Source organism: Enterobacter sp. CPE_E1241 (assembly GCF_045618265.1).
GTDB classification, from domain to species: domain Bacteria; phylum Pseudomonadota; class Gammaproteobacteria; order Enterobacterales; family Enterobacteriaceae; genus Enterobacter; species Enterobacter adelaidei.
Map to the genome: position 1 here is coordinate 3,011,687 of NZ_JBIWYV010000001.1, position 922,746 is coordinate 3,934,432.

The 922,746-nt window shown below is 53.6% G+C and carries 832 protein-coding genes, 22 tRNA genes, 3 rRNA genes, 1 other RNA gene, 21 pseudogenes, 1 riboswitch and 2 other annotated features (2 of these 882 only partly in view); of the genes and pseudogenes, 349 read left to right on the top strand and 530 right to left on the bottom strand.

The window, feature by feature from the left end; translation table 11 throughout:
• From ACJ9Y9_RS14845 to ACJ9Y9_RS14880, 8 genes and pseudogenes are all read right to left on the bottom strand, one after another.
• Positions 1-119 carry the 5' portion of an acyl-CoA reductase gene (locus ACJ9Y9_RS14845; protein WP_229255567.1) on the bottom strand. 490 nt of this gene lie to the left of the window's left edge, so the window shows 119 of its 609 coding nt (coding positions 1-119); the start codon lies at positions 117-119; its stop codon lies beyond the left edge, outside the window.
• Positions 103-1,157, bottom strand: a pseudogene (locus ACJ9Y9_RS14850) (acyl-protein synthetase). Before ACJ9Y9_RS14850 ends, ACJ9Y9_RS14845 begins: the two are co-directional and overlap by 17 nt.
• A complete protein-coding gene (locus ACJ9Y9_RS14855; RefSeq protein ID WP_080282805.1) occupies positions 1,150-1,953 on the bottom strand; it encodes an AMP-binding protein in 804 nt (267 codons plus the stop codon). The pseudogene ACJ9Y9_RS14850 and the gene ACJ9Y9_RS14855 overlap by 8 nt, the downstream one beginning before the upstream one ends.
• Positions 1,943-2,412 (bottom strand): annotated as a pseudogene (locus ACJ9Y9_RS14860) (DegT/DnrJ/EryC1/StrS family aminotransferase); the annotation flags it as partial. The gene ACJ9Y9_RS14855 and the pseudogene ACJ9Y9_RS14860, both read right to left, overlap by 11 nt.
• 144 nt (positions 2,413-2,556) lie before the next feature.
• Positions 2,557-5,955, bottom strand: coding sequence for a glycosyltransferase (locus ACJ9Y9_RS14865; protein WP_050482964.1), 3,399 nt, complete (start codon positions 5,953-5,955; stop codon positions 2,557-2,559).
• The gene (locus ACJ9Y9_RS14870) at positions 5,955-9,590 is read right to left on the bottom strand and encodes a glycosyltransferase (RefSeq protein ID WP_028019582.1); all 3,636 of its coding nucleotides are present in this window, start codon (positions 9,588-9,590) and stop codon (positions 5,955-5,957) included. Before ACJ9Y9_RS14870 ends, ACJ9Y9_RS14865 begins: the two co-directional genes overlap by 1 nt.
• Before the next feature lie 172 nt (positions 9,591-9,762).
• Complete coding sequence (locus tag ACJ9Y9_RS14875; protein WP_108089650.1) at positions 9,763-10,668, bottom strand: flagellin; 906 nt, start codon at positions 10,666-10,668, stop codon at positions 9,763-9,765.
• A gap of 187 nt (positions 10,669-10,855) precedes the next feature.
• Complete coding sequence (locus ACJ9Y9_RS14880; RefSeq protein ID WP_108089649.1) at positions 10,856-11,788, bottom strand: flagellin; 933 nt, start codon at positions 11,786-11,788, stop codon at positions 10,856-10,858.
• A 237-nt stretch (positions 11,789-12,025) separates the two neighbouring features.
• Between ACJ9Y9_RS14880 and fliD the strand changes: the two genes are divergently transcribed.
• From fliD to amyA, 4 genes are all read left to right on the top strand, one after another.
• Positions 12,026-13,429 carry a flagellar filament capping protein FliD gene (gene fliD / locus ACJ9Y9_RS14885; protein ID WP_028019583.1) on the top strand — a complete coding sequence of 468 codons (1,404 nt, stop codon included), beginning with the start codon at positions 12,026-12,028 and terminating at the stop codon, positions 13,427-13,429.
• Positions 13,430-13,453: 24 nt separating this feature from the next.
• Positions 13,454-13,864 carry a flagellar export chaperone FliS gene (gene fliS / locus ACJ9Y9_RS14890; RefSeq protein WP_021241380.1) on the top strand — a complete coding sequence of 137 codons (411 nt, stop codon included), beginning with the start codon at positions 13,454-13,456 and terminating at the stop codon, positions 13,862-13,864.
• Complete coding sequence (gene fliT / locus ACJ9Y9_RS14895) at positions 13,864-14,223, top strand: flagella biosynthesis regulatory protein FliT (protein ID WP_028019584.1); 360 nt, start codon at positions 13,864-13,866, stop codon at positions 14,221-14,223. Before fliS ends, fliT begins: the two co-directional genes overlap by 1 nt.
• A gap of 103 nt (positions 14,224-14,326) precedes the next feature.
• Positions 14,327-15,814, top strand: a complete 1,488-nt coding sequence (amyA, locus tag ACJ9Y9_RS14900; RefSeq protein WP_407226182.1) for an alpha-amylase — start codon at positions 14,327-14,329, stop codon at positions 15,812-15,814.
• A gap of 42 nt (positions 15,815-15,856) precedes the next feature.
• Here amyA and yedD read toward each other — a convergent pair whose 3' ends face one another.
• Both yedD and fliE read right to left on the bottom strand, forming a co-directional pair.
• Positions 15,857-16,270: a lipoprotein YedD gene (yedD, locus tag ACJ9Y9_RS14905; protein ID WP_028019586.1), complete on the bottom strand. Its 414-nt coding sequence runs from the start codon at positions 16,268-16,270 to the stop codon at positions 15,857-15,859.
• A 74-nt stretch (positions 16,271-16,344) separates the two neighbouring features.
• A complete protein-coding gene (gene fliE / locus ACJ9Y9_RS14910) occupies positions 16,345-16,659 on the bottom strand; it encodes a flagellar hook-basal body complex protein FliE (RefSeq protein ID WP_028019587.1) in 315 nt (104 codons plus the stop codon).
• Positions 16,660-16,887: 228 nt separating this feature from the next.
• Here fliE and fliF point away from each other — a divergent pair, with 228 nt between their 5' ends.
• The 14 genes and pseudogenes from fliF to rcsA all read left to right on the top strand — a co-directional run bounded on the left by fliF (position 16,888) and on the right by rcsA (position 28,419).
• The gene (gene fliF, locus ACJ9Y9_RS14915; RefSeq protein ID WP_028019588.1) at positions 16,888-18,567 is read left to right on the top strand and encodes a flagellar basal-body MS-ring/collar protein FliF; all 1,680 of its coding nucleotides are present in this window, start codon (positions 16,888-16,890) and stop codon (positions 18,565-18,567) included.
• A complete protein-coding gene (fliG, locus tag ACJ9Y9_RS14920) occupies positions 18,560-19,558 on the top strand; it encodes a flagellar motor switch protein FliG (protein ID WP_008500327.1) in 999 nt (332 codons plus the stop codon). Before fliF ends, fliG begins: the two co-directional genes overlap by 8 nt.
• The gene (gene fliH / locus ACJ9Y9_RS14925) at positions 19,551-20,258 is read left to right on the top strand and encodes a flagellar assembly protein FliH (protein WP_028019589.1); all 708 of its coding nucleotides are present in this window, start codon (positions 19,551-19,553) and stop codon (positions 20,256-20,258) included. Before fliG ends, fliH begins: the two co-directional genes overlap by 8 nt.
• Positions 20,258-21,628: a flagellar protein export ATPase FliI gene (gene fliI / locus ACJ9Y9_RS14930; RefSeq protein WP_028019590.1), complete on the top strand. Its 1,371-nt coding sequence runs from the start codon at positions 20,258-20,260 to the stop codon at positions 21,626-21,628. The genes fliH and fliI overlap by 1 nt, the downstream gene beginning before the upstream one ends.
• 21 nt (positions 21,629-21,649) lie before the next feature.
• Complete coding sequence (gene fliJ, locus ACJ9Y9_RS14935; RefSeq protein WP_006811155.1) at positions 21,650-22,093, top strand: flagellar export protein FliJ; 444 nt, start codon at positions 21,650-21,652, stop codon at positions 22,091-22,093.
• Positions 22,090-23,319 carry a flagellar hook length control protein FliK gene (gene fliK, locus ACJ9Y9_RS14940; RefSeq protein ID WP_028019591.1) on the top strand — a complete coding sequence of 410 codons (1,230 nt, stop codon included), beginning with the start codon at positions 22,090-22,092 and terminating at the stop codon, positions 23,317-23,319. The genes fliJ and fliK overlap by 4 nt, the downstream gene beginning before the upstream one ends.
• Before the next feature lie 106 nt (positions 23,320-23,425).
• Positions 23,426-23,896, top strand: coding sequence for a flagellar basal body-associated protein FliL (gene fliL, locus ACJ9Y9_RS14945; protein ID WP_028019592.1), 471 nt, complete (start codon positions 23,426-23,428; stop codon positions 23,894-23,896).
• Positions 23,897-23,900: 4 nt separating this feature from the next.
• Positions 23,901-24,905 (top strand): flagellar motor switch protein FliM, encoded by a 1,005-nt coding sequence (gene fliM, locus ACJ9Y9_RS14950; protein WP_028019593.1) that lies wholly within the window; start codon positions 23,901-23,903, stop codon positions 24,903-24,905.
• The gene (gene fliN, locus ACJ9Y9_RS14955) at positions 24,902-25,315 is read left to right on the top strand and encodes a flagellar motor switch protein FliN (RefSeq protein ID WP_028019594.1); all 414 of its coding nucleotides are present in this window, start codon (positions 24,902-24,904) and stop codon (positions 25,313-25,315) included. The genes fliM and fliN overlap by 4 nt, the downstream gene beginning before the upstream one ends.
• A gap of 2 nt (positions 25,316-25,317) precedes the next feature.
• Complete coding sequence (gene fliO, locus ACJ9Y9_RS14960; RefSeq protein ID WP_028019595.1) at positions 25,318-25,692, top strand: flagellar biosynthetic protein FliO; 375 nt, start codon at positions 25,318-25,320, stop codon at positions 25,690-25,692.
• The gene (fliP, locus tag ACJ9Y9_RS14965) at positions 25,692-26,429 is read left to right on the top strand and encodes a flagellar type III secretion system pore protein FliP (protein WP_008500316.1); all 738 of its coding nucleotides are present in this window, start codon (positions 25,692-25,694) and stop codon (positions 26,427-26,429) included. The genes fliO and fliP overlap by 1 nt, the downstream gene beginning before the upstream one ends.
• A gap of 9 nt (positions 26,430-26,438) precedes the next feature.
• The gene (fliQ, locus tag ACJ9Y9_RS14970) at positions 26,439-26,708 is read left to right on the top strand and encodes a flagellar biosynthesis protein FliQ (RefSeq protein ID WP_008500315.1); all 270 of its coding nucleotides are present in this window, start codon (positions 26,439-26,441) and stop codon (positions 26,706-26,708) included.
• A 7-nt stretch (positions 26,709-26,715) separates the two neighbouring features.
• Positions 26,716-27,517: pseudogene (fliR, locus tag ACJ9Y9_RS14975) on the top strand (flagellar biosynthetic protein FliR).
• Positions 27,518-27,795: 278 nt separating this feature from the next.
• A complete protein-coding gene (gene rcsA, locus ACJ9Y9_RS14980) occupies positions 27,796-28,419 on the top strand; it encodes a transcriptional regulator RcsA (RefSeq protein WP_008500313.1) in 624 nt (207 codons plus the stop codon).
• Between the two features lie 102 nt (positions 28,420-28,521).
• On the opposite strand, the gene dsrB is transcribed toward rcsA, so the two are convergent.
• Positions 28,522-28,710, bottom strand: a complete 189-nt coding sequence (gene dsrB / locus ACJ9Y9_RS14985) for a protein DsrB (protein ID WP_013097741.1) — start codon at positions 28,708-28,710, stop codon at positions 28,522-28,524.
• 136 nt (positions 28,711-28,846) lie between these two features.
• On the opposite strand from dsrB, the gene yodD reads away from it, so the two are divergent.
• Positions 28,847-29,074, top strand: coding sequence for a YodD family peroxide/acid resistance protein (gene yodD / locus ACJ9Y9_RS14990; RefSeq protein ID WP_028019596.1), 228 nt, complete (start codon positions 28,847-28,849; stop codon positions 29,072-29,074).
• 300 nt (positions 29,075-29,374) lie between these two features.
• Entirely contained in the window at positions 29,375-30,193 is an 819-nt protein-coding gene (locus tag ACJ9Y9_RS14995; protein WP_028019597.1) for a mannosyl-3-phosphoglycerate phosphatase-related protein, read from the top strand.
• Here the strand turns inward: ACJ9Y9_RS14995 and ACJ9Y9_RS15000 are convergent.
• Positions 30,160-30,288, bottom strand: a complete 129-nt coding sequence (locus ACJ9Y9_RS15000; RefSeq protein ID WP_407226183.1) for a hypothetical protein — start codon at positions 30,286-30,288, stop codon at positions 30,160-30,162. The two genes, ACJ9Y9_RS14995 and ACJ9Y9_RS15000, sit on opposite strands and share 34 nt — an antisense overlap.
• Before the next feature lie 102 nt (positions 30,289-30,390).
• On the opposite strand from ACJ9Y9_RS15000, the pseudogene ACJ9Y9_RS15005 reads away from it, so the two are divergent.
• The 4 pseudogenes from ACJ9Y9_RS15005 to ACJ9Y9_RS15020 all read left to right on the top strand — a co-directional run bounded on the left by ACJ9Y9_RS15005 (position 30,391) and on the right by ACJ9Y9_RS15020 (position 34,878).
• Positions 30,391-32,068, top strand: a pseudogene (locus tag ACJ9Y9_RS15005) (Mu transposase C-terminal domain-containing protein).
• Between the two features lie 2 nt (positions 32,069-32,070).
• Positions 32,071-32,982: pseudogene (locus ACJ9Y9_RS15010) on the top strand (TniB family NTP-binding protein).
• Positions 32,979-34,203, top strand: a pseudogene (locus ACJ9Y9_RS15015) (TniQ family protein). Before ACJ9Y9_RS15010 ends, ACJ9Y9_RS15015 begins: the two co-directional pseudogenes overlap by 4 nt.
• A gap of 60 nt (positions 34,204-34,263) precedes the next feature.
• Positions 34,264-34,878, top strand: a pseudogene (locus tag ACJ9Y9_RS15020) (recombinase family protein).
• 38 nt (positions 34,879-34,916) lie between these two features.
• Here ACJ9Y9_RS15020 and ACJ9Y9_RS15025 read toward each other — a convergent pair.
• The 5 genes and pseudogenes from ACJ9Y9_RS15025 to ACJ9Y9_RS15045 form a co-directional block, all read right to left on the bottom strand.
• Positions 34,917-35,201 (bottom strand): annotated as a pseudogene (locus ACJ9Y9_RS15025) (DUF3330 domain-containing protein); the annotation flags it as partial.
• 48 nt (positions 35,202-35,249) lie between these two features.
• Positions 35,250-35,486 carry a broad-spectrum mercury transporter MerE gene (merE, locus tag ACJ9Y9_RS15030; protein WP_005413392.1) on the bottom strand — a complete coding sequence of 79 codons (237 nt, stop codon included), beginning with the start codon at positions 35,484-35,486 and terminating at the stop codon, positions 35,250-35,252.
• Positions 35,483-35,848 (bottom strand): mercury resistance co-regulator MerD, encoded by a 366-nt coding sequence (gene merD / locus ACJ9Y9_RS15035; protein WP_031942307.1) that lies wholly within the window; start codon positions 35,846-35,848, stop codon positions 35,483-35,485. Before merD ends, merE begins: the two co-directional genes overlap by 4 nt.
• Positions 35,849-35,959: 111 nt before the next feature.
• Positions 35,960-36,596, bottom strand: a pseudogene (gene merB, locus ACJ9Y9_RS15040) (organomercurial lyase MerB).
• A gap of 14 nt (positions 36,597-36,610) precedes the next feature.
• Positions 36,611-36,823, bottom strand: a pseudogene (locus ACJ9Y9_RS15045) (mercuric reductase); the annotation flags it as partial.
• A gap of 70 nt (positions 36,824-36,893) precedes the next feature.
• On the opposite strand from ACJ9Y9_RS15045, the pseudogene merR reads away from it, so the two are divergent.
• Both merR and ACJ9Y9_RS15055 read left to right on the top strand, forming a co-directional pair.
• Positions 36,894-37,326: pseudogene (gene merR, locus ACJ9Y9_RS15050) on the top strand (Hg(II)-responsive transcriptional regulator).
• A gap of 78 nt (positions 37,327-37,404) precedes the next feature.
• Positions 37,405-38,408: pseudogene (locus tag ACJ9Y9_RS15055) on the top strand (IS110-like element IS5075 family transposase).
• Between the two features lie 338 nt (positions 38,409-38,746).
• On the opposite strand, the pseudogene dgcQ reads toward ACJ9Y9_RS15055, so the two are convergent.
• The 3 genes and pseudogenes from dgcQ to ACJ9Y9_RS15070 form a co-directional block, all read right to left on the bottom strand.
• A pseudogene (gene dgcQ / locus ACJ9Y9_RS15060) lies at positions 38,747-39,952 on the bottom strand (cellulose biosynthesis regulator diguanylate cyclase DgcQ); the annotation flags it as partial.
• A gap of 75 nt (positions 39,953-40,027) precedes the next feature.
• A complete protein-coding gene (locus tag ACJ9Y9_RS15065) occupies positions 40,028-40,210 on the bottom strand; it encodes a YodC family protein (protein ID WP_028019599.1) in 183 nt (60 codons plus the stop codon).
• A gap of 77 nt (positions 40,211-40,287) precedes the next feature.
• A complete protein-coding gene (locus tag ACJ9Y9_RS15070) occupies positions 40,288-41,202 on the bottom strand; it encodes a DUF808 domain-containing protein (RefSeq protein ID WP_192831230.1) in 915 nt (304 codons plus the stop codon).
• A gap of 175 nt (positions 41,203-41,377) precedes the next feature.
• On the opposite strand from ACJ9Y9_RS15070, the gene yedA reads away from it, so the two are divergent.
• A complete protein-coding gene (gene yedA, locus ACJ9Y9_RS15075) occupies positions 41,378-42,292 on the top strand; it encodes a drug/metabolite exporter YedA (protein ID WP_028019601.1) in 915 nt (304 codons plus the stop codon).
• Here the strand turns inward: yedA and ACJ9Y9_RS15080 are convergent.
• The 4 genes from ACJ9Y9_RS15080 to drpB form a co-directional block, all read right to left on the bottom strand.
• Positions 42,264-42,755, bottom strand: coding sequence for a very short patch repair endonuclease (locus ACJ9Y9_RS15080; RefSeq protein WP_028019602.1), 492 nt, complete (start codon positions 42,753-42,755; stop codon positions 42,264-42,266). The two genes, yedA and ACJ9Y9_RS15080, sit on opposite strands and share 29 nt — an antisense overlap.
• The gene (locus ACJ9Y9_RS15085) at positions 42,736-44,151 is read right to left on the bottom strand and encodes a DNA cytosine methyltransferase (RefSeq protein WP_028019603.1); all 1,416 of its coding nucleotides are present in this window, start codon (positions 44,149-44,151) and stop codon (positions 42,736-42,738) included. The genes ACJ9Y9_RS15080 and ACJ9Y9_RS15085 overlap by 20 nt, the downstream gene beginning before the upstream one ends.
• Before the next feature lie 61 nt (positions 44,152-44,212).
• On the bottom strand, positions 44,213-44,914 hold the full coding sequence (locus ACJ9Y9_RS15090; RefSeq protein ID WP_028019604.1) for a phosphohydrolase: 702 nt from the start codon (positions 44,912-44,914) through the stop codon (positions 44,213-44,215).
• 51 nt (positions 44,915-44,965) lie between these two features.
• Positions 44,966-45,235 carry a cell division protein DrpB gene (gene drpB / locus ACJ9Y9_RS15095; RefSeq protein ID WP_028019605.1) on the bottom strand — a complete coding sequence of 90 codons (270 nt, stop codon included), beginning with the start codon at positions 45,233-45,235 and terminating at the stop codon, positions 44,966-44,968.
• A gap of 435 nt (positions 45,236-45,670) precedes the next feature.
• On the opposite strand from drpB, the gene ompC reads away from it, so the two are divergent.
• Complete coding sequence (ompC, locus tag ACJ9Y9_RS15100) at positions 45,671-46,834, top strand: porin OmpC (protein ID WP_028019606.1); 1,164 nt, start codon at positions 45,671-45,673, stop codon at positions 46,832-46,834.
• A 55-nt stretch (positions 46,835-46,889) separates the two neighbouring features.
• Here the strand turns inward: ompC and ACJ9Y9_RS15105 are convergent, their stop codons facing one another.
• Positions 46,890-47,753, bottom strand: coding sequence for an N-acetylmuramic acid 6-phosphate etherase (locus ACJ9Y9_RS15105; RefSeq protein ID WP_028019607.1), 864 nt, complete (start codon positions 47,751-47,753; stop codon positions 46,890-46,892).
• A gap of 165 nt (positions 47,754-47,918) precedes the next feature.
• On the opposite strand from ACJ9Y9_RS15105, the gene ACJ9Y9_RS15110 reads away from it, so the two are divergent.
• Entirely contained in the window at positions 47,919-49,535 is a 1,617-nt protein-coding gene (locus tag ACJ9Y9_RS15110) for a sensor histidine kinase (protein ID WP_028019608.1), read from the top strand.
• The gene (gene dcuR, locus ACJ9Y9_RS15115) at positions 49,532-50,251 is read left to right on the top strand and encodes a two-component system response regulator DcuR (protein ID WP_028019609.1); all 720 of its coding nucleotides are present in this window, start codon (positions 49,532-49,534) and stop codon (positions 50,249-50,251) included. Before ACJ9Y9_RS15110 ends, dcuR begins: the two co-directional genes overlap by 4 nt.
• On the opposite strand, the gene ACJ9Y9_RS15120 is transcribed toward dcuR, so the two are convergent.
• Positions 50,232-51,194, bottom strand: coding sequence for an FAD:protein FMN transferase (locus ACJ9Y9_RS15120; RefSeq protein WP_028019610.1), 963 nt, complete (start codon positions 51,192-51,194; stop codon positions 50,232-50,234). The genes dcuR and ACJ9Y9_RS15120 overlap by 20 nt on opposite strands.
• A 94-nt stretch (positions 51,195-51,288) precedes the next feature.
• Positions 51,289-54,069 carry a flavocytochrome c gene (locus ACJ9Y9_RS15125; protein ID WP_028019611.1) on the bottom strand — a complete coding sequence of 927 codons (2,781 nt, stop codon included), beginning with the start codon at positions 54,067-54,069 and terminating at the stop codon, positions 51,289-51,291.
• Between the two features lie 608 nt (positions 54,070-54,677).
• Between ACJ9Y9_RS15125 and ACJ9Y9_RS15130 the strand changes: the two genes are divergently transcribed.
• Together ACJ9Y9_RS15130 and fumA are read left to right on the top strand one after the other, a co-directional pair.
• Positions 54,678-56,186: an anion permease gene (locus ACJ9Y9_RS15130; protein WP_023325580.1), complete on the top strand. Its 1,509-nt coding sequence runs from the start codon at positions 54,678-54,680 to the stop codon at positions 56,184-56,186.
• Positions 56,187-56,241: 55 nt separating this feature from the next.
• Complete coding sequence (fumA, locus tag ACJ9Y9_RS15135) at positions 56,242-57,891, top strand: class I fumarate hydratase FumA (RefSeq protein ID WP_028019612.1); 1,650 nt, start codon at positions 56,242-56,244, stop codon at positions 57,889-57,891.
• Here the strand turns inward: fumA and ACJ9Y9_RS15140 are convergent.
• A pseudogene (locus ACJ9Y9_RS15140) lies at positions 57,885-58,019 on the bottom strand (LysR family transcriptional regulator); the annotation flags it as partial. The gene fumA and the pseudogene ACJ9Y9_RS15140 sit on opposite strands and share 7 nt — an antisense overlap.
• A 355-nt stretch (positions 58,020-58,374) precedes the next feature.
• On the opposite strand from ACJ9Y9_RS15140, the gene ACJ9Y9_RS15145 reads away from it, so the two are divergent.
• Both ACJ9Y9_RS15145 and ACJ9Y9_RS15150 read left to right on the top strand, forming a co-directional pair.
• Complete coding sequence (locus tag ACJ9Y9_RS15145; protein ID WP_028019613.1) at positions 58,375-59,688, top strand: MFS transporter; 1,314 nt, start codon at positions 58,375-58,377, stop codon at positions 59,686-59,688.
• Positions 59,685-60,473, top strand: a complete 789-nt coding sequence (locus ACJ9Y9_RS15150) for a substrate-binding domain-containing protein (protein ID WP_028019614.1) — start codon at positions 59,685-59,687, stop codon at positions 60,471-60,473. Before ACJ9Y9_RS15145 ends, ACJ9Y9_RS15150 begins: the two co-directional genes overlap by 4 nt.
• Here the strand turns inward: ACJ9Y9_RS15150 and ACJ9Y9_RS15155 are convergent.
• Positions 60,448-61,347 carry a LysR family transcriptional regulator gene (locus tag ACJ9Y9_RS15155; protein ID WP_028019615.1) on the bottom strand — a complete coding sequence of 300 codons (900 nt, stop codon included), beginning with the start codon at positions 61,345-61,347 and terminating at the stop codon, positions 60,448-60,450. The two genes, ACJ9Y9_RS15150 and ACJ9Y9_RS15155, sit on opposite strands and share 26 nt — an antisense overlap.
• 334 nt (positions 61,348-61,681) lie before the next feature.
• Here ACJ9Y9_RS15155 and mtfA point away from each other — a divergent pair, with 334 nt between their 5' ends.
• Entirely contained in the window at positions 61,682-62,479 is a 798-nt protein-coding gene (mtfA, locus tag ACJ9Y9_RS15160) for a DgsA anti-repressor MtfA (RefSeq protein ID WP_028019616.1), read from the top strand.
• Here the strand turns inward: mtfA and ACJ9Y9_RS15165 are convergent.
• Positions 62,476-63,687 (bottom strand): MFS transporter, encoded by a 1,212-nt coding sequence (locus ACJ9Y9_RS15165; protein ID WP_028019617.1) that lies wholly within the window; start codon positions 63,685-63,687, stop codon positions 62,476-62,478. The genes mtfA and ACJ9Y9_RS15165 overlap by 4 nt on opposite strands.
• 138 nt (positions 63,688-63,825) lie before the next feature.
• Here ACJ9Y9_RS15165 and ACJ9Y9_RS15170 point away from each other — a divergent pair, with 138 nt between their 5' ends.
• From ACJ9Y9_RS15170 to ACJ9Y9_RS15195, 6 genes are all read left to right on the top strand, one after another.
• Positions 63,826-65,568, top strand: a complete 1,743-nt coding sequence (locus ACJ9Y9_RS15170; RefSeq protein WP_231079285.1) for an IucA/IucC family siderophore biosynthesis protein — start codon at positions 63,826-63,828, stop codon at positions 65,566-65,568.
• Complete coding sequence (locus ACJ9Y9_RS15175; RefSeq protein WP_028019619.1) at positions 65,568-66,515, top strand: GNAT family N-acetyltransferase; 948 nt, start codon at positions 65,568-65,570, stop codon at positions 66,513-66,515. The genes ACJ9Y9_RS15170 and ACJ9Y9_RS15175 overlap by 1 nt, the downstream gene beginning before the upstream one ends.
• On the top strand, positions 66,512-68,254 hold the full coding sequence (gene iucC, locus ACJ9Y9_RS15180; RefSeq protein ID WP_028019620.1) for an IucA/IucC family siderophore biosynthesis protein: 1,743 nt from the start codon (positions 66,512-66,514) through the stop codon (positions 68,252-68,254). The genes ACJ9Y9_RS15175 and iucC overlap by 4 nt, the downstream gene beginning before the upstream one ends.
• A complete protein-coding gene (locus ACJ9Y9_RS15185; protein ID WP_028019621.1) occupies positions 68,251-69,576 on the top strand; it encodes a lysine N(6)-hydroxylase/L-ornithine N(5)-oxygenase family protein in 1,326 nt (441 codons plus the stop codon). Before iucC ends, ACJ9Y9_RS15185 begins: the two co-directional genes overlap by 4 nt.
• Positions 69,577-69,602: 26 nt before the next feature.
• Positions 69,603-71,792, top strand: a complete 2,190-nt coding sequence (locus ACJ9Y9_RS15190; RefSeq protein ID WP_049006657.1) for a TonB-dependent siderophore receptor — start codon at positions 69,603-69,605, stop codon at positions 71,790-71,792.
• A 164-nt stretch (positions 71,793-71,956) separates the two neighbouring features.
• A tRNA-Asn gene (locus ACJ9Y9_RS15195) sits at positions 71,957-72,032 on the top strand.
• A 54-nt stretch (positions 72,033-72,086) separates the two neighbouring features.
• Here ACJ9Y9_RS15195 and ACJ9Y9_RS15200 read toward each other — a convergent pair.
• The gene (locus tag ACJ9Y9_RS15200) at positions 72,087-72,488 is read right to left on the bottom strand and encodes a RidA family protein (protein WP_028019623.1); all 402 of its coding nucleotides are present in this window, start codon (positions 72,486-72,488) and stop codon (positions 72,087-72,089) included.
• A gap of 141 nt (positions 72,489-72,629) precedes the next feature.
• Between ACJ9Y9_RS15200 and ACJ9Y9_RS15205 the strand changes: the two genes are divergently transcribed.
• Positions 72,630-73,550 carry a LysR family transcriptional regulator gene (locus ACJ9Y9_RS15205; protein ID WP_028019624.1) on the top strand — a complete coding sequence of 307 codons (921 nt, stop codon included), beginning with the start codon at positions 72,630-72,632 and terminating at the stop codon, positions 73,548-73,550.
• A 54-nt stretch (positions 73,551-73,604) separates the two neighbouring features.
• Here ACJ9Y9_RS15205 and cbl read toward each other — a convergent pair whose 3' ends face one another.
• Positions 73,605-74,555, bottom strand: coding sequence for an HTH-type transcriptional regulator Cbl (gene cbl, locus ACJ9Y9_RS15210; protein ID WP_028019625.1), 951 nt, complete (start codon positions 74,553-74,555; stop codon positions 73,605-73,607).
• A gap of 96 nt (positions 74,556-74,651) precedes the next feature.
• Entirely contained in the window at positions 74,652-75,569 is a 918-nt protein-coding gene (gene nac / locus ACJ9Y9_RS15215) for a nitrogen assimilation transcriptional regulator NAC (protein WP_008499475.1), read from the bottom strand.
• Between the two features lie 319 nt (positions 75,570-75,888).
• On the opposite strand from nac, the gene ACJ9Y9_RS15220 reads away from it, so the two are divergent.
• Positions 75,889-75,964, top strand: a tRNA-Asn gene (locus ACJ9Y9_RS15220).
• Positions 75,965-76,040: 76 nt separating this feature from the next.
• Here the strand turns inward: ACJ9Y9_RS15220 and ldtA are convergent.
• From ldtA to ACJ9Y9_RS15235, 3 genes are all read right to left on the bottom strand, one after another.
• Positions 76,041-76,937: a L,D-transpeptidase gene (gene ldtA, locus ACJ9Y9_RS15225; RefSeq protein ID WP_028019626.1), complete on the bottom strand. Its 897-nt coding sequence runs from the start codon at positions 76,935-76,937 to the stop codon at positions 76,041-76,043.
• A gap of 62 nt (positions 76,938-76,999) precedes the next feature.
• Complete coding sequence (locus ACJ9Y9_RS15230; protein WP_028019627.1) at positions 77,000-79,693, bottom strand: cation-transporting P-type ATPase; 2,694 nt, start codon at positions 79,691-79,693, stop codon at positions 77,000-77,002.
• 47 nt (positions 79,694-79,740) lie between these two features.
• Positions 79,741-80,172: a universal stress protein gene (locus ACJ9Y9_RS15235; protein WP_028019628.1), complete on the bottom strand. Its 432-nt coding sequence runs from the start codon at positions 80,170-80,172 to the stop codon at positions 79,741-79,743.
• 397 nt (positions 80,173-80,569) lie between these two features.
• Between ACJ9Y9_RS15235 and ACJ9Y9_RS15240 the strand changes: the two genes are divergently transcribed.
• The 3 genes from ACJ9Y9_RS15240 to ACJ9Y9_RS15250 are packed head-to-tail and all read left to right on the top strand — an operon-like array spanning position 80,570 to position 85,676.
• Complete coding sequence (locus tag ACJ9Y9_RS15240) at positions 80,570-81,652, top strand: efflux RND transporter periplasmic adaptor subunit (RefSeq protein WP_028019629.1); 1,083 nt, start codon at positions 80,570-80,572, stop codon at positions 81,650-81,652.
• Complete coding sequence (locus ACJ9Y9_RS15245; RefSeq protein WP_028019630.1) at positions 81,652-84,714, top strand: efflux RND transporter permease subunit; 3,063 nt, start codon at positions 81,652-81,654, stop codon at positions 84,712-84,714. Before ACJ9Y9_RS15240 ends, ACJ9Y9_RS15245 begins: the two co-directional genes overlap by 1 nt.
• A complete protein-coding gene (locus ACJ9Y9_RS15250; protein WP_032667039.1) occupies positions 84,711-85,676 on the top strand; it encodes an acyltransferase in 966 nt (321 codons plus the stop codon). The genes ACJ9Y9_RS15245 and ACJ9Y9_RS15250 overlap by 4 nt, the downstream gene beginning before the upstream one ends.
• Here the strand turns inward: ACJ9Y9_RS15250 and pagP are convergent.
• Entirely contained in the window at positions 85,673-86,248 is a 576-nt protein-coding gene (gene pagP / locus ACJ9Y9_RS15255) for a lipid IV(A) palmitoyltransferase PagP (RefSeq protein ID WP_028019632.1), read from the bottom strand. The two genes, ACJ9Y9_RS15250 and pagP, sit on opposite strands and share 4 nt — an antisense overlap.
• 256 nt (positions 86,249-86,504) lie before the next feature.
• On the opposite strand from pagP, the gene shiA reads away from it, so the two are divergent.
• The 3 genes from shiA (at position 86,505) to ACJ9Y9_RS15270 (ending at position 91,134) form a co-directional block, all read left to right on the top strand.
• Complete coding sequence (gene shiA, locus ACJ9Y9_RS15260; RefSeq protein WP_028019633.1) at positions 86,505-87,821, top strand: shikimate transporter; 1,317 nt, start codon at positions 86,505-86,507, stop codon at positions 87,819-87,821.
• 73 nt (positions 87,822-87,894) lie between these two features.
• Entirely contained in the window at positions 87,895-89,349 is a 1,455-nt protein-coding gene (locus tag ACJ9Y9_RS15265) for an AMP nucleosidase (RefSeq protein WP_028019634.1), read from the top strand.
• 18 nt (positions 89,350-89,367) lie between these two features.
• Positions 89,368-91,134 (top strand): aminopeptidase P family protein, encoded by a 1,767-nt coding sequence (locus ACJ9Y9_RS15270; RefSeq protein ID WP_028019635.1) that lies wholly within the window; start codon positions 89,368-89,370, stop codon positions 91,132-91,134.
• 142 nt (positions 91,135-91,276) lie between these two features.
• Here the strand turns inward: ACJ9Y9_RS15270 and ACJ9Y9_RS15275 are convergent.
• Positions 91,277-91,352: transfer RNA gene (locus ACJ9Y9_RS15275), tRNA-Asn, on the bottom strand.
• A gap of 103 nt (positions 91,353-91,455) precedes the next feature.
• Positions 91,456-92,910: a multidrug efflux MATE transporter EmmdR gene (gene emmdR / locus ACJ9Y9_RS15280; protein ID WP_129325239.1), complete on the bottom strand. Its 1,455-nt coding sequence runs from the start codon at positions 92,908-92,910 to the stop codon at positions 91,456-91,458.
• Positions 92,911-93,071: 161 nt separating this feature from the next.
• Here emmdR and ACJ9Y9_RS15285 point away from each other — a divergent pair.
• Together ACJ9Y9_RS15285 and ACJ9Y9_RS15290 are read left to right on the top strand one after the other, a co-directional pair.
• Positions 93,072-93,147: transfer RNA gene (locus tag ACJ9Y9_RS15285), tRNA-Asn, on the top strand.
• A gap of 55 nt (positions 93,148-93,202) precedes the next feature.
• Positions 93,203-93,538, top strand: a complete 336-nt coding sequence (locus ACJ9Y9_RS15290) for a gamma-glutamylcyclotransferase family protein (protein ID WP_028019637.1) — start codon at positions 93,203-93,205, stop codon at positions 93,536-93,538.
• A gap of 47 nt (positions 93,539-93,585) precedes the next feature.
• On the opposite strand, the gene ACJ9Y9_RS15295 is transcribed toward ACJ9Y9_RS15290, so the two are convergent.
• From ACJ9Y9_RS15295 to ACJ9Y9_RS15330, 8 genes are all read right to left on the bottom strand, one after another.
• Entirely contained in the window at positions 93,586-93,921 is a 336-nt protein-coding gene (locus ACJ9Y9_RS15295; protein ID WP_008499467.1) for a DUF496 family protein, read from the bottom strand.
• A 158-nt stretch (positions 93,922-94,079) separates the two neighbouring features.
• Positions 94,080-95,138, bottom strand: coding sequence for an FUSC family protein (locus tag ACJ9Y9_RS15300; protein ID WP_028019638.1), 1,059 nt, complete (start codon positions 95,136-95,138; stop codon positions 94,080-94,082).
• Positions 95,139-95,230: 92 nt separating this feature from the next.
• The gene (gene sbmC, locus ACJ9Y9_RS15305; protein WP_028019639.1) at positions 95,231-95,704 is read right to left on the bottom strand and encodes a DNA gyrase inhibitor SbmC; all 474 of its coding nucleotides are present in this window, start codon (positions 95,702-95,704) and stop codon (positions 95,231-95,233) included.
• 119 nt (positions 95,705-95,823) lie between these two features.
• Complete coding sequence (gene dacD, locus ACJ9Y9_RS15310) at positions 95,824-96,990, bottom strand: serine-type D-Ala-D-Ala carboxypeptidase DacD (protein ID WP_028019640.1); 1,167 nt, start codon at positions 96,988-96,990, stop codon at positions 95,824-95,826.
• Positions 96,991-97,332: 342 nt separating this feature from the next.
• Positions 97,333-97,722 carry a S24 family peptidase gene (locus ACJ9Y9_RS15315; RefSeq protein ID WP_028019641.1) on the bottom strand — a complete coding sequence of 130 codons (390 nt, stop codon included), beginning with the start codon at positions 97,720-97,722 and terminating at the stop codon, positions 97,333-97,335.
• Positions 97,723-97,844: 122 nt separating this feature from the next.
• On the bottom strand, positions 97,845-98,792 hold the full coding sequence (locus tag ACJ9Y9_RS15320; RefSeq protein ID WP_407226236.1) for an acyltransferase family protein: 948 nt from the start codon (positions 98,790-98,792) through the stop codon (positions 97,845-97,847).
• Positions 98,755-99,024, bottom strand: a complete 270-nt coding sequence (locus ACJ9Y9_RS15325) for an acyltransferase family protein (protein WP_407226184.1) — start codon at positions 99,022-99,024, stop codon at positions 98,755-98,757. Before ACJ9Y9_RS15325 ends, ACJ9Y9_RS15320 begins: the two co-directional genes overlap by 38 nt.
• 49 nt (positions 99,025-99,073) lie before the next feature.
• A complete protein-coding gene (locus ACJ9Y9_RS15330) occupies positions 99,074-100,396 on the bottom strand; it encodes a tail fiber domain-containing protein (protein WP_152546608.1) in 1,323 nt (440 codons plus the stop codon).
• 161 nt (positions 100,397-100,557) lie between these two features.
• On the opposite strand from ACJ9Y9_RS15330, the gene ACJ9Y9_RS15335 reads away from it, so the two are divergent.
• Positions 100,558-101,678 (top strand): IS3 family transposase gene (locus ACJ9Y9_RS15335; protein ID WP_134708787.1). Its coding sequence is split into 2 segments (ribosomal slippage): positions 100,558-100,816 and positions 100,816-101,678, totalling 1,122 coding nucleotides; the frame shifts between segments, so codons are not numbered across the junction.
• Here ACJ9Y9_RS15335 and ACJ9Y9_RS15340 read toward each other — a convergent pair.
• The 4 genes from ACJ9Y9_RS15340 to ACJ9Y9_RS15355 form a co-directional block, all read right to left on the bottom strand.
• Positions 101,671-102,468, bottom strand: a complete 798-nt coding sequence (locus tag ACJ9Y9_RS15340) for a hypothetical protein (protein WP_028018492.1) — start codon at positions 102,466-102,468, stop codon at positions 101,671-101,673. The genes ACJ9Y9_RS15335 and ACJ9Y9_RS15340 overlap by 8 nt on opposite strands.
• Entirely contained in the window at positions 102,407-104,542 is a 2,136-nt protein-coding gene (locus ACJ9Y9_RS15345; protein ID WP_229255547.1) for a host specificity factor TipJ family phage tail protein, read from the bottom strand. Before ACJ9Y9_RS15345 ends, ACJ9Y9_RS15340 begins: the two co-directional genes overlap by 62 nt.
• Positions 104,529-104,894 carry an NlpC/P60 family protein gene (locus ACJ9Y9_RS15350; protein WP_028018493.1) on the bottom strand — a complete coding sequence of 122 codons (366 nt, stop codon included), beginning with the start codon at positions 104,892-104,894 and terminating at the stop codon, positions 104,529-104,531. The genes ACJ9Y9_RS15345 and ACJ9Y9_RS15350 overlap by 14 nt, the downstream gene beginning before the upstream one ends.
• A 152-nt stretch (positions 104,895-105,046) precedes the next feature.
• Complete coding sequence (locus ACJ9Y9_RS15355) at positions 105,047-105,178, bottom strand: hypothetical protein (RefSeq protein ID WP_255662044.1); 132 nt, start codon at positions 105,176-105,178, stop codon at positions 105,047-105,049.
• Between the two features lie 83 nt (positions 105,179-105,261).
• Between ACJ9Y9_RS15355 and ACJ9Y9_RS15360 the strand changes: the two genes are divergently transcribed.
• Both ACJ9Y9_RS15360 and ACJ9Y9_RS15365 read left to right on the top strand, forming a co-directional pair.
• Positions 105,262-105,462 carry a hypothetical protein gene (locus tag ACJ9Y9_RS15360; protein WP_028018494.1) on the top strand — a complete coding sequence of 67 codons (201 nt, stop codon included), beginning with the start codon at positions 105,262-105,264 and terminating at the stop codon, positions 105,460-105,462.
• Positions 105,463-105,472: 10 nt separating this feature from the next.
• Positions 105,473-105,664 (top strand): AlpA family transcriptional regulator, encoded by a 192-nt coding sequence (locus ACJ9Y9_RS15365; protein ID WP_028018495.1) that lies wholly within the window; start codon positions 105,473-105,475, stop codon positions 105,662-105,664.
• Here ACJ9Y9_RS15365 and ACJ9Y9_RS15370 read toward each other — a convergent pair.
• A pseudogene (locus ACJ9Y9_RS15370) lies at positions 105,645-106,822 on the bottom strand (tyrosine-type recombinase/integrase). The gene ACJ9Y9_RS15365 and the pseudogene ACJ9Y9_RS15370 overlap by 20 nt on opposite strands.
• 181 nt (positions 106,823-107,003) lie before the next feature.
• Between ACJ9Y9_RS15370 and sbcB the strand changes: the two are divergent.
• The gene (gene sbcB, locus ACJ9Y9_RS15375) at positions 107,004-108,428 is read left to right on the top strand and encodes an exodeoxyribonuclease I (protein ID WP_028018496.1); all 1,425 of its coding nucleotides are present in this window, start codon (positions 107,004-107,006) and stop codon (positions 108,426-108,428) included.
• Between the two features lie 59 nt (positions 108,429-108,487).
• Here the strand turns inward: sbcB and ACJ9Y9_RS15380 are convergent, their stop codons facing one another.
• The 4 genes from ACJ9Y9_RS15380 to ACJ9Y9_RS15395 all read right to left on the bottom strand — a co-directional run bounded on the left by ACJ9Y9_RS15380 (position 108,488) and on the right by ACJ9Y9_RS15395 (position 111,913).
• Positions 108,488-109,846, bottom strand: coding sequence for an APC family permease (locus tag ACJ9Y9_RS15380; RefSeq protein ID WP_032666924.1), 1,359 nt, complete (start codon positions 109,844-109,846; stop codon positions 108,488-108,490).
• Positions 109,836-109,898 (bottom strand): membrane protein YoeI, encoded by a 63-nt coding sequence (gene yoeI / locus ACJ9Y9_RS15385; RefSeq protein WP_099458931.1) that lies wholly within the window; start codon positions 109,896-109,898, stop codon positions 109,836-109,838. Before yoeI ends, ACJ9Y9_RS15380 begins: the two co-directional genes overlap by 11 nt.
• Positions 109,899-110,117: 219 nt before the next feature.
• Positions 110,118-111,047, bottom strand: a complete 930-nt coding sequence (locus ACJ9Y9_RS15390) for a LysR substrate-binding domain-containing protein (RefSeq protein ID WP_028018498.1) — start codon at positions 111,045-111,047, stop codon at positions 110,118-110,120.
• A gap of 41 nt (positions 111,048-111,088) precedes the next feature.
• Positions 111,089-111,913: an SDR family oxidoreductase gene (locus ACJ9Y9_RS15395; RefSeq protein WP_028018499.1), complete on the bottom strand. Its 825-nt coding sequence runs from the start codon at positions 111,911-111,913 to the stop codon at positions 111,089-111,091.
• 175 nt (positions 111,914-112,088) lie between these two features.
• Here ACJ9Y9_RS15395 and hisL point away from each other — a divergent pair, with 175 nt between their 5' ends.
• From hisL to hisIE, 9 genes and pseudogenes are all read left to right on the top strand, one after another.
• The gene (gene hisL, locus ACJ9Y9_RS15400) at positions 112,089-112,139 is read left to right on the top strand and encodes a his operon leader peptide (protein ID WP_001364200.1); all 51 of its coding nucleotides are present in this window, start codon (positions 112,089-112,091) and stop codon (positions 112,137-112,139) included.
• Positions 112,115-112,238, top strand: a sequence feature (His leader region). (Overlaps the previous gene by 25 nt.)
• 45 nt (positions 112,239-112,283) lie before the next feature.
• On the top strand, positions 112,284-113,183 hold the full coding sequence (gene hisG, locus ACJ9Y9_RS15405; protein WP_028018500.1) for an ATP phosphoribosyltransferase: 900 nt from the start codon (positions 112,284-112,286) through the stop codon (positions 113,181-113,183).
• A gap of 5 nt (positions 113,184-113,188) precedes the next feature.
• Positions 113,189-114,492: pseudogene (hisD, locus tag ACJ9Y9_RS15410) on the top strand (histidinol dehydrogenase).
• Positions 114,489-115,550, top strand: coding sequence for a histidinol-phosphate transaminase (gene hisC / locus ACJ9Y9_RS15415; RefSeq protein ID WP_028018502.1), 1,062 nt, complete (start codon positions 114,489-114,491; stop codon positions 115,548-115,550). The pseudogene hisD and the gene hisC overlap by 4 nt, the downstream one beginning before the upstream one ends.
• The gene (gene hisB / locus ACJ9Y9_RS15420; RefSeq protein ID WP_028018503.1) at positions 115,547-116,614 is read left to right on the top strand and encodes a bifunctional histidinol-phosphatase/imidazoleglycerol-phosphate dehydratase HisB; all 1,068 of its coding nucleotides are present in this window, start codon (positions 115,547-115,549) and stop codon (positions 116,612-116,614) included. Before hisC ends, hisB begins: the two co-directional genes overlap by 4 nt.
• Positions 116,614-117,204 carry an imidazole glycerol phosphate synthase subunit HisH gene (gene hisH, locus ACJ9Y9_RS15425; protein ID WP_028018504.1) on the top strand — a complete coding sequence of 197 codons (591 nt, stop codon included), beginning with the start codon at positions 116,614-116,616 and terminating at the stop codon, positions 117,202-117,204. The genes hisB and hisH overlap by 1 nt, the downstream gene beginning before the upstream one ends.
• Positions 117,204-117,941, top strand: a complete 738-nt coding sequence (gene hisA / locus ACJ9Y9_RS15430; RefSeq protein ID WP_028018505.1) for a 1-(5-phosphoribosyl)-5-[(5-phosphoribosylamino)methylideneamino]imidazole-4-carboxamide isomerase — start codon at positions 117,204-117,206, stop codon at positions 117,939-117,941. The genes hisH and hisA overlap by 1 nt, the downstream gene beginning before the upstream one ends.
• A complete protein-coding gene (gene hisF, locus ACJ9Y9_RS15435) occupies positions 117,923-118,699 on the top strand; it encodes an imidazole glycerol phosphate synthase subunit HisF (protein WP_028018506.1) in 777 nt (258 codons plus the stop codon). Before hisA ends, hisF begins: the two co-directional genes overlap by 19 nt.
• Positions 118,693-119,304: a bifunctional phosphoribosyl-AMP cyclohydrolase/phosphoribosyl-ATP diphosphatase HisIE gene (hisIE, locus tag ACJ9Y9_RS15440; protein ID WP_028018507.1), complete on the top strand. Its 612-nt coding sequence runs from the start codon at positions 118,693-118,695 to the stop codon at positions 119,302-119,304. The genes hisF and hisIE overlap by 7 nt, the downstream gene beginning before the upstream one ends.
• 39 nt (positions 119,305-119,343) lie before the next feature.
• Here the strand turns inward: hisIE and wzzB are convergent, their stop codons facing one another.
• Positions 119,344-120,324, bottom strand: coding sequence for an LPS O-antigen chain length determinant protein WzzB (gene wzzB, locus ACJ9Y9_RS15445; protein ID WP_028018508.1), 981 nt, complete (start codon positions 120,322-120,324; stop codon positions 119,344-119,346).
• A gap of 193 nt (positions 120,325-120,517) precedes the next feature.
• Here wzzB and ACJ9Y9_RS15450 point away from each other — a divergent pair, with 193 nt between their 5' ends.
• Entirely contained in the window at positions 120,518-121,522 is a 1,005-nt protein-coding gene (locus ACJ9Y9_RS15450) for an NAD-dependent epimerase (protein WP_028018509.1), read from the top strand.
• A 54-nt stretch (positions 121,523-121,576) separates the two neighbouring features.
• Here ACJ9Y9_RS15450 and ugd read toward each other — a convergent pair whose 3' ends face one another.
• The 37 genes and pseudogenes from ugd to ACJ9Y9_RS15635 all read right to left on the bottom strand — a co-directional run bounded on the left by ugd (position 121,577) and on the right by ACJ9Y9_RS15635 (position 163,037).
• Positions 121,577-122,743: a UDP-glucose 6-dehydrogenase gene (ugd, locus tag ACJ9Y9_RS15455; RefSeq protein WP_028018510.1), complete on the bottom strand. Its 1,167-nt coding sequence runs from the start codon at positions 122,741-122,743 to the stop codon at positions 121,577-121,579.
• A gap of 226 nt (positions 122,744-122,969) precedes the next feature.
• Positions 122,970-124,376, bottom strand: a complete 1,407-nt coding sequence (gene gndA, locus ACJ9Y9_RS15460) for an NADP-dependent phosphogluconate dehydrogenase (RefSeq protein ID WP_024908082.1) — start codon at positions 124,374-124,376, stop codon at positions 122,970-122,972.
• A 167-nt stretch (positions 124,377-124,543) separates the two neighbouring features.
• A complete protein-coding gene (cpsG, locus tag ACJ9Y9_RS15465) occupies positions 124,544-125,923 on the bottom strand; it encodes a colanic acid biosynthesis phosphomannomutase CpsG (protein ID WP_108090763.1) in 1,380 nt (459 codons plus the stop codon).
• A 3-nt stretch (positions 125,924-125,926) separates the two neighbouring features.
• A complete protein-coding gene (locus ACJ9Y9_RS15470; RefSeq protein WP_028018528.1) occupies positions 125,927-127,348 on the bottom strand; it encodes a mannose-1-phosphate guanylyltransferase/mannose-6-phosphate isomerase in 1,422 nt (473 codons plus the stop codon).
• A 5-nt stretch (positions 127,349-127,353) separates the two neighbouring features.
• Positions 127,354-128,121: a glycosyltransferase gene (locus ACJ9Y9_RS15475; protein WP_028018527.1), complete on the bottom strand. Its 768-nt coding sequence runs from the start codon at positions 128,119-128,121 to the stop codon at positions 127,354-127,356.
• Between the two features lie 5 nt (positions 128,122-128,126).
• On the bottom strand, positions 128,127-129,119 hold the full coding sequence (locus ACJ9Y9_RS15480; protein WP_050482931.1) for a hypothetical protein: 993 nt from the start codon (positions 129,117-129,119) through the stop codon (positions 128,127-128,129).
• Positions 129,112-130,368, bottom strand: coding sequence for an oligosaccharide repeat unit polymerase (wzy, locus tag ACJ9Y9_RS15485; protein WP_028018525.1), 1,257 nt, complete (start codon positions 130,366-130,368; stop codon positions 129,112-129,114). Before wzy ends, ACJ9Y9_RS15480 begins: the two co-directional genes overlap by 8 nt.
• Positions 130,355-131,431: a glycosyltransferase gene (locus tag ACJ9Y9_RS15490; protein WP_028018524.1), complete on the bottom strand. Its 1,077-nt coding sequence runs from the start codon at positions 131,429-131,431 to the stop codon at positions 130,355-130,357. Before ACJ9Y9_RS15490 ends, wzy begins: the two co-directional genes overlap by 14 nt.
• Before the next feature lie 7 nt (positions 131,432-131,438).
• Positions 131,439-132,371: a hypothetical protein gene (locus ACJ9Y9_RS15495; RefSeq protein WP_028018523.1), complete on the bottom strand. Its 933-nt coding sequence runs from the start codon at positions 132,369-132,371 to the stop codon at positions 131,439-131,441.
• Positions 132,371-133,852, bottom strand: coding sequence for a lipopolysaccharide biosynthesis protein (locus ACJ9Y9_RS15500; protein ID WP_028018522.1), 1,482 nt, complete (start codon positions 133,850-133,852; stop codon positions 132,371-132,373). Before ACJ9Y9_RS15500 ends, ACJ9Y9_RS15495 begins: the two co-directional genes overlap by 1 nt.
• Entirely contained in the window at positions 133,845-134,420 is a 576-nt protein-coding gene (locus ACJ9Y9_RS15505; RefSeq protein ID WP_028018529.1) for an acyltransferase, read from the bottom strand. The genes ACJ9Y9_RS15500 and ACJ9Y9_RS15505 overlap by 8 nt, the downstream gene beginning before the upstream one ends.
• Positions 134,404-135,528, bottom strand: coding sequence for a dTDP-4-amino-4,6-dideoxy-D-glucose aminotransferase VioA (vioA, locus tag ACJ9Y9_RS15510; protein ID WP_028018521.1), 1,125 nt, complete (start codon positions 135,526-135,528; stop codon positions 134,404-134,406). Before vioA ends, ACJ9Y9_RS15505 begins: the two co-directional genes overlap by 17 nt.
• Positions 135,518-136,075, bottom strand: a complete 558-nt coding sequence (gene rfbC / locus ACJ9Y9_RS15515; protein WP_028018520.1) for a dTDP-4-dehydrorhamnose 3,5-epimerase — start codon at positions 136,073-136,075, stop codon at positions 135,518-135,520. The genes vioA and rfbC overlap by 11 nt, the downstream gene beginning before the upstream one ends.
• A 1-nt stretch (position 136,076) precedes the next feature.
• Positions 136,077-136,955 carry a glucose-1-phosphate thymidylyltransferase RfbA gene (rfbA, locus tag ACJ9Y9_RS15520; protein WP_028018519.1) on the bottom strand — a complete coding sequence of 293 codons (879 nt, stop codon included), beginning with the start codon at positions 136,953-136,955 and terminating at the stop codon, positions 136,077-136,079.
• Positions 136,956-137,004: 49 nt separating this feature from the next.
• Entirely contained in the window at positions 137,005-137,904 is a 900-nt protein-coding gene (gene rfbD / locus ACJ9Y9_RS15525) for a dTDP-4-dehydrorhamnose reductase (protein ID WP_028018518.1), read from the bottom strand.
• A 2-nt stretch (positions 137,905-137,906) separates the two neighbouring features.
• Positions 137,907-138,989, bottom strand: a complete 1,083-nt coding sequence (gene rfbB, locus ACJ9Y9_RS15530; RefSeq protein ID WP_028018517.1) for a dTDP-glucose 4,6-dehydratase — start codon at positions 138,987-138,989, stop codon at positions 137,907-137,909.
• A 359-nt stretch (positions 138,990-139,348) separates the two neighbouring features.
• Positions 139,349-140,245, bottom strand: coding sequence for a GalU regulator GalF (galF, locus tag ACJ9Y9_RS15535; RefSeq protein ID WP_017383282.1), 897 nt, complete (start codon positions 140,243-140,245; stop codon positions 139,349-139,351).
• A 176-nt stretch (positions 140,246-140,421) separates the two neighbouring features.
• Positions 140,422-141,813: a colanic acid biosynthesis protein WcaM gene (gene wcaM, locus ACJ9Y9_RS15540; RefSeq protein ID WP_028018516.1), complete on the bottom strand. Its 1,392-nt coding sequence runs from the start codon at positions 141,811-141,813 to the stop codon at positions 140,422-140,424.
• Positions 141,814-141,825: 12 nt separating this feature from the next.
• A complete protein-coding gene (gene wcaL, locus ACJ9Y9_RS15545) occupies positions 141,826-143,046 on the bottom strand; it encodes a colanic acid biosynthesis glycosyltransferase WcaL (RefSeq protein ID WP_028018515.1) in 1,221 nt (406 codons plus the stop codon).
• Positions 143,043-144,323, bottom strand: a complete 1,281-nt coding sequence (gene wcaK / locus ACJ9Y9_RS15550; RefSeq protein WP_028018514.1) for a colanic acid biosynthesis pyruvyl transferase WcaK — start codon at positions 144,321-144,323, stop codon at positions 143,043-143,045. The genes wcaL and wcaK overlap by 4 nt, the downstream gene beginning before the upstream one ends.
• A gap of 17 nt (positions 144,324-144,340) precedes the next feature.
• Entirely contained in the window at positions 144,341-145,819 is a 1,479-nt protein-coding gene (gene wzxC, locus ACJ9Y9_RS15555) for a colanic acid undecaprenyl disphosphate flippase WzxC (protein WP_028018513.1), read from the bottom strand.
• Between the two features lies 1 nt (position 145,820).
• Positions 145,821-147,215: an undecaprenyl-phosphate glucose phosphotransferase gene (gene wcaJ / locus ACJ9Y9_RS15560; RefSeq protein WP_028018512.1), complete on the bottom strand. Its 1,395-nt coding sequence runs from the start codon at positions 147,213-147,215 to the stop codon at positions 145,821-145,823.
• A 46-nt stretch (positions 147,216-147,261) separates the two neighbouring features.
• Positions 147,262-148,632, bottom strand: coding sequence for a colanic acid biosynthesis phosphomannomutase CpsG (cpsG, locus tag ACJ9Y9_RS15565; RefSeq protein WP_231079185.1), 1,371 nt, complete (start codon positions 148,630-148,632; stop codon positions 147,262-147,264).
• 109 nt (positions 148,633-148,741) lie between these two features.
• Positions 148,742-150,178: a mannose-1-phosphate guanyltransferase gene (gene cpsB / locus ACJ9Y9_RS15570; RefSeq protein ID WP_028016378.1), complete on the bottom strand. Its 1,437-nt coding sequence runs from the start codon at positions 150,176-150,178 to the stop codon at positions 148,742-148,744.
• Between the two features lie 3 nt (positions 150,179-150,181).
• Positions 150,182-151,405: a colanic acid biosynthesis fucosyltransferase WcaI gene (gene wcaI, locus ACJ9Y9_RS15575; RefSeq protein WP_028016377.1), complete on the bottom strand. Its 1,224-nt coding sequence runs from the start codon at positions 151,403-151,405 to the stop codon at positions 150,182-150,184.
• Between the two features lie 125 nt (positions 151,406-151,530).
• Positions 151,531-152,004: pseudogene (locus tag ACJ9Y9_RS15580) on the bottom strand (GDP-mannose mannosyl hydrolase); the annotation flags it as partial.
• A gap of 2 nt (positions 152,005-152,006) precedes the next feature.
• Complete coding sequence (locus ACJ9Y9_RS15585; RefSeq protein ID WP_028016375.1) at positions 152,007-152,972, bottom strand: GDP-L-fucose synthase; 966 nt, start codon at positions 152,970-152,972, stop codon at positions 152,007-152,009.
• 2 nt (positions 152,973-152,974) lie between these two features.
• A complete protein-coding gene (gene gmd, locus ACJ9Y9_RS15590; RefSeq protein WP_028016374.1) occupies positions 152,975-154,096 on the bottom strand; it encodes a GDP-mannose 4,6-dehydratase in 1,122 nt (373 codons plus the stop codon).
• Positions 154,097-154,119: 23 nt separating this feature from the next.
• On the bottom strand, positions 154,120-154,668 hold the full coding sequence (gene wcaF, locus ACJ9Y9_RS15595) for a colanic acid biosynthesis acetyltransferase WcaF (RefSeq protein WP_028016373.1): 549 nt from the start codon (positions 154,666-154,668) through the stop codon (positions 154,120-154,122).
• A 16-nt stretch (positions 154,669-154,684) separates the two neighbouring features.
• Positions 154,685-155,431, bottom strand: coding sequence for a colanic acid biosynthesis glycosyltransferase WcaE (gene wcaE, locus ACJ9Y9_RS15600; RefSeq protein WP_028016372.1), 747 nt, complete (start codon positions 155,429-155,431; stop codon positions 154,685-154,687).
• Positions 155,432-155,443: 12 nt separating this feature from the next.
• Entirely contained in the window at positions 155,444-156,664 is a 1,221-nt protein-coding gene (wcaD, locus tag ACJ9Y9_RS15605; RefSeq protein WP_028016371.1) for a colanic acid polymerase WcaD, read from the bottom strand.
• Positions 156,639-157,856: a colanic acid biosynthesis glycosyltransferase WcaC gene (gene wcaC, locus ACJ9Y9_RS15610; RefSeq protein WP_028016370.1), complete on the bottom strand. Its 1,218-nt coding sequence runs from the start codon at positions 157,854-157,856 to the stop codon at positions 156,639-156,641. Before wcaC ends, wcaD begins: the two co-directional genes overlap by 26 nt.
• Positions 157,853-158,344, bottom strand: coding sequence for a colanic acid biosynthesis acetyltransferase WcaB (gene wcaB, locus ACJ9Y9_RS15615; protein WP_023312402.1), 492 nt, complete (start codon positions 158,342-158,344; stop codon positions 157,853-157,855). The genes wcaC and wcaB overlap by 4 nt, the downstream gene beginning before the upstream one ends.
• Positions 158,344-159,186 (bottom strand): colanic acid biosynthesis glycosyltransferase WcaA, encoded by an 843-nt coding sequence (wcaA, locus tag ACJ9Y9_RS15620; RefSeq protein WP_028016369.1) that lies wholly within the window; start codon positions 159,184-159,186, stop codon positions 158,344-158,346. Before wcaA ends, wcaB begins: the two co-directional genes overlap by 1 nt.
• 96 nt (positions 159,187-159,282) lie before the next feature.
• Positions 159,283-161,445 (bottom strand): tyrosine-protein kinase Wzc, encoded by a 2,163-nt coding sequence (wzc, locus tag ACJ9Y9_RS15625; RefSeq protein ID WP_028016368.1) that lies wholly within the window; start codon positions 161,443-161,445, stop codon positions 159,283-159,285.
• 2 nt (positions 161,446-161,447) lie between these two features.
• Positions 161,448-161,891: a low molecular weight protein-tyrosine-phosphatase Wzb gene (gene wzb, locus ACJ9Y9_RS15630; RefSeq protein ID WP_028016367.1), complete on the bottom strand. Its 444-nt coding sequence runs from the start codon at positions 161,889-161,891 to the stop codon at positions 161,448-161,450.
• 6 nt (positions 161,892-161,897) lie between these two features.
• On the bottom strand, positions 161,898-163,037 hold the full coding sequence (locus ACJ9Y9_RS15635; RefSeq protein ID WP_028016366.1) for a polysaccharide export protein: 1,140 nt from the start codon (positions 163,035-163,037) through the stop codon (positions 161,898-161,900).
• 692 nt (positions 163,038-163,729) lie between these two features.
• Between ACJ9Y9_RS15635 and ACJ9Y9_RS15640 the strand changes: the two genes are divergently transcribed.
• Positions 163,730-165,313, top strand: a complete 1,584-nt coding sequence (locus tag ACJ9Y9_RS15640; RefSeq protein ID WP_407226185.1) for a TerC family protein — start codon at positions 163,730-163,732, stop codon at positions 165,311-165,313.
• A gap of 43 nt (positions 165,314-165,356) precedes the next feature.
• Here ACJ9Y9_RS15640 and asmA read toward each other — a convergent pair whose 3' ends face one another.
• From asmA to udk, 3 genes are all read right to left on the bottom strand, one after another.
• Positions 165,357-167,207 carry an outer membrane assembly protein AsmA gene (gene asmA / locus ACJ9Y9_RS15645; RefSeq protein ID WP_028016364.1) on the bottom strand — a complete coding sequence of 617 codons (1,851 nt, stop codon included), beginning with the start codon at positions 167,205-167,207 and terminating at the stop codon, positions 165,357-165,359.
• A gap of 22 nt (positions 167,208-167,229) precedes the next feature.
• Positions 167,230-167,811 carry a dCTP deaminase gene (gene dcd, locus ACJ9Y9_RS15650; RefSeq protein WP_028016363.1) on the bottom strand — a complete coding sequence of 194 codons (582 nt, stop codon included), beginning with the start codon at positions 167,809-167,811 and terminating at the stop codon, positions 167,230-167,232.
• 91 nt (positions 167,812-167,902) lie between these two features.
• Positions 167,903-168,544 (bottom strand): uridine kinase, encoded by a 642-nt coding sequence (gene udk, locus ACJ9Y9_RS15655; RefSeq protein WP_008500855.1) that lies wholly within the window; start codon positions 168,542-168,544, stop codon positions 167,903-167,905.
• 343 nt (positions 168,545-168,887) lie between these two features.
• On the opposite strand from udk, the gene ACJ9Y9_RS15660 reads away from it, so the two are divergent.
• Positions 168,888-172,217 carry a diguanylate cyclase gene (locus ACJ9Y9_RS15660; protein WP_028016362.1) on the top strand — a complete coding sequence of 1,110 codons (3,330 nt, stop codon included), beginning with the start codon at positions 168,888-168,890 and terminating at the stop codon, positions 172,215-172,217.
• Here the strand turns inward: ACJ9Y9_RS15660 and alkA are convergent.
• A complete protein-coding gene (alkA, locus tag ACJ9Y9_RS15665) occupies positions 172,182-173,054 on the bottom strand; it encodes a DNA-3-methyladenine glycosylase 2 (protein ID WP_028016361.1) in 873 nt (290 codons plus the stop codon). The two genes, ACJ9Y9_RS15660 and alkA, sit on opposite strands and share 36 nt — an antisense overlap.
• A 130-nt stretch (positions 173,055-173,184) precedes the next feature.
• Here alkA and yegD point away from each other — a divergent pair, with 130 nt between their 5' ends.
• The 12 genes from yegD to yegS all read left to right on the top strand — a co-directional run bounded on the left by yegD (position 173,185) and on the right by yegS (position 190,689).
• Entirely contained in the window at positions 173,185-174,537 is a 1,353-nt protein-coding gene (gene yegD / locus ACJ9Y9_RS15670; RefSeq protein WP_028016360.1) for a molecular chaperone, read from the top strand.
• Positions 174,538-174,696: 159 nt separating this feature from the next.
• Positions 174,697-175,899, top strand: coding sequence for an MdtA/MuxA family multidrug efflux RND transporter periplasmic adaptor subunit (locus ACJ9Y9_RS15675; protein ID WP_028016359.1), 1,203 nt, complete (start codon positions 174,697-174,699; stop codon positions 175,897-175,899).
• Positions 175,899-179,021: an MdtB/MuxB family multidrug efflux RND transporter permease subunit gene (locus ACJ9Y9_RS15680; protein ID WP_028016358.1), complete on the top strand. Its 3,123-nt coding sequence runs from the start codon at positions 175,899-175,901 to the stop codon at positions 179,019-179,021. The genes ACJ9Y9_RS15675 and ACJ9Y9_RS15680 overlap by 1 nt, the downstream gene beginning before the upstream one ends.
• Positions 179,022-182,099 (top strand): multidrug efflux RND transporter permease subunit MdtC, encoded by a 3,078-nt coding sequence (mdtC, locus tag ACJ9Y9_RS15685; protein WP_028016357.1) that lies wholly within the window; start codon positions 179,022-179,024, stop codon positions 182,097-182,099.
• Positions 182,100-183,515: an MFS transporter gene (locus ACJ9Y9_RS15690; RefSeq protein ID WP_028016356.1), complete on the top strand. Its 1,416-nt coding sequence runs from the start codon at positions 182,100-182,102 to the stop codon at positions 183,513-183,515. It abuts the gene before it with no gap.
• The gene (gene baeS / locus ACJ9Y9_RS15695) at positions 183,512-184,915 is read left to right on the top strand and encodes a two-component system sensor histidine kinase BaeS (protein ID WP_028016355.1); all 1,404 of its coding nucleotides are present in this window, start codon (positions 183,512-183,514) and stop codon (positions 184,913-184,915) included. Before ACJ9Y9_RS15690 ends, baeS begins: the two co-directional genes overlap by 4 nt.
• Positions 184,912-185,634 carry a two-component system response regulator BaeR gene (gene baeR, locus ACJ9Y9_RS15700; protein ID WP_028016354.1) on the top strand — a complete coding sequence of 241 codons (723 nt, stop codon included), beginning with the start codon at positions 184,912-184,914 and terminating at the stop codon, positions 185,632-185,634. Before baeS ends, baeR begins: the two co-directional genes overlap by 4 nt.
• A 134-nt stretch (positions 185,635-185,768) precedes the next feature.
• The gene (locus tag ACJ9Y9_RS15705) at positions 185,769-186,101 is read left to right on the top strand and encodes a YegP family protein (protein WP_028016353.1); all 333 of its coding nucleotides are present in this window, start codon (positions 185,769-185,771) and stop codon (positions 186,099-186,101) included.
• 155 nt (positions 186,102-186,256) lie between these two features.
• Positions 186,257-187,618 carry a tRNA 5-hydroxyuridine modification protein YegQ gene (yegQ, locus tag ACJ9Y9_RS15710; RefSeq protein WP_407226186.1) on the top strand — a complete coding sequence of 454 codons (1,362 nt, stop codon included), beginning with the start codon at positions 186,257-186,259 and terminating at the stop codon, positions 187,616-187,618.
• A 416-nt stretch (positions 187,619-188,034) separates the two neighbouring features.
• The gene (locus tag ACJ9Y9_RS15715) at positions 188,035-189,000 is read left to right on the top strand and encodes a hypothetical protein (protein ID WP_028016351.1); all 966 of its coding nucleotides are present in this window, start codon (positions 188,035-188,037) and stop codon (positions 188,998-189,000) included.
• A gap of 61 nt (positions 189,001-189,061) precedes the next feature.
• The gene (locus ACJ9Y9_RS15720) at positions 189,062-189,613 is read left to right on the top strand and encodes a hypothetical protein (protein ID WP_032666696.1); all 552 of its coding nucleotides are present in this window, start codon (positions 189,062-189,064) and stop codon (positions 189,611-189,613) included.
• A 176-nt stretch (positions 189,614-189,789) separates the two neighbouring features.
• Entirely contained in the window at positions 189,790-190,689 is a 900-nt protein-coding gene (yegS, locus tag ACJ9Y9_RS15725; RefSeq protein WP_028016349.1) for a lipid kinase YegS, read from the top strand.
• A gap of 68 nt (positions 190,690-190,757) precedes the next feature.
• Here the strand turns inward: yegS and fbaB are convergent, their stop codons facing one another.
• Positions 190,758-191,810 carry a class I fructose-bisphosphate aldolase gene (gene fbaB / locus ACJ9Y9_RS15730; RefSeq protein ID WP_028016348.1) on the bottom strand — a complete coding sequence of 351 codons (1,053 nt, stop codon included), beginning with the start codon at positions 191,808-191,810 and terminating at the stop codon, positions 190,758-190,760.
• A gap of 249 nt (positions 191,811-192,059) precedes the next feature.
• Here fbaB and ACJ9Y9_RS15735 point away from each other — a divergent pair, with 249 nt between their 5' ends.
• The 3 genes from ACJ9Y9_RS15735 to ACJ9Y9_RS15745 are packed head-to-tail and all read left to right on the top strand — an operon-like array spanning position 192,060 to position 195,288.
• Positions 192,060-193,337 carry a nucleoside permease gene (locus ACJ9Y9_RS15735; RefSeq protein ID WP_028016347.1) on the top strand — a complete coding sequence of 426 codons (1,278 nt, stop codon included), beginning with the start codon at positions 192,060-192,062 and terminating at the stop codon, positions 193,335-193,337.
• A complete protein-coding gene (locus ACJ9Y9_RS15740; RefSeq protein ID WP_028016346.1) occupies positions 193,334-194,338 on the top strand; it encodes an ADP-ribosylglycohydrolase family protein in 1,005 nt (334 codons plus the stop codon). Before ACJ9Y9_RS15735 ends, ACJ9Y9_RS15740 begins: the two co-directional genes overlap by 4 nt.
• Positions 194,335-195,288 (top strand): PfkB family carbohydrate kinase, encoded by a 954-nt coding sequence (locus ACJ9Y9_RS15745; protein WP_028016345.1) that lies wholly within the window; start codon positions 194,335-194,337, stop codon positions 195,286-195,288. Before ACJ9Y9_RS15740 ends, ACJ9Y9_RS15745 begins: the two co-directional genes overlap by 4 nt.
• Here the strand turns inward: ACJ9Y9_RS15745 and ACJ9Y9_RS15750 are convergent.
• Genes ACJ9Y9_RS15750 through thiM form a run of 3 tightly spaced genes read right to left on the bottom strand, consistent with a single transcriptional unit; the run spans position 195,262 to position 197,618 of the window.
• Positions 195,262-196,008, bottom strand: coding sequence for a GntR family transcriptional regulator (locus ACJ9Y9_RS15750; RefSeq protein WP_028016344.1), 747 nt, complete (start codon positions 196,006-196,008; stop codon positions 195,262-195,264). The two genes, ACJ9Y9_RS15745 and ACJ9Y9_RS15750, sit on opposite strands and share 27 nt — an antisense overlap.
• A gap of 42 nt (positions 196,009-196,050) precedes the next feature.
• The gene (gene thiD, locus ACJ9Y9_RS15755; RefSeq protein WP_028016343.1) at positions 196,051-196,851 is read right to left on the bottom strand and encodes a bifunctional hydroxymethylpyrimidine kinase/phosphomethylpyrimidine kinase; all 801 of its coding nucleotides are present in this window, start codon (positions 196,849-196,851) and stop codon (positions 196,051-196,053) included.
• Positions 196,848-197,618 (bottom strand): hydroxyethylthiazole kinase, encoded by a 771-nt coding sequence (gene thiM / locus ACJ9Y9_RS15760; protein ID WP_028016342.1) that lies wholly within the window; start codon positions 197,616-197,618, stop codon positions 196,848-196,850. Before thiM ends, thiD begins: the two co-directional genes overlap by 4 nt.
• A 35-nt stretch (positions 197,619-197,653) precedes the next feature.
• Positions 197,654-197,750, bottom strand: a riboswitch (TPP riboswitch).
• 792 nt (positions 197,751-198,542) lie between these two features.
• On the opposite strand from thiM, the gene ACJ9Y9_RS15765 reads away from it, so the two are divergent.
• From ACJ9Y9_RS15765 to ACJ9Y9_RS15775, 3 genes are all read left to right on the top strand, one after another.
• Positions 198,543-199,499 carry a YadA C-terminal domain-containing protein gene (locus ACJ9Y9_RS15765; RefSeq protein ID WP_050482904.1) on the top strand — a complete coding sequence of 319 codons (957 nt, stop codon included), beginning with the start codon at positions 198,543-198,545 and terminating at the stop codon, positions 199,497-199,499.
• Between the two features lie 734 nt (positions 199,500-200,233).
• Complete coding sequence (locus ACJ9Y9_RS15770; RefSeq protein ID WP_072032677.1) at positions 200,234-200,488, top strand: hypothetical protein; 255 nt, start codon at positions 200,234-200,236, stop codon at positions 200,486-200,488.
• Positions 200,489-200,506: 18 nt separating this feature from the next.
• Positions 200,507-200,839 carry a hypothetical protein gene (locus ACJ9Y9_RS15775; protein WP_133175286.1) on the top strand — a complete coding sequence of 111 codons (333 nt, stop codon included), beginning with the start codon at positions 200,507-200,509 and terminating at the stop codon, positions 200,837-200,839.
• Between the two features lie 230 nt (positions 200,840-201,069).
• Here the strand turns inward: ACJ9Y9_RS15775 and ACJ9Y9_RS15780 are convergent, their stop codons facing one another.
• Complete coding sequence (locus ACJ9Y9_RS15780) at positions 201,070-202,500, bottom strand: glycoside hydrolase family 32 protein (protein WP_028016341.1); 1,431 nt, start codon at positions 202,498-202,500, stop codon at positions 201,070-201,072.
• Positions 202,501-202,516: 16 nt separating this feature from the next.
• Positions 202,517-203,758 (bottom strand): MFS transporter, encoded by a 1,242-nt coding sequence (locus ACJ9Y9_RS15785; RefSeq protein WP_028016340.1) that lies wholly within the window; start codon positions 203,756-203,758, stop codon positions 202,517-202,519.
• Positions 203,759-203,996: 238 nt separating this feature from the next.
• Between ACJ9Y9_RS15785 and ACJ9Y9_RS15790 the strand changes: the two genes are divergently transcribed.
• The 3 genes from ACJ9Y9_RS15790 (at position 203,997) to ACJ9Y9_RS15800 (ending at position 208,199) form a co-directional block, all read left to right on the top strand.
• Positions 203,997-205,001 carry a LacI family DNA-binding transcriptional regulator gene (locus ACJ9Y9_RS15790; protein ID WP_028016339.1) on the top strand — a complete coding sequence of 335 codons (1,005 nt, stop codon included), beginning with the start codon at positions 203,997-203,999 and terminating at the stop codon, positions 204,999-205,001.
• A 336-nt stretch (positions 205,002-205,337) separates the two neighbouring features.
• Complete coding sequence (locus tag ACJ9Y9_RS15795) at positions 205,338-206,714, top strand: diaminobutyrate--2-oxoglutarate transaminase (protein ID WP_028016338.1); 1,377 nt, start codon at positions 205,338-205,340, stop codon at positions 206,712-206,714.
• An 18-nt stretch (positions 206,715-206,732) separates the two neighbouring features.
• Positions 206,733-208,199 (top strand): aspartate aminotransferase family protein, encoded by a 1,467-nt coding sequence (locus ACJ9Y9_RS15800; protein ID WP_028016337.1) that lies wholly within the window; start codon positions 206,733-206,735, stop codon positions 208,197-208,199.
• A gap of 36 nt (positions 208,200-208,235) precedes the next feature.
• Here the strand turns inward: ACJ9Y9_RS15800 and ACJ9Y9_RS15805 are convergent, their stop codons facing one another.
• The 4 genes from ACJ9Y9_RS15805 to ACJ9Y9_RS15820 all read right to left on the bottom strand — a co-directional run bounded on the left by ACJ9Y9_RS15805 (position 208,236) and on the right by ACJ9Y9_RS15820 (position 212,638).
• Complete coding sequence (locus tag ACJ9Y9_RS15805; protein ID WP_028016336.1) at positions 208,236-208,751, bottom strand: protein disulfide oxidoreductase; 516 nt, start codon at positions 208,749-208,751, stop codon at positions 208,236-208,238.
• 100 nt (positions 208,752-208,851) lie between these two features.
• Positions 208,852-211,050, bottom strand: a complete 2,199-nt coding sequence (gene etk / locus ACJ9Y9_RS15810; RefSeq protein WP_028016335.1) for a tyrosine-protein kinase — start codon at positions 211,048-211,050, stop codon at positions 208,852-208,854.
• Positions 211,050-211,499 carry a protein-tyrosine-phosphatase gene (locus ACJ9Y9_RS15815; protein ID WP_028016334.1) on the bottom strand — a complete coding sequence of 150 codons (450 nt, stop codon included), beginning with the start codon at positions 211,497-211,499 and terminating at the stop codon, positions 211,050-211,052. Before ACJ9Y9_RS15815 ends, etk begins: the two co-directional genes overlap by 1 nt.
• Positions 211,499-212,638: a polysaccharide export protein gene (locus tag ACJ9Y9_RS15820; RefSeq protein ID WP_028016333.1), complete on the bottom strand. Its 1,140-nt coding sequence runs from the start codon at positions 212,636-212,638 to the stop codon at positions 211,499-211,501. The genes ACJ9Y9_RS15815 and ACJ9Y9_RS15820 overlap by 1 nt, the downstream gene beginning before the upstream one ends.
• A 470-nt stretch (positions 212,639-213,108) precedes the next feature.
• On the opposite strand from ACJ9Y9_RS15820, the gene ACJ9Y9_RS15825 reads away from it, so the two are divergent.
• Both ACJ9Y9_RS15825 and ACJ9Y9_RS15830 read left to right on the top strand, forming a co-directional pair.
• On the top strand, positions 213,109-213,441 hold the full coding sequence (locus ACJ9Y9_RS15825; protein WP_028016332.1) for an RcnB family protein: 333 nt from the start codon (positions 213,109-213,111) through the stop codon (positions 213,439-213,441).
• On the top strand, positions 213,392-213,871 hold the full coding sequence (locus ACJ9Y9_RS15830) for a GNAT family N-acetyltransferase (protein WP_028016331.1): 480 nt from the start codon (positions 213,392-213,394) through the stop codon (positions 213,869-213,871). The genes ACJ9Y9_RS15825 and ACJ9Y9_RS15830 overlap by 50 nt, the downstream gene beginning before the upstream one ends.
• A 93-nt stretch (positions 213,872-213,964) precedes the next feature.
• Here ACJ9Y9_RS15830 and apbC read toward each other — a convergent pair whose 3' ends face one another.
• Positions 213,965-215,074: an iron-sulfur cluster carrier protein ApbC gene (gene apbC, locus ACJ9Y9_RS15835; RefSeq protein ID WP_028016330.1), complete on the bottom strand. Its 1,110-nt coding sequence runs from the start codon at positions 215,072-215,074 to the stop codon at positions 213,965-213,967.
• A gap of 137 nt (positions 215,075-215,211) precedes the next feature.
• Here apbC and metG point away from each other — a divergent pair, with 137 nt between their 5' ends.
• Positions 215,212-217,245 carry a methionine--tRNA ligase gene (gene metG, locus ACJ9Y9_RS15840; RefSeq protein WP_028016329.1) on the top strand — a complete coding sequence of 678 codons (2,034 nt, stop codon included), beginning with the start codon at positions 215,212-215,214 and terminating at the stop codon, positions 217,243-217,245.
• 31 nt (positions 217,246-217,276) lie between these two features.
• On the opposite strand, the gene ACJ9Y9_RS15845 is transcribed toward metG, so the two are convergent.
• From ACJ9Y9_RS15845 to ACJ9Y9_RS15855, 3 genes are read right to left on the bottom strand one after another with little or no spacing between them, the layout of a single operon-like run.
• Positions 217,277-217,747 (bottom strand): DUF1456 family protein, encoded by a 471-nt coding sequence (locus tag ACJ9Y9_RS15845; RefSeq protein WP_028016328.1) that lies wholly within the window; start codon positions 217,745-217,747, stop codon positions 217,277-217,279.
• 46 nt (positions 217,748-217,793) lie between these two features.
• Positions 217,794-218,513 carry a two-component system response regulator BtsR gene (gene btsR / locus ACJ9Y9_RS15850; protein ID WP_024908144.1) on the bottom strand — a complete coding sequence of 240 codons (720 nt, stop codon included), beginning with the start codon at positions 218,511-218,513 and terminating at the stop codon, positions 217,794-217,796.
• Entirely contained in the window at positions 218,507-220,192 is a 1,686-nt protein-coding gene (locus tag ACJ9Y9_RS15855; protein ID WP_208594236.1) for a sensor histidine kinase, read from the bottom strand. Before ACJ9Y9_RS15855 ends, btsR begins: the two co-directional genes overlap by 7 nt.
• A 217-nt stretch (positions 220,193-220,409) precedes the next feature.
• Between ACJ9Y9_RS15855 and mlrA the strand changes: the two genes are divergently transcribed.
• Both mlrA and ACJ9Y9_RS15865 read left to right on the top strand, forming a co-directional pair.
• Positions 220,410-221,150 carry an HTH-type transcriptional regulator MlrA gene (gene mlrA, locus ACJ9Y9_RS15860; protein WP_028016327.1) on the top strand — a complete coding sequence of 247 codons (741 nt, stop codon included), beginning with the start codon at positions 220,410-220,412 and terminating at the stop codon, positions 221,148-221,150.
• A gap of 69 nt (positions 221,151-221,219) precedes the next feature.
• A complete protein-coding gene (locus ACJ9Y9_RS15865) occupies positions 221,220-221,333 on the top strand; it encodes a protein YohO (RefSeq protein WP_008500895.1) in 114 nt (37 codons plus the stop codon).
• Here ACJ9Y9_RS15865 and ACJ9Y9_RS15870 read toward each other — a convergent pair.
• The 5 genes from ACJ9Y9_RS15870 to bglX all read right to left on the bottom strand — a co-directional run bounded on the left by ACJ9Y9_RS15870 (position 221,308) and on the right by bglX (position 227,504).
• Complete coding sequence (locus ACJ9Y9_RS15870) at positions 221,308-222,045, bottom strand: ABC transporter permease (protein WP_028016326.1); 738 nt, start codon at positions 222,043-222,045, stop codon at positions 221,308-221,310. The two genes, ACJ9Y9_RS15865 and ACJ9Y9_RS15870, sit on opposite strands and share 26 nt — an antisense overlap.
• Positions 222,029-222,979: an ABC transporter ATP-binding protein gene (locus tag ACJ9Y9_RS15875; protein ID WP_028016325.1), complete on the bottom strand. Its 951-nt coding sequence runs from the start codon at positions 222,977-222,979 to the stop codon at positions 222,029-222,031. The genes ACJ9Y9_RS15870 and ACJ9Y9_RS15875 overlap by 17 nt, the downstream gene beginning before the upstream one ends.
• Positions 222,972-224,129: an ABC transporter permease gene (locus ACJ9Y9_RS15880; RefSeq protein ID WP_028016324.1), complete on the bottom strand. Its 1,158-nt coding sequence runs from the start codon at positions 224,127-224,129 to the stop codon at positions 222,972-222,974. The genes ACJ9Y9_RS15875 and ACJ9Y9_RS15880 overlap by 8 nt, the downstream gene beginning before the upstream one ends.
• Positions 224,130-224,141: 12 nt before the next feature.
• Entirely contained in the window at positions 224,142-225,059 is a 918-nt protein-coding gene (locus ACJ9Y9_RS15885) for an ABC transporter substrate-binding protein (protein WP_028016323.1), read from the bottom strand.
• Positions 225,060-225,206: 147 nt separating this feature from the next.
• On the bottom strand, positions 225,207-227,504 hold the full coding sequence (gene bglX / locus ACJ9Y9_RS15890) for a beta-glucosidase BglX (protein ID WP_028016322.1): 2,298 nt from the start codon (positions 227,502-227,504) through the stop codon (positions 225,207-225,209).
• A 189-nt stretch (positions 227,505-227,693) separates the two neighbouring features.
• Here bglX and dld point away from each other — a divergent pair, with 189 nt between their 5' ends.
• On the top strand, positions 227,694-229,418 hold the full coding sequence (gene dld / locus ACJ9Y9_RS15895) for a D-lactate dehydrogenase (protein ID WP_028016321.1): 1,725 nt from the start codon (positions 227,694-227,696) through the stop codon (positions 229,416-229,418).
• Positions 229,419-229,554: 136 nt separating this feature from the next.
• Positions 229,555-230,109, top strand: a complete 555-nt coding sequence (locus ACJ9Y9_RS15900) for a GNAT family N-acetyltransferase (RefSeq protein WP_028016320.1) — start codon at positions 229,555-229,557, stop codon at positions 230,107-230,109.
• A 41-nt stretch (positions 230,110-230,150) separates the two neighbouring features.
• Here ACJ9Y9_RS15900 and pbpG read toward each other — a convergent pair whose 3' ends face one another.
• Both pbpG and ACJ9Y9_RS15910 read right to left on the bottom strand, forming a co-directional pair.
• Positions 230,151-231,074 (bottom strand): D-alanyl-D-alanine endopeptidase, encoded by a 924-nt coding sequence (gene pbpG / locus ACJ9Y9_RS15905; RefSeq protein WP_028016319.1) that lies wholly within the window; start codon positions 231,072-231,074, stop codon positions 230,151-230,153.
• 166 nt (positions 231,075-231,240) lie between these two features.
• The gene (locus ACJ9Y9_RS15910; RefSeq protein WP_008500904.1) at positions 231,241-231,828 is read right to left on the bottom strand and encodes a Yip1 family protein; all 588 of its coding nucleotides are present in this window, start codon (positions 231,826-231,828) and stop codon (positions 231,241-231,243) included.
• Positions 231,829-231,985: 157 nt separating this feature from the next.
• Here ACJ9Y9_RS15910 and ACJ9Y9_RS15915 point away from each other — a divergent pair, with 157 nt between their 5' ends.
• Positions 231,986-232,558 carry a DedA family protein gene (locus ACJ9Y9_RS15915; protein ID WP_028016318.1) on the top strand — a complete coding sequence of 191 codons (573 nt, stop codon included), beginning with the start codon at positions 231,986-231,988 and terminating at the stop codon, positions 232,556-232,558.
• Between the two features lie 9 nt (positions 232,559-232,567).
• On the opposite strand, the gene mdtQ is transcribed toward ACJ9Y9_RS15915, so the two are convergent.
• Positions 232,568-233,986, bottom strand: a complete 1,419-nt coding sequence (mdtQ, locus tag ACJ9Y9_RS15920; RefSeq protein WP_028016317.1) for a multidrug resistance outer membrane protein MdtQ — start codon at positions 233,984-233,986, stop codon at positions 232,568-232,570.
• 145 nt (positions 233,987-234,131) lie between these two features.
• Entirely contained in the window at positions 234,132-235,064 is a 933-nt protein-coding gene (gene dusC / locus ACJ9Y9_RS15925) for a tRNA dihydrouridine(16) synthase DusC (protein ID WP_028016316.1), read from the bottom strand.
• A gap of 167 nt (positions 235,065-235,231) precedes the next feature.
• Between dusC and ACJ9Y9_RS15930 the strand changes: the two genes are divergently transcribed.
• From ACJ9Y9_RS15930 to ACJ9Y9_RS15950, 5 genes are all read left to right on the top strand, one after another.
• Positions 235,232-235,627, top strand: coding sequence for a CidA/LrgA family protein (locus ACJ9Y9_RS15930; RefSeq protein WP_028016315.1), 396 nt, complete (start codon positions 235,232-235,234; stop codon positions 235,625-235,627).
• The gene (locus tag ACJ9Y9_RS15935) at positions 235,624-236,319 is read left to right on the top strand and encodes a CidB/LrgB family autolysis modulator (RefSeq protein ID WP_028016314.1); all 696 of its coding nucleotides are present in this window, start codon (positions 235,624-235,626) and stop codon (positions 236,317-236,319) included. Before ACJ9Y9_RS15930 ends, ACJ9Y9_RS15935 begins: the two co-directional genes overlap by 4 nt.
• A 129-nt stretch (positions 236,320-236,448) precedes the next feature.
• Positions 236,449-237,333, top strand: coding sequence for a cytidine deaminase (gene cdd, locus ACJ9Y9_RS15940; RefSeq protein ID WP_028016313.1), 885 nt, complete (start codon positions 236,449-236,451; stop codon positions 237,331-237,333).
• Positions 237,334-237,460: 127 nt separating this feature from the next.
• On the top strand, positions 237,461-238,180 hold the full coding sequence (sanA, locus tag ACJ9Y9_RS15945) for an outer membrane permeability protein SanA (RefSeq protein WP_014884561.1): 720 nt from the start codon (positions 237,461-237,463) through the stop codon (positions 238,178-238,180).
• A 121-nt stretch (positions 238,181-238,301) separates the two neighbouring features.
• Positions 238,302-239,690 (top strand): glutamine synthetase family protein, encoded by a 1,389-nt coding sequence (locus ACJ9Y9_RS15950; RefSeq protein ID WP_028016312.1) that lies wholly within the window; start codon positions 238,302-238,304, stop codon positions 239,688-239,690.
• 49 nt (positions 239,691-239,739) lie between these two features.
• On the opposite strand, the gene mglC is transcribed toward ACJ9Y9_RS15950, so the two are convergent.
• From mglC to ACJ9Y9_RS15985, 7 genes are all read right to left on the bottom strand, one after another.
• Complete coding sequence (mglC, locus tag ACJ9Y9_RS15955) at positions 239,740-240,750, bottom strand: galactose/methyl galactoside ABC transporter permease MglC (RefSeq protein WP_008500921.1); 1,011 nt, start codon at positions 240,748-240,750, stop codon at positions 239,740-239,742.
• A 15-nt stretch (positions 240,751-240,765) separates the two neighbouring features.
• Entirely contained in the window at positions 240,766-242,286 is a 1,521-nt protein-coding gene (mglA, locus tag ACJ9Y9_RS15960; protein ID WP_028016311.1) for a galactose/methyl galactoside ABC transporter ATP-binding protein MglA, read from the bottom strand.
• A 79-nt stretch (positions 242,287-242,365) separates the two neighbouring features.
• Entirely contained in the window at positions 242,366-243,364 is a 999-nt protein-coding gene (gene mglB / locus ACJ9Y9_RS15965; protein WP_024908164.1) for a galactose/glucose ABC transporter substrate-binding protein MglB, read from the bottom strand.
• 295 nt (positions 243,365-243,659) lie between these two features.
• Positions 243,660-244,682 (bottom strand): HTH-type transcriptional regulator GalS, encoded by a 1,023-nt coding sequence (gene galS, locus ACJ9Y9_RS15970; protein WP_028016310.1) that lies wholly within the window; start codon positions 244,680-244,682, stop codon positions 243,660-243,662.
• A gap of 155 nt (positions 244,683-244,837) precedes the next feature.
• The gene (yeiB, locus tag ACJ9Y9_RS15975) at positions 244,838-245,995 is read right to left on the bottom strand and encodes a DUF418 domain-containing protein YeiB (RefSeq protein ID WP_028016309.1); all 1,158 of its coding nucleotides are present in this window, start codon (positions 245,993-245,995) and stop codon (positions 244,838-244,840) included.
• A gap of 19 nt (positions 245,996-246,014) precedes the next feature.
• Positions 246,015-246,683, bottom strand: a complete 669-nt coding sequence (folE, locus tag ACJ9Y9_RS15980) for a GTP cyclohydrolase I FolE (RefSeq protein ID WP_028016308.1) — start codon at positions 246,681-246,683, stop codon at positions 246,015-246,017.
• Between the two features lie 102 nt (positions 246,684-246,785).
• A complete protein-coding gene (locus tag ACJ9Y9_RS15985) occupies positions 246,786-247,934 on the bottom strand; it encodes a YbfB/YjiJ family MFS transporter (protein WP_028016307.1) in 1,149 nt (382 codons plus the stop codon).
• Positions 247,935-248,073: 139 nt separating this feature from the next.
• On the opposite strand from ACJ9Y9_RS15985, the gene fghA reads away from it, so the two are divergent.
• Positions 248,074-248,901, top strand: coding sequence for an S-formylglutathione hydrolase (gene fghA / locus ACJ9Y9_RS15990; protein ID WP_028016306.1), 828 nt, complete (start codon positions 248,074-248,076; stop codon positions 248,899-248,901).
• 111 nt (positions 248,902-249,012) lie between these two features.
• Here fghA and cirA read toward each other — a convergent pair whose 3' ends face one another.
• From cirA to yieE, 3 genes are all read right to left on the bottom strand, one after another.
• Positions 249,013-250,983 carry a catecholate siderophore receptor CirA gene (gene cirA, locus ACJ9Y9_RS15995; RefSeq protein ID WP_028016305.1) on the bottom strand — a complete coding sequence of 657 codons (1,971 nt, stop codon included), beginning with the start codon at positions 250,981-250,983 and terminating at the stop codon, positions 249,013-249,015.
• 223 nt (positions 250,984-251,206) lie between these two features.
• Positions 251,207-252,676 carry an amino acid permease gene (locus ACJ9Y9_RS16000; protein WP_028016304.1) on the bottom strand — a complete coding sequence of 490 codons (1,470 nt, stop codon included), beginning with the start codon at positions 252,674-252,676 and terminating at the stop codon, positions 251,207-251,209.
• 164 nt (positions 252,677-252,840) lie between these two features.
• On the bottom strand, positions 252,841-253,707 hold the full coding sequence (gene yieE / locus ACJ9Y9_RS16005; RefSeq protein WP_028016303.1) for a DNA-binding transcriptional regulator YeiE: 867 nt from the start codon (positions 253,705-253,707) through the stop codon (positions 252,841-252,843).
• A gap of 97 nt (positions 253,708-253,804) precedes the next feature.
• Here yieE and ACJ9Y9_RS16010 point away from each other — a divergent pair, with 97 nt between their 5' ends.
• Both ACJ9Y9_RS16010 and nfo read left to right on the top strand, forming a co-directional pair.
• A complete protein-coding gene (locus tag ACJ9Y9_RS16010) occupies positions 253,805-254,851 on the top strand; it encodes a YeiH family protein (protein ID WP_028016302.1) in 1,047 nt (348 codons plus the stop codon).
• A gap of 64 nt (positions 254,852-254,915) precedes the next feature.
• The gene (gene nfo / locus ACJ9Y9_RS16015) at positions 254,916-255,773 is read left to right on the top strand and encodes a deoxyribonuclease IV (RefSeq protein ID WP_028016301.1); all 858 of its coding nucleotides are present in this window, start codon (positions 254,916-254,918) and stop codon (positions 255,771-255,773) included.
• A 46-nt stretch (positions 255,774-255,819) separates the two neighbouring features.
• Here nfo and fruA read toward each other — a convergent pair whose 3' ends face one another.
• The 3 genes from fruA to fruB are packed head-to-tail and all read right to left on the bottom strand — an operon-like array spanning position 255,820 to position 259,590.
• The gene (fruA, locus tag ACJ9Y9_RS16020; RefSeq protein WP_028016300.1) at positions 255,820-257,505 is read right to left on the bottom strand and encodes a PTS fructose transporter subunit IIBC; all 1,686 of its coding nucleotides are present in this window, start codon (positions 257,503-257,505) and stop codon (positions 255,820-255,822) included.
• Between the two features lie 16 nt (positions 257,506-257,521).
• Entirely contained in the window at positions 257,522-258,460 is a 939-nt protein-coding gene (fruK, locus tag ACJ9Y9_RS16025) for a 1-phosphofructokinase (protein WP_014170919.1), read from the bottom strand.
• Complete coding sequence (gene fruB, locus ACJ9Y9_RS16030; RefSeq protein WP_028016299.1) at positions 258,460-259,590, bottom strand: fused PTS fructose transporter subunit IIA/HPr protein; 1,131 nt, start codon at positions 259,588-259,590, stop codon at positions 258,460-258,462. Before fruB ends, fruK begins: the two co-directional genes overlap by 1 nt.
• Positions 259,591-259,951: 361 nt before the next feature.
• Between fruB and setB the strand changes: the two genes are divergently transcribed.
• Positions 259,952-261,133 carry a sugar efflux transporter SetB gene (gene setB, locus ACJ9Y9_RS16035; protein WP_028016298.1) on the top strand — a complete coding sequence of 394 codons (1,182 nt, stop codon included), beginning with the start codon at positions 259,952-259,954 and terminating at the stop codon, positions 261,131-261,133.
• Here the strand turns inward: setB and ACJ9Y9_RS16040 are convergent.
• Positions 261,130-261,384, bottom strand: a complete 255-nt coding sequence (locus tag ACJ9Y9_RS16040; RefSeq protein WP_032666680.1) for a YkgJ family cysteine cluster protein — start codon at positions 261,382-261,384, stop codon at positions 261,130-261,132. The genes setB and ACJ9Y9_RS16040 overlap by 4 nt on opposite strands.
• Before the next feature lie 164 nt (positions 261,385-261,548).
• Here ACJ9Y9_RS16040 and yeiP point away from each other — a divergent pair, with 164 nt between their 5' ends.
• On the top strand, positions 261,549-262,121 hold the full coding sequence (yeiP, locus tag ACJ9Y9_RS16045; protein WP_008500940.1) for an elongation factor P-like protein YeiP: 573 nt from the start codon (positions 261,549-261,551) through the stop codon (positions 262,119-262,121).
• A gap of 34 nt (positions 262,122-262,155) precedes the next feature.
• Here yeiP and uxuA read toward each other — a convergent pair whose 3' ends face one another.
• Positions 262,156-263,346 carry a mannonate dehydratase gene (gene uxuA / locus ACJ9Y9_RS16050; protein WP_028016297.1) on the bottom strand — a complete coding sequence of 397 codons (1,191 nt, stop codon included), beginning with the start codon at positions 263,344-263,346 and terminating at the stop codon, positions 262,156-262,158.
• 205 nt (positions 263,347-263,551) lie between these two features.
• On the opposite strand from uxuA, the gene ACJ9Y9_RS16055 reads away from it, so the two are divergent.
• The 9 genes from ACJ9Y9_RS16055 to yejF all read left to right on the top strand — a co-directional run bounded on the left by ACJ9Y9_RS16055 (position 263,552) and on the right by yejF (position 275,144).
• Complete coding sequence (locus ACJ9Y9_RS16055) at positions 263,552-265,018, top strand: mannitol dehydrogenase family protein (protein ID WP_028016296.1); 1,467 nt, start codon at positions 263,552-263,554, stop codon at positions 265,016-265,018.
• 123 nt (positions 265,019-265,141) lie between these two features.
• Positions 265,142-266,128, top strand: a complete 987-nt coding sequence (locus ACJ9Y9_RS16060) for a GTP-binding protein (protein WP_028016295.1) — start codon at positions 265,142-265,144, stop codon at positions 266,126-266,128.
• A 33-nt stretch (positions 266,129-266,161) separates the two neighbouring features.
• On the top strand, positions 266,162-266,875 hold the full coding sequence (locus ACJ9Y9_RS16065) for a phosphatase PAP2 family protein (protein ID WP_028016294.1): 714 nt from the start codon (positions 266,162-266,164) through the stop codon (positions 266,873-266,875).
• A 415-nt stretch (positions 266,876-267,290) separates the two neighbouring features.
• The gene (gene mepS / locus ACJ9Y9_RS16070) at positions 267,291-267,860 is read left to right on the top strand and encodes a bifunctional murein DD-endopeptidase/murein LD-carboxypeptidase (protein ID WP_008500946.1); all 570 of its coding nucleotides are present in this window, start codon (positions 267,291-267,293) and stop codon (positions 267,858-267,860) included.
• Positions 267,861-267,987: 127 nt separating this feature from the next.
• Positions 267,988-269,544, top strand: coding sequence for a cyclic di-GMP phosphodiesterase (locus ACJ9Y9_RS16075; protein WP_028016293.1), 1,557 nt, complete (start codon positions 267,988-267,990; stop codon positions 269,542-269,544).
• A gap of 74 nt (positions 269,545-269,618) precedes the next feature.
• Positions 269,619-271,424, top strand: a complete 1,806-nt coding sequence (locus tag ACJ9Y9_RS16080; RefSeq protein WP_028016292.1) for an extracellular solute-binding protein — start codon at positions 269,619-269,621, stop codon at positions 271,422-271,424.
• 9 nt (positions 271,425-271,433) lie between these two features.
• Complete coding sequence (locus ACJ9Y9_RS16085) at positions 271,434-272,528, top strand: microcin C ABC transporter permease YejB (RefSeq protein ID WP_028016291.1); 1,095 nt, start codon at positions 271,434-271,436, stop codon at positions 272,526-272,528.
• The gene (locus ACJ9Y9_RS16090; protein WP_028016290.1) at positions 272,528-273,553 is read left to right on the top strand and encodes an ABC transporter permease; all 1,026 of its coding nucleotides are present in this window, start codon (positions 272,528-272,530) and stop codon (positions 273,551-273,553) included. Before ACJ9Y9_RS16085 ends, ACJ9Y9_RS16090 begins: the two co-directional genes overlap by 1 nt.
• 1 nt (position 273,554) lies before the next feature.
• Positions 273,555-275,144: a microcin C ABC transporter ATP-binding protein YejF gene (gene yejF, locus ACJ9Y9_RS16095; RefSeq protein ID WP_108090809.1), complete on the top strand. Its 1,590-nt coding sequence runs from the start codon at positions 273,555-273,557 to the stop codon at positions 275,142-275,144.
• 3 nt (positions 275,145-275,147) lie between these two features.
• Here the strand turns inward: yejF and ACJ9Y9_RS16100 are convergent, their stop codons facing one another.
• The 3 genes from ACJ9Y9_RS16100 to rsuA all read right to left on the bottom strand — a co-directional run bounded on the left by ACJ9Y9_RS16100 (position 275,148) and on the right by rsuA (position 277,691).
• On the bottom strand, positions 275,148-275,492 hold the full coding sequence (locus tag ACJ9Y9_RS16100) for a YejG family protein (RefSeq protein ID WP_028016288.1): 345 nt from the start codon (positions 275,490-275,492) through the stop codon (positions 275,148-275,150).
• A 279-nt stretch (positions 275,493-275,771) separates the two neighbouring features.
• Positions 275,772-276,968 carry a Bcr/CflA family multidrug efflux MFS transporter gene (locus ACJ9Y9_RS16105; RefSeq protein WP_108090810.1) on the bottom strand — a complete coding sequence of 399 codons (1,197 nt, stop codon included), beginning with the start codon at positions 276,966-276,968 and terminating at the stop codon, positions 275,772-275,774.
• A 15-nt stretch (positions 276,969-276,983) separates the two neighbouring features.
• Positions 276,984-277,691 carry a 16S rRNA pseudouridine(516) synthase RsuA gene (gene rsuA, locus ACJ9Y9_RS16110; protein ID WP_028016286.1) on the bottom strand — a complete coding sequence of 236 codons (708 nt, stop codon included), beginning with the start codon at positions 277,689-277,691 and terminating at the stop codon, positions 276,984-276,986.
• A 151-nt stretch (positions 277,692-277,842) separates the two neighbouring features.
• On the opposite strand from rsuA, the gene ACJ9Y9_RS16115 reads away from it, so the two are divergent.
• Together ACJ9Y9_RS16115 and rplY are read left to right on the top strand one after the other, a co-directional pair.
• Positions 277,843-279,603: a DEAD/DEAH box helicase gene (locus ACJ9Y9_RS16115; protein WP_028016285.1), complete on the top strand. Its 1,761-nt coding sequence runs from the start codon at positions 277,843-277,845 to the stop codon at positions 279,601-279,603.
• Between the two features lie 125 nt (positions 279,604-279,728).
• On the top strand, positions 279,729-280,013 hold the full coding sequence (gene rplY / locus ACJ9Y9_RS16120) for a 50S ribosomal protein L25 (RefSeq protein WP_023312497.1): 285 nt from the start codon (positions 279,729-279,731) through the stop codon (positions 280,011-280,013).
• A 51-nt stretch (positions 280,014-280,064) separates the two neighbouring features.
• On the opposite strand, the gene yejK is transcribed toward rplY, so the two are convergent.
• A complete protein-coding gene (gene yejK, locus ACJ9Y9_RS16125; RefSeq protein WP_028016284.1) occupies positions 280,065-281,072 on the bottom strand; it encodes a nucleoid-associated protein YejK in 1,008 nt (335 codons plus the stop codon).
• Between the two features lie 134 nt (positions 281,073-281,206).
• On the opposite strand from yejK, the gene ACJ9Y9_RS16130 reads away from it, so the two are divergent.
• The 3 genes from ACJ9Y9_RS16130 (at position 281,207) to ACJ9Y9_RS16140 (ending at position 283,363) form a co-directional block, all read left to right on the top strand.
• Complete coding sequence (locus ACJ9Y9_RS16130; RefSeq protein ID WP_014884596.1) at positions 281,207-281,434, top strand: YejL family protein; 228 nt, start codon at positions 281,207-281,209, stop codon at positions 281,432-281,434.
• Between the two features lie 19 nt (positions 281,435-281,453).
• Entirely contained in the window at positions 281,454-283,214 is a 1,761-nt protein-coding gene (gene yejM / locus ACJ9Y9_RS16135; RefSeq protein WP_028016283.1) for an LPS biosynthesis-modulating metalloenzyme YejM, read from the top strand.
• Between the two features lie 72 nt (positions 283,215-283,286).
• Positions 283,287-283,363 (top strand) — tRNA-Pro (locus ACJ9Y9_RS16140).
• 36 nt (positions 283,364-283,399) lie between these two features.
• Here the strand turns inward: ACJ9Y9_RS16140 and ACJ9Y9_RS16145 are convergent.
• Positions 283,400-284,587: an MFS transporter gene (locus ACJ9Y9_RS16145; RefSeq protein WP_028016282.1), complete on the bottom strand. Its 1,188-nt coding sequence runs from the start codon at positions 284,585-284,587 to the stop codon at positions 283,400-283,402.
• A 124-nt stretch (positions 284,588-284,711) separates the two neighbouring features.
• Positions 284,712-284,972 (bottom strand): DUF2534 family protein, encoded by a 261-nt coding sequence (locus ACJ9Y9_RS16150; protein WP_008500962.1) that lies wholly within the window; start codon positions 284,970-284,972, stop codon positions 284,712-284,714.
• Between the two features lie 208 nt (positions 284,973-285,180).
• Here ACJ9Y9_RS16150 and eco point away from each other — a divergent pair, with 208 nt between their 5' ends.
• Positions 285,181-285,684, top strand: coding sequence for a serine protease inhibitor ecotin (gene eco / locus ACJ9Y9_RS16155; protein ID WP_028016281.1), 504 nt, complete (start codon positions 285,181-285,183; stop codon positions 285,682-285,684).
• Positions 285,685-285,719: 35 nt separating this feature from the next.
• Here eco and mqo read toward each other — a convergent pair whose 3' ends face one another.
• The 7 genes from mqo to ACJ9Y9_RS16190 all read right to left on the bottom strand — a co-directional run bounded on the left by mqo (position 285,720) and on the right by ACJ9Y9_RS16190 (position 294,993).
• Positions 285,720-287,369: a malate dehydrogenase (quinone) gene (gene mqo, locus ACJ9Y9_RS16160; RefSeq protein ID WP_028016280.1), complete on the bottom strand. Its 1,650-nt coding sequence runs from the start codon at positions 287,367-287,369 to the stop codon at positions 285,720-285,722.
• A 255-nt stretch (positions 287,370-287,624) separates the two neighbouring features.
• Positions 287,625-289,061 (bottom strand): magnesium transporter, encoded by a 1,437-nt coding sequence (gene mgtE / locus ACJ9Y9_RS16165; RefSeq protein WP_028021368.1) that lies wholly within the window; start codon positions 289,059-289,061, stop codon positions 287,625-287,627.
• Positions 289,062-289,205: 144 nt separating this feature from the next.
• Positions 289,206-290,849 carry a multidrug ABC transporter permease/ATP-binding protein gene (locus ACJ9Y9_RS16170; RefSeq protein WP_028016278.1) on the bottom strand — a complete coding sequence of 548 codons (1,644 nt, stop codon included), beginning with the start codon at positions 290,847-290,849 and terminating at the stop codon, positions 289,206-289,208.
• Between the two features lie 75 nt (positions 290,850-290,924).
• Positions 290,925-291,575, bottom strand: coding sequence for a DNA oxidative demethylase AlkB (gene alkB / locus ACJ9Y9_RS16175; protein WP_028016277.1), 651 nt, complete (start codon positions 291,573-291,575; stop codon positions 290,925-290,927).
• On the bottom strand, positions 291,575-292,633 hold the full coding sequence (gene ada / locus ACJ9Y9_RS16180; RefSeq protein WP_028016276.1) for a bifunctional DNA-binding transcriptional regulator/O6-methylguanine-DNA methyltransferase Ada: 1,059 nt from the start codon (positions 292,631-292,633) through the stop codon (positions 291,575-291,577). The genes alkB and ada overlap by 1 nt, the downstream gene beginning before the upstream one ends.
• Before the next feature lie 72 nt (positions 292,634-292,705).
• Entirely contained in the window at positions 292,706-293,764 is a 1,059-nt protein-coding gene (gene apbE / locus ACJ9Y9_RS16185) for an FAD:protein FMN transferase ApbE (RefSeq protein ID WP_028016275.1), read from the bottom strand.
• A 116-nt stretch (positions 293,765-293,880) separates the two neighbouring features.
• Positions 293,881-294,993 carry a porin OmpC gene (locus tag ACJ9Y9_RS16190; protein WP_028016274.1) on the bottom strand — a complete coding sequence of 371 codons (1,113 nt, stop codon included), beginning with the start codon at positions 294,991-294,993 and terminating at the stop codon, positions 293,881-293,883.
• A 744-nt stretch (positions 294,994-295,737) separates the two neighbouring features.
• Here ACJ9Y9_RS16190 and rcsD point away from each other — a divergent pair.
• Complete coding sequence (gene rcsD, locus ACJ9Y9_RS16195) at positions 295,738-298,410, top strand: phosphotransferase RcsD (RefSeq protein WP_407226187.1); 2,673 nt, start codon at positions 295,738-295,740, stop codon at positions 298,408-298,410.
• A gap of 16 nt (positions 298,411-298,426) precedes the next feature.
• Entirely contained in the window at positions 298,427-299,077 is a 651-nt protein-coding gene (gene rcsB / locus ACJ9Y9_RS16200) for a response regulator transcription factor RcsB (RefSeq protein ID WP_003859405.1), read from the top strand.
• 65 nt (positions 299,078-299,142) lie between these two features.
• On the opposite strand, the gene rcsC is transcribed toward rcsB, so the two are convergent.
• Positions 299,143-301,989 carry a two-component system sensor histidine kinase RcsC gene (gene rcsC, locus ACJ9Y9_RS16205; protein WP_028016272.1) on the bottom strand — a complete coding sequence of 949 codons (2,847 nt, stop codon included), beginning with the start codon at positions 301,987-301,989 and terminating at the stop codon, positions 299,143-299,145.
• Positions 301,990-302,123: 134 nt separating this feature from the next.
• The gene (gyrA, locus tag ACJ9Y9_RS16210) at positions 302,124-304,760 is read right to left on the bottom strand and encodes a DNA topoisomerase (ATP-hydrolyzing) subunit A (protein ID WP_028016271.1); all 2,637 of its coding nucleotides are present in this window, start codon (positions 304,758-304,760) and stop codon (positions 302,124-302,126) included.
• Positions 304,761-304,906: 146 nt separating this feature from the next.
• On the opposite strand from gyrA, the gene ubiG reads away from it, so the two are divergent.
• From ubiG to yfaE, 4 genes are all read left to right on the top strand, one after another.
• Complete coding sequence (gene ubiG, locus ACJ9Y9_RS16215; protein ID WP_028016270.1) at positions 304,907-305,635, top strand: bifunctional 2-polyprenyl-6-hydroxyphenol methylase/3-demethylubiquinol 3-O-methyltransferase UbiG; 729 nt, start codon at positions 304,907-304,909, stop codon at positions 305,633-305,635.
• 347 nt (positions 305,636-305,982) lie between these two features.
• A complete protein-coding gene (nrdA, locus tag ACJ9Y9_RS16220) occupies positions 305,983-308,268 on the top strand; it encodes a class 1a ribonucleoside-diphosphate reductase subunit alpha (protein ID WP_028016269.1) in 2,286 nt (761 codons plus the stop codon).
• Positions 308,269-308,319: 51 nt separating this feature from the next.
• A complete protein-coding gene (gene nrdB, locus ACJ9Y9_RS16225) occupies positions 308,320-309,450 on the top strand; it encodes a class Ia ribonucleoside-diphosphate reductase subunit beta (protein WP_028016268.1) in 1,131 nt (376 codons plus the stop codon).
• A complete protein-coding gene (gene yfaE, locus ACJ9Y9_RS16230) occupies positions 309,450-309,704 on the top strand; it encodes a class I ribonucleotide reductase maintenance protein YfaE (protein WP_028016267.1) in 255 nt (84 codons plus the stop codon). The genes nrdB and yfaE overlap by 1 nt, the downstream gene beginning before the upstream one ends.
• 23 nt (positions 309,705-309,727) lie before the next feature.
• Here yfaE and glpQ read toward each other — a convergent pair whose 3' ends face one another.
• Both glpQ and glpT read right to left on the bottom strand, forming a co-directional pair.
• Positions 309,728-310,780, bottom strand: coding sequence for a glycerophosphodiester phosphodiesterase (glpQ, locus tag ACJ9Y9_RS16235; protein WP_028016266.1), 1,053 nt, complete (start codon positions 310,778-310,780; stop codon positions 309,728-309,730).
• Between the two features lie 11 nt (positions 310,781-310,791).
• On the bottom strand, positions 310,792-312,144 hold the full coding sequence (gene glpT, locus ACJ9Y9_RS16240; RefSeq protein WP_028016265.1) for a glycerol-3-phosphate transporter: 1,353 nt from the start codon (positions 312,142-312,144) through the stop codon (positions 310,792-310,794).
• Positions 312,145-312,400: 256 nt separating this feature from the next.
• Between glpT and glpA the strand changes: the two genes are divergently transcribed.
• The 3 genes from glpA to glpC are packed head-to-tail and all read left to right on the top strand — an operon-like array spanning position 312,401 to position 316,423.
• On the top strand, positions 312,401-314,029 hold the full coding sequence (gene glpA / locus ACJ9Y9_RS16245; RefSeq protein ID WP_028016264.1) for an anaerobic glycerol-3-phosphate dehydrogenase subunit A: 1,629 nt from the start codon (positions 312,401-312,403) through the stop codon (positions 314,027-314,029).
• Positions 314,019-315,236, top strand: coding sequence for a glycerol-3-phosphate dehydrogenase subunit GlpB (gene glpB, locus ACJ9Y9_RS16250; protein WP_028016263.1), 1,218 nt, complete (start codon positions 314,019-314,021; stop codon positions 315,234-315,236). The genes glpA and glpB overlap by 11 nt, the downstream gene beginning before the upstream one ends.
• On the top strand, positions 315,233-316,423 hold the full coding sequence (glpC, locus tag ACJ9Y9_RS16255; protein ID WP_028016262.1) for an anaerobic glycerol-3-phosphate dehydrogenase subunit GlpC: 1,191 nt from the start codon (positions 315,233-315,235) through the stop codon (positions 316,421-316,423). The genes glpB and glpC overlap by 4 nt, the downstream gene beginning before the upstream one ends.
• 33 nt (positions 316,424-316,456) lie before the next feature.
• Here the strand turns inward: glpC and ACJ9Y9_RS16260 are convergent, their stop codons facing one another.
• The 10 genes from ACJ9Y9_RS16260 to ACJ9Y9_RS16305 form a co-directional block, all read right to left on the bottom strand.
• Positions 316,457-317,656 carry a nicotinamide mononucleotide deamidase-related protein YfaY gene (locus ACJ9Y9_RS16260; protein WP_028016261.1) on the bottom strand — a complete coding sequence of 400 codons (1,200 nt, stop codon included), beginning with the start codon at positions 317,654-317,656 and terminating at the stop codon, positions 316,457-316,459.
• A 93-nt stretch (positions 317,657-317,749) separates the two neighbouring features.
• On the bottom strand, positions 317,750-318,289 hold the full coding sequence (locus ACJ9Y9_RS16265) for a YfaZ family outer membrane protein (protein ID WP_028016260.1): 540 nt from the start codon (positions 318,287-318,289) through the stop codon (positions 317,750-317,752).
• Positions 318,290-318,413: 124 nt separating this feature from the next.
• Positions 318,414-319,775 (bottom strand): o-succinylbenzoate--CoA ligase, encoded by a 1,362-nt coding sequence (menE, locus tag ACJ9Y9_RS16270; RefSeq protein ID WP_028016259.1) that lies wholly within the window; start codon positions 319,773-319,775, stop codon positions 318,414-318,416.
• The gene (gene menC / locus ACJ9Y9_RS16275) at positions 319,772-320,737 is read right to left on the bottom strand and encodes an o-succinylbenzoate synthase (protein ID WP_028016258.1); all 966 of its coding nucleotides are present in this window, start codon (positions 320,735-320,737) and stop codon (positions 319,772-319,774) included. Before menC ends, menE begins: the two co-directional genes overlap by 4 nt.
• Entirely contained in the window at positions 320,737-321,594 is an 858-nt protein-coding gene (gene menB, locus ACJ9Y9_RS16280; RefSeq protein ID WP_028016257.1) for a 1,4-dihydroxy-2-naphthoyl-CoA synthase, read from the bottom strand. The genes menC and menB overlap by 1 nt, the downstream gene beginning before the upstream one ends.
• A 10-nt stretch (positions 321,595-321,604) precedes the next feature.
• Complete coding sequence (menH, locus tag ACJ9Y9_RS16285; RefSeq protein WP_028016256.1) at positions 321,605-322,366, bottom strand: 2-succinyl-6-hydroxy-2,4-cyclohexadiene-1-carboxylate synthase; 762 nt, start codon at positions 322,364-322,366, stop codon at positions 321,605-321,607.
• Positions 322,363-324,033, bottom strand: a complete 1,671-nt coding sequence (gene menD / locus ACJ9Y9_RS16290) for a 2-succinyl-5-enolpyruvyl-6-hydroxy-3-cyclohexene-1-carboxylic-acid synthase (RefSeq protein WP_028016255.1) — start codon at positions 324,031-324,033, stop codon at positions 322,363-322,365. Before menD ends, menH begins: the two co-directional genes overlap by 4 nt.
• A gap of 88 nt (positions 324,034-324,121) precedes the next feature.
• Entirely contained in the window at positions 324,122-325,417 is a 1,296-nt protein-coding gene (menF, locus tag ACJ9Y9_RS16295) for an isochorismate synthase MenF (RefSeq protein WP_028016254.1), read from the bottom strand.
• 96 nt (positions 325,418-325,513) lie between these two features.
• Positions 325,514-325,819, bottom strand: a complete 306-nt coding sequence (gene elaB, locus ACJ9Y9_RS16300; RefSeq protein WP_028016253.1) for a stress response protein ElaB — start codon at positions 325,817-325,819, stop codon at positions 325,514-325,516.
• A gap of 53 nt (positions 325,820-325,872) precedes the next feature.
• Complete coding sequence (locus tag ACJ9Y9_RS16305; RefSeq protein ID WP_028016252.1) at positions 325,873-326,334, bottom strand: GNAT family N-acetyltransferase; 462 nt, start codon at positions 326,332-326,334, stop codon at positions 325,873-325,875.
• Between the two features lie 71 nt (positions 326,335-326,405).
• On the opposite strand from ACJ9Y9_RS16305, the gene rbn reads away from it, so the two are divergent.
• The gene (gene rbn / locus ACJ9Y9_RS16310) at positions 326,406-327,323 is read left to right on the top strand and encodes a ribonuclease BN (protein ID WP_028016251.1); all 918 of its coding nucleotides are present in this window, start codon (positions 326,406-326,408) and stop codon (positions 327,321-327,323) included.
• Between the two features lie 64 nt (positions 327,324-327,387).
• Positions 327,388-328,392, top strand: a complete 1,005-nt coding sequence (locus ACJ9Y9_RS16315) for a chemotaxis protein (RefSeq protein WP_028016250.1) — start codon at positions 327,388-327,390, stop codon at positions 328,390-328,392.
• 36 nt (positions 328,393-328,428) lie between these two features.
• Here the strand turns inward: ACJ9Y9_RS16315 and nuoN are convergent, their stop codons facing one another.
• The 14 genes from nuoN to lrhA form a co-directional block, all read right to left on the bottom strand.
• On the bottom strand, positions 328,429-329,886 hold the full coding sequence (gene nuoN, locus ACJ9Y9_RS16320; protein ID WP_028016249.1) for an NADH-quinone oxidoreductase subunit NuoN: 1,458 nt from the start codon (positions 329,884-329,886) through the stop codon (positions 328,429-328,431).
• Between the two features lie 6 nt (positions 329,887-329,892).
• Positions 329,893-331,422 (bottom strand): NADH-quinone oxidoreductase subunit M, encoded by a 1,530-nt coding sequence (gene nuoM / locus ACJ9Y9_RS16325; protein ID WP_028016248.1) that lies wholly within the window; start codon positions 331,420-331,422, stop codon positions 329,893-329,895.
• 76 nt (positions 331,423-331,498) lie between these two features.
• Positions 331,499-333,340, bottom strand: coding sequence for an NADH-quinone oxidoreductase subunit L (nuoL, locus tag ACJ9Y9_RS16330; RefSeq protein WP_028016247.1), 1,842 nt, complete (start codon positions 333,338-333,340; stop codon positions 331,499-331,501).
• The gene (gene nuoK, locus ACJ9Y9_RS16335) at positions 333,337-333,639 is read right to left on the bottom strand and encodes an NADH-quinone oxidoreductase subunit NuoK (protein ID WP_003861496.1); all 303 of its coding nucleotides are present in this window, start codon (positions 333,637-333,639) and stop codon (positions 333,337-333,339) included. The genes nuoL and nuoK overlap by 4 nt, the downstream gene beginning before the upstream one ends.
• The gene (gene nuoJ, locus ACJ9Y9_RS16340; RefSeq protein ID WP_014170993.1) at positions 333,636-334,190 is read right to left on the bottom strand and encodes an NADH-quinone oxidoreductase subunit J; all 555 of its coding nucleotides are present in this window, start codon (positions 334,188-334,190) and stop codon (positions 333,636-333,638) included. Before nuoJ ends, nuoK begins: the two co-directional genes overlap by 4 nt.
• A gap of 10 nt (positions 334,191-334,200) precedes the next feature.
• Positions 334,201-334,743: an NADH-quinone oxidoreductase subunit NuoI gene (nuoI, locus tag ACJ9Y9_RS16345; RefSeq protein ID WP_003861491.1), complete on the bottom strand. Its 543-nt coding sequence runs from the start codon at positions 334,741-334,743 to the stop codon at positions 334,201-334,203.
• Positions 334,744-334,756: 13 nt separating this feature from the next.
• Positions 334,757-335,734, bottom strand: a complete 978-nt coding sequence (nuoH, locus tag ACJ9Y9_RS16350; protein WP_008500211.1) for an NADH-quinone oxidoreductase subunit NuoH — start codon at positions 335,732-335,734, stop codon at positions 334,757-334,759.
• Positions 335,731-338,454: an NADH-quinone oxidoreductase subunit NuoG gene (gene nuoG / locus ACJ9Y9_RS16355; protein WP_028016246.1), complete on the bottom strand. Its 2,724-nt coding sequence runs from the start codon at positions 338,452-338,454 to the stop codon at positions 335,731-335,733. Before nuoG ends, nuoH begins: the two co-directional genes overlap by 4 nt.
• Positions 338,455-338,508: 54 nt before the next feature.
• Entirely contained in the window at positions 338,509-339,846 is a 1,338-nt protein-coding gene (nuoF, locus tag ACJ9Y9_RS16360; protein ID WP_023312536.1) for an NADH-quinone oxidoreductase subunit NuoF, read from the bottom strand.
• Positions 339,843-340,343, bottom strand: a complete 501-nt coding sequence (nuoE, locus tag ACJ9Y9_RS16365; RefSeq protein ID WP_006176513.1) for an NADH-quinone oxidoreductase subunit NuoE — start codon at positions 340,341-340,343, stop codon at positions 339,843-339,845. The genes nuoF and nuoE overlap by 4 nt, the downstream gene beginning before the upstream one ends.
• Positions 340,344-340,345: 2 nt before the next feature.
• A complete protein-coding gene (gene nuoC / locus ACJ9Y9_RS16370; RefSeq protein WP_028016245.1) occupies positions 340,346-342,148 on the bottom strand; it encodes an NADH-quinone oxidoreductase subunit C/D in 1,803 nt (600 codons plus the stop codon).
• Between the two features lie 89 nt (positions 342,149-342,237).
• Entirely contained in the window at positions 342,238-342,912 is a 675-nt protein-coding gene (gene nuoB / locus ACJ9Y9_RS16375; protein ID WP_003861482.1) for an NADH-quinone oxidoreductase subunit NuoB, read from the bottom strand.
• Between the two features lie 15 nt (positions 342,913-342,927).
• Positions 342,928-343,368, bottom strand: a complete 441-nt coding sequence (gene nuoA / locus ACJ9Y9_RS16380; protein ID WP_014171000.1) for an NADH-quinone oxidoreductase subunit NuoA — start codon at positions 343,366-343,368, stop codon at positions 342,928-342,930.
• A 630-nt stretch (positions 343,369-343,998) separates the two neighbouring features.
• A complete protein-coding gene (gene lrhA, locus ACJ9Y9_RS16385) occupies positions 343,999-344,937 on the bottom strand; it encodes a transcriptional regulator LrhA (RefSeq protein ID WP_028016244.1) in 939 nt (312 codons plus the stop codon).
• 936 nt (positions 344,938-345,873) lie between these two features.
• On the opposite strand from lrhA, the gene alaA reads away from it, so the two are divergent.
• Together alaA and yfbR are read left to right on the top strand one after the other, a co-directional pair.
• The gene (gene alaA / locus ACJ9Y9_RS16390) at positions 345,874-347,088 is read left to right on the top strand and encodes an alanine transaminase AlaA (protein ID WP_003861471.1); all 1,215 of its coding nucleotides are present in this window, start codon (positions 345,874-345,876) and stop codon (positions 347,086-347,088) included.
• Positions 347,089-347,182: 94 nt separating this feature from the next.
• On the top strand, positions 347,183-347,782 hold the full coding sequence (gene yfbR / locus ACJ9Y9_RS16395; protein WP_028016242.1) for a 5'-deoxynucleotidase: 600 nt from the start codon (positions 347,183-347,185) through the stop codon (positions 347,780-347,782).
• Positions 347,783-347,822: 40 nt separating this feature from the next.
• On the opposite strand, the gene ACJ9Y9_RS16400 is transcribed toward yfbR, so the two are convergent.
• The 4 genes from ACJ9Y9_RS16400 to yfbV form a co-directional block, all read right to left on the bottom strand.
• The gene (locus ACJ9Y9_RS16400) at positions 347,823-349,655 is read right to left on the bottom strand and encodes an SLC13 family permease (RefSeq protein WP_028016241.1); all 1,833 of its coding nucleotides are present in this window, start codon (positions 349,653-349,655) and stop codon (positions 347,823-347,825) included.
• A gap of 76 nt (positions 349,656-349,731) precedes the next feature.
• Entirely contained in the window at positions 349,732-350,391 is a 660-nt protein-coding gene (locus ACJ9Y9_RS16405; protein ID WP_028016240.1) for a sugar phosphatase, read from the bottom strand.
• A gap of 11 nt (positions 350,392-350,402) precedes the next feature.
• Positions 350,403-350,897, bottom strand: coding sequence for a YfbU family protein (locus ACJ9Y9_RS16410; RefSeq protein WP_028016239.1), 495 nt, complete (start codon positions 350,895-350,897; stop codon positions 350,403-350,405).
• Positions 350,898-350,988: 91 nt separating this feature from the next.
• The gene (gene yfbV / locus ACJ9Y9_RS16415) at positions 350,989-351,444 is read right to left on the bottom strand and encodes a terminus macrodomain insulation protein YfbV (RefSeq protein WP_028016238.1); all 456 of its coding nucleotides are present in this window, start codon (positions 351,442-351,444) and stop codon (positions 350,989-350,991) included.
• Positions 351,445-351,781: 337 nt separating this feature from the next.
• Between yfbV and ackA the strand changes: the two genes are divergently transcribed.
• Complete coding sequence (ackA, locus tag ACJ9Y9_RS16420) at positions 351,782-352,984, top strand: acetate kinase (protein WP_028016237.1); 1,203 nt, start codon at positions 351,782-351,784, stop codon at positions 352,982-352,984.
• Positions 352,985-353,060: 76 nt separating this feature from the next.
• Complete coding sequence (gene pta, locus ACJ9Y9_RS16425; RefSeq protein WP_028016236.1) at positions 353,061-355,202, top strand: phosphate acetyltransferase; 2,142 nt, start codon at positions 353,061-353,063, stop codon at positions 355,200-355,202.
• A 44-nt stretch (positions 355,203-355,246) separates the two neighbouring features.
• Here pta and ACJ9Y9_RS16430 read toward each other — a convergent pair whose 3' ends face one another.
• The 5 genes from ACJ9Y9_RS16430 to ACJ9Y9_RS16450 form a co-directional block, all read right to left on the bottom strand.
• Complete coding sequence (locus ACJ9Y9_RS16430; RefSeq protein ID WP_028016235.1) at positions 355,247-356,200, bottom strand: transketolase family protein; 954 nt, start codon at positions 356,198-356,200, stop codon at positions 355,247-355,249.
• Positions 356,193-357,023, bottom strand: coding sequence for a transketolase (locus ACJ9Y9_RS16435; RefSeq protein WP_407226188.1), 831 nt, complete (start codon positions 357,021-357,023; stop codon positions 356,193-356,195). Before ACJ9Y9_RS16435 ends, ACJ9Y9_RS16430 begins: the two co-directional genes overlap by 8 nt.
• The gene (locus ACJ9Y9_RS16440; protein ID WP_028016233.1) at positions 357,020-358,411 is read right to left on the bottom strand and encodes a PTS ascorbate transporter subunit IIC; all 1,392 of its coding nucleotides are present in this window, start codon (positions 358,409-358,411) and stop codon (positions 357,020-357,022) included. The genes ACJ9Y9_RS16435 and ACJ9Y9_RS16440 overlap by 4 nt, the downstream gene beginning before the upstream one ends.
• A 21-nt stretch (positions 358,412-358,432) precedes the next feature.
• Positions 358,433-358,705 carry a PTS sugar transporter subunit IIB gene (locus ACJ9Y9_RS16445; protein ID WP_003861447.1) on the bottom strand — a complete coding sequence of 91 codons (273 nt, stop codon included), beginning with the start codon at positions 358,703-358,705 and terminating at the stop codon, positions 358,433-358,435.
• Positions 358,706-358,785: 80 nt separating this feature from the next.
• The gene (locus ACJ9Y9_RS16450) at positions 358,786-359,229 is read right to left on the bottom strand and encodes a PTS sugar transporter subunit IIA (protein WP_028016232.1); all 444 of its coding nucleotides are present in this window, start codon (positions 359,227-359,229) and stop codon (positions 358,786-358,788) included.
• Positions 359,230-359,464: 235 nt separating this feature from the next.
• On the opposite strand from ACJ9Y9_RS16450, the gene ACJ9Y9_RS16455 reads away from it, so the two are divergent.
• On the top strand, positions 359,465-360,484 hold the full coding sequence (locus ACJ9Y9_RS16455; RefSeq protein WP_028016231.1) for a LacI family DNA-binding transcriptional regulator: 1,020 nt from the start codon (positions 359,465-359,467) through the stop codon (positions 360,482-360,484).
• Between the two features lie 3 nt (positions 360,485-360,487).
• Here the strand turns inward: ACJ9Y9_RS16455 and yfcD are convergent, their stop codons facing one another.
• Genes yfcD through yfcF form a run of 3 tightly spaced genes read right to left on the bottom strand, consistent with a single transcriptional unit; the run spans position 360,488 to position 362,350 of the window.
• On the bottom strand, positions 360,488-361,042 hold the full coding sequence (yfcD, locus tag ACJ9Y9_RS16460; protein WP_028016230.1) for an NUDIX hydrolase YfcD: 555 nt from the start codon (positions 361,040-361,042) through the stop codon (positions 360,488-360,490).
• Positions 361,043-361,097: 55 nt separating this feature from the next.
• Positions 361,098-361,649 (bottom strand): phosphodiesterase, encoded by a 552-nt coding sequence (gene yfcE, locus ACJ9Y9_RS16465; RefSeq protein ID WP_028016229.1) that lies wholly within the window; start codon positions 361,647-361,649, stop codon positions 361,098-361,100.
• Positions 361,650-361,705: 56 nt separating this feature from the next.
• Positions 361,706-362,350 carry a glutathione transferase gene (yfcF, locus tag ACJ9Y9_RS16470; protein WP_028016228.1) on the bottom strand — a complete coding sequence of 215 codons (645 nt, stop codon included), beginning with the start codon at positions 362,348-362,350 and terminating at the stop codon, positions 361,706-361,708.
• Positions 362,351-362,489: 139 nt separating this feature from the next.
• Here yfcF and yfcG point away from each other — a divergent pair, with 139 nt between their 5' ends.
• The 3 genes from yfcG (at position 362,490) to ACJ9Y9_RS16485 (ending at position 364,462) form a co-directional block, all read left to right on the top strand.
• A complete protein-coding gene (gene yfcG / locus ACJ9Y9_RS16475) occupies positions 362,490-363,119 on the top strand; it encodes a GSH-dependent disulfide bond oxidoreductase (protein ID WP_028016227.1) in 630 nt (209 codons plus the stop codon).
• 67 nt (positions 363,120-363,186) lie between these two features.
• Positions 363,187-363,555: a dihydroneopterin triphosphate 2'-epimerase gene (gene folX, locus ACJ9Y9_RS16480; protein WP_028016226.1), complete on the top strand. Its 369-nt coding sequence runs from the start codon at positions 363,187-363,189 to the stop codon at positions 363,553-363,555.
• Positions 363,556-363,568: 13 nt separating this feature from the next.
• Positions 363,569-364,462: a TIGR01777 family oxidoreductase gene (locus tag ACJ9Y9_RS16485; RefSeq protein ID WP_032666670.1), complete on the top strand. Its 894-nt coding sequence runs from the start codon at positions 363,569-363,571 to the stop codon at positions 364,460-364,462.
• 38 nt (positions 364,463-364,500) lie between these two features.
• Here ACJ9Y9_RS16485 and ACJ9Y9_RS16490 read toward each other — a convergent pair whose 3' ends face one another.
• Both ACJ9Y9_RS16490 and ACJ9Y9_RS16495 read right to left on the bottom strand, forming a co-directional pair.
• Positions 364,501-366,030, bottom strand: coding sequence for a hypothetical protein (locus ACJ9Y9_RS16490; protein ID WP_395149361.1), 1,530 nt, complete (start codon positions 366,028-366,030; stop codon positions 364,501-364,503).
• A gap of 9 nt (positions 366,031-366,039) precedes the next feature.
• On the bottom strand, positions 366,040-366,288 hold the full coding sequence (locus ACJ9Y9_RS16495; RefSeq protein WP_028016223.1) for a helix-turn-helix transcriptional regulator: 249 nt from the start codon (positions 366,286-366,288) through the stop codon (positions 366,040-366,042).
• A gap of 122 nt (positions 366,289-366,410) precedes the next feature.
• On the opposite strand from ACJ9Y9_RS16495, the gene ACJ9Y9_RS16500 reads away from it, so the two are divergent.
• Complete coding sequence (locus ACJ9Y9_RS16500; protein ID WP_028016222.1) at positions 366,411-366,671, top strand: helix-turn-helix transcriptional regulator; 261 nt, start codon at positions 366,411-366,413, stop codon at positions 366,669-366,671.
• Positions 366,672-366,754: 83 nt separating this feature from the next.
• Positions 366,755-367,264, top strand: coding sequence for a GNAT family N-acetyltransferase (locus tag ACJ9Y9_RS16505; protein WP_028016221.1), 510 nt, complete (start codon positions 366,755-366,757; stop codon positions 367,262-367,264).
• A gap of 100 nt (positions 367,265-367,364) precedes the next feature.
• Here the strand turns inward: ACJ9Y9_RS16505 and hisP are convergent, their stop codons facing one another.
• The 15 genes from hisP to pdxB all read right to left on the bottom strand — a co-directional run bounded on the left by hisP (position 367,365) and on the right by pdxB (position 381,386).
• The gene (gene hisP / locus ACJ9Y9_RS16510; protein WP_028016220.1) at positions 367,365-368,138 is read right to left on the bottom strand and encodes a histidine ABC transporter ATP-binding protein HisP; all 774 of its coding nucleotides are present in this window, start codon (positions 368,136-368,138) and stop codon (positions 367,365-367,367) included.
• A gap of 8 nt (positions 368,139-368,146) precedes the next feature.
• Positions 368,147-368,863 (bottom strand): ABC transporter permease, encoded by a 717-nt coding sequence (locus tag ACJ9Y9_RS16515; RefSeq protein WP_028016219.1) that lies wholly within the window; start codon positions 368,861-368,863, stop codon positions 368,147-368,149.
• Positions 368,860-369,546, bottom strand: coding sequence for a histidine ABC transporter permease HisQ (locus ACJ9Y9_RS16520; RefSeq protein WP_014832782.1), 687 nt, complete (start codon positions 369,544-369,546; stop codon positions 368,860-368,862). The genes ACJ9Y9_RS16515 and ACJ9Y9_RS16520 overlap by 4 nt, the downstream gene beginning before the upstream one ends.
• A gap of 88 nt (positions 369,547-369,634) precedes the next feature.
• Entirely contained in the window at positions 369,635-370,417 is a 783-nt protein-coding gene (hisJ, locus tag ACJ9Y9_RS16525) for a histidine ABC transporter substrate-binding protein HisJ (protein WP_008502592.1), read from the bottom strand.
• 226 nt (positions 370,418-370,643) lie between these two features.
• Positions 370,644-371,426, bottom strand: coding sequence for a lysine/arginine/ornithine ABC transporter substrate-binding protein ArgT (gene argT, locus ACJ9Y9_RS16530; protein ID WP_028016218.1), 783 nt, complete (start codon positions 371,424-371,426; stop codon positions 370,644-370,646).
• 291 nt (positions 371,427-371,717) lie between these two features.
• The gene (locus ACJ9Y9_RS16535; RefSeq protein ID WP_028016217.1) at positions 371,718-372,287 is read right to left on the bottom strand and encodes a UbiX family flavin prenyltransferase; all 570 of its coding nucleotides are present in this window, start codon (positions 372,285-372,287) and stop codon (positions 371,718-371,720) included.
• Positions 372,288-372,376: 89 nt separating this feature from the next.
• Positions 372,377-373,894, bottom strand: a complete 1,518-nt coding sequence (purF, locus tag ACJ9Y9_RS16540) for an amidophosphoribosyltransferase (protein WP_028016216.1) — start codon at positions 373,892-373,894, stop codon at positions 372,377-372,379.
• Between the two features lie 33 nt (positions 373,895-373,927).
• Positions 373,928-374,416, bottom strand: a complete 489-nt coding sequence (gene cvpA, locus ACJ9Y9_RS16545) for a colicin V production protein (protein ID WP_000262116.1) — start codon at positions 374,414-374,416, stop codon at positions 373,928-373,930.
• A gap of 165 nt (positions 374,417-374,581) precedes the next feature.
• Positions 374,582-375,280 (bottom strand): cell division protein DedD, encoded by a 699-nt coding sequence (gene dedD, locus ACJ9Y9_RS16550; RefSeq protein WP_028016215.1) that lies wholly within the window; start codon positions 375,278-375,280, stop codon positions 374,582-374,584.
• Entirely contained in the window at positions 375,270-376,538 is a 1,269-nt protein-coding gene (gene folC, locus ACJ9Y9_RS16555) for a bifunctional tetrahydrofolate synthase/dihydrofolate synthase (protein ID WP_028016214.1), read from the bottom strand. The genes dedD and folC overlap by 11 nt, the downstream gene beginning before the upstream one ends.
• Positions 376,539-376,608: 70 nt before the next feature.
• Positions 376,609-377,514 (bottom strand): acetyl-CoA carboxylase, carboxyltransferase subunit beta, encoded by a 906-nt coding sequence (accD, locus tag ACJ9Y9_RS16560; RefSeq protein ID WP_003861408.1) that lies wholly within the window; start codon positions 377,512-377,514, stop codon positions 376,609-376,611.
• Positions 377,515-377,668: 154 nt separating this feature from the next.
• Positions 377,669-378,328 carry a DedA family protein gene (locus ACJ9Y9_RS16565; RefSeq protein ID WP_028016213.1) on the bottom strand — a complete coding sequence of 220 codons (660 nt, stop codon included), beginning with the start codon at positions 378,326-378,328 and terminating at the stop codon, positions 377,669-377,671.
• Positions 378,329-378,356: 28 nt separating this feature from the next.
• Positions 378,357-379,169: a tRNA pseudouridine(38-40) synthase TruA gene (gene truA, locus ACJ9Y9_RS16570; RefSeq protein ID WP_028016212.1), complete on the bottom strand. Its 813-nt coding sequence runs from the start codon at positions 379,167-379,169 to the stop codon at positions 378,357-378,359.
• Positions 379,169-380,182 carry an aspartate-semialdehyde dehydrogenase gene (locus ACJ9Y9_RS16575; RefSeq protein WP_028016211.1) on the bottom strand — a complete coding sequence of 338 codons (1,014 nt, stop codon included), beginning with the start codon at positions 380,180-380,182 and terminating at the stop codon, positions 379,169-379,171. The genes truA and ACJ9Y9_RS16575 overlap by 1 nt, the downstream gene beginning before the upstream one ends.
• Positions 380,183-380,249: 67 nt before the next feature.
• On the bottom strand, positions 380,250-381,386 hold the full coding sequence (gene pdxB, locus ACJ9Y9_RS16580) for a 4-phosphoerythronate dehydrogenase PdxB (RefSeq protein WP_028016210.1): 1,137 nt from the start codon (positions 381,384-381,386) through the stop codon (positions 380,250-380,252).
• A gap of 113 nt (positions 381,387-381,499) precedes the next feature.
• Between pdxB and flk the strand changes: the two genes are divergently transcribed.
• Complete coding sequence (gene flk, locus ACJ9Y9_RS16585) at positions 381,500-382,504, top strand: flagella biosynthesis regulator Flk (RefSeq protein ID WP_028016209.1); 1,005 nt, start codon at positions 381,500-381,502, stop codon at positions 382,502-382,504.
• Between the two features lie 42 nt (positions 382,505-382,546).
• On the opposite strand, the gene ACJ9Y9_RS16590 is transcribed toward flk, so the two are convergent.
• Positions 382,547-383,725 (bottom strand): MFS transporter, encoded by a 1,179-nt coding sequence (locus tag ACJ9Y9_RS16590; protein ID WP_028016208.1) that lies wholly within the window; start codon positions 383,723-383,725, stop codon positions 382,547-382,549.
• A 207-nt stretch (positions 383,726-383,932) separates the two neighbouring features.
• A complete protein-coding gene (gene fabB, locus ACJ9Y9_RS16595; protein WP_028016207.1) occupies positions 383,933-385,150 on the bottom strand; it encodes a beta-ketoacyl-ACP synthase I in 1,218 nt (405 codons plus the stop codon).
• 158 nt (positions 385,151-385,308) lie between these two features.
• On the opposite strand from fabB, the gene mnmC reads away from it, so the two are divergent.
• Positions 385,309-387,306 carry a bifunctional tRNA (5-methylaminomethyl-2-thiouridine)(34)-methyltransferase MnmD/FAD-dependent 5-carboxymethylaminomethyl-2-thiouridine(34) oxidoreductase MnmC gene (mnmC, locus tag ACJ9Y9_RS16600; protein WP_028016206.1) on the top strand — a complete coding sequence of 666 codons (1,998 nt, stop codon included), beginning with the start codon at positions 385,309-385,311 and terminating at the stop codon, positions 387,304-387,306.
• A gap of 45 nt (positions 387,307-387,351) precedes the next feature.
• Here the strand turns inward: mnmC and ACJ9Y9_RS16605 are convergent, their stop codons facing one another.
• The 6 genes from ACJ9Y9_RS16605 to prmB are packed head-to-tail and all read right to left on the bottom strand — an operon-like array spanning position 387,352 to position 391,903.
• The gene (locus ACJ9Y9_RS16605) at positions 387,352-387,630 is read right to left on the bottom strand and encodes a YfcL family protein (RefSeq protein WP_028016205.1); all 279 of its coding nucleotides are present in this window, start codon (positions 387,628-387,630) and stop codon (positions 387,352-387,354) included.
• A 13-nt stretch (positions 387,631-387,643) separates the two neighbouring features.
• Positions 387,644-388,189, bottom strand: a complete 546-nt coding sequence (locus tag ACJ9Y9_RS16610; RefSeq protein ID WP_028016204.1) for an elongation factor P hydroxylase — start codon at positions 388,187-388,189, stop codon at positions 387,644-387,646.
• The gene (locus tag ACJ9Y9_RS16615; RefSeq protein ID WP_028016203.1) at positions 388,186-388,998 is read right to left on the bottom strand and encodes a sulfite exporter TauE/SafE family protein; all 813 of its coding nucleotides are present in this window, start codon (positions 388,996-388,998) and stop codon (positions 388,186-388,188) included. The genes ACJ9Y9_RS16610 and ACJ9Y9_RS16615 overlap by 4 nt, the downstream gene beginning before the upstream one ends.
• The gene (gene mepA / locus ACJ9Y9_RS16620; protein ID WP_028016202.1) at positions 388,998-389,822 is read right to left on the bottom strand and encodes a penicillin-insensitive murein endopeptidase; all 825 of its coding nucleotides are present in this window, start codon (positions 389,820-389,822) and stop codon (positions 388,998-389,000) included. Before mepA ends, ACJ9Y9_RS16615 begins: the two co-directional genes overlap by 1 nt.
• Positions 389,823-389,824: 2 nt before the next feature.
• A complete protein-coding gene (gene aroC / locus ACJ9Y9_RS16625; protein WP_028016201.1) occupies positions 389,825-390,910 on the bottom strand; it encodes a chorismate synthase in 1,086 nt (361 codons plus the stop codon).
• 60 nt (positions 390,911-390,970) lie between these two features.
• The gene (prmB, locus tag ACJ9Y9_RS16630; protein WP_008502612.1) at positions 390,971-391,903 is read right to left on the bottom strand and encodes a 50S ribosomal protein L3 N(5)-glutamine methyltransferase; all 933 of its coding nucleotides are present in this window, start codon (positions 391,901-391,903) and stop codon (positions 390,971-390,973) included.
• 145 nt (positions 391,904-392,048) lie between these two features.
• Between prmB and smrB the strand changes: the two genes are divergently transcribed.
• Entirely contained in the window at positions 392,049-392,600 is a 552-nt protein-coding gene (smrB, locus tag ACJ9Y9_RS16635; protein WP_028016200.1) for an endonuclease SmrB, read from the top strand.
• 48 nt (positions 392,601-392,648) lie between these two features.
• Here the strand turns inward: smrB and sixA are convergent, their stop codons facing one another.
• The 4 genes from sixA to ACJ9Y9_RS16655 all read right to left on the bottom strand — a co-directional run bounded on the left by sixA (position 392,649) and on the right by ACJ9Y9_RS16655 (position 397,270).
• On the bottom strand, positions 392,649-393,134 hold the full coding sequence (gene sixA / locus ACJ9Y9_RS16640; RefSeq protein WP_028016199.1) for a phosphohistidine phosphatase SixA: 486 nt from the start codon (positions 393,132-393,134) through the stop codon (positions 392,649-392,651).
• A gap of 209 nt (positions 393,135-393,343) precedes the next feature.
• Positions 393,344-395,491: a fatty acid oxidation complex subunit alpha FadJ gene (gene fadJ, locus ACJ9Y9_RS16645; RefSeq protein WP_028016198.1), complete on the bottom strand. Its 2,148-nt coding sequence runs from the start codon at positions 395,489-395,491 to the stop codon at positions 393,344-393,346.
• Positions 395,491-396,801, bottom strand: coding sequence for an acetyl-CoA C-acyltransferase FadI (gene fadI / locus ACJ9Y9_RS16650; RefSeq protein WP_028016197.1), 1,311 nt, complete (start codon positions 396,799-396,801; stop codon positions 395,491-395,493). The genes fadJ and fadI overlap by 1 nt, the downstream gene beginning before the upstream one ends.
• Before the next feature lie 184 nt (positions 396,802-396,985).
• The gene (locus tag ACJ9Y9_RS16655; protein ID WP_028016196.1) at positions 396,986-397,270 is read right to left on the bottom strand and encodes a YfcZ/YiiS family protein; all 285 of its coding nucleotides are present in this window, start codon (positions 397,268-397,270) and stop codon (positions 396,986-396,988) included.
• Positions 397,271-397,642: 372 nt separating this feature from the next.
• Here ACJ9Y9_RS16655 and fadL point away from each other — a divergent pair, with 372 nt between their 5' ends.
• A complete protein-coding gene (fadL, locus tag ACJ9Y9_RS16660) occupies positions 397,643-398,983 on the top strand; it encodes a long-chain fatty acid transporter FadL (RefSeq protein ID WP_080282771.1) in 1,341 nt (446 codons plus the stop codon).
• Between the two features lie 43 nt (positions 398,984-399,026).
• On the opposite strand, the gene mlaA is transcribed toward fadL, so the two are convergent.
• Positions 399,027-399,779 carry a phospholipid-binding lipoprotein MlaA gene (gene mlaA / locus ACJ9Y9_RS16665; protein ID WP_028016194.1) on the bottom strand — a complete coding sequence of 251 codons (753 nt, stop codon included), beginning with the start codon at positions 399,777-399,779 and terminating at the stop codon, positions 399,027-399,029.
• A gap of 314 nt (positions 399,780-400,093) precedes the next feature.
• On the opposite strand from mlaA, the gene ACJ9Y9_RS16670 reads away from it, so the two are divergent.
• A complete protein-coding gene (locus ACJ9Y9_RS16670) occupies positions 400,094-401,023 on the top strand; it encodes a formate/nitrite transporter family protein (RefSeq protein WP_028016193.1) in 930 nt (309 codons plus the stop codon).
• 75 nt (positions 401,024-401,098) lie between these two features.
• A tRNA-Arg gene (locus ACJ9Y9_RS16675) sits at positions 401,099-401,173 on the top strand.
• Positions 401,174-401,262: 89 nt separating this feature from the next.
• On the opposite strand, the gene ACJ9Y9_RS16680 is transcribed toward ACJ9Y9_RS16675, so the two are convergent.
• Positions 401,263-401,892: a helix-turn-helix domain-containing protein gene (locus tag ACJ9Y9_RS16680; RefSeq protein WP_028016192.1), complete on the bottom strand. Its 630-nt coding sequence runs from the start codon at positions 401,890-401,892 to the stop codon at positions 401,263-401,265.
• A gap of 331 nt (positions 401,893-402,223) precedes the next feature.
• Between ACJ9Y9_RS16680 and lpxP the strand changes: the two genes are divergently transcribed.
• Both lpxP and ypdK read left to right on the top strand, forming a co-directional pair.
• On the top strand, positions 402,224-403,144 hold the full coding sequence (lpxP, locus tag ACJ9Y9_RS16685) for a kdo(2)-lipid IV(A) palmitoleoyltransferase (protein ID WP_028016191.1): 921 nt from the start codon (positions 402,224-402,226) through the stop codon (positions 403,142-403,144).
• Between the two features lie 356 nt (positions 403,145-403,500).
• Complete coding sequence (gene ypdK, locus ACJ9Y9_RS16690; RefSeq protein WP_099458937.1) at positions 403,501-403,572, top strand: membrane protein YpdK; 72 nt, start codon at positions 403,501-403,503, stop codon at positions 403,570-403,572.
• Between the two features lie 52 nt (positions 403,573-403,624).
• On the opposite strand, the gene alaC is transcribed toward ypdK, so the two are convergent.
• A complete protein-coding gene (gene alaC / locus ACJ9Y9_RS16695; RefSeq protein ID WP_028016190.1) occupies positions 403,625-404,863 on the bottom strand; it encodes an alanine transaminase in 1,239 nt (412 codons plus the stop codon).
• 386 nt (positions 404,864-405,249) lie between these two features.
• On the opposite strand from alaC, the gene ACJ9Y9_RS16700 reads away from it, so the two are divergent.
• Positions 405,250-406,956 (top strand): sensor histidine kinase, encoded by a 1,707-nt coding sequence (locus tag ACJ9Y9_RS16700; RefSeq protein ID WP_028016189.1) that lies wholly within the window; start codon positions 405,250-405,252, stop codon positions 406,954-406,956.
• 3 nt (positions 406,957-406,959) lie between these two features.
• The gene (locus ACJ9Y9_RS16705) at positions 406,960-407,691 is read left to right on the top strand and encodes a LytTR family DNA-binding domain-containing protein (RefSeq protein WP_028016188.1); all 732 of its coding nucleotides are present in this window, start codon (positions 406,960-406,962) and stop codon (positions 407,689-407,691) included.
• A 32-nt stretch (positions 407,692-407,723) separates the two neighbouring features.
• Here ACJ9Y9_RS16705 and glk read toward each other — a convergent pair whose 3' ends face one another.
• Positions 407,724-408,689 carry a glucokinase gene (gene glk / locus ACJ9Y9_RS16710; protein WP_028016187.1) on the bottom strand — a complete coding sequence of 322 codons (966 nt, stop codon included), beginning with the start codon at positions 408,687-408,689 and terminating at the stop codon, positions 407,724-407,726.
• A gap of 205 nt (positions 408,690-408,894) precedes the next feature.
• Between glk and ACJ9Y9_RS16715 the strand changes: the two genes are divergently transcribed.
• Positions 408,895-410,130, top strand: coding sequence for an ion channel protein (locus tag ACJ9Y9_RS16715; protein WP_028016186.1), 1,236 nt, complete (start codon positions 408,895-408,897; stop codon positions 410,128-410,130).
• Here ACJ9Y9_RS16715 and ipdC read toward each other — a convergent pair whose 3' ends face one another.
• On the bottom strand, positions 410,131-411,789 hold the full coding sequence (gene ipdC, locus ACJ9Y9_RS16720; protein ID WP_028016185.1) for an indolepyruvate decarboxylase: 1,659 nt from the start codon (positions 411,787-411,789) through the stop codon (positions 410,131-410,133).
• Positions 411,790-411,973: 184 nt separating this feature from the next.
• On the opposite strand from ipdC, the gene mgrA reads away from it, so the two are divergent.
• A complete protein-coding gene (gene mgrA / locus ACJ9Y9_RS16725; RefSeq protein ID WP_028016184.1) occupies positions 411,974-412,972 on the top strand; it encodes an L-glyceraldehyde 3-phosphate reductase in 999 nt (332 codons plus the stop codon).
• Between the two features lie 127 nt (positions 412,973-413,099).
• Positions 413,100-413,438 carry a DUF2502 domain-containing protein gene (locus ACJ9Y9_RS16730; RefSeq protein WP_028016183.1) on the top strand — a complete coding sequence of 113 codons (339 nt, stop codon included), beginning with the start codon at positions 413,100-413,102 and terminating at the stop codon, positions 413,436-413,438.
• 41 nt (positions 413,439-413,479) lie between these two features.
• On the opposite strand, the gene ACJ9Y9_RS16735 is transcribed toward ACJ9Y9_RS16730, so the two are convergent.
• Positions 413,480-414,718, bottom strand: a complete 1,239-nt coding sequence (locus ACJ9Y9_RS16735; protein ID WP_028016182.1) for an Nramp family divalent metal transporter — start codon at positions 414,716-414,718, stop codon at positions 413,480-413,482.
• Between the two features lie 351 nt (positions 414,719-415,069).
• On the opposite strand from ACJ9Y9_RS16735, the gene nupC reads away from it, so the two are divergent.
• Positions 415,070-416,257, top strand: a complete 1,188-nt coding sequence (gene nupC, locus ACJ9Y9_RS16740) for a nucleoside permease NupC (protein ID WP_028016181.1) — start codon at positions 415,070-415,072, stop codon at positions 416,255-416,257.
• A 45-nt stretch (positions 416,258-416,302) separates the two neighbouring features.
• Here nupC and ACJ9Y9_RS16745 read toward each other — a convergent pair whose 3' ends face one another.
• The 3 genes from ACJ9Y9_RS16745 to ACJ9Y9_RS16755 form a co-directional block, all read right to left on the bottom strand.
• Positions 416,303-418,492, bottom strand: coding sequence for an EAL domain-containing protein (locus tag ACJ9Y9_RS16745; protein ID WP_028016180.1), 2,190 nt, complete (start codon positions 418,490-418,492; stop codon positions 416,303-416,305).
• Positions 418,493-418,707: 215 nt separating this feature from the next.
• Positions 418,708-418,783: transfer RNA gene (locus ACJ9Y9_RS16750), tRNA-Ala, on the bottom strand.
• 41 nt (positions 418,784-418,824) lie between these two features.
• A tRNA-Ala gene (locus tag ACJ9Y9_RS16755) sits at positions 418,825-418,900 on the bottom strand.
• 217 nt (positions 418,901-419,117) lie between these two features.
• Here ACJ9Y9_RS16755 and ACJ9Y9_RS16760 point away from each other — a divergent pair.
• Together ACJ9Y9_RS16760 and ACJ9Y9_RS16765 are read left to right on the top strand one after the other, a co-directional pair.
• Positions 419,118-419,480: a YfeC-like transcriptional regulator gene (locus ACJ9Y9_RS16760; protein WP_028016179.1), complete on the top strand. Its 363-nt coding sequence runs from the start codon at positions 419,118-419,120 to the stop codon at positions 419,478-419,480.
• Between the two features lies 1 nt (position 419,481).
• On the top strand, positions 419,482-419,874 hold the full coding sequence (locus ACJ9Y9_RS16765) for a YfeC-like transcriptional regulator (protein ID WP_032666662.1): 393 nt from the start codon (positions 419,482-419,484) through the stop codon (positions 419,872-419,874).
• Between the two features lie 45 nt (positions 419,875-419,919).
• Here the strand turns inward: ACJ9Y9_RS16765 and gltX are convergent, their stop codons facing one another.
• Entirely contained in the window at positions 419,920-421,335 is a 1,416-nt protein-coding gene (gene gltX, locus ACJ9Y9_RS16770) for a glutamate--tRNA ligase (protein ID WP_028016177.1), read from the bottom strand.
• Between the two features lie 258 nt (positions 421,336-421,593).
• Between gltX and ACJ9Y9_RS16775 the strand changes: the two genes are divergently transcribed.
• The 4 genes from ACJ9Y9_RS16775 to ACJ9Y9_RS16790 all read left to right on the top strand — a co-directional run bounded on the left by ACJ9Y9_RS16775 (position 421,594) and on the right by ACJ9Y9_RS16790 (position 421,972).
• Positions 421,594-421,669 (top strand) — tRNA-Val (locus tag ACJ9Y9_RS16775).
• 42 nt (positions 421,670-421,711) lie between these two features.
• A tRNA-Val gene (locus ACJ9Y9_RS16780) sits at positions 421,712-421,787 on the top strand.
• Between the two features lie 29 nt (positions 421,788-421,816).
• Positions 421,817-421,892, top strand: a tRNA-Val gene (locus ACJ9Y9_RS16785).
• Positions 421,893-421,896: 4 nt separating this feature from the next.
• Positions 421,897-421,972 (top strand) — tRNA-Lys (locus ACJ9Y9_RS16790).
• Positions 421,973-422,015: 43 nt separating this feature from the next.
• Here the strand turns inward: ACJ9Y9_RS16790 and ACJ9Y9_RS16795 are convergent.
• From ACJ9Y9_RS16795 to xapA, 3 genes are all read right to left on the bottom strand, one after another.
• Positions 422,016-422,903, bottom strand: coding sequence for a LysR family transcriptional regulator (locus tag ACJ9Y9_RS16795; protein ID WP_028016176.1), 888 nt, complete (start codon positions 422,901-422,903; stop codon positions 422,016-422,018).
• A gap of 67 nt (positions 422,904-422,970) precedes the next feature.
• A complete protein-coding gene (locus ACJ9Y9_RS16800; RefSeq protein ID WP_028016175.1) occupies positions 422,971-424,227 on the bottom strand; it encodes a nucleoside permease in 1,257 nt (418 codons plus the stop codon).
• A 51-nt stretch (positions 424,228-424,278) separates the two neighbouring features.
• Positions 424,279-425,103, bottom strand: a complete 825-nt coding sequence (xapA, locus tag ACJ9Y9_RS16805; RefSeq protein ID WP_028016174.1) for a xanthosine phosphorylase — start codon at positions 425,101-425,103, stop codon at positions 424,279-424,281.
• A 207-nt stretch (positions 425,104-425,310) separates the two neighbouring features.
• Between xapA and ACJ9Y9_RS16810 the strand changes: the two genes are divergently transcribed.
• Positions 425,311-425,652, top strand: coding sequence for a FlxA-like family protein (locus ACJ9Y9_RS16810; RefSeq protein ID WP_028016173.1), 342 nt, complete (start codon positions 425,311-425,313; stop codon positions 425,650-425,652).
• Here the strand turns inward: ACJ9Y9_RS16810 and ACJ9Y9_RS16815 are convergent.
• A complete protein-coding gene (locus tag ACJ9Y9_RS16815; RefSeq protein WP_028016172.1) occupies positions 425,649-426,584 on the bottom strand; it encodes a LysR family transcriptional regulator in 936 nt (311 codons plus the stop codon). The two genes, ACJ9Y9_RS16810 and ACJ9Y9_RS16815, sit on opposite strands and share 4 nt — an antisense overlap.
• An 89-nt stretch (positions 426,585-426,673) precedes the next feature.
• Here ACJ9Y9_RS16815 and ACJ9Y9_RS16820 point away from each other — a divergent pair, with 89 nt between their 5' ends.
• Positions 426,674-427,669 (top strand): bile acid:sodium symporter family protein, encoded by a 996-nt coding sequence (locus ACJ9Y9_RS16820; RefSeq protein WP_028016171.1) that lies wholly within the window; start codon positions 426,674-426,676, stop codon positions 427,667-427,669.
• Here ACJ9Y9_RS16820 and ACJ9Y9_RS16825 read toward each other — a convergent pair.
• From ACJ9Y9_RS16825 to zipA, 3 genes are all read right to left on the bottom strand, one after another.
• Positions 427,666-427,881, bottom strand: a complete 216-nt coding sequence (locus tag ACJ9Y9_RS16825) for a DUF3820 family protein (RefSeq protein WP_003861328.1) — start codon at positions 427,879-427,881, stop codon at positions 427,666-427,668. The two genes, ACJ9Y9_RS16820 and ACJ9Y9_RS16825, sit on opposite strands and share 4 nt — an antisense overlap.
• A gap of 1 nt (position 427,882) precedes the next feature.
• Entirely contained in the window at positions 427,883-429,898 is a 2,016-nt protein-coding gene (gene ligA, locus ACJ9Y9_RS16830) for an NAD-dependent DNA ligase LigA (protein ID WP_028016170.1), read from the bottom strand.
• A 69-nt stretch (positions 429,899-429,967) separates the two neighbouring features.
• Complete coding sequence (gene zipA / locus ACJ9Y9_RS16835; RefSeq protein ID WP_028016169.1) at positions 429,968-430,936, bottom strand: cell division protein ZipA; 969 nt, start codon at positions 430,934-430,936, stop codon at positions 429,968-429,970.
• Between the two features lie 230 nt (positions 430,937-431,166).
• Between zipA and cysZ the strand changes: the two genes are divergently transcribed.
• From cysZ to crr, 5 genes are all read left to right on the top strand, one after another.
• Complete coding sequence (gene cysZ / locus ACJ9Y9_RS16840) at positions 431,167-431,928, top strand: sulfate transporter CysZ (RefSeq protein ID WP_028016168.1); 762 nt, start codon at positions 431,167-431,169, stop codon at positions 431,926-431,928.
• A gap of 163 nt (positions 431,929-432,091) precedes the next feature.
• Positions 432,092-433,063, top strand: a complete 972-nt coding sequence (gene cysK / locus ACJ9Y9_RS16845) for a cysteine synthase A (protein ID WP_014884739.1) — start codon at positions 432,092-432,094, stop codon at positions 433,061-433,063.
• A 317-nt stretch (positions 433,064-433,380) separates the two neighbouring features.
• Entirely contained in the window at positions 433,381-433,638 is a 258-nt protein-coding gene (gene ptsH / locus ACJ9Y9_RS16850; protein WP_000487600.1) for a phosphocarrier protein Hpr, read from the top strand.
• A 44-nt stretch (positions 433,639-433,682) separates the two neighbouring features.
• A complete protein-coding gene (ptsI, locus tag ACJ9Y9_RS16855; protein ID WP_028016167.1) occupies positions 433,683-435,410 on the top strand; it encodes a phosphoenolpyruvate-protein phosphotransferase PtsI in 1,728 nt (575 codons plus the stop codon).
• A gap of 40 nt (positions 435,411-435,450) precedes the next feature.
• The gene (gene crr, locus ACJ9Y9_RS16860; protein ID WP_003861316.1) at positions 435,451-435,960 is read left to right on the top strand and encodes a PTS glucose transporter subunit IIA; all 510 of its coding nucleotides are present in this window, start codon (positions 435,451-435,453) and stop codon (positions 435,958-435,960) included.
• A 44-nt stretch (positions 435,961-436,004) separates the two neighbouring features.
• Here the strand turns inward: crr and pdxK are convergent, their stop codons facing one another.
• From pdxK to ACJ9Y9_RS16910, 10 genes are all read right to left on the bottom strand, one after another.
• Positions 436,005-436,841 (bottom strand): pyridoxine/pyridoxal/pyridoxamine kinase, encoded by an 837-nt coding sequence (gene pdxK / locus ACJ9Y9_RS16865; protein WP_028016166.1) that lies wholly within the window; start codon positions 436,839-436,841, stop codon positions 436,005-436,007.
• 5 nt (positions 436,842-436,846) lie between these two features.
• Entirely contained in the window at positions 436,847-437,758 is a 912-nt protein-coding gene (cysM, locus tag ACJ9Y9_RS16870; protein ID WP_028016165.1) for a cysteine synthase CysM, read from the bottom strand.
• Positions 437,759-437,873: 115 nt separating this feature from the next.
• Positions 437,874-438,968 (bottom strand): sulfate/thiosulfate ABC transporter ATP-binding protein CysA, encoded by a 1,095-nt coding sequence (cysA, locus tag ACJ9Y9_RS16875; protein WP_028016164.1) that lies wholly within the window; start codon positions 438,966-438,968, stop codon positions 437,874-437,876.
• Entirely contained in the window at positions 438,958-439,833 is an 876-nt protein-coding gene (cysW, locus tag ACJ9Y9_RS16880; RefSeq protein WP_028016163.1) for a sulfate/thiosulfate ABC transporter permease CysW, read from the bottom strand. Before cysW ends, cysA begins: the two co-directional genes overlap by 11 nt.
• Positions 439,833-440,666: a sulfate/thiosulfate ABC transporter permease CysT gene (gene cysT / locus ACJ9Y9_RS16885; protein WP_028016162.1), complete on the bottom strand. Its 834-nt coding sequence runs from the start codon at positions 440,664-440,666 to the stop codon at positions 439,833-439,835. The genes cysW and cysT overlap by 1 nt, the downstream gene beginning before the upstream one ends.
• Positions 440,666-441,679, bottom strand: a complete 1,014-nt coding sequence (locus tag ACJ9Y9_RS16890; protein WP_028016161.1) for a sulfate ABC transporter substrate-binding protein — start codon at positions 441,677-441,679, stop codon at positions 440,666-440,668. The genes cysT and ACJ9Y9_RS16890 overlap by 1 nt, the downstream gene beginning before the upstream one ends.
• Before the next feature lie 176 nt (positions 441,680-441,855).
• Positions 441,856-442,755, bottom strand: a complete 900-nt coding sequence (locus tag ACJ9Y9_RS16895; protein WP_028016160.1) for a Dyp-type peroxidase — start codon at positions 442,753-442,755, stop codon at positions 441,856-441,858.
• Between the two features lie 92 nt (positions 442,756-442,847).
• The gene (locus ACJ9Y9_RS16900) at positions 442,848-443,423 is read right to left on the bottom strand and encodes an RpoE-regulated lipoprotein (RefSeq protein ID WP_028016159.1); all 576 of its coding nucleotides are present in this window, start codon (positions 443,421-443,423) and stop codon (positions 442,848-442,850) included.
• 63 nt (positions 443,424-443,486) lie between these two features.
• Positions 443,487-443,936, bottom strand: coding sequence for a DUF2919 domain-containing protein (locus ACJ9Y9_RS16905; RefSeq protein WP_028016158.1), 450 nt, complete (start codon positions 443,934-443,936; stop codon positions 443,487-443,489).
• A complete protein-coding gene (locus ACJ9Y9_RS16910; protein ID WP_023308738.1) occupies positions 443,923-444,348 on the bottom strand; it encodes a GNAT family acetyltransferase in 426 nt (141 codons plus the stop codon). The genes ACJ9Y9_RS16905 and ACJ9Y9_RS16910 overlap by 14 nt, the downstream gene beginning before the upstream one ends.
• A gap of 212 nt (positions 444,349-444,560) precedes the next feature.
• Between ACJ9Y9_RS16910 and amiA the strand changes: the two genes are divergently transcribed.
• The gene (gene amiA, locus ACJ9Y9_RS16915; protein WP_023308739.1) at positions 444,561-445,436 is read left to right on the top strand and encodes an N-acetylmuramoyl-L-alanine amidase AmiA; all 876 of its coding nucleotides are present in this window, start codon (positions 444,561-444,563) and stop codon (positions 445,434-445,436) included.
• Positions 445,436-446,335 (top strand): oxygen-dependent coproporphyrinogen oxidase, encoded by a 900-nt coding sequence (hemF, locus tag ACJ9Y9_RS16920; RefSeq protein ID WP_028016157.1) that lies wholly within the window; start codon positions 445,436-445,438, stop codon positions 446,333-446,335. Before amiA ends, hemF begins: the two co-directional genes overlap by 1 nt.
• Before the next feature lie 47 nt (positions 446,336-446,382).
• Here hemF and maeB read toward each other — a convergent pair whose 3' ends face one another.
• Entirely contained in the window at positions 446,383-448,662 is a 2,280-nt protein-coding gene (maeB, locus tag ACJ9Y9_RS16925) for an NADP-dependent oxaloacetate-decarboxylating malate dehydrogenase (RefSeq protein ID WP_028016156.1), read from the bottom strand.
• 289 nt (positions 448,663-448,951) lie between these two features.
• Here maeB and tal point away from each other — a divergent pair, with 289 nt between their 5' ends.
• Together tal and tkt are read left to right on the top strand one after the other, a co-directional pair.
• The gene (tal, locus tag ACJ9Y9_RS16930) at positions 448,952-449,902 is read left to right on the top strand and encodes a transaldolase (RefSeq protein ID WP_028016155.1); all 951 of its coding nucleotides are present in this window, start codon (positions 448,952-448,954) and stop codon (positions 449,900-449,902) included.
• A 19-nt stretch (positions 449,903-449,921) separates the two neighbouring features.
• On the top strand, positions 449,922-451,910 hold the full coding sequence (tkt, locus tag ACJ9Y9_RS16935) for a transketolase (protein WP_028016154.1): 1,989 nt from the start codon (positions 449,922-449,924) through the stop codon (positions 451,908-451,910).
• A 90-nt stretch (positions 451,911-452,000) separates the two neighbouring features.
• Here tkt and ACJ9Y9_RS16940 read toward each other — a convergent pair whose 3' ends face one another.
• Positions 452,001-452,333 (bottom strand): tRNA-binding protein, encoded by a 333-nt coding sequence (locus ACJ9Y9_RS16940; protein WP_028016153.1) that lies wholly within the window; start codon positions 452,331-452,333, stop codon positions 452,001-452,003.
• Positions 452,334-452,470: 137 nt separating this feature from the next.
• On the opposite strand from ACJ9Y9_RS16940, the gene ebgR reads away from it, so the two are divergent.
• The 6 genes from ebgR to ygjK all read left to right on the top strand — a co-directional run bounded on the left by ebgR (position 452,471) and on the right by ygjK (position 462,079).
• Positions 452,471-453,454: a transcriptional regulator EbgR gene (gene ebgR / locus ACJ9Y9_RS16945; RefSeq protein WP_028016152.1), complete on the top strand. Its 984-nt coding sequence runs from the start codon at positions 452,471-452,473 to the stop codon at positions 453,452-453,454.
• A 146-nt stretch (positions 453,455-453,600) separates the two neighbouring features.
• Positions 453,601-456,684 (top strand): beta-galactosidase subunit alpha, encoded by a 3,084-nt coding sequence (ebgA, locus tag ACJ9Y9_RS16950; protein WP_028016151.1) that lies wholly within the window; start codon positions 453,601-453,603, stop codon positions 456,682-456,684.
• Complete coding sequence (locus tag ACJ9Y9_RS16955) at positions 456,681-457,130, top strand: beta-galactosidase subunit beta (protein WP_028016150.1); 450 nt, start codon at positions 456,681-456,683, stop codon at positions 457,128-457,130. The genes ebgA and ACJ9Y9_RS16955 overlap by 4 nt, the downstream gene beginning before the upstream one ends.
• A gap of 56 nt (positions 457,131-457,186) precedes the next feature.
• A complete protein-coding gene (locus tag ACJ9Y9_RS16960; RefSeq protein ID WP_028016149.1) occupies positions 457,187-458,623 on the top strand; it encodes an amino acid permease in 1,437 nt (478 codons plus the stop codon).
• A gap of 38 nt (positions 458,624-458,661) precedes the next feature.
• Positions 458,662-459,720 carry a protein YgjJ gene (ygjJ, locus tag ACJ9Y9_RS16965; protein WP_028016148.1) on the top strand — a complete coding sequence of 353 codons (1,059 nt, stop codon included), beginning with the start codon at positions 458,662-458,664 and terminating at the stop codon, positions 459,718-459,720.
• 13 nt (positions 459,721-459,733) lie between these two features.
• Positions 459,734-462,079, top strand: a complete 2,346-nt coding sequence (gene ygjK, locus ACJ9Y9_RS16970; RefSeq protein ID WP_028016147.1) for an alpha-glucosidase — start codon at positions 459,734-459,736, stop codon at positions 462,077-462,079.
• Here the strand turns inward: ygjK and ACJ9Y9_RS16975 are convergent.
• From ACJ9Y9_RS16975 to aegA, 3 genes are all read right to left on the bottom strand, one after another.
• Positions 462,076-463,119, bottom strand: a complete 1,044-nt coding sequence (locus tag ACJ9Y9_RS16975) for a DUF1176 domain-containing protein (protein ID WP_028016146.1) — start codon at positions 463,117-463,119, stop codon at positions 462,076-462,078. The genes ygjK and ACJ9Y9_RS16975 overlap by 4 nt on opposite strands.
• 101 nt (positions 463,120-463,220) lie before the next feature.
• Positions 463,221-463,814, bottom strand: coding sequence for a GDP-mannose pyrophosphatase NudK (nudK, locus tag ACJ9Y9_RS16980; RefSeq protein ID WP_028016145.1), 594 nt, complete (start codon positions 463,812-463,814; stop codon positions 463,221-463,223).
• 65 nt (positions 463,815-463,879) lie between these two features.
• The gene (aegA, locus tag ACJ9Y9_RS16985; RefSeq protein ID WP_028016144.1) at positions 463,880-465,856 is read right to left on the bottom strand and encodes a formate-dependent uric acid utilization protein AegA; all 1,977 of its coding nucleotides are present in this window, start codon (positions 465,854-465,856) and stop codon (positions 463,880-463,882) included.
• A gap of 152 nt (positions 465,857-466,008) precedes the next feature.
• On the opposite strand from aegA, the gene narQ reads away from it, so the two are divergent.
• The gene (gene narQ / locus ACJ9Y9_RS16990; RefSeq protein WP_028016143.1) at positions 466,009-467,703 is read left to right on the top strand and encodes a nitrate/nitrite two-component system sensor histidine kinase NarQ; all 1,695 of its coding nucleotides are present in this window, start codon (positions 466,009-466,011) and stop codon (positions 467,701-467,703) included.
• Positions 467,704-467,845: 142 nt separating this feature from the next.
• Positions 467,846-470,959 carry a multidrug efflux RND transporter permease AcrD gene (gene acrD, locus ACJ9Y9_RS16995; RefSeq protein WP_028016142.1) on the top strand — a complete coding sequence of 1,038 codons (3,114 nt, stop codon included), beginning with the start codon at positions 467,846-467,848 and terminating at the stop codon, positions 470,957-470,959.
• A gap of 109 nt (positions 470,960-471,068) precedes the next feature.
• On the opposite strand, the gene ypfM is transcribed toward acrD, so the two are convergent.
• Positions 471,069-471,128 (bottom strand): protein YpfM, encoded by a 60-nt coding sequence (gene ypfM / locus ACJ9Y9_RS17000; RefSeq protein WP_015572204.1) that lies wholly within the window; start codon positions 471,126-471,128, stop codon positions 471,069-471,071.
• 387 nt (positions 471,129-471,515) lie between these two features.
• On the opposite strand from ypfM, the gene ACJ9Y9_RS17005 reads away from it, so the two are divergent.
• From ACJ9Y9_RS17005 to ACJ9Y9_RS17015, 3 genes are read left to right on the top strand one after another with little or no spacing between them, the layout of a single operon-like run.
• Positions 471,516-471,866, top strand: coding sequence for an ArsC family reductase (locus tag ACJ9Y9_RS17005; protein WP_028016141.1), 351 nt, complete (start codon positions 471,516-471,518; stop codon positions 471,864-471,866).
• A 10-nt stretch (positions 471,867-471,876) separates the two neighbouring features.
• Positions 471,877-473,004 carry a succinyl-diaminopimelate desuccinylase gene (gene dapE / locus ACJ9Y9_RS17010; protein WP_028016140.1) on the top strand — a complete coding sequence of 376 codons (1,128 nt, stop codon included), beginning with the start codon at positions 471,877-471,879 and terminating at the stop codon, positions 473,002-473,004.
• A 24-nt stretch (positions 473,005-473,028) separates the two neighbouring features.
• A complete protein-coding gene (locus tag ACJ9Y9_RS17015) occupies positions 473,029-473,226 on the top strand; it encodes a YpfN family protein (protein ID WP_014171111.1) in 198 nt (65 codons plus the stop codon).
• A gap of 38 nt (positions 473,227-473,264) precedes the next feature.
• Here ACJ9Y9_RS17015 and ypfH read toward each other — a convergent pair whose 3' ends face one another.
• The 6 genes from ypfH to dapA form a co-directional block, all read right to left on the bottom strand.
• Complete coding sequence (ypfH, locus tag ACJ9Y9_RS17020) at positions 473,265-473,960, bottom strand: esterase (protein ID WP_028016139.1); 696 nt, start codon at positions 473,958-473,960, stop codon at positions 473,265-473,267.
• A 73-nt stretch (positions 473,961-474,033) separates the two neighbouring features.
• On the bottom strand, positions 474,034-475,980 hold the full coding sequence (locus ACJ9Y9_RS17025; RefSeq protein WP_028016138.1) for a tRNA(Met) cytidine acetyltransferase TmcA: 1,947 nt from the start codon (positions 475,978-475,980) through the stop codon (positions 474,034-474,036).
• Positions 475,980-476,849 carry a neutral zinc metallopeptidase gene (locus tag ACJ9Y9_RS17030; protein ID WP_049007811.1) on the bottom strand — a complete coding sequence of 290 codons (870 nt, stop codon included), beginning with the start codon at positions 476,847-476,849 and terminating at the stop codon, positions 475,980-475,982. Before ACJ9Y9_RS17030 ends, ACJ9Y9_RS17025 begins: the two co-directional genes overlap by 1 nt.
• Positions 476,850-476,969: 120 nt before the next feature.
• Positions 476,970-477,683, bottom strand: coding sequence for a phosphoribosylaminoimidazolesuccinocarboxamide synthase (purC, locus tag ACJ9Y9_RS17035; protein WP_014071282.1), 714 nt, complete (start codon positions 477,681-477,683; stop codon positions 476,970-476,972).
• A gap of 109 nt (positions 477,684-477,792) precedes the next feature.
• Entirely contained in the window at positions 477,793-478,827 is a 1,035-nt protein-coding gene (bamC, locus tag ACJ9Y9_RS17040; RefSeq protein ID WP_028016136.1) for an outer membrane protein assembly factor BamC, read from the bottom strand.
• A gap of 16 nt (positions 478,828-478,843) precedes the next feature.
• The gene (gene dapA / locus ACJ9Y9_RS17045) at positions 478,844-479,722 is read right to left on the bottom strand and encodes a 4-hydroxy-tetrahydrodipicolinate synthase (protein ID WP_028016135.1); all 879 of its coding nucleotides are present in this window, start codon (positions 479,720-479,722) and stop codon (positions 478,844-478,846) included.
• Between the two features lie 145 nt (positions 479,723-479,867).
• Here dapA and ACJ9Y9_RS17050 point away from each other — a divergent pair, with 145 nt between their 5' ends.
• Both ACJ9Y9_RS17050 and bcp read left to right on the top strand, forming a co-directional pair.
• Positions 479,868-480,437 (top strand): glycine cleavage system transcriptional repressor, encoded by a 570-nt coding sequence (locus ACJ9Y9_RS17050; RefSeq protein ID WP_028016134.1) that lies wholly within the window; start codon positions 479,868-479,870, stop codon positions 480,435-480,437.
• The gene (gene bcp / locus ACJ9Y9_RS17055; RefSeq protein ID WP_014171119.1) at positions 480,437-480,907 is read left to right on the top strand and encodes a thioredoxin-dependent thiol peroxidase; all 471 of its coding nucleotides are present in this window, start codon (positions 480,437-480,439) and stop codon (positions 480,905-480,907) included. Before ACJ9Y9_RS17050 ends, bcp begins: the two co-directional genes overlap by 1 nt.
• A 95-nt stretch (positions 480,908-481,002) precedes the next feature.
• Here bcp and ACJ9Y9_RS17060 read toward each other — a convergent pair whose 3' ends face one another.
• Positions 481,003-482,067, bottom strand: coding sequence for an AI-2E family transporter (locus tag ACJ9Y9_RS17060; RefSeq protein ID WP_028016133.1), 1,065 nt, complete (start codon positions 482,065-482,067; stop codon positions 481,003-481,005).
• A gap of 221 nt (positions 482,068-482,288) precedes the next feature.
• On the opposite strand from ACJ9Y9_RS17060, the gene bepA reads away from it, so the two are divergent.
• Both bepA and arsC read left to right on the top strand, forming a co-directional pair.
• Positions 482,289-483,752 carry a beta-barrel assembly-enhancing protease gene (gene bepA, locus ACJ9Y9_RS17065; protein ID WP_028016132.1) on the top strand — a complete coding sequence of 488 codons (1,464 nt, stop codon included), beginning with the start codon at positions 482,289-482,291 and terminating at the stop codon, positions 483,750-483,752.
• A gap of 18 nt (positions 483,753-483,770) precedes the next feature.
• On the top strand, positions 483,771-484,127 hold the full coding sequence (gene arsC / locus ACJ9Y9_RS17070; protein WP_028016131.1) for an arsenate reductase (glutaredoxin): 357 nt from the start codon (positions 483,771-483,773) through the stop codon (positions 484,125-484,127).
• Here arsC and ACJ9Y9_RS17075 read toward each other — a convergent pair.
• On the bottom strand, positions 484,124-484,948 hold the full coding sequence (locus tag ACJ9Y9_RS17075; RefSeq protein WP_028016130.1) for a hypothetical protein: 825 nt from the start codon (positions 484,946-484,948) through the stop codon (positions 484,124-484,126). The two genes, arsC and ACJ9Y9_RS17075, sit on opposite strands and share 4 nt — an antisense overlap.
• Before the next feature lie 147 nt (positions 484,949-485,095).
• Here ACJ9Y9_RS17075 and celB point away from each other — a divergent pair, with 147 nt between their 5' ends.
• The 3 genes from celB to ACJ9Y9_RS17090 are packed head-to-tail and all read left to right on the top strand — an operon-like array spanning position 485,096 to position 488,799.
• Complete coding sequence (gene celB, locus ACJ9Y9_RS17080) at positions 485,096-486,415, top strand: PTS cellobiose transporter subunit IIC (RefSeq protein ID WP_028016129.1); 1,320 nt, start codon at positions 485,096-485,098, stop codon at positions 486,413-486,415.
• 3 nt (positions 486,416-486,418) lie between these two features.
• Positions 486,419-487,375, top strand: coding sequence for a N(4)-(beta-N-acetylglucosaminyl)-L-asparaginase (locus ACJ9Y9_RS17085; protein ID WP_028016128.1), 957 nt, complete (start codon positions 486,419-486,421; stop codon positions 487,373-487,375).
• On the top strand, positions 487,375-488,799 hold the full coding sequence (locus ACJ9Y9_RS17090; protein WP_028016127.1) for a M17 family metallopeptidase: 1,425 nt from the start codon (positions 487,375-487,377) through the stop codon (positions 488,797-488,799). Before ACJ9Y9_RS17085 ends, ACJ9Y9_RS17090 begins: the two co-directional genes overlap by 1 nt.
• 42 nt (positions 488,800-488,841) lie before the next feature.
• On the opposite strand, the gene ACJ9Y9_RS17095 is transcribed toward ACJ9Y9_RS17090, so the two are convergent.
• The 4 genes from ACJ9Y9_RS17095 to ACJ9Y9_RS17110 form a co-directional block, all read right to left on the bottom strand.
• Entirely contained in the window at positions 488,842-489,543 is a 702-nt protein-coding gene (locus ACJ9Y9_RS17095; protein WP_218064865.1) for a DnaA inactivator Hda, read from the bottom strand.
• Positions 489,544-489,638: 95 nt separating this feature from the next.
• The gene (uraA, locus tag ACJ9Y9_RS17100) at positions 489,639-490,928 is read right to left on the bottom strand and encodes a uracil permease (protein ID WP_028016125.1); all 1,290 of its coding nucleotides are present in this window, start codon (positions 490,926-490,928) and stop codon (positions 489,639-489,641) included.
• Between the two features lie 83 nt (positions 490,929-491,011).
• On the bottom strand, positions 491,012-491,638 hold the full coding sequence (upp, locus tag ACJ9Y9_RS17105; protein ID WP_008501641.1) for a uracil phosphoribosyltransferase: 627 nt from the start codon (positions 491,636-491,638) through the stop codon (positions 491,012-491,014).
• Between the two features lie 217 nt (positions 491,639-491,855).
• Positions 491,856-493,286 (bottom strand): 6-phospho-beta-glucosidase, encoded by a 1,431-nt coding sequence (locus tag ACJ9Y9_RS17110; protein WP_028016124.1) that lies wholly within the window; start codon positions 493,284-493,286, stop codon positions 491,856-491,858.
• 266 nt (positions 493,287-493,552) lie between these two features.
• Here ACJ9Y9_RS17110 and purM point away from each other — a divergent pair, with 266 nt between their 5' ends.
• From purM to ppx, 4 genes are all read left to right on the top strand, one after another.
• Positions 493,553-494,590, top strand: a complete 1,038-nt coding sequence (gene purM, locus ACJ9Y9_RS17115) for a phosphoribosylformylglycinamidine cyclo-ligase (protein ID WP_028016123.1) — start codon at positions 493,553-493,555, stop codon at positions 494,588-494,590.
• Positions 494,587-495,228: a phosphoribosylglycinamide formyltransferase gene (gene purN, locus ACJ9Y9_RS17120; protein ID WP_028016122.1), complete on the top strand. Its 642-nt coding sequence runs from the start codon at positions 494,587-494,589 to the stop codon at positions 495,226-495,228. Before purM ends, purN begins: the two co-directional genes overlap by 4 nt.
• 204 nt (positions 495,229-495,432) lie before the next feature.
• On the top strand, positions 495,433-497,493 hold the full coding sequence (ppk1, locus tag ACJ9Y9_RS17125) for a polyphosphate kinase 1 (protein ID WP_028016121.1): 2,061 nt from the start codon (positions 495,433-495,435) through the stop codon (positions 497,491-497,493).
• A 3-nt stretch (positions 497,494-497,496) separates the two neighbouring features.
• Positions 497,497-499,035: an exopolyphosphatase gene (ppx, locus tag ACJ9Y9_RS17130; RefSeq protein WP_028016120.1), complete on the top strand. Its 1,539-nt coding sequence runs from the start codon at positions 497,497-497,499 to the stop codon at positions 499,033-499,035.
• Between the two features lie 4 nt (positions 499,036-499,039).
• On the opposite strand, the gene ACJ9Y9_RS17135 is transcribed toward ppx, so the two are convergent.
• Positions 499,040-501,280: an EAL domain-containing protein gene (locus ACJ9Y9_RS17135; RefSeq protein WP_028016119.1), complete on the bottom strand. Its 2,241-nt coding sequence runs from the start codon at positions 501,278-501,280 to the stop codon at positions 499,040-499,042.
• Positions 501,281-501,633: 353 nt separating this feature from the next.
• On the opposite strand from ACJ9Y9_RS17135, the gene ACJ9Y9_RS17140 reads away from it, so the two are divergent.
• The 3 genes and pseudogenes from ACJ9Y9_RS17140 (at position 501,634) to ACJ9Y9_RS17150 (ending at position 503,036) form a co-directional block, all read left to right on the top strand.
• Entirely contained in the window at positions 501,634-501,822 is a 189-nt protein-coding gene (locus ACJ9Y9_RS17140) for a YfgG family protein (RefSeq protein ID WP_028016118.1), read from the top strand.
• A 208-nt stretch (positions 501,823-502,030) separates the two neighbouring features.
• Positions 502,031-502,281, top strand: a pseudogene (locus ACJ9Y9_RS17145) (hypothetical protein).
• 11 nt (positions 502,282-502,292) lie between these two features.
• Positions 502,293-503,036: an alpha/beta fold hydrolase gene (locus tag ACJ9Y9_RS17150; RefSeq protein WP_028016117.1), complete on the top strand. Its 744-nt coding sequence runs from the start codon at positions 502,293-502,295 to the stop codon at positions 503,034-503,036.
• A gap of 89 nt (positions 503,037-503,125) precedes the next feature.
• On the opposite strand, the gene iolB is transcribed toward ACJ9Y9_RS17150, so the two are convergent.
• The 10 genes from iolB to ACJ9Y9_RS17200 all read right to left on the bottom strand — a co-directional run bounded on the left by iolB (position 503,126) and on the right by ACJ9Y9_RS17200 (position 516,239).
• Positions 503,126-503,950: a 5-deoxy-glucuronate isomerase gene (gene iolB, locus ACJ9Y9_RS17155; RefSeq protein WP_028016116.1), complete on the bottom strand. Its 825-nt coding sequence runs from the start codon at positions 503,948-503,950 to the stop codon at positions 503,126-503,128.
• A 9-nt stretch (positions 503,951-503,959) separates the two neighbouring features.
• Complete coding sequence (iolE, locus tag ACJ9Y9_RS17160; protein WP_028016115.1) at positions 503,960-504,850, bottom strand: myo-inosose-2 dehydratase; 891 nt, start codon at positions 504,848-504,850, stop codon at positions 503,960-503,962.
• An 11-nt stretch (positions 504,851-504,861) separates the two neighbouring features.
• On the bottom strand, positions 504,862-506,766 hold the full coding sequence (iolC, locus tag ACJ9Y9_RS17165) for a 5-dehydro-2-deoxygluconokinase (RefSeq protein ID WP_032666655.1): 1,905 nt from the start codon (positions 506,764-506,766) through the stop codon (positions 504,862-504,864).
• A gap of 12 nt (positions 506,767-506,778) precedes the next feature.
• Positions 506,779-507,912 (bottom strand): Gfo/Idh/MocA family protein, encoded by a 1,134-nt coding sequence (locus ACJ9Y9_RS17170; RefSeq protein WP_028016113.1) that lies wholly within the window; start codon positions 507,910-507,912, stop codon positions 506,779-506,781.
• A gap of 8 nt (positions 507,913-507,920) precedes the next feature.
• Positions 507,921-508,949, bottom strand: a complete 1,029-nt coding sequence (locus ACJ9Y9_RS17175; RefSeq protein WP_010433895.1) for an ABC transporter permease — start codon at positions 508,947-508,949, stop codon at positions 507,921-507,923.
• Positions 508,950-508,960: 11 nt separating this feature from the next.
• Entirely contained in the window at positions 508,961-510,508 is a 1,548-nt protein-coding gene (locus ACJ9Y9_RS17180) for a sugar ABC transporter ATP-binding protein (protein ID WP_028016112.1), read from the bottom strand.
• A 51-nt stretch (positions 510,509-510,559) separates the two neighbouring features.
• The gene (locus ACJ9Y9_RS17185) at positions 510,560-511,489 is read right to left on the bottom strand and encodes a sugar ABC transporter substrate-binding protein (RefSeq protein WP_028016111.1); all 930 of its coding nucleotides are present in this window, start codon (positions 511,487-511,489) and stop codon (positions 510,560-510,562) included.
• Positions 511,490-511,520: 31 nt separating this feature from the next.
• A complete protein-coding gene (gene iolG / locus ACJ9Y9_RS17190; RefSeq protein ID WP_028016110.1) occupies positions 511,521-512,507 on the bottom strand; it encodes an inositol 2-dehydrogenase in 987 nt (328 codons plus the stop codon).
• Positions 512,508-512,796: 289 nt separating this feature from the next.
• Positions 512,797-514,722 (bottom strand): 3D-(3,5/4)-trihydroxycyclohexane-1,2-dione acylhydrolase (decyclizing), encoded by a 1,926-nt coding sequence (iolD, locus tag ACJ9Y9_RS17195; RefSeq protein WP_028016109.1) that lies wholly within the window; start codon positions 514,720-514,722, stop codon positions 512,797-512,799.
• Between the two features lie 11 nt (positions 514,723-514,733).
• On the bottom strand, positions 514,734-516,239 hold the full coding sequence (locus tag ACJ9Y9_RS17200) for a CoA-acylating methylmalonate-semialdehyde dehydrogenase (RefSeq protein WP_028016108.1): 1,506 nt from the start codon (positions 516,237-516,239) through the stop codon (positions 514,734-514,736).
• 292 nt (positions 516,240-516,531) lie between these two features.
• Between ACJ9Y9_RS17200 and ACJ9Y9_RS17205 the strand changes: the two genes are divergently transcribed.
• Entirely contained in the window at positions 516,532-517,365 is an 834-nt protein-coding gene (locus ACJ9Y9_RS17205; RefSeq protein ID WP_028016107.1) for a MurR/RpiR family transcriptional regulator, read from the top strand.
• A gap of 55 nt (positions 517,366-517,420) precedes the next feature.
• On the opposite strand, the gene ACJ9Y9_RS17210 is transcribed toward ACJ9Y9_RS17205, so the two are convergent.
• The 4 genes from ACJ9Y9_RS17210 to ACJ9Y9_RS17225 form a co-directional block, all read right to left on the bottom strand.
• The gene (locus ACJ9Y9_RS17210) at positions 517,421-517,798 is read right to left on the bottom strand and encodes a DUF1641 domain-containing protein (RefSeq protein WP_028016106.1); all 378 of its coding nucleotides are present in this window, start codon (positions 517,796-517,798) and stop codon (positions 517,421-517,423) included.
• Positions 517,798-518,994: an NAD(P)/FAD-dependent oxidoreductase gene (locus tag ACJ9Y9_RS17215; RefSeq protein ID WP_028016105.1), complete on the bottom strand. Its 1,197-nt coding sequence runs from the start codon at positions 518,992-518,994 to the stop codon at positions 517,798-517,800. Before ACJ9Y9_RS17215 ends, ACJ9Y9_RS17210 begins: the two co-directional genes overlap by 1 nt.
• A gap of 218 nt (positions 518,995-519,212) precedes the next feature.
• The gene (locus ACJ9Y9_RS17220; RefSeq protein WP_032666651.1) at positions 519,213-519,575 is read right to left on the bottom strand and encodes a YcgJ family protein; all 363 of its coding nucleotides are present in this window, start codon (positions 519,573-519,575) and stop codon (positions 519,213-519,215) included.
• Positions 519,576-519,832: 257 nt separating this feature from the next.
• Positions 519,833-520,318, bottom strand: coding sequence for an N-acetyltransferase (locus tag ACJ9Y9_RS17225; protein ID WP_028016103.1), 486 nt, complete (start codon positions 520,316-520,318; stop codon positions 519,833-519,835).
• A 236-nt stretch (positions 520,319-520,554) separates the two neighbouring features.
• Here ACJ9Y9_RS17225 and ACJ9Y9_RS17230 point away from each other — a divergent pair, with 236 nt between their 5' ends.
• Positions 520,555-520,773, top strand: coding sequence for a hypothetical protein (locus tag ACJ9Y9_RS17230; protein WP_028016102.1), 219 nt, complete (start codon positions 520,555-520,557; stop codon positions 520,771-520,773).
• Positions 520,774-520,918: 145 nt separating this feature from the next.
• Here ACJ9Y9_RS17230 and guaA read toward each other — a convergent pair whose 3' ends face one another.
• Positions 520,919-522,496: a glutamine-hydrolyzing GMP synthase gene (gene guaA / locus ACJ9Y9_RS17235; protein ID WP_024908661.1), complete on the bottom strand. Its 1,578-nt coding sequence runs from the start codon at positions 522,494-522,496 to the stop codon at positions 520,919-520,921.
• Positions 522,497-522,563: 67 nt separating this feature from the next.
• Positions 522,564-524,030, bottom strand: a complete 1,467-nt coding sequence (gene guaB, locus ACJ9Y9_RS17240) for an IMP dehydrogenase (RefSeq protein WP_028016101.1) — start codon at positions 524,028-524,030, stop codon at positions 522,564-522,566.
• A 159-nt stretch (positions 524,031-524,189) separates the two neighbouring features.
• Between guaB and xseA the strand changes: the two genes are divergently transcribed.
• The 3 genes from xseA to ACJ9Y9_RS17255 are packed head-to-tail and all read left to right on the top strand — an operon-like array spanning position 524,190 to position 526,992.
• Positions 524,190-525,563: an exodeoxyribonuclease VII large subunit gene (gene xseA / locus ACJ9Y9_RS17245; protein WP_028016100.1), complete on the top strand. Its 1,374-nt coding sequence runs from the start codon at positions 524,190-524,192 to the stop codon at positions 525,561-525,563.
• Between the two features lie 58 nt (positions 525,564-525,621).
• The gene (locus tag ACJ9Y9_RS17250) at positions 525,622-526,641 is read left to right on the top strand and encodes a M4 family metallopeptidase (protein ID WP_028016099.1); all 1,020 of its coding nucleotides are present in this window, start codon (positions 525,622-525,624) and stop codon (positions 526,639-526,641) included.
• The gene (locus ACJ9Y9_RS17255) at positions 526,642-526,992 is read left to right on the top strand and encodes a protealysin inhibitor emfourin (RefSeq protein ID WP_028016098.1); all 351 of its coding nucleotides are present in this window, start codon (positions 526,642-526,644) and stop codon (positions 526,990-526,992) included.
• On the opposite strand, the gene ACJ9Y9_RS17260 is transcribed toward ACJ9Y9_RS17255, so the two are convergent.
• The 13 genes from ACJ9Y9_RS17260 to ACJ9Y9_RS17320 form a co-directional block, all read right to left on the bottom strand.
• A complete protein-coding gene (locus ACJ9Y9_RS17260; protein WP_028016097.1) occupies positions 526,989-527,210 on the bottom strand; it encodes a zinc ribbon domain-containing protein in 222 nt (73 codons plus the stop codon). The genes ACJ9Y9_RS17255 and ACJ9Y9_RS17260 overlap by 4 nt on opposite strands.
• A gap of 50 nt (positions 527,211-527,260) precedes the next feature.
• Positions 527,261-528,295, bottom strand: coding sequence for a Gfo/Idh/MocA family oxidoreductase (locus ACJ9Y9_RS17265; protein ID WP_028016096.1), 1,035 nt, complete (start codon positions 528,293-528,295; stop codon positions 527,261-527,263).
• A 61-nt stretch (positions 528,296-528,356) separates the two neighbouring features.
• Positions 528,357-529,898 carry a peptide MFS transporter gene (locus tag ACJ9Y9_RS17270; protein WP_028016095.1) on the bottom strand — a complete coding sequence of 514 codons (1,542 nt, stop codon included), beginning with the start codon at positions 529,896-529,898 and terminating at the stop codon, positions 528,357-528,359.
• 301 nt (positions 529,899-530,199) lie between these two features.
• Complete coding sequence (der, locus tag ACJ9Y9_RS17275; RefSeq protein WP_024908655.1) at positions 530,200-531,675, bottom strand: ribosome biogenesis GTPase Der; 1,476 nt, start codon at positions 531,673-531,675, stop codon at positions 530,200-530,202.
• 112 nt (positions 531,676-531,787) lie between these two features.
• Positions 531,788-532,966: an outer membrane protein assembly factor BamB gene (gene bamB, locus ACJ9Y9_RS17280; RefSeq protein WP_028016094.1), complete on the bottom strand. Its 1,179-nt coding sequence runs from the start codon at positions 532,964-532,966 to the stop codon at positions 531,788-531,790.
• 10 nt (positions 532,967-532,976) lie between these two features.
• Complete coding sequence (locus tag ACJ9Y9_RS17285) at positions 532,977-533,597, bottom strand: YfgM family protein (RefSeq protein ID WP_028016093.1); 621 nt, start codon at positions 533,595-533,597, stop codon at positions 532,977-532,979.
• 13 nt (positions 533,598-533,610) lie between these two features.
• A complete protein-coding gene (hisS, locus tag ACJ9Y9_RS17290; protein ID WP_028016092.1) occupies positions 533,611-534,885 on the bottom strand; it encodes a histidine--tRNA ligase in 1,275 nt (424 codons plus the stop codon).
• A gap of 80 nt (positions 534,886-534,965) precedes the next feature.
• Complete coding sequence (gene ispG / locus ACJ9Y9_RS17295) at positions 534,966-536,084, bottom strand: flavodoxin-dependent (E)-4-hydroxy-3-methylbut-2-enyl-diphosphate synthase (protein ID WP_023308814.1); 1,119 nt, start codon at positions 536,082-536,084, stop codon at positions 534,966-534,968.
• Between the two features lie 26 nt (positions 536,085-536,110).
• Complete coding sequence (gene rodZ, locus ACJ9Y9_RS17300; RefSeq protein ID WP_028016091.1) at positions 536,111-537,127, bottom strand: cytoskeleton protein RodZ; 1,017 nt, start codon at positions 537,125-537,127, stop codon at positions 536,111-536,113.
• A 293-nt stretch (positions 537,128-537,420) separates the two neighbouring features.
• The gene (locus ACJ9Y9_RS17305) at positions 537,421-538,587 is read right to left on the bottom strand and encodes a bifunctional tRNA (adenosine(37)-C2)-methyltransferase TrmG/ribosomal RNA large subunit methyltransferase RlmN (RefSeq protein ID WP_014832896.1); all 1,167 of its coding nucleotides are present in this window, start codon (positions 538,585-538,587) and stop codon (positions 537,421-537,423) included.
• 169 nt (positions 538,588-538,756) lie between these two features.
• Positions 538,757-539,188: a nucleoside-diphosphate kinase gene (gene ndk / locus ACJ9Y9_RS17310; RefSeq protein ID WP_003860625.1), complete on the bottom strand. Its 432-nt coding sequence runs from the start codon at positions 539,186-539,188 to the stop codon at positions 538,757-538,759.
• Between the two features lie 156 nt (positions 539,189-539,344).
• On the bottom strand, positions 539,345-541,669 hold the full coding sequence (gene pbpC, locus ACJ9Y9_RS17315; RefSeq protein WP_028016090.1) for a peptidoglycan glycosyltransferase PbpC: 2,325 nt from the start codon (positions 541,667-541,669) through the stop codon (positions 539,345-539,347).
• A 1-nt stretch (position 541,670) separates the two neighbouring features.
• Positions 541,671-546,623 (bottom strand): alpha-2-macroglobulin, encoded by a 4,953-nt coding sequence (locus ACJ9Y9_RS17320; RefSeq protein ID WP_028016089.1) that lies wholly within the window; start codon positions 546,621-546,623, stop codon positions 541,671-541,673.
• A gap of 193 nt (positions 546,624-546,816) precedes the next feature.
• Between ACJ9Y9_RS17320 and sseA the strand changes: the two genes are divergently transcribed.
• Positions 546,817-547,665, top strand: a complete 849-nt coding sequence (gene sseA, locus ACJ9Y9_RS17325) for a 3-mercaptopyruvate sulfurtransferase (protein WP_028016088.1) — start codon at positions 546,817-546,819, stop codon at positions 547,663-547,665.
• Positions 547,666-547,696: 31 nt separating this feature from the next.
• Here the strand turns inward: sseA and sseB are convergent, their stop codons facing one another.
• The 11 genes from sseB to trmJ form a co-directional block, all read right to left on the bottom strand.
• On the bottom strand, positions 547,697-548,473 hold the full coding sequence (sseB, locus tag ACJ9Y9_RS17330; RefSeq protein ID WP_028016087.1) for an enhanced serine sensitivity protein SseB: 777 nt from the start codon (positions 548,471-548,473) through the stop codon (positions 547,697-547,699).
• Between the two features lie 5 nt (positions 548,474-548,478).
• Complete coding sequence (gene pepB, locus ACJ9Y9_RS17335; protein WP_028016086.1) at positions 548,479-549,765, bottom strand: aminopeptidase PepB; 1,287 nt, start codon at positions 549,763-549,765, stop codon at positions 548,479-548,481.
• 53 nt (positions 549,766-549,818) lie between these two features.
• A complete protein-coding gene (iscX, locus tag ACJ9Y9_RS17340; RefSeq protein WP_003860650.1) occupies positions 549,819-550,019 on the bottom strand; it encodes a Fe-S cluster assembly protein IscX in 201 nt (66 codons plus the stop codon).
• Between the two features lies 1 nt (position 550,020).
• Complete coding sequence (fdx, locus tag ACJ9Y9_RS17345; protein ID WP_014071345.1) at positions 550,021-550,356, bottom strand: ISC system 2Fe-2S type ferredoxin; 336 nt, start codon at positions 550,354-550,356, stop codon at positions 550,021-550,023.
• 1 nt (position 550,357) lies between these two features.
• Complete coding sequence (gene hscA, locus ACJ9Y9_RS17350) at positions 550,358-552,208, bottom strand: Fe-S protein assembly chaperone HscA (RefSeq protein WP_028016085.1); 1,851 nt, start codon at positions 552,206-552,208, stop codon at positions 550,358-550,360.
• Between the two features lie 14 nt (positions 552,209-552,222).
• Complete coding sequence (gene hscB / locus ACJ9Y9_RS17355; protein WP_028016084.1) at positions 552,223-552,738, bottom strand: co-chaperone HscB; 516 nt, start codon at positions 552,736-552,738, stop codon at positions 552,223-552,225.
• Positions 552,739-552,818: 80 nt separating this feature from the next.
• On the bottom strand, positions 552,819-553,142 hold the full coding sequence (gene iscA, locus ACJ9Y9_RS17360) for an iron-sulfur cluster assembly protein IscA (RefSeq protein ID WP_003860659.1): 324 nt from the start codon (positions 553,140-553,142) through the stop codon (positions 552,819-552,821).
• A 13-nt stretch (positions 553,143-553,155) separates the two neighbouring features.
• Complete coding sequence (gene iscU / locus ACJ9Y9_RS17365; RefSeq protein WP_003860661.1) at positions 553,156-553,542, bottom strand: Fe-S cluster assembly scaffold IscU; 387 nt, start codon at positions 553,540-553,542, stop codon at positions 553,156-553,158.
• Between the two features lie 24 nt (positions 553,543-553,566).
• Positions 553,567-554,781, bottom strand: coding sequence for a cysteine desulfurase (gene iscS / locus ACJ9Y9_RS17370; RefSeq protein WP_008502157.1), 1,215 nt, complete (start codon positions 554,779-554,781; stop codon positions 553,567-553,569).
• A 119-nt stretch (positions 554,782-554,900) separates the two neighbouring features.
• Complete coding sequence (iscR, locus tag ACJ9Y9_RS17375; protein WP_008502158.1) at positions 554,901-555,392, bottom strand: Fe-S cluster assembly transcriptional regulator IscR; 492 nt, start codon at positions 555,390-555,392, stop codon at positions 554,901-554,903.
• A gap of 215 nt (positions 555,393-555,607) precedes the next feature.
• Complete coding sequence (trmJ, locus tag ACJ9Y9_RS17380; protein WP_028016083.1) at positions 555,608-556,336, bottom strand: tRNA (cytosine(32)/uridine(32)-2'-O)-methyltransferase TrmJ; 729 nt, start codon at positions 556,334-556,336, stop codon at positions 555,608-555,610.
• A gap of 131 nt (positions 556,337-556,467) precedes the next feature.
• Here trmJ and suhB point away from each other — a divergent pair, with 131 nt between their 5' ends.
• On the top strand, positions 556,468-557,271 hold the full coding sequence (suhB, locus tag ACJ9Y9_RS17385) for an inositol-1-monophosphatase (RefSeq protein WP_013098296.1): 804 nt from the start codon (positions 556,468-556,470) through the stop codon (positions 557,269-557,271).
• Between the two features lie 40 nt (positions 557,272-557,311).
• Here the strand turns inward: suhB and ACJ9Y9_RS17390 are convergent, their stop codons facing one another.
• On the bottom strand, positions 557,312-558,292 hold the full coding sequence (locus ACJ9Y9_RS17390) for a nickel/cobalt transporter (protein WP_028016082.1): 981 nt from the start codon (positions 558,290-558,292) through the stop codon (positions 557,312-557,314).
• Complete coding sequence (locus ACJ9Y9_RS17395) at positions 558,283-558,921, bottom strand: DUF1007 family protein (RefSeq protein ID WP_028016081.1); 639 nt, start codon at positions 558,919-558,921, stop codon at positions 558,283-558,285. The genes ACJ9Y9_RS17390 and ACJ9Y9_RS17395 overlap by 10 nt, the downstream gene beginning before the upstream one ends.
• 125 nt (positions 558,922-559,046) lie before the next feature.
• Here ACJ9Y9_RS17395 and csiE point away from each other — a divergent pair, with 125 nt between their 5' ends.
• The gene (csiE, locus tag ACJ9Y9_RS17400) at positions 559,047-560,324 is read left to right on the top strand and encodes a stationary phase inducible protein CsiE (RefSeq protein ID WP_028016080.1); all 1,278 of its coding nucleotides are present in this window, start codon (positions 559,047-559,049) and stop codon (positions 560,322-560,324) included.
• Here the strand turns inward: csiE and ACJ9Y9_RS17405 are convergent, their stop codons facing one another.
• Positions 560,325-561,464, bottom strand: a complete 1,140-nt coding sequence (locus ACJ9Y9_RS17405) for a 3-phenylpropionate MFS transporter (protein ID WP_028016079.1) — start codon at positions 561,462-561,464, stop codon at positions 560,325-560,327.
• 172 nt (positions 561,465-561,636) lie between these two features.
• On the opposite strand from ACJ9Y9_RS17405, the gene ACJ9Y9_RS17410 reads away from it, so the two are divergent.
• Positions 561,637-562,059 (top strand): DoxX family protein, encoded by a 423-nt coding sequence (locus ACJ9Y9_RS17410; protein WP_028016078.1) that lies wholly within the window; start codon positions 561,637-561,639, stop codon positions 562,057-562,059.
• A gap of 54 nt (positions 562,060-562,113) precedes the next feature.
• Here the strand turns inward: ACJ9Y9_RS17410 and glyA are convergent, their stop codons facing one another.
• Positions 562,114-563,367 carry a serine hydroxymethyltransferase gene (gene glyA / locus ACJ9Y9_RS17415; RefSeq protein ID WP_028016077.1) on the bottom strand — a complete coding sequence of 418 codons (1,254 nt, stop codon included), beginning with the start codon at positions 563,365-563,367 and terminating at the stop codon, positions 562,114-562,116.
• A gap of 304 nt (positions 563,368-563,671) precedes the next feature.
• Between glyA and hmpA the strand changes: the two genes are divergently transcribed.
• From hmpA to ACJ9Y9_RS17440, 5 genes are all read left to right on the top strand, one after another.
• On the top strand, positions 563,672-564,862 hold the full coding sequence (gene hmpA, locus ACJ9Y9_RS17420; RefSeq protein ID WP_028016076.1) for an NO-inducible flavohemoprotein: 1,191 nt from the start codon (positions 563,672-563,674) through the stop codon (positions 564,860-564,862).
• A gap of 147 nt (positions 564,863-565,009) precedes the next feature.
• Positions 565,010-566,551, top strand: coding sequence for a lysine decarboxylation/transport transcriptional activator CadC (gene cadC / locus ACJ9Y9_RS17425; protein ID WP_028016075.1), 1,542 nt, complete (start codon positions 565,010-565,012; stop codon positions 566,549-566,551).
• A gap of 340 nt (positions 566,552-566,891) precedes the next feature.
• Positions 566,892-568,226 carry a cadaverine/lysine antiporter gene (gene cadB, locus ACJ9Y9_RS17430; protein ID WP_028016074.1) on the top strand — a complete coding sequence of 445 codons (1,335 nt, stop codon included), beginning with the start codon at positions 566,892-566,894 and terminating at the stop codon, positions 568,224-568,226.
• A 76-nt stretch (positions 568,227-568,302) separates the two neighbouring features.
• Positions 568,303-570,444 carry a lysine decarboxylase CadA gene (cadA, locus tag ACJ9Y9_RS17435; RefSeq protein WP_028016073.1) on the top strand — a complete coding sequence of 714 codons (2,142 nt, stop codon included), beginning with the start codon at positions 568,303-568,305 and terminating at the stop codon, positions 570,442-570,444.
• Between the two features lie 54 nt (positions 570,445-570,498).
• Positions 570,499-571,965, top strand: a complete 1,467-nt coding sequence (locus ACJ9Y9_RS17440; protein ID WP_028016072.1) for an oligopeptide:H+ symporter — start codon at positions 570,499-570,501, stop codon at positions 571,963-571,965.
• 41 nt (positions 571,966-572,006) lie between these two features.
• On the opposite strand, the gene glnB is transcribed toward ACJ9Y9_RS17440, so the two are convergent.
• From glnB to purL, 5 genes are all read right to left on the bottom strand, one after another.
• Positions 572,007-572,345: a nitrogen regulatory protein P-II gene (gene glnB / locus ACJ9Y9_RS17445; protein WP_003860685.1), complete on the bottom strand. Its 339-nt coding sequence runs from the start codon at positions 572,343-572,345 to the stop codon at positions 572,007-572,009.
• Between the two features lie 80 nt (positions 572,346-572,425).
• Positions 572,426-573,763, bottom strand: coding sequence for a two-component system response regulator GlrR (gene glrR, locus ACJ9Y9_RS17450; RefSeq protein ID WP_028016071.1), 1,338 nt, complete (start codon positions 573,761-573,763; stop codon positions 572,426-572,428).
• On the bottom strand, positions 573,760-574,488 hold the full coding sequence (gene qseG / locus ACJ9Y9_RS17455) for a two-component system QseEF-associated lipoprotein QseG (RefSeq protein WP_028016070.1): 729 nt from the start codon (positions 574,486-574,488) through the stop codon (positions 573,760-573,762). Before qseG ends, glrR begins: the two co-directional genes overlap by 4 nt.
• 1 nt (position 574,489) lies before the next feature.
• On the bottom strand, positions 574,490-575,917 hold the full coding sequence (qseE, locus tag ACJ9Y9_RS17460) for a two component system sensor histidine kinase QseE/GlrK (RefSeq protein ID WP_028016069.1): 1,428 nt from the start codon (positions 575,915-575,917) through the stop codon (positions 574,490-574,492).
• A 529-nt stretch (positions 575,918-576,446) separates the two neighbouring features.
• Positions 576,447-580,334 carry a phosphoribosylformylglycinamidine synthase gene (gene purL, locus ACJ9Y9_RS17465; protein WP_231079262.1) on the bottom strand — a complete coding sequence of 1,296 codons (3,888 nt, stop codon included), beginning with the start codon at positions 580,332-580,334 and terminating at the stop codon, positions 576,447-576,449.
• 267 nt (positions 580,335-580,601) lie between these two features.
• Between purL and mltF the strand changes: the two genes are divergently transcribed.
• The gene (mltF, locus tag ACJ9Y9_RS17470; RefSeq protein WP_028016067.1) at positions 580,602-582,152 is read left to right on the top strand and encodes a membrane-bound lytic murein transglycosylase MltF; all 1,551 of its coding nucleotides are present in this window, start codon (positions 580,602-580,604) and stop codon (positions 582,150-582,152) included.
• Here mltF and tadA read toward each other — a convergent pair.
• Genes tadA through murQ form a run of 4 tightly spaced genes read right to left on the bottom strand, consistent with a single transcriptional unit; the run spans position 582,040 to position 585,509 of the window.
• Positions 582,040-582,579, bottom strand: coding sequence for a tRNA adenosine(34) deaminase TadA (tadA, locus tag ACJ9Y9_RS17475; protein WP_032666645.1), 540 nt, complete (start codon positions 582,577-582,579; stop codon positions 582,040-582,042). The two genes, mltF and tadA, sit on opposite strands and share 113 nt — an antisense overlap.
• A gap of 24 nt (positions 582,580-582,603) precedes the next feature.
• Positions 582,604-583,239: a phosphatidylglycerophosphatase C gene (yfhb, locus tag ACJ9Y9_RS17480; protein ID WP_028016066.1), complete on the bottom strand. Its 636-nt coding sequence runs from the start codon at positions 583,237-583,239 to the stop codon at positions 582,604-582,606.
• 3 nt (positions 583,240-583,242) lie between these two features.
• The gene (locus tag ACJ9Y9_RS17485; protein WP_028016065.1) at positions 583,243-584,604 is read right to left on the bottom strand and encodes a PTS transporter subunit EIIC; all 1,362 of its coding nucleotides are present in this window, start codon (positions 584,602-584,604) and stop codon (positions 583,243-583,245) included.
• Between the two features lie 11 nt (positions 584,605-584,615).
• Positions 584,616-585,509 carry an N-acetylmuramic acid 6-phosphate etherase gene (gene murQ, locus ACJ9Y9_RS17490; protein WP_028016064.1) on the bottom strand — a complete coding sequence of 298 codons (894 nt, stop codon included), beginning with the start codon at positions 585,507-585,509 and terminating at the stop codon, positions 584,616-584,618.
• Positions 585,510-585,627: 118 nt separating this feature from the next.
• Between murQ and ACJ9Y9_RS17495 the strand changes: the two genes are divergently transcribed.
• Positions 585,628-586,476 (top strand): MurR/RpiR family transcriptional regulator, encoded by an 849-nt coding sequence (locus ACJ9Y9_RS17495; protein WP_028016063.1) that lies wholly within the window; start codon positions 585,628-585,630, stop codon positions 586,474-586,476.
• A 46-nt stretch (positions 586,477-586,522) separates the two neighbouring features.
• The gene (locus ACJ9Y9_RS17500) at positions 586,523-586,783 is read left to right on the top strand and encodes a YfhL family 4Fe-4S dicluster ferredoxin (RefSeq protein ID WP_008502177.1); all 261 of its coding nucleotides are present in this window, start codon (positions 586,523-586,525) and stop codon (positions 586,781-586,783) included.
• Here the strand turns inward: ACJ9Y9_RS17500 and acpS are convergent.
• From acpS to rseD, 12 genes are all read right to left on the bottom strand, one after another.
• A complete protein-coding gene (gene acpS, locus ACJ9Y9_RS17505) occupies positions 586,780-587,160 on the bottom strand; it encodes a holo-ACP synthase (protein WP_028014094.1) in 381 nt (126 codons plus the stop codon). The genes ACJ9Y9_RS17500 and acpS overlap by 4 nt on opposite strands.
• Positions 587,160-587,891 (bottom strand): pyridoxine 5'-phosphate synthase, encoded by a 732-nt coding sequence (gene pdxJ, locus ACJ9Y9_RS17510; RefSeq protein WP_028016062.1) that lies wholly within the window; start codon positions 587,889-587,891, stop codon positions 587,160-587,162. The genes acpS and pdxJ overlap by 1 nt, the downstream gene beginning before the upstream one ends.
• A 31-nt stretch (positions 587,892-587,922) precedes the next feature.
• Positions 587,923-588,630: a DNA repair protein RecO gene (gene recO / locus ACJ9Y9_RS17515; protein ID WP_028016061.1), complete on the bottom strand. Its 708-nt coding sequence runs from the start codon at positions 588,628-588,630 to the stop codon at positions 587,923-587,925.
• A gap of 18 nt (positions 588,631-588,648) precedes the next feature.
• The gene (gene era / locus ACJ9Y9_RS17520) at positions 588,649-589,554 is read right to left on the bottom strand and encodes a GTPase Era (protein WP_028016060.1); all 906 of its coding nucleotides are present in this window, start codon (positions 589,552-589,554) and stop codon (positions 588,649-588,651) included.
• Entirely contained in the window at positions 589,551-590,231 is a 681-nt protein-coding gene (rnc, locus tag ACJ9Y9_RS17525) for a ribonuclease III (protein WP_003860711.1), read from the bottom strand. Before rnc ends, era begins: the two co-directional genes overlap by 4 nt.
• A 222-nt stretch (positions 590,232-590,453) precedes the next feature.
• On the bottom strand, positions 590,454-591,428 hold the full coding sequence (gene lepB, locus ACJ9Y9_RS17530) for a signal peptidase I (RefSeq protein ID WP_028016059.1): 975 nt from the start codon (positions 591,426-591,428) through the stop codon (positions 590,454-590,456).
• Between the two features lie 15 nt (positions 591,429-591,443).
• Positions 591,444-593,243, bottom strand: coding sequence for a translation elongation factor 4 (gene lepA, locus ACJ9Y9_RS17535; RefSeq protein WP_028016058.1), 1,800 nt, complete (start codon positions 593,241-593,243; stop codon positions 591,444-591,446).
• Positions 593,244-593,428: 185 nt separating this feature from the next.
• On the bottom strand, positions 593,429-593,905 hold the full coding sequence (rseC, locus tag ACJ9Y9_RS17540; protein ID WP_028016057.1) for a SoxR-reducing system protein RseC: 477 nt from the start codon (positions 593,903-593,905) through the stop codon (positions 593,429-593,431).
• Entirely contained in the window at positions 593,902-594,855 is a 954-nt protein-coding gene (rseB, locus tag ACJ9Y9_RS17545) for a sigma-E factor regulatory protein RseB (protein ID WP_028016056.1), read from the bottom strand. The genes rseC and rseB overlap by 4 nt, the downstream gene beginning before the upstream one ends.
• Positions 594,855-595,505, bottom strand: a complete 651-nt coding sequence (gene rseA / locus ACJ9Y9_RS17550; RefSeq protein ID WP_014832926.1) for an anti-sigma-E factor RseA — start codon at positions 595,503-595,505, stop codon at positions 594,855-594,857. The genes rseB and rseA overlap by 1 nt, the downstream gene beginning before the upstream one ends.
• 31 nt (positions 595,506-595,536) lie before the next feature.
• Positions 595,537-596,112: an RNA polymerase sigma factor RpoE gene (gene rpoE, locus ACJ9Y9_RS17555; RefSeq protein WP_006176728.1), complete on the bottom strand. Its 576-nt coding sequence runs from the start codon at positions 596,110-596,112 to the stop codon at positions 595,537-595,539.
• A complete protein-coding gene (rseD, locus tag ACJ9Y9_RS17560; protein ID WP_229255512.1) occupies positions 596,109-596,171 on the bottom strand; it encodes a rpoE leader peptide RseD in 63 nt (20 codons plus the stop codon). The genes rpoE and rseD overlap by 4 nt, the downstream gene beginning before the upstream one ends.
• A gap of 363 nt (positions 596,172-596,534) precedes the next feature.
• Between rseD and nadB the strand changes: the two genes are divergently transcribed.
• Entirely contained in the window at positions 596,535-598,154 is a 1,620-nt protein-coding gene (gene nadB, locus ACJ9Y9_RS17565; RefSeq protein ID WP_028016055.1) for an L-aspartate oxidase, read from the top strand.
• Here nadB and trmN read toward each other — a convergent pair.
• Positions 598,139-598,876, bottom strand: a complete 738-nt coding sequence (gene trmN / locus ACJ9Y9_RS17570; RefSeq protein ID WP_032666641.1) for a tRNA(1)(Val) (adenine(37)-N(6))-methyltransferase TrmN — start codon at positions 598,874-598,876, stop codon at positions 598,139-598,141. The two genes, nadB and trmN, sit on opposite strands and share 16 nt — an antisense overlap.
• A 132-nt stretch (positions 598,877-599,008) precedes the next feature.
• Between trmN and srmB the strand changes: the two genes are divergently transcribed.
• A complete protein-coding gene (srmB, locus tag ACJ9Y9_RS17575; RefSeq protein WP_028016053.1) occupies positions 599,009-600,337 on the top strand; it encodes an ATP-dependent RNA helicase SrmB in 1,329 nt (442 codons plus the stop codon).
• Between the two features lie 55 nt (positions 600,338-600,392).
• Here srmB and grcA read toward each other — a convergent pair whose 3' ends face one another.
• Complete coding sequence (gene grcA / locus ACJ9Y9_RS17580; protein WP_008502190.1) at positions 600,393-600,776, bottom strand: autonomous glycyl radical cofactor GrcA; 384 nt, start codon at positions 600,774-600,776, stop codon at positions 600,393-600,395.
• 314 nt (positions 600,777-601,090) lie between these two features.
• Between grcA and ung the strand changes: the two genes are divergently transcribed.
• Positions 601,091-601,780 (top strand): uracil-DNA glycosylase, encoded by a 690-nt coding sequence (ung, locus tag ACJ9Y9_RS17585; RefSeq protein ID WP_028016052.1) that lies wholly within the window; start codon positions 601,091-601,093, stop codon positions 601,778-601,780.
• Positions 601,781-601,819: 39 nt separating this feature from the next.
• On the opposite strand, the gene ACJ9Y9_RS17590 is transcribed toward ung, so the two are convergent.
• Positions 601,820-602,920 carry a tRNA/rRNA methyltransferase gene (locus ACJ9Y9_RS17590; protein WP_028016051.1) on the bottom strand — a complete coding sequence of 367 codons (1,101 nt, stop codon included), beginning with the start codon at positions 602,918-602,920 and terminating at the stop codon, positions 601,820-601,822.
• Between the two features lie 203 nt (positions 602,921-603,123).
• On the opposite strand from ACJ9Y9_RS17590, the gene trxC reads away from it, so the two are divergent.
• The 5 genes from trxC (at position 603,124) to ACJ9Y9_RS17615 (ending at position 608,844) form a co-directional block, all read left to right on the top strand.
• The gene (trxC, locus tag ACJ9Y9_RS17595) at positions 603,124-603,543 is read left to right on the top strand and encodes a thioredoxin TrxC (protein ID WP_028016050.1); all 420 of its coding nucleotides are present in this window, start codon (positions 603,124-603,126) and stop codon (positions 603,541-603,543) included.
• A 69-nt stretch (positions 603,544-603,612) separates the two neighbouring features.
• Positions 603,613-604,311 carry a tRNA-uridine aminocarboxypropyltransferase gene (gene tapT / locus ACJ9Y9_RS17600; RefSeq protein ID WP_028016049.1) on the top strand — a complete coding sequence of 233 codons (699 nt, stop codon included), beginning with the start codon at positions 603,613-603,615 and terminating at the stop codon, positions 604,309-604,311.
• Between the two features lie 35 nt (positions 604,312-604,346).
• Complete coding sequence (locus ACJ9Y9_RS17605; RefSeq protein WP_028016048.1) at positions 604,347-607,010, top strand: bifunctional acetate--CoA ligase family protein/GNAT family N-acetyltransferase; 2,664 nt, start codon at positions 604,347-604,349, stop codon at positions 607,008-607,010.
• Between the two features lie 110 nt (positions 607,011-607,120).
• On the top strand, positions 607,121-608,476 hold the full coding sequence (gene pssA / locus ACJ9Y9_RS17610) for a CDP-diacylglycerol--serine O-phosphatidyltransferase (RefSeq protein WP_028016047.1): 1,356 nt from the start codon (positions 607,121-607,123) through the stop codon (positions 608,474-608,476).
• A gap of 44 nt (positions 608,477-608,520) precedes the next feature.
• Positions 608,521-608,844 carry a YfiM family lipoprotein gene (locus ACJ9Y9_RS17615; protein WP_028016046.1) on the top strand — a complete coding sequence of 108 codons (324 nt, stop codon included), beginning with the start codon at positions 608,521-608,523 and terminating at the stop codon, positions 608,842-608,844.
• On the opposite strand, the gene ACJ9Y9_RS17620 is transcribed toward ACJ9Y9_RS17615, so the two are convergent.
• The 8 genes from ACJ9Y9_RS17620 to rluD all read right to left on the bottom strand — a co-directional run bounded on the left by ACJ9Y9_RS17620 (position 608,841) and on the right by rluD (position 620,165).
• Positions 608,841-610,136 carry an MFS transporter gene (locus ACJ9Y9_RS17620; RefSeq protein ID WP_028016045.1) on the bottom strand — a complete coding sequence of 432 codons (1,296 nt, stop codon included), beginning with the start codon at positions 610,134-610,136 and terminating at the stop codon, positions 608,841-608,843. The genes ACJ9Y9_RS17615 and ACJ9Y9_RS17620 overlap by 4 nt on opposite strands.
• A 210-nt stretch (positions 610,137-610,346) precedes the next feature.
• Positions 610,347-610,460, bottom strand: a 5S ribosomal RNA gene (rrf, locus tag ACJ9Y9_RS17625).
• Positions 610,461-610,532: 72 nt separating this feature from the next.
• Positions 610,533-613,435, bottom strand: a 23S ribosomal RNA gene (locus ACJ9Y9_RS17630).
• A gap of 192 nt (positions 613,436-613,627) precedes the next feature.
• Positions 613,628-613,703 (bottom strand) — tRNA-Glu (locus tag ACJ9Y9_RS17635).
• An 85-nt stretch (positions 613,704-613,788) separates the two neighbouring features.
• Positions 613,789-615,324, bottom strand: a 16S ribosomal RNA gene (locus ACJ9Y9_RS17640).
• Together the 16S, 23S and 5S rRNA genes with 1 tRNA gene alongside form the textbook arrangement of a ribosomal RNA operon.
• Before the next feature lie 429 nt (positions 615,325-615,753).
• Positions 615,754-618,327, bottom strand: coding sequence for an ATP-dependent chaperone ClpB (gene clpB, locus ACJ9Y9_RS17645; RefSeq protein WP_023308864.1), 2,574 nt, complete (start codon positions 618,325-618,327; stop codon positions 615,754-615,756).
• 129 nt (positions 618,328-618,456) lie between these two features.
• Positions 618,457-619,188, bottom strand: coding sequence for a purine nucleoside phosphorylase YfiH (gene yfiH, locus ACJ9Y9_RS17650; protein ID WP_028016722.1), 732 nt, complete (start codon positions 619,186-619,188; stop codon positions 618,457-618,459).
• Positions 619,185-620,165 carry a 23S rRNA pseudouridine(1911/1915/1917) synthase RluD gene (rluD, locus tag ACJ9Y9_RS17655; RefSeq protein ID WP_028016723.1) on the bottom strand — a complete coding sequence of 327 codons (981 nt, stop codon included), beginning with the start codon at positions 620,163-620,165 and terminating at the stop codon, positions 619,185-619,187. Before rluD ends, yfiH begins: the two co-directional genes overlap by 4 nt.
• Positions 620,166-620,296: 131 nt before the next feature.
• Here rluD and bamD point away from each other — a divergent pair, with 131 nt between their 5' ends.
• From bamD to pheA, 4 genes are all read left to right on the top strand, one after another.
• Positions 620,297-621,034, top strand: a complete 738-nt coding sequence (gene bamD, locus ACJ9Y9_RS17660; protein ID WP_023308867.1) for an outer membrane protein assembly factor BamD — start codon at positions 620,297-620,299, stop codon at positions 621,032-621,034.
• A gap of 268 nt (positions 621,035-621,302) precedes the next feature.
• Positions 621,303-621,644, top strand: coding sequence for a ribosome-associated translation inhibitor RaiA (gene raiA / locus ACJ9Y9_RS17665; protein ID WP_008502470.1), 342 nt, complete (start codon positions 621,303-621,305; stop codon positions 621,642-621,644).
• 103 nt (positions 621,645-621,747) lie between these two features.
• Positions 621,748-621,873 (top strand) — a sequence feature (Phe leader region).
• The gene (gene pheL, locus ACJ9Y9_RS17670; protein ID WP_100249759.1) at positions 621,749-621,796 is read left to right on the top strand and encodes a pheA operon leader peptide PheL; all 48 of its coding nucleotides are present in this window, start codon (positions 621,749-621,751) and stop codon (positions 621,794-621,796) included. Its footprint overlaps the feature before it by 48 nt.
• Before the next feature lie 30 nt (positions 621,874-621,903).
• The gene (pheA, locus tag ACJ9Y9_RS17675; RefSeq protein WP_028016724.1) at positions 621,904-623,064 is read left to right on the top strand and encodes a bifunctional chorismate mutase/prephenate dehydratase; all 1,161 of its coding nucleotides are present in this window, start codon (positions 621,904-621,906) and stop codon (positions 623,062-623,064) included.
• On the opposite strand, the gene ACJ9Y9_RS17680 is transcribed toward pheA, so the two are convergent.
• The 3 genes from ACJ9Y9_RS17680 to aroF are packed head-to-tail and all read right to left on the bottom strand — an operon-like array spanning position 623,061 to position 626,196.
• Positions 623,061-623,933 carry an SMP-30/gluconolactonase/LRE family protein gene (locus tag ACJ9Y9_RS17680; RefSeq protein WP_028016725.1) on the bottom strand — a complete coding sequence of 291 codons (873 nt, stop codon included), beginning with the start codon at positions 623,931-623,933 and terminating at the stop codon, positions 623,061-623,063. The genes pheA and ACJ9Y9_RS17680 overlap by 4 nt on opposite strands.
• A gap of 60 nt (positions 623,934-623,993) precedes the next feature.
• Positions 623,994-625,115 carry a bifunctional chorismate mutase/prephenate dehydrogenase gene (tyrA, locus tag ACJ9Y9_RS17685; protein WP_028016726.1) on the bottom strand — a complete coding sequence of 374 codons (1,122 nt, stop codon included), beginning with the start codon at positions 625,113-625,115 and terminating at the stop codon, positions 623,994-623,996.
• 10 nt (positions 625,116-625,125) lie between these two features.
• Positions 625,126-626,196 carry a 3-deoxy-7-phosphoheptulonate synthase AroF gene (aroF, locus tag ACJ9Y9_RS17690; protein WP_028016727.1) on the bottom strand — a complete coding sequence of 357 codons (1,071 nt, stop codon included), beginning with the start codon at positions 626,194-626,196 and terminating at the stop codon, positions 625,126-625,128.
• A gap of 214 nt (positions 626,197-626,410) precedes the next feature.
• Between aroF and ACJ9Y9_RS17695 the strand changes: the two genes are divergently transcribed.
• The 4 genes from ACJ9Y9_RS17695 (at position 626,411) to ACJ9Y9_RS17710 (ending at position 629,189) form a co-directional block, all read left to right on the top strand.
• Positions 626,411-626,785 (top strand): DUF2799 domain-containing protein, encoded by a 375-nt coding sequence (locus tag ACJ9Y9_RS17695; protein ID WP_028016728.1) that lies wholly within the window; start codon positions 626,411-626,413, stop codon positions 626,783-626,785.
• Positions 626,786-626,923: 138 nt separating this feature from the next.
• Positions 626,924-627,478, top strand: coding sequence for a YfiR family protein (locus ACJ9Y9_RS17700; RefSeq protein ID WP_195757726.1), 555 nt, complete (start codon positions 626,924-626,926; stop codon positions 627,476-627,478).
• Positions 627,471-628,691, top strand: coding sequence for a diguanylate cyclase DgcN (gene dgcN / locus ACJ9Y9_RS17705; RefSeq protein ID WP_028016730.1), 1,221 nt, complete (start codon positions 627,471-627,473; stop codon positions 628,689-628,691). Before ACJ9Y9_RS17700 ends, dgcN begins: the two co-directional genes overlap by 8 nt.
• Positions 628,692-628,703: 12 nt before the next feature.
• Entirely contained in the window at positions 628,704-629,189 is a 486-nt protein-coding gene (locus ACJ9Y9_RS17710; protein WP_028016731.1) for an OmpA family protein, read from the top strand.
• Positions 629,190-629,191: 2 nt separating this feature from the next.
• On the opposite strand, the gene ACJ9Y9_RS17715 is transcribed toward ACJ9Y9_RS17710, so the two are convergent.
• The 7 genes from ACJ9Y9_RS17715 to ffh form a co-directional block, all read right to left on the bottom strand.
• Positions 629,192-630,562, bottom strand: a complete 1,371-nt coding sequence (locus ACJ9Y9_RS17715) for a PepSY domain-containing protein (protein WP_028016732.1) — start codon at positions 630,560-630,562, stop codon at positions 629,192-629,194.
• 38 nt (positions 630,563-630,600) lie between these two features.
• The gene (locus ACJ9Y9_RS17720) at positions 630,601-631,005 is read right to left on the bottom strand and encodes a DUF2946 domain-containing protein (RefSeq protein ID WP_028016733.1); all 405 of its coding nucleotides are present in this window, start codon (positions 631,003-631,005) and stop codon (positions 630,601-630,603) included.
• Positions 631,006-631,137: 132 nt separating this feature from the next.
• Entirely contained in the window at positions 631,138-631,485 is a 348-nt protein-coding gene (gene rplS, locus ACJ9Y9_RS17725; protein ID WP_002914145.1) for a 50S ribosomal protein L19, read from the bottom strand.
• Positions 631,486-631,528: 43 nt separating this feature from the next.
• Positions 631,529-632,296, bottom strand: a complete 768-nt coding sequence (trmD, locus tag ACJ9Y9_RS17730) for a tRNA (guanosine(37)-N1)-methyltransferase TrmD (protein ID WP_028016734.1) — start codon at positions 632,294-632,296, stop codon at positions 631,529-631,531.
• Between the two features lie 31 nt (positions 632,297-632,327).
• The gene (gene rimM, locus ACJ9Y9_RS17735; protein WP_028016735.1) at positions 632,328-632,867 is read right to left on the bottom strand and encodes a ribosome maturation factor RimM; all 540 of its coding nucleotides are present in this window, start codon (positions 632,865-632,867) and stop codon (positions 632,328-632,330) included.
• A 15-nt stretch (positions 632,868-632,882) separates the two neighbouring features.
• Entirely contained in the window at positions 632,883-633,131 is a 249-nt protein-coding gene (rpsP, locus tag ACJ9Y9_RS17740) for a 30S ribosomal protein S16 (protein WP_003863133.1), read from the bottom strand.
• Between the two features lie 116 nt (positions 633,132-633,247).
• Positions 633,248-634,609 carry a signal recognition particle protein gene (gene ffh, locus ACJ9Y9_RS17745; RefSeq protein ID WP_008502496.1) on the bottom strand — a complete coding sequence of 454 codons (1,362 nt, stop codon included), beginning with the start codon at positions 634,607-634,609 and terminating at the stop codon, positions 633,248-633,250.
• Between the two features lie 166 nt (positions 634,610-634,775).
• On the opposite strand from ffh, the gene ACJ9Y9_RS17750 reads away from it, so the two are divergent.
• Both ACJ9Y9_RS17750 and ACJ9Y9_RS17755 read left to right on the top strand, forming a co-directional pair.
• Positions 634,776-635,567, top strand: coding sequence for an inner membrane protein YpjD (locus ACJ9Y9_RS17750; protein ID WP_032666789.1), 792 nt, complete (start codon positions 634,776-634,778; stop codon positions 635,565-635,567).
• A gap of 18 nt (positions 635,568-635,585) precedes the next feature.
• Positions 635,586-636,872 (top strand): HlyC/CorC family transporter, encoded by a 1,287-nt coding sequence (locus ACJ9Y9_RS17755; protein ID WP_028016737.1) that lies wholly within the window; start codon positions 635,586-635,588, stop codon positions 636,870-636,872.
• Positions 636,873-636,925: 53 nt separating this feature from the next.
• Here the strand turns inward: ACJ9Y9_RS17755 and grpE are convergent, their stop codons facing one another.
• Positions 636,926-637,519, bottom strand: coding sequence for a nucleotide exchange factor GrpE (gene grpE / locus ACJ9Y9_RS17760; protein WP_032666780.1), 594 nt, complete (start codon positions 637,517-637,519; stop codon positions 636,926-636,928).
• A gap of 122 nt (positions 637,520-637,641) precedes the next feature.
• Between grpE and nadK the strand changes: the two genes are divergently transcribed.
• The 3 genes from nadK to bamE all read left to right on the top strand — a co-directional run bounded on the left by nadK (position 637,642) and on the right by bamE (position 640,744).
• The gene (gene nadK, locus ACJ9Y9_RS17765) at positions 637,642-638,520 is read left to right on the top strand and encodes an NAD(+) kinase (RefSeq protein ID WP_008502500.1); all 879 of its coding nucleotides are present in this window, start codon (positions 637,642-637,644) and stop codon (positions 638,518-638,520) included.
• Between the two features lie 85 nt (positions 638,521-638,605).
• On the top strand, positions 638,606-640,267 hold the full coding sequence (recN, locus tag ACJ9Y9_RS17770; RefSeq protein ID WP_028016739.1) for a DNA repair protein RecN: 1,662 nt from the start codon (positions 638,606-638,608) through the stop codon (positions 640,265-640,267).
• A 138-nt stretch (positions 640,268-640,405) separates the two neighbouring features.
• The gene (bamE, locus tag ACJ9Y9_RS17775; RefSeq protein WP_014884883.1) at positions 640,406-640,744 is read left to right on the top strand and encodes an outer membrane protein assembly factor BamE; all 339 of its coding nucleotides are present in this window, start codon (positions 640,406-640,408) and stop codon (positions 640,742-640,744) included.
• A 109-nt stretch (positions 640,745-640,853) separates the two neighbouring features.
• Here bamE and ACJ9Y9_RS17780 read toward each other — a convergent pair whose 3' ends face one another.
• Both ACJ9Y9_RS17780 and ACJ9Y9_RS17785 read right to left on the bottom strand, forming a co-directional pair.
• On the bottom strand, positions 640,854-641,141 hold the full coding sequence (locus ACJ9Y9_RS17780) for an RnfH family protein (RefSeq protein ID WP_108090949.1): 288 nt from the start codon (positions 641,139-641,141) through the stop codon (positions 640,854-640,856).
• Positions 641,131-641,568 (bottom strand): type II toxin-antitoxin system RatA family toxin, encoded by a 438-nt coding sequence (locus tag ACJ9Y9_RS17785; RefSeq protein ID WP_195757727.1) that lies wholly within the window; start codon positions 641,566-641,568, stop codon positions 641,131-641,133. Before ACJ9Y9_RS17785 ends, ACJ9Y9_RS17780 begins: the two co-directional genes overlap by 11 nt.
• Before the next feature lie 156 nt (positions 641,569-641,724).
• Here ACJ9Y9_RS17785 and smpB point away from each other — a divergent pair, with 156 nt between their 5' ends.
• From smpB to ACJ9Y9_RS17810, 5 genes are all read left to right on the top strand, one after another.
• Complete coding sequence (smpB, locus tag ACJ9Y9_RS17790; protein ID WP_008502505.1) at positions 641,725-642,207, top strand: SsrA-binding protein SmpB; 483 nt, start codon at positions 641,725-641,727, stop codon at positions 642,205-642,207.
• 89 nt (positions 642,208-642,296) lie between these two features.
• Positions 642,297-642,658, top strand: a transfer-messenger RNA (tmRNA) gene (ssrA, locus tag ACJ9Y9_RS17795).
• Between the two features lie 272 nt (positions 642,659-642,930).
• Entirely contained in the window at positions 642,931-643,170 is a 240-nt protein-coding gene (locus ACJ9Y9_RS17800) for a DinI family protein (RefSeq protein ID WP_262770676.1), read from the top strand.
• 257 nt (positions 643,171-643,427) lie between these two features.
• Complete coding sequence (locus ACJ9Y9_RS17805) at positions 643,428-643,907, top strand: Panacea domain-containing protein (protein WP_262770675.1); 480 nt, start codon at positions 643,428-643,430, stop codon at positions 643,905-643,907.
• Positions 643,904-644,365 carry a hypothetical protein gene (locus ACJ9Y9_RS17810; protein WP_262770674.1) on the top strand — a complete coding sequence of 154 codons (462 nt, stop codon included), beginning with the start codon at positions 643,904-643,906 and terminating at the stop codon, positions 644,363-644,365. The genes ACJ9Y9_RS17805 and ACJ9Y9_RS17810 overlap by 4 nt, the downstream gene beginning before the upstream one ends.
• 28 nt (positions 644,366-644,393) lie before the next feature.
• On the opposite strand, the gene ACJ9Y9_RS17815 is transcribed toward ACJ9Y9_RS17810, so the two are convergent.
• Positions 644,394-644,699 (bottom strand): helix-turn-helix domain-containing protein, encoded by a 306-nt coding sequence (locus ACJ9Y9_RS17815; protein ID WP_407226189.1) that lies wholly within the window; start codon positions 644,697-644,699, stop codon positions 644,394-644,396.
• A gap of 8 nt (positions 644,700-644,707) precedes the next feature.
• Positions 644,708-644,959 carry an excisionase family protein gene (gene xisR, locus ACJ9Y9_RS17820; RefSeq protein ID WP_407226190.1) on the bottom strand — a complete coding sequence of 84 codons (252 nt, stop codon included), beginning with the start codon at positions 644,957-644,959 and terminating at the stop codon, positions 644,708-644,710.
• A 49-nt stretch (positions 644,960-645,008) separates the two neighbouring features.
• Here xisR and ACJ9Y9_RS17825 point away from each other — a divergent pair, with 49 nt between their 5' ends.
• The gene (locus tag ACJ9Y9_RS17825; RefSeq protein WP_236903494.1) at positions 645,009-645,182 is read left to right on the top strand and encodes an AlpA family transcriptional regulator; all 174 of its coding nucleotides are present in this window, start codon (positions 645,009-645,011) and stop codon (positions 645,180-645,182) included.
• Between the two features lie 166 nt (positions 645,183-645,348).
• Here ACJ9Y9_RS17825 and ACJ9Y9_RS17830 read toward each other — a convergent pair whose 3' ends face one another.
• The 30 genes from ACJ9Y9_RS17830 to ACJ9Y9_RS17975 form a co-directional block, all read right to left on the bottom strand.
• On the bottom strand, positions 645,349-645,936 hold the full coding sequence (locus ACJ9Y9_RS17830; protein WP_407226191.1) for a tail fiber assembly protein: 588 nt from the start codon (positions 645,934-645,936) through the stop codon (positions 645,349-645,351).
• Positions 645,936-646,835 carry a phage tail protein gene (locus tag ACJ9Y9_RS17835; protein WP_407226192.1) on the bottom strand — a complete coding sequence of 300 codons (900 nt, stop codon included), beginning with the start codon at positions 646,833-646,835 and terminating at the stop codon, positions 645,936-645,938. The genes ACJ9Y9_RS17830 and ACJ9Y9_RS17835 overlap by 1 nt, the downstream gene beginning before the upstream one ends.
• Positions 646,835-647,515, bottom strand: coding sequence for a DUF2612 domain-containing protein (locus ACJ9Y9_RS17840; RefSeq protein WP_407226193.1), 681 nt, complete (start codon positions 647,513-647,515; stop codon positions 646,835-646,837). Before ACJ9Y9_RS17840 ends, ACJ9Y9_RS17835 begins: the two co-directional genes overlap by 1 nt.
• A complete protein-coding gene (locus ACJ9Y9_RS17845) occupies positions 647,512-648,711 on the bottom strand; it encodes a baseplate J/gp47 family protein (RefSeq protein ID WP_407226194.1) in 1,200 nt (399 codons plus the stop codon). The genes ACJ9Y9_RS17840 and ACJ9Y9_RS17845 overlap by 4 nt, the downstream gene beginning before the upstream one ends.
• A complete protein-coding gene (locus ACJ9Y9_RS17850; protein ID WP_023325694.1) occupies positions 648,712-649,065 on the bottom strand; it encodes a hypothetical protein in 354 nt (117 codons plus the stop codon).
• Complete coding sequence (locus tag ACJ9Y9_RS17855) at positions 649,065-649,817, bottom strand: Gp138 family membrane-puncturing spike protein (RefSeq protein WP_407226195.1); 753 nt, start codon at positions 649,815-649,817, stop codon at positions 649,065-649,067. Before ACJ9Y9_RS17855 ends, ACJ9Y9_RS17850 begins: the two co-directional genes overlap by 1 nt.
• 63 nt (positions 649,818-649,880) lie before the next feature.
• On the bottom strand, positions 649,881-650,276 hold the full coding sequence (locus tag ACJ9Y9_RS17860) for a hypothetical protein (protein WP_256125502.1): 396 nt from the start codon (positions 650,274-650,276) through the stop codon (positions 649,881-649,883).
• On the bottom strand, positions 650,257-651,042 hold the full coding sequence (locus ACJ9Y9_RS17865) for a hypothetical protein (protein WP_206462047.1): 786 nt from the start codon (positions 651,040-651,042) through the stop codon (positions 650,257-650,259). The genes ACJ9Y9_RS17860 and ACJ9Y9_RS17865 overlap by 20 nt, the downstream gene beginning before the upstream one ends.
• Before the next feature lie 137 nt (positions 651,043-651,179).
• Positions 651,180-651,527, bottom strand: coding sequence for a hypothetical protein (locus ACJ9Y9_RS17870; RefSeq protein WP_407226196.1), 348 nt, complete (start codon positions 651,525-651,527; stop codon positions 651,180-651,182).
• Entirely contained in the window at positions 651,524-652,591 is a 1,068-nt protein-coding gene (locus ACJ9Y9_RS17875; protein ID WP_407226197.1) for a hypothetical protein, read from the bottom strand. The genes ACJ9Y9_RS17870 and ACJ9Y9_RS17875 overlap by 4 nt, the downstream gene beginning before the upstream one ends.
• Positions 652,592-652,593: 2 nt before the next feature.
• Entirely contained in the window at positions 652,594-652,896 is a 303-nt protein-coding gene (locus ACJ9Y9_RS17880; protein WP_023150232.1) for a phage baseplate plug protein, read from the bottom strand.
• A complete protein-coding gene (locus tag ACJ9Y9_RS17885) occupies positions 652,896-653,483 on the bottom strand; it encodes a phage baseplate protein (protein WP_047748152.1) in 588 nt (195 codons plus the stop codon). Before ACJ9Y9_RS17885 ends, ACJ9Y9_RS17880 begins: the two co-directional genes overlap by 1 nt.
• Complete coding sequence (locus ACJ9Y9_RS17890) at positions 653,483-655,462, bottom strand: lytic transglycosylase (RefSeq protein ID WP_219290586.1); 1,980 nt, start codon at positions 655,460-655,462, stop codon at positions 653,483-653,485. Before ACJ9Y9_RS17890 ends, ACJ9Y9_RS17885 begins: the two co-directional genes overlap by 1 nt.
• On the bottom strand, positions 655,452-655,616 hold the full coding sequence (locus ACJ9Y9_RS17895) for a DUF6889 family protein (RefSeq protein WP_023229521.1): 165 nt from the start codon (positions 655,614-655,616) through the stop codon (positions 655,452-655,454). Before ACJ9Y9_RS17895 ends, ACJ9Y9_RS17890 begins: the two co-directional genes overlap by 11 nt.
• Before the next feature lie 23 nt (positions 655,617-655,639).
• Positions 655,640-656,092, bottom strand: a complete 453-nt coding sequence (locus tag ACJ9Y9_RS17900) for a phage tail assembly chaperone (protein WP_023332016.1) — start codon at positions 656,090-656,092, stop codon at positions 655,640-655,642.
• A gap of 3 nt (positions 656,093-656,095) precedes the next feature.
• Positions 656,096-656,536, bottom strand: a complete 441-nt coding sequence (locus ACJ9Y9_RS17905) for a DUF3277 family protein (RefSeq protein ID WP_000257260.1) — start codon at positions 656,534-656,536, stop codon at positions 656,096-656,098.
• Positions 656,537-656,547: 11 nt separating this feature from the next.
• Positions 656,548-657,693 (bottom strand): DUF3383 family protein, encoded by a 1,146-nt coding sequence (locus ACJ9Y9_RS17910; RefSeq protein WP_016247453.1) that lies wholly within the window; start codon positions 657,691-657,693, stop codon positions 656,548-656,550.
• Positions 657,694-657,696: 3 nt separating this feature from the next.
• Positions 657,697-658,242, bottom strand: a complete 546-nt coding sequence (locus ACJ9Y9_RS17915) for a hypothetical protein (RefSeq protein WP_023150228.1) — start codon at positions 658,240-658,242, stop codon at positions 657,697-657,699.
• Complete coding sequence (locus ACJ9Y9_RS17920) at positions 658,235-658,639, bottom strand: head-tail adaptor (protein ID WP_248216086.1); 405 nt, start codon at positions 658,637-658,639, stop codon at positions 658,235-658,237. The genes ACJ9Y9_RS17915 and ACJ9Y9_RS17920 overlap by 8 nt, the downstream gene beginning before the upstream one ends.
• Positions 658,639-659,145, bottom strand: a complete 507-nt coding sequence (locus tag ACJ9Y9_RS17925; protein WP_023344728.1) for a hypothetical protein — start codon at positions 659,143-659,145, stop codon at positions 658,639-658,641. The genes ACJ9Y9_RS17920 and ACJ9Y9_RS17925 overlap by 1 nt, the downstream gene beginning before the upstream one ends.
• The gene (locus ACJ9Y9_RS17930) at positions 659,142-659,552 is read right to left on the bottom strand and encodes a DUF4054 domain-containing protein (protein WP_023150225.1); all 411 of its coding nucleotides are present in this window, start codon (positions 659,550-659,552) and stop codon (positions 659,142-659,144) included. The genes ACJ9Y9_RS17925 and ACJ9Y9_RS17930 overlap by 4 nt, the downstream gene beginning before the upstream one ends.
• The gene (locus ACJ9Y9_RS17935) at positions 659,524-659,934 is read right to left on the bottom strand and encodes a hypothetical protein (protein WP_023150224.1); all 411 of its coding nucleotides are present in this window, start codon (positions 659,932-659,934) and stop codon (positions 659,524-659,526) included. The genes ACJ9Y9_RS17930 and ACJ9Y9_RS17935 overlap by 29 nt, the downstream gene beginning before the upstream one ends.
• Before the next feature lie 45 nt (positions 659,935-659,979).
• Positions 659,980-660,927: a DUF2184 domain-containing protein gene (locus ACJ9Y9_RS17940; RefSeq protein WP_016247459.1), complete on the bottom strand. Its 948-nt coding sequence runs from the start codon at positions 660,925-660,927 to the stop codon at positions 659,980-659,982.
• 11 nt (positions 660,928-660,938) lie between these two features.
• A complete protein-coding gene (locus ACJ9Y9_RS17945; RefSeq protein ID WP_023325706.1) occupies positions 660,939-661,442 on the bottom strand; it encodes a hypothetical protein in 504 nt (167 codons plus the stop codon).
• An 11-nt stretch (positions 661,443-661,453) separates the two neighbouring features.
• Complete coding sequence (locus tag ACJ9Y9_RS17950) at positions 661,454-662,725, bottom strand: DUF2213 domain-containing protein (RefSeq protein ID WP_407226198.1); 1,272 nt, start codon at positions 662,723-662,725, stop codon at positions 661,454-661,456.
• Between the two features lie 261 nt (positions 662,726-662,986).
• On the bottom strand, positions 662,987-663,520 hold the full coding sequence (locus tag ACJ9Y9_RS17955; RefSeq protein ID WP_407226237.1) for a phage minor head protein: 534 nt from the start codon (positions 663,518-663,520) through the stop codon (positions 662,987-662,989).
• Between the two features lie 70 nt (positions 663,521-663,590).
• Positions 663,591-665,060 carry a DUF1073 domain-containing protein gene (locus ACJ9Y9_RS17960; RefSeq protein ID WP_407226199.1) on the bottom strand — a complete coding sequence of 490 codons (1,470 nt, stop codon included), beginning with the start codon at positions 665,058-665,060 and terminating at the stop codon, positions 663,591-663,593.
• Position 665,061: 1 nt separating this feature from the next.
• Complete coding sequence (locus ACJ9Y9_RS17965; protein WP_407226200.1) at positions 665,062-666,678, bottom strand: TerL protein; 1,617 nt, start codon at positions 666,676-666,678, stop codon at positions 665,062-665,064.
• 198 nt (positions 666,679-666,876) lie between these two features.
• Positions 666,877-667,479 (bottom strand): hypothetical protein, encoded by a 603-nt coding sequence (locus tag ACJ9Y9_RS17970; protein WP_407226201.1) that lies wholly within the window; start codon positions 667,477-667,479, stop codon positions 666,877-666,879.
• A gap of 246 nt (positions 667,480-667,725) precedes the next feature.
• Positions 667,726-668,730 carry a tyrosine-type recombinase/integrase gene (locus ACJ9Y9_RS17975; RefSeq protein WP_407226202.1) on the bottom strand — a complete coding sequence of 335 codons (1,005 nt, stop codon included), beginning with the start codon at positions 668,728-668,730 and terminating at the stop codon, positions 667,726-667,728.
• A 179-nt stretch (positions 668,731-668,909) separates the two neighbouring features.
• Between ACJ9Y9_RS17975 and ACJ9Y9_RS17980 the strand changes: the two genes are divergently transcribed.
• The gene (locus tag ACJ9Y9_RS17980; protein WP_262770641.1) at positions 668,910-669,161 is read left to right on the top strand and encodes a hypothetical protein; all 252 of its coding nucleotides are present in this window, start codon (positions 668,910-668,912) and stop codon (positions 669,159-669,161) included.
• A 68-nt stretch (positions 669,162-669,229) separates the two neighbouring features.
• Here ACJ9Y9_RS17980 and ACJ9Y9_RS17985 read toward each other — a convergent pair whose 3' ends face one another.
• From ACJ9Y9_RS17985 to ACJ9Y9_RS18030, 10 genes are all read right to left on the bottom strand, one after another.
• Positions 669,230-669,775, bottom strand: coding sequence for a hypothetical protein (locus tag ACJ9Y9_RS17985; RefSeq protein ID WP_407226203.1), 546 nt, complete (start codon positions 669,773-669,775; stop codon positions 669,230-669,232).
• Positions 669,772-670,296 (bottom strand): lysozyme, encoded by a 525-nt coding sequence (locus tag ACJ9Y9_RS17990; protein WP_407226204.1) that lies wholly within the window; start codon positions 670,294-670,296, stop codon positions 669,772-669,774. The genes ACJ9Y9_RS17985 and ACJ9Y9_RS17990 overlap by 4 nt, the downstream gene beginning before the upstream one ends.
• Entirely contained in the window at positions 670,286-670,603 is a 318-nt protein-coding gene (locus ACJ9Y9_RS17995; protein ID WP_407226205.1) for a hypothetical protein, read from the bottom strand. The genes ACJ9Y9_RS17990 and ACJ9Y9_RS17995 overlap by 11 nt, the downstream gene beginning before the upstream one ends.
• Before the next feature lie 59 nt (positions 670,604-670,662).
• The gene (locus tag ACJ9Y9_RS18000; RefSeq protein WP_407226206.1) at positions 670,663-671,214 is read right to left on the bottom strand and encodes a hypothetical protein; all 552 of its coding nucleotides are present in this window, start codon (positions 671,212-671,214) and stop codon (positions 670,663-670,665) included.
• 303 nt (positions 671,215-671,517) lie between these two features.
• Positions 671,518-672,321 carry an antitermination protein gene (locus ACJ9Y9_RS18005; protein ID WP_407226207.1) on the bottom strand — a complete coding sequence of 268 codons (804 nt, stop codon included), beginning with the start codon at positions 672,319-672,321 and terminating at the stop codon, positions 671,518-671,520.
• Positions 672,318-673,178: a helix-turn-helix domain-containing protein gene (locus ACJ9Y9_RS18010; RefSeq protein ID WP_407226208.1), complete on the bottom strand. Its 861-nt coding sequence runs from the start codon at positions 673,176-673,178 to the stop codon at positions 672,318-672,320. Before ACJ9Y9_RS18010 ends, ACJ9Y9_RS18005 begins: the two co-directional genes overlap by 4 nt.
• Complete coding sequence (locus ACJ9Y9_RS18015; protein ID WP_032666054.1) at positions 673,178-674,152, bottom strand: toprim domain-containing protein; 975 nt, start codon at positions 674,150-674,152, stop codon at positions 673,178-673,180. Before ACJ9Y9_RS18015 ends, ACJ9Y9_RS18010 begins: the two co-directional genes overlap by 1 nt.
• A complete protein-coding gene (locus ACJ9Y9_RS18020; RefSeq protein WP_407226209.1) occupies positions 674,149-675,765 on the bottom strand; it encodes a DEAD/DEAH box helicase family protein in 1,617 nt (538 codons plus the stop codon). Before ACJ9Y9_RS18020 ends, ACJ9Y9_RS18015 begins: the two co-directional genes overlap by 4 nt.
• Positions 675,766-676,191: 426 nt before the next feature.
• Entirely contained in the window at positions 676,192-676,494 is a 303-nt protein-coding gene (locus ACJ9Y9_RS18025; RefSeq protein WP_045354481.1) for a hypothetical protein, read from the bottom strand.
• Entirely contained in the window at positions 676,466-676,690 is a 225-nt protein-coding gene (locus ACJ9Y9_RS18030; RefSeq protein ID WP_407226210.1) for a helix-turn-helix transcriptional regulator, read from the bottom strand. Before ACJ9Y9_RS18030 ends, ACJ9Y9_RS18025 begins: the two co-directional genes overlap by 29 nt.
• A gap of 98 nt (positions 676,691-676,788) precedes the next feature.
• Between ACJ9Y9_RS18030 and ACJ9Y9_RS18035 the strand changes: the two genes are divergently transcribed.
• The 12 genes and pseudogenes from ACJ9Y9_RS18035 (at position 676,789) to ACJ9Y9_RS18090 (ending at position 682,343) form a co-directional block, all read left to right on the top strand.
• Positions 676,789-677,457, top strand: a complete 669-nt coding sequence (locus tag ACJ9Y9_RS18035) for a LexA family protein (protein ID WP_407226211.1) — start codon at positions 676,789-676,791, stop codon at positions 677,455-677,457.
• A 171-nt stretch (positions 677,458-677,628) separates the two neighbouring features.
• On the top strand, positions 677,629-677,844 hold the full coding sequence (locus ACJ9Y9_RS18040) for a hypothetical protein (protein WP_063132040.1): 216 nt from the start codon (positions 677,629-677,631) through the stop codon (positions 677,842-677,844).
• Positions 677,841-678,059 (top strand): hypothetical protein, encoded by a 219-nt coding sequence (locus ACJ9Y9_RS18045; protein ID WP_127732065.1) that lies wholly within the window; start codon positions 677,841-677,843, stop codon positions 678,057-678,059. The genes ACJ9Y9_RS18040 and ACJ9Y9_RS18045 overlap by 4 nt, the downstream gene beginning before the upstream one ends.
• Positions 678,060-678,119: 60 nt before the next feature.
• The gene (locus ACJ9Y9_RS18050; protein ID WP_407226212.1) at positions 678,120-678,506 is read left to right on the top strand and encodes a helix-turn-helix transcriptional regulator; all 387 of its coding nucleotides are present in this window, start codon (positions 678,120-678,122) and stop codon (positions 678,504-678,506) included.
• 106 nt (positions 678,507-678,612) lie between these two features.
• Positions 678,613-678,834, top strand: a complete 222-nt coding sequence (locus tag ACJ9Y9_RS18055; protein ID WP_407226213.1) for a hypothetical protein — start codon at positions 678,613-678,615, stop codon at positions 678,832-678,834.
• Positions 678,827-679,192 carry a hypothetical protein gene (locus ACJ9Y9_RS18060; protein WP_103142032.1) on the top strand — a complete coding sequence of 122 codons (366 nt, stop codon included), beginning with the start codon at positions 678,827-678,829 and terminating at the stop codon, positions 679,190-679,192. The genes ACJ9Y9_RS18055 and ACJ9Y9_RS18060 overlap by 8 nt, the downstream gene beginning before the upstream one ends.
• Positions 679,185-679,397 carry a hypothetical protein gene (locus tag ACJ9Y9_RS18065; RefSeq protein WP_214600525.1) on the top strand — a complete coding sequence of 71 codons (213 nt, stop codon included), beginning with the start codon at positions 679,185-679,187 and terminating at the stop codon, positions 679,395-679,397. The genes ACJ9Y9_RS18060 and ACJ9Y9_RS18065 overlap by 8 nt, the downstream gene beginning before the upstream one ends.
• Positions 679,398-679,586: 189 nt before the next feature.
• The gene (locus ACJ9Y9_RS18070; RefSeq protein WP_407226214.1) at positions 679,587-679,811 is read left to right on the top strand and encodes a hypothetical protein; all 225 of its coding nucleotides are present in this window, start codon (positions 679,587-679,589) and stop codon (positions 679,809-679,811) included.
• A gap of 100 nt (positions 679,812-679,911) precedes the next feature.
• Complete coding sequence (locus ACJ9Y9_RS18075) at positions 679,912-680,223, top strand: hypothetical protein (protein WP_219940133.1); 312 nt, start codon at positions 679,912-679,914, stop codon at positions 680,221-680,223.
• Entirely contained in the window at positions 680,213-680,422 is a 210-nt protein-coding gene (locus tag ACJ9Y9_RS18080) for a hypothetical protein (RefSeq protein ID WP_000050710.1), read from the top strand. The genes ACJ9Y9_RS18075 and ACJ9Y9_RS18080 overlap by 11 nt, the downstream gene beginning before the upstream one ends.
• Entirely contained in the window at positions 680,377-681,549 is a 1,173-nt protein-coding gene (locus ACJ9Y9_RS18085) for an Arm DNA-binding domain-containing protein (protein ID WP_032625797.1), read from the top strand. Before ACJ9Y9_RS18080 ends, ACJ9Y9_RS18085 begins: the two co-directional genes overlap by 46 nt.
• A 400-nt stretch (positions 681,550-681,949) precedes the next feature.
• Positions 681,950-682,343, top strand: a pseudogene (locus ACJ9Y9_RS18090) (inovirus Gp2 family protein).
• A gap of 62 nt (positions 682,344-682,405) precedes the next feature.
• Here ACJ9Y9_RS18090 and ACJ9Y9_RS18095 read toward each other — a convergent pair.
• The 4 genes and pseudogenes from ACJ9Y9_RS18095 to ACJ9Y9_RS18110 form a co-directional block, all read right to left on the bottom strand.
• Positions 682,406-683,566 (bottom strand): response regulator, encoded by a 1,161-nt coding sequence (locus ACJ9Y9_RS18095; protein ID WP_028016758.1) that lies wholly within the window; start codon positions 683,564-683,566, stop codon positions 682,406-682,408.
• 1 nt (position 683,567) lies between these two features.
• Positions 683,568-684,020 (bottom strand): response regulator transcription factor, encoded by a 453-nt coding sequence (locus tag ACJ9Y9_RS18100; protein ID WP_032666781.1) that lies wholly within the window; start codon positions 684,018-684,020, stop codon positions 683,568-683,570.
• A complete protein-coding gene (locus ACJ9Y9_RS18105) occupies positions 684,017-687,328 on the bottom strand; it encodes a hypothetical protein (protein ID WP_028016759.1) in 3,312 nt (1,103 codons plus the stop codon). Before ACJ9Y9_RS18105 ends, ACJ9Y9_RS18100 begins: the two co-directional genes overlap by 4 nt.
• A 533-nt stretch (positions 687,329-687,861) precedes the next feature.
• Positions 687,862-688,941: pseudogene (locus tag ACJ9Y9_RS18110) on the bottom strand (IS3 family transposase).
• Positions 688,942-689,030: 89 nt separating this feature from the next.
• On the opposite strand from ACJ9Y9_RS18110, the gene ACJ9Y9_RS18115 reads away from it, so the two are divergent.
• The 4 genes from ACJ9Y9_RS18115 (at position 689,031) to ACJ9Y9_RS18130 (ending at position 691,216) form a co-directional block, all read left to right on the top strand.
• Entirely contained in the window at positions 689,031-689,489 is a 459-nt protein-coding gene (locus tag ACJ9Y9_RS18115; RefSeq protein ID WP_229255528.1) for a hypothetical protein, read from the top strand.
• Positions 689,490-689,800: 311 nt separating this feature from the next.
• Complete coding sequence (locus ACJ9Y9_RS18120) at positions 689,801-690,160, top strand: hypothetical protein (RefSeq protein WP_028016762.1); 360 nt, start codon at positions 689,801-689,803, stop codon at positions 690,158-690,160.
• A gap of 87 nt (positions 690,161-690,247) precedes the next feature.
• Positions 690,248-690,598: a cupin domain-containing protein gene (locus ACJ9Y9_RS18125; protein ID WP_028016763.1), complete on the top strand. Its 351-nt coding sequence runs from the start codon at positions 690,248-690,250 to the stop codon at positions 690,596-690,598.
• A gap of 60 nt (positions 690,599-690,658) precedes the next feature.
• The gene (locus tag ACJ9Y9_RS18130; protein ID WP_028016764.1) at positions 690,659-691,216 is read left to right on the top strand and encodes a YceI family protein; all 558 of its coding nucleotides are present in this window, start codon (positions 690,659-690,661) and stop codon (positions 691,214-691,216) included.
• Here ACJ9Y9_RS18130 and ACJ9Y9_RS18135 read toward each other — a convergent pair.
• The 3 genes from ACJ9Y9_RS18135 to ACJ9Y9_RS18145 are packed head-to-tail and all read right to left on the bottom strand — an operon-like array spanning position 691,208 to position 693,061.
• Positions 691,208-691,999, bottom strand: coding sequence for an anti-sigma factor (locus ACJ9Y9_RS18135; protein ID WP_028016765.1), 792 nt, complete (start codon positions 691,997-691,999; stop codon positions 691,208-691,210). The genes ACJ9Y9_RS18130 and ACJ9Y9_RS18135 overlap by 9 nt on opposite strands.
• The gene (locus tag ACJ9Y9_RS18140) at positions 691,996-692,526 is read right to left on the bottom strand and encodes a sigma-70 family RNA polymerase sigma factor (RefSeq protein ID WP_028016766.1); all 531 of its coding nucleotides are present in this window, start codon (positions 692,524-692,526) and stop codon (positions 691,996-691,998) included. Before ACJ9Y9_RS18140 ends, ACJ9Y9_RS18135 begins: the two co-directional genes overlap by 4 nt.
• Before the next feature lie 7 nt (positions 692,527-692,533).
• Positions 692,534-693,061, bottom strand: a complete 528-nt coding sequence (locus ACJ9Y9_RS18145) for a tetratricopeptide repeat protein (protein ID WP_028016767.1) — start codon at positions 693,059-693,061, stop codon at positions 692,534-692,536.
• 756 nt (positions 693,062-693,817) lie between these two features.
• Here ACJ9Y9_RS18145 and ACJ9Y9_RS18150 point away from each other — a divergent pair.
• From ACJ9Y9_RS18150 to nudI, 7 genes are all read left to right on the top strand, one after another.
• Positions 693,818-703,900 (top strand): BapA/Bap/LapF family large adhesin, encoded by a 10,083-nt coding sequence (locus tag ACJ9Y9_RS18150; RefSeq protein WP_407226215.1) that lies wholly within the window; start codon positions 693,818-693,820, stop codon positions 703,898-703,900.
• Between the two features lie 80 nt (positions 703,901-703,980).
• Complete coding sequence (locus ACJ9Y9_RS18155; RefSeq protein ID WP_028016769.1) at positions 703,981-705,384, top strand: TolC family outer membrane protein; 1,404 nt, start codon at positions 703,981-703,983, stop codon at positions 705,382-705,384.
• Positions 705,381-707,579, top strand: a complete 2,199-nt coding sequence (locus tag ACJ9Y9_RS18160) for a type I secretion system permease/ATPase (protein WP_028016770.1) — start codon at positions 705,381-705,383, stop codon at positions 707,577-707,579. Before ACJ9Y9_RS18155 ends, ACJ9Y9_RS18160 begins: the two co-directional genes overlap by 4 nt.
• A gap of 10 nt (positions 707,580-707,589) precedes the next feature.
• Positions 707,590-708,759 (top strand): HlyD family efflux transporter periplasmic adaptor subunit, encoded by a 1,170-nt coding sequence (locus ACJ9Y9_RS18165; protein ID WP_108091060.1) that lies wholly within the window; start codon positions 707,590-707,592, stop codon positions 708,757-708,759.
• 253 nt (positions 708,760-709,012) lie between these two features.
• The gene (locus tag ACJ9Y9_RS18170) at positions 709,013-709,312 is read left to right on the top strand and encodes a type II toxin-antitoxin system RelE/ParE family toxin (protein WP_028016772.1); all 300 of its coding nucleotides are present in this window, start codon (positions 709,013-709,015) and stop codon (positions 709,310-709,312) included.
• Positions 709,313-709,322: 10 nt separating this feature from the next.
• The gene (locus ACJ9Y9_RS18175; RefSeq protein ID WP_028016773.1) at positions 709,323-709,670 is read left to right on the top strand and encodes a HigA family addiction module antitoxin; all 348 of its coding nucleotides are present in this window, start codon (positions 709,323-709,325) and stop codon (positions 709,668-709,670) included.
• Between the two features lie 45 nt (positions 709,671-709,715).
• Positions 709,716-710,141, top strand: a complete 426-nt coding sequence (nudI, locus tag ACJ9Y9_RS18180) for a nucleoside triphosphatase NudI (RefSeq protein WP_028016774.1) — start codon at positions 709,716-709,718, stop codon at positions 710,139-710,141.
• 2 nt (positions 710,142-710,143) lie between these two features.
• Here nudI and ACJ9Y9_RS18185 read toward each other — a convergent pair whose 3' ends face one another.
• The 3 genes from ACJ9Y9_RS18185 to ACJ9Y9_RS18195 form a co-directional block, all read right to left on the bottom strand.
• Positions 710,144-710,653 (bottom strand): DUF6622 family protein, encoded by a 510-nt coding sequence (locus ACJ9Y9_RS18185; protein ID WP_028016775.1) that lies wholly within the window; start codon positions 710,651-710,653, stop codon positions 710,144-710,146.
• 85 nt (positions 710,654-710,738) lie between these two features.
• Complete coding sequence (locus ACJ9Y9_RS18190; RefSeq protein WP_028016776.1) at positions 710,739-711,920, bottom strand: PLP-dependent aminotransferase family protein; 1,182 nt, start codon at positions 711,918-711,920, stop codon at positions 710,739-710,741.
• A gap of 20 nt (positions 711,921-711,940) precedes the next feature.
• Positions 711,941-712,828: a LysR family transcriptional regulator gene (locus ACJ9Y9_RS18195; RefSeq protein ID WP_028016777.1), complete on the bottom strand. Its 888-nt coding sequence runs from the start codon at positions 712,826-712,828 to the stop codon at positions 711,941-711,943.
• A gap of 98 nt (positions 712,829-712,926) precedes the next feature.
• On the opposite strand from ACJ9Y9_RS18195, the gene ACJ9Y9_RS18200 reads away from it, so the two are divergent.
• The gene (locus tag ACJ9Y9_RS18200; protein WP_028016778.1) at positions 712,927-713,529 is read left to right on the top strand and encodes a short chain dehydrogenase; all 603 of its coding nucleotides are present in this window, start codon (positions 712,927-712,929) and stop codon (positions 713,527-713,529) included.
• Here the strand turns inward: ACJ9Y9_RS18200 and ACJ9Y9_RS18205 are convergent.
• The 7 genes from ACJ9Y9_RS18205 to ACJ9Y9_RS18235 all read right to left on the bottom strand — a co-directional run bounded on the left by ACJ9Y9_RS18205 (position 713,523) and on the right by ACJ9Y9_RS18235 (position 721,924).
• Complete coding sequence (locus ACJ9Y9_RS18205; RefSeq protein WP_028016779.1) at positions 713,523-714,257, bottom strand: bifunctional 2-polyprenyl-6-hydroxyphenol methylase/3-demethylubiquinol 3-O-methyltransferase UbiG; 735 nt, start codon at positions 714,255-714,257, stop codon at positions 713,523-713,525. The genes ACJ9Y9_RS18200 and ACJ9Y9_RS18205 overlap by 7 nt on opposite strands.
• A gap of 102 nt (positions 714,258-714,359) precedes the next feature.
• Positions 714,360-715,739, bottom strand: a complete 1,380-nt coding sequence (locus tag ACJ9Y9_RS18210; protein WP_028016780.1) for an amidohydrolase family protein — start codon at positions 715,737-715,739, stop codon at positions 714,360-714,362.
• Position 715,740: 1 nt separating this feature from the next.
• Complete coding sequence (locus ACJ9Y9_RS18215) at positions 715,741-716,697, bottom strand: carbamate kinase family protein (protein ID WP_028016781.1); 957 nt, start codon at positions 716,695-716,697, stop codon at positions 715,741-715,743.
• Entirely contained in the window at positions 716,694-718,244 is a 1,551-nt protein-coding gene (locus ACJ9Y9_RS18220; protein ID WP_407226216.1) for a xanthine permease, read from the bottom strand. The genes ACJ9Y9_RS18215 and ACJ9Y9_RS18220 overlap by 4 nt, the downstream gene beginning before the upstream one ends.
• Positions 718,245-718,255: 11 nt before the next feature.
• On the bottom strand, positions 718,256-719,671 hold the full coding sequence (locus ACJ9Y9_RS18225; RefSeq protein WP_028016783.1) for a DUF1116 domain-containing protein: 1,416 nt from the start codon (positions 719,669-719,671) through the stop codon (positions 718,256-718,258).
• Positions 719,671-721,212, bottom strand: a complete 1,542-nt coding sequence (fdrA, locus tag ACJ9Y9_RS18230; RefSeq protein WP_028016784.1) for an acyl-CoA synthetase FdrA — start codon at positions 721,210-721,212, stop codon at positions 719,671-719,673. Before fdrA ends, ACJ9Y9_RS18225 begins: the two co-directional genes overlap by 1 nt.
• 106 nt (positions 721,213-721,318) lie before the next feature.
• A complete protein-coding gene (locus ACJ9Y9_RS18235) occupies positions 721,319-721,924 on the bottom strand; it encodes an ankyrin repeat domain-containing protein (protein ID WP_028016785.1) in 606 nt (201 codons plus the stop codon).
• 321 nt (positions 721,925-722,245) lie between these two features.
• Here ACJ9Y9_RS18235 and ACJ9Y9_RS18240 point away from each other — a divergent pair, with 321 nt between their 5' ends.
• The 4 genes from ACJ9Y9_RS18240 (at position 722,246) to ACJ9Y9_RS18255 (ending at position 724,311) form a co-directional block, all read left to right on the top strand.
• On the top strand, positions 722,246-723,208 hold the full coding sequence (locus tag ACJ9Y9_RS18240) for a LysR substrate-binding domain-containing protein (RefSeq protein WP_028016786.1): 963 nt from the start codon (positions 722,246-722,248) through the stop codon (positions 723,206-723,208).
• A 13-nt stretch (positions 723,209-723,221) separates the two neighbouring features.
• Positions 723,222-723,521 (top strand): helix-turn-helix transcriptional regulator, encoded by a 300-nt coding sequence (locus ACJ9Y9_RS18245; protein ID WP_028016787.1) that lies wholly within the window; start codon positions 723,222-723,224, stop codon positions 723,519-723,521.
• A 9-nt stretch (positions 723,522-723,530) separates the two neighbouring features.
• Entirely contained in the window at positions 723,531-724,052 is a 522-nt protein-coding gene (locus tag ACJ9Y9_RS18250) for a rhodanese family protein (protein WP_028016788.1), read from the top strand.
• 79 nt (positions 724,053-724,131) lie between these two features.
• Positions 724,132-724,311, top strand: a complete 180-nt coding sequence (locus ACJ9Y9_RS18255; RefSeq protein WP_028016789.1) for a hypothetical protein — start codon at positions 724,132-724,134, stop codon at positions 724,309-724,311.
• Positions 724,312-724,349: 38 nt separating this feature from the next.
• On the opposite strand, the gene stpA is transcribed toward ACJ9Y9_RS18255, so the two are convergent.
• The gene (gene stpA / locus ACJ9Y9_RS18260) at positions 724,350-724,754 is read right to left on the bottom strand and encodes a DNA-binding protein StpA (protein ID WP_028016790.1); all 405 of its coding nucleotides are present in this window, start codon (positions 724,752-724,754) and stop codon (positions 724,350-724,352) included.
• 471 nt (positions 724,755-725,225) lie between these two features.
• Between stpA and alaE the strand changes: the two genes are divergently transcribed.
• A complete protein-coding gene (gene alaE, locus ACJ9Y9_RS18265; protein ID WP_028016791.1) occupies positions 725,226-725,675 on the top strand; it encodes an L-alanine exporter AlaE in 450 nt (149 codons plus the stop codon).
• A gap of 32 nt (positions 725,676-725,707) precedes the next feature.
• Here the strand turns inward: alaE and ACJ9Y9_RS18270 are convergent, their stop codons facing one another.
• Positions 725,708-726,052: a DUF2002 family protein gene (locus ACJ9Y9_RS18270; protein WP_006811693.1), complete on the bottom strand. Its 345-nt coding sequence runs from the start codon at positions 726,050-726,052 to the stop codon at positions 725,708-725,710.
• 160 nt (positions 726,053-726,212) lie between these two features.
• Here ACJ9Y9_RS18270 and ACJ9Y9_RS18275 point away from each other — a divergent pair, with 160 nt between their 5' ends.
• From ACJ9Y9_RS18275 to leuA, 13 genes are all read left to right on the top strand, one after another.
• Complete coding sequence (locus ACJ9Y9_RS18275; RefSeq protein ID WP_028016792.1) at positions 726,213-726,539, top strand: DUF883 domain-containing protein; 327 nt, start codon at positions 726,213-726,215, stop codon at positions 726,537-726,539.
• Between the two features lie 190 nt (positions 726,540-726,729).
• Positions 726,730-726,969: a glutaredoxin-like protein NrdH gene (gene nrdH / locus ACJ9Y9_RS18280; RefSeq protein ID WP_028016793.1), complete on the top strand. Its 240-nt coding sequence runs from the start codon at positions 726,730-726,732 to the stop codon at positions 726,967-726,969.
• Positions 726,966-727,376 carry a class Ib ribonucleoside-diphosphate reductase assembly flavoprotein NrdI gene (nrdI, locus tag ACJ9Y9_RS18285; RefSeq protein WP_028016794.1) on the top strand — a complete coding sequence of 137 codons (411 nt, stop codon included), beginning with the start codon at positions 726,966-726,968 and terminating at the stop codon, positions 727,374-727,376. The genes nrdH and nrdI overlap by 4 nt, the downstream gene beginning before the upstream one ends.
• Entirely contained in the window at positions 727,349-729,493 is a 2,145-nt protein-coding gene (gene nrdE / locus ACJ9Y9_RS18290) for a class 1b ribonucleoside-diphosphate reductase subunit alpha (RefSeq protein ID WP_028016795.1), read from the top strand. Before nrdI ends, nrdE begins: the two co-directional genes overlap by 28 nt.
• Before the next feature lie 9 nt (positions 729,494-729,502).
• Complete coding sequence (nrdF, locus tag ACJ9Y9_RS18295) at positions 729,503-730,462, top strand: class 1b ribonucleoside-diphosphate reductase subunit beta (RefSeq protein WP_028016796.1); 960 nt, start codon at positions 729,503-729,505, stop codon at positions 730,460-730,462.
• 330 nt (positions 730,463-730,792) lie between these two features.
• Entirely contained in the window at positions 730,793-731,995 is a 1,203-nt protein-coding gene (gene proV, locus ACJ9Y9_RS18300; protein ID WP_028016797.1) for a glycine betaine/L-proline ABC transporter ATP-binding protein ProV, read from the top strand.
• Positions 731,988-733,052, top strand: coding sequence for a glycine betaine/L-proline ABC transporter permease ProW (proW, locus tag ACJ9Y9_RS18305; protein WP_028016798.1), 1,065 nt, complete (start codon positions 731,988-731,990; stop codon positions 733,050-733,052). Before proV ends, proW begins: the two co-directional genes overlap by 8 nt.
• Positions 733,053-733,061: 9 nt before the next feature.
• A complete protein-coding gene (gene proX, locus ACJ9Y9_RS18310) occupies positions 733,062-734,057 on the top strand; it encodes a glycine betaine/L-proline ABC transporter substrate-binding protein ProX (RefSeq protein ID WP_028016799.1) in 996 nt (331 codons plus the stop codon).
• A 137-nt stretch (positions 734,058-734,194) separates the two neighbouring features.
• Positions 734,195-735,379, top strand: coding sequence for an MFS transporter (locus tag ACJ9Y9_RS18315; RefSeq protein ID WP_028016800.1), 1,185 nt, complete (start codon positions 734,195-734,197; stop codon positions 735,377-735,379).
• Positions 735,380-735,693: 314 nt separating this feature from the next.
• The gene (mprA, locus tag ACJ9Y9_RS18320; protein ID WP_028016801.1) at positions 735,694-736,224 is read left to right on the top strand and encodes a transcriptional repressor MprA; all 531 of its coding nucleotides are present in this window, start codon (positions 735,694-735,696) and stop codon (positions 736,222-736,224) included.
• Between the two features lie 128 nt (positions 736,225-736,352).
• A complete protein-coding gene (emrA, locus tag ACJ9Y9_RS18325; protein WP_028016802.1) occupies positions 736,353-737,525 on the top strand; it encodes a multidrug efflux MFS transporter periplasmic adaptor subunit EmrA in 1,173 nt (390 codons plus the stop codon).
• A 16-nt stretch (positions 737,526-737,541) separates the two neighbouring features.
• Entirely contained in the window at positions 737,542-739,089 is a 1,548-nt protein-coding gene (emrB, locus tag ACJ9Y9_RS18330; RefSeq protein ID WP_028016803.1) for a multidrug efflux MFS transporter permease subunit EmrB, read from the top strand.
• Between the two features lie 96 nt (positions 739,090-739,185).
• Positions 739,186-740,841 (top strand): 2-isopropylmalate synthase, encoded by a 1,656-nt coding sequence (gene leuA, locus ACJ9Y9_RS18335; RefSeq protein WP_028016804.1) that lies wholly within the window; start codon positions 739,186-739,188, stop codon positions 740,839-740,841.
• Here leuA and ACJ9Y9_RS18340 read toward each other — a convergent pair.
• The 19 genes and pseudogenes from ACJ9Y9_RS18340 to mltB form a co-directional block, all read right to left on the bottom strand.
• Entirely contained in the window at positions 740,828-741,592 is a 765-nt protein-coding gene (locus tag ACJ9Y9_RS18340) for a helix-turn-helix domain-containing protein (RefSeq protein ID WP_028016805.1), read from the bottom strand. The genes leuA and ACJ9Y9_RS18340 overlap by 14 nt on opposite strands.
• Before the next feature lie 54 nt (positions 741,593-741,646).
• Positions 741,647-742,162 (bottom strand): S-ribosylhomocysteine lyase, encoded by a 516-nt coding sequence (gene luxS / locus ACJ9Y9_RS18345; RefSeq protein WP_008499539.1) that lies wholly within the window; start codon positions 742,160-742,162, stop codon positions 741,647-741,649.
• Between the two features lie 153 nt (positions 742,163-742,315).
• Positions 742,316-743,860 carry a glutamate--cysteine ligase gene (gene gshA / locus ACJ9Y9_RS18350; RefSeq protein ID WP_028016806.1) on the bottom strand — a complete coding sequence of 515 codons (1,545 nt, stop codon included), beginning with the start codon at positions 743,858-743,860 and terminating at the stop codon, positions 742,316-742,318.
• An 83-nt stretch (positions 743,861-743,943) separates the two neighbouring features.
• Positions 743,944-744,372 (bottom strand): YqaA family protein, encoded by a 429-nt coding sequence (locus tag ACJ9Y9_RS18355; RefSeq protein ID WP_008499541.1) that lies wholly within the window; start codon positions 744,370-744,372, stop codon positions 743,944-743,946.
• On the bottom strand, positions 744,369-744,935 hold the full coding sequence (gene yqaB / locus ACJ9Y9_RS18360) for a fructose-1-phosphate/6-phosphogluconate phosphatase (RefSeq protein ID WP_028016807.1): 567 nt from the start codon (positions 744,933-744,935) through the stop codon (positions 744,369-744,371). Before yqaB ends, ACJ9Y9_RS18355 begins: the two co-directional genes overlap by 4 nt.
• 249 nt (positions 744,936-745,184) lie before the next feature.
• A tRNA-Arg gene (locus ACJ9Y9_RS18365) sits at positions 745,185-745,261 on the bottom strand.
• A 29-nt stretch (positions 745,262-745,290) separates the two neighbouring features.
• Positions 745,291-745,367, bottom strand: a tRNA-Arg gene (locus tag ACJ9Y9_RS18370).
• Positions 745,368-745,396: 29 nt separating this feature from the next.
• Positions 745,397-745,473, bottom strand: a tRNA-Arg gene (locus ACJ9Y9_RS18375).
• Positions 745,474-745,537: 64 nt separating this feature from the next.
• Positions 745,538-745,614: transfer RNA gene (locus ACJ9Y9_RS18380), tRNA-Arg, on the bottom strand.
• 4 nt (positions 745,615-745,618) lie between these two features.
• Positions 745,619-745,711 (bottom strand) — tRNA-Ser (locus ACJ9Y9_RS18385).
• A 342-nt stretch (positions 745,712-746,053) separates the two neighbouring features.
• On the bottom strand, positions 746,054-746,239 hold the full coding sequence (csrA, locus tag ACJ9Y9_RS18390; protein ID WP_000906486.1) for a carbon storage regulator CsrA: 186 nt from the start codon (positions 746,237-746,239) through the stop codon (positions 746,054-746,056).
• A 241-nt stretch (positions 746,240-746,480) separates the two neighbouring features.
• Positions 746,481-749,108, bottom strand: coding sequence for an alanine--tRNA ligase (gene alaS, locus ACJ9Y9_RS18395; protein ID WP_028016808.1), 2,628 nt, complete (start codon positions 749,106-749,108; stop codon positions 746,481-746,483).
• Between the two features lie 131 nt (positions 749,109-749,239).
• Positions 749,240-749,740 (bottom strand): recombination regulator RecX, encoded by a 501-nt coding sequence (gene recX / locus ACJ9Y9_RS18400; protein WP_028016809.1) that lies wholly within the window; start codon positions 749,738-749,740, stop codon positions 749,240-749,242.
• A 67-nt stretch (positions 749,741-749,807) separates the two neighbouring features.
• A pseudogene (gene recA / locus ACJ9Y9_RS18405) lies at positions 749,808-750,865 on the bottom strand (recombinase RecA).
• A gap of 89 nt (positions 750,866-750,954) precedes the next feature.
• A complete protein-coding gene (gene pncC, locus ACJ9Y9_RS18410) occupies positions 750,955-751,452 on the bottom strand; it encodes a nicotinamide-nucleotide amidase (RefSeq protein ID WP_028016811.1) in 498 nt (165 codons plus the stop codon).
• A gap of 131 nt (positions 751,453-751,583) precedes the next feature.
• Complete coding sequence (locus tag ACJ9Y9_RS18415) at positions 751,584-752,462, bottom strand: metal ABC transporter substrate-binding protein (protein ID WP_028016812.1); 879 nt, start codon at positions 752,460-752,462, stop codon at positions 751,584-751,586.
• Positions 752,463-752,476: 14 nt separating this feature from the next.
• A complete protein-coding gene (locus ACJ9Y9_RS18420) occupies positions 752,477-753,337 on the bottom strand; it encodes a metal ABC transporter permease (protein WP_028016813.1) in 861 nt (286 codons plus the stop codon).
• Positions 753,334-753,987 (bottom strand): metal ABC transporter ATP-binding protein, encoded by a 654-nt coding sequence (locus tag ACJ9Y9_RS18425; protein ID WP_028016814.1) that lies wholly within the window; start codon positions 753,985-753,987, stop codon positions 753,334-753,336. The genes ACJ9Y9_RS18420 and ACJ9Y9_RS18425 overlap by 4 nt, the downstream gene beginning before the upstream one ends.
• A 259-nt stretch (positions 753,988-754,246) precedes the next feature.
• Positions 754,247-755,347 carry a lytic murein transglycosylase B gene (mltB, locus tag ACJ9Y9_RS18430; RefSeq protein ID WP_028016815.1) on the bottom strand — a complete coding sequence of 367 codons (1,101 nt, stop codon included), beginning with the start codon at positions 755,345-755,347 and terminating at the stop codon, positions 754,247-754,249.
• Between the two features lie 251 nt (positions 755,348-755,598).
• Between mltB and srlA the strand changes: the two genes are divergently transcribed.
• The 10 genes from srlA to ACJ9Y9_RS18480 all read left to right on the top strand — a co-directional run bounded on the left by srlA (position 755,599) and on the right by ACJ9Y9_RS18480 (position 764,414).
• Positions 755,599-756,162: a PTS glucitol/sorbitol transporter subunit IIC gene (srlA, locus tag ACJ9Y9_RS18435; protein WP_028016816.1), complete on the top strand. Its 564-nt coding sequence runs from the start codon at positions 755,599-755,601 to the stop codon at positions 756,160-756,162.
• Complete coding sequence (locus ACJ9Y9_RS18440) at positions 756,159-757,118, top strand: PTS glucitol/sorbitol transporter subunit IIB (protein WP_028016817.1); 960 nt, start codon at positions 756,159-756,161, stop codon at positions 757,116-757,118. The genes srlA and ACJ9Y9_RS18440 overlap by 4 nt, the downstream gene beginning before the upstream one ends.
• Before the next feature lie 12 nt (positions 757,119-757,130).
• Entirely contained in the window at positions 757,131-757,493 is a 363-nt protein-coding gene (gene srlB / locus ACJ9Y9_RS18445; protein WP_028016818.1) for a PTS glucitol/sorbitol transporter subunit IIA, read from the top strand.
• A gap of 14 nt (positions 757,494-757,507) precedes the next feature.
• Positions 757,508-758,287, top strand: coding sequence for a sorbitol-6-phosphate dehydrogenase (srlD, locus tag ACJ9Y9_RS18450; protein WP_023294411.1), 780 nt, complete (start codon positions 757,508-757,510; stop codon positions 758,285-758,287).
• Between the two features lie 67 nt (positions 758,288-758,354).
• Positions 758,355-758,714, top strand: coding sequence for a transcriptional regulator GutM (gene gutM / locus ACJ9Y9_RS18455; RefSeq protein ID WP_028016819.1), 360 nt, complete (start codon positions 758,355-758,357; stop codon positions 758,712-758,714).
• 63 nt (positions 758,715-758,777) lie between these two features.
• Entirely contained in the window at positions 758,778-759,551 is a 774-nt protein-coding gene (locus tag ACJ9Y9_RS18460) for a DNA-binding transcriptional repressor (protein ID WP_028016820.1), read from the top strand.
• A complete protein-coding gene (gene gutQ / locus ACJ9Y9_RS18465) occupies positions 759,544-760,509 on the top strand; it encodes an arabinose-5-phosphate isomerase GutQ (protein ID WP_028016821.1) in 966 nt (321 codons plus the stop codon). The genes ACJ9Y9_RS18460 and gutQ overlap by 8 nt, the downstream gene beginning before the upstream one ends.
• A gap of 238 nt (positions 760,510-760,747) precedes the next feature.
• A complete protein-coding gene (locus ACJ9Y9_RS18470) occupies positions 760,748-760,906 on the top strand; it encodes a hypothetical protein (protein WP_164881322.1) in 159 nt (52 codons plus the stop codon).
• 221 nt (positions 760,907-761,127) lie between these two features.
• The gene (nagE, locus tag ACJ9Y9_RS18475) at positions 761,128-762,618 is read left to right on the top strand and encodes an N-acetylglucosamine-specific PTS transporter subunit IIBC (protein WP_028016822.1); all 1,491 of its coding nucleotides are present in this window, start codon (positions 761,128-761,130) and stop codon (positions 762,616-762,618) included.
• Between the two features lie 131 nt (positions 762,619-762,749).
• Positions 762,750-764,414, top strand: coding sequence for an SgrR family transcriptional regulator (locus ACJ9Y9_RS18480; protein WP_028016823.1), 1,665 nt, complete (start codon positions 762,750-762,752; stop codon positions 764,412-764,414).
• On the opposite strand, the gene ACJ9Y9_RS18485 is transcribed toward ACJ9Y9_RS18480, so the two are convergent.
• From ACJ9Y9_RS18485 to ACJ9Y9_RS18500, 4 genes are all read right to left on the bottom strand, one after another.
• Complete coding sequence (locus tag ACJ9Y9_RS18485; RefSeq protein WP_028016824.1) at positions 764,387-765,409, bottom strand: HoxN/HupN/NixA family nickel/cobalt transporter; 1,023 nt, start codon at positions 765,407-765,409, stop codon at positions 764,387-764,389. The two genes, ACJ9Y9_RS18480 and ACJ9Y9_RS18485, sit on opposite strands and share 28 nt — an antisense overlap.
• A gap of 1 nt (position 765,410) precedes the next feature.
• On the bottom strand, positions 765,411-767,627 hold the full coding sequence (gene hypF / locus ACJ9Y9_RS18490; protein ID WP_028016825.1) for a carbamoyltransferase HypF: 2,217 nt from the start codon (positions 767,625-767,627) through the stop codon (positions 765,411-765,413).
• A gap of 6 nt (positions 767,628-767,633) precedes the next feature.
• The gene (hydN, locus tag ACJ9Y9_RS18495) at positions 767,634-768,179 is read right to left on the bottom strand and encodes an electron transport protein HydN (RefSeq protein WP_028016826.1); all 546 of its coding nucleotides are present in this window, start codon (positions 768,177-768,179) and stop codon (positions 767,634-767,636) included.
• Positions 768,180-768,313: 134 nt separating this feature from the next.
• Positions 768,314-769,327, bottom strand: coding sequence for a LacI family DNA-binding transcriptional regulator (locus ACJ9Y9_RS18500; RefSeq protein ID WP_028016827.1), 1,014 nt, complete (start codon positions 769,325-769,327; stop codon positions 768,314-768,316).
• Positions 769,328-769,541: 214 nt separating this feature from the next.
• On the opposite strand from ACJ9Y9_RS18500, the gene ascF reads away from it, so the two are divergent.
• Both ascF and ACJ9Y9_RS18510 read left to right on the top strand, forming a co-directional pair.
• Entirely contained in the window at positions 769,542-770,993 is a 1,452-nt protein-coding gene (gene ascF / locus ACJ9Y9_RS18505) for a PTS cellobiose/arbutin/salicin transporter subunit IIBC (RefSeq protein WP_028016828.1), read from the top strand.
• An 18-nt stretch (positions 770,994-771,011) separates the two neighbouring features.
• Positions 771,012-772,436 (top strand): 6-phospho-beta-glucosidase, encoded by a 1,425-nt coding sequence (locus ACJ9Y9_RS18510; protein ID WP_028016829.1) that lies wholly within the window; start codon positions 771,012-771,014, stop codon positions 772,434-772,436.
• 81 nt (positions 772,437-772,517) lie between these two features.
• On the opposite strand, the gene hycI is transcribed toward ACJ9Y9_RS18510, so the two are convergent.
• From hycI to hycA, 9 genes are all read right to left on the bottom strand, one after another.
• On the bottom strand, positions 772,518-772,973 hold the full coding sequence (gene hycI / locus ACJ9Y9_RS18515; protein WP_028016830.1) for a hydrogenase maturation peptidase HycI: 456 nt from the start codon (positions 772,971-772,973) through the stop codon (positions 772,518-772,520).
• Positions 772,966-773,376 carry a formate hydrogenlyase maturation HycH family protein gene (locus ACJ9Y9_RS18520; protein WP_028016831.1) on the bottom strand — a complete coding sequence of 137 codons (411 nt, stop codon included), beginning with the start codon at positions 773,374-773,376 and terminating at the stop codon, positions 772,966-772,968. The genes hycI and ACJ9Y9_RS18520 overlap by 8 nt, the downstream gene beginning before the upstream one ends.
• Positions 773,373-774,140: an NADH-quinone oxidoreductase subunit B family protein gene (locus ACJ9Y9_RS18525; RefSeq protein WP_028016832.1), complete on the bottom strand. Its 768-nt coding sequence runs from the start codon at positions 774,138-774,140 to the stop codon at positions 773,373-773,375. Before ACJ9Y9_RS18525 ends, ACJ9Y9_RS18520 begins: the two co-directional genes overlap by 4 nt.
• Positions 774,140-774,682: a formate hydrogenlyase complex iron-sulfur subunit gene (locus tag ACJ9Y9_RS18530; RefSeq protein ID WP_028016833.1), complete on the bottom strand. Its 543-nt coding sequence runs from the start codon at positions 774,680-774,682 to the stop codon at positions 774,140-774,142. Before ACJ9Y9_RS18530 ends, ACJ9Y9_RS18525 begins: the two co-directional genes overlap by 1 nt.
• Before the next feature lie 9 nt (positions 774,683-774,691).
• Positions 774,692-776,401 carry a formate hydrogenlyase subunit HycE gene (gene hycE, locus ACJ9Y9_RS18535; protein WP_028016834.1) on the bottom strand — a complete coding sequence of 570 codons (1,710 nt, stop codon included), beginning with the start codon at positions 776,399-776,401 and terminating at the stop codon, positions 774,692-774,694.
• A gap of 15 nt (positions 776,402-776,416) precedes the next feature.
• Positions 776,417-777,340: a respiratory chain complex I subunit 1 family protein gene (locus tag ACJ9Y9_RS18540; protein ID WP_028016835.1), complete on the bottom strand. Its 924-nt coding sequence runs from the start codon at positions 777,338-777,340 to the stop codon at positions 776,417-776,419.
• Position 777,341: 1 nt separating this feature from the next.
• On the bottom strand, positions 777,342-779,156 hold the full coding sequence (gene hycC / locus ACJ9Y9_RS18545) for a formate hydrogenlyase subunit 3 (RefSeq protein WP_028016836.1): 1,815 nt from the start codon (positions 779,154-779,156) through the stop codon (positions 777,342-777,344).
• Positions 779,153-779,761, bottom strand: coding sequence for a 4Fe-4S dicluster domain-containing protein (locus tag ACJ9Y9_RS18550; protein ID WP_028016837.1), 609 nt, complete (start codon positions 779,759-779,761; stop codon positions 779,153-779,155). The genes hycC and ACJ9Y9_RS18550 overlap by 4 nt, the downstream gene beginning before the upstream one ends.
• A 70-nt stretch (positions 779,762-779,831) precedes the next feature.
• Positions 779,832-780,296: a formate hydrogenlyase regulator HycA gene (gene hycA / locus ACJ9Y9_RS18555; protein WP_028016838.1), complete on the bottom strand. Its 465-nt coding sequence runs from the start codon at positions 780,294-780,296 to the stop codon at positions 779,832-779,834.
• Between the two features lie 210 nt (positions 780,297-780,506).
• Between hycA and hypA the strand changes: the two genes are divergently transcribed.
• From hypA to ACJ9Y9_RS18605, 10 genes are all read left to right on the top strand, one after another.
• Positions 780,507-780,857, top strand: a complete 351-nt coding sequence (gene hypA, locus ACJ9Y9_RS18560) for a hydrogenase maturation nickel metallochaperone HypA (protein ID WP_028016839.1) — start codon at positions 780,507-780,509, stop codon at positions 780,855-780,857.
• Positions 780,858-780,860: 3 nt separating this feature from the next.
• Positions 780,861-781,724, top strand: a complete 864-nt coding sequence (hypB, locus tag ACJ9Y9_RS18565; protein ID WP_028016840.1) for a hydrogenase nickel incorporation protein HypB — start codon at positions 780,861-780,863, stop codon at positions 781,722-781,724.
• Positions 781,715-781,987, top strand: coding sequence for a HypC/HybG/HupF family hydrogenase formation chaperone (locus tag ACJ9Y9_RS18570; RefSeq protein WP_028016841.1), 273 nt, complete (start codon positions 781,715-781,717; stop codon positions 781,985-781,987). The genes hypB and ACJ9Y9_RS18570 overlap by 10 nt, the downstream gene beginning before the upstream one ends.
• A gap of 3 nt (positions 781,988-781,990) precedes the next feature.
• Entirely contained in the window at positions 781,991-783,112 is a 1,122-nt protein-coding gene (gene hypD / locus ACJ9Y9_RS18575) for a hydrogenase formation protein HypD (RefSeq protein ID WP_028016842.1), read from the top strand.
• Entirely contained in the window at positions 783,109-784,119 is a 1,011-nt protein-coding gene (hypE, locus tag ACJ9Y9_RS18580) for a hydrogenase expression/formation protein HypE (RefSeq protein ID WP_028016843.1), read from the top strand. The genes hypD and hypE overlap by 4 nt, the downstream gene beginning before the upstream one ends.
• 55 nt (positions 784,120-784,174) lie before the next feature.
• Positions 784,175-786,247 (top strand): formate hydrogenlyase transcriptional activator FlhA, encoded by a 2,073-nt coding sequence (gene flhA, locus ACJ9Y9_RS18585; RefSeq protein ID WP_028016844.1) that lies wholly within the window; start codon positions 784,175-784,177, stop codon positions 786,245-786,247.
• A 154-nt stretch (positions 786,248-786,401) separates the two neighbouring features.
• Positions 786,402-787,400 carry an ABC transporter substrate-binding protein gene (locus tag ACJ9Y9_RS18590; protein WP_028016845.1) on the top strand — a complete coding sequence of 333 codons (999 nt, stop codon included), beginning with the start codon at positions 786,402-786,404 and terminating at the stop codon, positions 787,398-787,400.
• Entirely contained in the window at positions 787,400-788,437 is a 1,038-nt protein-coding gene (locus ACJ9Y9_RS18595) for an iron ABC transporter permease (protein WP_028016846.1), read from the top strand. Before ACJ9Y9_RS18590 ends, ACJ9Y9_RS18595 begins: the two co-directional genes overlap by 1 nt.
• A complete protein-coding gene (locus ACJ9Y9_RS18600; protein ID WP_028016847.1) occupies positions 788,437-789,198 on the top strand; it encodes an ABC transporter ATP-binding protein in 762 nt (253 codons plus the stop codon). The genes ACJ9Y9_RS18595 and ACJ9Y9_RS18600 overlap by 1 nt, the downstream gene beginning before the upstream one ends.
• Positions 789,199-789,214: 16 nt before the next feature.
• Complete coding sequence (locus tag ACJ9Y9_RS18605; protein ID WP_028016848.1) at positions 789,215-790,435, top strand: MFS transporter; 1,221 nt, start codon at positions 789,215-789,217, stop codon at positions 790,433-790,435.
• Positions 790,436-790,440: 5 nt separating this feature from the next.
• On the opposite strand, the gene ACJ9Y9_RS18610 is transcribed toward ACJ9Y9_RS18605, so the two are convergent.
• Positions 790,441-790,785, bottom strand: a complete 345-nt coding sequence (locus ACJ9Y9_RS18610) for a nitrous oxide-stimulated promoter family protein (RefSeq protein ID WP_028016849.1) — start codon at positions 790,783-790,785, stop codon at positions 790,441-790,443.
• A gap of 175 nt (positions 790,786-790,960) precedes the next feature.
• Between ACJ9Y9_RS18610 and ACJ9Y9_RS18615 the strand changes: the two genes are divergently transcribed.
• Complete coding sequence (locus ACJ9Y9_RS18615; protein WP_028016850.1) at positions 790,961-791,191, top strand: SymE family type I addiction module toxin; 231 nt, start codon at positions 790,961-790,963, stop codon at positions 791,189-791,191.
• A 112-nt stretch (positions 791,192-791,303) separates the two neighbouring features.
• Entirely contained in the window at positions 791,304-793,865 is a 2,562-nt protein-coding gene (mutS, locus tag ACJ9Y9_RS18620; RefSeq protein WP_028016851.1) for a DNA mismatch repair protein MutS, read from the top strand.
• Between the two features lie 81 nt (positions 793,866-793,946).
• Here mutS and ACJ9Y9_RS18625 read toward each other — a convergent pair whose 3' ends face one another.
• From ACJ9Y9_RS18625 to ACJ9Y9_RS18635, 3 genes are read right to left on the bottom strand one after another with little or no spacing between them, the layout of a single operon-like run.
• Positions 793,947-794,168 (bottom strand): non-oxidative hydroxyarylic acid decarboxylases subunit D, encoded by a 222-nt coding sequence (locus ACJ9Y9_RS18625; RefSeq protein ID WP_028016852.1) that lies wholly within the window; start codon positions 794,166-794,168, stop codon positions 793,947-793,949.
• Positions 794,169-794,178: 10 nt separating this feature from the next.
• Positions 794,179-795,606, bottom strand: coding sequence for a non-oxidative hydroxyarylic acid decarboxylases subunit C (locus ACJ9Y9_RS18630; protein ID WP_028016853.1), 1,428 nt, complete (start codon positions 795,604-795,606; stop codon positions 794,179-794,181).
• Positions 795,596-796,198, bottom strand: a complete 603-nt coding sequence (locus ACJ9Y9_RS18635; protein ID WP_028016854.1) for a non-oxidative hydroxyarylic acid decarboxylases subunit B — start codon at positions 796,196-796,198, stop codon at positions 795,596-795,598. Before ACJ9Y9_RS18635 ends, ACJ9Y9_RS18630 begins: the two co-directional genes overlap by 11 nt.
• A 172-nt stretch (positions 796,199-796,370) precedes the next feature.
• On the opposite strand from ACJ9Y9_RS18635, the gene ACJ9Y9_RS18640 reads away from it, so the two are divergent.
• The gene (locus ACJ9Y9_RS18640) at positions 796,371-796,778 is read left to right on the top strand and encodes a MarR family winged helix-turn-helix transcriptional regulator (protein WP_028016855.1); all 408 of its coding nucleotides are present in this window, start codon (positions 796,371-796,373) and stop codon (positions 796,776-796,778) included.
• Here ACJ9Y9_RS18640 and ACJ9Y9_RS18645 read toward each other — a convergent pair.
• On the bottom strand, positions 796,775-797,662 hold the full coding sequence (locus ACJ9Y9_RS18645; protein WP_028016856.1) for a LysR family transcriptional regulator: 888 nt from the start codon (positions 797,660-797,662) through the stop codon (positions 796,775-796,777). The two genes, ACJ9Y9_RS18640 and ACJ9Y9_RS18645, sit on opposite strands and share 4 nt — an antisense overlap.
• Before the next feature lie 108 nt (positions 797,663-797,770).
• Between ACJ9Y9_RS18645 and ACJ9Y9_RS18650 the strand changes: the two genes are divergently transcribed.
• Positions 797,771-798,979, top strand: coding sequence for an MFS transporter (locus tag ACJ9Y9_RS18650; RefSeq protein ID WP_028016857.1), 1,209 nt, complete (start codon positions 797,771-797,773; stop codon positions 798,977-798,979).
• Positions 798,976-799,353: a DUF4440 domain-containing protein gene (locus ACJ9Y9_RS18655; RefSeq protein ID WP_028016858.1), complete on the top strand. Its 378-nt coding sequence runs from the start codon at positions 798,976-798,978 to the stop codon at positions 799,351-799,353. The genes ACJ9Y9_RS18650 and ACJ9Y9_RS18655 overlap by 4 nt, the downstream gene beginning before the upstream one ends.
• A 53-nt stretch (positions 799,354-799,406) precedes the next feature.
• On the opposite strand, the gene rpoS is transcribed toward ACJ9Y9_RS18655, so the two are convergent.
• From rpoS to cysG, 13 genes are all read right to left on the bottom strand, one after another.
• Positions 799,407-800,399, bottom strand: a complete 993-nt coding sequence (gene rpoS, locus ACJ9Y9_RS18660) for an RNA polymerase sigma factor RpoS (RefSeq protein WP_008499600.1) — start codon at positions 800,397-800,399, stop codon at positions 799,407-799,409.
• Positions 800,400-800,458: 59 nt separating this feature from the next.
• Positions 800,459-801,583, bottom strand: coding sequence for a murein hydrolase activator NlpD (gene nlpD / locus ACJ9Y9_RS18665; protein ID WP_028016859.1), 1,125 nt, complete (start codon positions 801,581-801,583; stop codon positions 800,459-800,461).
• A gap of 116 nt (positions 801,584-801,699) precedes the next feature.
• Positions 801,700-802,326 carry a protein-L-isoaspartate(D-aspartate) O-methyltransferase gene (locus ACJ9Y9_RS18670; RefSeq protein WP_023333224.1) on the bottom strand — a complete coding sequence of 209 codons (627 nt, stop codon included), beginning with the start codon at positions 802,324-802,326 and terminating at the stop codon, positions 801,700-801,702.
• On the bottom strand, positions 802,320-803,081 hold the full coding sequence (surE, locus tag ACJ9Y9_RS18675) for a 5'/3'-nucleotidase SurE (protein ID WP_028016860.1): 762 nt from the start codon (positions 803,079-803,081) through the stop codon (positions 802,320-802,322). The genes ACJ9Y9_RS18670 and surE overlap by 7 nt, the downstream gene beginning before the upstream one ends.
• Entirely contained in the window at positions 803,062-804,111 is a 1,050-nt protein-coding gene (gene truD, locus ACJ9Y9_RS18680) for a tRNA pseudouridine(13) synthase TruD (RefSeq protein ID WP_028016861.1), read from the bottom strand. The genes surE and truD overlap by 20 nt, the downstream gene beginning before the upstream one ends.
• Complete coding sequence (ispF, locus tag ACJ9Y9_RS18685; protein WP_028016862.1) at positions 804,108-804,587, bottom strand: 2-C-methyl-D-erythritol 2,4-cyclodiphosphate synthase; 480 nt, start codon at positions 804,585-804,587, stop codon at positions 804,108-804,110. Before ispF ends, truD begins: the two co-directional genes overlap by 4 nt.
• A gap of 11 nt (positions 804,588-804,598) precedes the next feature.
• Entirely contained in the window at positions 804,599-805,297 is a 699-nt protein-coding gene (gene ispD, locus ACJ9Y9_RS18690) for a 2-C-methyl-D-erythritol 4-phosphate cytidylyltransferase (RefSeq protein WP_028016863.1), read from the bottom strand.
• Positions 805,298-805,316: 19 nt separating this feature from the next.
• Positions 805,317-805,628 carry a cell division protein FtsB gene (gene ftsB, locus ACJ9Y9_RS18695; protein WP_008499609.1) on the bottom strand — a complete coding sequence of 104 codons (312 nt, stop codon included), beginning with the start codon at positions 805,626-805,628 and terminating at the stop codon, positions 805,317-805,319.
• Between the two features lie 165 nt (positions 805,629-805,793).
• Positions 805,794-806,120 carry a DUF3561 family protein gene (locus ACJ9Y9_RS18700; protein WP_028016864.1) on the bottom strand — a complete coding sequence of 109 codons (327 nt, stop codon included), beginning with the start codon at positions 806,118-806,120 and terminating at the stop codon, positions 805,794-805,796.
• A gap of 58 nt (positions 806,121-806,178) precedes the next feature.
• Positions 806,179-806,784 carry an adenylyl-sulfate kinase gene (gene cysC / locus ACJ9Y9_RS18705; RefSeq protein ID WP_028016865.1) on the bottom strand — a complete coding sequence of 202 codons (606 nt, stop codon included), beginning with the start codon at positions 806,782-806,784 and terminating at the stop codon, positions 806,179-806,181.
• Positions 806,784-808,208 carry a sulfate adenylyltransferase subunit CysN gene (gene cysN, locus ACJ9Y9_RS18710; protein ID WP_028016866.1) on the bottom strand — a complete coding sequence of 475 codons (1,425 nt, stop codon included), beginning with the start codon at positions 808,206-808,208 and terminating at the stop codon, positions 806,784-806,786. Before cysN ends, cysC begins: the two co-directional genes overlap by 1 nt.
• A 9-nt stretch (positions 808,209-808,217) precedes the next feature.
• Entirely contained in the window at positions 808,218-809,126 is a 909-nt protein-coding gene (gene cysD, locus ACJ9Y9_RS18715; protein WP_028016867.1) for a sulfate adenylyltransferase subunit CysD, read from the bottom strand.
• A gap of 9 nt (positions 809,127-809,135) precedes the next feature.
• Positions 809,136-810,485 (bottom strand): siroheme synthase CysG, encoded by a 1,350-nt coding sequence (gene cysG, locus ACJ9Y9_RS18720; protein WP_161788400.1) that lies wholly within the window; start codon positions 810,483-810,485, stop codon positions 809,136-809,138.
• Between the two features lie 246 nt (positions 810,486-810,731).
• Here cysG and ACJ9Y9_RS18725 point away from each other — a divergent pair, with 246 nt between their 5' ends.
• Positions 810,732-811,775: an aminopeptidase gene (locus ACJ9Y9_RS18725; protein WP_028016869.1), complete on the top strand. Its 1,044-nt coding sequence runs from the start codon at positions 810,732-810,734 to the stop codon at positions 811,773-811,775.
• A 56-nt stretch (positions 811,776-811,831) separates the two neighbouring features.
• Here the strand turns inward: ACJ9Y9_RS18725 and cysH are convergent, their stop codons facing one another.
• Genes cysH through cysJ form a run of 3 tightly spaced genes read right to left on the bottom strand, consistent with a single transcriptional unit; the run spans position 811,832 to position 816,099 of the window.
• Positions 811,832-812,566 (bottom strand): phosphoadenosine phosphosulfate reductase, encoded by a 735-nt coding sequence (cysH, locus tag ACJ9Y9_RS18730; RefSeq protein ID WP_023308999.1) that lies wholly within the window; start codon positions 812,564-812,566, stop codon positions 811,832-811,834.
• Positions 812,567-812,581: 15 nt separating this feature from the next.
• Entirely contained in the window at positions 812,582-814,294 is a 1,713-nt protein-coding gene (gene cysI, locus ACJ9Y9_RS18735; RefSeq protein ID WP_028016870.1) for an assimilatory sulfite reductase (NADPH) hemoprotein subunit, read from the bottom strand.
• On the bottom strand, positions 814,294-816,099 hold the full coding sequence (gene cysJ, locus ACJ9Y9_RS18740) for an NADPH-dependent assimilatory sulfite reductase flavoprotein subunit (RefSeq protein ID WP_028016871.1): 1,806 nt from the start codon (positions 816,097-816,099) through the stop codon (positions 814,294-814,296). The genes cysI and cysJ overlap by 1 nt, the downstream gene beginning before the upstream one ends.
• A 303-nt stretch (positions 816,100-816,402) precedes the next feature.
• Between cysJ and queD the strand changes: the two genes are divergently transcribed.
• Positions 816,403-816,768: a 6-carboxytetrahydropterin synthase QueD gene (gene queD / locus ACJ9Y9_RS18745; protein ID WP_195757728.1), complete on the top strand. Its 366-nt coding sequence runs from the start codon at positions 816,403-816,405 to the stop codon at positions 816,766-816,768.
• A 28-nt stretch (positions 816,769-816,796) separates the two neighbouring features.
• Here queD and queE read toward each other — a convergent pair whose 3' ends face one another.
• Genes queE through ACJ9Y9_RS18760 form a run of 3 tightly spaced genes read right to left on the bottom strand, consistent with a single transcriptional unit; the run spans position 816,797 to position 819,789 of the window.
• A complete protein-coding gene (gene queE / locus ACJ9Y9_RS18750) occupies positions 816,797-817,468 on the bottom strand; it encodes a 7-carboxy-7-deazaguanine synthase QueE (protein ID WP_028016873.1) in 672 nt (223 codons plus the stop codon).
• Positions 817,469-817,522: 54 nt separating this feature from the next.
• Complete coding sequence (locus ACJ9Y9_RS18755; RefSeq protein WP_028016874.1) at positions 817,523-818,230, bottom strand: N-acetylmannosamine-6-phosphate 2-epimerase; 708 nt, start codon at positions 818,228-818,230, stop codon at positions 817,523-817,525.
• The gene (locus ACJ9Y9_RS18760) at positions 818,230-819,789 is read right to left on the bottom strand and encodes a maltose/glucose-specific PTS transporter subunit IIC (RefSeq protein WP_028016875.1); all 1,560 of its coding nucleotides are present in this window, start codon (positions 819,787-819,789) and stop codon (positions 818,230-818,232) included. The genes ACJ9Y9_RS18755 and ACJ9Y9_RS18760 overlap by 1 nt, the downstream gene beginning before the upstream one ends.
• Positions 819,790-819,954: 165 nt before the next feature.
• On the opposite strand from ACJ9Y9_RS18760, the gene ACJ9Y9_RS18765 reads away from it, so the two are divergent.
• Both ACJ9Y9_RS18765 and ACJ9Y9_RS18770 read left to right on the top strand, forming a co-directional pair.
• Entirely contained in the window at positions 819,955-820,779 is an 825-nt protein-coding gene (locus tag ACJ9Y9_RS18765) for a MurR/RpiR family transcriptional regulator (protein WP_028016876.1), read from the top strand.
• Between the two features lie 347 nt (positions 820,780-821,126).
• Positions 821,127-822,236, top strand: a complete 1,110-nt coding sequence (locus ACJ9Y9_RS18770; RefSeq protein ID WP_028016877.1) for an SDR family oxidoreductase — start codon at positions 821,127-821,129, stop codon at positions 822,234-822,236.
• A gap of 55 nt (positions 822,237-822,291) precedes the next feature.
• On the opposite strand, the gene eno is transcribed toward ACJ9Y9_RS18770, so the two are convergent.
• From eno to rlmD, 5 genes are all read right to left on the bottom strand, one after another.
• Positions 822,292-823,587 (bottom strand): phosphopyruvate hydratase, encoded by a 1,296-nt coding sequence (gene eno / locus ACJ9Y9_RS18775; RefSeq protein WP_028016878.1) that lies wholly within the window; start codon positions 823,585-823,587, stop codon positions 822,292-822,294.
• An 82-nt stretch (positions 823,588-823,669) separates the two neighbouring features.
• Positions 823,670-825,307 carry a glutamine hydrolyzing CTP synthase gene (pyrG, locus tag ACJ9Y9_RS18780; protein ID WP_028016879.1) on the bottom strand — a complete coding sequence of 546 codons (1,638 nt, stop codon included), beginning with the start codon at positions 825,305-825,307 and terminating at the stop codon, positions 823,670-823,672.
• Positions 825,308-825,530: 223 nt separating this feature from the next.
• A complete protein-coding gene (gene mazG, locus ACJ9Y9_RS18785) occupies positions 825,531-826,322 on the bottom strand; it encodes a nucleoside triphosphate pyrophosphohydrolase (RefSeq protein ID WP_028016880.1) in 792 nt (263 codons plus the stop codon).
• Between the two features lie 67 nt (positions 826,323-826,389).
• Positions 826,390-828,621 (bottom strand): GTP diphosphokinase, encoded by a 2,232-nt coding sequence (gene relA, locus ACJ9Y9_RS18790; RefSeq protein ID WP_028016881.1) that lies wholly within the window; start codon positions 828,619-828,621, stop codon positions 826,390-826,392.
• Between the two features lie 51 nt (positions 828,622-828,672).
• Positions 828,673-829,971 carry a 23S rRNA (uracil(1939)-C(5))-methyltransferase RlmD gene (rlmD, locus tag ACJ9Y9_RS18795; RefSeq protein ID WP_028016882.1) on the bottom strand — a complete coding sequence of 433 codons (1,299 nt, stop codon included), beginning with the start codon at positions 829,969-829,971 and terminating at the stop codon, positions 828,673-828,675.
• Positions 829,972-830,028: 57 nt separating this feature from the next.
• On the opposite strand from rlmD, the gene barA reads away from it, so the two are divergent.
• Positions 830,029-832,788, top strand: a complete 2,760-nt coding sequence (gene barA, locus ACJ9Y9_RS18800; protein WP_028016883.1) for a two-component sensor histidine kinase BarA — start codon at positions 830,029-830,031, stop codon at positions 832,786-832,788.
• 43 nt (positions 832,789-832,831) lie between these two features.
• On the opposite strand, the gene ACJ9Y9_RS18805 is transcribed toward barA, so the two are convergent.
• The 8 genes from ACJ9Y9_RS18805 to syd all read right to left on the bottom strand — a co-directional run bounded on the left by ACJ9Y9_RS18805 (position 832,832) and on the right by syd (position 841,145).
• A complete protein-coding gene (locus ACJ9Y9_RS18805; RefSeq protein ID WP_028016884.1) occupies positions 832,832-833,971 on the bottom strand; it encodes a glycerate kinase in 1,140 nt (379 codons plus the stop codon).
• A gap of 77 nt (positions 833,972-834,048) precedes the next feature.
• The gene (gene gudD / locus ACJ9Y9_RS18810) at positions 834,049-835,386 is read right to left on the bottom strand and encodes a glucarate dehydratase (protein WP_028016885.1); all 1,338 of its coding nucleotides are present in this window, start codon (positions 835,384-835,386) and stop codon (positions 834,049-834,051) included.
• Positions 835,387-835,401: 15 nt separating this feature from the next.
• Positions 835,402-836,742, bottom strand: coding sequence for an enolase C-terminal domain-like protein (locus ACJ9Y9_RS18815; RefSeq protein WP_028016886.1), 1,341 nt, complete (start codon positions 836,740-836,742; stop codon positions 835,402-835,404).
• Complete coding sequence (gene gudP, locus ACJ9Y9_RS18820; RefSeq protein WP_028016887.1) at positions 836,742-838,097, bottom strand: galactarate/glucarate/glycerate transporter GudP; 1,356 nt, start codon at positions 838,095-838,097, stop codon at positions 836,742-836,744. Before gudP ends, ACJ9Y9_RS18815 begins: the two co-directional genes overlap by 1 nt.
• Before the next feature lie 295 nt (positions 838,098-838,392).
• Positions 838,393-838,842, bottom strand: a complete 450-nt coding sequence (locus ACJ9Y9_RS18825) for a flavodoxin (protein WP_028016888.1) — start codon at positions 838,840-838,842, stop codon at positions 838,393-838,395.
• 24 nt (positions 838,843-838,866) lie between these two features.
• Positions 838,867-839,643 carry a tRNA pseudouridine(65) synthase TruC gene (gene truC / locus ACJ9Y9_RS18830; protein ID WP_028016889.1) on the bottom strand — a complete coding sequence of 259 codons (777 nt, stop codon included), beginning with the start codon at positions 839,641-839,643 and terminating at the stop codon, positions 838,867-838,869.
• Positions 839,640-839,969: a YqcC family protein gene (locus ACJ9Y9_RS18835; RefSeq protein ID WP_028016890.1), complete on the bottom strand. Its 330-nt coding sequence runs from the start codon at positions 839,967-839,969 to the stop codon at positions 839,640-839,642. Before ACJ9Y9_RS18835 ends, truC begins: the two co-directional genes overlap by 4 nt.
• Positions 839,970-840,599: 630 nt before the next feature.
• On the bottom strand, positions 840,600-841,145 hold the full coding sequence (gene syd, locus ACJ9Y9_RS18840; RefSeq protein ID WP_028016891.1) for a SecY-interacting protein: 546 nt from the start codon (positions 841,143-841,145) through the stop codon (positions 840,600-840,602).
• Between the two features lie 69 nt (positions 841,146-841,214).
• On the opposite strand from syd, the gene queF reads away from it, so the two are divergent.
• The 5 genes from queF (at position 841,215) to xni (ending at position 847,641) form a co-directional block, all read left to right on the top strand.
• Positions 841,215-842,057 (top strand): NADPH-dependent 7-cyano-7-deazaguanine reductase QueF, encoded by an 843-nt coding sequence (gene queF / locus ACJ9Y9_RS18845; protein WP_028016892.1) that lies wholly within the window; start codon positions 841,215-841,217, stop codon positions 842,055-842,057.
• A 116-nt stretch (positions 842,058-842,173) separates the two neighbouring features.
• Positions 842,174-843,538 carry a nucleotide 5'-monophosphate nucleosidase PpnN gene (gene ppnN / locus ACJ9Y9_RS18850; RefSeq protein WP_028016893.1) on the top strand — a complete coding sequence of 455 codons (1,365 nt, stop codon included), beginning with the start codon at positions 842,174-842,176 and terminating at the stop codon, positions 843,536-843,538.
• A 514-nt stretch (positions 843,539-844,052) separates the two neighbouring features.
• The gene (locus tag ACJ9Y9_RS18855) at positions 844,053-845,342 is read left to right on the top strand and encodes an HAAAP family serine/threonine permease (RefSeq protein ID WP_028016894.1); all 1,290 of its coding nucleotides are present in this window, start codon (positions 844,053-844,055) and stop codon (positions 845,340-845,342) included.
• A 63-nt stretch (positions 845,343-845,405) separates the two neighbouring features.
• Positions 845,406-846,773 carry an L-serine ammonia-lyase gene (locus ACJ9Y9_RS18860; RefSeq protein WP_028016895.1) on the top strand — a complete coding sequence of 456 codons (1,368 nt, stop codon included), beginning with the start codon at positions 845,406-845,408 and terminating at the stop codon, positions 846,771-846,773.
• A gap of 112 nt (positions 846,774-846,885) precedes the next feature.
• Positions 846,886-847,641 carry a flap endonuclease Xni gene (gene xni, locus ACJ9Y9_RS18865; protein ID WP_028016896.1) on the top strand — a complete coding sequence of 252 codons (756 nt, stop codon included), beginning with the start codon at positions 846,886-846,888 and terminating at the stop codon, positions 847,639-847,641.
• A gap of 60 nt (positions 847,642-847,701) precedes the next feature.
• Here the strand turns inward: xni and rlmM are convergent, their stop codons facing one another.
• The 4 genes from rlmM to ACJ9Y9_RS18885 form a co-directional block, all read right to left on the bottom strand.
• Entirely contained in the window at positions 847,702-848,802 is a 1,101-nt protein-coding gene (rlmM, locus tag ACJ9Y9_RS18870; RefSeq protein WP_407226217.1) for a 23S rRNA (cytidine(2498)-2'-O)-methyltransferase RlmM, read from the bottom strand.
• On the bottom strand, positions 848,795-849,190 hold the full coding sequence (locus ACJ9Y9_RS18875; RefSeq protein ID WP_028014272.1) for a DUF423 domain-containing protein: 396 nt from the start codon (positions 849,188-849,190) through the stop codon (positions 848,795-848,797). The genes rlmM and ACJ9Y9_RS18875 overlap by 8 nt, the downstream gene beginning before the upstream one ends.
• 39 nt (positions 849,191-849,229) lie before the next feature.
• A complete protein-coding gene (gcvA, locus tag ACJ9Y9_RS18880; RefSeq protein WP_028016898.1) occupies positions 849,230-850,147 on the bottom strand; it encodes a glycine cleavage system transcriptional regulator GcvA in 918 nt (305 codons plus the stop codon).
• A 347-nt stretch (positions 850,148-850,494) separates the two neighbouring features.
• Positions 850,495-850,722: a YgdI/YgdR family lipoprotein gene (locus ACJ9Y9_RS18885; RefSeq protein ID WP_028016899.1), complete on the bottom strand. Its 228-nt coding sequence runs from the start codon at positions 850,720-850,722 to the stop codon at positions 850,495-850,497.
• A 192-nt stretch (positions 850,723-850,914) separates the two neighbouring features.
• Between ACJ9Y9_RS18885 and csdA the strand changes: the two genes are divergently transcribed.
• Positions 850,915-852,120 carry a cysteine desulfurase CsdA gene (gene csdA, locus ACJ9Y9_RS18890; RefSeq protein WP_028016900.1) on the top strand — a complete coding sequence of 402 codons (1,206 nt, stop codon included), beginning with the start codon at positions 850,915-850,917 and terminating at the stop codon, positions 852,118-852,120.
• Positions 852,120-852,566, top strand: coding sequence for a cysteine desulfurase sulfur acceptor subunit CsdE (csdE, locus tag ACJ9Y9_RS18895; protein ID WP_028016901.1), 447 nt, complete (start codon positions 852,120-852,122; stop codon positions 852,564-852,566). The genes csdA and csdE overlap by 1 nt, the downstream gene beginning before the upstream one ends.
• Here csdE and tcdA read toward each other — a convergent pair.
• Both tcdA and mltA read right to left on the bottom strand, forming a co-directional pair.
• Entirely contained in the window at positions 852,557-853,363 is an 807-nt protein-coding gene (gene tcdA, locus ACJ9Y9_RS18900) for a tRNA cyclic N6-threonylcarbamoyladenosine(37) synthase TcdA (RefSeq protein ID WP_028016902.1), read from the bottom strand. The genes csdE and tcdA overlap by 10 nt on opposite strands.
• Before the next feature lie 76 nt (positions 853,364-853,439).
• Entirely contained in the window at positions 853,440-854,537 is a 1,098-nt protein-coding gene (gene mltA / locus ACJ9Y9_RS18905) for a murein transglycosylase A (protein ID WP_028016903.1), read from the bottom strand.
• A gap of 208 nt (positions 854,538-854,745) precedes the next feature.
• On the opposite strand from mltA, the gene ACJ9Y9_RS18910 reads away from it, so the two are divergent.
• The 3 genes from ACJ9Y9_RS18910 (at position 854,746) to ACJ9Y9_RS18920 (ending at position 855,064) form a co-directional block, all read left to right on the top strand.
• Positions 854,746-854,822, top strand: a tRNA-Met gene (locus tag ACJ9Y9_RS18910).
• A 44-nt stretch (positions 854,823-854,866) separates the two neighbouring features.
• A tRNA-Met gene (locus ACJ9Y9_RS18915) sits at positions 854,867-854,943 on the top strand.
• Positions 854,944-854,987: 44 nt separating this feature from the next.
• Positions 854,988-855,064 (top strand) — tRNA-Met (locus tag ACJ9Y9_RS18920).
• Between the two features lie 89 nt (positions 855,065-855,153).
• On the opposite strand, the gene amiC is transcribed toward ACJ9Y9_RS18920, so the two are convergent.
• The gene (gene amiC, locus ACJ9Y9_RS18925) at positions 855,154-856,407 is read right to left on the bottom strand and encodes an N-acetylmuramoyl-L-alanine amidase AmiC (RefSeq protein ID WP_028016904.1); all 1,254 of its coding nucleotides are present in this window, start codon (positions 856,405-856,407) and stop codon (positions 855,154-855,156) included.
• Positions 856,408-856,634: 227 nt separating this feature from the next.
• Between amiC and argA the strand changes: the two genes are divergently transcribed.
• Positions 856,635-857,966, top strand: a complete 1,332-nt coding sequence (argA, locus tag ACJ9Y9_RS18930; protein WP_028016905.1) for an amino-acid N-acetyltransferase — start codon at positions 856,635-856,637, stop codon at positions 857,964-857,966.
• A 34-nt stretch (positions 857,967-858,000) separates the two neighbouring features.
• On the opposite strand, the gene recD is transcribed toward argA, so the two are convergent.
• The 12 genes from recD to rppH all read right to left on the bottom strand — a co-directional run bounded on the left by recD (position 858,001) and on the right by rppH (position 876,331).
• Entirely contained in the window at positions 858,001-859,821 is a 1,821-nt protein-coding gene (recD, locus tag ACJ9Y9_RS18935; RefSeq protein ID WP_028016906.1) for an exodeoxyribonuclease V subunit alpha, read from the bottom strand.
• Positions 859,818-863,360, bottom strand: a complete 3,543-nt coding sequence (recB, locus tag ACJ9Y9_RS18940; protein WP_028016907.1) for an exodeoxyribonuclease V subunit beta — start codon at positions 863,358-863,360, stop codon at positions 859,818-859,820. Before recB ends, recD begins: the two co-directional genes overlap by 4 nt.
• On the bottom strand, positions 863,357-866,239 hold the full coding sequence (gene ptrA / locus ACJ9Y9_RS18945) for a pitrilysin (RefSeq protein ID WP_028016908.1): 2,883 nt from the start codon (positions 866,237-866,239) through the stop codon (positions 863,357-863,359). Before ptrA ends, recB begins: the two co-directional genes overlap by 4 nt.
• 139 nt (positions 866,240-866,378) lie before the next feature.
• Positions 866,379-869,753, bottom strand: a complete 3,375-nt coding sequence (gene recC, locus ACJ9Y9_RS18950) for an exodeoxyribonuclease V subunit gamma (RefSeq protein ID WP_028016909.1) — start codon at positions 869,751-869,753, stop codon at positions 866,379-866,381.
• 12 nt (positions 869,754-869,765) lie between these two features.
• The gene (locus ACJ9Y9_RS18955) at positions 869,766-870,089 is read right to left on the bottom strand and encodes a prepilin-type N-terminal cleavage/methylation domain-containing protein (RefSeq protein WP_028016910.1); all 324 of its coding nucleotides are present in this window, start codon (positions 870,087-870,089) and stop codon (positions 869,766-869,768) included.
• Positions 870,074-870,475 carry a DUF2509 family protein gene (locus ACJ9Y9_RS18960; protein ID WP_028016911.1) on the bottom strand — a complete coding sequence of 134 codons (402 nt, stop codon included), beginning with the start codon at positions 870,473-870,475 and terminating at the stop codon, positions 870,074-870,076. Before ACJ9Y9_RS18960 ends, ACJ9Y9_RS18955 begins: the two co-directional genes overlap by 16 nt.
• The gene (locus ACJ9Y9_RS18965) at positions 870,472-871,032 is read right to left on the bottom strand and encodes a prepilin peptidase-dependent protein (protein WP_028016912.1); all 561 of its coding nucleotides are present in this window, start codon (positions 871,030-871,032) and stop codon (positions 870,472-870,474) included. Before ACJ9Y9_RS18965 ends, ACJ9Y9_RS18960 begins: the two co-directional genes overlap by 4 nt.
• Positions 871,023-871,487: a prepilin peptidase-dependent protein gene (locus ACJ9Y9_RS18970; protein ID WP_028016913.1), complete on the bottom strand. Its 465-nt coding sequence runs from the start codon at positions 871,485-871,487 to the stop codon at positions 871,023-871,025. Before ACJ9Y9_RS18970 ends, ACJ9Y9_RS18965 begins: the two co-directional genes overlap by 10 nt.
• A gap of 184 nt (positions 871,488-871,671) precedes the next feature.
• Positions 871,672-872,466, bottom strand: a complete 795-nt coding sequence (gene thyA / locus ACJ9Y9_RS18975) for a thymidylate synthase (RefSeq protein ID WP_013098550.1) — start codon at positions 872,464-872,466, stop codon at positions 871,672-871,674.
• Between the two features lie 6 nt (positions 872,467-872,472).
• Complete coding sequence (gene lgt / locus ACJ9Y9_RS18980) at positions 872,473-873,348, bottom strand: prolipoprotein diacylglyceryl transferase (RefSeq protein ID WP_023309046.1); 876 nt, start codon at positions 873,346-873,348, stop codon at positions 872,473-872,475.
• 193 nt (positions 873,349-873,541) lie between these two features.
• A complete protein-coding gene (ptsP, locus tag ACJ9Y9_RS18985) occupies positions 873,542-875,788 on the bottom strand; it encodes a phosphoenolpyruvate--protein phosphotransferase (RefSeq protein ID WP_028016914.1) in 2,247 nt (748 codons plus the stop codon).
• Positions 875,789-875,800: 12 nt separating this feature from the next.
• Complete coding sequence (gene rppH / locus ACJ9Y9_RS18990; RefSeq protein WP_013098553.1) at positions 875,801-876,331, bottom strand: RNA pyrophosphohydrolase; 531 nt, start codon at positions 876,329-876,331, stop codon at positions 875,801-875,803.
• Between the two features lie 683 nt (positions 876,332-877,014).
• Here rppH and mutH point away from each other — a divergent pair.
• The 3 genes from mutH (at position 877,015) to ACJ9Y9_RS19005 (ending at position 879,227) form a co-directional block, all read left to right on the top strand.
• Complete coding sequence (mutH, locus tag ACJ9Y9_RS18995; RefSeq protein WP_028016915.1) at positions 877,015-877,707, top strand: DNA mismatch repair endonuclease MutH; 693 nt, start codon at positions 877,015-877,017, stop codon at positions 877,705-877,707.
• 128 nt (positions 877,708-877,835) lie between these two features.
• A complete protein-coding gene (locus ACJ9Y9_RS19000; protein WP_028016916.1) occupies positions 877,836-878,054 on the top strand; it encodes a YgdI/YgdR family lipoprotein in 219 nt (72 codons plus the stop codon).
• A gap of 132 nt (positions 878,055-878,186) precedes the next feature.
• Complete coding sequence (locus ACJ9Y9_RS19005; protein WP_028016917.1) at positions 878,187-879,227, top strand: NADP(H)-dependent aldo-keto reductase; 1,041 nt, start codon at positions 878,187-878,189, stop codon at positions 879,225-879,227.
• Between the two features lie 47 nt (positions 879,228-879,274).
• Here ACJ9Y9_RS19005 and lplT read toward each other — a convergent pair whose 3' ends face one another.
• A complete protein-coding gene (gene lplT, locus ACJ9Y9_RS19010) occupies positions 879,275-880,468 on the bottom strand; it encodes a lysophospholipid transporter LplT (RefSeq protein ID WP_028016918.1) in 1,194 nt (397 codons plus the stop codon).
• A complete protein-coding gene (gene aas / locus ACJ9Y9_RS19015) occupies positions 880,461-882,620 on the bottom strand; it encodes a bifunctional acyl-ACP--phospholipid O-acyltransferase/long-chain-fatty-acid--ACP ligase (RefSeq protein ID WP_407226218.1) in 2,160 nt (719 codons plus the stop codon). Before aas ends, lplT begins: the two co-directional genes overlap by 8 nt.
• Before the next feature lie 425 nt (positions 882,621-883,045).
• On the opposite strand from aas, the gene galR reads away from it, so the two are divergent.
• On the top strand, positions 883,046-884,062 hold the full coding sequence (gene galR / locus ACJ9Y9_RS19020; RefSeq protein ID WP_028016920.1) for an HTH-type transcriptional regulator GalR: 1,017 nt from the start codon (positions 883,046-883,048) through the stop codon (positions 884,060-884,062).
• Here galR and ACJ9Y9_RS19025 read toward each other — a convergent pair.
• Complete coding sequence (locus tag ACJ9Y9_RS19025; protein WP_028016921.1) at positions 884,023-884,508, bottom strand: GNAT family N-acetyltransferase; 486 nt, start codon at positions 884,506-884,508, stop codon at positions 884,023-884,025. The two genes, galR and ACJ9Y9_RS19025, sit on opposite strands and share 40 nt — an antisense overlap.
• A 232-nt stretch (positions 884,509-884,740) precedes the next feature.
• On the opposite strand from ACJ9Y9_RS19025, the gene ACJ9Y9_RS19030 reads away from it, so the two are divergent.
• Entirely contained in the window at positions 884,741-885,778 is a 1,038-nt protein-coding gene (locus ACJ9Y9_RS19030) for a LacI family DNA-binding transcriptional regulator (protein WP_028016922.1), read from the top strand.
• Here ACJ9Y9_RS19030 and lysA read toward each other — a convergent pair.
• Positions 885,748-887,010, bottom strand: a complete 1,263-nt coding sequence (gene lysA / locus ACJ9Y9_RS19035) for a diaminopimelate decarboxylase (protein WP_028016923.1) — start codon at positions 887,008-887,010, stop codon at positions 885,748-885,750. The two genes, ACJ9Y9_RS19030 and lysA, sit on opposite strands and share 31 nt — an antisense overlap.
• Positions 887,011-887,132: 122 nt before the next feature.
• Here lysA and ACJ9Y9_RS19040 point away from each other — a divergent pair, with 122 nt between their 5' ends.
• A complete protein-coding gene (locus ACJ9Y9_RS19040; RefSeq protein ID WP_028016924.1) occupies positions 887,133-888,065 on the top strand; it encodes a LysR family transcriptional regulator in 933 nt (310 codons plus the stop codon).
• A 20-nt stretch (positions 888,066-888,085) separates the two neighbouring features.
• On the opposite strand, the gene ACJ9Y9_RS19045 is transcribed toward ACJ9Y9_RS19040, so the two are convergent.
• Positions 888,086-888,634: a flavodoxin family protein gene (locus ACJ9Y9_RS19045; RefSeq protein ID WP_028016925.1), complete on the bottom strand. Its 549-nt coding sequence runs from the start codon at positions 888,632-888,634 to the stop codon at positions 888,086-888,088.
• Between the two features lie 189 nt (positions 888,635-888,823).
• On the opposite strand from ACJ9Y9_RS19045, the gene ACJ9Y9_RS19050 reads away from it, so the two are divergent.
• Positions 888,824-889,222, top strand: coding sequence for a helix-turn-helix domain-containing protein (locus ACJ9Y9_RS19050; RefSeq protein WP_080282775.1), 399 nt, complete (start codon positions 888,824-888,826; stop codon positions 889,220-889,222).
• A gap of 27 nt (positions 889,223-889,249) precedes the next feature.
• On the opposite strand, the gene ACJ9Y9_RS19055 is transcribed toward ACJ9Y9_RS19050, so the two are convergent.
• The 7 genes from ACJ9Y9_RS19055 to ACJ9Y9_RS19085 form a co-directional block, all read right to left on the bottom strand.
• Positions 889,250-889,942 carry an aspartate/glutamate racemase gene (locus ACJ9Y9_RS19055; RefSeq protein ID WP_028016927.1) on the bottom strand — a complete coding sequence of 231 codons (693 nt, stop codon included), beginning with the start codon at positions 889,940-889,942 and terminating at the stop codon, positions 889,250-889,252.
• Between the two features lie 90 nt (positions 889,943-890,032).
• Positions 890,033-891,157: an LPS O-antigen length regulator Wzz(fepE) gene (wzz(fepE), locus tag ACJ9Y9_RS19060; protein WP_028016928.1), complete on the bottom strand. Its 1,125-nt coding sequence runs from the start codon at positions 891,155-891,157 to the stop codon at positions 890,033-890,035.
• 212 nt (positions 891,158-891,369) lie between these two features.
• Entirely contained in the window at positions 891,370-892,785 is a 1,416-nt protein-coding gene (locus ACJ9Y9_RS19065; RefSeq protein WP_028016929.1) for a sugar porter family MFS transporter, read from the bottom strand.
• A gap of 312 nt (positions 892,786-893,097) precedes the next feature.
• Positions 893,098-893,859: a 2-dehydro-3-deoxy-D-gluconate 5-dehydrogenase KduD gene (kduD, locus tag ACJ9Y9_RS19070; RefSeq protein ID WP_028016930.1), complete on the bottom strand. Its 762-nt coding sequence runs from the start codon at positions 893,857-893,859 to the stop codon at positions 893,098-893,100.
• A 63-nt stretch (positions 893,860-893,922) separates the two neighbouring features.
• Positions 893,923-894,759 carry a 5-dehydro-4-deoxy-D-glucuronate isomerase gene (gene kduI / locus ACJ9Y9_RS19075; protein ID WP_028016931.1) on the bottom strand — a complete coding sequence of 279 codons (837 nt, stop codon included), beginning with the start codon at positions 894,757-894,759 and terminating at the stop codon, positions 893,923-893,925.
• A 236-nt stretch (positions 894,760-894,995) separates the two neighbouring features.
• Positions 894,996-896,174 (bottom strand): acetyl-CoA C-acetyltransferase, encoded by a 1,179-nt coding sequence (locus ACJ9Y9_RS19080; RefSeq protein WP_028016932.1) that lies wholly within the window; start codon positions 896,172-896,174, stop codon positions 894,996-894,998.
• A 93-nt stretch (positions 896,175-896,267) separates the two neighbouring features.
• Complete coding sequence (locus ACJ9Y9_RS19085; RefSeq protein ID WP_028016933.1) at positions 896,268-897,134, bottom strand: LysR family transcriptional regulator; 867 nt, start codon at positions 897,132-897,134, stop codon at positions 896,268-896,270.
• A 105-nt stretch (positions 897,135-897,239) separates the two neighbouring features.
• On the opposite strand from ACJ9Y9_RS19085, the gene ACJ9Y9_RS19090 reads away from it, so the two are divergent.
• Both ACJ9Y9_RS19090 and ACJ9Y9_RS19095 read left to right on the top strand, forming a co-directional pair.
• The gene (locus tag ACJ9Y9_RS19090) at positions 897,240-897,701 is read left to right on the top strand and encodes a multidrug/biocide efflux PACE transporter (RefSeq protein ID WP_028016934.1); all 462 of its coding nucleotides are present in this window, start codon (positions 897,240-897,242) and stop codon (positions 897,699-897,701) included.
• A gap of 119 nt (positions 897,702-897,820) precedes the next feature.
• Positions 897,821-899,050, top strand: coding sequence for an amino acid permease (locus ACJ9Y9_RS19095; RefSeq protein WP_028016935.1), 1,230 nt, complete (start codon positions 897,821-897,823; stop codon positions 899,048-899,050).
• A 36-nt stretch (positions 899,051-899,086) separates the two neighbouring features.
• Here the strand turns inward: ACJ9Y9_RS19095 and ACJ9Y9_RS19100 are convergent, their stop codons facing one another.
• Positions 899,087-899,557 (bottom strand): Lrp/AsnC family transcriptional regulator, encoded by a 471-nt coding sequence (locus ACJ9Y9_RS19100; protein WP_028016936.1) that lies wholly within the window; start codon positions 899,555-899,557, stop codon positions 899,087-899,089.
• Between the two features lie 115 nt (positions 899,558-899,672).
• Between ACJ9Y9_RS19100 and ACJ9Y9_RS19105 the strand changes: the two genes are divergently transcribed.
• On the top strand, positions 899,673-900,284 hold the full coding sequence (locus ACJ9Y9_RS19105) for a LysE family translocator (RefSeq protein WP_028016937.1): 612 nt from the start codon (positions 899,673-899,675) through the stop codon (positions 900,282-900,284).
• Between the two features lie 26 nt (positions 900,285-900,310).
• Here ACJ9Y9_RS19105 and ACJ9Y9_RS19110 read toward each other — a convergent pair whose 3' ends face one another.
• Entirely contained in the window at positions 900,311-900,583 is a 273-nt protein-coding gene (locus ACJ9Y9_RS19110; RefSeq protein ID WP_028016938.1) for a GNAT family N-acetyltransferase, read from the bottom strand.
• A gap of 10 nt (positions 900,584-900,593) precedes the next feature.
• Positions 900,594-900,824, bottom strand: coding sequence for a 4Fe-4S mono-cluster protein YjdI (gene yjdI, locus ACJ9Y9_RS19115; protein WP_008499689.1), 231 nt, complete (start codon positions 900,822-900,824; stop codon positions 900,594-900,596).
• A 178-nt stretch (positions 900,825-901,002) separates the two neighbouring features.
• On the opposite strand from yjdI, the gene ACJ9Y9_RS19120 reads away from it, so the two are divergent.
• The 7 genes from ACJ9Y9_RS19120 to fabV all read left to right on the top strand — a co-directional run bounded on the left by ACJ9Y9_RS19120 (position 901,003) and on the right by fabV (position 910,819).
• Complete coding sequence (locus ACJ9Y9_RS19120) at positions 901,003-902,643, top strand: sensor histidine kinase (protein ID WP_028016939.1); 1,641 nt, start codon at positions 901,003-901,005, stop codon at positions 902,641-902,643.
• Entirely contained in the window at positions 902,627-903,322 is a 696-nt protein-coding gene (locus ACJ9Y9_RS19125) for a response regulator (RefSeq protein ID WP_152546594.1), read from the top strand. Before ACJ9Y9_RS19120 ends, ACJ9Y9_RS19125 begins: the two co-directional genes overlap by 17 nt.
• Before the next feature lie 168 nt (positions 903,323-903,490).
• Positions 903,491-904,579: an ABC transporter substrate-binding protein gene (locus ACJ9Y9_RS19130; RefSeq protein ID WP_028016941.1), complete on the top strand. Its 1,089-nt coding sequence runs from the start codon at positions 903,491-903,493 to the stop codon at positions 904,577-904,579.
• A gap of 80 nt (positions 904,580-904,659) precedes the next feature.
• Complete coding sequence (locus tag ACJ9Y9_RS19135) at positions 904,660-906,429, top strand: iron ABC transporter permease (protein ID WP_028016942.1); 1,770 nt, start codon at positions 904,660-904,662, stop codon at positions 906,427-906,429.
• Positions 906,422-907,492 carry an ABC transporter ATP-binding protein gene (locus ACJ9Y9_RS19140; protein WP_028016943.1) on the top strand — a complete coding sequence of 357 codons (1,071 nt, stop codon included), beginning with the start codon at positions 906,422-906,424 and terminating at the stop codon, positions 907,490-907,492. The genes ACJ9Y9_RS19135 and ACJ9Y9_RS19140 overlap by 8 nt, the downstream gene beginning before the upstream one ends.
• A gap of 788 nt (positions 907,493-908,280) precedes the next feature.
• Positions 908,281-909,486, top strand: coding sequence for a tyrosine-type recombinase/integrase (locus tag ACJ9Y9_RS19145; protein ID WP_023294888.1), 1,206 nt, complete (start codon positions 908,281-908,283; stop codon positions 909,484-909,486).
• Between the two features lie 136 nt (positions 909,487-909,622).
• Positions 909,623-910,819, top strand: coding sequence for an enoyl-ACP reductase FabV (fabV, locus tag ACJ9Y9_RS19150; RefSeq protein WP_023294887.1), 1,197 nt, complete (start codon positions 909,623-909,625; stop codon positions 910,817-910,819).
• A 92-nt stretch (positions 910,820-910,911) separates the two neighbouring features.
• Here the strand turns inward: fabV and ACJ9Y9_RS19155 are convergent, their stop codons facing one another.
• Positions 910,912-911,379, bottom strand: coding sequence for a hypothetical protein (locus tag ACJ9Y9_RS19155; RefSeq protein ID WP_023294886.1), 468 nt, complete (start codon positions 911,377-911,379; stop codon positions 910,912-910,914).
• Positions 911,380-911,863: 484 nt separating this feature from the next.
• On the opposite strand from ACJ9Y9_RS19155, the gene ACJ9Y9_RS19160 reads away from it, so the two are divergent.
• Together ACJ9Y9_RS19160 and ACJ9Y9_RS19165 are read left to right on the top strand one after the other, a co-directional pair.
• Positions 911,864-912,277, top strand: a complete 414-nt coding sequence (locus ACJ9Y9_RS19160) for a GNAT family N-acetyltransferase (protein ID WP_023294884.1) — start codon at positions 911,864-911,866, stop codon at positions 912,275-912,277.
• Complete coding sequence (locus ACJ9Y9_RS19165; protein WP_023294883.1) at positions 912,277-912,630, top strand: NIPSNAP family protein; 354 nt, start codon at positions 912,277-912,279, stop codon at positions 912,628-912,630. The genes ACJ9Y9_RS19160 and ACJ9Y9_RS19165 overlap by 1 nt, the downstream gene beginning before the upstream one ends.
• Positions 912,631-912,977: 347 nt before the next feature.
• Here the strand turns inward: ACJ9Y9_RS19165 and ACJ9Y9_RS19170 are convergent, their stop codons facing one another.
• From ACJ9Y9_RS19170 to ACJ9Y9_RS19185, 4 genes are all read right to left on the bottom strand, one after another.
• Positions 912,978-914,438, bottom strand: a complete 1,461-nt coding sequence (locus tag ACJ9Y9_RS19170) for a DEAD/DEAH box helicase family protein (protein ID WP_023294881.1) — start codon at positions 914,436-914,438, stop codon at positions 912,978-912,980.
• Positions 914,404-914,562: a hypothetical protein gene (locus tag ACJ9Y9_RS19175; RefSeq protein WP_023294880.1), complete on the bottom strand. Its 159-nt coding sequence runs from the start codon at positions 914,560-914,562 to the stop codon at positions 914,404-914,406. Before ACJ9Y9_RS19175 ends, ACJ9Y9_RS19170 begins: the two co-directional genes overlap by 35 nt.
• A complete protein-coding gene (locus ACJ9Y9_RS19180; RefSeq protein ID WP_084832169.1) occupies positions 914,559-914,795 on the bottom strand; it encodes a hypothetical protein in 237 nt (78 codons plus the stop codon). Before ACJ9Y9_RS19180 ends, ACJ9Y9_RS19175 begins: the two co-directional genes overlap by 4 nt.
• 983 nt (positions 914,796-915,778) lie before the next feature.
• Positions 915,779-915,985, bottom strand: coding sequence for a hypothetical protein (locus ACJ9Y9_RS19185; protein ID WP_023294878.1), 207 nt, complete (start codon positions 915,983-915,985; stop codon positions 915,779-915,781).
• Between the two features lie 185 nt (positions 915,986-916,170).
• Here ACJ9Y9_RS19185 and ACJ9Y9_RS19190 point away from each other — a divergent pair, with 185 nt between their 5' ends.
• Positions 916,171-916,521 (top strand): hypothetical protein, encoded by a 351-nt coding sequence (locus tag ACJ9Y9_RS19190; RefSeq protein ID WP_023294877.1) that lies wholly within the window; start codon positions 916,171-916,173, stop codon positions 916,519-916,521.
• A gap of 280 nt (positions 916,522-916,801) precedes the next feature.
• Positions 916,802-917,359: a recombinase family protein gene (locus tag ACJ9Y9_RS19195; RefSeq protein ID WP_023294876.1), complete on the top strand. Its 558-nt coding sequence runs from the start codon at positions 916,802-916,804 to the stop codon at positions 917,357-917,359.
• A gap of 176 nt (positions 917,360-917,535) precedes the next feature.
• On the opposite strand, the gene ACJ9Y9_RS19200 is transcribed toward ACJ9Y9_RS19195, so the two are convergent.
• The 8 genes from ACJ9Y9_RS19200 to actS form a co-directional block, all read right to left on the bottom strand.
• Positions 917,536-917,892 (bottom strand): putative T6SS immunity periplasmic lipoprotein, encoded by a 357-nt coding sequence (locus tag ACJ9Y9_RS19200; protein ID WP_032635620.1) that lies wholly within the window; start codon positions 917,890-917,892, stop codon positions 917,536-917,538.
• A 2-nt stretch (positions 917,893-917,894) separates the two neighbouring features.
• The gene (locus tag ACJ9Y9_RS19205) at positions 917,895-918,437 is read right to left on the bottom strand and encodes a hypothetical protein (protein ID WP_023294875.1); all 543 of its coding nucleotides are present in this window, start codon (positions 918,435-918,437) and stop codon (positions 917,895-917,897) included.
• A 103-nt stretch (positions 918,438-918,540) separates the two neighbouring features.
• Positions 918,541-918,687 carry a hypothetical protein gene (locus ACJ9Y9_RS19210; protein ID WP_023294874.1) on the bottom strand — a complete coding sequence of 49 codons (147 nt, stop codon included), beginning with the start codon at positions 918,685-918,687 and terminating at the stop codon, positions 918,541-918,543.
• A 138-nt stretch (positions 918,688-918,825) separates the two neighbouring features.
• Entirely contained in the window at positions 918,826-919,206 is a 381-nt protein-coding gene (locus ACJ9Y9_RS19215; protein WP_032635618.1) for a hypothetical protein, read from the bottom strand.
• Positions 919,207-920,150: 944 nt separating this feature from the next.
• Complete coding sequence (locus ACJ9Y9_RS19220) at positions 920,151-920,927, bottom strand: hypothetical protein (protein WP_023294871.1); 777 nt, start codon at positions 920,925-920,927, stop codon at positions 920,151-920,153.
• Positions 920,928-921,047: 120 nt separating this feature from the next.
• On the bottom strand, positions 921,048-921,773 hold the full coding sequence (locus ACJ9Y9_RS19225) for an HNH endonuclease (protein ID WP_023337724.1): 726 nt from the start codon (positions 921,771-921,773) through the stop codon (positions 921,048-921,050).
• Positions 921,774-922,283: 510 nt separating this feature from the next.
• A tRNA-Gly gene (locus tag ACJ9Y9_RS19230) sits at positions 922,284-922,357 on the bottom strand.
• 80 nt (positions 922,358-922,437) lie between these two features.
• Positions 922,438-922,746: the 3' portion of an amidase activator ActS gene (gene actS, locus ACJ9Y9_RS19235; protein ID WP_028016944.1), read on the bottom strand. It continues 435 nt past the right edge of the window; the window shows 309 of its 744 coding nt (coding positions 436-744); its start codon lies off the right edge, out of view; the stop codon is at positions 922,438-922,440.

The following is a 922,746-nucleotide window of genomic DNA, read 5'->3' on the forward strand; positions in this document are numbered from 1 at the left end:
GCCTGTAAAAACTCCAGGATCTCGTCATCGAACGGTACGCGCGGTTTGATTTGCGCCATCTGCGCCAGTACCTGGGCATTACCCACGCGGTAGCGCAGGGCGTCAAAATTCTGCGGCATAGGTATCACTGCACCCTCTGGTCTCTGCATTTTTTAGTCGGCCTAAAATTCGAAAATACTTACCTGCCCTGCCACATGGACAATCATCCTCGCCCAGAAGAACGCCCTCATCCTCGGTCAGGAGTGAGTGACCCGGATAGGACTCGGGGAGAGAATACCCGGCTTACCCGGAGGACAGGTAGAAAAATCAAGTGGATCGCGCACGATCACATCGGAGAAAATACTGGCGTGAAAATGCCCGTGCTCGCACTGCATATATACTTCCACCATGCCGTAATAGTCGTAGACGCGCGTTAAACCGCTGACGTTGTGCAGCGCTTTAGAGAGAGCATCCGCAGTAACCGCCTGCGACTGCAGCAGCTTCCAGCCGCCACCATGAATGAGGATCCCGTTCGCCAGATCCAGCGTTTTACCACTTGCGTTTAACGCCTGGTAAAAATGCTGCCAGACCATAAAGGTAAAGCCAAACAGGAGGATCGACTTCCCCTGGTGGCGCGCCAGAAAAGCGTTTACCCCGTCGTAATTGAGCGTCATATCATCATTTAATGCATAGAAGCGATCTGAACCAAAAATTGAAAATCCGAGAATACCTGCCCCACGAGCCGAGAACATATTCCGGTCTTTCATTACGGTGGGGGTATCAATAATCAACATCGGCAGTCGGCCCGCACCAGTAAAATGGTTCACAATTCTGACCAGCGTTTTTTGCTGACGTGCTGCCGTGGTTTTATCGAGAAAGATGCGTGAGACGCTTTGCCCGGTAGTGCCGGATGAGGTCATGGTTTTTACCACGTCTTCATTCGGAACGCTTTTTAACGCCAGCGATTTAAACAATGAAACCGGTATAAATGGGATATCTTCAATCGTCTTAATGTCCTCAACACGGCTTCCCAGCCCCTGCAGTATATTGCGGTAGGCGGTGCAATATTGCTGGTGATGCCGGGTCAGTTTTTGCAAACGCTGGAGCAGCGCGGAGCGCTTTTCCTCGCGCGTTAAGGCGTAAGGGTCGTGGCTTAGCCACTCGTCAAACTCAGTCACAGAGCGCCTCCAGCTCGCGGTATAAGGTTTTACCCGCCGGATTCTTGGGGATGGTATCTATACTAACGACGTTAAACGCTGAGTAATGAAGATTGCAGGAGGTCGAGAGATAGTGTTTTAACGGCTCTGCCGCAGCCGCGTCGGTAATAAACACCTGAACGCGATCGTCCCGGCCAGTCACCACACACTCCATCTGAGGGAAAGAACTGTTCACCAGATGCTCCAGCTCATCAAACCCAACGCGGTTACCAAAAACTTTTAAAAAACGCGATTTACGCCCAACAATGGTGTACAAACCCTTTTCATCGCGCAGGGCCAGATCGCCCGTCGCCAGACGCCCTCGACGTTCATCATCTTTGTTGAGGTCCTCTCGGCAGGTGGCATAGCCCAGCGTCACATTCTCGCCGTAGTAAATGAGCTCCGCGCGCTGACCACTCTCGATGACCTCATTTCCCTCATCGTCCTCGAGCGCAAAACGACCACCTGGGATCGCCATGCCCATCACGCCGGGGTTGCTGGCACCGAGTTCAGCTGGCAGGTACCCCATGCGTGAAGTGGCCTCCGAGGCGCCGTACATAACAAAAAAGCGCATACCTTTTTGCCCGGCCCATTCAGCTAACTCCCGTTGCAGCCCGGGGCGCAGCTTTCCGCCGGCCTGGGTTAACGTTTTTAATGAAGGGAGATCCATGCGGATAAAACGCAGTTTCTTCAGCATCTCCCAGCTATAGGGTACGCCGGATAATGAGGTTGCACCCTGCTGTTTGAGGAATTGCCAGAATTCGGGCTGCGGCGTCATTGATAACCTTCAGCCCGCAGGCATCTGCAATCTCCTGAATAGCATCCACATCACATGGAATACCTTAGCAATACACAGGTAAAATTGCCGATGTCGACGGGGTGATCAGAGATTCTATTTTGGACGGATCGATATTGCAGGTAATCGGATCAATATCTGCAAACACCGGCGTTAAGCCATTCCGCAGCAGCGAGTGCGACGTTGCCACAAACGAATAAGGCGTGGTGATCACTTCCCCCTAATGCGCAGCGCCTCTAGCGCAGTCAGTAGCGCCAGCGTTCCGTTAGAAAACAGACACAGATGTTCCACACCCAAATATTCTGCAAGCGCAGCCTCAAGCTGCTGGTGAAACTCACCGCCGTTTGTCCGGATCCGGTTTTGCCAAATTTTTTCCAGATAAGGAAGAAACTCCTCGAGAGGAGGCAAAAACGGGCTGGTAACATAGACGTTATCGCTCATATGAGAACCTGTGGACTAAGGGGTGGTGTCCCATCACACCGATGAGCACGCAGTTGCTATCGGTAAAACAAGACACCTTTCAGGACTCAATTACCCAAACGGCTCAGCTTTCCGGGTAAAAAATGCCCCGAAAAGTACCCTTTGTTACATAAACAGCCTGCGGACAACCTCCGGGATGGACTCCCGATGGTAAATGAAGGCGTTAATCTCCCGCTGGCTAACCACGTGGCTGTTGGCATTAGCGATTTCGTTCTGCCAGACCTGAGGGTCAGCATTAAGGCGTCGGAAAGGGAGATCGTTTTGCAATGAAGGAACGTCGCTAGCCAGTATCCCTATCCCGCAGGCTGCGAGCTGAACCGCCTGATAGCCATCTTTGAAGCGGTTTTGGTCGCTGTTCAGCCTGAAAATAATCGCTATATCGGCTTGCAACTGATGCAGCTGTTCAGGTGACATCCGTTCTCCGCGCCAGCGAACCGTTTCTGCGACCATCGGCAACCACGCCGCTGGCCAGGCCCCCAAAATGATCCAATCCACCCTGGTGTGCGTGGCGGCGATAATCCGGCTAATGAATTCTCGCTCTTTTACGGATAACGCCTCCGGTATACACAATACGCGTCTGCGTTCGGTCAAAGTCGACCTTGCCTGCGCCACCCATTCACGCCCCAGCAACACCGGCAGGCACGACACCGGCCGTTTTCGTTTGCTTAACTGAGCTTCACGCTCTGCAGACCAGGTAAGCCAGTGCGTCACCACGCTTACCTGGTCCTGAGTGTTATTCCCTGGCCCGCCTGAATCCGCCAGCGCATAAATTCGCAAAGGAATAATCTGGCTCACCGCCGCAAGACGTGCTGAAAGCGCCTTATCCGGGGCGTGGGTTAGCACCACAATATTCGGTACGAGACGCAATATTTCTGGCACGGTGAGGTCGGAGTAATCTCGTTTCAGGCAGATAGCATTATCTGTCGACAGATTCTGCAGCAAGTCGGCGATACGTTTCGAGTATTCGCAGTCCTCACCATTTTTCAGCAACAGAACATTTGCGCGCGTCGAGGAGAAATCTTCAGATCCGTTGGTTATAAAAGGCCCGTGACGGAATAATGGACGTTGTAGACTGAGATAGCGGTTATAGGCCGGATCGTCAGTGAAAAACTCCGGCATCTCCGCGAGTAATGTCTGGCGCTGGGTACTCTCGCTGACGCAAATCTTTTCGAGAAGCCGGGTATTGTCCGATACTACAACGCTGAACGGCGTCCAGACGGCAAGATAACCAGCACGCTTTAGCTTCAGAGGCAGAATAATATCAATGACGTGCTGGTCGTCATATTCAACCGACAGCCCTCCGACCCGTTGCCATGCCTCACGCTTTACCAGCAGGCAGTTGCTGCTCAGAACGGTATAGTTTTGCTCGCACTGGTAGCGCGACAGCTCCCCTTCTGTTTGCCAGGGTTCCCCTTGACCTACATGTCCGACCCAACCATCGGCCCCAGCGATCATACCCGCACTCAGCAACCTTTGGTCGGTGGTGATAAATTTCGGCCCAGCGCTTCCCACTTCAGGGCGAATTACATGGCTCAGCAATGTTGTCAGCCAGTTTTTCAGGACAAAAAGCGTGTGGAGATCCAGAAGTAAAATAAAATCGCCAGTCACATTTTGCTCCAGGAGGTTCATGCGACTTGCGAAGTTTTGCTCAACTCCACAGACGATCACCGTTAATGGCATCACCTCCTGCATCTGCTTGATAAGATCAATCATTGCTGAACTGGCATTTTCAGCCACCGCCAGCAGAATCTCTTTGTTCTGCCACTCGGTATTATTTATGAGGCTCTCAACGCAGCGGATCAGTAACGCCGGATCGTCGCCCGCGTCGAGCAGAATGCTGACTTTTTCATGTTCTGGCTGTGGGTAACTAATCCGCCATGTCAGATTTTTTTGCTGCCCGGCTTGGGCCTGAGAGAATCCACGATGCTGCAGATAACGCTGGAGGATCTGTGCTTCTTCGAGCGAAGCTGGGGAGTCAAATACGGAGGCAGGCACCAGGGTAGTAATATCTGCAATATGCCCGATACAGCCAGTTCCCCATTGCAACAGATAATCGATCAACACGTCAAATTCGAAAGCCTGGCTGAATTCAGGGTTAAATTGACCCGCGCTCAGCCAGCTCTCGCGCCGGAACCAGATGCGCCGTAAATAGCGGTGAGGCGAAGCGAGGAACAGGTCGAGATTGAAATCTGGTTTACGTATCGGAGTGATTTCACCACCGTCAGCGCGTACCGCCTCATCCGTATAAATGGCCTGACACTCCCCGGCCTGCGAGAGCATATTACGCATCATCCCGATGCTTGCCGCAGTATATTCAACACCCGCGTCGATGCAGTGCAACCAGTCGAATGCCTCTTTTTCTGCCAGTTGCCTTACAGCACTAACCCAGATATCTCCCGTAACCGCGCGAATATCCATGGTCTTAGCGCGATACCCTGGCTCTGGTGAAACAAGAAGAATTGTATGTGGATCAACACCTTGACGGGTAAGTGAGGCGACGGATGCGTCGATAGCACTCACCTGCGCATTCGGGCACAGGATAACGTGCAGCAGACGGGTTTCCGCCGTAACCGTCGTCGGCAGGGTGCGGTGAGAAAGCCAGTGGCTGAATGAGGTGCGCTCCTTTACGTCATCGTGCTGCTGCGCTTTCGCCTGGGTTAGAGACAGGAAATGATCAAACTGGGTATCCAGAAGCCGCCTTTTGGCCAGAACAACGTCACGGACAAGCGGTAGCCCTGCCCGAATCTCGTCCAGTGCTTCCGGGGAATCGGAGTAACCGAAACCGGCACCACCGATATCCTGTAACGATTGCTCATTCAACGCATAATGTTCGTAGCCAGGAGCCGACAACGAAACGACCGGACAGCCACATAGCATGGCTAGCAGGCAGGTTCCTGACGACTCATAGGTGTAAAGCACCCGCCCGCGTTTGAGAAGCATCGCCAGATCGCGTAATGACAAAGGATTACGCATCGACAAAATAGTGATATTTTCTGGCTGCCCCGATAAATCAAGCGCAGATTCAGGGATCCTGTTCAGGTAGAGAAAGTCTTTATCTTTAACTGGCTGGTCATCCTGAAAGAGTGAGAGGTCATAACATTCAATCCCCAGAATGTTCGGATTGGGTTCTTTGTCTGCAAACTCAGGGCGATACCAGAAAAAGAGATCGTCAGCACTGGCCTCAATGGCATTTTGCATGATGACCCCTTCCCTGTTTAGCATGTAGCGGACGGTTACTGGCGCAGAAAAGGGATTTCCCGTTGTTACCTCCGGGTAAACAGCAATCCAGGACTTGCCGCTGGAGATGACCTGTTCATAGGCTTCTTGCGTAAGCGCTGGCGCATTCCAGTCGGGGTTGACGGTACAACCGACCATCCAGGCGCGACCACCGCGCTCATTGATCATATGGCATAAACGGTGAAGTACCTGAATACCCAACGACGACTCGCGGTAGTCCGGCGCGGCAATCAGGTAGGGAGAATGAAGATCTATATGCATAGTCATTATGCCAGCCACCCCTGTTGCCAGTCATTGAGTCCATTATCACGTAGATACCAGTCACGCTGCACGGCATCCCGGAGTTCATCCCCCTGGCGGATACGGTAATCCGCGTCATTGAGATACGGCTGAATGGCTTTCATCCAGTCCTTATAACGGTTTTCCACCAGCGTCACCGGTAGTCCGCAACGGTACGGAGCAATGTCCGTGGCAACGATCGGTACTCCACAGGTACCAATTTCCAGCAGACGTAAATTACTCTTACATTCATTGAACTGATTGATATCCAGAGGAACCAGGGCCAGATCGAGATTCAGGCTGGCCAGCTTTTCCGGGTACATCTCGAAAGGAACGCCAGGGTGGAACTCACAATGGACATTACGCGGCTTCATCCCCATAAAGACCCATTCAACATCATCTTCCAGTGCCTTAATCAGAGGTAGCAGGATTTGCAGATCCCCGGCATGGGTGCTCCCCCCCGCCCAGCCAACACGTAATTTTTTACCCACCCCACGCTGACTCTGCAAATGTCCCCATTGGTCGGGTGCAAGGCGGTTCTGTGCAATGCGGATATCGTGATGGTAACGGCTATAGGCTTCAGCAAGCGGCGCCGTTGAGACAACAATTCTGTCTGCGCTTTCGAGTATTTTGCGGAAGCTCTTCACCATATGCTGCGGATAGTTATTACGATTACCATTTTTCAACGGCACGTTAAGTAAGAAATCATCGTATTCAATGATAACTTTGGCATTACAGACCTCACGCAACTGCTGAATAATGTCCGGGAAACGGCTACCGGTGAGGGACTCAAGTAAAATCACATCTGGCTGAAGTTGCGCGGCTTCCATGACGGAAGGGATGCTGTTCATCATTCCTCCCTCCAGCATATGATGGCGCTCCATCGCTTTAAACGGCTGCATAACCCGGTGATGCCCGCAGCCATTCCAGTCAACATGATGCGCCAGCACAACCGGCACAGGACGTCCCGGCAAAGGTGCATGCAGACGCGCGGTGTTTACACTCAGGGTGAAAAGCGCGCCGGATTTTTGCATCAGCGGATGATAAGAAGGATCGTTGAGCAGCTCTGCCTTCCACTCGTTACGCAACTGTGTAAAGTGTTCCAACATCGGTCGTTCGGGAATCTGGTACCTATCGGCCAGAAGACGTGTCGCTCCGCCCATATGTTGAACGCGCGAATAGGGGGTCCAGACGTTTAAATAGCCCTGCTTTTGCAGCCTTATTCCCAGGTCAACATCGGCAAAATAGACGGGATAACGTTCTTGCGTAAATCCGTTAAGTGCAAAGAAAACCTCTTTTCGCAGCATCATACAAGAACCACTCACTGCAGTTACATTATGTGGAGCGCAAAGATAGTCCTGAAAACCTGAGTCAGCCCCTCCAGCCCCGGCAAAAGCAACCTCCACACCGTTTTGAACGCCAGTCAGATAGCCGCCATGCTGGATCCGTCCATCCTTAAACTCCAGTCGAGCCCCTACCACACCCACCTCCGGGCGTAATGCGTGTTCCAGTAACGCTTCCAGCCACCCGCCATCAATGATTTCACAATCGTTATCAAGGAAAACGAGCACGTCCCCCCTCGCCTGCTGCGCGGCGGCGTTGCCCATCTCAGCAAAATTGAATGGCGCGTCGTAACGCAATATCCGCACCTGTTCCAGCCCAAGACTCGCTAAATCGTTCAGGAACTGGCAGGCATCGTCCTCTACCGACTGGTTATCAACGATCATCAGCTCATAGCGCGCATAGCGGGTCTTTTCCATCAGGCTTTCAATGCAGTTCTTTAGTAAAGCAAACCGATCGCGCGTGGGGATAATAATAGAGACCATCGGCTGGGCGTCCCAGTGATAGCGAAGGCGAGGCAGAGCGTGAGCGGATGCCTGCTCATAGGAGGCAGAGATGCCAAGCCGCATAAGGTGGGCCAGTACGCCATTCCGATGCTGATCCATAAGACCTGGCTGCTCTGTCCAGCGTTGCGCAGGTTCCGAATTGCAGATCAGCACTTCCGGCACATGCGTTAAGACACTGGTACCCTGCTTCTCGACCAGACGCCAGAGCAAATCGATAAATGGCATATTGGTAAAGAGAGGGTCCAACCCTCCTGCGGCCCTTGCCGCATGACAATCTATGAGCAACGCCTGTCCAATGTAAGGCTGACTGCGCAGGAGATCGATATTAACCCCGGGGCGCAAGGTGACAACAGGTTCATCATTTTCGGCAATCGTCATTTCGTCACAATAGGCGACACTTGCCTCTGGATGATGAATTCGGTGCTCAGCAAACCGCAGCAGCGCGTCATCTAACAGGGTGTAGCCCGCAGGTAGCATCAGCAGCGCCTGAGCAGGGCTGTTTTCCAGTAACGCATTAATATCGGAAATAGAATGCGCCACCTCTACGGAGATCGGCGCTAGCGATTGAGCGAGCGCCGATGCATGGGTAATCAGGTACTCTTCATTCGTTTTATTCTGCGCGAGGATAACAACACCAAGGCTGGATCTAGCCGGAAAGGCATCAGCAAAGGCACGCAAAGCTTCACGACGCGCGTTCGTGATATTTCGATCCTTCATCCAGCGGGTGATGGAGTAGTTTTCGCTCTGCTGGACCAGCAGTGCTTTGCTGTGGAATGCCAGCGCATAGCGATCTTTTTCAGAAAGCGTATAAGGCGTTTGCGACGCAGGAAAATCCAGCACAGCGAGAATATTTTGCTCAAGGCTCCAGCGTGATACGAACGTCTGATGATTTCTCTGCACCCATTTCATGGCATCGTCATAGCCGTCGGTCAGCAGTTGAATCCACTCATCTGCTCCCGGGCAAAAACGCAGATTTACCCCGGAGAAATAGTTAGCTTCATAGTGCGGAAGATTTGCATCGCTCAGATACCCTTCAACGTAGTTCCCGTGGGCTAAAAAGACTGGTACGCCGAGAACAAGTGCTTTAGGAGCATACTGTTCATCGGTGATGATAACGTCATAACCCGCGAGCCACTCCGGTTCAATTCGCCCGGATTGAACACTTAAATCGAGCCATTCGATGCGTAGCTGCGACTGAGCTGCGCGCTGCTGCACTTCATACATTTCAGCGGACATTTTATCCGCGATATAGAGAATCCGACGCAACTCTTGCGCCTCACGCTTCGCGTAAACGTCGGAGAAAGCGTCCGGCACGATCCACGGCATCAGGCGTAGCTTGTCTTCCTGGATCCCCGTCTGTAGCAGGATAGTCTGAGTAAATGCTGAAAGGCCAAGCACGCGGGTTGCCAGAGCATTCTCTAGCTCGGCACCCCATGGAATATAAAGATCATTGTAATCGCTGTAATGACGGAAGATAAAAGATCCCGCAGTTTTCTGCTCATGCAGAGCAGTAAGCAGTTTCTCGCTAAAAAAGCCTTTGACGACCCATATAACGTCATAGTGCGCGGCCAGCTCTCCCGAATTCTCTGTAACAATCGTCAGGGCTCCAGTTGCCTCCAGTCGCGCCACTTCAGGCTGAAGACGCTTCCCGATAAACGAGGTACATAAAATCACGCGCCATTCTCGTCTTAGCAGGGCATCAGCTATGTCGAGCACTTCCGTGCAGGAAGCAGACCATGCGTCCAGTTTGTCCACACTTATCAGAATTTCAGGCATTTTTTATCCTTAACGCCGCCACAAGGACGCCTACAGATCTATTTTCAGTAATGCAATATTGTGAGGGATAGAGGACGGTTTAAGAGGAAAAATAGCTTGTGTAATTGGGTTTAAATCCGGCGATTGGGAAATAAAAAAGGCATCCGAAGATGCCTTTTTTGCGTTATCAAAATTAACGCAGCAGGGACAGCATAGTTTGCGGAACCTGGTTGGCCTGAGCCAGTACAGAAGAGCCAGCCTGCTGCAGGATCTGCGCGCGGGACATGTTGGACACTTCAGTCGCGTAGTCGGAATCCTGAATACGGCTGCGGGCAGCGGACAGGTTGTTCACGGTATTGTTCAGGTTAGTGATGGTGGACTCGAAACGGTTCTGAGACGCACCCAGCAGGCTGCGCTGGTTGTCTACAGATTTGATTGCCGCATCGATATCTGCCAGCGGGCTACCATCGGTAGTACCACCGGAGGTCACCGTACCGCTCAGAACGTCGAAACCTTCTGCTGCAGTAGTACGTGCGGTACCGTTGATGCTCTGACCAGAGGTAACAGAGGTTGCGCCAGAGGCGTTGAACAGGTTATAGGCGTTAGAGCTGCTCAGGCTGATAGAGATAGTTTCTTGATCCTTAGAGCCTACCTGGAAGCTGTAGCTGCTGGAGCCAGTGCCGGTGTTCAGAACTTTAATGCCGTTGAAGTCCGTCTGAGTCGTTACGCGGTTCACTTCTTCCATACGCTGGTTAACTTCAGCCTGGATGGAGTCAATGTCGGAAGCAGAGTTAGAACTGTTCTGCGCCTGAACGGTCAGATCACGGATACGCTGCAGGTTGTTGTTGATTTCGCCCAGTGCACCTTCTGCCGTCTGCGCCAGAGAGATACCGTCGTTGGCGTTACGTGCAGCAACGGTCAGACCGTTGATGTTAGAGGTGAAGCGGTTAGCGATCGCCTGGCCAGCAGCGTCGTCTTTTGCGCTGTTGATGCGCAGACCGGAGGACAGACGCTCAATCGCGGTGCCCAGAGAAGACTGAGATTTGCTCAGGTTGTTCTGAGTCATCAGCGACAGAGTGTTAGTATTAATCACTGCCATGGTAAGTATCCTTTAATTGATTATGAGTTCCGGCTAGCTGCCAGGGGCTTCATCGCCTTCATAAAGGTTATCGACAGGGCACTTACAAACTTTAGATCTTTTGATCTTTTTTTCTTTTCTTATTTCATCTTGATTTTAAAAGAAAAAAGCGCCGACATGCGGCGCTTTTTGTCTGTCATAACAGCGATTAACGCAGCAGGGACAGCATAGTTTGTGGAACCTGGTTGGCCTGAGCCAGTACAGAAGAGCCAGCCTGCTGCAGGATCTGCGCGCGGGACATGTTGGACACTTCAGTCGCGTAGTCGGAATCCTGAATACGGCTGCGGGCAGCGGACAGGTTGTTCACGGTGTTGTTCAGGTTGGTGATGGTGGACTCGAAACGGTTCTGAGACGCACCCAGCAGGCTGCGCTGGTTGTCTACAGATTTGATTGCCTTATCGATGTCTGCCAGTGGGGTAGTACCTGCTGCAGTACCACCAGTGCCACCAGTTACCGCACCGTGCAGAACGTCGAAGCCTTCTGCTGCAGTCGTACGTTGGTTACCGTTAACAACGTCACCAGTGGTCATTGCTTTGGTGTTCAGCGTCGCGCCGGTGTTGCCAGCAGCGGCCAGGTTAAAGCTATCGCTGGAGCTCAGAGTGATACCGATAGTTTCTTTATCTTTTGAGCCAACCTGGAAGTTGTAGGTGCTGGAGCCAGTGCCGGTATCCAGAACTTTGATACCGTTGAAGTCGGTCTGCTTGGTCACACGGTTCACTTCTTCCATACGCTGGTTAACTTCAGCCTGGATGGAGTCAATGTCGGAAGCAGAGTTAGAGCTGTTCTGCGCCTGCACGGTCAGATCACGGATACGCTGCAGGTTGTTGTTGATTTCACCCAGTGCGCCTTCAGCAGTCTGCGCCAGAGAGATACCGTCGTTGGCGTTACGTGCAGCAACGGTCAGACCGTTGATGTTAGAGGTGAAGCGGTTAGCGATCGCCTGACCAGCAGCGTCGTCTTTTGCGCTGTTGATGCGCAGACCGGAGGACAGACGCTCAATCGCGGTGCCCAGAGAAGACTGAGATTTGCTCAGGTTGTTCTGAGTCATCAGAGACAGGGTGTTAGTATTAATAACAGCCATGATGTATTCCTTTGAAAAAGTTATCAGATTTAGGCATCTGCCTACGGCTTTCTCACCGTCAATGAGGTTATCGACCGTCCTTTCTCAAGCTTTAGGAAAAAAATCATTTTTTTAAACCTGTAAACTGCCCGAATTTCTCCCTCTTTATTTACGCATTGTTTTTTTTAAATAGCGCTAATCTTTTTCTCGTTTCTGCCGATAGACCATCCAGCGATTGTCTCAATAAAGGATGAAAAAATGGCAAGTATTAGTTCACTCGGCGCAGGTACTTCACTGGACCTCAATACGTTGTATGACAATTTACAGACAGCTGAGCAAACCAAGCTAAAGCCTATCACTACCCAGCAAACGTCATATAAAGCCAAGCTGACAGCATGGGGGGTGGTGCAGACAGCACTCACTAAATTACAGACTGCTTCAGATGCATTAAAAAATACCTCTGCTATTGCACAATCAAAAGTTTCCAGCACTAACACGGCGTTTAGTGCAACGCTTGCCAGCAGCGCAGCGGCAGGATCTTATTCCGTTGAAGTAACGCAACTGGCGGCTGCGCAGTCTCTGTTGAGCCCTAAAGTCGGCAGTAAGGATACCGAACTCGGCGACAGCAGCATGAGCACGCGCACCCTCACAATCACTCAGCCGGGCCAGAAAGATCCGTTAACGATCACCCTGGCGAGCGATAAGACCAGCCTTGCCGATGTGCGTGACGCTATTAACGCCAAGCAGGGAAGCGTAAGCGCCAGCATTATCAAAGCGGATGACAACAGTTATTACTTAGCGCTGACTTCCCGTGATACCGGTACAGCAAACGAGATGACCATTACGACGGATGATAGCCAACTGGCGAAATACGTCAGCTACAACCCATCCAGCGCCACCAACGTGATGAGTGAACAGGTTCCAGCCTCCGACGCTAAAGTCAATATCAACGGTATCGAGATCGTTCGTAGCAGTAATGCCATCACGGATGCACCAGAGGGCGTTACCCTAAACCTGACGAAGACCAATAAAGGCAGCCCGGAGACATTGTCAATTGTCAAAGACAACCAGCCAATGACCGATGCCATTCAGGCTTTTGTGGATGCGTATAACTCTCTGCAGACCACTATTGCCAATCAGACGAAATATACGGCGGTCGATCAGGGAAGCACCAACCAGGACAGCAGCAACGGCGATCTGTTGGGCGACGGAACGCTGCGAAATATTCAGACCCGTCTGCGCTCGATGATTTCGGCCAGTCAGGGTTCAGGCGATCTGGCCACTTTATCCCAGATTGGGATTACGCAGGATATCACCGGTAAGCTGACGGTGGACAGTACCAAACTCAACAAGGCACTGAACGAAAAATCGGCTGACGTCGTCGCGTTCCTGTCCGGCGATGGAAAAACCACCGGGTTTGCCACCCAGACCAGCAGTCTGCTGAAAGACATGCTCGGAACTGATGGTTCCGTTCAGAATGCCACTGCGGGCATCAACAAGACGCTGAAAAAACTGTCGGACGAATACGATCGCGTAAACGCACAGATTACCGCCACCATGGCACGTTATAAAACGCAATTTACCAGTCTGAGCCAGCTTGTCTCAAAGATGGATCAGACCGGAAGTTATCTGACCCAACAGTTCAACGCCATGAACCGTTAATAAATGATGAATTGAGGTTTTACCATGTATACAAAATCGGGAATTCAGGCATATGCTCAGGTCGGCGTTGAATCGGCCGTTCTGAGTGCCAGCCCACATCAACTGGTTGTGCTTCTTTTTGATGGCGCATTAAGTGCCATGAAGAAAGCCATCATTTTGATTGAACAAGGTGATATTCCCGGTAAAGGGCAGGCCATAAGTAAAGCAATCAATATCATCAGTAACGGTTTGCAGTCAGGTCTAAACCATGAGATTGGTGGCGACCTGGCGGCAAATCTCGATAGTCTTTATGACTATATGACCAGGCGTCTTTTACAGGCTAATCTTCATAACGACATCAATGCCATTAATGAAGTAGTGGAGTTACTCAATAACATTGCTGATGCCTGGAAAGAGATAGGCCCTCATTCTCAAAACATGCGGGACAATTACTAATGGACGTCCATCTCGGCTTGCTCCAACATTATCAGCAGTTATTAACAACCAGTAACACGATGCTTGTTCTTACCCAGGCAGGGCGCTGGGACGAGCTTATCGCTTACGAGGTTGATTATCTGACATCAGTTGAAAAACTTACCATGTTCCAGGATGCCAGCGAAATTCCGCCTCATATTCAGGCGCAAATACGCCCTATTCTGAAACAAATACTCGATAATGAAATCGAGTTGAAAACCTTGCTGCATCAGCGTATGGAAGAGCTGAAAGCACTGGTTGGACAGACGTCGAGACAACATAATCTGAACTCAACTTATGGACGTTTATCAGGAAATGTTCTCTTTCCCTCTGATCTCTAGTCTGGATATGGTCTTTTGCGGATGAATATTATTTTGTGATTTCATCCGCGTTTTATCCCCTTTTCGCTCATACTCACTGTGTTCTCAAAACGGAGCACGGACGATGAAAAACCCCACCCTGTTACAATGTTTTCACTGGTACTACCCTGCTGGCGGTGAATTGTGGCGAGAGGTCACGGCATTAGCCCCCAATCTTAACGAAATCGGCATCAATATGATCTGGCTGCCACCCGCTTATAAAGGCGCGTCTGGTGGGTATTCGGTTGGGTATGATTCTTACGACTTATTCGATCTCGGTGAGTTTGACCAGAAAGGCAGCATCGCCACCAAATACGGCGACAAAGCACAGTTGCTGGAAGCCATTGACGCGCTTAAAAGCAACGACATTGCGGTGCTGCTGGATGTGGTGGTGAATCATAAAATGGGGGCAGATGAGAAAGAGTCTGTCCGCGTTCAGCGTGTAAACGAACAGGACCGCACGCAAATTGATGACGAGGTCATCGAGTGTGAAGCCTGGACACGTTACACCTTCCCTGTCCGCGCCGGGCAATATTCGCAGTTTATCTGGGATTACAAATGTTTCAGCGGCGTCGACCATATTGAAAACCCTGCTGAAGACGGCATCTTTAAAATCGTCAACGACTACACCGGCGAAGGCTGGAACGATCAGGTTGATGATGAAATGGGTAACTTCGATTATCTGATGGGCGAAAATATCGACTTTCGCAATCACGCCGTCACGGAAGAGAGCAAATACTGGGCCCGCTGGGTCATGGAACAGACGCGCTGCGACGGTTTTCGTCTGGACGCCGTTAAACATATTCCCGCCTGGTTTTACAAAGAGTGGATTGAACACGTACAGGAAGTCGCGGACCAGCCGCTGTTTATCGTGGCGGAATACTGGTCCCACGAAGTGGATAAGCTTCAGGCCTATATTGACCAGGTTGAGGGTAAAACGATGCTGTTTGACGCCCCCCTGCAGATGAAATTCCACGAAGCGTCACGCCAGGGACGGGATTACGACATGAGCCAAATCTTCACCGGTACGCTGGTGGAAGCCGATCCGTTTCATGCGGTAACCCTTGTGGCTAACCACGACACCCAACCTTTGCAGGCCCTGGAGGCACCGGTCGAACCCTGGTTTAAACCCCTGGCTTATGCGTTGATCCTGCTACGGGAAAATGGTGTGCCGAGCGTCTTTTATCCCGATCTCTTCGGTGCCAGTTATGACGATACGGGGGGCGACGGTGAAATGTACCATATAGACATGCCGGTCATTGAGCAGCTCCACGAATTGATCCTCGCTCGTCAGCGCTTTGCCCACGGCGTGCAGACGCTCTTTTTTGACCATCCTAACTGTATCGCCTTCAGCCGCAGCGGTACCGAGGACGATCCCGGCTGTGTGGTCGTGTTGTCAAATGGTGACGATGGAGAGAAAGTGATTTGTCTTGGGGAAAACTACGGTAATAAAACGTGGCGGGATTTCCTCGGCAATCGCGAAGAGACCATCACCACGGCCGCGGATGGCGAAGGGACGTTTACCTGTAAAGGCGGGAGCGTCAGCGTGTGGGTAATAGAGGAAGCGCTGTAAAAACAATGCCGGGTAAGCGTCAGCGCCACCCGGCAAAATTGGTTAAGGCGCCTTACTCTCCAGCGGATTTTTGCTCAGGTAATCAGCACACTCAACCGTTGGGCGGTCCACCTTCTGCAACTCCAGTCCGTCGTACTTAAGCGTTAAACCATCACGTTCCAGCGGATAGATATCCAGCTTGCGGGTTACATTGTAATAACTGTCTGAACGCAGCATGATTTTACCCGGCACGGCAATCACGCGCTGCCACTGACGGCAGTCAAGCGTATCGCCCTCTTCCGTCACCACCAGCGTGGCAATCGCCTCCGGGCTGACCATTTTGCTCTGCGGCCCTTTTGACTGCCAGTATCCCGCCAGCTCCGCCGGAACAGGATGCTTGATCACTTCTTTATAGTTATCGACCTGAACGCACCCGGTCAGTGCCAGCAGCGCACCAGCAATTGCTATTTTTTTCATCACCTTTCCTGCATTCGAAGAAAAAAATATTGTGGCATTAAAGCGCTAAGGCTGCCAGCGAAGATCGACAGGTCTTAAACCTGCATCCCCATCACTTCCTGGTAAGCCGACACCAGCTTGTTACGCACCTGGATCCCCATCTGCAGGGACACCGAAGCTTTTTGCAAATCGGTCATCACATCATTCAGGGCCACACCCGGTTCACCGAGGGTGAACTTCTCTGCCTGGGTCCGTGCGGCGGTCTGGGTATCGCTGATACGGTCAAGAGCGGCATGCAGTTGCCCTGCAAAGCTGATGCTCGGCTGTTGTTCTGCCACATTCTGATTACGGGCCGTCATCGCCGTTGCCTGCAACTGACTGATTACCCCTTCAATACCCTGTATAGCCATGACTCTCCCCTGGATGGTTTTTTACGCGGTCAAGACTAACAGCTTGTCAATAAGATAATGGCGGTAAATAGCGTGAAAAAACCAGGTTATTTGACGCATAGAAAATCACGAATCATCAAATAATGGCAGGGCCATCAATATGGAACTTTTGTCGTGTTTGCCGACCCGGGAGTCAGTTTTGTTTCTCTACACGAATAACGTAAACCACCAGGATTTAAGAGGTGCGCAATGAGTGCAACAGCATCGACAGCGCCACAAAATAAATCACTCGAGTGGATGAACCGCCTTCGCGCGAATCCTAAAATCCCGTTGATCGTGGCAGGCGCTGCCGCAATTGCGATCCTTGTAGCGATGGTCCTGTGGGCGAAAAGCCCTGATTACCGGACGCTCTACAGTAACCTTTCCGATCAGGATGGCGGTGCCATCGTCACCCAGCTTACCCAGATGAACATCCCTTATCGCTTTGCCGATAACGGGGGGGCGCTTGAGGTTCCTGCGGATAAGGTGCACGAACTGCGTCTGCGTCTGGCGCAGCAGGGGCTGCCGAAAGGTGGCGCAGTCGGTTTTGAACTACTGGATCAGGAAAAATTCGGTATCAGCCAGTTCAGCGAGCAGGTGAACTACCAGCGTGCGCTGGAAGGCGAACTGGCTCGTACCATTGAAACATTAGGCCCGGTGAAAAGCGCCCGTGTGCACCTGGCGATGCCTAAACCTTCTTTATTTGTCCGCGAGCAGAAATCACCTTCCGCCTCCGTTACCGTGAATCTCGAACCTGGCCGAGCGCTGGACGAAGGGCAAATTAGCGCGGTGACGCATCTCGTCTCCAGCGCTGTCGCCGGTCTGCCACCGGGTAACGTGACGCTGGTTGACCAGAGTGGTCATCTGCTGACGCAATCCAATACCGCCGGTCGCGATCTGAATGACGCGCAACTGAAATATGCCGCGGATGTTGAAAACCGTCTCCAGCGTCGTATTGAAGCGATCCTCGGTCCGGTTGTGGGCAACAGTAACGTGCACGCGCAGGTGACCGCGCAGATCGACTTCTCTAATAAAGAACAGACCGAAGAGCAGTACAGCCCTAACGGTGATGCCGCTCAGGCGGTGATGCGTTCTCGCCAGATCAATTCGAGCGAACAGTCTGGGGGGGCATACCCTGGCGGTGTTCCGGGTGCGCTGTCTAACCAGCCTGCCCCTGCTAACGCAGCACCTATTTCTACACCTCCGGCAAACCAGCAGAACGGTCAGCAAAATAACCAGCAGACTACGTCAACGGCCAATAATGCCGGTCCACATACCAGCAGCCGTAACGAAACCACGAACTACGAAGTGGATCGGACGATTCGCCACACTAAACTGAACGTTGGCGATATTCAGCGTCTTTCTGTTGCGGTAGTGGTGAACTACAAGACGCTTCCAAATGGCAAACCGCTGGCGCTGACAGCCGAGCAGATGAAGCAGATCGAAGACCTGACTCGTGAAGCAATGGGTTACTCCGAGAAGCGTGGTGATAGCCTCAACGTGGTGAACTCACCGTTCAACGCGGTGGATGAGACCGGTGGTGAATTGCCGTTCTGGCAACAGCAGGCGTTTATCGATCAGCTGATGTCCGCGGGTCGCTGGCTGCTGGTGCTGATTGTCGCATGGCTGCTGTGGCGTAAAGGCGTTCGTCCGCAGCTCCAGCGTCGAGCTGAAGCCGAGAAAGCCGCTCGCGAACAGATGAGCGCGCGTCAGGAAGTGGAAGAAGCGGTTGAAGTACGCCTCAGCAAAGATGAACAAATGCAGCAACGCCGTGCTAACCAGCGCATGGGCGCTGAGGTGATGAGCCAGCGCATTCGCGAAATGTCAGATAACGATCCGCGCGTCGTGGCGCTGGTCATCCGCCAGTGGATGGGTAACGAACATGAGTAATACGCTTACAGGCACCGATAAAAGCGTCATCCTGTTGATGACCATTGGCGAAGATCGCGCGGCAGAGGTGTTTAAACACCTCTCCCAGCGAGAAGTGCAAATTCTCAGTGCAGCCATGGCCAACGTGCGTCAAATCTCCAATAAACAGCTGACCGAAGTGCTGTCGGAATTTGAGCAGGAAGCCGAACAGTTTGCCGCGCTCAACGTCAACGCCAACGACTACCTGCGCTCCGTGCTGGTCAAGGCGCTGGGCGAAGAGCGTGCCGCCAGCCTGCTGGAAGATATTCTGGAAACGCGCGATACCGCCAGCGGTATCGAAACGCTCAACTTTATGGAACCGCAGAGTGCCGCCGACCTTATCCGCGACGAGCACCCGCAGATTATTGCCACCATCCTTGTCCACCTCAAACGTGGTCAGGCGGCCGATATTCTGGCGCTGTTCGAAGAGCGTCTGCGCCATGATGTGATGCTGCGTATCGCGACCTTCGGCGGCGTGCAGCCAGCCGCACTGGCGGAGCTGACAGAAGTACTGAACAACCTGCTCGACGGTCAGAACCTCAAGCGCAGCAAAATGGGCGGCGTGAGAACGGCGGCGGAAATCATCAACCTGATGAAAACCCAGCAGGAAGAGGCGGTTATTACCGCAGTACGCGAATTCGACGGCGAGCTGGCACAGAAAATTATCGACGAGATGTTCCTGTTCGAAAACCTGGTCGAAGTGGACGATCGCAGCATCCAGCGCCTGCTCCAGGAAGTGGACTCCGAGTCGCTGCTTATCGCCCTCAAAGGTGCCGAGCAGCCACTGCGCGAGAAGTTCCTGCGCAACATGTCTCAGCGTGCGGCAGATATCCTGCGCGACGACCTTGCCAACCGTGGCCCGGTACGTCTGTCTCAGGTGGAAAACGAACAGAAAGCGATCCTGCTTATTGTTCGTCGTCTGGCGGAAACCGGCGAGATGGTGATTGGCAGCGGAGACGACACCTATGTCTAATGAGATGCCGTGGAAGCGCTGGACACCGGACGATCTGGCACCTCCCCTCTCCGAATTCACGCCAGCGGTGGTATCGCCCGTGGAGCTCGACCCGGACGCTGAGCAGCCCGAACTGAGTGAAGAGGAGCAACAAGCACAGATGCTGGCTCAGCTGCAGATGCAGGCGCACGAGCAAGGTTATAATGCCGGTCTGAACGAAGGCCGGCAGAAGGGCCACGAGCAAGGGTATCAGGAAGGTCTGGCGAAAGGGTTAGAGCACGGTATTGATCAGGCGCGACAGCAGCAGGCGCCGATCCATGCCCGCATGCAGCAGCTGGTCAGCGAGTTCCAGCACACGCTGGATGCGCTGGACAGCGTGATTGCATCACGACTAATGCAGATGGCGCTGGAAGCCGCGCGTCAGGTTATCGGCCAGACGCCGGTGGTGGATAACACTGCGCTGATCAAACAAATTCAGGGGCTGCTGCAACAAGAGCCGCTGTTCAGCGGGAAGCCTCAGCTACGCGTTCACCCGGACGACCTGCAGCGCGTGGAAGAGAGCCTGGGGGCGACGCTAAACCTGCACGGCTGGCGTCTGCGCGGTGACCCGTCGTTACATCACGGCGGCTGCAAAGTCTCTGCCGATGAGGGTGACCTGGATGCCAGCGTGGCTACCCGCTGGCAGGAACTGTGTCGCCTTGCGGCACCGGGAGTCGTCTGATGACCGCACGCCTCACCCGCTGGCTCACAACGCTCGACAACTTTGAGACGAAGATGGCGCAACTGCCATCTGTTCGTCGTTATGGGCGACTGACGCGCGCCACCGGGCTGGTACTGGAGGCTACCGGCCTGCAGCTTCCGCTGGGTGCGACCTGCGTCATTGAGCGTCAGGATGGTCTGGAAACGCGCGAAGTCGAAAGCGAAGTGGTCGGTTTTAACGGCCAGCGTCTGTTTCTGATGCCGCTTGAAGAGGTGGAAGGCATTCTTCCCGGTGCTCGTGTATACGCCAAAAACATTATCGGTGATGGACTGCAGAGCGGGAAACAGCTGCCGCTTGGCCCTGCCCTGCTGGGCCGCGTGCTGGACGGCAGCGGTAAACCGCTTGACGGTCTGCCTTCACCGGACACCACGGAAACCGGCGCACTCATTACTCAGCCCTTTAACCCCCTGCAACGAACGCCTATTGAGCATGTGCTGGATACCGGCGTGCGTCCGATCAACGCCCTGCTGACTGTAGGCCGTGGACAACGTATGGGCCTGTTCGCCGGGTCTGGCGTGGGGAAATCCGTGCTGCTCGGCATGATGGCACGCTACACTCAAGCCGATGTTATCGTCGTGGGTCTGATCGGCGAGCGTGGGCGTGAAGTTAAAGACTTTATCGAAAACATTCTGGGGGCGGAAGGTCGCGCCCGCTCGGTGGTTATCGCCGCACCGGCAGATGTCTCGCCGTTATTGCGTATGCAGGGTGCAGCGTATGCCACCCGTATCGCCGAAGATTTCCGTGACCGCGGCAAGCACGTGCTGCTGATCATGGATTCCCTGACCCGTTACGCGATGGCACAGCGTGAAATCGCGCTGGCTATTGGTGAGCCTCCGGCGACCAAAGGCTACCCGCCTTCGGTATTCGCCAAGCTCCCTGCTCTGGTAGAACGTGCAGGGAACGGCATCAGCGGCGGCGGCTCCATTACCGCGTTCTATACGGTACTGACCGAGGGAGATGATCAGCAGGACCCGATTGCCGATTCCGCGCGTGCGATCCTTGACGGTCACATTGTGCTGTCGCGTCGTCTGGCCGAAGCCGGGCACTATCCGGCCATTGATATTGAAGCCTCTATCAGCCGCGCAATGACGGCGCTGATAACCGAGAAGCACTACGCCCGCGTGCGTAATTTCAAACAACTCCTCTCCAGCTTCCAGCGTAACCGCGATCTGGTCAGCGTGGGGGCGTATGCCAAAGGCAGCGACCCGATGCTCGACAAAGCGATTAACCTGTGGCCGCAGCTGGAGGCGTTTTTGCAACAAGGCATTTTTGAACGTGCCGACTGGGAAGATTCAATTCAGGCACTGGAGCTGATTTTCCCGCAGGTGTAACACAGGTGGAGGGCGAAGGTTATGGCGCAAAACAGCGCGTTATCAACGCTGAAAGATCTGGCTGAAAAAGAAGTTGATGATGCCGCATTGCAGCTTGGCGCAATGCGACGCGGGTGCCAGCAGGCTGAAGAACAGTTGAAGATGTTAATCGACTATCAGCATGAATATCGCACCAACCTCAATACCGATATGACACAGGGCATTGGCAGTCAGCGCTGGATTAACTATCAGCAGTTTATACAGACGCTGGAGAAGGCGATAGAGCAGCATCGCCAGCAGCTTAACCAGTGGACCCAGAAAGTGGATACCGCGCTGAATTTCTGGCGCGAGAAAAAACAGCGGCTGCAGGCCTGGCAAACCTTACAGGATCGGCAGATTGCAGCCTCGACCCTGGCGGAAAACCGTCTGGATCAGAAAAAAATGGATGAGTTTGCCCAGCGCGCATCAATGAGGAAACCGGAATGATCACACTGCAACAACTGCTGATGAGCGACAGCGACCTGTCAGGCGGCACGCTGACAGGGAAAGGCACTGACGGTGCGCAAGACTTTCTCTCTCTGCTGGCGGGCGCCCTGACGGATGCAACCGGCAAAGGCAAGGATGCGCCACTGACCCTGGCTGACCTGAAAGCCGCTGGCAGTAAACTGTCAAAAGTTGCTCAGGACGCCAGGGGCGATACCGCGCTGCAGGCTAAAATAACGGACCTGCTCTCGCGTCAGGGTGTGCTGAATAGCGATGAAGCGTCCTCAACCACGCCGCTGGAAACGCTGGTCTCCGGACTGACGCCGCTTTCAAAGGGAGATGCCCTGAAGACCCTGAATACAGCCAGCAAAGATGACAGCAAAAGCGAACTGAGCGAAGAAGAACTGGCAGGTTTGAGTGCGCTGATGGCGATGCTCCCCCACCAGCAGACCAGCACAGCTCACGCGACAGGCACTGACGGTATTACCGCGAAGTCTGTTCTGAGTTCAGCGACGCTTGCACAGAATGGCGCGGGACAATCGTCCCAGAACACCCCGCTGGCAGGCCATGATAAAGCCCAGCTTTCTGCGTCGTATCAGAGTCAGGGCAAACACAGCGACCCTGTTCTGCCTGACAACGCGCCCGCGACACCGGCTGTAACCGCTGCCGTGGAGAAACAAGAACTCGCCAGCGCGTCGTCTTCAACATCGCCGACCGCAACCCTGGCGCCAGTGATGTCCAGCCACGCGACCAGCCAGCCGGCCGCCACCGTTGCCACTGCGCCGGTGTTAAGCCAGCCTCTGGGAACTCACGAATGGCAGCAATCCCTGAGCCAGCACATCACGCTGTTCACTAAGCAGGGACAACAGACAGCGGAGCTGCGTCTGCACCCGGAAGATCTGGGTCAGGTGCAAATTTCGCTTAAACTGGATGATAACCAGGCGCAACTGCAGATGGTCTCGGCGCACAGCCACGTGCGTGCAGCACTGGAAGCAGCCCTGCCGGTACTACGGACATCGCTGGCTGAGAACGGTATTCAGCTTGCGCAGAGCAGCGTCAGCAGTGAGAGCTTTGCCGGGCAGCAGCAGTCCTTCTCCCAGCAGCAACAGCAGGCTTCGCGTTCCGGTAATACCGGCGGATTTAATGAAGAGAGTGATGAGATACTGCCTACCCCTGCCGCCCTGCAATCCGCAGCACGTGGCAACAGCGCCGTAGACATCTTCGCCTAAACGCCAGAGGTAACGTGATTATCCCCGTCTTTTCCACGCTTTGACGTCGGCAGGACACGGGATAATCACCTTATTAAGCTGTACCGAAACAGGAAGCTCGTATCAGATGACTGACTCCGCTATCACCAAAAAAAGTAAGCGTTCCATCTGGATCCCGCTGCTGGTGTTGATCACGCTCGCCGCCTGCGCCACCGCGGGCTATAGTTACTGGCGTATGCAGCAGGAACCTTCGACCGCTGCGGCCAAAGCCGAACCAGCACCACCGCCGGCACCGGTATTTTTCCCTCTCGATACCTTCACCGTGAATCTCGGTGATGCGGATCGTGTGCTGTATGTCGGTATTACGCTGCGCCTGAAGGATGAGGCCACGCGTGCGCGCCTGAATGATTATCTTCCTGAAGTGCGTAGCCGCCTTCTGCTGCTGTTCTCTCGTCAGGATGCTTCGACGCTGGCCACCGATGTCGGCAAGCAAAAGCTGGTCGACGCCATTAAACAAACGCTGGCGACCCCGCTGGTAAACGGCCAACCTAAGCAGGAAGTCACTGACGTTCTGTATACAGCCTTCATTCTGCGGTAACGACATGGGCGACAGTATTCTTTCTCAGGCAGAAATCGATGCGCTGCTTAACGGCGACAGCGATAAGAGTGATGATCCGCAACCGGGTCTTGGCGGCGATAGCGATATTCGCCCCTATGACCCGAATACCCAGCGTCGCGTGGTACGTGAGCGTCTGCAGGCGCTGGAGATCATTAACGAACGTTTTGCACGTCAGTTCCGTATGGGGCTGTTTAACCTGCTGCGTCGTAGCCCGGACATCACGGTCGGTGCGATCCGTATTCAGCCGTATCATGAGTTTGCCCGCAACCTGCCGGTGCCAACCAACCTTAACCTGATTCATCTGAAGCCGCTGCGCGGCACTGGACTGGTGGTGTTTTCGCCAAGCCTGGTGTTCATTGCGGTGGATAACCTGTTCGGCGGCGACGGGCGTTTCCCGACCAAAGTAGAAGGTCGTGAATTTACCCACACCGAGCAGCGCGTGATTAACCGTATGCTGAAGCTGGCGCTGGAATCTTACAGCGACGCGTGGAAAGCCATTAACCCACTGGACGTGGAGTACGTACGTTCTGAGATGCAGGTGAAATTTACCAATATCACCACCTCTCCAAACGATATCGTCGTCAACACGCCGTTCCATGTGGAAATCGGTAACCTGACCGGGGAATTCAACATTTGCCTGCCGTTTAGCATGATCGAACCGCTGCGTGAACTGTTGGTTAACCCGCCGCTGGAGAACTCACGCAACGAAGACCAGAACTGGCGTGAAAACCTGGTACGTCAGGTTCAGCATTCGCAGCTTGAGCTGATCGCGAGTTTTGCCGATATCCCGCTGCGGTTATCCCAGATACTGAAATTACAACCCGGCGATGTCCTGCCGATAGAAAAACCCGACCGCATTATTGCCCATGTGGATGGTGTCCCGGTGCTGACAAGCCAGTACGGCACACTTAACGGTCAGTATGCGTTACGCGTTGAGCACTTGATCAACCCGATATTGAATTCGCTGAATGAGGAACAGCCCAAATGAGTGACATGAACAATCCGTCCGATGAAAACAGCGGAGCACTGGACGATCTGTGGGCTGACGCGTTAAACGAGCAACAATCCACCCCGAGCAAAAGCGCGGCGGATGCGGTATTCCAGCAGCTTGGTGGGGGTGATGTCAGCGGCACGCTGCAGGACATCGACCTGATTATGGACATCCCCGTTAAGCTGACCGTGGAACTGGGACGCACCCGTATGACCATTAAAGAGCTGCTGCGCCTGACGCAGGGTTCCGTGGTGGCGCTGGACGGTCTGGCCGGTGAGCCGCTGGATATCCTGATCAACGGCTATCTGATTGCCCAGGGTGAAGTCGTAGTGGTTGCCGATAAATACGGCGTTCGTATCACCGACATCATTACCCCATCAGAACGTATGCGTCGTCTGAGCCGTTAAGCATGAAAACTCAGGCAACAATATCACAACCTTCTGCCGTCCCCGGCTCACCTCTGCTCCAGGTGAGCGGGGCGTTGTTCGGTATTATTGCCTTTATTCTTATCGCCGCATGGCTGGCGAAACGCGTTGGTCTGGCGGGTAAAACCGCCGGTACCCGCGGTCTGAAGGTCAGCGCCAGCACCACACTGGGGCCACGGGAACGCGTGGTCATTGTCGATGTGGAAGATGCGCGTTTGGTTCTGGGCGTCACTGCCTCAAACATCAACGTATTACATAAACTGCCGCCCGCTCCTGTTCTGGTGGACGAGCGCGCAGACGCCCCTGCGGATTTCCAGTCCGTTATGAAGAGTTTGCTTAAGCGTTCCGGGAGATCCTGATGCGCCGTTTGTTATCCCTTACGCTTGCGGGCGTGGGTCTGTTTGCTCCCGCGGTTTATGCGCAACTGCCTGGTCTGGTCTCAACGCCCCTCGCTGGCGGCGGCCAAAGCTGGTCGCTCCCGGTTCAGACACTGGTTTTCATCACCTCGCTGACGTTTATTCCGGCCATCCTGCTGATGATGACCAGCTTCACCCGCATCATCATCGTCTTTGGTCTGCTGCGAAACGCGCTAGGAACCCCTTCCGCACCGCCAAACCAGGTTCTGCTGGGGCTGGCGCTGTTTTTGACCTTTTTCATTATGTCGCCGGTGATCGATAAGATTTATACCGACGCTTACCAGCCGTTCAGCGAAGACAAAATCTCCATGCAGGAGGCGCTGGATAAAGGCGCGCAACCGCTGCGAGAATTTATGCTGCGCCAGACGCGTGAAGCGGATCTGGCACTCTTTGCTCGCCTGTCCAACACCGGTGAGCTTCAGGGTCCGGAAGCGGTTCCGATGCGTATTCTGCTGCCCGCCTATGTCACCAGCGAGCTGAAAACCGCGTTTCAGATTGGCTTTACCATTTTTATTCCGTTCCTGATTATCGACCTGGTGATCGCCAGCGTGCTGATGGCGCTGGGTATGATGATGGTTCCTCCCGCCACCATTGCCCTGCCCTTTAAGATCATGCTCTTCGTGCTGGTCGATGGCTGGCAGCTGCTGGTCAGTTCTCTGGCCCAGAGTTTCTACAGTTAAGGAACGGCGATGACACCCGAATCGGTCATGATGATGGGCACGGAAGCGATGAAAATCGCGATAGCCGTTGCCGCGCCTTTGTTGCTTGTCGCGCTGGTAACCGGTCTGATTATCAGTATTCTGCAGGCCGCCACGCAGATTAACGAAATGACGCTGTCATTCATCCCGAAAATTATCGCCGTGTTCGTGGCGATTATCGTTGCCGGGCCGTGGATGCTGAACCTGTTGCTGGACTATATGCGCAACCTGTTTACCAATCTGCCGTACATCATCGGCTGACCTGACGATGCTGCACTTCACCAGCGACCAGTGGGTTCAGTGGCTTGGCGTCTATTTCTGGCCGATGCTGCGCATCATGGCGCTGATCTCAACAGCCCCGATTCTCAGTGAGAAATCGATCCCCAAGCGTGTCAAAGTGGGGCTGGGCATTATCATTTCCATTATCGTCGCGCCCTCTCTCCCTCCCGTGGATATTCCGATTTTCTCGGCCAATGCGGTATGGGTGGCATTGCAGCAGGTGATGATTGGCGTCGCCGTCGGCTTTACCATGCAACTCGCCTTTGCCGCCGTGCGCACCGCAGGGGAACTCATCGGCCTGCAGATGGGCTTATCGTTTGCCACGTTCGTCGATCCCGGCAGCCATCTCAACATGCCTGTGCTGGCGCGCATTATCGACCTGTTGGCCATGCTGTTGTTCTTGTCGTTCAACGGTCATCTGTGGCTCATCTCCATGCTGGTGGATACGTTCCATACGCTGCCAATTGGTGAGAACCCGGTGAACAGCAATGCTTTTCTGGCGCTCACCCGTGCCGCAGGGCTGATATTCCTGAACGGGCTGATGCTCGCGCTACCGATTATCACGCTGCTGCTGACAGTAAACCTGGCATTAGGTTTACTGAACCGAATGGCGCCGCAGTTATCGGTGTTTGTCATTGGTTTTCCGCTGACGTTGACGGTCGGAATTTTATTAATGTCATTACTCATGCCACTTATCGCCCCCTTCTGTGAACATTTATTCGGCGAGATATTCAACCTGTTAGCGGATATTGTCAGCGAACTGCCACGTAAATAATAGCCCTCACTATTGATATTGTCTTTCTGAGGATATTCCTAAAATAAAACCTGAAAAACATCTTCCAGGATATATCTGACGCGGTTTAATTGTTTCTAAGCACCTCACAATACTTAATAATTACTTTACTTTAAGAAGATTCCTGGCAAATTATACGTAACTTTACGGGATAGTGAGTCCGCCTGAAAGTCTTTGTCATGCTCACAGGTTTATTATTTTTTTCCATCCCGTATGGCTGTTTTGAGCTCTCAGGCAGATGGTGAATTATCGTTACGCATTGAGTGAGGGTATGCCATGTCAACGATCATTATGGATTTATGCAGCTACACCCGGCTAGGGTTAACCGGGTACCTGGCAAGCAGAGGGGTAAGAAAGAGAGACATCAACGATGCACACACCGTTGACGAACTCGCAGCCGCTTGTGACGAACTAAAACCAGGCGTGGTGTTTATTAATGAGGACTGTTTCATTCACGATCCAGCCAACAGTCAGCACATTAAGCAAATCATTAATCAGCATCCAAAGACCCTGTTTATTGTTTTTATGGCGATCGCGAATATCCATTTCGATGAGTATTTATTGGTCCGTAAAAACTTATTAATCAGCTCTAAATCGATTAAACCAGAGTCGCTGGATGACATTCTGGGTGATTATTTGAATAAAGAAGTTAAAAATGTAGGAGCGGTTAACTTACCCACCCTATCATTAAGCAGGACTGAATCAAGTATGCTGAGAATGTGGATGGCGGGCCAAGGAACTATTCAGATCTCAGACCAGATGAATATTAAAGCTAAAACCGTTTCGTCACACAAAGGAAATATTAAAAGGAAAATTAAAACGCATAATAAGCAAGTGATCTACCACGTAGTACGCCTGACCGATAATGTGACGAACGGGATTTTCGTCAACATGCGTTAGTCGCTTAAGACCCTGTGCACCCTACCTTTGATCTCTGGCCTGGCCAGAGATTTTTGCTTCTGAGAACGTTGTCGGGTACGCGCTGTGCCACCCGACGCCGAGCTACTCTGCTTTCTCAACAAAAATGCCGTCAGGATGGCCCAGTTCGTTAAAAAACCAGATGCCAAGCGGGTAGTCTTCCAGTGATACCAGGTACATTGTGCCTTCGCTAAACTCTTCAATTGCCAGTACCACACCCGGGCGGCGCGGCCCACCGTCCGTTTTAACGGTTACCCGATCGTTGACCTTCATACATTCCTCCTCTGGTTTTGAGCCAGTGTAGAACAAAACGCAAAAACGCACATCGCCGTCCGGCGCGAATGGCGTTTTTATACACAGGCTATACTTAACCCTGGACACGTTTGTAGGTTGAAAGAGGAGTCCCGTAATGAAGACCGACAAAGCTTACAGCGACACCATCAAACGCGACGTCGAAGTGGATGTCGATGCCCTGCTGGCCGCGATCAATGAGATCAGTGAATCAGAAGTCCGTCGTATGGACGATAATTCTGACCGCGTCATTGTTAACGGAAGGGATTATCACACCTATCGTGAACTGGCTGAGGCCTTCGAGCTTGATATTCATGACTTTAGCGTGTCTGAAGCAAATCGGTAGCACGAAAAAAATCCCGGTCATGGGGATGGCCGGGATCAAAACTTGCTTATGCAAGAAGCACTTGAAATTCGTTACACCAGGAAACCTGATGTACATGCCACACTATCCCCAACAATTTTGCCTGACAAGCATATATTCTCGGAATGAATATAACATTTTTAACATATTGATTTTTGTTATGAGCGATAACATACGCCGAATGCGGGTTTGCCTGGGATAGTTCCCTTTTCCAGGATTTCCCTTTCCGTTATTTTTTAGGAATATTCTTAATCTCTGACGCATCCGTTATCTGGAGCCACTATGCCTTCACTGCAGGACACGCTGCTGATTTTTTCTGACCTGGATGGCTCGTTGCTGGATATTCATACCTATGACTGGCAGCCAGCGATACCCTGGCTCGACAGGCTGCTGGATAACCAGGTACCGGTCATTCTTTGCAGCAGTAAGACGGTGGCAGAGATGCTTGAGATCCAGCAGGAGCTGGGGCTGGAAGGTTTACCGCTTATTGCCGAAAACGGCGCAGTGATTCAGCCTGATGTCCGCTGGGAAATGGGTCAGCGCCACATCAGAGGGATGTCGCACCAGGATATCCACCGGCTGATTGAACAAATCCGCCTGCAGTTGCGCGTTAAATTCACCACCTTTGACGACGTCGATGAACGGGTTATCAGCGAGTGGACCGGGCTGACGCGCTATCGCTCAGCCCTTGCACGTAAGCATGAAGCCTCCGTCACGCTTATCTGGCGCGACACCGATGAGAAAATGGTTGAGTTTGAAGAGGTGCTGGCGCGAAGTGGCCTGAAATGCCTGCAAGGCGCCCGTTTCTGGCATATTCTGGACGCCCGCTGTGGTAAGGACGTTGCGGTTAACTGGCTTATTGAGCAGTACCGTGAGCAGGAAGATATCACTCCTGTCACCCTGGGACTCGGTGATGGCCCCAATGATGCCCCCCTGTTGGACAGCATGGACTTCGCTGTCGTCATCAAAGGGATAAACCGACAGGGTATCGTGCTGCGAGACACTTCCCCTGCGCGGGTCTATTACACTCAGCAGCCCGGACCGGCTGGCTGGAGTGAGGGGCTGGATCACTTCTTGTCGTCATCGCGCCAGATAACCTGATTACGTCCCCCCTGTTTTGCCAGATACAGACGGGTATCGGCAATCGACTGCAGCTGTTCAAAGTTGTAGTTCCCTTTTTCATGAGCACAGCTCACGCCAAATGATGCAGTGCGACTCCTGACAACGCAATATCAGAAGTCATCTGCACCAATCTCGACTATGCTCAATACTCGTGTGCACCAAAGCGAGGTGTGAGCATGGCGTCAGACACATCATTGATTGCCGAGCAAGGCGTGGCCACCCTGCCCGATGCGGCTTGGGCGCAGGCCCGGCAACGGGCGGAAATCATCGGGCCGCTGGCAGCGCTTGATGTGGTCGGGCATGAAGCCGCCGATGCCGCTGCTCACGCGCTTGGCCTGTCCGGGCGGCAGGTGTATGTCCTAATCCGCCGTGCCCGGCAAGGTGCTGGGCTTGTGACGGACCGGCTCGCAGCCGATCCGGCGGCGGAAAAGGCAAGGGACGCTTGCCGGAATCAGTTGAGCGCATCATCCGCGAGTTGCTGCAAAAGCGCTTCCTGACCAAGCAGAAGCGTAGCCTGCAGCGTTCCACCGCGAGGTCGCGCAGGCTTGCAAAGCGCAAAAGCTGCGGGCGCCGGCGCGCAACACCGTGGCTCTGCGGATCGCCGGCCTCGATCCGCTCAAGGCCACTCGCCGCCGGGAAGGTCAGGATGCGTCCCGCAGCCTGCAAGGTGTCGGTGGTGAGCCTCCCGCCGTGACCGCGCCACTGGAACAAGTGCAGATTGATCACACGGTCATCGACCTGATCGTGGTGGACGAGCGCGACCGGCAACCGATTGGCCGTCCGTATCTGACCATCGCCATCGACGTGTTTACCCGCTGCGTGCTCGGCATGGTCGTCACGCTGGAAGCGCCGTCATCTGTTTCGGTCGGCCTGTGCCTTGTGCATGTCGCCTGCGACAAGCGTCCCCGGCTGGAGGGTCTGAACATAGAAATGGAGTGGCCGATGAGCGCAAGCCCAGCTGCTCTACCCGGACAACGCGGCCGAGTTCAAGAGCGAAGCGCTACGCCGAGGCTGCGAGCAGCATGGCATCCGGCTTGACTATCGCCCGCTCGGGCAGCCGCACTACGGCGGCATCGTGGAACGGATCATCGGCACGGCGATGCAGATGATCCACGACGAATTGCCGGGACGACCTTCTCCAACCCTGACCAGCGCGGCGACTACGATTCCGAAAACAAGGCCGCCCTGACGCTGCGTGAGCTGGAGCGCTGGCTCACATTGGCGGTCGGCACCTACCACGGCTCCGTGCACAACGGCCTGCTCCAGCCGCCGGCAGCGCGCTGGGCCGAAGCTATCGCGCGGACCGGCGTGCCAACCGTCATCACTCGCACCACGGCTTTTCTGGTCGATTTTCTGCCCATCATCCGCCGCACGCTGACCCGCACCGGCTTCGTCATCGACCACATCCATTACTACGCCGATGCGCTCAAGCCGTGGATAGCTCGGCGCGACCGCTTGCCTGCGTTCCTGATCCGGCGCGACCCGCGCGACATCAGCCGCATTTGGGTGCTGGAGCCGGAGGGGCAGCACTATCTGGAAATTCCATACCGCACCTTGTCGCACCCGGCTGTCACCCTCTGGGAACAACGACAGGCGCTGGCGAAATTGCGGCAGCAAGGGCGCGAACAGGTGGATGAGTCGGCGCTGTTTCGCATGATCGGCCAGATGCGCGAAATCGTGTCCACCGCGCAGAAAGCTACGCGCAAGGCGCGGCGCGACGCGGATCGACGCCAGCATCTCAAGGCAACGGCAGTTCTTTTCAAAACCACGCCACCACCGGACGCGGACATGGCTGACCCGCAGGCAGACAACCAGCCACCTGCCAAACCGTTCGACCAGATTGAGGAGTGGTAGCCGTGGAAGAATATCCCATCATCGACTTGTCCCACCTGATGCCGGTGTGGCCCGGGGCTTGGCCCGTCTTCCGGCGGACGAACGCATCCATCGCCTTCGCGCTGACCGCTGGATCGGCTATCCGCGAGCAGTCGAGGCGCTGAATCGGCTGGAAGCCCTGTATGCGTGGCCGAACAAACAACGCATGCCCAACCTGCTGTTGGTCGGTCCAACCAACAACGGCAAGTCGATGATCGTCGAGAAATTCCGCCGCACCCACCCGGCCAGCTCCGACGCCGACCAGGAGCACATTCCGGTACTGGTCGTGCAGATGCCATCCGAACCGTCGGTAATCCGCTTCTACGTCGCGCTACTTGCCGCGATGGGCGCGCCATTGCGCCCGCGCCCACGGCTGCCGGAAATGGAGCAATTGGCGCTGGCACTGCTACGCAAGGTCGGCGTGCGCATGCTGGTGATCGACGAATTGCACAACGTCCTCGGCCGGCAACAGCGTCAACCGCCGGGAATTCCTCAACCTGCTGCGTTTCCTCGGCAACGAGCTGCGCATCCCGCTGGTCGGGGTCGGCACACGCGATGCCTACTTGGCGATCCGCTCGGACGACCAGTTGGAAAACCGCTTCGAGCCGATGATGCTGCCGGTGTGGGAGGCCAACGACGATTGCTGCTCACTGCTGGCCAGCTTCGCGGCTTCGCTCCCGCTGCGGCGACCCTCGTCGATTGCCACGCTGGATATGGCCCGCTACCTGCTCACGCGCAGCGAGGGCACCATCGGCGAGCTGGCGCACCTGTTGATGGCGGCGGCCGTCGCTGCCGTGGAGAGCGGTGAGGAAGCGATCAACCATCGCACGCTCAGCATGGCCGATTACACCGGTCCCAGCGAGCGGCGGCGGCAATTCGAGCGGGAACTGATGTGAAGCCAGCGCCACACTGGCCACTGCATCCGGCTCCCGAGGGAAGGCGAAGCCTTGTCTTCGTGGCTCAACCGCGTGGCCCTTTGCTATCACATGGAGGTGTCCGAGCTGCTGGAGCACGATCTTGGTCACGGCCAGGTTGATGACTGGACACCGCGCCACCACTGGCGCTGCTGGCGATGCTCTCCCAGCGGAGCGGCATCGAGCCGGACCGGCTGCGTTGCATGAGTTTCGCCGGCTGGGTGCCTTGGCTACTGGACAGCCTTGATGATCAGATTCCAGATGCATTGGAAACCTATGCGTTCCAGCTCTCGGTGCTGCTGCCGAAACTCCGCCGTAGGACGCGATCCATCACGAGCTGGCGTGCCGGCTGCCCAGCCAGCCGATACATCGCGCCTGCCCGCTCTGTCTGAACGATCCGGAGAACCAAGCCGTACTGCTCGCGTGGAAGCTGCCCCTGATGCTGAGCTGCCCACTGCATGGCTGCTGGCTGGAATCCTATTGGGGCGTGCCGGGGCGGTTTCTCGGCTGGGAGAACGCCGACGCCGAACCGCGCACTGCCAGCGACGCGATTGCGGCGATGGACCAGCGTACCGGGCAGGCAGGCACTGACGACCGGCCACGTGGAGTTGCCGCGCCGACGCATCCACGCCGGATTGTGGTTTAGGCTTAGCTGCCACGCACGCTGCTCGATGAGCTGAACACCCCGCTTTCGACGTGCGGCACCTACGCGGGGTATCTCCGCCAAATCTGGGAATGCTGCGGGCATCCGCTGCGTGCTGGGCAAAGTCTGTGGCGACCGTATGAAACCCTGAACCCGGCAGTACGGTTGCAGATGCTGGAGGCGGCGGCAACGGCAATCAGCTTGATTGAGGTGAGGGATATAAGCCCGCCAGGCGAGCACGCAAAGCTATTCTGGTCCGAGCCCCAAACCGGGTTCACCAGTGGCCTGCCGGCGAAAGCGCCGAAGCCCGAACCCGTCGATCACTGGCAGCGTGCAATCCAGGCCATTGATGAGGCCATCATTGAAGCACGACACAACCCCGAGACGGCACGCTCGCTGTTCGCGTTGGCTTCCTATGGTCGGCGCGACCCCGCTTCCTTGGAACAGTTGCGCGCCACCTTCGCGAAGGAAGGCATCCCCCGGAATTTCTGTCACATTATGAGCCTAGCCTACCCTTTGCATGCCTTAGACAGAATGACGGGTTAAGTGACAAATTTTGACGTGCAGAGCTTCCCGATGCAAACTGTCACATAATCGAACGTATATGTGACAGGTACAAGATGCTGATTGGCTACATGCGAGTATCGAAGGCGGATGGCTCCCGGGCGACGGACTTGCAGCGCGATGCGCTGGTCGCGGCCGGTGTTGATCCGGCGCATCTCTATGAAGACCAAGCGTCCGGAAAACGCGAGGATCGTCCCGGTCTGGCGAGCTGTCTGAAGGCACTACGGCCAGGGCGACACGTTGGTCGTTTGGAAACTGGATCGGCTCGGGCGCGACCTGCGCCATCTGATCAATACCGTCCATGACCTGACCGGACGCGGCATCGGCCTCAAGGTGCTGACCGGGCACGGCGCGGCCATTGACACCACGACCGCCGCCGGCAAGCTGGTCTTCGGTATCTTCGCCGCGCTGGCCGAGTTCGAGCGCGAGTTGATCGCCGAGCGCACCGTGGCGGGCCTGGCCTCAGCACGGGCACGCGGCCGGAAAGGCGGCCGGCCGTTCAAGATGACCGCCGCCAAGCTGCGGCTGGCGATGGCGGCAATGGGGCAGTCAGAGACCAAGGTCGGCGACCTGTGCCGGAACTTGGCATCACGCGGCAGACCCTGTATCGGCATATTTCACCCAAGGGCGAGCTACGTCCAGATGGCGAGAAGCTACTCAGCCGAATTTGATGCCGACATGAGGCGACGTAGCGAAAGCGTGGTTTGTCTCAATTTGACGGCGGCGAACCGCAAGCGTTCGGTTCGCCGCTCGTTTCGGTCGCAGTGCTGGCCCGCGCCGGAAACGTTGATAACACTCCAGCCCGCAGAAGTGCTCGACGTACTCCGCGCCTTCCGGTGTGAAGGCGGCATCGAGCGGAATTTCCTTGCAGCACACGCAGCAACTGGTGGCGGTCGGATCATTTGCATTCATGGTGGCACCTCCATTGACTGACGAAGACGGCGAATGCCGCCGCCGGCATCGGCTTTGCGAACAGAAAGCCTTGCCCGCGCTCGAACGCTTGGGCCCTCCGCCGTAGTCCATCCATCCGGCCGGGAAGCGCTCATGATCTTTCCCTGAATGCCCGCAACGCCCGCGCCAGTGACAGAAGAAACAGGCCGGTCAAACCGAGCGCCGTGATGACCCAATACTCGACAAGGAATGCACCGGCGGTTGTGCCGGCCAGCACGGCAGCGAGGATGGACAGGTGGCAGGGGCAAGTCAGCACGGCCAGCGTGCCCCACAGGTAGCCGGTGAACGGTTTGTGCGTCTCGGCCGGCATGCGCTCGGGGCTGTTCATGGCAAACTCTCCGCATGCTGTGCCGGCGCGGTCGGCATGGCGGCCAACTGCACTTCCAGATTGGCCAACGCTTCGCGCCGGCGTTCGACGAACTGACGCAGCACAGCAAGCTGCGCGGCAGTTTCATCGCAGTTCGCCGCATCCAGCGCCCGGCACAGCCGCGCCAATGCGCCGAGGCCGATGCCCGCCTCGAAGGCGGCCCACACGAAGCACAGTCGCTGCAAGGCGGCGTCATCGAACAGGCCGTAGCCACCCGTGGTGCAGGCGACTGGCCGCAGCAATCCGCGCAGCAGGTAGTCGCGCACGATATGCACGCTCACCCCGGCATCAAGGGCCAGCCGGGACACCGTGTAGGCGTTCATCGAACACCTCCTTTTGGTCGGTTCACGGCAATGCATATACCGTTTCGCCGAGTTCAATCCGCGCGCTGCGAATCCGATGCCGGTGCCGTAGAACATTGGGTCGATATCCGATCACGGTGTCCTAGATGACATGGTCTGCAACAGATGTCGATTAAACTCGGCCCAAGCCGAAAGCCTCGTGGACACTGACGATCGCCAATCCTTCCAATCCTTGATGCTTGGAGGCCCAGTCTTCCGCCGTCGGGACAGATGCAAAGAAATGTACATGGCAACAGAAGGACTGACGAACGTCGGCTGCTTCCTGCGGCAATACCAAGGACACCGCCATGCCGGCAGGTTCGACAGCCTGTATCTCGCTGGGTGAAACCGTGAGTGAAACGGGTGCTCCGGTTGCAGCGCAATGCGATGAGACGCGAGCTGTACGGCCGATCAGCGCCGGAAATATCAAGGTGTCCAGCGCGCACCAGGCATACAGACGGCGGTCGTCAATTTCAAAGACATACGAAGTCTCGCGCAAGGTGAGGCCGTAGCCGATGATGTTCCCATCTTTGTCATATTCGGTACTGGTGGCCTGTTCGAGTACGGCGGCCACTCGCTCAGCGGGCCAGTCGAGAATCCCGGCAAGTGTCGTTCGTGAAACCGGACGCCCCTTGGCGAGTTCCCGCAGTAGCGGGACCAAGAGATCCGCAGTACCATTGGTACGATTGACCGAAGTGAGACGTTCTAAAATATATGGGGCGAGCTTCATGGTTCCATCTCCTTTCATCCTGCGCAGCAGGACAATTGTTTGACATCCTTGGTGAAGGTCTGCGCCGCGAGCTTCAGCCCCTCGACCATCGTCAGGTAGGGGAACAACTGGTCAGCCAGTTCCTGTACGGTCATGCGGTTACGGATCGCGAGCACCGCCGTCTGGATCAGCTCGCCCGCTTCCGGGGCCACTGCCTGTACCCCAATGAGTCGTCCGCTACCTTCCTCGGCTTGTCCTTTCGAATTTGAATTGGATAGCGTAACCTTACTTCCGTACTCATGTACGGAGTCAAGCGGTATGGAAAATAATTTGGAGAACCTGACCATTGGCGTTTTTGCCAAGGCAGCCGGCGTCAACGTGGAGACCATCCGGTTCTATCAGCGCAAGGGCTTGTTGCCCGAGCCGGACAAGCCCTATGGCAGCATTCGCCGCTATGGCGCGGCGGACGTGACACGGGTGCGATTCGTGAAATCGGCCCAGCGGTTGGGCTTCAGCCTGGATGAAATCGCCGAGTTGCTGCGGCTCGACGATGGCACCCACTGCGAGGAGGCCAGCAGCCGGCCGAGCACAAGCTCCAAGACGTGCGCGAGAAGATGGCCGATTTGGCGCGCATGGAGGCTGTGCTGTCTGACTGGTGTGCGCCTGCCATTCGCGGCAGGGGAATGTTTCGTGTCCGCTGATTGCGTCGTTGCAAGGTGGAACGAGCTTGGCAGGGGCTTCCACAGCTTAGCGTGCTTTATTTAATGAGATGGTCACTCCCTCCTTCCCAGTACTATGCTGAGGACAGGCTTTCATTCGGAGAACCATCATGGAAAACATTGCGCTTATTGGTATCGATCTGGGTAAGAACTCTTTCCATATTCATTGTCAGGATCATCGTGGGAAGGCCGTTTACCGTAAAAAATTCACCCGACCAAAGCTAATCGAATTTCTGGCGACATGCCCAGCAACAACCATCGCGATGGAAGCCTGTGGCGGTTCTCACTTTATGGCACGCAAGCTGGCAGAGTTAGGGCATTTTCCAAAGCTGATATCACCGCAATTTGTCCGCCCATTCGTTAAAAGCAACAAAAATGACTTCGTTGATGCTGAAGCTATCTGTGAAGCAGCATCACGTCCATCTATGCGTTTCGTGCAGCCCAGAACCGAATCTCAGCAGGCAATGCGAGCTCTGCATCGTGTCCGTGAATCCTGGTTCAGGATAAGGTGAAAACAACTAATCAGATGCATGCTTTTCTGCTGGAATTTGGTATCAGCGTTCCGCGAGGTGCTGCCGTTATTAGTCGACTGAGTACCCTTCTTGAGGACAGTAGTTTGCCTCTTTATCTCAGCCAGTTACTGCTGAAATTACAACAGCATTATCACTATCTTGTTGAGCAGATTAAAGATCTGGAATCTCAGTTGAAACGAAAGTTGGACGAAGATGAGGTTGGACAGCGCTTGCTGAGTATTCCCTGCGTTGGAACGCTGACTGCCAGTACTATTTCAACTGAGATTGGCGACGGGAAGCAGTACGCCAGCAGCCGTGACTTTGCGGCGGCAACAGGGCTGGTACCCCGACAGTACAGCACGGGAGGTCGGACGACATTGTTAGGGATTAGCAAGCGGGGCAACAAAAAGATCCGAACTTTGTTGGTTCAGTGTGCCGGGGTATTCATACAAAAACTGGAACACCAGTCTGGCAAGTTGGCCGACTGGGTCAGGGAGTTGTTGTGTCGGAAAAGCAACTTTGTCGTCACCTGTGCTCTGGCAAACAAGCTGGCCAGAATAGCCTGGGCACTGACGGCGCGACAGCAAACTTACGAAGCATAAAGGCAGAAATACACCAGTTTAAACAATCATTCATCTGGTTTTGCGAATACTGATATTGATGATACAAACGGCCCACCGGCCTGTTGAGGAACCTGTAAAACGGAAAGGCTCGCTGAAGCCGTATATTTTCTGGAGGTTCATCAGGCGCGGAACTCATCGAGGCGCGGGAATAAAATCCCATTCAGACGCCGGATAGATTCAAGCAAGCCAACTTATCGTCAAAATCGGTGTTGCAAAAACGGGAGTGACCATAGATTCCGTTTTCTGAGACGACCACAGATCAGAAAAGACTGTGCAGCCGACTCTTGATATTCCGTGCAGTCACCTTCTGAAAATGGCGGATCATGCCAGGCCTGCCACTGCAGTGAGCTTTGCAGTGCATACATGTTGCTCACCATTCGGCGGATCACCAGCCAGGAGATAAGCAGCATGGCCGTGAACAGTGCCCACAGCAGAGCCAGCACAATGCTGATGCTACCGAAATCACCCTGAACACCTTCATGCAGGGTATGCACTCGCAGAACGACGCCATCAAAGTGATCGAGCCGTTCCCAACTGATAAAACGACTGCCGAGACGGACTCCACCTTCCGTGTCACTTTCAATGGCATGCGCGATTTGCGCCATTTCACGTTCGTCAAAACGGTTCATCAGGCTGGCAGGGGATTCCGAAGAGGCAATCAAGTTGAGGCGCGAATCGTACAGCTGATATTCCCCTTCGGCATGATCGTCCGTTGCATCTGCCAGCAAACGCTTCATGGTGCTAAACGAAAAATCCATCGCCACTACGCCGTACCAGTAATGTTCAAAATAGATGGGTATGCTGGCCGTAATCATGCGTTCGTTGCCGGTCCAGGAGGACGCGGTAGAGATAAACCAGCGCACCGCCCGCGCACGATTGTTACGTTCAGACTGCTGCGTAAACCAGGGCTGGGTCACCAGGTGGTAATAACGCGTAATGATGTCGTCACTCTGCGCAGGCGTATCCGTGGAAAGATAAAACCCGGCGCGGGAGATATAGATAATCCGCTCTTCATTCTGTACCGTCGATGAGGCCAGACGTAGTAAGTAACCGACTTCAAGTGCAGCAGAAATTTCATTACGGATACGTTCATCGTCACGGTTGAGGAGTACCGTTTTTTCAACAAAGGCGTCTGATACGCCATTAATGGGGAGTGTGCGTTCTTTATCCACCGCCAGTTGCCAGGCAGGTCGATTCCGGAGGAGGTCAAAACGATCAACAGCCTGATGCAAAACGTCAAATGCCAGCGGTTTCTGCAGTGCGTCCCGCATGCTGTTGCGGAAAAATAGCGCCTTATCAACGCCAAATTGCAGCTGTCTGTCGAGCGAGCTGGCAACCGTTTCCAGATGATTGCGCTGGCTGGAGATATAGGCCTCTTCCAGCACCACCACCTCGCGCCAGGTCAGAAGAGTGGAGAAGATCAGTACGACGATAAAACAGGAATTAACAATCAGGCCAGGGTTGCTGCGCTTTTGCAGCCATTGAAAAAAAGATCGTCTTACAACAAATGTATCGCGCTGCACACACACTCTCCCTGATGACTGCCTACACCCGGTACCTGAAATAAAAAACGCCCGACAAAGCCGGGCGTTATGTGATTAAGCCTTGTCTCGTTTCTGCTGCCCATCACCCGGCTGAAGCTCATCTTCACGAAATGCTTCCCGCTTGATGCTGTAGCCATCGTGCCACCGACACTCCACCATTCCACTGGAATACCCGGTGACAATCATACGTGGGCCGCCCTTCTTAGGCTTAACTTCATCACTGACCAAAAAGACCATACCTGCCTCCTGTATCAGGGTGAAACTTTTTCAATTTAGACGAGGAATGGTCTTTTTGCATCTGTAACAGGTAGCAATTAGTGCGCCGTGCCACGCATTTTTTCGACCAACTTTACTGCCGCCACCACGATAGCGCCAATGATAAAGCCCAACACAAGATTCAGCAGCGTGGGCAGAATCGCCGCGACAACAGCACCCTGCGCAGTGGAGAAATGTTCGATAGCGTGATGCAATGGCGCAATACCGTGAACCACAATACCGCCGCCAACGAGGAACATCGCCAGCGTGCCGACCACGGATAAACTCTTCATCAGCCAGGGCGCCAGCACCAGTAAGCTTTTGCCTACCCCTTTTGCCACCGCGCTTGATTTCTCTTCCAGCCAGTAGCCGATATCATCCAGCTTAACGATCAACCCCACCAGACCGTACACCCCTACCGTGACCAGAATAGCGATCCCGGAGAGGATCAGAACCTGGTTCATCAGCGGTGCTTCAGACACAATCCCCAGCGTAATGGCGACGATCTCAGCAGAGAGAATAAAGTCGGTACGAATAGCCCCTTTCACTTTATCGCGCTCAAAGGTTTTCGGATCCTGCGCGGCCAGTGCTTCAAGACGCTGCTGGCGCATTTCAGGCGTATCGCTCTTATTACGTGCCGCGAACGAATGCAGGACTTTCTCGACGCCTTCGAAGCATAAAAATGCCCCACCAATCATCAGTAACGGCGTGATGGCCCAGGGAATAAACGCGCTGATCAGTAGCGCCAGTGGTACCAGAATCACTTTATTCAGGAATGAACCTTTCGCAACGCCCCACACCACCGGCAGTTCACGATTAGCCCTAACCCCACTCACCTGCTGGGCGTTAAGCGATAAATCATCTCCCAGAACGCCTGCGGTTTTCTTCGCTGCCAGTTTCCCCATCACTGAAATGTCATCCAGCAAGGTGGCAATATCATCCAGCAATGTTAATAAGCTACTTCCTGCCAAAATCTCAATCCTTCTTTTTTTGCTAATGTAGTGAATAGTATGGAGCAAAAGCGTGAACCCGGAAACAGGCACCTTTCGTCAACAAAAAATTCACATCAACCACACAATTAAAGGGCTCGCCAGCACGATAGTTTTCGCGTTTACTATCAGCGACCTTTTTATTTCGTCGTGAGGGATTATGCGTTTCCGGCAATTGCTACCGCTCATTGGGGCACTTTTTTCACTGTATATCATTTGGGGTTCAACCTACTTTGTCATTCGCATCGGGGTAGAAAGCTGGCCGCCGCTGATGATGGCGGGTATTCGCTTCCTCTCGGCTGGGGTGCTTCTGCTGGCATTCCTGCTGCTACGCGGTCATAAACTTCCCCCACTTCGCCCGCTGCTTAATGCTGCATTGATTGGTCTGCTGCTGTTGGCCGTGGGCAATGGTTTTGTGACCATTGCCGAGCACCAGAATGTACCGTCAGGGATCGCCGCCGTGGTTGTGGCCACCGTCCCGCTGTTTACCCTCTGTTTTAGCCGCCTTTTTGGCATTCGTACCCGCAAACTGGAATGGCTGGGGATTGGCATCGGGCTTGCTGGCATTATTCTGCTCAACAGCGGCGGTAATCTGAGCGGGAACCCATGGGGCGCCGTGATTATTCTGATCGGCTCTATGAGCTGGGCGTTCGGTTCCGTATACGGCTCCCGTATTGAGCTGCCCTCCGGCATGATGGCTGGCGCAATAGAGATGCTCGCTGCGGGGATTGTGCTCTTACTCGCCTCAACGCTGACGGGAGAAAAGCTGACGACAATGCCGGGTCTGTCGGGCTTTCTGGCAGTCGGTTATCTGGCGCTGTTTGGATCGCTCATCGCCATTAATGCCTACATGTTCCTGATCCGCAATGTTTCTCCGGCCGTCGCCACCAGCTATGCCTATGTCAACCCGGTCGTGGCCGTGCTGCTCGGCACAGGATTGGGCGGTGAAACGCTCTCGTCGGTAGAATGGCTGGCACTCGGGGTGATTGTTTTTGCTGTTGTGCTGGTCACGCTGGGCAAATATTTGCTGCCTGCCAAACCGGTTGTCACACCTTGCGAGGTGGAAAAACCGTAAGCGGATGAATACCCTGTGTGTCGATCTGCGCGGTCTGACCGCCGCCGCAGATCCACTCTCCCAGCCGTTCCGTAAGATCGGCATCGTTCAGTTTTAATCTGCCTCTCAGGGCACACTCCCAGACGATCAGCACTCGCCAGCCCTGAGCAATAAGCGTGGTGAGATCCCGGTTGTCACGATCAACGTTCTTACCAATTTTCTCCAGCCAGAAATCGGTGCGTGTCGCCGGAACCTTGAACAAGTAGCAGTCGTGATGATGCCAGAAACAGCCGTGGGTAAAGATGATGCACTGGTACGCGTCTACAACGAAGTCCGGGCGACCCGCAAGCGAAGGATCCTGCACGCGGAAATCAACGCCGGCCTGCGTCAGAAGCGCGGCCAGGCGTTTTTCAATTGCGGAATCACGCGTGCCGATGGCACGCATGTTTTTACTGCGTGTTGCTTTATCGTGAACATCCGTCATTGACGGCCTCACTCTGACGTAGCGCCACAGCCTGTTTGATGCGGGAGGCCAGCAGTTTTGCCACCGCCGCAAACGCGGGAACCACCACAGAATTACCAAACTGGCGATAAGCCTGCGTGTCCGAAACCGGAATGCGGAAGCTGTAGCCTTGCGGGGTTTCAAACCCCATTAACCGGGCGCATTCCCGAGGCGTTAAGCGCCGTGGACGATGACGCTGGTTGTCCGGGTCGTCGAAATTCTGCTCGCCAAGCGCCTTGTCCCAGCCTCTGTCGATCAGAATTTCTGCACCATCTTTATAGTAGCGGGCAGAAAGCGTGCGGGTGACGCTGTGCGGATCGTTTGGGTTGACCATCCCAAAACCGAAGCCGTTGCCCTTCGCCTGATGTTTTTTGGCATAGCGGTAGAGGTATTTCCACAGCACCGGAGTGAGGATAAATTTCGCGTCGACGACAGGCTCCAGCAGCTCAGCCACGGTGGGACGGTGCGCCGGATATAAAGAAGGAATATCACGCAGGGTGAAATCCCCCTTCAGATTGAGATCGCGGCGGAAACCCACAAGCACGATTCGTTCGCGATGCTGGGGCAGAAAATGTTTCCCATCAATGATTTTTGGGTCATCCGCGCCCATGTCCTGTGAGTCGGCCACGTCATAGCCCAACTCGTCCAGCGTTTGCATGATGATGCGGAAGGTTTTTCCACTATCATGGCTCTTTAGATTCTTGACGTTTTCCAGCACAAAAATCGCCGGGCGTCGGGCGTCAATAATGCGGGCCACATCAAAAAACAGCGTTCCCTGGGTATCACAGGCGAAACCGTGGGCGCGTCCGAGGGCGTTCTTTTTCGAGACGCCCGCCAGGGAGAAAGGCTGGCACGGGAAACCCGCCAACAGCACATCATGCGCCGGGATCGTCTGGCGAATGTGCTCCGCGGCTTGTGCATCGCTCACGCCACTTTTATGGCTCAGGGTGACATCGCGGATATCCGCGTTGAAATGATGTTCATGGGGATCGCAGTACCAGTTTGCTTTGTAGGTGCGCACAGCATGTTTGTTCCACTCGCTGGTAAACACGCACTGACCGCCGATGGCTTCAAAGCCGTGTCGGATGCCACCGATACCGGCAAACAGATCGATAAAGCGGAAAGCATAGTTCGGGTGCGCGGCTGAAGGGCGTGGAAGCAGGCTCTGCAGGTAACGAAACTCGCCTTCGCTCAGGCGACGCCCTGCCCGCTCGCTGGTCAGCAGTCTTTTCAGGATTGCCGGGCTCCAGTGGCTCTCACCGTGTGCCACCAGCTGATTTGCCAGGGTTTTAGCATCATAGATATCTAACAACTGGTGCAATAACGCCTGCACCGTTGCCGTTGATTTCTCAGCCTGCTCAGGTGCGGGCTCAGTCACTGATCGATTTTCCTGCATTCTTTTAACCGGACAATAAAGACTGGAAACAGATTACCACAGTTCATTTGCGCAAACTGCGACGGAAGCGGCTCTGAACCTGGCTATCCAGCCCGATGCAGTCGCCGTGTAATTCGGCACTGAGTTTCGCCATAAACTGGATCAGAAAATCGGCGTTGTGATGCGCGAGCTCGCGCCCGACATCCGTTTGCATTGTATCAGGCAAGCGCAACAGCTTGGTCTGAAAATGGTCAAGGGCAAATGCCCGGTCATCAAGCGCTCGTGCATCGGCGAACGGATCGTCAGCATCAAACAGTGCCACCCCCAAAGCGCCTGACACGGCAAAGACTCGCGCCAGACCGATGGCACCCAGTGCTTCCAGACGGTCTGCATCCTGGACAATTTTGGCCTCAATACTTTGCGGCGTCAGCCCGGCGCTGAAACTGTGTGCCTCGATGGCATGTTCCACTGCGGCATAGCATTCGGACGGAAAATCAGGGAAATCGCATTGCAGAATGCTACGTGTCTTACGCGCCGCCAGACGGGATGACTGACTGCGTTCCGGATGGTTTTTCGGCAGGCTAACGATGTCATGAAAATAACATGCGGTCAGGACAACCAGCGGATCAACCGTCTGGTTGCCCATAATTTTTTGCGCGGTCATCCAGACACGACGAAAGTGTGAAATATCATGAGCGGCGTCGTCGGTCGTGTGGTTTTCGTCGAGCCAGCGTTCAAAGCGGTGCTGCCACTGCGTAAGTTCCATGATCACATCCTGTCGGTGAAACGGTAACAATAGCAACTTTCCCCGCTGCTATCACCGGTTGTCCTGACGGGGACGCGTATACCAGGCAATCGCGCCCAGAATCAGACCGACGGTGCCCAGCACCATAAACCCCAGAATGGCTCCAAGCCACTTCCCGCTGGTCGACCCTAAATCACCGTCAGCCACGGTATCAGGCAGTGATGGAATTTTACTTACCACCCACGCGTAGCGCGCCATAGCCCAGACAAAGTAACCGCAAAATGCGTAGAACACCCACAGAGCCAGTTTGCCTCCCAGGCTGCGTTCAATTTTTCGTTCCATCTTTATCCTTCACTCCACGATAGCTGCACTATCGTTTTCACCTGCTCACTTAGTTTTGTGACAATCATCACATTTTGTCATTAAACGCGGCAGTGTGGGAAGATTTCTTACGCTCAGTTTGCGTTAAGTTGATCTCAGGCAAGATTAACGGTTGTGTTATTTTTGCTCTGAAAGGGCGAAATATATAATTTCAAGAAATTATAAAAATGAAATAATAATAGCGTGAAATACTTAATAATAATTAACCCCTATATGTTCAATCGAATAATTCACAAGAAAAATAAAGCGACATTTAGAAATATTTTGCAATATTTATACGACTTTAATTACATTTATTTTTGAACCAAAATAACAATCCATAGAATAGTATCAGCCATGTAATTGCGGAGGGCAATTACATATATTCATATAAATTATCTTTAAAGGGAATATATAATGAAAAGAAAAGTTCTGGCACTTCTTGTACCCGCTTTATTAATGGCTGGCGCGGTAAATGCGGCAGAGATGTACAATAAAAACGGCAACAAAGTTGACCTGTATGGCAAAGTCGATGCACGTCATACCTTCTCTGACAACCCAGGTGACGACGGCGATGAAACCTATGTACAGATTGGTTTCAAAGGTGAAACTCAGATTACTCGCGATCTGATCGGTTACGGCCAGTGGGAATATAAAACCTACGCAAATGATACTGAAGGCGCGGGTGATAAATCCTTTAACCGTCTGGCATATGCAGGTCTGAAATATGGTGAATACGGTTCATTTGATTATGGCCGTAATTACGGCGTCGTGTACGACGTTGAAGCCTGGACCGATATGCTGCCGGTATTTGGCGGTGATTCTTACACCTGGACCGATAACTTTATGAATGGCCGTGCTAACGGTCTGGCGACTTATCGTAATAATGATTTCTTTGGTCTGGTTGATGGTCTGAATTTTGCGCTGCAATATCAGGGCGCGAATGAAGGTCAGTATGCTCAAGAAGACCAGGAAGGCACGAAAAATGGTCATAAAGATGTGCGTTTCCAGAATGGCGACGGCTTCGGTATGTCGACCTCCTACGACTTCTCTGGCGACCTGTCCGGCCTGAGCCTGGGTGCGGCGTACTCGTCTTCTGATCGTACTAACGAACAGGAAGCGGCAGGCCAATACAGCGCGCGTTATGCTAGCGGTAAAACTGCTGAAGCGTGGACCATCGGTGCCAAATACGATGCCAATAGCATCTATCTGGCGATGATGTATGCTGAAACCCGCAATATGACACCATACGGTGATTATGGTATCGCAGATCAGACCCAGAACTTCGAAGCGGTTGCCCAGTACCAGTTCGACTTCGGCCTGCGTCCATCCCTGGCATGGGTATACTCCAAGGGCAAGGACATGACTTACCCAGGCAACGCTAGCCACCCTCAGGGTCAGCATGGTGACATGGACCTGGTTAACTATATCGACCTGGGTATGACCTACAGCTTTAACAAGAATTTCTCTACCTATGTTGACTACAAAATCAACATGCTGGATAACGATGAAAGCTTCTACGAAGCAAACGGTATTTCCACCGATGACATCGTTGGCATCGGTATGACCTACCAGTTCTAATATCTAAAATACTAAAGCCCGCTTTCGCGGGCTTTTTTATGCCATTTGTCAGGCTCTACGGCGCTTCCTGCAACGCCACGCGAATAAATCCGTTATTCTGCGCCAGTAGCTCATGGGCTTTCCAGGCATCCAGCCCTGTCAGCACCATCAATACCGCTGTTTTACAGTTATGGTTACACCCTTCCAGCGCGGCTTTCGCCTCCGCCCGGGTACATCCGCCTGCTTCCATCACTATTGCGATTTGTCGCTCGGCCCATTTGGTATTGCTTGCCTCAAGATCCACACGCAGGTTGCTGTATGCGCGACCGGTTCGGACGGCCAATCCGGTAGCAATCATCGAGAGGATCATTTTCTGCGCAATCCCCGCTTTGGTATTGATATAGCCTGCGACCACATCAGCACCCAGTTCCGGGGCAATCACCATGCTCGCCAGTTGCGCCGCTTCACTTTGCGCGTCGCCGGTAATGACAGCAACCGAAGAGCCCAGCGACCATGCATGCCGCATCGCGCCCCAAACCCACGGTGTTTTTCCGCTAATGGTCACCGCCAGCATCATATCGTGTTCGCCAAAGGTGATGGCCTGCAGGTCGGCAACGCCACGCTCATAGCTTCCTTCTCCCTCGCCTGCTGTAACGGCAATGACAGGAGTTTTACCCGGAGCATATTCATCCGCTACCTGTTGCGCGACACGGCCCGACGGGCCTGCGCCAACAATGACTAAACGACCACCGTGGCTGAGGGTCGCGGCGGCGTTATCCACCACGCGGGCGATAGTTGTTAAACAGGGGGTAATAGCAGCAGTGATAAGTGCATCATCCTGGTGAATGACTTTCAGCATGTCCAGCGTGGACAATCTATCAATATTCATCGTGCTGGCGTGCCGTCTTTCCTTGACCGAACCGGTAAGCATAATGCTCATAAACAGCCTCCTTATTATGAGTACCCACACACTATAAAGTGTTTTATATGGATGACATGCGAGGAGGGTCACGAAAAGAGGAGCAAATCCACGCCTTTACATGGCTTTAAGAAAAGCGTGTCATCGGCGATAATTACCCCCTTTCTTAATCATCGCGGAGTGTTGATGAGCGATTTGCAGCCTTTCCTTCTGACGCGCAAGCGCCCCATGAAACTGAATACGCTGGTCACGTTGATGGTATGCGCGATTATTGCCTCTGTGCTGCTGGTGGTCTTTGCACTCTATTCAGTACAAATTACCCGGGCGACCCGCGATGATGTTAAAGATACCGCTCTGGGTATCGCCCGAACGCTGGCTAACAGCCCGGAGATCCAGCGAGGCCTGATGCAGCCCCCGCAGGCAGATATCATTCAGCCCATCGCCAAAGCCGTTACCCAACGCAACGATCTGCTGCTCACGGTGGTGACTGACATGCGGGGGATTCGTTACTCGCACCCGAACGAAGCGCTGATCGGCCTGCACTTTATTGGTAATGACCTCGAGCCTGCGCTGGAAGGTAAAGAGAATGTCTCCGTAAACCGTGGTGCGCTCGCCGAAGCGCTCCGTGTTTTCACCCCTGTTTATGATAGCCAGCACGATCAGATCGGTGTGGTGGTGGTCGGTATCTCTCTCAAAAAAGTGGAAGATCAGATCGCCCGTGGACGGATGAACGCCGTCTGGACCATCTTATTCAGTATCTTTATGAGTTCCATGGCGATTTGGGGTCTGGTTCGGGTACTGAAACGCATCCTGTTCGGGCTCGAACCCTACGAAATCTCCGCATTGTTCGAACAGCGTCAGGCAATGCTGCAGTCGCTCCGTGAAGGGGTGCTGGCTGTCGATATTCATGGCCGGGTGACGATGATTAATCAAACCGCCAGAGAGATTTTACTCCTGCCCTCAGGGAAGCAGACTGAAAACGCCAGCGCGCCGCTGCTGGCCAGCCTGCGGGAAGTCTCGAAAACGGGTATTGCCCGCCAGGATCAGGAGATCAGCTGTAACGGGCGGCTGTTGCTGTGCAACATGGTGCCAGTCAAAAGCCAGGATCGGGTGATCGGCGCGATCACCACCTTCCGCGATAAAACGGAAATCAGCCAGCTGATGCAGCGGATTGATGGCATGGTCAGTTACGTCGACGCCCTGCGCACCCATACACATGAGTTTATGAACAAACTGCACGTGATCCTTGGCCTGCTGCACATGAAACGCTACGACAAGCTGGAAGAGTACATCATCCAGACCGCGCACAATTACCAGACAGATATCGGTGAGATACAGAGCAAGGTAAAATCTCCGGTGATTGCGGGGTTCCTGCTGGGTAAAATAAACCGGGCGAAAGAAGCGGGCGTCACCCTGTCGCTGGCCGATGAGTGCCAGATTCCGGATACCGCCAGTGAAGAGCAGGTTGCAGTGCTGATCACCGCGCTGGGTAACCTTATTGAAAACGCACTCGACGCGATGGAAGGACAGCAGGAAGGCGAAATCACTCTGCTGTTGCATTATCAGAATGGCTGGCTCAGTTGTGAAGTCAGTGATGATGGCCCCGGTATTGATCCCACTCAGCTGGAGGCTATTTTTACAAAGGGATTCTCAACCAAAGGTGAAAACCGCGGTGTTGGGTTGTTCCTTGCTCGCCAGCAAATCCAGAACCTGGGCGGAGACATCTCCGTCGAGTCTGAGCCTGGTGTCTTTACCCAATTTTTTGTTCACATCCCCTGGGATAGCGAGAGGAATATCGCGTGATAAATGTATTAATTGTCGATGATGATGCCATGGTAGCTGACCTCAACCGTCTGTACGTCAACCGTGTTGAAGGCTTTAGCTGCTGCGGAGTCGCCTCTACGCTCAACCAGGCCGAGGCCTTTATCAATAACCCCAACCAGCCTGTCGACCTGGTGCTGCTGGACGTTTATATGCAGCAGGATAACGGGCTGGATCTGTTGCCCGTTATTCGCGCTTCGGGCCGCCCGATTGATGTTATTATGATCTCCTCCGCTGCTGACGCCGCCACGATCCAGACCTCCATCCATTACGGCGTGATGGATTATCTGATTAAACCGTTCCAGTTCCCACGCTTTGAAGAGGCACTAAACGGCTGGAAGGCGAAGCACAGTCTGATGGGATCGCACCAGTACTACGAGCAGGCCGACGTTGACAGACTGATCCACGGCGGAGCGCCAGAGCTGGCGGACAGCAAAAAGCTGCCGAAAGGGTTAACGCCGCAGACGCTGCGCACGATTTGTCAGTGGATTGATGCCCATCCGGAGACAGAATTCTCCACCGATGACCTGGCAGGCGCGGTCAATATCTCCCGCGTATCTTGCCGCAAATATCTGATCTGGCTGGCGCAAATCAACATTTTGTTCACCAGCATTCACTACGGTGCCACCGGGCGTCCGGTGTATCGCTACCGCCTCCAGCCGGAACAAACAGGCCTGCTCAAGCAGTATTGTCAGTAACGCAGTAGCTGTTATCCAGCAAGGTAAACCGGAAGTGGTGCGCTGAAGAGAGCACCACTTCTTTTGTTTTTGTCACAAAGATAGCTTCAATATCGGGGCGCGCGCGCAGCGTTGCACACCCCTTCTCTACGCCCATGCCGTACATCAACGTGGTCCAGATATCTCCATCAATGGAGTTTTTAGAAATGATGGTCACGCTATCCAGTTCGTTATCCAGGGGATACCCGGTGCGCGGATCGAGAATGTGGTGGTAGCGTTTGCCGTTTTGTTCAAAGTAGCGTTCGTATGTTCCGGACGTCACGACTGACATGTTCTCGACCGTCATCGTGCCGATCAACGCATCCCCGGCGAACGGTTTTTTGAACCCCACGCTCCAGCCCCCTTCCGGCGAGCCTAATGTCTGGATATTGCCGCCGAGGTTAATCAGCCCCAGATCGGCCCCCTCTTTGTGCAGATAATCCCGAACTCTGTCGGCGATATATCCTTTGGCGATGGCCCCCAGATCGATTTCCATACCCGTGCTGGTCAGAAAAACGCTGCTGCGAGCCTCATCAAGGATGACATCATCAGGACGGGTAATCGCCAGCAGTGACTCTAATTCATCGGCAGGCGGAACGCTGTCTCCCTGAAAACCAATTTTCCAGCGCTTCACCAGCGGGCCAATGGCCAGGTTAAAGGCGCTGTCCTTGAGGAGGCTTGCCGCTTTTGCACAGCGGATCAGTTCAAATACGGGTCGGCTGACGGTGACCGGATGCTGGCCTGCTGCATGGTTGATATCCATGACCTGCGAGTGCGCGCGGTTGACGGTGAGCAGATCTTCATACTGTTTGATCAGGCGAAACACGCGGGAAGCGAGGGCTTCGTCATGGGAGAAGAGTTTCAGGAGGATGGGTGAGCCCATCAGGACAGCGGAGTAGCTATAAACGCGATGGCTATCAGGCATAGGATGTATCCTCAAATGTAGCCCCGGCAAGCACCGCGCCGCCGGGGAATATGCCGGATGGCGCTGCGCTTATCCGGCCTGAGAAACAGGTGCCTTACCTCTTTTTCGAACGCATAGCCGCCTGGTGTCCAGCCAGAGTACCAAAAATAATGATATCTGCCACTGCGTTACCACCGATACGGTTACCGCCGTGGATCCCGCCGACCACTTCACCGGCAGCAAACGCCCCAGGCAGTACGTTGTGGTTGCTGTCCAGTACGCAGGTTTCGGTGTTGATGGTCACGCCGCCCATGGTGTGGTGTACGCCTGGTGCAATCTGAATGGCGTAGAACGGCCCTTCGTTGATTGGCGCACGCAACGCAGTGGTACGGCCGAAATCATCGTCGTGCTGTTTTTCAACAAAGCCGTTGTAGCGCTCAAGGGTTGCCAGGAACTGGTGGTAATCCATCCCCAGGGCCTCAGCCAGTGCTTTTGGTGAGCTGGCGCTGGTCACAAATCCTTTGGCGATATACTCATCTGCGGCTTTGTTTTTGGCACGAACATGTTCATCAAAGACGATGTAAGCGTATTTCTCTGGCAGCGCGATGATTGACGCGGAGACTTTATCGCGGGTCGACATCTCATTGAAGAAGCGATTCCCCTGCTGGTTCACCAGAATCGCCCCGCCGCCGCGGATAGATTCGGAAATCAGATACGATGTTTTCTGCTCAACGGTTGGGTGGATCTGGATTTCTCCCATATCAACGGTGCCTGCACCAATACGTTCCAGCAGCGCGATACCGCCACCGGTCGCCCCTTTGTGGTTGGTGGTAACGAAACCTTCCAGGTCCGGACGGTATTTCACCACCATCTGGCTGTTGGCACTGAAACCGCCGGTGGCAACAATGACACTTTTGGTTGCTACGGTAATAGTTTCATTCTCTTCGGTGGTCAGGCGCACGCCGGTGACTTCACCGTTTTCGAAGATAATATCGCTGACGGAGGTGTCCAGCATGACGTCGATGTTGCGTTTGTTGACGTTACGCACCAGACCGCTAATCAGGTAGCCACCCACCGCAGAGCCGTCTTTTGGACGGTGAGTACGGTCGATGCTCATCCCGCCGGTGGTGGTGATGTCGTTTAGCATAATGCCGCGTGTTGCCAGCCACTCAATCGCCTGCGGCGCGTTCTCAACAAAGCGGCGCAGCAGTTCCGGGTTGTTCTTGTTACCGCCGCCTTTCAGGCTTTCCTGGTAGAACAGCTCTTTGCTGTCCTGAATGCCCTTCACGCGCTGGAAGCGGGTTTCGGCGGCGTTCATCCCGGCAGAGGCTTTAATGGTGTTCCCACCGATGGTTGGCATTTTCTCAACAATCAGCACGCTTGCACCTTCGTCGTGAGCCTGGATGGCGGCGGCCAGACCGGCACCACCGCTACCAACCACCACCACGTCCACGCTGCGGGTTTCATTCGGGTCGGCGCCCTCTTCTGCGGCCAGCGCTTTGCTGGATTTCAGCATTGCTTTCGAGACCGCTTTCTTCACCGCCTCACTCTGGCTGGTTGCACCAGTGATGGCATCCACATGCGGGGTGTTGGCATCCAGAATGCGGGTACGGATCTCTTCAAAGCTGGTGACAAACTCAACGTCTTCGCTCGGACCCGATGCGAGTTCGATATCCGCAATGCGGTCGGTCTCCAGGCTGACGTTAATCACCAGCTCGTTAGCATCGTCCTGCACTTTCTCAACAAAGGTGCCCGGTTTGAATTTCGATTCACCCATGCTCATGTCGCGGATCATCGCTTCCACCAGCGAGAAGCGCCACAGCGGTTCAGGGATGTTCAGCTCTTCACGTTTGGTGCTGTCCATAAACAGCTCAAGGTTTTCACCGGCCGCGATGCGGTCAGTCCAGTCCGGGTAAGCGATGGTGGCGCGGCCAACGGCAATCAGGTCGTAACCGTGGTCCAGCGCTTCATTCACGTCTGACACATTCACCACGCCGCCCACGCCCATGACTGGAATTTGCGCCAGGGTCTCAGAGCGCAGGGTGCAGTATTTTTCGATAAGCGGAGTCGGGTCCTGGGTATCAACAATAGAAGGACGCAGAGTGGCACCCACGGAGAAGTGCAGATAATCCACACCGCGCGCAGCCAGTTTCTCCAGCAGGTACATGGTGTCTTCAAAGCGGATACCCGGCACTTCCAGCTCTTCAGGGGAGAAGCGATAGCCAATAATAAACGCGTCGTCCGCGTACTGGCGCACCATTTTGTGAGTAATTTCCAGCACCGCCAGCGGGAATTTCGCACGGTTATCACGGCTGCCGCCCCATTCGTCCGTGCGCTGGTTTGAGTTCGGGGAGTAGAACTGCTGGATCAGATAGGTATTGGCCCCGTGGATCTCGACACCGTCAAAACCGGCCTGAATCGCGCGGCGCACGGCTTCACCAAACTTACCGATCATGCCTTCGACTTCGGCAGTGGTCAGCGCAACCGGTGTCGCGGCACCGTCACGTGGAGCGGCAACTGCGCTTGGCCCTACCGGCGTACGGCCACCGATCAGTTTCGGGTCAACCATACGGCCGCCGTGGTAGATCTGCAGCAGGGCTTTAGAACCCTTAGATTTAATTGCCTCAGCGATTTTCGCCAGCCCGGCGATTTTCTCGTCATTATCAATACCGATCGCACCCGGGAAGGCAAGACCGAGATCGTCGACAAAGCAACACTCAACAATAATGGTGCCAATGCTGCCGGAACGGGCCCGATAGTACTCCACCAGCTCGCTGGTCACCGTACCGTCATAGTAGCCGGTACAGGTTGTCATTGGGGCCATTAACAAACGGTTTTTCAGTTCGGTACCATTCGGTAATGTGAAGGAACTCAGAATGCGTTCGTTAGTGCTCATAATAGAAAACTCCAAACTTTTAAAAATTAAGAATTCGTTATCGGATTGATTTTTTATTTCGTCGTTTTTTGCCGATGTCATGATATTAATATAATGATTTTTTTAGTTTCTAAAGTTATTACGTTAGTTAAAAAACTATTTAATCCCTGCAATAACACAAATAACACATTGGTGTTAGCGAATGTAATTCAGTCATTCACAATAATTTAAAATACGTTAAATAAAAATTGGTAAAACCAATTTCCACATAAATAATAAAACAATTAAAAACAACAATATACAAAACAAATCAAACATAAATGTTACGAAAATGATAAAACAAACCAATAAAACACGTAATACCCACATACGACTGAGTGGTTATTAATAAAAGAATAAAAATAACGCTGCTATTCTTTTTTTTTGATCGTGATCAATAGTTATGGCATCCAAAAGCGCAATATAAAAACATCATCATTTTTTAATTTAGCGCAATCAAAAATGCGTTAAATCGCTATTACTGAAAATACAAAATCGCACCTTTAATAACTAAAAAAAGCAAAGAAACTTAAGAAAGCCATTTTGTTTTTCAGTACGACCGAATTTTTGACAACTTAAGACGTGAAACTATGAATACAAAAACTGCTGTAACGCCCCCTGTGGCGAACCAGGCATCAAATGGAAACGCAAAACGTCTGCTGATGATGGCACTGCCCGTCATCGTCGCCGTACTGCTGCTGTTTGTTCCGGTACCAGAAGGGCTGCCTCCTTACGCATGGCACTACTTCGCCATCTTTGTCGGTGTGATCGTTGGTTTGATCTTCGAACCGCTGCCGGGCGCGGTGATTGGTCTGACGGGCGTGGTCGCCATTGCGCTCTGTAGCCAGTGGGTGCTGTTCAGCCCCGAACAGCTGGCCGACCCGAAATTCAAGCTGGCCGGTGCCTCTTTTAAATGGGCCGTGAGCGGTTTTGGTAACTCTACCGTCTGGCTGATTTTCGGCGCTTTTATGTTCGCCGCTGGTTATGATAAAACCCGCTTCGGACGCCGTCTGGCGCTGATTCTGGTGAAGTATCTTGGCCGTCGCAGCCTGACGCTCGGTTACGCCATTACCTTCGCAGATTTGCTGCTGGCACCGTTCACACCGTCCAACACCGCGCGTAGCGGCGGGACCATCTACCCGATTATCGCTAACCTTCCGCCGCTGTATGGTTCAAAACCAAACGATCCAAGCGCGCGTAAAATTGGTTCGTATCTGATGTGGGTGGCGATCACTGCAGCCTGTATTACTAGCTCAATGTTCCTCTCCGCACTCGCGCCGAACCTGCTGGCGCTGGCGCTGGTGAAAAGTACGGTTGGGATTGATATCTCCTGGGGTACCTGGTTCCTCGCCTTCCTGCCGCTGGGCATCCTGTTGATCCTGACCATGCCGCTGCTGGCCTACTGGTTCTACCCGCCAGAAGTCAAAGTGAACAACGAAGTGCCGCTGTGGGCGACCCGTGAGCTGGAAAAACTGGGCAAACTGTCCCGCAACGAAATCCTGCTGCTGGTATTCGTCTGCTGTGCACTGCTGATGTGGATTTTCGCTGCCGCATGGATTGAACCTGCCATGGCTGCCCTGCTCATCGTCGGCCTGATGCTGTGGACCGGCGTGCTGGAGTGGAACGATATCACCGGCAACAAAGCCGCGTGGAACACCTTCGTCTGGTTCGCCACCCTGGTTGCGCTGGCGGATGGCCTCTCGTCTACCGGCTTTATCAGCTGGCTGGGTAAAGAAGGTGGTCTGTTAATGAGCGGGATCTCACCGGGTGTTGCGACCATCGTTCTGCTGCTGGCGTTCTACCTGCTGCACTACCTGTTTGCCAGCACCACCGCGCACACCACCGCGCTGCTGCCAGCGATGCTGACCATCGCCTCCACCATTCCTGGTATGAATATGGAAGTGTTTGTTCTGCTGATGGTGACCTCGCTGGGCGTGATGGGGATCATCACCCCGTACGGTACCGGCCCAAGCCCGATTTACTATGGTAGTGGCTACCTGCCAACCAAAGACTACTGGCGCCTCGGCACCATCTTCGGTGCCATTTTCCTGGCGGCCCTGCTGCTGATTGGTTATCCGTGGATGTCCATGATGTTCTGATTCCTGACCGCCGGGCTCATCCTCCGGCGGTTTTATTTTTGTGGAGCAATACGCTATGTCAAACAAACCGTTTATCTACCAGAACCCCTTCCCTCTCGCGCATGACGACACCGAATACTATCTGCTGACTAAAGAGCACGTCTCCGTTGCCGAGTTCGAGGGTCAGGAGATCCTGAAAGTCGAGCCAGAGGCGCTGACGCTGCTGGCACAGCAGGCTTTCCACGATGCTGCGTTTATGCTGCGTCCTTCTCATCAGAAGCAGGTTGCCGCCATTCTTAACGATCCTGAAGCCAGCCAGAACGACAAGTACGTTGCCCTGCAGTTCCTGCGCAACTCCGAGATTGCCGCCAAAGGCGTGCTGCCAACCTGCCAGGACACCGGAACGGCGATCGTCATGGGGAAAAAAGGCCAGCGCGTCTGGACCGGTGGCGGCGACGAAGCAGCCCTGAGCCAGGGGGTGTATAACACCTACATCGAAGACAACCTGCGCTACTCCCAGAATGCCGCGCTGGATATGTATAAAGAGGTGAATACCGGCACCAACCTACCCGCGCAGATTGATCTCTACAGCGTGGACGGGGACGAATACAAATTCCTGTGCATGGCAAAAGGTGGCGGTTCAGCCAACAAAACCTATCTCTACCAGGAAACCAAAGCGCTGATTACTCCGGCGAAACTGAAAAATTATTTGGTTGAGAAGATGCGTACTCTGGGCACTGCAGCCTGCCCGCCTTACCATATCGCGTTTGTGATTGGCGGTACCTCTGCGGAAAGCACCCTGAAAACCGTGAAACTGGCGTCCACCCGCTATTACGACGCACTGCCAACGGAAGGTAACGAACACGGCCAGGCGTTCCGTGATGTTCAGCTCGAACAGGAACTACTCCAGGAAGCGCAGAACCTGGGTCTCGGCGCACAGTTTGGCGGCAAATACTTCGCCCACGATATCCGCGTGATCCGCCTGCCACGCCATGGCGCCTCCTGCCCAATCGGCATGGGTGTTTCCTGCTCCGCAGACCGTAATATCAAAGCAAAAATCAACCGCGACGGGATCTGGATTGAAAAACTGGAACACAACCCGGGCCAGTATATTCCTGAATCTCTGCGTCAGCAGGGCGAAGGCGACGTGGTCAGCATCAACCTGAACAAGCCGATGAATGAGATCCTGGCGCAGCTCTCCGCGCACCCGGTCTCTACCCGTCTGTCGCTGAACGGTACTATCATCGTCGCGCGCGATATCGCCCACGCGAAGCTGAAAGAGTTGCTCGACAATGGCGAAGAACTGCCGCAGTACGTGAAAGACCATCCAATCTACTATGCGGGCCCTGCTAAAACGCCGGAAGGCTATGCGTCTGGTTCACTCGGCCCGACCACCGCGGGACGTATGGACTCATATGTGGACCTACTGCAATCCCACGGCGCGAGCATGATCATGCTGGCAAAAGGCAACCGCAGCCAGCAGGTAACGGATGCCTGCCATAAGCACGGCGGCTTCTACCTGGGCAGCATCGGCGGCCCGGCTGCGGTGTTGGCGCAAAACAGTATTAAGAGTCTGGAATGCGTGGCGTATCCTGAACTGGGTATGGAAGCCATCTGGAAAATCGAAGTCGAGAACTTCCCGGCGTTTATCCTGGTGGATGACAAAGGCAACGATTTCTTCCAGCAGATCCAGAACCAACAGTGCAAAGGGTGTTCACAGCGCTGAGCGCTTCCCGGCTTCCAGATGGTGACCATCGTCTGACTAATCCCCCGGCTGCCCACTTCGGTGCGCAGCCTTTTTTCGTTCTGCCACTGCACGGCATGAAAATGGGTTGGTAAGAATCCCTGGCCGCAGGCGGAGCCGTCCTTTAGCGCCCAGCCGCTGGAGGCCTCTCTGATGTTTAGCGCCATTGCCCGGGCGCTGAGCTAAATTGCCCCCGCCGGGTAATGAAGCGGTTACCCGGCACTTTCTGAAGCGCCCCTCTGCGCCACATCACAAAATCGCAATATCAGAGACTTACAGAATATTGGTGAATAAAAAGCCAACAACTTGTTAAGTTATTGTTGCCATTAATTGTATTTACACAGTGAATGGTATTCATGCAAAAAATGCATCAGCCGATGCGGCATTTGCGCTTATCTATTTCCTCGTCCTGATCCAGTTTTCAGAAACAGACGCGTAAAACGTCAACAATAACTGGAGATAACCATGTTTTCCTCAACCTCACATGCAACCGTACGGTCTAAGGCGGGCGCGATACTTCGCGTGACGTCCGGCAACTTTCTTGAACAGTTCGATTTCTTTCTTTTCGGCTTCTATGCCACCTACATCGCCCACACGTTCTTCCCGGCGAGCAGTGAATTTGCGTCGCTGATGATGACCTTCGCCGTCTTCGGCGCGGGCTTTTTGATGCGGCCCATCGGGGCCATTGTGCTTGGTGCGTATATCGACAAGGTGGGGCGCAGAAAGGGGCTGATCGTCACGCTTTCCATCATGGCGGCGGGGACGTTCCTGATTGTGCTTATCCCCTCTTATCAAAGCATTGGTCTGTGGGCACCGCTGCTGGTGCTGACGGGCCGTCTGCTGCAGGGCTTTTCCGCCGGTGCAGAGCTTGGAGGCGTCTCGGTCTATCTGGCTGAAATCGCCACACCGGGCCGCAAAGGGTTTTACACCAGCTGGCAGTCCGGCAGCCAGCAGGTCGCCATTATGGTCGCCGCAGCGATGGGTTTTGCCCTGAATGCCCTGATGGAGGAGAGCGCCATTCGCGAATGGGGCTGGCGCATCCCGTTCCTGTTCGGCTGTTTAATCGTGCCGTTTATCTTCTTCCTGCGCCGCAAGCTGGAGGAGACGGAAGAGTTCAGCGCGCGCCGCCATCATCTGGAGATGAGTCAGGTCTTTAAAACGCTGCTTGGCAACTGGCAGGTGGTGGTCGCAGGCATGCTGATGGTGGCGATGACCACCACCGCGTTCTACCTGATCACCGTCTACGCCCCCACCTTTGGCAAAAAGGTGCTGATGCTCAGCGCCTCGGACAGCCTGCTGGTCACGCTGCTGGTGGCTATCTCTAACTTCGTCTGGCTGCCGGTGGGCGGCGCGCTGTCGGATCGCTTCGGGCGCAAGCCGGTGCTGATTGCCATGACGCTGCTGGCGCTGGCGACCAGCTATCCGGCCCTGACGCTGCTGGCTAACGCCCCCAGCTTCTCCATGATGCTGAGCGTACTGCTGTGGCTCTCCTTCCTCTACGGCCTGTATAACGGCGCGATGATCCCGGCCCTGACGGAGATTATGCCTGCCGAAGTGCGCGTGGCGGGCTTCTCTCTGGCTTACAGCCTGGCAACGGCGGTCTTTGGCGGCTTTACCCCGGTAATGTCCACCGCGCTGATTGAATACACCGGTGACAAAGCCTCGCCTGGCTACTGGATGAGTTTCGCTGCCGTGTGTGCCCTGCTGGCCACGCTCTACCTCTACCGCCGCCGTGCGGTATCGCTGCAAAACACCGTCAAGTCACAGGAGGCAGTATGAAACGCACTTATCGCTATACCGCCAGCGCGCTGGTGCTGACATTCCTGAGCGCCAATGCCTGTGCTCAGGACGTGACGGTCATGATCTCAGGCGGCTTCAAAGCCGCCCTGGAAAAGCTGGCCCCGGAATATGAACACCAGACCGGGGATAAAATCGTGATCATCCCCGGCCCCTCAATGGGCACGACGCCGCAGGCGATCCCAAACCGCCTGGCGCGCGGCGAGAAAGCCGACGTGGTGATTATGGTGGGCGATGCGCTGGAGAAGCTCGAAAAAGCCAGCCAGACCCAGCCGGGTTCGCGAACTGAACTCGCGGACTCTCCCGTTGGCATGGTGGTGAAAAAAGGTGCGGATGTTCCTGATATCAGCAGCGAGGCGACCCTGCGTAACGCGCTGCTGCAGGCCAGCTCCATTGCCTACTCTGACAGCGCCAGCGGCAGGTATGTCAGCCAGGCGTTGTTCAAAAAGCTGGGGATTGAAAAGGAAGTGGCGGGCAAAGCGACAATGGTCGAGCGTATCCCGGTCGCCTCAGAAGTGGCGAAAGGAAAATACGCCGTGGGCTTCCAGCAGGTCAGCGAGCTGCTGCCGGTTCAGGGCGTTACCTTTATCGGGAAAATCCCTGATAGTCTGCAGTACATCACGCGCTTCGCGGGTGCGGTCACCCGCCATGCCGAACATCCCGCGGAGGGGAAAGCGCTGCTGACCTATCTCGCCTCACCGCCCTCAAGGGCCGTCATCAAGGAGACGGGGATGATCCCCGTTACGTCCGGCGATACTGCTCGGTGATCTGCTTTTCCAGTTCAGCCGCTATGTAAGACTGGATGCGCCCCCGGCGCCGGATAAGCCCCACGGTGCGTTTCACTTCCGGCGCCACCAGCGGCAGATGCGTCAGCAGCGTATGCTCTGACGTCGGCATCGACATGGCGGGAACGGCAGCAATGCCAATCCCCGCCTCTACCATACCAAGCATCGTGGTGACGTGACGGGTTTCACAGACGCTGGGGCGCTCGGGAACAATATCTCCCAGCATCCGATCGAGCAGGTTACGGTTACCTGACGTTTTATCGAGAGAGATATAATCCTGCTGATAAAACGCCTGCCACGTCAGGTGACTCTTTTGTGCCAGCGGGTGATCCTTTCTGCACGCCGCGACATAAACATCCTCCACCAGCGGAAAAAATTCGATGTCAGGCGGCAAGTTTCCTGCGAAGCAGATACCAAAATCCGCCTGGCTTCGGGCCACGGCGTCAATCACATTTCCTGCACTGCTATCGATGAGCTTAATGCGAACGCGGGAATAGCGAGACTGAAAACGACGAATCACGTCAGGCATAAAATAACAGGCCGCTGAGGGTACCGTGGCGACCGTGATAAGCCCTGTCCGTTCTTCACTGACTTTATCAACATCAGCCAGCATTGACTCTACGCTGTCGAGCAGCTGAGCGGATCGTTCAGCAAAGTTTTGCCCGTATAGGGTTAAGGCCACGCGGCGGGTGGTACGATCGAACAGCCGGTTTCCCAGCGCGGCTTCCAGCTTTTCAATCCTGCGGCTCAGCGCCGACTGGGATAAGCAGATAGATTCAGCAGCGACACGGAAGTTACCGTATTCCACTAACGCTCTGAAAGCATAGAGATCGTTAAGGTCAAAATTCACGGGCATGGCGTCTAAATGTCCTGTCAGGGAATACGCAACAAAGTCAAAAATAATAGCGTCTTATTGACCTACCGCAACCGGTGAGGTGTTGAATTTCAGATTAGCGTTCGTTGTGGTCAAGCTAACGATGGTTTCTCTTTGTCGGTGAATTCACTGAGACTACAGACAAGGCCACGACAGACGTCACAAAATGAAGGTGATGCCCGCAAACCGCTACCCACCGCTACGTACGAATGATAGTTTATTCAGGCTGGAATTGTCGCAGTGAGCGATTTTCTGGCATCTTAACCGAACCTGACTTTCCCATTTTTGTTCAAGTGACGAGTTTGCGAGCAAAGCGATGATAAAGTGGCCCTGGAAAACGAATGAGGCTGGCCGGGATGTGGCGCTGCCATGGGATGACGCGCTGACGATCCCTGTTCTGGCTAATCTAAACCCGGATGAACAATCGAAACTGGTTCAGTTAGCGGATCGTTTTTTGCAGCAAAAACGCCTGGTTCCGCTGCAGGGATTCGAACTAGACCCGCTGAAAAACGCGCGTATCGCCCTGCTGTTCTGCCTGCCGGTTCTTGAACTGGGTATCGAGTGGCTGGACGGTTTCCACGAAGTGCTTATCTATCCCGCGCCGTTTGTCGTTGATGATGAGTGGCAGGATGATATCGGTCTGGTGCACAACCAGCGGGTGGTTCAGTCCGGTCAAAGCTGGCAGCAAGGACCAATTATCCTCAACTGGCTCGATATTCAGGACTCGTTCGATGCGTCAGGTTTTAATCTGATTATTCACGAGGTGGCGCATAAGCTCGATACCCGCAATGGCGATCGCGCCAGCGGCGTGCCATTGATTCCGCTTCGTGAGGTTGCGGGATGGGAGCACGACCTGCATGCGGCGATGGATAATATCCAGGATGAAATCGACCTGGTGGGGGAAAGCGCAGCCAGCATTGATGCCTATGCAGCGACCGATCCCGCGGAGTGCTTTGCGGTACTCTCTGAATACTTTTTCAGCGCACCAGAACTCTTCGCCCCCCGATTCCCGGCACTGTGGCAGCGATTCTGCCAGTTTTACCAGCAAGATCCCCTGCAGCGTTTACGGCAGAATGAGGATGCTGGCGGCCATTCTCCCCGCCAGGTCCATTAATTTTTTTCAGCAAGGGGACGCTCAGTTGATCGAACCCCTATGCTGAGCACTAAAAACAGCAATGCCATGGCTAATGCAGCCATCGTTAAAAACTGTTCACCGTAAAAACGTGTCACTACAGGTACCAGCAGCGCGCTAACACCGTAGCCTAATGTGTGGCTGGTGGCGATCGCTCCCGCCCCTTTGCCCGTGGTTAGCCGATCGTTAAGCAGTAGCTGATATCCCGGTGTTGCCATGGCTGCCCCGAGCGACGTAATGACAATCCCCACGTAGAAAAGCGCCAGACCCGCCACAGACATCAACCCAAGCCCCACTACCATCAATACCGCGGCCATGCAGAGCAGTGTCACCGGGCTGAAATATTGCGGGCGGACCACCAGAAACTGCGCCGCGAGCGTGGCCAGCGCGGCCAGGCTCAGCAGGAGAGCAACATGATGGCTGATGTCCCGGGCGTTACCCTCCAGCAGCGGGCTAAGATGCGGTGACAGGCCAAGCTGCATTAAACTCACCAGGGCCGCCAGCAGCAGCGCCAATAACAGGAACGGCAGCATTGAAGCCCGCAAACGCGTCGACTGATGCGCCACTGGCGGTAACGGTGGGTCCGCCACTTCGCGAAGCACCAGCAGCAAAGCGATGAAAGGCGCAATCGCCATCAGCCAGAGCGGTGCTACCGGATTGACGCTGAGCATCAGCGCCGCCAGCGGTGGCCCAAGCAAACGACCACAACTCAGGCCGGAGCTAATTGTCGCCAGCGCGGCCATTCTTTTCTCCAGCCCCGCGCGCTGGATAGCCCACGTCTGAGCCGCAGGCACCAGACCTGAGACCGTCAGACCATAGAGCGTGCGCGAGAGAATCAACCCCGTCAGGCCCCAGACCTTATCCAGCATCCCGGCCGCCATCGCCCAGACCGCCAGCGACATCACCCCGAAACTGACCAGATAGCCACTCAGCGAGGCCAGCATCACGACCTTACAGCCATGTCGCTCGCTCTGGCGTCCCCACCAGGGTGATGCGGGTAAAAAGAGCATGGATCCGAACATCAACAGCCCGGCCCAAACCGAAAGCGAAAGCCCTGTCTGGGTGACCAGTTGCGGAAGCATGACCAGCAAACCGTTTTGCCCAATCCCTAATAAACCTGCACATAACGCCAGGGGCCAGTTGGCTTTTGGGGTGACGTTTTCCGTCAATGTTTCAGAGTCAGTGCGCATGAGAATGTGAACATAGTGTCAATAAATGTGTGGAAATCATGAAGTTTATGAAAACAAATATTGCAAAAATGGTTGCGACTGTAAACAGAATGAATATCATAACGAGAATTATTATCAATCATGGAATGAGGTTCATCTATGCGTACTCTGCCCCGCTCCGCCGGTACAGACGTTGCGGCCCAGTGTTTTTTAAACGCCCTGTTGCGTGAAACGAAGGACTGGCACTATCACTCCGCAACCTCTGCGGATGAGTTATCGCACATACATATTCCGCTTTCTCCAGCCCAGGCTCTTCGGGTTCCGGTACGGTATTTTTCCCCGACCCAGCATCATCAGTACTGTTTCCCGGCAACGCTTATCCAGAGTGACAATAACAGTAGTGACGCCGTCACATTCCACCAACTGGTTGATTTAATTCTTGAAAAACCGTCAGTAAAAGGTTCACTGGATGCCGATACGCTGGCGCGTTTTAAGCAACGCGCCCTTGAAAGCCATGCGCACACCTGGCAGGCGATTGATTTGCGCCACAGCTGGCCAACCCTGCGCGATAAGCCACTAAACTTTGCCGAAGCGGAACAGGCGCTGCTGGTCGGCCATGCATTCCACCCTGCGCCAAAGTCGCACGAGCCGTTTAACGAAACCGAGGCGCGTCGCTATTTACCCGATTTCGCTTCTCGCTTCCCGCTGCGCTGGTTCGCCGTTGAGAACACGCTTATTGCCGGTGACAGCCTGAATGTTTCCCTGCGCGAACGTTTACTGCGCTTTGCAGCCCAGAGCGCCCCTGAACTTCTCGGCCACTTCACCGACACCCGCTGGCTGCTGCCTATGCATCCGTGGCAGGCGGAGTACCTGCTCGGCCAGGAGTGGTGCCAGCGGCTGGTGACCAACGGTTCACTGCAGGATCTGGGTGAAGCGGGCGCACAGTGGCTGCCAACCAGCTCTTCACGCTCGCTGTACAGCGAAACCAACAGCGACATGATTAAGTTTTCCCTCAGCGTGCGCCTGACCAACTCCGTGCGCACGCTGTCGGTGAAAGAAGTTAAGCGCGGGATGCGTCTGGCTCGTCTGGCTAAAACCGAACGCTGGCAAGATCTACAGGCGCGCTACCCGACCATGCGCGTGATGCAGGAAGATGGCTGGGCGGGGCTGCGCGACGAAAACGGCGTGATTCAGGAAGAGAGCCTGATGGCCCTGCGCGTCAATCTGCTGTTTGATACTCCGGATACGCAAACCAATGTGCTGGTGAGCCTGACGCAGGCCGCCCCGGACGGCGGTGATAGCCTGCTGGCTGCAGCTGTACGTCGTCTGAGTGAGCGCCTGGATTTACCGCTCGCCCGGGCCGCGCGCTGCTGGCTGGACGCCTATTGCGACCGCGTATTACTTCCGCTGTTCAGTGCCGAAGCCGATTACGGTCTGGTCCTGTTGGCACACCAGCAAAACATTCTCGTTGAAATGCAGCAGGATTTCCCCGTCGGGCTTATCTACCGCGACTGCCAGGGCAGCGCCTGGACCGAGGGCGCCGACGCATGGCTGAAAGAGGCGGGCGAAACTGATGTGGAAAACCGCTTCAGTGAGAGCCAGCTGCTGCGCTACTTCCCTTACTACCTGCTGCTGAACTCTACCCTTGCCGTCACCGCAGCCCTCGCCGCCGCTGGTTTCGACAGCGAAGAAAACCTGATGGCACGCGTGCGTGACGCGCTGGCGGAACTGCGCCGCACGGCCAAGCAGACCCGCTGTCTCGACTACGTGCTCGACAGCCCGACCTGGAACTGCAAAGGCAACTTTTTCTGCTATTTGCACGATCGCAACGAAAACACGATTGCCGACCCGGCAGTGATCTATTTCGACTTTAGCAACCCGTTTTACAAGGAGAAGGTGTGATGGCTAACGCGAACATCGTTCATTCCGGCTACGGCTTTCGTTGCACAGCAACGGACACGCCCCTGCCGCTGACGTTGGGTCTCGACGGTAGCGCGGTGCTGGAGCGCCTGCGCGATATCCAGGACGGCTGGCTGGTTGAAGCGCTGGATCAGCTGTTTGTCGCCGCGCCTGCCCTCAGCGGGATCACCCTCCCCTGGGCTACCTGGAAGGATGAACCGCAGGCACAGGCACTGTTTAACCACGCGTGTGGCGATTATCTGGCGCGCGAAACTTTCTGGCAGCTGCCGCTGTGGCTGAAAGGTGAACGCCCCCTGGCCAGCGGCGGTATGCAGTTTGATGAGAGCCGTCAGCTGTACTTCCCGCTGCGTCCTCACCGCCCGCAGGGCGAGGTATACCGCCGTTATGACCCACAAATCAAGCGCACCCTCAGCTTCCGCGTGGCCGACGTGGCGCTGGACGGCGAGCGCTTCACCCACTGGATGAATAACCCGCGCGTCAATGCCTTCTGGGAGATGGCCGGCCCGCAGGCCGAGCAGGAAAACTACCTGCGTCGTCAGCTCGACTCGACCTATTGCTACCCGGTTATCGGCTGCTTCGACGACCAGCCGTTCGGCTATTTTGAACTCTACTGGGCTCCAGAAGACCGTATTGGTCGCCACTACCGCTGGCAGCCATTTGACCGTGGTCTGCACATGCTGGTGGGCGAAGAGAACTGGCGTGGTGCGCAATACATCCGTAGCTGGCTGCGCGGCCTTAACCACTATCTGTATCTCGATGAACCGCGCACCACGCGCATTGTCGCCGAGCCGCGCTTCGACAACCAGCGCCTGTTCCGCCATCTGGCGTCTGCCGGTTTTGATACCGTGAAAGAGTTCGACTTCCCGCATAAACGTTCGCGCCTCATCATGAGCCAGCGTCACCGCTTCTTCAGCGAGGTGGGACTGTGAACGCGCTCTGGCAAAAAGTGAACCATGAGATGGTGGCGAAGATCCTCGCCGAGCTGGAATATGAACGCACACTGCGCGCCGAGCCGCTTTCGTCGGACGCCTGGCGCATCACCATGGGCAACGAGTCCTGGCAGTTTCATGCCACGCGCGGGATCTGGGGCTGGCTGCATATCGATCCAAATAGCCTGACCACCACCAGCGGTGCCGCCGTGGAAGCGGAGAGTGCACTGCTGCAGCTGGCGACGGTGCTGGAGATGAGCGACGCGCAAACGGCGGAGCATCTGGAAGATCTCTACGCGACGTTACGGGGCGATATTCAGCTTTTACAGGCGCGTGAAACGCTGGATGCCGACGCGCTCATTCATCTCGACCCGGATGAATTGCAGTGCCTGATGAGCGGTCATCCTAAGTTTATTTTTAACAAAGGACGCCGCGGATGGGGTCTGGATGCGCTGCGCCAGTACGCCCCGGAATACCGCGGGCGTTTTCGCCTGCACTGGGTTGCCGTTCAACGTGAGCATCTGGTCTGGAGCAGCGACGCCGATTGCGATATCAACGTCCTGTTGGCAAGCACCATGGACAACGCCGAACGCGCCCGGTTTAACGACCGCTGGCAGACGCTGGGTCTCGACGAAAGCTGGCTGCCGGTGCCGCTGCATCCGTGGCAGTGGCAGCAAAAAATTGCCATTCATTTCCTGGCGCAGCTCGCGCGTGGTGAGATGGTGGAACTGGGGGAATTTGGCGATGAGTATCTGGCGCAACAATCTCTGCGCACGCTGACCAACGCCAGCCGTCGCGCGCAGTATGACATCAAGCTGCCGCTGACCATCTATAACACCTCCTGCTATCGCGGCATTCCGGGCAAGTACATTGCCGCCGGACCGCTGGCTTCGCGCTGGCTGCAGCAGCAGTTCGCCACCGACGCCACGCTTACCCGCTCAGGCGCGCAGGTGCTTGGCGAACCCGCAGCCGGGTACCTGTCGCATCCGGGTTATGCCGCCTTGCCGAAAGCGCCCTATCGCTATCAGGAAATGCTGGGCGTGATCTGGCGCGAAAATCCGTCGTGTTATCTGCAGGACGGTGAACAGGCGGTGCTGATGGCGGCGCTGATGGAAACCGACAATGCCGGGCGCCCGCTGATCGACGCGTGGATCAACCATTCCGGGTTAACTGCTGAAGCATGGCTGGAAAAGCTGTTTGCAGCGACGGTTATCCCCTTCTACCACCTGCTCTGCCGCTACGGCGTGGCGCTGATCGCCCACGGCCAGAACGTGACGCTGGTGATGAAAGACTCTATTCCGCAGCGCATCCTGCTGAAAGATTTCCAGGGCGACATGCGTCTGGTGGATGAAGACTTCCCGCAGGCGGAAAGCCTGCCGGAGCAGGTGAAAGCCGTGACGGCACGCCTGAGCGCGGATTACATCATCCATGACCTTCAAACCGGCAACTTTGTCACGGTGCTGCGCTTTATCTCGCGTCTCACCCAGCAAAGCGGCATCAGCGAAACGCGTTTCTATCAGATCCTGGCCGGAGTGCTGCGCCAGTATATGGCGGCTCACCCGGATCTTGCTGAGCGGTTCGCGAAATTCGACCTGTTCAAACCGCAAATTATTCGCGTGATCCTCAACCCGGTCAAACTGACCTTCTCAGAACACGACGGCGGCAGCCGCATGCTGCCGAACTATGTCACCGACCTTGATAACCCTCTTTTTCTGGCCTCCCGGGAGTCAGCACAATGAAAACCTATGATTTCATCGGCATTGGTATTGGCCCGTTTAACCTCAGCATCGCCGCGCTGGCGGAAGGGCTGGACGGTTTTAGCTCGCTGTTCCTTGAGCGCAAGCCGCATTTTTCCTGGCACCCTGGCATGATGGTGCCGGACTGCCATATGCAAACCAGCTTCCTCAAGGATCTGGTCAGTGCCGTCGAGCCTACCAACCGACATAGTTTTCTCAACTACCTGGTACAGCGTAAAAAGTTCTACCGCTTTCTGACCACCGAGCAGCGCACCGTTTCTCGTGAGGAATTTGCCGATTACCTGTGCTGGGCGGCGGAAAACCTCACCAACCTGTCATTCAGCCAGCAGGTACAGCAGGTGAGTTTTGATGAGAAAAACGGCCTGTTTGAGGTGGTCACTCAGCGTGACCGCTTCCTGGCACGCCATGTCTGCGTGGGGATTGGCAAACAGATCAATCTTCCTGACTGCGTCACAACTCAGGACGATACCTGCTTCCACGCCAGCGAGATGATGCTGCGCACGCCGGATCTCGCGGGCAAGCGCGTCACTGTTGTCGGTGGCGGCCAGAGCGGTGCCGACCTGTTTTTGAATATTTTCCGTGGCGAGTGGGGCCAACCGTTGAGCCTGAACTGGGTATCGCGACGTAATAACTACAACGCCCTGGATGAAGCCGCTTTTGCCAACGAGTACTTCACGCCGGAGTACGTGGACAGCTTCTCCACGCTCGGTGAAGAGGCGCGTCGCCAGATGCTGCACGAGCAGAAGATGACCTCCGACGGTATCACCACCGAGTCTCTGCTGGCGATTTATCGCGCCATGTACCACCGCTTCGAAGTGCTGCGTGAAAAACCCTGGGCGCACCTTTTGCCGTCCCGCTCGGTGACCGAGCTTACGAGGCTGCAAAGCGGGCAGCGCCTGGCAATACAGCATCATCTCGACGGCGGACGCGAACAGCTGGAGACCGATGTGGTGATCTTCGCCACCGGTTACCGCAGCGTACAGCCTGCTTTTCTCGCCCCACTGTCTCACCGCCTCCATCTGGATACGGACGAAGCTTTCTGCATTAACAACGATTTCACCCTCGAATGGGACGGCCCGCAGAGCAACCGCCTGTTTGCCGTGAATGCCGGGATGCACCGTCTCGGTATTGCTGAACCCCAGCTCAGCCTGATGGCCTGGCGTGCCGCACGAATTTTGAATCGCGCACATGCTGACGAGCCGTTTGAGTTGGCTACCTCCCCTGGCGTGATCCACTGGCGTACCACCACCAGCCCGGAAAGCAGCCAGGTTTTTAAATCGTTATCAAAAACGACTGAGTACTGACACACACAATCAGGATCGACATAACAATGAAACGTTCTCATCTTTGGGTTTTAAATCCTTGTTTGCTTGCAATGCTTTCTACCTCTGCGTGGGCGGAAGAACAAAAGGAAGAAAATATCGTTGTCTCCGCCAGCCGTGCGCATCGCAGCGTGGCGGAGATGGCGCAGACCACCTGGGTCATTGAGCGGGCTGAAATTGAGCAGCAGGTTCAGGGCGGAAAAGAGATTAAAGAGGTACTGGCACAGCTGATCCCGGGTATGGACGTCAGTAGCCAGGGGCGTACCAACTACGGAATGAACCTGCGCGGCCGTTCGATGATGGTCATGGTCGACGGTGTGCGCCTGAACTCGTCCCGTAGTGACAGCCGACAACTGGACTCCATCGATCCGTTCAACATCGACCGTATTGAAGTGATCTCCGGTGCCACATCGCTCTACGGCGGCGGCAGTACCGGCGGTCTGGTGAATATCGTCACCAAAAAAGGCCAGCCAGAGACTGAAGTTGAGTTCCAGACCGGAACAAAAAGTGGCTTTAACAGCCATAACGACCACGATGAAAACGTGTCGGCAGCCGTCAGCGGCGGCAACGACAATGCTTCCGGTCGCCTGTCGGTCTCCTATCAGCGCTACGGTGGCTGGTACGACGGCAAAGGCAACGAGGTGATCATTGATAACACCCAGACCGGCTTACAGTATTCAGACCGTATTGATGTGATGGGGACCGGCACCATCAACATCGACGATCACCAGCAATTGCAGCTGACGACGCAGTACTACAAAAGTGAGTCAGACGGTAAGCATGGGCTGTACCTCGGGAAGAACTTCTCAGCGGTAACGGGAGATGCTAACGCGTACAACAAAGGGAATCTCGACTCTGACCGCGTGCCGGGTACCGAACGCCATCTGATAAACCTGCAGTACTCCAATACCGATTTCCTGGGTCAGGATCTGGTTGCGCAGATTTACTATCGTGACGAGAGCCTGACCTATTATCCGTTCCCGACCCTGACCAAAGGTGTGGTGACCAGTATCGGCGCCTCTCAGCAGAAAACCGATTTTTACGGCGGTAAGCTGACGCTGAACAGCAAGCCAGTGGATGATTTGAACCTTACCTGGGGTGTCGACGCCGACCACGAAACCTTCGATGCCAACCAGCAGTTCTTCAACCTGAGCAAAGCCGCGGCGAGTGGCGGCATGGAGCTGGACAACGCGTATAACGTAGGTCGTTACCCGGGTTACAGCATCACCAACCTCGCCCCGTTCCTGCAGGCCAGCTACGATATTGACGCCATCACCCTGAGTGGCGGCGTGCGTTACCAGTACACCGAAAACAAAGTAGATGACTTTGTGGGTTACGCGCAGCAGCAGGCTATCGCCACTGGCAAAGCCACCTCCGCAGACGCGGTGCCGGGCGGGAAAACCGATTACAACAATTTCCTGTTTAACGCCGGGATCCTCGGTCGCCTGACCGAGCAGCAGCAGGTGTGGTTTAACTTCTCGCAAGGTTTTGAAATTCCTGACCTGGCGAAGTACTACGGTTCCGGCACCTATCAGCTCAGCAATGGTCACTATCGCCTGCTGAACAGCGTGAACGTGAACGACTCAAAACTGGACGGTATCAAGGTTAACGCTTACGAGCTGGGCTGGCGCTACACCGGCGATAACCTGCGCACGCAGGTCGCGGCCTACTACTCGCTCTCGGATAAAACCATCACCATCAACAAGACGGACATGACCATTAACCTCGAAGATGACAAACGTCGTATCTACGGGGTGGAAGGTCAGGTGGACTATTTCTTCACCGACAGCGACTGGAGCACGGGCGCGAACTTTAACGCCATCAAGTCTGAAACCCGTGAAAATGGGAAATGGGAGAAGCTGACGGTTGACAGCGCCAGCCCGTCGAAAGCCAGCGCATGGGTCAACTGGGCGCCAGGCGACTGGACCTTGCGAGTACAGAGCACGCAGACCTTTGACGTCTCTGACTCCGACGGTAAGAAGATTGATGGCTATAACACGGTCGACTTCCTGGGTAGCTACGCCCTGCCGGTGGGTAAAGTCAGCTTCAGCGTGGAAAACCTGCTGGACAAAGACTACACCACCGCCTGGGGCCAGCGCGCGCCGGGGCTGTATAGCCCAACCTACGGTGCACCGGGCCTTTATACCTACAAGGGCCGTGGACGCACGTTTGGTCTGAACTACTCCGTACTGTTCTAATACCGCGCGCCGCCTGCGGGCGGCGCATTTTGCTGTGTAATTTCGAAGCAAATTTACTATAAAATCAGCGATTTGCTGAAATTGTCGGCAAACGAACGAAAAGTGCGTTTTCACCCTTTGACAAGGCGTACTGAGGTCGCTACTATGCGCCTCGTTCACACGATTCCTCTGTAGTTCAGTCGGTAGAACGGCGGACTGTTAATCCGTATGTCACTGGTTCGAGTCCAGTCAGAGGAGCCAAATTTGAAAAGCCTGCTTTTAAAGCAGGCTTTTTGCTTTTCTTCGTCTCTGATGTTAACTCAGAATCGCATCCAGCCTGGCAATCACCTTAATCTCAAACTGGAATCCGTACAGCCACGTCACGCCGATCCCGGTCAACGTAGGGTAAGGCGCTTCTCCCCAATATTCTGGCAGGATACTCCAGATAGCGTCGAGGTTTGACTCGGGATCGACGACAAAGAGGGTAACATCGACCACGTCAGCGAACGTGCAGCCCGCAGCCGTAAGAACAGCATTAAGGTTATCGAATGCCAGCCGGATCTGAGCTTCCAGATCCTCTTCTGGCGAACCATCCTCCCGGCTACCAACCTGCCCCGAAACAAACAGAAAACCGTTGGATTTGATGGCCGGTGAATAGCGATTACGCTCGTAGAGCGCCTGGCGTCCGAAGGGAAAAACGGCTTCGCGTGTTGTCATGTTTGTACCTTTGTAATGGGGCGAAATCTGCCCGGTGAACATAAAGACACTTTACAGGTGCAGGATCGGGCGGATAAACAAGCGACTTTGTCCAACATTGTTTGTAATATCCAAACAATCGGTGAAAAGAGAGGACAAGGGATGGACCGTTTCGATGCGATGCGCGCCTTTGCTCGCGTGGTGGAGGCAGGCAGTTTCACAAAGGCTGCCCAAACGCTTCATATGAGCAAAACCACGGTGACGCAGCTTATTCAGCAGCTTGAAGCGCGCCTGCGCGTTAAGCTGCTCCATCGCACCACCCGCAGGCTCGGTGTGACTCCTGATGGCGTGGTCTACTACGAGCGCGTCATCCGTCTGCTGGCGGATATGGAAGATGCTGAAAACAGCCTGTCCAGTTCGGCGATGACGCCCAGGGGACGGCTACGGATAGATGTGCCCACTCCTCTCGCCCGCCTGGTGCTGGTGCCCGCGCTACCGGCTTTTCACGCGCGATACCCTGATATCAAGTTCGACATGGGCGTGAGCGACCGGGTGGTGGATCTGATCGGCGACAACGTGGATTGCGTCCTGCGCGGTGGCGAAATCAACGACCAGTCCCTGATCGCACGCCACGTCGGCGATTTGCAAATCGGTGTTTACGTCGCGCCAAGCTATGTGGAACGCCTCGGCGCCCCAGCGCATCCGCGAGAGCTGGAAAACACGGGCCATCGCATAGTGGGATTCTTGTCCTCACGCACCGGTAAGATTGATCCTCTGGTACTGCGCTGTGAGAGTGAACATATTGAAATCACGGGAAGCTATGTGCTTGCAGTTGATGATGGCAACGCCTACCTCGAAGCTGGGCTCGCGGGATTAGGCGTGATTGCGCTCCCCGTCTATATGGCGGCAGCGCATCAGACTGCTGGCTCTTTGATTCCGCTATTTGAAGACTGGCGTATTAATCCAATGCCCCTGTACCTGGCATTTCCGCCTAACCGCCATGTCAACGCCAGACTGCGCGTTTTTATTGATTGGATCGTTGAATTGATGCGGCAGCATGTCGCCATTACTTACAACAAGTGACGACATCCCTCCCCCCTGATTCGGTCAGCGCAGCGCTACCGGGCAAGCCAGCACTTAAATCTGATAATCAATCGCCACTTCTTCTGGTTCCATCACCTGGCGCTTGATCTCATCAACGGATAGCCCGGCATTGCACAGCTCGAGAAAACGCCATACATAGTTGCGCTGCAGCTGCCCGCGTTTCAGGCCAAGCCATACGGTGTTGGCGTCAAACAGATGACGCGTATCAAGACGTACCAGGTTCCCGTCTTCACGTTCTCCACTGGACTGTTCCGCCACCAGACCAATACCCAGACCCAGTTCGACGTAGGTTTTAATCACATCAGAATCCTGCGCGCTCAGCACCACGTCCGGCGTTAACCCTTTGCGGTTGAAGGCCTCATCAATGCGCGAGCGCCCGGTAATGCCCTGGCGGTAAGTAATCAGTGGCCACTTAGCGATGGCTTCCAGCGTCAGGGGGGATACCTGATTCAACGGATGATCAATGGGAAGTAATAAACTGTGGTACCAGCGGAACCACGGGAACGCCACCAGCAGCGGGTCGTTGCTCAGGCGTTCGCTGGCAATACCGATATCCGCTCCCCCGTTTTGCAGCAGCACTTCAATTTCCTGCGGCGTGCCCTGGATAAGCTCCAGACGGACATCAGGGAAAAGTTCGCGGAACGCTTTAATCACCGGCGGCAGGCTGTAGCGAGCCTGTGTGTGGGTGGTGGCGATGGTGAGTACGCCCGAGGCATCATTGGTAAAGAGATCCGCCAGACGACGAACGTTGCTGGCCTCGTTGAGGATCCGCTCCGCGATGGTGAGCAATGCCTTGCCAGGCTCCGTCATGCCAAGCAGTCGCTTACCACGACGGATAAAAATCTCTATACCCAGCTCCTCTTCCAGCTCGCGGATATGGCGGCTCACGCCGGACTGAGAGGTATAAAGCATATTGGCGACTTCGGTCAGGTTAAAGTCCCGCCTGGCCGCCTCACGGATAATTTTAAGTTGCTGGAAATTCACGATTCACTCCGGCGCATCTGACATAGCTCTATTGTTAGAGTCAGCTGAGCTGCAGAACAAATAATAAAAACCAGCATCTTATTCTTTTATGGAATATTAACTCACGAGCTGCAGTTCACGGTTCTCCAGCGAAGGCTTGCTGACCAGCGACATCAAAATCTCTTTTACCGCCTGCGCCTGCGGTGACAGCGAACCGCGTGCGGACATGTTCAGCGACAAAGGTAAGCTCATAGACGGCGTTGTGATTCGCGCCATCCAGCCATTTGCCGCACTGCACAGCGAGCGTGCAGCGGATTCCGGCAGAACCGTCACTCCCATTCCGCTAGCGATAGCTGCGGTCAGCGTGGAGATAGAGTCGATTTCGCCGATGATTTTTGCCGTCAGGCGGCGCAGAGAAAATGCTTCATCCACGCGCACGCGCACGGCGCTGTAGTCGCGCGGCAGATAGAGATTCATCTCAGCCACGGCGGTCAGGTCTACGCTCTGCCCCGGGCAGTCGCGAGTACCCACGAGGTAAAGATCTTCTTTCAGCAATGGCTGACTGGTGATCCCGGCAACCGGGGAACGATCGTAAAGCACCGCCATATCCAGCTGGCCGTTGAGCAGCTTGTCATTGAGCACGGAACCGCTGTTCTCGTGAAGGTACACCAGCACTTCCGGCAGCTCGGCGCGCACGGCCTGCAGCAGCGGCATGGTAATAGACGATGCGGCCGTTCCCGGTGCTAAACCGATGGAGACGTGCCCGCTCAGGGTCTGACCGACATTATTCACCGCCAGCTGCGCTTGTTCACACTGGCGGAGGATGGTGCGTGCGTGGGTATAAAGGATCTTACCTGCTTCCGTTGGCGTAACGCCGCGTTTGGTGCGGATCAACAGCTGCTGATCCATCTCGCCTTCCAGAGTAGCCACCTGCTGGCTCAGCGCAGGCTGCGCGATATGCAGCACTTCTGCCGCTTGAGTCAGGCTGCCGATATCGACGATTTTTACGAAGTATTTCAGTCGTCTTAAGTTCATTTTGCCCCCTGTTCGAAATGCTGTGCCGTAACCGGCTGTCGTTGTTGAACAGGTTTTGCAATATGAATGCCAGTTTTTCGAAGAGGTCTGATTTGTTGCTAAGCGGCTGAAAATAAGGAAACCTAATCATGGAGGGGGCATTTATTACTGAAACAGCAGTTTATGATCTGCCCCATTAGAGGTATAACCGCACCATTACGGTGCATTCCGCTGTCAAAAACATCACTTTGCCGATTTTGTCGGCAAACGATCAAAAGGTGTTGATCCACCCTTTGACAAGCTCGGCTGACGTCGATACTATGCGCCCCGTTCACACGATTCCTCTGTAGTTCAGTCGGTAGAACGGCGGACTGTTAATCCGTATGTCACTGGTTCGAGTCCAGTCAGAGGAGCCAAATTTGAAAAGCCTGCTTTTAAAGCAGGCTTTTTGCTTTTCTGCGCCAGGGCAAATTGCCGGGGGCGAAAAGGGCTTCACATGCCAAGCTTAACCGGCATCCCCGAGCGCCGTTCAAGTTCAGTTCCTGCGCCCTCGTTAATCAACTGCGTCCGCTGCGCGGCTGAAATTGGCAGAGGCACTTTTCGGGTCGATTCAAATTCCGCACGGTTACGTGATAATGGTTCATGCACTTCCACCCAGCGGCTACCGTCTGGCTCCGTGGTGACTTTAACGGGTCGATCGATAAGCTGCACTCGTGTTCCGACAGGAACATGATCGAAAAGGTATTTGATGTCGTGATTACGCAGACGAATACAGCCCTGACTGACACGCAGTCCGATACCGAAATTCGAATTTGTGCCGTGAATGGCATACAGCCTGCCGATATAGATCGCATACAGCCCCATTGGGTTATCTGGCCCGGCAGGGACAAACGCAGGCAGTGTTTTACCTTCAGCCGCATAGGCACGGCGCGTATTCGGCGTAGGCGACCAGGTCGGCCCCACCTGCTTACGCTCAACGGCCGTCACCCAGTTACGCGGTGTTTCACGCCCGGCCTGACCGATGCCGATGGGCAGCACCTCAACGGTGTTGCCGCCCGGCGGATAGTAATAGAGACGCATTTCTGCCACATTCACCACAATTCCTTCGCGGACAGTATCAGGCAAAATCAGCTGCTGAGGGATCGTTAATGTCGTACCTGATTTGGGGAGAAAAGGATCCACGCCAGGGTTGGCCTCCAGCATATTACTCAGCCCCAGTCCGTACTGCGCGGCAAAGGCTTCAAGGGGCAACGTGTTACCCTGTGGAACAGTGATGGTTATCGGAGCACCCACAAGACGGCTGCCTTCGGGTGGCAAGGTATAGGTCACGGCAAACGCGCCGGGAACAGCGGCACAAAGCGTGAGAACGAACGAGGCAAGTCGAATCATAGTGTCCTGAGCCCGAAAATAGAGAAAGCCTGAACGTAAGCAGGCTTTCTCAGTTTACGCTATTACGCCTCAGTTTTGCGCCACTTGCGTGTCAGAACTTTTTCCGCTTCAACAATAAGGAACATCACAAAACCAATCAGCAAGGTGATGACCCAGTAGCGGAACGGCAGCGCTTCTGTGCCAAACAGCATCTGCATGAAAGGTGCGTAGATAATGAGGAGCTGAAGCGCCAGCAGCACACCACTCACGATCCAAATCCCTTTATTTGCCAGCAGACCTTTGCTCAACGAGAAACCATCATTCACGCGGCAGTTGAGCATGTAAAACCACTGCGCCGTCACCAGGGTTTGCAGCAGCACGGTACGGATAAATTCCGCCGAGTAGCCACGCGGTTGCAGCCAGGCCTCCAGGATGAAGGCGCTGATGGCAATCATCAGGCCGACAAATACCACGCGCCAGATGGCATAGCCGTCCATCACATGCAGATTCGCCTTGCGAGGCGGTCGGTTCATGATGTCTTTCTCGCCCGCCTCGAACGCCAGCCCAAAAGAGAGCGTCGCCGATGTTGCCATGTTCATCCACAGGATCAGGACCGGTGTCAGAGGGATCAGGTTCCCCGCCAGCAGCGCGATGATGATCAGTAGGGCCTGTGCGATGTTGCTGGGGATAACGAACAGAATGGTTTTTTTCAGGTTATCGTAAACCCGCCGTCCCTCATGTACCGCGCGGGCAATGGTGGCAAAGTTGTCATCCGTTAACACCATGTCGGCGGCTTCCTTGGTGACTTCCGTGCCTTTAATCCCCATGGCAATACCCACATCCGCCCGCTTGAGCGCCGGGGCATCATTGACGCCATCCCCGGTCATGCCCACCACTTCCTGTTTACTTTGCAGGGCCTGCACAAGGCGGAATTTATCCTCCGGGCTGGTTCGCGCAAAAATATCGTACTGCTGCGCGGCATCGCTCAGTTGACGATCGTCCATCGCCTCCAGCTCACGTCCGGTGATAGCGCTTGCAGCGTTACCAATACCCAACATTTGCCCAATACTCATCGCCGTTTGCGGGTGGTCGCCGGTGATCATCTTCACGCGGATCCCCGCCTGCAGGCAGTCGGCAATCGCGGTAATGGCCTCCGGACGCGGCGGATCCATCATTCCGGCAATCCCGAGCAGGATCACTCCATCCTGCAGGTCCGGATGATCCAGCTCTCGTTGACCGTCGCGGGCGGGTTTCCAGGCCGCAGCCACCATGCGCAGCCCCTCACGGGCATATTCTTCAATCTTCCCTTCCCAGTAAGGCAGATCGAACGGTTGCATTCCGTCATTCGTCTGCTGGTACTGACAGAGGCGGAACAGCACGTCCGGCGCACCGGTAATCAGAATCACTTCTTCATCGTCCAGACGGTAAAGCGTGGACATGTATTTATATTGCGAATCAAACGGGATTTTACTGCGCATTTCGGTATCGAGCGGCGGGAGCTGAATTTTCGCCGCCAGCACCTTCAGTGCACCCTCGGTCGGCCCCCCGGTGATTTTCCACAGCCCCTGCTCGTCTTTGATCAACTGGCTGTCATTACAGAGGTCGATGGTGCGCAGGTAGCGTTCCAGTAACGAACCCTGCACCACGCTGACGGGCGTCGGGTCGTCTACGGGGTGAATGTTCCCCACCGGTTCGTAGCTGTCTCCCTCCACGCGATAGGTTGTGTCAGCGGTAATCACCGCTTTGACCGTCATTTCATTCATCGTCAGGGTGCCGGTTTTATCCGAGCAGATGACCGTCATCGCGCCCAGCGTTTCCACCGTAGGCAGCTTACGGATGATGGCCTTGCGGCGCGCCATAGCCTGTACGCCAAGCGAAAGGATGATGGAAATGATCGCCGGCAGGCCTTCCGGCACCGCAGCAACGGCGAGGCTGATGAGCGACAACACCAGCTCGGAAACCGGCATATCGCGGAACAGCAGACTGAAGACAAACAGCGCCACCATCATCACCAGGATAGTGATGAAGATAGTCTTACCGAGCTTATCCATCTGCACCATCAGCGGCGTGCGGTGTTTTTCGATATCAGACATCATCTGATTGATGTGTCCAAGCTCGGTTTCGCCCCCGGTTGCCACCACCACGCCTTTTCCACCGCCGGAGCTGACGGTAGTACCTGAATAAAGCAGATTATACCGGTCACCTAAAGGCAATTCCCCGCTTAATACATCGCTGTTTTTCTCTACAACGGTGGATTCACCGGTCAGAATGGCCTCCTCCACGCGAAGGTTATGCGCTTCAATCACACGCAAATCCGCAGGAATACGATCCCCGGCGCGGATCACCACGATGTCGCCCGGAACCAGCGTCGTGGTAGGGATCGTTTCATGATTACCTTGTCGAACCACCACGGCTTCGCTGGAGAGCATATTGCGAATACTTTGCAGCGATTTCTCAGCATTGCTCTCCTGAATGTGACCAATCAGTGCGTTAACGATGGCAACCCCGAGGATGACAAACATATCGACCCACTGGCCCATAAAGAGCTTGAGTAGTGCAGCCACCAGCAGAACGTAAATCAGCACATCGTTAAAATGGGCCAGGAAGCGCAGCCAGGCGGGTTTGCCTTTTTTTTGTGGTAACGCATTTTCACCATACTGCTGGAGTCGGACCGATGCCTCACTGCTGCTCAGCCCCTCCGCAGTGGAGTTGATATTCGCCAGGGTGTCGTCAACGGTTTGTTGATAATAAGGACGTTCAGGTTTTTCTGTTTTCATCGTTCCTTCCTCAGGTTCTTTTCAGAAATCACCTTGCTTTCATGCAATTAACGAATAACGAAAACAGGAACATGTGCGTAACGCACAATACTTGCCGCCTCTGACCCCAGGAGATGGGTTTGAATATTGGGATTTCGAGAGCCGACAATAATTGCCCCGGCAGCAAGTTCATCCGCCAGCTTAATAACCTCATCACGAACATTTCCGCTACGAACATGGAGGTGAACACGTTCTTCTGGCAAATTGAGTTTTTTGACCAGGTCAGACAGTTTTTCTTTAGAATTATTAATCATATATTCATCCATCTTGCGCGCATCTGAAATAAAACCACGCGTCAGTTCGGCAGAAAACTTAGGCATGACGTGCAGCAGATGAATGTCACCCGATGCGCTTTGTGCCAGGAACTGTGCATGCTGAAGGGCTTTATCAGCCAGGCTAGTCTCGTAAACATCCACCGGAACCAGAATATTTTTGTACATATCGAGCATCCTTTTTATAACCAACACAGTAGTGAGTGAAGCAATAAAATGCATTAAATGCAGGGAGTTACCCTTAATGCCAGTTACGGGAAAAAAAGATGAATGATATTAAACGTAGCACAGGAATATCAGGTTTAACGCTTACCCACTGATATTGGTTATTTAACATTTATCTTTTCTCCAACTATGCTCTTAGAAAGACGCTCTATACAGCGCATGGAGGAATGAATGTACGGTTTAAGCCTTTTCCGTCTTGGTTTGTTTATTGCACTTGCCATTATTGCCAGCACGGCAATTGGGCTATTCACCTATATGGTTGTCACTGTTCTGGCAGAATAGTGTCACCCCCTGCCCTTGCTACGGAAGAAATAAAACAATTATTTATTAGGGGAATACAGTGAACCGCTACCTCATTTTACCGTTCGTTATCCTAACGCTCACGGCGTGCGACCCGAAACCCGAGCAAGCCGCACCCCTGCCGCGAATGGTTAAAGTGGCGGAGGTAACTATCCCCGCTCACGCCCAGCAGCGTGTTTTTCCCGCACGTATTGAATCGGGTGATGCAACAGACCTCTCCTTCAAGCGAGGAGGTCAAATCGAGGCGCTCGATATACGTCAGGGTGCAGCCATTAAGCAAGGGCAGCAGCTCGCCAGGCTGAACGCCCGTGAAACCCAGCAGCGGGTAAACGACAGACAAACCGCAGCGACACTCGCCCAGCGGCAGTTCGAACGCTTCCAGACGCTGGCGGGACGCCAGGCTGTCTCGAAAGCAGAAATGGACGTACAGCGCGCGAACCGCGATTCGGCGAATGCAGCGCTGCAAATAGCCCGTGAAGAGCTTAATCAGATGACGCTCGTCGCCCCCTTCAGCGGGACGGCGGCCAGCGTACACGTTCGAAACCATCAGGTGGTGTCTGCCGGTCAACCGATTGCAACCCTGACCCGCACCGACCTGTTGGACGTGGTGTTTAGTATTCCTGAGAACCTGTTCAACACCTTTGATATCCGTAACGCGCAGTATCGCCCCGTGGTGAGAATTAACGCCATTCCGGATCGTGAATTTACCGCCGTCTACAAAGAACACTCGGGCAGCAGCGACAGCAATACGCTGACCTGGCAGGTGATTTTAACCATGCCCCGCCCGGACGATTTTCCCGTCGTGGGAGGTGTAAGCGGTACGGTTACCATCAATCTAACCAACCTTCCGGCTGGCGCAGGCGCTCAGGCGCTGGTTGTGCCGGTTGAGGCGGTCTTTAACCCGGACAACAGCCCGCGCAATGAACCTCACGTCTGGGTTGTGGCCGGGGAAGGCGACACGCTCCACCTGGAAGATCGCAAGGTCAGCGTGGGGCAAGTGACCACAGAGGGCGTGGTAATTACCAGCGGCCTTAAGGCAGGCGAACGCGTGGTGGCCGCTGGCGTAGGAGAGCTCCATGCTAACCAGCCGGTTCGCATCTGGACGCGTGAACGGGGACTGTAATGGATATCTCTCGTCAATTCATCAATAACCCCATTCGTGTCTGGCTGACGATCCTGCTGCTGGGCGTCGGGGGCATTTTCGCCCTGTTGAATATCGGCAGGCTGGAAGATCCCGCGTTTACGATCAAAACTGCCGTGGTCATCACCCACTATCCCGGCGCCTCTGCTCAGCAGGTTGAAGAGGAGGTTACGCTGCCGCTGGAGAATGCCCTCCAGCAGCTGCCTTATCTGGACAATGTCAGCTCCATCTCTTCAAACGGCCTGTCGCAGATCACCGTGAACATTGCCTCACGCTATCATTCGAACGAACTGCCGCAGATCTGGGACGAACTGCGCCGCCGCGTGGGCGATGCCTCACGCCAGTTCCCGCCCGGCGTCGTCACGCCCTTCGTGAATGACGATTTCGGCGACGTGTTCGGCTTTTTCTTCGCAATTTCCGGAGACGAATTCAGCAACCCGGAGCTGGTGCGTTACGCTGAGCAGCTGCGTCGCGAATTAATTCTGGTCCCCGGCGTCGCGAAGGTCGCAATTGGTGGGGCCATTAGCCAGCAGGTCAATATTGATATTTCCCTGACCAAAATGGCCTCGCGCGGTATTACGCTTAGCCAGCTTTCCGCCCTGCTGAGTCGCCTTAATGTGGTGTCCAGCGCCGGGGAGATTACCTCCGGCGCGGAGTCGATCCGCCTGCATCCGACCGGTGAGTTCGAAAATCTTGACGAGCTGGCGGACCTGATTATTACGCCGTCCGGTACCGGGGCAGCGACGCGTCTGCGGGATATCGCCACGCTGTCGCGCGGGCTGAACGAGTCACCTGCCAGTATCTATCATGCCAACGGCAGAAAAGCCGTTACCATGGGCGTCTCGTTTATCCCTGGCGTGAATGTGATTGACGTGGGTCACGCCCTGGAAGCAAAGCTAAAACAGATGTCGGCGGAAAAGCCGGCGGGAATACACATAAATCTGTTTTACGATCAGGCCGCCGAAGTGGGCCACTCGGTTAACGGTTTTATCATTAACTTCCTGATGGCGCTGGCGATTGTCATCGGCGTGCTATTGATCTTTATGGGCGTGCGCAGCGGGATTATCATCGCCTTTTCCCTCGCACTCAACGTGCTCGGCACGCTGCTGATCATGTATCTGTGGGGCATTGAACTGCAGCGCATCTCGCTTGGCGCGCTGATTATCGCCCTCAGTATGCTGGTGGATAACGCCATCGTGATTGTTGAAGGAGTGCTGATTACGAGGCAGCAGGGCTCCTCGCTGTTGACCGCCATTAACTACATCATCCGTCGCTCCGCCCTGCCGCTGCTGGGGGCGACGGTGATCGCCATCCTGGCGTTTGCGCCTATCGGGCTGTCGCAGGATTCAACCGGGGAATACTGTAAATCCCTGTTCCAGGTACTGCTGATTTCCCTGATGCTGAGCTGGTTCTCGGCGCTCACCATCACGCCGGTGCTGATTAAGTGGTGGTTGTTTAAAAACGACAGCGCGCCGGACAACGCCGACGAGTCAGATCCTTACGACAAACGTCTGTACCGCCTCTACCAGCGCCTGCTTAACACGCTGCTGCACTATAAGGCACCGACGCTGGTAGTGATGGCCGCCCTGCTGGCCGCGTCTGTCTGGGGGTTTGGCGCGGTGCGGCAAAACTTTTTCCCGTCGTCCAATACGCCGATTTTCTTTGTCGACCTCTGGTTACCCTACGGCACCGATATCAAATGGACCGAGAAAATGACCAGCGATATTGAGAAAACCATTAACGGCCAGCCTGGCGTAGAAACCACCGTTTCAACCATTGGCCAGGGCAGTATGCGGTTTATTTTGACCTACAGCGGACAGCGGCAGTACAGCAACTACGCGCAGATCATGGTGCGCATGGATGACCAGCGCAACATCTCCGCACTGACGCGCTACGTCGACGAGTACATCGCCCGGAACTACCCGCAGGTCAACGCCAGCACCAAACGCGTGATGTTTGGCCCTTCCGGCGACAGCGCCATAGAGGTGCGCATCAAGGGCCCCGATCCTGACAGACTACGTCTGATTGCCAGCCAGGTGGATGACATTCTGGCACGCGATCCGGCCACAGGTAGCGTCAGAAACGACTGGCAAAACCGCAGCAAGGTGATCCGTCCTCAATATGTCGCCGCGCTGGGACGCGAACTTGGCGTGGATAAACAGGACGTCGACAACGCGCTGGAGATGAATTTCTCCGGCAGTCGTGCGGGGCTGTATCGCGAAGGGAGCGATCTGCTTCCCGTCGTGGTGCGCCCGCCGGAAAGCGAACGGCTGGACGCCAATCACCTGAACAACGTGCTGGTCTGGAGCCAGACCCGACAGCAGTATATCCCGCTGAGTAACGTCGTCAGCCGCTTTTCGCTGGAGTGGGAAGATCCGCTTATTCTGCGACGCGACCGCTCGCGGGTGCTGACGGTTCAGACCGATCCCGACCCGCTTAGCCAGCAAACGTCAGGCGACATTCTCGCCCGGGTGAAACCACACATTGACGCCCTTGCCCTGCCCCATGGCTACAGCATCGAGTGGGGAGGCGATGCTGAAAACTCCAGCGAAGCACAGCAGGGGCTCTTCACCACGCTGCCAATCGGGTTCCTGGTGATGTTTGTCATTACGGTTCTGATGTTCAGCTCGGTGAAAAACGCCGTGGCCATCTGGCTGACCGTGCCGCTGGCGCTGATTGGCGTCACGCCGGGATTCCTGGTAACCGGAATTCCGTTCGGCTTTATGGCGCTGATTGGACTGCTGAGCCTGAGCGGGATGCTGATCCGTAACGGCATTGTGCTGGTGGAAGAGATCGAGCAGCAGAAAGCGCATAAAGAACAGCACGAGGCGATCGTTTACGCCGCCACCTCGCGCCTGCGCCCTATCTTGCTCACCGCGTTCACCACCGTTCTGGGGCTGGCGCCGCTGCTGCTGGATGTTTTCTTCCAGAGCATGGCCGTTGTGATTATGTTCGGACTTGGGTTTGCGACAATCCTGACGCTGCTGGTACTTCCCGTGATTTATGCGTGCTTCCATCGTAAGGACAAAGCGGAACAACAATGAATGCGACAGGCCTGAACATTATCAAGACGCTGGGCTGTATGACGGCGGTCACCTTCTTCACCATCTACAATACCTGGGATCATTATGATTATGACTATCACTGGATCCTGGGGTTTTTAACCTTTATCTCGACCATCGCCACGCCGCTGTTTTTTGTGGTCGCGGGCTATCTCGACGGCCAGTCCCGGCACGGCACCCGCTGGCAGTTGAGCAAGATTAAAAGCCTGGTGATTGTCTTTCTGTTCTGGATAACGATCTACTACCTGTGGGAACCGTATCAGCGCGGATATTTAATCCAGCCGTGGTTCGTGTTTGCGTTTGTCGTGATTTACACTTTCCACCCGGCGGTGGAGTGGCTCAGCCAGCGGCGCGCGCTGTTTTGCGGCGTGATTGCCTGCCTGCTGATCTTCTCCTACGGGTATGATTTGCTTTCAGCGCTCTATCCGGACGTCCACGTCTTTTCCCTTTCGCCACAGTACCGCCTGTGGACGTGGTTACTGTTTTACCTGACGGGGCAGCTTTTCTGCGATCCCAGCATCGCCGAGTGGATAAGCCGCAGGAATGTGGTCAGGGCCGCGGTTATCGCCATCCCGTTTATTTATCTCTTCACCTGGTTTTACGAGCGCCACTTCTTTTTTGCCCTGTTCAAGGCTGACAGAAACGCCTTTATTCTCACCGGCTCGCAAATCTACATTCTGATCATTGCGCTGGTGATCGCGGCGAACGGCGTACGCTTTCGCCGCAATGCAGAATTCAAAGAGTCCATTCTGGCCGCCATCAGTAAAACGATGACCGGCGTATACATTGTGCACTACTCGGTATTTCACCTGTTGACGGCGCTTTTCCCGGTGACGTCTCTCGGTATGAAGCTGACCCTGATCGTGCTCACTTTCGTCACCTCGGTTCTGTTCTCCATGCTGGTGCTTTCAAATGCCGTAGCAAAAAAAGTGATCACCCTTTAAAAACCCAAGCGCAACCAGGCAAAGAGCACGTTACCGTTGTTATAGGTCCCGGGAATATAGGTGAACTGGACGGTAACGCGCTTATAGCCAGCAGAGAACAGCGGGAAGATAAACGGCAGGGGCACATAGTTCGCAAAATCATCGCGCGCCGTAATCCCCGCAGCGGCACCAAGCCCAAGCCGGAAGTCTTTGGCATTATCCAGATACCAGCCCTTCTCCCAGCCATAGCCCATCGCGGGCTGCCATTCGTTGTGCGAGTCTTTGAACATCATTGCGAAAAGCGCGCTCCAGTTGCCCTCTTCGTTGTAGCGGGAGACGCCCAGCCCGCCGCCCCACGGCATTTCATTGTATTTGTCCGTTTTTTCTTTGTCGTACATAAAGCGCGCGTGCCAGCTCAGAAACGGCAGGTAGAGATCGTAGCGTTGAGGCTGCTCCCAGGTTTGCGAAATATCATCCGTCAGCGCATTCCACCAGCCGCCCAGACGCTGTTCGCCATAGACTTTGGGTTCAGCATGGAGCGGTGCCATGAATAAAGACAGGACAATCCAGAATGTCAGAAAAGTGCGTTGCATCGTTAATCCCTCAGCTTCCGTCACGCAGCGGTCTCTATAACTGTAAACCATTGAGTGCGAACCAGAGCCAAACAGCCTGATTTATGTTGTAGCAGGTGTCGATGAAATTTATTTATTCTGCACCTTCCGGAAAGATAAAAACGTTTTCTCCAGCGTTCTGTCGCGGTAGTCTCATAGGTTCCGTTTATATGACGGCTGCTATGTGAGTGACCTTTTCTTATACCAATAATTAAAAATCAGTACAGACAGGACTACTATGGACTCCACCCTCATCTCCGATCGCCCCAACGAGGAGACCCCTTCGCTGAACCGCGCCCGCCGTGCCGCTTTGGGTAGCTTCGCTGGCGCCGTCGTCGACTGGTATGATTTTCTGCTCTACGGCATCACCGCCGCACTGGTGTTTAACCGTGAATTCTTCCCGCAGATTAGCCCCGCGATGGGCACGCTCGCGGCGTTTGCCACCTTCGGTGTCGGTTTTCTGTTTCGACCGTTAGGCGGTGTGATTTTCGGCCATTTTGGTGACCGTCTCGGGCGCAAGCGCATGTTAATGCTTACCGTCTGGATGATGGGGCTCGCCACCGCGCTGATTGGCATTCTCCCCTCGTTTACCACTATTGGCTGGTGGGCACCGGTGCTGCTGGTGACGCTACGCGCTATTCAGGGATTTGCCGTGGGTGGCGAATGGGGTGGCGCGGCGCTGCTATCCGTTGAGAGTGCGCCGAAAAATAAGAAAGCGTTTTACAGCAGCGGTGTGCAGGTCGGGTATGGCGTGGGTCTGCTGCTTTCTACCGGGCTGGTATCCTTAATCAGTCAGCTCACCACCGACGAACAGTTCCTGAGCTGGGGCTGGCGCATTCCGTTTATCTTCAGCATCGTACTGGTGATTGCTGCCCTGTGGATCCGTAATGGAATGGAAGAGTCCGCTGAATTCGAACAGCAGCAGCGCGAAAAAACCGCCGTCAAAACGCGGTTGCCAGTGATGGAAGCCCTGGCTCAGCATCCTGGCGCTTTTCTGAAAATCATCGCCCTGCGCCTGTGTGAATTGCTGACGATGTATATCGTCACCGCATTTGCACTGAATTACTCGACGCAGAACCTCGGACTGCCGCGTGAATTGTTCCTGAATATCGGTCTGGTGGTTGGTGGGATCAGCTGCCTGACGATCCCCTGCTTCGCCTGGCTGGCAGACCGGTTTGGTCGCCGTCGCGTCTACATCACCGGGGCGCTGATCGGCACCCTCAGCGCCTGGCCATTCTTTATGGCGCTGGAAGCGCAGTCGATCTTCTGGATTGTCTTCTTTGCCATCATGCTCGCGAACATCGCTCACGATATGGTGGTCTGTGTCCAGCAGCCGATGTTTACCGAGCTGTTTGGCGCCAGCTACCGCTACAGTGGTGCAGGCGTGGGATATCAGGTGGCAAGCGTGGTCGGTGGCGGGTTTACGCCGTTTATTGCCGCCGCGCTGGTGACCTTCTCCGGCGGGAACTGGCACAGCGTGGCGATTTATCTGCTGGCCGGTTGCCTGCTGTCCGCCGCCACAGCCCTGTTTATGAAAGAGACGAGCCACCGCTGATCTCACTTTTGTTTCACAGGCGTGTGACATACTATCGGGTAGAGTCGCACACCTGTGGAACAAGGAGACAGAGATGAATAATAAGGGCTCCAGCCTGACCCCGGCTCAGGCGCTGGAAAAACTCGACGCACTGTATGAACAGTCCGTCAACGCGCTGCGCAGCGCCATCAGCGAATACATCGAAACAGGGAAACTTCCCGATGAAAAGGCCAGAACCGAGGGCCTTTTTGTTTATCCATCGCTCTCTGTGACCTGGGACGGTAGCGCCAGTAATACCCCGAAAACCCGCGCCTACGCCCGTTTTACCCACTCCGGCTGCTATAGCACCACCGTCACCCGCCCTGCACTGTTCCGCCCCTATCTTGAAGAGCAACTCACGCTGCTGTATCAGGATTACGGCGCGCATATCGCCGTTGAGCCATCGCAACATGAAATCCCCTATCCTTATGTCATTGACGGTTCAGCGTTAACCCTTGACCGCTCCATGAGCGCGGGTCTGACCCGCCATTTTCCGACGACAGAGCTTTCCCAGATTGGCGATGAGACGGCTGACGGCATCTTCCATCCGGCGGAGTACGCTCCTCTGTCGCACTTTGATGCTCGCCGCGTCGACTTCTCCCTGGCGCGCCTGCGCCACTACACGGGTACGCCCGCTGAACATTTCCAGCCATTTGTGCTGTTTACCAACTACACCCGCTATGTCGACGAGTTTGTGCGCTGGGGCTGCAGCCAGATCCTCGACCCGGAGAGTCCTTACATCGCGCTCTCCTGCGCGGGTGGGATCTGGATCACCGCAGAAACCGAAGCCCCCGAGCAGGCCATCTCCGACCTGGCGTGGAAAAAACACCAGATGCCCGCCTGGCACCTGATCACCGCCGACGGGCTGGGGATCACGTTGATTAACATCGGCGTTGGCCCGTCTAATGCCAAAACCATCTGCGATCATCTTGCGGTATTGCGTCCTGACGTCTGGCTGATGATTGGACACTGCGGCGGGCTGCGTGAAAGCCAGCTGATTGGCGACTACGTGCTGGCTCACGCCTATCTGCGTGATGACCATGTACTTGATGCCGTTCTTCCGCCAGATATCCCTATTCCAAGCATCGCCGAAGTACAGCGCGCGCTGTATGACGCTACCAAAGAGGTCAGCGGCATGCCGGGTGAAGAGGTTAAACAGCGCCTGCGCACCGGTACGGTCGTCACGACGGATGACCGCAACTGGGAGCTGCGTTACTCCGCCTCTGCGCTGCGCTTCAACCTCAGCCGCGCGGTGGCGATTGATATGGAGAGCGCCACCATTGCCGCACAAGGGTATCGCTTCCGCGTCCCTTACGGCACGCTGCTGTGCGTTTCTGATAAACCGCTGCATGGTGAAATTAAGCTGCCCGGCCAGGCCAACCGTTTTTATGAAGGGGCAATATCCGAACATCTGCAAATTGGTATTCGTGCCATTGATTTGCTGAGAGCCGAAGGTGACAAGCTTCATTCCCGCAAGCTACGTACCTTCAACGAGCCGCCATTCCGCTAATAACAATAAGGAAAAAAAATGTACTCTACATCACCGTTAGCAGCCCTGCGTCAGTGGCTACAGGAAAACAATCTCGACGGGATGATCGTCCCGCGCGCGGATGCCTGGCAGAGCGAATACTGCGCGCCTTACGACGAAAAGCTGGCCTGGCTGACAGGTTTTGACGGCTCTGCTGGTCTGGCCCTGGTACTGAAAAACAAAGCGTTGCTGTTCGTTGATGGCCGCTATCAGGTTCAGGCCCGCGTTCAGGTGAATACGGATGAGGTTGAGATCCATCATCTGCACAACGAGCCGCTGGCAGAATGGTTATCCGCAAACGTTGAGGCGGGTACACGTATCGGCTTTGAAGCGCTGCTGATGACCAATACGGAGTTTGAGCAACTCTCTGCTACACCGTGCAAGCTGGTCCCTCTGAGTGCCTCTCCGTTCGACGTGCTCTGGACCGATCGCCCTGCGGCTCCGGCGGGGCTTATCCGTGAAATGCCGATCGAGATGAGTGGCGAAAGCAGTGCCGACAAGCGTCAGCGCATCGCCGCAGTGCTGGCTGCAAACAACGCCGATTATCTGGCCGTTACCCTGCCGGACAACATCGCCTGGTTGTTAAACGTGCGCGGTTCGGATATCCCATACAGCCCGGTTCCCCTCTCCTTTGCCCTTCTGGGCCGGGACGGGAACGTTGAGTGGTTTGTTGACAACACTAAGCTCAGCGCCCTTCCGGACGCAGTGCGCAATGCTTTCACCATTGCACCTCAGGACGCCTTTATCGCGCGCTGTCAGCAGAATGCCGAAGGCAAACGGGTGATGATGGATGCCGGTTCCGCGCCGGTAGCCCTGCGCTTTGCCATTGAGCCACAGGGGGAAATTGTCTGGCAAACCGATCCCATTACCCTGATGAAGGCCACCAAAAACCCGGTAGAACTGGCAGGTTATCGCGAATGCCATCACCAGGACGGTGCCGCATGGGTGAACTTCCTGGCGTGGCTGAGCCGTGAGGTGCCGCAGCGTGAGGCTGCGGGACAACCCCTGACCGAGCTGGAGGTTCAGGCGCAGCAGCTTGCGTTCCGCAAGCAGCAGCCTGGTTTTATTGAACAAAGCTTTGCGACTATCTCCGCCTCATCCAGCAATGCGGCGATGTGCCACTATCATTCGAGCGAAGCCAGCAACAAGCCCATCGGGCATGACCATTTTTACCTGAATGATTCCGGCGGTCAGTATGTTAACGGCACCACCGATGCCACGCGCACGCTGGCATGGGGTAAGGTCGCCCCGCAGCAGCGCCTGCACTACACTGCCGTGCTGAGAGGCTTCCTGTCGCTTATTACCCTGCAGTTCCCTTCCGGGACTCAGGGGCATCAGCTGGATGCGTTTGCGCGTCGCCCGCTATGGGAGATGGGGCTGGATTACGATCACGGTACGGGGCACGGCGTGGGGCATCAGTTGCTGATCCACGAGAACCCGCATCGTATCGCCAAAAAGGTCAACCCGTGGCCGCTGGTTGCGGGCAATATCATGACTATCGAACCAGGCTACTATCTCGGCGATAGCCACGGTATTCGTATTGAGAACCAGGTAGAGATTGTTGAAAGCCGCCCAGGATTCTGCAAATTCTCTTCGCTGACGCTCATCCCTATCGACTTAAGCCAGGTTGAGTTGCATCTGTTGAGCGAGCAGGAAAAACAGTGGCTGGATGAGTATCACCAGCAGGTCCGCGAGACCCTCTCACCACTGGTGGAAAGCGATGCACGCCCGTGGCTGGTTGAGGCAACGGCACCGATTCGCGTGTAATTTCGTGCGGCCTGGTGCCCTCACCCCATCCCTCTCCCACGGGAGAGGGAGCAAACACTAAAAACGGCAACAAGGTTGCCGTTTTGCGTTTACCTTGCGCAGAAAAGCAAAAAGCCTGCTTTAAAAGCAGGCTTTTTAAATTTGGCTCCTCTGACTGGACTCGAACCAGTGACATACGGATTAACAGTCCGCCGTTCTACCGACTGAACTACAGAGGAATCGTGTGAACGGGGCGCATATTATCGAGGCTCCCCAGGGATGTCAAAGGCAGAATGCATATTTCTGATTGTTTGCCGATTTATTCTCCATTTCGCGCATTTATCAGGCATTCTTCCGTGGATATTTCCACAACCAGCGCCCACTCACCATACGCCAGTAAAACAATGCCCCGCGCACGGCCCAGTCAAGGAACATCCCCAACCAGACGCCAACCACTCCCCATCCGAGCATCACCCCCAGCGTATAACCCGCGACAACGCGGCAACCCCACATGCCGAGCATCGACACCCACATGGCAAAACGGGCATCGCGCGCCCCTTTCAGCCCGGCGGGCAGTACCCATGAAGCCGCCCAGATGGGCATAAAGGCCGCGTTGAGCCAGATAAGGATCTTAACAACCTCTTTTACATCGTCTTCGTGGGTATAGAATGAGGCCATCAGCCCGGCAAAAGGCGCGCTCCCCCAGGCAATCAACGTTAACCCAATAGTCGACAACCAGAATACGTGTCGCAGCTGTCGTTCCGCCTGCCCTATCTGCCCTTTACCGAGTCGTTTACCGGTAATGATGGTCGATGCCGAACCCAGCGCATTACCAGGCAGGTTAATCAAGGAAGCGATGGAAAAGGCGATAAAGTTACCGGCAATCACGTCGGTCCCCATCCCGGCAACAAACATCTGCGTGAGCAGCTTACCTCCGTTGAACAATACCGATTCAATACTGGCGGGAATACCAATCCCCATGACTTCCCAGATAATGGCGAAATTAAAGGGGCGGAAATAGCTTTTAAGCGTAAGCCGCAGAGAGGGGGTAATCCCCGTCATCAGCACACCGAGGATGGCCGCCGCACCGATATAGCGTGAAATGGTTAACCCCAGCCCGGCACCGACGAATCCCAGCCCATCCCACGAGAACACACCGTAGATCAGTACGCTACTGATGATGATATTCAGGATGTTCATCCCACCGTTAATCAGTAACGGAATTTTGGTGTTGCCTGCCCCGCGCAGCGCGCCGCTGCCAATCAGCGCAATGGCTGCCGCCGGATAGCTTAAGACCGTCATTTCCAGATAGGTCAGCGCCAGGTCCTTAACCTCGGCCGTCGCTTCACCCGCGACAAAGTCGATAATCTCTTTACCGAAATAGTGGATCACTGCCGCGAGGATGACTGAAAAGATGGTCATGATCATCAGCGACTGGCGTGCCGCCTCACGGGCGCGTTTGGGATCAAGCTTACCCAGGCTAAACGCAACCACCACCGTCGTCCCGAGATCTATCGCGGCGAAGAATGACATCACCACCATATTAAAGCTATCCGCCAGCCCGACCCCTGCCATCGCTTCTTTTCCCAGCCAGCTTACCAGGAAGGTACTCAGTACACCCATTAGCAGAACGCAGGTATTTTCCAGAAAGATAGGTACCGCAAGAGGGGTGATTTCACGCCAGAACAGAACACGATAACTTTTACGTTTTGCGTACCATGGTGTGCGCGTTATCACCTGGCGCAGGGGAGCAGTGACGTTCAAAATGGACCTTAGCGAGAAAAGTTGAAACTCCATTTCAAATAATGAGGGAGAAATGCTAATCCTGCAAAGTATTTTCCAGAAAAAGATGTTTGGATTTACAACAAACTGACGACAGAACCAGCAATCGATCGATTTTCCCTAAGATCAGGTTTGACAAAACTTTTTTCGCCGCTAAGATAAGCCTCCACAACGATTCCTCTGTAGTTCAGTCGGTAGAACGGCGGACTGTTAATCCGTATGTCACTGGTTCGAGTCCAGTCAGAGGAGCCAAATTTAAAAAGCCTGCTTTTAAAGCAGGCTTTTTGCTTTGTTGGTGAGGGAAAATATGAACGCTTTGTTTGTCTACGGCACGCTGCGCCCGGGCCACTCTAACGCACATATCCTTGAAAACATTGGCGGCGAATGGCAGGCCGGTTTCGTAACCGGCACGTTCTATGAACGTGGCTGGGGAGCGGCGGCAGATTTTCCGGGGATTGTCCTCCACCCTGATGGCCCCCGCGTCGAAGGTTATCTGTTTATTTCCGATAACCTTGCCGCACACTGGCAAATGCTGGATGAATTTGAAGACGGTTATGATCGGGTTGAGGTCATGGTGACCACACCTGACGAGCAACAGGTTAAGGCCTGGATCTACCAGCTACAACCGCGCTCTGAGTCATAAAAAAAGGCTCTCTGTCACCAGAGAGCCTTTTTCACAATTCACTGCGATTACTCGCTTTTTGCTTCGCCGTTCTTGATTTCACCCATCACTTTCAGCTTCTTAGAGATGTCACGACGTTCTTTAGACAGCTCAGCATTTTTGATGATGTAATCATCAACACGGTCTTCGTAGTCGCTTTTCATGCTGGCAATGATGCCCTGAATAGCTTCAACGCTCATGCCTGGCTTAATGTAGTCGCTCAGGTTGTCGAGCAGCAGAACACGTTTCTGGTTGTCACGGATCTTCTTCTCAACGTCCTGGATTTCACGCTGCAGTTTGTTTTTGCGGCGGAACAGGCGGACGAATTCCAGAACATCCTGGAACGAAGGCTTGGTAGTTTCCATTTTTACACCCCTGATAATGTGAGATTCGGATTCGTTAAAGCAACCGTTGTAACATTAACCTTACTGACAGCGGCCGCGAATGACAATGAGTATATCGTTTAAAGCTATCATAACCCCAATTGCTGCTGAATCGAAGCAGCAGGCGTCACATCCGCGTTTTATTTGCGCAGTGCGCGGCAAATCAGGTGTGATAACAGCTCAAGCTGTCGCGCCAGTTCCATGCTTAGCCAGACATAGCCATGAATAGGTGTTTCGGCCACGTTATCGCTCTGGCGTTCGTTGATTAACTGCTTCAGCTCAGCGACGATCTCATTCAGACGCTCGCTGTTCGCCAGTATAGGCTGCGGATTACCTTCGTAGAGCGCATGGGCGATGGTCAGCAGAGTTTGCTGCGTCATCCGCTGGGTCTCCTTGAGGGTCTGTGCGTTAAGCATCAACAGATGGCTCGGGCGAGAAGCCCAGTGCGCGTTAATTTGCAGTTCGAGCATGCAGACCAGATTGCGGCTTACCGTCTGGATAGCTTCGAAAATCGCTTTCTGAATATGGGTTTCTTTGCTGGCCGGGGTAATCAGACCGCGCATTTTGACTACATCGTTAAGGATGGCTTGCAGATGCTTTTCCAGCCGGGGGCGCTCAACCAGATTAGGGGAAAAACCGGCCTGATAGACGCGGTTAAACGCGGTGACGTAGTTGGCCATCTGAATACGCCAGTGCAGAAAAGCACGCTGCGGCCAGATACCGGTAAAGAGCATGGCCAGCAGTGACCCCAGGATAACATCCCCGCTTCGCCACAGCGCCGTGGTCATATCCCCGGCAGGGGCACCGACAACCACCGCGAGAGTAATCCCGATCAGCAGCGCCTGATACGGTCTTTTGCCCAAAGCCAGCCAGCCGCACAGGAACATGGCGGCACCGCACCATGCCAGCATGACCGGAAACGAAATAAGCTCCAGCTTCAGGGCGATAAGCCCGAGAGCCGAGCCTAAAACGGTCCCACCAATTCGCTCAAAGGCGCGAGGAACAACGTTTCCCCAAAACGAGATGGGCCCCATCACCACTACCAGCGTGATCAGCGGCCACGTTCCTTCCGGAACATCCAGCAAGCGGACAAGGACAAACGTCAACACGAACGCCAGCGCGATGCGACACCCATGCACCACTCGGTAATGTTTGTACAACCGAATTTCAAAAGGGGTTAATGATTTGTCGGGACGCACACCCGCTCTCCAGCTACACGGCAAACCACAATTGTACTGTGTTTTCAGCCGGGCGGATCACACCCGACTGAAAAACCCTTCATTTAGCAGGCTTAAACCGTTTTATGCTCAACGGCGATAAACATTTCGATATCCCAGTAGCCGTCTGCGTTGCCATCATTAAGATAGCGCTCGAAACAGGGTTTAGGGGCAATCTGGTATTTATTGTCCTGTAGAAGGGAGTTGAAGAATTGATACCACGGGGTCGCAAAGTCGTAGTTTTCCACGCGCGCCATCGCCACGGCATAATCACCGGCCACGATTTCCGTCATCATGACGCCTTCGCTGTTTTCCGGAATAACGAAATCGTCCGGTACCGTCACAGCCGTATCACAGCGCAGTTTTTCTGCCGGAACTTCATCCGGGTTATCGTAATAAACTGCAACCCACTCAAGCGGCTGAATGTGGCGACCGTCCACCCACATCACCAGCTGTTCAAAGCCCTGTTTTACCGTTTGTTCCCACGGTCCAACCAAATGAAAACCGGCAATCTTACGTTTCTCTTGCTGCTTAATGCTGTAGTCCATGCTGCCTCCACTCATTACTGTATATTTATACACTATAAAGCAGATTTTAACTGTTCAGCAAACGAAGAGTGTTTATTATGTGAGCAGACTCGCAACCCTGCCAGTCTGCTCATCTGCAGTTAGAGCGTGTGGTGCAGATAATCGCTCAGGCGTGAGAACAGGCCGCCTTTATCAACGGCTTCCAGCGTCACCAGCGGCCAGTGTGCAACCACTTTGTCACGGTCATAGAGCTGAATCTCCCCAACCCGCTGATGCGCAGCAATCGGTGCTTCCAGCTCTTTTTTATCCAGCACATATTTGGCTTTGATGTTCGGGACTTCCGCTTTTGGCAGCGCCAGCCAGAAGTCCTGGTCGGTACCCAGTTTCACCTGCTCCTTATCGCCGTACCAGATACGCTCTGTACCTACTTTTTTACCGTTTTGCAGGATCTGCACCGTATCGAAATTCTGCTGCCCCCAGTGCAGCAGTTTACGGGCCTGGTCCTCACGCCCTTTCGGACTGTCGGCCCCCATCACCACCGCGATTAAACGGCGCTGACCATCAACTGCGGAAGCAATCAGATTAAAACCTGCGCCCGAGGTGTGCCCCGTTTTAAGCCCATCAACGTTCATGGTTTTATCCCACAACAGGCCGTTACGGTTTTGCTGGGTGATCCCGTTCCAGGTGAGGCTCTTTTCACTGTACATATGGTAAAAATCAGGTTCGCCATGAATGATGGCCCGGGAGAGGACGGCCAGGTCATAAGCGGAACTGTGCTGTCCTGGCGCATCCAGCCCATGAACGGTTTCGAAATGGGTATCGCGCAGGTTCAGCTTTTGCACATAGTCGTTCATCATCTTCACAAACTGCGGCTGCCCGCCCGCCACGTGATCGGCCAGCGCCACGCAGGCATCGTTACCGGAATCCACAATCAGACCACGGCTCAGGTCGCGCACGGTGACGCGATCGCCCTCTTTCAGAAACATCAGCGACGAACCGTCAAAAACCGGGTTGCCTTTTGCCCAGGCATCGCGCCCGACGGTCACAACGTCATCGGGGGAAATACGATGGCTATCAATGGCCCGATCAACCACATACCCCGTCATCAGCTTGGTCAGGCTTGCCGGATTACGTTGTTGATGTTCGTTGCCCGCCGTTAAGATTTGACCAGTCGTGTAATCCATCAGCACCCAGGAGCCAGCCTGAATAGCAGGAGGCTGCGGCGAAAAATCCAGTGGTTCGGCCGCAAAAGCAGATGAGACACTCGAAGCGAGTAAAGAAACAGCAATAAACAGACGGCGTTTCAACGGTATATCCTCAGGTCATTAAAAATCGCTGACCTTTTTACGGGAGTTCTGATGTCGTTACCTGGCTTAATTGCAAAAAAATGTGACAGGACGCAGATTTTTCTCTGAAGCTGACGCGCAAATTTGCGCGGCTGCGGCGCTTTTTATTCGGTCTGACCCGCACGATCGTTTACCATAGTGACGTCATTTTTTAACAGGATGGTATTACTGGTGTCTGACTCTGCCGCTCGCCCGACTTTTTTATTTTACGATTACGCGCAACAACGCTGAGAGCAGCAACCAAAAAGGATAAGGTGATGTGCTGATTTTGTTTGGTACGCAATTTGGTACACAACGCATTTTTCACATCACCGGGCAGTCATCGAACTCGCCAGAGCGAGCATCATTGATGCTGTAGGTGATCACCCCAAACACCGGCCGCGAAGTATCCGACAAATCGTCCTTCAAAGGTAACGGCTCCCTCCTTCCATTTTCAGGGTTTTCCAGACAAGGATGCGGTAGCGTCCTGTAGCGCATGATCCTGAACTCACCATCAACAGCGCAGACGAGCAGAGAACCGTCTTTCGGTGTCAGCGATGAATCGACGATGAGCATGGCGCCCTTCATGATCCCCGCACGCAGGTATGTCGTACCGGATATAATCATGTACGTTGCGGAAGGGTGAGCGATTAGACCCTTGTCGAGTGATATGCGTTCTTCAACATAGTCTGCTGCTGGCGACGGAAAACCCATGATGCACCTCCGATAGATACTGTATTAATATGCAGTATTATAGTTCACCGGTGTTTATCAATACTCAGAAAGAAAAAAGCCCACCTAAGTGGGCTATATCATTAATTTATTATGATTTTATTTTAAATGGAAACTTCCTCTGAGTTCGTTTCTTTTCCTGCTGCGTATCTGACAAGTATTCTTTTGCCGTAGTTTATACATGGTAATTCTATATATACGTGCATCAGGAACGCCGTTACCATTGAAACACTACACAGCATGACCACAAGAGACATTCCATTTATATATTGTAAAAAATCTATACGAGTATATAGATACAGATATGCTGCTAGTATAATAGCATGGCACATGTACAATGAATATGAAATATCCCCTAAAAAAGATAGCGCTTTGTTTTTATGAATATCATTCGTTCTTTCATAAAAAAGAAGTGACGTTATTACCACAAAAGATAGCACGCCAAAACCAAACAACCCATGCCCATATGGAACTTTAGAGAAAAACATAACAAAGCACATAGATAAAGCGAACAACAAGCATATGATTGATATTTTCTTGATATGTTGCGATATTGTTTCAATCTGTCTTGATTTAATATATAATTCACCGATAATCATGCCAACAACGAATTCAAACATCATTGGCGAGGTGAAAACATTTATATATCCAAAAAGCGTACTATGCTCTAGTAAACCAGCAGAAACAGAACCACTCATGCTTAATTCACCTCGAGAATAATACTGTACTAAAGATACAATAGAGATTATGAATACCGAAGCGATAATAGTCCTGTACCTATGACTGATGCTTATCGATAATCCAAACATAATATAGAATGCTATTTCATAAGTAATCGTCCAAGCAGGGTATAATAAATTATACCCAAAATAAGGCGCCTCTTCAGACCAATTTAAATTGAAGGGGATTATTGAAACAAACAATTTAATCAACCCTTCATCTGTTGAATATTTCATCATCTCGGTAATTACCAAATAATACAACACGCAAGAAATGATGAGTAATGGATATATTCTAAAAGCCCTTCTTACAAAAAAAGAATAAGATATTATTAATTTCTTTCTTTTTTGTTGAGTATACTATTATAAAACCACTTATAAGAAAAAACAAATCCACCCCAGCAAGTCCACCACCAAATAATAAATCACCCAAATCCTTTTGGGTGTATACATTATTTAACTTATCCCTAAAATGGAAGAGAACAACCAGTAAAGCGGCTATGCCTCTCAAATAATGAATTGATAATATCATATTTACTACACCAAGATGAATATTGACGTTCATGATACAGGAAAGTAGATGTAACGCAATATTCTATGACCTAAGGTTCTTTTCAAAGTGCAGAAATTATGAATGCAATCAATTCATCGTATCTGATCCCATATCGATTGCCTGATTTCCTGGCTGGGGTAAGAACAACCCCAAGTTCATCAACCACTTCCGCTTCTGCATCCCATTCATCATAGCAAACCATACCGTAGTCGAAGGCATCAAGGCCATTAACTCTAAATGCTTCAATGACTTCTTGTGCAACAACGCCAAAATGAATCCTTGCACCATTGCCTTTAGCATCAACCGAATCGGTAAATCTGTAGGCCTTGATCATGGTTTTTAACGACCTTGCAGTGGAAAGTTCCGCTTCACTAAGGCTTCTCTCATCACACTTAAGCCTACCGGCTGACGTCTGAATTGTTCCATTAGCGGCATACACTGCAGTCCATCTGTTTGATGGTAGACCTATGCCTATTGAGTTGTCAGTTGTTGGGTAGAGCCCTGAGGTATTTCCAAGCTCCATCTTCACATTACGTTCGGTGGCGAAAAGCATTTTTTTTGAAACGAAATCATTGCGCACCCTGCCAGTAGGTGCTGTTGCTAATGGATCCTCACTTAGGGGTTGAAAATCAAGGTTTGCACCCGCACTTGCATCTCCTCTAATCCTAACTGTTCCCTCGTTATTTCTTCCTCCAAGATCTACACCACCACCATTTTGCCTTATTACTTCCTGATAATTACCTCCTGATGTTAGGCTTCCAACGCCTTTAAGTTGAGGCGAGATTGAAGATGGGATTGTTGGAGAGACGTAAATTCTACCTGGTCCTCCGTTACAGTAGTTGTTTGCGTCGAGTCCCTCGAATACGGACGTTGGATTATTTCCAAGAAGACCAGTGTGAAGATAATTGTAAGTGGATGGAGCGGATGAGTTTGAGATATTATTGTTAAATCTTGTACATCCATCTCCCTGGACAACAATATCAAATACCCGAGGTAATAATGTTGTTCCGGTTTTGCAGTTGTCTCTAGCGTTACAGTTAGTTACTGAGTTTGATGTTCCATAGACACTCATGCCATGAGTACCATTTTCATCAGAATGACAACAGTCGTAGTTCATTGAAGAACCGTTTGACGTAAAGCCAGTATGCCTATTATTAAAGCTATTGCATCCACTTATTACCGTTCCGCAGTAAATATATTGAGGCGAAGTTAGATTCTGGACAGAAAGGTCGTGCCCGTCATAATAGTTAAGGTTGGTGGTAACACCATTTACTCTGCCTCTTGTATTAATACAGTCCGTCGTCTCACTAGGTCCGGGAACGCCATCGTACTGTGCTGTTTTTATTCCACTCTCACCATTATGATCTGAAGCTAACGAGCTCATTTCATAGTAGTCGTTACCAAACCAACAAACACCACAAAGAGATGCGTATTTTATATCAGAATTAACAACTCTATTGTTAACACCCCTTGGCTGACCTGCTCCTGTTGATTAATACACCCCGATGTTAGTAATGTCTTCATAAGCCACATGAGGACATCCCCATGAAGAAGCGTTTTTCCGACGAACAGATCATCAGTATTCTTCGCGAAGCGGAAGCCGGAGTTTCTGCCCGTGAGCTCTGCCGTAAGCACGCCATTTCCGATGCCACTTTCTACACCTGGCGCAAGAAGTTTGGTGGCATGGAAGTTCCTGAGGTGAAGCGGCTTAAATCTCTTGAAGAGGAGAACGCCCGCCTCAAGAAGCTACTTGCCGAAGCCATGCTGGATAAGGAGGCACTTCAGGTGGCTCTGGGGCGAAAGTACTGACGACAGACCAGAAGCGGGAAGCCGTTGAGTTTATGTGTGATGCGACCGGTCTGTCGCAACGTCGTGCCTGCAGGCTTACAGGTTTGTCCCTGTCGACCTGCCGCTACGAGGCTCAGCGTCCGGCAGCTGATGCGCATTTATCAGGGCGCATCACTGAGCTGGCACTGGAGCGCAGGCGTTTTGGCTACCGCCGCATCTGGCAGCTGCTGCGTCGGGAGGGCCTTCACGTCAATCACAAGCGGGTATACCGTATTTACCACCTTAATGGACTGAGCGTAAAACGCAGACGACGCCGTAAAGGGCTGGCAACCGAACGGTTTCCGCTTCTGCGCCCGGATGCGCCGAACCTGACATGGTCGATGGATTTCGTTATGGACGCACTGGCCAACGGTCGGAGGATCAAGTGCCTGACCTGTGTGGATGATTTCACGAAGGAGTGTCTGACAATCACCGCTGCTTTCGGTATTTCAGGCGTTCAGGTCACGCGTATTCTGGACAGCATCGCGCTGTTTAGGGGCTATCCGGCGACAATAAGAACCGATCAGGGCCCGGAATTTGCCTGCCGCGCGCTCGATCAATGGGCCTTTGAGCATGGTGTGGAACTACGGCTTATCCAGCCAGGTAAGCCAACGCAGAACGGATTTATTGAGAGTTTTAACGGACGCTTTCGCGATGAGTGTCTGAATGAACACTGGTTCAGCGATATTCTTCATGCCCGGAAAACGATTAATGACTGGCGGCAGGATTATAACGAGTGCCGTCCCCATTCATCGCTGGATTACCAGACACCAGCTGAATTCGCAACGGACTGGCGAAACAGGAAATATGAAGAAAAACCAACCGACATTACTAACTGAAGGTTGTATCTAATCCTGGGGGCAGGTCAAATCCACTCCATATGTCTGTGTCCTGTACATTAGGGATATATCCCTCAAATGACTGGACGACGTCTGAAGGTAAATTATTTAGCGATGCATCGCGTTTAATTGTATACGGAGTGCCGATTAGCATGATGTTCAATGGCCCAACGCGTGAACCACTTCCATCAGTAATGGTGATAAGACTGTTTGATTTTATAGTCGAACTAGGTGTTCCCCAAAAATTTACCCTACCAGGGTACGCAATGTCTCTTGTGATGATCCACTCTCCATCTGGAAAGAAGAATGGTAGCCCGGACTGAAGTGCCGATTCTAATGCGTCCGAACAGTCTTCACCTGACACGCCCCCAAACCAAGTGATCGGGCTGGCAATTTTCCTTAGGTCACTTCTTAAAGTCGCATCTCCAACGCTTAACGACTTACCAACACCAATGCCTCCTGTGGAATCTGGTGTTGAACCAGCGGGGACGTTTTTCGGAAACGCGCCATCCCAACGATAATACTCACCTGTCGCCTTTAGACGAAGAACCTGGTTAGGTACAGTGAGACTATTACCGTCTTCAAAACTGTCGAGTGTAATATACCCAAAAGCTGAAATAGCCTGTTGAGCTACCCAACGCAAGCCCTCAATTGTGTAATGTTTTTTGCCGAATCTGTCTTCATATTCATGCTGCAGTGAGGTAACAAATTCGTCAATTTTCCCCGCGTTAAATTTCAGGTCGCGAGGTGATTCGCTTGGTACTGGCAGATTGGTTGGTTGCGTAGCCATATTCATTCACCTTCGAGTTCATCTTCGTCCGGGAGAAAATCAGACGCTTCGTTTCGCGCATCGCACGCTCCCTCGCCTGGAACTCGTTACGAAATCCGACGATCTCCAACTTGTTCGGGTTCTCTGCCTCCTGCTCTACGATGATGCCGTTAAGTACACGGTAGTTGATGTACGTCTTGTTGTTCGTTGTCGGGTGAACGTATGAGACCTGAACGCCGTCATAGCCGCCAGGAAGCGTGGCTTCGTAGGTGATTTTGTACTCGTCAGTCTTCATGTTTGCCCGGTTGAATACTGCCGCCGGATAATCCACTTTCTGGTCACGGGTAAACGTCAACACGCCATCATCCCAGGACGCGACCACGGATGCTGCGTTGCAGATTGCCTGCACGCGATCGCCCAGCGCGTCGTTTTCGTCGTCAAACGTATAGTCGAAGTAACCCAGGCGCTCATCCGGGAAGCTTTCGGCGATCGAGTACAGCCCGTAGAGGTCAATGCTGCTTGCCGGCTGCCCTCCCATGATCAGCCAGGTATGAGCCACCGCATCAGCAAACGAACGAGACGGGCGCAGCGTGTAATCAACTGTCTGCGTGTTCAGGTCGTATGATATGGTGTGACGTGTCACCAGGGCGTTGTACTTGCGGTCGCGACTGCCAAGAGCGTTCTCTGTTGCCCTCACCTTCACGCGGACCAGCGTATCGGTGGGATGGACAACGTTTGTGCGCACGTTTACAGCGTGGATCTCTTCAAGTTTAAGTATCGAGGCATCACCAGAGTTATCGGTGCGCTGCAGGTTAATAGCGTACTTCCCGAAACCACCTGTTGGTATAATCTTGTCCGTACGATAGAACGTCTCGCTGTCCTGCTTGTGCCAGGTTGTCTGCTGGAATATCAGCGTCTGCTGGGTGCCGGGGATCATGTTGTAGTCGTCATCAATTTTCCACAGCACTACCTTCCAGTTGGTTTGCTTCTTCGGTCCGAGACTGCTTTGGGTGTGGATCCACAACTGCGTTGACTCCACTGGTGAAAAGAACGTCCCGACGACCAGCGCCTCGTTATCATTCAGTACGAATGTGGTCGTGTTTATCGTTGCGCCAGTAGGAATATCAGGAGGACCGTCCAGATCGCCCATGGTGAAGGTGTACCAGCGAACCGGATTTATCACCGCGCCGTCGTTTGTTTCTACAGCAGAAACAAGTGTCCCTGAAAACGTGGCATCAGTCGTTACCGACCCGGATGCGGTTGCATACGTCACGTTGATAGTGAACGTTACAGCGTGAGGCAGAACCAGGCCCATGAAATAATCGAACTCAGCCTCTTTAACGATTTTCATCGCTAACTGACCACCGGCATACGTGCCGCTGACCACGGTGTTTGCCGTCGCGGTTTCGACAGGGAATGACTCTCCCTGGTTTGCGCCTGGCACCTCCTGACCGTCGACATCATCGAAGCTGTAGCCTTCGTTAATCGACGGGATGACCTCGCCAGGCTGGATGAACTGGTATTCAGCGCCGGCCATACTTCCAAGACTTGATTCTGAATAGCGCACAGACTCGTAATCGTACTTGCCGATCTCGATACACATCCATTCAGTCACGTATTTCTTACCGCCGTCACGCACGCCCGTGCTGATGTATTCAAACAGTGATTCCTGAATCAGATCGGGGAATGAACGCACCTGGCCGTAGATATCCGGCTTGGCTTTGTAGACGCGAGCTGTGTTTATCTGTCCGGTCAGACTATTGTTCGGTGAGTCGACGGTATTGCCGCCAGTGTTGGCGATGGCCGGTTTCGGTGCCAGGAAAGAAAACACCTGCCCCACTACTTTGAAGATCGGACTCAGGATATCGCCCACAATACCCTTCGGCTGGTCGAATATCTGGATATGGTCCAGTTCGCTCAACTCAAACGCCAGCTCGTCATCGTCGCTCAACTTCACACCGTTGCGGACGATCAGCAGGTCACGGTGAAAATTAGCGTCATTGGCCGCCAGCCAGTCATAAAAAAGGGTGCCGTTTGGCACCCTGCAACGCAGCTTAGGCGTTCCTGGAAAGTTCGATATCTCAACCAGCGCCATAAGAAAAATACTCCACTTTGGTGAATGCCCGCTGAATGACCAGCAACGAGTCCATGCGTACGCTTCCGTTCTCGCCGCGCGAGTGCAGCGCCTGCCTGTTCAGCACCAGGCCAACATGCGCCGGTTGCACGCCGCGGTATCCGACGAATATCCCGCCATCGACCGGCTTATCGACCTGGCGCCAGAAAACCACGTCACCTTGATAGCAGGTGAAGAAATCCTCACCGGCTTCATAGTCCGGCGTCTGGTGCAGTTCAATGCCGCGAACGTGTCGGTAATACAACACGCACAATCCCCAGCAGTCGACCTTATCGAAGGAGCAGGCCCGGTTAGACCAAGGCACGCCGATCATCCTGCTGATAAAATCAGAGGTACTGAAGTCCCGTGTACTCGACTGGATCATAAAGGCGACCAATATTGTTGTTCAGTGGGTTTGTGACGGACAGAGTAACCGATGCGGAGTCGGCGTCGATGTCCACCGTCTTAACGTATAACTGCCAGGACTTAATCGGTACCGACACGTCGCCGCTGTCGAAGATCTGCCTCGTGGCCATGATGGCCGTTAGTCTGGCAGCGCCCTTCCACTGCTTCATCAGCGCTTTGATAACCGCTTAACAGCAGGAGCGCCCTATGCATTCAAACCCCATGACCTGGCTCATCGCCGCACTTATGGCGCTGGGCGCTCTCACCTCATTTCTTCACGAACCGGAAGGTGTGCAATGGCTGCTTTTAATGTGGGCGCATTAGCCCAGAAGAAGACCGGCGGACTGACGGGAATAGTCGAAAGCCTGCAGGATCCTGACAGCGACAATCCGAAGTTCTGGGTGCGGTGGGACGACAGAGATTATTCAGTGCATCCGGAAAACGAATTGCGCGCGGCCACAATCGATGGGCCACGCCTGTATAAAGAAATGGCGTAAGGAGATCACAATGACCGATACCAGCCTGATTCCAGAAAAAGAAGTGATGAACAAGCTTGGGGTTTCATCACGCCAGACCATCTGGAACTACACCAACCGGCACGGGTTTCCCAAGCCAGTCAGGACACACCCGAAAGCGTACCTGCGGGAAGCTGTTGATGGATGGATCCTCAATGGCGGCGTTAACCAGAAATGTTCCTGATGTGCCAGAACAGCTTATCAGCGTGAAGCTCATACGCTTTGCACTGAGCCTCTATCCAGTCGTGTTTGTTGTACACGGCCATTACCCCGCCAAGTTCATGCCCGAGCATCCTCTCAGTAACATGAGGCTCGACATCCATTTCAGACAGCCTTGTTACCAGCGTCCTCCTGAAGTCGTGGGTTCGCCAGTATCCAAGGTCCATTCCCCCCCTTATTCGATTAACGAATCGGTTGGCGGCCGCAATGCTGATCGGTTCGTTTATATCCTCCCCGGGGAAAAGCACATCATTGTAAGTTGTCATGGCCTTTTCGAGGAAAGGCATAATCTGTTCGAAGATGGGGCGGCGGATGACGTTTCCCATTTTGCTGTGCTCTTTTGGCACAGTCCAGACGTTGTCCAGCAGGTCAAATTCGGTCTTGGTTGCCAGCCTGAGCTCTGAGAGCCTCGCCCCCCACAGCATCAGCATCTGGTGAAGAAGCTTGTTTGACGTAGAAGCCCTGCTTCTTTCAATGGCAAGCCATATCTGAGCAAGCTCGTTATAGGACAGCACGCGATCGCCTACTTCTGCGCGGGAACCGAAGTCTCTTGGCTGGATGCCCATAATTGCGCAACTATCTATCACCTGACGTCGCATGCACCAGCTTATTGCCGATCTTAACTGACTGAGCATCTGGCGCGCGCGGCGTGGATTATCCCTTTCCTCTTCGGTGAGTAGATCCACCCACTGCTTTACCGTGATGGAGGATGCTGGTCGATTAGGGAACGCGTCATGCATCCGTTTCATAACCGTTGAGCGGTATAGTGCCTGGTCTTTTCCCTGAGTGTTGTAGAGACGTAATTATCGAACCAGTAATCGAGGCACTGAGCGACCGTCAGAGAGTTTTGCGTCTTCTCCTCAAAATAGGAGCGTGGATCTGTGTCGGAAAAATAAAGGTTCCGTAAATCAGACGTGATCTGCTTGGCATCCTTTAACGACACCGACGGGTAGCGACCAATGCCAAGACGATGAGGTTTACCATGCCAGCGATATCGGTACTGGAACTGGATGACCCCCTTTGGAGAAATGCGCACGCTGAGGCCATCAGCATCAGCCACTTCTTGTGGGCCCGAATATGGTTTACCATAAATGGTACGCAGTTTTGTGTCGCTGATAGCCATAAATAATATTTGGTACGCTCTGAAATAGTGGTTTGGTACACTTCTGGTACGCAATATCACATGGACATCAAGACACAGTAAACAACTATATTTAACGTTCGTGGACAAACTCAGGTGAGAAAAGGGTTGTTTTTCGAGTAATAACAGGCAGTTAATTAACTATTGTGGACAATCTTAAACAATGGCAGACACAGATAAACAACCAACCTTCCTCTTTCACGACTACGAAACCTTTGGTACGCACCCGGCGCTGGACCGACCGGCGCAGTTTGCCGCCATCCGTACCGATGACGACTTCAATATTATCGGCGAGCCTGAGGTCTTTTACTGCAAACCGGCTGATGACTACCTGCCGCAGCCTGGGGCGGTTATGGTTACCGGGATTACCCCGCAGGAAGCGCGGGAAAAAGGCGTTAACGAGGCAGAATTCGCCCGACGCATCCACGATCTGTTCACCGTCCCCAATACCTGCGTGGTGGGTTATAACAACATCCGTTTTGATGATGAAGTGACGCGCAATATTTTCTATCGCAACTTCTACGACCCGTATGCCTGGAGCTGGCAGAACCGTAATTCTCGCTGGGATTTACTCGACATCATGCGCGCCTGCTACGCATTACGCCCGGAAGGTATTAACTGGCCGGAGAATGATGAAGGACTGACGAGCTTCAGGCTGGAACATCTGACGCGCGCCAATGGCATTGAGCACAGTAATGCCCACGATGCGATGGCAGACGTGTATGCCACCATTGCCATGGCGAAGCTGGTGAAAACCGCTCAGCCAAGGCTGTTTGAGTATCTGCTGAGCCACCGCAGCAAACAGAAATTGACCACGCTGATTGATGTACCGCAGATGAAACCGCTGGTGCATATCTCCGGTATGTTCGGTGCCTGGCGCGGCAACACCAGTTGGGTTGCGCCACTGGCCTGGCATCCGGACAACCGTAATGCGGTCATTATGGTGGATTTAGCTGGCGATATCTCGCCGCTGCTGGAACTCGACAGCGCTACCCTGCGTGAACGGCTTTACACACCGAAAAATGAACTCGGCGATCTGCCTGCGGTGCCGGTTAAACTGGTGCATATCAATAAATGTCCGGTACTCGCGCAGGCCAATACGCTGCGCCCGGAAGATGCTGACAGACTGGGCATTAACCGACAACACTGCCTGGATAACCTGAAAGTGCTGCGCGAAAACCCGCAGGTGCGTGAGAAAGTGGTCGCCATTTTTGCAGAAGCAGAACCGTTCGTTCCGTCTGAAAACGTGGATGCCCAGCTATACAACGGTTTCTTCGGCGATGCCGACCGCGCGGCGATGAATATCGTCCTGCAAACCGAGCCGCGTAACCTGCCGGCACTGGATATCACGTTCGCTGATAAGCGCATTGAAAAGTTGATGTTTAATTACCGTGCGCGTAACTACCCGGGAACCCTCGATGAAGCGGAACAGGAACGCTGGTTGCAACATCGTCGTAATGTCTTTACGCCAGAGTTCCTGCATAGCTATGCTCAGGAGCTGGAGATGCTTTATGCTCAGTATGAAGGGAATGCTGAAAAACAGGCACTGTTGAAATCCCTGTTCCAGTACGCACAAGAGATAGTCTGAATTAGAGATATAAAAAAACCGGAGGCGATGGTCTCCGGTTTTTTTTAGTGCGTTAAAACTCAGGCAACGTCTTCGTACTGAGGAACCGGGTTGCGGAAGCTTTTTGTTACGCAAGCCAGGTAAATCAGACCGATAGCACCCCAGATCAGACCCAGAACCATAGAGCTCTCTTCCAGGTTAATCCACAGTGCGCCAACAGTCAGCGCGCCACACACTGGCAGCACCAGATAGTTGAAGTGGTCTTTCAGCGTTTTGTTGCGCTTCTCACGGATCCAGAACTGCGAGATCACAGAGAGGTTAACGAAGGTGAACGCCACCAGAGCACCGAAGTTAATCAGCGCAGTTGCTGTCACCAGGTCAAATTTAATCGCCAGCAGAGCAATAGCACCAACCAGCAGCACGTTCCATGCAGGAGTACGCCATTTCGGATGAACATAACCAAAGAAGCGAGTCGGGAACACACCGTCACGGCCCATCACGTACATCAGACGAGAAACGCCTGCGTGTGCCGCCATACCGGATGCCAGTACGGTTACGCTTGAGAAGATCAACACGCCCCACTGGAAGGTTTTACCTGCCACGTACAGCATGATTTCAGGCTGTGACGCATCCGGATCTTTAAAGCGAGAGATATCCGGGAAGTACAGCTGCAAGAAGTAAGAGGCACCGATGAAGATCATACCGCCAATCAGCGCGGTCAGGAAAATCGCTTTCGGGATCACGCGCTCAGCGTCTTTGGTCTCTTCTGACAGAGAAGAGATACCGTCAAAGCCGAGGAACGAGAAGCACAGAATCGTCGCACCGGTGATCATCGGCACTACATGCGCACCTTCAGACCAGAATGGACGCGTGCTGGTCAGTGTACCTGCACCTTCACCGTGAGAAACACCGTAGATGATCAGGCCAACGATTACCGCAACAATACCCATCTGCAGAATAACAATCAGGGTGTTGAAGTTCGCCACGGTCTTGATGCTGCGCAGGTTAGAGATGGTCATAAAGGCCACCAGCGCCACAACGAAGATCCACGACGGTACGGAAGGTACCAGCGCTTCAAAGTAAATTTTTGCCAGCAGAATGTTGATCATCGGCATGAACAGGTAGTCCAGCAGTGATGACCAGCCCACCATAAAGCCTACCGCCGGGCTAATGGATTTCTGAGCATAGGTGTACGCAGAGCCTGCGGACGGGAAACGGCGAACCAGTTTACCGTAGCTCAGCGCAGTAAAGAGAATAGCGACCAGTGCAAAGGCGTACGCCGTTGCAACGTGACCGTCAGTAAGGCCTGATACGATACCGAATGTATCGAACAGCGTCATTGGTTGCATATAGGCCAGGCCCATCATAACAACCGGAATCAACGTAAGTGTTTTACGTAATTCCACGCGAGAGGTGTTTGGAGTTGCGTTATGCGACATAGTTATTCTCCTTTACGGTGATAACCGCCACGTAAGCGAAAAATTGCCCCATTTCTTTATTCCTCAGCGACAACAACTGTCGGATTTTAGTAAATATCTATCCGGTACGAAGCCCGGCCTCTTGGTTTTTAGTTTCGTTTCGTACATGCAAAAAAAAATAACCGACGCCTTTTATATCGTCGATTATTCATTTGGTTGCAGCGGCCGCATTTTGCCCCACATCGGATACAAAAGGCAATACTTTGCAATGCCCTGGGTGATTTTCTTTTTGCTAACTGGCTGATTTCTCGACGCTGGCCTGAGAGTAAACGGCAGCGATAGCACTATTTGCTAAAATTTCGTCTCGCCACCAGCTGCTTGCCAGTCCAGAGGTTTGTTCATTCCAGCCCACCCACGCTGATTCATTACTGCTTTGAGCAAGCACCTGTTTTTCAACCAGCGCCCCGCTATCAATAAACCGCTGCGCAAGATAACGAGGCAAATAGCCGCAACCCAGACCACTGATTTGCAATTCCAGCTTGGTTTTAAAATCAAAAACGGTAATGGCTTCCTGCTCATCAAGTAATTGCGAGGAAACCGCACACTCTGGCCGTGAACTGTCCCCCACCACAATCGCACGGTAGCCTTTAATAACCCGGCGATTAATAGGCTCCGGCTCCTGAGCAAGCGGATGATGCGGCGCAACGGCAAAAACCTGCTCCAGCACGCCCAGACGGGCAAAACCAAAATCACTCAACTGGGGAGGTTCATGGAGTGCACCGACGAAAATATCCGCCCTTCCCTGGATTAACGCATCCCAGGAACCGCCCAGCACACCGTTTATAAAGATAAGCCGGGTTACGCTGTGGTGTTGATAAAATGCCTCAATCAGCGGCGTAAGAAGCGAAAATGGAAAGGTATCATCGACTCCTATAACCAGCTCATTTTCCCATCCCTGATGAAGCTTGACGGCCTGCTTTTCCAGTTCGCGAACGGTATGGAGGACTTCACGTCCTTTTTCCAGCAGCATCTGCCCGGTACGGGTAAAACGCGCGCGGTGCCCGGAGCGATCGAGGATCTGAATATTGAGATCGCTTTCCAGTTTTTGAACGGTGTAGCTCAGCGCCGAAGGGGTTTTGTAGAGCTTTGCTGAGGCGGCTGCAAAGCTCCCTTCTTTTTCCAGTGCATCCAGAATAATAAGAACATCAAGCAGCGGTTTCATGCTCGCCCCCTTCTGGTGTGCGATCGTCTCCGCTGCGAGACTTATTCCATGGGCATCACCAGCGGATCGGGATACTGATACTCAAATCCCAGCTCATGGCAAATGCGATTGCCATCAACAATTTTGCCTTTGCTTTCATCCTTTGTCTCACCAAAAACCGGCGGAGCCAGGCCCAACTGACGTGCCATTAGCGGGTAAAACGTACTACGCGTCGGATGAGAAGGCGCACATATATTATAGATGTGTCCACCTTTTGGAGCCTGTAAGAGTAGCTCAATTGCGCCAATAACATCGTCAAGATGCACAAGATTGACAACATGTTGCCCGTCTGGCGCTGACTTTCCGGCAAAAAAACGTCCCGGATGGCGCCCAGGCCCCACCAGCCCCGCCAGACGGACGATATCAACCTGCGTGCCGGGTAGATTATGCAGCCAGTCTTCCAGCTCTTTCAGTACCTGGCCGCTCACGGTAACAGGATTGCGCCCGGAGCTCTCTTTCACCACACCTTCGACATCGCCATAGACTGATGTCGAGCTGGTAAAAATAATGCGCGGAACATGGTGTGCCAGCGCGCTGTCGACAATCTCCTGCATCGCCTGCAGATAAAACGACTCGCCCGGACCACTGCGCCGCGCGGGTAGCGTAATTACCAGCGCATCGACGTTCATCAGCGTGTCCAGATCGTCAGCATCACACACCAGCTCGGGTTCCAGACGCAGTTCGACACCATCAATACCGCACATACGCGCTGCTTCTACCCCATCCGCCGTGGTTTTGCTCCCGGTCACTTGCCAGCCTTTCGCGGCTAATGACATCGCCAGCGGCATTCCCAGCCATCCTAAACCGACAATCGCGACCTTTTTCATGCGAATTCTCCTGACTCGTACTCGTCTTTCATAAGGCTACGCCAGCCCGGCAGAACACACAATTCATAGCATCAATATGAAATGAATTAATGATCAAAAAAAGCCCTTGCAATATGTTGCACAACTGGTTTAGGTTAAAAGACATCAAATGAATAAGCATTCATCGAGAATTTATATGACACGCGTTCAATTTAAACACCACCATCATCACCATCACCCTGACTAGTCTTTCAGGCGATGTGTGCTGGAAGACGTTTGGATCTTCCAGTGGTGCATGAACGCATGAAAAAGCCCCCGGAAGATCTTCTTCCGGGGGCTTTTTTTTGGACCAAATTCAGACAGGTTAAAACAGGTTAACGAGGAATAAAGAATGTTAGATAACTCACGTTTACGCATAGCTATTCAAAAATCAGGTCGTTTGAGTGACGATTCACGCGAACTGCTGGCCCGCTGCGGGATCAAAATTAACCTGCACACCCAGCGCCTGATTGCTCTGGCTGAAAACATGCCCATCGACATTCTGCGCGTGCGTGATGACGATATCCCAGGCCTGGTGATGGATGGCGTCGTTGACCTTGGCATCATCGGTGAAAACGTGCTGGAAGAAGAACTCCTGACCCGCCGTGCACAGGGCGAAGACCCGCGTTACTTCACCCTGCGTCGCCTGGATTTCGGCGGCTGCCGCCTGTCGCTGGCAACGCCGGTCGATGAAGCCTGGGACGGCCCGGCTGCACTGAACGGCAAACGTATCGCCACCTCCTACCCTCACCTGTTAAAGCGTTACCTGGACCAGAAAGGCGTGCAGTTTAAATCCTGTCTGCTGAATGGCTCTGTTGAAGTCGCCCCGCGTGCAGGTCTGGCGGACGCCATCTGTGACCTCGTCTCAACTGGCGCGACGCTGGAAGCGAACGGCCTGCGCGAAGTGGAAGTTATCTATCGCTCAAAAGCCTGTCTGATTCAGCGTGACGGCGACATGGCCGATGCCAAGCAGCAGTTGATCGACAAGCTCCTGACCCGTATTCAGGGCGTGATCCAGGCGCGTGAATCCAAATACATCATGATGCACGCGCCAACCGAGCGTCTGGATGAAGTGATTGCTCTGTTACCAGGCGCCGAGCGCCCAACTATTCTGCCACTGGCGGGCGATCAGCAGCGCGTGGCGATGCATATGGTCAGTAGCGAAACCCTGTTCTGGGAAACCATGGAAAAACTGAAGGCGCTGGGGGCAAGCTCAATCCTGGTGCTGCCAATTGAGAAGATGATGGAGTAACGGCCATGGGTTTTAACACAATCATCGACTGGAATAATTGTAGCGACGCACAACAACGTGAGTTGCTGATGCGCCCGGCGATTTCCGCCTCCGAAAGCATTTCACGCACCGTGGCGGAGATCCTTGAGAACGTCAAAGCCCGTGGCGATGACGCGCTGCGTGAATACAGTGCCAAATTCGACAAGACTGAAGTGGATGCGCTGAAGGTTACCGAACAGGAAATCATTGATGCCAGTAATCGTCTGGGTGATGACATCAAGCAGGCGATGGCCGTCGCGGTGAAAAACATCGAGACCTTCCACACCGCGCAAAAGCTGCAAACTGTGGATGTTGAAACCCTGCCTGGCGTGCGTTGCCAGCAGGTGACCCGCCCGGTAGCGTCCGTTGGACTGTATATCCCTGGCGGTTCGGCTCCGCTGTTCTCCACCGTATTGATGCTGGCTACCCCGGCGCGTATTGCGGGTTGTCAGAAAGTGGTGCTCTGCTCTCCGCCACCGATTGCCGATGAGATCCTCTACGCAGCAAAGCTGTGCGGCGTACAGGCGGTCTATAAAGTGGGTGGCGCACAGGCGATTTCTGCCCTCGCGTTTGGCACCGAATCCATTCCAAAGGTCGACAAAATTTTTGGCCCGGGCAACGCCTTCGTGACCGAAGCCAAGCGCCAGGTCAGCCAGCGTCTGGACGGTGCGGCAATTGACATGCCTGCCGGTCCGTCTGAAGTATTGGTCATTGCCGACAGCGGCGCTACGCCGGACTTCGTCGCGTCCGACCTGCTGTCTCAGGCGGAACACGGCCCTGACTCGCAGGTCATTCTGTTGACGCCGGATGCCGATATGGCAACACGCGTCGGCGAAGCTGTCGAGCGCCAGCTTGCTGACCTGCCCCGCGCCGAAACGGCACGTCAGGCGTTAGCCGCCAGCCGTCTGATTGTGGCGCGCGATCTGGCGCAGTGCATTGCCATCTCTAACCAGTACGGCCCGGAGCACCTGATTATTCAGACCCGAAATGCACGCGATCTGGTCGACAGCATCACCAGCGCAGGTTCGGTTTTCTGGGTGACTGGTCACCGGAATCCGCTGGCGATTACGCGTCCGGCACCAACCACGTCCTGCCGACGTATGGTTATACCTCAACCTGTTCAAGCCTCGGCCTGGCGGATTTCCAGAAACGCATGACCGTGCAGGAACTGTCCCGCGAAGGATTTGCCTCGCTGGCATCCACCATTGAAACGCTGGCAGCCGCTGAACGCCTGACCGCCCACAAAAATGCCGTAACGCTGCGCGTTGCAGCCCTGAAGGAGCAAGCATGAGCATTGAAGAATTAGCCCGTGAAAATGTCCGTCAACTGACTCCGTATCAGTCTGCACGTCGTTTAGGTGGTAAAGGTGATGTCTGGCTGAACGCTAACGAATTCCCGACAGCGGTCCAGTTTGAGCTTTCTCAGCAAACCCTGAACCGCTATCCGGAATGCCAGCCAAAGGCCGTTATCGAAAACTACGCGCAGTATGCAGGAGTGAAGCCGGAGCAGGTGCTGGTCAGCCGTGGAGCCGATGAAGGTATTGAGCTGCTGATCCGCGCCTTCTGCGAGCCGGGCAAAGATGCGGTGATGTACTGCCAGCCTACCTACGGCATGTATAGCGTCAGCGCGGAAACCTTCGGTGTGGCGTGTCGCAACGTCCTCTCGCTTGACAACTGGCAGCTGGATCTGCAGGGCATTGCCGATAATCTAGATGGTGTAAAGGTGGTGTTTGTCTGTAGCCCAAACAACCCGACCGGGCAGATTATCAACCCGCAGGATATCCGTACCCTGCTGGAGATGACGCGCGGCAAAGCCCTGGTGGTCGCTGACGAAGCCTACATCGAGTTCTGCCCGCAGGCGACGCTGACAGGCTGGCTGGAAGAATATCCGCACCTGGTCGTGCTGCGTACGTTGTCGAAAGCCTTCGCCCTCGCCGGTCTACGTTGTGGATTCACGCTGGCCAATAAAGAGGTCATCGACCTGCTGTTGAAAGTGATTGCACCCTACCCGCTTTCGACGCCGGTTGCCGATATTGCAGCACAGGCGCTGACCCCACAGGGGATCAACGCGATGCGCGATCGTGTGGCGCAAATCCTGGAGGAACGTCAATATCTGGTGACCGCCCTGAAGGATATCCCGTGCGTGGAGCAGGTGTTCGATTCGGAAACCAACTACATCCTGGTGCGTTTCACTGCATCCAGTGCCGTATTTAAATCTTTATGGGATCAGGGCATTATCTTACGAGACCAGAATAAACAACCTTCCCTGAGCGGGTGCCTGCGCATTACCGTAGGCACCCGCTCAGAGAGCCAGCGCGTGATTGACGCCCTGAAAGCGGAGAAAGTATGACCCAGAAGATCCTTTTTATCGATCGTGACGGCACCCTTATTTCGGAGCCACCAGCCGATTTTCAGGTCGATCGTTTCGACAAGCTGGTTTTTGAACCGGACGTGATCCCCGTACTGCTTAAGCTGCAAAACGCCGGGTATAAGCTGGTGATGATCACTAATCAGGACGGTCTGGGTACCGACAGCTTCCCGCAGGCGGACTTTGACGGCCCGCATAATCTGATGATGCAGGTGCTGACCTCTCAGGGCGTGGTCTTTGATGAAGTGCTGATTTGCCCACACATGCCGGCCGATGAGTGCGACTGCCGTAAACCGAAAGTAAAACTGGTGGAGCGCTATCTGGCGGAAGATGTGCTGGATAAAACCAACAGCTATGTCATCGGCGATCGCATTACCGATATTACGCTAGCGGAAAACATGGGTATTGAGGGGCTGCGCTACGATCGTAACGGTCTTAACTGGGCAAAAATTGGTGAGCAGCTAACCAAACGTGACCGCTATTCCCACGTTGAACGTAACACCAAAGAGACGCAGATTGACGTGAAGGTCTGGCTGGATCGCGAAGGTGGCAGCAAGATCCACACCGGTGTGGGTTTCTTCGACCATATGCTGGATCAGATTGCCACCCACGGCGGTTTCCGCATGGAAATTATCGTAAAAGGCGACCTTTACATTGACGATCACCACACCGTGGAAGATACCGGCCTGGCGCTGGGTGAAGCCCTGAAGCTGGCGCTTGGCGATAAGCGCGGCATCAACCGTTTTGGCTTTGTCCTGCCGATGGACGAGTGCCTGGCGCGCTGCGCTATGGATATCTCCGGACGCCCGCACCTGGAATATAAAGCCGATTTCAACTACCAGCGCGTGGGCGATCTCAGCACTGAAATGGTTGAGCACTTCTTCCGTTCATTGTCCTACACCATGGGCCTGACGTTGCACCTTAAGACCAAAGGCAAAAACGACCACCACCGCGTGGAGAGTCTGTTCAAGGCTTTTGGCCGTACCCTTCGCCAGGCGATCCGCGTGGAAGGTGACGCCCTGCCTTCATCGAAAGGAGTGCTGTAATGAATGTGGTGATTCTGGATACCGGATGCGCCAACCTGAACTCCGTAAAATCGGCGATTGCGCGCCACGGCTATGAGCCGGTGGTGAGCCGTGACCCGGACGTGGTGCTGCGCGCCGACAAACTCTTTTTACCGGGCGTGGGAACCGCGCAGGCCGCGATGGATCAGATTCGCGAACGCGAGTTGGTCGACCTGATCAAAGCCTGTACCCAGCCGGTGCTGGGCATTTGCCTGGGTATGCAGATCCTGGGCCGCCGCAGTGAAGAGAGCAACGGCGTCGACCTGCTGGGCATTATTGAAGAAGACGTGCCGAAAATGACCGACCACGGCCTGCCTCTGCCGCATATGGGCTGGAACCGCGTGTACGCCAAAGCGGGCGACAGGCTGTTTCGCGGCATTGAAGACGGCGCATATTTTTACTTCGTGCACAGCTACGCCATGCCGGTAAATCCCTACACCATCGCTCAGTGCAATTATGGTGAAGCGTTTACCGCAGCGGTGCAGAAAGATAACTTCTTCGGCGTGCAGTTTCACCCGGAACGCTCTGGCGCCGCAGGCGCGCAGCTGCTGAAAAACTTCCTGGAGATGTGATGATTATTCCCGCTTTAGATTTAATTGACGGCACGGTTGTTCGTCTTCATCAGGGCGATTACGGCCAGCAGCGTGACTACGGGAACGACCCGCTGCCACGTCTGCAGGATTACGTGGCGCAGGGTGCACAGGTGCTGCATCTGGTTGATTTAACGGGTGCTAAAGACCCGGCGAAACGCCAGATCCCGCTACTCAAAAAGCTGGTCGCTGGCGTGAATGTCCCCGTCCAGGTAGGTGGTGGCGTGCGCACTGAAGAGGACGTTGCAGCTCTGCTTGAAGCAGGTGTGGCGCGCGTTGTCGTTGGCTCTACCGCCGTAAAAGACCCCGAAATGGTCAAAGGCTGGTTCCGCCGTTTTGGCGCGGATGCGCTGGTACTGGCGCTGGACGTGCGTATTGATGAACAGGGTAATAAACAGGTTGCGGTCAGCGGCTGGCAGGAAAACTCCGGCGTGACGCTGGAAGAGCTGGTTGTTATTTATCAACCCGTTGGCCTGAAGCACGTGCTGTGCACCGATATCTCCCGCGACGGCACGCTGGCGGGCTCTAACGTCTCGCTGTATGACGAGGTCTGTGCACGTTTTCCGCAGGTGGCTTTCCAGTCTTCGGGTGGAATTGGCGATCTGAAAGATATCGCCGCGCTGCGCGGTACCGATGTGCAGGGCGTGATCGTTGGACGCGCCCTGCTGGAAGGAAAATTTACTGTGACGGAGGCGATTCAATGCTGGCAAAACGGATAATCCCTTGCCTGGACGTGCGCGACGGCCAGGTGGTGAAAGGCGTGCAGTTCCGCAACCACGAGATCATTGGCGACATCGTCCCGCTGGCAAAACGCTATGCTGATGAAGGGGCTGACGAGCTGGTGTTTTACGATATCACCGCTTCCAGCGATGGCCGCGTGGTCGATAAAAGCTGGGTGGCGCGCGTAGCAGAAGTGATTGATATTCCATTCTGCGTGGCGGGTGGAATTAAATCCGCTGACGACGCGGCCAAAATTCTCTCGTTTGGTGCCGACAAGATTTCCATCAACTCCCCTGCTCTGGCCGACCCGGAGCTGATTACTCGCCTGGCCGATCGCTTTGGCGTGCAGTGCATTGTCGTTGGGATCGACACCTGGTATGACGACGCAACGGGCAAATATCACGTTAATCAGTATACCGGCGATGAAAGTCGAACCCGTGTGACCCAATGGGAGACCCTCGACTGGGTGCAGGAAGTGCAGAAGCGTGGCGCGGGCGAGATTGTCCTTAACATGATGAACCAGGACGGCGTGCGTAACGGCTATGACCTCGAACAGCTGAAAAAAGTGCGTGCGGTTTGCCACGTCCCGCTGATCGCCTCCGGCGGCGCGGGCACCATGGAACACTTCCTGGAAGCCTTCCGCGATGCAAACGTGGACGGCGCGCTGGCCGCGTCCGTGTTCCACAAACAGATTATTAATATTGGTGAGTTAAAAACGTTCCTGGCCGGCCAGGGCGTGGAGATCAGGGTATGTTAACAGAGCAACAACAGGCACAGCTGGACTGGGAAAAAACGGGCGGACTACTGCCGGTGGTGGTTCAGCATGCCGTTTCGGGCGAAGTACTGATGCTGGGGTATATGAACCAGGACGCGCTGGCTAAAACGCTCGACAGCGGCAAAGTCACGTTTTTCTCGCGCACCAAACAGCGTCTGTGGACCAAAGGGGAAACCTCAGATCATTTCCTGAACGTGGTCAGCATAACGCCCGACTGCGATAACGACACCCTGCTGGTACTGGCAAACCCAATCGGACCAACCTGCCACAAAGGCACCAGCAGCTGCTTCGGCGAGGCGAGTCACCAGTGGCTGTTCCTGTATCAACTGGAACAACTGCTGGCTGAACGTAAAACAGCGGACCCGGAGAGTTCCTATACCGCGAAGCTGTATGCAAGCGGAACTAAGCGTATCGCACAAAAAGTCGGTGAAGAAGGCGTTGAAACGGCTCTGGCCGCGACCGTGCATGACCGCGAGGAACTGACCAATGAAGCGTCTGATTTGATGTATCACCTGCTGGTGCTGCTGCAGGATCAGGAGCTGGACTTGACGGCGGTGATAGAGAATCTTCGTAAACGGCATAAATAAAAAAACCGGGGAATTTCCCCGGTTTTTTTTATCAATGCATCAGGCTTTTGGTTTGTAGTTGCGTAATGCGTTGCGCCCCAGCACCACTCCGGAACCAACCATTCCGCCCAGCAACAGGGCAAGAATCAGAACAATCGCTTTTTTCGGGCTGTCACGACGGACAGGAAGGTCCGGCTTCATGACATAACGGTAGACGTGGATAGTGTCCGGGTTTACGTTCAGCTTCTCGATATCCAGCAAGTTTCGCTTAGTCAGATAGTAAGCTGCTGAGAATACCAACGGGCGAGAAGCTTCGTTATCAATCATCGATTTCAGCCCCTCGCTTCCCAACAGGAACATCGTTTCCTGCGTCACGTCCTGGGTTTGCTGAATCTGCGGCGAGGTGATTTTTGCTGCTTCAGCATTCTTCAGCGCCTCAGTAATCTGTTTGATGCGCAGATCTTTCTGCTCCTGAGCGACTTTCTCCTGGTTTTCCAGCGAATCGTTCAGGGTTTTAATCTGCTCTTTGATATTGTCCTTGAGGTCAACGGCGAGTTCTTTTGCCGTTTGCTCATCAACCTGCTGGATGTACTGAGCCAGTTGTTTTTGAGCAGCTTCTGCGGATGTACTGGTATAGGAAACACTTAACGGGAGTGACTGTCCTTTAACAGCAGGCTCAATTGTGAGTTTTTCAGGAACATCCTGATTCTCCAGCGCCTGAGATAATGCTGAGAAAGAGGCATTGAAACGATCAACTGCGCGCGTTTGAGTGTCCAGCATCGAGGGAGTAGCACTGCCATAGAGAATGTTCAATGCGTTGGAGTAGGTCGCTATCTGCGCCGCATCAGGTTGCGCGATAATCGCACTAGAGGTCCACTTTTCCTTCGCGACAGAGAGATATCCAATAGCCAGGGCGATAAAAACAACCACAAATATTGCTATCGTCGACTTGCCACGCCACAGTTGAAGCACTAAATCAAGTAAATCAATTTGCTCAGGGTCATTGCTTTGGCTGACCTGGCGATTGTCGTTTTGTGTCATACAATCCCTAACAGATTAAAAAGGGCAAACATAATTATGTTTGCATAGTGTATCTATTGCTGGGGATTTTTCTATAAGAATCCGATGAGTGATATCGGAAAGATGGGTTATGTAACTTACCCCCTTCGCGCTATCATAGACGTCATGTGATGCGCTATGGCATCTGTAAGAATATGGGGTTATGAGGGAAGCTATGAAATTTTTGGTAACGGGTGCAGCGGGTTTTATCGGTGCTAATGTCAGTAAACGCCTCCTCGAGGCCGGTCATCAGGTTGTCGGTATTGATAATCTGAATGATTACTATGATGTCAACCTGAAGCTGGCGCGCCTGGAACTGTTAAAATCTGAGAGCTTCAGCTTTCACAAGCTGGAGTTGGCCGACCGGGAAGGCATGGCAGCGCTTTTCGCCAGCGAGAAGTTTGATCGCGTGATTCATCTGGCCGCACAGGCAGGCGTACGCTACTCCCTGGAAAACCCACACGTGTATGCGGATGCTAACCTTATTGGTCATCTCAACGTGCTTGAAGGCTGCCGCCATAACAATGTTCAGCATCTGCTTTATGCCTCCTCCAGTTCTGTATATGGACTGAACCGTAAGATGCCATTCTCCACCGACGATTCAGTGGATCACCCGGTTTCACTTTATGCCGCGACCAAAAAAGCCAATGAACTGATGTCGCATACCTATTCGCATCTCTACAACCTGCCCACCACCGGACTGCGTTTCTTCACCGTGTATGGTCCGTGGGGGCGCCCGGACATGGCGCTGTTTAAGTTTACGAAGGCGATGATTGAAGGCAAAAGTATTGATGTCTATAACTACGGAAAGATGAAGCGTGACTTCACTTACATCGATGATATCTCTGAAGCCATTCTTCGCCTGCAGGACGTTATTCCTCAGCCGGACACAAACTGGACCGTTGAGACAGGCTCTCCGGCATCCAGTTCAGCACCATACCGTGTTTATAACATCGGTAACAGCGCGCCTGTTGAACTGATGGACTACATCACCGCTCTGGAAGAAGCACTCGGAAAGAAAGCAGAGAAAAACATGATGCCGCTGCAGCCGGGAGATGTACTGGAAACCAGTGCCGATACCCAGCCACTTTATGACGCGATAGGATTTAAACCGCAAACCTCCGTTAAAGATGGGGTGAAGAACTTCGTCGACTGGTACCGCGATTTCTACAAGGTCTGAAAATAAAAAAAACCCGGCAAATCAGCCGGGTTTTTTACGGAATAAAGCAGAGAATCAGTCGCTGCCGAACAGATCGCGGGTATACACTTTATCCGCCACGTCAGCCAGTTCTTCCGCCATGCGGTTAGAGATGATGACATCCGCTTCTTTCTTGAAGGCATCCAGATCGCGAATCACGCGGGAATTGAAGAACTGATCTTCCTGCATGGCCGGTTCGTAAATAACAACCTCAACCCCTTTCGCCTTGATGCGCTTCATGATCCCCTGGATTGAAGAGGCGCGGAAGTTATCGGAGCCACTCTTCATGATCAAACGGTATACACCGACGACTTTCGGCTGGCGCGCCAGAATGGAATCAGAGATGAAATCTTTACGGGTACGGTTAGCATCAACAATCGCCGAAATCAGGTTGTTTGGTACCGCCTGATAGTTTGCCAGCAGCTGTTTGGTGTCTTTAGGCAGACAGTAACCGCCGTAGCCAAATGACGGGTTGTTGTAGTGGTTGCCGATGCGCGGGTCAAGACATACCCCTTCAATAATCTGACGGGTATTCAGTCCAAGACTCTCTGCATAGCTGTCGAGTTCATTGAAATAAGCCACACGCATTGCCAGATAAGTGTTCGCGAAGAGTTTAATCGCCTCGGCTTCGGTGGAATCAGTAAACAGCACCTGGATATCTTTCTTCAGTGCTCCTTCCTGCAGCAGTGCGGCGAAACGTTCAGCGCGCTCAGAACGTTCGCCAATGACGATACGCGAAGGATGCAGGTTATCGTAAAGTGCTCTACCCTCACGCAGGAATTCCGGCGAGAAGAAGATATTATCAATACCAAACTTCTCTTTGATGGATTTGGTGAAGCCGACAGGGATAGTTGACTTAATAACCATCACCGCATGAGGGTTAATCGCGATAACATCTTTGATCACCGCCTCTACGGTTGAGGTGTTGAAGTAGTTAGTTTTTGGATCGTAGTCAGTAGGCGTCGCAATGATGACGTAATCCGCATCGCGGTATGCATCTTCTTTATCTGTCGTGGCGCGGAAATTCAGCGGTTTATTGCTGAGATAGTCCTGGATCTCTTTGTCGACAATCGGCGATTGCTTCTGATTGAGCATATCCACTTTGGCCTGCACGATATCCAGCGCAACCACTTCATGATTCTGAGCAATCAAAATGCCGTTAGAAAGACCGACATAGCCTGTTCCGGAGATTGTTATTTTCATTCGCTAATGACTTCTGTGAGTTAACTGTACTGATGGCCGCCAGACCATCGCGATAAACATAACTGTTGGGCTTTGTACCTCCTGGGAAACAACACTGTCAAGGCAAACCAGGAGTAATCGCGACGAGTGGGATGAGATTCAGACTACTTCGAGTAACACTCGGCATTTTTTGCATAAAAAAACCCGGAGACAAGCTCCGGGTTGAAATTACAGTGAGTTAGCTAACTCATTCCATCCATTCGGTATGGAACACACCTTCTTTATCGGTGCGTTTATAAGTATGCGCACCGAAGTAGTCGCGCTGTGCCTGAATCAGGTTAGCAGGCAGAACCGCAGCACGGTAGCTGTCGTAGTAGGCTACTGCAGCAGAGAAGGTCGGAACCGGGATACCGTTCTGGACAGCGTAGGCAACCACGTCACGCAGCGCCTGCTGGTATTCGTCCGCAATTTTCTTGAAGTACGGTGCCAGCAGCAGGTTGGCGATACCGGCGTTTTCTGCATAGGCATCGGTGATTTTCTGCAGGAACTGCGCACGAATGATGCAGCCCGCGCGGAAGATCTTCGCGATTTCACCGTAGTTCAGATCCCAGTTGTTCTCGTCTGACGCAGCACGCAGCTGAGAGAAGCCCTGCGCGTAAGAAACGATTTTACCCAGGTACAGTGCGCGACGCACTTTCTCAACAAATTCAGCTTTATCCCCAGCAGGTTTGGCCTGAGGGCCAGACAGCACTTTGGATGCCGCAACGCGCTGCTCTTTCAGAGAAGAGATGTAACGCGCGAAGACAGATTCGGTGATCAGAGACAGTGGCTCGCCCAAGTCCAGAGAGCTCTGGCTGGTCCATTTGCCGGTGCCTTTGTTCGCAGCTTCATCCAGAATCACATCTACCAGGTATTTACCCTCTTCATCTTTTTTAGTGAAGATATCTTTGGTGATGTCGATCAGATAGCTGTTCAGCTCGCCTTTGTTCCACTCGGTGAAGGTTTCAGCCAGCTCTTCATTGGAGAGATTCAGGCCACCTTTCAGCAGGGAATACGCTTCAGCAATCAGCTGCATATCGCCGTATTCGATACCGTTGTGAACCATCTTCACATAGTGACCTGCACCGTCCGCACCGATATAGGTTACGCAAGGCTCACCATCTTCAGCCACGGCTGCGATTTTGGTCAGGATAGGTGCAACCAGTTCGTATGCATCTTTCTGGCCGCCAGGCATGATAGATGGGCCTTTCAGAGCGCCCTCTTCACCACCGGAAACACCGGTACCGATGAAGTTGAAGCCTTCAGCAGACAGCTCACGGTTACGACGGATGGTGTCCTGGAAGAAGGTATTACCGCCATCAATGATGATGTCACCTTTTTCGAGGTAAGGCTTCAGGGAGTCGATAGCTGCATCGGTACCTGCGCCCGCTTTCACCATTAACAGGATACGACGAGGCGTTTCCAGAGACTCAACGAACTCTTTCACCGTATAGAAAGGAACCAGTTTCTTGCCAGGGTTCTCGGCAATGACTTCTTCGGTCTTATCACGGGAGCGGTTGAAAACGGAGACGGTATAACCACGGCTTTCGATGTTGAGCGCCAGGTTGCGCCCCATCACTGCCATACCGACAACGCCGATCTGTTGCTTGGACATTACATACTCCTGTCAGGTGTGGTCACCACGGCTTATGCGCGGCTTGAAATGTGGTTGAGATGTTAACTCAGTATTAGGTGACATGAATAGCTTTTGCTGATCTATGTCACACTGATTGCACAATCCAGGTACAGTCAAGCCGCCAGAAATACGCTGGCGGCAGACCCTCACTTCCTGAGCAAAGCCAGAATTTCTTGTGTCTTCTCTTCCATAAGCGCCGTGTCAGCACGGGATTCCACGTTCAGGCGCACCACCGGCTCGGTATTGGACGAGCGCAGGTTGAAACGCCACTGCGGGAACGCCATGCTGATGCCGTCCGTACGGTCAATTTCAAGCGCGTGCAGGGCAAAGTGGTGCTCCACGCGGGCAATGGCCTCGGCTGGCTGCGCCAGCTTGCTGTTGATTTCCCCGCTCGCCGGGAACGCCGCCATACGGTCGCGTACCAGCTCGCCCAGCGTCTGTCCCTTCAGGCACAGCAGCTCGGTGACCAGCAGCCATGGGATCATCCCGCTGTCGCAGTAGGCAAAATCACGGAAGTAGTGGTGGGCGCTCATCTCGCCGCCGTAGATGGCGTCTTCTTCGCGCATGCGCTCTTTGATGAAGGCGTGGCCGGTTTTGGACATCACCGGCGTGCCGCCTGCCGCGGACACCACATCGACGGTATTCCAGGAGAGACGCGGGTCGTGAATGATTTTCGCCCCCGGATTTTTCTCAAGGAACGCTTCCGCCAGCAGGCCGACAATGTAGTAGCCCTCGATGAACTGCCCTTTCTCGTCGAACAGGAAGCAGCGGTCGAAATCGCCGTCAAAGGCGATGCCCATGTCCGCGCCGTGCTCAATCACCGCGTTGCGGGTGTCGTCGCGGCACTCCGGCAGCAGCGGGTTAGGAATACCGTTCGGGAAGTTGCCGTCCGGGGTGTTGTGCACTTTGATGAAGGTCACCGGCACGTTCAGCGCCTTAAAGCGGGCTTCCAGGGCATCGACAACCGGACCGGCCGCGCCGTTACCGGAGTTAATCACCAGCTTCAGCGGCTTGAGGTTTGCCACGTTGATGTAGCCCAGCAGGTGGTCGATGTACTCTTTTTGCAGATGGATTTTTTTGTAGCTGCCGCGCTTCGCGTCGTTCACCGGCGGGAAATCGTTAGCTTCCGCCAGACGCTGCACGTCGCGAAGGCCGGTGTCGCCGCTGATTGGGCGCGCGCCCTTGCGCACCAGCTTCATGCCGTTGTAGTCCATCGGGTTGTGGCTGGCCGTTACTTCGATACCACCGTCCACGCCCAGGTGGAAGGTGGCAAAGTAAATCTCTTCGGTCCCGGAGAGACCGATATCCAGCACGTCCACACCCGCATCCTGCAGCCCTTTCGCCAGGGCCAGCTTCAGGGACTCACTGGTCAGACGCACGTCGCCGCCCAACACGATGGTCTGCGGTTTTAAATATTCGCCGTACGCGCGACCAATGCGCCACGCGATGTCTTCATTCAGCTCTTCGCCCAGCTTGCCGCGAATATCGTAGGCTTTAAAGCTTGTTAACTCTTTAACATTTTCCATATATTATGAGTGCCCATATCTATCTGTAAGACGGATAATGTCATCTTCATCAAGATAAGTCCCTGATCTTACCTCGATAATTTCCAAAGGAATTTTACCAGGATTATGAATAGAATGTTTCGTACCTATTGGTATGTAAACCGACTCATTTTCAGTAAGGAGCTTCGTCAATTCATTAATTGTAACTTGTGCTGTTCCAGACACAATAATCCAATGTTCAGCTCGATGATGATGAAGCTGCAAAGACATACCCTCCCCAGGTTTAATAGTAATTCGCTTAACCTGATACCTTTGACCAGAATCTATAGAGTTGTATTTACCCCAAGGACGGAATACTTCAAGGTGAGTGTGATGCTCGTTTCTTCCTTCAGATTTAATGCGATCCACTACTTTTTTTACATCCTGTACGGAAGAGAGAGCAGAAATTAGAAGTGCATCTTTAGTTTGAACAATGGCTAAATTATTTATGCCGATTGTGGTGACTAAAGATGATTCGGCATAAATATAATTATTCTCTGATGAGAGACAAATCACATCACCATTTATCGCGTTATTATTATCATCTTTAGTGCTTAATTCCCAAAGAGCAGCCCAAGACCCAACATCGCTCCACTCTGCCGACATTGGGATAACAACAGCATCCTCGGTATTTTCCATTACAGCATAATCGATGGATTCTGATGCACAAGCAGTGAAAAACTCCTCATTGATTCTTATAAAATCAAAATCCAAACTATTATTCCCCATACATCTATGGCAAGATTCATAAATATCAGGACGATATTTTTTTAATTCTTCAAGATATTTTCCTGCATTAAATAAAAACATCCCGCTATTCCAGTAATACTCTCCGGAATCTAAATACGACTGAGCGGTAAGAAGATCAGGCTTTTCTACAAAAGAATCTACCTTAAAACATAACTCACTGGAACAATTTGAAAGAGAAGCCCCTCTCTTAATGTAGCCATAGCCTGTTTCTGGCTTAGAGGGAGCGATCCCAAATGTCACTAACTTCCCACTCATGGCATACGGAATGGCTTTAGTTAACGTTTTCTGAAATTCTTCAATATCGTTTATCGAATGATCCGCAGGCAATACTAGCAGTAACGAGTGTTTTTTATGATACATAGCAGCTAAAGCTATTGCAGGGGCTGTGTTTCTACCAACCGGTTCAAGCAAAATATTCTTAGAAAGCTTATTTTTTGCTCTTAATTGCTCAGCCACAATGAATCTATGCTCTTCATTACAAATAACAAAAGGATGGCTACATTCAAGTCCATTTAGTCTTTCAAGCGTTTTTTCCAACATAGTGGATTTGCCATCGAAACTTAGAAATTGTTTTGGATATAATTCACGAGAAAGCGGCCAAAGGCGAGAGCCATTACCACCACATAATATTACAGGAACCAAATCGTGATTTGTCATAGTAATTACCGTCCGAAAAGTTTCCACTTATATGTTTTTATCAAGTAAATACAAATGCTTTTAAAATGCCAATAGAAATGTTTGGAAAACAGTCGTCTATTATTAAATCTAGCGTAGTGAATTGCTTTTATATCAGCGAAGCAATATAACTTTCTTTTGAGAATGAATTTAATTCTCCAGCACAGATCAATATCCTCACAATACATGAAGAATTTTTCATCAAAACCATTAAGTAAATCGAAAGTTTTAATGTTCAGGATAATGAACGAACCAGCACACCATTCAATTTCCTGAACAGGAGAAAATTTAGTTTTATCTTCAATACTGTTATTTCGCCCTAAAAGATAGGAGCCTATAAATGTTAATGGTGTGGGAAATTTTCTTACTGAATTATCAAAAGTAGTAAATCCTTCGTCATTATATAGATTTATAGTTGCGCACGAAATACTTCTCTCTCTCATATTATAGATGAGAGATAATAAAGCATCAGTTTCGACATACACATCAGGATTTAAAATTAAAAAGAAATCATCCCCCTGCGCCTCCCCCCTGATTTTCTTAAAAATAAAGTTATTGTTTGCACCAAAACCTAAACCTCTATTTTCATCGTAATACTGGATGCCATTTTCTTCGCAATATATTTTTAATTTAGCTTCACCATAATTGTCTTTAACGATGACTTTAACATCAGGCAGTGTGGAAATTTTTGCCAGACAATTTAGCTCATTAATAATGCTATAATGCTTATGTGAAACAACTGCAATGTATAACATATTTGTTATCTTCCGGCCTTAATAAATTCAACTGCTGATTCATACGCATTCAAAACACGAACGGGGGGGGAAAAGCTTTTCAACGAACTATTTACTGCGGATTTTTGAACTCCGGAAAGCAAATCATCAATGTTTTGATAAAAATATGCACCTCCCTCAAAAAACTCTTCAAATACATCGCATCTTATGAGATGTGTGGGGAGATTATTAACAAGTGCAGTTGCGATTGGTCTGCCAAAACCTTCCATAATGCAAACAGAAATGAGAGCATTAACTTTGGCGAAGAAAAATTCTAATTGACAATTATCGCTTCTGATCAGAGAGATGTCCAAATCCTGAAAGCTACTACGCAATTTTTTATAGTATTCGGTATCATGACCATAAATTAAGAATTTAAATTTTTTCTCTAAGTGATGACGGCGCACTTGTGTAAATAGTTCATGATAATTTTTTTTGTCTGAATCAGTACCAACCAGTCCTATTTTCATTACGGTATCATTTGGAGGCAGTAATGTAATAGATGGTTCACTTTTAATTGGAAACTTATTAGGACAGAACAAAAGCTTATCTTCAGGAATCGATATCTCAATAAGCTCTTTTTTGACCGAGGAAGAGTTAATATATCCAACTTTACATTTTGCTGATTTTACAGAAATTTTGAACAAAATAGTTTTCAACCACCCTTTATTACCTGTAAAAGGATACATATCATGGACAATTATAAGTTGTTTTTTTAAGAATGGGAGAGGATGGGAACTTGGTGTGAAAATAAAGACATCAGAAAACAAACTGTAGCAAAAAAACATAATATACTGAAGTAAATTAAGATTAATTATGTTGTGTTTTTCTTTTAGCCTATCAATAGCCTTATTTTCAGGAAAACCTTTACGTAAGATAATCTTATGTGTTTTCTCTAAACTATTAATATAGTCAAGAGAATAATAGAATAACCCATTTGTGTTCTTAATATGCCACATATTGATAATAACATTATTCACAGACGTGTTCACTCCTTCCACTTAATTTAAAAAGCGTAATAATATAGAATAAGAACAATGTATTTAGCAAAAGAATGAACGAGGCGAACCATCCCGGTAGAATTAAAATCAGCCACATATACCAAATCATGTCATTCGCTAATTCTTCAGAAGTTATTTTTTTTATTAAGAGAACAGTGAGAAAACAAAGCATTATAACAAAAATCAAATATGCGCCGATTTCAAAAGGATAGATGAAAATCCAAGACAAGAACGTAGGGTTTGAGTTCCAACTACCTAAAATGCTTTGTGGATCTATAAAATATGCAAAAACCTCACCTAAGTTATTCGCACTTGGATTACCTATTATACGATCCCAGATTAAACCATATATTCCTTCATTCCAAAAGCTATTGACTGCATGCGCATCAATGTATGTTGAAATTTGATCCTTGAGTGAAAATAAGACAGTTGCATTTGAGAATATTTGGATGCGAGAAAAAAACTGATCTAAACCAAAGATTAATCCGTTTAAATAACCAAGTAATCCTTCATTATTAAAAATATAACTCCATGTAATAGAAAGAACAGAAGTAAAACTTTGTCCCAAAGCTAAAGAGTCACGAATTGAGTATTTAATAACCAATATAAAAGGGTAAAGCAGAAATAATATCAACGCAAATTTTGCTAATACACCAATTCTCAATCTTCCTTCTCTGTACCTATGACAAAGCTCAATAAATAAAATAAAAATAAAAATAGAACTCCATCCCCTTAAAATATTTGAGAGGACAGCAAGGGCGCAATTATATTTAGCGAGTTTACTTTTTCTGAAAACACAATAATATATAAAAAAGAGATTGTCTGGTGAAATCAAAACCCAGAAAGCAGAAATTATGCTACCTTCTCGATTTGTAGAATTTGCGCCAAAACTACCAGTAAATGTGAAATAAATGATAAACAGGGTTTGTATAAAAATTACGAACCAACCCCAGAAGCCTTCACTTCTATTCCAGTTAACCTTATTTAAATTTGAAATCAGGGGGTTAATCCTAATATGAATGAGGCTGCGGTACAAAAACACCATAAAGAAACAATAGAAGAATAAAATAAGTATAAGAATATACATCGCAGCTTCTTTATTATTATATTCGAACTGCGACACTTCTCCTAAGAAATTCCCATTTATATAATAATGAATAAATGAATAAATATTCGATATTAAAAATAACAATAAAAATAAGAACTTGGGGTTTTTAATTAATTTCACTACTTTGCCCCTTTATTATAAAAGCAATAACTCTCTCTCGCCTGCTCGCGATTAAAGATTCTTTAAGCGAGGGCTTATATTTAAAACTATAAAAATTATCATTCAAAATTTTTATTAAATCAGCCTGGGATTGATATCTATATTTTTTGAACGTAACGCCTCTAAAACCAGGTATATCTCGTGCTATTACAGGAAGTCCGCATGATGAAAATTCCCTTACAACCAATGGTTCACCTTCCCAGCGAGAATTCATTATGAGTACGTCATTACAACCTAAATGCGAGTGAAGTGTTTTTGTATCTAGCCATCCTAACATTTTTATATTGATATATTTTGCTTCGCTGCACATACTTCTAATTAATTGTTCTTCAGGCCCCCCCCCGATGATAATAAAATCCTTAAATGGATTATCATGTCTATCTAGAAAATTAATTAAATTAATTATATTTTTTTGAATATTGTCAAGCCTACCACAATAGACTAACCTTTTGCCTCGGTCTTCATTAACTAATGGTAATTTATCAACTACGTTTGGTAGGATTAAAGATTTTTTATTATAAAATTCTTTAATCAAGTATGCTTGAATTCTGTTAATAGTAATAACTGTATCAACATTTGCACATGCTAATCTTAGAATTATATTTTGCAAAACCCCGATCAATGGCCGCAATATTTTTTTATCAACTACCATTGGTACATAACCAATAGTTTCAATATTTTTGTTTATAGATTTTATTAAGTATGAATAGAAAACAATACTTTCAATTGTACCTCCACAGATCATTACTTTATGTATCTTTTTATTGCGGATAATACCCTCTAAATGTTTTTTCAAAAATCCACTTTGTGATAATAGCGAAAATAAAGACCCTTGAGGGAACTCAAAATAATCTTTATTCACATCGCTAAATTCTATTTCATTAAGAACTTTTTTATTTCCGCATTCAATGAAAGTATTGCTTATTTCACTTTTCTCATACTTATATATTTGATTAATGAACTCAATACTTTGAAACTCATGCCCACCGATAATCGAGCTTGGGACTAAAATTAGCAATGCCATGATGTTCTCATTTATAAAATTGTTTTAACTGTAAGAGATGTTGATAAATGCCAAGATATCTCGCTATCTGTGTTATTTTTTTCCCGTTATAAAATTTTGCAATTTTTTTTGTGTTCGACATTGAAATAATTTTATTACATTCAAAAGAGAATTCTAATTTACCACCATCATCAAGCTCTACATTATATTTATCAGTATTTACGCCTCTACTTGTTCCAGAGCCGTCGTTCCCAATATTTAATACTTTTGATTTCATCGGTAATACAGACACCATATCAAGTCTGGTCATATTGCTACAAAGTACAGCGTCAGGGAAATGAGCCTGTTTTTTATAATCTCTTTTTAGGGAGTCAGTAATATATAAGCCCCCCATTCTATTTATTTTTTTCAAGATCCCATTTTCTTTTAATTGTTCATAGTTATTAATTAATGGGTTCAACAAATCGTACTTATGTTTCCATGTAGCATAACCCCAAGAAATATTCCATGGATAAAACCATATATCACTATTTAAATTTGGTGTTAAATCGACAGGAGGGCAATATCCACAAATGGAATATACAGAAGGCTCATCTTTGAAATACTCCAGACCAGAGTTCATGAAACTCAAAAAATTAGAAGATGTTAAGTTATCATCTTCCATTGAGATAATTTTACCGTGAAGATCAATTATCTCACGCTCGGCTCCAAATATGCTTTTCGCTGGACCCAGGTTCCCCTGTCTAAAAACTAATTCAACTGACAAAAACCCTTTTATTTTCTTTGAGAACTCCCTAATTTTCTTTACGTTCTCCTCGTCTTTTTCAGAAGCAGCGGCATCTGAAACTATATAAATTGTAGATTCTTTTGCGATAATATTTTTTTCTAGTGCAGTAATAGTCTGACGAAAATGTTCAAATCTATTATAAGTATAGACCGCAATTGGTGCATATTTGTTCATCAGGAGAACCTACTCTGAATTAATCGAATATATACAAAATTTAATATAAAGAACAATGAACTCAAGAAAAATAACTCTGCAACGAGTTTGATACGCGAATCAAAAACTGACAATGGGAAAGTGGATTGCACAATATACGCAATTGTTATGTTAAAAAGAAGAGGTAATAAACAATCCCGGAAAATCCATTTTGGATATAAAGTTAGCGTTATTTTACTTAATAAATGAAGGTTCCAAAATATAAAATAAGATATATTAATTATAGCCCAAAGCATTGAAACCCCCAGAGCTCCATACTTTGTGACAACTATTGGCAACAATGGAAGGTAGATCGCGCAAAGTAATATATTCCCTTGCAAGTGTTTTCTTACAACTCCAACAGAAACCTGAAATGCATATAATAATGAACCTAAAGCTATAAAAATATTTCCAAAGGTGTAACCAGGAAGAAGATTACCAGCCTGGGATGATGCATCAAGATTCCCTGTCCATATATATATAACTTGCAGTGGATAAAAACATAATATCATAGCAACAGGAAAAATAAGACAAACAACCCATCGAGTTGCGTTCTCTAATATTTTCTCTGCTTTAATTAATCCATCGACTGAGAATGAACTGGTCATCCTGGGCTGAAAAGCTTGAGCAATAGGCTGAGCCAGGATTATAATGCCGCTTGATAGTAGTGTACTTATACTATAAAAACCATAGTTCTCAAGGGTTAGATAAGTTGATAATATTAACTTATCCATGTTTGTTATAAGTACCCAAATCAAACTGGTTGACGCCAGAGCTGCTATTATCCTCCACTGTTCTTTAAGCAAGTTAGAATTGAATGTAAATAATGTTAATTTAACCGGGACTAGACCCCACACTTTTTGCTGAGTAATTACATACTCAACGATAGAAATAATTAACCACCAAGCAAAAAGGAAATTCACACTTGGATACAAATGTAATAAAGGTATGCTTGCAGCAAATCTAAGCATGCTGAATATAATCAAATTATTATTTAACCATACCTGCATATCAACATTAATTAATATTCCTCTCGTTACACTGGTTAATAATCTGAATAATGTCATTATTACCAATAAACATAGCGCTATCGCAATTGTTGAAGTATCAAGTGTATTACTTTTTATCCACATTAAGGATAATGGCTTACTTATTATAACAAAAATGATAGCAACGATGCATGAAAGCGAAATGAGAAATATATCGACGGTGCGGAAAAAAGATGCTGCGATTTTCCAGTCTCCACCTCCGGAATAGGCTTTTGCTGCTTCTCTACCAGTTACTGGAGCTAGACCAGAATTTAACAGCATAACCCATCCCTGGATTAATGAAGCAATACCGACTAATCCAAAAGCATCTTGACCGAGCAATTTAAGATAAAATGGAACAACAAGAAACGATAAAGCTGTTGTTACTATTACACCGAAGTAATTCGCAAAAATATTTTTTTTTATTTTAGACATGTGTTTTAAATTCTTTCAATATTTTTTGCTCAAATTCTTTTACTCCCATTTTCCTTGCCATTATTCTTTTAGCTGGATTCCCATGATAAATACTAAATGGTTCACAGGTTTTCTTTACTAATGATTGTGCAGCTATCGCGGTTCCTTCATTTATTACCACACCTGGAAGTACCACACTGCCACAACCAATAATTACGTGTTTACAGATCACTACGGGTTTGGATATGACATTTGTGAATTCATTAGGCACCATTGGATTTGTCATCCAATTTCCAGAATAATCATCACTACTTGAGTAGATTGACACTCTAGAGGATAATCCACTGAAATCTTCAAGCTTAATGTGTTCAGCACCTATCAAAGATGAATATGCAGCTATATGAACATAGTTCCCGACAGAGATGCCATTTTCACCTGCAGATAGAATGCAAAAGTCATCAACTCTGACATTATTACCAAAAGATATTTTTGATGTATTATAAAACGATGCTTTCGTTGATAATAAAACATTACTTCCAAGAGAATTAAAACCCATTTCTTTTAATTGCACTTCAGTCATGAATGCCATAGAAATACCCTCTGATAGTATCGATTATATAGGAATACTGTTCTTCTGTCATTGCAGCGAAAATTGGAAGGCATAATACTTTTTCTGCAGTCAGATTTGCATTAGGTAATCTTTCAATCGAGGATGACTCATAACCTCGATACATTGGCATATTACTTATCAAAGGGTAAAAATATTTTCTTGATAGAATGCTATGATTTTTTAGATAATCATAAAGCCCATCACGGCTAAATTTATTTGATTCTTCAACTAACACAGGAAAATATGAGTAATTGCTATTACTTACGCTACTTTTTTCTGGCAACGATAAATGCGGGAATTCTTTCAAATCTTGTCTGTAAGCAGTATCTATAACTTCTCTGGATTTGATTGCACTATCCACATGTTTTAGTTGTAAAAGGCCAAACGCAGCATTCACCTCACTCATTTTACCGTTTATGCCCGGAGCTGTAACTGTTAACTCATCGACAAATCCAAAATTTTTAAGACGATCTATCCTTTCCTTTGTTTTAGCGTCCGGTGAAACAATTGCCCCACCTTCAAAAGTATTAAATACTTTTGTGGCATGGAAGCTAAGTATTGAAAGATCCCCGCACTGAAGAATACTTTCATCTTTATAGTTTATCCCAAATGCATGTGCTGCATCGTAAATAACTTTTAATCCGTAATTATCAGCAATCTTTTGAATTTCTTCAATTTTTGAAGGGTATCCGTAGCAATGGACTGGCATTATAGCTGTTGTCTGAGGTGTTATCGCCTCCTCAATTTTTTTCGGATCTATATTAAACCCATCCATTTCAATATCAACAAAAACAGGTTTTAAGTTATTCCATAAAATGGAATGAGATGTTGCAACAAATGAATAAGGTGTAGTAATTACTTCACCTTTAATTCGCAATGCTTGTAGTGCTGTAACAAGTGCAATTGTCGCATTTGTAAATAATGAAATATATTTCACACCTAAATAATTACATAACTCTTGTTCAAGTTGTTGGTGGAATGGTCCATTATTAGTTAGCCATTTGTTATCCCAAATTTTTTCAAGATATGGATAGAATTCTTTCAATTCGGGCAAATGTGGTTGCGTGACTGGGATTTTATTTTTCATTTTTACACTCGCTTAAGTATTTTTCTAATGAGATACCATTTTGGTCTTTTAATGATAATGATGATGGTTGCTCTGGCCAGTTAATATTCAAGTCCTCATCGTTCCATTTAATTGTTTCTTCTGCATTAGGGTTATAAAAAGATGAAGCTTTATAAACTATTTCTGACTCATCATTCATGACTAAGAAACCATGTGCAAAACCTTCTGGTATCCAAATTTGTTTTTTATTCTCAGCAGAAATGTATTCTCCGACCCATTTTCCAAATGTTCTTGAGTTAATACGAAGATCTACTGCAACATCGAAAATTGCACCTCTTATACAGCGTATTAGCTTACCTTGTGAATCATCACCTTTCTGAAAGTGAAGCCCCCTTAATACTCCTTTTGCTGATTTTGAGTGGTTATCTTGAACAAATTCTATCTCCCGTCCAATAATCTTAATAAATTTTTCCTGATGGTAACTCTCCATAAAAAACCCACGCTCATCACTAAAAATCTTGGGTTCTAAAATAAGCACATCTGGAATACTTGTTCTAATAACATTCATTTTAGAGTCCTTTCCCAATTTTTAAAAGATATTGACCGTAAGCATTTTTAGATAATGGCTGCGCTAAGCGATTAACTTGCTCCGCATCAATAAAACCTTTACGAAATGCAATCTCTTCAGGACACGAAACCTTCAATCCCTGACGCTCTTCAATTGTCGCAATAAAATTACTTGCTTCTATCAGACTCTGATGAGTCCCCGTATCCAGCCACGCGTACCCACGCCCCATCATCGCGACAGACAGGCGTCCCTGCTCAAGATAAATACGGTTAATATCTGTAATTTCTAACTCACCACGTGCAGACGGCTTCAGATTTTTTGCCATTTCAACTACGTCGTTATCATAGAAATACAGACCCGTAACGGCGTAGTTACTCTTCGGTTCTAACGGCTTCTCTTCCAGACTTATTGCGGTGCCGCTCTCATCAAACTCCACCACACCATAGCGCTCGGGATCGTTAACATGATAGGCAAATACCGTAGCACCATCATTTTTATTTACTGCAGTTTCAAGTTGCTTAGGTAGATCATGACCGTAGAAAATATTATCTCCTAACACCAAAGCGCAGCTGTCATCGCCGATAAACTCTTCACCGATGATAAATGCCTGTGCAAGACCGTCTGGACTTGGCTGGACTTTATATTGCAGGTTGAGTCCCCACTGGCTACCGTCACCGAGCAATTGTTCAAAACGTGGTGTGTCCTGTGGAGTGCTGATAATAAGTATGTCTTTTATCCCTGCCAGCATTAGTGTTGACAGCGGATAATAAATCATTGGTTTGTCATAAATTGGCAGTAGTTGTTTACTTACCGCCATGGTCACAGGGTACAGACGAGTGCCAGAACCACCGGCAAGAATAATACCTTTACGCGTAGCCATCATTAATTCTCTATAAAAACCAAATGCCCATATAAAGGCATTTATCTCATTAAATTGATTGAGTCGTAAAAAGCTCAGTGAGCATCCGTTTTACGCCAATATCCCAGGAAGGCAGTACAAGCCCAAAGTTCGCCTGAAACTTCTCTGTGTTCAAGCGTGAATTATGCGGTCGACGTGCAGGCGTTGGGTAAGCCGATGTTGGAACTGCATTAAGTTTTTCAATAGCCAACTCCACACCCGCTTTTCTGGCCTCATCAAACACCAGTGCCGCATAGTCATACCAGGTCGTCGTATTTGACGCGACCAGATGGTAGAGCCCCGCCACTTCGGGCTTCATCGTTGCGACACGAATAGCATGCGCTGTACAGTCTGCTAATAACTCAGCGCCCGTAGGGGCACCAACTTGATCGTTGATTACGGAGAGTTCCTGACGCTCTTTTGCCAGACGCAACATCGTTCTAGCGAAATTGTTGCCCTTACCCGCATATACCCAACTGGTGCGGAAAATAAGATGCTTAGGACAATGCGCCTGCAATGCCTTTTCACCTTCAAGCTTTGTCTCACCGTATACATTCAGCGGAGCAGTTGCATCCGTTTCACGCCATGCCGTTTCACCGTTGCCGGGAAATACATAGTCGGTAGAATAGTGAACAACCCATGCATCTATTTTAGCGGCTTCTTTGGCTATCGCTTCAACGCTTGTTGCATTGAGGAGTCTGGCAAAATCCGGCTCCGATTCAGCCTTATCGACTGCTGTATGTGCCGCCGCATTAACAATGACATCGGGTTTAATTGCACGAACGGTTTCAGCGATCCCTTCCGGATTGCTAAAGTCCCCGCAATACTGTTCTGAATGAACATCTACCGCAATCAAATTACCTAATGGAGCAAGCGCACGCTGGAGTTCCCACCCTACCTGCCCTGTTTTACCGAACAGAAGAATATTCATAATTAACGTTCCCCGTAGTTCTGTTCGATCCAGCTTTTATAGGCACCACTTTTCACGTTGTTAACCCAGTTCTGATTGCTCAGATACCATTCCACCGTCTTACGAATTCCGCTTTCGAACGTCTCCTCAGGCTTCCAGCCCAGTTCAACGCCAATTTTATGCGCATCAATCGCATAGCGACGGTCATGACCCGGACGGTCAGCAACATACGTAATCTGATCGCGATACGAGCCCTCTTTTGGCACAATCTCATCCAGCAGATCGCAAATCGTATGCACTACGTCCAGGTTCTGCTTCTCGTTATGTCCGCCAATGTTATACGTTTCCCCAGGTTTCCCTTGAGTGACAACGGTGTAGAGTGCGCGGGCATGATCTTCTACATACAGCCAGTCGCGAATCTGGTCACCCTTGCCGTAAATAGGCAGTGCTTTACCGTCCAGCGCATTCAGGATAACCAGCGGGATCAGTTTTTCCGGGAAATGGTACGGGCCGTAGTTATTGGAACAGTTAGTAACAATGGTCGGGAAACCGTAGGTACGCAGCCAGGCGCGAACCAGATGGTCGCTGGAGGCTTTCGACGCTGAATACGGGCTGCTAGGTGCATAAGCCGTGGTCTCAGTGAAGAGTGGCAGCTCAGGTGATGCAGGATACTCATCAGGATGCGGCAAATCACCATACACTTCGTCGGTAGAGATGTGATGGAAACGGAAGGTTTTCCTGGCCGTCTCATCCAGAGTAGACCAGTACGCACGAGCGGCTTCCAGAAGCACATACGTGCCGACGATATTGGTTTCGATAAATGCTGCCGGGCCGGTAATGGAACGATCGACATGACTTTCAGCGGCCAGGTGCATAACCGCATCAGGCTTATGCTTTGCGAAAATGCGATCCATGGCGTCTTTGTCACAAATATCTGCATGTTCAAAAACATATCGGCCGCTGTCGCTGACTTCACTAAGCGACTCAAGGTTGCCGGCATAGGTCAGCTTATCAACATTGACGACGTCGTCCTGGGTATTTTTAATAATATGTCGTACAACCGCTGAGCCGATAAAGCCGGCCCCGCCCGTCACAAGAATTTTCACGTTATCTGTTCCGTCTAATGTATATGTCTGGATACTGGCGCTCTGAAACCTGAGTATTTATTGGCGGTTTCAAAAAAAAATGAGCACGCTACCGCCCCTGGCTTAACAGCTACCAGTGCACTGAGCGATGTCTGATTAAATGATTTGATTTGTCTGGATACAGACAAAAAAACTGGCGTTAATTGTCGTCCTAAACGACCTCAGAAACAAGCACAAATCGCTACAAAGCTGCCGAGAGTTAAATCAGATAACACTATGTAATTCTTAAATTAATAACAAAAAAACGGCAGTCATCATTTTGGTTTGATATCAACACACCAAAATAATGACTGCCGCTTGTTCAAGCCTGGGCAGAAATATCAGTCGTTCGCCAGCAGCTTCTCAATCCGGCTTCTGAACTTCGCCCCTTCCTTCAGGTTACGCAGCCCATAGTTCACGAACGCCTGCATATACCCCATTTTCTTCCCGCAGTCGTAGCTGTCACCCGTCATCAGCATCGCATCCACAGACTGCTTCTTCGCCAGCTCGGCAATCGCGTCGGTCAACTGAATACGGTCCCAGGCGCCTGGCTCGGTTTTTTCCAGTTCCGCCCAGATATCAGCGTTCAGTACGTAACGGCCAACCGCCATCAGGTCGGAATCCAGGGTCTGTGGCTGATCCGGTTTTTCGATGAATTCAACGATGCGGCTCACCTGCCCTTCCGTCTCCAGCGGCTCTTTCGTCTGAATAACGGAGTACTCGGAGAGGTCGCCCTTCATGCGTTTTGCCAGCACCTGGCTACGGCCCGTTTCATTGAAACGTGCCACCATTGCCGCCAGGTTGTAACGCAGCGGATCGGCAGAAGCGGTATCGATAATAATGTCCGGAAGCACAACGATAAACGGATTGTCACCCACAACCGGACGAGCACACAGAATAGAGTGACCCAGACCCAGCGGCTGCGCCTGGCGCACGTTCATGATAGTCACGCCAGGTGGGCAAATAGACTGTACTTCCGCCAGCAGTTGGCGTTTGACGCGCTGCTCAAGCAACGCTTCGAGTTCGTAAGAGGTGTCGAAGTGGTTTTCTACCGCATTCTTGGACGAGTGGGTAACCAGGACGATTTCTTTGATCCCTGCAGCAACAATCTCGTCGACAATGTACTGAATCATAGGCTTGTCGACGATCGGCAGCATCTCTTTAGGAATGGCTTTTGTGGCTGGCAGCATATGCATGCCCAAGCCTGCTACCGGAATGACTGCTTTCAAATTAATCATTATTTCTTCCACCTTAAAATGGTTGACGAATTATAGCTCTTAAACCTGTTTTCGCCAGCATGTTTTGCCGTAATCCTCAGGCAATGTTACGCCTTAGCCCCACAAATTTCTGTAGTTGTAATCTGATTCGATCACGCTTTTATGCCAGGAATAGTCCCAAAACCGACGATTGTCTATTATCTGTGCGGAAGCGCAAAATTAAGCCTTTCCACATTCACAACCTGCTGATCCACCCGGTCAATATCCACCGAGCTTTGTCCCTTCTCATTAACCGCTTTGATGTTCGCCAGCGACAGCAGCGTCTCGTCTTTAGCCATAAACTTACCGCGTACATCTTTACGCAGATCGAAATTAATCTTCAGGGCAGGCCCCACGGCAGCTTCCTGCATAACATTGATATTTCGTAAGAAAAGATGCTGTGGCTTATTGTGCAGTTCCAGGGTAGCGCGCTGCATCTCAACGTTGGTAATCGCCACAAAAGACGTCGCGTTACCGGATGAAATTTGTACTCCGCGCAGCTTATACGCCAGTTGCCGATTATCCAGACGAATATTGTTGAGTTTGAAGTTCTGCGGAATGGACAAATAATCGCCTTTTATCACCCCGTAACCGATTAACATACCGGCACTATTGACCATATCGACATTATCAATAATGAAATTATCACAACCATAAATAGCGACGGTGGCGTTGTCTATTCCCGCCTTTTTACTGAAGTCAGGGGTTATGTTTTTGGCCTTAATATTGCGGATAACAAAATGTTTTCCGTTTTCAACGTGCACTAGCTGACGACAGTTGCTGCCCGTGATGTTTGCCACCACGAAGTTCTTGACGGTTTGTTTTTCCGGATAGTCATTATCATAAGTGCTCCCGGCAAGGCCAATGCCGATGCCCCAGTTGATCTTGCCGTTAGTGCAGTTAATGTTGTCGATGACATGGTCGGAAATCAGGATATTGCGGTCATTGATGGCCACGTTCCACTCGATCGCATCACCCTGCAGGTGGCTAAATTTGCTGTTGGTGATTCGGGCACCGTCCACCTGATTATGGAAACCCTGGCGCAAGATGGCGTAGTTGGCCTGACTGACGCTGATGTTATCAATCAGCAAATTGCGCATTACGCTCGGTTTCTTGCCGCCGATGTAGATCTGCGTCACCGGGCCAAACCCGCTCATGGCCAGCCCTTTGATAACGCAGTCAGAGCCGCGAACGTCGAGCGTAATGTTCTCCGTGCGGCCCGCACCTTCACCTATCACTTTGCTGCCTTCCTGCAACACAAAGCGGCCGCGGCCGTTGCCGGTTAATGCCCCGCGGATCAGCAGCGTTTTACCATCGGGAATGAAAATGCCCGTATTGATGTTTTCGCAGGTGAGTCCCGCAGGTACAACGACCGTATCACCGTCGTTAAACGCCTGCTTAAAGGCGGCAATCCAGTCGTTGTTATTGTACTGATTAACAGAGACCGTCTTTCCGCTTGCCGCCCGCGCAATGCGGGACGACAACAGCGGCGTGGCCGCCAGAACGGACAGAGAAGAGACAAAGGTGCGTCGGGTAATCTTTTTCAGCATACAACCTCGGCGTTACAGCGTTTGCAGCAGGCTCGCTAACTGGCGATTAATCACCTGCTGGTTAAAATCGGTTTCAACTTTTTGTCGGGCATTGTGGAGCACAGGCTCCAGCGCCTGCTGGTCGATGTCGCTAAATGCCGCTAATCGATCGGCCAGCGCCATAGCATTATTCTCCGGCACCAGCCAGCCGGAATGGTCAGACTTAATCAGCTCCGGGATCCCGCTGTGCAGCGTAGAAACCACCGGAATACCGACGGCCATCGCCTCCATCAGCGCCACCGGAATACCTTCCATATCGCCATCAGCGCCCGTTACCGAGGGCAGCAGGAACACATCCGCCTCATCAAGCATGGCCTTCACCTCGTGGCTTGGCTTGAAGCCCGGCATCTCGATGACGTCTTCCAGTTGATACTGTTCAATCAGCGTGCGCAGTCGACGCTCCCACGGTCCAATGCCGAGAATGCGATAGTGGAAATCCACCCCACGCGCTTTCAGCTGCCGGCAGGCTTCGATAGCCACATGCAGACCTTTCTTCTCCGTCAAACGCGCAACAGAAATGATCTGCAGCGGTTTACCCGGCACCTTCACCGGACGGCGGGTAAAGCGCGTTAAATCCACGCCCATACGAGAAACGGTAATTTTCTCCCCCGGACAGCCCATATTTTTCAGGCGCCCGGCCCACAGGTCGCTGATGGGCAGCATCATGTCACCGCGTCGGAAAAGCTGCTGATACTCCGGCGTGTAGTGGTTCAAAACTTCGCGGCTGGAAATGTCGATACCGTGGAAAATGGTCGCAATTTTACCGTCAATCACGCCCAGCTCGCGCAGCTTCGCGGCGGTGACGCCCGCCGGGCCAAAGTGGGCGATAAACACATCCGCACGATACGGCTGCGCCGTTTGTCCGCAGATGGCCGACAGGATCAGATTGCGAGATTCGGACCCATAGCGGGAAACATTCAGCGCCCGCCATGTCGATGCGCGATGGAATCCACGTAAAGTCTGGCTGGCGCGGTGGCGTAGCTTATTCAGCTTCCCGGACGGCTCATCCTGCAGCCAGCGGGTTTTCGCCTCCAGCCCATACTGGGTATAGGCCGCATGGGTGTTTTTGGTATCGCCCTTTTGCAGGGCGATAATCTCCACGTCATATCCCATATCGATAAACGCGGTGATTTGGTTCAGGACAAACGTTTCAGACGACAGCGGAAATTTCAGTAAGAAGAAACCAACCTTCATTTCCCCTCCCGGACGCGGTCAAGCACCGATTTCACCATCCCAATGCCCTTCTCGCGCTCGGCTTTCACCGCCACGGCCAGGCGTTCATTGATGACAGGTAACTGACCCAGGGTGTCCCCCACCATCGCACCGAGCGAACCATCCAGCAGATGACGAATATCCACGGCCATTTCCGGCATTCCAAGCTGCTGCATAATCCCTGCAGACTTGTGCTCATAGTTAATGGCAATGGCCGGCGTGCCAAAGTTCATGGAAATAATGGCCGAGTGCAGGCGCGTGCCCACCGTCAGATCGCAGGCAGAGAGCAGCTTGCCCATCTCAAGATCGTTCAGTTCATCCATCACCACGTGATAGCGGGACGGGTCATTAACCAGGCTGCGCAGATTCAGCGCCACCATGCGGTCATCTTTGTTGTAGCTGTCGATACCGGTGCAGGTGGAAAGCGCCAGTACCTGGTAACCGCTGTCCAGCACACGGTTCACCACGTCGGCGAAGGCTTTCTCATATGCCGCCTGCGTCGTGCCTAAACGTTTATCAAAAGGCGCCAGCTCGCGCAGGGTTATTGCGACGGTTTTCTGTTTCGCAGCCACGTCGAGCCAGTGCTGCACCGCGTAGCTTGGCTGGAAGCTGTCGTCCTGGTGATCCACCAGCCAGGCCGTGTCCACGCCGTGCTCAACTTTTGAGGTGTCGATCTCGCTGCGCTTCATCATCTCAAGGCTGACCGACTCGCGCAGGATCAGGGCATCGCAGTGGCCGAAGACATAGTTTGCCAGCTGGTTAAACTGCGGGTCCTGGAAGGGCCCGACGCTGTGACCAATCATAAACAGCGGCTTTTTCGCCATGAACGTACACAGCGCATGCTCAAACTGCGGCACGCCGTAGAGATCGACGAAGAACGAGCCGCCGACCTGGATAATGGCGTCGTAACCCGACAGCAGACGGACGAAATCGGTAAAGCCCTGCGCAATAGCGATGTTGCGCAGCTTGCCGGTATCGGTCACGCGGGAAAGCAGCACCTGATGCTGGTAGCGACGGCGCAGGACTTTCTTCACGCGCCCCATCACGCCCGCGGCGTTGTTATGCTGTTTCATCTGGCTGTAAAGCGGGTCACCCATTACCGGGCGGTTCAGTAGCCAGGATGAACTCACCGGATAACGGCTCATCACATCCACTTCGGTCTCAGGCTTAAGGGTGTTAATCGCATCCAGTAAACCGCGCAGGATGGCGCTGTCGCCACGGTTGCCGCAGGTATGGTTGCCAAGAATTAATAATTTCATAATGGCCTCTTAAATAACTAGCCTGCGCGAAGCAGCGTTTTCATTTTTTCGTTACGGCAAAACTGGCGCTTCATCTCTACCACCAGCGCATTGCGTGAAAGCACAATCATCACGCCGAATGCCAGCACACCCGCCACTACCTGCACCGCCAGCAGCGCGGCCAGCGACAGATGACCATTGAGGAGCACACCCAGACCGTAGCTCACCGCCAGGGTTGGCAATGAGAGATAGAACGGCAGCCACAGGCTCAGGATGTACTGACGGTAGCTGGAGCCCAGCACCGGCTTGATCATGATGAAGTAGCTCAGCACGGTGTTGACGATCTGCACCAGCAGGAAGCCCAGCGTGACGCCGATGGCCCCCGCCATATGTCCGCCAACAATAATCGCCGGGATAAACAGGAAGGTTTTGAACACGTTGAACTTAAAGCTGATATCCACGCGCGCTTTTGCCATCAGCAGGGACCCAATCGGGTTCCCTACGGAGCGCAGCAGCCCCACCACGCACAGCAGCTGCAGGATCGGGATGATGCCGTTCCATTTCTCGCCAAACACCAGCGGCACGAAGTTGCTGGACACCACCATCAGCCCCAGCAGCACCGGGAAGTTAATGATCCCCACCACGGAAAGCAGCTTGTAGAAGTTGACGCGCAGCTTCTCGGTGTCATCCTGGATCTTGGCGAACGCCGGGAACAGCACGCGGGTGATTATCGGGTTCAGCTTCATCGGCGGCACCACCGCGACGTTATAGGCCAGGTTGTAGCCCCCCGCCACGCTTGCGCCCAGAATACGTGCCAGCACCAGCGTTGAGAGGTTGGTGTTGACGTAGTTGATGATGCTATCTGCCGTCAGCCATGCGCCAAAGCGCAGGTTGGACGAAACGGAAGCGAGAGAGAAATGCAGCCCCGGACGGTAGATCTTGCGGCCAAAATAACCGAACAGCAGCGTACGTACGGCAGAGTTAACCAGATACCCCAGAATGGCGGTCATCGCCAGCGGCCAGAAATGGGCGCTCACCACGGTGAAGGTAAAGCCCGCCAGTACGGCACTGGTCTCGATCATGCCGATCTTGTTGAACTCCAGCTCTTTTTGCATCAGCGCGCGGAACTGCTGCCCGTGCGGGATCACTACAAAGGCAAACGACAGCGTACGCATCAGCGGGGCGAGATCCGGGTTATGCAGCACGCTGGCGATGGTGTCGCTCAGCAGGAACACCAGCACAAACACGAAAATCCCCAGCCCCACGTTCAGCCAGTAGAGCGTGGTCAGTTCAAGATGGCTGATTTCTTTGCGCTGGATAATCGAGTTGGCGATACCAAAGTCAGACAGCGTATCGGCCAGGGCGATAATCACCAGCGAAACGGTCAGCAGACCGAACTGGTGATTATCAATAATGCGCGCCAGAACGGTCATCTGCACCAGGCCGAGGCCAATAATGACGATGGTCGCCATCGCTGACCACTTGGCGCCGCTGATGGTTTTTTCACGTAAGCTCATCTTAGTACGCCGCTTTGTTCACGAAACCTTTGAAGATGGTCAGAAAGACGATCTTGATATCGAACCAGAGACTCCATTCGCGGATGTACTCCAGGTCAAACTCAACGCGTTTTTCCATTTTTTCCAGCGTGTCGGTTTCTCCGCGCCAGCCGTTGATCTGCGCCCAGCCGGTAATACCTGGCTTCACTTTATGGCGCAGCATGTAACCTTCAATCAGCGAGCGGTACTGTTCGTTATGCGCCACCGCATGCGGACGCGGGCCAACAATCGACATCCCACCGGTGAACACATTGATAAACTGCGGCAGCTCATCAAGTGAGGTACGGCGCAGGAAGTTACCCACGCGGGTGACGCGCGGATCGTTCTGCGTTGCCTGCGTCACCACCTTGTCATTCTCCATCACCTTCATGGAGCGGAATTTCCACACCATGATCGGCTTACCGTCCATACCGTAGCGGGTTTGGCGGAAGATGACCGGCCCCGGAGAGCTCAGCTTTACCGCCAGCGCTATGCAGCACAGCACCGGAGAGATCAGCAGCAAAATCAGCGAAGAGAGCACGATATCTTCCAGGCGCTTTAGCACGCGGTTAATACCCGACAGCGGCGTGTCGTACAGCGGTACGACCGGCACACCGTTCACCTCTTCAATACGGGAGTGAAGAATGTTGAAGGTAAAGACGTCCGGGATCAGGATCACCGAACAGGTGGTATCCGCCAGTTCACGCATCAGTTTCTTAATGCGGGATTCGTCTTTCATCTGCATGGCAATGTAGACGTTGTGAATTTTGCCGGCTTTCGCATCGTCGATAAGCTGGTCATAATTGCCGGCCCAGCCCGCAGGCACGCCGCCAGGCTTAGGTTCGTGATAAATCCCGACCACTTCAAAACCTAACCACGGCTCTTTGCGGAAGCTGTCGAGCAGCACCTGCCCCACCGGCAAATCACCGGCCACGGCGACAAAGCGACGGTTATAACCCCGGTTACGCAGCCAGCCCGCGCCAAAGCGGATCAGGGAACGGCAGACCACCATGCCAACGCTGGTGAGCAGATACCAGCACAGATAGGTCACGAGGCGATTATCGAAATCATGGCTAAACGCCACCAGACCCGCGCTGAAGATCAGGCTTAAGGTCCAGTTCTGCAGCAGCAGCATCAGTTCGGTGGTCATTTTCACACCGCGCCACGAGCGGTAGAAATCCGTCATCCCGCCGATCATCTGAAACACAACCAGCGCAATCAATGCCATCAGCAGATGCATGTATAAGAACGGTAGCCCGCCGATCCGACACACCGCCCATAATCCACCGACCATGATGGTGATATCAGAAAAACGCTGCACCATAGAGATTAACGATGCATTCGTTCTCGCTCGCTCGCGTTTTTTTAGATTCGTCATCGTTGTTCCTGTTTTCGGTTCCCCCTCCCGCGGGGAGGGGCAATTTTTACTGATTCAACAGCGCCAGAATGTCCTTCGTTCGTGCTTCCATTAGCGCAGTATCCGCACGGGATTCCACGTTCAGGCGCACCACCGGCTCGGTGTTAGACGAGCGCAGGTTGAAGCGCCACTGCGGGAACGCCATGCTGATGCCGTCCGTGCGGTCAATTTCCAGCGCGTGCAGGGCAAAGTGGTGCTCCACGCGGGCAATGGCCTCGGCCGGCTGCGCCAGCTTGCTGTTGATCTCCCCGCTCGCCGGGAACGCCGCCATACGGTCGCGTACCAGCTCGCCCAGCGTCTGTCCCTTCAGGCACAGCAGCTCGGTGACCAGCAGCCATGGGATCATCCCGCTGTCGCAGTAGGCAAAATCACGGAAGTAGTGGTGGGCGCTCATCTCGCCGCCGTAGATGGCGTCTTCTTCGCGCATGCGCTCTTTGATGAAGGCGTGGCCGGTTTTGGACATCACCGGCGTGCCGCCTGCCGCGGACACCACATCGACGGTATTCCAGGAGAGACGCGGGTCGTGAATGATTTTCGCCCCCGGATTTTTCTCAAGGAACGCTTCCGCCAGCAGGCCGACAATGTAGTAGCCCTCGATGAACTGCCCTTTCTCGTCGAACAGGAAGCAGCGGTCGAAATCGCCGTCAAAGGCGATGCCCATGTCCGCGCCGTGCTCAATCACCGCGTTGCGGGTGTCGTCGCGGCACTCCGGCAGCAGCGGGTTAGGAATACCGTTCGGGAAGTTGCCGTCCGGGGTGTTGTGCACTTTGATGAAGGTCACCGGCACGTTCAGCGCCTTAAAGCGGGCTTCCAGGGCATCGACAACCGGACCGGCCGCGCCGTTACCGGAGTTAATCACCAGCTTCAGCGGCTTGAGGTTTGCCACGTTGATGTAGCCCAGCAGGTGGTCGATGTACTCTTTTTGCAGATGGATTTTTTTGTAGCTGCCGCGCTTCGCGTCGTTCACCGGCGGGAAATCGTTAGCTTCCGCCAGACGCTGCACGTCGCGAAGGCCGGTGTCGCCGCTGATTGGGCGCGCGCCCTTGCGCACCAGCTTCATGCCGTTGTAGTCCATCGGGTTGTGGCTGGCCGTTACTTCGATACCACCGTCCACGCCCAGGTGGAAGGTGGCAAAGTAAATCTCTTCGGTCCCGGAGAGACCGATATCCAGCACGTCCACACCCGCATCCTGCAGCCCTTTCGCCAGCGCCAGCTTCAGGGACTCACTGGTCAGACGCACGTCGCCGCCCAACACGATGGTCTGCGGTTTTAAATATTCACCGTACGCGCGACCAATGCGCCACGCGATGTCTTCATTCAGCTCTTCGCCCAGCTTGCCGCGAATATCGTAGGCTTTAAAACAGGTTAACTTTTCCATGATGACCCCTTTTTCAGGCAACAGTCGGCCCGCCCGATTAACAGGCAAAATTGTTTTTATTCATTCGTAAGCCGGATAAGCGAAGCGCCATCCGGCGTTAAAGACGGTGTTACACGCGCCCGTAGCGGTCCTGGAAGCGCACGATATCGTCCTCTTCCAGATATGAGCCAGAACGCACTTCAATTAAGTCGAGCGGAATTTTCCCGGGGTTCTCCAGACAATGCGTCGCCCCCAGCGGAATATAAATGGACTCGTTTTCACCCAGCAGTTTGACTTCACCGTCAATGGTGACTTTCGCGGTACCTGCCACCACCACCCAGTGCTCGGCGCGGTGATGGTGCATCTGAACGGACAGACCCTCACCCGGTTTCACGGTGATGCGTTTCACCTGATAGCGATCGCCCGCGTCGATGGAGTCATATTTCCCCCACGGACGGTACACTTCGCGGTGAATGTGGTGTTCATGACGACCATCGGCCTTAATCTTCTCCACCACTTTTTTAACGTCCTGCACCGCGTTACGGTCGGCAATCAACACCGCGTCTTTCGTTTGCACCACCACCAGATCTTTCACGCCCACCGTGGTAACCAGCCCGGATTCAGCGTAAACGTAGCTGTTTTCCGTCTTATGGCTGATTACATCACCATGGTGGACATTTCCCTCCGGGGTGTGGGCACTGATCTCCCAAAGCGATGACCAGGAGCCAACATCGCTCCAGCCCGCATCCATCGGTACCACGACGGCGTCAGCCGTGCGTTCCATCACCGCATAGTCAATAGACTCTTCCGGGCAGGCGAGGAAAGCCTCTTCATCCACGCGGATAAAGTCGAGATCCGGGTCCACCACTGCCATCGCCTTTTCGCAGGCGTTCAGAATATCCGGGCGATATTTTTCCAGTTCTTCCAGATAGCGTCCGGCGCGGAACAGGAACATCCCGCTGTTCCAGTAGTATTCACCGCTGGCGACATAGGCCTGCGCGGTTTCCAGATTCGGTTTTTCAACAAACTGCGCCACGTCAAACGCCACGCTGTCGCCTTCACCAGGCGTCACGCTGCCACGGCGAATGTAGCCATAGCCGGTTTCCGGGAGATCCGGCACGATGCCGAACGTCACCAGTTTGCCGCTTTCGGCATAAGGAATGGCCGCACGCACTGCATTGCGAAACGCCTCTTCCTGCTGAATAACGTGGTCTGCCGCCAGCACCAGCATCAGCGGGTCGCAATCCGGACTGCTGCGTTTTGCTGCCAGTGCTGCCAGAGCGATAGCAGGCGCGGTATTACGACCGGCCGGCTCCAGAATGATGTTTTCGGTGAGTTTATTCAGCTGGCGCAATTGCTCAGCCACGATAAAACGGTGCTGCTCGTTACAAATCACCACCGGGCTTTCACACTCCACGCCATGCAGACGGTTCACCGTGGTCTGCAGCATAGTGAGATCCCCTTTCAGGCAGAGGAACTGTTTTGGATAGAGCACGCGGGACAGCGGCCACAACCGGCTACCAGAGCCACCAGCCATCACAACCGGATACAAAGTGGTTTGACTCATGATTTATCCCCGTATATCTGCAATAAATTGGCTCAACACGTTCTCTTTTTCGAGCGTGCGTTCGGCATATTCACGTGCCACCGTATTCACTTTTGGCATGGCCAGTGCCTGTTGAATGCCGGTGACCAGCGCCGGGACCGATTCCGGCTCCACGCACACGGCAATCCCCGGATAGCTGTTACACAGCTGGCCTAATTCTGTTTCGGCTTCTGCTGTAATCACCGCGTTGCCACCCACTGCCAGAATATTCGTCAGTTTGGACGGCAGCACCGCATCCGCCGCGCCGCGCTTCTGCACAACCAGATGGCAATCGCCCATCTTCAGCAGCGCAGGCAGAGCTTCGTAGGACTGAAGCGGGAAGAATTTCACGTTGGTCAGGCCGCGTTCGCTTGCCATTTTTTCCAGCCGCGCCTTTCCACCGCCCTGCCCGACAATCACAAACATCCATGGCTGCTTGCTGAGCAACTGGGCCGCTTCAATCACGCTCTCCAGCCCCTGCTTTTCACCGATGTTGCCTGAATAAAGAATGATTTTTTGATCATCAGGCAAACCGAGCTGGGCGCGTAGCGCCTGAGCGTCACTTTCAGTCACGTCGCGAAAACGCGCCACTTCTGACCAGTTGGGGAAGAAGATCACCTTCTGAGCCGGAACGCCCTTCTCCTGCGCTTTGTTCATCATTGAGCGCGAGATGGTCGAGACATAATCCACGTTATGCAGACCGCTACGCTCAAACGCGCTGGCGAGTTTCGCCACTTTGCCGCCTTTACTTTTGCCTGCCATCCCCAGGCCAAGCATGGCGTCCACTTCATAATCCTGAATATGCAGCAAGGTGCGCGCGCCGGAGAGTTTGCCCAGCAGGCGCATGCCTGGCGTGCAAAACAGCGTCGGCACCACGCCGATGATGCGATCCGGCTTCCAGCGACGTTGCGCCATCAGCGGGAAAAAACTGCTCAGGGCAAAGCTGCCAAGGTGAATCAAGCGTTTCAGCGTTGACGGCTGCTTAGGCACATACAGCGGGCAGCGCCAGACGGTAGCCGCCCCCTCTTCGCGCCGGTAGCGCCAGCTTGAGTAACGCTCGCCCACTTTCCATTCCGGGTAGTACGGCGGCGCGGTAATGACCCGCACGTCATGTCCCTGGCTCGCCATCCACTCGACCATCTCGCCGGTGTATTTCCCGATACCGGTTAGCTCCGGTGAGTAGTTGATTCCATACACTAAAATTTTCATACACTTCATCCTTCAACCTGACTCTGCGTTGGCTGCGTCTGCTCACCCCAGTCACTTGCTTCAGCAAGCTCCTGGGGATTCCCAGACTTGCCGCCTTGATTCAGGCTGAATGATTTCGTGTAACATCCCGGCACTCCGGACTGACGATCTGCCAGGAAATACGCCCGACTGTTGTCGTGGACGTTGTCGCTCGCGAGCAACGCCTCTGGCGTCTGCCAGCGGTAGTCGTCATGCTGAGCATCAGGCAGACGCAGGTCTGCCTCATGCACCTTCAGGCGGAACCCCAGCACGATGTAGTGCGTGCTGAACCCGGTGCCCGAAAAGTTATCGTCATAGAAGTGCTGCCAGACCCCGTAAAACTGGCCCGCCGCCATCGGCAGCTTAAGGCCCAGTTCTGCCAGAGTGAGACGCTCAAACGCATCGCTTAGCATCTCATCCTTCTGCACGCGCCCGCCGGGCACGAACCAGAAGCCCTGTGCAGGACGGTTGGTTCGTTTCCCCAGCAAGAACTCGCCGCGTTCGTTCTCCACAATCAAATCTATTGAGATGAGCGGAGTGGAACGAACGATCGTGGCAAAATCTTCCTGACTTAAAAACATCGTTACCCCCGGAAGCGGTGCTGGTTTTCCAGGAACCACTGGTAGGTACTGGCCAGTCCCTGTTCCAGTGACACCTCGTGATACCAGCCCAACTGATGCAGACGGGTCACGTCCAGCAGTTTGCGCGGCGTGCCGTCCGGTTTGGTGGCGTCAAACACCACGCGGCCTTTGTAGCCCACCACCTGCGCGATGGTTTGCGCCAGCTCGCGGATGGTGCAGTCAATGCCGGTACCGACGTTGATGTGCGACAGCATTGGCTCGGTGTTCTCCTGCCACACCTCGCGATCCAGCTCCATCACGTGAATGCTGGCGGCCGCCATGTCGTCCACGTGCAGGAATTCACGCATTGGCGTGCCGCTGCCCCACACCACCACATCCGGCGCGTTCTCGGCGGTCGCCTCGTGAAAACGACGCAACAGCGCCGGGATCACGTGCGAGTTGCTCGGGTGGAAGTTGTCGTGCGGCCCGTACAGGTTGGTCGGCATCACCGAGCGATAGTCGCGGTTATACTGACGGTTGTAAGACTCGCACAGCTTGATCCCGGCAATCTTGGCGATGGCGTAAGGTTCGTTGGTCGCTTCCAGCGTCCCCTGCAGCAGTTCGCTTTCGGCGATGGGCTGCTTTGCCATTTTCGGGTAGATACAGGATGAGCCGAGGAACAACAGCTTATTCACGTTGTGCAGGTGCGCCGCGTGAATGATGTTGCTCTCAATCATCATGTTCTCGTAGATGAAATCCGCCGGGTAGGTGTTGTTAGCGACAATGCCCCCCACCTTCGCCGCCGCCAGATACACCTGGTCAATGCGTTCGTTTGCAAAGAAGTCCTGTACCGCACGGCTATCGAGCAGGTTTAGCTCGTCACGCGTGCGGACAACGACTTCAACGTCACCGCGCTGCTCCAGCTGGCGAACAATCGCGGAACCCACCATTCCGCGATGACCGGCGACAAAAATACGTTGTTTTGTCATTCTCAGGACTCCAGCGCGATGGCAACCTCGTAGCCATGAGACTTGAGCAGGGAGTGTTTTTTCGCTGCTTCAAGATCTTTGGCTACCATCTCGGAAACCATCTCCTGCAGAGTGGTCTCGGGTTTCCAGCCCAGGGTCTCGTGCGCTTTGGTTGGGTCGCCGAGCAGGGTTTCCACTTCAGCAGGACGGAAGTAACGCGGGTCAACCTGAACAATCACGTCGCCTGGCTTCACGCCCGGTGCGTCGTGGCCAGTTACGGAAACCACAATGCCCTTCTCATCCACGCCGGTGCCTTCAAAGCGCAGTTTGATGCCCAGCTGTGCCGCAGCCATTTCAACGAACTGACGGACGGAATACTGCACGCCGGTCGCGATGACGAAGTCTTCTGGTTTGTCCTGCTGCAGCATCATCCACTGCATTTTCACGTAGTCTTTGGCATGGCCCCAGTCACGCAGGGAGTCCATGTTGCCGAGGTGCAGGCACGATTCCAGACCCTGCGCGATGTTCGCGATAGCGCGGGTGATTTTGCGGGTCACGAAGGTTTCGCCGCGGCGTGGAGATTCGTGGTTGAACAGGATGCCGTTACAGGCATACATGCCGTAGGATTCACGGTAGTTCACGGTGATCCAGTAGGCGTAGAGTTTTGCTACTGCATACGGAGAACGCGGGTAGAACGGCGTGGTCTCTTTCTGCGGAATTTCCTGCACCAGGCCATACAGTTCGGAGGTGGATGCCTGGTAGAAGCGGGTTTTCTTCTCAAGGCCGAGGAAGCGGATCGCTTCCAGCAGACGCAGCGTGCCCATGGCATCAACGTCAGCGGTGTATTCCGGGGATTCGAAGGAAACCGCCACGTGGCTCATCGCGCCCAGGTTGTACACTTCATCTGGCTGCACTTCCTGCAGAATACGGGTCAGGTTGGAGGTATCGGTCAGGTCGCCGTAGTGCAGGTGGAATTTAGGGTTCGCCGCGTGTGGATCCTGATAAATATGATCCACACGTTCAGTGTTGAAAGACGACGCACGACGTTTAATACCGTGCACTTCATACCCTTTTTCCAGCAGTAACTCTGCCAGGTAAGAACCATCCTGCCCGGTAACGCCGGTGATGAGAGCGACTTTAGACATGTTTTATTCCTCTACTTATGAATTTAATCAGTTTCAACGCGTTCGCGTATCACCACTGCGGGGTTGCCACGGCAAACTTTATTTGCCGGTAGCGATTTAAAAACGCTGCTGCGGGCACCCACTACCGTGCCATCGCCAACAGAAACACCCGGTGCAACAAAAACATCTGTCGCCAGCCAGCATTTTTCACCGATCGCAATAGGTGACGCGGTAATATCAAAATGCTGACTCATAAAGTCGTGGCTGCCGGTACACAGATAACACTTCTGTGAAACCACCGAATTTGCGCCAATCGTAATTTCGCCAAGGGTATATAACACCGCGTCATCCCCTACCCATGCGTAATCCCCAAGCGTTAATTTCCAGGGATAGGTAATTTTTACCGACGGGCGAATAACTACGTTTTTTCCGATTTTTGCGCCAAACAGCCGCAATAAGAATGCTCGCCAGCGGTAGAGTATTTGCGGCGACCAGGCAAATAACGTTGCCTGAACGACCCACCACAACTGCACCTTAATACCGTTGCCCCCGCGAAAACCTTTCGGCACGGTGAATCCTTTAAGATCCTGCATTGCGTTTCCTTATATTTCAGGCTTTGTTATATAAGGCTTTGGTTTTACCTGTGGTTTTCAGACGTAATAAATAAGACAGTTCTGCCCAGAAGGCCGGCACGCGCAATATTTTTCGCTGTACGTTTTTTGCATCCTGGCACAACTCCAGGTTGTTCGAAGTGGATACACCGCCCATGGAAAATTCGGACACCAGCCCCTTAATTCGACGGAACGGGTAGCCAGACTTATATAAACTGGCTGCCAGCGCATAATCGGATGACACTTTAAACTGCAAGTCGTACGGCTGTTTTTTCAGACCTTTTACCGGAAAGAAAATGGCCTGATGACTGGCGGGTAGACTGTGATAGATATACCAACCCGGCTTCGCACTGCGGCAAACTTTATGTCCATCCCCGAAATCGAGCAGCGCATCGCCAATAAACATGGCCTCTTCTTTCTGGCGAGCCAGCTGTCGGGCAAACATCGCCACGTCATCGTGGAACACATCACCCGAATTCAGGAAGATCGCATAGCGACCCTTCGCCATCTCAATGCCTTTATTCATCGCATCGTAGATGCCTTTATCTTTCTCACTGATGTAGCGTAAGTTGAACTCACCGTTGAGTTTTTCCAGAAACTCCGCCGTGCCATCGTTCGACCCGCCATCAACCACGATCCACTCAAAGGTAAGGCTCGGATCGCGCGCCAGATTGCGCAGCGAGCGCCAGGTTTTTACCACCCCTTCGTAATTACGAAAAGCGACAGTAATGACGCTTAGAAACATAAGACCACCTCGTCATGAATTCGTAATATTAAGCGCTTTACGCAGAATAAACGGACAAACAATTAAGAAAGCATATTCCGGGCTAAATATTGAACCGGTAAAAAACAGCGACACTGGTGTAAACAGATAAAGCTGCACGCGAAAGTTCTGGTTATCACCAAACGCGTTAATCATCATTTTGAAAACTTTAAACAGATACCAAATTGTCAACAGTACGGCAAACCACGAAAAATAAATAATTAACAGATACAGACCATTGTCTATGGTTTTACCGACATCCGCACCGTTAAAGATTCCGAATGATGCAACATATTCGTAAAGTGAGCCAAATCTTACTACACCATCAATATGGGTTAAGGAATAACCCACCATCACCAGCGGACCAATGATGCGATAATAAGATGAAGACCCTTCCGTTCCCAAATCACCCAGACGTTCTGAGATGTACGGGAAAGCAAATATCACGCCGACCATGAATACCGTCAGGGAGATAATTGCCAGCGGCAGTTTTTTCTTAATTGCCTCTTTGTTCAGGTACTGGAACGCCCACTCCAGCAGGTAAAACAGGATAAATGTCATTACCCCCGAGAACGATCCTGACAGAACAATTCCTGCAAGAATCATAGCATCGGTCTTAGGCGTTTTGATACCAAACTGTTTGATGCTGAGCCAAATTGAGATTAACGCCAGAGCGAAAAACGCCGGTTCAAAATAGAGGGCCGTAGTACGCTTTCCGCCAAACTTGATGAAGTTCAATACATAGCTGTTACTGTAAATGAGATATTTCGAAATTATCTCCATCAGGCTACTACCACCTGTGAGAATAATTTGTGCCATTTCCAGTGCGGCAAGCATAACAATTAACGCAACGGCAATATAAAAGAACCTAAGGATTTTCCGATAATTGTGTGGAGAAATGGTTTTAAACCGAATACTCCAGACCATTCCGATAATAATGACAATATAAACAAACAGCATGGTCGAGGTGACGTATTTACTGGCATCCAGTGACTGACCAAAGATGTAGTTAAATAGCGTCAGGCCCGTCCCCATCCCCAGGGCAATCATCAGCTTCTTAAGGTTGATTTTATCGACATACAGCAGAAGCAGGACAGGCAAGAAAGTGACGATAGTTATCGGGAAGCTTTCGCCAAGCTGGGCAATCTTAACGTTAACCAGCAGGTAGATCAGCGGCAGCAGGAGATAACTACAGATTCTGATAGAACGAGACATACTCCTCCAGCATCTGTTGTCCACTGTAGGCCTTGCGGCTGCGCTTGCGGAACGATTCCAGGTCAGTACCAAATACGGCCTGCGCGATATCGGCTTTCGGCAGTTGCACCAGCGGCAGCACCTCGTTTTCAGCGAACGTTTTACCGCCCGATTTTTCCAGCACTTCGCGCGCAGCGTCGCTGTGGGTGGCAATCACCGGCACGCCGATAGAGAGTGCTTCGCAAAGGATCAGGGGGTAGTTATCCACGCGGGAGCTGAACACCAAGGCATCCATTTCGTTCAGTGCACTCATCAGTTTGCGTTTGTCGGTTTCAAACCCGTGATTGACCACGTTTGTCCCTTCGAACGGGGAAAACTTGCCGAAGGTATGCAGCTCGATGTTGTCGCCCAGCGCCATCATGTCGCGCACCAGCTGCTGATTGGTTTTACCGTCGTAACGCAGGTCATGCGCAACGATAGCGATTTTCGGTTTGCCCGTGGTTTCGGCCACCGGAGTCAGCTCGGCAAGAATGGCTTCCGTCGCCACGTCGATGCCGTTGTTGATAATCTTGCAGCGCCCTGCCCCGTAAAGGCTGTTGAACGCATCCGCCACATGCTGGCTTGGGGAGATAAACGTGCACCCCAGCCAAAGCATGTCGCGGAACAGCTGGCGCTTACCCTCCACCAGTTGATGAGCACGATCCACTTTCACCGGTGGGTAGTTACTTAATGTCGGGCATTTCCGGCAGTTATTTTTCCAGCCTTCGCAACCGTCGGTAAACGCACAGCGGCCGGTCACGCTCCAGTGATCGTGCAGCGTCCAGACAAAGCGGGTGTCCGGTTTATGTGCCTGCACGTTCTCACAAAACGCCACCACCTCTTCCAGGTTGAGCCAGTAGCTGTGCAACACATGAAAATGCAGCACCACCGGACCGGTGGTTCGCGTCACGGTGCGGTAGAGGTTATTCAGGTTGCCAAACAGATCGCGGTTAAACAGGCGGAACAGCGCAATGTTGGCGATCGACGTCAATCGTGGGGTCTGTTTCAACACCTGCGGATAGCGATCGTGGCTAACGCTTTTCTTACCCCCTTTGCCATAGCCATAGACAAAACGGGACTGTAACCCTTTTTGCAGCGCACGCTGATGCAGATCCAGCGCCACGCCGGCCGCCCCGCCTTCTGCGAGGCGTACGTTAAATTGCAGAATATTCATTTAATCACCTTCACGCGGGCTTTTTCTCCCACCACCAGCGCGTTATCCGGAATGCTGTCCAGCACCACGCTGCCAGCGCCAATGGTGACGTTATTACCAATCGTAATATCGCCAATGATCACCACGTTCGCGCCCAGCTCAACGTTATTGCCGATAACCGGGCACGCCAGACTGTCTGGCCCACGGTTACCGATGGTGACCGCATGACGAATAGTGAAATCATCCCCGGCGACCACGAACTTGTTGATCACCACCGCATAGCCGTGGTGGATGGTAAAGCGGCGGCCAATGGTGGCTGCGGCCTGAATCTCATAACCAAAAAAGCATTCGGTGATGATGCGGTACAGCACCAGCACCGGTGCCGCCCAGATATTGTTCAGCACATTTTTCTTACGCCACACCGAGCAAAAGTGCGCGATGCGGTAGGCCAGGACCATGCAGCACGGGCGCAGGCTCCAGCTGTTTGCGCGGCAATCTTCCAGAAACATTATTTCCCCCGAAGCCCGTCAGCCAGACGCTTGCCGTTACGCACGGAGAGCAATGTCAGCAGCGTGCGCCAGTTCATGCGCTTGTTGCGGATCTGATAGAGGGTAAAGAGCTGATACTTCCGGCTGGCACGGTCAAACTTGTCCTTGTGCTTGCGGTAAAAATGGAAGTAACCCGAGAATTTCTTCGGCGAGGAGGTGATTTGCATCTCCCCGTGGTTGATATGCAGGATCTGCGTGGCCTCTTCCACTTTCCACGGCTCACCGTATTCCACCACCATCCGAAGGAAGATGTCGTAATCCTGCGCGGCCTTGAGTTCGGTATCAAACAGGCACTCTTTAAAGCGCCACGCCCAGGTAAAGACCTGGTTACCAATAATGTTACGCTTGTAGAACAGGCGGCGGGAGTACGGTGATTTCGGGTACAACGGCAGGCTGGCAGGCTGCGAGTAGACTTCGCCCTGACAGACATAATCGTTGGCATACAGGAAAGCATGCGTGACCAACTGTTCCTTGTGTGACAGGAATGTCGACAGACGGTTCGGCGTCCATTCGTCATCGTCATCAATTCCGGTCAGGTATTGCCCTTTGGCCTGCGTGATCGCCTGATTGCGTACTGCACACGCGCCGGAATTAATCTCGTTATGCGTATACATCACGCGCGGGTCGTTGAGGTCGGCCACAAATTTCTGCAATTGCTCGAAAGAGGAGGAACAGTCATCAACGATGATCAGCTCCCAGTTATCGTAATCCTGTCGCAGTACAGATTTGATTGCACGGATCGCCAGCTGCTGACGATTCCATGTCGGCATATAGATTGAAACTAAAGGGCGTTGTGTGGTCATGGTCTTCCCCTTATCCCTCACCCCGCCCCTCTCCCGGAGGGAGAGGGGGAAAAGCGGCTCTCCCCTCAGAGGAGAGGGTCAGGGTGAGGGGGATTTTTATTTGCTGTCAGATTTGTATTCGTACTCGTAGTAACCGTAATCCTGATACCCACTCGCGCGACGGAAGATGGAGTTCAGGATCACCCCTTTGACCTCAATCCCGTTCTGCTCGAAGCGGCTCAGACTGGTTTCCACTTCTTTAATGGTGTTCACCGCATAGCGCGCGACCATCAACGTAGTACCAGCAAGACGGCCAACCACGGCGGCATCGGTCACGGCCAGAATTGGCGGAGTATCGATTAGCACCAGGTCGTAATGCTTACTTGCCCACTCCACCAGTTCGGCAAAACGCTCGCTCATCAGCAGTTCAGATGGGTTCGGCGGAATCTGTCCACGTGGGATCAGGTCGAATTTCGGGATCGTTGTCGGTTTCGCACTCTGGCCGATCTCACCTTTACCCAGCAGAATTTCCGACAGACCGTTAACGTTGTTGGTGCCCAGCAGTTCGTGGGTATAGCCTTTGCGCATATCGCAGTCGATCAGCAGCACACGCTTGTTGGTCTGGCTGACCACCGCCGCCAGGTTGGCGCAGACGAAGGTCTTACCGATTGACGGGCTGACGCCGGTTAACATCAGGACGTTGTTTTTGGCCTGCATCATGGCAAAGTGCAGGCTGGTACGCAGGCTGCGGATCGCTTCGATGGCGAGGTCAGTCGGGTTACCCACCGCCAGCAGCTGGCTCTGTTTGTAACGCTTAACGCCTTTGATGGTTTTGACGCTGTCACGGGATTTTTGCCATTCAGACAGCGGGATGCTGGCGTAGACGTTGATACCGTTCTCTTCCAGCACCTGCGGGCTTTCGATACCGCGGTTAAACAGCGAGCGCAGCAGCACGCCAACGATGGAGAGCATCAGGCCAAGAATAATGCTCCCGAGAATGATCAGCGCTTTCTTCGGCTTCAGCACACCGGGTTGAGTAATGGCCGGGTCAACAATACGGACGTCCCCGACGGTACTGGCTTCGGTGATTTTCAGCTCCTGCTGTTTGTTCAGCAGCTGCATGTAAACCTGCTGGCCCGATTCCACGTCGCGGGTCAGACGCACGATCTCCTGCTGCGTTTTCGGCATCGCAGTCACGCGACCGTTGAGCTTTGCCTTTTCCTCTTCCAGCGTGCGGCGTTTCTCAAGCAGCGTGCGGTAGGCCGGGTGACGTTTGGTATAGAGCTTGGAAATCTCCGCCTCTTTGAAGGTCAACTCGTTGAGCTGAGCATCAATGTTGACCATTGAATCAAGAACTGACTTTGCTTCCAGCGGCAGGTCGACAGAGTCTTTATCCTGACGATAGGCGTTCAGCTTGTTCTCGGCCTCATCCAGATGGGCGCGCACTTCCGGGAGCTGTTTCGCGAGGAAGGCCAGGCTTTTCGCCGCTTCCGCCGACTTACGCTCAACGTTTTGCTCAAGATAGTTGCGGGTGATACTGTTCAGAATATTGCGAATCTGATCTTTATCTTCACCGGTAAAGGTCATGCTCAGCACGCCGGTGTCCTTACCGTTTTCAGTGACGGTCAGGTTGTTTTGCAGATTGTTGATCATCCCCAGCGTGGAGAATTTGGTGACGGTGAATTCCCCCCCTTCGTGGGCGTTAATCGCGCTGACCATCATGCTGACGCCCTCTTTGGTCAGCATCTGTCCCACTTCGCCGCGCGCGCTAAAGCCCGCGTCGCTGGTCAACTGATACTGTTTCGGGCCGAGCACCGTCAGGGTAAAGGTCTGATCGGCTGCCCCTTTCGGCAGCACGAAGTCTGTGACCTTCACCGTGTCGTTGTTTCTGCCCATCAACCGATCCCAGCCCGCACCAAATATCGGGAAGGTATTTTTGGTGACGGAGATATCGAGCCCGAGGTCGTGAACCGTTTTACCCAGCACCAGACGTGACTGGATCAGCTGGATTTCAGCGTCGGAGGCAGGCGGTTTGTTCGCCAGCGCAGAGCCGATATCCTGCACCAGCGAGTTGCCGGTATTCTGCTCGATCTGCACCAGCGCATCAGCGCTGTAGATAGGCGTTGCGAACAGCGTATAGACGACAGCGGCCGCGGCAAACACGGCGGTGATCCCAAGCACCCACCACTTTGCCTCTACGACCGTGCCGACCAGGCGCCCAATATCAATTTCATCACTGCCCGAAGTCGGGGCGGCAGAAAGTCTTGTTTTTTCTGTCATTGTTATCCCTGCTGAGCTTTCAGTGCCTGCGCCCATTGTTGGGCAGACTGGTCAAGTAAGGTGTAAACCGCCTCGAAGGCCTCATGGCTTTTGCGATACGGGTCAGGGATTTCGCGTTCATTGTCCCAGTGACCAAACAGCATCACCTTGCCGCGCATCTCCGGAGCGATATCGCACAGCGCATGAATATGGCGTTTTTCCATCGTCAGGATCAGGTCATATTCACGGCACATCCGGCCTGTGACCTGGCGGGCAATGTGGCCATCAAGAGAAAGGTTATGATCCCGGGCCACGCTCGCTGCATGCTCATCAGCGCCTTTGCCGACTAGCGCCCCCAGCCCTGCGGACTCAACGACCAATGCAGGCTGGTACTGTTTCAGCAACCTTTCAGCCGTGGGGGAACGGCAAATGTTCCCCACGCATACCACCAGAATTTTGTTAAACATCATGGATTACCAGGTATGAATGTCGCGCGCCGTATCCGTCATGTAGCGAACGCCACTGATGGTTGGCAGCAACTGGTTGATCAGGCGGTTCCAGCGGGCAACCGGCGCGGTGGTGACGTACACCACATCGTATGGCTGGAGACGGAACTCCGTGGCCATTACCAGAGAGGTCGCATCGGACATATCCAACTGATAAATGTTGGCGATCTTGCCTTTCGCGCTGCCCTCACCTTTCAGCGGACGGATCACAAAGATGCCGCTGGCGTTAGACGAGGTCAGATCGATACCTTCCGCATTGCCCAGCGCTTCGGTCAGGGTCATACCGCTGAAGTCCATTTTGAGGGTGCTCTGTTTCTTCACCTCCCCCATCACGAAGACTTTCAGATCGTCATTGCGTGGCACGTAAAGAATGTCGCCCGGATAGAGCAGTCGGTTCTGGGTCAGATCGCCGTTTTGCATCAGAGCCTGCAGCGAAATACGCTGCTCTTTACCGTTGTGGGTCAGCACCACGTTGCGCCAGTCGGCACCATCGGTTAAGCCACCCGCAGAGTTAATGGCGTCCAGCACAGTCAGTGGGACGTTGGTGATGGCCTGCTGACCTGATTTGTTCACCTGGCCGGAGATATAGGCCTTTTGCGAGCGGAATGCGGCGATATTAACGTCCACCTGCGGGTCAGCGATGTACTGCGCTAAGCGGCCGGTAATATCACTACGGATCTCGGCAAGCGTTTTTCCGGCAACATGCACTTTGCCGATATAGGGATAGAACATGGTGCCGTCAGATTGCACCCAGTTCCCGGTGTCGCTTGAGCTACGGTACTGACCCGCAGGGGTGGTCAGTTCAGGGTGATCCCAGACGGTCACGTTGATAACGTCACCCGGCCCCACGCGGTACTGGTAAGCGGCGATCTCCTGGTCCAGAGACATATTCGGCTGGGCAACATTTGGACGTGGACGCAATTGTTCCACCAGACGCGGCGTGAGCGGATAAACATTCACCATTTTGTCGAGATCAAAATCGGCATCTTGTTGTTTAATCACGTCCTTGCCCATCGTGGACATATTGCTGCCGGGAAAGACCGTACAACCGCTCATCAAGAGTGCAGATACCAATAATGGCATCAATTTCATTTTGGATTTCATCATTGATTATTTATCACTTTGGCAGAGTAATTATCCCGTTCAATTTAAATAAGCTCGTGTTGTATTGGGTTTCAGCATGCAGTTAATCAAATAGAAATATAACTGGCATCAGTCCTAAAAAAAGCTTATTCATCCATTGGCTCTTGACAGAATAACCGGGGCTGATTCACACGCTTTCAGACACGCTACCGCCCTTGGCTTTCAGTTACCAATCCACTGACTAAACAATGTGTTATGGATAGACACCCTCTTGAGGATGGTCTTCTGGAAATATATCAACCGCCTGAAACATCCAACGGACAATGAATAACCCTGTCTGAAGACCAAAACAATAATTGCAACACCGTGATTTAACATTTGGTGCCGGGAGAATTGTTGCAGCTTACCTAATAGCAGGCAAGGAGACATCTCTCTCAATATCTGTTTTTAAGATTAATATTAAGAGCAAAGTTTTCACCTTTTAGGATTTTCTTTATATTGACAATATAAAAATAAAAACCATTAGCTGCGATATATCCTAAAATTTCTTTCTGTAATTAAATCTACGCATTTACCTTATTTACAGTTTCAATCAATGACACTCTGTTTAGTACATCGTATTAAGAGAAATCGCAGCCCGGCATTGCAATTTCTTTCAGCTTTATCCATGATCGAAGTGTGACATTGGTCATATAACAGAAGGTATTGCTATTACTATGGAATGGATTGCCGATCCATCAATCTGGGCCGGGCTGGTTACGCTGGTCGTCATCGAATTAGTTCTCGGTATTGATAATCTGGTCTTTATCGCCATCCTCGCTGAAAAGCTCCCCCCTTCCCAGCGCGACCGCGCGCGCGTAACGGGCTTACTGCTGGCGATGGCGATGCGACTGCTGCTGCTGGCGTCAATTTCCTGGCTTGTCACGCTAACTAAGCCACTGATTACTCTCTACAGTCTCAGCTTTAGCGCCCGCGACCTGATCATGCTCTTCGGCGGGTTATTCCTGTTGTTCAAAGCCACAGTAGAACTGAACGAACGGCTCGAAGGGAAAGACAGCGAAAATCCCACACAGCGACGGGGAGCTAAATTCTGGCCGGTCGTGGCACAGATTGTGGTACTGGATGCGGTCTTCTCTCTGGACTCAGTGATCACTGCCGTCGGAATGGTGGACCACCTTGCCGTCATGATGGCTGCGGTAATTATCGCCATCACGCTGATGGTCATGGCGAGCAAAGCGTTAACGCGGTTTGTGAACAGCCACCCGACCATCGTTATCCTCTGCCTGAGCTTCCTGCTGATGATTGGCTTTAGCCTGGTCGCCGACGGTTTTGGCTTCCATATTCCAAAAGGCTACCTGTACGCCGCGATCGGCTTCTCGGTGATGATTGAATCCCTGAACCAGCTCGCCATATTCAACCGTCGTCGCTTTTTGTCGGCAAACCAGAGCCTGCGCCAGCGGACCGCTGATACCGTGATGCGCCTGCTCAGCGGGCAAAAAGAGGACGCGGAATTAGATGCCGAATCTTCTGCGATGCTGGCCGATCATAACGACGGGCAGATCTTCAATCCGCAGGAGCGGCTCATGATTGAGCGGGTACTCAATCTGAATCAGCGTTCGGTCAGCAGCATCATGACTTCACGTCATGACATTGAGCATATCGACCTGACAGCACCGGAAGAACACATTCGCGCTTTGCTGGATAAAAATCAGCATACCCGCGTAGTTGTGACTGGCGGTGAGGAAGAGGAAGAGTTACTGGGTGTGGTGCATGTCATCGACCTGCTGCAACAGCAGTTACACGGTGAAGCGTTAAACCTGCGCGCCCTGGTGCGTCAGCCACTGGTTTTCCCGGAGGGGCTGCACCTGCTCTCTGCTCTTGAGCAATTCCGTAACGCGCGCACGCACTTCGCTTTTGTAGTAGATGAGTTTGGTTCGGTTGAAGGACTGGTCACGCTCAGCGACGTGATGGAAACCATCGCCGGTAATTTACCCAACGAGGTGGATGAGATTGATGCCCGCCATGACATCCAGAAAAATGCTGACGGTTCCTGGACGGCCAACGGCCATATGCCGCTTGAGGACCTGGTGCAATATGTACCGCTACCGCTGGATGAAAAACGTGAATATCACACCATCGCCGGTCTGCTGATGGAGTATTTGCAGCGTATCCCGCAGCCGGGGGAAGAGGTTCAGGTGGGCGACTATCTGCTTAAAACGCTACAGATTGAAAACCATCGCGTGCAGAAGGTTCAGATCATCTCCCTGCGAGATGAAGAAGAGCTGGATTTTGAGGTGTAAAAAAAGCCGGGAGGCGGCAGCGCCTTACCCGGCACAACAGACATCAAAGCTTATCCAACAGCTTTTTCACATCTTTGCCTGTCTGTGAATCTTTATTACGATCCGCCCAGCTGTTAAGCCGACGTTTGGCTTCATCCTGCAGATGCTTACGCAGAATCTGATCCACCTGAAGGCTGTAATTCAGCGCCTGCCATTTACCATATACGCTAAGCGGAATCGGCGTCTCTTTCAGGAAGTCAATCAGCTTACTTTCACCCTGCCAGCCGGAAAGTACCCTGACATTAAAACGGGTGTCCGCCGTCTCTTTCACCAGATCCAGTGAACCGTCTCCCGTCAGTGACAGCATGGAAGAGGTACCTTCCATGCTGTCCAGAGTAAGTTGTCCGTTATCCAGCGTCAGGTCGGTGGTGAAGCTGTCGAGGCGCGTGGCGCTATCGTAGTTTTCCTGGGCTTTCACATCACTGCTGCGTTCAACCGCCTGCTGCACCAGCTGTTGGAAGTTAAGGCCTTCCATTCGGGAGTTTTTCAGATCAACATGCGCCTGCCCCTGCCACTCGCGACGGAAAGCATCGGCATCAATTTTTGTACCGGAGAAGTCACCCGCCAGCGTCAACTGCCCGGTCAGAGATATCGGGTAGTTGAAGGCTTTCAGGATGGTACCAATCTCAACGTTATCGAGACGCGGCTGGAATTCGACGCTGGCAACATCTTTACGGACATCCAGCGTGCCCGGCAGTGAGAGGTGTCCGGTCCCCAGTTTGCCGCTCAGTTCAGAGATCACCAGCAAACCGTTATGGTTGAACATCTGGCTGCTTACATCGGTAAAATCAATGCCGCGCCAGCGCAGGCTATTGGCTTTCAGCAGAATATCTGCCGTGAATCCGCGCAGGGCATTATAGTCAGGCTGTTCAAGATTCGACGAGATAACCGGGCGTGAGACCGGTGTCTGGCTTTGCCCCGTTTGCGTGGCATCGCTGTCCGTTGCGCTTGCAGGCAGAGGGGGCAGCAGGTTTTCCAGGTTAAGCCTGTCAAACTGCAGATTCAAAACCCACTTAGGTTTTTCCTCGAGAGAGACGCTCGCCTGCCCTTTCAGGCTACTGTCATTCGCCTGCAGGTTGAGGTTGTCCAGTTCCAGCTGTTTTTGTTCTTCACGCCACACGGCCTGCAACGTTCCCTGACCGGTTATCCCCTGAGAGGGCAGATCGGCTCCCGTCAGTTGCCAGTTCAGTTGCTGAATGTCGGCGGTAAGCTGATGCGGATAATCCGATGCATTCACGTTGGCATTCAGCGACAGGGTCAGATCGCGCTGATCGCGGTTCACCCGTCCGCTAAATTCCACCGTTGCCAGATGATGCGCATCCTGTTCCATCTGCAGGTTGATATTTCGTACGGTAACCTGCTCCTCATCCTCATGCTGGAAAACTAACACGCTATCAGCAACTTTCAGTTTACCAATATCAAAGGACCAGCCCGTATCAGACGGTTCATCGGGCAGGGTGTTTTCTCGTGGCGCAACCGGCGCATTCGCGTCACGAACGGCTTCGGTTTGCGGAGTGAGCTGAATCACCGCGCCTTTCAGCATCACCTGATTAACCTGCAGCTGGTGAGAGAACAGCGGGATTAGTGCCACATCGAGACGCATGTTATCCGCTGAGACCAGTGGCAAAGCAGCCCCCGGCGCCGTTAATGACATGCGACCAGAGAGAATGCTGAGCTGTGGCCAGACGTGCCAGCGCAGCGACCCGTCAAGCTTCAGTTGATAACCACTGCGTGCCTCGACCTGCCGCACCATATAAGTGCGGAAATCGTTCGGGTTAACCAGCAAAACCAACGCCGAAAGGCCAGCAACCAGCACCACCAGCAAAATCATCAGCGTTGTCAGAACTCTTCTCATGGCATCCTCGATGGACTAACGATCAGTCTTTATCAATACGGCTGGCAACCGCGCCCTGCTGGTCGCGATATTTTGCGTCCTGACGGCGGTTATAAGGACGATCGGCAGGACCTGACAGAGGTTCAAAGCTTAACGCGCCGATCATCATTCCAGGGCGTAGAGCCAGAGGCAGTTTACCGGCATTGAAGAACTCCAGTACGATACGGCCAGACCAGCCGGGATCAATACGGTGCGCGGTTACGTGAACCATCAACCCCAGACGCGCCAGTGATGAGCGACCATCCAGCCAGCCAACCAGGTCCGCTGGCAGCGTCACGGATTCATACGTCACCGCCAGCGCCAGTTCACCTGGGTGCAAATAAAAGGCTTCGCCTTCGTCAATGACGATTTCGTCACTCATCACGCGATCGAGCGCGGCGCTGACTTCATCCTTCGGCCCGCTGAGGTCGATGAACGGCGCGGTGTGGCCACTAAAGGTACGGAATTTATTCCCCAACCGCACATCAACGGTCACACCATTGATACGCTCCACCGGTGGACGTGGGGTAATAGACAAACGGCCTTCATCCAGCCAGGCTTCAATATCGCGATCACAAAGACGCATGGCACTTTCTCCTTTCATGCATCGTACCCTGAGGCGGTAAACACTCAGGGTAAAACCAGGTTATCTCTGAACGGTACACAATTCACGCGGCTTATTCAAAAAACTGGCTGATTTTCGCTTTTAAGATATCAATAGCTATGCGGTTTTTGCCCCCACGCGGCACGATGATATCGGCGTATTGCTTGGACGGTTCAATAAATTGCAGGAACATTGGGCGGACCGTTTTCTGGTATTGCGCCATGACGGAGTCCATTGAGCGACCGCGTTCATTAACATCACGTTTGATGCGGCGCATCAGGCAGATATCCAGCGGGGTATCAACGAAAATCGAGAAGTTCATGGATTCACGCAGACGGGCATCAGTGAGAAGCAGAATGCCTTCCAGGATGATGACCTTCTTCGGCTCGATGCGGATAGTTTCCTGAGTGCGGGTATGTTCTACATAACTGTAAACCGGCAGTTCAATCGCCTGGCCGCTCTTAAGCGCTTCCAGATGCTGGAACAGTAAACTGTGATCCATTGCATTTGGGTGGTCATAGTTGGTTTTTACGCGCTCTTCCATCGACAGATGGGATTGATCTTTGTAATAGCTGTCTTCGGGAATGACGCCGATGTGCTCATCACCTACTTGTTCACGCAGTTCGCGATAAAGCGTACTGGCAATTAGACTTTTACCTGAAGCCGATGCGCCGGCGATGCCTATAATGACGCACTGATGAGACTTATCAGTCATAAATTTAGCGACCTGATTAACCTGGATGTTAAGGAAGGACGACGCCGGAGCGTCAAACGCGGCAATTATAGGGATTTCGGGAGCGTGATACCAGTCGAAAGCACAGGTTCTGCGAGACAGCCTGAAAAGTGACGCATTCTTCCTTTAGTTAAATTTAAATGAACACTTTTTCAGCAATTAACATGGATTTTTTTAAGAGTAACTATTTAATAAGTCTATGATGTCAAATTATGAGCAGTCACCATATGAATTGTAAATTGTTTGTACTAGCATAAACCAAATTATCAAATTCACTCGTCCGGACTTCTTTCCTGGCGGCATGGCGTCTCTGGATAAAGCGGTAATGAATAAACAATACCAGCGGGTTTTGGTTACCACCCCACATCCTTTATTACGACTTGTCTGTCTGGGCCTGGTCACCTTTATCTTTACCTTATTTTCGCTTGAGCTAACTCGCTTCGGTACTCTGCTGGCGCCGCTCTGGTTTCCCACCGCCATCATGATGGTGGCGTTTTACCGCCATGCGGGAAAAATGTGGCCGGGGATTGCTCTGGCCTGTTCGTTTGGCAATATTTTGGCTTCATGGATGTTGTTTTCGTGGGGGGCGACAAGCTTCATCTACCCCTCAATCAACGTGATTGAAGCTGTGATTGGCGCGTTGCTACTGCGCAAATTGCTCCCGTGGTATAACCCGCTGCAAAATCTGAATGACTGGATCCGTCTGGCCATTGGCAGCGCGCTGGTGCCACCACTGATGGGCGGTGTTCTGGTCTATTTTCTGGTCCCTACTCCAGAACCACTGCGTAATTTCCTCGTCTGGGTCTTGTCTGAAGCCATCGGTGCGCTGGCGCTGGTGCCGTTAGGATTGCTTTTTAAACCGCATTATCTGCTGCGCCATCGTGATCCGAGATTACTGCTTGAAACGCTGACCACCATGGCGGTGACGTTAGTCCTCAGTTGGGCAGCTATCAGCTGGCTGCCGTGGCCCTTTACCTGCGTTATCGTTCTGCTTATGTGGAGTGCCGTACGCCTGCCGCGAATGGAAGCGTTCATGGTGTTTCTGGTCACCGTTATGGTGGTTTCCCTGATGATCGCCCGTAACCCTCTGGTGTTGACCACTCAGCATACTAACGCCATGTTGAATGCGCCGTGGCTACCGTTCCTGATGCTGCTTCTGCCTGCCAACGTAATGACCATGGTGATGTATGCTTTCCGCGCAGAACGCAAACACATTACCGAGAGCGAGGAGCGTTTTCGTAACGCGATGGAGTATTCCGCTATCGGGATGGCGCTGGTCAGCATTGAGGGCAAATGGCTTCAGGCCAACAAGGCACTGTGCAACTTTCTCGGTTACAGCCAGAGTGAGCTCCAGTCGCTCACCTTCCAGCAGTTAACCTGGCCGGAAGATTTGCATACCGACCTGAAACAACTGGAGCAACTGGTCAACGGAGAGATTAATACCTACACCCTTGAGAAGCGCTACTACACGCGCAATGGAGAGGTGGTCTGGGCGCTTCTTGCTGTCTCTGTCGTGCGCCATACCGACGGCTCACCCCTCTATTTTATTGCCCAGATCGAAGATATTAATGACCTGAAGCAGACCGAGTGGGTCAACAAACGCCTGATGGAGCGTATTACGCTTGCCAACGAAGCGGGGGGGATCGGCATCTGGGAGTGGGACCTGGAGCCTGACATTATTAGCTGGGACAAACGGATGTTCGAGCTGTATGAAATACCGCTGCACATCAAGCCCACCTGGCAACTCTGGCATGAAACGATGCTGCCTGAGGATCGCGCGCATGCAGAAAAGGTGCTGCGGGACTCTCTGATCGCCCGTTTGCCGTTTAAGCTTGAATTCCGCATCCGCGTGAAGGACGGCGTGCGACATATCCGCTCTCTGGCGAACCGGGTGCTGAACAAACAGGGCGAAGTCGAACGCCTGCTCGGTATCAACATGGACATGACCGAAGTTAAGCAACTCAACGAGGCCCTGTTCCAGGAAAAAGAGCGTCTGCACATAACCCTCGACTCCATCGGCGAAGCGGTGCTGTGCACCGATATCAACATGAATGTCACCTTCATGAACCCGGTTGCCGAGAAAATGAGTGGCTGGCTGCAAACGGAAGCTATTGGTCAGCCCATCCTTCGGGTGTTGCATATTACCTTTGGTGAAAAAGGGCCGCTGATGGAGAACATTCATAGCGGTGATATGTCCCGTTCCGATATCGATCAGGACGTGGTCCTGAACTGCCGCACCGGTGGTAATTTTGATATTCATTACAGCATTACGCCGCTCAGCACACTGGACGGACAAAACATTGGCTCGGTTATCGTGATTCAGGATGTGACTGAGTCGCGCAAAATGCTGCGCCAGTTGAGTTACAGCGCCTCCCACGATGCCCTGACCCACCTGGCAAACCGGGTCAGCTTCGAGAACCATCTCAAACGGCTCTTGCAGACCGTTCGCGAAACGCGCCAGCGTCATGCTCTGGTCTTTATCGATCTTGATCGTTTCAAAGCGGTCAACGATACAGCAGGCCATGCCGCAGGTGATGCCCTGCTCAGGGAGCTCTCTTCATTAATGTTGACCATGCTTCGCTCGAGTGATGTGCTGGCGCGTCTGGGCGGGGACGAATTCGGTTTGCTGTTGCCGGACTGCAACATAGAGAGCGCACGTTATATCGCCAGCCGCCTGATCCATACCATCAATGGCTATCACTTTATGTGGGAAGGACGCCTGCACAGAATTGGTGCCAGCGCAGGTATCACGTTGATTGATGAAAATAATCATCAGGCATCGGAAATCATGTCACAGGCTGATATCGCCTGTTATGCCTCGAAAAACAGTGGGCGCGGCATCGTCACGGTTTACGAACCTCAGCAGGAGCGGGACCACAGCGCACGCAGCATGATGTCACTGGATGAACAGTGGCACATGATTAAAGACAATCATCTGATGATGATAGCCCGCAGTGTCGCCTCGCCACGCATACCGGAAAGCTGTAACTTCTGGCTCATTTCGTTACGCCTGTGGACCAGCCAGGGCGAAGTACAGGAAGAACACGCCTTCCGATCTGGCCTGGCGGAGCCTGAGCTGTTACACGCTCTCGACAGACGGATCTTTAGCGAATTTTTCCGTACCTCTGCCGCACAGGTTGCCAGTAAAGGTATGGGCGTTGCACTGCCGCTTTCTGAAGCCGGTTTGGCCAGCGTGACGCTGGTCGATGAACTTCTCGACCTGCTGGATAAAAGCCCACTGCCGGGCCGTCTTCTGCATCTGATCATCCCTGCCGATGTGGTGTGCAACCCGGATGAAAACCTGCAACGGGGGCTGCAAAAGCTTCGTCAGGCGGGTTGTCGCGTGATTTTCAGTCAGGTGGGGCGTGACATGAACGTCTTTACCCACCTGAGCGCGAATATGGCCGACTATCTGATGCTGGACGCGGAAGTGGTAACCAATGTTTATGGCAACCTGATGGATGAGATGATGGTGACTATCATCCAGGGCCATGCCCAGCGCCTGGGGATGAAAACCATCGCGGGTCCCTGTAATCAGCCGATCATGATGGATACACTCTCTGGCATCGGGCTCGATTTTATTTATGGTGACACGATTGCCGAGCCCCAGCCGCTGGATCTACTTCTCAATACCAGTTATTTCGCTATCAACTGACGGCGCCCAGCCGTCGGTATACCAGATGTGCAGCAGCGCGTAAGAGCGCCAGGGCTGCCAGCGCTGAGCATAGCGACGAATTTGCGCTGGCGTCATCCCGGCAAAGCGTTGCTTAATCAGATAATCATCCGGCAGAAAAACATCCTTCGCCTGCCAGCCGCGCAGAGCCAGATAGTTTGCCGTCCAGCGCCCTATTCCAGGCCGCTGTTGCAAGGCCTTCATGCCTGCCTCAACATCCTCAGGTGGCGTCAGCGGAAACGAGCCTTCAATGACCGATTGCGCCAGATGAATCAATGACTCAGCGCGTTTGACCGGCATCCCGAGCGCTTTCAGCGCCAGCGGGTCCGTTGCGGCCAGCGCTTGTGGTGTGGGGAAGCAGACATAGCCTGGCGAATCGTTTACCGGTTCGCCGCACAGTGCCACCACGCGCGACGTCAGTTTCGCCGCCATCGCCACGCTCACCAGCTGCCCGAGAATCGCCCGCACGCCCTGTTCGTACGCGTCCATCGCCCCCGGCAAACGCAAGCCTGGCCGTGCAACGCCGAGATCGCCAAGCGTCTTGTGAATTTCATGCGGATCGCAGGCCAGATCGAACAGACGCCCAATACGTTCAAGACAGGTTTGCGCAACCGGGATTAACCCGGGGCTCAGCGTCACCTGTAGCGTGTGGGCCAGGTTATCCGGTGTGACGCGAAAGATCCCCTGGTGCCCCTCACAGGCGAAACTGCGCTCGTAATAGCGTTCAGTGACGGTCTCGACGCCCTCTACCGCACGCGCGCCAAGAAAGCCAAACATCCATTGCCAGTCGTAAGGGGGTTGCCAGGTCAGGGTATACATTGTCGCTCCTTTTTTGTTCCCCTCAGCATAAACCGAAAGACCTTGTTTCGCCTTGCTTTCATATTCCTGTTGTCGCGATGCAGACATTTCGTTAAAGTCTCGCCCCTTCTCACTGGCATGGGGATTATTCGTGTTTATTGGATTTGACTACGGTACGGCAAACTGCTCGGTTGCAATTATGCAGGACGGACAGCCACAGCTCCTGAAAATGGAAAAAGAGAGTACGCTGCTGCCCTCAATGCTCTGCGCACCTACCCGCGAAGCGGTCAGCGAATGGCTGTTCCGCCATCATCAGGTTCCGGCCACCGCGGCGGAGACTCAGGCATTGCTGCGCCGCGCGGTCAGTTTTAACCGCGAGGAAGATATCGACGTTACGCCTTCCAGCGTGCAGTTCGGCCTCTCTTCGCTCGGGCACTACATCGAAGATCCCGAAGAGGTTTACTTCGTTAAATCACCAAAATCCTTCCTGGGTGCCAGCGGTCTGAAGCCACAGCAGGTGGCGATGTTTGAAGATCTGGTCTGCGCCATGATGCTGCACATTCGCAATCAGGCGCAAACCCAGGTGTCGGAAGCGATCACCCAGGCGGTGATTGGCCGTCCGATCAACTTCCAGGGTCTGGGGGGAGATGACGCTAACCAGCAGGCGCAGGGTATCCTTGAACGTGCGGCGCACCGTGCAGGCTTCCGTGACGTGGTGTTCCAGTATGAGCCCGTTGCGGCAGGACTGGATTTTGAAGCCACACTGACGGAAGAAAAACGCGTATTAGTCGTGGATATCGGCGGCGGTACGACGGACTGCTCGCTGCTGCTGATGGGGCCACAATGGCATAACCGTCGCGACCGCGAAAACAGCTTGCTGGGGCACAGTGGCTGCCGTATCGGCGGTAACGATCTCGATATTGCCCTGGCGTTCAAGAGCCTGATGCCACTGCTCGGCATGGGCGGACAAACTGAAAAAGGTATCGCTCTGCCAATCCTGCCATGGTGGAACGCTATCGCGATTAACGACGTCCCGGCGCAGAGTGATTTTTACAGCACTGCAAATGGCCGTTTCCTGAACGACCTGGTGCGCGACGCGCAGGACGCCGAAAAAGTCGCCCTGCTGTATAAAGTGTGGCGTCAGCGTCTTAGCTATCGCGTGGTACGTACCGCAGAAGAGAGCAAAATCGCCCTTTCCGACCGCGCTGAGCATGCGGTCTCCTTGCCGTTTATTAGCGACGATCTGGCCACTGCGATTTCTCAGGACGGGCTAGAGGCCGCGCTCGCGCAGCCGCTGCAGCGTATTCTGGAGCAGGTGCAGCTGGCGCTGGAAAACGGCAAAGAGAAGCCGGACGTTATCTATCTGACCGGGGGGAGCGCGCGTTCACCGCTGATCAAAAAAGCGCTGGCGGAACAGCTACCGGGCATTCCGATTGCGGGTGGCGATGACTTTGGTTCCGTTACCGCCGGTCTGGCGCGCTGGGCGCAGGTGATGTTTAGCTAGTCTCATTGTGCCGGGTGGCGTATCCGCTCCACCCGGCTAAAAAGAGCACCATACTCAGACCATTCCTGACAGTCTTCCATATTTCCTCCATTTTTCCGCTGTGTTACCTGACTAAACTAGTATCATTCCCCGAAGTATTCAGGATGAGAACGTATAACGATGAAAGGCCGTAATAAATCCCGCTGGGCAATCGCCGCTGGCATCATTGTGGTGGTCCTTGCCGCCGCCTGGTACTGGCACAGTCAATCCGCAAACTCCGCAGCACCCGCTGGGGCCACCAGCCAGCCACAGCGCCCGACGGGTGGAGGGCGTCACGGTATGCGCGGCGGTGCGCTGGCACCTGTACAGGCAGCTACGGCACTGAATAAAGCCGTTCCGCGCTATCTTACAGGTCTTGGGACGATTACCGCCGCCAACACCGTAACAGTACGCAGCCGCGTCGACGGCCAGCTGATGGCCATTCACTTCCAGGAAGGTCAGCAGGTCAAAGCGGGCGATCTGTTGGCAGAAATCGACCCGAGCCAGTTCAAGGTGGCGCTGGCCCAGGCGCAGGGACAGCTCGCAAAGGACAACGCCACGCTCGCCAATGCCCGGCGCGATTTAGCGCGTTACCAGCAGCTGGTCAAAACCAACCTGGTATCGCGGCAGGAGCTGGACACCCAGCAGTCGCTGGTCAGCGAAACGCAGGGCACCATCAAAGCCGACGAGGCCGCCGTCGCCAGTGCACAGCTGCAGCTGGACTGGAGCCGCATCACCGCGCCGATTGACGGGCGTGTGGGCCTGAAGCAGGTCGATATCGGTAACCAAATCTCAAGTGGCGACACCACGGGCATCGTGGTGATCACCCAGACCCACCCGATTGATTTAGTCTTTACCCTGCCGGAAAGCGACATTGCGACCGTGGTGCAGGCGCAAAAAGCCGGTAATGGCCTGGTGGTGGAAGCCTGGGACCGCACCAACAAGCAGAAACTCAGCGAAGGTTCCCTGCTCAGCCTGGACAACCAGATCGACACCACCACCGGCACCATCAAGCTCAAAGCACGGTTTAATAACCAGGACGACGCCCTCTTCCCGAACCAGTTCGTCAATGCGCGGATGCTGGTTGCGACCGAAGAAAACGCTGTGGTGATCCCATCGGCGGCACTGCAGATGGGTAATGAAGGGAACTTTGTCTGGGTACTGAACAGCGACAATAAAGTCAGTAAACATCTGGTGAAAACCGGGATTCAGGACAGCCAGATGGTGGTCATCAGCGCCGGACTTTCCGCGGGCGACCGCGTGGTCACCGACGGCATTGACCGTCTGACCGAAGGGGCGAAAGTGGAAGTGGTTGAGCCTGCAAAACAGGGGGAGAAAGCCTGATGCAGGTCATGCCTCCAGACTCGACAGGTGGGCCGTCACGCCTGTTCATTTTACGTCCTGTCGCAACCACGCTGCTGATGGTGGCAATTCTGCTGGCCGGGATTATCGGCTATCGCTTCCTGCCCGTTTCGGCGCTCCCGGAAGTGGATTACCCCACCATTCAGGTGGTAACGCTTTATCCTGGCGCCAGCCCGGACGTGGTGACGTCAGCCATTACCGCGCCGCTGGAGCGTCAGTTCGGTCAAATGTCTGGCCTGAAGCAGATGTCCTCCCAGAGTTCCGGCGGCGCATCCGTCGTGACACTCCAGTTCCAGCTGACGCTGTCACTGGATGTCGCCGAGCAGGAGGTACAGGCCGCCATCAACGCGGCCACCAACCTGCTGCCGTCAGACCTGCCTAATCCACCGGTCTACAGCAAAGTGAACCCGGCGGATCCGCCGATCATGACGCTGGCCGTGACCTCCTCCGCCATGCCGATGACGCAGGTGGAAGATATGGTCGAAACCCGCGTGGCGCAGAAGATTTCTCAGGTTTCCGGCGTTGGCCTCGTCACGCTGGCGGGCGGGCAACGCCCGGCGGTACGCGTGAAGCTCAACGCCCAGGCGATTGCCGCTCTGGGGTTGACTAGCGAAACCATTCGCAGCGCCATCAGCAATGCTAACGTCAACTCGGCGAAGGGCTCGCTGGACGGACCAACCCGTGCCGTTACGCTCTCCGCGAACGACCAGATGCAGTCCGCCGATGAATACCGTCAGCTGATTATCGCCTACCAGAACGGTGCGCCGGTGCGTCTGGGTGATGTGGCGACCGTCGAACAAGGGGCGGAAAACAGCTGGCTGAGTGCCTGGGCCAACAAACAGCAGGCGATCGTGATGAACGTCCAGCGTCAGCCGGGCGCAAACATCATTGAAACCGCAGACAGCATTCGCACCATGTTGCCGCAGCTGATCGAAAGCCTGCCGAAATCGGTCAGCGTAAAAGTGCTTTCCGACCGTACCACGAATATTCGCGCGTCGGTCACCGACACCCAGTTCGAGCTGATGCTGGCGATTGCGCTGGTGGTGATGATTATCTATCTGTTCCTTCGCAACGTTCCGGCAACCATCATTCCCGCCGTCGCCGTCCCGCTCTCGCTGGTGGGGACGTTTGCGGTGATGGTGTTCCTCGATTTCTCAATCAATAACCTGACGCTGATGGCGCTCACCATCGCCACCGGGTTCGTGGTGGATGATGCCATCGTGGTCATCGAGAACATCTCGCGCTATATCGAGAAAGGGGAAAAACCGCTGGCGGCCGCGCTAAAAGGTGCGGGTGAGATCGGCTTTACCATTATCTCGTTGACCTTCTCGCTGATTGCGGTGCTGATCCCGCTGCTGTTTATGGGCGATATCGTCGGCCGTCTGTTCCGCGAGTTTGCCGTGACCCTGGCGGTCGCCATATTGATTTCTGCGGTCGTCTCGCTGACGCTGACCCCGATGATGTGCGCCCGCATGCTAAGCCATGAGTCCCTGCGCAAGCAAAACCGTTTCTCCCGCGCCTCCGAACGCATGTTTGAACGTATTATCGCGGCGTACGGACGTCTGCTGGCGAAAGTGCTCAACCATCCGTGGGCAACGCTCGGCGTGGCGCTCGGTACGCTGGCGCTAAGCGTCTTACTGTGGATCGTGATCCCGAAGGGCTTTTTCCCGATTCAGGACAACGGCATTATTCAGGGCACGCTTCAGGCACCGCAGTCGGTCTCCTTCGCTAACATGGCCCAGCGGCAGCAGCAGGTATCTGAGATCATCATGAAAGATCCGGCGGTGGAGAGCCTGACCTCCTATGTCGGCGTGGATGGCACCAACCCCTCTCTGAACAGCGCACGTCTGCAAATCAACCTTAAACCATTGAGTCAGCGTGACGATCGCGTAAACGCGGTGATTGAACGTCTGCAAGAGTCCGTGGCGCGCGTGCCTGGCGTGGAACTGTATCTGCAGCCGATTCAGGATTTGACCATTGATACCCAGGTCAGCCGCACCCAGTACCAGTTCACGCTGCAGGCCACCACGCTTGATGCCCTCAGCACCTGGGTACCGCAACTGGTGGATAAGCTAAAAACCCTGCCGCAGCTCTCTGACGTCAGCAGCGACTGGCAGGACAAAGGTCTGGCAGCGTATGTGAATGTGAATCGTGACACCGCCAGCCGTCTGGGCATCACAATGGCAGACGTCGATAACGCGCTGTATAACGCCTTTGGGCAGCGGCTGATCTCCACGATTTACACTCAGGCGAATCAGTATCGCGTGGTGCTGGAGCACAACACCGAGCACACGCCTGGCCTGGCAGGGCTGGACTCTGTACGCCTGACCAGCAAAGACGGGGGGATTGTGCCATTAAGCGCCATCTCGACCGTGGAAGAGCGCTATACCCCGCTGTCGATTAACCATCTGGACCAGTTCCCGTCCACCACCATTTCTTTCAACGTACCGGATAACTATTCTCTTGGCGAAGCCGTGGAAGCGATTCTGGCCGCAGAGAAAACGCTGAGCTTCCCGTCCGATATTCAGACCCAGTTCCAGGGCAGTACGCTGGCGTTTCAGGCGGCGCTCGGCAACACCATCTGGCTGATTGTCGCGGCGGTGGTCGCAATGTATATCGTGCTCGGCGTGCTGTATGAAAGCTTTATCCATCCGATCACCATCCTCTCTACCCTGCCGACGGCAGGTGTCGGGGCACTGCTGGCATTGATGCTGGCGGGTAGCGAGCTGGATGTGATTGCGATTATCGGCATCATCCTGCTTATCGGGATCGTGAAGAAAAACGCCATCATGATGATCGACTTTGCTCTTGCTGCCGAGCGCGAGCAGGGGATGAACCCGCGCGATGCGATTTTCCAGGCCTGCCTGCTGCGTTTTCGTCCGATCCTGATGACCACCCTGGCCGCCCTGCTGGGCGCGCTGCCGCTGATGCTCAGTACCGGTGTCGGCGCGGAGCTGCGTCGTCCTCTGGGGATCGGCATGGTCGGCGGTCTGCTGGTGAGCCAGGTGCTGACCCTCTTCACCACGCCGGTGATCTACCTGCTGTTCGACCGCCTGGCGCTGTGGACCAAAAGCCGCTTCCCGAAACGTGAAGAGGAGGCATAAGTGAAGTTTTTCGCTCTCTTCATTTATCGCCCGGTGGCGACGATTTTAATCTCGCTCGCCATCACCCTTTGCGGCGTACTGGGATTCCGGCTGCTGCCGGTGGCACCCCTGCCGCAGGTAGATTTTCCGGTGATCATGGTTAGCGCCTCGCTGCCTGGCGCATCGCCGGAAACGATGGCCTCGTCAGTCGCCACACCGCTGGAACGGTCACTCGGGCGGATTGCCGGAATTAATGAGATGACCTCCAGCAGCTCGCTGGGCAGCACGCGTATCATTCTGGAGTTCAGCTTCGATCGGGATATTAACGGTGCGGCACGCGACGTGCAGGCCGCCATTAACGCCGCGCAAAGCCTGCTCCCGAGCGGAATGCCGAGCCGCCCGACCTACCGCAAGGCTAACCCGTCCGATGCGCCGATCATGATCCTGACGCTGACCTCGGATACCTACTCGCAGGGGCAGCTTTACGACTTTGCGTCTACCCAGCTGGCGCAGACAATCTCACAAATTAACGGCGTCGGTGACGTGAGCGTCGGCGGGAGCTCCCTGCCCGCCGTGCGCGTGGGCTTGAACCCGCAGGCGTTGTTCAATCAGGGCGTGTCGCTGGATGACGTGCGCTCCGCCATCAGCACTGCCAACGTCCGTAAACCGCAGGGTGCCGTCGAGAACAACAGCCATCGCTGGCAGATCCAGACGAACGACGAGCTAAAAACTGCCGCCGAATATCAGCCACTGATCGTCCACTATAACAACGGTGCAGCGGTACGTTTAAGCGACGTGGCCAGCGTCACGGACTCGGTGCAGGACGTGCGTAACGCCGGGATGACCAACGCCAAACCGGCGATTTTGCTGATGATCCGCAAGCTGCCGGAAGCCAACATTATTGAGACGGTGAACAGCATCCGCGCGCGTCTTCCGGTGTTGCAGGAGACGATCCCGGCTGAGATCGATTTGCAGATTGCCCAGGATCGCTCCCCAACCATTCGCGCCTCGCTTGAAGAGGTGGAGCAAACGCTGGTTATCTCCGTCGCGCTGGTGATCCTGGTGGTCTTCCTGTTCCTGCGATCCGGCCGCGCGACGCTGATCCCGGCAGTCGCCGTACCGGTGTCGCTGATTGGTACCTTTGCCGCCATGTATCTGTGTGGCTTTAGCCTCAACAACCTGTCGCTGATGGCCTTGACCATCGCAACGGGATTTGTGGTCGATGACGCCATCGTGGTGCTGGAAAATATATCCCGCCATCTGGAAGCAGGTGTCAAACCGCTACAGGCGGCGCTTCAGGGAACGCGCGAGGTAGGCTTTACGGTGCTCTCCATGAGCCTGTCACTGGTGGCGGTATTCCTGCCGCTGTTGCTGATGGGCGGGCTGCCGGGCCGGTTACTGCGGGAGTTTGCCGTCACCCTCTCCGTCGCTATCGGTATTTCGCTGATCATCTCCCTTACGCTCACGCCAATGATGTGCGGCTGGATGTTAAAACGCAGCCAACCGCACTCGCAGCCGCGCCGTAAAGGCTTTGGTCGCATCCTGATGGCCATACAGGAGCGCTACGGCAAATCACTGAAATGGGTGCTGAACCATACCCGCCTGGTCGGCCTGGTGCTCATCGGTACCATTGTGCTCAACGTCTGGATGTACATCACCATCCCGAAAACCTTCTTCCCGGAACAGGATACCGGGGTGTTGATGGGCGGTATTCAGGCTGACCAGAGCATTTCGTTCCAGGCGATGCGCGGCAAGCTGCAGGACTTTATGAAGATCATTCGTGAAGACAAAGCGGTGGATAACGTCACCGGCTTTACCGGTGGATCGCGCGTCAACAGCGGAATGATGTTTATTACTCTGAAACCGCGCGGAGAGCGCAACGAAACCGCCCAGCAGGTGATTGACCGTCTTAGGGTGAAACTCGCCAAAGAGCCTGGTGCCAATCTGTTTTTGATGGCCGTTCAGGATATCCGCGTTGGCGGGCGTCAGGCGAATGCCAGCTATCAGTACACGCTGCTCTCTGATGATTTAGCGGCCCTGCGCGAGTGGGAGCCGAAGATCCGCAAGGCGCTGGCCGCCCTGCCGGAGCTGGCGGACGTGAATTCCGATCAGCAGGACAACGGTGCAGAGATGGCCCTGACCTACGACCGCGAGACCATGTCACGTCTGGGCATTAATGTTGAAGCCGCCAACAGCCTGCTGAACAATGCCTTCGGTCAGCGCGAGATCTCCACCATCTATCAGCCGATGAACCAGTATAAAGTGGTGATGGAAGTTGATCCGCGTTACACCCAGGACATTAGTGCCCTGGATAAAATGTTTGTGATCAATAACGACGGCAAGGCGATACCGCTTTCGTACTTTGCCAGCTGGCGGCCTGCCAACGCGCCGCTGTCGGTGAACCATCAAGGGTTGTCAGCAGCATCGACCATCTCCTTTAACCTGCCAGCCGGTTCATCACTTTCCGAGGCCAGTGATGCGATCAACCGCGCGATGACACAGCTTGGCGTGCCGTCTACCGTACGCGGTAGCTTTGCCGGAACGGCGCAGGTATTCCAGGACACAATGAACTCGCAGGTGATTTTGATCCTGGCCGCCATTGCCACGGTCTATATTGTGCTTGGCGTACTGTATGAGAGTTACGTTCATCCGCTGACGATCCTCTCGACGCTGCCGTCGGCGGGTGTCGGGGCAATGCTTGCGCTGGAGTTGTTTGGTGCGCCATTCAGCTTAATCGCCTTAATCGGGATCATGCTATTAATCGGCATTGTGAAGAAAAATGCGATCATGATGGTGGACTTCGCGCTGGATGCTCAGCGTAACGGCAACCTGTCGCCAGAAGAGGCGATATTCCAGGCCTGTCTGCTGCGTTTCCGTCCGATCATGATGACCACCCTGGCGGCGCTGTTTGGCGCGCTGCCGCTGGTTATCTCGGGCGGAGACGGCTCAGAGCTGCGCCAGCCGCTGGGGATCACCATTGTCGGCGGTCTGGTCATGAGCCAGCTGCTGACGCTGTACACCACGCCGGTGGTCTATCTGTTCTTTGACCGTCTGCGACTGCGTTTTTCGCGGAAAAACAGAACTACGGTGACCGAATAAATGACCGACCTCCCCGCTAACGTTCGCTGGCAACTATGGATTGTCGCCTTCGGCTTCTTTATGCAGTCGCTGGACACGACCATCGTCAATACCGCCCTCCCCTCGATGGCGAAAAGTCTGGGAGAGAGTCCGCTGCATATGCATATGGTGATTGTCTCCTACGTACTGACGGTTGCGGTGATGCTGCCGGCCAGCGGCTGGCTGGCGGACAAAGTCGGCGTGCGGAATATCTTCTTTACCGCGATCGTCTTGTTTACCACGGGTTCGCTGTTTTGCGCTCAGGCCAACACTCTCGACCAGCTAATCATGGCGCGGGTGTTGCAGGGCGTTGGCGGGGCGATGATGGTCCCCGTCGGAAGGTTAACAGTTATGAAAATTGTTCCACGTGAGCAATACATGGCTGCAATGACCTTTGTAACCCTTCCCGGTCAGGTGGGGCCGCTGCTGGGCCCGGCGCTGGGCGGTATGCTGGTGGAATACGCGTCCTGGCACTGGATATTCTTAATCAACCTTCCTGTTGGCATCATCGGTGCCATTGCCACCCTGATGCTGATGCCTAACTACACCATGCAAACCCGACGCTTTGATTTCTTTGGTTTTATCCTGCTGGCGGGAGGAATGGCAACGCTGACGCTGGCACTCGACGGACAAAAAGGTCTTGGGATTTCGCCCCTGACGCTCGGGCTCCTGATCGCGCTCGGCGTTACCGCCATACTGTGGTACCTGTGGCACGCCAGAGGTAACGATAAAGCGCTGTTCAGCCTGAACTTGTTTAAAAACCCGACCTATCGCCTTGGCCTGTTCGGCAGCTTCGCCGGGCGCGTCGGCAGCGGCATACTGCCGTTTATGACACCCGTTTTCCTGCAAATCGGGATGGGATTTTCGCCGTTCCATGCGGGCCTGATGATGATCCCGATGGTGCTCGGCAGCATGGGAATGAAGCGAATCGTGGTGCAGGTAGTGAACCGCTTTGGCTACCGTCACGTGCTGGTAACCGCCACGCTGGGTCTGGCGCTGGTCAGCCTGCTGTTTATGGCCGTGGCGCTGATGGGCTGGTACTACGTTCTGCCGCTGGTGCTGTTCTGCCAGGGGATCATTAACTCCATGCGTTTCTCGTCGATGAACACGCTGACGCTGAAGGACCTGCCGGACGATCTGGCGAGCAGCGGCAACAGCCTGCTGTCGATGGTTATGCAACTGTCGATGAGCGTGGGCGTCACCGTAGCGGGTTTACTGCTCGGTATGTACGGACAACACCATCTCAGCGTAGATACCCCGGTCGCGCATCAGGTCTTTTTATACACCTATCTCAGCATGGCGGTCATCATCGCCCTGCCCGCTTTCATCTTCGCCAGAGTGCCTGATGATACCAGCAAGAATGTCGTTATCCGGCGCAGTAAAAGGAGTGAATCATGAAATTCTGGCGACCGGGCATTACCGGTAAGCTCTTTGTCGCAATATTTGCCACCTGTATTGTCCTGCTGATCACCATGCACTGGGCCGTGCGGATCAGCTTTGAGCGCGGTTTTATTGATTACATCAAGCATGGCAATGAACAGCGTTTACAGGGCTTAAGCGATGCGCTGAGTGAACAGTACGCCCAGCACGGCAACTGGCGTTTTCTGCGCAATAACGACCGCTTTATTTTCCAGATCTTGCGCTCGCTTGAGCATGACACCGGTGACGATCGCCCTGGGCCAGGCATGCCCCCGCACGGCTGGCGCACGCAGTTCTGGGTGATCGATCAGGATATGCGCCCGCTGGTTGGCCCGCGCGCGCCGATTCCGCCGGACGGCACCCGTCGTGCGATCAAAGTGAATAACGCGACCGTCGGCTGGGTTATCGCCTCGCCGGTGGAGCGCCTGACGCGCAATACCGATATTAACTTTGACCGTCAGCAGCGCCGGACAAGCTGGCTGATTGTCGCCCTCTCCACCCTGCTCGCCGCGCTTGCCACCTTCCCGCTGGCGCGCGGTCTGCTCGCCCCGGTGAAACGGCTGGTGGAAGGCACGCACAAGCTGGCCGCCGGGGATTTCACGACCCGCGTCGATACCCGCAGCCAGGATGAACTGGGTAAGCTGGCTCAGGACTTTAACCAGCTCGCCAGTACCCTGGAGAAAAACCAGCAGATGCGCCGCGATTTTATGGCCGACATTTCGCACGAGCTGCGCACCCCTCTGGCAGTGCTGCGCGGCGAGCTGGAGGCCATTCAGGATGGTGTACGCCAGTTCACGCCTGAATCGGTGGCCTCATTGCAGGCCGAAGTGGGCACGCTCACCAAACTGGTGGATGACCTCCACCAGCTCTCTATGTCCGACGAAGGGGCGCTGGCCTACCAGAAAGCGCCTGTCGACGTGATTAGCGTCCTGGAAGTCACCACCGGCGCTTTCCGGGAACGTTTTGCCAGCCGCAATCTGAAAATTGATCTCTCTTTGCCAGACAGCGCGGTGGTGTTTGGCGACAAAGACCGGCTGATGCAGCTTTTCAACAACCTGCTGGAAAACAGCCTGCGCTACACCGACAGCGGTGGCGGGCTGCATATCTCCGGCAAACAGGAAAACGGGAACTTTGCCCTGACCTTTGCCGATTCCACCCCCGGCGTGCAGGACGCACAGCTGGAAAAACTGTTTGAGCGTTTCTACCGTACCGAAGGCTCGCGCAACCGTGCCAGCGGCGGTTCCGGTCTGGGACTGGCGATTTGCGTTAACATCGTTGAGGCGCATAATGGCACGATCCGCGCCGCCCATTCGCCTTTTGGCGGGGTTAGCATTACAGTAGAGTTACCTCTGGAACGGGATTTATCGAGAGAAGCATGACCGAGTTACCGATTGACGAAAACACGCCGCGCATTTTGATTGTGGAAGATGAGCCGAAACTTGGGCAGTTACTGATCGACTATTTACGCGCGGCAAGCTATGCCCCGTCGCTGATTAATCATGGCGACCAGGTGCTGCCGTACGTGCGCCAGACGCCGCCGGACCTGATCCTGCTGGATCTGATGCTCCCCGGTACCGATGGCCTGACCCTGTGCCGGGAAATTCGTCGCTTCTCCGACGTGCCCATCGTCATGGTCACTGCCAAAATTGAAGAGATTGACCGCCTGCTGGGCCTCGAAATCGGTGCAGATGATTACATCTGTAAACCCTACAGCCCACGTGAAGTCGTCGCCCGCGTGAAAACCATTCTGCGCCGCTGCAAGCCTCATCGTGAACTGCAGGTGCTGGACGCAGAAAGTCCGCTGATTGTGGATGAAAGCCGTTTTCAGGCGAGCTGGCGTAACAAGATGCTGGACCTGACCCCTGCTGAGTTCCGCCTGCTGAAAACCCTCTCCCACGAACCGGGGAAAGTCTTCTCCCGCGAACAGTTGCTGAACCGCCTGTATGACGATTACCGGGTGGTGACCGACCGCACCATCGACAGCCATATCAAGAACCTGCGCCGTAAGCTGGAAGCGCTGGATGCCGAGCAGTCGTTTATTCGCGCGGTGTATGGCGTGGGGTATAGATGGGAAGCGGATGCATGCAGGATTGCGTGACATTTTCGCTATCAAACCCGCCACCGGCGGGTTTTTCATTTCTGGAATCCACACGATAATCAACCATACTCTCTTTACCGATGCGTTTATTTATCATCGGCACTGATAAATTCACTTTCGATCAAGGAGTTCTTATGTCTGGTTGGTTCGAATTAAGCAAAAGCAGTGATGGTCAGTTCAGGTTTGTTCTTAAAGCAGGGAACGCAGAAACCATTCTTACCAGTGAGCTGTATACCACCAAAAGTGCCGCTGAGAACGGTATTGCCTCCGTGCGCTCAAACAGCCCGCTGGAGGAACGTTATGAGAAGAAAACAGCCTCTAACGGCAAATTTTATTTCAACCTCAAAGCGGGCAATCATCAGGTAATTGGCACCAGCCAGATGTACGCATCTGAGCAATCGCGGGATAAGGGCATTGCATCAGTGAAAACTAATGGTCCGAGCCAGACCGTAAAAGACAACACCTGACACAGTTTATACTCGCCGGGTTAGTGGCGTAACGCCCCGGCGCTTTACCTCCCCGTCCCGCAGCGCTACAATGCCCGCCCTTAAAGTGGGGGATCTCCCCTTACCGCTGCACCGGGTGCACGCGGATCTGACCTGTCATCAGAACGAGAACAAACATGTTTAAACCGGAACTCCTTTCCCCGGCGGGAACGCTGCAAAATATGCGTTACGCTTTCGCTTATGGTGCCGATGCTGTCTACGCGGGCCAGCCTCGCTACTCGCTGCGCGTGCGCAACAACGAATTCAACCACGAGAACCTCCAGCTTGGCATCAACGAAGCGCATGCTCAGGGTAAAAAATTCTACGTGGTGGTGAACATCGCGCCGCACAACGCCAAGCTGAAAACGTTCATCCGTGACCTGAAGCCGGTGGTGGATATGGGGCCGGACGCGCTGATCATGTCGGACCCGGGTTTAATCATGCTGGTTCGGGAAAACTTCCCGGAGATGGATATTCACCTCTCCGTACAGGCTAACGCCGTTAACTGGGCGACGGTAAAGTTCTGGAAACAGATGGGGCTGACCCGCGTCATTCTGTCTCGCGAGCTTTCGCTGGAAGAGATCGAAGAGATCCGCACCCAGGTGCCGGATATGGAAATCGAAATCTTCGTTCACGGCGCGCTGTGCATGGCCTACTCCGGCCGCTGCCTGCTCTCCGGTTATATCAACAAGCGCGACCCGAACCAGGGCACCTGCACCAACGCCTGCCGCTGGGAGTATAACGTCCAGGAAGGTAAAGAAGATGACATCGGCAACATCGTTCATAAGCATGAGCCGATTCCGGTGACCAACGTTGAGCCTACGCTGGGCATCGGCGCGCCAACCGACAGTGTGTTTATGATTGAAGAAGCCAAACGTCCGGGCGAGTACATGACCGCTTTTGAAGACGAGCACGGCACCTACATCATGAACTCGAAAGATCTGCGCGCCATCGCCCACGTCGAGCGTCTGACCCAGATGGGTGTGCACTCACTGAAAATTGAGGGCCGCACCAAATCCTATTACTACTGCGCGCGTACCGCCCAGGTCTATCGCAAGTCCATCGACGATGCGGCAGCCGGTAAACCGTTCGATACCAGCCTGCTGGAAACCCTGGAAGGCTTGGCGCATCGCGGCTATACCGAAGGCTTCCTGCGCCGTCACACCCACGACGACTACCAGAACTACGAGCACGGCTACTCCGTTTCCGAGCGTCAGCAGTTTGTCGGTGACTTCACCGGCGAGCGCAAAGGCGCGCTGGCGGCTGTGGCGGTGAAAAACAAGTTCACCAAAGGCGACAGCCTGGAGCTGATGACCCCGCAGGGCAACATGAACTTCACGCTGGAACACCTGGAAAACGGTAAAGGCGAAGCGATTGAAGTTGCACCGGGTGACGGTCATACCGTCTGGTTGCCGGTTCCGGAAGAGGTGGAGCTGAAGTTCGCACTGCTGATGCGTAATTTCGATGGCGAAAGCACCCGAAACCCACACAGCAAATAGTTAATCAGGGGAATTTTTTCACGCTGGGATAATTCTTAGAAACGGATCACATACCGCTTCGTTCAATACGGGTATTATCCTCAGCGCTGAAAAACATAACCCATAAATGCTAGCTGTACCAGGAACCACCTCCTTAGCCTGCGTAATCTCCCTTACGCGGGCTTATTTTTTTGTAAAATTCAGTCCACTTATTAAGATTTAAACTGCAAAGACCCACCGTATGAAGAGTGTAGAGTCGGGGCTGCGTCTGCGGGAACACCTTTTGTGAAAATCAGGGGGATATGACATACATCGCACTTTTTGTTGGATCTGGCAGAAAGGCATGCTATTCGGAGAATTCCTAACCCCCAACCATGACATGCCCTTTACTCTTGATTTCTTAGCACTATACGATTTCACATGGATGGAGAGACAACATGGCATTTCCTGGTCAGATTTCAAAGGATATTCCGGATTACGAACTCGCACGCAGTCTTGGTCTTGCCTCCGGTGGCGATATAAATTTCACCGCCCTTGCCAGTCAGTTGGACTGCAGCCGAAACTTTAGTCAGGTTGGGATCATCTATTCAGACGGTGCGCGCCAGTGGCTGGTAAGACCCTCAAGACGGATTGCAACACCAAACGAAAGCTCGGTAAGTCATGTAGTCATAACTAAAGTGAATGCCTCTTCGAATAATCCCATCCAGGCTACGACGACTACGATTCAGTCACCTTCATTAGCGACCGAGATCGGTTCTACGGCGATTTCTTGCGGAGCCGCAATTCTTACTGTCGTCCTCGCCGCAGGTGCAGGTATGGCCATTCCTCTCACCGCAGGCTCCTCCGGCGCTGTTGCCGCTGTGATTGTCGCCGGTGGTGTGGCAACAGGAATTCAGTGTGCAAACGGGCTTGGCCGATTGTCACTTATTGCCATGAATCATAATGACTATATAGCGTGGATGGATTCCCAGGAGTGGTATACCGCAACCAATACCGCTCTCGATGCAATTTCACTTGCCGGGGCAGCCGCGGGTCTAAAAAGCGCTGTATTAACCTACCGTCTTCTCAATCGCTCGACATCTGAAAGTTTACTCTCTTTGCTGCAAAAAATGAGCCGAGCGGACCGCTCGAGGTTGACAGAAGAGATCATTCGTATCCGAAATCCAGGCATCTCGAATTCAGGTGTAAAAGCAGCGATGAAAGCTGGGGTTTACCCTAAACGTTATCCATCGGAAGCGTTGCAGTTGCTCTTACAGCGTGAACTGTTGAATGCCATTTCAAACTCCTCGGCATTTGTTGGAAGTGCTGTCTCGGGTACAATCAGGAATCCGCAGAATATTACACAATCTGGTAAATACGTTTTTGGTTTGATTCAGTCTTTTTCATTTACAGGAAGTTATTGACCCGGACATGATAAATTACATCAAGAAGAGCCTTGCATTAAGTACTGTAATAACAGGTGAAATGGCGACTGACGATCGCCAACGGCTTGAATCATTGAAAGATCGCTTAAAAGGTCAGTTCGGTGTTCCTGTGGGTGTACATATGACAGGCATTCCATTAGCAATAAGTACCTTACTCACTATTTTTTGCTACGCTATGCTACAAGTTTCTGTCTGGATGTGGCTATTTCGTCTGCTCGGCTTACCTGAATTCAAAGTAATGATGGGAGTATTCCTGGCAGCAGTAGCGTATTGCATGATAGTGATGACCACAATGTTCCTGGCTGCCCGGGGTTCCTTGACAGGATATAAACTGCATATTTCCGTTATCACGCTGACTGGCTTGATGAACATCGTTTATTTTATCTGGACGTGGAATTCGCTTTTATTCGGCTCTGTTGAGAATTACACACCACAAATAACTTCTTTTTTAGGGCTGGTATTTTTCTGCCTGAATATCGCGTGGATGAATACATCGGTCTTTTACCGTTCAATCGCTCTAACGCTACATAATCGGGTTTGGCGTAAGCAGTTGAAAATTGAGGCAAAGCAAATGGCAGGCCTCAAAGGTTGACGGTAAGAGTCTATTGAGCGAAAGCCGTACAAAGAGTCAACAACACGGGGGACATCTTTCGTTGTAAAGGAGCCCCTTTTTACACAGGCTTATTTTTTCCCTTTCATCCTGTTCTTACGCGCTTTTTTCCTCCCTGCTATACACTCTTACTAACGCTAAAAAAGGGAGCAGCGCGGATGGCAACCTATCCAGACAGTTTATTGATTCTCAATGGCAAAAGTGCAGGCAACGATCTGTTGCGTCAGGCAATTCAGGTTTTGCGTGAAGACGGTGCGCGTATCCACGTGCGAGTGACATGGGAAAAAGGCGACGCGGCACGTTATATCAATGAAGCGCTCGGCCTGGGTGTCAAAACCATTATTTCCGGCGGCGGTGATGGCACCATCAATGAGATCGCGTCTGCCCTGATTGATTTAAACCAGGCCAACCGCCCGGTGATGGGGATTTTGCCGCTCGGTACCGCCAATGATTTTGCTACCAGCGTCGGGATCCCGGAAGATTTAGAGAAAGCACTCCAGCTGGCAATCCTTGGCAAGGCCACCGCCGTGGATATTGCCCAGGTGAATGACAAAACCTGCTTTATCAATATGGCGACCGGCGGATTTGGTACGCGCATTACCAGCGAAACGCCGGAAAAACTGAAGGCGGCGCTGGGTGGTGTTTCATACCTGATCCATGGACTGATGCGAATGGACACCCTAAAGCCAGACCGCTGTGAAATTCGCGGTGAAGATTTTCAGTGGCAAGGTGACGCGCTGGTGATTGGTATCGGTAATGGCCGTCAGGCAGGCGGTGGGCAGCAGCTTTGCCCGGAAGCGCTGATTAATGACGGTCAGCTGCAGTTGCGTATTTTCACAGGTGATGGACTGCTGCCCGCACTGTTTACCACATTGACCCGCCCGGAAGAGAGCCCGAATATTATTGACGGGGAATCAGCATGGTTTGAAGTGGATGCTCCGCACGGGATGACGTTTAATCTGGACGGAGAGCCATTGAGCGGGAAGCGTTTCCGCATAGAAGTTTTGCCCGGCGCGCTACAATGCAGATTGCCGCCGGATTGTGCGCTTTTGCGCTGATGTTTTACACAGTGCACGATGATGCCCTCACCCCAACCCTCTCCCACCGGGAGAGGGAGATGGAGGCGTCAGGCAATCGTCACTTTGCTGTCCAGATACACATCCTGAACGGCATTGATCAGCTTCACGCCATCGGCCATTGATTTTTTAAACGCCTTACGACCCAGGATCAGCCCCATGCCGCCCGCACGTTTGTTAATCACCGCCGTACGCACCGCGTCGGACAGGTCGGTATCACCGCCCGCAGCACCACCGGAGTTGATAAGCCCCGCGCGTCCCATATAGCAGTTCGCCAGCTGGTAGCGCACCAGGTCTATAGGGTTATCGCTGGTCAGCTTGCTATAGACACGGTCATCGGTGTAACCAAAGTTTACCGCTTTGTACCCGCCGTTATTCTCGGCCATTTTCTGCTTCACGATATCTGCGCCGATGGTCGCCGCCAGGTGGTTCGCCTGGCCGGTCAGGTCAGCGGACACGTGATAGTCCACGCCGTCTTTTTTGAACGCCGAGTTACGCAGGTACGCCCACAGCACCGTCACCAACCCCAGCTCGTGCGCGCGTTCAAAGGCCGCAGAGATCTCTTCAATCTGACGGCGCGACTGCTCGGAACCGAAGTAGATGGTCGCCCCGACGGCTACCGCGCCCATATTGAACGCCTGCTCTACGCTGGCGTAGAGGGTCTGGTCATATTCTGTCGGGTAGCTGAGGGTTTCGTTGTGGTTCAGCTTCACCAGGAATGGAATACGGTGGGCATAGCGACGTGAAACGGATGCCAGTACGCCATAGGTCGACGCCACACAGTTACAGCCCGCTTCAATCGCCAGCTCAACAATGTTCTTCGGATCGAAATAGAGCGGGTTAGCCGCAAAAGATGCACCGGCCGAATGTTCAACCCCCTGATCTACCGGAAGGATAGAGAGATACCCGGTGCCGCCGAGTCTGCCGGTGTTGTAGAGCGTCTGCATATTTCTCAGGACCGCAGGCGGACGGTTGTTATCAACCATTACGCGGTCAACATAGTCGTGACCAGGCAGATAGAGCTGGTCGGCTGGAATGGTCATACAACGATGCTGTAAAAGGCTGTCGGCGTCTTTGCCAAGCAACTGTGCAATATCAGTCATGTGATACTCCCGTAAGTCCGACGTCATGTCGGTGAATGTAATCCATTCCCACATATTTGCGGGCAGACTAAGCCTGGTACCGACTTAACAGATTTTCCAGCTTTTGCATTTTTTTCAGCGCAATCTGCTGGCTCGTTTCGTGTACAACAAAACTGTTACACCGATCAAACATTCGCCACAAAGGTATTTAAAAGGTATTATTGAATGGTATGTTAAAGGCGTACCCTCTCTGACATGCAGGATTAAAAAATGAAAACGAAAGTCCAACTGTCGTTCATGATGTTTGTTGAATGGTTTATCTGGGGCGCGTGGTTTGTGCCGCTGTGGCTGTGGTTGAGCAAGAGCGGTTTTACCGCCGGAGAAATTGGCTGGTCTTACGCCTGTACAGCGATTGCCGCCATTCTCTCACCTATTCTGGTCGGCTCGCTGACGGACCGCTTCTTTGCCGCGCAGAAAGTGCTGGCGGTGCTGATGTTTGCCGGTGCCATTCTGATGTACTTCGCCGCACAGCAAACCCAGTTCAGCACCTTCTTCCCGCTGCTGCTGGTTTACTCTCTGACCTATATGCCCACTATCGCGTTGACTAACAGTATTGCCTTCGCCAACGTGGACGACGTCGAGGCCGATTTCCCACGTATCCGCGTGATGGGGACGATTGGCTGGATTGCCTCCGGGCTGGCGTGCGGTTTCCTGCCGCAGATGCTGGGCTTTAGCGATATTTCCGATACCAATATTCCGCTGTTGATGACCGCAGCCAGCTCCGCCCTGCTCGGCGTATTTGCTCTGTTCCTGCCGAACACGCCGCCGAAAAGTACCGGCAAGCTGGATTTCAAAGTGATGCTGGGGCTGGATGCGTTGATCCTGCTGCGCGATAAAAACTTCCTGGTGTTCTTCTTCTGCTCGTTCCTGTTCGCCATGCCGCTGGCCTTCTATTACATCTTCGCTAACGGCTATCTCACCGAAGTGGGGATGAAAAACGCCACCGGCTGGATGACGCTGGGCCAGTTCTCCGAAATCTTCTTTATGCTGGCGCTGCCGTTCTTCACCAAACGCTTTGGTATTAAGAAGGTCTTACTGCTGGGCCTGATCACCGCCGCTATCCGCTACGGGTTCTTCGTTTACGGCGGTGCGGAACAGTACTTCACTTACGCCCTGCTGTTCCTCGGCATTCTGCTGCACGGCGTGAGCTACGACTTCTATTATGTGACCGCCTATATCTATGTGGATAAAAAAGCGCCGGTGCATATGCGCACCGCCGCACAAGGTCTGATTACGCTGTGCTGCCAGGGCTTTGGTAGCCTGCTGGGTTACCGTCTGGGCGGCGTGATGATGGAAAAAATGTTCGCATACAAAGAGCCGGTGAACGGGCTGACCTTCAACTGGGCCGGAATGTGGGCATTCGGAGGGATCATGATTGCCGTGATCGCCGTGCTGTTTATGCTGTTTTTCCGCGAATCGGATAAAGAGATCACCGCAATTGAGGTGGTTGATGGCGATGCCGCGCTGACACAAGGGGAAGTGAAATGAAACAAGAACGTGTTCTCGGTGCCCTTTACGGGCAGGCGTTAGGGGATGCAATGGGGATGCCGTCGGAGCTGTGGCCGAGAAAGCGTGTCAAAGCGCACTTTGGCTGGATCGACCGCTTTTTACCCGGCCCGGCAGAGAATAATGCGGCCTGCTATTTCAAACAGGCCGAGTTCACCGATGACACCTCCATGGCACTATGTCTGGCGGATGCGATTATCGAATGCGATGGGGAGATTAACGCAGACGTTATCGGCAAACATATTCTGCACTGGGCGCTCGATTTCGACGCGTTTAATAAAAACGTGCTCGGCCCGACCTCCAAAATCGCGCTTAACGCGATTCGCGACGGGAAACCGGTTAGCGAACTGGAAAACAACGGCGTGACTAACGGGGCGGCGATGCGTGCCTCCCCGCTGGGCTGCCTGCTCCCGGCGACGCGTCTGGAACACTTTGTTGAACAGGTGGCGCTGGCTTCCAGTCCGACCCATAAATCGGATCTCGCGATTGCCGGCGCGGTGGTGATTGCCTGGGCGGTTTCTCGCGCCATCGACGGCGAACGCTGGCAGAACATCGTCGATGCCCTGCCGGGTATCGCCCGCTATGCGCAGGAGGTGAAAACCACCACCTTCAGCGCGTCGCTGGCAGCACGTATTGAGCTGGCGCTTAAAACCGTGCGTGAAGCCAACGGCACAGAATCGGCCAGCGAGCAGGTGTATCAGCTCGTCGGGGCTGGAACCAGCACCATCGAGTCCGTTCCGGCGGCCATTGCGATGGTTGAACTGGCAGGAACCGACCCGAACCGCTGTGCCATTTTATGTGCCAACCTGGGCGGTGATACGGACACCATTGGCGCGATGGCGACGGCCATATGCGGCGCACTGCACGGGGTGCAGGCTATTGATCCGCAGCTGAAAGAGGAACTCGACGCTGTGAACCAGCTTGATTTTGGTCACTATTGCGAGAAACTGCTGCACTACCGGGAGCAAAGGGAGGGCGTATGAATTCTTTTGCCCAACGCCTTAAAACACTGCACGCGACACGACCGGTGACGGTGCTGGGCGCAGCGGTCATTGACGTTATCGCCGATGCCTACGCCCTGCCCTGGCGCGGATGTGATATCGAGCTTAAACAGCAGGGCGTCAATATCGGCGGCTGTGCGCTGAACATTGCCATAGCCCTTAAACGGCTCGGCATCGCGTCGCAAAATGCACTTCCCGTCGGCCATGGCGTGTGGGCGGATATTATCCGCAACGCCATGGCGAAGCAGGATTTGCACAGCGCCGTCGAGGCCGAAACCGGCGATAACGGCTGGTGTCTGGCGCTGGTAGAGCCGGATGGTGAACGCACTTTTATGTCATTTAGCGGTGTGGAAAACCAGTGGCAACAGCATTGGCTGGAAGCACTTCACGTGCCGCCAGCGAGTCTGGTATATCTCTCCGGTTATCAGCTGGCATCGCCGTGCGGCGAGCTCCTGACGTCCTGGCTGGAAGGGTTACAGACGATCGCCGCCTTTATTGATTTTGGCCCACGCATCGCCGATATTCCTGACGCACTAATGGCGCGAATTATGGCCTGTAAACCGATCGTCTCACTTAATCGCCAGGAGGCGCAGATTGCTGCTGAACGATTTGATATCGCGCCTGCACGCTTAGGGGCACAGTGGCAGCAGCGTTTTGGTTCGGCGCTAATTATTCGCCACGACAAAGACGGTGCGACCTGGCATGACGGTGACGCCTCAGGTTCTGTTCCGGCGTTTCCCGCCACCGTGGTCGATACAATCGGGGCAGGTGACAGTCATGCTGGCGGAACGCTTGCCGGGCTGGCTGCGGGGTGGAGTCTTGCAGACTCTGTCCTGCTGGGTAATGCGGTAGCCGCCTGGGTTGTCAGCCACCGTGGCGGTGATTGCGCCCCTACTCTCGAGGAATTACTCCTCGCACACAAAGACGTATAGGTCGCTGCGACAGTAGCTGATGCTGTACTCAATCGGCCGGTGCTGCTGGTCAAGTGCAACCTGCTTGATCACCAGTACCGGAATTTTGTCATCCATCTTTATATGCGCCTGAAATTCGCTGTCCGGCATACGGGCGCTCACCCGTGAACGGGTACGCTGCGGGAAGATGTTCTGGCTGCGAAAATAGTCGTACAGCGAGATACCAATGGCATCCGGATCGTGAATCAGCCCCACCGGAACCCACGACTCCTCAATCGACACCGCATCATCGTCGACATAGCGAATACGCTTAAGGAGAAAGACCTCGCTCTCCGGCTCCACCGACAGCTGGCTGGCGACCTCTTCCGGACACTTCACCACGCGTTTATTCACCCAAAGCGTATTGGGCTTTTTACCGCGTAGTACCACCTGCTGAGAGAAACCGCGCGCTTCTTTAAGCGAATATTCAAAGATGTTGTTAATTTGCGTCCCGTAACCCCGGGCACGCGTCACCACCCCTTCGGACTCCAGAGCCTGCATCGCTTTGCGCACCGTAATGCGCGACACACCGGTTAACTGACTCAGATCGCGCTCGCCGGGCAGAATATTGCCGTGCTCCAGCACCCCGCTGCGCACCGCATTTTTTACCGTTTCGGCAAATTTCAGATACAGCGGCGTATTGTCGGGCGCGGCGATCCGTTCATTTAGTTGATCGATTAACCGGGTATGCGCTTGTTCCATCTCTGTTTTTCTCAGGCGTGGTGTATCCCGCCAGTATACGGCTTACCACCAGGCATGAAAATGGTGTACCGGCCCATTACCGTGACCCACCTCCAGAGTATCAGCTTTTGCCAGCGCGGCTGAGAGCCAGGTTTTCGCTTCGCTCACCGTATCGGCCCAGTTATCATGCCGTGGACGTAGCGCCGCCAGCGCGGCAGAGAGCGTGCAGCCGGTACCATGGGTGTTTTTAGTGCGTATGCGTGGCGCCGTGAAACGCCGCTCGCCGTCTCGGGTGAAGAGCCAGTCCGGGCTTTCGGCATCGTCAAGATGACCACCTTTCATCAGCACGGCCCCGCAGCCCATCGCCAGCAGCGCATTCCCCTGCTCTTTCATTTCCCGTTCATTTTGCGCGTGTGTTGCCCCCAACAGTGCCGCAGCCTCCGGCAGATTGGGCGTGATGAGAGCCACCTGTGGCAGTAGCTTTTTACGCAGCGTTTCAACAGCGGAGGCGGAGAGCAATGGATCGCCGCTTTTTGCCAGCATCACGGTATCCAGCACCACGTTTTGTACCTGATAACGTTTAAGTCGCTCAGCCACCGCTTCAACAATATCTGTCTCTGCCAGCATACCGATCTTGGTGGTATCAATTCGCACGTCGCTGAATACGGAATCCAGCTGCGCGGCAACAAAATCCGGTTCAATACGGTAAACCGACTGCACGCCGAGCGTGTTTTGCGCCACCAGCGCGGTAATGACCGAGCATCCGTACGCGCCAAGAGCAGAGAAGGTTTTCAGGTCGGCCTGGATACCCGCGCCGCCGCTGGGATCGGTGCCGGCAATGGTCAGGGCGTTAATGCGTTTCATGCCAGTTCCTCCAGGGTGTAGAGCGCATCCAGGAACATGCTGGCAAAACTGCCCGGGCCACGAGACTGCGCAATGGCTGCCGTTCCGGCTCGCTTCATAAATCCGCACGCGGCGGAGACGTTATCCAGCCTGTCGCCCGGCAGTGAGCAACTCGCCGCCACAACGGCAGAGAGTGCGCACCCGGTTCCCACGACGCACGTCATCAATGGATCGCCGCCGGTAACCGTTCGGGTTCGTTGTCCATCAGTGATGTAATCCACCTCACCGGTGACCACCACAATGGCATTGGTCTGGCGAGCCAGCGCCTGTGCAGCAGGTAACGCGCTGGCTGTGGTGTCAGTCGTATCGACGCCGCGACCACCGGCGCTCATCCCGGCAAGGGCAAGGATTTCAGAAGCATTGCCGCGAATGGCGGCGGGTTTCAGGGCGAGGATTTGATGACAAAAGCGGGTGCGAAACGTCAGAGCGCCCACGGCAACGGGGTCCAGCGTCCAGGGTTTACCCGCAGCTACCGCACTCTCAATCGCCCGACGCATCGCCTGTGCTCGCGGTGAGGTCAGCGTGCCAACGTTTATCAGCAATGCATCGGCGATCGCGGCAAACTGCTCAGCTTCTTCGGCCTCAATTACCATCGCCGGAGAGGCGCCAAGCGCCAGCAGAACGTTGGCAGTAAAGGTCTGTACGACGTCGTTAGTCATACAATGCGTAAGCGGGGAACGGGTTCGGAACTGATGTAAAACGTGTAAATCGAGCAGGTCAGGCTGCATGGGTTCGCTCCTGCCTTGCGTGAAGAAGCGATGACCGGGAAGGCATCTGACTTCCCTACGCTGGCATTATCCAGATCAGGTAATACGGGTATTTCTCAGCCTTCACAAAGAAGGGCACCCCGAGTCATGTAGATTACATTTCTTTATTAATTACCAGCTTAGGGGATGTAGCCTGGCGATGCAAGCTTGCACTTACGTTTATCCTTTCTTCACGCTGTACCTCACCTTGTCCCCCAATTTGTCTCTCACATGAAATCAATAAAATTCTTATTGTTAGTATCTCGCATAACCGTTCCTTTACCCCTTTCCCTCTATCATTACTATCGCTTTGCACTCAGTCACTCGTTGGTGCACCTGCCTTTAATATCTTTTTTGTAATCCTATCAATCTAATTTTTTAATTAAGAGAAATAAAAACATCATTTTTTACAACAATTCAATCACTGATTTATAGCAATCAAAACCCTGTTTTATTCTCGATTAAAAATATTTTTCTCCACGTCAAAGCCCCCTTCATTCAAAAGTTTCTATTAATTCGAAAAGAAGGAACTTTCACAAATATATTAATTAACTTTACTGAATGAGCTTGATTTATACGTTTTACGGACAAAACACATAAATATAATTAATGTATTTATGAAAGCCTGGCATGCATTGGATTTAACGAGGAGATTTATATCTACATGTATTTATTGGTTTTATTTAAAATCACTCGCGTAAGAGTATTTTAGCTTTCAGTGCTTTTAGTGATCCAGGTCAATATCCAAATTTATGTATTACAAGATAGTTACTACACGTTACGAAATAAGTGATTAAACAAAAATCGCTGTAAGTCGCATGAAATCATCTTGATATAACAGGGTGTTATATCTTCCCGCCAGGATAGCGAAATAACCTAATTTACTTTTGTGATAAGAGCTTTTAAATGAAAACTACCGTTAAGACTACTCTGACTGTAATTGTGTTGGGTTCTATGTTGGTTGCTGTAGTACCTGCTAATGCTGATGATATTTACGTCAAAGATACAAGTGGTTTAGGTACACAAGGAACTTACATCCACCTGCAAGGGCAAGATGAAAGCGCAAAAACTTACGATCTTGATGGTATGGCTAGCGTCACACAACTTAACAGCGTTGCATCACATGTTTCTAACCTGGATGCTGATCTTAATAGCACTAAAAATGGTGTTTTGATTGTTCAAAGTGAAGTGGTTCAAAATGCTACAGATATTCAGGCTAACAAAGATGCAATTACGCAAAACAAAGCAGATCAAGATCAGGTTAATAACGCACTCCTGAATCAGAATATTCAGCAAGATGCAAAGATTACAGATAACAGTGACCGGATCACTACCCTGGAAAATGCTCCTAAACCTACTAACGGCGTGGATGGTAAAGATGGGGCTACTGGTACTGCTGGTGCTAATGGTAAAGACGGGAAAGATGGGGCTAACGGTGTAACAACCACCATCACACAAGTAGACACAGCTACACAAGCTAAAGTAGCGGCTAACACTGCTGCTATCTCTTCAACGTCTAACCAGGCTGCTGGCGTGGCTCAAGATCTGCAAGACGCTAAGAAAGTGTTTAGCCAGCAACAAGCCAACACCAACGCACAATTCAAATCATTGCGCGATGAAGTAGACAGTAATAAGAAAGAAGCCCGTTCTGGCGCTGCGAGTGCAATTGCTATTGCTTCCATGCCTCAAGTTGAAGCAGGTCAAAACGTAATGTTCTCTGCTGGCGTAGGTAGCTTTAAAGACGAGCAAGCCGTAAGCGTAGGCGCTTCTTTCCACGCTGGAGCCGCTACAGTTAAAACGGGTGTATCAACTAGCACAAATAATGATTTCGCTCTCGGAGCCGGGGTAGGTTTCGGGTTTTGATTAATGACCTGCCAGCCCTCAAAATGGGGGCTATATAATGAGAAAGAGATGGTAGTACGGGTGATATGGTGCAAAGCACTACTACACAACTTCCTAACGGTAACTATCAAACTAATGTTTATGAGGGTGATAGATCTTATAGCTCAACGTGCTACACCACTCCAGGTGGTAGCTTGATTTGCAACTAAAAAGAAGAGATTAGCTAACCATAGTAAAGCAACAAAATCACACCATGAATTTTAGCTGACTGGCTCTGTCTGATTATACTGATGATAGCGATTATGGCAAAATATGTTTTTCTTTCTGTTGTGTTGTATCTTATTTTGGTTGTAGTAGGTATCTGGATTGGGTTTATGTGGAATAATTTTAGCTGTATATTCTGAGGTGCTTAGTAGGTTTCTACTTTAATCACACAAGACAGGAATGAACAATATTGAAAACATATATTTATTTGTTGGCTATGGTTAGCGTTATTACTGTATGTACTTCTGGTAACTGACCAAAATCCACTACTTATAGTAACTCATCGCCTTCTTCGGGATGTGCAGCATTAGGGATAATGAAAGCATCTAACAATAAAGAAGATTTCAATAAAACCGGGGGTGTCGTTAAGCGAAGAATTAAAGAGGGTAATTTTAATCTAAAAGCAACTGAATGTGAAGAGATAGCTTTAAACACTATAAGTGCATTTAAATTAATATCGGTTGATAGCGTTCTAATCTAAGGTTATGGTAATGAAGAAATTAGTAAATTTAGTATTAGTTGCAAGTATTGCGACTTTCTTATCTGCTTGCTCTTCTCCTGCTCAACGAATGGCTGAATGTGAAGCGAAAGGGATAAGTCGTGATACCTGTTACACCGTAGAGCACAATAGACAAGATTCGATTAATAATGCTGCTCAAAATGCCGTGTATGCTAATGCGCGTGATGCGGCTGCAGGTACTGGTATTTGGGCAAAGAACAGCGGCAAGCACCATAACAATGATTAATTAATACGGGTATCTATCATGAAAAGAGTTTTAATAGTTTTTTTGCTTTCTGTTGCTGCTTTTAACGCCGCCGCTATCAGTGAGCACCATCGAAAAGAACTTGCTAACTCTGGCTGTACGCAAGTAGCTGAGGCCACAGGAAAATGTAACGCTACAGCTTCAACGAAACAAAAAGTTTCTACTCCAGCCAATGAAGCAGATCATGTGATGAACATGTCTATCTCTACTGCTTCTGAGTACCTACTCTCTAAGGGATGGAAACCCAATAACGGAAAATGGCATAAAACAGGTTATACACTTACGTTAATGGTTGAAGATGATAAAGTAGTAAATTCACAGATTTCTAAATAATTGAGGTAATGCTCATAAAAGTAAGCGGCATATTATTTACTTCCATAAATAATTCACATCCTGTAAACCTTTAGTACACCGCTAAAGCTGCTCTTACTTACATCCGAGCATACGAAGGCTGGCTCAACGTTATCGGCAGGTCAATGCAATCCCGGATTTAAGTAGCCCCATTAATATGGGGCTTTATTTTAAATTAAGCTGACCGGCTACCCGTATCCCCCGGTCAAGCTTTACTCCAGCTGCCACGCCCCGCCATGTATAAGCGACGCTCCCCCCGTCCAGGCAAACAATGCCAGCTCACGGCATTCTGCATCAGGATATATGCGGCTGCTGAGGCACGCCTCGCCCTCGTTAACAAACACTTCCACGGAAGAGCAGTCAAAGAACAGGCGCAGGCTGAGCGCGTCGTTCAGGTTAAGCGCGATGCTTCGGGTACCGCGCAGGCCATACTGTGGATAGTCTCGCTCCAGTACCAGGCGCTGCATCTGCGCATCAACATAAACACGTAACCCGCTTCCAAGACGAATGCCGTATTGTTCCGCGCTGCTATTAGCGCAATCCCACTGCAGAATGACCTCCATCGCCTCGCAGTGTTCCACCAGCGTCATCTGCTGATTATTAAGCGTACTTATCGGCCAGGGGAACCACGCCCCGCGCAGGGTTTCAACTTCTTTGGCCGGCCGCATTTGCAGACGGTTATCCGCACTCAGCGTCAGCTCGCGCGGTAAAGAGAGCATGCCAGCCCAACCATCCTCCTGTTCCGGCAGCGGGGACTCCCACATATCCAGCCAGCCAATGACGATGCGGCGGCCATCAGGTGTCAGGAAACTTTGTGGTGCATAGAAATCATGCCCGCGATCCATCTCCACAAACTCACCTTCACGCACAAAGGGCTGACCGGGCTGCCACTCGCCTATCAGATAGCCGCTCTGGAAAAGATTACGATTTTTGTAGCCTTCAGCCACCAGCCCCTGAGGCGAAAACATCAGCACGCGCTTGCCATTGAGAGTGAAAAAGTCCGGGCATTCCCACATATAGCCCATCTCTTGTTCCGCCACCGCGAGTACGCCCAAATCCAGCCACTCGCGCAGATCAGCAGATCGATAAACGCGCACCTGACCCGTCTCGCCATCTCGCGCACCGACAACCATGTACCAGCTATCCCCTTCACGCCACACTTTCGGATCGCGGAAGTGATGCAGGCCTGGTGGCGTATCAACTACCATTCCCTGTCGCTCAAAATGGACACCATCACGGCTGGTTGCAAGACACTGCACCTGATAGAGATTAGCCTCGTCGGGATCGCCGTGGAATTTGTGTCCGGTGTAAATCAGCGCCAGCGTATCGCCATCCACAACCGCCGATCCGGAAAAACAGCCATCCTTGTCTTCGGGCCCTTCCGGCGCCAGTGCAACCGGGAGATGTTCCCAGTGAACTAAATCCTTGCTGCGCGCATGACCCCAGTGCATCGGACCCCATTGGGTCGAGTACGGATGATGTTGATAAAAAGCGTGATACCAGCCGTCAAACCAGACCAGGCCATTCGGGTCGTTCATCCAGCCAGCACGCGCAGCGAGGTGGTAACGCGGATACCAGCGCTGGTTAAGCCCTTCGCGTCTGGACTGCAGTTCCTGTTCTGCTTTCGTGATTGAATACGTCATTTCTTTACTCTTTCGATCAGATGGTTGAAGGTTGCGGCATGAGCGGGTCAGAAGAGGACTTACCCGAGCGCAACAGGAAGATGGAGATAAACGTGGTGCTGAATACCAGTAGCCCCATGATGAGATAGGACTGGGCAAAGCCGTACTTCTCATAGCTGTAGCCTGCCAGCGGCGACAAGACCGAGGCAATCACCGAGCTTGTACAGGCAAAGCCCACCAGATAGAGGGTGGAAGAGAGCCGCTTATCAAAATGCAAACTGTTGTATTTAAAGATTGAGACCAACAACACGGGCAGCTCAACAGCGTGTAATAGCTTGGTAATGGAGATCAATACCGGCCCCTCAACCAGACCCGATGCCACCATACGCATCGCCATCACCATTCCCGCGAAAATCAGACCATTCTTCGCGCCAAGGCGATTCACCAGCCACGGGGCACAAAACATACCAGCCGCCTCAAGGAACACCTGGAAGGAGTTGAGATAGCCGTACATGGCGTTCCCTTCCTGCAACGTCGGGAACTGGGAGGAGAAATAGACCGGGAACTGCTGGTCGTAAACGCCATAAATACAGGTGCCGATAACGAAAAACACCAGCGCCCAGAAGCGCGGCAGCGTCAGCAGCCGCAAGGCGTCTTCCAGCGTGACCTTACCGCCGGACACCGCCTCCTGCATGGCGTGCGGGGCGGAAGAGACCCTGAGACGCGCCAGCAACACAAAAAACACCAGCCCGGCGCAGCTCGCCACCGCGAAGTTCAGCTTCGGGTTAATATTAAACAGGAGCCCCGCAAAAAAGGTTGCCGCCGCCCAGCCAAGCGATCCCCACATCCTCGCCTTGCCGAACTCAAACTGGCTCTGGCGGGCCACGCGCTCGGTATAGGACTCCAGTACCCCTATTCCGCCGTTAAACGTCAGGCCGATATATATCCCGCCGAAAATGCTGCCGAGTAAAACGTTAACCTGCAGCAGATAACCAAATAACAAAAAAGCCGGACCAGAAAGAATGAGCAGACAAGTCAGAAACCAGAGCAGGTTTTTACGCAGACCGAGTTTGTCCTGAATGAATCCATAGCAGATTTGAGCAAAAAGTGCGGAGACGGAAAGCACGGCATAGATAACGCCGGTATCCCCCGCTTTTAAGCCCACTTCCTGATGAAGCCAGATGGAGAGCAACGAGCCTGAAGATGACCAGGTGACAAAAAAGAAAAACAGTAATGCGCTCAGTAAAGGGTAGCTGTGAGAGTGATGCGTTTTCATCATGACATTCTCATGTTGGAGTAATGACTCAATGGTAACGTTAACATCATTTCTTTCTCATGCTGTTTGGCTAAGATTTAAGATGTTAATCACGAAAGTTAACGTTAACATTAAAAGAATGAGATCGCGATCAAATATTCATCACTGAGGTAAGCATGACCAGGCCTGGGCATCAGCCTTCCTTTTACATCAGCGACTTAGTTGTATACCCTCTCACACAGAGCACTAACGGAGTAAGAAAATGGCTTCCCTGAAGGACGTCGCAAAGCTGGCTAACGTATCGCTGATGACGGTTTCCCGCGCGCTTAACAGCCCGGAGCGCCTTAAACCGGAAACGCTGGCGCGCGTTCAGTTGGCTATCGAGCAGACCAGCTACGTGCCTGACCTGTCCGCCAAGAAAATACGCGGTGCGCATGCCTCGCCTAAAACCATAGGCGTACTGGCGCTCGATACGGTGACGACACCTTTCTCGGTAGAGATTACGCTGTCCATTGAAGAGACGGCCCGGATGCACGGCTGGAACAGCTTCGTGATGAATATGTTTACCGATGACAACCCGGACGCCATTGTCGACCTTCTCCTCTCTCATCGGCCTGACGGGATTATCTACACCACCATGGGGTTACGTCAGGTTCCTCTCCCGGCCAAACTCCTCACCCTTCCCTGCGTGCTGGCTAACTGCGAAAGTATCAATGAAAAAGTTGCCAGCTACATCCCTGATGATGAACAGGGACAGTACACTGCCGTGCATGCGTTACTCGCCGAGGGTTATCGACAGCCCCTGTGCCTGCATTTACCCGTGGACCATCTGGCCACAACCCGACGCCGTCAGGGGCTGGAACGTGCATGCTATGAAGCTGGGCTCGACCCGAACAGTCTGGAACATAGCTATATGGCGTTCGGGGACGAGCACTATCGTGACATTCCGTCAGTTTTGCTGGCGCACATTCAGAACGGCATTCCCCGATTCGACTCCGTTATCTGCGGCAACGATCGTATCGCATTGATGGTGTACCAGACGCTACTGGCTCAAGGGCTTCGCATCCCACAAGATATTGCGGTTATCGGTTATGACAATATGGTGGGCATTGGAGAACTCTTTCTCCCCCCTCTTTCAACGGTTCAACTGCCACATTATGAAATTGGACGTCTGAGTGCCCTGCATATTATTAAAGGTGAAAACCATCGGGAAACAACGCGTGTTGAAAGTCCATTTTTAATGCGCGATTCCGTTGCGCATCTATAGAGACCAGGGATTTTTGCATATCGTGGTGGCAAGGAGGTCGTATACCTTCTTTTATGTCAGCGAATGGCACGATTTGTCACACTCTTTTTTCTGCTTTTACACTCCAGGCCGACTGCACATAACCGGCTGTTTTACTTTGTAATAAAGTGCAATTTTCTTTCAGAAAAGAGGGATATTCCCTCCCCTGTGCCCCATGTCACAAAACAGTAAACAAATTAACCATTGAGCCCCGTGGCAAAAGGCTCTATATTGGCGGCGTTTTTTTCAGGCCCCCATCTGTTTTTTAACTTTTTATTCAATCGTGGCTCATAACGAAGCGGCGGTTGTAGGAGTGATATGATGACGGATAAAGTCCGTATTGACACCGTAGATGCCCACAAAAGCAACGAAACCTATCTGGCCCGTCAGGCCGAGTTTGAATCTAACGTCAGGAGTTATCCGCGCAAACTGCCTTTAGCCATCACTAAAGCAGAAGGCGTGTGGATCACCGATGCAGATAATAAAGAATACCTTGACTGTTTAGCAGGCGCAGGGACCCTTGCGCTTGGCCATAACCATCCTGATGTGCTGAAAAGCATCCAAAATGTCATTACCAGCGGCTTGCCGTTACATACCCTGGATCTGACTACGCCTCTGAAAGACGCGTTTTCAGAATACCTGCTCTCTCTGCTGCCAGGTCAGGGCAAAGAGTACTGCCTGCAGTTCACCGGTCCATCCGGTGCTGACGCCGTGGAAGCGGCGCTGAAACTGGCGAAAAAAGTCACCGGCCGTAGCGGTATCATCAGCTTCTCTGGTGGTTACCACGGTATGACCCACGGCGCACTGTCCGTGACCGGCAACCTGTCTCCGAAAGAAGCGGTTGACGGTATGATGCCAGAAGTACAGTTCATGCCTTACCCGCACGAATACCGTTGCCCGCTGGGTATCGGTGGTGAAGCGGGCGTGAAAGCGCTGACCTACTACTTCGAAAACCTGATTAACGACGTGGAAAGTGGCGTGCGCAAACCTGCAGCCGTCATTCTGGAAGCCGTTCAGGGTGAAGGCGGCGTGAACCCGGCTCCAGTTGAGTGGCTGCAGCGTATCCGCAAAGTGACTCAGGAACACGGCATTCTGCTGATCCTCGACGAAGTGCAGGCTGGCTTTGCGCGTACCGGTAAATTCTTCGCCTTCGAACACGCTGGCATCGAGCCAGACATCATCGTGATGTCTAAAGCTGTAGGTGGCGGTCTGCCACTGGCTGTGCTCGGTATCAAAAAGCAGTTCGATGCATGGGCTCCAGGTCACCACACCGGTACCTTCCGCGGCAACCAGCTGGCGATGGCAACCGGTCTGACCACGCTGAAAATCCTGAAAGATCAGAACATCGCAGGCAAAGTGGCCGCACAGGGCGAATGGCTGAAAGGCCAGCTGAAAGAGATGGCGAAGCGCTATCCGGTAATCGGCCACGTTCGCGGTCTGGGCATGATGATCGGTATCGAGATCGTTAAGCCAAACGAAGCTGCTGACCACATGGGTTGCTTCCCGGGTGATGGCGAGCTGTCTGCCCTGATTCAGAAGAAGTGCTTCGAAGCCGGTCTGATTCTGGAGCGTGGTGGTCGCAACGGTATCGTTCTGCGTCTGCTGCCTTCCCTGCTGATCAGCGATGAAGAGCTGAAAATCTTCCTGGATAAATTCGAGCAGGCACTGCTTGCTGCGGGCGTTCGCCCGGCGTAACCGGAGTAGTTGAACACGATGTCAGATTCAAACCCAATTTTGTTCTCCTCTGCACAGAGCATTGAAGCTTACCAGCAGGCGATTGAACAAAGCACTCAGGCCGTGATGCAGTGGCTGAAACAGCCTGAGATGTACCAGGGCAAAACGGTCGCGGAACTGCGCGACCGTATTAAGCTGGATTTCAACCCGAAAGGGCTGGGCAACGAAGCGGCAATTGAACGCGCCGTGGAGTTCTTCCTGAAAGACAGTTTGTCCGTTCATCACCCACAGTGTGTGGCGCACCTGCACTGCCCAAGCCTGGTCGTAAGCCAGGCGGCAGAAGTGCTGATCAACGCCACTAACCAGAGTATGGACTCCTGGGATCAAAGCCCGTCCGCAACCATCATTGAGATCAAACTGATCGAATGGCTGCGTACCCGCGTGGGTTATCAGGCTGGCGACGCAGGTGTCTTCACCAGCGGTGGCACCCAGAGCAACCTGATGGGTCTGATGCTGGCTCGTGATGCGTTCTTCGCGCGTCAGGGCCACTCCGTTCAGCAGGATGGCCTGACGGGCGATCTGCGTAAGATCCGCGTACTGTGCTCAGAAAACGCGCACTTCTCCGTGCAGAAAAACATGGCGCTGATGGGTCTGGGTTACCAGTCCGTGGTGCAGGTGAAAACGGACGAATTCTCGCGCATGGATCTGACCGATCTGGCGGCGAAAATCGAACAGTGCAACGCGAATGGCGAACAGATCCTGGCGATTGTCGCGACAGCAGGGACCACCGATGCCGGTGCTATTGACCCTCTGCGTGCTATTGCTGAGCTGGCGGCGAAGCAGAATATCTGGGTACACGTTGATGCGGCATGGGGCGGCGCGCTGCTGATGTCTGAGCAGTATCGTCACTACCTGGACGGCATTGAACTGGTGGATTCCGTTACTCTGGACTTCCACAAGCAGTTCTTCCAGACCATCAGCTGCGGTGCTTTCCTGCTGAAAGAAGCACGCCACTATGAACTGATGCGCTATCAGGCGGCTTACCTGAACTCTGAGTTCGACGAAGAAGCGGGCGTGCCTAACCTGGTGTCCAAATCGCTGCAGACCACGCGCCGTTTCGACGCGCTGAAGCTGTGGATGAGCCTGGAAGCGCTGGGTCAGGAGCAATACGCAGCGATCATCGATCACGGCGTGACGCTGGCACAGCAGGTTGCGGCTTATGTGCAAGAGCAGCCTGCTCTGGAACTGGTTATGCAACCGCAGCTGGCAAGCGTACTGTTCCGCTTCCGCGGACAGGTGCAGACCGATGAAGCGGGTATCGCCCTGCTGAACCAGAAAATTGGTGATGCGCTGCTGGAATCCGGCCGTGCAAACGTCGGCGTGACTGAGCATAACGGTGTCACTTGCCTGAAGCTGACGCTGTTGAACCCAACCGTGACGCTGGAAGATATTAAAATCCTGCTGTCTCTGGTTGAGCGCACCGCTCAGGAAGTTCTGGCGAAGTAATACAAAACCCCTCTTCCACAAGGAGAGGGGTTATTTTTATACCCCTGCCCACCACATTCTGGCTTTTAATCCCCAGTAACTCGTCCACCCCGTAGTCGTGCTGACAACGTCCCCCTTCGACACAATGACCAGCGTCGGCGTTACGCTTACCTGCCATTCCTGCGACAGCGCGCCGTTTTCATCGTTTATCACCGGCATTTTCAGCTGTTTCTTTTCAACCCAGCGCGCAAGCTTTGCGTCATCACCGGAACGCATGGCAATACTCACCACATTGCCACCCTCTTCTGCCAGCTTATTGACTGCAGGCGTGGTATAACGGCAGATGCTGCACCAGGTGGCCCAGACGTAAATCAGCAGCGGTCGGTCCTGACTGAGCGCCGCAATGTCGTGCATCGTGCCATCAATCCCCTGCATCGGAGTTGCACTAAACGTGGCAGGTAATGTCGGCTTGCGGTACTGATCCACACCCCACATCACGGCCAGCGCCAGCAGAACGAGTACGATCCGTTCCCGCGCCCAGCGGCGCAGTTTGCTGAATTTGCGGTTTTCCATTATGACCTCGAGAGTTAACGAAGGTCATCTTAGCGAGCTATGCGTCGTTTCGCTGTAAAGAAGTGTCGCGAGTGTACCGCTTTGCCACGCTGGTAAAACTTTAATCCTTGCGCGGTTGCCGTGTCGTGCTATGGCCATATTCGTATTGACCATAGCCTGAGTGGTAATACAGAGCTGCTGACTTCACCACGTCGTTCAGCACGGTCCCTTTTATGCACGCCCCCATTTGTTGCAGGCGCTTGATGCAGTTCTCCATCTCTTTCAGGCTGGTCTTGCCAAAGCGAGCAACCAGCAATGAAGTTGCAGCCACCCTGACTGCCACTGCGGCATCGGTAACAGCCAACACCGGCGGGGTATCAAGGATCACAAGGTCATAATGTTCATCTGCCCACGTCATTAACACTCTGAAGCGATCGCTCATCAGCAGTTCTGAAGGTTGCGATGGAACCGGCCCACAGGTCAGCACATCAATATTGCCTTTTTCATAGCGCTGAATCGCCTCCTGACACGCACATTTTCCGTCAAGCACCCCGGAAAGTCCGGTGTGGTTTTTTAAACCGAATACGTTATGGACATATCCCTCACGCATATCCGCGTCAATGAATAACACCCTGAGCCCGGCCTGTGCCTCAATCGCAGCCAGTGAGGTGCTGACCAGCGTTTTTCCGCAGTCCTGCGTCGGGCCAGAAATCATGACGATCCGGTTAGCGGCATCCTGCAACGTGAAATGCAAGCTGGTGCGTAACCCCCGCACAGCCTCAACAAAAATATCTGCGGGCCGGTCAACAGGCAGGAAAGGCACATCGGTAATCGTGTGACTCCAGCGCGAGCCAAATACTCTTTTCCTGTGCAGGTGCGTTTTTTTCCACAGCCACATCGAACGCGGCAAGGTAGCCATCACCTGAACTCCCAGCCCTTCAAGCTGCTCGGCGGTGTTGAGACCATGTCTGAGCGCAATGCGAACCAGCACCAGCCCCATTGAGAATATCAACCCCAGCAGGGCACCAAAAACAATAATCAGCGGCTTTCGCGGTTTAACAGGATCAGGTTGCGTCACAGCGCTGTCGATAATTCGCACGTTACCGATGGCGTTGGAACGTGAGATGTTCAACTCTTGCTGACGTGTGAGTAGCTGCAGGTAGATTGTCCGACCTGACTCCACATCCCGACTGAGGCGCAAAATGTCCTGTTGAGTCGAAGGCATGGCTGAGACACGCTGATTCAGGCGAACTTTCTCCTGTACCAGCGTCTGGCGTTTTTCACGCAATGCGCGGTAATTCGGGTGATCTTTCTTGAAGAGTTGAGAAATCTCCGCCTCACGAAACGTCAACTCGTTAAGCTGGTTTTCGATATTAACAATCTGTTCAAGAACCGATTTCGCTTCCAGTGAAAGATCGACCGAGTCACGCTGTTTGCGATACTGATTCAGCCGCTCTTCGGCCTGCTCGAGCTCGATTCTGATTTTAGGTAACTGCTGCTGTAAAAACGCAAGGCTTCGCGAATCCTGCGCTTCCTGACGGGCAATATTTTGCTGCAGGTAATTGTTGGCAATACGGTTGAGCACATGGGCAATACGATCAGGATCGTTGCCGGTCAGGGTGAGCGTCATTACTCCACTCTGTTTTGCCGATTCAACTACGCTAAATTGGTTGCTCAGCGCATTGATTGCCTCCAGACGGGAACAGGTTTGTAGCGTGAATTGCGTGCCCGTTGGGGCATTCAGTTTCGCCACCAGCAGGGAAATCCCATCTTTTTCAAAAGGTTTTCCCTCCCTACCCTCAGCATAAAAATTGTCGCCTTCCAGCCGGTATGCGCCTTTTTCCAGCACCGTGAGCAAAAGGGATCGTGGTTTTCCATCAACAAGTGGCAGTTGTAACCAACCAAGGGCGATCGTCGCTGGCTTACGGCCCTGCAACTGCGCCCACAACTGCCCTACGACAGGGAAAGTACGCCACGTCACGTGCTGCGTTAAACCTAATTCATCAACGGTAGCGCCCAGGATCATGCGCGATTTAAGCAGGAGTATTTCGGGTTCCACATCGGGAGACATCTCATTACCAAACTGTCTTAAATTTTTGAGCAGGCTATTATCCTGCTTTCCTTCCACCTGAATTAAGGCATCCGCGCGGTATACGGGCGTGGCCAAAAAAGCATACAGGCCTGCCAGCAAGGTAAAAATGACAGTCATCGATAAAATGACTGCACGATGATCGATCATTTCGCCGAGTAGACGAATGAGATCAATTTCATGATTTTCCGGTGTTGTGGCACCGTAACTGCCTGTTGTGTAAGACGACATTAACGCTTTATTCCTTGTTGACTCAATCGATGAGCCCATTCCTGGCTGGCTTTGCCCAGCAGTCCGAAAACATAGTCGAATGCTTCACGGCTTTTACGATAGGGATCGGGGATGTCCTGCGGCTCCAGCCATTGCCCAAAGAGCAGCGATTTGCCGCGAATTTCCGGGGCTATGGCAGAGATAAAGCGAAGATGAGCAGGTTCCATCACCAGAATAAGATCCGATTCCCGCATGATCTGCGGAGTTAATTTGCGCGCGCGATGTTCACCGAGTGAGAGCCCATGTCGCCCGGCCACGTCCTGAGCGTGGATATCCGCCGGGCTTCCTTCCAGCCCAAATATGCCTGCCGAGGTGATCTGTTTTCCCGGTAGCAACTGGCGTAACAACTGCTCTCCAATCGGTGAGCGACAAATATTGCCGGTGCAAACCACTAAGATGGAATCGAACATTATTGCGGCCACGATCTGATGTAACGGACCGTTTCGGTCAGATCATGAACACCGCTGATGGTCGGCACGAGCTGAGTAATGACGCGATTCCAGCGCGACAGCGGAGCCGTGGTGACATAAACAATGTCGTAGGGTTCAAGCTGGAATTCGGTGCCCAACACCATCGCAGAGGCATCCTGCGCATTAAGCTGATAAATGTTGGCGATTTTTCCCGCATTGTTGCCTTTAGCAATGGAGCGAATGACAAAAATACCCGTCGCATCGGCCATGTCCTGGTTCAACCCGCCCGCATTGCTCAGCGCTTCGGCAAGGGTCATCCCACTCCTGTCCATCTTCAGCGTGCTCTGCTTAATCACTTCCCCCATCACAAAGACTTTCAGTGCGTCATTGCGTGGAACAAAAAGAATATCGCCCGGGTAGAGCAGCTTATTTTGCGTCAGGTCGCCGTGCTGCATCAGCGCGTACAGAGAGAGGTGTAAATCTTTCCCCTCGTGAGTGAGAACCACATTGCGCCAGTCAGCGTCAGCAGAAAGCCCACCCGCCGCGTTGACGGCATCCATAACCGTCATTGGAATATTGGTGATAGCCTGCTGGCCAGATTTGGCGACTTCGCCAGTGACATAAGCTTTTTGCGAGCGGAAGGACGCCACGCTGACATCCACCTGCGGGCTTTCGATAACGCTCTCCAGTCGTGTGGCGATCTCCTCTCTCACTTCAGAGACCGTTTTTCCCGCCACAGTGACTTTTCCGACATAGGGATAAAAGAGGGTACCATCCGCGTTCACCCAGTTACCGGCATCACTGGCACTACGATATTGCCCAGCCGGTGTTGTCAGTTCAGGGTGATCCCAAACGGTAACGGTTAAAACATCACCTGCTCCAATGCGGTACTCCCAGTTTCTGAGTTGCTCATCCAGCTTAGGATTTGGCTGAGATTTCACGACGGCAGGACGTAATTTTTCAATCAGGGAAGGGGTAAGTGGATAAAGATCCACACGCTTATCAACATTATTATATTCATCACCCGTCGTGATGATATTTTTCCCTGATGAGCTTAATGCTTGCCCGGGAGAAAATACACAGCCAGTCAACTGACTTATCGCTAAGAATATTACAAATAGTGTAGTTGTGTTTTTCATTAAAATTAATTTATGATTCATGAGCACAACAAACGTATAACAGAAAATTCAGAAAGAATTACTGAACCCATCAACGCTCTGTTTTTCATGCAGTTAAATAAAAAAACACATCATCGAATGATGCGCTGGATTAACTTAATAAACGGAAGGAGGTTGAATTAAAAATTAAACCGTTCCGCTTTTATAATTTTAATTTGTCTTTAAAAAAACGCATGTCTTTCAGATCACAAACTTAGAGTAAATTTATACTTTCAGAATTAATTAAAAAACACATTTCTGCACTGAATTACTCTTAGGAAATATCATTCATAAGCAAAATGGTATTAACCATTTGATCTACACAAAATCGTCCACTTTTGTTACATTTTTTTTCTAACAGGGTCTGCTGGGATACTTAAAATAGGCTGTCTGCCACATCGTCATCACTACAGCAGGCTGAGAGTATCAGTAACGATATAACTGGAGAAAAAATGGCTAAGCGTACATGGCTACTTCTGGGTGTAATAATGTCTCTTGCGAGTGCGGCTTCAGCAGCCCCGCAAACAGCGTCAGCGTCTGGCGGCATCAAAGCTTATGAAGAACAAGAGTTCATCGCTGATTTCACGAAGTTCAAAATTGGCGACACCGCACCTGCGCAGTATCAAACGCCCGAGTACACCATCAAACAGTACCAGTTGCGTAACCTCCCGGCACCGGATGCCGGTACACACTGGACCTATATGGGCGAGAATTACGTCCTGATCGGTGATACTGATGGCAGAATCTACAAAGCCTATAACGGAGATATCTTCTATCATCGCTGATTCGATCCTGATTCGCCCGTGGCAGGAGAGCGATCGCCCTTTCCTGCGCACGCTCTACCTCCACGCCCGGCGTGAAGCCTGGCCGTGGCTGGACAATTCACAGTGGCAGCTTGAAGACTTTGATGCAGCAACCCGCGACGAAGTAATTTGGGTCGCCGTGCAGAACGGTCATCGCCTGGGTTTTGCTTCAGTCTGGACGAACGATAATTTCCTGCACAACCTGTTTGTTGACCCGCAGTATCAGAGCCTTGGAGTCGGACACTTGCTCCTGGAGCAGGTGCAGAAGACGTTTACCAGCACAGGTTCGCTTAAGTGTCTGGAGAAGAATTCGCGGGCTGTTGCGTTTTACCAGCGACACGGCTGGCACATTGAGTCGAAGGGAATTTCTCCGGACGGAGAGTACTATCTGATGCATTACCGGCTTGGGTAAAGTCAGGTGGCGCTACGCTTACCTGACCTACAAAACCGTATTCCGTAGGCCGGGTAAGGCGAAACCGCCACCCGGCAATTCGGAGCTGGGAACTTACACCGCGCGGAACGCGATATCACCCGGTATCACTTCACCCTGCCAGTAAAGCTGCGCTGCAACGCGCCCCGCCAGCTGGCGATACATCTCAGCAAATTCGCTGTCCGGACGGCTGACGACCGTCGGTTTTCCGCTGTCGAGATCCTCACGAAGAGTGATATGCAGCGGCATCTGACCCAGCAGTTGGGTGTGATATTTCGCGGCCAGTTTTTCTGCCCCACCCGTACCAAATATCGGTTCGTGGTGACCGCAGTTGCTGCAGATGTGCATGCTCATGTTTTCAACAATACCGAGCACCGGCACTTCCACTTTCTCGAACATCACGATGCCTTTTTTGGCGTCAATCAGCGCGATATCTTGCGGCGTGGTCACCACAACCGCTCCCGTAACCGGAATATTCTGCGCCAGCGTGAGCTGAATATCACCGGTGCCCGGCGGCATGTCCAGCACCAGATAATCCAGATCCGGCCACATCGTCTCCTGCAGCATCTGCATCAGCGCTTTGCTGGCCATTGGGCCACGCCAGACCATGGCGTTATCATCGGTGACAAGATACCCAATGGAGTTGGTCGCCAGACCGTGAGCCATGATGGGGGCCATGTGAGTGCCATCCGGCGAGGTTGGACGCTGGTTTTCCGCCCCCAGCATGTTTGGAATAGAAGGCCCGTAGATATCGGCATCAAGAATACCGACCTTTGCCCCTTCTGCCGCCAGCGCCAGCGCCAGGTTAACCGCGGTGGAGGATTTACCTACCCCGCCTTTGCCTGAACTTACGGCAATTATATTTTTCACACCGTTCACGCCCGGCTGGTTTTTCACCCGCTTCAGGGTAGCGATGCTGTGGGTCAGCTTCCAGTCAATCGCTTTTGCACCGGTAATGCGCAGCAGTTCAGAGCTGGTTTGCTCTTTCAACGCGTCAAATGCGCTGCTCCAGACGAACGGCATCTGCAACTCAATGTGCAGGGTATCGTCCAGCCAGGCAACGTGGTGCAACGCTTTCAGCGTCGTAAGATTATGTTTCAGGGTTGGATGCTGAAAGTTAGCCAGCGTCCCGGCGACCATTGCTCGTAAGGCTTCCGGTGATTTGGCCTGGGATTGAGAACTCATCCCGACTCCTTTGTTCTTGTGAATAAGACCTTAGATGAACAAGTTTACCTGAAAGGCCGTGGTTTGTGCTTACTTAATAATGCCCCTTTTGGTAATATCAAAAACCCTTTTCACAGTTAAAAGAAGTAATGCCTACTATGACTCAAGTCGCGAAGAAAATTCTGGTAACGTGCGCACTGCCGTACGCCAACGGCTCAATCCACCTCGGCCACATGCTGGAGCATATCCAGGCTGATGTCTGGGTCCGTTACCAGCGAATGCGCGGCCACGAGGTTAATTTCATCTGTGCGGACGATGCCCACGGCACGCCGATCATGCTGAAAGCTCAGCAACTGGGGATTTCCCCGGAGCAGATGATTGCCGAAATGAGTCAGGAGCATCAGACTGATTTTGCTGGCTTTGACATCAGCTACGACAACTATCACTCCACGCACAGCGACGAAAACCGTGAGCTGTCGGAGCTGATCTACACGCGTCTGAAAGAGAACGGTTTTATCAAAAACCGCACCATCTCCCAGCTGTACGATCCGGAAAAAGGCATGTTCCTGCCGGACCGTTTCGTCAAAGGCACCTGTCCAAAATGTAAATCCCCGGACCAGTACGGCGATAACTGCGAAGTGTGCGGCGCGACCTACAGCCCGACCGAGCTTATCGAGCCGAAATCCGTGGTGTCCGGCGCAACGCCTGTGATGCGTGACTCCGAGCACTTCTTCTTCGACCTGCCATCCTTCAGTGAAATGCTGCAGGCATGGACCCGCAGCGGCGCGCTGCAGGAGCAGGTAGCGAACAAGATGCAGGAGTGGTTCGAGTCCGGTCTGCAGCAGTGGGATATCTCCCGCGATGCACCGTACTTTGGTTTCGAAATTCCGAATGCACCGGGTAAATATTTCTACGTCTGGCTGGACGCGCCAATCGGCTACATGGGCTCCTTCAAGAACCTGTGCGACAAACGTGGCGACACCGTCAGCTTCGACGAATACTGGAAGAAAGATTCCACAGCCGAGCTGTATCACTTCATCGGTAAAGACATCGTCTACTTCCACAGTCTGTTCTGGCCAGCAATGCTGGAAGGCAGCAACTTCCGCAAGCCGACCAATTTGTTCGTACACGGCTACGTGACGGTAAACGGCGCGAAGATGTCCAAGTCCCGCGGGACGTTCATCAAAGCCAGCACCTGGCTGAACCACTTCGATGCGGACAGCCTGCGCTACTACTACACCGCGAAGCTCTCTTCCCGCATCGACGATATCGACCTGAACCTGGAAGATTTCGTGCAGCGCGTGAACGCCGACATCGTCAACAAAGTGGTGAACCTGGCATCCCGTAACGCGGGCTTTATCGCCAAGCGTTTTGACGGCGTGATGGCAGCCGAACTGGCTGACCCAGCCCTGTACAAAACCTTCACCGATGCCGCAGCCACCATTGGCGAAGCGTGGGAAGCGCGTGAGTTCGGTAAAGCCGTGCGTGAAATTATGGCGCTGGCAGACCTGGCTAACCGCTATGTGGACGAGCAGGCTCCGTGGGTTGTGGCGAAACAGGAAGGCCGTGATGCCGATCTGCAGGCTATCTGCTCCATGGGGATCAACCTGTTCCGCGTACTGATGACGTACCTGAAGCCGGTTCTGCCACAGCTTGCTGCACGTGCAGAAGCGTTCCTGAACACTGAACTGACCTGGGATGCGATTGCTCAGCCGCTGCTCGGCCACAAGGTGAACACCTTTAAAGCGCTGTACAACCGCATCGAGATGAAGCAGGTTGAAGCGCTGGTTGAAGCTTCGAAAGAAGAGGTGAAAGCCGCTGCTGCGCCGGTTACCGGCCCGCTGGCTGACGATCCGATTCAGGACACCATCACCTTTGATGATTTCGCGAAAGTTGACCTGCGCGTGGCGCTGATTGAAAACGCGGAGTTTGTGGATGGCTCCGATAAACTGCTGCGTCTGACGCTGGATCTGGGCGGCGAGAAACGTAATGTCTTCTCGGGTATTCGTTCTGCGTATCCAGACCCACAGGTGCTGATTGGCCGCCAGACGGTCATGGTGGCTAACCTGGCACCACGCAAAATGCGCTTTGGTATTTCTGAAGGCATGGTGATGGCCGCAGGCCCTGGCGGGAAAGATATCTTCCTGTTAAGTCCTGACGAAGGCGCGAAGCCTGGTCAGCAGGTGAAATAACAAAAAAGCCGGAGATAATCTCCGGCTTTTTTTATGGCTTCGCGCTGTGTATGCGATTCGTCAGCCCGCGCAAGAAATAGCGCATAAACTGGTCTCCGCACTCGCGATAGTTCTTATGGTCCGGGGCACGCATCATGGCGGTGATCTCTGGCATCGAGACGCGGAATTTCTGCTCGGTCATGATCGCCAGGATATCGTCAGTCTTCAGTGAAAACGCAATACGCAGCTTTTTCAGCACCGTATTGTTGTTTACGCGACGCTCCAGCGCCAGCTCTGGCGCAGACTCATCTTTACCGCGCTTGTCATAGATCAGGCCGTTCAGGAAGCCAGACAGAATAATGTCCGGGCAGCGGACAAAGCCCTCTTCGTCTTCTTTGGTCATCCAGGTATCGAAACCGGCCGACGTGGACTCCATGTCGGAGAGCGCAAGAATGCGCACCATGTCGTTATTATTCGCTTTCAGGGTGTAGCGCAAGCTACGGAGAATATCGTTACTGAGCATAGAGCCTTCGAATGTCGATGATGCAATGGCGCGCAGTGTACCAGCTTTACAGGCCAATCGCCTCTTTCAAACTCTTCAGGTAGCGACGGCTAACCGGCACCGTTTGCCCGGCGCGCAGCACCAGCTCTGCCTGACCGTTGTCTTCCAGGCGGATCTCTTTCAGGTGCGCCATATTGACCAGATACTGGCGATGGCAGCGAATGAGCGGCGTGCGGCTCTCCAGCGTCCGCAAGGTCAACTCGGTAAACCCTTCATTTCCTTCCGCACTGGTGACAAATACGCCGCTCAGGCGGCTGCTGACAAATGCCACATCATCCATCTGCAAAAGATAAATCCGGCTGTGTCCGGTGCAGGGGATAAACTTCAGCGGCTGCTGGTTCTCGGGCAACAGCGTGACATCCTGAACGGTACGCTCCTGGCGTAATCGGGTCAGGGTCTTTTCCAGCCGCTTCTCTTCAATTGGCTTGAGTAAATAATCAAACGCATGTTCCTCAAAGGCTTTAACGGCATATTCGTCGAATGCGGTTAAAAACACGATGTAGGGACGATGCTCCGGATCGAGCATCCCGACCATCTCCAGCCCGCTGATTCGGGGCATCTGAATGTCGAGGAACAGTACGTCCGGGCGCAGTTTGTGGACAGCACCGATAGCCTCAATGGCGTTCGCACACTCACCCACAATCTCAATATCAGGCTGCTCCTGCAGCAGAACGCGCAGGTTTTCCCGTGCCAGCGGCTCGTCATCCACAATCAGCACTCTTAACATGCGTTTTCCTCCAGCGGCAGTCGTACGGTAATTCGGGTAAATCGATCGGGCTCACAGGCGACGGTGATGCCGCAGTCATCGCCAAAATGGGCACGCAGACGTTTATCTACCAGACTCATCCCTAAACCCCCTGTAGCGGAAGGCTGGTAAAGCCCGGCGTTATCTTCGATATCGAGCACCAGATGATGATTAAAACGGCTGGCGGAAATAGTGACCTCCCCGATACCCAGAAGCTGTGAGGTACCGTGTTTGATGGCATTTTCTACAATAGGCTGCAGGGTAAAAGCAGGAAGATGTTGATGGGCCAGCTCATCCGGGACGGAGAGCGACACCTGCAGGCGCGACTGGAAACGTGCCTGCTCAATCTGTAGATAAGCATTAACGTGCTCAATCTCATCGGCCAGGGTCACGATCTCAGAAGGACGCTTCAGGTTCTTACGGAAAAAGGTCGACAGAAACTGCACCAGCTGCGCGGCCTGATCGCTGTCGCGCCGAATGACCGCTTTGAGCGTATTGAGAGCATTAAACAGGAAGTGCGGGTTCACCTGAGCATGCAGGAGTTTGATCTCTGACTGGGTCAGCAACGCCTTCTGGCGCTCATACTGCCCGGCCAGGATCTGTGCGGAAAGCAACTGGGCGATCCCCTCCCCCAGCGTGCGGTTGATGGAACTGAACAGGCGATTTTTCGCTTCATACAGTTTGATGGTACCCATCACTCTCTGGTTTTCTCCGCGCAACGGAATGACCAGCGTAGAACCCAGTTTGCACTGCGGATGCAGCGAACATCGATAAGGCACTTCGTTACCATCGGCATAAACCACTTCACCAGTTTCAATGGCGCGCAGCGTATAGGCTGAGGAGATGGGTTTCCCGGGCAAATGGTGATCGTCCCCGGTACCGGTAAAAGCCAGCAGCCGCTCACGGTCTGTTATCGCCACGGCACCGATATCCAGCTCTTTATAGAGAACCAGCGCAACCTTCATGCTGTTTTCTTCGTTAAAGCCCTGGCGCAGGATCCCTTCCGTCGAAGCGGCAACCTTCAGCGCAGTTGCGGAAAACGCCGAGGTGTACTTCTCAAACATGGCACGTTTATCGAGCAAAATACGCATAAACAGCGCCGCCCCCACGGTGTTGGTCACCATCATCGGGGCGGCAATGCTGCTGACCAGGTGCAGCGCATCCTCAAACGGGCGGGCAATCAGCAAAATGATCGCCATCTGCGCCATTTCGGCGACAAAGGTAATCGCACCTGCGGTCAGTGGGCTGAAGACTTTATCCGGACGGCCACGTTTGATCAGATAGCTATGCACCAGGCCACCGAGCAGCCCTTCTACGATCGTGGAAATCATGCAACTGAGTGCCGTCATCCCGCCCATGGAATAGCGATGCAGGCCACCCGTTAAACCGACAAGACCACCGACGACGGGACCGCCAAGCAATCCCCCCATCACCGCGCCGATAGCGCGCGTATTAGCAATAGAATCTTCGATATGGAGGCCAAACCAGGTCCCCATAATGCAGAATATGGAAAATACCACGTAGCAGAGGAATTTGTGCGGCAGGCGGACGGTGACTTGCATCAGCGGAATAAACAGGCGCGTTTTGCTCATCAGCCAGGCGATGACAAGGAACACGCACATCTGCTGAAGCAACAGCAGCACCAGATTAAACTCGTACATACTCAAAACCGCACACGCTAAAAACGCGTAACATACACTGATAAGGGGCTACTTTCTTTGAAGCACCCCAAAAAAGCGCAAAATCGTGTCCGTTATCACACCTTTTTCTGAATATCGCGCATGCTTCGCATTGTTTGTTCAAAAATCAATCAATTCTTCCTGGTTCGGCAAAGTGGGTCTACATTTAAACTGGGAAAGCGTGAGCCAGGGGGCGAATATGGCGCTTTACACAATAGGTGAAGTAGCACTCCTTTGTGATATCAATCCCGTTACCCTACGGGCGTGGCAACGGCGGTATGGATTACTCAAGCCGCAAAGAACAGATGGCGGACATCGCCTTTTCAACGATGCCGATATCGACCGGATCCGTGAGATTAAAAGCTGGATCGACAACGGTGTGCAGGTTGGCAAAGTAAAGTCTCTGCTTTGCCAGGACGATCCTGACACACAGCACCTCTGGCGCGAACAACAGGAAACCCTGCTAAGACTTCTGCAGGCAGGCAACCTGCAGCGCCTGCGCGCATGGATAAAAGAGCAAGGGCGCGATTATCCGGCACAAACGCTGATCACGCATCTTTTCATACCGCTTCGCCGTCGTCTGCAGTGCCAACAGTCCACCCTGCAGGCGCTGCTCAGTATGCTCGATGGTGTGCTTATCAACTACATTGCCGTCTGTCTTGCCTCCGCGAAGAGCAAGGCCGGGAAAGATGCGCTGGTGATCGGATGGAACGTGCACGATACCACCCGCCTGTGGCTGGAAGCCTGGATTGCAACGCAAAAGGGCTGGCGCGTGGATGTCCTTGCGCATTCGCTGGCACAGCTGCGGCCCGAATTTTTCGATGGTCAGACTCTGCTGGTCTGGTGTGGCGAAGTGCCATCCGCCTCGCAGCAACAGCTGCTGACGGAATGGCGTGAACATGGTTACCCGGTTTACTCACTTGGCCCGGATGAACAGTAACGGCATTTAATGGTTCATTAACAGCTGCGCTTCACCGTATAATTGTTCCGTTAACAACAGGAGCAGATGATGAAGGCAACCAAACTGGCCATTATTACCCTTTTTGTCCTGATGGCCGTAAGCGGTATCGGCGGCGTGATGCTGGCAGGATACTCGTTTATTGTTCGCGGCGGTGTCGGCTGAGGTGCAGCGTCAGCCGCTCAAAAACGCGATCGACGACGATCGCCGCCAGCGCGACCAGCACCGCCCCCTGCACAATATAGGCCGTATTAAACCCGCTTAAGCCGATTATAATCGGCGTTCCCAGCGTATTGGCTCCTACCGTCGACGCAATTGTTGCCGTTCCGATGTTGATAATGACCGACGTGCGGATCCCGGCAATAATAACGGGCGCCGCTAATGGCAATTCAACCTTACGTAGCTGCTGCCCGCGACTCATTCCCATCCCTTCAGCCACACTCAATACAGATGCAGGTACTGCCGCGATACCCGCCAGCGTGCCCTGCAGAATGGGCAATACGCCATATAAAATCAGCGCAATAATTGCCGGTTGCTGACCAAAGCCCATGACCGGAACCGCTATCGCCAGCACCGCCACCGGCGGAAACGTCTGACCAATGGCCGCTATCGTCTCAACCAGCGGACGAAATTCCCGGCCTGCTGGCCGTGTCACCGCAATGCCCGCCCCCACTCCCAGCACAACAGCAATAGCGCTTGAGAGGACCACCAGCCAGAGATGTGCCAGGGCAAGATTAATAAAGCTCTCCTGCTGATAGACCGGTCGTGGCAGCCCGGGAAAAAGGGTGCTGAACAGCGCCGCGCTGTGTGGCATCAGAAACAGTAAGGCGACAAAGATGGCTACCAGCCAGAGAAGCGGATCACGCAGTGTTTTCACGTATCACCTCCCCAGCCAACAGATCGCGAAAATGCAAGGCACCACAAGGCGCACCGTGGGCGTCCGCAACAGGTAGCACCTCACACTGACCCGCAACAAACGCGGAGAGCGCATCCCGCAGGCTCATCTGCTTCTGCAACGGCTCACCACTCACTGGAGCATCTTCCCGACGCATATAGTCGCTGACCGTCCGCAGGGAGAGCAGCCTGACCCCCAGTTCACTGCGGCCAAAAAACTCACGCACAAAATCACTTTTCGGATGGCTTAGCAGTTCGAGCGGGGTACCCTGCTGAACCACTTCGCCGTGATCCATCAGCACCAGATGGTCGGCCAGGCGCAGGGCTTCATCAATATCGTGCGTCACGAGAACGATCGTACGTCCGAGAATGCGGTGAATACGGGTCATTTCCGTTTGTAGCGCCCCGCGCGTGACCGGGTCAAGCGCACCAAAGGGTTCATCCATCAACAATACCTGTGGGTTGGCCGCCAGAGCGCGCGCTACCCCCACCCGCTGCTGCTGTCCCCCGGAAAGCTGGTGCGGATAGCGGTCACGCAGTGTGGACTCTAGCCCCAGTAGAGACATCAGTTCATCAACTCTGTCAGCTATTTTTGCCCGCGACCACTTCTCCAGCTGCAGCACAGTGGCAATGTTCTGCGCCACCGTCCAGTGCGGAAACAGGCCTATCGACTGAATGGCATATCCCATCCGGCGGCGCAACTCCAGCACCGGCAGGCTGCGGATCTCCTCTCCGGCAAAGCGGATCAAACCGCTATCATGCTCAACCAGACGATTGATCATCTTCAGGGTGGTGGATTTTCCCGAGCCCGAGGTACCTATCAGCACGGAAAACGCACCCTCGGCAAAGTTCAGGTTCAGATGGCTTGCCGCCGGGCGTCCCGCAAAAGTTTTACTGACATCATGAAATTCAATCATTGGCTTTTCTCCTGAGCAGCGCGAGCCATAAGGCAAACAGCGCGTCGACAACAACCGCCAGCGCAATCGTAGGAACCACGCCTAATAACACCAGATCCAGGGCACTACTCAGCAGCCCCTGGAATACCAGCGCGCCAAAACCACCCGCCCCAATCAGCGCCGCAATGACCGCCATGCCAACGGTTTGCACCGCCACTACCCGCAGGCTACGCAGCAGGAGAGGCAGTGCCAGCGGAAGCTGTATCTGCCAGAAACATTGTCGCGTGCTCATCCCCATCGCATGGGCGCTTTCCAGCACATCAGGGGCGACCTGACTTAAGCCCGCGACCACGCCGCGTACCAGCGGCAACAGTGCATACAACACCAGCGCGATCAGAGCGGGGGTTAATCCCGTACCGGCGATACCTATTGTTCCCAACACAGGAAATGACTTCACCAGCCCGGCCAGAGGGGCAATCAGCAGACCAAACAGCGCAACGGAAGGGATAGTCTGGATAACGTTCAGCACGGCAAAAACGCCCCCCTGACGTGAAGGGTGACGATAGCACCACATGCCCAACGGGATCCCGAGCAGGAGAGCCGGGAAGAGCGTCCCGAAGAGAATGGTCAGATGTTGCGTCAGGGCATCATCAAACACCTCCTGACGGTTGGCGTACTCCTTTAACAGCGAGAGATTATTCAGTTCGCCACTAAACAGCAGGAGCAATGGAATAACCCATATCTGTGCATTAAGCACCCAACGCCAGACGGACGCAGAGATGAGGCGACGTATAGCATCGCTGCAGGCGAGCAGGCACAACGCCTGCCACAGCCACAGGCCGCTCCCCACCGTTGTTCTTGCCAGCGGGCTTTCCGCCGAAGCCATATGCGTTGCCGCAAGCCCGGCTCCCCAGAAAAGGGTGATAAAAAGCCCTTCAGAGAGCAGCAACGTCAACCATTGTGCTGTACGACCTTGCCAGAGCGATAGCGCAACCCACGCCCCCGGTGCCACCGCAAGCAACCACGGTGTAAACGACCAGACTTCCCAGAGAGAACGCCCCTCCCCCGACATCAGGCGATTAGGGGCGACATTCACAAACGGTAACGCGACCGCTGCGATGGTCACACAGGCCAACAGCAGCAGGACGCGGTTATGACATTTTATTGGCACAGCCTTTTCCCGTTACTTCACAAGCCCTTGTTGTTTCAGGAAGTCGGCGGCCACTTTTTTGGCATCCAGCCCCTCGACGGCAATGCTGGCATTCAGCTGTTGCAGCGTTTTTTCATCCAGTTTTTCGAAAACAGGTTTGAGCCAGTCGGCAATCTCCGGGTAGGCTTTCAGCACTGCCTCACGTACCACCGGCGTCGGGGCATAAATCGGCTGCACACCTTTTGGATCGGTCAGGGTTTGCAGGCCAAGTGCCGCGACCGGGCCGTCGGTACCGTAGGCCATTGCCGCGTTAACACCCGAAGTTTGCTGTGCTGCGGCTTTGATAGTCACCGCCGTATCGCCGCCTGCCAGAGAGAGCAGTTGCGCCTGGTCAAGCTTGAAGTCATAGGCTTTTTCGAACGCAGGCAGCGCATCAGGACGCTCGATAAACTCTGCCGACGCGGCAAGCTTAAAATCGCCCTTCTCTTTCAGGTAGCGGCTGAGATCGGCCAGGGTAGTCAGCTTCCCTTTCTCCGCCACGTCTTTACGCACGGCGATAGTCCAGGTGTTGTTGGCCGGAGCCGGGGTCAGCCAGACCAGCTTGTTCTGTTCAGCATCGAGCTTTTTGACTTTGTCATATCCGGCTTTGGCGTTTTTCCAGGCCGGATCGTTTTCATCTTTGAAGAAGAATGCGCCGTTGCCGGTGTATTCCGGGTAGATATCCAGCTCGCCGGAAGTAATCGCGCCGCGCACGACGGGCGTAGTACCCAGCTGGACTTTATTGACGGTTTTGACGCCGTGGCTTTCGAGCACCTGCAAAATGATATTACCGAGCAGCGCGCCTTCGGTATCTATCTTTGAGCCCACTTTTACCGGCTCCGCCGCCTGTAAGGGCAGACTTATTGCCGCCAGCAACACCGCAGATCCCAACATCCCCTTTGCAATCGTCATTCCGCTATCCTCATATTTTTTTGCTGCCTTTTTCAGAGGCTTGAGAGAAAAGCGTAGCTTAAAACGGCGTGATTAACCGTCAAAATGCCTTTTTAGCATAAGATAAGACGCATCCCCCGCGAACGGGGGATGCAAAGGAAGGAAAGGTTACAGCAGTTCGAACTCGCCTTTATTCACCCGGGCAGAATCCACACCGATAAACACGTTGAATTTGCCAGGCTCAGCATCGTATTTCATCTGCTGATTCCAGAACTTCAGCGCGTCCACGTCAATTGGGAAGCTGATGGTTTTGGTTTCACCCGGTTTCAGGTTGACCTTTTCAAAGCCACGCAGCTGCTTCACCGGACGACTCATGGAGGCAGTCACATCCTGAACGTACATCTGGATCACCGTAGCCCCTTCGCGCTTACCGGTGTTAGTCACCTCAACGCTGGCTGTCACTTTACCGTCACGCTTCAGGCTCGGGGCCGACATTTTCACGTCAGAGACCTTGAAGGTGGTGTAGCTCAGGCCATAACCAAACGGGTACAGCGGGCCATTAGCTTCGTCGAAGTAACGAGACGTGTACTTGTTCGGTTTGTCGGCGTTGTACGGACGACCGGTGTTCAGGTGGCTGTAGTAGACCGGGATCTGACCAACGGAGCGCGGGAAGGACATTGGCAATTTGCCTGACGGGTTGTAATCGCCAAACAGTACGTCGGCAATCGCGTTACCGCCTTCGGTACCGGCGAACCAGGTTTCCAGAATCGCGTCAGCCTGCTGGTCTTCTTTCACCAGCGCCAGCGGACGACCGTTCATCAGCACCAGCACCAGCGGCTTGCCCGTCGCTTTCAGGGCAGCGATCAAATCGCGCTGGCTTTGCGGAATGGTGATATCGGTACGGCTGGAAGCTTCATGCGCCATCCCCTGCGCTTCTCCCACAACCGCCACAACGACATCAGACTGTTTTGCCGTCTTAACCGCTTCGTCGATCATCTCTTTCGGCGTGCGCGGGTCAACCTTCACCGCTTCCTCATACTGGTTGAGGAACGTCACGATGTCTTTATCGTTAGTGACGTTAGCCCCTTTGGCATAGACCACACTGGCGTTTTCACCGACAGCGTTCTTAATACCCGTCAGCACGGTTACGGACTGGTCAGCGACGCCCGCCGCGGACCAACTCCCCATCACGTCGCGCTTGCTGTCGGCCAGCGGGCCGACCACGGCAATGGTGCCGGATTTTTTCAGCGGCAGCGTGTCGAGGCGGTTCTTCAGCAGCACCAGGCTTTCGCGGGCGACTTCACGCGCTTCTTTACGATGCAGACGGCTTTCGGCGTTGGTATCTACCGGGTCAGAGTCTTTTGGCCCCAGGTGACTGTACGGATCGTTAAACAGCCCCATGTCGTATTTCACGTTCAGCACGTGACGCGTGGCATCGTCCAGCTCCGCCATCGTTACCTTGCCGCTCTTCACCAGCCCCGGCAGGTATTTGCTGTAGTACTCGTCGCTCATGCTCATGTTAATGCCGGACTTGAGCGCCACGCGCACGGCATCTTCCGGATCGGATGCGGTACCGTGTTTGATCAGTTCTTTAATGGCGCCGTGGTCAGAAACGGTGATGCCCTTAAAGCCCCACTGGTCGCGCAATACGTCTTTCAGCAGCCAGGAATCAGACGTCGCAGGCGTGCCGTTCAGCGAGTTGAGCGCCACCATCACCGCGCCGCTGCCCGCGTCCAGACCTGCCTTGTACGGCGGCATATAGTCGTTGAACAGGCGCTGCGGGCTCATGTCAACGGTGTTGTACTCTTTGCCACCCTCCACTGCACCGTAAGCGGCGAAGTGCTTAACGCTGGTCATGACAGAGTAACGGTCTGCCGGGCTTTTGCCCTGCATCGCTTCCACCATGGTTTTGCCCATCGTGGCGGTTAAATAAGTATCTTCACCAAAGCCTTCGGACGCACGGCCCCAGCGCGGATCGCGGGAGACGTCGACCATCGGTGCCCAGGTCATGTTCAGGCCATCATCTGCCGCTTCATACGCGGAAACTCGCCCCACGGTTTTCACCGCGTCGAGGTTAAAGGAGGAGGCTAAACCAAGGCTGATGGGGAAGACAGTGCGCTGACCATGCAGCACGTCATAGGCGAAGAACAGCGGTATTTTCAGGCGACTGAGTTCCATCACCTGATCCTGCATTTTACGGATATCCTGGCGGGTAACGGTGTTAAAAATCGCCCCGACCTGACTATCCTTAATCATTTCACGGATGGCCTCTTTCGGGTTATCCGGGCCAACGCTGATAAGACGCAACTGGCCGATTTTCTCATCGACCGTCATTTTCTTGAGCAATTCCGTCACAAACGCGTCCCGGGCTTCAGGCGTAAGCGGATGATTGCCAAACAAATCCTCTGCCAGCGCGGGTTGCAGCGCCAGGCTGACGGCAACACCTACAGAACATAGCCATTTCATGTTGTTATACTCTCTCATCAATAACCGCCGGAAGATCTCGGCCAAACCGTGCGAAAGGCGCAGTGTGCCACAAACCCTCTGAACGTTGCAGGGTTATTCTCTGATTTTTCTCGTGAATACTCGACCGCTTAACAGTTAATCGCGCTATGCTTTATTGCGAGAAATTTGCCCCACCACAAGGAGTGGAAGATGTCTTCTGTTCAAACTCACAATAACACGACGTTTATCAACGAACTGTCGCGCCTGGTTGGCTCCTCTCACCTGCTTACCGACCCGGCCAAAACCGCCCGCTACCGTAAGGGGTTTCGCTCCGGTCAGGGCGAGGCGCTGGCGGTGGTTTTCCCCGGCACGCTGCTGGAGCTATGGCGCGTGCTGAGCGCCTGCGTCACCGCAGACAAGATTATATTAATGCAGGCAGCAAACACCGGCCTGACCGAAGGCTCAACGCCGAACGGCAACGATTACGATCGTGACATTGTCATCATCAGCACCCTGCGCCTCGACAAATTACACCTTCTGGATAAAGGTGAGCAGGTGCTCGCCTTCCCTGGTACAACGCTCTACTCTCTGGAAAAGGCACTTAAGCCGCTGGGTCGTGAGCCGCACTCGGTAATCGGTTCCTCCTGCATTGGCGCCTCGGTGGTAGGTGGGATCTGCAACAACTCCGGCGGTTCGCTGGTGCAGCGTGGCCCCGCTTATACCGAAATGTCGCTTTTTGCCCGTATTGACGAAAACGGCAAACTGACGCTGGTTAACCATCTGGGGATTGATCTGGGCGTTACGCCGGAACAAATCCTCAGCAAACTTGACGACGATCGCGTTAAAGATGAAGACGTTCAGCACGATGGCCGCCATGCGCACGATCACGATTATGTTACCCGCGTGCGGGATATCGAAGCCGATACGCCAGCCCGTTACAACGCCGATCCGGATCGCCTGTTTGAATCCTCTGGCTGCGCGGGCAAGCTGGCGGTTTTTGCGGTACGCCTTGATACGTTCCCGGCAGAGAAAAAACAGCAGGTATTTTACATCGGTACTAATCAGCCTGAGGTGCTGACCGAGATCCGCCGCCATATTCTGGGCGAATTCACGCACCTGCCTGTGGCGGGCGAATATATGCATCGGGATATTTACGATATTGCCGAGCGCTACGGCAAAGACACCTTCCTGATGATCGACAAGCTCGGCACCGACAAAATGCCGTTCTTCTTCACTATGAAGGGCCGCACCGACGCGATGCTGGAGAAAGTGTCGCTGTTTAAACCTCACTTCACTGACCGCTTTATGCAGAAGTTAGGCAACGTCTTCCCGGCGCATTTACCGGAGCGGATGAAAACCTGGCGCGACAAATATGAACACCATTTACTGCTGAAAATGGCCGGTGACGGGATTACCGAAGCGCAGACCTGGCTGACCGAATTCTTCAAAACCGCCGACGGGGATTTCTTTGCCTGTACTCCTGAAGAAGGCAGCAAAGCCTTCCTGCACCGTTTTGCCGCTGCGGGTGCCGCCATCCGTTATCAGGCGGTACATTCAGAAGAGGTAGAAGATATTCTGGCGCTGGATATCGCCCTAAGACGCAACGATACCGAGTGGTTTGAACATCTGCCGCCAGAGATTGACAGCAAGCTGGTACACAAGCTCTATTATGGCCACTTTATGTGCTACGTCTTCCATCAGGATTACATCGTTAAAAAAGGGGTTGATGCGCACGAACTGAAGGAGAAGATGCTCGCCCTGTTACGTGAACGTGGCGCACAATATCCTGCGGAACACAACGTCGGTCATCTTTATAAAGCCCCTGACGCACTTAAGCAGTTTTATCGCGAGAATGACCCTACAAACAGCATGAATCCCGGTATCGGTAAAACAACGCGGAAGAAATACTGGAAAGAGAGTGCTGACACGGAATAGCAGATTACGCAAGCTTCTGATTAATTCCTACAGCCAAATTTGAGAGATTGTTAAGCGCTCCTTAATCGTAATAGAGTAACTGTCTGACGCCGGAGAAACGTTTCTCCGGCATTCTATAACGAGGAGCAGGCACATCATGTCGGCTGTTGATGTTTTATCCGAAACCGAACTGGAAGTGCGTGATGCCCTTCCCGATGATGTGCATGCCATCGCGGCCATCTATGCCTGGCATGTACTTCACGGGCGTGCGTCATTTGAAGAAGTTCCCCCCACCATTGACGAAATGCGTCAACGTATGAAAGGTGTGGCAGAGAACGGTTTACCGTGGCTTATCGCACTGTATCGCGGCATCGTTGTGGGCTATTGCTATGCCACGCCTTACCGCCCGCGACACGCCTATCGTTATACTCTGGAAGAGTCAATATACGTGGATGCCAGCACCACCGGACGCGGTTTTGGCTCCGCATTAATGAGTGCGCTGATTGCGCGCTGCGAACAAGGCCCATGGCGCCAGATGATTGCCGTTGTGGGGGATGGCAGTAATAATCCCGGCTCGTTACGGCTGCACAAAAAACACGGCTTTGAGATTGTCGGTCAGTTGCGCAGCGTGGGGTATAAGAAAGGCGACTGGCGGGATACGGTGATTATGCAGCGTCCACTCAACGATGGAGACTGGACGCTGCCGGAGTAAGCTGGGTAAGGCGAAGCCGCCACCCGGCGCTGACAGGCGGCTCAGTCGTTTTGCGCGGTCGCCATCTGTTCAGCTTTCTGCTTTTTATAGGTCAATGCCGCAGCCGGAACAGGCTGCACTTTCCCCGTTTCAATCCAGGTACGCAGTCGGCTTGCATCCGCGAAGTGGGTGTATTTGCCGAAGGCATCCATCACCACCAGCGCTACCGGTTTGCCGTTAAAAACAGTACGCATGACCAGACAGTGTCCCGCCGCATTGGTAAAACCGGTTTTCGTTAACTGGATATTCCAGTTATCCCGGTAAACCAGATGGTTAGTATTACGGAACGGCAGCGTATAGGCTGGGTTCGCAAACGTCGCCGTCTCTTCACGGGTGGTACTGAGCTGACCAATCAGCGGGTACTGTTTGCTGGCGATCAGCAGTTTTGTCAGATCGCGGGCGGTGGAGACGTTGTTAATCGACAGACCTGTCGGTTCAACATAATGCGTATTGTTCATCCCCAGCGATTTGGCTTTCGCATTCATCGCACGAATAAATGCGTCGTAGCCGCCCGGATAATGGTGGGCGAGGCTCGCCGCAGCGCGGTTTTCAGATGACATCAGCGCCAGCAGCAGCATATTTTTACGGCTGATTTCGCTGTTCAGTCGCACGCGGGAATAAATCCCTTTCATCTCCGGCGTGTGGCTAATATCCACTTTCAGTTTTTCGTCCAGCGGCAGATGTGCATCAAGCACCACCATCGCGGTCATTAATTTGGTAATGGAGGCAATCGGGCGCACCAGGTCCGGATGGCTGGCGTAAATGACCTTATTGGTGTTGAGATCAACAATCATTGCGCTGCCGGAGGCAATTTGCGGCTGGGCAGCAGCAGCAGTCACCGCGGGCGTTTTGGCGATGGCTGGCACGGCAGCGGACGCCCCCAGCAACAGTGCCAGGCTAAGTAAAGAGACTCGGAATTTCAGCATGGTGAGACTTCTGATAATTATTCACGCACGTAATGACGTACACCGCCTGTGTCGACGGTAAACACAGGCTGGCTTCGGCATCATAGCCGTCACCGCGCTTTGTCGCCAGCGGATAATCGTGAGCAGATGCTGCATTGCTGGCATTTACGCCAGCAATGCAGTGAACTTAGAAGAGACGGTATCCATAACCCCAAAGAATTACCGTCAGCGCCAGTAACGCCTCCAGCACCAGCACACCGATAGCGAGTGTTGAACTGGAGAAGCTCAGGCCCTCTTCTTTATTAATATTCAGGAAGGTTGGAACCCCCAGATACAGCAAATAACCGGTGTAAAAGAGGGCAATGGTACCGATCAGCGCGCACAACCAGACCAGTGGATAGAGCGCAACAATACCGCTTAAGAACAGCGGGGTCGCGACATATCCGGCGAAGACCATACAGTGCGCCAGCGATGGACGTTGCGGGTAGTTACGCGCCATCCAGTGAATGACACGCCCCATGACGGCAACACCCGCCAGCATCAGGCCATAAAAGATGATGGCCAGATAAAGCCCGGTAAACCATGAAAGCTGAACTACGGTGCCATCCCCGAAGTTCCAGCCGATTTGAGTTGTTCCGATAAAGGCGCATATTACCGGCACCGCGGCCATCAGCAACACATGGTGCGTGTAATGATGCGAGACGGTTTCATTCTCACTTTTGATGACGTGCATTTCACGATCGGGATGGGAGAAAAGTCCCCAGACATGGTTCATAGAGCCCCCTTGTTGTCGGTCCGTCAGCGATACTTTAAGTATAATGCAGGCTTTAGATTATTTTATGTACAGCAGGAAATTTCCGTTGATTTCCCCGCTGTTGATTCATGGGGTATATGATTAACGGAGGTATACCGAGGGAGATGACGTTTACGTAATGGATATCAACAATCTTATTGAACAATATGGATACGCCGCGCTGGTTGCTGGCAGCGTGGCAGAAGGCGAAACCATCACATTGCTCGGCGGCGTCGCCGCGCATCAGGGGTTACTGAAATTCCCGCTGGTCGTCGCCGCCGTCGCCCTGGGGGGGATGATTGGCGACCAGCTGCTCTACTTTCTGGGGCTGCGCTTTGGACCAGGGCTACTTAAGCGTTTCAAAAAGCATCAGAAGAAAATTCGACGCGCTCAGCGGCTCATTCAACGTCATCCCTATCTGTTCGTCATTGGCACACGCTTTATGTACGGCTTTCGAATTATCGGCCCGATACTGATAGGTGCCAGCCATCTGCCTCCGAAAATTTTCCTGCCGCTCAATATTCTTGGCGCGATTGCCTGGGCGCTTATCTTTACGACGCTCGGTTACGTCGGTGGCGAAGTGATTGGTCCATGGCTGCATAACCTTGACCAGCACCTGAAGCACTGGGCGTGGTTAATTCTGGTGGTTATCGCGGTGATTGCAGTACGGCTGTGGCTGAAGCATCGCGAGAAAACTCGCGATGAGGATTGATGACCCTTTTTAGCCATGATGATAGCCGCCACCCAGTGCCGACGTCAGCTGCAACGTGGCGTCGATATACTGACCTTTCAGCATCAACCCGGCGAGGTGTTCTTTGAGTGCCGGTATTCTGGCTTCACTGACCCGTGAACCCGCGATGATACCCGCACTAAAACGTGCCTGCGCCAGAGCCACAACCCGCGCCGCATCATTTTCGACCTGCTGCTGTTGGCGATTTTTCGCCATCAGGGTTTCGACTTCACTGGCTGTACGTGCCACCTGATTGACCGCCTCCACCACCGCTTTGTTGTAACTGGCGACCGAGAGATTATTTTGCGCCTGGGCGATATCAAGGTTCGCATTTAGTCTGCCGCTGTCGAAAATCGGCAGTGTCAGCCCCGCTGTCACCCCCATCTGCTGCGCTGAAGAACGGAACAGGTCGCTCAGGTGGAGCGCATCCTGCTGTAAGAATGCCATCAGATTCACATCAGGATAAAAAGCCGCTCTGGCCGCCTCCACCTCGCTCATGGAGGCTTCGATATACCAGTGTGCCTCCTGAAGATCCGGTCGACGCGCCAGCAGTTCATACCCCAGCGTTGACGGTAGCGAGGCATCGACCGTCGGCAGCGCATGCCGCGAAAGCGTCACGGAGGAGGAATTCGTTAGCGCAACCAGACGCGCCTCAACGGCTTTCATCTTCCCGTTAACTTCTGCCAGGTTCTCTTCGGTTTTGCTGGCATTGATATCCGTTTCGACCCCTTCCACAGAAGAGGTGATCCCGTGCTGATACAATTCGAGGTCTGCGCCAATAATATTGTCCTGTTCATGTTTGATCTGGTCGAGGACATCCTGCACTGCGGCCTGAGTTTGCCACTCCCAGTAGAGCCGGGCCACGCTGCTGGCCAGCAGTTGTCGGGTTTGCTCGAGCTCCGCTTTTTGCGCATTCACTCGGCCTATACGGGCTTCAACCTGCGCGCGATTTTTCCCCCACAGATCGAGATCCCAGCCCGCGGTCAGCCCAAAGGTGCCGTTGGTGTACCACGGCCCGGTAGTACCCGCCGCCGGGTCGGTAATCGCAAAGGGTCCCATAAGCCCTTCAGCAGACATTTTCTGGCGTTCTGCATCAGCTGAAAAATCAATTTGCGGACCGTCGGCAGCCATAGCGGCTTTTGCCTGAGCCTCGGCAAGCGTAATGCGCTGGCGGGCAATTTGCATATCCGGGGCGTCATTCAGCGCTTTGGCAATCAGCGAATTAAGCTCAGGATCGTTATAGTCTTTCCACCACTCATTTTTCGGCCATGCTGAAGGATGGAGTGTTGTATTAATCGACGCTGTTACTGATTGCGTATTCAGGGGAGATACCGTGGTATGTTCCGGCGCGCAGGCCGCCAGAATAAAAGCAAGGGGGAGACTCAGAGATAAAATAAGAGAACGTTTCATTACGCCACACACTCAAAAAATAAAGGCGAAAATTACGCTTAATGCTGTTTATTTTTTTAGGAATGCGTGGCAATGGGGACATTGTTATACATTTACATAATTTGAAAAATATTCACTAAATGAATTAATTATATATTCATATTTATTATTTTGATTGAATAACCCGCGCAATATCACCAGACGTTTGTAGTGTGCGGATCTCCTGAAACAGCCCCAACGCCTCGCTATATTCTTTGCGCAAATAACTCAGCCACTGTTTAATTCGCGCGACATGATATAGCCCGGTGTCACCCTGTTTTTCCAGACGACTGTATTTTTGCAGCAGCGTGACGACGTCTGCCCACGGCATTCGCGGTTCGTTATATTTTACCACCCGGCTGAGGTTAGGTACGTTAAGCGCGCCGCGGCCGATCATTACCGCATCGCAGCCTGTCTCTTTCAGACATGCCTGCGCGCTCTCGTAATCCCAGATTTCACCGTTGGCGATAACAGGAATAGTCAGCCTTTTACGGATCTCACCGATCGCCTGCCAGTTAATACGCTCGGCTTTGTAGCCATCTTCTTTGGTGCGACCATGCACCACCAGCTCCGTGGCACCGGCCTGCTGTACAGCATCGGCAATTTCAAACTGCCTGGCGTCGCTGTCCCAGCCCAGACGCACCTTTACCGTCACCGGTAAATGCGCAGGCACAGCTTCACGCATCGCCTTCGCACCGCGGTAAATGAGTTCTGGATCTTTCAGCAGTGTCGCCCCACCGCCGCTGCCGTTCACCAGCTTCGACGGACAGCCGCAGTTGAGATCCACCCCGTAAGAGCCCAGCTCAACCGCCCGGGCGGCGTTTTCCGCCAGCCATTCGGGGTACTGGCCGAGCAGCTGAATACGTACCAGCGTGCCGGAGGAGGTACGGCTCTGGTTGTGCAGCTCGGGGCAAAGTCGGTAGAAGGATTTTACTGGCAACAACATATCGACCACGCGCAGAAACTCCGTCACGCAGAGATCGTAGTCGTTCACCTCGGTCAGAAGCTCGCGCACGAGAGAGTCGAGCACGCCTTCCATTGGGGCCAGTAAAACACGCATATCAGTACCTGTGAAAAAAGACGCGCTATAGTATCTGCTCTGTATGTATGTGGAAAGCCCGACGTTCCATTCTGGAATGTCTGGTATGCTCAAAATTCATGATGTGATCCATGGCACATTTTCAGGTTTAATTGTATGATGAATGCGTTTCAGCAAGGACTTTCTCCATGAGCAAATCATTGAACATTATCTGGCAATATCTGCGTGCATTCGTCCTGATTTATGCCTGCCTGTATGCCGGGATTTTCATCGCGTCGCTGCTGCCCATCACGATCCCCGGTAGCATTATCGGTATGCTAATCCTGTTTGTTTTACTGGCGTTGCAAATTCTACCCGCTAAGTGGGTCAACCCTGGCTGCTTCATCCTTATTCGCTATATGGCGCTGCTTTTCGTGCCTATCGGCGTCGGGGTCATGCAGTATTTTGATTTGCTTAAAGCCCAGTTCGGCCCGATCGTAGTCTCCTGTGCGGTCAGTACGCTGGTGGTTTTCCTGGTCGTGAGCTGGAGCTCTCATCTGGTGCATGGCGAACGTAAAGTTGTCGGGGAGAAAACAAAAAAATGATAGCCAATATCTGGTGGTCGCTACCGTTAACGCTGGTGGTGTTCTTCGCCGCACGCAAACTTGCCGCACGTTTCAAAATGCCGCTGCTGAATCCACTGCTGGTGGCCATGGTGGTGATTATTCCATTCCTGCTTCTCACCGGCATTCCTTACGAACGCTATTTTGCCGGCAGCAAAATTTTGAATGATTTGCTACAGCCCGCCGTTGTGGCACTCGCCTTTCCTTTATATGAGCAACTTCACCAGATCCGCGCTCGCTGGAAGTCCATCATTACGATCTGCTTTGTGGGCAGTCTGGTGGCGATGATCACCGGGACGTCGGTAGCGCTGCTGATGGGAGCGTCTCCACAAATTGCAGCCTCTATCCTGCCAAAATCCGTCACCACGCCAATTGCGATGGCGGTTGGCGGTAGCCTTGGAGGGATTCCAGCCATCAGCGCCATGTGTGTGATTTTCGTTGGTATTTTGGGTGCTGTGTTTGGACATACTCTGCTCAATGGCATGCGCATTCATACCAAAGCTGCGCGGGGCCTGGCAATGGGGACAGCATCGCACGCACTGGGGACAGCACGCTGTGCAGAACTGGATTATCAGGAAGGGGCGTTTAGCTCACTGGCACTGGTCATCTGCGGGATCATCACCTCCCTGCTGGCCCCATTCATTTTCCCGCTGATTCTGGTGGTAATGGGCTAAAATTTGCGATGCGTCGCGCAAATTTCATTTTGATTTCATAAGTTGCATACATATTGAGAACTGGATCACATATAAAGCCCCATCGGCTCCGTAAACTACCGATCCATTAACCTTTATGAGGCAAACGCAATGCATCCACGTTTTCAAGCTGCTTTCGCCCAGCTTGCCGAGAATTTGCAAACCGCTCTGACCCCGATTCTGGCGGATGAGCATTTCCCCGCCCTGCTGACGGCGGAGCAGGTCACGATGCTGAAACAGGCAACGGGGCTGGACGAAGACGCGCTGGCTTTTGCTCTGCTGCCGCTGGCTGCCGCCTGTGCGCGTGCTGACCTCTCCCACTTCAACGTCGGGGCCATTGCACGCGGCATCAGCGGGACATGGTACTTCGGCGGAAATATGGAATTTCTGGGCGCCACCATGCAACAGACTGTTCACGCTGAGCAGAGCGCCATCAGCCATGCCTGGCTGCGCGGTGAAAAAGCGCTGAGCGCCATCACCGTTAACTACACGCCGTGTGGTCACTGCCGTCAGTTTATGAATGAGCTGAACAGCGGGCTGCAACTGCGCATTAACCTGCCTGGCCGCGCACCGCATACGCTGGGGGATTACCTGCCTGATGCCTTTGGCCCGAAAGATCTTGAGATCAAAACCCTGCTGATGGACGAACAGGACCACGGTTTTGCCCTGTCCGGTGATGACCTGGCCCAGGCTGCCATTCGCGCTGCCAACAAAAGCCACACGCCGTACAGCAAATCCCCGAGCGGTGTCGCGCTGCTGTGTCGGGATGGTCGTATCTTTAGCGGCAGCTATGCCGAAAACGCCGCCTTTAACCCAACGCTGCCACCGCTGCAGGGCGCACTCAACCTGCTGAGCCTGAACGGCTATGACTATCCGGATATTCAGCGCGCCATTCTGGCAGAAATTGCCGATGCGCCACTGATTCAGTGGGATGCTACCGCTGCCACGTTAAAAGCGCTGGGCTGCACAACAATCGACCGCGTACTGCTCGCGTAATCCTTCCGGCGGGCAGAAATGCCCGCCACGTTGCTGAAAAACCCCTCAGTTGAGTCGCTGTTTCTTGCGCTATCCAGGCGGGTAAAGTAGCCTGAGTTAAATTTCATCTTCGGAACGAGCCATCTGCATGTTAAAGCGCGTTTTTTACAGCCTGTCTGTCCTGGTCGGCATACTGCTGTTGATCGTGCTGGGCCTCGATCGCTGGATGAGCTGGAAAACCGCCCCCTATATCTTTGATGACCTGCAGGACCTGCCCTACCGTCAGGTGGGTGTGGTACTCGGTACGGCCAAGTATTACCGCACCGGTGTGATCAATCAGTACTACCGTTACCGAATTCAGGGCGCATTGAACGCCTATAACAGTGGCAAAGTGAACTACCTGCTGTTAAGCGGTGATAACGCCCTGCAAAGCTATAACGAACCGGTGACGATGCGTAAGGATTTGATTGCCGCGGGTGTCGACCCTGCGGATATCGTTCTCGATTACGCCGGGTTCCGCACCCTGGACTCCATCGTGCGCACGCGCAAAGTCTTCGACACCAACGACTTCATCATCATCACCCAGCGCTTCCACTGCGAGCGCGCGCTGTTTATCGCCCTGCATATGGGCATTCAGGCGCAGTGCTACGCGGTACCGTCACCAAAAGATATGCTGAGCGTGCGCGTACGCGAGTTTGGTGCCCGTTTTGGCGCGCTGGCAGACCTGTACATTTTCAAACGTGAACCGCGCTTTTTAGGCCCGCTGGTGCCGATCCCGGCGATGCATGAAGTGCCGGAAGATGCGCAGGGTTACCCGGCCGTCACGCCTGAACAACTGCTTGATATGCAGAAAAAAGAGAAAAAATAACATCACCTTTATACTTTCTTTACGCCGGGCCTGACGCTTTTTATCTCCCCTTTATGCCGCCCCCTTTAAGCTGAGTTCACTGCCGCTACGGCTTCATTGAAGAATGACTATGAACTCAATCATGAATGCGTTTTTCCTGAAAAGTCTCCGTCCGTATTTTAACTTCCCGGGCTTATCTCTCCCGACGGCGCTCAATTCAGGCCTCTGGCTGGATGAAAAAATTGAGGCGATGCAGCACAGTATCCCGATGGAGGTCACGGATTATCTGGAGCGTTATCCGCTGACAAAACATATTGATGTTTACCTGAACGATATCAATGGCATTATGCGCGGCAAGCGTCTCTCAGTGGAGAGCATGCTGACGCTGGAAAAAGGCTGCTACTTTCCTCTCTCCGTCTATTCCATGGGCCAGAAAGGCAAAATTTCCGCCCCGCTTCATGATGAACCAGACCGGCTGTGCGTCCCCGTCGCCGGTTCCCTGTGCCCTTCTGCGCAAGATCCACAGCACAACGCGCAGATCCTGCTGACGATGAAAGACAGCAACGGCCAGCCCTGCCCGTTTGAACCACGGGTGATACTGCAAAATGTCCTGGCCCGTTTTCACCAGCACGGGCTATTCCCGGTGATTGCCCCGGAAATTGAGTTCTATCTGACGGGTCGTGAAACACAGGATCCACAGAATCAGGGTTGCTTTCATATGGATACCTCGACAGCACACGCAGCGCTGTTTGACGAGCTGGAACAGCTAGCTCAACTTCAACGCATCCCTCTGACCGGGATCGTGGCAGAAGCTGAACCCGGCCAGTTCGAGTTAAACCTGAAGCATAGCCATCGTGTCGTTGAAGTATGTGATAACGTGCTGGCACTACGACGTCTGACCCGACACGTGGCTGAACAGCATGGCCTGCAGGCCAGTTTTATGGCAAAACCGTTCAGTCAGCAGTCCGGCAGCGGCCTGCATTTCCACTTCAGTCTGAACGATAGCCACGGCAAAAACGTCTTTGCCTCACCAGGGAATGAGCTTAATAGCATGATGCGTTTATGCATCGCGGGCCAGCTTGCACTGATGCCTGCCTCCATCGCCGTGATTGCTCCGGGCGTCAACGCGTTTCGCCGCCTGCGTAAAAACCTGACAGAACCCTTATTTAACTCCTGGGGTTATAACACCCGCTCCGCTGCACTGCGCATTCCCTGCTCGGATGAGAACAACTGTCGTATTGAGTACCGACTGGCCGGGGCCGATGCGAATCCATATCTGGTGGCAGCCACCATCCTGACCGGTATGCTGTACGGGCTGGAAAACATCGACGAAGAAGATTTACCAGAACCGCAGCAGGATGACCCGGTTCTGCCGCTGTTTCAGCAGGAAGCCATTGAGACATTTGCCCGCTGTCAGTATCTCACCAACAGCCTGGGCGAGGCTTTTTCCGAACAGTGGATCGCCTGCAAGCTTGCTGAACTCGACTGGTTTGAGAGCATCGTGACCAAAGAAGAGTCGAATCTGGCGTGAGGAATAAAAAAGCCCGCTCAATGAGCGGGCCGGGTGACGCAAAAAGGCATTATTTTTTACGTGCGTACTTCAGGGAATCCAGCGCAACCGCGAAGATAATGATGGCGCCTTTGATGATGTACTGCCAGTACGGGTTCACACCGATGTAGGTCAGACCGTAGTTGATCACGGTGAAGATAATCACACCGGTCACCACGCCGAGCACAGTACCCACGCCGCCGCTGAAGGAGACGCCACCCACCACACAGGCTGCGATCGCATCCAACTCATACATGAAACCGAGGTTGTTGGTTGCAGAGCCGATACGGCCCGCTTCCAGCATCCCGCCGAAGGCGTAGAACACACCAGACAGGGCATAGATGATGAGCAGGTTCAGAGCAACGTTTACGCCGGAGACTTTCGCCGCTTCCGGGTTACCACCGATAGCGAAGATGTTCTTACCGAAACGGGTTTTGTTCCACAGGATCCAGACGAAGGCCACCGCAATCAGCGCATAGAAGGTGATATACGACAGGCGGAAGCTGCCCAGCGCGATAAACCCTTGCGTAAAGGTCGAGAAGCCGCTGTCGAAACCAGAAATTGGAGACGCACCGACGAAGTCGTAGTACAGGGAGTTGATACCGTAAACGATGATCATCGTACCTAACGTGGTGATGAATGGCGTCACGTTCAGGTAAGCGATAATGATGCCGTTAATCAGACCAATCACCGCGCCAATAGCACAGACAATCAGGATCACTACGAAAATCGGCATGGTTGCCATTTCCGGGAACACCTTGTTGGCGTTTTCCATCGACTGCAACAGGGTGGCCGCAATAACCGCCGCAAGGCCAACCTGACGCCCTGCGGAAAGGTCAGTACCCTGGGTCACAATCAGCCCCGCCACGCCCAACGCGATGATAATACGCACGGAGGACTGGGTCAGAATGTTACTCAGGTTCAGCAGACTTAAGAACGTAGGGTCCTGGAAAATGATGATAGCCAGCAGGACTAAAAGAACAACGTAAATACCGCCTTCTTTCAGGTAAGTGAGAAAACTTTTTTTATTTAACGCACTCATGAGGAGCCCCTGATCTTAAAGGTGCAAAGACGCTAAACGCAAAATTTCGTTTTGCGTTGTCGTTTTGGTGTCAACAATACCGGCAACGAGACCATTGCTCATAACCAGAATACGGTCTGTGATCCCTAACAATTCCGGCATTTCGGAAGAAATAATAATGATCCCTTTATTCTTTTTCGCCAGTTCAGCAATCAGTTGATAAATTTCGAATTTCGCACCAACGTCAATACCGCGGGTCGGTTCATCCAGCATCAGAATTTCTGGCTGAGTTAATAACCAACGACCGATAATCACTTTCTGCTGGTTGCCGCCCGAAAGCGAACCAATTTGTGTGCGGTGGCCAGGTGTTTTAACACGCATAGAGTCAATTACCCATTGGGTATCGCTTTTCATGCGGGAATTATCCAGCAAACCAACTTTGTTCTTATAATTACGAATATTCGAAATTAACGAGTTAAAGTTAATATCCAGATAAGCATAAATACCGGTAGAACGACGTTCTTCCGTCACCAGCGCAAAACCATTATTAATGGCTTCGTTGGCGTTGTGGTTATTGATTTTCTTACCATGGAGCGTAATGGTGCCTTCCGCTTTCTCACGGATACCAAACAGGGTTTCCACGATATCGGTACGTTTGGCTCCGACCAGCCCTGCGATCCCCAGAATTTCGCCTTTATGCAAGTCGAAGGATACATCGCGAATGGATGGCTGACGCAGTGAAGTCAGGTTACGCACCTCAAGGATCACTTCACCCGGCTTGTTTTCTTTGTCCGGGAAGCGCTGGTTCAGCGAGCGGCCGACCATCATGGCGATGATCTTGTCCATGTCCAGCCCTTCGAGAGGCTGAGTGGCAATCCACTGACCGTCACGCAGGATGGTAATCTCATCACAGAGCTGGAAGATCTCTTCCATTTTATGGGAGATATACACAATGCCGCAGCCGCGATCTTTCAGCTTACGAATAATGGTAAAAAGGTGGTTAACCTCTTTTTCCGTTAATGACGATGTCGGTTCGTCCATGATGACGATTTTTGCATCATAGGAGAACGCTTTGGCAATTTCGATCATCTGCATTTGAGATACAGATAATGTCCCTACGCGGGCACGCGGATCAATATCAATATCCAGCTCATCGAAAATCGCTTTGGTGTCGCGGTACATTTTGTCCTGATCGACAAAGACACCTTTGGTTGGATAACGACCCAACCACATGTTATCCATCACTGAACGCTGCAGCACCAGGTTTAATTCCTGGTGAACCATCGAGATACCGTTTTCCAGTGCTTCTTTTGCTGAATGGAAATCGATCTCTTTCCCCTGAAAAAGAATACTGCCAGAATCTTTTTGATAGATCCCAAAAAGACATTTTAATAATGTTGATTTACCTGCACCGTTCTCTCCCATCAAAGCATGAATAGAGTGAGGACGAACTTTTAAATTAACATTATCGAGTGCCTTAACACCGGGAAATGACTTGTTGATACCGTTCATTTCCAACAAGTATTCACCGGACGACTGAGTAGTTGTGCTGACCATAATTATACCTTGTTGGCCTCGCATATCGCGTTATAAAAGGGCGCAACAAGTTGCGCCCAGTGAAGACAGTACTAATTACTTATTTACCGATAAACTCAGCCAGGTTGGACTGGTCTACGCCCACGTAAGGTACGCGAACGATTTTGTTTTCAATTTTCCAGTTGGTGCCATCAGCAGCGCCTTTACCGTCGGCCAGGTTTTTCGCCAGATCGAAGGTTGCTTTCGCCTGGTTGTTGGCATCGTTCAGAACGGTACCGGCCATTGCACCCGATTTAACCAGTGCCAGTGCTTCTGGCAGCGCATCCACACCGAATACAGGAATGGAAGATTTGTTGTGTGCTTTCAGCGCTTCTACTGCACCCATTGCCATCGCATCGTTGTTGGCGATAACCACTTCGATTTTGTTAGCATTCGGGCCAGACAGCCACGCGTCCATCTTATCTTTCGCCTGAGCGGTATCCCACATTGCGGTATCTAACGCCAGCTGCTGGGTTTTCAGGCCTTTATCGTTCAGCTCTTTAATAACGTAAGTGGTACGGGCTTCAGCATCCGGATGGCCTGGTTCGCCTTTCAGCAGAACGAACTGGATCTGGCCGTCTTTGTTCAGGTCCCAGTTCGGGTTCGCCGCCCAGTGTTTAGCGATCAGATCGCCCTGAATAATGCCGGACTCTTTGGAGTCAGTACCGACGTAATACGCTTTGTCATAGCTGTCCAGCGCTTTACGGGAAGGTTCTTTGTTGAAGAAAACGATTGGCACATTCTGGCCGCGCGCTTTTTCGATAACTGTGCCTGCTGCAGCCGGGTCAACCAGGTTGATTGCCAGCGCTTTCACGCCTTTAGCCAGCAGAACGTCGATCTGGTCGTTCTGTTTGGACTGGTCGTTCTGGGAGTCATTCATCAGCAGCTGAACATCTGGCGCTGCTTTCGCATCTTTCTCGATCGCTTTACGCACAACAGACATGAAGTTGTCGTCGTATTTATAGATGGTCACACCAATACGGGTATCCGCAGCGTGCGCTGCTGCACCAAAAAGCATGCTTGCCATTACAGCAGACAGGGTCAACACCTTCTTATTCATGGTATCTCCGGTTTTTTTTATGCAGGGTAGTTCTTGTGAATAACGATCGGCAGGCGGGTGTTAATAAAACGTTACTGACCGCCGAAGTTCACTTATAAAATTTCTATCTTCCGTGTTCGGTAACGCTCCAGAAATGCGTTTTATTCGTTGTTTGCGGCACATTGGCTATAGTGAAAGTGAATAATCACCGTTACATAGCGTTTCAGCCCCTAAAACGCTGACATCATAGTCAGCGCCTTGTTAAGATACTGTGAATTTACTCACAGATTGAAAACGGTTACATCAGCTCATGTAATCAGTTAGTGATCGGAACCACAATTTGCCGAGCGGCGACAGAATGACGGCGAACTAAAGTCGGCATAAAACAGTGGGTTGCCCCTTGATCCAGCAGCCCTGCCGCCCCTTGTAACGCCAGCTCAGTCGCCAGTTTCGCCATAGAGGCAATGGGGTAGCGCACCGTTGTCAGCTGCGGGTCGGTGTAACGAGCAATTGGAATATCATCAAAACCAATGAGTGATAAATGCTGTGGCACCGCAATGCCGTTATCTTTAAGTGCCGTCAGGGCACCTGCCGCCATGCTGTCGTTATAGGCAAACACCGCAGACAGCTGCAAATTACGGCCCAGTAGCTCCACCATCGCCGCTTCACCGCCCTGCATGTCCGGCGTGCCGGTTCCCACCCAGCTCTCGGATGGCGTAATGCCGTGCTCTTTCAGGGCGTTTTGCCACCCCTCGCGCCGCAGATCGTCATCTTCAATATGATGGCTGGAGGCCAGATAACCGACCCGCTGATGTCCGTTGTTGATGAGCATTTTCGTGGCCATCATGGCGCCGCTGACGTTATCCAGCCCGACGCAGCGGTGGGCATAGCCGGGGACGATGCGGTTGATCAGCACCATACCCGGGATCTGCTCCATCAATCCGGTTAGCTCTTCATCGCTCAAGGCTTTTGAATGGACAATCAAGGCGTTACAGCGCTGGCGGATCAACACTTCAATGGCATGACGTTCTTTTTCCGCCTCATGGTAGCTATTGCCGATCAGGACATATTTCTGATGCTGCTGGGCGACCATATCGACCGCTTTCACCAGTGCGCCGAAAAAGGCATCCGAAACATCCATTACCACCACGCCGATGGTGTCGCTGACCTGCGTCGCAAGCGCCTGGGCATTGGCATTTGGCCGATACCCGAGCTGGGTCACGGCTTTCATTACGGTTTCACGGGTTTCAGGGCTGACCAGCGCGCTGTTATTCAGCACGCGTGAGACGGTAGCCACAGAAACACCCGCCTGGCGGGCGACGTCACGAATGGTGATCATATTCACCATCCTTCAAAGGATTGCAGCAACTCACAGACACCCCCTGTGTTTAGCAAGGTGGCTATTCTGGCAGCGAGAGAAAGGGGACTACGTGAAGAAGCTCACACAGATGAAAACGCTTACATCCGTTTTGTTAATGATTGTGATCCAGATCGTTATCTGGATGTATTTCTTAATGATACCCCTGAAGCAAGTGCGGTTAACTGACGCCACATCCACTCCAGCGGTCCCTGGCGGAAATAACGTAGCCAGATAACAGAAAACGCCACGTTAGCCACCCAGACCGGAATAACAAACGCCAGCAGCGCCAGGCGGTCGAATTTCATAAACAGGCCAAATCGATAGAAAAGCGTGGTGCATATCAGGGTCTGCAGAATGTAATTGCTTAACGCCATGCGGCCCACGCAGGCGATGGCGCTGACGATCCACAGGCGGGAAAGCGTTGGCCAGAAACCATAGATCAGCGCCGCATAACCGATGGTCTGGAACGGTGCGCTCAGTTCGCGCGGCACCTGAAGGAGGAACGCACACCAGCGGTAATCCCAGTGTAAGTGCCACTGCGCAATCACCGCCGGGAGGTTAATCAGCACGCCGAGCAGGACCAGCCCGGTGCCCGTGCGGCGATAGTGGCGCAGGCTAAATTCGCCTTTCAGCCAGCCAGTGCGCATCAGTGACGCGCCCATCAGCATCATACCCGCCAGCTGCCAGCCATATTGCGCCCCTAGCGCAAGGAGATTATCACCCAACATATCCGCACGGTTGCTTATCGCCTCCGTGCCACCTTTCAGCTTCCAGTATTGCTCGTACTGGAGGTTAGCGGCATCCGGGATCCAGGAACGGTTTGTCGCTTCGCCAGAGATCATCCCCAGGAGTAAAAGTACCCCAAGCCCCATGACATAGAGCATCACGCCGGTGTTAAACAGGCTTTTTACGCTGCGCGCATCGCGAATCAGACGCCAGCAAATGAGCCCGACTAACCCATACGCAAGAAGAATATCGCCGTCCCAGAAGAACAGGCCGTGGATAAAGCCGAGGAGAACCAGCAGCGTCAGGCGCGACTGGATCCAGCGCGTACCGCGTTTAAGAAGCAGTTGCAGACCAGCGCCAAACAGCAGGGCAAACAGGGTGAGGAATTTAACCTGTGCAAAGAGATCGAGGATTGCCCACGTCCAGGCATCGCTGCGCGTGATGTCGCCATACCAGGCTGGGTTGAGATAAGCCGCCTTCGGCAGACCGAAGGCGCTGATATTAAGCAGCAGGATACCGAGAATGGCGACGCCGCGAACAAAATCGAGCGTGACGTTTCGCTCCATGGTCCCTGCCCTGTAAGACTTAGTTGTGGTGACGCACTGCGCGCAGGAACTCCTGGCGGGTGTTCTGGCTCGATTTAAACAGACCGCCCAGCGACGTGGTGGTGGTCGCACTGGTGGCATCACGCACGCCGCGTGCTTTCACGCAATAGTGAACCGCGTCGATAGAGACAGCTACGTTATTGGTGCCCAGCAGCGTTTGCAGCGCGGTCAGGATCTGCTGCGTCAGACGCTCCTGTACCTGTGGACGCTGAGCAAAGAATTGCACGATGCGGTTAATCTTCGACAGGCCAATCACCGTATCTTTTGGGATATACGCCACGGTTGCTTTACCGTCGATAGTCACGAAGTGGTGTTCACAGGTGCTGGTCAGCGTGATGTCACGTACCGTTACCATCTCATCCACTTTCATTTTATTTTCGATGACGGTGATTTTCGGGAAGTTGGCGTAATCCAGACCTGAGAAAATTTCGTCGACGTACATTTTTGCAATACGGTGCGGCGTCTCCATCAGGCTGTCGTCGCTCAGATCGAGATTCAGCAGCTCCATGATCTCGGTCATATGACCGGCAATCAGACGCTTGCGGGTTTCATTGTCCAATTCCTGAACGGGTGGACGCAGCGGCGTTTCAAGACCGCGCGCAACCAGGGCTTCGTGGACCAGGGCAGCTTCTTTACTGAGTGATGACATTTTGTTCTCCTGCAGGTGTGGCGTCTTTTGCCCTCGTTGTGGCAAAAGTATGCGCTCATTGTGCGTGAGGCCGCGCACATAATCCAGTATTCACGACGATAATTATTGCAATTGCTGTTGCCTTTCAGCGTGACGGTTCCAGACCAGAGCACCACCAACAAACAACGCGATACCCGCCAACCCCAGCGCAGGCTCCAGTCGATGGGTAAGCCAGGTCGATAACGCTGAGGTCATCGGACCAATCAACTGGCCAATGGCATACCCGGTGGTGAGCAGGCCGGCCATATAACGCGTGTGGTTTGGTGCCAGCTCGCGACCGTATAAAAGAGAGAGCTGCACGGCACACAAAAAGCCGCCGCCGACCAGCAGTCCCCCCGTCAGCAACCCGCCAATCCCCGGCAGCAGCCAGGCCGCCAGCACACCTGCGCCCTGCAACCACAGCACAATAGCCAGCCTGCGGTTCGCCGTTGAGGTGTGGCGTAAAAGAATGCTAAGCGCAATGCCCACCACGGCAGCGATACCAAAAATCGGCCAGACAAACTGGGCAAACAGGCTGCCAGGAAAACGCACTGCCGCCATTTGCGATAAAAAGGTTGCCGGAAGAATATAGCCAAACCCGGCCAGACTGTAGCTCCAGACCAGGCGCTTTAAATCCGCCGTCAGCACCAGCGGCTCTGGCGCGGTACTTGGTCGATGGAGCTGCCCGGATCGCGGCAGGTAGCGCGCCACCAGGGCAATCAGCACCAGCGCCAGCACGCCGTAGATTTGCCATGCTGCCCCGGCCGACAGGGATTTCGCCTGGATATAGACAGCGAGCAGCCCGCTCAGGGCAATACCCGCGCCTGGGCCGGCAAACACGGCAGCACTCAGGCCCGGTTTGCCCAACTGCCCCAGACGTTCATTTGTCCACGCCGCAATCAGCACCATAGACCAGCCGCTCATGCAGCCAATCACAAAGCGCAGCAGTCCGTGCACGATGGCGTTATCCGCCGCGGCGGAGAGCAGCGTCAACGCAACCGCACCGGTGATACCAAGCCAAAGGCGTGTTTCAACGAAGCGATGCGCACGCATTGCATCCCATGCGCCCACCAGATAGCCCAGATAATTCATCGCCGCCACCAGGCCCGCACTGGTTAGCGTGAGCTGCCCGGCGGCAATCATCAATGGTACCTGAGGTGTAAAAGCAAAACGCCCTATCCCCATCGCCACCACCAGAACGACAAACCCACTGAGCGCAATACGCAGCGCCATGACCGCTCCAATTGTTAAAAAAAAGTAAATTTATGATGCAGCATCTTGTCGCCTGACGAAAGTGAAAGTTACTCACAGGTCAATGAAAAGGCTGTATTATGGTTTTTTATGAATACGCATTCTCATTAAGGAGCCTTGCATGGAACTGCTCGAAGAGCACCGTTGTTTTGAAGGTCGACAGCAGCGCTGGCGGCACGACTCCAGCGTCCTGAACTGTGCCATGACGTTCAGCATTTTCCTGCCGCCGACGGAAAATCCGCCGGTTTTGTTCTGGCTTTCTGGCCTGACCTGCAACGACGAAAACTTCACCACTAAAGCAGGTGCACAACGCATTGCAGCTGAGCTAGGTATTGCGCTGGTGATGCCTGATACCAGCCCGCGTGGGGATGATGTGGCTGACGATGCAGGATACGACCTGGGTAAAGGTGCCGGATTCTATCTGAACGCGACTGAACAACCCTGGGCAAACCATTACCGCATGTATGATTACGTTCGTGACGAGCTGCCCGCGCTGATTCAGGCTGAGTTTGCCGTAAGCAACCGTTGCGCCATCAGCGGACATTCCATGGGTGGACACGGAGCGCTGATAATGGCGCTGAAAAACCCGGGGAAATACGTCAGTGTGTCGGCATTCGCACCAATTGTGAACCCGACTCAGGTGCCGTGGGGCCAGAAAGCCTTCGCAAATTATCTGGGTGATGATGCGAAAAAGTGGCAGGCGTGGGATAGCTGCGCACTGATGCTGGCCAGCAAGCCCGAAGACGCAATTCCAACGCTTATCGATCAGGGTGATGCCGATCAGTTCCTCGCCGGCCAGCTGCAGCCTGCGGTACTGGCAGAAGCCGCACGCCAGAAGGACTGGCCGCTGACGCTACGCATTCAGCCGGGATATGACCACAGTTATTACTTCATCGCATCCTTTATTGAGGATCATCTCCGCTTCCATGCGGAGCACTTGTTTGGGTAAGTGCGGCTGCGTGCGCTCTGATACCCTCACCCTGGCCCTCTCCCGGTGGGAGAGGGAACAAACACTAAAAACGGCAACTTACGTTGCCGTTTCGCTTTTACCCTGGCTTTATCAGAACTTATAATCCACACCGACAAAGTAGCGACGGCCATCTTCCGTGTAGCTGTAATCGTCACGGCTCAGGTCTTTATCCAGCAAGTTCTGTACACCCGCGCGCAGCTTCACGCTTTTCGTGGCCTGCCACGCCGCACCTGTATTCCAGATGACATAGCCACCCGGCGTTGGTGCACTGCTGGTCAGCGCGCGCTTCTCACCGGTGTAGTTACCCTGAACATAGAACGACCAGTCCTGGGTCGCTTTCCAGTCAACGGTTCCGTTGGCAGTGTGGAACGGCAGATCGGACAGCGGTTTGTTGCCGCCATTGCTGATGTCACGACCATCGTTATAGGTGTAGTTCAGCGTCACTTTCCAGTCTTCCGCCAGCGGGAATTTCAGCTCGGTCTCCACCCCACGGATGCGCGCCTTGTTGACGTTGTAATAACGGAAAATAGGCTCACCGTCCGCATTCAGACCAACGTAGTTAGGGTAGCTCTGCGCCTGTTTAACATTGGCTGTACGGCTGATACTGATGCGGTCATCCACATTATTCTGGAAGGTGGTGACGCTAGCCTGTACGCCCTCTAACCAGCCCTCTTCCCCGCTGTAGTAAAGACCGAATTCGAAGCTCTCGCTGGTTTCAGGTTTCAGATCCGGGTTACCGACAATCTCACAGGCACCGCGGCACGAGCCGGTGACCCAGTCCGGGCTGAGCTGCAGCAGCGACGGCGCTTTAAACGCTGTTGCCCAGCCCCCTTTCACCGTTACGGTATCGGTCGCGTTGTAGACCAGGTATGCACGCGGGCTCCAGTGGTCACCGTAGGTGTCATGGTCGTCCATACGGATGCCGGTGGTCAGCGCCAGGGGTTCAAAGAGACGCCACTCATCTTCAAGGAACAGGGCATACTGGCTTGCTGACGTACTGCTGCTGGAGCCCCCCGTCAGGTTGACCGGATCTTTCAGCTTATCGTGACGCCACTCGCCACCGAAGGTCAGTAGCTGGTTAATTTCGCCAAGAGGCAGCACATATTTCCCGTCCACCGCGTTGCTCTCGGAGGTGATCGGATTGCTGTTGCCCGGGTTTTTGTTATCCACCCTCTCGCCGTAAACCTTCAGCTCGCTGCTGCCGACCCCCCAACGACCATTGTGGCTCAGGGAGTAGTTCTGACGCTCAAGGCGGTTTTTGTCGAGGGAATCTGAGTCACGATCCTGACGGTCGAAACCGTAGCCCGCCGTAAAATCGTGATTTTCAGACGGTGTCCAGGCGAATTCCACATTGGCATCGCGGCTGGTAAAGCCCTCAATGCGCGGTGTTTCACCGCTCGCCGTGGTAGAGGATTTCTGCTGACCGTCTTTCTCACGCTTCGCGAGGCTACCGTAGGCTTTCAGGCCCAGTAGGCCGTCCACCAGCGGACCACTGGTATAGAACTGTCCGTTATACGTGTCTCCACGATCGCGATGTTCCTGAATCGTTGAATCGGCGCTCAGAGTGCCCGTCCATTTCTGCCCGATTTTTTTGGTGATAATGTTCACCACGCCGCCCAGCGCATCGGAGCCATAAAGAGAAGACATCGGTCCGCGCACCACCTCGATGCGTTCGATGGCGTCAACCGGCACCCAGTTGAGATCGAAATCATTATGACGGAATACGGCGTTGCGGGAGTTGACGCGCTTGCCGTCGATCAGGATCAACGTGTAGCTGCTGTCCAGTCCGCGAATACTTACCCCTTTACGGTTGTCCCCTTCGCTCGTGAGCTGAACGCCCGGCACCTCCCGTAATACATCTTTCAGATTCTGAACGGGTTTGCGCTGCAAATCTTCCTGGGTAATCACGCTGATGCTTGCTGGTGCGTCTTTCAGGTTTTGCTCGGTCGCGGATGCGGTTACAACCATTGTGTCGCCGGATTCCGCTGCGATACCAGGCAGGGCCAGGGACATTGCGGACGCACAAAGTCCTCCCCTGACGAAGGGATTCAACCTAAACATTCCATATCTCCATGAGGTAAATACAACTAAATCAAATCATCATTGCTCACAGCGTCTTCCATGCCGCCCACATCTGCGGTGGGTCGGTGACACGCTTATTTTTGATAACGATAAAGCAAACGATAATTATTATCAATTAAATTGTTAAGAAATATATCTTTGTTTCAACGTGCGGGAATAAAAAGCCCGCTCGAATGAGCGGGCTGAAAGAGAGGATTTGCGGTTATTTTTTAAATCGTTCCGGGAATTCCATTTCACTGTAGCGAACGAAGTGTGTTCCTTTCGTCAGTTTGTAGCCAAACCAGATTACCAGGAACAGCGGAATACCAATGTAGGTTGCCGTAACGGCGCCCCAGTCAATGGTGTCCGCCAGGAACGCTTCATAGTTCTGTCCCAGGGTAATAATCAGGCACAGAATGAAGGCGAAAATGGGACCCAGCGGGAAAAACCCTGAGCGATACGGCAGGTCGTTAATATCGTGCCCCTGCTTGACGTAACCACGGCGGAAACGGTAGTGGCTAATGGCAATCCCAAGCCAGGCGATAAAGCCCGTCATCCCTGAGGTGTTAAGCAGCCACAGATATACCGTCTGGTTGCCAAACATAGAGGTCAGGAAGCACAGACCGGCAATCACCGTTGTGGCATACAGGGCGTTACGAGGAACACCGCCACGGGACAATTTTGAGAAAATACGCGGGGCTTTACCGTCACATGCCAGGGTATAGAGCATACGAGTCGATGCGTACATACCGGAGTTACCGGCTGAAAGTACTGCAGTCAGGATTACGGCATTCATCACTGCCGCTGCAGAAAGCAGACCGGCATGCTGGAAGACCAGCGTGAACGGGCTGACGCTGATGTCTTTCACATCATTACGCAGCAGGCTCGGATCGGTATACGGAATGATCAGGCTGATAATCAGGATCGCGAACACATAGAACAGCAGGATACGCCAGAAGACCTGACGGACTGCACGCGGAATATTTTTCTCCGGGTTCTCTGATTCACCCGCAGCGATACCAATCAACTCAGTACCCTGGAAGGAGAAGCCGACGATCATTGCCACGCCGATCATAGCCGAGAACCCACCGGCAAACGGTGCATCGCCTATCGTCCAGTTACTCCACCCGGCCGGTTCTGCGCCTTTGAAAATACCAACGATCATCGCCACACCGACGACGATAAAGATGATGACGGTTGCCACTTTGATCAAAGAGAACCAGTATTCCGCTTCGCCAAAACCACGAACAGAGATGTAGTTCAGCAGGAAGATGACGGCCAGGAACAGAGCACTCCAGATCCAGCCCGGCGTATCCGGGAACCACCAGTTCATCACCAGCTGTGCAGCAACCAGGTCAACGGCAATCGTAACGGCCCAGTTGTACCAATAGTTCCAGCCCAGCGCGAAGCCAAAGCCTTCTTCAACGTATTGTTGACCATAGGTCGAAAACGAACCGGATACCGGCATGTACGCGGCCAGTTCGCCCAGACTGGTCATCAGGAAGTAAACCATCAGGCCAATCAGGATATAAGAGAAAAGTGCCCCACCCGGGCCTGCTGCCGAAATTGTTGCGCCAGACGCAACGAAAAGACCTGTACCGATGGAACCGCCGATAGCGATCATCGTCAGGTGACGCGCCTTCAGTTCACGACGTAGCGTGGGCGCTTCTGTGGTTTTAATTTCTGAAACCATGTGAAAATGCTGTCCATTTAATAAATGAGGCGCGATTGTAGCAGACGATCCGCGTTCCTTCCGGCAGAAATAGGCAGTTATAAGAGAGCTTCATGACTCGGCCAGGATTATAAGCAAAGCAGAAATCGGGTCTTTCCCCTATCTCCATTGGGGTGAGGGGACGATTACATCTCGCAGTAGCGCAGAAAACGCTGCAAAGAGCTGGAAAGATGCTTCTGCCGATGATGGATACACCAGAGCGTGCGCACCAGTTTCGGCAGTGGAACGGGGACTTCGACCAGCGAGCCCGTCTCAAGCTGCTCGGCAATGACCCGCCGGGAAAGGCAGCTAATACCTAAACCATGACGTACTGCATGTTTAATCGCCTCGGAGTTCCCCAGCTCCATCCCTAACTGGAAATGCGGCAGATGGGAAAGCAGCAGATAATCGACAATTTCACGCGTGCCAGAGCCCTGTTCACGCAGTATCCACTGCGCCTGTGCCAGTCTTTCCAGCGTGACTTCGCCCTGTAGCAAAGGCGAGGCCGGAGAAGCGAACACCACCAGTTCATCTTCCAGCCAGGGTTCAGCAATGATATCGACGTTGTGGCAGGGTCCTTCGATAAGACCGATATCCACACGAAAATCGATCACTGCGTTGATGACATCCTGGCTATTGCCAACACTCATCTCCAGCGGCAGGGTCGGAAAATCCCGGCGGTAGCGGGCAATCACTTCCGGAAGGATGTAGTTCCCAATCGTACTACTGGCAAACACGCGGATCGCACCGTTGTCTTCACGGAACAGCTGTTCGATTTCGGTAGCCTGTTCAAGCAATGCCAAAGCACGCGGGTAGAGCAGACGACCATGTTCGTTGACGACTAAGCGCTTCCCTACCCTGTCGAAAAGCTGAACGCCTAGCTGTCCTTCGAGATCGGTCAACGCCGCGCTGACCGCAGATTGAGAGAGAGCCAGCATCTGCGAGGCCTGCGTCGTCGACCCACTCTTCAGCACTTCGGCGAAAACTTCCAGCTGACGCAATGTAATGTGCATGGTTGCTTACCACTTATATAGATTAATTATAAGTATATAATCAATTTTATTTTTAAACCAGAGCGACGTAGTCTTTAGCCAGACAAAGGAGAAGGTTATGTCAGAACTCACCTTACAGCATCATCGTACATTGTGGCACTTCGTGCCGGGTCTTGCGCTCAGCGCAGTGGTAACCGGCATCGCGTTATGGGGCGGCAGTATTCCAGCCATCGCTGGAGCAGGTTTTAGCGCCTTAACACTGGCGATATTGCTCGGTATGGTCGTGGGAAATACCGTTTACCCACGCATCTGGAAATCCTGCGATGGCGGCGTGATTTTTGCCAAACAGCACCTGCTGCGCCTCGGGATTATTCTTTACGGTTTTCGTCTTACCTTTTCGCAGATCGCCGATGTCGGCGTCAGCGGGATTGCTATCGATGCCCTGACCCTGACCAGCACCTTTTTACTGGCCTGTTTTATTGGTCAGAAAGTCTTTGGTCTGGATAAGCAAACCAGCTGGTTAATCGGTGCAGGGAGCAGTATTTGTGGTGCAGCAGCGGTGCTGGCAACAGAGCCTGTCGCTAAAGCTGAATCCAGTAAAGTGACAGTTGCAGTGGCGACGGTGGTGATTTTCGGTACGCTGGCGATTTTCCTCTATCCGGCTATGTATCCACTGGTGGCCCACTGGTTTAGCCCGGAAACCTATGGCATCTATATCGGCTCGACCGTGCATGAAGTCGCGCAGGTGGTGGCAGCGGGTCACGCCATTAGCCCGGATGCAGAAAACGCGGCGGTAATTGCCAAAATGCTGCGCGTGATGATGCTGGCGCCCTTCCTGATTTTCCTGGCAGCACGGGTAAAACAGCTGGCTCCAGCGGGCAGTAATCAGAAAAGCAAAATTACCATTCCGTGGTTTGCGATCCTGTTCATCGTGGTGGCAATTTTTAACTCCTTCCACCTCCTGCCCAAAGCGGTAGTGGATATGCTGGTGACGCTGGATACCGTTCTGTTGGCGATGGCGATGGCGGCATTGGGTGTAACGACTCACGTCAGCGCGCTGAAAAAGGCCGGTGCAAAACCGCTGCTGATGGCGCTGGTACTCTTTGTCTGGCTGATAGTCGGCGGGGGTGCGATTAACCTTGTGGTCCATAGCCTGATGGCATAAACCACTACATCCTTCTCCTGTTAACCCGCTATCATAAGCATTTCGGGTTAACAGGAGTCCCTTTATGAAATATGTTGGAGCGCACGTTAGCGCTGCCGGTGGCCTTGCGAATGCCGCCATTCGCGCTGCCGAAATCGAGGCGACCGCTTTCGCCCTGTTCACCAAAAATCAGCGCCAGTGGCGCGCTGCACCGCTCACTGCAGACGTGATTGATGATTTTAAAGCCGCCTGCGAGAAGTATCATTACGGGCCGGGTCAAATCCTTCCCCACGACAGCTACCTGATCAACCTCGGCCATCCGGTTGAAGAGGCACTGGAAAAATCCCGCGAGGCGTTTCTTGATGAAGTCCAGCGCTGCGAACAGCTTGGACTGACGCTGCTGAACTTCCACCCAGGGAGTCATCTGATGCAAATTGATGAAGATGCCTGTCTGGCGCGCATTGCCGAATCCATTAACATCACGCTGGATAAAACCAAAGGTGTCACTGCGGTGATTGAGAACACTGCCGGTCAGGGTAGCAACCTCGGCTTTAAGTTCGAACATCTGGCGGCGATTATCGACGGCGTTGAGGACAAAAACCGTGTCGGCGTGTGTATTGATACCTGCCATGCCTTTGCGGCCGGCTACGATCTGCGCACAACCGAGGCAACGAAAAACACGTTTGATGAGTTCGAGCGCATAGTTGGCTTTAAGTACCTGCGCGGAATGCACTTAAACGATGCGAAAAGCGCTTTTGGCAGCCGCGTTGACCGCCACCACAGCCTTGGCGAAGGCAATATTGGTCATGATGCGTTTCGCTTTATCATGCAGGACGCCCGCTTCGACGGCATTCCGATGGTGCTTGAAACCATCAACCCCGATATCTGGGCAGAAGAGATTGCCTGGTTGAAGGCGCAGCAGACCGCTGAACAAATGGCATAAAAAAAGCCGGGTTGCATTTGCACCCGGCTTTTTTGTTGTTTACTACTTAGGCTGCTTTCGCGACCACTTCCGCTTCCGGACGTTTCAGCACGGCGTAAGACAGACCCGCCACCAGCGTACCGGCAACAATCGCCATCAGGTACCCCAGAACCGGGGTGATAGCGCCTGGGATCAGCAGAACAAACAGACCACCGTGTGGAGCCATCAGTTTCGCGCCAATCGCCATCGAGATTGCACCTGTCACAGCACCACCCACGATACAGCACGGTAATACACGCATTGGGTCGCGCGCCGCGAACGGAATCGCCCCTTCGGTGATGAAGCACAGACCCAGGACCAGTGCCGCCTTGCCGCCTTCCTGCTGCGCTTTGTCAAACTTACGGCGGGCAACAATCGTCGCCAGACCGAGAGCCAGAGGAGGCACCATACCTGCCGCCATGATGGCTGCCATTGGCGCGTAGGTCTGGGTACTCAACAGGCCAACACCAAAGGCGTAGGCCGCTTTGTTCACTGGGCCACCCATGTCGGTACACATCATGCCACCGAGGATTGCACCCAGCAGAACCGCATTGGCGGTACCCATGGTTTGCAGCCAGTGGGTCAGACCCGCCAGAATACCCGCAACCGGTTTACCAATCAGGTAAATCATCGCCAGACCGACCACCAGGCTGGAAATCAGCGGGATGATCAGAATCGGTTTCAGCGCTTCCATACTCTGTGGCAGCTTGAGCTTCGAGCTGATCAGCTTCGCGACGTAACCGGCCAGGAAACCGGCAATGATACCGCCGATAAAACCAGAGCCCGTGCTCACCGCCAACATACCGCCGATAAGACCTGGCGTCAGACCCGGACGGTCAGCAATGGAGAAGGCGATAAAGCCCGCCAGCACAGGCACCATCAGCGCGAACGCAGAACCCCCACCAATCTGCATTAATGCTGCTGCCAGCGTCCCCTGCTCTTTAAATGCGGTGATACCAAACGCGAATGACAGCGCGATACACAGACCACCCGCAACCACCATCGGCAGCATGTAAGAAACACCGGTCAGCAGGTGGCGATAAGCGCCTGCTGACTCTTTCTTACCTTCAGTCGCACTTTGACTGGTGCCCGTTGCCTGATACGGCTTCGCTTCAACCAGCGCTTTATCAAACTCCTGAGCGGTCTTTTTCAGTGCCAGACCTGTCGAAGTGCGGTACATCGGCTTACCGGCAAATTTCGCCAGATCCACTTCGATGTCTGCCGCCACAATCACCAGATCGGCCTCAGCCACTTCTTCTGGGGTGATGGCATTGCCGGCACCCACGGAGCCGCGCGTTTCAACTTTTACCCACCAGCCGCGTTTTTTCGCTTCGGTTTCAATGGCTTCAGCCGCCATAAAGGTATGAGCTACCCCTGTAGGACAGGCCGTCACCGCAACAATGCGTTTTGGTCCAGAAGCCGCAACCGGTGCCGCAGCAACAGGGGCGCTGTAAACAGACGCGTGACCTTTCGCTTCGCTCAGGAACAGTTCCGGGTGTGCCACCGCACGATTAATATCGCCCAGCCACACATTTTTGCCATTCAGCGCACTGTCAGCCGGGATTTTATCGCCCAGAACAATGACCAGTTCGGCATCGCCCGGGTTATCAATCATCTCGAGATGTGCTTTGTTCGCCGCCGCTCCCAGCAAGGTCTTCGCCATATAGGCGCGAGCCTGTCCGAGACCGGAGTCAATGATCAGCAGCGTTTTCATTATTCCTCTCCTGCTGTTAGTTAAAAGGTTTTAAGTCAACGCGCGCCATCATCGCGGCTAACTGGGTACGATCGGTAATACCGACATTGCTCTGGCTTACGGCCAGGGCAGCAACGGCGGTGGCAAGACGTAAAGTATGTTCACTGGATTCACGCATCAGCAGACCATAAATCAGGCCGCCAACCATGGAATCCCCTGCGCCGACGGTGCTGACAACATCGACCGACGGCGGTTTGGCGATCCATTCGCCAGAAGCGTTAACCCACAACGCTCCTTCTGCACCAAGAGAGATAACTACGTGGGCGATACCCTGCTCGCGCAGTGCATGGGCAGCATCAATCACATCTTTTAATTCTGGCAGCTTACGACCGGCCCAGATCTCCAGTTCGCGGCGATTAGGCTTCACCAGCCACGGTGACGCTTTCAGTCCCGCGACCAGTGCATCACGGCTACTGTCAAAAATAATGCATGGACACTGGCTGCGCAGGCGCGTCATCCAGTCGGTAAACGCTTCCGGACTGACGCCGGACGGCAGGCTACCGCTGACGCACACCATGTCGAACTGACCAAGCCAGGTCAGAGAATCGTTAACAAAACGCTCCCAGTCTGACGGCGTCACTTCGAAACCCGAGAAGTTCAGATCGGTCACTTCGCCGTCTTTCTCCGTCAGCTTGACGTTGATACGGGTGCGGCCCTGAACAACCTGAAAACGGTTGGCAATGCCCAGCTCGCTGAACAGCTGCTGGAAACCATCCTGGTTATCTTTACCGAGGAATCCACCCACGGTGACATCAATACCAAGGTCCTTGAGCACTTTCGCGACGTTAATCCCTTTACCCGCAGCATGCAGGCCAGTGGTACGCACGAGGTTTACTTCGCCGCGCTCAATCTCCGGGCAAAACCCCACCAGGTCATAAGCCGGGTTCAGCGTAATAGTCGCAACACGTCTGCTCATTATGCGCCCTCCCCCAGACCTGCCGCGATGGCGTCGCCAATCGCCTTCAGCGCCTGTTCAGCATCCGCACCCTGTGCGGTGAAACGCAGACGGTGACCTTTCTTCACGCCCAGCGCGACAACTTTCATCAGACTACGGCCGTTGGCCGGTTTACCTGTGCCATCAAGGTTGGCCACGGTGATCTCACTTTCAAATTGTTTAATGGTATTTACCAGCATGGTACCTGGACGGGCATGCAGGCCGTGTTCGTTACGCACCACGAATTCAGCGTTAAGAACATCGTCAGTCAGCGCATCATCGCTGGTCAGCAGAGCCAGCACCGTCGCCGCATCTGCGTTCAGCAGTTTTTCAGCTTTGTTATTCAGCAGCAGATCGCCCAGGCGCTTCAGCACGGAAACCGGCTGTTCATCGTTCATCGCCACGGTCAGCAGCATGGCCGCACGCTCGCCGTCGACGTCAAACGCATTTGCCGCACGACTCACGGCGATAGCGCTACGCAGGTTGCCTTCAGCACTGTCGTTCAGCCAGATACCCTGACCGAGATTCAACGGCTTATCATTGATTACGCGCGTCACAAATGTGGCATCTGCCGCACCGGCTTCTTTCAGGCGACCGGCATTCAGCGCCTGGAGTGTCACCAGATCGGAGGCAACTACATCCAGCGTCAGCGTTTCATTATCCAGTTTCAGCGCTTCACTCTGTTTTTCGCCCATCAGCAAGGCGCGCAGCTCTTCAGCAGTCGTTGCTGACTTCAGCTGTTCAGCAACGGAATCATCGCTCAGTACGTGGGTCAGCTGACGCAGCAGGCCTAAGTGTTCGTCGCTGCTGGCCGCGATACCGATGGCCACATACGCCACCTGACCTTCACCCCAGAGCACGCCCTGTGGGAACTGATAAACCTTCACCCCGGTTTTCAACACCTGGTCGCGAGTGTCGGTTGTGCCGTGCGGAATAGCAATGCCATTGCCGAGGAAGGTTGAGGTCTGCTGCTCACGCGCCAGCATGCCATTTACATAACCGTCCGCGACGTTACCTGCCTGCACAAGGGCAGCGGCAACCTGGCGAATGGCCTCTTCTTTATCCCCGGCCTGTGCGCCCGGGTGGATATCCTGAACAGATAACTGGAACATGGTTCTCCACTCCTGCTGAAATTGAATCGTTTCAGCTTTAATGAGAAAAAATGCGCTAGCCTGCTCCGTTTGCTTAAACAAGATAGCGCTGAAACGTTTCAAAAAGTCTTGCGCTTTCTGCAATGCCTTGCAAGTAAACTCGTATTTCTGATCTCAGAATTTAGAGATACAGCACATTTCTTCTTCGTTCAGCTGAATATTGCTGAAGTTCAGCAAGTCAGTTTCAGCTAAGGTCAGCCAAACCTTCTATAAGTTGAAATGCCATTTTGATTTTTCGTGGCATCATTGACCGCACCCTCTGTTTATTTAATGAGTGCCAGCGTAAACTCCGCCTCTCTCTGTCACTCGTTAATTATAAAACATGCATAACACCCCCGCGGCCACCTCGCCAAAGCCCTTTGATTTGACTTCAGCGGCGTTCCTGATTGTTGCCTTTTTTACGGGTATTGCCGGTGCGTTACAGACGCCGACGCTGAGCTTATTTCTGACCAATGAGGTTCACGCTCGTCCGGCCATGGTGGGTTTCTTTTTTACCGGAAGCGCCATCATCGGCATTCTGGTGAGTCAGTTTCTGGCGGGCCGATCCGACAGAAAAGGCGATCGTAAAAGCCTGATTGTCTTTTGCTGTCTGCTTGGGATGCTCGCCTGCGTTCTGTTTGCATGGAACCGCAACTATTTCATTTTGCTGTTCATCGGGGTATTTCTGAGCAGCTTTGGTTCGACGGCTAACCCACAGATGTTCGCGCTTGCCCGCGAGCACGCCGACCATACCGGGCGTGAAGCGGTGATGTTCAGCTCGGTAATGCGTGCTCAGGTGTCGCTGGCATGGGTGATCGGCCCCCCGCTGGCTTACGCGCTGGCGATGGGGTTTGGTTTTACGGTGATGTACCTGAGTGCGGCTGTCGCATTTGTGGTATGTGGCGCGCTGGTGTGGTTCTTTCTGCCGTCGATGCGCAAAGAGCCCAAAGTGGCGACGGGGACGCTGGAAGCCCCGCGCCGCAACCGCCGCGATGCCCTGCTTCTGTTTGTTATCTGCACCCTGATGTGGGGCACTAACAGCCTGTATATCATCAATATGCCGCTGTTTATTATTGATGAACTGCATCTACCAGAGAAGCTGGCAGGTATCATGATGGGAACAGCAGCCGGGCTTGAGATCCCGACGATGCTCATCGCAGGATATTACGCAAAGCGCTTCGGCAAGCGTTTTCTGATGCGTATCGCCGCCGTCGCCGGTCTGCTTTTCTATATCGGTATGCTGACGGTACATACGCCGGGGTTGTTACTGGCTTTACAGCTGCTGAACGCTATCTATATCGGCATTCTGGCCGGGATTGGCATGCTCTATTTCCAGGATCTGATGCCGGGCCAGGCAGGCTCGGCCACCACCCTTTATACTAATACCACCCGTGTGGGCTGGATTATCGCAGGCTCAATGGCGGGGGTCGTCGCAGAAATCTGGAACTATCACACGGTGTTCTGGATTGCGCTGGTGATGTGCACGCTGACGATTGGCTGTCTGGCGAGGATTAAAGACGTTTAAGGCGCGGTGAGCGATTCCAGCTCGAGCAGATACGTCATCGCCTGCGCTCGCGTGCTGCCACACATTTCGGCTGTTGGCTGAAGTCCGGAGCAAACCTTCGGGCGCAGGGGCGAACCAAAGATCATACACAGGTTAGTTTCAGAGAGCTGAACGCAGCGGGTATTGGCAGGCTTGCCCTCTGGCATTCCTGGAATGGGGCTTGAAATGGACGGTGCGGTACAGCACGCGCCGCAATCTGGACGACAATCCATAAACGCTCTCTTTCGCTGACGAAGGCCCGCGCAGCCGGGCATCGCGCGCACAGTAACACCTTTTGCGTATTGATAGCAAAAGCCACGAATTCCTCTTGCCTGAAAGGCCGCGCACGAGTAATTTGGCGCGATATTTTTTACCTTCCGTATACAGGATTACTGCAATGCCAAGAGCGAACGAAATTAAGAAAGGTATGGTACTGAATTACAACGGCAAACTGCTGATTGTGAAAGATATCGATATTCAGGCACCTAGCGCCCGTGGTGCAGCGACGCTGTACAAAATGCGTTTCGCCGATGTGCGTACCGGTCTGAAAGTTGAAGAACGTTTTAAAGGTGACGATATCGTTGATACCGTGACCCTGACCCGTCGCTATGTCGATTTTTCCTATATCGACGGCAACGAATACGTGTTCATGGATAAAGAAGATTACACCCCGTATATCTTCACCAAAGATCAGATTGAAGAAGAGCTGCTGTTTATTCCTGAAGGCGGTATGCCGGACATGCAGGTTCTGACCTGGGATGGCGTGCTGCTGGCGCTGGAACTGCCTCAGACCGTCGATCTGGAAATCGTTGAAACGGCACCGGGTATCAAAGGCGCATCTGCAAGCGCCCGTAACAAACCAGCAACCCTGACAACCGGACTGGTTGTGCAGGTGCCAGAATACCTGTCTGCAGGCGAGAAAATTCGCATCCATATCGAAGAAAAACGCTATATGGGTCGTGCTGACTAACACAAAAAACCCGGCTTTGCGCCGGGTTTTTCTTTTACAGCAATTCAGGATACTTCGTCATCTTCAGCGCCAGCTCAATGCCGCGCACTTCCGCCATCCCTTTCAGACGACCGATTGCCGAATAACCTGGGTTCGTTTTCTTACGCAGATCGTCCAGCATCTGATGCCCGTGATCCGGACGGAATGGAATAGGACGCACATCACCAACCTGCTTACGACGTACTTCTTCCGCCAGGATGGCATCCACCACCGCGACCATATTCACATCACCGCCAAGGTGCGCTGCCTCGTGGAAGGTTTTTGGGTTCTCTTCACGACAGGTCGCGCGCAGGTGAGTAAAGTGAATACGATCGCCGAAGGTTTCAATCATCCGCACCAGATCGTTATCCGCACGCACGCCGTAGGAGCCGGTACACATGGTAAAGCCGTTGTAGATGCTGTCTACCGTCTCTTTCAGCCACTGCATATCTTCAATCGTCGAGACGATACGCGGCAGGCCGAGAATAGGACGCGGAGGATCGTCCGGATGTATCGCCAGGCGAACGCCCGCTTCTTCTGCGACGGGCACAATCGCGCGCAGGAAGTACGCCATGTTTTCACGAAGCTGATGCTTATCAATGTCGCCATATTCCGCCAGACGTGCACGGAACTGATCCAGCGTATAGCCCTCTTCCGCACCTGGCAGACCAGCAATGATATTGCGGGTCAGCTTTTCGATGTCCGCGTCACTGGCGGCGTTAAACCACGCGCGCGCCTGCTGCTGCTCTTCCGCGGTGTAATCCGCTTCGGCGCCAGGACGTTTCAGAATGTGTAGTTCAAATGCCGCAAAGGCAATTTGATCGAAACGCAGTGCTTTTGAACCGTCCGGCATCTGATATTCAAGGTCAGTGCGCGTCCAGTCCAGGATAGGCATGAAGTTATAGCACACCGTATCAATGCCGCATGCCGCCAGGTTGCGAATACTCTGCTGATAGTTGGCAATCCAGGTCTGGTACTCCCCTGAATGGGTTTTGATATCTTCGTGAACCGGAATGCTTTCCACCACAGACCAGGTTAATCCCTTCTCTGCCAGCAGCGCCTGACGCTTTTGAATTTCATCAACCGGCCATACCTGGCCGTTAGGAATATGATGCAGCGCCGTGACGACACCCGTTGCGCCAGCCTGACGCACATCATCAAGAGAAACCGGATCGTTCGGCCCGTACCAACGCCAGGTTTGTTCCATTGCCTCACCCTCTTAAGTTGTTATACCAATATGCGTTACTGCAATGACGACTACCATACATGTTTGCCGCTAAGGGTCAACATACCGCCACGCATTGATTGATCCAACTCACAGAACAGGGATATTTACGGCTTACCAATTTTATTTGCTGTCATATAACTTTACACTGGCATTGTTAATTAATGGTTAATCAGGTGTGTATCTCATGAAGACAATTGCCTCCACCGCCCTTCCTGCCCATGTTCAGCAACCGCGCTACGATCGTCAGCAATTACGCTCTCGCATCGTCCATTTTGGCTTTGGCGCGTTTCACCGTGCGCACCAGGCATTGTTAACAAATCGGGTGCTGAATGAGAAAGGCGGTGACTGGGGAATATGTGAGATTAGCCTGTTTAGCGGTGATGTGCTGATGAGCCAGCTGCGTGCACAGGATCACCTGTTCACCGTTCTGGAGAAAGGTGCAAAAGGAAACGAGGAAATTATCGTTGGTGCCGTCCATGAATGCCTGAACGCAAAGCTGGACTCTCTGCCCGCTATTATTGAGAAATTTTGTGAGCCTCAGGTGGCGATTGTGTCGCTCACCATCACGGAGAAAGGTTATTGCATCGATCCCGCTACCGGTAAATTGGATCTGCAAAACCCGCGGATTATCCACGATCTGGAAAATCCATCTGAGCCGCATTCCGCCCCGGGGATCCTTGTCGAAGCGCTCCATCGTCGCCGTGAGCGCGGCTTACCTTCTTTTACCGTGCTTTCTTGCGACAATATCCCTGACAACGGCCATGTGGTGAAAAATGCCGTGCTGGGAATGGCGCAAAAACGCTCTCCGGCACTCGCTGCGTGGATTGATAGCCACGTGAGTTTCCCGGGAACGATGGTCGATAGGATTGTTCCTGCTGCAACAGAGGCCTCACTGGCAGAAATCACCGAAACGCTCGGCGTTGAAGATCCCTGCGCCATCAGCTGCGAACCGTTTATTCAGTGGGTGGTGGAAGATAATTTTGTTGCCGGCCGTCCGGCGTGGGAAGTGGCGGGCGTCCAGATGGTGCAGGATGTTCTGCCGTGGGAGCAGATGAAGTTACGCATGCTTAACGGCAGCCACTCTTTCCTGGCTTATCTCGGGTATCTCGCCGGCTATGCGCATATCAATGAATGTATGGAAGACGCAGCCTTCCGCGAAGCCGCCCGTCGGCTCATGCTCGATGAACAGGCACCCACATTACGCATCAGGGATGTCGATCTCACCGCATACGCCGATAGTCTGCTTGAACGCTTTGCCAACCCGGCACTTCAGCATCGCACGTGGCAAATTGCAATGGACGGTAGCCAGAAACTGCCTCAGAGAATGCTGGACGGGATCCGCGTCCATCTTGAGCGAAAAACGCCGTGGCCGCTGCTGGCTCTGGGCGTGGCCGGCTGGATACGCTACGTCAGCGGGACTGACGAACACGGAAACACAATTGACGTCCGCGATCCCCTCAGCGATAAAATCCGCGCGATTGTTGACGCCAGCAGCGACGACGATCGCGTCAACGCGCTGCTGGGGCTGAACGAGGTCTTTGGACACGATCTCGCCCAAAATAGCGTTTTTGTTGAAGCTGTCAGCCAGGCTTATCAGCGCATTGCCCGCCACGGTGCACGTCAGGCTGTTATTGAAACGTTAAATCTTTAACGATTATTGCGCTTAACACGAACGGAGGTGACCTCCGTTCACCCTTCCCCTTCTCATTGCGCCCTTTTTTCGCCAGGATAAGAGATAATTGTTATAGCATCACAATTCTCTTCTGGAGCGCACGTGACCAAAACCAACCTCATCACCGGTTTTCTCGGCAGCGGTAAAACCACGTCAATTCTTCACCTGCTGGCGAACAAAGATCCGGCCGAGAAATGGGCCGTTCTGGTCAATGAATTTGGCGAAGTGGGCATCGACGGCGCATTACTGTCGGACAGCGGCGCGATGATCAAAGAGATCCCAGGCGGATGCATGTGCTGCGTCAATGGCTTGCCCATGCAGGTAGGACTCAATACCTTGCTGCGTCAGGGCAAACCCGATCGCCTGCTGATTGAACCCACCGGGCTGGGTCACCCGAAGCAGATCCTTGATTTACTGACCGCACCGGTTTACGAGCCGTGGATTGATCTGCGTGCCACCCTGTGCCTGCTCGATCCTCGCCAGCTTCTGGATGATAAAGCGGTGGCCAATGAGAACTTCCGCGATCAACTCGCCTCAGCAGACATTATCGTTGCTAATAAAGAAGATCGCGCCACGGCTGAAAGCCAGGCCGCGCTGGACGCGTGGTGGCAACATTTCGGGGGTAATCGTCAACGGGTGCAGACCACTCAGGGGAGGATTGATAGCGCCCTGCTTGACCTTCCTCGTCTGAACATAGCGGAACTTCCGGCCAGTGCAGAGCATGCCCATAGCCACCCGGTGAAACAAGGTCTGGCTGCCCTCAGCCTGCCGGAACACCAGCGCTGGCGTCGTAATCTGAATAGTGGTCAGGGGTATCAGGCCTGTGGATGGATCTTCGATGCAGATACCGTTTTTGACACCATCGGGATCCTTGAGTGGGCCAGACTTGCTCCGGTCGATCGCGTTAAAGGGATCATGCGCACACCAGACGGACTGGTACGGATCAATCGTCAGGGTGAAGATTTCTTTATTGAAACGCAAAATGTCGCCCCGCCGGACAGCCGAATTGAGTTAATTAGTGCGGTTAACGCCGACTGGAATGCCCTGCAGTCCAGCCTGTTGAAGCTTCGTTTAAGTTTGGGCGGCTAACGTTGCCCCTGTTTTCACTCTTTGCTGAACGTTATGACGACTCGATTTCCCCTGATATTACTGCTTAATGTCGCCGGTCTGGCGCTCTTTTTCTCCTGGTATATTCCGGCGAATCATGGTTTCTGGTTCCCGCTGGATTCTGCAATCTTTCACTTCTTCAACCAGGAGCTAGTGAAAAGCAATGCCTTTCTGTGGCTGGTAGCTATCACCAACAACCGCGCCTTCGACGGTTTTTCGTTGCTGGCAATGGGCTGCCTGATGCTCTCCTTCTGGTTGAAAGAGGATAAAGCAGGGCGTCGGCGTATTATGATTATCGGTCTGGTGATGCTGCTGTTTGCCGTGGTCATTAACCAGCTGGCAACCGCGATTATTCCGGTTAAGCGCTCCAGCCCAACGCTCTTCTTTAGCGATATTTATCGCGTCAGTGAGTTGCTGCATATTCCAACAAAAGATGCCTCGAAAGACAGTTTCCCTGGCGACCACGGCATGATGCTGCTTATTTTTTCCGCAGTTATGCTTCGTTATTTCGGCAAAAAAGCCTTTGCAATAGCCCTGATTATTTTTGTGGTTTTTGCTTTTCCACGCGTAATGATTGGTGCCCACTGGTTCACCGATATTGCCGTCGGTTCTCTCTCCGTTGCTCTGATTGCTCTGCCGTGGTGTTTGATGACACCGTTGAGCGACGGGATAATAGTGCTGTTTGATCGCTATCTTCCCGGAAAAACGCAACAACAATTAAACAAATAACTAACCTAAATTAACGTTAGCTATCAGGGATCGACATGATCCCTGACAGGTCTTCTGCCGCGATCTTTTCTCACTGTCATATTCCTGTCATCACATTCATGATAAAAATGAATCAATTACGCGATAAGGTGGCGGATCTGTCGGTATTTTGAGCATTTCCATGTTTTTACTTTCTGTATCACAATTTCTTATAAAAAAAAGGCTTTTTTTACTCGCAATACCCCAGGCAATCGGTTAATCTCGAACTCGTTTTGCCCCATAGAGATAATTATTTCACTGGCTAATAATTTTGTGCGCTGTGCCACAAATGTGAGCAGAAAGAATTGTCTCAATGTGAACAGATAATTAGTCTCGTCACGTTTGGCATTTTTATAACGATATTTGTCGTTAAGGACTTCAAGGGAAAATAAACAAAATGGTCAAATCTCAACCGTTTCTGAGATATATCTTACGGGGGATCCCGGCGATAGCAGTCGCGGTACTGTTGTCTGCATGTAGTACATCAAACACCGCAAAGAATATGCATCCTGAGACGCGTGTTGTGGGAATGGAAGATTCCTCGTCACTGCAAGCCTCTCAGGATGAATTTGAAAATATGGTACGTAATCTGGACGTGAAGTCCCGCATTATGGACCAGTATGCTGACTGGAAAGGCGTGCGTTACCGTCTTGGCGGCAGCACGAAAACAGGTATTGATTGTTCCGGTTTTGTACAGCGTACTTTCCGTGAGCAATTCGGGTTAGATCTTCCGCGTTCGACTTACGAACAGCAGGAGATGGGCAAGTCGATTTCACGTACTAAACTGCGCACCGGTGACTTAGTTCTGTTCCGCGCCGGTTCTACAGGTCGACATGTGGGCATCTATATTGGTAATGACCAGTTTGTACATGCCTCCACCAGTAGCGGTGTGACCATTTCCAGCATGAACGAACCGTACTGGAAAAAGCGCTACAACGAAGCGCGCCGAGTACTGACCCGCAGTTAATATGGAAATTGTATCGTTGGTTATCCCTTGGCTGGCGATATGATGAAAAAAAGCACTGCTTCGGCGGTGTTTTTTTTTGCCCGTTACACTGAATACATTCGGCGGCAATTCAGGAACCACAACGTCTATGTTCACCCGCTACTTCTCCAGTAATCGCAAGATACTGATCCTCAGCATTATCACAGGCCTGATCGCTGCCCTGCTCCTGGGTTCATTGCAATTTTTCTGGAGCTACCACAAGCGGGACGTAAAATTCGACACCCTGATTAACGATGTCAACCTCTACATGGAGAGCTATTTCGCAGAGTTAAAAACCTCTATCGACATCCTCCAGCCACTCACGCTGAACAATTGCCACGACGTCAATGCAGAACTGACTTCACGCGCAGCATTTAGCCTCAACGTGCGCGCCTTTTTGTTGGTCAGGGACAAAATTGCGTTCTGTTCATCCGCCACAGGTCCAATGAATGTCCCGATGGAGGAGCTGATACCCGAGCTGCACATTAATAAGCAGATCGATATGGCCTTGCTTCCAGGCACCCCGATGTTGCCCAACAAGCCCGCGATTGCCATCTGGTATCGTAACCCGTTAGTTAAAGATGGCGGTGTGTTCACCTCGGTGAATATCAATCTGACACCTTATCTGCTCTACACAGCCCGCCAGGACGAGTTCGCTGGCATCGCCATCATCATTGGCGATTATGCCCTAACGACGATGTCCAGCAAGCTGGTCAAAGCGCGTGATTTAGATGAAGCACCGAGTCGCATCGCTACGCTGAAAAACGTCCCCCTGACCATTAAACTGTATGCGGACGCCTGGACCAGCGATGAAATCCTTTACGCTCTGTTCTTCGGACTGGTGTGCGGCATTGCGGCCGGCTCGCTCAATTACTATATCCTCAGCATACGGCTGAATCCGGGTAAAGAGATTTTAAGCGCCATTAAGCGCGATCAATTCTATGTGGTCTATCAACCTGTGGTGGACGCAAAAGAGCTGAAAATGCGCGGTGTCGAGGTGTTGATGCGCTGGAAACACCCGACCATGGGTGAGATTCCGCCTGACGCCTTTATCAATTTTGCAGAGGCACAGAAGCTGATCGTTCCGCTGACGCTGCATCTTTTTGATCTCATCATTCACGATGCGCCGGTATTACAGACCGTGCTACCGCCGGGCGCAAAACTCGGCATCAACATCGCGCCTGGGCATTTGCATGCGGAAAGCTTCAAAGAAGACATGCTCACCTTCAAAGCGTTACTGCCGCCGGATTACTTCCAGATCGTGCTGGAAATTACCGAGCGCGACATGCTTAATCATCGGGAAGCCAACAGCCTCTTCGAATGGCTGCATAACGAAGGGTTTGAGATAGCCATTGATGATTTTGGTACTGGTCACAGCGCGCTGATTTATCTTGAGCATTTCACCATGGACTATCTCAAGATTGATCGTGGTTTTGTTAATGCGATAGGCACGGAGACCGTGACGTCACCGGTGCTGGATGCAGTCCTGACGCTGGCAAGACGAATGAATATGTTGACCGTCGCCGAAGGGGTGGAAACCCCGGAACAGGCTGCATGGCTACGCGAGCATGGCGTCAATTTCCTGCAGGGCTACTGGATTAGCCGCCCGATGCCGCTGGATCAGTTCCGCAACTGGCGGCCTGACGTTTCGCCCGTCAGTGAATAATTTCACATTGCCCGTGACGTCACTTATTATTCAGCTTAACTGAGCTGGTTTGTAAAAGAAGGAGCCGCCGCGTGATGCTTATGCGCTTTATGTTGCTGATGTTGGCATTCACGAGCCTGTCCAGCCAGGCGCAAGCCATCAAAGAAAATATCGCCTTCGCGGTGATTGGCGAGCCGAAATACGCGGTCAATTTTACACATTTCGATTACGTCAACCCAGCTGCCCCCAAAGGTGGGAAGGTAACACTTTCCGCCACGGGAACGTTCGACAACTTCAACCGCTACGCCCTGCGTGGCGTGGCGGCCGCGCGAACGGAATCACTTTACGATACGCTTTTTGTCACGTCTGATGATGAGCCCGGCAGCTACTATCCACTGATTGCCGATAACGTGCGTTACGCGGATAACTTTGCCTGGGCTGAAATCTCGATAAACCCTCGGGCACGTTTTCATGATGGTTCACCGGTTAAGGCCAGTGACGTCGCGTTCACCTTTCACAAATTTATGACTGAAGGCGTGCCCCAATTCCGCATCGTGTACAAAGGCGCATCCGTCAGAGCCATTGCGCCGCTCACCGTGCGCATCGAGCTGAGCGAACCCAACAAAGAGAATATGCTCAGCCTGTTCTCACTGCCGGTGATGCCTCAATCGTTCTGGAAAGATCACAAACTGAGCGACCCGCTCTCTACTCCCCCTCTGGCAGGTGGTCCTTACCGCATTACCGATTGGCGCATGGGGCAATATGTGGTCTATTCCCGCGTCAAAGACTACTGGGCCGCAAATCTGCCAGTTAACCGCGGGCGCTGGAATTTCGACACCCTTCGTTATGATTACTACCTCGACGATAACGTGGCATTTGAAGCATTTAAAGCCGGTGCCTTCGATCTGCGCGTCGAGAGCAACGCCAAAAACTGGGCCACGCGGTATATCGGGAAAAATTTCGCGAAAGGTTACATCGTTAAAGATGAGCACAAAAATGAGTCCGCCCAGGACACCCGCTGGCTGGCATTTAATATTCAGCGTCCGGTGTTTAATGACCGCCGGGTACGGGAAGCGATTTCCCTGGCCTTTGATTTTGAGTGGATGAACAAAGCGCTGTTTTACGGGGCCTACAGCCGTGCGAACAGCTATTTTCAGAACACGGAATATGCTGCGCGCGACTACCCGAAAGCTGACGAGCTGCTCCTGCTGGCACCGCTGAAAGCGGAAGTACCCGCGGAAGTGTTCACCTCGGTGTTTCAGCCGCCCGTGTCGAACGGTGACGGCTACGACCGCGCCAACCTGCTGAAAGCCAGCAAGCTGCTGGATGACGCGGGCTGGCCCCTGAAGAATCAAAAGCGTGTGGATGCCAAAACGGGTAAGCCTCTCAGCTTTGAGCTGCTGCTTTCATCCGGGGGCAACGATCAGTGGGTACTGCCGTTTAAGCACAACCTTGAGCGGCTGGGCGTTACCATGAACATTCGTCAGGTTGATAACGCGCAGATTACCAATCGCATGCGCAGCCGTGATTACGACATGATGCAGCGCTTGTGGCCCGCACAGCCGTGGCCAAGCTCCGATCTGCAAATTTCATGGGCCTCCAGCTACATCGACTCCTCATATAATGCCCCGGGAGTGAAAAGCCCGGCGATTGATGCACTGATTGCGAAAATAGTGGCGGCGCAAGGCGATAAAGAAAAACTCCTGCCGCTCGGACGGGCGCTCGACAGGGTCTTAACCTGGAACTACTACATGCTGCCGATGTGGTATATGGGCGAAGATCGTCTTGCTCGCTGGGACAAGTTCTCCGTGCCTGCCGTACGCCCTGTCTATTCACTGGGCTTTGATACCTGGTGGTATGACGTCAACAAAGCCGCCAGACTCCCCGCTGAGCGACGCTAAGGAATCATCATGGGTGCCTATCTTATCCGCCGTCTGCTGTTGGTCATCCCGACCCTGTGGGCCATCATCACGATTAACTTTTTTATCGTGCAAATCGCGCCTGGCGGCCCGGTTGATCAGGCTATTGCCGCTATCGAGTTTGGTAATAGCGGCGGTATGCCAGGCGGCGGCGGTGAAGGAATGGGCGCGAGCCATGCGCGAACCGGCGTAGGGAATATCAGTGAAAGTCATTATCGCGGTGGGCGTGGACTGGATCCTGAAGTGATCGCCGAGATCACCCACCGCTATGGCTTTGACAAACCCATTCACGAGCGCTATTTCAAAATGCTCTGGGACTATATTCGCTTTGATTTCGGCGATAGCCTGTTTCGCAGTGCATCAGTCTTAACATTGATTAAGCAAAGCCTGCCAGTGTCCATTACGCTGGGGTTATGGGGAACGTTGATTATCTACCTGGTCTCGATTCCGCTCGGGATCCGTAAAGCCGTTTATAACGGCAGCCGTTTCGATATCTGGAGTAGCACGTTCATCATCATCGGTTATGCCATCCCGGCGTTTCTGTTTGCCGTCCTGCTGATTGTTTTTTTTGCCGGGGGGAGTTATTTCGATATCTTTCCGCTGCGAGGGTTAGTCTCCGCTGATTTCAGTACCCTGCCGTGGTACCAGAAAATCACCGACTATCTCTGGCATATCACGCTACCGGTTCTGGCAACGGTTATTGGCGGGTTTGCGGCTCTGACCATGCTGACCAAAAACGCCTTTCTTGATGAAATTCGAAAACAGTACGTCGTCACGGCCCGCGCCAAGGGCGTAAGCGAGAAGCAGATTATGTGGAAGCACGTATTCCGCAACGCCATGCTGCTGGTCATTGCCGGATTTCCTGCCACGTTCATCAGTATGTTTTTTACCGGTTCACTGCTGATCGAGGTGATGTTCTCACTCAACGGTCTGGGCCTGCTGGGCTATGAAGCCACCGTCTCGCGCGATTATCCGGTGATGTTTGGCACACTCTACATTTTCACCCTGATTGGCCTGCTGCTGAATATCGTCAGTGATATCAGCTATACGCTGGTTGATCCCCGAATTGATTTTGAGGGCCGCTAATGTCGCGTTTAAGCCCCGTAAACCAGGCCCGCTGGGCCCGTTTTCGCCACAACCGCCGCGGCTACTGGTCACTGTGGATTTTTGCCGTGTTGTTTATTTTAAGCATGTGCTCTGAGTTGATTGCCAACGACAAGCCTTTGCTGGTGCATTTTAACGACCGCTGGTATGTACCGGTTCTCGCCAACTACAGCGAAAGCGATTTTGGTGGCCCGTTTGCAACGCCTGCGGAGTATCAGGACCCGTGGCTTCGCCAGCAAATTGAGCAACATGGCTGGGCTATCTGGGCACCGGTGCGTTTTGGCGCAAACAGCATTAACTTTGCCACCACAACGCCCTTCCCTTCCCCACCTTCCGCGCAAAACTGGCTGGGAACGGATGCCAACGGTGGCGATGTCCTGGCGCGTATCCTTTATGGCACACGGATATCGCTCCTCTTTGGACTGATGCTGACGCTTTTTTCCAGTGTGATGGGTGTCGTGGCCGGTGCGGTTCAGGGCTATTACGGTGGAAAAATAGACCTGTGGGGCCAGCGTGTTATTGAAGTCTGGTCAGGCATGCCGACGCTGTTTCTGATTATCCTGCTTTCAAGTGTGGTACAGCCAAACTTCTGGTGGCTGTTAGGTATCACTGTACTCTTCGGCTGGATGGCGCTGGTGGGTGTCGTGCGGGCGGAATTTCTGCGCACCCGCAACTTCGACTATATTCGCGCCGCGCAGGCGCTGGGCGTGAGCGACCGCGGGATTATTTTCCGCCATATGCTGCCTAACGCCGTGGTGGCCACGCTTACCTTCCTGCCGTTTATTCTGTGCAGCTCCATCACCACCCTCACCTCGCTGGATTTTCTTGGCTTCGGGTTACCACTGGGTTCCCCGTCGCTCGGCGAGCTTCTGTTACAAGGCAAGAACAACCTGCAGGCGCCGTGGCTGGGTATTACCGCCTTTCTTTCTGTGGCCGTGCTGCTTTCGTTGCTGATTTTTATTGGCGAAGCCGTGCGCGATGCCTTCGATCCTAATAAGGCGGTATAAGATGACGCAGCCCCTTCTCAGTATTGATAACCTGTCGATTGCTTTTTCAACACAGGGTGAGATGCGTACCGTCGTCACCGACCTGTCACTCCAGATACAGCGCGGTGAAACGTTGGCACTGGTGGGTGAGTCAGGTTCAGGCAAGAGCGTCTCAGCTCTCTCCATCCTGCGTCTGCTGCCCTCTCCGCCTGTGAGTTACCCGCAAGGCGACATTCTTTTTCACGGCAACTCGCTGTTGCATGCTGACGAACATACCTTGCGCGCAATCCGCGGTAATAAGATTGCCATGATTTTCCAGGAACCGATGGTTTCTCTTAACCCCCTTCACAGCCTGGAAAAACAGCTCTATGAAGTCCTGTCCCTACACCGAGGTATGCGCAAAGAAGCCGCACGCGGGGAAATTCTGGACTGCCTTGAACGAACCGGAATACGCAATGCAGCCAAACGGCTGAATGATTTTCCGCATCAGCTTTCCGGCGGCGAGCGCCAGCGCGTGATGATTGCCATGGCCCTGCTCACGCGCCCCGAACTGTTAATTGCTGATGAACCTACAACGGCGCTGGACGTGACGGTGCAGGCGCAAATTTTGACGCTGCTGCGCGAGTTGCGTGACGAGCTGAACATGAGTTTGCTGTTTATCACGCACAACCTGAGTATCGTGAAAAAGTTGGCCGACAGCGTTGCGGTGATGCAAAACGGGCGATGTGTCGAGCAGAATGTCGCGTCCACGCTGTTAAACGCGCCACAACACCCGTATACCCAGCGCCTGCTCGACAGTGAACCCTCTGGCGACCCGGTTCCGCTGCCAGCTGACAGCGTACCGCTGTTGCGTGTTGACGATTTGTCCGTCTCGTTTCCCATTCGCAAAGGTATTCTGCGGCGCCTCGTCGACCAGAATCCGGTGTTGAAAAATATCCGCTTCTCTCTGCGACCGGGGGAATCTCTGGGACTGGTAGGTGAATCCGGTTCGGGTAAAAGCACCACCGGCCTGGCGCTGCTGCGCTTAATCGCTTCTCAGGGCGAGATCCTCTTTGACAACATGCCGCTGCATCTCTGGAACCGACGCCAGATGCTTCCCGTACGCCCTCGTATGCAGGTGGTATTTCAGGACCCCAACTCCTCGCTTAACCCACGGCTCAGCGTGTTACAGATCGTTGAAGAGGGTCTGCGTGTTCATCAGCCCAGCCTGAATGCCCAACAACGGGAACAGGAGGTCATGCGGGTAATGAACGAAGTGGGCTTAGATCCCGATACCCGTCACCGCTATCCGGCAGAATTCTCCGGCGGGCAGCGTCAGCGTATCGCTATTGCCCGTGCGCTGATCCTGAAACCGGAACTGATTATTCTGGATGAACCGACGTCTTCGCTGGACAGAACCGTCCATGCGCAGATCCTGAAACTGCTCAAGGGGTTACAGGAAAAACACCGGCTGGCCTATATCTTTATCAGCCATGATTTACAGGTGGTTCGGGCGCTATGCCATCAGGTGATTGTGTTGCGACAGGGAGAAGTGGTCGAACAGGGGGAGTGCCAGCGCGTATTTACTGCGCCAACGCAGAGTTACACGCGCCAGCTGCTTTCAGCAGACTAGCGCTCAGAATGGATACTGGCCAGAGAAAGGCTCCGCAATAGCAACGCCAAAATTTTTCAGGCGGCAGGTCGCGGCAAATTCATCCTGGCTTTTAACAAACAGGCACGGCTCACCTTCGCACTCCAGTACGGAGCTGTCTACTTCGATATCCGTCAACGCCTGGCTTAAGCGCTCCATAACCGGCCATGCGTTTTCGTCGCTCGGGCTAAGCAATTTGAGCGCAACCAGACAATTATCGCAGTCCGCGGCACTTTGCGGAATCGGTTCAACTTTCAAACCTGCAAAACCCGCTGACCAGCGATAGCTCTGGGGCAAGCGATGGACAATGGAGAGTTGTAATGTATTCACGTTCGTTCCCCGGAAGCAAAATTTACTTCACAATTTATTTACATTTATAGTAACACATCATCGCTAACCTGCACTATTCAGCGCTTTTTTATAGGAATCCAGGCTTGCGTCGGCGCTATATGTACCCGTTTCTGCGATCTAACTCAACCTTTTTGAATACAATGATGTGACTTTTTACATAAATAGATTTTACATAAAAGAAACAAACGCCGGGTGTGTCAACGTGGGTTTGGTTGATATGTATCAACAAAAAAGGCCCTGTAGGGCCTTTTTTGTGCTTTAGTGAGCCGTTTTTCGCGGTCGACTGGCGTAAAGATAGAAGAGTATGGAGCTGGTTGCGCAAAAAGCCATCGCCCATAACATCGGCCAGGCCGTCGTAAAGGTAGCCATAGAAAGCAACGCCCCGACAATCGCCCCAATACCAAAGCGGAACGTTCCTGCCAGTGACGATGCTGTTCCCGCCATATGCGGGAATTCATCGAGGATCACCGCCATCGCATTCGACGATACCATCGACACGCAGCCGACAAAAGCCGCCACACCCACTACCAGCGCCCAGAAGCCCACGCCCAGAAACGCGCTCACCACCAGCCAGATCGCCATCACAAACTGGATCCACAGCCCGGCGCGGAACATGTTCAGCGCCCCCACCCGCCGGACAAAACGGCTGTTGATGATGGTCATGATGAACAGGAAGACGATGTTAAGCGCAAAGTAATAGCCGAAGTGCTGCGGCGAAACGTGGTTCAGTTCGATGTAGACAAACGGCCCGGCGCTCAGGAAGGAGAACATCCCGGCAAAGCTGAACCCGCTTGCCAACATATAGCTGAGCACGCGCTTGTGGCGAAACAGTGAGGCGAAGTTACCTATTGTGGTGCGGATGTGGAATTTCTGGCGGCGCTCGACGGGAAGCGTTTCATCAATAAAGAAGAAAATCATCGCGGAAGCCAGCAGCGCGGCCAGCGCCAGGATCCAGAAAATCGCATGCCAGCTAAACCACACCAGCACCGCACCACCCGCCATCGGGGCCACCAGCGGCGCAATCGTCGTCACCAGCATCACGAACGACATCATGCGGGAGAACTCTTCTTTCGGGTAGATATCGCGCATCAGGGCGTTAATCACCACGCTTGCCGCTGCCGCCGCCAGACCGTGGAAGAAGCGCATGATAATCAGATGATCGATGGTCTGAGCCAGCGCACAGGCAACTGCCGCGGCCGCAAAGACCAACGTCCCACCCAGAATAACAGGCTTGCGTCCCAGGCTATCCGCCATCGGGCCATAAAACAGCTGGCCGAGGGCAAAACCGAGTATATAGGTGCTGAGTGTCATCTGTGCGCTGCCTGCCGGTACGCCAAACTGCGCGGCAATAACCGGCAGTGCAGGCAGATACATATCAATCGACAGCGGCATCAACATGGCCAGCAGGCCAAGAATGAAGACAATTTTGAACGACGAGTGTGGCCTGGTGGTCACAGAGTTCTCCTGAGATTAATGCGAAGGCAGACCGACGCTGGCGATCTCTTCTTCCGTTAACGGGCGGTATTCGCCTGGCGCCAGGTCGTGATCGAGTTCAATCGCACCAATCCGCTCACGATGCAAGCCGACAACGTGGTTCCCCACTGCAGCAAACATCCGTTTTACCTGATGATAGCGCCCTTCGCTGATGGTCAAGCGAACTTCGGTCGGGGTGATCACCTCAAGGACGGCGGGTTTGGTGAGATCTTTCTCATTATGCAGCTGAACGCCTTTGGCGAATTGCTCTGCCGTGTCATCCGCTACCGGAGACTCCAGCGTCACCAGATAGGTTTTCTCGCAATGATGGCGCGGAGAGGTAATACGGTGCGACCACTGCCCGTCGTCAGTCATCAGTACCAGTCCGGTGGTGTCGATATCCAGGCGACCAGCGGCATGCAGCTTGTGCGCCACCGGTTCGTCGAGGAAATAGAGTACTGTCGGGTGATCCGGATCGTCCGTTGAACAGACATAGCCTTCCGGCTTGTTGAGCATGAAATAGCGTGGGCCATGCTGCTGGGTCAGCGGATTGCCGTCATACTCAACCTGATGGTCCGGTTGCAGTTTGAAAGCGCTGTCTCTCACAATGTCGCCGTCCACGGTAACGCGGCTGGCGCGAATTTCACGCCCGGCAATAGCGCGGCTTACGCCGAGTTGCTGAGCGATAAACTTATCAAGTCGCATGAAATCTTTTTAGCCTTAATGGTGCTGGAAGTCGAACAGTACGTCCGAAAAAGAAGCAGTCTGGAACGGTTCAGTATAATGGTCTGGTTGCGCCACTCAAGGGAAAAAGTTTCGTGGCATACTATGTGCGGAATAATGAAACCGAGACCCCATGACTTTTACACTTCGTCCCTATCAGCAGGAAGCCGTTGATGCCACCCTCGCGTGGTTCCGTAAACATCGTGAACCTGCGGCTATTGTGCTTCCAACCGGTGCAGGCAAGAGCCTGGTCATCGCCGAACTGGCACGTCTGGCCCGCGGTCGTGTGCTGGTGCTGGCGCACGTCAAAGAACTGGTCGCGCAAAACCATGCCAAATATTGCGCACTCGGGCTGAAAGCCGACATTTTCGCCGCCGGGCTAAAGCGTAAAGACAGCCACGGTAAAGTGGTCTTTGGCAGCGTGCAGTCGGTGGCCCGCAATCTGGATCTGTTTCGCAGCGAATTTTCGCTGCTGATTGTTGACGAGTGTCACCGCATCAGCGATGACGACGGCAGCCAGTATCAGCAAATCCTGACACACCTGAAAGAAGTGAACCCACACCTGCGCCTGCTGGGCCTGACGGCGACCCCGTTTCGTCTGGGGAAAGGCTGGATCTATCGTTACCATTATCACGGCATGGTGCGCGGCGATGACAAGGCCCTGTTTAGCGACTGCATCTACGAGCTTCCGCTGCGCTACATGATTAAACACGGTTACCTGACGCCGCCTGAACGCCTGGATATGCCGGTGGTGCAGTACGATTTCAGCCGTCTGCAGGCACAGAGCAACGGGTTGTTCAGCGAAGCGGATCTTAACCAGGAGCTGAAAAAGCAAAAGCGCATTACGCCGCATATCATCAGCCAGATTGAGGAGTTCGCCGCGACGCGCAAAGGAGTGATGATCTTCGCCGCCACCGTTGAGCACGCACGAGAAATTACCGGGTTACTGCCCTCCGGCGACGCGGCATTAATCACTGGCGAGACCCCAGGCCCTGAGCGCGACAGCCTGATTGACGCCTTTAAAGCCCAGCAGTTCCGCTATCTGGTTAACGTGTCGGTACTGACCACCGGCTTTGACGCCCCGCACGTCGACCTGATCGCTATTTTGCGCCCGACCGAATCGGTCAGTCTGTATCAGCAAATTGTTGGCCGCGGCCTGCGTCTGGCGCCGGGTAAAACCGACTGTCTGATTCTGGATTATGCCGGTAACCCGCACGATCTCTATACGCCTGAGGTCGGCGCGCCAAAAGGAAAAAGCGACAACGTGCCGGTACAGGTTTTTTGTCCTGCCTGTGGTTTTGCCAACACCTTCTGGGGTAAAACCACCGCCGACGGCACGCTAATTGAGCATTTTGGCCGCCGCTGTCAGGGCTGGTTTGAAGATGACGAAGGGCATCGCGAGCAGTGCGATTTCCGTTTCCGCTTCAAGAACTGCCCACAATGCAACGCCGAAAATGACATTGCCGCACGCCGCTGCCGGGAATGTGACACGGTACTGGTCGATCCTGACGACATGTTAAAAGCGGCACTGAAGTTAAAAGATGCATTGGTGCTCCGCTGCTCAGGCATGGCACTACAGCCCGGTGCGGATGAAAAAGGCGAGTGGTTAAAAATCACCTACTACGATGAGGACGGGGCGGACGTCAGTGAGCGTTTCAGGGTACAAACTCCCGCTCAACGCACGGCCTTCGAGCAACTCTTTATTCGCCCGCACACCCGTACGCCAGGGGTTCCTCTGCGCTGGATAACCGTGGCCGATATCGTGCACCAGCAGGCGTTACTGCGCCATCCGGATTTTGTTGTTGCTCGCAAGAAAGGCCAGTTCTGGCAGGTCCGTGAGAAGGTCTTTGACTATGAAGGTCGCTTTCGTCGCGCCAACGAATTGCGCGGTTAACGGGACTTTTCATTGATGTGAGGAGCATTTGAGTATAAAATGCCGCCCGCTTCACATCCGTGAGGCAGAACACTCACCTGCTGCTGGGTCGCCTGTAGTAGGGTTTTAAATACAGAGAGAAATCAATGTTTACTATCGAAGCAGAAGTACGTAACGTGCAGGGTAAGGGTGCGAGCCGCCGCCTGCGTAACGCTAACAAGTTCCCGGCTATCGTTTACGGTGGCGAAGCTGCTCCAGTTGCAATCGAACTGGATCACGACAAACTGTGGAACCTGCAGACCAAAGCTGAATTCTACAGCGAAGTTCTGACCATCGTTGTTGGCGGTAAAGAAGAAAAAGTGAAAGTTCAGGCTGTTCAGCGTCACGCGTTCAAGCCAAAACTGACTCACATCGACTTCGTTCGCGCGTAATCGCAAACTCGTCGAGAAAAACCCCCGCTTCTGCGGGGTTTTTTGTGCCTGCTATTTACCGCCAGAAGTACGGCGCTGAAGCTGATCGCGCAGGTTCGGCGGCGTTCCTTTAATGGTCAGCGTATCGGTGGCAGGATCCCAGAAAATGCGTTCTCCCAGCAACATCGCATCAAAGTTAATGGTTAACCCGCCGCCACTGCCGGCAAACTTGGTTAACTGACGCAGCGTACTGCGATCCGCCGGGAAGCTCTCTTCAAGCTCATAGCCTTTATCCGCGGTGAACTCCTGGAAGCTGACTTCGCTGACGCCCGCCAGCTCTTTTGACAGCGACTCCAGCTCAATCTCTTCCCCCGCCTGCAGCTGTTCGTTGCAGTAGCTATAGACCTGCTGGCGCACGTTCTGGCGCTCAGATTTATCGAGCTGCGCTTCTGCCGTGAAGTCATCAACCGCCTGGAGCAGCCCTTTGTTCTGCGCTTTGGCGTTCAGGCCTTCGCTGGCGCCGAGGAAGTCCATAAAGAAATCCGCCACTTTGCGGCCCACGCGCCCCTTCAGGAAAGTCAGGTAGCGGGTCGACTCCGGGTTGGTTTCCCACTCGGTCAAATCAATACGCGCCACGATATCCGCATGGTTAATATCCAGATAATGCGTTGAGCTAATATCCAGCTGTTCGTTCACGCGCATGCTGCTTAAGTTATTCAGCACCGTCACCAGAAGATACTCTACCGCCAGATAGCGGTAATGGCAGAACAGCACGATCCCGCCGTCGGCGAAGGGATATTTCGCCAGCTCGTCGCGCAGACGTCCGGTCGCGGCGCGGCTAAACGCCAGAAAATCTTCTTCGCCCTGACGTTGCAGACGCAGGCTATCAGCCAGTTCGCTCTCTTCACTGAACAGGCCATAGGCTTTGTTTTTTGCGCTGTAGACACGGTGTAACTCCGCCATCATCTCTACAACGGTAGGCGTGGGTTCCAGTAACGAATCGCGCAGCACCACTTCAAGGGTTTGCTCATCACGCTTGATAAGCTGGTGCAAGGCAATCTGGTTGATTTCCAGACTCATGATAAACTCTCCTTTTAGACCGGGCGGTATTCAACCACCACCAGGGCATGTGTGCAACAACAGATAAAAAAGGGGAAAAAAAGCTGTTGCTACGGTAATATGTTGCCCTTTCATCAACAAACTGATTTTGATTTATGCCACAACATTCCCGCTACAGTGATGAACACGTTGAACAGCTGCTCAGTGAGCTGGTTAACGTACTGGAAAAACATAAAACGCCGACCGATCTCTCCCTGATGGTTTTGGGAAATATGGTCACCAACCTGATTAATACCAGCGTTGCTCCGGCTCAGCGTCAGGCGATCGCCAAATCTTTCGCCCAGGCTTTACAGTCATCCGTCAGCAACGACCAGGCCCATTAAGGGATACGAACAACAGTTTATGGTGACGAATCGTCAGCGCTACCGTGAAAAAGTCTCCCAGATGGTCAGCTGGGGGCACTGGTTTGCCCTGTTCAACATTCTGCTGGCGACGGTCATTGGCTGTCGTTATCTGTTTGTCGCAGACTGGCCAACAACGCTAACCGGGCGTATCTACTCCTGGATGAGCGTTGTGGGTCACTTTAGCTTTTTGGTTTTCGCCACCTATCTGCTGATCCTGTTCCCTCTGACGTTTATCGTCATGTCGCAGCGTCTGATGCGGTTCTTGTCCGCCATCCTTGCGACGGTGGGGATGACACTACTGCTTATCGACAGCGAAGTGTTCACCCGCTTCCACCTGCATCTCAATCCCATCGTCTGGGAACTGGTGATTAACCCCGACCAGAATGAAACGGCCCGTGACTGGCAGCTGATGTTTATCAGCGTCCCGGTGATCCTGTTGATTGAGATGCTGTTTGCCACCTGGAGCTGGCAAAAACTTCGCAGCCTGACCCGGCGGCGGCATTATGCCAAGCCCGTCGCCGCGCTCTTTTTTGTCTCATTTATCAGCTCGCATATTATGTATATCTGGGCGGATGCAAACTTCTATCGCCCTATTACCATGCAGCGCGCTAACCTGCCGCTCTCGTATCCAATGACCGCCCGTCGTTTCCTCGAAAAACACGGTCTGCTTGACGCGCAGGAGTACCAGCGCCGTCTGGTCGAACAGGGTAATCCGGAAGCAGTCAGCGTTCAGTATCCTCTGAGCGATCTGCACTATCGCGATATGGGTCGCGGGCAAAACGTCCTGCTGATTACCGTCGATGGCCTGAACTATTCCCGTTATGAGAAGCAGATGCCTGCGCTGGCCGATTTCGCGAGTCAAAACGTCACGTTCACCCAGCATATGAGCTCTGGTAATTCTACAGATGCGGGTATCTTTGGGCTGTTCTATGGTATCTCAGCCGGATACATGGACGGCGTGCTGTCTGCCCGTACGCCTGCGGCACTGATCACCGGGCTGAATCAGCAAGGGTATCAGTTAGGGTTGTTCTCCTCTGATGGTTTTAACAGCCCGCTTTACCGCCAGGCGCTGTTGTCTGATTTCTCCCTGCCGGCGGCACAAAATCAGTCTGATGCGCAGACAGCCAGCCAATGGATAAACTGGCTGCAACGATACGCCCAGGAAGATAACCGCTGGTTCTCATGGGTTGCCTTTAATGGCACAACGCTCGCTAACAGCAATAAGAATGACTTTGCACGCCGATACAGCCGCGCGGCTGGCGATGTGGATGCGCAGATAGGCCGAGTGCTTGAGGCGCTGCGTGAGTCAGGCAAGCTAGATAATACCGTGGTGATCGTGACCGCTGGCCATGGCGTCCCGCTGGGTGACGAGACGAAGGGAATGAGTTGGTCTCGACCGAATCTTCAGGTTCCGCTGGTGATCCATTGGCCTGGCACGCCAGCTCAGCGCATTACTATGCTTACTGAGCATAAAGATGTGATGACCACCCTGATGCAACGCCTGCTGCATGTCAGCACACCAGCAAACGAGTATTCACAGGGGCAGGATCTCTTCAGTGCCACGCGCCGCCATAACTGGGTTACGGCTGCCGGGAATAACACCCTGGTGGTGACCACGCCTAAGCTGACGCTGGTGCTGAACAGCAACGGGAATTATCAGACGTACAACCTGCAGGGCGAGCGGTTGAAAGACCAGAAACCGCAGTTAAGCCTGCTGCTGCAGGTCCTGACGGATGAGAAGCGCTTCATCGCTAACTGATTAATAATAAACCAGTTAGCGACAGATTCCCTTGCATTCAAAACGGAATCGAGTAGTATTCTTTTCATGCGTCGGCACGTAGCGCAGCCTGGTAGCGCACCGTCATGGGGTGTCGGGGGTCGGAGGTTCAAATCCTCTCGTGCCGACCAAAAATACATTGAAAACCAGCCTGATGGCTGGTTTTTTTATTGCGCCTCACCCGGTGTTTTATGCAGATACGCCAGCGTAACAAGACAAATCACCGCTCCGGCATAAAAGGTGTATTGTGCGCCAAACATTTCCCAGATCGCTCCGGCGCTCACGCTGGCGATTAACAATCCCACGCCACTGACCAGGCTAAAAATACCAAAAGCCGTACCTCGCAGATCGGCCGGAGCGGTTTTAGCAACCATGGCCGCCAGCAACCCCTGAGTCATTCCCATATGAACGCCCCACAGTGCGACACCGACAATAATACCGATCCAGTGGCTACTCAGCGCCAGAACGACATCTGCGCCAATCAATACCATTAACCCCCACTGCAGGAGTCGAGTGTGGCTCATGCCATCAGAAAGCTTGCCAAAGGGATAGGCCGAGAGTGAATAGAGAACGTTCATTACCACCATCACCAGCGGAATAAACGCCAGGGGAACACCCGACTGTTGCGCACGAAGCACAAGAAATGCCTCGCTGAAACGGGCCAGAGTAAACACCGCGCCAAGGCCAATCACCCACCAGCACGCTTTCCCCAGACGCTTCAGATTCGCTCTTTTGATGGGGTTAGTGCGTTTGTGCTCGACAGGGGTTTTCGGTTCCTGCAGACCAAAATAAAGCAGTGCAACTGAAAGCAGGCCGGGGATGAGCGCTATCCAGAAAACGGTACGGAAATCATTATCCAGCAACAACATCAAACTCACCGCCAGTAATGGTCCGAGAAAGGCCCCAGTGGTATCCATCGACTGACGCAGGCCATATGCCGCACCGCGCATTTCCGGCGGTGTAACGTCTGCAACCATTGCGTCTCGTGGTGCTCCCCGGATCCCCTTCCCCGTTCGGTCCATCAGACGTGCACCTAAAACCATACCTGAGGAAGAGGCCAAAGCGAAAAGGGGTTTGCTTAGCGCGCCCAGGCCATATCCCAACAGTGCCAGACCTTTGCGCTGACCAAGATAGTCGCTTATCGCTCCCGAAAAGACCTTAATAAAGAGAGCGGTTGCCTCCGCCAGCCCTTCAATCAGACCGATGAATAACACGCTGGTCCCGAGCGTGGTCATCATAAAAAGAGGGAGCAGGCTGTGAATACTCTCTGAAGAGATGTCCATCAGCATACTGACGCCCCCCACAACCCAGACGCCTTTTGGGATCTGGCTGAGTACTGGAAACCTGGAAAGCATGCGCGACTCCTGCTTTAAAAACAGTTGCCTGAATGTTTACAGAATAGGATATGGCGGATTAAAAAACCTGAGGAGGAATAATGGGGCTATAAAAAAGCCAACCCGCAGGCTGGCTCATGAAGGCTTAGTGCTTTTCGCGTCCACCCAGGAAGAAAATACCCAGCGGGATAGCCAGCAGTACGGTGAACACCAGGCTGTAGACAAAGATCATTGCTGATTGCAGGACATACATGCTGGTCGTCCAGGCTGAGAGGGGGATGTTGTACTGTTCGATAACGCCAACAATGGTTGCCCGCCCAACGCACGCGGCAGCAATCATAAACACAACCAGTAGCGCCAGGAGGAACTTACGGCCTTCAGGTGTTTTAAGTTTTGCACGAACCATCTCACTTCCCTTTACAGATGAATAACATTATAAGGTGTTTAAAATAACACGAACTATCGCCAGACTCCATACCAGTACAAACAACCATTAAAAATACCAAAATTAAGTTTATAACACTAAGAATATTGAAAATGTAAGTAAATCAAACCAATCATTCATGAGCGCTATGCTAATCTGTTCAGGATCGTTTTGACATAAAGGAATGACAATGAAAAACGCACCTAAATTTGCCATCGCTCTGATCGCCGCCGCGTGCGTCAGCACCAGCGCTTTTGCCAGCGAAACCCCAAAAGAGCAGCCGCTGGAAAACGTTGCCCCATATCCGAAAGCGGACAAAGGGATGAAGCGTCAGGTGATTCAGTTACCGGCTCAGCAGGATGAAGCAAATTTCAAAGTGGAGCTGTTAATTGGCAAAACGCTGGAAGTGGATTGCAACCAGCACCGTCTGGGCGGTCAACTGGAAAGTAAAACCCTGGAAGGCTGGGGTTATGACTATTACGTCTTCGATAAAGTCACCTCTCCGGTCTCTACCATGATGGCCTGCCCGGATGGCAAGAAAGAGAAGAAATTTGTGACGGCGTATCTGGGTGACAACAGTCTGCTGCGCTACAACAGCAAGCTGCCGATCGTGGTCTACACGCCGGAAAACGTGGAAGTGAAGTATCGCGTCTGGAAGGCTGATGAGAATATCGGACAAGCGGTAGTACGTTGAAAAAAAGCCGGGTAATCAATACCCGGCTTTTTTATTTACAGCGCGATATCCGCAACCGGTTTGTTTTCCGACTGAGGTTTAAGCTCTGCTTTGGGCGCTGTATCAGCAGCCTGCGGCTTAACGTATTGCAGTTGCAGAACACGGCTGGTGTATTCCAGCTCCTGCTCCGTTGCTTCCACGTTACCGTTCAGCTTTGTACCGTAGGATGGAATAATAGTTTTCAGCTTAGCCTGCCATTCAGGACTGGAGACTTTATCTTTAAACACTTTTTCCATCAGGTGCAGCATGATTGGCGCAGCAGTAGATGCACCAGGTGACGCCCCCAACAGCGCAGCAATTGTGCCATCCTTATCGCTCACCACTTCGGTACCCAGGCGCAGCACACCCCCCTCTTTCGGGTCGCGCTTGATGATCTGCACACGCTGACCCGCCTGCCACAGACGCCAGTCTTCTTTCTTCGCCTCCGGGTAGTACTCTTTCAGCGCTTCGAAACGATCGTCGTCAGAGAGCATCACCTGGCTAATCAGGTATTTCACCAGGTCGAAGTTATCCAGTCCCACATCCATCATTGGCTTAACGTTAGAGGTGGTGGTTGCACTGAGCAGATCCCACAGAGAGCCGTTTTTCAGGAACTTAGTTGAGAAGGTCGCGAACGGCCCAAACAGCACCACGCGTTTGCCGTCAAGCATACGGGTGTCGATGTGCGGCACAGACATTGGCGGCGCACCAACAGAAGCCTGACCGTACACTTTAGCCAGATGGCGATTCACCACTTCCGGGTTTTCGGACACCAGGAACTGGCCGCCGACCGGGAAACCGGCATAATCGTCAGCTTCCGGAATACCGGATTCCTGCAGCAGTTTCAGCGCCGCGCCACCCGCACCAATAAAGACAAACTTCGCCTTGATGACGTGCTCGGCTTCGTTGTTTTTCAGGTCAGCAACGGTCACGCTCCAGCTGTTGTCCGCGTTGCGCTTAAAGCCACGCACTTCGGTGCTGAGCTGCAGATTGAAGTTCTCTTTTTTCTTCAGAGACGTCACCAGCTGACGGGTTATTTCACCGTAGTTAACGTCAGTACCAATCTCAGTACGGGTTGCCGCCACTTTCTGGTTCGGGTCACGACCTTCCATAACCAGCGGGGCCCACTCTTTGATCTGAGCGTGGTCCTCAGAGTATTTCATACCGCGGAACAGCGTGCTCTGCTGCAGAGCCGCGTAACGCGCGCGCAGGAAGTTGACGTTCTGCTCGCCCCACACAAAGCTCATATGCGGCACGGTGTTAATGAAGGAGTGCGGGTCATGCATCACACCGCTGTTGACCTGGTGAGACCAGAACTGGCGCGAAATCTGGAATGCTTCGTTGATCTCTACCGCCTTCTCGATACTAATGGAACCGTCCTTTTTCTGCGGCGTATAGTTCAGTTCCATGAGTGCCGAATGTCCCGTACCGGCGTTGTTCCAGCCGTTCGAGCTCTCCTGCGCCACGCCATCAAGGCGTTCGACCATGGTCATTGACCAGTCTGGCTGCAGTTCCTGCAGATAGGTTCCCAGCGTGGCGCTCATGATACCGCCACCAATTAAAAGGACGTCCGTTTCCTGCTCTTTTGGTGCGTCAGCTTTCGCCGCCATTGAGACGGTGTTAAGCCCCACGGCCAGAGAAAAGAGCATGGCAGTCATTTTTTTCATAATTTATGCCTTAGTGTAAAAGTGCTTGATGCGTGGAAATTGCAGGTGAAAAAAGCTGCGGGGGCACGGTAACAACTTTTAAATATTGTTTAAAGGTTACGAAATTATTGTAATTGTGAAATTTAATGATGGATTGTTTGTGGGGAATTACGCTGGCTGCTGGTACCGATTAATTTGCAAACGCAGTGAAAGGATTGGGTGTACTGGGCGGGATTATCATCATGGTACTGCTTCCCGCCCGTATTAAGCATCTGATTAAAGAAGAAAAATCGTCGCCAGCCCAAGAAAAATAAAGAAGCCACCGGTATCGGTGATGGCAGTGATCATCACGCTCGACCCCACTGCAGGGTCGCGTCCCAGTTTGGTCATCGTCAGAGGGATAATCACGCCCATCATTGATGCCACCAGCAGGTTCAGTACCATCGCCAGCATCATCACGCCTCCTAGCGCCATATCGTCGTACAGCCACCAGGTAATACCGCCCATAATGCCGCCCCATACCAGGCCGTTAATCAGCGCAACGCCCATTTCTCTTAAGATCAGGAAGGTAAAGTTGCCGGGCTGAATGTTCTCCAGCGCCAGGGCGCGGACGATCATAGTGATAGTCTGGTTTCCGGTGTTGCCGCCAATCCCGGCCACAATCGGCATCAGCGATGCCAGCGCGACTAACTGAGAAATAGTGTGTTCAAAACCATCAATCACGCGGGAAGCGATAAACGCAGTACACAGGTTAATGGCAAGCCACGCCCAGCGGGTTTTGACGGCCTTGCCAACGGATGCATGGACGTCGTCCTCCGCGCTGATCCCACCGAGAGCACGTAAATCGTTATCAGTTTCTTCGTACACCACATCAACGATCTCATCAATGGTCAGGCGTCCCATCAGCTTGCCGACAGAATCGACCACCGCCGCACTTACAAGGTCGTCACGTTCGAAGGTACGCGCCGCTTTTTCAGCATCGTCTTCCGGAGAGAAGACCATCGGCTCGGTCTCCATCACCTCACTCACCCGCCGTTGGGTACTGTTGAGCAGGATCGTTTTCAGTTCCAGCTCACCGAGCAACGTTTTATCCCGCGAGGTCACAAACAGTTTATCGGTGTTATCCGGCATACTGCCGAGGCGGCGCAGGTAGCGCTGGACGGTACCAAGCGTAACGTCCGGGCGTACCGTGATAACGCCAAACTCCATGATCGCGCCAACGCTGTGTTTCTCGTAGTGCATCACCTGACGCACACGTGCCCGCTCTTCGGCTGGCAAAGAGGCCAGCAGGCGGCCGGTCAGATTACGCGGCAGATGTTGAACAAGGTAAATCTGTTCGTCGATATCCAGCGTTTTCAGCGCATCAAGAATATCCCGGTCGCTCATCTCGTCGATAAGGTCATCCCAGACGTTTTCCGAGGCTTCAAGCAGCACCTGGCCACGCTCGTGATCCTGCACCAGACGCCACAACGCATGGCGCTCCTCCGAAGGGAGCGCCTCAAGGGTATCGGCCAGGTCAGGCGGGGGTAAATGGGCAACCAGCGCACCTACCTCAGCAATATCGTCGGCTAAGGTGCCGACATCATATTGCTCAGCCAGGGTCAGTTTGCCCAATAACGCAGAAGTGACCGCTTTATCGGTCGTGAGAAGCCAGATCAGTCGCGCGCGTTCCTGGTCACGCTGTCTGGCGCTGTTTTTCGTTAATACCGACATCAATCATAAATCCATGAAATAAGATGGTATTAAGCATAGCGCGGGGATATGTAAATAAGAATAAACAACAGGGCGGGATGGAGAAAAAAGCGGCATTTCGACCGCGATTTATCCCCTCTCCCTGTGGGGGAGAGGGTAACGGCATCATGCCGTACGCGCCACCGCGTCACGCGACGCCGCATCTCGCTCTTCACCGGTCAACTCGCTCAGTTGACCGTCGCGCATCTCCAGCAGACGGTCAGCATGAATGAAGTAATGATCGTCGTGGCTGATGGCGAAAATGGTTTTGCCCATCTCCTGCATCAGCGGCAGCAGAACCTGATAAAACTCGCGGCGGAAATGCGGATCCTGATCCGCTGCCCACTCATCCAGCAGAATAATGTCGCGCTCTTCCGCCAGCGCCAACAGCAGCGCCACGCGTTTTTTCTGCCCTTTAGAGAGTTTCAGGTTGAGGATCTTCCCGTCCTGTAGCTCCAGCTTGTGCGACATCTGCAACTGCACCAGCCATTTCTCCACCAGCGCAGGATTGGCCTGTTGCCCTTCAGGCCCAAGCAGTTGTTCAAACAACCAGACATCGGTGAACACCGCCGAGAAAAGCTGGCGGTAATCCTCAGGTTTCTCCGCGTTCAACGCCCTACCGTCCAACAAAATCTCGCCCGATTGCGGCTGATAGAGCCCGGTCAGCAACATTGCCAGCGTCGATTTACCACTACCGTTGCCCCCAATCAGGAACAACAGCTCACCGCGATGTATCGTCAGGTTGACCGGTCCTATGGAGAAGGCGTTGTCCTGGTAGCGGAACGTCACATTGCGCAGTTCCAGCGTTTTCCAGTCCGGGAACGCCTGCGGGCGCGGAAATTCGGCTTTGAACGGCGCAAGGTCGAATTTTTTGAGTTTATTAAACGCAACTTGCGCACTCAGCAAGGTAGGCAGTGCGCCGACAGCGGAGAGCAGCGGTGTGCGTAAAAACAGTAACGTTAATGAGTAGGTTGCCGCCACGTTGGTGTCCGCCCAGCCCAGGCTGTTCGCCATCCAGAATACCAGGCCAATGGCGCCCAGCATCATAATGTTTGACCAGTTCACCGCGCTCAGGTGGAAGGTATCGGCGCGAATGATATGGTGTCGGTATTCGCGCGCATCCGGTAGGTAGAGATGGTTAAAGATATGCTCGGCACGTTCGCGGTTCAGCGTCAGCTCTTTACGCCCTTCCAGCACCGTCTGGTAATCGTTATAGAGCTTATCTTCGGTTTCGCGCAGCACCGCCATGTGTTTATAGACGCGTGACACCAGCACAAAACCGCCCCAGATGGTAATGACTATCCATAGAGCAGTCACTGCCAGCATTTTGCTGGAGAGCCAGGCGAGATAGGCCGCAGAGCCAAAGGTCAGAATGATCCCCTGGACCAGTTCCGGTAAACGGACGAATGCAATAGTGATGGCGCGCACATCGCTGGTCAGTCCCGCCAGCAGAGAAGCACTTCCGAGTTGTTCAACACGCTCGACCTGGGTGTCCAGAATCCGCTTGATAAATTCACTGCGTAAACGAAAAACGAAATGGTGCCCAAGCGCAGTCAGCGCCAGCTGTGACCCGAGCGTGACCGCCATCAACAACAGCAACAGGCCAAGAAACTCCGGTAAAACGGAGAGTGACGTGTCGACCATTTCAATCAAACGTACGTTAATAAATGCGATCAGGCCAATACCTAATGCGGCACTGGCAAGGCTTAACGCCATTACTGCAATGAAGGGCCAGCGATACTGACGCCAGACAAGAAGAAGTAGTTGCATGCAGGCAATCCGGACAATAAAAATCAGCCAGCAGTGTAAACTGCCCTGCGGTTACATCAAGAATAATTCTTATTTTTATTTACTCTCTCCTGCCTGGCGAAAGGTCAGGTTAAATCGGTACTCGCCAGTTAATGGGTGAACCCCGGGTTTCAGAGGCTGAATGCCGTGGTAAAACAGCCGCGCTTCCCTGCCCCACACCACCACATCGCCATGCTCCAGCATCAGGCGCTTGAGCGGGTCGTTGCGGCGTAACCCGCCGAACTGGAAGACCGCAGGCAGACCCAGGGAGACGGATACGATAGGCGCGCGCAGGTCAGGCTCATCCTTGTCCTGATGCAGCGAGAGCTTCGCGCCCACGGCGTAGCGGTTGATCAGACAAGCATCCGGGCGGAAGTCTGGATAATCCGCAGCCACGGCGGCCTCGTGGCAGAGAGACTGAAAAACAGCAGGTATGGGAGGCCACGGCTGACCGGTTAAGGGATCGACAGGGGCATACAAATAGCCCCGTTCGTTCGTCGCCCAACCGAGTTCTCCGCAGTTGGCCATTGCCACCGACATGGTGTAGCCTCCCGGCGTCACCATATGGCGAAACGGTGAAACGGCCGTTACCTCTTCAATACCGGCAAGCAGCGCCGCCGCACGTGAAAGTGCAAAGCGGCGGAGGATCACCGCGCCCGGAGCAAGGGGTTCCTGCCAGGGTTCAGCATCCGCAAAAAGATCGAGCATCATCCCTCCTGGTGTTCCGCCTCACGTTTCAGTAATAACGCTTTTCGTTCCGTTCCCCATCGGTAACCCGATAGCGCACCGTCATTGCGAACAACGCGATGGCAGGGGATCACAATCGCCAGTTTGTTTGCAGCGCAGGCTCCGGCAACGGCACGTACGGCATTGGGTTTACCAATTGCTTTTGCCACCAGCTGATAACTTGCCGTTTCACCGCAGGGAATGTCGCGAAGGGCCTGCCAGACGCGCTGCTGGAAAGCAGTTCCACGTATATCCAGCGGCAGTGACAGCGGCACTGCACGGTTATCAATACTGGCGATCACCTGGTGGGTCCGCAGCGCAAAAGCGTCTTCCAACGGTACGCGCTCTGCTTTTGGAAACAGCGTAGCAAGCTCTTCGGTTAATTCTGTATCGCTGTCACCCAGCAGTATCGCGCAGATCCCCCGCTCGCTTTCAGCAACCAGACAGCGTCCTAACGAACAGTCGTCAATGGCGTAACGCACGGCCACATCTCCTTTACGATACTGTTTCGCCGTCATACCCAGCGTATCGCTGGCTTTACGATAATAACTGCTGCTATCAGGAAATCCTGCCGCCAGCACGGCGTCGGTAATGTTCTCTCCCTGCGCAAGCGCCGTGCGCAGTCGCTGTCCCCGCGCCGCCTGCTGCCAGGCTTTTGGCGTCATACCCGTCACGGATTTAAACAGACGATGGAAATGGAAAGGACTCATGGCAACCTGGTTAGCCAGCTTTTCCAGTGTCAGGGTGGGATCCTGCTCCAGAAGGCGACAGGCGTGCTCTATTTTTGCCAGTTTCTGTTCCTGAGGATTGCCTTTGTCCGGCATGCAGCGCTTGCACGGGCGAAACCCTGCCTGAATGGCATGGTGGACATCAGCATAAAAGCAGACATTTTTACGCAGCGCGTGGCGGGCACGACAGGACGGACGACACACGATCCCCGTGGTCTGCACGGCAAAGACAAACTGTTCGTCAGCGCGTGGATCGCGGGCCAGCACGGCCTGCCAGCGCTCTTCATCGGTAATAAAGGTCGGGTTTTTCATCATCAACTCCTCTTACAAGCATACATACAGCGTGCCTGAGTGCCACTGATAAAAAACCCGCAACCTTGCTTTTTAATTTTTTTCGCTCACCAGGAAGCTGTTGAACTGCGGCGAATGCCAGGTTTTAAATCCGTCAGCCTCTTTGATGATCATATAAACCGCCAGCCCTTCCTGGCGAACCACCTCTTTGGCTTTCTCCGGTCCGAGTACCATTAACCCGGTATCCCAGGCATCGGCTTCCAGCGCAGTGGGTGCAATGACCGTCACCGAAACCAGATTATGGGTGATTGGGCGCCCGGTCTGTGGGTCAATGACATGCGAAATGCGTTTACCGTCAAGTTCGTAATAGTTACGGTAGCTTCCGGATGTGCTGATGCCATGCCCGTTGATATCCACCATCGCCTGCACGGCGTTTTGCCGATCGGTCGGCTTTTGGATGGCCACCCGCCAGGGCTTATCACTGGCGTTCATGCCGCGGCTCACTAAGGCGCCCCCCACAGACACCAGATAACGCGAAATCCCTTCCTGGGCCATCAGCGCTGCCAGGTGATCTGCCGCATAGCCTTCCCCAACCGTTGACAGGTCGACAAACAGATCGGGGATATCTTTTTGCAGGTACTGTTGACCGTACTGATTGATCACCGTCAGATGCTGTAGACCGGTTCTGGCACGGGCATCATCAATGGCTGCCTGATCGGGTGTGGTGACCGGCTGCTTGTTGGGGCCAAACCCCCAGAGATTTACCAGCGGTCCAACGGTGACGTCCATCGCTCCGCCGGTTTTGTAGCCCACGCGGAGTGACTCCGTCACGATATCGGCCATCGCTTCACTAACCGGCCACAGGGAAGTACTGCTTGAGAGATTAAAGCGCATCAGCGCCGAGTCATTTTTATACGTTGAAAGTAGCTGATCGTCGGCATCCAGTTGAGACTGTATTTTGCCACGGAGTTCGTCTGCGCGCGTTTTATCAAGGTTCATAACGCTGACGCGCCAGAAGGTGCCCATCGTTTTACCTTCAAGCACCGTCGCCGCAGGTGCATCGGCTTTCGCCACCGGCGGCGTGGAAGAGTCACAAGCGGTCAGGAAAAAAAAAGTAGCCAGAAAGCTGGCGCGTAAAAAAGTCATGTCCATTCATTATTATCCTCATGCCAGGGCGGCAAGAGTACACCAAAACGGGTAAGTTGTGAGATCCTAAAAAAACAGACTAAAAAGGGGCCATCAGGCCCCTTTGTCAAATTGCGAAGCGATTAGAACTGGTAAACCAGACCCAGCGCTACGATATCATCAGTACCGATACCAGCCTGTTTGGTGAAGTTGTTGTCATCCAGCAGGTTGATTTTGTAGTCCACATAGGTAGACATGTTTTTGTTGAAGTAGTAAGTCGCACCCACATCAACATATTTCAGCAGATCCTGATCGCCGTAAACTTCAATGTCCTTACCTTTAGACTGGAGGTAAGCCACGGAAGGACGCAGGCCGAAGTCGAACTGGTACTGAGCAACCACTTCAAAGTTCTGCGCTTTGTTGGCAAAGCCGTAAGCGGTAGTTGGGTTGCTGCCGTTAGAGGTACCGAAACGGGTTGCGTTGTAGGTCTGAGAGTACTGCGCTGCCAGATAGATGTTGTTGGCATCGTATTTCAGGCCACCAGAATAGACTTCTGCGTGATCGCCCTTACCGTATACGCCAGCTGCATTCTGGTCGGCGGTACGTTTGGAGGAGGACATTGCGCCGCCCACGCTGAAGCCTTCGCCCAGGTTATAGGTCACGGATGCACCGTAGCCGTCGCCGTTCTGGTTCAGCAGGCTGCGACCGTTAGTGTTTTCACCGCTTACGCTGCCGTTTTTGCCCTGATATTGCAGAGCAAAGTTCAGGCCGTCAACCAGACCAAAGAAGTCCTGGTTACGGTAGGTTGCAACGCCGTTAGCACGGGATTGCAGGAAGTTGTCTGCGCCGTAGGTATCGCCGCCAAATTCTGGCAGAACGTCGGTCCAGGAGGTTACGTCGTAGATTACGCCGTAGTTACGACCGTAATCGAAAGAACCCGCCTCAGCGAATTTCAGACCCGCGAACGCCACACGCGTCCAGGACTGGTTGTCACCTTCAGTGGTGTTGCCCTGGATCTGGTATTCCCACTGGCCGTAACCGGTCAGCTGATCGTTAACCTGAGTTTCGCCTTTGAAGCCAAGACGCATATAGGTCTTGTCGCCGTCGTTACCCTTGTCGTCAGAGAAATAGTGCAGACCATCGACTTTACCGTACAGATCTAATTTGTTGCCATCTTTGTTATAAATTTCGGCCGCATTTGCTGCGCCTGCTACCAGCAGTGCTGGTACCAGGAGGGACAGTACTTTAACTTTCATTTTATTAACCCTCTGTTATATGCCTTATAATTACCACTGCTTACTGGTTAACCCTCATTAACCAGTCGGCAATTTCATTCTCCGCAAAATTACAGAATAATCCAATGCGAATATGATACTAAAACTTTGAAGATGTTTCATTTATGCATCAACATGTTTCAATTTGTAAATATCAAGGAACTTTTACAAAGCACAAATAGCTTAGAAATTTAGCACGCATAATCAAACAGAAAAATCACCACATAAATATCAACGATTTACAATAAAATTCGTTACAGCACTGAATGACAAAACAAGATCGCGCCTAATCTCTAAAATAACCCCTGCTATCATCATTAACTTTATTTATTACCGTCATTCAGTTTTGAATGTCTGTTTATCCCTAATTCAACCGGATGCTTCGCATTCGGTTTTTTTTTTACCTTTCTTTACGTAAATTTTCTTTTCCTGTGCTACCACCCTGAAATTGTAACGACTATTAACTAAATTCTCGCCGCGTATCCCCCGACGTGGAAAAAATGATGAAAAACTCAATTTCTTGTTAATTCGTGCTTTTTGCCATATAGCACTGTTTTATATTTGTACATTCCCGGTGAGTGTGTACATGTTTAGGACACTTTCCATCTCTGATATTACCTGTGGAAAAAGTCGTCGCTTCCAGACCAGTGGCGCTGGAAATTCAGTTATTACCCTTTATACTGCCCTATCGCGACAGAGCACGACCATCACAGGTTAGAGATATCAATGAGTCAGATTGAAACTACCGCCCCGAGCAAATTCTCCCTCCTCCCCGGGAGCATCACCCGTTTCTTTCTTCTTTTGATCGTTGTGCTGTTAGTCACCATGGGGGTTATGGTGCAGAGCGCGGTGAACGCCTGGCTAAAGGACAAAAGCTATCAGGTTGTTGATATCACCCATGCCGTACACAAACGCATTGATACCTGGCGCTACGCCACCTGGCAGATTTACGACAATATTGCGGCTGCGCCCGCAACCTCATCCGGGGATGGGCTGCAGGAGACACGTCTTAAGCAGGACGTCTATTATCTCGAAAAACCGCAGCGCAAAACGGAGGCACTTATCTTTGGCTCTCACGACAGTGCGACGCTGGAGATGACGCAGCGCATTTCGACCTATCTGGATACCCTTTGGGGAGCCGAAACCGTGCCGTGGTCGATGTACTATCTGAATGGTCAGGACAACAGCATGATCCTGATCTCGACGCTGCCGTTGAAAGATCTCTCTTCCGGGTTTAAAGAGACAACCGTGGGCAGCATCGTCGATTCCCGTCGGGCAGAGATGTTGCAGCAGGCAAATGCTCTCGATGAACGTGAGAGCTTCTCTTCCCTGCGTCGCCTGGCCTGGCAAAATGGTCACTATTTTACCCTGCGCACCACGTTCAACCAGCCAGGGCATCTGGCGACGGTGGTGGCCTTCGATTTGCCAATTAATGATTTAATCCCGCCGGATATGCCGCTCGACAGCTTCCGCCTTGAGCCAGACAGCAGCACACAGAATATGCGTGCGGCGTCTGACAAAGAGGCCGCAGAGAGCGTATCGATCTCTTTTAATGGCTCGAAAATTGAAATTGCCTCTTCGCTGAACTCAACCGGTATGCGTCTGGTGTGGCAGGTGCCGTTTGGCACGCTGTTGCTCGACACCCTGCAAAATATCCTGCTGCCTCTGCTGCTGAATATCGGTCTGCTGGCGCTGGCTCTGTTTGGCTACAGTACGTTCCGTTTCCAGCCGGGTCGTCAAAGCGACGCCTCTGCGGTTCCGGCGGGCACCACTAATGAGTTGCGCGTGTTACGTGCATTGAATGAAGAGATTGTTTCCGTGCTGCCGCTTGGGGTCTTAGTTCACGACCAGGAAGCGAATCGTACGGTGATGAGCAACAAAATTGCCGACCATCTGCTGCCGCATCTTAACCTGCAAAACATCACCACCATGGCGGATCAGCACCAGGGGGTGATTCAGGCCACCATCAACAATGAACTGTACGAGATCCGTCAGTTCCGCAGTCAAATCGCCCCACGCACGCAAATTTTCATTATCCGCGATCAGGATAGAGAAGTGCTGGTGAATAAAAAGCTGAAGCAGGCGCAAAGACTGTATGAGAAAAACCAGCAGGGGCGCGCGGCATTCATGCAGAATATTGGTGATGCCTTCAAACAGCCATTAAAAACGCTGGCAACCCAGGCGGCAGCGTTAAATACGTCAGAAAGCCACCAGCTTGCCAGCCAGGCCGACTCACTGGTTCGTATGGTGGATGAGATCCAGTTGGCGAATATGCTGGAGAATGATTTCTGGAAAGGAACACCTACCCTCTTCTCCATTCAGAATCTGATCGATGAAGTGGTTCCGGAAGTCCTGCCCGTGATTAAACGCAAAGGACTGCAACTGCTAATCAATAACCATTTATCGGCGAATGATGAACGTCACGGCGATCGCGAAGCACTGCGCCGCATTCTGCTGATGCTTATTCAGTATGCGGTGACCACCACGCAGATTGGCAAGATCACCCTGGAGGTGAGCACAGACGAGTCTGCTGAAGATCGTCTGACGTTCCGCATTCTGGACACCGGGGAAGGCGTCACAACGAGCGAAATTGATAATCTGCACTTCCCGTTCCTTAATGACACCCAGAGCGATCATTACGGCAAAGCCAATGCGCTGACCTTCTGGTTATGCGATCAACTGGCGCGTAAGCTTGGTGGTCACCTGAATATCAAGGCCCGTGAATCCCTCGGCACCCGGTACTCTCTGCACGTTAAAATGGCCGCCAATCCACAAGAAGAAGATGAAGAACGTCTGCTGGATGATGTTGTGGTAATGGTCGATGTGACCTCAAATGAGATCCGCAATATTGTGGTTCGTCAGTTAGAAAACTGGGGCGCGGCCTGCATCACGCCGGATGAAAGGCTGGCAAGTCAAGAATTTGATCTGTTTTTAACTGATAATCCGTCTAATCTTACTGCCTCCGGCTTGCTTTTAAGCGATGATGAGTCAGGCGTGCGGAAAATCGGCCCTGGCCAGCTGCGCGTCAACTTTAATATAAGCAATGCGATGCAGGAAGCTGTACTACAACTAATAGAAGAACAGCTGGCGCAGGAAGAGATAGCGGAATCCCCGCAAGGCAGCAATGAAAATGCCGAGCTTCACGCCAGCGGATATTATTCGCTCTTTGTTGATACAGTACCAGATGATGTTAAGCGGTTGTATACTGAGTCCGCTGCGAATGATTTTGCAGCGCTGGCACAGACAGCACACCGGCTTAAAGGGGTGTTTGCCATGCTTAATCTGGTTCCCGGCAAGCAGTTATGTGAAACGCTGGAACATCTAATTCGTGAGAAAGATGCCTCTGGCATTGAAAAATACATCAGCGACATTGACGCCTACGTCAAAAGCTTGCTGTAGCAAGGTAGCCTTATACATGAACAATATGAACGTAATTATTGCCGATGACCATCCGATTGTACTGTTCGGTATTCGCAAATCACTTGAACAGATCGAGTGGGTGAATGTAGTCGGTGAATTTGAAGACTCTACAGCACTGATCAATAACCTCCCAAAGCTTGATGCACACGTGCTCATTACCGATCTCTCCATGCCTGGGGACAAGTACGGTGATGGGATCACGCTCATCAAATATATTAAACGTCACTTCCCCGATATCTCAATTATCGTTCTGACCATGAACAACAACCCGGCGATTCTGAGCGCGGTGTTGGATCTGGATATCGAAGGCATTGTGCTGAAACAAGGCGCACCAACCGATCTGCCAAAAGCGCTCGCTGCGCTGCAGAAAGGCAAGAAATTCACGCCTGAGAGCGTCTCTCGCCTGCTGGAAAAAATCAGCGCAGGTGGCTACGGTGACAAACGCCTGTCGCCGAAAGAGAGCGAAGTACTGCGCCTGTTCGCCGAAGGTTTCCTGGTGACCGAAATTGCCAAGAAGCTGAACCGCAGTATTAAAACCATCAGCAGCCAGAAGAAATCAGCGATGATGAAGCTGGGTGTGGACAACGATATTGCCCTGCTGAACTATCTCTCCTCCGTCACGCTGAGCGCAACGGATAAGGATTGATTCCCTACGTGTGCCCCTCTCCCACAGGGAGGGGTGAAACGTAAAAGGCCCTTACGGGCCTTTTTTTATATCCGCGTTTTTCTCACGCGATCCGCATAAACAGACAGTGTCTGCTTCAGCACATCCAGCGTCACCGGTTTTGATAAACAGCTGTCCATACCTGACTCCAGGCAGCGCTGTTTCTCTTCCGCCAGCGCGTTCGCCGTCACGCCCACAACCGGTAACGTCAGGCCAAGCTGGCGGATGCGCTGCGTCAGACGATAGCCATCCATATTTGGCATATTTACGTCGCTGAGAACGATATCAATATGATTTTTACTCAGTACATTCAGCGCATCCACGCCATCATTAGCCGTTTTGCACTGATAGCCAAGCGAACCCAACTGGTCGGCCAGCAGGCGGCGGTTAATCGGATGGTCATCCACCACCAGAATCATCATATCGTCATTCACCGACGCCAGAGACTCCGGTGACGGTAATCCACCCGCGCCGTCACTCTCTTCCAGATGCACTTTGTAGATGCGTGCCAGCAAGCTCATCAGCTCATGCGGCGTTGCTACGCTATGTACCCATTCTCCCGGCGCACGCTCGACCGGGATGCCGATGTGACGACGGCAGAAGAGTACCGTCCCTCTTCCCTGCCACGGCTGTTCCGGCATATCGTCGGTAATCAGCACATCGTCCACATCCGGTGTTTGACCTTCATAACGGGACACCCTCACGCCGCTGTGAGTGAGCAGCGCAGTGAGATAGTCATTCAGTGAAGCATTATGCACCGCCAGCCAGCAGCGCTTATTGCTCAGACCGTCAACCGTCGTTTTTGCCGGATACTGAGCCGAATAGAGCGGAATGCGGATAGTGAACTGGCTACCCATACCGGGCTCAGTATCAACAGAGATATCGCCGTCCATCATGCTCACGAGCTTTTCACAGATCGCCAGCCCCAGCCCGGTGCCCTGGAAGTTACGCTGCACGCCGGTACCGACCTGGAAGAACGGGTCGAACAGACGAACCACTTCTTTCGCTGGAATACCCACTCCCGTGTCCCTCACGCGGATACTCAGGTAGTCTCCGGCCCGGCAAACGTGTAAAACAATACAACCGATATCGGTGAATTTAATGGCGTTACTGAGCAGGTTAGAGATGACCTGCTGCAGGCGCATGGGATCGCCGTGCAATGTCAGCGGCACATCCGGTTCGATAAAACAGTAAAGCCCCAGCTGTTTACGCACCACCAGCGGCAGATAGTTGGCGCTGATGTGGTTCATCACCTCACGCGGAGAGAACTCACGCGGTTCGATTTTCAGCTGCTCAGACTCAATTTTGGAGAAGTCGAGAATATCGCTGATGATTTTCAGCAGCAGGCTGGAGGAGTTGTTCATCGCCGTCACCAGCCTGTCGACCCCTTTCGGCAATTCCTTCGTCTGCAGCAAATCGAGGTTACCGATAATCCCGTACAGCGGCGTTCGCAACTCGTGGCTGACGGTCGCAAGGAACATCGATTTCGACTGGCTGGCCTGCTCTGCCGCCTGCGCCATCTCCTGCAACGACTCTTCCATCTTCACGCGAGCCGAGACATCCACCAGCACGCAAATCGCCACGTTTTCATTGCGATAGCGGGAATGCACAAAGCTGATTTGCAGGTTAGTGTGCGTGCTGGTCAGCACGTCGACAAAGTTAACCTGCTGACCACAGATAATTTGCGTCAGCCTTTGCCGATCCTCATGCGTCAGCATGTTCAGGTAATTATGTGCCAGCTCATTACTCAGGATATTGGTCCCGTCCTGGGTACGCAGAATACAGATCCCCACCGGCGCCGAGGCAACAATCTTGCGGTTAAACTGCTCGTGTTCCTCCAGCCGCTGGGCGTCGCTTTCGGCAGGAATAAAGATTTTCCGCTCATACATGCGCGCCAGCGTGAACAGCGCGCCCCCCACCAGCAGGTTGAGCAGAATCGCATTCATGATAAGAATACGTATCCGCTCAAGCACCATATCCACCGGCAGCGAATAGACGATACTCAGCGACGAAGGCGGCAGGCTCTTCTTCAGCACCAGTTCGCGGAACCCCGAGGTATAACCAAACCACGATCGCTCCTGCATCCAGTGCGGATCGACGTTTAAACGGTTGTCCGGCCCGGCAAGGGAGATAAGCTGATGTCCATTTTCATCAAGAATAGTCACCCCCATTGGCAGACTGCCCGGGGTGAAGAAGTTTTCCATGCGAATGGTCTGTTCAATCCCCAGCAGCGCCTGCAGGCGATTGCCCAGATACACCGGCGTCAGGGCGTAGAAATAACCCACCCCCGTGCGCGGACCCTGGCTTATCCAGAAGATGTTATTTCCGCGCTCATCCTGCGGTGCATTGCGGTATTTCACGATGCGTTCGTGCAGGCTTTTCAACGCATCATCACGCTCGACGGGAAGATCGCGCAGGCCAAAATCCGCCACGCAGAGATTTTCACTGCCAATCAGGAATACGCGATTGAGGTCATAAGCAGCAGAAAAATTGTCGCGCCAGTAGCGCATAAACCAGGCAAGAGATTCCAGTGACCCACGCCAGGTATTGCTCATGGTGGAACAATCGGAATCCGGGAACAGCGGCTGGAAGTCCGGGACTTCGGTTTTGTCGTTACGACCGCGGAGGGCAAGAATACCGTTCTCCGCCGTCAGACGATTTTCAGCAATGTACTTCAGCTCCTTCATTACATCAGACGTTCGCTGAATGTAGCGCTGGGCCTGGTCGGAGCTTAAATTAAACTCCTGGCGGATCTCCGCCTCTTTCTGATGCAGCGCGTTAACGATGTAAAACACCGAGAACAATGCCACCAGCAGCCAAAGCAAGAGCGCCAGCGCCCGAAACAGATAGCGAGATACTTTCAGCGTAGTACGAAAGGAGACGAGGTATTTCAAAGGGGCGAGGCTCCGCCGTCGGGGTCAAAAGATGTGGTTAAGGTAGCGGTAAACGCGCCAGGTCGCAACGTTGAGTTATCTGCTTCTGCAAAAGAAAAGGGCCGGAATCCGGCCCTTTTTTGCATCATGCAATATTACTCGTCAGCGTCATCCGCTGCATCGTCGTCGGTGTCGGTTTCCGGTGCGATATCATCATCACCTTCAGCGACGCTGCCGTCGATGGAATCGAGCTCTTCGTCGTCCACCGGCTCTGCAACACGCTGCAGACCCACAACGTTTTCATCTTCCGCAGTACGGATGAGGATCACGCCCTGGGTGTTACGACCCACCACGCTGATCTCAGAAACGCGCGTACGCACCAGCGTACCGGCATCGGTGATCATCATGATCTGGTCGGTATCATCTACCTGAACCGCGCCCACAACGGAACCGTTGCGCTCGGTCACTTTGATAGAGATAACGCCCTGCGTGCCGCGAGACTTGGTTGGGTATTCCCCTTCCGCCGTACGTTTACCGTAACCATTCTGCGTCACGGTCAGGATAGCCCCTTCACCGCGCGGAATAATCAGGGAAACCACAGAGTCTTCACCAGCCAGCTTGATACCACGAACGCCCGTAGCGGTACGCCCCATTGCACGGACGGCGTTCTCTTTAAAGCGCACCACTTTACCGGCCGCAGAGAACAGCATCACTTCATCCGAACCGGAGGTCAGATCGACGCCAATCAGCTCATCGCCTTCGTTCAGGTTCACCGCGATGATACCCGCAGAACGTGGGCGGCTGAACTCGGTGAGCGCGGTTTTCTTCACGGTACCGCTGGCGGTCGCCATAAAGACGTTCACACCCTCTTCGTACTCGCGTACCGGCAGAATGGCGGTAATACGTTCGTTCGCTTCCAGCGGCAGCAGGTTAACGATTGGACGACCACGTGCGCCACGGCTCGCTTCCGGCAACTGGTAGACCTTCATCCAGTACAGACGACCACGGCTTGAGAAGCAGAGGATCGTGTCATGGGTGTTCGCCACCAGCAGGCGGTCAATAAAGTCTTCTTCTTTAATACGTGCCGCAGACTTGCCTTTACCGCCACGACGCTGTGCTTCGTAGTCGGTTAACGGCTGATACTTCACGTAGCCCTGGTGAGACAGGGTCACAACAACGTCTTCCTGGTTGATCAGGTCTTCGATGTTGATGTCCGCGGTGTTCGCGGTGATTTCGGTGCGACGCTCATCGCCGAACTGATCGCGGACCAGCTCCAGCTCTTCACGGATCACTTCCATCAGACGTTCTGCGCTACCCAGGATGTGCAGCAGCTCAGCAATCTGTTCCAGCAGTTCTTTGTATTCGTCGAGCAGTTTTTCATGCTCAAGGCCGGTCAGTTTCTGCAGACGCAGATCCAGAATCGCCTGGGCCTGCTGTTCAGTCAGGTAGTATTGACCGTCACGCACGCCGAACTCGGGTTCCAGCCACTCAGGACGCGCAGCATCATCACCCGCACGTTCCAGCATCGCTGCAACGTTACCCAGATCCCACGGACGGGAAATCAGTGCCGCTTTCGCTTCTGCCGGGGTTGGCGCACGACGGATCAGTTCGATGATCGGGTCGATGTTAGCCAGGGCAACCGCCAGCGCTTCAAGGATGTGCGCACGGTCGCGCGCTTTGCGCAGTTCAAAGATGGTACGACGAGTCACCACTTCACGGCGGTGACGCACGAACGCACTCAGGATCTCTTTCAGGTTCATGATCTTCGGCTGACCATGGTGCAGTGCAACCATGTTGATACCGAAGGAAACCTGGAGCTGAGTCTGGGAGTACAGGTTGTTCAGAACAACTTCACCCACCGCGTCGCGTTTGATTTCAATCACGATGCGCATGCCGTCTTTATCAGACTCATCACGCAGCGCGCTGATACCTTCAACACGTTTTTCTTTTACCAGCTCGGCGATTTTTTCAATCAGACGCGCTTTGTTCACCTGATACGGGATCTCGTGAACAATGATCGTTTCACGGCCGGTTTTGGCGTCCGCTTCCACTTCTGCGCGGGCACGGATGTAAATCTTGCCGCGACCGGTGCGGTACGCTTCTTCAATACCACGACGACCGTTGATGATCGCCGCCGTCGGGAAGTCCGGGCCCGGGATGTGTTCCATCAGCCCTTCAATGCTGATGTCTTCATCGTCGATATAAGCCAGGCAACCGTTGATCACTTCCGTGATGTTGTGCGGCGGAATGTTGGTTGCCATACCGACGGCGATACCGGACGAACCGTTCACCAGCAGGTTAGGGATTTTCGTTGGCATAACGTCAGGAATTTTTTCCGTGCCGTCGTAGTTATCAACGAAATCAACCGTCTCTTTTTCCAGGTCGGCCATCAGCTCATGGGCAATCTTCGCCAGACGGATTTCCGTATAACGCATTGCCGCGGCGGAGTCGCCGTCGATAGAACCAAAGTTACCCTGACCATCTACCAGCATGTAACGCAGCGAGAATGGCTGCGCCATACGGACGATAGTGTCGTACACCGCGGAATCACCATGAGGATGGTATTTACCGATTACGTCACCAACGACACGGGCAGATTTTTTGTAGGCTTTATTCCAGTCATTGCCCAATACGTTCATGGCGTATAGTACGCGACGGTGTACCGGCTTCAGGCCATCGCGGACGTCCGGCAGCGCACGGCCAACAATGACCGACATCGCATAGTCCAGATAGGAGCTCTTCAGCTCTTCCTCGATGTTAACCGGTGTAATTTCTCTCGCAAGGTCGCTCATCTAACCGCTATCCCTCTACTGTATCCCGGATTCAAAGGTCGCAAATTATAACACAGCCGAGGTGATTGAGGTAAACCTATACGCTTTATTCACAGGGATTGCCTGATATACTCATTCGTCTTGCTAAATAAGGAGTAAAAGCGCCCATGAATGCCGAAAAATCCCCGGTGTCTCACAACGTTGACCATGAAGAGATTGCCAAATTTGAAGCGGTGGCGTCCCGCTGGTGGGATCTCGAGGGTGAGTTCAAACCTCTGCACCGTATTAACCCGCTGCGTCTGGGCTACATCGCGGAGCGTTCCGGCGGTCTGTTCGGTAAGAAAGTGCTCGATGTCGGTTGCGGTGGCGGTATCCTGGCAGAGAGCATGGCGCGCGAAGGGGCTACTGTCACTGGTCTGGACATGGGCTTTGAGCCGCTGCAGGTTGCCCGTCTCCATGCCCTGGAGTCCGGCATAAAGGTGGAATACGTGCAGGAAACCGTGGAAGAGCACGCGGCCAAACATGCGCATCAGTACGATGTGGTGACCTGCATGGAGATGCTGGAGCACGTTCCCGATCCGCAGTCCGTGGTGCACGCCTGCGCAAAACTGGTGAAACCGGGCGGCCAGGTCTTCTTCTCGACCATCAACCGTAATGGTAAAGCCTGGCTGATGGCCGTCGTCGGCGCAGAGTATGTGCTTCGCATGGTGCCGAAAGGGACACACGACGTGAAGAAATTCATTAAGCCTGCTGAGTTACTGAGCTGGGTTGACCAGACGTGGCTTAAAGAGCAACACATCACCGGTCTGCATTTCAATCCATTGACCGATAAATTCAAACTCGCACCGGGCGTGGATGTTAACTATATGTTGCATACAACTGCCAAAAACGACTAACGTCATCTGTTATTCTTATAAAGATTGCGCGACATCATGTTGCGCAATTCTGACCGCCCGTTGAAGAAATCAGCACTCGATCAAATTTTGAATTTTTTTTCTTAATTATTGACATGTCTTCCAGGCCTTACGGTACGAGGACTTAGCCTTTTTTACGCTTTCACAACCTCAATTTAACGTCAAAATCAACCCTTGTGCTGAAAAGAATCGATACTAGAATACTCACCATATAGCGTTTTTCTTATCGCAAACCCCCTATATGTAGTATTTATCCACAGAGTTAGTCACAAGGCGGATCTGTGGATAAACGGGGGATATTTTTTATTTCACGGACAGGTAAAACCCACATGAATCAGAGTCTGCTGGTGACAAAGCGCGACGGTACCACCGAGCGTATCAATCTGGACAAAATCCATCGAGTTCTCGACTGGGCAGCAGAAGGACTGAACAACGTATCTATCTCCCAGGTTGAACTGAAATCTCACATCCAGTTCTACGACGGCATCAAAACGTCTGATATCCATGAAACCATCATTAAAGCGGCGGCGGATCTGATCTCCCGTGAAGCACCGGATTATCAGTACCTGGCTGCACGCCTGGCCATTTTCCACCTGCGCAAAAAAGCCTACGGCCAGTTTGAGCCGCCTGCGCTTTACGATCACGTAGTGAAAATGGTTGAGCTGGGCAAATACGACACGCATCTGCTGGAAGACTATACGGAAGAAGAGTTCGAGCAGATGAACGGGTTTATCGATCACTGGCGCGACATGAACTTCTCCTACGCGGCGGTGAAGCAGCTCGAAGGCAAATACCTGGTTCAAAACCGTGTGACCGGTGAGATCTACGAAAGCGCCCAGTTCCTCTATATTCTGGTGGCCGCTTGCCTGTTCTCTAACTACCCACGTGAAACCCGTCTGGAATATGTGAAGCGTTTCTATGATGCGGTATCCACGTTCAAAATTTCTCTGCCTACGCCAATCATGTCTGGCGTGCGCACCCCTACCCGCCAGTTCAGCTCCTGCGTGCTGATCGAGTGTGGTGACAGCCTGGATTCTATCAACGCCACCTCCAGCGCCATTGTGAAATACGTTTCCCAGCGTGCTGGTATCGGTATCAACGCCGGTCGCATCCGTGCTCTGGGCAGCCCAATTCGCGGCGGTGAAGCATTCCACACCGGCTGTATCCCGTTCTATAAGCACTTCCAGACGGCGGTTAAATCCTGCTCTCAGGGCGGCGTACGCGGCGGTGCTGCGACCCTGTTCTACCCGATGTGGCACCTGGAAGTGGAAAGCCTGCTGGTACTGAAAAACAACCGTGGCGTGGAAGGCAACCGCGTGCGTCACATGGACTACGGCGTACAGATCAACAAACTGATGTACACCCGTCTGCTGAAAGGTGAAGACATCACCCTGTTCAGCCCGTCCGACGTCCCTGGCCTGTACGACGCGTTCTTCGCTGATCAGGATGAGTTCGAACGTCTGTACACCAAATATGAGAAAGACGACAGCATCCGTAAACAGCGTGTGAAAGCGGTAGACCTGTTCTCTCTGATGATGCAGGAACGTGCCTCTACCGGCCGTATCTACATCCAGAACGTTGACCACTGCAACACCCACAGCCCGTTTGATCCGGCTGTTGCGCCAGTGCGCCAGTCTAACCTGTGCCTGGAAATCGCCCTGCCGACCAAGCCGCTGGACGATGTTAACGACGAAAACGGTGAAATTGCGCTGTGTACGCTGTCTGCGTTCAACCTGGGTGCGATTAAGAGCCTCGACGAGCTGGAAGAGCTGGCCGTGCTGGCGGTTCGTGCGCTGGATGCCCTGCTGGACTACCAGGATTACCCAATCCCGGCCGCTAAACGTGGTGCAATGGGTCGTCGTACCCTGGGCATTGGTGTGATCAACTTTGCCTACTGGCTGGCGAAAAACGGCAAGCGTTACTCTGACGGCAGCGCCAATAACCTGACCCACCAGACGTTTGAAGCTATTCAGTATTATCTGATGAAAGCGTCCAACGAGCTGGCGAAAGAGCAAGGTGCGTGCCCGTGGTTTAACGAAACCACCTACGCGAAAGGCATTATGCCGATCGATACCTACAAAAAAGATCTGGACGCGATTGTCAGCGAGCCGCTGCATCTGGACTGGGAAGGCCTTCGCGAATCCATTAAGACTTATGGCCTGCGTAACTCTACGCTCTCTGCCCTGATGCCGTCTGAGACCTCTTCGCAGATCTCTAACGCCACCAACGGTATCGAGCCACCTCGCGGCCACGTCAGCATTAAAGCGTCGAAAGACGGTGTTCTGCGCCAGGTGGTGCCGGATTACGAGACGCTGGGTAACAACTACGAGCTGCTGTGGGAAATGCCAAACAACGACGGCTACCTGCAGCTGGTTGGGATCATGCAGAAGTTTATCGACCAGTCGATCTCTGCAAACACCAACTACGACCCAACGCGCTTCCCGTCAGGTAAGGTACCGATGCAGCAACTGCTGAAAGACCTGCTCACTGCCTATAAATTTGGCGTGAAAACCCTGTACTATCACAACACCCGAGATGGTGCAGAAGACGCGCAGGACGACCTTGTACCGTCAATTCAGGACGATGGCTGCGAAAGCGGCGCATGTAAGATCTAATAAAGGGCGGGGATTTCCCCGCCTTTATTTCGTAAGACAGGACTCCAATTCATGGCATACACCACCTTTTCACAGACGAAAAACGACCAGCTCAAAGAGCCGATGTTCTTCGGCCAGCCAGTCAACGTGGCACGCTACGATCAGCAAAAATATGACATCTTCGAAAAGCTGATTGAAAAGCAACTCTCCTTCTTCTGGCGCCCGGAAGAGGTTGACGTCTCCCGCGACCGTATTGATTACCAGTCGCTGCCGGATCACGAAAAACATATCTTCATCAGCAACCTGAAGTACCAGACGCTGCTGGACTCCATTCAGGGCCGCAGCCCGAACGTGGCGCTGCTGCCGCTGATCTCCATTCCGGAACTGGAAACCTGGGTGGAAACCTGGGCGTTCTCTGAGACGATCCACTCCCGTTCTTACACCCATATCATTCGCAATATCGTTAACGATCCGGCGGTGGTGTTTGACGATATCGTCACCAACGAGCAGATCCAGAAACGCGCAGAAGGCATTGCTCACTACTACGACGAACTGATCGAGATGACCAGTTACTGGCATCTGCTGGGCGAAGGTACCCATAACGTGAACGGCAAAACCGTTACCGTGAACCTGCGTGCGCTGAAAAAACAGCTGTATCTGTGCCTGATGAGCGTCAACGCGCTGGAAGCCATTCGCTTCTACGTGAGCTTTGCCTGCTCTTTCGCCTTTGCCGAACGCAAGCTGATGGAAGGTAACGCCAAAATCATCCGTCTTATCGCCCGTGACGAAGCCCTGCACCTGACCGGCACCCAGCACATGCTGAACTTGCTGCGCAGCGGCGTGGACGACCCGGAAATGGCGGAAATCGCCGAAGAGTGCAAACAGGAGTGCTATGACCTGTTCGTGCTGGCGGCCCAGCAGGAGAAAGAGTGGGCAGACTACCTGTTCCGCGACGGCTCCATGATTGGCCTGAACAAAGACATTCTGTGCCAGTACGTTGAGTACATCACCAACATCCGTATGCAGGCTGTCGGCCTCGACCTGCCGTTCCAGACGCGCTCCAACCCCATCCCGTGGATCAACACCTGGCTGGTATCGGATAACGTGCAGGTTGCGCCGCAGGAAGTGGAAGTGAGTTCTTACCTGGTCGGTCAGATTGACTCCGAAGTTGATACTGACGACCTGAGCAACTTCCAGCTCTGATGACACGCGTAACGCTACGTCTTTCTGGCACCGAAGTGCTGTGTCAGGAAGAGCACCCTTCTCTGCTGGTGGCGCTTGAGGCGAACCAGGTGGCGGTTGAGTATCAGTGTCGTGAAGGCTATTGCGGCTCCTGTCGCTGCCGTCTGGTGACAGGTCAGGTGGACTGGCTGACCGAGCCGCTGGCCTTTATCAGTGAAGGGGAAATTTTGCCCTGCTGCTGCCGGGCAAAAGGCGATATCGAGATCGAGATGTAAAAAAGGGCCTTACGGCCCTTTTTCTATTTTAAGAACGTCACTGCTTTATCCGGGAAATCCGTAAACAGTCCGTCCACGCCCGCCTGGTTATACAGCACGTCGTAAAGCTGATTCACGTCCGTGGCATACGGCGGCAACTGGTCTGCACGCACCGTGTACGGATGGACCTGCATCTTGCTGGCATGCGCCTCTTTCACCATCGCCGTCAACTTCACGTGCCCAGGCGTTGAGCCTTCCGCCACCAGCATGTGATAATCCGGCCCGATGCCATCGGCGTACTGCGCTATCTGCTTCATCGCACCCGGCTTAAACATCCAGTCGTAGTTGTAGTTCACCCACTTCCCGTCCGGCTGCTTCTCCTGGGTTTCGTTCCAGTCGGTATAGGCAATCAGCTGCACCAGATTGAGATCCATCCCCCTCTTCGGCTCCAGCTCGGTTTTGATGCGCTTCAACTCAGCGGCGTCAAAACACTGCAGATACACCTTGTCCTTTTTGCTGGTGTATCCGTACTGCTTCAGTACGTCCAGCGTTTTGGCCGCAATGTCTTTCCCTTCCTGGTGGTGGAACCACGGCGCTTTGATTTCCGGGTAGATACCGATATTTTTACCGGTTGAGTGGTTCAGCCCCTGAACAAACTCAATCTCTTCCTGGAAGGTATGGATCCGGAAGTCAGATTTGCCCATCGGGAAGCGTCCCGGATAGACCTGCACCTTCTTGCCGTTTTCGATCTCAAAGCCTTCGGTAAACTTCAGCGAGCGAATTTCCGCCAGCGTGAAGTCGATGGCGTAGAAACGGCCATCTTTGCGGGCGCGGTCCGGGAAACGCTCCGCCACGTCCGTCACGCGGTCAAGATAGTGGTCATGCAGGACGACCAGCTGGTCGTCCTTCGTCATCACCAGATCCTGCTCCAGGTAATCCGCGCCCTGCGCATAGGCCATCGCTTTTGCCGGGAGCGTATGCTCCGGCAGATAGCCGCTTGCGCCGCGGTGGGCAATAACGATTTTATCTGCCGCCAGCGCAGAGCCTGTCATCAAACCGACTAGCAGCAGACCGGTGGCTAACTGAGTTAATTTCATCGCAATGCTCCTTATTGACGACGCGCCAGCACTTCAGCGTGGTGACGTTTTTCGCCGATCATCACAACAATCAGCAGCAGAACCGCCAGCACGCTACCGCCAATCATCACCATAAAGCCGCCGTCCCAGCCGAAGAAGTCAACGGTGTAGCCCACAATGGCGCTTGCCGCGACCGACCCGCCGAGGTAGCCAAACAGGCCGGTAAAGCCTGCCGCCGTGCCCGCCGCTTTTTTCGGCGCCAGCTCCAGGGCATGCAGACCGATCAGCATCACCGGACCGTAAATCAGGAAGCCGATGACAATCATACAAGCCATGTCCACACCCGGATTGCCCGGCGGGTTAAGCCAGTACACCACGGTGGCGATGGTCACCAGGGTCATAAAGAACACGCCTGTCGCACCGCGGTTACCTTTAAACACTTTGTCCGACATCCAGCCGCAAAGCAGCGTGCCTGGGATCCCGGCATATTCGTACAGGAAGTAGGCCCAGGAGGATTTATCCAGCGCGAAGTGCTTCACCTCTTTCAGGTAGGTTGGCGACCAGTCGAGGATGCCATAGCGCAGCAGGTAAACGAACACGTTCGCCACCGCGATGTACCACAGCAGCTTGTTCGGCAGGACGTACTTCATGAAGATCTGTTTTGCCGTCAGCTCTTCTTCGTGCTCCTTGCTGTAATCATCCGGATAGTCGTTTTTGTACTCTTCGATCGGAGGCAAACCGCAGGACTGAGGCGTGTCGCGCATCAGCGCGAAAGCGATAATCGCCACGACGATAGCACCGAAAGCAGGCATATAGAGCGCCGCGTGCCAGTCGTTGAACCAGGCCATCCCCAACAGGAACAGCAGCGGTGGAATACCGCCTCCCACGTTATGCGCACAGTTCCATACCGACACGATGCCGCCACGTTCCTTCTGCGACCACCAGTGCACCATGGTGCGTCCGCATGGTGGCCATCCCATTCCCTGGAACCAGCCGCAGAGGAACAGCAGCACGAACATGATGGCAATACTGGAGGTTGCCCACGGCACAAAGCCCATAAACAACATCACCGCAGCCGCCAGGATCAGACCGGCTGGCAGAAACACACGCGGGTTCGAGCGATCCGACACGGAACCCATAATGAATTTGGAAAAACCGTAGGCAATGGAAATTCCCGACAGCGCGAACCCCAAATCACCACGCGAAAAGCCCTGCTCCACCAGATAAGGCATGGCGAGCGCGAAGTTTTTACGCACCAGGTAGTACGCCGCGTACCCGAAGAAAATCCCCAGGAAAATTTGCCAACGCAGACGACGGTATAGCGGATCAATTTCTGCCTCAGGCAGACGCGCACTATGCGGCGCGGGTTTGAAGATACTGAGCATGACAGCCTCCGTGGCCAGGTATTGAATTTACAGGGGTTTTACTGCCCCATACTCCAGAGAGGCGGCGATGTTAAGAAATCACGGTGATTGTTACTGTGAATCAACGCACAGATTGTTACAGAAATATGACAGGATGCGCAAAAAAGCGCATGAAATCACGTTTCACTTTCGAATTTCGCTCGTTTGTGTTCGAAATCAAACAAACCATAGTTTTCATGTGGCTAAATGGTAAAAAAACGAACACAGAGGGATGACAATGACAATTCACGATCCACGCTACAGCGATGTGATTATCATTGGCGGCGGTGCGACCGGTGCCGGCATCGCACGTGATTGCGCACTCAGGGGGTTGAGCGTCACGCTTCTGGAGCGCCATGATATTGCGACAGGCGCCACCGGGCGCAATCATGGCCTGCTTCACAGCGGTGCCCGCTACGCCGTTACCGATGGCGAATCAGCTCGTGAATGTATTGCCGAAAACCAGATCCTGCGGCGAATTGCTCGCCACTGCATTGAACCTACAGACGGCTTGTTTATCACGCTTCCCGAAGACGATCTCGCCTTTCAGGCTACCTTTATTACCGCCTGTCGCGCGGCGGGGATTCAGGCCGAGGCCATTGACCCGGCCCTGGCGCGGCGCATTGAGCCCTCCGTCAACCCGATCCTGACAGGGGCGGTAAAAGTGCCAGACGGCACGGTTGATCCCTTCCGCCTGACGGCCGCCAATATGCTTGATGCCCGCGAACATGGCGCGCACATCCTGACCGGGCATGAAGTGACCGGGCTTATCCGGGAAGGTAACCGCGTCCGTGGCGTGCGGCTTTTTAATACGCAATATAACGAACACAGCGAACTTTATGCTTCCGTGGTCGTCAATGCGGCGGGGATCTGGGGGCAGCGGATTGCCGAGTATGCCGACTTGTCCGTTCGCATGTTTCCGGCAAAAGGCTCGCTGCTGATCCTCGACCATCGCATCAATAACCATGTGATTAACCGCTGCCGTAAACCGTCTGATGCCGATATTCTGGTTCCGGGCGATACCATTTCATTAATCGGTACCACCTCAACCCACGTGGACTATAGCGAGATTGATTACAACCGCGTCACTGCTGAAGAAGTGGATATTCTGCTGCGTGAAGGGGAAAAACTGGCCCCGGTGATGGCGCAGACCCGGATCCTGCGCGCCTACGCGGGTGTGCGTCCGTTAGTTGCCAGCGATAACGACCCAAGCGGGCGTAACGTCAGCCGGGGCATTGTGCTGCTCGATCATGCTGAACGCGACGGCATGGAAGGGTTTATCACCATCACCGGTGGCAAACTGATGACCTATCGTCTGATGGCCGAATGGGCAACCGATGCCGTCTGCCGCAAACTGGGCAACACCGAGCCGTGCAAAACGGCAGAACAGCCCCTTCCCGGCTCACGTCAGTCTACCGAGAAGACGCTGCAAAAAATTATCTCCCTGCCCGCTCCTCTGCGCGGTTCGGCCATCTATCGTCATGGTGACAGGACGCCGGTCTGGCTGGGCGAAGGCCGGCTTAGTCGCAGCCTGGTCTGCGAGTGCGAAGCCGTAACCGCGGGCGAAGTACAATATGCGGTGGAAAATCTGACCGTCAATTCTCTGCTCGATCTCCGCCGCCGCACCCGGGTTGGAATGGGGACGTGTCAGGGTGAATTGTGCGCCTGCCGTGCCGCCGGGTTATTGCAACGCTTTCATACCACCACCGCGACCCAGTCGCTCGATCAACTCAGTGCTTTTTTAAACGAGCGCTGGAAAGGTATTCAGCCTGTCGCCTGGGGCGATGCTCTGCGTGAAAGTGAATTTACCCGCTGGGTCTACCAGGGGCTTTGCGGTCTGGAGAAGGAGCAACACGATGAAATTTGATACCGTGATCGTCGGCGGCGGGCTGGCGGGTCTGCTCTGTGGCATCAAACTCACAAAACAGGGGCTACGCTGCGCCATTATCACCCGGGGTCAGAGCGCCCTGCACTTCTCGTCGGGCTCGCTGGATCTGGTGGACGAAACGTACCGAGAAAAACTTCCGCCAGAGCACCCTTATCACCTGACAGGCGCGCAGCATATCGATCGCTTTGCCCTGGAAACCGAAGCGCTACTGGCGGATTGCGGCGCTCGTCTGCAGGGAAGCGCCAGGCAAAATCATCAGCGTGTTACACCACTCGGCACCCTACGCTCCGCCTGGCTCAGCCCGGAGGAGGTGCCCGTTACCCCGCTCAACTCAGCGCGTGTGCGGGTGGTAGGTATTAGCGGTTTTCTGGATTTTCAGCCCCATCTCGCGGCGGCATCACTTTGTCGCCAGGGGGTAAACGCTGAAACGGCAGAAATAGAGCTGCCTGAGCTTGATGTCCTGCGCGACAACCCGAGCGAGTTTCGCGCGGTGAATATTGCCCGTTTTCTTGATCATGAAGAGAGATGGCCGCTGCTGTATGAGGCGCTCAAACCGCTTGCAGAAGGGTGCGATGCGCTTTTTATGCCCGCCTGCTTTGGCTTAAACGACAATCGACTCTGGCGCTGGCTGTCCGATCGACTGCCCTGCACACTCGGTTTACTGCCAACGCTCCCCCCTTCGGTTCCCGGTATTCGCCTGCATACCCAGCTCCAGCGCAAATTTGTTGCGCAGGGTGGCGTCTGGATGGCGGGTGATGAGGTGAAAAAAATCACCCTGACTGACGGGGAAGTGAGCGAAATCTGGACGCGCAACCACGATGATATTCCGCTTCGCGCCCGCTTTACGGTGCTGGCAAGCGGCAGTTTCTTCAGTAACGGGCTGCTGAGCAGTCGGGACGGCATCCGCGAAGCCATAATGGGTCTGGATGTCCGGCAAAGCGCCTCCCGCGCGGACTGGTATCAGAGTGATTTCTTCACGCCACAGCCCTGGCAACAGTTCGGCGTCATTGTCGATAACCACCTGCACCCGCAACTTTCGGGTAAGTCAGTCAGGAATCTCTTTGCTATCGGCTCGCTTCTTGGCGGATATGATCCTATCGCCCAGGGCTGCGGTGGCGGGGTCTGCGCCGTCACGGCGCTGTATGTGGCAGAGCAGATTAGCCAGCGCATGGAGGCTGAACAATGAGCGATACCCGTTTCGAAAGCTGCATTAAATGCACGGTGTGTACTACCGTCTGCCCGGTCAGCGGCGTAAATCCACGTTATCCTGGTCCGAAACAGGCCGGGCCGGACGGTGAGCGTCTGCGTCTGAAGGACGGCAAGCTGTATGATGAGGCGCTGAAGTACTGCATCAACTGCAAACGCTGTGAAGTTGCCTGCCCATCAGATGTCAACATTGGCGACATTATCCAGCGCGCCCGGGCGCGTTATAGCACGCAAAAGCCATCATTGCGGGATGCCATTCTCAGTCACACCGATTTGATGGGGAGCATCTCGACGCCGTTCGCCCCGCTGGTGAATGCGGCGACAGCGCTCAAACCGGTGCGCCAGCTGCTGGATGCGACACTGAAAATAGACCATCACCGCAGCCTGCCGAAATATTCTCACGGTACCTTCCGTCGCTGGTATAAATCCGTCGCGGCGCAACAGGCGCAGTATGCCGAACAGGTGGCGTTCTTCCATGGCTGCTATGTGAATTACAACCACCCGCAGTTGGGTAAAGATCTGCTTAAAGTGCTGAATGCGATGGGGACGGGCGTACAGTTACTTAGTAAGGAAAAATGCTGCGGTGTACCACTGATCGCCAACGGATTTACGGATAAAGCGCGCAAGCAGGCCAAAAGCAATGTCACCTCACTGCGTGAAGCCATCGTCGACAGGGGGATTCCGGTGCTGGCCACCTCGTCTACCTGTACCTTCACCCTGCGAGATGAGTACCCGCATCTGCTGGACGTGGATAACACCGGGCTGCGCGAGCACATTGAACTGGCAACACGCTTCCTGTGGCGCAAACTGGATAGCGGGCAGACGTTGCCGCTGGGGAAATTGCCGCTGAAAGTGGTGTATCACACGCCCTGCCACATGGAAAAAATGGGCTGGTCGCTCTATACGCTTGAACTGCTACGCTTAATTCCTGGGCTGGAGCTGACGGTGCTGGATTCCCGCTGCTGCGGTATTGCGGGAACGTACGGCTTCAAAAGTGAAAATTACGAAACGTCACAGGCGATTGGCGCCCCACTGTTCCGTCAGATTGAGGAAAGCGGCGCGGATATCGTGGTAACCGACTGCGAAACCTGCAAGTGGCAAATAGAGATGTCCACCAGCAAGCGCTGCGAACATCCGATCACCATACTGGCGAGGGCTCTGGGCTGAACATGGCCGGGGCGAGAAGCCCCGGTCAGTGTTTTACTCAACGAACAGCGACTCGACAACGTTTATCCAGCCGTGCTCGCTGGCAACCTCTTTGCCATTCAACCAGCGGCGCAGCATGTTCAGCGCCATCATGGCGCAAACTTCCTGCCGTATCGCCAGGCTGTGGCGGGTGATACTCATTTTTACCCTCAGGGCATACGTGCCTTCCGGTGTCGCCAGCGCAAAGTTCAGGTATTCCTCATCCAGCCCACCGACAAACAGCGCCAGCCCGGCAAAATGTTTTACCCTTCTTTCAGAAGCCCAACGGGCGGTCTGCGCCAGCGTCTCCTGCTGGAACGGCACCACTTCGCTGGCCAACAGCGGCGCATTGACGCGCGACAGCTGCAGCGCCAGCAGGCCGCCGGTGAACTGCTCGCTTAAGGTCACGCTCAGCTGACGAGACTGCAGCTGCTTCGCAATCTGCGCGGGCAACCCTTCCGTCCCTTCGAAGATCAGGCTTTCACCCGCCACACGCTGCACCTCAGGCCAGAGTGCCAGCATCGCCGCTTTCTGCTCTGCAGGCCCCGTCAGCTTGAGTTCAATGATTGGCATGGAGGACCGATACCCCATTGATACGTCAGGCGGCAGTTGCAGGTGATCAAGACTCTGGGCCAGGTCGCTTTCCGAGCGGCCAAAAGTGGTCAGACGCAGGCAAATCGGGGGTTCAGGCAGGGTAAAACGATCGCGAAGGCGCGGCAGGATCTGCTGCTCGACCATCACTTTAAATTCTGAGGGTACGCCCGGCGTGAAGAACATCAGGCAGCGGTTCAGCTGCATGGCAAATCCACATGCGGTACCGACCGGGTTGTCAACCAACTCAGCGCTGGCGGGAATTTCAGCTTGTTTGCGGTTGCTGGGTGCCATGACGCGGCCACGTTCGGAGAAAAAGCGCTCCATCTGCGAGAGCCACGCCTCGTGCAGCACCAGCCCTTCACCTTTTGCTGTGGCGGCGGCCAGTGCGCTGAGATCGTCACTGGTGGGGCCAAGTCCGCCATTCACAATCAGCACGTCACACTGTTCGCTGCGCTCACGCAGGATATTGACCAGTGACTCAAGATTGTCGCCCACCGTGTTGCGGCGCGTTAACGGTAATCCTTGCTCAAAGAAAAGATCGGCAAGCCAGGCAGCATTGGTGTCGATAATCTGTCCATGCAGCACTTCATCGCCGGTGGATAACATCTCCACGTTAATCATTATGTTCTCCCGCTTAAATGGTCAAAACACTATAACGCAAACGCAGGATGGAGAAGAGAGAAACTGGCGCGACAGAATGCCGCGCCGGAGTGATTAGAAACCTGCGCTGACGCCCACGTAAGGGCCATCAGCCAGCGCGTTGTCGCGGTTGCCGTCTTTACCGGCCAGGTTCAGGTAGCGATAGCCTGCTTCGATGGTAATTGGACGCATGATGGTCCAGCGCGCACCGGCGTTGGCTTCTTCATAGCTTTCAATGCCGCTGGAGAGCGAGTCCGGGGAATAGTAATACTCACCAAACAGACCGAAGCTGTCGCCAATTTTCCACTGCAGACCGCCACCCACTGCCGCCGCATAGCCTTCATCACCGTCGTTCGGGTTGGTATAAATACCTTTACCGCCGACAGTGGCCAGGAACGGACCAAGAGGAATGTTCAGACCCAGGCCAAGGCTGGCTGCGTCGCCGTCGTCATCGTTATGTGTCCAGCCACCGGTCATTGCCAGACCAGAAGTCTCGGTGCCCATGCCAAAGCCCAGGTGGGTGTAATCCTGACCCGCCGAGCCGTTAATACTAATGGCGTTAGCCGCCGCAGAAACAACCATCAGGCCGAAGCCCAGTAATGCCACTTTTTTCATTGTCGTGATCCCGCACAATTATTATAAAGAAGTCCCAAAACCGCGAGATTTTAACCGGAGTCTCCATGGGATCAAGCACTCTGCGTGCGGCAAGCCGGTAGATTGTAACTATTTGAAACGGCTACTATCCCTTAAGCGATGCATTCACCCACTGTTGCAGCGCGCGACGGGAGACCTTAATGCCGCCATTTTTGAGCTCAGTCGGCAACACTAGCCACCGGACGGGTTGCTGAAAACGCGCCAGTTTATCCCGGACCCAGTCAGGTAAACAGGTGATATCCGTTCCCGGTTCACACTCCACCACGGCTACCGGGCGCTGCCCAAACTCGGCATCGTCCAGCGGGACGATAAACACCTGGTTAATTTGCGGATGACGGGCGATAACCCGCTCAAGACTTTCAGGCTGGATCCCTTCTCCGCCGCTAAAAAAGAGGTTGTCCATACGCCCCAGAATTGTCAGCCGGTCATCATGCCATTCACCGCGATCGCGGGTCGCGAACCAGCCCTGCTCATTCGTCAGCGGGATCAACGCCCCGTCACGCCAGTAGCCTGAGGCCATACTTTGCGCTTTGATCCAGACTTCACCGTCAACCACCTGCACTTCTCTGCCCGGCAGTACACCGCCCACATCCGGCTCGCCGTCCGCCTCTTTCGCACAGACTGTTGAAGCAAACTCCGTCAAGCCATAGCCACAGAAGGTGCGAACGCCCTGTTTTCGCGCTTTCTCTGTCAGTTCAACAGGAATTGCCGCTCCGCCGAGCAGAACGGCTTTCAGCGCAATATGAAGCTGAGTGTTAAGCAGACGCCAGAGCTGTGTCGGTACCAGAGAAGCGTGGGTACAGCCCTGCAGTGCCTGCTCAAGCGGCTGCTTTTCGCGAACGGTTAAACGTGCCCCGGCCTGCAACCAGCGCCATAAAATCCCCTGACCGGAAACATGAAACAGCGGAAGCGAAAGTAACCAGTCATCCTCATCACCGTAGGGCATCAGCGCCAGCACGCCGCGCGCGCTGGCAAGATGGGCTTCGCAGGTATGGACCGCCGCTTTCGGCAACCCGCTGGAGCCGGAGGTCAGCGTCATGGAGGCCAACCGCGCCGGTTGCCACGTAACGCGATGTTCGCCAGCATGCTCGTACATGTTCAGGACGGGAAGATCGTCGTAGATGCCGTCCAGCACCAGCGCAAAGCGCAGGGTCATCTGCGGAAGCAGAACATCCAGCAGATGACGCGGCAACTGCGGGTTAACGGGAAGAATGCGCGCCCCGCACTGGAGCAGTGCCAGCCATGCCGTCAAGGTTTGCGGATGATTATGGGCCAGCAGCAGCACACCGTCGCCCTCTCCGACGCCCTGCTGCTGAAATCCTGCCGCAAGGTGGTCGACACGCGCACACAGCTGTTGCCAGGTAAGCACCTCATCGTTCAGCCTCAGCGCCGGCTTATCGGCAGCCTGCGCACACCAGTGCCGCCACGGCCAGTCGGTAAAACTCATCGCAATGGCTCCAGCGCCTCAACGTCGAGGCACGGCAGCGGACTGTCCGGCCACTGGCGAATAAGCTGAGCCTGCATCAGGTTTAGCGTGTCGAGACCTGGGATCGTGTCTGGCGTTAACCAGGCAGCGATACGTGCCAGTTGGGTCAGCCCAAGGCTGGATTCGATGGAGGAGCTGATCACCGCCGTCAACCCCAACGCATGTGCCGCTGCGACCTGCTCGCGCACTTTCGCCAGACTGCCGGTCAGCGTTGGTTTAATCACTACCGCGCTGACGCCGGGTTCGGCGACAAATTCAAAATCCGCTTCGCGCAGGCTTTCATCCCAGGCGATGGCAATCCCCGTTTCGCGGGCAAACGCACGCGAATCATCGCGGGTTTTACACGGTTCTTCCAGGAAGGCAATGCGACTGCGGTATGCCGGATTCACGTACTTCGCGAATTGCTGTGCCTTAAGTGGCGTCCACGCGCGGTTAGCATCCAGACGCAGATGCAGATCCGGGATCGCTTCCAGCAGGAGGTTAGCGACCATTCCGTCTCTCACCGCTTCGTACAGGCCAACTTTGATTTTCGCCACTTTCTCACCGGGCATAGCGGAAAGCAGGGCGAACAGTTCGTCCGGATCGCCGGTGCAGAGCGGTGCTGCACGGTAATTAGCCTCTTCAGGCAAACTACCGTCGAGTTCCGCCAGCGCGCAGCTAATGCCAAAAGCCACGGAAGGAACGTCCGGCAACGCCGGATCCGCTCCCTCACGCCACTCTCCGGCCCACGCCAGTAATGCAGACTGCGCGTCATCCAGCGACTCAAGGCTAAAGCCCGGCAGAGGTGAAACCTCCCCCCAGCCTTCCCGCTCACCCTGCTGCAGATGAACGAAGAAGCCGTCACGGGTTTTTAACCGCCGTTCACGCAGTACCACACCCGCGTCCATCGGTATCTGCCAGCGGTAAACCTGCGCGCGACGCATTACGGGTTCCGTTTGTATTTGCTGAAGTCTGGCTGGCGTTTTTCGTTAAACGCGTTGCGCCCTTCCTGACCTTCTTCGGTCATGTAGAACAGCATCGTGGCGTTGCCCGCCAGTTCCTGCAGACCCGCCTGACCGTCACAGTCGGCGTTCAGCGCGGCTTTCAGGCAGCGCAGCGCCATCGGGCTGTTTTGCAGCATTTCACGACACCAGCGCACGGTCTCTTTTTCGAGATCGGCAATCGGTACGACAGTATTGACCAGCCCCATATCCAGCGCTTCCTGAGCATTGTACTGACGGCACAGGAACCAGATTTCGCGGGCTTTTTTCTGCCCGACAATGCGCGCCATGTAAGAGGCACCCCAGCCGCCGTCGAAAGAGCCCACTTTCGGGCCAGTCTGGCCGAAAATAGCGTTCTCTGCGGCAATCGTCAGATCGCACATCATGTGCAGCACATGACCGCCACCGATGGAATAGCCTGCCACCATCGCCACGACCGGTTTTGGACAGGTACGGATCTGACGCTGGAAATCGAGCACGTTCAGGTGGTGTGTACCCGCATCATCCTGGTATCCGCCGTAGTCACCGCGCACTTTCTGATCGCCACCGGAGCAAAACGCTTTGTTACCTTCGCCGGTCAGAACAATCACGCCGATGTTGTCGTCATAGCGCGCATCTGCCAGCGCCTGGATCATCTCTTTCACGGTCAGCGGACGAAAGGCGTTACGTACCTGTGGACGATTGATGGTGATTTTAGCAATGCCGTCTGCGGATTTGTGGTAACGGATGTCGGTATAACCTTCGGAGCAGTCTTGCCATTCAACCGGAGCATAGAGCATGTGTTCATCAGGATAGATCATAGAGAGTCCTTTATCGAAGACGCAGTATCTGAGCCAGACACGCAGCAACTGCACCCGGGTTTTCCCGGTGGGCGTTGTGTCCGGCGTTGGGAATTGCATGGCGAACGGCGTTCAGTTTCGCGGCAAGGGCCGTAAACTTGTCATCATGTTCACCATATAAATATTCAAATGGGAAATTGCGGGCGCTGAGCGCGGCACGCAAATCAGGCTGCACGGCCAGCGATGTCGCCTCCAGCATCATCGCCAGCGTCGTGCCGTTGTTCTGACTGCGCAAAGTAACCAGCGCTTCGCGCTGGGTGTCCGTCAGGGAGGTGAACACGGGCTGTTGATACCAGTCAGTAAAGACTTTATTCAGCGATTCAGTACGAAAACGCTGTGCCCAGCGGCGATCAGATACCCGCCGCCTGTTGCGCTCTTCGTCATCCTGCAAACCCGGATGCCCACCTTCCACAATCACCCCCTGCAGCCCCTGTGGCTGCTGGCAGGCATGGAACATCGCAACGCGGCCGCCGAGGGAGTACCCGATAAGCCAGAAGTTAAGTATGTTGTAACTAAGCAAGGTTCGGGTGAGCATATTGCTCATCTCGTTGAACCCCGTCACGCCAATATTCCCGGAGCCACCGTGCCCCGGTAGATCCAGGTACAGCCGGGGATAATTGCTGAGTTTCTCGCCAACCACCTGCCACTCACGGCAATCCCCGGAGAAACCGTGCAAAAAGACCAGCCAGGGATTACCTGGTTTTCCAGCCTGTTGCACACCCGAGAGGATCACAGCTGGCTCACCTGTGCCAGCAGGCTTTGCAGCATCTGCGCGCCGTCAGCATCATTCACCACCAGCTCAATCAGCGTTGCTCCCGGCTGTTTCCAGGCGGTGCTCAGCGCTATATCAAGCTGTTCCCAGTTTTCAGGGCGATGGTATTTCAGGCTGAACATCGCCGCGGCGTGTTCAAACTGGACATTCTGCGGCATCAGGTAAAAGCGTTCACGCTCGCTTTGCGGCGTTGGCAAGAGAGAGAAGATCTGCCCGCCGTTGTTGTTGACCACAATCAGCACAAACGGGGCCGACGCCTGTCGTAGCAGCGCCAGCGCGTTGAGATCGTAGAGTGCAGAGAGATCGCCCACGATTGCCAGCGTCGATTTCGCGCTGGCGCGCTGCACGCCTGCTGCCGTTGAGATCAGCCCATCAATACCGCTGGCGCCACGGTTGCTGTAAACCGGGTAACCCGCAGGCAGCTTCGAAAACGCGTCAATCAGACGCACAACGAGGCTATTGCCGACAAACAGTTGCCCCTGCTCAGGCAAATACTGGCGAATACGGTGCGCCAGTCCGGCCTCGCTAAACGCTTCACAATGCGCTTTGGTGAGCTCCCACGCATGACGCGAAAGTTCCGGGATCGCAACGGCCCAGGGTTTGCGTTTTTCCGCCGGATGGAGCGTAAGCCAGGTGTCGATACGGCTGACCAGACGACGCCCGCGATGGTGCGCCGGGTCGAGCCGCCCTTCCAGCGGATCAACGAGCCAGTATTCTTCCGGGGTGCACGTTGCCTGCCATTGCAGTAATCGCTTACCGGTTAAGCTTGAGCCAAGCTGGACAACAATCTGCGCCTGCGAAAGCTCAGTGACGGCTTTTGCATTTCCTAACCAGAGATCGGCGCACGGCAGCGGCTGGCCGGTCTGGGAGAGCACGTCACCAATCAGCGGCCAGCCAAGTGTTTGCGCCCATTCAGCAACCCATTTTCCTTCAGCAGCGCTCATGCGCCCGGCGATAACCACGCCGCGTTTTTGCCGCCAGAAGAACCAGTCACGTTGTTTTACACTCTCAAGATGCGTCTGCTCACGCAGCCACGGTTTTTCACTTTCCCACCAGTCACCGAGGGTGTGCTGCCACTCAAGCCCGGTGTTATCCAGTTCGCCATACAACGGTTCGGCAAACGGGCAGTTGATATGCAACGCCCCACTGCGCAATGTCTCCATGGCGTGATCGACGGTGGATACCAGCCAGCTTGCCGGGATATCCTGCGTGGGACGCGGCAACGAGATTGTCTGCGAAGGGTGCGAGGAAAAGAGTCCCGGCTGACGAATAGCCTGATTGGCGCCACAGTCGATAAGCTCAGGTGGGCGGTCAGCCGTCAGCAGGATCAGTTTTTCACCGGTTAAACCGGCTTCAATCAGTGCCGGATAGAGGTTCGCCACGGCAGTACCGGAGGTGACAATCACCGCTACAGGCTCTTTGCTGACCTTCGCCAGCCCCAGTGCCAGATGGCCAAGACCGCGTTCATCAAAATGAGTATGGTGAATGAATGCCCGGTTTTCAGCGGCCGCCAGCGTCAGCGGCGTTGAGCGAGAACCCGGCGCAATACACACGTGCCTGACGCCATGGCGGGTCAGGGCTTCAAGGATCACCGCCGCCCAGCGCCGGTTAAAAGAACTTACTGACATGAGATTGTCCGGAATCAAGATTACGACACAGTATAAATAATAGAAAAATTTGGAATTTTGATATGAATCGGGAATGCACGAATCAGTATTAATCCCTAAGGAGCAGAGAACGCAACCCTGCGGCTTTGTTTTCTATCTCCTGCCACTCCTGCTCCGGGTCAGACCCGCTGACAATTCCGGCTCCGGCGTACAGCCGCAGGGCATCATCCTGGACACGTGCAGAGCGTAACGCCACGCAGAACTCGCTTTGTTCGGGTGATAAATACCCGGCCGACCCGGCGTACCACTCGCGGTTAAAGGGTTCTACATTCTCGATAAACGCCCGTGCAGGTTGACGCGGCAGCCCGGCAACGGCCGCCGTAGGCTGCAGAATATGTAAACACTGCTCATCACTGGCCTGTTTCAGCTCAGTCCAGATACAGCGGCGCAAATGCTGCACTTTGCGCAGACGCACAACCTGAGCAGGCAACACATCAAGCGTCTGGGTAAAGTGCTGAAGGCGCTGACAGATATCTTCCACTACCAACATATTTTCGCGTTGGTTTTTATCATCATTCAGCAGCCATTCGCCCAAACGCCGGGCTTGTTTATCATCAACATGACTGGCGACAGTGCCCGCCAGCGCTTCGGTACGAAGCAATTTTCCCCGCCGCCGCCAGAGACGCTCGGGCGTTGAGCCGAGAAACGCATTGCTGGCGTCGAAAACCATGCAGAAATGATAGCAATTTAAATTCAGGGCGCGGCTGGCGGCCATCAGTGCGACAGGGTTAACGCGCTGTTTAAACTGCAGATCGGTTGCCCTGGCGAGGACCACCTTTTCAAATTCACCGCGCGCGATAGTCTCTGTTGCCTTGCGGATAAGCTCTAGCCATTCCTGCTTTTGCGGATGATGGGTTTCACACTCAACCTGCACAGATAGCGGGCGGATAGGTCTGGCGGCATGGAGTTGCTGCAGAAAATCCAACGCGGTGCGGGCATCGTCCTGAAGAGAGTCATCGCTCCACAGTTGCAGGCGCAACGTGGCATTTCCGGCGGAACGTCGCCAGAGCAGGCGAGGTAAAAAGAGACTGCCCTGCTCCGGGTTAAATGCATTCAGGCCGCAAATACGGGTATCATTTGCCGCATTCTGCTCACGCAAAAACTGCGAGGCTAACGCCAGCGAGGAGAATTGGGTGACAGCCCCCAGAGCAGCCAGTTCCTCATCACCATTACGCTGTTGCCAGTAAAACTGGGGATAGCACTGCTGCGCGCCAAGCCAGGCAAGAGGATCGAAAGCGTCGTTTAACGGGAAAGTGACGTCGAAATGACGTAGACCGGGTATTGCGGGTAACGCTTGCGTAAGCTGACTACGCAGGTGCTCCAACGCGAGGAAAATCGAATTCACGCGAACCTCTCCCTGTTGAAACCTCATATTATACGGGGTACTGGTTATAAATAGCAGTACCCACGTATAGGGAGTGGTTAAGCGTTAAACATAAAATTAACGACGAGCCAGAAGCAGCCCAAACACCAACCCGACAGCTGCGCCCACACCAATGCCTCTCCACGGTTTTTCGTGAACATAATCATCGGCACGATAAACCGCCTTTTTGGCGCGGTAGTAGTACGTGTCGGACGCATGGCTGACGCGGTTTTTAACGTCATTTAGCGCCTGTTCTGCACGTTCTTTCAGCTCAATATATTTCTGATCGGCAGGGTCGCCCGACGAACGTAATACTTCTTCCAGCGTTTCTCTCAATAACGTCAGGTCGTCATCGATACGGGTATCCCAGGATTGAAATGACATATTTTTCTCCATGTTAGTACACCAGTCCGCTAACTATAGCCAACGACGACCCATTACGCCTGCTTAGCCTCCCGCGCCATGCCAATGTGCGGTATACCGTCTTCGTCATATACGTCAGTGACCGGCGTGAAGCCAAAATAACCGTAGAAAGATTGCAGGTGCGCCTGCGCGCCCAGGTATAACGCCTTGTCCGGCCACTGTTTCTGGCATGCCTCCAGCGTTTTTTCCATCAGCTGATAGCCCAGTTTTTCACCGCGCGCCTTACCGCTAATGATGACGCGGCCAATCACCACAGGCTCGAAATCGTCTTCGCTTTTCAGAATCCTCGCATACGCCACCAGCTCGTTATCCCGCCAGCCGAGGATATGCCGGTTCTCGCCGACGAGATCGTCGCCGTCGATGTCCTGATACGGGCAGGTCTGTTCTACCACAAACACTTCGCAGCGCAGTTTGAGCAGTGCATACAGTGAATTAACGGTGAGCTCGCTATGGTGTAAATCTTGCCACTGGATCATGTCAGTCTCCTTCCTGGGGTTCATCACGTTATACTAAACCCCTCCCCGTTCGGCAAAGGGCTGATTGCGTTATGGAACTGATTTTTCTGGGTACGTCCGCTGGCGTGCCAACTCGCTCACGAAATGTGACCGCGATTCTGCTGGATCTTAAACACCCAACCCGTGGTGGGCTATGGCTGTTTGACTGTGGTGAAGGGACACAGCATCAGCTGTTACATACCGCTTATCACCCAGGCAAGCTGGATAAAATTTTTATCACGCATCTGCATGGTGACCATCTGTTTGGCCTGCCTGGCCTGCTGTGCAGCCGTTCAATGGCCGGGAACGCTAATCCGCTGACGATTTACGGGCCTGCAGGTATCCGGGAATTTGTTGAAACCACGCTACGCCTCAGTGGGTCCTGGACTGATTATCCGCTGGAGGTCGTTGAGATCGCCGGGGGGCTGGTTTTCGATGATGAAGATTATGTCGTCACCGCTCACCCTCTTAACCATCCGGTAGAGTGTTATGGTTACCGCATTGAAGCGCATGACAAACCCGGCGCACTGGATGCCGCCGCGTTAATCGCCGCGGGGGTAAAGGCCGGGCCGCTGTTCCAGCGTCTGAAGCAGGGAGAGACGGTCACGCTGGAGGATGGGCGCGTTATCAATGGTCAGGATTATCTCGCGGCACCCCAGCCCGGCAAAAAACTGGCGATTTTTGGCGACACCGCCCCCTGCCCGACAGCATTGAGACTGGCTCAGGGCGTGGATGTCATGGTACATGAAGCAACGCTTGAAACGGCCATGGAAGAGAAAGCCAACAGCCGTGGGCATAGCTCAACCCGTCAGGCGGCACAGCTTGCCCGTGACGCAGGCGTCGGGAAACTGATCGTTACCCATGTCAGCTCGCGCTACGATGCTCGGGGATGTGAAGGCCTGCTGGCTGAGTGCCGCGCAGTGTTCCCGAAATGTGAGCTGGCAGAAGATTTCACTCAAGTCAGCGTTTAGTCCTTCATTTTTCCCTCAGGATGCCGATAACGATTAAAAGGTCAGCATTTCTCTCGAGGGTAGAATGGATAATTTCCAGAAAGATATTGATGACAGGGCGAATCTGACCCTGTCGAACCGTTTTGAACTGTTGTTATTCCGGCTGGGCACGTCTCTGGACGAAAACAAATCAGAGCTTTTTGGCATTAACGTTTTCAAGCTGCGTGAAATTGTGCCGATGCCAGAGTTCACGAAACCCGCCGGGATGAAATCACCGCTGATGGGGATGGTGAATATTCGCGATCAGGTGATTCCGGTGATCGACCTGGCCGCCGTAGCGGGTTGTAAACCGACAACGGGGCTCAACATCCTGCTGATCACAGAATATGCCCGCAGCGTGCAGGCGTTTGCCGTGGAATCCGTTGAGAACATCATGCGCCTCGACTGGAAACAGGTACACGCGGCGGAAACCGCCGTCAGCGGACGTTACATCACCAGTATCGCCTGTCTGGACGAGAAGACTGATACCAACGAACTGGCGATGGTGCTTGATGTTGAGCAGATTCTGTATGACATCACCCCAGCTAACCACGATCTGCACGCCACTAATCTGCAAACCACAAAATTCCATATCAAGCCGGGTGCTGTCGCGATTGTCGCGGAAGATTCCAAAGTCGCGCGCTCCATGCTGGAAAAAGGTTTGCAGGCGATGGAGATCCCGGCGCAGCTACATATCACCGGTAAAGATGCGTGGGAAAAAATTGGCGTTCTCGCTGCTCAGGCGCAGGCGGAAGGGGTCCCGATCACTGATAAAATTGCCCTGGTGCTGACCGACCTCGAAATGCCAGAGATGGACGGTTTTACGCTGACGCGCAAAATCAAAACCGACCCGGTACTGAAAGATATTCCGGTGGTGATCCACTCGTCGCTTTCTGGTAACGCCAACGAAGATCATATTCGTAAAGTGAAAGCTGACGGGTATGTGGCGAAATTTGAGCTGAACGAGCTGTCGTCGGTGATTGAGGAAGTGCTGGATCGTTCGATGAAGAAGATTGATGGGCCGTTGATTAGTCGCAAGCAATTGGCTTAAAGCATAAAAAAACCCGCCGAGGCGGGTTTTTTGTTTTTACATCAGCGGCATCGCGTGCTGCACGATATCAATCAGCGGCTGCGGATAGATACCGAAGATCAGTACCAGCAGCGCGGAGATCAGCACCACAATACCACCGGCGCTGTACTGCCAGTTGGTTGGGGCATCACGGTTGAGTTGCTGAGGTGCACTCAGATACAGACTCACCGCCACACGCAGGTAGTAATACAGACCGATTGCAGAGCCGATAACCACGCCCGCAGTCAGCCACCACAGGTGCGCCTGCACACCGACGGCCAGCACGTAGAACTTACCGATAAAGCCCAAGGTCATCGGGATACCCGCCAGAGAGAGCATCATCACTGTCATCACCGCGGACAGAATCGGACGGTGCCAGAACAGACCACGGTAGGAGAACAGTGAATCCGCATCCGGGCCACGGTATGGGCTGGACATCAGGCTTACCACGCCGAACGCACCGAGGCTGCTGAACAGGTAACCTGCCAGATACACGCCCACGGTTTCCATCGACATCTCACCGCTTTGCAGCGCAATCAGTGCCACCAGCAGGTAACCCAGATGGGAGATAGACGAGTAGCCCAGCAGACGTTTGATATTGGTCTGGCTCAGCGCCATCAGGTTACCGAAGATGATGGATACGAACGCGATAATGCCGAGCACAACGCGAACCGCTTCACTCTCACCCACCGGTGCATACAGGAACAGACGCATGACCACACCGAAGATAGCGATTTTGCTCGCCGTCGCCAGGAAGGTGGAAACCGGTGCCGGAGCACCCTGGTATACGTCTGGCGTCCACAGGTGGAACGGAACCAGAGACAGTTTGAAGCCGAGGCCAACAATCATCATGCCCAGACCCGCCAGCAGCAGCGGCTCATGCAGCATGCCGTCGCCGAGGCTCTTGCCGAGCGCAACGAAGGAGAGGTTACCAGACTGAGCATACACCAGCGCGATACCGAACAGCAGGAAGGACGACGCGGCAGCAGACAGAATGGTGTACTTGATACTCGCTTCCAGTGAGCGCTTCTGACGGAAGGCATAACCAATCAGACCGAACAGCGGCAGAGAGATCAGCTCAATACCGAGGAACAGCGCGGCCAGGTGGTTCGCATTCGCCAGCAGAATGCCGCCCAGTGCGGCAATCAGTACCAGCAGGTAAAACTCTTCTTTGTTATCGTTGTAGCCTTCAAGCCACGGATACGCAAAGGTACAGGTTGCCAGGCTCGCCAGCAGAACCAGACCCGTGTACAGCATGGCATAGCCGTCAACGCGCATCAGCGGGGTGACATCCATCGCGCCCGCCTGGCCAACAAACCAGAGGGAAACCAACGCAGCGTTCAGACCCAGAACGGACAGGGTCGCATTCAGGAAGTGATTGCGTCGCCACGCAATGGAGAGCATCACAACCACCACCGTCAATCCGACGATCAGCAGCGGTAGCAGCGCGATCAGTTGTTGTGGAGTTATTGTCATGGCGAATTACGGCCTTGTAGTAGAAGCAGAATTAACAAACCACTGCTGGATGTTACCCATCGCGCTATGCGAGGTATCCAGAATCGGCTGCGGATAGAAGCCCAACAGCACCAGCAGTACGACCAGCAGCAGGATGATGAACAGCTCACGCAGCGACATCCCCGGCAGTTCTTGTGCAGCAATTTCGCTCTTCGCTTTACCGAAGTAGGCACGGTGCAGCATCGCCAGCGAGTAAACGGAAGCGAACACCAGACCGAAAGTCGAAACCACGGTAATGACCGGAACCACTTTGAAGCTGCCGAACAGAATCATAAATTCGCCGACGAAGTTACCGGTGCCAGGCATACCCAGAGTAGCCACCGCGAAGAACATGGACAGCGCTGGCAGCCATTTAATTTTGCTCCACAGACCGCCCATCATACGCATATCGCGAGTGTGCAGACGTTCGTACAGCTGACCACACAGGATGAAGAGGCCGGCTGCGGACAGACCGTGCGCAATCATCTGGATCACCGCCCCCTGGTACGCGAGCTGGCTGCCGGTGTAGATAGCAATCAGTACAAAGCCCATGTGGGAAACGGAGGTGTAAGCAATCAGACGCTTAATGTCGTATTGCGTGAAGGCCATCCAGGCACCGTAGAAGATACCGATCACACCCAGCCACATGGCAATTGGCGCGAACTCAGCGGACGCGTTCGGGAACAGCGGCAGCGCGAAACGCAGCAGACCGTAGGCTGCGGTTTTCAGCAAGATGCCCGCCAGGTCAACGGAACCTGCCGTTGGTGCCTGGGAGTGCGCGTCTGGCAGCCAGCCGTGCAGCGGAACCACCGGCATTTTCACCGCGAAGGCGATGAAGAAGCCCAGCATCAGCAGATATTCAACGCCGTGAGACATAGGCGTCTTCAGCAGGTCTTCATAGTTGAATGTCCAGACTCCGGTCGCATCGTGGTGAACAAACACCAGCGCCAGAATGGCAATCAACATCACCAGACCACTCGCCTGGGTATAGATGAAGAACTTGGTTGCCGCCGTGATACGCGTTTTACCGTCGGACGCCTTGTGGCCCCACAGCGCGATCAGGAAGTACATCGGCACCAGCATCATCTCCCAGAAGAAGAAGAACAGGAACATGTCGATGGCAAGGAACACGCCGATAACACCGCCCAGGATCCACATCAGGTTCAGGTGGAAGAAGCCCTGGTATTTTTCGATTTCTCGCCAGGAGCAAAGTACCGCCAGAACGCCGAGCAGACCGGTCAGCACCACCATCAGCAGCGACAAACCGTCGATGGCCAGGTGGATCGTAATACCGAAACGTGGGATCCACGGCAGGATAAACTCAGACTGCCACTGCGGAATACCCGCAGACTGGGTCAGAGAGTAGCCACCCTGCAACCACAGTTGCAGACCAAGCGCGAGCGTCAATCCCATGGTGATCAGCGCGATCCAGCGCGGCATCTTCACGCCAAAGCGTTCAGTCTGCCAGCACAGGAAGCCGCCGATGAAGGGAATTAATATTAGCCAGGGTAGTAACATGGCGATTTACATTCCTTTTAAAGGCCCCCAGCAGGGGCCTGATTTTCAACGAATTCGAATAAAATTCACTTAACGATCAACGCAACACCATCAGCAGCGCCAGCACGACAACCGCACCGATGCTCATGGACGCCACATACCAGCGCAGGTAACCGTTCTCGCTGAACAGCAGGCCTTTACCTGCAAAGCGGGAAAGGATCGCCGGGATATTCATCATGCTGTTCAGTGGATCGCGTTTCACTAGCCACGCAACACCCAGGAACGGTTTGACGAAAATCATATCGTACAGCCAGTCGAAGCCCCATGCGTTGTACCACCAGGTGCCCAGCAGACGGCCAGGCGCACTGTTGGCAACAGACGTCACCAGCGTACGTTTACCCAGCCACAGCCACGCAGCGATCAGAATGCCCGCGATAGCGACCACACCGGAGGTGATTTCAAGCGTCAGAACGCGACCGTGCTCAAGCTCGGTGGTGTCCGGGAGTACGCCCTGCAGCGGTGGCACAATCATTGCGCCAACGAAGGTGGAGAGTACCAGCAGCACAATCAGCGGCAAGTGATGGGTAATCCCCTTCCCTGCGTGAGCGTGAATTTGTTCTTTACCGTGGAATACGATGAAAATCATACGGAAGGTATACAGGGAGGTCATGAATGCACCGACCAGACCCGCAACCATCAGATTGATATGACCATTCGCCATGGCACCCGCAAGGATTTCGTCCTTACTGAAGAAGCCCGCAGTGATCAGCGGCAGTGCCGCCAGCGCCGCGCCGCCCACCAGGAAGCAGACATATACCAGCGGGATGGACTTACGCAGTCCGCCCATCTTGAAGATGTTCTGCTCGTGATGGCAGGCCAGAATCACAGAGCCGGATGACAGGAACAGCAGCGCTTTAAAGAACGCGTGTGTCATCAGGTGGAAAATGGCTGCGTCCCACGCCTGAACGCCCAGCGCCAGGAACATGTAACCAATCTGGCTCATGGTGGAGTACGCGAGAACGCGTTTGATGTCGGTCTGCACCAGCGCGGCAAAGCCTGCCAGCACCAGCGTAACCGCACCAACGATACCCACCAGATGCAGAATTTCCGGGGTCATCAGGAACAGGCCGTGGGTACGCGCAATCAGGTAAACACCGGCGGTAACCATGGTCGCAGCGTGGATCAGCGCGGAGACAGGGGTTGGACCCGCCATCGCGTCGGCCAGCCATGTTTGCAACGGCAGCTGTGCGGATTTACCCACAGCACCACCCAGCAGCATCAGCGTTGCCCACCACAGCATGTTGTTGCCTGCTGCGAAGTGCGCCGGCGCCAGTTCCACCATTTCGCGGAAGTTCAGCGTGCCCAGTTCGTTGTAAAGAATGAACAGCGCGAAAGCGAGGAACACGTCACCCACACGGGTCACGATGAACGCTTTCATCGCCGCTGCGCCATTCTTCGGATCGGTATAGTAGAAACCGATCAGCAGGTAAGAACACAGACCCACGCCTTCCCAGCCCAGATACATCAGCAGCAGGTTATCGGCCAGCACCAGAACCACCATGCTGGCGATAAACAGGTTGGTGTAGGCGAAGAAGCGGGAGTAACCCTCTTCACCGCGCATATACCAGGAAGCGAACATGTGGATCAGGAAGCCCACGCCGGTCACCACGGAGAGCATGGTCAGCGAGAGGCCATCCAGCACCAGATTGAAACCGATGTTGAAATCACCGACCGACATCCAGGTCCACAGCGGCACGCTGAAAGGCTGACGTCCGTTGTTGAAGAAGTCGATGCCCGCATACGCCGTCACCAGCGCAGCCAGGCCGATAGAGCCAATGCCTACGGTCGCAGACAGATTCTCAGACCAGCGGCCGCGAGAAAACGCCAGCAGCACGAAGCCAATCAGCGGAAAAATAATGGTTAAGGCAAGCATGTTCATCCACGCAACTCACTTACTGAATCGATGTTCAGGTTCTGGCGGCGACGATGGAGCTGCAGCAACAGCGCCAGGCCAATACTCGCTTCGGCAGCCGCGAGGCTGATGGCGAGAATGTACATCACCTGACCATCGGTCTGGCCCCAGTAGCTTCCGGCGACCACGAAGGCCAGCGCGGAGGCGTTAATCATGATTTCCAGGCCGATCAGCATAAACAGCAGATTGCGGCGGATAACCAGACCGGTCAAACCCAGAACGAATAAAATCGCAGCGAGGATCAGTCCATGTGTTAAGGGGATCATGCGCGCTCCTCCGTTTTTCTTTTCGCGCGGTCGTCAGTGCGGTTGCTCAGCAGCTCGCCAGCACGCTCTTCGCGGCCAACGTGGAAGGCAACAACCAGACCAGCCAGCAGCAGCATCGACGCCAGTTCCACCGCCAGAACGTATGGGCCAAAGAGTGTAATACCGACCTCTTTCGCGCCGATCGGCGTGCCGTCGATGCCCTGATCGTTCACGCCCAGAATGGCGTAAACAATCACCACCAGCATGATGGCCGACAAAATTGCCGGGCCAATCCACACCTGCGGTTTTAACCACTGACGTTCCTGCTCAATTTCAGAGCCGCCCAGGTTCAGCATCATCACCACGAACACGAACAGCACCATGATGGCCCCAGCGTAGACGATGATTTCCAGCGCACCGGCGAAGTGCGCGCCCAGTGCGAAGAACACCCCGGAAATGGCCAGCAGCGAAATGATTAAGTACAGCAGCGCATGCACCGGGTTGGTGTGCGTGATCACTCGCAGCGTAGCCAGGATGGCGATAAGGCCACAGATATAAAAAGCGAATTCCATTGCCCTCTCCTTACGGTAACAGGCTCTTGACGTCGATAGGCTTAGCTTCGTTCTCTGCTTCGCCCTTATCTTTGCCGTCGATTGCCATACCCGCCATCCGGTAGAAGTTATATTCCGGGTATTTGCCCGGACCGGAAATCAGCAGATCCTCTTTCTCGTACACCAGGTCCTGACGCTTGTACTCACCCAGCTCGAAGTCTGGAGTCAGCTGAATCGCCGTGGTTGGGCACGCTTCTTCACACAGGCCGCAGAAGATGCAGCGTGAGAAGTTGATGCGGAAGAACTCAGGATACCAGCGGCCGTCTACCGTCTCTGCTTTTTGCAGAGAGATACAGCCGACCGGACACGCTACCGCACACAGGTTACAGGCAACGCAGCGCTCGGAACCGTCCGGGTCGCGCGTCAGCACGATACGGCCACGGTAGCGCGGCGGCAGATATACCGGTTCTTCCGGGTACATCCGGGTTTCGCGTTTCGCAAACGCGTGCAGGCCGATCATCCAGATACTGCGTACCTGGGTACCGAAGCCTACCAGTAATTCTTTTAAGGTCATGGTCTATAGCCCCTTATGGCTGCTGCCAGAGAATGACAGCGGCCGTTACCAACAAGTTGACGAGCGTCAGCGGCAGGCACACTTTCCAGCCGAAGGACATTACCTGGTCATAACGCGGACGAGGTAACGCTGCGCGAATCAAAATGAACATCATCATGAAGAACGCGGTTTTCAGCGCGAACCAGATGAACGGCGGTAAGAACGGGCCATGCCAGCCACCAAAGAACAGCGTTACCATCAACGCGGAAATGGTGACAATACCGATGTACTCGCCCACGAAGAACAGACCGAATTTCATACCGGAATATTCAATGTGGTAACCGTCGGCCAGTTCCTGTTCGGCTTCTGGCTGGTCAAACGGGTGACGGTGACACACCGCCACGCCCGCGATAGCAAAGGTAATAAAACCAAAGAACTGCGGGATAACGTTCCAGATGTCTGCCTGGTTGTTGACGATGTCAGTCATGTTAAATGAACCGGCCTGCGCCACCACGCCCATCAGGGAGAGCCCCAGGAACACCTCGTAGCTCAGCGTCTGCGCGGAAGCACGCATCGCGCCCAGCAGGGAGTATTTGTTGTTACTGGACCAGCCTGCGAACAGCACCGCGTAAACCGCGAGTCCTGCCATCATCAGGAAGAACAGAATGCCGATGTTCAGGTCAGCCACAACCCAGGTCGGGCTGACAGGAACGATGGCAAACGCCAGCAGCAGCGAGGTGAAGGCGATCATCGGTGCCAGAGTAAAGATCACGCGGTCGGAGAAGCGCGGGATCCAGTCCTCTTTAAAGAACATCTTGATCATGTCCGCAACCAGCTGGAGTGAACCACCCCAGCCCACGCGGTTCGGTCCGTAACGGTTCTGGAACAGACCGAGCAGACGACGTTCACCAAAGCTCATGAACGCGCCGCAGGTGACAACCACCAGCAGGATGACAATCGCTTTCAGAATGCTCAGCAGGATGTCGATAAGATCCGGCGTTAACCAACTCATGCTTTTGCCTCCTGCAGATTATCAAGACGCGCACCCGCCAGTACCGGCGCGATGCCAGGCATACCCATTGGCAGACCCACCTGCCCTGCTGTCAGGCCTTCAGAGATAATCAGCGGCAGGCTGATTGTCTGACCGTCGTAGCTAAAGGCGATGTTCGCGCCCGCATTAACGCCAAGCTTCGCGGCATCCGCCGGGTTGAGCTTGATGTATGGCTGAGGCATACGTTGCTGGAATACCGGAGAGCGCTGGGACAGCTCGTCGCTACCAAACAGATGGTAGTACGGGGCGATACGCCAGTTCCCTTCCTGAGCCTGGAAGCTCGCCGGAACAGTCATGAAGAAATCCAGACCAGTTTCGGAGGCTTCGATCAGACGCACGCCCGGATCGCCGTGACGCAGAGAACCGCCCACTTCCGCCTGGAACTTGTTCCATGCCTGCGGGGAGTTCCAGCCCGGTGCCCATGCGAATGGGATCTGTGAACGCGGTGCAGACGGCTGGTTGTTCCCTTCCATGGAGAAGGCGAACATAGTGTCTTTATCCTGCGGTTGACGCGGTTCGTGAACGCTGATATTGGCGCGCATTGCGGTACGGCCACTGTAACGATGCGGTTCACGCGCCAGTTTCTGGCCACGAATGCGGAAGCTCGCTTCAGGGGCAGCATCTTTAATGCCTGCCAGCTGAGGCAGTTTTTCGACAACCGCGTCGATAACGTGGTCGAGCTGCGTCCAGTCCACTTCACGGCTCTGCACGGTGCTGTGCAGGGAGTGCAGCCAGCGCCAGCTTTCCAGCATCACGGTGTTGCTGTCGTAGTACGCCGGGTCATAAACCTGGAAGAAACGCTGCGCGCGGCCTTCGTTGTTAATAACCGTACCGTCGCTTTCTGCGAAGCTTGCCGCAGAGAGGACCAGGTGCGCTTTATCCATAATCGCGGTGCGCTGATGGTCAACCACCATCACCAGCGGCGCTTTGGAGAGCGCGGCGTCAACGCGTGCGGCAGACGCATGGCGATGAAGGTCGTTTTCCAGCACCACAACGGCGTCAGCGGCACCGGATTCCAGTTCGCTCAACGCAGCTTCCAGCGAGCCGCCGCCAATCATACCCAGACCAATGCTGTTAACCGCACGGGCAACCATGGTCACGCCAACGTCAGCACCGCGGCCTTTCAGGGCTTTGGCAACGTTCGCTGCCGCCTGAATGATCTCCGCGCTTCCGGCGTTAGTACCAGAAATAATCAGCGGTTTCTTCGCACCCGCCAGGGCCTGAACAATCACGTCAACCTTGTTTTGCAGGTCGCGATCCAGCTCAACGGCCGGCGAGTTGTTGTCCAGCGCGTGGGCAATGGCGAAGCCAAGACGGGCCTGATCTTCAACCGGGGCGCAGTAGGTCCACGCCGCGATATCATCCAGACGGGTGCTGTCGACGTTGGTCACAAACAGAGGATGTTTCGCGCGCTGACCGATGTTCAGGATTGCAGCAATCTGCCAGTCAGCCACTTTCTGTGCTGCTGCCATTTCACGTGCTTTCCCTTTCACCGCCTGACGAACCGCCAGAGCCGCGCGAGCACCGGTCTGAGTCAAATCTTCACCCAGCACCAGAACTGCATCATAAGATTCGATTTCGCGCAGCGCAGGGGTATGAATACCGCCTTCACGCAGCACTTTCAGGACCAGTTGCAGACGTTCCTGCTCGCCCTGGGCGATACCGGTGTAGAAGTTTTCCGCCCCAACAAGCTCACGCAGCGCGAAGTTGCTTTCGATGCTGGCACGCGGGGAGCCGATACCGATCACTTTCTTCGACTGGCGCAGAATATCTGCCGCGCCCTGCATCGCCTGTTCAGCATTCAGGGTGATCAGGTCATCGCCACGGCGCTGAACCGGCTGACGCGGACGGTCTTTCAGGTTCACATAGCCATAGCCGAAACGACCGCGGTCGCACAGGAAGTAGTGGTTAACGGTACCGTTATAACGGTTTTCGATACGACGCAGTTCGCCGTAGCGTTCACCCGGGCTGGTGTTACAGCCGAGAGAACACTGCTGGCAGATGCTTGGTGCAAACTGCATGTCCCATTTACGGTTGTAGCGCTCGGAGTGGGTTTTATCGGTGAATACGCCGGTCGGGCAGATTTCTACCAGGTTACCGGAGAATTCGCTTTCAAGCGTACCGTCTTCCGGACGACCGAAGTAAACGTTGTCATGCGCACCATATACGCCCAGATCCTGGCCGTCTGCGTAGTCTTTGTAGTAACGCACGCAGCGGTAGCAGGCGATGCAGCGGTTCATTTCGTGAGAGATGAACGGCCCCAGGTCCTGGTTACGGTGGGTACGCTTGGTAAAGCGATAGCGACGGAAGCTGTGACCGGTCATGACGGTCATATCCTGAAGGTGGCAGTTACCGCCTTCTTCACAGACCGGACAGTCGTGCGGGTGGTTGGTCATCAACCATTCCACAACGCTTTCGCGGAACTGTTTAGCTTCTTCGTCATCAATCGAAATAAAGGTGCCTTCGGTGGCTGGCGTCATACAGGACATCACCAGGCGACCACGCGTGTCTTCCGCGTTTTGATATTGCTTCACCGCACACTGGCGGCAAGCACCGACGCTGCCCAGCGCCGGATGCCAGCAAAAGTACGGAATATCAAGGCCGAGCGACAGACAAGCTTCCAGCAGGTTGTCCGCCCCGTTGACCTCATATTCTTTGCCGTCTACATGAATCGTAGCCATTAGCATGCTTCCAGTTGGCTCGGTCGAAACCGAGCGTTAATCAAAATTCTGTCTTTACCAGCGCGCTTTCAGCAGGTTCGGCTGAATCCCATTAATGGCATGGGTATTGCTGAACGGCTGCTTGATGCCTGCTTCGAATTCGTCGCGGAAATATTTAATCGCGCTCTGCAGTGGCTCGACGGCACCCGGTGCGTGGGCACAGAAGGTTTTGCCTGGGCCCAGGAATCGACACAGTTGCTCAAGTGTCTCAATATCACCCGGCTGGCCTTCGCCACGCTCGATAGCACGCAGGATCTTCACGCTCCACGGCAGACCATCACGGCACGGTGTACACCAGCCGCAGGACTCGCGGGCAAAGAACTCTTCCAGGTTACGCACCAGCGACACCATGCCGATCTCGTGGTCGACGGCCATCGCCAGCGCCGTACCCAGGCGGCTGCCTGCTTTACCAATGCTTTCGAATTCCATTGGCAGATCAAGGTGGGCCTCGGTCAGGAAGTCTGTCCCTGCCCCACCCGGCTGCCAGGCTTTGAATTTCAGGCCATCACGCATACCGCCAGCATAGTCTTCAAGAATTTCACGTGCGGTGGTACCGAACGGCAGCTCCCAGACGCCAGGGTTTTTCACGCGACCGGAGAAGCCCATCAGCTTGGTACCGGCATCTTTGCTTGAGGAGATGCCCTGATACCACTCCACGCCGTTGGCGAGGATTGCCGGAACGTTACACAGGGTTTCGACGTTGTTTACGCAGGTCGGTTTACCCCATACGCCGGAGCTTGCCGGGAACGGTGGCTTGGAACGCGGGTTCGCACGACGACCTTCCAGGGAGTTAATCAGCGCGGTTTCTTCACCGCAGATGTAACGCCCGGCACCGGTGTGCACGAACAGTTCGAAGTCAAATCCAGTGCCCAGAATATTTTTACCGAGCAGACCCGCTTCGGTGGCTTCGGCAATCGCGCGACGCAGGTTTTCTGCCGCTTCGATGTACTCACCACGCAGGAAGATGTAGCCACGGTACGCTTTCAGCGCGAACGCGGAGATCAACATACCTTCCACCAGCAGGTGCGGCAGTTGCTCCATCAGCAGGCGGTCTTTATAGGTGCCCGGCTCCATTTCATCGGCGTTACACAGCAGGTAACGGATGTTCATGGATTCGTCTTTTGGCATCAGGCTCCACTTCAGACCCGTGGAGAAACCTGCACCACCGCGCCCTTTCAGGCCGGAATCTTTTACCGCGTTAACGATATCGTCCGGTGCCATGCCACCCAGGGCTTTGCGCGCACCGGCATAGCCGTTTTTGCTCTGATATTCGTCGAGCCATACCGGCTGTTTGTCATCGCGCAGACGCCAGGTCAGCGGATGGGTCTCAGCAGTACGAATTACCGTTTTCATTTGTACTGCTCCAGCAGGTCAGGAATGGCTTCCGGCGTCAGATGGCTGTGAGTGTCCTCATCAATCATCATGGTCGGCCCCTTGTCGCAGTTACCCAGGCAGCAGGTTGGCAGCAGAGTAAAGCGACCATCAAACGTGGTCTGGCCCGGCTTGATATTGAGCTTCTTCTCAATTGCTGCCTGAATGCCCTGATAACCGGTAATGTGACAAACGACGCTGTCACAATAGCGGATCACATGGCGGCCTACCGGCTGACGGAAGATCTGGCTGTAGAACGTGGCTACGCCTTCTACGTCACTGGCCGGAATACCCAGCACTTTTGCGATCTCATAGATCGCCCCATCCGGCACCCAACCACGCTGTTTCTGTACGATTTTCAGCGCTTCAATGGACGCCGCACGCGGGTCTTCGTAGTGGTGCATCTCGTGCTCAATGGCGGCACGCTCTGCTTCACTCAGCTCAAAAGCCTCGGTCTGTGGTTGTTGATTTTCGTGCATAATTAGCGGTCCACATCTGACATAACAAAATCGATACTACCCAGATACACAATCAGGTCGGAGACCAGACTGCCGCGGATGGCGGACGGGATCTGCTGCAGATGCGCAAAACTCGGCGTACGCACGCGGGTACGGTAGCTCATGGTGCTGCCGTCACTGGTCAGGTAGTAACTGTTAATACCCTTGGTCGCTTCAATCATCTGGAAGGATTCTTGTGCCGGCATGACCGGGCCCCAGGAAACCTGCAGGAAGTGGGTGATCAGGGTTTCGATATGTTGCAGCGTGCGCTCTTTCGGCGGCGGCGTCGTCAGCGGGTGATCCGCTTTGAACGGGCCTTCCGGCATGTTGTTGAGGCACTGCTCAAGAATGCGCAGACTCTGGCGCAACTCTTCCACTTTCAGCATCACGCGTGTGTAGCAGTCGGAAACGCCGCCGCCAACCGGGACTTCAAAGTCGAAGTTCTCGTAGCCAGAGTAAGGACGGGCTTTACGCACGTCGAAATCAATACCGGTCGCACGCAGACCTGCACCTGTCGTACCCCACTCCAGCGCCTCTTTCGCACCGTAGGCAGCAACGCCCTGGGAACGGCCTTTCAGAATGGTGTTACGCAGTGCGGCTTTCTCGTAAGAGGCCAGACGTTTTGGCATCCAGTCGAGGAATTCTCGCAGCAGACGGTCCCAGCCGCGCGGCAGATCGTGTGCCACACCGCCAATACGGAACCAGGCAGGGTGCATACGGAAACCGGTAATTGCTTCAACCAGATCGTAGATTTTCTGACGGTCGGTAAAGGCGAAGAAGACCGGAGTCATCGCACCCACGTCCTGAATGAACGTAGAGATGTACAGCAGGTGGCTGTTGATACGGAACAGCTCGGACAGCATAACGCGGATCACGTTAACGCGATCCGGCGTAACGATACCCGCCAGTTTCTCAACGGCCAGCACGTATGGCATTTCGTTTACGCAGCCGCCGAGATATTCGATACGGTCGGTATACGGAATGTAGCTGTGCCAGGACTGACGCTCACCCATCTTCTCAGCACCACGGTGGTGGTAGCCGATGTCAGGCACGCAGTCCACAATCTCTTCGCCGTCGAGCTGAAGAATAATACGGAATGCACCGTGCGCAGACGGGTGGTTCGGACCGAGGTTAAGGAACATGAAGTCCTCGTTGTCGGTACCGCGCTTCATGCCCCAGTCTTCCGGCTTGAAGGTCAGCGCTTCCATCTCCAGATCCTGCTTGGCTTTGGTCAGCTCAAACGGATCGAATTCGGTGGCACGTGCCGGGTAGTCTTTACGCAGCGGGTGGCCAGTCCAGGTATGCGGCATCATGATGCGCGTCAGGTGCGGGTGGCCATCGAAGGTCATGCCGAACATTTCCCAGGTTTCACGCTCATACCAGTTGGCGTTCGGGAAAAGTTTGGTGATCGTCGGCAGATGCATGTCGTTTTCAGACAATGCCACCTTGAGCATGATATCCGTATTGCGGTCTATTGAGATCAGGTGGTAGAAAACGGAAAAATCCGCAGCAGGGAGGCCCTGGCGGTGGGTACGCAGACGTTCATCCATGCCGTGTAAGTCAAACAGCATGACGTACGGTTTTGGCAATTTCTTGAGGAAATCGACAACTTCCAGTAATTGCTCACGCTTCACCCAAACAACGGGTACCCCGGTGCGGGTAGCCTGAACAGTAAAGGCATCCGGCCCAAAACGGTTGCGCAGTTCGCCAATGACTGGGTCATCCAGATGATCCCGTGTCTGCCAGGCGGCTTCTTGCGCGGTTAAGTCGGTCATATTGTTCACCATTGCAAATGGTCCGTGGTGACTGTTGAGCCTGGCTTCGCGCTATTTGAGTAGTGATATGCGAAGGTGTTCTCCAGGCCTACAGGCGCAAATTAAATTTCGTCAGGCGTACGCAGATTGGTGACGGCAATACGTTCACCACGTTTACGCTCGCGCTCAGACTGCATGTTCGCGCGATACACACCCTGATCGCCAACAACCCACGACAGTGGGCGACGTTCTTTACCGATAGACTCCTGCAGCAGCATCAGCGCCTGCATGTAGGCTTCCGGGCGTGGCGGACAACCCGGGATGTACACATCCACTGGGATAAATTTATCTACGCCCTGCACGACGGAATAGATGTCGTACATACCGCCAGAGTTTGCACATGCGCCCATGGAGATTACCCATTTTGGCTCCAGCATCTGGTCATAAAGACGCTGAATAACAGGTGCCATCTTGGTAAAGCACGTACCGGCTACCACCATCAGGTCAGCCTGACGTGGGGAAGCACGCAGTACCTCTGCCCCAAAACGCGCAACGTCATGCACCGCAGTGAATGACGTCACCATTTCAACGTAGCAGCAAGAAAGGCCAAAGTTGTAAGGCCAGATGGAGTTCTTACGACCCCAGTTGACCATATCGTGCATGGCATGCTCGAGTTTGCCCATGTACACGCTTTTATTGACTTCTTGCTCCAGGGGGTCGGTTACGATCTCCTGTTTTTGCAGGGGGTAACGGTCATTCTCACCGTTAGGATCTATGCGGGTGAGCGTATAATCCATCTTATTGCCTCGCTGTTACTGCTGACGATTAGAGATACTGTTTTCCGGGTTGATGTGTTCACGACGTGAACGCGCAGGCGTCCAGTCAAGCGCGCCAATGCGCACCAGATAAACCAGACCGGCCAGTAGCACTAAAATGAAAATTGCGGCCTCGACAAAGCCCACCCAACCACTTTCGCGGATGGACGTTGACCATGCGAAAAGGTAAAGCGCTTCCACGTCAAAGATGACGAAGAACATGGCTACCAGATAGAACTTGGCAGACAGGCGTAAGCGAGCGGAACCTACTGAATCAATACCTGATTCGAAAGGTGTGTTTTTGTGCCTTGCACGGGCGCGACCGCCCAGGAACCAGCCGCCGACTAACATCAGGCAGCACAGGCCAATGGCTACAATAAGAAAGATTGCGAATGCCCAGTGATGAGCGATGACTTCTGTGGATGTTGACATACTCATTGCTTACTCATCAAAAGTGATACCTACGACACTGCTCTTGCTGGCAGATGGGCATCACATCGATTCATGGGGAGGAACAAATAACCTTACACTAACTGTCAGAAATGAGACGGAGACAGCAAAATGATGGGGTTTTTTACTCCTTTCTATAACCTATTGTCAACTTTAACAAAGGTTTCTTCACATTAAATTACATCGAGCGATTCTCATTAACATTTGGTGCCCTTTAACCCTGGTGGGTGCATGACTTTCCGTCAAATGTATGTTGTTGAATCGTGTCCGTTTCGGAAGTAAAAAAAATAACCCTCCTATTTTGACAGGATTTGCCAGCGATTCCTCCCCCCAAATAGGAGTATTTTCTTGATCTGCGACACGCTTTTGTTAATTCAACCGGAAAAACGGCAACATATTTCCTGTTTTTTTAACATGAGAGAGATGTGGATGAAGTTAGAACGGGAAACGGACAAGTTTTAAGCAAAAGCATTTAGCTTATTGATAAATAGAGAGTATCCTGAAAATCCATGCGCCATAAGCGGGTATTATTGCCAAAAAAAAGCCACTGCATGCGAAAATGGCATGAGCGGCTTTTTTTTACACTTACATTTTGTTACCAGAATTTTGAGCTATTGATCACTCAAAATCACCTTCAACGATCAGGGAATCATCCCCCCCTTCGGAGGTAACGTGTTCGAACTGCCACGGGTTATGGTAGTTTTCCATTGCCTCGAACACCACTTTCGCCAGCTCGTTATGGGTGGACGAGTTGTGGCAAAGCAGATATTCCGTATCGGGCAACACCGGAAGACCATCAGACTTACCCAACACACGCAGATCAGGGCTCATCATCTCTACCGGGCGTGCCGTTACGCCAAGCCCTGCTTTCACAGCAGCGCGAACCGCTGGCAACGTGGAAGCCACATACGCTAAACGCCACGGAATATTGGCTTCATTTAACGCCGTCAGCACCATATCGCGGAAAGGACTTGGGTCATCCAGTAAAACCAGTGGAACAGGCTCCCCTTTTTGCAGCACATATTCTGCTGCGCAATACCAGTGCGTTGGCGATGTACGCAACGTCAGGCAATCAAACTGCCCGGGGCGATGCGTGGTGACCACCAGGTCGACCTTTTTCTCATCTAACATCTCAACCATAAAGGCATTGCGTTTTACGCTCACATCCAGCGCAAGCTTCGGATAAACCGAACTAATTCGATTGAGAAGGAACGGCAATATCGTATCTGCTGACTCATCAGATGCCCCTAAGGTTAACACCCCCTGGAGGTTGCTAAACATTAATGACATACATGCTTCATCATTAAAGCGAAGAATTTTCCTGGCATAACCCAGAAGCTGAATACCGTGTTCCGTTAAGAGCTTATTACGCCCATGACGGGCAAAAAGCTCTTTACCAACCAGCTGCTCCAGCCGCTGCATTTGCTGGCTAACGGCGGACTGGGTTCGGCAAACGGCGGCAGCAGCAGCTGCAAAAGTGTTGAGATCGGCGACCGCAACAAACGTTCTCAGCAGATCGAGGTCGAGATTCATTATCGGACGATTTGCATTTATCATATCTATTCACTTTCAGGTTGCTCGTGCGGAGCTGCCCGGGTTGAAGCTGTGTGTAACAGTTAAGCAATTCCCTCTGAAGGTTTTCCCTCGCATCCCGGCCCGGCAGACTGCCTGACAGATAGTTATTGTGCTGCTTTATATCAACAGTCAGAAAGCACGTTTCATGACGTTATTTTTATTCTCTTAAACGTTCAGGATATTTAGATGTTCGCAGGGTTATGTAAATTACATTAAAGGTACAACACCTTTTCTGCCATCTATATCGCAGCGCTGTCAACGTAGCGGGAAATGTTCGACACATTCCAGCCAGAGATAACTCCAACAATAACAATCAATTAATTCAGATAAGCAGTTCCAGATAAACAAAACATATGCATCTGATGCCTGCTTTCCTGAAAGACATCTTAACCCAAATCCACTTTATTTATAAGTCTTATTGCAATATTGCGGATTAAAAGGGGTTGTTAACCTTCTAAACTGATTTTATTAATATTAACTAAAGTTGCATTTTGTTCGTTAATAATAAATAAATTTTAATTTAGATTAAGGTCTTTCATTAATAATGCTTAACATTAATTTCACATGAGTAACTTTTAGCCACATCATGCTATTACGGTCAAATGTAGCAAGCATTCAGGTTTTACGAAAAGTCACGCAGCGTGACTTCCCACTCGGAGCCGCTCGCCAGTTATTTTCGCCAGAACAATATACAGCATTTTTCCAAATGAACAGTACAATTAACCTAAGCATGTGCTGTGTGCATAACTTTAAGACAGTAAAGAGGCGTATCTATAGCGAAATAGATTCGCCAGACTTTTGCTCTCTTCACAAAATCTTCTACTGCACACCCTTCAAAACGAAGCAAGGGGGGAGTACATTATTCCGTGCTAACTTCCACGGCAGGGAGTGGCAATAATAGCAAAAAGGTTAAGGTTCATGTCCCCTATCGAAAAATCCAGCAAGCTAGATAACGTCTGTTATGACATCCGTGGCCCGGTTCTGAAAGAGGCAAAACGCCTGGAAGAAGAAGGCAATAAGGTTCTTAAACTCAACATTGGTAACCCTGCGCCATTTGGTTTTGAAGCGCCGGATGAAATTCTGGTGGATGTGATCCGCAACCTGCCCACCGCACAAGGCTATTGCGATTCAAAAGGACTTTACTCCGCGCGTAAAGCTATCATGCAGCACTATCAGGCTCGCGGTATGCGTGATGTTACCGTTGAAGATATCTATATTGGTAACGGCGTCTCTGAACTGATCGTGCAGGCGATGCAGGCGCTGCTGAACAGCGGCGACGAGATGCTGGTACCTGCGCCGGACTACCCGCTTTGGACGGCAGCCGTATCATTGTCCAGTGGGAAAGCGGTGCACTACCTGTGCGACGAGTCTTCTGACTGGTTCCCGGATCTCGATGATATTCGTGCGAAAATCACCCCTCGTACGCGTGGCATCGTGATTATTAACCCGAACAACCCTACGGGTGCGGTCTATTCCAAAGAACTCCTGATGGAGATCGTCGAGATCGCCCGTCAGCACAACCTGATCATCTTTGCCGACGAAATTTACGACAAGATCCTGTACGACGCGGCGCAGCATCACTCTATCGCCGCGCTGGCACCAGACTTGCTGACCGTGACCTTTAACGGTCTGTCTAAAACCTACCGAGTGGCCGGTTTCCGTCAGGGCTGGATGGTATTGAACGGCCCGAAAAAACACGCCAAAGGCTATATTGAAGGGCTGGAGATGCTGGCCTCCATGCGTTTATGTGCCAACGTACCGGCGCAGCACGCGATCCAGACGGCGCTCGGTGGCTATCAGAGCATCAGCGAGTTTATTGTCCCTGGCGGTCGTCTGTACGAACAGCGTAACCGCGCATGGGAACTGATCAACGACATCCCTGGCGTTTCGTGCGTGAAGCCGAATGGCGCGCTCTATATGTTCCCGAAAATTGACGCGAAGCGCTTCAATATTCATGACGACCAGAAAATGGTGCTCGATTTCCTGCTGCAGGAAAAAGTGCTGCTGGTTCAGGGGACGGCGTTTAACTGGCCGTGGCCGGATCACGTGCGTATCGTGACGCTGCCGCGCGAAGACGATCTCGAAATGGCCATCAGCAGATTCGGGCGATTCCTTTCCGGCTATCATCAGTAATCTTAAAAATCAGGCTACCTCGGTAGCCTGATTTGCATCTTCCCTCCCCTCCCCGCACAATGAAGTCTGTCGCAGTGAAGACAAAAGGTACCTTATGAGTCAGAGTCATTTCTTTGCCCACCTCTCCCGCCTGAAACTCATCAACCGCTGGCCGCTGATGCGCAACGTGCGCACTGAGAATGTATCGGAGCACAGTTTGCAGGTTGCCATGGTTGCTCACGCGCTGGCCGCCATTAAGAACCGCAAATTTAACGGCCAGGTCAACGCGGAACGCATTGCCCTGCTGGCGATGTACCATGACGCGTCTGAAGTGCTGACCGGCGATCTGCCTACGCCGGTGAAATATTTCAACTCACAGATTGCGCAGGAATATAAGGCCATCGAGAAAATTGCCCAGCAGAAGCTGATCGATATGGTGCCTGAGGAGTTACGCGATATCTTTGAGCCACTGATCGATGAGCATCAGTACACGGAAGATGAAAAGTCGCTGGTCAAACAGGCCGACGCGCTATGCGCCTACCTGAAGTGTCTGGAAGAACTCTCTGCAGGAAACAACGAATTTTTACTGGCGAAAACGCGTCTGGAGAAAACGCTTGAATCCCGCCGCAGCGAAGAGATGGATTATTTTATGCAGGTGTTTGTACCGAGCTTCCATTTATCGCTGGACGAAATTAGCCAGGATTCGCCGTTGTAACTTTTGCCGGGTGGCGGCTTCGCCTTACCCGGCAAAATTCTCAGAACGGGAACAGGACCGGTATCAATACCACGCACACCAGCATCACCAGCACGGTGAACGGCACGCCCAGTTTCACAAAATCGCTGAATCGGTAGTTCCCCGGCCCCAGTACCAGGGTATTGACCGGTGAAGAGACTGGCGTCATAAACGCTGCTGATGCCGCCATCGCCACCATCATCGCAAAGGGATACGGCGACACGCCCATGGATTTCGCCATCGCCAGCGCAATCGGCGCCATCAATACCGCCGTCGCGGTGTTTGAGATAAACAGACCGATGGTGGCGCACATAATAAACAGGCAGACCATCATCATGTACGGCCCATACCCGCCGCCAACGTCCATCAAACCTTTAACGATCAGATCTACCCCGCCGGTTTTTTGCAGCGCCAGGGCGAAGGGCATCATCCCGACGATGAGAATAATGCTCGGCCAGTGAATCGCTTTATACGCACTTTCGGCGTCAATACAGCGGAATTTTCCCATCAGTAAACAGGCAATAATCGCCGCCACAGGGTTAGGTATTTCATCGGTCAGCATCAGCGCTACCATTAGCACCAGACAAAAAATGGCGTGGGGAGCCTGACTGTGGGCCGGAGAGGCATCGCTCTCCTCAACTGGCATGTTGAGCACCACAAAATCACGCCCTTTTTGCCCGAGCTGGCTGATGAGCTTCCAGTTACCGACGACCAGAAAAATATCCCCCAACTGGATAGGCTCATCCACGACGGCCCCATCCATCGCGACGCCATCACGCTTCAATCCCACCACGTTTAAACCATAGCGGGTTCGGAAGCCGATTTCGCGCACGGTTTTGCCCAGTAGTTCCGATTCCGGGATCAGCGACACTTCGGCCATGCCGACATCGAGCGCCTGGTCTGAGAAATACTCTCCGCGCAGCACCATCGGCTCCAGCATTTGCTCGCTGCAGAATTCACGTAGATCCACATCTGCGGTGGACATATCAATCAGCAGGACATCCCGCGCACGAAATTCCGAAACCCCGTTAACGTTGACGATAACCCGACGAAAACGACGCCAGCGCTCTACACCGATCACATTCGCGCCATAACGTTCACGCAGCCTCAGGTCGTCAAGCCGCTGCCCAACCATCGGCGAACCGGGGCGAATGGCCAGACGGCGCGCACGCCCTGTGAGGCGGTACTCTTTGATCAGATCGCGGAAGGTACGTCGCTTCCAGCCCTCTTTGGTTTTATCCTGCTTTTCCCCTTTCAGAGCAAAACGGGTCAGCAGCATGTAGACCACGCCCAACAGAAGAATGACCAACCCAAGCGGGGTGACGCTGAAAAAACTGAACCCCTGGAATCCTTCCCGGATCAGCTCGCTGTTAACGACCAGGTTTGGCGGCGTTGCCACCAGCGTCATCATACCGCTGATCAAACCCGCAAAACTCAAAGGCATCATCAGGCGCGACGGCGAGGTCTGCATCCGCATGGAAACACTCAGCACCACCGGGATAAAAATCGCCACCACGCCCGTTGAGCTCATAAACGCCCCCAGCCCGGCGACGGTCAGCATCAGATAGATCAACATCTTTGTTTCACTGCTACCGGCCACCTTCACCAGCCATGCTCCCATGATGGTCGCTACGCCGGTACGCACCAGTCCATCGCCAATAATAAACAGGGCGGCAATCAGAATGACGTTGGGATCGCTAAACCCGGAGAAGGCTTCCGGCAGCGTGAGCGTACCGCTCAGCACAAAAGCAACGATGATAAACAAGGCGACCGCATCCATACGCACCTTGCCCGTGGCGAAAAGAATGATGGCGATTAAAAGCAGGCTAAGGACCCAAATCAGTTCACCGTTCACAACATGTCCTTGTCAGTGGGAGATGAGAATTTTTTACCATAAAAAAGCCCCAACAAGGTGGGGCTATATCATGGGATTACATTTTCAGCGAGACGGTTACAACGCCATCTGGTGCTTTTGAAACAGCCAGTGCCGTCAAAGAATCAAGTACAAAGTCCGCTTCACTCAGCCGGGGGGAGCCCGTCGGAACGTTGACGGCGATAACGTGGCTACCGGCGTTTAACCCGGCAAGGACGCCTGCCGCTGCATCTTCGACCACTACACACTCTGCCGGAGCGAGCCCCAGCAATTCAGCACCCAGTAAAAAAGCATCGGGTTCAGGTTTTCCGCGCTTAACGCGCTCCGCCGTGATAAACACTTCGGGCGTTGGCAGGCCTGCCGCCTTGTGTCGGGCGTGAGCAACCGGCACGGAACCGGAGGTGACAATCGCCCATGGGATCTGTGCCTCGTTCAGATGCTCAAGCAGTTCGCGTGCCCCTGGTAATGCAGTGATGCCGTCCGTATCGGTGGCTTCAATGTGTTCCAGGTATTTGAACTCCGCCTGAATGTCGTCCTCAGAGCGTCCGGCCAGGAAGTGCCTTAGCGAGGTTATGGCCTGTTTGCCATGGATAAAATTCAGCACCTCCTGATGGTCGATACCATGTCTGTCAGCCCAATGGCACCAGGAGCGCTCCACAACCGGCAGCGAATCCACCAGCGTACCGTCCAGATCAAACAGAAAACCTCTACACTGCACACGCACCTCCGTCAGGCATTAATGATTTGTTGAATTTCGTTGCTGCTTAAATGGTACTGGCGCGGACAGCCGTGCCACGCGCTCAACATGCGCTGGTATTTATCCCACATTGGGGTCTGCGCGTTGAAGCCGTGAGTGCCCGCATCAAAGTGGGTATAACGCCCCTCGGTATTCACCATAAAGCGAACATAGCTCAGATAACGCGCTTCTGTAGCAGCATCAAAGCCTAAGAAGGTGACACGGCGCTCGTCAATGGACTGCTGATCTTTAAGATTCGTCCAGGACACATGCAGGGCGTGATACATCTCCATAATGTCGATCACGATGCGGCAGGTTTCTTCTTTCAGCTCACCAAACTCGCGATCCAGTTCGCGCATTTGCAAACCAAAACCGCGTTCGACGATGGTCTGCAGGCGGCTGTAGCGCGCAGCGTTATCGGGATCAAGCATAGTCATCATCTTGTACTGGTTAGACAAAATCAGACGTTGAGCATGGGTCATTTCCATCTTTCGACTCCTGTAGCGCATTGCACTTAAAAAAAAGACACGGTAACTGATTGTTACTGTGCCTTCTTTTAATAGTCGTTTCGATGATCAATCACAAATCATCGAGGAATGTTTTATCAAGTTGCTTAAAAGCTCGCTTAAGCGTGTCGGCCAGCGCCTGGTAATCCGGCTTGCCTTCGACCGGGGCAAGCGCCTGGCCTGCCTCTTCCAGTTTTCCGCGAACTTCATAAAACCAGTGTAAAATAGAAGGCGGAAGCGGTGTGATGGAGCGTTTACCTAACCACCAGAGCCCCTGCATTGGCAGACTTAACGCGAAAAGCGCCGTCGCGACCGCCGGACCAAGCTGACCGCCCAACGCGATTTGCCAGCACAGGGTAAAGATAGCGACGGGAGGCATAAATCGAATCGCATAGCGCGTTGCGCGGATGGTACGATTCTCTATAAACATGGGTGCAAGACGCTTTTCCATCGGCCACGTCTTTGCGTAATGCTGTCCCCGACGAAACAGACTAAAGAAATTTACGGTCGGGTTCTCTGGTGTCGACATGGCTGTACCTCAACTTCACATATAAAATTTAAAATTTTCGTGCAAAACAACAACAGGCGATGACAACGTTCAAAATATTTTGTCATCCCTACCCCGTATCGGGTATCCTGTGCCAGCCTGATAGGGCCATAGACGAGAATCATTAACTCGTCAAATTATCGCATATTATGCCATTGTCTGAAAAATGTTCAAAATGGCATAAAATCATAGGTATTTCTTTCATCATGCCAGAATGTTCGTTTGGCATGATGTTAATCATAAATGTCTGAGTCATCATGCGTTACGCTGTTAGACTCACTGACGTTTTTTTAGCCACGTATCAATAATAGGTACTTCCATGTCGAGTAAGTTAGTACTGGTTCTGAACTGCGGTAGCTCCTCACTGAAATTCGCCATCATCGATGCGCTCAACGGTGACGAATACCTCTCTGGTTTGGCCGAATGTTTCCATCTGCCTGAAGCACGTATCAAGTGGAAGATGGACGGCAGCAAACAAGAAGCGGCTTTAGGTGCAGGCGCCGCTCACAGTGAAGCGCTGAACTTTATCGTTAACACTATTCTGGCACAAAAACCAGAACTGTCTGCTCAGCTGACTGCGATTGGTCACCGTATCGTCCACGGTGGCGAAAAATACACCAGCTCCGTCGTGATCGACGACTCTGTTATTCAGGGCATCAAAGATGCTGCCTCGTTTGCACCGCTGCACAACCCGGCGCATCTGATCGGTATCGCTGAAGCGCTGAAATCCTTCCCGAATCTGAAAGATAAAAACGTGGCCGTGTTTGACACCGCGTTCCATCAGACCATGCCGGAAGAGTCTTACCTCTATGCCCTGCCATACAGCCTGTACAAAGAGCACGGTGTTCGTCGCTACGGCGCGCACGGCACCAGCCACTTCTATGTGACTCAGGAAGCGGCAAAAGTACTGAACAAGCCAGTTGAAGAGCTGAACATCATCACTTGCCACCTGGGCAACGGTGGTTCTGTTTCTGCTATCCGCAACGGTAAATGCGTTGATACCTCCATGGGTCTGACCCCACTGGAAGGTCTGGTGATGGGTACACGTTCCGGTGATATCGACCCGGCGATTATCTTCCACCTGCACGACACTCTGGGCATGAGCGTTGATCAGATCAACAAGATGCTGACCAAAGAGTCTGGCCTGCTGGGACTGACCGAAGTGACCAGCGACTGCCGTTATGTTGAAGACAACTACGCAGAAAAAGAAGACGCTAAACGTGCAATGGACGTTTACTGCCACCGTCTGGCGAAGTACATCGGCTCTTACACTGCGCTGATGGAAGGCCGTCTGGACGCAGTTATCTTCACCGGTGGTATCGGTGAGAACGCGGCAATGGTGCGTGAACTGTCCCTGGGCAAACTGGGCGTTCTGGGCTTCGACGTTGATCACGAGCGTAACCTGGCTGCCCGTTTCGGCAAGTCTGGCTTCATCAACAAAGAAGGCACCCGCCCGGCTATCGTTATCCCAACTAACGAAGAGCTGGTCATCGCGCAAGACGCAAACCGTCTTACCGCCTGATTCCACACCGCCAGCTAAGCTGGCGGTGCTGTTTTGTAACCCGCCCAATTTCGGCGGTAACGAAAGAGGATAAACCGTGTCCCGTACTATTATGCTGATCCCTACCGGAACCAGCGTCGGCCTGACCAGCGTCAGCCTTGGCGTTATCCGTGCTATGGAACGCAAAGGCGTTCGTCTGAGCGTCTTTAAGCCAATCGCCCAGCCTCGTGCCGGTGGCGATGCGCCAGACCAGACTACCACCATCGTTCGCAAGAACTCCAATCTGCCAGCGGCTGAACCGCTGAAGATGAGCCACGTTGAGTCTCTGCTGTCCAGCAACCAGAAAGACGTGCTGATGGAAGAGATCATCGCCAACTACCACGCTAACACGCAAGACGCGGAAGTGGTGCTGGTTGAAGGTCTGGTCCCGACCCGCAAACACCAGTTTGCCCAGTCTCTGAACTTCGAAATCGCGAAAACCCTGAACGCAGAGATCGTTTTCGTGATGTCTCAGGGCACTGATACCCCTGAGCAGCTGAACGAGCGTATCGAACTGACTCGCAGCAGCTTCGGCGGCGCTAAAAACACCAACATCACTGGCGTAATCGTTAACAAACTGAATGCGCCAGTTGATGAGCAGGGCCGTACTCGCCCTGATCTGTCCGAGATCTTCGACGACTCCTCCAAAGCGAAAGTCATCAAAGTTGATCCGGCTAAACTGCAGGAATCCAGCCCGCTGCCAGTACTTGGCGCGGTACCATGGAGTTTCGATCTGATTGCCACCCGTGCAATCGACATGGCGCGTCACCTGAACGCCACCGTCGTTAACGAAGGCGACATCAATACCCGCCGCGTGAAGTCCGTGACCTTCTGTGCGCGTAGCATTCCGCACATGCTGGAACACTTCCGCGCAGGTTCCCTGCTGGTAACGTCCGCAGACCGTCCTGACGTCCTGGTTGCAGCGTGCCTGGCCGCGATGAACGGCGTGGAAATCGGCGCTATCTTGCTGACCGGTGCCTACGAGATGGACCCGCGTGTTAGCAAACTGTGCGAACGCGCGTTTGCCACTGGCCTGCCAGTCTTCATGGTGAACACCAACACCTGGCAGACCTCTCTGAGCCTGCAGAGCTTCAACCTGGAAGTACCGGTTGATGACCACGAGCGTATCGAGAAAGTTCAGGAATACGTTGCTGGTTACATCAACGCAGACTGGATCGAATCCCTGACGGCGACCTCCGAGCGCAGCCGTCGTCTGTCTCCGCCTGCGTTCCGTTATCAGCTGACCGAGTTGGCGCGTAAAGCGGGCAAACGCGTTGTTCTGCCAGAAGGCGACGAACCTCGTACCGTTAAAGCGGCGGCTATCTGTGCAGAACGCGGCATCGCGACCTGTGTGCTGCTGGGCAACCCGGACGAGATCAACCGCGTAGCGGCCTCTCAGGGCGTTGAACTGGGTGCCGGTATCGAAATCGTTGACCCGGAAGTGGTTCGCGAAAGCTATGTTGCACGTCTGGTTGAGCTGCGTAAGAGCAAAGGCATGACCGAAGCCGTTGCGCGTGAACAGCTGGAAGACAACGTGGTGCTGGGTACGCTGATGCTGGAGCAGGACGAAGTTGACGGTCTGGTTTCTGGTGCAGTTCACACTACTGCGAACACCATCCGTCCACCGCTGCAGTTGATCAAAACTGCTCCAGGCAGCTCTCTGGTTTCTTCCGTGTTCTTCATGCTGCTGCCTGAACAGGTTTATGTTTACGGTGACTGCGCGATCAACCCGGATCCAACCGCAGAACAACTGGCTGAAATCGCTATCCAGTCTGCTGACTCCGCGATTGCCTTTGGTATCGAACCACGCGTAGCTATGCTCTCCTACTCCACCGGTACCTCTGGTGCAGGCAGCGATGTAGAGAAAGTCCGTGAAGCAACACGTCTGGCACAGGAAAAACGTCCTGACCTGATGATCGATGGCCCTCTGCAGTACGATGCTGCGGTTATGGCTGACGTTGCGAAATCCAAAGCGCCGAACTCACCGGTTGCAGGTCGCGCGACCGTGTTCATCTTCCCTGATCTGAACACCGGTAACACCACCTACAAAGCGGTACAGCGTTCTGCAGACCTGATCTCCATCGGGCCAATGCTGCAGGGTATGCGCAAACCTGTGAACGACCTGTCCCGTGGTGCGCTGGTAGACGATATCGTCTACACCATCGCGCTGACCGCGATCCAGTCTTCACAGCAGCAGTAAGTTTTACTGCAACAAAAAGGCGACCCTCTGGTCGCCTTTTTTATTTACAGCAGCTCACGCGCCGCCGACACAATGTCATGTGCCGTCAGGCCATACTCCTTCTGCAGGAAATCCTGTGTCCCCACCTGGCCATAACGCTCCTTCACGCCAACCCGACGCATCGGTACCGGGCAGGTTTCTACCAGCACTTCCGCAACGGCTGAACCCAGCCCGTTATGAATACTGTGGTTTTCGCAGGTGACGATACGCCCGGTTTTCTCGGCGTAGTTTTTCACCAGCATCCGGTCGATAGGCTTCAGGGTAAACATGTCGATGACCGCCGCGCTGACGCCCTCCTTCTCCAGCTGACGCGCCGCTTCCAGTGCTTCCGCCACCATAATGCCATTGGCAATCAGAGTAATATCGGTGCCTTCGCGCAGCACATTGCCTTTGCCGATGGTAAACGTCGAGCCAGGCGCGTACACGCTCGGTGCCTGCTTACGGATGGTGCGCACCCAATAAAAACCGTCGAGGTCGATAAGCTGGCGCAACACGTCTTCAAACATTACCGCGTCGGTGACTTCCAGCACCACCGAGTGCGCCAGACCGCGAACGATACCCATGTCTTCAAACGACATATGCGTTCCGCCGTTGTGACAGGCCGTCACGCCTGCATCTGAAGCTATCACCTTCACGTTGTTGCGCTGGTAGTCAAGGGACATAAACAGCTGATCAAAACAGCGACGGCTGGCGAAGGCGGTAAAGGTATGAACAAACGGTTTGCGCCCGGTGAGAGACAACCCTGCAGCCGTACCAATCACGTTCGCTTCCATGATGCCGCAGTTAATCACATGCTGCGGATAATCACGCGCCACGCTATCCATCGCCATAGAGCTCATCAGATCCGCTTCAAGGGCGATAATCTCACTTCCCGCCTCAATCTGCTTAGCCACAAAACTCGCGTAGACTTTACGCATCTCAATGGCATCTTTCTGTCCTGCTGGTGCAACCTTAATCATGTGTAGCCTCCAGTTGGCGGATAGTCTCATCGAGCGCCGCTTTGCTCTCTGAGGTCAATCGCAGATGGTGCGAATTGCTTAGCTGCTCCAGATACGGCACACCCTGCCCTTTAATACTGTCAAGGATCACCACCAGCGGGCGAGCATCTATCGCCGGAACCAGAGAGGTCACTTCCAGCAGCGCCGGAATATCGTCTCCTTTGACCGTCACCACGTCATAGCCAAAAGCGCGGAATTTTCCTTCCAGGTCGAACGCACAGATAATATCGTCCAGCTCGCCATCCAGCTGCTGCTTGTTCCAGTCCACGAATATCGTCAGTTTATTCAGACGATGGTGCGCAATAAACTGGAAGGCTTCCCAGCACTGTCCTTCGTTCAACTCGCCGTCACCGACGATGCAGAAGACCCGATTCGGTCGCCCAGCCAGCTTGTGCGACAGCGCCATTCCCCCGGCAATGGAGATCCCTTGCCCCAAGGATCCCGTGGTGGCATCCACGCCACGCGTTTTCAGGCGATCCGGATGGCTTGGCAGTCGGGTACCGTTCTGGTTCAGCGTGCTCAGTTCTTCCACCGGGAAGTAACCCTTGATCGCCAGCGTGCTGTAGAGTGCCGGGCCCGCATGACCTTTCGACAGGACAAAGTCGTCACGCTCTGGCCAGTCCGGATCGGCCGGGTCGATTTTCATCACCGCGCCGTACAGCACGGCCAGCGTTTCAACCACCGACATACTGCCACCGTAGTGTCCAAAGCCCAGCTGCGTCAGGGATTTCAGCGTCTCAAGACGGATCTGACGCGCGAGTTCGGTTATCTCTTTCTCATTCATGATTTGGCTCCGGTGTTTTCCTGCGCGTTACCGCCTGCAGGTTTGTTTTTCGCGAAGACGTTGTACGCCACCAGCAGCGCGAATAGCGCCACAACCAGCCCGGTAATGGCAAGCGGCGACAGGAAGCGCGCCAGGTTGCCGAGCACAATCCCAACCGCGCCGAAATCTGCGTCCGAGAACGTTGTGTTAGCAAAGCCAATTGCGCCCAGCACCGGTAACAGCAGTACCGGCAGGAAGGTGATCAGCAGCCCGTTGGCAAAGGCGCCAATCATTGCCCCGCGACGTCCACCGGTGGCGTTACCGAACACGCCCGCCGTTGCGCCGGTGAAGAAGTGCGGCACCACGCCCGGGAGTATCAGTACCCAGTTAAACTGGCCGCAGATGATCAGCCCCACAATCCCACCCAGAAAGCTGAACAGGAAGCCAATCAGCACCGCGTTTGGTGCATACGGATAGACCACCGGGCAGTCCAACGCCGGGCGCGCATTGGGCACCAGTTTTTCCGAGAAGCCAGTAAAGGCCGGAACGATTTCCGCCAGGATCAGGCGCACACCCTGCAGGATGATGAACACGCCCGCCGCGAAGGTAATCGCCATGATGATGGCGTAGACCAGGTAGTTCTGACCGCCGCTGAAGGTGGCCTCAACGTATTCACGCCCGGCACTCACCGCCATGATCAGATAAATAATCATCATGGTCAGCGAGATGGAGATAGAACTGTCGCGAAGGAAGCTCAGGTTCTTCGGCAGGTTCATCTCTTCGGTTGAGCGGGAGCCTTTGCCAACCTTGCTGCCAATCCAGCCGGACAGCACATAGCCCAGCGTGCCGAAGTGACCGAAGGCGATATCGTCGTTACCGGTGATACGCTTCATATAACGCTGCGCAATCGCCGGGAAGAAGGCCATTACCAGACCGAGGATCAGCGACCCGGTAAAGACCAGCCCTACGCCTTCAAAGCCCGCTACCGTCAGGATCACACCAATCATACACGCCATGTAAAAGGTGTGATGCCCGGTCAGGAAGATATACTTCAGGCGGGTAAAGCGAGCGACGATAATATTCGCCACCATCCCGAAGGCCATAATCAGTGCGGTCGCGGCACCGTATTTCTCAAGCGCAATCGACACAATCGCTTCATTGTTTGGAATAATCCCCTGGATAGTAAAAGCGTGCTCAAACATGCCGCCTAAAGGATTTAATGACCCTACCAGTACTGTGGCACCACCACCCAGCACAATAAATCCCAGGATAGTTTTAATTGTCCCTTTCACCACGTCCGAAAACGCTTTTTTCTGTGCAACCAAACCGATTAACGCAATTAACCCCACCAGCACAGAAGGGACTTTTAATATATCAACAACGAAATTCAGCGTTTCAAGGATAAACATATCCACCTCGCCTTATCAGGGTTATTGTCTTTCGAACCAGGCACGCAGTTGCGCTTCAAGTTCGTTGATGTCGATGATGTTGTTGATCACCACCAGCTGGCTTTCCGGCACGCTGGCGCTGGCCGCAATGTCTTTTGCCATCACGAACAGGTCGGCCGCGCCCGGTGTGGCCGAGGAGAGATCGGAGTGTTCAACCTCGGCCTCAATCTCCAGCTTTTTGAGCACCTTTTTGATATTCATTTCGACCATAAAACTACTGCCCAGGCCAGAACCGCAAATAGCCATGATTTTCATTGTTGTCCCCTTTTTTTGAGTAGAGCACGCCCCATCACGCCGGCGCGTAATGTTGTGAAAAATCGGATTAAAGAATTAAATCAGAAGCGGTCAATAATCGTTTTAATTTCCTCCAGGGTATTCGCCTGATGCAATTCAGCCATATCTTCATCGCTGGAAAATAGCTCAGCCAGTGCAGAAATCATCTCGATATGGCTATGTTTGTCCGGCGCCGCGAGCATAATAATGACATCGACAGGGTCAAACTCACCGGCACCAAAAGAGACGCCCTGTTTTAGTTTTAATAAAGACAACCCCAGTCCTTTGGCTCCTTCCTCCGGCCGCGCATGCGGCATCGCCAGCCCTGGTGCCAGCACATAGTAAGGTCCTAATGTACGATGTTGTTCAACGATCGCCGTGACGTATTCCGGCGCGATCACCTGCATATCCAGCAACGGTTTTGCACATATCTCCAGCGCCTGTGGCCAGCTTTCAACGCTTTCCTGAAGCGTGATGGTTGTATCATATATCCATTTATTCAGCACTTTTCACTCCCGTCACACTGCAAAAGATGAGCAAACTTTATTCAACACATCAATACTTGGCTGCGATCAAGATCACAAAGATAGCGCTACCAACCGCTAACATTCAGAAATGTGATAGCGCTATCAAATTGCAATCATGGAGTGAAATCACAGCAAAAAAAGGGATTTAGGGCGTATACTGCCTGTCACGTGAAACGAAGGAAAATAAGAACGCGTCTGGTCAGCAGGAAGGTGTATGTCTCTAACCCGAAAACGGCGCAGTACCGGTAAAGTGACACTCGCCGATGTCGCACAGCTTGCCGGTGTGGGCACGATGACCGTGTCCCGTGCACTCCGCACGCCCGAACAGGTTTCCGATAAACTGCGAGAAAAAATTGAAGCCGCGGTGCAAGAGTTAGGTTATATGCCCAATCTTGCGGCCAGTGCACTGGCCTCAGCCTCGTCATGGACGATTGCGATGGTCGTTCCTAATCTCTCCGAGGCCGGCTGTTCAGAGATGTTCGCCGGGCTACAGCAGGTGCTGCAGCCTGCCGGCTATCAGATCATGCTGGCAGAATCCCAGCATCGTCTTGAACAGGAAGAGAAGCTGCTGGAGACACTGCTGGCGTCGAATATTGCCGCCGCCATTTTGCTCAGTGTTGAACACACTGACACTGTTCGCCACTGGCTGAAAAATGCCTCCATTCCGGTAATGGAAATGGGGGCCATGCGTGCCGATCCGATTGATATGAATATCGGGATTGATAACGTAGCGGCCATGTACGAACTGACGGAAATGGTCATTAAGCGCGGCTATCAAAATATTGGTCTGCTGTGCGCCAACCAGGAACAGTGGATTTTCCAGCAGCATTTACAGGGCTGGTACAAAGCGATGCTTCGCCACCATATGTCACCGAACCGGGTCATTAACGCTGCCATGCCGCCAGTTTTCTCGACCGGCGCCGCGCAACTGCCGGAATTCCTGCTGGCATGGCCTGAACTGGATGCGCTGGTGTGCGTCTCAGACGAACTGGCCTGTGGCGCGCTGTATGAATGTCAGCGCAGGCGAATCAAGGTACCAGACGATCTGGCGGTGGTAGGCTTTGGCGACAGCGATGTGAGCCGCGTCTGTCAGCCGCCGCTGACGACGATGGCAGTGCCGCATCGTAAGATTGGGATTGAAGCCGGGAAAGCACTTCTGGAACGTCTGAATGACGGAGACTGGCGCGATCAAAAGCCCATCGCGTCCAGTCTGTGTCTGCGAGAGAGTTGCTAAGGCTTACTCAGCCTCTTCCTCTTTCTCTGATTTGGTCGACTCGTTATTCGCGTTACGGCTCATCCACAGTGCCAGCGCTTTTAATGAATCTGGAGTGAACTCGTCGCAACGCGCGGTAATTTCTTCCGGCGTCATCCAGTTCACTTCGCTGACTTCTTCTTCCTGCAGGGCAAACGGCCCGTGAGAGACGCAGCTAAACAACCCACCCCAGACGCGGCAGTTTTCATCCTCAAAATAGAACTGCCCATGTTCGGCAAACGGTACGCCCGCAATACCTAACTCTTCTTCCGCTTCACGACGCGCGGAATCCAGCAGCACTTCATCAGCCTGGACCACACCACCAGCAGTGGCATCCAGCATACCCGGGAGAAAATCTTTGGTGTCCGTGCGGCGCTGAACCAGAATTTTACCCATACCGTCATGAACAACGATATATGTCGCACGATGACGCAGACGTTCCGCACGCATTTGTTCGCGGCTGGCCTGCGCGATCACTTCATTCTCTTCGCTGACAATGTCAACCCACTCTGTACTTGCCAAATGATTCTGCTCCACCATCGGGAAACCTTCTCGTCTAAGCGCTCTTTCGGCGCGTTTGCAGTTGAGGTGTAACTTACGGATTAATCGCTACCTGCGCAATAACTTGCTGATCATTAAGTGCGATAACGCTTAACGTATTTCCATCGAGCATGCCATAGCTCGCAGGGTATCCGCCTTTGGGTATGCTGACCGACCCCGGGTTAAAGTGATAAATCTCACCGCGCTTTTCAGCAACCGGAATATGAGTATGACCGTAAACCAGGACATCGCCAGCCGCCAGCGTCGGGAGATTATCCGGGCTAAAAAGATGTCCATGCGTCAGAAACAGGCGACTTTTTTCCAGCAGTACCTGTTGCCACGGCGCGGTAAGAGGAAAATGCAACAGCATCTGATCGACTTCGCTGTCGCAGTTACCGCGAACGGCGATGATGCGCGAGGCATGCTGGTTGAGCTTTTCCGCCACTTGCGCCGGGGCATAGCCTTCCGGTAGCGCATTACGCGGTCCGTGATTGAGCACATCGCCCAGAATGATCAGCCACTGCGCACCGCTTTGCGCAAACAGGGAAAGAACTCGCTCGGTAGCGGGCAGCGATCCATGGATATCCGACGCAAACATTAGTTTCATCAGTCACTCCTCGGGAAAACAAACTGCCCTTATCATACCTGAAGCGCCAGGGGTTATCAGCCCGCACGCTTAGCGGAGAGTGCCACATAGCGCTGCACAGAGGCTCGCTGCCATTGAAACGCAGCATAATCCACCAGCAGTTGCGGCACTTCATCACCGTTGAGGATTAAGCGGTTTAACATCAACGCCAGATCGGCGTCGGCAATGCACCACTCGCCGAACAGGTTCGGGTTGCCATGCGCAAGCAGTGAGGTGGCGGTTTCAATCAGTTTTTGCGCGCTTTCTGTGCCTTCTGCGCTCAGGGCTGGTTTTTTCACCCCGGCAAACACAACGTCCGTCGAGCGTTCCACGCGAATCGGTACCAGATCGCTACGCAGCCACGCCTGAATCTGCCGCGCCCGGGCACGCTTTTGCAGATCGTGAGGGTAGATACGTTCCCATTCTGGTGGCGCGAAGCGATCTTCCAGATATTCATCAATCGCTGACGATTCGCTCAGCGCAAATCCATCTATTTCCAGCACCGGTACACGTCGGGTCAGGTCGTAGCCCTGCCACTGCGGCTTGAGATGTTCACCACCATCAAGATCAACGGTCTTCAGCGTAAAAGTGAGCCCCTTTTCAGCCAGCGCAACGTATACGCTCATTACATAGGGAGAAAAGAAATTCGCATCGGACCACAATGTGATTACAGGCTGGTTCATAACATCCTCATCGGCTGATCGGTTTTTACTCAACATATAATCTCTTTGCCTTGCTGTCACTTGATGAAAACTCACGATTTACAACAACCACCTATACTCATTTTCATGACGCCATTCTTCACATGGAGAAGAGTTGAAAATGATCGACCTTTATTATGCCCCTACCCCAAACGGCCAAAAGATCACCCTCTTTCTTGAAGAGGCCGAACTGGATTACCGGATCATTCGCGTGGATATCAGCAAAGGCGATCAATTTAGCCCTCTCTTTCTGGCTATCTCACCAAACAATAAAATCCCAGCCATCATAGATAACCAGCCAGTGGATGGGGGCAGACCATTGAGCCTGTTTGAATCCGGCGAAATTTTGCTCTACCTGGCGGAAAAAACCGGCAAACTGTTGAGCGGTGAATTGCGTGAACGGCACCATACTTTGCAATGGCTGTTCTGGCAGGTGAGTGGGCTGGGTCCCATGCTGGGGCAAAATCACCATTTTACCGCTTACGCCCCGCAGCCCATTCCCTATGCGATAGAACGTTACCAGGTAGAAACTCAACGGCTCTATGGCGTCCTGAATCGTCGCCTCGAGAAAACGCCGTGGCTCGGGGGCGATCATTACAGTATTGCTGATATCGCCTGCTGGCCATGGGTGAATACCTTCGAAAAGCACCGAATTGACCTGGCCTCTTACCCGGCGGTGAACAACTGGTTTGAGCGTATTCGGACCCGCCCGGCCACCGAACGCGCGATGCAAAAAATCCAGCAAATTTAACCCTGTATGAGGCTGGGTGCCTCTCATGTATTATGAGCAGGAAATACTGACACGGAGAAGACCTGCAATGTCACAGCCAGACGCTATTATTCGTATAAAAAATTTACGCCTGCGTACCTTCATCGGTATCAAAGAGGAAGAGATCGCCAACCGTCAGGATATTGTCATTAACGTGGTGATTCACTACCCGGCAGATAAAGCGCGGGCGAGTGAAGACATCAATGATGCGCTGAACTACCGCACCATCACCAAAAACATCATCCAGTACGTGGAAAATAACCGCTTCTCTCTGCTGGAAAAATTAACTCAGGATGTGCTCGACATCGCACGCGAACATCACTGGGTCACTTATGCTGAAGTAGAGATCGATAAACTTCACGCCCTGCGTTATGCCGATTCCGTCTCCATGACGTTAAGCTGGCAACACCAGGCGTAAACCTGGAGGTTGTATGAAGATTTTGCTGACCGGCGGTACAGGACTGATTGGTCGTCATCTCGTTGCGCGCCTGCAGGCGCTGCATCACGACATTACCGTTGTGACGCGCAGCCCGGAGAAAGCACGCCAGGTGCTAGGGACAGGTATCGATATCTGGAAAAACCTGGCCGAGCAGCAAAATCTGGACGGCTTTGACGCCGTCATCAACCTGGCAGGCGAACCCATCGCCGATAAACGCTGGACGGAAGAGCAAAAACAGTTGCTCTGCAGCAGTCGGTGGAACATTACCGAAAAGCTTGTCGAGCTTATTCGCAATAGCCACACGCCGCCTTCGGTGTTGATTTCAGGCTCAGCAGTGGGCTATTACGGCGATCTCGGCGAAGTGGTAGTGACCGAGGAAGAGCCCCCCCATAACGAGTTTACCCACAAACTCTGCGCCCAGTGGGAACGCATTGCCTGTGCCGCGCAGAGCGATCGCACCCGCGTCTGCCTGTTGCGTACAGGCGTAGTGCTTGCGCCGAAAGGCGGCATTCTGGCGAAGATGCTTCCCCCTTTCAGGCTCGGGCTCGGCGGCCCCATAGGTAATGGCCGCCAGTATATGGCGTGGATCCACATTGACGATATGGTGAACGGCATTCTCTGGCTGCTGGATAACGATCTGCGCGGGCCGTTTAACATGGTTGCGCCGTATCCGGTGCGTAATGAGCAGTTTGCTCATGCGCTGGGGCACGCCCTGCATCGCCCGGCGATATTACGCGTACCTGCCACGGTGATTCGCCTGATAATGGGTGAAGCATCGGTGCTGGCATTAGGTGGGCAACGGGCGCTGCCAAAACGGCTGGAAGCGGCCGGATTTGCGTTCCGCTGGTATGAATTAGAAGAGGCGCTGGGGGATGTGGTGCGTTAAAAATCATGCGTTTGTTCACTAACACAAACGCAAGGATATCATTCTGGTAATATATATTTTTCTATGTATGAGAAGTTTTCACAGGCTACTAACTGGACTTCTACTTCGTCCCCATATTTTATATTATTGATATCTTTATTAAAGATATAACTTACGTTTAAATATTCCTGTCTAACACGATATAATTCGATTTCACGACTAAACACGGAAATTTTCTCAGATTCAACAGATTCCATCGCAAAATGACTAGTTTCACTCATCTTATCCTTAAACATATTTACATTTTCCTCACATGCAATTAGTGTAAATTTTGGTAGAGAATTAAACCCTGTAGTATCAAGTGTAATATCCTCTCTGAGCCGAGAGATAGCTTTCCGTAGTTGCCTATGCTCATCAGAAGTAAATGTTATTTGAGGAGAAAACTCAAGAGAGACATTTAACAAATTAGAAAGAGTCCTAGCTCTGTCAGTATAACTCAAAAGAGTAGTTACCTTTTTATAATATTCATTATTAACTTTATTATTACATACACCAGAGATAAATTCGTCACCATTGAACTCCAGACTAAATTCAATATTCCAACCCTCACAAATCCTATCATATATGGATTTAATTTTATTAAAGAAAGGAAGATTAAGAATATTTAACCTAGACCATTTCTCAAGGTCGACATGCATATTAAATTTTGTTTTGTTGCCTTTAAAAGGAAATATCGCTTTAATATGTAACAAATTTGAGAAACATTCACCAGAAAAAGTGAATGCCTTTAATCCATGGAATAGTTTCCCATGTACTTCGACTAAAGCTTCACTAACTAGGCTAATGCTGTCAGTCAAGGATATTTTCATCACAACATCAATATCTTGACTCGATATAGTTAGCACCCCATTACTATCTTTTGTTATCGTTTCAATCAAAGATGAGCCTGAGGTACTGACATCGCTCATATCGATTGAAAATGAAGCTCCCTTGCTTAAAAGCTCTTGGTATTTCCTTTTGTAATTTTTGAAGTTTTTAACTGTTACTTTTAAAGATACATTTTCTTTGGCGTATATAGAAAATTTTGTTAACCCATCCTCAAAACTTGACGTTACATTAAATCTTGGATCGAGTGCTTCTAAAGCTTTTTCAGAAGCATTATGAGCATTTTTAATTGTCTGAGAAATATAACTTTTAGGATAGCCATTCAACGCCATTGCCAGCATATCACTTGCACATTGCTCACTGAGCACTTTTTTACCAACAGCGTTCCTTGCATCCTCTTCAGACAAACGTTTCCATTCGCTCAAAAGGTTGATAGTGTAAAAGATCACGTCATTATCAATCATTTTTGAGCATGTTTGACATAACCATATCCCGTTCTGATATGATCTTCTTTCTTCAGGAGTCATAGTCGCATCATATCTTGGCCCTAGTGGAGCAGCAGCACGAATATGAGCAGCAACTCCTGTATTTAATCCAGCACCATTAGTCACAACACGACATTGCGGATTTGAGCATTTATAACCGGAGCGCTCTTTTAAAAGCCTGATTACAGGTTTCAGAAAGTCGTCTCTTCTTTTTTCCATTAGAAGCACCTAATTATATTTATAATAATTAAATATATGTTCAGCCAAATCATCCTCAACCGTATAAAAATAACAAGCTGGGATATTCAGTACCTCCGCCAACTTGCATGCCAGCGCAAAGTCAGGCGTGTGGATCCCCTTCTCATACTGGTTCATACGTGCGCTAGCCGTCGCTTCATCAATCCCCGCAAGGATCCCAAGTTTTTGCTGTGATAGTCCGGCTTTCAGTCGCGCCGCTTTAAGTCGATGGGGAAGCATGATGACTCTTCAAAATCTGGAAGTAGAGTCATGATTCTGGTATCCCGTTATTGAAATTGTACTAAGTATTACTTAGTATTTGTATCTGCAATTTGAACAAAATCATATATAAAGGAAAATGTATGAATAGAAATCAGGACATGCACCCAGCAGATATCATCGCCATGCTCCACAAGCGTAAGCTCTCCTTGGCCGCTCTTTCTCGCCAGGCGGGTTTAAGTTCTTCAACGCTTGCAAATGCGCTCTCCAGGCCGTGGCCTAAGGGAGAAAAGATCATCGCAGAAGCGCTAGAAAGAGATGCGGCATCGATCTGGCCCAGTCGTTATTACGATCAATATGGCAACTATGTCGATCGTTCAAAGTTAATGAGAACCAAACGCTAACCCATATCACCAGAATCCTTTCTGTTCGCCAGTTCCATTCCGGTGTTAAGGTTATTAGCCAAATTCATCGGAATGGCGTAACAATGGCAACCATCACCACACCCCGGCTTCACCTCACTCCTTTCGAACCCACTGACTGGGCCTTCTTCCGCTCGCTGCGAGAAGATCGCCGCATCATGCGCTATATGGCCGCCATCGCGCCGGAAAAAGAGACCCGACGCGTGTTTGCCGCACGCCTGATGGCGGAGCATGTCTTCGTGATCCGCTCTCTGGAGGACGGTACGCCGCTGGGCGATATTGGCCTGCAAATCAGCCCTGAGAATCGTGAAGAGGCCGATATCGGCTATACGGTTGTGCCTGCCGCGCAGGGAAAAGGGATTGCCAGCGAGGCGCTGCGCGCGGTGTGTGACTATGCGTTCAACCAGACCAGCGTAAAAGCGATTAACGCATATGTGCTGGCGGACAACGGCGGTTCGGTGCGGGTGCTGGAGAAAGCAGGGTTTGTGCGTACGCAGATGCTGGAAAAGGCGTATGAAATTGACGGCGTGCGCTATGACGACTGGGTGTATCGGCTGGAGTGCGGTGCGGCCTGAATGCCGGGCGGCACTGCGTTTGCCCGGCCTACGGTTTTTGTAGGCCCGGTAAGCGAAGCGCCACCGGGCGATTGGGCTGCACTGCGGGCTGATGCCCTCTTTACTTCAGAGATCCTTTGAGGAACTGCTGTAAACGCGGGCTTTGCGGGTTTGCCAGCACCTCATCCGGATGCCCCTGCTCTTCTATTTTCCCCTGATGCAGGAAGATAACGTGATTCGAGACGTTACGGGCGAAGCCCATCTCATGGGTGACCACCACCATCGTTTTCCCCTCTTCGGCCAGCTTCTGCATAATGCGCAGCACTTCACCGACGAGTTCTGGATCGAGCGCGGAGGTCGGTTCGTCGAACAACAGCACCTCGGGTTCCATCGCCAGCGCGCGGGCGATGGACACACGCTGCTGCTGACCACCGGAGAGATGCACCGGGTATTTCATCTGCTGGCGCTCGTCGATACCCACTTTCGCCAGGTATTTCACCGCGCGCTCGCGGGCTTCCTGCTTGCTCAGGCCCAGCACCTGAACCGGTGCTTCCATCACGTTCTCCAGCACCGTCATATGGCTCCAGAGGTTGAAGTGCTGGAACACCATCGTTAGCCGCGTACGCAGCAGTCGCAACTGATTCTTATCTGCAACCTTAAGCTGGCCGTCTTTATCACGGACCAGGTTAATATTCTGTCCGCTCACCACAATCGAGCCTTCACTCGGTTTTTCGAGGAAGTTAATGCAGCGCAGGAAGGTACTTTTTCCCGAGCCGGATGAGCCGATAATACTGATCACGTCGCCCGCATTCGCCTGCAGCGACACCCCTTTCAGCACTTCATGTTCGCCGTAGCGTTTGTGCAAATCAATAACGTTTAATTTGTTCTCAGCCATCATCTTTCTCAGTGCGTCGAAGAAGGTTTTATATGCTGCAACCAGCGTTTTTCAGCCTTACGGAACAGGCTAATCAGAACATAAGAGATAATTAAATAGAGCACCGCCGCAATGCCAAACGCGGTAAACGGCTGATAGGTCGCGGAGTTAATATCGCGCGCAATTTTAAGCAGATCCGGCACCGTCGCGGTAAAGGCGAGCGCGGTGGAGTGCAGCATCAAAATCACTTCGTTACTGTACGCCGGTAGCGCGATACGCAGCGCTGACGGCAGAATAATGCAACGGTAAAGTTTCACTGATGAGAAACCATACGCGCGCGCCGCCTCGATTTCACCGTAAGGCACGGAACGAATTGCCCCCGCGAAAATCTCGGTGGTATAGGCGCAGGTATTGAGCGTCAACGCCAGCACCGTACAGTTCAGGCCACTGCGGAAGAACGCATTCAGCATCTCAGTGCCTTTTACGATCTCAAGCGTATACATCCCCGAATAGAACACCAGCAGCTGCACGTACAGCGGTGTGCCGCGAAATACATAGGTAAACAGCCAGATCGGGAACTGGATATATTTATTGTTCGACACGCGGCCAATGGCAAGAAACACCGCCAGAATGCCGCCCATCACCACGGAAGAGATCAGCAGCCAGAGCGTAATCGCCACGCCGGTAAAACGATAGCCATCTGTCCACAGCAGCGATTTCCAGTATTCCTGAATAATCTCAATCACAGGTCAGCCCTCTTCACACCCACGGAGTAGCGACGCTCGAGCAGAAGCAGCACACCATTGGAGACGGTCGTAAAGACCAGATAAATCACGCCACAGACCACCGCAAAGTAGAACGGCTCCCAGGTGCTCTTGCCCGCCAGCTGAGTCGCTTTAACGACGTCTTCCAGACCGAGCAGCGAGACCAGCGCCGTCGCTTTGAGGATAACCTGCCAGTTGTTACCGATACCCGGAAGCGCGTAGCGCATCATGGCCGGGAACATGATTCGGCGAAACGTTTGTGAGGAGGTAAAACCAAATGCGGTTGCCGCCTCAATGTGACCTTTCGGCACGGCCATGTAAGCACCGCGGAAAGTTTCAGTGAAGTAGGCTCCGTAGATAAAACCGAGGGTGATAATACCAGCCACCATCGGGTCAATATCAATTTGTCCCATGCCCATCGCGTCCGTCACGCTGTTCAGCGCAATCTGTAGACCGTAGAAGATAAGCAGCATCAGCACCAGATCGGGAACACCGCGAATGAGCGTGGTATAGCCTTCAAAAATCAACGCCAGTGGTTTGTTAGCTGAAAGCTTCGCACCGGCACCCGCCAGACCTATCAGCACCGCCAGCACCACGGAGCTGATCGCCAGCTCAAGGGTGACAAGCGCGCCCTGTAAAATAACGCCAGAAAATCCGTACAGCATACCGCGAGCCCTGTCGTATCGTGAGTGGTGGAACCGTGTCTTTTCCCCTCCCACTGCGGGAGGGGCCGCACGTTATTTGACGGGGCGATTAGCCGCCGTAAACATTAAAATCAAAGTATTTTTTCGCCAGTTTGTCGTACGTGCCGTCAGCGCGCATTTCGGCAAACGCTTTGTTCAGCGCTTCACGTAATTCGTTGTCTTCTTTACGCAGGCCCATACCGGTGCCTACGCCAAACAACTTCACATCCTTAATGGACGGACCGCCAAACTTGTAATCTTTACCCACCGGCGTCTTCAGGAAGCCTTCGCTCGCCGCGACTTCATCCTGGAATGCCGCATCAATACGGCCTGCCGTCAGGTCAGCATAGATATTTTCCTGGCCCTGATAGGAGACAATTTCAATCCCTTTCGGTGCCCAGTGTTCGTTACCGTAGGTTTCCTGCGTGGTGCCCTGCAGCACGCCGACGCGTTTGCCTTTCAGCGACTCCAGCGTTGGTTGAATGTCAGACGATTTCGCCACCACCAGACGGGAATCAGCCGCGTAGAGTTTGTCCGTGAAGGCAATCTCCTGCTGGCGTTTTTCGGTGATAGAGAGTGAGGACATAATCACGTCGATTTTTTTGGCTTTCAGAGAAGGGATCAACGCGTCCAGTGGGTTTTCAACGTAGGTACATTGTGCTTTGATGCGTTTGCACAGCTCATTGGCCAGATCGATGTCAAAACCAACCAGTTCACCCTTAGAATTCTTTGACTCGAATGGCGCATAGGTAGGATCGGTACCAATACGAATTTTCTGCGGAATGGCTGCGAATGCCGCGGTGGCGCTGGAAAAAGCCAGTACCAGAGATAGTGATAACACGAGTTTTTTCATATCTGTCCTCAACAAACTGTCTTCATACGGGATTTTTACGACGACGGGGTGGTGCTAATGTGCCATCAATCCCCTCCTACAGGCAAAGATTAATGCCCTTCAGCTGGGATTTTTTGCATTATAAATGCGTAAGTATGCACAAAGCGATCCAATACAGTGCAACAAATGCACTGCATTGGGTCAACCTCTCCCGTAACGCACCTTTCCGGTGCGTTGCCGCCTGGTGTTATTCACCGTATACGTTGAAGTCGAAGTATTTCTTCGCCAGTTTGTCGTAAGTACCGTCTTTACGCAGCTCTGCGAACGCTTTGTCAAAGGCGGCTTTCAGCTCGGTATCATCCTTACGCAGGCCAATACCGGTACCGTCACCAAAGTACTTTTTGTCCTTCACTGACGGGCCTGCAAACGCGTAGTCTTTACCCGCAGGTTGCTTCAGGAAGCCTTCGCTTGCGGCCACTTCATCCTGGAATGCCGCATCCAGACGACCTGCTGCCAGGTCAGAGTAAATCAAATCCTGGTTCTGGTACGCGACGACGTCTACGCCCTTCTCACGCCAGTTTGCATTGGCGTAACCTTCCTGAGTTGACCCCTGAAGCACACCGACATGCTTGCCTTTCAGCGAGTCAATGGTTGGCTTGATAGGGGAACCTTTCTGCGCAATCAGGCGAGAATCCGCAGCGTAGAGCTTGTCAGAGAAGGCAATCTCCTGCTGACGTTTTTCGGTGATGGAGAGAGAAGAGATAATGGCGTCGATTTTCTTGGCTTTCAGCGACGGGATTAACGCGTCAAAGTCGCTGCCCACCCATGTGCATTTCACCGCAATGCGTTTGCACATCTCATTTCCCAGATCGATATCAAACCCCACGAAATCGCCTTTCGCATCTTTGGAAGAGAATGGCGCGTAGGTTGCGTCTGTACCGATACGAACTGTCTGTGGAAGCGCTGCGTAGCTACCTGCTGCCGCACTTAACCCCACGAGCAAAGACAGAGCCAGAACCGTCTTCTTCATACATTTACCCTCAAGTACCGTGATTTTATTATGTATTGTGTTGTGTGTTGTGTTGCAGGCTTCATCTTGCAGGTCTTATGCCACATTGCCGTCTGGTCAAAACTTCGACGTTAAATATGTTAATAAAACGTTGCGATATTGCCTTAATGGTGAAAGATAGCAGGTCTGCCGAACGAACCGGAGAGAGAAAAAGGGAAAAAACGAATTAAATGTCGAGGATATGATCGCCGTTGCATAATTGCCCTGAAACAGGGCAACGACTCTTTTCATGCACTCTGTTTGTGCACAGAATCAGGCCCCTTGCCAGCGGGTGAAGAGGTCTTCAGGCAGGTCGATATCAAACTGATCCAGTACACGGTTAACGGTCTGGTTAATCACATCATCCAGTGAGGCAGGACGATGATAAAACGCCGGCACCGGTGGCATGATCACCGCCCCCAACTCGGCGGCCTGCGTCATTAAACGCAGGTGGCCCAGATGCAGCGGCGTTTCCCGCACACAAAGAACCAGAGGGCGGCGCTCTTTCAACACCACATCTGCCGCGCGCGTCACCAGCGTGTCGGTATAGCTGTTCACAATGCCGGAGAGCGTTTTAATAGAACAGGGCAGGATAACCATGCCGGCGGTTTTAAATGAGCCTGAGGAGATGCTGGCGGCGATATCGCGGGCATCGTGAACGACATCTGCCAGTGCCTGAACGTCACGCAGGGAAAGATCGGTTTCCAGAGAGAGAGTCTGCCGCGCCGCCTGACTCATCACCAGATGGGTTTCGACTTCCGCTACGTTACGCAGAACCTGTAACAGCCGTACGCCGTAAATCGCGCCACTGGCACCGCTGAGCCCAACAATGAGTCGTTTCATGATTTTCGCCCTTACTGATTTCAGGGCAGACTGTGCAGGATTTTGCGGGGAGTTGCAAGTGAGGGCGAATACCCTCACTTGCCGGAGCATCAACCTTCGTTGTGCATCTCTAAGCTTTCAAGATCGTTCTGCATCTGAACGGCTTTCGCATCGTCGTTGCGCAGCGAATCCAGATAGTCGAGGTACTGCTGGTCAACGTCTTTGGTCACGTAAATACCGTTGAACACGGAGCACTCGAACTGCTGAATTTCCGGGTTCTCGGCACGCACCGCGTCGATGAGATCGTTCAGATCCTGGAAAATCAGGCCGTCGGCACCGATGATCTGGCGAATTTCGTCCACTTCACGACCGTGGGCAATCAGCTCATTAGCGGTTGGCATATCAATACCATACACGTTCGGGAAGCGAATTTCCGGCGCTGCGGAAGCCAGGTAGACTTTCTTCGCACCCGCTTCGCGCGCCATCTCGATAATCTGCTCTGAGGTAGTGCCACGGACGATGGAGTCATCCACCAGCAGAACGTTTTTGTCGCGGAATTCCGCGCGGTTGGCGTTCAGCTTGCGACGCACGGACTTACGGCGCAACTGCTGGCCCGGCATGATGAAGGTGCGGCCAACGTAGCGGTTCTTCACAAAGCCCTGACGGTACGGCTTATCCAGAATGCGGGCGATTTCCAGGGCGATATCGCAGGAGGTTTCCGGGATAGGAATAACGACGTCGATGTCGAGGTCATCCCACTCGCGGGCAATTTTCTCACCGAGCTTCGTCCCCATGTTCACACGGGCGCTGTACACGGAAATCTTGTCGATGAACGAGTCCGGACGCGCGAAGTACACGTATTCGAACAGGCACGGATTACTGACCGGGTTATCTGCACACTGGCGGGTAAACAGCTGCCCCTTCTCAGTAATGTAGACCGCTTCACCCGGGGCTACGTCACGCAGGAATTCGAAGCCCAGGGTATCCAGCGCCACGCTCTCAGAGGCAACCATATATTCGGTACGACCATCGCCAAGGTCGCGCTTGCCGAGCACCAGGGGACGAATGCCGTTTGGATCGCGGAAGGCCACCATGCCATGACCGATGATCATCGCCACGCAGGCATACGCGCCGCGGATCTGGCGGTTTGTGGCAGCAATAGCAGCAAAAATGTTGTCTGCTTCCAGCGGATAGTGACGGAAATTATCCAGCTCGCTGGCGAACACATTGAGCAGGATTTCAGAATCAGAGGTAGTGTTAATGTGGCGACGTTTCTCTTCGAACAGCTTTTTACGCAGCTCGTGCGCGTTGGTCAGGTTGCCGTTATGGGCAAGGGTAATGCCATACGGTGAGTTGACGTAGAAAGGCTGTGCCTCAGAGGCGCTGGAACTGCCAGCAGTAGGATAACGAACGTGACCGATCCCCATATTACCTTGCAGACGCTGCATATGGCGGGCTTCAAACACATCGTTTACCAGGCCATTCGCCTTACGTAAACGGAAGCAGTTGTTTGCATCAATGGTGATGATACCCGCAGCATCCTGCCCACGGTGCTGAAGCACCGTTAACGCGTCATAAATCGACTGGTTTACCGGCATGAAACCGGCGATACCGACAATACCGCACATTCGTCTTTTCCTCGTTAAGCCACATCTCAGGGTTTATGCCCTGGGCAAAAAACTCGACGAGCTTTGCAGATAGTCAAAGAACCATCTGATGATGAAGCTGAACTCTGGAATGAGCTGCGATTTCTGCCAGTCTTCACTTTTGGAGAACCCGGTGAAGGTATCCAGGAAGAACAAGATCGCGGCTACAATCAGTACGCCTCGTAATGCACCGAAACAGATCCCGAGCACCCTGTCCGTTCCTGACAGACCGGTTTTCTCGACCAGCTGACCTATCACGTAATTCACGATAGCGCCGACAATCAGCGTCGCGATAAACAACACCGCGATAGCGATTCCATTTCGGACCAGTTCATCTTCAAAGCCCGTGAACCAGACAGACAGGTAAGTGTAGTAATGACTGGCAACAAAGAAAGCACAACCCCATGTTACCAGCGATAACGCTTCACGAACAAAGCCACGGATCAGGCTAACCAGACAGGAAAAACCAATCACCGCAATGATGGCGTAATCAATCCAGACCATATGTGTCCCACGATTTAACGCCCTGTCATCCAGTTCGGGGCGAATTCTAACAGAAAAAGAAAACGTTTGCGTAGGGATTTCCTTCCCGCGCGTAAATAAAAAAGGCGCTGAAAAAATGTTCAACGCCGTGGCCTATCGCCTCTCTCTTTCAGGAGCAGGTCGTACTTAGTTAGCGCTGTAGCTCATCACTACACCACTCAGACCGGAGATCTGCTTCAGCTCGCCGAGCGAACCTTTCAGTTTGTCTTTAGACGCCTCTGGCCCCACGAGGATACGTGTAATTTTACCCTGCACCGGCGTGGAAGGTGAAGTGTAAACACGATACCCCGCACTGCGCAGTTTCCCCACCACCTCATTGACTTTATCCGCATTTTTCAGCGCACCAAGCTGCACAACGTAAGCTTTGCCCGTTGGGGCTGCGGCCTCTTGCTGAGCCGGTTTCGCTGGTGGAGCTGTCTCTGAAGCAGCGGCCAGCTGTTCTGCTGTCTTATCGCGCTGTGGTTTCGGCTGTGGTTTGTCGACCGGCTTCGGTTTTTCAACAGGTTTAGGCTGCTCTACCGGCACTGGGTCGATCTCATTGTTGCTTGTTGCCGCCAGACGGGACGGGTCGAGCGACGGTGCTGCAGCATCGCCCGCACGAACCTCTTCTGCCGCACCTTCCGGTGGTTGAGCAGGAAGTGCTTGCGTTGCCGCAGGCAGCATATCCGGCTCATCGCGGTCACCCGGTTTAGGGACCAGCGGAATAGCGGCAAACTCATCCTGATAATGCTTTTTCTGCCCGTCGAGCAGACCCGGGAGGATAATCACCCCGAGCGCGACCAGCACAATGGTTCCTGTTAAACGGTTCTGAAACTTACTCGCCACCGGTTCTCCCCGCGTCCATCACTTCCATGACATGTGCTACGGTGTGGAATGAGCCACACACCAGCACGGTATCTTCTGGTTTAGCATCCGCCATCGCGGCATGCCAGGCCTGGGCCACGCTATTGTAGATTGCGCCTTTGCCAAGATGTTCCATCAGTTGCTCGGCTGTTGCACCACGCGGCCCCTCCAGAGGAGCACAATACCAGCTATCGACCACACTCTCCATGCAGGCCAGCGTCCCGCCGATATCTTTATCATGAAGCATACCGATAACTGCCAGTACGCGCCCGGTTTTTGGTAACGATTTAAGACGTCCGGCAAGATAAGCCGCCGCATGTGGGTTATGAGCCACATCCAGAATGAGACGTGGTGACTCGCTGACGATCTGGAAACGCCCGGGCAGAATCGCGTTCTGTATACCATCGCGGATCGCCTGCTCGCTGACCGCGAGGCCGCTGGCGCGCAGTGCTGCCAGTGCCGTTGCCGCGTTAGGTTGTGGCACCTGCGGCAGAGGCAGGTTGTCCAGCGCGCCCTGTGCATCGCTAAAGCACCAGGCGTTGTCACGCACTTCATACTGCCAGTCAACGCCGCGGCGCAGCAGACGCGCGCCCTTCTCGTTTGCCACGTCAGCGATGGTGTGTGGCATATCCGGCTCGCCGACCACGGCGGGCTTATCTGCGCGGAAAACACCGGCCTTCTCGCGGCCAATGCTTTCACGGTCCGGTCCCAGCCAGTCGGTATGATCCAGCGCGATGCTGGTGACCACCGCCACATCTGCATCCACCATATTGGTGGCATCAAGACGCCCACCCAGTCCGACCTCAAGGATCACCACATCGAGTTGCGCCTGCTTGAACAGCCATAGCGCCGAAAGCGTACCGTATTCGAAATAGGTTAATGAGATCTCACCGCGCGCGGCTTCAATTTCCGCGAACGAGGTCGTATGTGCCGATTCCGGCAACTCGCTGTTCTGCACGCGAACCCGTTCGGTATAGCGTACCAGGTGTGGAGAGCTGTAAACGCCAACCTTATAACCCGCAGCCATCAGAATGGATTCCAGCGTACGGCAGGTCGTCCCTTTACCGTTGGTGCCCGCGACAGTAAAAACGAAAGGCGCAGGTTTCAGCACATCAAGACGCGCAGCGACCTGGCTTACGCGCTCAAGGCCCATATCAATGGTTTTGCTGTGCAGGTTTTCCAGATAAGAAAGCCACGCGGCCAGGGGCGACGTGGCTTGGGGAATGCTTTTATTTTCCATGATGCCCGGTTGTCATTAACAGTTTAGAAAGCAAAAGGGCAGCGCCAACCGGCCCTGCCCTTTTCAGTTATCAGGCCTCGGGTTCCTGATCCGGTACCACCACGCCTTCGCGCGGCTCATCCGGGTTTGGCGCTGGCAGGTTCATCAGCTTCGCCAGAATGCTCGCCAGCTTCAGGCGCATTTCCGGACGACGGACGATCATGTCGATGGCGCCTTTTTCGATGAGGAACTCACTGCGCTGGAAGCCCGGCGGCAGTTTTTCACGCACGGTCTGCTCGATAACGCGAGGACCCGCAAAGCCGATCAGCGCTTTTGGCTCAGCGATGTTCAGATCGCCCAGCATCGCGAAACTTGCGGAGACGCCCCCCATGGTTGGGTCGGTCAGCACAGAGATGTAAGGCAGACCACGCTCCTGCATTTTTGCCAGTGCAGCAGAGGTTTTCGCCATCTGCATCAGAGACATCAACGCTTCCTGCATACGCGCACCGCCAGAGGCAGAGAAGCAGATCAGCGGGCAGTTGTCTTCCAGCGCCTGCTCAACGGCACGCACAAAACGCGCACCCACCACTGAACCCATTGAGCCGCCCATAAAGGAGAACTCAAACGCAGCGGCAACAACCGGCATCTCATGCAGGGTGCCCTTCATGACGATCAGCGCGTCTTTCTCGCCGGTCTCTTTCTGTGCAGAGGCCAGACGATCTTTGTATTTTTTGGAATCGCGGAACTTCAGCACGTCTTTTGGCTCAAGCTCGCTACCCAGTTCTACCAGAGAACCTTCGTCCAGCAGGCTATGCAGGCGATTACGCGCCGACATACGCATGTGGTGGTCACACTTCGGACACACCTCTAGGTTGCGTTCCAGTTCTGCGCGATACAGAACCTGGCCGCAGCTATCACACTTCGTCCATACCCCTTCAGGAATGCTCGCTTTGCGCGTTGGGGTAATGTTGCTTTTAATTCGTTCAATCCAGCTCATTGATAACCTTTCTGCCTGAACCTGGTCGTATGCCAGTTTTGCTATAAGAGGCGAATAATGCCATTTTTGCCTCCAACAGACCATGAATGTTGCACATTAAAACATAACAGCCCGAAACTTTGGATAAAAAAGTGGTCGAACCGCCAGTGTGCATTTACTTCGTTTGTTTCGCCGCCGCACGTTTGTGACGAATAATTTCAATCACGCCCGGCAGTACAGAAAGCACAATAATCGCTACAATCAGTAACTTAAGGTTTTCCTGAACCACCGGAAGATCGCCAAACAGGTAGCCTGCATAGGTAAAGAGCAGAACCCACAGCAGCGCGCCAACCACGTTGTATGCTGCAAAGTGACGATAGGACATATGTCCCATTCCCGCCACAAACGGTGCAAATGTACGCACAATAGGCACAAAACGCGCAAGGATAATGGTTTTGCCACCATGGCGTTCATAAAACGCATGGGTCTTGTCTAAATAGCTACGACGGAAAATTTTCGAGTCCGGATTACTGAAAAGCCGCTCACCAAATACTCGCCCAATCGTATAGTTGACCGCATCACCAATAATGGCGGCAATCACCATCAGCACAACCATCAGATGTACATTCAGATCATTGGTCGGTAACGCTGATAACGCCCCGGCGACGAACAGCAGCGAATCCCCGGGTAAAAACGGGGTGACGACCAGACCGGTTTCACAGAACAGAATGAGGAACAGAATAGCGTAAACCCAGACGCCATATTGCGCGACAAGCTCTGCCAGGTGAACATCAATATGCAGGATGAAATCAATCAAAAAACGAATTACGTCCATATTGTTTAAGCCCTAATTGCACCTTTGTTTAGTCCGCTAAAAATAGCGGGCCCATTGGCGGTTTCGGCAGGTCAAACCGATCCGGATAGTCTACCGAGACCAGATACAACCCCTCCGCTTTCGCCGTGGCTGCCGCAAGCGTTCTGTCCTTCGCTGCCAGCAGTTCAGCAATCCAGCTCTCCGGCTGGTGTCCGGCACCTACTTCCATCAGGCTGCCCACAATATTCCGTACCATATGATGTACAAAGGCATTGGCTTTGATATCCACCACCACATAGGCGCCAAAACGGCTGACGTTTATGTGCATGACATTACGCCACGGCGTGCGGGACTGACACTGCACCGCACGAAACGACGTAAAGTCATTCTCACCAATCAGACATTGCGCCGCACGATGCATACGTTCAGCATCAAGCGGTTCATAAAAATGCGTCACACCCTGGCTTAACACCGCTGGACGAAGACGTTGATTGTAGATGACATAACGGTAGCGACGTGCCGTGGCGCTGAAGCGCGCGTGAAAATCATCCGGCACAGCTTTCACCCAACGAACAGCAATGTCACCAGGTAAATTCGCATTTACACCCAGCGTCCAGGCAGCATCTTTACGCACGGCTGTGGTTTCAAAGTGAACCACCTGCCCCGTGCCATGAACACCCGCGTCCGTACGGCCCGCGCACAGGACGTTAATTGGCTCGTTTGCCACCTGAGAGAGCGCTTTTTCCAGCTTCTCCTGGACGCTGCGCACCTCATTCTGACGCTGCCAGCCATAGTATTTACTGCCATCGTACTCAATACCGAGGGCAATTTTATGAACTGGCTTTTGATCCACGTCTGACATCAGTACAGGTACTCCTGTACCAGTTTTTCAGCGATTTTGACCGCCATCAGCGCACCGCCGAAACGAACGTTGTCAGCAACGGACCAGAACTGCACCTGCTCCGGCATACCGTAGTCGTTACGCACGCAGCCAACGGAAAGATGCGCGCTACCGGTGGCATCGCCCACCTGGGTCGGGAACTCGCTCTCTTCGGAAAGCACAATGTCTTCCCCACGACCAAACGCATCGCGCGCTTCTTCTGCCGCCAGCGGACGCAGCGCTTCAAAACCTACCATCTGCGCGTGACCGTAGAAGACCGGGGACTGCACGACGTTCGCGGAGATCATCAGGCCGTCGTCCTGCAGAATTTTACGAACTTCATCGACGATCCGGCGCTCTTCGCGCACGGAACCCTCTCGATCGGGCAGCAATGGCAGCATGTTGAACGCCAGCTGACGACCAAAGAAATCGTCTTCGTCAATCGGGATACCGTTCAACAACTTCGCGCTCTGACCGGCCAGCGCATCGACGGCCTTTTTGCCATTTGCGGAGGCGGACAGCAGACTGGTGACAGTAATACGCGACAGGCCGCCGTCGTCGATAAGTGGTTTCAGAGCGGTCAGCAGCTGGCTGGTCAGGCTGTTTGGTACCGCGATGATATTGCGATTACGGTAATCAGCCAGCACAAACGGGTTCACGTCCGGCACCACCAGCGGCACATCCGGCTCCATGGAGAACAGACCGCTCAGGTCGATCACCAGGCAGCCCGCGTTGGTCGCCTCTTCAATGTATGCAGCAGTGGCTTCAGCACCCGCGGCGAAAAATGCCAGCTGCGCCTGCGTCCAGTCGAACGCTGCCGCATCCTGAACCATCACGGATTTACTGTTGAAACGCAGATGCTCACCCGCGCTATCGGTACGTGCCAGCGCATAGATATCGCCCACCGGGAACTGACGCTCAGCAAGGGTTTCGAGCAGGGCTTCGCCCACGGCACCCGTGGCACCTAAAATGGCAATGTTCCAGCCTTCAGACATGGTGGTTTACTCCAGAAATAAAAAAGCGTCCCTGTCGGAGTATCCGACAGGGAGCATTAAGAAGACATTAATGCGCCGGGTGATGAACGGCGTTAAAACCCAGTTTATGCAGTAGCGTTGCAGCCTTTGCGTCATCGCAAATCACATACAGAGAGGACCACTCACGGCGCTCAACATAGTTTTTGCGCAGCTTGTCAAACTCACCCGGGATCCCCGCCACCTTACGCAGTAGCGCATCATCGCGGCGCACATCATACACCAAATGCACCAACCTTTTCAGCGTCGCCTGATCGAGCGGACCATGCAGCGTAATGCGGCCAAATTCAGGTGCAGGCAGTAAGGTATCCAGCGCGACCTGCTGCGGATGCCCAATAAAGGCACTGTAGGCTTCGAAGACCTGAGTCGTGCCGCGCGCTTTCCCCTCGAGGGTGTAACCGGCGATATGCGCAGTACCCACGTCCACCTTGTTAAGCAGCTCAACGTTGAGATCCGGCTCTGGCTCCCAGACGTCCAGCACCACGCTGAGGTCTTGCCCATCATTCAGACATGTCAGCAGCGCGGCATTATCCACCACCGGACCGCGGCAGGCATTTATCAGAATAGTGCCAGGTTTCAGACAACGGATCAGGGCTTCGTCGGCAAGATGCAGCGACTTATACGGCCCTTCTTTAAACAGTGGCGTGTGGAAAGTGATCACATCGCACTGTTCAACCAGTTCATCCAGCGGGCGGAAATCCCCTTCCTCACCGTTGTCTTTGCGCGGAGGGTCGCACAGCAGAGTACGAATACCCAACGCTTCCAGACGTTTTTGCAGGCGTCCGCCCACATTACCCACACCGACAATCCCTACGGTACGATCCTGCAGCGCAAAACCGTCACGCTCGGCAAGCATCAGCAGGGAGGAAAAAACGTATTCCACTACAGCAATGGCGTTACAGCCCGGCGCGGCGGAAAAACCGATCCCCGCCTGCTTAAGCCATTTGTCATCCACATGATCGGTCCCTGCCGTTGCGGTCCCGACGAACTTAATCGCTTTACCGGCGAGCAACGACTCATTTACTTTGGTCACCGAGCGCACCATCAGCGCATCTGCATCATCCAGTTCGTTAACCGGGATTGGACGACCAGGGACAGCCTTAACGTTACCCAGGCGGCTAAACAGCTCACGGGCATAAGGCATATTTTCATCAACGAGGATTTTCACGTCTGAGTACCTGTTTGAGAGGAAGAAAACCTGCCAAGTGTGCCATAATCTGGCCGCCAGGCATATACGTATGCCAGGTTTACGCTGAGTTTTGACTTTAAGGATTTTTGACGATGCAGCCCATTTCAGGTACGCCGCCACGCCCTCCGGGTGAAGGCCCTGTCACGCCGAACGTTGCCGGTGAACAACCGCTATCCACACAACAGCGCACCGTGCTGGAGCGACTGATCACGCGCCTGATTGCGCTGACGTCACAGCAAAACGCGGAAGTCTGGGCCGGGGTTAAGCATGATTTAGGTGTCCGGAACGATGCACCGCTGCAGTCGCGCCATTTCCCTGCGGCCGAGCAAAATCTGAATCAGCGTATAACCGCCGCACAACAAAATCACACCACCCGGCAGATTGTCTCACAGCTCACCGAGCTGTTAGGCCAGGGTAATAACCGACAGGCGGTCAGTGATTTCATTCGCCAGCAGTTTGGCCAGACCGCCCTGAGTCAGTTGACGCCAGAGCAGTTGAAAACCGTGCTGACGCTGCTGCAAACCAATCAGCTGACCATTCCGCAACCGCAACAGCGTCCGTCAACCGAGCGTCCGCTGCTGCCTGCTGAACACAATACACTGAACCAGATGGTGACCAAACTGGCCGCCGCCACCGGCGAGTCAACGAAGCTTATCTGGCAGTCGATGCTGGAGCTTTCCGGCGTGAAAGCGGGCGAGCTGATCCCGGCGAAACAGTTTACCCATCTGGTGACCTGGCTACAGGCCCGTCAGACGCTGAGTGCCCAGAGTACCCCTACCCTGCATACGCTCCAGGCGGCACTGAAACAGCCGCTTGAGCCGCATGAGTTTGAGGTGATTCGGGATTACGCCCAGCAGACCTGGCAGGCCACGCCGCAAACGGTACTGACCACCGCGCAGGTGCAGGATTTGCTGAATCAGATCTTTATCCGCCGCGCCGAGCGTGAAGGCGGCGTGCCGGAAGTCAGGGATATTCAGCCGATCTACAACCCGCTGTTTGCACCGGTCGTGGAGACCTTCAGAACGCTGTCTGCCCGTCCGGGGCTGTTGTTTATTGCGCTGATGATTGCGCTGGCGATTTTCTGGCTGGTTGCCTGAGGTTTTGCCCGGTGGCGCTGCGCTTACCGGGCCAACAACGGCTCAAGTCCTGCGAAACGCCACCAGCGTCACCACAATACCAACCACCGCAGAAACCGCTCCCGCCAGGAACACTGACGGATAGCCAAACGAAGTGGCTAACAGCCCCGCCAGCGGCCCGGTGACACCGTATGAGATATCCTGAAACGCCGCATAGCCGCCCAATGCTGTACCGCGTACCTGCGGGGCAACACGCTTCACGACTTCAACGCCGAGCGCCGGGAAGATCAGTGAACAACCGCAACCGGTGAGTGCTGCGCCGATCAGTGCAACAGAAGCGACCGGTGCGTTCCACAGTAGCAACAAGCCAACGGTTTCTATCATCAGCGACGCTACCGCCACTTTCACACCGCCAAAACGATCCGGCATCCAGCCGAACAGCACTCGCATCAGCACAAATGCGCCGCCAAAGGCAGTGAGGGTAAAGCCCGCCATCGCCCAGCCACGGCTCATGAAATACAGCGAGACGAACGTACCAATCACCGCAAATCCCACACCCTGCAGCGCCAGGCCAAGACCCGGCTGCCATATTTGACCAACCACGCTCCACAGGGAAGGACGCTCCCCTTTATGGGCAGGTACTTTACGGACCGAACCGTTAAACGCCCACGCCAGCAGCGGTAACAGCATGGTGGTGGCAGCCAGCGCCGCAAATCCAAACTGGCTATTGATCAGCAGTCCAAGCGGTGCGCCCGCGGCCAGCGCGCCATAGATGGCCATACCGTTCCAGGACATCACTTTTCCGGAACGCGCAGGCCCCACAAGACCCATACCCCAGGTCAGGGTACCGGTCAGCAGCTGGCTTTCACCAAAGCCGAGGATTAAACGGCCCAGCACCAGCAGCGCAAATTTATACGCGGCGTCGACCGGCAGGAGAGCAGCCAGCAGCCACGCACCACCTGCCAGCCCGCAGGCAAACATCCCCTGCAGTGCGGAACGTTTAGCACCGTGCTGATCCGCCAGACGACCGGCGTATCCACGCGTTAATACCGTGGCTAAAAACTGAATGCCCACGGCAATACCGACCATGGTGTTGCCATAGCCCAGTTCCTGATGAACGAACAGCGGGATCACCGGCAACGGCAGGCCAACGGTCATATAGGTCAGAAATACGGCAAAGGCGATACGGAACAGCGAGACGTTCGCTGAAGGGGTTGTTTCTGTTTGAGTTGTTGCAGTCATGCTTTACTCCGAAATGAAGAGTAAGGCGGGGAAATGCCACGCCCCCTCTACCTGATTATCAGGATTAAGGTGCGTTGGTTGACGTTAAACGCTTACGCATTATCGTGAGGATAATGTTGAGTGGTGAAGTTTGCCTGTCAGATCAGCCAGTTGTCAATGCATAAAAAAGGGAGCCTTATGGCTCCCTTTCTGAATCAAACATAAATCTTATGCTTTCAGCTTGCGCATCACCAGCGTGGCGTTGGTGCCGCCGAAACCGAAGCTGTTGGACATGACGGTGGTGAGCGTCGCGTCCATTGGTTTGGTCACGATGTTCAGGCCAGCAGCCTGCTCGTCCATCTCTTCGATGTTGATGCTTGGGGCGATAAAGCCGTTTTCCAGCATCAGCAGAGAGTAGATCGCTTCCTGCACGCCAGCCGCACCCAGAGAGTGTCCGGTCATCGCTTTGGTCGCGGAGATTGCCGGGCTGTTGTCGCCGAAGACTTCACGGATTGCACCCAGCTCTTTCACGTCGCCTACCGGAGTAGAGGTACCGTGGGAGTTCAGGTAGTCGATTGGGGTATCAACACCGTGCATCGCCATCTTCATGCAGCGTACCGCGCCTTCGCCAGATGGCGCAACCATGTCAGCGCCATCAGACGTTGCACCGTAGCCCACGATCTCAGCATAGATGTGCGCGCCACGTGCCAGCGCATGTTCCAGCTCTTCAACCACAACCATACCGCCGCCGCCAGCGATAACGAATCCGTCACGGTGCGCATCATAGGTACGGGATGCTTTATCCGGGGTTTCATTGTACTTGGTGGACAGTGCGCCCATTGCGTCGAATTCACAGGCCATTTCCCAGCCCAGCTCTTCGCCGCCGCCAGCAAATACGATGTCCTGTTTACCCAGTTGGATCTGCTCAACAGCATTACCGATGCAGTGTGCAGACGTCGCACACGCGGAGCTGATGGAGTAGTTCACACCGTGAATTTTGAATGGAGTCGCCAGGCACGCGGAAACCGCGGAACCCATGGCTTTGGTTACCACGTACGGACCTACCGCTTTCAGACCACGCGGGCTACGCATTGCGTCAGCACCGAATACCTGCGCTTTTGATGAGCCGCCGGAACCGGCAATCAGACCCACGCGCGGGTTGTTCTGATAAACCTCTTCGCTCAGGCCGGAATCTTTGATCGCTTCCTGCATGGAGAGATAAGCATAAATAGAGGCATCGTTCATGAAACGAACCACTTTGCGGTCAATCAAACCGGTGGTGTCCAGTTTGACGTTACCCCATACGTGGCTGCGCATACCTGAATCTTTAAACTCTTCAGAGAAAGTGATCCCGGAGCGTCCTTCACGCAGAGATGCCAGGACTTCCTGCTGGTTATTACCGATGCTGGAGACAATGCCCAGGCCAGTAATCACTGCACGTTTCATTCAATACCTCTGTAAGTCGCACTATAGTAAGTTTCGAGTCGCACAATAGCGTACACTTGTACGCCGAACAAGTCCGATCAGCCATTTTCTGCGGAAATTTGCACCGATGGGCTCACATCGTTAAGATCGTGCCACTGCCTGTCAGACGAGTAACTTACGTGAAACAAAATGCTATACAACCCGCCAACCTCGAATTCAACGCTGAGGGTACACCTGTTTCCCGAGATTTTGATGACGTCTATTTTTCTAATGATAACGGACTGGAAGAAACCCGCTATGTTTTCCTCGACGGAAACCAGCTCAGCATTCGCTTCCCTGTACATCCGCGGAATCTGTTCGTGGTCGCCGAGAGCGGCTTCGGTACCGGGCTGAATTTTCTGACCCTCTGGCAGGCGTTCGATCAGTTTCACGCTGCACACCCTGAGGCTACGCTACAAAGATTACATTTCATCAGTTTCGAAAAATTCCCGCTCACGGCGCACGATCTGCGGCTCGCCCATCAGCACTGGCCGGAACTTGCACCGTGGGCAGAGCAGCTTCAGGCGCAGTGGCCGCCTCATATTGGGGGCTGTCACCGTTTACTGTTGGACGGCGGACGCATCACACTGGATCTGTGGCTTGGCGACATCAATGAACTGACCGATAAGCTCGATGATTCGATGAATCAGAAGGTAGATGCATGGTTCCTGGACGGCTTTGCGCCTGCCAAAAACCCGGATATGTGGAGTCAGCATCTGTTCACCGCGATGGCGCGGCTGGCGCGCCCGGGCGCAACGCTCGCTACCTTTACCTCGGCAGGGTTTGTCCGCCGGGGGTTGCAGGAAGCGGGCTTTACCATGCAGAAGACCAAAGGTTTTGGCCGCAAGCGCGACATGCTGGTCGGCAGGATGGATCAGACGCTGGACATTCCCGCTCAGGCGCCCTGGTTTGCACGCCGCGCCAGCGCATCGCGCGAAGTGGCGATAGTCGGCGGAGGGATCGCCAGCGCCCTGCTTTCTCTCGCCCTTCTCCACCGGGGCTGGCAGGTGACACTCTACTGTGCTGACGAAACGCCAGCAAAGGGTGCTTCCGGCAACCGTCAGGGGGCGCTCTATCCCCTTTTAAGCGCTCACGATCCCGCACTGAGTCAGTTTTTCCCGGCAGCCTTTATCTTCGCTCGTCATCTGTATGACGCCCTGCCAGTGGCATTCGACCATGACTGGTGCGGCGTGACGCAGCTCGGCTGGGATGAAAAGAGCCAGCAAAAAATCACGCAGATGCTGTCGCTGGGTCTGCCTGACGAAATTGCCCGCGCGGTAAGTACGCAAGAGGTGGCAGACACCGCTGGCGTGGACACCGGCTGTGGAGGCATTCAGTATCCGCTCGGCGGCTGGCTGTGCCCGGCGGAACTGACCGCGGCGGTCATTGCTCTGGCGCAATCACACGGGCTGACGGCACATTATGCTCACAAAGTTGAATCGCTGAGCCGCACAGCTCACTGGAATCTTCGTTTTGCCGATGGCAAAGAGGCGAGCCATGCCAGCGTTGTGCTGGCAAACGGGCATTACATCAGTCAGTTTGTTCAGACAGAGACGTTGCCAGTTTATCCGGTCGGCGGCCAGGTGAGCCATATCCCGACCGCGCCCGAACTGAGCAAGCTGCGTCAGGTGCTGTGCTATGACGGCTATCTGACGCCACAAAACCCGTCTAACGGCCATCACTGCATCGGCGCCAGCTACCATCGTGGCGAAACGGATATGCACTACAGCGATGCGGACCAACAGCAAAACCGCCAGCGACTGATTGACTGTTTCCCGGATGCTGCGTGGGCGAAAGAGGTTGACATCAGCGAGGGGGAAGCGCGCTGCGGCGTGCGCTGCGCCACCCGCGACCATCTGCCTATGGCGGGTAACGTACCGGACTATGAAGCAACACTGGAGGCTTATCAGGATCTTGCGGAAAACAAAGATACTGCAGTGAGTACACCGGTGTATCCGGACCTGTTTATGCTGGGGGGGCTAGGCTCGCGGGGATTATGTTCAGCGCCATTGCTGGCTGAAGTACTGGCCGCGCAAATGAGCGAAGAGCCGATTCCGCTGGACAGGGTTACGCTTGCAGGGCTTAATCCAAACCGACTGTGGGTGCGGAAACTGCTGAAGGGGAAAAAGGTTAAGTAGGCTGTGGTCTGGAGCCCTCTCCCTGCGGGAGAGGGCTGAAAACAATTACTTCGCTTTCGCCTGCTGGAACAAATTGTCCCACATACCCAGCACCAGTGACTGATCGCGCGGAGAGAGTTCTCCTGCCTGAATAGCTTTCTCCAGGCTGCGGGTCACTTCATCATGAACGGCCTCGGCAGTGTGATCGTCCCCGGCCTCCAGCTCAGCAACGGCTAACGTCAGGTGACCACGCAGATAACCGCTGGCGAACAGCTCATCATCACTGGCGTGTTCCACCATGTCATCAATTAACGCCAGAATGCGTGATTCAAATTCTGCGATCATCTTCTTTCCTCAGTTAAAGATCTTCCGGCCAGGGGAAGCATTCCGCCGCGATCGCCGGCGTGTGGTAATAATTCTGTAAAGCCTCGATCAGACGCGCCGGACGTTCCGGAATGCCTTTCTCAAGATATTCCATCACCTGCGCATGAACGCGGCGCTGGAACACGATACGGTCTGGCTCGAAGTCGCCTTCGAGGTTGTCACAGCTCACGTTGAACGGGAAACCCGCCGCGACGCAGAATAACCATTCCAGCGCCTGCGGTTTAACCTCAACATCTTCAAACTGCCCCTGCGTTGCGGCGTCACGTCCGTCCGGGCAGTACCAGTAGCCGAAGTCCACCAGCTCGCGACGCGCTTTTCCGGCGATGCACCAGTGCGAAATCTCGTGCAACCCGCTGGCGTAAAAACCGTGAGCAAAGACGATGCGGTTATACGTCACGTCAGCATCAGCGGGAAGATAGATCGGTTCGTCGTCGCCTTTAATCAGACGGGTATTAAAATCGTCAGCAAAACAGCCGTCAAAAATCTCAATCAGCTGTTCGTATTTATGCGTACTGTTCATGAGTGCATCCCCAACCAGGTGAGGATCTCCTGTCCATGGCTGTCATAAAGAAGTTTGGCGCTCATTACCGCCGAGACGATAACAATCATTGGGCGGATAAGTTTTTGTCCTTTGCTTAACACCAGACGCGAGCCTGCACGCGCGCCCAGGAACTGCCCCGCCATCATCACAAACCCGGTTGCCCAGATAACCTTGCCCCCGATGATAAACAGCAACAGGCCACCAAGGTTTGAGGTCGCGTTGAGCACTTTGGCATGGGCAGTGGATTTGGCAAGGTTAAACCCGGCTAGCGTCACGAACGCCAGCGCATAAAATGAACCGGCGCCCGGGCCGAAGAAACCGTCGTAAAAACCCACACAGCCACCGGCAATCAGAGCAAACGGCAAGCCGTGCAGTCGACGCTGACGATCTTCTTCACCGAGTTTTGGCATCAGCAAGAAGTAAAGCCCGATGCAGATGACCAGAATCGGCAGGATCTGGCGCAAAATATCGGACTGCACGTGCTGGACCAGCAGCGCGCCCGACGTCGAGCCGATAAAGGTCATGAGGATATTGAGCTTCTGATCGGCAAGGCTCACCACCTTACGGCGGATAAAATAGAGCGATGCCGAGAGTGAACCGCCGCAAGCCTGCAGCTTATTCGTGGCCAGAGCCTGAGCCGGGCTCATGCCCGCCGCCAGTAGCGCGGGTACGGTTAACAGCCCGCCGCCGCCCGCAAGAGCATCGATAAAACCGGCCAGCATGGCCACAAAGAACAACACCACCAGTAGCAGCGGCGACACCATAAACAGATCGACGAAATTATCCATTAAAGTACATGCTCATCCAGTAGCGCCTGGCAGGAAGGCGGCAACGGAGGCGGTGTCTTCTTCTCAGGCTTAGAGGTTCCAGGTTTGGCTGGCTCAAACCAGCTTTGCAGTTCATATCCGCAGCCATCGCCCGATGGCGGTAGCGGCTGATCTTCACATTCCAGGCTGTTCGCCGGGCAGCGCAGACGCACGTGCATGTGCGCACGGTGCTGGAACCACGGGCGGACTTTGCGCAGCCAGTCGCGATCGGTTCCGGCATCCAGGCAGAGCTGCTGTTTGATAGCCGGGTTGACGAAAATCCGCGTGACGTCGTTATCTTTTGCCGCCAGCTTGATCAAACTGAACACATCCTGCGACCACAGCGAAGGCACAACGTTTTTTCCGTCGCTTGCCACCAGATCCAGCGCCTGCGGTTTTAGCAGTTGGGCAGAACTCCAGCGCGCCTTCGGAAGTTGCAGGAAGATATCGACATCCAGCCCTGTCTGGTGACTGGCGTGCCCACTGTTAAAACGACCGCCGGCGGGCATCCCCATATCGCCAATCAGCATCGTGCCCAATCCCAGGTTATGCACCTGGTTCCCCAGACGCTGGATGAACAACACCAGATCCGGGTGACCGAAATAACGACGCTGATCGGTACGCATCACCTGGTAGGTATCGGACTGCAGCGGAAGCTCCTGGGCACCGACGATACAGCCGTTCGAAAAGGCACCAATGGACTGCGCGCTCCCCGCCACCGGGTGGGTGATTTTTTGCCATGGCGTCGCGGCCAGACTGGCTCCACTGGCGAGCAGCGCCAGCAGAGCAATTGCGGTCTTTTTCATGTTTACCAGCGTGGAATGGTGGTCGTCACATCCGCATTCTGCGCACGCTGGCGCAGGAAGTGATCCATCAGCACGATAGCCAGCATCGCCTCGGCGATCGGCACCGCGCGGATCCCCACGCACGGATCGTGACGTCCTTTGGTGATCATCTCAACTTCTTCGCCATCGCGGTTAATCGTATGGCCCGGCACGGTGATGCTGGAGGTCGGCTTCAGTGCGATGTTGGCAACAATCTGCTGCCCGCTGCTGATCCCACCGAGAATGCCACCCGCATGGTTGCTCTGGAAACCAGCTTTCGTAATTTCGTCGCGGTTCTGACTGCCACGAAGCTGAACCACGTCAAAACCGTCGCCAATCTCTACACCCTTAACCGCGTTAATGCTCATCAGCGCGTGGGCGATGTCGGCGTCGAGACGGTCAAATACCGGCTCACCCCAGCCAGCCGGGACGCCGTCCGCCATCACGGTGACTTTCGCACCAATGGAGTCGCCCTCTTTTTTCAGGCCGCGCATCAGTTCGTCCAGCGCCTCCAGCTTGTCGGCATCAGCACAGAAGAACGGGTTCTGTTCAACCTGCTCCCAGTCCTTGATGGCCAGCGGAATGTCGCCCATCTGGGTCAGACAGCCACGGATCACAATGCCAAACTTCTGCTGCAGGTATTTCTTGGCAATCGCCCCTGCGGCCACGCGCATCGCGGTTTCACGCGCGGAAGAACGTCCACCGCCGCGATAGTCGCGGAAGCCGTACTTTTGCTCGTAGGTGTAGTCGGCATGGCCTGGGCGGAACACGTCCTTGATAGCACCGTAGTCCTGAGAACGCTGATCGGTGTTTTCGATCAGCAGACCAATGCTGGTCCCGGTGGTACGGCCTTCAAAGACGCCGGAGAGAATTTTAACCTGGTCCGGCTCGCGACGCTGCGTGGTGTAGCGAGAAGTGCCCGGACGACGACGGTCGAGGTCGTGCTGTAAATCGGCTTCGGTCAGTTCGATGCCTGGCGGGACGCCGTCAACGATACAACCCAATGCCAGCCCGTGTGATTCACCAAAAGTGGTCACACGGAATAACTGTCCAATACTGTTTCCTGCCATCACGGCTCCGATGTTGTTGTTTGTGTTTGAGCGTTGTGAAACGGGCCGAAGCCCGCTGGATTAATCTTTATAGATACTGAAGTGTTCACGCGCGTCGAGCAGCTGCGCTTTGGTCAGCATAAAGACGCCGTCACCGCCGTTGTCGAACTCAAGCCAGGTGAACGGCACATCCGGGTACTGCTCTATCAGATGTACCATGCTGTTGCCTACTTCACAAATCAGAACACCGTCGTCGGTCAGATAATCCGGCGCGCAGGCCAGGATGCGACGCGTCAGCTTCAGGCCGTCAGAACCCGAAGCCAGACCCAGTTCCGGCTCATGGCGATATTCGTTCGGCAGATCGGACATGTCTTCCGCATCAACGTACGGCGGGTTAGTGACGATGAGATCGTATTGCAACGTTGGCAGGTCGCGGAACAGATCGGAGCGAATTGGCGTAACGTGGTGAATCAAACCATGTTCTTCAATGTTGTGCTCGGTGACAGCCAGCGCGTCGGTGGAGATATCCACTGCGTCCACTTCCGCTTCCGGGAAAGCATACGCGCAGGCGATGGCGATGCAGCCACTGCCGGTACACATATCCAGAATGTGTTGCGGCTGATGGCCGATCAGACCTTCAAAGTGGTTATTAATCAGCTCGCCAATTGGCGAGCGCGGCACCAGCACGCGCTCATCGACATAGAACTCGTGGCCGCAGAACCAGGCTTTGTTAGTCAGGTAGGCGACCGGAATACGCTCGTTCACGCGGCGGATCACACGTTCAACAATGCGGTGTTTTTCGCTTGAGGTCAGGCGTGCGGTGCGCATGTCTTCAGGAATATCCAGCGGCAGATAGAGAGACGGCAGCACCAGCTGAACAGCCTCATCCCACGGGTTATCGGTACCGTGACCGTACCAGATATTGGCGGCGCTGAAGCGGCTAACCGACCAGCGCAACATGTCCTGTATGGTATGCAGCTCGTTTACTGCTTCATCGACAAAAATTTTATCCACTCTTTCCTCCAGGGCATGCTCGCATAATTTTCGGCGGCTAGTTTGCCATGAAGACGGCGATAAATCAGCAATGACGCGTGCCGCTTGAGGTTAAAAAATGCGTTTAGTCGGGTACACTATCGGAAATACGAGATGAGAATGACAAATGAAAAAGAAAACATCGCTCAGCGAGGAGGATCAGGCGCTCTTCCGACAGCTGATGACCGGGACGCGTAAAATCGCTCAGGACACTATTGTCCATCGCCCACAGCGTAAAAAAATCAGCGAAGTACCGGTCAAACGGCTGCTGCAGGAGCAGGCGGATAACAGCCACTATTTTTCAGATGAATTTCAGCCGCTGCTCAATACGCAAGGGGCGGTGAAGTATGTACGTGAAGACGTCAGCCATTTTGAGCTGAAGAAACTACGCCGTGGGGATTATTCACCCGAGCTGTTTCTCGATCTGCATGGTTTGACGCAGATGCAGGCGAAGCAAGAGCTGGGAGCTTTAATTGCGGCCTGTCGCCGTGAACATGTTTTTTGCACTTGCGTGATGCACGGCCACGGCAAACATATTCTCAAGCAACAAACACCCCTGTGGCTGGCTCAACATCCGCACGTAATGGCTTTTCATCAGGCACCCAAAGAGTACGGCGGAGATGCCGCATTGCTGGTGTTGATTGAAGTAGAAGAGTGGCAGCCGCCAGAATTACCCTGACAGAACAGCGGGAAGCATACTCTGCTCCCCGCTATAGCACACGTCACATCAGATCGCTTTTGCCATCTTCAGGTTGCACGGACTCATCTGCCAGTTGAAGGTACCTCTGCCCGTTTCGTCGAGCGTGACATTGGCAATGGCGGATGTCGTGAACATCGGCGGGGTCTCGCCCGGGCAAAGCTCAGATACCAGATAGCCAACCAGTGGCAGGTGGGAAATGACCAGCGCGGAAGCGACACCTTCATTGTACAGTGCCTGAAGATAAGCGCTGACAAGGCCTACATCGCCACACGGGGTGAGTTCAGGGAGAACGTCCACACTCGCAGGCAGGTTCATACACTCCCCTACCACGTCCAGCGTCTGTTCAGCACGCAGGAACGGACTCACCAGAACGCGTTCGATGTCCACTTTTTGACCTTTAAGCCAGGTCGCCATCAGACGAGATTCGTCGCAGCCACAGACGGTCAAAGGACGTACTGAGTCACTGGCGGCATCGAGTGCCGCGTCGCCGTGACGCATGATAAAAACTTGCATATTGCACCGCTTTTGTTAACCAGAATCACCGGCGTTAACTACCCGCGATAACTGCTGAGAGGTAGAAAACCCGATGGCCGGGCATTGTGCCTGATCCATTCGGTGAATGAAACGCTGTTTTTTACCTCAATGGCGTAAGTATAGTCAATCTCTGTTTACAAAATCGCCAGAACAGGTTCATTCACTTCAGGATTTACCCTTCTTTGACCTCAACTTACGAGGACAGTTTCCCTTACAGGCCAAAATGTCTGGCCCTGTTCCGCCATCTGCAATAATTCGTCACACGGTGTAAACCGTGGACCATACTGCGAGGCCAAACGTTGCAGGATAGCAACCACTTCACCCGCACCAAGCGTATCCATGTAACGGAACGGGCCGCCAAGGAACGGCGGGAAACCAATGCCGAATACCGCGCCGATGTCACCATCACGCGCGCTCCTGATAACCAGCTCACCAAAGCAGCGCGCCGCTTCATTGAGCATCATCATCACACACCGTTCAGCACACTGAACGGCAGACAGTTTTCCCTGACCGGCGGTCGAAATAAGCCCATAAACAGAAGGGTCGACCTGTTTCTTGCTTTTACGCCCTTTCGCGCCGTAAAGATAGAAACCGCGTTCATTTTTTCTGCCTTTGCGATCGTCCTTCAAAATTGCAGAAACAATATTTGCAGGCGGGGTAAAACGATCGCCATAAGCGGCTTCCAGCACAGGTATAATTTTAGTTCCGGTGTCTATTCCCACCTCATCCAAAAGTTGGATTGGCCCAACAGGGAAACCAAACTTGACGAGCGCCTCGTCGACGTGCTCGATTTTCTCGCCTTCTGTCAGCAACCGCATGGCTTCATTAATATAGGGAGCCAGAATGCGGTTAACGTAAAAACCGGCTTTGTCCGCCACAACGATCGGTGTCTTACCCTGCATCTTGGCCAGTTTCACCACGGTGGCAATGGTTTGCGGGCTGGTTGTGGCATGCGGGATCACTTCCACCAGCGGCATTTTTTCTACCGGGCTAAAGAAGTGCAGGCCAATCACCTGCTCCGGACGCACGGCTTTCGCCGCGATATCACCAATCGGCAATGACGACGTGTTTGAGGCAAAAATGGTGTGCGGGGCGCAATGTAGCTCAACGTCTGCCACCATCTGCTGCTTAAGCGCCAGATCCTCAAACACGGCTTCAATCACCAGATCGCGATGCGCAAAACCACTGTAATCCGTCGTACCGGAGATCATCGCCAGGGTTTTATCACGCTCGCTTGCCCTGATATGGCGGCGTTTGACCTTCTGATCAAGGTTCTGCCAGCTATACTGCAGCGCGTGGTTGATCCCTTTCGCAGCGATGTCTTTGATACGTACAGGCAATTTACCTTTGCTTGCGGTAACAAAAGATATTCCGCCGCCCATTAGCCCACCACCCAGTACGCCAACGGCGCGTAGCGGAGCAGGTTTAGCCTCACTACCCGGATCTTTTTTCACCTCAGTGCTGGCAAAGAAAATGCTGCGCAGTGCCTGCGACTGCGGCGTCATCGCCAGTTCACCGAAGGCTTTAGCCTCAGCGGCATAGCCGCTACTGCTGCCCTGTGATAACCCTGTTTCAATAACCTCAAGAATTCGCTTCGCCGCCGGGTAGTTGCCTTTGGTTTTCTGCTCAGTCTTTTTACCCACCATACTGAACAGCAAAGCACGTCCCAACGGCCCGGCCAGAACGCGTTCACGAACGGGTAGAGGACGTTTAGCCTGGCGTCCTTTCAGAGCCAGTTCGACGGCAGCCTCCAGCAAAATGGAATGAGGAACCACTTCATCAACCAGGCCGGCTTTCAGGGCCTGGCGGGCACGCAGTTGCTTACCCGTCAGGATCATTTCGAGTGCAGTGCTGACCCCCACAAGGCGTGGCAGACGCTGCGTTCCGCCTGAGCCTGGCAGAAGTCCTAACTGCACTTCCGGCAGACCCAGAATGGTTTTTGCGTCATCGGTACAGATACGGCTATGACAGGCCAGCGCCAGCTCCAGTCCTCCGCCCAGACATGCGCCGTGGATCGCGGCAATCACCGGGATCGGCAGAGCGTTGATCTCCGCCATCACCTGCTGGCCCTGACGCGCCAGCTCTTCGGCTTCCAGAGCACTTTGCGCACGGGCGATCATGTTAATGTCGGCTCCGGCAATAAAGTTGTCCGGCTTAGCAGAGATAAACACCAGGCCACGAATGGCCTTGTTTTCACGGATCTGCTTTAGCATCGCGCGAACCTGAACACCAAATTCAGCCTTCAGGGTATTCATCTTTTCATCAGGCACATCAATAGTGATAACGGCGACGTTATCGAGGCGAACCGTCAGATTAAATGCGGATGGCATATCCATTATTCAGCCTCCAGAACCATTGCTGCACCAAGGCCCCCCGCCGCACAGGCGGTAACAAGGCCAAACCCGCCGCCACGGCGACGTAGCTCGTGTAATGTTTGCGTGATCATCCTCGCCCCTGTGGCGGCAAACGGATGACCATAGGCGATAGAGCCGCCCAGCACGTTGAATTTGCTTTGATCCACTTCACCAGTGGCATGGGCACGGCCCAGCACATCTCGCGCAAAACGCTCGCTTGCCAGTAACTGCACGTTTGCCAGGGTTTGTGCGGCAAAGGCTTCGTGCATATCAATCAGGGTTAAATCAGCCAGCGTCAGCCCTGCGCGATCCAGTGCCAGCGGCGTGGACCAGGCAGGCCCTAACAGCATGTCCTGCCAGACATCAATGGCGGTAAAAGCGTAGCTGCGCAAATAGCCCAGGGGGGTGATACCCAGCTCTTTCGCGCGGGATTCGGTCATCAGGATCACCGCAGCAGCGCCGTCCGTCAGTGGCGTACTGTTAGCCGCGGTTACCGTGCCATGTTTGCGGTCAAACGCAGGGCGCAGTTTTGCATAATCCGCCAGCGTCGAGGTGCCGCGGATATTGTTATCTTCCGCAAGCGGTTCTCGATATGGCGGGATATAAGCGGTCATCACTTCATCAGCCAGTTTACCTTCAGACCAGGCTTTCGCTGCCAACTGATGTGAACGGTGGGCCAGCGCATCCTGCTGCTCGCGGGTAATGCCATAGGTCTTCGCCATCTGCTCGGCGGTATCACCCATGCGTAGACCCGTGGAATATTCCGCAACGGCAGGAGGTACAGGCATGAGATCCCTCAGGCGTAAACGAGAGAAGAGTTTGAGCTTCTGTCCGGTTGTGCGGGCTTTGTTTGCGTCAACCAGGATGCGCGCCAGCTTTTTGCTGACCCCGATCGGCAGTACCGAAGAGGAGTCCGCTCCGCCAGCAATACCGGCACGAATGGTGCCCGCCATCAGGCTTTCAGCCACGTTAGCTACAGCCTGGAAGCTGGTCGCGCACGCGCGGCTGACGCTGTAGGCATCAGTATGGACATTCATTCCGGTACCGAGGACGATTTCCCGCGCAATATTGGGTGCTTCAGGCATCTGCACGACCTGACCGAAAACCAGCTGTTCGATGACCTCTGGCGGAATTTCGCTGCGAGCCAGCATCTCCCCCACCACCATTTTCCCCAGGTCAACAGCCGGTATGCCATGAAATGCCGTTGCCTGACGTGCAAATGGCGTACGCAATCCACTGACAATGGCAATGCGATCGCCCTGACGGGTAATAAGCGGTAATGCCTGACTCATAACACTCCCCTGTAAAATTTTTTGCGCAAACATAAAGTGGTCTGACCTGATACTAGTCTTAACCATTTTTTTACATTCAGCCAATCAGGGAAACGAAAAAGTGCGAGCTAAAACACAGAGAAGAAAAAGAAAATGCCCCTGCATGGCAGAGGCATTTGTGAGGAATGACACCGGGCAAAAAAGATTAACGCAGACCCAACTGGAAAATCAGCGTTTCTGCTTCGCAGGCGAACACAAAGTCGATATCCAGCTTCACGCCGCCTTCCACTTCGGTGAGGGTAGACTTAATGTCGCACGGTTCGGATTCCACATCACGCGCACGTTTGCTCAGCGCGGTCAGTGTCTCTTCCGCTTCGGCACGGTTGGTGAATACACGGCTGTAAGAGGCGGTGCAATCGGAGTTGTCCATGATGGTACCAACATCCATACAGCAGCAAACCGGGGTTTCATCAGCACTGCATTTACTCATAGCTCAATTTCCTCTGTATTCGCGCAGGACGCGAGATAAACACGATGCTGATATTTTACGCCCCGACGCTGGCTCTCTCCAGCCGTTAATGGCGTAAAATCGGATAAGTGACCAATATCACACTAAAAAATGATCTAAAACAAAAACCACCCTTTTGGGTGAGTCGCGATGGTCACATTTTTGCCAAGCAGATCTCGTTTCAAGAAACATGTTTGAAAATATTAATAAACAAACTTGCAACATTCTGGCTGGTCAGACCTATACTCTGGCCACTGGTCTGATTTGTCTGTCATACCTCAGACCCTACACTTCGCGCTCCTGTTACGGTATGTAACAATTATTGAATAAAAATAACTCAATGAGGTTATGGTCATGAGCCAGAAAACCCTGTTCAACAAGACTGCGCTGGCAGTCGCAGTGGCACTCGTATCCACTTCCGCATGGTCAGCGGGCTTTCAGTTAAACGAATTTTCTTCCTCTGGCCTTGGCCGCGCATATTCCGGGGAAGGCGCCATCGCTGATGATGCGGGTAACGCGAGCCGTAACCCGGCACTGATTATGATGTTTGACCGCCCAACGTTCTCTGCTGGTGCCGTCTATATTGACCCGGATGTTAATATCTCTGGTAAATCGCCGTCCGGTAAGAGCCTGAATGCGGACAACATCGCCCCAAGCGCCTGGGTTCCAAACGTACATTTTGTTGCACCTATTAACGACCAGTTTGGTTGGGGGGCATCAGTGACCTCTAACTTTGGTCTGGCGACTGAATATGGCGATAACTATGCAGCGGGCACAATGGGCGGTAAAACTGACCTGAAAACCGTAAACCTGAACCTGAGCGGCGCTTATCGTCTGAACGACAACTGGAGCTTTGGTGTTGGTTTTGATGCGGTTTACGCCGATGCTAAAATCGAGCGCTATGCAGGTGACGCCGGTATGCTGGCTGCCGGTCAGATTCTCTCTCAGGTACCAAACCTGCCTGCGGCAGCACGCCCGGCCGCCATCGCCAAAGCCAAACAACTGGCCGCCATCCCTGCCGACACCCAAATTGCACGCCTGAAAGGCAGCGAGTGGGGTTATGGCTGGAACGCGGGTATTCTGTATGAGCTGGATAAAAACAACCGTTGGGGTTTGACCTACCGTTCTGAAGTTAAAATCGACTTCGACGGAGATTACAACAGCAACATGAACACCGCCGTCCCAGGTTTCCCGTATCCAACTGGTGGCAGAACTATTCCGGGCTCTCTGACGCTTAACCTGCCAGAAATGTGGGAAGTTTCAGGTTACAACAAGGTTGCGCCACAATGGGCAATTCACTACAGCATGGCTTATACCAGCTGGAGTCAGTTCCAGGAGCTGAAAGCGACCGGCTCTAATGGCCAGACGCTTTTCTATAAGGATGAGAGCTTCAAAGACTCTTATCGTATCGCGCTGGGTACCACCTACTACTACGATACTAACTGGACCTTCCGTACCGGTATTGCCTTTGATGATAGCCCGGTTCCGGCTCAGACACGTTCCATTTCTATCCCGGATCAGGACCGCTTCTGGCTGAGCGCAGGTGCGACTTATGCGTTCAATAAAGATGCTTCTGTTGACGTAGGTGCCTCTTACATGCACGGTCAGTCCGTGACCATCAAAGAAGGTCCGTACGAGTTCCGTTCTGAAGGTAAAGCCTGGCTGTTCGGTACTAACTTCAACTACGCGTTCTAATCGCGCGGGATCAAAAAAGGTGAGCATCGCTCACCTTTTTTATTTACTGCGAATCAATGTCTTTTAATTCGTTTTCGATGGCCTTCGCGTTTGGATTCTCTTCCGGCTTCAGCTTACCGCCGTTGGCAATAAAGTCATGATTCTGGAAGTACGCTTCGCGAACCATAATATACGGGTCAGAAGACTGACGCAGCAGACCATCAGAGTCGAGCAGTTGCGCACGTGTTTCAATCCCTTCCACCGTCCATTTACCAATCGACAGCGGCCAGGTTAGCCACGACAGAACCGGATACAGCGTATCCACCATATCGCCGCCATCATCACGGACGGTGAAACTGCCATAGAACGGCAGATGGACATACGGGCCGTAACCTACGCCATAATGCCCCAGAGTACTACCGAAACGGTGCGGTTGTTCACGCTGCAGTTTCGGGTTGGCCATACCTGCAACATCAATGAAGCCCCCCATCCCCAACAGAGAGTTCAGGAAGAAGCGAGTAAAGTGCACCATCCCCTGATACGGGTCACCCTGCAGGAAGTAGTTCACCATTACCGCAGGCTCTTCGAGGTTGCTGGTAAAATTGCTTAACCCATTACGCGCGGGTTGCGGAACATAATCGCGCCATGCCACTGCCACCGGGCGAACCACATACGGGTCCAGCACGTTGTAGTTGAAGCTATACATTGAGCGGTTAAATCCTTCGAGAGGATCGGAGCGTCCCGTTTGCTCTCCAGAGCTGGCGCAGCCCACAAGCATCGTCGCACCCAGCGCAAGCGCCGACAGCCGAAGTTTCATAAATATCTCCCTGTTCAGTTTGGCTATCGTTGATTGCCATCCGTAACGGAGCCTTTAATGCTCCGCCTGTAAACATGCAAGCGATTGTAACAGCACGTTTACCGATGTCCATGAGCACAATTACGGGCAGTAACCAGCGTGACTCTGATCTCAGCATAGCCTGGCTTTTGGAATTCGTTTCGCTGGCAATTTTATAATGTGTTTGAAAGAGATGTCTCACCTTTGTTGCTATTGCCACCAATTTAAGAGCTTCCCCACAGGCAGCCCAATAAAAACCGCTACGCTTAGAAGAAAATCAACCTGCGGGAGTAATTATGAAAGAAGTAGGCGAAGAAAAAGTGGGAGAAAGTAATGAGAAGATTGAAATTGAGAGCGAAGAGAAAGCCCGCGGCGAGAAGATAGAAGTTGACGAAGATCGCCTCCCCTCCCGCGCGATGGCGATCCACGAGCATATTCGCCAGGATGGCGAAAAAGAGATGGAACGTGATGCCATGGCCCTTTTCTGGTCAGCTATCGCTGCCGGGCTTTCAATGGGGGCTTCTCTGCTTGCTAAAGGCATCTTTCATGTGCAACTGGAAGGTGTGCCCGGCGGGTTTTTACTCGAGAATCTCGGCTATACCTTCGGCTTCATTATCGTCATCATGGCGCGGCAGCAGCTGTTTACGGAAAACACCGTTACCGCCGTTCTGCCAGTAATGCAAAACCCTACCCTCGGTAATTTCGGTTTACTGATGCGTCTGTGGAGCGTGGTCCTGCTGGGCAATATCATCGGTACAGGCGTCGCGGCCTGGGCATTTGAATATATGCCGATATTTGATGAACCCACCCGCGATGCGTTTGTGAAAATTGGCATGGATGTGATGAAAAATACGCCAGCCGAAATGTTCTCCAATGCCATCATCTCCGGCTGGATTATCGCCACAATGGTCTGGATGTTTCCTTCAGCCGGCAGCGCTAAAATTGTGGTAATCATCTTGATGACCTGGCTGATTGCGCTGGCTGACACGACGCATATCGTTGTGGGTAGCGTTGAAATACTCTATCTGGTCTTTAATGGCACACTTCACTGGAGCGATTTTTTCTGGCCATTCGCCCTGCCGACGCTTGCGGGCAACATCTGCGGCGGGACATTCATCTTCGCGCTGTTGAGCCATGCGCAAATCCGTAACGACATGTCGAACAAACGCAAAGCAGAGCTTAAGGCACGGGAAAATGATGATAAATCGACAAAAAAATCGGCATGAATGGTGACTCTTTGAGCAGTCAGGCGGCAATGCGCTTAACGCAAAGTGTAAATAACGTTATACTCGTGCCGCCTCGTCCCCTTAGTTAAATGGATATAACGAGCCCCTCCTAAGGGCTAGTTGCAGGTTCGATTCCTGCAGGGGACACCATGACGCGCTCTCAGCAAGCCCAGCACACCTCATAACCAACTGATTTTCAAAAATCGTTTTTCAGATATAAAGATTAACTAAAGATAAATTTATGAGACGTAACGATAAACCGGTACACGACGGGTCGTGCCCGTCAGATTTTCAAATACCCATGTTTCATCCGTTGCGATCCTCATTCCCGCTTTTCTCAGACGCGACACCTCGGCTGCAATTCGTTGGATGCCAAACCAAAAAAGCGCATCAAGCGCAGTAACGTCCAGCCCACTCAGCAACGCCCGCTTCAGACGTTCAGCTGGCAGCTTAATTTCTTTGGCAATTTGCAAAAAGGGTTCGGCCGTGTGTGTGGTCGGGCTAATCCGCCGTATGCGGGTAGACAGACGGTATTGATAATTATCAGGGACGTCATTGAGATCCGTTTTAACACTCCAGACACAACCGAAGCGTTTACCGTTAAAAATGACATTTTTCTGGCTGAGTTCCAGCTCGTTACGTATCCCGGCTATAAGCTGGGGTGTACGCACTAGCAGCAGACGAAAAGGGAGCTCGAAACTGGTCACGTAATCGACATTGAGCAAGGCAATACGTAAACGCTCTTCGGCACCGGCTTTGCTCTCCCTGCATTCGCTCAAAACATCATCCCACTGCTTTGTCAGTCGGGAAGGTTCATTCGCTTCTGTAAACCTGTACTTTTCAATCTGGTAATCGATTTGTTCAGTCACCCGGTTCTTCCTGTCAGTCACGTTTTAGCCGTTAAAACAGACTTTATCAGCACCCATAATTATGCTCCAGAAATGAAGTGATACATCTTTAATCTGTCGATAAAAACTACAAAATCAACCACCTTTCTCATTGCCGCTTTTTTAATCAAAAACGAGTAATAGCACATATCGTATAACGGTGCTACATTACGCCGCCCACCCAAATCAGCAGTGGCCAGGTAACGCCGTAAAGTTCGGTAAAGCCTGCAACCATCACCTTGAAGAACGGTCTTATCGGCACGTCGTATCGCACACTCTGCGCTACCTTTACAGGCTTCACATAGGTTTTACTATTTTGTCTCAATCCCAATTTCAACGTGCGTTTTTACACCCGCGTTACTGGTTTACATGGTTTGGTCTTGGCGTTCTTTGGCTGATGGTTCAGCTTCCCTACCCCGTACTGCGTTTGCTGGGGTCTAAACTGGGGAGTGCATCCCGCTATTTCCTGAAACGACGTGAATCCATCGCGCGTAAAAATATCGAGCTTTGCTTCCCACAGTACAATGCCGAAGAGCGCGAGAAACTCATCGCTGAAAACTTCAAATCTATCGGCATGGCACTGCTTGAAACCGGCATGGCCTGGTTCTGGCCGGATGAACGCGTCCGTAAGTGGTTTGATGTGGAAGGTCTGGATAACCTTAAACGTGCCCAGATGCAAAATCGTGGGGTGATGGTTGTCGGGGTGCACTTTATGTCGCTGGAGTTGGGTGGTCGTGTGATGGGGCTTTGCCAGCCAATGATGGCAACCTATCGTCCTCACAACAGCCCGCTGATGGAATGGGTACAGACGCGGGGTCGTATGCGTTCCAATAAGGCGATGATCAGCCGTAATAACCTGCGCGGTATGGTCGGTGCCCTGAAGAAAGGTGAAGCCGTCTGGTTTGCACCCGATCAGGATTACGGTCGTAAGGGCAGCAGCTTTGCCCCCTTCTTTGCGGTTAAAGACGTTGCGACGACCAACGGTACATTTGTCATTTCGCGTCTGTCTGGTGCAGCCATGTTGACCGTGACGATGGTAAGGAAAGCAGATAAATCAGGCTATCGTCTGCATATCTCCCCTGAAATGGCTAACTATCCGGAAAACGAATGCGAAGCGGCAGCGTTCATCAATAAAATTATCGAAACCGAAATCATGCGTGCGCCAGAACAGTACCTCTGGATGCATCGCCGTTTCAAAACGCGTCCCCTTGGCGAAGCCTCGCTCTATATTTAAGCCCTTCATGAAGGTTAGTTTCGCCAGGAAACTAACCTTTTCAATCACCTGTAATCACTCTGGACAATTGTTTTTCTGCGCGTCGCTAAAAGTGAATTTATTGCACTCTGAAATCAAACTGTCGCCGTTCCACGACACTCGTAAGTGACGGAAATTATTTAAGAAAATCCCTCTTGCCACCCCTCATTTTTAAGCGTACATTAGCGCCGTCTGGCAACAGGAAAGCACAGAATTCTGAGCTGGAGTTGACGGCGTAACGGGAAAATCTCTTTTCCGTTTTGACCGGATTTCAGCTCTCTATAATCAGGTGGACTCTGTTTTTAATGCGTACCACAAGATACGCGGAGCGATGAAACGTGAAATATTTCTTTATGGGCATTTCGGTGATTGTTTTAGTCTGGGCCGGAACCTTTGCCCTGATGATCTAGTGAAGAACATGCAGTCAAAAAAACAGGAGCCATCGGCTCCTGTTTTTTTATGTCATGATGACGCGGGATTTTCAGCAATAATTTTTGATGAAAGCAGCCCGTCAGCACGGAACATGCTCTTAATGCCCCTCACTGCCTGACGAATACGGTCGCTGTTTTCAATCAGGGCGAATCGCACATGGGTGTCGCCATAGTCGCCAAAGCCAATGCCAGGTGACACACACACCTTTGCATCCTGCAGCAGCTTTTTGGCAAATTCCAGGGAACCCATCGCCGCATACGGTTCAGGAATTTTCGCCCAGACGTACATGGACGCTTTCGGCATTTCTACCATCCAGCCCGCTTCATGTAACCCTTTCACCAGCACATCGCGACGACGTTTATACTGGGCCGCAATCTCATGAACACACTGCTGATCGCCTTCCAGGGCCGCAATAGCCGCGACCTGTAGCGGCGTAAAAGTGCCGTAGTCGTGGTAACTCTTGATTCGCGCCAGTGCACTCACCAGCGTTTTGTTACCCACCATAAAGCCAATTCGCCAGCCTGCCATGTTGTAGCTTTTAGACAGGGTAAAGAACTCTACTGCCACATCGCGCGCGCCCGGAACCTGCATAATAGACGGGGCTTTCCAGCCGTCGTAGACGATGTCTGCATAGGCTAAATCATGAACCACCAGTACGTCATAACGCTTAGCCAGGGCTACAACTTTCTCGAAGAAATCAAGCTCCACGCACTGCGCCGTTGGGTTCGACGGGAAACCGAGGATCATCATCTTCGGTTTAGGGTAACTTTCGCGAATCGCACGTTCCAGTTCGTTGAAGAAATCGACACCTTCCACCAGCGGCACAGAACGTACCTGCGCCCCGGCAATCACCGCACCATAGATATGGATCGGGTAGCTTGGATTCGGAACCAGGACCGTATCACCGTGATCCAGCGTCGCCAACATCAGGTGTGCCAGGCCTTCTTTCGAGCCAATGGTCACAATGGCTTCACTTTCAGGATCGATATCAACCTGATAGCGATCCTGATACCAGCGCGAGATCGCGCGACGTAACCGAGGAATACCGCGAGACGTTGAGTAGCCGTGCGTATCAGGACGCTGGGCAACCGTGCAGAGTTTCTCAACAATATGCGGTGGAGTTGGGCCGTCAGGGTTCCCCATACTGAAATCAATGATGTCTTCGCCACGACGACGTGCAGCCATCTTCAGTTCAGCGGTAATATTGAAAACATAAGGGGGGAGACGATCGATGCGCGTAAAACGGCGTTCAGGACTGAATTCAGCCATAGATTCCTCAGATTAACGTTAGCGCCCGGACCGTCCGAGCGACGCTGCCACGCATGTGGCGTGCTTAGAAAATAACCTGAAAAAAATCATGCTGTCGAGAGGGAAATGAAAAAAAAGCGATCGCGCTAAAACCGGAACCCTGCTGTGTTAAAAAGCGGAAGCACCGAAGGGGAATTCGGCTTTCTGATAGCTGTTTTTTAACACAATGATATCAAAGCAGTTACCTGTCGAGACGTCGATAATAAAAAATCGGGACATGTCAGCACACACCGGATAATCCCCTTTGTAAAATATGGTTTTTCCTCATTTGATAAACCTGACGGATAGCTGGTCAATACGCGCCAGGTTTTTTATCATGGTTCTTTCCCGTTACCCCAGGTCTACTCGTGCACGAAATATTCACTATGCTGTTGGCGGTTTTTGACCGGGCGGCATTAATGCTGATTTGCCTGTTCTTCCTTATTCGCATTCGCTTGTTTCGCGAGCTTTTGCATAAGTCTGCACACTCCCCCAAAGAGCTACTGGCTGTTACCGCCATCTTTTCACTGTTTGCGCTGTTCAGCACCTGGTCCGGCGTGCCGGTTGAGGGGTCGCTGGTTAACGTGCGGATTATTGCCGTCATGTCCGGCGGAATTTTGTTTGGCCCGTGGGTGGGCGTCATCACCGGCCTGATTGCCGGCACCCATCGCTACCTGATTGATATTGGTGGCGTGACGGCTGTGCCGTGCTTTATCACCAGCATTATTGCCGGGGTACTTTCCGGGTGGATTAACCGCAAGATCCCGAAAAAGCAACGCTGGCGCGCCGGGATCATTGCGGGCATGGTGTGCGAAACGCTGACCATGATCCTGGTCGTGGTGTGGGCTCCCACCACCGCACTGGGGCTGGATATCGTCTCGAAAATCGGTATTCCAATGATCCTGGGCAGCGTCTGTATCGGTTTTATCGTGCTGCTGGTGCAAAGTGTCGAAGGGGAAAAGGAGGCCAGTGCTGCCCGTCAGGCCAAGCTGGCGCTCGATATTGCCAACAAAACCCTGCCGCTATTCCGCCACGTTAACGCGGAATCACTGCGTCAGGTCTGCGAGATTATCCGCCACGATATTCACGCTGATGCCGTCGCCATCACCAACATCGACCACGTGCTAGCCTATGTCGGTGTTGGGGAGCACAACTATCACGACAACGATGACACCATCAGCCCGACCACCAGACAGGCGATTAACTACGGCAAAATCATTATCAAAAACAATGATGAAGCCCACCGGACGCCGGAAATCCACTCCATGCTGGTGATCCCGTTATGGGAAAAAGGTGTCGTGACGGGCACGCTGAAAATTTATTACTGCCACGCGCATCAGATCACCTCCTCACTTCAGGAGATGGCCATCGGTCTGTCGCAAATTATCTCCACGCAACTGGAAGTTTCCCGGGCAGAACAGCTGCGTGAAATGGCAAATAAGGCAGAGTTACGCGCACTGCAGAGCAAAATCAATCCCCATTTCCTGTTTAACGCGCTGAACGCGATTTCCTCGTCCATTCGTCTTAATCCGGACACCGCGCGCCAGCTGATTTTTAACCTGTCCCGCTATCTGCGCTACAACATCGAGCTGAAAGATGACGAGCAGATCGACATCAAAAAAGAGCTGTACCAGATTAAAGACTACATCGCGATTGAGCAGGCACGCTTTGGCGACAAACTCACGGTCATTTACGATATTGATGAAGAGGTCAACTGCGTGATCCCGAGCCTGCTTATCCAGCCGCTGGTCGAAAACGCGATTGTTCACGGTATTCAGCCCTGTAAAGGCAAAGGTGTCGTCACTATCAGCGTCACCGAAAGCGGCAACCGGGTGCGCATTGCCGTACGCGATACCGGCCACGGTATTGATCCCAAAGTTATTGAGCGCGTGGAATCTAACGAGATGCCCGGGAATAAAATCGGGCTGCTGAACGTGCACCATCGGGTCAAACTGCTCTACGGCGACGGGCTGCATATTCATCGCCTTGAACCGGGTACCGAAATCGCTTTTTACGTTCCGAATGAACGTTCATCCGTTCATGCGGCAACATCCCTGTTACCCCTGGTGGAGTGACCTATGAAAGTCATCATCGTAGAAGATGAAATTCTGGCTCAACAGGAGCTAACCTGGCTTATCAAAACCCACAGCCAGATGGAGATTGTGGGTACCTTTGACGATGGTCTGGACGTGCTGAAGTTTCTGCAGCACAACCGGGTCGACGCTATTTTTCTGGATATCAATATTCCGTCGCTGGATGGCGTATTGTTGGCGCAAAACATCAATCAGTTTGCCCATAAGCCGTTCATTGTTTTCGTCACCGCCTGGAAAGAGCACGCTGTGGAGGCCTTCGAGCTGGAGGCATTTGACTATATTCTTAAGCCTTACCAGGAGTCGCGTATTATCAGCATGCTGCAAAAGCTGGAAGCCGCATGGCAGCAGCAGACTGCTCCCGCTAGCGCCACCCCCACGGTACGTGAAAATGACACCATTAATCTGGTCAAAGATGAACGTATCATTGTGACGCCAGTCAACGATATTTATTACGCCGAAGCGCATGAAAAGATGACGTTTGTCTATACGCGTCGAGAATCTTATGTGATGGCGATGAACATCACCGAGTTCTGCAGCAAGCTGCCTGCGGCACACTTTTTCCGCTGTCACCGTTCGTTCTGCGTGAATTTAAATAAGATCCGCGAGATCGAACCCTGGTTTAACAACACCTACATTTTGCGTCTGAAGGATCTGGATTTTCAGGTGCCGGTGAGCCGCAGCAAGGTGAAAGAGTTTCGTCAGTTGATGCATCTGTAAAGTGCCCCCTCACGCAGGAGAGGGCAATGTCGTCAAAGGATTTGACCGAGAACCTGACGCAGATGGGCTCCCGAGCCAAGAAGACCAGGGTTATCGTGCACGATGAGGTAGACAGGGATGTCCTGCACGTAGCTTCTGAAACGCCCTTTATCTTCAAACCCACCGCGGAAACCAGAGGCTTTAAAGAAATCGAGGAAACGCGGCACGATCCCGCCCGCAATATAAACACCACCGAATGTGCCCAACGTCAGTGCCAGGTTGCCGCCGAAACGACCCATGATCACGCAGAACAGCGACAATGCACGGCGGCAGTCAATGCAGCTGTCCGCCAGCGCGCGTTCGGTCACGTCTTTCGGCTGCAGGTTTTCCGGCAGACGACCGTCCGATTTCACAATCGCACGGTACAGGTTGACCAGCCCGGGGCCGGAAAGGACGCGCTCAGCGGAGACGTGTCCAATCTCTGCGCGCAACTCTTCAAGGATAATGCCCTCTTCTTCGCTGTTTGGCGCAAAGTCAACATGCCCCCCCTCGCCCGGCAGGCTTACCCAGCGCTGAGCAACGTGCACCAGATGCGATACCCCCAGACCGGTTCCTGCGCCATAGACGGCTATCGGTTTGCCTTCAACTGGCTCCGCACCGCCAAACTGAATCAGATGCTCAGGCTTCAGCATCGGGATCGCCATCGAAACCGCAGTGAAATCATTGATGATTTCAAGATGCGCAAAACGGAGATTTTTTTTCATCTCCGCGATGGAAAATGCCCAGGTATGGTTGGTCATCGCAACCCAGTCACCCGTTATCGGGCAGGCAATGGCAATGCAGCCATCTTCGACGCTCACCTGATGCTCTTCCAGATAGACGCGGACAACGGCCTCAAGGCTTGGGTAATCCAGCCCTGAGTAGGTTTTCGCTTGAGAAATCTCCCCCGTGTTTACATCGCAGAGAGCAAGACGTGCGTTAGTCCCACCCACATCACCTACTAAAGCATACTTTGTCATTCTTCTACTGCTCCGCTAAAGTCAGAATAAATCTTTGGGACACTGTAAATTCAAGGCTGGATAACAACAACGACCTGAAGGCAGCCACCCCAGGATAATCGATCTTCGTCACAGAATAACTTTACCGTTTCAGCACCTTTTGCACTATTGCCATAAAGCTGATTGTGCAAAGTAACGTAATACCGTTTTGTACAAGGAAATCATCATGCTCCACCCGCGAGCCAGAACCATGCTCCTGCTGGCAATTCCGGCGTTAATTATTGGCGTTGCCTCAAGTCTGGTGCTCATTGTCGTGATGAAAGTCGCGTCGGTGCTGCAAACGATGTTATGGGCAGCGCTTCCTGCAAAGCTGGGGGTCAACGTTGATTCTCCTGCATGGGTTATTTTGATGCTGACGTTAACCGGTATAGCGGTGGGGCTGGTGATCCGTTTCAGTCCCGGACATGCCGGGCCCGACCCGGCGCAGGAACCCTTGATCGGTGCTCCGGTTCCCCCTTCGGCGCTGCCGGGGTTGATCATCGCGTTGATTCTGGGTCTGGCGGGCGGTGTCAGTCTTGGGCCGGAACATCCGATCATGGCGGTTAACATCGGACTGGCGGTTTTCCTCGGTGCACGCATTTTGCCCCGTGTTGGCGCACTGGACTGGACTATCCTTGCCTCCGCAGGCACCATCGGAGCGCTTTTTGGCACGCCCGTTGCCGCCGCACTGATCTTTTCGCAGACGCTCAGCAGCAACAACGATGTCCCGCTGTGGGATAAACTCTTTGCGCCGCTGATGGCCGCTGCTGCCGGCGCATTGACGACCAGCCTGTTTTTCCATCCCCATTTTTCACTCACCCTTCCCCACTATGGCCAGATGCAGATAGCCGATATCTTCAGCGGTGCCATCGTCGCCGCCATCGCCATTGCGCTGGGAATGGTGGCGGTATGGTGTCTTCCGCGTCTTCACCGGCTGATGCATAAGCTTAAGCACCCGGTATTCATTCTGGGAGTGGGTGGTTTCATCCTTGGTATTTTAGGGGCCATCGGCGGGGCGGTGACGTTGTTCAAAGGTCTGGATGAGATGCAGCAACTGGCCTTCAGCCAGGTGTTTAGCGTTTCAGATTATCTGCTGTTTGCGGTGATCAAACTGGCGGCGCTGGTAGTGGCTTCAGCCTGTGGTTTTCGCGGTGGGCGTATTTTCCCGGCGGTGTTTGTCGGTGTGGCGCTGGGGCTGATGCTGCACGGGCATGTGGATGCCGTCCCGGCGGCCATTACCGTATCCTGTTCGATTCTGGGGCTGGTTCTGGTGGTCACGCGCGATGCGTGGTTAAGTTTATTTATGGCGGCAGTCGTCGTGCCGGATTCGACGCTTTTCCCTCTGCTCTGCATCGTGATGTTGCCCGCCTGGCTCCTGCTGGCGGGCAAACCCATGATGATGGCATGGCGTAACGATAAGTAATCAGGCGCTATTACGCGCTTCCAGCGCTTTAGTAATGGCCCCCAGCAGCGGCGGGATGTCTGCTTTCGGCAGCATCACCTCAATCAGCGAGAGCCGCTCATGGTGGGCCACTTTTTCAAGCACGTCCACCAGCTGTTCCGCTTCACTGACCCGCCAGCACTGAGCCTGAGGATCAAGGCTCAGTGCCTGTGGTATTTGCGTCCAGTTCCACAACGCAATGTCGTTGTACCGCTGTTCCGGCCCGTGGATCGCTCGTTCAACCGTGTACCCTTCGTTGTTAAGCACAAGGATGATGGGGTGCTGTTTATCACGCAACATCGATCCAAGCTCCTGAATAGTCAGCTGAGCCGCACCATCCCCAGTCAGGACAATCACGCGCCGGTTTGGACATGCCGTTTGCGCACCGAATGCTGCCGCCAGCGTATAACCAATCGACCCCCACAGCGGCTGGACGATAAAATTCACGTCTGCCGGTAGACGAAGGTCAATCGCGCCGAAGGCCGAGGTGCCCTGATCCGCAAGAATGATATCTCCCGGGCGAATGAACGTTTGCAACGTTCTCCAGAAATTGTCCTGGGTAAGTGAGCCATCTGGCTGCGGGTAGGCCATTGCGCCATGAGAAGACGGTACAGGCTTATCGTGCACGTGCTGTTTGCACAGCTCCACCAGCGTCTCAATCGCCTGAAGCATCGGAATACCGGTAAACCAGATATCGCCGACGCGAGCGGCATGAGGCTGGACTTCTATCGTTTGCGCCGGGGTTAACTGATGGGTGAACCCCGCCGTCAGGGTATCGGTAAAACGCGTGCCGATGCACAACACCGTGTCCGCCCCTTCAATCGCCTCTTTTACCGCGCCGGCGCTGGCTGAACCACTGTACGTGCCGTAAAAACCAGTGTGACGTTCATCGAATATGCCTTTGCCCATCAGCATGGTGGCATGCGCCATCGGTACGTCCTTCACCCATTTTTGTAATGCATGTTTAAGGCCATGACGCAGGACCAGGAAATCCGCCAGGAGTGCAGTACGCTTGCTTCTGGCCAGCTTGCTCTCTGCAGCATCGCGAAACGCCTTCAGGCACGCACTATCGGCATGAGCATGCTTCAGGGTGAGAGCGTTTACAGGAGGTGTAGCCGCTTTTTTTGCCACATCGGCAGGCAACATCAGGTAGCCGGGACGGCGTTCACGGAGCATCGTGGTCAGCACCCGGTCTATCTCATAACAGGCATTTTGTTCGGTCAGGATCGCCTGTGCGACAGTGATCGGTTCGCTCATATGGTAAAAATGACGAAACTCGCCATCACCCAATGTATGATGCAGCAACTCCCCTCTTTGCTGTGACGCCGTACCCGGCGCCCCCACAATATGTAGTACCGGCACGTGCTCAGCATAGCTGCCAGCGATACCGTTCATGGCACTTAATTCTCCAACGCCGAATGTCGTCAGCAGCGCGGCAAAACCCTTACATCGGGCGTATCCGTCAGCGGCATAAGATGCATTAAGCTCGTTGGCACAGCCCACCCAACAGATATCCGGGCTGTCTATCACATGGTCGAGAAACTGCAGGTTATAGTCGCCCGGCACGCCAAACAGATGATCGGCTCCACAATCTGTAAGACGGTCCAGCAGGTAATCGGCGACGCAGTATGGGGTACGCATGACAGGTATCCTTCTTATGTTGACCTCACTTTGAGTATTAAAGAAGCGTGATGGCTGTCCAGAATTGGCAGCAAGAAGAGCATGGAAAGAATGCTTTACAAAAATGGCTGCGTTATTCTCCTTTTCTTCACGGTAGTGTAAACGCATACACTGATTTTTCTTTTCAGCGCCAGAGGTCATGAGAATGGGTTATCAGCCGGACAAAAATCGTTATCAGACAATGCAGTACCGTCGCTGTGGACAGAGCGGCCTGAAATTGCCAGCCATCTCCCTTGGGCTTTGGCATAACTTCGGTGACGCCACGCTTATCGAAAACAGCCGTCAACTTTTACAGCGCGCCTTCGATCTGGGCATCACACATTTCGATCTTGCTAATAACTATGGCCCGCCCCCGGGATCGGCTGAACGTAATTTCGGACGTATTTTGCAGGAGGAATTCCTGCCATGGCGCGACGAATTGATCATCTCAACCAAAGCGGGCTATACCATGTGGGAAGGCCCTTACGGTGACTGGGGGTCACGCAAATATCTGCTGGCAAGCCTGGATCAAAGCCTGAAACGCATGGGACTGGAGTATGTTGATATCTTCTACCATCATCGTCCTGACCCACACACGCCGCTGCAGGAAACAATGAAAGCGCTTGACCATGTCGTGCGTCAGGGAAAAGCGCTGTATGTCGGGTTATCCAACTATCCCGCTGAACTGGCTCGTAAAGCAATAGATATCCTTGAAGACCTTGGTACGCCCTGCCTGATCCACCAGCCGAAATACTCTATGTTTGAACGCGTGCCGGAAGAGGGTTTGCTGGATGTACTGCTGGAAAATGGGGTCGGGTGTATTCCCTTCTCGCCACTGGCAGGAGGTCAACTAACCAACCGCTATCTGAACGGTATACCTGCAGACTCACGTGCGGCGAGTGGCAGTCAGTTCCTTAACCCTGACCAGATCACTGAAGAGAAGCTGGTTAAGGTCAGAAAACTGAACGCCCTTGCGGAAAGCCGCAGCCAGAAGCTGTCTCAGATGGCGCTGGCATGGATCTTACGCCATGAATCGGTGACATCTGTACTTATTGGGGCAAGCAAGGCCGCCCAGATTGATGACGCCGTGGGCATGCTGGAAAACCGCCATTTTTCAGATGAAGAACTGAACATAATTGAAGGGATCCTTGGCAGTTCAAATTAAAAGCGCTTTTAGCAAAAAGTGCTCTCATTCATGAATTCGGAGTTCAGGCGATGAAACGAGCCTTTACCAACTCGTAATATTGAGTTAACAGGCCCAACGAAGGCCCCGATCGTGAAGGAGAAAGAGTATGTTCAGGTCACTGATTCTTGCAGCGGTATTACTGGCTTCGGCCCCGCTGATCGCCACTGCGGGCGAAATCACCCTGTTGCCATCCGTAAAATTACAAATTGGCGATCGTGACGATTACGGCAGATACTGGGACGGTGGCTATTGGCGCGACCGTGACTACTGGCATCGTCATTATGAGTGGCGTGGAGATCGCTGGTGGAAACATGATAACGGCAGACACCGTGGCTGGTATAAAGATAATGCCTATGAGCGCGGTTACCGTGAAGGCTGGAACGATCGTGACGACCACCGTGGCGGCTGGGGTCGCGGTAAAGGTCACGGCCATGGCCATCATTAATGCAAAAAGGAGCCTCACGGCTCCTTTTTCTTAATTAAACCTTACAGACCTAACACTGTTCCCATCAACAACCACAGGTTCAGCGCCACCACCACCACGACTATGGCCCAGCCGGTTCTTTTCACCAGCGTTGTGTTGACCAGGTCGCCCATCAGGGTTTTATTGCTGGTAAAGATCAGTAGCGGCACCAGCGCCAGCGCGATACCAAAACTCAACAAAACCTGGCTCATGACCAGGATCCTCGTTGGATCGAGCCCCATCAGAATCACGATAAATGACGGCAGCATCGTGACAGAGCGGCGCACCCACAGTGGAATATGGAAACGAACAAACCCCTGCATGACCACCTGCCCTGCCAGCGTCCCCACAACCGTAGATGAGAGACCAGCGGCCACCAGACTCAGACCAAATATCGTGGCAGCAGCATGGCTCAGTAACGGCTCCAGTGTGAGATAAGCCTGATCGAGATCGGCAATACCGGTGTGGCCGTTAAAGTGGAAAGCGGCCGCGGCAGTCGCCATCATCGCCAGATTCACAAAACCAGCAATTGTCATGGCGATAGCCACATCCCATTTGGTCGCGGAGTAACGTTCTTTACGCGTGCCGCCGTGGAGGTGCTGAGTCAGCGAAGAGTGCAGATAAATGACATGCGGCATGATGGTCGCCCCCAGCACACCGGCGGCCAGAAATACGGCTTCAGAGGTTGGCAGACTTGGGATCACCATCCCTTTACCGAGCTGAGCCAGATTGGGTTGTGAGAAAATCAGCTCGACAATATAGGCCGCAGCGACAAACAACAGCAGACCGCCAATAACTTTCTCCAGCGGTTTTTGCCCCCGACGCTGTAACATCAAAATCAGGAAGGTGGCAATCCCGGTCAGTACCGCCCCCTGCAACAGCGACACACCCAGAATCAATTTAAAGCCGATCGCCGCACCGATAAATTCAGCGAGATCGGTCGCCATGGCGATGATTTCGGCCTGAACCCAGTAGAGCCAGACCGCCGGGCGCGGGTAATGGTCACGAATTTGCTCAGCCAGGTTTTTACCCGTGGCAATCCCAAGCTTTGCGGAGAGCATCTGAATCAGCATCGCCATCAGGTTAGCCCAGACGACCACCCACAGCAGTTTATAGCCGAAGCTCGCCCCGGCCTGAATATTGGTCGCAAAATTACCCGGATCGATATAGCCAATGGCAGCAATGAACGCAGGTCCCATTAATGCGAACCGCAACTTGCGCGCTGCTCTGCCACTGCTACCCTCTACGCGACTGTTTGTCATTTCTGCCTCTGAAAATATAGCCTTTGCTATGTTTAATGCTATCAAAATGAGAATGATTATCAAGATCATTTTTGAAGTTTACAGTGATTTCTCTGATAGCTTTGGACGATAGACAGGCGGGTAAGCTGAGGGCGACCTGACAAAAACTGAAATCGCGCGCTCTTTTGTGAAGACTAGCACACAAACTTAACTTTTCACTCATTTACCTAACATAACAAAAATGTATTGTGGATCACTAATTTTGAGACTCGTCACAGGATGTAACTATAGTGTGCCCTTGATCTCGTTTTCTTTTCCTTCGTTACATAGAATGTGCAAGAAAATTAAACCTGCCTCAAATTTGGAGCAAATATGGACCGCGTCCTTCATTTTGTCCTGGCACTTGTTGTCGTTACTGCACTTGCATTGCTGGTCAGCACAGACCGCAAAAAAATTCGTATTCGTTATGTTGTCCAACTGCTGGTCATTGAAGTTTTACTCGCCTGGTTCTTCCTGAACTCCAACGTGGGGCTTGGCTTCGTAAAAGGCTTCTCCGAAATGTTCGAAAAACTGCTCGGGTTTGCCAACGAAGGGACAAACTTCGTCTTCGGTAAAATGAACGACGAAGGTCTGGCGTTCTTCTTCCTGAAGGTTCTCTGCCCTATCGTCTTCATCTCTGCGCTGATCGGTATTCTGCAGCACATCCGTGTTCTGCCGTTTATTATTCGTGGAATTGGTTTCCTGTTATCCAAAGTAAACGGTATGGGTAAGCTGGAATCATTCAACGCCGTCAGTTCCCTGATCCTTGGTCAGTCTGAGAACTTCATCGCGTATAAAGATATTCTCGGTAAGATGTCCCGCAACCGCATGTACACCATGGCGGCAACCGCAATGTCTACCGTTTCCATGTCTATCGTGGGCGCGTATATGACCATGCTGGAGCCAAAATACGTGGTTGCTGCACTGGTTCTGAACATGTTCAGCACCTTTATCGTTCTGTCACTGATCAACCCGTACCGCGTTGATGCCAGCGAAGAGAACATCCAGATGTCAAACCTGCACGAAGGTCAGAGCTTCTTCGAAATGCTGGGTGAGTACATTCTGGCAGGTTTCAAAGTGGCGATTATCGTTGCCGCCATGCTGATCGGCTTCATTGCCCTGATTTCTGGCCTGAACGCCCTGTTCGCTGCGGTTCTGGGCATCTCCTTCCAGGGTATTCTGGGCTACATCTTCTACCCTATTGCATGGGTGATGGGTGTTCCGGCTCACGAAGCACTGCAGGTGGGCAGTATTATGGCGACTAAACTGGTGTCTAACGAATTCGTTGCGATGATGGATCTGCAGAAGATTGCCAGCACCCTTTCTCCACGCGCGGAAGGCATTCTGTCCGTGTTCCTGGTTTCCTTCGCTAACTTCTCATCCATCGGTATTATCGCCGGTGCGATTAAAGGTCTGAACGAAGAACAGGGTAACGTGGTTTCTCGCTTTGGCCTGAAACTGGTTTACGGCTCTACGCTGGTAAGCGTCCTGTCTGCTTCTATCGCAGCACTGGTACTGTAAGGTTTACTGTTAAAACACAAACCGGGAGCCTGGCTCCCGGTTTTTTTATTCCCGCAATTCTTCCAGCGGTGTAGGTTTGCCTATCAGATAGCCCTGCAGGTAATCCACGCCGAAGCTTAGCAGCATCTCGCGCTGAGCTGGTGTTTCCACATATTCAGCCACCACACACAGAGATTTTGTCTTCGCCAGATTACACATCGACTGGACGATCATCGCATCCATGTCGTCAGTACAAATATCTTTTACAAAGCAGCCATCAATCTTAATGATGTCTGCCTGCAGACGTCTGAGACGCTCATAGTTCGCGTAACCCGTACCAAAGTCATCAATGGCAATCCGGAAACCGTAATCCCGCAACTGTTGGATATTGTTGATACTGCTTCCTGAATTCGAAAAGGCCTGCTCCTCAGTGATTTCGATAATGACGGCCTGAGGGGCTATACCATACCGTTCGAAGAGGGCGCAAATCTCACTGGCCACCTCTTTTTGCATCAGCGTCAACGGCATCAGATTGACAGAAAAACGGGCACCGGCATGCGTCGCAGGGTGATCGCGCAGCCACACCAGTAACTTTTCCATTACACACATATCAAACCGATGACTGAGGTTGAATTGGGCAATCAACGGAATAAAGCGATCGGGAGTAATGATCTCCCCTTCGCTTTCCATCCGCGCCAGAATTTCGTAGTACCCACTCCCGTCAGCCTTCTGGATAGGCTGCGCGTATAAATGAAACTGGCCCGCGTCCAGGGCGTGTTTAATGCGCGCTAACATCAGAACACGTTCTGTCGTTTGTCCGGATGCCGCTTCAAGACTATTCGTGAGCGCAAGAACGTTATGCGCGCCGCAGGATTGCTCTGCCAGCCAGCTCAGTTGCCCCAGCGTGTGGTGTAACTTTTCGCCGTTTTCGACCATCCCCCAGGACGCGCCAAATTCAATATCCAGCCCGGTGTTGTTCCAGTAAATCTTACGACTGTTCAGCCGATCAACCATATGCTGAAGGCGCTCAGCGGTTCCCGGGCCCAGCAATACCAGTACCAGCTCGCTGCCAGGTAACTGGAAGAGGGACTCATCTTTCTGCAGAAGTGGCTGAAGCGACGTGGCGATCGTTCGTTTGCAATGGACCCGCATGAGCATCCCGTAGTGGCGGCTCAAAAATTCCAGGTTATCCATACGCAGAATGCTAACTTTTGCATCAGGATGATTCTCAAGATAATCCTCCAGCGCACGAATATTGGGCAAACCCGTCAGCGGATCGGTCAGCGCCCGGCCCTGCCAGCCCCGTTTTAACCACTCGCTGCGCTGATAAATGCGCGACATGTAAAGCAAACAGATGGCGAAAGAGATAAGCACGGAGAGGATAAAGGAGAGCGAATGGCCCGATTCAACCCCATTAAGGAAGTTATAGTTGTAGGTCAACAGCAGGAGTGCAGATACGGCCCAGAGCAAAGAGATAAGCGCATAGGTCAGGCGACTTATCGCTAACGTAAAAAGAATAAAAATCAGCGGCATCAAATAGCCCGCAATGACGGGAGATTCAAAAGGTCCACATAAAATGACGAGAATGAAACTTAAAAACATCAGCCAGACAAAAATATATAATGAATTTTTGTGAAGAAACACAGGCTTCACGCTTCGCCGCCAGAACGTGATGGCATAGCGAGGATTAATTATCATTCTTAATGGGTAATAGAACATCATGGTAAAAATCAACGCCGCGCAGATCAGACTTTGAATATCCACCACATTGTAAATTACCGTTCCTTCGCCGAAGAAGGTTGAAATTGTCACCGGGAAATCAAACAAATAGCCTGCCATATACATCGACAGCTTAATACCTATTGGCACGATAAAACCGAGCCAGAATATACGTAAACCGATGTGCTTGTTAGGGATACTGTAACGCCAACGCTTGCCCAGCATGAGGCGTAGCAGACCGCACGCCGCGAACAACGCGAAGGTCTGACAAAACAGTAAAACTGAATATTGTAGTGGCGCTAAATTAACATAAAATAAATTAGTGACAGTAAAACCTAACAAAACAGGAAGAATTGCCCTGCGTCCAAATAACAGAATTACCGCCAGCATAACGCTTAGCGGTAACCATGCTAAATAAACGTCATGACCATTAACAATTGCGCGCGGAGAGAGGAAACGGGAGAAAGGTACCGCAATCAGGCAAAGCGCCAGGGCAATCATAAATATCTTTACGTTATTGTAAGTTTTTCTATTCATTAAGCTGATGAGTATATTATCCGTTCGTATCATTGACCGGATGGATAATATGTTTATTAATTGCGCGAAGCAAGTTCAAGTCTAATTATGGACGGGTTTATTGCTTTCGATTGAGGTGAGGTACAGGAATATATCTATTTTTATAACAAAATGTAGTAGCGAGTGTTACAAGCGCATAAAAAAAGCCCTCGTCTTTTGACGAGGGCTTAATATTTTGGTGGAGCTAAGCGGGATCGAACCGCTGACCTCTTGCATGCCATGCAAGCGCTCTCCCAGCTGAGCTATAGCCCCACATGTTACTTTACTGACCGCACTCTGTTGGGTTCAGAGTTTGGTGGAGCTAAGCGGGATCGAACCGCTGACCTCTTGCATGCCATGCAAGCGCTCTCCCAGCTGAGCTATAGCCCCATCGTAAAGCTGTCATGTTGACGGGCGGCATAATATGAATTCCGCTGCGGAGTGTCAACGGCAAAATCAATGACCGCCGCTCAATCGCCGAAAAATCATGCAAATGAATCACTTTGCGAGCTTGCTCGCAGTCATGAGTTAAGCCTGTCACGTTTTCACGTAAAACGGTGCTATAAAATGAACCGTTAATTATCCCTACAAATATTCAGGAAATTGCATGATCAAGGAACGAATGACGCCAGAAGAGTTAGCCTTGCTCACTGGCTATAGCCGCCAGACCATCAATAAATGGGTACGTAAAGAGGGTTGGATTACATCACCAAAACCGGGAGTCCAGGGTGGGAAAGCGCGTCTGGTACATGTGAACGAAAAAGTACGTGACTTTATCCGCAGCGCACGCCGGGCAACTGAAACGTCTGATATACCAGAAGGTGCCAACCAGGATGGTTCGCTTCACAACCTACTCCTGACGCTGGCCAATGAAATGACACCGGAAGAGCAGAAGCAAATGACATCGCTGTTACTGCGGGAAGGGATAACCGGATTGTTGCAACGTTTAGGGATTCGCGACCAGAACTAATATGAAAAGATTACGTAGTAAAATGACCACGGAAGAGCTGGCGGAGAGTTTGGGTGTTGCCCGACAGACCATTAATCGTTGGATACGTCAACAGGGTTGGAAAACCGAAGGGCTCAATGGCGTAAAAGGCGGTCGGGCGCGGCTAATCCATATTGATGCGCGCGTGAAGGAACATATTATGAGCCTCCCGGCAATCCGTACTCGTCAGGCGGTTTACCATCTGGCAGAAGTCCCCTCATCATACAGTGCCCCCTCTTCAAACCTGCGTTCGGGCATTATCGAAACGCTGGAGAGTATGACCCAGCTAGAGCAGAAGCGTCTGGACACATTATTGAAACGTGAAGGTATTCTCGGCTTTCTTACACGCCTGGGTATTGCTGAATCAAATACATAAAAAAAACGGCAGGTTACCCTGCCGTTTCTCGTCCTGAAGACTTAATTACTGCTGATTTTCGCGTTCAGAGATAAAGTCCAGCGCCTTGTTAATACGCGCCACACTGCGCGACTTGCCGATGGCATGGACAGTCACATCCAGCGCCGGGGACTGGCCCGCACCGGTGACCGCAACGCGCAATGGCATGCCTACTTTCCCCATGCCGACTTCCAGCTCATCAGCAGTTGCCTGAATAGCGTGATGCACATTTTCCGCAGTCCATTCGGTAAGAGCCGCCAGCTTGTCACGCACCACTTCCAGCGGCTGACGAGCAACCGGGCGCAGATGTTTCTTCGCGGCGTCCGCATCGAACTCATCAAACTCTTCATAGAAGTAACGGCAGCTTTCAGCGATCTCTTTCAGAGTTTTGCAACGCTCGCCGAGCAGTTTCACCAGGTCCGCCAGCTCTGGGCCAGTGCGGGTATCAATATTTGCCTGCTCAATGTGCCACTGCAGATATGTCGCGACATATTCAGGCGGCATGGTATTGATGTAATGGTGGTTCAGCCACAGCAGTTTGTCGGTATTAAATGCACTCGCCGATTTGCTCACAGAGCTCAGAGAGAACAGATTAATCATCTCTTCGCGACTGAAGATCTCCTGGTCACCGTGAGCCCAGCCCAGTCGCACCAGGTAGTTCAGCAGCGCTTCCGGCAGATAACCATCGTCACGGTACTGCATGACACTGACCGCGCCATGGCGTTTAGACAGCTTTTTACCGTCGTCGCCATTGATCATGGAGACGTGCGCATAAACAGGCACTGGTGCGTTCAGCGCCTTCAGAATGTTGATCTGACGCGGGGTGTTGTTGATATGGTCTTCACCACGAACAACGTGCGTAATTTCCATATCCCAGTCATCAACCACGACGCAGAAGTTATAGGTTGGAGAACCGTCGGTACGGCGGATGATCAGGTCGTCCAGCTCCTGATTGCTGAATTCGATCGGGCCACGGATCTGGTCGTCGAAGATCACTGAACCCTCTTGCGGGTTAGCAAAACGCACCACGCATGGCTCATCAGCAGCATGTTCGCTATGGTCATGGCGGCAACGACCGTCATAACGTGGCTTCTCACCGTTCGCCATCTGCTCTTCACGCAGCGCGTCCAGACGTTCTTTGGAGCAATAGCACTTATACGCCGTGCCCGCGACCAGCATCTCATCAATCACAGCGTTATAGCGGTCGAAACGTTTGGTCTGGAAATACGGGCCTTCATCCCATTCCAGATTCAACCAGTTCATACCATCCATGATGGCTTCAATTGCTTCCGGCGTAGAGCGCTCAAGATCGGTATCTTCAATACGCAGGACGAACTCACCTTTGTTGTGACGAGCAAAAAGCCAGGAATAGAGAGCAGTACGAGCACCACCGACGTGCAGATAGCCTGTCGGGCTCGGCGCGAAGCGAGTTTTGATTTTCATGAAATGGCCTTACGTTATAAAGATGCCGGTATTCGGCAAATCCTGGGGAAAAAACGATGGGCAATATTCTATCACTGTGGGGGGATTCCTCAATGTTGATCCCTTTATCGTGACCGAGTTTGCTATTTTTGTTTAGAAATCATGCTCCACCGCCCATTTCGCGATCGTTTTGTTTAATTTTACGACGAACGAATAAAAACTTTAGAAAATGCGTTGACTCATTTTCAACTCTCCCTATAATGCGACTCCACACAGCGGGGGTGATTAGCTCAGTTGGTAGAGCATCTCCTTTACACGGAGGGGGTCGGCGGTTCGAGCCCGTCATCACCCACCATCTACTTCACGTAGACTCGCAGTGTAGATAAGAATTGAGATTGGGCGATTAGCTCAGTTGGTAGAGCATCTCCTTTACACGGAGGGGGTCGGCGGTTCGAGCCCGTCATCGCCCACCATTCTCACCTTATCAAAGCAGTTCCGAAATGGGCGATTAGCTCAGTTGGTAGAGCATCTCCTTTACACGGAGGGGGTCGGCGGTTCGAGCCCGTCATCGCCCACCATTTCGGGTCGTTAGCTCAGTTGGTAGAGCAGTTGACTTTTAATCAATTGGTCGCAGGTTCGAATCCTGCACGACCCACCAATGTAAAAAAGCGCCCTAAAGGCGCTTTTTTGCTATCTGCGATTTACATCATCGTTAAAGTTGCAATCAACCTTTCTATTGCGGGTGTTGCCTGCTTCGCGTCATATACCACATACAGATCAGCCGGTATGCGCTCGCGCAAAGGGCGGAAGACCACGCCTGGCCACTGCATTTGCGCGTAACTGTCAGCGGCAAGCGTAATCCCCATCCCCATACTAATCATCGCCAGTACCGTCTGTGGTTCAACAGCTTCGCGTACAATCATCGGCGAGAACCCGGCCTGCTGACATACGCGATGTAAAAATGCCCAGTCAGAATGTGCTGAAGGCATGGTGACAAAATACTCATCCTGTAACTCTGAGAGCGTAATAGATGATTCGCTGACCAGTCGGTGATCTTCCGGCATTGCAACAAGAAAAGCGGCATCACGCAATCGCACGCTGGTAAACCCGGCGGTGGGTTCAGTTGCCATTCGCCAGATCCCGACATCCAGCTCACGACGTTCAAGCAAAGCCATCTGCATGACCGGCGATTTTTCGCGAAAAACAACATCAACATTCGGATGCTCTTTCAGGAAAGCGCGCATGACCGTGCGCACCTCGCTCCACATGGCGGTACCGACAATCCCCAGCTCAATGCGCCCCGCCTCACCCCGGCCAATTTGCTCGACGCGAGCCAGCGCCTGGTTTGCACTGGCGAGCAGCCGACGGGACTCTTCCATCAGCACTTTACCGGCATGCGTCAACGCGACACTCCGCGAGTGGCGAATAAACAGTAACGTCCCCAGTTGGCTTTCCAGCTCTTTAATATGCAGGCTTAACGGCGGCTGGGACATATTAAGACGGGCCGCAGCCCGCCCAAAATGCAATTCTTCCGCCACGGCAAGAAAATAACGCAGCAGCTTGAGATCGGTCCGATAGACGCGTTCCATCAAAACATATCCTGGCGATAACGTTTAAGCGTCTACCTTAAAGCCTTTCATCGTCCACAGGAAAAATTTAGTGCGCAACTGTGCGCATCTCGCTGTTTTTACTGATGTGGTGATAGTGAAAGCTGAAATAAAACACCACCGCAAGCACCAGCGCATAGGCCGCAAACACCAGCCAGATGGTCTGCCAGTCCTTAACCCCATCCACCGAGAAGTAATCGACTGCCATACCGCTTAACACGGACCCGAAATAAGCACCAATACCGTTAACGGTGGTCATAAACAGCCCTTGCGCGCTGGCACGGATATCAGAGCTCACCTCCTGCTCAACAAACACCGAGCCGGAAATATTGAAGAAGTCGAACGCGCAGCCGTAGACAATCATTGACAGCATGAGCAACGCAAAGCCTGTTGCGGACGGATCGCCAAAGGCAAACAGCCCAAACCGCAACATCCAGGCCACCATGCTCATCAGCATGACGGTTTTAATACCAAATCGTCTGAGGAAATATGGGATAGTCAGAATGAAGAACACTTCTGACATCTGCGAGACGGAGAGCAAAATGGACGGGTATTTGACGATAAAGCTCTCCGCATACGCCGGATTCCGTGCAAAATCATGCAGAAAAGGGCTGCCAAACGTATTGGTTATCTGCAGCACGGCGCCCAGCAGCATTGCGAATAAAAAGAACACCGCCATGCGGGGTTGTTTAAACAGGATAAATGCATTGAGGCCCAGTTTACTTGCCAGAGACGGAGACGTTTTTGTCGTCGCAACCGGAGTGGCCGGTAGCGTCAGAGAGTAGATTGCCAACAGCAGGGATGCAGCAGCTGCTATATAGAGCTGCACGTTGCTGAGCTCCGCCCCCATCAGGCTGATGGCCCACATCGCGGCAATAAATCCCACGGTGCCATACACCCTCACTTGCGGAAAATGGCTTACCGTATCCAGCCCTGACTGTTCAAGGCAGGAGTAAGAAATCGTGTTCGACAACGCAATCGTGGGCATAAAGGCCATCGCATTCACCAGCATGACCCAGAACATTAACCCGGGTTCATTGACCTGCGCGGCATAACAGAGGGCAACGGCACAGACGAGGTGGCAAATCACGTATGCACGGTCTGCTCGCAGCCATTTGTCGGCAATAATCCCCACCAGAGATGGCATAACAATTGCGGCCAGCCCCTTGGAACTGTAAACCATCCCCACGTCGGAGCCGGTAAAATGTAGAGTGTTAATCATGTAAGCGCCGAGGGTAACCAGCCAACTCCCCCAGATAAAATATTGCATAAAGGACATCATCTTTAAGCGAGTCGTGATGTTCATATTCCATTCCTTATAGCAGTGTGGCCCTCACGGGCCACTTTATTGTTTTAATCAGGCAATATGGCGAAGAAAACCGCAGATAAGGTTGATGAAGTTCTGGCGGGAAAGCTCAGCAGCAGCCAGTGTTTGTTCGTGTGAGAGTTTTACCTCGCCCAGACCTTCAGCAAGATTCGTAATTGCAGAAACGGCCACCACTTTCAGGTTACAGTGACGCGCAGAGATCACTTCCGGCACTACGGACATGCCCACCACGTCGCCACCAATAATTTGCATCATGCGGATCTCCGCCGCAGTCTCGAAGTTGGGGCCAGGATAAGAGACAAACACGCCTTCATGCAGAGGGAAGCCCTCTTTCGCGGCCACAGTTTGCAAAACGGCACGATAGTTTGCGTCGTAAGCATTAGCCAGCGAGAAGAAGCGGTCACCAAAACGTTCATCGTTTAGTCCCACCATCGGCGTTCCCGGCATGGTATTGATATGGTCCCTCAACGCAACCAAGCTTCCGGGCTTAACGTCTTTACGCAATGAGCCCGCAGCATTGGTGCTAAACAGCAGCTCGCAACCCAGCAGTTTGAACGTGCGGATCGCATCGGTCATGACGGTCATCCCGCGGCCTTCATAGAAGTGACCCCGCCCTTTCATACAGGCAACAGGTACACCGGCAAGATGTCCCAGGACCAGCTCACCGGCATGACCGTGAACCGTACTCACAGGGAAACCCGGCAGCTTTTCGTAGCTCAGAGAAACGGCGTCTTCAATCTGGTCGGCTAGTGCGCCAAGGCCAGAACCGAGAATGAACGCAACGCGCGGCGTGAAATTCGGTTTAGCGGTGCGGATGATGTCAGCGCAGTACCATGGGTTATTTGAGAGGGTCATAAAGGCTCCTTGAGAATTAAGATCGCGATATCACGGATCGCATGACCTTAGTCTTATATCTGGAGCCTGCGGTTTACCTCCAATACACTTTCACAGCACCATCAATACTGATTGTGTATCAATGCAAATCCCTGCCAGATATGGCAGTTTTGCTCAAGCTAATCCCGTCGGTGCCGATACCTCTGTTTTATAGCGAGATGAAATACTATGTCGACGATTCAGGTGACTACACCCTCAGTACAAACCAGCAATAGTGGAAGTAATCATTCTGGTAACAATGATATTGCTGCGCAAATAAACCACATTAAAGAGCAGATCACCAAGCTTACTCAGCAGCTAAAAGAGCTACCAGAGAGTACTGGCAGCACGGAAGAAAAGAAAAAACAGCAGGAACTCATTCAGGCGCAGCTTAAAGTGCTGCAGGCCCAGCTTGCCGCGCTGCAGCGCCAGCAGACCGAAGAAGCCCAGAAGAAACAAGATCAAAAGCTGGGTAAAGTGGAAGGTGTGAATAGCCCGTCAGATAATCATCAGATTGATATCTACATCTAATCTTCTGATGCGTTAAACAGTGGGTCGCGTATGCGGGCCTCGGTTAATCGTTGCGCCTGGATACGCACCACTTCCCAGATGGCCTGTGCCGCCCCCGAGAGTGAACGATTTTTTCGCCGTACCAGCATCAGCTTTCGCTCGACAACAGGCACCAATCGCTTTACGGACAGCCGACTTCCCTGTGGCAGGGGAAGTGCCAGGGCGGGCAACACGCTGATACCAATGCCAGCTTCCACCATAGGAAACAGCGTTGCCGGGTGACCAATCTCCTGCACGATCGTTGCCTTTACTCCCTGAGTCACCAGCGCAGAATCAATCAGCGGACGGCTGCCCGAGGCATAATCCTGCAATACCAGGTTCGCTCCCTGAAGAGACTGCCAGCTGACTACCGGTAATACTGCCAGCGGATCGTCGTCCCGGCAGAGCAGCAAAAAGGGCTCAGAAAGTACGCTTTCGCACGCCAGATCGCTCACCTGACCGGGATCGATCACAATCCCAAAATCCACATCCCCCTGTCGGATGCTTTCCAGCACCCACTGTTGCGGTCTGTCATGTAAAACAAAATCAATATCCGGGTAGCGGTGGTTTCCCTCGGCAATGCACTGCGGGATAAGGTGGGCAGAGATCGTCTGGCTGGCAGCAACCCGCACCGTACCCGAAAGTTGCTGTCCCAATCGCCCAACATCCCTGAGCGTACTGTTCAATTCATCAAGTAACCGCTCGAGGCGCAAGGCCAGCTGCTGCCCGGCTTCAGTCAACACAACTTCGCGCGTGGTGCGGTCAAGTAACCGCACACCCGTTTGACTCTCCAGCTCTTTCACACTGTGACTCACCGCCGACTGGCTCAGGCCAATCATCTCCCCTGCCCGGCTGAAGCTACGGGCGTTTGCCACGGTGACGAATATGCGAAGCTGACGTAAGGAATAATTCATCTTTTTAATTCATAAATGGATGCAATAAATCAATTTTATTTCTCAAATGGAAAAAAGCACAATAGCGACATCTGTTTTCAGGAGTCATTATGAAACTATTTCGTATTGTTGATCCGTTTACGCTTACCCTGGTTGCTACCGTTTTACTGGCCTCGTTCTTCCCCGCTCGCGGGGGATTTGTTCCGTTTTTTGAGGGGCTAACGACGGCCGCCATCGCACTGCTGTTCTTTATGCACGGCGCAAAACTCTCCCGCGAAGCCATTATCGCTGGCGGTAGCCACTGGCGATTGCACCTCTGGGTGATGTGCAGCACGTTCATTCTGTTCCCCATTCTCGGCGTGCTGTTTGCGTGGTGGGCTCCGGTTAACGTCGACCCGGCGCTCTACACCGGTTTCCTGTATCTGTGCATTCTGCCAGCCACCGTGCAGTCCGCCATTGCCTTCACCTCGCTGGCAGGCGGTAACGTCGCGGCCGCAGTCTGTTCGGCGTCGGCATCCAGCCTGTTAGGGATTTTCGTCTCCCCATTGCTGGTGGGTTTGCTGATGAACATGCACGGCGCGGAAGGTAACCTTGAGCAGGTGGGTAAAATCTGTCTGCAGCTGCTGCTGCCGTTTGTCCTGGGGCATCTCTCGCGTCCGTGGACGGGCGCGTTTGTGGCAAAGCACAAAAAATGGATCTCAAAAACCGATCAGTCGTCAATTCTGCTGGTGGTCTATTCCGCTTTCAGTGAAGCGGTGGTAAATGGGATCTGGCATAAGGTCGGCGCAGGCTCACTGCTGTTTATCGTGGTGGTCAGCCTCGTCCTGCTGGCGATTGTAATTGCGGTTAACGTCTTTGTGGCACGCAAGTGCGGCTTCAATAAAGCGGATGAAATTACGATTGTGTTCTGCGGTTCGAAAAAGAGCCTGGCGAACGGTATCCCGATGGCCAACATTCTGTTCCCGACCTCGGTGATTGGGATGATGGTGCTGCCGCTGATGATTTTCCATCAGATCCAGCTTATGGTCTGCGCGGTGCTGGCGCGTCGTTACAAGCGCCAGACTGAAAAACTGGCGCAGGAAGAGACCCGCGCCGCAAAAGCTTAAGGGCGTTTCAGGGGCTGAACCAGCTGGGTCAGCCCCTCAGTTTTGATCAGTAACGTGATAGCCATCAACTCACCCAGCCGCCCTGCCGGGAATTCATCCTTACGGGCAAACCACAGCAGATACTCTTCCGGCAAATCGATCAGCCTGCGGCCTTTATATTTACCGAACGGCATCTCGGTGTTGGCGATCTCAACGAGTTGCTCTTTCTCCACGTTATTCTCCTAACAGACGCATCATTTTCGCTTCGTCGATCACCGCAATGCCGAGCTCCTGGGCTTTCGCCAGCTTCGAACCCGCCGCCTCTCCGGCAATCACCAAATCGGTTTTCTTCGACACGCTGCCCGCCACTTTGGCCCCCAGCGCCACCAGACGCGCTTTCGCATCGTCACGTGAAAGCTGACTCAGGCTGCCGGTCAGCACCACCGTTTTACCGGCGAACGGACTGTCGATCTCTTCGGCATTAACCACCACCGGTGCGGGCCATTTGATACCCTCTTCCAGCAGCTTGCCGATGACTTCACGGTTGCTCTCTTCAGCAAAGAAGTTAAAGACGTGAGTGGCAACAACAATCCCGACATCCGGGACTTTCTGCAACTCGTCGATGCTCGCTTTTTCCAGTGCATCCAGCGTACCAAAGTACGCCGCTAGCCCCGCTGCAGTCGCTTCGCCGACTTCACGAATACCCAGCGCGTAGAGGAAGCGTGCGAAGGTCGTCTCTTTAGCGGCTTCCAGAGCATTGACGACATTCTGCGCTGACTTAGGCCCCATGCGATCAAGCCCCGTCAGTTTACCCGCAGTCAGTTTGAAAAGATCTGCTGGCGTATGGACGTACTCTTTCTCAACCAGCTGATCGATAATCTTGTCGCCCATGCCGTCAACGTCCATCGCCCTACGGGACACAAAGTGTTTCAGAGATTCTTTACGCTGCGCACCACAGATTAAGCCCCCCGTACAGCGCGCCACCGCTTCACCTTCAACACGTTCAACGTCCGAGCCGCATACCGGGCAATGGGTCGGGAAAATAATCTCGCGCGTATCATCAGGACGTTCTGACTCAACAACGTTAACCACCTGTGGAATAACATCGCCCGCGCGGCGAATGACCACTTTGTCGCCAATACGCAGACCAAGACGCTCAATTTCATCGGCGTTATGCAGCGTGGCGTTACTCACCAGCACGCCCGCCACCTGCACCGGCTCCAGACGGGCGACCGGGGTAATGGCTCCCGTACGTCCCACCTGGAACTCCACGTCGCGGACAAAGGTCATCTGCTCCTGAGCAGGAAACTTAAACGCCACCGCCCAGCGCGGAGCACGCGCAACAAAGCCCAACTGCTCCTGAAGCGCTAATGAGTTAACCTTAATGACAACGCCATCAATATCAAAGCCGAGCGTTGGACGGTCCTCTTCCACCTTGTGGTAGAAGGCCAGTACTGCTTCCGGGGAGTCGCAAAGCTGAACACGGTTGCTCACCGGCAGGCCCCACGCTTTAAACTGCAGCAGACGTCCGAGGTGCGTATCCGGTAGCTCGCCCCCCTCCAGAATCCCTACGCCGTAGCAGAAGAAAGTAAGCGGTCGCTTCGCGGTGATGCGTGGATCAAGCTGGCGCAGAGAGCCTGCCGCCGCATTACGCGGGTTAGCAAACACTTTCCCACCAGTGCGGCGCGCTTCGTCATTGATTTTCTCGAAGCCCGCCTGGGGCAGGAACACTTCACCGCGCACTTCCAGTCGCGCAGGAATGTTCTCACCCTGCAGTTTCAGCGGGATCGCGCGGATAGTGCGCACGTTGGTGGTGATGTCTTCCCCGGTGGTACCATCACCACGAGTTGCCGCACGCACCAGCACGCCGTTTTCGTAAAGAAGGCTGACCGCAAGGCCGTCCAGCTTCAGCTCACAGCACCAGGTAAGGGTATCGCTACTTTTAAGACGATCCTGCACACGCTTATTAAACGCGAGAAAACTCTCTTCATCGAAGACGTTGTCCAGCGACAGCATCGGCACTTCATGACGCACCTGGCTGAAAGCCCCCAGCGGCTCAGCGCCGACGCGTTGGGTGGGTGAATCGGGTGTGATGAGTTCCGGATGCTGCGCCTCTAATTCGCGGAGTTCGCGCATTAGACGGTCATACTCCGCATCCGGTAATTCCGGCGCGTCCATAACATGATAGAGATATTCATGATGGCGAAGCGTGGTTCGCAGTTCAGTGAGTTGTTGTTCGATTGAGTCCATATCGCACCATCAATGAGAAAAAACCCCCGACATGCGGGGGTTGAGGAGGAGTCGAAGTAAACGCGACGATTACGCGTTGGCTTCCTTAACTTCGCGGATGCGGTCCTGATACTCGCGCAGCTTCTGCGGGGTCATCATTCGACGCTGATCGTCGAGCACCACACCACCCACTTCATCAGCGATGTGCTGAGCGGATTGCAGCATCAGCTTAAAGTTCTGCAGTTCGTCACCATAGGACGGCACCTGCATAAAGATTGTGACACCCGGCGTCACGAAATCACCGGTCATTTCCGGGTCAAAGGTGCCAGGATTGACCATATTGGCCAGGCTGAACAGCGCCGGGCCGCTACCGTCTGGGCTCAGGTGGCGATGGAAAATATTCATGTCGCCAAACTTGAAGCCTGCCTGCTGAATACTGTTAAGCAGCACGTCACCGTTGAGATGGCTGCCGTGATGTGCGGCAACGTTCATGATGATCACCGCTTCTTTGCGCTGCGGTTTTTCAACAACCGGTTCTGGCTCGACGACGGGCTCTGGCTCAACATGCGGGGCCGGAGCGGGCTGCGGCGCAGGCTGCACATGCACAGGCTGCTGCGGTTGTTGTACCGGTTGCACTGGCTGTTGCACAGGTTGCTGTTGAACCGGCTGAGGTGCAGCAGGCTGCTGATGGACAGGCTGTTGCGGCGGCTGGCGCACCGGCTCTTCCACAGGCTGCGGCGCTGGCTGGCGCGGCTGTGCGGAAGCATACGGCGGTTGATACTGGTGCTGCGCAGTACGGGTCGCTTCATGCTCCCCATGAGCCGCGCCGGGGGCAGTATTGACCCGATGAACACGAACTTCACCCACGCCGTCGTCGTCGCTGCCGTCGATGTCATCTTCACTGTCATCGTCGTCACGACTGGACTTCATGCGCTTCAGTGGGCGATCGCGAAACATCGAGGAACGCTCTTTACGGCTGGTCCAGAAACCATGTACCAGTAAAGCGATTATGGCGATCGCGCCAACAATGATTAATATCAGACGCAAATCCTGCATCATTATATTCTCTGTTGTTCTAACACCTTGCCACCACGGCAAACATTTACTCACTAAGAGTATTTGCCGTTTACGTCAAGTGCAAGTGTGTGCAGAGCATTCACAGCATAAAGATGAAGGAAATCGTGCTTTTTGCTGGTTTTTCGAACATTTCCTAACTGGTCATTGGTCCGTAAGTGGATAATATAGGCGGGCAATTCCACTGGTTGTGAAAAAAGGAGTACAGCCTGGTTATGGTTTCAACATCTTCTTCCCCCCCTCGCAGCGGCGTCTGGTATTTTTCTCAGGGCTGGAAACTGGTCTCATTGCCGGGTATTCGACGCTTCGTCATCCTGCCTCTGTTGATCAACATTATTCTGATGGGCGGTGCGTTCTGGTGGCTGTTCACAAAGCTGGAAAGCTGGATCCCCTCACTAATGAGCCATGTTCCTGAGTGGCTGCAGTGGCTGAACTACCTGCTCTGGCCGGTTGTGGTCATCTCGGTGCTGCTGGTATTCGGTTACTTCTTTTCAACGATCGCGAACTGGATAGCCGCGCCCTTTAACGGCCTGCTGGCGGAACAGCTGGAGGCACGGCTTACCGGCGCAACGCCACCGGACACGGGCGTGCTGGGGATCATGAAAGACATTCCACGCATCATGAAGCGCGAGTGGCAGAAATTTGCCTGGTACCTGCCCCGTGCGGTTGTGCTGCTTATCCTCTATTTCGTGCCCGGTATCGGTCAAACGGTGGCTCCGGTGCTGTGGTTCCTGTTCAGCGCATGGATGCTGGCGATCCAGTACTGCGACTATCCGTTCGATAACCACAAGGTGCCGTTTAAAGCGATGCGCACGGCCCTGCGCACCCAGAAGGTTGCCAATATGCAATTTGGCGCACTGACCAGCCTGTTCACGATGATCCCGTTCCTCAATCTGTTCATCATGCCCGTTGCGGTGTGTGGCGCGACGGCAATGTGGGTCGACTGCTACCGTGCTAAGCACGCGTTATGGAAGTAATGCAAAAATGTGTAAACAAGGGGTGGCTTATGCCGCCCCTTATTCCATACTGATCCCCATTATTTCCTTGCAGTATATAGATATGCGAATTCCTTACTTCCCCCTACCTGCTCAACAGGTATGCTGGGACGGTATCCCAATTTCATACAGTTAAGGACAGGCCATGAGTAAGATTTATGAAGACAACTCGCTGACGATCGGTCATACGCCCCTGGTTCGACTGAACCGTATCGGTAATGGACGCATTCTGGCGAAGGTCGAATCACGTAACCCGAGCTTCAGCGTAAAATGCCGTATTGGTGCAAACATGATTTGGGATGCTGAAAAACGTGGCGTACTGAAACCAGGCGTTGAGCTGGTGGAACCAACCAGCGGCAACACCGGTATTGCCCTGGCCTATGTTGCTGCAGCGCGTGGCTACAAACTGACGCTGACCATGCCAGAAACCATGAGTATCGAACGTCGCAAGCTGCTCAAAGCGCTGGGGGCAAACCTGGTACTGACCGAAGGCGCGAAAGGCATGAAAGGTGCCATTCAGAAAGCCGAAGAGATTGTTGCCAGCGATCCGGCGAAATATCTGCTGCTGCAGCAGTTCAGCAACCCGGCAAACCCGGAAATTCATGAAAAAACCACCGGCCCGGAAATCTGGGAAGATACCGACGGTCAGGTTGACGTGTTTATCTCCGGCGTGGGTACCGGCGGTACGCTGACTGGTGTGTCACGCTATATTAAAGGCACGAAAGGTAAAAAAGATCTGATTACTGTTGCCGTTGAACCAACCGACTCACCGGTTATCACTCAGGCACTGGCGGGTGAAGAGCTCAAGCCAGGCCCACATAAAATTCAGGGCATTGGTGCTGGCTTCATTCCGGGTAACCTGGACCTGAAGCTGATCGATAAAGTGGTCACCATCACTAACGAAGAAGCCATCTCTACCGCGCGTCGTCTGATGGATGAAGAAGGCATTCTGGCAGGTATCTCTTCCGGTGCGGCTGTTGCGGCAGCGCTCAAACTTCAGGAAGACGAAGCCTTTACCAATAAGAATATTGTGGTTATCCTTCCATCCTCGGGTGAGCGTTACTTAAGCACTGCACTGTTTGCCGATCTCTTCACTGAGAAAGAACTGCAACAGTGATGCCAGCATGTTAAAAACGCGTAAAAAAGCACCTTTTCGGGTGCTTTTTTGTGGCCTGCTTCAAAGTTTTACCCCTCCTGGCATTGATTCACCCCGTTGGGTCTGGTATTTAAACCAGCAATTATTTTGATGCGTGAAATTAATCAGTGAATGAAATAGCCTTGCTGAATCGATTTTATGATTTGGTTCAAGTCTTGCTTTCGCTGCATAATGTTTAATGACGATCGAAACGTCAGCGCTAACAATACAGGCTAAAGTTCAGTCGCCAGGCTAGACTTTAGTTCCACAACACTAAACCTATAAGTTGGGGAAATACAATGTTCCAGCAAGAAGTTACCATTACCGCTCCGAACGGTCTGCACACCCGCCCTGCTGCTCAGTTTGTTAAAGAAGCGAAAGGCTTCACATCTGAAATCACTGTGACTTCCAACGGCAAAAGCGCTAGCGCAAAAAGCCTGTTCAAACTGCAGACTCTGGGCCTGACTCAGGGCACTGTTGTCACCATCTCTGCAGAAGGTGAAGACGAGCAGAAAGCAGTTGAGCATCTGGTAAAACTGATGGCTGAGCTCGAGTAAGTTTCCGGGTTCTTTTAAATATCAGTCACAAGTAAGGTAGGGTTATGATTTCAGGCATTTTAGCATCCCCGGGTATCGCTTTCGGCAAAGCACTGCTGCTGAAAGAAGACGAGATCGTCATTGACCGGAAAAAAATTTCTGCCGACAAGGTTGATCAGGAAGTTGAACGTTTTCTGAGCGGTCGTGCCAAGGCATCTGCGCAACTGGAAGCAATCAAAACTAAAGCTGGCGAAACTTTCGGTGAAGAAAAAGAAGCCATCTTCGAAGGGCACATCATGCTGCTCGAAGATGAGGAGCTGGAGCAGGAAATCATAGCCCTGATTAAAGATAAAGGCATGACAGCCGACGCGGCTGCACATGAAGTTATCGAAGGTCAGGCGACTGCCCTGGAAGAACTGGATGACGAATACCTGAAAGAGCGTGCGGCTGACGTACGTGACATCGGTAAGCGCCTGCTGCGCAACATCCTGGGTCTGGCCATCATCGATCTGAGCGCAATTCAGGATGAAGTTATTCTGGTTGCTGCCGACCTGACCCCGTCAGAAACCGCTCAGTTGAACCTGAAAAAGGTTCTCGGTTTCATCACCGACGCAGGCGGCCGTACTTCCCACACCTCAATCATGGCGCGTTCTCTGGAACTGCCAGCCATCGTGGGCACCGGTAGCGTCACCTCTCAGGTGAAAAACGGCGACTATTTGATTCTGGATGCCGTAAACAATCTGGTTTACGTCAACCCAACGAATGAAGAGATCGAAAAACTGCGCGCGGTTCAGGAGCAAGTTGCGACTGAAAAAGCGGAACTCGCTAAGCTGAAAGACCTGCCAGCAATCACCCTGGACGGTCATCAGGTAGAAGTGTGCGCAAACATCGGTACCGTACGTGACGTTGATGGCGCTGAGCGCAACGGTGCGGAAGGTGTCGGTCTCTATCGTACAGAATTCCTGTTCATGGACCGTGACGCGCTGCCTACTGAAGAAGAGCAGTTTGCTGCATACAAAGCCGTGGCTGAAGCCTGTGGCTCTCAGGCGGTTATCGTCCGTACCATGGACATCGGTGGCGACAAAGAGCTGCCGTACATGAACTTCCCGAAAGAAGAGAACCCGTTCCTGGGCTGGCGTGCAGTACGTATCGCGATGGATCGTAAAGAGATCCTGCGCGATCAGGTACGTGCTATCCTGCGTGCGTCTGCTTTCGGTAAACTGCGCATCATGTTCCCGATGATCATCTCTGTTGAAGAAGTGCGTGCACTGAAGAAAGAGATCGAAATCTACAAACAGGAACTGCGTGACGAAGGTAAAGCATTTGACGAGTCAATCGAGATCGGCGTGATGGTGGAAACACCGGCTGCGGCGACCATTGCGCGTCATTTAGCCAAAGAAGTTGATTTCTTTAGTATCGGTACCAATGATTTAACGCAGTACACCCTGGCAGTTGACCGTGGTAATGATATGATTTCACATCTCTACCAGCCAATGTCACCGTCCGTACTGACGCTTATTAAGCAAGTTATTGATGCTTCTCATGCAGAAGGTAAATGGACTGGCATGTGTGGTGAGCTTGCAGGCGACGAACGTGCTACACTTCTGTTGCTGGGTATGGGTCTGGACGAATTCTCTATGAGCGCCATTTCCATCCCGCGCATTAAGAAGATTATCCGTAACACGAACTTCGAAGATGCGAAGGTGTTAGCAGAGCAGGCTCTTGCTCAACCGACAACGGACGAGTTAATGACGCTGGTTAACAAGTTCATTGAAGAAAAAACAATCTGCTAATCCACGAGATGCGGCCCAATTTACTGCTTAGGAGAAGATCATGGGTTTGTTCGATAAACTGAAATCTCTGGTTTCTGATGATAAGAAAGACTCCGGAACTATTGAGATTGTTGCTCCGCTCTCCGGCGAGATCGTCAACATCGAAGACGTGCCGGATGTAGTGTTTGCTGAGAAAATCGTTGGTGATGGCATTGCTATCAAACCAACTGGCAACAAAATGGTTGCTCCAGTTGACGGCACCATCGGTAAAATTTTTGAAACCAACCATGCGTTCTCTATCGAATCTGATAGCGGTATCGAACTGTTCGTTCACTTCGGTATCGACACCGTTGAACTGAAAGGCGAAGGCTTCAAACGCATCGCGGAAGAAGGCCAGCGTGTTAAAGTTGGCGACCCAGTGATTGAATTCGATCTGCCACTGCTGGAAGAAAAAGCCAAGTCTACCCTGACTCCGGTTGTTATCTCCAACATGGACGAAATCAAAGAACTGATCAAACTGTCTGGCAGCGTCACCGTGGGTGAAACCCCGGTTATCCGCATCAAGAAGTAATTCTTGCCGCACAGAAAAATGGCGCCTTCGGGCGCCATTTTTGTTTATGCGGGCAGGATAAGCTCATCGTAACCTTTCGACTGCGTGTAAATCATCACATCCGTCACCCGATCGCCGGCCATGCGAATGGCATCGGCAACGGTTTTGCCCTCAACAATTCCGCTTACCAGCTCTGAACAAAACAGATCGCCCGTCCCTTTCAGGTCCGTTTCAACACGCGGGTGTGCGCTTACGGTCACGCCTTCATTCGTCACCAGCACCACGTGAATGTTTTGCGGGTCGTCAGCGACCGGCGCGCTGGTGATCGCCACCCATTTCAGGCTGTCGGAGAGCAGTCCCTGCGCCGCCGCGATGGCGCTTTCCGGCGTTCGGCACGGTTTGCCGCTTAACACTTCCAGCTCATAGACGTTTGGCGTGATCCCCTGCGCCAGCGGCAGCAGGTGCTCCCGATACGCTTGCGGGATCTCGGGCTTCACGTACATCCCGCTGTCGATATCGCCGATGACCGGGTCGACCAGCACCAGCAGGTCCGGGTGCCGTACTTTGATGACCCTGAGCCATTGTCCGAGCAATTTAATCTGGCTGGCGCTACCCATATAGCCGGTAGTCACCGCCTTCAGCTCACGAAGGATGTCGCGCTCTTCCAGCGCTTTCAGATAACCGCTGAACCACTCATCCGGGATCACGCCGCCGTAGAAGGTGTCATAGTGCGGCGTGTTGCTAAACAACACCGTCGGTACGGCGGTGACGCTCAGCTGATGGGTACGAATATTCGGTACCGCAATGCTGTTCCCCACGCTGCCATATACCACCTGCGACTGCACCGCGACAATATCGGTTTGTTGCGCCCGGGTGTTATCCCGGAAAAGAATCATCTCCATGATGCTTAAATCCCTGCCCCCTGCGAATAACTCTCTTCACCAAAGACGCCGGTAGACAGATAACGATCGCCGCGATCGCAGATTATTGCCACGACCACTGCACCCGGGTTTTCCTTTGCAACCCGAATCGCACCCGCTACCGCGCCGCCCGAACTGACGCCACAGAAGATACCTTCACGGACGGCCAGCTCGCGCATGGTATTTTCCGCCTCGCGCTGATGAATATCCAGCACCTGGTCCACAAGCTGCGCATTAAAGATCCCGGGCATGTATTCCGCAGGCCAGCGGCGAATGCCCGGAATGCTGCTCCCCTCTTCCGGCTGCAGACCAACGATAGTGACGGTTTTTTCCTGCTCTCGCAGAAAACGCGATACACCGGTAATGGTGCCCGTGGTGCCCATGCTGGAGACAAAATGGGTGATCCGTCCTTCCGTTTGCTGCCAGATTTCCGGGCCGGTGGTGGTGTAGTGCGCGTACGGGTTATCCGGGTTGTTGAACTGATCGAGCAACTTGCCTTCACCGCGTTCAGCCATCTCCAGCGCTAAGTCACGCGCCCCTTCCATCCCCTGCTCTTTGGTCACCAGAATCAGCTCCGCACCGTAAGCTCGCATGGCGGCGCGGCGTTCCTGACTCATATTGTCCGGCATCAGCAGCTTCATGCGGTAGCCTTTCAGCGCCGCAATCATTGCCAGCGCGATACCGGTGTTGCCGCTGGTCGCCTCAATCAGCACGTCACCGGGCTTAATTTCTCCGCGTTTTTCAGCCTGGACAATCATCGACAGCGCCGCGCGGTCTTTCACCGAGCCCGCCGGGTTATTGCCTTCGAGTTTGACCCAGATTTCGCTGCCGTTGGCACACCCCATGCGCTGAAGCTTGACCAGAGGGGTGTTGCCGATGGTGTGTTCTAATGTACTCATGTTCGCTGCCCAATAAAAAGCCCGGTGGCGCTTTCGCTTACCGGGCCTACAGAGAGCATGATTGTAGGCCGGGTAAGCGCAGCGCCACCCGGCAAAACTACGTGACCTTAACCTATCAGGCTGACTCCGCCAGAGCAATATCCTCGCGCGTCTCAATACGTTCCTTCCCGTGATAAATACGCGCATGCTGCAGACCGACAAACAGGCGTTCTCCCCGGTGCGGTGGCTCCTCATCGCGCATGACCACGGTTAGCGGCTCGGTATACCAGCCCAGCGGTTGTACCACCAGTTGGGTGTAGTGCCCTTTAGGGCTCGCTTCCAGCACCTGCACCGGCAGCGGTGAGTCAAGGCTGGTGCGACGGCTCACGTCCACTTCCCACGGACGCAGGAACAGGTCGACCGGCCCCTGATGCGCAGAGGTATATCCCAGCGGCCAGCGGTGCGCGCCCACGTGGAATTGCCCCCCGCGAATAGTGCCCTGTAAACGGTTCACTTCGCCCATAAATTCCAGCACGAAGCGGGTCGCCGGTTCACGCCAGAGCTGCTCCGGCTCGTCAACCTGCTCAATATTACCCTGGCTCATGACCACCACACGGTCCGCGACTTCCATCGCCTCTTCCTGATCGTGGGTCACGAAGACGCTGGTAAATTTAAGCTCTTCATGAAGCTGACGCAGCCAGCGACGCAGCTCTTTTCGCACCTGCGCATCCAGCGCACCGAACGGCTCATCCAACAGAAGAATTTGCGGTTCAACGGCTAGCGCACGCGCCAGCGCCACACGCTGTTTCTGACCACCGGACAGCTGGGCCGGGAAACGGTCCGCAAGATGGGCCAACTGCACCATTTCCAGCAGTTTGGTCACTTTCGCTTTAATGGTTGCCGCATCCGGGCGCTCGCGACGCGGCAGCACGGTCAGGCCAAATGCGATGTTATCGAATACGGTCATGTGGCGGAACAACGCGTAGTGCTGGAACACAAAACCTACTTTACGATCGCGGGCATGCAGGCGGCTCACGTCGGTACCGTGGAAGCGGATATGCCCGCTGGTCTGATGCTCAAGCCCGGCGATAATACGCAGCAGCGTGGTTTTACCCGAACCAGACGGTCCCAGCAGCGCCACCATTTGTCCGGAAGGGATATCCAGCGAGATATCATTCAGCACCTGGGTGCGACCAAAAGACTTCTTAATATTGGCAATCTCAATGCTCATGATTTCCCTCCTGATGCTGACGTTTTTCCTGATTTTCTAAACGCCACTGCACCACACTCTTCAAAAACAGGGTCAAAATAGCCATCAGCGTCAGCAACGCTGCGGCAGTAAACGAACCGATGGTGTTGTAGTCCTGCTGCAGCAGCTCAATCTGTAGCGGCAGCGACAGCGTTTCACCGCGAATAGAACCGGAGACGACGGAAACGGCGCCGAACTCACCAATCGCGCGGGCGTTGGTCAGCACCACGCCGTAAAGCAGCGCCCAGCGGATATTCGGTAGCGTCACGCGACGGAACATCTGCCAGCCTGACGCGCCCAGCAGCACCGCCGCTTCGTCTTCGTTGCTCCCCTGGCTCAACATCACCGGCACCAGTTCACGCACCACAAACGGACAGGTCACGAAGATGGTGACCAGCACCATGCCCGGCCAGGCGAACATGATCTGCAGGTTATGCTCATCCAGCCAGCCGCCCAACGGGCCGTTGGAGCCGTAAAAGAGCAGGTACACCAGACCCGCCACCACCGGCGACACGGCGAATGGAATGTCCAGCAGGGTCAACAGCAGCTGACGTCCCGGGAAGTTAAAGCGCGTCACCAGCCACGCCAGCAGGGTACCGAACACGAGGTTCACCGGCACGGTGATCAGGGCAATCAGCACGGTCAGCCAGATCGCGTGCAGCATATCCGGGTTCGCCAGGTTTTCCAGTGCGGGCATCAGGCCCTTACTGAACGCCTGAACGAAAATATAAATCGTCGGCACGACGAGAATGAGGGCGGAAACCAGCACCCCCGCCCCAATCAGAAACCATTTACCCCAGTTGATGCGGGGTGCATCGTATCGCTTCAATTGCGTAACTTCCGCCATCAGTGACCTACCACACGTCGACCAAAGCGACTTTGCAGAGTGTTAATCGAGTACAGCAGCAGCAGCGAGGCCGCCAGGATAACCGAGGCAATAGCGCTCGCCGCCGGATAATCAAACTCCTGCAAACGGATGAAAATCATCAGCGAGGTGACTTCTGTTTTCCAGGCAATGTTCCCGGCGATAAAAATCACCGCGCCGAACTCACCGAGGCTGCGGGTAAACGACAGCGCGACACCCGCCATCAGCGCCGGAGACAGCTCCGGCAGAACCACCTTGCGGAAGCTCTGCCAGCGCGTGGCGCCCAGCGTTTCCGCCGCTTCTTCGTATTCCGGACCTAACTCTTCCAGCACCGGCTGCACGGTACGCACCACAAACGGGATGCTGGTAAAGGCCATCGCCACTGCGATACCGAGCCAGGTGTAGGTCACTTTGATGTCAAATTTCGCCAGCCACTCGCCGTACAGCCCGTTCACGGAGAAGAGCGACGCGAGGGTTAAGCCCGCCACCGCCGTCGGCAGCGCAAACGGTAAATCCATTAACGCGTCGAGCAACGTACGGCCCGGAAAACGGTAGCGGGTTAAGATCCACGCCATCAGCAGGCCAAACACGCCGTTAAAAATGGAGGCGACAAATGCCGACAGCAACGTCACTTTATAGGCTGCTACCACTTGCGGGTTGGTGACCACGTCCCAGTACTGCGCCCAGCTCATCTGAGCAAGCTGCATTACCAGCGCGCTGAGCGGTAACAGCAAAATCAGACAGACGAACAGCAGGCTGGTCCCGAGGCTTAAGGTAAAGCCAGGCAGCACACGTCTGGAGGAAACTGCAAACATTACTTACGCCCCGCCGCCAGCAATTTATCTAACTCACCGCCGCTGGCAAAATGCGTTTTCATCACATCAGGCCAGGAGCCAAAATGGTCTTCCACGCGGAACAGTTCGGTCTGCGGGAATTTATCTTTCAGTTTGTTCATCACATCCGGGTTATTCACGCGGTAGTAATAATCGGTAATGACGGTCTGCGCCTGAGGGCTGTACAGGTAGTTGAGATAGGCTTTTGCCGCTTTCTCGGTACCGTTCGCCTGCACGTTTTTATCCACCCACGCCACCGGGAACTCGGCCAGGATGTTGGTTTTCGGGATAACGACCTCGAAGCCCTGCGCTTCATACTGTTTACGGATGTTATTCACTTCCGATTCAAAGCTGATCAGCACATCGCCGAGACCGCGTTCTGCGAAGGTCGTGGTCGCCCCACGGCCGCCGGTATCAAACACTTCGACGTTTTTCAGGAACTGGGTCATGAACTGCTCGGTTTTCGCTTTATCGTTACCGTCAGCCTTGTCTGCCGCGCCCCACGCGGCTAAATAGGTATAGCGAGCGTTACCGGAGGTTTTCGGGTTCGGGAAGATCAGCTTCACGTCGGAACGCACCAGGTCGCTCCAGTCGTGAATATTTTTCGGGTTGCCCTTGCGCACCAGGAAGCCCATGGTGGAGTAGAACGGCGAGCTGTTGTTCGGCAAACGGCTCTGCCAGTCCGCCGGGATCAGCTTGCCCTTGTCGTGCAGGATCTGCACGTCAGTCACCTGGTTGTAGGTCACCACATCCGCTTTCAGCCCCTGGAGGATCGCCAGCGCCTGCTTGGACGAACCGGCGTGAGACTGCTTGATGGTCAGCTTATCGCCATTGTTTTCTTTCGCCCACTGCTGTTCAAACGGTGGATTAAGGGCGGCAAACAGCTCGCGTGAGACATCGTATGAGCTGTTAAGCAACTCAGTCGCCTGCGCCTGTGCCACCAGCAGTAAACCTGCCAGCGCCAGAGTTCCTTTTTTCAGTACAGTAACGGCCATTGCGCACCCTTATAAATGTGATGACTATCTTATAGTCATAATATTTATAACGAGGACGAAAGGAGTAACGGTTTTATATACCGTTTGGTGATTTGGAAGCAGAAAAGGGAATAAGGGTGCGGGAGAAATTGCCGGGTGGCGCTAACGCTTACCCGGCCTACGCGTGGAGAGCGGTTTTACAGCGCCAGCAGACGCTCAACGGACGGCGCGAAGTAGTAGCCGCCGGTCACCGGTTTGGTGAAACGCAGCATGGCGTCACGCTTGCCGTCGGTATCACCAAACATGCTCAGCAGCTGCTGCTCAATATTATGCAGGCGCGCGCAGTACGCGCAGAAATAAAGGCCGTGTGTGCCGCTTGCCGTGCCATACGGCAGGCTCTGGCGAACAATTTTCAGGCCTTTGCCATCTTCTTTGAGGTCAACGCGAGTCAGGTGAGAGGTAGCAGGACGCTCGTCGCCGTCAATCTCTTCGTTGGCTTCTTTGGTACGGCCGATCATCATCTCCTGGTCGTGCACGCTCATGCGGTTAAGCTGCTTGAGGTTGTGCTCCCAGCGCTGGACAAACACATAGCTGCCGCCCGCGTCCACACCGTCTTTGATCACCGCGACGTCACGACGCGTCTCTTCACCTGCCGGGTTTTCAGTACCGTCGACAAAACCGCTCAGATCGCGCTCTTCCACCCAACGGAAGCCATGAACTTCTTCCTGTACCTCAATGCTGTCGCCAAACGCCGCGACCGCCGCCTGGGCAACCGAGAAATTCACATCATGACGTAAAGAGAGAATGTGGATCAGCACGTCGTATTGTGTCGCTGGCGCAAGACCTTTGCCGTAAGGGATAAAGTCCTTCAGCTCCTCAGCCCCTTCGCCACCGCTCAACTGACGCCAGACGTTGTTGCCAAAGGCGACAACGGCACCGAGGTGGGCATCCGGGAATTTGGCCTGGAAGGTAGTCAGTTTATCGACGAATACTTTACTGGCGGCACGCAGGGCATCCACGTCCCCTTTAACATTGGCTTCAATCCAAATCGCCGCGCGGCAGTGTTCTGGCAAAATGCCACTCTGAACCTGAGACATCGCTCCTCCTGAAATAAAGATGCCACGTCAGCGTGGCATTGATGGCGGCTATTATACCCTGATTTCAGCGAGGCTGTTTGTTCCGGCGCAAATTACTGCTTCCAGAGTATTTTGCTCACTTTCCAGTTCTTCAGCGTGTCGTCAGACGGCATCAATCCTTCCGGACCGCTCCAGGTTCCAGTGAAGACGTAACTGATGTGCTGGCTACCCTCAGCTTTACATTCCACAGCCACGCCATCGTCAGAAGAGGCGTTTGCACAGTTGCCGAAGGCCTGTTTATAAAGATCGCTAAACGGTGTACCGACCTTCACCCCACTTGCCGTGGGAATAGCGTCATCCAGGACCGCAATGCGGTTCACCGTGCCTTTATCACCGTTAATCACCAGCGCCAGCTTGTCGCCCTTCAGCGCTTCGTAATAGCGAACAATATTGCCATTCTCCGTTTTCATGCCGCTGCGCAGGCGGTAATCGCTGCCGAGCGCATCCTGAATAGCATTCTGGTCCAGCGCCGTTGCGGCGGTAATTTTTCCTACGCCCTGCTCGGTCACTTCCGTTGATGAGCCAAACCAGTTCCACGGATACGCAGCGGACCAGTTAATGGATGAGAGCGTTGAACACCCGGTTAACGCCAGCGGTAGAGCGCATAAAAGTAAACGCAGCGATTTCATTGAAACGTCCTTACTTGTTAAATCAACGCTTGTTGGAGTGCGACATCGGCAAAAAGTGCCGTATTAATCATCCTGATGCGTAAAACAGGCGCGAAGACGCGGGTTGGTCAGCAGCCACAGCAGCGCCACAATATCGGCAACTACCAGCGCAACGCCGATCCCCGTAAGCGGTTCACCGTACCACCAGAGTACCGGTTGCCAGCAGAGCAGCACGATCTGGGCAAAGATCAATAGCCAGCGAAGCGCGCGCCACAAACGAGGGAGCGTATGCCGTCGTCCGCTGCACAAAAAAGCCACTACCGCTGGTACGCCCGGCAATAAGCCAAGCCAGAACGCATCGTGATCGGGGTAAAAAAGGTTTAGCAGCGTGTCGCCCTGCCCGCGCGACGCGCCGGCCATCACAAACAGCACCCAGGTGCGGGCCTGGAGCAGCAGAACGCACCAGAATAAAAAGGGCAGTCTGACGCGGCCCTGCGCGTCATAATCTGCCGGATGGATCTCAGTACTCTTCATCTTCGATCAGACGTTTTCCTAAACTCAAGACGTCAGAATGCTCATAGCCCAGACGCTCATACATGCCCAGTACGACGTCGTTATCTTCCCGCACCATGATCTGAATTTTCGGGCAACCGCGGGCAATGAGCTTTTTCTCAAGACGATTAAGCAATGCATTGGCGATGCCACGACCACGGTACTCCGGGTGAACGCCCAGATAATAGGCCGACCCGCGATGACCGTCGTAACCGCCCATTACCGTCCCCACCACCTCGCCGTTCACTTCCGCGACCAGAAACAGACTGACATCGTGATTCACCTTCCGCTCGATATCCATTTCCGGATCGTTCCACGGACGCAGCAGATCGCAGCGCTCCCAAAGGGTGATCACCTCTTCGAAATCTTCCTGGCGAAAAACGCGTATCTCCATGGTATTAACCGCCTTTTCGGGTTTAAAAACAGTGATTATGGCGTGAACCTCTCGTTTAGCCAATAACCGGGGAAAATCTCACCAAAATTTGGCATAATGTCACTTTGTCACGTATTGAAATGAAAAGTAAAACAATTGCCAATAAGGACTGTCGTAACGCTAATCACGATACGATATAACACCAGGACTCCAATTTTTACAATTCAGGCCGCATGAGCACATTCAAACCATTAAAAGCACTCACATCGCGTCGTCAGGTTCTCAAAGCGGGGCTGGCGGCCTTAACGTTAACGGGCATCGCAAAGCAGGCTCAGGCAAAAGACGAGAGCACGCTCAAAACCAGTAACGGACACAGTAAACCGAAGACCAAAAAGCCGGGCGCGAAGCGTCTGGTGATGCTTGATCCGGGCCATGGCGGGATTGATACCGGCGCCATCGGCAAAAACGGTTCGAAAGAAAAACACGTCGTGCTCGCGATTGCAAAAAATGTGCGCGCGATTTTACGCAGTAACGGCATTGACGCACGCCTGACGCGTTCCGGTGACACCTTCATTCCGCTGTATGACCGCGTGGAGATCGCCCATCAGCACGGTGCGGATCTGTTTATGTCGATTCACGCCGACGGCTTTACCAACCCGTCAGCGGCAGGTGCCTCGGTGTTTGCGCTTTCCAACCGTGGTGCCAGTAGCGCCATGGCGAAATATCTCTCCGATCGCGAAAACCGGGCAGATGAAGTTGCCGGGAAGAAAGCCACCGATAAAGACCACCTGCTACAGCAGGTGCTGTTCGACCTCGTGCAGACGGATACGATCAAAAACAGCCTGACGCTCGGCTCGCATATTCTGAAGAAGATTAAGCCGGTGCATCGTCTGCACAGTAAAGGCACCGAGCAGGCGGCGTTCGTGGTGCTGAAATCACCGTCCATCCCGTCCGTGCTGGTGGAAACCTCCTTCATTACCAACCCGGAAGAAGAGCGACTCCTCGGTACCACGGCGTTTCGTCAGAAGATCGCCAACGCCATCGCCTCCGGCATTATTAGCTACTTCAACTGGTTTGATAACCAAAAAGCGCACTCCAGGAAACGTTGATGAAACCCGATGCTCAACTGGTCAAAACCTTCCTGCTACAGCTGCAGGATGAGATTTGCCAGAAACTGGCCGCCGCAGACGGCGGTGAATTTCAGGAAGATAACTGGCAGCGCGAGGCCGGTGGCGGCGGGCGCAGTCGGGTGCTGCGTAACGGCGGCATCTTTGAACAGGCGGGCGTCAATTTCTCCCACGTTCACGGCGACGCGATGCCCGCATCTGCGACCGCACACCGTCCTGAACTGGCAGGCCGCAGTTTTGAAGCGATGGGCGTCTCGCTGGTGGTGCATCCACACAACCCGTTTGTGCCCACCAGCCACGCCAATGTGCGCTTTTTCATTGCGGAAAAACCAGGGGCCGATCCGGTCTGGTGGTTTGGCGGCGGTTTCGACCTCACGCCCTACTACGGCTTCGAAGAGGACGCCGTGCACTGGCACACCACCGCGCGAGACCTTTGTCTGCCGTTTGGCGAAGACGTCTACCCGAAATTTAAAAAGTGGTGCGATGAGTACTTTTATCTGAAGCACCGCGACGAGCAGCGCGGCATTGGCGGGCTGTTCTTTGACGATTTAAACACACCTGATTTTGATACCGCGTTCAGCTTTATGCGCGCCGTGGGCGAAGGCTATACCGACGCCTATCTGCCGATTGTCGAGCGCCGTAAAAATACCGACTATGGCGTGCGCGAACGCGAGTTCCAGCTCTATCGTCGCGGGCGCTACGTGGAATTCAACCTGGTGTGGGATCGCGGGACGCTGTTCGGCCTGCAGACCGGCGGGCGCACGGAGTCGATTCTGATGTCGATGCCGCCGCTGGTGCGCTGGGAGTACTGCTACGAACCAAAAGAAGGCAGCCCGGAGGCTGCCTTGCGTGAGTTTATTCAGGTTCGGGACTGGGTGTAGCCCTTATCCCCTCTCCCTTTGGGAGAGGGTTAGGGTGAGGGTAAAAATTACAGAGGCTGCGTCTGCGCCTCAACCACCGCCAGCGCCACCATATTCACGATACGACGCACGGAGGCAATCGGTGTTAACACATGCACCGGTTTCGCCACCCCCATCAGTACTGGCCCTACGGTCACCCCTTCAGAGCTGGAGACGCGTAGCAGGTTGTAGCTGATACGCGCCGCCTCAACGTTCGGCATAATCAATATGTTCGCCGATCCTTTCAGCGGACTGTCCGGCATACGTTCGTTACGGATGCTCTCCACCAGCGCGGCATCGCCGTGCATTTCCCCGTCAATCATCAGCTCCGGTGCACGCTCGTGCACCAGCTCCAGCGTCTGACGCATTTTGCAGGCCGCCGCAGATTTGGACGAACCAAAGTTAGAGTGCGACAGCAGTGCCACCTTCGGCTCAATACCAAAGCGACGCACGGTTTCCGCCGCCATCACGGTGATTTCCGCCAGTTCATCCGGGGTTGGGTCATCGTTAACGTAAGTATCGGCAATAAAGGTGTTGCCGCTTGGCAGCAGCAGCGCATTCATCGCCCCGGCGGTATGAACGCCATCGCGATAGCCGAAGATCTCCTGCACCACGCTGAAGTGTTCGTGGTAGTCACCAATGGTACCGCAGATCAACGCATCGGCTTCACCACGATGGACCATGATCGCGCCGATCACCGTCGTGTTGCTGATCACCGCTTTCTGCGCCTGTTCCTGGGTGATCCCGCGACGTTTCATGATCGCGTAGTATTCGCTCCAGTACTCTTTGAAGCGCGGATCGGATTCGTTGTTGACGATCTCGAAGTCGACGCCCGGCTTAATCTGCAGGCCCAGTTTCTGGATACGCATCTCAATCACGCTCGGACGACCAATCAGGATCGGCTTCGCCAGGCCTAAGGTGATCAACTCCTGGGTGGCGTGCAGCACGCGAGCCTCTTCCCCTTCCGCCAGCACCACGCGCTTCGCGTCGGCGCGCGCCTGAGAGAAGATCGGCTTCATGAACAGGTTGGTTTTGTAGACAAACTCGGTGAGTTTATCGACGTAGGCATCGAAATCCTGAATCGGGCGCGTCGCCACGCCAGAATCCATCGCCGCTTTAGCTACCGCTGGGGCAATTTTAACAATCAGACGCGGGTCGAACGGTTTTGGAATGATGTAATCCGGGCCAAAGCTCAGATCCTGGTCGCCATAGGCGGAGGCAACCACTTCACTTTGCTCGGCGTGCGCCAGCTCCGCGATAGCGTGAACCGCGGCAAGCTTCATCTCTTCGTTAATCGCCGTCGCGCCGACGTCCAGCGCCCCACGGAAGATGAACGGGAAGCAGAGCACGTTGTTCACCTGGTTAGGGTAGTCGGAACGACCAGTACAGATAATGGCGTCTTCACGCACCGCTTTTGCCAGCGGCGGCAAAATTTCCGGTTCCGGGTTAGCCAGCGCGAGAATCATTGGCGCGCGCGCCATCTTCTTCACCATCTCCTGGGTCAGCACTTTCGGGCCTGAACAGCCGAGGAAGATATCCGCGCCATCAATGACATCCTCCAGCGTGCGTTTACCATCGTCCTCAACCGCATACGCCGCTTTGGTTTCCGCCATGTTTGGCTCGCGGCCTTTGTAGATAACGCCTTTGGAATCACAGACCACAATGTTGTGCTTCTGCATACCCAGCGCCACCAGCAGGTTCATACAGGCGATGGCCGCAGCTCCCGCACCGGAAACTACCATGCGCACGTCAGAGAGATTTTTCTCCACCACGCGCAAACCGTTCAGAATCGCAGCGGTACTGATAATCGCAGTGCCGTGCTGGTCATCATGGAACACGGGAATGTTCATACGCTCGCGCAGTTTCTGCTCGATATAGAAACATTCCGGCGCTTTGATGTCTTCCAGGTTGATACCGCCGAAGGTCGGCTCCAGCGCAGCCACCACGTTGATGAATTTATCGGGATCGAGTTCATCCACCTCGATATCAAATACGTCGATACCGGCGAATTTCTTGAAAAGAACACCCTTCCCTTCCATCACGGGTTTACCCGCCAGCGCACCAATGTTGCCAAGACCTAATACCGCCGTGCCGTTAGAGATAACGGCAACAAGGTTGCCACGCGCGGTATATTTGTAGGCAGCCAGCGGATCTTTTTCGATTTCCAGACACGGTGCAGCAACGCCTGGCGAATAGGCCAGCGCCAGATCGCGCTGCGTTGCCAGTGGCTTCGTGGGGGAAACCTGGATTTTACCCGGGACAGGGAACTCGTGAAAATCGAGGGCACTCTGTTTTAACTGCTCATCCATCTTCTTTTTCCTTTCACGTATCGGTCAAAAGGGTGACGTAAGCGATCCTGTTGCACACCCTGGTGTGCCGCCTAGTATCGCCGCAGGCCGCCACATAAACTTTGAAGGCTGCCAAACTCTCACCATCACACATTAAAAATTGTTATCAATTTATAACAGCCATGTTACCCGTCTCAAAAGCAATGCCTCCCCCGTCTGCTATGCTTTTTTGTTAAGTCCATCATGATTTTTCCAGAAGTGTGAACTAACGCACTCATCTAACTCTTTTATTTTCATGGAGTAATTATTTATGAACCAGCTAGACGGCATCAAACAATTCACCACCGTGGTCGCAGACAGCGGCGATATCGAGTCGATTCGCCACTATCAGCCGGAGGATGCGACCACCAACCCTTCGCTACTGCTTAAAGCCGCCGGGCTTGCGCATTTTAGTCATCTGATTGATGACGCCATTGCCTACGGTAAACAGCGCGGGAAAACCCAGGAGCAGCAGGTCACCGAAGCCAGCGACAAGCTGGCCGTTAATTTTGGTGCAGAAATTCTTAAAAGCATCCCCGGACGCGTCTCGACCGAAGTCGACGCCCGCCTCTCTTTCGATAAAGAAAAGAGTATTCACAAGGCTCGCCGTCTGGTTGAACTCTACCAGGAACAGGGGATCGATAAATCTCGCATCCTGATCAAACTGGCGTCGACGTGGGAAGGCATTCGTGCGGCGGAAGTGCTGGAAAAAGAGGGTATCCACTGCAACCTGACGCTGCTGTTCTCGTTTGCTCAGGCGCGCGCCTGCGCGGAAGCGGGGGTGTTCCTCGTCTCGCCGTTTGTCGGACGCATCTACGACTGGTATCAGGCAAAACAGCCGATGGATCCGTACGTGGTCGATGAGGATCCGGGCGTGAAATCGGTTCGTAATATCTATGATTACTTTAAACAGCACCGCTACGACACTATCGTGATGGGTGCCAGCTTCCGCCGTACCGAGCAGATCCTGGCCCTGGCAGGCTGCGACCGCCTGACCATTTCCCCTAATCTGCTCAAAGAGCTGCAGGACAAAGATGAGACGGTTATCCGCAAGCTTGTGCCCACCTCTACCGTCCTGCCAAAACCGAAAGCCATGACCGAAGCCGAGTTCCGCTGGGAACATAATCAGGATGCCATGGCCGTAGAAAAACTGGCGGAAGGTATCCGCCTGTTCGCCGTCGATCAGCGCAAACTTGAAGACCTTCTCGCCGCCAAACTTTAACCTTGCCACGGAGTGAACTATGTCCCGTAAAGAGCTAGCCAATGCCATTCGCGCCCTCAGCATGGATGCCGTGCAGAAAGCCAATTCCGGCCACCCTGGCGCGCCTATGGGCATGGCTGATATTGCCGAAGTATTGTGGAACGACTTCCTGAAGCACAACCCCAATGACCCCACCTGGTACGATCGCGACCGTTTTATTCTCTCCAACGGCCACGCCTCAATGCTGCTCTACAGCCTGCTGCACCTCTCCGGCTACGATCTGCCGCTTGAGGAGCTGAAAAACTTCCGCCAACTGCACTCCAAAACGCCGGGGCACCCGGAGATTGGCTATACGCCAGGGGTGGAGACCACCACCGGACCGCTCGGTCAGGGGCTGGCGAATGCAGTCGGGCTGGCGATTGCCGAGCGTACGCTGGCCGCGCAGTTTAATCAGCCGGGGCATGACATCGTTGACCATTACACCTACGTGTTTATGGGTGACGGCTGCCTGATGGAGGGGATTTCCCACGAGGTCTGCTCCCTGGCGGGCACGCTGGGGCTCGGCAAGCTGATTGGCTTCTACGATCACAACGGCATCTCCATCGACGGGGAAACCAAAGGCTGGTTCACCGACGACACGGCGAAACGCTTCGAAGCCTACCACTGGCACGTGGTACATGAGATCGACGGGCACGATCCTGAGGCAGTGAAAAAAGCGATTCAGGAAGCGCAGAGCGTGAAGGACAAACCGTCGCTGATTATCTGCCGCACGGTTATCGGCTTCGGCTCGCCAAACAAAGCAGGTAAAGAGGAGGCGCACGGCGCGGCGCTGGGTGAAGAGGAAGTGGCGTTAACCCGACAAAAACTGGGCTGGAAATACCCGCCGTTTGAAATCCCAAAAGAGATCTACAAAGCATGGGATGCCCGAGAAACCGGTGAAAAGGCACAGCAGTCCTGGAACGAGAAGTTCTCCGCTTACAAAAAAGCGCACCCGGATCTGGCCGCCGAGTTTTCCCGCCGCATGAGCGGCGGTCTGCCGGAAGACTGGGACGATAAAACCCAGGCGCTGATTGAAAACCTGCAGGCTAACCCGGCGAAAATCGCCACCCGCAAGGCGTCGCAAAATACCCTGAACGCAATCGGCCCTCTCCTGCCCGAACTGCTCGGCGGCTCGGCGGACCTGGCGCCCAGCAACCTGACCATCTGGTCGGGCTCAAAATCGCTGAAAGAGGACATCGCCGGGAACTACATTCACTACGGCGTGCGCGAATTCGGGATGACCGCCATTGCCAACGGCATCGCCCATCACGGCGGCTTCGTGCCCTACACCGCCACCTTCCTGATGTTTGTCGAGTATGCCCGTAACGCGGCGCGCATGGCGGCCCTCATGAAGGCGCGACAGATTATGGTCTATACCCATGACTCAATTGGTCTGGGAGAAGACGGACCAACGCACCAGGCGGTGGAACAGCTAGCGAGCCTGCGCTTAACGCCAAACTTCAGCACCTGGCGTCCGTGCGATCAGGTGGAAGCGGCGGTCGGCTGGAAGCTGGCAGTGGAACGTCATACTGGCCCGACAGCGCTAATCCTTTCACGCCAGAACCTGGCGCAAATTGAGCGTACTCCGGAGCAGGTGAAAAACATCGCCCGCGGCGGCTACATCCTGAAAGACAGCGGCGGTAAACCGGACGTGATCTTGATTGCGACCGGTTCAGAGGTGGAAATCACGGTGACAGCCGCCGAGAAGCTGACCGCCGAGGGTCATGCGGTGCGCGTGGTTTCATTGCCATCAACGGATATCTTTGACGCCCAGGATGAAGCGTACCGGGAATCGGTTCTGCCATCAAACGTTGCGGCTCGCGTAGCAGTAGAGGCGGGTATTGCCGACTATTGGTACAAGTACGTGGGACTGAAGGGGGCAATTGTCGGGATGCACGGATACGGTGAATCGGCGCCTGCCGATAAGCTGTTCCCGTATTTCGGCTTTACCGTTGAGAACGTGGTTGAGAAGGCGTTGAGCGTGATCTAGTGCGGCCTGCGTGCCCGGTGGCGCTACGCTTACCGGGCCTACATGGTCCGAAACATAGGCCGGGTAAAACATAGCCGCCACCCGGCTTTTTCACACCACTCTTACCCCTGCCGCCATCGCCCGCTCCGGTGTTAGCAGCACGCTTTCGCTGGCATCGTCAGTCTCCGCACAGAGCAACATGCATTCAGACGTCTCGCCGCGCATTTTGGCTTTTGCCAGATTACACAGCACCACCACCACTTTCCCCATCAACTCCTGTTCCCGGTAATAGGGCACCAGACTGGTGACGGTTTGCAGCGTTCTGTCGCCCACATGAATCTGCGCGATATAGAGTTTGTCTGCGTTAGCGTGGCGTTTAACGTCCACGATCGTCCCCACGCGGATCTCCAGCTTTGCAAAGTCATCGTAAGTTATCGTGTCCATGCTCCCTCCTTAGTAAAATTTTACTAAATATTAGCACGATATTTGTGGGAGGCAACACGCAGGATATTTAGTAAAAACTGATGCATGTCCGAACGCATCCTTTACAATGGGTTATCACGTGGGGAATAAGGACAATTATGGCAACGCTCAAAGACATCGCGACGGAGGCTGGCGTCTCGCTGGCGACGGTATCCCGGGTTTTAAACGATGACCCAACGTTGAACGTAAAAGAAGAGACCAAACACCGCATTCTGGAGATTGCTGAAAAGCTGGAATATAAGAGCACAACGTCCCGTAAAATGCAGTCTGTCGCAGTGGGTCAGCAACATATTCTGGCACTCTACAGCTATCAGCAAGAGCTGGAGATTAACGACCCTTACTACCTTGCGATTCGCCACGGCATTGAGACACAGTGTGAAAAACTGGGTGTCGAACTGAGTAACTGTTACGCCAATACAACCCTGCCTGACATTAAAAAACTCACCGGGGTACTGATTGTCGGCAAACCTTCCACAGCCATTCGCCGCACTGCGATGGCGTTGACCGACAACGTCTGTTTTATTGATTTCCATGAGCCCGGCAGTGAATTCGACTCCGTCGATATCGACCTCTCCCGCATCAGCAAACAGATCATAGACTTCTTTATTCATCAGGATGTTAAACGCATCGGTTTTATCGGCGGAGAAGATGAACCCGGTAAAGCCGATATCCGTGAAGCGGCATTTGTGGAATATGGGCGCCTGAAAGGCGTTGTGTCAGAGCAGGATATCTGGCGCGGTGGCTTTTCCAGCTCATCCGGGTATGAACTGGCGAAAAAAATGCTGGCTGAGAAGAGCTGGCCTGCCGCGCTGTTTGTGGCGTCAGACTCCATCGCCATCGGAGTATTACGCGCTATCCACGAAAAGGGGCTGGCGATCCCGGAGGATATCTCGCTCATTAGCGTGAACGATATCCCAACCGCCCGCTTCACCTTCCCACCGCTTTCCACCGTGCGCATTCATTCCGAAATGATGGGCAGTCAGGGCGTTAACCTGCTGCTGGAAAAATCCCGTGATGGCCGGGCACTCCCCCTTCAGGTTTTCGTGCCAAGCGTCCTGAAACTGCGCGGCACGACACGCTAATTTCCCCTCTTCAAACACACAGCCGGGCATGCCCGGCTTTTTTTATTTCGTGATCGAGTTAAAGCAAATCAGTTTTACTGATTTTATTTAGTAAAATTTTTACTAAAATCCTCAGCAATGATGTTTTACCCCTACAGGGAGATCACATGAATCGCTGGGAAAATATTCAACTCACGCATGAAAACCGGCTTCCGCCGCGTGCGTACTTCTTCTCTTTTGACACTGTCGCCCAGGCTCTCACCTTTGCCCGCGAGGTCAGCAGCCATTTTCTGTCGCTAAGCGGCCAGTGGAACTTTCATTTTTTCCCGAACCCGCTGCTGGTACCGGAAAACTTCACCACACAGTACATGGCTGACTGGGGCCAGATTACCGTACCGGGCATGTGGCAGATGGAAGGTCACGGTCAACTGCAATACACCGATGAGGGTTTCCCCTTCCCGGTAGACGTGCCGTGGGTGCCCACCGATAACCCCACCGGGGCATATCAGCGCTGGTTCACTCTGTCAGACAACTGGCAGGGTAAACAGACAATCATCAAGTTTGACGGCGTCGAAACCTACTTCGAAGTCTACGTGAATGGCCGCTACATCGGTTTCAGTAAGGGAAGTCGACTGACTGCCGAATTTGATATCAGCAACGCGGTACATAGCGGACAAAACCTGCTGTGCGTGCGTGTGATGCAGTGGGCAGACTCCACCTACATTGAAGATCAGGACATGTGGTGGACCGCAGGGATTTTCCGCGACGTTTATCTGGTCGGTAAAACGCCGACACACGTCCGCGACGTCACGATCAAAACCACGTTTGACGAGTCATACAAGGATGCGACCCTTTTCTGTCAGCTGGAACTGGAAAACCTGGCCCCTCACGCCTCTACCGTGTCGCTGGTGTACGCCCTGTATGATGGCGAGGTCGAACTTCATCAGGGTACGACCGACAGCCTGACCGTGTCCCGCAGCACTGAAACCACCTTTAGCATTGAGGTCAAACAGCCTCAGCAGTGGTCATCAGAATCGCCCTGTCTCTATCATCTTGTGTTGACGCTAAAAGATGAGAACGGGCAAACGCTGGAGGTTATCCCACAGCGCGTTGGTTTCCGCGACATCAAAGTGCGCGACGGTCTGTTCTACGTTAACAACCACTACCTGAAACTCCACGGTGTAAACCGTCACGACAACGATCACCTGAAAGGCCGTGCGGTAGGCATGGATCGCGTTGAGCGCGATCTGATCCTGATGAAGCAGCACAATATCAACTCGGTTCGCACCGCGCACTACCCCAACGATCCGCGCTTCTATGAGTTGTGCGATATCTACGGCCTGTTCGTGATGGCGGAAACGGATGTGGAATCCCACGGTTTTGCCAACGTTGGCGACCTGAGTCGAATTACCGACGATCCGACATGGGAGCACGTCTATGTTGAGCGTATTGAGCGCCACATTCACGCGCAAAAAAACCACCCGTCCATCATCATCTGGTCGCTCGGAAACGAATCCGGCTATGGCTGCAACATTCGCGCCATGGCACGTGCCGCAAAAGCGCTGGATGACACGCGACTGCTGCACTATGAAGAAGATCGCGATGCCGAGGTAGTGGATATCATCTCCACCATGTATACCCGCGTACCGCTGATGAATTTGTTCGGTGAGTACCCGCACGCCAAACCACGGATTATCTGTGAATACGCTCATGCGATGGGCAACGGTCCCGGCGGGTTAACCGAGTACCAGAACGTGTTCGATCGTCACGACTGCATTCAGGGCCACTACGTCTGGGAATGGTGCGACCACGGTATTCAGGCGGTTGATGCCAGCGGCAATACGTATTACGCCTACGGTGGAGATTTTGGTGACTACCCGAATAACTACAACTTCTGCCTTGACGGGCTGATTTACTCCGATCAAACCCCAGGCCCGGGGTTGCGTGAGTACAAGCAGGTGATTGCCCCGGTGAAACTACGCTGGCAGGACGGCAAACTCTGCGTAGAAAACCGATTCTGGTTCACAAACCTGGATGATTACACCCTGCACGTCGAGGTACGGGCGGAAGGTGAAACCCTGCACAGCCAGCTACTGACGATGACAGGAGTAGCCCCCAACAGCGAAAGCAACATAAGCCTGAATTTACCTGAACTGGATGAGCGGGAAGCGTTCCTGACCGTGCGCATCAGCAAAAATAGCCGTACGCGCTACAGCGAATCCGGGCACAGTATCGCGGTGTACCAGTTCCCGTTAAAAGCACGCACAAACCACGCCACACCGCTTATCAATACCAACGCCACGCCACTTCATCTGGAAGAGGATCGCCTGAGCTGCACCGTGACCGGACACAACTTCCGCGCGAGCTTCTCTAAAGTGACGGGAAAACTCAGCGCCTGGCAGGTAAACGGCGAAGAGAACATCACTCGTGAGCCGAAGATTAACTTCTTCAAGCCGATGATTGATAACCACAAGCAAGAGTATGAAGGGCTGTGGCAACCCAACCACCTGCAGATCATGCAGGAGCACCTGCGCGGTTTCGAGGTTGAGCAACGGGACGACGCGATCATTATCACAACCCGTACGCTGATTGCCCCGCCGGTGTTTGATTTTGGCATGCGCTGCACCTACCGCTGGCGCATCGCCGCCGATGGGCAAATCAACGTTGAACTGAGCGGTGAGCGCTACGGCGAGTATCCACACATCATTCCGTGCATCGGCTTTACGCTCGGCATCAACGGCGAATTTGACCAGGTGAGCTATTACGGACGCGGACCGGGGGAAAACTATCCGGACAGCCAACAGGCCAGCACCATCGATCTGTGGCACACCACGGTAGATGAGATGTTTGAAAACTATCCGTTCCCGCAGAACAACGGCAACCGCCAGCAGGTACGCTGGGCCACGCTTGCCAACCGTCACGGCAGCGGCCTGCTGGTGGTGCCTGAGCAACCCATCCATTTCAGCGCATGGCACTACACGGCAGAAAACATCCACGCAGTACAACACTGCAACGAACTGCGTCGCTGCGATGACATCACCCTCAACCTTGACCATCAGGTACTGGGTTTAGGCTCTAACTCTTGGGGAAGCGAAGTGCTGGACTCCTGGCGCGTCTGGTTCAGACCGTTCCGCTACGGCTTCACGCTGCTCCCGCTTGAAGGTGGGCAAACTGCCGCGCAGGCGCTGGCGAACCATCAGTTTGGCACCGGTTTCTTCTCCATGAATTCACACAGCGAGGCAGACCAATGATCGTTATCGACAGTCTGGAACAGTTCCAGAAACTTTACCGTGCGGGGCGTAAATGGCAGCGCTGTTCTGAAGCGATTAACAATATCGACAACATCCAACCCGGTGTAGCCCACTCGATCGGTGATTCGCTGGCCTACCGCGTCTCCTGCGATGCCAGTACCGACGCGCTATTTGTCGGTCATCGGCGCTATTTCGAAGTGCATTACTACCTGCAGGGCACGCAGAAAATTGAATACGCCGCGAAAGCATCCCTGCAGGTTGTGGAGTGCTATCGCGATGAAACCGACCGCGAATACCTGAAAGGTGTGGGTCACACCGCTCAGGTCCACGAGGGGCAAGTTGTGATTTGTGAGAATCACGAGGCGTATCGCTTCATCAGCGACATGCCGACAAAAAAAGTCGTCCTCTATGTGACCATCGAAGACGGTTATTTCCATAACAAATAAAAATGTGAGCGGTGCCAATGAAGCACCGCTATCCTCCCTGTACCCGGAGAAACGTTATGTCTGAAACCATCAAACGCAATACCATCGGCAAATTCGGCCTGCTGTCGCTGACATTTGCCGCCGTGTTTAGTTTTAACAACGTTATCAATAACAATATTGAGCTGGGGCTCGCCTCCGCGCCCATGTTCTTTTTAGCCACCCTGTTCTATTTCATTCCGTTCTGCTTAATTATCGCTGAATTTGTCTCACTGAATAAAAACTCCGAAGCCGGGGTTTACGCCTGGGTGAAAAGTTCGCTGGGCGGACGCTGGGCCTTTATTACCGCCTACACCTACTGGTTCGTGAATCTGTTCTTCTTCACCTCGTTATTACCGCGCGTCATCGCCTACGCTTCATATGCTTTTTTAGGCTATGAGTACATTCTTACGCCGTTTGCTACCACGGTACTGAGTATGGTGCTGTTCGCGTTCTCAACCTGGGTCTCCACCAACGGGGCGAAAATGCTGGGGCCGATCACCTCAGTGACCTCCACACTGATGCTGCTGCTCACTCTCTCCTATATCCTGCTGGCCGGCGCCGCGCTGGTGGGTGGCGTGCAGCCCGCCGACCCGATAACCGTTGACGCAATGATCCCGAACTTCAACTGGGCCTTCCTCGGCATCACCACCTGGATATTTATGGCTGCCGGTGGCGCGGAATCCGTTGCGGTCTATGTCAACGACGTTAAAGGTGGCTCTAAATCCTTCGTGAAGGTGATTATTCTGGCGGGGATTTTCATCGGCGTGCTGTACTCCATCTCCTCGGTGTTGATTAACGTCTTTATCAGCAGTAAAGAACTGAAATTTACCGGCGGTTCGGTTCAGGTGTTCCACGGTCTGGCGGTGTGGTTTGGGCTGCCGGAAGTCCTGATGAACCGCTTTGTCGGCCTGGTCTCCTTTACTGCGATGTTCGGTTCTCTGCTGATGTGGACCGCAACGCCGGTAAAAATCTTCTTCTCTGAGATCCCAACCGGAATTTTTGGCCCAAAAACCGTGGCGCTGAACGAAAATGGCGTACCGGCCCGCGCGGCGTGGATCCAGTATCTCATTGTGATCCCGTTGATGATTATTCCCACAATGGGTTCAAATACCGCTCAGGAGCTGATGAACACCGTCATCAATATGACCGCCGCCGCCTCCATGCTGCCGCCGCTGTTCATTATGCTGGCCTACCTGAACCTGCGTCGTAAGCTCGACCACCTGCCGCGCGATTTCAAAATGGGCTCACGCACCATGGGTATGGTGGTGGTGTCGATGCTGATTGTGATTTTTGCTATCGGCTTTGTGGCCTCAACCTTCCCCACCGGTGGCAATATTCTGACGATTATTTTCTATAACGTCGGAGGGATCGTTTTATTCCTCGGATTTGCCTGGTGGAAATACAGCAAATACGTCAAAGGATTATCAAAAGAACAACAACAAATTGAAGCCTCACCAGCCTCAAATATTCATTAACACCGAAGGCACGGATATTCTTTCTTTGGGATGAGTGCATGAAAATTAAAGAGAAAACAATTGGGGCACTCGCTGCCCTCTCTTTCTGCTGCCCCGCATTTGCCGCAGAAGAAGCCCGACCCGCTGAACACGACGATACCAAAACACCGGAACTCACCACCTCTTCATTTCGCTTTTATGGTGAACTGGGTATCGGCGGATATATGGATCTGGAGGGTAAGAATAAACATAAATACAGTGACGGCACCTATATTGAGGGCGGTCTGGAGATGAAGCACGGGAACTGGTTCGGCCTGATTTATGGCGAAGGCTGGACCGTTCAGGCCGATAGTCAAGGTAACGCCTGGGTACCAGACCACAGCTGGGGTGGTTTCGAAGGGGGGCTTAACCGTGTTTACGGCGGCTACAAAACCGCTAACAGCACCGAAATTATGCTGAGCCTGCGCCAGGACTCTTCTCTGGATGACCTGCAGTGGTGGGGAGATTTCACCCCGGATCTGGGCTACGTGATCCCTAACACCCGCGACATAATGTATGCCCTCAAGGTGCAGAATCTCTCCGGCGATCTGCGCTATAGCATCACCGCAACGCCTGCCGGGCATCATGATGAGAGCAAGGCCTGGCTGCATTTCGGCAAATACGATCGCTACGACGACAAGTATACCTATCCGGCGATGGTGAACGGCTATCTCCAGTATGACATCGCGAAAGATGTCACCTGGATGAACGGTCTGGAAATCACCGACGGTACCGGACAACTCTTTTTAACCGGGATGTTGTCGCCGAACCTGGCCGCACGCGCCTGGCACCACACGGGACGCGCCAGGGGTAAAGATGTACCAGGGACAGAAACGGGCTATATGGTCAGCGCCATGGTGGAAGCGCTAAAAGGCGTCTACCTTTCTACCGCCTACAGCTATGCCAAACACCGTCCGGACAATGGCGGGGACGAAACGACGTCCTTTATGCAGTTCGGTATCTGGTACGAGTACGGCGGAGGACGCTTTGCTACCGCAGCCGACAGCCGCTTCTATATGAAAAATGCCTCAGGCGACCCAAGCGATCGGGTCTTCCTGATGCAATACTTCTACTGGTAAAAGGATCTTCCCCATGAAATTCTGTCTTACGCCGCTGGCCTGCGCGCTGGTATTGAGTTTTTCAGCCCACGCCACCACGGCAAATGACTTTAAAAACGTGATTAACCGCACCGGTGCGCCGCAGTATATGCACGATTTCGACGCTGACGACCACCAGCGTTTTAACCCCTTTTTCGATTTGGGTGCCTGGCATGGGCATCTGCTGCCTGACGGACCGCAAACCCAGGGAGGATTTCCTGGCGTAGCGCTGCTCACCGAAGAGTACATCAACTTTATGGCGACGAATTTTGATCGCCTGAGCGTGTACCAAAACGGTAAAAAAGTGGATTTCACCCTTGAGGCTTTCAGTCTTCCCGGCGCGTTGGTGCAAAAGCTGAGCGCGAAAGATGTGCAAATCGAAATGACGCTACGTTTCGCAACCGCGCGCACCTCATTGCTAGAAACGCAGATTACGAGCAAGACGCCACTGGACCTGGTATGGGATGGCGAGCTGCTGGAAAAACTTGAGGCCAAAGAGGGCAAACCGCTTTCGGATAAGACCATAGACGGCGCGTATCCCGATTATCAGCGCAAAATGGTTCCCACCCGTGACGGCCTGAAGGTGACGTTTGGTAAAGTGCGATCCACTTGGGATCTCCTCACCTCCGGCAGTTCCGAATATCAGGTGCATAAATCAATCCCGGTAGATACCACCGTCGACGGTCATCGCTTTATCAGTCGGGCACACGTTTCCGGCAGCACCACGCTGTACACCACTTACTCCCATCTGTTGAATGCTGACGACGTTGCGCGCGAGCAGCCGAAAATTCGCGATATTCTGGCGCGGCCCGCCTGGTTCATGAGCGCCTCGCAAACACGCTGGGAGGGATATTTACAAAAGGGACTCACCAACCCGAATGCGACACCAGAGCAAACTCGTGTCGCGGTGAAGGCCATCGAGACGCTGAACGGTAACTGGCGTTCACCGGGTGGTGCGGTACGTTTTAACACGGTGACGCCCTCCGTGACCGGACGCTGGTTCTCCGGCAACCAGACCTGGCCGTGGGACACCTGGAAACAGGCCTTTGCCATGTCGCATTTCAACCCGGACATCGCCAAAGAGAACATTCGCGCGGTGTTCTCCTGGCAGATTAAACCCGACGATCCTGTGCGCCCTCAGGATGCCGGATTTGTGCCTGACCTTATCGCCTGGAACCTGAGCCCGGAACGCGGCGGTGACGGTGGCAACTGGAACGAACGAAACACCAAACCGAGCCTGGCGGCATGGTCGGTGATGGAGGTATACAACACCACACATGACAAGGCCTGGCTGGCAGAGATGTACCCTAAACTGGTGGCCTACCATGACTGGTGGCTGCGTAACCGTGACCATAATGGTAACGGTGTGCCGGAGTACGGTGCAACGCGTGACAAAGCCCATAACACCGCCAGCGGTGACATGCTGTTTACGGTGAAAAAAGGCGATAAAGAGGAACCGCTTTCCGGACTGAATAACTACGCCCGGGTAATCGAAAAAGGACATTACGACAGTCTGGAGATCCCGGCGCAGGTTGCCGCCTCGTGGGAGTCCGGACGTGATGACGCCGCCGTGTTCGGATTTATAGATAAAACGCAGCTGGATAACTATGTCGCAAAAGGCGGAAAACGCAGTGACTGGATAGTAAAGTTTGCCGAAAACCGAAGTAAAGAAGGCGATCTGCTGGGTTACTCGTTACTCCAGGAGTCCGTCGACCAGGCGAGTTATATGTACAGCGATAATCACTATCTGGCACAAATGGCGAGCCTGCTGGGTAAAGAGCAGGATGCCAGCCACTATCGCCAATTGGCGGATAAACTCGCGACCTACATCAATACCTGTATGTTCGATGCGAACAGCGGTTTTTACTATGACATTCGCATTGAGGATAAACCGCTTGAGAATGGCTGTGCGGGCAAACCTATCACCGAGCGCGGTAAAGGGCCGGAAGGCTGGTCTCCTCTGTTTAACGGTGCAGCAACCCAGGAACATGCTGATGCCGTGGTGAAGGTGATGCTGGATCCGAAAGAGTTCAACACGTATGTGCCGCTCGGGACTGCCGCACTAACCAACCCGGCATTTGGTCCGGATATCTACTGGCGTGGTCGCGTCTGGGTCGACCAGTTCTGGTTTGGACTCAAAGGGATGGAACGCTACGGCTATCGGGAACAGGCACGAACGCTGGCAGATAACTTCTTTAAACACGCGAAGGGGTTAACGTCTGATGGTCCAATTCAGGAAAACTACAACCCGCTGACCGGGGCACAGCAAGGCGCACCCAACTTCTCGTGGAGCGCGGCACATCTGTACATGCTGTATAACGACTTTTTCCGGAGAAACTAACGGGTGATCCACAACGTGGGCCAGGCGTCGGGTCGATTCCAGTTATCGCAACTCGGCTCCTCGGCATAACGTACCAGGCGAAAGCGCTGGCCGTCAAAACGCCAGCGCGTCTGGACACCACAATCTCCCAAACCACGACCCAGCGCGAGCGTTGTCAGCTCGCGCGTCTTCTCATCGAAGCTGGCATTCATCAATTCCATTTCGCTGTCGTCACTTGATGGCGTAAAGGGCAGACGCAGCCTGACGCTGCGGGCGGTGAACGGTTTTTTACGTGAGACCAGCCACGCCAGATCGACGGTATTATAAGCCCCCGCCTCGCAGCTGACGATCAGCAGCGCTTTGTCATCGGTTAACGCGGTGACGCGCACTTCCCGGCGGTTAGGATCCAGCGAACACTGGTTGCTGTTCATCCGTCCGGTACCATAGTCCAGCAGGTCGTTCAGTTCGGCGTGGGAGAGCGGCGTCGGTGTCGGGTTGACGACCGACACCTTTTTTAAAGCTGGAGCGGGTGGAACGCTTAACGGCGGGTCGTCACCTTTCTTGATCCACGCGGTTTCGCTCCCGACGCGCTTTTGCTGCGCATCAATGAACAGCAACGCCGCTTTCAGACCGCTCAGGGAAATCACCTGCTTGCCGTCGCGCATGGTCAGGGATTTCCCTTCCTGGATGTTTTTCAAAAAGGCGGTAACGGTGGCGGCATCGTCCGTTTTCAAATGCCATGGCGTGAGCTGCCAGTGCTGTTTGTCCAGCTTAAGGGGAACGTTATCCAGCAGTAATCGGGGAGCAATATCCGGCTCTTTAACAGAGGGGGCGTCAAGACCGCCGAGATCGATGCGCAGCGTTGCATCCGTTTTCGCCCCGGCGCTTCGGGTGAGCGTCATAACCAGACCACGGTGTTCACCCGTATTGCGTGCCAGACAGAAATTCTGGTTATTGCAGGTCACCTGCCAGTCAGAAAATGCCTGCTGAGCAGGCGCAGCCCGCACCAGCGGAGCGAAGAGCACGCAGAAGAGGGAGAATAAAAAAACACTGTAGCGCATGAATGACACAATCCCGGAACGAAAACGCTTAACTGGGCAGTATCTTCGTGTTACCACCGGGGTTGCTCAATCGGATTTATCAGATATACCCGAAAAATCATCTACATCCGTTCGAAAGCAGTGTCCATCAGCCCGGTTGTTTGTAAATACTGCAGTAATATCACAGCCTTGCCATCCCTGATTTCGCCTGAACGCATCATCTCCAGCGCACGGGAAAAGGGGAGCTCCAGCACTTCGATATCTTCATCTTCGACACCACCGCCCCGGTGAGTCCGCTGCGCATCGCTGTATTCCGCAATGAAGAAATGCACAATTTCCGTTACGCCGCCTGGGGACATAAACAGCTCGAAGACCTTTTTGACCTCTCCCACTTCAAAGCCGGTCTCTTCTACGGCCTCTTTGCGGATACACACTTCCGGCTCGTCATCATCAAGCAGGCCGGCACAGGTTTCAATCAAACGGCCATCAGGGTTGCCATTAACCCATGTTGCAACCCGGAACTGACGGATCAGCACCACGCTCTGCTTTTCACGGTTATAGAGCAAAATAGTTGCCCCATTACCGCGGTCATAGACCTCGCGTTTGTGGCGGATCACTTCACCGTTGTTACGTGTAAGATCATAGGTGATGTTACGCAGGACAAAGTAGTTTTCAGAGAGAATTTTGTCTTTGATAACGTCAATTTTCAGGGTCATACGGGCTCCACGGCACAATGAGTCGTCCTATACTACGCCGTGGCTCCCGCTTTGTCGCCCGCCGGTTAATGATGTTTCGACGCGCCAACCCCAAGCCAGTCGAGTATTCCTTGTGCCGCATGACGCCCTTCCGCCATCGCGGTCACCACCAGATCCGCCCCACGCACCGCATCGCCACCCGCGAAGATTTTCGGGTTGGTCGTCTGGTAACGATAGCGACTCTCTACCGAGGCCACTATTCGCCCCCAGTCATCCATTTCGACACCCTGCGCCTGCAGCCACGGCATCGCGTGTGGGTTAAAACCAAACGCCATGATCGCTGCATCAGCAGGCATCACAAACTCACTGCCCGCCACCGGAACAGGTCGACGCCGTCCCTGCGCATCCGGTTCGCCGAGTTCGGTACGCAGCATCCGGATGCCATTGACCTTGCCGTCTGGATCACGCGTCAACTCAACCGGCTGGACGTTAAATTCAAACGCCGCGCCCTCTTCTTTGGCATTCTTCACCTCCTTCTTCGAGCCCGGCATATTGGCCTCATCCCGACGATAGGCGCAGGTGACTTTCGCCGCGCCGTGGCGTAACGCAGTACGGACGCAGTCCATCGCCGTGTCTCCTCCACCAAGCACCACGACGTTTAACCCGTGAGTATCAATAAACGGTTCACTGGCCGTCGCCTCCAGCCCCATAACATGGCGCGTGTTGCCCACAAGGAAAGGCAATGCGTCATAGACGCCTGGCGCATCTTCATGCGGGATCCCCGCTTTCATCGAGCGATAGGTTCCCACGCCAATAAACAGCGCATCAAAGTCGTCCTGCAACTGAGACATCGACACGTCCTGGCCTACCTCGCAGTTCAGCTCGAAGCGGATCCCCATCGCGGTAAATATCTCTCTGCGTCGCGCGAGCAGTGATTTGTCGAGCTTGAATGCCGGGATACCAAAGGTCAGCAAACCGCCAATTTCCGGATGCCTGTCATAAACCGTCACGCTGACACCATTACGCACCAGCACATCGGCGCAGGCCAGCCCGGCAGGCCCTGCCCCGATAATCGCAACCCGCTTGTCCACCGGAGTAACGCCGCTCATATCCGGTCTCCAGCCCATCGCCAGCGCCTGGTCAGAAATATAGCGCTCAATATTCCCTATGGTGACTGAACCCGCGCTATCGTGCAGCGTGCAGGCCCCTTCACATAATCGGTCCTGCGGACAGACGCGACCGGTAATTTCGGGTAAACAGTTGGTCTGATGAGAAAGCTCAACGGCACCCGCAATATCCCCCGCATTGACGCGCTCAATCCACTGCGGGATGTGGTTGTGCAGCGGACAGGTCCACTCGCAGATGCTGTGCTCTCCGCACTTCAGGCATCGCGATGCCTCGCGACTGGCCTGTGCAGTCCGGAATGGCAGGTAAATTTCGTTAAAATGGTTAACGCGTTCTGCGGCAGTAAGCTTGTCAGGTTCACCGCGTGGCGGGGTCGTTTGCATCCGCTGCAGTTTGGTTTGCGAAATAACCTCTCTGACAGCCTCCGCATGCCAGGGCTGCGCCTCCAGACTGGCAGTGCGCTGTCGGCGCGATTTGGCCAGATTATCCAGCACGGCAGACGTCGCCAGCGAAAGGACATCTGCCGGGCAATTTTCAATACAGGCAGGGCCTTGCGAGCGCGTCAGGCAGAGATCGCATTTATTCGCCGATGCCTTCACGCTGCCGTTTTCAAGCGGAGTGACGATAATGTCCATCGTGCCAAACGGGCAAGCCACCACGCAGGCTTTACAACCAATGCATTTTTGTTGATTCACCTGTACGCTGTCATCGCATTTGCTGATGGCGCCGTTTGGGCAGCTTTGCGCGCAAGGTGCAGCTTCACAGTGATGGCAGGTAACGGGGCTTCTCGTCTCGCCAGATTTCAGGACCGTGATACGAGGATGAAAATGGCGCTCGCTCAGGACATGCTGCTCGCCGTTGTGCGCCATCACGCAGGCCACTTCGCAGGCCCGACACCCAATGCATTGCTGGCCGTTAGCCATAATAAAACGATTCATAACCACACCTGTTTTTGGTTCAATAACCTTATTCTTTGTATGAATAGGGTATTTACGCATTACGGCGCGATCGGGCAATGTTCAAATGCCCAGGACGCCAAACTATTTCAAGTGAACCTGTGGCAGATCAATTTTATTCAGAGGGCCGTTCTGTGACTGTTAAACGACCTGTTTCCGGCAGCCTTGCCTGGGCTTTCGTTTCGATTATTGCGTTATCCATTCTGACAAGCAGCGCTGCGCTGCTGACGCTGGCCAGTAGCCAGCGAGATGCCGAAGCCATCAACATCGCAGGTTCACTGCGCATGCAGAGCTACCGCCTGGGCTATGAGATGCAGGGAAACAGCCCGTCTCTGGCGGCGCACCGCGAGAACTGGCAGAAGACATTAAGCGCCCCGGCATTAGAAAAGTTGAACCACTGGTACGTACCGGACAACGTCAAACAGCGCTATCAGCAGCTGCACGTCGCCTGGCTGGAGATGGATACGCGCATCGCGCGCGGCGACATCGCGTGGTATCAAAGCCACATTGAAGATTTTGTCGGCCGTATTGATGCCTTTGTGCTCGCCCTCCAGCACTACACCGAACATAAAATCCAGACGGTCACCCTGCTCTCTCTGGCTGGCGCGCTTGGGATCCTGCTCCTGACGCTGTTTACCCTGCGACGCATCCGTCGTCAGGTAGTGCTGCCGCTTAACAATCTTGTCGCGGCAAGCGAGCGGATTGAGCGAGGGGAATTTGAGACCCCTGCCCCGGATACCGCACTGCCGAATGAACTGGGCCAACTCTCCCGCGCCTTCAACCATATGTCAGCCGAGTTACATACTCTCTATCGTTCGCTTGAAGCCTCGGTGGCGGAAAAGACGCGACATTTGCATGAAGCCCATCAGCAGCTCGAAATGCTGTTCAAATGCTCTCAGGCGCTGAACACCGGCCAAATTGACAGCCTGTGTTTCCGGCATATCCTGCAGATCGTCCATGACTATACGCAGATGAATTATCTGGAATTACGCACCAGCGATGACTGGCGGCTGTGTGAAGGAACAGAAACGAGCGGTATTCCACTGCAAAACCTGCCGGTGCTGATGCAGGATACGCTGTATGGTGAGCTGCGCTGGCAAAGTGAGACGGACAGCGTTCCTCTCCCGCTGATGAGAAGTGTGGCGACAATGCTCGGACGCGGGCTGTACTTTAACGAGGCGCAAAAACATTACCAGCAGCTGCTGCTGATGGAAGAGCGCGCAACCATCGCCCGTGAACTCCATGATTCGCTGGCGCAGGTGCTGTCGTATCTGCGGATCCAGCTCACGCTGCTGAAACATGCGGTGCCGCAGGACAATGCCCCGGCTCAGACCATCATCACCGACTTTTCCCGCGAGCTGAACAACGCCTGGCATCAACTGCGCGAGCTGCTCACCACCTTCCGCCTGACGCTCAACCACGCAAATTTACCTGCGGCACTCCAGGAGTCTCTCGACGTTCTGCAGAGCCAGACGCAGGCAAAGCTACATCTTGACTGTCGTCTCTCCTCGCTGGCGCTTGATGCGCAAAAGCAGGTGCATCTGTTACAGATCGTGCGTGAGGCGGTGCTGAATGCGATTAAACATGCACAAGCCAGTGAAATTACCGTGAGCTGCGTGACCTCCGTGGATGGCACGCACAGCGTCAGCATTCGTGACAACGGCATCGGGATTGGCGAAGCCAGCGAACCAGCGGGACACTACGGGTTGAATATTATGCGTGAACGCGCGCAACGGCTCGGAGGAATGCTGCACTTTTCGCAGCCGCAAAACGGCGGCACGCTGGTCAGCGTGACGTTCCCGGTCCCCACGCCGTTAACAGGTAAATAACGGTAAAGGGGGAAGCGCAGGAAAAAGCGCATGATAATTTACATTATCTCCTTTATTTCTCCACGTTTGGTCTTCGTCTTGCCGCTAAAGTGATGCAGGCAATAAACAATAATGACGTGCAGCAAAACGAGGTTACTTTTTCATGGCGAATTTTTTCATCGATCGCCCCATTTTTGCCTGGGTACTGGCCATTCTGTTATGTCTGACAGGTGTCCTGGCGATTACGTCACTTCCTGTTGAGCAATATCCCGATCTGGCACCACCTAACGTACGCGTCACAGCCAACTATCCAGGAGCATCCGCACAGACGCTGGAAAATACCGTGACACAGGTTATCGAACAGAACATGACGGGTCTGGATAACCTGATGTACATGTCCTCGCAAAGCAGCGCGACAGGTCAGGCGACGGTCACGCTGAGCTTCACTGCCGGCACCAATCCTGATGAAGCCGTGCAGCAGGTGCAAAACCAGCTGCAGTCGGCCATGCGTAAGCTGCCTCAGGCGGTGCAGAACCAGGGTGTGACCGTGCGTAAAACCGGTGATACCAACATTTTGACCATCGCGTTTGTCTCCACTGATGGTTCCATGGATAAGCAGGATATTGCGGACTACGTCGCCAGTAATATCCAGGACCCCATCAGCCGAATTAACGGCGTAGGCGATATCGACGCTTACGGTTCACAATACTCAATGCGCATCTGGCTCGATCCCAACAAGCTCAACAGCTACCAGATGACCGCAACCGACGTAACGAATGCCATCAAAGCCCAGAACGCGCAGATTGCCGTGGGGCAGCTAGGGGGGACGCCATCCGTCGATAAACAAGCCCTGAATGCCACCATTAATTCGCAGTCACTTCTTCAAACCCCGGAGCAGTTCCGCGACATTACCCTGCGCGTGAATCAGGATGGTTCGGAGGTACGTCTGGGTGATGTCGCCACGGTGGAAATGGGTGCAGAGAAGTACGACTACCTGAGCCGCTTTAACGGCAATCAGGCCTCGGGTCTGGGGATTAAACTGGCCTCCGGCGCCAATGAAATGGCCACAGCGAAACTGGTTTTAGATCGGCTGGATGAGCTTTCACAGTATTTCCCGCACGGGCTGGAATATAAAGTTGCCTATGAAACCACCTCCTTCGTCAAAGCCTCAATTGAAGATGTGATGAAGACCCTGCTGGAAGCGATCGCGCTGGTGTTCCTGGTCATGTACCTGTTCCTGCAAAACTTCCGCGCAACGCTGATCCCAACCATCGCCGTCCCTGTTGTCCTGCTGGGAACCTTTGCGGTGCTTTACGCGTTTGGGTACAGCATTAACACCCTGACGATGTTTGCAATGGTGCTGGCGATTGGCCTTCTGGTAGATGATGCCATCGTGGTGGTCGAAAACGTCGAGCGAATTATGAGCGAGGAAGGCCTTTCCCCGCGCCAGGCCACGCGCAAATCCATGGGACAAATTCAGGGGGCGTTAGTCGGTATTGCAATGGTGCTGTCGGCGGTCTTTATCCCGATGGCCTTCTTTGGCGGCACCACCGGGGCGATCTACCGCCAGTTCTCGATAACCATCGTCTCGGCAATGGTGCTCTCCGTGCTGGTCGCATTGATCCTCACCCCCGCGCTCTGCGCCACAATCCTGAAGCCGCTGCACAAAGGGGAGCATCACGGCCAAAAAGGGTTCTTCGGCTGGTTTAACCGGATGTTCAACCGCAATGCCGCGCGATATGAATCTGCCGTCGGGCGAGTGCTTCACCGCAGCCTGCGCTGGATGATGATTTATGTGGTGTTGCTGGGCGGCATGGTCTGGCTGTTCCTCCATCTGCCGACCTCATTCCTGCCGATGGAAGACCGGGGTATGTTCACCACCTCGGTGCAGCTCCCGAGTGGCGCAACGCAGCAGCAGACGCTAAAAGTGGTTCAGAAAGTGGAGCAGTATTTCTTCACGAAAGAGAAGGATAACGTTGTATCGGTCTTCTCCACCGTCGGTTCCGGCCCTGGCGGAAACGGGCAGAACGTCGCCCGTATGTTTGTTCGCCTGAAAGACTGGGACGAGCGCGACACGAAAACGGGAACCTCCTTTGCCATTATTGAGCGCGCGACGAAAGCCTTTGCACATATCAAAGAAGCGCGCGTCTTTGCCAGCAGTCCACCGGCGATTAGCGGTCTGGGCAGCTCCGCCGGGTTTGATATGGAGTTGCAGGATCACGCCGGAGCGGGTCACACAGCGCTGATGGCGGCACGCGATAAGCTCTTAGAGCTGGCGGGGAAGGATGCCGGTCTGACACGCGTTCGTCACAACGGTCTTGATGACAGCCCGCAGCTCCAGGTGGATATCGACCAGCGTAAGGCGCAGGCGCTGGGCGTCTCAATCAACGACATCAACGACACCCTGCAAACGGCGTGGGGGTCGAGCTATGTAAATGACTTTATGGATCGCGGCCGCGTGAAAAAAGTGTATGTCCAGTCCGCCGCGCCGTTCCGCATGTTGCCGGATGACATTAATCGCTGGTTTGTGCGAAATAATACTGGCGGCATGGTGCCGTTCTCCGCCTTTGCCACCTCGCACTGGGAGAGTGGTTCACCACGTCTGGAACGCTATAACGGCTATTCTGCGGTTGAAATCGTCGGGGAAGCCGCGCCGGGCGTCAGTACCGGTACCGCCATGGATACCATGGAAAAACTGGTGCAACAGCTACCTGCAGGTTTTGGTCTGGAGTGGACGGCCATGTCATACCAGGAGCGACTCTCCGGGGCGCAGGCTCCCGCGCTTTATGCGCTTTCGCTGCTGGTGGTTTTCCTCTGTCTTGCCGCACTGTATGAAAGCTGGTCGGTCCCGTTCTCGGTCATGCTGGTGGTTCCCCTTGGGGTCATCGGCGCGCTGCTGGCAACCTGGATGCGCGGCCTGGAGAACGATGTTTACTTCCAGGTGGGGCTACTCACCGTTATCGGTTTGTCGGCGAAAAACGCCATTCTGATCGTTGAGTTCGCTAACGAGATGAATGCTAAAGGCCACGAACTGATGGCTGCCACGCTGCACGCCTGTCGCCAACGCTTACGCCCGATCCTGATGACGTCACTGGCATTTGTTTTCGGCGTACTGCCGATGGCAACCAGCACCGGCGCAGGCTCCAGCAGCCAGCATGCGGTAGGGACCGGGGTTATGGGCGGTATGATTTCAGCCACTATCCTGGCCATTTATTTCGTTCCGCTGTTCTTTGTGCTGGTGCGTCGCCGCTTCCCGCTAAAGGAACGCCCGGAGTAAGTGATTGAAATAAAAAAAGGCGGCTTTATCGGCCGCCTTTTTATTGTGTGATTAATTCACACTATGATTATTTTACTTATTTAAGTGCTCTTGCAATTCTTACTGAATGTCATTTACGAAGCATGCCTTCGATAAAATCTTTCCAGTTCCCCAGTTCACGTTCAATCATAACAACCTCTCTTATTATTATGCGCATTCTACGAAAACGTATCATCATTGTGAAGACTATTTAACCAATTGCTGTGATTATACCCCGCCACTGTCAGAGAATTATGATAAATATGAACGGAGAACCTTAAATTTTTTGTGACGGCAAGCAATATTTAGAAATAACCATACGAGCAGGTGAGTTTTATTTTACTTACTGAGTTTATTGGCAATTTAAACCTTATGGACATCTATGCTTAAATGTTGAAAGAATATTCAGCGTACAAGTGTGAGTTGAATTAAGATGATGAGTAAATTAAGACAATTCTTGAATGTGTTATATTCTGCTTAAGGATATATCTTCGAATTTATTGAACGTTTTATCACCACAGGAACAAAAGGATTCACCATGGTTGTGATGTACGGCATTAAAAACTGTGACACCATCAAAAAAGCCCGCCGCTGGCTGGACGCGAACAACGTGGAGCACCGCTTCCATGATTACCGCGCCGATGGGCTTGATGCAGAATTTCTGCATAACGCCATCAAAGAACTGGGCTGGGAAGCCCTGCTGAATACACGCGGCACCACCTGGCGTAAACTGGATGAATCTCTGCGCGCCAGCATCAATAACGCCGACAGCGCGGCAAAACTGATGCTCGAGATGCCAGCAATTATCAAACGCCCATTGCTCTGCGCGCCCGGGCAGCCTATGCTGCTGGGTTTCAGTGAAACCCTTTATTCCGACTTTTTTCGTTGAGGTGTAGTTTATGTCATGCCCGGTCATTGAGCTGACTCAGCAGCTTATTCGCCGTCCTTCCCTTAGCCCGGACGACGCAGGTTGTCAGGCATTAATGATTGAGCGCCTGCGTGCCATCGGTTTTACCGTCGAACGCATGGATTTTGGCGATACCCAGAACTTCTGGGCGTGGCGTGGTCAGGGCGAAACTCTGGCCTTTGCCGGGCATACTGATGTCGTTCCCGCAGGTGATGCGGATCGCTGGATTAACCCGCCGTTTGAACCGACCATCCGCGATGGCATGCTGTTTGGTCGCGGTGCGGCAGACATGAAAGGCTCTCTGGCGGCGATGGTCGTGGCAGCAGAGCGTTTTGTTGCCCAGCATCCGAACCATAAAAACCGTCTCGCATTTTTAATCACCTCAGATGAAGAGGCCAGTGCCCATAACGGTACCGTGAAGGTTGTTGAAGCACTGATGGCGCGAAACGAGCGTCTCGACTACTGTCTGGTCGGAGAGCCGTCCAGTACTGAAGTGGTGGGTGATGTCGTCAAAAATGGTCGCCGTGGCTCGCTGACCTGTAACCTGACCATTCACGGGGTTCAGGGGCATGTTGCATATCCGCATCTGGCCGATAACCCGGTCCATCGCGCTGCGCCGATGCTGAACGAACTGGTGGCGATTGAGTGGGACAAAGGCAATGAGTTCTTCCCACCGACCAGTATGCAGATTGCAAATGTCAAAGCCGGGACCGGCAGCAACAACGTGATCCCGGGTGATTTCTTCGTCCAGTTTAACTTCCGCTTCAGCACTGAACTGACCGATGAGATGATCAAAGCGCGTGTTGTCGCCCTGCTTGAGAAATATAACCTGCGCTACACCGTGGACTGGTGGCTTTCCGGTCAGCCGTTCCTGACGCAGCGTGGCAAACTGGTGGATGCGGTAGTGAACGCCATCGAGCACTATAATGAAATTAAGCCACAGCTGCTGACGACGGGTGGCACCTCTGACGGACGCTTTATCGCCCGCATGGGCGCCCAGGTTGTCGAACTGGGGCCAGTGAACGCGACCATTCATAAAATCAATGAGTGTGTGAATGCCGCAGATTTGCAACTGCTGGCCCGTATGTATCAACGCATTATGGAGCAACTCGTCGCCTGACGAACGCTCTGAGAGGAATAGCGAATGGATTGGCTTTCAAAATACTGGTGGATTTTGGTGTTAGTTTTTCTGGTTGGCGTGTTGCTTAACGTGATTAAAGATCTTAAGCGCGTTGACCATAAAAAATTTCTCGCTAACAAGCCGGATCTGCCACCACACCGTGATTTTAACGACAAGTGGGACGATGACGACGACTGGCCGAAGAAGGACCAGAAGAAGTAATCAGTCTGGCTCCCCTCTCCTGAGGAGAGGGGATAACCTCACATAAACTCTACAATATCATTGTCATCCGGCTTACCGCCGCTGAGCGCTTCATCAAAATAGTGCTTCGGTACGGTATAGCGCAGATGGTCGAGCGCAAACTGTATACTGCGATCGTCAATGGCATGCCCCAAATCGTCAACGATATCCAGCGTCACATCCCCACCTTCGCGAATCAGCGCTTCCTGGGCGGCAACTGCATGCGAGAGCTCAATCACACGGTCTTCACCACCGTGGATCAGGTGGATCGTCGTCTGCGTGGTGGCGATCGTCGGTAACGTCGCAAAACGACCGTTAAATGCAATGACGCGTGACACCAGACCCGGTTGCGCTTTTACGCTTTCCAGCGACATGATTGACCCCTGCGAGAAGCCAATCAACGCGGTGGCGTCAGCCCCCACGCCGCTCTGCTGCTGCCAGTAGCGCACGATATCAATAAACGCTGGCATGACGGCGTCAATACGAGCCTGACGATTCTCTTCCGTCACGCCCTGCACAGAGAACCACTGCCGACCGTTCGGGCCACATGGCTCTATGCCACCGATGCTGATAATCAAGGCATCCGGGAAAACAGGTGCAAACCAGCTGCCAATCTGGCCCATGTTGACGGCATTATCACCAACACCATGAAACAGCAGCAGTAACTGTTTAGCCGGTTTGTCAGGGCTTTGAACAACAAAATGGTCGTGTTTCATGGTGATCTCCTTAATAGATGACCTGGATTCTACGCCTCCCGGCGGGAATGACCATGCCACTTTACTGAAGAAGTCATTGAAAAAATTGCCATTGCAAAATAGCGTTTTTCAGCTGCTGACAGCGCGCTTTATCCAGACTTTCAAGCGCTTGCGCTGTTTCGCTGCGGAGCTTTGCCAGCAACGCTTTTCGCCCGAGGTCATCCGCTTTCCCTGCCATCTTATCGCGCAGTGCCGGGAGAGGCGTGTCCACACTCAGCAGCAGACGCGTTAGCGCAGCGACGGAGGTTGAAAATGCCCGGTGCGCAAAGGCAAACCCGGCCAGCTCAAGCCAGTCGTCATTATTAAGGGTAGCTTCCCAGCCATCGTCCACCGGGATCTTTTCACCGTTCCAGGCCGATAACACCCGCGCATCGCGCTTCAGACGCAGTTGCGCCTGCTCACACAACTGATGCCCCACCTTGCTCAGCGGCAGCAGCGCCATTGCGGTAAAACAGCCACTGCTGGCTTCACGATGGCTGCCCATCCGCACCAGCACAAAACCGCATTGCTGCCAGAAATGCCAAAGCTCATCGGTATAGCCAAAACTCACCGACAGATAATCCTCACCGCTGGCGTTGCGAATCAGCGCCTGACCGATGCCCTCCCGCTGACGATAAGGGTGTACAGCAATACGAGTCACCCGTCTGCCTTTGAGCGTCGCCGCCAGTGGCGATCCGCCATGGGCTGCCAGAGACTGTGCCACCAGGTTCCCACGAGGACGCCGATACCCCGCCCAGACGGCGCGGCTAAGCTCGGGTGATAACCCGCCCTCATCCACCAGCCAGAGCGCCCCGGCGATATCAGAGTCTGTCTGGGCGACGGCAAAATGCTGCCCGGGTGCGTCCATCATGCGGCGTAAATCAAGCGGTGAGGTGCGATAATGAGCCGCACAGAGTAGCTCGTAAACGCGTGTCACAAGTGCCGGTTGGCGTTCCCACGCCTCCGGTTCCAGAGAGGTCAAACGCACCTCACCTTCCGGGCGGCGATCGAGAAGCGTATCGTCAAAAAGCAGTGCGCTGGCGACGACCCGCTCAAGCGGGCAGCCCGCAGCCCAGCGAATCGGTACAGATAAGCTGAAGCGCTGCAATCCGGTAAACCGGGCGCAGAATTTTAATAAGAACCCTCTTCCCGTCCCCTCATAACCCTGAACCGTCGTGGTCAACAACACGCGAGGAAAACGCAATACCAGCTTTTCAAGTAGTGGGCCGGGGATCGCAGCTGCTTCATCGACAATTAGCCAGTCAGCCTGCAATGAGGAGGCCAGAAGCGCATCCGGGGCCATAAAATTGAAATGCTCTCCTGCAAAACGGGCGATAACATCCGTCGCCCCCTTCGCTGGGGCGGTGACCACAGCGCTGCCCGCAATGCGATTCAGCAACATTCCCGCCAGGGCTGACTTTCCGCGCCCGCGCGCGGCGGTGACGGCCACGATGCCAGGCGACATCCCCTCAAGCACATTGAGGATCTCAGCCTGCTCGCGTTGCGGTCCCCCGCTGGCAGGCAGCCAGTCGGGTGCGTCGGGAAAAGGAGGAAGCGAAAAAGGGTGCCCCTGAAGCCACACAATCGCATCGGGATCGGCGGCAACGGTCCGGCAAAAATGGCGGACAAAATGCGGAGTAGCTATCGCTTCGGCGCTATCGCTCCAGCGCAGGGAATCCTGATCGGGATGTTCAGCCCAGTGCGCGAGCGGCGGAACACGCAGCACCAGAAGACTTCCGGCGCTCAGCGTTCCGCTCAGGGCGGCAAACGCGGCGACATCAAACCCGGCGCTGGCGTCAAAGACAGCATGCCGGAACTCGCGTCCCAGCAGGCTACTGATGGCTTTTGATGGCTGTTCGTCCAGCCACACCCAGTCTCCTGGTAACGTCTCTCGCAGAGCCGCAGCCTGCGATAACGTCCATTGCTCATCACCGCTCAGCACCACCAGCCGACGTTGACCAGTGCGCTCAAGCTCGCCGATCAGCTGTTCAAACGACGCCATTACATCGCTTTGCCGAAGGTATTACACTGCGCCGGATCGCCGCTGTCGAAACCGCGTTTAAACCAGCTGTAACGTTGTTGCGATGTACCGTGAGTGAAACTGTCCGGCACCACGCGCCCCTGGCTCTGTTGCTGAAGACGGTCATCGCCGATAGCCTGCGCGGCGTTCAGCGCCTCTTCAAGATCGCCGGACTCCAGAACACCCTGCTGCTGCATGCTATGGCCCCAGACGCCGGCAAAGCAGTCCGCCTGAAGCTCCATTTTTACCGAAAGGCGGTTAACTTCAGCCTGCGAAGCATTTTGCTGAAGCTGACGCACTTTTGGCTCAATCCCCAGCAGCTTTTGCACGTGATGGCCGACTTCATGCGCAATCACGTAGCCCTGGGCAAAATCACCGTCAGCGCCAAGCTTGCGCTTCATGTCATCGTAAAAAGAGAGATCGATATAAACTGTGCCATCTGCCGGGCAGTAGAACGGCCCCATCACAGATTGACCGGTACCGCATCCGGTGCGGGTTGCACCGCGGTACATCACCAGCTTCGGTTGCTGGTAGGAACGCCCCATCTTCTCGAACAACTGACCCCAGGTGTCTTCTGTTGTGGCGAGGATAACAGAGGTAAATTTGGCCGCTTCATCTTCATTTGGGCTGATGGAGCGCTGAGAATGTTGCTGCTGTTGCAACGGCTGACCGGTCATCAAACCGGTGAGATCGACCCCGTAATACCCCGCGACCAGCACCACAATCAGCAGAATGATCCCACCCTTCCCGCTGGGTAACCGGAAGCCGGGCCCGCCCATGGAAGGGCCGCCACCGCCATCACTGCGTCTGTCTTCTACATTGTCACTTTCACGACGCCCTTGCCAGCGCATAACCACCTCGAACTATTCCATTAATAATAGCTATGATCGTAGGCGGTTAACGGCAAGATTACCATAGGAAACAAAGGTAAGACGCCAAAGGATGCGAACATCCTTTGGCAACTGAGGGAGTTAGTCGAGCTTAACGCCTAAACGGTGAGCAACGGCTTCGTACGCTTCAATCAGGCCACCCAGGCTCTGACGGAAACGGTCTTTGTCCATTTTATCCAGAGTTTCTTTATCCCACAGGCGGCTACCGTCTGGTGAGAATTCGTCGCCCAGGACAACTTCACCTTTGAACAGGCCAAACTCCAGCTTGAAGTCGACGAGGATCAGGCCCGCGTCATCAAACAGTTTTTTCAGCACGTCGTTGGCTTTGTAGGTCAGCTCTTTCATACGCGCCAGGTTCTCTTTATTCACCCAGCCGAAGGTTTCGCAGTAGGAATCATTGACCATCGGATCGTGCATGGCATCGTTTTTCAGGAACAGGTCGAACAGCGGTGGATTCAGCTCGATACCTTCTTCAATGCCCAGACGCTTCACCAGGGAGCCCGCGGCACGGTTACGAACGACGCACTCAACCGGAACCATATCCAGCTTCTTCACCAGACATTCCGTATCGGACAGCAACGCTTCCATCTGAGTCGGGATACCCGCTTCGGCCAGCTTAGTCATAATGAAGTGGTTGAACTTGTTGTTCACCATGCCTTTACGATCGAACTGCTCAATGCGTGCGCCATCCCCTGCTGACGTATCATTGCGGAACTCGAGCACCAACAGATCCGGGTTTTCCGTGCTGTATACGGTCTTCGCTTTGCCACGATACAACTCAGCTTGCTTCTGCATCTTCATTACTCCTGGTGTGATGATTTGTGTTCAAAACTGGGGATATTATGCCACGCACACGTTTGCGTAGCACTAAAATAAAAAGGGCTGGATTAACCAGCCCTCATATTTATTTGCTGAATGCCGCCTGGAAGACAGCGACCAGCGCATCGTTCTGCGACTGGGTCAGCGTGTGACCTTTCGGATCGATAAACTGCAGACTACTGCGGTTATCAAGGTCGCCTACCTGAATCTTGTAGTCACCGGAGGCAAGCTGAGGATCTTTAGCGCCCAGTTCCTGCCACGCGCTGTCAGACAGCGGCTTATACGTTGCCGTGATGCTGCCGGTTGAACGCGTGCTGTCGGTCACTTTCATGCCCACTTTTTCCAGCGTCGCTGGCAGGCGCTGCCAGGTCTGGTTAAACGGTGCACGAACGACCAGCATTGGCAGACCGGTATCATCCGCACCGCTCTGAACGTCGAACGTCACGCCGTTGCGGCTCTGCGCTGCGTTGGCGGCATCAGTCGCGGTCTTATCCAGACCCGCAGCAATCACGTTCAGCATTTCGGTGCTGTAACGCTGCAGGGAGGATGCATCTGCAACCGGTTTGCCCGCCTGTTCCAGGTTCAACAGCTTAACGTTAACCGCCTGCTGATAACCTTGTGGTTTAACGGAGACTTGATAGCGACCACGGTACTGCTGATCTTCATCCAGACGGTTCCATTCGATCCAGTCGGTGGTTAACGTCTGGCTGGCGTCATCACGTTTATCAATGGTGTAGTTCTTCGACTGAATGACGCTCACCACCTGCGGCCACAGGGTGCTACCGCGCGCGCTCTCAACCATCAGAGACGCCGTATCACCCGTGAACTGAGTACGCGCCCCGTTTACCAGCGCCAGAGGCTGTGCTGGTGGACGAATATCAAGCGCTTTACCGACCAGGCCGCTGCCGTTGGTCACGGGGATATTATAATCGCCGTTCTGAATCGGCAGGATCATACCAGCCGGTGCGTGAAGTTCAGCAAGCGGGGTCGCATCCAGATAGGATTCATCACCGCTCACCTGGCGCTTGTAGCGCGAGTCTGAACTACAGGCAGCGAGCAGCATAACAAGCGAAACACTCGCAACCTTCGCCAGGCGCGACTTCTGTACTGAATAAGCCATCAAATCTCCCTAAACTTTACAGCAAACCGGCATGCTTCAGCGCTGCCTTAACGATTTCACGACCATGGTCGGTAATCGGTGTCATTGGCAGACGCAGCGTATCGGTTGCTACAAGTCCCAACTCCTTACATGCCCATTTCACAGGGATCGGATTGGGTTCGACAAATAATTTATTGTGCAACGGCATCAGACGCTGATTAATGACACGCGCTTCATCAAAGTGACCCGCTGCTGCCAGTTTGCACATTTCAGCCATATCGCGCGCCGCAACGTTTGCCGTTACGGAGATCACGCCATGACCACCGAGCTGCATAAAGTCCAGCGCGGTCGCATCATCACCACTCAACAGGATAAAGTCGTCTGAAACCAGCTCTTTGATCTGATGAACGCGGCTTAAGTTCCCTGTCGCCTCTTTAATACCGATAATATTTTTTACTTCCGCGAGACGAACGACTGTTTCCGGCAGCATATCGCAGCCAGTACGGGACGGCACATTATACAGAATTTGTGGCAAGTCAGTATGTTCAGCGATGGCTTTGAAGTGCTGGAACAAACCTTCCTGAGTAGGACGGTTGTAGTAAGGGGTTACCGTCAGACAGCCCACAATGCCGCTGTCATTAAAACGTTTGGTCAGACTGATAGCTTCTGCGGTTGCATTAGCTCCTGTCCCCGCGATGACAGGAATACGTCCGTCAGCCAGCTCCAGGGTCAGCATGACCACATCGCCGTGCTCTTCGTGGCTCAGCGTTGCAGATTCACCGGTAGTCCCTACCGAAACGATCGCCGAGGTTCCATTGGCGACATGGTAATCAATCAGCTTCTTCATGCTTGACCGGCAGACATTACCTTTTTCATCCATCGGTGTTACAAGCGCGACAATACTTCCCGTGAACATGAGCCATCCTCTGTGCGAACAAGAGTCTCAATGGTACGTTTGGAACTGTAATAAAAGCAAGCGACCTGAGGCCCTCAGGCGGTTGTATGCATGTTTTTTTTATGCTTTCCTTAGGAAGACTTAACCATGCAAAGGAAGAACAGGTTTGACAACCTCATCACAACATTACCTGGTTATCACTGCGCTGGGTGCCGACAGGCCGGGTATCGTGAACACCATCACCCGTCACGTGAGCAGTTGCGGCTGTAATATCGAAGACAGCCGCCTGGCGATGCTGGGCGAAGAGTTCACGTTTATTATGCTGCTGTCCGGAACATGGAATGCGATTACGCTTATCGAATCTACCCTGCCACTGAAAGGTGCGGAGCTGGATTTGCTGATCGTGATGAAACGTACCACCGCGCGCCCGCGTCCGGCCATGCCGGCGACTGTATGGGTGCAGGTTGAAGTCCCTGATTCCCCCCATCTGATTGAGCGCTTTACCGCGCTGTTTGACAGCCATCAGATGAACATCGCTGAGCTCGTTTCCCGTACACAACCGGGCGACGAGAGCGCCGTTCCCACGCTCTTTATTCAAATTACCGCACACAGCCCTGCCTCACAGGATGCGTCAAATATCGAGCAAGCGTTCAAAGCCCTCTGTACAGAATTAAACGCGCAGGGCAGTATAAGCGTCGTCAATTATTCGCAGCACGAACAGGATGGAGTTGAGTAATGAATCCACTGAAAGCCGGTGATATCGCACCGAAATTTAGCTTACCGGATCAAGACGGCGAGCAAGTAAATTTGACCGACTTCCAGGGACAGCGTGTTCTGGTCTATTTCTACCCGAAAGCCATGACCCCCGGCTGCACCGTACAGGCCTGCGGCTTACGCGACAACATGGACGAGTTGAAAAAAGTCGGCGTGGAAGTGCTGGGCATCAGCACCGATAAACCAGAAAAACTGTCACGATTTGCCGAGAAAGAGCTGCTGAACTTCACGCTGCTTTCTGACGAAGACCATCAGGTGTGCGAGCAGTTCGGCGTCTGGGGCGAGAAGACATTTATGGGTAAAACCTACGACGGCATTCACCGCATCAGCTTCCTGATTGACGCTGACGGTAAAGTTGAACATGTGTTTGATGACTTCAAAACCAGCAATCACCACGATGTGGTATTGAACTGGCTGAAACAAAGTGCCTGATAAACAGCAAAACGGCAACCCAGGTTGCCGTTTTTAGTGTTTACGCCCTCTCCCGTGGGAGAGGGGCGGGGTGAGGCCATCAGGCCGCACAAAAACTACTTGTCTTCTACCGCCGGCACATCCGGCCAGGCGTGAACCACGGCTTTAATCAGTGTTGCCAGCGGAATGGCAAAGAACACGCCCCAGAACCCCCACAACCCACCAAAAATCACCACGGATAAGATAATCACCAGCGGATGCAGGTTCACCGCCTCTGAGAACAGTACCGGCACCAGCAGATTACCGTCCAGCCCCTGAATAATCAGATACACCGCGAAGCAGCTCCAGAACTCAGTCCCGAGGCCAAACTGGAACAGCGCGACGCCCACAACCGGAATGGTCACCACAAACGCACCGATATACGGAATAAGGACTGAGAGGCCCACCAGCACCGCCAGCAGCAGCGAGTAGTTCAGGCCGAAGATCAGGAAACCAATCCACGTCGCGACCCCGACCACAATCATCTCCAGCACTTTGCCGCGAATGTAGTTGGTGATCTGCTGGTTCATCTCTTCCCAGACCTGCCCTGCCAGCCCGCGATTACGCGGCAAAATGCGCCTGACGGCGTTCAGCATCTGCTCTTTATCTTTGACCAGGAAGAACACCATTAGCGGGACGAGCACGAGGTAAACCGCCAGCGTCAGCAGCCCGACCAGGGAGGCCAGCGAGTATTTCACCACCGAATCGCCCATGGTCATGATGCGGGCGCGCATATTTTCGGCCATCGCGTCGATAATCCCGGCATCCATCAGGGCTGGATAGCGACGCGGCAGCGTGGCGGCAAAATCAGAAAGTTTATTCAACATGCCCGGCATATCGCGGATCAAGTTGATTCCCTGCTGCCAGGCAACCGGCATGACAACAAACGCCATCAGCAGCAGAATGCCGACAAACAACACCAGTACGATACTGGTCGCCCAGCGACGGGAACAGCCGATATGTTCCAGCCGTGCCGTTGGCCATTCCAGCAGATACGCCAGCACAATCGCCACCAGCAGGGGGGCGAGAAGACCGCTGAAGAAGAACAGAATGCCAAATCCGGCGACCAGAATAACCAACAAAGCAATGGCTTCCGGGTCGCTGAACCGACGCCGATACCACTGCATTAACATTTCGAGCATACAACCCTTCCCTGAATCGAATGGCGGGAGTGAGAATGTGAATTGTATCTAACTGTCACAAAAAAGACTTTCGCTTTTTGTCTCTCTGTCACGAATCGCAAAAGCCTGATGAATGGGATTTTCTTCATGCTGCAACACGGCTACACTCGCAAGGCAACAGAGATGAACGATATGCCGGTTCATCGGTCAAATTAGCACAACCAACATACAGGACCGTGGTTATGTTCAGGCAGTTGAAAAAAACACTGGTTGCGACACTGATTGCCGCACTGACGGTCGGTCAGGTGTTGCCCGCTTTTGCCGACTCGTCCGATTCATTGCCGGACATGGGCACCACAGCAGGAAGCACGCTCTCCATTGGGCAAGAGATGCAAATGGGCGATTACTACGTTCGCCAGTTGCGCGGTAGCGCCCCCCTCATCAATGACCCGTTACTTGTTCAGTACATCAACGGTCTGGGGATGCGTCTGGTTGCGCATGCCGACTCGGTAAAAACGCCCTTTCACTTCTATTTAATCAATAATGACGAAATCAACGCCTTCGCCTTCTTTGGCGGCAACGTGGTGCTGCATTCGGCATTATTCCGTTACTCCGATAACGAAAGTCAGCTGGCTTCCGTTATGGCGCACGAAATTTCGCACGTCACCCAGCGCCACCTGGCGCGAGCGATGGAAGACCAGAAACGTAACGCCCCGCTGACCTGGGTTGGAGCGCTGGGTTCTATTTTGCTGGCAATGGCCAGCCCGCAGGCCGGGATGGCGGCATTAACCGGTACTCTGGCGGGAACGCGGCAGGGGATGATTAGCTTTACACAACAAAACGAACAGGAAGCGGACCGCATCGGGATTCAGGTGCTGCAACGTTCTGGCTTTGACCCTCAGGCCATGCCGAGCTTCCTGGAAAAACTGCTCGATCAGGCGCGTTATTCTTCCCGTCCACCAGAAATTCTGCTCACCCACCCCTTACCGGAAAGTCGCCTGTCAGATGCGCGTAACCGTGCCAACCAGATGCGCCCGGTCGTGGTCCAGTCGTCGCAAGATTTCTACATGGCGAAAGTGAGAACGCTGGGGATGTACAATTCCGGGCGCAACCAGCTCACCAGCGATCTGCTGGACTCCCTGGCGAAAGGCAACGTGCGAGAAAAGAATGCCGCGCAGTATGGTCAGGCACTACAGGCGATGGAAGCCAGCAAATACGACGAGGCGCGTAAAGCGCTGCAACCCCTTCTGGCCGCCGACCCGAATAATCCGTGGTATCTCGATCTCTCGACGGATATCGATCTGGGGCAGAAGAAAACCACCGATGCCATTAATCGCCTGAAAGGGGCGAAGGACGTCCGTACCAACCCGGTGCTGCAGCTTAACCTGGCGAACGCTTACTTACAGGGTGGTCAACCTGCTGAAGCGGCGACCATTCTGAACCGCTATACCTTTAATAATAAAGACGACCAAAACGGCTGGGATCTGCTCGCTCAGGCGGAAGCCCAACTGGGCAACCGCGATCAGGAGCTGGCGGCGCGTGCCGAAGGCTTTGCCCTGGTGGGGCGCCTCGACCAGGCTATTTCTGCACTCAGCAGCGCCAGCGCGCAGGTCAAACTCGGCAGCCTCCAGCAGGCCCGTTACGACGCGCGTATCGATCAGCTTCGCGGCCTGCAACAGCGCTTCAAGCCGTACGAGAAGATGTAATAAAGGAGAATTCACGTCATGACAGACGCCGTAAAAATTTACCACAATCCGCGCTGCTCCAAGAGCCGCGATACCCTGAGCCTGCTGAAGTCTAACGGTATTGACCCGGAAGTGGTGCTCTATCTCGAGACACCGCCGGACGCGCAGACGATTCGCCAGCTGTTGCACATGCTGGGTATGGGAAGTGCAAGAGAGCTGATGCGCCAGAAAGAAGACTTGTACAAGCCGCTCAATCTGGATGACACCCGTCTCACTGAGGCCGAGCTTGTGCAGGCTATGGTTGAAAATCCTAAGCTGATCGAGCGCCCGATAGTCGTGGCAAACGGCCACGCACGCATTGGACGCCCGCCGGAAGACGTACTCGATATCCTCTAATCCCCCCGCCGCAGCGCGTTCAAAAACGCCTGCGGCGTACTGTCTCCCAGCTTTTTCTGCGCTTTACCCTGGTTATAAAATTCACACAGCTGAATGAGCAACTCTCCGGCAGGTACATTTTTCACGCGCGGGATAATGTTCTGTAAAGGTGCTGCGACCTGTACAGCGCTGTGTTTTTGCGCATGCACTTTTACGGCGATATCTTGCCCCGGCAGCGTTATGTCAAAACCAAAAGTCTCAATAGATTGTATAAGCGCCGGACACGCTTCAAGTAACGCCTGAACCCAGCGGGTCAGGAGCTGAGGTGATACGCCCGCGTAAAGCCGGGCAAAACACCAGCCGCTCACCGGCTCACGTGCCCACAGCAGGTGTTGCTCCCCACCATCGTCCATATGCAGCGACAAAGGCAGATGATGTAACTCCAGCTGATGCGGCACGATGCCTGCTTTCAGCGCCTTTTTACCCTGCAACGGTGCCCCCTTCTGTGTTGCCGAGGCGGGCTTCAGATAACGGTTCAGGGTCGCTCTGGAAACGGGGATCCCCAGAACGTCATTCACCAGAAGCAGCAACTCATCCAGCAGTGCGCCCAGTATGTCACGCAGCGTATTGACCAGAGCCACCTGCTCTTGTCTCATCGCTTTGTGTATCACTTTTGGCGTCGTATGGTTATCTGAAACCTGTTCGCGATTGCGCCAGCGCCTGACGGTGGTCACCGAGATCCCGAGCTCAACTGCAAGCTCTCTGTCGCTTTTATCAGACTGCTGGAGGTAGCGACGAATGCGTGGTGTCGTCGTGGCATTGGCGTGCAGTTTAATTTCCATCGCAAAGCTCCATTAAACTAATCTTATAAGACTTATATAACATCAACGAATGCTTTGTGACCGATTTCACCTTTCGTTCGCCACGCTTCACTGATAATCCACACACATAACATAAACAACACCACTCAATCTTGTACGGAGTTCACAATGAACAATGTTCTGGGATTTCTTGAAGCAAAACTGATGCCGCTGGCGGCCAAAACGGCTCAGCAGCGTCATCTGGGTGCGATTCGCGGTGCCTACGTTTCATTCATGCCATTTATCATCGTCGGCTCTATTCTGCTGGTGATCTCGTCGTTCCCGAATCAAACCTACCAGCAGTTTATGTCTCAGGCCTTTGGTGAAAGCTGGAGTGCCATTATCGAGATCCCGTTTAATGCGGTGTTCTCGACCATGTCGCTGTTCATCAGCTTCCTGGTGGCGTTTCGCCTGGCCGAGCACTACGGTGAAGATCGCATCTCCTGCGGTATTCTGTCGCTGGTCGCTTTCCTTATCCTGACCCCCTTTATCAAAGTGGCTGAAAACGGCGGCATCACCGTGATACCCGTTGAGTGGATTGGCAGTAAAGGGCTGTTTGTGGCGATGATAGGTTCGCTGCTGTGGACGGAGCTGTTCTGCTGGCTGAAGCGCAAAAATCTGGTCATCAAAATGCCAGATGGCGTACCGCCAGCGGTGCAGGAGTCGTTTGCGGCGCTGATCCCGGCGTTGCTGGTGATGATTCTGGTGCTGATTATTCGCATCGTCTTTGAAAATACCCACTACAACACCATTCACCAGTTCATTTATGAAGTCGTTGCTACACCGGTGCGTCACTACGGCACCTCTTACTTTGGCGCGCTGATGACCGTCTTCAGCATCACTATTCTGTGGTCAGTGGGCATTAACTCAGGCTCGATGATCAACGGCATTATTCGCCCGTTGTGGATGGAGAACCAGACCGACAACATCGCTGCTATCCAGGCCGGCACAACCCCGCCGCACATCATCACTGAGCAATTTTTTGACATGATCTGGATGGGCGGCGCAGGGGCAACGCTGTCGCTGGTGATTGCGATGCTCATTTTTGCCCGCAGTAAAAATATGCGCGAAGTCGCACGACTGGGCGCGGGAGCATCGGTGTTCAACATCAACGAGCCAATATTGTTTGGCCTGCCGGTGATCATGAACCCCATAATGCTCATTCCCTTCAATCTTGTCCCACTGGTGCTGGTCACCGTGCAGTATGCAGCAATGAAAATTGGCGCGGTTGCCGTCACTACCGGGGTGTTTATCCCCTGGACGCTGCCTCCCGTCATCAGCGGTTTTATCGTCACCGGACACCTCAGCGGTAGCGTCATGCAACTTATCAACCTGCTGATTGGCGCCATGCTGTATCTGCCTTTCATGCGTATCGTGGACAAACAGTACCGCGCGGCGGAAATTGCCACCGTTACGCAATCCGACACCACCCTTGCAAAACAGGAGTAAAGCATGTGGGGAATTATCGCAACCTGGCGAATGGCGCTTGAAGGAGTAACAGAGTCTGCGTCGGCGCTGGCTGCGGGGAAACCGGTCGCTGCGGCGGTGGTGGATGCCGTAGCGACGGTCGAAGACTTTCCGCTTTATAAATCTGTCGGTTACGGCGGGCTGCCAACGGAGAACGGTGAAGTTGAGCTGGATGCTGCTTATATGGATGGCGACACGCTGGCCTTTGGCGCAGTCGGTAATCTGGTGGATATCGCCAACCCGGTACGAGTGGCCCACGCGCTGAGTCGCCAGCGCTATAACAGCCTGCTGGTTGGCCAGGGTGCTCGGGAATGGGCGCTAAGCCAGGGTTTTGCCAACAAAACCATGCTCACCGACCGGGCAATGCAGCATTACCGCAAACGCTGCCGGGAGACGCTGGACAAGGGCCTGAGTCCCTATGATGGCCACGATACCGTCGGCATTATCGGCCTCGATAAACAGGGTTCGATGAGCGTCGCGACCTCCACCAGCGGGCTGTTTATGAAAAAGCGGGGGCGGATTGGTGATTCACCAATAATTGGCTCCGGGTTTTACTGCGACAGTGAAACCGGTGCAGCCACCGCCACGGGCGTCGGTGAAGATCTGATGAAAGGCTGTACCAGCTATGAAATCGTTCGTCGTATGGCACAGGGAATGTCGCCGCAGCAGGCTGCCGACTCGGTCGTCTTTGAGCTGGAGGACAGACTTATGTCGCGCTTCGGTCGTGTGGGCGATCTTTCCGTCGTTTGCATGAACAACAAGGGCGAATTTGGCGCTGCGACCAACATCAAAACGTTCTCGTTCGTGGTTGCTACCGCTCGCCAGCCTCTTACTGTGTTTCGCACCGAGCGTCTGCATGAGAAGACGCATTATCAGGCCGTGGATGAGGAATGGATGCAGGCTTACGCCGCGCGGATCCGCGCGCCGATTGAGGAACAATGATGATTACATATCAGCTTATTACCGCGCTTTCAGATGCGAAGCCGCAGAGCCATTTAATCGCCCGTACCACCTGTAACCTGCTGCCGAAGACAGCGCTTATCGCCGAGATGCGTGACCCGGATTGCATCACGGACACCCGCTTTGGCTGTGCGCCTTTTTCCCGAATCACCCTGCTGCCGGATGCGCTCTGGCACGATAGCCTGACCGAAGAATTACTCACGGCGCTGCGCCCACTCCTGGCCTCACCCGCCAGTCCTGATGTGGTACTGGACGTCACGGATATCAACGATGTTGTGCTAGCGCAAGTACTGCGTTTTCTCTTTAATCAGGCACACAGGCTCAGCGACTTAAAGCTAAAGAAAACCAACGAATCAGCGGTACGTCTACAGCATATAACCGCTCTTTGTTTGCCGGAGCAGCAGGACAGACTCGAGGCTATCTTCCACCAGCAGCAGGCCATTGCCCATGGCATGGTGGCGGCACGGCGTCTGGCGGATATGCCATCCGATCGCTGCACGCCTGAGTATGTAGTGGAAGAGGCCCAAAAACGGTGTGCCGACTTCCCCGCCCTGCGATGTGAAGTACTTGATGAAACACAAATCATTGAACAAGGTCTGGGGCTGTTGCACGCCGTGGGCAAAGGGGCATCCTGTCCGCCACGTCTGCTGGCCATCCACTATGACGGAGTCACTGATGGCCCGGTGCGCTGCTACGTGGGTAAAGGCATTACGTTTGATACCGGTGGCTTGTGGCTGAAAGAAGGCGCGGGCATGTATACCATGAAGTATGACATGTGCGGGGCGGCAAACGTGCTGGGGCTGATGCTGACCGTCGCAGAGCTGGCGCTGCCCGTACGCATCATGGGCGTGCTGGCGCTAGCGGAAAATGCCATCGGTCCCGATGCCATGCAGCCCGGTACGGTCGCACGCGCCTGCAACGGCACTACGGTTGAAATCAACAACACCGATGCCGAAGGTCGGCTGGTACTGGCAGATGCGATTGCCTGGGCCAGCAAGCGGCATCCGCAGGCGCACTATATTATTGATATGGCCACACTCACTGGCGCGGTGGTAAAAGCGCTGGGGTATGAACTGAGCGGATTGATGACGCAGGATGAGCCTCTGCGTCAGGCACTGACCCGCGCGGGTAAACAGAGCGGCGATGAAGTCTGGTCGCTACCGCTGGATGCACGGCTGAAAAAGCAGACCGATAGCGCCATCGCCGATCTCTGCAATACACCAGGCAATAACGCGGCAATCAGTGCCTCGGCGGCGTGGCTGCTACATCACTTTTGTCCACCAACGATCCCGTGGGCGCATCTGGATATCAGCGGTACGGCGCTGTGGCGTGAGAGCGGGCGAAGCGTGGCATCGGGGAGACCAGTTCCGCTGCTGGTGGAGCATTTGTTGAGGGATTGCGTCTGATTGTTTTGCCCGGTAAGGCGCAGCCGCCACCGGGCAAAAAACTTAAAGCTTGAGAATATCTTTCACAAACGGAATCGTCAGCTTGCGCTGGGCGGTAATGGAGGCGCGATCGAGCTGATCGAGCGTATCAAAGAGGGTACGCATTTCACGATCCAGACGCTTGAGCAGAAAACGGCCCACGTCTTCCGGCAGCTCAAACCCACGCTGCTTTGCGCGCAGCTGTAACGCCTGGAGCTTGTCTTCATCCGACAGCGGCTGGAGCTTATAGATTTGCCCCCAGTCAAGACGGGAAGCCAGATCCGGCAGCCCCAGATTGAGCTGGCGTGGCGGACGATCGCCGGTGATCAGCAGCCGGGTTTTACCCGACTCCAGAATGCGGTTGTAGAGGTTAAAAATCGCCATTTCCCACGGCTCATCCCCCGCCACGCATTCGATATTATCAATGCAGACCAGTGAGAGATGTTCCATTCCCTCCATAACTTCAGGTACAAACCAGGTACGTTTATCCAGCGGCACATAACCTACCGCATCACCACGCGCAGAAAGTTCCGCACAGGCGGCATGCAGCAGGTGGCTGCGCCCCGCACCTTCGCGTGACCAGATATAGATGTATCCGCTGTGTTCCTGACGCAGCACGTTTTGCAGTGCAGCCAGTAAAGAGGGGTTATCACCCGGCCAGAAACTCGCGAAAGTTTCGTCGTCAGGGAGATAAAGTGGCAGAGAGAGCTGTGCCGGTCCGTTCAGAAGTACCTCAACCAGATCTTACATAAAATCGGAACGGAGTTTAACACGGAACCAGCAAGGAGAGAACCGGGCGGATCGCCCGCCCGGTTTTACGATCAATGTGACGCTTTTTCGCTTTCGTCGGCGTCCAGCACCACCTCTTCCGGGCGGATCACGGAAATCAGCTTGAAAATCAAGCTCAGGCCCACGCCAACGATGGTCGCCAGCGCCATGCCTTTCAGCTCGGCCGCACCGATGTGTACCTTGGCACCGCTCACGCCGATGATCAGGATCACGGAGGTCAGGATCAGATTCTGCGCTTTACTGTAGTCCACTTTGGATTCAATCAGTACGCGAATACCAGACGCCCCGATTACCCCATAAAGCAGCAGAGAAACACCGCCCATCACCGGTACCGGGATGATCTGGATCGCCGCCGCCAGTTTGCCCACACAAGACAGCAGGATAGCAATGATGGCCGCACCGCCGATAACCCAGGTACTGTAGACACGGGTAATGGCCATCACACCAATGTTCTCACCGTAAGTGGTGTTTGGCGTAGAGCCGAAGAAACCGGAGATAATGGTAGAGAAGCCGTTAGCAAACATAGAACGGTGCAGACCCGGGTCGCGGATCAGATCGCGTTTCACGATATTCGCCGTCACCACCAGGTGACCAACGTGCTCAGCAATCACCACCAGCGCCGCAGGCAGGATAGTGAAGATAGCAAACCATTCAAAGCGTGGTGTATAGAAGGTTGGCAGGGCAAACCAGTGCGCCTGGGCAATTGGCGCGGTATCGACAACACCCATCATAAAGGAGAGCGCATAACCTGCCAGCACCCCGATCAGGATCGGGATAATCGCCATGAAACCACGGAACAGCACGGAGCCAAACACCGTTACGCCCAGCGTCACCAGAGAAATGATAATGGTTTTGGAATCCGGTGACTGACCGTCAGCAGGCAGTAAACCAGCCATATTCGCCGCCACACCGGCCAGTTCCAGACCGATAACGGCAACGATTGCGCCCATCGCCGCAGGCGGGAACATTACATCCAGCCAGCCAGTACCGGCTTTCTTCACAATGAAGGACACCACGCAGAACAGCACGCCACACATGATAAAGCCGCCCAGCGCGACTTCGTACCCAAGCGGTAGCAGCAACAGGACCGGAGAAATAAAGGCGAAGCTCGACCCCAGATACGCCGGGATTTTGCCTTTACAGATAAAGAGGTACAACAGCGTCCCGATACCGTTGAACAGCAGCACGGTAGCCGGATTAATGTGAAACAGGATTGGCACCAGCACGGTTGCGCCAAACATAGCGAACAGGTGCTGCAAACTAAGCGGGATAGTCTGTAAAAGCGGCGGTCTTTCACTCACCCCGATAGCACGGCGCGTCATAGTGTTTTCCTCTGAGTAGTATTGTTGGTGTTTTATTCAAAAAAAAGCCGACTATCAAAGTCGGCTTATTTATCGTTATTCGATTACTTAGTACCAAAAATCTTATCGCCGGCATCGCCAAGCCCCGGGATGATGTACCCGTGCTCATTCAGCCCCTGGTCGATAGATGCGGTATACAGTTCAACGTCCGGGTGCGCTTTTTCCAGCGCCGCGATACCTTCCGGTGCCGCAACCAGCACCAGCACTTTAATGCTGCTGCAGCCCGCTTTTTTCAGCAGGTCAATGGTGGCAATCATAGAACCGCCGGTCGCCAGCATCGGGTCAACCACCAGCGCCATACGCTCGTCGATATTAGACACCAGCTTCTGGAAGTAAGGAACCGGCTCCAGCGTCTCTTCATTACGGTAGATACCGACGACGCTGATACGCGCGCTTGGCACGTGCTCCAGCACACCTTCCATCATGCCAAGACCGGCACGCAGAATAGGCACAACGGTAATTTTCTTACCTTTGATCTGTTCAACCTGCACCGGGCCGTTCCAGCCTTCGATGGTGACTTTTTCTGTTTCCAGATCGGAGGTTGCTTCGTAGGTCAGCAGGCTGCCCACTTCAGAAGCCAGTTCGCGAAAACGCTTCGTGCTGATGTCATGCTCACGCATCAGGCCCAACTTGTGTTTAACGAGTGGGTGTTTCACTTCCACAATCTTCATTCTCTTTCTCCTCTGAGGTGGCATCCGCAAAAAAATCGCGGGATTATACCGCTTTTTTCGGATTAGGCCATACCCATCTTGCTTGACAGCGATCAAGCAAAGATAAAAAAACCGGAGGTATATCTCCGGCTTGAGTGCGAGGTTCTGCCCGGTGGCGCTACGCTTACGCGGGCCTACGGAAAGTGTAGGTCGGGTAAGCGTTAGCGCCACCCGACAATTACAGGTTATCGCCGTTGCTCGCAATCACCTGCTTATACCAGTCGAACGACTTCTTCTTGCTGCGGTTCAGCGTGCCGTTGCCTTCGTTATCTTTGTCGACAAAGATAAAGCCGTAGCGTTTTTTCATTTCGCCGGTACCGGCAGACACCAGGTCAATACAGCCCCACGGGGTATACCCCATCAGGTCAACGCCATCTTCAACCACTGCTTTTTTCATTTCACGGATGTGTGCGGCAAGGTAGTCAATGCGGTACTGGTCGTTCACCGTACCGTCGCTCTCCTGCACGTCAATAGCACCAAAACCGTTCTCAACGATGAACAGCGGCAACTGGTAGTGATCCCAGAACCAGTTCAGGGAGTAACGCAGCCCCACCGGGTCAATCTGCCAGCCCCAGTCGGATTTCTGCACATATGGGTTGGAGACCAGGCTCTTGCTCTCGTCGTAATCCAGCTGCGGGTTGTCAGCCGTCGCTTTGGTGGCGAAGGACATGTAATAGCTGAATCCGATGTAGTCCACACATCCCTGCTTAAGTGCGGCTTTATCTTCTTCGGTAATATCCAACGCAAAGCCACGACGCTCAAAGTAGTTGAGCAGGTGCTGCGGATACTTGCCGCGTACGTGAACGTCGGTAAACCAGTAACGACGGTGCATGGCGTTCATCGCCATCATCATGTCGTCTGGCGCGCAGGTCAGAGGATAAATCGGGCACATGGCAATCATGCAGCCGATTTGCAGCGACGGGTTAATCTCACGCCCCGCTTTTACCGCCAGTGCACTGGCTACAAGCTCATAGTGCGCGGCCTGGAACATTACCGGCTCACGGTCTTCGCCCGGCTCATACTTCAACCCAGAGTTGGTAAACGGCGCAAAGTCTTCGTGGAAGTTCGCCTGGTTGTTGATCTCGTTAAAGGTCATCCAGTACTTCACTTTGTGCTGATAACGCTGGAAAACCACTTTTGAGAAACGGACAAAGAAATCGATCAGTTTACGGTTACGCCAGCCGCCGTATTCGGTGACCAGATGGAAAGGCATCTCGAAGTGAGAGAGCGTGATGACCGGCTCAATGCCGTGCTTCAGGCACTCGTCGAACAGATCGTCATAGAATTTCAGGCCAGCCTCGTTAGGTTCCAGCTCATCCCCTTTCGGGAAGATCCGCGTCCAGGCTATCGAAGTGCGGAAGCATTTGAACCCCATCTCGGCAAAGAGTTTGATGTCTTCTTTATAACGATGGTAGAAGTCGATGGCTTCATGGTTAGGGTAATTTTTCCCCTGCAACACGCCGTTAGTGATTTCACGCGGCACGCCATGCGCGCCCGCGGTCATGACATCGGCAACGCTAACGCCTTTTCCACCCTCTTTCCAGCCCCCTTCCAGCTGATGCGCCGCAACCGCACCACCCCACAGAAAACCTTCTTTAAATCCTGACATTCTCTTTCCCTCATTCTGCGTTATTTTCTGCAAAAACAATTACAGAAACCGGTTTCATCTGAATGATGTGCAAAGGTGATTCCTGTTGCAAGGAGAAAACCGAAACCGGTTTCATTTTCGTGAACAGACTCAAGTTTGGACACATTGGCAGGCCGCACAGAAAAAAAAATCGTCTCACCGAGAATAGGCTCGCAAACGTTTGCCTGGACTGTTAGAATTGCGCCGATTTTTCTTACTAGCTATGCAATCGCGTGGGGACTTGAGCCGTGACCAACAAAACTTCTCTCAGCTACAAAGATGCCGGTGTTGATATTGACGCAGGTAATGCGCTGGTTGACCGAATCAAAGGTGTGGTGAAAAAAACCCGCCGCCCGGAAGTGATGGGTGGTCTGGGTGGATTCGGCGCACTGTGCGCGCTGCCGCAAAAATATCGTGAACCTGTTCTGGTCTCGGGTACTGATGGTGTAGGTACAAAACTGCGCCTGGCGATGGATTTAAAACGTCATGACACGATCGGTATCGATCTGGTCGCGATGTGTGTGAATGACCTGGTCGTTCAGGGTGCTGAACCGCTGTTCTTCCTCGATTATTACGCGACCGGTAAACTGGACGTGGATACCGCAGCCAGCGTGATTAACGGTATTGCCGAAGGGTGTCTGCAGTCAGGCTGCGCGCTGGTCGGCGGTGAAACCGCAGAAATGCCAGGCATGTATCACGGCGAAGATTATGACGTCGCCGGTTTCTGCGTCGGCGTGGTAGAAAAATCAGAAATTATCGACGGCAGCAAAGTGGCTGATGGTGATGTCCTGATCGCACTGGCATCCAGCGGCCCGCACTCTAACGGCTACTCTCTGGTACGTAAAATCATCGAAGTCAGCGGTTGCGACCCACAGACCACTGAACTGGATGGCAAACCGCTTGCCGATCACCTGCTGGCTCCAACCCGCATTTACGTGAAAAACGTGCTGGAACTGATCGAGAACGTCGACGTTCACGCCATTGCCCACCTGACCGGCGGCGGCTTCTGGGAAAATATCCCGCGCGTTCTGCCGGACAACACCCAGGCCGTGATCGACGAATCCTCCTGGCAGTGGCCGTCCGTGTTTAACTGGCTGCAAACCGCAGGCAACGTCAGCTCTCACGAAATGTACCGCACCTTTAACTGCGGCGTAGGTATGGTGATAGCCCTGCCAGCGAGCGAAGCGGATAAAGCGGTTAAACTGCTGACAGAGAAAGGTGAAAACGCGTGGAAAATCGGTACTATTAAAGCTTCCGATTCCGAACAACGTGTGGTCATTGAATGAAAAACATCGTGGTGCTCATTTCCGGCAACGGAAGCAATTTGCAGGCAATAATTGACGCCTGCAAACAGAAGAAGATCAATGGCACCATTCGGGCAGTATTCAGCAACAAGGCCGACGCGTTCGGCCTTGAGCGTGCCCGGGAAGCGAGTATTCCCGCGCACGCGCTGGAAGCCAGCCAGTTTGCCGGGCGTGAAGCCTTTGACCGCGAGCTGGTTCAGGAAATTGATGCCTACGCGCCTGATGTCGTGGTGCTGGCGGGCTATATGCGTATCCTGAGCCCGGCTTTTGTTGAGCATTATGCCGGACTCCTGCTGAATATCCACCCATCTTTGCTGCCGAAGTATCCTGGCTTGCACACCCATCGTCAGGTTCTGGAAAACGGCGATGAAGAGCATGGTACCTCCGTGCATTTCGTTACCGACGAACTGGATGGTGGCCCGGTGATCCTGCAGGCGAAAGTGCCGGTCTTTGAAGGCGATAACGAAGAAGACGTGACCGAACGCGTACAGGTCCAGGAACACGCCATTTATCCGCTGGTGGTAAGCTGGTTTGTCGACGGGCGTCTGGAGATGCGTGACGGCGCTGCCTGGCTCGACGGCGTGAAGTTACCCCCGCAGGGTTATGCGGCCGAAGAGTAGTGTGTTATGTCGGGTGGCACTACGCTTACCCGACCTACAAATTGCATTACCCGATATTCCCTTCTCCAACCCTCTAAAATCCCCAACAAAAAAAATAACTGTCATACTTTTCTGGCACTGTTGGACATATCGTGGAAATGCTCGCCATAATAAGGACGAGACGGATTTACCACGTCCTGTGATTGAACTGGAGTGTGAGCTGTAATGGGTCAGGAAAAGTTATATATCGAGAAAGAGCTAAGCTGGTTAGCATTCAACGAACGTGTACTCCAGGAAGCGGCTGACAAAAGTAACCCGCTGATCGAGCGCATGCGTTTTTTGGGCATTTATTCCAACAACCTGGATGAGTTCTACAAGGTTCGTTTTGCCGAGCTAAAACGGCGAATCATCATCAGCGAAGAACAGGGCTTAAACTCTCACTCGCGGCATCTGTTGGGCAAAATCCAGTCCCGCGTGTTGAAAGCCGATCAGGAATTTGACGGCCTGTATAACGAACTGCTGCTGGAAATGGCACGCAATCAAATCTTCCTGATTAACGAACGACAGCTTTCCGTTAACCAACAAAACTGGCTGCGCCATTACTTCAAACAGTATCTGCGTCAGCACATCACCCCGATTCTGATCAACCGCGAAACCGACCTGGTGCAGTTCCTGAAAGATGACTACACCTACCTGGCGGTGGAAATTATCCGCGGTGATTCGATCCGCTACGCGCTGCTTGAGATCCCGTCCGACAAGGTGCCGCGCTTTGTGAACCTGCCGCCGGAAACCCCGCGCAGACGCAAACCGATGATCCTGCTGGATAACATCCTGCGCTACTGTCTGGACGACATCTTCAAAGGCTTCTTCGATTACGATGCGTTAAACGCCTATTCCATGAAGATGACCCGTGACGCCGAATATGACCTGGTGCACGAGATGGAAGCCAGCCTGATGGAACTGATGTCGTCCAGCCTGAAACAGCGCTTGACGGCCGAGCCGGTGCGCTTCGTTTATCAGCGCGATATGCCGGACGCCATGGTGGAGATGCTGCGCGAGAAGCTGACCATCTCGCGCTATGACTCCATCGTGCCGGGCGGTCGCTACCACAACTTTAAAGACTTTATTGGTTTCCCGAACGTCGGCAAAGCCAATCTGGTGAACAAGCCGCTGCCGCGCCTGCGCCATCTGTGGTTCGACAAATTCCGCAACGGATTCGACGCGATTCGCGAACGTGACGTCCTGCTCTACTATCCGTATCACACGTTTGAACACGTGCTGGAACTGCTGCGTCAGGCCTCCTTCGACCCGAGCGTGCTGGCAATCAAAATCAACATCTACCGCGTGGCAAAAGATTCCCGCATCATCGACGCGATGATCCATGCGGCGCATAACGCCAAGAAAGTCACGGTGGTGGTTGAGCTGCAGGCGCGCTTCGACGAAGAGGCGAACATTCACTGGGCGCGCCGTCTGACGGAAGCCGGTGTGCACGTCATCTTCTCCGCGCCGGGGCTGAAAATTCACGCCAAGCTGTTCCTGATCTCCCGTAAAGAGGGCGACGAGGTGGTGCGTTATGCCCACATCGGTACCGGGAACTTCAACGAGAAAACCGCACGAATTTATACGGACTACTCGCTGCTGACCGCTGATGCCCGTATCACAAACGAGGTACGCAGAGTATTTAACTTTATTGAGAACCCATACCGCCCGGTGAATTTCGATTATCTGCTGGTCTCGCCGCAGAACTCACGCCGCCTGCTGTACGATATGATCGATAAAGAGATCGCTAATGCGCAGAAAGGGTTGTCATCCGGCATCACGCTGAAGCTCAACAATCTGGTCGACAAAGGGCTGGTTGACCGCCTGTACGCGGCGTCCAGTTCCGGCGTGCCGGTTAACCTGCTGATCCGCGGCATGTGCTCGCTGATCCCTGAACTGGAAGGCATCAGCGACAATATTCGCGTCATCAGCATTGTTGACCGTTACCTGGAACACGATCGCGTCTATATTTTCGATAATGCGGGTGACAAACAGGTTTACCTCTCTTCTGCAGACTGGATGACACGCAATATTGACTATCGAATTGAAGTCGCAGCACCGCTGCTGGATCCGCGACTGAAGCAGCAGATCCTCGACATCATCGAGATTCTGTTCAGCGATACGGTGAAAGCACGCTATATCGACAAAGAACTCAGTAACCGCTATGTACCGCGCGGCAACCGCCGTAAAGTGCGGTCGCAACTGGCGATTTACGACTATATCAAATCACTCGAGCAACCCGATTAACCTATGCCGATAAATGATAAGACCCCACGCCCGCAGGAATTCGCCGCGGTCGATCTTGGCTCTAACAGTTTCCACATGGTCATCGCCCGTGAGGTGGATGGCGCGCTGCAGATCATCGGTCGTCTGAAGCAGCGTGTACACCTGGCGGACGGTCTTGATGAACGCAGCATGCTTAGCGAAGAGGCAATGGAGCGCGGCCTGAACTGCCTGTCGCTGTTTGCCGAACGTCTGCAGGGCTTCTCGCCTTCCAGCGTCTGCATCGTGGGCACCCACACCCTGCGCCAGGCGCTGAACGCGCCAGAATTTCTCAAGCGGGCTGAAAAAGTGATCCCCTACCCGATTGAGATCATCTCCGGTAACGAGGAAGCGCGTCTGATTTTCATGGGGGTTGAGCACACCCAGCCGGAAAAAGGGCGCAAGCTGGTGATCGACATTGGCGGCGGTTCAACTGAGCTGGTGATCGGCGAAGACTTTGAGCCGCGTCTGGTGGAAAGTCGTCGTATGGGCTGCGTCAGCTTCGCGCAGATGTATTTCCCGGGTGGCACCATCACCCGTGAAAACTTCCAGCGGGCGCGTATGGCCGCTATCCAGAAACTGGAAAACCTCGCCTGGCAGTACCGTATTCAGGGCTGGAATGTGGCGCTGGGCGCATCGGGTACCATCAAAGCGGCCCATGAAGTGCTGCTGGCGATGGGCGAGAAAGACGGGTTTATCACGCCTGAACGCCTGATATTGCTGACTGAAGAAGTGCTAAAGCATAAAAGTTTTGACGCCTTGAGCCTGCCGGGTCTTTCCGACGAGCGTAAAGCGGTGTTTGTGCCGGGTCTGGCTATCCTCTGCGGCGTATTTGATGCGCTGGCCATCAAGGAGCTGCGTCTTTCTGACGGCGCCCTGCGTGAAGGTGTGCTGTATGAGATGGAAGGCCGTTTCCGCCATCAGGATATTCGCAGCCGCACTGCACAAAGCCTGGCAAACCAGTACAACATCGATCGTGAGCAGGCAAAGCGCGTGCTGGAAACGACCGTTCAGATGTACGACCAATGGCAGGAACAGAATCCTAAGCTGGCGCATCCACAGCTTGCCGCCCTGCTGAAATGGGCCGCGATGCTGCACGAAGTGGGTCTGAACATTAACCACAGCGGGATGCATCGCCACTCGGCGTACATTCTGCAAAACAGCGATTTACCAGGCTTCAACCAGGAGCAGCAGACCATGATGGCCACGCTGGTGCGTTATCACCGCAAAGCCATCAAGCTCGACGATCTGCCCCGCTTCACGCTGTTCAAGAAAAAGCAGTTCCTGCCGCTCATCCAGTTGCTGCGCCTTGGCGTGCTGCTCAATAATCAGCGTCAGGCCACCACCACGCCGCCCACGCTGAAGCTGAAAACCGACGACCACCACTGGACGCTGAGCTTCCCGCACGACTGGTTTAGCCAGAACGCGCTGGTCCTGCTGGACCTGGAAAAAGAGCAGCAGTACTGGGAAGCGGTCACCGGCTGGCTACTCAAAATCGAAGAAGAGAGTGCCGACGTCGCCGCGTAACGGCTCAGGCGTCCGCACAGGACGCCTCTGCCTCCAGCAGTGATACCAGTGCAACCGGTCTGCCAATCAGGTATCCCTGCACATAATCAATACCTAGCGCGTGAACCGCGCTACGTATCTCTTCAGTTTCGACATATTCTGCCACCACCAGCATTTTCTTCATTCGCGCCAGATGGCAGATTGACGCCACTATCTGATAATCCAGACTGTTGTTAACGATGTTCTGCACAAAACTGCCGTCGATTTTGAGAATATCAGCGTCCACGCTTTTCAGCCGGGCATAGCTCGCATAGCCGGTACCAAAATCATCAATGGCAATGCGTACCCCCATCTTCTGCAACTGACCGAGGATCTGTTGTGCCTGCTCAGCACTGCCGAACGTGCTGCACTCCGTCACCTCAAAGATCAGTTGCCACGGTTCGATGGCGTATTTCGTCAGCAAACGACTTACCTCAAGCGGGAACTGCACTCTGCAAACGGTTGAAGGGGCCAGATTAATGGCAAACCGCTGGCCGGGCAGCCTTTCGCGATGTGTTGCCAGAAAGCGTAACGTATGGTCCAGTACCCATAAATCCACCCGCGACGACAGCCCAAACTCCTGTGCAACAGGCAGGAATTGGTCGGGGGAGATTAATACCCCATTTGCATCCTGCATCCGCAGCAAGACTTCGTGGTAGCGATCGCCACGCTGGCCGCAAACAGGCTGAACGAAAAGCGTAAATGCGTTGTTATCGAGAGCCCTTTGCAGACTGCTCATCATTGCGACTTTATCCTTCAGGCTACGCTGCAAATGGACAGCACCACGCTGCTGAAGATTTTCGGGATGGTTGGAGGAGAGCGACAAGTCCGCAACCATACCCAGCTCACCCAGGACCAGATAGAGATGGTTCACTGGTGACCGCACATAACAGTAGCTCACACCCACCTGAGGCTGCAGCGGCATGCCATCCCAGACAAAGCGGAACTGTTTGATATGCTCATCCAGGGTTTCAATCCGCTGCTGGTGGGATTCCGCGTTGAGTCGAATCGCCAGATCGCACCCGGTCAGGTGGTAGACCTTCTCATTAGGCTGGAGTGTGTCATTAATCCATTGCGCCAGTTGCTGTTTGTACAAAATGCGCAGCAACACGCCGTAATTTCGCCCCAAAATTTCAAGCTCAGGAATACGCAGTAAACAAAGCGCCGACCACGGGTTTTTAGCCAGATCGTGTAATAACGAGCGCAGATTAGGCATATGTACGACAGGGTCGAGTAGCGCCAGTCTGCGGGAGCGTTGATTCACGGTTCGCTGGTGAGTCGCCAGCATCGACATGTAAATCACCACGAACGAGAAGACCAGATAGCTGGAAGAGGTGATCGCCAGTTGAATGTCATAACCCTGATGCAACGGGATATAGCGGTAAAAATAGTGAATGGACACCAGCAAGACTGGCGTCCAGATCAGCGACACCAGCTTATAGCCAAAGCGCATCGCGGCCCAGAGCATCACCGGCATCAATAACGACAGGGTGTAGTTGGTAGAAAAAATTGAGCTGTTTTCATTCATGGGGAGCAACAGCAGCGAAAGCAGTCCGCCGAGGGCAAACACCCAAATCAAAAACTCAGTGACCGTCACCTTTTTCTCTATCTGCATACGGATCTGTGAGATGAGGCTTTTGATGTAACGTGGATGGCGAATCAGGCGGATCAGCAGATAGCTCAGAGGTACCCCCGTCAGCCCGCTGACCAGCAGTGTCTGATAATTAATGAGCGTACGAATATTCAGGGGGGATAATCCCGCAAGGCTCTGGCGACTCTCGTACACACCCAGATAAACCGCAAACTGAAACAGCACCAGAAATAGCGTCGCGGGGCAGAAAACCTGCCAGAAAATGCGCTGCGCCATCAGCCGTGTGTCCCCGTACGCCGTCATATTGCGTCCGGGAGCAAACACCCGGTACCCCCCCCAACTGAGCACTATCGGGACGATAAAATGGAGCATAGTGGCGACGGTTTCAAACATCCCACCCGACGGGTAATAGCGGATAAACAGCGACAACGCGATCCCGGGAAGCGCTTCCAGGCCAAAGAACATCATCAGCGAGAGCAAAAATGAGAGGGGTAAATAATAGAGCGCGACAATACCTTCGCCCAGTTGCGTGAACGTATTCGCGACGCTCAGCAGGGGAAGTAAAACCACAGGTAAAATAAGCGGCAATGCCCACCAGCGGTCTTCATTGTTTTTCAGGAAAGCAATAATGTTCATAGATGCCCGGTTAAACCCCTTTCTCTCCAGAGGGAAAATAAAGACAGGCATCCGACCTGACGCGCGCGCCGCCCGGCAATGTTTAGGGCGAACAGTGTGGAGGGAGGATTTTAAATATCAGGACAGGGAATCCGTTGACTTAAATCAAACTACTTTATGCAAATAATCTTTTTGACCGACTTTTTTGCAAAAACTTCCTTCATATTATCAATATGGTAAATGCATTAATTATTTTCAATAACATTAATTAATGTAACTGTTGACGGTTATTTACACATTGCAGAATTGACCCCCTCTTCCCGCTGTGCCTTAATATCCATATCGCCCAGAAGGGCATGTCCAGGAAAAACACAGTGAGTCAGGCCACGCGTATGCGCAAACGACATCGATTTAACACCCGAATGACCCGCATCATACTGTTAATCAGCTTCCTGTTTTTCTTTGGCCGCTTCGTTTACTCTTCGATTGGCGCCTGGTATCACCATCAGGATAAAACCCAGTCACAGCAATCCAGCCTGACCGTCGACACCGCTGACCGCTAGGCCGCCGGAGGGTTTTGCACTCTTTGAATAATGCATGCAATCCCTTTGCTGAGGATCTTATCCTGCAGCCCGGCAAACTGTATCGCACTGTATCCAGAGCGCCACGCTGACAAACGGGTACAAAACGCCGCCTCCGGCAAATATCTCTGATACATAAAAATGGTTTTCTTTCCCTGTCGTCATTCAGAACCGATGAGGAGAGACACCGATGATTCGTCGATACACACTTTTCCCCTGCTCGCCCTGGCATCCGTCGCATATGTCCAGGCCGCCCCTCTGGACAACCTCAGCGCCACTGACGTTAACGGTCCCGCCGCCGTTGCGCCGCTGGAACACCCACAACCGCCCGCTGGAAAACACAAGGTGACCATTATTCTGGCCGCCCCAACGCATAAGCCTCTTGACCATAAAACTCTTGAATTCACCGTGCCAGCGCATGCGCCGGTCCACCATTTCTGAGGAGCCTGAAGATGAAAGCATTATCGTTACTGACAGCGGGTTTGCTGGCGATTTCGGCCAGTGCTTTGGCGGAGAGTAAAACCAGCGTGGTGCTGGTGCATGGCGCGTTTGCCGACGGCAGCAGCTGGAATAAGGTGATTACTCTTTTGCAAAAACAACACACCGAGGTTATAGCCGTCCAGTTGCCGCTTACATCGCTAAAAGATGACGTAGCGGCCACGCAGCGAGCCATCGCCCGTGCACACGGGAATGTGGTGCTGGTGGGCCACTCCTGGGGAGGCACCGTGATTAGCGAAGCAGGCAACGATGCGCGGGTTAAATCGCTGGTGTATGTGGCGGCGTTCGCGCCGGATTCCGGCCAGTCGACGGCGGATCTGGCAGGAAGCTATCCTGCCCCGCCGGGCAGCGCGGGCATTGCTAAAACGGCGGACGGCTATTTATACCTGCCGACAGAAGCCGTCAGGAGGGACTTCGCGCCTGACGTGAAGCCAGCCATTCAAGATACGATTGCAGCCACGCAGGGGCCAATTAAGGCCGAGGCATTTGGTGGAAAGGTTGCCCACGCGGCGTGGCATGACAAACCGAGCTGGTATGTGGTCAGCAAGAATGACCGAATGATCAACCCCGCTCTTGAGCGCGCGATGGCGAAGACGATCCACGCGAAAACCGCCGAGGTGACGGCAAGCCACGTGTCGATGGTGAGCCAGCCGGAGGCTATCGCCTGGACGATTGAGCAGGCAAGGCGGATGCACTGAGAAAAATTCGCCCGGCGGCGCTACGCTTGCACGGGCCTACGATTTCGTAGGTCGGGTAAGCGCAGCGCCACCCGACAAGAAAGACCGTCTCAGTCCCCCCTCTCTGCGGGATAATCGCGATTAATCCACGCGTGGTCCTCTTCCCAGGTGAACATCCATTTGCGCACCGGCCCGGCCATCACGTTGAGGTAGTAGCTGTCATACCCGGCCATTGTCGCCACCGGGTGATAGCCCTTCGGCACCATGACCACATCCCGGTTGTAGACCGCCATACACTCATCCAGCGTTCTGTCGTCGGTGTAAACACGCTGCATGCAGAACCCCTGTTCCGGGTTGAGACGATGGTAATAGGTCTCCTCCAGATAGGTCTCCTGCGGCGGATTATCCGTGTCGTGCTTATGGCTCGGGTACGAGCTGGTACAGCCTTCGTTGGTCCAGACCTCCACCACCAGCAGGCTGTCGGCGGGTTTGTTTTCCGGCAGGATGTTATGCACGTAGCGCTGGTTGTGGCCCTTACCACGCGCTTCGCCGTCAATATCCTGCGGGGCTATCAGCCGCGTCGGGTACGTCCCTTTGCCGGGCGCGGCGCAGACCGCCAGCTCGACTTTCGTTAGCGCTTTCACCTGCACCGTCTCCTGTGAGGTGACGTACACCGCCCAGGGTTTGATGCGCTCGAACGGGCTCATCCGCTCGCCGATGTCAGTAAACTGTGCAGAAGGCGTGCTAATGGAAGCGCGCCCGGCCACCAATACCAGGCAGCGCTCTTCGCTGACGGCGGGCAGCGTCAGCGTCTGCCCCTCCTGCAGCTCATACGCCTCAAAGCCGACATACCCCCAACCGGCGCTTTCCGGCGTGACGGACTGAGTCCGCCCCTCAACGTTCGGCTGTTGCCAGCGCGATAACAGACGTGACATGTCACCTCCTCAGATAAGCCCGGCGTCGCGCGCCAGGCGGCTCAGGTTGTTATACCCCAGACGGGCGTAGGTCAGCGGATGGGCAATCGCAGGGTCCTGCTCGGCCTCCACCACCAGCCAGCCGTGATAGTCCTGCGCTTTCAGCAGTCGCATGATCGGCGGGTAATCCACGCAGCCATCGCCCGGCACGGTAAACACGCCGCTCAGCACCGCATCGAGGAAACTGGTTTTGCGGTTTTTGACGTCCGCCAGCACGTCGGCACGCACGTCTTTGCAGTGAACGTGGTTGATGCGCGACGCCCAGCGCTGCGCCACAGCCAGCGGTTCGGCCCCGGCAAAGGTCAGGTGGCCGGTATCCAGCAGTAACCCCACCGCATCGCCAGTGTGGATCATCAGGTTGTCCACGTCTTCAGCGGACTCAATCACCGTGCCCATATGATGATGGTAGGCAATCTGCACTCCCTGCTGCTGCGTATAGCGGGCAAATTCGGTGAGCTTCTCACCATACTCTTTCCAGCGCTCCTGCGGGAAACGCGGACGCAGGTGAACCGGGGTCTGCTGCTCACCGTGAATGCATCCACTCACTTCTGCAAAGACCAGCACCTTCGCCCCCAGCTCGCGCAGCAGCGTCAGGTGGGACTGCACGGCAGCAATCTCGTCCTCTACACTGCGTTCCAGCAGGCGGCCGGAATACCAGCCGGAGACCAGCTGCAGGTCGTGACGCTGCAGGATGGGGCCGAGCAGACGCGCTTCACGTGGGAATTTATTGCCCAGTTCGAACCCCGCGAATCCGGCCTCTTTCCCTTCGCTCAGGCAGGTCTCCAGAGATGTCTCTGCGCCCAGTGAAGGCAGATCGTCGTTCGTCCACGTCAGCGGGTTGATGCCCAGTTGTACACTCATTGTCGTCTCCATTATGCGTGTCCGCGCTCGCGCCACCAGGCGATAAGCTGCAGGTAGTTGTCCCGAATGCGCGCCACCAGTTGCGCATCGTCAATATCGTGTTTCAGCCACGCACGGGAGGCATCGCCAAACAGCGTACGTCCTACGGCGAAGCCTTTTACCAGCGCCTGTCCCGATGCGGCTTTGAAGTCGGCACGCAGCTGTTCTGCCGGAGCATCCAGACCCAGGATAACCACGCCACGACAGTGCGGGTCCCGGCGCGCGATAATCTCGCTCAGCGCCGTCCAGCCCCCGGCAGAGAGCGGCGGCAGTTTCCACCAGTCGGGGTAGATACCCAGGTTGTAGAAACGGGAAATGGCGCGCAGGTAGAGCTCGTCGCTGCGCGGCATGCTGGCGGGCAATATCACCTCCAGCAGCAGTTCATGTCCGGACTGACAGCAGGCGTGGTACACCTCAGCGATTTTCTGCTCCTGCTCCAGACGCAGGCCGTGGGCGTCTTCCGGATGGAAAAAGACCAGGCACTTCACCACGTGCTCCTGCGGCCAGCTGATAAGCTGGGTACCAATGTTGCCGTGCTCCATCTCCAGCGGACGCGAGCCCGGCAGCTCAATAGGACGACCGATCCACCACCCTTCCCCGGTAATGGCGTTCAGCGCATCCTGACCAAACGTGCCATCGCACAGCAGACCGGCTTTCCCCTCCAGTCCGGCAGAGCTTGCCGCCTCGCGGCTGGCCTGCAGGATCAGTTGCTTCAGGGCCGGAATACGTTTGAGCGACGCGCCGCACTGCAGCGCCATATCCTCAAGCTGGCTGCGGTGATCGAAGGCCATCACGCACAGCTCAGGCCATTCGCGACGACGGGTGGTCACCCGGTGCAGATGGTTTAGACGCGGGTCAAGGTCCGGGCGTGGAACGAGCGCGGCGCGGGAGAGGTAATCATCCAGCTCGATTTTGCTCGGCATCGCCGGCGCACAGCCGTGCCGCGAGACCACCAGCGCCCCACAGGCGTTGGCGTAGCGGCATGCCTGCTCCCAGCCCTCGTCGTTCAGATAACCGCGCAGCAGGCCGGACATAAACGCATCCCCCGCGCCGAGGACGTTCAGCACCTCCACGCGCACGCCGGTCACCGTCAGGCCGTCGTCCAGCCGAGGGGGAATGGCATCGGTATACACCGAGCATCCCAGCGCGCCGCGCTTGCACACCAGTGTCGCCTTGCTGACGTGGCGCACCTGCGCCAGCGCCTGCAACGTATCGGTGCTGCCCCCGGCAATATGAAACTCCTCTTCGGTGCCGACAATGACGTCAAAGAGGTGCAGCACTTCCTGCAGCTCGCGGGTGACCTGATCGGCGGCGATAAAGCGCGTTTCGCCGTCGCCTAAGGAGGTTAGCCCCCACAGCACCGGACGGTAGTCGATGTCCAGCACCGTGCGCACGCCGTGACGGCGGGCGTAATTCAGCGCCGTCAGCACCGCCTCGCGGGTCTGCGGGTGAGAAAGGTGAGTCCCGGTGATGGCAAGACACCGTGTGGAGGCAATGTAGCTTTCGTCCACATCGCTGGCGGTAATCGCCATATCCGCGCAGTTATCGCGATAAAAAATCAGAGGAAAGGTGTCCCGGTCTTTAATGCCGAGTAGCACCAGCGCCGTGAGGCGGTCTTTATCGGTGATCAGATGGCTGGTATCGCAGCCCACCTGGTTTAACTCTTCCCGCAGGAAACGTCCCATATGCTCATCGCCGACACGCGCCAGCATTGACGAGCGTAGGCCCTGACGCGCGGTGCCGTACGCCACGTTGCCGGACGAGCCGCCGAGATATTTGGCGAAGCTCGACACATCCTCCAGACGGGCACCAATCTGCTGGCTGTAGAGGTCTACCGCCACGCGGCCCATGCATATCACATCAAACTGCTTTTCCACGTTGAACCCTCTTCAGACAATGTCATTCACGTTCAGCCAGCGGCCTTGCTGGTGTGAGAGTGCGATGGCGTCCAGCACGCGCGAGACCTTCCAGCCCTCTTCGAAGTCCGGCCACATCGGCGCGTCGGCGGCGATGCCGTCTACCAGGTCACGCACTTCCACCGTTTTTTGATCGTTAAAGCCGATACCATGACCTGCGCCCATGCAAAACGCGCCGTAGTCCGGGTGTGCCGGGCCGACCAGCAGCGTGCGGAACCCCTGACGGTTCACCGGATCGTCATGCAGATAAAGCTTCAGCTCCGCCATCCGCTCCTGGGTGAAGCTGATGGCACCTTTCGTCCCGGTGATCACATACGACAGCCCCATCTTGCGGCCGCAGGCGACGCGGGAAGTTTCAATGACGCCCTGCGCCCCGCCTGCGAAGCGCACCATCGCGTGGGCCTGATCTTCATTTTCCACGGCGACCATTTCCGACGATCCGGCCTTCGCCGGACGTGCCGGCACTACGATTTTCAGGTCGCCGCAAACCTGCTCAATCTCCCCCACCAGGTACTGGGCCATATTGACGATATGCGCCGCCAGGTCACCCAGCGCGCCCAGTCCGGCGGTTTCTTTAAAACAGTGCCAGTGAATGGGGGAAAGCGGGTCGGCCATATAGTCTTCGTTGTGGGTGCCGTAGAAGTGGATCACCTCTCCAATTTCGCCGCGCGCAATAATCTCTTTCGCCAGCTGCGCCGTCGGGTTTTTCATGTAGTTGAACCCCACCAGCGTTTTCACCCCTGCCCGCTTCGCGGCGTCGACCATCTCGCGCGCGTCGTGGGCATTCAGCGCCAGCGGCTTCTCCGAGTAAACATGCTTGCCGTGACGGATCGCCTCCAGCGCCATCTCTTTATGCAGATGGTTGGGGGAACAAATATCCACCACATCAATGGCCGGGTCGGCCACCAGCGCCCGCCAGTCACCGGTTGAGCGATTGAAGCCAAACGCCTGCGCGCGCTCTGCCGCCAGCGTCGGGTTCACCTCCGCCACCATCTCACGCACCAGTTTGCCTCGCAGGTTGAACACCGTCGGGGCCTGGGCATAGGCAATGGCATGCGCCTTGCCGATATACCCGGTGCCAATCAATCCAATACGAACCTCTTTCATCGTGATCCTCACAGTGCGCCGCGACGGCTCTTGGCATAGGTGTCGAATGCCACCGCCAGAACGATAATTAATCCGGTGATAATTTGCTGGTAGTAGGCCGAGACGTTCATCAGTACCAGACCGTTAATCAGAATGCCCATGATGATGGAGCCGATAATCGTGCCACCGATGCGTCCGTAGCCGCCCATCAACGACGTGCCGCCAATGACTACTGAAGCAATAACGCGCAGCTCAAAGGAGATCCCGGCCACCGCCTCAGCGCTCCCCAGACGGGCGCTCAGGATGAAGCCCGCCAGCCCAGCCAGACAGCCAATCAGCACATAGACGCTGACCAGCACGCGCTTCACGTTCACTCCTGCCAGACGTGCCGCCTCCGGATTGCCACCAATGGCGTAGACGAAGCGCCCCCAGCGGGTTTTATGCAGCGCCAGATAACCGCCGATGGCGACGATGGCAAAGATCCAGATCGGAATGGAGATGCCGAGCAACTCCCCGCGCCCCCACCAGCGGTAGCCAGGATCGAAACCGGCAATCGGCGCGCCGTCGTTAATCACCAGCGTCAGGCCGCGCCAGATGGTCATCCCGCCGAGGGTAACGATAAACGGCGGCAGGCGCAGGCGAGTGACGCCCAGACCGTGCAGGAAACCAATCGCCGTGCCCATGGCCAGACAGATCCCCAGCCCAATCAGCCAGCTCATGCCGCCCCAGGCGTTCGGGTCAACGGTGGTGAAGTTATCGCCCTTGATTACGTAGGCCGCGGTCATGGCGCACACCGCCAGAATGGAGCCCACGGAGAGGTCAATCCCGGCAGTCAGGATGACAAAGGTCATCCCCACGGCCATGATCCCGTAGATGGAGACTTCGGTCAGGATGTTGAAAATATTGCGTTCAGAGAAAAAGTTGCTGTTCTGCGACTGGAAGAAGATCAGCAGCAGGATCATGAAAATCAGCACCCCGAAGCGCTCGAAGAAGGCGATGGGATCGATGCGTCCGGCGCGTTTGACCGGGGCCTGCGTTTTAGAAATCATCTGCGTCATGAGAAACTCCGTTATGCCGCGTTCAGGGCGTTGTGGTTGATGGCCATCATCGTCATCAGCCGTTCTTCGTTAGCGTCGTCACCGTGGATCTCGCCAGTTACCCGGCCTTCACTGAGGGTGATGATCCGGTCAGACACCGCCATCACTTCAGGCAGATCGGAGGAGATCACAATCACCGCCACGCCCTTTTTCGCCATATCAAACAGCACCTGGTGCACTTCCGATTTGGTCCCGACGTCGATGCCACGCGTCGGCTCATCGACGATCAGCACCCGCGGGTTGAGCGCCATGCAGCGCGCGAGGATCACTTTCTGCTGGTTGCCGCCAGAGAGCTTGCGCACCTCCTGCGCGCTGTTGACCATTTTGATCTGCAGAGCCTGGCGGTAGGACTCAATCAGGTCGTCCTCTTTGCGGGTATTCACGAACCAGCGCCACTGCAGCAACGAGGAGAGGCAGGAGAGCGACAGGTTGTCGCGAATCGACAGCCCCAGCACCGCCCCCTCTTTCTTACGGTCTTCCGGTACCAGTGCCACCCCCTGATCGAGGGCATAAAGCGGGTCGCGCGGCTGGTACGGCACGCCGTCCAGCTCAAAGCTGCCCGAAGTAAAGGCGTCAGCGCCAAACAGGCAGCGCGCCACCTCGGTACGGCCTGCCCCCACCAGCCCGGCAATCCCTAAGACTTCCCCGGCGTGGACGTGGAAACTGATGTCATGCAGAGCGATACCGTGTGGATCCAGTGGCGGTTTTTCCCGGCTTAACCCCTTCACCGACAAACGGACAGGTTTGTCTTGATGATGGGTTTCGCTGGCAGGGCGGCGGTTAAAGGCCACGTCACGCCCTACCATCAGGCGGATCAACTGCTCTACGTTGGTCTCCGCTACCGCGCCGGTGCCGGTGAAACGGCCATCCTGGAAAACGGTGAAACGATCGCAAAGCTGGAAAACTTCATGCAGGCGGTGAGTGACATAAATAATGCTCACGCCACGGTTTTTAAGCTCCCGCACCACGCGGTGCAGGCTTTCCACCTCGCTGTCACTCAGCGCGGCGGAGGGTTCATCCATGATGATCAGCCTGGCATTCAGGGTCAGCGCCCGGGCAATCTCCACCATTTGCTGCTGGGCCACGCTCAGACGGGCGACGGGCGTGGTCGGTGCGACGTTCAGTTGCAGATAATCGAGAATCACCTGCGCTTCCTGATTGACCGCTTTTTCGTCGACGATCAGGTTACGTTTGCGCGGTTCGCGTCCGAGAAACATGTTTTCCGCGACGGTCATATTGGGCAGCAGGTTGAATTCCTGATAGATGGTAATAATGCCCTTGTTCTGCCGTTCTACCGGGGAGTCGTCCACCGGCAGCGCTTCACCGTTGAACCAGATCTCCCCGCGCGTCTGCGGCTGTGCGCCCGCGAGTGCCTTCAACAGCGTGGATTTCCCGGCGCCGTTCTCACCCAGCAAAGCGTGAATTTCACCCGTGCAGACGGTGAGCTGGGCGCTGCTCAGCGCCCATACGCCGGAAAAGCTTTTTGCCAGGTCGGTTACTTTCAGTAAGGGTTGCGACATCAGCCTGCTCCTTATTTATGGGGAGCCGCCCGTACGGCGGCTCCGGACAAATCAGTTACCGGCCTCAGCAATACGCTCAGCCTGCTGCAGGTTCTCTTTGGTGATCAGCGTCGGCGGATAGTCCGCCCCGGTGATGGCTTTTTTCTCACGTACGTTAGCCACCAGCTGGCTCATCGCCGTGGTCACCGCAAAGCCCGGGCGCTGATCCGCCGTGACCGCCAGCCAGCCGTCGCGCACGCGGGCCAGCGCTTCCGGTACCGCATCAAAGCCGGTCACCAGAATTTCGCCCGGCTTCACACCCTGGCTCTGCAGCGCTTCAATCGCCCCCAGCGCCATATCGTCGTTGGCGGAGAGGATCACCTGCGGACGTTTCGGCAGCGACGGCAGAACGCTTTCAACGATACGCATCCCTTCAGAACGCATCCAGTTGCCGGTCTGATCGGCGACGATCTTGTACTTATCCCCACCCGCCTTCAGGCTGTCGCGGATCCCTTTGGTGCGTTCAATGTTGGAGGAGGAGCCCGGCTGGCCGGTCAACAGAATGATGTCTGCGCCGTTGGGGAATTTAGTTTTGACGAAGTCGCCAATCGCCTGGCCGCCCTTGTAGTTATTGGCGCCAAAGTGCGGCACTTTTTTCTGGCTATCGACGGAGCGATCAAGCGTCACAACCGGCAGCTTCGCATCCTGAATTTCATCTACCGCACTGGAGACCGCGTTCACATCGTTCGGGGAGACGATAAAGCCCTGCGCACCACGGGTGATGGCGTTTTCCAGGTCAGCCACCTGCTTCGGTGAGCTGCCCTGACCGTCCAGTACCTGAAGTTTCACGCCCATCTCTTTTGCGGCTTTCACCGCCGTGCGCTGCATGTGAACTTCAAACGGCATGGCCAGGTTTGGTGTACTGAAAACAAGTTGCTCGTTTTCGGCGAGGGCGGCCCCGGATGTCATGGCGATGAGGGCGGCTAAGATCAGTTTTTTCATTATTATGTCTCTCTGTGTAGGGTTGTTGTGTTTAGAGGACGATCTCGCGCTGGCAACGCAGTGATTCCAGCGCTTTATCCGCGAGGTACAGCGCACGTTCACCATCATCGCCGCTGCAGTCAGGTACCGCTTCGCCGCGCAGGACCGCAACAAAGTGTTCCCATTCCGCGGCGTAAGCGGATTTGTAGCGTTGCAGGAAGAAGTGTTCCGGCAGCGCGCTGGTGCAACCCTGTTTGCCGTAGTGCTGCACCTGGTTTTCAAGGATATTGCCCGCGCACAGCAGCCCTTCGGAGCCGTGCAGCTCCAGGCGCTGGTCGTAGCCGTATGAAGAGCGGCGACTGTTGACGATGGTCGCCATCGCGCCGGAGGCGTACTTCAGAACGATAAACGCGGTGTCGATATCTCCCGCTTCGCCAATCGCCGGATCCACCAGATTGCTGCCCTGGGCATACACCGACACCGGCTCTTCACCCATGATGAAGCGCGCCATGTCAAAGTCATGAATGGTCATATCGCGGAACATGCCGCCGGAAACACGCACGTACTCCGCAGGCGGTGGAGACGGATCGCGGGAGATGATCAGCAGCGATTCCGGTTTGCCGATACGCCCGGCCTGAGCGTCGGTTTTCACGCGACGGAACTGCGGGTCAAAGCGACGGTTAAAACCGATAAACAGCGGTACGTCATACTCCTTGACCACCTTCAGGCAGTCGCGTACGCGGGCAAGATCAAGGTGTACCGGTTTTTCACAGAAGATGGCTTTGCCGTGACGGGCGGCCATTTCAATCAGATCCGCGTGGGTGTCGGTCGCGGAGGCGATCAGTACGGCATGAACGTTCGGGTCGGTCATCGCCTCATCCAGGCTCTGCTGACGTGCCTGATATTGCGTGGCGAGACGGGTGGCGAATTCCTGATTCGGGTCAACCACGGACCAGAGCGTGGTCGCACTGTGGCTGGCGATGTTAGCTGCATGTACCTGGCCAATTCGGCCAGCGCCCAGTAAAGCAATGTTAAACATAACGGCTCCCGGTGTTGGTGAATGCTGTGAACTAACGACACTATAAATAAAACATTTATTTCATTTTTATAAATAGTGAAAATTATGTTTTTGAGTGCGAGTTAACACTTTTGAGATGTATGAGATAAATTTTGTTATCAATCTCACAACATGGAGGAAGGTATGCCCCTCCATTACAAAGGAGCGAGGGAGTGAAAACCGCACCGTACCGTCCCCTCTCCCGTTGGGAGAGGGTCAGGGTGAGGGGAAAAAGAAAAATGAAATGAAAATTTCGTTATGGCAGGAAATCTCAATACTGACGGGCTTTTTTCACCTGAGCCTGCGTTTGCTCGGCGGCCTGGCGCACCGCTGGCGACTCAGCCACCTGCGCATCGCCGGTTCGCCACCATGACGCGTAATCATGGGTCATCGTTTTCGGCAGCACTTTGATGTCGAGGAGCGTCGGCCCCGGGTGGGCGCGCGAGGCTTCCAGCGCCGTCAGCAGGCTTTGCTCGTCATGAACTCGCCATGCTCGACAGCCGTAGCTTTCCGCGTTTTGCGCAAAATCGACCTTCACCAGTGGCCCGTCAAGCCGACCCGTTTTCGGGTTGCGGTAGCGGTTTTCCGTGCCAAAACTCCCCATTCCGTGCCCCATCTGCAGGTTGTTAATGCAGCCGAAGCTGGCGTTATCAAACAGCAGAATGGTGACCTTAATGCCCTCCTGTACGGCGGTTTGCAGCTCTGAATGCAGCATCATGTACGAACCATCACCCACCATGGCGTACACCGGCTGCTGAGGTTTTGCCAGCTTCGCGCCGATGGCCGCTGCGACCTCGTACCCCATACAGGAGTAACCGTACTCCAGGTGGTAACTGTCCGGCGTTTTGACCTGCCAGAGGCGCTGTAAATCTCCCGGCAGAGAACCGGCCGCGCCCACCACGATGGCGTTATCTTCAACATGCTGGTTGATCAGCCCAAGCACCCGAGTCTGGGTCAGGCGGGTGTTGAGCGTTTCACCGTATTCCATGAGCTGCGCATCAAGGTGCCCTGGCACTTCAGGCGCGTCGTCCGGACGCCACTGGCGATCCCACAGGCGACGGCACTCGTCGCGCCAGGCGGACTTCGCCTCAGCGATCGCCTCTCCCCAGCCGCTGCGGTAATCTTTCAGCGCGTGGGTCAATGCCGTCAGCCCGGTTTGGGCATCGGCAATCAGCGCGGTGGCATCCAGCTTCAGGGCGTCAAACTCGGCCACGTTCAGCAGCAGGAACTCGACGTCCGGATGGGAAAAGAGCGCCTTGGAGCCGGTGGTAAAATCGGTCAGGCGCGTGCCGATACCAATCACCAGGTCAGCCTGCGGCGCAAGCTGGTTGGCGGCCATTCCGCCCGTCACACCGACGCCCCCCAGATTAAGCGGGTGGTCACTTACCAGCGCCCCCTTTCCGGCCTGGGTTTCGGCAAACGGCAGTTGCAGCGTTTCAACAAATTCCCGTAACGCCTCATGCGCACCGGAGTAACGCACGCCGCCGCCGCATACCACCAGCGGACGGCGCTTGCGGGCAATCAATGCCTGAGCCTGCGCCAGCCGCTGCGGGTCAGGTGGACGGCGTTCAATATGATGCACACGACGCGCAAAGAAACTCAGGGGGTAATCCCAGGCTTCCCCCTGCACATCCTGAGGTAAGCAAATGGTCACCGCCCCTGTATTTGCGGGGTCAGTAAGCGTTCGCATCGCGCTTAACATCGCGCTCATGAGCTGTTCAGGACGGTTGATGCGGTCCCAGTAGCGGGAGACCGGGCGGAAACAGTCGTTGGTACTGATGCTGAGATCGTGATACTGCTCGATCTGCTGCAACACCGGGTCAGGCTGGCGACTGGCGTAGATATCGCCCGGCAACAGCAGGAGCGGAATGCGATTCGCCGTGGCCGTCGCGGCCGCCGTCACCATATTGGCAGCACCAGGCCCAACGGATGAGGTGACGGCAAAAATACGCTGGCGGCGATGCTGTTTGGCGAATCCCGTCGCCATATGGGCAATCCCCTGCTCGTTACAGCCCTGCATCACCTGCAGATGGCCGGGATCCTGCTCCAGCGCCTGGCCGATACCGAGCACGTTACCGTGCCCAAAGATCGTTGCCACGCCCTCCACAAAGGGCGTTTCGTTACCATCAACGCTAACGTATTGTTGATTAAGGAATCTGACCAGCGCCTGGGCCATGGTCATACGTTCGGTTTGCATAAAACCCCCTGTCAGCCCAGCGTCGGCATGGAGAACGCAGCGCCTGTCTCCTGCTGCATTTCCGGCCAGCGCGCGGTGATGGTTTTCATTCGGGTGTAGAAACGCACGCCATCGTTCCCGTGAACATTGAGCGCACCAAAGATGGAACGCTTCCAGCCGCCGAAGCTGTGGAATGCCATTGGCACCGGGATCGGCACGTTGACCCCCACCATGCCCGCCTGCACCTCTTCACAGAAGCGGCGCGCGCAGCCACCGTCACGGGTGAAAATAGCCGAGCCATTACCATATTCGTGGCGGTTAATCAGATCCACCGCGCTGGCGTAATCTGCTACGCGCACCACAGAAAGCACCGGGCCGAAAATTTCTTCTTTATAGATGGTCATCTCCGGGGTGACGTTATCGAACAGCGTCGGCCCAACGAAATAGCCCTGTTCGTGACCTTTCACGCTGAAGCCACGCCCGTCCACGCGCAGGTTCGCCCCCTGCGCTTCGCCACTGTCAATGTAGCCCAGCACCTTGCTGCGGTGCGCGGCGGAGATCAGCGGCCCCATCTCGTTTTCTGGCTTCTGGTCCAGCCCCGGCCCGACGCGCAGCGCGGCGATCTGTTTTTCCAGCCGGGCGCAGAGATCATCGGCGGTTTTATCGCCCACGGCCAGCACCACGGAAAGCGCCATACAGCGCTCCCCTGCCGCCCCAAAAGCCGCGCCCATGATGGCGTTCGTCGCCATATCCATGTCGGCATCCGGCATTAAAATGCAGTGGTTTTTCGCGCCGCCGAGCGCCTGACAACGCTTACCGTGGGCGGACGCGGTCTGGTAAATGTATTCGGCAATCGGCGTTGAGCCAACAAAGCTCACCGCCTGCACGCGTGGGTCGGTCAGGAGCACATCAACGGACTCTTTATCGCCCTGCACCACGTTGAAGACGCCGTCCGGCAGGCCGGCCTCTTTCAGCAGCTGCGCCAGCGCGAGCGCGAGTGAAGGGTCTTTTTCCGATGGTTTCAGCACGAAGGTGTTGCCTGTCGCCAGCGCAATCGGGAACATCCACATGGGTACCATCGCCGGGAAGTTAAACGGCGTGATCCCGGCGCAGACCCCGAGCGGCTGCATCAGCGAGTGGCTGTCGACGCCCGTGCCGACGTTCGCAGAGTGTTCACCTTTTTGCAGATGCGGGATGCCGCAGGCGAATTCCACCACTTCCAGGCCACGGGTCAGTTCGCCAACTGCGTCTGAGAAGACCTTACCGTGTTCTTCACTGATGATACGGGCCAGACGCTCCATATTCTCTTCAAGCAACGCTTTGAAGCGGAACATCACACGTGCGCGCTTAAGTGGAGCAAAACGCGCCCACGCGGGAAACGCTTGCTGTGCTGCGGCAATAGCCTGTTCGGTTTCCTGTGCCGTGCTCATCACCACCTGGCGGATTTGTTCACCAGTGGCCGGGTTGAAGATCGCCTGAACGCGCTGGCCTGAACCGGTGACACATTCGCCGTGAATAAAATTCGCTACCGTCTCCATCCTTAACCTCTCGCTGTTGATACGTGACTGTTACCTGAACGTTGTGTACTGAACACTATATATGAAACAAATATTCCATTTTAAGTTGAAATAAAATAAATGATGATTATTGTGATCAAGGATGGATTTTTATGTTAACAGCCAACATCACTGACTCAGCCTGAGCTATTAAGGGATTTCGGGCGAGGAAATGACTGAAGCTTCTGTTTCATTTTTGCTGCCAGATGGATGGCCGACATTTAAAAGACGCGGTTTTGCGTTTAGAATCATATGACTGTATTTGGGGGATAACATGACGACAGCAACCAGCCTGAACGAACTGCAGCAGCAAATCCGCGATCGCTACGATAGCCTGAGCAAGAGGCTGCAGCAGGTTTCCCGCTATGTGCTTGATAACACCAACAGCGTGGCCTTTGATACAGTTGCTGTCATTGCCGAGCGCGCCGACGTACCGCCGTCGACGCTCATCCGCTTCGCCAATGCCTTTGACTTCACCGGTTTCAACGAGATGAAACAGCTGTTTCGCATGAACCTGGTGGAGGAGACAGCCAGCTATAGCGACCGCGCCCGGCTGTTTCGCGAAATGGAGAGCGAGGCCGTGCCGGAAACGCCGCTTGATATTTTGCAGGAATTCGCTCGATCGAATGCGCAGGCGTTACAGCAACTGGCCGCCCGCGCCGAACCGGAAATGCTGGAGCGCGCCGTGCAGTTGTTGGCCGATGCCGACACCATCTACATCGCCGGTTTACGCCGTTCCTTCAGCGTCGCGGCCTATCTGACCTATGCCCTGAGCCACCTGGAGTGCCGCCCGATTCTGCTCGACGGGATGGGTGGCATGCTGCGCGAGCAAATCAGCCGCATTAAGGCGCGAGACATCGTGGTGTCGATCAGCTTCTCGCCGTACGCGGAAGAGACGGTGATGGTCAGCGAAACCGCCGCCAGCGTCGGCGCACGTCAGATTGTGATTACGGATAGCCAGATCAGCCCGCTGGCGACGTTCAGCGATCTCTGTTTTGTGGTGAAAGAGGCACAGGTGGATGCGTTCCGCTCCCAGTCAGCAACGCTGTGCCTGGTGCAGTCGCTGGTGGTGGCGCTGGCGTACAGGTTGGGAAGTGGGGACAAATAGTCTGCATTGCCCTTTTGCCGGCCGGGAACGGCACAGCCGCCCCCCGGCATTTTGGTCAGTTCTTTATTTCAGTACACTCCGGGTAGTCTACGGATGAGAGAGCACTCAGGCGTTGCCCCGTAATCTGCAGAACGCGCAGTAGAAGCATAATGCCGCGACGGGTATCTGGATCGTTCAGCATCGAGAACACCTGCCGAAGCGAAACATCCCCTTCCCGGTTAATTTGCTCTCCCCATGCCATGCGTAGCGCAGTTCCGCCTTCCCAGCCGACAGTCACAACATCTTCAAAAACGCCGGCCAGTTTTTCGACCATCGCGTTATCGGTCATTTCAAGCAGGTCCGCCACCAGGGCGAGCAAATCAACAAGATTATTCAGGCGATTGCCGGCCATAAGCGGAGCAAGATTTTTCAGCAATTGTTCCTGTTCGCTCATCAGAACATCCCCCTCACGACACCCCAATACAGTCCACGGTTAAAACCGTTTCGCAGCATGCCACCGAGTTTTGTCGCAGGCACCGGCGTCACATCATAGCGATAGTCATATACCAGCGGCATCCCCGCCCAGAGCCCCATCTGCGCGACGGCCTGAACCCGGCCATCGTAATGATTACCGCTTCCGGGTGGTCTGCCATACAGTTCCGCCACAATATTGTCGACAATGATCGGGGCCTGGTTATGGCACGACCCGCCAGCTTTACTGATAGGGAGATCGACGGTATCGCCGATCACATAAACGCCTTCTAACCCGTAGACGCCCAGCGTTTGGTGATCCGTCGGCAACCAGCCTTCTCCATTCTGAATCTCACTGAGCCCCGTATTACGCACCGCTTCTACCGCCCTGATAGGAGGCGTGGCCATCAGGATGTCGAAGTTCTGCGAATCGCCCTCGGCGGAATACGCGATTTTGCTGTCAGGATCGACATGACTTAAGGTAAAACCGCGCTGGTGCTTTATACCTTTGGCAGCAAAAATATCCCCCAGCGCCTCCCCAACCGGACGTTGCAGGAACAGACAGTTTCGCAGTAATTGCGCTACGGTCGGATAGGTATAAACAATCTCAACCTGATTACGCACCCCACGCTGGCGCAGATAGTCGTCAACCATCAGCGTGGTTTCAATGGGGGCAATGCCGCACTGGTGGGGAACATTCGGCGTTTCCGGGAAAGAGACGGTGATAAAGATTCGTCCCTTTTTAATGGTGGCAAGTTTATGGGCTAATTGTCTGGCCGCCGCGTATTGGTAAAAATGATCGCCCACTTCAGCAAGGCCAGGGATTTTTTGTGGGAAAGGTGTACAGCCAGTAGCAATAACCAGCAGGTCCCAGTCGTAGTATTTCTTACTGGCGCTGTATAAACGACGTTGTTTAAAATCGAAAGATTCTATTTTATCGGTAATAAATTGAATTTCCGGACTCAGTAATTGCCGCTCCGGCCGGGCCAGCTCATGGTGATGAAAGAGGTTAAACGCGACGTACATAAACGCGGGTTTGTAGTAGTGCACCGGTGATTCGGATATCAGCATCAGTTCTACCTGACCGGCGGCAATTTCGCGTCGTAATTTCCTGGCCAGCAGGTTGGCGACAATCGTCCCTCCCGTGCCGCCACCGACAATCATTATGCGGTTTTTCATTCCGTTATTCGCTCATGGTAGTGAATGGGAATTCACGTAACCAGACCGCTTCACTGTTACGCTCAGCTAAAGCGTAGTAACAGAGCAATACTCCGCAATACAATCCTTAATGAAATATTTAATTTCGGCAATCATGTCATCATTTAAAATATACGCTGCAAAATATAATTTATATCCCTATAACGTAGCCTCTGCATGAGATCTCTTTTGCATCATTATTATTCACCAAAGAGCAGCTTTGTGTACTTTTTAGAGACCGCCCCGGAGCGCTGACCATTGGCGCCATAATAGCGATCTTCACGACACAGCCTTTCCTTCACATCGCAGAAAATGCCGTTAGCAAAGGTGAATTCGGTCAGATCGACATCGCTCGATGTGAACACCTCGTTTGCAGCAGCCTTCTTGCCGAGATACTTCTCGGTCAGCTCACGGGAAATTCCCTTGTCATTGGCGCATACATATCGGTCGCAGAGCACACCTGACACTGGCGAATGGAGTTTGGCCGGGGTCCTGGCCTGAGCGGACATGGCGGACACAGCCAGCAGCGCGGCCACAGAGCATGAGAGTATTGTCTTGTTCAAGATGATAACCTCCGTTGGTTAATTAGTGTCGGCTTTACACCGGGCGCGGTGGAACCATCATGAGGGTGAAAAACCCTGGAGGGTTCTGAGTTTCAACAGGAAATGCCCTGTTTAGCTTTTTGTTGACCTAAACAGTCGTCGAAAGTTCAGGTTTGGGGGAATTGTAAGGTCCCTATTCAGGTGGGTCCAGTGTGAGCGAGGAGCGGATTTACCATTATGCTATTTTTATCAACAGGGCGTCTCTTTTCCAGAGTACTTCAGCCTGCACTACGGGCCAGCTCATCTATTTTTGTGCCAAAAACCCGGTGATAGTTAACACTCTTGATAACCTGAGCTCCGAGGGACTCATAAAACTTCTGCGCCAATGGGTCTGCTGCCACAGATAACCAATCGAGTTGTAAACACCCTCGTTCTTGTGCTCGACAGGCTATAAAACTCATCAGCTTTCTACCAATTCCATTCCTCCTGAAAGGTGCAGAAACAAAAAGCTCTTTGATAAACATTTGCCCGCTGAAACGTGGTGAAGGGTACATCACTGATACACATGAAAACGCAGCTATTACTCCATCACAAACCACTTTGTGAACTTCGGTATTAGAATCAAAGGCAAGGACCTTGTCCCTCAGATATACGGTCATGTCATTACGGGACAAGCAAAGCTTCTGATTATAGTAGTGTTCCATCTCGATAAAAATATCAACCAAATCAGGATATTCGTGTGGTTTGCAGATGGTGATGCTCATGCATATCTCCTTAAGAAAAATATATCTATTTTAAATTAATATATAAGCAATAAAGCTATAGCAATAAAAGTTTCTATTGTTAATTGTTAAACTAACCCTGTTGTTCCATAGTTGATTAAAGCATTTTTAGCAAGGAGCGGACGCTGACCTTTCATATTTGTACGATTCACTCTCTGGCCTGATCTGACGTATGTATCATAGATACAGGAACTCACTAGCATGATCGGAGATTGCATATGCTGATATATAACGTTTTTGGACGGCATATTGGCGTTCAACGTAAGAATGAACGCTGGCTGGTATTTCGTGCTGACCTGACGGAGAGAAAGTTTTCTCGACTCTATGACATCGCTATTCCAGACGATATGACTGAAGGCGAGATTGCCGGCTGGCTGGGTGACATTTTCCATGAAGCCGCAACCGATCGTCATCCAAATGTGGAACGCATCGAATAAGGATTTAATGGATAGCATTACGTTGCGCCCGCTCCTGGCACTCACCTGAGATGGTGTTGCCAGCAATGGCCAAAAAAAAGCCCGCAATCTGCGGGCTTAGAGATAATTTAGAACCTGTTAGTACCAGACGTATCCGGTTGGGAAATCATTCCCACTCAATCGTAGCCGGTGGCTTACCGCTGATGTCATACACCACGCGGGAAATACCGTTAACTTCGTTGATGATGCGGTTAGACACGCGGCCTAAGAAGTCATACGGCAGGTGCGCCCAGTGCGCGGTCATGAAGTCGATGGTTTCTACCGCACGCAGGGAGACAACCCAGTCGTACTTACGGCCATCGCCCATTACGCCTACAGAGCGAACCGGCAGGAACACGGTGAACGCCTGGCTCACTTTGTTGTACAGGTCAGCTTTGTGCAGCTCTTCGATGAAGATCGCGTCCGCGCGACGCAGCAGGTCGCAGTACTCTTTCTTCACTTCACCCAGCACGCGCACGCCCAGACCCGGGCCCGGGAACGGGTGACGGTAGAGCATGTCGTACGGCAGACCCAGTTCCAGACCGATCTTACGCACTTCGTCTTTGAACAGCTCGCGCAGCGGTTCAACCAGACCCATCTTCATCTCTTTCGGCAGGCCGCCCACGTTGTGGTGAGATTTGATGACGTGTGCTTTACCGGTAGCGGATGCGGCAGATTCAATCACGTCAGGGTAGATGGTACCCTGCGCCAGCCACTTCACGTCGTCCAGCTTCAGTGCTTCTTCGTCGAACACTTCCACGAACACACGGCCGATGATTTTACGTTTCGCTTCCGGATCGTTCTCGCCTTTCAGCGCATCCAGGAAGCGCTGCTCGCCTTCCACGTGAACGATGTTCAGACCGAAGTGGTCACCAAACATGTCCATAACCTGCTGGGCTTCGTTCAGACGCAGCAGACCATTGTCGACGAAGACACAGGTCAGGTTTTTGCCGATGGCGCGGTGCAGCAGCATCGCGGTCACGGAGGAGTCCACGCCGCCGGAGAGGCCGAGGATCACTTTGTCATCGCCAACCTGCTGGCGGATACGCTCAACGGCGTCGTCGATAATTTTTGCCGGGGTCCACAGGGCTTCACACTGGCAGATGTCACGCACGAAGCGCTCCAGCATTCGCATACCCTGACGGGTGTGGGTCACTTCCGGGTGGAACTGCACGCCGTAGAAGCGTTTTTCTTCGTTTGCCATGATAGCGAACGGGCAGCTCTCGGTGCTGGCAACGGTCACGAAGTCAGACGGGATGGCGGTGACTTTGTCGCCGTGGCTCATCCACACGTCCAGCAGCGGTTTGCCGTCTGCGGTCAGGGAGTCTTCGATACCGCGCACCAGCGCGCTGTCGGTGACAACTTCTACCTGCGCGTAGCCAAACTCACGCTCGTTAGAACCTTCGACGTGGCCGCCAAGCTGCATTGCCATGGTCTGCATACCGTAGCAAACGCCGAATACCGGCACGCCAGCTTCGAACACGTACTGCGGTGCGCGCGGGCTGTTCTCTTCGGTGGTACTTTCCGGGCCGCCAGAAAGGATGATGCCGCTTGGATTGAATTCGCGAATCTGTGCTTCCGTGACATCCCACGCCCACAGTTCACAGTAAACGCCCAGTTCACGTACGCGACGCGCCACCAGCTGAGTGTACTGAGAACCAAAGTCCAGGATGAGAATGCGATGTTTATGAATGTTTTCCGTCATTGACGCTAATTCCGAGGCAAGTGAAACAAAAACAGAGCGCCCGGCAGGAGCCGGGCGCGGAAACTTATCAGGAGCCCAGACGGTAGTTCGGGGACTCTTTGGTGATCGTCACGTCGTGAACGTGGCTCTCCTGGATACCCGCACCGCTGATGCGTACGAATTCCGCTTTAGTACGCAGCAGGTCAATGGTACCACAGCCGGTCAGACCCATACAGGAGCGCAGGCCGCCCATCTGCTGGTGAATGATCTCTTTCAGACGGCCTTTATAGGCAACGCGACCTTCGATACCTTCCGGTACCAGTTTGTCAGCGGCGTTATCGGTCTGGAAGTAACGGTCAGAGGAACCTTTGGACATCGCGCCCAGAGAGCCCATACCGCGGTAAGATTTGTAAGAACGGCCCTGGTAGAGTTCGATTTCACCCGGGGATTCTTCGGTACCAGCCAGCATAGAGCCTACCATCACCGCAGCAGCACCTGCGGCAATCGCTTTGGCGATGTCACCAGAGAAGCGGATACCGCCGTCAGCGATAACCGGAATACCGGTGCCTTCCAGCGCTTCAACCGCGTCAGACACTGCAGTGATCTGTGGAACGCCCACGCCGGTCACGATACGGGTAGTACAGATGGAGCCAGGACCGATACCCACTTTCACCGCGCTGCAACCAGCGTCAGCCAGTGCGCGAGCACCTGCACCCGTCGCCACGTTACCGCCGATGATCTGCAGATCAGGGTATTTAGCACGGGTATCACGAATACGTTGCAGAACGCCTTCAGAGTGGCCGTGAGAGGAGTCAATCAGCAGCACGTCAACGCCCGCAGCAACCAGCGCATCAACACGCTCTTCGTTACCGGCACCCGCGCCAACCGCAGCACCTACGCGCAGACGGCCATGCTCGTCTTTACAGGCGTTAGGTTTACGTTCTGCTTTCTGGAAATCTTTAACGGTGATCATGCCGCGCAGGTGGAAGTTCGCATCCACAACCAGCGCTTTCTCAACGCGTTTTTCGTGCATTTTAGCGAACACGACGTCACGGGCTTCGCCTTCACGAACGGTTACCAGACGCTCTTTCGGTGTCATATAAACACTGACAGGCTGGTTCAGGTCGGTCACGAAACGCACGTCACGACCGGTAATGATACCGACCAGTTCGTTGGCTTCAGTCACAACCGGGTAACCGGCAAAGCCGTTACGTTCGGTCAGGGCTTTCACTTCGTGCAGGGTGGTGGTTGGCAGAACGGTCTGTGGGTCAGACACGATACCGGATTCATGTTTCTTCACGCGGCGAACTTCTTCAGCCTGACGCTCGATAGACATGTTTTTGTGAATAAAGCCGATGCCACCTTCCTGTGCCAGGGCGATAGCCAGGCGCGCTTCAGTCACGGTGTCCATTGCCGCAGAGAGCATAGGAATGTTCAGGCGAATGGTTTTCGTCAACTGCGTGCTGAGATCGGCAGTATTCGGCAGAACAGTGGAGTGAGCGGGAACAAGGAGGACGTCGTCAAACGTCAGTGCTTCTTTAGCGATACGTAGCATGGGCAATATCTCTGACCTGGGTGGTTAAATATTGCCGTGGCATTATACAGAGCGTAACCGATTGCATCCACACTTTTTTATAAAAAAACCTTGCACTCCCCTCTCAGCAGGTTACTATCGACTGAATAACTTGCTGATTTAGAATTTGATCCCGCTCACATGTTATCCTCTCAAACCCCTTCAATTTTTACTGTTAGCCGCCTTAATCAAACGGTTCGTTTACTGCTTGAGCAGGAAATGGGGCAAGTGTGGATCAGCGGCGAGATCTCAAACTTCACACAGCCGTCATCCGGTCACTGGTACTTTACGCTAAAAGACGATACCGCCCAGGTGCGCTGTGCGATGTTCCGCAACAGCAACCGTCGCGTGACGTTCCGTCCTCAGCACGGCCAGCAGGTTCTGGTTCGCGCTAATATCACGTTGTATGAGCCGCGCGGTGACTATCAGATTATCGTCGAGAGCATGCAGCCTGCGGGCGAAGGCTTGCTACAGCAGAAGTATGAACAGCTAAAAGCAAAACTCTCGGAAGAGGGGCTGTTCGACCAGCAGTTCAAAAAGCCGCTCCCCTCTCCTGCCCACTGCGTTGGGGTTATCACTTCAAAAACCGGTGCGGCCCTGCACGATATTTTGCACGTGCTTAAGCGTCGTGACCCTTCCCTGCCCGTGATCATCTACCCAACCGCCGTACAGGGTGACGATGCACCGGGCCAGATTGTCCGCGCCATTGAACTGGCGAATGCGCGTCAGGAGTGCGACGTGCTGATAGTCGGACGTGGCGGCGGCTCGCTGGAAGACCTGTGGAGCTTTAACGACGAACGTGTGGCACGAGCGATTTTCGCAAGCCATATCCCTGTCGTGAGCGCCGTCGGGCACGAAACGGACGTCACCATCGCGGATTTTGTTGCGGATTTACGCGCCCCTACGCCGTCCGCAGCAGCGGAAGTGGTGAGTCGCAACCAGCTGGAACTGCTGCGTCAGCTTCAGAACGGCCAGCAGCGTCTTGAAATGGCGATGGACTACTTCCTCGCAAACCGTACCCGTCGTTTTACCCAGCTTCATCATCGACTGCAGCAGCAGCACCCACAACTGCGACTGGCGCGTCAGCAGACCGTCCTGGAGCGCCTGCGTCAGCGCATGAATTTCGCGCTGGATAACCAGCTCAAGCGTGCAGTGTCGCGTCAGCAGCGCGTCACGCAGCGCCTGAACCAGCAGAACCCGCAGCCGAAAATTTATCGCGCGCAAACGCGGATCCAGCAGCTCGAATATCGTCTGGCAGAGAATATCCGTACGCGGCTGAGCTCAACCCGCGAACGCTTTGGTAATGCGGTGACCCATCTTGAAGCGGTCAGCCCTCTCTCCACGCTGGCGCGCGGCTATAGCGTGACGACGGCGACGGACGGCAAAGTGCTGAAGCAAACTAAACAGGTGAATACCGGTGATGTGCTGACGACACGTCTTTCAGACGGTTGGGTAGAAAGCGAAGTGAAATCAATTAAACCGGTGAAAAAAACACGCCAGCGTAAAACCGGATAATTCTTCGCCAGTTACTTACTATACTGCTGCTATTCCCTTTTTTAATAAGGAGAGCAGCATGTACCATCGTCATAGCGTTATTCCCCCTTATATTCTTCGTCGTATTATCGAAAGCGGTTCAGAGCCGCAACAGCGCTGCGCCCGCCAGACCTTAACCCATGTCCAGACGCTGATGGCCCACATGCCGGGAAAACCTGCCGCGCCGCACGTGAATAAAGCCGGACAGCTGGAGCGCGATATTTACGACGCGAAGCAGACCCAGGAACTGCCGGGTTCGCAGGTGCGTTACGAGGGCCAGCCTTCGAACGGTGATGTGGCGGTAGATGAAGCGTACGATTATTTGGGTATTACCCATGATTTCTTCTGGAAAGAATATCAGCGTGACTCACTCGATAATAAAGGGCTTATTTTGACCGGTACCGTGCATTACGGTCGGGAATATCAGAACGCCTTCTGGAACGGTCAGCAGATGGTATTCGGCGACGGTGACGGGGAAATCTTTAACCGCTTTACCATCGCCATCGACGTGGTGGCACACGAGCTGAGCCACGGTGTGACTGAGACCGAAGCCGGGCTTATCTATTTTGAACAGTCTGGCGCGCTGAACGAGTCGCTGTCAGACGTGTTTGGAACCCTGGTCAAACAGTATCATCTGAAGCAAACCGCCGATAAAGCAGATTGGCTCATTGGTGAAGGGTTGCTTGCAAAAGGAATCAACGGTAAAGGGCTGCGCTCGATGTCTGAACCCGGCACTGCCTACGACGATCCGCTGCTCGGCAACGATCCGCAGCCCGCGCACATGAAAGATTTCATTAAAACGCGCGAGGATAACGGCGGCGTCCACCTGAATTCCGGCATTCCCAACCGGGCATTTTATCTGGCCGCGACGGCGATCGGCGGCTACGCCTGGGAAAAAGCGGGTTATGCCTGGTACGACACAGTTTGCGATCGCAATCTGGCGCAGGATGCGGATTTTGAGGCCTTCGCAAAACTGACGATAGCGCACGGAGAGAAACGCTCCGGTGGCGACGTTGGCGCGGCCATTAAGCAAGCCTGGGAACAGGTGGGAGTGCTGTAAATGCAGGTTCCGGAACTGACGGATGACGCCGTGGTTGAGCTGGCCCGTGAAGGCGGCGTCGCTTTTATTCCTAAGCTGAGCGGCCAGCGTACCATCGCGCTTTCTTCGCTCAATGAGGCTCAGCGCCAGCGCGTGGTGAGCATCCTGGAGCAGGCTTTTCCTCGCGGTCAGCCGCCGGGGCAAGCCTCTTCACCCGGCAGCGGCGACCAGCGCTATTTCCGCATCCAGATTATCTGGACCGGGCAAAATCAGGCGCACTACGCCGATATCATCGTGCTGGTACCGGAGCAGGAGGCGCCCGAGTCGCTGATCGAGCTGTGGCAGAAAGGCGAAGGCTGCGTGTGCGATTAGCCTTCGGCCCGAACAAACTCCACGCGTTTTTTAGAGATAAGACCGTGGCCGTTCTGGCAGAAATAGTCCACCGCGCCGCAGGCTTTTAATACCTGGAGCGGCTGATGGCATTCCGGGCAACGGGCTTCAAGCGCAATGTCTTTATTACAGCTGTCGCAATGTGCCACCCCGTTCAGGGGCTCAAGCCGTGTCTGGCAATCCGGGCAGGTAATCGTCATGGTGACTCCTTTAGCGCATTCATGTCTGTGATAATTTTACCACGTTGCGTTCAGTGCGGGCCACGCAACTGTTGCTGCAAGGTCAGCAGCAGCGTCACTTCCTCGATCCTGCGGCGCGTGGTGCGACTAACCTCTTGCGGAGCCCGTTCATACAGACTCCTGGCGCCCAGAATATGCTCTGCAAGACAGTGTTCGTAGATTGTGCCGGGAATTTTCCAGCATTGACGGGTCTCGCCATTTATCAGCTCCAGCACATCTTCTGTGCCGTGTCGGTCGTAACTTATGGTCCGCCCGTCGCGCAGATAGAGCCGTAAACCTTTTTGCCCGCCCGCGGGTCCCGCGTATTTGTTAAGCCAGATATCCACCGGCACGCCGCTGATGCAGCCCTGAAGATGCGCCTCGCCTTCCGCCGTGGTCAGGTCGCCTTTTGCGATTTCGCGACCCAAGCGGTCTTTAGCCGTGACGACCTGCAACGTCATATCGTCATGGCCTCCCAGATAACGCACCGTTTCACGCAGCATCGCCAGCACGTGCGTACCGATATCCAGAATCACGCCATCAGGATGGCGAAGCGTACGGGTATCCGGCTCGCCCGTGGCAAAGTTAAGCGCAATGGGTTCTCCAGCTACGTTATAGCCACTCGGCTCCTGCAAAAAACCGTCGATTTTGACGATGTCAGAGACATTACCCACCAGCGACCGCTTCACTGTTTCAAGGCGCGCCATCCAGTGATCGAGCGCCAGCACGCGAGATGCCACACCGGGTTTTGCCAGCAGCGTGTTGAGCTTTTCTATTTGGGGAAGCGTGGCGACTACCGGTTTTTCAACCACAATGCGTGGAACGGGTGAGGCAATCGCCTGCTCCAACACCTCAAGATGATGCAGCGAGGCGGTGGTGATAAACAGGGTATCCAGCGGTATGGCAAGAAGTTGCGCCAGGGAAGTGCAGCGCGTAACGCCTTCAGGGTGCTTTGCAGGAAGAACATCAAACCCAAAACAACGCACCGAGTGACCAAAAAGGTGTTGCAACGCGGGCAGATACGCGGTTTCCACTACCGCGCCAAGACCAACAAATCCTAACTGCATAATTTCACCTCAGGGAATACAGTGCCGGGGCGTAACGTCTGCCCCGGCACACTGAGGTTTATCAGGCGTTAGCGGCCGGTTTAGTTTGTGCATTTTCCAGCATACGACGCACTGGAACAATGAGGACAATCAGTACCGCGGCACAAATCAGCAGCGCGACGGAACAGCGAGCAAAGAGATCCGGCAGCATATCCAGCTGGTCGGCCTTCACGTGACCGCCAATCAGACCCGCAGCCAGGTTCCCCAGCGCACTGGCGCAGAACCACAAGCCCATCATCTGACCGCGCATTCTCTCTGGCGCCAGCAATGTCATGGTCGCCAGGCCTATCGGGCTCAGGCACAGTTCGCCGAGCGTCAGCATCAGGATACTGCCCACCAGCCAGAACGGCGACACGCCCGCGCCACCATTACTCAGCACGTTTTCTGCCGCCAGCATCATCAGGCCAAAACCTGCCGCAGCACACAGAATACCGATAACAAACTTGGTGATACTGCTCGGACGAATGTTCATGCTCGCAAGCTTCGGCCATGCCCAGCTAAATACCGGTGCCAGCAGGATGATGAACAGGGCGTTAATTGACTGGAACCACACCGCCGGGATTTCGAAATCACCGATCATGCGGTTAGTGTAGTCGTTGGCGAACAGGTTGAACGAGGTTGGCTTCTGCTCAAACGCAGACCAGAAGAAGGCCGCAGAGATCAGCAGAATAAAACAGACCAGCAGTCTGGCGCGCTCTTTACGGTTCAGGCCTGCAAAAACAAACAGATAAATAAAGTAGAGGGCCACGGACGCCGCAATCACGTAAACCAGCACGCTGGCTACCGCGACCGGGTTAATCACAATCACGCCCTGGGCGATCAGCGTGACGATCGTCGCCACACCTGCGGCCAGCGCCAGTAGCCACACGCCCACGCCGTTACGCTTCACGACAGGGCTGTTCCAGGTGGAGTCCAGACCGACTTCGCTGTCATAGCGTTTCATCGCCGGAACGGCAAACACGCGGAAGATAATCAGCGCGACCAGCATCCCGATACCGCCAATACCAAAGCCCCAGTGCCAGCCGTGGGTTTTGATCAGCCAGCCGGAAATCAGTGGCGCGATGAACGAGCCCATGTTGATGCCCATGTAGAACAGCGAGAATCCGCCGTCACGACGCGCGTCACCTTTTTTGTACAGAGTACCGACCATCACCGAGATACAGGTTTTGAACAGACCAGAGCCGAGCACGATGAACATCAGGCCGATGAAGAACAGGTTATCGCCCATGATGGCCGACAGCGCGATCGACAGGTGACCGAGCGCAATCAGAATCGAACCGTACCAGACGGCTCTCTGCTGGCCGAGCCAGTTATCGGCCAGCCAGCCACCCGGCAGCGCGGCCAGATACATGGTCCCGGCAAAGATACCGACAATCGCCGAGGCGTTTTCGCGCGCCAGCCCCATCCCGCCGTCATAGACGGTGGCGGCCATAAACAGGATCAGTAACGGGCGAATGCCGTAAAACGAGAAGCGCTCCCACATCTCGGTGAAGAACAGAGAACCGAGCGGATACGGATGGCCGAAGAACGTTCGGCTTTCTTTTTGATTAACAGAGGATTGCATAATTCTCCCGAAAGGTATGTCGTCGTGCTTGTAAACACCAGCAAGTACGCCGGTCAGTTACGTATCTGACCGATTTTTTACATGCGGCGAAAAGTTAGTTAACCATTTGATAACCAGGCGCTAGTTTTGTCTAGTACCGGACCCCGGACTTTAAGATGAAAATTCGACTATTGTCTACTTTCTTAGATTTAAACTTGGTTAAAAGTGAATAGTGATTGACTTCACACAGAGAAAACCGACGGTATGATTGAGCGAAAAAAAAGCCCGCGATAAACGCGGGCTTTGGTGAGATCGGCAATGATTATTTGCTTTTCTTAATGTGTTTAATCAAACGCTTACGCTTACGCATCTGGTTTGGCGTCAGGGTGTTGCGCTTGTTGGCGAACGGGTTTTCCCCTTCCTTAAACTGGATACGGATAGGCGTGCCCATCACGTCAAGCGATTTACGGAAGTAGTTCATCAGATAGCGCTTGTAGGAGTCCGGCAGGTCTTTCACCTGGTTGCCGTGAATCACCACGATTGGCGGGTTATAACCACCGGCGTGGGCATATTTCAGCTTCACGCGACGACCGCGCACCAGCGGCGGCTGATGGTCTTCTGCAGCCATGTTCATGATGCGGGTCAGCATGGCGGTACTCTGACGACGGGTGGAGCTGTCATACGCTTCACGCACCGATTCGAACAGGTTGCCCACGCCGCTGCCGTGCAGCGCGGAGATGAAGTGCACACGAGCAAAGTCGATGAAGCCCAGACGGAAGTCGAGAGTCTCTTTCACCTGCTCTCTCACTTCATTGCTCAGGCCATCCCATTTGTTGACCACGATAACCAGTGAGCGCCCACTATTGAGGATGAAGCCGAGCAGAGAGAGATCCTGATCGGAGATACCTTCGCGAGCATCAATAACCAGCAGCACCACGTTGGCATCTTCAATCGCCTGCAGGGTTTTGATAACGGAGAATTTTTCCACCACATCGGTGATTTTTCCACGCTTACGTACGCCTGCGGTGTCGATGAGGACATACTCACGCTCATCGCGCTGCATAGGGATGTAGATACTGTCACGGGTGGTGCCCGGCATGTCGTAAACGACCACGCGCTCTTCACCCAGGATACGGTTAGTAAGCGTAGACTTACCTACGTTTGGACGACCCACGATAGCCAGCTTGATCGGCAGATCCTGCGGGTTGAAGTCGTCTTCAGGCTCTTCTTCTTCGCCCTCTTCTCCGTCTTCAAACTGCGCCCAGTATTCGGCGTCTTCGTCCACCTCTTCTGGCGGGTTAACTTCGTCGACCCACGGTAGCAGAACGGTTTCCAGCAGGCTGGTTACGCCACGGCCATGCGATGCCGCGATAGGGTAGATTTCACCCAGGCCCAGAGACCAGAAATCCGCGATTGCCTGATCGGCATCGATGCCGTCAGTTTTGTTCGCCACCAGGAAGGTCGGCTTTTCGCGTGAACGCAGGTGTTTGGCGATAGCGGAGTCCGCTGGCATCAGGCCAGCACGGGCATCCACCATGAACAGCACCACATCGGCCTCTTCAATTGCCAGCAGCGACTGCTCTGCCATGCGGGTTTCAACACCATCTTCAGTGCCGTCAATACCACCGGTATCAATACAGATGAACTCGCGTCCTTCTACTTCTGCACGACCGTACTTACGGTCACGCGTCAGCCCCGGGAAATCCGCAACCAGCGCATCACGGGTGCGTGTTAAACGGTTAAAAAGAGTGGATTTTCCAACGTTAGGGCGCCCGACAAGCGCGACCACAGGTACCATGTTTGAAGCCTCATAAAATTCAAAATAACGTCGCTTTCGCGGCGTTTTTAAAAATGTCAAAACGGCTCCTGAATGAACAGGAGCCGTTTAGTATACTACAACCGCCGGGTAATTAACGCGTGATCGCGTACAGCGTGCCGTCTTTTGCCTGAATCAGCAGTTTACCATCGGCCACAACCGGATCGGTCAGGAAACCAGAGCTGTCGACTTTTTGCTGTGCAACAAAGCGACCATTTTCTGGATCAATCCAGTGCATATACCCTTCGCTGTCACCCACCACCAGGCTACCGTTGTACAGCGCTGGCGCGGTCAGCAGACGGTGCAGCAGATCGCTTTGCGTCCACAGCGTCACGCCACCTTCGGTGCTCAGAGCCAGCAGTCGGTCGTTCTGGTCAACCATATAGATGCGGTTACCCTCAACGATGAAATCATTCACCGAGCCCAGCTCACGTTTCCACATGATCTGGCCGCTGCGCAGATCCAGCGCAGTCAGGTTACCGTTATAGGCCAGCGCGTAAACCACACCGTTAACGATAACCGGCGTTGTGTCGACGTCGCTCAGACGGTCAATTTCCGTTGAGCCCGTAGCCTGAGAGATACGCTGCTGCCAGATCATCTGGCCTTGCTGCATCAGCACTGCGCTCACGCGACCGTTGTCACCGCCGACAATGGCAGCACCAAACGCGGTAGCCGGTGCGGATTCGCCGCGCAGAGAAAGCGCTGGCATATCCAGGTTAACGGTCCATTTCACCAGTCCGTCCGCTTCGTTCAGCGCCTGCAGCTGACCGTTGCTGGTATGAATCAGCACCAGGCCGTCACTTACCACCGGACGAGACAGGGATTCACCCGCCACAGTCGTTTGCCAGGCAATGGAGCCGTCACTGCTATTCAGGGCATAAACCTGCGCTTTTTCGCTGCCCACGTAGACATGACCACCGGCAACCGTCAGGCCACCAGACAGTAGTGCAGGTTTACGGGAGAACCAGCCATCTTTTTCCGCCAGGTTAATCGACCACACTTCTTTTCCGTCATCAGCGTTCACCGCTTTCACGGTACCTTTGCGGTCAGCCGCATAGATTACGCTGTCGGCAAAGGCCGGATGAAGGTTGGAATAGAAATCACCAATCCCATCACCCACGGAGGTGCTCCACGCAGTGGATGGGGTAAACTGGTTTTCAACCGTCGGCAGTGGGGACATTTTCACAACGTCTTCTTCGCCACTGAACAGTGAACAACCACTCAATAACGTAACAGAAAGCAGTCCTGGCAGAAGTAATTTACGCAATTGCATCGGGTCCCTCTCAGACGGACAAATTATTTATTTTCATCTGCATCATTTCGCTCAGCGCAGGTGATGCCTGACTATCCACGCCAGCTTGCCACGCTTTACGCGCGCCCGCTTTGTCACCTTTGCTCAGCAGTGCTTCACCGCGCAGATCGGCAACGATGGCAGCAAAGCCCTCACCTTTGATGGTATCGAGCGTTTTCAGCGCGTCGTCAGCTTTTTTCTGCTGAACCTGGATACGTGCCAGACGAAGGTTGATAACCGCTTTCAGGTTTTCATCGCTGGCGGCCGCAAGGCCCTGAGACAGCTGAGCAGCCGCTTTATCCAGTTCGTTCTTATCAACGTACTGCTGTGCTACTTCCAGTGCAGCCAGTGCACCGTAGGTGTTTTTGTTATCAGCCGCAAACTTTTCGGCTGCCGTCAGCGTTTGTGGCTGATCGGCTCGAATTGCGCTCACGGTATTTTCATAGGACAGGGACGCGCCACGCGCGGAATCCGCCTGATGATTGTTCCAGTAACGCCAGCCTATCAGCGCACCGACACCTAAAATTACCCCAACAACCAGCGCTTTGCCGTTTTCAGCAAAGAAGCGTTTAATCGCGTCGACCTGATCGTGTTCGTTCTCGTAAATTTCCACGCAGTCCTTCTCCTTAGCCTAATAGAGTGCGCAAGTGCGCCGCAACGCCGTCCTGCGTTACCGTTGTCTGCTCACCAGAGCGCAGGTCTTTCACTACTACTTCGCCGTTAGCCACTTCGGACTCGCCCAGCACCAGTGCAATACTTGCGCCCCACTTATCGGCACGAGCAAACTGTTTTTTAAAGTTGCCGCCGCCGTGGTTGGTCATCAGCTTAACCTCCGGCAGTGCATCGCGCACGCGTTCAGCAAGCTGCATCGCCGCAGACTGCGTATCCGCACCTGAGGCCACCAGGTATATATCGACAACGGAATCTGCTTTAAATTCCGGATTAACTGCCTGAACCAGCAAAACAAGTCGTTCAAGACCCATCGCGAAGCCAACCGCAGGGGCTGCACGGCCACCTAACTGCTCTACCAGACCGTCATAACGACCGCCCGCACACACGGTGCCCTGCGAACCGAGGCTTGAGGTAACCCACTCGAATACAGTGCGGTTGTAGTAGTCCAGACCGCGCACCAGGCGCTGGTTAACGGTGTAAGCGATACCTGCCGCTTCAAGCAGCTTGCACAGGCCCGCGAAGTGTTCGCGAGACTCTTCATCCAGGTAGTCACCCAGCGCCGGCGCATCGTTCAGCAGCGCCTGTACATCTGCGTTTTTGGAATCCAGAACGCGCAGCGGATTGCTGTACATACGACGTTTGCAGTCTTCGTCCAGCTTATCTTTATGCTGTTCCAGGAACGCCACCAGCGCGTCACGGTAGTTTGCGCGTGCTTCCAGAGAGCCGATTGAGTTCAGCTCCAGCGAAACGTGCTCAGAAATCCCCAGCGCGCGCCACCAGCGAGCGGTCAGCATAATCAGCTCAGCGTCAATATCCGGCCCCTGCAGGCCAAAGACTTCCACACCCAGCTGGTTGAACTGGCGATAACGACCTTTCTGGGGACGTTCGTGGCGGAACATCGGGCCGATATACCACAGGCGTTGCTCCTGATTGTACAGAAGACCATGTTCGATGCCGGCGCGTACGCAGCCCGCCGTCCCTTCCGGACGCAAGGTCAGGCTGTCGCCGTTACGGTCCTCAAAGGTGTACATCTCTTTTTCAACCACGTCGGTGACTTCGCCGATCGCGCGTTTGAATAACGGGGTCTGCTCTACAATCGGCAAACGGATTTCGCTGTAACCGTAGCTGCCGAGCACCTGCTTCAGTGTGCCTTCAATGCGCTGCCAGATGGCGGTTTCGCCAGGCAGATAATCGTTCATGCCGCGGATGGCTTGAATGTTTTTTGCCACGTTTATTCTCTTTCTATATACAAAAAAAACCCAAAGAATGGGTTCAATCATACATGGGAAGCTCGCGGCTTCCCATCACGTTATTTTTCAACCTGCTGAACGCTGATACGCTGTGTCTCGTCCATCATGGCCGCTTTGGCACGGATGCGGGCTTCAAGCTGGTCGATCATGTCGCTATTATCCAGACGATCTTTACGAACGCCATCTTCATAGAGACCACTTTTCTTGTTACCGCCGGTCACGCCCAGGGTTGACACCAGCGCTTCACCCGGACCGTTCACCACACAGCCGATGATGGAGACGTCCATCGGTGTGATGATGTCTTCCAGACGCTGCTCCAGAGCATTCACCGTTCCGATCACATCAAACTCCTGACGTGAACAGGTTGGGCAGGCAATGAAGTTGATCCCACGTGCGCGAATACGCAGCGACTTCAGGATATCGAATCCGACCTTGATCTCTTCGACCGGATCGGCCGCCAGAGAGACGCGCAGGGTATCACCGATCCCTTCGGAGAGCAGCAGCCCCAGACCGATCGCGGATTTTACCGAACCGCTACGCAGACCGCCTGCTTCGGTGATCCCGAGGTGCAGAGGCTGGTCGATCTGTTTTGCCAGCAGGCGGTAAGACTCCACCGCAAGGAATACGTCGGACGCTTTTACGCTGACTTTGAACTGATCGAAGTTAAGACGATCGAGATGATCGACGTGACGCATCGCGGATTCGAGCAACGCCTGTGGCGTAGGCTCACCGTACTTTTCCTGCAGATCTTTTTCCAGGGAACCGGCATTGACGCCGATACGGATAGGAATATTTTTATCGCGGGCGCAGTCCACTACCATGCGGATACGCTCTTCGTTACCGATATTGCCCGGGTTAATACGCAGGCAATCGACGCCGTATTCGGCCACTTTCAGGGCAATGCGGTAGTCGAAGTGGATATCAGCCACCAGCGGAACGCTGACCTGCTGTTTGATCAGTTTGAACGCCTCAGCGGCATCCATGGTCGGGACGGAGACACGAACAATGTCCGCGCCCACACGTTCTAATGCTTTGATTTGATTGACCGTCGCTTCCACATCGGTGGTGCGCGTGTTGGTCATCGACTGAACGGCGATTGGTGCCCCATCGCCGATTGGCACATTCCCAACGTAAATCCGTTTCGATTTTCTACGTTGAATCGGAGCCTGGTTATGCATGAAAAATCTCCCGCGTTGCCCGTCTGTTACTGTGCTGCTGATTGTTCGGCATTAACGGTAAGACGTGCAACCTGGTTAGTTCTGATAAAGCGGCTCAGGTCGACAGGTTTTCCTTGATACTGGATCTGTACCGCTGCCGGAGCGCCGATTTTAAGTTTATAAGGAGCCTGGCCGGTTAGGTTTAACGTGCCATCTTTACGCTGCAGGCCGCTGAACAGTTTTTTACCTGTTGCGTCAGTCACCTCCAGCCAGCAGTCGGCGTTAAAGTTCATCACCAGCGCATTCGGATCAGCGGCTGCCGTGGCAGTGCCTGCCGGGTTGGTTGGCAGAGAGGCTGCGGTATTGTCCGTAGGCTGACTGGCCGCTGGCGCGTTCGCCGCCGTATCAACATTAGCCTGAGAAGGGGAAACCACCGCGTTTTGATCCTGAGCCAGAGGTGCAGTGGTGTTCGCCGTTGCTACCGGGGTCTGCGCTGCACCGGTCGCCGACGCGTCTGGCGCTGCGGTCTGTGGCTCGCTGGAGGAAGCTGCGCCGTCGGTATTCAGCGGCACGCTCTGGCCGTTCTCACTTCCGGCCTGGTTGAGTTCGGCGGAGGATTGATCGGCCATGGTGGTGATCTCTTCCTGCTGCGCCTTGTGGTTTTGCCACCACCATGCGCCGGTCAGACCGATCACCACAAACAGGACCAGCCAGGTAAAGCTCATCAGCCAGCCATCACGTTTTTTACGACGTTTCCCCAGGGAGAAAGTCTGCATCGGCGCAACTTTCGCTGCACGTACCGGTGCCTGCTTCTCCATCATCGGCAGTAATTCGTTTTCGGGGATGTGCACCAGTTTTGCGTAAGAGCGGATATAACCGCGCAAGAACGTTGAAGCCAGATCGGCAGGTGCCTTATCTTCTTCAATATCGCGAACCGTGGAAACCTTCAGGCACAAGCGTTCTGCAACGGCTTGCTGGCTGAGTCCGAGTTGTTCACGGGCGTTGCGAAGACGAACGCCAGTGGAGAGTGCTTCATGTTGGTCGTGAGTGGCTTCAGTATTCATTCGCTACAACTACTGGTACGTGAAAAATAAGGGTTCAGGCGCCGGTGAGTCACAATGCCACCCGCACCGCGAAACTTCTGGTCAGTTAACCGTGAACAGACAGTATAAGACTGTCTGCCCGGAGATGACAGTACAGCCCTGCCCGTACGGCTAAACTGTTGTTACGTCGTTACATACTGCCCGAAAGTCGAATGAAACGCACCGTAATTATTACTCAGTCATCACGAATCTGACTGATTATTCAGTAAGATTATGCTTCACGGCGCAGATAATGCGCCGTGAGTGCATAATAATCAAACAGCTTTGACCGCAATTGTCTCACCCTGCATGCGTTTACGCAGGGTGCGTTTGGTACGGTCAATGACATCACCTGCCAGCTGTCCGCATGCGGCATCAATGTCATCACCACGGGTTTTACGCACGATGGTGGTGAAACCATACTCCATCAGCACTTTGGAGAAGCGATCGATACGGCTGTTCGAGCTACGTCCATAAGGTGCGCCCGGGAACGGGTTCCATGGAATCAGGTTGATTTTGCATGGCGTATCTTTCAGCAGTTCAGCCAACTGATGCGCATGTTCGGTACCGTCGTTAACATGGTCAAGCATCACGTACTCGATAGTGACACGGCCCTGGTTCGCGTTAGATTTCTCCAGGTAACGACGCACGGCAGCGAGGAAGGTTTCGATATTGTACTTTTTGTTGATCGGCACAATTTCGTCACGGATTTCATCGTTTGGTGCGTGCAGGGAGATTGCCAGCGCAACGTCAATCATGTCACCGAGCTTGTCCAGCGCAGGTACAACACCGGAGGTCGACAACGTCACGCGACGTTTAGACAGACCGAAACCGAAGTCATCCAGCATGATTTCCATCGCCGGAACGACGTTGGTCAGGTTCAGCAGTGGCTCACCCATGCCCATCATCACCACGTTGGTAATGGGACGCGTACCTGTCACTTTTGCTGCGCCCACAATTTTTGCGGCACGCCAGACCTGGCCGATAATTTCAGAGACACGCAGGTTACGGTTAAAACCTTGCTGCGCGGTAGAGCAGAATTTGCACTCCAGCGCACAGCCTACCTGAGAGGAGACACACAGCGTGGCGCGGTCTTCTTCCGGGATGTAGACGGTTTCAACGCGTTGATCGCCTACGGCAATCGCCCATTTGATGGTGCCGTCAGAAGAACGCTGCTCTTCCACCACTTCTGGCGCACGGATCTCTGCAACTTCTTTGAGCTTATTACGCAGGACCTTGTTGATGTCAGTCATGTCATCAAAATTGTCGCTGCAGTAATGGTACATCCATTTCATCACCTGATCGGCACGAAACGGTTTCTCACCCATCTCTTTAAAGAACTCGCGCATCTGCTGACGGTTCAGATCCAGCAGGTTGATTTTTCCATTTTTATTTGGAACCGCAGGCGTGGCGACTTCGGAGGTATTCACTAATTCAGACATAATATTTTCCGGCCTCGTTGTTACACGTTATGGCCCATGGAGGGTTGAATAGAAACGCCCCGGAAAGCAGTCTGCTCGTCCGGGGCGTGGCATTGTACAAACTCTGACGCAGGGATGCCACGTCTGGACGCGGCATTTACGAAAATAATGTGTAAACGAAACCGTTAAATTAACGGGTACGTGGACACACTTCGCCTTCTGCGAAGAAGAAAGCGATTTCGCGGGCAGCAGATTCAACAGAGTCAGAACCGTGAGTACCGTTCTCGGTGAAGCTGTCAGCGTAGTCAGCGCGCAGGGTACCTGCCAGCGCGTTATCCGGGTTGGTTGCACCCAGCAGGTCACGGTGACGCTGTACTGCGTTTTCGCCTTCCAGTACGGATACAACGATCGGACCAGAGGTCATGAACTCAACCAGGCCGTCAAAGAATGGGCGACCTTCGTGCTCAGCGTAGAAACCGCGAGCCTGTTCAACGGTCAGGTGCAGCATTTTAGTGCCAACAATCTTAAAACCTGCTGATTCAAAGCGAGCGAAGATGCTGCCAATAACGTTTTTTGCCACCGCGTTTGGTTTGATGATGGAAAAAGTACGTTCAATAGCCATGATAACCTCTGTCAATGTTCTGTTGTTTTGCATACCTGAGTATGGTGTGGCGCGGATTATAATGAGCAATGGCGCCATTGCCTATGGATTCAGGTAACATTTTTTTAAAATAAGACGAGTTTTAGCAACAGCTCACATCTGATAGCTGTTTTCTGATCACTGCAGCGTAAAATTCACCGTCGCGACCTGCCCGCTCTCATCCATAACGAGTAACTGATAATCACCCGATTTATCAAGCTGTAATGTGTAAACTCTTCCTTTCACACTCAGCGGTTCACCGTTCAAAAACCACCAGCGCTCGCCGCTATTGCCGGTCACCTGAAGGGGAAGCGAAACGCGGGGCTCACCAGGTAGACGTTTGATAACGGCCCCCTCGCGCACGCCGGTCAACATGAGCGGAGCAGGTGCATCCTGTGACAACGGCGGACACGTTGCCGAAGAGGGAGGAACCCGGACCGCGCGACGTTCGGTTGCAGGCAGCCACGGCTCCAGCGGCAGCGGCCAGACATCAAGGACTTTTTCAGTTGCGTCCGGGCAGTCTGCCGCAACGCGTTTGCCGGTTTTATCCAGCCATACCGGGAAACGAATGCCGCGTATGCCTTCCTGTTCCGGTAAAAGCAGCGTGGGTGGTTCACTCCCCTCAAGTAACCACGTCGAAAGACGACGTCGGCAGTTTTCACTGCCTTCCGGCAGCGACTGGCCGCCCGGCCAGCAGATCACGCCCCGCCCTACGCTTTCCGGACGCGGATCGCGCGGCAGACGGGCTTCGTCTACCGTTGAGCGCGACTGAATCAGGTTATTCACCTGATTTAACAGCGGCACGGCACTGGCAAAACCAAACTGCCCCGCCACCGGCGTGCCGTCTGGTCGTCCGGTCCAGATGCCAATCACGTAACGGGCATTCAGGCCAATGGCCCAGGCATCGCGGTAGCCGTAGCTGGTCCCTGTTTTCCACGCCAGCGGCGCGATTTGCGGTAGCGCGTTATCCGGTAGCGGCTGCGCCTCATTCGCCAGAATACGACGAATAATCCACGCCGAGCCTTGTGACAATAACGGACGTTCAACCAGCGGATCGCCTGGCTGTAAACGCAATCGTCCCGCTTTACCGTGTCGGGCAAAGGCGCTGTAGGCTGCCGTGATGTCCGCCAGTCGTGCGCCTGCGCCTCCCAGTATCAGAGAAAGGTTTGGCTGAGCGCCCGCAGGCAGTATAAGCGGCAAGCCTGCATTGCTCAGCATCCCGGCAAACCGTTTTGGCCCATACGCTTCAAGCACCTGTACCGCAGGCAGGTTGAGGGAGCGCACCAGCGCTTCACTCATGCTGACCGGTCCGTGGAACCCACTGTCAAAATTCCCCGGGCGATAATCACCGGTTTTTCTTGGAACGTCCTGGAGCAACGACGCGGGATGGATCAGGCCATCGTCCAGCGCCATACCGTAGATAAAGGGCTTCAATACCGATCCCGGGGATCGGATCGCATTGACCATATCCACATGGCTGAAACGACTGTCATCGTTGATATCCACCGATCCCACCCAGCCGCGCACTTTCATATCGGTATGATCGACCACGATCATCGCCAGCGAGCTGCGTGCAGGCAGGCGGGATTTCCAGTTCATCGCCAGCTCTTCCAGCTGCCGTTGCAGTCCGGCATCCAGCGTGGTGACAATTTTCGTGTCGCGACTTTTACCGAGCATCATCCGTGCAAAGAGCGGCGCCAGTTGCGGCATCTGTCGTGGTGCCAGCCATACCGCTTCTTCACGGGATTCTTTGACCTGTTTTGCAGACCAGACGCCTTGCGTCGCCATCCGGTCGAGCACTTTATTGCGCGCCGCTTCGGCCCGTTCAGGCCAGCGGTCCGGGCGTAAACGACTCGGAGCCTGAGGAAGCACCGCCAGCAGCGCCGCATCGGAATAGCTGAGCTGCGACGGCGGTTTGCCGAGATAGGTCCAGCTTGCGGCTCCCACCCCCTGCAACGTGCCGCCAAACGGGGCGCGGTTGAGATAGAGCGTGAGGATCTCGCGTTTGGAAAGATGCCATTCCAGCTGCATCGCCCGCCAGAGTTGACGAATTTTGCCGCCAAAGGTACGCGGATGTGGATCCAGCAGGCGCGCCACCTGCATGGTGAGCGTGCTCCCGCCAGAGACAACCTTTCCGGAAGAGAGATCCTGCCAGGCCGCACGAAGAACAGAGAAAGGGTTCACGCCAGGATGATCCCAGAACCAGCGATCTTCATACTGGATCAGGGCCTCAAGATAACGGGGAGAGACCTCTTCAATCGTCACCGGGTAGCGCCAGATCCCGTCGCTATCGGCAAAACGCCAGAGCGGCGTCCCCTTTTCATCCACCACGACCCGCGCAGGGTTGACCTCTTTCAGAGGCAACGGCCACAGGCGGTCCGCAACGAAGATGAGCCCCCATAAAACGAGAAGCGCTCCCGCCAGCCAAAGCCAGCGGGAGCGTATCAAAGGTACCATCAGCATATTACGGAACAACAATCAGCGGGCCACTGGCCGCACCCGTTGCCCGCCACTGCGGAACATACATGGATTCAACCATCGGAACCGGCACCTGGTAGGTTCCCGGCGTGACCGCACGGGCCAGGTAGACCAGCGTCACCGGCTGTCCTTCATTGACAGGAACTGCCGCCACGAAGCGATCGTCACGGAACTCCATATGCTGAATATCGGCCTGCTGCATCTGACTGAGCAAGTTCTGCACTTCGCTACCGCTATCCTGCAGGCTGGCGCTACTGCTCGCCAGGTTCTGGTTTTCCAGTTCCAGCCCAGCCGGGAGCAGATCGACAACCAGCGCGTCAGGCACGTTCTGACTGGCCTTGACTTCGAGCCACACCAGCACCAGCTCCCCGCTTATCAGCTCAGAAAGAGACTTAGTGCTGCCGTCGGTTGCCAGAATATGGCGTTCAACCTGCAATACGTTAGAGGCTGGCTGAGGCGCGTATTCCGGATAACCCGTACTGTCCAGGCGCACCCACAGCGGTGTCGTACCGGTATTGGTCACCTGCAGCGCGCCAAGCTGATCGCCATTCACATTTTGGATCAGCGACTTATCCCCACCTGAAGCGGTATCAGACAACGATGTTTTCGCCTGCCATGCCCCTGACAAGGTTTGCAGCGAACGTCCGGCCAGGAACAGCGCATTACTCTCCTGAGTGGACAACCAGCGCTGGCTGAAGGCTTGTTCAGACAAGGCATTCAACAGCGTATTTTGCGAATCCGGCAGCAGCTTGTACTCCTCCAGGAGGGAGAGCATCAGTGCGTTATCACGCAGGACGCTACCGTAATCGGCCATCCAGGTTTTACTGTCGTTACGCGGTGTTTTGAGTGCCAGCTCCAGCGCCTGCTGGCTGCGCGGAGCATCACCCATCAGTTTAAGTGCCATACCCAGTTGCATCAGCGGTAGCCCGGAAGCCGCTTGCCCGTGGCGCTCCCAGATCTCACGCAGCGCACCCAGTGGCGCTTTTTGCTGACGCGCCAGCACCAGTGCAGCGTAAGCCTGTACGGCGAACTTGCTGGCCTGAGTATCGTCGCTATAGCGAATGGACATCATGCCCGGATCCTGCAGATAACGCAGCAGGCGGCTATTGGCGTTATTCACCGCATCGACAGGTACGCTGTAACCCTGCTCGCCCGCGCGCACCAGGAAGTCAGTAACGTAGGCGGTCAGCCAGTACTCTTCCGGGCCATTTTTATCCCAAAGAGCGAAACCGCCATCCTCACGCTGCATCTGCAGCAGACGGGAGATACCGATATCAATGGCCGCGCGGCGTTTGTCGTCCGTATCACCTTTGATGCCAAGTGCGGTGAGTTGCGCCGCATTGGTGTAGAGCGACGGGAACAGACCGCTGGCAGTTTGTTCCAGACAGCCATACGGATAAGCCTGCAGTTCGCGAATATAACGCGCCAGACTGAGCGGCGGTTTGCCGCTCAGTAACAGTTGCCCCTGCAGGGTCGCAGGAGAGAAACCATTGATATGCTGCGCAGGTGCAGTCCAGGACTCACCAGGGTTCAGCATAGCCCCCGTATTCACCGTCTGGGCCGGGAACGCCGGACGCACGCCGATTTTCCAGCTCTTCTGCTGCGGTGCGAAAGTCTCGCCAGGAAGCTGCAGGCCGGTCACCTGCGCGGTCAGTTCACCGTCTCCGTAGCCGTCCAGCGCGCGCACAGGAATAAACAGGGTGGTTCGTGCACCCGGCGGCAGTTGCACCGGCTGCGGCTGTGCGCCTTCAAGCGACAGTTTACCGGTCGCGGTCAGGGCGATGTTCAGCGTCTGCGGCTTGTCAGTCAGGTTGGTGAGATCCAGCGTCAGCCGCGAGGTGTCTCCACTTGCCAGGAAGCGTGGGGTATTCAGCTCGGTAATGACCGGCGCGGCGACAATGACTTTGCTTTCGCTGCTGCCGAAATCATCTTCCGTCCAGGCCTGCGCCATCAGGCGCAGCTCACCGTTGAAATCGCCAATCGGCAGCGTAATGGTACCTTCCCCGTTGGCATCAAGCGTAACCGGCTGGGCCTGCTGGGCGATAATGGTGACGTGGTTCACCGGCGGTTTGCCACCACGCTTGAGTTCATCTCCGTCACCACCAAAACGCAGTGCGGCCATACGGCCCTGACCTTCAATGACCTGGCCGTAGATATCGTAGATATCTGCGCCATAACGCTTCTGACCGAAGAAGGCTTGCCACGGATCAGGCGTGACGTAGTCGGTAATGTTCAGCACCCCGCTGTCCACCGCTGAAAGCAACACGTTCACTTTTTGTGGCGCTGCACCCTCTTTCACGCTGGCTTTTACCTTCACAGAGAGCGTCTGGTTTGGACGCATCTTCTGTGGGTTATCGAGCGCAATATTCAGGCGGCGATTTTCATCGCCCATCGGCAGGTGCAGCAGACCCACCGCGCGTTTTGGCGTAGCGGATTTGGATTTGTCCCCAGGGCGCACTACCAGCGTGCTGAGATAGAGATCGTGGCGTTTCCAGGCCTTATCCACCGGAATAGAGAGATCAAGCCCGTTTGCCGGTACGTCGATCTCTTTCCACCACAGCGGACCTTCGCTGGATTCGATCATCGCATAGCCTTTGCCTGCCGCCGGCGCAGCAATATGCAGTTGAATCGTATCCCCTGGCTGATAAGACGGTTTATCCAGTTTCAACGTCACACGGTCAGGGCGCGCAGCTCCTGTACCGTCGCTGTTATCCTGCCAGCTATACCCTGCCCAGAAGCGCACGCTGCTAACCATCTCGTCAGGTGCTTTAACTTCAAGACGGTATGAGCCCCACTCTACCGGGAAAGTGACTTTGCCGGTTTCATCGGCCTTAAGACTCAGTTCTTGCTCGCCTTCGATCAGATCTTTTTGATCAAACTGCGACTGCCAGCCTTCGCTTTCTGACCAGTTCCAGTAGTAGTCCCGGCGCTCACGGATCAGGCGAACCTGTAACCCGGAAACGGCCTTTTTCGCCCCGCTGGCATCGGCATACACGATGTCAAAGCTGGCGTTGCCATTTTCATCGACAATTGGCTGGTTAACTGTCGTATCGGTACGGTAGTCATAAACGGCTTTGCTGGCGAACTGAGGACGGATACCCGGCAGCTCAGCCGCCGGCCAGATGGCCTGCTCAGCACGACGCGTCACCGGACGTCCCCCGGATTCCAACAGGCTGGCCTGCAGAATCAATTGCAGAGGGGAGTGCACCTCTTTCCACTGGCTTTCGGTAGAAACTTGCCCACGCCCCTTATCATCGAGAGTCAACTGAACTTCATCCAGACTGCGGCTCAGGTTTTCCTCGGCGATATCACCAAACTGGAAGCCCGGCAGCGCAGCGACGGCCTCACGCAGTGGACGCAGGAAAAGCTGGCCCTGCAGAGAATTACCGTTGGCCGGCGCACCGTACAGGTAATACCCCACCACGTTGAAGTCGACGTTATCCTGCGGTGAAACCGGCGTTTTTTGTCCAGTCAGATTCAGCGCCATACGCTCTGGCATAAAATCTTCGACGTGGAAATCCCACAAACGCTGCAGGTTATCCCCCGTGTTGGCACGGACATGCCACATGCCGGTCTGCGCCCCGCTGTCCAGAGGATAGTTAAAGCGATAGAGGCCGTTCTCTGGCTGGACGACCATCGTGCGCGCCACCTGCCCATCCGGACGTAGCACGTCAAGTTTCACGGGCTGATCGGGAAGTGGTTTACCGTCACTGTCACGGAGCAAACCGTTAAGGATCACCGTTTCGCCCGGGCGGTAGAGATCGCGCGGGCCAAACATAAAGAACTGCTTGCTGTAGCCCGGCGCACCTGCAATATCAAACTCCGCCAGATCGAGGGCCGGTAACTTAAGGTCAAGCAGCGTCGTTTGCCCGTCTTTACTGGCAAGGATCAGCGCGGCCTCTTTGTCGGTCTCAAGCTTTGCATGACCATCGCCATCGCTGTTCGCTTCGGCAAGCGTCTGCCCTTTATCGTTCAACAGGGTGACGGTCACACCGGACTGCGCCGCACCGTTTTCCAGGCTCTGGGTGAAGATATCCAGACGATTATGATAACGGTGAGCGGACAGCCCAATGTCACTTAAGGTAAAGAGGGTCGCGGCGTTACTGTAGTTATAGTGCCCCGCCTGGTTCATCACCGCGATATAAACCCCAGACTGCTGAAGCGGCTTAATATCTTTCAGCGGCAACAGTAATTTTTCGCGCGTATTGCGCGCCGGGTTGAGGTCAAAACGCCCGGTGTATACCAGATCCGCCATCTTCAGCAGATTGTCAGATTCCCAGTTTGTCAGCGAATTACGGTATTCCCACTGACTGACAAACGAGGCCAACGATTCCGGCTTCACGCGGTAGAAATTCACGTCCACATTGTTGACGTTGAGCGCCATCACCGGCAGACCTTCCACCACCTTGCCCGGCAGCAGTGAGCCCCGGCTGGCGAAACCGACCGTCGGTTCAACATCCCGGGTGGTCAACGCTTTTTCATAATCAATTCCGAATGTCGCTTTGTTCAGCGCCTGCAGGCCACGTTCAACGGTAACGACCAGATTGCGATTGGGCTCCAGATGGCGCAGACGCAGCTCTTTCAGGTTCGGCGCAAGTTCCCACGCCCCGTCAACCTTGCCACTTTTCTTATCCACAACATGCACTGTTTTCGCGAAATCCTGATCGGGATTCAGTGGAACAGAGAAGGTCAGCACCAGTGTTGATGCGCCATCGAGCTGCACTTCAGAAGCATCCAGCAGGGTTAGCGCTTTACCCTGACTCTGTGCCGCAAGTTTGGCCAGCTTTTCAGCATCGGGTTTTTCCGCCGCTTTTGGTGTTGTGGCTGTGGATGCTGCGGGAGCCGCAGCCTGAGATTTATCGTCGCTGTTATCACAGCCGACAAGCGTAAACGTGGTGAGCAGCGCGAGAGAGAGCGCAGCTAAGCGAAACGGTTTCATCCTTTGTCCCTGGCCCATGGAGCCTGTTGGTCGTCGTCCGGATAAGTATTATCCGCAAGTTTCACTAATTCAAAAAGTCCAATTTGAGAATCCGTAAAATTAAGGGGTGGCTCGCGACTTGAACGCAGTTTGCTTGTCGACGTCAGAAAAAACACCGACAATTCTTTTTTACGGAAAAGAATGGAGGCACCCCATGACTACCTCATATTTTGTCGCCGCCGACTGGCTCATTGAGCACAGCGACGACCCGGAAGTCCAGATTATCGATGCGCGAATGGCCCCAGCCGGGCAGGAACATCTCCGCGATATGGTCGCGGAGTACCGCGCAGGCCACCTGCCTGGTGCGGTATATTTTGATATTGAAGCCCTCTCCGATCACACCACTCCCCTGCCACACATGCTGCCACGTGCGGAAGCCTTTTCAGTGGCGATGCGCGAGCTGGGCATCAACCAGGACAAGCATCTGGTTGTCTACGATGAGGGCAACCTCTTCTCCGCGCCGCGCGCGTGGTGGATGCTGAAAAACTTCGGCGTCGAAAAGGTCTCGATTCTGGCAGGTGGTCTGGCTGGCTGGAAGCGCGATGAACTGCCGCTGCAACAGGGCGAAGTCACGCTGGCGGAAGGCGATTTCGATGCGACGTTTGCCCCACATGTGGTGAAACGCCTGACCGACGTACTGGTGGTTAGCCATGAAAAAACGGCACAAATCGTCGATGCCCGCCCAGCTCCGCGTTTCAATGCCGAAGCGGATGAGCCGCGTCCAGGTCTGAAGCGCGGTCACATCCCGGGCGCACTGAATGTACCGTGGGGCGATCTGGTATTTGAAGGCGAACTGAAAACCACTGACGAACTTCGCGCTATTTTTGAGAGTCAGGGTGTGGATTTACACCGTCCGATTATTGCCAGCTGTGGCTCCGGCGTAACGGCTTGCGTGGTGATCCTGGCGCTCGCCACGCTCGGTGTAAACGACGTGACGCTCTATGACGGCGCCTGGAGCGAATGGGGAGCCCGAGACGATTTGCCGGTTGAACCCACCAGATAAACTCACGGGGTGAATATTCACCCCGAAAAGTTTATATGATCCGCGTGGTTTTGAGATCGCGCAGGAAACCGCCCCAGCGACGCTCATAGAACGGGGTGATATGCTCAGTAATAAAGTGGCTGATGCCCTTCTCTCCGTTCTTCACCTGGCAAATATCAATCGGCTCATCACCCGGCAGCGTATCGGTGGCCACGCTGCCCGCCGCCTGAATGATCTCGTCGATATCACCATCAGCTTCAATACCGATCAGCAACACCGGCTGTTCGTCTGCATGCTCTTTAATTGAACAGAGGAACGCGCGTCTTACCGGTTTCAGGGTTTTGAACAACGTGGTCAGCGAATCGATCATCTGCGCAGGCGGTTCCGCCACTTCAGACAACAGCAGCGTTTCGCCCCCTTCCAGCACCTCTTGCGTGCTGAGCGGGTTACCCTCTTCGCCAATCAGATGGCTGATTTCACGCGGGGTGAACTCTTTTCCGGTCGGCAGCTTCGCGTTGAGGAACAGTGTCTGGCCGAGCGTCATTTCAAACAGGGTACGTACCGGCATCACCACGAACGCCTGTTCGTCTTCAACGGCTTGCTGCAACGCTTCCAGTGAGGTGAAGAACGGGATCACCGAAGTGCCGTCGTCTTTCTCCCAGTGCAGCAGATCCAGCGCGCTGTCTTCTACGACCTGCTCACCTTCCGCGGCGGTACCCGGCACCCAGACGGTGGATTCCAGCAGCGTGCGGAAAAATGCCGGACGATGGGCAGGCTCGGTTGCCGCCTGCTCCAGCAGGGTTTCTAATTCGTTTTTGGTTTCGGACATAACAATTACTCAGCCGTAAGCAGGTTCGCCACGGTACGCACACCCAGACCCGTTGCGCCCGCAGACCACTGCTCAACCGCCGCTTTACGGTACGTTGCAGAGCAGTCGATGTGCAGCCAGCCTTCCTGGTAGTTCTCAACAAAGTGAGACAGGAAACCGGCTGCGGTGCTCGCACCTGCCGGGTACGCCGCGCTTGCGGTGTTATTCAGCTCGGCAAAGTTGGACGGCAACTGGTTACGGTGGAACTCGGCCAGCGGCAGACGCCAGAACGGCTCGTTCTCAGCGGCAGCACTTGCCAGCAGGCGCGCGGCCAGTTTGTCGTCGAAGCTGAACAGCGCATGGTAGTCGTTACCCAGCGCGGTTTTCGCTGCGCCGGTCAGGGTCGCCATGTCGATGATCAGTTCTGGTTTTTGGGCAGAGGCGTCGATCAGGCCATCGGCCAGCACCAGACGGCCTTCGGCGTCGGTGTTCATCACTTCGACGTTTTTGCCGTTGCGGTAGCGAATAATATCACCCAGCTTGAAGGCATTGCCGCTCACCATGTTGTCAGCACAGCACAGGTAGAGCTTCACACGCTTGTTCAGACCACGGGTGATAGCAAACGCCAGCGCGCCGGTAATGGTGGCCGCGCCGCCCATATCGGACTTCATGGAATCCATGAACGCGCTCTGTTTCAGGCTGTAGCCACCGCTATCGAAAGTGATGCCTTTCCCGACCAGGCAAGCAAAGACTGGCGCTTCTTTATCGCCAGTTGGGTTGTAATCCAGAGCCAGCAGCACAGGAGGACGCTCAGAACCACGTCCTACAGTATGGATGCCCATGTAGTTCTGCTCGCGCAGATCTTCACCTTTGGTGATGCGGTAAGACATTTTGTCGCCCGCCACACCACACAGCAGGTCAACAGCACGTTGTGCCAGCTGTTCCGGGCCCAGCTCTTCTGCCGGGGCATTGATGGTGTCGCGCACCCAGTCGATAATGGTCAGACGGCTTTCCAGCTCTTTCTGCCCCGCGGCATCAAGGTTCGCCCACTCAATTTTGCGGGTGCCTTTCGGCCCTTTGTAGCCCGCCCAAAACGCCCAGCTGCGGTCGGTGTCCCAGCCTTCGCCGTCGAGGGTGACATGCTTAATGCCCAGACCATCCACTTTGCGCGCCGCGCGCTGGATCAGGCCCAAATCATCTTTGCCCGTCAGGTGCAGGGTAATACCGTCGTTGTTGATGCTGTACGTGGCTTTTTCTCCCCAGCGTGCGTCTGCAGGCTGTGTGGAGAGCGTAATCTTCATCGCTTCGGTCATTTTATTTATCCTTATTAGCAAACGGGCCGCCTGAAGGCAGCCCGTAAGGTGATTTATTCTGCTTCATCTAACCAGACTAACAGAATCGCCTCCAGAATTTTTTCATTGGATGCGTTTGGATCGTCGTCAAAATCCTCTAAATCGCAGATCCACTGGTGCATGTCGGTGAATCGTACGGTCTTCGGATCAAGATCCGGGTTCGCGTCGTAGAGCGCTTCGCCGATTTCACGGCTGTCTGTCCACTTCAGTCCCATATTAATGCTCGCGTGCGTGGTTGATGGTGTAGCGTGGGAATTCCACGACCAGATCTTCATCGGTCACCAGCGCCTGGCAGCTTAAGCGGCTGTCTGGCTCCAGACCCCATGCTTTATCCAGCATGTCGTCTTCGTCTTCGGTGCTCTCGGCGAGAGAGTCGAAACCTTCACGCACGACGCAGTGGCAGGTAGTGCAGGCACAGGATTTTTCACAGGCGTGTTCCACTTCGATACCGTTACGCAGGGCAACATCGAGAATGGTTTCACCGGTCTTCGCTTCCAGAACAGCACCATCCGGACAGAGGTCCGCATGAGGCAAAATAACAATCTTTGGCATATTAAACCTCGTCCACGGACTGGCCTTTCAGCGCGACGCGGACAGATTTGTCCATGCGGCGAGCAGCAAAGTCCTGTGTTTGTTTATCAACGTTTTTAATGGCTTCTTCTATTGCATCAGCGTCATCGCCTTGCGCTACGGCACTTAAGTGTGCGGCAGCGTCGTCAATGACCTGGCGCTCAGCGGCGCTTAACAGCGCGGCATCGGCAGCGAGCGCGCCGTTCAGGCTTTCCAGCACGCGTGCGGCTTCAACTTTTTGTTCAGCCAGCATACGCGCCTTCACATCCTGCTCAGCGTAACTCATTGAATCCTGAATCATGGAGGCGATTTCGCCATCGGTCAGACCATAGGATGGTTTCACCTGAATAGATGATTCAACACCGGTGGATTTTTCCATCGCAGTGACGCTCAGCAGGCCGTCCGCATCCACCTGGAAGGTGACGCGAATATGCGCCCCGCCCGCAGGCAGCGCCGGGATACCACGCAGCGCAAAGCGTGCCAGAGAACGGCAGTCCTGCACCAGCTCGCGTTCGCCCTGCATCACGTGGATGGACATCGCGGTCTGGCCGTCCTTGAAGGTGGTGAACTCCTGCGCGCGCGCCACCGGAATGGTGGTGTTACGCGGGATCACTTTCTCCACCAGGCCGCCCATGGTTTCTAAACCCAGCGACAGAGGGATGACGTCCAGCAGCAGCATTTCGCTGTCCGGCTTGTTGCCAACCAGAATATCGGCCTGGATAGCGGCCCCCACGGCAACCACTTTGTCCGGGTCGATGGAGGTCAGAGGCGTGCGGCCAAAGAACTCGCCCACGCGCTCGCGCACCAGCGGCACACGGGTTGAACCTCCCACCATGACCACTTCCAGCACCTCTTCAGCCTCAACGCCCGCATCTTTCAGTGCACGGCGACAGGCCAGCAGGGTACGTTTCACCAGCGGAGCGATCAAGTCGTTGAACTGTTCGCGAGAGATGTCACCCTGCCAGCCTGCGACATTCACGGTGACTGACTGTGCATCACTCAGCGCAATTTTTGCCTCGATGGCCGCATCCAGCAGTTCACGCTGTACGCGAGCATCGCTGCGATCGCTGATGCCTGCCTGCTCGCGAATAAAATCGGCCAGCAGATGGTCGAAGTCATCGCCGCCCAGTGCGGAATCCCCGCCGGTTGCCAGCACTTCGAACACGCCACGGCTTAAGCGCAGGATCGAGATATCAAAGGTACCGCCACCGAGATCGTAAACCGCAATCACCCCTTCCTGACCGGAGTCGAGGCCGTAGGCAATTGCCGCTGCCGTCGGTTCGTTCAGCAGGCGCAGCACGTGCAGGCCCGCCAGACGCGCGGCGTCTTTGGTGCCCTGACGCTGAGCATCGTCAAAATAGGCCGGAACGGTGATCACCACGCCGTCTAAATCGCCGCCGAGCGTCGCCGTCGCGCGCGCCGCCAGCGCTTTCAGGATATCAGCAGAAACACGGATCGGGTTCAGCAGACCGGCCGCAGTCGCGATCATCGGCAGGCCGTTTTCACTGGCCTGGAGCTGATACGGCAGATGCGGGTAACGGGTCTGAATATCGGCCAGCGAGCGGCCCATCATGCGCTTTACAGAGCTGATAGTATTGGCCGGATCGCGCGCGGCATTGGCGCGGGCGTCATAGCCAACCACGTGACCCTGCTGCAGGTAGTGGACCACGGAAGGCAGCAGATGGCGGCCCTGCTCGTCAGCCAGCGTTTCCGCCTGGCCGCTACGCACGGTCGCCACGAGAGAATTGGTGGTGCCCAGATCAATACCCACCGCCAGACGACGCTGGTGCGGTGCGGCACTTAAGCCAGGCTCACTAATTTGTAATAAGGCCATAATTGCTTCCGAAATTAAAAATCGAGCAGCTTTTCTTCGAGTTGTTCAGCACTGCTTCGCAGTTTATCGAGAAAACGGAGTTTGCGCACAGTATCTGCCGCCACGTCCCAGGTCTCGTTGTTCAGTTGCTCCACCATCTGCTGATGGCGGGTATCGAACATGCCCTTCACGCGCTTAATGAAGCTTTCCAGACGCGCTTCGTCTTTGGCCTGTTCAATCTCATCCAGCTCTTCACGCAGCTCCAGCTGTTCCATCAAAAACGCCGTGTCGCGCACGGTATGCTGTTCGCTCGCCAGATCGAAACCGTGGAGCGAGAGCAGATACTCTGCACGCGTTAGCGGATGGCGCAGCGTCTGCCAGGCCTGGTTGATGGTCGCGGATTGCGATACCGCAGCTAATTGCTCTGACTGAGTACCACTGGCAAATTTGTCCGGATGGTACTGCCGCTGCAAATCCTGAAAACGGATCGTCAACGCCTGGAGATCAATCGGATATTGAGCGGGTAGTCCGAAGAGAGTGAAGTAATCCATAACAATCTCAGGGGTAGCCTGTTAGAACAAACCCCACGCGTAGCGAGTAACGCCACGGTGGGGTTTCGGATGACGCGCGGTTAAACGTGGAAGCTTTCGCCGCAACCACACTCGTCTTTGACGTTCGGGTTCGTGAATTTGAACCCTTCGTTCAGGCCTTCTTTAACGAAGTCCAGCTGAGTGCCGTTGAGGAATTGCAGGCTTTTGCCATCGACCACCACCTTCACGCCCTTGTCTTCAAACACGGTGTCATCGGACGCCGGTTCATCAACAAACTCCAGTACGTAAGCCATACCAGAACAGCCGGAGGTACGTACGCCCAGTCGCAGGCCAAAGCCTTTACCACGGTTCGCCAGAAAAGAGCTTACTCGCGCGGCAGCGCTGTCGCTAAGGGTAATCGACATACTCAAACCTCAATTATTTTGCTTCACGTTTGCTTTTGTAATCCGCAATGGCGGCTTTGATCGCGTCTTCTGCCAGGATAGAACAGTGAATTTTCACTGGTGGCAGTTCGAGTTCTTCAGCAATATCCGTGTTCTTAATTGCCTGTGCTTCGTCCAGAGACTTACCCTTCACCCATTCAGTGACCAGGGAGCTGGAGGCAATAGCAGAACCGCAGCCGTAGGTCTTGAAGCGCGCGTCTTCAATGATACCTTCATTGTTGACTTTAATCTGCAACTTCATCACGTCGCCACATGCTGGCGCGCCAACCATACCGCTACCAACGCTTTCGTCGCTGTTGTCAAAAGAGCCAACGTTGCGCGGGTTCTCGTAATGATCAATAACTTTTTCGCTGTATGCCATGATTGAATTCTCCTTATGTACCGATTAGTGATGTGACCATTCAATGCTGTTCAGATCCACGCCCTGCTTGAACATTTCCCACAGTGGAGAAAGGTCGCGCAGACGGCCGATGGAGTTGCGAACCAGCTTGATGGTGTAGTCAATCTCTTCTTCGGTAGTGAAACGACCTAAAGAGAAACGGATAGAGCTGTGTGCCAGCTCGTCAGTCATACCCAGCGCGCGCAGCACGTAGGATGGCTCCAGGCTTGCAGACGTACAGGCAGAGCCGGAAGAAACGGCCAGGTCTTTCAGCGCCATGATCAGCGATTCGCCTTCAACATAGTTGAAGCTGACGTTGAGAATGTTAGGTGCGCCCTGCTCGAGATCGCCGTTCAGATACACTTCTTCCATATCTTTCACGCCGTCCCACAGACGGTTACGCAGCGTGCGCAGGCGCGCCATCTCGGTTTCCATCTCTTCTTTTGCAATGCGGTATGCTTCGCCCATGCCCACGATCTGGTGAACAGGCAGCGTACCAGAACGCATGCCGCGCTCGTGACCACCACCGTGCATCTGTGCTTCGATGCGGATACGTGGCTTACGACGAACGTACAGTGCGCCGATACCTTTCGGGCCATAGATTTTGTGGCCGGAGAAGGACATCAGGTCAACTTTCAGCTGGCTCAGGTCGATAGGCAGTTTACCCACGCTCTGGGTCGCATCAACGTGATAGATGATGCCGCGCGCACGGCACATTTCGCCAATGGTCGCGATATCTTGCACTACGCCGATTTCGTTGTTTACGTGCATGATGGAAACCAGAATGGTGTCATCACGCATGGCCGCTTCGAGCTCTTTCAGGTCGATGATACCGTTGCTCTGTGGTGCCAGGTAGGTGACTTCGTACCCTTCACGCTCCAGCTGGCGGCAGGTATCCAGCACGGCTTTGTGTTCGGTTTTGCTGGTGATGATGTGCTTGCCTTTTTTCTGATAAAAGTTGGCTGCACCTTTGATCGCCAGGTTGTCGGATTCGGTCGCACCGGAGGTGAAAACAATCTCACGCGGGTCGGCACCCACCAGGTCAGCAATCTGATTACGGGCGATATCCACCGCCTCTTCAGCATGCCAGCCAAAACGGTGTGAACGGGAAGCTGGGTTACCAAAGTTTCCGTCCAGGGTCAGACACTGCATCATTTTCTCGGCAACACGCGGGTCCACCGGCGTGGTTGCGGAGTAATCGAGATAAATCGGTAATTTCATTGCTCTTTAAACTCCGTACATCGCTTCAATGCAAGGAATCAGGCAACCGGCTGGATGTACGACCGAGTACACGGGGCGAGTCCTCGCCCCGGCCTGATTCTGAAATACTTATCTTTTTATTACGCGCGTAACTTAACGTCGATAGCGTCCTGCGCGCGGGTGCTGCGTTGTGAATCATGGCTGTGCTGACGACCAGAGACATCCAGAACTTCCTGGTTATTCACCAGTTCACCGAGGGTGATGTTGTTCAGGAAGCCGGTCAGACGATCGCTCAGATCGCGCCACAGCGCGTGGGTCAGGCACTTATCGCCGCCCTGGCAGCCGCCTTTACCCTGGCAACGGGTCGCGTCAACGGATTCGTCAACTGCGCTAATCACTTCACCAACTGCAATACTGCCCGCGTCTTTACCCAGCAGATAGCCGCCGCCTGGGCCACGAACGCTGGAAACCAGTCCATTTTTACGCAGTCTGGAGAACAGCTGTTCCAGATAAGAGAGGGAGATCCCTTGTCGTTCAGAAATATCAGCCAACGGAACCGGGCCCGCTTCGGAGTTGAGCGCAACGTCCAGCATCGCGGTCACGGCATAACGCCCTTTAGATGTCAGTCTCATGTCTTACTTAACCTCAAACTCGCCCCTGCCCGGGGTTTTTTATAGTAAAATGGGGTATTGCATAGCAGGGCCAAGTCTGACATTCCTGACTAAAATGGTCAACTATTTACTTGACTGTTTTAGTCAGGTATTTAACCTTCTGTGCCGTTTTTTGTGGGGTACGGTCTGATGCCCGCACCCCAGTCCTCTCCCACGGGGAGAGGGGGAAACCGACACTACGCTTTATTCTTTTGCTCAATCGACGCCAGAATTCCGCGCAGGATGTTCAGCTCCTGGCTTTCCGGACGCGCGCGGGTGAACAGACGGCGCAGCTTGTTCATCACCTGGCCTGGATGGCCCTCGCGGATAAAGCCGGTTGAGAGCAGCGTCTGCTCCAGATGACCGTAGAAGCGCTCAAGATCGTCCACCAGCGGATAGGCGGTCTCTTCCTGAGGCTCAGTACGCTCATTTTCCTGCGTTGCCAGCCAGGCCATACGCACTTCGTAGGCGATAACCTGTACCGCCATCGCCAGGTTCAGCGAGCTGTACTCCGGGTTCGCGGCAATCGCGACATGGTAATGGCATTTTTGCAGTTCGTCGTTGGTCAGGCCAACGCGCTCGCGACCAAAGACCAGCGCAACGGGTGCCTGTTCAGCTTCTGCCACACTTTTCAGACCGCATTCGCGCGGATCGAGCATTGGCCACGGCAGCGTACGCGAACGCGCGCTGGTACCGACAACGAGGCTGCAGCCGGCCAGCGCTTCGTCAAGGGTATCGACGATCTGGGCATTGCCGATGACGTCGCTGGCACCGGCCGCCAGGGCAATAGCCTGCGAGTCAGGTTTCACCAGCGGGTTGACCAGCCAGAGGTTCGTTAAGCCCATGGTTTTCATAGCGCGGGCAACCGAGCCCATGTTGCCGGTATGCGATGTTTCAACCAGCACGATTCGAATGTTTTGCAGCATAGTTTTTAATGTCTGAATTCAGCGTCTGAAGAATATTCCGGCATATTATCATAAACGGGAGACATAATCCGATCCCGCTGCTATACTCTGCGCCGATTTTCCTGTTCTTTAACATCCAGTGAGAGAGACCGATGCATCCGATGCTGACCATCGCCGTGCGCGCAGCGCGCAAGGCGGGTAATGTAATTGCCAAACACTACGAAACGCCAGACTCCGTAGAAACCAGCCAGAAAGGCAGCAATGATTTCGTGACTAACGTCGATAAAGCCGCAGAAGCGATTATTATCGAAACGATCCGCAAATCTTACCCGCAGCACACCATCATCACCGAAGAAAGCGGTGAACATGAAGGTACCGATCAGGATGTTCAATGGGTTATCGATCCACTGGATGGCACCACCAACTTCGTCAAACGCCTGCCACACTTCTCTGTGTCTATCGCAGTACGCATTAAAGGCCGTACTGAAGTCGCCGTTGTGTACGATCCAATGCGTAACGAACTGTTCACCGCGACCCGCGGTCAGGGCGCACAGCTGAACGGCTATCGTCTGCGCTGCAGCAATGCACGCGATCTGGACGGTACCATTCTGGCGACCGGCTTCCCGTTCAAAGCCAAACAGCACGCTACCACCTATATGAACATCCTGGGCAAACTGTTCACCGAATGCGCGGACTTCCGTCGCACCGGTTCTGCTGCGCTGGATCTGGCTTATGTTGCGACCGGCCGTGTTGACGGTTACTTCGAACTGGCACTGAAGCCGTGGGACTTTGCTGCGGGCGAGCTGATCGCGCGTGAAGCAGGCGCTCTGGTGTGTGATTTCACCGGCGGCCATAACTACATGTCTACCGGCAACATCGTTGCGGGTAACCCACGCGTTGTTAAAGCCATGCTGGCAAACATGCGTGATGAGCTGAGTGACGCGCTGAAGCGTTAATGCCGAAAATTCCCTCTCCCTGTGGGAGAGGGAATAACAACTAAAAAGGCCGCAATCCCCTTCCTACCGGCACCGCACTCACCCACATCGTCACCGCAGCCACCAGCAAAATCACCCCACCTGCCAGCGCGAGCGTTGTCCAGCCGACTTGTCGCCATAGCACCGGCGCATTATTACCACTGAGTTTTACCGCCAGTTGACGGAAACTGTGAACCAGCAGAGCCAGCGACGAAATGGTCAAAGAGGTTCCCGCTGCCATCGTCAGCGCGGACAGCATGCCCCAGCCAAACACGCCAATCACTTTACTGAACAGCAGCACCATGATCGCCCCCGAACACGGACGCATGCCCATAGAGAGGACGATCATCAGACGCGCTCGCCAGTCATCCCCACTCTGCAACTGCGCCTGTGTCGGCAGGTGTTGATGCCCACAGCCGCAGTGAGCATCGTGAATATGATGGGGAGTAAAGGCTTTGAACTTCGGCTTTTGCAGTAACACGCGCAATTTTTTCAGCGCGCGCCAGCAAAGAATCAGCCCCAGCACGCCCACCAGCGCGTAGCTGCCCTTCTCCAGCCAGAAACTGCTCAGGTGCAACTGACGGGCCGGAAGCTGTAACAGCGAAAGTACCACCACGACCAGCACAATCGCCACGCCGCCCTGAAGCAGCGAGGAGGCCAGCGTCAGGCCGATGCTCGATTTCAGCTTTGACGGATGAGTGGCGAGCCAGGTGGTGATGACGATTTTGCCATGCCCTGGCCCCAGCGCATGTAATACGCCATAGACAAAACTGAACGCCAGCAGGGAGCCGCCCGCTTTGGTCGGATTCTCCGCCACCGCCTTCAGCAGTCCACTCATCTGCTGGTTGACTTCACGCTGCCAGATAATGCTTTTCATCATGACCTGTGGCCAGGCCTGCCATAGCCACAGCGCGCCGCAAACCGCTAACAGCAAAAAGAGTGCCAGCGGCCAGAGATGCAGCCAGCGGCGCGGCTTCCGAACCTGTGAAGAGATCACTGACATTGCAATGTCACCTCCTGCGCGAACTGTTTACCCAACTCCATGTCTTCAGGCGGGGCATCTTCCTTATCGAGAGAAACCGCAAAGTTAAGCGTTTCTTCGCTGGGCTTTGGGGTATGAACGGAAATCTTGCAGGTTTTTTGTAATGATGCCGGAAGCTGCACATCGCTATCCCCGGCATAACTCATGTCGACATAGTAGGTCGGGTCAAAGGTCGAAAACGTGTATTTTTGCCCTGCCAGCGGCTGCGGATGTGCCAGCGGAAGCACAAACGCCAGCACCGCCTGATGCCCCTCGCGCGTCATACCGTACTCCGTGGGACGGTTCAGAAATTTGACCTTTTGCCCGTTGTGCCAGAATTCGGTGAAATAGTGCTGACCCAGCACGTTGGCCATCACTTCCGCCGCCAGCTTTTTCCAGATCTCATCGCCGGGTTTGGCATTTCCTGCATCATACAGCAGGTCAGCCGAGGTGATTTCATCCATCGTCCAGCGCATTTTCAGTCCACTTAGCTGAGCGCCATCGGTGACCAGTTCGGTTTTCAGGTCGATAAAGCTGTGAGGGTGTGCGCTGGCGGTGAAGGTGATAACCGCAAAAAATAGCGCCATCGCGCATTGTTTAACTGTTTGCATCAATTCCTCACGTCAAAAATTCTGTGATGTTCTCCAGCAATCCTGAATGAAAGGGCTGCCGGCGCGCTTTTCAGCGTCCATCATTTAGCTATTCTTATCAAACATTCACACTGGATACCCGACAGATGATGACGACGCTTGAAATTCCATCTGTGCTTTCCAGTTCGCAGCGCCGCTGCCAGGTGCTTTTGATGCTTTACCTGCCCGATGCTGTCGTCACCGCACAGAGCATAATCGCTGCTAATGGCGTGGACGACGCTATGGCACGGCAAGATATAGCCGAGACGCGCGATGAAATCCAGCGCTATCACCGGCTTGATATCGTCACGCACCATGACGGCAGCTACCGGATTGAAGGTACAGCCCTGAATAAGCGTTTATGCCTGCTGCACTGGCTGCGCAGGGCTCTGCGGCTGTGTCCACAGTTTGTTTCGCACCAGTTTACCCCTGCATTAAAAACCGCACTTAAACAGCATGGCATTGCCCGCCCGCTTTATGACGATGCTAACCTGCGGGCGCTGATCAACTTCTGCTCGCGGAAGCTACAGCGCCAGTTTGAATGCCGCGATATCCAGTTTTTACAGCTCTATTTGCAATATTGCCTAATCCAGCACCAGTTGGGGAACACGCCGCAGTTTTCCCACGTTCAGCGCAGCTGGACCCAGTCGAGAGGGGAGTATTTTACGGCGCAGGAGATCGTGCGTCACTGGAAACGAAGGGTCCCACAAGGCGCTCACGGGGATGAACAACTGTTTCTGGCACTGTTGTTTATGATGCTCCGCACGCCCGATCCCGCACTTGATAAACACCAGCAGGATCAACGTTTACGCCGTGCCATTGTGCGCATGATTGCCCGTTTTCGTTCTCAAACCGGGATGAATTTCAGCGATGAGCAAGGTCTGACCGATCAGCTGTATATCCATCTTGCTCAGGCGCTGGACCGCTCGCTGTTTGAGATCGGCATCGACAACAGTCTTCCGGAAGAGATCCATCGTCTCTACCCCCGACTTTTACGCACCACCAAAGAGGCGCTGTTTGAGCTGGAGGCAGAATTTGGACTACGTTTTTCCGATGAGGAGATGAGCCTGGTCGCGGTGATTTTCGGCGCCTGGCTGATGCAGGAGACCGATCTACACGAAAAACAGGTCATTCTGCTGACGGGGGAAGATAAAGCCTGTGAAGATCTGATTGAGGAGCAACTTCGTGAGTTGACGCTGCTGCCGCTCAATATTCGCTATCTGGCGTTGCAGACTTTCCAGAAAGAGGGGGCACCGCGCGAAGCCGCGCTGGTTATCACCCCCTATCCTACTGCTCTACCGTTGTTCTCGCCGCCGTTGATCCATGCTGTTGAAGCACTGAACACACAGCAGCAAGAACATATTCGCGCCATGCTGGAATCATAGTCAGGCGCGAGCGGTCACTTTAGGACGAACGATTATCGCGGGTAAAGCAACCAGCGCCATCACCCAGAAGACGCCATGCCCCAGATGCTGGTAGAGGAAACCGGCGAAGACCGTCATGATCGCAATACTGCCGCCCATCGCAACCGCAGAATAAACCGCCTGCAGACGAATTACGTCCCCTCCCTCACGTGCAGCGATATAGCGCATCGCCGCCAGATGGCACACGGTGAAGGTACCGCAGTGGAGAATTTGCGCCACAATCAGCCACGGCAGTTCCGTCGTCCAGCCCATAATGCCCCACCGCAGCACACCGCACAGGGCGGAAAGCAGCAGCAGGTCGCGCGCGCCAAAGCGACGGAATAGCTTTTTGCTCAGGGCGAAAATAACGACTTCGGCCACTACCCCCAGCGACCATAGATAGCCAACGGCTGATGCAGAATATCCCGCCCCCTGCCAGTAGATGGCACTGAAACCATAGTACGCCGCATGCGCACCCTGGAGCAGACACACGCACGCCAGAAAACGCCAGCTTTGTGCAACCAGGCTCCGCCAGGCAGGCCAGCCTGCGCTCTCCTGATGACGGCTCTCCCCTTGCGGCATTACCGACGGTCGCAGCAGCATGCCCAGCAACATCGAGGCAATTCCGATACTCAACAGAGCCAGGATCGCGCGGTAATCATAGAGACTGACCAGTTTACCCACCAACGCAGAACCAATCACAAAGGCAATTGAGCCCCACAGCCGCACGCGGCCATAGTCCATGGTGATCTGCTTTTGCCAGGTGTTCGCCAGGGCATCCGTCAGCGGTACCAGCGGTGAAAAGAACAGGTTGAAGCCGACCATCACTACCATCAGCCAGGCAAACTGGTGGCTGACCCAGAAGCAGGCGACAAAGACCAGCGTCAACAGAGCAAGAATGCGCAGCGCCTTAATCAGTAAGGAGGGATCGCTAACGCGCGGGGCAATCAGCAGGCTGCCGAGGAAACGCGCCACCAGCCCGGCTCCTAGCAGGACACCAATGGTCTCGGGGGTCAGGCCAATGCCTTTGAGCCAGACGCTCCAGAAAGGCAGAAAAATACCGTAGCTAAAGAAATAGGTGAAATAACTGAGCGCCAGCCAGCGCGTGGAATGCAAGACCATGAATCCCTCCCGAAATCGAGGCCATAGTCTGGCGAGAATATAAAAATTAAGCAAGTCGATAGCCTGCTATAAATTAACGAAAAATTAACATAATGTGCAGTCATCTGGTTTATGGCAGGGAATGAAAATGTGTATTACGTTTAAATTACTCCACTTGCAGAGGTTTTCTGCCATGAACTCACTTCGTTATTTCGATTTCGGTCAGTCGCGTCACCTGTTGCTGTTGATTGGCCGCATCGCACTTGTCGTACTGTTTATTATTTTTGGCTATCCGAAACTCACAGGGTTTAGCGGCACCGTGCAATATATGACCTCGCTGGGTACACCGATGCCCATGCTGGCGGCCATTATTGCAGTGGTAATGGAAGTGCCCGCCGCTATTCTGATCGTACTGGGTTTTTTCACCCGTCCTCTCGCCGTCCTGTTTGTGTTTTACACTCTGGGAACCGCGGTAATAGGCCATCACTACTGGGATATGACCGGTGATGCGGTCGTACCGAATATGATTAACTTCTACAAGAATGTCAGTATTGCTGGTGCCTTTATTCTGCTGGCGATAGTCGGGCCTGGCGCGATTTCCCTTGACCGGCGTTGAGCCATAAAAAAAGGCCGCAAGCGCGGCCTTTTTTATTTCTGCAAAGCAGAGGAACTATGCGTATACCGGGAAGCGTGCGCAGATATCCAGAACTTTACCTTTAACGCGCTCGATAACCGCTTCGTCATTGATATTGTCCAGAACGTCACACATCCAGCCAGCCAGCTCTTTCACTTCCGCTTCTTTAAAGCCACGGCGAGTCACTGCTGGTGAACCGATACGGATACCGGAGGTCACGAACGGGCTCTTCGGATCGTTTGGTACGCTGTTTTTGTTCACGGTGATGTTTGCGCGGCCCAGGGCAGCGTCAGCTTCTTTACCGGTCAGGTTTTTATCAACCAGATCCAGCAGGAACAGGTGGTTTTCAGTACCACCGGAGACCACTTTGTAGCCACGGTTCAGGAACACTTCCACCATCGCTTTGGCGTTTTTGGCAACCTGCTGCTGGTAAACCTTGAACTCTGGCTCCATCGCTTCTTTCAGCGCCACCGCTTTTGCCGCGATAACGTGCATCAGAGGGCCGCCCTGCGCGCTTGGGAACACAGCAGAGTTCAGTTTTTTGTACAGCTCTTCATCACCGCCTTTCGCCAGGATCAGGCCACCGCGAGGACCCGCCAGGGTTTTGTGGGTGGTAGTGGTCACAACGTGAGCGTGTGGTACCGGGTTCGGGTAAACGCCTGCGGCAATCAGACCCGCAACGTGCGCCATGTCTACGAACAGGTAAGCACCGATGCTGTCTGCGATTTCACGCATTTTTGCCCAGTCAACGATACCGGAGTAAGCAGAGAAACCGCCGATGATCATTTTCGGTTTGTGGGTCTGCGCCTGCTTCGCCATGTCTTCGTAGTCAATCTTACCGGACTCATCAATACCGTAAGGAATGATGTTGTACAGTTTGCCGGAGAAGTTAACCGGGGAGCCGTGAGTCAGGTGGCCGCCCTGCGCCAGGTTCATACCCAGAACGGTATCACCCGGTTGCAGCAGCGCGGTGTAGACCGCGAAGTTAGCCTGAGAGCCAGAGTGCGGCTGCACGTTAGCGTAGTCAGCACCAAAAAGCTCTTTCGCACGGTCGATAGCCAGTTGCTCAACGATATCAACGTACTCACAACCGCCGTAGTAACGCTTACCCGGATAACCTTCAGCATATTTGTTGGTCAGCTGAGAGCCCTGCGCCTGCATTACGCGCGGGCTGGTGTAGTTTTCGGAGGCGATCAGTTCGATGTGCTCTTCCTGACGTACTTTTTCCTGCTCCATAGCCTGCCACAGTTCGGCATCATAATCGGCAATGTTCATTTCACGCTTTAACATCCGCATCTCCTGACTCAGCTAACAAGTAAATTTTGGCCTGAAAAGGCAGTCCTGTTGGACGACGGGCAACAGTATAACTGAATAGTTCTGTGATAACAGGTCTTGACAAACGTTTTTACGCAAACGTTTTCCTTCACGCCACGCAAGGGTTTGAGGAATAAAGCTCTCGACATCTTCAACCGATTTCTTTTCAGGTTTGTGATGCATATTTTTCATGTTGCAAAGAACCATTTACAACGAAGGGGTATTTTTTATAAGATGCATTTAAAATACATCATTAAAATGACATCAGAAGGACGCGCTCATGCTCGACGCTCAAACCATCGCTACTGTAAAAGCCACTATTCCCCTGCTGGTAGAAACCGGCCCTAAACTCACTGCCCATTTCTACGATCGTATGTTCACGCACAACCCGGAGCTCAAAGAGATTTTCAACATGAGCAACCAGCGTAACGGCGATCAGCGCGAAGCCCTGTTCAATGCTATCGCGGCCTACGCCAGTAATATTGAAAACCTGGCAGCGCTGCTGCCTGCGGTGGAAAAAATCGCGCAGAAACATACCAGCTTCCAGATCAAACCGGAGCAGTACAACATCGTTGGCGGCCATCTGTTAGCGACCCTGGACGAAATGTTCAGTCCGGGTCAGGAGGTACTGGACGCGTGGGGGAAAGCCTATGGCGTGCTGGCAAACGTATTCATCAACCGTGAAGCGCAAATCTACAGCGAAAACGCCAGTAAGAACGGTGGCTGGGAAGGTACGCGCGCGTTCCGTATCGTTGAGAAAACGCCGCGCAGCCAGCTTATTACCAGCTTTGAATTTGAACCGGTTGACGGTCAGCCGGTAGCTGATTATCAGCCAGGACAGTATCTGGGCGTCTGGCTGAAGCCTGAAGGGTTCCCGCATCAGGAGATCCGCCAGTACTCCCTGACCCGCAAACCTGACGGTAAACGTTACCGTATCGCAGTGAAACGTGAAGAAGGAGGTCAGGTTTCAAACTGGCTGCACAACGAAGCCAGCGTGGGTGACGTGGTACATCTGGCCGCACCTGCTGGTGATTTCTTTATGGCCGTTGAAACGCATACCCCTGTCACGCTGATCTCTGCGGGTGTCGGCCAAACGCCAATGCTGGCGATGCTCGATACGCTGGCGAAAGCAAACCACACCGCACAGGTAAACTGGTTCCACGCCGCCGAGAACGGTGATGTGCATGCCTTTTCGGATGAAGTAAAAACGCTGGGGGCGATCCTGCCACGCTTTACCGCACATACCTGGTATCGCCAGCCTAATGAAGATGACCGCCAGAATGCACGATTCGACAGCGAGGGCTTGATGGATTTGAGTAAACACGAGAGCCTGTTCAGCAATCCAGAGATGCAATTCTGGCTCTGCGGCCCAGTCGCTTTTATGCAGTTTGCCGCCAGACAGTTAGTTACGCTGGGGATCAAATCTGAAAACATTCATTACGAGTGTTTCGGGCCTCATAAAGTGCTGTAAACCGACCAATTCCTCTCAGGATGCTGTATTTAGCGGCATCCTTTTTTTCTTTCATCTTCAACATTGAGTCTTGTGGCTTATCAATAATGAGTTTGTCATTCATGTTATGATTTTTCTTTTCCCTTTTCCGCCTGGGGATGCTTTTTTATGCAACAACCTGTTGTACGCGTTGGCGAGTGGCGAGTTACGCCGTCCATAAATCAAATTAGTCGACAAGGTCGCCAACTCACGCTTGAACCACGCTTAATTGATCTTTTGGTGTATTTCGCCAGTCATCCTGATGAAGTCCTGAGCCGGGATGAGATCATTGATAACATCTGGATGCGCAATATTGTCACCAGTCATGTGGTTACCCAGAGCATTTCAGAACTCCGCAAATGGCTGAAAGACGGTGATGAGCAGAGTCCAGAATACATCAGCACAGTGCCAAAGAGGGGCTACAAGCTCACCGCGCCGGTGGTCTGGATGACTGAAGAAAGCGCCGACAGTGGGCCATCCACGCTTATAGCCTCACCAGAAACGACGCCTGCCGGACAGATCAATACGCTTCCTGAACCGGAAACAGCGTCCGCTCCCTCATTCAGACAGGCACGGAAAAAAGTCGATCGACGAAATCGTGTCGCCTCCTTCTGGACCTGGCTACTGTTTCTGTTGTCACTTGGTGCGTTGATTGCGCTGGTTATCATGTCGCTTATCAATTCTCACCCACCGGTGACCAAAACACGTCTGCTACTCAATCCACGCGATATAGATGTACGCTTTGAACGCGGTATCTCTTGCAATAAGTGGTCTTCTCAACAGTCCTACGCCATCGGCCTGGGAAACCTGATTACCTCGTCACTAAACACATATTCCACCTTTATGGTGCATGACAAAACCAACTACAACGTGACAGAACCCAGTAGCTCCGGGAAAACACTCACCATCAAATTCGTTAATCAACGCCATTACCGGGCACAGCAATGTTTTATGTCTGTATTGCTGGTCGATAATGCAGACAGCTCTGTCATGCTGGACAAGCGCTACTTTATTACCGACAACACACTGTTATCGGTACAGGAAGATCTCCTCCACAGTCTCTCCGCCGTGTTGACGCAGCCCTGGCCACCTCGTATGCAGGCACAACTTGCCCAGTTCCGCAATTCGCAAAGCCTGTCGTTGGCACAGTTCTACCAGGCTGACCAGTTGATTATGGAAGGTGATGTCGTGTCATTAAATAAAGCCAGCGAGTTACTCAGCGTCGTCGCAAAAGACGCACCTGACTTTATCAATGCGCTGCTGGAAAAAGTGCTGGTGGATGTACTACGACATTCACAGCAACAGTTCAATGAACCTCAACTTACCGCGCTGAATAATGAGCTGAGTAAAATCGCGCAACTTCCCGGCATTGAGGAATCAGCAACGTGGTATCAAATACAGACTATCAATGGATTAAGCAAAGGTGATATTGACAATGCATACAGGAACATTAACAAAAGTATTGAACTCGAAATGTCCTGGCTAAATTATGTGTTACTGGGAAAGATCTATGAGATGAAGGGTGATAATCGTCTGGCGGCTGATGCTTATATTACAGCATTTAACTTAAGGCCGGGTGAAAACACTCTCTACTGGATTGAGAATGGCGTTTTCCAGACTTCCATTAAAAAAGCAGCCCCTTATTTAAAAACGTTTCTTGCACAAGAGTAGAAAGCGCCCTCTGAATGCGTTAATGAATTTATTCAGTAAGTAGTAAAAATGTTGCCAGGAGGTGTTAATTGTTACCTCCAGGCAACAATCCCTGCCGTAATAAAAATATCATCAATCCCCTGTTAGATATCATTATTTATCTTTTCCTGATATAAAATTTTTATCCTGATATGTTAACGAAAAAATCTCAGGGTATCATTTTTTTGAAGTTGTCTTTTATTTCACTTTATCTTTAGGACTTCTCCTGTTCGCATCCGTAACCTTGCGGTCAGTCGGTCGGATCATTTTGAGCCTTAAACAACGGTCCGCACCTCCAAAATAAAATTCAGGAGAAACGAACATGAGTTCAGCCAAAAAGATAGGCCTATTTGCCTGCACCGGTGTCGTCGCCGGTAATATGATGGGAAGCGGTATTGCTTTATTACCCGCAAACCTTGCCAGCATCGGTGGCATTGCAATTTGGGGATGGGTGATTTCCATTATTGGGGCAATGTCTCTGGCATATGTCTACGCCCGCCTGGCCACCAAAAACCCTCAACAAGGTGGCCCAATTGCTTATGCCGGGGAATTATCTCCCGCTTTCGGTTTCCAGACCGGTGTGCTTTATTACCACGCAAACTGGATTGGTAATCTGGCAATTGGTATTACCGCTGTCTCTTATCTTTCCACCTTCTTCCCGGCATTAAATAATCCTGTTCCGGCAGGTATTGCCTGTATTGCAATTGTCTGGCTATTTACCTTTGTGAATATGCTTGGCGGGACCTGGGTGAGCCGCCTGACGACTATCGGTCTGGTACTGGTGCTGATCCCGGTCGTAGTGACTGCGATTGCGGGATGGCACTGGTTTGATGCTGCCATCTATCAGGCAAACTGGAACACATCTACCACTACCGACCCTCATGCGGTGATCAAAAGTATCCTGCTCTGCCTGTGGGCATTCGTTGGGGTTGAATCCGCTGCGGTAAGCACCGGGATGGTGAAAAACCCTAAACGCACAGTGCCTCTGGCAACCATGTTGGGCACCGCTCTGGCCGGTATTGTCTATATCGCGGCAACACAGGTGATTTCTGGTATGTATCCGGCCTCTGAAATGGCCGCTTCTGGCGCACCATTCGCTATCAGTGCCTCAACCATCATGGGTAACTGGGCTGCACCGATAGTATCTGCCTTCACCGCCTTCGCCTGCCTGACCTCACTGGGCTCCTGGATGATGCTGGTAGGCCAGGCCGGGGTTCGCGCCGCTAACGATGGTAACTTCCCGAAAATTTACGGCGAAGTTGATAGCAATGGCATCCCGAAAAAAGGCCTGCTGCTGGCAGCGCTGAAAATGACCGTACTGATGGTTCTCATCACCGTGATGAACTCAAGCGGCGGTAAAGCCTCAGACCTGTTCGGCGAACTGACGGGTATCGCCGTACTGCTGACCATGCTGCCGTATTTCTACTCCTGCGTTGACCTGATTCGCTTCGAAGGCGTTAACGTTCGCAACCTGGCAAGCCTTGTCTGCTCCATTCTGGGCTGCGCGTTCTGCTTCATCGCACTGATGGGGGCCAACTCCTTCGAACTGTCTGGCACCTTTATCGTCAGCCTCGTCATTCTGATGTTCTATGGCCGCAAGATGTACCAGCGCCAGCATAACAACGACGCCGAAAGCACCACCGCCGACGCACTTTAATCCCCCTTTCTTATAGCCCTTCCTGACACCTGTCACACCGTGACGGGAGGGGTTTTCTACACCTGGAGATAAGACTATGAATGTTATCGCTATCATGAATCACATGGGCGTTTACTTTAAAGAAGAACCTATCCGTGAGCTCCACCGCGCACTTGAGCGTCTGGATTTCCGTATTGTTTACCCAAATGACCGCGAAGACTTACTGAAACTCATTGAGAACAATGCGCGTCTGTGCGGCGTTATTTTCGACTGGGATAAATACAATCTCGAGCTGTGCGAAGACATCAGCAAAATGAACGAATACATGCCGCTGTATGCATTCGCTAATTCATACTCCACGCTCGACGTCAGCCTCAACGATCTGCGTATGAAAGTACGTTTCTTTGAGTATGCTCTCGGTGCCGCTGACGATATCGCCGCCAAAATCAAACAGAACACAGATGAATATATCGACACGATTTTGCCGCCGCTGACCAAAGCGCTGTTCAAATATGTTCGCGAAGGGAAATATACGTTCTGTACACCTGGCCATATGGGCGGCACCGCGTTCCAGAAAAGCCCGGTAGGAAGTCTTTTCTACGACTTCTTCGGCCCTAATACCATGAAATCTGACATCTCGATTTCCGTATCCGAACTCGGTTCACTGCTTGACCATAGCGGCCCGCACAAAGAGGCAGAAGAGTATATCGCTCGTGTATTCAATGCTGAGCGCAGCTACATGGTGACCAACGGTACATCCACAGCGAACAAAATTGTCGGCATGTACTCAGCACCTGCAGGCAGCACTGTACTGATCGATCGAAACTGTCATAAATCGCTGACGCATCTGATGATGATGAGCGATATTACACCAATCTATTTCCGACCAACCCGTAACGCATACGGTATTCTCGGCGGGATCCCGCAGAGCGAACTTCAGCATGCAACCATTGCCAAACGCGTAAAAGAGACGCCAAACGCGACCTGGCCAGTGCACGCCGTTATAACCAATTCCACCTACGATGGTCTGCTCTACAACACCGACTACATCAAGAAAACGCTGGATGTAAAATCCATCCACTTTGACTCGGCCTGGGTACCTTATACCAATTTCTCCCCTATTTACGCGGGTAAAAGTGGGATGAGCGGCGGTCGTGCGGAAGGTAAAGTGATTTATGAAACTCAGTCCACGCACAAACTGCTGGCGGCGTTTTCTCAGGCTTCGATGATTCATGTAAAAGGCGACGTAAACGAAGAGACCTTCAACGAAGCTTACATGATGCACACGACAACCTCTCCGCACTATGGGATTGTGGCATCCACTGAAACCGCTGCGGCGATGATGAAAGGTAATGCCGGTAAGCGTCTGATCGACGGTTCTATTCAGCGCGCAGTGAAATTCCGCAAAGAGATTAAACGTCTGAAAGGCGAATCTGAAGGCTGGTTCTTCGATGTGTGGCAGCCGGAACACATTGATGAGCCTGAATGCTGGCCTCTGCGTTCCGATAGTGCATGGCACGGTTTCAAGAACATTGATAACGAGCATATGTATCTCGACCCGATTAAAGTCACCATTTTGACACCGGGGATGAAGAAAGATGGCACCATGGACGACTTCGGTATTCCTGCCAGTATCATCGCGAAATACCTTGATGAACAAGGCATCGTGGTTGAGAAAACGGGTCCGTATAACCTGCTGTTCCTGTTCAGCATCGGTATTGATAAAACGAAAGCCCTGAGTCTGCTCCGCGCACTCACCGATTTCAAACGCGCTTTCGATCTCAATCTGCGCGTGAAAAACATGCTGCCATCGCTCTATCGTGAGAATCCTGAGTTCTACGAAAGCATGCGCATTCAGGAGCTTGCACAGAACATTCATAAACTCGTTGAGCATCATAATCTGCCGGATCTGATGTTCCGTGCATTTGAAGTGCTGCCAAAAATGGTGATAACGCCGTATGCCGCGTTCCAGAAAGAGCTGCATGGTGAGACGGAAGAGGTCTATCTCAGTGAGATGGTGGGCCGCGTCAACGCCAATATGATCCTGCCATATCCTCCAGGAGTACCGCTGGTTATGCCTGGTGAGATGATCACTGAAGAGAGCCGTCCAGTGCTGGAATTCCTGCAAATGCTGTGCGAAATAGGTGCTCACTATCCAGGCTTTGAAACCGACATCCATGGTGCATATCGCCAGGCGGATGGTCGTTATACCGTTAAGGTACTGAAAAACGATAAATAAAGACTAAAGGGAAGTGGCTTGCCACTTCCCTTTTTCACGCCGCAAGGAGATAACATGAAAACACCCTCACAACCGCGCGCGATTTATTACATCGTGGCGATTCAAATCTGGGAATATTTCAGCTTTTACGGCATGCGTGCTCTGCTTATCCTCTACCTTACCCATCAGCTTGGTTTCGACGATAGCCACGCCATCACACTCTTTAGCGCTTACGCATCTTTGGTCTACGTCACCCCTATTCTCGGCGGCTGGCTGGCTGACCGCCTGCTTGGCAACCGCACGGCCATTATTACCGGTGCATTGCTGATGACGTTCGGCCATGTGGTGTTAGGTATCGAATCTGACTCAACCCGCAGTCTGTACGTTGCACTGGCGATAATCATATGTGGTTATGGTCTGTTTAAATCCAATATCAGTTGTCTGTTGGGAGAACTTTATGCCCACGACGATCCACGTCGTGATGGCGGATTTTCGCTGTTATATGCCGCAGGGAACATTGGCTCCATTGCTGCGCCGATTGCCTGTGGACTGGCGGCGCAATGGTACGGCTGGCATATTGGCTTTGCACTGGCCGGGATCGGCATGTTTGCAGGTTTGCTGATTTTCCTCAGCGGGCATCACCACTTCCACCATACGCGCGGCGTCAATAAACAGGCATTACGCAGCAAAAAGTATCTCCTTCCGGTCTGGGGCTGGCTGCTGATAATGCTGTGCATCGCGCCCCTCTTTTTTACCCTGTTACTGGAGAATAATGGCTCTGGTTATCTACTGGTCGCCGTGTGCGCGTTTGCTGTGATAATGGTGGCGCGCATTATGATGAGATTTCCTGAGCATCGCCGCGCACTGTGGCAAATCGCGATACTGATGATGACAGGGACGCTGTTCTGGGTGCTGGCACAGCAGGGTGGCAGTACTATCAGCCTGTTTATCGACCGCTTTGTTAACCGACAGTTGCTTAATATCGAGGTGCCAACTGCACTGTTTCAGTCAGTTAATGCCATTGCAGTAATGGCAGCAGGTATTGCCCTTTCCTGGCTAGCGCGTCCGGAAGGGAAAATACGCTCAGCGCTACGCTTATGGCTGAAGTTCGCATTAGGTCTGTTGTTAATGAGCGTTGGTTTTATGTTACTGGCGCTGAATGCACGTCATGGCGGGTTAAACGGACAGGTCTCAATGGGGATGATGATCGCCGGTCTGGCGCTAATGGGTTTCGCCGAACTGTTTATCGACCCGGTAGCGATGGCGCAAATCACCCGTCTGAATCTACCGGGCATCACAGGTCTGTTAACGGGGATTTATATGCTGGCAACAGGCGCAGTCGCCAACTGGCTGGCAGGACGCGTGGCGCAACAAACGACAGAGCCACAGATTAACGATACGGCGATTGCTGCCTATGCCCACTTTTTCTCTCAGATGAGCGGGTGGACGCTAGGCTGCGTGGTGCTGATCGTTACATTCGTTGGTTTGAGAAGATGTTTTACCCCTTCTCCACTCACGTTGCCGGAAACAGAGCACGATTAAAAGCCCCTTCGCCGCCAGGGAATGGCAGCGAAGGAATACCATCAAATCGCCGCGTCGTCTTCTTCGCCGGTACGGATACGGATCACGCGCGCCACGTCAAACACGAAGATTTTGCCGTCGCCGATTTTGCCCGTCTGCGCCGTGCGAATGATGGTATCCACACAGGTATCCACGATGTCGTCGCTCACCACGATTTCAATTTTCACTTTCGGCAGAAAGTCCACCATGTACTCTGCGCCACGGTAAAGCTCGGTGTGGCCCTTTTGACGACCAAAACCTTTCACTTCCGTCACGGTCATCCCGGTGATGCCAACTTCCGCCAGCGCTTCACGTACATCATCCAGTTTGAAAGGTTTAATAATCGCATCGATCTTTTTCATGGTGGGTCCTTAAACTCTTGCCTGTAAGCTGCTTCGTAATCGGTTGCTCACAGTATCATATTCAAGTGAATTTTGCGGTACTACTCTTTAAAATCGTTCGCTTCCAGCTCGTGCCGCGACAGTAACTTGTAGAATTCGGTGCGGTTACGCCCCGCCATTCGCGCCGCGTGGGTCACGTTGCCTTTGGTAATTTGCAGCAGCTTACGCAAATAGTTCAGCTCGAACTGATTCCGTGCTTCGGCAAACGTCGGCAATGCCGTGTTTTCCCCTTCCAGTGCCTGCTCCACCAGCGCGTCGCTGATAACCGGTGATGAGGTCAGCGCGACGCACTGCTCAATTACGTTCACCAGTTGACGCACGTTGCCCGGCCAGCTTGCGGCCATCAACCGTTTCATCGCATCGGTGGAAAACGCACGAACGAACGGTTTATGGCGATCGGCCGCCTGGCGTAAAAGATGGTTCGCCAGCAGGGGAATGTCTTCCGCACGTTCGGCCAGCGCTGGGATCTTCAGATTCACCACGTTAAGACGGTAGTAGAGATCTTCGCGAAACTCGTTGCGAGCCATCACCTTCGGTAAATCGCGGTGTGTCGCCGAAATAATACGCACATTAATATCTATATCGCGGTTGCTGCCCAGCGGGCGAACTTTTCGTTCCTGCAACACACGCAGTAATTTAACCTGCAGCGGCGCAGGCATGTCGCCAATCTCATCCAAGAAAAGCGTGCCGCCTTCCGCTGCCTGGAATAACCCTTCCCGGCTGCTTACCGCGCCAGTGAAAGCGCCGCGGGCATGCCCAAACAGTTCAGATTCGAGCAGCTGTTCCGGGAGTGCGCCGCAGTTAATCGCAATAAAAGCGTTTTTGCTGCGCGGGCTGGCATTATGAATCGCCTGCGCGAGGATCTCTTTCCCGGTACCGCTCTGGCCGTTAATGAGCACGCTGACGTCAGATTGCGCCACCATACGGGCCTGTTCGAGCAGACGCAGCATAATAGGGCTGCGGGTGACGATAGACTCCCGCCACGCTTCATCATTCGACGGGGCGGCATGTTCCAGCGCGCTGTCGATAGCCTTGTAAAGCGCATCTTTGTCCACCGGCTTGGTCAGGAAGCTGAACACCCCCTGCTGGGTCGCGGCAACCGCATCCGGGATCGACCCGTGCGCCGTGAGAATAATGACAGGCATGCCCGGCTGCTGCTTCTGGATCTCCGCGAACAGCTGCAGGCCGTCCATTTCGTCCATCCGCAGGTCGCTTATCACCAGATCAATCTTCTCGCGGCTGAGAATTCTCAGCCCCTCCTGCCCGCTCTCAGCGGTTACCACGCTGTAGCCTTCACTCACCAGACGCATGCCCAGCAGCTTTAACAGCCCGGGATCGTCATCCACCAGTAAGAGATGGGCAGGTTTACGGCTGGTCATGGCTTCACATCCTCTTGTTTCGGCGTATCGCTGTCCGGTGCAGCAGATGAACTCCCCGGCTGATATTTACGCGACGAAAGCTGTCTTTCGATATCGGTCAGGTTTTCCAGCTTACGCGTCGTGGTATCCAGTTGCGTACGCAAATGTTGCTGCTGTTGACGCAGCGTATCAAGTTCGCTGTCGGTGGACTGTTGCAATTTGCTGTAGCGGGAGCGCTCTTCAGACAGTTGAAGTTGTAATGTCTGCCCATCACGCCAGAGCTGGTATACCGGGCGAACCTGGACCGGAAGGTTGACCACAAACGTGTCCAGCCGGGTCACGTTGGCACGGCGTTCAACGGGTGTGATTTTCGCATCTGCCAGTAAAATCCCGCGCTTGAAAGCGTCCTGCCAGGTGTCGTCATCCAGCATCGCTGCTTTCGAACGAGCGTCTACCGGTGCCTGACGCTGGGCGCAATCTATTCCGCGTAGCCAGAACAGTGGGTTGCTTTCAACGTCATGACCTGACAGGTTCCAGATGTCCTCACAGCGGGTTGAAAGAAAGTCTGCCAGTTGGTTATCTGGCCATTTATCTTCTTGTTTATCGCTAATTGCACTTTGCGGCGCATGGGAAACACATCCTGCCAGAAATAAACAAGGCAAGCTCAGGCGAAGCGTGTTGCGGGAAAACACCGCGCGTACGGCGCGGAAAAAGACGTGTGACATACTCACCAGACATAGATTCATGTTATTGATTTTTCCGGCTCAGGGGCAATTCGATACGGAAGCAAACATCCGAACGTTCGTCCGTGACAATGTTTAGCTCACCCTGCATGCGTCGTATGCAGTCTCGGGCGATGCTCAAGCCCAGACCACTTCCTTTAACCGCACCTTTACGCTGATGACTCCCCTGGAAAAAGGGCTCAAATATCATGGCTTTTTCGTCATCGGGGATCGGGGTGCCGGTGTTAGCGACGTCAATAAACACCCGTGAACCATTCGTATAACTTCGGATATAAATGTTACCGGATTCAGTACCATAGTGCACAGCATTGGAGTAAAGATTATCCAGAACGCTCATTAACAGCATGGGTTCAGCCAGGCACGCTGGCGCATTCAGTTCTACACCGGTATGCATCATTTTAGCTCTTGCTGGCAAGCTATGAGCGGAGATCACCATATCCACCAGCGGCTCAATCTCGACGTTTTCCAGTACAACCGCGCCATCAGCCAGCTTGCGGTTGTAATCCAGCAGTTGCTCAATCAGCTTTTGCAGATTGCGGCTGCTGGCATCAAGGATCTCGACAATCTCTTTCTGTTCCGTGGTCAGCGGCCCAGCCACTTCGTCCGCCAGCAGTTCCGTGCCCTCACGCATGCTGGCCAGCGGCGTTTTAAGCTCATGGGAAATATGGCGCAGAAACTGATGACGCTGAGATTCGAGCCATGCCAGACGTTCAGACAGCCACATAATACGCTGGCCTACGGACCGCAACTCACGCGGACCTTTAAAGGCAACCGTATCACCGAGCGATTTTCCCTCTCCCAGACGGTTAATCATACGCTGAATGCCCTTCACCGGGCCGATGATCATGCGGGTAAAGAGCAGAACCAGCCCGAGACTCACCAGGAACAGCACCAGCGCCTGCCAGCCGAAGAACTGTCCACGTTCGGCAATCTCCTGCTGAAGCTGCTGGCCGCGCGAGAAAATCACGGTACGCGTTGACTGAACCATCTCGGTGTTGGCGCTGGCAAAGGCCTCCAGGCGCGCGGCGGCAGTCGTATCCGGACCGCTATTTTTACACTGTAGCTGAGCAAGGTCGTTCAGATCCTGACGTAACGCTTTATACAGGTTGTCATCCGGCAACACCCCTGCGTGGGCATCCAGCATCTCGCTATAGCGTTTACGCTGATTCTGATACACCTTTTCCAGCGTGCGATCGTCAAGCACACAGTACTGGCGATAGCTACGCTCCATCTCCAGCGCAGCATTGGTCATCGCTTCACTGCGCCTGGCGTCGATGAGCGTCGTGCGGTTAGTCAACGCCGCCTGAGCACTCAAGGCATTGAGACTTTGCCACGCCTGCCAGGCAAGGATCAGTAATGGCAGCAGGATCAGCAGGAAGGCCATCATGACAAGCTGTCGCAGGGAGCGGGGAAAAACGGGCCAGCGTTTCAACGCATTACTCTCTTAGTGGGGGTTTACGCAGAGCGTAACTGAGTCTGCCCTTCAGATACAACAAAGCCGGGTAAAAACCCGGCTTTGTTATGGAATGAGGCGGTGCCTAACTCGACGTTTCGCCCTGGCCTGATAAAGCATCGCTATGATCAGTAGTTGGACGGCAGGCACCTTTTTGTGCGTCATTCGAAGTTTATGTAGCACGTCCCGAAGGGGCTGACATAAGAGGGTGAATGAGCCACTGGTTAGTATTATGCAACAGCCGTGCCAGAATGCAAAACTAAAAATTAACGCATTGATATATATAGCCTTTACTCATTTAACCTGGTAATTATCGGTTGAATGATTTCCAGGCTAAGTGTCGCTATTAAGCAACACCTTAACGGGAAACTGTCGTGTCATATACAAATCAATAAGTTAAATGTCTCCATTTGGAGACACTCCTTTTACTGCGTTGTCGCGGTTTTGCGACAGGTATAAAAAAGCCCGGTGGCGTTTCCGCTCACCGGGCCTGCATTCATTTTATTGCTTAACCCAACTGTTTACGCGCGTTGCGGAAAATACGCATCCACGGGCTGTCCTCGCCCCAGTTTTCCGGGTGCCAGGAGTTGCTCACGGTACGGAATACACGCTCCGGGTGCGGCATCATGATGGTTGCGCGACCGCTTTCGCTGGTAACAGCAGTGATACCGTTTGCCGAACCGTTCGGGTTAGCTGGGTAGGTTTGAGTGACCTTACCGAAGTTATCGACAAAGCGCAGCGCCACCAGGCCTTTGCTCTCCAGCTGAGCCAGATGCGCGGCGTCACGCACTTCAACCTGACCTTCACCGTGAGAGACCGCGATTGGCATCTGCGAACCCACCATGCCCTGCAGCAGCAGAGAAGGACTCTGAGTCACTTCCACCAGGCTAAAACGCGCTTCGAAGCGGTCAGACTGGTTGCGCACAAAGCGCGGCCAGGCTTCGCTGCCCGGGATCAGTTCACGCAGGTTGGACATCATCTGGCAGCCGTTACACACGCCCAGCGCCAGGGTTTGCGGACGATGGAAGAAGGTTTCGAACTCGTCACGCACGCGATTGTTGAACAGAATGGACTTCGCCCAACCTTCACCCGCGCCCAGCACGTCACCGTAGGAGAAGCCACCGCACGCCACCAGCGCCTGGAAATCTTCCAGACCGGTGCGGCCTGCCAGCAGGTCGCTCATGTGAACGTCGATGGCATCAAAGCCCGCGCGGTGGAAGGCTGCGGCCATCTCAACGTGGGAGTTAACGCCCTGCTCGCGCAGCACGGCCACTTTCGGACGCGCGCCCTTCGCAATGTACGGCGCAGCAATATCTTCGTTAATGTCGAAGGAGAGTTTCACGTTCAGGCCTGGATCGTTGTCATTCGCCTTCGCGTTATGCTCCTGATCGGCACATTCCGGGTTGTCGCGCAGACGCTGCATCTGCCAGGTGGTTTCTGCCCACCACATACGCAGCGTGGAGCGGCTTTCGCTGAACACGGCATGACCGTCAGCTTCAATGACGAAGCGGTCGCCCTGAACGGCTTTACCCAGATAGTGCACACAATCTGCCAGACCGTGCTTCGCCAGAATCGCTTCAACCGCGTCGCGATCTGCCGCACGAACCTGAATCACAGCGCCCAGCTCTTCGTTAAACAGCGCCGCCAGACGGTCTTCTCCCAGAGAGGCAATATTCGCTTCCACGCCACAGTGGCCGGTGAAGGCCATTTCTGCCAGCGTCACCAGCAGGCCGCCGTCGGAACGGTCGTGGTAGGCCAGCAGCTTACGCTGCGCAACCAGCGCCTGGATGGCATCGTAGAAGCCTTTTAACTGCGCCACATCGCGCACGTCTGCCGGCTTATCGCCCAGCTGACGGTAAACCTGCGCCAGCGCGGTCGCACCCAGCGCGTTGTTGCCTTTACCCAGGTCAATCAGCAGCAGGGCGTTGTCTTCGGTCACGAGCTGCGGCGTAACGGTATGACGAACGTCTTCCACGCGAGCAAAGGCGGAGATAATCAGCGACAGCGGAGAGGTGATCTCGCGCTGCTCGTTGCCTTCCTGCCAGCGGGTCTTCATCGACATAGAGTCTTTACCCACCGGAATGGTCAGGCCCAGTGCAGGGCACAGCTCTTCACCCACCGCTTTTACCGCTTCATACAAGCCTGCGTCTTCACCCGGGTGACCAGCAGCGGCCATCCAGTTCGCAGAAAGTTTGATACGTTTGATATCGCCAATCTGGGTTGCAGCGATGTTAGTCAGCGCTTCACCGACGGCCAGACGAGCAGAGGCCGCGAAGTCCAGCAGCGCCACCGGGGTACGTTCACCCAGCGCCATTGCTTCGCCGTAGTAGCTGTCGAGGCTCGCGGTGGTCACGGCGCAGTTAGCGACCGGGATCTGCCACGGACCAACCATCTGATCGCGCGATACCATACCGGTCACGGTACGGTCGCCGATGGTCACGAGGAAGGTTTTCTCGGCCACGGCCGGCAGGTGCAGCACGCGGTTGACCGCTTCCGCAACGGTAATGCCCTGACGATCCAGCGCTTTTCCTGCCGCTTTACGGGTTTCAACGTCGCGGGTCATCTTCGGCGTTTTACCGAGCAGAACGTCCAGCGGCAGATCGATCGGCTGGTTGTCAAAGTGGGTGTCGCTTAAGGAGAGATGCTTCTCTTCGGTCGCTTCACCAATAACGGCATACGGCGCACGCTCGCGGCGGCACAGCTCGTCAAACAGCGGTAATTGATCCGCTGCAACGGCCAGAACATAACGTTCCTGAGATTCGTTACACCAGATTTCCAGCGGGCTCATACCCGGCTCATCGCTCAGGATGTCGCGCAGGTTGAAACGGCCACCGCGACCGCCGTCGCTCACCAACTCCGGCATGGCGTTAGACAAACCGCCCGCGCCCACATCGTGAATAAACAGAATTGGGTTAGCTTCACCCAGCTGCCAGCAGCGGTCGATCACTTCCTGGCAACGACGCTCCATTTCCGGGTTGTCGCGCTGCACGGAAGCAAAGTCGAGATCCGCATCAGACTGACCAGAGGTCATAGAAGAAGCCGCCCCACCGCCCAGGCCGATGTTCATTGCCGGGCCACCGAGGACGATCAGTTTCGCACCCACGACGATCTCGCCTTTCTGCACGTGATCGGCGCGAATGTTGCCGATCCCGCCCGCCAGCATGATCGGTTTGTGGTAGCCGCGCAGCTCTTCGCCGTTGTGGCTGTCCACTTTCTCTTCATAGGTACGGAAGTAACCGTTCAGCGCCGGACGACCAAATTCGTTGTTAAACGCCGCGCCGCCCAGCGGGCCTTCAGTCATGATATCCAGCGCGGTTACAATGCGCTCTGGCTTGCCGAAATCTTCTTCCCACGGCTGTTCAAAACCCGGGATGCGCAGGTTGGAAACGGAGAAACCGACCAGACCGGCTTTCGGTTTTGCACCGCGGCCCGTTGCGCCTTCATCACGGATTTCACCGCCGGAACCGGTCGCCGCACCCGGCCACGGGGAGATCGCCGTCGGGTGGTTATGGGTTTCGACCTTCATCAGGATATGCGCGGGCTCCTGATGGAAGTCGTAGCGCCCTGCTTCGCGATCGGCGAAGAAGCGCCCCACCTCGGAACCTTCCATTACCGCAGCGTTGTCTTTATAGGCAGACAGCACGTGGTCAGGGGTTTTTTCCATGGTGTTTTTAATCATTTTGAACAGCGACTTCGGCTGCTGTTCGCCGTCGATAACCCAGTCGGCGTTGAAAATCTTGTGACGACAGTGTTCAGAGTTGGCCTGCGCGAACATATAGAGTTCGATGTCATTCGGATTGCGGTTCAGCTTAACAAACGCATCCTGCAGATAATCAATTTCGTCTTCTGCCAGTGCCAGGCCAAGACGCAGGTTCGCATCAATCAGTGCCTGGCGCCCCTGCCCCAGCAAATCCACGCTCTGTACCGGCGCAGGCTGATGGTGGGAGAATAGCTTCTGCGCGTCATCGAGAGAGGCAAAAACACTCTCCATCATGCGGTCATGAAGCTCAGCTGCAACCGCCTGCCACTGTTCTTCGCTCAGAGTGGAAGCTTCCACATAGTACGCCACGCCGCGTTCCAGACGGTTAATCTGGCTCAGGCCACAGTTGTGGGCGATGTCGGTGGCTTTGGAAGACCAGGGGGAGATGGTGCCCGGACGCGGTGTCGCAAGGATCAGTTTGCCGGTTGGCGTATGGCTGCTCAGACTTGGGCCATACTTGAGCAGGCGTTCCAGCTGTACGCGCTCCTCTGCATTCAGGGGGGCATTCAGGTCAGCAAAATGGACATACTCAGCGTAAATATTGCTTACCGGAAGGTCGGCCGCCTGAAAACGTGCCAGCAGTTTGTTAATACGGAAGGCAGACAGTGCAGGCGAACCACGCAGAATTTCCATCATAAGTCTCTCGTCTTCGAAGCGCCGGGGCGCTTACAGTGTGCGCAAGGGGGGAAAACGGGCGTCATTATAGAGAATCCTGAGCGCCGACGAAACCGTTTGCGTCGAAATAAAATCTACGCAGATGTTTAACAATAGATGTGACCTGTCTCTCTAATGGGTTGCCAAGTGGCGCAAGTTTACGCAAAATGCCGCTCATTCAATGGCAAACCTTATTATTAACATGGCTACAGCAGACTGAGGCAACCGGCGTCGCAGAGAATTAACTAATTGAAAAAATTAAAGATTAATTATCTGCTCATCGGCATTGTGACGTTGCTGCTGGCAGTGGCCCTCTGGCCTTCTATCCCCTGGTTCGGCAAAGCCGAAAACCGTATCGCCGCCATAAAGGAGCGGGGGGAATTGCGCGTCAGTACCCTAAACTCTCCGCTGATCTACAGCGACATCAATGGCAAAGTTATTGGTCTGGATTACGAACTGGCCCAACAGTTCGCCGATTATCTTGGCGTAAAGCTTAAAATTACCGTCCGCCAGAATATCAACCAGTTGTTTGATGACCTCGATAGCGACGATGCCGATATGCTCGCGGCCGGGCTGGTGTATAACAGCGAGCGCAGCAAGAACTATCAGCCAGGCCCGACCTACTACTCCGTTTCGCAGCAACTGGTCTACCGTGTCGGAAGCGTTCGCCCGCGCACGCTTGCTACCATTAACGATCAACAACTGACGATTGCCCCCGGCCATGTGGTGATTGACGATCTGCGTGAGCTCAAGGAGAAGAAATACCCGGACCTGAGCTGGACAGTCGATCCCAAACTCGGCACTACGGAACTGCTGGAACAGGTTAAAAATCAGAAACTGCCCTATACCATCGCTGATTCGGTTGCGATCAGTCTTTTCCAGCGCGTTCACCCTGAGATCGCCGTAGCGCTGGACGTGACAGATGAACAACCCGTTACCTGGTTTACCCAGCTCGACGACGATCAGACCGTCTCTGCGGCGATGCTCGACTTCTTCAATACCATCAATGAAGACGGTACCCTGGCGCGTCTTGAGGAGAAGTATCTCGGTCACGGTGACGACTTTGACTATGTTGACACCCGCAGCTTCCTGCGCGCGATAGACGGTGTCTTGCCGGATCTGCAGCCGTTGTTTGAAAAATACGCCCAGGAAATTGACTGGAAACTGCTGGCGGCTATCTCCTATCAGGAATCTCACTGGGATACCCAGGCCACGTCGCCCACGGGCGTACGCGGTTTAATGATGCTAACCAAAAATACCGCCCTGAGCCTGGGTGTGAATGACCGTACCGATGCCGAACAGAGCATCAGCGGTGGTGCGCGCTACCTGCAGGATATGATGGCCAAGGTACCGGAAACAGTGCCGGAAGAGGAGCGGATCTGGTTCGCGCTGGCAGCCTACAACATGGGTTATGCGCATATGCTTGATGCGCGAGCGCTGACGGCGAAAACGAAAGGTAACCCGGACAGCTGGTCAGACGTTAAACAGCGGTTGCCACTGCTGAGCCAGAAACCCTGGTACAACAAGCTGACATATGGCTACGCACGCGGACATGAGGCTTACGCCTACGTGGAAAATATCCGTAAATATCAGATAAGCCTGGTAGGATACCTGCTGGAAAAAGAGAAAGAAGCGGCAGAGGCAAAACAACTGGCTCAAAGTTACCCGGTTGTGGCACCGGATGAACTTAATCGTCCGACAACTTCAATTCTGCCTTTTGTTGCTTTTTCTGCTGCCGGCGCATTCGAAAGAAATCACTTAGTAGCCCCGAACACTCTGGTGCAAGCACCCCGCCGATAGTCTTGACCTGATGGTTCATCCCCGGGTGTCCCAGAACATCCATCAGTGAGCCAGCTGCGCCGGTTTTTTCATCCCGCGCGCCAAAGACAAGCGTGCCAATACGGCTGTGTACCATCGCACCAGAACACATCACGCACGGCTCAAGCGTCACGTACAGCGTGGTGTCGAGCAGGCGATAGTTTTGCAACACCAGCCCACCTTGTCGAAGCGCCATGATTTCGGCGTGAGCAGTGGGATCGTGACGGCCAATCGGGCGATTCCAGCCTTCTCCAATCACCTGGTTGTTGTAAACCAGCACGGCCCCCACGGGGACCTCGCCCTCTTCCCAGGCACGTTGAGCCAGCGTTAGCGCGTGGCGCATCCAGTATTCATGATTGTGTTCAGGATTGGACAAGGGTTGATACTCCGGTCTTAAAGCGGGCGGCATTATACACACCCTCCAGAGAGAAGACTATTCGAGTTGCTGAAGTTCCCCCACCGGCGTGACGCGCCAGCGATGCTGACAAAAATAGAGCAGCGGATTGTCCTGTTTACTGTCACTGTAGCCACTGTAAAGACGCAGCGGTGTACCGATGCGTTTCTCCAGTTGCACCACTTTTTCATGCCCCAGGCAACGCAGGGTGAGCACCCAACCGCCATAACCGCGAGCAATCTGTGTGGCGATAAGATTCACCCTGGGGAGCCATGGGGTATCAAAATAGACCTGCTCAACCAGCGTCTGCGGTGAACCGGTAATCAGCCAGATATCGGCATCGTTCGCATCGAGATAGCTGGTGAGACGCGCCTGAACGACAGGAAACGCGGCGACATGACCGCGAAACCAGTGTGCAAAATCCTGTTCGAGCTGTTTGAGTCGCGATTCACTGTGGCCAAACGTGCATCCCCACAGCAGCAGACTCATCGGCCATCGCGCTGCCCGGCCTTTCACCAGCAGCGCGATGCCAATCACGGGTAAGAGCGGTAATACGAGCAGTGCATTCAGAGGCTGACGCCGCAACAGGTAGCGCATAAACGTACCAAACATATCCTGCTGATGCAGCGTTCCATCCAGGTCGAAAAAGACAACGCGACGCTCGTAATTTGCCAAACCTTACTCCTCTGGATCGTTGAATCCTAACAGCCAGGTAAACAGGAACCCGGCTATCACCGCTACTAAATAGCCTAACAGATAGAGCATCACTTTTCCGGTCACGATGGTCAACGCCAGCGGTAAACCGGACAGTCCAAAAGTGATAACAGTGGCGACTTTCCAGTAGCTGATGAGTGCTCCACCTACCGCACCACCCAGACAGGCAGCGAGGAACGGTTTACCCAGCGGCAGCGTGACGCCAAAAATCAGCGGTTCACCAATGCCAAGCAAACCGACAGGAAGTGCGCCTTTAATCACTTTTTTCAGGCGCATATTACGGGTTTTCATCAGCACGGCGATGGCCGCACCAACCTGTCCCACGCCTGCCATAGAGAGGATAGGCAGAAGCGCGTTGTAACCGTGCGTCTGCACCAGCTCGACATGGATCGGTACCAGACCCTGATGCAGACCGGTCAGCACTAATGGCAGGAAAGTGCCAGACAGCACCGCCCCGACTAACAGGCCGCCGCGATCGATAGCCAAAGACGCGCCATGGGCAATCGCTTCTGAGATCCAGCCGCCCAGGGGTTGCAGTGCAACAATCGCCACACTGCCGGTGATAAGTGTCGTCAGCAGTGGATTGAGGATAAGCTCAATTGATCCGGGCAAAAGAGCGCGCAATTTTTTCTCGATCCAGCACATCAGGATCACCACCAGCAGTACAGCAATCACCCCGCCGCGTCCCGGCTGAAGCGCCTCGCCAAACAGGGTTATCTGTGCCAGTTGTGGGCTGGATAAAATCCCTGCCATCACCCCGCCCATGGCCAGCGAGCCACCAAATACTTTAGCCGTGTTCACCCCGACCAGAATGTTCATGATGGCAAACACTGCGCTGCCGAAAATCCCGAGAATACCCAGCAGATTCGGATACTGAGTGGCAAAATCCCCAACAATATCCGGGCGCTTGAGAATGTTAATGATCCCGGTGATCAAACCAGAAGCAATGAACGCTGGGATCAACGGAATAAAGACGTTTGCCAGCTGGCGCAGCGCATCGCTCATTGGGGCTTTGTATTTGGCCTTTGCCTGCGCTTTGGTGCGTTCAGCATCGTCAATCGACACGCTTGCTCCGCTGCCCATCAGTGCGCGCATGGCGTCGACCACCTGTGCCGCTTTCCCCGGCCCGACGATCAACTGGTGCTGTTGCCCCTGTTTCACGTAGCCGCTGACGCCGGAAAGCTGCTTCAGACGCGGCACATCAAGCTGATCATCGTTATGCACTTCGACCCGCACGCGCGTCATGCAGTTTTCCAGACGCTGAATATTCTCTTCCCCACCAATTCCTTGCAGGATATTGCTGGCGAGCGCTGCTGTTTTATCCATACACGCCTCTGTTAGTTTTCTAATGCCGCCCGTAAGAAACCGTTATGCGCATCGAGTTTGGCTCTCGCGGCCTCAGCGTCCAGCCCACTTAAGATCATCAGAATGGCCGGTTTAACATCGTGATCGGTCTGTTTGAGCACCGCTTCTGCCTCTTCACGCCCTGCGCCCGTCGCCTCCATCACCATGCGGCAGGCTCTGTCCACCAGCTTGACGTTGGTCGCCTGCATATCCACCATCAGGTTCTGGTAAACCTTGCCGAACTTCACCATTGCACCGGTGGAGATCATATTGAGCACCAGCTTTTGCGCGGTCCCGGATTTCAGGCGCGTGGAGCCGGTCAGCGCTTCCGGCCCGACCACCGGAGAGATAGCTATAGCGGCCACCTGTGCAATCGGTGAGCCTGGGTTACAGGAGATGGCGACCGTCGTGCAGCCGGTCTGGTTAGCGTATTCCAGCCCGCCAATGACGTACGGCGTGCGCCCGGATGCCGCCAGCCCGACCACCAGATCCTTCGCTGTCAGATTCAGCGCCTTCAGGTCATCCTCGCCCAGCTGTTTGTTATCTTCCGCCCCTTCAACGGCTTTCAGCAGCGCACCTGGACCACCGGCAATCAACCCGACCACCAGACCGTGTGGAACACCAAACGTCGGTGGGCATTCGGACGCATCCAGTACGCCAAGACGCCCGCTGGTTCCGGCCCCCATATAAATAATACGACCACCCGCCTTCAGTGCTTCCGCCGCGGCATCGACAGCTTTCGCCACCTCAGGTAATGTCTCTTTCACTGCCTGCGCCACCAGCGTATCCTGTTGATTAAAACGGTTAACCAGCTCAAGGGTGGAAAGTGCATCCAGATCCATGGTTTGCGGGTTACGCGTTTCTGAAACAAGTGAGCCAAGATTCATGTTTTGTACCTCAGGAATTTTTAATTCATAATAATCACACTATAATGGAATATAAAATTCATTCAGGCGAGCAAAATTCGTATTTGCGCAGATAATCACATTTTCGCCAGGAGAACCTATGAACTGTTTAATTCGTATTCGCCAGCGGTATGCAGGCTTTGCTCAAAGCGACAAAAAGCTGGCGGATTATCTGCTTTCTCAGCCCGATCGCGCCCGCCATCTCAGCTCGCAGCAGCTGGCGAGTGAAGCCGGTGTGAGTCAATCAAGCGTGGTGAAATTTGCCCAGAAGATTGGCTTTAAGGGCTTTCCCGCCCTCAAACTGGCGATTAGCGAAGCGCTGGTGAGTAACCCCAATCCGCAGTCGATGCCCGTACATAACCAGATCCGTGGTGATGACCCGATGCGTCTGGTTGGGGAAAAGCTGATTAAAGAGAATGTCGCGGCCATGCATGCGACGCTTGATGTGAACACGGAAGAGAAACTGCTGGAGAGCGTGGCGATGCTACGTGCAGCACGGCGTATCATTTTGACCGGAATTGGCGCATCCGGCCTGGTGGCACGTAATTTTGGCTGGAAGCTAACCAAAATCGGTTATAACGCCATTGTCGAGCAGGATATGCACGCCTTGCTGGCGACTGTACAGGCGATGGATCCTGACGATCTGCTGCTGGCAATCTCCTATTCCGGTGAGCGTCGTGAAATCAATATGGCGACCGACGAAGCCCTGCGTGTCGGCGGTAAAATTCTGGCAATCACCGGTTTTACCCCGAATGCCCTGCAACAGCGGGCAACGCGCTGTTTATATACCATTGCCGAAGAGCAGGCTACGCGCAGTGCGGCTATCTCGTCCACCAGTGCGCAAATGATGCTGACCGATCTGCTGTTTATGGCGCTGGTGCAGCAGGATCTGGAACACGCACCCGAGCGCATTCGCCACAGCGAAGAACTGGTAAAGAAACTGGTTTGACGCGTATAATGCCCGCCCAGTTTGTGTTGTTTCTGAGAATTTCCTGATGGCGCTGTTAATTACCAAAAAATGCATCAATTGCGATATGTGCGAACCCGAATGCCCGAACCAGGCGATTTCGATGGGCGACAGCATTTATGAAATTAACAGCGACCGCTGCACCGAATGCATCGGTCACTATGAGACGCCGACCTGTCAGAAAGTGTGCCCGATCCCCAATACTATCCTGAAAGATCCGGCACACGTCGAGAGCGAAGAGCAGCTATGGGATAAGTTTGTCCTGATGCATCATGCGGACAAACTTTAACTTTCGATGATCACCGTTGCGCTTGCATAGTGGCGTTCATCCGCGATCGTCACGTGCATGTGGTTCACGCCCAGCTTCTCAGCCAGCTTTTGCGCCTCGCCCCATAAACGCAGGCGCGGTTTACCCAGTTCGTCGTTAAACACTTCAAACTGGTTAAATGCCAGACCATTTCGAATACCCGTACCAAAGGCTTTGGCGGCCGCTTCTTTCACAGCAAAACGCTTGGCCAGAAAACGCACCGGCTGCTGATGCGCTTCCCAGATGGCCCATTCGTTATCGCTTAGCACACGCCTTGCCAGGCGATCGCCGCTACGGGCGATCACCGCTTCAATGCGGGCTATTTCAACGATATCCGTGCCTAAGCCCAGAATGGCCATTACTTGCGCGCTTCCAGCATCAGACGTTTCATCTCTGATACCGCCTCTTTCAGGCCACTCATCACTGCACGGCCAATAATCGCATGGCCGATATTCAGCTCATGCATTTCCGGCAGGGCGGCGATGGCCTTAACGTTGTGGTAGGTGAGGCCATGTCCGGCATTGACCTTCAGGCCCAGGCTTGCGGCATACGTAGCTGCTTTAGCGATACGCTCCAGCTCTTTGGCCTGCTCAGCATCGCTTTCAGCATCAGCATAACAACCGGTATGAATTTCGATATACGGTGCGCCCGCGTCGGCTGCCGCTTTGATCTGGGCGAAATCGGCGTCGATAAACAGAGAAACCAGGATGCCGGCATCAGCCAGACGTTTGCAGGCATCGCGCATTTTGTCGAGCTGCCCTGCAACATCCAGACCGCCTTCGGTCGTCACTTCCTGACGCTTTTCCGGTACCAGGCAGCAGAAATGGGGTTTAGTCTCGCAGGCAATCGCCAGCATCTCTTCCGTGACGGCCATCTCCAGATTCATACGGGTATCCAGCGTCTGACGCAGAATACGTACGTCGCGATCGGTGATATGGCGACGGTCTTCACGCAAATGAACGGTAATGCCGTCGGCGCCAGCCTGTTCGGCGATAAATGCCGCCTGAACCGGGTCAGGATAAGCCGTGCCGCGCGCATTACGCAGCGTGGCGATATGATCAATGTTGACGCCTAACAGTAATTCAGCCATGACAATCCTCGGTTTTCTTTTGGTTCTGTCTCTAACGTTTCGGCATAAACTGCCTGAATAATTCGCGGCTCTTTAAGGGCTTGCCGCCAAGATACGGCTTGAGGGCAATGCGGGTAAAGCGTTTTGCAGCGCGCAGTGTGTCCTGATCGGGAAACTCGCGCTCATACAGCGCCCGGAGATGACGACCGGTAAATGTGCTGTTATCGATTACGACGCTGGCAATAAAACCTTTTTCTTCCCGATAACGATAGGTCATCGTGTCCTCGACCTCGTCTCCGCTCCCCGCACAATGCAGAAAATCGACGCCATATCCCAGATGTCCCAGCAGCGCCAGTTCGAAACGACGCAGCGCAGGTTCGGGGGTACCGGTGGTACCCGCCAGCGCCTGAATACAGTGCAGATAATCGAAGAAAAGTTCAGAGAAGCGAGTCTCATGTTCAAGAACGCGCGAGATGAGTTCGTTGATATACAAACCGCTGTACAGCGTGATACCAGAAAGAGGAAGTGCCAGAGAGACGGCTTCGGCACTGCGCAGGGTTTTGACCTCCCCTCGCCCACCAAAACGAACCAGCAAGGGAGTGAAAGGCTGTAAGGCACCTTTCAGGTTAGAACGTTTGGAACGTGCGCCTTTAGCAACAAGGCGCACGCGGCCCGACTCTTCCGTGAAGACGTCCAGCATGAGGCTGGTTTCGCTCCAGGGACGACTATGCAGGACAAAGGCACGCTGCCATCCATCCATCATACTCGTCGTCTTGAGTTATTGGTCTTCGCCGTAACCGAGGCTGCGCAGAGCACGCTCATCATCGGCCCAGCCAGATTTCACTTTCACCCACAGTTCCAGGTGAACCGGGGCTTCGAACATCTCCTGCATGTCTTTGCGGGCTTCAATGCCGATGGTTTTGATCTTGGTACCTTTGTTGCCAATCACCATCTTCTTCTGCCCTTCACGCTCAACGAGGATCAGGCCATTGATATCGTAGCCGCCGCGTTCGTTGCTCTGGAAACGTTCGATTTCTACCGTCACGGAGTATGGCAGCTCAGCACCGAGGAAACGCATCAGCTTTTCACGGATGATTTCAGAGGCCATAAAGCGCTGGGAGCGATCGGTAACGTACTCTTCCGGGAAGTGATGGATCGCTTCCGGCAGATGCTTACGCACGATGCCCGCGATGGTATCCACATTCAGACCGGTCTCGGCAGACAACGGTACGATATCGAGGAAATTCATCTGACTACCGAGCCACTGCAGATGCGGCAGCAGGTCAGCCTTCTCTTGTACGTTGTCCACTTTGTTGACCGCGAGGATGACCGGTGTTTTACCGTCACGCAGTTTATTCAGCACCATTTCGTCGTCCGGCGTCCAGCGGGTGCCTTCAACAACGAAAATGACCAGCTCAACGTCGCCAATCGAGCTGCTCGCCGCCTTGTTCATCAGGCGGTTAATGGCGCGCTTCTCTTCCATGTGCAGGCCCGGAGTATCGACATAAATCGCCTGATACGCGCCTTCTGTATGGATACCCACGATGCGATGACGCGTGGTCTGCGCCTTACGTGAGGTAATAGAAATCTTCTGCCCGAGCAGATTATTCAGCAGCGTAGATTTGCCGACGTTCGGACGTCCGACGATGGCAATAAATCCGCAATAGGTTTTTTCTTCGCTCATTCCAGCTCCAGCATTTTCAACGCCTGTTCGGCGGCAGCCTGTTCAGCCTTACGACGGCTAGAACCTGTGCCCACCACCGGTTCACTCAGGCCACTGACCTGGCAATGGATGGTAAATTCCTGATCGTGCGCTTCGCCACGCACCTGCACCACCAGATAGGATGGCAGCGGGAGATGGCGACCCTGCAAATATTCCTGCAAGCGCGTTTTCGGATCTTTTTGTTTATCGCCCGGACTGATTTCGTCCAGACGGGTCTGATACCAGTTCAGGATCAGCTTTTCTACGGTCTGGATATCGCTGTCCAGGAACACGCCACCGATTAATGCTTCGACCGTATCGGCAAGAATAGATTCACGACGGAAGCCGCCGCTTTTCAGTTCACCCGGCCCAAGACGCAGACATTCGCCCAGTTCAAATTCGCGCGCGATTTCCGCAAGGGTATTGCCCCGAACCAGCGTGGCACGCATGCGGCTCATATCACCTTCATCCACACGCGGGAAACGATGATAAAGCGCATTCGCAATCACGAAACTTAAAATAGAGTCACCTAAAAATTCGAGGCGCTCATTATGTTTGCTGCTGGCACTGCGATGGGTTAATGCCTGTTGCAACAACTCCTGATGATGAAAAGTGTAGCCCAGCTTCCGTTGAAGCCGATTAATTACGATGGGGTTCATGCGATACCAATAAATGAATGCGTCAAAAATGCAGCACACGAAACCGACCTGAGAAAACCAACGCGGTTTCGTGTGCCGTGGCACCCTTGCAGGGCCAACCTTAAACTTCGGGGGAATATTCTATACACAACGACAGGGGATGTCGTTAGTTCGAAGAAATTTATCGCTGAAATAATTCACGCAGCCGCTAATTAAAGCGGCTACGCGTTCATTTAATGAGAATTAATGGATTCCGCCAATACGATTCAGGCGCACGCCGGTCGGCCATTCACCTTCCTGCTTCTCAAAACTCATCCAGATTGCGGTCGCTTTACCCACCAGATTCGCTTCAGGTACAAAGCCCCAGTAACGGCTGTCCGCAGAATTATCGCGGTTATCACCCATCATGAAGTAGTGTCCCGGAGGCACAATCCAGCTTGCCAGCTGCTGACCCGGTTGTTTGTAATACATACCCAGCTGATCCTGCGCAATCGGCACGGTCAGGATACGGTGCGTAACATCACCCAGCGTCTCTTTACGCTCAACCAGACGAATACCGTTCTCTTTGGTTTCACCTTTCGGTACCTGGAAGAACCCACTGGTCGCCTCGCCGCCGTTACGACGGGCAAAGGTCTGGACAAAATCACTTGGCTCAACGTTTGAGTAGGTGATTGGCAGCGCGTTCTCACACGCCGTACCGGAACTGCAGCCCGGCTGAACGGTAACTTCCTTCGCAACCGGATCGTAAGTGACCTTATCACCCGGCAGACCCACCGCACGCTTAATGTAGTCCAGGCGCGGATCTTCCGGATATTTGAACACCACGATGTCGCCACGTTTCGGATGACCCGTTTCGATCAGCGTTTTCTGGTAGATAGGATCTTTGATGCCGTAGGCAAACTTCTCGACCAGAATAAAATCACCAATCAGCAGCGTTGGCATCATTGAACCTGACGGGATCTGGAACGGTTCGTAAATAAACGAACGTACCACCAGCACAATCGCCAGCACCGGGAATACCGATGCTCCTGTTTCCAGCCAGCCCGGTTTCGGGCCGACTTTCTTCAGCGTTTTCGCATCCAGCTGATCGCCTGTGGCTGCCTGAGCGGCAGCCTGGCGTTCACGGCGTTTTGGGGCGAAGATAAACTTATCCAGACACCACAACAGACCGGTCACCAGGGTAGCAATGACCAGGATCAGGGCAAACATGTTCGCCATGCCAACTCCTTAGGGTTATTTGCTGTCTTTACCAACATGAAGGATGGCAAGGAATGCTTCCTGCGGCAGCTCGACGTTACCGACCTGCTTCATACGCTTCTTACCTTCTTTCTGCTTCTGCAGCAGCTTTTTCTTACGGCTGACGTCACCGCCATAGCATTTAGCCAGAACGTTTTTACGCAGCTGTTTTACAGTGGAACGCGCGATAATGTGGTTGCCAATGGCAGCCTGAATCGCGATATCAAACTGCTGACGCGGGATCAGGTCTTTCATCTTCTCAACCAGCTCACGGCCACGATATGGCGCGTTGTCGTTGTGGGTGATCAGCGCCAGCGCGTCCACGCGCTCACCGTTGATCAGCACATCCACACGGACCATGTTGGAGGCCTGGAAGCGTTTGAAGTTGTAATCCAGTGACGCATAGCCACGAGAGGTTGACTTCAGACGGTCGAAGAAGTCGAGTACCACTTCCGCCATTGGGATTTCATAGGTCAGCGCCACCTGGTTACCGTGGTAAACCATGTTGGTCTGCACACCACGCTTCTCGATACACAGCGTAATGACGTTACCCAGGAACTCCTGCGGCAGCAGCATGTGACACTCAGCGATTGGCTCGCGCAGCTCGTGAATGTTGTTCAGCGGCGGAAGCTTGGACGGGCTGTCGACGTAGATAACCTCTTTCGAGGTGGTTTCAACTTCATAGACTACGGTCGGTGCAGTGGTGATCAGATCCAGATCGTATTCACGCTCCAGACGCTCCTGAATGATCTCCATGTGCAGCAGGCCGAGGAAGCCACAGCGGAAGCCGAAGCCCAACGCCGTGGAGCTCTCTGGCTCGTAGAACAGTGAGGCATCGTTCAGGCTAAGCTTACCGAGTGCATCGCGGAAGTTTTCGTAGTCGTCAGAGCTAACCGGGAACAGACCCGCGTAAACCTGCGGTTTCACCTTTTTAAAACCTGGCAGTGCTTTATCTGCCGGGTTACGAGCACCCGTCAGGGTATCGCCTACTGGCGCGCCAAGGATGTCTTTGATTGCGCAGACCAACCAACCTACCTCGCCGCACTTCAGCTCGGTACGGTCAACCTGTTTTGGCGTGAAGATGCCCAGACGATCCGCATTGTAGACTTGCCCGGTACTCATTACCTTGATTTTGTCGCCTTTACGCATGGTGCCGTTTTTAATACGCACCAGGGAGACAACGCCAAGGTAGTTATCAAACCAGGAGTCGATGATCAGCGCCTGCAGCGGGCCATCCGGGTCACCTTCCGGAGCCGGAATATCACGAACCAGACGTTCCAGAACATCGGTCACGCCCACGCCCGTTTTAGCGGAGCAGCGTACCGCATCGGTCGCGTCGATGCCGACAATATCTTCAATCTCTTCCGCTACGCGCTCAGGATCGGCGGCTGGCAGGTCGATCTTATTCAGAACCGGCACAACTTCGAGATCCATTTCCATCGCGGTGTAGCAGTTTGCCAGGGTCTGGGCTTCTACGCCCTGCCCGGCATCCACCACCAGCAGCGCGCCTTCACAGGCTGCCAGCGAGCGTGATACCTCATAGGAGAAGTCAACGTGGCCTGGGGTGTCGATAAAGTTTAACTGATAGGTTTCACCATCAGCCGCTTTGTAATCCAGCGTGACGCTCTGCGCTTTAATGGTGATACCGCGTTCGCGTTCCAGGTCCATGGAGTCCAGAACCTGGGCTTCCATTTCACGATCAGACAGGCCACCGCAAATCTGGATAATACGGTCAGACAGCGTCGACTTACCGTGGTCAATGTGAGCAATGATCGAAAAGTTACGTATGTTCTTCATATAGTTAAATAATTATGCCTTACGAATTCCTGGAGGCCGCTGTTCTTAGCCTGACGTTTTTCAGTGCGAAAACGCAGCATTCTACACTACATCCTCGCTACCTGGAAATGCACTTAGAGACAGGTATAGCGTGAAGAAAGGACGTTTTCTGTTTTAGGACGTAAATAATGATAAAGCCCGATGGATCACCGGGCCTCAGAAGAGAGCGTTTCAACACGAAGCTGGTCTGGCGCCAGCCCAACGCTGAGAATGACAGGTTGCCACTCTTCGCGGGCAGCGAGCTTCGGAGAGAAACCTTTGGCCAACCAGAATCCTCCCACGCCACCTAATGCGGCACCGCACATGGCGGCTGCATCGGTGCCAAACAGCATCTGGAATATGCCGCCCATCACAAACAACCCTACCAGCGGGGAGAGGTAAACCAGCATAGCCGAACTGAGCAGGCTACCTTCCGCAATACCCAGCTCGACCTTCTGTCCCGCCATCAACGGCTGTTCGCTTGGCACAGAAATCGTGTGCGACGTTTGTGGCCCGAGCTTATTTAGCACGCGACTGCCGCAGCCGGCTCTGGACGCGCAGCTATTACATGATGCTTTGACATCGCAGCTCACCAACGCAATGCCGTTCTGCCACGATACAACCGTAGCCCACTCTTTAATCATTGTGCGGCCCTGAATTTTATGCTGTCAGAAATGCGTTTTGCCGTCTGCGGAGGTAACTCACCCACAATCGTGATCTCTGCGTTATCGCGTACCGTGGTGCTGACCGTACGACGTCCGGTACGAAGCATTTGTTCAGAACTGTTTGCCGTTGCGCGATTGATATTCACCGAGAAGCTGAATAATCCATCGGAATAAAGACGCGATTCAACGGGAGTCTCAATGGTTGGCAACTGACGACGGCTGCTTGAAACTTCGCTAAACCCTTGTGGGATCCAGGAAGGCACCCAGTTGAAATTAACAGAGTCACCCGCCGGAACAGAAAGCAGTGGCGGCAGACTGGCTTTAGCCAGATTCTGCATGCTGTTTCCAACCTGATTGTTCACATTGAAGGAGATAACGCGGAACTGTTCCAGCGTTTCACCGTCACGGTCAAGCAGGTCTACACGCATAGGAAGTTTAGTTTCTGCGTCAATCCAGACGATATAGCTGTAGCGTGTTCCATCCCGGGCAACAACGCGGATCACCTCACACAACCTGTCCGCAATGCGCGTACGCCCTACCGAAATAAAATCGTAGTAAGGGGCGAGCCGCTTGAAGTCGGTGTAAATAAGTGACGGCAGAGAATCAACGATATAGTCGCCATTCAGCGTGAAAGGCTCCAGACCAGGTTCGAAATAACTGATTTCTTTACCACGCTGAACAACTTCCCGACGCGGGCCATCCATCTGTAAAAGCTGGGCGAGCGGCTGGTTATCAAGACGGGCATGGCGATAGCGTAACGACTCGACACCCTGCTTATTGATGCTGATAAATGCCAACTCATAATTGAGTGACTGGCTAGCCTGATTCATTTGCTGCAACAACGCCCCGGATGAAACATCAGCCGAGGCGTTGGCAGAGAAGAACAAGCTACCCGCCATCAGAGACATGGCGAACCAAAGTTGCTTCATTACTGCGATTGCGTTCCTAAAGTTTGGTTTCCGGGCACCTGCACAGCAGCTTGCTGTGTTTGTGCCTGCTCAAACTGAAGCTGTTCAGAGTGCAGACGACGCTGCAACTCATAATCCTGCAACATCGCATTAATGCGACGGCGCTGCTCCTGAACCTGCTGTTGCTGACCGCCGCTGGCGGAGGCATCAGCCGGTACACCCAGGCTTACCGGGCTGGCTTTGCCCATCATCGGCAGTGTGTTAAACACTGGCGCTTCTGGCTGCTGATTAGTTTCAGACTGAGTATTATAGTGCTGGACGCCAACGATAACTGCAAGCGATACGCATGCAGCCACCCCCATTTGGGTGAGCTGGCTAGCCCACGGACGCACCTTTTGCCAGAACGGCATTTTCTGCCACTGGTGAGGTGCTGGTTGAGCTTCAGGAATCAGCGGAGTGGTCTGATGAACAGGCTCATTCTCAATGGCCGCCATCACGCGGGCTGAGATATCGAAATGGAGAACCTCGCCGGTGTCACCACGAAGAGTGTCACGGATGAGATGGTAACTCTCCCAGGTCTCTTGCATTTCGGGAGAATGAGACAGCTCGTTGAGCAGCTCACTATCCAGCGTTTCACCATCCATTAAAGCGGAAAGTTTTTCTTTCTGCATGCCTAATACCTTTTCCAGTATCCCGCTATCGTCAACGCCTGATAAGCGGTTGAACTTTATTATCAATAGCTTCTCGCGCACGGAAAATTCGTGAACGTACCGTACCGACCGGACAATCCATGATAGCGGCTATCTCTTCATAGCTCAGACCATCCAGCTCCCGTAACGTAATTGCCATGCGTAAATCTTCCGGGAGCGACTCGATCGTGCGAAAAACGATTTGTCTCAGTTCTTCTGACAACATTAAGTTCTCAGGGTTCGAAATTTCTTTCAATGCGCCGCCACTTTCGAAGTTTTCGGCGTCGATTGCGTCCACATCACTTGAAGGTGGACGACGTCCCTGAGCGACCAGATAATTCTTTGCCGTATTGACTGCAATACGGTACAGCCAGGTATAAAAAGCACTATCCCCCCGGAAAGAATCCAGCGCGCGATAGGCCTTGATAAAAGACTCTTGTACCACATCAGGTACATCACCTGACGGTACATAACGGGAAACCAGGCTCGCCACTTTATGCTGGTAGCGCACCACCAGTAAGTTAAAGGCTTTCTGATCTCCCTTCTGGACCCGTTCAACCAGGACCTGGTCCGTTAACTGCTCGCTCATCCGAGGTAATGTCTCCCCAAACCTAAATTCCACGCGTTATCGAAACGCCACTCTAAAATACCGCACTTTGAGCAAGCACCGAATTAGAGTGTCTGATCTTCAATAAGTTCCGTAACGCCTTTGTTTTTGTTCATCGCGCCGCAGACTGTTCATTTTCTCTCATTATAAGTCTGTTCACGATACGCACCACTTTCTGACAAGAAACATCTTTTTCCCGCCAGAAGAGTAACGCAACCCTGGCTTTATTTCACCACAAAATCTGACACTAACGATCTGCTTCGCAAAATAATTTCATTCATTTACCTCCTGTTTACGCCACCTTACGAGTTTAGTCATTGCAACAGACTTTAAAAAAAACGTGCGATATCTCGCATTCAGGTGCTATTCTGACCAAACACTGTTTAGTAAATTAAACAAAAATCATGAACACAACACCTGAACTTCATTGTGATGTACTGATCATCGGCAGCGGTGCTGCCGGTCTCTCTCTGGCGCTGCGTCTGGCCGAGCATCAGAACGTTATTGTTCTGAGTAAAGGGCCGATAAGTGAAGGTTCCACATTTTATGCCCAGGGCGGTATTGCCGCTGTGTTTGACGAAACAGACAGCATTGCATCACACGTTGAAGATACGTTGATTGCCGGTGCCGGGATCGTGGATACGCACGCCGCAGAGTTTGTCGCCAGTAATGCCCGTCATTGCGTTCAATGGCTCATCGACCAGGGGGTATTATTTGATACCCAGGTTCAGCCCAATGGCGAAGAGAGCTATCACCTTACTCGTGAAGGCGGTCATAGTCACCGTCGCATCCTTCACGCCGCGGATGCCACGGGTAAAGAAGTTGAAACTACGCTGGTCAGTAAGGCTCTTAGTCATCCTAATATTCGGGTCCTTGAGCGGAGTAATGCCGTGGACCTGATTATTTCCGACAAAATTGGCCTGCCCGGCACGCGTCGCGTCGTGGGTGCCTGGGTCTGGAATCGTAATAAAGAGAAGGTTGAAACTTGTCAGGCGAAGGCTGTCGTACTGGCTACAGGTGGCGCCTCCAAGGTATATCAGTACACCACCAACCCGGACATAGCCTCCGGAGACGGTATTGCCATGGCCTGGCGCGCCGGTTGCCGCGTGGCGAACCTCGAATTTAACCAGTTTCACCCGACCGCATTGTTCCACCCTCAGGCACGCAACTTCCTGCTCACGGAAGCGCTGCGCGGAGAAGGTGCTTACCTGAAACGCCCTGACGGTTCACGCTTTATGCCGGACTTTGATGCCAGAGGTGAACTCGCGCCACGTGACATCGTTGCCCGCGCCATCGACCATGAAATGAAACGTCTTGGCGTGGACTGCATGTATCTCGATATCAGCCATAAGCCCGCAGAGTTCATTCGCCAGCACTTCCCGATGATTTACGAAAAGCTGCTGAATCTGGGCATTGATTTAACCCGCGATCCGGTGCCCATTGTACCTGCCGCCCACTATACCTGTGGTGGCGTAATGGTTGACGACCATGGACGTACGGATGTAGATGGCCTGTATGCTATCGGAGAGGTCAGCTATACCGGACTTCACGGCGCGAACCGTATGGCCTCTAACTCACTGCTTGAATGCCTGGTGTACGGCTGGTCTGCAGCGGAAGACATCACGAAACGCATGCCGTACGCCCGCGAGACAGAGCACCTGCCTGCCTGGGATGAAAGCCGTGTGGATAACCCGGATGAGTTGGTGGTGATCCAACATAACTGGCATGAGCTACGACTGTTTATGTGGGACTACGTGGGGATTGTACGCACGACCAAACGACTTGAGCGCGCGTTGCGCCGCATCACCATGCTCCAACAGGAAATTGATGAGTATTATGCCAATTTCCGCGTATCGAATAATTTGCTGGAGCTGCGCAATCTGGTTCAGGTCGCTGAACTGATTGTACGCTGCGCGATGATGCGTAAAGAGAGCCGCGGGCTGCACTATACTCTGGATTACCCGGATCAGCTTGCTGAATCCGGCCCGTCGATACTCTCACCGCAGGTTCACATAAACAGATAAAATGCCTGGGTCAGAGCGGTGTAATCTTCGGAATAACGCTGGTCTGGCCCACGGATCACCATTCTGTCATTAAAGCATTCACCTTCTTTTGGTGATAGCGCCAGCAGTACGCGGTGCGGCAGCCGTCCTTCCGTATCCGAAATATCGGTACGCAAACGTAGCGTCCAGCCAATCTCCTGGGCGATGCCGATGAATGTATTGCCCGTACTCTCAGGTAGGACGACACAGAAAAAACCCTCTTCGGAGATGAGCTCTGCCGCACTGGTGAGTAGCGCTTTATGGTTGAGGGAGCCGGTGTAACGCGCCTGTTCGCGCTCCGGTGAACCGCACTCAACGCCGGGCTCATAGTAGGGAGGGTTACTGACGATGAGATCGTAACGTGCGGTTTGTTCAGGTGCCCAGGCCAGCACATCTGCGCATTCCACTTTCATCCGTTCTGCCCAGGGAGATTCGGCCGCATTTTCACGCGCCTGCTCTGCGGCCTGCGCATCCAGTTCAACCGCATCAATCGTGACATGCTCTTCTGTACGTTGCGCCAGCATCAACGCCACCAGCCCGCTGCCGGTACCGATATCAAGAATACGCTTAACACCTGCGACAGGTGCCCAGGCTCCCAGTAAAATACCGTCTGTGCCGACTTTCATAGCACAGCGATCGTGAGCAACAAAAAATTGTTTAAATGTAAAACCATCGCGGCGCAGCTGCGCTTTGAGTTGAGACATGTCAGGGCAACCTTCTAAGTGAAACTGGAGTAGCATAGGGGAAAGCGAAGTGACCGAAAAGCGATATCCATACAAACAGATGAAGATTACAGCCGTAACGTCTATAATCAGCGCCCCACACAGAGGTAGAACATGACTGTAACGACTTTTTCCGAACTTGAACTCGATGAAAGCCTGCTCAATGCACTTGAGAGCAAAGGCTTTACACGCCCGACCGCCATTCAGGCAGCGGCCATTCCGCCTGCGCTTGAGGGCCGTGATGTGCTCGGTTCTGCGCCAACCGGCACGGGGAAGACAGCAGCCTATTTGCTGCCTGTGTTGCAGCATCTGCTCGATTTTCCACGTAAAAAATCTGGCCCGCCGCGTATTTTAATCCTGACGCCGACGCGCGAGCTGGCCATGCAGGTGGCCGATCACGCGCGTGAACTGGCGGCAAACACCCATCTTGATATCGCCACCATCACCGGCGGCGTTGCGTATATGAACCACGCCGAAGTGTTCAGCGAAAACCAGGACATCGTCGTTGCGACGACGGGCCGCCTGCTGCAGTACATTAAAGAAGAGAACTTCGACTGCCGCGCGGTTGAAACGCTGATCCTCGACGAAGCCGACCGTATGCTGGACATGGGCTTCGCACAGGATATTGAGCATATTGCGGGTGAAACGCGCTGGCGTAACCAGACGATGCTGTTCTCTGCCACCCTCGAAGGGGAAGCGATTAAAGACTTCGCAGAGCGTCTGCTGGAAGATCCGGTGGAAGTGTCAGCGACGCCGTCCACCCGTGAGCGTAAGAAGATCCACCAGTGGTACTACCGCGCGGACAACCTTGAGCACAAGGTCGAATTGCTCAAACACCTGCTGAAGCAGGAAGATGCGCTGCGCACAATCGTGTTTGTGCGTAAGCGCGAGCGCGTGCACGAGCTGGCAGAAATGCTGCGTAACGCCGGGATCAACAACTGCTATCTTGAAGGCGAGATGGCACAGATCAAACGTACCGAAGGCATTAAGCGCCTGACCGATGGCCGCGTTAACGTGCTGGTTGCCACAGACGTTGCCGCTCGCGGGATCGACATCCCTGACGTCAGCCACGTCATTAACTTCGATATGCCTCGCAGCGGCGATACCTATCTGCACCGTATTGGCCGTACCGGCCGCGCGGGCCGCAAAGGGATTGCTATCTCACTGGTCGAAGCGCATGACTACCTGCTGCTGCAGAAAATTGGCCGCTATGTTGACGAGCCGCTGAAAGCGCGCGTTATTGATGGCCTGCGCCCGACCACACGTGCGCCGAGTGAAAAAATGACGGGTAAACCGTCCAAGAAAGCGCTCGCGAAACGTGCTGAGAGAAAAGAGAAAGAAAAAGAGAAGCCACGCGTGAAGCAGCGTCACCGCGATACCAAAAACATTGGTAAGCGCCGTAAGCCAAGCGCTGCCGCGCAGGAAACGAAGACTGAAGAGTAATAAAAAGCCGGGGAAAATCCCCGGCTTTTTTATTCTGCCCCCACGGCTGAAACTATTACAGGCTTTCAGTAAAGGTACGAGCGATAACGTCGCGCTGTTGTTCTGGGGTCAGAGAGTTGAAGCGTACTGCATAGCCAGACACGCGAATGGTCAGCTGTGGGTATTTTTCAGGGTGCTCAACCGCATCCATCAGCGTTTCGCGACGCAGCACGTTAACGTTCAGGTGCTGACCACCTTCCACACGTACTTCCGGTTTCACTTCCATTGGGATTTCACGGTATTCAATTTCGCCCAGCTTGCTGACTGGAACAATTTCATCTTCAGCAAAACCGGCTTTCGCGACGACACAACGTGCTTCGTTTTTCTCGCTGTCCAGCAGCCAGAAAGAGTTGAGCAGATCGTCATTTGCAGCTTTAGTAATCTGGATACCTGTAATCATGTGTTGCCTCCCTTAGGCTACATTAACTGATGTCGGCCTCTTCAGGCCAATTGGTAAAACCAATGTTTCTTGTGTGTATATATATCATTCGCACCTTGGTGATTTATTGATTTAAATCAACAAAAACACCAACCATACAAAGAGTGTGGTTTGAATTTATTGTTTTAGATCAATTTTATCGCCTTACCAATTCAATTTCGCCTGCATACTTTCAAAATAAATTGAGGGACTTACGGTCAATTTCTGCCTGTGATTTTGCGCCCATGTATTTAACAGGTAAGCTAGACGCAGATTGAGATTCGCAGGAGAGCGAGATGACGACACCTTTAACCTGGCACGACGTGCTGGCCGAAGAAAAACAGCAGCCCTATTTTATTAATACTCTCAGCACCGTCGCGACGGAGCGGCAGTCTGGCCAGACGATTTATCCGCCACAGAAAGATGTTTTCAACGCCTTTCGCTATACCGAATTGAGCGATGTCAAAGTCGTTATCCTCGGACAGGATCCTTACCATGGCCCAGGGCAGGCGCACGGGCTGGCGTTCTCTGTACGCCCGGGCGTGGCTATCCCCCCTTCTCTGCTGAACATGTATAAAGAGCTTGAGGGAACGCTGCCTGGGTTTACCCGCCCTACTCACGGTTACCTGGAAAGCTGGGCGCGCCAGGGCGTGCTGTTATTGAATACGGTGCTTACCGTACGGGCGGGTCAGGCGCACTCACACGCAAGCCTGGGCTGGGAAACGTTTACTGACAAAGTCATCAGCCTGATCAACGAGCATCGTGAAGGCGTGGTATTTTTACTCTGGGGTTCTCACGCGCAGAAGAAAGGGGCGATTATCGATCGTCAGCGTCATCACGTGTTGAAAGCGCCGCACCCGTCACCGTTGTCTGCACATCGCGGTTTCTTTGGCAGTAATCATTTTGTTCTGGCGAACGAATGGCTGGAAAAACGTGGCGAAACGCCAATTGACTGGATGCCTGTGTTACCGGCAGAAAGCGAGTAGTATTTAATGTGCCGGGTCTAACCCGGCACATTAAGAGGCTTATGCCTTATTCTGACGCCACCACTCGGCCAGCAGTACGCCAGTCGCAACGGATACGTTCAGACTTTCCACATTACCTGTTCCGTCGATAGAGACGCTCAGATCTGCACTGGAGAGCGCCGCGTCAGACAGACCATCGCGCTCCTGACCCAGCACCAGCACCATTTTACGCGGCAGCGTCGCTTTAAACAGCGGCGTACCAGCATGGCTCGAAGTCGTCACGATGGAATAGCCCGCTTTACGGAACTGCTCAATAGCATCCAGAACGCTATCACCGGTGATCGGCTGAACGTGCTCAGCACCACCTTCTGCAGTACGGATCGCCGCACCTGATTCCAGCAGTGCAGCATCCTGCAACAGCACGCCTTTCACGCCGAAGTGCGCGCAGCTACGCATCATCGCACCCAGGTTATGCGGGTTGCCCACATCTTCCAGCGCCAGAACACAGTCATCGGCCTCTGCCTGGCTGACCCATTGCTGAACGGTGGTGCCATTACGTTTTTTGATCAGGAAGCAAACACCACCGTGGTGTTCGGTACCGGACGCTTTGGTCAGCTCGGCATCATCTACCACGTGATAGGCTTTACGGTTCGCGGCCATCCAGCGCAGCGCTTCTTTAAAACGTGGAGTCACGCTCTGGATAAACCAGGCGCGGACGATGCACTCAGGACGGCTCTGGAACAGCGCCTGGCAGGCATTCTCGCCATACACGCGAGTCTCTTCAGCCCGCTGACGACGCAGCACTTCCGGGTCGATAAAGCTTTTACCGCTGATACCACCGTGATCGGCTTTTTCTGGCGTCTCATCGCCAGGCGCGCGAGAAACGGTACGCCACGGGGATGAGTTATCACGTGAGAAGTCATCACGTGGACGGTCATCACGTTTGCGATCGTCACGCTTACGGTCATCACGTTTGCGGTCATCACCGCGGTTATTTCTGTCATCGCGGGCGGGGCGACGGCCACCGTCTGCACGAGAAGACGCCGGACGCCCGCCACCTTTTCCGGTACGCGGATTTTGGGTGCGTTTATCAGAGTCATCATCACTGCGGACATACATCACTTTGACCTTGCCGCTTTTGTTTTTCATTTCGTCGTTCATGCTTTTCTCCACCAGCGCTGCGCGAAGCGCGCAGATTACCCGATGTGCCAGCGCATAGCCATAATTTCGTACAAAAGCCTGTGACTATTGTTCTCATTGAATAAAACGCATTGTTGTTTCAAACAGGCTCATTGATAATATGTAACATATTAGAAACATTATCGGCGTTTGCCGCTGTCCCACGGCTCTATCAGAGGTTAGTTATGAATACCGTATGTGCCAACTGTCAGGCTCTCAATCGCATTCCGGACGATCGGATTGAAGATGGTGCGAAATGCGGGCGTTGTGGTCATGAATTGTTTGATGGCGATGTCATTAACGCAACGGGTGCTACGCTGGACAAACTCCTCAAGGATGATCTTCCCGTAGTGGTCGACTTCTGGGCGCCATGGTGCGGCCCATGCCGTAGCTTCGCGCCGATCTTCGAAGATGTGGCAGAAGAGCGCAACGGGAAAATGCGGTTCGTTAAGGTCAATACCGAAGCGGAACCCGAACTGAGCGCACGTTTTCGTATTCGCAGCATCCCGACCATTATGATTTTCAAAAAGGGTGAAGTGATCGATATGCTCAACGGTGCGGTTCCAAAAGCACCTTTTGAAAGCTGGTTAAACGAGTCGCTGTAACATTCATGGGGCACATCTTGTGCCCCGTTCCCGCCTCTGCGAAAATAGGGTTTTTCCTGCATTTCGCCCATGACTGATAACGCTGTCCTTCAATTACGTGCCGAACGCCTTGCTCGCTCAACGCGTCCCTTTCTTGCCCGTGGCAATCGAATCCGTCGTTGCCAGCGATGCCTGCTGCCACTAAAGGTTTGCCTGTGCGAGACGCTGGCCCCGAGTACAGCGGAGAGTCGTTTTTGTCTGGTGATGTTCGATACCGAGCCGATGAAACCCAGTAATACGGGTCGCCTGATTGCCGACATTCTGCCTGATACCACTGCGTTTCAGTGGTCGCGCACGGAGCCACCACAGGCCCTGCTCGACGCAGTGACAAACCCGGACTATCAGCCCATGGTCGTTTTCCCGGCCTCTTATGCAGGGGCCGATCGTCAGGTGCTTTCGGCTCCCCCATCCGGTAAACCGCCCCTGTTTATTATGCTGGATGGCACCTGGACCGAAGCACGAAAAATGTTTCGTAAAAGTCCTTATCTTGACGCACTGCCGGTGATTTCTGTCGATCTTTCCCGGGTCTCCGCCTACCGCCTGCGTGAAGCGCATGCCGACGGGCAATACTGCACTGCCGAAGTGGCCATTGCGCTTCTGGATTTAGCAGGCGATACCGTAGCGGCAGGCGCCCTGGGCAACCATTTCTCCCGCTTTCGCGAGCGCTATCTGGCGGGAAAAACCGTTCATAAGGGCAGTGTCACAGCACTCGATCCAGAAAGCGTTTAAAATCATCAGGTCGCTTGCATTCACAGGAGGCCTGCATGAGCCAGCGAGGGTTAGAAGCGCTATTACGTCCTAAATCCATTGCCGTTATCGGCGCCTCAATGAAACCGGATCGTGCAGGCTATCTGATGATGCGTAACCTGCTGGCCGGAGGGTTTAATGGCCCTGTTATGCCCGTTACGCCTGCCTACAAGGCTATTCAGGGGGTACTTGCCTGGCCAGATGTACAGAGCCTGCCTTTCGTACCCGATCTTGCCGTACTGTGTACCAATGCGAAACGAAATCCGGAACTGCTGGAATCACTCGGTAAAAAAGGGTGTAAAACCTGCATTATTCTCTCGTCTCCACCTGAACAACAGCCCGAGCTGCTGGCATGCGCCAGTCGTTATCAAATGCGCATCCTTGGGCCGAACAGTCTTGGCCTGCTCGCCCCCTGGCAGGGTCTGAATGCCAGTTTCTCTCCTGTACCAATCCGTAAAGGCAAACTCGCGTTTATTTCGCAATCGGCGGCGGTATCGAACACCATCCTCGACTGGGCTCAGCAGCGTGAAATGGGATTCTCCTACTTCATTGCCCTGGGTGACAGCCTGGATATTGACGTTGATGAGCTCCTTGATTTTCTGGCTCGCGACAGTAAAACCAGCGCAATCCTGCTTTACCTCGAGCACCTCAGCGATGCCCGTCGTTTTGTATCGGCTTCACGAAGCGCATCGCGCAATAAACCGATCCTGGTGATCAAAAGTGGACGTAGCCCTGCAGCCCAGCGACTTCTGCAGTCGCATTCCGGTATGGATCCTGCCTGGGACGCCGCCATTCAGCGTGCGGGTTTGCTGCGGGTACAGGATACACACGAGCTTTTTTCCGCCGTCGAGACGCTAAGCCATATGCGCCCATTGCGCGGTGAGAAGTTAATGATTGTCAGTAACGGCGCCGCCCCTGCCGCACTCGCGCTGGATGAACTGTGGCGGCGCTTCGGTAAGCTGGCAACGCTGGGTGAAGAGACGCTGCAACGTCTGAGAGAAGCTCTCCCGACAAGTGTGACGCCAGACAACCCGCTTGACTTACGCGATGACGCCAGCAGCGATCGCTATATCAAGGCCATCTCGATTTTGCTGGATAGCCAGGATTTCGACGCGCTGATGATTATCCACTCCCCCAGCGCGGCCGCTCCAGGTAGTGAAAGTGCGCGGGCACTCATTGATACCGTGCGCAATCATCCACGTGGAAAATATGTCACTTTGCTGACCAACTGGTGCGGTGAGTTTTCTTCGCAGGAGGCGCGACGCTTGTTCAGTGAAGCCGGACTGCCAACCTACCGTACTCCGGAAGGCACTATCACTGCATTTATGCATATGGTCGAGTATCGCCGTAACCAGAAACAGTTACGCGAAACCCCAGCGTTACCCGGTAATCTGACGGCTAACACCGTCGACGTTCACCGTCTTTTACAACAGGCTATCGAAGAGGGTGCGACAACGCTTGATACGCATGAAGTTCAGCCCATTCTCGGCAGTTACGGAATGCAAACCCTGCCCACCTGGATTGCCAGCGACAGCGCTGAGGCTGTGCATATTGCCGAACAAATTGGCTACCCGGTTGCCCTTAAGTTGCGTTCACCGGATATCCCACATAAGTCTGATATTCAGGGGGTGATGTTATACCTGCGTACGGCAACGGAGGTTCAGCAAGCAGCAGATGCCATTTTTGATCGGGTCAAAATGGCCTGGCCGCAGGCAAGGATCCACGGGTTGCTGGTGCAAAGCATGGCTAACCGCGCAGGTGCTCAGGAGCTGCGGGTGGTGGTTGAACATGATCCCGTGTTTGGCCCGCTCATTATGCTGGGAGAAGGCGGCGTTGAGTGGCGGCCTGAAGAACAAGCCGTTGTAGCGTTACCGCCGCTGAACATGAATCTGGCGCGTTATTTGATCATCCAGGCGATTAAAAGCAAAAAGATCCGCGGTCGGAGCGCGCTGCGTCCACTTGATATTGCCGGGCTAAGTCAGTTCCTGGTGCAGGTATCTAACCTGATTGTGGATTGTGCCGAGATCCAGCGGCTGGATATCCACCCCCTTCTCGCCTCCGGTAATGAATTTACGGCGCTGGACGTGACGCTGGATATCGCGCCCTTTGAAGGCGACAGAGAGAGCCGTCTGGCGATCCGTCCTTACCCGCTGCAACTGGAAGAGTGGGTAGAGATGAAGAATGGGGAACGCGCCTTATTCCGCCCTATTCTGCCGGAAGATGAACCTCAGCTGCGGGCCTTTATCTCTCAGGTCACGAAAGAGGATCTTTACTATCGCTATTTTAGTGAAATCAACGAATTTACCCACGATGATTTAGCCAATATGACCCAGATCGACTACGATCGAGAAATGGCTTTTGTCGCCGTTCGTCGTTCCGATAAAGGCGATGAGATCCTTGGCGTGACGCGTGCTATTTCTGACCCGGATAATGTTGATGCGGAGTTTGCCGTGCTGGTGCGCTCCGATCTAAAAGGCCTGGGTCTGGGGAGACGACTGCTGGAAAAACTCATCAGTTATACGCGAGATCACGGATTGTTACGCCTTAATGGCATTACTATGCCTAACAATCGCGGTATGGTGACCCTGGCGCGAAAACTTGGATTTGATGTTGATATTCAACTGGACGAAGGTATTGTTGCCTTGTCCCTCAACCTGACATCAGCAGATAAACACGAGTAAGCTACTGGAAATGTTACCCACTTTGGACGGGACTGGTGGTATCATTGTCCGCTTATGTTGTTTGCATGGTACAGACAACCCTTCAATGAACAGAGAAGAAACGCACTGTGATGTTGTCAAAATTTAAGCGTAATAAACATCAACAACACCTTGCTCAACTACCGAAGATTTCTCAGTCAGTTGATGATGTAGAGTTCTTTTACGCTCCCGCTCATTTTCGGGAGACGCTTCTTGAAAAGATTGCCAGCGCCACGCGACGCATTTGCATTGTGGCACTGTATCTAGAACAAGACGAAGGCGGGCGCGGGATCCTGAACGCGCTCTATGAAGCCAAACGTCAACGTCCTGAACTCGATGTTCGCGTGCTGGTTGACTGGCATCGCGCTCAGCGCGGTCGTATTGGCGCTGCCGCTTCAAACACCAATGCTGACTGGTATTGCCGCATGGCGCAGGAGAATCCTGGCGTCGATGTTCCTGTTTATGGCGTGCCTGTTAATACTCGTGAAGCGCTCGGCGTCCTTCATTTCAAGGGTTTCATCATTGATGACAGCGTACTTTACAGTGGTGCTAGTCTGAATGATGTTTACCTCCATCAACTCGATAAGTATCGCTACGACCGCTACCATCTGATTCGTAATCCTCAGATGGCCGATATCATGTTTAACTGGGTTGATAAAAATCTGGTTCATGGCCGTGGTGTAAATCGCCTTGACGATCCAGAGCGCCCTAAAAGCCCGGAAATCAAAAATGATGTTCGTGCATTCCGCCAGGAACTGCGCGATGCGGTCTATCATTTCCAGGGCGATGCAAACAACGAAGAGTTATCCGTTACCCCGCTGGTAGGTCTCGGCAAATCAAGCCTGCTAAATAAAACGATCTTCCATCTGATGCCGTGTGCAGAGCAGAAACTCACCATCTGTACACCGTACTTCAACCTTCCTGCCGTGCTGGTGCGTAACATCATTCAGCTGCTGCGCGATGGTAAAAAAGTGGAAATCATCGTTGGGGATAAAACGGCTAACGACTTCTTTATTCCTGAAGATCAGCCGTTCAAAATTATCGGTGCGCTACCTTACCTCTATGAGATTAACCTTCGCCGTTTCCTGAGTCGTTTACAGTATTACGTAAACACTGACCAGCTGGTTGTGCGTCTGTGGAAAGATGAAGACAACACTTACCATCTCAAAGGTATGTGGGTCGACGATGAGTGGATGCTACTGACCGGTAACAACCTGAACCCGCGCGCGTGGCGACTGGATCTGGAAAACGCTATCCTGATCCATGACCCACAGCATGAGTTAGCCGCAAAACGTGAGCGTGAGCTGGAGCTGATTCGCACACATACCACTGTGGTTAATCATTACCGCGAACTGCAGAGCATTGCCGATTATCCGGTGAAGGTCCGCAAACTTATCCGCCGTTTACGTCGTATCCGTATCGACCGACTTATCAGCCGTATTCTGTAATGCCACAGCCCTGTCTTCGACGGGGCTTTTTTATGGAGTTCTTGATGCGCATCCCTCTCCTGCTAACTACTCTCGCCCTCACCGGCTGTAGCCATATGGCAAACGATAGCTGGTCCGGTCAGGATAAAGCCCAACATTTTCTCGCTTCCGCGATGTTGTCCGCAGCCGGTAATGAATATGCTCAGCATCAGGGATACAGCCGGGATCGTAGCGCGGCGATAGGGTTGATGTTCTCTGTCGGTCTTGGGGCATCTAAAGAATTGTGGGATAGCCGCCCCGCAGGGAGCGGCTGGAGCTGGAAAGATTTTGCCTGGGATGTCGCCGGCGCAACGACTGGCTATACTGTGTGGCAAATGGCGCACTATTAAAGCCGGATGCCTTTCCCTTTGCGATGAAGCATCAGGGATACGATAAATGCCAGCGCCCCCATTGCAGTGACGTACCAGAAGAATGTCGTTTCACTTCCCCATGATTTAAGAGACAACGCAACATACTCCGCCGATCCGCCAAACAACGCATTGGCTACCGCATAAGAGAGCCCGACTCCTAAAGCACGTACCTGCGCCGGGAACATTTCGGCTTTCAGTATTCCACTGATCGAGGTATAGAAACTGACAATCACCATCGCCAGCATAACCAGCGCAAATGCTGCATACGGCGAAGTCACATGCTGAAGAGCAGTCAGAATAGGTACGGTACATAACGCCGACAGCCCGCCAAAAATCAGCATCGACGTCCGCCGGCCAATTTTATCCGAGAGCGCACCGATAATGGGTTGTATGAGCATAAAGACAAACAGCGCCACGGTCATGACGACACTGGCGACGTTTGCGTGCATTCCGGTAGTGTTCACCAGGTACTTTTGCATATAGGTGGTGAAAGTATAGAAACTGAGAGAGCCACCGGCAGTGAAGCCCAGCACCATCAGGAAAGCTTTGCGGTTACGCCATAACCCTTTGAAGGTTCCCGCCTCCTTCAGCGTTCTGACCTCTTTCTGAGAGGTTTCATCCAACTGACGGCGTAGCCAAAGTGCGACGATCGCCAGTACTGCACCCATTGCGAAAGGAATTCGCCATCCCCAGGCGTGGAGTTGTTCGTCCGTCAGAATCTGCTGCAGGATAACCACCACAAGAATGGCCAGCAACTGACCGCCAATAAGCGTGACATACTGGAAGGAGGCGTAAAAACCTTTACGACCTTCCAGAGCAATCTCACTCATGTAGGTCGCACTCGTGCCGTATTCGCCCCCCACCGATAACCCCTGGAATAAACGGGCCAGCAAAAGTAGCGCGGGAGCCCAGGTTCCAATGGATTCATATCCTGGCAGGCAGGCGATCACCAGAGAGCCAAAGCACATCATACAAACCGAGATCAGCATAGAAGCCTTACGCCCGCGACGATCCGCAATACGGCCGAACAACCAGCCCCCGATCGGTCGCATCAGGAATCCTGCAGCAAATACCCCTGCTGTTTGTAGAAGTTGCGTCGTGGTGTTGCCGGAGGGAAAGAAAATATGTGCGAAGTAGAGTGAACAGAATGAGTAGACGTAAAAGTCGAACCATTCAACCAGATTCCCTGAAGAGGCGCTGACGATTGCCCATACCCTTCTTCGGGTATCACTGTTAGCCAGCGTCCCGTTTGATGTAATGCTTTCTGTCATTGTGATTATGCTCCTGCCATAAACTGCGGCGTATTGAGTCAGTACACTCAATTACCTCGTAAATGAAATGTTATAATTTCGTTATAATTAACATTGAGACAACGATCACACATTCCATTAGCAGGGTAAGGGATTAAGAGAAAGGCCAGGCTGGGAAAAGACAAAGAAAAAAACCCCGTACCTTACGGTACGGGGTTCTTCCTGATTGATGCCCGGCAGTTCCCTACTCTCATGGGGAGACCCCACACTACCATCGGCGCTACGGCGTTTCACTTCTGAGTTCGGCATGGGGTCAGGTGGGACCACCGCGCTAAAGCCGCCAGGGCAAATTCTGTTAAATCTGTATCAAAGCTGAAAATCTTCTGTCTCTCTTCGCCGAAACAGCTTCGGCGTTGTAAGGTTAAGCCTCACGGTTCATTAGTATCGGTTAGCTCAACGCATCGCTGCGCTTACACACCCGACCTATCAACGTCGTAGTCTTCAACGTTCCTTCAGGACTCTCAAGGAGTCAGGGAGAACTCATCTCGGGGCAAGTTTCGTGCTTAGATGCTTTCAGCACTTATCTCTTCCGCATTTAGCTACCGGGCAATGCCATTGGCATGACAACCCGAACACCAGTGATGCGTCCACTCCGGTCCTCTCGTACTAGGAGCAGCCCCCCTCAATTCTCCAGCGCCCACGGCAGATAGGGACCGAACTGTCTCACGACGTTCTAAACCCAGCTCGCGTACCACTTTAAATGGCGAACAGCCATACCCTTGGGACCTACTTCAGCCCCGTGGATGTGATGAGCCGACATCGAGGTGCCAAACACCGCCGTCGATATGAACTCTTGGGCGGTATCAGCCTGTTATCCCCGGAGTACCTTTTATCCGTTGAGCGATGGCCCTTCCATTCAGAACCACCGGATCACTATGACCTGCTTTCGCACCTGCTCGAGCCGTCACTCTCGCAGTCAAGCTAGCTTATGCCATTGCACTAACCTCCTGATGTCCGACCAGATTAGCTAACCTTCGTGCTCCTCCGTTACTCTTTGGGAGGAGACCGCCCCAGTCAAACTACCCACCAGACACTGTCCGCAACCCGGATTACGGGTCTACGTTAGAACACCAGCCATTAAAGGGTGGTATTTCAAGGGCGGCTCCACGCAGACTGGCGTCCACGCTTCAAAGCCTCCCACCTATCCTACACATCAAGGACCAGTGTTCAGTGTCAAGCTATAGTAAAGGTTCACGGGGTCTTTCCGTCTTGCCGCGGGTACACTGCATCTTCACAGCGAGTTCAATTTCACTGAGTCTCGGGTGGAGACAGCCTGGCCATCATTACGCCATTCGTGCAGGTCGGAACTTACCCGACAAGGAATTTCGCTACCTTAGGACCGTTATAGTTACGGCCGCCGTTTACCGGGGCTTCGATCAAGAGCTTCGCGTTGCCGCTAACCCCATCAATTAACCTTCCGGCACCGGGCAGGCGTCACACCGTATACGTCCACTTTCGTGTTTGCACAGTGCTGTGTTTTTAATAAACAGTTGCAGCCAGCTGGTATCTTCGACTGATTTCAGCTCCACCCGCAGGGGCTTCACCTACATATCAGCGTGCCTTCTCCCGAAGTTACGGCACCATTTTGCCTAGTTCCTTCACCCGAGTTCTCTCAAGCGCCTTGGTATTCTCTACCTGACCACCTGTGTCGGTTTGGGGTACGATTTCGTGTTACCTGATGCTTAGAGGCTTTTCCTGGAAGCAGGGCATTTGTTACTTCAGCACCGTAGTGCCTCGTCATCACACCTCAGCGTTAAAAGAAGTCCGGATTTACCTAAACTTCCCGCCTACATGCTTAAACCGGGACAACCGTCGCCCGGCTAACATAGCCTTCTCCGTCCCCCCTTCGCAGTAACACCAAGTACAGGAATATTAACCTGTTTCCCATCGACTACGCCTTTCGGCCTCGCCTTAGGGGTCGACTCACCCTGCCCCGATTAACGTTGGACAGGAACCCTTGGTCTTCCGGCGTGCGGGCTTTTCACCCGCATTATCGTTACTTATGTCAGCATTCGCACTTCTGATACCTCCAGCACCCCTCACAGGACACCTTCAACGGCTTACAGAACGCTCCCCTACCCAACAACACATAGTGTCGCTGCCGCAGCTTCGGTGCATGGTTTAGCCCCGTTACATCTTCCGCGCAGGCCGACTCGACCAGTGAGCTATTACGCTTTCTTTAAATGATGGCTGCTTCTAAGCCAACATCCTGGCTGTCTGTGCCTTCCCACATCGTTTCCCACTTAACCATGACTTTGGGACCTTAGCTGGCGGTCTGGGTTGTTTCCCTCTTCACGACGGACGTTAGCACCCGCCGTGTGTCTCCCGTGATAACATTCTTCGGTATTCGTAGTTTGCATCGGGTTGGTAAGCCGGGATGGCCCCCTAGCCGAAACAGTGCTCTACCCCCGAAGATGAGTTCACGAGGCGCTACCTAAATAGCTTTCGGGAGAACCAGCTATCTCCCGGTTTGATTGGCCTTTCACCCCAGCCACAAGTCATCCGCTAATTTTTCAACATTAGTCGGTTCGGTCCTCCAGTTAGTGTTACCCAACCTTCAACCTGCCCATGGCTAGATCACCGGGTTTCGGGTCTATACCCTGCAACTTAACGCCCAGTTAAGACTCGGTTTCCCTTCGGCTCCCCTATACGGTTAACCTTGCTACAGAATATAAGTCGCTGACCCATTATACAAAAGGTACGCAGTCACACCACGAAGGTGCTCCCACTGCTTGTACGTACACGGTTTCAGGTTCTTTTTCACTCCCCTCGCCGGGGTTCTTTTCGCCTTTCCCTCACGGTACTGGTTCACTATCGGTCAGTCAGGAGTATTTAGCCTTGGAGGATGGTCCCCCCATATTCAGACAGGATACCACGTGTCCCGCCCTACTCTTCGAGTTCACAGCCTGTGCATTTTCGTGTACGGGACTATCACCCTGTACCGTCGGACTTTCCAGACCGTTCCACTAACACACAAGCTGATTCAGACTCTGGGCTGCTCCCCGTTCGCTCGCCGCTACTGGGGGAATCTCGGTTGATTTCTTTTCCTCGGGGTACTTAGATGTTTCAGTTCCCCCGGTTCGCCTCGTTAACCTATGTATTCAGTTAACGATAGTGCAACGAATTGCACTGGGTTTCCCCATTCGGACATCGCCGGGTCAAAGGTTCATATCACCTCGCCGGCGCTTTTCGCAGATTAGCACGTCCTTCATCGCCTCTGACTGCCAGGGCATCCACCGTGTACGCTTAGTCGCTTAACCTCACAACCCGAAGATGTTTCTTTCGATTCATCATCGACTTGCGAAAATTTGAGAGACTCGAACACACATAACATGTGTGTCGTTTCAATTTTCAGCTTGATCCAGATTTTTAAAGAGCAAATATCTCAAACATGACTCGCAAGTCAGTTTTGAGATATGACGGCAGGTGACTTTCACTCACGAACCAGCAAGTGGCGTCCCCTAGGGGATTCGAACCCCTGTTACCGCCGTGAAAGGGCGGTGTCCTGGGCCTCTAGACGAAGGGGACGTATAAGTCTCAATCGCAAGACGCCTTGCTATTTACTTTTCATCAGACAATCTGTGTGAGCACTACAAAGGCAGGTTCTTTAAGGTAAGGAGGTGATCCAACCGCAGGTTCCCCTACGGTTACCTTGTTACGACTTCACCCCAGTCATGAATCACAAAGTGGTAAGCGCCCTCCCGAAGGTTAAGCTACCTACTTCTTTTTGCAACCCACTCCCATGGTGTGACGGGCGGTGTGTACAAGGCCCGGGAACGTATTCACCGTAGCATTCTGATCTACGATTACTAGCGATTCCGACTTCATGGAGTCGAGTTGCAGACTCAATCCGGACTACGACGCACTTTATGAGGTCCGCTTGCTCTCGCGAGGTCGCTTCTCTTTGTATGCGCCATTGTAGCACGTGTGTAGCCCTACTCGTAAGGGCCATGATGACTTGACGTCATCCCCACCTTCCTCCAGTTTATCACTGGCAGTCTCCTTTGAGTTCCCGGCCGGACCGCTGGCAACAAAGGATAAGGGTTGCGCTCGTTGCGGGACTTAACCCAACATTTCACAACACGAGCTGACGACAGCCATGCAGCACCTGTCTCAGAGTTCCCGAAGGCACCAAAGCATCTCTGCTAAGTTCTCTGGATGTCAAGAGTAGGTAAGGTTCTTCGCGTTGCATCGAATTAAACCACATGCTCCACCGCTTGTGCGGGCCCCGTCAATTCATTTGAGTTTTAACCTTGCGGCCGTACTCCCCAGGCGGTCGACTTAACGCGTTAGCTCCGGAAGCCACGCCTCAAGGGCACAACCTCCAAGTCGACATCGTTTACGGCGTGGACTACCAGGGTATCTAATCCTGTTTGCTCCCCACGCTTTCGCACCTGAGCGTCAGTCTTTGTCCAGGGGCCGCCTTCGCCACCGGTATTCCTCCAGATCTCTACGCATTTCACCGCTACACCCGAATTCTACCCCCTCTACAAGACTCTAGCCTGCCAGTTTCGAATGCAGTTCCCGTGTTGAGCCCGGGGATTTCACATCCGACTTGACAGACCGCCTGCGTGCGCTTTACGCCCAGTAATTCCGATTAACGCTTGCACCCTCCGTATTACCGCGGCTGCTGGCACGGAGTTAGCCGGTGCTTCTTCTGCGGGTAACGTCAATTGCTGAGGTTATTAACCTCAGCACCTTCCTCCCCGCTGAAAGTACTTTACAACCCGAAGGCCTTCTTCATACACGCGGCATGGCTGCATCAGGCTTGCGCCCATTGTGCAATATTCCCCACTGCTGCCTCCCGTAGGAGTCTGGACCGTGTCTCAGTTCCAGTGTGGCTGGTCATCCTCTCAGACCAGCTAGGGATCGTCGCCTAGGTGAGCCGTTACCCCACCTACTAGCTAATCCCATCTGGGCACATCTGATGGCAAGAGGCCCGAAGGTCCCCCTCTTTGGTCTTGCGACGTTATGCGGTATTAGCTACCGTTTCCAGTAGTTATCCCCCTCCATCAGGCAGTTTCCCAGACATTACTCACCCGTCCGCCGCTCGTCACCCGAGAGCAAGCTCTCTGTGCTACCGCTCGACTTGCATGTGTTAGGCCTGCCGCCAGCGTTCAATCTGAGCCATGATCAAACTCTTCAATTTAAAAGTTTGATGCTCAATGAATTAAACTTCGTAATGAATTACGTGTTCACTCGTTGAGACTTGGTATTCATTTTTCGTCCGAGGACGTTAAGAATCCATGTCACTTTGAGTGCCCACACAGATTGTCTGATAAATTGTTAAAGAGCAGTGCCGCTTCGTTTTCGCTGCGGCGCGGGGTGTGCATATTACGCTTTCCCGCTACAGAGTCAAGCGTTTATTTTGCTTTTCTCTGCTGACCCGGCGGCGTGTGTGCCGTTGTTCCGTGTCAGTGGAGGCGCATTATAGGGAGTTATTCCGAAGCCGCAAGGATAAAGTGAAAATTATTTTCCAACCGCTCACTTTCCAGGCGAATCACATTCCAGACCTCAATTTTCGCCTGGTTTTTAAACAAAAACGAGCCGCAAGCGGCTCGTTTTTTGGTTTTGTGACTTACTGCACTGCCACAATGCGATCGTCGTTGGCTTCCAGACGGATAACTTTGCCTGGAATTAACTCTCCGGAGAGGATCTGCTGCGCCAGCGGATTTTCGATCTGCTGTTGGATAGCACGTTTTAATGGACGCGCACCATACACTGGATCGTAACCATTTTCGCTCAGCAGCTTCAGTGCCTCGTCGGAGATGTGAATTTCATATCCACGCTCTTCCAGACGTTTGTACAAACGCTGCAACTGGATCTGCGCAATCGACGCAATGTGTTTCTCACCCAGAGGATGGAATACCACCACTTCATCAATACGGTTGATGAACTCAGGACGGAAGTTATGGCTCACGACACCGAGCACCAGATCCTTCATATGGCTATAGTCCAGCTCACCGAAACGTTCCTGAATCAAATCGGAACCCAGGTTCGAGGTCATGATAACAACCGTATTACGGAAGTCGACTGTTCTCCCCTGCCCATCGGTCAGACGACCATCATCCAGCACCTGAAGCAGAATGTTGAAGACATCCGGATGCGCTTTCTCTACCTCGTCCAGCAGAATGACGGAATAAGGACGACGGCGCACCGCTTCTGTCAGATAACCACCTTCTTCATAACCCACGTATCCCGGAGGTGCACCGACCAGACGCGAAACAGAGTGCTTCTCCATAAACTCGGACATGTCGATACGCACCATCGCATCATCGCTGTCGAACATAAAGTTAGCCAGCGCTTTACACAGCTCGGTTTTACCGACACCGGTTGGCCCCAGGAACAGGAACGAGCCAATTGGGCGATTCGGATCGGACAGCCCTGCACGGCTACGACGAATAGCGTTGGAAACCGCTTCAACCGCCTCGTTCTGACCAATTACCCGGTTATGTAAATCCTGCTCCATACGCAGCAGTTTTTCACGCTCACCTTCCAGCATGCGTGCCACTGGGATACCGGTCCAGCGCGCCAGCACTTCGGCAATTTCCGCATCCGTCACTTTATTACGCAACAGACGCATCGTTTTGCCTTCGGACTGCGTAGCAATCTCAAGCTGTTTTTCCAGCTCAGGAATTTTGCCGTACTGCAGCTCTGACATCCGGGCCAGATCGCCCACACGGCGTGCCTGCTCAATGGCAATTTTTGCCTGTTCGAGTTCCGCCTTTATGGTCTGAGTGCCGGAAAGGGATGCTTTCTCGGCTTTCCACTCTTCTTCCAGCTCAGAATACTGGCGTTCTTTATCGTCCAGTTCTTCATTGAGCATATCCAGGCGTTTCTTACTGGCTTCATCAGACTCTTTCTTCAGCGCCTGCTGTTCCAGCTTGAGCTGGATGATACGACGGTCGAGCCTGTCGAGCTCCTCCGGTTTCGAGTCAATCTGCATACGAATGCTCGAAGCCGCTTCATCGATCAGGTCGATTGCTTTATCCGGCAACTGACGATCGGCAATATAACGATGCGAAAGCGTCGCCGCCGCAACGATGGCCGGGTCAGTGATCTGCACATGGTGGTGCAGCTCATAACGCTCTTTCAGACCACGCAAAATCGCGATGGTATCTTCAACGCTTGGCTCAGCCACAAACACTTTCTGGAAACGACGTTCAAGTGCAGCATCTTTTTCAATGTACTGACGATACTCATCAAGCGTAGTGGCACCGACGCAGTGAAGTTCACCACGCGCCAGCGCAGGTTTCAGCATGTTCCCGGCATCCATCGCGCCGTCCGCTTTACCCGCACCGACCATAGTGTGCAGTTCGTCGATAAACAGGATAACGTTGCCTTCCTGCTTCGCCAGATCGTTAAGCACGCCTTTGAGGCGCTCTTCAAACTCGCCGCGGTATTTCGCACCGGCCACCAGCGCACCCATATCCAGCGCCAGTACGCGGCGGCCTTTCAGGCCTTCCGGCACTTCCCCATTGACGATACGCTGCGCCAGCCCTTCAACAATGGCGGTTTTACCGACACCCGGTTCACCAATCAGCACCGGGTTGTTCTTGGTACGACGCTGCAATACCTGGATAGTACGGCGGATCTCTTCGTCACGGCCGATAACCGGGTCAAGTTTGCCCTGTTCAGCACGTTCGGTCAGATCGACCGTAAATTTCTTCAAAGCCTGACGTTGGTCTTCGGCTCCCTGATCGTTCACGCTTTCACCTCCGCGCATTTTCTCAATCGCCTGAGTCACATTGGCGGTGGTCGCACCGGCAGACTTCAGCAGGTCGGTCAAGGTACCGCGTGATTCAAGCGCCGCCAGAACAAACAGTTCTGACGAAATAAAGTTGTCCCCACGTTTTTGCGCCAGCTTGTCGCAAAGGTTCAGCACACGCACCAGATCCTGCGACGGTTGAACGTCGCCGCCGGTACCTTCTACCTGCGGTAAGCGGCTCAGCGCCTGATCGATGGCTGTGCGTAACTGGCCAGCATTAATGCCAGCGGACGTTAATAAAGGACGTACCGATCCCCCTTCCTGATTCAGCAAGGCGCTCATTAAATGAAGAGGTTCGATAAATTGGTTGTCGTGCCCCAGTGCAAGGGACTGGGCATCGGCGAGAGCAAGCTGGAATTTATTAGTAAGACGATCCAGACGCATAACTCCTCCCATAACAGGTCAAATTTGCTACTGGAGATTAAATGAGGTCATCCCTCAATTATTCAAGGTTAATGACCTGAATTATGTGAAAAGAAAACGGCACGTGCCGGATCGTCTTGATTCTTTAGGTTATATCAGCCAAATAAAACTTGCCATACGACCCGTCGTCTTGTCGCGGCGATAAGAGAAAAAATCACCCTTTTCGGTGAAGGTACAGCGATCGCCACCGAAGATCTGCGTCACACCGGCATTATTCAGGCGCTGGCGAGCAAGCTGGTAAATATCAGCCAGATATTTATCCCCCGAAGGCAGGAAGGCGCCCACTGCTTGCGGATCTTTATCCATAAATGCTTCACGGACCTCAGGCCCCACCTCAAAAGCGCGAGGGCCAATGGCCGGGCCAAGCCAGGCCATGATATTGGCAGGTTCATCTTTAAAGCAAGAGACGGTCTCCTCCAGCACGCCTTCACACAGGCCGCGCCATCCCGCATGTGCTGCTGCGACCTCAGTACCTGCACGGTTACAGAACAGCACAGGCAGACAATCAGCAGTCATTACGGCACAAACCGTTCCCGGAATATTACTATAAGAGGCATCCGCGCGTTTTGAAGCGTAGGGTTCTCCCGTCAGCTTCAGCACCGTTTTTCCATGAACCTGTTCCAGCCAAACCGGTTTTGACGGCAAGTTCCCCGCAGCAAACAGACGCTTGCGGTTTTCTTCAACGTGCTCCAGGTTGTCGCCACAGTGTGCACCGAGGTTCAGTGATTCCCACGCCCCCTGGCTCACACCGCCAATACGGGTTGAACTGCAGGCGGCCACACCTGCAGGCAATGGCCATTCCGGGACAATCAGTTTGGTCATAACCAGTCCACTTGATCCTTATGTTCTTCGAAATCGGCACGCATGGCGTCAATAAGTTCCACCATATCCTGCGGGATAGGTGCATGCCACTCCATCTGAATACCAGTGATAGGATGGTAAAGACGCAGCATGGTCGCGTGCAGCGCCTGACGATCGAATTTACGCAGTACGCTGATGAACTCATCCGATGCGCCTTTTGGCGGACGCGGGCGACCACCGTATACCTGATCCCCCACCAGCGGATGGGTAATGTGCGCCATATGCACACGGATCTGGTGAGTACGCCCGGTTTCCAGACGCAGACGCAGACGCGTATGGATACGGAAGTGCTCCATGATGCGATAGTGCGTCACCGCGGGTTTACCCATCGGATGCACCGACATATGAGTACGTTTGGTTGGGTGACGGCTGATTGGCTCTTCCACTGTTCCACCAGAAGTCATATGCCCAATGGCTACCGCTTCATACTCTCGAGTGATTTCGCGCAGCTGCAGCGATTCCACCAGACGGGTCTGAGCTGGAACGGTCTTCGCCACCACCATCAAACCGGTGGTGTCTTTATCCAGACGGTGAACGATTCCCGCGCGCGGGACATCTGCGATCGGCGGATAATAATGGAGAAGTGCGTTAAGTACTGTACCGTCAGGATTCCCCGCCCCCGGATGAACAACCAGGTCGCGCGGCTTGTTGATCACCAGAATGTCATCATCTTCATAGACGATGTCCAGTGGGATATCCTGCGGCTCGAAGCGGATTTCCTCTTCGATTTCAGCATTGATGGCGACAGCTTCCCCACCTAACACTTTCTCTTTTGGTTTGTCCCAGATCTTGCCGTTTACCAGCACGCGCTGGTCAAGGATCCATTCTTTTATGCGTGAACGCGAATAATCAGGGAACAATTCGGCCAAAGCCTGATCTAAGCGTTGACCGAGCTGATTTTCGGAGACTGTTGCGGTGAGTTCTACTCGTTGTGCCATAAACTGCTTCTTCGTTTAACGTTGGGTTTTACGGCTTTGCCGTTTAATATAGTGTGCTATTGTAGCTGGTCTTAATCGGGAGCAGGAACAGAGTTTCTCCCGGACAAACATTTGAGGAAAGTCAAAACGTCATGACGCGCATGAAATATCTGGTGGCAGCGGCCACGTTGAGCCTGGCTTTGGTGGGCTGCTCCGGTTCAAATGAACAGGTCCCTGACAATCCGCCGAATGAAATCTATGCGACTGCACAACAAAAGTTGCAGGACGGTAACTGGAAACAGGCGATAACGCAACTGGAAGCGTTGGATAATCGCTATCCATTTGGTCCGTATTCGCAGCAGGTGCAGTTAGATCTCATCTACGCATACTACAAAAATGCCGATCTGCCGCTGGCTCAGGCAACCATCGATCGTTTCATGCGTCTGAACCCGACTCATCCTAACATCGACTATGTGATGTACATGCGCGGCCTCACCAACATGGCGCTGGACGACAGTGCGCTGCAGGGCTTCTTCGGCGTGGATCGTTCCGACCGCGACCCACAGCATGCACGTGATGCCTTCAATGACTTCTCCAAACTGGTGCGCGGCTATCCGAACAGTCAGTACGTGACTGACGCGACCAAACGTCTGGTGTTCCTGAAAGATCGTCTGGCGAAATATGAATACTCCGTGGCGGAATACTATACCCGCCGTGGCGCATGGGTTGCCGTGGTTAACCGCGTAGAAGGTATGTTGCGTGATTATCCGGATACTCAGGCAACGCGTGATGGTCTGAAGCTGATGGAAAATGCTTACCGTCAGATGCAGATGACCGCTCAGGCTGAAAAAGTAGCGAAAATCATCGCCGCAAACAGCAGCAACACCTGATATTGCCTCAATGTAAAACGGCAGCCCGAAGGCTGCCGTTTTTTTATTCATTCTGGATATAAGCTGAAGCGGTTTAGCCTCAACACATCCTATCAACTATGACCGCAATTTTTACCTTCCACAAGGTAAATCTCACCTCTTCCTGCCCTGCCTCACAAAAAAGATTCCCTGACAAAAACCGACAAAATAACGTGATCTAAATCACACATTTTGACATTGGGTCGGGTATGCTGGAATCACCAAGACGGAAAGACAAGAGGTAAAATTTATGACAATGAACATTACCAGTAAACAAATGGAAATTACTCCGGCAATTCGCCAGCACGTCGCAGACCGTCTCGCCAAACTGGATAAATGGCAAACTCATTTGATTAACCCGCATATCATCCTGTCCAAGGAGCCGCAGGGTTTCATCGCTGACGCAACTATCAATACTCCAAACGGCCATCTGGTCGCCAGCGCAAAACATGAAGATATGTACACCGCAATTAACGATTTGATCAACAAGCTGGAACGGCAGCTCAATAAAGTGCAACACAAAGGTGAAGCCCGTCGCGCCACAACATCGGTGAAAGACGCCAGCTTCGCGGAAGAAGTTGAAGAAGAGTAATCCTTTAAATTGAGTGTACCGCCAACGCGCCTTCGGGCGCGTTTTTTATTGACAGGGTGAAAACAGTACGGGTACTTTAACGGTATCAAGCACAGGATGATTTCATGAAACTAACGCCGTTTTTCTTCGCATTCTTTTTTACCTTCCCCTGAATGGGAGGCGTTTCGTCGTGTGATAAAGAATGCGAAGACGAACAACAAGGCCTCCCACCCCGGGAGGCCTTTTTTATTGATAACGATAAAACGAGACAGGCAACACTATGACACCGGAAAACCCATTACTGGATCTACGCGTTAAAATCAGCGCGCTGGATGAGAAATTACTGGCGCTGCTGGCAGAACGCCGTTTGCTCGCCGTCGAAGTGGGTAAAGCTAAACTGGATTCCCACCGCCCGGTACGTGATATCGACCGCGAGCGTGACCTGCTGGAGCGCCTGATTCAGCTCGGCAAAGCGCATCACCTGGATGCGCATTACATCACCCGCCTGTTCCAGCTCATCATCGAAGATTCCGTTCTGACCCAGCAAGCGCTGTTGCAACAGCATCTGAACAAAACCAATCCGCACTCTGCTCGTATCGCGTTTCTGGGTCCGAAAGGTTCGTATTCACACCTGGCGGCACGTCAGTATGCAGCCCGCCATTTCGAAGAGTTTATTGAAAGTGGATGCGCGAAGTTTGCCGATATTTTCAATCAGGTTGAAACTGGTCAGGCTGATTACGCCGTGGTCCCGATTGAAAATACCAGCTCCGGTGCCATCAATGATGTCTACGACCTGCTGCAACACACCAGTCTGTCGCTGGTTGGTGAGCTGACCATTCCAATTGACCATTGTGTCCTGGTCTCTGGCTCCACTGACCTGAGCAAAATCGAAACGGTGTACAGCCATCCGCAGCCGTTCCAGCAATGTAGCCAGTTCCTGAACCGCTATCCGAACTGGAAAATTGAGTACACCGAAAGCACCTCTGCGGCGATGGAAAAAGTGGCGCAGGCAAATTCCCCAACCGTTGCTGCACTGGGTAGCGAGGCCGGTGGCGCGCTGTATGGCCTTCAGGTACTGGAACGAAACCTGGCAAACCAGACGCAAAACATTACCCGCTTCGTGGTGCTGGCCCGCAAGGCAATCAATGTGTCCGATCAGGTACCCGCGAAAACCACGCTGCTGATGGCCACCGGCCAACAGGCTGGTGCGCTGGTTGAAGCTCTGCTGGTACTGCGTAACCACAACCTGATCATGACGAAACTGGAATCGCGCCCGATTCATGGAAATCCGTGGGAAGAGATGTTTTATCTTGATATCCAGGCCAACCTGGAATCTTCCTCAATGCAGAAAGCCCTGCGTGAGCTGGGGGAAATCACCCGCTCAATGAAAGTCCTCGGCTGCTATCCAAGCGAAAACGTTGTCCCGGTCGACCCGGCCTAACGTTCGATAAAGCGGCTTTTCTTCATCCCTGCCACGCTGACTGGCAGGGTGAAGATGGCCCCGGAAAGCGGATATTGCGCTATCTCCGCTTCGTCCATATTTTCCCGGGTGGTCGTTATAAATAACGTCTTCATATCGTCACCGCCAAAGCAGACCATCGTCGGGCAACGAACCGGTAGTCTGTATTCCTCGAGCTGTTCGCCCTCAGGTGAAAATCTGGCGATACGCCAGCCATCAAACAGCGCGGTCCAGTAACAGCCTTCCTCGTCCATCGCAGCACCGTCAGGTATCCCCTCACCTTCCTGAAACCATCGGAAAACGTCTCGCTTGCCAGGCTCTCCCTGTTCATCCAGCGGCGTACGATAGATAACGCCGTTTGGCGTGTCAGAGGTATACATCCATTGTTTATCCGGACTAAACGCTAAACCGTTGTGCCCGTGAATATCGCACTGGATCACTTTCGGTGTTAGGTCGTTGTCGATGCGCATCAGCAGGGCACCGTTGTAATCTCCTGGCCCCCAAAACGTTCCCGCGTAGAACCGCCCCAGATAATCGGTACCGCCGTCGTTAAAACGTGCGAGCTGCGGGCTAGAGGGGTTATCACACACCTTGCGGCGCAGCAGGCCGTGTTTATCGGTCAGCCAGATACCCGTTCGCATCGCAACGATAAAACCACCCTGCTCGCGCAGAGCAAAACAGCCCACTTCTTCATGGAATGAAAGCACGGTGTGTTCTGCCGTCAGCAGATGATATCGGTGGATCTCGCCTTCCAGAATATCAGCCCAGTAGAGCGCACTCTCTTCTGCACTCCACGTTGGGCACTCAGGCAGATGTCCGGTGTAATTCAACAGTAGCTGCGGTTCAGCCATGACAGTTCCCCAAAATGAAAAAAGCCAGCAACGCTGGCTTTTAGTATATACATCATCGCATTACTGGCGACTGTCATTTGCCTGACGCAACAACGTACGGCTCTCACTCTGGAAACGCTGTGCGTAATCGCCAAACCAATGCTCCACTTTGCGGAAGCTGTCGATAAACGCCTGCTTGTCTCCGTGCTCCAGCAGCGTAATGGCTTCGCCGAAACGCTGATAATAGCGCTTAATCAGTGCCAGGTTGTTCTCAGACGACATAATAATGTCGGCGTAAAGCTGGGGATCCTGCGCAAACAGACGCCCGACCATCGCCAGTTCCAGACGATAGATGGGTGAAGAGAGTGCCAGCAGCTGTTCAAGCTGCACATTCTCTTCCGCCAGATGCAGCCCATAAGCAAAGGTCGCAAAGTGGCGAAGCGCCTGAATAAACGCCATGTTCTGATCGTGCTCAACCGCGCTGATACGGTGCAACCGTGCGCCCCATACCTGAATCTGCTCCAGGAACCATTGATAGGCTTCCGGCTGACGACCATCACAGTAAACAACTACCTGCTTCGCCAGACTACCGCTGTCCGGGCCAAACATAGGGTGCAGACCCAGCACCGGGCCGGTATGCGCCGCCAGCATCGCCTGAAGCGGACCATTTTTAACAGATGCCAGATCGACCAGGATGCAGTCTTTCGGTAATGGAGGAAGCTTCCCGATGATCTGCTCCGTCACATGGATCGGTACGCTGACGATCACCATTCCGGCATCTTTCATGAGTTCCGGAGCTTTTGCCCAATCCTCTTTTTCCAGAATGCGCACCTGGTAACCAGAAAGCGCCAGCATTTTTTCAAACAGACGTCCCATCTGGCCGGCACCGCCAACAATGACCACCGGACGCAGGGACGGACAAAGGGTTTTGAAGCCCTTGTCATTTTCACTCGAATAAGATTCCCGCATCACACGACGCAAGACATCTTCAATCAAATCCGGAGAGACACCCAGCGCCTGAGCCTCTTTGCGACGAGAGGCCAACATTGAGGCTTCACGCTCCGGCACATAAATCGGCAGGCCGTATTTGCTTTTAACCTCACCGACTTCAGCAACCAACGCCATGCGGCGTGCCAGCAAGTCCAGCAGCGCCTTATCCACTTCATCTATTTGATCGCGTAATGCGGTCAATTCAGCAACCATACCTAACCTCTTAAGCCAGACGCGTCGCCAGCTGGCCGTTTAAATCTTTATGGATCTCACGCAGCAGTGCATCGGTGGTTTCCCAACTGATGCAGGCATCCGTCACGGATACACCATGCTTCATTGCGCTGCGCGGTTGTTCAGATGATTGATTGCCTTCATGAATATTGCTCTCAATCATCAGACCGATAATAGAACGGTTGCCATCTTTGATCTGCGCGACCACCGATTCCGCAACCGCAGGCTGACGACGGTAATCTTTGTTCGAATTACCATGACTGCAATCTACCATCAGTGCAGGACGCAGTCCCGCCTGCTCCATCTCTTTTTCGCACTGCGCCACATCCGCCGGGCTGTAATTTGGTGCTTTACCCCCGCGCAGGATCACATGACCATCCGGGTTGCCCTGCGTTTGCAGAAGACAAACCTGTCCTGCCTGGTTAATACCGACAAAACGGTGCGGCATTGCGGCGGCGCGCATCGCGTTGATCGCGGTAGCCAGGCTGCCATCAGTACCATTTTTAAAACCAACCGGCATCGACAGGCCTGACGCCATCTCGCGGTGAGTTTGTGATTCCGTGGTGCGCGCACCAATTGCGGACCAACTGAACAGATCGCCCAGGTATTGCGGGCTGTTCGGATCCAGCGCTTCCGTCGCCAGCGGCAGCCCCATGCTGACCAGTTCCACCAGCAGGCGACGCGCAATCTTCAGCCCCGCTTCCACATCAAACGAGCCATCCATGTGCGGATCGTTAATCAACCCTTTCCAGCCAACGGTGGTACGTGGCTTTTCAAAATAGACGCGCATCACCAGATAGAGGCTATCGCTGACCTCCTCCGCTAATGCTTTAAATCGATGAGCGTACTCAATGGCGGTTTCAGGATCGTGAATGGAGCAAGGACCACAGACCACCAGCAGGCGCGGATCGCGGCCAGCGATGATGTCAGAAATGGTCTGGCGAGAATGCTCAATCTGAGCCTCCTGCGCAACGCTCAGCGGGAACTCCGCTTTCAGTTGATCCGGCGTAATTAAAACCTGTTCGTCAGTGATATGTACGTTGTTCAGCGCGTCTTTTTGCATGATGGCGATCCTGTAAAACTCGTTTGCGATAGTTGTTTTCCTCTAAGAGGTGAGACCACCATACCATAAAAAGTAAACATTTCAATCCAAAATTCGTACACTTTAATTTACACAAGCCAATTTATTGCCATTATCATGGTGCAAAAACGTAAACTTTAAATTACACGGCAACTTTCTTTAGCCAGGCTATGCTGAAGAAAAAAGGAGAATGGCTATGCGTTCAATTGCTCTCGCGCTGTTGTCGCTGTTTTTATCGGGCTGCCAGATCAATCCTTACACCTTCCAGCCCGACTGGACCAGTCCATCCTGGTTTGATGCAGGTAAAGAAGACGCCATGAACGGCCTGCCGGTTAAAGATAACCAGACCCTGGCCGATAGTTTTAACGACCCACACGTTGATCGTAGTGAATATCTCCGTGGCTATGCCGATGGTCAGAAGAAAGTCTGTGAAGAAGGTTTTATTCACGCCTGGGGATTAGCAGGCAAATCTTTTCCAGCCAGTTGCGATACTGCCGAAAACGCAGCAAAACTGCATGAGTCATGGCAAAAAGGGATGGATGAAAGTATGCGTTCCAGCAGACTAAATTAAGTCTGTTTTTATCCATCGGAAAATAAACAACAGTAGGATTTAGCTTAGGTCAGACTCAGGTTATTTCTGACATAATGACGGCTTTGATAAACAATGGTATTCTGCCCGCAACTCTCAAGGACATCTATTTCCGGAGCGATGTGGCGGATTCTGGTGAGAAATTCATTCTTGATCTCTTTTTTCCGACTCACTCTGGCACTAATGCTGTTCCTTATGGTAGGCCCAGCGACGGCAGGCGCGCTTACGGAAACGGATAAATCGGTACGCTCTATTGTCTCAGGTATTGTGAGCTATACGCGATGGCCGTCGCTATCCGGGCAGCCTAAACTTTGCGTTTATGCCTCTTCTCACTACACACATGCACTCAGCGACGAAGAAGGGCAGAACAGCGGGTTACCTTATACTCCTGTGATTGTACGTAACGATCGGGAAGCCCTGGCCGAAACGTGCGATGCTATTTATTTCGGGTCTGAATCGCCTGCAAAACAACTTGAATTAATAAGTCAATATCAGGGCAGAGCATTGCTATTAATCTCAGAGCAAAATCCGGAATGTGCTATTGGCAGTGCCTTTTGCCTGATAATCGATCGCGGTCAGGTACGGTTTTCTGTCAATCTTGATGCGTTGACTCGCAGTGGCGTGAGAGTCAGTCCGGATGTATTAATGCTTGCACGGAATAAGCAGCATGAATAAAGATTTCACGTCAACACCACGCCCGACGTTTAAAAGAACATTGAGGCGAATCAGCATGATAAGCGTCATCATAACGATGACATTAATATGGTTATTGCTCTGCTTTGCATCCGTCGTGACATTAAAGCAATACGCACAAAAAAATCTCGAATTAACCGGCGCAACAATGAGCCACAGCCTTGAAGCCTCCCTGGTTTTCAATGATTCACTGGCGGCCAATGAAACACTTGCCACCCTCGGTAAACAGGGTCAGTTTGCCGTGGCAGAAGTCGTGAACGTGCATAAAAAGCGGTTTGCTTACTGGTCATGGAATCCGGAAGATAATACCGACACGCTGGGCGCGCTGGTCAGCCGCTGGCTTTTCCCCGAACCCGTTTCGCAGCCCATCATGCATAATGGTTCGATGATCGGCGAAATTCGCCTTACCGCGCGTGACAGCCTCATCAGCCATTTTATCTGGATGTCATTTGCCGTTCTCACCGGCTGCATTCTTTTTGCTACCGTCGTCGCGCTCACCATTACGCGATCGTTACATCATGGCATGGTAACGGCCTTGCAAAACATTACCGACGTTGTTCATGACGTACGCACTAACCGCAACTTCTCCCGCCGGGTGAAAGACGGCCGTATCGAAGAATTTCACCAGTTTGGTGAAGACTTCAACAGTCTTCTGGATGAGATGGAGGAGTGGCAGCTGAAGCTACAGGCGAAAAACGCCCAGTTGCTACGTACCGCCATGCACGACCCATTGACCGGTCTTGCCAATCGGGCGGCTTTTCGTAACAGCATCGCGGCATTAATGAACGACATCTCCGCGAAAACAAACTCTGCTCTGCTGTTCCTCGACGGCGATAATTTTAAGTTTATTAATGACACCTGGGGGCATGCGGCAGGCGATTGCGTTCTAATTGAAGTCGCCAGCAGGATGGTTGAATTTGGCGATAAACGTTATCAATCATACCGCCTCGGCGGTGACGAATTCGCCATGGTGCTATACGGCGTGCATTCTGAACTCGAGGTCCAACACATTTCTGCTGCACTATCGCAGCAGTTTATCCGTCCGTTTGATCTGCATAATGGGCACACTGCATCAATGTCACTCAGCATTGGTTATGCTCTGGCGTGGGAAAATACCTCAGTAGAGGCATTACTGGAGCATGCCGACCGCAATATGTATCTGGTGAAAAACCAGCGTTCGAAAACAATATCCTGAAAGGAATACGATATGTTAAAGCGATACTTCGCGCCGTTGTTACTGGCATCACTTGTCCTGGCTGGCTGTCAGACTCCGCCAAAAGGGAAATTCACTCCAGAGCAAATCGCGGCAATGAAGTCATACGGCTTTAACGAATTAAATGGCGACTGGTCTCTGGGGCTGTCGGACAAAATTCTGTTTGATAAAAATGACGCCACACTGCGCCCGGAAAGTGAAACCCAGATCCAGACGATGGCCTCACGTCTGGCAGCGACCGGCTTAAACCATGCCCGCATGGATGGTCACACAGATAACTATGGCGTGGATGGCTATAACGAGGCGCTTTCATTAAAACGCGCGAACGTCGTGGCAGACGCGTGGGCAAAAGGGGCAAATATCCCGCGCAGTAATCTCACCACGCAGGGATTAGGTAAAAAATATCCGGTTGCGAGCAACAGTACCCCGCAAGGGCGTGCTGAAAACCGCCGGGTGGCCGTGGTTATCAGCACGCCATAAGGTTATTTAGCGGATGATTCGGCGAGCGACACGCCAGTTGCCGCTCGCCAGCGCAGCCAGTCAACCAGAACAAACAGAGCCAGACTCACGCCCATTACTGGCAACGCCAGCCCCAGCAGTATACTGATTATCGCCGTGACGACTTTTCCCCATCCCGAAAGCGCAAGCCAACTCTGACAAAGCGTCTGGACCGGATTTGCCGTCGATTGCGCTGGACGACGCATCCACCACATCCGGTATCCCCAGAGAATTAGCACACACAACGCCAGGCCAAACGCCACAAGCAGCAGCTGATTAACCAGCCCGAATAAGATCCCCATATGGAAATCCACACCCCAGCGGGTGAGCTTCGCCATCAACGGGAAATCCTCGAAGCGGGTTCTGTCCAGAATCTGCATCGTATTGGGATCAACCGCCACGGCGTCGACCTGAGTCGGCCAGCTGCGATCGATTTCCGTCACAGTCCAGGCTTGACTCTCTGCTTTCGCCGGGCGGATCTCCAGCTTATTGGCCTCAATCCCTGCGTTACGTGCAGCGCTTAACACACCGTCAAACAGCGTCAAATCCATCGCCATTTCAGGCATCATCATTCCGCCGTGATGACCATGATGTTCAGCATGCTCATCCACGATCTCCTGCTGACCGGAAAGTGTCGTGTTCACCTGCGGAGTTAGCCAGTTCATCTCAGCACGCAGCTTATCAACGTTTCCCCCTGCCCACTGAGACCAGGTCAGGCCAGTCACTGAGAACAGCAGCATTCCCCCCAGCAACGTCCAGCCTAACGTCACATGCACGCGACGCCGATTCTGGAAACGATTGTTAATTCGGCGTTTTGGTCGGGTATAAAACCACAGAGTAATCCCTCCCAGCGCGGCAACCCACATCCACGAAGCCGCCAGCTCGCTATAGAGCCGCCCGACATCACCCAGCATCAGCGAGGTATGCAGATAATCAATGGTCTGGCGGAGCGGTAAAATTCCGCTGGTGCCATACACCGTCATATCGCCACGCACCGCAAGGCTGACTGGATCGATAAAAATAGCGCGGGTCTCCGATGGGCCAAGCGCAGGGTCAGCAAACATCACACGGGTGGTTTCACCCGCCACCAGGCCAGGACGAACGGCGTGTAGACGCAGATCGGTGCCAACGGTTTTTTCAGCAACGGCAATTTGTTCCGCCAGCGGCTGCGGCTCGCCCACGGAATTCGTGTGGAGCGCATGCCGGTAGAGCGCATTCTCCAGCTGCGGCGTTGCCACATACAGCATACCTGTCAGAGCAGCGAAGAAGATAAACGGGCCGACAAACAGACCGATATAGAAATGAAGGCGACGCAGCAGGTTTCCCCATGCCGCGTGCGAGGTGCAGGTAGTCATACTTTTCCTTTTTAAGGTAAAAAGTTATCGATATTTTTTTAAAGGGAAAAAGCAGACTGATGCGGCGGCGCGCGGGTATCAGGATAAAGCCAGGGGAAAAAGTGCCAGTGACTGACCGCCTGTCGCGGTGGTTTAACACGAAGCCTCTGCAGCACCACACTGAGCAGGACGATCAGAGCCAGCATCACGCCCGGAACATGGGCTAATAGTACGCAGTAGCCGCACGCTTCCGCATGGTCGACTGGCATGGTGTGCTGCATATCACCGTGATGTTCATCCATCGACATCATGCTCATGTCATGATGCATGCCCGGCATGGCACTCATGGGATCTTTTTGCAGCGAGACAGAGATAAGCGGCGCCACCACGATCAGCAGGATCGCAAACAACGCGGTCAATGCCGCTGCGCGTTTCCAGTTGTTCTGATGCAGTACGTTATCCACTTACCCTCCACGGAAGAGGCAAGCATTGTAAATGATTTATGACAAAAGAGTTAACGCGAGAGATGCGATGAGATAAAAAAAGGGCCAGCCTTTCGGCCAGCCCTTTCTAACAGGATGTCGCTTAAGCGAATCTTAGTTCAGACGCTCTTTAATACGAGCAGACTTACCAGTACGCTCACGCAGGTAGTACAGTTTAGCTTTACGTACAGCACCACGACGTTTAACAGCAATGCTGTCAACTACCGGAGAGTGAGTCTGGAAGACACGCTCAACGCCTTCGCCGTTGGAAATTTTACGAACAGTGAATGCAGAGTGCAGACCGCGGTTACGAATAGCGATAACCACGCCCTCGAATGCCTGCAGACGTTTTTTGGAACCTTCAACAACCCATACTTTCACTTCCACGGTGTCACCTGGACGGAAGGAAGGTACGTCCTGCTTCATCTGCTCTTGTTCAAGTTGCTTAATAATGTTGCTCATAATTTAATCTCTTATCCTGGGTAAACTGATATTCGGGAGCGTATTACGCATTCCCATCATGTTCATGCTGCTGTTGCGCGTGTTCAGTTTTGAACTCGGCCAGCAACTTTGCTTGCTCTTCAGTCAGAGCCAGGTTTTCCAGAAGTTCAGGTCTTCTAAGCCAGGTTCGGCCCAGCGACTGCTTTAAACGCCAGCGACGTATCCCGGCATGGTTTCCAGACAGTAACACTGCCGGTACTTCCATCCCTTCTAACACTTCAGGACGAGTATAGTGTGGGCAGTCCAGCAATCCATCAGCAAAGGAATCTTCCGTTGCCGAAGCTTCGTGACCCAGAACCCCCGGAATAAACCGGGCGACGGAGTCAATCAGCGTCATTGCGGGTAACTCACCACCGCTGAGAACGTAATCGCCGATAGACCATTCTTCGTCAATCTCGGTTTGAATTACGCGCTCATCTATCCCTTCGTAGCGACCACAGACCAGAATCAGCTTTTGATTCGTCGCCAGTTCGCTCACGCCCGCTTGATCAAGCTTGCGTCCCTGAGGTGACAGATAAATCACCTTTGCGCCTTCACCTGCCGCGGCTTTTGCTGTGTGAATGGCGTCCCGTAAGGGTTGCACCATCATTAACATCCCCGGTCCGCCACCGTAAGGACGATCGTCCACGGTACGGTGCCGGTCATGAGTAAAGTCACGAGGACTCCAGCTCTGGATGCTCAGCAGGCCATTCTTTACTGCCCGGCCAGTTACCCCGTAATCGGTAATCGCGCGGAACATTTCAGGAAACAGGCTAATTATGCCAATCCACATAGCGCCGTCTTTTACCGTTTATCCGGAGAATTTAAAAACCAGGATCCCAATCTACTTCAATGGTTTGAGTAGTGAGATCGACTTTCTTGATAACCTGTCCATCGAGGAACGGGACCAACCGCTCCTTGATGCCAAATGCATCTTTCAGGTTTGCCTTAATGACGAGAACGTCATTTGACCCGGTTTCCATCATATCGATGACTTTCCCCAGGCTGTAGCCTTCGGTAGTGACTACCTGGCAACCCATAAGGTCTTTCCAGTAGTAGTCGCCATCTTCCAGCTGTGGCAACTGCGACGAATCCACGACAATTTCACAATTAGTCAGCGCATTCGCGGCATCACGATCGTCAACGCCTTTCAGCTTGATGATGATGTCCTGATTGTGGTGACGCCAGCTTTCCAGCTCGACCTCTTCCCACTTACCGCCTTTCTGGATAAACCAGGGCTGGTAATTAAAAATGCTATCAGCGTCTTCAGTGGAGGAAAACACTCTGAGCCAACCACGGATACCGTAGCAAGAACCCATTTTTCCCAATACGATCGGTTCAACAGGTGCTTTATTGCTCATCATGACCACCGTGACAGATTAAGCTGCTTTGTTTGCTGCTTTGATCAGCGTAGCAACGCGATCGGAAACAGTAGCGCCCTGGCCAACCCAGTGAGCGATACGATCCAGATCCAGACGAGTTTCTTCTTCTGCGCCAGCGGCCAGTGGGTTGAAGAAACCAACGCGCTCAATGAAGCGACCGTTGCGTGCATTACGGCTGTCAGTCACAACAACCTGGTAGAACGGACGCTTTTTAGCGCCGTGACGTGCTAAACGAATAGTTACCATAACATCCTCTTGTGTGAATAAAACAACCGGGCCCCATCGAGGAACGGAGCCCGGGTGTCATATTAAAAGCCCGAAAATTTTACTCATTTTCGGGCAAAAAGCAATCTCAAAAGCGATTAACGTCCAGGAAAGCCTGGGGGCATCATCCCTTTCATCCCACGCATCATCTTCGCCATGCCGCCTTTCTTCATTTTCTTCATCATGCGCTGCATGTCGTCGAACTGTTTCAGAAGGCGGTTAACGTCCTGTACCTGCATGCCACAACCGGCGGCAATACGGCGTTTACGGGAACCTTTGATGATGTCCGGGTTGGCACGTTCTTTAAGGGTCATCGAGTTGATGATCGCCTCCATACGCACCAGCACCTTGTCATCCATCTGCGCTTTCACATTGTCAGGGATCTGGCCCATGCCCGGCAGTTTGCCCATCAGGCTGGCCATGCCGCCCATGTTTTTCATCTGACGCAGTTGCTCAAGGAAGTCGGTCAGATCGAAACCGTCGCCTTTTTTCAGCTTGCTCGCCAGCTTTTCAGCCTGCGCGCGGTCAACCTTGCTCTCGATATCTTCGATCAGCGACAGCACGTCGCCCATGCCGAGAATACGGGAGGCAATACGATCCGGATGGAACGGCTCCAGCGCTTCAGTTTTTTCGCCCACGCCGAGGAATTTAATCGGCTTACCGGTGATATGACGAATCGAGAGGGCTGCACCGCCACGGGCGTCACCGTCCACTTTGGTCAGGACTACACCGGTTAACGGCAGCGCTTCATTAAACGCTTTCGCGGTATTTGCCGCATCCTGACCGGTCATGGCGTCGACAACAAACAGGGTTTCTACCGGATTGATAGAGGCATGCACCTGCTTGATTTCGTCCATCATCGCTTCGTCAACGTGCAGGCGACCGGCGGTATCCACCAGCAGCACGTCGTAGAATTTCAGCTTCGCTTCTTTCAGCGCGGCATTAACGATGTCGACAGGTTTCTGAGCCACGTCTGACGGGAAGAAATCCACACCAACCTGCTCTGCCAGCGTTTCCAGCTGTTTGATCGCCGCCGGGCGATAGACGTCCGCAGACACCACCAGCACTTTCTTCTTGTGCTTCTCGCGCAGGAATTTACCCAGCTTACCGACGCTGGTCGTTTTACCCGCACCCTGCAGACCCGCCATCAGCACCACGGCCGGTGGCTGAGCCGCCAGGTTAAGCACCTGGTTCTCTTCACCCATCGCCGAAACCAGTTCGTTACGAACGATTTTGACGAACTCCTGACCCGGGGTCAGGCTCTTGTTAACTTCATGACCAACCGCTTTCTCTTTAACGCGGTTGATAAAATCACGCACAACCGGCAACGCCACGTCTGCTTCCAGCAGCGCCATGCGCACTTCGCGCAGCGTTTCCTTGATGTTGTCTTCGGTAAGGCGTCCGCGGCCGCTGATGTTGCGCAGCGTGCGCGACAAACGATCGGTTAAATTATCAAACATTGTCTCTCGCCTGAGTAGAAACGTTGGGCCGCCATGAGCGACACATACACAGAATTTTGCCGGAGTATAACATGAAGGCGCCTTTGTTGTTATGCAACGGTTGGAGCAGGCGTCACGTAACGTTATACTGCTTCTCTTTCTTATTAAGACAACTGTCGATGCCTATATGCCTGTTTTCGCACTGATCGCCCTTGTTGCCTACTCTGTCAGTCTCGCGCTGATCATTCCCGGACTGCTGCAAAAAAACAGCGGCTGGCGGCGCATGGCTATTCTTTCCGCGGTGATCGCACTGATAAGCCACGCCTTTGCGCTGGAATCACGCATCATTCCCGGCGACGGCAGCGTGCAAAACCTGAGCGTCCTCAACGTCGGCTCGCTGGTCAGCCTGATGATCTGCACGGTGATGACCATTGTGGCCTCTAAGAATCGCGGCTGGTTACTGCTGCCGATTGTCTATACCTTTGCGCTGATCAATCTGGCTTTAGCCACCTTTATGCCCAATGAGTTCATTACGCATCTGGAGGCGACACCGGGTATGCTGGTGCATATTGGACTGTCGCTTTTTGCCTACGCGACGCTGATTATCGCTGCGCTCTACGCCATGCAGCTCGCCTGGATTGACTACCAGCTCAAAAACAAAAAGCTGGCGTTTAACCACGAGATGCCGCCGCTGATGGTCATTGAACGTAAAATGTTCCACATCACCCAGGTGGGCGTGGTTCTGCTGACGCTCACGCTCTGCACGGGCCTGTTCTACATGAAAAACCTGTTCAGCGTGGAGAATATCGATAAAGCGGTACTCTCTATCGTTGCGTGGTTTGTCTATATTGTCCTGCTCTGGGGCCATTATCATGAAGGCTGGCGCGGTCGTCGCGTGGTCTGGTTCAACGTCGCGGGTGCGGGCATTCTCACCCTTGCCTATTTTGGCAGCCGCTTCATACAGCAATTTGCTGGCTAAGAAACAAAGGAGTTCCCCCTGGAACACATCTCTACCACCACGCTGATCGTTACGCTGATCGTCATGGTGGTCATCTCCGCCTATTTCTCTGGCTCGGAAACCGGCATGATGACCTTAAACCGCTACCGGTTACGTCATCGTGCTAAGCAAGGTAACCGGGCTGCCCGTCGCGTTGAAAAACTGCTCCGCAAGCCGGATCGCCTGATAAGCCTGGTGCTCATCGGCAATAACCTCGTCAACATTCTTGCCTCTGCGCTGGGTACCATCGTCGGGATGCGACTGTACGGCAATGCCGGGGTGGCGATTGCCACCGGCGTGCTGACGTTCGTGGTGCTGGTGTTTGCCGAAGTGCTACCCAAAACCATCGCCGCGCTTTACCCTGAGAAAGTCGCCTACCCGAGCAGCTTCTTGCTCGCACCGCTGCTGATCCTGATGATGCCGCTGGTCTGGCTGCTGAATATGGTGACACGCCTCCTGATGCGGATGGTGGGTATCAAAGCAGACGTCACCATCAGTAGCGCGCTCAGCAAAGACGAACTGCGCACCATCGTGAATGAATCCCGTTCACAGATCTCCCGACGTAATCAGGACATGCTCCTGTCGGTGCTTGATCTGGAGAAGGTGAGCGTGAACGACATCATGGTACCGCGTAACGAAATCGTGGGTATCGACATCAACGATGACTGGAAAGCCATCGTCCGCCAGCTGACGCACTCCCCGCACGGGCGCATTGTGCTGTATCGCGACTCTCTCGATGACGCCATCAGCATGCTGCGCGTGCGCGAAGCTTACCGCCTAATGACCGAGAAAAAAGAGTTCACCAAAGAAGTCATGCTGCGCGCCGCCGACGAGATTTACTACGTGCCGGAAGGCACCCCGCTCAGCACGCAGCTGGTAAAATTCCAGCGTAACAAGAAGAAAGTCGGCCTGGTGGTTGATGAGTACGGCGATATTCAGGGGCTGGTGACGGTCGAAGATATTCTGGAAGAGATTGTCGGGGACTTTACCACCTCAATGTCTCCTTCTCTTGCGGAAGAAGTGACCCCACAAAACGACGGCTCGGTGCTGATTGACGGTAGCGCCAACATTCGCGAACTCAACAAAGCCTTTAACTGGCATTTACCGGAAGATGAAGCGCGAACCATGAATGGCATGATTCTGGAAGCACTGGAAGAAATCCCGGCTGCGGGCACGCGGGTGCGAATTGAACAGTACGATATTGATATCCTGGACGTGCAGGACAACATGATTAAGCAGGTGAAAGTCCTTCCCGTTAAACCCCTGCGCGAAAGTATCGCGGAATAATGTTGTAGTGCCGGGCAAGGCGAAACCACCACCCGGCACTACAGGGCGGCAAATTACGCTTTCGCTTTCGCCACGGTCACCATCGCTGCGCGAATGGTACGGCCGTTCAGGGTGTAACCTTTCTGCATCACGCCCAGCACCTTACCGGCTTCCACCTCTTCGGACTCCACCATCGCAATCGCCTGGTGAACGTTTGGATCCAGCGGAACGTTGGTATCGGCAATCACTTCCACGCCAAACTTACGCACCACGTCGAGCATGGATTTCAGCGTCAGTTCGATACCTTCGATCATCGCCGCGTTGTCCGGATTCGCTTTATCCGCTACTTCCAGCGCGCGATCGAGGCTATCAATCACCGGCAGCAGTTCGTTGACGAATTTCTCCAGCGCAAATTTATGCGCTTTTTCAACGTCCAGTTCGGTACGACGACGCAGGTTTTCCATTTCAGCCTTGATGCGCAGAACACCATCGCGTTCGCGATTCTGTGCTTCTACCAGCTGGGCTTCCAGATTCGCAATTTTTTCATCGCGCGGGTCCACCTGCTCAGCAGATGCGTCTGGCTCTACAGCCTCAACTTCATCGTGCTGTTCCGTGATAATTTCTTCAGGGGCTTGCCCCTCAGGCGTTTTCTGTTCTTTACTACTCATGAATTTCTCCGCGTTTTTCTGCATTCATCTCGCTAACTTCGCTTATTATGGGGATCAGTTTCCGGGATTCAAGGGAACAAGACAGATTGTCATCATTCATCAGGCACAAGGACCTCCAGAAAATGAATAATCATTTCAGGTGTATTGGGATCGTCGGGCATCCGCGTCACCCTACCGCATTGACGACACATGAAATGTTGTATCGCTGGCTGTGTAGCAAAGGCTATGAAGTGATGGTTGAGCAGCAGATTGCACAGGAGCTGCAGCTGAAGAGCGTCAAGACCGGTACGCTGGCGGAAATTGGCCAACAGGCGGATCTCGCCGTGGTGGTCGGCGGTGACGGCAACATGCTCGGCGCGGCCCGCACGCTGGCGCGTTATGACATCAAGGTCATCGGCATCAACCGTGGCAATCTCGGTTTTTTAACTGACCTCGACCCGGATAATGCCCAGCAACAGTTGGCTGACGTTCTGGAAGGCCACTATATCAGCGAAAAACGCTTCTTACTGGAAGCGCAGGTATGCCAGCAGGACTGCCAGAAGCGCATCAGCACCGCAATTAACGAGGTGGTCCTTCACCCCGGTAAAGTGGCGCACATGATCGAGTTCGAAGTCTATATCGACGAAATCTTTGCCTTCTCCCAGCGTTCTGACGGGCTGATTATCTCCACCCCGACCGGCTCAACCGCCTACTCCCTTTCTGCCGGTGGCCCGATCCTAACCCCTTCCCTGGACGCCATAACGCTGGTGCCAATGTTCCCGCACACGCTTTCCGCCCGTCCGCTGGTCATCAACGGTGACAGCACCATTCGTCTGCGCTTCTCCCACCGCCGAAATGACCTGGAGATCAGCTGTGACAGCCAGATAGCGCTGCCGATTCAGGAAGGGGAAGACGTGCTGATTCGTCGGTGTGATTACCACCTGAATCTCATTCACCCGAAAGACTACAGCTATTTCAACACATTAAGCTCGAAGCTTGGCTGGTCAAAAAAATTGTTCTGATTTTGCATCCAGCGCTTTACTGTATATAAAACCAGTTTATACTGTATGAAAACACAGTTATGGTTTTTCATACAGGAAAACAATTATGCTGGCACAACTGACCATCAGCAACTTTGCCATTGTTCGTGAGCTTGAGATCGATTTCCACAGCGGCATGACGGCGATCACCGGGGAAACCGGTGCGGGTAAATCCATTGCCATTGATGCCCTCGGCTTGTGCCTTGGCGGCCGTGCCGAGGGAGACATGGTGCGCATGGGCGCAAACCGTGCCGATCTCTGTGCCCGCTTCTCCCTGAAAGACACCCCTGCCGCCCAGCGCTGGCTGGAACAGAACCAGCTTGAAGATGGACGTGAGTGTTTACTTCGCCGCGTGATCAGCAGCGACGGTCGTTCACGTGGCTTTATCAACGGTACGGCGGTTCCACTCTCCCAGCTCCGCGAGCTCGGCCAGTTGCTTATCCAGATCCACGGCCAGCACGCACATCAGCAACTCGTCAAACCAGAACAGCAGAAAGCCCTGCTTGATGGCTATGCGGGTGAGTACGCGCTTACTCAGCTTATGGCAGAACATTATCGCCAGTGGCATCAAAGCTGCCGTGAGCTTGCCCAGCACCAGCAGCAAAGCCAGGAGCGCGCCGCACGCGCCGAGCTTTTGGAGTACCAGTTAAAAGAGTTGAACGAATTCAACCCGCAGGCGGGTGAGTTTGAGCAAATCGACGAAGAATACAAGCGTCTGGCCAACAGCGGTCACCTGCTTTCAACCAGTCAAAACGCCCTCAACATGCTTGCGGATGGCGAAGACGTGAACCTGCAAAGCCAGCTGTATAACGTTCGTCAACTGGTCACCGAACTGGCTGGCATGGACAGCAAACTTTCTGGCGTACTGGATATGCTGGAAGAGGCCGCGATTCAGATTTCAGAAGCCGGTGATGAATTGCGCCACTACTGTGAACGTCTGGATCTCGACCCGAACCGTCTGTTTGAGCTGGAACAACGCATCTCCCGTCAGATCTCACTGGCACGTAAGCATCACGTTACGCCGGAAGAACTGCCAAATTACTATCAGTCTCTGCTGGGAGAACAGCAGCAGCTTGACGATCAGGCTGACTCGCAGGAAACCCTCTCTCTGGCGGTGAACCTGCATCATGAACAGGCGATGGCAACAGCGAAACAACTGCATGAGATTCGAGTGCATTATGCCCAGGAGTTAAGTCAGCACATCACCGACAGTATGCACACGCTGGCGATGCCGCACGGCGTGTTTACGATCGATGTCCGCTTTGAAGAGAATGCTCTGACGGCAGAAGGTGCGGATCGTATCGAGTTCCGCGTCACCACTAACCCCGGTCAGCCGCTGCAGGCCATCTCCAAAGTGGCGTCCGGGGGTGAGTTGTCGCGTATCGCACTGGCGATTCAGGTGATTACCGCGCGTAAAATGGAAACCCCGGCGCTGATTTTCGATGAAGTGGATGTTGGGATCAGCGGTCCAACGGCGGCGGTAGTCGGTAAGCTGCTGCGTCAGTTAGGTGAATCAACACAAGTCATGTGTGTTACCCACCTTCCGCAGGTGGCTGGCTGTGGTCACCATCACTTTATCGTCAGCAAAGAAACCGACGGTGAAATGACGGAAACGCACATGAAACCGCTCGATAAACGTGCGCGTCTGCAGGAGCTGGCTCGTCTGCTTGGCGGCAGTGAAGTCACGCGTAATACGCTCGCAAACGCGAAAGAACTGCTGGCGGCATAAACTTTTTCGGGATCTCAGGGTCATAGAGAACAACAAAAACGCCGCCAGACCGGTTTCAAAGTGGGGCAAGGTCTATTATCATCGGCATATTACATATGAGCCGCGTTCTGCTCGGGCCCGAAAAGGAATCAAATCACTATGCGTTGTAAAATGCTGACCGCTGCCGCAGCGGTTCTTCTGATGTTGACCGCAGGCTGTTCCACTCTGGAGAAAGTGGTTTACCGTCCTGACATCAACCAGGGGAACTACCTTACCCCTAACGATGTGTCCAAAATCCGTGTGGGGATGACACAACAGCAGGTCGCTTATGCACTGGGAACCCCGATGATGTCCGATCCGTTCGGCACAAACACCTGGTTCTATGTATTCCGTCAGCAACCGGGCCACGAAGATGTGACCCAGCAAACCCTGACGCTGACCTTCAGCAGCGCAGGTGTGTTGACCAACATCGACAACAAGCCTGCCCTGACCAAATAATCAGGCGTCAGAAATGCAAAAAGGTGCTCAATGAGCACCTTTTTTGTTTCTGAATTCTTGCACAGAAACGTAGCCCCGGTAAGCGTCAGCGCCACCGGGGAAGAAAGCGCTACTTAGCCGCTTTCTCCGCGCGCTGACGACGCAGCTCTTTCGGGTCGGCAATCAACGGACGATAAATCTCCACCCGGTCACCTTCTTTCAGCACATCACCCAGCTTAACCGGGCGGCTGTAAATCCCGACTTTATTCTTCGCCAGGTCAATATCACTGCGAAGCTCAAGGATGCCGGAAGCTCGGATAGCCATCTCAACAGTAGCGCCCTCTTCCAGCGTTACACGTTGCAGATATTGCTTCTCCGGCAGCGCGTACACCACTTCCACAGCAATCTTATGCGACACTGTAAACCTCTTTGGCGCGGGTAGTGAACGCCTGAACCATATTTGAAGCCAGCTCTTTAAAGATGCGACCAAACGCCAGCTCAATCAGTTTATTCGTAAACTCAAAGTCCAGATGGAACTCGATACGACAGGCGTCAGCGCTCAGGGGCGTAAACTTCCAGCCACCCATCAGCGTTTTAAACGGACCATCCACCAGATGCATCAAAATACTCTGATTACTCGTCAGCGTATTACGCGTGGTGAACGTCTTGCTGATCCCCGCTTTGGAGACATCCACCGCTGCGGTCATCTGCGTTGGACCAGACTCCAGAACACGGCTCCCGGTACATCCAGGAATAAACGCTGGATAAGACTGAACATCGTTCACTAACTGATACATTTGTTCCGCGCTGTAAGGCACAAGCGCAGTACGGCTAATCTGAGGCATAGCATTTCCCATGGTCACACAACGGACAAATAATAACATTTATCACCTGTTAAAAAAACGCTAAGCCTCATCTCGTGCTAAGATAGCGCGTTAGACCTCACAGGACGCAATGAGGTGACTTTTTGAAATCAGATTACCGACGGCTTTACGACACTTATGACGAAGAAAAAAGCACATAAACCAGGCTCGGCGACCATTGCGCTCAACAAGCGTGCTCGCCATGAGTATTTCATTGAAGAAGAATTCGAAGCTGGCCTTGCGTTGCAGGGCTGGGAAGTAAAATCGCTGCGCGCCGGGAAAGCCAACATCGGCGATAGCTACGTGATCCTGAAAGATGGTGAAGCCTTCCTGTTCGGGGCGAACTTTACGCCGCTGACCGTCGCCTCTTCGCACTATGTTTGTGACCCAACACGCACACGTAAACTGCTGCTGAACAAGCGCGAGCTGGAATCCCTCTATGGTCGCATCAACCGTGAAGGGTTCACCGTGGTTGCTCTGTCGCTGTACTGGAAAAATGCCTGGTGCAAAGTGAAAGTTGGCGTTGCGAAGGGTAAAAAACAACACGATAAACGAACTGACCTGAAAGAGCGCGAGTGGCAGCTCGACAAAGCGCGCATCATGAAAAATGCAGGGCGTTGATTCTGCACACTTATTGTACTATTCAATAAGTTAGCGTTCCGGGCTGGTATCCAGCAAGTGAAATCTGGTATACTGAGTTCAACACTATTGGGGCTGATTCTGGATTCGACGGGATTTGCGAAACCCAAGGTGCATGCCGAGGGGCGGTTTGCCTCGTTAAAAGCCGCAAAAATAGTCGCAAACGACGAAAACTACGCTTTAGCAGCTTAATAACCTGCTCTGAGCCCTCTCTCCCTAGCTTCCGCTCTTAAGACGGGGATCAAAGAGAGGTCAAACCCAAAAGAGATCGCGTGGAAGCCCTGCCTGGGGTTGAAGCGTTAAAACTAATCAGGCTAGTTCGTTAGTGGCGTGTCTGTCCGCAGCTGGCGTGCGAATGTAAAGACAAACTAAGCATGTAGTACCGAGGATGTAGAAATTTCGGACGCGGGTTCAACTCCCGCCAGCTCCACCACTTTTGATATGACTGCAACCGGACAGCGGCAATAAAAACAGCCACTTACGGACTCTGACCAGACAGAGCGCAGACCGAGAAAAGACAAAAAAATGCACGTGAAATGCACGTGCACTTTAAAAGAACCCCAGATCTCATGGTCTGGGGTTTTTCTATTTGTAACTAAGAGTAACAAAAAAAACCTCTCCCTTTCGCGTCCCGCTCGCCTTGACACTGTTTATTTTTACAGTAAAAATACTGTATACAACCACAGTGGTTTTCCGGAGGCTTTTATGTTCGTTGAACTGGTTTATGACAAGCGAAATGTAGAGGGACTTGAAGGGGCCAGAGAGATTATCCTGGCTGAGCTGACGAAGCGGGTGCACCAGATTTTCCCTGATGCCGAAGTTAGGGTTAAGCCGATGCAAGCGAACGGCTTGAATAGCGATGCCAGCAAAAGCGATCGGGAAAAGCTCAATCGCATGCTGGAGGAAATGTTTGATGACTCAGACATGTGGCTGACTCATGGTTAGCCATGCGCGCACTTGAAATAAATGTGGTAGCCCCTACATATAGGGTTGCAAAATGAAAAACGCAACTAGTTAGTACTTTGAAACAAGCAACCCAATAAATGCGGCACTTTCTACTATCGTAACCACATTTTTAGTCAAAAATGCCATCCAATTTTAAGTGACTGGTTGCTTGAAACTTATTAATATGTACTAAGATTTACCCATAAGGTAAAACTGTTGCAGCATCTATAAAACCACACACCATAAGGGGGCATACGATGGCTTATTCTGCAGCTGCAGTTGCTAATGCCTTCATCGATAGAGGCATTAAAGGTCTTATCCCTGATCTGAGTCCGATGAAAGTACAAAAGTTACTTTTTTATACTCAGTCTTGGTATCTACGATTTCATCATGGACAACCTCTCATTGATGATGATTTCAAAAGATGGAAATTCGGCCCAGTGATCCCTTCTATCTACCACGAGTTGAAGCCATATGGCTATTTCCCTGTTACAAGGAAGATCTCGGGTTTGGTTCAGGTACCGCAAAACGGAATGAAGATTGTTACACCAGAAATTAATGCTAATGATTTGGATGCGATAAAACTCATCGATCAGATTGCAACCAACTATGGGAAATACTCTGGACCTGAGCTTTCAGCATTGACTCATGCACCCGGGGCTGCATGGTCCTTAGGTCCGGATGATGGAAGTACAATTACTCTCGAACAGATGATGAACAATATCCACCCTCAATGAGTTCACATAGCCAACCATCATCCCTTCAACAACAGGCGGTTGCTGCAAACGAAGCAACTGCCTCTTCAAACCCTTTTTTCTCTGATAGTGAAGTAAAAAAAGGCCCTGCAGTTAACAGTCGTGAAGACGCGCCTCCGGATGAGCCTGTACCTGGAGCGCGCCCTAGAGACTATACAGATGATTTGAGATATCAGGATGTAGAAGACCGAACAGCTAATCGTAAGCTGCGTCAAAGATTCGCAGAGAAGGCCTATAAAGTTGCAAAATGGGGTCTCTATGGCTGGGGCTGTGTTCTGATCTTATCTGTCATCGGCAATGTAGTTGGTGTGAAAACATTTTCCGATGAAGTGTTAATTGCAATAACCAGCGCTACAACTTTAAATCTTTTCGCTGCGTTCCTTGGTGTTATTCGTGGTTTATTCCCATCAGGGAAAGAAACGAAAGAAAATGGTGGTTAATCCCATTTACAATAAAACGGCTATCTAGTTAATAGTCATCTTTTTCAGGCATATTAAGCATTTTACGCAACTTTTTATTCACTTCTTTCTTCCGTCGAGTGAACGCCACCTCAGCTTCAACCTTCCGCTCTTTGTCCCTGAGCTTGGTAGGTTCAACTTCCACTGCTAACAAGGCGGCCAAGCAATCTTCTTTCGTAAACAAGTACGGTGACTTGGGCCTATCGCTGACCCGGTAGGCTTTGAGACGACCTTCAAGAACCCACTGAGTAACCGTAGCCGTTGAGATGCCGAGTAGTTCCGCTGCTTCCTTTCGTGTCAACGTTAGCTTTTCCATGACTTTGCTTAGCTTTTTCTTTGACGCGGGATTGCAACCTTTTGCCTTTCAACCCAGGCATCAACTTCAAATCGGTTATACATTATCGGGCTGTTATCCTTAGGTTGGCAATCGCCTGAATAGTGTCGATACTCCCTTCCCTCCATCCATGATTTTTCCCGTGCAGATCTGATTGCGTTCTTTGTGAGGCCTGTGATAGCCATCAGTACCGACTCGGTAACCCATTTATTTGGCTCTAATTGAAATTTTTGATGTTCCATAACCCACACACATTTCTAACGAGGAGAACGTAAGTTGAACATATATTTTATGGACCTGAAAGAGGTTTGCCGCAAAGTTGGGTTCAAAAAAGGGTCCATTTACAACTGGATGAACGCGGGTGAATTTCCGCAATCAATAAAAATAGGTAGGTCAGTAAGATGGGTATCAACGGAGGTGGAAGCGTGGATCGACGAAAAAGTTCGAGCATCTAGGGGGGAATAACGATTCTGCAAGAGTACGATATATTGCTGGTTTCTGAGTTTCCGACCGTTCGTCAAGTTGGCCTTTAAATTTTACTCGGGTAATATTCCCGGCGTTTGCTCGGGCATGAACACTGAGCAACCAGCCGCCGCCTTTTCTTGCATACGATGGGCGGCGGCATTCACCTTTATGCAGGTTTTTCAGGCCAGATGATATCCGGAGCTTTCGAGGTGTCCACTGCCTGCACTGCTTTAATGTACTGCATCCAGGCAATCAGGCTTGCTTTGTCTTCGTCGCTGATAATGTCCAGTTGCAGTTCAGTTTGCCAGAAACTGATTGTTTCCTGCGCTTCAACCAGTAACGCGGTTTTCTGCTTATCCGCCGTTTTTACATCAGCAGCATGCTGAGCATCTGTATCTGTTATCCACTTTTTCCCATCCCATTTCTGGTAAGGACCTGAAGGGGCAACACTGGTGTAACCATCCTTAACTGGACCGATATAATCTACCGTTGAGGCCGAGGCGTCAGCGGTTGAATATACCGTTTCACCACGATGGTCTTCATTAAGCACCCATCCGCCGCTCTGGAATACAGCGACCTTCCCAGCCACTTCATCACCTGGTTCAATATCAGTAGAATCACCCGGCATACTGACACCAATATTAATATATTCGTCAGACCATCCCATGTATTCAAACGTCACCGCGTCGTAGTAATAGCACCGGATTTCACCGGCTTCTTTTGCCAGTCCATTTTCATCGAAAACAGGTTTCATTATTTAGCCCTTACTAAAAAGTTGAATGCAATGTTACGTGGGCGTGTTTCAGTACCGCCTGGGTTCTGGAATGCAGGCAAAGCCGACCCACCGGGCTGACTGATGCCGTTTGTATATAAAGGAGATGCACCCGAAACGGTGCCAAACACTACATTACTTCCACTTCCATTTGTTCCTAAAAATTTATGCTCGTGTGTTTTGAAATCGTCTGATTGCGCGGAAAGTAATGCACGGCCACTATCAACACCACGGCCATCATCCCAGATACGAATAAATTCACCGCGTGCTTCAGGCAGTGTTAATCCAGGAAACACCAGAGCGAGTTTTGGATAGTTCGACGCTGAGAATGTGGCTCCGTTGAACTTCAGAAACACCATATCAGCCCATTCAGTCATAACCGTATTTGGCATTGCCGAGGACGGCCAGAAGAACGGAATACCGATAGCTGGCGCCCCCGCTCCCAAACCGAGGTATGTGAGAAGGTTGGCGATACTGCTTTGACCGATTATGTCACGCCCGACTGAAGTAAGATCCGTCTGCGCTGCAGTATCTGCCCCGGTGAAATACGGAAGCTTATTTGCTCCTGTAGCGAGGCCGGCAAGTGATGTCAGTGTGGCATCAAGCCCCTGAAAGTCCTTACCGAACGCGGTGGTCATTTTGGTAATGAACCCGCTCACATCACCATCATCCAGCACATCCAGCCCGCTTTTGTTGGCGGTGTACTGCGCAAGCGCTGCCGCGATAAAAGCTGCCTGCCGAATAGCTTTGTTGACCTGCTCGCTGGATGCTTTGCCTGCTGTAAATCCAGAAAGTAGAGCAGGCAGAGCTTCCCAGTCAGCCTGGGACATTACATTTGCGCCAGCGCCGGTAGCAAACGGTTTAAAATCATTTTTAGCCATTACAGTAATTTCCCCCATGCGCCATCATCAAATCCGGCGATGTATTCGTTGTCCATGTCAAAACCGAAGAATCGATTACCCTCTGACGGTGTTTCTACCGAAGGCGTTTCAACGTCACCGGCCCATACGCCAGCGGCTTTAACGGTGAGATAGCCCTGCTTGATAGCGGCGATCAGTTCGAGAGACACATTAGAAATATCAGTCTCGGGAAAAACCCAGACCGAGATCGTCATGTCCTGGTTGTCGACGATTTGCATCCTCAGGCCTGAGCCTGCGGTCGCAGCGTCAAGGATGGGAGGCAGCGAATCATTGCGGCCGTCCCAGTTGTTGATAGCTATTTTCGCCTTAAGTACGATGCGGTATGTTGCATCACTCAGCGTTGTGTAGCCTGAATCGGGGTCATACGGGCCTTGCCATACGCCCTGGTCATATCCCAGCCCGTCAGTGTCCCAGCTGAAATAAACGCCGCTTATCGGCTGGCTGACGATGCGACTGCGACCAATCCAGAGGCCGAGCGTATCGAGCTGGACACCGACGGCGGTATCGATGTCGAAAGCGCTTACCAGTCCCCGGGTGGCGGTAGTGATATCTATCAGTGGCCGCGTGCTCAGGTCGACGTGATCAAAAAATTTCGGCTTCGTGGCGTGATAGTTGGTGATTAAGTCCGTGTACTTGCTCATGACGTCACCGATAGAACAATGTTTTCGGGTTTACACGACGCGGATTCGTTATAGGCGATGGTGATGTTTGCCGCCGCTACGCTACTGGCTGATTTGCCAATCAGCAGCTCCTGTATGTCGTAGTAGCGGGCATTGCCGCCACTCACTACGCCGAGGTTCGCCGGAGAATAAATCCTGCTCAGCAGCACATCGTCCCCGATTGTCAGCCCGTTGATGTAATCCGCGACGGCCTGCTGAATCTGTACGCCAATTTGAGACGTGTAGCCGGTGAATGCTTTCAGGGTGATATGCCCGTAAATCGGGACATCAGTCGACCGAGAAAGGCCTACATCATGCGGGTTACCGTATTTATCCGGCACCGTGACAACAGTTGAGCCGTAGGGTGTTGTTCCCTGCCCCTTATTCCCCCTAATAGCCTGAGCTATTTCGGTAAGGTCGCCGCCGTCTACGATGGCAGCAATGGAATGCGGCGGTAACCCGTTGCTGTCTGTTGTCCCTTTGTCGTTTTCGTACAGCTTGTGACGGGTCACGCCAGCCACGTTCGCAATGGCTCCGTCTACAGCATCAAAGGGCGTAATCGATGGTAGTGCCACACTCTGGCTCTGCCGGACTCGCAGCTGGTCATCGCGCTCAGCAGGTACACCTACAGTGGCCGCCGCCGGGTTGGTTACCGATGCCCAGCCACGGGTCGGCATGTTGATAGTGGTAATCGTCCCGGCCAGCGCCGCAACCGCTCCGCTGTTTGAACAGGTAGCAGTCACCGTCACGGTACCGCCGACACCGATCGTGACCGAGGCAGGAAGCCGCCAGATCACGTTATTCGTGTCTTTCACGGTACCGTTTGTGATGGATGCCCCGGCGGTACCGGTCAGAAGCAGATCCACGGTAGAGTTCGTCGCCCCTCGGCGCGCGATACCGTTAATTTTTACGTTACTGGTCAGCGCTGCGCCGTAACCCGTAGCAGGTGAGAAGCAGTTATAAACGGAGATGGCCGTGTTGTTGGCATCGTGAATAGCCAGCGCCACCAGCGCCACCATCTGGCCGTCTTTGCTGTCTGGCTCCAGATAAGCGTCACTGCCATAAATCTGCTGAAAATAGCTCGTCAGGGTATCGAGTATCGTCTGATAATCAGGCGCACTGATCCCCTCAGCGGTTACCGTTGCCGATAAGCCGAGTGTGTCCAAATTGAGGGCCATTTATGCCTCGCTGGTTACTGTCGTTGTTCCGTAGATAGTGTCGATTTCAGCGAAGAACTGGACGCGGCGCGTCGTAGTATTCACTGTCGTATTGAAAGAGAGGATGGATTTAACGCCCCGCGTTTCGAGGATGCGCTTACGGATCGCCAGGTTGTAGGTTTCCGGCTTCTGCTTACCAAGTACGGACTGAATCCACGGTGTCCCCTCTGTGGTGTCGAGAAACCATTGCCCGTACCATAATTCGAATCGCGTTTTCACGGCCTGCGCCACGGCCTCAGGTGAGTTAATCAGCCAGGTATCATCGCCGCTGCCAAAGGTGTAATCACCGTCGGCGTCTTCGCGTCTGTATCGCATCAGTTCACCCCGTCTGTGTTGCTTCCGCCTCGCTGAACCCCGCCGTGCGTGTGCGTATCATCAATTGACTTGCCGTTAGCTTTAACGGTACCGATAAACTCGACAGCGCCGATGATTTTGGATGCAACGCCAGAAGCGACAGAACCCACCATTCCACCCAGCCAGGACAGGAGCCCATGAATGGTAACTTTCGCTGAGAAGTCGGCCAGCGGGGTAACTACATCCAGACCGCCAGGCGCTACGATTTTAATTTTCTGCGTAGTGGGGTTGAGCTCAAAGAACGTGCTTCCGTCGTCGCTGCGCAGCTGAGCGGCCCCCGTGCTGATTCCGCTGATTTTCTGCGCCTGTGACTGCGGCCCGACGATACAAAACGCATCCGATAAGTCATGCACCCGGTCGTCGACAGGCTCCTGCACCCCGCCGTTCTGCCACCAGAAATCGATACAGCGATCAGCAAAAATCACCAGGCATTCATCACCGGCTTTAACCGGGAACGTCAACGTGCAGCCGCCACCGCGTGGAAATACCACCGGCACATCCACCAGCAGCGGGTAATTTTTGGTAACACGCTTCCCGTCGTTATCCGTTTCAACCGAACGGATAGCAGGCTGCACAACCGCCGTCACCGCGTCAGGATCGAATGACTGGACGATGCCAGGCAAAGCGACTCGGATCTGGTTCTTTGTGGTTTCCCGCTCGGATTTGAATGTTTCGGCAAGATCGCCGCTTCGGGTCTGGTCAGATACTGCCATTTGGTAGGCTCCAGAAAGCAAAAAACCCGCCAGGTGGCGGGTTCGATATAACATGGAAAGCGACTAAGATGCTTTAGCTGATTTTAATGCAGTCCACTTTGAGAAATACAATTCAGCAGACGCAATTGCTGTCTCAGCCATCTCTTTTGAAACTGAAATATCTGCGATATGGTAATCAGCTTCATTTCTGGCATCACGCAATTGCTTTAGGTTGTAACCAAGCAGTCGCATAGTACGAGAATCATATGGCTCACCTTTACATTCTGCCGGTGTTGTCATATATCCAATGAGGTTCCCATGGTGGTTGCTTGAATATTTCGGGACACAAGTAAGACTGGCCATAGTTTCATGGTACATCGAATAATATGCCCGGGAAATAGCGCTTCGCCATGAAGCCTCATCTGCCATGGAACTGTATTGTTTGGCTGCATTAAAGAAATCAATACTGTTTATCGACATAGCTAACCCCCGTATGAAGAATTCTCGGCGCAGAGAAACGAGCTATTAACTCACAGTCGTCTAACCGAGGCTCCATGCATACAGCTTCAGCTAATGCAAAATTCATTTGAGCGATCGATTTAGGGTCTTTGTTTTTTATATCAGCCACATAGCATTTATTGCCATTTCGGCTGACTTCAAGCAAACCAGTTTCTGCTGAAAAGTCCTTAGCTACTGTCGCTACGATTTCCGCGAGCAAATTAAATTGCTCTGGAGAGCATCCAGTAGAATTATAGGCATCATCAATCTCTGACAATAATTCTGCTTTCTGTAATATTGCCAATTCCCTGCCCTCCTCGTCGGAAAGAAGTTTGATATGCTGATCAATATATTTAATAAGCAAATCTCTGTAACCGAAACGATATGCAGATGAGAAAGCTAATGCAGTGAATTTCTTCGTCTGAAACTTTTCGACAAATTCTAATGATTTGTCACGAAGCCTAATTGCATCATTATTATATTTAGTTACATAAATATAATTTGCAGCGATTGCAGGATCATCAACATAAGAAAGAGCGGTCTCAAAGACTGAATATGCCTTATCAAACTTACCAGCAGCAGCGTGCAGTATACCAAGAGCACTTACAGCATTAGCTGTATTCTCTTTCTCCAAATCCCTTACAGCACGACGATACTCGAGCTCATTTACAGGCGTGCCTGCTTCTAGCATGTCGCCATACAGCTCAATCAACTCGCCAGCTTTTTCCTTAGGTACACAACCAGCCATATCCGCTCACTCTTACAAGGTGGTTTAGAATTCTATGTGCGTGTACACAGTTTAGTCAATCATCAATCTTATCGGCATAAGGTAAACTTACTTTAGCTCATCAAGATAAACTCAGTTAGTTCAATGGGGTTGATAGACTACCCCACAACCTTTTTACACGGGAAAGATCCGATGATTTTCGGCGCGTCCATGCTGTTCTGAAGCAGTTGGACGTTCAAGAACGATTTTCCGTTACGTTTAACGAACTCAAAACCGTAATTGTTACCATCACGGGAAGGCATCAGGCCCATGTCCGTTTTAACGTTATCCCAATCGTCCTTCTTACCGAGAAACTTGATTTTTTGAGATGTAACTTGCTCGCCGTTGATTTTCGTCCAGCCGTTATCAGCTGCATGAAGTCGGTATCCGCCGCATTGTAAATCAGCGAAAGCCGCTGAGCAGGAGAACAGTAACGAAATTGTCAGAAATAACTTCATACGCTTCATGAATATATCCTTTGCTGCGCTGAGGACGAGAGTAAATCCGCCGCGCCACGCGCTTCGCACATCATATCCATGTACCACGCCTGGCCCCTTGTGTCGCCAGTGTACATAATCCCGCGCACAATATAAACGCCATCCGTTGCGATGCTGGCAGGCTGCGCCGTGGTGCCGCTGAGCGTAATATTTCCGTCCGTGTTCTGGTCGGTGATCTGCCCACCAGCCATCGCGATATCGTTGTTCGACAGCGCGGTGCGATACACAGAAGCCTGATCCAGCTGAATAAGTCCGTTAACCCGGATGTTCGGGTTAATCAGCGCGCGGACGTTTACGCCGTTGCCGATGGTCTGCTGCGGCATGCCGATAAGCCCGGTGGCGCTGTTGAGCACAATCGCGTCGTGAACATACTCGTTATTCGCCACCATCTGGCGCTGCCCGTCCACGAACTGCCATGTTGCGCCACATTGTCCGGCCACGTTATCCATAAGATGCCGTGTCATGCCAAACAGCACCCGACCCCGTGGAAACACAGTAGCAGGCATTTCAGGCGTCAGGCCTTCGGTCGCGCCTTTGGCCTCGAAGTCTTTCATCAGCGCGCGGTTCACGTCTGCGACCGTGTAACCGGCCGCCAGCGTCTGCGAGGTTATGCTGGTGGCAAAAGCCAGATCCGTATCGGCTGCCTGAATCAGGACGTAGGAATCAATAGGGCTGTCTTTACCGGTGACCGAGTAGCGAATTTCACCGCTGAAAATCAGACCGTAGTTCCGGCCATCACTCTGGCCCACGTCCGCCGCGTCGACTTCGCGCACGGTCCCGACGTCGCTTGCCGATACCTCCGACGCGATACCGTCGTAACCGGCAATCAGCCGCACTTTCGAAAACTCCTGCCCGGTGATGCGGTTTACCGTATCAGCTGACAGGTTATAGATTTTGAACGTACCCACCCGCGACGCGCTGCTGATGTTGAACCAGTCGATCGTAAAGGTCACTTTAAAATCGCTGAGCTCAATACCCTGCCCGTTCTCGTCCACGAGCTGCAGCTCGAAATGTCTCATCCAGTTCTGTGACATGTTTACTCCGTTGATACCAGTAAATGACTGCGGCCGCCCAGGTCGGTTTTCGTAGGATAATCCTGTGTGCTGTCGTCACAGACCACCACCAGCTTAAAGCCGAGGCCCATATAGGCGTACTGAGCCAGCAGATCAGCGCCGGTGACGAGAGGAATACCGGAGATTACCGGCTCCCCTCTGTCGTTCTGCAGGTCCATAATCCAGTACAGATCGCGCCATATGATGCTAATCCGCCAAGTGGTCCCCGCCAGGATGATGCTGAATTGCTGGTTATCCGCTGTCAGCGGGATTTCCTGAATTGCCATTAGCCGAGCCCCAGTAATGATGCCCCGTTACCCGTGATGCTTTTCAGCAGCGAGGTATTTGGCGGCTTTGTGGTTTTGTTGCCGGTGTTCAGTACCGCCGACGTGCTGGCCCCGTCCTTCATGTTGGTTTTATCCGCAACGGTGATCTGCTGCGTCTGCGAGATAAGAACCTCTCTCAGGGTGAGGACGGCAGACAGGACGTTTTCGGTTGTCTTGTCTGTCGTCACTTCCAGCGCGCGGATCAGCATGTTGCTGTACAGCCGTTTGCCGGTCACCACATCGAAAGGAATACGGCTCGCCTGCAGGTCGAGTATCTCCTGATACGTCTGCTGGGGACTCAGCCCGAGCAGGCTGGTAGCCGTCAGGTTACTGGCAAAATCCAGCAACGATCCGCCACCAGCGAAACCGACCTCCATCACCACTTCAGACGGTTTTTTGTAGGCATGGTCAGCGATAGCGGCCCCGACCTCGACAGGGTGCTCCGTTATCTCCAGCGTGTCGGTATGCTTCTCAGAAACAACCACGCTGGGGACAATCATCCCTATTTTCCGGCTCTGCTGCTGAAAGAGCGTAGAGAGAATATCCATTAGCCCACCTTCGTTTGATTACCGCGCATGACCTGGGCGTTTGCCGACTGCTGCCGACGCTCGACCTCGGTACCGACAGAACGCGGATCACCCCCACCGTAAATGTGGTAGGTGTTTTGCTGGTTCACGTTCGCCCCGCCAATTCCCGCGACGGCAGCCTTCCCGATTAACTCCTTCGAATAGATGTTTCGCCCATTCTCATGGTGAATAATGCTACTCATTAATGCTGACATCGTTTGTGGGTCGTTAATATTTAAAGCGGCCTGCGGATTTACTCCCAGACGTTGGGAAACCGCCTGTATATAGGCTGCTGTGTTGTTATTGTCGGAAGCGGGTGCCCAGGTGGAGATAATTTTCTCCACGCTGTTTATCCCTCTCCCGGCATACAGCACGAGCTGGCGCGAAAGAGCGCGCAAACCATCAAAGGCGGTTTCGAATCGGGCAAACCTGCCGCCGGGGCGCTCAAGCTCAGCACCCGCCTGACCAGCAAAATTAAGGTTTCCGGGGTTATTGTTCCGTTCACCTCGCTTTGCAGCCTGCGCATGCTGCTCTGGTTCATCCTCTCCAATGCTCCTTATGGTCTGTCCTACACTGCGCGGATCCCAACCGGTTTTATCCTTTATCCATTCCGCCACACTGTTAGCGCTGTCTGTTACCATCGGCATCGCTGACGGATTTTCGCTGCCCTGATTAAGCATCTGTTTGCCGATGCTGGCGGCATCAGCCCAGCGGCCATCTTTAATGGCGTTGAGCAGGTCGGCGATCATGTTCAGCATTTTGCTGAACTCGCCCATCTGGTCGATGAAGTTGCTGAAATCCCACTTCAGGGACCATGATTTGGGGTCAATATTGAGCAGCTTCGCCAGCGCTTTCGCCAGGTCGTTAACGGTCGTTTTAAGGTCACGAACCATTTTCAGCGCGGCGTCGACTTCCGGCTTCCACTTGCCCCAGTCAATCAGGCTGTCCCCGCCTTCCTTCCAGGTCTGATAGTCCTCCCACAGAAGGGCAATCCCCGCCGCCAGCGCGGTAATGAGGCCAATCGGCGACATCCAGAACGTACTGTTCAGAATGCGCAGCGCAATCGTCAGCGCGCCGAACAACGAGATCAGCTCCCGCGTTTGCTTATCCAGCGATTGCCACCAGGTGATAAGGCTGGATGTTCCCTCAATTAGCCTGAAGAACAGCCGCCCGATGATGTCTCCGAGCGCCAGAATGCCTTTTATGGCTTTCGTCAGGGTCTGCTCGATGCGCGGGAAGTTATCGAGGATGTGGCGGCGCAGCGTGTCCAGCGAACCCGCCAGACCACCAGCAAGATTAGAGCCGATTTTGTCACGGGCCATGCCTGCCATCGCACCGAACTCGCGCAGGGAGGTCATGAATTTGTTGGAGCTTCTGGCCGCCTCGTCAGCATTGAAGCCGATAGCTTTCGCCATTGCGCTGTACTGCCCGGAGAAACCGCCCACACCCCGGCGCATCGCCATGAGGGTATTTTCGTCAATACCCAGCATCTGCGCATACTGGTTAGCCCGGTAATACGGCATGCTGCTGAGCTTCTGGCCGACACCCGTAAAGATAGCGGCCATGTCGCGCATGTTGCCGCTGGCGTCACGGGTCTGTACGCCCAGGCGATTCAGGAAGCCTTCCGCGCCGGGATTGTTACGAACAAACCGGGATAGGCTTTCCAGAGAGGTTCGCGCCGCGTCAACGCTGCCGCCCACCTGCGAAACCGCATAGCCAATAGACTGAATCCCCTGAACCGTCGCGCCGGTGCGCTGTGACGCCCAGTAGAGATTATCCAGCCCCGAGGCGATCTTAGCCGTGAAGGCCACCACGGTAAGCGCAGCACCTTCGACGGCCAGCCCCATTTTGATGGCGTTTGCGGTCGTACCGGCGAGAACAGAGTCGAACTTTGACGCGCCTGCTTCATCGATATCAAAACCGAGCGAGACGAGGAAATCTTTAATAGTCTCAGCGTTCATTATCCTCTCTCCATTTCTCAATACGGCGCTGGTTGTCTGCCTTAACGGCCAGGTGGTCATTCATCAGCGCGATATCGCACAGATCGACTGATCCATCCTTCAGCGCGTAATAAGGGATTAACCCGGCGTCAACCGGGTCAAGGAGATAAGACAGCCCGTCAGGCAGGCTGTTGAGGGTTAACCCTGAGGCTGGCCCGGCGTCGCGCTGGTAGGGCTCACGGGCAAAAAATTTCCCAGTGAATCGGCGACCACCCGCGCCACCAGCTGCAGCATGGTCAGCAGGTCGATATCATCGAACATCAGCTGACCGCTGTTAAATACCGGCGTCCATCCGTCCATGTGCTTGCGTGATACCACGGCTAGGCACGGATGAATAATCGCGTTGGTGTCTTCTTCGGTCAGGGAGGAGAGTTTTTCAGCGATACACGGCAGCAGGGTTTCAAACACCGGTTGTAGTTTATCGAATTTCACGTTGTCGATTTTGCCATCAGCAGGCAGAAGGGAGCGAATGCTCCCGAAATCTGACATCATGCCCGCCAGCACCGGCAGCAGTTTGCGGGTCACTTTCAGCTGGTCAAAAACGCTGAGTTTTGCCACGCGGTAATCGTGGCCTTTGATTGAGCATTCCATCTGTTAAAACTCTCCGAGAACCTGGTCGATTTTGCCGCAGTCAAACACCCAGGGCATCGTATTACCGGCTTTAGCGTTGGCGTTATCCGGTTGTTTCTGGAACGCCACGCTGCGCGCCGTGATGATGTCTCCGCTCACCTTGTTGCGGATCACAATGACGTTGTTTCCCCAGGTACCTGAGGACTGACTCTGCGCGTTGTACGCCAGCGACAGCTTTTTGTTTGTCGGCGAGGTCTTCAGCAGGTTGACGGTTACCGTGCCGCTTTTATCCGCGTGCAGGCTGTGCATCACTTCGCCGTCAGCGCCGATGGTCATGGTATTTTTGGGGCCGCCCATTGCAACGGTGATCCCCTCCTCTGAACTGGCGGAACCGTAGCCCAGATCAATCTCGCCGGTCGGGCCGGAGAGGGACGCCGTGACGTCCATAAAAGAATAAGTAGCCATTCATGATCTCCTTAGCGAACGACGTTGATCTGCACATCAGCGAAATGAACCGCACCCGCCAGCTTACAGGCCACCTGAATAACCGGTGCCTTACGTGCTTCACGGTCTGCCTGCGCCTGCTCGGAAATCGGCTGCGCATAGACGTAATAGCCTTTTGTCAGCGTGTCGCCGGAATCCAGCTGCCCAATCGGGCCACCGTTCCATACGCCAGCAGCCACCAGCCCGTTCGTGACGGACTGATCCATAGACTGCTCAACATTGGAAAGCAGACGCGTAACGCCAGCATCGGTCTGTGGGACTTTGGTTGTGCTGGTGTAGAGCAGGTTGTACAGGTTGGTCTGAACGTAGTTCTGCAGCCAGTCGAGCCCGTGGCGTTCGTCGAAGAAATCACCGCTGGACATGACTCCCTGCTGCAGGATGGCCGTATCGTTCTGGTAGTACACAAATACGTTGCAGTTTTTGGCATCCAGCGCCGCCGCCTGATTGGTGGTCAGGGTTTCATAGGTGATCCCCGGCTCCTGCTTGAATTTCAGGGTAATGGTGGTGTTGCTGCCGTTGAAATTCACCGTGAACGCGCGACCAAATGCAGACAGTGCGGCGTACTTGCTGCTGGTGGAATATTGCACAAACGTGCGAGCGTATTTTGCCGCCTTCAACTTATAAGCCAGGTCGGTAGTGGAAGTCGCGTTTACCGTCTCAGGCTCTGCGGTGGTAATCGCCAGAATTCGGCTGAGACTGGAGGCCTCGATCGCAGCGGCCACGCTCAGCCAGTCGGCATCGTCGATATCTTCATCGTCAGCCACGGCCAGACCGTACCAATTCGTGTAATTCAGAACGGCGTTCACCGCCTGCAGCAGCGTTTCCGTCGAACCGCTTTCAGCCGATACCAGCGTTTTAGCCCAGCGACCGACATACACCTGCTGCGGTTTCGGTGATTGCGAGAAATACACCGTAGCGGCTTCATATTCCGGGCTATCCACGCCGAAATCTGTGCCGATATCTTCCGGGGATGAGTAGAGGCGAATGCGCTCAGAAACCGGGATAACCGTTGAGCTCCCGAGAATGAGCAGCGAACCAAAGTTTCGACCAGTAGCCGCACGCGGCCCAATGATCACGTCGACATTAACGACGTTAGATACAGGTAATCCCTGCGGCATAATTTAGTCTCCGAAAAATGAGACGGGCGCATCTTGCAGCGTCCGGACGTTGTAGGTACGAATGTTTTTGCGGGACAGCGTGATGGTGAGGTCGTAGCGCCTCACCCACTGGTTATTAATGAGCTCTGGCAGGTTGTAGATAGTCCCGGCCTCCACCAGCGAAAGCCCCGAGCGATTCAGCTCAGCGTTGTTTTGCTCGACGAATATTCCCGCGCGGAAAGTTGATGCAGTGTTGGCCCCCAGAGGGCCATAGAAGCAGCAAATCACCGTTACCTGTTCCCATGTCCATTGCTCGGACTGTTCTTCCGAAACCTGAACATCGGACTGGCTTAACGGCTGGGGAACGGTAGTGATACCGAAGGCGCACCACGTCACCCCGTTGTTTGGGATCTGCGGCTGCGGGTCAGTCCATCGGGGGAAAACAAGCGCGGCCGGCAAGCCAGAAACGCCACGAATCCACCGGCTGATTTCACGCTCCAGCGCCTCGTCATACTGGGGACTATCCCCGACAGGCGTCAGATAACCGCGCGCGGTGCTGTCGTTACTCAACTGGCGTCCCTCCGTTAAAGTCCACCAGCTCACAATGCGCCTGGACGAATCCGGCGCCGTAACTGGTGTACGGATCGACAAATGTCACCCGGTAAGCACGCCCGTTATAGCTCACGATATCGGCATCAAGTCGCGGGGCGCTGTCTGAACCGGGCTGGCCCTGGGTTAATCTGAACTGCGTCACGATGAGGATCGCGCCGCTGATGTTCTGGCCTGCCGCCATTCGCCTGGCTTCCAGAGAACGGTCAACCGTCACCACGCCAGAGAATGGGATATCCTGAGCTATGTTTTTCGTGAAATTGTCCTCATCCACCGTCTGAACCTGCCGGTGACACACCAGACTGGTGTCCATGAAGTCAGGATCGAGAAGAACATCGCTCACATCGAGAAGAGGCATTATTTTTTCCTCACGACGTAGTTAATTGAGCGCAGCAGGTATCCGTGGGCGTAAAGCGGCTTTTCGCCGGGAATGCCCTCGGCCCTTCTGCGTTCGAGGGTTTTCTCAGAAAGTGGGTGCAGTCGGTCACCAGCACCGATAACGGCTTTTGCAGCGTCACGGGCAATCTGTCCGGCGCTCTCCAGCTCACGCACCGCTGCTTCAGTCTGCCCCTCCAGCGCGGCGGTTGCCGCTGCCTTGAGGTGTGCAGTGGTTCGGGGTTTTGAATCCTCGATCCCCATATCCAGAAAAGGACGCGGGGGGAGCGTGACCGTTGTACCGTCGATTTCCACCGTTGCGCCCGTCGAGTGGAGGTAGCCCAGTTCCGCGTTATTAATCGGAGAGCCATCCTCACGCCCTGCCTTGTCCTCAGGTATTCCCACCAGCACATCCATTCCGGATAGCTGCCGGAGGGATTCCAGAACAGCCACGGCGTTGTCAGCGCGAACCGTTAACCCGCTTTTCATAGCAGCTGCCTGCCACCAGCACCGAACATCGACCACCACCAGTAGAACTCGCGCCCGTAGGCGGTGCTGTTCCAGAAACCGGCATCCGGATTGATTACCCCGGACACGTCATAGCTCACTGAAACCTTATCCACGGATTTAGAGGACACGACACCAGCCGCGCCGTTGCTGTTCACTCCACCTGCGGCAGCTGCGGCCAGCGTGCGGCCGCGCAGCTCCGTATAGTGAGCGGTGAATAGTTCAGCAAGGTAGACGAACTGATCGCCCTGCACGTCCTGATTCAGGAGTGAATCAGCCTGCCCCAGATAGAAATTCACTGAGGGGTCAGGGTAGCGGGTTTTATCGGCGAACTCGGGAAAGTCGGTGCGGAACTGCTCGTTAGTCGGAAGCCTGCTGTTTTTTGGCATTTTTCGCGTCCCCGCCGGTGTTATCGGTTTTGTCCGTGCTGTCGGCAGGTTTACCGCCTGCTGGTGCCTGAGCGGCTGCCAGCTGCGCTTTCAGGTCTGTGTTTTCATTCCCCAGCGCGGTGATGGTTTTTTCATGCTCAGCCAGCTGCGCTTTCAGGGTGTTATTTTCTTCTGCCAGGAGAACAAGGCTCGCAGAAAGGTCTTCATTGCTCTGCTCGTTCGCCAGGTCGGCTTCGTCAATCGGGCGCGCATAGGCTTTAAAGGCCCAGTGGTCCTTAACTTCTTTCGGGAAAGAGGAACTGTCGTGGATGCCCTGAGACAGCTCAAATTTAGAACCGTCGGCAAAGCTGAGAGTCGCGCCACCGGAAACAACGTATTTCATGTTTTTGCTCCATAAAAAAAGGCGGGTTTCCCCGCCCGTTTCAGGTTAAGACGCCGGAACGTCCAGGTAAGAGATCGTATTGGAATACGGGGTTTCCACCTGGCCCAGCTTGCCGTAGTAAGTGGTCAACTGCTGCAGTCCGCGATACTCCAGCGGCGTGTTAAGCAGAGGAACCATTGGGAAGCGAACGTATTTTTCGTCCTGGGTATACGCAACGATACGATGCGCGCCACCAGCGCCACGCTTGGAGGCCCACTTCATGGAGACGATCTCCAGTGGTGTGCCGTTTTCCTGAAACGCGATGGTGTTAATCTTTACGTATTCCAGCACGGAGATATTCCCTGCAGAGGAAACCTTTTTGCTCGCCAGCAGGCCGAACAGCTCCGGAGCCAGACCGATCTTTGCCGGGCAGACCGCATAACCAGAACGAACCCAGCCATCAGACAGCACCAGGTTGATATCCTGAACAATCACATCCGGATCAGTGGTTGCGGTCCACGCTGCGGCTGCAGCAACAGGAGTAACATCCGGCAGGTTCAGCAGGCCAGCAACGCCGAGCTCGTTATCACCGATATAAACCTGTTCGTCGGTGTCCATGTTCCACTTCAGCTTCATGCCTTCGTATTTCTGGACATCAACAGGACGGCCCAGTTTCTGGGCAGAAGCCAGTTCCGGCACCGTCCAGCTGATTTCCTGCCCCCACAAGGTGAGGTTGTTACGGGTAGGCTGAATATCGAGCTCGATACCAGGAATGGCAGTGGCTTTTTTACCGATCCAGTTTTTACCGTTAGGGTTTGGACCACCAACGCCGACGAAATCGGTATTAGTGAAGGATGACACTTCATCAGCGATAGAAATGTCACTGCGCAGCGGCATGTCACGTGACCATTTGTAGGACACTAAAGGCATGTTCAGCGTCTGATCCATGCGCTCCAGTTCGCCGACGAGAAACGCGCCGGTGGAGTCGATGGTCGCTCTGTCAATTGTAAACATTAATTATTCCCTCAGATGTTATAAGCGATTTCAATACGGCCGTCGGCTTCACCCGGCCCCATGACCTCTGCATTTGGCAGCTGAGGTGTATTTGATGCGGTAGAGTCCGGAGACAGCACAAAGGAGCCAACCGGGCTTTGAGTAGTGCCACCAGCCACGCGAACGTAAACCGGATCGCCTTTTTTCGCGGTCGCCGCGTTGCCTGCAGTAGCAGTTACGCAGATGTAACCGCGTTTCAGGTTGTCACCAACCTGATTAGCCGTCACACCGATGTAAGCAAGGTCCAGAGCAGAGGTGATCGGGAACGGACGAACCAGAATCCCTTTCACTTTGCTAATGGTGTCGCCAGACTCCAGCGGAACGAATTTATCGTTCACGTATTTACCTGGCAGCCCGTAGGACGCGAACTGCTTCGTGTGGTCCAGGCTAACTGGCTCGATGGTGAGATCACGAGGACGGGTAACGCCCCCGGCAATGCCCAGGGGCATGCGCGTTAAATATGCAGTACCTGCCATGATGATTTACCTTATTTGTTTTTTGCCCAGAATTCGGCGTTGACCTTGTTCAGTTCTGCCGGGGAAAGGTGCTTAGTGCTGATTCCGCTGTCTGTGGTGCGGGTGATGTTGTTTAGCGGGGTCAGCTGATTTTTCGCCTTATGCAGCGCCACAGCGGCAGTAAACACCGCATCGACCGTAGCCTTTGGCGCTTTGTAGAAATCATCCACTCCGAACGATTTCAGGCTGTCGCCGGTGCGCATTGCATGACTCAGCACCTGACGCTTCAGGCTCTTATCGCCAGCAGGCTGGAAGCCAGGGCAGATAATTTCCGCATCGGCGATCAGGTTGCGCTTAAAGGCTGCATCACCTGTCACTTTGCGGTTTTCTTCTTCATCTTCGTCGGTGGTCATGTTGCCCGGGTCCGAATCGCCGTCGGTGGTTTTACCCTCCAGCTTTTCCAGACGAGCCAGCAGCGCTTTCGCCCACTCCGGAATTTCTTCATCTCCGGTGCCGGTTTTGCCTTTGTTCGGATCGCCTTCGTCCGTTGTGGTGCGATTGCCCTCAGGTAAGGCGGTGGCCTGTGAAGGAATGTTGATGGTGATAGAGGAACCGGGGATTGAAGGCATGCCATCAGACGGCATATCCGGCGCTTCGTCGATGAGTTTTGCCAGTGCATCCTCATCTTTCGTCTTAATGGCCTGAGCCAGTTTTTTAAGCCATGACATTACAGGCTTCTCCTTTGTTGTTGATGGGATGGAATCCCCGATTGCACAGCGGCCACCAGCACGCCCCCGGTCGATACCGACAGCGAGGTGGTTACCTGTGATTTGGTATTGCTTGCCTTTGCCAGGTGCCAGCTGCTTGTACTGAGCGTCATAGCCACAGCTGACATCGGTCAGGCCAGAATTCACCGCGTCGATTGCTTCCTGCCGTTTAATCAGCACGTCAGCAATGAGCAGATCCGATTTATCGCCGGTGCCGCGCCGGACGTTCTGAATGTGTCCGTGCGCCAGCTCTGCGAAGTTAGAAGGGTTCACGAAAACGATGTTGCCCAGGCTGTCCTCTGGATGCCCCAGCGTGACGGCTACGCCCTCAAAGCTCGCCATCGTCTCCGGGGAAAACACCTCGTCTTCTGTTCGCCAGACTGTCACCGTGCCGGTGCCGTCCGGTTCGAGGTCGATTTCCTCAGGTAAATAGACCTGCGTACCTGTGCGTGCGATCGGCACGTCTTTACACAGCAGCGAGCCGTCCGCCTGCAGATAGCGCGTTTCGCCCAGGCGTGTGGTGAAGAAATATTTCATGGGTTACCTGCTCGATTACGGGCAACAAAAAGGCCGCCCGGAGGCGACCTTGTGAGATGGGAAAAATGTTCGAAATAACGGGCTATTTAACATAAGGGTTCTTACCCGCACCGACGAAAATGGACTCGATTAAAATGTCCCCTTAAAGCCGTAAAAGTAGCGATTAACTGGGCTGAAAATCGGTCTTTTCGAATACAACATTTTCATAACATTTCGCGGGTATTGCAGTTCGCATGAAATGAATGCTCAAAGCCGTATTTTTCATTTTCTCGGTGCTGGAATCTGTACTTCAGGCCAGCATTTGCAGTTCGGCAAACATCCGGCGTGTCCGGTCATACCGTCCAGCGTCGGCGGGTTATCCCAGCGCACAAATTTATCTTTCATCTTGCGGTGAGAATTCCGCGTTCCGGCCCCCTCAATACGCCACCAGTAGCCCTCTGAGCCAACCGAAAGGGCTCTGGCCTGCGTCAGCGCGCCGCTAGCACGTCCAATCTCTGTACGGGCAATCAGCTGCGCCCTGCTGGCGGCCACGTCACCGGAGGCCATGATCATCTCGTAGAGCTCGTCCGGACGTTCGCCAGTGATAACCGCCTGCATTGCGCGCTGTTGTATGTCCATCACGCGATCGGCTGCTTCCAGCGGCAGGGACTTCATCAGCTGAATCTGGCGATACACGATATCCTGCGCCACCTGACCGACGGGGGTATTACCCACCACATCGCGCAGGCCAGCGCCGATTTCCTCTGATACCGATTTCCACAGGTTCCATTCCTCCTGCTCGACCTGGGCAAACATCCTTCGCCCGACCTGCTCTGCCCAGTCGCTGATTACCTCGGAATAGTCCACCAGCGTTTTCGAAATGCTGTCAGCGCTGGCCTGTGAACCATCGTAGGTACCATCGACGATCTGCCCTATCTGATTTGCTATCGCCAACAGGCTTTTTCGATACTGGATCTCCGAACGGCGGCGGAGGGATGGTTTCAGGTTCATCCTCCTCCCACTGGGCCTTCGCATCTTCTATGTCCTCGTCAGTGATAGAACCACCGATGCCAATCACATCAGAAATGTTCCTGAGGTCGTTAAGCGCCGCTGCAGAGGTCATCCCGAGCTCACGAACGGCGGTACCGAGTGCGGTAACCACATTGTTCGCCATCGCTGCACGGTCCACGTCTGACATCTCCCAGAGCTTGTTAAACTCGAAAGTAAAATCGTCAGGTAGTGGTTCGCCGAACAGAGAACGCCAGGAGATATCGAGCAGCCAGCGGATATGTCGGCGTAAGCGTCTCTCCTGCAACGAGTTAACCCGGCTGTAGTAGTTTTCCAGATCGCCGTCGCCGGTGTTGAAACCTGCCGGTGACTGCCCGAACAGACGGACGAGAGGAATTCCCGTCGCGCCGGAAACCTGCTCAGCAAAACGCAGAAGGACATCCGCGATACCCGCGAACGTGTAGCTGTGCGTTTCGAACTTGTCCGCAGCGTCCATGATGGTCATACCTTCGATGGTCTGAAACTGTCGGATCATGTCCATGTGCTTCATCAGCGCTTTTTCGAGGTCGCCGCCTGCAGCAAGTATTTTTCGAAGTTCAGCAATGCTGTATGTCCGCAGATGCGCTTTGTGGATCAGCTGTGTGGTGCCAACCGTCGCAGTATCGAACGCCTCGATACGCTCGAAAATACGCTCCACAACAGACATCCCCCAGCCGTTTTCCGTCTGGGCCTGCTGGAAAGGTAGCGTATCGCCCTCCATGCGGATAACGCGGCTATGGTGGATCTTCCAGGGGGGGATCCCCTGCTGGTTCGTGATTACCTTGTAATATTTCGGTTTCCCAAAATCGGGACCGTAATCGGTAACGAGATCGTAATAACTCGGGTTAACCATCCAGCGGTCAAGGCTCATCACGCCCTTAAACTGCCCCTCTTTGATACGATCCAGTTTTAGCGGGGAGGACATATCCTGCCCTTCAAGCAGAACCACCAGCACCGCGCCACCGTACAATCGTGACCATTTGAGGTTATCGTTAAGCCCATCCCATATAGCGAGCTCATCCCAGAAGGTTTCGAGCTTGCCCTTTTGTCCTGGTTTCAGCTTTGAGCTGATGTTAATCCCCTTGCGGGTCATATCATCGGCCATCGCATCCACACCGGCACCAACAAGGAACGATGAACGATACGCAAACTCCAGCATCACCCTGTTACGGCTGATGTACCCGGGCATGTACATTCCGCCCGTCTGTATGTTTCTGGTGTCGCTGCCAAGTTTGGCCGTGAAATTGTTGTACCCGTCAGCTGTCGCAACGGGCTTTTGTGCGCCGTTCTGGCGTTTCTTACGGGACATGTCACGCTCCGGCCAGTTTGGCCCAATTATCAAGAGAGGAATCCATCGGCGCGTAGTTAATCATCACGGCGTCGGCGAGGTTCGGCGATTTTGTACCTTCCGGCTGTTTATCCACGAGGATTTTACCGACGGCGTTTTTCGACCACGTAGGCTGTGAAAGCTCCATCAGCAGGCGGTCAATATTTTCTATCTCGCTGCTTATAGAAATGATTTCGTCGGGGTTGTAGTCCATCCCGTTCAGCGCGCGGAAGGTGTTACGAAACAGCTTGCGAAGATGCCACCAGCTCTGTGCTTTCGCGTTCGCGAAGAGGTCTTTATTCAGGCGCGCCTCTTTACCGTTATCACCAGGAACGGCTTCATCTTCCGGATCGAATACGCCACCGCTACCACGGAAAGGCGTAGCTGTGATTGTTCCCCGGCCTTCAGCCTGCCTGAGCTCGTTTATCACGCGAGCATCGCCACGTGCACCCGCGCCCAGACCGTCCTCATCGAAACGGAATTCATCCAGACCGTAATCGTCACAGTACCCAAACGATTTAACGACAGAGGCGTAGATGTCACTCCCAATGCCAGACCATTCATGAACGTTCTGCAGAAGGAAGCCATAGCGGCAAGAAAAGCCGTTTTTGTCTTTCCCTTCGTCTGCGATATCCATTGCGCCGAGGCGCTGGCCGCTGGGCTGAATACCCAGTTTGATATGCGCGTCGACGGCAGCTTGTACCCATTCAGAAGGAATGAGAATCCCCTCTGTGGATGCGCTGTAGTTCAGGTCCAGTTCCTGAGCAACGATAATCGGATCATCAATTTTCAGACATTCGTTGCGGTACCACTCATCATCCTTGCGCGGGTCGCTGCGCCAGTGGAACGTAAACACCGGGATATTTCCGCTGTGGCGCTTACGTGCAAAGGGGTTATTCATGCCGTTAACGGATGAGAGGTCTATACGGCAGCGGGTCGTCTGAGAGAGCGCAGCATCGATGATTAATGGCCGTTTGAGGAATGCCGACTCATCTACGAAATAAAGCGTGGTACGGTCACCACGGCCAATGTTATCGCCTGCCTCACCCTTAATGACCGCGCCCGTTTCCGGAAACTCCACGCGCATGTAAGGTGCGTGCTTTTTGTCATTCCATGAACCGCGAAACTCAACCGGCAGCAGCTCGACAAACTTACGCGCTTTCCAGAACAGTGCTTTCGGGTCGCCGGTACTGTCGACATATTCCTCTTTACGGGAACCAAACCCGATCACCATTTCTTTATTGAACAGGCAAAGCGAACAGGCCAGTCCGATAGAGGTCCAGCTAAGCCCCATTTCGCGGCTTTTTTCTGTCAGTCCATGCTCAAGATTGGCGCGCCTGTCCATGATCCAGTGAATCCATTCCTCCTGGCGGGGGAACAGCAAAAACGGGATGGTGGCAGGCAGGCCATAATCGAGGTTACGCGGGTCCGTCGTCATGCCCCAGTCGATGATGAACTGGGCCGGGTTAGTGCGGTAAAACTCACGGAGTGCCGGAAGCATTTCAGGCGCTTTCCTGATCCGCTCCAGCCTCTCCATTCTCCACTCAAACACGGCGGTATAGTCCGGTTTGCGGAAGTCAAAGGGGAACGGGATCGGCACAGAAAAATTCCTCAAAAACGCCCCGATTTAACATAATGGTCGTTACCCGCACTGGCGCAACAGCACCCATCACGCAAACGGCGCGAAGCCTCTGTTTTGAACAGAAAAGTGGTCAAATCGAGATGAATAAAATGTGCATAAAACGGGTCAAAAAGTGCATAGCGTTTTTACGGTTCGAAACGCCTGTTTTTGCAATTTTCAGCCCAGGTATTTTTTGTAGATGTCTGCTGCTTCCTGCGGGGTCAGGTTCGCCGCGTCGGCTTTGGCTGCCTCGTCCATATTGTTGAACGATTCGAAAATCTTCGGTGCTTCCAGCTCCATAAGGAGGGTTGCCGGAACTTTTATCCCCTCAGCCTCAAGCAGCTGCGCCGCCTCCAGCGCGGAGTATTTCCCAGCCACCTTGTGTTTCATCACCTCGCGAAGCACATCACGCTGGCGTTCTTCCTCGCTATAGACACTGGTACCAAGACCGAGCGTCTTCGAGAAAACAGCAATATCGTTATGCGTGGGCAGAACATCTTCAATGGTTGTTGTCAGCCCCTTTGGTCCCCGGCTAACAATCTTTCGCTTGCGAACGTCCAGGCTTTTACCTGCAACGTTGTTAATCTTTTCCATCAGAATTTCGCGAGCCTCGGTAAAGGCACGATTAAAGTCGGCATGTTCTTTGCGCCAGTTACGGATAGTCGCTTCGTCAATTTCCAGTCGCTGGGCAACCATACGGTTTGAGATCTTGTTACGGGCCAGAGCCATATCAATAACGATACCGACGTAGGCCTTCTTAAAGCTATTTTTACGGGCCATACGCTTACCTGAAATCGAGTGCTGTTTATATTTTGTTCAAAATTATTTTTCCGCATTTTACGTGCGGAATAATTCTGAGAAAAAATCTGCTCCGGGGCCGCAAGCCTTCTGGGTTTGAGTGCGGAATTAAAAACGTCAAAAAATGCGGAGTTATCGATTTTCCGTAAAAACTGCGATTTGATGCCCGGAGGCCGCGCAGAATGGGGAGATAGTGGATCGCCCTAATATTTCCACTATGTGGATAACTCAGTCCAGATCCATCTCCACCACTTCACCGAACAGGTGACCGTAAACGTCCATTGTGGTTTTGATGTTCGAATGCCCAATAAGTCGGGAAACCTTCAGAATATCGACGCCTTTGTTTGCCAGGCGAGATACAGCAAAGTGGCGAAGATGATGGAATCGTTTAATGCCATAGTCGTTCAGGGTTCTGACGAGAACGCCCTGAGTGCCGTAGCTGGTAGCGAGGCATGCACCGGTAAACTGGTTGCAGATAAGAGGCTCAGAGGAACCAAGCTTATTTTTATCCAGCAACGCGAAAAGCTCACGCGGCATCCGTACCCGGCGCTCCACGCCTCTTTTCAGCCCCTCATGTATAACGCCGTCAACAACATGCCCCCGGATGTCGATCCAGTCGGCTGACACGTCGTTATAAGTAACCGCAAGAACCTCACCGATGCGCAGGCCACAAATCCCGAGCCAACACGCGATACGCTCACGAACTGGCGCGTTATTCAGTAGCTCCCTGACCGATGATGATGGCGGTATGGTGATGGGTCGACGCTTCCGGCGCGCGGGACGGTCAACAGGGTTAAAAGTGATGAGCCGTTTTTCCACCAGCAGGAAGAAAGCCGAACGAATCCAGCGATGGCAGCCGGTGCGAACCGAATCAACGATATCTCGATGGCTGATATGGAGAATATTTTTTCCCAGTATCGGCCCGTCTACAGCGAGAAGATCGTGACGGCATTTAGTATATGACGACAACCGAATGATATTTTTTTCCAGCTTGCCGGCCTGATACCCCAGATAAAACAGAATTAACTTTCGGAAAGTCCAGGAATGGTCTATTCCGGTCCAGCTGGCTGTTCTACAATCCAGCTCCATATTCTGTTTTTGCCAGAAAAGATGTGCAGCATCATCAATATTCTTAAAGATGCGGCGGCGCCCATGACCGGATTTTTCATCCTTCCAGTGGACGTAATATTTTGATTGTCCATTGGCATCAGTGGATTCTTTTATCGAAGCCATACTGAACAATCCTCACTCAAAAAACATTATCAAAGCCACTCGCCGAATGGACTTGATAATGCTAATAAAAAGGTCTCGAAAGCTATTCTTGTGTGCTCCCAATCATGCTATGCCGTTGCCCCCTCATCATATGAAAAGGTTCATGATACATTATGCTTTTAACAGCTGAGGTGATCACAATGTCTGAACTCGAAAATAGAGTTATTGAACTTGAAACAGAAAATGAAGAATTGAAGTTGGAAATTCAAGCTTTGCGAATTGCTGTGGTAACCATGTCCGCTGTAGTAAACGAGGGTATCGGCAAATCTGCTGGCTTAATGGGTAACACCATTGACGAAAGTATGATTTTCGATGAAGACATTCACGAGAATGAGGAGTGGTTCAACAAATTGAAATCAAAAGTAGTTTACCTGTTAGGCAAAAGAGAGTAGTTACTCTTATTTTGATCTTTTGAATAAAATCGTCGCCAGCAATGACTGGCGGCGAAACTATCTTAAATCTATTGCCTTTCATTCTCAATTTTGCGTATTCCAGCCAGCTGGTTATTCGCTTTTTCGATAGTGGCCAGCAGCGGCTTGATCCAGAGAACAGCCTGGCAATACGTCAGCGCGCTGGTGGTAGTGGCGCTATCACCGGCTGCGTCAGCGCCCCCGGAATCGGTGTGCATTGCGCTGGCACGTAGACGGTGCGTGTATTCGAGCAGCCCCCCAGCGACATCAGCAGGAACAGGCAGATCACAGGTTTTTTCACGGCGGAGGATCTCCCGGTATTCGATAACCGTGTTATCGGAGCTGGCATCAATCAGTGAATTTAGTCGGCTGGCGTTTTCGGCCACTTGGTTAAACCGGTTGAAGTTGAAAGCCTGAGCAGCGATAACCGTCCCCTGCAGGGTGTTGTCACTGCGCAGAACGTCGTTATCACTCTTCAGCGTAGCAACGTCAGAGCGGCTGTTTGCCAACAGGACACACAGCACGGCGACTACCGCAATGACGGTAGCAAGCAGTATCAGGCGCCATGAGGCTTTGATATCGGCAAGAGTGATCATTTCAGACCATCCAAGCAGAGCTGTTTTTCTGCGTCGCGCCGTTTAACAAGGCCAGGAAGAATAGTCTTCCCAGCATACACCCAGCGAGGGAACTGATTACAGGCTGAAGGCCACGCCGATTTCTGCTCGCGAAATAATGCAAACATTGTCGACTGCTTCATCGTTGGGCATCCGACGTTAAATGTAATTGACGTTACTGCAGAAAAGGTATCGTCGCTGAGATTTTTGCCATTGGCGTACCGGTTAACGCAAGATTCTGCATCGAGAATATTTTTTTCCCATTCCGCCGCGATCTGCTGGTCGTTTTTAACTGTGCCGGGTTTAACCCCGTGGGTGTTGCCCATGCCATCGGTGAGCACACCAGCGGGGCAAACATAAGGATCACGACGACATGACTCCGCGTTACCGATGAGCTCAAGTCCGCGGTCATTGGTTCGAACATGCCCGTTACCGAGCACTATCGCGATGATCGCAGCAACTGAACAAACAATACCCGCAGCACCTGCCTTTTTATTTTGCATTTGCGTTTATCCTGTTAATGGCATCTGTAACAACCTTGACGCTTGCCGGACGATCCTCAGGAGGTAGCTTTCGGGCATCATCAAAATATTTTTCCAGCAACTGAGTGCGGCGCTGGTCCTCTTTATGGAGTTTTCTGGCGTCAAGCCGACCGGATATAAAAGAGGCCAGAGAGAGAAGTACGCCAATCAGACCGAAAAACATGAAAACCATGTCCTGGGTTGAAAATCCCAGAGCCGCTGATACAGCTGCCAGCCACGCGAAAAACTGGGTAATTACATTACCTGACTGGTCATTCATACGATGCATTCCACACCTCCGGGTCCGGGGTGCTGTGTGTTGAAAAAGGAAATTATTTTGCGGAAAACTTACGGCAGAGCGTTTGATAAAGCCTCTTCGAGGCCAAGACACCTGAAGCATTTAAGCGCTGTCTGGCGGCTACTGTTGATGATATTCACCTTGCCGGCCAGCGCTCTGGCGGTATTGGCAAACTCTCCGCGCCATCGCGTGACACTCTCCGCTGTAGGGTTATCCAGCCCGACGTGATCACCATGCCAGTGACTACCGCCATTAATAGAGCAGTCAAACCCTAACAGGATGATGTTTTTCGCCCCCAGACTGGCAGCAAACAGAATTGAGCGCTGCCCAGAGTTGAAGGCCCACCGGGTATCTGTATCAAACAGATTTAGCCCATAGCGTTTATGAGCCCGGTAATTACAGGTCCAGCGAGAGGCGGAGGAAGGCAGAACATCGATGTTTGCATCCCACCAGCGCAGATCACCCGCGTAAATATATTCACAATCAGGCACGGCTCGCCAGGTGGAGTTAACAGCAATAACCGGCAGCCCCGATCCGGAGATCAGTTCGCAATCTGATTTATTGAGAGACGGGCCGGATGCACAAATGATGAATGTATTCATTCGTGTTGACCTGGTTCGGGAGTAATTGGTTACGGTTGCCGATGCTTATCTTCGGCTTGTCTCTGGGGACTGCAATTAACCGTAACGGGGAGAGCACTGAGCCTACTGTGACGGGTTATCGTCACTCTTTCCCCCGAAGGGTGGCCCTCGACGCAGAACGCCCATAAGCCCAATGCTCTTCCCTGTTACGGCCATAAAAAAACCCGCTCGGAGGCGGGTTTGATTTCGTGCAGGCGCAATAACCTACGATTTGAAGCATACACGACAAGTTCGGACAAAATCAAGTTTTAAGTCGCTAATATGCTAAATTTTGTTCACATCATCACGAAAGCTCGTTGCGTCCTGAAACGCCGAGTCTGCTTTTTGTTCTTCCCTGTGGCAGACGTCGACAAGCACCTCCAGAAACGGTTTCCAGTTACGGGTCCACGTTCTGACGTGCAGATCCGGGACTCGCTTCAGTATCGCTTTATAGGCTGCAGTAGACGGCACCCCAGAAAATCCGTTTCCGCTGCAGCGCTCGCAGGTTTTGAACACCGGCGCGCCGCGCTCGCTTGTGGCTTTGCGGTCGAGCACCTCACCTTTGCCGCCGCAACGGCATCGGGCCAGCAGCTCACCTTTACCGTTACATGCCGCGCATTTACGCTTGACCAGTTCGTGCTTGATTTTCGGCGGTACGATTTCCATTCCGTCAGAGTTGAAGACTCCAGGATGTTTGATCACATCCTCATACTGAGAGGTTAATCCTCTGCCGCTGCAGCTGTGACACGTCACGCTGGTTTCCGCTGAACGGGAGTATTCGGCAAAGGCGAATTGTGCGAGCACCAGCATGCACCAGCCAAACTCGCCTGCTGCTGCTTTACGTACATTCCTGGGCGCTGATTCCATTGCATGACGCGCCAGAGCCTGTACAGCCAGTTGCTCATCGCTTTTGCTGATCCCGGTCTTACCAAAGAAGGCAGCCAGACCAAACCGCGCTCGGCTGCTGGTGGTACCAATCGCCGCCATAACATCGGTGCCGGTGATTCTATCCGGAGAGGTTCCTTTCACGTCGTCGCTGATGTGCATACCCTGAGGGCTAAAGTGTTTTAGTGATGCCTCCAGTTTCATTCTTCACACTCCCCTACCAGGTTAAGAATCACCGCCGCGCCGTGGTTTTCCATAAATTCGTCCTTTCCACTGTCAAGAAACCAGCGACATACCTCCACGGCTTCGACGCGCGTTACGGGTTTGATGGTTGCCAGCAACTTTTCAAGGTAGCGCTCGCGGTCATATACGGATTCGTGATGCTCGGAGTAACCAAATTCATCGCCCAGCTCCTGGCTTGAAGTGTGGCGAACGCTATAGAGCCAGTCCCAGTAAATAAATTCACGAACAACATCGGACAGCGTAAAAGGCTCAGGCAACACATCGCGATATCCATCAACAAATGCCCGGCGCTGTTCATCAATTTCGTTCATACGGCTGCCGTTAATGCTGCCAGCTTTCTTCTCGGCCGGAGTCCATCCCCAACGGTGATCGTCGATAAATTTCGGGGAAGACTTGATTACTCGCTCGGCCTCCACATCTTCGAGAGCTGCCTCATAGCTGCCGAACGTGGCCCTGACTGATGCTGATTTTTTGATGTTCTCACGGGCGTTCTTGATTACCCGGGCCGGGTTATCCATGCCGATGGTACCGAAGGCAACCTGGAAAGGATCGCCACCATTCGCCAGCAAATAACGCGCGTAACGTTCCTCGGCCTCTTTTGGGGAGATTTCAATTTTCTCCAGCGCGGCTTCGGCTGCGTCCAGATGTGCTGGTTCGTTCAGACGGATCACCTCCAGCACCCAAAGATAAGCGTCAGTCTGCTTATGCCCGGTGATTCTCCGTTGCTCGGGCAGAGGCTTGATGTTTGCGAGGGCGGAGCTGTGCGCTGCCGTCGGGATGGTGAATAGTGCTTTATGTTCGTTGTTATCAGTACGCATTACGCAGCCGCCTTTTTCTTGAAGAAAACCACCTCACGAACCTGATCGCCGTTCATGAGCATGTCGTTAAAATCCCCGTTATCCGGGTAGTAGATGCTGATTTTTTCCAGGTCATTTTTTGCCAGTAAGTTGGCATGGGCGCATTCCGTGGCCGCAGCCAATCCGGTGGCGCTGTTTACGTCTCGATCTGCGAAAATAATCAAATTTTTCACACCTGCAGGAACACGGAATTTCTTCATGAATCCGCTGGTCATGGTGGCCCAGGTGTTAACGTTGTACAGCTGCTTGCAGGAAAGAGCCGTTTCGATACCCTCGGCAATTCCGAGGGTCGTCGCTACCGGGAACATGCGAATAGCGACTGAACGGGCATGATCCAGATAGCTTTCGTCCTGAAGAGATTTCTGGCGCTTCGCTCCGGCAGAATCCCTTAGTTGGGCTTTCTGATTGCCGTCCAGTAAGGTTCTGTGCAGATAGCAAAGCTCGCCTTTGTCGTCAGTTGCGAGTGAATACAGACACTGGTAAACCTTACCGCCGTAGCGTTGTTTATCATTGAACTTCACCGCCTCTTGTGGGAGCTGATAAATTCCCCTGGCCTGCAGATAATCCGCCCCGGTAGTTCCTTTCAGGTTGACCAGTTTCGAAAATTTGGACAGAACCCGATCACGGGCACTTACTGCATCTGAAGTGCGCGGGAACGCTTCGCGGGTAAAGTTATTACCAATCAGCTGGTCTATTTCCCTGCAAATTTCATTGAATGGCTTCCCTTGTGTCAGAGTGACAAGCTTCATTCCGTCACCGCTGCCGCAGGTACAGATCCATGTTCCCCGGCCGTCCCGGTCATCAATACGCAGCTTTCCCCGCGCACCACATACCGGACATTCGCCTTTAAAGTGATTTCTGGCATTAATGGGAGGTAACCCGAAGTGCTCAAAAATCATTGCCCATTGACCTTTTGCCGCTTCTGCCGTCTTCATGCTCGTTTTCCTAACTGCTGTTTGATATCGCTAATCGCTTTCTGTGCTTGCTGTACTGAGGATGGAGCTGCCGTTCCTGATGCCTCCTGCAGGCGCTTTGCCTTCTCCTGCCCTTTCGCATACGCAATCAATTTGTGCCGGATGAAATTAGAGACGGTCGGCGTGATCTCCATCGGGAAATCGCTCAACCCGTTAGGCCACTCGTCAAACCGTTCGCGAAAGGTGTTTGCGCACCAGCCATCGCTGACGGGCTTTTTCCCCTGCGATACGCGCTGGCGCTGATAGAATTTGATCTGACTCCACCAGGCCTGTTTCTCTGCCTTCGTGGGCTGATGCTGGTTTTTACCCAGCTTTTTGAGTTTGCGGCCCGTGTCGGTATCGACGTCCTCACCGCCCAGCGGCTTATGCCCACATTTCGGGCATACATAGACGCCAGCTGGCTTCATGTAATGGCATTGAGAGCATTCATGTGGCAGCTTTTCGGCCCGTTCCTCAGCTGCGCGGCGAGCGCTTTCCTCCATGCCGTCAGACTTACCAGGAAGATCGTCGTACTCGATTGAATCCGGATAACCCAGACGGTGCACGGTGCCACTGTGATCGAAGATGAGGCAGGACTCTTTACCCGGCGCGGTGCGCAAGCCACGCCCGAGCGCCTGCAGCCAGCGAATTTCGCTTTTTGTTGGCCTGGCGTAGATGATGCAACGAACGTCACTATCGAAGCCGGCCACCAGAACACCCACACTAACGATGATTTTCGTTGCACCGGTTTCAAAGCGGTGAATGATGGTCTGCCGCTCATCCACTGGAGTGTCGGCGGTCATTACCTCAGCGTTAACACCCGCCAGGTTAAACTGGATTGTCAGGTAATTGGCGTGGGCTACGTTGACACAGAAAGCGATGGTAGGCAGATCCCGGCCATTCTCCAGCCAGTTCTGTACGATATCGCCCACCAACGTAGAGCCGCACATGATTTCAGCGAGCTGCGTTTCGTTGTAATCGCTGCCGTACTCAAGCGATGCTTTGGTTTTAACACCTTTCAGATCCGGCTTAGTTGGCGCGTAAAATTCGTATTTACTCAGATCGCCACGCTGGATTAACTCGCCGATGGTGGTCGGCTTAATCAGTCGGTCATAGTATTTGCCCAGGAATGGGGAAAACGGAGTACCCGACAGGCCAATCACCTTTACGCCTTTGCCGCGCAGACGTTCGATATCCTTCAGGATGCGTTTTTTACGCAGGTGTGCTTCGTCGATAATCAGCAGATCGATATTTTCAGGAAAAACACGACGAATAAGCGTGTCGGCGCTGGCAATCTGAATTTTCCGGTCCGGATCGTAGTTCGGGTGATCCGCCCAGATATAACCGATTTCATCCCCCGGTAACCCGTACTCCACGAACCGATTAGCCGTCTGACCGATCAGGATGGTGTACGGTGCACAGAACAGGACACGCATACCACGGCTGACAAACCCGGCAACGATGAAGGCGGCCAAACCCGTTTTACCGCTACCGGTTGGCGAGTACACCATGAAGGTGTCGTTTGCCTTCCATTCACGGCGCAACATGTTTAGCGCTCTATCCTGTGCAAAATTCGGCGTGATCGTCAGCTCCATTGTGCTGCCCCCGTGCTGATGAGATAATCATTTTGTGATGTGGTTTTCATGGATTCCCCCTCACATGGCTGGTGGCCTCCCCAAAGGCTGCCAGCCTCCCTTCTGATTCAGCTCCTCTGAAAAATCACTCTTCCAGGAAGAACACTTTTCGTTTCTCAGCGCCTGAGCGCTCTGTACTGCCTTGCTGATACAGGCGTTTTTTTAAATTGCGCCCTTAAGACAGTGATCTACTTAACCAATGGATCTCTCCTGTTGGAAAAGACCCTATTCCTGCCCCTACACCCAATCCCCCTTACCCCCTTTCCCTCTTCCCCATAAAAACGTACTACCTCCCTAGTACATATGAGGAGTTGGGTCAGTTGGTTGCCAACCTGAACAGGCACCTTTAAGCCTGCTTCTGTTCGGGTACCTTTAAACCCGAAACAATCAGGATCGCGATTGCGTTCCAGCCAGGGGAGGTTCGGCGGTATACCCCTGTAAAGCTCTGCCCTGATTTCTCACAAACAGGCGAAGCCTTGTGTTTGCTTCATGCCTTGCCCGGTTCTCCTTGCGGTATGAAACGGGTTCGGCCTCGAACGTCTCCTGATACACAGCTGCATAACGCTGGATAGCTTTTTGTCGTGCAGTTGGTGTCAGGCTAAGTAACTGCTGCTTAATCCACTCGGCATCAGCTTTTGAGTGGGTATCCGGCAGCAGTGCGTTATCGAAGTTGCTCTCCGGTATGTTCATCGGAAAAAACCTCATCCAGACTGGTTTCATATCCGAGCTGCCTAAAGGCGCTCACAATGCGTTTCCCAACTTCAATATCTGGGATTCGACGACCAGTTTCGTAGTGGCTAATGGCCCCTTGAGAGCTAGCGATCAACGCTGCCAGCTCCCCCTGGGTCACTTTTGCTTTCAGCCTTAGGCTCTTAATACCGCTCATTCGGATAGTTCCCATCTAAATAATACATAACGTACTATACACACATAAAACAATAATACAAAATGGAAGTTGCTCAAAAAATACGGATTGTAATAATCATGTCTATGAAACAGAGATGGCAGGACCTGGCCAAATCCAGGATGAAAGAAGTCGGAATGACTCAAGAACAGCTAGCTGAAGCACTCGGTATGACACAGGGTGGGCTAGGCCATTGGCTGAACGGAAGACGTGAACCTAACCTGGAGGTCATAGCAAAAATTTTTAAAATTCTACAAATGCCAGGTTTTGTGGTTGACGCTGACGGCGCAGTGAGCGACGCAAGAGCTGATTACAATGTGTCATTTCACGCCATGAATGAATCGAAAGGAAGCTACCCCGTAATCAGTTGGGTCAGCGCAGGGGATTGGATGGAAGCAGTGGAACCATATGATAGGCGCGCGATCGACCGCTGGTATGATACAACCGTGGAATGTTCAGAAGATTCATTCTGGTTAGATGTCAGAGGGGATTCGATGACATCGCCAGCTGGGCTTAGCATTCCTGAAGGCATGGTTATACTGGTCGATCCTCAGGTTGAACCCATCAACGGAAAGTTAGTTGTCGCTAAGCTCGATGGGGATAACGAGGCCACTTTCAAAAAGCTGGTTATCGATGCTGGTCAACGATTTCTCAAGCCGTTAAACCCTCAATATCCCATCATTCCCATAAACGGTAATTGCCGTATTATCGGCGTCGTGGTTGACGCAAAGATAACCAACCTGCCATAGTGCACAAGCCGCGAAAGCGGCTTTTTTTATCCCCCCCGTCACGAAATCAAACAAAAAACCCTTAACAAACATCGATATAAAAATTAATACATCAGATTAATCCGTTTTGTATTGACGGTGATTAATACGTTATGTATTGTTTAATCATCAACAAGCAAACGGAGCAGGAAGATGAGCACTCAACAATTGGTATCTGAAAATGGTCCCATCCATAAGCTAGCTATGGATATTGATCGCGTGGTAAACGTGCTTGAATATGCCGAATCTGATCCAGATACTGGCTATAAGCCAGCAGCTCTCATTCAAATTTGTATTAACCAATTAAAGAAAAACCTTTCAGTTTTAAATCGCGAAATCGGGCATGACTGGCCGGAGAACAAACAATGATAACTGATACTGTAGTTCTCAATAAAGATGAAACAAGCGCTATGGTCATGAGTTGGGCGCACGATATAACTTGTTGTTCATCTTCATTATGGTTACTCCTTGAAAAAATGACATCCGAAGAAGAAATAAGAGAACACGCATTAATTACTTTAGTTGTAAAAACGTTAGAAGAAGTAAACGAACAAATAAATAACTTCGAAATTAAATCACTATAAGTAAAAAAATTAATAAAACACCTTAAATGGTGTGACCAAACTCACCCTGAGGAAATGAAAATGCAAAATTCACTTTCTTTCAACGAGCCAATTAAATCTCCACAAATGCTGTTCGGCTCTGACAATATTAATGATTTTGGAAACAGAGTTAAGAGCTGCCGGATGGAAGGTGATTCAATGCAGCCGACTATCGAACCCTGTGAGGCTGTTGCTTTCGTTGATTGTGGAGGCCGCGTTCTTACACCCGGCATCTATGTTTTTACCGGCGATGTTTTTGGCCGTAACTGCCTGTTCATCAAGCGAATAGAACCCTTGCCGGACGGGTCACTAAAGATTATTTCTGACAATCTCCATTACCAAACTTTCACGCTTAATGTCGGTGAGCAAAAAGACATACGTATTCACGGAAGAGTAGTCGCATCTTTAGCTGTGAGGCGCTTCGTATGACTTTCATCAAAGATAAAACGGCATATAGATCAGCATGCCTTTATGCGGCCTGCGGTTATGAGGTAATCGCCCGACTTTACCTTAAAAAAGCATATGGACGGTAATTATGAGCATTTTAAAAAGGCAGAATATTCAGGGCGTAAATATCAAAGCAGAACAGTTATCAGGTTTGTCGCAAACATTATATGAATATCACGACAAGCTCGACAGATTTCAACTTGAAACTATATGTGCTCTGGTATATGACCTAGCCGCTGAGATTCACGGATGGACGGAAAAGGAGGAAGAAATAGTTATGAGCTTGGAGGAAGAACAGCGCAATGGATAAATTAATAGAAACATATCGGCGCCGAATACTTAAAGCCGCGTTATTACGCCACCAGCGTAAAACCGGAAGCACCTGCATCATTATTAATATGCCTAAGGGGGGAATAAACACCGTCGAATTAACAGAGATACTACTTGATGGTCTGTTGAGACGATTCGAAAAGCTGGCTCTCAGTGAATACGGGAATATCGACGGCGTAAAAGCCATCAGAGGAATTTACAGCAACGCCGTAGATGTGAATGGCAGCGGTGAGTTCCTGACAGAAAGCGGAAAGGCATTAATCGACGATCTCATTGCTGAGCTGGTCGAGTTTGCCAAGAAACAAAAATCAGTCACAGCGGAGACAAGCCATGAGTGATCAGACACCAATTATCACGCACGAACCAGTAAATATCGTGCTGACAATCGAGAACGGGAAAGTTATCCACGCGCGCCCGGTTCAGAACGGCGAGGTTACAGCATCGCTGGAGACTTTTTTATGGATGGCTGAACGCGCCGGTTACACGATCACCCCACCTGCAGGAGAGAAGGACAATGGCCCTGACAGCAATACGAATTCCTGAGTGGGTACACCTGCAGGCGGTCCATATCCTCCGCCAGTTCAGAGCCAGGCGGATTCATCCCTGCCGTATGCACGGCTCCGGAAACCTGAGCCTGAGGGTTAATCGCCGCTGGCGGCTGCTGTCCCGAGACGGCGGCCAGAACTGGGAAGTAATGAGTCACGAACGATACAGCAAATTGAAGGACAGAAAATGAAAATTCAACATCAGGACTATGGCGCCGTGGCGAGCATCGTTATCACAAGCACTCTGTTTGAGTTCCGAAAACATAACAGAGTGGTAGATGTCACGCTGCTACACACACCCGGCATCGTAGCAACCCGTAGCGGGATGTTCTTCATGAGGACTGTTTTATCCGGCAAATCTCGGGACATGCTGTGTGCATACAGAGCTGTTTTTCGGGAGGCGTCACGATGAAGTATTTCCTCCTCTCTATGCTGTTTGGCCTGTTGCTGGTGGCCGTCGTTTTCGGCGCGCTGATTGAGTATAAATTTTTGATAGGTTTCTGAGGTATGCCATGAAAAAAGGTACCACTGAAATTATTGCACGCTTGACCCGTTTAGCGGTGGAGGCCAAAGAACTGGGGCTCGCCACAATTCCCATCGACCCGGAAAACATGTTGATGGTGCTGGGGGAGCTGCCGGCCAGTTCGGCCGAAAAGTCGGCCGATTGCCAGAACGACTATCAGGCTGCGATCGACATCTTGCGCGACAGAGCTGCTCACGAACTCGATGGTGGTTTTCGCGCTCATCACAACGCCCTGATTTATGCCGCTAATGAACTGGAAAATGCCCAGGCTTTCGGGCGGGAGGTCAGCCATGAGTCTTGACTGTGTACCTCTTTCTACGTACTGCAGGGACGCGGGGGAAACGGTAGAAGCCGTTAACAAACGGATACAAAGGGGGTTATGGAAGGAGGGAGTACATGTATTAAAAGTCGATGGCGTTAAAGAACGCTGGATTGACTTAACGGAGGTTTCAAAGTGGGCAAGAAAGAACAAGGATCATTATCTCTCCCAAGAGGAGTAACCATCCGCCAGCATAAAACTGGCGACACTCTGGTTATCACTTTCACATACAAAGGGGTTCTGTGCCGGGAACCCCTCTCCAAAATGGAAGCAAACGCGCGCGGTGTTAAGTACGCCGAGCGCCTGCTCGGGGAGATACAAAACCAGATCGTCAGTGGCACCTTTGAATATGCGAAATATTTCCCCAACTCCAAAAAGCTGGAGCTGTTCGGGGTGGTGAAGAAAACCAAGAACATAAAATCCTACCTGGACGAGTACCTGAAAATCTGCCAGAACCGCAACCTGTCCCCGTCGACTATAAATGGTTATGAAAAATGCCTGTCGGCGCTGTCAGCTCTGCATAAACTCCACGTGTCAGAACTGACGCCAGCGGTCCTTAAAAACTGGATAGCCAGCCGGAAAACAAAGCTGAAAACGACCAGGAATAACCTTTCGTTTCTGCGCAGCGCCATCGATGAAGCTGTTACGGATGGCCTGCTGACCATTAACCCGGTAACCCTCGTCAGCGCCAGCCGGTACCACGTGATCGACAGCAGCCCGAGCGCCGACGATTACGAGGTTGACCCGTTCACGCCAGCGGAGACCCTCGCCATTTACCAGAGCTGCAGGTACCCGGAATGGGAAAACCTGTTCCGCTTTGCTTTCAATACCGGTCTGCGGAGCTCCGAACTGTGCGCGCTGCGCTGGCCTGATCTCGACACCATCGCGAACACAGCCCACGTTCAAGCGGCCAGTGTCGTAGGGGTACTTAAAGGCACCAAGACAAAAGCCGGTACCCGTAAGGTGGAGCTGAACAGTGAGGCGCTGGCGGCCCTGCAGGCGCAGAAGCAATACACCTTTATGAAAAGTGAGTTCATATTCAGCGACCCGAAAACGGGAGAACCCTGGGCGAACGCCGACGCTATCCGTAAAAAAGCATGGGTGCCGACCCTAAAAAAAGCTGGCGTGCGCTACCGTAACCCGTACCAGACGCGGCACACATTCGCAACCAAGCATATTAGCCAGGGCGTTAACCTCTTCTGGCTTGCAGGACAAATGGGCCACAAAGGGCCGGAAATGATATTCCGCAACTACGGTAAATACCTGGCGGAATATGACGGTAAAACCGCGATTTCAGCCGCGCTGTAGCGGGGGAAATATTTCAAAATGTTGTACAGAATCAGGACGTTAGACAGACCTCAATATGCACGTAAAATGCACTTGAGGCCTGTCACAGTGACAGAATTGTTTATTTTCAATGGGTTAAACACTTATCGGACGCGAGTTCAACTCCCGCCAGCCCACCAAAATTCTCTATCGGTGATTACCAGAGTCATCCGATGAAGTCCTAAGAGCCCGCACGGCGCAAGCCCTGCGGGCTTTTTTGTGCCCTCAATTTGTCCCGCGAAGTCTGAAGAGAACTAATTAGTATGTCGGAAGATCTCTAAAAGTGAATGGTACGTTTTGCAGGGATACTTACAATACTATTTGCTGTTTTCCTTATCTGGAACCTGGTGTCATATCCCGTTTCCGTAATGCGTTAAATGCAATGCTGGAGGCCAATGAGAAAGTTAGAGCCGCCAACGGTAAAAGAATATATCCAAACCGTGTTCGTCACGTTTGGGTACGGGAGTTTTCCAAAGAGGGAAAATACCACTTTCATCTTGGCTTTTTTTAATAAAGATGCCTATTATCACTTGGGAGATTATGAAACTGAAAGTAATCTACGAATGATGATTGTAAGAGCATGGTATAGCGCATTGGGATTGGATGATTATCCGGGATTAGTTTACTACCCTGAAAATTGTCGTTACATTTTGGATATAAATAATTATAAATTCAGTGCTAAATATTGTAGCCTACTCAATCGTTTAGAATATTTATCTAAATATGATACAAAAGTGTTTGATGAGGAGCGGAGGAACTTCGGTTGTAGCCGATAGCTTTAAAAAACGTAGTAGCCTTATGGTGTTAACCATAAGGCCTTTATTGCATAATAACTTAGTTAAAATAAATTAAGCACCAATAAAACCAGTAATATTATGCAACATCCCGGTATTATTATATGTGGTAGCAAACTAAATAAAGACTGAACTAAATCATTAGCTTCTGTTTTTTTTCTTCCATCACACTCAATAAATACGTCATCAAAAATAAATGGAAGCCAATATTCATCCATGAAACCACTTTTAGTGAAAAAGTAACTATGCCCACCATCAAAAAATCTATTTTTTAAAAGTGGCGAATATCCATAAAATCCATTCCTACCAGCATTACCTAATCCCCAAACAGCTGTATTACACAAGACTAAAGGTAGATCTTTTATTCCACACTCATTAACTATTAATTTTGGCTGGCATTTCTCAATGAGTGATGCCATATCATAATCACTTTTTAATACACTGCCACAAAGTATTATTTTCCCAATAGAGGCATTCCGTTCTATGTCACTTGAACTTAGAGTATTTACCGTTAAATACGTTCCAAAGCTATGAGATATGAAATTAAGTGTTGCATTTGGGTATTGCGCCGTCAAGTTAACAACAAATCGCTCGTAATTTTTAATTGTTTTTCTATGCAAGAAAGGAAAAAGTATTTGAAAAGCTGAGTAATATGGATATGTGTATTTTATGATCTTGATGTTCGGTTTTTTATTTTTTAACTTACTCTCCAGATCATCTTGCCATTTACCTGATGTCATTATTCCATGCGTGAGAACATAGATATCTTTATCAGGTTGCCTTATCAAATGAGTTTTTTGACTTGCGATTATCCATTCTATTTTTGATTTTATGGCATGCGCCCAATCATCATTGTAATAATCAAATATATTAAAATCAATACTTCTAAACTTCTCAGCATACTTTTCAAGTAACGCAGGGTACTGGGTAAGTCCTATTATATATGTAGGTGTTAAAAAATTCACAGCTGATAATTTATATAATATACTGACCCCCCCATCTTCCTTTGGTGACGAGTCAGATCTCTGTGGCAATTGTAAATCAAGGATTAGGATATCAAATTTAATTTCTTTTAAACTGTTAAGGCCATCTTGTATATTGTCATGCGAAATATAGGATGGTTTGTGTATTCCATTCCTCTCCAGAACATTTTCTATATCAGTTCTTTTATTTTCATCGTCCTCTATAATTAAGATACGAATCATGTTATAACTCCGTTATCTTCTTTATTAAATCTGTTTTCCATAATTCAGATTGCAAATCAAAAAGGACATAACCCTTAACTATGTTTGGATAGCTAGCTATCAATTCTTGTGCTATTTCACTTATCGGTTTCAGACTACTGTGACGACCAAACACTTCAAATTGTGTAACTATAATAGTAGGTGTTGTAATACCACGGTAAGCCATTTTCGTTATTACATCCTGACCAGCAAGCGTCCTCATTTTCCCATCATTATTCATCGGCTCTTTTGAATCATAATTTGGCATTGTCATATCTAGCAGAATGATATCAAATTTTACTGATGACGTTAATGCTTTAATAGTTGTAGTAAAAGAAAATGTTTGTGTAATATCAGAAGATCCAAAATTTTCTTCTATGCACGTTCTTAACACACGTTGCTTTTGTATATTATCATCTGCTATTAAAATTTTCACTCAAACATCCCTCCATTATCATAAATCCCAATAGTAATACCAAACGAATTTTCTGTTGGGTGGATATGAACGTGATTTTTACATTTCAGTTCAAGTGATAGGATTTTTTTAATTTTAAAAATTCCACTACCTGTCTCTCTCGCTGAATATGTTTCATATTCAGTATCAAGAATTTCGTTTATACGCGAAAACTTTTCAAGCTCATCTTGATTGAAAGGCTCTTGAACTTTATTCACAAATGATAATTCAATCACATCATTATTTTCATTTATATCAACAATTATTTCTGTGCTATCTCTGTTAGCACCATGCTTAACAACATTTTCAAATATCAACGTGAGTAAAGTTACTATAGGTGTAAAATGTTTTCCTAAAAATATTTTTTGGGTGTTTAGACTACCTGAGAAATTTATTTCTAGCCAAGGATGTAATTTACTCAATATCAACCTTGATTTCTCGATCGCTGCTTTAAGTGCAAAGGGGGTTTTAGATGTTCCAGACCAATTGAACCAACTTTGCAGAAATTCTATAGACTCTTCAAGTTGAATTTTAGATTGGCTTATAGCTCTATTAATATTTTCAATCTTAATTTCATTTCTTGTATTTTGTATGGCATCAATCATTTCATGTCTTAATTTTGGAATGAAATTATTTTTAGCATAATCTAGACAATCATTTGTTTTTTCGTCAAGATAGTTGAAAATCAACTCAATAAAAGTATCTCCATCTATCTTATCAATGCTCCCTGCCATCTCCTCAACAAACTCTATTTCTATAGCATAATTGAAAACCTTGGCACTCTCAATAAATTCACCTGTGTTAATGTGAACTTTTTCTTTGGCATCATTAATTATCGTATTAAGTTTTTCATTCAAAAGGACTAAGTTTTTATCTATAGAATCTAAAAAACCTTTGTTGTAGTAACCAAAATCGTTTCGCCACACTGGATTTGGAATAAATTTGGAATCTTTCGATTTTAATGCTGCTATACCGTTATTTTTTAATGGAGCCCATAGGAGATTGACTATACCACCATGCCGTATACCTACGTTCAGAGACTGATCTATTCCATAAAGCTTATCAATTGTATATCCATCTGAAACTTTCATCATCAAGTCAAATACATCCCTCATAAATGGAGTAGACATTGTATGATACTCAATCCCATGATCGTCTGTTAATTCAACATATGTATTTAATTCTTTATTATCGCTACCTCGTAGTATTTCCAACTCTCTTTCTACATCATTAATCAATTTCGCTTTTAATGAGCTCTTATCAACATATATTCTACCTTCTCCAGCCTCATTGGAACATGCTTGTACGATTAACTTGTAAAAAATATTGGTTATTTCATTTTTTGATTTCCTGACAGTTTTACTGTCAAATTTTTCTTCGTTTGTTACTATATATCTATCAATATTTAGCCGTGTAAGTAAAACATCCACCTCCGACTCTATTATTGAGGTCATACCCTCTAACACATCAATACTAAGTAGTTCTGTAAGAAAAAATGCCGGGATACTCTCATTTTCAAATGTTATCTGATTTTTATCAGTCACATCAATGTTTTCGAGAAAGTTTTCACACACATTTGATGTATGTTGAATGTATTTTGCAATTATATTTTTATTATAAGCGTTAAGTATTATCGCTTCATTATATAGCTCATCATTATTTGTTTTATAATGCCCCTCTTTAGCAACATATTCAGCAACTGTATTAATTGGTAACGTCCTTGGATTCGCCCCTTTTGAAAGCAGTTCAGATAATATTGTAATGGCAACAGATATTTCACCTAATGAAAAATGACAATATATGATCTTTGCCTTGAGTTCTTCGATGTAGTTTTTTTCAGATTTATCGAGAGAATTACTATATAGATTAAGTGCTTTACCATATTCCCCATCATAAAAATATTTATCAGCTTTTATTTTATCCCTTCGCCACGCACTAATATTTTCATCATCAAGCCATTTAAAATTCGTAGAATCCCTAAAAGAAAGCTTATTGTTTATTAACAGTAAGGAATCTACATAGTTGTATCTCTTAGGATTATTGATACCGTCAGAACCATCAAAGTTATCTAATATACATCCTATAATATGAACCCAGTCGTTATGCAATAAAACGTAATATATTTTACTAAGTTTCTTCAGTGAGTCTTCAAATTCAATATTTGAAAAAAGGTTACACGAAAGCCTTATTATTTCTCCTATCGGACCAGGTAGTGACGTATTTTGTTTTTTCCTTACTAAGGACTTTATATAGGGTAAATATATTACTGAAAAATATGGTTTTTCTAATAAAATTTTCTCGGATTGGGTTATAACGCGTTCATAGTTATTATTGATATAATTATCTATAACTTCATTGTATTGTTCATCTTTGATGTCACTCTCAGTACCACTTATTCTTTTGTAAAAAATTTCGATTTCGGAGTCGTGGATGCTATTTGTTAACTTCTCTACACATGTGACAATTTCTGAAATATCACTGCCGTCATTGTATTTATAAAAAATAAAGCGTTTGAAAGAATTATACATATCAAAAATTCTTTTCTCACACGTGTTTGAAAATATAAAATCCATATTAGAATAAACATCACACGGACTAAAATCATGTCTATATTTTATGGTTTCTTCTAGTTGTGGTTGATTATCTATCCTCACTTCCTCGATCATCTTACCTATTGAAAACCTATATCTTTCAGATGTAACAGAGGGATTACATCGTATACCTTCGTAAGTTAAGAATGACTGCGATAAACCATCTTCAATATGAGTAAACTCTTTTATTTTGTCTTTATATTCTGTGATCTTACCTTGGAAATATAAAAGCGATAGTTCAGTTGCAATGGTCCAATTGCATACACCATGGTCATCTATAAATTTTTCAAGGTTTCTTTTAGCACCTTCAAAGTCTGCAAGCAAAATGTTATTTGTAATAGCAACCTTAGCCTTTACAAAATCATTTAAATCCTCACTAAAGTAACCAAAAATCTCTGTAAGCCATTTAACAACATCCCTTATTTCTAGCATTTCAAATGGCATTGTTTTAATATTAAAAATATCAATAGTATCTCCTTTATACCGATAATTCATTATATTTTTTGCTACTGGTAAATCGAGGAAATTCCTAAACATATATAAAAACTCAGTAAAACTATCTTTCCGCATCGATTTTGCTAATACTGAAAAGCATACATTAGATGCTTGTTCAATATTTTTGCTAGCATTGATCCTTCTCTGAAATACTACTTGTTGACTGATCTTTTTTTGTGCCGGTGAAGAATGCTTTTTATTCATTGTAAAGGCAATCCTTTTGTTAAAAAAATGTTACAAATTTAAAATAAGCTACCGCACTAAATCTCCTTAAGGGGTGATCTATTCTCTTATGCATGTGAATGATAGCCCCGCTCTACCGAACCATGAAAACATCTAAAAATCAATAAAATAATGTACTGTACGGTATTTTTGACTTGCAGTGCTCACCAATTGCAGTTCTTCCTTGTAGGTCGATGCTCCATAAAAACAAGCCTAGTTCTCGGCCTAACAAACCTCTTGCAATGACTAATCTTCTATAGTCTGCCCCCTATCTCTCATGTTATGAGCCACAGAGGTAGCAACATAAGCTCAATTGTTATTTGCAGCGATGTCGCTCCTGTATTTATTACGCACATTTTCATATCGCCTAGGATAAACGAAACAATCATGGCTCTGAAAAGAGAATCCTCTATATATCACTGAATTTAAAGAAATTTCAAACATATATCATTCGTCTGCACATAATATCATAGCGGCGAATTCTTGACCTGCCCCCTCGGGATTAGATACAATCTTCAGTTGCTAATGTCGGTTGGTTTTTGTTCATATTTCCTTTTTCGCCAGTCCGTTGCGAATTCAGCTGGTGTCTGGTAACCCAGCGATGAATGAGGACAGCACTCGTTATACTCCTGCCGCCAGTCATTAATCGTTTTCCGCGCATGAAGAATATCGCTGAACCAGTGTTCATTCAGACACTCATCGCGAAAGCGTACGTTAAAACTCTCAATAAATCCGTTCTGCGTTGGCTTACCTGTCTGGATAAGCCGGAGTTCCACACTATGCTCAAAGGCCCATTGATCGAGCGCGAGGCAGGTAAATTCCGGGCCCTGATCGGTTCTTATTGTCGTCGGATACCCCCGAAACAACGCAATGCTGTCCAGAATACGCTTGACATGAACGCCTGAAATACCGAAAGCAAAGGTGATCGTCAGACACTCCTTCGTGAAATCATCCACTCATCACGAAATCCATCGAGCATGAAAGGTTCGGTACATCCGGGCGCAGAAGCTGAAACCGTTCGGTCGCCAGCCCTTTACGGCGTCGTCTGCGTTTTACGCTCAATCTATTAAGGTAGTAAATACGGTATACCCGCTTGTGATTGACGTGAAGGCCCACCCTACACAGCAACTGCCAGATGAGCCGATAACCAAAACGTCTGCGTTCAAGCGCCAGCTCAGTAATACGCCCTGATAAATATGCATCAGCAGCCGGACGCTGAGCATCATAACGGCAGGCCGACAGGGACAAGCCTGTAAGCCGACAGGCACGACGTTGCGACAGACCGGTCGCATCACACATCAACACCACGGCTTCCCGCTTCTGGCCTGACGTCAGTACTTTCGCCCCAGAGCCACCTGAAGCGACTCCTTATCCAGCATGGCTTCGGCAAGCAGCTTCTTGAGCCTGGCGTTCTCTTCCTCAAGCGACTTCAGGCGCTTAACCTCGGCCACCTCAATACCGCCATACTTCTTATGCCAGGTGTAAAAGGTAGCGTCGGAAATGGCGTGTTTACGGCAGAGCTCACGGGCAGAAACCCCGGCTTCAGCCTTGCGGAGGATACTGATGATCTGTTCGTCGGAAAAACGCTTCTTCATGGGGATGTCCTCATGTGGCTTATGAAGACATTACTAACATCACGGTGTATTAATCAACGGGGAGCAGGTGAGAAACATACTCGGAATTAATGATGCGACAGGTTCAATCAATCTCTCTGATATTAACCCGCGAATTGACCGAGTTAACCCAGCCTCAGTGTGATGTTGTGCTCAATGGCAAAAGCACCGGTATTCTCGTTCCCGGGCACATACTGGAAGCAGCAGTTCAGGTGAATGATCAGCGCGACATCCTTTTTCTGACAGATGATGTCATTTTCGAGGAATATCTGATCATCGCCCTTATCGATATTCGCGATGGTGTTAAGGAGATTATTCGTTTAGGCAATGCGTATTCGACGGGCATTTTTGAAGACTTATCACTTACAGCAGATAGTATCCATTTCAGGTTCAGCGGCGGTCGTCTGTGGATGATAAAAACCTCTGACGAGCCTCGTTTGAGATCGCCTTTTGATTCAGTGCCGAAAGACGTGAAACGAGACATCGGGCTGAAAAAATACATGACGCTATCCACCTGGTCGGCCAATTAACCCCTCATATTGACCAACATCAACGACACCGCCCTTCCCCTATGAAAAATTAAAAAGCACACCCAGCGCTACGGAATAGCCCCACCCGGAAGGAACCCCACCATGTACAGACCCATAACCGTCATAATATTCATTCTCCTGACCCTCGCCGCCCTCGCTGAAATAGGTGTTTTATCCTTTGGATAATCCTCAGGCGAAATACCCCACGTCAGGGCATGTTGATCTCATTACAGTTTTTTCCTAAAGCCACCCCGCTTCGTCTGTGCCATGCTGAATCACGCTCATAACCGATAACGTTAAATGAGGATATTATGAAAAAAACAATTATCGCATTATCTGCCGTTCTGCTGGCTTCCCCAGTATTTGCTGCGACCACAACACATGCAACTGACGATACCGTCGCTGCGGCGAACGCAAACGCCAACGAGGCGAAGCAAAAACTGCACGAAGAGCAGAACAAAGGTGAAGAGCTGAAGCTGAAACAAAAGCATGCTGCGGAAGGTAAAAGCGAGAGCTTTGGCAGCAAGGTCAGCGAAGATTCCCAGAAAGCCTGGCATAAAACCAAAGAAGGTACCGAGAAAGGGTGGGATGCCACCAAAGAAGGTGCTGAGAAGGGCTGGAACAAAACCAAAGAAGGTGCCAGCGAGCTGGAAAAGAAAGTCACTGAATAACCCCTTCGAAAGGCCGCAAACGCGGCCTTCTTTATTCCCACCTACTTTGCTTCCTGAAGACTAAACTTGTCACAGGGGGGCACCATCATGAGCCACAAAGAAATCGCACCAGAAACCCAGGGCGTCACCGTTGAACTACTCTCCATCGTCGATCTGGGCCCGGAGATCGCAGGCATGGACGGGCGACAGCTTCGCATGCGCAGGGTGACACTCGCTCCCGGCGCAGTCTTTGGTCCGGTGCATGATCATATCGATCGCCCCGGTACCGTGTTTATCCTGGAGGGGACGATCACCGACCATCGTAACGGGATCGCCACCGATTACGGTCCCGGTGTCGGCTGGCCGGAGGATCACAATACGGTTCACTGGCTGGAAAACCGTGGCCAGGTTACCGCCGTCGAAATCTCGGTTGATATCATTAAAAATCCCGACGCATAAAAACCGAATAGATCCCAGGGGTGTCGCGTTTACTGCCAGTTCCCCAAAAGAGATCCTGAGATGCTACGACGCCTGCTTATGTTGCTTGTTTTGGTCTGCCCGTGGGCATTAGCCGCCCCGCAGAGCTACATCATCGACACCAGTAACACCGCCATTCGCCTGTCGTGGCATGCCTTCGGCGGTATCCTCTCCTGGGCGACATTCAGTGGCGTGACGGGTGCCGTGACGCTTAACCCGAATAACGATGTCGATGACTATATTCACGTCACTATTCCCGTTGCGACCCTGGTTGCCTCAAACAGCCTGCTCACCTGGCAGCTGAAAAGCGACATGTTTTTTGAATCTGAGCGCTATCCGACGATTGAGTTTGTCAGCTCTCGCGTGGTCGCCCAGGGTGCCGGACGATTCAGAGTGTTCGGCACGCTGACCGTGCGAAATATTGCCCGCCCGGTGATTCTGGAAGCCGTAGTGGAAGACCCGCATGCGCAAGCCCTCACGCTGAATGCCACCACAGCGATTTCGCGCGCGTCCTACGGGATGGATAAATTTGCTCTGGTCGTTGACGATCGTATTGCCATCGCTATTGCGATTCAGACGAACACAATCCCCTCATCCTGAGATCAGGCGTTGCAGCTGTTCTGCGTTGCTTTGCAAGTGAGACGACGGGTTTCGGCCTATCAGGACAAACTGATAGCCCGCATCCTGCCACCACACCAGGTTCATACTGTGCCGCTGCTCCTGTTGAAGAGAAGCCGTCGTCTTCTCATCAACAGGAGAGATACAGAGCGCCATTGGGCCGTAGTCGGCGTTGATCCAGGCAATCTGCGCGATAGAGGTGGTTTCATAGCGCAGCATGCGCACCATTTTGAGTTCTGCACCCTGCAGAATAAGCTGCGACATCTGCAATTTCATGCCGATATCCTGTGCGGCCCGTTCCAGGCCGCGTTGCAGAACAGGCGGTGCGCTGTCCATATCCAGCAGTGTTTCAACGCTGTACAAAGACATGTATTGCGCTTCGAGGTCACGAATATGGGCGTTTTCATCATCAGGGGCGGAGGCTGGCCGCAACAGATACCCCAGCCCGGAACCGACCATCAAAAAACTGACCGACGCAGCAATCAGTGCGCGTCTGCTTACGCCCACCGGCGTGGAAGAGTGTGGTTCGGGAAGTGCCGCCAGACGCGCCTGCATCTTCTCAAGGGGTGCGTCATCCAGCAGGGAAGCAAAAGCCCCGGAGTAGTCCTGATTGCTTTTCATTAGCTCAGCGGTTCGCCCGGAGAGGTGTTCATCACTTCTCAGCTGTTCTTCAAAGTGTTGTGCGTCTGCACGGCACATCTCGCCATCTATCCATGCCACGATAGCATCGTCGTTATAAGGCGGTGTAAAACGGTGCGAATTCAAGAGCGCTTCTCCTTTACCGGAGGCATTGCCTCGGCGGACCTCGCAAGCGTTGCCCGCGCCGTCGCCAGTCGGCTCATTACAGTACCAATCGGCACCGCCAGGGTATCCGCTGCCTCCTGATAGGTAAAACCTTCGACATAAACCAAAAAAACCGTGTTGCGCTGGGCTTCCGGTAACGCATTGACGCGCTGCATTACCTTCAGGTAATGCAGGCGCGTTTCATCCTGCTCACGGGTGTCTGGTGCCAGAAGTTCGTCGCTGGCGACAAATCCCTGCCCCTGGCGGACATGTCGTGCCCGAAGCTCGGAGATCCAGATGGAGTGCAATATCGCAAACAGCCACCTGTCGATGCGCGTGCCAGGCGTATACTGGCTACTCCTTTCGAGCGCACGCACGCAGGTGGACTGAACCAGCTCTTCGGCGATATCCCTGTTGCGTGACAACACCAGCCCATAGCGCCAGAGACGCGCCAGGTGTGCCGCTAACTGTTGACGAACCTCACTGGTAGCGATGGGTTTTCCCTCCACGAGAAACTCAGGATTCCGGCTGTCCGTTGATGGCAGCCTGCAGATCGCGGTACTCCTCGCAGGACTGGCCACATATGCCTGCTATTACCTTCAACTGTTCTTTCGCGAGGTCAGGCCGTCCCTTGACCATCCATGCCTCACCCAGGTATTCACGGGCTTTGGCATAATCCGGGGCGATCGCCAGCGCACGCTGGTAATAACCAATACCCTCATCTGTACGTCCCAGTTTGCGTGTGGCATACCCGCGATAGTTCCACGCTTCAGCCGTATTGCCATTTTTCAGCGAATCAAGGAGATTCAGCGCCGCCTGATACTCCCCTTTCTTAGCAAGATGGTACGCATAGTTGGTTTTGTCCTGATCGCTCAGGCTGCTGCTCTTGTCGGGTACACATTTCTGGGTTGCACTGTCATACACCTGCCCTGATGGGCAGTCAGGCGTTTTGCTCTCGGTACTATTATTGCCCATTGCCAGCGCCAGTGGGGACAGCAGGGTAAAAATCAGTACCGGGATCAAACGAAGAGAGGTCGTGTTCATATAAAGCTCCAGGGTAAGAAGGGGGTGACGTCAGTAAACGCCCGACTCACGATTTTTATTCATTCTCCCCGCGAGTTTTTTGCTGTCCAAAATCATGCTGATGTCGTCGGACTCATGACAATGAATAAGCTTATTTCACCCTTAACTTAATGTTATTGTTTGCGGGTGATAGCAGAATTTTAACTCCGCACAAAAATATATTTTATCCTCCAAGCGACATAATATATCTTACATCAAAAATGTTACCCTAACTTAAATGAATATTAAGCACACTTAAACAACCACGTTTTTCATTATATTAAAAACATTCCCTACCAATTATCGCACTGTATAAACCTCATTAAAAATAACATTGCACAGAAAAAAAATAACCATCAAAAACAAATATTTACATAAATTAAATCATTGAAAACCCCAATATATAAATGCCACGTTATTGTTTCGACCTTTATTTACAAAAGCCAAAGTTGCACAACCCGTGTTTTCTGTCTATATCATTTTTATATCTCAAAAACAATTCCTCTATTAATTACAGGGTTATATAAGACACTAAACACCCATAAAAACGGTTCTGTTTTATAAGTCATTAGATTCGCTCTGATGTTGCCACTCTGAATACTGGCGGGCATCGTGCGCGCTAAAAACAACGGTCAGTGCTGCGTAAAACAGCGACTGCGCCGGGGGCGCCCTTTACCTTCTGCAGAGATGGCTCGTCTTACTCGCCGTTCATGACACACCTGCTGGAGTAATAACTAAATGAGCCAAATCTCTGTTATATCGAAACTTACTGGCGTGGAAACGACCACGGAAGGCACACAGGTTACGCTGAGCCATTCCTCTATTGTTGAACTTCATGTAGAGCGGGCCGATGTCTCCCACTTCGCGCGCAGTGGAAACGATCTGCTGGTGACGCTGCATTCCGGCGAGGTGATCACCCTTAAAAATTTCTACGTCACTGACGCGCAGGGAGCAAGCCAGCTGGTTCTGCAGGACAGCAATGGCGCACTATGGTGGATTGAAGACCCTACCGGGGCCGCCTCGTATGAATCCATAGCCTCCACGGACGTGTTGCTTGCCGCATCAGGGAGTGATGCCGGTGGTGCCGCCATCTGGCCATGGGCACTGGGCGGCATTGTCGCAGCAGGTGGCATCGCAGCGGCGGCAAGCGGCAGCGGTGGTGGAGGTGGCGGCAGTGATCATAACAGCAGTACTGACCCCACCACGCCCACTGACCCGACGGACCCGACCAATCCAGCCGACCCGGATACGACGCCGCCGAATGCGCCTTCCAGTCTCCAGTTCTCATCAGACGGTAAAACCGTCACCGGTACCGCAGAACCCGGCAGTACAATCACCCTGAAAGATACTAATGGCAATGTGGTTGGCACAGGTAAAACCGGCAGTGACGGCTCGTTTACCGTCACCCTCGGAACACCGCTGACCAACGGCGAGCAGGTAACAGCCACCGCAACGGACAGCGCCGGGAATACCAGTCAGGGCACAAATGTGACCGCACCGGATCTCACCGCACCTGATGCGCCAACGATCGGCAGCGTGATCGACGATATCGCTCCTCAGACGGGGGCGGTAACCAACGGCGGCAGCACTAACGATCAGCGGCCGCAGCTCACCGGCACCGCCGAACCCGGCTCCACCGTGACGATTTATGACGGCGGTATCGCCATTGGCACGGCGGTCGTCGCCAGCAACGGTACATGGACATTCACCCCGTCAGTCGACCTGAGCGAAAGCACCCACCAGATTACCGTCCGTGCAACCGACGCCGCGGGCAATACCGGACCCGCCTCACCGGTTTTCACCCTCACAGTCGATCTGACGCCTCCGACTACACCGACCGCAATTCTGCTGACCGACGACACGGGGTCTGTCAGAGGAGCTATCACTTCGGGCACACTGACCGATGCGACGCAACCGCTCCTGGCAGGAACAGGGGAGCCCGGTGGAACCATCACCATTTACGATAACGGCGTGGTCATTGGCACCACGACGGTGCTCCCCAACGGTACCTGGAGCATCACACCCAATGGACCGCTCCCGGAAGGAACGCACTCCATAACCGTCACTGAAACCGATGCCGCCGGAAACCAGAGCACGGCATCCGCGCCTGTCACCTTCACCGTAGATACCACACCGCCGTCTGCTCCTGGAAATCTCGTGGTATCAAATGATGGCGGCACCATCAGCGGTACCGCAGAGCCCGGCAGCACGGTGACCATCCGTGAAGGCGGCGCACTCGTTGGCACTCCAGTTGTTGCCGATAGTCAGGGTAACTTTAGCGTGACGCTGAACCCACCGAAGCTCAACGGCGAAATCCTGACCGCTGACGCCACCGACACGGCAGGCAACACCAGTCCAACCACTTCCGCGGCGGCACCGGACATTACCCCGCCGCAGATCCCGATCATCGTATCGGTGATTGATGACGTACAGGCCACCACCGGCCCCGTGGGCCCGAATGGACTGACCAATGACCGGGCCCCAACCATTAACGGTACGGGCGAGGCGGGCTCGACCATTACGATTTCTAACGGCAGCGATGTCCTCGGCACGGTGGTTGTTCCACAATCCGGCCTGTGGAGCTTTACGCCGCCCACACCGCTGGTCGATGGCACTTACGTGCTCACGGCAAAGGCGACGGATCCTGCCGGTAACCAGAGCGGAATATCTGCCTCCTGGACAATTAACGTCGACGGGACGGCACCTGCAGCCCCGGTGATTTCCCAGGTCGTGGACGATGTGCCCGGGGGAATTGTTGGCTCGCTCGGCCAAAATGCCACCACCAATGACACGACCCCAACGCTCAGCGGTACCGCTGAAGCAAATGCAACGGTCATCCTCCGCGTGGACGGTGTGGCTATCGGTACAACCGTTGCCAATGGCCTCGGCGTATGGGTCTTTACGCCGTCCTCGCCAATCGGTGAGGGGCCTCATGCTCTGACCGCTGTTGCAACCGACGCGGCAGGTAACTCAAGCGATGTCTCCAACACCTGGACTCTGACGATTGACAGCGTCGCGCCTGCGGCTCCGGTGATTACCCAGGTGATAGATGATGTGCCCGAGCGTCTCGGTGTGCTCAACGCTAACGACAGCACCAACGACACCACGCCGACGCTCAACGGCACCGCTGAACCGGGCTCGAAGGTCACCATCCGTCTGGATGGTGCAGATGTTGACACAGTAGTGGCGGACAGCAACGGTGCGTGGACCTTTACCCCAACCACACCGCTCGGTAACGGCGCGCATACCTTTACCGTCGTCGCAACCGACGCGGCGGGTAACACCAGTCTCGCCTCAGACGGCTTCACCTTTACTGTCGACACCACACCTCCTCTGGCAGCGACCATCGCCAGCGTGACCGATGACGTCGGCAGTATTAAAGGCCCACTCAGCAACGGGGATACCACGGATGACACCCAGCCGCTGCTGCAAGGTAGTGCCCCTTCTGGAGCAACGATCACCATCTATGACGGCACAACCCTGCTCGGCACCGCTATCCTCGACGGCAATGGTGGCTGGAGTTTTACCCCCATTACCCCACTCACCGATGGTCCACATTCGCTGACCGTTCACGCCACGGATGCCGCAGGTAATACCACCGTCTCCAGCCCGTTTGTACTGACGGTAGATACCGTGGCACCTGCCACGCCAGATACCCCGGCCATCACCGTCAACCCTGACGGCGGCGCAGTACAAACGCCGCTGAACCCGGGCGAAATCACTCGCGATACCGTGACCATCTACAATGGCGGCGACAAAATTGGTGATACCGTGGTAGACGGCAACGGTAACTGGAGCTGGACGCCGCCAACCCCGCTGCCCAATGGAACCTATGACATTACCCTTACCGTCACCAACATGGACGGTACAGGTAATGAGAGCGCGCCTTCCCAGCCGGTCACCATCACCATTGATACAGACCCGCCGGCTACGCCTGCGCCACCGATCGTCACCGACAGCGTCACCCAGATAACCGGACCAGTTGCCGATGGCGGAACGACCAACGATCCCCGTCCGGTTCTGAGCGGTACCGGAACGGCAAACGACGTTATCACCATTTATGACAGCGTAAATGGCGGCGCGGCGTCAGTCGTCGGCACCGCCACGGTAGACAGCAACGGCAACTGGAGCTGGCGCCCTGGCAGTAATATCGCTGAGGGGAACCACGAATACACCGCAACCGCCACCGACGAAGCGGGCAACGTCTCTGGTTCATCGCCGGGGATAACGATCACGGTGGATACCATAGCGCCGGCTACGCCGGTGATTAGCGCTGTTGGCAGCGCGCTGGATGGTGGATATACCACGGATGCAACACCACTGGTCGGCGGAACCGGCGTCAACGGTGAGACGGTAATCGTCTACAACAACGGCGTGGAGGTAGGACGTGTCGTCGTCGCGAATGGTGAATGGACCCTGACGCTACCGACACAAAACGACGGTCCGCTGCATATCACCGTTGCGGGTGTTGACGCGGCAGGTAACGTTAGCGCCCTTAGCCCGGTCTTTGACGTCACGGTGGATACCACTGCACCTGAAATACCGCTGATAGATGCCATCACCCCCAGCTCTCTTTCAGGCAACGTGCTCTACACCAATGACGGTACGCCGACCCTCACCGGGACCAGCGAACCGGGAACCACCGTTATTGTCTCCGTCGACGGTACTCCGTCGGGGGTGCCAGTAACCATACAGCCGGATGGCAGCTGGAGCTGGACCGCCGGGAGCACGCTGTCCGACGGCCAGCACACCTTCACCGTTTCTTCCAGCGATCCGGCAGGTAATCTCTCCGGAAATTCAGCACCACTCAGCGTCACCGTGGATACTGTCGCACCGCCAAACCCGAGCAATATGAATCTGGCAACAGAAGGGACACCGCTGACCGGTACCGGTGAGGCGGGAAGCATCATCACCGTGAAAGACGGTAGTGTGGTCATTGGTACCGGCGTTGTTGCAGGCGATGGCAGCTTCTCTATTGCGCTGAGCCCCGCGCAACTGGATCCTGCCACGCTGACCGTAACCGCCACCGATGCCGCAGGTAACAGCAGCCCTGGCGCGACGTTTATCGTCACCGATTCACCGCTCGATCTGCCTCAGGTACCGGTTATTACGGCGATCAACGATGACGTTGCCCCTGTCACCGGCGACGTGAAAGACAAAACCACCAACGACACCACGCCAACGCTTACCGGCACGGCCGAAGCCGGCAGCCTGATTACCATCTACCTGGACGGTAGCGTGACGCCCGTGTCGACGGTCACCGCAGACGGCAGCGGAAACTGGAGCTATACGCCGCCCGCGCTGGGCGAAGGGCTGCATACCTTTGAGGTAACCGCGACCCTCAATGGCCTGACAAGCGGTCGCTCTCCGGCCGCTGCCGTAACCGTCGACCTCACTGCGCCAGGTACCCCCACCATTGGCTCGGTACTTGACGATGTGGGTCCCGGCACGGGCCCGCTGACCAACGGTCAGACCACCAACGACAATCAGCCGACGCTGACCGGTACGGGTGCTGTGGGAGACACCATCTCCATCTACAGCAACGGAACGCTGCTGGGCAGCGTAGTGGTTGGCAATACGGGAACCTGGAGCTATACAACGTCGCCCCTGGCGGAGGGGAATAACGTCCTGACCATCCGCGAGACCGATCCGGCCGGGAATCAGAGCGCGCCTTCGGCGGGCTTCACCGTTGTGGTGGATACGGTTTCCACCACGCCGGTCATCACTAATGTTACGGACAACGTTGGCAATACCGCCACTACCGTGATCAGCGGCGACCCCACTAACGACGCCACGCCAACCCTTTCAGGAACCGCAGAAGCAAACAGCGTGGTGACGATTTTCGACGGTGGCACGCAGATTGCCGTGGTTACGGCTGATAGCGCTGGTGCCTGGACCTTCACTCCTGACTCCGCGCTCGGCGAAGGCTCGCACAGCTTTACCGTTCGGGCAACCGATCCGCTGGGCAACGTCAGCCAGGTATCAAACACCTGGAGCGTGGTGGTTGACCTGACAGCACCGACGGTTCCCACGCTGGATAAGGTGAATGACAACGTCCCGGGCGGCGTCACGGGCGACCTTACCAGTGGGCAGGTCACCAACGACAACACGCCGACGATTAGCGGTACCGGACAGGCGGGCAGCACCATCCACATCATGAATAACGGTACGCCGATTGGCCTGGCTACCGTTGATGGAAACGGGAACTGGTCCTTTACCCCGAGTACGCCGCTAGTCGATGGCAGCTACGCCCTTCGCGCTTATGCAACGGATGTGGCAGGCAACGCCTCGACTAACTCCTCGGTCTTCACCTTTACTGTGGATACCACTGGGCCCGCTGCGCCAGTGCTTACCAGCGTCATCGACGATGTCGGTCCGGTCACCGGGACGCTCTCGACGGGCAGCAGCACCAACGACGCACGCCCGACCATCAACGGCACGGGCGAAGTGGGTGCCACGGTTCATATCATTGTCGACGGCAACGAAGTTGGCACCGCAGTGGTGAATGCTCAGGGCAACTGGACCTTTACCCCGGGTACCGATTTGAGCGATGGGCCACATGCTATTACCTTCAACGCGACCGACACGGCAGGCAACACTGGTAGCACGACGGCACCGTTTAACCTGACCGTGGATACGGTCGTGCCGTCTGCGCCGGTCATTTCGACTGCGGCAGACAACGTGGGCAGCATACAAACTCCGCTCTCTTCCGGGCAAAGCACCGACGACACCACGCCGACGCTGAGCGGCACTGCGACCGCCAACGCCACGGTGACCGTTTATGAAAACGGGCAGCCGGTTGGCACCGCGCAGGCGGACGGAAGCGGCGCGTGGAGCTTTACGCCGTCAACGCCACTGGTCAACGGAAGCCATACCTGGACCGCCACCGTCACCGATGCGGCGGGCAACATCAGCCTGCCTTCACCTGGCTTTACGTTGATTGTTGATACCCTCGCGCCAAACGCACCGGTTATCAGCCAGGCGATTGACGACGTGGGCAGCATCACCGGCCCGCTCACGTCCGGGCAAACCACCGACGACACCGTACCGCGGCTTATCGGAACCAGCGAACCGTTTGCCACCGTGAAAATCTACGAAGGCACGACGCTGGTCGGAACAGGCACCGCGGATGCCAGCGGCAGCTGGAGCATCCTGCTCACCACCACGTTGACAACCGGTCCGCACAGCTTCACCGCGCAGGCCACGGATGCGGCTGGCAACACCAGCGTATCCTCAACAAGCTTCAGCCTGACAATTGACACCACGCCGCCTGCTCTGCCAGTGCTGACCAGTATCCTGGATGACGTGGGCAATGCGGCGACGCCGGTTGCTAACGGTGGGTTCACCAACGATGCCCAGCCAACTATCACCGGCACGGCGGAAGCCGGATCGACGGTGAAAATCTTTGATAACGGCGTACAGATCGGCAGCGTGACGGCGACCGGCGGGGCGTGGAGCTATACGCCATCTCCGGCGCTGAGCAACGGTGCACACACGCTGACCTTTACCGCCACGGATGCGGTGGGCAACGCCAGCGCGCCAACCGCCGGGTATGTGATTAACGTCGATACCGCTGCGCCAGGTGCGCCGGTCATCAGTTCAGTGATTGATGATGTCGGCAGCGTTACCGGTCCGGTGACCGGTACGAATCCGACCAACGACACGCGTCCAACGCTGACCGGGACTGCCGAAGCGAATGCCACGGTTCGGATCTACGATGGCATCACGCTGGTGGGCACGGTGACCGCCGATGGCAGCGGTAACTGGACCCTGCCGCAAACCACCACCACGCTGACGGAGGGTACGCATAACTTCACCGCCACGGCTACCGATGCGGCGGGCAACACCAGCGTGGCGTCAGCCGTGACGACGATAATCGTCGATACGACCGCCCCCACGGCGCCGACCGGAACCTTTAACGTCGACGGTAGCGTCCTGACCGGGAATGCCGAAGCCGGCAGCACCGTCAGTATCCGCCTTGCGGATGGCTCGACGGTGACCACCATTGCGGGCAGCAACGGCACGTACAGCTATACCTTCATTAACAAACAGATCGAAGGCCAGACGCTGCAGATCACCGCCACCGACGCGGCAGGCAACACCTCGCTGTCTGGTTCGGCTCTTGCGCCGGTGCTGCCGCTCTCCGCCAGCAATAACGTCGAAGAGCTGAACCTCAGTACCACGGCAACCGTCACTAATACTCAGTACAGCGATTACGGCTTCCTGCTGGTTGGCGCCGTGGGCAACGTCCTGACGCTGCTGGGGAATGACACCGCCCAGGTGAACTTCACCGTAGTCAGCGGCGGCAGCGCAGATATCGTGGTGAATGCCAACGCTACGGGCGCGGTACTCTCTCTGCTCAACACTCTTGAGCTGGTGGTGCAACACTGGAACGGCAGCACCTGGACCACCGTCGTCGACACAGGACAACCGCAGTTTGCCGATCTGTTGACCCTCGGAGCCACCGGCGTATCACTGAACCTGAGCGGGTTGGCTGACGGCAACTATCGTGTCCTCAGCTATAACACCAACCTGCTGGCAACCGGCTCTTACACCAGTCTGGATGTCGCGGTGAAAGAGACTGGCCCGGGTACCGTCACGGGTGAGACCAGCCTGAACGGGAACGTGATCCTTGATACAGACCCAACCGCTGGCAGCGACAACGCCCCGGCCGGGACCACGGTCTCCGCAGTCACCAACGCTCTGGGCGTCACCACCAGCATTAACGCCGACGGCACGGTGATCCAGGGCAAATACGGTACGCTGACCGTTAACCGCGACGGCAGCTACACCTACAATCTGACCGATACCAGCGCCGCGGTCATTGGCCGGACGGAGAGTTTCACCTACACCATCACCCATAACGGTGCCAGCGCGTCGGCGAACCTGGTGCTGTCCCTGGGTGCCGGTACCGTCGTCAACGGTATTGTGGCGGTGGACGACACTGCCTCGCTGACCTTTGACACTACCGTAAGTGAAATCAATAACGGTGCTTCGTCGCAGGGTGGTTTTACGGTGGTGGGGGTGAATCTCGGCAGTACGCTGGGGCTTAACCTGCTGGACGATATGACCAACCCCATCATCTATAACGTGGAGGAAGGCACCACCCGCACCATGACCATTCAGGCCTCCGTGGGTGGCGTAGCCCTGGCATCGGTGTTCGATCTGTATGTCTATAAGTTCAACAACGCGACCCAGACCTTCGAGCAGGTCCGCGTTGAGCCAGGCTGGCTGCGCGCCCCGCTGTTGGGCGGTACCTCGCAGCAATTGACGCTGAACCTGCCCGCCGGGGAGTATCTGTTCCTGCTGAATACCGCATCCGGGATCGCCGTCCTGACAGGCTACACGCTGAGCGTCCTGCAGGATCACGTTTACAGCGTGGCAAGTATCAGTGAAACGACCACGGGCGACGTGCTGGCGAATGACCCTGTGCCGGCAGGCACGGTGGTCACGGAAGTGAACGGCGTGGCGGTCAACAGCAGCGGCCTGACCACCATTCAGGGTGAATACGGCACGCTGACCATTAATTCGTCCGGCCAGTACACCTATACCCTGAGAGCCGGCGTGGGGGCAGACCATATCAGCACGCCTGATACCTTCGTCTACACCGTTACCGCGCCTGACGGCTCGAAGGATACGGCATCGCTTAACATCACCCCAACCGCTCAGGCGATGGATGCGGTCAACGATGTCAGCGCTACGATGGATGTGACGTCAGTGCACCACACAACCGCCTATTCAGATACGACCGTAGGAAGCGCAAGCTGGACCACGCTTGCGCTGCCCTCATCGGGAAGTGGCAGCGGCACCTTTGTGGTGGATCCGAACACCGCCCTGCACAATGCCGTTCTGCATTTCAACGTAGCCTCGCTCCTGTCGCTGGGAGGATTGACGGTTAACTGGACGTTGTCTCTGGACGGAACAACGATCCGTACCGGTTCATTTAACGGCGGAATATTGCTGGGCGGTAATGCGGATGTCCCTTTAACAGGTCTTGACCTGAACGCAGGCACTTACACCCTGAGTTATACCGGTAGCGTGGGTGCACTAGGAATAGGAACCATCACTATCACCCCAAGCGTCACCGGCACCAGCTACTCTCTGTCACAGTTCGACGCGACAGGCACCCACACCGTCAACGGCAATATCTTTGACGGCACCGATTCCGGCGGCGTGATGGACCAGCTGCACTCCGTGGATACCCGTCTGAGCGTGACCGGTTACAACGGCGTGACCACCACGCTGGATCCGTATACCGGCAGCGCCACGGTAAATATCACCGGCCATTACGGCATCCTGGCGATTGGCGCTGACGGCCATTACACCTATACCCTTAACAGCGGGGTGTCGCTCTCATCCATTACCTCGAAGGAGACCTTCAACTACACCCTGACCGATGCGACCGGGAAAACGGACAGTGCCACGCTGACCATCAACATGGCGCCGCAGTTCATCAGCTCTGAACATAACGACGTCATCACCGGCACCGCCTACGGCGACACGCTGATTTACCAGGTGCTGAACAATACGGTGGGGAATGCCACAGGTGGGAACGTCACAAGCACCGTGGGCGACCACTGGACCGGCTTCTCGCTGGCGCAGGGGGACAAAATCGACATCGGCGATCTGCTGGTGGGCTGGAACGGTAGCGCCTCAACGCTCGGAAATTATCTCCATGTCACTAATAGTAATGGCAATACCGTGATCTCCATCGACCGTGATGGTACAGGGAGCACCTACACTAATACCACGCTCGTTACGCTTGATGGCGTTCAGACCACCTACGACGAGCTTGTGAACCAGCAACACATAATTACCTGATAGCACCTGCAAGAGATGACCCGGGCGCACAGCGCCCGGGCATAAATAATAAAGCTGTACATATTTATTAGGGACATGACATGGGAATGAAGATGCCTTACTGGTGGCTCTCGTGCTGCCTGATATCTGTGCCCGCTCTCAGCGCGAACCCGGCGGCGACCATCAATACCGGACAACTCCGCGAAACGCAGGAACTCCCCTCACTCAATGGTCGCGTGGCCCCTGTGGCCGGTAAAGCCGCGCCCGGTTCATTGCAGCTTGGCGAAGCCGTCAACCGTGCCGTCACCTGGCACCCGGCCATCAGCGAGGCCGTGGGGAAACTCTACCAGCAGAGCGAAGAGGTGGACGTTGCTAAATCAAAATACTATCCGCAGATAAATGCCGGCGTGGACAACGGTTATTCCCATGACGGCGACCAGAACGGCTTTACGCCGTCGATGGTGCTCTCCCTCTCACAAATGCTTTACGATTTTGGCAAGGTAGCAAGTCAGGTGCGTGCCGAAAATGCCGGGGTTGCCCAGCAGCAGGCCAACGTGCTGGTCAGCATCGACACCATCGCCCACGATACCGCTGTCGCCATGGTGCAGGTACAAACCTGGCAGCAGATGGTTGAGACTGCGAAAGAGCAGCTTGAGGCTCTCTCCTCCATTGGCACACTGACCCGCCAGCGTAACGACGAAGGGGCCACGTCGCTCTCTGACGTCGTACAGACCGATGCGCGTATTGAAGGCGCTCGCGCCCAGTTGATGCAGTATCAGGCAAGTCTCGACAGCTCCCGCGCCACGCTGATGAGTTTTCTCGGCTGGAACAGCCTGAACGATATCAGCAATGATTTTCCGCAAAAGCTGGGGCGGAGCTGCGATATCGCCGAGCCGGACGACCGTCTGGTTCCCGCGGTACTTGCCGCATGGGCACAGGCTAACGTCGCCCAGGCAAACCTTGACTACGCCGACGCGCAAATGACGCCGACTGTCTCGCTGGAGCCAGAAGTGCGCCATTATATGAACGATCGCTATGCGGGGAGCGAAACGCGGGATCGCACCCAGTATTCCGCGTGGGTGAAGGTGCAGATGCCGCTCTATCAGGGCGGTGGCCTCACCGCCCGGCGTAACGCTGCCGGACACGCGGTAGAGGCGGCGCAGTCCACCATTCAGCGCACGCGTCTTGACGTCCGCCAGAAACTTCTGGAAGCCCGCAGCCAGGTGATGAGCCTGCAAAGCACCCTGCAAATCCAGGGCCGCCAGGAAGCCCTCAGCGCCCGCACCCGCGAGCTGTACCAGCAGCAATATCTCGATCTCGGCTCACGCCCGCTGCTTGACGTACTCAACGCCGAGCAGGAGGTCTATCAGGCGCGGTTCACCCAGCAGCAGACTCTTGGCCAGCTGCACCAGCTGCAGCTCAACTGCCTCTATAACACCGGGCAATTACGTCACGCGTTCGATCTTGATAACCGCACCATCCAGACCGTGGAGATCCAGCCATGAAACAACGCGAAATCCCGCAGGGTGAAACGATGACGGATGAGGCGCTGGCCCAGTGGGCACAGGCCTTTGGTTTTGTCGCCACGCGCTACCGCGTCGCCTGCTCTCCTGGCGCACTGCTGGCGAGTGCGCCGTGGCTGAAAGGCAAACCGATGGTGCCCGCCCTCACCCAACTGGCACGAGATGCGGGGCTATCGTTTCAGTTGCTTACCGGCGGCCAGGAGGCTATCAACAGCTGGCGTCTGCCGGTGGTGGTGGCGATGAATGACGGCAGGATCGGCGTGATCGAGCATTTCAACGGCGAAGATACCCTGGAGGTCAGCTTTTTCGACGATGAGACTTACACCAACCGGCTGTCGATGACGGCGATGCTGCCCGCTATCCGCCACGTCATTGCCCTGCGTCCACTCGCCGCGCTGAAGGACAGTCGCGTGGACGCGTATATATCAAAATACCGTCCGGACTGGCTCTACCGGCTGGTGATGCGCGACTTGCGCCCCTACAGCTGGGTGATGCTGGCCGCGCTGTTTATCAACGTGCTGTCGCTCTCCGGGATCGTCTTTTCCATGCAGGTCTACGACCGGGTGATCCCCGCCCAGTCCTACCCGACGCTTTACGTCCTGACGATTGGGGTGTTGATCGCCACGCTGTTTGGCTTTGTGCTGCGCGTGGCGCGCGGACACATTATGGATCTGCTGGGCAAGCGTTCGGATATGCGCGTCTCGGATCGCGTATTCGGCCACGCCCTGCGCCTGCGCAACAGCGCGATCCCCCGCTCCACCGGCAGTTTTATCTCTCAACTGCGCGAGCTGGAGCAGATCCGCGAGATGGTGACCTCCTCCACCATTTCCACGATTGTCGACCTGCCGTTCTTCTTACTGTTTGTAGTGGTGCTGGCGATCATCGCCCCGCAGCTGGCGTGGATCGCGCCGGTGGCGGCGGTGATCATGGTTCTGCCCGGCCTGCTGCTGCAGAAGAAGCTGGCGGAGCTGGCGAAACAGTCGGCCCATGAATCGACCCTGCGCAATGCCGTGCTGGTAGAGAGCGTGCAGGGGCTGGAGGATATCAAGCTGATGCAGGCGGAAAACCGCTTTTTGCAGCAGTGGAACAGTTATATCCAGATCACTGCGGAATCCGGCCTGCGCACCCGCGAACTGACGCAGAACCTGATCAGTTGGGGGATGACGATTCAGAGCCTGGTCTACGCTGGCGTGATTGTGGTCGGTGCGCCGATGGTGATCGACGGCACCCTGACCACCGGTTCCGTGGTTGCGGCGTCTATGCTGGCCTCCCGCATGATTGCCCCCATGGCGACGCTGTGCGGCGTGCTGGCCCGCTGGCAGCAGGTCAAAGCGGCAAAAGAGGGGCTGGACAGCATTATGCAGCTTCCCACCGAAAATCAGCGCGAAGAGACGCCGATCCGCCAGGACGTGTTGCGCGGTCACTATCTCTTCGAGCAGGCGCAGTTCCGCTATCAGCCGGACGATCCGCGCATGGCGCTGCGCATTAACCGGCTGGAGATCAGTCCGGGTGAGAAAGTGGCGATCCTCGGGCGCAATGGCGCGGGCAAATCGACCCTGCTACAGGCCATGGCGGGAGGGATGGATCTGGCGGCCGGCGAGCTGCGGCTTGATAACTTCAGCCTGCCGCATCTCGACGTCGCTGACGTCCGGCGCAACGTCGGCTTTATGACCCAGAACGCGCGGCTGTTTTACGGCACCCTGCGCGAAAACATCACCCTTGGTATGCCGCGCGCCACCGACGAAGAGATTTTCGAGGCGCTGGAGCTGACCGGCGCGGCCGGCTTCGTGCAGAAGCTGCCCAAGGGGCTGGACTACCCGATCATGGAAAACGGCGTGGGATTATCCGGCGGACAACGCCAGTCGATTCTGCTGGCGCGGATGCTCCTGCGCGATCCGAATATTGTGCTGATGGATGAACCCACCGCGTCGCTGGACGAGCACACCGAGCGGGAATTTATCCAGCGTCTGGGGGACTGGCTCGGGCACCGCACCCTGATTGTCGCCACACACCGCGTACCGGTGCTGGAACTGGTAGAGCGGGTGGTGGTGCTCAAAGAGGGAATGCTGGTGATGGACGCGCCAAAAGCACAGGCGCTGAGCAACAGCCGCATGCAGCAACAGCAGCAGCAGGCAGCAACCGGACGGGGGTGGAAAAATGAAAATCAGTCAGCGTGACGTCGCCGCAATGGACGATCTGGATAACGCCCTCGACTCCGAAAGCGGCTACACCGGTGCGCGACGGATCGTGATCTTCTCGCTGCTGATGTTTGTGGTGCTGGGCGTCTGGGCGTGGTTTGGCGTGCTGGATGAGGTGTCAACCGGCTCGGGTAAAGTGATCCCCAGCTCGCGCGAGCAGGTATTGCAGTCGCTTGACGGCGGGATCCTCACCGAACTGAACGTCCACGAAGGGGATCAGGTGCAGGCCGGGCAGGTGCTGGCGCGGCTTGATCCGACGCGTTCCGAATCGAACGTCGGCGAAAGCGCAGCGCGTTACCGCGCGTCACTGGCCTCCAGCGCGCGCCTGTACGCCGAAGTGAACGATCTCCCGCTGAAGTTTCCCCCTTCGCTGGCAAAATGGCCGGATCTGATTGCCGATGAAACACGACTCTACAACTCCCGCCGCGCACAACTGGATGACACCCAGCGAGAGCTGCGCGCCGCGTTAGACCTGGCGAATAAAGAGCTGGCGATCACCCAACGTCTGGTGAAAACCGGCGCTGCCAGCCACGTAGAGGTGCTACGGTTGCAGCGGCAAAAAAGTGACCTGGAGCTGAAGCTCACCGATGTGCGCTCCCAGTATTACGTTCAGGCCCGCGAGGCGTTATCCAAAGCCAACGCGGAGGTGGATATGGTCTCCGCCATTCTTAAAGGCCGCCAGGACTCCGTCACCCGTCTGACCGTAAAATCCCCGGTGCGCGGGATCGTGAAAAACATCAAGGTCACCACCATCGGCGGCGTGATCCCGCCCAACGGCGAGCTGATGGAGATTGTGCCGGTGGACGATCATCTGCTGATTGAAACCCGCCTGTCGCCCCGCGATATCGCCTTTATCCACCCGAACCAGGAGGCGCTGGTGAAGATCACCGCCTACGATTACGCCATTTACGGCGGGCTGCACGGGGTCGTGGAGACGATTTCCCCGGACACTATTCAGGACGAGGCCAAGCCGGAGGTGTTCTATTACCGGGTCTTTATCCGCACCAGCCAGGACTACCTGGTGAATAAAGCGGGCAGGCACTTTTCGATTGTGCCGGGGATGATTGCGACGGTGGACATTAAGACCGGAGAGAAAACGGTGCTGGATTATCTGATTAAGCCGTTTAACAGGGCGAAGGAGGCGCTGAGGGAGCGGTAAGCCTGGAGTGCCGGGTGGCGGCTTCGCCTTACCCGGCCTACGTTCCCGCAGGTACGCGCAAGCGCAGCACCGCCGGGCATTAAACCGCACGCCAGAAGCGGAATCCACCTCGAAGAATTTACCTTTAGTCATGCATCCCACTTCCCTTCAGCCATCACCAGGGTAATATTACCCGCAGACAAAATGCACTTGCGCACAGTGCAAGGGTGCACTACTATTCACTCAGCTTCATGGACTGGAGCTCACCAGCATTATGATTAATCATTTTCGGGATCAATGGCTTGAGGATTTTTTTCTTTACGGTAGATCGAGCAATGTTATTCCTTCAAATCTGGAGACAGCGCTTGCGAGAAAGCTCGACATCATCAACGCAGCTACTTCTCACCGGGATTTGCGATCGCCACCGGGTAATATGTATGAAGCATTGAATCCTCCTCTGAAGGGATATTCCTCAATCCGGGTAAACAGGCAATACAGGCTTGTATTTCTCTGGACAAAGGGTAAAGCAGACGATCTCTACCTCTCTCCACACAGGTACACGCAACACAAGTGAGGCATCACCTATGACACTTCAACAGGCACACCGCAAACCTACCACGCCGGGCGACGTGTTGCAGTACGAGTATCTTGAACCGCTCAATCTGAAAATCAGCGATCTGGCGGAGATGCTTAATGTACACCGCAATACCATCAGCGCGCTGGTCAATAACAATCGCAAACTTACTGCCGATATGGCGATAAAACTGGCAAAAGCCTTTGATACCACTATTGAATTTTGGCTGAACCTACAGCTGAACGTCGATATCTGGGAAGCGCAATCTAACTCCCGGACGCAGGAGGAGTTAAGCCGTATAAAGACCGTTGCGGAAGTCATGGCTAAGCGAAAATCTGGCCAGCCGGATGTTGCCTGATTCGGCACAAAATTTACCTACTCAATACTTTTTCAGGAAGAAATCATGCGCCAACGAACCATTGTCTGCCCCATCATCCAGAACGACGGGGCCTACCTGCTGTGCAAAATGGCCGACGATCGCGGCGTGTTCCCCGGTCAGTGGGCTCTCTCCGGTGGCGGAATGGAGCCGGGCGAAACCATGGAACAGGCATTACGCCGTGAGATCCGCGAAGAGCTGGGCGACGCACTGGAGATCGTCTCGGTCACGCCATGGGCTTTTCGCGATGACATCAGGGTGAAAACCTACCCCGATGGCACCACTGAGGAGATTTATATGATCTATCTGATCTTCGACTGCCTCAGCGCCAACCGGGCAGTCACTTTTAATGACGAGTTTCAGGAGATCGCCTGGGTTAGTCCGGAATCGTTAAAAAAGCTTGATCTCAATGAAGCCACGCGCATTACCTTCGCGCAAAAAGGCCTGCTGTAAATTCAGACCGGAACACGGGCGACATACACGCCAACATAGCGCGCAAATTTCCCGAGAAACACACCAGCAAACACACCGCCAGAGACGATCGCCAGCGCGCTCATGGCGGGCTGCTGCATCGTCTGCGGAGAGACCGCGCTCATCACGCCCAGCACATACTTCACCCCAAACGCCAGCATCATAAACGGCAGTGCGGTGTAGTCTGCCTGGCGGTAAAGGCTGCGCGGCGCCTCTGCGCGGGTGATAACCGCCTGCTTAATCAGGAAATACCCCAGCGCAGCACCGGCAAGGATCCCCGCCGTCCACAATATGACAGTCTCGGGAGTGAGCGTGCGATAGACCACCAGATCGTAGATATCCCAGATAAGAAAGATCGCCGGAATGACAGCAAGCCTCTCCAGCGTGACGGTAGTCGGCTGGCGGGCTTTAATGCCGCGGGAGATAAGGAAGATAAACAGCACCCACACCCAGACGGGCGTGTGCGTAACGACACCGATCAGAAATTCAAACATGGAGCTCACCATGGAAGATAGCGGCTTTGGCCGCGCTGCAAGAATATTACGCATAACGGCGGAGACGCCATTATGCGCAGGTCTTTTACAGCGATTTTTTCAGGCGTTGAACCGCCTCTTTCAGCTCTTCATCCGTTGGCGTGACAAACGACATACGCAGCGTCGAATGGTCTGGCTCATTGCAGTAGAAAAATTCGCCCGGCACAAATACTACGCCGTTACTTAACGTTTTTTCCAGCCAGCGAGTGGTATTACTCCCATTTTTCATAGTCGCCCACAGGAACATGCCGCCCTTCGGCTTGTGGAATGACATCACATCACCCAGCTCGGCTTCCAGTTCTGTTGCGAACGTCTGGTATTTCTGGCGATAGGCTTCGCGGATCATTTTAATCTGATCGGCCAGACGACCGGTTTTCAGGTATTCGTACGTCATCAGCTGTGACAGCGTGCTGGTGTGCAGATCGGTGGTTTGCTTGAGATTCACCACCGCGCGTTTCAGCCACTCCGGTACCAGCACCCAGCCCACGCGGGTGCCTGGCGCAAGAATTTTAGAGAAGGTTGAGGTATACACCACGTTCTCTTCGTTGCCGATATCTTTGGCGTGGGCAATTAACGGGCGGAAAACTTCATCGGTGTAATTAATTTCGCTGTACGGATCGTCTTCAATAATCACGAAGTCATAACGCTTCGATAATTCCACCAGCTGTTTACGACGCGGTTCAGAAAGGGTTACCCCACCCGGGTTACCAAATGTCGGCACAATATAAACCGCTTTAATGGGTTTATTGACCACCAGCGCTTCGAGCTCATCCACTTTCATTCCGTCAGCATCGGTACCCACGGATTCAAAATTCGCCTGCGCCAGGCCAAATACCTGCAGCGCGGCAAGATAGGTTGGACGCTCGACGACGACGGTATCGCCAGGGTTAATTAATGCACGCGCCAGCACGTCAAGTGATTGCTGTGAACCAGAGGTCACGACCACATCATCCGCCTTACAGCGGATCCCACGCCCTTCACAGATGCGCTGAATTTCTTCCCGTAGCCCAGGAACACCTTCGGTCAGACCGTACTGGAAAGCTTCGCCAAAATGCTGGGATAATACGGCATCAGCGGCCATTTTCAGGCCTTCATGATCGAACAATGCAGGGTTAGGAATACCGCCGCCCAGCGAAATGACTCCTGCCATTTTGCTATGTTTTAATAATTCACGGATGGCAGATGATTGCAGGCCCTGCGCGCTGCTGGCGAGTTTATTCACAGACATTCTTTGCTTACCTTCTTTTATTATATTGTGCCCAATCTTAGCAGAATATGGGCGATAAATTCTGTTAGCTTAGGGAGCGGTCGTAAATCCTGACGCCACAACAAATGCACCGGTCTTGGCTCTGGAATGTAATCCTCCAGCACCCGCACCAGCCGACCACTTTCCAGCTCTTCCGCGACCAGCACTTCCGGTTGTAATAACAGCCCCGCCCCGGCTCTTGCGGCCATCCGTAGCCCGTAGCCGTCGTTGCATCTTAGGATGGCATCACGCTTCCAGCGCACCTCCCCTTCGACACCCGGCAGCCGCCATTCATTGCGTGCAGTCCACACGCTGTGGGACAGGCAAAGATGATCCACCAGATCGGCAGGCGTTTGTGGCGTACCGTAGTGCGCCAGATAATCAGGCGCGGCGCAGATCACCATTCGATAAGGACAGAGGTATTTCGCGACCAGGTCGTCGTTGCGAATGTCGCCAATGCGGATGGCCAGATCGACGCCCTCCTCCACCAGATCCACCATCCGATTGGTCAGATCCAGCTCCACGCGCACTTCCGGGTAGCGTTGCAAAAAGGTGGCGGTGAGCGGTGCAATCACGCAGCCGCCAAAGGACGTGGGGGCCGTTACCCGCAGAGTGCCAGCAGGTGTTGCGCGCAGGCGCTCAACCGCGCTTTCGGCGATGGCAACCTGCTCCAGTACCCGCTTCGCCTCGTCGAAATAGACCCGTCCGGCGTCGGTCAGGCTCTGGCGTCGCGTATTACGCTCCAGAAGACGCGTACCAAGTTGAGACTCCAGCAACGCAATATACTTCCCCACCATCACCGCCGACATCTCCAGCCGCGCCGCCGCACCGGTGAAACTGCCGCTTTCAACCACGGCAATAAAGGTTTCCATGCTGCGAAGCTTATCCATATTCCAAACCTCTGGTTAGTAATCTTCTAACTTTAGCCCAGTTTATCTGCATTTTTATTTATTAAAGAATGAAGGCTCACAACATTAAGGAGTCAGCGATGAAAATTGTCATTATTGGTGCCAGCGGTACAGTCGGTCGGGCAGTGACGGAAGAGTTGAGTCGTCGTCACGAGGTTATCCGCGTAGGTCGCACGCAGGGCGACTATCAGGTGGATATCACTTCCCAGGCGAGCGTGCAGGCGCTGTTTGAGAAAATCGGCCCGGTGGATGCCATTGTCTCTGCCAGCGGGGGTTTGTACTTCGGTCCGCTCGCCACGATGAAAGACACTGATTTCAACCAGGGCCTGCAGGATAAACTGCTCGGACAGGTGCGCCTGGCGCTGACCGGCCAGCATTACCTGAACGAAGGTGGATCAATTACGCTAATCAGCGGAATTGTGGCGCACGAGCCGATTGCGCAGGGGGTGAATGCCACCACGGTAAATGCCGCGCTGGAAGGGTTTGTTCGCGCCGCAGCCTGCGAACTGCCGCGCGGGATCCGCATCAACCTGATTAGCCCAACGGTACTCACCGAATCTGCTGAAGCCTACGACGGTTTCTTCCCGGGCTTTGAAAGCGTGCCCTCCGCGACCGTCGCCCAGGTCTATCGTCGCAGCGTAGAAGGCGTGCAGAGCGGGCGGGTGTATAAGGTGGGTTATTGACCCTTTCGGGCGGAAATGAGTACCAGCATCGGACGTTCCGCCTCTTCGGCCAGTGCAGGCCAGGCGTCAATTTGAGCCTGCGTTGGCCCCCATTCGTTGATTTCGCTCAGAGTTAATCCGGCCTTGATCAACGCGTTAAGCGTGGTGCCCAGCGTGCGGTGGTATTTGATCACCCCGTCTGCCAGCCAGTTGCTGACGCGCTGGCCTTCGTCCTGATAATGGTTCACACCCCAGAACCGCTCTCCGTTATCGTCGGTCAGCCAGCCCTGACGCGTGGCGCAGGTGTAAATCGGGTGTTCCATCGAAAAGACCAGGCTGCCGCCGGGTTTGAGCGCGCGCTGAACGTTGGCGAATAGCGTGTCCAGTTCCGGCAGGTAGTGTAGTGCCAGCGAGCTGTAGATCAGATCGAGGCTGTTCTCGTTGAGCTTAAGAGATTCCAGATCGCTGCGTTGATAGCGAATCCCGTCATCGTGGGTCAACTCCGCCGCACGGGCGAGCATCTTTTCTGAGATATCAACGCCCACTACGTCAAACGCGCCCAGCTCACGCGCCGCGCGGCAGAACCAGCCGTATCCGCAGCCGAGATCAATAACCGATTTACCGGTTAACTCCGGCAGCATGCTTTTTAACGCAGGCCACTCCGGCGCGCCGTCCAGCCCCTGCACCGAGCGCGGAAGCTGGGCGTAGCCTTCGAAAAACGCCGGGTTGTCGTAGATGTTTTGTGCCATGGCAGATCCCTCTTTAAGAATGTGACTCCCAGTATAAAGCATTCCCTGCGGCCTGATGCCCTCACCCCAACCCTCTCCCACCGGGAGAGGGCGAAATGCACGTCAACCCACAACGCCCCAAACGAGGTTGCCATTATGGAACGTCGCGGTGCGCGGGGAAATACGCGCTACGGCTTCGGCGGAGCAGGAGGCGTCCACCAGCACAAAGCTGGCGTCGTCCTGCGCTTTCGGCCACACGCGCTCGCCTTTGTCGTTCAGCGGCAGCACGTCGCCGGTGGCGATACCGAGCGCGCGGGAGAGCGTCTGCTCGTTTGGTCGAATATAAAGCTGAGCGTACAGGTTGGCTTTTTCCAGCATGTCCCCCAGGCCATACGGAGACCAGTGGTCGATTACGCTGTCGGTACCCGTCATCACAAACACGCCTTTATCCCGCAACTGCTTTAGCGGCATATGTAGAGTGCCAATCGGCACGGTAGAGGCGATGGTTACCTGCTGTGCTGCCATGCGGGTGGCGATCTCATCCACCTGCTGTTCGTTGAGCGTGGCCAGCGCGAAAGCATGGCTGATGGTCAGTTTGCCCTTCAGCTCTGGCGTTTTCTCCACGGTTTCCACCATGTAATTCACCGCTGCCACACCCGCCGGGCTGGTTTCGTGCAGGTGAATGTCCACTCCTTTGTCGTAGTCCAGCGCAATCTGGAACATGGTGTCGAGGGATTTCTCCATCGCGCCATCCACGTTGGTGGGATCGAGTCCACCCACGTAGTGCGCGCCGGCCTGCATCGCCTCACGCATCAGTTTTTCAGAGTTCGATAGCAGCAGGCCGTGCTGCGGGAAGGCGACGATTTCGCAGTCGAAACCGGGTTTACGGCGCGCCAGTACCGCCTGTAAATTTTCCAGGTTTTTCAGGCCGGAAACCGGCTCAATATTGCAGTGGCTGCGGGCGATGGTAGACCCTTTGGACTGGAGCAGGTCGATCAGCTTTTCGGCGCGTTCTTGCGTGTAGGGCTGTAATTCCGGCAGCAGCTTCTGCTCCAGGCGGATCATATCCTGAATGGTGGTGCCCGCCGGGCGGTTCAGGGAGCGCCACGGGCCGCCATAGAAGGTTTTATCGAGATGGATGTGCATGTCGCGCATCGCCGGCAGCATCAGTTTACTGCCCGCATCGTAGTGCGGCAGCGTGGCATCAGCGTGGCTTTTGTTATCCCGCAGGGTGACGATCTTCCCGTCTTTAATCTCCAGCGTTTTCAGCTCGGTGCGGGTGCTGGTCGCCACGCCGCCGTCGAAATTGAACCCGGCTTCCAGCAGGACGTTATCCAGATAATAGTGTTTTGCGGTGATGCTCATCGGTTTGCCCGTCTCGCAGGTTGGCTTCGCAGTATCCGCAGCATACGCGACAGATCCGGTCGCACCAAACAGTGCGCAGGCGGTGACCATTTTGCCGCTCTGGCTGATAAACTCGCGTCGGCTTTTGTTTTCACTCATCTTATCTTCCTTCATTAACAATATGGGTGCCGGTTTCACCGCGCAGCGCCGCAGGCAGGCTGTCCGGCGAGGTGATGATCACCCGCTTGCCGCCGTGGTTTAAAAATTCCAGCGAGGCGATGATTTTGGGCAGCATGCTGCCCGCCGGGAAATGGCCTTCATCCATATACCGCGACATTTGCGCCACGTTGACGGTGTCCAGCGCCTGCTGATTTGGCTTGCCGAAGTTGATACACACTTTTTCCACGCCGGTGGTGATCGCCAGCACATCAGCGCGGATCTCACGTGCCAGCAATGCGGTGGAGAGATCCTTATCAATCACCGCATCGACGCTCTGGTAATCACCTTCAGGTGTGCGAACCACCGGAATACCGCCGCCGCCCGCGCCAATCACCACAAAACCTTTCTGCGTCAGCGTCTTGATGGCATCGGCTTCGACAATCCGCAATGGCTGTGGAGACGCCACTACGCGGCGATAACCCCGGCCAGAGTCCTCAACAAAATGCCAGTCCGGGTGGGCGAGTTGCAGCTCATCGCGCTGCACTTCACTAAAGAACGCGCCGATGGGTTTAGTGGGATGGGTGAAGCCCGGATCATTTTTATCCACCTCCACCTGAGTAACGACCGTGACCGCTTTTTGCTCCCCGCGTGCGGCAAGGCGGTTATTTAACGCCTGCTGGATCAGGTAACCAATACCGCCCTGCGTATCTGCCACACAGTTCGCCAGCGGAGTCAGCGGCAGCCCTTCCCGCTCGTGGGCGATTTCGGCGCGGCGCAGATCCAGCCCCACCTGGGGGCCGTTTCCGTGCGTGAGCACAATGTCGTAGTCGGATGCCAGCATCTCCAGCACCGACTCTGCCACCGCTTTGACCGCCAGCGCCTGGTGTTCAATCGACTGGCTGGCGTTATCTTTGATAATGCTGTTGCCGCCGATGGCGACGACCATAAGCTCTTTCATACGTGTTCCTTCGCAACAGTAATTTCAGCGCTCGCCGCTTCCCGGCTATCAAGGAAATGTTTCACCACAAACATGCCGCCCATCATCAGATACGCCGTGACAAACATCAGCGAACTGCCTTCGGCAAAGCCCACCACCGGGGCGTGGATCACCCCAAACAGTGCCAGCAACGCACCGACAGCCGCCGCAACGGCACCGCGCAGCGGTTTATTGATGATGGCGAAGATGGCGATACAACCCCACAGCATGCTGGCAAGCTGTGCGCCATTCCCCAGATGCACCAGCCCTTCGTAGTAGATGCCTTTGCTGTGCAGCACATCGGTACCGATTTTCGCCGCACTGGTGCCCGCCGCCCCCATCACGCTGTTCATCATGGTCAGCGCCCAGTTGGCGATCCACGGGAACAGACAGATGAAGATCACGGGCACTTCCACTTTGGGGGTTTCTCTCACCACCTGGTTGGCGGTCACCACGCCGATAAACACCAGAATCGGCACGATGGCGGTCATCGGAATGATGGCGAGCATAAACGCCCCCAGCCCGAACAGCGGCACGATGAACATGGTCACACCCGACGCCAGCGTATAGCCAATGCTGGCTCCCATCGCTTTCCAGCCCGCATGGCCAACATAGACCGTCACGGGGAACGGGTTACCCATCAGGCAGCCAAGCATTGATGCCAGACCATTTGCCAGCATCACTTTGCGGGTTGGGTATTCATCCCCTGCTGCGTGAGCACTCTCAATGTTTTCCAGGTCAAAGATGTAGTTTGCCAGCCCCAGAGGAACCGCCGAGGCAAGGTACGGCAGCGCGTGCGGCAGGCCCTGCATAAAGCCTTCGATATGCACGGACGGCGGGTTAAAGCCGAACGATGACATCGACGCCTTGATCGCTTCCGGGCTTTGCAGGCCAGAGATCCACGCCAGGGCCGTACCGGCAACCAAAAGCAACAGCCCTGTCGGGATGCGGGCGAAGATCGGCTTTTTGCCAAACCAGTTGATGAAGATCAGCAGCAGCACGATGAATGACACCGTTGGCGCCTCAAACGCCTGCAGCATCGGGTTCATCGCCAGCAGCAGCAACCCTAAACCAGACAGGCACGACAGCAGCACGGTACGCGGGATCATCTTGCGGATGGTTTCTCCTAAAAATGAACCACCCGCCAGGATCATCGCTTCCACGAAGCACCACACCAGACCGATCTGGATGGCAAATTCCGCATCACCGGTCTGCTGATAAACCGGCATTAATACCAGGAAGGTCACGGTAAAAATCGACGGCGCGCTCGGGCCGGACGGCAGCGCAGTGACGTCAGTACGCCCGGTCTGGCGTGCCATCTGCAGGCCAAACCACGCATAGCAGACGCTCGCTACCAGTACCGCCAGCCCGAAGGCTGGCGCGATGCGTCCATAAACAATCTCCTTCGGGATGCCGACGACAAAAATGAGCAACCCCATCATGGTCAGCAAATTGGTTAGGTTGTTGGTCATGAGCCCGAAATAGGCCGCCCAGTCACCTCTTTTCCACTCCAGTTTCATGTTTTTCATGGATGCATGCCTTATAAAAAGTAGCGATCGCGGAAGGTCAACAGCGCCTTTTCAAAACAGCTAAACGGCGGGTGAACAATGCCCGCCCCAATCATGCCGATTCCGGCGTCCTTGTGGGCAATCGCGGTGTTGATCACCGGCAGAATGCCGCTGCCCGCCACTCTGGTGATGTCGATGGCAGTAGGAATGCCCATAAACGACAGCAGCGGAATGGTGACATTCGGGTTTTCACCAAGGGTGATTTCGCGCATCTGGCGAGAGAAGTCGATGGCTTCCTCAACCGTACCGCCCACCAGCGCCACAATCGCCGGGGCGGTTGCCATCGCAAAGCCGCCAATGCCGTAGGTTTCGGTGATGGCGCTGTCGCCGATATCCAGCCCGGAGTCTTCCGGTTTGTAGCCCGCGAACATCGGGCCAATGACCTGCTGCGCCGGGCCGGTAAACCATTGTCCGGGCAGGCCGGAAATACGCAGGCCGAATTCATAGCCGTTACGCGCCATGGTGGTCACTACGGTGCTGTATTCAATGCCGTGAGCGGCGTCCAGCGCGGCTTTACACATCGCCATCCACGTCGGGCCGGAGAAGTAGTCGCTGCTGGCAACAAACTCAAAGACCTCGCGCTGCTGCTCTACCGGGTAGCCCGCCTGAATCAACCCCGGCGTCAGCGCCTGGATCAGCAGCGTGGTGCCCGCGTTGTTGCGGTTGTGGCACTCGTCGCCCATGTGCAGTGCCTGCGCCAGCATTAAGCGCAGATCGATTTCACCGATGATGTTCATGGCGTCGCGCAGCATCGGCCCAAGCACGTCGCGCATCCAGTTCAGGCGGTCAATCACGCTCTGATCATTCGCGCCCATACGCAGAATTTTCGCCATCTGCTCGCTTAAGTTGGTGAACGCGCGGTTGCCGTAGGTTTTGTTTTCGACGATGTGCATGAACATTGAGGCAGAAGTGACGCCCGCCATGGAGCCTACACAGTCGTGTTCGTGGCACGGCGAGAAGGTGATTTCTCCGGAAGCCGCCACGCGTTCGGCGTCGCGGATATCTTTTGCCAACCCTTCAAACACCAGCGCGCCGGTAACAGCACCTTTCATCGCGCCACACATGTTTTCCCACGTCACCGGTGGACCAGCATGCAAAATAGTGGTGCGGGTCATGCCTGGCACGACGTTGATCGCCTGGTCGTAACCCACCAGCACCGGATGGGACTGAATAATGCGCTCAAGGGCGAGGGTGTTGGCCGCGGCAATTTTTTCCGCCAGTGGTTTACTCGCCAGCTGGTCCAGCGCTTCCACCACCTGCATATTGCCCTGCCCCGGCGGTGTCCAGTCGAGTTGGGTGACGGGCACGTGCTGTTTTTTGAGGTCGTCACTGAACATCGCAATACCAACGTTAATCACGTTCAGCGGCTGGTTAAATAAAGTCGTCATTATGCTTTCTCCCCTTTGCAGACAAATTCACGCGCCAGTAATCCGGTATTGGTGCTGCTGCTGGCCCAAATCACACCTGCATCGGTCAGAAGCTGGCACTGCTGCACCAGCGACTGTGGATCCTGGTCAGTGCCCAGCACGTAGCCCAGAATTTCCAGCGGTCGGTTGTCAGCTTTCGCAATTGCCTGCGCCTCGTTAATGGCGTCGAGCATCACCCCTACCGGATCGTCGTGTGCGCCAAAGCCCAGCACGAAGTCCATAACGATCACCCCCACCTCCGGATCGCGCGCTTCCTGCAACAGGCGGCTGATGCGGTTGGTTGGGTCGATCATCGGGTGCGGTTTGCCGTTAGTGAAGTCGTCGTCACCAAAGTCGAGGAAGGTATGGGCTTTACTGACGTTGATGTCGCTCAGGCGTTTTGTTGGATCCGGCTGAATGTTGCTGTAGACGTTGTCGAATTTCTCCAGCGCGGCAAACATGGCTTCATCGCACAGCGTGCCGCCGCAGAACAGCCCGCGAATGTACTTCTGCTGTGGAGTCAGACGGGCACGCACCTCTTCGATCAGCGGCCAGTTGAGCGGGTGCAGATCAAGTGACTCTTTTTTGATGCCGGTGAGCAGGACAGCTTTCAGGGCGGCTTCTTTAGTGCCGCGGGCAAACTGCAGCCCGTCTTCATCGGTAGGTGGTTCATTGCGGCCCAGGAAACAGACAACCACAGGCTTACGGCAGGCGCGCGCGCGGGCCAACACCTTTTCAGCGACCGCTGGTGCAGGCGGTTTGGAGATAAGTGCAATCACCTGCGTGGCGTCGTCCGCCTCCAGCATCTCGATGGCGTCGAGCATCATCAGGCCGCCGATTTTCTCGCTGAGATCGCGCCCTCCGGTGCCAATCAACTGTGACACGCCGCCGCCGAATTCGTGAATGCGCACGCTCAGCTCCTGGCTGCCGGTACCGGAGGCGCCGACAATACCAATCGGTCCGCGGCGCACCGCGTTGGCAAAGCACAGCCCCGCGCCGTTGATAATGGCGGTGCCGCAGTCCGGCCCCATCATCAGCAGCCCTTTCTGGTGCGCCAGTTGCTTCAGCGCCAGCTCGTCGTCGAGCGATACGTTATCGGAGAAGAGCATCACGTTGAGATCGTTTTCCAGCGCCTGACGCGCTTCGCGAGCGGCGAAGGTGCCGTTGACGGAAATCACAGCAAGGTTGCTGTCCGGGCGATGGGTTTTGGCGCTGGCAATCGTCGCATAGCGCGCTTCATGGGATCCCGCGCTCTCTTTACGCGTGAACAGCGCTTCAATGGCTGCCAGCGTGTCTTCATTTGCCGCATCGCCTTTAATCACGATCATCAGGTCGCCGTTTTTGGCCTCATTTAATTCCGGCGTTAATAATCCGAGATTTTTTAAGACGCCTTTGTTCATCTCCGTTGCCATGGCCACAAAGGCCTGCTCAACGCCCGGCAATTTATTGGCTTTGGTCGAAACGGACATTAATGAAACCGAATCGAAGTAGGTATTCTTTTTTATGACGATTTTCGTTGGCATTATTTTCTCCTGAAAGAGGATAAAAGCGGGCCGCCGTCGTGCAAAATGCACGCCGGTAAAATGCTTAATGTCAGGGTTGCCAGCCGGCTAAGGCTGGCCGGATAGGTTACGCGCCCGCCGCCAGCAGCAGGTCAGCGATTGCGGTGAAACCTTTTTCTCGCGCCAGTTCGAGCGGCGTTTTTCCGTATTTATCGGTCATGTGCGGGTTCGCGCCGTGATTCAGCAGCAGCTTTACAATTTCCTGCTGCTTCGCGCCGCCGTCATTTAAAACGATGGCTTCCAGCAGCGGTGTCCAGCCAACAAAGTTGGTGTGGTTAACGTTAATATCGGTTTTCTCCAGTAATTCGCGCACTATTTCCACGTGCCCTTTTTCACTGGCGGGTGTAATACCCACGCCACCGAAACGCGTCAGACGGTCGAGATCCGGATTTGCCGGAAGGACGATGCGCAGCAGGGTTAAATCGTTCGTCAGGCAGCTAATCAGGAAGGGGTTAAAACAGGTCTGGTCTTGTTTATCAATATCCGCGCCAGCGGCAATTAATAACTCCACACAAGAATAATGCTTTTTCAGGCTGGCAATAATAACCGCGGTTCTTTTCTGACGGTTGGTGGCGTTAATATCCACGCCTTTCTCCAGGCAGGCTTTTAGCGCATCGCTATTGCCCTCTTCTGCCGCCAGCAGAAATTCAGTAACGAGTTCAGTTCCAGACATATTCAGACTCCCGATGTTTTTATTTCTGTTGACCTGAGAATAGCAACAGCCTGGTCATAAAAGAATCCGCTTAAAAATGATTCATCGACAGTCAATTCATTATTGAGTTAAATTCAACAATTCAGCCAAAACGTGCGGCCGTGCAATCTTTTCCTTATGTTTTCGCGCTTTTTAACGCGTAAGGCTGCATTCTGCTTATGCCTGACAAAGCCTTGCTATGCGCGACTTGCAGTAAAAATTCAGAACTGTGATCGGCTTCAAATGCGTTGTAACAACGCTGTTAAAATATGTTCAAAACTGATGGCTCACAGGAGCAGTGATATGAATTCTATCTTTACCGAAGAGAACCTGCTGGCCTTTACCACCGCCGCACGCTTCGGCAGTTTCAGCAAGGCCGCTACCGAGCTGGGTGTCACCACCTCGGCCATCAGTTACACCATCAAGCGGATGGAGACCGGCTTAGACGTTGTGCTTTTTGTGCGCAACACGCGCAGCATTGAGTTGACCGAGTCCGGCTTTTACTTTTATCGCAAAGCCACCGATCTGTTGAATGATTTTTATGCCATCAAACGCGGGATAGACACCATTTCTCAGGGTATTGAAGCGCGAGTACGCATCTGTATCAACCAGCTTTTATACACCCCACGCCATACCGCGCGGCTGCTGCAGGTGTTGAAAAAGCAGTTTCCCACCTGCCAGATAACCGTGACGACCGAGGTGTATAACGGCGTCTGGGACTCCATCATCAACAACCAGGCCAATATTGCCATTGGCGCGCCGGACACGCTGCTCGACGGCGGTGGCATTGATTACACCGAGATTGGCGCTATCCGCTGGGTATTCGCCATCGCGCCGGAACATCCGCTGGCCTTCGTCCCGGAACCAATAGCAGAGAGCCAGCTACGCCTGTATCCCAACATCATGGTGGAAGATACCGCCCATACCATTAACAAAAAGGTCGGCTGGTTGCTGCACGGGCAGGAGGCGATTCTGGTGCCGGATTTCAACACCAAATGTCAGTGTCAGATCCTGGGGGAAGGGATCGGTTTCTTGCCCGAGTATATGGCCCGCGAGGCGGTGGAAGAAGGCTTGTTAGTCACCCGGCGCATTAATAATCCACGTCAGGACTCACGCATGCTGCTCGCCACGCAGCATGCGGCGACCGGCCAGGTCACGCGCTGGATCAAACAACAATTTGGCCCTGCGGGGGTGCTGACCCACATCTATAGCGATCTCTTGTGGCGCGAAGCAATAAATTATTTTAGCATTTGCTTAATTAAGTAAACTCTAAACTATTATGACTGAACTCGAACAACTTCAGGCCAGCGCTGAGCAGGCCGCAGGACTCTTAAAAGCGATGAGCAACCCGCGTCGGCTGCTGATCCTCTGCACGCTGTGCGGTGCTCCCGGCACCAGCGCGGGGGAGCTGGCTCGCGCAACGGGACTTAGCCCCTCCGCCACGTCGCAGCATCTGGCGCGTATGCGTGAAGAAGGGCTTATCGACAGCAGCCGCGAAGCGCAGCGCATTCTCTATTTCATTAAAAACGATGCTGTACATCAGCTTATCAGCACCCTGAAAACCCTTTATTGCCCGTAAGGAGCCGCCATGTCACTTCCTCTTCTATCACCGCAGCAGGCCAAAGCGCGCGTTGCCGAAGGTGCAAAACTGATTGATATTCGTGATGCCGATGAGTATGCCCGCGAGCATATTCCGGCTGCACAGTCCATACCGCTGGACACCTTACCCGGCGGACTGACTACACGGGCGGGTGAAACCGTGATTTTTCACTGTCAGTCCGGCGCCCGGACGTCCGGAAATGCTGACCGCCTTGCACAGGCTGCTGCCCCCGCTCAGGCATTTGTCGTCGAAGGTGGCATTCAGGGCTGGAAGCAGGCTGGACTTCTGACTGTCGAGGACAAATCGCAGCCGCTCCCGCTGATGCGTCAGGTGCAAATTGCCGCCGGGCTGTTGATTCTCTGTGGCGTGGTGCTGGGCTATAGCGTCTCAAGCAGCTTTTTCCTGCTCAGCGGTTTTGTGGGGGCCGGGCTGCTCTTCGCAGGTCTGACAGGTTTTTGCGGTATGGCACGACTGCTGAAAGTGATGCCATGGAACCGGCGTACCTCATAAGCAGTAATCCGTGAATTACACTGTACCCGGCAGCGCGCGTGGGCTAAGGTGAAGTTCACTAAAACGATGAGGAGGTAATATGTTTTCTGTCGGTGATTATGTGCAACCGCGTAAAGGCGGTCCGAAACTGAAAGTCATTGAAGTTGAGGGTGACAGCGTTGTGGCGGTACAGGCCAGCAATGAACAAGGCGAGAAATATACCCTGAAAGCCAGCGATCTGGCTCTGTATACCGAAGACGGTGATTTCGGCGTCTGCTGAACAGACAACCGGACGGAGTGATCCGTCCGGCTCACGGATTAGATCAGAAAATCATCCAGTGATTTACCGTTTGCCAGCGCACTGGCAATTGGCTTCGGCGTACGGCCCTGGCCAGTCCACGTTTTTTCTTCACCGTTCTGGTCAATAAAACGATATTTTGCTTCACGCGCTTTACGTTTTTTCGCCGTCTTTCCTGCCTGCGCCAGATCTGAACCTAACAGGTCAGTCGGTGAAATACCATCGGCTTTCATCCGTTCCAGCAGAGCGTTAATTTTTTCCTGCTGCTCAGTACGCTGCTGCTCTAATTCCGCCAGTTCACTACGTTTCTCTTCAGCAACGACCCTGACCTTTTCCAGCATTTCCTCAAGAACGTCCAGGGATAATTCACGCGCCATGGCGCGCAGAGTTCGGATATTATTAAGATTCTGTAACGTCAAAGACATATTATTTGGAAACCTTTTCTTTGGGGTAAATAGATAAATCACAGTCAGAATAATTCATTTCTGTCTAAATATCTACCCACAGGACTTTCCTGACAATAGTGTAAATATCTTTAAATATCGACAATAATAATATTCGCGCACAACCCCAGCACCGACAGAAATGGTCAACGTTAAGCCAAATTACAGCATACTGTTCCAAAAAAGCCCCTCCTGGCACCACCCTTCAAACCAACAGAATCAACTATCTGATTTTTATAAAAAAATACCCCACAAAGACACAATATAACGAACCGAACAAAAAACAATCAATTTTAGAGAATTTTGTGGACAAAACGCGACTAAATAAAAATTATTCACTAGTTGTTAGTTTAAACGCAGAGATATACGCTATACACGTCAAACAAACCAACCTAAAGCACTAATCGCTGCGGGAAAATCGTTTTTATTGTGTTCTTCTCAAGGAGTTCAGACATGTTCTCACCGCAATCACGCCTTCGCCATGCGGTAGCGGATACTTTCGCGATGGTTGTCTACTGTTCTGTCGTGAACATGCTGATTGAAATATTCCTCTCCGGAATGACCTTCGAGCAGTCACTTTCTTCTCGTCTGGTGGCAATCCCGGTCAACATTATTATTGCCTGGCCTTATGGATTATACCGTGATGCGGTCATGCGCCTCGCACGCCGTATCAGCCCTGCAGGCTGGGTCAAAAACTTGGCCGACGTTCTGGCGTATGTGACGTTCCAGTCCCCGGTTTACGTAGCTATTCTGCTGACAGTCGGCGCAGACTGGCACCAGATCGTCGCGGCGGTCAGTTCGAATATTGTGATTTCAATGCTGATGGGTGCGGTGTACGGCTATTTTCTCGACTACTGTCGCCGCCTGTTCAAGGTCAGCCAGTACAATCAGGCCAAAGCGTAATGTGAGGCGACTGGCGCACGCCAGTCGCTGATTTACTGTACGTCGCCAAACAGTCCCTTCAAAAACCGCTCCAGTGCCATACGTGAACTGAAGCCATGCGGAATACCATAATGTTCATGCGTCTCGCCGCCTAAATAGAGCGGAAATTGCTGATAATGATCGCAGGTTTTAATATCCGAGGCTGGCTCAGCAAATGACAAACTTCTGTCTTTCAGTGTCGGGTGAATAATGAGCGCGGTACGTCCCATTCTGGCTTCACGATTAACGTAAACATAATTCTCACCACGGCGATATCCATACGCTTTTGATGTCACCTCATCCATGGTGAATCCCTCTTTTTCAAGAACGCGCGCCACCTCATCAGGTCGTAAATACATATCTTTTCCTCGTTATCTTTTCCTGCCCGGCAACCTTACAGTATTCAGCATTAGCAGGGCTTTCAGAATATTCCATAAACTGCCGGATAACGCGTGATGCACTTCAGATATTACATTTCTGAACTAAACTAAGCGGGAACACAAAATTACGGAGGATCGTATGTTTAACAGAACGAACCGAAACGATATTAACGACGACGCTCAGGATATTCGTAATGATGTCAGCCAATTAGCTGACTCACTGGAAGAGGTATTGAAATCCTGGGGAACTGACGCGAAGGACGAAGCGGATGCCGCAAAACGTAAGGCTCAGTCTCTGCTCCGTGAAACCCGCGCGCGGATGAACGGCCGTTCACGTACGACTCAGGCAGCCTGTGATGCCGTCAGCTGTGCAAGTACCTTTGTTCGCGAAAGACCGCTCTGTACGCTGGGCACAGTAGCCGCCGTCGGTATCTTTGTGGGTGCCCTGCTTAACTTGCGTAAGTAACCCGCCTGAAAAACCCGCACAGCCCACCCTGCCCCGTTGTGCTCATCATCGGGGCAAAATCAATCTAAATTTCCCATATCTTGTATGGTTGAAACTTAGGATAACTACATCTAGTATCTCCTTTAGCAAGACACACAAATCTGACGCGTACATTCGCGCCGTGCTCTCATTTTAAATGGAAATACGAATCATGAGCATTATTATTTACACACGTAACGATTGCGTTCAGTGCCATGCGACTAAACGTGCGATGGAAAGCCGCGGGGTGGCATTTGAGATGGTGAATATCGACCAGCAGCCAGAAGCAGCCGATATCCTGCGCGCGCAGGGTTTTCGCCAGCTTCCGGTAGTGGTTGCCGGGGAAACCAGCTGGTCAGGTTTCCGTCCGGATATGATCAACCGCCTCGCCGCTCAGGCCGCCAGGGCATGAGCGGACTGGTTTTCTTCTCCAGCAGCTCGGAAAACACGCTCCGCTTTATCGAGCGCCTCGGGCTGCCTGCGACCCGCATTCCGCTGAACGAGCGAGAGCGGATCCAGGTAGAGGAACCTTACATACTGGTGGTGCCCAGCTATGGCGGCGGCGGTACGGCGGGGGCGGTTCCCCGCCAGGTGATCCGCTTTCTTAACGATCCCCATAACCGACAGCGTATTCGCGGCGTGATCGCGGCGGGTAATCGCAATTTCGGTGACGCCTTTGGTCGCGCCGGGGATGTCATCTCTCAAAAATGCGGCGTGCCGTACCTCTATCGTTTCGAACTGATGGGGACACAGCAGGACGTAGAGAACGTGCGTAAAGGAGTGAAGGAATTTTGGCAACGACAACCGCAGAACGGGTAATTCAGGCGACACCGGATTACCACGCATTAAACGCGATGCTTAACCTCTATGACCGCGAGGGGCACATCCAGTTTGGCAAAGACCACGAGGCAGTGGACGCCTTTTTCGCCGCCCATGTCCGCCCCAATAGCATAACGTTTGAAAGCCAGAATGCGCGGCTCGACTATCTGGTCAATGAAGGCTATTACGAAGAACGCGTCCTCACCCGTTATGATCGCACCTTCGTGGTGAGGTTGTTCGAACGCGCGCACGCCAGCGGTTTTCGTTTCCAGACCTTCCTCGGCGCGTGGAAGTATTACACCAGCTACACGCTGAAAACGTTCGACGGTAAACGCTACCTCGAAAGTTTTGAAGACCGCGTGGTGATGGTGGCGCTGACGCTGGCTCAGGGCGATGAAGCACTGGCTGAACGGCTGATGGCGGAGATCCTCTCCGGCCGCTTCCAGCCCGCCACACCGACCTTCCTTAACTGTGGCAAAGCCCAGCGCGGCGAGCTGGTTTCCTGCTTCCTGCTGCGTATCGAAGACAATATGGAGTCGATTGGTCGAGCGGTGAATTCAGCGCTGCAACTTTCCAAACGCGGTGGCGGCGTGGCGTTTTTGCTCTCTAACCTGCGTGAAGCCGGAGCGCCAATTAAGCGCATCGAAAACCAGTCCTCCGGCGTGATCCCGGTGATGAAAATGCTGGAAGATGCCTTCTCCTATGCCAATCAGCTCGGCGCACGCCAGGGCGCAGGCGCGGTGTATCTGCACGCGCATCATCCGGATATTCTGCGTTTTCTCGACACCAAACGCGAAAATGCCGATGAAAAAATCCGCATCAAAACGCTGTCGCTCGGCGTGGTGATCCCGGATATCACCTTTGCCCTCGCCAAAGAGAATGCCGACATGGCGCTGTTCTCGCCTTACGATATCGAGCGTATCTACGGGAAAGCGTTCGGGGATGTCGCTATCAGTGCGCTGTACGACGACCTGGTAGCCGACGAGCGCATTCGTAAAACCTACATCAACGCCCGCAATTTCTTCCAGACGCTTGCCGAAATTCAGTTTGAGTCCGGCTATCCATACATCATGTATGAAGATACGGTGAATCGCGCCAACCCGATTGCCGGCCGCATTAACATGAGCAACCTGTGCTCGGAGATTTTGCAGGTCAACAGCGCGTCGACCTATGATGAAAACCTGGACTACGCGGACATTGGCAAAGATATCTCCTGCAACCTCGGGTCGCTGAATATTGCCCACACCATGGATTCCCCGGATTTTGGCCGCACGGTTGAAACCGCCATTCGCGGGCTGACGGCGGTGTCAGACATGAGCCACATCCGCAGCGTGCCTTCTGTTGAAGCGGGAAATACCGCGTCGCACGCCATCGGTCTTGGGCAGATGAACCTGCACGGTTATCTGGCACGGGAAGGCATCGCCTACGGCAGCCCGGAAGGGCTGGATTTTACCAACCTCTATTTTTACACCATCACCTGGCATGCGCTGCATACCTCAATGATGCTGGCGCGCGAGCGCAACCAGCGCTTCGCCGGTTTTGAACAGTCGCGATACGCCAGTGGCGAATATTTTAGCCAGTATCTGGAAGGCGACTGGCAGCCAAAAACCGGGAAAGTACGCCAGCTATTTGCCCGTTCCGGTATCACCCTGCCCACGCGCGCGATGTGGCAACAGCTGCGTGATGACGTAATGCGGCACGGCATCTACAACCAGAACCTGCAGGCGGTGCCACCGACCGGCTCGATCTCTTACATCAACCATGCCACGTCGAGTATTCATCCGATTGTGTCGAAAATAGAGATCCGCAAGGAAGGCAAAACCGGGCGCGTTTATTACCCTGCTCCGTTTATGACCAACGACAACCTGGCGCTGTATCAGGACGCCTATGAAATCGGGCCGGAAAAGATTATCGACACCTACGCCGAGGCAACAAAACACGTGGACCAGGGGCTGTCGCTGACGCTCTTCTTCCCGGATACCGCCACCACCCGCGATATCAACAGGGCGCAGATTTATGCCTGGAAGAAAGGCATCAAGACGCTGTACTACATTCGCCTGCGTCAGCTTGCGCTGGAAGGCACCGAAATCGAAGGCTGCGTATCCTGCGCGCTGTAAGGAGAAAGGATGAAACTATCACGCGTGAGTGCCGTTAACTGGAATAAAATTCAGGACGATAAAGATCTGGAGGTGTGGAACCGGCTCACCAGCAACTTCTGGCTGCCGGAAAAGGTGCCGCTCTCCAACGATATCCCGGCCTGGCAAACGCTGAACCACGCCGAACAACAGCTGACAATCCGCGTTTTTACCGGACTCACGTTGCTGGACACCATCCAGAACACCGTGGGTGCGCCTGCCCTGATGACCGACGCGCTGACGCCACATGAAGAGGCGGTGATGTCGAACATCAGCTTTATGGAGGCGGTGCATGCTCGCTCCTACAGTTCGATTTTCTCCACACTGTGCCAGACCAAAGACGTGGATGCGGCGTATACCTGGAGCGAAGAGAGCGAGTCATTACAGCGCAAGGCGAATCTGGTGCTGGCGCATTATCAGGCTGATGAGCCGCTGAAGAAGAAGATCGCCAGTGTGTTTCTGGAATCTTTTCTTTTCTATTCCGGCTTCTGGCTGCCGATGTACTGGTCAAGCCGTGGCAAATTGACCAACACTGCTGATTTGATTCGCCTGATCATTCGCGATGAGGCGGTGCATGGGTATTACATTGGCTATAAGTATCAGAAAGGACTGGAGAAAGTCAGCGAGCAAAAGCGCGAGGAACTCAAAGGCTTCGCGCTCGATTTACTGATGGATTTGTACGATAACGAGCTGAGCTATACCGAGGAACTGTATGCCGGAACCGGCTGGGAGGAAGACGTGAAGGCGTTCCTCTGCTACAACGCCAACAAAGCGCTGATGAATCTCGGTTACGACGCGTTATTCCCACCAGAGATGGCGGAAGTGAACCCGGCGATCCTGGCGGCGCTGTCACCCAACGCTGACGAGAACCACGATTTCTTTTCCGGATCGGGCTCCTCGTATGTAATGGGTAAAGCAGTAGAGACAGAAGATGAGGACTGGGATTTTTAATCACCACTAACGTTCGTTAATTTAATATAAATAGATATTTTTCTCGTCACTATTTGCATAGCAACTACACTGTAATGTCCATGCCATATTCGCCTGAATTGCTCCATTTCAGGCGAAATTCCCCGATACCGCAACAAAAAATTGAGAAAAATTCAAATCACGCTCAGCCCTTTGCTCATGGGAAATTCAGCCGTTTCGCTTATGGCAAAATTCATACCATAAGCAAACCCAGGGTTGTCTCAGATTCTCAGTATGTTAGGGTTATGCCCGTTAACAATTTACCATGGTAATCATATCGGCATAAACAAATAACAGGACACTCTCTATTGCATGGCAATTAAATTAGAAGTGAAAAATCTTTATAAAGTATTTGGCGAGCACCCGCAGCGCGCATTCAAATATATTGAGAAAGGCCTTACGAAAGAGCAAATTCTGGAAAAAACCGGGCTATCGCTTGGCGTTAAAGACGCCAGTCTGGCCATTGAAGAAGGCGAGATTTTTGTCATCATGGGATTATCCGGTTCGGGTAAATCCACTATGGTTCGCCTTCTCAATCGCCTGATTGAACCCACCCGCGGACAGGTACTGATTGACGGCGTGGATATCGCCAGAATATCAGACGCCGAGCTTCGCGAGGTGCGCAGAAAGAAGATTGCAATGGTGTTCCAGTCATTCGCGCTGATGCCGCACATGACGGTGCTGGATAATACCGCTTTCGGCATGGAATTAGCCGGCACGCCGGCTCAGGAACGCCAGGAAAAAGCCCTTGATGCACTGCGTCAGGTAGGGCTGGAAAATTATGCTCATGCCTACCCGGATGAACTCTCCGGCGGTATGCGTCAGCGTGTGGGATTAGCCCGTGCATTAGCCATTAATCCAGACATATTATTAATGGATGAAGCCTTCTCAGCGCTAGATCCTTTAATTCGCACCGAGATGCAGGATGAGCTGGTAAAATTACAGGCCAAACATCAGCGTACGATTGTCTTTATTTCCCACGATCTCGATGAAGCGATGCGTATTGGCGATCGTATTGCCATTATGCAAAATGGCGAAGTCGTACAGGTCGGCACGCCGGATGAAATTCTCAATAATCCGGCGAATGATTATGTGCGAACCTTCTTCCGCGGCGTGGATATTAGCCAGGTCTTTAGCGCCAAAGATATTGCCCGCCGTACACCGAACGGCATTATCCGTAAAACGCCTGGATTTGGCCCACGCTCCGCACTGAAGCTGTTGCAGGATGAAGACCGGGAATACGGTTATCTGGTTGAACGCGGCAATAAATTTGTCGGCGTGGTTTCCATCGACTCCCTGAAAACCGCCCTGAGCGAAAACCAGGGAATTGATGCGGCGGTAATCGACACTCCGCTTGCCGTCGATGCCGAAACGCCGCTCAGCGAGTTGCTCTCTCACGTGGGTCAGGCGCCGTGCGCCGTACCCGTCGTCAGTGAAGAGCACCAGTACGTCGGCATCATCTCAAAACGCATGTTGCTGCAGGCTTTAGATCGCGAGGGGGCAAACAATGGCTGATCAATCAAACCCGTGGGGCACCACTGAGGCCGCAGACAGCGCGGCACAATCTGCCGATGCGTGGGGTTCCACGCCAGCACCTGCCGATGGCGGCGGCGCGGCAGACTGGCTCAATAGCGCACCGGCACCGGCGCCAGAACACTTCAACATCATGGACCCGTTCCACAAGACGCTGATCCCGCTGGACAGCTGGGTGACGGAAGGGATCGACTGGGTAGTCACCCATTTCCGTCCGGTATTCCAGGGGATCCGCGTCCCGGTAGATTACATTCTCAACGGCTTCCAGCAGCTGATGCTGGGCATGCCCGCGCCGGTGGCGATTGTGCTGTTTTCCCTGATCGCCTGGCAGTTTGGTAGTGCTGGTATGGGGATCGCCACGCTGATCTCGTTGATTGCGATTGGAGCCATTGGCGCGTGGTCGCAGGCGATGATCACCCTGGCACTGGTGCTGACCGCCCTGCTCTTCTGCATTGTCATCGGTTTGCCGATGGGGATCTGGCTGGCACGCAGCCCACGGGCGGCGAAGATCATTCGTCCATTGCTGGATGCGATGCAGACGACACCTGCATTCGTCTACCTGGTGCCTATCGTGATGCTGTTCGGCATCGGTAACGTGCCGGGCGTGGTGGTGACGATTATCTTCGCTCTGCCGCCGATTATTCGTCTGACCATTCTGGGGATTAATCAGGTCCCTGCCGACCTTATCGAAGCGTCACGCTCTTTCGGCGCCAGTCCGCGCCAGATGCTGTTTAAGGTTCAGCTTCCGCTGGCGATGCCGACCATCATGGCAGGCGTCAACCAGACGCTGATGCTGGCTCTGTCGATGGTGGTGATCGCCTCGATGATCGCCGTTGGCGGTCTGGGGCAGATGGTTCTGCGCGGCATCGGCCGTCTCGATATGGGGCTGGCTACCGTCGGCGGTGTCGGGATTGTGATCCTCGCCATTATTCTTGACCGCCTGACTCAGGCTGTCGGTCGTGATTCACGCAGTCGCGGCAACCGTCGCTGGTATACCACCGGCCCTGTCGGGTTACTCACCCGCCCATTCATAAAATAAGGAACAACGATGCGACATAGCGTACTTTTTGCCACAGCGTTTGCCACCCTTGTCTCCACCGGCACCTATGCGGCCGACCTGCCGGGCAAAGGCATTACCGTGCAACCGGTTCAGAGCACCATTTCGGAAGAGTCCTTCCAGACCCAGATAGTCAGCCGTGCGCTGGAGAAACTGGGCTATACGGTGAATACCGCCAGCGAAGTGGATTACAACGTTGGCTACACCTCGATTGCCTCCGGCGATGCCACCTTTACCGCCGTCAACTGGCAGCCACTGCATGACGATATGTATGCCGCCGCCGGGGGGGACAAGAAATTTTACCGCGAGGGCACCTTCGTGACCGGTGCGGCACAGGGTTATCTGATCGACAAGAAAACCGCCGATAAGTACCACATCACCAATATTGAACAGCTGAAAGATCCGAAGATCGCCAAACTGTTCGACACCAACGGTGACGGCAAAGCCGACATGATGGGCTGCTCACCGGGCTGGGGTTGTGAAGCGGTCATTAACCACCAGAACAAAGCCTATGATCTGGCAAAAACGGTCGATGTGAGCCACGGTAACTACTCGGCGATGATGGCCGACACCATTGCCCGTTTCAAAGAGGGCAAACCGGTTATCTACTACACCTGGACCCCGTACTGGGTCAGCGACGTGCTGAAACCGGGTAGAGACGTGGTGTGGCTGCAGGTACCGTTCTCCTCCCTGCCGGGTGAGCAGAAAGATATCGACACTAAACTGCCGAACGGTATGAACTACGGCTTCCCGGTAAACACCATGCATATCGTCGCCAACAAAGCCTGGGCGGAGAAAAACCCGGCGGCAGCGAAGCTGTTCTCAGTGATGAAACTGCCGCTGGCCGACATCAACGCTCAGAATGCCATGATGCATGCAGGTAAATCGTCCGAGGCTGATATCAAAGGTCATGTGGACGGCTGGATAAAAGCCCACCAGCAGCAGTTCGACGGCTGGGTGAAAGAGGCGCTTGAGGCGCAGAAGTAATATTCCGAATTCCCTCTCCACCCGGAGAGGGAACCTAAACCGCACAATACAACACCCAACACTCCCCCAACTTTCACAATCATTGGGTATGATGGTTTCCGGAAAAATAATCACTCAACTAATGATTTCTGAAACCAATGACCAAAACAACTCAAGGGCTTAGCCCCGCACTCATCCTTTTAATGTCCGTGGCAACGGGTCTGGCGGTTGCCAGCAACTATTACGCACAACCTCTGCTTGATACCATCGCCCGCGCGTTCAATCTCTCCGCCAGTTCCGCAGGCTTTATCGTCACCGCTGCACAGCTCGGCTATGCCGCCGGGCTGCTGTTCCTGGTGCCGCTGGGGGATATGTTTGAGCGCCGAATGTTAATTGTCTCCATGACCCTGCTGGCCGCCGGCGGGATGCTGATCACCGCCAGCAGCCAGTCATTAACAATGATGATTATCGGCACCGCGCTCACAGGGCTGTTCTCTGTTGTGGCGCAAATTCTGGTCCCGCTCGCCGCCACTCTCGCCTCCCCCGAAAAGCGCGGCAAAGTGGTGGGCACCATCATGAGTGGCTTGCTGCTGGGGATTTTACTGGCTCGTACCGTTGCAGGGTTGCTGGCAAGCCTCGGCGGCTGGCGCACCGTTTACTGGGTGGCGAGCGTATTGATGGTCGTGATGGCGCTGGCCCTGTGGCGCGGCCTGCCGAAGGTGAAGCAGGAGAATCACCTGAACTATCCGCAGCTTCTGGCCTCCGTTTTCAGTCTGTTTACGCAGGATAAACTCCTGCGCACTCGTGCCCTGCTGGGGTGTTTCACCTTCGCCAATTTCAGTATTTTGTGGACGTCGATGGCTTTTCTGCTGGCCGCTCCACCGTTTAACTATTCTGAAGCGACGATTGGTCTGTTCGGTCTGGCTGGCGCCGCTGGTGCTCTGGGTGCGCGTCCCGCTGGCGGGCTTGCCGATAAGGGCAAATCCCATCTGACCACCTCCGCAGGGCTGATTTTACTTCTGCTCTCCTGGGCGGCGATTTGGTATGGGCACGTCTCGGTACTGGCGCTAATCGTCGGTATTCTGGTGCTCGACCTCACCGTGCAGGGCGTTCACATCACCAATCAGACCGTGATCTATCGCGTGAAGCCTGAGGCACGTAACCGCCTGACGGCCGGATACATGACCAGCTACTTTATTGGCGGCGCAGCGGGTTCATTAATTTCCGCCTCTGCGTGGCAGCATGCGGGTTGGTCAGGCGTATGTGGAATTGGGGCTATCGTCGCCGCGCTGAACCTGCTTGTATGGTGGCGCGGTTACCATCGTCAGGATGCGATTAATTAAGTTTTACATTGCGTTGGGCCTCTTAGGGTATAAAGAGGCCCTTCAGTCTGTTAATGTAAACGTAATCATTTATCCCAGAAATTTTAATGTGGGTGACATATTTACAATCGGCATGAATAGTTCAGACCCCCGTCCTCACATCCTCTCTTCAGCGGGTTCACACCCTACGCTTTCTGTGCTCACCGGGTCACGGACTTACCCGGCGCTTTCTGATGGTGACATAAGTTTGGCGGATATAACCGCACAAATAATTCATTTACATTATTTGTCACTATCGTTACTATATCGGCTGTAATTAATGAGGTTATGCCCAAATGGATAGTTCGTTTACGCCCATTGAACAAATGCTTAAATTCCGCGCCAGTCGCCATGAGGACTTCCCGTATCAGGAAATCCTGCTGACTCGCCTGTGCATGCACATGCAGGGTAAGCTACTGGAAAACCGTAATAAAATGCTGAAAGCTCAAGGGATTAACGAGACGTTGTTTATGGCGTTGATTACGCTGGAGTCTCAGGAAAATCACAGTATTCAGCCTTCCGAACTGAGCTGCGCACTGGGCTCCTCCCGTACCAATGCGACCCGTATTGCTGATGAGCTGGAAAAACGCGGCTGGATTGAGCGCCGTGAAAGCGACAACGATCGCCGCTGCCTGCATCTGCAACTGACTGATAAAGGTCACCAGTTCCTGCAAGAGGTGCTGCCACCTCAGCACAATTGCCTGCATAAACTCTGGTCTGCCCTCAGCACCACCGAGCGTGACCAGCTTGAGCACATCACTCGCAAGCTGCTTACCCGTCTGGACCAGATGGATGAAGACGGCGCTATTCTTGAGGCGCTGCGCTAACGCGACGACACGCTCGAACATCCAGATTTAAAAAAGAAAACTGACAGGCCAGCACGTCACACTGCTGGCCTTTCTGACAACAGGTCGGCTCAGCCGATGTGAAAATAAGAAGATCGTGGAGAACAACAATGAGCGCAAATGCGGAGAGCACTACCCCGCAGCAACCGGCCAACAAGAAAGGCAAACGTAAGAGTGCCCTTCTTCTGTTGACCTTGCTCTTTATCATTATTGCCGTGGCATATGGGATCTATTGGTTTTTAGTATTGCGTCATGCTGAAGAGACAGACGACGCCTACGTGGCAGGGAACCAGGTACAGATTATGGCGCAGGTGTCGGGCAGCGTGACGAAAGTCTGGGCTGATAACACCGACTTTGTGCAAAAAGGCGATGTGTTGGTGACCCTCGATCCGACCGACGCCCAGCAGGCCTTTGAGAAAGCACAGACCGCGCTGGCCTCCAGCGTCCGTCAGACTCGCCAGCTGATGATCAACAGCAAACAGCTGCAGGCCAACATTGACGTGCAGAAAACCGCACTCGCCCAGGCGCAGAGCGACCTGAACCGCCGTGTTCCGCTCGGTACAGCCAACTTGATTGGCCGTGAAGAGCTGCAACATGCGCGCGATGCCGTTGCCAGTGCTCAGGCCCAGCTGGATGTGGCTATTCAACAGTACAACGCCAACCAGGCGATGGTGCTGGGTACCAGCCTGGAAAACCAGCCTGCCGTGCAACAGGCGGCGACAGAAGTCCGTAACGCATGGCTTGCCCTGCAGCGTACTAAAATCGTCAGCCCGATGACCGGCTATGTCTCCCGCCGTTCCGTACAGCCTGGAGCGCAGATTAGCCCGACCACACCGCTGATGGCCGTCGTTCCGGCAGACAATCTGTGGGTCGATGCTAACTTTAAAGAGACGCAGCTTGCCCATATGCGTATCGGCCAGGCGGCGACAGTTATCAGCGATATTTACGGCGATGACGTCAAGTACACCGGGAAAGTGGTGGGTCTGGATATGGGGACCGGCAGTGCCTTCTCCCTGCTGCCAGCACAGAATGCCACCGGTAACTGGATCAAAGTGGTTCAGCGCTTGCCTGTACGTATTGAGCTGGATCCAAAACAGCTCGCAGATCACCCGCTGCGTATCGGCCTCTCAACGCTGGTTACTGTGGATACCGCCAACCGCGAAGGTCAAATCCTGGCAAGCCAGGTGCGTAGCAGCCCGGCTTATGAAAGTAACGCCCGTGAAATTAGCCTCGATCCGGTCAACAAGCTGATCGATGACATCGTGAAGGCAAACGCTGGTTAATCCGAAGGTGAGCGTTATGCAACAGCAAAAGCCGCAAAAACCGTTGGAAGGCGCGCAGCTGGTCATTATGACCATCGCGCTGTCGCTGGCGACATTCATGCAGGTGCTGGACTCCACCATCGCAAACGTGGCGATCCCGACCATCGCCGGTAACCTTGGCTCGTCACTGAGCCAGGGGACCTGGGTAATTACCTCGTTTGGGGTGGCAAACGCCATCTCAATCCCCATTACCGGCTGGCTGGCGAAGCGCGTCGGTGAAGTGAAGCTGTTCCTGTGGTCGACAATTGCCTTTGTTCTCGCCTCCTGGGCGTGCGGCATGTCCACCAGCCTGACGATGCTGATTTTCTTCCGCGTCATTCAGGGGATTGTGGCCGGGCCGTTGATTCCCCTGTCACAGAGTTTACTGCTGAACAACTACCCACCCGCCAAACGCTCTATCGCGCTGGCGCTGTGGTCGATGACGGTGATCGTCGCGCCGATTTGTGGGCCTATCTTAGGCGGCTATATCAGCGATAACTATCACTGGGGCTGGATCTTCTTTATCAACGTACCGATTGGCGCCGTGGTAGTCATGATGACGTTGCAGTCGCTACGCGGCAGAGAAACCCGGACGGAACAGCGCCGTATCGACGCCATTGGTCTGGCATTGCTGGTTGTCGGCATCGGTAGCCTGCAGGTCATGCTCGACCAGGGCAAAGAGCTGGACTGGTTCAACTCCCGGGAGATCATCATCCTGACGATTGTCGCGGTGGTGTCGCTGAGCTTCCTGATTGTCTGGGAGTTAACCGACGATAACCCGATAGTCGACTTGTCGCTGTTTAAGTCACGAAACTTCACCATAGGCTGTCTGTGTATTAGCCTCGCCTACATGCTCTACTTCGGCGCTATTGTTCTGCTGCCGCAATTATTGCAGGAGGTATATGGCTATACCGCAACCTGGGCGGGTCTTGCCTCTGCGCCAGTTGGATTGATTCCGGTCCTGTTGTCGCCGATCATCGGCCGTTTCGCCCATAAGCTCGACATGCGCAGGCTGGTGACATTCAGCTTCATCATGTACGCCGTGTGCTTCTACTGGCGCGCGTATACGTTCGAACCGGGAATGGACTTTGGCGCCTCCGCGTGGCCGCAGTTTATCCAGGGCTTTGCCGTGGCCTGTTTCTTTATGCCGCTGACCACCATCACGCTTTCCGGTTTACCGCCTGAACGCATGGCGGCAGCATCGAGCTTGTCGAACTTTACGCGTACGCTGGCAGGCTCCATCGGGACCTCGATCACCACGACGCTGTGGACCAACCGTGAGTCGATGCACCATGCTCAGCTCACTGAAGCGGTGAACCCGTTCAACCCTAATTCTCAGCAGATGTATGCCCAGCTTCAGGGAATGGGAATGACGGAACAGCAGGCATCCGGCTGGATCGCCCAGCAGATCACCAGCCAGGGGCTGATTATCTCCGCAAACGAGATTTTCTGGGTGTCGGCCGGGATCTTCCTCGTCCTGCTGGGGCTGGTGTGGTTTGCCCGTCCACCGTTTGGTGCCGGTGGTGGAGGCGGTGGCGCGCACTAAAGCGCGTTGTCCAAAACGCGACAGTTATTGTCAGTTTCGATAAAGCAGCGCTCCTGAAATCCATTCACGATAGTGAAAAGACAACAGGAGCGCATCATGCTGAACACACCCGCCGACAAATACCAGCCTTATCCTCCCCTTTCACTGCCCGATCGTCGCTGGCCGGAGCAACGCATCACCCACGCGCCGCGCTGGCTCTCCACCGATTTACGTGACGGCAACCAGGCCCTGGCCGAGCCCATGGACAGCACGCGCAAGCTGCAGTTCTGGGAATTGCTGCTGAACTGCGGATTTAAAGAGATTGAAGTCGCCTTTCCTTCCGCCTCACAGACGGATTTCAACTTTGTTCGCCAGTTAATTGAAGAGAACCGCATCCCGGATGACGTCACCATTCAGGTGTTAACCCAGGCGCGGGAAGACCTGATCGTCCGCACCTTTGAATCGTTACGCGGCGCGAAACGGGCCACCGTCCATCTGTATAACGCCACCGCCCCGCTGTTCCGCCGCCTGGTGTTTGGCATGGAGAAAGCGCAAATCGTGGAGCTGGCAACACGCTCCACGCGGCTTATCCGCAAGCTCTGTGAAGAGAACCCGGAAACCCGCTGGCAGTACGAATACTCCCCGGAAACCTTCTGCTTTACCGAGCCGGAGTTTGCGCTGGAGATTTGTGAAGCCGTGGCAGAGATCTGGCAGCCCTGCAATGAGCGACCAATGGTGGTCAACTTACCCGCGACTGTCGAAGTCAGCACGCCGAACGTCTATGCCGATCAGATTGAGTATTTCTGTCGCCACTTCAGCCGCCGTAACGATGTCTGCATCAGCGTCCATCCGCATAACGACCGCGGTACGGGCGTCGCCAGCGCCGAGCTGGCCGTGATGGCCGGCGCCGACCGGGTAGAAGGGTGTCTGTTTGGCAACGGGGAACGTACGGGGAACGTCTGTCTGGTGACGCTGGCGATGAATCTCTACAGTCAGGGCGTTAACCCGAATCTCGACTTTAGCGAGATGAATCGGGTGGTGGAAGTGGTCGAAACCTGCAACCAGCTTCCCGTGCATCCGCGCCATCCATGGGCAGGACGACTGGCCTATACCGCCTTCTCCGGCTCACATCAGGACGCGATCAAAAAAGGCTTTGATGCCCGCAAGCCTGGCGAACGCTGGGAGATGCCTTACCTGCCTGTGGACCCGCAGGATATTGGCTGCACCTACGAAGCGGTGATCCGCGTGAACAGCCAGTCCGGGAAAAGCGGCAGCGCGTGGCTTATTGAACAGAACCATGGTCTGAAATTACCCCGCGCGCTGCAGCAGGATTTCAGTCAGCACGTACAGCAGGAAACGGATCGCCACGGAAAAGAGATGACGCAAAATGCACTGTGGCAACTGTTCCGTACCCGTTACGGCCTGGTGGCAACGCCACCATTTGCCCTGCAATCTTACCGCAGCGACAGCCAGCAGGACGGTCAGTTGTGTTTGACGGCAAGCGTCGCCACGCCAGGAGGAACGCGACAGCTGGAAGGTCAGGGTATTGGTTTGCTGTCCGCCGCTGCCAGCGGCCTGAGTCGCTGGGTCAACACGCCGTTTGTGATTAAGGATTACCACGAACATACCCTGGGTGAACGCAGTGACAGCCGCTCAGTGGCCTATATTCGCTGTTTGTTCCAGGACGGTTGCAGCCGCTGGGGCGTGGGTATCGACAGTGACGTCGCGCGCGCCTCTCTTCAGGCGCTCTTTAACGCCGTCAGTCGTTTTTAAAGTAATCGCTGGGAGAGACACCCATCACCCGACGAAACATCGCCGTAAAGGCACTGTGACTGCCGTAACCCAGTTCCAGTGCTACGCGTAGCACCGGCTGGCCCTGTGCCAGCCGCACTAACGCCTCCAGCAAGCGAGCCCTTCTCAGCCACTCAACGTAACGTAATCCTGTCTGCTGCTGAAAATGCCGGTTCATCGTGCGCTCGCTCATTCCAAGCGAACTCGCGGCCTGAAGGCTGTTCCAGCGATCTCCTGGTGACTGACGGATCTGCTGGCACAGGTGGCGTAACGGGGCGCTCTCCGGCTCAGGCAGATGAAATGGCAGCACAGGCATGATGCGAATTTCATCCAGAATGAGTTCATACACGCGCTCATCTCGACTCCCCGGCGAGTAAGATTCAGGCAGTGAGAGAGAGGCGAGGATCAGTTCGCGCAACAGTGGGGAGATCTGCACGATCTGGCACGCTGCGGGGAGATCGGCACGCGCCAGCGGATCGATAAACAGCGTGCGCGCCGCAACGTTACCGGTGATACGAAGCGAATGGCGCGTCCCCGCTGGTAGCCAGACGCCGCGGCCAGGAGGAACCACCCAACAACCGGATGCGGTATCAACCCGCACCACCCCGCTCAGAGCATGCAGCAGTTGCGCGCAGTCATGCTCATGCCAGGGTTCGCTGTCGCCATGAACATAATCATGGGCAAAAGGAACGAGGGGACGATGGGTAAAGGTGAACGTTGAGGTTGTGGTCATGGGGTTAAACAACCCTCGCTCTCCCCTCTCCCAACGGGAGAGGGAAAAGGCGCACTAGATGTGCAGTTCCTGCAGTTTTTCTTTCGGCAGAGCCAGCTCTTCATTGCTGTTCACGCGAACATCACGCTCAATGATGTGACGCGCAATTTCCTGTGCTTCTTCCAGAGAGTGCATCTGGTAAGTACCACACTGGTAAACGTTCAGCTCAGGGATTTGGTTCTGCTCTTTCACCTTCAGCACGTCTTCCATGGCTGCTTTCCAGGCATCTGCGACGCGTTTCTCTTCCGGCTGACCAATCAGGCTCATGTAAAAACCAGTACGGCAGCCCATCGGAGAGATATCAATGATCTCAACGCCGTTGCCGTTCAGGTGGTCACGCATAAAACCAGCGAACAGATGCTCCAGAGTGTGAATACCTTTCTCTGGCATCACTTCTTTATTTGGCACGCAGAAACGCAGATCGAAGACGGTGATCGTGTCGCCGTGCGGGGTGTGCATGGTCTTCGCCACGCGAACTGCAGGTGCTTCCATACGGGTATGGTCGACAGTAAAGCTATCTAATAACGGCATACGTCACCTCCGATAGTGATTTTTTTTAAAATAAACTGAACTCTTCTACAGAATGCGCGTCTGAGTATATGAAAGACGCGCATTTGTTATCATCATCCCTGAATTCAGAGATGTATATTTTGGCCACAGCGATGTGGCCTTTTTCTTTTCTGCTTAAGCCTGCTTCGCCAGAAACGCCTCAAACGACTCGGTATCCGCCGCTTCAACCTCTTTCTGACGCACAATAGACGCATCGCGTTCTGCTACAAAATCCGCTTCGCTCAGCACTTCTAACGGCTCCTGCATCAGCATCTCACGGTATTCTGCTCCGAGTGAACGCCCCGTGCCGCCAATGCCCTGATCGATCATTGAACGCAGAATGCGTGCTGAGAACGTCAGTTCCGGATTATCAAAACATTCCACCAGCTGGTCGCAGATCTGTTGATATGCGTCGCCACCGTCGATGCTGTCCATTGTCCGGGCGACACGTTTAAGGTCACGGAACAGATCTTTACCGACTTTCGTCAGCGGGAACTGTGCTGTTTCGCAGCCAATGCCCAGCGTCAGACCCGGTTTACGGCCTTCCAGAATTACGCGGTTCCAGTTTGTACGGGTACAAAGCAGCTCGTCTGAACTCATTTCAGGCGCATCCGCCAGAACGCACCAGACCATAAACAGATCCAGGAAGCGAATCTGCTGCTCGTCAACACCAATCGGTGAGAACGGGTTGATATCCAGCGAGCGCACTTCAATGTATTCGATCCCGCCGCGCTGCAGCGCGTCCGACGGTGTTTCACCGCTGCGCGTCACGCGCTTAGGACGAATTGGCGCGTACAGTTCATTCTCAATCTGCAGCACATTGCTGTTGATTTGCAGACGCTTGCCGTCTTTCTCGAGGCCGATTTTCTCGTACTCTTCCGACGGGGTTTTGATCGCCCGCTTCAATCCTGCCACATATTCGTGCAATTCGTTAAACGTAATACCGAGATTGCTTTGCGATTTATTGGTATAGCCAAGATCGCTCAGGCGCAAGGAAGTCGCGTACGGCAGATAGTACATCCCGCACTCGGTTTTCTCGAACGGCAGCGTAGTCGGTTTCCCCTGCAGGAACGATGAGCAAATGGCAGGCGACGCACCAAACAGGTACGGAATCACCCAGCCGAAACGATAATAGTTGCGGATCAGGCGGAAGTAGCCCGCAGAGATCGCGTCCTTATCCGTTTCATCACATTTCGCCTGCCAGAACGCCATGGGCAAAGAGAAATTGTAATGCACACCAGAGATGGTCTGCATTAACGCGCCATAGCGGTTTTTCAGTCCCTCACGATAGAGCGTTTTGAGCCGGCCAATATTTGATGTGCCATATTGAGCCAGCTCGATCTCCTGGCCTTGCTCGATATAACACGGCATGCTGAGGGGCCACATACGCTCATCGCCCAGATTGCGCGCGGTATAGCGATGAATGTCGCGCAAGATCGTCAGCATATGATCAATATCACCCTCTACCGGAGTGATGAACTCCAGCAGCGCTTCAGCGAAATCGGTTGTGATCCATTTATGTGTCAGCGCCGAGCCTAACGCCTTCGGGTGACCCGTCGTCGCTAAACTGCCGTCCGCGTTTACGCGTAGCGTTTCACGCTCAAGACCACGCTGAATACCCTTCAATGCCTGAGGGTGGTTTTCCAGCCAGGCCAGCGCCTGAGATACGTCCGGGATCAAATTGACCTCCCGCCTGTCAAAGTAATGTTACTCAGCATAATTGTAATGGTTGACGATTGAAGGTCGCGTATTCATTCCACCAATTAGTGCCACCACGTCATACCCTGCAGAGTTGCCCATGCCACGAGAACATATCGCAACGCCTTGCCAAGGCACAAAAAAAAGAGCACCGGTCCCCAGGAGATGCGCATCCATCCCGCCAGCAGACACAGTAAATCACCTATTACAGGCATCCAGCTTAATAACAGCGTGGCAGCGCCATAGCGTTTTAGCCAGCCGACTGCCTTTTCCTGCCAGCGCGATTTTTCGCGCAGCGGAAAGAAACGCCCAAGAATAACGTTAGTCAGCCCTCCAAGGCTATTACCCATTGTTGCTATTAACACAAGCAACCAGGGCTGACTCACGCCGGACAACAGCATCGCCACCAGCACCACTTCCGAATTGCCCGGTAAGAGCGTGGCGCTTAAAAAACTGCTGGCGAATAATGAAGCAAGCGACAGCGCGTCACTCACAGTAAGCGCACATCCACCGCGGCCATGCCAGCATCACGTGCGGCCTGAATACCGAAATCAGCATCTTCAAACACGACGCATTTTGCCGCCGGTACACCCATTAATTCTGCGCAGAGCAGGAAGGTATCTGGTGCGGGCTTGTGATTTTTAACATGATCGGCGGCAACCACGGCAGAAAAATAGTGGCGCAGGCCAAGATGATTGAGCAAAGCCTCTGCAATAGCGCTTTCGCTGCCCGTCCCCACCGACATCGGGCGACGTCCGTGCCACGCTTTCACGACATCAATTAGCGGCAGCGGGCGTACGGTATCTAAAAGCATGGCTTTTACTGCATCGGTTTTTTCACGGGCGAGCAGGTGCGGGTCGAGATCGGCCTGATTCATTTCAATCACGGCCTGTGCAATACGCCAGGTTGGGGATCCGTTAAGGGCAATCATCGCCTGAAGGTCGAAACGCATACCGTAGCGGCCCAGGACATCAGTCCACGCTTGACGATGCGTAGGCTCGGTATCAAGGATGGTGCCATCCATATCGAAGATCAGACCGTCATACTGTGCGTACATCGTGCTCTCGCTAAACGATTAACAAAGCATTACTTTATCGTAAAAGGTGATTTTTGTCGCTGACTGAGAGTGTGATTGCTGACGGAACGTCGAAGGAATAAACAAAGAAGGAAAAGATGGTGCATCCGGGAGGATTACTCGGCTGCGCCTCGCCCTGCGGGCCGTTGCTGAAGCAACGTTATCCTCCCTGGTGCTCGCGATTAACTCGCAAACCTTGAAACAACAGCGTAGCTATTATCTCGGAGAATATGGTGCATCCGGGAGGATTCGAACCTCCGACCGCTCGGTTCGTAGCCGAGTACTCTATCCAGCTGAGCTACGGATGCATCGGGAAATGCTTTCAGAAACAGTAAAATGGTGCATCCGGGAGGATTCGAACCTCCGACCGCTCGGTTCGTAGCCGAGTACTCTATCCAGCTGAGCTACGGATGCATCAGGGTACTGCTTTCAGAAATAGTAAATGGTGCATCCGGGAGGATTCGAACCTCCGACCGCTCGGTTCGTAGCCGAGTACTCTATCCAGCTGAGCTACGGATGCATCGGGATTTACTATTGTACTACTCGATATTCATATCACTTCGAAAGCAATATGAAGTAATAGATGGTGCATCCGGGAGGATTCGAACCTCCGACCGCTCGGTTCGTAGCCGAGTACTCTATCCAGCTGAGCTACGGATGCAAAATGGCGGTGAGGCGGGGATTCGAACCCCGGATGCAGCTTTTGACCGCATACTCCCTTAGCAGGGGAGCGCCTTCAGCCTCTCGGCCACCTCACCACACAACGCCTCTTTCGAGTGCTTCGAGTAACTCGTTAAGAGCTTCTCGTCGCTGCGTGGCGCATATATTACTTTCTGGGACTTATAAGTCAAACAATTTTCCAAAAGCTTTTATCGTTTGCACAAATCACACGCAATTCGCATGTAAAAGCCGCAAAGAGGGTGTTTTATAAGCGGATTTTGCAGGTATCTTCACAGAAAACCTATGCAGAAATGGTGGCATCAGGACGAGTTAAGAGTAACGGAGTGGTTAAAAAGAGAGCAACTGAAATTAAACGGTAACTTTGGGCAGGAAAAATGACAGGAGGGTTGCGTCTCGCCCGACAGCGAGACGCGACAATATCAGTAACTGGACTGCTGGGATTTTTCAGCCTGGATACGCTGGTAGATCTCTTCACGGTGGACAGATACTTCTTTAGGAGCGTTAACACCAATACGTACCTGGTTACCCTTTACCCCTAAAACTGTCACGGTGACCTCATCCCCAATCATGAGGGTCTCACCAACTCGACGAGTCAGAATCAGCATTCTTTGCTCCTTGAAAGATTAAAAGAGTCGGGTCTCTTGTATCCCGGCATTATCCATCATATAACGCCAAAAAGTAAGCGATGACAAACACGTAAAGTGTAAGCAGTCACGGCATCACATTCTGTTAAATGTAAGTTTAGCCGATATACACAAACTCAACCTGACTTTATCGTTATCGATAGCACAGTGAACAAGACGCCATAACGTTACTGCTATGGCGTCTGCTTGTGCTTTGTAATTATTACAGTTTCGCGCTTACCCAGCTTTCAACGCTGGCCAAAGCTTGAGGAAGTGCCGCCGCATCCGTACCACCGGCTTGCGCCATGTCTGGACGACCACCACCCTTGCCGCCCACCTGCTGGGCAACCATACCAATCAGTTCCCCTGCTTTTACGCGGTCAGTCACATCCTTAGAGACCCCCGCAATCAGAGAAACCTTACCTTCTGCCACTGTCGCCAGCACGATAACGGTAGAACCAAGCTGGTTCTTGAGATCGTCGACCATAGTACGCAGCATCTTAGGCTCAACGCCCGCCAGATCGCTGACCAGCAGTTTGACGCCCTTAATGTCTACAGCTTTGCTAGAGAGGTTTGCACTCTCCTGCGCCGCAGCCTGCTCTTTCAGCTGCTGCAGCTCTTTTTCCAGCTGACGCGTGCGATCCAGCGCAACGCGCACTTTCTCGCCCAGGTTCTGGCTATCGCCTTTAAGCAGCTGTGCGATGTCGTGCAGCTGATCGCTCTGCGCATGCAGGCTGGCAATCGCACCTTCACCGGTCACCGCTTCGATACGACGCACGCCTGCCGCCGTACCCGACTCGGAAACAATGCGGAACAGGCCGATGTCACCAGTGCGCGATGCGTGAGTACCACCGCACAGTTCAGTCGAGAAGTCGCCCATGCTCAGCACACGAACACGCTCGTCATATTTCTCACCAAACAGCGCCATCGCACCTTTTTTCTTCGCATCCTCAAGATCCATGATGTGGGTCTCGATTGGCAGGTTACGACGGATCTGCGCGTTCACCAGATCTTCCACCGCGCGGATTTCAGACGGTTTCATCGCTTCAAAATGCGAGAAGTCGAAACGCAGCACTTTGTCGTTAACCAGAGAACCTTTCTGTGCAACGTGGGTACCGAGTACGTCGCGCAGGGCAGCATGCATCAGGTGAGTTGCAGAGTGGTTCAGACGAATGCGCGCGCGGCGAGCTTCATCCACATTAGCCTGTACGCCCTCACCCACTTTCAGAGAACCGGAAACCAGTTTGCCCTGATGACCAATCGCCTGGCCGTATTTCTGGGTGTCGCTTACGCTGAAGCTGAAACCATTGCCTTTCAGTTCGCCTTTATCGCCAACCTGACCACCAGATTCCGCATAGAACGGTGTTTTGTCCAGAATGACAACCGCATCCTGACCTGCGCTGATGCTGTCTACGGCTTTACCGTCAACAAACAGGGCGGTCACTTTGCCGGTCAGTTCCAGCGCTTCATAACCTTTGAATTCAGACGCGCTGTCAACGCGGATCATCGCGTTGTAGTCTGCACCGAAACCGCTGGACTCACGCGCACGACGACGCTGCTCTTCCATCGCGGCTTCGAAGCCCGCTTCGTCAACTTTGATGTTGCGCTCGCGACAAACGTCCGCCGTCAGGTCAACCGGGAAACCGTAGGTGTCGTACAGGCGGAAAGCGGTTTCGCCGTCCAGCGTGTCACCCTTAAGGTTTGCCAGTTCTTCGTCCAGCAGCGCCAGACCGCGCTCCAGCGTACGGGCAAACTGCTCTTCTTCGGTTTTCAGAACCTGCTCTACCTGCGCCTGCTGGCGTTTCAGCTCATCACCGGCAGCACCCATCACGCCAATCAGTGGCCCAACGAGCTTATAGAAGAAGGTGTCCTTCGCGCCCAGCATGTTGCCGTGACGGATAGCACGACGAATGATACGACGCAGCACGTAGCCACGGTTTTCATTCGACGGGATAACGCCGTCGGCAATCAGGAACGCACAGGAACGAATATGGTCCGCGATAACGCGCAGGGATTTGTTGTTCAGGTCGGTCGCGCCGGTCACTTCCGCAACGGCTTTGATCAGGGTGCTGAACAGGTCAATCTCGTAGTTGGAGTTAACGTGCTGCAGAACCGCAGCAATACGCTCCAGACCCATACCGGTATCAACGGAAGGCTTCGGCAGCGGCTCCATTGTACCGTCAGCCTGACGGTTGAACTGCATAAAGACGATGTTCCAGATCTCAATGTAGCGATCGCCATCTTCTTCCGGACTGCCTGGAGGGCCACCCCAGATGTGGTCGCCATGATCGTAGAAGATCTCGGTGCACGGACCGCAAGGACCGGTGTCACCCATCTGCCAGAAGTTGTCAGACGCGTAAGGTGCGCCTTTGTTATCACCGATGCGAATAATACGTTCGCGCGGGATACCGACTTCTTTTTCCCAGATTTCGTAGGCTTCGTCATCGGTTTCATAGACGGTAACCCACAGACGCTCTTTCGGCAGGTTGAACCAGTTTTCACCGGTCAGCAGTTCCCACGCATATTGAATGGCATCGTGTTTGAAATAGTCGCCGAAGCTGAAGTTGCCCAGCATTTCGAAGAAGGTGTGGTGACGCGCGGTGTAACCGACGTTTTCCAGGTCGTTGTGTTTACCGCCCGCACGTACGCAACGCTGTGACGTTGTAGCACGGGAATAATTACGCTTGTCGAGACCAAGGAACACATCCTTGAACTGGTTCATCCCGGCGTTGGTAAACAGTAAAGTCGGGTCGTTATTTGGTACCAGGGAGCTGCTGGCAACAACCTGGTGTCCCTTACTATGGAAAAAATCGAGAAACGCCTGACGGATCTCAGCGGTGCTCTTGCTCATAATTATCCTGAAATCAAGCTAACGAAATGTCGTAGCAAGCCTGTATCTGTAAACAGTTGGACAGACCAGCTACTGGAAAAAGTGGGAATAAGATAAGTTTTCTTTAGTGGGAAGTAAAATCCCGCATGCGTTCAATCGGCAAAATTACGCCAGATATCCTGAATATCTTCCATCAGGAAGCCACGGTAGAGCAAAAAGCGTTGGATTTTCACTTTTTCTGAAAAATCACGCGGCAGGGGTTCACCGTATTTCCGAATCGCCTGTTCTTTTGCCAGCTCGCACCAGTCGGTATCGCATTCTCGCATGGCTTTTTCAATGGACTCGCGGGCTACTCCTTTCTGGTTCAGCTCCTGACGTATGCGCGCGGGGCCGTATCCTTTCCGACCACGGCTGGCGAGAAACCGGGAAGCGAAGCGCTCATCATCCAGATAGTGATGCTCGTAGCACCAGGCAATCACGCGTTCGTAATCTTCCGCCGTGGCATCAATCTCTTCCGGGCCATTTTTGCTCATTACGGGAGCCGACAGTTTTCGCCGCAACTCTTGCTCACTGTGATCACGAACAGCAAGGATACGTACTGCCCGGTCCAGTAAGCGCGCGTACGCGGGTCGACGTGGGGTAGGTTCACTCATAAAAAACCTGCTGGTTCAGAAATGCAAAAAGGGCCGCATCAGCAGCCCTTCGTCTTTATACGAAGCATTAAAAATCTTCGTTGGTTTCTTCAGCATCCACGCTATCAACTGCGAAGTCGGGTGTGGAGTCCTGATTGTTCAGCAGAAGCTCACGCACTTTCTTCTCAATTTCTTTCGCCGCAGCCGGGTTCTCTTTCAGCCAGGAGATCGCATTTGCTTTGCCCTGACCAATTTTGTCACCGTTATAGCTATACCAGGCGCCCGCTTTTTCAATCAGCTTCTCTTTCACGCCCAGTCAACCAGCTCACCGAAGAAGTTAATCCCTTCGCCGTAGAGAATCTGGAATTCAGCCTGTTTAAACGGCGCGGCAATTTTGTTCTTCACAACCTTCACGCGGGTTTCGCTTCCGACGACGTTCTCACCTTCTTTTACCGCACCGATACGGCGGATATCAAGACGGACAGACGCGTAGAATTTCAGCGCGTTACCACCGGTGGTGGTTTCCGGGTTACCGAACATTACACCAATTTTCATACGGATCTGGTTAATGAAGATCAGCAGCGTATTGGACTGTTTCAGGTTACCGGCCAGCTTACGCATTGCCTGGCTCATCATACGTGCCGCGAGGCCCATGTGAGAGTCACCGATTTCGCCTTCGATTTCGGCTTTTGGCGTCAGTGCGGCAACGGAGTCGACCACGATAACGTCAACAGCACCAGAACGCGCCAGCGCGTCACAAATTTCCAGCGCCTGTTCACCGGTGTCCGGCTGAGAACAGAGCAGGTTGTCGATATCAACGCCCAGTTTGCGAGCATAAACAGGGTCCAGCGCGTGCTCGGCATCGATAAATGCACAGGTTTTACCTTCACGCTGTGCCGCAGCGATAACCTGCAGCGTCAGCGTCGTTTTACCTGAGGACTCTGGTCCGTAGATTTCTACGATACGGCCCATCGGCAGACCGCCAGCGCCCAGTGCGATATCCAGAGAAAGCGAACCGGTGGAGATGGTTTCCACGTCCATGGAACGGTCTTCACCCGGGCGCATGATGGAGCCTTTACCGAATTGCTTTTCGATCTGGCCCAGTGCTGCCGCCAACGCTTTCTGTTTGTTTTCGTCGATAGCCATTATTACTCCTGTCATGCCGGGAGAAGCAACTCTGCTTCACCGTGGATTTCTGTTCTGTTGGTGCAATTATACTGTATGGTCATACAGTATCAAGTATTTTGTAGAAATTGTTGCCAGAGCGTTTTTAACGCGTATTCCGTTGCCTGACGGCGCACGCTTTCGCGATCGCCGCTAAAACACTCCCGGCGGGTGATCCCTTCACCTTTGGACGTGGCAAAACCAAACCAGACTGTGCCAACAGGCTTCACGTCGCTGCCGCCATCCGGGCCTGCGATACCGCTGATTGAAATGGCGTAATCCGCACGCGCCTCTTTGAGCGCACCAATTGCCATCTCAATCACCACCGGTTCGCTGACCGCGCCATGCTGTTCCAGCGTGGATTCACGCACGCCAATCATTTGCGCTTTAGCCTCGTTACTGTAGGTCACAAAGCCACGTTCAAACCAGGCGGAACTACCGGCGATATCAGTAATCACTTTCGCAACCCAGCCGCCAGTACAGGACTCTGCAGTGGTGATTGTCGCACCACGTTTCTTAAGCGCCAGCCCAACTATCTCGCTAAGCTGCATCAATTCATGGTCAGTCATTCTCGCTCCAGGCATCAGAAAAACGTGCAGCACAAGATAGCACTTTCTCGTCAGATATGGGGATGCGCTTCAGGTTTTACGAGGGGGCTTCAGAAAAAAGCCGATGCGGGCGCACCGGCCATTAGAGAATGCTATTTCATGCTGTCGGCGAGGGTATTCACATTGTGACGAAACGCCTTCACGTAGGTGTCTGCCACTCCGCCTTTTGCCGACAGGGCTTCCGGATAAAGTTCACCACCCGGCTGAGCGCCCGTGGCTGACGCAATCTGTTTAACCAGACGCGGGTCGAGCTGGTTTTCCATAAACCAGGTTTTCACGCCGTCCGCTTTAATCTGATTAATAATCTCAGCAACCTGCGCCGCACTGGCTTCGCTCTCTGACGACAGCCCCTGTGGCGCCATAAACGTGACGCCATAGGCCCGGCTGAAATAACCGAAAGCGTCATGACTGGTCAGTACGTTACGCTTCGCCTGTGGGATCTGGCTAAAGCGGGTTTTAGCCCAGTTATCCAGTTGAGTCAGCTGCGCGATATACGGCTTCCCTGAGGCCTCCAGTGCTGCTTTGTCTTCTGGATCGGCTTTTACCAGCCCGTTCAAAATATTTTGTGCATACAGCGCCCCGTTCGCCGCACTGTTCCACGCGTGAGGATCGGTCACGGTCTTTCCATCTTCCTCAAGCGTGTGGGTTTTCACCCCGGTTGAAGCGACGACCAGCTGGCCTTTAAATCCGGAGGCTTTCACCAGACGGTCAAGCCAGCCCTCCAGCCCCAGGCCGTTCACCACCACCACATCGGCCTTGCTCAGCGCCGCGCTGTCTTTCGGCGACGGCTCGAAGGTATGCGGATCGCCGTCCGGCCCCACCAGCGTCGTCACCTTCACATGGTCACCGCCCACCTCCTGGGTAATGTCCCCCAGTATCGAAAAGCTGGTGACCACATTCAGCGTTTTTGCCATCACGCCGTGCGACATCATCCCCAGCGCGAGCGCCACTGCTAATCCTGTACGTTTCATCGTTTCCCCTTGCGTTAAAAAAACGCACGCAGGCTGCCAGCGAGCTGGCTTCGCGTGCCAAATAAAATAGAAATAAAGAAAAGTGCGCTGGCGGTGAGCACAATAGACGGCCCCGCAGGCAGGCTCACAGCCCAGGAAAGGCTTAACCCGAACCATGCACAGAAAATACCGCTCATCCCTGCCATCAGAAGTAATCCAGGTAGGGTGCGTACCCAGCATCGCGCGGCCACGGCGGGTAACATCATCAACCCGACGGCCATCAGCGTGCCAAGCACCTGAAAGCCCGCCACCAGGTTAAGCACCAGCAGCGCCAGAAACAGGCCATGCAACAGACCGGGTAACCAACGGGCATTCACCTGCAGCCACGCCGTATCAAACGCCTCTGTCACCAGCCCGCGATAAAAAACAGCCAGTACGATTAACGTGAAAATACAAACCCCAGCCACAAACAGTGCGGCATCGTTGTCCACGGCGAGAATAGAACCAAACAGCAAATGCAGCAGATCGACATTCGACCCACGCAGCGACACCAGCGTGACGCCTAATGCCAGCGATCCCAGATAGAACCCGGCAAAGCTGGCATCTTCTTTAAGCGGCGTGCGTCGGCTGACCAACCCGGCCACCAGCGCAACGGCAATCCCGGCGATAAAACCGCCGATACTCATCGCCAGCAATGACATGCCGCTGAGCAAATATCCCACTGCGACACCCGGCAAAATGGCATGAGAAAGGGCATCCCCCATCAGGCTCATCCTGCGTAGCTGAAGAAAAACCCCGAGCGCCGTGGTGCTGACCGACAGCGCCAGGCAAACCACCAGTGCGCGCCGCATAAAGCCGTATTCGATAAACGGCTGGAAAAAGAGTTGCCAAATCATGCCACCCTCACCCGCTCGGTTTTCCATTGGGGAACGTCAGCATCCAGCCGTAATGTCTGCGGGAAATGGCGCGAGACGCGTTCACTGTCGTGGAGTACCGCTAACAAGGTTTGTCCCTGCATATACATCTCCAGCATCAAATCCATCAGCACGTTGCAGGTGGCTTCATCGACGCCGGTAAAGGGCTCGTCAAGCATCACCAGCGGCGCCTGCTGCACCAGGACACGGGCAAAAAGCATGCGCTGAAACTGGCCGCCGGAGAGCTCATCTATGGTGGATAGCGCCATGGATTCCAGCCCTACACGCTCAATCGCACCGGCAATCCGCAAGCGTGTTTCACGACGAAAGCCGGATAAAAGCGAAATGCCCGGCCAGCACCCCATACTGACGACGTCCTGCACGGTCAACGGAAATTGCGCTTCCAGCGCGTGGCGTTGTGCCAGCCAGCCAATCACCGGGCGCTTTTCCTGCCAGCGCATACTCCCGCCCACGGGAGCGATAAACCCTGCGAGCGTTTTCAGGAGCGTCGATTTCCCGCAGCCGTTGGCGCCCACGATTGCGGTCATACTCCCGCGTTCAATGACGCCGGATAACGGCCGCGTGACGGGCTGACGTTCATAACCTGCGGTCAGTTCATTCATTACGATCATGGCAGCGCTACCGCCCAGCTCACCGCCAGGCTGAGAAACACAATAATGGCCAGCGCCAGCAGAAGGCTAACTGGCGCAGAGAGCGAAAAAAGGGAAATTGACATCTCGACACCCGCAATAATGTTATAACATAACAATAATGAAAGGTATTGACGTTGTAAATGGTGTGTTTGAAAAGGGAGTGTGGCGAAATGTTTCAGCGAAAAATAGGGGACCATCTTCAGCCCTCTCCACCAGGGAGAGGGCTGAATCAAGCGAGTTACTGACTAAACGGCGACGCTGCAGGCACACGCGCCTGCGATACCGCCAGCCCCAGCTGCCACACGGCCATCGCATAGTGGGTGCTGTGGTTATAGCGGGTGATGGTGTAGAAGTTTGGCAGACCGTACCAGTACTGATAACCGGTACCGATATCCAGACGCAGCAGGCTTGCCTGCTGCGCATTGCCCAGCGGTTGCGTTGGCGTCAGGCCAGCGGCTGCCAGCTGCGAAATGCTGTAGTTGGTTTTGAAGCCGTTTTCCAGCCCCGGCGCCTGGCCGTTAGCCTGCACCGCCACCTGGCCGCCCGGCACCCAGCCGTGCGCTTTGAAGTAGTTCGCCACGCTGCCAATAGCATCCACCGGATCCCACAGGTTGATGTGACCATCGCCGTTAAAGTCGACGGCGTATTGTTTATAGGAGGACGGCATAAACTGGCCATAACCCATCGCACCGGCAAACGAACCTTTCAGATCGAGCGGATCATCTTGCTCATTACGCGCCATCAGCAGGAAGGTTTCCAGCTCGGAAGAGAAATATTCGGCACGGCGCGGGTAGTTAAAGGACAGTGTCGCCAGCGCATCCAGGATGCGGGTTTTGCCCATCACGCGGCCCCAGCGGGTTTCCACGCCGATAATCCCGACGATAATTTCCGGCGGCACGCCGTAGACCTGCCAGGCACGGTTCAGCGCATCCTCATACTGATTCCAGAACACGACGCCATTCTGCACGTTGTCCGGGGTAATAAACTGTTTGCGATAGCGTAACCATGCGCCATTTGGCCCGCTCGGCACCTGGGCCGTCGGTGCCTGTCTGTCCATCAGGCGCAACACGTAATCAAGACGCTTCGCCTGAGATAAAATTTCGTGCAGTTGTTGCCTGTCAAAGCCGTGTTTGCTCACCATTTTATCAATGAACTGCTCGGCCGCCGGGTTATTCGCGAAGTCGCCGCCCATCTGCATCATATTGTGCTGCGGCTCCAGCAGGAATCCTCCGGTAGGCGCGCCTGCCGTTTGCTGAACGGTTTCGGTCTTAGGTTTGCTACTACAGGCAGACAGCAGAATAAGCGCAGGTAACAACGCTGCATAACGACGCTTGAACATGAGACATCCATTTAACGGGTTCGATAAGAGCTCAGTATGGTAAAGCATCCGCAACACCTCAAGGAAGCAGTACGCACCTCCCCCACGCAAATCCTCGCTTTTTTCCACCGAAAATCATTGACCTCATCAATAAACTTTCAAAATAATACATTTTTCTTTCATTGTGAGATCTAACTAACACTTTAAAACCTTTCAAAGTGATTATTATTAGCCCGGTCAGACAAAAACAAAAAACCCCACAGGAGAGAAGAATGATAGAAACCATCACCCACGGCGCCGAGTGGTTCATCGGGCTGTTTCAGAAAGGCGGAGAAGTGTTCACCGGCATGGTGACCGGGATCCTGCCCCTGCTGATCAGCCTGCTGGTGATCATGAACGCGCTGATCAACTTTATCGGCCAGCAGCGCATTGAACGCTTCGCTCAGCGTTGCGCGGGTAACCCACTGTCCCGCTACCTGGTATTACCCTGTATCGGTACCTTCGTTTTCTGCAACCCGATGACCTTAAGCCTCGGGCGTTTTATGCCAGAAAAGTACAAACCAAGTTACTACGCAGCGGCCTCCTACAGCTGCCATTCGATGAACGGTCTGTTCCCGCACATCAACCCCGGCGAGCTGTTTGTCTATCTCGGGATAGCCAGCGGCCTTACCACCCTTGGTCTGCCACTCGGACCACTGGCGGTGAGCTATCTGCTGGTTGGCCTCGTCACCAACTTCTTCCGCGGCTGGGTGACGGACCTCACCACCGCCATTTTCGAGAAAAAAATGGGCATCCAGCTTGAACAGAAAGTCCATCTTTCAGGAGCCACAGCATGAACCGGATCCGTATTGAGAAAGGCACGGGCGGCTGGGGCGGCCCGCTGGAGTTCGACGCAACAGAAGGCAAAAAGATCGTCTACATCACCGCAGGCACACGCCCGGCGATCGTTGACAAACTACGCGAGCTGACCGGCTGGGAAGCGGTTGACGGCTTTAAAGAGGGCGAGCCACCGGAAGCGGAAATCGGCGTGGCGGTGATCGACTGCGGCGGCACGCTGCGCTGCGGCATCTATCCTAAGCGTCGCATTCCGACGGTGAATATTCACTCCACCGGCAAGTCAGGCCCGCTGGCGCAGTACATCCTGGAAGACATTTATGTGTCGGGCGTGAAAGAGGACAACATCACTCTGGTGAATGGCTCCCCTGCCCCACAAAAAGCCACACCGCGTGATTACGACACCAGCAAAAAAATCACCGAACAGAGCGATGGTCTGTTGGCAAAAGTCGGCATGGGCATGGGGTCCGCCGTGGCGGTGCTGTTCCAGTCCGGGCGCGACACCATCGACACGGTGCTGAAAACCATCCTGCCGTTTATGGCGTTCGTCTCGGCGCTGATCGGCATCATCATGGCCTCCGGTCTGGGTGACTGGATTGCCCACGGTCTCGCCCCGCTCGCCAGCCATCCGCTTGGGCTGGTCACACTGGCGCTGATCTGCTCCTTCCCGCTGCTGTCGCCGTTTCTCGGCCCTGGGGCGGTGATTGCTCAGGTCATCGGCGTGCTGATTGGTGTGCAAATTGGCCTGGGTAATATTCCCCCGCACCTTGCTCTGCCCGCCCTGTTTGCCATTAACGCCCAGGCGGCGTGCGACTTCATTCCCGTTGGGTTGTCGCTGGCCGAAGCGCGCCAGGACACCGTGCGCGTGGGCGTGCCGTCCGTGCTGGTAAGCCGCTTCCTGACGGGCGCGCCGACGGTGCTGATTGCCTGGTTTGTCTCTGGCTTTATTTATCAATAAGAGGTTCCTGTTATGACCGTGATTTACCAAACCACCATTACCCGCATCGGCCAGAGCGCGGCGGAGGCACTGAGCGACCAGATGCTGATCACCTTCCGCGAAGGTGCCCCGGCGGATATCGAAGAGTTTTGCTTTATCCACTGCCATGGCGTGCTGAGCGGTGAACTCAAGCCCGGCAGCCAGCTGGAGCTGGGTGAAACGCGTTATGCCGTGACCGCCGTCGGTGAGGTAGCCGAACAAAACCTGCGCGAGCTGGGCCATATCACCCTGCGTTTTGACGGCCAGCCGCAGGCGGAATACCCCGGCACGGTTCACGTCGATGGCCCGGTTCCGCAGGCTGTCACCCCAGGCTGTACATTAAAATTTGTTGCGTAATTAAGGAGAATCACATGAGTCAGGTTGCCGTTGTCATTGGTGGGGGACAAACGTTAGGTGAGTTCCTCTGCCGTGGGCTTGCCGCAGAGGGTTACCGCGTGGCGGTAGTGGATATTCAGAGTGAAAAAGCCGCCCGCGTGGCGGATACCATCAACACCGAGTTTGGCGAAGGAATGGCATACGGGTTTGGCGCCGATGCCACCAGCGAGCAGAGCGTAATGGCGCTTGCCCGCGGTGTGGACGAGATTTTTGGCCGTACCGACCTGCTGGTTTACAGCGCCGGGATTGCAAAAGCGGCCTTTATCAGCGATTTCGAACTGGGGGATTTTGACCGCTCGCTGCAGGTGAACCTCGTGGGTTATTTCCTCTGCGCCCGCGAGTTTTCCCGCCTGATGATCCGCGACGGCATTCAGGGGCGCATTATTCAGATTAACTCGAAATCCGGCAAAGTGGGCAGCAAGCACAACTCCGGTTATAGCGCGGCGAAATTTGGCGGCGTCGGGCTAACGCAGTCTCTGGCGCTGGATCTGGCTGAATATGGCATTACCGTTCACTCGCTGATGCTGGGCAACCTGCTGAAATCGCCGATGTTCCAGTCCCTGCTGCCGCAGTATGCCACCAAGCTCGGCATCAAAGCTGAAGAAGTGGAACAATATTACATTGATAAAGTGCCGCTCAAGCGCGGATGCGACTATCAGGACGTGCTGAATATGCTGCTGTTTTACGCCAGCCCGAAAGCCTCGTACTGCACCGGGCAGTCAATTAACGTCACCGGTGGGCAGGTGATGTTCTGATCGGGCAGGCTGATGCCCTCACCCTAACCCTCTCCCTGTGGGAGAGGGAACACAACAAGGAGCCGATATGGTCACAGCACTCATCACCGTCGCCGCCCTCGCCTGGTTCTGCCAGATGGCTTTCGGCGGCTGGCAGATCCATCAGTTTAACCGCGCGTTTGATGCGCTGTGTCAGAAAGGCCGCGTGGGCGTCGGACGTTCTGGTGGGCGTTTCAAACCACGCGTGGTGGTTGCCGTTGCGCTGGACGAAGATGACAAGGTCTGCGATTCCCTCATCATGCGCGGCATGACCGTTTTCGCCCGCCCGGTGAAAATCCAGGCGATTAACGGACTGTCGTTGCAGGAATTGCAGCCTGATGTGATCTTTCCCCATGATCCACTCTGTCAGAATGCACTATCATTAGCGCTTAATCTGAAACATGGATAATTTCGTTGTGAAAGCTATAGACTTGCGAAATTATCATTTCGCAACCTAAGGAACGAAGCGCCTATGAAACCTCGTCAGCGGCAGGCGGCCATTCTCGAGCATCTGCAAAAGCAGGGAAAATGCTCGGTAGACGATCTGGCCCACTACTTTGACACCACCGGCACGACAATACGCAAAGACCTGGTATTGCTCGAAAACTCTGGCGCCGTCATTCGGACTTACGGCGGTGTGGTGCTCAATAAGGATGAAGCCGACCCGCCTATCGATCACAAAACGCTGATCAACACCCACCAGAAGGCGCTGATTGCCGAAGCGGCGGTGAAATTTATCCACGATGGCGATTCCATCATTCTTGACGCAGGCAGTACCGTGTTGCAAATGATCCCGCTGCTCAGTCGCTTTAACAACATCACGGTGATGACCAACAGCCTGCATATCGTCAACGCCCTCTCTGAATTCGATAGCGAGCAAACCATTCTGATGCCGGGTGGCACCTTCCGTAAGAAATCGGCGTCATTCCACGGCCAGCTGGCAGAGAACGCCTTCGACCACTTCAGCTTTGATAAACTCTTTATGGGCACCGACGGCATCGACCTGAACGCGGGCGTGACCACCTTCAACGAGGTGTTCAGCGTCAGCAAAGCCATGTGCAATGCCGCGCGGGAAGTGATTCTGATGGCAGATTCATCGAAGTTTGGCCGTAAAAGCCCCAATATCGTTTGCAGCCTGGAAAGCGTCGACAAACTGATTACCGACGCAGGTATCGACCCGGCGTTCAAAAAAGCGCTGGAAGAGAAAGGCATCGACGTGATCGTAACCGGAGAGAAAGATGAGTGATTTTCTGTTAAACGCTGGCCGCCAGACCCTGATGCTGGAGCTACAGGAAGCCAGCCGCCTGCCCGAACGCTTGGGCGAGGATTTTGTTCGCGCGGCCAACACCATTATTCAGTGCGAAGGTAAGGTGATTGTCTCCGGGATCGGCAAGTCGGGTCACATCGGTAAGAAAATTGCGGCGACGCTTGCCAGCACCGGTACTCCGGCCTTCTTCGTTCATCCGGCAGAAGCACTGCACGGCGATCTGGGGATGATCGAAAGCCGCGATGTGATGCTGTTTATCTCCTATTCCGGTTCGGCCAAAGAGCTGGATCTCATCATTCCGCGCCTGCAGGAAAAAACGGTCGCTCTGCTGGCGATGACCGGCAAATCCCGCTCGCCGCTGGCGCTGGCAGCCAAGGCCACGCTGGATATTTCCGTTGAGCGTGAAGCCTGTCCGATGCACCTCGCCCCCACATCCAGCACCGTTAATACGCTGATGATGGGGGACGCGCTGGCGATGGCGGTGATGCAGGCGCGCGGCTTTAACGAAGAAGATTTCGCCCGTTCGCATCCGGCCGGAGCGCTTGGGGCACGCCTGCTCAATAAGGTTCACCACCTGATGCGAACTGACGATGCCATTCCGCAGGTCAAACTCGATACCAGCGTGATGGACGCGATGCTGGAACTGAGCCGTACCGGGCTGGGATTGGTCGCCGTGTGTGACAGCGACAGCTTTGTTAAAGGTGTATTTACCGACGGCGATCTGCGTCGCTGGCTGGTCGGCGGCGGCAAGCTGGAATCGCCGGTTTCTGAAGCGATGACCCAGGGCGGGCTGACGTTGAACGCCGACAGCCGCGCCATTGAGGCCAAAGAGGTTCTGATGAAACGTAAAATCACCGCCGCGCCGGTGGTGGATGACAGCGGTAAGCTGTGCGGCGCCATCAACCTGCAGGATTTCTATCAGGCTGGAATTATCTAATCTTTGAGCCCAGGACACTTCGCCAGCCGGTGCAGGTTGGCGAAGTTCAAAAGTCTAAACGCTTTTTTTTACGCAATTTATTCATAAAATAAATACAAATAAGATAAATCATCGCTATCAATCCTTTATTTATTATTCCCATCAATACTTAAAACCGGAACACCTGAAAAACATTGCCCTGTTTTATTCCCTAATAACAATCTACCCTGATCACACATTAACGCGAAAGGGGTATTTCATGGCACATTTCACCGAAGAGCTTAACTATCTCGCTCACTATTTTAAGCAGGTCAGAAAAGCAGAGCACATTTTATTTCGCTGGCTATGGTTGAGTCCTGAAGCTCGTATCGAGCGCCTGCGGGAGCTGATGATTCCGGTAAGCAAACGTGATAACTGAAGGTCTGGCGGCGCTTCTCCTTCAGCAAATGTGTGAAGCGCCACCAGCAAAAACCGGAACAAATAATAGAATGCATCATTGTTTATTTCAGGAATGACTCACCAGAGGAATATAATAAAAATTAATTTATATCGCATCACATTTTCATCTCCCCTGCTTCCACATTAAAATAAAAGCTGTTATTTTCCGATGTGAATTAAGTCTTTTTGGAATCCTCTCTCATGAATGCATTTAGTTATCTTCAACGTCTGGGTAAAGCCCTGATGTTGCCTATCGCCACCTTACCGGTTGCAGCCATATTATTACGCCTCGGCCAGCCTGACGTATTTAATATTCCGTTTATTGCCAGTGCCGGTGGCGGGATCTTCGACAGCCTGCCGCTGTTGTTTGCTCTGGGTATCGCCATTGGTCTGGCAAAAGACAATGCAGGTGCTGCAGCCCTCGCGGGTGCTGTCGGCTTTCTGGTCCTCACCAAAGCCACAGCGGTGATTAACGCCTCCATTAACATGTCCTTCTTTGCCGGGATTATTGCGGGTGTGGTGGCCGGTCACTGCTATAACCGCTTCTCCAATACTAAGCTGCCAGATTTCCTTGCGTTCTTTGCTGGTAAACGTCTGGTGCCCATCATGACCGGGTTAATTTGTCTGTTCATCGCATGGATTTGCGGCTACGTCTGGCCTTCCGTGCAGCACGGCATTGATACCTTCAGTTTGCTGGTGTCCCGTAGCGGTGAGCCCGGCTGGTTTATTTACGGTGTCCTTAACCGCGCGTTAATTCCTTTCGGCCTGCACTACATACTGCATTCCGTCTTCTGGTTCAGCCTCGGTGACTGTCTGAAAGTGACTTACGATGCTGCCAGCGCGGTACATAACATCTGTCTCGCGCCGGACGTGGTGAAAGGTCTGGTCGTTGGCAGCGCCGTGCCTGGTATTGACGGATCCAGCATCACGCAGATTGCCACCGACTTAACCCGGGGCGATCTTAACCGCTTCTTCGCCGGTGACCCGCATGCGGGGGTCTACATGGCCTGGGCATATCCGATCTTTATGGGCGGTCTTCCGGGCGCGGCACTGGCGATGTATTTCGCCGCGCCAAAAGCACGTCGCTCAGCCGTCGGCGGGATGCTGCTCTCTGTCGCCCTGACCGCCTTCCTGACGGGCATTACCGAGCCAATTGAGTTCTCCTTCCTGTTCCTCGCTCCAGCCCTGTATGCCCTGCATGCGGTACTTGCTGGTGTGAGTATGGTGATCGCCAACAGCCTCGGCGTGCTGCATGGCTTTGGTTTTTCCGCCGGGCTTATCGACTTCGTCCTGAACTGGGGTCTTGCCACGAAGCCGTGGCTCCTGATCCCTCTGATTGCTCTGTTCTTTGCGATCTACTTTGTGGTATTCACGTTCGCGATTCGCTTTTTCAAGCTGAAAACGCCGGGTCGCGAAGACGACGACACGGTAACGGGTGATTCTGACGATCAAAACGAGGCCATTGCCCAATACATCTCAGCATTGGGTGGCAAAGATAACCTGAAGATTGTCGATGCCTGTATAACTCGCCTGCGCTTAACGCTCACAGATAACAGCGTGATGGATGAACAGGCGCTGAAATCACTGGGGGCGAAAGGCATTCTGAAAATGGGTACGCAGAACGCGCAGGTGATTCTGGGCCCACAGGCCGAAAGCATCGCGCTGAAGATCCGGGCGCAGATCGAAGCCTGACGCTGCACAATCCTGTTCCCTCTCTCACCGGAGAGGGAATAAAACCGGAACACTTTATATATCCCACCCTTATTTATTCCGCAAAACACCCTACACTCTCACCATTCTCCTTTTGTTACCGGTACGCCGTCATGCGCCAGCTTCAGAAAATCCGACAGTATCAACGGCTTTATCAGCACTACGGCACAGAGCCAAAGCCCACGACCATCGCGGAAGTGGCCGGTGTCGCGTTATGCAGTGAGCGCCATGCACGCACATTGCTGCGCCAGCTTACGCAAAGCGGATGGTTAAGCTGGCAGGCGCAACCAGGACGTGGGCATCGTGCCATCCTGCATTGCCTGACAACCACCAGCGAACTGAGCGCACCGCTGATGCATGCCTGCCTGGAAAAAGGGGACTACCAGAGCGCGTTGCAGCTGGCCGATGGCGACCCGGCTAGCCTGCATCACATCATTACTCCGTTTTTAGGGGGTAAATGGCTTAAACACCAGCCGACGCTCCGTATTCCGTGGTATCGCCCGCTCACCTTGCTTCATCCCGCTTTCCAGCGTCGCCGTGCCGAACAGCATATTATCTGCGCGGTTCACGCTGGGTTGACGCGTTACGTCCCCGGCCACCCGCAACCGGTGGCCGATTTAGCCCATCACTGGGAGAGTAGTGACGACAAACTTCGCTGGCGCTTTTACCTGCGTAGCGGTGCGCACTGGCATAACGGACAAGCGATCAGCGATGAAGATATTCTCGGCGCGCTGCACCAGTTGTTGGCCGATCCCGCACGTAATACAGGGCTAACTCACGTGAGCAAAGTGATGCTTATCGCACCGTGGTGTCTGGAAATCACGCTTAACTCGCCAGACGCCATGCTGGCGCATCGTCTCGCGCATCATGTTTGCCGTTTGCCACATCCGCAACAACCGAATGTGGGTGCAGGCCCCTTTGCAATTGCTCATCATCACTCGCACTATCTGCGCCTTGAGCGTCAGCCGTGGTACTTTGCGACACATCCCCTGCTGCATGCAATTGAGTTCTGGCGAACCCGCGCCGGAACAGAAAAACCGGCATGGATAACCGTTGGTAAAGGAGAAAACGCCCAGGAGTCCATCACCACCACCAGCGGTGGGTTTTCCTGGCTGATGGTGAATGCCCGGTTACCAAAACCGCTGGCCGCCTGGTTACGCCAGGAAATCCAGCATCTTAACCAGCAGTTCATCCGCCGGGATGATGTTGAAACCCGTACGGAAATACTGCCCGGGATCACGACACCCGCGTATCCTGAAGCGCCTGACGTGACGCTTCCACCAGCCCTTTCACTGGTCTGCTATCACACGCCGGTGCTGTGCGATCTCGCCGGCATGCTGCAAACTCGCCTGAAAAAGCGTGGCTGCGACGTCACGATTCACTGGAAAGATCGCGAAGAGTGGCATGCGCCTGACGCGCTGGCGCAAGCGGATATCTTACTGGGGGATTATCTTGCCGGTGAAGTACCGGTCTTTGCGCTGGCAGAGTGGTTTACTGAAGAACCCGCGTGGATCGCCGCGCTGGGTGAGAGCGCGTGGCAAAACGCAAAGCAGACGCTGATGGCGTATTGCGAAAGTGAGGAAACGCTAAGAGCACACTTGCCCGCCTTCTTTCATCGCCTGCTTGAAAGCGGCGCCTGTACGCCGCTTTTCCACTACCGCTATCGCATCAACACGATGGAAAATGTGCAGAACATTGTGCTGACTGCCAGCGGCTGGCTTGATTTCACCCGCGCCTGGCTACCGCCGGCTCAGGAGCGCACGACCAGCGCATCGTAGCCGCGCCAGCGGTAGTTGACCATGGAGATCAGCCAGCAGGCGACAAACAGCCCGACCACCACAAATCCGGCGTTGCCCAGGTTGTCGTTTACCGCGCCAATCACATCCCAGACGCCACCGCTGAGGGCGAATTTATCCATCAGCAGACCCAGCGCTTCCAGCCCGCCAATAAACAGCGCCACCACCACAGATGTCCCGGTAATGGTCATGTTGTAGTAGAGCTTACGTTGCGGTTTGTTAAACGCCCATCCGTAAGCACCGACCATCAACAAATTGTCGAGGGTATCGACCAGCGCCATACCGCTGGCGAAGAGCGCCGGGAAGATCATGATTGACCACACCGACATCCCGTGAGAGGCGCTGGCGGCAGAAATGCCCAACACGCCAATTTCGGTGGCAGTGTCAAACCCCAGACCAAACAGGAATCCGACCAGGTACATCTGCCAGCTTTTGTTGACCAGCCGGAAGGTTGCGCCAAATAACCAGTTCATGACGCCGCCCTGTGCAGGTAACTCTACTTCACTGCTTGTCGCGCGCCCCTTTTTCAGCGCCTGAAAACTGCGCCAGACGCCGCGTAAAATCACCATATTGACCAGCGCCATCGCCAGCAGGAAAGTCGCGGAAACGGCTGTTCCAATCAGACTCCCTGTCTCGTGAAACCATGCCATATTTTTCTGAAACGCCGTAGCGGTGGCAGCAATGGCAATGGAGGCCAGCACCACGATGGTGGAATGACCCAGCGAGAACCAGGTCCCTACGCCGGATGGGCGTTTGCCCTGCTGCATCATCTTACGCGTGACGGTATCAATAGCCGCAATGTGGTCGGCATCCACCGCATGGCGAAGTCCGTAACACCAGGCAAGCAGGCTTGCCGCCATCAACGCCGTGCTGCCGCTGAAGGTTTGCCATGCCCATCCCCAGGCCAGCAGGTTTGCCATTACCAGAGCCAGCAGCAGAAGCGCGGCGCGAGGTTCATTGCGTAAGAGTCGTAACATTTTAAGTCCTTTGTGAACATGACCGGGCGGCGGCGACCACCGCCTGCCCGAAGGAGATCGCTCCGTCACCTGCGGGCAGGCGCGAAGGAAAAAGAAGCGTAAAGTCTGAAAGATAATGACGCAGACGCGCACGCAGCAGGCGGTTGTGTAACACCCCACCGCTGAAGCACACCGTGGAAAGTGATAAACGCATGGCATGCAATTTGACTAATTGCGCCAACCCTTTTGCCAGCGCATCGTGAAACGCCCATGCGCGTTCGCAGGGCTCCGCCTGCCAGTTCAGCCATTGCTGCCAGAAGAGGGAGAGATTATCCACCGAAAGCGTGACCGGGTGCGCGACACCGGCGCACTGTGAAGCCAGTGCTTCCAGCCGGCAAGCCGCTTCACTTTCGTAGCGTTGCGTTTCTATGCCCAGCGCGCAGGCGATTGCATCGAAAAGCCTTCCGCATGACGAGGCCAGCGGCGCATTGACGCCACGCCCGATTGCTGTCGCCAGCAGCGGCCAGTTTTGGCGCTGTACCGCACGCGTTTCCGGGTAGTGCTGCCAGTCAGGCACAAACGCCAGGCAATGTGCGAGTAAATTGCGCCACGGCTGAACGGCCGCCAGATCCCCACCAGGCAACGCCACGGCAGGTAATCCACCGAGATGCTCGCAGTCGCAGTAGTTCACCCGCAGACATTCCCCCCCCCACAGCGCACCGTTCTCGCCCATGCCGATCCCGTCCAGCGTCAACGCGATAACATCGCCACCGTCGAGCGGCCAGCCGTTTTCAGCCAGGCACGCCGCCGCGTGTGCGTGATGGTGCAACACGGTGTCGACCGGCAACGCCTGCTCGTGTGCCCATTGTCGGGTGTGGTAACCCGGATGGGCATCGCACACCACACGCTCCGGTTGAAAGGTATAGATCTGCTGCATCACCGCCAGTGCCGAACGCCACTGGGCTTCGACACCCTCGTCACTGAGATCGCCAAAATGCTGGCTCAGCACGGCCTGGTTCCCGCGCACCAGGCAGAACGTATTTTTCATCTCGCTACCTGTACACAACATAGCGGGTATATTGCTAAAACCTGCAGGCAACGTGATGGCATCCGGTACAAAACCGCGCGCACGGCGCAGCATTGTCCCGTCCTGAAGCAGGACCGAATCATCCATCCTCTGCACAATGTCGCGGTTGTGGAGCAGAAAACCGTCTGCAATCTCCCCAAGCTCGTCCAGCGCCTGCTGATTACTGATGGCGGGCGGTTTGCCGCTGAGATTACCGGAGGTCATCACCAGCGGACGCTGGCAGTCGAGCATGAGCAAATGTTGCAGCGGGTTTGCGGGCAGCATGATGCCTACCGAGTCCAGGCCCGGAGCTATCTCGTCGGGCAACGCGGGCAACCACACCTTTGGCGTGAGCACAATGGGGGCTGCAGGTGAGCATAACAGCGTCTGAATCGCCGTCGGCAGCGCTTCCGCCTGCGGGATCATCACGGCCAGCGGCTTCGAGGGACGCTGTTTGCGCGTTCGAAGTCGCGCGACCGCCTGCGGATTGAGCGCATCACAGGCGAGGTGAAAACCCCCTAACCCTTTGATGGCAACAATGCCACCGTTTTTCAGCATCTCTACCGCAGCGCTTAACGCAGACTCGCGGGTGGCAATGCTGTCTCCCGCACGCCATTCCAGCTCCGGCCCGCAGTCCGGGCAGGCGACGGGCTGCGCATGAAAACGGCGGTCTGCGGGGTTGCGATACTCCGTTTCACACGGTTCGCACAGGGGGAATGTCGCCATCGACGTGGCCGGGCGGTCATAAGGCATGGCGCGGATAATGGTAAAACGCGGACCACAGTGGGTGCAGTTGATAAACGGATAGCGATAACGGCGTTCACGGGGATCGCGCATCTCAGCCAGGCATGCCGGACAGGTAGCGGCATCCGGTACAATCTGGGTGTCCATCGCACCGCCCGCGCTGTGACGGATGGTAAAGTCCTCCGGCACACGCCTCCAGGTGAAGGGCTGCAAGTCGATCGCGTCAATACGCGCCAGCGGTGGGCAGTCCTGGCGCAGCCTCGCGGTAAAGGCCCCCCCATTACCCGCGAGCCGCACCAGCACGCCCTCTCCGTCATTGCAGACGTCGCCGGATAACTGAAGCGACTGCGCCAGTTGCCAGACGAAGGGACGAAACCCGACGCCCTGCACTTTGCCGCGCACGCGCAGCTGTACGCCGTTACTGCACATGGCGGATCAGAACAGCAGAGATGAAGAGGTATCGAACACCGCACGACGGCGTTTTTCCGCACTCATCTGTTCGAGCTTTTCGCGATCAACACACACCAGGGCGTGCGTCGGGCAGGCTTCTATGCAGGCCGGGCCCGCTTCACGGTGGTAGCAGAGGTCACACTTGTTGGCTTCGGCTTTGTCCGTGCGCACATTCAGGCCCATGCCGCTGTTACGCACAACCGGACGGACAACCACTTCCATCGCGCCATACGGGCAGGCAACCACGCAGGTTTTACAGCCGATGCAGCGCTCCTGCATCACGTGCACAAACCCTTTTTCGCGTTTAATCGCCCCGTTCGGGCAGACATTCGCGCACGGTGCGTCTTCGCACTGACGACAGATGGCGGCGGTGGAAATATTCACGCCTTTAATGACATGGATGCGGGGCAAAAAAGTATCAGGGGTAAGCGACGCGCAATCCTGCTCCGCCTGATGGGAAACCACGCACGCCACTTCACAGGTACGGCAACCAATGCACTTACTGGCATCGGCCATAATAAAACGGTTCATCTGCTTCTCCAGCATTACTGTTATGCGCGGAGATATTCATAAACCGTGCCAATTATTAAGGCATTGATTTTAAATAAATTTAAAAATTACGCTGGCACTGTCATCGTCACTTCTGACGATGACAGCTGTCGACATCAACGATGAGGGCCGTCAATGACGGAGCCACGCAGGACAAGCTCGCCGGAGAACGTTTGCTGATATTTAAACTCCCCGCCGTCGAGCATAAAGATCAGTCGGCTGATGGTTTCTTTGATCATCTCCGTCACCGGAATGCGAACGCTGGAAAGCGACGGCACGATATAAGGCGCGATGGCCACGTCGTCAAAACCGATTACCGATACCGCGTCCGGGGTGACCACGCCGCTGTCGTGCAGCTGCTTCATGGCACCGATTGCCATATCGTCGTTACTCGCTACCAGCGCCGTAAAGGTTGCCCCCCGAGCCAACAGCTCGGAAACCGCCGCTGCACCACTGGCCGGGTTCCACTTACCCTGCGCAATCAGCCCTTCGTGTAGCGGAATACCGTGCTGAACCAGTGCGTCCTTGTAGCCGGAGAGACGTTCAACCCCGGTGGGTGAATCCAGCGAACCCGTGATAAATGCGATCTCTCTGTGCCCTTTCTCAATCAGCTGCGACACCGCCTCCTGACAGGAAGCTTTATGATCGGACCAGACGCTGTGGCTGCTGTTTTTCCGCAAGCGGCGGTTAAGCACCATAATCGGTTGCTCACACTTCTCGACGATCTCATCCATCTCATCCACGCTCAGGAAACGCGGGTAGATAATCACCGCATCGCAACGCATATCGAGTAAATACTGGATCGCCTCACGCTCTTCATCGGCGCTGTGCTTGCCGTCAGCAAGGATCAGCTGCCGCCCTTTTTCTTCTGTCATCCGCGCGGCGTTAAACAGCAGTTCGCTAAAGTAGACGCCGTGATACAGGGTGTTTGTCACTACCAGCCCCAGCGTCTGGGTGCGTTTGGTCGCCAGGTTGCGCGCCAGTAAATTCGGGCGATAGCCGCTCTCTTCAATGGCCTGAAACACCCGGTCTTTGGTCTCCTGGCTGACATAGCCATTTCCCGACAGCACCCGGGATACCGTTGCTTTCGAAACGCCTGCCCGCTTCGCCACTTCAAGCATCGTGGTCATCTTGTTATTCCGTCTGAAACTGATGGAGCGCAGTGTACTGCACTGCAGAAAAATTGTCGCAGCGATGAAATCACGCTTTTTGCACCGCCTGGTGATCATCATCACGAAATGAAAAAATGGTCGAAATGTGATCTTGTTTCATTCAAAGAAACTCATGATGATTATGTGGAACCGGTTTCCTACATTTCTCACAACGATAACAGGATCTCATCCGATGGCCAAAAATTACGCTGCGCTGGCGAATGATGTCGTCAGCGCGCTGGGCGGCAAAGAGAACATCGTCGCCGTCACCCACTGCATGACGCGTCTGCGCTTCGTCCTGAAAGACGAAAGCCTCACCGACGCTGCGCGTCTGAAAAGCATTAGCGGCGTGCTCGGCGTAGTGCGCAACGACAACCAGTGCCAGGTGATCATTGGCAACACCGTTTCTCAGGCCTACCGCGAGGTAGTCAGCCTGCTGCCAGCCGACCTGCAGCCTGCATCACCGGAAGGTCCACAGAAATTGACATTGCGCCGCATTGGCGCCGGGATCCTGGATGCGCTCATCGGCACCATGTCGCCGCTGATCCCGGCGATCATCGGTGGCTCGATGGTTAAACTGCTGGCGATGATCCTTGAGATGACCGGCGTGCTGCCTAAAGGCGCGCCGACGCTCACCATTCTCACCGTGATTGGCGACGGTGCCTTCTTCTTCCTGCCGCTGATGGTGGCGGCCTCGGCAGCGGTGAAATTCAAAACTAACATGTCACTGGCAATTGCCATCGCGGGCGTGCTGGTGCATCCGAGCTTTATCGAGTTGATGGCGAAAGCCGCGCAGGGCGAGCACGTTGAGTTCGCCTTCATTCCAGTAACGGCGGTGAAATACACCTACACCGTGATCCCGGCGCTGGTGATGACCTGGTGCCTGTCGTACATCGAACGCTGGGTCGATCGCATTACCCCGGCAGTGACCAAAAACTTCCTCAAACCGATGCTGATCGTGCTGATTGCCGCCCCGCTCGCCATTGTGCTGATTGGGCCGCTGGGGATCTGGATCGGTAGCGCCATCTCCGCGCTGGTTTACACCATTCACGGCTATCTGGGCTGGCTCTCCGTGGCGATCATGGGAGCACTCTGGCCGCTGCTGGTGATGACCGGGATGCACCGCGTCTTTACGCCAACCATCATCCAGACCATTGCCGAAACGGGCAAAGAAGGGATGGTCATGCCGTCGGAAATCGGCGCCAACCTCTCCCTTGGCGGTTCGTCTCTGGCGGTAGCCTGGAAAACCAAAAACCCGGAGCTGCGCCAGACGGCGTTAGCGGCGGCAGCCTCTGCCATCATGGCGGGGATCTCTGAACCCGCGCTGTACGGTGTAGCGATACGGCTGAAACGTCCGCTGATTGCGAGCCTGATCAGCGGTTTTATCTGCGGTGCGGTGGCCGGCATTGCCGGACTTGCCAGCCATTCGATGGCCGCACCGGGGCTGTTTACCAGCGTGCAGTTCTTCGATCCGGCGAACCCGATGACCATCGTCTGGGTGTTCGGTGTCATGGCGCTGGCGGTGGTGCTGTCGTTCGTTCTGACCCTGATATTAGGTTTTGAAGATATCCCGGTCGAAGACGATGCTGAAAAAGCGCGCGCCCTCCAGAGTGCCCCGGTACAGAGCAAAGCAGCAAAAGCATAAATTGAGAGTGAGGTAAGAATGTCTGTTTTTCCAAAAGGATTTTTATGGGGCGGCGCGCTTGCCGCCAACCAGAGTGAAGGCGCTTATCGCGAAGGCGGCAAAGGGCTCACAACGGTCGATATGATCCCCCACGGCGCGAATCGTCTGGCGGTAAAGGTCGGTAAGGAAAAGCGGTTTTCGTTGCGTGACGACGAGTTTTACCCAAGCCATGAAGCGATTGATTTTTATCATCGCTACAAAGAAGACATCGCCCTGATGGCGGAGATGGGGTTTACGGTGTTCCGCACCTCAATTGCCTGGAGCCGCCTCTATCCAAATGGCGATGAGCCGCTGCCCAATAAAGAAGGTATTGCCTTCTACCGCGCGGTGTTTGAAGAGTGCAAAAAGTACAACATCGAGCCGCTGGTGACCCTCTGCCACTTCGACGTGCCGATGCACCTGGTGACGGAGTACGGTTCCTGGCGCAACCGCAAGATGGTCGATTTCTTCGCCCGTTACGCCCGCACCTGCTTCGAGGAATTTAATGGTCTGGTGAAATACTGGCTGACCTTCAATGAAATCAACATTATGTTGCACAGCCCGTTCTCTGGCGCGGGCCTGGTATTTGAAGAAGGCGAAAACGAAGATCAGGTGAAATATCAGGCCGCACACCACGAGCTGGTGGCGAGCGCGCTGGCGACCAAAATCGCCCACGAGGTAAACCCGGAAAACCAGGTCGGCTGCATGCTGGCGGGCGGGAATTTCTACCCGTACTCCTGCAAGCCAGAAGACGTGTGGATGGCACTGGAGAAAGATCGCGAGAACCTGTTCTTTATCGACGTGCAGGCGCGCGGCAGCTATCCGGCCTACTCTGCCCGCGTATTCCGCGAGAAAGGCGTGGTGATTGTGAAAGATCCTGGCGACGACGAACTGCTGAAAAACACCGTCGATTTTGTCTCGTTCAGCTATTACGCCTCGCGCTGCGCGTCGGCGGATATGAACGCGGGCAACACCAGCGCGGCAAATATCGTTAAATCCCTGCGCAACCCGCATATTCAGGTGAGCGAATGGGGCTGGGGTATCGACCCGCTCGGCCTGCGCATCACCATGAACATGATGTACGACCGCTACCAGAAGCCGCTGTTCCTGGTGGAAAACGGTCTCGGGGCGAAAGACGTTATTGATGAAAACGGCGAGATTAACGACGACTACCGCATCAGCTATCTGCGCGAGCATATCCGAGCGATGGGTGACGCGATTGAGGACGGCGTGCCGCTGATGGGCTACACCACCTGGGGCTGCATCGACCTGGTGGCCGCCTCAACGGGCGAGATGAGCAAGCGCTACGGGTTTGTGTACGTTGACCGCGACGACGCCGGAAACGGCACGCTGGACAGGAAACGCAAGAAATCGTTCTGGTGGTATAAGAAGGTGATTGCGAGTAACGGGGCGGATCTGGAGTAGACTGTTTTGCCGGGTGGCGGCTTCGCCTTACCCGGCCTACAAAAGCGTAGGCCCGGTAAGCGTAGCGCCACCGGGCGCTGTTCAGAGCCGGGAAAATCCCCCGTCCCCACACCATCCCGCAAGCCGGGAATAAACCACTTCGACCGCCGCTTTCACCGGCGGCGTCATCGGGTAATAAAACCCAACAATGTCCGGCTGAATCCCCAAAAACAGCACCTCGCCCACGTCGTCTTTAATCTGATCGACCAGGTAGTTCAGCGGCATATTGTGGGTAGTCATCATAAACATCTCGGCGATGTCATCCGGGTCAATCAGGCGGATCTCGCCGGGGTTGAGCCCCATATCCGTGGCATCAACGATCAGCAGCCTGTCCGGGTGCAGCTCACGAATAGCAACCACGTCGTTTTCCGGCGCGCTGCCACCGTCGATGACCACCCAGTTACCCTGAGAATTTGCCGCGCACATTTCTGCCAACAATGGGCCTGCGCCGTCATCGCCCATCATGCTGTTGCCAACACACAGTAAAACGTCAGTCACGTAATCTCCTCACCATCAGGTAGATGGCGCTCTCCTGATGAATATCATGCAGCATACTGAGTAGCGTTTTGCTCCACGCCTGCTGTTCAGGGGTTTGCCTGTTCAGCGCCGCGTCAAACGCGTTCGCCAACATCGCAATGTGGTTGGCGTCGATGACGATCTCGCCGTACTTCGGCACGCCTTCCATCTTGCGCCGCGCCGTGCTGCCCTCCTCCAGCGTGGCGATCCACGCCAGATACTCGGGCCACGGGCAGCTTAACGTCGTTTCCAGGCAGTCAATCACCCCGAGGTGATGCCCAATCGCCAGGCTGTAATAGACCACCTGCTGCGCCGCATCCGGCGTGGCATCGTTCTCATCAATAAACTTACGGCTCAGCTGACTGAACACCACCGTTTCACTCATCGGATACGCGCCTCTTCCACGATGTTGTTCAGGTTTGCCACAATCTCATTCAAACGCGGATCGTTCTCCGCCTCCAGCCAGCGAGCCACCTGATGCTCACCCTGACTCAGCAGACGCAGGTAATCGTCGGCAATCTGGCGACCATAGCGGTAGCCCGCCAGTTTGCGCGCCGTGCGATCGACCTTCACCCGCAGTGGCTGTACCATGTCCGGGTGCAGGATGGTCGCAGGCTGGTTATCAAGCTCCCCAGGTTCACGAGCATGAATTTTCTGCTCCAGCAGACCAAGCGCCATGGCAAAACCGTACAGCGTTGCGGCAGGTGTCGGTGGGCAGCCCGGAATGTAAACATCCACCGGTACGATTTTGTCAGTGCCACCCCAGACGCAATACAGATCGTGGAAAATGCCGCCGCTGTTGCCACAGGCTCCGTACGATATACAGATTTTCGGGTCAGGCGCAGATTGCCAGGCGCGCAGCGCAGGCGAACGCATGGCGCGGGTGACGGCGCCGGTAAACAGCAAAATGTCGGCATGGCGCGGAGACGGTACAACTTTGATGCCGAAACGCTCGGCGTCAAACAACGGCGACAGGGTGGCGAAGATCTCAATCTCGCAGCCGTTGCAACCGCCGCAGTCCACGCGGTAGACATAGGCCGAGCGTTTGATTTTTTTCAGCAGCGACGCCTTCATGCTGGCGATGGATTCATCCACCGTCATCGGCACCGGAATGCCGTTATCGTCGCGCGGGCCCAGTAGGTTTTCCATCAGCTGGCCTCTCTCATATGGCGGGTAATATCAATGCGGTCGGACGGCAGCAGGCACTTCTGGCGCTTACACTCCGGGCAGGTTTCAAAGCTTTCACGATGATGTTCTGCGCGAGCGTCTCCGTTGTGCTGCAACAGCGCGATGGCATAGTCGATCTCTTTTTGCACGGCGAATGGACGCTTGCAGACGCGACAGTTACACAGTTCAAAGCGCGACTGCTGCAGGAAATCTTCTTTCTTCCATACCGCCAGCTCATATTCCTGTGACAAGCGGATTGCGACAGTCGGGCAGACCTCTTCGCAGCGGCCACAGAAGATGCAGCGCCCGAGGTTAAACTGCCAGGCCAGTTCACCGGTTTTGAGGTCCGTTTCCACCGTCAGGGCATTCGACGGACAAGCGTTTACACAGGCCGCGCAGCCGATGCACTGCTGCGGATTGTGCTCCGGCTTACCGCGAAAGTTTTTATTCACCGGCATCGGCTCCAGTGGATAACTGCTGGTTAACGCGCCGGTTTTGATGACTTTTTTAATAAAGGTAAACATGACGAGTCCTTATTTCAGCGGCGAGTTCTTACGCTCAATGCTGTAGCGCTCAAGTTCTTTATATGGCACCACCTGGCTTTTCTTCTTGCGCACATCCACCACCGTCATACGGTCGGTACAGGAGTAGCACGGATCAAGGCTGCCGATGATCAGCGGCGCGTCGGAAACCGTGTTTCCACGCAGCATATAGCGCAGGGTTGGCCAGTTGGCGTAGGTCGCCGCACGGCAGCGCCAGCGGTAGAGCTTCTGGTTGTCGCCGGTCATGCTCCAGTGGATGTCATCCCCACGTGGCGCTTCGGCGAACCCCAGCGCGAAGCGGTTTGGAATGTAGGTGAAACCTTCAACCATCAGCGGGCCGCCTGGCAGATTATCCAGACCGAAGTCGATCATGTTCAGGGCGGTGAACACCTCATTGATGCGCACTTTGAGGCGAGAGATAACGTCGCAGCCCTGCTCGCTGTGCACGGTCATCGGCAACAGACCATAACCAACGAACGGGTGATCGGCACGGGTGTCGCGGGCATGGCCACTGGCGCGCACCATCGGACCCACGTTGCTGAAATCACGGGCAATTTCCGGGTCAAGACGACCAATCCCGACGGTACGCTGTTCGATGTTTGGCGTGCTGAGCAGCATATCCACCAGCTCCTGCACATCGCGACGCATCTGCTGCGCCAACTGGCGGGTCTGGATCATGTCGTCTTTCAGCAAGTCACGGCGGATCCCGCCGATCAGGTTCAGACCGTAGGTTTTACGTGCGCCGGTGAGGATCTCCGCCATCTTCATCGACGCTTCACGCACGCGGAAGAACTGCATAAACCCGGAGTCAAAACCGACGAAGTGGCAGGCCAGGCCGAGGTTCAGCAGATGCGAGTGCAGGCGCTCCACCTCCAGCAGGATGGCGCGGATCATCTGCGCGCGCTCTGGCACCACAATTCCCATGCCATTCTCCACCGAGGTGGTGTAGGCGGTGCTGTGGGCGAAGCCGCAAATACCGCACACGCGGTCAGAGAGGAACGTGACTTCGTTGTAGCCCATGCGGGTCTCCGCCAGCTTCTCCATCCCGCGATGGACGTAAAACAGGCGGTAGTCGGCGTCGATAATGTTCTCGCCGTCGACGAACAGGCGGAAGTGGCCCGGTTCGTCAGAGGTGACGTGCAGCGGGCCAATCGGCACCACGTTATTCTTCTTGCTGCCCAGCTCGTTGATAAACTCGTAGGTTTCGCTGTCGGTGGTCGGGGCCGGACGCTGGCGGTAGTCCATGCTGTCCTTGCGCAGCGGATAGAGTTCGTCCGGCCAGTCGTCCGGCAGCACCAGGCGACGTTCATCCGGCAGGCCTACAGGCACCAGCCCGTACATATCGCGCACTTCACGCTCGCCCCAGACGGCGGCAGGCACGCGCGGCGTGACGGACGGATACTCCGGTTTGTTTGGGTCCACTTCAACGCGTACGGTGAGCCAGCACTTCTCGAACTGCTCCATCGACATCACGTAGTACACCGCGTAATTGCCACACAGCTGGCGCTCGTCGTTGCCGAACAGCACCGACAGCCAGCCGCCCTGCTGGTAATAGAGAAACTCCACCACTTCCGGCAAATAGTTCACCTTAACGGTGACGGTGATCTGGTCTTTGGTTTGCCAGGACTCCTCCAGCACGACGCCAGGGAAAGCCTGATGCAACGCGGCGAGATACTGCTGACCTTTCTTTTCTTCAGACATAAAAACTCTCTTTAATCACGCCACCAGCAAGGAGACGAACGCTAAAAATGCGAAACCAAAACCGGCCCAGGTGATGCGCGATGTCGCGACAAAGCGCAGACGCGCCATGCTGTTTTCAAACAGAGCAATCACCAACACGCCGACCAGAAGTTTGAGCGCCGCAACGACCACGGCCAGCACCAGACCACTCACCGAGAAATGCGTCATCTGCCCCCACGGGAAGAAGACACCGACAAACATCTGCAGCACCACCAGCTGTTTGAGGCTGATGCCCCACTTCAGCACCGCAAAGCCATAGCCGCTGTACTCCGTCAGCGGCCCTTCCTGCAGCTCCTGCTCCGCTTCCGCGAGGTCAAACGGCAGTTTGCCCATCTCAATAAACGTGGCGAACGCGCAGGCGCAGAGCGCCAGTACCAGCGGGATCGAGCGCGCCACCGGCCAGTGGTAAACGGTGTGGGTGATAAAGCTGATGTGGGTGGAACCCGCCACCTGCGCGGCGACCCACAGCCCCAGCAGCAGGATCGGCTCGACGAGCACGCCGAGCATCGCCTCACGACTGGCGCCAAGACCGGTAAACGGACTCCCCGTGTCCAGGCCCGCAATCGCAAAGAAGAAACGGGCGATGGCGAAGAGATAGATAAGCGTGATCAAATCACCCAGTACCGGCAACGGTGAACCCACCGTCACCACCGGCAGCGCGGTGGCGATGGTGAGCATCACGCCCACCATCACAAACGGTGTCAGGCGGAAGACCCAGCCTGCAGCATCCGGGGCCACGCTCTGGCGAGTGAGCAATTTGAAGAGATCGCGGTACTCCTGCAGCACGCCAGGCCCGCGACGGTTGTGCATTCGGGCGCGCGCCACGCGGCTCACCCCGGAAAACAGCGGCGCAACGGCGAATAACACCAGCGCCTGAAGTAGTGCCAGTAACAAACTCATGTCAGGCTCCTCGTGAAATCACAATCACTACCAGCACCGCCAGCTCGATAACGGCCAGACGGCGGAACAGCGCAGGCACGGCAGCACTCTGCCAGCCAGGGATCCAGGCCACCGGGTTCAGCCAGTGACGCAGCTTCAGCACGGCGGCAAAGTTCTCTTTCACCGGCATGGCAAAGCCGTGGGCGGTGATCACCATTGATTGTTCATGTTCATAACCGCAGGCCCACGCCGCACCGCGCGAGCGGGAGGCGAGTCGGTCGCGTTTGAAGAACAGCATCAGAATGAATGGCAGCAGCGGCGCGGCAATCAGCAGCAGCGCAATCATCGGCTGAGAAACGGTGGTATTCGCCACGGTCAGCGGCAGCGGAATAGCGCTTCCCAGCAGCGGCAACAGCCACGGCGCAGCGACGCCGCCCGCGATGCAGCACAGCGCCAGCGCAACCACGCTGGCACACATCAGTACCGGTGCGCAGCAGGCGTTTTCAGCTTCGCGGGTGCGCGGCGCGCCGAGGAAGGTGACGCCGTAGACTTTCGCCATACACATCACCGCCAGCGCCCCGGTAATCGCCAGCCCGACCGCCAGAAGCGGCCCCAGCAGACGGGCGATAAACGCGTCGCTCTGGCCGAGCGCGAAGAAGGACTGATAGATCACCCACTCCCCGGCAAAGCCGTTGAGCGGCGGCAGCGCCGCCATCGCCATCAGACCGACCAGCATCGCCAGTGAAATCACGGGCATCTTTTTGCCAATGCCGCCAAGCTTTTCGATATCGCGATGGCCAGTGCGGAACCAGACGCTCCCCGCGCCCAGGAACAGCGTGCTTTTAAACAGGCTATGGTTAATCAGGTGATAGAGACCGCCGATAAAACCGGCGGCAATCAGCGCCGGTTGATTGAGCGCTAACCCGGTCACGCCCGCGCCAATACCGAGCAGGATGATGCCGATATTTTCCAGCGTGTGGTACGCCAGAAGACGCTGGATATTATGCTCCATCAGGGCGTACAGACCGCCGACGAATGCGGTGATCATCCCGGCGATCAGCAGCACGACGCCCCACCACAGCGGAGGCTGGCCGCCGGTCAGCGTAATCGCCAAAATGCCGAACAGACCGACCTTCATCACCACCACAGAAAACAGCGCGGCAGCAGGTGCGGAGGCATTCGCATGCGCCTGCGGCACCCAGCCGTGCAGCGGGATGATCCCGGCGAGCAGGCCAAAGCCAATAACGCCCAGCAGCCAGACGTCATTCCCCAGCGGATGACCGTTGAGTGCGGAGAAGTCCAGCGTGCCGAAGCGCTGCCACACCAGCCAGCAGGCCAGCGCCAGCAGCAGCGTCCCGAGACGGCCCAGCGCAAACCACAGTTTGCCGGAGGCGCTGCAGCCCGTCAGGAAGACACCACACAACGCCATGATCTCCGCCATCACCACCAGCGCCCCGAGGTTACTGGCAATAACGGTACAGACCGCCGTTGCCAGCAGCAGGTTAATCAGCAGGCCGTTGGCTTTAGTATTCTGGTGGCGGTGCCAGTCAATATTGAACAGACTGATAAACAGACCGCACAGGCCAAACGTCACCAGCCAGATGGCATTTAGCGGCGTAATCTCCACGGTGTGGCGAATCAGCGGCATCACGGCCTCTACGGATTGACCACCGAGCAGGACGACACCGCCCGCCGCCAGCGTCATCAGGCTACCGACCGCCCCGCCGATTCCGGCGATCCAGCCGCTCAGGGTTTTATGCAAAGAGAAGATCAGCGCCAGTACTGCGGCGGCGGTAAAGTACGCCACGGCGCTGTTGATCATGGTTATGGCGTTCATTTCGCCTCCTCATTAAGCGCCTGCAGAAGCGAAAGATCGCCAAAATCGCTATTGATGGTCAGCTCACGTTTACGCTTGCTGGTGCGGGCGATATCGCGGATGTTAACCAGAATCAGCGCTTTGGTCGGGCAGGTGCGTACGCACGCTGGACCTTGCTCATCAAAGCTGCACAGGTCGCATTTCACCGCGACGGCACGAATGCCGGGGACCCAGTCAAGCAGCGTACTTACCTTCGCGGGGGCCGGGGGCGCAGGAGGGGCTTTCGGCGTGTTGGCATTAGCCGGAATATGCAGCGGGCGGCTGCCGGAAAATTCAATCGCGCCGAACGGGCAGGCAATGCCGCACAGCTTGCAGCTCACGCACAGGCTTTCGTTCAGCTGGACAGCGCCATCAACGCGAGTGATGGCATTCACAGGGCAAACACCCGCGCAAGGGGCATCTTCACAGTGATGACAGAGCTGCGGGGCAGACTCTTTTTCATTACGCATGATGTGCAGACGCGGCATGGACTGCAACCCATGCAGGCGATGCGTTTCCGAACACGCCGCCTCACAGGTTCGACAGCCAATACAGACCGTCGAGTCAGCAATTACAAAACGGTTCACCGGGTTATCCTCTGGTGATAGTCATTTTTGACGAAAAACTGTCTTGTCGACATTTCTCGACACGTAAGAGTCAGGCCACATTCGCTGAGGCATGCCCATCCATCAACTGCGCCAGATTGACCGGGAGATCGTGTTCAACGGCGGCGTATAAACCGTCATAAACTGGCGCAATTTTTTCCAGATAGTGCTCCAGCACCTGCTGGCGATCGCGGTTACTGACGTGACCATCCACCATGCCGTCTGCCATCAGCTGTGCCTTCGCAATACACTGTTTTTCACCGTCTTTTGTCTCGAGGTAGTACTCGATGGTGTGGCTGTTGAAGTTATCCGCCAGGGTAACGTTGATGGTGAAATGGCCGAAGAGGACAAAGCGCATATCACCTTGTGCCGCGCAGCTCATTGCGTGGTGAAGACGTGCTTTCGACAGGGTGATGCCCTGAACCAGAGAGTTGCAGTACAGGTGCCACTGGTCCTGTAATTGCTGATGGCGCTGCGCGATGTAATCCGCTTTTTCGCTGATTTCCCAAATAGTCATAAAAGGTATCCGGTTAATGGAGATAGCGGCTGTTAAGCAGATTCCATGCCAGTTTTTATTATGTTGATTTTAAATGATTTTCAACAAGAGACACCTGTCAACTCCACGGTGTCGACGTGTCATTTCGACAGCGTTGACATCGTCACCCCTTAACAAAAATCAAGCTGGCATTGTTATTGCATTACCGGGGCAATTCATTGAGGAGGCGTCATGCACGAAATCACCCTCTGCCAGCGGGCTCTGGAACTTATCGAACAGCAGGCAGTGCAAAACCACGCGAAACGCGTCACCGGTGTCTGGCTGAAAGTCGGGGCATTTTCCTGTGTCGAGACCAGCGCCCTGACCTTCTGTTTTGAGCTGGTATGCCGCGGCACGCTGGCGGAAGGCTGCGAACTCCATATTGAAGAGCAGCATGCAGAGTGCTGGTGTGAACAGTGTCAGCAGTACGTCACCCTGCTTTCATCGAAGGTTCAGCGCTGTCCGCAATGCCAGAGTGCCGGGCTGCGCATCGTGGCGGATGACGGCATGCAGATCCAACGACTCGAAATCGAGAAGGAGTAAATTATGTGTAGCACCTGCGGTTGCGGCGAAGGCAACCTGTATATAGAAGGGGATGAACATCGTCCTCACTCCGCGTTTCGCTCCGCGCCCTTTTCACCCGCCCCACGCCCTGCATCGGCATTAACCGGTATCATTTTCACTCCTCAACAATCTGACTCGGGTGATCTGCATTACGGTCACGGCGAAGCGGGGACACATGCGCCGGGCATCAGCCAGCGCCAGATGCTGGAAGTCGAAATCAACGTGCTGGACAAAAATAACCAGATCGCCGTCCGCAACCGCGCACGCTTTGCTACCCGCAAACAGCTGGTGCTGAATCTGGTCTCCAGCCCCGGGTCCGGCAAAACCACGCTGTTGACTGAGACCCTCAAACGCCTGAACGGGCGCGTCTCCTGCGCGGTGATCGAAGGCGATCAGCAGACGGTTAACGACGCCGCACGTATTCGCGAAACCGGCACGCCTGCCATTCAGGTCAATACAGGCAAAGGCTGCCACCTGGATGCGCAGATGATTGCCGACGCCACCCCGCGTCTGCCACTGGCAGATAACGGCATCCTGTTTATTGAAAACGTCGGCAACCTGGTTTGCCCGGCGAGCTTTGACCTCGGTGAACGGCATAAAGTGGCCGTGCTTTCGGTGACCGAAGGCGAAGACAAGCCGCTGAAATACCCGCATATGTTTGCCGCCGCGTCCATCATGCTGCTGAACAAGGTTGACCTGCTGCCATACCTGAATTTTGACGTGGATAAGTGCCTGGCGTATGCCCGTGAAGTCAACCCGGACATTAACATCCTGCTGGTGTCCGCCACGCGCGGCGACGGTATGGAAAGCTGGTTGAACTGGCTGGAGAGCGAACGATGTGCATAGGCGTACCGGGACAAATTCACGCCATTGACGGGAATCAGGCCAGAGTGGATGTGTGTGGATTATTACGCGATGTAGACCTGACGCTGGTCGGCAGTGTTGATGAAACTGGCGCTTCACGCCTCGGCCAGTGGGTGCTGGTGCACGTGGGGTTTGCCATGAGCGTGATTAACGAAGCGGAAGCGCGCGACACGCTCGATGCGCTGCAAAATATGTTCGACGTAGAGCCTGACGTGGGCGCTCTGCTGTACGGCGAGGAGCGATAGCAGATGCGTTACGTTGATGAATACCGCGCGCCAGAACAAGTGATGCAGCTTATCGAACACCTGAAAACGCGAGCAGCCCTGCTGGACTACAGCGCAGCAAAACCGCTGCGCATTATGGAAGTGTGCGGTGGGCATACCCATGCCATCTTCAAATTTGGTCTCGACCAGCTTCTGCCAGAGAACATCGAGTTTATTCACGGCCCTGGCTGTCCGGTGTGTGTTCTGCCAATGGGACGAATCGACAGCTGTATCGAAATCGCCAGCCAGCCCGACGTCATTTTTTGCACCTTTGGCGACGCGATGCGTGTGCCAGGGAAAAATGGCTCACTGTTGCAGGCTAAAGCGCGCGGAGCGGACATCCGGATCGTCTACTCGCCGATGGATGCCCTGACGCTGGCAGCGGATAATCCCACCCGTAAAATCGTGTTTTTCGGTCTCGGTTTTGAAACCACCATGCCGGCCACGGCAATCACGCTACAGCAGGCCAGAGCCCGCAACATCAAGAACTTTTTCTTTTTCTGCCAGCACATTACGCTCATCCCCACGTTGCGTAGCCTGCTGGAAGAACCGGGCAACGGCATTGACGCTTTTCTGGCACCGGGCCATGTCAGCATGGTCATCGGTACAGACGCCTACGGTTTTATCGCTGAACAGTACAATCGTCCATTAGTGGTGGCTGGTTTCGAACCTCTTGATCTACTGCAAGGCGTGACCATGCTGGTTGAGCAGAAAATAGCAGCCCTGAGTACGGTGGAAAATCAGTACCGCCGCGTCGTGCCCGACGCAGGCAATACACGCGCTCAGCAAGCCATTGCGGAGGTGTTTAGCGTCGAAGGCGACAGTGAATGGCGCGGCCTGGGACTGATTGCCGAATCCGGCGTGCGTCTGACGCCTGCGTATCAATCACTCGATGCTGAAGCGCATTTCCATCCGCAACCACAACAGGTTTGCGACGATCCCCGGTCTCGCTGCGGCGAGGTCCTCACGGGCAAGTGCAAACCTCATCAATGCCCGTTATTTGGCAACACCTGTAACCCGCAAACGGCGTTTGGCGCGCTGATGGTCTCCTCAGAAGGAGCGTGTGCCGCGTGGTATCAGTATCGCAATCAGGAGTGTGAAGCATGAGCACGGTGGAAATGGCGCATGGCAGCGGTGGGCAGGCAATGCAGCAGCTGATTAGCCGGCTGTTTATGGAGGCTTTTAACAACTCCTGGCTCGCTGAGCAGGAAGACCAGGCGCGTATTGATCTGGCAACCCTCACCGCGCAAGGCGACAGGCTGGCGTTCTCCACCGACAGCTATGTGATTGACCCGCTGTTCTTCCCGGGCGGCAATATCGGCAAGCTCGCCGTCTGCGGCACGGCAAACGACGTCGCCGTCAGCGGTGCCGTTCCGCGCTACCTCTCCTGCGGGTTTATCCTCGAAGAGGGATTGCCGATGGAGACGCTCACAGCAGTGGTCAACAGTATGGCGCAGACCGCTCGCGAGGCGGGGATTGCCATCGTCACAGGTGATACCAAAGTGGTGCAGCGCGGCGCAGCCGACAAGCTGTTCATCAACACCGCCGGCATGGGGGCTATCCCTGCCGATATTCACTGGGGGGCACAACAGCTTAACGTCGGCGACGTGCTTCTCGTAACAGGAACGCTGGGCTGTCATGGAGCGACTATCCTTAACCTGCGCGAAGGTTTAGGGCTGGATGGCGAATTGCACAGCGACTGCGCGGTGCTCACCCCGCTTATTCAGACACTGCGTACCATTCCGGGCGTAAAAGCCCTTCGAGACGCCACCCGTGGCGGCGTGAATGCCGTGGTACATGAGTTCGCCGCAAGCTGCGGGTGGGGTATTGAACTTAGCGAGCGTAGTCTGCCTGTTAAGCCTGCCGTTCGCGGCCTGTGTGAATTATTGGGCCTTGATCCACTCAATTTTGCCAACGAAGGCAAGCTGGTGATCGGCGTTGAACGCCACGTCGCTGACGTGGTACTGAACATGCTGCATGCGCATCCTTTAGGGAAAGAGGCCGCCATTATTGGTGAAGTGGTTGAGCGCAAAGGGGTGCGCCTGACCGGGATTTTCGGCGTGAAACGTACGCTGGATCTGCCGCACGCTGAACCTTTACCCCGTATTTGCTAGGCCGCGCCATAAGCGGCCAGCGTGGATTTTTTGCTCGTTTCTACTGGAAAGCACTATGCCATATACACCAATGAGCGATCTTGGACAGCAGGGCCTGTTTGATATCACGCGCACACTTTTACAGCAGCCCGATCTCGGTGCGCTGAGCGATGCCCTGGCACGTCTGGTCAGACAATCGGCGCTGGCAGATAGCGCCGCGATTGTGCTCTGGCATAGCGGAACGCATCGTGCGAGCTATTACTCCACGCGTGATAATGACAAAACGTTTGAATACGAAGATGAAACCTATCTCGCTCATGGCCCGGTGCGCCGTATTCTCTCCCGGCCTGAAATCCTGCACTGTAATTTTGAGGAGTTCCGGCAGGCCTGGCCGAAGCTGGCGGAAAGTCCTCTCTATCACTCTTTCGGTCATTACTGCATGTTGCCGCTGGCCGCGGAAGGTCATATTTTTGGCGGCTGCGAGTTTATCCGCACAACCGACCAACCCTGGAGCGAGGCGGAATACGAGCGTCTGCACACCTTTACCCAGATTGTGGCGGTCGTCGCGGAGCAGATCCAAAGCCGTGTCACCAATAACGTCGATTACGACCTGCTGAGCCGCGAGCGCGACAACTTCCGCATTCTGGTCGCTATTACCAACGCCGTGCTTTCCCGGCTTGATATGGATGAACTGGTCAGCGAAGTCTCGAAAGAGATCCACCACTATTTCAAAATCGATGCCATCAGCATTGCGCTGCGGGGGCATCGTAAGGGTAAGCTGAATATCTACTCCACGCATTACCTCGATGAAGCCAACCCGGCACACGAGCAAAGCGAAGTGGATGAAGCGGGCACCCTTTCTGAGCGGGTCTTCAAAAGCAAAGAGATCCTGCTGCTTAACCTTGACGAGCAGGACCCGGTAGCACCCTATGAGCGAATGCTGTTTAACACCTGGGGCAACAAAATTCAGACCCTGTGCCTGCTGCCGCTGATGTCTGGCAATACCATGCTCGGCGTGCTGAAGCTGGCGCAATGTGAAGAAGGGGTGTTTACCACTGCCAACCTGAAGCTGCTGCGCCAGATCGCCGAGCGAATCTCCATCGCGCTGGATAACGCCCTCGCCTATCAGGAGATCCACCGTCTGAAAGAGCGGCTGGTGGATGAAAACCTGGCCCTGACCGAACAGCTCAACAATGTTGACAGCGAGTTTGGTGAAATCATCGGGCGCAGCGACGCGATGTACAGCGTGCTCAAGCAGGTGGAGATGGTGGCTCAAAGCGACAGTACGGTTCTGATCCTGGGCGAAACTGGCACGGGTAAAGAGTTGATTGCCCGCGCCATCCACAACCTGAGCAACCGCAATGGTCGCCGGATGGTGAAAATGAACTGCGCGGCTATGCCTGCGGGTCTGCTGGAAAGCGATCTTTTCGGCCACGAACGCGGGGCGTTTACCGGTGCCAGTAGCCAGCGCCTGGGTCGTTTTGAGCTGGCGGACAAAAGCTCGCTGTTCCTCGACGAAGTCGGCGATATGCCGCTGGAACTGCAGCCTAAACTACTGCGGGTATTACAGGAGCAAGAGTTTGAACGTCTTGGCAGCAACAAGCTGATCCAGACCGACGTGCGGCTGATTGCCGCCACCAACCGCGACCTGAAAAAAATGGTCGCTGACCGCGAGTTTCGCAGCGATCTTTACTATCGTCTGAACGTCTTCCCGATCTTCCTGCCGCCCCTGCGCGAGCGCCCGGAGGATATCCCTCTGCTGGTCAAAGCCTTTACTGCCAAGATCGCGCGCCGGATGGGGCGAAACATCGACAGTATTCCTGCCGAAACGTTACGCACACTCTCGTCTATGGAGTGGCCCGGCAATGTGCGTGAGCTGGAAAACGTCATTGAACGTGCGGTGTTACTAACGCGAGGTAGCGTGCTGCAACTGTCCCTGCCTGAGGTGACCCTTTCTGACATGACCGTGCCCACCGCCGAGATAGCGAAAGAGGGAGAAGATGAATATCAGCTCATTATGCGCGTACTGAAAGAGACCAACGGCGTGGTAGCCGGGCCAAAAGGGGCGGCCCAGCGTTTAGGGTTAAAACGGACCACCCTGCTGTCGCGTATGAAGCGGCTGGGAATTGATAAAGAGAGTCTGGTTTAAGCTGTTATTCCGGCGGTGTTTTCCTGACACCGCCTTTTATTACCCTGCGCAATTGTCTCTCATTGACACAAAATCGTTTCCTCTGTATAAAATTCCGCCTTAATAATGAGTTTCATTTGCATCAAAAAATAATGTTAATGATGGGTAGCATTTCATGAAAAAGATCTTCTGCGCGTTAGGCCTGGCGGTTGCGTCGGTCAGTTCTGCTCTGGCAACCACGTATCCTCTGACAATTGAAAACTGTGGCTATAAAGAGACGTTCACCAAAGCACCGGAACGCGTCGTGGCCCTGGGTCAGAACACCGTCGAAATTTTGCTCCTGCTGGGTCTGGAGGATAAGGTGAAGGCCAGCGCCTTCTGGCCGACCAAAGTGCTACCGCAGCTGGCGGAACAGAACGCGAAAATCAAAACCCTGACAGTTGAAATCCCTACCCTTGAATCCGTGCTTGCGCAAAATCCTGACTTTGTCCCCGCCCAGACGCCGCTGTTGCTGGGGCCGGAAAGTAAGGTCGCAAAACGCGAAGACCTGATGACCCTCGGCGTGAACAGCTACGTTTCACCGGGCATGTGCGCGACCAAAAAAGCCACCGGCGATATGTATGGCAGCCGCCAGAAGCTGTGGGATATGACGTATCTCTATCAAGAGATTGAGGATTTCGCCAAAATCTTTAACGTTGAAGATCGCGGCCAGGCGGTGATTGCCGATTTCAAAAAACGCGAGGCCGAGCTGCGTAAGGAATTCGGCAAGAATAAAAAAGATCTTTCGTTTGTCTTCTGGTTCTCCAGCTCATCCCCTTCTGCAGATGCTTACGTCGGTGGTAAAAATAGCCCCTCCGGGTTTATCGCCAGCCTGATGGGTGGTCATAACGCTATTACGTCCGAGACCGAATGGCCAACCGTAGGTTGGGAAAGCATTATTGCCGCAAATCCGGATGTCATCGTGGTGTCCAGCCTGGACCGCAACCGCTGGGCGCTGGATAACGCGGAAGAAAAAATCAAATTCCTGAAGAACGATCCGGCGGTCAGCCAGCTGGATGCGGTGAAAAAAGGTCATATCGTAGTGATGGACGGCCAGGCGATGAACCCGACGATTCGCACGATTTACGGGGCTGAGCAGGTCGGCGAACAGCTCAGAAAGCTGGGGCTGAACTGATGACCGTCGCTGTTCTTCAGGCCCGACAGGGCCTGGTTCTGACAACGTCATGTTTGCTCGCGTTTGTACTGTTATTTCTGGTCATCGCGCTTGGCGTCAGCGTCGGCGAGCTGTCCATCCCACTGCAAAATGTCTTTTATGCTATCAGCAATAAAATGGGGCTTACCCAGGTTCCGCTCAATCGCATCTATGAGAGTGTTATCTGGGACTTTCGCCTGAGCCGCGCGCTGGTGGCAGCCTGCTGTGGCGCGGGGCTGGCCATCTGCGGTGCAGTATTACAGAGCCTGCTGAAGAACGCGCTGGCGGAACCTTACGTGCTGGGCGTATCTGCGGGTGCGTCTACCGGGGCGGTTTCCGTCGTGGTATTGGGTATCGGCACCGGTGCGGTGTCGCTCTCTGCGGGGGCGTTTGCCGGGGCGTTTGCCGCCTTTGCCTTCGTCGCCTTCCTGACGAACGGTGCGCGTGGCGGTAATGAACGGACCATTCTGGCAGGCGTAGCCGCCTCTCAGTTGTTCAACGCCATTACCGCCTACACCATCAGCACCTCCGCCAGTGCCCAGCAAGCGCGTGATGTCATGTTCTGGCTGTTGGGCAGCTTCAGCGGCGTTCGCTGGCCTGAATTCCAGCTGGTGCTGGTGGTGGTACTCATTGGGTTAGCCGTTTGCCTCTACTATTCCCGGGCGCTGGATGCCTTTACCTTCGGCGATGATGCCGCCGCGTCCCTGGGCATTGCCGTCCCCTGGGTGCGCCTGGCACTCTTTACCACTACCGCGCTGATTACTGCCACAATCGTCAGCATGGCGGGCTCCATCGGCTTTGTAGGGCTGGTGGTACCGCATGTGATGCGTTTCCTGTTTGGGCCGCTGCACCGCACATTGCTGATTGCCAGCGCGCTGGCAGGGGCGATCCTGATGGTGCTGGCAGATATCGCCTCACGCATGCTGATTGCCCCGCAAAGCCTGCCCGTAGGCGTGGTGACCGCGCTGGTGGGTGTACCTTTCTTTGCCGTGATTATCTACCGCTCAAGGAATAAGTGATGAGCATCTGCGCTGAAAATATTACCTGGAAGGTAGGCAAAAAAGTCATCGTTAATGACGTCTCTCTGAAGGTCTCCCGGGGTGAAACCGTCGGGCTGCTAGGACCAAATGGCTGCGGTAAATCCTCGCTTTTGCGTATCCTTGCGGGCCTTCGTCGCCCGGACATCGGCAGCGTAACCCTGGACGGGCAAGATATTTCCCGGATAGCCAAAAAGCAACTCGCCCGCCGGGTCGCCTTCGTTGAGCAACACGGGATGACCGATGCGAATATGCGCGTACGTGACGTGGTAAAGCTCGGTCGTATTCCGCACCACTCCCCTTTTTCAAACTGGAGCACGCACGATGACGAGACCGTCACCGCTGCCCTGCAACGCGTGGACATGCAGGATAAAAGCGACCAGGGCTGGCTGAGCCTGTCTGGCGGTGAACGCCAGCGGGTGCACATTGCCCGTGCGCTGGCCCAGACTCCCACTGAAATCCTGCTGGATGAACCGACAAATCACCTGGACATTCACCATCAGATGCAGTTAATGCATTTGATCAGTGAGCTGCCTGTCACCAGTATTGTCGCTATCCACGATCTCAATCATGCTTCGATGTTCTGTGATTCGTTGATTGTGATGCAAAAAGGGCAAATCGTGGCCACGGGAACACCGCAGGAGATCTTATCCGAAGAGCTGCTCTGGGACGTCTTCCGGGTAAAAACCAAAATTGAGATCTCGCCGTTCCATGGCAAAAAGCACATTCACTTTATCGTTTAGGGGCAAGTAAACAACGATGTCCCTTCGCCCTGCCACCACACTCTGGCCGCCCGTTTTACTGGGTAGCCAGTTTGTTTTTAACATTGGTTTTTATGCCGTTGTCCCCTTCCTGGCGATATTCCTGCGCGACGATATGCTGCTCTCCGGCGGGCTGATCGGGCTGATCCTGGGGCTACGCACGTTCTCCCAGCAGGGGATGTTTATCGTCGGGGGGGCGCTCTCGGATCGCTTTGGCGCGAAAGTCGTGATCCTGAGCGGGTGCGTTATCCGCGTCGCGGGTTATCTGCTGCTGGCCTTCGGGCAATCTCTGTGGCCCATTATTCTTGGTGCATGTCTGACCGGCATCGGCGGAGCATTATTCTCCCCTTCCATTGAGGCTCTGCTGGCGAAAGCGGGCACGCACAGCGAGGCGAAAGGAAAACGTAGCCGGGCGGAATGGTTTGCTCTCTTTGCTGTCTGTGGTGAGCTCGGTGCAGTGCTGGGCCCGGTTGCAGGAGCTCTGCTGACGGGGCTTGGTTTCCGCCAGGTGGCGCTGGCAGGTGCGGGGGTCTTTATCATTGCGCTAGTGGTGCTCTACTTCTGCCTCCCAGCTTCACACCACCGTTCACAGACGCTACACATACAGCCCTGGTGGACAACGTTCCGCCAGCCGCGCTTTGTCGCCTTTATCATTGCCTACAGCTCGTGGCTGTTAAGTTATAACCAGCTTTATCTGGCGCTGCCGGTGGAGATCCAGCGTTCTGGTGGTAACGAGAAAGATCTCGGCCCACTTTTTATGCTGGCCTCCATTCTGATCATTACCTTACAGTTACCGCTGGCGCGTTTTGCCCGACGCGTGGGCGCGGTGAGGATCCTGCCTCTGGGCTTTTTACTGCTCTCCACCGCCTTTGCGAGCGTGGCGATGTTTGCCCCGATGACGCCGCCGGAAGGCTGGCTTCGCTTACTGCCCTCAGTCTGTTTTGTGACGCTGTTGACGCTGGGACAGATGCTGCTGGTGCCATCGGCAAAAGATCTCATTCCGCGGTTCGCCGTGGAATCAACGCTTGGCGCGCACTACGGCGCACTCGCCACCGCCGGAGGCATTGCGGTACTGGCAGGAAACTTGTTGTTTGGCAGCATGCTGGATCGCGCGCTGGTGCCCTCAACGCAGGCAATGTATCCATGGCTGCTGCTGGCCCTTTTCCCACTCTGCAGCGCGCTGGCCCTGAACGTGATTTGCCGCCCACTCAGAAGCTGAACCAGTCACTTTTTCAGGCGATACTTCACCGGTAGCTCCGGCACGGGACGGCGGTCATCAATCAGATGGCGGATAGTCAGAATGGGATGACGCCACAACATACGCGGGCCAGCCCAGCGCATGACCTGCTTCATCTCTTCACGTCTGGCAGGCTGATAGCAGTGCACCGGGCACTGCTTGCAGGCGGGTTTTTCTTCACCAAATACACACTTATCCAGGCGTTTATCGGCATAAGCCTTAAGCGCCTGATAATAACCCTCTTCCTGAGAAGCCTGTGGACACTGCTTTTCATACAACGCGATCATTTTCGCAATTGTCTCTTTTTCTCGTGATATGCGTTTTCCAGACATAACGACTTACCCAGCAATAAAGTGCATTAATAATACATTTTTAAACTCCAGATTTCAGTTGTTGCATTCCTTTTTCTGAAGCCTGATTCCAGTATTAAGCCTGCACCTCATGAAAATCACTGGTATTTTATACAGGCATCAGAAATGACTATTGTCCATGCTGCCAGGAGGCCCTATGCAAGAGATCGTGATAACCAAACCCTACCGCCATTTGAAAGTGGGATATTTCAGAAAGCGTCATGAAGACCGTAAAACCAAGATACCAAAGCGTTACAGCGTGCATGCGGCGCTGAGCTTAAAAGGTGACTGGCTTGAACAAGCAGGGTTTACCACAAATTCCCAGGTCAGAGTGGGCATAGAGCATGGAAAAATTGTCATTGAGTTAATGCCGGAAGGCACCTCGTAAAGCGCGACATTTTTCTGCGCCGTACCTTTTTTTCATGCGACAATAGAAGGAACAAACGGCCACTGAGCCGATCAAAACGGTTTATTTTCAAAGAAATGGACATCATAACTCCATGAGCACAATCGACAATTTCGACGCACATACGCCGATGATGCAGCAGTATCTGAAGCTGAAGGCACAGCATCCGGAAATCCTGCTGTTTTACCGTATGGGCGATTTTTACGAGCTGTTTTATGACGATGCTAAGCGTGCATCGCAGTTGCTCGACATCTCGCTGACCAAACGTGGTGCATCGGCGGGTGAACCCATTCCTATGGCAGGTATCCCGCATCACGCGGTAGAAAACTACCTGGCCAAACTGGTGAATCAGGGCGAGTCCGTCGCCATTTGCGAACAGATCGGCGACCCGGCGACCTCGAAAGGTCCGGTTGAGCGCAAAGTCGTGCGCATCGTCACGCCAGGTACCATCAGTGATGAAGCCCTGCTGCAGGAGCGTCAGGATAACCTGCTGGCGGCACTCTGGCAGGACAGCAAAGGGTTTGGCTACGCGACGCTCGACATCAGCTCCGGACGTTTTCGTCTGAGTGAACCGGCTGACCGTGAAACGATGGCTGCCGAATTGCAGCGCACCAACCCGGCAGAATTACTCTATGCCGAGGATTTCGCCGAAATGGCGCTTATCGAAGGCCGTCGTGGATTGCGCCGCCGTCCGCTTTGGGAGTTCGAAATTGATACCGCGCGTCAGCAACTGAATCTCCAGTTCGGCACCCGCGATCTGATTGGCTTTGGCGTCGAAAACGCCCCGCGCGGACTGTGCGCAGCAGGTTGTCTTCTGCAGTACGTGAAAGACACCCAGCGCACCGCCCTGCCGCATATCCGCTCTATCACGATGGAGCGCCAGCAGGACAGCATCATCATGGATGCCGCTACGCGCCGTAACCTGGAGATCACCCAGAACCTGGCGGGTGGCGTCGAGAATACGCTCGCCTCGGTCCTCGACAGTACCGTGACGCCGATGGGCAGCCGTATGCTTAAACGTTGGCTGCATATGCCGATTAGGGATACCGATACGCTGGTTTGCCGTCAGCAGACGATTGCTGCGTTGCAGGATCGTTATACCGAGCTGCAGCCGGTCCTGCGCCAAGTAGGCGATCTGGAACGTATCCTGGCCCGTCTGGCTCTGCGGACAGCGCGCCCACGCGATCTTGCGAGGATGCGTCATGCTTTTCAGCAACTGCCGGAACTGCGTACTCAGTTAAGCGACGTAGACAGCGCCCCTGTCCAGAAACTCCGCGAAACCATGGGCGAATTTACCGAGCTTCGCGAGCTGCTGGAGCGCGCCATTATTGATGCACCCCCTGTTCTGGTGCGTGATGGCGGCGTGATTGCCCCTGGCTACAACGAAGAGCTGGACGAATGGCGCGCGCTGGCCGACGGCGCAACGGACTACCTTGATAAGCTGGAAATCCGCGAGCGCGAGCGACTTGGGCTCGACACCCTGAAAGTGGGCTATAACGCGGTACACGGTTACTATATTCAGATCAGCCGCGGGCAGAGCCACCTGGCACCGATTCACTACGTGCGTCGCCAGACATTGAAAAATGCAGAACGCTACATTATTCCTGAGCTGAAAGAGTACGAGGACAAAGTTCTCACCTCGAAAGGTAAAGCGCTGGCTCTGGAAAAACAGCTGTATGACGAGCTGTTTGACATGCTGATGCCGCACCTGGCCGACCTGCAACTGAGCGCCAGCGCGCTGGCGGAACTGGACGTGCTGGTGAATCTGGCGGAACGTGCTGAAACGCTGAACTATACCTGCCCGACCTTTACCGACAAACCCGGCATTCGCATTACCGAAGGTCGTCACCCGGTGGTAGAGCAGGTGCTGAACGAACCGTTCATCGCTAACCCCCTGAACCTGTCACCGCAGAGAAGGATGCTGATCATTACCGGCCCGAACATGGGCGGTAAGAGTACCTACATGCGCCAGACAGCGCTGATCGCGCTGCTCGCTTACATCGGCAGCTACGTCCCGGCGCAAAACGTGGAGATTGGCCCCATCGACCGCATCTTTACCCGCGTGGGCGCAGCGGACGATCTGGCTAGCGGCCGCTCAACCTTCATGGTTGAAATGACCGAAACGGCTAACATTCTGCATAACGCGACGGAACACAGCCTGGTGCTGATGGACGAAGTCGGACGCGGAACATCAACCTATGATGGTCTGTCACTGGCATGGGCCTGTGCTGAAAGTCTGGCGAATAAGATCAAGGCAATGACCCTGTTCGCAACCCACTATTTCGAGCTGACACAGTTGCCGGAGAAAATGGAAGGGGTTGCTAATGTCCACCTTGATGCGCTGGAACACGGCGACACTATCGCCTTTATGCACACGGTGCAGGATGGCGCGGCGAGCAAGAGCTATGGCCTGGCCGTCGCAGCGCTGGCGGGTGTTCCTAAAGAGGTGATTAAACGCGCGCGTCAGAAACTGCGTGAGCTGGAAAACCTCTCACCGAATGCGGCTGCAACGCAGATTGATGGCACACAGATGTCGCTGTTAGCACCAGCGGAAGAGACGTCGCCAGCAGTAGAAGCCCTGGAAAACCTCGACCCGGATTCCCTGACGCCGCGTCAGGCGCTGGAGTGGATTTATCGGCTGAAGAGTTTAGTGTAGTTTTTTGCCGGGTGGCGGCTTCGCCTTACCCGGCCTACACAACCCGTAAGCCCGGTAAGCGCAGCGCCACCGGGCTTTTTTTTACAGCAACGGCGGAATGGTCGGCACCTGTGGTGCCTCGTCAATATCCTTCTGCGTCATGCGAAATGCTTCCGGATAGTGATCCCGGCTGGTACGGCGCAGCGGTTCAGTATCACGCCAGGTATACAGGCAATGCTGGCACTGATACACAGTCCAGACCCCTTTCACGGGAGATGTCGCCATTACTTCAATGTGTTCATCGGCACAACGTGGACAAATCATCTTTTCCTCCTTATTGACGTGCAGCCAGCATCGCGGTCAGTTTTTCCGCCCAGGCTTTAGTTTCAGGTAAATCCTGTACCGGCTGGCTGTAGTGGCCACGGGTGTCCGGAGCAACTGGCGTCGTAGCATCAATAATCAGCTTGTCGGTAATACCCGCCGGGCTCGAACCAGGGTCAAGTTCAAGCACTGACATGTTCGGCAACTGCACCAGATCACCTGCCGGGTTCACTTTCGATGACAGCGCCCACATCACCTGTGGCAGGTTGAACGGATCGACATCCTCATCCACCATAATGACCATTTTCACGTAGCCCAGACCGTGCGGCGTGGTCATGGCACGTAAACCAACCGCACGAGCAAAACCGCCGTAGCGTTTTTTAGTAGAGATAATCGCCAGCAGACCGTGGGTGTACATCGCGTTCACCGCCTGCACTTCCGGGAATTCCGCTTTTAGCTGCTGGTAGAGCGGCACGCAGGTGGCTGGCCCCATCAGATAGTCAATCTCGGTCCACGGCATGCCGAGGTAGAGGGACTCAAAAATCGGTTTGGTGCGGTATGAAACTTTATCAATACGCACCACTGTCATGTTACGGCCACCGGAATAGTGTCCGGTAAACTCACCAAACGGCCCTTCTATCTCACGCTTGCGGCCTTCGATCACCCCTTCGAGGATCACTTCTGACCCCCACGGCACGTCGAAACCGGTCAGCGGTGCGGTAGCAATGGGATACGGGCTTTCACGCAGCGCGCCAGCCATCTCATACTCAGACTGATCGTATTTAAGCGGTGTAGCGCCCATGAGCGTGATGATTGGATCGTTGCCAAGCGTTATCGCAATCGGCAGATCTTCCCCGCGCTCTTCCGCTTTGTGCAGATGCAGAGCAATGTCGTGCATAGGTACCGGCTGCAGGCCCAGCTTGCACTTGCCCTTCACTTCCATGCGGTAAATACCGACGTTTTGCTTGCCAAAATGATCGGGGTCCAGCGGATCGCGCGAGACAACGCAGGCTTTATCAAGATAAAAACCACCGTCACCGTCATTCAGGCGAAACAGCGGCAGAATGTCGAACAGGTTAATGTCTTCACCGTCCACCGTATTCTGCGCCCAGGCCGGGTTAGCGCGGCGCTCCGGTGTGACGGGGAATTTATCCCAGCGGCGGATAAACTCGTCGATCTGTTTTTTGACCGGGGTGTTCGCAGGCAGCCCCATCGAAATGGCGTGATTCTGCCAGGAGCCAATCGTATTCATCACGACACGGGCATCGGTAAACCCGCGAATCTTGTCGAACCACAGCGCGGGGGCACCGCCGCCAATACGTCCCGTTGCGTTGGCTGCCGCAGCCAGATCCGGCTCGGCGTTTACCTCTTCCTCAATTTTCAGCAGTTGCCCTTGCTCATCGAGCGCCTGCAGGAAGCTTCTCAAATCATCAAATGCCATCTTTATTCTCCTGTGAAAAATGTTTCGCCTCCTGCAACCCGTTCCAGCGGCGTGCCTTTTTATGCTCCAGACCAAACTGGTCAAGCGCGCGGGTCACAATATGCTGGGTAATGTCATCGGCGGTTTGCGGGTGGTTGTAATACGCAGGCATGGGCGGCACCATCGCCACGCCCATGCGGGAAAGCGCAAGCATATTCTCCAGATGAACGGTGCTGAGCGGCGTTTCACGGGGAACCAGCACCAGCTTACGCCCCTCTTTCAGCACCACATCCGCCGCGCGTCCCACCAGCCCTTCGGCGTAGCCTGCGCGGATCCCCGCCAGCGTTTTCATGCTGCAGGGAATGACGATCATGCCGTCGGTGCGAAATGAGCCGGATGAGATGGTGGCGGCCTGGTCAGCCGGACTGTGGACAACGTCAGCCAGAGCAGCAACGTCCTGCGCGGTGTAAGGCGTTTCCAGCTCAATGGTGGTTTTTGCCCACTTCGACATAACCAGGTGGGTCTCCACCTCCGGAATCTCCCGCAAGGCCTGGAGTAGCGCCACGCCCAGCGGAGCGCCTGTCGCCCCTGTCATTCCCACGATCAATCTCATTCAGCACCTCAATTGTTTTGTTCGTACACGAACATTAAAACTAAACTACTCCCGAACCATTTTCCTGACAAGATCGTTCGTACACGATCACACGAATCGCTAAAAAATGCCGCGTTAAAATCCGGAGCAATAGCGGCTATCATAGTGGGAGATTTTTTCCGTCGGAGTGTTCATGGAACTAAGAAAAGAGGCGTTCCACCTGTTACGTCAGCTTTTTCAACAGCATACTGCGCAGTGGCAGCACGCCTTGCCGGAACTGACCAAGCCGCAGTATGCGGTCATGCGCTCAATTGCCGAGCATCCTGGCATTGAACAGGTGGCATTGACCGAAGTCGCGGTTAGCACAAAAGCGACGCTGGCAGAAATGCTAAGCCGCATGGAGGCGCGCGGGCTGGTCAAACGTGAACTCGATCCTGCGGATAAGCGCCGCCGGTTTGTCTTCCTGACGCCAGAAGGAGAAGCCCTGCTTGCAGGCTGTAAACCGGTTGGCAATGAGGTGGATGAGGCGTTTTTAGGACGTCTAAACAAGGCCGAGCGGGAGCAGTTCTCTGCGCTCATCAAAAAGATGATGCACGATTAATTCACGCTGGTGCGCATAAAATCGATAAAGCTGCGCACTTTTGCGGGTACATGCCGGGCATCAGGATAAACCGCGTAGATGCCCTGCCTCGCAAAGGTGTATCCCGGTAAAACCGACACCAGATTTCGCGCATCCAGTGCCTCACGCACCAGCCATTCCGGTAGTAACGCCACACCACTTCCTGCAAGTGCAAAGGCCATTAGCGCCTGCGCACTGTCCGCAAACAAACGCGGTGCTTTTTTAATCTCCAGCGTCTCTGATGCCCCGCTGGCATCTTTTACCTGCCAGTGCAACGGCGAGGCCAGACGCTCGTGAACGAGCCAGTCAGCTTGTGCCAGATGTTCCAGCGATTCAATTGGATTTTTCGCCAGCCACTCGGGCGTCGCGACGGGCAGGATGGAGAAGTGCGAGATCGCAGCTGCGTGATAGCGCGAGTCGGCGAGCGTCCCCAGCCGGATGGCGACATCAAAGCGCTCTGAAATTAGGTCGGCATGCAGCGACGACGAAACATGTCTTACGCGAAGATCAGGATGCTGCTGGCTAAACCTGGCCAGCAAAGGAACCACGACCCTTGAACCATACTCCGGTGTGGTCGTGATCCGCAATTCCCCCGTGAGCCCGCCATGATTCGCACGTACATCGTCCTGCAATTGCTCTGCATCCTTCAGAAGCGCGGCGCTGCGTTGATGAAAAAGCGCACCTGCCTCGGTTAAGGTCAGACGTCGGGTGGAACGCAGTAACAGGGTGACGCCCAGCTCAGCTTCGAGCTGGCGGATATTGAAGCTAACCACGGCTTTTGTCAGCCCCATAGCGTCGGCTGCCGCAGTGAAACTGCCGGTATCCGCTACCGCTACAAACATCGCCGTCCGCTGTAAATTAATCATCGTCACTCTTTTTACTGTCAAAATGTGTTTGACAGTATATCTCGCTTTGTCGCATTTATCCGTACCTCCCGGGCCGCTACGATACGCCACCTCACGGGAGGAACCGCCATGACGTATCGCAGCAAAGTCGCCGTTGTTTATCTAATGGGCTTTTTTCTTGATTTGATCAACATGTTTATTGCCAGTGTCGCCTTTCCGGCAATAGCGCACACGTTTAACGCTACGCCTTCAGCACTTGCCTGGGTCAGTAACGGGTATATTGCCGGGCTGACGCTGGTGATCCCCTTTAGCACCGTGCTGACACGCCGCATCGGGCCAAAGCGCGTCATCCTGCTCTCGCTTTTACTGTTCAGCGCGACCTCTGTTGCCGCAGGCTTGTCTTCCTCACTGGAAAGCCTGATTGCCTGGCGAGTACTGCAGGGAGTGGGAGGAGGCTTATTGATCCCCGTCGGACAAGCACTGACCTGGCAACAGTATAAGCCCCACGAGCGTGCCAGACTTTCTTCAGCGGTCATGCTGGTGGCGTTGCTTGCTCCCGCTTGCTCGCCTGCAATCGGGGGAGTTCTGGTGCAGATGCTAAGCTGGCGGTGGATATTTTTTGCCACCCTTCCCGTTGCGGTGGTGACGTTTATGTTGGCCTCCCTGTGGCTGAAACACGAAATGCCACCGATGAAAGCGACCAGGCTGTTAAATCTGCCTTTGCTGTTGGACCCGCTTCTGCGTTTTTCCATGCTGGTCTATTTATGTGTACCCGGCATGTTTATTGGGGTGAACGTAACGGGTATGTTTTATCTTCAGAACGAAGCGAACATGACGCCTGCCGAAACGGGAATGCTCATGCTGCCATGGTCTCTGGCATCATTCATGGCGATCACAGCGACGGGCCGCTACTTTAACCGCATCGGTCCTCGGCCACTTATTGTCACGGGTTGCCTGCTGCAGGCGCTGGGCATTTTGCTGTTGCTCAACGTCAACTCAGCCACAACAGCGCTGTTACCGACTGTTGCGTTTGTATTGATGGGAGCAGGAGGCAGTCTTTGCAGCAGCACAGCTCAGAGTAGTGCTTTTTTGACGACGCGCCGGGAAGAGATGCCGGATGCCAGCGCCCTGTGGAATCTTAATCGCCAGCTGAGCTTTTTTGCCGGAGCCCTGCTACTGGCACAAATGCTGAACGTGGCCCAGGTATATCTGACACCTCTCGCCGCGTGGCACGGGATGTTTATTTTTGCCGCAGGCATCACCTTATTGCCCGTACTGTATGCTTTTCGTCTTAACAATAAGCAGGTGCTAACACAACTGCGACAGGAGAATTCATGACGCTTTTCGAACAAGAGATTATCGACCTCCACATTGCGCTCGAAAGCTGGTTAGGTAATGGCGAAGGTGATATTGACGCACTGCTCGCCCGTTTCCGGCCTGATTTTTTGATGGTCCCGCCTGGGGGGACCCATATCGACTATGACGGTCTTGTCAGCTTTCTGGAAAAACAGCGCGGAAGCCGTCCCGGACTGAAGATCGTCATCGATGAATTAACAACTCGACAGACATGGAGCCACGGAGCGCTGCTTCACTACCGGGAGACGCAAACTCGTCCCGATCACCCGGTCAACGTGCGCTGGTCAACCGCCCTGCTTAATCTGGAAGGTGATTTGATCACGTGGCGTTTGCTGCACGAAACGGCACAGCCGTAGAAAAAAAGAAAAAGGCCCGTCTCACGACGGGCCTTTTTTTGACGAAAGGTTGCTTATTCGCGGAACAGCGCTTCGATATTCAGACCTTGCCCCTGCAGGATTTCACGCAGGCGGCGCAGACCTTCAACCTGAATCTGACGAACACGTTCACGGGTCAGGCCAATTTCGCGGCCGACGTCTTCCAGTGTTGCAGCTTCATACCCCAGTAAACCGAAACGACGCGCCAGCACTTCACGCTGTTTGGCGTTCAGTTCGAACAGCCATTTGACGATGCTCTGTTTCATGTCATCGTCCTGCGTGGTGTCTTCCGGACCGTTGTCTTTTTCATCGGCCAGGATGTCCAGCAGCGCTTTTTCGGAGTCGCCACCCAGCGGGGTGTCAACCGAGGTAATGCGCTCGTTGAGACGCAGCATACGGCTTACGTCATCAACCGGTTTATCGAGTTGTTCGGCAATTTCTTCTGCGCTTGGCTCGTGGTCCAGTTTATGGGACAACTCGCGTGCGGTACGCAGATAGACGTTCAACTCTTTGACGATGTGAATCGGCAGGCGGATCGTACGGGTCTGGTTCATAATGGCCCGTTCGATGGTCTGACGAATCCACCAGGTCGCGTAGGTTGAGAAACGGAACCCGCGTTCCGGGTCAAACTTCTCAACTGCGCGGATGAGGCCTAAGTTGCCCTCTTCAATCAGATCCAGCAGAGCCAGACCACGATTGCCGTAACGGCGAGCAATTTTCACGACCAGTCGCAAGTTACTTTCAATCATGCGACGACGCGAGGCAACATCACCACGCAAAGCACGACGTGCGAAATAGACTTCTTCTTCGGCCGTTAACAGTGGGGAGTAACCAATCTCCCCAAGGTAAAGCTGAGTCGCGTCCAGTACACGCTGTGTGGCACCCTGCGATAACAGCTCTTCTTCAGCCAAATCGTTATCACTGGGCTCCTCTTCTACTAAGGCTTTTTCGTCAAAAGCCTCTACTCCGTTCTCATCAAATTCCGCGTCTTCATTTAAATCATGAACTTTCAGCGTATTCTGACTCATAAGGTGGCTCCTACCCGTGATCCCTGAACGAGACACCCTGGCTGGCATGCCCCGTCAAATTATCGCTGCGGCAAGTACTGCAGCGGGTTTACGGATTTCCCCTTGTAACGAATTTCAAAATGCAAGCGTGTAGAACTGGTTCCGGTGCTACCCATAGTAGCGATTTTTTGCCCCGCCTTAACTTCTTGTTGTTCCCGGACCAGCATTGTGTCGTTATGGGCGTAGGCACTCAGGTAATCATCGTTATGTTTGATGATAATAAGATTACCGTAACCGCGCAGAGCGTTACCGGCATATACAACACGTCCATCTGCGGTCGCGATGATAGCCTGTCCCTTACTCCCTGCGATATCGATCCCTTTATTTCCACCTTCGGAGGAAGAGAAGTTTTCGATAACCTTGCCGTCAGTTGGCCAGCGCCATGTAGAAATTGGCGAACTGGACGTCATACTGCTGGCAGTCGGTTCAGTAGAGCTAACCACAGGTGCCGTCACGGGTGCTGTGACAACAGTCGCAGTCCCTTTATTATTCGGCAACATTTTGTTAGCAGTCTGATCACCTGAATCCTCAGAATACGTAATTACAGGTTGTGAAGCAACCACTGTGGTGGATTTTTGTGCAGGCTTAACGCTGTTATTTTGTGCAGTCACATCGGCCGCAGAAACGGTGTTACCTGGCGTAAGTGGCTTGCCTGTGGCGTTGCCAACCTGAAGCGTTTGGCCCACTTCCAGTCCATACGGCGCCTGAACGTTGTTACGCTGGGCGAGGTCACGGAAATCGTTCCCGGTAATCCACGCAATGTAGAACAGCGTATCGCCGCGTTTCACGGTATAGGTACTGCCGCCGGTATAGCTGCCTTTAGGAATGTTCCCATACTGACGGTTATAAACTATGCGGCCATTTTGGGTCTGGACAGGTTGTTCAACTGGCTGAACCTGCATTGGCTGTGTAACAGGATGTTGCACAGGCTGAATTTGTGGTGTTTGCTGCGGCGCAGCAGTACCCATTTTAGGTGGCGGCGTGATCAACATTCCGCTGGACGTGCTACCGGAGCCGCTGTTTCCGCCGACGGAACTGACGGGCGCAGGCGCGTTGTTAGAACTTGTACAGCCTGCCAGCCAAAGCGAAACCAGTGATAATGCCGCAACACGGCTAATGGTGAATTTAGGGCTTCCCGCGCTCATTTATCCCCCAGGAATGTGTTAACTACCAGTGACTTAAAATTTACCGTGAAGGCACGACTCTTTCGCGCCACACCATACGCTGAATTTGCCTTAATAACCCTGGATAATTCCGAGTCTCAGGCCAACTCCCCCTTTACCAGAGGCACAAAACGCACGGCTTCCACGGTGTCGATAATAAACTCGCCGCCACGTCGACGAACGCGCTTCAAAAGCTGCTGCTCGTCCCCGACAGGCAAAACAAGAATGCCCCCCTCATCCAACTGCGACAACAGGGCTGCAGGAATTTCAGGCGGGGCCGCCGTCACGATGATAGCGTCAAACGGGGCGCGAGCCTTCCAACCCTGCCATCCATCACCGTGTCGTGTCGAAACATTATGTAAATCAAGTTGTTTCAGGCGACGACGCGCCTGCCACTGCAAACCTTTAATACGCTCAACGGAGCACACATGATGAACCAGATGCGCCAGGATGGCGGTCTGATACCCCGATCCGGTGCCAATTTCCAGTACACGGGAGTCGGGCGTCAGCTCCAGAAGTTCCGTCATGCGCGCCACCATGTAGGGCTGCGAAATCGTCTGGCCCTGCCCAATAGGCAGTGCCACGTTTTCCCACGCTTTGTGTTCAAACGCCTCGTCTACAAATTTCTCACGCGGAACCTGAGCGAGCGCTTCAAGCACGTGCTCGTCGCGGATCCCCTGCGCGCGTAGTTGTTCCAGAAGAGTTTGTACACGTTTGTTTACCATTGCGCGTTCACTCCTGCGCGATCCAGCCAGCCCGACACCACATCATGCGCGCTATACGCGGTTAAATCTACGTGCAGCGGTGTAACCGAAACATAGCCTTCATCCACGGCGGCAAAGTCGGTATCAGGACCCGCATCGCACTTATCGCCGGGAGGACCGATCCAGTAAAGCGTATTCCCACGTGGATCCTGCTGCGGGATCACCTGATCGGCCGGGTGCCGGCTTCCGCATCGCGTGACGCGAATGCCTTTAATTTCATTCAGAGGGAGATCCGGCACGTTGATATTGAGGATGCGCCCGGTACGCAGCGGCTCACGGCTGAGCGCGCGCAGGATCGAGCAGGTCACCACGGCTGCGGTGTCGTAATGCGTGTGACCGTTTAACGAGACCGCCAGGGCAGGGAACCCCAGATGTCGTCCTTCCATTGCGGCTGCCACGGTACCGGAGTAAATCACGTCATCGCCGAGATTTGGCCCGGCGTTAATACCCGAGACGACGATATCCGGGCGCGGTCGCATTAACGCGTTCACGCCCAGAAATACGCAGTCTGTCGGCGTGCCCATCTGCACGGCAATATCGCCATTTTCAAAGGTAAAAGTGCGAAGCGACGACTCCAGCGTCAGTGAGTTAGACGCTCCACTGCGGTTACGATCGGGGGCCACGACCTGCACATCCGCAAATTCGCGAAGGTGTTTCGCCAGGGTCTGAATGCCCGGCGCGTGGATCCCGTCATCGTTACTCAGCAATATTCGCATAATCACCCGATGTGTTGATAAGTTCCCTGACAACACTGGTGGCAAAGCTACCTGCCGGCAGCCAGAAGCGTAACTCGACGGTTACGTCATCCCACCAGTTCCAGCTTAACTGCTGCGGATAGAGCAGCATCGCGCGGCGTGCTGCTTCGACTTTTTCTCGCACCAGCAATGATTGTAATTCTTGTGCATTCGCAACGGCAGACTGCTCCGCAGCCAGCGCATCGCCCTGCGTCCCCCACTCGCCCGTACCGGGCAACGCGGCGGTAATCATCAGCGTTTTGGCATCCACGCGCGACTGAACATCGGCCATTTCTTCGGCCGTTGCCACAAACCAGCTTCCGCGTCCCGCTAATTGTAGCGCATCGCCAACAACAACTTGATTCGCGTCCGGTTTTTTCAGCCTTTCGCTCACAATCTGATTAAACAACGCACTACGCGCCGCAGACAACCAAAAACTGCGTTTATTCCTGTCACGGACGGGCGCATCACTTTGTGCCCAGCGCAGCGCACCCTGCAGGTTGCTGCCGCCAATACCAAAGCGCTGAGCGCCAAAGTAGTTAGGCACGCCATCGGCGTTGATAGCAGCCAAACGCTTCTCGACGTCATCGCGGTTTGTGATTTCGCGTAGCACCAGCGTAAAATCGTTACCTTTCAAGGCGCCCAGACGCAATTTGCGTTTATGGCGGGCGTACTCCAGTACCTTACAGCCTTCAAGCTCAAATTTGCTTAAATCAGGCATCGTATTGCCGGGAACGCGTGCGCATAGCCACTGTTCAGTGACGGCGTGTTTATCTTTCTGGCCGGCAAAACTCACTTCACGAGCATGAATTTTGAGGAATTTTGCCAGCGCATCGGCCACAAAGCGGGTATTGCAGCCATTTTTCAGAATGCGCACCAGGATATGTTCGCCTTCGCCATCGGGCGCGAACCCCAGATCCTCGACCACGAGGAAGTCTTCGGGGCTGGCTTTCAGCACCCCGTTCCCCTGCGGTTTACCGTGGAGGTATGTCAGATTGTCGAAGTCTGTCATGCGTTCGCCTTCATCAGCAGCGCCACGGCTTCACAGGCAATCCCTTCGCCGCGGCCGGTAAAGCCCAGTTTCTCAGTGGTGGTTGCTTTGACATTGACGTCATCCATATGGCAACCCAGATCTTCAGCAATAAACACGCGCATCTGAGGAATGTGCGGCAACATTTTTGGTGCCTGAGCGATGATCGTCACATCGACGTTGCCCAGGGTGTAACCTTTGGCCTGAATACGACGCCAGGCTTCACGCAGCAACGCACGGCTATCCGCACCTTTGAAGGCCGGATCCGTGTCAGGAAAAAGCTTGCCAATATCACCCAGCGCAGCAGCACCGAGTAATGCATCGGTTAATGCATGTAATGCCACGTCGCCATCAGAATGCGCCAGCAACCCTTTTTCATAAGGAATACGTACGCCGCCAATGATAATTGGGCCTTCTCCGCCAAAGGCGTGTACATCAAAACCGTGTCCAATTCGCATTATGCCTTCTCCTAATGGGTCGAACGGGTAAGATAAAATTCCGCGAGCTGTAAATCTTCAGGGCGCGTCACTTTTATATTATCAGCACGTCCTTCAACAAGCTCAGGGTGAAAACCGCAATACTCCAGCGCTGAGGCTTCGTCCGTAATGGTCGCACCTTCTTTAAGCGCACGCGTTAAGCAGTCATGGAGTAATTCGCGGGGGAAAAATTGTGGCGTCAGCGCGTGCCATAAATCGACGCGATCAACGGTGTGAGCGATAGCCCGTTTACCCGGCTCAGCGCGTTTCATGGTGTCACGCACCGGCGCGGCGAGAATCCCGCCAACCTTGCTTGTTTCGCTCAGGGCCAGCAGGCGCGCAAGATCGTCCTGATGCAGGCATGGACGCGCGGCATCATGCACCAGCACCCACCGTGCATCCCCGGCGGCCCGAATGCCCGCCAGCACGGAATCGGCGCGCTCGGCACCGCCATCGACAACGGTAATCTGCGGATGATTTGCCAGCGGTAACTGCGCGAAGCGCGCATCACCCGGGCTGATAGCGATGATCACACGCTTCACACGTGGATGCGCCAGCAGCGCCGCCACAGCATGTTCGAGGATCGTTTTATCGCCAATTGAGAGGTATTGCTTGGGACATTCTGTCTGCATGCGCCGGCCAAAACCTGCGGCCGGCACCACGGCGCATACGTCCGAAAAAGTTACTGCCATGTCGTAATCCTGGGCCTGATTATCGATTGTTTTGTGCTGAGCCCTGATTGCGTTTAGACGCATCCGGAACCAGACGATAAAAAGTTTCGCCCGGCTTAGTCATACTGAGTTCATTGCGTGCGCGTTCCTCAATCGCCTCTTGCCCGCCATTGAGGTCATCAATTTCAGCAAAGAGTTGATCGTTTCGCGCCTTAAGTTTGGCGTTTGTTGCCTGCTGAGCCGCAACGTCATCGCTCACCCGGCTATAGTCGTGCAGTCCGTTCTTACCGAACCACAGCGAGTATTGCAGCCAGATCAGCAAAGCCAGCAACAGCAGCGTTAGTTTACCCATCCTGCCCCCTGAAAAACGGCATCATCATCCCAAAACGCCCCAGGGCACTACGCCGGGGGTACAGAGATGCCGCAATATCGCGGGCAAATGTACCACATTTTTTCCGCAGAATCGCCCTGCACAATATCGTCACACAGTTGGTTACGGTTTGAATTATGGCTGAAGTTAGCCCATGAGCCACAAAAATAACAGTCCAAACATTAGGACCACCGTCACAATCGTGACCACGGCACTGTAAAGGAGTTTGCCATTGAGTAGCGAATGCAACGCAATGCCGACGACAACCGCGACGGGCATCAGCGCCAGGAAGAATGGCCAGGTGTAGAGAAAGAAGAACAGCGTATTACCGCCGTAAATGAGAAACGGGATACCCAGCGCCAGTAACCACGAGACGAAGCCGACGATGGCCCCAGGAAATGACCAGGTCGTCTCGTCGTCGGTCGCTATCGGCTCCGACCCGGTGGTAATGATGTAGTTTTCACTGTTGCGCATAGCTAATCCTGTGACCATGACTCATCGCTCGGGTAAATAGCGCCCAAACGATACCGTCTCAGGATCTGATAATATCGTCCTGTCTGAGGAGGTCTAATAATTGGCTTACTAAATTTGTTACCAATTGTTGACCTTCCAGGTGAATTTCAGGCGATTCAGGCGCTTCGTATACTGCGTCTATTCCCGTGAAATTTCGCAGTTCACCCGCACGCGCTTTCTTGTACAGCCCTTTCGGATCGCGCGCTTCACAAATCTCCAGCGGCGTATCGACAAACACTTCGATAAAGCGATCCTGCCCAACGCGCTCACGCACCATCTGGCGCTCTGCCCGGTGCGGAGAGATGAACGCAGTAAGGACCACCAGCCCGGCATCCGCCATCAGGCTCGCCACTTCCCCTACCCGACGGATATTCTCTTTACGGTCTTCGTCGCTGAAACCCAAATCGTTGCACAGACCATGGCGCACGTTGTCTCCATCCAGCAGGTATGTGCTCACGCCTTGCTGATACAGCGCCTCTTCCAGCGCCCCCGCTACCGTGGATTTACCGGAACCCGACAGCCCGGTAAACCACAGCACAACCCCACGGTGACCGTGGAGTTGCTCACGCTGAGCGACAGTGACCGGATGAGGATGCCAGACGACGTTCTCATCATGAGCAGCCATTACTTCCCTCCCAGCAGATCGCGCGCACCCCAGTGCGGGAAGTGTTTACGCACCAGCGCATTCAGTTCCAGCTCGAAGGCGCTGAACTCAGACGTCACGGCGGCCTGTTCGTTAGGCTCGCGCACCATCCCGGCACCGACGGTGACGTTAGTCAGACGGTCGATAAAGATCAGCCCGCCCGTGACCGGGTTTTGCTGATACGGATCCAGCACCAGTGGCTCGTCGAAAGTCAGATCGACCAGGCCGATGCCGTTCAGCGGCAGCTCGGTGACGTCACGCTGGGTCAGATTGTTGATATCCACCTGGAACTGAATACCGTCCACGCGGGCGCGGGTTTTCTTGCCCGCAATTTTAATGTCGTAGCTTTGCCCAGCGGTCAGCGGCTGTTCGGCCATCCACACCACATCCACGGACGCGCCCTGTACCGCCGTCAGCGTTTCGTGCGCATCCACCAGCAGGTCACCGCGGCTGATATCAATCTCATCTTTCAGCACCAGCGTCACCGCTTCACCGGCTCCCGCCTCCGGCAGGTCACCGTCAAAAGTGACAATACGGGCAATAGCCGATTCTACGCCAGATGGCAGCACTTTGACGCGCTGACCCACTTTCACAGAACCTGATGCAATAGTGCCTGAAAAACCACGGAAATCGAGGTTCGGACGATTCACGTACTGCACCGGGAAACGCATCGGTTGGGTATCAACCACGCGCTGAATTTCGACAGTTTCCAGCACTTCCAGCAGCGTCGGGCCGCTGTACCACGGCATGTTCGTGCTCTGGGACGCGACGTTATCGCCTTCCAGCGCCGAGAGCGGCACAAAACGAATGTCCAGGTTACCTGGCAGCTGTTCGGCAAAGGTCAGGTAGCTCTGGCGGATCTCGTCGAATTTTTCTTCGCTGAAATTCACCAGATCCATTTTATTGATTGCCACCACCAGGTGCTTGATCCCCAGCAGCGTGGAAATAAAACTGTGACGACGGGTTTGATCGAGCACGCCTTTACGGGCGTCGATCAGCAGGATCGCCAGATCGCAGGTGGAGGCACCGGTCGCCATGTTACGGGTGTACTGCTCGTGCCCCGGGGTGTCGGCGATAATAAATTTGCGCTTCTCGGTAGAGAAGTAACGATAAGCCACATCAATGGTGATGCCCTGCTCGCGCTCCGCCTGCAGGCCATCCACCAGCAGGGCCAGATCGAGTTTTTCACCCTGGGTGCCGTGACGTTTGCTGTCGTTATGCAGGGAAGAGAGCTGATCTTCGTAAATCTGACGCGTGTCGTGCAGCAGACGGCCAATCAGGGTGCTTTTCCCGTCATCCACGCTGCCGCAGGTCAGAAAGCGCAGCAAGCTCTTATGTTGTTGCGCGTGCAGATAAGCTTCTACGCCGCCTTCTTTGGCAATTTGTTGAGCAATGGTCGTGTTCATGGCGGCTCCTTAGAAATAACCCTGACGTTTCTTCAGCTCCATGGAGCCTGCCTGGTCGCGGTCAATCACGCGCCCCTGTCGCTCACTGGTGGTCGACACCAGCATCTCTTCGATGATCTCCGGCAGCGTCTGTGCGCTGGATTCCACCGCACCGGTCAATGGCCAGCAACCGAGGGTACGGAAACGCACCATCTGTTTTTTGATCACTTCACCTGGCTGCAGGTCGATGCGATCGTCGTCGATCATCATCAGCATCCCGTCGCGCTCCAGTACCGGACGCTCAGCGGCCAGATACAGCGGAACGATCTCGATATTTTCCAGATAGATGTACTGCCAGATATCCAGCTCGGTCCAGTTGGAGAGCGGGAAGACGCGAATGCTTTCGCCTTTGTTGATCTGGCCGTTGTAGTTGTGCCACAGCTCCGGGCGCTGGTTTTTTGGGTCCCAGCGGTGGAAGCGGTCACGGAAAGAGTAGATACGCTCTTTCGCACGGGATTTTTCCTCATCACGACGCGCGCCGCCGAAGGCCGCATCAAAACCGTATTTGTTCAGCGCCTGCTTCAGCCCTTCGGTTTTCATGATGTCAGTGTGCTTGGCGCTACCGTGCACGAACGGGTTGATGCCCATCGCCACACCTTCCGGGTTTTTATGCACCAGCAATTCGCAGCCATAGGCTTTGGCGGTACGGTCGCGGAATTCGTACATTTCGCGGAATTTCCAGCCGGTATCCACATGCAGCAACGGGAACGGCAGCGTACCCGGGTAAAACGCTTTACGCGCCAGATTCAGCATGACGCTGGAGTCTTTGCCGATGGAATACATCATCACCGGGTTAGAAAACTCGGCGGCCACTTCGCGGATAATATGGATACTTTCCGCTTCGAGCTGCCGCAGGTGAGTAAGACGTTTTTGGTCCATAACCGTTCCTTAAGCCAAATTTATAACAGAAGAACCAAAGCCTTCTGTGTCGGTTGTGTGCTGAAACCAGGCGAGCGTGCTGTGCAGCTGCACCACTTCCCCCACCACGATCAAGGCGGGCATAGGGGCGTCTTTCGCCAGGGTTGCAAGATCGTCAAGGGTGCCGATAGCAACGTGCTGATCGACGCGCGTACCGCTAGAAATAACGGCAACAGGTGTCTTCGCCTCGCGACCGTGCTGAATAAGTTGTTCGCTGATGTCCGCCGCCTTCATCGTGCCCATGTAAATCGCCAGCGTCTGACGGCTCTGGGCGAGGTGGGACCAGTCGAACGGCGTGCTGTCGGCCTTGTAGTGGCCGGTCACAAAGGTGACGCTCTGGGCGTAATCGCGGTGGGTCAGCGGAATACCGGCATAAGCCGTTACCGCAGAAGCCGCCGTGATGCCAGGAACCACCTGGAACGGCACCCCCGCTTCGGCTGCTGCCTGCAATTCTTCGCCGCCACGACCGAAAATGAAAGGATCGCCCCCTTTCAGACGAACCACAGTTTTGCCCGCTTTGGCGGCGTCAACCAGCATCTGGTTGGTGTCGTGCTGCGGAACAGAGTGCTCCCCTGCTCGTTTTCCAACGCAGATTTGCTCGGCATCGCGGCGAATCAGTTCGCGTATGCCGTCAGTAACCAGGTGATCGTAGAACACCACGTCCGCGTCCTGCAGCACCTGCAGGCCGCGCAGCGTCAGGAGCCCTGCATCGCCCGGCCCTGCGCCTACCAGAATGATCTCCCCGCCGGTGCTGCCGGGGTTATCCAGTTCGTCTTCAAGAATTTTCTGCGCCGCTGTCTCATTGCCGGCATGCATCAGGCTGGCAAAGCGGCCGCGAAAAACGCGTTCCCAGAAGCGACGACGTTCCGTCACGCTGGTCAGTCGGGTTTTCAGATGATTGCGCCAGTAGCTCGCTTTCTCTGCCATACGTCCGAGACTGGTTGGCAACAGCGCTTCGATTTTTTCCCGCAATACGCGCGCCAGGACCGGTGCGGTACCACCGGAGGAGATAGCGACCAGCAGCGGGGAGCGATCAACAATCGACGGGAAGATAAAGGAGCATAAAGGCTGATCGTCCACCACGTTCACCAGACGGTAACGCGCCTGAGCAGCATCTGAGATCCGTCGGTTCAGCTCGCGGTCTTCCGTCGCCGCAATCACCAGCACCACGCTGTCGATTTGTGATTCATCGAAATCCGCCCCTGCAACGACTCGCACCTGCGCCCCTGCGCGCTGCAGAAATACGATTTTGCGATCGGCAATCTCACCTGTGCCAACAACCAGCACCGGCTTATCTTTAATCGCAGCAAATAAGGGCAGATAGTCCACAGCAGCAACTCACTAACAACGAGGAATAAAGGGACTATAGGGGGCGGCTTAGACCGAATGAAATTACGAATTGGAATGAGTAGTTACTCAATGGAATAACGCCATGAAAAAGCAAATATCAAAAAGTGCTTAACACGCGAAATTTCGGGCATTTAAGAGCAATTCAAATTGTGTATGGACGATCACAGTTTCATACTAGGCGGGTTAAAATTTTGCTCTGTTTTTTAAGGACTCACTATGTTTTCCGCAACGCGCCACCGTATTGCTGCCCTGGCGCTCGGCGTTTGCTTCATCCTTCCGGCTCAGGCAAAAAATCAACCGTACGGTGAAATCGCGAATACGCAGGCGCGACATATTGCCACCGTATTTCCTGGCCGCATGACCGGTTCCCCCGCGGAAATGCTCTCCGCAGACTATATTCGTCAGCAGTTTGCCGACATGGGTTACCAGAGCGATATCCGCACGTTTCACAGCCGCTATATCTATACCTCACGCAATAAAACCAAAAACTGGCATAACGTGACAGGTAGTACGGTTATTGCGGCTCACGAAGGTAGCGCGGATGAGCAGATCATTATTATGGCGCACCTCGATACCTACGCCCCAATGAGCGACACCGATACTGATAACAATCTCGGTGGTCTGACGCTGCAGGGTATGGATGATAACGCCGCAGGTCTGGGCGTGATGCTCGAACTGGCAGAACGAATGAAGGATATACCGACTAAATACGGGATTCGTTTCGTTGCCACCAGTGGTGAAGAAGAAGGCAAACTCGGCGCTGAGAATCTCCTGAAGCGCATGAGCGCCAAAGAGAAGAAAAATACCCTGCTGGTGATCAACCTCGATAACCTGATCGTCGGCGATAAGCTCTATTTCAACAGCGGACAAAGTACGCCGGGTACCGTGCGAAAATTGACGCGCGACCGGGCACTGGCGATTGCCCGCAGCCATGGGGTCTATGCCACCAGTAACCCAGGCGGCAATCCTGATTATCCGCGAGGAACAGGCTGCTGTAACGATGGTGAGGTGTTCGATAAAGCGGGTATTCCGGTGCTGTATGTGGAAGCAACTAACTGGGCACTGGGGAAGAAAGATGGCTATCAGCAGCGGGCTAAATCGAAAGCCTTCCCGGACGGGATTAGCTGGCATAACGTGATGCTGGATAATCAGCAACACATTGATAGCGCACTGCCGCAGCGGATTGAACACCGCAGTCGTGATGTAGTGAAGGTGATGCTGCCGCTGGTGAAGGAGCTGGCGAAATCTAATAAGGCCTAGTGCGCCCTGATGCCCTCACCCCGACCCTCTCCCACAGGGAGAGGGAGGAAATGGGATCACCCTTCGTGCAGTCCGCACTCGCGCTTGAGGCCAAAGAATCGCGTCTCTTCTTCTGCCATTCCCGGTTCCCATTTACGCGTGGTGTGGGTATCCCCCACCGACAGGTAACCCTGATCCCACAGCGGATGGTATTTCAACCCGTGCTTTTGCAGGTACTGATACACCGTCCGGTTATCCCAGTCGATGATCGGCAGCACTTTGAACACCCCGCGCTGAACCGCCAGCACGGGTAGCGTGGCGCGACTGCCGGACTGCTCGCGGCGTAGCCCTGCAAACCAGGTCTGTGCATTAAGCTCCTTCAGCGCCCGGTTCATCGGCTCAACTTTGTTGATCTCATTGTATTTCTCAATGCCCTCAACGCCCTGCTCCCAGAGTTTACCGTAGCGCGCCTCCTGCCAGGCCGCGCTTTCCGTCGCGCGGTAAACTTTCAGGTTCAGCTTGAGCTTGTCCGTCAGCTCGTCAATAAACTGGTAGGTTTCCGGGAACAGGTAGCCGGTATCGGTGAGGATCACCGGAATGTCCGGACGAATTTGATTCACCAAATGCAAACTGACCGCCGCCTGAATACCAAAGCTCGACGAAAGCACATAGTCACCCGGCAGGTTTTCCAGCGCCCATGCTACACGCCCTTCGGCGTCCAGCTTTTCCAGGTGGGCGTTGGTTTCTGCGAGCGCCAGAATGCGTTCGACTTTTGGCAGATCGTTCAGGGCGTTTAGATCGAGTACGGACATAATCACCTCGCGTTGTTACTCCCAGAAATCCCGGGCCGGGTCGAGCACCGGGCGAATGATGCCCGCACGCACCGTAAAGTCGCCGAAGCCTTCACCCGCTTCACGCTCTTTCGCCCAGCGCCCAACCAGTTCGTCGACCGAATCGAGGATCTCCGATTCAGTAATGTTTTCACGGTACATCCGTGGGATACGCGTACCGATGCGGTTGCCGCCCAGATGCAGGTTGTAACGGCCTGGCGCTTTACCGACCAGCCCCATCTCTGCCAGCATAGCGCGGCCGCAGCCGTTCGGGCAGCCGGTAATGCGCATAACAATATGCTCGTCAGGAATACCGTGTTTTTCCAGAATCGCTTCAACTTTGTCAGTGAATGACGGCAGGAAACGCTCCGCTTCAGCCATTGCCAGCGGACAGGTCGGGAATGACACGCAGGCCATCGAGTTTTCGCGCTGCGGTTTCACCGCATTCATCAACCCATGATCGCGCGCCAGTTTCTCGATCTTCGCCTTCTGATTTTCAGGCACACCAGCAATGATCAGGTTCTGGTTGGCGGTAATGCGGAACTCACCCTTGTGGACCTTCGCAATTTCCAGCAAACCGGTTTTCAGCGGACGCCCCGGATAATCCAGAATACGGCCGTTTTCGATAAACAGCGTCAGGTGCCATTTATTGTCGATGCCTTTTACCCAGCCAATGCGATCGCCGCGACCGGTGAATTCGTAAGGGCGGATCGGCTCAAATTTAATGCCGGCGCGACGTTCTACTTCTTCTTTAAACGTCTCAACGCCCACGCGCTCCAGGGTGTATTTGGTTTTCGCGTTTTTACGGTCTGTACGGTTACCCCAGTCGCGCTGGGTGGTTACCACCGCTTCCGCCACGGCCAGCGTATGCTCAAGCGGCAGGAAGCCGAACTCGCTGGCGGTACGGGCGTAGGTTTTCTTGTTGCCGTGTTCGATGGACAGGCCGCCGCCCACCAGCAGGTTAAAGCCCACCAGCTTGCCGTTTTCAGCAATCGCTACGAAGTTCATGTCGTTGGCGTGCAGATCGATATCGTTCTGCGGCGGGATCACTACCGTGGTTTTGAACTTACGCGGCAGATAGGTCTGGCCAAGGATCGGTTCTTCGTCGGTGGTGGCAACTTTTTCCTGATCGAGCCAGATCTCCGCATAAGCGCGCGTGCGCGGCAGCAGATGCTCAGAGATCTTCTTCGCCCACTCATAGGCTTCGGCGTGCAGCTCGGACTCATACGGGTTCGAGGTGCAGAGCACGTTACGGTTCATGTCGTTGGCGGTCGCCAGCGCGTCCAGCCCAACCGAGTGCAGCATCTGGTGTACCGGCTTCACGTTCCTCTTCAGAATGCCGTGGAACTGGAAGGTCTGACGGTTAGTCAGGCGGATGCTGCCATAAATCGTGTTTTCACCGGCAAACTTGTCGATCGCCTGCCACTGTTTGGTGGTGATCACCCCACCCGGCAGGCGGCAGCGCAGCAGCATCGCGTGACGCGGCTCCAGCTTCTGTTCAGCACGCTCGGCGCGGATATCGCGATCGTCCTGCTGGTACATACCGTGGAAACGGATCAGCAGGAAGTTGTCGCCTTTGAAACCGCCGGTGAGACCGTCATTCAGATCTTCAGCAATGGTGCCGCGCAGGTAGTTGCTTTCCAGCTTCATGCGCTCGGCGTCTGTCAGTTTACCTTCGACCACCAGTGGCCCTGGATGTTTTTCGCTCATTAGTAGACATCTCGCTGATAACGGCGCTCAACGCGCAGCTCACTTAAATATTCATCTGCCGTTTCGGCATCCATACCACCGAATTTGGCAATCACTTCCAGCAACGCCTGCTCAACGTCTTTCGCCATGCGATTAGCGTCGCCGCAGACATAAATGTGGGCACCGTCATTGATCCAGCGCCACAGCTCTGCGCCCTGTTCGCGCAGTTTGTCTTGTACGTATACTTTTTCTTTCTGGTCACGAGACCAGGCCAGATCGATGCGGGTCAGTACGCCTTCTTTAACATAGCGCTGCCACTCAACCTGGTAGAGGAAATCTTCCGTAAAGTGCGGGTTGCCGAAGAAGAGCCAGTTTTTACCCGGCGCTTCATCTGCCGCGCGCTGCTGCATGAAGGCGCGGAACGGCGCAATGCCGGTGCCTGGGCCAATCATGATGACCGGGGTTTCCGGGTTCGCAGGCAGGCGGAAGTTGTCGTTGTGCTCGATAAAGACGCGCACTTCGCCCTCTTCTTCCACGCGATCCGCCAGGAAACTTGATGCCCCACCCGCGCGGGCGCGGCCTTCGATGTCGTAGCGCACCACGCCGACGGTAACATGCACTTCACTCTCCACTTCGGCCTGCGAAGAGGCGATGGAGTACAGACGCGGGGTCAGCGGACGCAGAAGGCCGATCAGCGCATCGGCATCCAGCTGAGCCGGAGAGAAACGCACCATATCGACAATTGGCGTTGACGCCGCGTAATGCTGCAGCTTCGCCTTATCACCCACGAATGGCAGCAGCGATTCGCTGCGGGTTAAGGTAGCGTAATTTTCTACAATATTCGGGGTATTCACCGTCAGTTCGAAATGCCACTGCAGCGCTTCAGAGAGCGGCTGCGTTTTGCCTTCCACAGTGACAGGCTCATCCCCTTTCAGCCACAGCAGTTCGACCAGCTCTTTTACCAGCGCTGGATCGTTCTGATACCAGATCCCCAGCGCATCGCCCGGCTGGTAACGCAGGCCTGAGTCACCGAGATCGATTTCGATATGGCGCACGTCTTTTTCAGAATCACGGCCGGTAATTTTCTGGTTAACCGACAGGCTCGCGGCCAGCGGAGCCTCTTTAGTGTAAGGGCTGGTATGGATGTCGTTGACAGCACCCGTCGCGGTAAACGCGGCCTGTGCCTGCGTCTCTTTCGGGACGCGCGCTTTCAGCACCTCAACGATGCGGGCACGCCATTCAGCAGCGGCGGTCTGGTATTCCACGTCGGCGTCAACGCGATCCAGCAAACGCTCTGCGCCCAGTTCAGCCAGTTTGCTGTCGAAATCTTTACCAGACTGGCAGAAGAATTCATAAGAGGTATCGCCCAGGCCAAACACCGCAAAAGCCGTGCCGTCCAGTTTTGGCGCTTTTTTCGAGAACAGGAACTTATGCAGCGCCACCGCTTCTTCAGCAGGCTCACCTTCCCCCTGCGTTGAGGCGACAACCACCAGCAGTTTTTCTGACGCGATCTGTTTAAATTTATAATCCCCGGCGTTGACCAGGTTCACGTTCAGTCTGGCAGCCAGCAGGTCGTCACGCAGCGCTTCAGCCACACGGCGGGCATTGCCCGTCTGCGAGGCGGAAATCAACGTAATGGCCGGAATTTCTACGGCTTTTGCCGGAGCGGCAGCCACAGCGCCCGGTTGCTGATTGAGCATTCCCCAGAAATAACCGGAGACCCAGGCAAGCTGAGTGGACGAAAAATCAGAGGTGGCAGCCTGAAGGCGCGCCAGCTGCTCCGGGTTCAGGGGAAGCAAATTTGAAGGTGGGGCCTGTGTCGTCATGCGTCGTTATGTTCCAGTAGCCAAGCGGACTTTAAGCGAATAAATCCAAACTGAAGATAAGGTTAACGGTGAGGATACTAACAATTAAAGAAGGGATGGAAATAATAAATAACCAAATGGACTAACCTGTTTTAGTTATCATGCTTAACGATAAAACAGATTAATTAACTGATTGAAATATCACAACAAAGATAACAAAAAATGGCCACTTCCTGCGGTCCAGGCTTCAGAGCCGTTTTAGTTAATGCTAAAAATTGTGCTTTCCGGTACTATGCGGCGGTTTTTTCCGCATTACTGAGAGCGATCATGTCCACCACACTGTTTAAAGATTTCACCTTCGAAGCCGCCCACCACCTTCCTCATGTTCCTGAAGGACATAAATGTGGCCGTCTGCACGGGCACTCGTTTATGGTGCGTCTTGAGATCACCGGTGAAGTCGATCCGCATACCGGTTGGATCATGGATTTTGCCGAGCTGAAAGCGGCATTTAAGCCAACTTACGATCGTCTGGATCACTATTACCTGAATGATATTCCGGGCCTTGAAAACCCGACCAGCGAAGTGCTGGCAAAATGGATCTGGGCTCAGATGAAACCGCTGGTACCGCTGCTGAGCGCAGTGATGATTAAAGAGACCTGCACCGCCGGCTGCGTCTATCGCGGCGAGTAAAAAAAGCCCGGTTAAACCGGGCTTTTTTTCAGGCAATATTCAGGTACTTGTGCGTCTGCATCGACAGACGCCAGTTACGCGCGATACAGGTTTCAATGCACAGGCGCGTCGCATCCTCTTTCTGGCTGATAGGCTGCAGGGCAATGACCCGCTGCTTTTCATCCGAGAGGGTTGCCAGCAGTTCATCCAGTGCTTCAATATCACGCACGCGTCCTACCGGGTGCTTTATCTCATCTGCACGTTCCAGCGCCTGAGACAGGACATCGTATCCGCCGCGCATATTCACTTTGGGTGATACCGTCACCCACGTGGTGTGGGAACAACGCACTTCATGGGTACCGCTGGTTTCAATCTGGCAGCTGTAACCGTTCTTTTCGAGCAGCTCGGTTAGCGGCGTCAGATCGTGGATGCAGGGTTCACCCCCGGTGATCACCACATGGCGCGCCGTCCAGCCCTGACGACCAATAATGGCCAGCAGATCTTCTGAACTGCCCGCGCCCCACTTATCGCTCTCTTTGGTTTTCGCCAGAATGCTAAACAGCGACACTTCCCGATCTGCGAGCTTATCCCACGTATGTTTGGTATCACACCAGGCACAGCCAACCGGGCATCCCTGTAAACGAATGAAAATAGCGGGAACGCCGGTAAAGTAACCCTCGCCTTGCAGGGTCTGGAACATCTCGTTAATCGGGTACTGCATAGTCATCTCAGTAAAGGGGATAAACGATAATTATCGCAGATCCCCGCCAGATGGTCATGCTCGATCGGTGCTTTGCGCGCCAATCGCTGCCATAAACCGTTCAGTGATCTGCTGTGGACGGGTGATTGCCCCACCAACGACCACCATATGCGCTCCCAGTGCCAGGCATCTGGCCGCGCGCTCAGGGGTATCGACGTTGCCTTCGGCAACCACCGGAACCGTGACGGCAGCCAGCACATCCTTCAGGAATGCGCAGTCATTATCAGGTAAAGCATGACCCGCAGTTTCCGCCGTATAGCCGTAAAGCGTGGTTCCAACACAATCAAAGCCCAGTTCCTGCGCGGTTTCGGCTTCTTCTACGCTGGATATATCCGCCATCAGCACTATCCCGGGGTAACGTTTACGGATGTGGCTGACCAGCGTTGACAGTGATTCACCGCCAGGACGCTCGCGCGCAGTCGCATCAAGTGCAATGATTTCCGGAGAGACGCTCATCAGCTCATCCACTTCTTTCATTGTCGCAGTGATAAACACCGCGCTACCAGGATAATCCCGTTTGATGATGCCGATAACGGGTAAAGAAACCTCCTGTTTAATGGCCGCAATATCCACCACGCTGTTGGCGCGGATGGCAGCAGCCCCGCCCTGAAACGCTGCCCGCGCCATCCGTGACATAATAAACGGGCTATTCAGAGGTTCATTTTCCAGCGCCTGACAAGAGACGACCAGTTTTCCTTTCAGGTTATCCAGTACAGTTTTCATTACGATAAGATCTCTTCAACTTCGTTTTTGATAATCGTGACATGCGGGCCATAAATGACCTGAACACCGTTACCGCGCACAATGACGCCGCGTGCACCGGTGGCTTTCAATGCTGCTTCATTCACTTTGCTGCCGTCTTTCACCGTGACACGAAGGCGCGTGGCGCAGCAGTCCACCTCGTCCAGATTGTCTTTTCCACCCAGCCCGGCGATTACCGCTGCAGCGCGCTCGCTTTGCGGCAGACTGACCTCATCCGCCACCGCCTCTTTTTCACGACCCGGCGTGGCAAAATCAAAGCGGTTAATCAGGTAGCGGAAGGTGAAGTAGTAAAGGAAGAACCACGGCACGCCGACCAGCGGAACGAACATCCAGTGGGTTTTAGCCTCGCCCTGAAGAATGCCAAACAGCACGAAGTCGATAAAACCGCCGGAGAAGGTTTGCCCGATGGTGATATGCAGCATGTGTGCGAGCATGAACGCCAGCCCGTCAAACAGCGCATGAATGACGTAAAGCACCGGCGCAATAAACAGGAAGGAGAACTCGATAGGCTCGGTAATCCCGGTCAGGAACGAGGTTAATGCCGCAGAGAGCAGCAGCCCGGCGACGCGTTTTTTGTTCTCGGGTTTTGCCGTGTGGTACATCGCGAGACATGCACCGAGCAGGCCAAACATCATCGTAATGAAGCGCCCGGACATAAAGCGCGACGTCCCTTCGTAAAACTGACGCGTCGTAGGATCGGCCAGTTGCGCGAAGAAGATCCGCTGTGTGCCTTCGACCAGGTGACCGTTGACGATCTCACTCCCGCCGAGCGCGGTAGTCCAGAAAGGAAGATAGAAGATGTGATGTAAACCGAATGGGCCGAGCATACGCAAAATAAATCCATAGAGCATTGTGCCCAGATAACCCGTCGCATCCACCAGCCCACCCAGACCAAAGATCAGTTTCTGGAAATGCGGCCAGACGACGGTCATGACGGCCCCGACGAGTATTGCTGCCAGCGAGCTGATAATGGGGACAAAACGTGAACCGCCAAAGAAGCCCAGAAATTGCGGAAGCGCAATTTTATTAAACCGGTGATGGAGAGCGCAGGTCACGAGACCGATCACCACGCCACCAAACACACCGGTTTCCAGGGTCTGGATCCCCAGCGTCATGCCCTGCCCCACAGCGCCAGGATTATCATGTGCCAGTTTTCCGGTGAGGATCAGCAGCGCGTTAATGGTGGCATTCATCACCAGAAAAGCGAGCAACGCCGCCAGCCCTGCCGTGCCCTTATCGTTTTTTGCCAGCCCGACAGCCACCCCAACAGCAAACAGCACCGAGAGGTTCGCAAACACAATTGAACCCGCACTGCTCATGATAGTGAAGATGGCCTGAAGCCAGCTCACATCCAAAAACGGATATGCCGCGAGGGTATTTGGATTCGATAACGCGCCACCTATCCCCAGCAGCAGACCTGCTGCTGGCAATACGGCGATAGGTAACATAAAGGATTTGCCAAAGCGCTGCGCTTTTTCAAACCATCCCCCAGAAGAAGCCCCGCTGAACATTTGCATCATTTTTTCATCCTCTCATTTAATGATGAGAATTTTTACCACAAAAATATCAATACATGAAAATTACCATCAAAAACCAGGAGGATGATCATACTTTTTCAAAATGACTGGCATCTTTCCCCTGCTTTCCGCCACACTAGTCGCAGAGAAACGCATTAAGGATCTAGCATGTCAGACCATGAAAACCTGCTGCTGAAGCTACGCCAGGAGGCTTCCGGGTACAGCCCAACGCAACAAAAACTTGGCGAGTTTGTCCTCAACGATCCTACCCGGGTGCTCTACCTGACGATCACTGAACTGGCGCGCGAAAGTCGCACCAGCGAGGCCAGCGTCACGCGTCTTTGCCGCACGCTGGGCTGCAAGGGATATAACGAATTTAAAATGGCGCTTGCGCTGGATATTCAGCAGGGCCAGCCCGCGCGACAGACCGGAGATGAAATTGATAACGTTGTTGATGAGTCAGTACAGGCTTTGCAGGATACTGCCAGACTCCTTGACCGGGCGTTGCTTGAAAAGGCGGCGCTAGCGCTGCACCAGGCGCAATCCGTACAAATTTATGGCGTTGCTGCCAGCGCGATCCTCGGTGAGTACCTGCATTACAAGCTGTTGCGGCTGGGCAAACCCGCACAGCTGTTTAGTGATATGCACCGCGCAGCCATGAATGCGACGACCCTTTCGAAGGAGACCCTGGTCGTGGCCATCTCCAGTTCGGGTTCCACGCGGGATTTACTCCACGTGGTGAAACTTGCACGCAAGCGCGGCGTCAAGGTGTTAGCCCTCAGCAATACCCCCCGTAGCCCGCTGGCTTCCCTGAGCGATATTCAGCTGGTTGCCGCCAAGCCCGAAGGGCCGCTTAGCGCTGGCGCACTCAATGCTAAAGTTGGCGTCATGCTGCTGGTCGAGCTGCTGACCACTTCCATGATTGCGCTGGATGGCCATTATGGCGACGTTAGCCAACAAACGGCCAGCGCTACGCTCCCTCTGTTACTCTAAAAATAGTTCGCAGGCTAAATAAAACGGCCTGCGGTTTTTGGTATTCAGTTTCACTTAAATCATTTACCGGACAAATGAATGGTGTAACAAAGTATTTTGCTTATTACATTTTGAATAACTATTAATAGTAAGATTGAGCTTATAAAAGATATTTAAAATCATTAACTTAAAATATTCTTTTTTATAATTTGAATTTTTTACCTTTCCACAATGTCGAATACATCCACCTGATTTCCTTTTCTTAAAATAAGCTTAAGAAGCCTTCATTTTCGGCGTTTTATTATTTAAATGCCGTTTACTTTTGTGCGCCTACAATCCGCCTCATCAACCATAATGAGACGGTATTAATGAAGATGTTATTGATTACAGGCGTAACAGGATTTCTGGGCGGTGCAGTACTCGAAAAAATACTGACCAATGATAAACCCGTAAAACTCCTTTTGCTCGCGCGTGCCAGCGATCCGCAAGGTGGGCTGGAGCGTGTGCAAGAGAACATGCGCAAATTCAATGTGCCTGAGAATAAACTGGCTTCTCTGAGCGTAGATAATATCCTCATTGGTGACCTCAGCCAGCCGGAAGCATTTCTGGACGATCCTCGCCTGGACCAGGTCACGCACGTCGTTAACTGTGCAGCTGTTGCGTCTTTTGGTAATAATCCGCTGATCTGGAAGGTCAATGTCGAGGGCACGCTGGCGCTGGCGCGTCGCATGGAACGGGTGACGGCCTTACAGCGTTTCCTGCACGTAGGCACGGCAATGTCATGCACGCCGGAACAGGATTCCCTGGTCGCTGAAAGCGCTGAATTCAGAGAAAATGCTGAACACCTGGTGGAATACACGTTTTCGAAGTCAACTATCGAACAGCTGATGCGCCAGGAGTGCCCGAACCTGCCGTTGCTCATCGCTCGCCCGTCCATCGTCGTCGGCCATACTCGTCACGGCTGCACGCCGTCGAGCAGCATTTTCTGGGTCTTTAGCATGGGCCTGATGCTGCAGAAGTTTATGTGCTCAATGGAAGACAGAATCGACGTTGTTCCGGTGGATTATTGCGCCGATGCGTTGTTAATGCTGCTCACCAGCAACGCTCGTCCTGGGGAAGTGGTACATATTTCTGCTGGGGAAGAGAACAGCGTTCGCTTTGCGGATATCGATCAGGCCATGGCGCAGGCGCTGGAGAAAGCCCCTGTTGGCGATCGGTATGCTCAGGTCAGCTACGAAACGCTGGTTAGAATGCGCCGCGAATTGAAAAATATTTTTGGTCCATGCAACGAACGTCTGATGCTAAAAGCAATGCGTTTATACGGTGCGTTTGCCACGCTTAACGTGCGCTTCAGCAACGATAAGCTGTTGAGCATGGGGATGCCGAAGCCACCCCGCTTTACGGATTATATCGCCCGCTGCGTACAGACGACTCAGGGGCTAACAATCCCCGAACAGATGGCAGTCGATTTTAAATAGCCAAAAAAAATGCCAGTCATTCGACTGGCATTTTCATTCTAAGGCTTAAAGGCTATTACTGGCCTTTGATCTCTTTACGACCGTTGTATGGTGCTTTTTCGCCCAGAGCTTCTTCGATACGAATCAGCTGGTTGTATTTAGCAACACGGTCAGAACGGCTCATAGAACCGGTTTTGATCTGGCCTGCAGCGGTACCAACAGCCAGGTCAGCGATGGTAGCGTCTTCAGTTTCGCCAGAACGGTGAGAGATAACAGCGGTGTAGCCAGCGTCTTTCGCCATTTTGATCGCAGCCAGAGTTTCGGTCAGAGAACCGATCTGGTTGAATTTGATCAGGATGGAGTTAACGATGCCTTTCTCGATGCCTTCTTTCAGGATCTTGGTGTTGGTTACGAACAGATCGTCACCAACCAGCTGGATTTTGTCGCCCAGTACTTTGGTCTGGTATGCGAAACCAGCCCAGTCAGATTCGTCCAGACCGTCTTCGATAGAAACGATTGGGTACTGTTTGGTCAGGTCTTCCAGGAAGTGAGTGAACTCTTCAGAGGTGAACGCTTTGTTGCCTTCGCCAGCCAGAACGTATTTACCGTCTTTGTAGAATTCAGATGCTGCACAGTCCATCGCCAGGGTGATGTCTTTGCCCAGCTCGTAGCCAGCAGCTTTAACTGCTTCTGCGATTACTGCCAGTGCTTCTGCGTTAGAACCCAGGTTTGGCGCATAACCACCTTCGTCACCAACAGCAGTGTTCATACCTTTAGCTTTCAGAACTTTAGCCAGGTTGTGGAACACTTCAGAACCCATGCGTACCGCTTCTTTCAGGGATTTCGCGCCAACTGGCTGAATCATGAATTCCTGAATATCAACGTTGTTGTCCGCGTGCTCACCACCGTTGATGATGTTCATCATTGGTACTGGCATGGAGTATTTGCCTGGGGTGCCGTTCAGTTCAGCAATGTGTTCGAACAGTGGCATACCTTTCGCTGCAGCTGCTGCTTTGGCGTTCGCCAGGGAAACAGCCAGGATTGCGTTCGCACCGAAGTTAGATTTGTTTTCAGTACCGTCCAGATCGATCATGATCTTGTCGATGCCAGCCTGGTCTTTGGCGTCTTTGCCAAGGATTGCCTGAGCAATAGGACCGTTTACAGCGCCAACCGCTTTCAGTACGCCTTTGCCCATGAAACGGGATTTGTCGCCATCGCGCAGTTCCAGCGCTTCGCGGGAACCAGTAGAAGCACCTGATGGAGCTGCTGCCATACCGACGAAACCACCTTCCAGATGAACTTCGGCTTCAACGGTCGGGTTACCACGGGAGTCGATGATTTCACGACCGATGACTTTAACGATTTTGGACATTAGATTTTCCTCAGTACAAGTTAAACTAAAACTCCAGACAAACAACGCGTACCAGGGGTACGCGTTGCCGTTCTAACTTTTTTTACTTCGCCTGACGCTTCTGGTAGTCGCTGGCGGCCTTCACGAAGCCTGCAAACAGCGGATGCCCGTCACGTGGCGTTGAAGTAAATTCCGGGTGGAACTGGCAGGCGACAAACCACGGATGGTTTGGCACTTCAATGATCTCGACTAACTGATCATCCCCGGAGCGGCCCGCAACACGCAGACCCGCGGCTTCAATTTGTTTCAACAACATGTTGTTGACTTCATAGCGGTGACGATGGCGTTCGGTGATGGTTGACTCGCCATACAGCTTGCGAACCACGCTATCGTCGGACAGCTGGCAGGCCTGTGCGCCAAGACGCATGGTGCCACCCAGATCGCTCTTCTCGGTACGGACTTCGACGTTACCGTCTTCGTCACGCCATTCAGTGATAAGCGCCACTACAGGGTACTTACAGTCTGGCACAAATTCCGTAGAGTTCGCGTTTTCCATTCCCGCTACGTTGCGCGCAAATTCGATCAGCGCAACCTGCATACCCAGACAGATGCCGAGGTATGGAATATTGTTCTCACGCGCATAGCGCGCGGTAGCGATCTTGCCTTCTACACCACGGTAGCCGAAGCCGCCAGGGATGAGAATTGCATCCAGATCTTTCAGGATTTCAACGCCACGCGTTTCAACATCCTGCGAATCAATCAGCTTGATATTCACGGAGACACGGTTCTTCAGACCACCGTGTTTCAGCGCTTCGATCACTGACTTATAGGCATCCGGCAGTTCGATATACTTGCCGACCATACCGATAGTCACTTCACCAGCCGGATTAGCTTCTTCGTAAATAACCTGTTCCCATTCGGACAGATTTGCTTCTGGGCAGTTCAAGCTGAATCGTTTACAAATATAATCGTCCAGGCCCTGTGATTTCAACAGGCCCGGGATTTTATAAATGGAATCGACATCTTTCATTGAAATAACGGCTTTTTCAGGCACGTTACAGAACAATGCAATTTTCGCACGTTCGTTCGCCGGGATAGCACGATCGGAACGGCAAACCAGGATGTCAGGCTGAATACCAATGGAGAGCAGCTCTTTCACCGAGTGCTGAGTCGGTTTGGTTTTCACTTCACCTGCGGCTGCCATGTAAGGCACCAGCGTCAGGTGCATGAACAGCGCGTGTTCACGACCAATATCCACCGCCAGTTGACGAATCGCTTCCAGGAATGGTAAGGATTCGATATCCCCTACAGTACCGCCGATTTCAACCAGCACCACGTCATGCCCTTCGCCACCGGCAAGAACACGTTCTTTAATTGCGTTCGTGATGTGTGGGATAACCTGCACGGTCGCGCCCAGGTAGTCACCACGGCGCTCTTTACGCAGAACGTCGGAATAGATGCGGCCAGTCGTGAAGTTGTTACGACGGGTCATTTTGGTGCGGATGAAACGCTCGTAGTGGCCAAGATCCAGATCGGTTTCAGCGCCGTCTTCAGTAACGAACACTTCCCCGTGTTGGGTTGGGCTCATGGTGCCCGGATCGACGTTGATGTACGGATCCAGTTTCATCATGGTCACATTGAGGCCACGGGCTTCAAGAATGGCCGCGAGGGAGGCTGCGGCAATGCCTTTACCCAGAGAGGATACGACCCCGCCGGTCACAAAAATATAGTTCGTTGTCATGCTGAACCTGAGAAGTTAGGGTGAAACGATGGAATAACCAGGACGGGAAAGTAGTATACCCGAACACGGCGAGCGCCACAAACTTTCATTCTCCATCTCCATTCCAGGCCATGACAAACATAAGGAGTGAGAAAATAGCCCGTTTTGGGTAAATGTTTTTGACGCAAATCAAGCGCTTGTCATTTAAAAAATCACACAAATTGCGCTTGATCGCAAAAATCCGTTAGAGATCAGATTCCTGGCGTTTTACTTCCTGCCAGACTTCTTCCATCACATCGAGGTCTACACCGGTCATTTCCAGGCCACGCGAGGTCACAATCCGTTCAACTTCGCGAAAACGACGCTCGAACTTAATGTTGGCTTTTTGCAGCGCGGTTTCCGCTTTTACGCCCAGGTGGCGTGAAAGGTTGACAGTCGCAAACAGCAGATCGCCCATCTCCTCTTCCAGCTTTGCTTCATCCACCACTGCCTGCTGCGCTTCGTGCATCACTTCGTCTATCTCTTCATGCACTTTGTCCAGTACCGGGCCGAGGGACGTCCAGTCGAACCCGACTGCAGAGCAGCGTTTCTGAATTTTATGCGCGCGCATCAGCGCGGGCAGACTCAGAGGAATATCGTCCAGCGCGGAGTGCTGGGATTTCTCTGCACGCTCGGCGCTTTTGATTTGTTCCCAGCGGACCAGCACTTCCGCGCTGTTCCCTGCAGTGGCATCACCAAAAATATGGGGGTGGCGGTGCTCAAGCTTGTCGCTGATGGCGGCACAGATGTCGTCAAAGTTAAAGCGCCCTTCTTCCTGCGCCATTTGTGCATAGAACACCACCTGGAACAGCAGATCGCCCAACTCGCCGCGCAGGTCGTCAAAATCTTCACGAGAGATGGCGTCCAGCACCTCATAGGTCTCTTCAAGTGTGTACGGGGCGATGGTGGCGAAAGTCTGCTCTTTGTCCCACGGACAGCCGTTTTCCGGGTCCCGAAGACATTTCATGATGCCGAGCAGGCGGTCGATTTGAGTCATAGTGTTTTCCATTAAAAAAACAAGCCGGGTGGCGGCAAAGCCTTACCCGGCTTACAGAAGAGTGTGTTTAACCGCCGTGCAGACGACGCGCGTCAATCACATCCGGCACCTGGTTCAGTTTGCCAAGCACGCGGCCCAGCACCTGCAGGTTATAGATTTCGATGGTCATATCGATGGTAGCAAGCTGCTCGCGGGTATCGCTGCGGCTGGCGACGCCCAGCACGTTGACCTTCTCGTTAGCAAGAATGGTGGTAATGTCGCGCAGCAGCCCGCTGCGATCGTTGGCAGTAACGCGCACCACCAGCGAGTAACCCGCGGAATAGCTCTCGCCCCAGACCGCTTCCACGATGCGCTCAGGCGCATGCGATTGTAGCTCGGCAAGCTGGTCGCAGTCGGAGCGGTGAATCGAAATTCCGCGCCCCTGGGTGATAAAGCCGACGATATCGTCGCCCGGGATAGGCTGGCAGCAGCGCGCAATGTGGTGCATAAGATTGCCTACGCCTTCCACCACCACGCGACCATTGTCTTTGCTGCGCTGCTGCGGGGCATAGGTTTTCTGCTGCAACTGCTTCAGCGCGGCTGCATCCTGCTCTGCCGCACTCGGCTTATTGAACTGCGCCTGCAGGAAGTTCACCATCTGATTCAGACGGATATCGCCGCCGCCAATGGCCGCTAACAGCTCATCAAGCTCGTTAAAGTTGTAGCGCGGCAGCAGGAACTTCTCCGCCTCTTTCAGGCTGATGCCAATATGCTCCAGCTCATCATCAAGGATCTGACGACCCGCAAGGATGTTCTTGTCACGATCCTGTTTACGGAACCAGGCGTGAATTTTGGAACGCCCACGGCTGGTCGTCACGTAACCCAGGTTTGGATTCAGCCAGTCCCGGCTCGGGTTTGGCTGCTTCTGGGTGATAATTTCAATCTGGTCGCCCATCTGCAGCTGGTAGGTGAACGGTACAATGCGCCCGCCGATTTTCGCCCCGATACAGCGGTGCCCCACATCACTGTGGATATGGTAGGCAAAATCGAGCGGTGTAGAGCCCGCAGGCAGATCAACGACATCCCCTTTCGGGGTAAAGACATACACCCGGTCGTCAAAGACCTGGCTGCGCACCTCGTCAAGCATCTCGCCGGAGTCGGCCATCTCTTCCTGCCACGCAATCAGCTTACGCAGCCAGGCGATGCGATCTTCATGGCCGGAACGCGCCCCACCGGAGGTGCCTTCTTTATATTTCCAGTGCGCGGCAACGCCCAGTTCGGCGTCTTCGTGCATCTGTTTGGTGCGGATCTGAATTTCGACCGTTTTGCCGCCAGGGCCGAGCACAACGGTATGAATAGACTGGTAGCCGTTAGGTTTCGGGTTCGCGACATAGTCATCGAACTCATCCGGCAGGTGTCGGAAGTGCGTGTGCACTATCCCCAGCGCGGCATAGCAGTCCTGCAGACGCTCCGCCACGATACGTACCGCGCGCACGTCAAACAGCTCGTCAAAAGCGAGATGTTTCTTCTGCATTTTGCGCCAGATACTGTAGATGTGCTTTGGTCGACCGTAGACTTCGGCACGCACATTCTCTTCTTTCATTGACTGACGCAAACCGCTGACAAACTCCTCGATATAATGCTCGCGGTCGATACGGCGCTCATGCAGCAGTTTGGCAATGCGTTTATATTCCGCCGGGTGCAGGTAGCGGAAGCAGTAATCTTCCAGTTCCCATTTCAGTTGACCAATCCCTAAACGGTTTGCGAGCGGCGCATAGATGTTTGTACACTCTTTGGCAGCCAGCACGCGCTCGTCTTCCGGTGCATCCTTCACTTCACGCAGATGGGCAATACGCTCGGCAAGTTTGATGACCACACAGCGGAAATCATCCACCATGGCCAGCAGCATGCGGCGAACGTTATCGACCTGTTCTGAAGAGACAGAGTCAGTGTGCGCAGCCTTAAGCTGGCGGATGGCAGCCATATCGCGTACGCCGTGGATCAGCGCCACGACCGATTTTCCAACGCTTTCGCGCAGTACGTCTTCAGTGACGACGTCCGCATCGGCAAGCGGGAACAGAAGCGCGGCCTGCAACGTTTCGATATCCATGTTCAGCATGGATAAGATTTCAACCATCTCCACGCCGCGCCATAAGAGAAGATCGGCATCCTGATGCCCCTGCGTGGTGCGCAAACAATAGGCCCAGGTTTCGGTTAAGCGTTCACACGACTGCTGGCTGGAAATTCCCAGACTTGCGATCCATTTTTGTGGGTCAAATTCCCCAGCTTTATTAAGATGTGCACTTCTTACCGCAACCATTGTCCTCTCCTTTAGGGACCAGGGCCTGTCGAAGTCGACAAGCCAAACAAATTAGATGTGCTCGAACAACACCATCGATTCCAGATGTCCAGTGTGCGGGAACATGTCCAGCATTGCCAGACGCCGAATCTGGTAACCCGCACTGATTAATGCCTCACTGTCACGGGCAAGCGTTGCCGGGTTACAGGAAACATAGACCACACGCTTCGGCGCGAGTTTAATAATATGTGCCATGACACCCGGTGCACCAGCACGAGCCGGGTCGAGTAAAATTTTATCAAAGCCCTGCTTCGCCCACGGCTGTTGGGTGACATCTTCCTCAAGATTTTGATGAAAGAAGGTCACATTTTGCAAGCCGTTCTGCTTTGCGTTCTCCTGCCCTTTAGCCACCAGCGCCTCAACACCTTCCACGCCGACGACGCTGGCGGCTTTTTGCGCCAACGGCAGCGTGAAGTTACCCATTCCGCAGAACAGATCGAGCACCCGATCGCTTTTCTGAACATCCAGCCACGCCAGCGCTTTCTCAACCATCTGCTGATTAACGCCATCATTTACCTGAATGAAATCCCGCGGGCTGAACGTTAAGCGTAGTCCGTTTGACGCATACCAGGGCGCGTCACCTGTAACCTGCTCAAGTATCTCGCTTTGTGGTGCCAGGAAAAGCGCCAGGTCGTGGGAATGCGAAAAGTGTTCCAGTTTTTCGCGATCTTTTTTCGACAACGGCGTGGTGTGGCGCAAAACCATCAGCGGGCCATTATTTGCCATGACCAGTTCGACATGCCCAAGGTGGCGAACACCCTCCAGCCCGGAGAGACAAATGCGCACTTTTGGAAGCAATACCTCAAGATGGGGCACCAAAACAGGGCAATGCTTCACATCAACGATATCGCTGGAGCCGGCTTTGCGAAACCCCATCTCCAGCCGCTCAGTTTTTGGTTGAAAGCTGAGACTCAGGCGCGCACGGCGGCGATAACCCCACGCCTCACCGGCAATAATCTCGCTTACGTCATGTTTAAGCAGACGCGCCAGGGCGCTGCTTTTGCTTTTTTGCTGTAATTCTGTGCTCGCATGCTGTTGCTGACAGCCTCCGCAGATACCAAAGTGCGGGCAACGAGGTTCCACACGCTGCGGGCTATCGTTGAGGCGACGCTTCACCTGTCCACGGGCGTACTGCCGTTTATCTTCTGTCAGCGTAATTTCTGCTCGTTCTGTTGGCAGTAAACCTGTTATAAACAGAGTCTTACCATTATGTCGAGCAACCCCCTGGCCAAAAGGATCCAGGTCCGTAGCTTCAACAGTGATGATTTGACGCGTCGTCACGCGTCGTTTTGCAGAGTAGAATTGCGCCATCGCCGAGATTTTTCTCACATAAACATAATTATCTTAATTGTCCCATAACGGAACGCCATGACCAACTACAGCCTGCGCGCGCGCATGATGATTTTGATCCTCGCCCCCACCGTTCTTATCGGTTTGCTGCTGAGTATCTTCTTTGTGGTGCATCGCTATAACGATTTGCAGCGTCAACTGGAAGGTGCTGGCGCCAGCATCATCGAACCGCTGGCCGTTTCCAGTGAGTATGGGATGAACCTGCAAAACCGCGAGTCCATTGGTCAGTTAATCAGCGTGCTCCACCGTCGTCACTCGGACATTGTTCGTGCCATTTCCGTTTACGACGAACATAACCGTCTGTTTGTGACCTCGAATTTTCATCTCGATCCGGCGTCCCTGAAAATCCCTGACGGCACACCGTTCCCGCGCCAGCTCACAGTGCTTCGGCGCGGGGATATCATGATCCTGCGCACGCCGATCATTTCAGAAAGTTATTCACCCGATGAGTCTGCGCAATCCGACGCCAAATCCAGCAATAATATGCTGGGATATGTCGCACTGGAGCTGGATCTCAAGTCGGTACGGCTACAGCAGTACAAAGAAATTTTCATCTCTGGCGTGATGATGTTGTTCTGCATCGGTATTGCACTGATCTTCGGCTGGCGTCTGATGCGCGATGTGACGGGGCCCATCCGCAACATGGTCAACACGGTTGACCGTATTCGCCGGGGTCAGCTCGACAGCCGCGTTGAAGGGTTTATGCTGGGCGAGCTGGATATGCTGAAAAATGGCATCAACTCGATGGCGATGTCTCTGGCGGCGTATCACGAAGAGATGCAGCACAACGTTGACCAGGCCACGTCTGACCTGCGCGAAACGCTGGAACAGATGGAGATTCAGAACGTTGAGCTGGATCTGGCGAAAAAGCGTGCGCAGGAAGCGGCACGTATTAAATCTGAATTCCTTGCCAATATGTCACACGAGCTGCGTACACCGCTCAATGGTGTGATCGGCTTTACCCGCCTGACGCTGAAAAGCGAGCTTAACCCGACTCAGCGCGACCATCTGCACACTATCGAGCGCTCCGCTAACAACCTGTTAGCGATCATTAACGACGTGCTGGACTTCTCCAAGCTGGAAGCAGGCAAGCTTATTCTGGAGAGTATCCCGTTCCCGTTGCGGAGCACACTGGATGAAGTGGTCACGCTTCTCGCACACTCCTCGCACGATAAAGGGCTGGAGCTGACACTTAACATCAAGAACGATGTGCCGGATAACGTCATTGGCGACCCGCTACGTCTGCAGCAGGTTATTACTAACCTTGTCGGAAATGCCATTAAGTTCACCGAAAGCGGTAACATCGACATTCTGGTGGAAAAACGTTCTATCAGTAATAACAAGGTTCAGATTGAAGTGCAGATCCGCGATACCGGCATCGGTATCCCTGAGCGCGATCAGTCGCGGTTGTTCCAGGCGTTTCGTCAGGCAGACGCCAGTATCTCCCGCCGTCATGGCGGTACTGGTCTGGGGCTGGTGATCACGCAGAGACTGGTGAATGAGATGGGAGGAGATATCTCTTTCCACAGCCAGCCGAACCGGGGGTCAACCTTCTGGTTCCACATTAATCTGGACCTCAACCCGAACGTGCTGACAGATGGTCCGGTGACAGACTGCCTGAAAGGCAAGCGTCTGGCCTACGTCGAGCCTAACGCGGCGGCGGCGCAGTGTGCGCTTGATATTTTAAGCACCACGCCGCTGGAAGTGGTCTACAGCCCAACCTTCTCAGCCCTTGCCGTTGAACACTACGACATTCTGCTGATGGGGATCCCGGTCACTTTCACCGGCGAACTGACCATGCAACAGGAACGGCTGGCGAAAGCCGCGTCAATGACCGACTATCTGCTGCTGGCGCTCCCTTGCCATGCCCAGCTCAATGCAGAAGAGTTGAAGAATGACGGGGCCGCCGCGTGTCTGCTAAAACCGCTTACCGCGACCAGACTGCTGCCAGCGTTGACGGAATATTGCCGTCTTAGCCAGAATGCTCTGCCTCCAATTGACAATGAGCAAAAATTGCCGATGAGCGTGATGGCCGTGGATGATAACCCGGCCAACCTGAAGCTCATTGGCGTATTGCTTGAAGACCAGGTTCAGCATGTTGAACTGTGTACCAGTGGCACGCAGGCGGTTGAACAGGCTAAACAGATGCAGTTCGATTTAATTCTGATGGATATTCAAATGCCGGGTATGGATGGCATTCGGGCCTGTGAGCTGATCCATCAGCTCCCGCATCAGCAGCAGACCCCGGTGATTGCGGTCACCGCGCATGCGATGGCCGGTCAGAAAGAGAAGCTATTGAGTGCCGGGATGAATGATTATCTGGCTAAACCTATCGACGAAGAGAAACTTCATAACCTGTTGTTACGCTATAAACCGGGGCATTCAGGCGGGACGTACACGCCATCTGCCGAGCCAGTTGAGATTAGCGTCAATCAGAACGCGACTTTTGACTGGCAGCTTGCGCTGCGTCAGGCAGCAGGAAAACCCGACTTAGCGCGCGAAATGCTGCAAATGCTCGTCGCGTTTCTACCGGAAATTCGCAATAAGGTTGAAGAGCAACTGGTGGGTGAAAACCCGGACGATCTGCTGGAAGCGATTCACAAGCTGCACGGCAGCTGTGGATACAGCGGCGTGCCGCGGCTGAAAAATCTCTGCCAGTTGCTGGAGCAGCAACTGCGTGCCGGTACGCCGGAATCTGAGCTTGAACCGGAATTTCTGGAGCTGCTGGATGAGATGGATAATGTGACGCGGGAAGCGATGAAAGTGCTGGGAAGCTGAGGTAAAAGCCGGGTGGCGGTTTCGCCTTACCCGGCAATCACAGCTAAAATGCCTGCCCTATTTTCAGCGCCGCCGCGATATTCCTTGCGGCCATCTGGACATTTTCACTGGCATTTTCCAGCGCGTCTTCCAGTGAGCAGATGGTGTAGATCACGCTAAACACCGCATCAATGCCGTGTTCGTGTACCACGCCAACATCCGCCGTCAGACTCCCCGCAATACCGATGACGGGTTTGTTAAAGCGTTTGGCCACTTTCGCCACACCTACCGGGACTTTGCCGTGGATCGTCTGACTGTCGATGCGTCCTTCACCCGTGATCACCAAATCCGCATCGGCCACCTGGTCGGCCAGGTGTAGCGCATCGGTCACGATCTCAATCCCCTGGCGCAACTGCGCACCGCAAAAGGCATACAGTGCTGCCCCCATGCCGCCCGCTGCGCCACCGCCAGCAAGGTTCAACACATCGATATCCAGATCCCGGGCAATGACCCGCGCATACTGAGCAAGCGCGTTGTCCAGGGTGACGATCATCTCGGGTGTGGCCCCCTTTTGCGGACCAAATACGGCTGACGCGCCATCCTTTCCGGTGAGCGGATTAGTGACATCACAGGCCACCTCAATCCGGCACTCAGCCAGGCGTTTATCCAGCCCGCTCAGGTCGATACGCGCGAGTTTTCCCAGCTCGCCCCCGCCCTGCCCAAGAGGCTGTTCACTCGCATCGAGCAATTTAGCGCCCAGCGCCTGCACCATCCCTGCACCGCCGTCATTGGTTGCACTGCCGCCAATGCCAATAATGATATGCTTAACGCCCGCATCCAGCGCATGACGGATAAGCTCACCTGTTCCCCAGGAGGTGGTTCTCAGAGGGTTACGCTGCGAAGGCGCAACCAGCTCCAGGCCGCTGGCCGCTGCCATTTCAATAAAGGCACTCTGCTTATCACCGGACAAACCATAAAACCCGTCCACGTGCTCGCCCAGCGGGCCGGTCACCGGAACATGCATAATGCTTCCCTGCGTTGCCGCAATCATCGCCTCAACCGTCCCTTCGCCACCGTCCGCGACCGGCAGTTTGACGTAAACTGCCTCGGGGAAGATCTCGCGAAAACCACGCTCTATCGCTGTCGCAACCTCAAGCGCACTCAAACTTTCCTTATATGAGTCCGGTGCGATAACAATTTTCATAAGCCATCCTTACGCATCGTTGTTACGTTAAGCATACACCACGCAAATGACCAGCAATGGGAGCGTTCCCTGCACATTTATCGCACCATGCACGGACGTTTATTATCAAATGACCAGCCCGGGATGAGATACTGCATCGCCATCGCATCATCGCGCGCACCCAGGCCATGTTTCTGATACAGCTCGTGAGCTTTCATAACCTGATCCATATCCAGCTCAACACCTAACCCCGGTGTGGACGGCACCTGCACCATGCCCCCTTTGATCTCAAACGGCTCTTTGGTCAGGCGCTGATTGCCTTCCTGCCAGATCCAGTGCGTGTCGATCGCAGTGATCGTACCCGGTGCAGCAGCGGCAACGTGAGTGAACATTGCCAGCGACACATCGAAGTGGTTGTTGGAATGCGAGCCCCAGGTCAGGCCAAACTCATGACACATCTGCGCCACGCGCACTGAACCCTGCATCGTCCAGAAGTGCGGGTCAGCCAGCGGAATATCGACAGATTGCAGAAAAAGCGTATGCCCCATCTGGCGCCAGTCGGTTGCTATCATGTTTGTTGCCGTTGGCAAACCTGTTGCACGGCGGAATTCCGCCATCACTTCGCGGCCGGAGAAACCTTGTTCAGCCCCGCACGGATCTTCCGCATAGGCCAGCACGCCTTTCAGCTGTTTACCAATGCGGATCGCTTCATCAAGAGACCAGGCCCCATTCGGATCGAGCGTTACGCGCGCTTGCGGGAAACGTTTCGCCAGCGCAGATATGGCTTCCGCCTCTTCTTCGCCCGCCAGCACGCCCCCCTTCAGTTTGAAATCGTTGAAGCCGTATTTCTCATAAGCGGCTTCCGCCAGACGCACCACCGCATCCGGAGTCATCGCCTCATCGTGGCGAAGTCGGTACCAGTCGCATTGTTCATCTGGCTGACTCTGATACGGCAGAGGCGTCAGCTTGCGGTCGCCGACAAAGAACAGATAGCCCAGCATTTCCACTTCGCTGCGCTGCTGGCCATCGCCTAACAGTGACGCGACGTTAACGCCCAGGTGCTGGCCTAACAAGTCCAGCATTGCCGCTTCGATACCGGTCACCACATGGATAGTGGTACGCAGATCGAACGTTTGCAGCCCACGTCCAGCCGCATCGCGGTCAGCGAAAGTATTGCGCACGGTATTCAGCACATTTTTGTACTCGCCCAGCGTTTTACCGACAACTAATGGAATGGCATCTTCCAGCGTAGTACGGATCTTCTCCCCACCCGGAATTTCGCCTACACCGGTATGACCGGAGTTGTCTTTGATAATCACGATATTGCGGGTAAAGAATGGCGCATGCGCACCACTCAGGTTCATCAGCATGCTGTCATGGCCCGCAACCGAAATGATCTGCATGGTAGTGACTACGGGGGTAGAAAAAGTGCTCATCGTTCAATCCTTTTATCAGTGACGTCCGAAAACAGGGCGCTTACGGTCAAATGTCCAGCCGGGGATAAGATACTGCATCGGTCCTGCGTCGTTACGCGCACCACCAGGCAGTTTTTTATACGCCTCATGGGCTTTATGAACCTGATCCCAGTCAAGCTCTACACCCAGCCCAGGCGCATCCGGCACAGCAATTTTGCCGTTTTTGATCTCAAGCGGATTATTGGTCAGGCGAGCTTCACCCTCCTGCCAAATCCAGTGGGTGTCGATAGCGGTGGGGTTACCCGGTACCGCCGCGCCAACGTGGGTAAACATCGCCAGCGAAATATCAAAGTGGTTGTTGGAGTGGCAGCCCCAGGTTAGCCCCCAGTCATCGCACAGCTGTGCGACACGTACTGCACCTGAAAGCGTCCAGAAATGCGGGTCAGCCAGCGGAATATCGACAGCGTTCAGCATCACAGCGTGACCCATTTCACGCCAGTTGGTCGCGATCATGTTGGTGGCGACTGGCAACCCGGTGGCGCGACGGAACTCGGCCATGACTTCACGACCCGAGAACCCCTGTTCAGCGCCGCAGGGATCTTCCGCATAGGTCAGGACATTCCCCAGCCCTTTACACAAGCTGATCGCTTCATCCAGCAGCCATGCTCCGTTCGGATCAACCGTGATACGCGCCTCCGGGAAGCGTTTTTTCAGCGCCCGGGCCGTTTCAATCTCCTGCTCACCTGGCAGTACGCCGCCTTTAAGCTTGAAATCTTTAAAACCGTAACGATCCTGCGCCGCCTCAGCCAGCCGGACAACGCTTTCACCGGAGAGCGCTTCCTGATGACGCAGGTGATACCACTCGTGGCTGCCCGGCGAGTGAGCCAGATAAGGCAGGTCGGTTTTGTTGCGATCGCCAACATAAAACAGATAGCCGAGCACCGTCACCGCATCGCGCTGCTTGCCTGGCCCCAGCAATTCGCAGACCGGGACATGCAAGGTCTTGCCCAGTAAATCAAGCAGGGCGGCTTCCAGAGCGGCGACAGCGTTGACGCGCAGTTCAAACGTCCACGCCCCTTTTCCGAAGGTATCAAAGTCTGCCGACTGATTTCCCTTATGTACCTGCTGGACCCCCCTATTCAACCGGGCGATCTCCTGACCCACCACCCGAGGTATGGCATCGACCAGCGTCTGATAAATCACCTCTCCGCCAGGCGCTTCGCCCACGCCGGTATTCCCTGCACTGTCTGTCAGCACAACGATATTACGGGTAAACCAGGCGTTATGTGCGCCGCCAATATTCAGCAGCATACTGTCCTGCCCGGCCACCGGGATGACCTTCATCTCAGTGACGATTGGGCTTGATTGCGTTGTCATCATCCACGCTCCGCAACAGGTTTAAGTTCGACGCGTTTGATATCCCCCACCAGCACCAGGTAACTCAGCACCGCCACCAGCGCATGCACACCCACGTAGATCAGCGCACCGTTGAAAGAGCCCGTCGTGCCGACGATGTAGCCGATAGCGATGGGGGTGACAATCCCGGAGATGTTGCCGAACATGTTGAACAGACCGCCGCTCAGACCACTGATCTCTTTTGGCGCAGTATCTGCCATCACCGCCCAGCCCAGCGCACCGATCCCTTTACCGAAGAAAGCCATCGCCATGAAGCCGATAATCATCCACTCGGTATTTACGTAGTTACAGAACACCATGGTCATGGAGAGCAGCATGCCGAGCACAATCGGCGTTTTCCGCGCAATATTCAGTGAACCGGTGCGGCGCATCAGCCAGTCGGAAATCACCCCGCCGAGCACACCCCCAACGAAGCCGCAGATTGCCGGAACAGAGGCAACAAACCCCGCTTTCAGAATCGACATACCACGCGCCTGCACCAGATAAACCGGGAACCAGGTGATAAAGAAGTAAGTTAAGGCGTTGATGCAATACTGGCCAAGATAGATCCCGATCATCATCCGCGAGCCGACAAGCTGTTTGATCTGTGCCCATTTCTGACTGAACGGGACTTTTGCTTTTGCGGATTTTTGATCCATGTTGATCAGCGCTCCGCCTTCGGCAATGTACTCCAGCTCTTTCTTGTTCACACCGGGATGCTGATTAGGTTCGTGGATCACTTTCAGCCAGATGAAGCTGATGACGATCCCAAGCCCGCCCATGAAGAAGAATACGTGCGACCAGCCCACCTCATGCGTCAGCCAGCCCATGATGGGCGCGAAGATCACCGTTGCAAAGTACTGTGCGGAGTTGAAGATCGCTACCGCCGTTCCCCTCTCCTGCGCCGGGAACCATGCCGCCACAATGCGGCTGTTGCCCGGGAAGGAAGGCGCTTCCGCTAAGCCTACCAGGAAGCGCAGCGTGAAGAGCGCCACGATAATGCCGAAGCCGCTGAAGATATCGACGAAACCCTGCAGCAGGGTGAACATCGACCAGATAAAGATGGACCAGAAATAGACGCGTTTAGATCCAAAACGGTCCAGCAGCCAGCCGCCAGGAATTTGCCCGATAACGTAGGCCCATGAGAATGCAGAGAAAACGTAACCCATGCCCACCGGATCAAGGCCGATGTCTTTTGCCATTTCCGAGCCGGCAATCGACAGCGTGGCGCGGTCACCATAGTTAAAGGACGTGACGATAAACAGCATCACCACTATCCAGTAGCGGGCATTGGTGCGCTTCTCAGCGCTGCTCGCTGCGTGGCTTAATGTACTCATTGTTGCACTCCTGAAACATAGCTTTCGCCTGGTTCATTCTGTACAGCACCGGTAGGGTAATCAGAATGAGATTTGTGTTTTGTCGTTTTGGTACGGCCTGACGCCGTTTTATAGTGACCGGAAAAGTATATGAAGGAGTGACACCGTCTCTCACCGTGCAAAAACACAGTATTAAAGGGGGTGTGAGAGGTTGTTTATGGCATTAGCCCAGGGGAGTTGAAGGTGGTTCACGGAATTGGCGTTTGGTGCGGGATGTACAGCCGGGTGGCGTCTACGCCTTACCCGGCATACAGAACTATTTAAGGAGCGTAGCCCAGTGTTCAACCCATGGGTTCGACTCGCTTTCAGGCTCAGGGTGTTCGCCCGCATCAATCAGCAGCATCTCGCCGACGCGTTGGGCGCTTTGTTCCTGCAGGAGAGCATCGAACTGCTTACCGCCGCCGCAGAAGTTGGCGTAAGAGCTATCGCCCAGCGCAATGATGCCGTAGTGAACGTCCGGCTGATAGCCGAGCTGGTCTTTAATTCCCTGGAAAAGCGGCACGATGCTGTCCGGAAGATCGCCCTGTCCGGTGGTGGAGGTCACCACCAGAATGTATTTATCTTGATACTTTTTCCAGTCTGCCAGTTCCGGGTCTTCATAGACCGTGGCTTTGTGGCCCTGGCTGGCGAGTATTGCCTCAGCCTCTTCCGCAACCAGCAGCGAGTTGCCGTACATTGTGCCGACAAAAATGCCTACTTCAGCCATGATATTTTCCCATATTGAATGCGTTTACTGTTCATCCTGAACGTTGCCCGATACAAACTCAACCCTTTCATTTTCGGGGAGTTGTCCCAGCCAGCCAAACTGTGACAGCGCCTGCATCCAGACGTCGTCCAGCCCCGCGCGTATAGTTAGCGGTTCGCCGGTAAACGGGTGCGTCAGGTTTAGCTCGCTGGCGTGCAACATCAGACGATGGCAACCAAAGTGTTCGGCCGCGCTGCGGTTCTGGCGCAGATCGCCGTGTTTGCTGTCGCCAATAATCGGGTGGCGCAGGTGCGCAAGATGGCGTCGCAGCTGGTGCTTACGCCCGGTTTTAGGCAGAAGCTCAACCAGGCTGTAGCGTGTGGTCGGAAATTTGCTGGTTGCCACCGGCATTTCGGTAGTCGCCATGCCGCGATAATCTGTCACCGCAGGCTGCGGACCTTTATCATCACGGGCAAATTTATCGGCAATTTTGTCCAGCTCCTCCACCAGCGGATAGTCCAGTGTGGCACTTTCCGTAAGCCAGCCACGGACAATCGCGTGGTAGCGTTTCTGGATCTGGTGCTGTTCGAACTGCTGCGCCAGCAGGCGGCCTGCCTCGCTGGACAACCCCATCAGCAGAACGCCGGAGGTCGGCCTGTCGAGACGATGGGCAGTGAAAACATGCTGGCCAATCTGGTCGCGCACGGTTTGCATCACCACGACTTTCTCGTCGCGATCCAGCCAGCTTCTGTGCACCAGCCAGCCGGACGGTTTATTCACCGCCACCAGCCACTCATCCTGATAGAGGATCTCAAGCGTCATGCATCTTCACCGGCAAACAGGGCATCCAGCTTTTCCAGTTCGACCAGCATCACGTCGCGCGCTGGATGCGTCGCCTCAAGCGCCATTTCATAATAGGGAGAAACAGCAAAGGCCTGTGGCAGCGGATGACCGCCTTCCAGCAGTGCGTGCATACGCGGAATTAATACCCACTGGAGCCACTCGAACGGTGCCAGCGTATCCAGGCAGAATGGCTGGGTGCTTGCGAACGCTTCTGGCTGCGGTGCAGTCTCCTGCCACAGCTGATGTTGGCGCAAAAGGGCTTCGATGGCGTGCAACCGGGCACGAACGCGATCGTGTTGCGTCATAGTAACCTCAACTGAAAAAATGAACGGCGCGCAGCATAGCATTGCGGAAGGCAGAAATAAAAAAAGGGAGCACTGTAAAAACAGTGCTCCCGGTTCGTTTCGCAGCATTCCAGCTACAATTCGTGCTCCCTGCTCATCCGTGACAACTTTTCCTGATGCCCGAAGGCCTGGTCATCCGTAAACCGATGCATCCTGCACATATCGTCCTGATATGTTTGTTTCATCCTGAAACATCCTGGCCTTCCTGACCCACCGCTCATCCTGACCGGCTCTCATTCTCCTTCCTGGAGGTGTCCCTTACGCATCCTGCGTTATCCTTTTGCTTCATCCTGAAGCCTTCCTGCAGCGCCATCCTGACGTGTCCTGAGTAAGAAACGCCATCATCCTGATGTTCGTTTCTCGTGTCGGCGTCCTGTCGACGGAGATAGAATCCGCTATTCCGCTTCGTCTTACAACCCACCCTGTCAGTTGTGTAAGCCTTAAGAAAGCGCTAAAAGTCATGCAATGAACAAGTAATCCATTGAAAAACAGAGTAATATTAATCTTAATTAAATAAGGTAATACTGAATGTTCCAGCGATCTCTCACAAACCTTGTAAGAGATCTCTCACACGCGCTGTAGCATCAAGGATTACAGCAATGGCTCAATTTGGGTAAGGAAATCCGCAAGAGAGGGGGCGAGGATCTCGCGATTGCGGGTACCAATTGTCTCTTTAACCACTTCACCAGACAAGTTACAGACGGATATTACATCCAGTTCGCTATCCAGCGTGGCAATAAAGAGTGTCGGAGAAAGCTTAAGGCGCTTTTGCGTGACCAGATGCCCAATCAGGTTTTCCTGAACACGCTGCAGATCGTCTTCACTCCAGGTCTGCAACAGGGTCAACGTAATATCAGCAAAGCGTGCAGGCATATCCCCTGCAAATTGCGTGGTATAAAACGCATGAACGGCAGATTGTATCACAATATCCATTGCCCGTTCAACCGCATTTACTTTTTGCTCACCGGGATTGGGCTTCGGCTGCCAGATCACGTAATCATCCTGAGAAGAGATAATGCACGGTGACGGCACGCCATATAAATCAGTACTTTGTGGCCATGTGTCATGCTTTTCATGCCATGCATCGCAATAACGGGTCGTGAAGGTAGTGAGGGCATTTGCAGTTTCGATGTCCACCGATTTCTCTCTTCTTGTAAGACAGGATAAACTCAGGCCATAAGTGTACCTGTAAAGTGGCTATGAAACATGTCTTACGAAAATCATCAGGCGTTAACCGGCTTAACGCTGGGTAAATCGACCGATTACCGCGACACCTACGATGCAAGCCTGCTGCAGGGTGTGCCGCGCAGCCTGAATCGCGATCCTCTGGGTTTACACGCGGATGCACTGCCGTTTGTCGGCGGAGATATATGGACGCTGTACGAACTCTCGTGGCTTAACGCTCGCGGTTTGCCGCAGGTGGCGGTGGGCCATGTTGAGCTGGATTACGCCAGCGTTAATCTTGTTGAGTCCAAAAGTTTTAAGCTCTATCTCAACAGTTTTAACCAGACAAAATTCAATAGCTGGGACGACGTTCAGCACACCCTGGAACGTGATTTAAGTGCCTGCGCTCAGGGCAACGTAAGCGTTTCATTGTATCGTCTGGATGAACTCGAAGGGCAGCCCATTGCCCACTTCAACGGTACCTGCATCGACGATCAGGATATCGAGGTGAACAGCTACGAATTCAGCACCGATTATCTCGAAAACGCGGCGAGCGGGAAGGTGGTCGAAGAGACGCTGGTCAGCCATTTGCTGAAGTCCAACTGCCTGATTACCCATCAGCCGGACTGGGGTTCCGTGCAGATCCAGTATCGTGGCCCGAAAATTGACCGGGAAAAACTGCTGCGCTATCTGGTGTCGTTCCGTCATCACAATGAATTCCACGAGCAGTGCGTGGAGCGCATCTTTAATGACATTCAGCGTTTCTGCCATCCTGAGACGCTGAGCGTTTACGCACGCTATACCCGACGTGGTGGGCTGGATATTAACCCGTGGCGCACCAATACCAATTTTGTGCCTGCGACTGGCCGTCTGGTACGTCAGTAACATAAATATTTTCATAATATACGGGCGGTATTCCGCCCGAAGTGTTGTGAAATCTCATAAGCCAGGGCTATTGTAATCAACAGGGAAAGACGATAATCGTCCCGTAAGGAGCTCACTTGATTACACATATTAGCCCGCTTGGCTCAATGGATATGTTGTCACAGCTGGAAGTGGACATGCTTAAACGCACGGCCAGCAGCGATCTTTATCAACTGTTTCGTAACTGTTCACTTGCCGTACTGAACTCCGGAAGCCTGACAGATAACAGTAAAGAACTACTGTCCCGCTTCGAAAGCTTTGATATCAACGTGCTGCGCCGTGAGCGTGGTGTGAAACTTGAAGTGATTAACCCGCCAGAAGACGCCTTCGTCGACGGGCGCATTATTCGCTCACTTCAGGCCAACCTGTTTGCCGTGCTGCGTGACATCCTGTTTGTTAACGGGCAGATCCACAACGCAGGCCGTTTCCAGCATCTCGACCTGGAAAGCTCTGTTCATATCACCAACCTGGTGTTCTCGATTTTGCGAAACGCTCGTGCCCTGCACGTCGGCGAAGCACCGAACATGGTCGTTTGCTGGGGCGGCCACTCCATTAACGAAACCGAATATCTCTATGCCCGTCGGGTGGGAACGCAACTCGGCCTGCGTGAACTGAATATCTGTACGGGCTGTGGCCCAGGGGCAATGGAAGCGCCAATGAAAGGTGCCGCGGTTGGACATGCGCAACAGCGTTACAAAGAGGGGCGATTTATCGGTATGACCGAACCGTCAATCATTGCTGCTGAGCCACCTAACCCGCTGGTTAATGAGCTGATTATCATGCCGGATATCGAGAAACGTCTTGAGGCGTTTGTCCGTATCGCCCACGGCATAATCATCTTCCCGGGCGGTGTGGGAACAGCGGAAGAGTTGCTTTATCTGCTGGGCATTCTGATGAACCCGGCCAATAAAGATCAGGTTCTGCCGTTGATCCTTACCGGGCCAAAAGAGAGCGCCGACTACTTCCGCGTGCTGGATGAGTTCATCGTGCATACGCTGGGGGAATCCGCGCGTCGTCACTATCGCATCATCATTGATGATGCAGCAGAAGTGGCTCGTCAGATGAAAAAAGCGATGCCGCTGGTGAAAGAGAATCGTCGTGATACCGGCGATGCTTACAGCTTCAACTGGTCAATTCGTATTGCTCCGGACCTGCAGATCCCATTCGAACCTACGCACGAGAATATGGCGAACCTGAAACTCTACCCGGATCAACCGGTGGAAGTCCTGGCTGCCGATCTGCGTCGTGCCTTCTCCGGGATTGTGGCGGGGAACGTGAAAGAGATGGGCATCCGCGCCATTGAACAACATGGTCCGTACAAAATTCACGGTGACCGGGAGATGATGCGTCGCATGGACGATATGCTGCAGGGCTTTGTCGCCCAACACCGCATGAAGCTGCCAGGCTCTGCCTACATTCCTTGCTACGAAATCTGCACTTAACGCTTAGCGTCTTCTCTTTAAAGCCGGGTCGTCATACAACGCGTCCCGGCTTTTTTATTACCGAAGCAATTCATATAGCTCGCTTATATCTTTTACAAATCACACCAGAACGCAAACGATTACCTTGATTTTACAACCGTAAGTTATCAGCCTTAATCCAAATTACCCGCCAGAAAATACTAAAAACCCGTTTCTTTACAGCTAAAGACACCTATATCACGGGCCTGTCTTTCAGCTCACATGTCGTTAGTGGTAGCCTTCGCGCCCGTAAATTCTCTTTGATGTTTTTTTAACAGATAAATGGTCTAAAGATGCCCACATCATAAGTGGATTATTGCATTTGAGATCGCGATCACTGATAGATTCATAACGAGAATGTATCTTTCCGCCCGCCAATAGTTACGGGTGAAAATTATTAAAAAACCGTCACTGAACGAATTTCATATTACCGTCAGGCACTTTTTCATCGGATTTGACTTAAAACCTGACAATTTGCTTCCTCCAGGAGATACAGATGGAAACCACTCAAACCAGCACCGTTGCTTCGATTGAATCCCGAAGTGGTTGGCGCAAAACGGATACCATGTGGATGCTTGGCCTTTACGGCACAGCAATCGGCGCTGGTGTACTGTTCCTTCCTATCAACGCAGGCGTCGGCGGTCTGATCCCGCTGATCATCATGGCCATCATTGCTTTCCCGATGACCTTCTTCGCACACCGCGGTCTGACCCGCTTCGTGCTGTCCGGTAAAAACCCGGGCGAAGACATCACTGAAGTGGTTGAAGAGCACTTCGGTATCGGCGCAGGTAAACTGATTACCCTGCTCTACTTCTTCGCGATTTACCCAATTCTGCTGGTTTACAGCGTGGCAATCACCAACACCGTTGAAAGCTTCATGACGCACCAGCTGCACATGACGCCGCCTCCGCGTGCAATTCTGTCTCTGATTCTGATCGTAGGCATGATGACTATCGTGCGCTTCGGTGAGCAGATGATTGTTAAAGCAATGAGCGTACTGGTCTTCCCGTTCGTGATTGCTCTGATGGTACTGGCTTGCTACCTGATCCCACAGTGGAACGGTGCAGCACTGGAAACCCTGTCCCTGAGCAGCGCATCTGCAACCGGTAACGGCCTGCTGATGACCCTGTGGCTGGCGATTCCGGTAATGGTCTTCTCCTTCAACCACTCCCCAATCATCTCCTCCTTCGCAGTGGCGAAGCGTGAAGAGTACGGCAACGGTGCAGAGAAGAAATGCTCCAGCATCCTGGCACGTGCACACATCATGATGGTACTGACCGTGATGTTCTTCGTCTTCAGCTGCGTACTGAGCCTCTCCCCGGCGGATCTGGCAGCAGCGAAAGAGCAGAACATCTCTATTCTGTCTTACCTGGCAAACCACTTTAACGCACCAGTCATTGCGTGGATGGCACCTATCATCGCGATTATCGCCATCACCAAATCCTTCCTCGGTCACTACTTGGGCGCGCGTGAAGGCTTCAACGGTATGGTGATCAAATCTCTGCGCGGTAAAGGCAAGAGCATTGAAATCAGCAAGCTGAACAAAATCACCGCTCTGTTCATGCTGATCACCACCTGGGCAGTTGCGACTCTGAACCCAAGCATCCTGGGCATGATTGAAACTCTGGGTGGCCCGGTTATCGCGATGATTCTGTTCCTGATGCCGATGTACGCGATTCAGAAAGTGCCTGCGATGCGTAAATACAGCGGCCACATCAGCAACGTCTTCGTTGTTGTGATGGGTCTGATTGCCATCTCCGCTATTTTCTTCTCACTGTTCAGCTAATACCTCCTGCGCCGTCCTCGGGCGGCGCATTCTTCCTCTCTGACTGAAAGCAATGGACGCATCATGATTAGCGTATTCGATATTTTCAAAATCGGTATTGGTCCTTCCAGCTCTCACACCGTCGGACCAATGAAAGCCGGTAAGCAGTTCACGGATGACTTGATTGCACGCGGCATTCTGCACGACGTAACCCGCGTGGTTGTTGATGTTTACGGTTCTCTTTCCCTGACCGGGAAAGGCCACCATACCGATATCGCCATTATCATGGGCCTGGCGGGAAACCTGCCGGATACCGTTGATATTGACGCGATCCCTGGCTTCATCCAGGACGTTAATACCCACGGTCGCCTGCTGCTGGCAAATGGCGAACATGAAGTGGAATTCCCGGTTGATCGATGCATGAATTTCCATGCTGACAACCTGTCGCTGCACGAAAACGGTATGCGTATCACTGCGCTGGCCGGCGACAAAGCGGTATACAGCCAGACTTACTACTCTATCGGCGGCGGTTTTATCGTCGACGAAGACCACTTTGGTCAAACCAGTAACTCTTCGGTCGACGTGCCTTATCCGTACAAAACTGCGGCGGACCTTCAGCGTCACTGCCAGGAGACAGGACTTTCCCTCTCCGGCCTGATGATGAAAAACGAGCTGGCACTTCACAGCAAAGCGGAGCTGGAACAGCACTTTGCTAACGTCTGGGAAGTGATGCGCGGCGGTATTGAGCGCGGGATCACCACCGAAGGCGTTCTGCCTGGCAAGCTTCGCGTGCCGCGTCGTGCAGCAGCGCTACGCCGTATGTTGGTCAGCACCGACAAAACGACAACAGATCCAATGGCAGTCGTGGACTGGATCAATATGTTCGCGCTGGCAGTAAACGAGGAGAACGCCGCAGGTGGCCGCGTGGTCACCGCGCCGACCAACGGTGCCTGCGGTATCGTTCCGGCCGTGCTCGCGTACTACGACAAGTTTATCCGCGAAGTGAACGCTAACTCTCTGGCGCGCTACCTGCTGGTCGCCAGTGCGATTGGTTCCCTGTATAAGATGAACGCGTCCATTTCTGGTGCGGAAGTTGGCTGCCAGGGTGAAGTCGGTGTGGCTTGCTCTATGGCGGCGGCGGGTCTGGCTGAGCTGTTGGGTGCAAGCCCAACGCAGGTGTGCATTGCTGCAGAAATTGGCATGGAACATAACCTGGGGCTGACCTGTGACCCGGTTGCCGGACAGGTACAGGTGCCGTGTATCGAGCGTAACGCGATCGCTTCCGTGAAAGCGGTGAACGCTGCACGTATGGCCCTGCGTCGTACCAGCGAACCGCGCGTCTGTCTCGATAAAGTTATCGAAACCATGTACGAAACCGGGAAAGATATGAACGCCAAATACCGCGAAACCTCTCGCGGCGGTCTGGCGATGAAGATCGTTACCTGCGATTAAGCCTCTCAGGAAGCCTCGTTTTGCGAGGCTTCTTCCTGTTTCCCCTCACACTATTCGTTTCATCCTGCCGACAGTGTTACCCTTTACCCATCAGATTTAAGGGAGAATCTCTGTGGCTGTTCATTTGCTTATTGTCGACGCACTCAACCTGATTCGCCGGATCCATGCGGTACAAGGCACCCCCTGTAAAGACACTTGCCTGCACGCACTGGAGCAGCTTATCCGCCATAGCGAACCGACTCATGTTGTGGCCGTGTTTGACGACGAAGCGCGTAACACTGGCTGGCGTCACCAGCGCCTGCCTGATTACAAGGCCGGACGTGCCCCGATGCCAGACGATCTGCATGACGAGATGCCCGCCATTCGCGCCGCCTTTGAACAGCGCGGCGTCCCTTGCTGGGGGGCGCATGGCAATGAAGCTGACGATCTGGCAGCAACACTTGCGGTTAAAGTCGCCAGCGCTGGGCATCAGGCGACGATTGTTTCAACCGATAAAGGCTACTGCCAGCTGCTCTCGCCTACGATCCGCATCCGTGATTACTTCCAGAAACGCTGGCTCGATGCCCCTTTCATTGCCAGTGAGTTTGGCGTCTCGCCTGAACAGCTGCCAGATTACTGGGGGCTGGCGGGGATCAGCAGCTCGAAGGTGCCGGGTGTCGCGGGTATAGGACCAAAAAGTGCCGCTCAGTTGCTAACGGATTTTCAGAGTCTGGAAGGGATTTACGCCAGGCTGGATGAGGTGCCGGAAAAATGGCGCAAGAAGCTTGAAGCACACAAAGAGATGGCCTTTATCTGCCGGGATGTAGCGACGCTACAAACGAGTTTACAGCTGGACGGGAATTTGCAGCAGTTAAGGCTGGAACGTTAATACAATTCACGATTTGTCTGCCCGGTAAGCACAGCGCCACCGGGCAAAATAAAGCACACACTATCGCTCGTCGCGACGTCCACCGACAGCGGCCCACCAGCGACGAATATGCACCGTCACCTCTTCGCGGTCGTGATACAGCTGACGCGCCTGGATCTCCGCGTTAATGCCATGTTCATCCAGTTGCTGCTGAATATAAGCCAGATTCTGCGACACTTCCTCATAGCGCTTTTTCATTGGCAACTTGAGGTTGAAAATGGTCTCACGACACCAGCCGTTCACCAGCCAGGAAGCCATCAGCGCGGCCACTTTGGCCGGTTTCTCAACCATATCGCACACCATCCAGGAGATGTTGTTACGGTTCGGACGATAGCGGAAACCATCTTCACGCAGCCAGGTAACCTGCCCGGTATCCATCAGGCTTTGTGCCATCGGCCCGTTATCGACAGATGAAACCCACATGTTACGTTTCACCAGTTGGTAGGTCCAGCCGCCCGGGCACGCACCGAGATCGACGGCATACATGCCGTTTGCCAGACGCTCGTCCCACTCATCTGCAGGGATAAAGACGTGGAAGGCTTCTTCCAGCTTCAGCGTTGAACGGCTCGGCGCATCGGCCGGGAAGCGCAAACGCGGGATGCCCATAAAGAAGGGAGAGTTGTTGGTGGTGTATGAATACCCCGTATAGCAGCAGCCTGGTGCGATAAAGAAGATATGCACCACCGGACGTTTAGGCGTTTCGTAGTTCGTCAGGATACCCGCATCACGCAGCGCTACACGCAGCGGTACGGTAAATTTGCGGCAGAACTTCATCAGCTCTTTGCTTTCATTGGTATCCGCCACTTCAACGCGCAGATCCCAGCCCTTCTCCACCACGCCCTGCAGCATGCCGACAATTGGGGTGATACGGTCTTCCGGCGGAAGATCCTTCAGCAGTTCACCCGCGACAAACATCTGGCGGGCAAAGATCAATGAGTTGAAAGGTAGTTCACGCGCCAGCTTATCCGCGTCTTCAGGCTGATAGCATTCAAATACCACATAACCTGCATTCTCTTTAACGCGCGCAAAGCCGAAGACCTCGCGCTTCGCCGCTTTATCGGTAATTTCCGCGGCGCACTCTTTCTCAAACCCCGGGCGACAATATAAAACAACCTTATTCATGAACAACGCCCTTGCGTTTCAGACGGATAGCTCCGATAAACATTAATACCCAACCCGCCAGGAAGCTAACGCCACCGACAGGTGTAACAAACGCCCACAGGCGTAAATGCGAAAGTGCCAGACAGTAGAGACTGCCACTGAAAAGCACGGTGCCCAACGCCATAAAGACGCTGCTCCAGTAAAACCAGATACTGATACGGCGCTGCATCGCCACCGCCAGCCCAAAAATAGCCAACGTGTGGAATGCCTGATATTCAAGGCCGGTCTGGATCCAGCCCATCTCTACTGCGCCCAAAGACTTGCTTAATACATGTGCGCCAAAAGCGCCCAGTGCAACAAAAATAAAGCCACTCACCGCGGCAAAAATCAGCATGAATCGGCTGGTCATGTTTAAGTCCTGAATTGATGCGTGCCCGGCACACAAACGTTATTGTTCATACCTGAAGCGGAATTTTTCTTGCTCGCTTGCCGCTTTCGCCAGTATCCACTGCCGGAAAGCGGCTATTTTACCCAGTTCTGCCTGACTGTCATGACAAACCAGATAAAACGCATTCTTGCTGACCAGAACATCATTAAAAGGGCAAACCAGGCGGCCAGCCTCAATTTCGGACTGCGCCATGACGTTGTTCGCCAACGCCACGCCCTGCCCGTGAATAGCAGCCTGTAACACCATCGCACTGTGGCTAAAAATGGGCCCCTGCTGCACGTTTATATGAGTAAGACCTAATTGACGGGTATAAGTTTGCCAGTCACGGCGAGACGCATCATGTAAAAGTGTATGTTGCGCCAGGTCAGCAGGTGTCTTCAGCGCCTTTTCACCCGTTAATAGCAGAGGCGAACAGACCGGTAGGAGATATTCTGCGTATAATTTTTCGACGCGCAAGCCCGGCCAGTTACCGCGACCGTAAAAAATGGCGACATCGACGTCATCTGCCAGCTTGTCTTCCTGACGATCGACCGCCTGGATTCGAACGTCGATCCCCGGATAAGCTGAGTTAAAGCTTGAGAGTCTTGGCACCAGCCATTGAATGGCAAAACTGGGCAATAAACTAACAGTCAGGGCACCTTTTGCACTTCGGGCCTGCAGCTTACGCGTGGCCTCTGTGAGCTGGGAAAAAATCTCTTTAATATCCTGAAAATAGCTCTGCCCCTCTTCGGTCAACAGCAATGAACGGTTGCGTCGACGAAACAGCTTAAGGCCCAGAAAATCCTCCAGGGACTTGATTTGGTGACTTACTGCGGCCTGTGTCACAAAAAGCTCATCTGCTGCACGTGTAAAGCTCAGGTGACGTGCTGCTGCATCAAAAACACGTAATGCATTAAGGGGTGGCAATCGCTTCGACATGGTTATCTGGCTTAGATGTTAACGGATTTTAACAAACAGGAAACAACGTTTAACCTATTAGTTTTTTTTATCTGAGACATTATAATTTGTCCGTTGAGGAACTACCAGCAAATACCTATAGTGGCGGCACTTCCTGAGCCGGAACGAAGAGCTTTTTTTGGAATGCGTGTTCTGAAGGGCTTTTGGCTTACGGTTGTGATGTTGTGTTGTTGTGTTTGCAATTGGTCTGCGATTCAGACCACGGTAGCAACGCTACCAATTTTTCACTTCCTGTACATTTACCCTGTCTGTCCATAGTGATTAATGTAGCACCGCCAATTTGCGGTGCTTTTTTTTCGCCTGCGATCTTAGTGCTGAATCTCAACCATCTCTTTAACATCGCTTCGGTTGATCTGCTGCTTGTTCCCGTTGGCATCTTTGTATGAAATCATCCCGGTATCATTATCAGTTGACGGTTTCCCTTCCGAAACGATGGAACGACCATCGTTGGTGTGCATCACGTAGTTGTTACCAGAACAGGCGCTCAGGGCAAAAGTAAACGCACAGGCAGAAATGATTGCAGCTGTCTTGTTCATGATTATTCTCCTTTAGCAATTAATGCTATTCAAACCTCGATTTATAACAGGCTAAAACATCCGCCTAACACTATTTAGCATAACCTGCTTTTTTGGGGTCATCAGGATAAGCAGACAATTCTGATAGATATCAACCTCCTTGCCCTGCCGCTGAAATTGCGCGACGATCTTGCTATTGAAATGAGGAATCCCATGAACGCTTTCAGTCCCGCACATTTTCGCGAACAGTTTCCGGCGCTGGCCGATGCCGGTATTTATCTTGATAGCGCTGCCACCGCCCTGAAGCCACAGGCGGTTATTGAAGCGACGCAGCAGTTCTACAGCCTGAGCGCCGGGAATGTGCATCGCAGCCAGTTTGCCGAAGCGCAGCGTCTGACCGCGCGCTATGAAGCCGCACGCGATCAGGTAGCACGTTTGATCAATGCAGAAGGCGGGAAAAATATCGTCTGGACGCGGGGCACGACCGAAGCCATCAATATGGTGGCCCAGTGCTATGCACGCCCGTTGCTACAGCCTGGAGATGAGATCATCGTCAGTGAGGCAGAGCACCATGCCAACCTGGTACCGTGGTTGATGGTCGCTGAGCAAACGGGGGCACGTATTGTGAAACTCCCACTGGGACCAGATCTCCTACCCGACGTGGCTCAACTGCCTGAGTTGATTACTCCACGCAGCCGCATTCTGGCCCTCGGACAGATGTCGAACGTCACGGGGGGATGTCCGGATCTGGCTCAGGCCATTCGCATCGCCCATGCCAGCGGCATGGTGGTGATGGTCGATGGCGCACAAGGGATCGTGCATTTCCCTGCTGATGTGCAAAAGCTGGATATTGATTTTTACGCTTTCTCTGCACACAAGCTGTATGGCCCAACCGGCATCGGAGCGTTGTACGGTAAGCCGGAACTGCTGGCGCAAATGACACCGTGGCTCGGTGGCGGCAAAATGATTACCGAAGTGACCTTCGACGGCTTTAAAACCCAGGAGATTCCCTATCGCCTTGAAGCCGGTACGCCAAACGTGGCCGGCGTCATTGGTCTGAGTGCCGCTCTCGAATGGCTTGCTGAAACAGACACTGCTCAGGCTGAAAGCTGGAGCCGCGGACTGGCGACGCTCGCAGAGGAAGAACTCAAAAAGCGTCCGGGTTTCCGCTCGTTCCGCGTTCAGGATTCCAGCCTGCTCGCCTTTGATTTTGCAGGCGTTCATCATAGCGACATGGTGACGTTACTTGCCGGGTATGGCATTGCCCTGCGTGCCGGACAGCATTGTGCCCAGCCGCTCCTGGCGGCACTCGGCGTTAGCGGTACGCTACGCGCCTCGTTTGCACCATATAATACCCAAAGCGATGTTGATGCGCTGGTTGCCGCCGTCGACCGCGCCCTTGAAATACTGGTGGATTAATGACTCACGCTGCTTTAGCCGGACATCCGTTTGGCACGGTCATCACAGAAGAGACCTTAAAACAGACCTTCGCCCCTCTCTCACAATGGGAAGATAAATATCGCCAGTTAATCCTTCTCGGTAAACAGCTCCCGACGCTGTCTGACGACCTAAAAGCCCGGGCAAAAGAGATCGCTGGCTGCGAGAACCGCGTCTGGCTGGGCGTCAGCGTCGCTGGCGAGAAGCTGCATTTCTTTGGCGACAGCGAAGGACGTATTGTCCGCGGGCTGTTGGCGGTACTGTTAACCGCCGTCGAGGGGAAAAGCGCGGCGGAGTTGCTGGCACACTCGCCGCTGGCGCTGTTTGATGAGCTTGGGCTGCGGGCGCAGCTTAGCGCCTCACGCGGCCAGGGTCTGATCGCGCTCAGCGAAGCGGTGCAGGATGCGGCACGTCAGGCTCAGGCCTGACGTTCTGCCTTCGCCATCATTTTCTTCAGGGCGTGGGATACAGCTATAAAACCGAAGGACGCGGTCACCATAGTGGCCGCACCAAAGCCTGAGGCACAATCCATACGTTTTGGCCCTTCCGCCGTACTTTTCATCGCACAGACAGAACCATCAGCCTGCGGGTAGACCAGCGCTTCTGTAGAAAACACGCAGTCAACGCCGAGCTTGCCTTTGCTGTTCTTCACCACGTTGAAGTCGCTCTTCAGCCTTTCGCGCAGCTTGGCAGCCAGCGGATCCTGAATGGTTTTCGCCAGATCGGCCACCTGGATCTGCGTAGGGTCGATCTGCCCTCCTGCGCCACCAGTGGTGACCAGAGGTACCTTGTAACGACGACAGTAAGCGATCAGCGCGGCTTTAGGGCGTACGCTGTCAATGGCATCAATCACATAGCTGTAGCCTTTATTCATGTACTCTGCGACGTTATCGGCTGTCACAAAGTCGTCAATGACCGTCACCCGGCATTCAGGGTTGATCAGACGAATACGCTCCGCCATGACCTCAGATTTTGCCAGACCGACGTTATCACGCAGGGCATGGATTTGACGGTTGGTGTTGGTGACGCACACGTCGTCCATATCAATCAGCGTGATTGCGCCAATACCGGTTCTCGCCAGCGCTTCTGCCGCCCAGGAACCCACACCACCAATGCCCACGACGCAGACATGCGCATGCGCAAACAGCTGCAGGGCTTTTTCACCATAGAGACGTGCCGTGCCGCCAAAACGCTGACGCCAGGCATCACTGATTACCACTGACATAAAACCTCAGATGTAAAAAGGGTGAGGTTTCTCCTCACCCTGAACATGAATCCGTATTGCGCTCAGAATACCACAATCAGCCGCTGAATACGCTTCCTGCGCCCGGCGCTGCTTTGAGCACCCATACGCGTCCGTAGTGGTTATACCAGCCGGCACGGTGACCCGCATCCGGACCAATCCCCTGATAGATATCGAAGTGCTGGCCTTTAATCGCCCCACCCACATCCAGCGCCACCATCAGACGTAGCTCATACTGGCCGTTAAATTTGCCATTATTATCCAGCAGAGGCACTTCCGCGAGCAGCGTAGTGCCAGCAGGAATAATTGAACGATCCGATGCCACAGACGCACGACCAATCAGCGGTACAGCGCTCGCCCCTTTCACCGGAGCAAAGTTTTGCGGTTTAAAGAAGACAAACGACGGGTTTTGTTCCAGCAGCTCGCGCACCTCGGCTTCGCTGTGTTTTTCACCCCACTCGCGGATCGCCTGCATCGACATATCTTCTTTCTTCACTTCGCCGCGATCGATCAACACCTTACCAATACTACGATAGGCATGGCCGTTTTTACCGGAATAGCTGAAGAAGTTAAGCGGCGAACCATCACCGAAATCAATATAACCGCTGCCCTGAACATCCATGATGAAGTTATCCATCAGTGAATTGCTGTAAGCCAGGACGTAGTTTTCGCTCAACGCACCAGAGTAGATTTCTGCACGGGACGGCAGGCGGCCGCGTTTTGGCGGCATACGATAAATTGGATACTGGAATTCGCCCTGGCGGGAGTGCCGCGCCTGAATCACTGGCGTGTAATACCCCGTGAACTGGACGTTCCCGTAGTTATCTGCCCCTTCCATCTGCCAGGCGTCGATACCAAACTGGCGCATGTTGCGCGTATCGCCGCCCGCGCGCAGCCAGTCCTGTACTGCACTGTAAACATTGTTTTGTGAGCCATACAGGCGTGGTGACGCATTGCGGATCTGATAGACCTGCTCGGAGAAATCTCCGGCGTTAATCGGTGCGCCAACAGCATCAGGCTGGTTAACTAAGGAGAAAGGCTGGGATAATTTCCCGTCTTTATACTGTTGACCGCGATCGGTCGGTTTGGAAGAGCAGGCCGCAAGAATGGCTACCATTGCGCCCGTCATCAGATACTTCGCCCAACGTCCTTTCATTATATCTCGTCTTTAAGTTGCCCATTTCCGCGTGATGAAGATAACAAACCGCCAGGGCTAATGAAATGCGATCGCATGACCTTTGGCAAATTTTGCGCAAAAAATAGTCCAAATAGAGCCATGTCGTTCAATTTGCATACAAAATCATGATTTATGTGAAAAAGGGGTTGCATCACAAACCTATCCGAGTATAGTGCGCATCCACGGACGCGGGGTGGAGCAGCCTGGTAGCTCGTCGGGCTCATAACCCGAAGGTCGTCGGTTCAAATCCGGCCCCCGCAACCAATTAAAATTTGATGAAGTATCTTCTACAACAGTAGAAAGACGGACGCGGGGTGGAGCAGCCTGGTAGCTCGTCGGGCTCATAACCCGAAGGTCGTCGGTTCAAATCCGGCCCCCGCAACCAATCAAATTTGAAGAAGTAAGTTTCTACAGAAGTAGAAAGACGGACGCGGGGTGGAGCAGCCTGGTAGCTCGTCGGGCTCATAACCCGAAGGTCGTCGGTTCAAATCCGGCCCCCGCAACCAACACTTCTTAAAACAATAAACACCCTTAAGGGTGTTTTTTTGTATCTGTCGTTTGTGAATTTGCCGGGTATTTCACCCGGCTGAAAGATTTACCCGCGTCGCGCCAGCGTCGCCCCGTCAGAGAAATACGCCCGGATCCCTGCCAGAATCGACTCCGCTACCTCCTGCTGGAATTTTGCCGTCTTGAGCTTACGCTCTTCTTCAACGTTACTGATAAACGCGGTTTCTACCAGAATGGAGGGAATGTCCGGCGCCTTGAGCACCGCAAACCCGGCCTGTTCTACGCTGTTTTTATGCAGCTTATTGATGTTACCCAGCTTGCCCAACACCGCTTTACCAAATTTCAGGCTGTCGTTGATGGTCAGTGATTGCACCATATCGAACATGGTGTGATCGACATAACGGTCACCGCTTTTGCCCACACCACCGATGAGATCCGAGGCGTTCTGGGTATCCGCGAGATATCTCGCGGCAGTACTGGTCGCCCCTTTGGTTGAGAGCGCAAACACCGAAGAACCGCTTGGCTGGCGGCTGGTAAACGCATCCGCATGGATAGACACAAACAAATCGGCGCGCTGCTTCTGCGCTTTTGCCACGCGAACTTTCAGCGGAATAAAGACATCTTCATTACGCGTCATATAGGCGCGCATATTGCCTTCTTTATCGATCAACGCCTTCAGACGGCGGGCGATTTGCAGCACCACGTCTTTTTCGCGGGTGCGATATTTTCCGACAGCACCCGAGTCTTCCCCACCGTGCCCCGGATCAAGCATGATCACAATCGGACGATCGCGCCCTGCTTTACCCGGCTGTGGGCCACTTTGCGCAGGTGGAACCTGCTTCTCAAGATTGCCCTGGTTATAATCTTCCAGTAACGCCAACAGAGGATCCTGAATGTCCGTCGCATTCGCCGGGTAGAGATCCATTACCAGACGCTCTTTGAAGGTCGCAACAGGCGCGAGAGCAAACAGTTGAGGCTTAACGTTCTGCTTCAGCTCAAACACCATACGCACGGTTTGCGGATCAAACTGCCCGACGCGCGCCGATTTAATAAACGGATCGTCACCGCGGATCTGCGCCGCCATCCCCTTCAGCACGGAATTGAGATTCACCCCTTCGAGATCCACGACCACGCGTTCAGGATTGCTTAAGGCAAATTGCTTATATTTCAACACGCGATTGGATTCAACCGTCACGCGCGTATAGGTCGACGACGGCCAGACGCGAACCGCCACCACCTGACTTGTGGCGGCTAATCCTACCTGACTGACGCTAAGCAACCACATTGCCCCGGCCCCTTTTAACAAACGGCGACGGCTTATTGCTGAGTTGGATCCCGACATGCTTCTCCCGAGCAAGAAAACTGACTGATATACAAAATGTCCAAATTGACCGAAAACTTTAACGAATGACGCATAAACTGTCATCTATAAAAGGGTAAACAATCATACGTTAACGCACGGATTACTTATTAATTTCTGTGGGTCGCGGAAAATTTGCGCTTGCACATGTATCCACAATCGAATAAAAATACACAAATTACGAATAAACATTCATTAAGGGTTGTGCCATGGTGAAGGAGCGTAGAACCGAACTGGTCCAGGGATTCCGCCATTCTGTTCCCTATATCAACGCCCATCGGGGAAAAACGTTTGTCATCATGCTTGGCGGCGAAGCCATTGAGCATGAAAATTTTTCCAGCATCGTCAATGACATTGGCCTGCTACACAGCCTTGGGATCCGCCTGGTGGTGGTCTATGGCGCGCGCCCGCAGATCGACGCCAACCTGGCCGCACACCACCACGAGCCGATTTACCACAAACATACCCGCGTTACGGATGCGAAAACCCTGGAGCTGGTGAAGCAAGCTGCAGGTCTGCTGCAGCTGGATATTACGGCTCGCCTGTCGATGAGCCTGAATAACACGCCATTGCAGGGTGCGCATATCAACGTCGTGAGCGGTAACTTCATCATTGCCCAGCCGCTCGGCGTGGACGATGGCGTGGACTATTGCCACAGCGGACGTATTCGTCGTATTGATGAAGAGGCAATCCACCGCCAGCTCGACAGCGGTGCCATCGTGCTGATGGGCCCGGTCGCCGTTTCCGTGACCGGAGAAAGCTTTAACCTGACGTCTGAAGAGATTGCCACGCAGCTGGCGATCAAGCTGAAGGCGGAAAAAATGATTGGGTTTTGCTCTTCCCAGGGTGTCGTAAACGATGAAGGGGTGATTGTGCCCGAACTCTTCCCTAATGAAGCCCAGGCCCGCGTAGAAGCACTGGAAGCTGAAGGTGACTACCATTCTGGTACCGTGCGTTTTCTGCGTGGTGCAGTGAAAGCCTGTCGCAGCGGCGTGCGCCGCAGCCACCTGATCAGCTATCAGGAAGACGGCGCCCTACTGCAGGAGCTGTTCTCCCGCGACGGTATTGGTACACAGATTGTGATGGAGAGTGCGGAGCAGATCCGCCGCGCCACCATCAATGATATCGGCGGTATTCTGGAACTGATCCGGCCGCTGGAGCAACAGGGTATTCTGGTGCGTCGTTCGCGGGAACAGCTGGAAATGGAGATCGACAAATTCACCATTATTCAGCGCGATAACCTGACCATTGCCTGTGCCGCCCTCTATCCATTCCCGGAAGAGAAGATCGGTGAAATGGCCTGCGTGGCGGTGCATCCTGATTACCGCAGCTCCTCACGCGGCGAAATGCTGCTTGAGCGCGTGGCAGCGCAAGCCCGCCAGATGGGCCTGAGCAAGCTGTTCGTCCTGACGACACGCAGCATTCACTGGTTCCAGGAGCGTGGATTCACGCCGGTAGATATAGATTATCTGCCAGAAACGAAGAAAGAGATGTACAACTATCAGCGCCGCTCAAAAGTGCTGATGGCTGATCTGGGATGATACGATGCCCTCACCGTCTGGTGAGGGCTTTCGCTTAAAGAGACTCAAATATCGCGCTCAGTCCGCTCCGGCGCTCTGTACGGGTGGCAATGGCCTGCACCAGCACACGTTCATCGGTATAGAGTGACAAGCGCTGACGCGCGCGCGTAATCGCGGTATAAATCAGTTCGCGGGTAATAACAGGTGAAAGCTGTGTCGGCAGGATCAGCGCCGCATGGTTAAACTCGGAGCCCTGGGATTTATGCACCGTCATCGCCCACGCGGTTTCATGCTCAGGCAAACGGCTGGGCTGGAAAGACTTCACGCTACCGTCCGGTAACTGGAACCAGACGCGCAGCCCCTGGCCGCGATCGAGCGCAATCCCGATATCCCCGTTAAACAACCCCAGCGCACTGTCGTTGCGGGAGATCATTACGGGTCGTCCTTCAAACCAGCGCGAATGCGGCATGCGGTTGATTTTGTGCTTCTGAACAAGAAGCTGCTCCAGCCTGTCGTTCAGCCCACTGACGCCAAACGGCCCTTCCCTCAGTGCGCACAGTAACTGGTACTCACCAAAGGCGGCAATGACCTGCTCTGGTGAGTTGCGCTGTTGGACACATGCCAGGAAATGCTGATACCCCTCCAGGGCGTCATCCAGCATCACCTGATACTCTTCTCCGCTTTGCAGTGATTTTTTCTCGATGTCGGTAAACGTACCGTCAAACACCGCACGGGTACTGTGCCGATCGCCACGGTTTACCGCGGCAGCCAGTTGGCCGATACCGGAGTCGCTGCCGAAACGATAGCTTTTTTGCAGTAGGCACAGGCTGTCGCGTAGCGCTCCCGCCACCGGCGAGTTATCGGGTTCAAGTACGCATCCGGTCAAACGCGCCAGCTCCTGAGCACGCGCGGTGGTGTAGCCAAAGCTGGCGTAAGTACAAATATCCCCCAGCACCGCCCCAGCTTCCACTGAAGCAAGCTGGTCACGATCGCCCAGAAAAATGACGCGCGCATGGGGCGGCAGAGCATCAATCAACCGCGACATCATCGTCAGGTCGATCATCGATGCTTCATCTACCACCAGTACGTCCAGATGCAACGGGTTACCCGCATGATATCGCAGACGCTGGCTACCTGGCTGAGCACCAAGCAGTCGGTGCAGCGTGCTGGCTTCATTTGGGAAAAGCGCAAGTTGCTCACCGGTGAGCGGCAGCTTTTGCAAGGCCCCACCTAACGATTCCGTCAGACGAGCCGCCGCTTTGCCAGTGGGGGCCGCCAGACGAATACGGCACTTGTGCTCGCCCGATAGCTGGATCAACGCGGCAAGCAGTTTTGCCACGGTGGTCGTTTTCCCGGTTCCCGGGCCGCCAGAGATAACCGAGATCCGCCGCGTCAACGCCACGGCTGCCGCGACTTTTTGCCAGTCTGTCGCCTCATCAGAGGTAAACAGCGTATCCAGCACCTGCCGGAGTTGCGCGTCATCGCAAGACAGAGGCGCATTCGTCTCGCTGAAGAAACGCGCCACCGTCAGTTCATTGCGCCACAGCCGGTTAAGGTACAAACGTTCGCCGCTCAGGATCATCGGCGTCCCGGTATCGGTTCCGCTCACGGCGGGCGAGCCGAGTAATATCGCCTGCCAGTCCACTGCGTCATCCAGCAACGCGAAACACGCCTGTAAAGCCGGAGGCATTTTCTCATCAACAACCAGACGCGACAGCGGCAGGCAGACATGCCCCTCTCCCGCGTCTTTACTCAGGATTGCGGCGGCGAGCATCACGGCGGGTTCATCGCCTGCCACCATCATGGCGAACTGTACATCGAGGTGGCGGAGTAATCGTTGTTCTACCGCTTCCAGCAATAGCGCCTGCATCGTCATGCCACCTCCTCTGTGCTTGCGGCAAACAAGTTATCCATTTTTTCAATCAGTTCCACAGCCGGACGCGTACTAAAGATGCCAGAGCGCGGGTCGCTAGCATCCACTCCGCGCAGGAACAGGTAAATAACGCCGCCAAAATGGTCTTCGTAACGATAATCGGCAATGCGATGCCGCAGGTACCGATGCAGCGCCAGGGTATAGAGCTGATACTGCAGATCGTAGCGATGTGCTTGCATGGCTGATGCCATCGCCTGCTGGGTATAGGCTTCGCTGTTTTCACCCAACCAGTTTGATTTGTAGTCCAGCAGGTAGTAACGCCCTTCGTGGCGGAAAACCAGGTCGATAAACCCTTTTAACATTCCCTGCACCTGGCGGAAGTTCAGCGCTGGGCAACCGGCAGATAACGGATCATGCTCGCGGATCAATGCATCAAGCGCGTCGGCCCTGAGGGGGCTGGCAATAGGAAGATAAAACTCCATCTCCACCTGTTTATCTTTGTTAGTCAACTGACTCAGAGAGATCCCTTGCGCAGTAAGCGGAGCGTGCAGAACGGTGCTGATCCAGTCTGTGAGAACCGGTTGCCACTGTGCGTCATAGCCTCCACTCTGCAACATCTTCAGCACCCACTCCTCAGAGACTGGCTGGGTAAAATCCAGCTCTTCAAACAGGCTATGTAAAAATGTGCCTGGTGAGGCGCCACGCGGGAATTGATGCGGAGTGAGTACTGGCTCAACAGGTACGCTACCGGTCCCTGCTGCATCGACGTCCAGTTTTGGCATCAGATCCTGCGCAATGCTCTGCCCGTGCTGCTGTAAACCGGAATAACTCGTCACACGCCAGTCGTCAGCAATTGTGCGCACAACCTGGCGGGCATGGAGATCAAACTCGCGCAGTTCCGGCATTTGCCAGCGGCTATTATCGGGCTGCGACGGAATGTGCAGGGCAGTATGATCCCCACATAATGATTCGATACACTGACGCAGGCCTGCTGCATCTTTGGGTTCACCGAGCTGAATAAGCCGCCCCAGCGCACTCAGATGAAAATCGCTCTCCCCGGTCTTCTCACCACGGCGACGAAACAGTGGGGCGACACCCATACTGCAGTGCCAGACCGAACGGGTCAACGCTACATAGAGCAGGCGTAAATCTTCCGCCAGACGTTCGGCCTCTGCCAGTTCAACGCTGGACTCTGCTTTACTGAGATCAAGCACCGCCTCAAATGACTCGCGATCGTGGTAAAAGGCCTGATCTTGCACGCGGTAATTGGCAATAAACGGCAACCAGACCAGCGGATACTCCAGGCCTTTCGACTTGTGTATGGTGACGATCTGCACCAGATGTTTATCACTTTCGAGACGCATCTGCTGACTGGAGGAATTACTGTTCGGGTCGGCAATCTGTTGCGCCAGCCAGCGCACCAGAGCGTGTTCACTCTCCAGTTGCGTGCCCGCTTCCTGCAGTAGCTCACTGATGTGCAAAATGTCGGTCAGACGACGTTCACCGCCCGCGGTCGCAAGCATATTCTCCGCAATGTGACGCTGCGCCATGAGCTCACGTATCATCGCCATTACACCGCGTCTGTGCCATTTCTCCCGGTAGTAAACAAACTCTTCCACTACCGCATCCCACGCGTCTTCGTCGTTGTTGAGCGCATCAATATCACGCGCATTCAGCCCGAGCATCGCGCTGGCTAACGCGCTGCGAAGCGTGCTCTCCCTCTCCGGGGCCAGCACCGCCTGCAGCAGCCATAACATCTCCTGCGCTTCCAGCGTTTCGAAAACACTGTCCCGGTTTGAGAGGTAGACGGACGGAATGTTCAGCAATGTCAGGGCATCGCGGATAAGCGCGGCCTCCTGACGGCTACGCACGAGCACCGTAATATCCGATGCCTTTACAGGGGTTGACTCCTCGCCCTTCCAGAGCACCGCCTCGCCACGTGCCCCCGCACTCAGCCAGTCACGGATTTGCGCGGCACAGTGCTGTGCCATGGCATTTTGATATTCCGCAACGCCACAGCCTTCTCCGTCCAGCAGCCAGAAGTTCATGGCGGGCTGAGTCATACCGTTGAATTCGAAGTGCAATGAGGCATTTTTTGTCGCAAATTTTACCGGCTGGAAAGGGATCTCCCGGAACATAAATGCCGTATCCATGCGGCTGAAAAGCGCATTGACGCTCTCTACCATCCCGGGAGATGAACGCCAGTTGGTATCCAGTGTGTAATGTGCGTCAACTTCGCTGCGGGCTTTCATATAGGTGAAAATGTCCGCACCACGAAAAGCGTAAATAGCCTGTTTAGGATCGCCAATTAACAACAGCGCGGTATCAGGCTGTTGTCGCCAGATACGGCGGAAAATGCGGTACTGCTGCGGGTCGGTATCCTGGAACTCGTCAATCATCGCAACCGGGAAGCGGTTACGAATAGCGGCGGCAAGCGCTTCACCATTTTCGCTGCACAACGCGGCATCCAGGCGGCTCAGCATATCGTCAAACCCAAGTTCACCGCGGCGACGCTTTTCACGCGAGACGGTTTCACGGATCTCCACCATAGCGCGGGTGATCATCAGGTCATTGAGCGTCAACGGTTCGGCCAGCAGGGCTTCGATAGCCACAAACAGCGGATGCTCCGGCACAATGCCATCGGGTTTGGTTCGTTCAACCAGAAAACGCTGAGAGAATTTTTCAAGCGCATCCGGGAGCTGATACCCTCGCGTCTCTTCCTGTGCCCAGGCGCTGATCTTATCGATCCATTTCCCCTGATTTGCACGGTTAAATTTACGTCTGTCGATCCCGGAATTTTCGATGATCGCCTCAATCTCGCCGACTGACGTATTCCACTTTTGCTTGATGGCCGCAATTTTGGCGGTAATTTTTTCATGGCGAGAAGCGAGAGTTTCATCTGCTGGCGGCGGAGATTTGATTACCGGTGCTTCACCCTGAAGATAGCGATCGATGGCACGCAGAAGCTCCTCGGGACCCTTCCATAACGCATGTACCGCTTCTGCGATATCTCGCGGTAAGGGGTAGCAATGGCGACGCCAGAAATCCGCGCAGGCCTGATAGCGAAGCACGGATTCATCTTCAATGAGCTGCTGCTCAAACAGCATGCCGGATTCAAACGCATTCAGGCTCAGCATGCGCTGACAAAAACCGTGAATGGTGAAGACGGACGCTTCGTCCATCTGCCGTTCAGCGAGAAGCAACCACTGGGCGGCCTGTTGCTTATCAGCAATCTCTTCCAGAAGGCTCGCGTAGAGAGGGTTATCCGTACTCTGACGCAGACAGGCGATACGCAGCTCATGGATATTGGAACGAATACGGCCGCGCAACTCCGCGGTGGCAGCCTCGGTGAAGGTGACGACCAGCAGCTCTTCCACGCTTAAAGGACGTGGAAAAGCCGCGTTACCGCCAAGCCCTAACAGCAGGCGCAGATAGAGCGCGGCAATGGTGAAGGTTTTTCCCGTTCCCGCTGAAGCTTCAATCAATCGTTCACCCTGTAGAGGTAAACGTAAGGGATCAAGAGGCTCAGCGGTATCGGTCATTCTTTCTTACTCCAGGGCATAGTTTGCTGCAGCGCGCTGACGCTCTTCCAGACTTTCCAGCCTTTCGGGTTCACGTACTCCGTTTTCCCGTTCTGGCTACCGGAAACCTGAGACAGGATGGTCATTCCCTGCGGCTTAATCACCGCCTGATGGAAGAACTCGGCAACCTTCTGAGGCGTCAGCTGTTTTATCTCGGCCACTACTTTATCACGCGAATCAAAGTTCAGATTACCGCGATCAAAATCTTTGCTGAGCTGTGACGCTTCTTCACCCAATGTCTGCGGTGGCTGCATCACCTGGGCGATGACGGCCTGCTGGATCTGGGCAAATTCGTCCGGTTTCATGGCGCGCAGTTTTGCTTCCACTTGTGGGAAGAAAGCCTGATAACGCTGCCAGAGATAGGCCGGTTGTTTATCGCTACTTTGCAGCAGGAAACCCAGCCCCCACTGGCGGCCAACGTTCATGGAGAACGCAAAGACCGCATAGCCAAGCTGCTCTTCTGTACGTAGCTGGTTATAGAACCACGGCTGAATAATCTGTCCCAGAACGGCACTCCGCGCTGAACTGGAGAATTCATCATAACCCGTTGGTACAAACACCGCAGCCAGCGCAGAATCCGTACTAGTGCCCGACTTTTCAAAAATCACATTCTGTTTTTTCTCAACCAGCACATCCTGGTTGCGGCACCACTCGTCACCTTTAGAGCCAAGCTGAGTACGTACATTCTCCGCCAGCGTTTTGGCCTGATCTTCACTCATGTTGCCGACGATCAGGAACTCGGGACGCGTGTTGGTTTTCAATGCATCACGGTAAGCGAGGACATCTTTCAATGAGATAGAAGGCAGTAACGCGCGGCGATCTTCACGCTGGAAATAAGGAATTTGCGACAACATTTGCGCTGGCATAAGCGCAAGATCGTAAGCTTTGCCCTTCTCCGCAGAGTCCATCATCTGCGCATACCAGGATTTGGCCTGCTCAAGCTGCTCTTCCGTCGGCGTGTAACTAAAATAGCCCTCAAGCAGCGCCTGGAACAGCTGAGGCAGGCGCTGAGTGTAGCCATTTGCATTGACCATCAAACCGTTATTGGCATTGGTTGAGAAGCTGATTCCCCCCACGGCCGCCTGATTGCTGAGCTGATCGAGCGCGATGCCAGCAAGATAGTCATTCAGGGCGAACATCACCTGATTTTTGGCGCTATTCATCGCCTTAGGGTTACGCAGAACGACGCTGACATCGGCTTTTGGCTCGCTCGCAAAATACCGGCTTGGGGTATACACCACGCGAAGCGTCGGCTCATCAATAATCAGCTCCGGGTGCGGATAGTCCTTCGTGGTTTTGATCAGCGAGAAATCATCCGGAATGTAGGGGTTCAACTCCGGCAGTTTCAACGCAATCTCCCCGGCTCTTTTCTGCCAGTCGGCGAAGGTCTGGGCGCTGATTTTGTCCACCTGATACGGGGCGTCTACAAAATAGGCCGTTTTGTTATGGGGTTCGTTCGGGCTGATGTACCAGATGCGGGCATTCTGGGGGGTCATCATCGCAAGGCGAGCTTTTACGGCGTCAGCATCATACTGATCGGCGATATTGACCGCATCGAGAGTATGTTCCACCGGCACGCGGATCATGGTATCCGCCAGCCACTCCACATAGTCCATGTCGCGGGTAATAGACGGGTAACGGAAATCGAGATCCAGCACGTGAGCCAGTTCATCAAAGTAGCGTTTATCGACGCCTTTATCACGCAGCAGAGAAAGGTAGCTAAAGATCGCCGCCACCACTTCATCACGGTTTGCCTGCCCTTTATCGGTCAGGGTTGCAGATATCGCCAGCACACCGCTATTGCCGTTCACAACGGGATCGGAGTCGGCTCGAATCCCTTCCACCAGCCCTTGTTTTTGCAGCCAGTCTGAAAGCGTACCCGGGCTACGGTTGCCAATCAGATAGGTCACCAGCTCGTCGGTTTTACTGCGAAACTGTGCCGTGTTGTTATCAATGCGGAATTCAACACGTAACACCTTGCGCGGCAAGGCGGGCACGTAGTGGATAACAATCCCTTTTTGGGCGTCCGTGACTACCGGAACGGTTATCTGAGGTAAGTCGATATTTTTATTCGGCACACGACCAAACGTCTGAGCGGCCATGCTTGCCAGCTCTGGCAGCGGTTTGTTGCTGTAGATAACCGCTTTCATCAGGTTCGCGGAGTAATATTTGTCGCGAAACGCATGCAGCGCATCAAGCAACGGGCTGTTTGGCTTATCGCTTAATGTTTCCAGGTTACCACCGGAGAAACGCGAACCCGGATGCGCCGGGTTAATGGTTTCGGCGCTCACCTGGGCCATGCGCATACCGTCTCGCGTACGGGCAAGGGTTAACTCAGCATTAACGGCATTGCGTTCACGTTCAGCATATTTTTTATCCAGAAGCGGTGCAGCGATGGAATCAGCAAGGCGATCGACCGCCCCTTCCAGTGCATCATTTTCGACTTCGAGATAAAAAGCCGTACGGTACGGTGCTGTGCTGGCATTGTGACTACCGCCGTGCATTTTCAGATATTCGGACAGGCTATCTGGCTGCGGGTATTTTTTAGACCCCATCAGCGTCATATGTTCCAGATAGTGCGCAAGTCCAGGATGGGCATCAGGATCTTCCAGTGACCCAATCGGCACCACCAGCGCCGAGAGGGATTTCACCGCCTGCGGATCGGAAACCAGCAGCACGGTCATGCCGTTATCAAGGCGTATAGCCTGATACTGCCGGGTATCTTTTTCGCTCTTACGGATAGTTTCCTGAACAGGTTGCCAACCGGAGTCTGCTTGAGTGAAGGGAGCCCAAAGGGCGACAAACAAAACCAACGCTTTAAACAAGGTGCTGCCTGGCATTACGACCTCTTTATCACGGCTACATCATTAACAAACTGCGTGCTGGGCACGCCAGCATCTCTTTCTTTGAGTACATCAGTCCGTGATAACAGGTGCATCATAAATGAACACCCTTTCCTGTGCAATTTTTATACAACGCTCAGGACTGATTAAATTTGAACAACGGTAACAGGTAACGCAGTGCCTCTTCCGTGATCGTCTCGAAGTACTCTGGTTCAAGAGTGCGCCATAAGCGCTGATACCAGACATCTTCACCTTCGCCACGTACCATCATGTTTCCTTCATAGGCTTGTATAAATTTACTTCGCGCTTTCTGCAGTGACGCCTCATCCGTTAACATTGCATCATTCTGTACGTCATAACAGGCTTTTATCCAGGCACCGCCACTCTCAGGCAGTAACAAAAGTGGTTTGTTCATGCCCTGACGGTAGCCCTCAATATACAAAGACAGATAACGTAACGCCTGTTCAGACTCCATCGGCGGGAAGCGCCATTCGCCCTCTTTGCGCACGAATATCCGGCTTTCGCCTTTATTACCCATCGCACTGTAGACAAGATGTTCCAGCCAGAGTTGCAACCCTTGAGAAACGCTAAGCATAGAAGGTCGCCAGCGTAGCAGCCCGTCCGGCTGAACCTGGGTTAGCCAGCCCGTCAACTGAACGCCGTTACAGTTGAGATCAATTTCAATGCTTTTACCGGGTTGTCGACACTCCCTTACGCGCTCGGCCAGCGCTGTCATCTCCTGGCACTGTGCCTCCCAGACAATTTCACCAAACGCCCCATAAGGCAATTGCCCTGCTGCACGGTAACGGCGAAAAAGTTTGTCAGCATCTTCCTGATCAACCAGTGCATTCAACAGCTGCAGGTTTAACTGATAGCGCTCCAGCCCTTCCAGCGTAAAGGGCTCCGCATCGGGAATTTCGTTCTCTTCAGAGCGGAAATTGACCTGTAATCGCTGCTGGAAAAAGGCCCGCACCGGGTGCGCCCAAAACCGCTGAAGCTGTTCAAATGTCAGTGTGTCAATGGGCCGAGGGTCAAGCGCCTGAATGAAATCGGTATGCGCAGTTCCCTCTTTTTTCGCCGCAGGAAGCCACTCGTGAGCATAGCTCTGGTGCTCACTCACCACGTAGTTCACCGGGTCAAACGGCATGCGGCTATGACAACAGGTGATATGCGCTTTCACCCGCTTGTCACTTTCATCGCAGTTACGTTCTTCATCCCCCGGCAGGTAGTGGCTCTGTCCGATATAATCCACCAGCTCCTGCACCAGAACAGAAGGGAAACGCTCACTGTTGTCCTGAATTGAACGGCCGATGTAACTGATATAGAGCTTACTTTGGGCGGAAATGAGCGCTTCAAGGAAGAGATAGCGATCGTCATCACGACGGCTACGGTCACCCCGCTTTGGATTAGCACTCATCAGATCAAATCCCAGTGGTGCCAGTGCACGTGGATAAATACCGTCATTCATGCCAAGCAGACACACCACTTTGAACGGGATAGAACGCATTGGCATCAGGGTGCAGATATTCACCGGGCCCGCCAGGAAACGCTGACTGATTCGCTCCTGGTCAAGCCGCTGCGTCAACTCATCCCTCAGCAGTGACAAGGGGATCTCTTCGTGATAATGGGAGTTCACGCCCTCGTCGACGATAGCCTGCCACTGCGTTTCAATGAGCGCCATTGCGGCTTCAGTGTCACTGTCTGGCAGGAAGAAATCATTGAGCAATGCCCTGCAAACCGGGAGCCATTCTTCCAGAGTACGCGGTTGCATTAACTCACTTCTCCAGCGGTTAAGCTGCATCAATAGTGAAGCCAAATGCCCCACCAGTTCAGCAATTAACCCACTGGTCTCATCGTAAGGCAGTACCTCATTCCATTCCCCCTGACTGCTTTCCATGGCATATCCCAACAGCATACGTGTCAGGCCAAACCGCCAGGTATGCTGCCCGGTTGGGGGGAGTCCGAACGCCTGGACGTTATCGTCATCGATCCCCCAGCGAACACCCGATTCGTTCACCCACTGGCGAAGGTAGCGTAGCCCCTCTTCATTGATGTTGAAGCGGGCAGCCAGAACTGGAACATCCAGTAATGCCAGAACATCTTCGGAGATAAATCGACTATCAGGCAGTGACAACAGGGTGATGAATGCCTGCAAAGCCGGGTGAGACTGACGGGCACGGCGGTCCGAGATAGCGTAAGGCAGGTATCGTTCACCCGTCGCACTGCCAAAAACGGCCTGAATGAAGGGACTGTAATTGTCGATATCCGCCACCATCACCACGATATCGCGCGGCGTCAGCTCAGGATCATCCTGCAGCATGTGCAACAGCTGGTCATGAAGGATTTCAACTTCGCGCTGCGGGCTGTGGCAAACGTGGATGGTGACACTGCGATCGTCAGGATCCAACCTCCGCTTCCTGTCGCTGCGTTCAAACTCTTGCGCCGTAACACCCATGACGGCACGGTTCTCCAGCTCCAGAATATCTAACTGAATATTATGCAGCAGGCTATCCGGGGAGATCTCAACAAAGGCATCCACGTCGCCTTCACCTGATGAAGTGATATCAGAAAGCATGTGAATGTAATCACGCCCCAGCTTCCCCCACGAAGCAAGCAGCGGATTGGGCAGGTTCTGGATACCTTCTTCATCGAAAAGTTGCCCGGCAGTCGAGCCGTCTTTAAACAGCGGGATGGTTCGTTCTTCAAAAAGGCGTTTTCGTTGGCGAGTCACCAGCCGCGAAAGCCAGCGTTGGTCGAGGATATCCCCCCAATATTGCCGGCAAGGGTTGGTAAACAAAATATGAATATCAATATGTTTACCCAGCGCATTCAACGCCTTGAGATAGACTGGGGGTAATGCAGATATTCCACAGATAAACACGCGTGATGGCAGTCGGGCTGGTCGCTCCGACGTATTTTCAAGTATGGAGATAAACCGATCGTACAGATTGGCACGGTGCCACTTAGGCTGGCCAAGTTTCTCCGTGTGCTCCACCAGCGCTTTCCATAGTGGCGCCTGCCAGATTTGCGCCTCCGGTAACCCCTCCACCAGCTCACCTGCTTCCCAACGAATTAACCAGTCAGAACGATAAACAAGATATTGATCGTAGAGATCGGCGGTACGCGACGCGAGCTGGAACAGCTTGCGTTTATCGGTATCGTCATTGAGATAGTGGTTCAGCATCGCGAACTCATCACGCTGAAGCATTTCCGGCAGCAACGCCATCAGCTTCCAGCTCATGCTTTGCTTGTTGAACGCACTTTGCTCCGGGATATCCGGCAACACGCGGACAAACATCTCCCAGATAAAGCTCGCGGGTAGTGGGAACTCAATGTTAGCGGCAATGCCAAATTTACGGGAAAGCGACATTTGCAGCCACTGTGCCATACCGGTGCTCTGCACCAGCACCATTTCAGGCTCAAAAGGATCGTCAAGCCGCCCGCCCTCAACGATATATTCCATCAGTGCTTCCAGCACATCCAGACGATTTGAGTGGTAAACCCTTAACATAGACGCTCCCGACTACTGGCTAACCGGGCAATGCAGACGCGTTATCTCACCGCGCCGCCCCAGAGGAGAAATAAGTGTAACCGTGATGCTGACACATCCGGCGAGCGTTGTCTGCCCCCGGTTGGCCTGCCAGCCTTCCGGTAGTGCATTTGTTGAGAGCCGGGACTGGTTCCAGGCATGGTGCCAGAGCTGACGATATTGGCTAAACAAGGTGAACCGCGTCGCCAGTGCCCGGTGGTAACCTGACAGTGCGGTCACGATTATCACCATCAGCATCATCGCCAGGAGAACTTCAACCATGCTAAACCCTCTTTCTTTGTTCATGGCAACAGGCATAACACACTCCCCTTTAGCGGACAAAAATCACTCCAGCCGTGAGGCGAGAAGCGAATCTTGCCGTCGATTATCTCTCCTGTGCGCCAGAGCAGCAGGTCGTTGACTCCAGCAATGAGCAAAACATCCTTCTCACTTAATAGCCGCAAACAAACTCGCCATGACGATGCCTTTTTGCACTGAATCTGGGGCTCTGACGACCAATCCTGAACGCGTCCCCACTCAAGTGCAGATTGCACAGACGCCTGCTGCTGGAGTGAACGGCTCTCATCACCTACGAGCGCACTAAACGTTGTGAGTTGTTGGTTGAGACCGGTGAGGATCAGAGTACCGAGCACCAGTAAAAGCAAAACCAACGCCAGCGAAGACATTCCGCGTTGACGGTTCACAAGTTATACCCCGTGACCCCATATAAAGCCTGATATGGCTCCCTCTGCTCACCTTTACGACTGGCGGTCAGTTCAATATTCAACTCTGGTGCAAAACCGGCATGCTCAACTTTACGCACCATAAAGTGCAGGATCACAAGCTTGTCCGGTTCGGTGAGCTTTTCCCATCCCTTTCCTTCACACGAAGTTGCCCCACGCAGCATTTCCAGCGCTCCTGCTTCCAGACGAAAACCGGTGCTGTCATTTTCTGATGCGGTGTTATCCCAATTGCCGTTACTGTTGGCATCCCACCGTACAATGACACAGTTCCCTTCCCTGCCAATCACCAGCCCTTGTCCCTGACAGTTTCCGGCACAATATCCTGCGCGCTGAAGATGTTTACCGAGGGCGAACAGGCGCTGCCAGACCTCTTCTTCCAGCTCTCGCTGGCCGGATTGCAGTAGTACAGCCCGCTGCAACCCGGGTAAAAAACGCGATGCGCTTACCAGCAAAAGGCTGCTGATCGCCGTAGCAATCAGCACTTCAATCAGTGAGAAACCGCGCTGTCTCATTGACATGAACCGTCCCCTGAACTTTTGCACATTCTGATGCGTCCTCCATTTGAGACAATAATCAGCCATTCTCCTGCTCGACTTTGTATGCGTATCCGCCCTGCCCATGCCGTATCTCTTAATCCATAAAACCCTAATGACGGTGTTAGTTCACTCACCGTGACTTCAGGCCAGAGCGGCATCAGCACAAAGGGACTCCCCTTCTCGCAACTCTTCATAACTGAGCTCACCAGGCAGTCTCTGCCTCCAATCCGCTGAAGGGTTACCTGATGGTCGCGGTTGTGCCGGTTGGCATTGTTGCGCAGAAACACCAGGTAATCGCGAACCTGACTGGCGGTTTGCCACAGCCGCTGCTGTCGTTGCCAGCTGTCCCAGCCGTATAACCCTGACGCGCTGAGGATGACAATCAACGAAATCGCTACCAGTGTTTCGATAAGCGTAAAACCATTCTCTTTTTTCATACCGGGAGTGTGGCGAAGTGCCGTGAAGGTGACGAGCAGCGGATTGCTGTTTTCCGAGTCGTTATCCAGAGAATCGACCGAGTTGCAGCGTGTTGCACGCTTTCTGGATAACGCTTCGTGAAACGGGATGAAGGCGAAAAAAAACCGGCGCTAAAAAGCACCGGTTGTGTCACGCTTTGCTACATCAGATAGCGACGGGCGCTTTGATGCCAGGGTGCGGGTCGTAACCCTCAATCTCAAAATCATCAAATCGGTAGTCGAAGATAGACTCCGGTTTGCGTTTGATAATCAGCTTCGGCAGCGCACGCGGTTCGCGGGTCAGCTGGAGATGCGTCTGTTCCATATGGTTACTGTAAAGATGGGTGTCCCCACCGGTCCAGACAAAATCGCCCACTTCCAGGTCGCACTGCTGCGCCATCATGTGGACTAACAGCGCATAGCTGGCAATGTTAAACGGCAGGCCGAGGAACACGTCGCAGGAGCGCTGGTAGAGCTGGCAGGAGAGCTTGCCGTCTGCCACGTAGAACTGGAAGAACGCGTGGCACGGGGCAAGCGCCATTTTATCCAGTTCCCCCACGTTCCAGGCGGAAACGATAATACGGCGCGAGTCCGGATCGTTTTTCAGCTGGTTCATCACGGTGGTGATCTGGTCAATATGGCGGCCATCAGGCGTTGGCCATGCGCGCCACTGTTTACCGTAAACCGGGCCCAGATTGCCGTTTTCGTCTGCCCATTCGTCCCAGATTGAGACGTTGTTTTCGTGCAGATACGCAACGTTGGTATCGCCTTGCAGGAACCAGAGCAGTTCATGAATGATCGAGCGTAGGTGGCAGCGCTTTGTCGTCACCAGAGGGAAGCCTTCTTGCAGATTGAAGCGCATCTGGTGGCCAAAAATGGAGAGCGTGCCGGTACCGGTACGGTCGTTTTTCGGCGTGCCCTCATCGAGCACTTTTTTCATCAATTCAAGATACTGTTTCATGGTTCCTCAGGAAATTTGTTGCTGTGGACGACGACGATACGCCCAAATCATCATAATGGCACCCGCGACAATCATCGGAATGGAGAGAATTTGCCCCATGCTGATGTACTGCACCCATTCGCCGGTAAACTGTGCATCTGGCTGACGGAAGAACTCGACGATGATACGGAACGCACCGTAGCCAATCAGGAACAGGCCAGAAACAGCCCCCATCGGACGCGGTTTGCGGATAAACAGATTCAGGATGATAAACAGCACCACGCCTTCCAGCGCCAGTTCGTAAAGCTGGGACATATGGCGCGGCAGAACGCCATAGGTATCGAAAATAGACTGCCACTCCGGGTGGGATGGCAGCAGCGCGATATCTTCTGCGCGGGAGCCCGGGAAGAGCATCGTGTACGGCACGCTTGGGTCAACGCGCCCCCACAGTTCACCGTTGATAAAGTTGCCCAGACGGCCAGCGCCGAGACCAAACGGGATCAGCGGTGCGATAAAATCTGAAACCTGGAAGAAGTTGCGTTTGGTGCGTTTGGCAAAAATCACCATCACCAGAATCACGCCAATCAGGCCACCGTGGAAGGACATACCACCATCCCACACGCGGAACAGATAGAGCGGATCGTTCAGGAATACCGGGAAGTTATAGAACAGCACATAGCCAATACGGCCACCGAGGAACACGCCGAGGAAGCCCGCATAAAGCAGGTTTTCGACTTCGTTTTTGGTCCAGCCGCTGCCAGGACGGCTGGCGCGACGGCCAGCGAGCCACATGGCAAAAATGAAGCCCACCAGGTACATCAGACCGTACCAGTGAAGCGAAACAGGTCCTACTGAGAAAATGACCGGATCAAATTCCGGAAAATGCAGATAACCACTGTTCATCTGTCACCACAAGATGTTGTTATTCCGCTGAAAGTGGACAGCGGTAGAAATGCGATTCTGCCGTAAGCAGAGGCTCCAAAGTTGCGAATCATAGCATAAGGCGGGCGCGGAGGATGCGCCAGAGATGTAAAAGATGTGTATAGGGTTTTATGCGCGCTGGTGCCCCCTCCCACAGGGAGAGGGAGAAAGATGATTAGCGGCCGCCCCGGATCAGGCCGCCCATACCGCGTCGTTCCATAAACGCAGCAACCTGATGACGGACTTCAGTAGCCAGTTGCGCTTCCAGGCTGCGTTCAGCCAGCTCTCGGGCATCGTCGATTTCAATATGCCGCAACAGGTACTTCACACGTGCAACGGCGCGACCGTTCATAGACAGATGGCGGTATCCCAGACCAATCAGGATCGCGACGCACATTGAATCCCCGGCCATTTCACCACACAGGCGTAAATCAATCCCGTACTGTTCCGCATCACGAGCGATCATCGCTAACGCGCGGATTATCGCCGGGTGCAGGCTGTCGTAGATACTGGCGACGCGGGTGTTGTTACGGTCGACGGCCAGGATATATTGCGTCAGGTCGTTCGTGCCGACGGAGATAAAATCAACACGGTTGGCCAGTTGCGGCAGCATGAAGACCATAGACGGCACTTCGAGCATCACCCCAATCCGCGGTTTCGGGATCGCGTAGCCAATCATCTCTTCGACTTCACGGCCAGCGCGTTCGATCAAGCGCCGTGATTCGTCGATCTCATCAATGCTGGTGACCATCGGCAATAAAATGCTGAGATTGCCCGTCGCGGCATTCGCGCGCAGCATGGCGCGCACCTGGATCAGAAAGATCTCCGGCTGGTCGAGCGTAATACGGATCCCGCGCCAGCCCAGACACGGGTTCTCTTCGCTGATCGGCATATAGGGCAGCTGTTTATCAGCGCCGACATCCAGAGTACGCAGGGTGACAGGTTTGTCGTTAAACATCTGCAGCATTCCCTGATACTGCGCAACCTGCTCTTCTTCTGAGGGGAACCCACTTTGCAGCATGAACGGGATTTCGGTGCGGTATAAGCCGATACCATCAATGCGACTGCCAAGCTTTTCTTCGTGCTCAGGGCTTAAGCCGGCGTTGAGCATAACTTTGATCCGCTCACCGCTCTTTAGCTGTGCGGGCAGGTTAACGTCATCTTCTGCCAGCTTGCTTAATTCGTTCTCTTCACTGATAAGACGCTGGTATTCCTGGAGCAGAACCGGCTCAGGATCAACCAACAGCTCACCGCGATAGCCATCGACAACCAGCGTGCGTCGATGCAGCACTGACGGCTGGATATCTGCGCCCATCACGGTAGGAATACCCAGTGCACGCACCATAATGGCAGCGTGTGAGTTGGCGGCACCATCGCGCACTACCACACCGGCCAGCCTGTCCTGAGGCAGCTCAGCCAGCGTCGTCGCGGAGAGTTCATCGGCGACCAGCACAAACCGTTTTGGCCAGGCATTTGGCCCCTGAATGGTGTCATCCAGATGGAACAGCAGTCGTTGTCCCAGGGTTCGGAGATCTCCCGCCCGCTCTTTCAGGTAACCATCAGTCAGTGCCGCAAATTGCTCGGCAAATTTTTCGATAACCTTTTTAACAGCCCACTCCGCGACCGAGCCTTTATCCACTTCCGCAAAAAGCTCGCGACGCAAACGCGCATCGGAAAGCAGGTGTGAATAGAGATCAAAAATGGCCGCCGTCTCTTTTTGCGCACCTGCGGCAAATCGTTTGCTGTAACGACGAAATTCATTCGCCGCCTCTTCCAGCGCAGCAGTAAGACGCTCGCGCTCAAGCGCTTCATCAAGCGTTGAGGCTTCGTAAACCTGCTCCATTAACGGTAGCGTGGCGTCCATCCAGCCTTCTGCAATCGCCACACCTGGCGACGCAGGAAGGGCGCGAATGCGAGTATGGCGATACTGACCGAAAAGGGCGGCAAGCTGAGACTGAGAGAGGATCGCCGCCATCTGCGTGGCCAGCGTGACGAGGAAAGACTCTTCACTTTCATCGTACTGACGCAGCTCTCGCTGCTGAACAACCAGCACGCCAAGCAGCTGGCGACGCTGGATAATCGGCACGCCAAGAAACGCGCGGAAGCGCTCTTCTTTTACGGAAGGGATGTATTTAAAGCTGGGGTGTTTTTGCGCGTCGGCAAGGTTGATAGGTTCAGCCAGCCGCCCAACCAGACCCACGATACCTTCATCAAATGCGAGCGTTACGGTGCGTCCGCGTGGTTTTTTCAAACCACGGGTCGCCATCAGGTAATAGCAGCGCCGATCGTGGTCGGCCAGATACACCGAACAGACCTCGGTCTCCATCGCAAGACAGATGTCAGTGACCAGAATGTTCAGCGCCTCATTGAGACGCGGAGCACTGGCCACCTTCTCGACTATTTCTCGCAAGCGGGTGAGCATGATTTGCGTAGCTTAACCTCTTTTACGTCGCCAGGCAGGTGCGCTCTGCGGCTTAGGGGGGATCTCCTGAAGCTGCATTACCACACTTGCGAACTCTTTCATCACCCTACGGTAAACATCGCGTTTAAATGACACGACCTGACGAACAGGATACCAATAGCTTACCCAGCGCCAACCATCAAACTCCGGCGTACTGCTGGTTTGCATATTGATGTCTGAATCGTTGCCCACCAACTGCAACAGAAACCACTTCTGTTTCTGGCCGATACAAACCGGCTTTGTGTCCCAACGCACCAAACGTTTCGGTAACTTGTAACGCAACCAGTTGCGGGTCGAAGCCAGGATGCGAACATCTTTTCGGCTTAAACCGACCTCTTCAAAAAGCTCCCGGTACATCGCTTGTTCTGGGGACTCTCCTGGATTGATCCCGCCTTGCGGGAACTGCCAGGAGTGCTGACCATATCGCCGGGCCCACATTACCTGGCCCTGACGATTACAAATTACTATTCCTACGTTCGGGCGGTAGCCATCGTCATCAATCACCGGACTACCCCAAACTAAACCTTATATATGAATGATTGTTTCACACTACAGGGAGGCGGTAAACCACTCTCTTACAGGCCTGCAACCTAATAACATTTGAATAACTCACAAATAAGTGCTGAGTTATAAACAGATAAGAGCCAGCAAAGGGATTTTTATTCACCTTTTCTGTGGATATAGTTGTGAAAAAGTGTCTGATTACCGATGAACAACCTCAATCCCCGTCTGCGTCCCGCTTTCATCAATATTATATAATGATATTATTTTCATGCAGTTAAGTGTGTCACCACAAACAAAACACAGAATAGCGTGACGATCATCACATCAGGGATCGTCGCGCTGATGAAAGATCGAACAGCGTCGGTTTTATCCACAGATTGTGCCAATAAGTTAGGCACAAATTGTCTGAAAATTCGATTTTCATCGCACGTCAAGGCTGTAAATTGAAACAGTAGTCAGGGTTATGCCCAGTTATCCCATTTTTCTGTGGATAACATGGTGTAAGATCCTGTTCATTGTCAGTGACCAGATTTGAACAACCGGTTTTTCTTCTCAGGTGAAACGATTTCAAACTAATAAAAAAACCTATAAATCATACACATGGAATATTCGTACAGAAAAAGTTAAACTCTATCCACAGGGGACAATTTCTTCGTTTATTTTTTAATCAAAAGGTTATCTTCATGCATCCGCTTACACCCTTGCTTTCACCTCCATCCAGCGAAGGCCAGTTGCTCCAGCAGGCTCAACGCCTGGCTGGCTTTTCGCTGGGCGAGCTGGCGGCAATGGCCGGGATTCCGATCCCGAAGGATCTGAAACGGGATAAAGGCTGGACGGGCATGCTGCTTGAACTGTGGCTGGGTGCCAGTGCGGGGAGTAAACCAGAGCAAGATTTTGCGGCTCTTGGCGTAGAGTTAAAAACCATTCCCATAGACAGCCAGGGGAAGCCACTTGAGACCACCTTTGTCTGCGTTGCGCCATTAACCGGCAATACCGGTGTGACATGGGAGACCAGCCACGTTCGCCATAAGCTGAAACGCGTGCTTTGGGTACCGGTTGAAGGTGAACGCCACATTCCACTGGCCGATCGTCGCGTTGGCGCACCGCTGCTCTGGAGCCCGAATGAAGAGGAGGAGCATCAATTGCGTCTGGACTGGGAGGAACTGATGGATATGATCGTTCTTGGCCAGGTAGAGCGCATCACAGCCCGACACGGGGAAGTGTTACAGCTGCGTCCGAAGGCAGCCAACAGTAAAGCGCTTACCGAGGCGATCGGTGCGCAGGGCGAGCCAATACTGACGTTGCCGCGCGGCTTTTATCTCAAAAAGAATTTCACCGGCGCAGTGCTTGCACGCCATTTTTTACTAAAAACATAGTTTTTTACTCATTTTGAGAGATCCCAAACATAATCATCTGGTTTTTAAGATTTTACCGCTTCCTCCTGCCGGCATATCGGGTTAATACTACACTATGATTTGATACCAGCCAGGTGAGGACGATAACGATGAAAAAATGGGCAGTGTTAATTTCAGCAGTCGGCTTAGCGTTTGCAGTATCGGGCTGTAGCAGCGATTACGTCATGGCGACAAAAGATGGTCGGATGATCCTGACCGACGGAAAACCTGAAGTGGATGATGATACCGGTCTGGTCAGCTATCGCGATCAGCAAGGCAATAAAATGCAGATCAACCGCGACGAAGTCTCACAAATTATCGAGCGATAAACAGAGAGAGGTCAGTCGCTTGCTGGCCTTTTTGATTTTTTTCTTCCCCTTTTGCTTCCCCTCTGCCATGTTTATATTCCTTTGTCGGGAAGTTCCTGACGCGGTCTACATGTCTATTGAAGGAAGCCGGCTATGCATTATCACCGTATCCCCCACAGCTCTCTGGAGATAAGCCAATTGGGGTTGGGCACGATGACATTTGGTGAACAAAACAGCGAAGCCGATGCCCATGCGCAACTCGATTATGCCGTCAGCCAGGGGATTAACCTGATTGATGTTGCAGAGATGTACCCTGTCCCCCCGCGTCCGGAAACACAGGGGCTTACCGAAACCTACGTCGGTAACTGGCTGACAAAACGTGGCAACCGTGAAAAGCTGGTCATTGCGTCGAAAGTCAGCGGCCCCGCACGTAATAACGATGCTGGGATCCGTCCAAATCAGATCCTCGATCGCAAGAATATCCGTGCCGCGCTCGATGCCAGCCTGAAGCGCCTGCAAACAGATTATCTCGACCTGTACCAGGTTCACTGGCCTCAGCGTCCAACAAACTGCTTTGGTAAACTCGGCTACAGCTGGAATGAGAGCGCCCCTGCTGTTACGCTACTGGAAACGCTGGAAGCGCTGACCGAGTGCCAGCGAGCGGGTAAAATCCGCTACATCGGCGTATCTAACGAAACGGCCTTTGGTGTGATGCGTTACCTGCACCTGGCGGATAAACACGATCTGCCGCGTATCGTCACCATCCAGAATCCGTACAGCCTGCTTAATCGCAGCTATGAAGTGGGACTGGCCGAAGTGACGCAGTATGAAGAAGTGGAACTGCTCGCCTATTCCTGTCTCGGATTTGGCACGCTGACGGGGAAATACCTGAACGGCGCGAAACCGGCTGGCGCGCGTAATACCCTCTTTAGCCGCTTTACCCGCTACAGCGGCGAGCAGACGCAGAAAGCCGTTGCAGCCTATGTAGATATCGCGAAACGTCACGGTCTTGATCCTGCGCAGATGGCGCTGGCCTTCGTACGTCGTCAGCCGTTTGTTGCCAGCACCCTACTGGGCGCGACCACTATGGAACAGTTGAAAACCAACATTGAGAGTTTCCATCTGAACCTGAGTGAAGATGTGTTAGCGGAGATTGAAGCGGTGCATCAGGTATATACATACCCGGCACCATAGCTGGACGCTTTTGCCGGGTGGCGGCTTCGCCTGACCCGGCAAAGAGATCAACGCCGACGCTGCCAGATCCACAAGCCAGCAATCGCCAGCGCAAACAGCCCACCAAACCCAACGCCAATCCCCACCACCGGCACGCCCACTTTTACCGCCAGCGAGTAAAGCCCCAGCATTAACAGCATCGCCAGGTTTTCACCCAGGTTTTGTACCGCAATGGCGTTGCCTGCACCGACAGTTTGCTTGCCACGTTCCTGCAGTAGCGCATTCAGCGGCACCACGAAGAATCCACCCAGAATACCAATCAGGATCAGGAGGGCATAAGCTGGCAATAGCGCGTGTTGCAGCGAGAAAATAAGCACGACTACGCCAATAAGGATCCCTGCCGGCATACAACGCGCCACCGTCTCAAGCGTCACCAGTTTCGCTGCCGCCCCCGCACCAACAACAATCCCGATTGCGACCATCGCATTAAGGTAGGTTGGAGTCGCATTGTCGGTGATACCCAGCGCCACCGGCACCCATAGCACCAGCAGGAAGCGCAGCGTGACACCCGCTCCCCAGAACATACTGGTTCCCATCAGGGAGAAGCGCGTTTCACCGTTACGCCACAGCACGCGACAGGCGTTGAAGAAACTGCCGGTCATTGGCTTAAAGCGCCAGGATTGTCCCGGGCGTGCAACTGGCAGCTTCGGGATAAACAGGTTAGCCACAACCGCCCCGCCATACACCACCGCACAGACCCCCAGAGCGGCCAGCACATGCCAGTCGGCAAGCACCCCACCCGCAACGGAGCCGAGCAGGATGGCCGCAATGGTGGAAGACTCCATCAGACCATTGGCTTTCACCAGCTTATCACCCGTTGTCAGCTCCCCGAGGATGCCATATTTCGCCGGGGAGTAAGCGGCAGCGCCAATGCCCACCAGCGTATAGCCAATGAACGGATTAAAACCAAAACAAATGCTTGCGGCACCCAGCAATTTCAGGCCGTTAGCAAACATCATCACCCGGCCTTTCGGGAAACTGTCCGCCACCTGCCCCACAAAGGGGGCAAAGATAATGTAAGCGCCCACAAACACCATCTGCAGGATCGGCTGGCTCCAGTCTGGATAAAACTCGGCTTTCAGCAGCGCCAGAGTGGCAAACAGCAGCGCGTTATCACCGAACGCAGAGAGAAACTGCGCGGCGATGACCGCCATCATGCCTTTTGATCTGAGCGATGTGTTAGTGTGTACTGACTCACGCATTTTGCTGTTCCGCCTCTTCAACCATGCCTTTCAGGGTCACGAAATCGGGCTTCCCGCTCCCCAGCACCGGGAGCTGCTTCAGGTAGCGAATATCGCGCGGCACCGCCAGTTCAGGGATACCATGTTCACGCGCATAGCTAAGTAGCCTGTCGAGCTTAAGCTCACTGTCAGTGGTAAACAGCACCAGCGCCTCACCTTTGCTGGCATCACTCTTCACCACGGTCGCATGAATCTTATCCGCGGAGACGGCCGTCGCCAGTTGCTCAACCATTTCCAGAGAGACCATTTCACCGGCGATTTTGGCGAAGCGCTTTGCACGCCCCTGGATCTGCACAAAACCTTGTTCATCAAAACGGACAATATCGCCGGTGTCGTACCATCCCGTTTCAACCTCACCCTTAACGTTTTCCGCCGTCGGCGCTTCCAGCACACCCGGGTTTTCCACGCGCAGATAACCGTTCATCACGTTTGGCCCTTTCAATTGCAAACGGCCACCATCCTCAATGCCCGGCACGGCCAACAAGCGCGCATCCATCCCCGGCAGAATTCGGCCAACCGTACCCGGTTTTGCCGCCATCGGCACGTTAATCGAAACCACCGGTGCGCACTCGGTCACACCATAGCCTTCAAGAATGCGCAAACCAAACTTGTCCTGCCAGATTTGACGCGTGCTCTCCTGCAGCTTTTCTGCGCCAGCTACCACATACCGCACGCGATAAAAATCATACGGGTTGGCAAAACGCGCATAGTTACCCAGGAAAGTAGATGTCCCGAACAGGACGGTGCAGTTACGGTCATACACCAGCTCCGGCACAATGCGGTAATGCAGCGGGCTTGGATAGAGGAACACTTCAGCACCGGTCAGCAGCGGCGTAAACAGCCCCACCGTCAGCCCAAAGGAGTGGAACAGCGGTAGCGCCGACATAAAACGGTCATTCGCAGTAAAGTCAGCAATGCTTTTGATCTGCTCGACGTTCGCCAGAATACTCTTGTGACTGTGGACAACACCTTTGGGGTTACCTTCCGAACCAGAGGTAAAGAGGATAATCGCATCATCTTCCGGCTGCTGTTTGACCTGCGCCAGACGCGGCATCAGCAGGTGCGCAAAAATCCACAGCTTATCGCCAGTGGTCACGTCTGCTTTCAGATCTTCCAGGAAGACCCAGCGCACCTGGGTGAGCTGTTCGGGAAGATGCCAGAGCTTGCCTTTATCCAGGAACTGTCGAGAGGTAAAAACAGTGTTAATCTGAGCGGCGGTGATGGCGCTGGTCAGCCCCTTCACACCCGCCGTGTAGTTCATCATCGCCGGTATACGACCACGAGAAACGGCACCAAAAATCACTGCAGCGCTGATGCCAGCGTTAGGCAGCATCAGACCAATCTTTTCACCCTTCTTACTGTATTTTTCCAGAATGCGGCCCACAAACAGGGTCTTAGTCAGCAGTTTGCGATAGGTATCCGGGATAAAGTTGATGTCTTCGATACAGTTTTTCTTCGCCCCATAGCGGTATTGTGCGGAAAGTAGGGATTCGTAGAGCGTTTCGCGCGGACGAACGGCCATACGCGCTTCCATCATAATCTGGTGCAGCATTTCCCCCGCGATTTTACGACGATCGCGGGCACGCGGTGCGTCAGGCATCGGTAACGAGGTTGGCGGCAGAATATGCAGCGTTATTTTGGGGAACAGGCGCTGCTTTACCAGTCCCTTAAGACGGCTGAAGCGGGTTAACTCCGCCCCTTCAATACGCAGTGGTACCACGGTGGCTTTTGACTTTGCCGCCACAAACCCCGCGCCGTCGTAGATTTTCATCAGCGAGCCCGTCACCGAGATGCGTCCCTCAGGGAAAATGACCACCGGACGCCCCTGCTCCACCAGACGTACCAGATGTTTAATCATCATCGGTTTAGTCGGGTCGAGCGGCACGAAATCAATCAGCGGTGTGAGCCAACGCATATACCACTGCTGGCTGATGGAGGTATAAACCGCAAACACCGGACGCACAGGCAAAAACAGCGCCAGTAAAATGCCATCTATAAAGGAAATATGGTTTGGTGTGATAAGAACGCGTTCGCCGCGAAGCGCCTGGGCATCGCCAGTGACGCGGATTCGAAAAAGAATACGAAAAAGTGTACGGAAGAACCCAAATAGCATCTCAACTCCCTTTGCCAGCCAGTGTGGAGGGTTGATAGTAAATGGTGGCAGATTACACGAGAAGTGATACAGGAGCGACAGCTAAAGTGGAGGCGAAAAAAAACCTGCGCATCCGCGCAGGTTGGTGCAAGAGATGAGTACGAAACCGTACTAAGAATTCTCACCAATCAATACCTCTGGGATCTCAACTCTACCAACCTCTTTCACGTCCTCGCTATCGGACAATCGCAACAGCCTGAGGCAAAGTGTAACTAAAGGTTCAGATTGACATTATTCAGACATGACTAGTCGTGTAACGATTACACCGTCAGGGTTGTGCTGCGTCACGTTTGTGGAGAACTGAAATCCACTCCCCTTGAATGCGCACCACTTTTCCGCAACACTACCGGGTGTGTAAACGCTTACCCCCACTAAGAAGGTATTTAATGGCGACAATAAAGGATGTGGCCCGTCTGGCAGGAGTTTCGGTGGCAACCGTCTCGCGCGTGATTAACGACTCGCCTAAAGCCAGTGACGCATCACGCCAGGCTGTGCAAAGCGCCATGGAATCCCTGAACTACCATCCCAATGCCAATGCCCGCGCGCTCGCCCAGCAGTCCACTGAAACCATTGGGCTGGTCGTGGGTGATGTGTCTGATCCCTTTTTCGGTGCGATGGTTAAAGCGGTGGAGCAAGTGTCTTATCAGACAGGCAATTTTTTGCTGATTGGTAATGGCTACCATAATGAACAAAAAGAACGCCAGGCCATCGAACAGCTTATCCGCCACCGCTGCGCTGCGCTGGTTGTTCACGCCAAAATGCTTCCCGATACCGAACTTATTCATCTGATGAAGCAGATCCCCGGCATGGTGATCATCAACCGTATTATTGCCGGGTTTGAAAAACGCTGCGTGGCGCTCGATGACCGCTATGGTGCCTGGCTCGCTACCCGTCATCTGATTCAACAGGGACACACACGAATTGGTTATCTCTGTTCAAACCACCCCATTTCTGATGCGGAAGATCGGCTACAAGGTTACTACGATGCCTTGCGCGAAAACGGTCTCCCGTGTAATGACCGCCTGGTAGCCTACGGTGAGCCGGATGAGAGCGGTGGTGAGCAGACTATGACTGAGCTGCTTGGCCGTGGACGAAATTTCACCGCCGTTGCCTGTTATAACGACTCCATGGCCGCCGGGGCAATGGGGGTGCTAAATGACAACGGGATTGAGGTGCCGTCAGAAATTTCACTCATTGGTTTCGATGATGTGCTGGTCTCCCGCTACGTGCGCCCGCGCCTGACCACGGTACGTTATCCTATCATCACGATGGCAACGCAGGCCGCAGAGCTGGCGTTAGCCCTGGCTGAGAAACGCCAGCCACCGGACATTACCCATCTCTTCAGCCCGACCTTAGTGCGCCGTCACTCCGTAGCATCGCCAGCAGAAGCAGGAGAGGAATAGCGATAAAGGTGTACCGTTTTATTCGGGTACTCCAGTGCATCGCCAATATACTGCCAGCCGTAACGTTCATAGAAGTCACGGCAGGCAGACCACAAATGCAGTTCGCGATACCCGGCCTGAGCAGCATAGGTCATAACATGCTGCTGGAGTTGCCCGGCTAACCCTTTACCACGCGCCGCGTCGTCAACGTACAACGCCGCCAGCCACGGGAAGAGATCCTGCCGGGTGATCAGATCGCAACGCCAGAGCCCCACAGTGCCGAGAAGCTGTTCGTTTTGCACAGCAATAAAGGTCAATGGCAAAGCACCCGGCGTCTGGCTGTGCTCAACAATGCTATGAAAAAACGCCCGGGGAAGCCCCTCACCAAAGGCGTGCCAGATCCAGTCGGTCACTTGCTCCGCATACTGCGGTGCGGCGTAAAGCGGCAGAATGTCAGCCTTATCCATGTTTTACCTGTGTTTTTCAGTTCGATGCTCAGGCCTGATGCCCACGGCCAGTTTGTACACTATTTTACCAGAACCCGGCCATTTTCGTTGACTGCGGGCAGGCCGTTATGTCGGCGGGCGGATCGTTACCAAAAAGCGTGATCGTGGCAGAAGTTTTGCGTCCCCCGCATCGCTTATACGCTGCGAGGTCTGTGTTAAACTGCAGACCATTACGTGGAAGCAGGAATGTAGAATGGCAACAATGCTGGATGTCTCACTGCGTGCGGGCGTGTCGAAGGCCACGGTATCGCGCGTACTGAACGGCACAGGTCAGGTTAAAGAGAGTACGCGTCAGCAGGTGTTTGCTGCGATGGAAGAGCTGGGCTACCGCCCGAACTTTCTCGCGCGTTCACTGGCTAACCAGACCAGCAACAGCATTGGTCTGGTCGTCTCAACCTTCGATGGTTTTTACTTTGGTCGCCTTCTGCAACAGGCATCACGGCAGACCGAAACCCACGGGAAACAGCTGATCGTCACGGATGGACACGACGCACCAGAGCAGGAAGAACAGGCAGTGCAGATGCTGGCCGATCGCAAATGTGATGCCATTGTGCTGTACACGCGCTATATGAGCGAAAAAGCGATCATCAAACTGATGAATACCGTGCAAACCCCGCTGGTGGTTATCAACCGTGAAGTCAGCCTGGCGCCGGATCGCTGTGTGTTCTTCGAACAACAGGATGCTGCCTTTAAGGCAGTGGATTACCTGATCAATCAGGGTCACCGGGAGATCGCCTGTATCACCGTCCCGATCCATACCCCAACCGGGAAAGCGAGACTGATGGGCTACCGTAAGGCGCTGGAAAAGCACGGCATTCGTCTGGACGAACGCCGGGTAAAGTATGGCGATGCGGGAATGACGCGGGGATATGAGCTGTGTAAAGAGCTCATTGCCGATGGCGTGTCGTTTAGCGCCCTGTTTGCCTGTAACGATGATATGGCGCTGGGTGCATCCAAAGCGTTACACCAGGCGGGGCTTAAGATCCCGCAGGATATTTCGCTGTTCGGTTTTGACGATGCCCCAAGCGCGAAATGGCTGGAACCTGCACTTTCATCGGTTTATCTGCCTATCGACAATATGATTGTCACCGCTATCGATCAGGCCATCAGGCTGGCAAAAAACCAGCCTGTCGATGCGATCCCGCCGTTTACCGGCACGCTGGTACTTCGCGATTCGGTCACCACGGGGCCGTACTTTAATCAAATGAGTTCCAGCGCCAGCAGTTCCTGAATGGTCTGGCGACGGCGGATCAGCCGTGCCTTGCCGTTATCAAACAGCACCTCCGGCAGCAGCGGGCGACTATTGTAGTTAGATGACATAGAAGCCCCGTAGGCACCGGTATCGTGCAGTACAAGATAATCGCCCGGTTTGACCTCTGGCAGCGCGCGGGTTTCCACTTTGCCACCTTCCTGCTGAGTGAACACGTCACCCGATTCGCACAGCGGCCCCGCAACGACCGTCTCACGGCGCGGCGCGTGCGTTAAATCGCGACCATCGGCAGCCAGAGCCGTTATGTGATGATAGCTGCCGTACATGGACGGACGCATCAGGTCGTTAAAACCGGCATCAATCAACACGAAATGACGTGAGCCCATCTCTTTCACACTGCGAACCTGCGCCACCAGCACGCCGGCTTCGGCAACCAGGAAACGACCCGGCTCAATTTCCAGCTTCACAGCGTGGCCCAGATGCGCAGCGATTTGGTCACGCGCGGCGCTCCACAGACCGTAATAGTGATCGGTATCGATCGCCTCTTCACCTTCACGGTAAGGAATAGAAAGCCCGCCACCTGCGGAGATCGCCTCCAGGTCCTGACCAAAATCGACAACCTGACGCACCATCGCCCCGCAGACCTGCTCAAGATGTGCATAATCCACGCCAGAGCCAATGTGCATATGAATGCCGACCAGCTTCAGGTTATAACGCTGCAACACGTCAAGCGCGGCTGGCATATCGGCATACCAGATACCGTGTTTGCTGTTTTCGCCGCCGGTGTTGGTTTTTTGGCTATGACCATGACCAAAACCCGGGTTCACGCGTAACCAGACGCGATGACCTGGTGAAACCTGGCCTAGCTGCTCTAGCATATCCACAGACCCGGCATTCACCGGTACCTGCAATTCATGTACGCGCGCAAGCGTCGCTTCATCGATCACATCGGCAGTGAAGACGATCGCATCTGGATCGGTTTTCGGATCAAACCCGGCCACCAGCGCACGCTCGATTTCGCCCAGTGAAACGGAATCTACTTTCACGCCCTGCTCACGCATCAGGCGCAGAATGTGAATATTGGAGCATGCCTTTTGAGCAAAGCGTACCACGTCAAACTGATGCAGAGCGGCGATCTTCTCGCGAACGATCTGCGCGTCGTAGACCCAAACCGGACAGCCAAACTCGACTGGCAAGCGCAGCAGGTTTTCAGCGTTCAAATCGGTATCAGTCTGGTTGAGTGGGCGTGGCATGGTCTTCTCCGGATAAATTCATTTTTTATGATTACGCCACAGCGGAAAAAGAATAAAAAATATCGTTTTATCGCGAGTCTATGCAAAAATGATATGGATACTCCTCTGCTTTCAGGTGCCCTATGCCCGCCGTCAACTTACGCCATATCGAGATTTTTCACGCTGTGATGACCACCGGCAATCTCACCGAAGCCGCGCAGATGCTGCATACCTCACAGCCGACGGTGAGCCGGGAACTGGCACGCTTCGAGCAGGTGCTTGGGTTGAAGCTGTTTGAACGCACCCGCGGCAGGTTACACCCAACGGTGCAAGGGTTGCGTCTGTTCGAGGAAGTTCAGCGCTCCTGGTACGGGCTGGACCGAATTGTCAGCGCGGCGGAGAGCTTACGTGAATTTCGCCAGGGCGAGTTGTCGATTGTCTGTCTGCCCGTGTTTTCGCAGTCGTTTCTGCCGATGCTGATACAGCCTTTTCTGGCCCGTTATCCCGAGGTGAACCTGACCATCGTCCCGCAGGAGTCACCGCTGCTTGAAGAGTGGCTTTCGGCGCAGCGTCATGACCTGGGATTAACCGAAACCCTCGCTACGCCGGCGGGAACGCAGCGCACAGAATTACTGGCGCTAGATGAGGTCTGCGTCCTGCCTGCTGGCCATCCCCTTGCCAAAAAAAGCGTACTGACCCCTGCGGATTTCCACGGCGAGAACTACATCAGCCTGTCACAGACGGACAGCTACCGGCAGCTGCTGGATACGCTCTTTACCGAGCATCAGGTGAAACGAAGAATGGTGGTCGAAACGCACAGTGCCGCATCTATTTGCGCAATGGTTCGTGCCGGCGTGGGCGTCGCGGTGGTTAATCCGCTCACGGCGCTGGATTATGCGGAAAGTGGGATTGTGGTTCGACAGTTTAGCGTTTCAGTCCCCTTTACCGTCAGCCTGATCCGCCCGATGCATCGTCCGGCCTCTGCGCTGGTAGATGCGTTCAGCGAACATCTGCAAAGTGGGTTAAGCACGCTAACCGCACAACTGAAGAAGGTACTGGAAAAGACGCCCGACTAAGTCAGCGGGCGTCCTCTGACTCAGTTAAAACGCTTAGCCACAGCGGCAACACGCTCACCGAATTTTACTGCCGTTTGCAGATCGCCGCTGGCAATCGCGCCCGCATCCGCATCTGACGGAGACTGTACCAGCAGCCCGACAGAGCCACCGAGGTTGTTGATATCCTGACGCGTTGCAGCCTGCGTATTCGATGGCGGCAGGCCCAGGCTCACCCAAATCCCACCATGCTGCGATGCCAGCGTTTGCAGGTATTGCAGGGAAACTTGCTTGTCACCGTTCAGGCTCGCACTGTTACTGAAGCCCGCGAACACTTTGTCCTGCCAGCTGCGAACGAACCAGGCTTTAGAGGTGGCATCAGCAAATTTCTTAAACTGCCACGGCACACCGCCCATGTAAGTTGGCGCGCCAAAAATAATCGCCTTTGCCTCGTTCAATTTTTGCCAGTCGCTTTCCTGAATTTCACCATTGCTGTCGATGGCGATCAGTTCAGCCTGCGCGCCCTCTGCAACTGTTTCAGCAACACGTTGGGTGTGGCCGTAGCCTGAATAATAGATAACTACAACGCTCATAATAGATCTCCTGATGCAATATTGCCTTGTGAGTCAAAAGATTAAGACGGTTTTAAAATTGCTCTGCGAGCAGTTGCCATTTTCGGTTCCCTGGTATCAAATAGAAACCTTACGTCGTTTTATACACGCAAATATTCGCGGGCGTAAGAAGGCACTTTTACCTCACCTGGTTACCTTGAGGGAACCACCATGACTGAGTCTGTCGTACTGAAAGAGGAGATGCCTCCTTATAACGTGTTCGATGAGCGCTGCCCTACCCGCGACGTGCTGGCGCGTATCGCCGACAAATGGGCGCTGCTGATCCTCGCGCGTCTTGAAAACGGGCCAATGCGCTTTAACAAGCTGCAACGTGATATTCAGCGGATCACCAAAAAGGTACTGACCCAGGCATTACGCAAGCTGGAACGCGATGGGCTGGTTTCACGTGAGGTTTTCGCGACCGTTCCGGTGACGGTGGAGTACAGTCTGACGCCGCTGGGACAGGCGTTAACCGAAACAGTGACCGTGCTGGCACACTGGGTGGAAAGTAATATGGATGCGATTGTGGCGGCGCAATCCGCTTATGACGCCGCCAATGCACAGACCTGAGCCGGGACGTTCCCGGCGCAAGCCCGCTCAGGAGAGCATAAACTCCACGGCATCGGCAGCATGGATCGCTGTGGTATCAAACACCGGGATTGGACTGCGCGCTACCGGAACCAGTAAGCCGATCTCAGTACAGCCAAAGATCACACCTTCTGCCCCCTTCTGTGCAAGCTTCTCGATCACGCTGACGTAATACGCGCGGGAAGGTTCACTGAATGTCCCCAGGCAAAGCTCATCAAAGATAATCTGATTGATGCGTTTCCGGTCAGCCTCATCCGGGATCAGGCTTTCAATCCCAAACTCACTACTCAAGCGACCGCGATAGAAATCCTGCTCCATGGTATAGCGCGTACCCAGCAGTGCCACACGCGACATTCCGGATGCAGCAATTTTACGCCCGGTCGCATCGGCGATATGCAGGAAGGGTAACGAGCAACGCTCTTCTATCCGGGAAGCAACTTTATGCATGGTGTTCGTACAGAGCAAAATTCCCTCTGCTCCCGCACGCTCCAGCCCCAGCGCCGCCTGTGCCAGGATCTCCCCGGCTTTATCCCATTCACCGCTCGACTGGCAGGCCTCGATTTCATGGAAATCAACGCTGTGCAGCAGCAAGCTTGCGGAGTGCAGGCCGCCCAGACGCTGCTTTACCCCTTCATTAATCAGGCGGTAATACGGGATTGTTGATTCCCAGCTCATTCCACCTAAAAGACCGATTGTTTTCATCACCCCTCCTTATCTCTGGTCTATCTTTCTAGCACAACCTACCCCAATAAAAAAAGGCGCTGTATTCAGCGCCTTGTTAACCTGCAGAGTTTATTCCGTCACCGGCTCCGGCAGCGGATTACGGGTGAGCATTGCTTCGCGCAGTAAAACGCTACCGCAGGCAAACAGCCCTCCCAGGAGCGCCGCCAGGACGACAATCAATGCCTTACCCGGGCCATCTTTTTTCACCGGCATGGAGGGGGAAAGCTGGTATCTGAATGGCTCAAGTTTGACATCGGCAAAGGAGAGTTTTTTCAGCTGCGCCAGGTGGTATTCGCGGTTCTGGAAATCCGCATTCAGCTCGGTCACGTCCTTCAGATTTTTTTCAATCTGCAGCTTTTGTGCGATCCCGTCAGCGCCGAGCGAAACAGAGTAGTCCGGGTCATCTTTTACCGCCTGTCCGTTGCTGTAGACCGGCTTCTTGATGCCTGCTGCATTCGCCACTTCCAGCGAATAATTCAGTCGCTGCAGGTTAGTATTGTGAATATTGGTCAGGCGGACGCGATCCAGTTCCAGCTGCTGCTCAACAACGTTCTTTTTGAGGGCGATCTGGTTACGGATATTCTGCACCGTCTCTTTCTCGACAATAGCCGTAATATAGTCGATATATCCCTCCAGGACGGATTGAGCATCACCCGCTGTCGGCGCGGTGAAGCTTAATGTCCAGGAGACAAATGGCGCTTTGTCCGCGTCTTTTCCCTGGGCGTCATTCACTGCTTTCATTCTATCTGAGATATTGACTATCGCCCGATGCAGTTCAAGCGGATCCACCTCGGAGTCTTTAAGCTGCGACATCACGTAAGGAGAGGATTTCAGATACTCTTCAAGCAATGACTGCGACTGAAACTTTTTAATGAACAGGTCAAAGACTTCCGGACGGGTAATCTTCACGTCTACATCAAGCACCTGTAATGCCACCATCATCTGGCGCAGCGGGTTCCACTGCGATTGTTCTGCCGGGGTAATCACCGCTTTACTGGTCCACTTCTGCGGCAGTAAAAATGAAACGGCCAACCCCACCAGTGCAAAAACAAGGGTAATGGTGACAATACGCTTTTTCGCTGCCACAAGAACTGCTACCAGGCCGAGAAGATCTATCTCTTTAGCGTGTACGGCCGGGGGGGCATAATGGGGAAAATCAAGATCGGTGCTTTTTTTGATATCCATCTCAGACATATGAAATATTTTTAGGATGCAGTGCATCTTTGCTCAAACGTTAGCGGTGGTCCGATGATACCGCAACTTAAGAATTATCTTAAAATGAAATCTTTTGATTTATCTGTCCCCTGCCAAAATTAGTAGTGAATTTCACCACCTGATTATTGTGATTAAGCGCCCCCTTTATGCCCTTCCGGCATACGTTGTAAGCGCTTAAACAGGCAATACGATCACACGCCGATATTACGCAGTTTCTCTCCCGCCATCAGCTTGCGTTCAATATGTTCCAGCGTGACGCCTTTTGTTTCTGGAATTAACCAGAACGTGACGCCAATAAACGCCACGTTCAGCACCGTATAGAGCCAGAACGTTCCCGCCGCGCCAATTGCGTCCAGCAGCGTCAGGAATGTCGCGCCGATGATCATATTCGATACCCAGTTGGTGGTCGTGGAACAGGTGATGCCAAAGTCACGGCATTTGAGCGGCTGAATTTCGGAGCACAAGATCCACACCACAGGCGCGGCGCTCATCGCATACCCGGCAATACACATCATGGTCATACCGACGGAGAGCCAAGAAAGACCACTTGAGGCCGTACCGTTATCAAACTGCATCAGGCAGTATCCGAGGATCAGCGTACCGAGCGCCATTACGCTGAAACCAATTTTCAGCGCCGGCTTGCGTCCGGCTTTATCCACGGTGAACACCGCAATAAAAGTGGCGAACATAAAGGTAAGCCCCACCACCAGGGTGGCCATCATCTGCTGTTCCGTGGTAGTGAATCCCGCCATTTTGAATATGCGCGGCGCGTAGTACATGATGATATTCATCCCGGTGAACTGCTGCATTGCCTGCAGCAACATGCCGAGGAACACCGCGCGGCGCACGTTGCGGTTGATCTTAAATAACGCCCAGCCTCCCTGCTTCAGCTTCAGGCTTTCACGGATCTCGTTCAGCTCTTCCCGTGCTTTTTCCGAGGTATCGCGCAACATGCGCAGCACCTCTTCGGCCTCCACATGACGTCCTTTTTGCGCCAGCCAGCGCGGACTGTTTGGCAGGAAAACCACCAGTACAATCAGCACCAGTGCCGGTAAAGCCAGCACGCCGAGCATCCCGCGCCAGTTGCCGCTGTAGCTGAAGTAGGTATCGGACAGGAACGCCAAAACAATACCCAGCGTCACCATCAGTTGATACATGCTGATCATCCTGCCACGCACGTTTTCACTCGCCATTTCGGAGAGGTAGAGCGGTGCCGTATAGGAAGCAATCCCGACCGCCACACCGAGCAGCACACGGGAAAGCAGCAACACTTCAACGTTCGTGGCAAACGCGGAACCAATGGAGCCGGCAACAAACAGAATCGCCCCGACCATCAGGCTGTACTTACGCCCCAGGCGGAACGAGAGCCAGCCATTAAACAGCGCGCCGATGGCCGCGCCGAGCATCATGCTGCTCACCACCCACTCCTGCAGACGGCTACTCAGGGTAAAGTGATCGGTTATAAACGGTAATGCACCGGCAATCACGCCGATATCCAGTCCAAATAATAAGCCCGCTACCGCGGCCGCAATGGAAACAAACTGATTCATTCGGCGGGTATCACGCAGCGCAGCGGGCATAAGGGTAGAGTCATTTATAGATGTCATATTTTTCCTGCCTCAACAGCAAAATTCGTTAACTGAAATTACGAGAAAGCGAGGAAAAGTGTCAGGTCGGAAATCGCGAAGTTATGGATTATTCCGCTACGGCATACGGTTCTGTGATGGACATTACAATTTCAACTCGTGGCGAATAATCACGCATTTTTACTAATCAATTAATATTTAAGAAATAAAAGTGTGATTACCGTCATTTATGATTTTTCAGTATGGATTTTTCATCTTTACCGATATGGACTAAGCCAATTTTACGTAAAAAAAACCTCCGCCCATGGGCAGAGGTGCTTAATACAGATTGAATTAACGCGCCAGCCAGCCACCGTCTACAGCCACGGTGTAACCGTTGATGTAATCCGATGCCGGGGAGGCCAGGAAGACAATCGGCCCCATAAGATCGCCCGGCAGCCCCCAACGGCCAGCAGGAATACGCTCAAGGATTTCCGCGCTACGCTGTTCATCCGCACGCAGCTGCTGCGTGTTGTTGGTCGCCATGTAGCCCGGTGCAATCGCATTGACGTTGATATTATGTTTCGCCCATTCGTTTGCCAGCAGGCGGGTCACGCCCATTACAGCGCTTTTGGACGCGGTGTAAGACGGCACGCGGATACCGCCCTGGAAAGAGAGCATCGAGGCAATATTAATGATCTTGCCGCCTTTCCCTTGTGCGATGAAGTGCTTCGCCGCTGCCTGGGACATAAAGAACACGCTCTTGATGTTCAGATCCATCACATCGTCCCAGTCGCGTTCAGTGAAGCTAATCGCATCTTCACGACGAATCAGTCCGGCATTGTTTACCAGAATGTCGATATGTCCGAATTCCGCGACAGCACGTTCCAGCAGTTCAGGAATGGCGTCGATTTTACGCAGATCGGCAGTCAGGCTCAGGAAACGGCGACCCAGTGCCGTCACGCGTTCAATGGTTTCAGTCGGTTCAACAATATTAATCCCCACAATATCGCAACCCGCTTCCGCCAGACCTAACGCCATCCCCTGACCCAGTCCGGTGTCACACCCCGAAACCACAGCCACTTTCCCCTGAAGAGAGAATGCATCCAGAATCATGTTTATTCCTTACTCTTTCAACGCCTGTCACTCACAGGCAGATTTATGCTTCACTGCCCGCGACTAGCGCAGATCGCTGACCGCAATATGGTCCATATCATCGAAGACCTGGTTTTCGCCCACCATTCCCCAGATAAAGGTGTAGGCTTTCGTCCCTACGCCGGAGTGAATGGACCAGCTCGGTGAAATCACCGCCTGCTCGTTGTGCATCACGATATGGCGCGTTTCCTGCGGCTGTCCCATCATGTGGAACACGCAGGCGTCCTCGTCCATGTTGAAATAGAAGTAGACTTCCATGCGGCGCTCGTGGGTGTGGCACGGCATGGTGTTCCACAGGTTACCCGGCGCGAGTTCGGTCAGCCCCATGCTGAGCTGGCAGGTCTCCAGCACATCTGGCACGAAGTATTTATTGATGGTGCGGCGGTTGCTGGTGAGATTGTCGCCAAGCGTCACAGGGGCAACGTCTGCCGGAGTGACCTTCCTGGTTGGGTAAGTGGAGTGAGCCGGGGCGCAGTTGTAGTAAAACTTCGCAGGCCTGCTGCCGTCGATGCTTGCGAAGACCACATCTTTCGCCCCTTTACCCACGTAAAGCGCCTCGCGATGGCCAATCTCATAGCACTGTCCGTCTACGGTGATGGTACCCGGCCCGCCGATGTTAATCACACCCAGCTCGCGACGCTCGAGGAAATAACTCACGCCCAGCTGTTTACCGACCTCACCGCCCACGGAGACGCTGCTCGTGACGGGCATAATCCCGCCCACAATAATGCGGTCGATATGGCTGTAGACCAGGGTGTACTTGTCGGCCTCGAACACCTGCTCGACTAAAAACTCATTGCGCAGCCCTTGAGTGTCCAGCGTTTTGGCGTGCGCACTGTGGATGCTTTGTCTGATGTCCACGATAACCTCCAGATGTGGTCATGCCCGAAGGCAGAAAATAAACGAAACAGCGTTCCGTTTTCATGATGAGCACATACTATCGGCATAAAGTGGGCTTTTCAATTATATTTAAAACAACGTTTCATTTTTATTTTTGTTTGTATCGGAAATGACGTTCGGATCACGATAAATGGGGATTGAGAAACACAGCACCATAAAAAAACCTCCCGCAGGAGGTTTTTTAGAATGAGAAGAGGTTAACGTTCGATGGCCAGCGCCACCCCCTGCCCGCCACCTATACAGAGTGTGGCAATGCCTTTACGGGCGTTCCGCTTTTTCATTTCGTGGACCAGCGATACCAGGATCCGGCAGCCGGACGCACCAATAGGATGTCCCAGCGCGATCGCCCCGCCGTTGACGTTTACCCGCAGGGGATCCCACTCCAGCATTTTGCCGACCGAGATCGCCTGAGCGGCAAAGGCTTCGTTTACTTCGATCAGATCCACATCTGAGAGCTGCCACCCCGCACGATCCAGGCAGCGACGGGTAGCATACACTGGCGCGATCCCCATTAACGCAGGATCAACACCTACGCTGGCAAACGCCTTGATGCGGGCCATTACGGGGAGATCCAGCTCAAGGGCTTTGCTTTCGCTCATCATCATGACGGCCGCTGCGCCATCATTAATGGAGGAAGCATTTCCCGCCGTAACCGACCCCTGCATTTCAAAAGCAGGGTTAAGCCTCGCCAGACCTTCAGCGCTGGCGTCGGTACGCGGCTGCTCATCGGTATCCACCACGACAACCTCGCCGTTCTGACGCTGCGTGCTGACAGGGACAATTTCATCGCGAAAACGGCCGGAATCAATCGCCGCGCGCGCCTTTTGCTGCGAGCTTAAGGCATAAGCATCCTGCAGCTCACGGCTGATGCCGTACTCGCGCGCCAGGTTTTCCGCCGTCACACCCATATGATAATCATTGAACGCATCCCAGAGCCCGTCATGCACCAGGCTATCAAGCAACTGGCTGTTGCCTAACTGTGCGCCGGTACGGCTGTCGGTCAATACGTGCGGCGCGCGGCTCATGTTCTCTTGTCCGCCCGCAATGACCACATCCGCTTCACCGCACTGAATGGCTTGCGTTGCAAGATGTAGCGCTTTTAGTCCTGATCCACAGACGTCGTTAATGGTGATTGCGGAGACGGTATTGGGCAACCCACCTTTCAGCGCCGCCTGGCGCGCAGGGTTTTGCCCGGCTCCGGCAGTCAGAACCTGTCCCAGGATCACCTCATCAATTTCATGGGCTGCGATCCCGCTACGTTCCACCAGCGCTTTTACTACCACGCTGCCCAGGTCAACCGCCGAGTGACGCGCAAGCGCTCCCTGAAAACAGCCGATAGCTGTACGCAACGCACCCACTATTACGACATCTTTCATCACGACCTCTGTGTTAAATGACATGACGATAGTAGAGGATTGTTACTGGCAATTATCTTAATTGTTTAAAAATAGTGAGTTTAATCACAAGGATCAGCGCGCATCCTGCAGATACTGCCGCAGCCAGCTTCCGGCAATACCTGGCGGGGATCGTTTATTCCATAGCAGATCGATCCCTGTCGCCCGCGGCCAGCCGGGGACATTTAGCTGTACCAGGGATTTCGCGGCGGCAAATTCATCCACCAGTGCGCACGGCAACACGCACCAGCCAAATCCCTGTACTGCCATACTCAAGAGTAACAGGTAATTCGGCGCTGACCAGACGGGCCCGCGCGCGAGCGCCGCCTCGCGCTCAAGATAGGTGCTGAGCCGCAACTCTCGCCAGCCGTGCAGTTCGTCGGCCTGAATTTCAGGTTGGCCGGTCAGAGGATGCGTGGTCGCAACATATATTGCCATGCGGGTCTGCATCGGCAGCCGTGTGACGCCGATATCCGTAGGATAACTGTCCCGCGCTTCCGTCAGGCCAATCTGCGCTCGCTCCTTTTGCAGCAGATCGATGACGTCCTCTTCTTCGCCAATCAGGCATTCGAATTCCGTATGAGGAAAGCGCCGGTCAAACTGGTTCATGAGATCTTCCAGCACATCCGGATTGAGGGTATCGGAAAGGACAAATGTCAGACGCGCCTCCGTTTGCGCCGTTAATGATACTGCCAGCTCATCAAGCCGCGTGCTGGCGGCGAGGATGGCCTGCACATAGCCCAGCACCTGCTCCCCTTGAGCCGTCAACACCGGCTGGCGCGCCGAGCGGTCAAAAAGCTCGAAACCCAGATCGGCTTCAAGATTGGCAATGGACGTGCTGATCGTCGACTGGCTTTTACGCAACCGGCGTGCGGCAGCAGAAAAAGAACCCGCCGCGACGGTTTCAACAAACGCAGTAAGGGCTTCGGGGGAATAGCGCATGATCTATCTACTTTTACGATGGATACCATCTTTAATATATCATCTTTAACGATAAAAATAGGCCCCATCAACGCCCATACTGGCGAATTAACGAGGTCTATGACTATGCAACACCAGGATGCACTCCAACGTAAACTGCCGGAGCGGATCTTTCATGCTGTCTGTTTCGAAGGGATTGCCACGGCGATCCTCGCCCCTACGGCGGCGTGGCTCATGCAGCGTTCCGTGGTTGAGATGGGCGGGTTAACCATTATTCTGGCCACCACCGCCATGCTCTGGAACATTATTTATAACTTCGGCTTCGACCGTTTCTGGCCTGTTCAGCGCGTCAAACGTACGGCAAAAGTCCGTGCGCTGCATGCCCTGGGGTTCGAATGCGGGTTCATCGTGATCGGCCTGTCGATTGTCGCCGCCGTGCTGGGCGTCACGCTGCTAGAGGCATTCACGCTGGAAATAGGTTTCTTCCTGTTCTTCCTGCCGTACACCATGTTCTACAACTGGGCATATGACACGTTACGTGAAAAATTCATTAAGCGTCGTCAGCAAAGACGCGCCCTGGCAGGCTAACTCCCCCCTGGCCGGACGACTGGTCCGGCCAAACTCCGTCGAAGCAACTGCGCTCTCTACGCATAACTATGGTAAATTGCACTCCATTCCGATGGTTTGATAGTTGATACGTTGCTCTAATGTCGAAAATTTGGTCAAAAGATGAGACTCTCTGGAGTTTCGCTCTCTACGGCACGGCCGTGGGCGCAGGAACGCTGTTCTTGCCCATTCAGCTGGGCTCCGCAGGCGCTATCGTCCTGTTTATTACCGCCCTTGTGGCTTATCCGTTAACCTACTGGCCGCACCGAGCGCTGGCACAATTTATCCTGTCGTCGAAAACCAAAGGCAATGAAGGGATCACCGGCGCCGTATCGCACTATTACGGCAGGAAGATTGGCAACCTGATCACCACGCTCTATTTCATCGCCTTCTTTGTGGTGGTGCAGATTTATGCGGTGGCCATCACCAACTCGCTCACGGAGCAACTGGCAAAACACCTGACGGTGGATACCGCCGTTCGCGTACTGGTCAGCCTGGGGGTGGTGCTGGTTCTTAATCTGATCTTCCTGATGGGACGACATATCACGATAAAAGTGATGGGCTTCCTGGTGTTTCCCCTGATTGCCTATTTCCTGTTTGTCTCCCTGTATCTGACGGGAAGCTGGCAACCCTCGCTGCTCACCAGCCAGATGGCATTTGATCAACATACCCTGCATCAGGTATGGATTTCGATTCCGGTGATGGTTTTTGCTTTCAGCCATACCCCGATTATCTCAACGTTTGCCGTTGACCGTCGTGAGAAGTTTGCTGACGGTGCTATGGATAAATGCAAGAAAATCATGAAGGTGGCGTACCTCATTATCTGCCTGAGCGTGCTGTTCTTTGTCTTCAGCTGCCTGCTCTCTATTCCACCGTCTTATATTGTGACCGCCAAAGAGCAAGGGGTTACGATCCTGTCCGCGCTGTCGATGATGCCTTCCTCTCCGGCATGGCTGGGTATTTCCGGGATTATCGTGGCGATTATTGCGATGTCGAAATCGTTCCTCGGCACCTATTTTGGCGTGATTGAAGGGGCGACGGAGATCGTGAAGTCGTCGCTGAATCAGGTGGGCGTGAAAAAGAGCCGCGCCTTTAACCGTGCAGTTTCCATTATCGGGGTGTCGTTAATCACCTTTGCGGTCTGCTGCATAAACCCGAATGCCATTTCGATGATTTATGCCATCAGCGGTCCGCTTATCGCCATGATCCTGTTTATCATGCCGACGCTGTCGACGTATCTGATCCCGTCCCTGAAACAGTACCGTTCCATTGGCAACCTGCTGACGCTGATCGTCGGCGTGCTGTGCGTGTCGGTGATGTTTGTCGGCTAATCCCTTTCGTGCCCGTCGCTCTGCCGGGCACGCCATTCAGTCTCGTCCTGTCGTATCCAGCGGAAAAGGCCTGTCCTGAACGACCGTTTTCATGACAAGCGTCGAGCGAAGATGCTGCACGCCCGGCATCGCTGAGAGTTTCTCGTCATAGAGTTTTTGAAATGCAGACAGGTCACGCGTCACAACGTGCATCAAATAATCGGGATCGCCAAATAAACGCTGTGCCAGCACGATTTGCGGTATCTCTTCCACCGCATCTTCAAAGGCGCTAACCGCTTTTCTGTCACCCTCTTTAAGCGTCGCAAATACTATCGCCAGGAAGTTAAATCCCATTTTGGCGGGATCGAGGCTGGCGCGGTATCCCGTTATGGCTCCGCTTTGCTCCAGCGCCCGCACGCGACGATGGCACGGCGAGAGGCTCAGATTCACCCGCTCTGCCAGCTCAGTAAGTGATAAACGACCGTCAGATTGCAGTTCCGCAAGAATTTTTCTATCAATGCTATCCATGTGGAAGATTTTCTCAGTTTCACCGTGTTATGAGCATAACATTGAAAGCCTATTTCGCAGGGTTAGCGATATTCTTTTTCTCAACGTTTGACGCACTGCGGGGGTCTTCAGGACGATGGAAATGAGTATTGTGGCCGGCTTTTGGGTGGTTTCTTTTCTGCTTATTATGACGCCGGGGGCGGACTGGGCCTATGCCATTAGCGCCGGAATTAACGGTCGACGCGTGGTCCCGGCTGTGATGGGGCTGATGTCCGGTCATCTGCTGGCTACGATGATAGTGGTTGCGGGCGTGGGCGTTTTAATTGCTCAACATCCAATGGCGTTAGCCGGGCTGACCGTGGCGGGAGCCCTGTATCTCCTGTGGCTTGGCATAACGTTATTGCGTCACCCAGCCGCACCGGAAAAGGCCACCCGCCATACGGGAAACTGGACACAGTGGGCGGTGAAAGGACTCTGTATTAGCGGCCTAAACCCGAAAGTTTTTTTGCTGTTCCTGGCCCTGCTTCCGCAATTTACAGACCCAACCGGAAGTTGGTCGATAGCGATGCAGATGTCTGCGCTTGGGATGATGCATCTTATCACCTGTACGCTGGTCTACCTGCTGGTGGGGTATGGCTCGAAAGCCGTGCTGGCGACCCGGCCACAGGCGGCGCGTCTGGTGAGCAGAGCATCGGGAGGGTTGATGGTGCTGATAGCGATGGTATTGCTGTTTGAGCAGGCAAGATAAAAAACACCGGCCATCGCCGGTGTTACTTACGCCCGAATATCGTCATATTCCCGCGTATTATCAAACTCATGTTTAGCAAACGGGCACAGCGGAATAATTTTACGGTTCTCACCGCGCATCTTCTCCACCACTTTCGCCACCAGCTGTTTGCCAACGCCCTGCCCTTTCAGGCTCGGATCGACGTCGGTGTGCTCAATAATGCTCAGGTGCTCGCCGGTCGGTACGAAAACAATCTCCGCGACCTGATTTCCGTGGGCATCGTTCACGTAAAACTTGTTATGGCCTTCCAGAATATCCATGGTTCCTCGCTTATTTTTGGCGATACTTCAACGCACCGCTCGGGCAGGTATCAATCACACGTACAACCGTTTCAACGTCCACTTCATCGGGAATGATCCACGGTTTACGTTTCAGGTTAAACAGCTTAGCGCTTCCGCGTACGCAGTTACCTGAGTGTTTACAGATCCCGGTATTGAAGTAAACATCAATTTTCTCGCCGGTATAGGCCCGGTAACCTGCATCCAGTAGTTCTTTATCCATGACATTGCCTCTGTAATTATTCTGGTATGAAATGAAGCATAGCCTTACGCGATCCCGATGGCTATTACACCGAAAACGAAAAGCCAGGTCACAACTCTTTTCATGCCGGATTGCGCGCCCCTGATGTGCATGTCAGGCTCCGCAAATGTCTCACTTTTAAATGGCTACCGCAGGTTGAATGAAACGCAGACTCTCTTTTCAGGTAAAGCTTTTTTTAGCGCTGGTGTGCTTCTCCTGCCTGCTGTTAGTTCTGCTGGGAACGATCCTGTTTCATTTTATTGACCGACAGCTCCATCACGATCTTGGCCAGCGCGCCAGGGTTCAGGCCAGTCAGATCGCGCTGATGCCGGGTCTGGCGGCAATGGTTGCGGCCCGAGATATCCCCGGCATTGCCCGGTTAATTCAGCCGCTGCGTGCCGAAAGCGATGCCAGCTATATTGTGATTGGCGATCCCCAGGAACAGCACCTTTATCATTCTGAATCCCCGGAGCGGATTAATTTACCGATGATCGGTGGGGATAATGCCGAGGTGTTAAAAGGCAAAACCATTATTTCCGTGCGCCAGGGCGGAATCGGGGTTTCACTGCGCAGCAAAGCCCCCATCTTTAACGCGCAGCACCAGGTGATTGGCATTGTTTCCGTCGGCTATCTGACCTCATATATCGCCAATATTAATGCCCGCATTCTCTGGCAATCCGGGTTGTACGGTGCAGGTCTTCTGCTGCTGCTGTTTATTTTCTCATGGCTGTTTACCCGCAATCTTAAAAAGCAGATGTTCCGGCTTGAACCAAAGGATATTGCTCAACTGGTTTTGCAGCAAAGAGCGTTGCTGGAAGCCATGTATGAAGGGATATTCGCCATTAATAAAGAGAAGCAGTTGATTCTCATTAACCGTGCGGCACGAGAGATGCTGGATATTCGGCAAAGTGAGAAAGACCTTATCGGCAAACCGCTGAAAGATGTTCTGCAAACCTCCCCGGGATTCCTGTCTCAGCGCTACGCTTCGGTGAGCAGCGGCAACCACGACCAGATTGCGGTGCTTAATCAGCGAGAGGTGATCGTTAACCGCGTGGCGATCGAGGTTGAACCGGGTGTCGAGAGTGGTTGGGTATATAGCTTTCGCGACAAAAACGACATTAACACGCTTAGCAGCCAGCTCAGTCAGATCAAACGCTATGCGGATAACCTGCGCATTATGCGCCACGAACAGCTGAACTGGACCGCCACGCTGGTGGGGTTGCTGCAAATGAAACACTATGATGAGGCAATCCGTTACATCCAGGTGCAGTCAGAAGGGGCGCAGCGCGTGCTGGACTTTGTCTCTGCCCGTTTTGTTTCTCCGGCGTTGTGTGGGCTGATGTTAGGAAAATATGTCAGCGCACGCGAAAAAGGCATTGAACTGCTGTTTGATCCCGCCTGTCAGCTCACCCGCATGCCAGCCACCCTCAATGAAACGGAGCTGATGTCCATTATTGGTAATCTGCTGGATAACGCCGTGGATGCAACCCTGAAAGCGCCGGTGCCTGCACCTGTTGAGCTCTACATTTCTGACCGCAATCAGGAGTTATTGATAGAGGTGGCTGACCGTGGCTGTGGGGTGGATGATACGATGAAGCCGCATATCTTCCGCCAGGGGTTCAGCAGTAAACCAGACAGTGAGAACGACATTGTCGGCACCGAGCACGGTATTGGTCTGTTTCTGGTGGCAGGATATATCGATAAGGCTGGCGGCAGTATTGAGATTGCCGACAACACGCCACAGGGCACTATTTTTTCTGTGTTTATTCCGAATGGGCAACAGCATGACCCGACCACTTGATGTTGTGATAGTTGAAGATGAACCGCACCTGGCGGAGCTGCATCGCGAGTATATCGAGCAAAATTTCCTTTTGCGCGTGGTGGGCATCGCCGCGTCCATTGAGCAGGCCTGTAGCCTGATTCGTCAGCATCAGCCGCGGCTAATTTTGCTGGATAACTATCTTCCGGACGGTAAAGGCGTGGAGTTAATCGACAACCCACTGCTAAAAAGCTACGAATGCTCGGTGATCTTCATCACCGCCGCCAGCGATATGCAAACCTGCAGCCATGCCATGCGCAGCGGTGCGTTCGACTATCTGATTAAGCCCGTCTTTTTCCAGCGTCTGCACGCCTCTCTTGAGCGGTTTATGCGCTTCATCCATACCGTACAGCAGGTGAAGGTGGTCGACCAGCATGCGCTGGATCGCCTGTTTAACCTGCCTGCCGCGGAATCGTCCGTTACACCGTCGACGAAAGGGATTGAGCCCCAAACGCTGGAACGGATGAAACAATTTTTCGCCGACAATCCCGACAGGGCGATGTCGGTGGAAGAGGTAGTGGAGAACGTCGGGATCAGTAAAACCACGGGGCGTCGCTATCTTGAATACTGCGTGGAGAGCGGGTTAATCAGCGTCGAAATGCTGTATGGCAATATTGGTCATCCGCGAAGGTTGTACCGCAAAGCCGCCGATAAACCGTAATCCGAAACCGTTCACAGGCTAACGTTCGCGGATTTTATGGTGTTAATTGCTGAAACGACGGCAACAATCACACTTCGGAATCATTGCCCGCTTCACCCTATTGTGGGTGGAGCCCACTGCGCTATGTTGACAATTAGTTCCTCAAATGTAACTAAAAGGTTAACTATAATGTCGAACACGTTCCGAATTTCTCTGCTTACCGCTACTGTACTGTTCTCTGCTTCTGCACTGTCTGCCCTGCCGCAGGGCTATCCTGCTGAGTATCAAAAAGTTGTTGATGCCGCAACGAAAGAGGGCAAGGTTGTTATCTACTCCACCACCGACATCAAAGCTGCCGGGCCGCTGATCCAGGGCTTCGAAAAAACCTACCCGGGCATCAAAGTTGAATACAACGACATGAACAGCACCGAGCTGTACAACCGTTTCATCAGCGAACAGGCCTCAGGTGGTGTGAGCGGCGACGTGGTCTGGAGCTCATCCATGGACACCGGTCTGAAGCTCGCCACCGACTACGCCATGGAGTACAAATCTCCGGAGCAAAGCCAACTGCCGAAATGGGCAGTCTGGAAAGATAAAGCATACGGCACCACCTATGAGCCGGTGGTCTTTATCTACAACAAGCGTCTGATCCCGGCCGGCGACGTGCCGGACTCTCACACCGCGCTGGCGAAGCTGATTGCCAGCCAGACGGACAAATTCAAGGGCAAAGTCACCACCTACGACATCGAAAAATCGGGTCTGGGCTTTATGCTTTCAGTCCAGGATCACAATGCCGATCCTAATTACTTCAAAACCCTGGCAGACGTTGCCAAAGGTGGTTTATCGGTACAGTCCTCTACCGGTACCATGATGGAGCGCGTCTCCTCCGGTGAAAACCTGATCGGCTTTAATATCCTCGGATCTTATGCGGAAGCACGTGCGAAGAACGATCCGTCGCTCGGCATTTCCTATCCAAAAGATTACACCCTGGTGCTGTCGCGCGTGTCGTTCATCAGCCAGCAATCGCAAAACAGCAATGCGGCAAAACTGTGGCTGGACTATGTGCTGTCTGAACAAGGGCAAAACATTCTGGCAAACCAGGCTGACATTCCGTCCATTCGTAACGATATCGAAGGGAAAAATGATATCGACGGCCTGACCAAAATCCTCGGCAACGCGCTGAAGCCGATCCCGGTTGATGAAACGCTGCTGGAATACCTGCAGCCGAAAAAACGCCTGGAGTACATCAAAGAGTGGCGTACCGCCGCCGGCAAATAAGCGTCTGAGCGCGGCGCAGGCCGCCGCGCTCCCTTATCGACTGAGTTCGTTTTTCTGGGCTGCAACACCAGGGATACCCCATGAATACATTACGCAGAAAGTGGCAAAGCCTGCCGCGAGGCATCGTCGTGCTGATAACCGCCCTGGTTATCTACACGCCGCTGTCGTTTATCGTGATACAGAGCTTCCTGTCCGCCCCGTTCTTTTCGCCGTCAAAAGAGTGGAGCTTTGAATCATTTGAGTTTATTTTCACCGACCCTGATTTTTATAAAGCCCTGAAAAGTGGTTTTATTCTTGCTTTCGGGCTGGTCTTTATCTCTATTCCGTTGGGCGGCGTGCTGGCGTTTCTGATGGTGCGTACCGACCTGCCCGGTCGCCGGCTGATTGAGCCGCTGATCCTGGTCCCGATTTTCGTTTCACCGATGGTACTGGGCTTCGGCTACGTGGTAGCCGCCGGTCCAGTAGGCTTTCTCTCCCAGTGGGCTGAGGCGCTGATTGGCTTTGTGCCGTGGAATATCTACGACATGTCGAGCATTGTGGTCATCGCCGGTCTGACGCACGTCCCGCACGCCTATCTGTATATCTCGTCAGCGCTGCGCAGCGTGGGTTCCGATGTGGAAGAGGCCGCGCGCACCGCGGGGGCGTCGCCCTGGCAGGTGATGACCTCCGTCAGCCTGCCGATGGTGCGCCCTTCCATTCTGTACGCCACCGTGCTGCTGTTCTTCCTGGGGCTGGAAGTGTTCGGCCTGATGCTGGTCCTCGGCGACCCGGAAGGCAACATGGTACTGGCGACCTATCTCTATAAGCTGACGAACAAGATGGGTACCCCATCCTATAACCTGATGGCGGCGGTTGCGGTGGTGCTGATCTGCATCACCATCCCGCTGGTGATGCTCCAGCGTCGCCTGATGCGCACCGCCAACCGCTTCGTCACCATGAAGGGAAAAGCCTCTCAGGCCCGCGCGCTACCGTTGGGTAAATGGCGCTGGGTTGCTGGCGCGGTGATTGCCTTCTGGCTCACCGTCACCATCGGCGTTCCGCTGCTCGGCGTGGTATTGCGCGCGTTTATCTCCAACTGGGGCGTGGGCGTTTCGCTGTGGGATGAGCTCTCTCTGAACACCTTCCGCACCATCTGGGCGCAGCCCAACCTGCTGCGCGCCATCGTCAACTCCATGGCGATTGGCGTGATTGGCGGCGCGCTGGCGGTGGTCTGCTACCTGTTTGTCGGCATTGCCATGCACCGTAAACCGGATAACACCACGCGTTTCCTGGACTACAGCGTGCTGGTACCGCGCGCCGTGCCTGGCCTGCTGGCGGGCCTGGCATTCCTGTGGGTGTTCCTGTTCCTGCCGATGTGGCTGGATAACGCGCTGAAATCCGGCTGGCTTTCCGGGTTTGCCTGGACGGACTGGATGCGCGAAAACGTCATCGTCTGGCTGCGTTCGCTGCGCAGCACCATTTTCAGCGTCTGGCTGGCCTATACCGTGGTGTGGATGGCTTATGGGCTGAGGCTCATCTCTTCCACGCTGCTGCAGGTGGGGCCGGAGCTTGAAGAAGCGGCGCGCAGCACCGGGGCAACGCGTGGCCAGATCACCCGTCACGTTACCATTCCGCTTTCCCGCTACGGTCTTATTGGTTCGTGGCTGCTGATGTTCCTGATCTTTGAACGCGAATACTCAACGGGTGTGTACCTGCTTTCGCCCGGCACGGAAACCATCGGCTCGATGCTGGTTTCCCTCTGGGCTGCGGGTGCCATTGATATCGTGGCGGCGCTCTCTTTCATTAACATCCTGCTGGTCGTGGTAGGTCTGGGCATTGCCCTTCGTTTCGGAGTCAAAATACATGATTGAATTAGCGGTTGACGATCTGCACTTAACCTACGGCGACAATCCTGTTTTAAAAGGTGTCTCCATGAACCTCAAGCGCGGCGAAGTGGTCTCCCTGTTAGGCCCTTCCGGCAGCGGCAAAACCACCCTGCTTCGTGCAGTAGCGGGCCTGGAGAAACCCACCCAGGGTTCGATTATTATTGGCAAAAACAAAGTTTACGACGGCACGCCGCGCAGTGAGGTCCCTGCGGAAGAGCGTAACCTGGGGCTGGTGTTCCAGTCCTATGCCCTGTGGCCGCACAAAACCGTTTTTGAAAACGTGGCTTACCCGCTCAAACTGCGTAAAGTGTCGGCCAAAGAGATCCAGCAGCGCGTGCAGGATGTGCTGGATCAGCTTGGTCTGGGGCATCTTGGCAAACGTCACCCGCACCAGCTCTCCGGCGGACAGCAGCAGCGCGTGGCGATTGGCCGGGCGCTGGTGTACAACCCGCCGGTGATTTTGCTGGACGAGCCGCTTTCTAACCTCGACGCCAAGCTGCGCGAAGAGGCCCGCGTGTTCCTGCGTGAGCTGATTATCAAACTCGGTTTGTCCGCGCTCATGGTGACGCACGACCAGAACGAAGCAATGTCCATTTCTGACCGCATCCTGCTGCTCAACAACGGTAAAATTGAGCAACAGGGCACGCCGCAGGAGATGTATGGCTCGCCGAAAACGCTGTTTACCGCCGAGTTTATGGGCAGTAACAACCGCCTGCACGGCAAGGTCACCGAAGTACGCGACGGCAAAGCGCGTATCGAAGGAAAAGGCTGGGTGCTGTGGGGCCAGGCGGGCGAAGGGGTACAAAGCGGTGATGAAGCCACGGCGGTGATCCGCGTCGAGCGCGTGGCGGTGGTCGAGGGACCTGGGGAAAATCAGCTTGAGCTGCCGCTGCTCACCAGCATGTATCTTGGCGACCGCTGGGAGTACCTGTTCCGCACGGCGGGGGATGATTTTGTAATCCGCGCGTATGGGCATGAAGTTCGCGACCCGCAGCACTGCCATCTTTCGCTGCCGGAAAAGCATGTTTGGGTGTTCCCGAAAGGGTGAATGGAAAAAGAAAAGGCTGCGGGATGCGGCCTTTTCTGTTTGTGTATGTGTCTTGGCTGTTGCGCCGTCGGGATAAGTTCCGCGCTGAGTATTCCGATATCACCATTAATCTCACCAGCTCGTATGAAAACCTGCAGAACGCACGCACGTCGAAAATTCAGAGAGGCGGATCAGGAGGAACGGTACAACGTTGTGTTGTTCCATAAGGCCTCCTGTGTTGCCTTTATGACGCTGCCGGCAAAGGATGACTGCATGATCAAATATGGCCATTAGTATGCCGAAGACGAATGGGAATCTGATGTCTGTGTTACACAGGTTATCTCTGCTCAGGACCTACTTCTTCCGCAGGCAGACAGTCATGATCTTTCCGGCCTTTCGCTTTCGGACGACCGCCGGGCACCATCCCTGTAGATAGATCTCGATTCGAACAGTGTGCACGTGATGTGCTCTAAATAGGAAAGTCGGATCTCACAAAGGTAGTTGTCCGGTAATTTCATGATGTTGTTATTTGGATGATTATTATCAGGAAGGAAAGGATGGTGACAGTCAGGATCTTTAATCGAGAAATATTTCAGAGCGGAAATATTCCATATGTAAGAGACTCTTAAAAGACTGTAATCGCTGTTTTATCGAATGAAAATTGAGTTTGGAAGACTTCTGAAGAGTTGAAACTGGAGCGGGCGAAGGGAATCGAACAAAAATCCATTCCACTTCTGTAACCTACTAACAGATAACGATATTGCGATCAGCATAGGTAACTGATTACGTGATAATAGAGGATCATTATCGTGTCAATCAAGGGCCAGGCTTACCTATACAAACGAAAAGACGGAATCTGGATGTTTCAGATCTTCGTCCCGAAGTACCTCAGATTTTTATATCCGTGCCGGATGTGGCGCAAAACCACCTCAACCCGCGATCTCAATGAGGCTCGACGGTTCAGAAACTACCTCTTATTAGAATGGGAAGAGCTTAAGCGGAAGTACAATCCGAGCAACCCCGATCAGTGGTTGCAGCAGTCAATAGCCGCCTTGCATACCGAAGAGAAGAAGAACAAGAGCCGCCCTCAACCTGTAACGCGATCCTGTTCGATTCCCACTCTGTGCCTATTACGGGACGAATACGCCGAAAGCTATAAAAACCGCCGCTCTTATTCAACGTTAAGCAAATCAGCGCGAGCCGTTGAACTATTCCTTGAAAGTGCCAAACAACCGGACATTGCCTTAGAAAGGATAGGCCGCCGCCTGGTGACTGAGTTCCTCGATACACAAAAGGAGAAAGGAGCCGCCGATCAATCTCGTCAAAACTGGCTAACGTGTTTAGGGAGCCTCTACGAGTTTGCAAAGCGCCGCTACGATGGCATACCAGACCGCAACCCTTTTCACGGTCATAACCTCGAAGCACGCCGCACGATAGAGAGTTATCAGCCGTTTGAACCTGACCAGATGCAAAAGTTACTTGATGCAGCAGAGCCGGAGATCAGGAACATCATAATCATGGGGCTGTTTTCAGGATGCCGCCTTGATGAACTGGCAAGCCTAAAGAAGTCAGAGATCAAAACGGTGGAATGTGTACGCTGTTTCTACATTTCGAAATCAAAGACTAAGGCGGGGGTACGGTACGTCCCTATTCATTCCCGGCTATCTGCGATTGTCGATGAATACCTGAACCACAGTTACGGCGAATACCTGTTCCCACAAGCTAACAAGATTAACAGGAAGGATGGTAAGAAAGGGCCGTACTACTCTCAAAACTTCACCAGGTTGCGTGACAAGGTTTTGCCTACCGCTACAGATCGTCAATGCTTCCACAGCTTGCGCGGGATGTTCATCACATGCTTAGACCGTGCCGGGGTGCAGGAAACAAGAATAGGCAGTATCACCGGACACACTGAACAGAAAGCGAAAACCGAAGCATTCCGTACCTATTCACAGGGGGCGAGCATGGAAGAGTTAGCAGGGTATGTCGAATTGGTGGACTACCCTGAAATCTAATTATAGTAACGTTTCAACAAGACCATTATCCTTCCCAGAGTTAGTTAATGAATGTGTATTATTCATTACAACTTTTCATAAAAAAGTTATCATTATTGTATGTTAAAGAAGTTTTGCAAAATGGATTAAAATCAACATGATAATTAAACCCAAGATTCGTGGTTTCATCTGCACAACTACACATCCGGTTGGTTGCCAGGTCAACGTAAACAAACAAATCGAGTACGTCCGCAAAAACGGAAAACTCACTGATGGTCCTGCACGTGTGCTGGTGATCGGTGCCTCAACTGGTTATGGGCTTGCATCCAGAATTTCTGCAGCATTTGGCGGTGGTGCTTCCACTATCGGTATCTTCTTTGAAAAACCGGGTACGGATACCAAGCCTGGCTCTGCGGGCTGGTATAATTCTGCGGCTTTTGATGAAGCAGCGAAACGTGAAGGTCTTTACTCGAAAAGCATCAACGGCGACGCGTTCTCCGATGAGTGCCGCGACGAAGTTATCAGCCTCATCAAAGAAGATCTGGGTCAGATTGATTTAGTGGTTTATTCGCTTGCATCTCCGGTAAGAAAGATGCCAAAAACAGGCGAAATTGTTCGCTCTGCGCTGAAGCCAATCGGTGAGGTTTATACCTCTAAAGCCATTGATACCAACAAAGATCAGATCATTACTGCCAGTATCGAACCGGCAACCGAAGAAGAAGTGCGTAACACTGTTACCGTGATGGGTGGCGAGGACTGGGAACTGTGGATTGATGCGCTTAATAACGCTGGCGTTCTGGCTGATGGTGTGAAGACCGTTGCTTACTCCTACATCGGCACGGATTTGACCTGGCCTATTTACTGGCACGGTGCGCTCGGTAAGGCGAAGGAAGACCTGGATCGGGCGGCAAACGCGTTACGCAACAAGCTGGCTCCTCTCAACGGTGCTGCAAACGTCGCGGTGTTAAAGTCTGTTGTCACCCAAGCGTCTTCAGCTATTCCAGTCATGCCGCTTTATATTTCTATCGTGTTCAAGCTCATGAAAGATCGTGGGATCCACGAAGGCTGCATCGAGCAAATTAATCGTCTGATGACTACCAGCCTATATGGGGGTAGTGCCAAACTTGATGACGAGCAGCGAATCCGCATGGACGATCTGGAACTTCGGGAAGACGTTCAGCAAGCATGTCGAGATCTGTGGCCGACGATCACCAATGAAAATCTGGAGCAGCTAACAGACTACATTGCTTATAAAGAAGAGTTCCTGAAGTTGTTTGGTTTCGGATTTGAAGAGGTTAACTACGAAGCCGATACCGATACAAACATAGATTTTGATGTGAAAACATTAATCTAAGAAAAGGGGGCGCAAGCCCCTTATTTCTTAAACTCTGTATATAATGTGTTGGTTTTCAGCGTTATCAAATCGGAGTTACTAAAAAATAATACTCATCTTGCTGTACGATTCTTAACAACGACTTCTTTAAGGATACGATTATTTATTTTCTCTTTCCACAACCTTTGTTTTTCACTAAGATTTCTTTTCTTCATCGTATCAACAAGGAAATCATACTCTTTATCGTATAAATACCCTTTATCATTTGCATACTCAATCAATGCCAAGTTTGGATTGGCATGAATATTTTTCTTAATCCTTTTCAACCCTTCAAACAAAGTTCCAGTTGAAATATTCAAAAACCTATTTATACAAACGTTACCGACATACGTGGTATTGCCATTTTTTTTATTTTCAATATAGCAATGCTCTTTGATATCTTGACCACAGGGACAGAAATCCATTTCTTCAGAAACTTCTATCGAATGTAGACTCCACTCTGTTTTGGCAACTTCGAAGTTTTTTGAAACAGATAACGACAAAATATGTTCTTTTAGCCTTTCAAAGTTATGGTTTTCCATCAAAAGATCTCCAGAAATAGAAAAAGCGCTACTAATGAGCGCTTTGAGATGTTTTTACTTTTTCCCTTTTTTAGGGGGGGATTTTTACAGTTTCCGTAACAGTTGTCCCTGGACGTTTCTTAGCCTCTTCCGGCTTTACAAACTGACCAGTACCCGCATCACGAACTACCTTTTGTTTAGGCATGAAAACACCTCATCTTAAATGAAGGATAGAACTACTTAACCTTTTTAATAGTAGGTAATAAGCGAAGCGGCGTCAAAGAAAAAACAAAACATCTACACAACATTAAAAAACATCATACAACATATAGCAAAAAAAGTAATATCTACCGTCATCCCCCAGTTGATGACCGTCCCCCCACTCAGTCACAGCCCTCAAATATTTTCGGCAGTGACGAGGCGGTCTTTATAATAGACCGTGAAGATTGCATAGATGCGATTGTTAATGCTAAACAAAAGATCATTCATGGCACTGAGGCTGAATATGGAATCACGATACACTCTGGTTGATGCAGTGCCACCCGCAGAGGACTTTTGCCGCTTGCGCATCATATCCGGTTTAACCCCCCGCCCTCTTGAGGCCGCAAAACAAGCCCTCCCAAGAAGCTGTCATGGCGTATATATTGAATATTCTGATCTTATTGTCGACATGGGGCGGATTGTCGGAGATGGAGCGCTCAACTTCGAAATCGTAGATGTTGCAGTCGATCCAGAACATCAAGGTAAAGGGCTGGGCCGGAAAGTCATGGAGGCATTAATGTCCTGGCTCGGGCAACAAGCACCAGTTGGAGCATACATTACCTTGATCGCAGATGTTCCAGAGCTATATGAAAAATTCGGTTTTAAAACCGTCCGTCCTGAAAGCGAAGGGATGGCGCTCATTTGGGGATCGCATTAATGGAACGAATCATCGAAATATTGCAATACACATTACGCAAAGGCACCGGAGTCACTTTTCACAATATCATGCGGGAAATCAGCATTCCCCTACACCAGCGCCACGGGATCGAGGTTATTTCGTTCGGACACTCCATGCATAACCCGGATTGCTACTATTTGATACGCGCTTTTGATAGCCATGAGAACATGGTTGTTGTCCTTGATGCTTTTTATGCAAGCACTGACTGGCGCAGCGGCCCACGCGAAGACATCATCAGCTGTATAGAAAGCAGCCAAAAAACAGTGGTAAGCATGCCGTCTGGAAGTATGGAAGAGTTAGATAGGTATGTGGCGATGGTAAATGCCCAGTAAATTCGCTTCTGCTGCCGGACAAACTTTAAAACTCATCAAAACTACACCTTCACCGCTTACACAACATGATACTTTCCGCCATACCAGCGAAAAAGAATGGAGACAGTTGCAGCTAAGGCACGCGATAATCCGCGCTCAAGCGAAAAAACTAAACAGCGTGCAGCAACGGTGTTAGCTCAATCTACAAACTAAAAAAACGAGAAAAGGGGCATTAGCCCCTTTGCTGTATCAATCACCACATCAAACATCCCGAGATTCAGTTTTGCGTTCTGTTTTTCTACGTTTTTCAAAGGTGCGGATTGCATCCCAGATAAACAGGAACAGCAGATACCAGTAAAGCGCGATAATCATACGTAAGCGCCCTGGTTCCAGTAGGTTGCGACTGTCCTCACAGACACCGCCATCACTTCAGCAGCCTTTTTCTGAGTTAGCCCTTGCGCCTTGTATTCCAGCACCTTCAAGCGTGTTTCTTCCTGCTTGCCAGCTTTCTTGATCCCAAGGCATTCGATGGTTGAGCCAGGGAAGTAATGGGTTTTGAGGTATTCCGCTGCCGCCATGTCGGGAACGACAAAGACGAGAGGGTGATCGGTATCAGTGTTGCGAATGGATGTTCGGCTAAGAAACTGGTAGCACCGTTCAAGATACATTGCCTGGCGCTTCTTCTTCATCACCGTTTCAAAATCCCAACCGATACGTTTGCAATAGTCAGCCCATCTCTTACGATCTTTATCGCCCAGATTTGCACATCCGAGGAACACAGCACTGTGAACATCCTGGTAGCTGTTCATTCCGTAGCTGGACATCGAAACAGCTTCACCTCCCATGCGATCACCGAGCTCAGCGAGTCCAATAGTTTGGAAGTCACAGATGGGTTTATCGTTGTTAGTTGCGAAGATAAAATCCTTCCCAACAATCTGATTTATCTCTTTCAGATGACTGTTAAAAACATTAGCCAGCTCTGACTGCCCCGCTCTTTTGACATCTTCTGAGAGGACAACCACAATCTTGATAGGCACGTTCTTATGCTTGCGTCTCTCGGGTTCTGGCTGAAGGTGTTCCCCGGCTTCCTGTACTGCGATTTGAGCAACGTTCTCAGCCATCCATACAAACCCACTGCGATCTACACCAGCGCCAAGCACAGTGAAGCTCTTCGCCCACGTTGCGGCCTTCAGTATCGGGTTATAAGTGTATGCAAAGAAGCTGTATGAAGAATCACACTCGGTATGCATCACACCACCACCGTCGAGCGCCACGTAAAGCACTTTCTTCAGGCTGTCGCTGTTAGCGTGCTTCTCATGGTAATACTGGTACAGCTTGTCGTAGTGCTCATCACGCAAATAGAGCAACCCGTTTCGCTCTTCCAGCCATGCCAGGAATGGGAAGTTTTCTGCCGTTCTGTCCGCATGTCGGATCTTCGCTTCAGCCCCAAACCAACCATCAGGGATCTCGTCAATCATCACGTTGTGTTCTGCCAGTAGAGAGCGCATCTCAGGATTGAACGTAGCGAGGTGGCAGTAGTTGGTGAAACATTCGTGGGTGGTTATCACCACATTCGTTTGGAAGCTGTTCGCCAGAGTACTTTTCAGGTTGAGAGTCGCACCTTCAACGCAAATGTGATGATTTGGGATTCTCAAACGATTTAGTTCTTGCTTGAACTGCTCGGCTAAAGCGTGGGTTGGTACTACGATTAAGAACTTTTCTGGGACAGCTTCTCGATTGAAGTCGTAAATGTGTTCTTTCAAACGGTGGCTCTTTCCTGAGCCGCAAATCGCATTAACGAAGTTTACTACTGGTTTCTTTTCGGTCATTCGGTTCCTCTCGGTTTAGGACTGCTGTTATTAACTCACTCACCAGCGCGGCGGCTGATTTGTCTTCACGGTTGGCACGTTCAATCAGCGCCTTGTGGATGTCATCAGTGAATCGGATATTCATTTTGTTTTTTCCTTTCGGTATTCATCAAATCGAGCGAGTGCATCAGCAAACAGTTTTTCACGTTCCGCGTATTTGCGTTTTCTGGCTACGTTCATAGATGCATATATCACTTCACGAGTGACTTCGCCATTGACCAGTTCATTAAAAACCTGGTCACTACTAAAATATTTCAAAGCAATGTTCCTCCTGCTTAGCAACTCATCGGGAATGAGTATTGTGTATATTCCAGACATGACAAAACCCCCACACCGTTTACCCGGAGGAGGCATGAAGATAAAGTCATTAGAGTGGGCATTTGTTAGAGAAGTGAAGATATCCCTCACTTAATACCACCTTACCATGAAACGAACGTTTTGTCAAGTTATTTATTAACTTTCAACAAGATACTATCAAGGATCGTATGGTCACGTTGCTCTCCCACATACATCATGGATGTCCGGTAGCTTCACTGACTCGGATACCATCTTATCTATATTATTAACAATGAAATTTCCGGCTTAATATGCAAGTAAGCCGCTCTTATGGCTACGCCATTTGCACAAGTAACCTGATACAGAGGATGCAGAAAAGTCTAAAGGTACTTTAGAGTTATTTGCATCTTCGGTAAAAATGGAGGCTTACAATGAAACACTGAAAGTGTGTAATGGTGCATAAACTCATTTTCACAAGAGTAACTTGCACAATGGATTCATGGACGAGGTGTACGAGTACATAACACAGGAAATAATCAATATTTACTATTTAAATAGTAGTTAATGGTTTTTTAGGTATTAATGTTCGTTATGTGAGTACTGCGAGCATAGCAGATTTTCTTTACAGGAAAATAGCTTCTGAGTAATAACATCAGGTACAAAGGTTACTTTCCTGTAATCGATATCTTCCATGCTCCGCATTACATGCTACTCATGCAGCATACCTTTCATGGTCGCAGTGCTCCGCATGAAACAACACTCCAGAAAGCCGGAAAACTCCTCATGACTAACAGGATGTAAATAACCGATAAACAACCACATTTGATAGATGTAACCTATCATAATTCCTCCCTTATTATTCATTTTCTAACGCCTTTACGAAACTTTTATCCTTCCATCAACTTTCAACAAAGCCTTATTCTATGCGGCTTACAGCTAAATCAATGACGAATCATTAAGTGCTAATACTAAGCAACCGTTCTTTCTTGCGATGTTAAAATAACCAGCGATTTTTATACCCACTTTTACTCTGAACTACTGGTATTGAAAGTCTTTGCATACGGGCACTGCCCTTTAGTGACGTAGGTGAAAACATACTGGCTGTTCTCATAGGTGCAAAGCGTCTTACCATTCTCCGTTTTTTCCTGCTGCGGATCTGTCATTGTGATTTGTCCTGCCATCACCAACTGTGAAATCAGTAGTCCCGATATCACCAATATTGATTTCTTCATAAGCCTCACTCCAGTTGACTGTTATCGCCGAATGTCACAGTGCTCAGTATTTGTACAATAGCATTGTATCACCCACATCGATCGATTTTACTGATCTATAAGATCGATTTAATTAATTAAAGTGGTAAGATAAGGTAATGCGCTAACAGCGCCTTGTCACCAAATCAAACAAGAAAAGGAAGACCATGAAAAGATTGATTCTCACGTCACTGATCGTTCTCCCCTTCGCCTCAAGTGCAACCACATTCACCTGTAAGGCGATCCAGGAAGGGCAGATCGATTCTGGTAGCCAAAAATCTTCAGTCGAAACTCGCCTTGATGTGCAGGACAAAAGTATGAAGGTGAACATGGGTGGTAAAACCTGGCGACTCGGTTTCTTGGGTGAGAAAAGTATTGCGAAGATGTACGCCACGCCAGACGGAGGGATTGCCGTCACATACATCGACAATGGGAGTGAGCCTATTTTCGTTATGCGCCCCACAAACAATGATGGACAGACTGCTGTCTACACGCTCAGCCTGTGCTCTGAGATGTAAACAAAGGCGTGAGTAATCACGCCCTATATATTTGCTCGACCCCAACAATCAAACCGCAACGAGCATTTGAGCCTATCACCAGCTTCGCGATTATCATTTCCACTTACATTTGCTCTCAGTCCCGAGTCCTAAACCTCTATTATCCAGTCTCAAAACAATCTCCTTATAAGACTACACCGACACAACGGCAAAATGCGGCTTCGCCTTGTCTCAAAAGGTTGATCTTTTATTTTGGGACAGCTATTATTTTGATACTATCTTTTGAGACTTAGAGAACATCATGACAACTGTGATCGGATATGTGCGAGTTTCCACCAGCGACCAGAACGTTGAAAACCAGAAGCAGCAGATAACCGAAGCTGGATATAGTGTTAATCGCTGGTTCAGTGATAAAGCCGTGAGTGGTGCAGTAAAGGCATCAGATCGTCCAGGGTTTGGTGAACTACTCAGCTATGTGCGAGAAGGCGATACGCTGATTGTGATTGCCATAGACCGCTTGGGACGTAATACCATTGATGTACTGTCGACAGTTGAAATGTTGCAAGCGAAGGGCGTGAAGGTTGTCAGCTTGCGAGAAGGGTTCGACCTGTCAACACCAGTGGGTAAAGCAATGCTTACCATGATGGCAGGACTTGCCAGCCTGGAGAAAGACCTGATAGCAGAGCGCAGAACGGCAGGTATCAAGCGTGCTCAATCGGAAGGCAAACATTGTGGCAGACCGATTAAAGCAACCGCTGAACAGGTGAGAGAGCTATTAGATCAAGGTTGCTCTCCAGCAATGGTTCAAGATAGGCTGGCTATCAGCAAAGCCACCTTCTACCGACTAAAGACCTACTGACCCATCTTACTGATATTTGAGGAATCTCCCAGTTACAAGCGGGAGCCTTCGATCAGGTTGTTAAGCGGCTTCAGCAAGCGTGATAGACTATATGCATTAAGAGATATATACGCGCATTAAACGCTTACTTGATCACGTACGTGCGTTGAAATGAATATAAAGGGGCAGTTTGCCCCCTATTCTTTAGGGTATGAAAGTTCAGCGGTGACTAAATGTGATTCTGACTTATCAGATTGGACGTCATACGCGAAGCTATACCGCTCCCCAGACGTAAACTTAAATCCAAATACAGGAAGACACTCCCCCTTCGGCACATAAACAGGCTTGTCATCGAAAATCTTGTGAAGAGAGTCGCTATTATCGCTTTTGATTTGAATAGCAGTGATCCGTTCCTGCGGCTCCAGTGGTGACAACACACAAACTTGATTATCTTTGATCAATGCCGTTGTAGATTCACGATCTACCATTCGATCACCTGGCCCAGGGCATCCCGTTAAGAGGAATACAACACCCAGCAACATTTTGTTTTTCATGTTTAACGCCCCTTCCCTGTTACGATTTTCTGGTAAAGCGAAGGGACATCCTGCAACAAATCTACGCCCCTGTACATCCCCATGCGCCCTGGTCTCTGATAGTAAGACCACTTACTGATCCCATAAACCAGCAGTAACCAGTAATCAGCTAAAATAGAGGCTTGCTGTTCAAGAGAATAATCAGTGAGCTTTTCTTTATCCAGCCTGTAGGTATATTCAGCAGCCCAGCTAAAAGCTCCCCGCATTCTCACCCATTGCCCGTGTTGGTGTTGCCAGACATGCCCCAGCTCATGGATGAAAACATATTTATCTTCGATGAAAACCGAGTTTGCGGAAAAATCTTCCCTGTACATCGACTTTCTGTACCATAACTCCCCGTTTGGAGTCATCGCGTAGTTCTGTTTTTGTAGTCCGAATGGTAAATAGCTGTCGCAATGAATCCAGACACGGCTATACACTATCGAATCACCGAACACCCTACGAGCCATTGCTATCTCGCCTAAAGTCATCCGGCGTAATGTTCCTTCTTCTGCCTGTGCGCTCATAAACCGTCCTCCTTGTATGATTTATCTAAATCGTAAAATCATAAGTCGAAATAGTCTATACACGAACATTAGCCATTCATCAAATACAGTGATGGTGCAAGCGTTACTCCCCATTGGTACTATCCCCGTCCTCTTGTAGCATGGACTCAATAAACTCTCGTTGCTCATGCGTCAGTGCAAGTTCTTCCAGCAAGCGCTCTAACTCTTCCTCAGGTGATTCATCTTGAATCTGTCTGTTCCCGATAGCCATGCTCACCCTTGAGTTATTAGGATTAATCGCAGAGTATTCAGGGTGCAGAAAATGCGCAACTAACAGATTTTGGACAATAAAGCCTTATTGCCCATTGATGGTATGACAATGGGTGGTGCAACAGCATCAGCGTTTTGCCTACTGGCAATGTGTGTCAAACCACTCACGTACCTCATCAGTAGTAGCGCTCTCTTTGTGTTTGGCTACTGCCCACACAGAAAAGTTATTCAGGTACTTTTCGTAAAAGCCACCAACTGGATATTCAATCCCCTTTTTAATGAAAGTTTTAACAAATATTTTTTCTGCAATTTCCTTTTGGGAGTTCGTGAAATCTACCGAGTAGCGGGGCGCGTTAGCAATGAAATGGCAATAAATCCCGCTTAGTACATCTGTATCATTTAACAATGGGGGAGTCTGACAAGCCCAAATATCTTGAATGGAGGATGAAGTACCAGCATTCGTCTTATATAGAGTTGCTTCCTTCCCCTTGCTTTTGCAAAAGTCCCCAATCAGTGACATTACAATATCCGCGTTACTTACGTCTCTGTAACGAGCGGTTACAAGCCATCCTAAGCTCTGATCATAACTCTCCGAATAAGTAGGCACATCTAAGTGCTCTTGCCGCTGAGAACCCCCGCTACAACCGACGCAAATGGCACAGAAAAAAAGTGATAATCCTTTAATACACATGATCCACCGTCAACAGTTTGTTATTAAACATATTTAACCTCAGAGCAACTTGAGTGTTTTGTTTTTTCTCTTAACATTCCAAATCAGGCTAATGAGGGGTAAGCCATTATGGATTAAGGTTCAGATACAACTGAAATAATAGAGAATCCAGCAATCTCCGTCCCCCCTCTGCCAGAGTGAAATCTGGCGGAATCCCTTCTGACTGCGTCCTGGACTTCATCTTGTGTTGGCTCGTGGTCAGAGCGAAGTAACACCGTCTCCGCTCTGGTTTCTTTCCCGTCTCTGTGTTCGTATGTGATTTTATACGTGATGCTCATCATCTTCCTCCGCCTTATTGGATGTACTTTAGTTTAGACAATACCATCCACAAAGCCCCGTTAATGATACAAGTAACAAGCTGAGCATAAGCGAGGTACTTGTAGTACCTGCATATTACAAGTACATGGGTACGGATGATCGCAGTGATTGCCACTCTGCACCTGTTTATGTTATGTAGCTCATAACGCTACACACCGGACTTATAGACATATGATCAATAAAATGGATTTATAAGAAGTCACACATAAAAACAGGGTATTACTGATAACACTGGCGCTCATGACCCAACAAACTCACGTAGAACTTATCACGCTAATCTTGATAGACTAACAGGAGACTGACAATACTAAGGCGTGTATTTACAGCAATACAATCTATGACGATCAGTCCGTTTGAACAATGCAAATGTATTAAGACGTCTGTAGAGTATTCAGAACACTTTGATTATTAAATCATCATTTCTGTTCATTCGCGGCAGTAAGTAAATCAATAAAAATCTCGGAGAAGAGAGCGTCTTTAAAAATATCAATCTTAAAGATCTTCTGATGACTACCAGAAGTTAACTGTGATTTTAATCTCATTCTAATGACATCATGATAATCTTTAGAAGCAGAGAAAACATAGAATATAGCAAATCCCTCCACAACGAAATACCATAGTACACTGTCAGCCTCATCACTTTTTATAAAAGCAAAGTTACTAAGAATAGATTTAATAACGTGATCAGGAATATTATTCGTTGTATCGATCAATCTAAATACACAAATACGGATGAAGTTATCCACCTTCAAATGACTAAGTTTATTTATTCTCACCTGTTTATTTTTAATGCAATGCCTCATCAAGTCATCCAACTCAGGAACTCCATTAACAGTTGAATAATGCACACTTTTAGAGATAGAGGCTCTCCATAGTATACTTAGTAAGAAAAGATAAAATCGCTTATAATCGAAAGAGTTGATGATAATATGGTCAGAGTTTTTACGTATATTATGATGATTTCTCAACAATCTTGTTCCATACGATTCGTACTCATGGCTGATAAACTGCTCACATTCGAAGCATAGAAGTGGCTCTTTAGGATCAACATTTTCTCGTTTTGGTTTACTACCTTTTTGAAATATAATCAACTGCGAATCATTCTTCTTCAATCGTTTGAAATAGCTTCTTGGTATGCTATGAGATTCCAGTAGTTCTTTCTCTTCGAGACATAACTTACAGATACTTTTCATAAGTTTCCCATAATATAAAAATGTCGATATTTACATTCCCTGCTTAGCAAGATATTAAATAAGGTCTCATAGAATCCCCAAGATACTTACCCTATTCATACTATCACAAGCATGTTCAGTTTATTTGTTAACTGGTACTAACTCCAAAACGCCATAATGCGCCTGTCTGTGACAGTTCGGGCACAATGCAATCGCATTTTCAACGGAATCCTCCCCACCATTCGAAAGCCACTCAATGTGATGAACCTCAAGAAATGGTGTGCCGTCTACTTTGAGAAAAGGAGCGTCACTCTTACAGCTTTGACACTTGCCATTAGCCCTTGAAAGAACTTCGGCTACCACATAGGGGCTTCGCTTATAAACTCGTGTTGTAACCTCGATTAGCTCAGGAGTTTTATTCTCAGCGTCTAAAATCTCTTTGCGTTCTGACGGGGGCAGTTCTGACGCATCATCAACAGCCTTTTCAAACTCAGATTTCACCTTACGGTAACACCATTTACCTTGCTGATCCTGATACAACTCCCAAATACCATGAATAGAGGGTTGATAGATTTCAAAGATCTTCCCTCGCTTGAACAATCGGTCATACTCATGATGCCGATGGGTTACATCATCAGTTCGCCTGGCTGTTTTGTTGAAACTCCAGTAGCTACGATTGCAGTTGACTGAGTTGACAATGAGATTCAAGTGGGTGTCGTCTTTATAATGTGGAAATCGCTCTTTCAGATAAGCATCCACTTGCTTCGCCGTTGCCGCCCCTCCGAACTGTTCCTCAATCACTTGGACAGTAGTGATTCTTATCGGTTGGTCGCCATACTTGTATGTTCGATTTGCTTTTGAAGACATCAAAAAACCTCTTGCAATCTAAGATTTATCTTAGATTAACTATCGAGCATAACTTGTGCAACTCTCTGATTTTGGACAATAGAAGCCATAAAGCCCCGTTGGTGATACAGCAACAAGCGTAGCGACTTCATCAGACTGTCAGAGGGATCACACCTTATCAGGATAACCGTGTACCTTTGCGGGAGCGTGGCTGAAGCGCTGATAGAGCCTACATGTCGTTTGTAGGTACGTTATCACCATAAACCTGCTTACGTGGCTCATAGGGCGCGTGTGTTCAATCTGTCGATGACATAACGATGCCTGGATGGGCTTTTTCTTCACGTTTTCTATCGCGGTGTGAGGATGCAACTGCCGCCAACGCTGAGTTATACTGTCATCTCACCATGTAACTTAGCGTGACAGTTACCAAGGGCGGATCACAATGGTAGAACCAATAGGCGACTAAAATAGGTAACTATTTAAGTTGCTGATAGAGAAGGCTTTTAAGGCTTCTCCACAAGGGGAGAGATCTGGAGCGGGCGAAGGGAATCGAACCCTCGTATAGAGCTTGGGAAGCTCTCGTTCTACCATTGAACTACGCCCGCTTTGAGGTGCGTATGGCATTATAGACCTTACGCACCTTCATACAAGCCTCTTCACAACTAAATGGCGATAAAATAATCACTTAGCACTTCGGTTTGCTACCAGGAGCCGGAAGATAACGTTGCGGATCGATGGCCGTCGCCTTATAGCGGATCTGGAAGTGCAACTTAACCGAATCCGTACCGGTGCTGCCCATGGTGGCAATCTTCTGCCCTGCTTTGACGTTCTGCCCGTTGTTAACCAGCATCGTGTCGTTGTGAGCATAGGCCGTGATGTAATCTTCACCATGCTTAATCATGATCAGATTACCGTAACCGCGCAGTTGGTTACCGACGTAAACCACCTTCCCTGCCCCGGAGGCATAAACCGGCGTACCGCGCGCAGCGGCGAT

Coding starts and splice junctions, on each gene's coding strand:
- ACJ9Y9_RS14855 (WP_080282805.1), bottom strand. CDS start 1,953: ATGACGCCGCAGCCCGAATTCTGGCAATTCCTCAAACAGCAGGGTGCA.
- ACJ9Y9_RS14865 (WP_050482964.1), bottom strand. CDS start 5,955: ATGACTATGCATATAGATCTTCATTCTCCCTACCTGATTGCCGCGCCG.
- ACJ9Y9_RS14870 (WP_028019582.1), bottom strand. CDS start 9,590: ATGCCTGAAATTCTGATAAGTGTGGACAAACTGGACGCATGGTCTGCT.
- ACJ9Y9_RS14875 (WP_108089650.1), bottom strand. CDS start 10,668: ATGGCAGTGATTAATACTAACACTCTGTCGCTGATGACTCAGAACAAC.
- ACJ9Y9_RS14880 (WP_108089649.1), bottom strand. CDS start 11,788: ATGGCTGTTATTAATACTAACACCCTGTCTCTGATGACTCAGAACAAC.
- fliD (WP_028019583.1), top strand. CDS start 12,026: ATGGCAAGTATTAGTTCACTCGGCGCAGGTACTTCACTGGACCTCAAT.
- fliS (WP_021241380.1), top strand. CDS start 13,454: ATGTATACAAAATCGGGAATTCAGGCATATGCTCAGGTCGGCGTTGAA.
- fliT (WP_028019584.1), top strand. CDS start 13,864: ATGGACGTCCATCTCGGCTTGCTCCAACATTATCAGCAGTTATTAACA.
- amyA (WP_407226182.1), top strand. CDS start 14,327: ATGAAAAACCCCACCCTGTTACAATGTTTTCACTGGTACTACCCTGCT.
- yedD (WP_028019586.1), bottom strand. CDS start 16,270: ATGAAAAAAATAGCAATTGCTGGTGCGCTGCTGGCACTGACCGGGTGC.
- fliE (WP_028019587.1), bottom strand. CDS start 16,659: ATGGCTATACAGGGTATTGAAGGGGTAATCAGTCAGTTGCAGGCAACG.
- fliF (WP_028019588.1), top strand. CDS start 16,888: ATGAGTGCAACAGCATCGACAGCGCCACAAAATAAATCACTCGAGTGG.
- fliG (WP_008500327.1), top strand. CDS start 18,560: ATGAGTAATACGCTTACAGGCACCGATAAAAGCGTCATCCTGTTGATG.
- fliH (WP_028019589.1), top strand. CDS start 19,551: ATGTCTAATGAGATGCCGTGGAAGCGCTGGACACCGGACGATCTGGCA.
- fliI (WP_028019590.1), top strand. CDS start 20,258: ATGACCGCACGCCTCACCCGCTGGCTCACAACGCTCGACAACTTTGAG.
- fliJ (WP_006811155.1), top strand. CDS start 21,650: ATGGCGCAAAACAGCGCGTTATCAACGCTGAAAGATCTGGCTGAAAAA.
- fliK (WP_028019591.1), top strand. CDS start 22,090: ATGATCACACTGCAACAACTGCTGATGAGCGACAGCGACCTGTCAGGC.
- fliL (WP_028019592.1), top strand. CDS start 23,426: ATGACTGACTCCGCTATCACCAAAAAAAGTAAGCGTTCCATCTGGATC.
- fliM (WP_028019593.1), top strand. CDS start 23,901: ATGGGCGACAGTATTCTTTCTCAGGCAGAAATCGATGCGCTGCTTAAC.
- fliN (WP_028019594.1), top strand. CDS start 24,902: ATGAGTGACATGAACAATCCGTCCGATGAAAACAGCGGAGCACTGGAC.
- fliO (WP_028019595.1), top strand. CDS start 25,318: ATGAAAACTCAGGCAACAATATCACAACCTTCTGCCGTCCCCGGCTCA.
- fliP (WP_008500316.1), top strand. CDS start 25,692: ATGCGCCGTTTGTTATCCCTTACGCTTGCGGGCGTGGGTCTGTTTGCT.
- fliQ (WP_008500315.1), top strand. CDS start 26,439: ATGACACCCGAATCGGTCATGATGATGGGCACGGAAGCGATGAAAATC.
- rcsA (WP_008500313.1), top strand. CDS start 27,796: ATGTCAACGATCATTATGGATTTATGCAGCTACACCCGGCTAGGGTTA.
- dsrB (WP_013097741.1), bottom strand. CDS start 28,710: ATGAAGGTCAACGATCGGGTAACCGTTAAAACGGACGGTGGGCCGCGC.
- yodD (WP_028019596.1), top strand. CDS start 28,847: ATGAAGACCGACAAAGCTTACAGCGACACCATCAAACGCGACGTCGAA.
- ACJ9Y9_RS14995 (WP_028019597.1), top strand. CDS start 29,375: ATGCCTTCACTGCAGGACACGCTGCTGATTTTTTCTGACCTGGATGGC.
- merE (WP_005413392.1), bottom strand. CDS start 35,486: ATGAACAGCCCCGAGCGCATGCCGGCCGAGACGCACAAACCGTTCACC.
- merD (WP_031942307.1), bottom strand. CDS start 35,848: ATGAACGCCTACACGGTGTCCCGGCTGGCCCTTGATGCCGGGGTGAGC.
- ACJ9Y9_RS15065 (WP_028019599.1), bottom strand. CDS start 40,210: ATGGTCTTTTTGGTCAGTGATGAAGTTAAGCCTAAGAAGGGCGGCCCA.
- yedA (WP_028019601.1), top strand. CDS start 41,378: ATGCGTTTCCGGCAATTGCTACCGCTCATTGGGGCACTTTTTTCACTG.
- ACJ9Y9_RS15080 (WP_028019602.1), bottom strand. CDS start 42,755: ATGACGGATGTTCACGATAAAGCAACACGCAGTAAAAACATGCGTGCC.
- ACJ9Y9_RS15090 (WP_028019604.1), bottom strand. CDS start 44,914: ATGGAACTTACGCAGTGGCAGCACCGCTTTGAACGCTGGCTCGACGAA.
- drpB (WP_028019605.1), bottom strand. CDS start 45,235: ATGGAACGAAAAATTGAACGCAGCCTGGGAGGCAAACTGGCTCTGTGG.
- ompC (WP_028019606.1), top strand. CDS start 45,671: ATGAAAAGAAAAGTTCTGGCACTTCTTGTACCCGCTTTATTAATGGCT.
- ACJ9Y9_RS15105 (WP_028019607.1), bottom strand. CDS start 47,753: ATGAGCATTATGCTTACCGGTTCGGTCAAGGAAAGACGGCACGCCAGC.
- ACJ9Y9_RS15110 (WP_028019608.1), top strand. CDS start 47,919: ATGAGCGATTTGCAGCCTTTCCTTCTGACGCGCAAGCGCCCCATGAAA.
- ACJ9Y9_RS15120 (WP_028019610.1), bottom strand. CDS start 51,194: ATGCCTGATAGCCATCGCGTTTATAGCTACTCCGCTGTCCTGATGGGC.
- ACJ9Y9_RS15125 (WP_028019611.1), bottom strand. CDS start 54,069: ATGAGCACTAACGAACGCATTCTGAGTTCCTTCACATTACCGAATGGT.
- ACJ9Y9_RS15130 (WP_023325580.1), top strand. CDS start 54,678: ATGAATACAAAAACTGCTGTAACGCCCCCTGTGGCGAACCAGGCATCA.
- fumA (WP_028019612.1), top strand. CDS start 56,242: ATGTCAAACAAACCGTTTATCTACCAGAACCCCTTCCCTCTCGCGCAT.
- ACJ9Y9_RS15145 (WP_028019613.1), top strand. CDS start 58,375: ATGTTTTCCTCAACCTCACATGCAACCGTACGGTCTAAGGCGGGCGCG.
- ACJ9Y9_RS15150 (WP_028019614.1), top strand. CDS start 59,685: ATGAAACGCACTTATCGCTATACCGCCAGCGCGCTGGTGCTGACATTC.
- ACJ9Y9_RS15155 (WP_028019615.1), bottom strand. CDS start 61,347: ATGCCCGTGAATTTTGACCTTAACGATCTCTATGCTTTCAGAGCGTTA.
- mtfA (WP_028019616.1), top strand. CDS start 61,682: ATGATAAAGTGGCCCTGGAAAACGAATGAGGCTGGCCGGGATGTGGCG.
- ACJ9Y9_RS15165 (WP_028019617.1), bottom strand. CDS start 63,687: ATGCGCACTGACTCTGAAACATTGACGGAAAACGTCACCCCAAAAGCC.
- ACJ9Y9_RS15170 (WP_231079285.1), top strand. CDS start 63,826: ATGCGTACTCTGCCCCGCTCCGCCGGTACAGACGTTGCGGCCCAGTGT.
- ACJ9Y9_RS15175 (WP_028019619.1), top strand. CDS start 65,568: ATGGCTAACGCGAACATCGTTCATTCCGGCTACGGCTTTCGTTGCACA.
- ACJ9Y9_RS15185 (WP_028019621.1), top strand. CDS start 68,251: ATGAAAACCTATGATTTCATCGGCATTGGTATTGGCCCGTTTAACCTC.
- ACJ9Y9_RS15190 (WP_049006657.1), top strand. CDS start 69,603: ATGAAACGTTCTCATCTTTGGGTTTTAAATCCTTGTTTGCTTGCAATG.
- ACJ9Y9_RS15200 (WP_028019623.1), bottom strand. CDS start 72,488: ATGACAACACGCGAAGCCGTTTTTCCCTTCGGACGCCAGGCGCTCTAC.
- ACJ9Y9_RS15205 (WP_028019624.1), top strand. CDS start 72,630: ATGGACCGTTTCGATGCGATGCGCGCCTTTGCTCGCGTGGTGGAGGCA.
- nac (WP_008499475.1), bottom strand. CDS start 75,569: ATGAACTTAAGACGACTGAAATACTTCGTAAAAATCGTCGATATCGGC.
- ldtA (WP_028019626.1), bottom strand. CDS start 76,937: ATGATTCGACTTGCCTCGTTCGTTCTCACGCTTTGTGCCGCTGTTCCC.
- ACJ9Y9_RS15230 (WP_028019627.1), bottom strand. CDS start 79,693: ATGAAAACAGAAAAACCTGAACGTCCTTATTATCAACAAACCGTTGAC.
- ACJ9Y9_RS15235 (WP_028019628.1), bottom strand. CDS start 80,172: ATGTACAAAAATATTCTGGTTCCGGTGGATGTTTACGAGACTAGCCTG.
- ACJ9Y9_RS15245 (WP_028019630.1), top strand. CDS start 81,652: ATGGATATCTCTCGTCAATTCATCAATAACCCCATTCGTGTCTGGCTG.
- ACJ9Y9_RS15250 (WP_032667039.1), top strand. CDS start 84,711: ATGAATGCGACAGGCCTGAACATTATCAAGACGCTGGGCTGTATGACG.
- pagP (WP_028019632.1), bottom strand. CDS start 86,248: ATGCAACGCACTTTTCTGACATTCTGGATTGTCCTGTCTTTATTCATG.
- shiA (WP_028019633.1), top strand. CDS start 86,505: ATGGACTCCACCCTCATCTCCGATCGCCCCAACGAGGAGACCCCTTCG.
- ACJ9Y9_RS15265 (WP_028019634.1), top strand. CDS start 87,895: ATGAATAATAAGGGCTCCAGCCTGACCCCGGCTCAGGCGCTGGAAAAA.
- ACJ9Y9_RS15270 (WP_028019635.1), top strand. CDS start 89,368: ATGTACTCTACATCACCGTTAGCAGCCCTGCGTCAGTGGCTACAGGAA.
- emmdR (WP_129325239.1), bottom strand. CDS start 92,910: ATGGAGTTTCAACTTTTCTCGCTAAGGTCCATTTTGAACGTCACTGCT.
- ACJ9Y9_RS15290 (WP_028019637.1), top strand. CDS start 93,203: ATGAACGCTTTGTTTGTCTACGGCACGCTGCGCCCGGGCCACTCTAAC.
- ACJ9Y9_RS15295 (WP_008499467.1), bottom strand. CDS start 93,921: ATGGAAACTACCAAGCCTTCGTTCCAGGATGTTCTGGAATTCGTCCGC.
- sbmC (WP_028019639.1), bottom strand. CDS start 95,704: ATGGACTACAGCATTAAGCAGCAAGAGAAACGTAAGATTGCCGGTTTT.
- ACJ9Y9_RS15315 (WP_028019641.1), bottom strand. CDS start 97,722: ATGGGTTTTCCGTCGCCAGCAGCAGACTATGTTGAAGAACGCATATCA.
- ACJ9Y9_RS15325 (WP_407226184.1), bottom strand. CDS start 99,024: ATGAACGTCAATATTCATCTTGGTGTAGTAAATATGATATTATCAATT.
- ACJ9Y9_RS15330 (WP_152546608.1), bottom strand. CDS start 100,396: ATGAGCTCGTTAGCTTCAGATCATAATGGTGAGAGTGGAATAAAAACA.
- ACJ9Y9_RS15340 (WP_028018492.1), bottom strand. CDS start 102,468: ATGGCTACGCAACCAACCAATCTGCCAGTACCAAGCGAATCACCTCGC.
- ACJ9Y9_RS15345 (WP_229255547.1), bottom strand. CDS start 104,542: ATGGCGCTGGTTGAGATATCGAACTTTCCAGGAACGCCTAAGCTGCGT.
- ACJ9Y9_RS15350 (WP_028018493.1), bottom strand. CDS start 104,894: ATGATCGGCGTGCCTTGGTCTAACCGGGCCTGCTCCTTCGATAAGGTC.
- ACJ9Y9_RS15355 (WP_255662044.1), bottom strand. CDS start 105,178: ATGCATAGGGCGCTCCTGCTGTTAAGCGGTTATCAAAGCGCTGATGAA.
- ACJ9Y9_RS15360 (WP_028018494.1), top strand. CDS start 105,262: ATGGCTGCTTTTAATGTGGGCGCATTAGCCCAGAAGAAGACCGGCGGA.
- ACJ9Y9_RS15365 (WP_028018495.1), top strand. CDS start 105,473: ATGACCGATACCAGCCTGATTCCAGAAAAAGAAGTGATGAACAAGCTT.
- sbcB (WP_028018496.1), top strand. CDS start 107,004: ATGGCAGACACAGATAAACAACCAACCTTCCTCTTTCACGACTACGAA.
- ACJ9Y9_RS15380 (WP_032666924.1), bottom strand. CDS start 109,846: ATGTCGCATAACGCAACTCCAAACACCTCTCGCGTGGAATTACGTAAA.
- ACJ9Y9_RS15390 (WP_028018498.1), bottom strand. CDS start 111,047: ATGAAACCGCTGCTTGATGTTCTTATTATTCTGGATGCACTGGAAAAA.
- ACJ9Y9_RS15395 (WP_028018499.1), bottom strand. CDS start 111,913: ATGAAAAAGGTCGCGATTGTCGGTTTAGGATGGCTGGGAATGCCGCTG.
- hisG (WP_028018500.1), top strand. CDS start 112,284: ATGTTAGATAACTCACGTTTACGCATAGCTATTCAAAAATCAGGTCGT.
- hisC (WP_028018502.1), top strand. CDS start 114,489: ATGAGCATTGAAGAATTAGCCCGTGAAAATGTCCGTCAACTGACTCCG.
- hisB (WP_028018503.1), top strand. CDS start 115,547: ATGACCCAGAAGATCCTTTTTATCGATCGTGACGGCACCCTTATTTCG.
- hisH (WP_028018504.1), top strand. CDS start 116,614: ATGAATGTGGTGATTCTGGATACCGGATGCGCCAACCTGAACTCCGTA.
- hisA (WP_028018505.1), top strand. CDS start 117,204: ATGATTATTCCCGCTTTAGATTTAATTGACGGCACGGTTGTTCGTCTT.
- hisF (WP_028018506.1), top strand. CDS start 117,923: ATGCTGGCAAAACGGATAATCCCTTGCCTGGACGTGCGCGACGGCCAG.
- hisIE (WP_028018507.1), top strand. CDS start 118,693: ATGTTAACAGAGCAACAACAGGCACAGCTGGACTGGGAAAAAACGGGC.
- wzzB (WP_028018508.1), bottom strand. CDS start 120,324: ATGACACAAAACGACAATCGCCAGGTCAGCCAAAGCAATGACCCTGAG.
- ACJ9Y9_RS15450 (WP_028018509.1), top strand. CDS start 120,518: ATGAAATTTTTGGTAACGGGTGCAGCGGGTTTTATCGGTGCTAATGTC.
- ugd (WP_028018510.1), bottom strand. CDS start 122,743: ATGAAAATAACAATCTCCGGAACAGGCTATGTCGGTCTTTCTAACGGC.
- gndA (WP_024908082.1), bottom strand. CDS start 124,376: ATGTCCAAGCAACAGATCGGCGTTGTCGGTATGGCAGTGATGGGGCGC.
- cpsG (WP_108090763.1), bottom strand. CDS start 125,923: ATGGAAAATGTTAAAGAGTTAACAAGCTTTAAAGCCTACGATATTCGC.
- ACJ9Y9_RS15470 (WP_028018528.1), bottom strand. CDS start 127,348: ATGACAAATCACGATTTGGTTCCTGTAATATTATGTGGTGGTAATGGC.
- ACJ9Y9_RS15475 (WP_028018527.1), bottom strand. CDS start 128,121: ATGTTATACATTGCAGTTGTTTCACATAAGCATTATAGCATTATTAAT.
- ACJ9Y9_RS15490 (WP_028018524.1), bottom strand. CDS start 131,431: ATGGCATTGCTAATTTTAGTCCCAAGCTCGATTATCGGTGGGCATGAG.
- ACJ9Y9_RS15495 (WP_028018523.1), bottom strand. CDS start 132,371: ATGAACAAATATGCACCAATTGCGGTCTATACTTATAATAGATTTGAA.
- ACJ9Y9_RS15500 (WP_028018522.1), bottom strand. CDS start 133,852: ATGTCTAAAATAAAAAAAAATATTTTTGCGAATTACTTCGGTGTAATA.
- ACJ9Y9_RS15505 (WP_028018529.1), bottom strand. CDS start 134,420: ATGGCATTCATGACTGAAGTGCAATTAAAAGAAATGGGTTTTAATTCT.
- vioA (WP_028018521.1), bottom strand. CDS start 135,528: ATGAAAAATAAAATCCCAGTCACGCAACCACATTTGCCCGAATTGAAA.
- rfbC (WP_028018520.1), bottom strand. CDS start 136,075: ATGAATGTTATTAGAACAAGTATTCCAGATGTGCTTATTTTAGAACCC.
- rfbA (WP_028018519.1), bottom strand. CDS start 136,955: ATGGCTACGCGTAAAGGTATTATTCTTGCCGGTGGTTCTGGCACTCGT.
- rfbD (WP_028018518.1), bottom strand. CDS start 137,904: ATGAATATTCTTCTGTTCGGTAAAACAGGGCAGGTAGGGTGGGAACTC.
- galF (WP_017383282.1), bottom strand. CDS start 140,245: ATGATTAATTTGAAAGCAGTCATTCCGGTAGCAGGCTTGGGCATGCAT.
- wcaM (WP_028018516.1), bottom strand. CDS start 141,813: ATGCTGAAAAAGATTACCCGACGCACCTTTGTCTCTTCTCTGTCCGTT.
- wcaL (WP_028018515.1), bottom strand. CDS start 143,046: ATGAAGGTTGGTTTCTTCTTACTGAAATTTCCGCTGTCGTCTGAAACG.
- wcaK (WP_028018514.1), bottom strand. CDS start 144,323: ATGAAATTATTAATTCTTGGCAACCATACCTGCGGCAACCGTGGCGAC.
- wzxC (WP_028018513.1), bottom strand. CDS start 145,819: ATGAGCTTACGTGAAAAAACCATCAGCGGCGCCAAGTGGTCAGCGATG.
- wcaJ (WP_028018512.1), bottom strand. CDS start 147,215: ATGACGAATCTAAAAAAACGCGAGCGAGCGAGAACGAATGCATCGTTA.
- cpsG (WP_231079185.1), bottom strand. CDS start 148,632: ATGGAAAAGTTAACCTGTTTTAAAGCCTACGATATTCGCGGCAAGCTG.
- cpsB (WP_028016378.1), bottom strand. CDS start 150,178: ATGAGTCAAACCACTTTGTATCCGGTTGTGATGGCTGGTGGCTCTGGT.
- wcaI (WP_028016377.1), bottom strand. CDS start 151,405: ATGAAAATTTTAGTGTATGGAATCAACTACTCACCGGAGCTAACCGGT.
- ACJ9Y9_RS15585 (WP_028016375.1), bottom strand. CDS start 152,972: ATGACAAAACAACGTATTTTTGTCGCCGGTCATCGCGGAATGGTGGGT.
- gmd (WP_028016374.1), bottom strand. CDS start 154,096: ATGTCTAAAGTCGCTCTCATCACCGGCGTTACCGGGCAGGATGGTTCT.
- wcaF (WP_028016373.1), bottom strand. CDS start 154,668: ATGCAGGATCTTAAAGGATTCACCGTGCCGAAAGGTTTTCGCGGGGGC.
- wcaE (WP_028016372.1), bottom strand. CDS start 155,431: ATGTTTCTAAGCGTCATTACTGTCGCTTTTCGTAATTACGAAGGGGTG.
- wcaD (WP_028016371.1), bottom strand. CDS start 156,664: ATGTCTCGTTCTATCAGAATCTGTAGTTATCTCCTGCTGCCGCTGATC.
- wcaC (WP_028016370.1), bottom strand. CDS start 157,856: ATGAATATTCTGCAATTTAACGTACGCCTCGCAGAAGGCGGGGCGGCC.
- wcaB (WP_023312402.1), bottom strand. CDS start 158,344: ATGTTTCTGGAAGATTGCCGCGCAAACAGCTGGAGCCTGCGCCCGTGC.
- wcaA (WP_028016369.1), bottom strand. CDS start 159,186: ATGACCACACAACGCCCTTTAGTTTCAATCTATATGCCGACATGGAAT.
- wzc (WP_028016368.1), bottom strand. CDS start 161,445: ATGACAGAAAAAACAAGACTTTCTGCCGCCCCGACTTCGGGCAGTGAT.
- wzb (WP_028016367.1), bottom strand. CDS start 161,891: ATGTTTAACAAAATTCTGGTGGTATGCGTGGGGAACATTTGCCGTTCC.
- ACJ9Y9_RS15635 (WP_028016366.1), bottom strand. CDS start 163,037: ATGATGAAATCCAAAATGAAATTGATGCCATTATTGGTATCTGCACTC.
- ACJ9Y9_RS15640 (WP_407226185.1), top strand. CDS start 163,730: ATGGAATGGATTGCCGATCCATCAATCTGGGCCGGGCTGGTTACGCTG.
- asmA (WP_028016364.1), bottom strand. CDS start 167,207: ATGAGAAGAGTTCTGACAACGCTGATGATTTTGCTGGTGGTGCTGGTT.
- dcd (WP_028016363.1), bottom strand. CDS start 167,811: ATGCGTCTTTGTGATCGCGATATTGAAGCCTGGCTGGATGAAGGCCGT.
- udk (WP_008500855.1), bottom strand. CDS start 168,544: ATGACTGATAAGTCTCATCAGTGCGTCATTATAGGCATCGCCGGCGCA.
- ACJ9Y9_RS15660 (WP_028016362.1), top strand. CDS start 168,888: ATGAATAAACAATACCAGCGGGTTTTGGTTACCACCCCACATCCTTTA.
- alkA (WP_028016361.1), bottom strand. CDS start 173,054: ATGTATACCCTGACCTGGCAACCCCCTTACGACTGGCAATGGATGTTT.
- ACJ9Y9_RS15675 (WP_028016359.1), top strand. CDS start 174,697: ATGAAAGGCCGTAATAAATCCCGCTGGGCAATCGCCGCTGGCATCATT.
- ACJ9Y9_RS15680 (WP_028016358.1), top strand. CDS start 175,899: ATGCAGGTCATGCCTCCAGACTCGACAGGTGGGCCGTCACGCCTGTTC.
- ACJ9Y9_RS15690 (WP_028016356.1), top strand. CDS start 182,100: ATGACCGACCTCCCCGCTAACGTTCGCTGGCAACTATGGATTGTCGCC.
- baeS (WP_028016355.1), top strand. CDS start 183,512: ATGAAATTCTGGCGACCGGGCATTACCGGTAAGCTCTTTGTCGCAATA.
- baeR (WP_028016354.1), top strand. CDS start 184,912: ATGACCGAGTTACCGATTGACGAAAACACGCCGCGCATTTTGATTGTG.
- ACJ9Y9_RS15705 (WP_028016353.1), top strand. CDS start 185,769: ATGTCTGGTTGGTTCGAATTAAGCAAAAGCAGTGATGGTCAGTTCAGG.
- yegQ (WP_407226186.1), top strand. CDS start 186,257: ATGTTTAAACCGGAACTCCTTTCCCCGGCGGGAACGCTGCAAAATATG.
- ACJ9Y9_RS15715 (WP_028016351.1), top strand. CDS start 188,035: ATGGCATTTCCTGGTCAGATTTCAAAGGATATTCCGGATTACGAACTC.
- ACJ9Y9_RS15720 (WP_032666696.1), top strand. CDS start 189,062: ATGGCGACTGACGATCGCCAACGGCTTGAATCATTGAAAGATCGCTTA.
- yegS (WP_028016349.1), top strand. CDS start 189,790: ATGGCAACCTATCCAGACAGTTTATTGATTCTCAATGGCAAAAGTGCA.
- fbaB (WP_028016348.1), bottom strand. CDS start 191,810: ATGACTGATATTGCACAGTTGCTTGGCAAAGACGCCGACAGCCTTTTA.
- ACJ9Y9_RS15735 (WP_028016347.1), top strand. CDS start 192,060: ATGAAAACGAAAGTCCAACTGTCGTTCATGATGTTTGTTGAATGGTTT.
- ACJ9Y9_RS15740 (WP_028016346.1), top strand. CDS start 193,334: ATGAAACAAGAACGTGTTCTCGGTGCCCTTTACGGGCAGGCGTTAGGG.
- ACJ9Y9_RS15745 (WP_028016345.1), top strand. CDS start 194,335: ATGAATTCTTTTGCCCAACGCCTTAAAACACTGCACGCGACACGACCG.
- ACJ9Y9_RS15750 (WP_028016344.1), bottom strand. CDS start 196,008: ATGGAACAAGCGCATACCCGGTTAATCGATCAACTAAATGAACGGATC.
- thiD (WP_028016343.1), bottom strand. CDS start 196,851: ATGAAACGCATTAACGCCCTGACCATTGCCGGCACCGATCCCAGCGGC.
- thiM (WP_028016342.1), bottom strand. CDS start 197,618: ATGCAGCCTGACCTGCTCGATTTACACGTTTTACATCAGTTCCGAACC.
- ACJ9Y9_RS15765 (WP_050482904.1), top strand. CDS start 198,543: ATGAAAACTACCGTTAAGACTACTCTGACTGTAATTGTGTTGGGTTCT.
- ACJ9Y9_RS15770 (WP_072032677.1), top strand. CDS start 200,234: ATGAAGAAATTAGTAAATTTAGTATTAGTTGCAAGTATTGCGACTTTC.
- ACJ9Y9_RS15775 (WP_133175286.1), top strand. CDS start 200,507: ATGAAAAGAGTTTTAATAGTTTTTTTGCTTTCTGTTGCTGCTTTTAAC.
- ACJ9Y9_RS15780 (WP_028016341.1), bottom strand. CDS start 202,500: ATGACGTATTCAATCACGAAAGCAGAACAGGAACTGCAGTCCAGACGC.
- ACJ9Y9_RS15785 (WP_028016340.1), bottom strand. CDS start 203,758: ATGATGAAAACGCATCACTCTCACAGCTACCCTTTACTGAGCGCATTA.
- ACJ9Y9_RS15790 (WP_028016339.1), top strand. CDS start 203,997: ATGGCTTCCCTGAAGGACGTCGCAAAGCTGGCTAACGTATCGCTGATG.
- ACJ9Y9_RS15795 (WP_028016338.1), top strand. CDS start 205,338: ATGATGACGGATAAAGTCCGTATTGACACCGTAGATGCCCACAAAAGC.
- ACJ9Y9_RS15800 (WP_028016337.1), top strand. CDS start 206,733: ATGTCAGATTCAAACCCAATTTTGTTCTCCTCTGCACAGAGCATTGAA.
- ACJ9Y9_RS15805 (WP_028016336.1), bottom strand. CDS start 208,751: ATGGAAAACCGCAAATTCAGCAAACTGCGCCGCTGGGCGCGGGAACGG.
- etk (WP_028016335.1), bottom strand. CDS start 211,050: ATGTCGTCTTACACAACAGGCAGTTACGGTGCCACAACACCGGAAAAT.
- ACJ9Y9_RS15815 (WP_028016334.1), bottom strand. CDS start 211,499: ATGTTCGATTCCATCTTAGTGGTTTGCACCGGCAATATTTGTCGCTCA.
- ACJ9Y9_RS15820 (WP_028016333.1), bottom strand. CDS start 212,638: ATGAAAAACACAACTACACTATTTGTAATATTCTTAGCGATAAGTCAG.
- ACJ9Y9_RS15825 (WP_028016332.1), top strand. CDS start 213,109: ATGGCTAAGCGTACATGGCTACTTCTGGGTGTAATAATGTCTCTTGCG.
- ACJ9Y9_RS15830 (WP_028016331.1), top strand. CDS start 213,392: ATGGCAGAATCTACAAAGCCTATAACGGAGATATCTTCTATCATCGCT.
- apbC (WP_028016330.1), bottom strand. CDS start 215,074: ATGAGTTCTCAATCCCAGGCCAAATCACCGGAAGCCTTACGAGCAATG.
- metG (WP_028016329.1), top strand. CDS start 215,212: ATGACTCAAGTCGCGAAGAAAATTCTGGTAACGTGCGCACTGCCGTAC.
- ACJ9Y9_RS15845 (WP_028016328.1), bottom strand. CDS start 217,747: ATGCTCAGTAACGATATTCTCCGTAGCTTGCGCTACACCCTGAAAGCG.
- btsR (WP_024908144.1), bottom strand. CDS start 218,513: ATGTTAAGAGTGCTGATTGTGGATGACGAGCCGCTGGCACGGGAAAAC.
- ACJ9Y9_RS15855 (WP_208594236.1), bottom strand. CDS start 220,192: ATGTACGAGTTTAATCTGGTGCTGCTGTTGCTTCAGCAGATGTGCGTG.
- mlrA (WP_028016327.1), top strand. CDS start 220,410: ATGGCGCTTTACACAATAGGTGAAGTAGCACTCCTTTGTGATATCAAT.
- ACJ9Y9_RS15865 (WP_008500895.1), top strand. CDS start 221,220: ATGAAGGCAACCAAACTGGCCATTATTACCCTTTTTGTCCTGATGGCC.
- ACJ9Y9_RS15875 (WP_028016325.1), bottom strand. CDS start 222,979: ATGATTGAATTTCATGATGTCAGTAAAACTTTTGCGGGACGCCCGGCG.
- ACJ9Y9_RS15885 (WP_028016323.1), bottom strand. CDS start 225,059: ATGACGATTGCAAAGGGGATGTTGGGATCTGCGGTGTTGCTGGCGGCA.
- bglX (WP_028016322.1), bottom strand. CDS start 227,504: ATGAAATGGCTATGTTCTGTAGGTGTTGCCGTCAGCCTGGCGCTGCAA.
- dld (WP_028016321.1), top strand. CDS start 227,694: ATGTCTTCTGTTCAAACTCACAATAACACGACGTTTATCAACGAACTG.
- ACJ9Y9_RS15900 (WP_028016320.1), top strand. CDS start 229,555: ATGTCGGCTGTTGATGTTTTATCCGAAACCGAACTGGAAGTGCGTGAT.
- pbpG (WP_028016319.1), bottom strand. CDS start 231,074: ATGCTGAAATTCCGAGTCTCTTTACTTAGCCTGGCACTGTTGCTGGGG.
- ACJ9Y9_RS15910 (WP_008500904.1), bottom strand. CDS start 231,828: ATGAACCATGTCTGGGGACTTTTCTCCCATCCCGATCGTGAAATGCAC.
- ACJ9Y9_RS15915 (WP_028016318.1), top strand. CDS start 231,986: ATGGATATCAACAATCTTATTGAACAATATGGATACGCCGCGCTGGTT.
- mdtQ (WP_028016317.1), bottom strand. CDS start 233,986: ATGAAACGTTCTCTTATTTTATCTCTGAGTCTCCCCCTTGCTTTTATT.
- dusC (WP_028016316.1), bottom strand. CDS start 235,064: ATGCGTGTTTTACTGGCCCCAATGGAAGGCGTGCTCGACTCTCTCGTG.
- ACJ9Y9_RS15930 (WP_028016315.1), top strand. CDS start 235,232: ATGAGCAAATCATTGAACATTATCTGGCAATATCTGCGTGCATTCGTC.
- ACJ9Y9_RS15935 (WP_028016314.1), top strand. CDS start 235,624: ATGATAGCCAATATCTGGTGGTCGCTACCGTTAACGCTGGTGGTGTTC.
- cdd (WP_028016313.1), top strand. CDS start 236,449: ATGCATCCACGTTTTCAAGCTGCTTTCGCCCAGCTTGCCGAGAATTTG.
- sanA (WP_014884561.1), top strand. CDS start 237,461: ATGTTAAAGCGCGTTTTTTACAGCCTGTCTGTCCTGGTCGGCATACTG.
- ACJ9Y9_RS15950 (WP_028016312.1), top strand. CDS start 238,302: ATGAATGCGTTTTTCCTGAAAAGTCTCCGTCCGTATTTTAACTTCCCG.
- mglC (WP_008500921.1), bottom strand. CDS start 240,750: ATGAGTGCGTTAAATAAAAAAAGTTTTCTCACTTACCTGAAAGAAGGC.
- mglA (WP_028016311.1), bottom strand. CDS start 242,286: ATGGTCAGCACAACTACTCAGTCGTCCGGTGAATACTTGTTGGAAATG.
- mglB (WP_024908164.1), bottom strand. CDS start 243,364: ATGAATAAGAAGGTGTTGACCCTGTCTGCTGTAATGGCAAGCATGCTT.
- galS (WP_028016310.1), bottom strand. CDS start 244,682: ATGATCACCATTCGTGACGTCGCCCGCCAGGCGGGTGTTTCTGTGGCT.
- yeiB (WP_028016309.1), bottom strand. CDS start 245,995: ATGGAGCGAAACGTCACGCTCGATTTTGTTCGCGGCGTCGCCATTCTC.
- folE (WP_028016308.1), bottom strand. CDS start 246,683: ATGTCATCACTCAGTAAAGAAGCTGCCCTGGTCCACGAAGCCCTGGTT.
- ACJ9Y9_RS15985 (WP_028016307.1), bottom strand. CDS start 247,934: ATGGCGCTGCGTATTGCGCTCAGTGGGTTTGTCGTTCTGGTGGTGGCG.
- fghA (WP_028016306.1), top strand. CDS start 248,074: ATGGAACTGCTCGAAGAGCACCGTTGTTTTGAAGGTCGACAGCAGCGC.
- cirA (WP_028016305.1), bottom strand. CDS start 250,983: ATGTTTAGGTTGAATCCCTTCGTCAGGGGAGGACTTTGTGCGTCCGCA.
- ACJ9Y9_RS16000 (WP_028016304.1), bottom strand. CDS start 252,676: ATGGTTTCAGAAATTAAAACCACAGAAGCGCCCACGCTACGTCGTGAA.
- yieE (WP_028016303.1), bottom strand. CDS start 253,707: ATGCACATTACATTGCGTCAGCTGGAAGTTTTCGCCGAAGTGCTGAAG.
- ACJ9Y9_RS16010 (WP_028016302.1), top strand. CDS start 253,805: ATGTCAGAACTCACCTTACAGCATCATCGTACATTGTGGCACTTCGTG.
- nfo (WP_028016301.1), top strand. CDS start 254,916: ATGAAATATGTTGGAGCGCACGTTAGCGCTGCCGGTGGCCTTGCGAAT.
- fruA (WP_028016300.1), bottom strand. CDS start 257,505: ATGAAAACGCTGCTGATCATTGACTCCGGTCTCGGACAGGCTCGCGCC.
- fruK (WP_014170919.1), bottom strand. CDS start 258,460: ATGAGCAGACGTGTTGCGACTATTACGCTGAACCCGGCTTATGACCTG.
- fruB (WP_028016299.1), bottom strand. CDS start 259,590: ATGTTCCAGTTATCTGTTCAGGATATCCACCCGGGCGCACAGGCCGGG.
- setB (WP_028016298.1), top strand. CDS start 259,952: ATGCATAACACCCCCGCGGCCACCTCGCCAAAGCCCTTTGATTTGACT.
- ACJ9Y9_RS16040 (WP_032666680.1), bottom strand. CDS start 261,384: ATGGATTGTCGTCCAGATTGCGGCGCGTGCTGTACCGCACCGTCCATT.
- yeiP (WP_008500940.1), top strand. CDS start 261,549: ATGCCAAGAGCGAACGAAATTAAGAAAGGTATGGTACTGAATTACAAC.
- uxuA (WP_028016297.1), bottom strand. CDS start 263,346: ATGGAACAAACCTGGCGTTGGTACGGGCCGAACGATCCGGTTTCTCTT.
- ACJ9Y9_RS16055 (WP_028016296.1), top strand. CDS start 263,552: ATGAAGACAATTGCCTCCACCGCCCTTCCTGCCCATGTTCAGCAACCG.
- ACJ9Y9_RS16065 (WP_028016294.1), top strand. CDS start 266,162: ATGACGACTCGATTTCCCCTGATATTACTGCTTAATGTCGCCGGTCTG.
- mepS (WP_008500946.1), top strand. CDS start 267,291: ATGGTCAAATCTCAACCGTTTCTGAGATATATCTTACGGGGGATCCCG.
- ACJ9Y9_RS16075 (WP_028016293.1), top strand. CDS start 267,988: ATGTTCACCCGCTACTTCTCCAGTAATCGCAAGATACTGATCCTCAGC.
- ACJ9Y9_RS16080 (WP_028016292.1), top strand. CDS start 269,619: ATGCTTATGCGCTTTATGTTGCTGATGTTGGCATTCACGAGCCTGTCC.
- ACJ9Y9_RS16085 (WP_028016291.1), top strand. CDS start 271,434: ATGGGTGCCTATCTTATCCGCCGTCTGCTGTTGGTCATCCCGACCCTG.
- ACJ9Y9_RS16090 (WP_028016290.1), top strand. CDS start 272,528: ATGTCGCGTTTAAGCCCCGTAAACCAGGCCCGCTGGGCCCGTTTTCGC.
- yejF (WP_108090809.1), top strand. CDS start 273,555: ATGACGCAGCCCCTTCTCAGTATTGATAACCTGTCGATTGCTTTTTCA.
- rsuA (WP_028016286.1), bottom strand. CDS start 277,691: ATGCGACTTGATAAGTTTATCGCTCAGCAACTCGGCGTAAGCCGCGCT.
- ACJ9Y9_RS16115 (WP_028016285.1), top strand. CDS start 277,843: ATGACTTTTACACTTCGTCCCTATCAGCAGGAAGCCGTTGATGCCACC.
- rplY (WP_023312497.1), top strand. CDS start 279,729: ATGTTTACTATCGAAGCAGAAGTACGTAACGTGCAGGGTAAGGGTGCG.
- yejK (WP_028016284.1), bottom strand. CDS start 281,072: ATGAGTCTGGAAATCAACCAGATTGCCTTGCACCAGCTTATCAAGCGT.
- ACJ9Y9_RS16130 (WP_014884596.1), top strand. CDS start 281,207: ATGCCACAACATTCCCGCTACAGTGATGAACACGTTGAACAGCTGCTC.
- yejM (WP_028016283.1), top strand. CDS start 281,454: ATGGTGACGAATCGTCAGCGCTACCGTGAAAAAGTCTCCCAGATGGTC.
- ACJ9Y9_RS16145 (WP_028016282.1), bottom strand. CDS start 284,587: ATGCTTTCCAGGTTTCCAGTACTCAGCCAGATCCCAAAAGGCGTCTGG.
- ACJ9Y9_RS16150 (WP_008500962.1), bottom strand. CDS start 284,972: ATGGTTCGTGCAAAACTTAAAACACCTGAAGGCCGTAAGTTCCTCCTG.
- eco (WP_028016281.1), top strand. CDS start 285,181: ATGAAAAACGCACCTAAATTTGCCATCGCTCTGATCGCCGCCGCGTGC.
- mqo (WP_028016280.1), bottom strand. CDS start 287,369: ATGAAAAAAATGACTGCCATGCTCTTTTCTCTGGCCGTGGGGCTTAAC.
- mgtE (WP_028021368.1), bottom strand. CDS start 289,061: ATGTCGGTATTAACGAAAAACAGCGCCAGACAGCGTGACCAGGAACGC.
- ACJ9Y9_RS16170 (WP_028016278.1), bottom strand. CDS start 290,849: ATGCAACTACTTCTTCTTGTCTGGCGTCAGTATCGCTGGCCCTTCATT.
- alkB (WP_028016277.1), bottom strand. CDS start 291,575: ATGCTCGATCTTTTTGCGGATGCTGAACCCTGGCAGGAACCCCTTGCT.
- ada (WP_028016276.1), bottom strand. CDS start 292,633: ATGAAAAACCCGACCTTTATTACCGATGAAGAGCGCTGGCAGGCCGTG.
- apbE (WP_028016275.1), bottom strand. CDS start 293,764: ATGGACATGACTTTTTTACGCGCCAGCTTTCTGGCTACTTTTTTTTTC.
- ACJ9Y9_RS16190 (WP_028016274.1), bottom strand. CDS start 294,993: ATGAAAGTTAAAGTACTGTCCCTCCTGGTACCAGCACTGCTGGTAGCA.
- rcsD (WP_407226187.1), top strand. CDS start 295,738: ATGAGTCAGATTGAAACTACCGCCCCGAGCAAATTCTCCCTCCTCCCC.
- rcsB (WP_003859405.1), top strand. CDS start 298,427: ATGAACAATATGAACGTAATTATTGCCGATGACCATCCGATTGTACTG.
- gyrA (WP_028016271.1), bottom strand. CDS start 304,760: ATGAGCGACCTTGCGAGAGAAATTACACCGGTTAACATCGAGGAAGAG.
- ubiG (WP_028016270.1), top strand. CDS start 304,907: ATGAATGCCGAAAAATCCCCGGTGTCTCACAACGTTGACCATGAAGAG.
- nrdA (WP_028016269.1), top strand. CDS start 305,983: ATGAATCAGAGTCTGCTGGTGACAAAGCGCGACGGTACCACCGAGCGT.
- nrdB (WP_028016268.1), top strand. CDS start 308,320: ATGGCATACACCACCTTTTCACAGACGAAAAACGACCAGCTCAAAGAG.
- yfaE (WP_028016267.1), top strand. CDS start 309,450: ATGACACGCGTAACGCTACGTCTTTCTGGCACCGAAGTGCTGTGTCAG.
- glpQ (WP_028016266.1), bottom strand. CDS start 310,780: ATGAAATTAACTCAGTTAGCCACCGGTCTGCTGCTAGTCGGTTTGATG.
- glpT (WP_028016265.1), bottom strand. CDS start 312,144: ATGCTCAGTATCTTCAAACCCGCGCCGCATAGTGCGCGTCTGCCTGAG.
- glpA (WP_028016264.1), top strand. CDS start 312,401: ATGACAATTCACGATCCACGCTACAGCGATGTGATTATCATTGGCGGC.
- glpB (WP_028016263.1), top strand. CDS start 314,019: ATGAAATTTGATACCGTGATCGTCGGCGGCGGGCTGGCGGGTCTGCTC.
- glpC (WP_028016262.1), top strand. CDS start 315,233: ATGAGCGATACCCGTTTCGAAAGCTGCATTAAATGCACGGTGTGTACT.
- ACJ9Y9_RS16260 (WP_028016261.1), bottom strand. CDS start 317,656: ATGATTAACGTGGAGATGTTATCCACCGGCGATGAAGTGCTGCATGGA.
- ACJ9Y9_RS16265 (WP_028016260.1), bottom strand. CDS start 318,289: ATGAAAAAAGTGGCATTACTGGGCTTCGGCCTGATGGTTGTTTCTGCG.
- menE (WP_028016259.1), bottom strand. CDS start 319,775: ATGAGTTTTACCGACTGGCCGTGGCGGCACTGGTGTGCGCAGGCTGCC.
- menC (WP_028016258.1), bottom strand. CDS start 320,737: ATGCGTCGCGCGCAGGTTTACCGCTGGCAGATACCGATGGACGCGGGT.
- menB (WP_028016257.1), bottom strand. CDS start 321,594: ATGATCTATCCTGATGAACACATGCTCTATGCTCCGGTTGAATGGCAA.
- menD (WP_028016255.1), bottom strand. CDS start 324,033: ATGTCAGTAAGTTCTTTTAACCGGCGCTGGGCGGCGGTGATCCTTGAA.
- elaB (WP_028016253.1), bottom strand. CDS start 325,819: ATGTCATTTCAATCCTGGGATACCCGTATCGATGACGACCTGACGTTA.
- ACJ9Y9_RS16305 (WP_028016252.1), bottom strand. CDS start 326,334: ATGATCCAGTGGCAAGATTTACACCATAGCGAGCTCACCGTTAATTCA.
- rbn (WP_028016251.1), top strand. CDS start 326,406: ATGGAACTGATTTTTCTGGGTACGTCCGCTGGCGTGCCAACTCGCTCA.
- ACJ9Y9_RS16315 (WP_028016250.1), top strand. CDS start 327,388: ATGGATAATTTCCAGAAAGATATTGATGACAGGGCGAATCTGACCCTG.
- nuoN (WP_028016249.1), bottom strand. CDS start 329,886: ATGACAATAACTCCACAACAACTGATCGCGCTGCTACCGCTGCTGATC.
- nuoM (WP_028016248.1), bottom strand. CDS start 331,422: ATGTTACTACCCTGGCTAATATTAATTCCCTTCATCGGCGGCTTCCTG.
- nuoL (WP_028016247.1), bottom strand. CDS start 333,340: ATGAACATGCTTGCCTTAACCATTATTTTTCCGCTGATTGGCTTCGTG.
- nuoK (WP_003861496.1), bottom strand. CDS start 333,639: ATGATCCCCTTAACACATGGACTGATCCTCGCTGCGATTTTATTCGTT.
- nuoJ (WP_014170993.1), bottom strand. CDS start 334,190: ATGGAATTCGCTTTTTATATCTGTGGCCTTATCGCCATCCTGGCTACG.
- nuoI (WP_003861491.1), bottom strand. CDS start 334,743: ATGACCTTAAAAGAATTACTGGTAGGCTTCGGTACCCAGGTACGCAGT.
- nuoH (WP_008500211.1), bottom strand. CDS start 335,734: ATGAGTTGGTTAACGCCGGATCTTATCGACATCCTGCTGAGCATTCTG.
- nuoG (WP_028016246.1), bottom strand. CDS start 338,454: ATGGCTACGATTCATGTAGACGGCAAAGAATATGAGGTCAACGGGGCG.
- nuoF (WP_023312536.1), bottom strand. CDS start 339,846: ATGAAAACGGTAATTCGTACTGCTGAGACCCATCCGCTGACCTGGCGT.
- nuoE (WP_006176513.1), bottom strand. CDS start 340,343: ATGCACGAAAATCAACAACCACAGACCGAGGCTTTTGAGCTGAGTGAA.
- nuoC (WP_028016245.1), bottom strand. CDS start 342,148: ATGGTGAACAATATGACCGACTTAACCGCGCAAGAAGCCGCCTGGCAG.
- nuoB (WP_003861482.1), bottom strand. CDS start 342,912: ATGGATTATACGCTCACCCGCATAGATCCTAACGGTGAGAATGACCGT.
- nuoA (WP_014171000.1), bottom strand. CDS start 343,368: ATGAGTATGTCAACATCCACAGAAGTCATCGCTCATCACTGGGCATTC.
- lrhA (WP_028016244.1), bottom strand. CDS start 344,937: ATGATAAATGCAAATCGTCCGATAATGAATCTCGACCTCGATCTGCTG.
- alaA (WP_003861471.1), top strand. CDS start 345,874: ATGTCCCCTATCGAAAAATCCAGCAAGCTAGATAACGTCTGTTATGAC.
- yfbR (WP_028016242.1), top strand. CDS start 347,183: ATGAGTCAGAGTCATTTCTTTGCCCACCTCTCCCGCCTGAAACTCATC.
- ACJ9Y9_RS16410 (WP_028016239.1), bottom strand. CDS start 350,897: ATGGAAATGACCCATGCTCAACGTCTGATTTTGTCTAACCAGTACAAG.
- yfbV (WP_028016238.1), bottom strand. CDS start 351,444: ATGTCGACACCAGAGAACCCGACCGTAAATTTCTTTAGTCTGTTTCGT.
- ackA (WP_028016237.1), top strand. CDS start 351,782: ATGTCGAGTAAGTTAGTACTGGTTCTGAACTGCGGTAGCTCCTCACTG.
- ACJ9Y9_RS16430 (WP_028016235.1), bottom strand. CDS start 356,200: ATGATTAAGGTTGCACCAGCAGGACAGAAAGATGCCATTGAGATGCGT.
- ACJ9Y9_RS16435 (WP_407226188.1), bottom strand. CDS start 357,023: ATGAATGAGAAAGAGATAACCGAACTCGCGCGTCAGATCCGTCTTGAG.
- ACJ9Y9_RS16440 (WP_028016233.1), bottom strand. CDS start 358,411: ATGTTTATCCTTGAAACGCTGAATTTCGTTGTTGATATATTAAAAGTC.
- ACJ9Y9_RS16445 (WP_003861447.1), bottom strand. CDS start 358,705: ATGAAAATCATGGCTATTTGCGGTTCTGGCCTGGGCAGTAGTTTTATG.
- ACJ9Y9_RS16455 (WP_028016231.1), top strand. CDS start 359,465: ATGTCTCTAACCCGAAAACGGCGCAGTACCGGTAAAGTGACACTCGCC.
- yfcD (WP_028016230.1), bottom strand. CDS start 361,042: ATGGTGGAGCAGAATCATTTGGCAAGTACAGAGTGGGTTGACATTGTC.
- yfcE (WP_028016229.1), bottom strand. CDS start 361,649: ATGAAACTAATGTTTGCGTCGGATATCCATGGATCGCTGCCCGCTACC.
- yfcF (WP_028016228.1), bottom strand. CDS start 362,350: ATGAACCAGCCTGTAATCACATTGTGGTCCGATGCGAATTTCTTTTCT.
- yfcG (WP_028016227.1), top strand. CDS start 362,490: ATGATCGACCTTTATTATGCCCCTACCCCAAACGGCCAAAAGATCACC.
- folX (WP_028016226.1), top strand. CDS start 363,187: ATGTCACAGCCAGACGCTATTATTCGTATAAAAAATTTACGCCTGCGT.
- ACJ9Y9_RS16485 (WP_032666670.1), top strand. CDS start 363,569: ATGAAGATTTTGCTGACCGGCGGTACAGGACTGATTGGTCGTCATCTC.
- ACJ9Y9_RS16490 (WP_395149361.1), bottom strand. CDS start 366,030: ATGGAAAAAAGAAGAGACGACTTTCTGAAACCTGTAATCAGGCTTTTA.
- ACJ9Y9_RS16495 (WP_028016223.1), bottom strand. CDS start 366,288: ATGCTTCCCCATCGACTTAAAGCGGCGCGACTGAAAGCCGGACTATCA.
- ACJ9Y9_RS16500 (WP_028016222.1), top strand. CDS start 366,411: ATGAATAGAAATCAGGACATGCACCCAGCAGATATCATCGCCATGCTC.
- ACJ9Y9_RS16505 (WP_028016221.1), top strand. CDS start 366,755: ATGGCAACCATCACCACACCCCGGCTTCACCTCACTCCTTTCGAACCC.
- hisP (WP_028016220.1), bottom strand. CDS start 368,138: ATGGCTGAGAACAAATTAAACGTTATTGATTTGCACAAACGCTACGGC.
- ACJ9Y9_RS16520 (WP_014832782.1), bottom strand. CDS start 369,546: ATGCTGTACGGATTTTCTGGCGTTATTTTACAGGGCGCGCTTGTCACC.
- hisJ (WP_008502592.1), bottom strand. CDS start 370,417: ATGAAAAAACTCGTGTTATCACTATCTCTGGTACTGGCTTTTTCCAGC.
- argT (WP_028016218.1), bottom strand. CDS start 371,426: ATGAAGAAGACGGTTCTGGCTCTGTCTTTGCTCGTGGGGTTAAGTGCG.
- ACJ9Y9_RS16535 (WP_028016217.1), bottom strand. CDS start 372,287: ATGAAACGACTCATTGTTGGGCTCAGCGGTGCCAGTGGCGCGATTTAC.
- purF (WP_028016216.1), bottom strand. CDS start 373,894: ATGTGCGGTATTGTCGGTATCGCCGGTTTCATGCCGGTAAACCAGTCG.
- cvpA (WP_000262116.1), bottom strand. CDS start 374,416: ATGGTCTGGATTGATTACGCCATCATTGCGGTGATTGGTTTTTCCTGT.
- folC (WP_028016214.1), bottom strand. CDS start 376,538: ATGGAAAATAAAAGCATTCCCCAAGCCACGTCGCCCCTGGCCGCGTGG.
- accD (WP_003861408.1), bottom strand. CDS start 377,514: ATGAGCTGGATTGAACGAATTAAAAGCAACATTACCCCAACGCGCAAA.
- ACJ9Y9_RS16565 (WP_028016213.1), bottom strand. CDS start 378,328: ATGGACGTAATTCGTTTTTTGATTGATTTCATCCTGCATATTGATGTT.
- truA (WP_028016212.1), bottom strand. CDS start 379,169: ATGTCAGACGTGGATCAAAAGCCAGTTCATAAAATTGCCCTCGGTATT.
- ACJ9Y9_RS16575 (WP_028016211.1), bottom strand. CDS start 380,182: ATGTCTGAAGGCTGGAACATTGCCATTTTAGGTGCCACGGGTGCCGTG.
- flk (WP_028016209.1), top strand. CDS start 381,500: ATGCAGCCCATTTCAGGTACGCCGCCACGCCCTCCGGGTGAAGGCCCT.
- ACJ9Y9_RS16590 (WP_028016208.1), bottom strand. CDS start 383,725: ATGACTGCAACAACTCAAACAGAAACAACCCCTTCAGCGAACGTCTCG.
- fabB (WP_028016207.1), bottom strand. CDS start 385,150: ATGAAACGTGCAGTGATTACTGGCCTGGGCATTGTCTCCAGCATCGGT.
- ACJ9Y9_RS16605 (WP_028016205.1), bottom strand. CDS start 387,630: ATGATCGCAGAATTTGAATCACGCATTCTGGCGTTAATTGATGACATG.
- ACJ9Y9_RS16610 (WP_028016204.1), bottom strand. CDS start 388,189: ATGAACAGTACGCATAAATACGAACAGCTGATTGAGATTTTTGACGGC.
- ACJ9Y9_RS16615 (WP_028016203.1), bottom strand. CDS start 388,998: ATGGATAATTTCGTCGATCTGTTTATGGTGTCGCCGCTGCTACTGGTG.
- mepA (WP_028016202.1), bottom strand. CDS start 389,822: ATGAAAAAGACCGCAATTGCTCTGCTGGCGCTGCTCGCCAGTGGAGCC.
- aroC (WP_028016201.1), bottom strand. CDS start 390,910: ATGGCAGGAAACAGTATTGGACAGTTATTCCGTGTGACCACTTTTGGT.
- smrB (WP_028016200.1), top strand. CDS start 392,049: ATGAAAAAGAAAACATCGCTCAGCGAGGAGGATCAGGCGCTCTTCCGA.
- sixA (WP_028016199.1), bottom strand. CDS start 393,134: ATGCAAGTTTTTATCATGCGTCACGGCGACGCGGCACTCGATGCCGCC.
- fadJ (WP_028016198.1), bottom strand. CDS start 395,491: ATGGATATGCCATCCGCATTTAATCTGACGGTTCGCCTCGATAACGTC.
- fadI (WP_028016197.1), bottom strand. CDS start 396,801: ATGAGTCAGGCATTACCGCTTATTACCCGTCAGGGCGATCGCATTGCC.
- ACJ9Y9_RS16655 (WP_028016196.1), bottom strand. CDS start 397,270: ATGAGTAAATGCAGTGCTGATGAAACCCCGGTTTGCTGCTGTATGGAT.
- fadL (WP_080282771.1), top strand. CDS start 397,643: ATGAGCCAGAAAACCCTGTTCAACAAGACTGCGCTGGCAGTCGCAGTG.
- mlaA (WP_028016194.1), bottom strand. CDS start 399,779: ATGAAACTTCGGCTGTCGGCGCTTGCGCTGGGTGCGACGATGCTTGTG.
- ACJ9Y9_RS16670 (WP_028016193.1), top strand. CDS start 400,094: ATGAAAGAAGTAGGCGAAGAAAAAGTGGGAGAAAGTAATGAGAAGATT.
- alaC (WP_028016190.1), bottom strand. CDS start 404,863: ATGGCTGAATTCAGTCCTGAACGCCGTTTTACGCGCATCGATCGTCTC.
- ACJ9Y9_RS16705 (WP_028016188.1), top strand. CDS start 406,960: ATGAAAGTCATCATCGTAGAAGATGAAATTCTGGCTCAACAGGAGCTA.
- glk (WP_028016187.1), bottom strand. CDS start 408,689: ATGACAAAGTATGCTTTAGTAGGTGATGTGGGTGGGACTAACGCACGT.
- ACJ9Y9_RS16715 (WP_028016186.1), top strand. CDS start 408,895: ATGCTCCACCCGCGAGCCAGAACCATGCTCCTGCTGGCAATTCCGGCG.
- ipdC (WP_028016185.1), bottom strand. CDS start 411,789: ATGCGTACCCCATACTGCGTCGCCGATTACCTGCTGGACCGTCTTACA.
- mgrA (WP_028016184.1), top strand. CDS start 411,974: ATGGGTTATCAGCCGGACAAAAATCGTTATCAGACAATGCAGTACCGT.
- ACJ9Y9_RS16730 (WP_028016183.1), top strand. CDS start 413,100: ATGTTCAGGTCACTGATTCTTGCAGCGGTATTACTGGCTTCGGCCCCG.
- ACJ9Y9_RS16735 (WP_028016182.1), bottom strand. CDS start 414,718: ATGACAAACAGTCGCGTAGAGGGTAGCAGTGGCAGAGCAGCGCGCAAG.
- nupC (WP_028016181.1), top strand. CDS start 415,070: ATGGACCGCGTCCTTCATTTTGTCCTGGCACTTGTTGTCGTTACTGCA.
- ACJ9Y9_RS16745 (WP_028016180.1), bottom strand. CDS start 418,492: ATGAATAGAAAAACTTACAATAACGTAAAGATATTTATGATTGCCCTG.
- ACJ9Y9_RS16760 (WP_028016179.1), top strand. CDS start 419,118: ATGATCAAGGAACGAATGACGCCAGAAGAGTTAGCCTTGCTCACTGGC.
- ACJ9Y9_RS16765 (WP_032666662.1), top strand. CDS start 419,482: ATGAAAAGATTACGTAGTAAAATGACCACGGAAGAGCTGGCGGAGAGT.
- gltX (WP_028016177.1), bottom strand. CDS start 421,335: ATGAAAATCAAAACTCGCTTCGCGCCGAGCCCGACAGGCTATCTGCAC.
- ACJ9Y9_RS16795 (WP_028016176.1), bottom strand. CDS start 422,903: ATGGAACGCGTCTATCGGACCGATCTCAAGCTGCTGCGTTATTTTCTT.
- ACJ9Y9_RS16800 (WP_028016175.1), bottom strand. CDS start 424,227: ATGAACATCACGACTCGCTTAAAGATGATGTCCTTTATGCAATATTTT.
- xapA (WP_028016174.1), bottom strand. CDS start 425,103: ATGACCCTCTCAAATAACCCATGGTACTGCGCTGACATCATCCGCACC.
- ACJ9Y9_RS16810 (WP_028016173.1), top strand. CDS start 425,311: ATGTCGACGATTCAGGTGACTACACCCTCAGTACAAACCAGCAATAGT.
- ACJ9Y9_RS16815 (WP_028016172.1), bottom strand. CDS start 426,584: ATGAATTATTCCTTACGTCAGCTTCGCATATTCGTCACCGTGGCAAAC.
- ACJ9Y9_RS16820 (WP_028016171.1), top strand. CDS start 426,674: ATGAAACTATTTCGTATTGTTGATCCGTTTACGCTTACCCTGGTTGCT.
- ligA (WP_028016170.1), bottom strand. CDS start 429,898: ATGGACTCAATCGAACAACAACTCACTGAACTGCGAACCACGCTTCGC.
- zipA (WP_028016169.1), bottom strand. CDS start 430,936: ATGATGCAGGATTTGCGTCTGATATTAATCATTGTTGGCGCGATCGCC.
- cysZ (WP_028016168.1), top strand. CDS start 431,167: ATGGTTTCAACATCTTCTTCCCCCCCTCGCAGCGGCGTCTGGTATTTT.
- cysK (WP_014884739.1), top strand. CDS start 432,092: ATGAGTAAGATTTATGAAGACAACTCGCTGACGATCGGTCATACGCCC.
- ptsH (WP_000487600.1), top strand. CDS start 433,381: ATGTTCCAGCAAGAAGTTACCATTACCGCTCCGAACGGTCTGCACACC.
- ptsI (WP_028016167.1), top strand. CDS start 433,683: ATGATTTCAGGCATTTTAGCATCCCCGGGTATCGCTTTCGGCAAAGCA.
- crr (WP_003861316.1), top strand. CDS start 435,451: ATGGGTTTGTTCGATAAACTGAAATCTCTGGTTTCTGATGATAAGAAA.
- pdxK (WP_028016166.1), bottom strand. CDS start 436,841: ATGGAGATGATTCTTTTCCGGGATAACACCCGGGCGCAACAAACCGAT.
- cysM (WP_028016165.1), bottom strand. CDS start 437,758: ATGAGTACATTAGAACACACCATCGGCAACACCCCTCTGGTCAAGCTT.
- cysA (WP_028016164.1), bottom strand. CDS start 438,968: ATGAGCATTGAGATTGCCAATATTAAGAAGTCTTTTGGTCGCACCCAG.
- cysW (WP_028016163.1), bottom strand. CDS start 439,833: ATGGCGGAAGTTACGCAATTGAAGCGATACGATGCACCCCGCATCAAC.
- cysT (WP_028016162.1), bottom strand. CDS start 440,666: ATGTTTGCAGTTTCCTCCAGACGTGTGCTGCCTGGCTTTACCTTAAGC.
- ACJ9Y9_RS16890 (WP_028016161.1), bottom strand. CDS start 441,679: ATGGCCGTTACTGTACTGAAAAAAGGAACTCTGGCGCTGGCAGGTTTA.
- ACJ9Y9_RS16895 (WP_028016160.1), bottom strand. CDS start 442,755: ATGTCTCAGGTTCAGAGTGGCATTTTGCCAGAACACTGCCGCGCGGCG.
- ACJ9Y9_RS16900 (WP_028016159.1), bottom strand. CDS start 443,423: ATGAAATCGCTGCGTTTACTTTTATGCGCTCTACCGCTGGCGTTAACC.
- ACJ9Y9_RS16905 (WP_028016158.1), bottom strand. CDS start 443,936: ATGAAGAGTACTGAGATCCATCCGGCAGATTATGACGCGCAGGGCCGC.
- ACJ9Y9_RS16910 (WP_023308738.1), bottom strand. CDS start 444,348: ATGGAGATACGCGTTTTTCGCCAGGAAGATTTCGAAGAGGTGATCACC.
- amiA (WP_023308739.1), top strand. CDS start 444,561: ATGAGCACATTCAAACCATTAAAAGCACTCACATCGCGTCGTCAGGTT.
- hemF (WP_028016157.1), top strand. CDS start 445,436: ATGAAACCCGATGCTCAACTGGTCAAAACCTTCCTGCTACAGCTGCAG.
- maeB (WP_028016156.1), bottom strand. CDS start 448,662: ATGGATGAGCAGTTAAAACAGAGTGCCCTCGATTTTCACGAGTTCCCT.
- tal (WP_028016155.1), top strand. CDS start 448,952: ATGAACCAGCTAGACGGCATCAAACAATTCACCACCGTGGTCGCAGAC.
- tkt (WP_028016154.1), top strand. CDS start 449,922: ATGTCCCGTAAAGAGCTAGCCAATGCCATTCGCGCCCTCAGCATGGAT.
- ACJ9Y9_RS16940 (WP_028016153.1), bottom strand. CDS start 452,333: ATGGACACGATAACTTACGATGACTTTGCAAAGCTGGAGATCCGCGTG.
- ebgR (WP_028016152.1), top strand. CDS start 452,471: ATGGCAACGCTCAAAGACATCGCGACGGAGGCTGGCGTCTCGCTGGCG.
- ebgA (WP_028016151.1), top strand. CDS start 453,601: ATGAATCGCTGGGAAAATATTCAACTCACGCATGAAAACCGGCTTCCG.
- ACJ9Y9_RS16955 (WP_028016150.1), top strand. CDS start 456,681: ATGATCGTTATCGACAGTCTGGAACAGTTCCAGAAACTTTACCGTGCG.
- ACJ9Y9_RS16960 (WP_028016149.1), top strand. CDS start 457,187: ATGTCTGAAACCATCAAACGCAATACCATCGGCAAATTCGGCCTGCTG.
- ygjJ (WP_028016148.1), top strand. CDS start 458,662: ATGAAAATTAAAGAGAAAACAATTGGGGCACTCGCTGCCCTCTCTTTC.
- ygjK (WP_028016147.1), top strand. CDS start 459,734: ATGAAATTCTGTCTTACGCCGCTGGCCTGCGCGCTGGTATTGAGTTTT.
- ACJ9Y9_RS16975 (WP_028016146.1), bottom strand. CDS start 463,119: ATGCGCTACAGTGTTTTTTTATTCTCCCTCTTCTGCGTGCTCTTCGCT.
- nudK (WP_028016145.1), bottom strand. CDS start 463,814: ATGACCCTGAAAATTGACGTTATCAAAGACAAAATTCTCTCTGAAAAC.
- aegA (WP_028016144.1), bottom strand. CDS start 465,856: ATGAATCGTTTTATTATGGCTAACGGCCAGCAATGCATTGGGTGTCGG.
- acrD (WP_028016142.1), top strand. CDS start 467,846: ATGGCGAATTTTTTCATCGATCGCCCCATTTTTGCCTGGGTACTGGCC.
- ACJ9Y9_RS17005 (WP_028016141.1), top strand. CDS start 471,516: ATGGTTGTGATGTACGGCATTAAAAACTGTGACACCATCAAAAAAGCC.
- dapE (WP_028016140.1), top strand. CDS start 471,877: ATGTCATGCCCGGTCATTGAGCTGACTCAGCAGCTTATTCGCCGTCCT.
- ACJ9Y9_RS17015 (WP_014171111.1), top strand. CDS start 473,029: ATGGATTGGCTTTCAAAATACTGGTGGATTTTGGTGTTAGTTTTTCTG.
- ypfH (WP_028016139.1), bottom strand. CDS start 473,960: ATGAAACACGACCATTTTGTTGTTCAAAGCCCTGACAAACCGGCTAAA.
- ACJ9Y9_RS17025 (WP_028016138.1), bottom strand. CDS start 475,980: ATGGCGTCGTTTGAACAGCTGATCGGCGAGCTTGAGCGCACTGGTCAA.
- ACJ9Y9_RS17030 (WP_049007811.1), bottom strand. CDS start 476,849: ATGCGCTGGCAAGGGCGTCGTGAAAGTGACAATGTAGAAGACAGACGC.
- purC (WP_014071282.1), bottom strand. CDS start 477,683: ATGCAGAAGCAAGCTGAGTTGTATCGTGGCAAAGCGAAGACCGTATAC.
- bamC (WP_028016136.1), bottom strand. CDS start 478,827: ATGGCTTATTCAGTACAGAAGTCGCGCCTGGCGAAGGTTGCGAGTGTT.
- dapA (WP_028016135.1), bottom strand. CDS start 479,722: ATGTTCACGGGAAGTATTGTCGCGCTTGTAACACCGATGGATGAAAAA.
- bcp (WP_014171119.1), top strand. CDS start 480,437: ATGAATCCACTGAAAGCCGGTGATATCGCACCGAAATTTAGCTTACCG.
- ACJ9Y9_RS17060 (WP_028016133.1), bottom strand. CDS start 482,067: ATGCTCGAAATGTTAATGCAGTGGTATCGGCGTCGGTTCAGCGACCCG.
- bepA (WP_028016132.1), top strand. CDS start 482,289: ATGTTCAGGCAGTTGAAAAAAACACTGGTTGCGACACTGATTGCCGCA.
- arsC (WP_028016131.1), top strand. CDS start 483,771: ATGACAGACGCCGTAAAAATTTACCACAATCCGCGCTGCTCCAAGAGC.
- ACJ9Y9_RS17075 (WP_028016130.1), bottom strand. CDS start 484,948: ATGGAAATTAAACTGCACGCCAATGCCACGACGACACCACGCATTCGT.
- celB (WP_028016129.1), top strand. CDS start 485,096: ATGAACAATGTTCTGGGATTTCTTGAAGCAAAACTGATGCCGCTGGCG.
- ACJ9Y9_RS17085 (WP_028016128.1), top strand. CDS start 486,419: ATGTGGGGAATTATCGCAACCTGGCGAATGGCGCTTGAAGGAGTAACA.
- ACJ9Y9_RS17090 (WP_028016127.1), top strand. CDS start 487,375: ATGATTACATATCAGCTTATTACCGCGCTTTCAGATGCGAAGCCGCAG.
- uraA (WP_028016125.1), bottom strand. CDS start 490,928: ATGACGCGCCGTGCTATCGGGGTGAGTGAAAGACCGCCGCTTTTACAG.
- upp (WP_008501641.1), bottom strand. CDS start 491,638: ATGAAGATTGTGGAAGTGAAACACCCACTCGTTAAACACAAGTTGGGC.
- ACJ9Y9_RS17110 (WP_028016124.1), bottom strand. CDS start 493,286: ATGTCAGGATTTAAAGAAGGTTTTCTGTGGGGTGGTGCGGTTGCGGCG.
- purN (WP_028016122.1), top strand. CDS start 494,587: ATGAAAAACATCGTGGTGCTCATTTCCGGCAACGGAAGCAATTTGCAG.
- ppk1 (WP_028016121.1), top strand. CDS start 495,433: ATGGGTCAGGAAAAGTTATATATCGAGAAAGAGCTAAGCTGGTTAGCA.
- ppx (WP_028016120.1), top strand. CDS start 497,497: ATGCCGATAAATGATAAGACCCCACGCCCGCAGGAATTCGCCGCGGTC.
- ACJ9Y9_RS17135 (WP_028016119.1), bottom strand. CDS start 501,280: ATGAACATTATTGCTTTCCTGAAAAACAATGAAGACCGCTGGTGGGCA.
- ACJ9Y9_RS17150 (WP_028016117.1), top strand. CDS start 502,293: ATGAAAGCATTATCGTTACTGACAGCGGGTTTGCTGGCGATTTCGGCC.
- iolB (WP_028016116.1), bottom strand. CDS start 503,950: ATGTCACGTCTGTTATCGCGCTGGCAACAGCCGAACGTTGAGGGGCGG.
- iolE (WP_028016115.1), bottom strand. CDS start 504,850: ATGAGTGTACAACTGGGCATCAACCCGCTGACGTGGACGAACGACGAT.
- ACJ9Y9_RS17170 (WP_028016113.1), bottom strand. CDS start 507,912: ATGAAAGAGGTTCGTATTGGATTGATTGGCACCGGGTATATCGGCAAG.
- ACJ9Y9_RS17175 (WP_010433895.1), bottom strand. CDS start 508,949: ATGACGCAGATGATTTCTAAAACGCAGGCCCCGGTCAAACGCGCCGGA.
- ACJ9Y9_RS17180 (WP_028016112.1), bottom strand. CDS start 510,508: ATGTCGCAACCCTTACTGAAAGTAACCGACCTGGCAAAAAGCTTTTCC.
- ACJ9Y9_RS17185 (WP_028016111.1), bottom strand. CDS start 511,489: ATGAAAAAACTGATCTTAGCCGCCCTCATCGCCATGACATCCGGGGCC.
- iolG (WP_028016110.1), bottom strand. CDS start 512,507: ATGTTTAACATTGCTTTACTGGGCGCTGGCCGAATTGGCCAGGTACAT.
- iolD (WP_028016109.1), bottom strand. CDS start 514,722: ATGCAAACCGAACGTATGACCATGGCCCAGGCGCTGGTCAGATTCCTT.
- ACJ9Y9_RS17200 (WP_028016108.1), bottom strand. CDS start 516,239: ATGGAGACGGTAGCGAATTTTATTCACGGCGAATGTGTCACCGGTTCA.
- ACJ9Y9_RS17205 (WP_028016107.1), top strand. CDS start 516,532: ATGACGACAGCAACCAGCCTGAACGAACTGCAGCAGCAAATCCGCGAT.
- ACJ9Y9_RS17210 (WP_028016106.1), bottom strand. CDS start 517,798: ATGAGCGAACAGGAACAATTGCTGAAAAATCTTGCTCCGCTTATGGCC.
- ACJ9Y9_RS17215 (WP_028016105.1), bottom strand. CDS start 518,994: ATGAAAAACCGCATAATGATTGTCGGTGGCGGCACGGGAGGGACGATT.
- ACJ9Y9_RS17225 (WP_028016103.1), bottom strand. CDS start 520,318: ATGAGCATCACCATCTGCAAACCACACGAATATCCTGATTTGGTTGAT.
- ACJ9Y9_RS17230 (WP_028016102.1), top strand. CDS start 520,555: ATGCTGATATATAACGTTTTTGGACGGCATATTGGCGTTCAACGTAAG.
- guaA (WP_024908661.1), bottom strand. CDS start 522,496: ATGACGGAAAACATTCATAAACATCGCATTCTCATCCTGGACTTTGGT.
- guaB (WP_028016101.1), bottom strand. CDS start 524,030: ATGCTACGTATCGCTAAAGAAGCACTGACGTTTGACGACGTCCTCCTT.
- xseA (WP_028016100.1), top strand. CDS start 524,190: ATGTTATCCTCTCAAACCCCTTCAATTTTTACTGTTAGCCGCCTTAAT.
- ACJ9Y9_RS17250 (WP_028016099.1), top strand. CDS start 525,622: ATGTACCATCGTCATAGCGTTATTCCCCCTTATATTCTTCGTCGTATT.
- ACJ9Y9_RS17255 (WP_028016098.1), top strand. CDS start 526,642: ATGCAGGTTCCGGAACTGACGGATGACGCCGTGGTTGAGCTGGCCCGT.
- ACJ9Y9_RS17260 (WP_028016097.1), bottom strand. CDS start 527,210: ATGACGATTACCTGCCCGGATTGCCAGACACGGCTTGAGCCCCTGAAC.
- ACJ9Y9_RS17265 (WP_028016096.1), bottom strand. CDS start 528,295: ATGCAGTTAGGATTTGTTGGTCTTGGCGCGGTAGTGGAAACCGCGTAT.
- ACJ9Y9_RS17270 (WP_028016095.1), bottom strand. CDS start 529,898: ATGCAATCCTCTGTTAATCAAAAAGAAAGCCGAACGTTCTTCGGCCAT.
- der (WP_024908655.1), bottom strand. CDS start 531,675: ATGGTACCTGTGGTCGCGCTTGTCGGGCGCCCTAACGTTGGAAAATCC.
- bamB (WP_028016094.1), bottom strand. CDS start 532,966: ATGCAATTGCGTAAATTACTTCTGCCAGGACTGCTTTCTGTTACGTTA.
- ispG (WP_023308814.1), bottom strand. CDS start 536,084: ATGCATAACCAGGCTCCGATTCAACGTAGAAAATCGAAACGGATTTAC.
- rodZ (WP_028016091.1), bottom strand. CDS start 537,127: ATGAATACTGAAGCCACTCACGACCAACATGAAGCACTCTCCACTGGC.
- ACJ9Y9_RS17305 (WP_014832896.1), bottom strand. CDS start 538,587: ATGTCTGAATTAGTGAATACCTCCGAAGTCGCCACGCCTGCGGTTCCA.
- ndk (WP_003860625.1), bottom strand. CDS start 539,188: ATGGCTATTGAACGTACTTTTTCCATCATCAAACCAAACGCGGTGGCA.
- pbpC (WP_028016090.1), bottom strand. CDS start 541,669: ATGCTGATGGTACCTTTGATACGCTCCCGCTGGCTTTGGCTGGCGGGA.
- ACJ9Y9_RS17320 (WP_028016089.1), bottom strand. CDS start 546,623: ATGAAACCGTTTCGCTTAGCTGCGCTCTCTCTCGCGCTGCTCACCACG.
- sseA (WP_028016088.1), top strand. CDS start 546,817: ATGACTACCTCATATTTTGTCGCCGCCGACTGGCTCATTGAGCACAGC.
- sseB (WP_028016087.1), bottom strand. CDS start 548,473: ATGTCCGAAACCAAAAACGAATTAGAAACCCTGCTGGAGCAGGCGGCA.
- pepB (WP_028016086.1), bottom strand. CDS start 549,765: ATGACCGAAGCGATGAAGATTACGCTCTCCACACAGCCTGCAGACGCA.
- iscX (WP_003860650.1), bottom strand. CDS start 550,019: ATGGGACTGAAGTGGACAGACAGCCGTGAAATCGGCGAAGCGCTCTAC.
- fdx (WP_014071345.1), bottom strand. CDS start 550,356: ATGCCAAAGATTGTTATTTTGCCTCATGCGGACCTCTGTCCGGATGGT.
- hscA (WP_028016085.1), bottom strand. CDS start 552,208: ATGGCCTTATTACAAATTAGTGAGCCTGGCTTAAGTGCCGCACCGCAC.
- hscB (WP_028016084.1), bottom strand. CDS start 552,738: ATGGATTACTTCACTCTCTTCGGACTACCCGCTCAATATCCGATTGAT.
- iscA (WP_003860659.1), bottom strand. CDS start 553,142: ATGTCGATTACCCTTAGCGACAGCGCTGCCGCGCGAGTAAGCTCTTTT.
- iscU (WP_003860661.1), bottom strand. CDS start 553,542: ATGGCATACAGCGAAAAAGTTATTGATCATTACGAGAACCCGCGCAAC.
- iscS (WP_008502157.1), bottom strand. CDS start 554,781: ATGAAATTACCGATTTATCTCGATTACTCCGCAACCACGCCGGTGGAC.
- iscR (WP_008502158.1), bottom strand. CDS start 555,392: ATGAGACTGACATCTAAAGGGCGTTATGCCGTGACCGCGATGCTGGAC.
- trmJ (WP_028016083.1), bottom strand. CDS start 556,336: ATGCTGCAAAACATTCGAATCGTGCTGGTTGAAACATCGCATACCGGC.
- suhB (WP_013098296.1), top strand. CDS start 556,468: ATGCATCCGATGCTGACCATCGCCGTGCGCGCAGCGCGCAAGGCGGGT.
- ACJ9Y9_RS17390 (WP_028016082.1), bottom strand. CDS start 558,292: ATGTCAGTGATCTCTTCACAGGTTCGGAAGCCGCGCCGCTGGCTGCAT.
- ACJ9Y9_RS17395 (WP_028016081.1), bottom strand. CDS start 558,921: ATGCAAACAGTTAAACAATGCGCGATGGCGCTATTTTTTGCGGTTATC.
- csiE (WP_028016080.1), top strand. CDS start 559,047: ATGATGACGACGCTTGAAATTCCATCTGTGCTTTCCAGTTCGCAGCGC.
- ACJ9Y9_RS17405 (WP_028016079.1), bottom strand. CDS start 561,464: ATGGTCTTGCATTCCACGCGCTGGCTGGCGCTCAGTTATTTCACCTAT.
- ACJ9Y9_RS17410 (WP_028016078.1), top strand. CDS start 561,637: ATGAACTCACTTCGTTATTTCGATTTCGGTCAGTCGCGTCACCTGTTG.
- glyA (WP_028016077.1), bottom strand. CDS start 563,367: ATGTTAAAGCGTGAAATGAACATTGCCGATTATGATGCCGAACTGTGG.
- hmpA (WP_028016076.1), top strand. CDS start 563,672: ATGCTCGACGCTCAAACCATCGCTACTGTAAAAGCCACTATTCCCCTG.
- cadC (WP_028016075.1), top strand. CDS start 565,010: ATGCAACAACCTGTTGTACGCGTTGGCGAGTGGCGAGTTACGCCGTCC.
- cadB (WP_028016074.1), top strand. CDS start 566,892: ATGAGTTCAGCCAAAAAGATAGGCCTATTTGCCTGCACCGGTGTCGTC.
- cadA (WP_028016073.1), top strand. CDS start 568,303: ATGAATGTTATCGCTATCATGAATCACATGGGCGTTTACTTTAAAGAA.
- ACJ9Y9_RS17440 (WP_028016072.1), top strand. CDS start 570,499: ATGAAAACACCCTCACAACCGCGCGCGATTTATTACATCGTGGCGATT.
- glnB (WP_003860685.1), bottom strand. CDS start 572,345: ATGAAAAAGATCGATGCGATTATTAAACCTTTCAAACTGGATGATGTA.
- glrR (WP_028016071.1), bottom strand. CDS start 573,763: ATGACCAGCCGTAAACCTGCCCATCTCTTACTGGTGGATGACGATCCC.
- qseG (WP_028016070.1), bottom strand. CDS start 574,488: ATGAATCTATGTCTGGTGAGTATGTCACACGTCTTTTTCCGCGCCGTA.
- purL (WP_231079262.1), bottom strand. CDS start 580,334: ATGATGGAAATTCTGCGTGGTTCGCCTGCACTGTCTGCCTTCCGTATT.
- tadA (WP_032666645.1), bottom strand. CDS start 582,579: ATGCCGCCCGCTTTAAGACCGGAGTATCAACCCTTGTCCAATCCTGAA.
- ACJ9Y9_RS17485 (WP_028016065.1), bottom strand. CDS start 584,604: ATGGATAAAACAGCAGCGCTCGCCAGCAATATCCTGCAAGGAATTGGT.
- murQ (WP_028016064.1), bottom strand. CDS start 585,509: ATGAATCTTGGCTCACTTGTTTCAGAAACGCGTAACCCGCAAACCATG.
- ACJ9Y9_RS17495 (WP_028016063.1), top strand. CDS start 585,628: ATGAACTGTTTAATTCGTATTCGCCAGCGGTATGCAGGCTTTGCTCAA.
- ACJ9Y9_RS17500 (WP_008502177.1), top strand. CDS start 586,523: ATGGCGCTGTTAATTACCAAAAAATGCATCAATTGCGATATGTGCGAA.
- acpS (WP_028014094.1), bottom strand. CDS start 587,160: ATGGCCATTCTGGGCTTAGGCACGGATATCGTTGAAATAGCCCGCATT.
- pdxJ (WP_028016062.1), bottom strand. CDS start 587,891: ATGGCTGAATTACTGTTAGGCGTCAACATTGATCATATCGCCACGCTG.
- recO (WP_028016061.1), bottom strand. CDS start 588,630: ATGGATGGATGGCAGCGTGCCTTTGTCCTGCATAGTCGTCCCTGGAGC.
- era (WP_028016060.1), bottom strand. CDS start 589,554: ATGAGCGAAGAAAAAACCTATTGCGGATTTATTGCCATCGTCGGACGT.
- rnc (WP_003860711.1), bottom strand. CDS start 590,231: ATGAACCCCATCGTAATTAATCGGCTTCAACGGAAGCTGGGCTACACT.
- lepB (WP_028016059.1), bottom strand. CDS start 591,428: ATGGCGAACATGTTTGCCCTGATCCTGGTCATTGCTACCCTGGTGACC.
- lepA (WP_028016058.1), bottom strand. CDS start 593,243: ATGAAGAACATACGTAACTTTTCGATCATTGCTCACATTGACCACGGT.
- rseC (WP_028016057.1), bottom strand. CDS start 593,905: ATGATTAAAGAGTGGGCTACGGTTGTATCGTGGCAGAACGGCATTGCG.
- rseB (WP_028016056.1), bottom strand. CDS start 594,855: ATGAAGCAACTTTGGTTCGCCATGTCTCTGATGGCGGGTAGCTTGTTC.
- rseA (WP_014832926.1), bottom strand. CDS start 595,505: ATGCAGAAAGAAAAACTTTCCGCTTTAATGGATGGTGAAACGCTGGAT.
- rpoE (WP_006176728.1), bottom strand. CDS start 596,112: ATGAGCGAGCAGTTAACGGACCAGGTCCTGGTTGAACGGGTCCAGAAG.
- nadB (WP_028016055.1), top strand. CDS start 596,535: ATGAACACAACACCTGAACTTCATTGTGATGTACTGATCATCGGCAGC.
- trmN (WP_032666641.1), bottom strand. CDS start 598,876: ATGTCTCAACTCAAAGCGCAGCTGCGCCGCGATGGTTTTACATTTAAA.
- srmB (WP_028016053.1), top strand. CDS start 599,009: ATGACTGTAACGACTTTTTCCGAACTTGAACTCGATGAAAGCCTGCTC.
- grcA (WP_008502190.1), bottom strand. CDS start 600,776: ATGATTACAGGTATCCAGATTACTAAAGCTGCAAATGACGATCTGCTC.
- ung (WP_028016052.1), top strand. CDS start 601,091: ATGACGACACCTTTAACCTGGCACGACGTGCTGGCCGAAGAAAAACAG.
- ACJ9Y9_RS17590 (WP_028016051.1), bottom strand. CDS start 602,920: ATGAACGACGAAATGAAAAACAAAAGCGGCAAGGTCAAAGTGATGTAT.
- trxC (WP_028016050.1), top strand. CDS start 603,124: ATGAATACCGTATGTGCCAACTGTCAGGCTCTCAATCGCATTCCGGAC.
- tapT (WP_028016049.1), top strand. CDS start 603,613: ATGACTGATAACGCTGTCCTTCAATTACGTGCCGAACGCCTTGCTCGC.
- ACJ9Y9_RS17605 (WP_028016048.1), top strand. CDS start 604,347: ATGAGCCAGCGAGGGTTAGAAGCGCTATTACGTCCTAAATCCATTGCC.
- pssA (WP_028016047.1), top strand. CDS start 607,121: ATGTTGTCAAAATTTAAGCGTAATAAACATCAACAACACCTTGCTCAA.
- ACJ9Y9_RS17615 (WP_028016046.1), top strand. CDS start 608,521: ATGCGCATCCCTCTCCTGCTAACTACTCTCGCCCTCACCGGCTGTAGC.
- ACJ9Y9_RS17620 (WP_028016045.1), bottom strand. CDS start 610,136: ATGACAGAAAGCATTACATCAAACGGGACGCTGGCTAACAGTGATACC.
- clpB (WP_023308864.1), bottom strand. CDS start 618,327: ATGCGTCTGGATCGTCTTACTAATAAATTCCAGCTTGCTCTCGCCGAT.
- yfiH (WP_028016722.1), bottom strand. CDS start 619,188: ATGACCAAACTGATTGTCCCGGAATGGCCATTGCCTGCAGGTGTGGCC.
- rluD (WP_028016723.1), bottom strand. CDS start 620,165: ATGGCACAACGAGTAGAACTCACCGCAACAGTCTCCGAAAATCAGCTC.
- bamD (WP_023308867.1), top strand. CDS start 620,297: ATGACGCGCATGAAATATCTGGTGGCAGCGGCCACGTTGAGCCTGGCT.
- raiA (WP_008502470.1), top strand. CDS start 621,303: ATGACAATGAACATTACCAGTAAACAAATGGAAATTACTCCGGCAATT.
- pheA (WP_028016724.1), top strand. CDS start 621,904: ATGACACCGGAAAACCCATTACTGGATCTACGCGTTAAAATCAGCGCG.
- ACJ9Y9_RS17680 (WP_028016725.1), bottom strand. CDS start 623,933: ATGGCTGAACCGCAGCTACTGTTGAATTACACCGGACATCTGCCTGAG.
- tyrA (WP_028016726.1), bottom strand. CDS start 625,115: ATGGTTGCTGAATTGACCGCATTACGCGATCAAATAGATGAAGTGGAT.
- aroF (WP_028016727.1), bottom strand. CDS start 626,196: ATGCAAAAAGACGCGCTGAACAACGTACATATCACTGACGAACAGGTT.
- ACJ9Y9_RS17695 (WP_028016728.1), top strand. CDS start 626,411: ATGCGTTCAATTGCTCTCGCGCTGTTGTCGCTGTTTTTATCGGGCTGC.
- ACJ9Y9_RS17700 (WP_195757726.1), top strand. CDS start 626,924: ATGTGGCGGATTCTGGTGAGAAATTCATTCTTGATCTCTTTTTTCCGA.
- dgcN (WP_028016730.1), top strand. CDS start 627,471: ATGAATAAAGATTTCACGTCAACACCACGCCCGACGTTTAAAAGAACA.
- ACJ9Y9_RS17710 (WP_028016731.1), top strand. CDS start 628,704: ATGTTAAAGCGATACTTCGCGCCGTTGTTACTGGCATCACTTGTCCTG.
- ACJ9Y9_RS17715 (WP_028016732.1), bottom strand. CDS start 630,562: ATGACTACCTGCACCTCGCACGCGGCATGGGGAAACCTGCTGCGTCGC.
- rplS (WP_002914145.1), bottom strand. CDS start 631,485: ATGAGCAACATTATTAAGCAACTTGAACAAGAGCAGATGAAGCAGGAC.
- trmD (WP_028016734.1), bottom strand. CDS start 632,296: ATGTGGATTGGCATAATTAGCCTGTTTCCTGAAATGTTCCGCGCGATT.
- rimM (WP_028016735.1), bottom strand. CDS start 632,867: ATGATGAGCAATAAAGCACCTGTTGAACCGATCGTATTGGGAAAAATG.
- rpsP (WP_003863133.1), bottom strand. CDS start 633,131: ATGGTAACTATTCGTTTAGCACGTCACGGCGCTAAAAAGCGTCCGTTC.
- ffh (WP_008502496.1), bottom strand. CDS start 634,609: ATGTTTGATAATTTAACCGATCGTTTGTCGCGCACGCTGCGCAACATC.
- ACJ9Y9_RS17750 (WP_032666789.1), top strand. CDS start 634,776: ATGCCTGTTTTCGCACTGATCGCCCTTGTTGCCTACTCTGTCAGTCTC.
- grpE (WP_032666780.1), bottom strand. CDS start 637,519: ATGAGTAGTAAAGAACAGAAAACGCCTGAGGGGCAAGCCCCTGAAGAA.
- nadK (WP_008502500.1), top strand. CDS start 637,642: ATGAATAATCATTTCAGGTGTATTGGGATCGTCGGGCATCCGCGTCAC.
- recN (WP_028016739.1), top strand. CDS start 638,606: ATGCTGGCACAACTGACCATCAGCAACTTTGCCATTGTTCGTGAGCTT.
- bamE (WP_014884883.1), top strand. CDS start 640,406: ATGCGTTGTAAAATGCTGACCGCTGCCGCAGCGGTTCTTCTGATGTTG.
- ACJ9Y9_RS17785 (WP_195757727.1), bottom strand. CDS start 641,568: ATGCCTCAGATTAGCCGTACTGCGCTTGTGCCTTACAGCGCGGAACAA.
- smpB (WP_008502505.1), top strand. CDS start 641,725: ATGACGAAGAAAAAAGCACATAAACCAGGCTCGGCGACCATTGCGCTC.
- ACJ9Y9_RS17800 (WP_262770676.1), top strand. CDS start 642,931: ATGTTCGTTGAACTGGTTTATGACAAGCGAAATGTAGAGGGACTTGAA.
- ACJ9Y9_RS17805 (WP_262770675.1), top strand. CDS start 643,428: ATGGCTTATTCTGCAGCTGCAGTTGCTAATGCCTTCATCGATAGAGGC.
- ACJ9Y9_RS17810 (WP_262770674.1), top strand. CDS start 643,904: ATGAGTTCACATAGCCAACCATCATCCCTTCAACAACAGGCGGTTGCT.
- ACJ9Y9_RS17815 (WP_407226189.1), bottom strand. CDS start 644,699: ATGGAAAAGCTAACGTTGACACGAAAGGAAGCAGCGGAACTACTCGGC.
- xisR (WP_407226190.1), bottom strand. CDS start 644,959: ATGGAACATCAAAAATTTCAATTAGAGCCAAATAAATGGGTTACCGAG.
- ACJ9Y9_RS17825 (WP_236903494.1), top strand. CDS start 645,009: ATGGACCTGAAAGAGGTTTGCCGCAAAGTTGGGTTCAAAAAAGGGTCC.
- ACJ9Y9_RS17830 (WP_407226191.1), bottom strand. CDS start 645,936: ATGAAACCTGTTTTCGATGAAAATGGACTGGCAAAAGAAGCCGGTGAA.
- ACJ9Y9_RS17835 (WP_407226192.1), bottom strand. CDS start 646,835: ATGGCTAAAAATGATTTTAAACCGTTTGCTACCGGCGCTGGCGCAAAT.
- ACJ9Y9_RS17840 (WP_407226193.1), bottom strand. CDS start 647,515: ATGAGCAAGTACACGGACTTAATCACCAACTATCACGCCACGAAGCCG.
- ACJ9Y9_RS17845 (WP_407226194.1), bottom strand. CDS start 648,711: ATGGCCCTCAATTTGGACACACTCGGCTTATCGGCAACGGTAACCGCT.
- ACJ9Y9_RS17850 (WP_023325694.1), bottom strand. CDS start 649,065: ATGCGATACAGACGCGAAGACGCCGACGGTGATTACACCTTTGGCAGC.
- ACJ9Y9_RS17855 (WP_407226195.1), bottom strand. CDS start 649,817: ATGGCAGTATCTGACCAGACCCGAAGCGGCGATCTTGCCGAAACATTC.
- ACJ9Y9_RS17860 (WP_256125502.1), bottom strand. CDS start 650,276: ATGTCGATAAACAGTATTGATTTCTTTAATGCAGCCAAACAATACAGT.
- ACJ9Y9_RS17865 (WP_206462047.1), bottom strand. CDS start 651,042: ATGGCTGGTTGTGTACCTAAGGAAAAAGCTGGCGAGTTGATTGAGCTG.
- ACJ9Y9_RS17870 (WP_407226196.1), bottom strand. CDS start 651,527: ATGAAGCGTATGAAGTTATTTCTGACAATTTCGTTACTGTTCTCCTGC.
- ACJ9Y9_RS17875 (WP_407226197.1), bottom strand. CDS start 652,591: ATGTCACAGAACTGGATGAGACATTTCGAGCTGCAGCTCGTGGACGAG.
- ACJ9Y9_RS17880 (WP_023150232.1), bottom strand. CDS start 652,896: ATGGCAATTCAGGAAATCCCGCTGACAGCGGATAACCAGCAATTCAGC.
- ACJ9Y9_RS17885 (WP_047748152.1), bottom strand. CDS start 653,483: ATGGATATTCTCTCTACGCTCTTTCAGCAGCAGAGCCGGAAAATAGGG.
- ACJ9Y9_RS17890 (WP_219290586.1), bottom strand. CDS start 655,462: ATGAACGCTGAGACTATTAAAGATTTCCTCGTCTCGCTCGGTTTTGAT.
- ACJ9Y9_RS17900 (WP_023332016.1), bottom strand. CDS start 656,092: ATGGAATGCTCAATCAAAGGCCACGATTACCGCGTGGCAAAACTCAGC.
- ACJ9Y9_RS17905 (WP_000257260.1), bottom strand. CDS start 656,536: ATGGCTACTTATTCTTTTATGGACGTCACGGCGTCCCTCTCCGGCCCG.
- ACJ9Y9_RS17910 (WP_016247453.1), bottom strand. CDS start 657,693: ATGCCGCAGGGATTACCTGTATCTAACGTCGTTAATGTCGACGTGATC.
- ACJ9Y9_RS17920 (WP_248216086.1), bottom strand. CDS start 658,639: ATGCCTCTTCTCGATGTGAGCGATGTTCTTCTCGATCCTGACTTCATG.
- ACJ9Y9_RS17925 (WP_023344728.1), bottom strand. CDS start 659,145: ATGAAAAGCGGGTTAACGGTTCGCGCTGACAACGCCGTGGCTGTTCTG.
- ACJ9Y9_RS17930 (WP_023150225.1), bottom strand. CDS start 659,552: ATGCCAAAAAACAGCAGGCTTCCGACTAACGAGCAGTTCCGCACCGAC.
- ACJ9Y9_RS17935 (WP_023150224.1), bottom strand. CDS start 659,934: ATGAAATACGTTGTTTCCGGTGGCGCGACTCTCAGCTTTGCCGACGGT.
- ACJ9Y9_RS17940 (WP_016247459.1), bottom strand. CDS start 660,927: ATGTTTACAATTGACAGAGCGACCATCGACTCCACCGGCGCGTTTCTC.
- ACJ9Y9_RS17945 (WP_023325706.1), bottom strand. CDS start 661,442: ATGGCAGGTACTGCATATTTAACGCGCATGCCCCTGGGCATTGCCGGG.
- ACJ9Y9_RS17950 (WP_407226198.1), bottom strand. CDS start 662,725: ATGAAATATTTCTTCACCACACGCCTGGGCGAAACGCGCTATCTGCAG.
- ACJ9Y9_RS17955 (WP_407226237.1), bottom strand. CDS start 663,520: ATGTTTGCCCAGGTCGAGCAGGAGGAATGGAACCTGTGGAAATCGGTA.
- ACJ9Y9_RS17960 (WP_407226199.1), bottom strand. CDS start 665,060: ATGTCCCGTAAGAAACGCCAGAACGGCGCACAAAAGCCCGTTGCGACA.
- ACJ9Y9_RS17970 (WP_407226201.1), bottom strand. CDS start 667,479: ATGGCCCGTAAAAATAGCTTTAAGAAGGCCTACGTCGGTATCGTTATT.
- ACJ9Y9_RS17975 (WP_407226202.1), bottom strand. CDS start 668,730: ATGGCTTCGATAAAAGAATCCACTGATGCCAATGGACAATCAAAATAT.
- ACJ9Y9_RS17980 (WP_262770641.1), top strand. CDS start 668,910: ATGTCTGAACTCGAAAATAGAGTTATTGAACTTGAAACAGAAAATGAA.
- ACJ9Y9_RS17985 (WP_407226203.1), bottom strand. CDS start 669,775: ATGATCACTCTTGCCGATATCAAAGCCTCATGGCGCCTGATACTGCTT.
- ACJ9Y9_RS17990 (WP_407226204.1), bottom strand. CDS start 670,296: ATGCAAAATAAAAAGGCAGGTGCTGCGGGTATTGTTTGTTCAGTTGCT.
- ACJ9Y9_RS17995 (WP_407226205.1), bottom strand. CDS start 670,603: ATGCATCGTATGAATGACCAGTCAGGTAATGTAATTACCCAGTTTTTC.
- ACJ9Y9_RS18000 (WP_407226206.1), bottom strand. CDS start 671,214: ATGAATACATTCATCATTTGTGCATCCGGCCCGTCTCTCAATAAATCA.
- ACJ9Y9_RS18005 (WP_407226207.1), bottom strand. CDS start 672,321: ATGAAACTGGAGGCATCACTAAAACACTTTAGCCCTCAGGGTATGCAC.
- ACJ9Y9_RS18010 (WP_407226208.1), bottom strand. CDS start 673,178: ATGCGTACTGATAACAACGAACATAAAGCACTATTCACCATCCCGACG.
- ACJ9Y9_RS18015 (WP_032666054.1), bottom strand. CDS start 674,152: ATGAAGACGGCAGAAGCGGCAAAAGGTCAATGGGCAATGATTTTTGAG.
- ACJ9Y9_RS18020 (WP_407226209.1), bottom strand. CDS start 675,765: ATGGAGCTGACGATCACGCCGAATTTTGCACAGGATAGAGCGCTAAAC.
- ACJ9Y9_RS18025 (WP_045354481.1), bottom strand. CDS start 676,494: ATGAACATACCGGAGAGCAACTTCGATAACGCACTGCTGCCGGATACC.
- ACJ9Y9_RS18030 (WP_407226210.1), bottom strand. CDS start 676,690: ATGAGCGGTATTAAGAGCCTAAGGCTGAAAGCAAAAGTGACCCAGGGG.
- ACJ9Y9_RS18035 (WP_407226211.1), top strand. CDS start 676,789: ATGTCTATGAAACAGAGATGGCAGGACCTGGCCAAATCCAGGATGAAA.
- ACJ9Y9_RS18040 (WP_063132040.1), top strand. CDS start 677,629: ATGAGCACTCAACAATTGGTATCTGAAAATGGTCCCATCCATAAGCTA.
- ACJ9Y9_RS18045 (WP_127732065.1), top strand. CDS start 677,841: ATGATAACTGATACTGTAGTTCTCAATAAAGATGAAACAAGCGCTATG.
- ACJ9Y9_RS18050 (WP_407226212.1), top strand. CDS start 678,120: ATGCAAAATTCACTTTCTTTCAACGAGCCAATTAAATCTCCACAAATG.
- ACJ9Y9_RS18055 (WP_407226213.1), top strand. CDS start 678,613: ATGAGCATTTTAAAAAGGCAGAATATTCAGGGCGTAAATATCAAAGCA.
- ACJ9Y9_RS18060 (WP_103142032.1), top strand. CDS start 678,827: ATGGATAAATTAATAGAAACATATCGGCGCCGAATACTTAAAGCCGCG.
- ACJ9Y9_RS18065 (WP_214600525.1), top strand. CDS start 679,185: ATGAGTGATCAGACACCAATTATCACGCACGAACCAGTAAATATCGTG.
- ACJ9Y9_RS18070 (WP_407226214.1), top strand. CDS start 679,587: ATGAAAATTCAACATCAGGACTATGGCGCCGTGGCGAGCATCGTTATC.
- ACJ9Y9_RS18075 (WP_219940133.1), top strand. CDS start 679,912: ATGAAAAAAGGTACCACTGAAATTATTGCACGCTTGACCCGTTTAGCG.
- ACJ9Y9_RS18080 (WP_000050710.1), top strand. CDS start 680,213: ATGAGTCTTGACTGTGTACCTCTTTCTACGTACTGCAGGGACGCGGGG.
- ACJ9Y9_RS18095 (WP_028016758.1), bottom strand. CDS start 683,566: ATGATTCGTATCTTAATTATAGAGGACGATGAAAATAAAAGAACTGAT.
- ACJ9Y9_RS18105 (WP_028016759.1), bottom strand. CDS start 687,328: ATGAATAAAAAGCATTCTTCACCGGCACAAAAAAAGATCAGTCAACAA.
- ACJ9Y9_RS18115 (WP_229255528.1), top strand. CDS start 689,031: ATGATGCGACAGGTTCAATCAATCTCTCTGATATTAACCCGCGAATTG.
- ACJ9Y9_RS18120 (WP_028016762.1), top strand. CDS start 689,801: ATGAAAAAAACAATTATCGCATTATCTGCCGTTCTGCTGGCTTCCCCA.
- ACJ9Y9_RS18125 (WP_028016763.1), top strand. CDS start 690,248: ATGAGCCACAAAGAAATCGCACCAGAAACCCAGGGCGTCACCGTTGAA.
- ACJ9Y9_RS18130 (WP_028016764.1), top strand. CDS start 690,659: ATGCTACGACGCCTGCTTATGTTGCTTGTTTTGGTCTGCCCGTGGGCA.
- ACJ9Y9_RS18145 (WP_028016767.1), bottom strand. CDS start 693,061: ATGAACACGACCTCTCTTCGTTTGATCCCGGTACTGATTTTTACCCTG.
- ACJ9Y9_RS18150 (WP_407226215.1), top strand. CDS start 693,818: ATGAGCCAAATCTCTGTTATATCGAAACTTACTGGCGTGGAAACGACC.
- ACJ9Y9_RS18155 (WP_028016769.1), top strand. CDS start 703,981: ATGGGAATGAAGATGCCTTACTGGTGGCTCTCGTGCTGCCTGATATCT.
- ACJ9Y9_RS18160 (WP_028016770.1), top strand. CDS start 705,381: ATGAAACAACGCGAAATCCCGCAGGGTGAAACGATGACGGATGAGGCG.
- ACJ9Y9_RS18165 (WP_108091060.1), top strand. CDS start 707,590: ATGGACGATCTGGATAACGCCCTCGACTCCGAAAGCGGCTACACCGGT.
- ACJ9Y9_RS18170 (WP_028016772.1), top strand. CDS start 709,013: ATGATTAATCATTTTCGGGATCAATGGCTTGAGGATTTTTTTCTTTAC.
- ACJ9Y9_RS18175 (WP_028016773.1), top strand. CDS start 709,323: ATGACACTTCAACAGGCACACCGCAAACCTACCACGCCGGGCGACGTG.
- nudI (WP_028016774.1), top strand. CDS start 709,716: ATGCGCCAACGAACCATTGTCTGCCCCATCATCCAGAACGACGGGGCC.
- ACJ9Y9_RS18185 (WP_028016775.1), bottom strand. CDS start 710,653: ATGTTTGAATTTCTGATCGGTGTCGTTACGCACACGCCCGTCTGGGTG.
- ACJ9Y9_RS18190 (WP_028016776.1), bottom strand. CDS start 711,920: ATGTCTGTGAATAAACTCGCCAGCAGCGCGCAGGGCCTGCAATCATCT.
- ACJ9Y9_RS18195 (WP_028016777.1), bottom strand. CDS start 712,828: ATGGATAAGCTTCGCAGCATGGAAACCTTTATTGCCGTGGTTGAAAGC.
- ACJ9Y9_RS18200 (WP_028016778.1), top strand. CDS start 712,927: ATGAAAATTGTCATTATTGGTGCCAGCGGTACAGTCGGTCGGGCAGTG.
- ACJ9Y9_RS18205 (WP_028016779.1), bottom strand. CDS start 714,257: ATGGCACAAAACATCTACGACAACCCGGCGTTTTTCGAAGGCTACGCC.
- ACJ9Y9_RS18210 (WP_028016780.1), bottom strand. CDS start 715,739: ATGAGTGAAAACAAAAGCCGACGCGAGTTTATCAGCCAGAGCGGCAAA.
- ACJ9Y9_RS18215 (WP_028016781.1), bottom strand. CDS start 716,697: ATGAAAGAGCTTATGGTCGTCGCCATCGGCGGCAACAGCATTATCAAA.
- ACJ9Y9_RS18220 (WP_407226216.1), bottom strand. CDS start 718,244: ATGAAAAACATGAAACTGGAGTGGAAAAGAGGTGACTGGGCGGCCTAT.
- ACJ9Y9_RS18225 (WP_028016783.1), bottom strand. CDS start 719,671: ATGACGACTTTATTTAACCAGCCGCTGAACGTGATTAACGTTGGTATT.
- fdrA (WP_028016784.1), bottom strand. CDS start 721,212: ATGCCAACGAAAATCGTCATAAAAAAGAATACCTACTTCGATTCGGTT.
- ACJ9Y9_RS18235 (WP_028016785.1), bottom strand. CDS start 721,924: ATGTCTGGAACTGAACTCGTTACTGAATTTCTGCTGGCGGCAGAAGAG.
- ACJ9Y9_RS18240 (WP_028016786.1), top strand. CDS start 722,246: ATGAATTCTATCTTTACCGAAGAGAACCTGCTGGCCTTTACCACCGCC.
- ACJ9Y9_RS18245 (WP_028016787.1), top strand. CDS start 723,222: ATGACTGAACTCGAACAACTTCAGGCCAGCGCTGAGCAGGCCGCAGGA.
- ACJ9Y9_RS18250 (WP_028016788.1), top strand. CDS start 723,531: ATGTCACTTCCTCTTCTATCACCGCAGCAGGCCAAAGCGCGCGTTGCC.
- ACJ9Y9_RS18255 (WP_028016789.1), top strand. CDS start 724,132: ATGTTTTCTGTCGGTGATTATGTGCAACCGCGTAAAGGCGGTCCGAAA.
- stpA (WP_028016790.1), bottom strand. CDS start 724,754: ATGTCTTTGACGTTACAGAATCTTAATAATATCCGAACTCTGCGCGCC.
- alaE (WP_028016791.1), top strand. CDS start 725,226: ATGTTCTCACCGCAATCACGCCTTCGCCATGCGGTAGCGGATACTTTC.
- ACJ9Y9_RS18270 (WP_006811693.1), bottom strand. CDS start 726,052: ATGTATTTACGACCTGATGAGGTGGCGCGCGTTCTTGAAAAAGAGGGA.
- ACJ9Y9_RS18275 (WP_028016792.1), top strand. CDS start 726,213: ATGTTTAACAGAACGAACCGAAACGATATTAACGACGACGCTCAGGAT.
- nrdH (WP_028016793.1), top strand. CDS start 726,730: ATGAGCATTATTATTTACACACGTAACGATTGCGTTCAGTGCCATGCG.
- nrdI (WP_028016794.1), top strand. CDS start 726,966: ATGAGCGGACTGGTTTTCTTCTCCAGCAGCTCGGAAAACACGCTCCGC.
- nrdF (WP_028016796.1), top strand. CDS start 729,503: ATGAAACTATCACGCGTGAGTGCCGTTAACTGGAATAAAATTCAGGAC.
- proV (WP_028016797.1), top strand. CDS start 730,793: ATGGCAATTAAATTAGAAGTGAAAAATCTTTATAAAGTATTTGGCGAG.
- proW (WP_028016798.1), top strand. CDS start 731,988: ATGGCTGATCAATCAAACCCGTGGGGCACCACTGAGGCCGCAGACAGC.
- proX (WP_028016799.1), top strand. CDS start 733,062: ATGCGACATAGCGTACTTTTTGCCACAGCGTTTGCCACCCTTGTCTCC.
- ACJ9Y9_RS18315 (WP_028016800.1), top strand. CDS start 734,195: ATGACCAAAACAACTCAAGGGCTTAGCCCCGCACTCATCCTTTTAATG.
- mprA (WP_028016801.1), top strand. CDS start 735,694: ATGGATAGTTCGTTTACGCCCATTGAACAAATGCTTAAATTCCGCGCC.
- emrA (WP_028016802.1), top strand. CDS start 736,353: ATGAGCGCAAATGCGGAGAGCACTACCCCGCAGCAACCGGCCAACAAG.
- emrB (WP_028016803.1), top strand. CDS start 737,542: ATGCAACAGCAAAAGCCGCAAAAACCGTTGGAAGGCGCGCAGCTGGTC.
- leuA (WP_028016804.1), top strand. CDS start 739,186: ATGCTGAACACACCCGCCGACAAATACCAGCCTTATCCTCCCCTTTCA.
- ACJ9Y9_RS18340 (WP_028016805.1), bottom strand. CDS start 741,592: ATGACCACAACCTCAACGTTCACCTTTACCCATCGTCCCCTCGTTCCT.
- luxS (WP_008499539.1), bottom strand. CDS start 742,162: ATGCCGTTATTAGATAGCTTTACTGTCGACCATACCCGTATGGAAGCA.
- yqaB (WP_028016807.1), bottom strand. CDS start 744,935: ATGTACGCACAGTATGACGGTCTGATCTTCGATATGGATGGCACCATC.
- csrA (WP_000906486.1), bottom strand. CDS start 746,239: ATGCTGATTCTGACTCGTCGAGTTGGTGAGACCCTCATGATTGGGGAT.
- alaS (WP_028016808.1), bottom strand. CDS start 749,108: ATGAGCAAGAGCACCGCTGAGATCCGTCAGGCGTTTCTCGATTTTTTC.
- recX (WP_028016809.1), bottom strand. CDS start 749,740: ATGAGTGAACCTACCCCACGTCGACCCGCGTACGCGCGCTTACTGGAC.
- pncC (WP_028016811.1), bottom strand. CDS start 751,452: ATGACTGACCATGAATTGATGCAGCTTAGCGAGATAGTTGGGCTGGCG.
- ACJ9Y9_RS18415 (WP_028016812.1), bottom strand. CDS start 752,462: ATGAAACGTACAGGATTAGCAGTGGCGCTCGCGCTGGGGATGATGTCG.
- ACJ9Y9_RS18420 (WP_028016813.1), bottom strand. CDS start 753,337: ATGATTTGGCAACTCTTTTTCCAGCCGTTTATCGAATACGGCTTTATG.
- ACJ9Y9_RS18425 (WP_028016814.1), bottom strand. CDS start 753,987: ATGATCGTAATGAATGAACTGACCGCAGGTTATGAACGTCAGCCCGTC.
- mltB (WP_028016815.1), bottom strand. CDS start 755,347: ATGTTCAAGCGTCGTTATGCAGCGTTGTTACCTGCGCTTATTCTGCTG.
- srlA (WP_028016816.1), top strand. CDS start 755,599: ATGATAGAAACCATCACCCACGGCGCCGAGTGGTTCATCGGGCTGTTT.
- ACJ9Y9_RS18440 (WP_028016817.1), top strand. CDS start 756,159: ATGAACCGGATCCGTATTGAGAAAGGCACGGGCGGCTGGGGCGGCCCG.
- srlB (WP_028016818.1), top strand. CDS start 757,131: ATGACCGTGATTTACCAAACCACCATTACCCGCATCGGCCAGAGCGCG.
- srlD (WP_023294411.1), top strand. CDS start 757,508: ATGAGTCAGGTTGCCGTTGTCATTGGTGGGGGACAAACGTTAGGTGAG.
- gutM (WP_028016819.1), top strand. CDS start 758,355: ATGGTCACAGCACTCATCACCGTCGCCGCCCTCGCCTGGTTCTGCCAG.
- ACJ9Y9_RS18460 (WP_028016820.1), top strand. CDS start 758,778: ATGAAACCTCGTCAGCGGCAGGCGGCCATTCTCGAGCATCTGCAAAAG.
- gutQ (WP_028016821.1), top strand. CDS start 759,544: ATGAGTGATTTTCTGTTAAACGCTGGCCGCCAGACCCTGATGCTGGAG.
- ACJ9Y9_RS18470 (WP_164881322.1), top strand. CDS start 760,748: ATGGCACATTTCACCGAAGAGCTTAACTATCTCGCTCACTATTTTAAG.
- nagE (WP_028016822.1), top strand. CDS start 761,128: ATGAATGCATTTAGTTATCTTCAACGTCTGGGTAAAGCCCTGATGTTG.
- ACJ9Y9_RS18480 (WP_028016823.1), top strand. CDS start 762,750: ATGCGCCAGCTTCAGAAAATCCGACAGTATCAACGGCTTTATCAGCAC.
- ACJ9Y9_RS18485 (WP_028016824.1), bottom strand. CDS start 765,409: ATGTTACGACTCTTACGCAATGAACCTCGCGCCGCGCTTCTGCTGCTG.
- hypF (WP_028016825.1), bottom strand. CDS start 767,627: ATGTGCAGTAACGGCGTACAGCTGCGCGTGCGCGGCAAAGTGCAGGGC.
- hydN (WP_028016826.1), bottom strand. CDS start 768,179: ATGAACCGTTTTATTATGGCCGATGCCAGTAAGTGCATTGGTTGCCGT.
- ACJ9Y9_RS18500 (WP_028016827.1), bottom strand. CDS start 769,327: ATGACCACGATGCTTGAAGTGGCGAAGCGGGCAGGCGTTTCGAAAGCA.
- ascF (WP_028016828.1), top strand. CDS start 769,542: ATGGCCAAAAATTACGCTGCGCTGGCGAATGATGTCGTCAGCGCGCTG.
- ACJ9Y9_RS18510 (WP_028016829.1), top strand. CDS start 771,012: ATGTCTGTTTTTCCAAAAGGATTTTTATGGGGCGGCGCGCTTGCCGCC.
- ACJ9Y9_RS18520 (WP_028016831.1), bottom strand. CDS start 773,376: ATGAGTGAAACGGTGGTGTTCAGTCAGCTGAGCCGTAAGTTTATTGAT.
- ACJ9Y9_RS18525 (WP_028016832.1), bottom strand. CDS start 774,140: ATGGAAAACCTACTGGGCCCGCGCGACGATAACGGCATTCCGGTGCCG.
- ACJ9Y9_RS18530 (WP_028016833.1), bottom strand. CDS start 774,682: ATGTTTACCTTTATTAAAAAAGTCATCAAAACCGGCGCGTTAACCAGC.
- hycE (WP_028016834.1), bottom strand. CDS start 776,401: ATGTCTGAAGAAAAGAAAGGTCAGCAGTATCTCGCCGCGTTGCATCAG.
- ACJ9Y9_RS18540 (WP_028016835.1), bottom strand. CDS start 777,340: ATGAGTTTGTTACTGGCACTACTTCAGGCGCTGGTGTTATTCGCCGTT.
- hycC (WP_028016836.1), bottom strand. CDS start 779,156: ATGAACGCCATAACCATGATCAACAGCGCCGTGGCGTACTTTACCGCC.
- hycA (WP_028016838.1), bottom strand. CDS start 780,296: ATGACTATTTGGGAAATCAGCGAAAAAGCGGATTACATCGCGCAGCGC.
- hypA (WP_028016839.1), top strand. CDS start 780,507: ATGCACGAAATCACCCTCTGCCAGCGGGCTCTGGAACTTATCGAACAG.
- hypB (WP_028016840.1), top strand. CDS start 780,861: ATGTGTAGCACCTGCGGTTGCGGCGAAGGCAACCTGTATATAGAAGGG.
- ACJ9Y9_RS18570 (WP_028016841.1), top strand. CDS start 781,715: ATGTGCATAGGCGTACCGGGACAAATTCACGCCATTGACGGGAATCAG.
- hypD (WP_028016842.1), top strand. CDS start 781,991: ATGCGTTACGTTGATGAATACCGCGCGCCAGAACAAGTGATGCAGCTT.
- hypE (WP_028016843.1), top strand. CDS start 783,109: ATGAGCACGGTGGAAATGGCGCATGGCAGCGGTGGGCAGGCAATGCAG.
- flhA (WP_028016844.1), top strand. CDS start 784,175: ATGCCATATACACCAATGAGCGATCTTGGACAGCAGGGCCTGTTTGAT.
- ACJ9Y9_RS18590 (WP_028016845.1), top strand. CDS start 786,402: ATGAAAAAGATCTTCTGCGCGTTAGGCCTGGCGGTTGCGTCGGTCAGT.
- ACJ9Y9_RS18595 (WP_028016846.1), top strand. CDS start 787,400: ATGACCGTCGCTGTTCTTCAGGCCCGACAGGGCCTGGTTCTGACAACG.
- ACJ9Y9_RS18600 (WP_028016847.1), top strand. CDS start 788,437: ATGAGCATCTGCGCTGAAAATATTACCTGGAAGGTAGGCAAAAAAGTC.
- ACJ9Y9_RS18605 (WP_028016848.1), top strand. CDS start 789,215: ATGTCCCTTCGCCCTGCCACCACACTCTGGCCGCCCGTTTTACTGGGT.
- ACJ9Y9_RS18610 (WP_028016849.1), bottom strand. CDS start 790,785: ATGTCTGGAAAACGCATATCACGAGAAAAAGAGACAATTGCGAAAATG.
- ACJ9Y9_RS18615 (WP_028016850.1), top strand. CDS start 790,961: ATGCAAGAGATCGTGATAACCAAACCCTACCGCCATTTGAAAGTGGGA.
- mutS (WP_028016851.1), top strand. CDS start 791,304: ATGAGCACAATCGACAATTTCGACGCACATACGCCGATGATGCAGCAG.
- ACJ9Y9_RS18625 (WP_028016852.1), bottom strand. CDS start 794,168: ATGATTTGTCCACGTTGTGCCGATGAACACATTGAAGTAATGGCGACA.
- ACJ9Y9_RS18630 (WP_028016853.1), bottom strand. CDS start 795,606: ATGGCATTTGATGATTTGAGAAGCTTCCTGCAGGCGCTCGATGAGCAA.
- ACJ9Y9_RS18635 (WP_028016854.1), bottom strand. CDS start 796,198: ATGAGATTGATCGTGGGAATGACAGGGGCGACAGGCGCTCCGCTGGGC.
- ACJ9Y9_RS18640 (WP_028016855.1), top strand. CDS start 796,371: ATGGAACTAAGAAAAGAGGCGTTCCACCTGTTACGTCAGCTTTTTCAA.
- ACJ9Y9_RS18645 (WP_028016856.1), bottom strand. CDS start 797,662: ATGATTAATTTACAGCGGACGGCGATGTTTGTAGCGGTAGCGGATACC.
- ACJ9Y9_RS18650 (WP_028016857.1), top strand. CDS start 797,771: ATGACGTATCGCAGCAAAGTCGCCGTTGTTTATCTAATGGGCTTTTTT.
- ACJ9Y9_RS18655 (WP_028016858.1), top strand. CDS start 798,976: ATGACGCTTTTCGAACAAGAGATTATCGACCTCCACATTGCGCTCGAA.
- rpoS (WP_008499600.1), bottom strand. CDS start 800,399: ATGAGTCAGAATACGCTGAAAGTTCATGATTTAAATGAAGACGCGGAA.
- nlpD (WP_028016859.1), bottom strand. CDS start 801,583: ATGAGCGCGGGAAGCCCTAAATTCACCATTAGCCGTGTTGCGGCATTA.
- ACJ9Y9_RS18670 (WP_023333224.1), bottom strand. CDS start 802,326: ATGGTAAACAAACGTGTACAAACTCTTCTGGAACAACTACGCGCGCAG.
- surE (WP_028016860.1), bottom strand. CDS start 803,081: ATGCGAATATTGCTGAGTAACGATGACGGGATCCACGCGCCGGGCATT.
- truD (WP_028016861.1), bottom strand. CDS start 804,111: ATGACAGACTTCGACAATCTGACATACCTCCACGGTAAACCGCAGGGG.
- ispF (WP_028016862.1), bottom strand. CDS start 804,587: ATGCGAATTGGACACGGTTTTGATGTACACGCCTTTGGCGGAGAAGGC.
- ispD (WP_028016863.1), bottom strand. CDS start 805,297: ATGGCAGTAACTTTTTCGGACGTATGCGCCGTGGTGCCGGCCGCAGGT.
- ftsB (WP_008499609.1), bottom strand. CDS start 805,628: ATGGGTAAACTAACGCTGCTGTTGCTGGCTTTGCTGATCTGGCTGCAA.
- ACJ9Y9_RS18700 (WP_028016864.1), bottom strand. CDS start 806,120: ATGCGCAACAGTGAAAACTACATCATTACCACCGGGTCGGAGCCGATA.
- cysC (WP_028016865.1), bottom strand. CDS start 806,784: ATGGCTGCTCATGATGAGAACGTCGTCTGGCATCCTCATCCGGTCACT.
- cysN (WP_028016866.1), bottom strand. CDS start 808,208: ATGAACACGACCATTGCTCAACAAATTGCCAAAGAAGGCGGCGTAGAA.
- cysD (WP_028016867.1), bottom strand. CDS start 809,126: ATGGACCAAAAACGTCTTACTCACCTGCGGCAGCTCGAAGCGGAAAGT.
- ACJ9Y9_RS18725 (WP_028016869.1), top strand. CDS start 810,732: ATGTTTTCCGCAACGCGCCACCGTATTGCTGCCCTGGCGCTCGGCGTT.
- cysH (WP_023308999.1), bottom strand. CDS start 812,566: ATGTCCGTACTCGATCTAAACGCCCTGAACGATCTGCCAAAAGTCGAA.
- cysI (WP_028016870.1), bottom strand. CDS start 814,294: ATGAGCGAAAAACATCCAGGGCCACTGGTGGTCGAAGGTAAACTGACA.
- cysJ (WP_028016871.1), bottom strand. CDS start 816,099: ATGACGACACAGGCCCCACCTTCAAATTTGCTTCCCCTGAACCCGGAG.
- queE (WP_028016873.1), bottom strand. CDS start 817,468: ATGCAGTACCCGATTAACGAGATGTTCCAGACCCTGCAAGGCGAGGGT.
- ACJ9Y9_RS18755 (WP_028016874.1), bottom strand. CDS start 818,230: ATGAAAACTGTACTGGATAACCTGAAAGGAAAACTGGTCGTCTCTTGT.
- ACJ9Y9_RS18760 (WP_028016875.1), bottom strand. CDS start 819,789: ATGATGCAAATGTTCAGCGGGGCTTCTTCTGGGGGATGGTTTGAAAAA.
- ACJ9Y9_RS18765 (WP_028016876.1), top strand. CDS start 819,955: ATGTCAGACCATGAAAACCTGCTGCTGAAGCTACGCCAGGAGGCTTCC.
- ACJ9Y9_RS18770 (WP_028016877.1), top strand. CDS start 821,127: ATGAAGATGTTATTGATTACAGGCGTAACAGGATTTCTGGGCGGTGCA.
- eno (WP_028016878.1), bottom strand. CDS start 823,587: ATGTCCAAAATCGTTAAAGTCATCGGTCGTGAAATCATCGACTCCCGT.
- pyrG (WP_028016879.1), bottom strand. CDS start 825,307: ATGACAACGAACTATATTTTTGTGACCGGCGGGGTCGTATCCTCTCTG.
- mazG (WP_028016880.1), bottom strand. CDS start 826,322: ATGACTCAAATCGACCGCCTGCTCGGCATCATGAAATGTCTTCGGGAC.
- relA (WP_028016881.1), bottom strand. CDS start 828,621: ATGGTTGCGGTAAGAAGTGCACATCTTAATAAAGCTGGGGAATTTGAC.
- rlmD (WP_028016882.1), bottom strand. CDS start 829,971: ATGGCGCAATTCTACTCTGCAAAACGACGCGTGACGACGCGTCAAATC.
- barA (WP_028016883.1), top strand. CDS start 830,029: ATGACCAACTACAGCCTGCGCGCGCGCATGATGATTTTGATCCTCGCC.
- ACJ9Y9_RS18805 (WP_028016884.1), bottom strand. CDS start 833,971: ATGAAAATTGTTATCGCACCGGACTCATATAAGGAAAGTTTGAGTGCG.
- gudD (WP_028016885.1), bottom strand. CDS start 835,386: ATGAGCACTTTTTCTACCCCCGTAGTCACTACCATGCAGATCATTTCG.
- ACJ9Y9_RS18815 (WP_028016886.1), bottom strand. CDS start 836,742: ATGACAACGCAATCAAGCCCAATCGTCACTGAGATGAAGGTCATCCCG.
- gudP (WP_028016887.1), bottom strand. CDS start 838,097: ATGAGTACATTAAGCCACGCAGCGAGCAGCGCTGAGAAGCGCACCAAT.
- ACJ9Y9_RS18825 (WP_028016888.1), bottom strand. CDS start 838,842: ATGGCTGAAGTAGGCATTTTTGTCGGCACAATGTACGGCAACTCGCTG.
- truC (WP_028016889.1), bottom strand. CDS start 839,643: ATGACGCTTGAGATCCTCTATCAGGATGAGTGGCTGGTGGCGGTGAAT.
- ACJ9Y9_RS18835 (WP_028016890.1), bottom strand. CDS start 839,969: ATGACGCAACACGATCGCGTTCGTGCCCGGTTGCACGCCATCGAAGCC.
- queF (WP_028016892.1), top strand. CDS start 841,215: ATGTCTTACGAAAATCATCAGGCGTTAACCGGCTTAACGCTGGGTAAA.
- ACJ9Y9_RS18855 (WP_028016894.1), top strand. CDS start 844,053: ATGGAAACCACTCAAACCAGCACCGTTGCTTCGATTGAATCCCGAAGT.
- ACJ9Y9_RS18860 (WP_028016895.1), top strand. CDS start 845,406: ATGATTAGCGTATTCGATATTTTCAAAATCGGTATTGGTCCTTCCAGC.
- rlmM (WP_407226217.1), bottom strand. CDS start 848,802: ATGAATAAGGTTGTTTTATATTGTCGCCCGGGGTTTGAGAAAGAGTGC.
- ACJ9Y9_RS18875 (WP_028014272.1), bottom strand. CDS start 849,190: ATGACCAGCCGATTCATGCTGATTTTTGCCGCGGTGAGTGGCTTTATT.
- gcvA (WP_028016898.1), bottom strand. CDS start 850,147: ATGTCGAAGCGATTGCCACCCCTTAATGCATTACGTGTTTTTGATGCA.
- ACJ9Y9_RS18885 (WP_028016899.1), bottom strand. CDS start 850,722: ATGAACAAGACAGCTGCAATCATTTCTGCCTGTGCGTTTACTTTTGCC.
- csdA (WP_028016900.1), top strand. CDS start 850,915: ATGAACGCTTTCAGTCCCGCACATTTTCGCGAACAGTTTCCGGCGCTG.
- csdE (WP_028016901.1), top strand. CDS start 852,120: ATGACTCACGCTGCTTTAGCCGGACATCCGTTTGGCACGGTCATCACA.
- tcdA (WP_028016902.1), bottom strand. CDS start 853,363: ATGTCAGTGGTAATCAGTGATGCCTGGCGTCAGCGTTTTGGCGGCACG.
- mltA (WP_028016903.1), bottom strand. CDS start 854,537: ATGAAAGGACGTTGGGCGAAGTATCTGATGACGGGCGCAATGGTAGCC.
- amiC (WP_028016904.1), bottom strand. CDS start 856,407: ATGTCGGGATCCAACTCAGCAATAAGCCGTCGCCGTTTGTTAAAAGGG.
- argA (WP_028016905.1), top strand. CDS start 856,635: ATGGTGAAGGAGCGTAGAACCGAACTGGTCCAGGGATTCCGCCATTCT.
- recD (WP_028016906.1), bottom strand. CDS start 859,821: ATGACGATGCAGGCGCTATTGCTGGAAGCGGTAGAACAACGATTACTC.
- recB (WP_028016907.1), bottom strand. CDS start 863,360: ATGACCGATACCGCTGAGCCTCTTGATCCCTTACGTTTACCTCTACAG.
- ptrA (WP_028016908.1), bottom strand. CDS start 866,239: ATGCCAGGCAGCACCTTGTTTAAAGCGTTGGTTTTGTTTGTCGCCCTT.
- recC (WP_028016909.1), bottom strand. CDS start 869,753: ATGTTAAGGGTTTACCACTCAAATCGTCTGGATGTGCTGGAAGCACTG.
- ACJ9Y9_RS18955 (WP_028016910.1), bottom strand. CDS start 870,089: ATGCCTGTTGCCATGAACAAAGAAAGAGGGTTTAGCATGGTTGAAGTT.
- ACJ9Y9_RS18965 (WP_028016912.1), bottom strand. CDS start 871,032: ATGTCAATGAGACAGCGCGGTTTCTCACTGATTGAAGTGCTGATTGCT.
- ACJ9Y9_RS18970 (WP_028016913.1), bottom strand. CDS start 871,487: ATGAAAAAAGAGAATGGTTTTACGCTTATCGAAACACTGGTAGCGATT.
- thyA (WP_013098550.1), bottom strand. CDS start 872,466: ATGAAACAGTATCTTGAATTGATGAAAAAAGTGCTCGATGAGGGCACG.
- lgt (WP_023309046.1), bottom strand. CDS start 873,348: ATGAACAGTGGTTATCTGCATTTTCCGGAATTTGATCCGGTCATTTTC.
- ptsP (WP_028016914.1), bottom strand. CDS start 875,788: ATGCTCACCCGCTTGCGAGAAATAGTCGAGAAGGTGGCCAGTGCTCCG.
- mutH (WP_028016915.1), top strand. CDS start 877,015: ATGCATCCGCTTACACCCTTGCTTTCACCTCCATCCAGCGAAGGCCAG.
- ACJ9Y9_RS19000 (WP_028016916.1), top strand. CDS start 877,836: ATGAAAAAATGGGCAGTGTTAATTTCAGCAGTCGGCTTAGCGTTTGCA.
- ACJ9Y9_RS19005 (WP_028016917.1), top strand. CDS start 878,187: ATGCATTATCACCGTATCCCCCACAGCTCTCTGGAGATAAGCCAATTG.
- lplT (WP_028016918.1), bottom strand. CDS start 880,468: ATGCGTGAGTCAGTACACACTAACACATCGCTCAGATCAAAAGGCATG.
- aas (WP_407226218.1), bottom strand. CDS start 882,620: ATGCTATTTGGGTTCTTCCGTACACTTTTTCGTATTCTTTTTCGAATC.
- galR (WP_028016920.1), top strand. CDS start 883,046: ATGGCGACAATAAAGGATGTGGCCCGTCTGGCAGGAGTTTCGGTGGCA.
- ACJ9Y9_RS19025 (WP_028016921.1), bottom strand. CDS start 884,508: ATGGATAAGGCTGACATTCTGCCGCTTTACGCCGCACCGCAGTATGCG.
- ACJ9Y9_RS19030 (WP_028016922.1), top strand. CDS start 884,741: ATGGCAACAATGCTGGATGTCTCACTGCGTGCGGGCGTGTCGAAGGCC.
- lysA (WP_028016923.1), bottom strand. CDS start 887,010: ATGCCACGCCCACTCAACCAGACTGATACCGATTTGAACGCTGAAAAC.
- ACJ9Y9_RS19040 (WP_028016924.1), top strand. CDS start 887,133: ATGCCCGCCGTCAACTTACGCCATATCGAGATTTTTCACGCTGTGATG.
- ACJ9Y9_RS19045 (WP_028016925.1), bottom strand. CDS start 888,634: ATGAGCGTTGTAGTTATCTATTATTCAGGCTACGGCCACACCCAACGT.
- ACJ9Y9_RS19050 (WP_080282775.1), top strand. CDS start 888,824: ATGACTGAGTCTGTCGTACTGAAAGAGGAGATGCCTCCTTATAACGTG.
- ACJ9Y9_RS19055 (WP_028016927.1), bottom strand. CDS start 889,942: ATGAAAACAATCGGTCTTTTAGGTGGAATGAGCTGGGAATCAACAATC.
- ACJ9Y9_RS19065 (WP_028016929.1), bottom strand. CDS start 892,785: ATGACATCTATAAATGACTCTACCCTTATGCCCGCTGCGCTGCGTGAT.
- kduD (WP_028016930.1), bottom strand. CDS start 893,859: ATGATTCTGGATGCATTCTCTCTTCAGGGGAAAGTGGCTGTGGTTTCG.
- ACJ9Y9_RS19080 (WP_028016932.1), bottom strand. CDS start 896,174: ATGAAAGATGTCGTAATAGTGGGTGCGTTGCGTACAGCTATCGGCTGT.
- ACJ9Y9_RS19085 (WP_028016933.1), bottom strand. CDS start 897,134: ATGCGCTATTCCCCCGAAGCCCTTACTGCGTTTGTTGAAACCGTCGCG.
- ACJ9Y9_RS19090 (WP_028016934.1), top strand. CDS start 897,240: ATGCAACACCAGGATGCACTCCAACGTAAACTGCCGGAGCGGATCTTT.
- ACJ9Y9_RS19095 (WP_028016935.1), top strand. CDS start 897,821: ATGTCGAAAATTTGGTCAAAAGATGAGACTCTCTGGAGTTTCGCTCTC.
- ACJ9Y9_RS19100 (WP_028016936.1), bottom strand. CDS start 899,557: ATGGATAGCATTGATAGAAAAATTCTTGCGGAACTGCAATCTGACGGT.
- ACJ9Y9_RS19105 (WP_028016937.1), top strand. CDS start 899,673: ATGGAAATGAGTATTGTGGCCGGCTTTTGGGTGGTTTCTTTTCTGCTT.
- ACJ9Y9_RS19110 (WP_028016938.1), bottom strand. CDS start 900,583: ATGGATATTCTGGAAGGCCATAACAAGTTTTACGTGAACGATGCCCAC.
- yjdI (WP_008499689.1), bottom strand. CDS start 900,824: ATGGATAAAGAACTACTGGATGCAGGTTACCGGGCCTATACCGGCGAG.
- ACJ9Y9_RS19120 (WP_028016939.1), top strand. CDS start 901,003: ATGAAACGCAGACTCTCTTTTCAGGTAAAGCTTTTTTTAGCGCTGGTG.
- ACJ9Y9_RS19125 (WP_152546594.1), top strand. CDS start 902,627: ATGACCCGACCACTTGATGTTGTGATAGTTGAAGATGAACCGCACCTG.
- ACJ9Y9_RS19130 (WP_028016941.1), top strand. CDS start 903,491: ATGTCGAACACGTTCCGAATTTCTCTGCTTACCGCTACTGTACTGTTC.
- ACJ9Y9_RS19135 (WP_028016942.1), top strand. CDS start 904,660: ATGAATACATTACGCAGAAAGTGGCAAAGCCTGCCGCGAGGCATCGTC.
- ACJ9Y9_RS19140 (WP_028016943.1), top strand. CDS start 906,422: ATGATTGAATTAGCGGTTGACGATCTGCACTTAACCTACGGCGACAAT.
- fabV (WP_023294887.1), top strand. CDS start 909,623: ATGATAATTAAACCCAAGATTCGTGGTTTCATCTGCACAACTACACAT.
- ACJ9Y9_RS19155 (WP_023294886.1), bottom strand. CDS start 911,379: ATGGAAAACCATAACTTTGAAAGGCTAAAAGAACATATTTTGTCGTTA.
- ACJ9Y9_RS19160 (WP_023294884.1), top strand. CDS start 911,864: ATGGAATCACGATACACTCTGGTTGATGCAGTGCCACCCGCAGAGGAC.
- ACJ9Y9_RS19165 (WP_023294883.1), top strand. CDS start 912,277: ATGGAACGAATCATCGAAATATTGCAATACACATTACGCAAAGGCACC.
- ACJ9Y9_RS19170 (WP_023294881.1), bottom strand. CDS start 914,438: ATGACCGAAAAGAAACCAGTAGTAAACTTCGTTAATGCGATTTGCGGC.
- ACJ9Y9_RS19175 (WP_023294880.1), bottom strand. CDS start 914,562: ATGAATATCCGATTCACTGATGACATCCACAAGGCGCTGATTGAACGT.
- ACJ9Y9_RS19180 (WP_084832169.1), bottom strand. CDS start 914,795: ATGTCTGGAATATACACAATACTCATTCCCGATGAGTTGCTAAGCAGG.
- ACJ9Y9_RS19185 (WP_023294878.1), bottom strand. CDS start 915,985: ATGAAGAAATCAATATTGGTGATATCGGGACTACTGATTTCACAGTTG.
- ACJ9Y9_RS19190 (WP_023294877.1), top strand. CDS start 916,171: ATGAAAAGATTGATTCTCACGTCACTGATCGTTCTCCCCTTCGCCTCA.
- ACJ9Y9_RS19195 (WP_023294876.1), top strand. CDS start 916,802: ATGACAACTGTGATCGGATATGTGCGAGTTTCCACCAGCGACCAGAAC.
- ACJ9Y9_RS19200 (WP_032635620.1), bottom strand. CDS start 917,892: ATGAAAAACAAAATGTTGCTGGGTGTTGTATTCCTCTTAACGGGATGC.
- ACJ9Y9_RS19205 (WP_023294875.1), bottom strand. CDS start 918,437: ATGAGCGCACAGGCAGAAGAAGGAACATTACGCCGGATGACTTTAGGC.
- ACJ9Y9_RS19210 (WP_023294874.1), bottom strand. CDS start 918,687: ATGGCTATCGGGAACAGACAGATTCAAGATGAATCACCTGAGGAAGAG.
- ACJ9Y9_RS19215 (WP_032635618.1), bottom strand. CDS start 919,206: ATGTCACTGATTGGGGACTTTTGCAAAAGCAAGGGGAAGGAAGCAACT.
- ACJ9Y9_RS19220 (WP_023294871.1), bottom strand. CDS start 920,927: ATGAAAAGTATCTGTAAGTTATGTCTCGAAGAGAAAGAACTACTGGAA.
- ACJ9Y9_RS19225 (WP_023337724.1), bottom strand. CDS start 921,773: ATGTCTTCAAAAGCAAATCGAACATACAAGTATGGCGACCAACCGATA.